General features: G+C 56.5%; 640 protein-coding genes, 8 tRNA genes, 4 pseudogenes and 1 riboswitch (2 of these 653 running past the window's edge). Of the genes and pseudogenes, 326 read left to right on the top strand and 326 right to left on the bottom strand.

Translation table 11 applies throughout. The features are described 5' to 3' along the window. Both J2S31_RS09480 and J2S31_RS09475 read right to left on the bottom strand, forming a co-directional pair. Nucleotides 1-1247: the 5' portion of an ABC transporter ATP-binding protein gene (locus J2S31_RS09480; protein ID WP_237098845.1), read on the bottom strand. Its footprint begins 514 nt before the window's first position; only the first 1247 of its 1761 coding nucleotides appear in the window; its start codon is at nucleotides 1245-1247; its stop codon lies beyond the left edge, outside the window. 94 nt (nucleotides 1248-1341) lie between these two features. Beyond that, nucleotides 1342-2499 (bottom strand): hypothetical protein, encoded by a 1158-nt coding sequence (locus J2S31_RS09475; protein ID WP_237098844.1) that lies wholly within the window; start codon nucleotides 2497-2499, stop codon nucleotides 1342-1344. A 222-nt stretch (nucleotides 2500-2721) separates the two neighbouring features. Between J2S31_RS09475 and J2S31_RS09470 the strand changes: the two genes are divergently transcribed. From J2S31_RS09470 to J2S31_RS09445, 6 genes are all read left to right on the top strand, one after another. Further along, nucleotides 2722-3579 carry a UbiA-like polyprenyltransferase gene (locus tag J2S31_RS09470; RefSeq protein WP_237098843.1) on the top strand — a complete coding sequence of 286 codons (858 nt, stop codon included), beginning with the start codon at nucleotides 2722-2724 and terminating at the stop codon, nucleotides 3577-3579. Nucleotides 3580-3888: 309 nt separating this feature from the next. Then, nucleotides 3889-4596 (top strand): hypothetical protein, encoded by a 708-nt coding sequence (locus J2S31_RS09465; protein ID WP_237098842.1) that lies wholly within the window; start codon nucleotides 3889-3891, stop codon nucleotides 4594-4596. Between the two features lie 79 nt (nucleotides 4597-4675). Next, nucleotides 4676-5776, top strand: a complete 1101-nt coding sequence (mqnE, locus tag J2S31_RS09460; RefSeq protein WP_371831652.1) for an aminofutalosine synthase MqnE — start codon at nucleotides 4676-4678, stop codon at nucleotides 5774-5776. Nucleotides 5777-5920: 144 nt separating this feature from the next. Beyond that, nucleotides 5921-6256 carry a YqaE/Pmp3 family membrane protein gene (locus J2S31_RS09455; protein WP_237098840.1) on the top strand — a complete coding sequence of 112 codons (336 nt, stop codon included), beginning with the start codon at nucleotides 5921-5923 and terminating at the stop codon, nucleotides 6254-6256. A 16-nt stretch (nucleotides 6257-6272) separates the two neighbouring features. After that, nucleotides 6273-6455, top strand: coding sequence for a hypothetical protein (locus J2S31_RS09450; protein ID WP_237098839.1), 183 nt, complete (start codon nucleotides 6273-6275; stop codon nucleotides 6453-6455). 52 nt (nucleotides 6456-6507) lie between these two features. Further along, the gene (locus J2S31_RS09445) at nucleotides 6508-7233 is read left to right on the top strand and encodes a pentapeptide repeat-containing protein (RefSeq protein WP_237098838.1); all 726 of its coding nucleotides are present in this window, start codon (nucleotides 6508-6510) and stop codon (nucleotides 7231-7233) included. 40 nt (nucleotides 7234-7273) lie between these two features. Here J2S31_RS09445 and J2S31_RS09440 read toward each other — a convergent pair whose 3' ends face one another. From J2S31_RS09440 to J2S31_RS09430, 3 genes are read right to left on the bottom strand one after another with little or no spacing between them, the layout of a single operon-like run. Beyond that, nucleotides 7274-8326 carry a prolipoprotein diacylglyceryl transferase family protein gene (locus J2S31_RS09440; protein ID WP_237098837.1) on the bottom strand — a complete coding sequence of 351 codons (1053 nt, stop codon included), beginning with the start codon at nucleotides 8324-8326 and terminating at the stop codon, nucleotides 7274-7276. Further along, nucleotides 8323-9375, bottom strand: coding sequence for a phosphatidylserine decarboxylase (locus J2S31_RS09435; RefSeq protein ID WP_237098836.1), 1053 nt, complete (start codon nucleotides 9373-9375; stop codon nucleotides 8323-8325). Before J2S31_RS09435 ends, J2S31_RS09440 begins: the two co-directional genes overlap by 4 nt. Next, nucleotides 9320-11725 carry a hypothetical protein gene (locus tag J2S31_RS09430; RefSeq protein WP_237098835.1) on the bottom strand — a complete coding sequence of 802 codons (2406 nt, stop codon included), beginning with the start codon at nucleotides 11723-11725 and terminating at the stop codon, nucleotides 9320-9322. Before J2S31_RS09430 ends, J2S31_RS09435 begins: the two co-directional genes overlap by 56 nt. Before the next feature lie 285 nt (nucleotides 11726-12010). On the opposite strand from J2S31_RS09430, the gene J2S31_RS09425 reads away from it, so the two are divergent. Continuing rightward, nucleotides 12011-12223: a hypothetical protein gene (locus tag J2S31_RS09425; protein WP_237098834.1), complete on the top strand. Its 213-nt coding sequence runs from the start codon at nucleotides 12011-12013 to the stop codon at nucleotides 12221-12223. 67 nt (nucleotides 12224-12290) lie between these two features. Here the strand turns inward: J2S31_RS09425 and J2S31_RS09420 are convergent. The 4 genes from J2S31_RS09420 to J2S31_RS09405 form a co-directional block, all read right to left on the bottom strand. Beyond that, nucleotides 12291-12367, bottom strand: a tRNA-Arg gene (locus tag J2S31_RS09420). A gap of 26 nt (nucleotides 12368-12393) precedes the next feature. After that, nucleotides 12394-12726: a hypothetical protein gene (locus tag J2S31_RS09415; protein ID WP_237098833.1), complete on the bottom strand. Its 333-nt coding sequence runs from the start codon at nucleotides 12724-12726 to the stop codon at nucleotides 12394-12396. Between the two features lie 123 nt (nucleotides 12727-12849). Further along, nucleotides 12850-15489, bottom strand: a complete 2640-nt coding sequence (alaS, locus tag J2S31_RS09410) for an alanine--tRNA ligase (RefSeq protein ID WP_237098832.1) — start codon at nucleotides 15487-15489, stop codon at nucleotides 12850-12852. Nucleotides 15490-15584: 95 nt separating this feature from the next. Then, nucleotides 15585-16589, bottom strand: coding sequence for a KpsF/GutQ family sugar-phosphate isomerase (locus J2S31_RS09405; RefSeq protein WP_237098831.1), 1005 nt, complete (start codon nucleotides 16587-16589; stop codon nucleotides 15585-15587). Nucleotides 16590-16842: 253 nt separating this feature from the next. Between J2S31_RS09405 and J2S31_RS09400 the strand changes: the two genes are divergently transcribed. The 3 genes from J2S31_RS09400 to J2S31_RS09390 all read left to right on the top strand — a co-directional run bounded on the left by J2S31_RS09400 (nucleotide 16843) and on the right by J2S31_RS09390 (nucleotide 21582). Further along, complete coding sequence (locus J2S31_RS09400) at nucleotides 16843-17844, top strand: hypothetical protein (protein ID WP_237098830.1); 1002 nt, start codon at nucleotides 16843-16845, stop codon at nucleotides 17842-17844. Nucleotides 17845-17859: 15 nt separating this feature from the next. Next, nucleotides 17860-20559: a DNA polymerase I gene (gene polA / locus J2S31_RS09395; RefSeq protein ID WP_237098829.1), complete on the top strand. Its 2700-nt coding sequence runs from the start codon at nucleotides 17860-17862 to the stop codon at nucleotides 20557-20559. A gap of 174 nt (nucleotides 20560-20733) precedes the next feature. Continuing rightward, nucleotides 20734-21582: a metallophosphoesterase gene (locus tag J2S31_RS09390; protein WP_237098828.1), complete on the top strand. Its 849-nt coding sequence runs from the start codon at nucleotides 20734-20736 to the stop codon at nucleotides 21580-21582. 69 nt (nucleotides 21583-21651) lie between these two features. On the opposite strand, the gene J2S31_RS09385 is transcribed toward J2S31_RS09390, so the two are convergent. After that, on the bottom strand, nucleotides 21652-22728 hold the full coding sequence (locus J2S31_RS09385; protein WP_237098827.1) for an ATP-binding protein: 1077 nt from the start codon (nucleotides 22726-22728) through the stop codon (nucleotides 21652-21654). 399 nt (nucleotides 22729-23127) lie between these two features. Beyond that, nucleotides 23128-23523 carry a response regulator gene (locus J2S31_RS09380; protein ID WP_237098826.1) on the bottom strand — a complete coding sequence of 132 codons (396 nt, stop codon included), beginning with the start codon at nucleotides 23521-23523 and terminating at the stop codon, nucleotides 23128-23130. Between the two features lie 625 nt (nucleotides 23524-24148). Between J2S31_RS09380 and J2S31_RS09375 the strand changes: the two genes are divergently transcribed. Continuing rightward, nucleotides 24149-25267 (top strand): two-component system sensor histidine kinase NtrB, encoded by a 1119-nt coding sequence (locus J2S31_RS09375; protein ID WP_237098825.1) that lies wholly within the window; start codon nucleotides 24149-24151, stop codon nucleotides 25265-25267. A 144-nt stretch (nucleotides 25268-25411) separates the two neighbouring features. Here J2S31_RS09375 and J2S31_RS09370 read toward each other — a convergent pair whose 3' ends face one another. Further along, the gene (locus tag J2S31_RS09370) at nucleotides 25412-25612 is read right to left on the bottom strand and encodes a cold-shock protein (protein ID WP_005009571.1); all 201 of its coding nucleotides are present in this window, start codon (nucleotides 25610-25612) and stop codon (nucleotides 25412-25414) included. 534 nt (nucleotides 25613-26146) lie between these two features. On the opposite strand from J2S31_RS09370, the gene J2S31_RS09365 reads away from it, so the two are divergent. From J2S31_RS09365 to J2S31_RS09350, 4 genes are all read left to right on the top strand, one after another. Beyond that, on the top strand, nucleotides 26147-26308 hold the full coding sequence (locus J2S31_RS09365; RefSeq protein ID WP_237098824.1) for a hypothetical protein: 162 nt from the start codon (nucleotides 26147-26149) through the stop codon (nucleotides 26306-26308). Nucleotides 26309-26564: 256 nt separating this feature from the next. Then, complete coding sequence (locus tag J2S31_RS09360; RefSeq protein ID WP_237098823.1) at nucleotides 26565-27728, top strand: helix-turn-helix transcriptional regulator; 1164 nt, start codon at nucleotides 26565-26567, stop codon at nucleotides 27726-27728. Nucleotides 27729-27844: 116 nt separating this feature from the next. Next, nucleotides 27845-29233: an OmpP1/FadL family transporter gene (locus tag J2S31_RS09355; RefSeq protein WP_237098822.1), complete on the top strand. Its 1389-nt coding sequence runs from the start codon at nucleotides 27845-27847 to the stop codon at nucleotides 29231-29233. A gap of 18 nt (nucleotides 29234-29251) precedes the next feature. Continuing rightward, nucleotides 29252-30901, top strand: a complete 1650-nt coding sequence (locus J2S31_RS09350) for a sensor histidine kinase (protein WP_237098821.1) — start codon at nucleotides 29252-29254, stop codon at nucleotides 30899-30901. Between the two features lie 71 nt (nucleotides 30902-30972). On the opposite strand, the gene J2S31_RS09345 is transcribed toward J2S31_RS09350, so the two are convergent. From J2S31_RS09345 to J2S31_RS09315, 7 genes are all read right to left on the bottom strand, one after another. After that, the gene (locus tag J2S31_RS09345; protein WP_237098820.1) at nucleotides 30973-31857 is read right to left on the bottom strand and encodes a restriction endonuclease; all 885 of its coding nucleotides are present in this window, start codon (nucleotides 31855-31857) and stop codon (nucleotides 30973-30975) included. A 138-nt stretch (nucleotides 31858-31995) separates the two neighbouring features. Further along, nucleotides 31996-32072 (bottom strand) — tRNA-Pro (locus J2S31_RS09340). A gap of 47 nt (nucleotides 32073-32119) precedes the next feature. After that, nucleotides 32120-32305 (bottom strand): FmdB family zinc ribbon protein, encoded by a 186-nt coding sequence (locus J2S31_RS09335; protein WP_237098819.1) that lies wholly within the window; start codon nucleotides 32303-32305, stop codon nucleotides 32120-32122. Between the two features lie 48 nt (nucleotides 32306-32353). Next, nucleotides 32354-33184 carry a carboxy-S-adenosyl-L-methionine synthase CmoA gene (cmoA, locus tag J2S31_RS09330; protein WP_237098818.1) on the bottom strand — a complete coding sequence of 277 codons (831 nt, stop codon included), beginning with the start codon at nucleotides 33182-33184 and terminating at the stop codon, nucleotides 32354-32356. Nucleotides 33185-33289: 105 nt separating this feature from the next. Beyond that, nucleotides 33290-34849: a 2-isopropylmalate synthase gene (locus J2S31_RS09325; protein ID WP_237098817.1), complete on the bottom strand. Its 1560-nt coding sequence runs from the start codon at nucleotides 34847-34849 to the stop codon at nucleotides 33290-33292. A 120-nt stretch (nucleotides 34850-34969) separates the two neighbouring features. Next, nucleotides 34970-36292, bottom strand: a complete 1323-nt coding sequence (locus tag J2S31_RS09320) for a carbohydrate porin (RefSeq protein WP_237098816.1) — start codon at nucleotides 36290-36292, stop codon at nucleotides 34970-34972. Nucleotides 36293-36576: 284 nt separating this feature from the next. After that, nucleotides 36577-37230 carry a CBS and ACT domain-containing protein gene (locus J2S31_RS09315; protein ID WP_237098815.1) on the bottom strand — a complete coding sequence of 218 codons (654 nt, stop codon included), beginning with the start codon at nucleotides 37228-37230 and terminating at the stop codon, nucleotides 36577-36579. A 515-nt stretch (nucleotides 37231-37745) separates the two neighbouring features. Here J2S31_RS09315 and gltB point away from each other — a divergent pair. Together gltB and J2S31_RS09305 are read left to right on the top strand one after the other, a co-directional pair. After that, nucleotides 37746-42278, top strand: coding sequence for a glutamate synthase large subunit (gene gltB, locus J2S31_RS09310; RefSeq protein WP_272908708.1), 4533 nt, complete (start codon nucleotides 37746-37748; stop codon nucleotides 42276-42278). Continuing rightward, nucleotides 42279-43748, top strand: coding sequence for a glutamate synthase subunit beta (locus J2S31_RS09305; protein WP_237098813.1), 1470 nt, complete (start codon nucleotides 42279-42281; stop codon nucleotides 43746-43748). Between the two features lie 37 nt (nucleotides 43749-43785). Here the strand turns inward: J2S31_RS09305 and J2S31_RS09300 are convergent, their stop codons facing one another. From J2S31_RS09300 to J2S31_RS09265, 8 genes are all read right to left on the bottom strand, one after another. Next, nucleotides 43786-44388 carry a response regulator transcription factor gene (locus J2S31_RS09300; RefSeq protein WP_237098812.1) on the bottom strand — a complete coding sequence of 201 codons (603 nt, stop codon included), beginning with the start codon at nucleotides 44386-44388 and terminating at the stop codon, nucleotides 43786-43788. Nucleotides 44389-44614: 226 nt separating this feature from the next. Continuing rightward, nucleotides 44615-45685 carry a molecular chaperone DnaJ gene (gene dnaJ, locus J2S31_RS09295; protein ID WP_237098811.1) on the bottom strand — a complete coding sequence of 357 codons (1071 nt, stop codon included), beginning with the start codon at nucleotides 45683-45685 and terminating at the stop codon, nucleotides 44615-44617. 8 nt (nucleotides 45686-45693) lie between these two features. Next, nucleotides 45694-46308: a nucleotide exchange factor GrpE gene (locus tag J2S31_RS09290; RefSeq protein WP_237098810.1), complete on the bottom strand. Its 615-nt coding sequence runs from the start codon at nucleotides 46306-46308 to the stop codon at nucleotides 45694-45696. Nucleotides 46309-46471: 163 nt separating this feature from the next. Next, nucleotides 46472-48397, bottom strand: coding sequence for a molecular chaperone DnaK (gene dnaK, locus J2S31_RS09285; RefSeq protein ID WP_237098809.1), 1926 nt, complete (start codon nucleotides 48395-48397; stop codon nucleotides 46472-46474). A 314-nt stretch (nucleotides 48398-48711) separates the two neighbouring features. Next, nucleotides 48712-49425: a carbon monoxide dehydrogenase beta subunit family protein gene (locus J2S31_RS09280; protein ID WP_237098808.1), complete on the bottom strand. Its 714-nt coding sequence runs from the start codon at nucleotides 49423-49425 to the stop codon at nucleotides 48712-48714. Nucleotides 49426-49690: 265 nt separating this feature from the next. Further along, the gene (gene pyrE, locus J2S31_RS09275; RefSeq protein WP_237098807.1) at nucleotides 49691-50332 is read right to left on the bottom strand and encodes an orotate phosphoribosyltransferase; all 642 of its coding nucleotides are present in this window, start codon (nucleotides 50330-50332) and stop codon (nucleotides 49691-49693) included. A gap of 26 nt (nucleotides 50333-50358) precedes the next feature. Further along, entirely contained in the window at nucleotides 50359-52446 is a 2088-nt protein-coding gene (locus J2S31_RS09270) for an LPS-assembly protein LptD (RefSeq protein WP_237098806.1), read from the bottom strand. A gap of 115 nt (nucleotides 52447-52561) precedes the next feature. Beyond that, nucleotides 52562-53848: a bifunctional folylpolyglutamate synthase/dihydrofolate synthase gene (locus tag J2S31_RS09265; RefSeq protein WP_237098805.1), complete on the bottom strand. Its 1287-nt coding sequence runs from the start codon at nucleotides 53846-53848 to the stop codon at nucleotides 52562-52564. A 118-nt stretch (nucleotides 53849-53966) separates the two neighbouring features. Here J2S31_RS09265 and J2S31_RS09260 point away from each other — a divergent pair, with 118 nt between their 5' ends. Beyond that, nucleotides 53967-54527 carry a hypothetical protein gene (locus J2S31_RS09260; RefSeq protein WP_237098804.1) on the top strand — a complete coding sequence of 187 codons (561 nt, stop codon included), beginning with the start codon at nucleotides 53967-53969 and terminating at the stop codon, nucleotides 54525-54527. A 9-nt stretch (nucleotides 54528-54536) separates the two neighbouring features. On the opposite strand, the gene J2S31_RS09255 is transcribed toward J2S31_RS09260, so the two are convergent. The 8 genes from J2S31_RS09255 to J2S31_RS09220 all read right to left on the bottom strand — a co-directional run bounded on the left by J2S31_RS09255 (nucleotide 54537) and on the right by J2S31_RS09220 (nucleotide 61872). Further along, nucleotides 54537-55169: a hypothetical protein gene (locus J2S31_RS09255; protein ID WP_237098803.1), complete on the bottom strand. Its 633-nt coding sequence runs from the start codon at nucleotides 55167-55169 to the stop codon at nucleotides 54537-54539. 2 nt (nucleotides 55170-55171) lie between these two features. Beyond that, nucleotides 55172-55579, bottom strand: coding sequence for a PilZ domain-containing protein (locus tag J2S31_RS09250; RefSeq protein WP_237098802.1), 408 nt, complete (start codon nucleotides 55577-55579; stop codon nucleotides 55172-55174). Next, nucleotides 55557-57038 (bottom strand): OmpA/MotB family protein, encoded by a 1482-nt coding sequence (locus J2S31_RS09245; RefSeq protein WP_237098801.1) that lies wholly within the window; start codon nucleotides 57036-57038, stop codon nucleotides 55557-55559. The genes J2S31_RS09250 and J2S31_RS09245 overlap by 23 nt, the downstream gene beginning before the upstream one ends. Nucleotides 57039-57041: 3 nt before the next feature. Continuing rightward, a complete protein-coding gene (locus J2S31_RS09240) occupies nucleotides 57042-57824 on the bottom strand; it encodes a motility protein A (RefSeq protein WP_237098800.1) in 783 nt (260 codons plus the stop codon). A 247-nt stretch (nucleotides 57825-58071) separates the two neighbouring features. After that, nucleotides 58072-58953: an AEC family transporter gene (locus J2S31_RS09235; protein ID WP_237098799.1), complete on the bottom strand. Its 882-nt coding sequence runs from the start codon at nucleotides 58951-58953 to the stop codon at nucleotides 58072-58074. Nucleotides 58954-58963: 10 nt separating this feature from the next. Then, nucleotides 58964-59929 carry an ABC transporter ATP-binding protein gene (locus J2S31_RS09230; protein WP_237098798.1) on the bottom strand — a complete coding sequence of 322 codons (966 nt, stop codon included), beginning with the start codon at nucleotides 59927-59929 and terminating at the stop codon, nucleotides 58964-58966. Next, nucleotides 59926-60912: an ABC transporter ATP-binding protein gene (locus J2S31_RS09225; protein ID WP_237098797.1), complete on the bottom strand. Its 987-nt coding sequence runs from the start codon at nucleotides 60910-60912 to the stop codon at nucleotides 59926-59928. Before J2S31_RS09225 ends, J2S31_RS09230 begins: the two co-directional genes overlap by 4 nt. Nucleotides 60913-61005: 93 nt before the next feature. After that, on the bottom strand, nucleotides 61006-61872 hold the full coding sequence (locus J2S31_RS09220) for a rhodanese-like domain-containing protein (protein WP_237098796.1): 867 nt from the start codon (nucleotides 61870-61872) through the stop codon (nucleotides 61006-61008). Nucleotides 61873-62144: 272 nt separating this feature from the next. On the opposite strand from J2S31_RS09220, the gene J2S31_RS09215 reads away from it, so the two are divergent. Then, nucleotides 62145-63083 carry a class I SAM-dependent methyltransferase gene (locus tag J2S31_RS09215; protein ID WP_237098795.1) on the top strand — a complete coding sequence of 313 codons (939 nt, stop codon included), beginning with the start codon at nucleotides 62145-62147 and terminating at the stop codon, nucleotides 63081-63083. A gap of 41 nt (nucleotides 63084-63124) precedes the next feature. Here the strand turns inward: J2S31_RS09215 and J2S31_RS09210 are convergent, their stop codons facing one another. Further along, nucleotides 63125-63544 (bottom strand): thiol-disulfide oxidoreductase DCC family protein, encoded by a 420-nt coding sequence (locus tag J2S31_RS09210; protein ID WP_237098794.1) that lies wholly within the window; start codon nucleotides 63542-63544, stop codon nucleotides 63125-63127. Between the two features lie 279 nt (nucleotides 63545-63823). Here J2S31_RS09210 and J2S31_RS09205 point away from each other — a divergent pair. After that, a tRNA-Arg gene (locus J2S31_RS09205) sits at nucleotides 63824-63900 on the top strand. Nucleotides 63901-64021: 121 nt separating this feature from the next. Here the strand turns inward: J2S31_RS09205 and J2S31_RS09200 are convergent. The 6 genes from J2S31_RS09200 to J2S31_RS09175 all read right to left on the bottom strand — a co-directional run bounded on the left by J2S31_RS09200 (nucleotide 64022) and on the right by J2S31_RS09175 (nucleotide 75958). Then, nucleotides 64022-64777 (bottom strand): hypothetical protein, encoded by a 756-nt coding sequence (locus tag J2S31_RS09200; RefSeq protein ID WP_237098793.1) that lies wholly within the window; start codon nucleotides 64775-64777, stop codon nucleotides 64022-64024. Nucleotides 64778-65100: 323 nt separating this feature from the next. Next, a complete protein-coding gene (locus J2S31_RS09195; protein ID WP_237098792.1) occupies nucleotides 65101-66723 on the bottom strand; it encodes a response regulator in 1623 nt (540 codons plus the stop codon). A gap of 75 nt (nucleotides 66724-66798) precedes the next feature. After that, nucleotides 66799-67662, bottom strand: a complete 864-nt coding sequence (locus J2S31_RS09190) for a CheR family methyltransferase (protein ID WP_237098791.1) — start codon at nucleotides 67660-67662, stop codon at nucleotides 66799-66801. Then, nucleotides 67646-71434, bottom strand: coding sequence for a response regulator (locus tag J2S31_RS09185; protein ID WP_237098790.1), 3789 nt, complete (start codon nucleotides 71432-71434; stop codon nucleotides 67646-67648). Before J2S31_RS09185 ends, J2S31_RS09190 begins: the two co-directional genes overlap by 17 nt. 1033 nt (nucleotides 71435-72467) lie before the next feature. Continuing rightward, nucleotides 72468-75167: a hybrid sensor histidine kinase/response regulator gene (locus tag J2S31_RS09180; RefSeq protein WP_237098789.1), complete on the bottom strand. Its 2700-nt coding sequence runs from the start codon at nucleotides 75165-75167 to the stop codon at nucleotides 72468-72470. Nucleotides 75168-75421: 254 nt separating this feature from the next. After that, entirely contained in the window at nucleotides 75422-75958 is a 537-nt protein-coding gene (locus J2S31_RS09175) for a DJ-1/PfpI family protein (protein ID WP_237098788.1), read from the bottom strand. Between the two features lie 134 nt (nucleotides 75959-76092). On the opposite strand from J2S31_RS09175, the gene J2S31_RS09170 reads away from it, so the two are divergent. Further along, entirely contained in the window at nucleotides 76093-76461 is a 369-nt protein-coding gene (locus J2S31_RS09170) for a response regulator (protein WP_237098787.1), read from the top strand. A gap of 39 nt (nucleotides 76462-76500) precedes the next feature. Here the strand turns inward: J2S31_RS09170 and J2S31_RS09165 are convergent, their stop codons facing one another. The 4 genes from J2S31_RS09165 to J2S31_RS09150 all read right to left on the bottom strand — a co-directional run bounded on the left by J2S31_RS09165 (nucleotide 76501) and on the right by J2S31_RS09150 (nucleotide 78513). Then, the gene (locus tag J2S31_RS09165; protein ID WP_237098786.1) at nucleotides 76501-76746 is read right to left on the bottom strand and encodes a hypothetical protein; all 246 of its coding nucleotides are present in this window, start codon (nucleotides 76744-76746) and stop codon (nucleotides 76501-76503) included. 96 nt (nucleotides 76747-76842) lie between these two features. After that, on the bottom strand, nucleotides 76843-77331 hold the full coding sequence (locus J2S31_RS09160) for a hypothetical protein (protein ID WP_237098785.1): 489 nt from the start codon (nucleotides 77329-77331) through the stop codon (nucleotides 76843-76845). Nucleotides 77332-77428: 97 nt separating this feature from the next. Next, the gene (locus tag J2S31_RS09155) at nucleotides 77429-78145 is read right to left on the bottom strand and encodes a hypothetical protein (RefSeq protein ID WP_237098784.1); all 717 of its coding nucleotides are present in this window, start codon (nucleotides 78143-78145) and stop codon (nucleotides 77429-77431) included. A gap of 5 nt (nucleotides 78146-78150) precedes the next feature. Beyond that, nucleotides 78151-78513: a hypothetical protein gene (locus J2S31_RS09150; protein WP_237098783.1), complete on the bottom strand. Its 363-nt coding sequence runs from the start codon at nucleotides 78511-78513 to the stop codon at nucleotides 78151-78153. A 119-nt stretch (nucleotides 78514-78632) separates the two neighbouring features. Here J2S31_RS09150 and J2S31_RS09145 point away from each other — a divergent pair, with 119 nt between their 5' ends. The 3 genes from J2S31_RS09145 to J2S31_RS09135 all read left to right on the top strand — a co-directional run bounded on the left by J2S31_RS09145 (nucleotide 78633) and on the right by J2S31_RS09135 (nucleotide 80218). Further along, on the top strand, nucleotides 78633-79331 hold the full coding sequence (locus tag J2S31_RS09145) for a formylglycine-generating enzyme family protein (protein WP_237098782.1): 699 nt from the start codon (nucleotides 78633-78635) through the stop codon (nucleotides 79329-79331). A 78-nt stretch (nucleotides 79332-79409) separates the two neighbouring features. After that, a complete protein-coding gene (locus tag J2S31_RS09140) occupies nucleotides 79410-79832 on the top strand; it encodes a hypothetical protein (protein WP_237098781.1) in 423 nt (140 codons plus the stop codon). Between the two features lie 179 nt (nucleotides 79833-80011). Then, nucleotides 80012-80218 (top strand): cold-shock protein, encoded by a 207-nt coding sequence (locus tag J2S31_RS09135; protein WP_237098780.1) that lies wholly within the window; start codon nucleotides 80012-80014, stop codon nucleotides 80216-80218. A gap of 50 nt (nucleotides 80219-80268) precedes the next feature. On the opposite strand, the gene J2S31_RS09130 is transcribed toward J2S31_RS09135, so the two are convergent. The 8 genes from J2S31_RS09130 to J2S31_RS09095 all read right to left on the bottom strand — a co-directional run bounded on the left by J2S31_RS09130 (nucleotide 80269) and on the right by J2S31_RS09095 (nucleotide 91065). After that, nucleotides 80269-81090, bottom strand: a complete 822-nt coding sequence (locus tag J2S31_RS09130) for a metal ABC transporter permease (RefSeq protein WP_237098779.1) — start codon at nucleotides 81088-81090, stop codon at nucleotides 80269-80271. Further along, on the bottom strand, nucleotides 81087-81929 hold the full coding sequence (locus J2S31_RS09125) for a metal ABC transporter substrate-binding protein (RefSeq protein ID WP_237098778.1): 843 nt from the start codon (nucleotides 81927-81929) through the stop codon (nucleotides 81087-81089). The genes J2S31_RS09130 and J2S31_RS09125 overlap by 4 nt, the downstream gene beginning before the upstream one ends. A 113-nt stretch (nucleotides 81930-82042) precedes the next feature. Continuing rightward, on the bottom strand, nucleotides 82043-83341 hold the full coding sequence (locus tag J2S31_RS09120) for a porin (protein ID WP_237098777.1): 1299 nt from the start codon (nucleotides 83339-83341) through the stop codon (nucleotides 82043-82045). A gap of 110 nt (nucleotides 83342-83451) precedes the next feature. Next, nucleotides 83452-83751, bottom strand: a complete 300-nt coding sequence (locus J2S31_RS09115; protein WP_237098776.1) for a hypothetical protein — start codon at nucleotides 83749-83751, stop codon at nucleotides 83452-83454. 208 nt (nucleotides 83752-83959) lie between these two features. Beyond that, nucleotides 83960-84166 (bottom strand): hypothetical protein, encoded by a 207-nt coding sequence (locus J2S31_RS09110; protein WP_237098775.1) that lies wholly within the window; start codon nucleotides 84164-84166, stop codon nucleotides 83960-83962. Between the two features lie 312 nt (nucleotides 84167-84478). Continuing rightward, on the bottom strand, nucleotides 84479-84652 hold the full coding sequence (locus J2S31_RS09105; RefSeq protein ID WP_237098774.1) for a hypothetical protein: 174 nt from the start codon (nucleotides 84650-84652) through the stop codon (nucleotides 84479-84481). A 177-nt stretch (nucleotides 84653-84829) separates the two neighbouring features. Beyond that, nucleotides 84830-90172, bottom strand: a complete 5343-nt coding sequence (locus tag J2S31_RS09100) for a PAS domain S-box protein (protein WP_237098773.1) — start codon at nucleotides 90170-90172, stop codon at nucleotides 84830-84832. 452 nt (nucleotides 90173-90624) lie between these two features. Then, on the bottom strand, nucleotides 90625-91065 hold the full coding sequence (locus tag J2S31_RS09095; protein WP_237098772.1) for a hypothetical protein: 441 nt from the start codon (nucleotides 91063-91065) through the stop codon (nucleotides 90625-90627). Between the two features lie 143 nt (nucleotides 91066-91208). Here J2S31_RS09095 and J2S31_RS09090 point away from each other — a divergent pair, with 143 nt between their 5' ends. Next, nucleotides 91209-92261, top strand: coding sequence for an Lcl domain-containing protein (locus J2S31_RS09090; protein WP_237098771.1), 1053 nt, complete (start codon nucleotides 91209-91211; stop codon nucleotides 92259-92261). Between the two features lie 32 nt (nucleotides 92262-92293). Here the strand turns inward: J2S31_RS09090 and J2S31_RS09085 are convergent, their stop codons facing one another. Next, the gene (locus J2S31_RS09085; protein ID WP_237098770.1) at nucleotides 92294-93064 is read right to left on the bottom strand and encodes a formyl transferase; all 771 of its coding nucleotides are present in this window, start codon (nucleotides 93062-93064) and stop codon (nucleotides 92294-92296) included. A gap of 135 nt (nucleotides 93065-93199) precedes the next feature. On the opposite strand from J2S31_RS09085, the gene J2S31_RS09080 reads away from it, so the two are divergent. Beyond that, nucleotides 93200-94429 carry a nucleoside recognition domain-containing protein gene (locus J2S31_RS09080; protein WP_237098769.1) on the top strand — a complete coding sequence of 410 codons (1230 nt, stop codon included), beginning with the start codon at nucleotides 93200-93202 and terminating at the stop codon, nucleotides 94427-94429. Nucleotides 94430-94442: 13 nt separating this feature from the next. On the opposite strand, the gene J2S31_RS09075 is transcribed toward J2S31_RS09080, so the two are convergent. From J2S31_RS09075 to J2S31_RS09065, 3 genes are read right to left on the bottom strand one after another with little or no spacing between them, the layout of a single operon-like run. Then, complete coding sequence (locus J2S31_RS09075) at nucleotides 94443-95237, bottom strand: N-formylglutamate amidohydrolase (RefSeq protein WP_237098768.1); 795 nt, start codon at nucleotides 95235-95237, stop codon at nucleotides 94443-94445. After that, nucleotides 95230-96861, bottom strand: coding sequence for a gamma-glutamyltransferase family protein (locus J2S31_RS09070; protein WP_237098767.1), 1632 nt, complete (start codon nucleotides 96859-96861; stop codon nucleotides 95230-95232). The genes J2S31_RS09075 and J2S31_RS09070 overlap by 8 nt, the downstream gene beginning before the upstream one ends. Continuing rightward, nucleotides 96858-99053 carry a M20/M25/M40 family metallo-hydrolase gene (locus J2S31_RS09065; protein WP_237098766.1) on the bottom strand — a complete coding sequence of 732 codons (2196 nt, stop codon included), beginning with the start codon at nucleotides 99051-99053 and terminating at the stop codon, nucleotides 96858-96860. Before J2S31_RS09065 ends, J2S31_RS09070 begins: the two co-directional genes overlap by 4 nt. 137 nt (nucleotides 99054-99190) lie before the next feature. Between J2S31_RS09065 and J2S31_RS09060 the strand changes: the two genes are divergently transcribed. After that, nucleotides 99191-100270: a mechanosensitive ion channel family protein gene (locus tag J2S31_RS09060; protein WP_237098765.1), complete on the top strand. Its 1080-nt coding sequence runs from the start codon at nucleotides 99191-99193 to the stop codon at nucleotides 100268-100270. A gap of 62 nt (nucleotides 100271-100332) precedes the next feature. Next, the gene (locus J2S31_RS09055; RefSeq protein ID WP_237098764.1) at nucleotides 100333-101436 is read left to right on the top strand and encodes a hypothetical protein; all 1104 of its coding nucleotides are present in this window, start codon (nucleotides 100333-100335) and stop codon (nucleotides 101434-101436) included. Nucleotides 101437-101439: 3 nt separating this feature from the next. Here the strand turns inward: J2S31_RS09055 and J2S31_RS09050 are convergent, their stop codons facing one another. Then, a complete protein-coding gene (locus J2S31_RS09050; protein ID WP_237098763.1) occupies nucleotides 101440-101763 on the bottom strand; it encodes a rhodanese-like domain-containing protein in 324 nt (107 codons plus the stop codon). Between the two features lie 226 nt (nucleotides 101764-101989). On the opposite strand from J2S31_RS09050, the gene J2S31_RS09045 reads away from it, so the two are divergent. Genes J2S31_RS09045 through J2S31_RS09035 form a run of 3 tightly spaced genes read left to right on the top strand, consistent with a single transcriptional unit; the run spans nucleotide 101990 to nucleotide 103789 of the window. After that, a complete protein-coding gene (locus J2S31_RS09045; RefSeq protein WP_237098762.1) occupies nucleotides 101990-102508 on the top strand; it encodes a pentapeptide repeat-containing protein in 519 nt (172 codons plus the stop codon). A 58-nt stretch (nucleotides 102509-102566) separates the two neighbouring features. Then, entirely contained in the window at nucleotides 102567-102809 is a 243-nt protein-coding gene (locus J2S31_RS09040; protein WP_237098761.1) for a hypothetical protein, read from the top strand. Then, complete coding sequence (locus J2S31_RS09035) at nucleotides 102806-103789, top strand: zinc transporter ZntB (RefSeq protein ID WP_237098760.1); 984 nt, start codon at nucleotides 102806-102808, stop codon at nucleotides 103787-103789. Before J2S31_RS09040 ends, J2S31_RS09035 begins: the two co-directional genes overlap by 4 nt. Nucleotides 103790-103849: 60 nt before the next feature. Here J2S31_RS09035 and J2S31_RS09030 read toward each other — a convergent pair whose 3' ends face one another. Further along, a complete protein-coding gene (locus tag J2S31_RS09030) occupies nucleotides 103850-104767 on the bottom strand; it encodes a cation diffusion facilitator family transporter (protein WP_237098759.1) in 918 nt (305 codons plus the stop codon). Nucleotides 104768-105411: 644 nt separating this feature from the next. Here J2S31_RS09030 and J2S31_RS14745 point away from each other — a divergent pair. After that, nucleotides 105412-105630, top strand: a pseudogene (locus tag J2S31_RS14745) (LEPR-XLL domain-containing protein); the annotation flags it as partial. Between the two features lie 123 nt (nucleotides 105631-105753). Next, nucleotides 105754-107544, top strand: a complete 1791-nt coding sequence (locus J2S31_RS09025) for a hypothetical protein (RefSeq protein ID WP_237098758.1) — start codon at nucleotides 105754-105756, stop codon at nucleotides 107542-107544. Between the two features lie 136 nt (nucleotides 107545-107680). Here the strand turns inward: J2S31_RS09025 and J2S31_RS09020 are convergent. Beyond that, nucleotides 107681-107758: transfer RNA gene (locus J2S31_RS09020), tRNA-Pro, on the bottom strand. Nucleotides 107759-108055: 297 nt separating this feature from the next. Between J2S31_RS09020 and J2S31_RS09015 the strand changes: the two genes are divergently transcribed. Both J2S31_RS09015 and J2S31_RS09010 read left to right on the top strand, forming a co-directional pair. Further along, a complete protein-coding gene (locus J2S31_RS09015) occupies nucleotides 108056-108376 on the top strand; it encodes a cupin domain-containing protein (RefSeq protein WP_237098757.1) in 321 nt (106 codons plus the stop codon). A 42-nt stretch (nucleotides 108377-108418) separates the two neighbouring features. Further along, nucleotides 108419-110197 carry a B12-binding domain-containing radical SAM protein gene (locus J2S31_RS09010; RefSeq protein ID WP_237098756.1) on the top strand — a complete coding sequence of 593 codons (1779 nt, stop codon included), beginning with the start codon at nucleotides 108419-108421 and terminating at the stop codon, nucleotides 110195-110197. 12 nt (nucleotides 110198-110209) lie between these two features. Here the strand turns inward: J2S31_RS09010 and J2S31_RS09005 are convergent, their stop codons facing one another. The 5 genes from J2S31_RS09005 to J2S31_RS08985 form a co-directional block, all read right to left on the bottom strand. Further along, nucleotides 110210-110905 (bottom strand): hypothetical protein, encoded by a 696-nt coding sequence (locus tag J2S31_RS09005; RefSeq protein WP_237098755.1) that lies wholly within the window; start codon nucleotides 110903-110905, stop codon nucleotides 110210-110212. A gap of 13 nt (nucleotides 110906-110918) precedes the next feature. Further along, nucleotides 110919-114176: an efflux RND transporter permease subunit gene (locus tag J2S31_RS09000; RefSeq protein ID WP_237098754.1), complete on the bottom strand. Its 3258-nt coding sequence runs from the start codon at nucleotides 114174-114176 to the stop codon at nucleotides 110919-110921. 6 nt (nucleotides 114177-114182) lie between these two features. Further along, nucleotides 114183-115421, bottom strand: coding sequence for an efflux RND transporter periplasmic adaptor subunit (locus tag J2S31_RS08995; RefSeq protein WP_237098753.1), 1239 nt, complete (start codon nucleotides 115419-115421; stop codon nucleotides 114183-114185). 246 nt (nucleotides 115422-115667) lie between these two features. Further along, entirely contained in the window at nucleotides 115668-116501 is an 834-nt protein-coding gene (locus tag J2S31_RS08990) for a DnaJ domain-containing protein (RefSeq protein ID WP_237098752.1), read from the bottom strand. Between the two features lie 19 nt (nucleotides 116502-116520). Then, complete coding sequence (locus J2S31_RS08985) at nucleotides 116521-117054, bottom strand: hypothetical protein (RefSeq protein ID WP_237098751.1); 534 nt, start codon at nucleotides 117052-117054, stop codon at nucleotides 116521-116523. A 195-nt stretch (nucleotides 117055-117249) separates the two neighbouring features. Between J2S31_RS08985 and tmk the strand changes: the two genes are divergently transcribed. The 4 genes from tmk to thiI are packed head-to-tail and all read left to right on the top strand — an operon-like array spanning nucleotide 117250 to nucleotide 120817. Further along, a complete protein-coding gene (gene tmk / locus J2S31_RS08980) occupies nucleotides 117250-117870 on the top strand; it encodes a dTMP kinase (protein ID WP_237098750.1) in 621 nt (206 codons plus the stop codon). Then, entirely contained in the window at nucleotides 117867-118421 is a 555-nt protein-coding gene (locus J2S31_RS08975; protein WP_237098749.1) for a UbiX family flavin prenyltransferase, read from the top strand. Before tmk ends, J2S31_RS08975 begins: the two co-directional genes overlap by 4 nt. 18 nt (nucleotides 118422-118439) lie before the next feature. Then, entirely contained in the window at nucleotides 118440-119630 is a 1191-nt protein-coding gene (locus J2S31_RS08970; protein WP_237098748.1) for a cysteine desulfurase family protein, read from the top strand. After that, nucleotides 119627-120817 (top strand): tRNA uracil 4-sulfurtransferase ThiI, encoded by a 1191-nt coding sequence (thiI, locus tag J2S31_RS08965; protein ID WP_237098747.1) that lies wholly within the window; start codon nucleotides 119627-119629, stop codon nucleotides 120815-120817. Before J2S31_RS08970 ends, thiI begins: the two co-directional genes overlap by 4 nt. On the opposite strand, the gene folK is transcribed toward thiI, so the two are convergent. The 12 genes from folK to J2S31_RS08905 form a co-directional block, all read right to left on the bottom strand. Further along, nucleotides 120809-121306 carry a 2-amino-4-hydroxy-6-hydroxymethyldihydropteridine diphosphokinase gene (gene folK / locus J2S31_RS08960; RefSeq protein WP_237098746.1) on the bottom strand — a complete coding sequence of 166 codons (498 nt, stop codon included), beginning with the start codon at nucleotides 121304-121306 and terminating at the stop codon, nucleotides 120809-120811. The genes thiI and folK overlap by 9 nt on opposite strands. A gap of 26 nt (nucleotides 121307-121332) precedes the next feature. Next, complete coding sequence (locus J2S31_RS08955) at nucleotides 121333-122568, bottom strand: LL-diaminopimelate aminotransferase (protein WP_237098745.1); 1236 nt, start codon at nucleotides 122566-122568, stop codon at nucleotides 121333-121335. Nucleotides 122569-122668: 100 nt separating this feature from the next. Next, nucleotides 122669-123100, bottom strand: a complete 432-nt coding sequence (locus tag J2S31_RS08950) for a c-type cytochrome (protein ID WP_237098744.1) — start codon at nucleotides 123098-123100, stop codon at nucleotides 122669-122671. A gap of 40 nt (nucleotides 123101-123140) precedes the next feature. Continuing rightward, entirely contained in the window at nucleotides 123141-124316 is a 1176-nt protein-coding gene (locus J2S31_RS08945; protein ID WP_237098743.1) for an energy transducer TonB, read from the bottom strand. 10 nt (nucleotides 124317-124326) lie between these two features. Continuing rightward, nucleotides 124327-126180, bottom strand: coding sequence for a TonB-dependent receptor plug domain-containing protein (locus tag J2S31_RS08940; RefSeq protein ID WP_237098742.1), 1854 nt, complete (start codon nucleotides 126178-126180; stop codon nucleotides 124327-124329). 19 nt (nucleotides 126181-126199) lie between these two features. Next, nucleotides 126200-127705 (bottom strand): cobyric acid synthase, encoded by a 1506-nt coding sequence (locus J2S31_RS08935; protein ID WP_237098741.1) that lies wholly within the window; start codon nucleotides 127703-127705, stop codon nucleotides 126200-126202. Between the two features lie 7 nt (nucleotides 127706-127712). Then, entirely contained in the window at nucleotides 127713-128732 is a 1020-nt protein-coding gene (locus J2S31_RS08930) for a FecCD family ABC transporter permease (RefSeq protein WP_237098740.1), read from the bottom strand. Continuing rightward, a complete protein-coding gene (locus J2S31_RS08925; RefSeq protein ID WP_442939897.1) occupies nucleotides 128732-129526 on the bottom strand; it encodes a heme ABC transporter ATP-binding protein in 795 nt (264 codons plus the stop codon). The genes J2S31_RS08930 and J2S31_RS08925 overlap by 1 nt, the downstream gene beginning before the upstream one ends. A gap of 14 nt (nucleotides 129527-129540) precedes the next feature. Beyond that, nucleotides 129541-130524 carry an ABC transporter substrate-binding protein gene (locus tag J2S31_RS08920; RefSeq protein ID WP_237098738.1) on the bottom strand — a complete coding sequence of 328 codons (984 nt, stop codon included), beginning with the start codon at nucleotides 130522-130524 and terminating at the stop codon, nucleotides 129541-129543. A 103-nt stretch (nucleotides 130525-130627) separates the two neighbouring features. After that, nucleotides 130628-130814: riboswitch (cobalamin riboswitch) on the bottom strand. Nucleotides 130815-130858: 44 nt separating this feature from the next. Further along, complete coding sequence (locus J2S31_RS08915) at nucleotides 130859-131512, bottom strand: alpha/beta hydrolase (RefSeq protein ID WP_237098737.1); 654 nt, start codon at nucleotides 131510-131512, stop codon at nucleotides 130859-130861. Further along, the gene (locus tag J2S31_RS08910) at nucleotides 131509-132900 is read right to left on the bottom strand and encodes a hypothetical protein (protein WP_237098736.1); all 1392 of its coding nucleotides are present in this window, start codon (nucleotides 132898-132900) and stop codon (nucleotides 131509-131511) included. The genes J2S31_RS08915 and J2S31_RS08910 overlap by 4 nt, the downstream gene beginning before the upstream one ends. Nucleotides 132901-132986: 86 nt before the next feature. Next, complete coding sequence (locus tag J2S31_RS08905) at nucleotides 132987-133985, bottom strand: MinD/ParA family ATP-binding protein (RefSeq protein ID WP_237098735.1); 999 nt, start codon at nucleotides 133983-133985, stop codon at nucleotides 132987-132989. Nucleotides 133986-134334: 349 nt separating this feature from the next. Between J2S31_RS08905 and J2S31_RS08900 the strand changes: the two genes are divergently transcribed. Genes J2S31_RS08900 through lgt form a run of 5 tightly spaced genes read left to right on the top strand, consistent with a single transcriptional unit; the run spans nucleotide 134335 to nucleotide 140123 of the window. Beyond that, nucleotides 134335-134985 carry a site-2 protease family protein gene (locus J2S31_RS08900; RefSeq protein ID WP_237098734.1) on the top strand — a complete coding sequence of 217 codons (651 nt, stop codon included), beginning with the start codon at nucleotides 134335-134337 and terminating at the stop codon, nucleotides 134983-134985. 21 nt (nucleotides 134986-135006) lie between these two features. Next, nucleotides 135007-135996 carry a tryptophan--tRNA ligase gene (gene trpS / locus J2S31_RS08895; RefSeq protein ID WP_237098733.1) on the top strand — a complete coding sequence of 330 codons (990 nt, stop codon included), beginning with the start codon at nucleotides 135007-135009 and terminating at the stop codon, nucleotides 135994-135996. A gap of 23 nt (nucleotides 135997-136019) precedes the next feature. Then, complete coding sequence (ileS, locus tag J2S31_RS08890; protein ID WP_371831651.1) at nucleotides 136020-138812, top strand: isoleucine--tRNA ligase; 2793 nt, start codon at nucleotides 136020-136022, stop codon at nucleotides 138810-138812. Nucleotides 138813-138819: 7 nt separating this feature from the next. Next, entirely contained in the window at nucleotides 138820-139338 is a 519-nt protein-coding gene (gene lspA / locus J2S31_RS08885; RefSeq protein ID WP_237098731.1) for a signal peptidase II, read from the top strand. A 14-nt stretch (nucleotides 139339-139352) separates the two neighbouring features. Beyond that, complete coding sequence (gene lgt, locus J2S31_RS08880; protein WP_237098730.1) at nucleotides 139353-140123, top strand: prolipoprotein diacylglyceryl transferase; 771 nt, start codon at nucleotides 139353-139355, stop codon at nucleotides 140121-140123. A 39-nt stretch (nucleotides 140124-140162) separates the two neighbouring features. On the opposite strand, the gene J2S31_RS08875 is transcribed toward lgt, so the two are convergent. The 3 genes from J2S31_RS08875 to J2S31_RS08865 form a co-directional block, all read right to left on the bottom strand. Then, nucleotides 140163-141188, bottom strand: coding sequence for an E3 ubiquitin ligase family protein (locus J2S31_RS08875; protein ID WP_237098729.1), 1026 nt, complete (start codon nucleotides 141186-141188; stop codon nucleotides 140163-140165). A gap of 29 nt (nucleotides 141189-141217) precedes the next feature. Beyond that, nucleotides 141218-141802: a LemA family protein gene (locus J2S31_RS08870; RefSeq protein WP_237098728.1), complete on the bottom strand. Its 585-nt coding sequence runs from the start codon at nucleotides 141800-141802 to the stop codon at nucleotides 141218-141220. Between the two features lie 174 nt (nucleotides 141803-141976). Beyond that, nucleotides 141977-142525, bottom strand: a complete 549-nt coding sequence (locus tag J2S31_RS08865; RefSeq protein WP_237098727.1) for a hypothetical protein — start codon at nucleotides 142523-142525, stop codon at nucleotides 141977-141979. Nucleotides 142526-142702: 177 nt separating this feature from the next. Between J2S31_RS08865 and msrP the strand changes: the two genes are divergently transcribed. Beyond that, complete coding sequence (gene msrP / locus J2S31_RS08860) at nucleotides 142703-143689, top strand: protein-methionine-sulfoxide reductase catalytic subunit MsrP (protein WP_237098726.1); 987 nt, start codon at nucleotides 142703-142705, stop codon at nucleotides 143687-143689. Between the two features lie 57 nt (nucleotides 143690-143746). On the opposite strand, the gene J2S31_RS08855 is transcribed toward msrP, so the two are convergent. Further along, nucleotides 143747-143962, bottom strand: coding sequence for a hypothetical protein (locus J2S31_RS08855; RefSeq protein ID WP_237098725.1), 216 nt, complete (start codon nucleotides 143960-143962; stop codon nucleotides 143747-143749). Between the two features lie 166 nt (nucleotides 143963-144128). Between J2S31_RS08855 and J2S31_RS08850 the strand changes: the two genes are divergently transcribed. The 3 genes from J2S31_RS08850 (at nucleotide 144129) to J2S31_RS08840 (ending at nucleotide 145647) form a co-directional block, all read left to right on the top strand. Beyond that, nucleotides 144129-144971, top strand: coding sequence for an HDOD domain-containing protein (locus tag J2S31_RS08850; protein WP_237098724.1), 843 nt, complete (start codon nucleotides 144129-144131; stop codon nucleotides 144969-144971). Between the two features lie 142 nt (nucleotides 144972-145113). Beyond that, nucleotides 145114-145356 (top strand): heat shock protein HspQ, encoded by a 243-nt coding sequence (gene hspQ / locus J2S31_RS08845; RefSeq protein WP_237098723.1) that lies wholly within the window; start codon nucleotides 145114-145116, stop codon nucleotides 145354-145356. Nucleotides 145357-145389: 33 nt separating this feature from the next. Further along, complete coding sequence (locus J2S31_RS08840) at nucleotides 145390-145647, top strand: hypothetical protein (protein ID WP_237098722.1); 258 nt, start codon at nucleotides 145390-145392, stop codon at nucleotides 145645-145647. 58 nt (nucleotides 145648-145705) lie between these two features. Here the strand turns inward: J2S31_RS08840 and J2S31_RS08835 are convergent, their stop codons facing one another. Next, entirely contained in the window at nucleotides 145706-146050 is a 345-nt protein-coding gene (locus tag J2S31_RS08835; RefSeq protein WP_237098721.1) for a YfhL family 4Fe-4S dicluster ferredoxin, read from the bottom strand. A gap of 524 nt (nucleotides 146051-146574) precedes the next feature. Next, nucleotides 146575-146651: transfer RNA gene (locus J2S31_RS08830), tRNA-Met, on the bottom strand. Nucleotides 146652-146847: 196 nt separating this feature from the next. Between J2S31_RS08830 and J2S31_RS08825 the strand changes: the two genes are divergently transcribed. Continuing rightward, nucleotides 146848-148992: an ABC transporter substrate-binding protein gene (locus J2S31_RS08825; RefSeq protein WP_237098720.1), complete on the top strand. Its 2145-nt coding sequence runs from the start codon at nucleotides 146848-146850 to the stop codon at nucleotides 148990-148992. A 9-nt stretch (nucleotides 148993-149001) separates the two neighbouring features. On the opposite strand, the gene J2S31_RS08820 is transcribed toward J2S31_RS08825, so the two are convergent. Continuing rightward, nucleotides 149002-150150 carry an FG-GAP repeat domain-containing protein gene (locus J2S31_RS08820; RefSeq protein ID WP_237098719.1) on the bottom strand — a complete coding sequence of 383 codons (1149 nt, stop codon included), beginning with the start codon at nucleotides 150148-150150 and terminating at the stop codon, nucleotides 149002-149004. Between the two features lie 139 nt (nucleotides 150151-150289). On the opposite strand from J2S31_RS08820, the gene rpsF reads away from it, so the two are divergent. From rpsF to secA, 9 genes are all read left to right on the top strand, one after another. Beyond that, a complete protein-coding gene (rpsF, locus tag J2S31_RS08815) occupies nucleotides 150290-150697 on the top strand; it encodes a 30S ribosomal protein S6 (protein ID WP_237098718.1) in 408 nt (135 codons plus the stop codon). Nucleotides 150698-150742: 45 nt separating this feature from the next. Then, a complete protein-coding gene (locus J2S31_RS08810; RefSeq protein WP_237098717.1) occupies nucleotides 150743-151147 on the top strand; it encodes a single-stranded DNA-binding protein in 405 nt (134 codons plus the stop codon). 45 nt (nucleotides 151148-151192) lie between these two features. Continuing rightward, nucleotides 151193-151429, top strand: a complete 237-nt coding sequence (gene rpsR / locus J2S31_RS08805) for a 30S ribosomal protein S18 (protein ID WP_237098716.1) — start codon at nucleotides 151193-151195, stop codon at nucleotides 151427-151429. A gap of 3 nt (nucleotides 151430-151432) precedes the next feature. Beyond that, a complete protein-coding gene (locus J2S31_RS08800) occupies nucleotides 151433-152419 on the top strand; it encodes a DUF2232 domain-containing protein (RefSeq protein WP_237098715.1) in 987 nt (328 codons plus the stop codon). Nucleotides 152420-152489: 70 nt separating this feature from the next. Continuing rightward, nucleotides 152490-153005, top strand: coding sequence for a 50S ribosomal protein L9 (gene rplI / locus J2S31_RS08795; protein WP_237098714.1), 516 nt, complete (start codon nucleotides 152490-152492; stop codon nucleotides 153003-153005). 56 nt (nucleotides 153006-153061) lie between these two features. Beyond that, a complete protein-coding gene (gene dnaB / locus J2S31_RS08790; protein WP_237098713.1) occupies nucleotides 153062-154429 on the top strand; it encodes a replicative DNA helicase in 1368 nt (455 codons plus the stop codon). A 13-nt stretch (nucleotides 154430-154442) separates the two neighbouring features. After that, nucleotides 154443-155363: a tetratricopeptide repeat protein gene (locus tag J2S31_RS08785; protein WP_237098712.1), complete on the top strand. Its 921-nt coding sequence runs from the start codon at nucleotides 154443-154445 to the stop codon at nucleotides 155361-155363. Nucleotides 155364-155546: 183 nt separating this feature from the next. Next, nucleotides 155547-156479, top strand: a complete 933-nt coding sequence (locus J2S31_RS08780; RefSeq protein ID WP_237098711.1) for a M23 family metallopeptidase — start codon at nucleotides 155547-155549, stop codon at nucleotides 156477-156479. A gap of 207 nt (nucleotides 156480-156686) precedes the next feature. Further along, nucleotides 156687-159254: a preprotein translocase subunit SecA gene (secA, locus tag J2S31_RS08775; RefSeq protein WP_237098710.1), complete on the top strand. Its 2568-nt coding sequence runs from the start codon at nucleotides 156687-156689 to the stop codon at nucleotides 159252-159254. A gap of 21 nt (nucleotides 159255-159275) precedes the next feature. Here secA and J2S31_RS14695 read toward each other — a convergent pair whose 3' ends face one another. Then, nucleotides 159276-159980 (bottom strand): TraR/DksA family transcriptional regulator, encoded by a 705-nt coding sequence (locus J2S31_RS14695; RefSeq protein ID WP_237098709.1) that lies wholly within the window; start codon nucleotides 159978-159980, stop codon nucleotides 159276-159278. A 299-nt stretch (nucleotides 159981-160279) separates the two neighbouring features. Further along, nucleotides 160280-160579, bottom strand: a complete 300-nt coding sequence (locus tag J2S31_RS08765; protein ID WP_237098708.1) for a Dabb family protein — start codon at nucleotides 160577-160579, stop codon at nucleotides 160280-160282. A 155-nt stretch (nucleotides 160580-160734) separates the two neighbouring features. On the opposite strand from J2S31_RS08765, the gene J2S31_RS14610 reads away from it, so the two are divergent. Further along, nucleotides 160735-161457, top strand: a complete 723-nt coding sequence (locus J2S31_RS14610) for a DnaJ domain-containing protein (RefSeq protein ID WP_272908691.1) — start codon at nucleotides 160735-160737, stop codon at nucleotides 161455-161457. 3 nt (nucleotides 161458-161460) lie between these two features. On the opposite strand, the gene J2S31_RS08750 is transcribed toward J2S31_RS14610, so the two are convergent. The 9 genes from J2S31_RS08750 to J2S31_RS08710 all read right to left on the bottom strand — a co-directional run bounded on the left by J2S31_RS08750 (nucleotide 161461) and on the right by J2S31_RS08710 (nucleotide 170019). Beyond that, the gene (locus J2S31_RS08750) at nucleotides 161461-162891 is read right to left on the bottom strand and encodes a hemolysin family protein (protein ID WP_237098707.1); all 1431 of its coding nucleotides are present in this window, start codon (nucleotides 162889-162891) and stop codon (nucleotides 161461-161463) included. Then, nucleotides 162891-164156 carry a hemolysin family protein gene (locus tag J2S31_RS08745; RefSeq protein WP_237098706.1) on the bottom strand — a complete coding sequence of 422 codons (1266 nt, stop codon included), beginning with the start codon at nucleotides 164154-164156 and terminating at the stop codon, nucleotides 162891-162893. Before J2S31_RS08745 ends, J2S31_RS08750 begins: the two co-directional genes overlap by 1 nt. 117 nt (nucleotides 164157-164273) lie before the next feature. Then, the gene (thiL, locus tag J2S31_RS08740; protein WP_237098705.1) at nucleotides 164274-165299 is read right to left on the bottom strand and encodes a thiamine-phosphate kinase; all 1026 of its coding nucleotides are present in this window, start codon (nucleotides 165297-165299) and stop codon (nucleotides 164274-164276) included. 27 nt (nucleotides 165300-165326) lie between these two features. Beyond that, a complete protein-coding gene (locus tag J2S31_RS08735; protein ID WP_237098704.1) occupies nucleotides 165327-165560 on the bottom strand; it encodes a hypothetical protein in 234 nt (77 codons plus the stop codon). A gap of 79 nt (nucleotides 165561-165639) precedes the next feature. Beyond that, nucleotides 165640-167127 carry a protein adenylyltransferase SelO gene (locus tag J2S31_RS08730; protein ID WP_237098703.1) on the bottom strand — a complete coding sequence of 496 codons (1488 nt, stop codon included), beginning with the start codon at nucleotides 167125-167127 and terminating at the stop codon, nucleotides 165640-165642. Nucleotides 167128-167136: 9 nt separating this feature from the next. Beyond that, nucleotides 167137-167547, bottom strand: coding sequence for a CBS domain-containing protein (locus J2S31_RS08725; protein ID WP_237098702.1), 411 nt, complete (start codon nucleotides 167545-167547; stop codon nucleotides 167137-167139). A 200-nt stretch (nucleotides 167548-167747) separates the two neighbouring features. Beyond that, nucleotides 167748-168386 (bottom strand): Lcl C-terminal domain-containing protein, encoded by a 639-nt coding sequence (locus tag J2S31_RS08720; protein ID WP_237098701.1) that lies wholly within the window; start codon nucleotides 168384-168386, stop codon nucleotides 167748-167750. 165 nt (nucleotides 168387-168551) lie between these two features. Continuing rightward, entirely contained in the window at nucleotides 168552-169385 is an 834-nt protein-coding gene (locus tag J2S31_RS08715; RefSeq protein ID WP_237098700.1) for an SIR2 family NAD-dependent protein deacylase, read from the bottom strand. Beyond that, nucleotides 169372-170019, bottom strand: a complete 648-nt coding sequence (locus J2S31_RS08710) for an HD domain-containing protein (RefSeq protein ID WP_237098699.1) — start codon at nucleotides 170017-170019, stop codon at nucleotides 169372-169374. The genes J2S31_RS08715 and J2S31_RS08710 overlap by 14 nt, the downstream gene beginning before the upstream one ends. Nucleotides 170020-170122: 103 nt before the next feature. On the opposite strand from J2S31_RS08710, the gene J2S31_RS08705 reads away from it, so the two are divergent. Beyond that, nucleotides 170123-170869 (top strand): energy-coupling factor transporter transmembrane component T family protein, encoded by a 747-nt coding sequence (locus J2S31_RS08705; RefSeq protein WP_237098698.1) that lies wholly within the window; start codon nucleotides 170123-170125, stop codon nucleotides 170867-170869. An 18-nt stretch (nucleotides 170870-170887) separates the two neighbouring features. Here the strand turns inward: J2S31_RS08705 and J2S31_RS08700 are convergent, their stop codons facing one another. Next, nucleotides 170888-171577, bottom strand: a complete 690-nt coding sequence (locus J2S31_RS08700) for a phosphoadenylyl-sulfate reductase (RefSeq protein WP_237098697.1) — start codon at nucleotides 171575-171577, stop codon at nucleotides 170888-170890. Between the two features lie 437 nt (nucleotides 171578-172014). On the opposite strand from J2S31_RS08700, the gene J2S31_RS08695 reads away from it, so the two are divergent. The 4 genes from J2S31_RS08695 to J2S31_RS08680 all read left to right on the top strand — a co-directional run bounded on the left by J2S31_RS08695 (nucleotide 172015) and on the right by J2S31_RS08680 (nucleotide 180970). Continuing rightward, nucleotides 172015-173400 carry a trypsin-like peptidase domain-containing protein gene (locus tag J2S31_RS08695; RefSeq protein WP_237098696.1) on the top strand — a complete coding sequence of 462 codons (1386 nt, stop codon included), beginning with the start codon at nucleotides 172015-172017 and terminating at the stop codon, nucleotides 173398-173400. A 74-nt stretch (nucleotides 173401-173474) separates the two neighbouring features. Further along, nucleotides 173475-178379, top strand: a complete 4905-nt coding sequence (locus J2S31_RS08690) for a multicopper oxidase domain-containing protein (protein ID WP_237098695.1) — start codon at nucleotides 173475-173477, stop codon at nucleotides 178377-178379. 185 nt (nucleotides 178380-178564) lie between these two features. Further along, nucleotides 178565-179371, top strand: coding sequence for a carboxypeptidase-like regulatory domain-containing protein (locus J2S31_RS08685; RefSeq protein ID WP_237098694.1), 807 nt, complete (start codon nucleotides 178565-178567; stop codon nucleotides 179369-179371). A 324-nt stretch (nucleotides 179372-179695) separates the two neighbouring features. Further along, on the top strand, nucleotides 179696-180970 hold the full coding sequence (locus J2S31_RS08680; RefSeq protein ID WP_237098693.1) for a c-type cytochrome: 1275 nt from the start codon (nucleotides 179696-179698) through the stop codon (nucleotides 180968-180970). Here the strand turns inward: J2S31_RS08680 and J2S31_RS08675 are convergent, their stop codons facing one another. Genes J2S31_RS08675 through J2S31_RS14690 form a run of 3 tightly spaced genes read right to left on the bottom strand, consistent with a single transcriptional unit; the run spans nucleotide 180971 to nucleotide 184333 of the window. Continuing rightward, a complete protein-coding gene (locus tag J2S31_RS08675) occupies nucleotides 180971-182899 on the bottom strand; it encodes a c-type cytochrome (protein WP_237098692.1) in 1929 nt (642 codons plus the stop codon). Between the two features lie 47 nt (nucleotides 182900-182946). Beyond that, the gene (locus J2S31_RS08670; protein ID WP_237098691.1) at nucleotides 182947-183807 is read right to left on the bottom strand and encodes a carboxypeptidase-like regulatory domain-containing protein; all 861 of its coding nucleotides are present in this window, start codon (nucleotides 183805-183807) and stop codon (nucleotides 182947-182949) included. 25 nt (nucleotides 183808-183832) lie between these two features. After that, nucleotides 183833-184333: a hypothetical protein gene (locus J2S31_RS14690; RefSeq protein ID WP_237098690.1), complete on the bottom strand. Its 501-nt coding sequence runs from the start codon at nucleotides 184331-184333 to the stop codon at nucleotides 183833-183835. A 512-nt stretch (nucleotides 184334-184845) separates the two neighbouring features. On the opposite strand from J2S31_RS14690, the gene J2S31_RS08660 reads away from it, so the two are divergent. Genes J2S31_RS08660 through J2S31_RS08635 form a run of 6 tightly spaced genes read left to right on the top strand, consistent with a single transcriptional unit; the run spans nucleotide 184846 to nucleotide 190508 of the window. Further along, nucleotides 184846-185328, top strand: coding sequence for a peroxiredoxin family protein (locus J2S31_RS08660; protein ID WP_237098689.1), 483 nt, complete (start codon nucleotides 184846-184848; stop codon nucleotides 185326-185328). Between the two features lie 38 nt (nucleotides 185329-185366). Continuing rightward, complete coding sequence (locus J2S31_RS08655; protein ID WP_237098688.1) at nucleotides 185367-186536, top strand: hypothetical protein; 1170 nt, start codon at nucleotides 185367-185369, stop codon at nucleotides 186534-186536. Between the two features lie 21 nt (nucleotides 186537-186557). Further along, on the top strand, nucleotides 186558-187256 hold the full coding sequence (locus J2S31_RS08650) for an ABC transporter ATP-binding protein (protein WP_237098687.1): 699 nt from the start codon (nucleotides 186558-186560) through the stop codon (nucleotides 187254-187256). Next, nucleotides 187253-188422 (top strand): ABC transporter permease, encoded by a 1170-nt coding sequence (locus J2S31_RS08645; protein WP_237098686.1) that lies wholly within the window; start codon nucleotides 187253-187255, stop codon nucleotides 188420-188422. The genes J2S31_RS08650 and J2S31_RS08645 overlap by 4 nt, the downstream gene beginning before the upstream one ends. Then, nucleotides 188419-189720: an ABC transporter permease gene (locus tag J2S31_RS08640; protein ID WP_237098685.1), complete on the top strand. Its 1302-nt coding sequence runs from the start codon at nucleotides 188419-188421 to the stop codon at nucleotides 189718-189720. The genes J2S31_RS08645 and J2S31_RS08640 overlap by 4 nt, the downstream gene beginning before the upstream one ends. A gap of 2 nt (nucleotides 189721-189722) precedes the next feature. After that, the gene (locus J2S31_RS08635; RefSeq protein ID WP_237098684.1) at nucleotides 189723-190508 is read left to right on the top strand and encodes an outer membrane lipoprotein-sorting protein; all 786 of its coding nucleotides are present in this window, start codon (nucleotides 189723-189725) and stop codon (nucleotides 190506-190508) included. 3 nt (nucleotides 190509-190511) lie between these two features. On the opposite strand, the gene J2S31_RS08630 is transcribed toward J2S31_RS08635, so the two are convergent. The 4 genes from J2S31_RS08630 to J2S31_RS08615 are packed head-to-tail and all read right to left on the bottom strand — an operon-like array spanning nucleotide 190512 to nucleotide 193823. Beyond that, nucleotides 190512-191072 (bottom strand): LOG family protein, encoded by a 561-nt coding sequence (locus J2S31_RS08630; protein ID WP_237098683.1) that lies wholly within the window; start codon nucleotides 191070-191072, stop codon nucleotides 190512-190514. Further along, the gene (locus tag J2S31_RS08625; RefSeq protein ID WP_237098682.1) at nucleotides 191065-192060 is read right to left on the bottom strand and encodes a DUF58 domain-containing protein; all 996 of its coding nucleotides are present in this window, start codon (nucleotides 192058-192060) and stop codon (nucleotides 191065-191067) included. Before J2S31_RS08625 ends, J2S31_RS08630 begins: the two co-directional genes overlap by 8 nt. Before the next feature lie 51 nt (nucleotides 192061-192111). After that, nucleotides 192112-193056 (bottom strand): AAA family ATPase, encoded by a 945-nt coding sequence (locus tag J2S31_RS08620; protein ID WP_237098681.1) that lies wholly within the window; start codon nucleotides 193054-193056, stop codon nucleotides 192112-192114. Then, complete coding sequence (locus J2S31_RS08615) at nucleotides 193053-193823, bottom strand: uracil-DNA glycosylase (protein WP_237098680.1); 771 nt, start codon at nucleotides 193821-193823, stop codon at nucleotides 193053-193055. Before J2S31_RS08615 ends, J2S31_RS08620 begins: the two co-directional genes overlap by 4 nt. Nucleotides 193824-193984: 161 nt before the next feature. Here J2S31_RS08615 and J2S31_RS08610 point away from each other — a divergent pair, with 161 nt between their 5' ends. The 3 genes from J2S31_RS08610 to J2S31_RS08600 all read left to right on the top strand — a co-directional run bounded on the left by J2S31_RS08610 (nucleotide 193985) and on the right by J2S31_RS08600 (nucleotide 197048). After that, nucleotides 193985-194299 (top strand): hypothetical protein, encoded by a 315-nt coding sequence (locus J2S31_RS08610; protein WP_237098679.1) that lies wholly within the window; start codon nucleotides 193985-193987, stop codon nucleotides 194297-194299. A gap of 103 nt (nucleotides 194300-194402) precedes the next feature. After that, nucleotides 194403-196067 carry an arginine--tRNA ligase gene (argS, locus tag J2S31_RS08605; RefSeq protein ID WP_237098678.1) on the top strand — a complete coding sequence of 555 codons (1665 nt, stop codon included), beginning with the start codon at nucleotides 194403-194405 and terminating at the stop codon, nucleotides 196065-196067. Nucleotides 196068-196256: 189 nt separating this feature from the next. Beyond that, nucleotides 196257-197048 (top strand): SPOR domain-containing protein, encoded by a 792-nt coding sequence (locus J2S31_RS08600; protein ID WP_237098677.1) that lies wholly within the window; start codon nucleotides 196257-196259, stop codon nucleotides 197046-197048. Here J2S31_RS08600 and J2S31_RS08595 read toward each other — a convergent pair. Beyond that, nucleotides 197035-198354, bottom strand: a complete 1320-nt coding sequence (locus tag J2S31_RS08595) for a tetratricopeptide repeat protein (RefSeq protein WP_237098676.1) — start codon at nucleotides 198352-198354, stop codon at nucleotides 197035-197037. The genes J2S31_RS08600 and J2S31_RS08595 overlap by 14 nt on opposite strands. 241 nt (nucleotides 198355-198595) lie before the next feature. On the opposite strand from J2S31_RS08595, the gene J2S31_RS08590 reads away from it, so the two are divergent. From J2S31_RS08590 to J2S31_RS08565, 6 genes are all read left to right on the top strand, one after another. Then, the gene (locus J2S31_RS08590; protein WP_237098675.1) at nucleotides 198596-199636 is read left to right on the top strand and encodes a YheT family hydrolase; all 1041 of its coding nucleotides are present in this window, start codon (nucleotides 198596-198598) and stop codon (nucleotides 199634-199636) included. Then, nucleotides 199633-201336: a putative ABC transporter permease subunit gene (locus J2S31_RS08585; RefSeq protein ID WP_237098674.1), complete on the top strand. Its 1704-nt coding sequence runs from the start codon at nucleotides 199633-199635 to the stop codon at nucleotides 201334-201336. Before J2S31_RS08590 ends, J2S31_RS08585 begins: the two co-directional genes overlap by 4 nt. Nucleotides 201337-201365: 29 nt before the next feature. Further along, nucleotides 201366-202655, top strand: coding sequence for a replication-associated recombination protein A (locus J2S31_RS08580; RefSeq protein WP_237098673.1), 1290 nt, complete (start codon nucleotides 201366-201368; stop codon nucleotides 202653-202655). A 46-nt stretch (nucleotides 202656-202701) separates the two neighbouring features. After that, a complete protein-coding gene (locus J2S31_RS08575; RefSeq protein ID WP_237098672.1) occupies nucleotides 202702-203157 on the top strand; it encodes a hypothetical protein in 456 nt (151 codons plus the stop codon). Nucleotides 203158-203161: 4 nt separating this feature from the next. Then, nucleotides 203162-204388, top strand: coding sequence for a phosphoserine phosphatase SerB (gene serB / locus J2S31_RS08570; RefSeq protein ID WP_237098671.1), 1227 nt, complete (start codon nucleotides 203162-203164; stop codon nucleotides 204386-204388). A gap of 253 nt (nucleotides 204389-204641) precedes the next feature. Further along, on the top strand, nucleotides 204642-205016 hold the full coding sequence (locus J2S31_RS08565; RefSeq protein ID WP_237098670.1) for a type IV pilin protein: 375 nt from the start codon (nucleotides 204642-204644) through the stop codon (nucleotides 205014-205016). 72 nt (nucleotides 205017-205088) lie between these two features. On the opposite strand, the gene J2S31_RS08560 is transcribed toward J2S31_RS08565, so the two are convergent. Together J2S31_RS08560 and J2S31_RS08555 are read right to left on the bottom strand one after the other, a co-directional pair. Beyond that, complete coding sequence (locus J2S31_RS08560; RefSeq protein ID WP_237098669.1) at nucleotides 205089-206252, bottom strand: saccharopine dehydrogenase family protein; 1164 nt, start codon at nucleotides 206250-206252, stop codon at nucleotides 205089-205091. A gap of 33 nt (nucleotides 206253-206285) precedes the next feature. After that, the gene (locus J2S31_RS08555) at nucleotides 206286-206831 is read right to left on the bottom strand and encodes a DUF2284 domain-containing protein (protein WP_237098668.1); all 546 of its coding nucleotides are present in this window, start codon (nucleotides 206829-206831) and stop codon (nucleotides 206286-206288) included. Nucleotides 206832-207121: 290 nt separating this feature from the next. Here J2S31_RS08555 and J2S31_RS08550 point away from each other — a divergent pair, with 290 nt between their 5' ends. From J2S31_RS08550 to J2S31_RS08495, 11 genes and pseudogenes are all read left to right on the top strand, one after another. Further along, the gene (locus J2S31_RS08550) at nucleotides 207122-207844 is read left to right on the top strand and encodes an HAD family hydrolase (RefSeq protein WP_237098667.1); all 723 of its coding nucleotides are present in this window, start codon (nucleotides 207122-207124) and stop codon (nucleotides 207842-207844) included. Between the two features lie 3 nt (nucleotides 207845-207847). After that, nucleotides 207848-208588 carry a 16S rRNA (uracil(1498)-N(3))-methyltransferase gene (locus J2S31_RS08545; RefSeq protein WP_237098666.1) on the top strand — a complete coding sequence of 247 codons (741 nt, stop codon included), beginning with the start codon at nucleotides 207848-207850 and terminating at the stop codon, nucleotides 208586-208588. Between the two features lie 76 nt (nucleotides 208589-208664). Further along, complete coding sequence (locus J2S31_RS08540) at nucleotides 208665-209474, top strand: segregation and condensation protein A (RefSeq protein WP_237098665.1); 810 nt, start codon at nucleotides 208665-208667, stop codon at nucleotides 209472-209474. A 14-nt stretch (nucleotides 209475-209488) separates the two neighbouring features. After that, nucleotides 209489-209914 carry an archease gene (locus tag J2S31_RS08535; protein ID WP_237098664.1) on the top strand — a complete coding sequence of 142 codons (426 nt, stop codon included), beginning with the start codon at nucleotides 209489-209491 and terminating at the stop codon, nucleotides 209912-209914. Between the two features lie 12 nt (nucleotides 209915-209926). Further along, a complete protein-coding gene (locus tag J2S31_RS08530; protein WP_237098663.1) occupies nucleotides 209927-211357 on the top strand; it encodes an RtcB family protein in 1431 nt (476 codons plus the stop codon). Nucleotides 211358-211465: 108 nt separating this feature from the next. Further along, nucleotides 211466-211855: a hypothetical protein gene (locus J2S31_RS08525; protein ID WP_237098662.1), complete on the top strand. Its 390-nt coding sequence runs from the start codon at nucleotides 211466-211468 to the stop codon at nucleotides 211853-211855. A 136-nt stretch (nucleotides 211856-211991) separates the two neighbouring features. Next, nucleotides 211992-212723 carry a serine O-acetyltransferase gene (gene cysE, locus J2S31_RS08520; RefSeq protein ID WP_237098661.1) on the top strand — a complete coding sequence of 244 codons (732 nt, stop codon included), beginning with the start codon at nucleotides 211992-211994 and terminating at the stop codon, nucleotides 212721-212723. A gap of 84 nt (nucleotides 212724-212807) precedes the next feature. After that, on the top strand, nucleotides 212808-213965 hold the full coding sequence (locus J2S31_RS08515; RefSeq protein ID WP_237098660.1) for a cysteine desulfurase family protein: 1158 nt from the start codon (nucleotides 212808-212810) through the stop codon (nucleotides 213963-213965). Nucleotides 213966-214193: 228 nt separating this feature from the next. After that, nucleotides 214194-215309, top strand: coding sequence for a tetratricopeptide repeat protein (locus tag J2S31_RS08510; RefSeq protein ID WP_237098659.1), 1116 nt, complete (start codon nucleotides 214194-214196; stop codon nucleotides 215307-215309). 430 nt (nucleotides 215310-215739) lie between these two features. Continuing rightward, nucleotides 215740-216557: pseudogene (gene kdsB / locus J2S31_RS14740) on the top strand (3-deoxy-manno-octulosonate cytidylyltransferase). Further along, the gene (locus J2S31_RS08495) at nucleotides 216554-218185 is read left to right on the top strand and encodes a CTP synthase (protein ID WP_237098656.1); all 1632 of its coding nucleotides are present in this window, start codon (nucleotides 216554-216556) and stop codon (nucleotides 218183-218185) included. The pseudogene kdsB and the gene J2S31_RS08495 overlap by 4 nt, the downstream one beginning before the upstream one ends. On the opposite strand, the gene J2S31_RS08490 is transcribed toward J2S31_RS08495, so the two are convergent. The 3 genes from J2S31_RS08490 to lptF all read right to left on the bottom strand — a co-directional run bounded on the left by J2S31_RS08490 (nucleotide 218176) and on the right by lptF (nucleotide 221089). Continuing rightward, on the bottom strand, nucleotides 218176-219279 hold the full coding sequence (locus tag J2S31_RS08490; RefSeq protein ID WP_237098655.1) for a Tll0287-like domain-containing protein: 1104 nt from the start codon (nucleotides 219277-219279) through the stop codon (nucleotides 218176-218178). The two genes, J2S31_RS08495 and J2S31_RS08490, sit on opposite strands and share 10 nt — an antisense overlap. Nucleotides 219280-219379: 100 nt before the next feature. Continuing rightward, nucleotides 219380-219832, bottom strand: coding sequence for a CBS domain-containing protein (locus tag J2S31_RS08485; protein ID WP_237098654.1), 453 nt, complete (start codon nucleotides 219830-219832; stop codon nucleotides 219380-219382). Between the two features lie 39 nt (nucleotides 219833-219871). Beyond that, on the bottom strand, nucleotides 219872-221089 hold the full coding sequence (gene lptF, locus J2S31_RS08480) for an LPS export ABC transporter permease LptF (RefSeq protein ID WP_237098653.1): 1218 nt from the start codon (nucleotides 221087-221089) through the stop codon (nucleotides 219872-219874). Between the two features lie 149 nt (nucleotides 221090-221238). Between lptF and lipA the strand changes: the two genes are divergently transcribed. After that, nucleotides 221239-222090, top strand: coding sequence for a lipoyl synthase (lipA, locus tag J2S31_RS08475; RefSeq protein WP_237098652.1), 852 nt, complete (start codon nucleotides 221239-221241; stop codon nucleotides 222088-222090). A 3-nt stretch (nucleotides 222091-222093) separates the two neighbouring features. Here the strand turns inward: lipA and J2S31_RS08470 are convergent, their stop codons facing one another. The 5 genes and pseudogenes from J2S31_RS08470 to J2S31_RS08450 all read right to left on the bottom strand — a co-directional run bounded on the left by J2S31_RS08470 (nucleotide 222094) and on the right by J2S31_RS08450 (nucleotide 230011). After that, the gene (locus tag J2S31_RS08470) at nucleotides 222094-222963 is read right to left on the bottom strand and encodes a proline dehydrogenase family protein (RefSeq protein WP_237098651.1); all 870 of its coding nucleotides are present in this window, start codon (nucleotides 222961-222963) and stop codon (nucleotides 222094-222096) included. 445 nt (nucleotides 222964-223408) lie between these two features. Then, on the bottom strand, nucleotides 223409-225418 hold the full coding sequence (locus J2S31_RS08465; protein ID WP_237098650.1) for an ABC transporter ATP-binding protein: 2010 nt from the start codon (nucleotides 225416-225418) through the stop codon (nucleotides 223409-223411). Nucleotides 225419-225425: 7 nt separating this feature from the next. Beyond that, nucleotides 225426-226244 (bottom strand): annotated as a pseudogene (locus tag J2S31_RS14735) (ABC transporter permease subunit); the annotation flags it as partial. A 630-nt stretch (nucleotides 226245-226874) separates the two neighbouring features. Beyond that, nucleotides 226875-228014, bottom strand: a complete 1140-nt coding sequence (locus tag J2S31_RS08455) for an ABC transporter permease subunit (protein ID WP_237098648.1) — start codon at nucleotides 228012-228014, stop codon at nucleotides 226875-226877. A 155-nt stretch (nucleotides 228015-228169) separates the two neighbouring features. Next, a complete protein-coding gene (locus tag J2S31_RS08450) occupies nucleotides 228170-230011 on the bottom strand; it encodes an extracellular solute-binding protein (RefSeq protein WP_237098647.1) in 1842 nt (613 codons plus the stop codon). Between the two features lie 253 nt (nucleotides 230012-230264). On the opposite strand from J2S31_RS08450, the gene ispG reads away from it, so the two are divergent. From ispG to J2S31_RS08435, 3 genes are read left to right on the top strand one after another with little or no spacing between them, the layout of a single operon-like run. After that, a complete protein-coding gene (ispG, locus tag J2S31_RS08445; protein WP_237098646.1) occupies nucleotides 230265-231428 on the top strand; it encodes a (E)-4-hydroxy-3-methylbut-2-enyl-diphosphate synthase in 1164 nt (387 codons plus the stop codon). 24 nt (nucleotides 231429-231452) lie between these two features. Further along, nucleotides 231453-232841 (top strand): trigger factor, encoded by a 1389-nt coding sequence (tig, locus tag J2S31_RS08440; protein WP_237098645.1) that lies wholly within the window; start codon nucleotides 231453-231455, stop codon nucleotides 232839-232841. Nucleotides 232842-232888: 47 nt separating this feature from the next. Further along, nucleotides 232889-233305 (top strand): Rieske (2Fe-2S) protein, encoded by a 417-nt coding sequence (locus J2S31_RS08435; protein WP_237098644.1) that lies wholly within the window; start codon nucleotides 232889-232891, stop codon nucleotides 233303-233305. Nucleotides 233306-233333: 28 nt separating this feature from the next. Here J2S31_RS08435 and J2S31_RS08430 read toward each other — a convergent pair whose 3' ends face one another. Then, nucleotides 233334-233762 carry a hypothetical protein gene (locus J2S31_RS08430; protein WP_237098643.1) on the bottom strand — a complete coding sequence of 143 codons (429 nt, stop codon included), beginning with the start codon at nucleotides 233760-233762 and terminating at the stop codon, nucleotides 233334-233336. Nucleotides 233763-233837: 75 nt separating this feature from the next. Here J2S31_RS08430 and J2S31_RS08425 point away from each other — a divergent pair, with 75 nt between their 5' ends. Further along, complete coding sequence (locus tag J2S31_RS08425) at nucleotides 233838-234584, top strand: class I SAM-dependent methyltransferase (protein WP_237098642.1); 747 nt, start codon at nucleotides 233838-233840, stop codon at nucleotides 234582-234584. Here J2S31_RS08425 and nfi read toward each other — a convergent pair. The 14 genes from nfi to J2S31_RS08355 all read right to left on the bottom strand — a co-directional run bounded on the left by nfi (nucleotide 234557) and on the right by J2S31_RS08355 (nucleotide 248709). Beyond that, nucleotides 234557-235261 (bottom strand): deoxyribonuclease V, encoded by a 705-nt coding sequence (gene nfi, locus J2S31_RS08420; protein WP_237098641.1) that lies wholly within the window; start codon nucleotides 235259-235261, stop codon nucleotides 234557-234559. The genes J2S31_RS08425 and nfi overlap by 28 nt on opposite strands. A 133-nt stretch (nucleotides 235262-235394) precedes the next feature. After that, on the bottom strand, nucleotides 235395-236555 hold the full coding sequence (gene metK / locus J2S31_RS08415; RefSeq protein ID WP_272908679.1) for a methionine adenosyltransferase: 1161 nt from the start codon (nucleotides 236553-236555) through the stop codon (nucleotides 235395-235397). Nucleotides 236556-236646: 91 nt separating this feature from the next. Then, a complete protein-coding gene (gene ptsP / locus J2S31_RS08410; protein WP_237098640.1) occupies nucleotides 236647-238419 on the bottom strand; it encodes a phosphoenolpyruvate--protein phosphotransferase in 1773 nt (590 codons plus the stop codon). Between the two features lie 31 nt (nucleotides 238420-238450). Beyond that, entirely contained in the window at nucleotides 238451-238915 is a 465-nt protein-coding gene (locus J2S31_RS08405; RefSeq protein WP_237098639.1) for a PTS sugar transporter subunit IIA, read from the bottom strand. A 39-nt stretch (nucleotides 238916-238954) separates the two neighbouring features. Next, a complete protein-coding gene (gene hpf, locus J2S31_RS08400; RefSeq protein ID WP_237098638.1) occupies nucleotides 238955-239284 on the bottom strand; it encodes a ribosome hibernation-promoting factor, HPF/YfiA family in 330 nt (109 codons plus the stop codon). Between the two features lie 90 nt (nucleotides 239285-239374). Further along, nucleotides 239375-240835 carry an RNA polymerase factor sigma-54 gene (rpoN, locus tag J2S31_RS08395; RefSeq protein WP_237098637.1) on the bottom strand — a complete coding sequence of 487 codons (1461 nt, stop codon included), beginning with the start codon at nucleotides 240833-240835 and terminating at the stop codon, nucleotides 239375-239377. Nucleotides 240836-240862: 27 nt separating this feature from the next. After that, nucleotides 240863-241585 carry an LPS export ABC transporter ATP-binding protein gene (gene lptB, locus J2S31_RS08390; RefSeq protein WP_371831650.1) on the bottom strand — a complete coding sequence of 241 codons (723 nt, stop codon included), beginning with the start codon at nucleotides 241583-241585 and terminating at the stop codon, nucleotides 240863-240865. Between the two features lie 32 nt (nucleotides 241586-241617). Continuing rightward, entirely contained in the window at nucleotides 241618-242130 is a 513-nt protein-coding gene (locus tag J2S31_RS08385) for an LptA/OstA family protein (RefSeq protein WP_237098635.1), read from the bottom strand. A gap of 56 nt (nucleotides 242131-242186) precedes the next feature. Next, complete coding sequence (lptC, locus tag J2S31_RS08380; protein WP_237098634.1) at nucleotides 242187-242627, bottom strand: LPS export ABC transporter periplasmic protein LptC; 441 nt, start codon at nucleotides 242625-242627, stop codon at nucleotides 242187-242189. A gap of 63 nt (nucleotides 242628-242690) precedes the next feature. After that, nucleotides 242691-243176, bottom strand: coding sequence for a tRNA (adenosine(37)-N6)-threonylcarbamoyltransferase complex ATPase subunit type 1 TsaE (gene tsaE, locus J2S31_RS08375; protein WP_237098633.1), 486 nt, complete (start codon nucleotides 243174-243176; stop codon nucleotides 242691-242693). A gap of 1 nt (nucleotide 243177) precedes the next feature. Next, nucleotides 243178-244728: an NAD(P)H-hydrate dehydratase gene (locus J2S31_RS08370; protein WP_237098632.1), complete on the bottom strand. Its 1551-nt coding sequence runs from the start codon at nucleotides 244726-244728 to the stop codon at nucleotides 243178-243180. An 84-nt stretch (nucleotides 244729-244812) separates the two neighbouring features. Further along, nucleotides 244813-245427: a hypothetical protein gene (locus J2S31_RS08365; protein WP_237098631.1), complete on the bottom strand. Its 615-nt coding sequence runs from the start codon at nucleotides 245425-245427 to the stop codon at nucleotides 244813-244815. Nucleotides 245428-245496: 69 nt separating this feature from the next. Then, nucleotides 245497-246186 carry a hypothetical protein gene (locus J2S31_RS08360; RefSeq protein WP_237098630.1) on the bottom strand — a complete coding sequence of 230 codons (690 nt, stop codon included), beginning with the start codon at nucleotides 246184-246186 and terminating at the stop codon, nucleotides 245497-245499. Between the two features lie 39 nt (nucleotides 246187-246225). After that, complete coding sequence (locus tag J2S31_RS08355) at nucleotides 246226-248709, bottom strand: glycogen/starch/alpha-glucan phosphorylase (RefSeq protein WP_237098629.1); 2484 nt, start codon at nucleotides 248707-248709, stop codon at nucleotides 246226-246228. Nucleotides 248710-248835: 126 nt separating this feature from the next. Between J2S31_RS08355 and J2S31_RS08350 the strand changes: the two genes are divergently transcribed. After that, nucleotides 248836-250203, top strand: a complete 1368-nt coding sequence (locus J2S31_RS08350) for a UTP--glucose-1-phosphate uridylyltransferase (RefSeq protein WP_237098628.1) — start codon at nucleotides 248836-248838, stop codon at nucleotides 250201-250203. A gap of 9 nt (nucleotides 250204-250212) precedes the next feature. Here J2S31_RS08350 and J2S31_RS08345 read toward each other — a convergent pair whose 3' ends face one another. Then, a complete protein-coding gene (locus J2S31_RS08345; RefSeq protein ID WP_237098627.1) occupies nucleotides 250213-250917 on the bottom strand; it encodes a TVP38/TMEM64 family protein in 705 nt (234 codons plus the stop codon). Between the two features lie 418 nt (nucleotides 250918-251335). On the opposite strand from J2S31_RS08345, the gene J2S31_RS08340 reads away from it, so the two are divergent. After that, the gene (locus J2S31_RS08340) at nucleotides 251336-251746 is read left to right on the top strand and encodes a hypothetical protein (protein WP_237098626.1); all 411 of its coding nucleotides are present in this window, start codon (nucleotides 251336-251338) and stop codon (nucleotides 251744-251746) included. A 57-nt stretch (nucleotides 251747-251803) separates the two neighbouring features. Here J2S31_RS08340 and J2S31_RS08335 read toward each other — a convergent pair whose 3' ends face one another. Then, nucleotides 251804-252610, bottom strand: coding sequence for an undecaprenyl-diphosphate phosphatase (locus tag J2S31_RS08335; RefSeq protein ID WP_237098625.1), 807 nt, complete (start codon nucleotides 252608-252610; stop codon nucleotides 251804-251806). A 56-nt stretch (nucleotides 252611-252666) separates the two neighbouring features. Here J2S31_RS08335 and J2S31_RS08330 point away from each other — a divergent pair, with 56 nt between their 5' ends. The 6 genes from J2S31_RS08330 (at nucleotide 252667) to clpB (ending at nucleotide 261290) form a co-directional block, all read left to right on the top strand. Continuing rightward, the gene (locus J2S31_RS08330; RefSeq protein WP_237098624.1) at nucleotides 252667-253398 is read left to right on the top strand and encodes a S1 family peptidase; all 732 of its coding nucleotides are present in this window, start codon (nucleotides 252667-252669) and stop codon (nucleotides 253396-253398) included. Between the two features lie 232 nt (nucleotides 253399-253630). Beyond that, on the top strand, nucleotides 253631-254797 hold the full coding sequence (gene alaC, locus J2S31_RS08325) for an alanine transaminase (protein WP_237098623.1): 1167 nt from the start codon (nucleotides 253631-253633) through the stop codon (nucleotides 254795-254797). Nucleotides 254798-254818: 21 nt separating this feature from the next. Continuing rightward, nucleotides 254819-256123: a homoserine dehydrogenase gene (locus J2S31_RS08320; RefSeq protein WP_237098622.1), complete on the top strand. Its 1305-nt coding sequence runs from the start codon at nucleotides 254819-254821 to the stop codon at nucleotides 256121-256123. After that, nucleotides 256087-257466, top strand: a complete 1380-nt coding sequence (gene thrC / locus J2S31_RS08315; RefSeq protein WP_237098621.1) for a threonine synthase — start codon at nucleotides 256087-256089, stop codon at nucleotides 257464-257466. The genes J2S31_RS08320 and thrC overlap by 37 nt, the downstream gene beginning before the upstream one ends. Before the next feature lie 122 nt (nucleotides 257467-257588). Beyond that, the gene (trxB, locus tag J2S31_RS08310) at nucleotides 257589-258542 is read left to right on the top strand and encodes a thioredoxin-disulfide reductase (RefSeq protein ID WP_237098620.1); all 954 of its coding nucleotides are present in this window, start codon (nucleotides 257589-257591) and stop codon (nucleotides 258540-258542) included. 120 nt (nucleotides 258543-258662) lie between these two features. Next, on the top strand, nucleotides 258663-261290 hold the full coding sequence (gene clpB / locus J2S31_RS08305) for an ATP-dependent chaperone ClpB (protein WP_237098619.1): 2628 nt from the start codon (nucleotides 258663-258665) through the stop codon (nucleotides 261288-261290). A 15-nt stretch (nucleotides 261291-261305) separates the two neighbouring features. Here the strand turns inward: clpB and J2S31_RS08300 are convergent, their stop codons facing one another. The 6 genes from J2S31_RS08300 to J2S31_RS08275 form a co-directional block, all read right to left on the bottom strand. Further along, nucleotides 261306-264701: a UvrD-helicase domain-containing protein gene (locus tag J2S31_RS08300; protein WP_237098618.1), complete on the bottom strand. Its 3396-nt coding sequence runs from the start codon at nucleotides 264699-264701 to the stop codon at nucleotides 261306-261308. Further along, nucleotides 264698-267370, bottom strand: a complete 2673-nt coding sequence (locus J2S31_RS08295) for a PD-(D/E)XK nuclease family protein (RefSeq protein WP_237098617.1) — start codon at nucleotides 267368-267370, stop codon at nucleotides 264698-264700. Before J2S31_RS08295 ends, J2S31_RS08300 begins: the two co-directional genes overlap by 4 nt. A gap of 130 nt (nucleotides 267371-267500) precedes the next feature. Then, nucleotides 267501-267938, bottom strand: coding sequence for a molybdenum cofactor biosynthesis protein MoaE (locus J2S31_RS08290; protein WP_237098616.1), 438 nt, complete (start codon nucleotides 267936-267938; stop codon nucleotides 267501-267503). A gap of 21 nt (nucleotides 267939-267959) precedes the next feature. Then, nucleotides 267960-268211 carry a MoaD/ThiS family protein gene (locus tag J2S31_RS08285; RefSeq protein ID WP_237098615.1) on the bottom strand — a complete coding sequence of 84 codons (252 nt, stop codon included), beginning with the start codon at nucleotides 268209-268211 and terminating at the stop codon, nucleotides 267960-267962. 3 nt (nucleotides 268212-268214) lie between these two features. After that, a complete protein-coding gene (gene moaC / locus J2S31_RS08280; RefSeq protein WP_237098614.1) occupies nucleotides 268215-268724 on the bottom strand; it encodes a cyclic pyranopterin monophosphate synthase MoaC in 510 nt (169 codons plus the stop codon). Between the two features lie 40 nt (nucleotides 268725-268764). Continuing rightward, nucleotides 268765-269142: a VOC family protein gene (locus J2S31_RS08275; protein WP_237098613.1), complete on the bottom strand. Its 378-nt coding sequence runs from the start codon at nucleotides 269140-269142 to the stop codon at nucleotides 268765-268767. Between the two features lie 68 nt (nucleotides 269143-269210). Here J2S31_RS08275 and J2S31_RS08270 point away from each other — a divergent pair, with 68 nt between their 5' ends. Both J2S31_RS08270 and J2S31_RS08265 read left to right on the top strand, forming a co-directional pair. Further along, entirely contained in the window at nucleotides 269211-269975 is a 765-nt protein-coding gene (locus J2S31_RS08270; protein ID WP_237098612.1) for an alpha/beta fold hydrolase, read from the top strand. Next, nucleotides 269965-270750, top strand: a complete 786-nt coding sequence (locus J2S31_RS08265; RefSeq protein WP_237098611.1) for a ceramidase domain-containing protein — start codon at nucleotides 269965-269967, stop codon at nucleotides 270748-270750. The genes J2S31_RS08270 and J2S31_RS08265 overlap by 11 nt, the downstream gene beginning before the upstream one ends. Nucleotides 270751-270760: 10 nt before the next feature. On the opposite strand, the gene J2S31_RS08260 is transcribed toward J2S31_RS08265, so the two are convergent. Then, nucleotides 270761-274201: an acyl-[ACP]--phospholipid O-acyltransferase gene (locus J2S31_RS08260; RefSeq protein ID WP_237098610.1), complete on the bottom strand. Its 3441-nt coding sequence runs from the start codon at nucleotides 274199-274201 to the stop codon at nucleotides 270761-270763. A gap of 154 nt (nucleotides 274202-274355) precedes the next feature. Here J2S31_RS08260 and J2S31_RS08255 point away from each other — a divergent pair, with 154 nt between their 5' ends. Together J2S31_RS08255 and J2S31_RS08250 are read left to right on the top strand one after the other, a co-directional pair. After that, nucleotides 274356-275255, top strand: coding sequence for an EamA family transporter (locus J2S31_RS08255; protein WP_237098609.1), 900 nt, complete (start codon nucleotides 274356-274358; stop codon nucleotides 275253-275255). A 143-nt stretch (nucleotides 275256-275398) separates the two neighbouring features. Then, the gene (locus J2S31_RS08250; RefSeq protein ID WP_237098608.1) at nucleotides 275399-278221 is read left to right on the top strand and encodes an insulinase family protein; all 2823 of its coding nucleotides are present in this window, start codon (nucleotides 275399-275401) and stop codon (nucleotides 278219-278221) included. A gap of 90 nt (nucleotides 278222-278311) precedes the next feature. Here the strand turns inward: J2S31_RS08250 and J2S31_RS08245 are convergent, their stop codons facing one another. Further along, nucleotides 278312-279712, bottom strand: a complete 1401-nt coding sequence (locus J2S31_RS08245) for a class II fructose-bisphosphate aldolase (protein WP_237098607.1) — start codon at nucleotides 279710-279712, stop codon at nucleotides 278312-278314. A gap of 567 nt (nucleotides 279713-280279) precedes the next feature. Here J2S31_RS08245 and J2S31_RS08240 point away from each other — a divergent pair. The 6 genes from J2S31_RS08240 to J2S31_RS08210 all read left to right on the top strand — a co-directional run bounded on the left by J2S31_RS08240 (nucleotide 280280) and on the right by J2S31_RS08210 (nucleotide 287014). Next, complete coding sequence (locus J2S31_RS08240; protein ID WP_237098606.1) at nucleotides 280280-282355, top strand: universal stress protein; 2076 nt, start codon at nucleotides 280280-280282, stop codon at nucleotides 282353-282355. 157 nt (nucleotides 282356-282512) lie between these two features. Further along, a complete protein-coding gene (locus J2S31_RS08235; protein WP_237098605.1) occupies nucleotides 282513-284249 on the top strand; it encodes an ABC transporter ATP-binding protein in 1737 nt (578 codons plus the stop codon). A gap of 11 nt (nucleotides 284250-284260) precedes the next feature. After that, nucleotides 284261-285307 carry a 3-oxoacyl-ACP synthase III gene (locus J2S31_RS08230; protein ID WP_237098604.1) on the top strand — a complete coding sequence of 349 codons (1047 nt, stop codon included), beginning with the start codon at nucleotides 284261-284263 and terminating at the stop codon, nucleotides 285305-285307. Next, a complete protein-coding gene (locus J2S31_RS08225) occupies nucleotides 285301-286191 on the top strand; it encodes an alpha/beta fold hydrolase (protein ID WP_237098603.1) in 891 nt (296 codons plus the stop codon). Before J2S31_RS08230 ends, J2S31_RS08225 begins: the two co-directional genes overlap by 7 nt. Nucleotides 286192-286289: 98 nt before the next feature. Next, on the top strand, nucleotides 286290-286706 hold the full coding sequence (locus J2S31_RS14600) for a MerR family transcriptional regulator (RefSeq protein WP_272908674.1): 417 nt from the start codon (nucleotides 286290-286292) through the stop codon (nucleotides 286704-286706). Next, nucleotides 286703-287014, top strand: coding sequence for a DUF2703 domain-containing protein (locus J2S31_RS08210; protein WP_237098602.1), 312 nt, complete (start codon nucleotides 286703-286705; stop codon nucleotides 287012-287014). Before J2S31_RS14600 ends, J2S31_RS08210 begins: the two co-directional genes overlap by 4 nt. Nucleotides 287015-287099: 85 nt before the next feature. Here the strand turns inward: J2S31_RS08210 and ahcY are convergent, their stop codons facing one another. Continuing rightward, nucleotides 287100-288404, bottom strand: coding sequence for an adenosylhomocysteinase (ahcY, locus tag J2S31_RS08205; protein ID WP_237098601.1), 1305 nt, complete (start codon nucleotides 288402-288404; stop codon nucleotides 287100-287102). Nucleotides 288405-288610: 206 nt separating this feature from the next. Here ahcY and J2S31_RS08200 point away from each other — a divergent pair, with 206 nt between their 5' ends. Together J2S31_RS08200 and J2S31_RS08195 are read left to right on the top strand one after the other, a co-directional pair. Beyond that, nucleotides 288611-288886, top strand: coding sequence for a septation protein SpoVG family protein (locus J2S31_RS08200; RefSeq protein ID WP_237098600.1), 276 nt, complete (start codon nucleotides 288611-288613; stop codon nucleotides 288884-288886). Between the two features lie 117 nt (nucleotides 288887-289003). Next, complete coding sequence (locus J2S31_RS08195) at nucleotides 289004-289549, top strand: hypothetical protein (RefSeq protein ID WP_237098599.1); 546 nt, start codon at nucleotides 289004-289006, stop codon at nucleotides 289547-289549. A 139-nt stretch (nucleotides 289550-289688) separates the two neighbouring features. On the opposite strand, the gene J2S31_RS08190 is transcribed toward J2S31_RS08195, so the two are convergent. After that, complete coding sequence (locus J2S31_RS08190) at nucleotides 289689-292523, bottom strand: sigma 54-interacting transcriptional regulator (RefSeq protein ID WP_237098598.1); 2835 nt, start codon at nucleotides 292521-292523, stop codon at nucleotides 289689-289691. 246 nt (nucleotides 292524-292769) lie between these two features. On the opposite strand from J2S31_RS08190, the gene flgB reads away from it, so the two are divergent. The 3 genes from flgB (at nucleotide 292770) to J2S31_RS08175 (ending at nucleotide 294239) form a co-directional block, all read left to right on the top strand. Then, nucleotides 292770-293192: a flagellar basal body rod protein FlgB gene (gene flgB / locus J2S31_RS08185; protein WP_237098597.1), complete on the top strand. Its 423-nt coding sequence runs from the start codon at nucleotides 292770-292772 to the stop codon at nucleotides 293190-293192. 79 nt (nucleotides 293193-293271) lie between these two features. After that, nucleotides 293272-293592 carry a flagellar hook-basal body complex protein FliE gene (fliE, locus tag J2S31_RS08180; RefSeq protein WP_237098596.1) on the top strand — a complete coding sequence of 107 codons (321 nt, stop codon included), beginning with the start codon at nucleotides 293272-293274 and terminating at the stop codon, nucleotides 293590-293592. Nucleotides 293593-293780: 188 nt separating this feature from the next. Beyond that, nucleotides 293781-294239, top strand: coding sequence for a hypothetical protein (locus J2S31_RS08175; RefSeq protein WP_237098595.1), 459 nt, complete (start codon nucleotides 293781-293783; stop codon nucleotides 294237-294239). A gap of 37 nt (nucleotides 294240-294276) precedes the next feature. Here the strand turns inward: J2S31_RS08175 and J2S31_RS08170 are convergent, their stop codons facing one another. Beyond that, nucleotides 294277-295188, bottom strand: coding sequence for a sulfurtransferase (locus tag J2S31_RS08170; protein ID WP_237098594.1), 912 nt, complete (start codon nucleotides 295186-295188; stop codon nucleotides 294277-294279). 268 nt (nucleotides 295189-295456) lie between these two features. Between J2S31_RS08170 and J2S31_RS08165 the strand changes: the two genes are divergently transcribed. The 3 genes from J2S31_RS08165 (at nucleotide 295457) to J2S31_RS08155 (ending at nucleotide 297471) form a co-directional block, all read left to right on the top strand. Further along, nucleotides 295457-296293, top strand: a complete 837-nt coding sequence (locus J2S31_RS08165; RefSeq protein WP_237098593.1) for a hypothetical protein — start codon at nucleotides 295457-295459, stop codon at nucleotides 296291-296293. A 78-nt stretch (nucleotides 296294-296371) separates the two neighbouring features. Next, nucleotides 296372-296692 carry a LapA family protein gene (locus J2S31_RS08160; protein WP_237098592.1) on the top strand — a complete coding sequence of 107 codons (321 nt, stop codon included), beginning with the start codon at nucleotides 296372-296374 and terminating at the stop codon, nucleotides 296690-296692. A gap of 17 nt (nucleotides 296693-296709) precedes the next feature. Beyond that, entirely contained in the window at nucleotides 296710-297471 is a 762-nt protein-coding gene (locus J2S31_RS08155) for a phytanoyl-CoA dioxygenase family protein (RefSeq protein WP_237098591.1), read from the top strand. On the opposite strand, the gene J2S31_RS08150 is transcribed toward J2S31_RS08155, so the two are convergent. Together J2S31_RS08150 and J2S31_RS08145 are read right to left on the bottom strand one after the other, a co-directional pair. Continuing rightward, nucleotides 297468-298526 (bottom strand): agmatine deiminase family protein, encoded by a 1059-nt coding sequence (locus tag J2S31_RS08150; protein WP_237098590.1) that lies wholly within the window; start codon nucleotides 298524-298526, stop codon nucleotides 297468-297470. The two genes, J2S31_RS08155 and J2S31_RS08150, sit on opposite strands and share 4 nt — an antisense overlap. Next, entirely contained in the window at nucleotides 298516-299406 is an 891-nt protein-coding gene (locus tag J2S31_RS08145; protein WP_237098589.1) for a carbon-nitrogen hydrolase, read from the bottom strand. The genes J2S31_RS08150 and J2S31_RS08145 overlap by 11 nt, the downstream gene beginning before the upstream one ends. Nucleotides 299407-299521: 115 nt before the next feature. On the opposite strand from J2S31_RS08145, the gene J2S31_RS08140 reads away from it, so the two are divergent. From J2S31_RS08140 to J2S31_RS08030, 23 genes are all read left to right on the top strand, one after another. Next, nucleotides 299522-299884 (top strand): hypothetical protein, encoded by a 363-nt coding sequence (locus tag J2S31_RS08140; protein WP_237098588.1) that lies wholly within the window; start codon nucleotides 299522-299524, stop codon nucleotides 299882-299884. Nucleotides 299885-299906: 22 nt separating this feature from the next. Continuing rightward, complete coding sequence (mfd, locus tag J2S31_RS08135; protein WP_237098587.1) at nucleotides 299907-303344, top strand: transcription-repair coupling factor; 3438 nt, start codon at nucleotides 299907-299909, stop codon at nucleotides 303342-303344. Beyond that, nucleotides 303334-304320, top strand: a complete 987-nt coding sequence (locus tag J2S31_RS08130) for a peptidyl-prolyl cis-trans isomerase (RefSeq protein WP_237098586.1) — start codon at nucleotides 303334-303336, stop codon at nucleotides 304318-304320. Before mfd ends, J2S31_RS08130 begins: the two co-directional genes overlap by 11 nt. Beyond that, nucleotides 304295-305566, top strand: a complete 1272-nt coding sequence (locus J2S31_RS08125; RefSeq protein WP_237098585.1) for a peptidylprolyl isomerase — start codon at nucleotides 304295-304297, stop codon at nucleotides 305564-305566. Before J2S31_RS08130 ends, J2S31_RS08125 begins: the two co-directional genes overlap by 26 nt. 69 nt (nucleotides 305567-305635) lie before the next feature. Beyond that, nucleotides 305636-307054, top strand: a complete 1419-nt coding sequence (gene tilS / locus J2S31_RS08120) for a tRNA lysidine(34) synthetase TilS (protein WP_237098584.1) — start codon at nucleotides 305636-305638, stop codon at nucleotides 307052-307054. A 110-nt stretch (nucleotides 307055-307164) separates the two neighbouring features. Further along, the gene (ftsH, locus tag J2S31_RS08115; RefSeq protein WP_237098583.1) at nucleotides 307165-309096 is read left to right on the top strand and encodes an ATP-dependent zinc metalloprotease FtsH; all 1932 of its coding nucleotides are present in this window, start codon (nucleotides 307165-307167) and stop codon (nucleotides 309094-309096) included. 112 nt (nucleotides 309097-309208) lie between these two features. Then, nucleotides 309209-310030, top strand: coding sequence for a dihydropteroate synthase (folP, locus tag J2S31_RS08110; protein ID WP_237098582.1), 822 nt, complete (start codon nucleotides 309209-309211; stop codon nucleotides 310028-310030). Nucleotide 310031: 1 nt separating this feature from the next. Then, nucleotides 310032-310775 (top strand): pyridoxine 5'-phosphate synthase, encoded by a 744-nt coding sequence (locus tag J2S31_RS08105; protein WP_237098581.1) that lies wholly within the window; start codon nucleotides 310032-310034, stop codon nucleotides 310773-310775. A 201-nt stretch (nucleotides 310776-310976) separates the two neighbouring features. Then, nucleotides 310977-311996 carry a type I glyceraldehyde-3-phosphate dehydrogenase gene (gap, locus tag J2S31_RS08100; protein WP_237098580.1) on the top strand — a complete coding sequence of 340 codons (1020 nt, stop codon included), beginning with the start codon at nucleotides 310977-310979 and terminating at the stop codon, nucleotides 311994-311996. Between the two features lie 22 nt (nucleotides 311997-312018). Further along, nucleotides 312019-312774, top strand: coding sequence for a triose-phosphate isomerase (gene tpiA / locus J2S31_RS08095; protein ID WP_272908671.1), 756 nt, complete (start codon nucleotides 312019-312021; stop codon nucleotides 312772-312774). 15 nt (nucleotides 312775-312789) lie between these two features. Continuing rightward, nucleotides 312790-313101 carry a preprotein translocase subunit SecG gene (gene secG / locus J2S31_RS08090; RefSeq protein ID WP_237098578.1) on the top strand — a complete coding sequence of 104 codons (312 nt, stop codon included), beginning with the start codon at nucleotides 312790-312792 and terminating at the stop codon, nucleotides 313099-313101. A 12-nt stretch (nucleotides 313102-313113) separates the two neighbouring features. Then, a tRNA-Leu gene (locus J2S31_RS08085) sits at nucleotides 313114-313198 on the top strand. A gap of 40 nt (nucleotides 313199-313238) precedes the next feature. Further along, nucleotides 313239-313595 carry a hypothetical protein gene (locus J2S31_RS08080; RefSeq protein WP_237098577.1) on the top strand — a complete coding sequence of 119 codons (357 nt, stop codon included), beginning with the start codon at nucleotides 313239-313241 and terminating at the stop codon, nucleotides 313593-313595. 83 nt (nucleotides 313596-313678) lie between these two features. Further along, nucleotides 313679-315025, top strand: coding sequence for an FAD-dependent oxidoreductase (locus tag J2S31_RS08075; protein WP_237098576.1), 1347 nt, complete (start codon nucleotides 313679-313681; stop codon nucleotides 315023-315025). Between the two features lie 277 nt (nucleotides 315026-315302). Next, nucleotides 315303-315734: a QcrA and Rieske domain-containing protein gene (locus J2S31_RS08070; RefSeq protein ID WP_237098575.1), complete on the top strand. Its 432-nt coding sequence runs from the start codon at nucleotides 315303-315305 to the stop codon at nucleotides 315732-315734. A 63-nt stretch (nucleotides 315735-315797) separates the two neighbouring features. Next, nucleotides 315798-316622, top strand: a complete 825-nt coding sequence (locus J2S31_RS08065) for a cytochrome b N-terminal domain-containing protein (RefSeq protein WP_237098574.1) — start codon at nucleotides 315798-315800, stop codon at nucleotides 316620-316622. A gap of 55 nt (nucleotides 316623-316677) precedes the next feature. Further along, nucleotides 316678-317493 (top strand): cytochrome C, encoded by an 816-nt coding sequence (locus tag J2S31_RS08060; protein ID WP_237098573.1) that lies wholly within the window; start codon nucleotides 316678-316680, stop codon nucleotides 317491-317493. Between the two features lie 20 nt (nucleotides 317494-317513). Continuing rightward, a complete protein-coding gene (locus J2S31_RS08055) occupies nucleotides 317514-320294 on the top strand; it encodes a c-type cytochrome (RefSeq protein WP_237098572.1) in 2781 nt (926 codons plus the stop codon). Nucleotides 320295-320366: 72 nt separating this feature from the next. Then, nucleotides 320367-320549, top strand: a complete 183-nt coding sequence (locus J2S31_RS08050) for a hypothetical protein (protein ID WP_237098571.1) — start codon at nucleotides 320367-320369, stop codon at nucleotides 320547-320549. Beyond that, complete coding sequence (locus J2S31_RS14685; protein WP_237098570.1) at nucleotides 320550-321044, top strand: restriction endonuclease; 495 nt, start codon at nucleotides 320550-320552, stop codon at nucleotides 321042-321044. It abuts the gene before it with no gap. 66 nt (nucleotides 321045-321110) lie between these two features. Next, complete coding sequence (metF, locus tag J2S31_RS08040; protein WP_237098569.1) at nucleotides 321111-322001, top strand: methylenetetrahydrofolate reductase [NAD(P)H]; 891 nt, start codon at nucleotides 321111-321113, stop codon at nucleotides 321999-322001. A gap of 47 nt (nucleotides 322002-322048) precedes the next feature. Beyond that, nucleotides 322049-322792, top strand: coding sequence for a formylglycine-generating enzyme family protein (locus J2S31_RS08035; RefSeq protein WP_237098568.1), 744 nt, complete (start codon nucleotides 322049-322051; stop codon nucleotides 322790-322792). Continuing rightward, nucleotides 322789-323517 carry a hypothetical protein gene (locus J2S31_RS08030; protein ID WP_237098567.1) on the top strand — a complete coding sequence of 243 codons (729 nt, stop codon included), beginning with the start codon at nucleotides 322789-322791 and terminating at the stop codon, nucleotides 323515-323517. The genes J2S31_RS08035 and J2S31_RS08030 overlap by 4 nt, the downstream gene beginning before the upstream one ends. A 1-nt stretch (nucleotide 323518) precedes the next feature. Here the strand turns inward: J2S31_RS08030 and J2S31_RS08025 are convergent, their stop codons facing one another. Next, complete coding sequence (locus J2S31_RS08025; protein WP_237098566.1) at nucleotides 323519-324214, bottom strand: molybdopterin-dependent oxidoreductase; 696 nt, start codon at nucleotides 324212-324214, stop codon at nucleotides 323519-323521. A 244-nt stretch (nucleotides 324215-324458) separates the two neighbouring features. On the opposite strand from J2S31_RS08025, the gene J2S31_RS08020 reads away from it, so the two are divergent. The 3 genes from J2S31_RS08020 to J2S31_RS08010 are packed head-to-tail and all read left to right on the top strand — an operon-like array spanning nucleotide 324459 to nucleotide 330768. Further along, complete coding sequence (locus J2S31_RS08020) at nucleotides 324459-327221, top strand: glycosyltransferase family protein (protein ID WP_237098565.1); 2763 nt, start codon at nucleotides 324459-324461, stop codon at nucleotides 327219-327221. Next, nucleotides 327218-329011: a glycosyltransferase gene (locus J2S31_RS08015; RefSeq protein ID WP_237098564.1), complete on the top strand. Its 1794-nt coding sequence runs from the start codon at nucleotides 327218-327220 to the stop codon at nucleotides 329009-329011. The genes J2S31_RS08020 and J2S31_RS08015 overlap by 4 nt, the downstream gene beginning before the upstream one ends. Before the next feature lie 2 nt (nucleotides 329012-329013). Further along, nucleotides 329014-330768: a glycosyltransferase family 9 protein gene (locus J2S31_RS08010; protein ID WP_237098563.1), complete on the top strand. Its 1755-nt coding sequence runs from the start codon at nucleotides 329014-329016 to the stop codon at nucleotides 330766-330768. Here J2S31_RS08010 and J2S31_RS08005 read toward each other — a convergent pair. Continuing rightward, a complete protein-coding gene (locus J2S31_RS08005; RefSeq protein ID WP_237098562.1) occupies nucleotides 330723-332285 on the bottom strand; it encodes a phosphoglycerate kinase in 1563 nt (520 codons plus the stop codon). The two genes, J2S31_RS08010 and J2S31_RS08005, sit on opposite strands and share 46 nt — an antisense overlap. Before the next feature lie 239 nt (nucleotides 332286-332524). Here J2S31_RS08005 and J2S31_RS08000 point away from each other — a divergent pair, with 239 nt between their 5' ends. Beyond that, nucleotides 332525-334756 carry an Rne/Rng family ribonuclease gene (locus J2S31_RS08000; RefSeq protein ID WP_237098561.1) on the top strand — a complete coding sequence of 744 codons (2232 nt, stop codon included), beginning with the start codon at nucleotides 332525-332527 and terminating at the stop codon, nucleotides 334754-334756. Here the strand turns inward: J2S31_RS08000 and J2S31_RS07995 are convergent. Both J2S31_RS07995 and J2S31_RS07990 read right to left on the bottom strand, forming a co-directional pair. Continuing rightward, a complete protein-coding gene (locus J2S31_RS07995) occupies nucleotides 334753-335439 on the bottom strand; it encodes a formylglycine-generating enzyme family protein (RefSeq protein ID WP_237098560.1) in 687 nt (228 codons plus the stop codon). The two genes, J2S31_RS08000 and J2S31_RS07995, sit on opposite strands and share 4 nt — an antisense overlap. 83 nt (nucleotides 335440-335522) lie before the next feature. Next, nucleotides 335523-336239: an HmuY family protein gene (locus J2S31_RS07990; protein WP_237098559.1), complete on the bottom strand. Its 717-nt coding sequence runs from the start codon at nucleotides 336237-336239 to the stop codon at nucleotides 335523-335525. Between the two features lie 168 nt (nucleotides 336240-336407). Here J2S31_RS07990 and J2S31_RS07985 point away from each other — a divergent pair, with 168 nt between their 5' ends. The 7 genes from J2S31_RS07985 to J2S31_RS07955 all read left to right on the top strand — a co-directional run bounded on the left by J2S31_RS07985 (nucleotide 336408) and on the right by J2S31_RS07955 (nucleotide 343476). Then, on the top strand, nucleotides 336408-337031 hold the full coding sequence (locus tag J2S31_RS07985) for a hypothetical protein (protein ID WP_237098558.1): 624 nt from the start codon (nucleotides 336408-336410) through the stop codon (nucleotides 337029-337031). Nucleotides 337032-337089: 58 nt separating this feature from the next. Continuing rightward, the gene (gene ftsE / locus J2S31_RS07980; protein WP_237098557.1) at nucleotides 337090-337761 is read left to right on the top strand and encodes a cell division ATP-binding protein FtsE; all 672 of its coding nucleotides are present in this window, start codon (nucleotides 337090-337092) and stop codon (nucleotides 337759-337761) included. A gap of 5 nt (nucleotides 337762-337766) precedes the next feature. Continuing rightward, nucleotides 337767-338663: a permease-like cell division protein FtsX gene (ftsX, locus tag J2S31_RS07975; protein WP_237098556.1), complete on the top strand. Its 897-nt coding sequence runs from the start codon at nucleotides 337767-337769 to the stop codon at nucleotides 338661-338663. 20 nt (nucleotides 338664-338683) lie between these two features. Further along, nucleotides 338684-339853, top strand: coding sequence for a murein hydrolase activator EnvC family protein (locus tag J2S31_RS07970; protein WP_237098555.1), 1170 nt, complete (start codon nucleotides 338684-338686; stop codon nucleotides 339851-339853). Between the two features lie 112 nt (nucleotides 339854-339965). Next, nucleotides 339966-341357 carry a S41 family peptidase gene (locus J2S31_RS07965; protein WP_237098554.1) on the top strand — a complete coding sequence of 464 codons (1392 nt, stop codon included), beginning with the start codon at nucleotides 339966-339968 and terminating at the stop codon, nucleotides 341355-341357. A gap of 100 nt (nucleotides 341358-341457) precedes the next feature. Continuing rightward, a complete protein-coding gene (gene tsaD / locus J2S31_RS07960) occupies nucleotides 341458-342465 on the top strand; it encodes a tRNA (adenosine(37)-N6)-threonylcarbamoyltransferase complex transferase subunit TsaD (RefSeq protein ID WP_237098553.1) in 1008 nt (335 codons plus the stop codon). A gap of 12 nt (nucleotides 342466-342477) precedes the next feature. Beyond that, entirely contained in the window at nucleotides 342478-343476 is a 999-nt protein-coding gene (locus J2S31_RS07955; protein ID WP_237098552.1) for an NAD-dependent epimerase/dehydratase family protein, read from the top strand. Here the strand turns inward: J2S31_RS07955 and larB are convergent. After that, nucleotides 343445-344212 (bottom strand): nickel pincer cofactor biosynthesis protein LarB, encoded by a 768-nt coding sequence (larB, locus tag J2S31_RS07950; protein WP_237098551.1) that lies wholly within the window; start codon nucleotides 344210-344212, stop codon nucleotides 343445-343447. The genes J2S31_RS07955 and larB overlap by 32 nt on opposite strands. Next, complete coding sequence (locus J2S31_RS07945) at nucleotides 344209-345234, bottom strand: NAD(P)H-dependent glycerol-3-phosphate dehydrogenase (protein WP_237098550.1); 1026 nt, start codon at nucleotides 345232-345234, stop codon at nucleotides 344209-344211. Before J2S31_RS07945 ends, larB begins: the two co-directional genes overlap by 4 nt. Nucleotides 345235-345423: 189 nt before the next feature. Here J2S31_RS07945 and J2S31_RS07940 point away from each other — a divergent pair, with 189 nt between their 5' ends. The 4 genes from J2S31_RS07940 to J2S31_RS07930 all read left to right on the top strand — a co-directional run bounded on the left by J2S31_RS07940 (nucleotide 345424) and on the right by J2S31_RS07930 (nucleotide 347644). Continuing rightward, complete coding sequence (locus tag J2S31_RS07940; RefSeq protein ID WP_237098549.1) at nucleotides 345424-346101, top strand: tetratricopeptide repeat protein; 678 nt, start codon at nucleotides 345424-345426, stop codon at nucleotides 346099-346101. Nucleotides 346102-346261: 160 nt separating this feature from the next. After that, nucleotides 346262-347209: a M48 family metallopeptidase gene (locus J2S31_RS07935; RefSeq protein WP_237098548.1), complete on the top strand. Its 948-nt coding sequence runs from the start codon at nucleotides 346262-346264 to the stop codon at nucleotides 347207-347209. A 7-nt stretch (nucleotides 347210-347216) separates the two neighbouring features. Further along, on the top strand, nucleotides 347217-347423 hold the full coding sequence (locus J2S31_RS14730; protein ID WP_371831649.1) for an SH3 domain-containing protein: 207 nt from the start codon (nucleotides 347217-347219) through the stop codon (nucleotides 347421-347423). Between the two features lie 29 nt (nucleotides 347424-347452). Further along, nucleotides 347453-347644, top strand: coding sequence for a hypothetical protein (locus J2S31_RS07930; protein ID WP_237098547.1), 192 nt, complete (start codon nucleotides 347453-347455; stop codon nucleotides 347642-347644). A 91-nt stretch (nucleotides 347645-347735) separates the two neighbouring features. On the opposite strand, the gene J2S31_RS07925 is transcribed toward J2S31_RS07930, so the two are convergent. Then, nucleotides 347736-350003, bottom strand: coding sequence for an aconitate hydratase (locus J2S31_RS07925; RefSeq protein ID WP_371831631.1), 2268 nt, complete (start codon nucleotides 350001-350003; stop codon nucleotides 347736-347738). Between the two features lie 240 nt (nucleotides 350004-350243). Between J2S31_RS07925 and J2S31_RS07920 the strand changes: the two genes are divergently transcribed. Next, complete coding sequence (locus tag J2S31_RS07920) at nucleotides 350244-351005, top strand: alpha/beta hydrolase (RefSeq protein ID WP_237098545.1); 762 nt, start codon at nucleotides 350244-350246, stop codon at nucleotides 351003-351005. A gap of 61 nt (nucleotides 351006-351066) precedes the next feature. Beyond that, nucleotides 351067-352272 carry a hypothetical protein gene (locus tag J2S31_RS07915; RefSeq protein ID WP_237098544.1) on the top strand — a complete coding sequence of 402 codons (1206 nt, stop codon included), beginning with the start codon at nucleotides 351067-351069 and terminating at the stop codon, nucleotides 352270-352272. Between the two features lie 150 nt (nucleotides 352273-352422). Here the strand turns inward: J2S31_RS07915 and J2S31_RS07910 are convergent, their stop codons facing one another. Continuing rightward, the gene (locus J2S31_RS07910; protein WP_237098543.1) at nucleotides 352423-352962 is read right to left on the bottom strand and encodes a hypothetical protein; all 540 of its coding nucleotides are present in this window, start codon (nucleotides 352960-352962) and stop codon (nucleotides 352423-352425) included. A gap of 174 nt (nucleotides 352963-353136) precedes the next feature. Between J2S31_RS07910 and J2S31_RS07905 the strand changes: the two genes are divergently transcribed. Next, nucleotides 353137-354507, top strand: a complete 1371-nt coding sequence (locus tag J2S31_RS07905; RefSeq protein ID WP_237098542.1) for an MBL fold metallo-hydrolase — start codon at nucleotides 353137-353139, stop codon at nucleotides 354505-354507. A 73-nt stretch (nucleotides 354508-354580) separates the two neighbouring features. Beyond that, nucleotides 354581-354657 (top strand) — tRNA-Met (locus J2S31_RS07900). Between the two features lie 79 nt (nucleotides 354658-354736). On the opposite strand, the gene J2S31_RS07895 is transcribed toward J2S31_RS07900, so the two are convergent. Then, nucleotides 354737-355099 (bottom strand): hypothetical protein, encoded by a 363-nt coding sequence (locus tag J2S31_RS07895; protein ID WP_237098541.1) that lies wholly within the window; start codon nucleotides 355097-355099, stop codon nucleotides 354737-354739. Between the two features lie 222 nt (nucleotides 355100-355321). Between J2S31_RS07895 and J2S31_RS14725 the strand changes: the two genes are divergently transcribed. Together J2S31_RS14725 and larC are read left to right on the top strand one after the other, a co-directional pair. Next, nucleotides 355322-355600: a (2Fe-2S)-binding protein gene (locus J2S31_RS14725; RefSeq protein ID WP_371831630.1), complete on the top strand. Its 279-nt coding sequence runs from the start codon at nucleotides 355322-355324 to the stop codon at nucleotides 355598-355600. 34 nt (nucleotides 355601-355634) lie between these two features. After that, on the top strand, nucleotides 355635-356810 hold the full coding sequence (gene larC / locus J2S31_RS07890; protein WP_237098540.1) for a nickel pincer cofactor biosynthesis protein LarC: 1176 nt from the start codon (nucleotides 355635-355637) through the stop codon (nucleotides 356808-356810). A gap of 9 nt (nucleotides 356811-356819) precedes the next feature. On the opposite strand, the gene J2S31_RS14590 is transcribed toward larC, so the two are convergent. The 4 genes from J2S31_RS14590 to J2S31_RS07875 form a co-directional block, all read right to left on the bottom strand. Then, nucleotides 356820-357098 (bottom strand): DUF507 family protein, encoded by a 279-nt coding sequence (locus J2S31_RS14590; RefSeq protein ID WP_272908669.1) that lies wholly within the window; start codon nucleotides 357096-357098, stop codon nucleotides 356820-356822. A 14-nt stretch (nucleotides 357099-357112) separates the two neighbouring features. Continuing rightward, entirely contained in the window at nucleotides 357113-357394 is a 282-nt protein-coding gene (locus J2S31_RS14585; protein WP_005010312.1) for a DUF507 family protein, read from the bottom strand. 29 nt (nucleotides 357395-357423) lie between these two features. Then, nucleotides 357424-357496, bottom strand: a tRNA-Gly gene (locus J2S31_RS07880). Nucleotides 357497-357502: 6 nt separating this feature from the next. After that, entirely contained in the window at nucleotides 357503-357682 is a 180-nt protein-coding gene (locus tag J2S31_RS07875; protein ID WP_237098539.1) for a hypothetical protein, read from the bottom strand. A 398-nt stretch (nucleotides 357683-358080) separates the two neighbouring features. On the opposite strand from J2S31_RS07875, the gene tatC reads away from it, so the two are divergent. Further along, nucleotides 358081-358935 (top strand): twin-arginine translocase subunit TatC, encoded by an 855-nt coding sequence (gene tatC, locus J2S31_RS07870; RefSeq protein ID WP_237098538.1) that lies wholly within the window; start codon nucleotides 358081-358083, stop codon nucleotides 358933-358935. A 78-nt stretch (nucleotides 358936-359013) separates the two neighbouring features. Here the strand turns inward: tatC and J2S31_RS07865 are convergent, their stop codons facing one another. Further along, complete coding sequence (locus J2S31_RS07865; protein WP_237098537.1) at nucleotides 359014-359673, bottom strand: CPBP family intramembrane glutamic endopeptidase; 660 nt, start codon at nucleotides 359671-359673, stop codon at nucleotides 359014-359016. Between the two features lie 125 nt (nucleotides 359674-359798). On the opposite strand from J2S31_RS07865, the gene J2S31_RS07860 reads away from it, so the two are divergent. The 7 genes from J2S31_RS07860 (at nucleotide 359799) to hemC (ending at nucleotide 366416) form a co-directional block, all read left to right on the top strand. Continuing rightward, nucleotides 359799-360695, top strand: a complete 897-nt coding sequence (locus tag J2S31_RS07860) for a pentapeptide repeat-containing protein (RefSeq protein ID WP_237098536.1) — start codon at nucleotides 359799-359801, stop codon at nucleotides 360693-360695. 308 nt (nucleotides 360696-361003) lie between these two features. Next, nucleotides 361004-361483 (top strand): ribose 5-phosphate isomerase B, encoded by a 480-nt coding sequence (rpiB, locus tag J2S31_RS07855; RefSeq protein WP_237098535.1) that lies wholly within the window; start codon nucleotides 361004-361006, stop codon nucleotides 361481-361483. 1 nt (nucleotide 361484) lies between these two features. Next, nucleotides 361485-362738: a serine hydroxymethyltransferase gene (gene glyA / locus J2S31_RS07850; RefSeq protein ID WP_237098534.1), complete on the top strand. Its 1254-nt coding sequence runs from the start codon at nucleotides 361485-361487 to the stop codon at nucleotides 362736-362738. A 6-nt stretch (nucleotides 362739-362744) separates the two neighbouring features. Beyond that, complete coding sequence (gene nrdR, locus J2S31_RS07845) at nucleotides 362745-363209, top strand: transcriptional regulator NrdR (protein WP_237098533.1); 465 nt, start codon at nucleotides 362745-362747, stop codon at nucleotides 363207-363209. Nucleotides 363210-363395: 186 nt separating this feature from the next. Continuing rightward, nucleotides 363396-364187 (top strand): cytochrome C assembly family protein, encoded by a 792-nt coding sequence (locus tag J2S31_RS07840; RefSeq protein ID WP_237098532.1) that lies wholly within the window; start codon nucleotides 363396-363398, stop codon nucleotides 364185-364187. Nucleotide 364188: 1 nt separating this feature from the next. After that, nucleotides 364189-365463, top strand: a complete 1275-nt coding sequence (gene hemA / locus J2S31_RS07835; RefSeq protein ID WP_237098531.1) for a glutamyl-tRNA reductase — start codon at nucleotides 364189-364191, stop codon at nucleotides 365461-365463. Next, complete coding sequence (gene hemC, locus J2S31_RS07830; RefSeq protein ID WP_237098530.1) at nucleotides 365463-366416, top strand: hydroxymethylbilane synthase; 954 nt, start codon at nucleotides 365463-365465, stop codon at nucleotides 366414-366416. Before hemA ends, hemC begins: the two co-directional genes overlap by 1 nt. A gap of 22 nt (nucleotides 366417-366438) precedes the next feature. Here the strand turns inward: hemC and J2S31_RS07825 are convergent, their stop codons facing one another. The 4 genes from J2S31_RS07825 to J2S31_RS07810 are packed head-to-tail and all read right to left on the bottom strand — an operon-like array spanning nucleotide 366439 to nucleotide 369905. Then, nucleotides 366439-366648: a YgaP family membrane protein gene (locus J2S31_RS07825; protein ID WP_237098529.1), complete on the bottom strand. Its 210-nt coding sequence runs from the start codon at nucleotides 366646-366648 to the stop codon at nucleotides 366439-366441. A 29-nt stretch (nucleotides 366649-366677) separates the two neighbouring features. Further along, a complete protein-coding gene (locus J2S31_RS07820; RefSeq protein ID WP_237098528.1) occupies nucleotides 366678-367955 on the bottom strand; it encodes a Glu/Leu/Phe/Val family dehydrogenase in 1278 nt (425 codons plus the stop codon). 7 nt (nucleotides 367956-367962) lie between these two features. After that, nucleotides 367963-368841, bottom strand: a complete 879-nt coding sequence (locus tag J2S31_RS07815; RefSeq protein ID WP_237098527.1) for a DUF4824 family protein — start codon at nucleotides 368839-368841, stop codon at nucleotides 367963-367965. Beyond that, entirely contained in the window at nucleotides 368838-369905 is a 1068-nt protein-coding gene (locus J2S31_RS07810) for a DUF2157 domain-containing protein (RefSeq protein ID WP_237098526.1), read from the bottom strand. Before J2S31_RS07810 ends, J2S31_RS07815 begins: the two co-directional genes overlap by 4 nt. A gap of 81 nt (nucleotides 369906-369986) precedes the next feature. On the opposite strand from J2S31_RS07810, the gene nadC reads away from it, so the two are divergent. Further along, a complete protein-coding gene (gene nadC / locus J2S31_RS07805) occupies nucleotides 369987-370829 on the top strand; it encodes a carboxylating nicotinate-nucleotide diphosphorylase (RefSeq protein ID WP_237098525.1) in 843 nt (280 codons plus the stop codon). A gap of 74 nt (nucleotides 370830-370903) precedes the next feature. Further along, on the top strand, nucleotides 370904-371332 hold the full coding sequence (locus J2S31_RS07800) for an iron-sulfur cluster assembly scaffold protein (RefSeq protein ID WP_237098524.1): 429 nt from the start codon (nucleotides 370904-370906) through the stop codon (nucleotides 371330-371332). Here the strand turns inward: J2S31_RS07800 and J2S31_RS07795 are convergent. Continuing rightward, entirely contained in the window at nucleotides 371329-371754 is a 426-nt protein-coding gene (locus tag J2S31_RS07795) for an Lcl C-terminal domain-containing protein (RefSeq protein WP_237098523.1), read from the bottom strand. The genes J2S31_RS07800 and J2S31_RS07795 overlap by 4 nt on opposite strands. 207 nt (nucleotides 371755-371961) lie before the next feature. Between J2S31_RS07795 and J2S31_RS07790 the strand changes: the two genes are divergently transcribed. After that, complete coding sequence (locus J2S31_RS07790) at nucleotides 371962-372585, top strand: hypothetical protein (RefSeq protein WP_237098522.1); 624 nt, start codon at nucleotides 371962-371964, stop codon at nucleotides 372583-372585. Between the two features lie 278 nt (nucleotides 372586-372863). Here J2S31_RS07790 and tatA (J2S31_RS07785) read toward each other — a convergent pair whose 3' ends face one another. Next, nucleotides 372864-373142 carry a twin-arginine translocase TatA/TatE family subunit gene (gene tatA / locus J2S31_RS07785; protein ID WP_237098521.1) on the bottom strand — a complete coding sequence of 93 codons (279 nt, stop codon included), beginning with the start codon at nucleotides 373140-373142 and terminating at the stop codon, nucleotides 372864-372866. 150 nt (nucleotides 373143-373292) lie between these two features. Here tatA (J2S31_RS07785) and J2S31_RS07780 point away from each other — a divergent pair, with 150 nt between their 5' ends. Next, a complete protein-coding gene (locus tag J2S31_RS07780; protein ID WP_237098520.1) occupies nucleotides 373293-373790 on the top strand; it encodes a hypothetical protein in 498 nt (165 codons plus the stop codon). A 7-nt stretch (nucleotides 373791-373797) separates the two neighbouring features. On the opposite strand, the gene J2S31_RS07775 is transcribed toward J2S31_RS07780, so the two are convergent. Further along, entirely contained in the window at nucleotides 373798-373971 is a 174-nt protein-coding gene (locus J2S31_RS07775; protein WP_237098519.1) for a flagellar biosynthesis anti-sigma factor FlgM, read from the bottom strand. A gap of 615 nt (nucleotides 373972-374586) precedes the next feature. On the opposite strand from J2S31_RS07775, the gene J2S31_RS07770 reads away from it, so the two are divergent. After that, nucleotides 374587-374799 (top strand): heavy-metal-associated domain-containing protein, encoded by a 213-nt coding sequence (locus tag J2S31_RS07770; protein WP_237098518.1) that lies wholly within the window; start codon nucleotides 374587-374589, stop codon nucleotides 374797-374799. 2 nt (nucleotides 374800-374801) lie between these two features. Here J2S31_RS07770 and J2S31_RS07765 read toward each other — a convergent pair whose 3' ends face one another. After that, nucleotides 374802-375968: a S1C family serine protease gene (locus J2S31_RS07765; protein WP_237098517.1), complete on the bottom strand. Its 1167-nt coding sequence runs from the start codon at nucleotides 375966-375968 to the stop codon at nucleotides 374802-374804. 30 nt (nucleotides 375969-375998) lie between these two features. Beyond that, nucleotides 375999-376730 (bottom strand): bifunctional demethylmenaquinone methyltransferase/2-methoxy-6-polyprenyl-1,4-benzoquinol methylase UbiE, encoded by a 732-nt coding sequence (gene ubiE / locus J2S31_RS07760; protein ID WP_237098516.1) that lies wholly within the window; start codon nucleotides 376728-376730, stop codon nucleotides 375999-376001. A gap of 180 nt (nucleotides 376731-376910) precedes the next feature. On the opposite strand from ubiE, the gene J2S31_RS07755 reads away from it, so the two are divergent. Both J2S31_RS07755 and J2S31_RS07750 read left to right on the top strand, forming a co-directional pair. Next, nucleotides 376911-377459: a DJ-1 family glyoxalase III gene (locus J2S31_RS07755; RefSeq protein ID WP_237098515.1), complete on the top strand. Its 549-nt coding sequence runs from the start codon at nucleotides 376911-376913 to the stop codon at nucleotides 377457-377459. A 157-nt stretch (nucleotides 377460-377616) separates the two neighbouring features. Beyond that, nucleotides 377617-377847, top strand: coding sequence for a hypothetical protein (locus J2S31_RS07750; RefSeq protein ID WP_237098514.1), 231 nt, complete (start codon nucleotides 377617-377619; stop codon nucleotides 377845-377847). Nucleotides 377848-377905: 58 nt separating this feature from the next. Here the strand turns inward: J2S31_RS07750 and J2S31_RS07745 are convergent, their stop codons facing one another. The 4 genes from J2S31_RS07745 to J2S31_RS07730 form a co-directional block, all read right to left on the bottom strand. Continuing rightward, nucleotides 377906-378784 (bottom strand): PhzF family phenazine biosynthesis protein, encoded by an 879-nt coding sequence (locus J2S31_RS07745; RefSeq protein WP_237098513.1) that lies wholly within the window; start codon nucleotides 378782-378784, stop codon nucleotides 377906-377908. A 167-nt stretch (nucleotides 378785-378951) separates the two neighbouring features. After that, nucleotides 378952-379893: a transketolase family protein gene (locus J2S31_RS07740; RefSeq protein ID WP_237098512.1), complete on the bottom strand. Its 942-nt coding sequence runs from the start codon at nucleotides 379891-379893 to the stop codon at nucleotides 378952-378954. Further along, nucleotides 379890-380726, bottom strand: coding sequence for a transketolase (locus J2S31_RS07735; protein WP_237098511.1), 837 nt, complete (start codon nucleotides 380724-380726; stop codon nucleotides 379890-379892). Before J2S31_RS07735 ends, J2S31_RS07740 begins: the two co-directional genes overlap by 4 nt. 135 nt (nucleotides 380727-380861) lie before the next feature. Continuing rightward, nucleotides 380862-381509, bottom strand: a complete 648-nt coding sequence (locus tag J2S31_RS07730) for a response regulator transcription factor (protein WP_237098510.1) — start codon at nucleotides 381507-381509, stop codon at nucleotides 380862-380864. Between the two features lie 415 nt (nucleotides 381510-381924). Between J2S31_RS07730 and J2S31_RS07725 the strand changes: the two genes are divergently transcribed. Genes J2S31_RS07725 through J2S31_RS07695 form a run of 7 tightly spaced genes read left to right on the top strand, consistent with a single transcriptional unit; the run spans nucleotide 381925 to nucleotide 389747 of the window. Next, nucleotides 381925-383622 carry a TolC family protein gene (locus J2S31_RS07725; RefSeq protein WP_237098509.1) on the top strand — a complete coding sequence of 566 codons (1698 nt, stop codon included), beginning with the start codon at nucleotides 381925-381927 and terminating at the stop codon, nucleotides 383620-383622. Then, entirely contained in the window at nucleotides 383619-384947 is a 1329-nt protein-coding gene (locus J2S31_RS07720; RefSeq protein ID WP_237098508.1) for an efflux RND transporter periplasmic adaptor subunit, read from the top strand. Before J2S31_RS07725 ends, J2S31_RS07720 begins: the two co-directional genes overlap by 4 nt. Then, the gene (locus J2S31_RS07715; RefSeq protein WP_237098507.1) at nucleotides 384944-385663 is read left to right on the top strand and encodes an ABC transporter ATP-binding protein; all 720 of its coding nucleotides are present in this window, start codon (nucleotides 384944-384946) and stop codon (nucleotides 385661-385663) included. Before J2S31_RS07720 ends, J2S31_RS07715 begins: the two co-directional genes overlap by 4 nt. Continuing rightward, nucleotides 385650-386858: an ABC transporter permease gene (locus tag J2S31_RS07710; RefSeq protein WP_237098506.1), complete on the top strand. Its 1209-nt coding sequence runs from the start codon at nucleotides 385650-385652 to the stop codon at nucleotides 386856-386858. Before J2S31_RS07715 ends, J2S31_RS07710 begins: the two co-directional genes overlap by 14 nt. A gap of 57 nt (nucleotides 386859-386915) precedes the next feature. Beyond that, complete coding sequence (locus J2S31_RS07705) at nucleotides 386916-388406, top strand: anthranilate synthase component I family protein (protein WP_237098505.1); 1491 nt, start codon at nucleotides 386916-386918, stop codon at nucleotides 388404-388406. Continuing rightward, nucleotides 388403-389260, top strand: a complete 858-nt coding sequence (locus tag J2S31_RS07700) for an aminotransferase class IV (RefSeq protein WP_237098504.1) — start codon at nucleotides 388403-388405, stop codon at nucleotides 389258-389260. Before J2S31_RS07705 ends, J2S31_RS07700 begins: the two co-directional genes overlap by 4 nt. A gap of 49 nt (nucleotides 389261-389309) precedes the next feature. Continuing rightward, on the top strand, nucleotides 389310-389747 hold the full coding sequence (locus J2S31_RS07695; protein WP_237098503.1) for an Lcl C-terminal domain-containing protein: 438 nt from the start codon (nucleotides 389310-389312) through the stop codon (nucleotides 389745-389747). Nucleotides 389748-389750: 3 nt separating this feature from the next. Here J2S31_RS07695 and J2S31_RS07690 read toward each other — a convergent pair whose 3' ends face one another. After that, nucleotides 389751-390140: a hypothetical protein gene (locus tag J2S31_RS07690; RefSeq protein ID WP_237098502.1), complete on the bottom strand. Its 390-nt coding sequence runs from the start codon at nucleotides 390138-390140 to the stop codon at nucleotides 389751-389753. A 91-nt stretch (nucleotides 390141-390231) separates the two neighbouring features. Here J2S31_RS07690 and J2S31_RS07685 point away from each other — a divergent pair, with 91 nt between their 5' ends. The 3 genes from J2S31_RS07685 to J2S31_RS07675 are packed head-to-tail and all read left to right on the top strand — an operon-like array spanning nucleotide 390232 to nucleotide 392843. Beyond that, nucleotides 390232-391374, top strand: a complete 1143-nt coding sequence (locus J2S31_RS07685) for an aminotransferase class I/II-fold pyridoxal phosphate-dependent enzyme (RefSeq protein WP_237098501.1) — start codon at nucleotides 390232-390234, stop codon at nucleotides 391372-391374. Beyond that, nucleotides 391359-392021, top strand: coding sequence for an alpha/beta hydrolase (locus J2S31_RS07680; RefSeq protein WP_237098500.1), 663 nt, complete (start codon nucleotides 391359-391361; stop codon nucleotides 392019-392021). Before J2S31_RS07685 ends, J2S31_RS07680 begins: the two co-directional genes overlap by 16 nt. A gap of 39 nt (nucleotides 392022-392060) precedes the next feature. Beyond that, nucleotides 392061-392843, top strand: a complete 783-nt coding sequence (locus tag J2S31_RS07675; RefSeq protein ID WP_237098499.1) for a methyltransferase domain-containing protein — start codon at nucleotides 392061-392063, stop codon at nucleotides 392841-392843. Nucleotides 392844-392865: 22 nt separating this feature from the next. Here the strand turns inward: J2S31_RS07675 and J2S31_RS07670 are convergent, their stop codons facing one another. The 3 genes from J2S31_RS07670 to J2S31_RS07660 are packed head-to-tail and all read right to left on the bottom strand — an operon-like array spanning nucleotide 392866 to nucleotide 395262. After that, on the bottom strand, nucleotides 392866-393852 hold the full coding sequence (locus J2S31_RS07670; protein WP_237098498.1) for an acetylserotonin O-methyltransferase: 987 nt from the start codon (nucleotides 393850-393852) through the stop codon (nucleotides 392866-392868). A 14-nt stretch (nucleotides 393853-393866) separates the two neighbouring features. After that, nucleotides 393867-394523, bottom strand: coding sequence for a TlpA family protein disulfide reductase (locus J2S31_RS07665; RefSeq protein ID WP_237098497.1), 657 nt, complete (start codon nucleotides 394521-394523; stop codon nucleotides 393867-393869). Next, nucleotides 394510-395262 carry a tetratricopeptide repeat protein gene (locus J2S31_RS07660; protein ID WP_237098496.1) on the bottom strand — a complete coding sequence of 251 codons (753 nt, stop codon included), beginning with the start codon at nucleotides 395260-395262 and terminating at the stop codon, nucleotides 394510-394512. Before J2S31_RS07660 ends, J2S31_RS07665 begins: the two co-directional genes overlap by 14 nt. Before the next feature lie 170 nt (nucleotides 395263-395432). Between J2S31_RS07660 and J2S31_RS07655 the strand changes: the two genes are divergently transcribed. Then, nucleotides 395433-396344, top strand: coding sequence for a DnaJ C-terminal domain-containing protein (locus J2S31_RS07655; protein ID WP_237098495.1), 912 nt, complete (start codon nucleotides 395433-395435; stop codon nucleotides 396342-396344). Nucleotides 396345-396444: 100 nt separating this feature from the next. Further along, on the top strand, nucleotides 396445-396741 hold the full coding sequence (locus J2S31_RS07650) for a 2Fe-2S iron-sulfur cluster-binding protein (RefSeq protein ID WP_237098494.1): 297 nt from the start codon (nucleotides 396445-396447) through the stop codon (nucleotides 396739-396741). Nucleotides 396742-396747: 6 nt separating this feature from the next. On the opposite strand, the gene J2S31_RS07645 is transcribed toward J2S31_RS07650, so the two are convergent. After that, nucleotides 396748-397350, bottom strand: coding sequence for a cob(I)yrinic acid a,c-diamide adenosyltransferase (locus J2S31_RS07645; protein WP_237098493.1), 603 nt, complete (start codon nucleotides 397348-397350; stop codon nucleotides 396748-396750). Between the two features lie 220 nt (nucleotides 397351-397570). Here J2S31_RS07645 and pyrR point away from each other — a divergent pair, with 220 nt between their 5' ends. From pyrR to carB, 6 genes are read left to right on the top strand one after another with little or no spacing between them, the layout of a single operon-like run. After that, nucleotides 397571-398104: a bifunctional pyr operon transcriptional regulator/uracil phosphoribosyltransferase PyrR gene (gene pyrR, locus J2S31_RS07640; protein WP_237098492.1), complete on the top strand. Its 534-nt coding sequence runs from the start codon at nucleotides 397571-397573 to the stop codon at nucleotides 398102-398104. A 4-nt stretch (nucleotides 398105-398108) separates the two neighbouring features. After that, on the top strand, nucleotides 398109-399047 hold the full coding sequence (locus J2S31_RS07635; RefSeq protein WP_237098491.1) for an aspartate carbamoyltransferase catalytic subunit: 939 nt from the start codon (nucleotides 398109-398111) through the stop codon (nucleotides 399045-399047). Continuing rightward, nucleotides 399031-400323, top strand: a complete 1293-nt coding sequence (locus tag J2S31_RS07630) for a dihydroorotase (RefSeq protein WP_237098490.1) — start codon at nucleotides 399031-399033, stop codon at nucleotides 400321-400323. The genes J2S31_RS07635 and J2S31_RS07630 overlap by 17 nt, the downstream gene beginning before the upstream one ends. Before the next feature lie 20 nt (nucleotides 400324-400343). Then, nucleotides 400344-401471 (top strand): glutamine-hydrolyzing carbamoyl-phosphate synthase small subunit, encoded by a 1128-nt coding sequence (gene carA, locus J2S31_RS07625; protein ID WP_237098489.1) that lies wholly within the window; start codon nucleotides 400344-400346, stop codon nucleotides 401469-401471. After that, nucleotides 401468-402340 carry a hypothetical protein gene (locus tag J2S31_RS07620; protein ID WP_237098488.1) on the top strand — a complete coding sequence of 291 codons (873 nt, stop codon included), beginning with the start codon at nucleotides 401468-401470 and terminating at the stop codon, nucleotides 402338-402340. Before carA ends, J2S31_RS07620 begins: the two co-directional genes overlap by 4 nt. After that, on the top strand, nucleotides 402340-405594 hold the full coding sequence (carB, locus tag J2S31_RS07615) for a carbamoyl-phosphate synthase large subunit (RefSeq protein WP_237098487.1): 3255 nt from the start codon (nucleotides 402340-402342) through the stop codon (nucleotides 405592-405594). The genes J2S31_RS07620 and carB overlap by 1 nt, the downstream gene beginning before the upstream one ends. On the opposite strand, the gene J2S31_RS07610 is transcribed toward carB, so the two are convergent. Continuing rightward, complete coding sequence (locus tag J2S31_RS07610) at nucleotides 405588-406682, bottom strand: FlgT C-terminal domain-containing protein (RefSeq protein WP_237098486.1); 1095 nt, start codon at nucleotides 406680-406682, stop codon at nucleotides 405588-405590. The genes carB and J2S31_RS07610 overlap by 7 nt on opposite strands. A gap of 115 nt (nucleotides 406683-406797) precedes the next feature. Here J2S31_RS07610 and J2S31_RS07605 point away from each other — a divergent pair, with 115 nt between their 5' ends. From J2S31_RS07605 to J2S31_RS07595, 3 genes are all read left to right on the top strand, one after another. After that, the gene (locus tag J2S31_RS07605) at nucleotides 406798-407553 is read left to right on the top strand and encodes a formylglycine-generating enzyme family protein (RefSeq protein WP_272908661.1); all 756 of its coding nucleotides are present in this window, start codon (nucleotides 406798-406800) and stop codon (nucleotides 407551-407553) included. Nucleotides 407554-407618: 65 nt separating this feature from the next. After that, nucleotides 407619-408278 (top strand): endonuclease III, encoded by a 660-nt coding sequence (gene nth / locus J2S31_RS07600; RefSeq protein WP_237098484.1) that lies wholly within the window; start codon nucleotides 407619-407621, stop codon nucleotides 408276-408278. Between the two features lie 4 nt (nucleotides 408279-408282). Continuing rightward, nucleotides 408283-409053, top strand: a complete 771-nt coding sequence (locus tag J2S31_RS07595; RefSeq protein ID WP_237098483.1) for a M14 family metallopeptidase — start codon at nucleotides 408283-408285, stop codon at nucleotides 409051-409053. A 16-nt stretch (nucleotides 409054-409069) separates the two neighbouring features. Here the strand turns inward: J2S31_RS07595 and J2S31_RS07590 are convergent, their stop codons facing one another. The 17 genes from J2S31_RS07590 to J2S31_RS07510 all read right to left on the bottom strand — a co-directional run bounded on the left by J2S31_RS07590 (nucleotide 409070) and on the right by J2S31_RS07510 (nucleotide 426592). Further along, nucleotides 409070-411244: a LysM peptidoglycan-binding domain-containing protein gene (locus J2S31_RS07590; protein ID WP_237098482.1), complete on the bottom strand. Its 2175-nt coding sequence runs from the start codon at nucleotides 411242-411244 to the stop codon at nucleotides 409070-409072. 242 nt (nucleotides 411245-411486) lie between these two features. Further along, a complete protein-coding gene (locus J2S31_RS07585) occupies nucleotides 411487-411777 on the bottom strand; it encodes an EscU/YscU/HrcU family type III secretion system export apparatus switch protein (protein WP_237098481.1) in 291 nt (96 codons plus the stop codon). Beyond that, a complete protein-coding gene (locus J2S31_RS07580; protein WP_237098480.1) occupies nucleotides 411774-413552 on the bottom strand; it encodes a flagellar hook-length control protein FliK in 1779 nt (592 codons plus the stop codon). Before J2S31_RS07580 ends, J2S31_RS07585 begins: the two co-directional genes overlap by 4 nt. Nucleotides 413553-413572: 20 nt before the next feature. After that, nucleotides 413573-413917, bottom strand: coding sequence for a hypothetical protein (locus J2S31_RS07575; RefSeq protein ID WP_237098479.1), 345 nt, complete (start codon nucleotides 413915-413917; stop codon nucleotides 413573-413575). Between the two features lie 77 nt (nucleotides 413918-413994). After that, the gene (locus tag J2S31_RS07570; protein ID WP_237098478.1) at nucleotides 413995-414645 is read right to left on the bottom strand and encodes a flagellar basal body-associated FliL family protein; all 651 of its coding nucleotides are present in this window, start codon (nucleotides 414643-414645) and stop codon (nucleotides 413995-413997) included. A 2-nt stretch (nucleotides 414646-414647) separates the two neighbouring features. Next, nucleotides 414648-415256, bottom strand: coding sequence for a dephospho-CoA kinase (gene coaE / locus J2S31_RS07565; protein ID WP_237098477.1), 609 nt, complete (start codon nucleotides 415254-415256; stop codon nucleotides 414648-414650). Nucleotides 415257-415281: 25 nt separating this feature from the next. Next, nucleotides 415282-416142, bottom strand: coding sequence for an aminotransferase class IV (locus tag J2S31_RS07560; RefSeq protein WP_237098476.1), 861 nt, complete (start codon nucleotides 416140-416142; stop codon nucleotides 415282-415284). 26 nt (nucleotides 416143-416168) lie between these two features. After that, entirely contained in the window at nucleotides 416169-416864 is a 696-nt protein-coding gene (locus J2S31_RS07555) for a CvpA family protein (RefSeq protein ID WP_237098475.1), read from the bottom strand. Between the two features lie 3 nt (nucleotides 416865-416867). Further along, nucleotides 416868-419393, bottom strand: coding sequence for a lytic transglycosylase domain-containing protein (locus tag J2S31_RS07550; protein WP_237098474.1), 2526 nt, complete (start codon nucleotides 419391-419393; stop codon nucleotides 416868-416870). Between the two features lie 109 nt (nucleotides 419394-419502). After that, nucleotides 419503-420015 carry an NUDIX hydrolase gene (locus J2S31_RS07545; RefSeq protein WP_237098473.1) on the bottom strand — a complete coding sequence of 171 codons (513 nt, stop codon included), beginning with the start codon at nucleotides 420013-420015 and terminating at the stop codon, nucleotides 419503-419505. Between the two features lie 49 nt (nucleotides 420016-420064). Continuing rightward, complete coding sequence (locus J2S31_RS07540; RefSeq protein WP_237098472.1) at nucleotides 420065-421387, bottom strand: HPr family phosphocarrier protein; 1323 nt, start codon at nucleotides 421385-421387, stop codon at nucleotides 420065-420067. Between the two features lie 46 nt (nucleotides 421388-421433). Continuing rightward, on the bottom strand, nucleotides 421434-421976 hold the full coding sequence (locus tag J2S31_RS07535; protein ID WP_237098471.1) for an HNH endonuclease: 543 nt from the start codon (nucleotides 421974-421976) through the stop codon (nucleotides 421434-421436). 130 nt (nucleotides 421977-422106) lie between these two features. Then, nucleotides 422107-423525, bottom strand: coding sequence for an FAD-binding oxidoreductase (locus J2S31_RS07530; RefSeq protein ID WP_237098470.1), 1419 nt, complete (start codon nucleotides 423523-423525; stop codon nucleotides 422107-422109). A 39-nt stretch (nucleotides 423526-423564) separates the two neighbouring features. Continuing rightward, entirely contained in the window at nucleotides 423565-424158 is a 594-nt protein-coding gene (locus J2S31_RS07525; RefSeq protein WP_237098469.1) for a hypothetical protein, read from the bottom strand. 10 nt (nucleotides 424159-424168) lie between these two features. Continuing rightward, complete coding sequence (locus tag J2S31_RS07520; protein WP_237098468.1) at nucleotides 424169-424342, bottom strand: hypothetical protein; 174 nt, start codon at nucleotides 424340-424342, stop codon at nucleotides 424169-424171. A gap of 68 nt (nucleotides 424343-424410) precedes the next feature. Beyond that, on the bottom strand, nucleotides 424411-425079 hold the full coding sequence (locus J2S31_RS07515) for a precorrin-2 dehydrogenase/sirohydrochlorin ferrochelatase family protein (RefSeq protein ID WP_237098467.1): 669 nt from the start codon (nucleotides 425077-425079) through the stop codon (nucleotides 424411-424413). Next, nucleotides 425069-426592, bottom strand: coding sequence for a tetratricopeptide repeat protein (locus J2S31_RS07510; RefSeq protein ID WP_237098466.1), 1524 nt, complete (start codon nucleotides 426590-426592; stop codon nucleotides 425069-425071). Before J2S31_RS07510 ends, J2S31_RS07515 begins: the two co-directional genes overlap by 11 nt. A gap of 198 nt (nucleotides 426593-426790) precedes the next feature. On the opposite strand from J2S31_RS07510, the gene J2S31_RS07505 reads away from it, so the two are divergent. The 7 genes from J2S31_RS07505 to J2S31_RS07475 all read left to right on the top strand — a co-directional run bounded on the left by J2S31_RS07505 (nucleotide 426791) and on the right by J2S31_RS07475 (nucleotide 436775). Beyond that, nucleotides 426791-427057 carry a hypothetical protein gene (locus J2S31_RS07505; RefSeq protein WP_237098465.1) on the top strand — a complete coding sequence of 89 codons (267 nt, stop codon included), beginning with the start codon at nucleotides 426791-426793 and terminating at the stop codon, nucleotides 427055-427057. Nucleotides 427058-427151: 94 nt separating this feature from the next. Further along, nucleotides 427152-428447 (top strand): TolC family protein, encoded by a 1296-nt coding sequence (locus J2S31_RS07500; RefSeq protein WP_237098464.1) that lies wholly within the window; start codon nucleotides 427152-427154, stop codon nucleotides 428445-428447. Between the two features lie 4 nt (nucleotides 428448-428451). After that, nucleotides 428452-430113: an efflux RND transporter periplasmic adaptor subunit gene (locus J2S31_RS07495; RefSeq protein WP_237098463.1), complete on the top strand. Its 1662-nt coding sequence runs from the start codon at nucleotides 428452-428454 to the stop codon at nucleotides 430111-430113. Nucleotides 430114-430157: 44 nt separating this feature from the next. Then, nucleotides 430158-433355, top strand: a complete 3198-nt coding sequence (locus J2S31_RS07490; protein WP_237098462.1) for an efflux RND transporter permease subunit — start codon at nucleotides 430158-430160, stop codon at nucleotides 433353-433355. Continuing rightward, entirely contained in the window at nucleotides 433291-433875 is a 585-nt protein-coding gene (locus J2S31_RS07485; RefSeq protein ID WP_237098461.1) for a hypothetical protein, read from the top strand. Before J2S31_RS07490 ends, J2S31_RS07485 begins: the two co-directional genes overlap by 65 nt. Before the next feature lie 74 nt (nucleotides 433876-433949). Continuing rightward, nucleotides 433950-434915, top strand: coding sequence for an AAA family ATPase (locus J2S31_RS07480; RefSeq protein ID WP_237098460.1), 966 nt, complete (start codon nucleotides 433950-433952; stop codon nucleotides 434913-434915). Between the two features lie 12 nt (nucleotides 434916-434927). Continuing rightward, on the top strand, nucleotides 434928-436775 hold the full coding sequence (locus tag J2S31_RS07475) for a hypothetical protein (protein ID WP_237098459.1): 1848 nt from the start codon (nucleotides 434928-434930) through the stop codon (nucleotides 436773-436775). On the opposite strand, the gene tenA is transcribed toward J2S31_RS07475, so the two are convergent. Then, nucleotides 436763-437431, bottom strand: a complete 669-nt coding sequence (tenA, locus tag J2S31_RS07470) for a thiaminase II (protein WP_237098458.1) — start codon at nucleotides 437429-437431, stop codon at nucleotides 436763-436765. The genes J2S31_RS07475 and tenA overlap by 13 nt on opposite strands. Before the next feature lie 15 nt (nucleotides 437432-437446). Further along, complete coding sequence (gene thiD, locus J2S31_RS07465) at nucleotides 437447-438283, bottom strand: bifunctional hydroxymethylpyrimidine kinase/phosphomethylpyrimidine kinase (protein WP_237098457.1); 837 nt, start codon at nucleotides 438281-438283, stop codon at nucleotides 437447-437449. Nucleotides 438284-438529: 246 nt separating this feature from the next. On the opposite strand from thiD, the gene murJ reads away from it, so the two are divergent. After that, the gene (gene murJ, locus J2S31_RS07460; protein WP_237098456.1) at nucleotides 438530-440128 is read left to right on the top strand and encodes a murein biosynthesis integral membrane protein MurJ; all 1599 of its coding nucleotides are present in this window, start codon (nucleotides 438530-438532) and stop codon (nucleotides 440126-440128) included. A 71-nt stretch (nucleotides 440129-440199) separates the two neighbouring features. Then, nucleotides 440200-440817 carry a bifunctional phosphoserine phosphatase/homoserine phosphotransferase ThrH gene (thrH, locus tag J2S31_RS07455; protein ID WP_237098455.1) on the top strand — a complete coding sequence of 206 codons (618 nt, stop codon included), beginning with the start codon at nucleotides 440200-440202 and terminating at the stop codon, nucleotides 440815-440817. Between the two features lie 6 nt (nucleotides 440818-440823). Here thrH and J2S31_RS07450 read toward each other — a convergent pair whose 3' ends face one another. Beyond that, nucleotides 440824-441300, bottom strand: coding sequence for an SH3 domain-containing protein (locus J2S31_RS07450; protein WP_237098454.1), 477 nt, complete (start codon nucleotides 441298-441300; stop codon nucleotides 440824-440826). Nucleotides 441301-441305: 5 nt separating this feature from the next. Beyond that, nucleotides 441306-442853 (bottom strand): carboxypeptidase M32, encoded by a 1548-nt coding sequence (locus J2S31_RS07445; protein WP_237098453.1) that lies wholly within the window; start codon nucleotides 442851-442853, stop codon nucleotides 441306-441308. An 88-nt stretch (nucleotides 442854-442941) separates the two neighbouring features. On the opposite strand from J2S31_RS07445, the gene J2S31_RS07440 reads away from it, so the two are divergent. The 3 genes from J2S31_RS07440 to J2S31_RS07430 all read left to right on the top strand — a co-directional run bounded on the left by J2S31_RS07440 (nucleotide 442942) and on the right by J2S31_RS07430 (nucleotide 447146). Beyond that, complete coding sequence (locus tag J2S31_RS07440; protein WP_237098452.1) at nucleotides 442942-443193, top strand: hypothetical protein; 252 nt, start codon at nucleotides 442942-442944, stop codon at nucleotides 443191-443193. Between the two features lie 282 nt (nucleotides 443194-443475). Further along, complete coding sequence (locus J2S31_RS07435) at nucleotides 443476-445575, top strand: cytochrome c/FTR1 family iron permease (protein ID WP_237098451.1); 2100 nt, start codon at nucleotides 443476-443478, stop codon at nucleotides 445573-445575. Then, the gene (locus J2S31_RS07430; protein WP_237098450.1) at nucleotides 445572-447146 is read left to right on the top strand and encodes a PepSY domain-containing protein; all 1575 of its coding nucleotides are present in this window, start codon (nucleotides 445572-445574) and stop codon (nucleotides 447144-447146) included. Before J2S31_RS07435 ends, J2S31_RS07430 begins: the two co-directional genes overlap by 4 nt. Nucleotides 447147-447177: 31 nt before the next feature. On the opposite strand, the gene J2S31_RS07425 is transcribed toward J2S31_RS07430, so the two are convergent. Genes J2S31_RS07425 through J2S31_RS07415 form a run of 3 tightly spaced genes read right to left on the bottom strand, consistent with a single transcriptional unit; the run spans nucleotide 447178 to nucleotide 449089 of the window. Further along, the gene (locus J2S31_RS07425; protein ID WP_237098449.1) at nucleotides 447178-447444 is read right to left on the bottom strand and encodes a hypothetical protein; all 267 of its coding nucleotides are present in this window, start codon (nucleotides 447442-447444) and stop codon (nucleotides 447178-447180) included. Nucleotides 447445-447469: 25 nt separating this feature from the next. Beyond that, nucleotides 447470-448123 (bottom strand): bifunctional 4-hydroxy-2-oxoglutarate aldolase/2-dehydro-3-deoxy-phosphogluconate aldolase, encoded by a 654-nt coding sequence (locus tag J2S31_RS07420; RefSeq protein WP_237098448.1) that lies wholly within the window; start codon nucleotides 448121-448123, stop codon nucleotides 447470-447472. A 15-nt stretch (nucleotides 448124-448138) separates the two neighbouring features. Next, the gene (locus J2S31_RS07415; protein ID WP_237098447.1) at nucleotides 448139-449089 is read right to left on the bottom strand and encodes an aldolase catalytic domain-containing protein; all 951 of its coding nucleotides are present in this window, start codon (nucleotides 449087-449089) and stop codon (nucleotides 448139-448141) included. 248 nt (nucleotides 449090-449337) lie between these two features. Here J2S31_RS07415 and J2S31_RS07410 point away from each other — a divergent pair, with 248 nt between their 5' ends. From J2S31_RS07410 to J2S31_RS07400, 3 genes are all read left to right on the top strand, one after another. Continuing rightward, nucleotides 449338-449760 (top strand): EVE domain-containing protein, encoded by a 423-nt coding sequence (locus J2S31_RS07410; RefSeq protein WP_237098446.1) that lies wholly within the window; start codon nucleotides 449338-449340, stop codon nucleotides 449758-449760. A gap of 136 nt (nucleotides 449761-449896) precedes the next feature. Beyond that, entirely contained in the window at nucleotides 449897-450571 is a 675-nt protein-coding gene (locus J2S31_RS07405) for a hypothetical protein (RefSeq protein WP_237098445.1), read from the top strand. A 50-nt stretch (nucleotides 450572-450621) separates the two neighbouring features. Next, nucleotides 450622-451425, top strand: a complete 804-nt coding sequence (locus J2S31_RS07400) for an NAD-dependent epimerase/dehydratase family protein (RefSeq protein ID WP_237098444.1) — start codon at nucleotides 450622-450624, stop codon at nucleotides 451423-451425. Between the two features lie 94 nt (nucleotides 451426-451519). Here the strand turns inward: J2S31_RS07400 and J2S31_RS07395 are convergent, their stop codons facing one another. Further along, complete coding sequence (locus J2S31_RS07395; RefSeq protein ID WP_237098443.1) at nucleotides 451520-451753, bottom strand: hypothetical protein; 234 nt, start codon at nucleotides 451751-451753, stop codon at nucleotides 451520-451522. Between the two features lie 90 nt (nucleotides 451754-451843). On the opposite strand from J2S31_RS07395, the gene mgtE reads away from it, so the two are divergent. Further along, nucleotides 451844-453199 (top strand): magnesium transporter, encoded by a 1356-nt coding sequence (mgtE, locus tag J2S31_RS07390; protein ID WP_237098442.1) that lies wholly within the window; start codon nucleotides 451844-451846, stop codon nucleotides 453197-453199. 17 nt (nucleotides 453200-453216) lie between these two features. Here mgtE and J2S31_RS07385 read toward each other — a convergent pair whose 3' ends face one another. Beyond that, entirely contained in the window at nucleotides 453217-453453 is a 237-nt protein-coding gene (locus J2S31_RS07385) for a biotin/lipoyl-containing protein (protein ID WP_237098441.1), read from the bottom strand. A 91-nt stretch (nucleotides 453454-453544) separates the two neighbouring features. Between J2S31_RS07385 and J2S31_RS07380 the strand changes: the two genes are divergently transcribed. Next, a complete protein-coding gene (locus J2S31_RS07380) occupies nucleotides 453545-453766 on the top strand; it encodes a hypothetical protein (protein ID WP_237098440.1) in 222 nt (73 codons plus the stop codon). A 28-nt stretch (nucleotides 453767-453794) separates the two neighbouring features. Here the strand turns inward: J2S31_RS07380 and J2S31_RS07375 are convergent, their stop codons facing one another. The 12 genes from J2S31_RS07375 to xerD all read right to left on the bottom strand — a co-directional run bounded on the left by J2S31_RS07375 (nucleotide 453795) and on the right by xerD (nucleotide 463172). Next, nucleotides 453795-454079: an antibiotic biosynthesis monooxygenase family protein gene (locus J2S31_RS07375; protein ID WP_237098439.1), complete on the bottom strand. Its 285-nt coding sequence runs from the start codon at nucleotides 454077-454079 to the stop codon at nucleotides 453795-453797. Nucleotides 454080-454132: 53 nt separating this feature from the next. Further along, on the bottom strand, nucleotides 454133-455146 hold the full coding sequence (locus tag J2S31_RS07370) for an elongator complex protein 3 (RefSeq protein ID WP_237098438.1): 1014 nt from the start codon (nucleotides 455144-455146) through the stop codon (nucleotides 454133-454135). Nucleotides 455147-455150: 4 nt separating this feature from the next. Then, nucleotides 455151-455861, bottom strand: a complete 711-nt coding sequence (gene rnc, locus J2S31_RS07365) for a ribonuclease III (protein ID WP_237098435.1) — start codon at nucleotides 455859-455861, stop codon at nucleotides 455151-455153. An 18-nt stretch (nucleotides 455862-455879) separates the two neighbouring features. Beyond that, nucleotides 455880-457118 (bottom strand): beta-ketoacyl-ACP synthase II, encoded by a 1239-nt coding sequence (fabF, locus tag J2S31_RS07360; RefSeq protein ID WP_272908654.1) that lies wholly within the window; start codon nucleotides 457116-457118, stop codon nucleotides 455880-455882. A gap of 12 nt (nucleotides 457119-457130) precedes the next feature. Then, complete coding sequence (gene acpP, locus J2S31_RS07355; RefSeq protein WP_237098433.1) at nucleotides 457131-457364, bottom strand: acyl carrier protein; 234 nt, start codon at nucleotides 457362-457364, stop codon at nucleotides 457131-457133. Nucleotides 457365-457386: 22 nt separating this feature from the next. Next, complete coding sequence (gene fabG / locus J2S31_RS07350) at nucleotides 457387-458127, bottom strand: 3-oxoacyl-[acyl-carrier-protein] reductase (protein WP_237098432.1); 741 nt, start codon at nucleotides 458125-458127, stop codon at nucleotides 457387-457389. An 18-nt stretch (nucleotides 458128-458145) separates the two neighbouring features. Next, nucleotides 458146-459030, bottom strand: a complete 885-nt coding sequence (fabD, locus tag J2S31_RS07345; RefSeq protein WP_237099898.1) for an ACP S-malonyltransferase — start codon at nucleotides 459028-459030, stop codon at nucleotides 458146-458148. Nucleotides 459031-459074: 44 nt separating this feature from the next. Continuing rightward, complete coding sequence (locus J2S31_RS07340; protein WP_237098431.1) at nucleotides 459075-460031, bottom strand: beta-ketoacyl-ACP synthase III; 957 nt, start codon at nucleotides 460029-460031, stop codon at nucleotides 459075-459077. Nucleotides 460032-460105: 74 nt separating this feature from the next. Next, the gene (plsX, locus tag J2S31_RS07335; RefSeq protein WP_237098430.1) at nucleotides 460106-461278 is read right to left on the bottom strand and encodes a phosphate acyltransferase PlsX; all 1173 of its coding nucleotides are present in this window, start codon (nucleotides 461276-461278) and stop codon (nucleotides 460106-460108) included. 161 nt (nucleotides 461279-461439) lie between these two features. Beyond that, the gene (gene rpmF / locus J2S31_RS07330) at nucleotides 461440-461622 is read right to left on the bottom strand and encodes a 50S ribosomal protein L32 (protein WP_237098429.1); all 183 of its coding nucleotides are present in this window, start codon (nucleotides 461620-461622) and stop codon (nucleotides 461440-461442) included. Between the two features lie 12 nt (nucleotides 461623-461634). Then, nucleotides 461635-462174 (bottom strand): YceD family protein, encoded by a 540-nt coding sequence (locus J2S31_RS07325; protein ID WP_237098428.1) that lies wholly within the window; start codon nucleotides 462172-462174, stop codon nucleotides 461635-461637. 119 nt (nucleotides 462175-462293) lie between these two features. After that, nucleotides 462294-463172, bottom strand: coding sequence for a site-specific tyrosine recombinase XerD (gene xerD, locus J2S31_RS07320; RefSeq protein WP_237098427.1), 879 nt, complete (start codon nucleotides 463170-463172; stop codon nucleotides 462294-462296). 154 nt (nucleotides 463173-463326) lie between these two features. Here xerD and typA point away from each other — a divergent pair, with 154 nt between their 5' ends. The 4 genes from typA (at nucleotide 463327) to J2S31_RS07300 (ending at nucleotide 468111) form a co-directional block, all read left to right on the top strand. Continuing rightward, the gene (gene typA, locus J2S31_RS07315) at nucleotides 463327-465150 is read left to right on the top strand and encodes a translational GTPase TypA (protein WP_237098426.1); all 1824 of its coding nucleotides are present in this window, start codon (nucleotides 463327-463329) and stop codon (nucleotides 465148-465150) included. A 144-nt stretch (nucleotides 465151-465294) separates the two neighbouring features. Next, on the top strand, nucleotides 465295-466284 hold the full coding sequence (fbp, locus tag J2S31_RS07310; RefSeq protein ID WP_237098425.1) for a class 1 fructose-bisphosphatase: 990 nt from the start codon (nucleotides 465295-465297) through the stop codon (nucleotides 466282-466284). Nucleotides 466285-466327: 43 nt separating this feature from the next. Continuing rightward, nucleotides 466328-467602 carry a histidine--tRNA ligase gene (gene hisS / locus J2S31_RS07305; protein WP_237098424.1) on the top strand — a complete coding sequence of 425 codons (1275 nt, stop codon included), beginning with the start codon at nucleotides 466328-466330 and terminating at the stop codon, nucleotides 467600-467602. A gap of 77 nt (nucleotides 467603-467679) precedes the next feature. Further along, nucleotides 467680-468111 carry a Fur family transcriptional regulator gene (locus J2S31_RS07300; protein WP_237098423.1) on the top strand — a complete coding sequence of 144 codons (432 nt, stop codon included), beginning with the start codon at nucleotides 467680-467682 and terminating at the stop codon, nucleotides 468109-468111. 13 nt (nucleotides 468112-468124) lie between these two features. On the opposite strand, the gene J2S31_RS07295 is transcribed toward J2S31_RS07300, so the two are convergent. Further along, nucleotides 468125-469114 carry a formylglycine-generating enzyme family protein gene (locus tag J2S31_RS07295; RefSeq protein WP_237098422.1) on the bottom strand — a complete coding sequence of 330 codons (990 nt, stop codon included), beginning with the start codon at nucleotides 469112-469114 and terminating at the stop codon, nucleotides 468125-468127. Nucleotides 469115-469289: 175 nt separating this feature from the next. Here J2S31_RS07295 and J2S31_RS07290 point away from each other — a divergent pair, with 175 nt between their 5' ends. Then, a complete protein-coding gene (locus J2S31_RS07290; RefSeq protein WP_237098421.1) occupies nucleotides 469290-471623 on the top strand; it encodes a tetratricopeptide repeat protein in 2334 nt (777 codons plus the stop codon). Between the two features lie 298 nt (nucleotides 471624-471921). Here J2S31_RS07290 and acs read toward each other — a convergent pair whose 3' ends face one another. After that, entirely contained in the window at nucleotides 471922-473895 is a 1974-nt protein-coding gene (acs, locus tag J2S31_RS07285; protein WP_237098420.1) for an acetate--CoA ligase, read from the bottom strand. A 21-nt stretch (nucleotides 473896-473916) separates the two neighbouring features. After that, complete coding sequence (locus J2S31_RS07280; RefSeq protein WP_237098419.1) at nucleotides 473917-474354, bottom strand: Lcl C-terminal domain-containing protein; 438 nt, start codon at nucleotides 474352-474354, stop codon at nucleotides 473917-473919. A gap of 170 nt (nucleotides 474355-474524) precedes the next feature. Here J2S31_RS07280 and J2S31_RS07275 point away from each other — a divergent pair, with 170 nt between their 5' ends. After that, entirely contained in the window at nucleotides 474525-474914 is a 390-nt protein-coding gene (locus J2S31_RS07275) for a nucleotidyltransferase substrate binding protein (RefSeq protein ID WP_237098418.1), read from the top strand. Between the two features lie 3 nt (nucleotides 474915-474917). Here the strand turns inward: J2S31_RS07275 and rdgB are convergent, their stop codons facing one another. Further along, entirely contained in the window at nucleotides 474918-475475 is a 558-nt protein-coding gene (gene rdgB, locus J2S31_RS07270; RefSeq protein WP_237098417.1) for an RdgB/HAM1 family non-canonical purine NTP pyrophosphatase, read from the bottom strand. Between the two features lie 105 nt (nucleotides 475476-475580). Here rdgB and J2S31_RS07265 point away from each other — a divergent pair, with 105 nt between their 5' ends. Next, on the top strand, nucleotides 475581-476417 hold the full coding sequence (locus J2S31_RS07265; protein WP_237098416.1) for a hypothetical protein: 837 nt from the start codon (nucleotides 475581-475583) through the stop codon (nucleotides 476415-476417). Here J2S31_RS07265 and J2S31_RS07260 read toward each other — a convergent pair. Continuing rightward, nucleotides 476389-477354, bottom strand: coding sequence for a J domain-containing protein (locus J2S31_RS07260; protein ID WP_237098415.1), 966 nt, complete (start codon nucleotides 477352-477354; stop codon nucleotides 476389-476391). The two genes, J2S31_RS07265 and J2S31_RS07260, sit on opposite strands and share 29 nt — an antisense overlap. Nucleotides 477355-477562: 208 nt before the next feature. On the opposite strand from J2S31_RS07260, the gene rlmN reads away from it, so the two are divergent. From rlmN to J2S31_RS07240, 4 genes are all read left to right on the top strand, one after another. Then, the gene (gene rlmN / locus J2S31_RS07255; RefSeq protein WP_237098414.1) at nucleotides 477563-478588 is read left to right on the top strand and encodes a 23S rRNA (adenine(2503)-C(2))-methyltransferase RlmN; all 1026 of its coding nucleotides are present in this window, start codon (nucleotides 477563-477565) and stop codon (nucleotides 478586-478588) included. A gap of 427 nt (nucleotides 478589-479015) precedes the next feature. Continuing rightward, complete coding sequence (locus J2S31_RS07250) at nucleotides 479016-481082, top strand: hypothetical protein (protein ID WP_237098413.1); 2067 nt, start codon at nucleotides 479016-479018, stop codon at nucleotides 481080-481082. 32 nt (nucleotides 481083-481114) lie between these two features. Next, nucleotides 481115-482389, top strand: coding sequence for a c-type cytochrome (locus tag J2S31_RS07245; protein WP_237098412.1), 1275 nt, complete (start codon nucleotides 481115-481117; stop codon nucleotides 482387-482389). A gap of 189 nt (nucleotides 482390-482578) precedes the next feature. Continuing rightward, complete coding sequence (locus J2S31_RS07240) at nucleotides 482579-483061, top strand: hypothetical protein (RefSeq protein ID WP_237098411.1); 483 nt, start codon at nucleotides 482579-482581, stop codon at nucleotides 483059-483061. A 6-nt stretch (nucleotides 483062-483067) separates the two neighbouring features. Here J2S31_RS07240 and J2S31_RS07235 read toward each other — a convergent pair whose 3' ends face one another. Beyond that, entirely contained in the window at nucleotides 483068-483364 is a 297-nt protein-coding gene (locus J2S31_RS07235) for a BolA family protein (RefSeq protein WP_237098410.1), read from the bottom strand. A gap of 62 nt (nucleotides 483365-483426) precedes the next feature. Continuing rightward, nucleotides 483427-483627: a hypothetical protein gene (locus tag J2S31_RS07230; protein ID WP_005010619.1), complete on the bottom strand. Its 201-nt coding sequence runs from the start codon at nucleotides 483625-483627 to the stop codon at nucleotides 483427-483429. Nucleotides 483628-483715: 88 nt separating this feature from the next. Here J2S31_RS07230 and J2S31_RS07225 point away from each other — a divergent pair, with 88 nt between their 5' ends. Beyond that, the gene (locus J2S31_RS07225; RefSeq protein WP_237098409.1) at nucleotides 483716-483991 is read left to right on the top strand and encodes a hypothetical protein; all 276 of its coding nucleotides are present in this window, start codon (nucleotides 483716-483718) and stop codon (nucleotides 483989-483991) included. 9 nt (nucleotides 483992-484000) lie between these two features. Here J2S31_RS07225 and lpdA read toward each other — a convergent pair whose 3' ends face one another. From lpdA to J2S31_RS07195, 6 genes are read right to left on the bottom strand one after another with little or no spacing between them, the layout of a single operon-like run. Then, entirely contained in the window at nucleotides 484001-485395 is a 1395-nt protein-coding gene (gene lpdA, locus J2S31_RS07220) for a dihydrolipoyl dehydrogenase (protein WP_237098408.1), read from the bottom strand. A 53-nt stretch (nucleotides 485396-485448) separates the two neighbouring features. Continuing rightward, nucleotides 485449-486048 (bottom strand): hypothetical protein, encoded by a 600-nt coding sequence (locus J2S31_RS07215; RefSeq protein ID WP_237098407.1) that lies wholly within the window; start codon nucleotides 486046-486048, stop codon nucleotides 485449-485451. Nucleotides 486049-486051: 3 nt separating this feature from the next. Further along, nucleotides 486052-486732, bottom strand: coding sequence for an MOSC domain-containing protein (locus J2S31_RS07210; RefSeq protein ID WP_237098406.1), 681 nt, complete (start codon nucleotides 486730-486732; stop codon nucleotides 486052-486054). A gap of 19 nt (nucleotides 486733-486751) precedes the next feature. Then, nucleotides 486752-487744 carry a signal peptide peptidase SppA gene (gene sppA / locus J2S31_RS07205; protein WP_237098405.1) on the bottom strand — a complete coding sequence of 331 codons (993 nt, stop codon included), beginning with the start codon at nucleotides 487742-487744 and terminating at the stop codon, nucleotides 486752-486754. Continuing rightward, nucleotides 487737-488663: a hypothetical protein gene (locus J2S31_RS07200; RefSeq protein ID WP_237098404.1), complete on the bottom strand. Its 927-nt coding sequence runs from the start codon at nucleotides 488661-488663 to the stop codon at nucleotides 487737-487739. The genes sppA and J2S31_RS07200 overlap by 8 nt, the downstream gene beginning before the upstream one ends. Before the next feature lie 26 nt (nucleotides 488664-488689). Then, a complete protein-coding gene (locus tag J2S31_RS07195; RefSeq protein WP_237098403.1) occupies nucleotides 488690-489502 on the bottom strand; it encodes a formylglycine-generating enzyme family protein in 813 nt (270 codons plus the stop codon). Between the two features lie 154 nt (nucleotides 489503-489656). Between J2S31_RS07195 and J2S31_RS07190 the strand changes: the two genes are divergently transcribed. From J2S31_RS07190 to J2S31_RS07165, 6 genes are read left to right on the top strand one after another with little or no spacing between them, the layout of a single operon-like run. Beyond that, entirely contained in the window at nucleotides 489657-490148 is a 492-nt protein-coding gene (locus J2S31_RS07190) for a TRAP transporter small permease (RefSeq protein ID WP_237098402.1), read from the top strand. After that, nucleotides 490145-491419: a TRAP transporter large permease gene (locus J2S31_RS07185; protein ID WP_237098401.1), complete on the top strand. Its 1275-nt coding sequence runs from the start codon at nucleotides 490145-490147 to the stop codon at nucleotides 491417-491419. Before J2S31_RS07190 ends, J2S31_RS07185 begins: the two co-directional genes overlap by 4 nt. Before the next feature lie 50 nt (nucleotides 491420-491469). Continuing rightward, on the top strand, nucleotides 491470-492018 hold the full coding sequence (locus J2S31_RS07180; RefSeq protein WP_237098400.1) for a methylated-DNA--[protein]-cysteine S-methyltransferase: 549 nt from the start codon (nucleotides 491470-491472) through the stop codon (nucleotides 492016-492018). Beyond that, on the top strand, nucleotides 492005-492757 hold the full coding sequence (gene recO, locus J2S31_RS07175; protein ID WP_237098399.1) for a DNA repair protein RecO: 753 nt from the start codon (nucleotides 492005-492007) through the stop codon (nucleotides 492755-492757). The genes J2S31_RS07180 and recO overlap by 14 nt, the downstream gene beginning before the upstream one ends. A 30-nt stretch (nucleotides 492758-492787) precedes the next feature. After that, entirely contained in the window at nucleotides 492788-493171 is a 384-nt protein-coding gene (locus tag J2S31_RS07170) for a RidA family protein (protein ID WP_237098398.1), read from the top strand. 15 nt (nucleotides 493172-493186) lie between these two features. Next, nucleotides 493187-493453: a hypothetical protein gene (locus J2S31_RS07165; RefSeq protein ID WP_237098397.1), complete on the top strand. Its 267-nt coding sequence runs from the start codon at nucleotides 493187-493189 to the stop codon at nucleotides 493451-493453. 27 nt (nucleotides 493454-493480) lie between these two features. On the opposite strand, the gene J2S31_RS07160 is transcribed toward J2S31_RS07165, so the two are convergent. Together J2S31_RS07160 and J2S31_RS07155 are read right to left on the bottom strand one after the other, a co-directional pair. Beyond that, nucleotides 493481-494863: a nucleotide sugar dehydrogenase gene (locus J2S31_RS07160; RefSeq protein WP_237098396.1), complete on the bottom strand. Its 1383-nt coding sequence runs from the start codon at nucleotides 494861-494863 to the stop codon at nucleotides 493481-493483. Between the two features lie 94 nt (nucleotides 494864-494957). After that, entirely contained in the window at nucleotides 494958-495770 is an 813-nt protein-coding gene (locus tag J2S31_RS07155) for a cytochrome c family protein (RefSeq protein WP_272908640.1), read from the bottom strand. 136 nt (nucleotides 495771-495906) lie between these two features. Here J2S31_RS07155 and queA point away from each other — a divergent pair, with 136 nt between their 5' ends. Further along, complete coding sequence (queA, locus tag J2S31_RS07150; RefSeq protein ID WP_237098394.1) at nucleotides 495907-496947, top strand: tRNA preQ1(34) S-adenosylmethionine ribosyltransferase-isomerase QueA; 1041 nt, start codon at nucleotides 495907-495909, stop codon at nucleotides 496945-496947. Nucleotides 496948-496968: 21 nt separating this feature from the next. Here the strand turns inward: queA and J2S31_RS07145 are convergent, their stop codons facing one another. The 9 genes from J2S31_RS07145 to truA all read right to left on the bottom strand — a co-directional run bounded on the left by J2S31_RS07145 (nucleotide 496969) and on the right by truA (nucleotide 507052). Then, nucleotides 496969-497253, bottom strand: a complete 285-nt coding sequence (locus J2S31_RS07145) for an integration host factor subunit alpha (protein WP_237098393.1) — start codon at nucleotides 497251-497253, stop codon at nucleotides 496969-496971. A 496-nt stretch (nucleotides 497254-497749) separates the two neighbouring features. Next, nucleotides 497750-498064 carry an FtsB family cell division protein gene (locus J2S31_RS07140; protein WP_237098392.1) on the bottom strand — a complete coding sequence of 105 codons (315 nt, stop codon included), beginning with the start codon at nucleotides 498062-498064 and terminating at the stop codon, nucleotides 497750-497752. A gap of 6 nt (nucleotides 498065-498070) precedes the next feature. Continuing rightward, the gene (eno, locus tag J2S31_RS07135) at nucleotides 498071-499360 is read right to left on the bottom strand and encodes a phosphopyruvate hydratase (RefSeq protein ID WP_237098391.1); all 1290 of its coding nucleotides are present in this window, start codon (nucleotides 499358-499360) and stop codon (nucleotides 498071-498073) included. 44 nt (nucleotides 499361-499404) lie between these two features. Further along, on the bottom strand, nucleotides 499405-500694 hold the full coding sequence (gene hemL, locus J2S31_RS07130) for a glutamate-1-semialdehyde 2,1-aminomutase (protein WP_237098390.1): 1290 nt from the start codon (nucleotides 500692-500694) through the stop codon (nucleotides 499405-499407). Further along, nucleotides 500691-501548 (bottom strand): S-methyl-5'-thioadenosine phosphorylase, encoded by an 858-nt coding sequence (mtnP, locus tag J2S31_RS07125; RefSeq protein ID WP_237098389.1) that lies wholly within the window; start codon nucleotides 501546-501548, stop codon nucleotides 500691-500693. The genes hemL and mtnP overlap by 4 nt, the downstream gene beginning before the upstream one ends. Nucleotides 501549-501679: 131 nt before the next feature. Beyond that, a complete protein-coding gene (locus tag J2S31_RS07120; RefSeq protein ID WP_237098388.1) occupies nucleotides 501680-503971 on the bottom strand; it encodes a hypothetical protein in 2292 nt (763 codons plus the stop codon). A gap of 133 nt (nucleotides 503972-504104) precedes the next feature. Next, on the bottom strand, nucleotides 504105-505115 hold the full coding sequence (locus J2S31_RS07115; RefSeq protein WP_237098387.1) for an aspartate-semialdehyde dehydrogenase: 1011 nt from the start codon (nucleotides 505113-505115) through the stop codon (nucleotides 504105-504107). Next, nucleotides 505115-506206 carry a 3-isopropylmalate dehydrogenase gene (gene leuB, locus J2S31_RS07110; protein ID WP_237098386.1) on the bottom strand — a complete coding sequence of 364 codons (1092 nt, stop codon included), beginning with the start codon at nucleotides 506204-506206 and terminating at the stop codon, nucleotides 505115-505117. The genes J2S31_RS07115 and leuB overlap by 1 nt, the downstream gene beginning before the upstream one ends. 69 nt (nucleotides 506207-506275) lie before the next feature. After that, nucleotides 506276-507052 carry a tRNA pseudouridine(38-40) synthase TruA gene (truA, locus tag J2S31_RS07105; protein ID WP_237098385.1) on the bottom strand — a complete coding sequence of 259 codons (777 nt, stop codon included), beginning with the start codon at nucleotides 507050-507052 and terminating at the stop codon, nucleotides 506276-506278. Between the two features lie 343 nt (nucleotides 507053-507395). Here truA and J2S31_RS07100 point away from each other — a divergent pair, with 343 nt between their 5' ends. Together J2S31_RS07100 and J2S31_RS07095 are read left to right on the top strand one after the other, a co-directional pair. Further along, nucleotides 507396-508283 (top strand): P-loop NTPase, encoded by an 888-nt coding sequence (locus J2S31_RS07100; RefSeq protein WP_237098384.1) that lies wholly within the window; start codon nucleotides 507396-507398, stop codon nucleotides 508281-508283. A 22-nt stretch (nucleotides 508284-508305) separates the two neighbouring features. Next, complete coding sequence (locus tag J2S31_RS07095; RefSeq protein WP_237098383.1) at nucleotides 508306-508749, top strand: PCP reductase family protein; 444 nt, start codon at nucleotides 508306-508308, stop codon at nucleotides 508747-508749. 95 nt (nucleotides 508750-508844) lie between these two features. Here J2S31_RS07095 and J2S31_RS07090 read toward each other — a convergent pair whose 3' ends face one another. Together J2S31_RS07090 and J2S31_RS07085 are read right to left on the bottom strand one after the other, a co-directional pair. Beyond that, a complete protein-coding gene (locus J2S31_RS07090) occupies nucleotides 508845-509189 on the bottom strand; it encodes a DUF971 domain-containing protein (protein WP_237098382.1) in 345 nt (114 codons plus the stop codon). A gap of 44 nt (nucleotides 509190-509233) precedes the next feature. Next, nucleotides 509234-510331, bottom strand: coding sequence for an Mrp/NBP35 family ATP-binding protein (locus tag J2S31_RS07085; RefSeq protein ID WP_272908639.1), 1098 nt, complete (start codon nucleotides 510329-510331; stop codon nucleotides 509234-509236). Nucleotides 510332-510915: 584 nt separating this feature from the next. On the opposite strand from J2S31_RS07085, the gene J2S31_RS07080 reads away from it, so the two are divergent. From J2S31_RS07080 to J2S31_RS07065, 4 genes are all read left to right on the top strand, one after another. Further along, complete coding sequence (locus J2S31_RS07080) at nucleotides 510916-513195, top strand: DNA gyrase/topoisomerase IV subunit A (protein ID WP_237098381.1); 2280 nt, start codon at nucleotides 510916-510918, stop codon at nucleotides 513193-513195. An 8-nt stretch (nucleotides 513196-513203) separates the two neighbouring features. Continuing rightward, nucleotides 513204-515093, top strand: a complete 1890-nt coding sequence (locus J2S31_RS07075; RefSeq protein WP_237098380.1) for a DNA gyrase/topoisomerase IV subunit B — start codon at nucleotides 513204-513206, stop codon at nucleotides 515091-515093. Between the two features lie 161 nt (nucleotides 515094-515254). Next, nucleotides 515255-518164: an ATPase, T2SS/T4P/T4SS family gene (locus tag J2S31_RS07070; RefSeq protein ID WP_336886595.1), complete on the top strand. Its 2910-nt coding sequence runs from the start codon at nucleotides 515255-515257 to the stop codon at nucleotides 518162-518164. Nucleotides 518165-518324: 160 nt separating this feature from the next. Then, nucleotides 518325-521183 (top strand): GspE/PulE family protein, encoded by a 2859-nt coding sequence (locus J2S31_RS07065; protein ID WP_237098378.1) that lies wholly within the window; start codon nucleotides 518325-518327, stop codon nucleotides 521181-521183. A gap of 3 nt (nucleotides 521184-521186) precedes the next feature. Here J2S31_RS07065 and trmFO read toward each other — a convergent pair whose 3' ends face one another. The 20 genes from trmFO to J2S31_RS06965 all read right to left on the bottom strand — a co-directional run bounded on the left by trmFO (nucleotide 521187) and on the right by J2S31_RS06965 (nucleotide 543716). Further along, the gene (gene trmFO / locus J2S31_RS07060) at nucleotides 521187-522500 is read right to left on the bottom strand and encodes a methylenetetrahydrofolate--tRNA-(uracil(54)-C(5))-methyltransferase (FADH(2)-oxidizing) TrmFO (RefSeq protein ID WP_237098377.1); all 1314 of its coding nucleotides are present in this window, start codon (nucleotides 522498-522500) and stop codon (nucleotides 521187-521189) included. A 21-nt stretch (nucleotides 522501-522521) separates the two neighbouring features. Then, entirely contained in the window at nucleotides 522522-524774 is a 2253-nt protein-coding gene (topA, locus tag J2S31_RS07055) for a type I DNA topoisomerase (protein ID WP_237098376.1), read from the bottom strand. Nucleotides 524775-524788: 14 nt separating this feature from the next. After that, a complete protein-coding gene (dprA, locus tag J2S31_RS07050; RefSeq protein ID WP_237098375.1) occupies nucleotides 524789-525916 on the bottom strand; it encodes a DNA-processing protein DprA in 1128 nt (375 codons plus the stop codon). An 87-nt stretch (nucleotides 525917-526003) separates the two neighbouring features. Beyond that, complete coding sequence (locus J2S31_RS07045; protein ID WP_237098374.1) at nucleotides 526004-526768, bottom strand: TolC family protein; 765 nt, start codon at nucleotides 526766-526768, stop codon at nucleotides 526004-526006. Nucleotides 526769-527312: 544 nt separating this feature from the next. Then, on the bottom strand, nucleotides 527313-528203 hold the full coding sequence (locus J2S31_RS07040; protein ID WP_237098373.1) for a site-2 protease family protein: 891 nt from the start codon (nucleotides 528201-528203) through the stop codon (nucleotides 527313-527315). Between the two features lie 38 nt (nucleotides 528204-528241). Next, entirely contained in the window at nucleotides 528242-529546 is a 1305-nt protein-coding gene (locus tag J2S31_RS07035; RefSeq protein WP_237098372.1) for a glutamate-5-semialdehyde dehydrogenase, read from the bottom strand. 17 nt (nucleotides 529547-529563) lie between these two features. Beyond that, nucleotides 529564-530535 (bottom strand): hypothetical protein, encoded by a 972-nt coding sequence (locus tag J2S31_RS07030; RefSeq protein WP_237098371.1) that lies wholly within the window; start codon nucleotides 530533-530535, stop codon nucleotides 529564-529566. Then, nucleotides 530532-532706: an NHL domain-containing protein gene (locus J2S31_RS07025; protein WP_237098370.1), complete on the bottom strand. Its 2175-nt coding sequence runs from the start codon at nucleotides 532704-532706 to the stop codon at nucleotides 530532-530534. The genes J2S31_RS07030 and J2S31_RS07025 overlap by 4 nt, the downstream gene beginning before the upstream one ends. Before the next feature lie 4 nt (nucleotides 532707-532710). After that, nucleotides 532711-533475 (bottom strand): hypothetical protein, encoded by a 765-nt coding sequence (locus J2S31_RS07020; protein WP_237098369.1) that lies wholly within the window; start codon nucleotides 533473-533475, stop codon nucleotides 532711-532713. A gap of 68 nt (nucleotides 533476-533543) precedes the next feature. Then, on the bottom strand, nucleotides 533544-534227 hold the full coding sequence (locus tag J2S31_RS07015; protein ID WP_237098368.1) for a glycosyltransferase family 2 protein: 684 nt from the start codon (nucleotides 534225-534227) through the stop codon (nucleotides 533544-533546). A 17-nt stretch (nucleotides 534228-534244) separates the two neighbouring features. Then, nucleotides 534245-535045 carry a tryptophan synthase subunit alpha gene (gene trpA, locus J2S31_RS07010; RefSeq protein ID WP_237098367.1) on the bottom strand — a complete coding sequence of 267 codons (801 nt, stop codon included), beginning with the start codon at nucleotides 535043-535045 and terminating at the stop codon, nucleotides 534245-534247. Continuing rightward, on the bottom strand, nucleotides 535042-536253 hold the full coding sequence (gene trpB / locus J2S31_RS07005; protein ID WP_237098366.1) for a tryptophan synthase subunit beta: 1212 nt from the start codon (nucleotides 536251-536253) through the stop codon (nucleotides 535042-535044). Before trpB ends, trpA begins: the two co-directional genes overlap by 4 nt. A 2-nt stretch (nucleotides 536254-536255) precedes the next feature. Next, a complete protein-coding gene (locus J2S31_RS07000; protein WP_237098365.1) occupies nucleotides 536256-536885 on the bottom strand; it encodes a phosphoribosylanthranilate isomerase in 630 nt (209 codons plus the stop codon). Continuing rightward, on the bottom strand, nucleotides 536860-537672 hold the full coding sequence (trpC, locus tag J2S31_RS06995) for an indole-3-glycerol phosphate synthase TrpC (protein ID WP_237098364.1): 813 nt from the start codon (nucleotides 537670-537672) through the stop codon (nucleotides 536860-536862). Before trpC ends, J2S31_RS07000 begins: the two co-directional genes overlap by 26 nt. A gap of 10 nt (nucleotides 537673-537682) precedes the next feature. After that, a complete protein-coding gene (gene trpD, locus J2S31_RS06990) occupies nucleotides 537683-538714 on the bottom strand; it encodes an anthranilate phosphoribosyltransferase (protein WP_237098363.1) in 1032 nt (343 codons plus the stop codon). After that, the gene (gene pabA, locus J2S31_RS06985) at nucleotides 538689-539300 is read right to left on the bottom strand and encodes an aminodeoxychorismate/anthranilate synthase component II (RefSeq protein WP_237098362.1); all 612 of its coding nucleotides are present in this window, start codon (nucleotides 539298-539300) and stop codon (nucleotides 538689-538691) included. The genes trpD and pabA overlap by 26 nt, the downstream gene beginning before the upstream one ends. Next, nucleotides 539297-540790: an anthranilate synthase component I gene (gene trpE, locus J2S31_RS06980; RefSeq protein ID WP_237098361.1), complete on the bottom strand. Its 1494-nt coding sequence runs from the start codon at nucleotides 540788-540790 to the stop codon at nucleotides 539297-539299. Before trpE ends, pabA begins: the two co-directional genes overlap by 4 nt. A 199-nt stretch (nucleotides 540791-540989) precedes the next feature. Continuing rightward, nucleotides 540990-541817 carry a WD40/YVTN/BNR-like repeat-containing protein gene (locus tag J2S31_RS06975; RefSeq protein WP_237098360.1) on the bottom strand — a complete coding sequence of 276 codons (828 nt, stop codon included), beginning with the start codon at nucleotides 541815-541817 and terminating at the stop codon, nucleotides 540990-540992. Nucleotides 541818-541869: 52 nt separating this feature from the next. Continuing rightward, the gene (locus J2S31_RS06970) at nucleotides 541870-542706 is read right to left on the bottom strand and encodes a sialidase family protein (protein WP_237098359.1); all 837 of its coding nucleotides are present in this window, start codon (nucleotides 542704-542706) and stop codon (nucleotides 541870-541872) included. 116 nt (nucleotides 542707-542822) lie between these two features. Beyond that, the gene (locus J2S31_RS06965) at nucleotides 542823-543716 is read right to left on the bottom strand and encodes a hypothetical protein (protein WP_237098358.1); all 894 of its coding nucleotides are present in this window, start codon (nucleotides 543714-543716) and stop codon (nucleotides 542823-542825) included. A 182-nt stretch (nucleotides 543717-543898) separates the two neighbouring features. On the opposite strand from J2S31_RS06965, the gene J2S31_RS06960 reads away from it, so the two are divergent. The 10 genes from J2S31_RS06960 (at nucleotide 543899) to J2S31_RS06915 (ending at nucleotide 553829) form a co-directional block, all read left to right on the top strand. Continuing rightward, nucleotides 543899-544891, top strand: a complete 993-nt coding sequence (locus J2S31_RS06960; RefSeq protein WP_237098357.1) for an AAA family ATPase — start codon at nucleotides 543899-543901, stop codon at nucleotides 544889-544891. A 13-nt stretch (nucleotides 544892-544904) separates the two neighbouring features. Then, a complete protein-coding gene (locus tag J2S31_RS06955; protein ID WP_237098356.1) occupies nucleotides 544905-545861 on the top strand; it encodes a DUF58 domain-containing protein in 957 nt (318 codons plus the stop codon). A gap of 6 nt (nucleotides 545862-545867) precedes the next feature. Beyond that, nucleotides 545868-546440 carry a hypothetical protein gene (locus J2S31_RS06950; protein WP_237098355.1) on the top strand — a complete coding sequence of 191 codons (573 nt, stop codon included), beginning with the start codon at nucleotides 545868-545870 and terminating at the stop codon, nucleotides 546438-546440. Nucleotides 546441-546476: 36 nt separating this feature from the next. Then, complete coding sequence (locus J2S31_RS06945) at nucleotides 546477-547466, top strand: hypothetical protein (RefSeq protein ID WP_237098354.1); 990 nt, start codon at nucleotides 546477-546479, stop codon at nucleotides 547464-547466. A gap of 6 nt (nucleotides 547467-547472) precedes the next feature. Next, nucleotides 547473-548471 (top strand): vWA domain-containing protein, encoded by a 999-nt coding sequence (locus J2S31_RS06940; protein WP_237098353.1) that lies wholly within the window; start codon nucleotides 547473-547475, stop codon nucleotides 548469-548471. 1 nt (nucleotide 548472) lies between these two features. Further along, nucleotides 548473-549462 carry a VWA domain-containing protein gene (locus J2S31_RS06935; RefSeq protein WP_237098352.1) on the top strand — a complete coding sequence of 330 codons (990 nt, stop codon included), beginning with the start codon at nucleotides 548473-548475 and terminating at the stop codon, nucleotides 549460-549462. Nucleotides 549463-549571: 109 nt separating this feature from the next. Further along, entirely contained in the window at nucleotides 549572-550276 is a 705-nt protein-coding gene (locus J2S31_RS06930; RefSeq protein WP_371831629.1) for a Bax inhibitor-1/YccA family protein, read from the top strand. Between the two features lie 109 nt (nucleotides 550277-550385). Further along, nucleotides 550386-551246 carry a tetratricopeptide repeat protein gene (locus J2S31_RS06925; protein WP_237098351.1) on the top strand — a complete coding sequence of 287 codons (861 nt, stop codon included), beginning with the start codon at nucleotides 550386-550388 and terminating at the stop codon, nucleotides 551244-551246. 115 nt (nucleotides 551247-551361) lie between these two features. Then, nucleotides 551362-553065, top strand: a complete 1704-nt coding sequence (locus J2S31_RS06920) for a BatD family protein (protein WP_237098350.1) — start codon at nucleotides 551362-551364, stop codon at nucleotides 553063-553065. Continuing rightward, entirely contained in the window at nucleotides 553065-553829 is a 765-nt protein-coding gene (locus J2S31_RS06915; protein WP_237098349.1) for a hypothetical protein, read from the top strand. The genes J2S31_RS06920 and J2S31_RS06915 overlap by 1 nt, the downstream gene beginning before the upstream one ends. A gap of 24 nt (nucleotides 553830-553853) precedes the next feature. On the opposite strand, the gene J2S31_RS06910 is transcribed toward J2S31_RS06915, so the two are convergent. The 5 genes from J2S31_RS06910 to J2S31_RS06890 form a co-directional block, all read right to left on the bottom strand. Next, nucleotides 553854-554288 carry a helix-turn-helix domain-containing protein gene (locus tag J2S31_RS06910; protein ID WP_237098348.1) on the bottom strand — a complete coding sequence of 145 codons (435 nt, stop codon included), beginning with the start codon at nucleotides 554286-554288 and terminating at the stop codon, nucleotides 553854-553856. 171 nt (nucleotides 554289-554459) lie between these two features. After that, entirely contained in the window at nucleotides 554460-555173 is a 714-nt protein-coding gene (locus J2S31_RS06905; RefSeq protein ID WP_237098347.1) for a response regulator transcription factor, read from the bottom strand. Nucleotide 555174: 1 nt separating this feature from the next. Next, entirely contained in the window at nucleotides 555175-555756 is a 582-nt protein-coding gene (locus J2S31_RS06900) for an HD domain-containing protein (RefSeq protein WP_237098346.1), read from the bottom strand. 4 nt (nucleotides 555757-555760) lie between these two features. Next, a complete protein-coding gene (locus J2S31_RS06895) occupies nucleotides 555761-556411 on the bottom strand; it encodes a YqiA/YcfP family alpha/beta fold hydrolase (RefSeq protein ID WP_237098345.1) in 651 nt (216 codons plus the stop codon). Next, on the bottom strand, nucleotides 556408-557913 hold the full coding sequence (locus J2S31_RS06890) for an MFS transporter (RefSeq protein ID WP_237098344.1): 1506 nt from the start codon (nucleotides 557911-557913) through the stop codon (nucleotides 556408-556410). The genes J2S31_RS06895 and J2S31_RS06890 overlap by 4 nt, the downstream gene beginning before the upstream one ends. Before the next feature lie 181 nt (nucleotides 557914-558094). Between J2S31_RS06890 and J2S31_RS06885 the strand changes: the two genes are divergently transcribed. The 5 genes from J2S31_RS06885 to J2S31_RS06865 all read left to right on the top strand — a co-directional run bounded on the left by J2S31_RS06885 (nucleotide 558095) and on the right by J2S31_RS06865 (nucleotide 564037). Then, nucleotides 558095-559618, top strand: a complete 1524-nt coding sequence (locus J2S31_RS06885; protein WP_237098343.1) for an OmpA family protein — start codon at nucleotides 558095-558097, stop codon at nucleotides 559616-559618. A gap of 141 nt (nucleotides 559619-559759) precedes the next feature. Further along, on the top strand, nucleotides 559760-561925 hold the full coding sequence (locus J2S31_RS06880; RefSeq protein WP_237098342.1) for a class I adenylate cyclase: 2166 nt from the start codon (nucleotides 559760-559762) through the stop codon (nucleotides 561923-561925). Between the two features lie 26 nt (nucleotides 561926-561951). Beyond that, nucleotides 561952-562785, top strand: coding sequence for a motility protein A (locus J2S31_RS06875; protein ID WP_237098341.1), 834 nt, complete (start codon nucleotides 561952-561954; stop codon nucleotides 562783-562785). Then, nucleotides 562785-563636, top strand: a complete 852-nt coding sequence (locus J2S31_RS06870) for a pentapeptide repeat-containing protein (RefSeq protein ID WP_237098340.1) — start codon at nucleotides 562785-562787, stop codon at nucleotides 563634-563636. Before J2S31_RS06875 ends, J2S31_RS06870 begins: the two co-directional genes overlap by 1 nt. 56 nt (nucleotides 563637-563692) lie before the next feature. After that, a complete protein-coding gene (locus J2S31_RS06865) occupies nucleotides 563693-564037 on the top strand; it encodes a DUF2784 family protein (RefSeq protein ID WP_237098339.1) in 345 nt (114 codons plus the stop codon). Nucleotides 564038-564058: 21 nt separating this feature from the next. Here J2S31_RS06865 and J2S31_RS06860 read toward each other — a convergent pair whose 3' ends face one another. Next, nucleotides 564059-564943: a formylglycine-generating enzyme family protein gene (locus J2S31_RS06860; RefSeq protein ID WP_237098338.1), complete on the bottom strand. Its 885-nt coding sequence runs from the start codon at nucleotides 564941-564943 to the stop codon at nucleotides 564059-564061. Between the two features lie 58 nt (nucleotides 564944-565001). Then, nucleotides 565002-565301 carry a hypothetical protein gene (locus J2S31_RS06855; RefSeq protein WP_237098337.1) on the bottom strand — a complete coding sequence of 100 codons (300 nt, stop codon included), beginning with the start codon at nucleotides 565299-565301 and terminating at the stop codon, nucleotides 565002-565004. Between the two features lie 312 nt (nucleotides 565302-565613). Between J2S31_RS06855 and J2S31_RS06850 the strand changes: the two genes are divergently transcribed. Then, entirely contained in the window at nucleotides 565614-566093 is a 480-nt protein-coding gene (locus tag J2S31_RS06850) for an Lcl C-terminal domain-containing protein (RefSeq protein ID WP_237098336.1), read from the top strand. A 59-nt stretch (nucleotides 566094-566152) separates the two neighbouring features. Further along, nucleotides 566153-567301: an alanine racemase gene (gene alr / locus J2S31_RS06845; RefSeq protein WP_237098335.1), complete on the top strand. Its 1149-nt coding sequence runs from the start codon at nucleotides 566153-566155 to the stop codon at nucleotides 567299-567301. Nucleotides 567302-567305: 4 nt separating this feature from the next. Here the strand turns inward: alr and J2S31_RS06840 are convergent, their stop codons facing one another. Next, nucleotides 567306-568235 carry a dihydroorotate dehydrogenase gene (locus tag J2S31_RS06840; protein WP_237098334.1) on the bottom strand — a complete coding sequence of 310 codons (930 nt, stop codon included), beginning with the start codon at nucleotides 568233-568235 and terminating at the stop codon, nucleotides 567306-567308. A 271-nt stretch (nucleotides 568236-568506) separates the two neighbouring features. Between J2S31_RS06840 and J2S31_RS06835 the strand changes: the two genes are divergently transcribed. From J2S31_RS06835 to J2S31_RS06825, 3 genes are all read left to right on the top strand, one after another. Further along, complete coding sequence (locus tag J2S31_RS06835; protein WP_237098333.1) at nucleotides 568507-569532, top strand: SPOR domain-containing protein; 1026 nt, start codon at nucleotides 568507-568509, stop codon at nucleotides 569530-569532. Nucleotides 569533-569755: 223 nt separating this feature from the next. After that, nucleotides 569756-570118: a hypothetical protein gene (locus J2S31_RS06830; RefSeq protein ID WP_237098332.1), complete on the top strand. Its 363-nt coding sequence runs from the start codon at nucleotides 569756-569758 to the stop codon at nucleotides 570116-570118. A 171-nt stretch (nucleotides 570119-570289) separates the two neighbouring features. Beyond that, nucleotides 570290-571231 carry a calcium/sodium antiporter gene (locus tag J2S31_RS06825; RefSeq protein ID WP_237098331.1) on the top strand — a complete coding sequence of 314 codons (942 nt, stop codon included), beginning with the start codon at nucleotides 570290-570292 and terminating at the stop codon, nucleotides 571229-571231. 22 nt (nucleotides 571232-571253) lie between these two features. Here J2S31_RS06825 and J2S31_RS06820 read toward each other — a convergent pair whose 3' ends face one another. Continuing rightward, entirely contained in the window at nucleotides 571254-571775 is a 522-nt protein-coding gene (locus J2S31_RS06820) for a bactofilin family protein (RefSeq protein ID WP_237098330.1), read from the bottom strand. 191 nt (nucleotides 571776-571966) lie between these two features. Between J2S31_RS06820 and rph the strand changes: the two genes are divergently transcribed. The 7 genes from rph (at nucleotide 571967) to J2S31_RS06785 (ending at nucleotide 577430) form a co-directional block, all read left to right on the top strand. Then, nucleotides 571967-572692, top strand: a complete 726-nt coding sequence (gene rph, locus J2S31_RS06815) for a ribonuclease PH (RefSeq protein WP_237098329.1) — start codon at nucleotides 571967-571969, stop codon at nucleotides 572690-572692. Between the two features lie 173 nt (nucleotides 572693-572865). Further along, nucleotides 572866-573354, top strand: a complete 489-nt coding sequence (gene ilvN, locus J2S31_RS06810; RefSeq protein WP_237098328.1) for an acetolactate synthase small subunit — start codon at nucleotides 572866-572868, stop codon at nucleotides 573352-573354. A 30-nt stretch (nucleotides 573355-573384) separates the two neighbouring features. Next, nucleotides 573385-574386 carry a ketol-acid reductoisomerase gene (ilvC, locus tag J2S31_RS06805; protein ID WP_237098327.1) on the top strand — a complete coding sequence of 334 codons (1002 nt, stop codon included), beginning with the start codon at nucleotides 573385-573387 and terminating at the stop codon, nucleotides 574384-574386. A gap of 15 nt (nucleotides 574387-574401) precedes the next feature. Then, a complete protein-coding gene (locus J2S31_RS06800; RefSeq protein WP_237098326.1) occupies nucleotides 574402-575046 on the top strand; it encodes a phosphatidylserine decarboxylase family protein in 645 nt (214 codons plus the stop codon). Beyond that, nucleotides 575043-575801 carry a CDP-diacylglycerol--serine O-phosphatidyltransferase gene (pssA, locus tag J2S31_RS06795; RefSeq protein ID WP_237098325.1) on the top strand — a complete coding sequence of 253 codons (759 nt, stop codon included), beginning with the start codon at nucleotides 575043-575045 and terminating at the stop codon, nucleotides 575799-575801. The genes J2S31_RS06800 and pssA overlap by 4 nt, the downstream gene beginning before the upstream one ends. Before the next feature lie 53 nt (nucleotides 575802-575854). After that, complete coding sequence (accD, locus tag J2S31_RS06790; protein ID WP_237098324.1) at nucleotides 575855-576709, top strand: acetyl-CoA carboxylase, carboxyltransferase subunit beta; 855 nt, start codon at nucleotides 575855-575857, stop codon at nucleotides 576707-576709. A gap of 52 nt (nucleotides 576710-576761) precedes the next feature. Beyond that, nucleotides 576762-577430 (top strand): J domain-containing protein, encoded by a 669-nt coding sequence (locus tag J2S31_RS06785; RefSeq protein ID WP_237098323.1) that lies wholly within the window; start codon nucleotides 576762-576764, stop codon nucleotides 577428-577430. 101 nt (nucleotides 577431-577531) lie between these two features. On the opposite strand, the gene J2S31_RS06780 is transcribed toward J2S31_RS06785, so the two are convergent. After that, entirely contained in the window at nucleotides 577532-578479 is a 948-nt protein-coding gene (locus J2S31_RS06780; RefSeq protein ID WP_237098322.1) for a chlorite dismutase family protein, read from the bottom strand. A 181-nt stretch (nucleotides 578480-578660) separates the two neighbouring features. Here J2S31_RS06780 and rocD point away from each other — a divergent pair, with 181 nt between their 5' ends. From rocD to J2S31_RS06755, 5 genes are all read left to right on the top strand, one after another. Continuing rightward, on the top strand, nucleotides 578661-579863 hold the full coding sequence (gene rocD, locus J2S31_RS06775; protein ID WP_237098321.1) for an ornithine--oxo-acid transaminase: 1203 nt from the start codon (nucleotides 578661-578663) through the stop codon (nucleotides 579861-579863). A 27-nt stretch (nucleotides 579864-579890) separates the two neighbouring features. Next, nucleotides 579891-580430, top strand: coding sequence for an NADPH-dependent FMN reductase (locus J2S31_RS06770; protein ID WP_237098320.1), 540 nt, complete (start codon nucleotides 579891-579893; stop codon nucleotides 580428-580430). Then, a complete protein-coding gene (locus tag J2S31_RS06765; protein WP_237098319.1) occupies nucleotides 580423-580884 on the top strand; it encodes a GNAT family N-acetyltransferase in 462 nt (153 codons plus the stop codon). The genes J2S31_RS06770 and J2S31_RS06765 overlap by 8 nt, the downstream gene beginning before the upstream one ends. A gap of 161 nt (nucleotides 580885-581045) precedes the next feature. Beyond that, a complete protein-coding gene (locus tag J2S31_RS06760; RefSeq protein ID WP_237098318.1) occupies nucleotides 581046-581237 on the top strand; it encodes a hypothetical protein in 192 nt (63 codons plus the stop codon). Nucleotides 581238-581301: 64 nt separating this feature from the next. Beyond that, nucleotides 581302-581874 carry a hypothetical protein gene (locus tag J2S31_RS06755; RefSeq protein WP_237098317.1) on the top strand — a complete coding sequence of 191 codons (573 nt, stop codon included), beginning with the start codon at nucleotides 581302-581304 and terminating at the stop codon, nucleotides 581872-581874. Nucleotides 581875-581939: 65 nt separating this feature from the next. Here J2S31_RS06755 and J2S31_RS06750 read toward each other — a convergent pair whose 3' ends face one another. The 5 genes from J2S31_RS06750 to J2S31_RS06730 all read right to left on the bottom strand — a co-directional run bounded on the left by J2S31_RS06750 (nucleotide 581940) and on the right by J2S31_RS06730 (nucleotide 590005). After that, nucleotides 581940-584123 carry a thioredoxin domain-containing protein gene (locus J2S31_RS06750; protein WP_237098316.1) on the bottom strand — a complete coding sequence of 728 codons (2184 nt, stop codon included), beginning with the start codon at nucleotides 584121-584123 and terminating at the stop codon, nucleotides 581940-581942. 152 nt (nucleotides 584124-584275) lie between these two features. Then, a complete protein-coding gene (locus J2S31_RS06745; protein ID WP_237098315.1) occupies nucleotides 584276-585226 on the bottom strand; it encodes an MlaA family lipoprotein in 951 nt (316 codons plus the stop codon). Nucleotides 585227-585368: 142 nt separating this feature from the next. Then, nucleotides 585369-586106 carry a tetratricopeptide repeat protein gene (locus J2S31_RS06740; RefSeq protein ID WP_237098314.1) on the bottom strand — a complete coding sequence of 246 codons (738 nt, stop codon included), beginning with the start codon at nucleotides 586104-586106 and terminating at the stop codon, nucleotides 585369-585371. A 101-nt stretch (nucleotides 586107-586207) separates the two neighbouring features. Next, entirely contained in the window at nucleotides 586208-589063 is a 2856-nt protein-coding gene (locus J2S31_RS06735; RefSeq protein WP_237098313.1) for a fused MFS/spermidine synthase, read from the bottom strand. A gap of 51 nt (nucleotides 589064-589114) precedes the next feature. Beyond that, nucleotides 589115-590005 (bottom strand): formylglycine-generating enzyme family protein, encoded by an 891-nt coding sequence (locus J2S31_RS06730; protein ID WP_237098312.1) that lies wholly within the window; start codon nucleotides 590003-590005, stop codon nucleotides 589115-589117. Between the two features lie 169 nt (nucleotides 590006-590174). On the opposite strand from J2S31_RS06730, the gene J2S31_RS06725 reads away from it, so the two are divergent. Next, on the top strand, nucleotides 590175-590981 hold the full coding sequence (locus J2S31_RS06725; RefSeq protein WP_237098311.1) for an inositol monophosphatase family protein: 807 nt from the start codon (nucleotides 590175-590177) through the stop codon (nucleotides 590979-590981). A 20-nt stretch (nucleotides 590982-591001) separates the two neighbouring features. On the opposite strand, the gene J2S31_RS06720 is transcribed toward J2S31_RS06725, so the two are convergent. Beyond that, nucleotides 591002-591379, bottom strand: a complete 378-nt coding sequence (locus tag J2S31_RS06720; protein WP_237098310.1) for a DUF2203 domain-containing protein — start codon at nucleotides 591377-591379, stop codon at nucleotides 591002-591004. Nucleotides 591380-591808: 429 nt separating this feature from the next. On the opposite strand from J2S31_RS06720, the gene J2S31_RS06715 reads away from it, so the two are divergent. The 3 genes from J2S31_RS06715 (at nucleotide 591809) to J2S31_RS06705 (ending at nucleotide 593387) form a co-directional block, all read left to right on the top strand. Next, nucleotides 591809-592261 (top strand): hypothetical protein, encoded by a 453-nt coding sequence (locus J2S31_RS06715; protein WP_237098309.1) that lies wholly within the window; start codon nucleotides 591809-591811, stop codon nucleotides 592259-592261. A gap of 129 nt (nucleotides 592262-592390) precedes the next feature. Beyond that, nucleotides 592391-592840: a hypothetical protein gene (locus J2S31_RS06710; protein ID WP_237098308.1), complete on the top strand. Its 450-nt coding sequence runs from the start codon at nucleotides 592391-592393 to the stop codon at nucleotides 592838-592840. 109 nt (nucleotides 592841-592949) lie between these two features. Further along, complete coding sequence (locus J2S31_RS06705) at nucleotides 592950-593387, top strand: Lcl C-terminal domain-containing protein (RefSeq protein ID WP_237098307.1); 438 nt, start codon at nucleotides 592950-592952, stop codon at nucleotides 593385-593387. A gap of 39 nt (nucleotides 593388-593426) precedes the next feature. Here the strand turns inward: J2S31_RS06705 and J2S31_RS06700 are convergent, their stop codons facing one another. Continuing rightward, nucleotides 593427-593798 (bottom strand): TSUP family transporter, encoded by a 372-nt coding sequence (locus J2S31_RS06700; RefSeq protein ID WP_237098306.1) that lies wholly within the window; start codon nucleotides 593796-593798, stop codon nucleotides 593427-593429. 4 nt (nucleotides 593799-593802) lie between these two features. Further along, the gene (locus J2S31_RS06695; protein ID WP_237098305.1) at nucleotides 593803-595044 is read right to left on the bottom strand and encodes a dicarboxylate/amino acid:cation symporter; all 1242 of its coding nucleotides are present in this window, start codon (nucleotides 595042-595044) and stop codon (nucleotides 593803-593805) included. A 110-nt stretch (nucleotides 595045-595154) separates the two neighbouring features. Here J2S31_RS06695 and J2S31_RS06690 point away from each other — a divergent pair, with 110 nt between their 5' ends. Then, complete coding sequence (locus J2S31_RS06690; protein ID WP_237098304.1) at nucleotides 595155-596450, top strand: citrate synthase; 1296 nt, start codon at nucleotides 595155-595157, stop codon at nucleotides 596448-596450. 35 nt (nucleotides 596451-596485) lie between these two features. Here the strand turns inward: J2S31_RS06690 and J2S31_RS06685 are convergent, their stop codons facing one another. Next, nucleotides 596486-596830, bottom strand: a complete 345-nt coding sequence (locus J2S31_RS06685; RefSeq protein ID WP_237098303.1) for an ATP-dependent Clp protease adaptor ClpS — start codon at nucleotides 596828-596830, stop codon at nucleotides 596486-596488. Nucleotides 596831-596948: 118 nt separating this feature from the next. Between J2S31_RS06685 and J2S31_RS06680 the strand changes: the two genes are divergently transcribed. Continuing rightward, a complete protein-coding gene (locus tag J2S31_RS06680; RefSeq protein ID WP_237098302.1) occupies nucleotides 596949-597908 on the top strand; it encodes a DUF3108 domain-containing protein in 960 nt (319 codons plus the stop codon). 16 nt (nucleotides 597909-597924) lie between these two features. On the opposite strand, the gene J2S31_RS06675 is transcribed toward J2S31_RS06680, so the two are convergent. From J2S31_RS06675 to J2S31_RS06665, 3 genes are all read right to left on the bottom strand, one after another. Next, a complete protein-coding gene (locus J2S31_RS06675; RefSeq protein ID WP_237098301.1) occupies nucleotides 597925-598269 on the bottom strand; it encodes a helicase in 345 nt (114 codons plus the stop codon). An 8-nt stretch (nucleotides 598270-598277) separates the two neighbouring features. Beyond that, nucleotides 598278-599057 carry a NifU family protein gene (locus J2S31_RS06670; RefSeq protein WP_237098300.1) on the bottom strand — a complete coding sequence of 260 codons (780 nt, stop codon included), beginning with the start codon at nucleotides 599055-599057 and terminating at the stop codon, nucleotides 598278-598280. Nucleotides 599058-599119: 62 nt separating this feature from the next. Beyond that, on the bottom strand, nucleotides 599120-599491 hold the full coding sequence (locus J2S31_RS06665) for a YraN family protein (protein ID WP_237098299.1): 372 nt from the start codon (nucleotides 599489-599491) through the stop codon (nucleotides 599120-599122). A gap of 50 nt (nucleotides 599492-599541) precedes the next feature. On the opposite strand from J2S31_RS06665, the gene J2S31_RS06660 reads away from it, so the two are divergent. Continuing rightward, entirely contained in the window at nucleotides 599542-599982 is a 441-nt protein-coding gene (locus tag J2S31_RS06660) for a hypothetical protein (RefSeq protein ID WP_237098298.1), read from the top strand. Nucleotides 599983-599992: 10 nt separating this feature from the next. On the opposite strand, the gene J2S31_RS06655 is transcribed toward J2S31_RS06660, so the two are convergent. After that, a complete protein-coding gene (locus J2S31_RS06655) occupies nucleotides 599993-600754 on the bottom strand; it encodes a methyltransferase family protein (protein WP_237098297.1) in 762 nt (253 codons plus the stop codon). Nucleotides 600755-601108: 354 nt separating this feature from the next. Here J2S31_RS06655 and J2S31_RS06650 point away from each other — a divergent pair, with 354 nt between their 5' ends. The 5 genes from J2S31_RS06650 to mltG are packed head-to-tail and all read left to right on the top strand — an operon-like array spanning nucleotide 601109 to nucleotide 607213. Next, complete coding sequence (locus tag J2S31_RS06650) at nucleotides 601109-603508, top strand: sulfurtransferase TusA family protein (RefSeq protein ID WP_237098296.1); 2400 nt, start codon at nucleotides 601109-601111, stop codon at nucleotides 603506-603508. Between the two features lie 19 nt (nucleotides 603509-603527). Next, entirely contained in the window at nucleotides 603528-604409 is an 882-nt protein-coding gene (locus tag J2S31_RS06645; protein ID WP_237098295.1) for a YicC/YloC family endoribonuclease, read from the top strand. Between the two features lie 29 nt (nucleotides 604410-604438). Then, nucleotides 604439-605074 (top strand): guanylate kinase, encoded by a 636-nt coding sequence (gene gmk, locus J2S31_RS06640; protein WP_237098293.1) that lies wholly within the window; start codon nucleotides 604439-604441, stop codon nucleotides 605072-605074. 6 nt (nucleotides 605075-605080) lie between these two features. Continuing rightward, nucleotides 605081-606160 (top strand): histidinol-phosphate transaminase, encoded by a 1080-nt coding sequence (gene hisC, locus J2S31_RS06635; RefSeq protein ID WP_237098292.1) that lies wholly within the window; start codon nucleotides 605081-605083, stop codon nucleotides 606158-606160. 39 nt (nucleotides 606161-606199) lie between these two features. Then, entirely contained in the window at nucleotides 606200-607213 is a 1014-nt protein-coding gene (mltG, locus tag J2S31_RS06630; RefSeq protein WP_237098291.1) for an endolytic transglycosylase MltG, read from the top strand. A 33-nt stretch (nucleotides 607214-607246) separates the two neighbouring features. Here the strand turns inward: mltG and J2S31_RS06625 are convergent, their stop codons facing one another. Continuing rightward, on the bottom strand, nucleotides 607247-608083 hold the full coding sequence (locus tag J2S31_RS06625) for a hypothetical protein (RefSeq protein WP_237098290.1): 837 nt from the start codon (nucleotides 608081-608083) through the stop codon (nucleotides 607247-607249). A 215-nt stretch (nucleotides 608084-608298) separates the two neighbouring features. Between J2S31_RS06625 and J2S31_RS06620 the strand changes: the two genes are divergently transcribed. From J2S31_RS06620 to J2S31_RS06600, 5 genes are all read left to right on the top strand, one after another. Next, nucleotides 608299-610533: a tetratricopeptide repeat protein gene (locus J2S31_RS06620; protein ID WP_237098289.1), complete on the top strand. Its 2235-nt coding sequence runs from the start codon at nucleotides 608299-608301 to the stop codon at nucleotides 610531-610533. Nucleotides 610534-610943: 410 nt separating this feature from the next. Beyond that, the gene (locus J2S31_RS06615; protein WP_237098288.1) at nucleotides 610944-611477 is read left to right on the top strand and encodes an NADH-quinone oxidoreductase subunit NuoE family protein; all 534 of its coding nucleotides are present in this window, start codon (nucleotides 610944-610946) and stop codon (nucleotides 611475-611477) included. A gap of 25 nt (nucleotides 611478-611502) precedes the next feature. Beyond that, complete coding sequence (locus J2S31_RS06610) at nucleotides 611503-614136, top strand: molybdopterin-dependent oxidoreductase (protein ID WP_237098287.1); 2634 nt, start codon at nucleotides 611503-611505, stop codon at nucleotides 614134-614136. Between the two features lie 36 nt (nucleotides 614137-614172). Beyond that, nucleotides 614173-615363 (top strand): NADH dehydrogenase (quinone) subunit D, encoded by a 1191-nt coding sequence (gene nuoD / locus J2S31_RS06605; RefSeq protein WP_237098285.1) that lies wholly within the window; start codon nucleotides 614173-614175, stop codon nucleotides 615361-615363. Nucleotides 615364-615466: 103 nt separating this feature from the next. Beyond that, entirely contained in the window at nucleotides 615467-616474 is a 1008-nt protein-coding gene (locus J2S31_RS06600) for a lysylphosphatidylglycerol synthase transmembrane domain-containing protein (protein WP_237098284.1), read from the top strand. Between the two features lie 72 nt (nucleotides 616475-616546). Here J2S31_RS06600 and tatA (J2S31_RS14580) read toward each other — a convergent pair whose 3' ends face one another. Further along, entirely contained in the window at nucleotides 616547-617089 is a 543-nt protein-coding gene (gene tatA / locus J2S31_RS14580) for a twin-arginine translocase TatA/TatE family subunit (RefSeq protein ID WP_272908626.1), read from the bottom strand. A gap of 205 nt (nucleotides 617090-617294) precedes the next feature. After that, nucleotides 617295-617654, bottom strand: a complete 360-nt coding sequence (locus J2S31_RS06590) for a hypothetical protein (RefSeq protein ID WP_237098283.1) — start codon at nucleotides 617652-617654, stop codon at nucleotides 617295-617297. A gap of 714 nt (nucleotides 617655-618368) precedes the next feature. Here J2S31_RS06590 and J2S31_RS06585 point away from each other — a divergent pair. The 3 genes from J2S31_RS06585 to J2S31_RS06575 are packed head-to-tail and all read left to right on the top strand — an operon-like array spanning nucleotide 618369 to nucleotide 621776. Next, nucleotides 618369-618836 (top strand): hypothetical protein, encoded by a 468-nt coding sequence (locus tag J2S31_RS06585; protein ID WP_237098282.1) that lies wholly within the window; start codon nucleotides 618369-618371, stop codon nucleotides 618834-618836. A 58-nt stretch (nucleotides 618837-618894) separates the two neighbouring features. Further along, nucleotides 618895-619308: a DUF5069 domain-containing protein gene (locus J2S31_RS06580; RefSeq protein WP_272908625.1), complete on the top strand. Its 414-nt coding sequence runs from the start codon at nucleotides 618895-618897 to the stop codon at nucleotides 619306-619308. A 41-nt stretch (nucleotides 619309-619349) separates the two neighbouring features. Further along, nucleotides 619350-621776: a penicillin-binding protein 1A gene (locus J2S31_RS06575; protein ID WP_237098280.1), complete on the top strand. Its 2427-nt coding sequence runs from the start codon at nucleotides 619350-619352 to the stop codon at nucleotides 621774-621776. Here J2S31_RS06575 and J2S31_RS06570 read toward each other — a convergent pair. The 11 genes from J2S31_RS06570 to hemB all read right to left on the bottom strand — a co-directional run bounded on the left by J2S31_RS06570 (nucleotide 621773) and on the right by hemB (nucleotide 636384). Continuing rightward, complete coding sequence (locus J2S31_RS06570; protein WP_237098279.1) at nucleotides 621773-623752, bottom strand: penicillin-binding protein activator; 1980 nt, start codon at nucleotides 623750-623752, stop codon at nucleotides 621773-621775. The two genes, J2S31_RS06575 and J2S31_RS06570, sit on opposite strands and share 4 nt — an antisense overlap. 58 nt (nucleotides 623753-623810) lie before the next feature. After that, nucleotides 623811-625211: a sigma-54-dependent transcriptional regulator gene (locus J2S31_RS06565; RefSeq protein WP_237098278.1), complete on the bottom strand. Its 1401-nt coding sequence runs from the start codon at nucleotides 625209-625211 to the stop codon at nucleotides 623811-623813. Between the two features lie 28 nt (nucleotides 625212-625239). Further along, nucleotides 625240-626448, bottom strand: a complete 1209-nt coding sequence (locus tag J2S31_RS06560) for an argininosuccinate synthase (RefSeq protein ID WP_237098277.1) — start codon at nucleotides 626446-626448, stop codon at nucleotides 625240-625242. A gap of 56 nt (nucleotides 626449-626504) precedes the next feature. Beyond that, complete coding sequence (gene glk / locus J2S31_RS06555; RefSeq protein WP_237098275.1) at nucleotides 626505-627503, bottom strand: glucokinase; 999 nt, start codon at nucleotides 627501-627503, stop codon at nucleotides 626505-626507. Nucleotides 627504-627507: 4 nt separating this feature from the next. Next, nucleotides 627508-628758 (bottom strand): transaldolase family protein, encoded by a 1251-nt coding sequence (locus J2S31_RS06550; RefSeq protein ID WP_237098273.1) that lies wholly within the window; start codon nucleotides 628756-628758, stop codon nucleotides 627508-627510. 4 nt (nucleotides 628759-628762) lie between these two features. Further along, nucleotides 628763-630073: a glucose-6-phosphate isomerase gene (locus J2S31_RS06545; protein WP_237098271.1), complete on the bottom strand. Its 1311-nt coding sequence runs from the start codon at nucleotides 630071-630073 to the stop codon at nucleotides 628763-628765. A gap of 26 nt (nucleotides 630074-630099) precedes the next feature. After that, nucleotides 630100-631659, bottom strand: a complete 1560-nt coding sequence (locus tag J2S31_RS06540) for an SPOR domain-containing protein (protein WP_237098270.1) — start codon at nucleotides 631657-631659, stop codon at nucleotides 630100-630102. After that, on the bottom strand, nucleotides 631640-633703 hold the full coding sequence (locus J2S31_RS06535; protein ID WP_237098268.1) for a transglycosylase domain-containing protein: 2064 nt from the start codon (nucleotides 633701-633703) through the stop codon (nucleotides 631640-631642). The genes J2S31_RS06540 and J2S31_RS06535 overlap by 20 nt, the downstream gene beginning before the upstream one ends. A 15-nt stretch (nucleotides 633704-633718) precedes the next feature. Beyond that, nucleotides 633719-634612, bottom strand: coding sequence for a hypothetical protein (locus J2S31_RS06530; protein ID WP_237098267.1), 894 nt, complete (start codon nucleotides 634610-634612; stop codon nucleotides 633719-633721). 4 nt (nucleotides 634613-634616) lie between these two features. Then, nucleotides 634617-635267 carry a helix-turn-helix domain-containing protein gene (locus J2S31_RS06525; RefSeq protein ID WP_237098266.1) on the bottom strand — a complete coding sequence of 217 codons (651 nt, stop codon included), beginning with the start codon at nucleotides 635265-635267 and terminating at the stop codon, nucleotides 634617-634619. 142 nt (nucleotides 635268-635409) lie between these two features. Further along, nucleotides 635410-636384 (bottom strand): porphobilinogen synthase, encoded by a 975-nt coding sequence (hemB, locus tag J2S31_RS06520; protein ID WP_237098265.1) that lies wholly within the window; start codon nucleotides 636382-636384, stop codon nucleotides 635410-635412. Between the two features lie 402 nt (nucleotides 636385-636786). Between hemB and J2S31_RS06515 the strand changes: the two genes are divergently transcribed. Further along, the gene (locus J2S31_RS06515; protein WP_237098264.1) at nucleotides 636787-637188 is read left to right on the top strand and encodes a hypothetical protein; all 402 of its coding nucleotides are present in this window, start codon (nucleotides 636787-636789) and stop codon (nucleotides 637186-637188) included. A gap of 34 nt (nucleotides 637189-637222) precedes the next feature. Here the strand turns inward: J2S31_RS06515 and J2S31_RS06510 are convergent, their stop codons facing one another. The 4 genes from J2S31_RS06510 to J2S31_RS06495 form a co-directional block, all read right to left on the bottom strand. Next, the gene (locus J2S31_RS06510; protein ID WP_237098263.1) at nucleotides 637223-637417 is read right to left on the bottom strand and encodes a hypothetical protein; all 195 of its coding nucleotides are present in this window, start codon (nucleotides 637415-637417) and stop codon (nucleotides 637223-637225) included. Nucleotides 637418-637504: 87 nt separating this feature from the next. Beyond that, nucleotides 637505-638707: a radical SAM protein gene (locus tag J2S31_RS06505; protein ID WP_237098262.1), complete on the bottom strand. Its 1203-nt coding sequence runs from the start codon at nucleotides 638705-638707 to the stop codon at nucleotides 637505-637507. A 29-nt stretch (nucleotides 638708-638736) separates the two neighbouring features. After that, entirely contained in the window at nucleotides 638737-639072 is a 336-nt protein-coding gene (locus J2S31_RS06500) for a tetratricopeptide repeat protein (protein ID WP_237098261.1), read from the bottom strand. A gap of 582 nt (nucleotides 639073-639654) precedes the next feature. Further along, nucleotides 639655-640164, bottom strand: coding sequence for a DUF2062 domain-containing protein (locus J2S31_RS06495; RefSeq protein WP_237098260.1), 510 nt, complete (start codon nucleotides 640162-640164; stop codon nucleotides 639655-639657). A 75-nt stretch (nucleotides 640165-640239) separates the two neighbouring features. On the opposite strand from J2S31_RS06495, the gene J2S31_RS06490 reads away from it, so the two are divergent. Further along, nucleotides 640240-641028 (top strand): biotin--[acetyl-CoA-carboxylase] ligase, encoded by a 789-nt coding sequence (locus tag J2S31_RS06490; RefSeq protein WP_237098258.1) that lies wholly within the window; start codon nucleotides 640240-640242, stop codon nucleotides 641026-641028. 2 nt (nucleotides 641029-641030) lie between these two features. On the opposite strand, the gene J2S31_RS06485 is transcribed toward J2S31_RS06490, so the two are convergent. Both J2S31_RS06485 and J2S31_RS06480 read right to left on the bottom strand, forming a co-directional pair. After that, complete coding sequence (locus tag J2S31_RS06485) at nucleotides 641031-641528, bottom strand: Slp family lipoprotein (RefSeq protein ID WP_237098257.1); 498 nt, start codon at nucleotides 641526-641528, stop codon at nucleotides 641031-641033. A gap of 5 nt (nucleotides 641529-641533) precedes the next feature. After that, nucleotides 641534-642082, bottom strand: coding sequence for a Slp family lipoprotein (locus J2S31_RS06480; protein ID WP_237098255.1), 549 nt, complete (start codon nucleotides 642080-642082; stop codon nucleotides 641534-641536). A gap of 76 nt (nucleotides 642083-642158) precedes the next feature. Here J2S31_RS06480 and J2S31_RS06475 point away from each other — a divergent pair, with 76 nt between their 5' ends. The 3 genes from J2S31_RS06475 to J2S31_RS06465 all read left to right on the top strand — a co-directional run bounded on the left by J2S31_RS06475 (nucleotide 642159) and on the right by J2S31_RS06465 (nucleotide 644235). Further along, a complete protein-coding gene (locus J2S31_RS06475; protein ID WP_237098254.1) occupies nucleotides 642159-642917 on the top strand; it encodes a hypothetical protein in 759 nt (252 codons plus the stop codon). 67 nt (nucleotides 642918-642984) lie between these two features. Beyond that, nucleotides 642985-643932: a DnaJ C-terminal domain-containing protein gene (locus J2S31_RS06470; protein WP_237098253.1), complete on the top strand. Its 948-nt coding sequence runs from the start codon at nucleotides 642985-642987 to the stop codon at nucleotides 643930-643932. A gap of 9 nt (nucleotides 643933-643941) precedes the next feature. Further along, nucleotides 643942-644235 (top strand): hypothetical protein, encoded by a 294-nt coding sequence (locus tag J2S31_RS06465; RefSeq protein WP_237098251.1) that lies wholly within the window; start codon nucleotides 643942-643944, stop codon nucleotides 644233-644235. Nucleotides 644236-644241: 6 nt separating this feature from the next. Here the strand turns inward: J2S31_RS06465 and J2S31_RS06460 are convergent, their stop codons facing one another. The 5 genes and pseudogenes from J2S31_RS06460 to J2S31_RS14720 form a co-directional block, all read right to left on the bottom strand. After that, the gene (locus tag J2S31_RS06460; protein WP_237098250.1) at nucleotides 644242-645054 is read right to left on the bottom strand and encodes an Lcl C-terminal domain-containing protein; all 813 of its coding nucleotides are present in this window, start codon (nucleotides 645052-645054) and stop codon (nucleotides 644242-644244) included. 26 nt (nucleotides 645055-645080) lie between these two features. Then, nucleotides 645081-645386: a hypothetical protein gene (locus J2S31_RS06455; RefSeq protein WP_237098249.1), complete on the bottom strand. Its 306-nt coding sequence runs from the start codon at nucleotides 645384-645386 to the stop codon at nucleotides 645081-645083. A gap of 212 nt (nucleotides 645387-645598) precedes the next feature. Next, nucleotides 645599-646435 (bottom strand): ABC transporter permease, encoded by an 837-nt coding sequence (locus J2S31_RS06450; protein ID WP_237098248.1) that lies wholly within the window; start codon nucleotides 646433-646435, stop codon nucleotides 645599-645601. Next, nucleotides 646435-647142 carry an ABC transporter permease gene (locus tag J2S31_RS06445; protein ID WP_371831648.1) on the bottom strand — a complete coding sequence of 236 codons (708 nt, stop codon included), beginning with the start codon at nucleotides 647140-647142 and terminating at the stop codon, nucleotides 646435-646437. Before J2S31_RS06445 ends, J2S31_RS06450 begins: the two co-directional genes overlap by 1 nt. Nucleotides 647143-647155: 13 nt before the next feature. Then, nucleotides 647156-647364, bottom strand: a pseudogene (locus J2S31_RS14720) (hypothetical protein); the annotation flags it as partial. 151 nt (nucleotides 647365-647515) lie between these two features. Here J2S31_RS14720 and J2S31_RS06440 point away from each other — a divergent pair. The 3 genes from J2S31_RS06440 to J2S31_RS06430 all read left to right on the top strand — a co-directional run bounded on the left by J2S31_RS06440 (nucleotide 647516) and on the right by J2S31_RS06430 (nucleotide 652810). Next, nucleotides 647516-649345: a menaquinone biosynthesis decarboxylase gene (locus tag J2S31_RS06440; protein ID WP_237098246.1), complete on the top strand. Its 1830-nt coding sequence runs from the start codon at nucleotides 647516-647518 to the stop codon at nucleotides 649343-649345. A 24-nt stretch (nucleotides 649346-649369) separates the two neighbouring features. After that, nucleotides 649370-652243: an excinuclease ABC subunit UvrA gene (uvrA, locus tag J2S31_RS06435; RefSeq protein ID WP_237098245.1), complete on the top strand. Its 2874-nt coding sequence runs from the start codon at nucleotides 649370-649372 to the stop codon at nucleotides 652241-652243. A 147-nt stretch (nucleotides 652244-652390) separates the two neighbouring features. Beyond that, nucleotides 652391-652810, top strand: coding sequence for a CBS domain-containing protein (locus J2S31_RS06430; protein WP_237098244.1), 420 nt, complete (start codon nucleotides 652391-652393; stop codon nucleotides 652808-652810). A gap of 72 nt (nucleotides 652811-652882) precedes the next feature. On the opposite strand, the gene J2S31_RS06425 is transcribed toward J2S31_RS06430, so the two are convergent. The 10 genes from J2S31_RS06425 to J2S31_RS06380 form a co-directional block, all read right to left on the bottom strand. Next, nucleotides 652883-653302, bottom strand: coding sequence for a F0F1 ATP synthase subunit epsilon (locus J2S31_RS06425; RefSeq protein ID WP_237098243.1), 420 nt, complete (start codon nucleotides 653300-653302; stop codon nucleotides 652883-652885). Between the two features lie 5 nt (nucleotides 653303-653307). Continuing rightward, nucleotides 653308-654720 carry a F0F1 ATP synthase subunit beta gene (gene atpD, locus J2S31_RS06420; protein WP_237098242.1) on the bottom strand — a complete coding sequence of 471 codons (1413 nt, stop codon included), beginning with the start codon at nucleotides 654718-654720 and terminating at the stop codon, nucleotides 653308-653310. Nucleotides 654721-654762: 42 nt separating this feature from the next. Beyond that, nucleotides 654763-655620, bottom strand: a complete 858-nt coding sequence (gene atpG / locus J2S31_RS06415) for an ATP synthase F1 subunit gamma (RefSeq protein WP_237098241.1) — start codon at nucleotides 655618-655620, stop codon at nucleotides 654763-654765. Next, a complete protein-coding gene (atpA, locus tag J2S31_RS06410; protein WP_237098240.1) occupies nucleotides 655621-657126 on the bottom strand; it encodes a F0F1 ATP synthase subunit alpha in 1506 nt (501 codons plus the stop codon). Further along, entirely contained in the window at nucleotides 657123-657677 is a 555-nt protein-coding gene (atpH, locus tag J2S31_RS06405) for an ATP synthase F1 subunit delta (RefSeq protein WP_237098238.1), read from the bottom strand. The genes atpA and atpH overlap by 4 nt, the downstream gene beginning before the upstream one ends. A gap of 41 nt (nucleotides 657678-657718) precedes the next feature. Next, nucleotides 657719-658231, bottom strand: coding sequence for a F0F1 ATP synthase subunit B (gene atpF / locus J2S31_RS06400; protein ID WP_237098237.1), 513 nt, complete (start codon nucleotides 658229-658231; stop codon nucleotides 657719-657721). 83 nt (nucleotides 658232-658314) lie between these two features. Beyond that, a complete protein-coding gene (gene atpE / locus J2S31_RS06395; protein WP_005011080.1) occupies nucleotides 658315-658542 on the bottom strand; it encodes an ATP synthase F0 subunit C in 228 nt (75 codons plus the stop codon). 26 nt (nucleotides 658543-658568) lie between these two features. Next, complete coding sequence (locus J2S31_RS06390) at nucleotides 658569-659300, bottom strand: F0F1 ATP synthase subunit A (protein ID WP_237098236.1); 732 nt, start codon at nucleotides 659298-659300, stop codon at nucleotides 658569-658571. Between the two features lie 9 nt (nucleotides 659301-659309). After that, on the bottom strand, nucleotides 659310-659615 hold the full coding sequence (locus J2S31_RS06385; RefSeq protein WP_237098235.1) for an AtpZ/AtpI family protein: 306 nt from the start codon (nucleotides 659613-659615) through the stop codon (nucleotides 659310-659312). A gap of 409 nt (nucleotides 659616-660024) precedes the next feature. Continuing rightward, the gene (locus tag J2S31_RS06380) at nucleotides 660025-660351 is read right to left on the bottom strand and encodes a 4Fe-4S ferredoxin (protein ID WP_237098234.1); all 327 of its coding nucleotides are present in this window, start codon (nucleotides 660349-660351) and stop codon (nucleotides 660025-660027) included. Nucleotides 660352-660674: 323 nt separating this feature from the next. On the opposite strand from J2S31_RS06380, the gene holB reads away from it, so the two are divergent. From holB to J2S31_RS06355, 5 genes are read left to right on the top strand one after another with little or no spacing between them, the layout of a single operon-like run. Then, nucleotides 660675-661691 carry a DNA polymerase III subunit delta' gene (holB, locus tag J2S31_RS06375; protein WP_237098233.1) on the top strand — a complete coding sequence of 339 codons (1017 nt, stop codon included), beginning with the start codon at nucleotides 660675-660677 and terminating at the stop codon, nucleotides 661689-661691. 10 nt (nucleotides 661692-661701) lie between these two features. Further along, nucleotides 661702-662598, top strand: a complete 897-nt coding sequence (locus J2S31_RS06370) for a PSP1 domain-containing protein (protein ID WP_237098232.1) — start codon at nucleotides 661702-661704, stop codon at nucleotides 662596-662598. Between the two features lie 24 nt (nucleotides 662599-662622). Further along, the gene (gene metG, locus J2S31_RS06365) at nucleotides 662623-664554 is read left to right on the top strand and encodes a methionine--tRNA ligase (protein ID WP_237098231.1); all 1932 of its coding nucleotides are present in this window, start codon (nucleotides 662623-662625) and stop codon (nucleotides 664552-664554) included. Further along, complete coding sequence (locus J2S31_RS06360) at nucleotides 664551-665942, top strand: YchF/TatD family DNA exonuclease (RefSeq protein ID WP_237098230.1); 1392 nt, start codon at nucleotides 664551-664553, stop codon at nucleotides 665940-665942. Before metG ends, J2S31_RS06360 begins: the two co-directional genes overlap by 4 nt. Before the next feature lie 5 nt (nucleotides 665943-665947). After that, the gene (locus tag J2S31_RS06355) at nucleotides 665948-666322 is read left to right on the top strand and encodes a DUF423 domain-containing protein (protein ID WP_237098229.1); all 375 of its coding nucleotides are present in this window, start codon (nucleotides 665948-665950) and stop codon (nucleotides 666320-666322) included. A 107-nt stretch (nucleotides 666323-666429) separates the two neighbouring features. On the opposite strand, the gene J2S31_RS06350 is transcribed toward J2S31_RS06355, so the two are convergent. Then, nucleotides 666430-666972, bottom strand: a complete 543-nt coding sequence (locus tag J2S31_RS06350; RefSeq protein ID WP_237098228.1) for a Crp/Fnr family transcriptional regulator — start codon at nucleotides 666970-666972, stop codon at nucleotides 666430-666432. A gap of 298 nt (nucleotides 666973-667270) precedes the next feature. On the opposite strand from J2S31_RS06350, the gene J2S31_RS06345 reads away from it, so the two are divergent. Next, nucleotides 667271-668410, top strand: a complete 1140-nt coding sequence (locus J2S31_RS06345) for a S1C family serine protease (RefSeq protein ID WP_237098227.1) — start codon at nucleotides 667271-667273, stop codon at nucleotides 668408-668410. A gap of 97 nt (nucleotides 668411-668507) precedes the next feature. Here the strand turns inward: J2S31_RS06345 and J2S31_RS06340 are convergent, their stop codons facing one another. Next, nucleotides 668508-669449 (bottom strand): hypothetical protein, encoded by a 942-nt coding sequence (locus tag J2S31_RS06340; protein ID WP_237098226.1) that lies wholly within the window; start codon nucleotides 669447-669449, stop codon nucleotides 668508-668510. A 110-nt stretch (nucleotides 669450-669559) separates the two neighbouring features. Next, entirely contained in the window at nucleotides 669560-670402 is an 843-nt protein-coding gene (locus J2S31_RS06335; protein ID WP_237098225.1) for a hypothetical protein, read from the bottom strand. A gap of 171 nt (nucleotides 670403-670573) precedes the next feature. Here J2S31_RS06335 and J2S31_RS06330 point away from each other — a divergent pair, with 171 nt between their 5' ends. The 6 genes from J2S31_RS06330 (at nucleotide 670574) to J2S31_RS06305 (ending at nucleotide 679976) form a co-directional block, all read left to right on the top strand. Then, nucleotides 670574-671344, top strand: a complete 771-nt coding sequence (locus tag J2S31_RS06330) for a slipin family protein (protein WP_237098224.1) — start codon at nucleotides 670574-670576, stop codon at nucleotides 671342-671344. Nucleotides 671345-671481: 137 nt separating this feature from the next. Then, nucleotides 671482-674814, top strand: a complete 3333-nt coding sequence (locus J2S31_RS06325; RefSeq protein WP_237098223.1) for a DUF4175 family protein — start codon at nucleotides 671482-671484, stop codon at nucleotides 674812-674814. Then, nucleotides 674811-676385 (top strand): peptidase MA family metallohydrolase, encoded by a 1575-nt coding sequence (locus tag J2S31_RS06320; protein ID WP_237098222.1) that lies wholly within the window; start codon nucleotides 674811-674813, stop codon nucleotides 676383-676385. The genes J2S31_RS06325 and J2S31_RS06320 overlap by 4 nt, the downstream gene beginning before the upstream one ends. 297 nt (nucleotides 676386-676682) lie before the next feature. Continuing rightward, a complete protein-coding gene (locus J2S31_RS06315) occupies nucleotides 676683-677678 on the top strand; it encodes an AAA family ATPase (protein ID WP_237098221.1) in 996 nt (331 codons plus the stop codon). Nucleotides 677679-677781: 103 nt separating this feature from the next. After that, a complete protein-coding gene (locus J2S31_RS06310) occupies nucleotides 677782-678435 on the top strand; it encodes a hypothetical protein (RefSeq protein WP_237098220.1) in 654 nt (217 codons plus the stop codon). A gap of 5 nt (nucleotides 678436-678440) precedes the next feature. Then, nucleotides 678441-679976, top strand: coding sequence for an N-6 DNA methylase (locus J2S31_RS06305; protein ID WP_237098219.1), 1536 nt, complete (start codon nucleotides 678441-678443; stop codon nucleotides 679974-679976). Nucleotides 679977-680001: 25 nt separating this feature from the next. Here J2S31_RS06305 and J2S31_RS06300 read toward each other — a convergent pair whose 3' ends face one another. After that, nucleotides 680002-680691 carry a ribonuclease H-like domain-containing protein gene (locus J2S31_RS06300; protein ID WP_237098218.1) on the bottom strand — a complete coding sequence of 230 codons (690 nt, stop codon included), beginning with the start codon at nucleotides 680689-680691 and terminating at the stop codon, nucleotides 680002-680004. A gap of 317 nt (nucleotides 680692-681008) precedes the next feature. Here J2S31_RS06300 and fliD point away from each other — a divergent pair, with 317 nt between their 5' ends. The 5 genes from fliD (at nucleotide 681009) to J2S31_RS06275 (ending at nucleotide 685622) form a co-directional block, all read left to right on the top strand. Next, the gene (fliD, locus tag J2S31_RS06295) at nucleotides 681009-682625 is read left to right on the top strand and encodes a flagellar filament capping protein FliD (RefSeq protein WP_237098217.1); all 1617 of its coding nucleotides are present in this window, start codon (nucleotides 681009-681011) and stop codon (nucleotides 682623-682625) included. Between the two features lie 43 nt (nucleotides 682626-682668). Then, entirely contained in the window at nucleotides 682669-683100 is a 432-nt protein-coding gene (fliS, locus tag J2S31_RS06290) for a flagellar export chaperone FliS (protein WP_237098216.1), read from the top strand. 213 nt (nucleotides 683101-683313) lie between these two features. Continuing rightward, a complete protein-coding gene (sucC, locus tag J2S31_RS06285) occupies nucleotides 683314-684474 on the top strand; it encodes an ADP-forming succinate--CoA ligase subunit beta (protein WP_237098215.1) in 1161 nt (386 codons plus the stop codon). Then, nucleotides 684471-685340 (top strand): succinate--CoA ligase subunit alpha, encoded by an 870-nt coding sequence (sucD, locus tag J2S31_RS06280; protein ID WP_237098214.1) that lies wholly within the window; start codon nucleotides 684471-684473, stop codon nucleotides 685338-685340. The genes sucC and sucD overlap by 4 nt, the downstream gene beginning before the upstream one ends. A 78-nt stretch (nucleotides 685341-685418) precedes the next feature. Further along, on the top strand, nucleotides 685419-685622 hold the full coding sequence (locus J2S31_RS06275; RefSeq protein WP_237098213.1) for a hypothetical protein: 204 nt from the start codon (nucleotides 685419-685421) through the stop codon (nucleotides 685620-685622). Between the two features lie 7 nt (nucleotides 685623-685629). Here the strand turns inward: J2S31_RS06275 and J2S31_RS06270 are convergent, their stop codons facing one another. Continuing rightward, on the bottom strand, nucleotides 685630-686076 hold the full coding sequence (locus J2S31_RS06270; RefSeq protein WP_237098212.1) for a DUF1841 family protein: 447 nt from the start codon (nucleotides 686074-686076) through the stop codon (nucleotides 685630-685632). Between the two features lie 55 nt (nucleotides 686077-686131). Beyond that, on the bottom strand, nucleotides 686132-686416 hold the full coding sequence (locus tag J2S31_RS06265) for a hypothetical protein (RefSeq protein WP_237098211.1): 285 nt from the start codon (nucleotides 686414-686416) through the stop codon (nucleotides 686132-686134). Between the two features lie 218 nt (nucleotides 686417-686634). Between J2S31_RS06265 and J2S31_RS06260 the strand changes: the two genes are divergently transcribed. From J2S31_RS06260 to ndk, 6 genes are all read left to right on the top strand, one after another. Continuing rightward, the gene (locus J2S31_RS06260) at nucleotides 686635-686949 is read left to right on the top strand and encodes a hypothetical protein (RefSeq protein WP_237098210.1); all 315 of its coding nucleotides are present in this window, start codon (nucleotides 686635-686637) and stop codon (nucleotides 686947-686949) included. A gap of 400 nt (nucleotides 686950-687349) precedes the next feature. Next, complete coding sequence (locus J2S31_RS06255; protein ID WP_237098209.1) at nucleotides 687350-688555, top strand: transketolase C-terminal domain-containing protein; 1206 nt, start codon at nucleotides 687350-687352, stop codon at nucleotides 688553-688555. A 174-nt stretch (nucleotides 688556-688729) separates the two neighbouring features. Continuing rightward, nucleotides 688730-689608, top strand: coding sequence for a thiamine pyrophosphate-dependent enzyme (locus tag J2S31_RS06250; RefSeq protein ID WP_237098208.1), 879 nt, complete (start codon nucleotides 688730-688732; stop codon nucleotides 689606-689608). A gap of 18 nt (nucleotides 689609-689626) precedes the next feature. Further along, complete coding sequence (locus tag J2S31_RS06245; RefSeq protein ID WP_237098207.1) at nucleotides 689627-690340, top strand: 2-oxoacid:acceptor oxidoreductase family protein; 714 nt, start codon at nucleotides 689627-689629, stop codon at nucleotides 690338-690340. 31 nt (nucleotides 690341-690371) lie between these two features. Next, entirely contained in the window at nucleotides 690372-690635 is a 264-nt protein-coding gene (locus J2S31_RS06240) for a pyruvate ferredoxin oxidoreductase (protein WP_237098206.1), read from the top strand. Nucleotides 690636-690761: 126 nt separating this feature from the next. Further along, nucleotides 690762-690874, top strand: partial view of a nucleoside-diphosphate kinase gene (ndk, locus tag J2S31_RS06235; RefSeq protein WP_237098205.1) — the start only. The gene runs 307 nt beyond the window's last position; only the first 113 of its 420 coding nucleotides appear in the window; the start codon lies at nucleotides 690762-690764; its stop codon lies off the right edge, out of view.

Genomic DNA, 690874 nt, shown 5'->3' with positions numbered 1-690874 from the left:
TGCGGCACCAGCGCCACCTGCTGTAAGTAGCTGTTTAATTGCACGGTGTGGATGGGGATGCCGTCCACCAGAATCTCGCCTTCCACCGGATCGTAAAAGCGGTGCAGGAGGTTGATGAGCGTGGTCTTGCCGGCGCCGCTGGGCCCCACCAGCGCCACCATCTCCCCGGGCTCCACGGTGAAATTGAGTCCTTTCAGCACTTCCTGGTCCGGCCTGTAGTGGAAATGCAGGTTTTTCACCTCCACGCGGCCGACGATGGGGGGCATGGGTTTCGCGCCAGGAATATCCTTCACCTCGCCCTCGGTGTTCAATATGTCGAAAATGCGCTGACTCGCCCCCAACGCCTCCTGAATGCGCGTGTACAGCCGGGCGAAACTGCCCATCGGGCCGGCAATGATGGTGGCGTACAGGATGAAGGCGATCAACTCGCCGGGGCTGATGTTGCCCGCGATCACCTGGTGCCCGCCGTACCACAGCAGAATCAGTGCGGTGATGAAGGCGATGAAGCCGATCGACGGCCCGAAGAACGCCGAGATCTTCACCCGCTTCTTCGCCGACTCAAAGCTGTCCTCCACCGCCGCCTCGAAGCGGTCGATCTCCAGCTTCTGCTTGACGAACGATTTCACTACCGCCATGCCGCTTAGGTTTTCTTCCAGTATGGTGGTGGAGGTGGACAGCTTGTCCTGGATCTCCGTGGACAACGCGCGCAACTGCTTGCCGAAGTAACGCGCGAACAAAACCAGGATGGGCGCCAGCACGAGGATCATGAACGTCAGTTTCCAGTTCATGTAGATGATGATGATCACGCCGCCGAACAGGCGGATCGACTGCTGTAATATCGTCGCCGGCAGGTCGGTGATGACGCCCTCGATGGTGGAGATGTCGTTGGTCATGCGCGACATGATCTCGCCGGTGCGCCGTTTCACGAAAAAGCTCATCGACAGTTTGTGGATGTGGCGGAAGATGCGCTTGCGGAAGTCGGTGGTGACGCGCTTTTCGGTGATGTCGTACAGGTAATTGTGCGCCGTGCTGAACAGCATCTGCGAAAGAAACAACAGGGCGATGATCCATGCCATGTCGTTCAGCAGTGCCACGTCCTTCTTCACCATCACCACGTCCACCAACTGCTTGACGAACAGCGGGATCGCCAGGTTGGTGGCGGAGGCGAGGATCAACAGGATGCTCCCCCAGAACAGCATGGTGCGGTAGGGGTACAGAAAACGGGCGAGTTGTCTTGCGTATTTCATGTCGTGACTGGGGTTGGGGGTTGATTGCGAGGCCACATCATACCGTCAACCGCCACAGCGCGGAACCGAAAATTTGAACAGGGCAGGGCGGTTATCAGTGCATCATGCTGGGGAGGCCGGGGATGAAGGGGATGATGATGGACACGGCGATCAGGATGATGATGATCCATTCCAGAATCTCCACCCGCCGGTTGGACTCGGCGTCCGACAGCTTGCCGTAGATGCTCTCGATGGTGTCGAGCTTGCGGAGAATGCTTTCCTGCCAGTCTTCCAGTCCCATCTGGCGCGATGCCAGGTCGTACAGCCGCGCCAGGAACACGTCGCCGAACAGCTTGAGCGAGTTGGTCACGCCGTCGAAGATGATCTCGGTGTCCAGTTGGAACTGGCCGATACTGCGCAGTTGCGGGTAGAAGGACTTGAAGGCCACGGGCGACTTCCGGTCGCCGAGCGGCGTCAGGTAATCGTAAAACTCGTCAAGCGCCTGGTTCAGCTTGTCGTTCAGGAAGGCAAACTCGAGGAGCGCCACGTTGGTGTACTCGAGCACGGTGCAGATGTCCTCCGGCTCGGTGTCGTACACCAGCGCGCAGTCCCAGCCGACGAAGGTGACGTCCTCCAGCCCGTACGAGATGCGGTTGGAGATGATGTCCTCGGTCTCCTCGTGCGACAGCCGCTCGCGCTCGCCGCGCAGAAGGCGGGCGACCGTCTCCGGATACTTTTCGATAAGGTCGTGCACGCTGACCGTCGGATCGAATTCCTCGATCTGGAATACGAAGTAGTCCTCGAAGTGCGGCGACACCGACAGGCGGCTCACCGCCGGGCCGATGTCTTTCAGCACCTGGTCGAGGGCGCGGCGGGCGTGTTGCCGGAGAGCCTCGCTTTCGGAGGCGGTTTCGATGAACGACACCAGTTCCGTCAGCGTGCCGGAGAAGGGGACGACGAGGTCGATCGACACCGCGCCGAACTCGAACAGCAACGCATGCACCTGGTTCTCGGTTATGTGGCGCGGGGTGATGTGGAACGGGTCGACCGGCGTGGACAGCCACACAGGCGACGGCGTCAGTTGAAAATACTTGCTGACGCGCCGCTTCGCCTGGATCTGCGAGCGGCCCTTGGGCGCGGTGATGCGCCGGTCGGCTTCGTCGAGATTGATGGCGAAACCGACGTCGTAGGCGAAATATAGATGCGCGGTGCCGTTTTTTATGGAAATATCGGGTCGCTCGGCGGGCTTCCCGGCGGTCTCGGTGACGGTCATGCGCGTGCCTGTGAATGAGAAATACGAGTTAGTGAAGCCACGGCATCTTAATAAAAAGGTTTCCCCTGATTTTTATTTCATCCCCCTTTTCAGAGGGCATCCGCAGGGTGACGGATTCAGGAGGGGGTTACCGGTCGTTTTCTTCTTTTAATCTGTATTCATCGGCGGTTTAGATCAGCCGCTCCGCTTCCCCCTCTCCAGAATTAGTTTGGACGAAACGGTATGTGGGAACAACTGAAAATCATCTTCGCGGACATCAAAATTCAACATACCGTGTTCGCCCTGCCGTTCGCCGTGATGAGCGCCTTCCTGGCGGCGGAAGGCATGCCCACCTGGGAGCAGTTGCTGTGGATCCTGCTCTGCATGTTCGGCGCGAGGAACGCCGCCATGGCCTTCAACCGCATCGTGGACGCCCGCCTGGACGCCAAAAACCCGCGCACCGAACACCGCGCCCTGCCCGCGGGCAAGGTGGGGATGGGACAGTACGGGGTGTTCCTCCTCGTGTCGTCCGCCGTCTTCATCTTCGCCGCCGGAATGCTGAACCGCCTCGCGCTGTGGCTGTCGCCGGTGGCGCTGGCCATCGTGTTTTTCTACTCGATCACCAAACGCTTCACCCCGTACTCGCACGTGTTTCTGGGATTCGCCCTGTCGGTGGCGCCGGTGGGGGCGTGGGTGGCGATCCGCGAGGAGATTTCGTTCACCTCGTTGGTGCTGGGGGCGGCGGTGGTGTTCTGGCTCACCGGGTTCGACATCATTTACGCCTGCATGGACGTGGAGGCCGATAGAAAGAACCGGCTTCATTCCATCCCGGCGCGGTTCGGGGTCGGCCCGGGCTTGTGGCTGGCCCGCGCCGCGCACGCCATGATGGTGATCTTCCTGCTCGGCCTGATGTGGTTGTCGCCTTTGCTGGGCGTGACGTACCTGGTCGGCGTGCTCGCCGTGGCGGGGTTGTTGATCTACGAGCATTCCCTCGTGCGCGAAGATGACCTGACGCGCGTGAACATCGCCTTCTTCAATGTGAACGGACTCATCAGCCTCACCCTCATGACCCTCGTCATCGTGGATTGCATGTGGGTGTGACGGGGGAGGGGAACCACCGATGCACACAGACCCGGCCAGGCCGGGAACAAACGAAGGGAAACGATGATCTCTTTCTCCCTTGGCGGAAGCCTCCCACAGGGATAGGCTGGAGTGAGGAGGGTTCATTTCTTCCTCCCCTTTTCAAGGGGCACCCCCAGGGTGACGGATTGAGGAGGGGATACAGGGGGCTTTTTCCTCCGGAAGGGAATGGTCTTGGTTAAAATTATAATTGATTTGGGTGAAAATTCTGTGCCTTTCTAAATAGACCCCCAAGTATAAGGTTAAAAGCCGACACCTTGTGGCATCCTGATGACTAAACAAGCTCAAATTAAAGAAGAAAAAATATTGTTTGAAAGATTTCGTGAAGTTTATTTTTTACCTATTGGCGACGTAATTTATGGGAATAGCCCAGATGTGATTTTAAAGGGTAAAAATAAGATAGGGATTGAGCTAACAAAACTTTATTTTGAAAAGGGGAATGTTCCTGAAGCGGAGCAAAGGCAAATCAAATTGCGTGAAAACATTGTGGCTGAGGCCCAGAAATTATATCAAAGCCAAGGTGGGAAAAGCTTTGAGTTAACCTTTTCATTTAATAGAGCAACCCCCATCGAGAGTAAGAATAAGAAAAAGCTGATTAAAAAGCTGTCCGAACTGGCAAGGAATATTGAAGGTTTTAACGGGGGCGATCTTCCTGGCCAACTTTATAGCAATATTCCCGAATTAGATTATGCGTATTTAAACAAAAACGAATACCCCGATCCAACTTGGCGAATAGTAACGCTTACGGAGGGATTGGAGCTTTCGAAGAATGATCTCCTTGCAATTGTGAGAGAAAAGGAAGAAAAAGCGAAAGATTATGAAAAGTGTGATTTGTACTGGTTGCTTGTGACTGTAGATTTTTTTGACCCTGTACAGGATCGGGAGTTTCCTCGTAAAGATTTTGATAAAATTGAATCGGAGGTTTTTGATAAAATTTTTGTTTATCGAACCACCGGAGAGGTTCTCGAGGTAAAATAAATTCAAACCCTTTGCCTTACGGCGCTGGAATCGGGTATAATCCCATCCTCTATTAAAACAATGTACCTTGTGGGGTGTTGTGGTGTTTGAGTTTCTGGATCAACGGCTGAAACCGATTGAAGACAAAGTGAAAGCGGGCGAGCGCCTGTCGTTCGACGACGGGGTGACGCTGTTCAAGACGCCGGACCTGTTGGGCGTCGGCCGGCTGGCCACCATCGTGCGCGAGCGCAAAAACGGCGACAATGCCTACTTCATCCACAACCGCCACATCAACCCGACCAACGTCTGCATCCACACCTGCAACTTCTGCGCGTTCGGCGTGAAAGCCGACGCCCCCAACGCCTACGAAAAATCGCTGGATGAAATCTTCTCCGACGCGCAGGCCTACCAGAATGGCAAGGTCAGCGAGTTCCACATCGTCGGCGGCCTGCACCCGGACTGGCCCTACAAGGTGTACCTCGACATGGTGCGCGGTCTCAAGGAACGGTTTCCCGATGTCCACCTGCAGGCGTTCACGGCGGTGGAGCTGGATTACCTGGCGCGCCTCGCGGGCAAGCCGCTGAAAGAAACGCTCGAAGAACTGCACGACGCAGGGCTGGGATCGATCCCCGGCGGCGGCGCGGAAATTTTCGCCAAGCGTGCGCGCAAGAAAATCTGCAATGACAAGATCACCGGCGAGCGCTGGCTGGAGGTGCACGAGACGGCGCACGGCGTCGGCCTCAAGAGCAACGCCACCATGCTGTACGGTCACCTGGAGTTTGCGGAGGAGCGCGTCGACCATCTGGTCCGCCTGCGCGAACTGCAGGACAAAACCGGCGGCTTCGTCACCTTCATCCCGCTGGCGTTTCATCCGGAGAACACCAACCTGCATTTCCTGCCGCCGACGTCGGGTCAGCTGGACCTGCGCGCCCTGGCGGTCAGCCGCCTCATGCTCGACAACTTTCCGCACATCAAGGCGTTCTGGATCATGATCTCGCCCAAGATCGCACAGCTTTCCATGTCTTTCGGCGCGGACGACATGGACGGCACCGTGGTCGAGGAAAAAATCATCCACGCCGCCGGTGCGACGACGGACCAGATTTTCCATCAGCGCGAGATCATCGACATGATCATCGAATCCGGCCGCCTGCCGATGGAACGCGACACGCTGTACGAAGACACCCACCTCGCCGCGGTGTAATACCCGCTTTTGGAATAATTTCCCTCACTCATTCACATCTTTTGCGATTGAGAGCCTGCGTGGTCTCTCCTTTTCAAAATCCGTGAAAGTGGTAAAATCAAATGATCACCGTCAACGGGGACAGCGTTTGCGGAGGTGCGGACCATGAGTCAGCCGATTCGAAAGCAGAAACCCAGGCCGAGGAAAAATGTCGTCGGCGGGGTGGATTTCAGCAAAGATTACATCTGCCTCACCTGCGGATGCCAGCGTCGGCCCGTCAACGTGCGGCGCGGTCACATCGTCATCGAAATCCTGTTATGGTTGTGCTTCATCGTGCCCGGCGTGGTGTACGCGGTATGGCGGACCCTGCGCCGCCATGACGTCTGCCCCAAATGCCGCACGCCTTCGATCGTGAAAACCACCTCGCCGCAGGCGTTTCAACTGCGCCGCTTGATGAGCACGTTGAGTCAGCCGAAGGACAAACCCGCAGGCGAGGCCTGAATCCCGGAAATGCGTCATGGATAACGAAACCAAATCAACGTCACAGGCCAACCCTCCTGAGCGATCCGATAAGAAAAACCCGCCGGAGGAAAAAGGCAATAACGTGCAGGACATCCTCCAAAAGGCGCGCCGGCGTGGTATCCAGCAAAAAGGCCAGCAGGGCGTCATCGAATTCGACTATCCCCGCAAGAAAGAGTAAACTTTTCCCCCGGCGCAATCCGGCCAAAGACCAACCCCACTCGGAACGAGGCATGACGGCAGACGATCGCGACTTCAGCGGCCGCGAGTTGAAAGAGAAGGACTTCAGCGGGCAGGACTTGAGCCAGTCGGATTTCGCGGAGGCGGACTTGACGGCGGCGAACCTGTCGAACTGCATTCTCACCTATTCCCAGTTTTACCGTGCGCGGTTGTTGCAGGTGCGGGCGGAGGCGGCGGACGTCTCCCAGTCCAGTCTCATGGAAGCCAACATGAGCCACAGCCGTTTTACCGGTGCGTCGTTCGCCGGCTCGGAGCTGGAAGGCGCGGACCTGCGGCATTCGCATTTTGCCAACGCCGACTTTTCGGAAACCAACCTCACCGGCGCCTATCTGGAGGGGGCGAACCTGGAGGGCGCGAATTTAAAGCAGGCGGAGTTGAAGGCGGGTGACCTGCGCAAGACCGTGTTCCACAACGCCAACCTGTTCGAAGCGGATCTCCGTTACACGCGACTGGATGAAGCCGACTTCACCGGCGCGAACCTGGAGGGGGCCGACTTTACCGGCGCGGACCTGTATAACGTGAAGTTCAACGATGCAGACATGCAGGATGTGGACTTCACTGAAGTGGATATTTCCGGATGCGATTTCACCGGCGCAAAAAACCTCACCTGCGGGCAGATCGAGTCCGCCATTTTCCAGAAAGACACCGTCGCCTTTCCCGATTACATCTCCATTCGCTGGCTGGACGATAACGAATACGAATGCACCTGCGCAGATTGACGTGGGGTTGCGCTGTTCAGAACGGCAATTCCGGCGGCGATCAAATCCGGTCAGCGCGCACGCGGAAGGTCACTTGCGATTCGGTCACCTGGCTCCGTCCCATATACAGGAAAGTAACGATGCTGAAAGTGAGCGTCCATAATACCGTCTTCCATTGCAGGATGGAGGGCCACGCTCCCGCGACGATAACCTTCATCTCGGTCTCTGGCAGGATCCATCCCAGCAGTCCCGCGTAAGCCAGCGCCACCAGCGCGCCTTTCTGGTACACGCTCCAGCGGCCCGCACCGCGGTGATCGCGCCTGAGAAACTCCGAGGCGAAGCGCCAGCCCTGAGAGACTCCGACGGAAACCCAAAAGGCGATTAAAAACTCGGAGGCGAGGAAAAAAGCGAGGGCGATGCTTCCGCCGACCAGGTGCAGGGCGGCGGTGAGCGCCTGAATGGGGAACACCGGCACGTTTTCCCACCCCTGTGCGTAAGCGATTTTTTTGGTCGCGCCTTCAAAGCGGAAGCAGTGGTTTTCGAAAAGGCGGCGCAACCACAGGGGCATCTCGTGCAGGGGGTCGCCGTAACAGCAACCGAAACTCATGCAGGCCAAACGTCCCCAGCCTTCCGCCAGACAGTAACCGACTGTCAGTGCGGCGAACACGGGGAGCATGGGCAGAGGATCGACGTGAAAGTTTTCCGGCAGGGCGTTGATCAAAGCCAGCACCGGCAGGGCGAGCGCGCCTCCGGCCCAAAAGGCTCCCTGCGTGGTGAAGGTGTGCCGTTTGCCCTCCACCCATTGTGAGAACGCGCGCGCCGCAATCAGTCCGGCCACCACCACCAGCGTCAGGAAAAGGAGGCTCGACTCCAGCGCCGCACCGGCTCCCGTGCTCAACGTAAAAAACACCATCACGCCCAGACCCAGAGCGCTGGCGGTGAGCAGGCCGTAATAAGTGAGATTGAGCGACTCCCAGCTTCCGTCTTCGCGTTTGCGCACCGGGATGACCGCCAGAAACTGAAACCGTTCGCGCGGCAGGTACTTGCATCCCATATACAGGTAAACGGTGGAGAAGAAAATCAGCCCTGCACAAAAAATCCAGTTGCCGGTCATGGTGTGGTTCCGTTTCTGGGTTTGCGTGAGCCGATCAACGACCGCACCTTGACATCCGTTTCCACCAGGGGCGTTTCCAGGTCGAAAGAATAACGGCTTTCGGCAAACGGGTTTTTGAGATTGGCGAGAATGCGTGGATCGAATTCCACGCGGTCTTTCTGAAAAATCAGAATCGTGGTACTGCTCCCCGGCCGGAACAGGCTCTTCGGCTGGCCTCTGATTATGCTCCGTCCGGGTGTCATCGGTTGCGGATCGGCATACTGATGGTTGCTGTAGCACTGCACCACCTCGCCGATCATGAGCGCCACCACCTCCACCATGGCGACGAGGCCCAGCCCCGTGCCGCCGGGGATGTCGGTGTCGAGTATGGTGACGGTGCGTTTGTTCTTCGAGCAGGGCGTGGCGAAGGCGATCAATGCGCCGGGGTTGCAGGAATGGTAGCGGCCGTCGATCTCGTAGAAATCGCGCACCTCGCCCGACACGGGGCAGTGATTGTAATGGTACTTTTCAGGTGTCAGGCGGAAGATGGCGAAATCTCCCCCGGCAAACGCCTTGCGCCAGACGGGCCGGTCACCCAGCAGTTCCTCGTAATCGAAAAATTTGTGCTTCACCGGAAGCAGGGCGGTTTGCTGAAATGATCCCACCAGCATGCGGCTGTCTGCCGGGGAGACCACGGCATCCGCCGCGGAGGGTAAAGGCCGACATTCCCAGTAGCGGATCTGCCTTTCAAAAATTTTGCGGGGTGTATCGAATCGCGAGACAGGTTCGACGCATTCTTCCCAGCGGATGCCGCATTCTTTCAGGAAACGTTCGTTACCGCACAGCCTCGCTCCCAGTTGGGACTCGTAATTCAAATAGCCCATCCAGCGTGACCAGTGCTTACTGGTCATCAGCCGGAACAGGGAAGGGGCGTGCTCGCGGACCTGTGAATACAGGAACCGGACCAGCGGATCGCTCAGCAGGCGTTCGTCGATGATGGCTCCGGTCTCGCCGTCAATATACTGATGCCGGAGTGAGGCCGGTGTTTTCGGTTTCCTGTGTCGTGACATGTTGGTTTTCAGCATCGAAAAGAATAGACAGCAACAATGCCTGCAATAAATTTTCCACTTCTTTGAAAGAAAGCATGCCCTGAGTCAGTTTTTCCGGAAGCCCGTTCCAGTACACCTCGCGCGTTCGGGTTCCGTGAATGCGGGCCAGGAATCCGGGATCATGCCGCCTCGCGAACTCGTGGAACTTCCGGCTGTGGCAGAACCGCTCCGCCAGATCTTCCACCGATTCCTGAATGTGATGCTTTCGAAGCCCGTCGCGGAAATGCGATTCGGCGGCGGTGTTGAACGTTTCGGCGTCGAGATCGAAAGGCGATTTCGCGCCGCACGTCTCTAAGATCGATCGCGTTAATTTGCCACCGGCGGAATTTTTTGCCGGATTTTGCACGCGGTCCTCCAGATCGCGCAGCGTCTCATCCATCCCCAGCAGGGACACGAGATCCGCCGCTTCCATGCGAAGCAGGCGGACCAGCGCTTTTTTGTATTCCTCCGTGTGCACGCGGAAGGAACCGGGATAGCGCGAGCTGATGCGGATGTTTTCCGTATATTTCAGGATGTGCCGCAGGAAAAAGTTTCCACCGCTGTTCTTCACGAAAAACGTGGGCAGGTGGATGGCCGAGGCGAACACGATCTGCCGCCGTTCGCTCTCGCAGAACGGGTCGTCGGGAATGGTGCGGTGGTTGATGGAGCCGGAAGCGATCAGGCGATAGGCGAACAGCGTGATCAGGTGTTGCAGATCGACGGCGTGGGGCAGGTCGTCCTGCAGGCTGTGGAACAGCGAGTAATACCGTCCTTCAAAACCGGAATAGCCCATTTTGAAAAACTGCCGCAGGCGGAAAAACGAGTAGATGGGCATCTGCTCGTGAAACACACCCATGTGCATCAGGTCCTTTGCCAGGCGGTTCTGGTTTCCGAGGGTGCCGTCGAGGCCGGGGCACTGTTCCGTGCTCAGCAGGCAGACGAGGTAGTCGATGAGGCGGAAGTCCGCGATGAAATCGCCTTTCAATCCCAAGGTGGTGCGCGCCAGCGAGTCCAGCCATTCGGGGCCAAACGGGGTGACGGGATGATTGAAAAATTTGAGCCGTGCTTTTTTCTTCCACCGCCGCCAGAACATGCGCAGGTGCGTATAATGCAATTCGTGCGGCAGAAACCCGAGCGCCTTTTCCGGGTGGAAGCCGGTGAAATCCACGCGGTACGGCGCGGCGCTGTACGTTTCCACAAACAGCGGCAGGAAGTGCTCGGTGATTTTTATGACGAGGTCGCCGATGCGCTTTTCATCCGCTTCGGTCATGCCGCAGGCGGGGTCGGCAAGCGCGGCCGTCAGTTTGCGCGATCCCAGGCTGATGTGCGTGCCATTGTTGGCGAGACTGGTGTTTGATGGATTGGGCAGGCACACGAGGTTGCGTGTGATGATGCCTGCTTCTTTCAGCTTGGTCAGGGTGTTCAGTTGACTGCGGCTCAGCACCTCGTGGCAGAGTGCCATGTAGGCGTGTTTCTTTTCACCGTCGTCCCAGCCGGAAAGACATGGACTCATGAACAATTCGCGGTAAAAAGAATCGGGAATCAACTCGTTCAGTTTTTTCTGCCGCAGGGGCGGGTGGGGCGAATAGTAAACGACGGCCTCCTGCCCGTGGTCCTTGAGTTGGAACTGAAGATTGGCATACTGGATGAGGCACTGGGTCAGCAGGTAGCGCTGGCCCGTCTCCCGGCCCACAGCCCGGCCCATGCCGGAATCGGAGTCGAGGGAACTGATATAAAAAGAGTGCGTCTCCGGCGAGGTATTGTCGTTCAGAAAATGGTTGAGGAACCGGGGCCCCTCCTTCCGGCAGATTGCGGGCAACGACGGTGACCGGTTCAGGTAATCTGCAAGCGCCAGCTTGAGCAGGTAACTGATCGGGACGCGCATCCAGGATCCGCCTTCTTCTTGAATCAGGAACCGGTCCGTGTCGGCACGGAGTGGCGAAGCGGGGGCCTGTTTGTTGGCGCGCAGGTCCTCCTCGAACAACCGCTGGGTGGATGGGGCCAGCGCCTTCAGCGGAAACCGCACCCAACTGTTTTCCCACACCCGGCGGTTGTCGCCGTCCAGAAACTTTTCGAGATCGGCCACCTGCTTTTTCGGGATCTCTCCCGCCCGGCAACGCTTGAGCACGCTGGAGAAAAAACTGGACTCACGGATGACGACGGCGAGGTCCACCTGCGTGGCACTGCCTTCAACTGCCGCCTGCAATTCGCTTTCCGAACCCGCGGTGGTGTCGCCCATGGAAAAAGGCAGGGATTCGATCAATGCGTCGTGGGAGGAAAAATCGACGCCCAGTGAGCGGAACACGTTCTGGTTGGATGTGCGTTCGTCCATGAAACCTCTCGGGGCGATTGGGTTGTGGTGCGTGCCCCCTTCTTTTTCTGCACAAAGAATACGCCGGGACTGTTATGAACAGAATGGGGTTTGATTTGAATTCAGAAAGGTTTGCAGGGGTGTGGGGTTAGTAGGGGAGGGGTGCGCTTAAATCGGCTATCGGCAGAGATTTCACACCTGGATGGAAAAAGGAGGGTGCCGGAGTGGATGGCACCGGGTTGCTTGTGCCTGCGGGCTGTGTTCCAATGGAAGCATTAGGAGGGTTTTTCTGGAAGAAGGCGTTTTATGGAACGATCCGGCTACAAACGCAACATCCTGCCCGAATCGGAAACCCTGGAACTGGAAGGGGTGGGGTGCCGCGAGGCGGTGCGCATCATCGACTCCGAGGTGGAACTCGCCATGTTCTTCACCAAATGCCGCGCCATGAAAAGCCTCGACCTCATCGAGTTCGAAACCGCCACCAAGATGACCTCCGACGGCGACCTCATCGACGCCTGACAACAGAACGAATTGTTTTCAAATAAAAAACCACCCGGCGGAAACCGCACGGGTGGTTTTTTGTATCTGGCGCGCCTGGAGGGATTCGAACCCCCGACCTTCGGAACCGGAATCCGGCACTCTATCCAGCTGAGCTACAGGCGCATGTGTGTGATTGGATTGGGTGTGATCTAAACGTCGTCCTCGTCGCTGGACTCCGGCATGGCGTGTTTGACGCCAGTGTACTTGTCCTCGCGTCCGAACTGGCGGATCATGTCCAGCCGCCATTTCCACCACTGCACTTCCTCCAGCACGTCCTCTGATGCTCCGTCCGGCGGAAACAGCTTGATGGAGCCTTCGATGCCGACCTTCGCCTCGACGCCTTCCGGCAAGTGGATTTCAAACTCGCCCATCACGCCGACGGGGTCGGCCACCAGCCGTTGTTTGAATTTTTCCTGCGTCACCGCCTGCGTGGCGACCTGCTTCCACTTTTCGTCCAGTTCTGTCTTGCGTTTATGCTTCATATTCGATCCCTCACCGCGTCAACGCGGTTGGCTGGGCGGATTTGCGTTTGCATTCGGTTTCGCCCTAAAGGGTATCCGAGACCGGCAGACATGGCAATGGGAAACTGCTGGGTTTCTGGACGCTTATTTTTCGATGAGGGCCGGTACGGCGTTGAGTGCGTCGTCCAGTTTCTCCGGCTGACTGCCTCCCGCCTGCGCCATGTCCGGCCGCCCGCCGCCACTGCCGCCAACGATGCCCGCGATTTCCTTCAAAATGTTTCCGGCATGAAAGCGGCCGGTGAGGTCCTTCGTCACGCCGGCGGCCAGCATCACCTTGCCGTTGTCGCTGGACCCGGCCACGACGACGCCGGACTGAATCTGGTTTTTGGCGTTGTCGATGAACGAGCGCAGGGTCTTGGCGTCCATGCCCTCCAGCTTCTTGACCAGCAGGGACACGCCGCCCACCTGCTTCACTTCGTCCATCAGGCTGGTGCCGCCGCCTTTGCCGCTGATGAGTTTGTCCTTGAGCGCGCCGACTTCCTTTTCCAGCTCGCGCTGGCGCTCCAGCATTTTCTTGATCTTATTGACCTCTTCATTCGGCTGGGCCTTGAGCAGTTTGCGAATGCCGGAGAGCTGGCCGAATTCGTTCTGCACCCATTCGTAGGCGCGCGTTCCCGTCACCGCCTCGATGCGCCGCACGCCGGAGGCGATGCCGCCTTCATGCGTGATCTTGAAGAAACCGATGGTGCCGGTGGCGGGCACGTGCGTGCCGCCGCAGAGTTCCTTACTGAATCCGGGCACGTTCACCACGCGTACGTGGTCGTCGTACTTCTCGCCGAACAGCGCCACCGCGCCTTCCTCCAGCGCGTCTTCCATTGAGACCACCTTGGTCTCGACTTCGATATTGGCGCGGATCTGTTCGTTGACCAGTGCTTCGATGCGCTCGCGTTCTTCTTCCGTCAATGGCGAGAAATGCGTGTAGTCGAAACGCAGGCGGTCGGCTTCGACCAGCGAACCCGCCTGCTTGACATGCGGTCCCAGCACCTCCTTGAGCGCCGCGTGCAGCAGGTGCGTCGCGGAGTGGTTGTTGGCGGTGTCGATGCGTTTTCTCGCGTCCACCTGCAGGGTGAGCGCGTCGCCCGCCTGCACCGTGCCCTGCGTCACCTTTGCCTTGTGCACGATGAGGTTGCTCAGCGGTTTCTGCGTGTCGGTGATTTCCAGCCGTGCCTTGTCGTGAAACGCCCAGCCGATGTCCCCCACCTGGCCGCCGGACTCGCCGTAAAACGGCGTCTCGTCGAGCACCAGTTCGATCTCGTCGCCCTCGCTTGCGGACTTTACAGGTTGCTGATCTTTAAGAAGCGCCACCACGCGGCCTTCGCCTTCCGTCCCGCCGTAACCGTCGAACAGCGTGCCGCCGTGCTCCTGCACGATCTTCGCGTAGATGGGCGCGATCTGTTTTTCGCCGGAGCCTTTCCACGACGCCATGGCTTTTTCCCTTTGCTCCTTCATGGCGCGGTCGAAGCCGGACATGTCCAGTTCGAAGCCCGTGTCCTTCGCCGTCTCCTCCACCAGGTCCACCGGAAAGCCGAAGGTGTCGTACAGTTTGAACACTTCCTCGCCGGGGATGACAGTTTTGTTCTCCTTGCGCAGGCGGTCGAGGATTTCGTTCAGCCGCTCGGTGCCGAAGGTGAGGGTGTTGTTGAAGCTGACTTCCTCGTTGGTCACCACTTTCTGGATGAAATCGCGGTTGGTCTTGAGGTCGGCGTACACGTCCTGGAATTTTTTGATCACGTCTTCGGTGATGTGATGGAAGAACGGCTTCTCCTGGTCGAGCAGCTTGCCGTGGCGCAGGGCGCGGCGCATGATGCGGCGCAGAACGTAACCGCGCCCCTCGTTGGAAGGCAACACGCCGTCGTTGATGAGGAACGTCGCGGCGCGGGCATGATCCGCGATCACGCGCAGGGACACGTCGTTCTCGTGATTGGCGTTGTAGGCTTTGCCGGTGATCTTGCTGGCGTGCTGGATCAGCCCCATCATGATGTCGGAATCGTAGTTGCTGGGCTTGCCCTGCAGGACGGCGGCGAGGCGTTCCAGCCCCATCCCGGTGTCGATGCACGGGCTGGGGAGCGGCTCCATGTTCCCCGCATCATCGCGGTCGTACTGCATGAACACGAGGTTCCAGATTTCGAGATAGCGGTCGCAGTCGCACCCGACTTCGCAGGTCGGCTTGCCGCAACCGAGCGCCTCGCCCTGGTCGATGTAGATTTCCGAGCAGGGACCACACGGCCCGGTGTTGCCCATCGCCCAGAAGTTGTCTTCCTCGCCCAGGCGGTAGATGCGGTCGTCGGCGAGGCCGATGTCGTTTTTCCAGATCTGGAACGCTTCCTCGTCGTCCTTGTAGATGGAGATGTAGAGTTTTTCCTTGGGCAGTTTGACGATTTCGGTCAGAAACTCCCACGCGTAGGCGATGGCTTCCTTCTTGAAGTAGTCGCCGAACGAGAAGTTGCCCAGCATCTCGAAGAACGTGTGGTGGCGCGCCGTGCGCCCGACCATCTCCAGGTCGTTGTGCTTGCCGCCGGCGCGCACGCATTTCTGCGACGAGGCGGCGCGGGTGTAATCGCGCTTCTCCTGGCCCAGAAACACGTTCTTGAACTGCACCATGCCCGCGTTGGTGAACAGCAGGCTGGGGTCGTTTTTCGGCACCAGGGCATCGCTGGGCACCACGGTATGGCCGCGGTCCTCAAAATATTTCAAAAACAGATGTCGTATCTCGTTGCCTGTCATGTCGATCCGTTCGGAGGTTCTATTAATCCGGGGATTGTAACATTAGAATATCTTTTTTGTCGGCGGGATTCAAAGGATTGGCGGGGGAGGGGGTTTTATATGACCCCGGCCTTCAGCAGGTCGTGCAGGTGGATGATGCCGTCGATCTGCCTGCCGTCGCTGGAAACCACCACGCAGGTGATGCTGTGCTCGTCCATGAACTGCACGGCTTTCGTCGCCATGTGGTCCTTGCCGACGCATTTCGGGGTGCGCGACATCAGGTCGCGGGCGCGGATGGATTGGAAGTCTTTGCCCGATTCCATCAGCCGCCTGAGGTCGCCGTCGGTGATGATGCCGGAAAGCAGGCCGCCTGCGTCCACCACCAGCGTGGTGCCGAAGCGTTTGCGGCTCATCTCGGTGATGATGGCGGGCAGGTTGGCGTCTTCCGCCACCTTCGGCACCTCGTCGCCGGAGTGCATGAGGTCCTCGACCGTGGTGAGGAGCCTGCGGCCGAGACTGCCGCCGGGGTGGTGCTGGGCGAAGTCTTCCGGCCGGAAGCCGCGTTTCTCCAGCAGGACCAGCGCCAGCGTGTCGCCCATGGCGAGGGTGGCGGTGGTGCTGGAGGTCGGTACCAGGTTCAGCGGACAGGCTTCTTCTTTGACGCCGATGTTGAGTACGTAGTCGGCGCGTTTGGCGAGGGTGGAGTCGGGCCGCCCCGTCATCGCTACCAGCGTGCATTTGCGGCGGTTGATGATGGGGAGCAGGCGCACCAGTTCTTCCGTCTCGCCGCTGTTGGAGATGGCGAGCAGGAGGTCTTCCTTGCCGATGATGCCGAGGTCGCCGTGGCTGGCTTCCGCCGCGTGCAGAAAGAGAGCGGGCAGGCCGATGCTGGAAAACGTGGCGGCGATCTTCTGGCCGATGAGGCCGGACTTACCGATGCCGAGCACGACGACGTGGCCCTTGCAGGCGTCGAGGCGGTGGACGACTTCGACAAAGGTGGCGTCGATGCGGTCCTTGAGCGCGGAGATGGAGTCGCTTTCGTTCTGCAATACGCGCCGGGCTTCCTCCATCATGCGAAGCGCTTCGTCCTTGCCGCCGGGATCTTTTTTCAACGGTTGCATTCTCTGTTAAGCCTTAATTTTCAGTAACTTCAGTAATTTCTTAAGTCCCAAAATAGTAGCACAAAACGGGCGTGGGGCAAAGAATTATAGCCCGATATCAACTTCAATCGCCCTTTGGTATCATAAAACCTTTGCGAAGTGAATTTGAGCACAAAAGGTTAAAAAATGTCCGACGGTTTGAAATACAACAATAAGGCCCAAAAATGGTTTGAGGATCAGGGAGTCAAGGTAATCCCCGAGAAGGATCTGGGCCTTGATCTCAAAAAAAAACAACCCTGACTTTTTGTGTTCAAAGGACGGGCAGGAATTCTGGGTTGAAGTTAAATCAATTGATTCCCCTAAAGGTGCTCAAAAATCAGCTATTAATTTTGATGAGTTCAGGTCTGGGGTGGCCACAATTAAAAGTCTTGGCGGAGGTTTTGTAATCACTACCCTTAAAATGACCAACCGGGATATCAAATGTGCAGTTAAGTTGATCGACCGAGTCCTTTCGGAGGTTGATTTAAACAGAGATGATAAAGCTAGGTACTTTGTAATCATCCCCGAGGATCCGGTTCCTAATTACAATGAATTTGTCCGAATTGAGTATCAGATAATTAACAACACAGGTGAGTTTGTAGAGGTTTTGTATTCGGTCAAATCCCAATCGGGAAAATATAGCAGATGTGATTTGGGCTGTGATTTAAGCTTGAATGCCAAAGTTAAAGTGGAGCAAGTTGGTGGTGGCACTTACCATGAGTCAATTGTCGACGCATTGGACTTAGGCTTGCTAGATAATTCATTTCGTGTTTCCGTCCAATTAATGAAGGGAGAAGGGAAATTTAAAATTTTTGGAATGATGCCTTACGAAGTAAGGCGCTCCATGAACGTTGTAACAATTCGCAACAAAGCATCAGATGCAAGGACTCAGATAAAGAGCGCCAGTGATCAAATGGGTGAAAAGCCAGGGGTCGTTATTTATTATCAGGAAAACTTCGCTTGCGCTGAAGAAAACGAAATCATTTCTGCATTTTATGGCGATTTGACCTGTCAATTTTCAATCGACGAAAAAAAGGGAAGCCGATTATTTTATGGGTGCAATGGTTTTTTTGGTGAATGTAAAAATACTTCAATAAGTGCGGCAATATATTTTCGGAACAATGAAAAGCCTGTTTTGATTTACAATCACTGGGCTAAACTCCCGCTACCTCAAAATTTGCTGGACTGCAAACAGTATGTACTACAAGACGATGGATCCTTCGTTATTTATGAATAAATTTGTGGAAATATAATGGCTTCCAAAAAAAAGCTCTACCTGATCGACGGTTCGTCGTACATCTTCCGCGCGTTTTTTGCCATCCGGCAGAACCTGTCCAATTCCAAGGGCCAGCCCACCAACGCGCTCTACGGCTTCACCAACATGCTGATGAAAGTGGTGCGTGAGGAGCAACCGGACTACCTCGCCGTCGTCTTCGACAGCAAGGAAAAGACCTTCCGCCACGACATGTACGCCGACTACAAGGCCAACCGCGACGTGCCGCCGGAAGACCTCGCGGTCCAGTTCCCCTATTTCGAGCCGCTGGTCGAGGCGTTCAACATCACCAGCCTGCGCAAACCGGGTTACGAGGCGGACGACATCATCGGCACCCTCGCCAAGGAAGGTGAGAAGGCGGGGATGGACGTCACCATCGTCAGCGGCGACAAGGACATGATGCAGTTGATCACCGGCAAGATCCACATGCTCGACACGATGAAGGACAAACGCTTCGGCATCGAAGACGTAAAGGAAAAATTCGGCGTCGAACCGGAGCGGGTGATCGAGGTGATGGGCCTGATGGGGGATTCGAGCGACCACATTCCCGGTGTCAAGGGCGTGGGGCCGAAAACGGCGACCGAACTCATCCAGAAATACGGATCGATAAAAGGGCTGTACGAACACCTCGACGAGATCGACAAGGCCAAGCTGAAAGAGAAACTGGAGACGGATAAGGACAACGCCCTGCTCAGCCGCGAGCTGGTGACGATCAAGCTCGACACGCCGGTGGACTGCAAGATCGACGACCTGAAGACGCGCGACCCGGACAACCAGAAACTGCGCGAGCTGTTCACCGATCTCGAATTCAAAACCCTGCTGGCGGCGTTGCCGGAAGGGGAGGGGGACGGCGCGGCGTCCGATCCCCGGTCTGCAATCAAGCGCGACTACGACACCATCCTCGACGACAAAGCGCTCGACGCCCTGATCGCCAAATTGAAAAAAGCGAAAGCGTTCGCGCTCGATCTGGAAACCACGTCGAAGCGGCCGGTGCAGGCGCGGATGGTGGGCATCTCGTTTTCGTGGGCGGAGGGGGGGGCGTGCTACATCCCGGTGGCGCACCGCTACCTGGGCGTGCCGGAACAACTCGACAAGCAACACGTGCTCGACAAACTGAAGCCGTTGCTGGAAGACCCGAAACTGGAGAAGTACGGGCACAACATCAAGTACGACCTCATCGTTTTGCACAACGAAGGCGTGCAGTTGCAGGGCATCGTGTTCGATTCCATGCTGGCGTCGTACGTGCTCGATCCGTCGCGGCGCAGTCACGGTCTCGACGACCTCGCGCTCGAGATGTTTCAACACACCACCATCAAGTACAGCGACGTGGCGGGGTCGGGATCGAAGCAGGTGGGGTTCGATGAAGTGGAGATCGACCGCGCGTCGGAGTATGCGGCGGAGGACTCCGACATCACGTACCGCCTGACGCACTACTTCGAGAAGCTGTTGAAAGGCGACGAACTGGAGTTGTACGAAACCATCGAACTGCCTTTACTCGAAGTGCTGGCAGAGATGGAACTGACCGGCGTCCTGCTCGATACCGAGCATCTGAAAAAACTGTCGAAGAAACTGGAGAAAGATCTCAAGAAAATCGAGGACGAGATTTACGCGCTGGCGGGCGAGCCGTTCAACATCAATTCGCCGAAACAGCTTTCGACCATCCTGTTCGACAAGCTCAACCTGCGCACGGTGAAGAAAACCAAGAGCGGGTACTCGACCGATGTCAGCGTGCTGGAGGAATTGGCGGCGGAGCACGACCTGCCGGACAAGATCCTCAACTACCGCCAGTTCGCGAAGATGAAATCGACCTACGTCGATGCCCTGCAGAACGAAGTGTACAAGGAGACCGGGCGCATCCACACCTCGTACAACCAGACCGTCGCCGCCACCGGACGGTTGAGCAGTAGCGATCCCAACCTGCAGAACATCCCCATCCGCTCGGAAGTGGGGCGCGAGATCCGCAAGGCGTTTCTCGCCGACAAGGGATGCTGGTTGCTGTCCGCCGACTACTCGCAGATCGAACTGCGCCTGCTGGCGCACTTGTCGGAAGACCCGGCGCTCATCCGTGCCTTTAAGAATAATGAAGACATCCACAGCCGGACGGCGGCGGAGATTTTCGGCCAGGACATCAATAAGGTCGATCCCGAAGGGCGGCGCATGGCGAAGGCGGTGAACTTCGGCATCGTGTACGGCTTGAGCGCATACGGGCTATCGCGCCAGCTTAAGATCACGCCGAAAGACGCGAAGACTTTCATCGACCAGTACTTCGATCTGTACAAAAACGTGAAGACGTTCATGGACGAGACGATTGAGATGGCGCGTAAGAAGGGATACACGACAACGATGATGAACCGGCGGCGTTACATGCCGGATATCAACAGCAAGAACCGGCAGGTGCGTGAAGCCGCGGAGCGCACTGCCATCAACTCGCCGGTGCAGGGGAGCGCCGCCGATTTCATCAAGATGGCGATGCTGCACATCCACGATGAAATCTTGAAGAAGAAACTGGCGTCGCGCATGATCCTGCAGGTGCACGACGAGTTGATCTTCGAATGCCCCGAAGGCGAAAAGAAAACGATGGAGCCGATTGTGAGGAAGGGGATGGAAGGCGTGGTGAAGTTGAAGGTGCCGCTGACCGTCAACATGGACTGGGGAAAGAACTGGAGTGAGGCGCACTGAAAAATTATGAAATGAGCGCCGTGAGGTGCAGGGCGGCGCGGCGTTTATTTTTTTGTGGATTTTAGGGAACCCGGCTGGCGATAATGGGAAGGACGTTTGAGAGGCGCGCCGATTTTGAAATTCCATTTCGACATTTTCACAAAACCGATTCCCCGCAGGTCTTTTCTGAAAGGCATGCTGGGCGTATTTGCCGTGAGCGGTGCCGGGGTCGGTCAAGGTTACGCCGGCACATGGAGTTCCAACATCCGCCTGGAGCGGGTGAAGATCACGATCCAGAACCTGCCGCCCGCGTTCCGCGGATTCACCATCGGCCTCCTCAGCGACCTGCATTCCTCGCCCATCGTATCCAAAGGCCATCTTCAAAGCGCCGCCGAGCTGTTGATGACGGCGAAGCCGGACATGATTGCGCTGACGGGTGACTTCATCGGTCATACCTTTCACTTCCCCGGAGAGCCGCCTCATGGGTTCGAACCGGAATATATAATGAACATAGTCGAGGCGTTTTCCGGGTTGGAAGCGCCGCACGGCATTTACGGCGTGCTGGGCAACCATGATTACTGGAGTGGACCGGAAGCGATGGAGATGCTGGAGCGCGAGTTCGAACGGGGGTTCGGCGTGCAGTGGCTTCGCAACCGCAATACGCGGCTGGAACGCGGCGGTGCTTCCATCATGCTCGCCGGAGTGGACGATTACTGGCAGACGACCTGTTCGCCCGGTGAGGCGTTGAAGGATATCCCGGAGGAGATGGTGCGCATCCTGCTCAGCCACAATCCCGAGGTGAACGAAATCCTCTATCCCTCGCACCGGGTGGACTTGATTCTGTCCGGCCACACCCATGGCGGGCAGATCAAACTGCCGTTCATCGGCGCGCCGTTTCAGGCGGGAGTGCGGAAACGAAAGTACATGGAAGGTCTGGCGTGGGACGGCGAGCGGCAGACTTATGTGACCCGCGGCGTCGGCCACCTCGTCGTGCCCATCCGCCTGTTGTGCCCCCCGGAAGTCTCGTTGATCACCCTGGTGTGAACCGAACCGGTTTTAAAAATTCGTCCCACTAAAGTCGATGCTCTGGCCGAAGCCGGTGAGGGGATGATTTCAGCGCAAAGGCAACGTGAAATAAAACGTGGTGCCTTTGCCTGTTTCCGACTCAAACCAGAAGCGGCCAAAATGATAGTCCTCGATGATCTCCCGGCAGGAAAGCAGCCCCAGCCCGTTGCCGTGTGATTTGGTGGTGAATTTTTCTTTCAGTAAAAGCGGTTTGACGTCATCCGGAATTCCCTCGCCATAGTCCCGGATACTCACCTCCACCTCATCCCTCTTGTTCTGAATTCCGATTTCAATGAGGCCTCCCGGGTTGGAAGCGTAGCCTGCATTGATGAGCAGGTTTTGAAGTACCCTTTTGATATCCAGATAATTGAAGGAAACTTTGAGGATGGTGTAGGGAGGGATGATCAACGCGAGTTTTTTCCCCTTCACATTGTTGTGATACCGGATTTCATCGATGGTCTCGGTAAAGAGATCGAGGATCTGATCCGGTTTTTTGACATATTGGGAAAGCTTTTTTAAACCCACATGCAGGGTTTGGTCGATCAACGAGATCAGATTGCTCCGGACGGTGATCATTTTCTCCAGGCCCATGGTGATTTCGTCGCATCCCCTGCGGCGTTTTTCATTCGGGTGGGTGCCCTGCATCAGGCCCAGGGTTTGTCCCATATAGCCCTCGGAGATGGACAGCGGGATGAGATAATTCCGGATATCATGAACCAGGCAGCACAATCTTTGGTGTTCCACGGAGACCAACTCCAGGCTGTGCCGGTTGCGTTGGTTCAATGTTGTGAGCAAGGCGAAGATCGCCTTCGGCTCGGTAAGAATGTGTTCTTTAAAAAAGTCGTCGCTGATTTCAAGCAAGGAAGCCGGGCCGAGCCCTCTTATGGAAGCGGCACGCGGCTGGTGATCGATGAGCGCCATTTCTCCAAAAAAATCGCCCGGCCCGAGAGTGTTGATGATCTTTCTGGATTTGTAAACGAGGACTTTGCCTTTCAGGATAACGTAAAAGTTATTCTGAAATGTCCCTTCCTCGCAAAGAGTTTCTTCGTGATCCAACTCAAGCACTTTGCATTTTTGGGAGATGGTGTCCAGAGTGGTTTCCGGAAAACTTTCAAACAGACTCACTTTTTTTAGAAAATCCAAGTGAACAGGGCTTTTTGTTTTTGAATTCATGGCGCACCCTAAACATAATAAGAAAACCTGTTGCATTCAGGCCTGAATTCTGGAACCTCTTCGTCTCGATGAAGCCTTGCAGGCCTGCTCGTCCCTAAAAAATAAAGTCATTCGGGTTGTAATCGCTCGTAATTCTGAAAACAGTGAGACCTGCCGGGACCGGGTTTGGGAATAGCCATGAAGCGCTATGCCATGGAATGGTCCGGGCCTGCTACACATTCACATCTCTTTCCTCGGTGACCTTTTTTATATTTCCCCTGTGAAAATGAAAGGTCACTTTTCCTGAAAAGCTTGTGCCAGCGAGTCCGGCCAGGTAATTCATGACCTGGTCGAAGACATGCAGCTCCCCCTTTAAAATTCCAACTCCTTTCCCTGCGCCACCACCTTGTTGACCACCGAAAGAAGTTTTGATTTTTCTACGGGCTTGGTCAGATAATCCTTGCAACCCTTTTTGAGCAGGTCCACAGCCATGTCGGTTTCCGGAAATCCGGTGATGACAATGATTGGGATTCCGGGAGCTTCTCTCCTGAAAAAGGAAATGCACTCCAGTCCGTTGACGCGGGGCATGCGAATGTCGCAAAGAATGGCGCCCACGTTCACCATGTTGTCCTCGGATTTGAGTTGGTCGATCGCTTCCTGACCGTTGGACGCTTCGAGGATATGGTAACCCTCCGGCTCGAGGAACATTTTCAGCGAATCCCGAATGTCCTTGTCATCATCCACCACCATCAGTTTTCCAGTAACCATGCCCGCCTCCCTTCGATTTGAAGAACTTAAATTCAGTTGAAAAAAGAAAAAGCCCTGAAGAACCTAAACGGTTCCCCAGGGCTTCCATTGGATTGGCCACTGTCGGTCAGTAGAAAATAATTCTGTTTTATTTATTTAAATGAACTTCTTTTTCTTCAGTGATTTTTTTTATATGCCCGTGCTGGAGGTGAAACGTGACTTTCCCCGTAAAGTGGTTTTTGCCCAGAAACCTCAGATACCGGTCGGTCCTGTCCTCAGCGGACCCATCTTCCAAGCTCAGCACTTTGGATGAGCCCGGCCTGTCCCTGGTTGCCTTCTGGGTCATTCCACGCTCCCCTTCTGAAATTTGAATAATTGTGGGAGAATTGCCTAGACGGTATCAGAATTTTTTCGAAAATGCTATGTAAAAAAGTTAATTACACGGAAAGGGGAAGGCAGGGAGAGGTCCTTTTGGGAATCGGTTTTGGTGAAGAAAGGAAAAGGCGAGCCGAAAAATTAAAACTGAATTATAAATGTAATAAGTGAATACGTTTGCCTGCAGGTTGTAATTCGCTCCAATACTTTTCCATTCAGAAGGCTTCGATTTAGAATTCGTTGATATCCATCTTATGAACGGGGATGAATCATGATCACCGAATTGGGGACCGTGTTGGAATCATTGCCTGTTGCAGTCGTCGTATTTAACGAGGAAAAGCAAATTGAATTCCTCAACCACGCTTCCGAAAACCTGTTTGGAGCCACGCGCGAACAGCTTGTTGGTAACGTCATTCATTGTGAGGGGTTCCCTTTTCAGGAAGAGCGGGAGCGACTGGCCGCCGCCCTGAACGGGTTTCTGAACGATCCGGACCCGGGCCCGGGACCTCCAGTCACGTTGGCCTCCAGCCTCTTGAATCCAGCACACCCCGATCCCTTGACCCCCAAAGCCACGCGACTTTACCGGGACCCTCCGAACACCTTCACCCTGAAAAACTGCAGTCTGTTATTTAAATTTTTTTCCGTACCCGGGTTGCCCGATGGCAAGAAATGGGTTGGGTTGTTCCTGCAGGATTTGACGGAGGAAAGAATTTTTTACAATGAAATGATGCTGGAGGAAAAAGTTTCCGGATTCAAGGTTTTGTCCGCGGGCATCGCGCATGAGATCAACAATCCCCTGCAGGCGATATTGAGCTTTGCGGAAGGCATCCTGTTCCAGGAGAGTCTGGAGAAAGCGAAGGAATTCGCCATCACGATTCTGGAGCGGACCAGGCATGTGGCTTCGGTGGTCAGCGATTTCACCACGGCGCTCCAGGTGTACCCGAAATACGCGACCCAGGTCGATGTGGTGGAGCAGGTGGAAAAGGCCCTGCATATTGCTTTTTTGTCCTGCTATGCGGATTACGTGAGGGTGGAAAAAGTGTTTGAAGGCCGGCCTCGGATCAAGGCCCAACCGGAGGATATCAAGCAGGTTCTATTTTCCATTTTTTGCAATGCCATAGAAGCGATGGAGGGGAAAGGGAACCTGCTTGTCCAGGTCAGGGAGGATGCAGAACGGGTTTGCCTGCGGGTGGAAGACGACGGGCCGGGGATTCCACCGGAATTCATGAACCGGATTTTCGACCCGTTTTTTTCGACCAAAGGTCAGGGAAGAGGAACGGGCCTTGGGCTGCACGTGGCGCGGGCACTCGCCGAGAAGAACAATGGGGAAATCAAGGTCTATTCGGATGAGGGGAAAGGAAGCGTGTTTGAGGTTATCTTTCCCATTTGATTCCGGTGGAACGGCGGACGATTTTTTCCGGTCCGCCGGGCTCACCGGAATTGGAAAGCAAAGCCAAAGGAAGGGGGGGTAAGGAGCGGAGACAAAAAAATCCGGCGGGGTCTCAAAGACCCCGCCGGAAAGAGAGCGCCGAAATTACTTGGGAACGACTTTTGAGGCTTGCGGACCTTTTTTGCCCATGCTCCCTTCGAATTCCACCAATTGCCCCTCTTGAAGGGTTTTGAAGCCCTCAACTTGGATTTCCGAGAAATGAACAAAGTAGTCTTTGCCATCATCGGCTTCGATAAAACCATAACCCTTGCTTTGATTGAACCATTTGACTCTGCCTTCAGACATACCGAATAAACTCCTACAAATTGGTGGGAACCCCCCGTCCTTGTGCCGAAAGTGCGTTCCCTGTTTTTACTGGGTTGGGTAATCCCGGGGTTTTATCGAACCGAGACGGGCCAGTCCAACCCTTGTGACCGCCAGCCATATAAAAACCCTTTATATGGGATACGCGGAGGAGGGCAGATTCTCCCGTCTGAAGCACCCACCTCCCCCTGTGGCGGCCGCTTTCCAACGCCATAACCATAGCAGAATTGGTATCAATTTCCTAGTAATATCGGAATTTTATTTACACGCAAAATGGGCATATCCAATCCTTGTTTTTCACATAAAAATCGAAGGTTTGGCCGGGCCGTTCCGGAGAGGCGGGGATAAATGAAACTAATTTTAAAACCGAAGTGACTCCGCACGCGGATGCGATGGTAATGCGCCGCAGCAGTGGCGAACCGGTCCGCCTCGTTCAGTGGAAATGCATTGAGGCCGAGCACCCACCACCGGGGGGGTTCCAGTGCTCCCGTTACTGGATCGGCGCCGAGGTGATTTTTGAAATCGACCACTCAATGGAACGCCCGGCTCACCTTCACGTATGTCGGATTGAGGCCATTGGAGTGTCACGACGTATGCCGTGATGTGTCGGACTATTTTCTCCATACCAGCCTGAAGGCCTACGCCGAAACCGGAAAAGACGAACCCGCCGTGGAATAGAAACCGCCTCCTGTTGACGTTTGATTTTATCGCCATGCCGTTTTGTTTTGGGGCGTGCTTCGGAAACCCGTGGCTAAAAATAGCCTTTTTGTTGTTGTGGTGTCTTCTCCCGAAAAGAAACAGGGGGATAGTTTGGATTACCTATTGCGGGCAGGGACGGGTAGGTGAATATTAATAGGGCATAAGAACGGGAAAGTCAGAATTTTACCACGGAGCTTGAAAGCGGCGTATCGTCGGCGCTTTGGAGGGGCTGGTCATGGTTCAAAATTCTTGTCCTGTCTCCATACCGGAAAAAGATTATCTCGCCATTCTCGATACCATCACCCAGTTCCATGGGTGCGACACGCGGGAAGCGCTTCGCGGTGTGTTTAGCAGTCACGTGCTTCCCTTGTTCGAAGCGGACTCCGCACTGTATGGCTGGATCAACATGGATTTCACCAGCAAGTCGCTGGGGCAGGTGGGCCTGGTGGATTGTGTCGGCGTGCCGCAGGAAGACTTCAACCAGCTTTCCGATTCCATTCCTTACATCAAATCCATCCCCACCATGCTGGAACGGGTGGCCCGCCCGGTGGTGGCGGTGGATGTGGACATTCCCCGTGAAGTGTTTGTTAAAGAAAAGGACCAGTTCTTCGCAGAAAATCCGGAGTATGTCCGCGATTCGTGGCTGTACCTGAACCCGATCGCCAATTTCCTGGCAACGTTCGATCAGCCGGAAATCACGCATGGCTTGGGCATTCACCGGCACGCGCCGATCGAAGAGGTGGATCAATACGACAAGAACTTCACCCTGCGCGATATAAGAGTGCTGGAACTTCTTCGGCCCCACCTGTTGCAGACCATCAAGACCATTATCCTGAATGACGAATTGAAGCGATACCGTTCGCTGGTGGACGCATTGGTGGATGTGCCTACGGGCATTGCGTTGTTTCACTCCAACATGCGGGTTCTGTTCTGCAACCGGGTGTTCAGTGAGGTGGTGGGGGTGAGCACCGGGCAAATGATTCCACCGGAGTTGATGCGCATTCTCAGCCGGGAAATCTCCCGGTTCGAACCGCCATACGAAATTCAGAGTTCTCCCGTGGAACTCGTTTTCTACCAATTGCCGGAAGGGGTCTTTCGTCTCAACCTGTGCATGCTGGAAAGGAAAAACTGGGGCCAGGACCCGTGCTGGCTGTTGCAGATGAAGCCGGTGGAAGACCCTTATTCTCTGCGTAACCTCGCCATGCAGGAGGCGGGATTGGACAAAGTGCAGATGGAAATTTCCTGCCTGGTTCTGGATGGCATGGAGCCGGTGGCCATTGCCGCGCGCCTGTTCATCAGTCCGGAGAATGTTCAGGAAAATATAAAACAGATTTATGAAAAGCTTGGCGTTCAAACCCGGGAACAGTTTTTTTCGAGAATGAACCTGCCGAATGAATGAGCCAAGTGGGGTGGAGCACGATTGATCTCACAGAATTTGCTTTTGGGGTGAATTGGAAACTTTGAATTTCGCAAGGCATGGTAGTTGTCGCGTCTCGGAAGAGAGGGCGTATGCAAATGAAACGCATTATTTGCATGCTCGGTCATGTATGCGCCTCTTTCATACTGATTAGTTTCATTCCCGCACCTGCTGTTCAGGCCGAAGCATTCCGGATTCTGGATCAGGGGGCTTCGGCCACCGGACAGGGCACCGCTTTCTCTGCGCAGGCGGACGATCCCTCGGCGATTCATTTCAATCCCGCAGGTATCGCCCGCCTTTCCGGTATTCAGGTTTCCGGCGGGATGATTCTGGTCGGGGGGAGCACCACTTTCACCCGTTTCAATGGCAGTAAGACCAAAGGCACTCTGGACGGAACCATTGCGTATCCCCCGCCTTCGCATTTTTATCTGACGTCGGACTTGAAGAGTCTCGGCATCGAATCCGTGGAAGGGGTGGCGGTCGGCCTGGGCATCACCTCGCCTTTCGGATTGATCAACCAATATCCGGATCAGGGGCCTTTCAATACCGTATCCACGCGCAACCAGCTTTCGTTGGTCGATTTCAAACCGACCGTGGCTTATGCCCTGCACGACCGGGTTTCCATCGGAGGGGGGTTGGACATTTACACATTTTTCGATTTCATCGGCGAAGGCCACCTGGAGCAGAAGCTGAATGCAGGACCGGAATTTGGTCCATTGGGCATTCCATTGGGTACGCCTCTGGAGTTGAACGGCAAGGACTCGGGTGTGGGATTCAACGTGGGAATCCTTTATACGGCGATTTGGGATGAAGACCGCCAGCCGGTGCTCAACCTGGCGTTTGTGTACCGCAGTCGGGTGACGCTGGATCTGGAAGGAGCCTTTTTGGTTGCGGGAAACAAAGCCGCGGATGCCTTCGCCAAATTGGAGTTGCCACAGATATTCACCGGAGCGATAGCGTACTGGCCTCTCCGTGACCGGCAGCGTGAATGGAAACTGGAAGTCGATGTGGAATATGCGGACTGGAGTTCGCTCAAGGATATCGATGTGACTCTGTCCAATGGCGCGACGCTTCCGTTTCCGTTGCACTGGAAGGGCGCGTGGCTCTGGATGCTGGGCACCGAGTACAAATGGCGCTACTGGTTGAACCAGCCCGGTTGGACCGCGGCGGCGCGGGCGGGTTACGTTCGCTCGGAGTCTCCGGTGCCGGAGTTCACCTTCTCGCCTGCGGTGCCGGACTCCGAATACAACGCGTACTCTGTCGGGTTCGGGTGGATGTGTGAAAAGCAGGGAAGTTTTTTCGGCTGGTTCCAATGCGGCGGTAAAAACAAAAAAGAGTTCTCGCTGGAAGGAGTGGGGCTGGATATGGCGTACCAGGTGGTGGCGTACGACTCGCGGCCCATCAACCGCAACCGCCGGCCGGCTGTCATCGGTCGTTGGGACACGACCTTTCACGTTGGTGTGGTGACTTTCCGGTTGCTGTTTTGAGTTCGGTGCCGACAGCGCATGGTGTATCTCAAGTGGAAAGTGAAAGCCATGAAAGAGCTGGATCTTTTTAAAAGGCAGAAGTTGTCACGGATTTCGGATTCGTTTCCGGAGGCGATTTACATCACCGATCCGGACGGCGTTATCAGCCACGTCAATCCCGCCTTTGAACTGCTCACCGGGTTTCGCGCGGATGATGTGGTGGGGAAAAGCGACCGCATTTTAAAGAGCGGACACCACCCGGAGAGTTTTTACAATAGCGTATGGGAAGTGCTCATGTCGGGCAACATCTGGAGCGGACAGATGGTGAGCCGGAAGCGGGATGGAGCGGCCTTTCCCGCGGATGTGACCATCTTTCCCATAGCGGACCCCGCCGACCGCATATCCCACTTTGTCGCCATTCTGCATGGCACTACCGACCAGCTTCAGGCTCACGAGGAAACCCTGCGCCGCAACATGGAATACACCGCACTCCACAATGTGTCCAAAATCCTGCAGACGCATGACCCGCTTCCGCAAATGCTGAGCCGCGCGGTGGAGGAGATCATCAGGTTGAGCGAGTTGAGGATCGAATACAAGGCGGGGGTGTTCATCGCCGACCATGAAAACCAGGTCCTGCGCCTGTTCACCACCGTCGGCGATTTCCCTGAAGAGTTTCATCGCCTGGATGCGGAGGTGCCTTTCGGCGAATGCCTGTGCGGCCGTGTGGCGATGAGCGGGGAGATGCTGGTCAGCAATAACTGCTTTTCTGATCCGCGTCACGAACGGAAATACGACGGGATGACTGCGCACGGCCATTACATCATCCCTCTCAAAAGCCGGGACAAGCTGGTGGGCGTCCTGTTTCTATACACCTCATCCAATCCTTCCTGGTACGAACGGAGCCCGGAGATTTTGAAGTCGATGGGCGGACTGATTGCCGACGCCATCGAGCACCGCCGGGCCGAGGCCATCATTCAGGAACAGAACGAAACGCTGACAAAAATGAACGATCTCAAAAACAAGTTTCTGGGTATTGCGGCGCACGACCTGCGCAACCCGGTTTACGTCATACGCACGTTCAGCGAGGCATTGCGGGATGAATGCGCGCAGGGCGTGAGTGACAAGCATCGCAGATACTTTGACAAAATCTACAATGCCAGCGGCCACATGATTCATCTCCTGGAGAACCTGCTGGACATTTCCAAGATCGAACAGGGGAAAATTGAGATCAACCGGATGATGCAGGACATCAACCCGATTATCGAGGAACAGGTGAGCCTCAATCAGATCGTGGCCAACAAGAAAAACATCCGCATTCGGCAGAACCTGGCGGAAGTGCCGCCGTTTCGTTTCGACAAGGACGCCCTGATCCAGGCCATCAATAATTTTCTGAGCAATGCCATCAAGTTCTCGCCACCCGATTCAACCGTGCTGGTTTCCACCGAGTTGCAGGGGGACAAGATTCAGTTTTCAGTCAAAGACGAAGGCGCGGGACTATCTGAAGAAGAACAGAAGCTGTTGTTCGGGGAGTTCCAGACGCTGAGCAGCAAGCCGACCGGGCAGGAAAAAGTGACAGGGCTCGGCCTCGCCATCGTGAAGAAGATCATCACCCTGCATGGCGGCGAAGTGGGCGTGGTCAGCCGATCCGGCAAAGGCTCCACCTTTTACTTTTTATTGCCCGTAAAATAAACTCTTTGAAGGTTTTCAGATTTATTTCATTTAAGTTAATATTTTTTAACTATAGCATTACCAAAGAAGTCTTATTCAGGAAGATCGAGATAGTGAACTGGCTTTAATGGAAGCAATCTTCTTTGAGCTTCAGGGATGTTTTTGTAGTATTCCACCCACAAGTCAAAAAATCGTTTTAAGTCAATCAGCATGATTTTTCGTTTTTCCTGCCCCCGCGCTTCCGATTCAGAGTCTCGTGTAAATCCCCCTATAGAAATAAAGAGCCCAACATCTCCATCTGAAAGGAGCGCTAAAAAAGAACGGATACCATCTACATTGATTTTATCTCCCCGCCGTTTTACTTGAACTTTAATTCTGGGTCCTTTTATTCCAAGCGGGTCTATGTGGCCAATGATGTCTATGCCCTTGTCTGGCCCGGGAGGAGAAATCCAAGATAAGTGGTACCCCATGCCCCGAAGGAGCCCTGCGACAATGTCTTGGAAATCATATGGATTGATGTCAGTTAGATAATCTTCAATTTCAACCCAGGCTGCTTCCTCCGCTTCTTCAAGAGTGGTTGATACAGAGTCATCACCATTTTCAGTTGAAGAATCGTCGGGCGTCGGCTGATCCTTTTTCCATTTCCTGTAAAGAGAATTAGCTTCTTTTGCAAATTCTTCTGGATATTGAAAAGTAGAGTAAGCTTGTGCCCCCTCGTCGGTTAAGCTCCAAGTACCTTTGTTTTTTAACAGCCACCCAGCTTTTACAGAAGTGATTGTGGAAAAACGAACGATTTTCTCGTATCGTCTGACGGTTGGGTTGTTTGGATAAGAGCTATTTTCAAATGGCGTCGGTGGAACTATAGATTCCAATTCTTTGAGAACAGTTTTTGCCTGAATGCCATCGGACTGTTCTTTAAGTAACTTGAACACGCCTCGAATCAATTCTCCTCTTCTTTTTAGGGTGATTTCAGGCATACGTTTTACTTAAATTAGGAAATGAATTGTTGGGAGTATATCAGAAAATTGATAAGATCGGCTATATCGAATTTCTTGGTTTTGCTTTATCAAAAACAAAAAGGGTTGGCTTTGGGAAGCCAACCCTTTCAATAAAACTGGTCGGGATGAGAGGATTTGAACCTCCGGCCCCCTCGTCCCGAACGAGGTGCGCTACCAGGCTGCGCTACATCCCGACCGTTTTCGGTATCGTCTTTAAAATTTCAATCTGTCTTTCCGCCGGTCACTTGTCCCAGCGGTAGCGGTCGACGCTCTCGGACCAGTACGAGGTGTTGGTCACGAGCCGTTCGACGTCTTTCGACTTCTTGCATTTGGGGCACTTCACTTCCTTGTTGCCCACCTCGGAGATGCGCATCTCCACCACAAAGTTGTGTTTGCATTTTTTGCAGGTATGGTCGTACTGCGGCATGGCTCCATTCCTCAAAGTTGCTAAGGGTACACCAGTTTTTTTCCGTTTTCAACGGGACTTGCGCGGCTTCGTGCGTTTTTTACCGGGCACCGGTTGCGCGCCGGCCGCCGGTTGCGCGCCGGGCACCTTGTCTGTCCCCGGCTCGCCGCCTCGCAGGGCCACGAATCCGCAAAAGTTGAACCATTTGAAAAACACGTCCACGTCCTGAAACCCGGCTTTGCGGAGTATTGTAACATTTTCGCCGGGAGGTAGGGGGACCAGAACCTGCTCCAGCGCCTCCCGCTTGCGGGAAATCTCCATCCTGGAATACCCCATCTCCCGCTTGTAGTCGTAGTAGCGCTCGACGAAGACCGGGGCCAGCGCCGCCGCCTCGGCCTTCACCTTCTCGATCAGGATCAGCGCCCCGCCGGGGAGCAGGCTTTGATGAATGCGCTTCAACAGGCCCTGTCGCCGGGCCGGAGGGAGGAATTGCAGGGTGTAATTCATCACCACCACGCTCGCATTTTCCAACTCCAGCGGGCCGTTGAGGTCGCCCGCGACCACCTCGCACCGGCCGTCGAACTCCTTCAACTTGCGCCGCGCTTTTTTGAGCATGGCGTCGGAGTTGTCGATGCCGACGAAGCGCACCTCCGATGCGGTGGGCAGGGCGCGCGCCATCTCGCGGATCAGCGTGCCGGTGGAACAACCGAGGTCATACACCCGCGTGCCCGGTTGCGCGTACGTCCGGGCCAGCGCCACCACCATCTGCTGGCATTCCTTATAAAATGGAACACTGCGTTCCAGCATGTTGTCGAACACGCGCGCGACGGATTCGTTGAACTCGAATTTTTCCGGTGCGTCATCACGGGCGAACAAGTCGTCGCGTTGTCTGGGTGTCATGCGGTCTGGGAATCAGAGGTTGAAAAACGAATCCCCACACCCGGCGGCGTGCCGCCCGGCATGGGGATTCTGTGTTGCGTCGGTTTCAATAAACCTGCCTGAGCGTCACGGACCCTGGATTTCGTTGCCGTCCACGGGACCGCTCTTGCTTTTCAGCAGGAGTTTGTTGATGGCGTTGACGTAGGCGACGCCGCTGGCCTCGACGGTGTTGACGCCGGTGCCTTTGCCCAGCACCTCGCGGTTTTCGCTGAGCACGCGCACCGTCACCTCGCCCTGTGCGTCCTTGCCTTTGGTCTTCGACATCACCTGGTAGTCGAGCAGTTTGCAGGTGAGGCCGGTGATCTTGTCCATCGCGTTGTAGATGGCGTCGATCGGCCCGTCGCCCTGCGCCGTGGCGGTGTGTGTCTTGCCGTCGCGGCTTTTGAGGTGAACCGTCGCCTCCGGCATGACGCCCGTCTCGAACCCGCACTGGATTTTCTCCAGCACGTAGGTGTTCAGGCTGTCGTCGGTGGTCACCTGTTTCTGGATGACGGCGAGGATGTCTTCGTCATAAACATCCTTCTTTTCGTCGGCCAGCACCTTGAACTCGGAGAACACGCGGTCCATCTCTTCGACGGTCAGCTTGTAGCCCATGCTCTCGATCTTTTTATTGAGCGCGTTGCGTCCGGAGTGCTTACCTAGAACCAACTCCGCACTGTCGAGCCCGATGTCACGCGGGTCCATGATCTCGTAGGTGTCCTTCTTCTTCAGGTACCCGTCCTGGTGCACGCCGGACTCGTGTGCGAACGCGTTCTTGCCGACGATGGCCTTGTTGCGTTGCACGAAGAATCCGGTGAGACTGCTGACCAGCCGACTGCACGCCATGATGTGTTTCGTATCGATGCGCGTGTCGCAGCCGAAGAAGTCCTTGCGCGTCTTGAGCGCCATGACGATCTCTTCCATCGCCGCGTTGCCGGCACGCTCGCCGATGCCGTTGACGGTGCACTCCACCTGCCGGGCTCCGGCTTTGACGGCCGCGAGCGAGTTGGCGACGGCCATGCCGAGATCGTTGTGGCAGTGCACGCTGATGACGGCGTCGTCGATGTTCGGCACGTTCTCCTTGAGCGAACGAATGAGCGCGCCGAACTGTTCCGGCACCGAATACCCCACCGTGTCGGGGATGTTCACCGTTTTCGCCCCGGCAGAGATCACCGCTTCCACCACCTCGGCGAGGAAGTCCGGCTCCGTTCGCGACGCGTCTTCCGGAGAAAACTCGATGTCGTCGCAGAATTTCCGGCCGAACTCGATGGCGTCGGTGGCCATCTTGATGATTTGCCCCTTGTCCATATTGAGCTTGTGGTCGCGGTGCAGTTTCGACGTGGACAGGAAAATGTGGATGCGCGGCGACTCCGCTTTTTCCAGCGCGCGGGCGCAGGCTTCCACGTCCTTGTTGAGCGCGCGGGCGAGCCCCGCCACTGACGAACCGCGGATTTCGTTCGCGATCTGTCTGACCGACTCGAAGTCCCCGGGAGAAGCAACCGGAAACCCCGCTTCGATCACATCGACCTTCAGTAGAGACAGCTGCCGGGCGATTTCCAGTTTTTCCTTATTGTTCATACTGGCGCCGGGACATTGTTCCCCGTCTCTTAAAGTCGTGTCGAATATGATGATTCGTTCCGGTTGCATGGCTTTTCTCTGTTAAAAAAAGGTTGATAAATGAATCACATTCCATTGTAGCGCAAATCGGGCGGGATGCGAGAGGGCGCGGTCGATTTTTGTGAAAGTTTGTGCGGGTGGAAGGGGAGATTAGAAATTGAGGCCGAAGCGGAAGCCGACGGAGAGCGTGTTCACCGCCCCCGCCCGGGCTACGGGATTGAAGACGTACTGCACATCCGGTTGCAGGAACACCCCCGGCTGGACACGGATTTTGTAGGTGGCCTCGACCAGCACCTCGGGGTCGTCGATGACGATGTCCGCCGCTCTCTGCCGTTGTTTGTATTTGTCACCGAAGAACAGGTAAGAGATGCCGATGCCCGCCTTGTCCTTGTCCCGCCCGGGGAAGAGGCCGGTGTATTCCAGCCCGGCGTCGAAGTAGGTGGAAAGCGCATTGACGTCCTGATCGGAAAACCCGAGACGGGCGAAACCCCGTAGACCCTGTTTGGATCGGGGGTACTCCAGATAAAAGGTTCCCTCGGCGAACAAATACAGGCCCTGGGTGCCGGTGTGGGTAGCGGGGTTGCCGGAGGCGTTGGTTTCCACCAGGTCCGGAAACCGCTTGGTGTACCACCAGCTTCCAATCCCCGCCTTGTTGAGGCCCAGGCGGGGGCGGGCCGATTCATACCCCACTTCATTCATAAAAAGAACCCCCTCGTCATCCGCGTCCAGAACCACCCGTGTCCCACGGGGATTCTGCGGGTCGCCCGGCACCCCGTCCAATACCGCACCGCGGTAGTACCAGTTGGGAGTGGGGTTGATCCGAAGACGCATGCCCAGAGTGGTGAGGGGGTAGGTCGGCACGCCGGCAATGCCGGATTCGGTCAGGTCCACACCGGTGCCGAAGGCTCCATTGAGAAAAACCTGCGCGGATTCGCGGTAGTCGAATTCGTTGGCGATGTCATAGATACCGACCAGAATGGCCATCCGCCTCTGGAAAAAATGCTGATCGTACCAGGCCTGCATGAGAAGCAGATTGGAGCGGCCTTCGATATTGCTCAGGTCGTGAACGGAGCCGATGAACGGCTGGAACCGGTTGCCGTGCAGGAGGGTGGCGTAGAAGAAAAAATGGCCGTCGGGTCCGTCCAGCAGTTGCTGTAAATTGGCGTGCAGTTCAAAGTCGAGATAGCCGAAATAACGGGTCTGGCTGTTCCGGTGACGCCGGTCCATGTGGAACAACTCACCCATGTACCCGCCACGGAAATAAATCCCCCGGTCCAGAAGCTCGGTGCGCAGTCCGCCCCAGTTGCCGGTGATGGTTTCCCGGCGCAAAGAGATGTTGCCGTGGCGGTCGAGTCCGTCGAGATCCTGTGCGAAAAGCAGTGGCGGAAGAAGCAGGCCAACCAGAATGCAGGACAGGACAAGCTGGATTCCGGCTTTGCATATACGTTTGCAGTTTGCTACGAAGGAAACCATTCGCGCAGACATTTTCCGTTTAGAAGATCAAAAATGAGAAGCATTGAGGAGTCTACTCCGCCGGGGTCCCGGCCCCCATCCCCCCTTCTGGGAACCCGGCAAAAGCCTACAGAGTATTTTACCGTTAATCGGTAAACTCGATTCGGGTTTTTCAGAAAAATAGAGGACGGAATCTGGCCGGTCTGGGGTCGGATGGGATGTCTCCCTCCTTCCTCTGGAAAGAAGAGATGGGGAGGGAGGAGTGGTGAAGGTGGATGCGGTGGGGTTGGGGTGCGTCCGGGTGGTCAATCCATGAAGCTGAGCACATGGAACCCGGCCTTTTCGATCCTGGCGACCACGTTTTTGGTTTCGCACAGGTCGAGGCGGAAGAAATAAACCTGCTTGGACGGGTCCTTTAAATAAGGTGCCATGCCGACGCTGATGATGTTCAACCCCTCCTTGTTGATGATGCTGGAAACCTTATCAAAGTTTTCGGGGTTTTTGTCCATCACCACGTCGATGCGGGAGCTGGAGTGGAGGATGCCCATGAGATCGACGAAAAGGCCCAGCATGTCCATGATGGAAATGATGCCCACCAGCTTGTTGCGTTTGATGACGGGCAGGGCGCCGATCTTGTTTTTGTAGATCATGAGGGCGGCGTCTTCGATGTGGGTCTCGGGCACCACCACAAGGGGGTGGCGGGTCATGTAGTCATTGACCTTCATCCTGGCGGGGTTGCCGATCTCAAGCTTGCCGGAATTGCCCTTGCTGGCGGTCCGGCCCTGACCGATGAATGCCCCACGAATGTCGCTTTCGGTGATGATGCCCAGCAATTCCCCCTTGTCCACCACCGGCAAATGGCGGATGGCGTGGGTCACCATCAAGTCCTGGGCTTTTTTCAGGGAATCGGATTTTTTCACGGTATGGAGCTTCTTGGACATCACTTCGCCGACAAGCATATTCGCCTCCAGAAGTTCGGTTCTTGAGCTTGAAAATTTATCCGAAATCAACCCGGAACTGTCAGAACAAATTGGATTGGAAAACGCACCGGGAGTACAATGGGCCGGAAGTCAGCAAGCCCGAAGGGACTTCCCTCCTTCTTTCTGTTTGTACCAGAAGCGGCCCGTAAAATACACGTTAAATGCAGGGACCGGATGAGATGCCGGCCGAAAAATCCGGGCCCGAAACACGCCGCGGGAAGGGGCATTTTTCAGTTGATTTTCAGGCTCCAGTTGTACTTAAATAAAAGGTTCCACAGACAAATATGGGCTGGCACCCCCACAGCTCCTTCTTACACGAATGTATTTTTTTTACACCTATTCGTGTTAAGATACTATTCTATTTCGAGTGAGAAGTTGAAAGCTATTGATTTTACAGCCACTATGTAAAATGGCACAAGCTTTGCTCTAGTTACGCTGAGTTGCCAAACAGCCAGCCTTGCAAACTCAGATTTAAAACCCAATCAACGTTAATTATGAATATTCAGCGATTACCGAAGCGGCAGGGGTTGTATGACCCACGATTTGAACAGGAAAACTGTGGGGTGGGGTTCATCGCCAGCCTGAAGGGGGAAAAGTCCCACGAACTCATCCAGCAGTCGCTGGAACTCCTGAACCGTCTGGAACACCGGGGTGCGGTGGGAGCGGACCCGCTTACCGGCGATGGTGCGGGCATTTTGATCCAGATTCCGCACGCCTTTTATAAGGAAGAGTGCCAGAAGCTCGGCATTGTCCTGCCGGAAGAAGGCAGGTACGGCACCGGGCTGGTGTTTCTGCCGCGCGACGATCGGGCGGAAAGCCTGATGCAGATTTTCGAGCAGGTCACGAAGGAAGAAGGCCTCGACATCCTGGGCTGGCGCAAGGTGCCGGTGGACAACACGCAAATCGGCACGGTGGCGGCGGAAGTGGAACCGGACATCCGGCAGATTTTCATTGGCGCCGACGGCATCGAGGACCGCGACGCTTTCGAGCGCAAGCTGTATATCGTGCGCAAGCAGGCGGGACGCGCCATCCGCGCCTCCGGTCTCGCCGAACTGTACGAGTCTTATTACATTTGCAGTCTTTCCAGCAAGACCGTCGTCTATAAAGGGCAGTTAATGGCCCCGCAGGTCGGGCGTTATTACCTGGACGTCAGCGATCCGCGCATGACCTCCGCGCTGTCCCTCGTCCATTCCCGCTACAGCACCAACACGTTCCCGTCGTGGGGACGCGCCCAGCCGATGCGCATGGTGGCGCACAACGGCGAGATCAACACCGTGCAGGGCAACAAGAACTGGATGTCCGCCCGCGAGGCGATGTTCAAAAGCGACCTGTTCGACGACTCGGAAAAACTGATCCCGGTCATCCCCCCGGGTGGCAGTGACACCGCCGACTTCGACCAGGCGCTGGAATTGCTGGTGATGACGGGACGCTCTCTGCCGCACGCGGTGATGATGATGATTCCGGAACCGTGGAGCGGGCACGAAACGATGGACGATGAGAAGCGCGCCTTCTTTGAATACCATGCTTCCATGATGGAGCCGTGGGACGGACCGGCGTCGATCACCTTCACCGACGGCGATGTGGTCGGCGCGGTGCTGGATCGCAACGGTCTGCGCCCGTCGCGCTACGTGGTCACCACCGACGACCGTGTCATCATGGCCTCGGAAGTGGGAGCCCTGCCGCTGGACGAATCCACCATCAAGCTGAAAGGCCGCCTCCAGCCGGGCCGCATGTTTTTCGTCGATCTCAAAGCCGGGCGCATCTGCTCCGACGAGGAGATCAAGCGGCCCTTGGCTCAGGCTCATCCTTATAAGGAGTGGGTGCAGGAGAACCAGGTCAACATCGAGAACCTGCCAGTGCCCAACGGTTATGTGGAGCCGGAGATCGAGGACCCGCTGGTCCAGCAGATCGCCTTCGGCTACACCGCCGAGGACATGAAGATTGTGCTTGCGCCGATGGTCAGCACCGGTCTTGAGGCCGTTGGTTCCATGGGCAATGACACGCCGCTGGCCGTGCGCTCCGAGCGACCGCAACTCCTGTTCAATTACTTCAAGCAACTTTTCGCGCAGGTCACCAACCCGGCGATCGACTCCATCCGCGAGGAGTTGGTGATGTCGATGGAGGTCACGCTCGGCCGCGAATACAACCTGCTGAAACCGGGACCGGAGAACTGCCGCAAACTGCGTCTCAAACACCCGATCCTGAAACCGGAAGAGTTTTACAAGATTCAGAACCTCGACCAGGAGGATTTGAAGTCGGCCACACTGTCGCTGTTGTTCCCGGTATCCGAGGGCGAGGGCGGCCTGGAGAAGGCAGTGGAGAATTTGTGCGCACAGGCGTCTGAAGCCATGGACAACGGCGCGACCATTCTCATTCTGTCCGACCGCGGCGTCGATGAAAACCACGCCGCCATTCCGAGCCTTCTGGCGACGGGCGCGGTGCACCATCATTTGCTGCGCGAGAGAACCCGCACGCGGGTGGGCCTCGTGGTAGAAACCGCCGAGGCGCGGGAGATGCATCATTTTGCCCTGCTCATCGGTTACGGTGCCGGCGGCATTTATCCCTACCTCGCCTACGAGACGGCAAAACAGGTGGTGCGCGAGCAGGTGTATGTGAAGGACGTGACGCCGGGCAAGGCGATCGACAATTTCATCCTGTCGTGCAAGAAGGGATTATACAAGATCACCGCCAAGATGGGCATCTCCACCATCCAGAGCTACCGCGGGGCGCAGATTTTTGAAGCGGTGGGCCTGCACGAGGACATCGTGAACCGCTACTTCACCGGCACGCCGTCGCGAATCGCCGGCATCAAGCTGAAAGACATCGCACGCGAAGTGCTGGCACGTCACCGCAATGCCTACGAGCGGTCAAAGGTCATCCGGCCTGCGCTGGAACCAGGCGGCTATTACCACTGGCGGCGGGGCGAAGAAAAACACATGATCAGTCCCACCATGGTGGCCCTGCTTCAGGAATCGACGCGTTCCAATAATTACGAGAAGTACAAGCAGTTTTCAAAAATCAACGACGAGCAGAACACACGCGAGTGCACCATCCGCGGTCTGTTCAAGTTCAAGCCGACGCAGGCGATCCCCATCGAGGAAGTGGAGCCGGTGGAGGAAATCACCCGTCGCTTCTGCACGGGGGCGATGTCGATCGGCTCGATCTCGCGCGAAGCGCACGAGACTCTGGCCATCGCCATGAACCGCCTGGGCGGCAAAAGCAACACCGGCGAGGGCGGCGAGGATCTGGTGCGTTACACGCCCGACCCGAACGGTGATTCGCGCCGCAGTAAGATCAAACAGGTGGCGTCCGGACGCTTCGGCGTGAACAGCAATTATCTGGCGAATGCCGACGAGTTGCAGATCAAGATCTCGCAGGGCGCGAAGCCGGGCGAGGGCGGGCAGTTGCCCGGCCACAAGGTCAGCGAGTACATCGCCAAGATCCGGCACTCGACGCCGGGTGTGGGGCTCATCTCGCCGCCGCCGCACCATGACATTTATTCGATTGAGGATCTCCAGCAGTTGATCTTCGATCTGCACAACTCCAATCCGAATGCCAGCGTCAGCGTGAAGCTGGTCGCGGAAGCGGGTGTGGGTACCGTCGCCGCGGGCGTTTCCAAGGCGCGCGCGGAGGGTGTGTTGATTGCAGGGCACGACGGCGGCACCGGCGCTTCTCCGCAGACGTCAATCAAGCACGCGGGCCTGCCGTGGGAATTGGGCCTGGCGGAAACCCAGCAGGTCTTGGTGCTCAACGATCTGCGCGGACGCATCCGGGTGCAAGTCGACGGCCAGTTGAAGACCGGGCGCGATGTGATCATCGGTGCGATCCTGGGTGCGGATGAATTCGGTTTCTCCACCGTGCCTCTGGTGACTCTGGGTTGTATCATGATGCGCAAGTGTCACCTGAACACCTGTTCGGTGGGCGTGGCGACGCAAGATCCGGAACTGCGCAAAAAGTTTTCCGGCAAGGCCGAGTACGTGGTCAACTACTTCCGCTTCATCGCACAGGAAGTGCGCGAACTGATGGCGCAGTTGGGATTCCGCAAGCTCGACGACCTGATTGGCAGAACCGACCTTTTGGAAGTGGACACCTCCGTCGATCACTGGAAAGCCCGCGAACTGGACTTCTCGCGCATTCTATACCGTGCGGAGGGAGGTGAGGGCGTGGCCACGCGCAACGTCACCACGCAGGACTTGAGTGGCGACATTGGCGACACGTGCCTGGACCGCAAACTGATCACAGAGTGTGCCGAAGCCATCGAACACAAAAAAACGGTCCGCCTGCGGCATTCCATCGGCAACGTGGACCGGGCTACGGGCAGTATGCTGAGTTACGAAATTTCCAAACGGTATGGCGAGCCGGGTCTGCCTGACGAGACGATTCATATCGACTTCAAAGGTTCCGCCGGGCAGAGCTTTGGCGCGTTCCTTGCCAACGGTGTCACCTTCAATCTGCGCGGTGACGCCAACGACTATGTCGGTAAGGGATTGTCCGGCGGCAAAATCATCGTCGCTCCAGCGAAGGAATCGCCGATCGTTGCGGAAGCAAATATTCTCATCGGCAACGTGGTGCTGTATGGCGCTATTTCCGGTAAGACGTATTTCCGCGGCATCGCGGGCGAGCGTTTTGCGGTGCGCAACAGTGGCGCGACCGCTGTGGTGGAAGGCGTCGGCGACCACGGTTGCGAATACATGACCGGTGGCTACGTGGTGGTGCTGGGTAAAACGGGACGCAACTTCGCCGCGGGCATGAGCGGTGGCATCGCTTACGTGCTGGATGAGGCCGGCTCGTTCCCCATTCACTGCAACAAGGGATTGGTGGACCTGGTCGCGTTTGAAGAGGAAGAAGATCTGGAACGGGTGCAGACGCTCATCCGCGAGCACCTGGAATACACGGGAAGTGCGGTGGCGAAACGCGTCCTCGACAACTGGGACAAGATGATCCCGAAATTCATCAAGGTCTATCCGCGCGATTACCGCCGCGTGGTGGAAGAACGAAAACAGGCAATGTTGGAAGGGGTGGCATAAATGGGTGCGCTCAAAGGCTTCATGGAAATCAAACGCGAAACGCCGAAGGCGCGTCCGGTTCCGGAACGGCTCAAGGATCAGAAGGAAATTTACGAACCGTTTCCACTGGAGAAGTATCGTGAGCAGGGAGCACGGTGCATGGACTGCGGGGTGCCGTTCTGCCAGAGCAGTACCGGTTGTCCCCTGGGCAATGCCATTCCGGACTGGAACGACATGGTGTACCGCGACCGCTGGGAAGACGCCGTGGCGCTCCTCACCAAGACCAACAACTTCCCTGAATTTACGGGACGCATCTGCCCCGCACCATGCGAAGGCGCGTGCGTGCTGGGCATCAACGAGCCGGCGGTGACCATCCGCAATATCGAGGAGATCATCGCCGAACAGGGATTCGAACATGGCTGGATCGCGCCCAATCCGCCGAAACAGCGCACCGGCAAGAAGGTGGCCATTATCGGTTCCGGTCCCGCGGGCCTGGCCGCCGCCGATCAGCTGAACCATGCCGGACACGAAGTGACGGTGTTTGAGAAAGCCGACCGCATCGGCGGCCTTCTCATGTATGGCATCCCTCATTTCAAGATGGAAAAAACGGTGGTTAAGCGCCGCATTGAATTGATGGAAAAGGAAGGCGTGATCTTCAAAACCAATGCGCACATCGGCAAAGACATTCCGGCCAAAACGCTGGTGGAGGATTTCGATGCGGTCATTCTGTGTTGCGGCTCCGAAAAACCGCGCGACTTGCCGGTGGAAGGACGCGACCTGGACGGCGTCCATTTCGCCATGGACTTTCTGCCCCAGCAGAACAAGCGTAACGAAGGCGACACCATTCCCGAAGACATTGCCATCACCGCGAAGGGCAAAAATGTATTGATCATCGGCGGCGGTGACACCGGTTCCGACTGTCTCGGCACATCGCTTCGCCAGGGTGCGAAGAAGGTGCATCAGTTCGAGCTGTTGAGCGAACCGCCGCTGGAGCGTTCACCCAACAACCCGTGGCCGCAATGGCCGATGACCCTGCGCCTCAGTTCTTCCCACGAGGAAGCGGGCGGCAAGATCACGGACTACAGCATCCTGACCAAAAAGTTCACCGGCAAAAACGGCAAGCTCCAAAAGGTGCACGCTGTCAAGATCCGCTTCGGCGACCCCGATCCCAAAACCGGACGACGCGCAATGGAAGAGATTCCCGGCTCCGAGTTCACGCTGGATGTGGAGCTGGTCCTGCTGGCGATGGGCTTTGTGCATCCCGTGCACGAAGGGCTGGTGAAAGAACTTGGGCTGGAGTTGGATGGCCGCGGCAACGTGGCGTGTGATAAAAACAAGATGACCAACGTCCCCGGTGTGTTTGTCGCCGGAGACATGGCGCGCGGACAGTCGCTGGTGGTGTGGGCGATTGCGGAAGGACGCGAAGCCGCGCGCGGTGTGGACCAGCATCTGATGGGCTACACTTTCCTGCCTCACAGCCAATATCTGTGATTCGTTAAAACCGACCGCCTCGTCGGCGTCACCCGTTTCAGTTGGAAGACAGGATCAGTTCCACCCGTTTGTGGATGTTCAGTTTTTTGAATGCCTTCTTGAGGTGGAACTTGACGGTGAACACGCTGATCTTGAGGATCTGTGCGATTTCCTCGTCGTTGTACCCCTGGCTTGCCAGGTTCGCCACTTCGCGCTGGCGCTTGGTGAGCCCGACTTTCTCCAGTTGCAGGTTCTGACTGTATGCGGGCTTGCGATTTTTGAGAGTGCGCCGGGGAGGGGTGTTTTCCAGGCAACTGGTTATTTTGGAAAGAAGCTCGTCGCGCTTCACGGGCTTGAGAATGTAATCCTGCACCTTCAGTTGAAGGGCATCAATGGCCGACTCCAACGTGCCGTGCCCCGTCAAGATCATGACCGGCGCGTTCGGTTGCAGTTTTTTGATCTCCTGCGAAACCTGGATGCCGTTCATACCTTCCATAATCAGGTCCACGATCACCAAATCCGGGTGCTGGGTCTTGAACTGTTCCAGCCCTTCTTCGCCATTGACCGCCGTGGTGACGTGAAAACCTTCTTCTTCTAGGTCGTCACTCAGGGTTTTGCGCAGGATTTCTTCATCATCGATGAGAAGGATAGAGTGGTCCATATGGGTTCTCCTCCATCCGAGACCATTAGTAAGGAGTTTCTCTAAAAGAGCGGCGGGTTGCCTCGAACAGCCCGTCGTTTACAAAATATACATAGATGGGCTGGACCACAAGAAAAATCGGGGAAGACCAATAAAATTTGGGTGAAATTCTATGAGGAGTGGGAAAAGAAGAAGGTATTCCGACAAAATTGGGTAATTGCCGTGGAAGTCGGAATATCGAGCCGGGTCACAGCCCCAGCTTCTCGAAGAACCCTTTGATCTTTTCCTTTACCGGCTTGCCATCGATTTCCGCCAGTTCCTGGTACAGTTCCTTCTGCCGCTTGTTGAGTTTTTTGGGAACTTCGACGAAGAACTGAATGATCTGGTCGCCGCGCCCATGACCCCGCACGTTGGGGATGCCGCCGCCGGGAATGCGGTAGGTCTCGCCCGATTGGGTGCCGGAGGGAACGTTGATGATCTTGGTTTCGCCATCGAGCGTGGGCACTTCGATATCGGCTCCAAGCGCGGCCTGCGAGACGGAGAGATTCAGGCGGCAGAGGATATTCTGCCCGTCGCGGTGAAAGAACTCGTGCGGCTTGACGTGAACGAACACATAGAGATCGCCGGGGGGCAGGCCGGGTCCCGCTTCGCCTTCGCCGCGCAGGCGCAGTCGCGAGCCGTTGTCCACTCCGCCGGGGATGTTGACGGAGATGGTTTTCTTGTCCACCACCACGCCTTCGCCATGGCAGCCAGTGCAGGGATCGCGAACGATTTCCCCGGCGCCTCGGCACTGCGGGCAGGGTGTGGACAGGCTGAAGAATCCTTGTGACCGCACCACCTGGCCGGTGCCATGACAGGTGGCGCACCGTTCGGGGGTGGTGCCGGGTTTGCATCGCGAGCCTTTGCAGGACTGGCAGATGACGTGCTTGCGCACGTCGATTTCCTTTTGCACGCCGAAGGCCGCTTCCTCGAAAGTGATTTGAGCGTCGGCGCGCAGGTCGTTGCCGGTACGCTGACGTCCTCCGCCGAAGAAGTCGCCGAAGATATCGCCGAACGTCGAGAAGATGTCTTCAAATCCGCTGAAGCCCTGGCCTTTCAGGCCTTCGTGGCCGAACTGATCGTAAACACGCCGTTTTTCCGCGTCGCGGAGCACCTCATACGCTTCCGAGGCTTCCTTGAATTTGTCCTCGGCTTCCTTGTCGCCGGGGTTTTTGTCCGGATGATACTTGAGCGCCATTTGGCGGTAGGCTTTTTTCAGTTCGGCTTCGGACGCTTCGCGTGAAACCTCGAGGATCTCGTAATAATCGCGTTTAACCATGAGCACCTTCAGTTTTTGAGTTTAGCCACTTTCACTTTAACGGGTTTCAACAACTTGTCCTGGAACCGGTAACCGGGTTCCAACTCTTCCACCACAATTCCATCCTGTGCCGGGTCTTCCGTATCCACGGTCATGCAGACTTCGTCTGTATTGGGATCGAGCTTGCGTCCGACTGCGGGGATGGGTTCGATTCCCTGCTGGGTCAGCTCGTGCTCGAATTGGGAAAGGATGAGGTGGATGCCCTGCTTGAAGCTTTCGAAGTCGCCGGTGGACTGCGCCGCGCTGGATGCGCGTTTCAGGTTGTCCACGATGGGGATGAGTTGCTTGAACAGTCCGGCTTTGAGCTGTGCGAGGCGACCTTCGTTTTCTTTCTGCAGACGCTGGCGGAATTCATCGTTCTCCGCGTTCTTGTTTTTGTAGGCGGCGATGTATTCCTTGAGCCGTTTGTCCTTTTCCTCGGCTTCCTGGCGGAGTTGTTCCACGTAGGTGGGGAGGCGTTCTTTTCGGGATTCCTCCTCCTCGACGGCGTCCTCTTCCAGCGCCCAATGGCGCCGGTCGGTGACGTTGAACTTGGGAGGAGGCTGGTCGCTGAAATCGGGCAGTTTACTGGTTGAATCGTTCATGATCTTTCGAATCAAAAAACGGAAGGCGGGCACACTCACCCAGGAGCCGCCCGCCGGTCCGGAAATTGATAGTTAAGGATTCGCCTCCGACCGGCCCTGGAGTGAAACGAAAAGGACCGTCCGTCCGCCCGGGAAAACCGGACGGACGGGGGAGGGAGTGCCTTTATTTCTTGTTGCTGATGTCTTCGTACTCGGCGTCCACGACGTCGTCGGCGGATTTATCTGAACCACCGCCGGATTGATCGTCACCGGACGGACCGGAGCCATCGCCTTCGCCGCCTTCTGCGGACGACTGCTGCTGGTAGATCTGCTGTGCCAGCTTGTGCGAAGCCTGGGTGAGCGCCTCGGTCTGCTGTTTGATCTGTTCCAGGTCATCGCTTTCGATAGCCTTCCTGGCCTCGGCAATGGCGGACTCGGCTTCCTTGACGTCGTCTTCGGAGAGTTTCTCCTTGTTGTCGCGGATCGTTTTCTCCGTGTTGTACACCAGGGAGTCGAGCTGGTTGCGCGCGTCGATCTTTTCGCGCCGCTCCTTGTCCGCCGCGGCATTGGTTTCGGCATCTTTCACCATGTTCTCGATATCCTGGTCGGAGAGACCGGTGTTGTCGGTGATGGTGATCTTCTGCTCTTTGCCGGTACCCTTGTCCTTAGCCGAGACGTGCAGGATGCCGTTGGCGTCGATGTCGAAAGTGACTTCGATCTGCGGCACACCGCGCGGCGCGGCGGGGATGCCGTCCAGGTGGAACTTGCCGAGCGAGCGGTTGTCCTTCGCCATTTCGCGTTCGCCCTGCAGAATGTTGATCTCCACGCTCGGCTGATTGTCCGACGCGGTGGAGAAGGTCTCGCTCTTGCGGGTCGGGATGGTGGTGTTACGCTCGATCAGTTTCGTGGTCACGCCGCCCAGGGTTTCGATGCCGAGGGACAGCGGGGTGACGTCGAGAAGAAGGATGTCCTTCACGTCACCGGACAGAACACCTGCCTGCACGGCGGCGCCCAGAGCGACCACTTCGTCCGGGTTCACGCCGCGATGCGGCTCTTTTTTGAACAGGTCTTTGACGATCTGCTGAGCGCGCGGCACGCGGGTGGAACCACCGACCAATACCGCTTCGTCGATCTTGCTGGCGTCGAGACCCGCATCCTTGAGCGCGCTGATGCACGGCTTCTTGGTGCGTTCCAGCAGGTCATCGACCATGGACTCGAACTTGGCGCGGGACAGTTTGATGTTCAGGTGCTTCGGTCCCGTGGCGTCTGCGGTGATGAACGGCAGATTGATTTCGGTTTCGGAAACCGAGGACAACTCCATTTTGGCTTTTTCCGCCGATTCCTTGAGCCGCTGGAGAGCCATGTTGTCGTTGCTCAGGTCGATGCCCTGATCCTTCTTGAACTCCGCAACCAGCCAGTCGATGATGCGCTGGTCGAGGTTGTCACCGCCGAGATGCGTGTCGCCGTTGGTCGCTTTCACTTCCACGACGTTGTCGCCGACTTCGAGGATGGAGATGTCGAAGGTGCCGCCACCGAAGTCGTACACGGCGATCATGTGATCCTTGTTTTTATCGAGACCGTAAGCCAAAGCGGAGGCGGTGGGCTCGTTGATGATGCGCTTGACATCGAGCCCGGCGATCTTGCCTGCGTCCTTGGTGGCCTGGCGCTGGGCGTCGTTGAAGTAGGCGGGAACGGTGATGACCGCTTCCGTTACCGGTTCACCGAGGTACGCTTCGGCGGACTTCTTCAACTTTTGCAGGATCATCGCGGAAATTTCCGGCGGGCTGTATTGCTTGCCTTGCACTTCGATGCGAACGTCGTTCTTCGGGCCCTTGACAACTTTATAGGGCACCATTTTCATTTCTTCGGAAACTTCCGAGTAGGAACGGCCCATGAAGCGTTTTACTGAGAAGATGGTGTTCTCCGGGTTGGCAATGGCCTGACGCTTCGCTACCTGGCCGACCAGAATTTCGCCATCTTTGGTGAAAGCCACCACCGAGGGCGTGGTCTGGCTTCCCTCCTCGTTGACAATGACTTTGGGATCATTGCCTTCCATCACGGCCACCACGGAGTTGGTGGTGCCCAAGTCAATTCCTATGATCTTACCCATGGGTGCTGTTCCTTTCCAATTGGCGTTTATTATTTCAACTTATTTTTTATAAGGTTAAAGCGATTTTGAGAACTGTTCCTGCGTGCTAGGTGTTTAATAAGATGGGGGTGGGGGGCAGTCAAGCCGGATGGCGATTTTTAAAGCATTTTTCCGGGGTGAAAGGAAATGGGGGAGGTTGTGTCGAGTTGATTAAAAAATAAAGGTTTAGGGGGCTATTGCGAAGGTGGCGACGGACTCATGAGGGAGGGGAAGGCAAAAGAAAAGGGCCCCGGAAACCGGGGCCCTTAAAAACTATAGAAGCAACTGCCCGGAAGTTATTCCGTGTCCGGAATTCCTTCGTGAAGCTCGCCTTTGAACAGAACCGCAGTTTCCTTGTCCTCGGCTTTGTTCTTCGCTTTCATGGCGGCGATTTCCTCGAGCTCTTCTTTACCTTCCGGGGTTTCTGCCCACGGGGTCAGGCTCTGGCGAACCCGCCGGATGGTCTCGGCCATTTTGATAAGCAGAGAGGAGTCGATATCGCGGATGGACAGCAACGCGTCTTCATGACCGTCGTAAGCACACCAGGCCTGCGTGTAGCAGTTGGTGTTGGCCCGGATCATCTTCAGCGTGATGTTTGCAAAGTGGCAATGCACCCCGATGAGGATACAAACCTGAATTTTGTTGTGCAGAACGGTCAGGTTGGGGTGACAGGGATTGATCACCGCTTCCGGATCAATTTTCGGATAGATGGGGCGGTAATCCGGCATGGGAATGATGTTCATGCCAGGGACTTCCTTAACCAGATCCAAAGCCAGCTTTGCCTTGTGCCGGGCTTCTTCATTCCAGCCCCAGATGATCTGGGGGCCGGGAAACAGGGTCGGGTTTCGCCGGGTCAACAGCTTGACGGCCGCGGTTTCAAAGACCTTCTCCTCATCTACCCATTCGCCTTCCAGCAACTGCTTGCGGGAACCTTTTTCCGGCTGGAAAATACCCATGGATGCGGCGGAAGGGGGAAGCAGGCCTACAGGGCCCAACTCTAATTTTGACATTCTGAATAACCTCCAAATAACAAATATCTTACAGGGGATCCGTCTTTGGAACCGTACCAAAGAATTTTTGTTGTCTATTCAAATAGTCTGCTGTCGGGAAGTGGTGATTTTGCAACAGAGCGATGGTAAGACAAAAATAAATGAGCTTTAAATACTATTATCAAACATATATTCTGTCAATCCCAAATTCCGGCTCAAATTTCGATTCTTCCAATAATCCCATAAGTACATTTAAATTAAGGATTTCTGGTGCTAATGAACGGTTTCAAAAACCCTGTTTGGCGGCCCATTCAAAGGGGGCTTCGTACCAGGCATCCAATAGCGTTTTCTGCGCCTCATTGATCCGCCCGGTTTCTTCGGCGAAGGCTACCAGGTTGGGAAACGTGAGGAGGGTGTGGAGCTGGCAATCCATTGATTTAAATGCAGTTGTTGCGGATTCGAAGCCGTAGCTGAAAATGCACAGGCAGTGGGCCACGCGGGCGCCAGCGGCACGGAGCGCCTCCACCGCCTTCAAAGCACTGCCTCCGGTGGAAACCAGGTCCTCGATCAGCACCACTTCCTGTCCCGGCTCGAGGACGCCTTCAACCTGATTTTGCAGTCCATGCCCTTTGCTTGTGGAGCGCACATACACCAGCGGCAACTCCATCATATTGGCCAGCGTGGTGGCATGGGGAATGCCCGCCGTCGCGGTGCCGGCTATGCAGTCAACCGGGATGTGTCTGCTTTCAATGACTTCCTGCATCGATTCGGCGATCAGGAAACGGTGCTTGTGTTCGCCCAGAAACAGACGGTTGTCGTTGTATACCGGCATGCGGTAGCCGGAAGCCCAGGTGAAGGGCTCCTCGGGGTTGATACGGATGGCACCGATGTCCAACGCCACCCGGGCAATGTTTTTCCAGTACTTCAAGGAATGGGTCCTCCATTGAGATTGAATCAAAAGCCGCGGTGGATGAAGGTCTCACCACGCGTTCCGTCGAAATCGGCGAGTCCCCGCAATTCGAAGCTGAGCAGGATTTTGGTTTCCGCCTGGTTGACGTTGAGGTTGATATTGCGGCGGCGGATGAAATCGAACGACAATCCCCAGCATTTGCAGGGATCGCTGTAGGTTGCCCTTCCGTTGTGCTCCAGCACGCGGTCGTTGAATTCGTCAAAGCGGGCACTGTACTTGAAGTTCAAGCCTTTGGGAAGCGTGACGTCGAGGGTGCCGAGAATCATCGCTGATTCATTGTGCACCTGGCGTTTTTCCAGCACCACCATCAGCCACTCGCTCAAGCGGATGCCGACGTCGAAGTTGAACCGCTGGACGAAACCGTCGTACACATTATACTCACTGTCGAAATTGAACATGAAATAATCCGTGAGGCGCGTGTCGAGGTCGAACCGCAGATCGGAAAACGGCCGGCGGGGCGTGAGGGGCGTCTGGAACCGCCGCGCTTCCTTGATATTGTAACTCTGGCTGATCTCGAATCGGGCCACCTGCCGCACTTCGCTGTTGCCTTTGTCATCCATGTCCTTGCGCAGAAGGCGCTGGGTCAGGAAATAAGTGACGGCCTCGGTGGGGCGGATGTCATCCACGGCGTCGATGATGCGGATCTTCTCGCGGTCTTTCCGGTCGAAGCCGGAAATGTAATTGTACTGCACGCGGGGTTCGATGACGTGCTTGTACGCGGGGTCGCCGACTTCCGTTGGTTGGAAGACTCGGTTGAATTTGGGTCCTTCCAGAAACGTGCTGAATTCCAAAACCTCCCTGGTGAACTCCGGACGGATGAACGGCTGATTGGTGGCCGGGTTGATGTCGTCCGATAGCTCTTTGTTGTAATAGGTCTCGCGGAACCCCACCTGCGGCGTCAGGCGCAGCCATGGAGCAAAGGTGATCGGGTAGGAAACCTGCGGATGAAAATCAAACCGTTGCAGGGTCTCCTCGTTGTCGTTGCCGATGGTCGGATCGAGGTCCAGCAAAAACTGCGTGGCGCTGGTTTCCTGATTGAAATAAAAACCGCTGTTGCCCAGTTGGAATGACTGCGTGACCCAGGTGATCGACGGCAGGATGCCGAAGGTGTCGTCGCGATCGGCCTGTTCGCTTTCGCGGTAGCGTCCCAGAATATCGAGGGAGTTGGTTTCCCATCCTTTGAATATGGACATGAAGGAATCACTGCTTCTTCGTGTCCGGATTTCCGTTTGCGACTTGAAGGTTTTGTTGAAGTTGGCCGCCGAGGTCTGGTCGAGCCGTGCCAGCAGTCGTGCGTCTCCGGGCAGAACCTGCTGGTGCCGGGCGTCGAGTTTCCAGAACGTCCTTCCTGAAATGTCATCCTTCAAATGCTCACCGCGCCACCAGCCTTCAGTGGTTTCGCTGGGCTGGTAACGGAACTCGAGCGATGAACGCAGGCCGCGATTTTCCATGTAATCGGCGCCGATGGTGGCGTCGTACGATCGGCCGATGGCCCAAAAATACCGGTTCTGGATGGTGAGGCCGTCCAGATTGCTGGTGCCGACGCTGGGCATCAGGAATCCGCTTTTGCGTTCGCTGATGAGGGGGACGTAGCCCACCGGAATGTATATAAAGGGAATGCCTTTGATGCGAAACACGCCGCCGGTGAACAGAGCGCGGTCTTCGACCAGGATATCGGCCTTGCCCACCTCGATCATCCAGTCGGGCAAAACCCCGGTGCAGGTGGTGAGTGTGGCGTCTTCCGTCTGGTAGTGTTCGTCGGAAAACCGGCGGAAGGTTTTGCCGGATACGTAGTATTCCTGACCCTGCTGACCTTTCAACGTTCCCCGGCTGCGCAACAGAATACCGCGGTGGGTTTTGATGTTGAAGTCGCCGCGCACGGCTTCCACGGTGGAGCCGTCTTCCATCTTCATCACCACGTTGCCCTGCGCGTGCCCCTGGCCCGTCTCGGTATTGATGGCCATGTTGTCGGCGCGCACGGTGCGGTTCTGATACCGGACCACCACATTGCCGCGGGCTTTGACGAGGTTTTCTTTGACCAGGTGCTCCATGTAATCGGCGGTGATTTCCACGGGGGCTTCCTGCGGTTCCGTGGTGGATGAGGAGGGTGCGGTCTGGCCGAGGGAGGGGGACGGAAAGGCTCCGGGCAAGACAGCCAGCAACGCCATCATCAAAAAAAGGACCGCCTTATTTGAGACCGGTTCGTTCAATATGTTCTCTGGCTTCGGCGACGGTAAAAATGGAACCCGTCACACAGATCAACTCGTCGGGTCCACATTGTTTCTGGTTGGCGATCAGGGCCTGAGGGACGTCCTCGATGATTTCCAGTGGCCCGATGGAAAAGGATTCACCGGCCAGATCCGCGGGGTTCAGGCTGCGGTCCTGCCGGGGCCGGGTCAGCGTGATATGATGGGCGAATTGCGCGGCAATTTCAATACATTCCCGGTAGGGCTTGTCCTGCATGATGCCAAGCACCACGCGCAATTTACGCGCGGGATACAGTTCCACCAGCGCTTCCATCAGTTTTTGCAGGCTGTCGAGATTGTGCGCGCAGTCGAGGATCGTGAGGGGGGATTCGCTCACCACCTCCAGCCGGCCCGCCCATTGCGCCGTGGCGAGGCCGCGTTGAACGATATCGGGTGTGAGGGCCACGCCTTTGGGGGCGAGTGCCTGGCAGGCGGCAATCGCCATCGCCGCGTTGTGCGCCTGGTAACGCCCAAGCAGGGAGCTGGTCAATCCTTCAAAGTTTCCGGCGGGGCTTTCGTAATCGAACGTCAACCCTCCCGGCAGGTGACTGCGCAGGTTGATTTTGAAATCACGGCCCAGTTGCAGAAGGCGGCAGTTGAATGCCTGCGCGCGGTCCTCGATCACGCGGAACACTTCGGGCTGGTGCACGCCCGTCACCACGGTGCAGGTGTCCTTGATGATGGAGGCCTTCTCGAACGCGATGCGGGGCAGTTCCGTGCCCAGACTGCTTTCGTGATCGCGTGAGATGGAGGTGACGATACACACTTCCCCCTGGCAGGTGTTGGTGGAATCCAGCCGCCCACCCATGCCGACTTCGATTATGTTCCAGTCCACCTTTTGTTCGACGAAGTACTGAAAGGCGAGGGCGGTGCCGAATTCGAAAAACGTAACCGGAACCCCGATGCGTTCCGAGGTTTCCTTGATGCGCAGAATCCCGTCCACCATCGCGTCTTCCGGAATCGGTTGACGGTTCACTTGGATGCGTTCGGAAAAATGCCGGATGTGCGGGGATGTGTACAGTCCGGTGCGAAACCCCGCGGCACGCAGGATGGACTCCACAAACGCCGCGGTCGATCCCTTGCCCTTGGTGCCGGCAATGTGCACCGCCGGAATCTTGTGCTGGGGATTGCCCAGTGCTTCCAGCAGGTCCGTGGTGTTTTCCAGGCCCAGCTTGATGCCGCTGTTCTGCAGGCCATACAGGTAATCGAGGCATTCGGATGGGGTCATGGTGTCTTAAAATCGGTGAGAGGGTATGGGCATTGTGATTAAGGGTTTATATTTTCGCATTTTTGAAATCCGGGCGTAAGATATTACTGCTTAATTTATTTTAATTAAAGGAATAGATGTGAAACCGCATTCCCAACGATTGCGCATTCCCCTCATGCGGCTGGCGCGGGGCCCGGTCCTTCTGGACAACATGAAGGAACCGATGGAAGGGCTGGAACTGGTGACTTCCATCGATATCTTTCCCACCGAGCCGCTTCCCGGCGAATGTTACGCGCTGAAGATGGAAGACGATGCCGCCGCGCCGCACGCCCCCGCAGGCAGTGTGGGTGTTTTTTGCCAACAGTCGGCGGGAGTTCCGGTGTTGCATCAGATATATCTGGTGCAGATCAAAAACGAGCGGCCGCGGGTCTGCAAACTGGTGAAGAGCGACTCGGCCTTTCACCGGCGGACGGATGAAACGAAAACGTCCTCATCCACACCCGAACGCCTTCGCCAGCGCCGGAAAAGTTTCATGACGCCGACGCCGCTTCACATCCCCGACGCGCGGGTCTCTCCCATTCCCGACTCCGCGCACGAGATGGTGTATCTGAAAAATCCGGAAGAGGGAGGGCCCATGCTGGTCCTGCCGAGCCGCGATGTGTTGTGGATGCATCCGCTGGTGTTCATCCCGCCTTCCTGAAAGCCGCCGTTATTTTTGTGTCAGGCGGATGAGATCGCGATAGGTACGGACGCCTTCCGCCGACCAGTCCACTTCCGTGAAGCCGGGTTCGATAACGGGGATCATGCGGATGACCTTGATGTACTGGATGCCGTTCACCAGTTGGCGGACATCATTATCAGTCGGTTCCTGCACCGGAGAGAAATGGTTGTCCGCGTGTTCCCATTCCCAGGGGCTGTCATGGCGAGCCAGCCAGATATCGGCGAACCGCGCATCCCCTCTCCGCGCGAGCAGGCAGTCGAGGTATTGCGGTAGCGCCGGGCCCTTCAGCACCAGCGAGTAACCCAGGTAGTGCCCCCACCAGAACAACACGCGGTAGGTGAAGTATTCTTCCTTGGTGAAAAACTGCGGGATGTCGAGAGACACAAAGGGAAACCCCTTGTTGTTTTCACCTTTGGTGATTTTCCCACGCTTGAGATCGGTGCCCAGGGGAACGGGGCCGGGGTCCTTCGCCAGTTCGGCGATCATCACTTCCTTCAGTTCTTCCAGCCGGGCCTCAGCCTTCTTGATGATGGAATGTTTGTGCAGAAACAGTTCGCGTTCCCGGATCAGGCGCAGTTCCACGTCGCTCCAGGGAGACGGGTCGGATGAGTGAGGAGGCATTGTTACTCGGTTTCGGATCGTTTGCGGTTTCGAAGGAGTTCTTTTTGACGGGCCAGCACGTAACGGTGGATGTCGTCCTCCGCCCGTTCATCCAATCCGACGAACCGGCATTGGCAGATGCCCTCCCGGTTGACGCGCAGGATACGGAGTTTGGTTTTGATGAATCCGCCGGTGATGGGAAGGCTGAACGAAACCGGGTACACGGCCTTGGGCTTGAAGTCGCTGTTCCGGAATGAAATTCCGCCGGAGCTGATTTCCAGTACCTTGACGGTCTTGCCTTCTATGGAAACCAGGATCGGCTCCGCCGGATCCGGAGAAATGCGGAACGCCTGCCGCTGGTCTTCCTTAGGCACGTGAAACAGCTTTCCCTTTTCGTCTTTGCTGTTGTCAGTCTTCTTTTTCCAGAACAAATTCAACTCTCCTGTTCAGGGCACGGCCGCGTTCGGTCTTATTGGTGGCGATGGGAAACGTGTCAGCAAATCCGGTGGCGGTCATGCGTTTTGGGTCGATGTTCTGATCAATGAAGTACCTCAGTACGGAAGTGGCCCGGGCAGAAGACAGTTCCCAGTTGCTGGCGAAGCGGCTGTTGGGAATCTCCGAATTGTCGGTATGCCCGTTGATGTTGATTTTGTAATAAGGGTACTTTTCCGTGATTCGGATCAACTCGTCGAGCACTTCTTTTCCCCGGTCCAGGTTCAACTCGGCGTTCCCTTCATCGAACAGCGATTGGGAAGGAACCTTGACGATGATCTTCGACTGGTCGGTGGAAATGGTCATCACTTCTGACAGGCTTTCCACCTTGGCCACGTTTTTGACCTCTGTCAGAATATTATCAGATTTGAGTCCCGTCAATACGTCCAGAGACTCCTTGACTTCCGCCGCGTCCAGAAGCTCAAGGAGGCCGATGGACGCCTTTTCATGCCCGAGAATCGCTTCCTTGAAACGGTTCATGTTGATGGAGGACAGCGAATACAAAATGATGAAGTAGGTAAGAAGCAGGGTGAACATATCCGCCATGGTCACCAGCCAGGCCTGTCCGCTCCGTTCATCCTGCACCTCCTCAGCAAAGTCGGCAAGGCTCTCCCGCTGGCGGCGCCGGATATGCAGATTTTTTTGCATGCGTTCTTTTGCCCGCTGGACTTCATAATTCAATTGCACTTCAAACTGACGGTCACGGGCTTTGATTTCCTCTTCCAGTTCTTCCTTTTCGGCGCGTGTTTTGTCCAGTTCGTCCTGAATTTGGCCGATCATGTCGGAAGTGAGTGTGAGCGTGTCTCCTCCCCGTTTGTTCGTCTGGATCATCTTTTCATACATCTTGATCAGGCCGTCTTTTTCCGTGAGCAGTTTTTCAAACCTCTCTGTGGATTTTTCCATCAGCATTTTCAGGGATACGGCCTTTGACTGCACGTTCTCCACCGGGCCCACGTCGTTGCGGAGCCGTTTGATCTCACGCGCCATCGTGCCTTTCTCACGGGCCAGACGCTCGCGTTCTTTTCGTTCCTGTTTGACTCGTTCCGTGAGATGGAGGTTTTTCCTTTGCAGGGCTTTCAGCGTGCGCGTCAACTCTTCATAACGAGGAACATCGGCATCGTCTTTGGTTTCTTCCTTTTTGGGTGCCGGTTCTTTGGCGGTGGGAGACTTGATCGCCCGGCTCGGGCCGAGCCCCCGCTGGAACTTGATCTGTTCCTGCTGGTCCTCGACGGTTTGCTGGAGTTTGGTGATTTTCTTGCCGGTGACCGTCAGCATGTGCTTGAAGCGGGTTTCTTGGCGCACCTTTTCGACATCCAGCTTTTTCAACTGCGCTTTCTGCGCGCGAAGCTGTTCCCGGATGAGCTGGATATTTTCTTTATCGTCGTCTTTCTTCGCCATGAGTCACCCCGTCTGGTAAGCCGCTCCCGTGGGGCGCGGCGGCCGCCGACGTTTGGCGGGCACATAGGAAGACAGCTTTTCATAAACGAAAACCGGGTTGTTGTCTTCGAGAATGGAGATGGCGCCTTCAAACATGATTTCCAGATTGGTCAACTCCACCAGAGTCCGGTCCTTCAATTTTCCCGCGATGGGCAGAAAAAATAAAGTCGATAACAGCATGCCGTAAAAGGTGGTCAGCAGGGCTACGGCCATGGCGGGGCCGATGGTGTCCGGGTTGTTCAACTGGCGGAGCATCTGCACGAGGCCGATCAGCGTGCCCATCATGCCGAAAGAGGGCGCATAGGACGCCATTTTGCGGAAGATGTCCTGGATGATGAAATGCCTCTGTTTCATCGATTCGATTTCGATGTTCAGCGTGTCGCGGATCATTTCTTCTTTCGACCCGTCTGCAATCAGATTGCACGCCTTGCGGAGGAGGTCGTTTTCATACTCGATGCGGCTGAGGGCAATGAGCCCCTGACGGCGGCTGATGCTGCACAGTTCGATCATGGTCTCCACCATGTCGTTGGGATCGGATTTTTTCTCCGAGAAAACGAAAATAGCCGCTCGGAAGGCGGCGATGACGTCTTTCAATTGGAAGGTGATCAGGGTGGCGGCGATGGTCCCGCCGAGAACGATCATGATTCCGGGCAGGTTGAAAAAATGGCTCAAATCCCCGCCCAGGAAAATGGCCCCGATGATCAACCCCAGTCCTAAAAGGACCCCTACGAGGGATGCGGCATCCACAGGTCAATTCCTTGGGTAAGTGCTCGTGATAGAATTTCGGATTCCAATAAAATTACCACGGAAATGGGATTTCTGCAATGTTTTCATTGGTTTATGGCTGTTTGGCAACGTGTTTCCAGTCCTCAATGACGCCATGCGGGCCCTGTTACTTGTTATCGGCACAAATGACCCGGACTGGAGGGGGTGCCGCGGTTAAATCCAAATGAATTCTGAATTTACAGGTGTTTCAGGGTAGGGAGGGGGCGCTTCAGCCCAGCATCAAAAGAGTGGCGGGAATGATGGCCAGTGCCAGCAGAGTGGAGACGAGGATGGACGAGGCGACCAGTTCCGGGTTGGCGTTGTACTTGCCGGAGAGCAGGATGTTGATCACGGCGCAGGGCATGATGCTCTCCAGCAGGACCACCTTGCGGGCGAGGTCGTCCAGGGGCAGGATGGTCACGCACAGCAGGCCCGCCAGCAGTCCGAACGAAAAACGGAAACCGACCACCATCCACGTCAGGCGCAACTGCGTCACCTTCACTTGTGCCAGGTGCATGCCCAGGATCAGCAGGACCATGGGGATGTTGGCTCCGGCGAGAATGCGCACCGGCTCGCGTACGAATGCGGGGAGAGGCGTCCCAAACGTGTTGATGGCCAGCGCCAGCGCTACCAGGTACACGACCGGTTCCTTGAAAATCTGCTGCCATCCGCTTTCGGACGACACGAGAAACAAACCGATGGTGAAGACGGCAACAAACGAGGCGAGGAAAAACATGAGTCCGAACGGGATTGCGGTATCGCCATACGCCGCCTGCATGATGGGGAAGGGCAGGTTGACGGAGTTCATGAACATGATGGGCAGGTACACCCCGCGTCCGATTTCTTTACGACGACGCAAAATCAGCCATGCAAGAAATCCGGGTAAAAGCAGAATGATCCACGCCGAAAGGAACACGTTGCCCAGCAGGCCGCCTTCCAGGTTCATGCCGCTGATGTGATGGAATGCGAAGCAGGGAAGCAGGAGGGCCATGGTCAGCCGCACAAGCGGTTTGGGGTCGATCGGTACCTGCCGCGCAAAAAGGAACCCCAGGCCAATAATCAGGAACGAGGGCGAGACCAGTTGCAGGACGTGAAGGAGGTCGTCGAGCATGAACGGCCGGTCAGGTGTACAGGTGGCAGTACACGATGTGACCGGGGCGGAGTTCCACCTTCTTCGGGTCCTCGTGTTTGCAATGGTCCATGACTTCCGGGCAACGGGTGTGGAAGCGGCATCCGGACGGGGGCTTCATCGGCGAGGGCACATCGCCGCCGAGGGATACTTTCTTTTCGCGGTCGCGGGGATTGAGCGATGGCTTGGCGGCAAGCAGGGCCTGTGTGTACGGGTGCGCCGCCTCGCGGTTGAGCACATCGGTGGGCGCGACTTCCACCACCTTGCCGAGGTACATCACCGCGGTGCGTTGCGACAGGTGCTTGACCACGTTGAGATCGTGCGAGATGAACAGCATGGTCAGGTTCTTCTCCTGCTGGAGTTTGCGCAGGAGGTTGATGATCTGCGCCTGGATGGAAACGTCCAGCGCCGAAACGGGTTCGTCGCAGACGATGTATTCCGGATCGAGTGCCAGGGCGCGGGCGATGCCGATGCGCTGCCGTTGACCGCCGGAGAACTCGTGCGGATAACGGCGCATGTAACGCGGCGACAGCCCAACCTGCTCCATCACGTCGCCGACCTTCTGCCGCAGGTTCTGCCGGGTGGCTTTGCCGTGCACCAGCATGGCCTCGCCGATGATGCGCTCGACGTTGAAGCGGGGATTGAGCGAGCTGAACGGGTCCTGAAAGATGATCTGCATTTTCGGCCGCAGGCGTTCCATCTCCCGGTTGGACAGTTGCGTGATGTCGCGGTCGCGGAAGACGATCTGCCCGGCGGTGGGTTCGATCAAGCGCAGGGTCATGCGTCCGATCGTGGTTTTGCCGCAACCCGACTCGCCGACGAGGCCCAGGATTTCCTGCTCGCCAATGTCCAGGGACACGTCGTCCACTGCCTTCACCTCGTTCACCACATGGGAAAACACACCACCGTAAACGGGAAAGTATTTTTTCAGATTTTTCAATTCCAGCAGGGTCTTCATGATTCCTGCGCCACGGCGTTGGTTTTGTAAAGATAACAGGCGGCCGTCTGGTTGGGGCCGGTGCGGTACACCGGCGGAATTTCCCGACTGCATTCGTCCATGACATCGGGACAGCGCGGGTGAAACGCGCACCCCGAAGGCAGGTTGACGGGATTGGGCACGGTGCCGGCGATCGTCTCCAGAGGTTTGCCCGGCTCGTCTTTGGGTAGCGAACGCAGAAGGCCGCGCGTGTACGGATGCTTGGGATCCTCGAACAGTTCCACCACCGGCGCTTCTTCCACGATCTTTCCGGCGTACATGACGGCCACCCGGTCGGCGAACTGCGCCACGATGCCGAGGTTGTGCGTGATGAGCAGGATGGACATCTGCGTTTCGTCGCGCAGATTGGCCAGCACGTCGAGGATCTGCGCCTCGATGGTGACGTCGAGCGCCGTCGTCGGTTCGTCGGCGATGAGGAGCGCCGGGCGGCAGGAGATGGACATGGCGATCATGACGCGTTGTTTCATGCCGCCGGACAACTCGTGCGGATACTGGTCGATGCGTTGCGCGGCGGAGGGGATGCGCACCCGGTCGAGCAGTTCGATGGCAAGCTGGCGCGCTTCGGCTTCGGTTTTGTTCTGGTGCAGGACGATGGCCTCGACGATCTGGTCACCGATGGTGAAGATGGGATTGAGGGAGGTCATCGGCTCCTGAAAAATCATGCTGATGTCGTTGCCGCGGATGCCGCGCATCTCCTCTTCCGTCAGTTTGAAGATTTCGCGGTTGTCGAACAGGATGCGGCCGCTCTCGTAACGGCCGGGAGGGGTGGGCACAAGCCGCATGACGCTGAGGGCGGTGACCGACTTGCCGCAACCGGACTCGCCGACCAGCGCCACCGTCTCGCCGCGTGCGATCTCCAGGTTGACGGAGCGTACGGACTCGACCTTGCCTTCCTCTATGTAGAAGGAAGTGACCAGGTTTTCGATTTTGAGCAGAGGAGCCATGGCGAAGTCCGGATGAAATTCAGCCCCGCCGGCCGCAGGGCAAAAAAAAGGAAAGCTCCCATAGGAAGCTTTCCTCTTTGAGTTCGTTACCGTTTACGGGGCATCATCGAAAATGTCCTCGTAGCGGTAGTCGTCGTCTTCTTCATCGATGTCGTAACGCGCCATGCGCGTGTTCACCTTTTCCGCCCAGGCGTCGATGCCGCCTTCGATGCCCTGCACGTTGGTGAAGCCGCGCTGGCCGAGAAACTTCTGAAAGCTCTCGGTGCGGTCGCCTTTCCAGTCCACCACCACGATTTCCGAATCGGGCGCGAGGTCCGCCAGCACCGACTCGCAGTTTTCACGGGTGATGAAGGTGGCTTCCTCGATGCAGGCGATATCGCGCTCCCACTGCTCGCGGATGTCGAGCAGGACGATGGGCTCGCCGTTTTTCATTTTTTCCTTGAGCTGTTCCGGGGAAATGAAGCGGACCTGCTTGCCCCCGGCTTCCTTGTTGAGCAGGGAAAGCACCTGGCCCACGGTCTTGCCGTGCTGTTCGCACACGGTGAAGATGGTTTCCTCCGGTTTGTAACCGGTGACGGGCATGCCGATGTGGAAGTGCTTGAACAGCAGGGTGTGGACTTCCGGCAGGACGCGGTTGACCTCGGTCATGGGCGTGTCCGGGTTGAACACGATTTCCTCTTCCTCTTTCTCGATCTCGGTGATCTGGAGGATGTGGTAGCCGTAGGGGGAATGGATGGGGCCCAGGATTTTGCCCTGATCCTGCTCACTGATTTCGCCCATCAGCGCCATGGCGTTGTCTTCCGGCATCCAGCCCAGGTCGCCGCCGTTTTCCTTGGACGGGCAGGTGCTGTACTGCGATACCACTTCGGTGAAGGGCTTGCCTTCATCCAGCAATTTTTTCGCCGCCACCGCGTCTTCCACCGCGTGGGTGAAGATCTGGCTGGCTCGTACTCGTATCATGAACGCTCCTTGGAACCTTTACTTCAGGTTGAATTTGCGGATATTCGGTGAGTCGGGGACTCTTGAAAATGATATACCGAATGAAATGGCCGAATCAAGACGTGTGACGGATTTTGAGAGTCATCTGGAAATTGACTGAAAATGGCCTGTCTTTCCGCCAACGGGTGGGCGCCTCCGCTTTTTTCGGCTTTTCCCCGATCTGGTGCCAAAAAAGGCTAATGGAAATTTTCGATTTTCCCGATCTATAGATATAAAAGGAGGATACGCCCATCATGACCAAGTCCGTCGCCCATACCACTTACGAGGAATACCGGCCCAGCGGGGTCGATCAGGGTTGTTTTGAACACATCTGCCACGGTCGCGTGCTGGAGATCGGTTTCGGCTCCGGAGCCCTGCTGAAAAGTCTGAAAGAAGTGGGCAACGAGGTGCACGGGGTGGATGCGGGACGCGATATTGTGAATCACGCCCGTGCGCAGGGATTCGATGTTTCCCTGGTGGATGTGAGCGAGCAGGATTTGCCGTTTGGGACGGATCATTTTGATGCGGTGTATTGCTACGAAACTTTCGAGCACCTGACCAATCCGCACCGCATGGTGTCCGAAGTGCGGCGGGTGTTGAAACCGGGCGGGGCTTTTTATTTTTCCGTGCCGACGCAGGAAGGTACCATGGGCTACGGCGCCTGCCGGCATGCCTTTGTGTATCCGGGGTTGTTGGAGAAAAAGAATCTGGAACGGTTTTTGATGCAGATGTATTTCCGCGTGAATAAGGAGTATGAGATGAACACCGGTCTCATCGTCCACCGGTTTTACGGGTTGACCAATTGCAAGCGGGAAGACCTGCCGGATATCATGGAGGTCATCGTCGGCGATTACCGCGTTTCTGAGTTGTACAAGCATGTGCTGACCCCAGACCGGCTTCAGGAAGAAGTGCAGATCGAGATCGATGGTTATATGAGAGGAATCGACTGGTTCCTGAAATGGCCGGATGGCCTGGAGCCCGCTATCGGAATCGGCTGTCACCTCTGCGAGTCCTACAAGGGTTTTCCGTCCTTATACATGCAACTGTTCGAACGTTTCTATGAAAGGGGAAGGTCGGAGGCGGGTTTTTCTTTTCTGGAAATGATGCTGGCCGACTGCGAGCTCCCCGAAAGCTCGCGCGAACGAACGAGGGCCCTCCTCAATTCCTTGAACTCCACGCCAGCCCTGGTTTGATGGCCGTTTCGATTTAAGCGGTTTCGCTGAAAGCATTCCTGTCAATCGAGAAACCGGGCGCGTTCTTCTGGAGACGGAATGCGGCAGTTTTCTTTTTTCCCGAACAGGCGGTAGCGGTTCTTCGCGATCCATTCGTAAATTCCGTCACGAATAGGGACGGGCACCCACCGGAAAATCCACAGCAACGACCAGACACCCCCAAGGCGGCGGAAGATGCGCAACGCCGCCGTGGATTTCACGAAGACGCGGTCCCCTTCCACCAGCACGACACTGTCCATTGAGGTCTCTCCAGGCGCACCCAGCACCTGGCGTGCGGTTTCACCCTGCAAGGGAGAGAAGCGGAACTCCTCTGCCCGGTCCTTGCGTATAAGAAAATCCACAAACCTGTTGCACAGCCCACACACGCCGTCGAAAAAGATGATGGGTGGTTGTTCGTTTGCTTTTGCGGGTCTGGTTGTCATGGCCTTCCGTTGAAAGGTGGAGCGGGAAAGGACCGGATTGCAGGGGAGGGCGTGTTGAATCCAATGCAATGTGCATATGCCTTCCGTCATTTCAGGACTTCATTATAAGGCTTTTGAGCACATGAGTGAATGAGGCCTGAGGAAAGGGAACGCACCAGAAACTGATTTATGGGGTGTGGCATGCGTGGTATGATTCGGCTTGTCGGTCGCGCGATGACTGGCGGGCGGGGCAGGTTGCCTGCGGTCTGCTGGCGGATACCGGAGCAAAGAAAATGATACGCCCCCGTAGCTCAGCAGGATAGAGCAACGGATTCCTAATCCGTAGGTCGCTGGTTCGAATCCAGTCGGGGGTACCAAATAAAACTAGCACTTAGATGGCTTTGGCCTCTAGGTGCTTTTTTATTTTGTGGTGGTAGTGCCAGTATAGGGTCAATGATGGCGAGGTTTGGAGTGTGCTTTGATTATTATGAAGATAAATTACAGGTGGTCGAGGTCAATCCCTTTTTGTTTAAGAATTGCATCTTGGTTATCTTCACGAAAAACCTTTTTCTCACTTTCATATAATTTCTTGTACCCCTCATTGAAATATTGAATGACTAGAGCGGGCCTATTGGATTGGTGTTTCCCGCACATCACCTCTACATAATTCCCTCTGGGTGTTTTTCGAGAGTAAGCGCCATAATTAAAATAAAACCTTGGGGCAAAGCCAATGCCTTTGAAGTTTTCATCACCTTTGAAGGGGAGATATCTGTTTAATGCTGGATATTTTGTTTCAATAGCTTTTAAAACGATGGAAAAATCGTCGAGGCAGGGTAAGGGCCCTTGGCTAATTTGGAGTGAATAAAGCTTCACGCCAGTCACGCTATAAAGCCTACCAGTCAATGGACCAAAATTTAAAGTGACAAACGGGAAAAAATCGTCCTTTTGGACTTTGGTCACCTCTCCAAACTTTTCAATTTCACCGGGGACTTTGTACTCAATTAGATTTAAATCTTTATACAAAAGGTCAAATGAATACCCCAAACCACCCTTAATTAGCGGGACCTCAACCGGTTTTGTATCAGCTTTTTCCTGCTCTGCCCCTTTTTCAGAGTCTAGGAGTTTATCAACCTCTGCTTGCTCCTTGATTTTTTCTGGTGTCACCCAAGAAACTCTTTCCGGTGGGTGTACACCCTTGGTTGCACAGCCTATCAGGATGGAAAGAAGAGGGATAATTAGCAACGAATTCTTCATGGGCATCATTTGGTTTCGAGATGAGTCTGATTCCTCTTGCCGAAGAATATATCAGGAATAGAATCATGTCAATTCAGGCATATATAACCCTTTTATGGTGGCCCGTTGTGAGGTGGTTGATCGCTCTTCTGATTGTTCTAGTGCTTCCCCTCAACGCTGAAACGCACCGCTTAGGTTGTCACCGCTGGCACAGTTGCCCGTCGGATTCCGGCTCCTACATTTGCGGGGATACGGGCAATTGCTCTGAATGCCCGGATAACCAATATTGTAAGGGAGGAAAACCCGGAACCGGCACTAGCGCCGGTGGAAAAGCGGGAAAGTCGTTATACGTTCTGGGTATCGAACTTGATATCGAGAAGCTGTTCGAGGATGGTGACGATTTCCCTTTGCATGAAGGGTTTGGAGAGAAACCCGTTGTGGATGTTTTCCTTAAGAAGGTCCTCTTTCTCGTGGGAAAGCACTGAGGCCGAAAGCAGGATGATCTTTACGGATTCATCCCCGTACAGGGCCCGGATTTCCTTGGCGGCTTCGAATCCGTTCATGACGGGCATCTGGTAGTCCATGAAAACAATATCCGGTTTCCATACCGTTGCGGATTCGATGGCTTCTTGTCCATTCTCCGCAGATCTGACGTCCAGGCCCAACTCGATCAAGAGCTGGGAAAGGACTTCGACGTTATCTGGAATGTCATCGACAATGAGGGCTCTCACACTGCATCCCGTGGGTAGCTTGTAACGGAGGGTCTCAAAGATGCCGTGGGTTTTGGGTTTGGATTCGGCGGCCTGGAGCGGGATAGTGAAATAAAAACAGCTTCCTTTGTTTTCTTCCGAGATGAGCTTCATTTGGCCGCCCATCAACTCAATGAACCTTTTAGAAATGGCCAGGCCGAGTCCGGTCCCGCCTTTCGACTGCCCCAGTTCGGTTTGGCAGAACGGTTCGAAGATCAGCGCCTGCTTTTCTTTTGGGATGCCCCTCCCGGTGTCCTTGACGCCAAATTGAAATTGGCAGTTTCCGAGATGCTTTACCTTCAGGCTGATTCCACCTTTCTCGGTGAACTTGGTGGCGTTGCCTATGAGGTTGATCAAAACCTGCCGCAGTTTCTGATCGTCTCCAAGCACCCAGCAGGGCTGGTCCATTGGGAGTCCTTCTATGAAAAAGTCGATGTTGTTCGTCTTGCAGACCGATTCGAACATAACGGTGATGTCGAGAAGAATTTCGACGAGGTCGAATTCCTGGGCATCGACCGTCATCCTGCCGGCTTCGATCTTTGCAAGGTCGAGGACGTTGTCGATCAGCCGCATCAGATGTTGTCCGGCGCGGTAAATGCCTTCGACTCCATTGCGCTGACGGGGAGTGAGGTTCATTTCATCAAGCTTCATGATCTGCGCGTAACCGAAGATGGCGTTCAACGGGGTGCGGATTTCATGATTCATAGCGGAGAGAAACTCCGACTTGGCCTTATTGGCGCGGTCGGCAAGATTCTTTAATTGCTCCATCTCCTCCACCTGCCCTTTCAGGTTTTTTGCCTGATTCTGGATCAATTTTTTTTGTTTGTGCAGATCCAGAAATACCCGAACTTTGCTGTTGAGGATGAGTGGATTGAGCGGTTTGTAAAGGTAGTCAACCGCGCCGCGCTGGTACCCCTTGAAGACAAAGGGTTCTTCCTTGCTGGAAGCGGTGATGAAAATGATCGGGATGTAGCGGGTTTTCTCGATGCCGCGGATCAAGGAAGCGGCTTCATAACCGTCCATGTTGGGCATTTGAACGTCGAGAAGGATGAGGGCAAAGTCGTGTTCCAATACTTTTGCCAGCGCTTCTTTTCCCGAGTCGGCGCGGACGATACGGCATTTCTCTTCTTCCAGGAGGCTTTCCAATGCCACCAGGTTGGCTTCCACATCGTCCACAATAAGAATGTAGGGGCGATCATCGTTCTTATCGGTATTCATAGTACTTTTGGCTTTCGAGGTTAAACGGGCGGCCTTTCTCGCTTTGGTCATGTCCCCCCTCCGAATATTTACAAATCAAGCCGCTTCTCTCTTTCTATAAATCTTGTTCTTTTCGTCGAACACTTCAAACATCGCTTCGTTTTCTTCGCCAAGCAGGCGCTCATTGGCGCCTGCACAGAAAAATCCTTTATGGCAAAGAGATTCCCAGAAGACACTGACGGCTCTCCTCTTCAATTCGTTGTTGAAGTAAATAAGAACGTTCCGGCAAAAGATCAGATTCATTTCGCCGATGGAACTGTCGGTGGCCAGATTGTGGTCGAAATAAGAAATGTGCTTTCTGAGTTCCCCATTCATGATGACGTTGCCGTAATTGACGGTGCAGTATTTGGAAAGGCTTTCCATTCCTCCGGATTCCAGGTAGTTGTGGGCGTTCTCCTTGATCAGTCCCACCGGATAGATGCCTTCCCGGGCCTTTTGCAAGGCTTCGCCGTTGACGTCGGTGGCATAAATGTGTGTCCGCTCAAACAGGTTTTCCTCCTGAAGCAATATGGCCAGGGAATAAACTTCCTGGCCGGTGCCACAACCTGCGTGCCAGATTTTGATCGACGGATACGATTTGAGGAGAGGCACCACGCGATTGCGTATTGATTTGAAAAACGCGGGGTCCCGGAACAGTTCGGTTACATTGATATAAAAATCCGAAATGACTTTATGAAAGAGTTTCTTGTCATTCAGGATGAGGTGCTGTATCTGGGAAATGGAGTCGATTTTTTCCACTTCCATGCGGCGCTTCAACTGACGGCGAATGGAACTGTAATTGTAGTTGCGGAAATCGTACCCGTACTTCTGGTAAATCACTTCAAGCAGGGCCCACAACTCGAGATTTTCATTGAATTCCTCTTCGGAAAGGAATTGTGTGTTTTCAGCGTTCGCTTTCATGCAGGACCCAAACTTTGATTTGGTTTAGAAGAACGTTTATATCCACGGGCTTGGTCAGATAGTCGTTAGCTCCCGCCTCCAGGCATTTCTGTTTGTCGCCCTTCATGGCCTTGGCTGTCAGCGCGATGATGGGCAGGCTTTTGAATTCCGGAATTTTGCGAATATGCCGCATGCATTCGTAACCATCCATCTCGGGCATCATGATATCCATCAGGACGAGGTTCACATCCTTGTTTTTGCCGAGTTGCTCCAGCGCTTCCTTGCCGTGTTTGGCGATGACCACATTCATGTCGTATTCCTCCAGAACGTGCGCCAGGGCGAAAACGTTCCGCAGGTCGTCATCGACAATGAGGATTTTTTTTCCGGCATACACTTTGGTATCGAGGGAATTCCCTTCCGACCCGGTGGGGCTGTCCTCATTCGGGTGTGCGACTTTATGGAGGAACAGGGTGGCTTCATCGATGAGGCGGTCGAGCGAATGGGCTCCTTTGATGATGATGCTTTCCGAATACCGCTTGAGCTTCACTTCTTCATCAGGCGTCAATTCCCGGCCGGTGTACACGATCACCGGGATATTCTTGAACTTTTTTTTCTTTTTTATCTGTTCAAGAAAATCAAAGCCGGAGATCCCTCCCAGGTGCAGGTCAAGGACAATGCAATCCACCTCACTTTTCTCCAAGACCGTCAAACCCTCTTCCGCCGAGCTCGCGGAGATGACGTGGGTTTGGCCGTTGTCCAGCAATTTTTTTATTTCATCTTGAACGATGGTCTCGTCCTCGACCACGAGCAGGTTCTTGATCCGCTTGGAAATCACTTTTTCAATGCGTAAAAATGCCTCGTCGATTTTTTCCTGTGTGACCGGTTTCTTCACGAAGCCGATCGCCCCCAACGCCATGGCTTCCTTATCTTTGTCGTAAGCGGATATGAAATGGACGGGGATGGGCTTGGTGTCGGGATGGTTTTTCAATTTCTCCATGACCATCAGGCCATCGATGCCGGGGAGGCCGATGTCCAGGATGATAGCCGAGGGCTGAAACTGCTGGGCCAGAAGGATGCCGTTTTCTCCATCGTCAGCGATGAGGCATTTGAACCCCTTATCGTGTGCCATGTCTTTTAGAGCTTTGGCAAACTTCAGGTCGTCTTCGATGATGAGAAGAGTGCGGTCCGAGGCGCGGATTTCCTTGCGGTCGTCGTCCACTTCGGTCGATTGGATGCCCGGGCTTTGGGTTCGGGCCTTTTTGGACTTGCGTCCATTGCCGCCATTACCCTTTGCTGATTCTGTTTTTAAAATGCCAACCGGCTGTTCGACTATCTCCGGCAGAAGGACGGTGAAGGTGGAGCCTTCGCCCACCTTGCTTTGCAACTGAATTTCGCCGCCCATCAGGCGGACGAACTCGCGGGTGATGGACAGGCCCAGCCCGGTGCCGCCGTACTTGCGGCTGGTGGTGCCGTCTTCCTGCTGAAAGGCTTCAAATATCTGCACCCGCTTGGATTCCTGAATGCCTTTGCCTGTATCGGTGACACTGAAGGCAATGGCGGATTCGTGACGCAGTTTTTTGTTTGCCAGTATGATGTCCGAAGAGGGGCGCCGGATATGAATGGTGATGCCTCCTTTTTCCGTGAACTTGAACGCATTGGAAAGCAGGTTGCGCAGGATGTGTTCCAGATGCTTGGCGTCGCAGATCATGGCTTCCGGAAGCGTGGGATCGAGTTCGATGGCAAATCCCAGTTCCTTGTCGTCGGCCAGCGGCTGGAAGTTGCGCTTCAGGGTTTCCGTCACTCTTTCGAGATTCACCTCTTCCAGAACCATTTCCATGTTGCCGGATTCGATCTTCGACAGGTCGAGGATGTCGTTGATCAGGTTCAACAGATCGTTGCCGGAACTGTGAATGGTTCTTGCAAACTCCTCCTGCTTGGTGGAGAGGTTGCCGTCCTTGTTGTCCATAAGCAGGCGGGACAGAATGAGCATGCTGTTGAGAGGGGTCCTCAACTCGTGCGACATGTTGGCGAGGAACTCGGACTTGTACTTGCTCGCGATTTCCAGTTCCTTGACTTTCTGGTTGACCAGTGCGTTCTTCTTTTCGATTTCCTGTTTCTGGGTTTCCAACAGAGAGGCCTGCTCTTCGAGTTGCCGATTGGTTTCCTGAAGCTCTTCCTGTTGCTGCACGAGTTTGTATTCGGATTCCTTGAGCGCCTGCGCCTGGATTTCCAACTCATGATTGGATTCTTGGAGTTCCGTTTGCTGTTGAGCCAGTTCCTCGGCCTGGGCCCGGGTTTCCTCCAGTGCGTCCTTGATTTTCTCCTGCGCGATCTCCAGGGAAATCTTGGCGGCAATGGCCCCTGCCGCCTGATTCACAAACTCCAGGTGGTTGCCCATGATTTCCTGTAATGACCCTAGCTCGATGACCCCGACCACTTTTCTTTCGGAAATCAACGGGACAAAGAGGAGCATTTTGGGAGGGGCTTCGCCCAGGCTGGATTTGATCTTGAAATAGTCCTCGGGAACTTCTCTGACCTGAATGGTTTTCATCTCCACGGCGGCCTGGCCTATGTATCCCTCCCCAAACTGAAAATTTTCCTTCAAACTGTGCGGGTTGGCGTAAGCGTATCCGGCGGAAAATCTTAAAAAGTTTTCCTGCACGATATAGAACGCTCCCATCTGGATTTCCAGCCGTTTCACCATAAAGCTTATGATTTGCTGGGCGGATACCTTGAGGTCCTGCGATTTTTGCATGATTTCAAACAGATCGGAAATGCCCGTCTTCACCCATCCCTGGTGAGTGGCCAGCGCTTCGGCTTTCTGCAACTGCACCAGGGTGATTTCATTTTCCTTGATGGTATTCACAAACGTGCCCAGCGTGCTTTTGTATTCCAGCACGAGTCCTGCAAATGGAACCAGGTAAGCGACGATCTTCAGGAAGTGGGCCACGTTGAAGGCATTGTCGAACAGCGCTTCCGAACCAAAAGCCATGTACGCCTGGGTGAGGATATGGGCAACCATGCTGACCCACACCGAATGGACAAAAACCGTCCTCTCCCGCTGATAGAAACGGGGGAGCAGGTAAACTCCCGCAAACAGATAAAGGGTTAACGGCACCACATCCCAGGGCCGGGTGAACAGGGCGTCCGGAAACATGGTCTGCGGAAGCTCCGTGCTGGAGGCGCAATACTGGATGATGGAATACGCCACCAGCGCGAAGATAAACCCAATGCCCGCAAGAAACTTCAATTGGTCCGTGCTTTTCTCGTGGCCGGACCGCATCAACAGCATCACTGCGGCGATCAGGATGATGGCATTGAAGACGCGGGATATGGCCCAGGTGAAAGGAGACAGGTTGGTGGCCAAAGCCTTACCTTCAATTAAACGGTCCGAGGCCAGGGTGTGAAATGCATCCACCATGCCCGAGCACACAAAGACCATGGCGATGATGGGCAGGGTCAAATCCCGGTTGAAATAGAAATTGAACAGGGCGAGAACGAAAACCACAATGGCGGCGGCAATCGCACTCCATTCCAGAATCGTGTGCATGAACGCGCCGGATTGGGAGTGGATAGCCCTTTCCTCAAGTTCTGCGGGACCCAACTGGCTGAGCACGGCTGGGTCGAGGGGAACGGACTTGGAACCAAAGTCATAACCCATCAGGTTCAGAAAAAGCGGGAAGAAACACACGGCCAAAACAGTCCAGGTGAGCCCCGTGGGCATGCGTGTGTCCCGGGCTTTGCCCGTGCCTTTTGCTTCTTCCAAATCAGAGAATTGAGTTGCGTTTTCCATAACTCATCCAGTCCATTGAGGAAGGGGGTGTCCGGCTCTTGCCGCTACGGCGGGCTCTGAAAACGGCGCCCTGTAAGGGAATTCGGCAGAGGAAGTCCCGAGCAGACATACCCAATGGTGAGTGCCTTGCAAAGCCCGGTTCCGGTTTTGGATGAAAGTCGAGAGCTTGCGAAAAGCCAAAAGGTGCGAATGGCTGAAGAGGGTTGTGCTCAGGGTGCTGTTGGAAGGGATGTCCGGGTGTGAGGTCCTGTCAAAATTAAAATTCTTCCAGCATTTGACGAAATGAAAAAAACACCCGCTTGCCAAGGTTGCAAGCCGGGAATATCTGAAAGGACTTGGCCGCGCCTTTATTTTTCGTGAAATTCCCTTCATAGCCCGTGCCTTTGAAACTTGCTTGACCAATGAACCGCTTCCATAAGGATGATGGAAGGCTCTAATGACCTCAATTTCAGCAACCTGGAACTATTAAGTGACACATGCTCAACCAGTTTCGACTTATTCAGGGAAAAGATGCCGCTATGTTGATGATCAAAAATTAAGTTTTTGTTTTCTGTTCTCTACCCCCCCCCGAGAGAATTGCGTGCATATTCAATAAGCCTTTTTCAATTTGAATGATTCCAATCAATAAAGCCAATAAAATCAAGAATACCGTAAAAAAATATAGCCAAAAAGAAAAATATTTAGAAGGCCGAAATTTTGTAAAAATTTTTATTCTTTACCTAAAGGTAATTAAAAAATAGTAACTTACAGTGATATTTAGACAGAAAAAGTTGCTGTGAGGGCGGGAGACTCTGAATACAGAATATACAGTTATAGCGCGTCTCCGGATTGAGAGACGTTGAAAAGATACTTGGGATGTAGCCAACTACATGGATATGGGCAGGCCACAGGCCTTCTAACTCTATTTTTTTCAACAATAAATGCGGGGAAAGGTTTTGGAGCGAATAGCTTTAAACTTGTCAAGCTTGGGTGGCAGGGAATGGACGACAGGGTGGGACACGAAATGGGTTTGGTAATGCCGCAAATTTAAACTTTATTCGTCATGTCTGACTTTATTCAGGATATCCTGAATTTTTTTAGACTCAAACAGCCGGCTCAGCTTGTACAAGCGGTCGGCGAGTTCCGCCTCTTTGGGTCCGAGGCCTTTCAATTTACTGAGGTGCTTTTCGAAGTCCAGGAACAGACCCATACGGGCGCTGTATTCCAGCTTGGACCACAAGGCGTGGGGGAGGGTGATGGCCTGGTAATCCAGCTTCACGGGGAAAGCCTCTTTCGTCGCTTTGGCGGGGGCAGTTCCGGGACCGGGTTTCTCGACCGCAAACTTGTCCTTCAACAAATTCCGGGTGATGGTCAAAAGCTCCTCATAGACCACCGGCTTTCTTAAAACCGCATCGGCACCTTCCTTTAAAAATTCCTTGGTCTGGTGGGTCAGGGTGGAGGCAGTGGTCATGACGATTTTGAATCGCTCCTTGCCGTATTTGTCATGAATCCGTTTCATCATTTCGGAGCCGGTCATGCCCGGCATGTGCTGGTCGAGAAAAATGATGTCCGGCTTCCAGCTTTCGATCAGTTTCAATCCTTCCTCTCCGCCCTCCGCCATTTGCACCTCAGCGCCAAGAGTGGAGATCAATTCCTTTAGAATATCCAGGTTGGCGGTGTTATCGTCCACCAGCAGGGCCTGGATGAGGGGAGAGCCCGCCATCTGCGTCTCCATGTCTTCCAGCATCATGTCGACGTTCACTTTTCTTTCTGCATGCAGAAGGATTAGAGAAAAGTAAAACCGCGTTCCCTTGCCGAGCTTGGTTTCAAATTTAAGTTGGCCGTCCATGATTTCCACCAGCCTTTTGGCGATGGTGAGCCCCATGCCGGTGCCATCTTTCTTACGCCCGGCCTGGCCCTGGTGGAAAGGCTCAAAAATGAAGGCGTATTCCTCCTTCGGGATGCCGGGGCCGGTGTCGATGATCTCAAACAGGAATTCTTCGTTTGCTTTTGGCGTGACGCGGAACAGCACCCCACCCCGGTCGGTGAACTTGGTGGCGTTGCTCAGCAGTTTGACCAACACCCGGCGGATTTTTCCCTCGTCCCCCCACACCCACCGCTCTTCATCCAAGGGAAATGCTTCCAGCCTGAACTGGATGTCCTTCTGCTGGCAGTCCACGCGCGTGACCTCCGCCAGTTGATTGATCAGGTGGGACAGGTTGAACTCATGGCGGTCCAGGTTTTCCTTGCGCGCTTCGATTTTGGACACGTCCAGGATGTCATTGATGAGCGCGAGGAGGTGGTCTCCGGACCGGTACACCATATTTATTTTTTCTATTTGATCGTCAGTGAGGTTGGTCCCACGTCTCAGGATCTGGCTGTAACCGAGTATGGCATTGAGCGGCGTCCGGATTTCGTGGCTCATGTTCACCAGAAACAGGCTTTTGGCGTCGTCCATTTGCTTCGCTTCCTTCGCCTGTTTTTCCGCCTGGAAGGCTCTTCGCGTGTGCTCAATAACCTGTTCTTCCAGTTCGTCCTGATTTTTTTTGATCACGGTGGCCATGCGGTTGAAGGAACGCGCGAGTTGTCCCACCTCGTCATTGGAATTCACCGCAAGCCCTATGTCCCAGTTACCGCGGCTGATGGCTTCCGCCTGCCGGGTCAGATGTTCGATGGGCCGCAAGGTGTAGCGCATGAAGGCACCACTGGAGACCGCCAGAATGAGGGCCAATAATAAAAGTCCCCCCACCAGCTGGGTTTTCAAGTCCGAGACCGGCGCCAGCACTTCCTCGCGGTCCACCATTAAGACGAGGTTCCATCCCAATCCTTTAAAATCCTGCCAGCCGTCAGAAGAAGCAAAGGCGGTCAGGGAAGGACCGTACCGGGTATCGCCATATATAAAGGGACGGCCCGTTTTCAGGGCTTCCTGCACTTTCTCCCAATAGGGAAACTTTTCCCCAAAACTCCCGGCCAGGCTGGCGGACTTTGGAGCCAAACCATTGGCTCCGAGGACCAGGGTTTCTCCGTTTTTGTTGAGCAAAAAATATTTCAGGCTTTTCAGTTCCGATTTTTTCCGCACGTCATCCAGAATTTCTTCAAAAAGCTTCACATTCAGCTCTGCCCGGACCAGCCCGTCAAACCGCCCTTTATCATCTGTTGTTTTTTTGGAAATAGTCAGGATGTGGGCATTGGCGTTTTTATCGTAGTGGACATCCCCGAAGGAAAGGCCGCTTTGACTCTGGACGGCTCTTTGGTACCACGCTTCGTCCGCCTGATAAAAATCGGCCGTGCGCGGGTAGGCTCCCATGACGACTCCGTAGCGATTGACTGCGAATATCTCGCTGAACACATAAAACTTGAATTTATTGTTCAGGAACTGAATTTTATTTTCGAATTCGCGAGAGAGCGGGTTGAGAAGAATACTGCGGATTTCCGGGGTGTCCAATCCGTTTTCCCAGGCTTCATTCACCTTGGTGATAAAACCTTCCCGGTCGGACATGGACGCGTATTTCTGGTTCGACTGTTCAAACAAGCGATCGGTGGACATATCGAGGAGTTGAAGTTCCACCTCCTCAATCCGCAGGAAAAGACTGCGGTCGATGGCGTCCATGGCACCTTCGGTCAGATCATGAAGCTCGGAACCGATGCGGGTTTGGAGAACCGTTTCAAAGCGCAGGATGAAGAAAAAAAAGGATAGGCCGAATATGATGCAGACAATGATGATACATAGATTGACCTTTTGTTTTAGACTCATAAGGCATCAGAGGGCATCATTAATAACCTTGCTCTAAAACCAATTTAAGGGGTGAAAAAGGAAAGTCAATTTCAATTCATTCCTGGCGGAGGCACCAAGAATTATTCAACGCAATTATTTTAGAATATCCGATATCACTCGCAATGGTATTGAGCGGAGTGGGTTGAAAGAGGCTGAAGTCACTTGGTGTATGTGGACAGCGATCAGTGGAGGGATTCGGCGTGAATTGATTAAAAAAGAAACCTGGCATCTGCCTACAGAGTGGATATGAGTTTTTCAACCAGAGGTTGCATTGCGGAGCCGTCCCGTGCTGTCAGAATCCGGTCGTCGGCCAGCAAGGCTTCATCTTCACAAAACACGCCCTGGTTGTTCAATTCCTGCATTGCCGCGGGGTCGCTGGGAGAGGCGGCGCGTCCCTGAAGCAGGGATGCCCGCGCCAGCACGACAATAGCGGAATCCACGGCGGCGAGGACGCTCCCCGCACGGTGATGATCCACCAGGATCTGCGGCACGATGGGGTCGTTCCATAAGGACTTGGCCGCTCCCTTGCCGCCCGTCAGCACGATGGCATGGTATTTCCCGAAAACACCTTCCTGCTTGTTCCAGTCGATGATTGCGCCCTGCGGGGTGAACCGCTCCCGCTCCATGCCCACGGCCTCCCGGCCGGACTTCGATAACACCACCACTCTGGCGCCGGTGGGTTTCAAGGCATCCAGCAAACCATGCAATTGCTGTTCGTTGAACTGGTTGTTTGGCATGATGATGAGGATGTTTTTACCGGTCAGGGGCATGATTGTCTCAAAATTTTGAAATATATATGGTTAGTCTGAAAACGCTTTTCATTCTATTGAAATGGGTCTTTTTCAGGTACTCTTTGTATTCGAGCTGCCGATAATTTTTCATTCTGTTTCTTTATGGGGGTGGCATGGAACAAAGCAACCTGATTCTCATTGTCGATGATGATCGCGACAGTTGCCAGATATTGAGTGAATTTTTCAAGGTGATGAACTACAAAGTGGAAACTGCCGAAGATGGCAAGGTTGGCTTGGAAAAATTTTTTCGATCCAAACCCACTCTCGTCATTTTAGATATCCGTATGCCAATCATGGATGGCTGCCAGATGTTGAAACGCATTCGCGAGATCGACACCACCACGCCGGTGATCATCATCTCCGCCCAGACCTATCTGGAAGGTGCGGAGGAATGTATAAAACAGGGAGCCACCGAGGTCCTCCACAAGCCCATCGAGTTGAATCAACTCGATACAATGGTGAGCCGTCATCTGAAGTCCTGAGCCTTGATACCCTGACGGGGGCGAACTGGACCTGCCGTGTCAGGTGTAAGACAGGGGAACCAGGTACACTTGGTCCGCTTCCTCCTGCTTGATGAAGGATTTTGTGGTGGGGCACTGGAACGGGTTGGCCATCACGTTTTTCACATCCGCCGGCAGGCCTTCTCCTTTCCAAATTTCCTCCACGCTTTTGGTTTCATCCGGACCATTCTCCAGCAGAACATGGTGCCGGGTGGGGTGCAGGTCGCCGCAGGCGTCGCACACACTGTGGATCTCATACTTTTTCATTACCAACTCCCGATCAGACGATTCAAAGTTCCCGAAACGACAGGATTCCGAATTGTTTCCATTAATCCCTCTTTTTGTCAAGTGAATGAGGGGAGATCATTTCGGCGGGTTGAAGGGAATCTCCTGGGTGAACACCGGCGGGTGGCGGGAATCGAAATAGCCCTCGACCACCAGCAATCCGCGTGGGTCGTCCGCCTTGACCACCAGCTGGCGTCCGGTCTTGTTGAGGTGGGGTTGCCCCGGCAGGATCAGGGTGTCTTTCGGGATCATTGGGATGCGGAGGGATTTGGCCGCTTCGACCTCATCCTCGTGGCCATCTTCCATAGGCGGCCAACTCGCTTTGCCCGGAGTGGAGAACATCCATTTCACAAACTCCGAAGGCCGTTGGTCGGGGAACATGGCGGAAAACGAGGAACGGGAAACCTGGCGCGGCGCGGAAAGATAGCGCACCACCTTCACCGCCTGCTCCAGACGCGGGTAGGCGGGGGAATCCTTCCAGTCAATAAACAGCAGGGGCAGAACCAGTAAAAATCCCAATGCCCCCCATATGGCAAACGCCTTCGCTCCCTGGCCGGCCGTTCTCATCTTCCTCCATTGCGATTCAGTTCCATCGACGAATTCAGTTTCGCAAAAAAATAAAAGAAACGATAGGTGTTTGCGAAGGGGAGGGCTGGTGGAGGGCTCAATTCATGTCCTGTTTCAAAACCTGAAGCAGTTCTTTCTGCGCCAGGGGGTTGGTGGACAACTGGTCGAGAAAGCGGAGTTCGAAGATCACCTGGTTGTCCTTGATCCATATCTTTGGGAAAGGCGTTTCGATTTCGTTGAACACATACTCCCGCTTGCCGACCTTCATGATGGCCCGGGGGGAAGGGGGCTCGAAACCGAACGCGCTCGTGTAAGGAATTTCCTGCTCCTTTAAAAACGCTTCCAGCTTGCCCTCGCTGTCGGCCACCATCAGCTTGTGTTCCTTCGCCCATTCGCGAAAGGCTTTGAACATGTCGCGCGGAAAGCCCGTGATGGGAATGGTGTCGAGGTGCTCCCAGCGCTCGCCCTTGTTGACCTCAATCACCAGGTCAAAGTGCTGTAATGCGTCGTTCACATCCGGAAGGGTGACCTCGATGTCCGCCTCGCATGTGCTTTCCGTCACCTGCGTTACGGGAATGGAACTGGTGTTCTGTTTACGAAAAAGCTGACTGCGGATCTGAGTGCATTCGTTGACTTTATAACCGTTGGGAACGCTCAGGGTGGTGCCGCCGAACTGATGGTACTTGCTTTGCCGGGGCAGAGCGGTGAAGGCAATGGAGGGAAAAAGCAGGATCACCACAAGCCAGGGCAGAAAACCTGCCTGGCGGGTATGGGGTGTACCGGAACCGGGTGAAAAAGGAAAACGAACGAACATGATCCCTACCTGGAAAGCGGTTGTTTTGCGGCCATCATATCGAAATCAAAAGTCACCGCATAGCGCAAAAATGGGGCAGATGCGGCGCCGGGGCGGGAAAACTTTGAAATTATTTTCATAATGAACTTCATAAAAATGAATCTTTGCCAGAGCCGGGGCAACCCGGACAACTTCCATTTAAAATACATACAAAACGTTTCAAAAAAGCTTATGGGGATATTGCAGATACGAAACGATTTTATGGCGAGGGCAGGCCGGCTTTGCCGCCAAAGCAGGTGACCCGGCTCACCGCCATCTGTTAAAATCGGTTCTTTTTTGAACGGACCCCCAAACCCGAAACCGAAGCCCTTCGATAATGCAATCGCCATCGGCTCGCCGCCTCCGACCCCTCCATCAAATGAAATCCGCTTTGCATTGCCTTTTGGGGTTGTGGTTCGCTTTCGCCGCTGCAGTCGCGGCACACGCGGAGCCGGTCCAACTGGAGGAGATGGTTTCCCCTTCCACCGGCATCGAACTGGTGCGCATCCCCGGCGGATGTTACGTCATGGGCGACGACCGGGGCTATGATTACGAGCGGCCTGCGCATGAAGTGTGCGTCGGCGATTTTTATATCGGGCGCTATGAGGTGACGCAGGAACAGTACCAAAAACTGATGGGAGAGAATCCGTCGAAATACCGGGAACCCCGCCGTCCGGTGGAGCGCATCTCGTGGAACGACGCCGTGGCGTTCATCCAAAAGCTCAACGAGACCGAAAACACCAGCGCCTACCGCCTGCCCACGGAGGCGGAATGGGAACGCGCCGCGCGGGGCGGCACCACCACGCGTTACTATTGGGGCGATGAAATCGACAATGCCTACGTCTGGTACTACGGCTCCGCCGGGTTTCAGACACACCCCGTCGGCACGCGCAAGCCGAACCCCTTCGGGTTGTATGACATGTTGGGAAATGTGTGGGAGTGGGTGAGCGACTGGTACGATCCGGAGTACTATGCCACAAGCCCCCGCGACAATCCCAGGGGACCGGAAACCGGCCGCTTCAAAACCCGCCGAGGCGGCGCGGTGACCAACCTCGTCACTTATGTGCGCTCCGCCACCCGCTACCGCGGGCCTCCCGGCCACCGCCATTACATCCTTGGCTTTCGTATCGCCCGTTCGGTGGGTTCCGGGGTAAAGCCGGAACGGTAATTTGAGGTTTCGATTTTACGGCAAATGGTGTACGGTTTTTGGCATACCGTCACCGTCAATCAATGGAGAGAAAGCGTTATGCCTTCCGAACACCAGCGCCGATTTTCTTTGGATAAGGTCGAGATCGACCCCGCCATCAAAAACCGCATCATGTCCGCCGATGGAGACGAGCATGTCGGCGACTGGGACGGCGAGCACATCGAAGACCTGGTCAAGGAACTGGACCGCATCGAAGAGCGGGTGGATGCCAGTTATTCCAACCTGCCGCACCATCAAAACATTCCCGAAGACCTGCGCGACAAGGTGGAAAAGGATTATCCGATCTGGGCCTGCGACCGTCATGGCAAATGCCTGGTCGGGGAAAACTCCGACACCATCGAAACGGTCGAAACCATCCGCGCCCACTACGAAAAAGAGTATGGCGGCGTGGACCAGTTCCTCGAAAAACTGCGAATCCAACGCGAGCAATTCGAAGCCGAGTTGCGCGCAAAAAATAAATAAAGATTTCTCTACCCCAATTGGGCTAGTTTGTTTTTATTGAATTTTAACGACTTTTTTGCCTGCCTTTTTTCCGCTCGGTTGAAGTCCCAAAGCCCGCCTTCCGATAACGGATAAGTCTTGACAGCCTTTGAATACCTGTTATAAGGGAATTGGATTTAAAGATTTTCAGGGGGGTTGTTATGCCGATAGGAAAAGTGAAGTGGTTCAGCAACAAAAAGGGTTATGGATTCATCCAGTCTGAAGAAGGAAAAGACATTTTTGTTCACTACTCAGCGATTCAAGAGGAGGGTTATCGGTCACTCACCCAGGGGCAGGATGTGGAGTTTGAAATCAGCGATGGTCCCAAGGGACCGCAGGCTTCCAATGTGTTGAAGAAGGAACTCTGACTCACGCGGTGGCGGCGATGATAAAAGCGGGGCTGTGGCCCCGCTTTTTTTTATGCCCGATTGTTTTGAAACCAGCGCGCCGCCAGAGCCAGAAGGAACAGTCCTCCGAAAGTCGCGACGATCATCGCGCCGGTCGGCACATCGAGGGAAAACGACAAGGCGAGTCCCAACAGGCTTCCCCCGCTTCCGATCAAAGATCCCAGCACGAACTGCCGGTTGAAAGTTTTTGCAAACAACGTGGCGCATACCGCCGGGATGATGAGCAGGGTGAATACGAGAAAGATGCCCGCGGTTTTGATCGAGGCGGCAATCACCACCCCCAACAGTGTGTAAAACGCAAAATCCCACAGGGCGCGGCTGTAGGAACGGGCGTTGGCCGATTTGCGGTCGAACCAGGTCTCGATCGGTTTCCGCCACTTCCATGCAAGCAGGCCCACTCCGCCCGCCGTCACCGCGAGTGTGACGACACCCGTCCAGGTGATCCACAAAATCGACCCGTTGAGCATGAAGCGGATGTGCTCGGCGGCGTGCGGTGCGCGATCGGCGATGATGATGGCGAGCGACGCGCCGACCACATACACGATGCCGATCACCGCTTCCTGCGACACCTCGGGAAAGCGGTATTCCACCAGCGCAAAGAACAACGCCCCCATAAGAATGAACAGCAGAGAGAGTCCCTGCGCACCCCAGGAGTGCGCGTCCCACTCCAGGGCGAAACCCAGCGTCGCGCCCAGCGCCGCCAATTGTGCGAGAGATAAATCGACAAAGATCACCTCGCGCTTCAAAACGTGCAGGCCGAAGTAAGTAAAGACGAGCGCCAGGATGACACAACCCACCGCGGGGGCGGCCATGAAAGTGAGGAATCCGCTCATGGTTGAAGGGCTCCGTAAATTTTGCCAACCAGAAACTCAAAGAAGTCGATGGTGGTTCGTGCTTCCGGAACGCCGCCCACACCCGGAGGCAGACTGAGGATGCGCGCTCCGGTTTTTTCCGCGAGCAGTTCGGAAAAACGCAGGCGGTAATAGCTGGCTTGCAGGATAACCGTAACCTTCTGCGATTTCATTTTTGCCGCAAGCTCCGCCAGATGAGCGGGAGTGGGTTGCACACCGGGTTTGACTTCCACGGTGCCGATCGATTCGATGCCGAACCGCTGAAGGAAATAATCCCATGTGCGGTGGTAGGTGACGAGCCGCGCGCCCTTTACGGGTTGCATGATGCGTTTCCACTGCGCCAAATTGCCTTCAAACTGTTTTACAAACCGGTCGCGGTTGGCGGTGAAATCGCTTTCGTGTGCCGGGTCGAGTTGGATCAGGTGATCTGTCAGCAGAAACACCATGGGCTTGATGTTCTCCGGGTCCAGCGTGTAGTGCGGGTTGCCGAAGGGATGCACGTCGCCCATCGACCGGTCCACCGGGCCCGTCGGAATCTGGATGGGATCGATGGCCAGGGACATGTCGAGCAGTCCGGGTTCGCCGTACCGGATTTTTGAGTTGCGCGCGCCCTGGATCAACAACGGCAACCAGCCGACTTCCAGATCCAGCCCCTGGTAGATCAGAAGGTCCGCGTCGTGCAGGATGAGCATGAGACTCGGCTTAGCCTGCACGAAATGCGAGTCCTGATAGCCCCGGGTGAGGCTCGCGACTTCCACATGCCCGCCGCCCACCTCGCGTGCAAGAGAAGCCAGGTCCTCGGTGGTGGTGACAATTTTCATCGTGGCGTGGGCCGGGACGGCACCCACCAGGAAAAAGAGTGCGATCGCGATGCTTGCCGCATAACCCGGACGCCTGCATGATTGTGTGCGGTGGTTTGTTTGCATCGGCATCCTCAGTAAGTGTGTGCAGGGTGAGAACCCATCGAAAAGTTCAATTGCAGGAGCACCTGCTGTTCTTCCGAGAATCCCTGATCGAGATAATTGTATTGCAGGCGGATGGCCGAGAACTCGCTCGGTACATAGCCGATGAGCCCGGACCACCGGTATTGATCGTCGAAATGTTGCGGCTGGTGGAAGCCGACGTAATCATACCGTCCCTGCACCCACCAGCGTTCCAGAAACTGGTACTGCAACATGGTGTACATGCCGCCGCGGTTCAAGTCCGGGTTGGCCACGCCGGTGGCGGGGTTGGTGCCGGTCTGCTGAAACGAGCCGATGTACTCGGTTTGCCAGATGAGCGTTTTGTAACGGGACCGCTTGGCGGGATTCCATTTGACCGTCATGTTGCCCCCCACGAGGTTGGTGCGCCCGCGGCCGGACCCGGACTGGGCTCCCGCTTCGTTGCGTCCCGTGGCGAAGGACCCTCCCAGCTCCAGCGTGGTTTCTTCGTCCACGTCCCACAGGTTTTTCCAGTGGAACAGGTAAGCGAAGTCGTCGTTCAGCGGTGCGTTGAACTGATTTTCATTGTCGCCCTGAACGAACTGGAAGATCGCCTCCGAATACCACGGCACCGGAACAAGATAACTGGTTCCCAGGCCGATCTCAAGCAGGGCTTCGTCGCCGAAGGTGACGTCGTTGATCAACGGCGCATCGATGAACGGGAACTGATGGGTGTGCAGGAGGTTGTGCTTGCCGAAGTTGGCGTAGAACTGTCCGGCGCGCAAGGCCAGCCGGTCCATTAGAAACACATCGACGAAACTTTCTTCGATCTCGACCTCGTCGTTTTCAAACGAGACGCGAAAGTTGGCGCGCAAATAGGTGTCCACGTTGGCGGTGAACTGCAGTTCCATTTCCTGGATCTTGAGTCCGGTCGAGTCTTCATTACCGGGATCGGCGTTGCCGATGGAGCGGTACTGGCCTAGAAACAGGCCGTTGACCGAAATCGCGGGATTGAAAAACCGCGACAACCCCGTGGCGGTGGAAAACGAGGAGTCGGCGGAGCTTCCCGTGCCTTGCGGCAGGTTCTGGTAAAGTCCGGGCGTGGTGGTGCCTGTGGGCTTTTGCCCGGGCGCCTGTTGTGGGGCGACGGGCCCCGCGGGCTGTTTTTCCAGTTTCTTGATGCGGCGTTCCAGCCGCTTGATCTGTTGTTCCAGCTTGTACGTTTCCGGATGGGTGCCGGTATCCTGCGCCCAGGCGGAATTCGCCAGCAGGCACGCGCTCCACACGAACATGGAAATTTTGAGCGGTTTCATCTAAAAAGCTCCTGAATTTGAGGGCAACACGCACGGCACCACGCGCCCGGGACTGCCGGACGTGGCACGGGTGTTGAGGTGAATGATCTTGGATCAAAAACCTGAATGGTTCAGGAGAAAAAGGGAGGACTTCTGCCGGAGTGAAGGGTGGAGACGGGTTGCGGATGCGATGTCTGGTAAAAGGCGACCCGGGAGACTAGGGTAAAGTCCGTGGTCAGCGGCGCGAGGATGGGGATCAACCCCGTTTGCGATTGCGAAAAATGACAGGGAGAGCAGTCTTGGTGGACCTCATCCAGATCAAACTCATGGTTGTGCAGGATGGGGGAGAAGGCCACCATGGCCGTGAAGCACAGGGCCAGAAGGGCGGTCCACAGGATTTTTCGATTGTGAATGGGGCTGTTTGCCGTCATGAAGATCGCCTTTGCCGGTTCATCCGGGTTGCGCTTAGGATGCAGTCCCCAAGGCAAGGATTCAAATTAAATGAAAAAAATCAGAATTGGGGTGGCAGGCAGAGCGGCATTCAAAAAAAGAAACCCCTCTCTTCCTCAGGAAGAGAGGGGTCTGGCGTCTGGGGAGGAGTGAGTCCTGTCCTTGGCAGGATACGGACTCGGGATAAAATCAATCTTCGCTGTAAAAGTGGTCTTCGTATTCCAGCCCACCGTACATTTCGTTCAGCAGTTTGCGATTGATGTCTTTCGGCTTGATCTGGAGGTTTTTCTTTTCCGGGTCGAAAAAGCTTTCCCAGTATTTTTTGCTGAGGGTCTGGGTGGGCACCTCTCTTTTCAATTTTCCGTTACGACCGAAGACTTTAACCGGATACAACATGATTACCTCCTTCAGCTAGGGTGGGCGGAGCCTGATTTATTTTTTCCGGTGAGAATGCCACCGGCGATTACCGGGTTGATGATGGTTTTGATTGGGACGGAAGAAGAAGTCCCCCCTTTTTTCTATTGTTATGATAAGGATTGAGAATTAAATAAGGGTTAAAGCAATATTAAAAAATTTTAATCTTGAGAGGGGATAATCCGCGGGACGGGGAACCAAAGGGGAGGGCCCAAAAATTTTATCGAAAGGCTTGATTTGGGCGAAACAAACGGTTATTTTTTGAATCTAAACCTAAAGAATTTGGACCGATTCTCAACCTGTTTTCTTGAAACTCATGAACGCGAAATCACCAAAACCCTTATGGGATAAAGCTTTTTGGGCTAAGCCGCTGACTTTGGCGGAATCCCTGAAAATTCGGGATGGTTTATCCAGTCCCGCACCCCAGCAGGTGCCTTCGCCTGTCCTGCGGGTCATCCAGTCCCACATGAACCGCAACCGCTTTCGCGGTATTTGCCTGAACTGAAGGCGATTCCCCCCCTCCTGTTTTTTTGGCTCTGTTTTGCCGAAAGGAGTTGAGGGCTGTCTTTTGCGGGTTTGTGCGTGAACTCAATAAATGAATCCCCCGCCGGTTGAAGCCGGCGGGGGATTTTTTTTGATGAGCGGTTATTTTGGGTGGAGGGGAAAAGTCAGGGTGACGGTCGTTCCTTTTCCCGTTTCACTGCGGACGTCGATGTCTCCGCCGTGGTTCTTGACCACTCCCAGCACCATCATCAGGCCAAGTCCAGCGCGTTTGCTGGCTTTCTTTGTGGTGAAGAAAGGGTCGAAGATGCGGTCACGGATTTCTTCCGGAATGCCGCACCCGGTGTCGTGGATGTGAACTTTGATTTTGTCGTCCGCCTGTTCGGTGGCGAGCACGATCTTTCCCGCCTGCCCGGCATTGGCTTCGACGGCATTTTGCAGGAGGTGCTCGAAGGCCAGTTTCAATTGCGCGTGATTGCCTGGAACCTGGGGCAGGTTTGGAAAATACTGTTCCTCAAAACGTATGGAACCGTCTTTGGGTTTTATGTGCGGTTCCTGCATGATCTCCTTCAGTAAAGAATTCAGATCAATCGCTTCCGCATCGACCAAAGACGGGATTTCGCATCGTTGCAACCGGTCGCTGAGGTCGGCGATACGTTGGCATTCGTTGAGGGCCACCATCATGAGGCCTTTGTGGATTTCCTCCATGGCCACGCGCTCGGTCAACTGTTCCAGAATATTCTGGATGCCGTGAATGGGATTGCTGATCTGCCCGGCCAGGCCGGTGATCACTTTCGTGGCGGCGGCGGTGCGCTCCGACGCGACCTGTTTTTCGTGGTGCTGCGTCATGGCTTGCAGGTAGTGGTCCAGGCGCTCCTGAAACTCGACCTTCATCCGCGCCAGTTCCGATTCCAGGCGGTTGCGTGTGGTGTTGTCATTCAACACACCACAGACGCCGTAAAGCACGCCGGAAGAATTGCGCATGGGGTGCTTGATCATAGAGTAATTATGGATTCCGTCATCATGAAGGATGGACTCATTGGTTTCCACGTTCTCACTTTTCTCCAGCGCCTTCCGGTCGGTTTTGGCCAGGATGTCTGCGATGTCTGCGGGGAAAATTTCATGGTCGGTCTTGCCAAGCAACTGGTCCCGGTGCACGTTGAACAGTTTTTGAAACGCGGCATTTGCGAGCAGATAACGTCCCGCCATATCTTTTATGTAAATTGGCAGGGACGCCTGGTTGAGGATGTCGCGCAGATGCCGCTCGCTTTCCTGGATGGTTTCCTCCGCGCGGATTTGCGGAGTGACATCGCGGATGATGTTCAGGCTCAGTTTTTCGTTTTGAAAGATGAAAGTGCTGGTGACCACCTGGGCGGAAAATACGGTTCCATCCTTTTTGTTGAAATGGGCCAGGTTTCTCTTTTTGCGCGGGCCCAGTCCCAGTGTGCCTCCCTGCATGTTTTCCGGAAGGTCCGGCACGGAGCCATTGACCACGAGATCGTGATATTTCAGTTTGTCCAGCTCACCACGGCTGTACCCGAATAGTTTGGACGCGGCTTCGTTCCCATCCAGAATTTTCTGGTCCTCCAGACTGACGACGAAAATGGCATCCGCCTCCGCTTCCATGAGCTTGCGGAACCTTTCTTCGTTTTCCTTCGATGCGATTTCAAACTCTTTGCGTTTTCGGACGTCGTGAATGATGCCGACAAACATGCGCCGGTAGCCCTGGTAGATTTCGCGGACAGCGATTTCGATGGGGAAGGTCGATCCATCCTTGCGTTGCGCCATGAATTCGCGTGGTTCCTTGCCGACCAGGTTGGCCTTTCCCGTTTGCATGTAACGGGAAAGGTAATTGCCATGCTCGCTCCGGTACGGCTCGGGCATGAGGATGCTCACGTTGTGGCCCATGACATCCGTGCTGGAATACCCGAACATGGTTTCCGCGGTGCTGTTAAACGATTGAATGATCCCGCTTTCGTCGATGGTGACAAAGCCGTCGACCGCCTGGTCGATGATGGACGAAAGAAGCGCCTCGCGTTGCTTGATATCGCTCTCCTTCTCCCGTAATTCATGGATATCCTGTCCGACCGCAATGATGGATGAGGACTCCACATTGAGGCCTTCATCCTGGATCAGATGCCACAACATGGTCCGTCTCTTGGAGCCACCTATGTCCGTGGAGCTTTCAAATTGATGCACACCCCGTTTCGGAAGGTTTTCTCTGGCGGCGGTTTCGATTGCTTTCCTATCGTTCTCCGGCGTCACCTGCTCAAAGAAATTGCGGTTTGAAGTTGTGTCTTTACTCCACCCAAGGTGAGTTTCGGCCTCCGGGCCGAATGCGAGGATTTCGAAGTCCGTAGAAAGGGTGATGGGGATCAGCCCGGATTTCTTGAGAACCGAGTCGTAATAACCTTTGATGGTCTCCAATTCCTGTTCGGAGTTTTGTAGCACCTGTTGTAATTTCTCCGCGGCCTCGGCTTTAGCCTGTTGGAGTTCTTCTTCCGCTCTATGGTCGTGGGAAATGTCCAAAATAATCCCGATGGCTTCGCTGGCGTCATCCTCATTTTTGAAAAGGGCGAGGCTGATGAGGCCTTTTTTGCAGTGGTCCTGATGATCTGTTCCGAAGGAGAGAGGCAATATGAGAGTCACAGACCCTTTCTCCTGAAGTGGGCCCAGCACGTCGCGTTGTAAGTCAACATCCTTGCCTTCCATGAACAGAAAGCTCAGCGGTTGCCCCTGCGCCGCTTCCTCGAAGTATCCGGTCAGGTCCTGGGCACCCTGATTCCAGGACATGATGATTCCCTTTGTATTGATGGTGAACATTGGGAGGTCCACCTTGTCCAACTTTTGAGTTTGTTTCCTGAGGTCATCGATAAGCTGATCTTTTTCATCGAGGTCGCTGAGCATCTGCTGGTTCGCCGTCTCCAGATTGCCCATGTTACGTTCCAGCTCTTCGTATTCCTGTTTTTTCTCTTCGAGCTGTTGCTGGTATTCTCGAAGCTCTTCAATTTCCGATTCCATTAAAGAACGGGATGCTTCCAACACCTCCAGGTTCTCTTTGTGCTTCTCCAGGTCCTTGGTGAGTATGGACAATTCGGTTTCCACCCAGTTTTTGGCGATGTGGGCCTCATCCAGGGTTTCCTTGATTTTCTGGATTTCCAGGTCCTTGGCATCGACGAGGGCCTGAGTCGATTCCAGTTCCTCCGCTGCAGGAGCGCTTTCCCTGAAAATTTGGTATTCGTTTTGGAGGTCCTGCAACTGTTCGGTTTTTTCTTCCAAAAGGAGTTTCAATTCTTCTATCTGGTCCTTTAAGGAATTGGCATTCTCCTCTTTTTCCGAAGAATGACCTGCTTTTCCCTCTTCTACCTTTTCTTTGGTCCGGGACCGGGAGGCTTTGTACTCGTGTTCGCTGGCGGGTTTTTCCTGTGAGTCCATTCGGGCTTTCAGTTCTTCGATCTGAGCTTCTTTTTCCGCCAGCTTCTTTTCCAAGGCGGTTTGCTCCCGCTTTACCTTTTCACTGAATTTTTCTTTTGCCTGTAGTTCGTTTTCCAATTTGGCCTGTACTTTCTGTAACTCGAATGATTTGTTGGAAAGCTGTTTTTCCAGATTGGCGGTGAAGGCTGTTTTGATCTCGCCCGGAGATTTGTTTTGGAGCTCTTGCTTGAACTGCTTTGCATCCTCGAGTTCCTGACGGAGTTTTTCCAGATCCTCCATTTTTGCGGTCAATTCCTTGCTGGCGGACTGTTCCACTTGTGCCAATTGGACTTCAAGTTCCTCTTTGGCCCTGGTCTCTTCTTCCAACCTGGTCTGCAAGGCTTTGATTTGATCTTCCGTATGTTCTCCCTTCCTTCTGTTTTCCCGGGATGCTTCCAGTTCTGCTTCCAGTTGTTGCTTGCCCTGCTTTTCTTTTTCCAGAAGCTTCTGGGTCTGCTCCACTTCTTGTGAACGGGTCTTTAACTTTTCTTCAAGTTCCTTTTGAGCGGCCTTCAGTTGCGCCTCATTGGATTTGCTTTTATCGAGTTGGCTTTCCAGGTTGGCCCTGGCGTTTTCCAGACTCGCAATGCGCTCCTTGATCTCCTCGCCCAGCCGGCCTTGCAAACCCTGTATGGCGTCATCCTGCAGGGAATCATCGAATTCAAGGTCCAGTCCATCTTCCTCCCAATCCATTCCGAGGTTGCTGAATTTAGAAGAAGCCGGGTCTCCTGTTGAGTTCGCTTGAGACGGATTTAATATGTTTGCCATCTGGCGCGCGATGATCTTCAAAATCTCGATTTCGTCACGGTCCCAGGATTTGAAGTTATGAATGGTTTCGAAACCCATGCATCCCAGAATGGAATTATCCGAAGTCAGGGGAACAATGGTGATCGACTTCACTCCCTGGGATTTGAAGTATTTTTTCTCCTTTTCTGCTTCCTGCGGCAACTCATCGACTTTGCTGATGTGAAGGACTTCTTTTTTGTTCAGTTTCTGTTTCAACCAGGGAAGGCTGGACAATTTAATAGGATCCGGGTCGGGTTCCATGCCCGGTTCATCAGAAACCCAGATATGCGTGTTGGTCATGGTTTCCCCGTCCTCGGAGATCAAGTTGACGAATCCATGATCCGCATCGCATAGAGTTCCGTAATCTTCCAGTACCTGCTTCAATTTTGAATTGATAAATTCAGAATTCGTTGCATCCTGCGGTTTCAAAGAAAGCAGGTTTTTTTCCAAGTCGAACCAAAACTTGAATCGAGCCTTCGCGTGTGCGGTTTTGATGGCTTCCTGATGATATTTTTGCTTGTTCTCATTCAGCTCTTTCGTGAGCTTTTTAATTTGCGGTTCGTATTTTGTTTTAAGAACTTCGATTTCTTTGGTTAAAGTCCCCTGCGCGGTGACATCCTGCCCGGAAACGATGGTTCCATACACTTGGTCCCGTTCGTCTTTCAACATCGCGGCCTGCCATTCCACCCGATGTTCTTTGTTTGATTTGTCGTGTACGGGGGTGATGAAAGTTTTAAACTGACGGGCCGGATCGTTTGCAAAGGCGATGAACTCACGCCGCAGGGCTTCCCGCTCCTTATTGCGAATGAGAAACGTCATCCAGTCTTTCCCCAGCAGATCCTCCTCCCTGTATCCCAGGAACTTCAGGGCCTTTTTGTTGACCTGCATGATCTGGTTTGCCGTGTCCAACACGATGAGGATGGAATTGTCCACATTGAAGAAAATACGGGAAAGGGTTTTTTCCCCGGAAAGGGATTCTTCCACCGTGCGGATTTCGCCGAGCAGGTGGCGGACTTTTCGCATGGGAATGATGAGCGACAGACCGACAATCACAAGGCAGGCAACGATGAATTCCCAACGCTGGAAGGAAGAGGGGACCGCCGTCTGTGCAAGGAGGGTTTCGAAGAGAATTTGTTTGAGAAAATATTCCCAGACGATCAACAGGACCAACGCGACGATCAGTGTGATTCCAACTTGTGCCGCGATTTGCTCATTCTTCTTCGACATGGAGGTTTCCTTGAAATAAAGGACTTTGTCCACCGGAACGGTCGCATTCAGAAAACAATGCTCCTATCGCCCAGTGTCCAAGGCACCCTTTAAGGCATTTCACATCCCCTCCTTCTTAAGATCAAGAAAGACGCCGAAAAGGAACTTCTTTCCACAGAAGCGGTGGCCAGCCGCCTGCCAATGGAAAGCAGATTGACTTCAAATTTTACGGTTACTCGAGTATAGCTAATAACACTTTAAAAAGCAACCAATTAGCTGATTTGGACCGGGGCGATCGGAGTGCGGGAGGAGGGATAATTCCATTTGCGTCCTGCGACTGGATGTTGAGCCAAAAAAGTCTTTATTTTTAATGGATTACGACGTTTTAAGAAAAGAAACCGGGAGACCGATTCTCTTGGAATCACGGATATTCTGGTCCGTAGAAGAAGCTCAACCCATTGAAAGAATCCCACTTAACGGTCTTCTGGGGGTGCTGGGGCTGGTTCGTGGTGTGCGAAAAAAACACTTTTTGGGCTGACCCGGAGGATGAACCGTTCATTGGCATTGGGCGGAATGATGCTGTTCAACGAAAATCGCCACTGCGCCACTTTCCCGGACCGGTGGGGTCCTCCCTTGATTAAAAACGCGGACTGATGAGGATTGTTCATCAGCAGAAAGTCGGTCGCCCCCTGGGGGCTTTCGTTGTAGCGGTATACCCATCCGAAAAGATGGCTGATGGTTCTTGTCCCGTCATTGCGGATTTTGAAAACTATAAAATCACGGCCTTCGCCCAAAAGATAATTCGTATCGTAAGCCACCAGTCCCTGCGGCACGAATTCCTCCGCGCCGGGTTTGGGTGGTTGCGCCAGGGCAGGCAAAGAAGTTAAAGGAAAAAGCGCGGTCAGAATGATCACGGTCTTCATCCGGAGTCGAAATGAATCCATCCATATTCTGAGCATTTGCATGACAATATATTTCATAAAAAAATGTTGTTGTTCGCGTGGCTTCCCTTACACTAAAAATACTAATGGAACGTATTGGATCAAATCAAGGGATTATGAATCAGGGGACAACCGAAAACCGCAAGTACAAAATTCTATTTGTCGATACGGAAAGAAAGGTTCTGGTCGCGGCAAAAAAAATTTTCAGCCAGAGTGGATATCAGGTTGAAGTGTGCGATGGAGCCATGCGGGCGGCGGATGTGGTGGCCAACAATGGACCCATCGCCGTTGTGTTCACCGAGGAGCGCATGCGTGGAATGCGTGGCACGGAACTGCTCGAGATCGTCAAACGGGTCTCGCCCAATACCGTCCGTGTGCTGACCGCCGCCCAGATTGACGACCATATCGTCGAGGACATCATCAATAAAGCGGAGGTTTTCCGCCTGGTAAGGAAACCCATCGACTTCAATATTGCACTCAAAGTTGCCAAACAGGGGATTCAGCTTTACGAACAGGCCAACAGGAATGACCACCTGGACCTGGCCCTCCATGACATGGAGGCGGAAAAAGACAAGGTGGCCCGCGATGCGGAAGGGCTGGTCGCGCGCATCAATAAGCTCAAACGATCCACTCTGTACTGGTTCGCCGGAATATTGCTGGTGATCGGCCTTGCATTCGGGTTCAACTTTTATCAGGAGTACTTGCGCCAGCAGGATCTTCAGGCTTCGAGCAATAACCTGGGCTCCTGGGTCGCTTATAAAAATCACACGGCTCTGGACACGGTGAACAATCTGATGTGGATGACGCGCGATTTCCGGATTATTGAAAAACGCTACCCCACCTCATGGAAAGAGGCGATGAACTGGGCGGAAAAAATGAACGCGCGGCGTTACGCCGGGTATTCCGACTGGCGGGTGCCCACGATTCAGGAATACAAAAGCACCTTCGACCCGGATCGCACCAAGTTGGCCTATGACCGGAACCAGGAATACCCGGTCGGGTATCCCACAGCCTTTGAGGATGGAGGCGGGTATGGGTTCTGGAGTAGTGACCGGGAAGGGGAGGATTCCGCGAGGTATTTCTTCTTCGTGGGCGGGTACGATCGCACCGGAGCTCTCAACTATGGCAGTCCCACCATGAGCGTCCGCCTGGTGCGTGACCTGAAGTAAACCGCGTCGCTCATCCTCATTCGAACGCGCTTTCACCCCGAGTATTGTTCCAGCAGGGATTGCCAGCGTGGCCCTTCCACCAATCGGCGCACGGTCAGCATCGCTTCCGGGTTCAGATCCTTTCGCTGGAACAGCACGCCCGGCGACTCCGGCGGGCGGGCTTTCCAACCTCCGCTTCGCCACTGACTCACCACCTTTTCCATCAACTCCACCCCCAGCTTGAGCGTCTTGCCAATCAGCGATTGTTCATCGTCTCCGGGCTCGACGGTCACGGTTCCCTGTTCGAGGATGGCTCCGGTGTCGATGCCCGGATCGATCTTTAAAATGGTCGCTCCCAGGCAATCCAGCCGTTCATCGTGGATGGGCCAGAAATTGCAAGACGACCCGCGGTATTCTTCAGTGAGACCGACATGCAGGTTGAGAATGCGCCCGGGAAACGCATTGAGCAGGGATTGTCCCACCAGCCCGCAGTCGAACAACAGGATCAGATCCGGGTCGATGCGCTTCAGTTTCTTTAAAAAGGAATCGACATGCAAATCACCCGGTTGCAGGGTTTCGTAAACGGGATGGTTCGCGCGCGGCCAATCGCGGACAGGAGCGAACTCGCGTTGCTCGTACTCCTGCCGCCGTTCAAAGAACCAGAGCCACGCGCGCTCGGCTTCTTTTGTAGCGAAAGGCTGGGAAGGGTAGTGTTTGCTTTCCGCAAAAACGGAATGCACGGCAAACCGGGCGTTGATGCGACGGATAAAATATTCGTGCCGCAGATCGTCGCCGGTCACCAGTACCAGCCGGGGTGATTGCATGTCTGTCCTTTATTCGTTTCCGTTCCTTAAACCGGCGCCAATTATAGCAGAGGCGGTAGGGCTTGAACGCCGGGAATGGTACAATGTCTCCGATTTTTGCGTCGCCCTGCCTATTCCCGCACCGGAGTCGCCCTGTTGCTGAACATCATCTGGGTTTCATTTTTTCTCATCGCCTTTCTGGTCGCCCTCCTCCAGTGGCTTGTGTGGGGTCAGGGGGATGTCTTTGTTTCGATCATGGGCGCGACCTTCGAGATGTCACGTGTGGCCTTCGAAATCGCGCTCGGCCTGGTGGGCATCATGAGTTTCTGGATGGGGATCATGCGCATTGGCGAGCGCGCCGGAGTGCTGGACCTGTTTGTCCGGCTTCTGCATCCTTTGTTGCGCAAACTGTTTCCCGAGGTGCCGGAGCGGCATCCCGCATTCGGCGCGATGGTCATGAACTTTTCCGCCAACCTTCTGGGCCTCGACAACGCCGCCACGCCTCTCGGCCTCAAGGCGATGAACGAATTGCAGGCACTGAACCCGGAAAAACATTCAGCCACCAACGCACAGATTCTGTTCCTCGTGCTCAATACCTCGTCCGTCACGCTGTTTCCCGTCACCGTCTTCGTGTACCGGGCGCAACAGGGCGCGGCCGATCCCACCGACGTATTCCTTCCCATTCTGCTGGCCACGTTTTGCTCGACCCTGGTGGGGCTGCTTGCCGTCGCCGCTGTTCAACGAATCAGTATGAACGACCCGGTTCTGCTGGCGTACCTGGGTGGGCTTACCGCGTTGATGGGCGGGCTGGTCTGGTACTTTTCGCAACTGGATCAAGCTGCCATGCAGGAGCAGTCCGCGCGTCTCAGCAACTTCCTCTTGTTCACGGTGATCGTGGCGTTCATGGCCACGGCCCTGTGGAAAAAGCAGAACGTGTTCGACGTGTTCATTGATGGTGCGAAGGAGGGGTTTGAGGTGGCGATCAAGATCGTCCCGTACCTGGTGGCGATGTTGGTCGGCATCGCCGTGTTCCGAGCCAGCGGCGCGCTCGAGATTCTGCTGGACGGCATCCGCTGGCTGGTATTGGGGGTGGGTGGCGATACACGGTTTGTCGATGCGTTGCCGACAGCGTTCATGAAACCACTGAGCGGCAGTGGGGCACGCGGCATGATGATCGAGACCATGCAGACTTTTGGCGCCGATTCCTTTGCGGGACGCATGGCGTCGGTGATGCAGGGGAGCACCGAGACGACATTCTACGTGCTGGCGCTGTATTTCGGTGCGGTGGGGGTGCGTCGGACACGCCACGCCTTGCCCTGTGCCCTGCTGGCGGACGCGGCGGGCATCCTCGCCGCCATCCTTGTCAGCTACTGGTTTTTTGGCTGAGCCTCACTTCAATTCATTTCAAGGCACGGCAGGTTTCGAAAAACAGGCGCAGGGCCTCTCCCATGCAATTGCGCAAAAACTGAAGCCGTACCGGATCGACCGTTAACTTTTTCTCATCGAACCACGGTTTTTTCAAATACAGCTTGCGGTTCATCTCGATTTGAATCCACGGAATCGGTTTGTTGCCGTAAGTGCGGGTGATGTGGCCTCCGGCGAAAGGCTGATTCAATGCCACTTCCTTTCCCGGCAAATCGAACACCTGCATCAGGCTTTTGGCCAGCGTGTTTGCGATGGCGTCCGGGCAGGTCTCGCCGAACCGGGTGCCGAGGCTGAAGGTGGGGCGTGGTTTTCCTGCGTCGGGGGAGATGGGCGGCGCGAACTCCGACATGGTGTGGCAGTCGAACGCGATGCGCAGATCCGTGCGCGTTTTCAACGTGGCTTTGATGAATGCATGAAACGGCCGATGAAATTTGGCAATCAGTTTTTCGGCCAGCGCGTGATCCAGAGGCTGTGCGGGATCGTACACGGGAACGTTGAAACAGGTGTGGGTTTTGACCACGCCGTCGGGGTTTGCCGGAGGACGGTCGCTCTCATCGCGGTTGAGATCAACCACCGGGCGCGCGATGTCGGTGTCTTTCCACGCACTCACCCGCTCGGAAAGCGCATAGATGTCGCGGGTGCAGGGATCGATGTCGTCGAACAGGTCTCTGGGCGAGAGAATGAAACGGCCCGCAAGGAAATCGGGGACACGCGTGCCGCCGTGAGGTACGGTGATCAGGCAGGGCAGGGTGTCCATGGGATCAATCAATGCCTCCGGCGGTGCCGTCCCGGCGGATCTCGGCAACGCCCTGAAAGCCCTCGTGGAGCTGGGTTTTCACCACCGCGTGCACGGCCCCCAGGTAGAAAGCGTAAGGGTCCTTCGCGGACATTTTGTATCCCGCCTGTTTCAGATACCTGATGACTTTCTTGGGGAAGCGTTCTTTTTCGTAACTCAACACGCCGCCCAAAGTGCAGTGCATGCGTGGGCGAATCATCGCCTGGTCGATGGGCATGTTGCCGTCGATGATGTTGGTCAGGAACTGGCTCATGGTGGAAAAGATACGGTCACTGCCCGGACTGCCCGCCACCATCCACGGTTGTTTTTTGTAGAAAACGATCACCGGCGCAATACTGCTCCACGGCACGGCTCCCGGCCGCAGGTAATAGGGATGGCTGGGGTCGTGGGTTTCCATCGCACTCATGTAATTATTGTAAAGAAAACCGAGACCCTTCGCCGCCGAGTGGCAACCATACACGCGTTCGATCGACTGCGTGATGCCCACGGCGTTGCCGTCCGCGTCCATCGCCGAAAGGTGCGTCGTGTCCTGACCGGTCTCGTACGGCTCGACCAAAGGCAGGCTGGGGTCAATGACATTGCGGATGGTCGAAGACAAATAATGCGCGTAATCCTTGCTGAGGATGCGTTTGTCGTCGGGCAGTTGCGGATAGATGTTCGGGTCGTACGGTCGCTCCTTATGGTTCATCAGCGCCTTGCGGAAGGTTTCCGCGATGAAGTGAAACGACTCCGGCGAACGGTCACGCAGAAACTTGGACGGCAGGTTGTTGAGCATCTGCAACGTCAACAGCAGGGTGCGCCCGGAGGTCGGCGGCGGACAAGTGAAGATCTGCGTTTTGCGGTAGCGGCGTTTCAGGGGCTTGCGTTCTACCGGCCAGGGAATGTAAGCCAGGTCCTCCTTGCGCAGAAAGCCGTCGAAGGCGCGCATGTCGGCATCGATCTGTTCTGCGATCTCGCCCTGGTAAAACGATTTGGGTCCGTAGTACGCGAGGTGTTCCAGCAGGTTCGCCAGGCCATTCTGCACAAACAGTTCGCCCGGCAGGTAGGGCGTGTTGCCGTTTTTCAGAAAATACTTCGCGCCCCATTCGCAGATGGGTTTCTGAAAGGTTTCCAGCTCCCGTTGCTGGAGCTGACTTTGCAGAGGCGTGATGCGGTACCCTTCGCGCGCAATGCGGATGGCCGGTGCGCACACCTGCCGCCAGCTCAGGCGGCCGTAGTAGAAATTGAGATAACCGAGGAAGGCGACGGTGCTGGGAACGGTGGTGGCGCGGTGACCGACCAGCAGGTTGTCGTCTTTGTAATGATCGAGGTGAGCGAGCGACGGCGCGCGGCTGGAGCCGTCCACGTAAAGGACTTTGCCATCGAGATACAGGATGCCGGAGGATTGACCGCCGATGCCGCTTCCCTGCGGTTCGCACACGCCGAGGGCGAGGGCGGAGGCCACCGCCGCGTCCACCGCGTTGCCGCCTGCGCCCAGCATGTCCACTCCGGCCTGCGTCGCTTCCGGAAACGCCGTCGACACCATGCCCTTCCTCGCGATGGCGCTTTTTCCGTCTTCCCGGACCTCAAGTCGTGTTTCGATGCGGTCGAGTTTCATTCCTTGAAGTCGTTTGCGGCGAGGTAGATCAGATAGGCCAGTAGGACCGAACGGTCGAGCAGACTGTCACGGACGACGTATTCGTTGCGCGTGCCCATGCCTCCGGAAATGGGGCCCATGTTGCCCAGCACCGGTTTGTCCGGCGAAACATGACAAAGAGAAGTTGAAGTGGTGCCGTGTTCTTTCTGCAATCGAATTTCCAGGTTTTTGGCGATCTTGCTGACCCGGTCATAAAAATTGCAAGTGGCCTCCGACTCCATCAGGGGCAGGCGCAGAAGAGTGCGGGAGATATTGACCTTGATGGGACTGGTGGCGCTGACTTCGAAGGTTTTGTAAATCTGGTCCTTGAGCTGTTGACTGAGATCGGGCGAGCGGAACCGGATGCGGAAGTTCAGATTGGCAAAATCCGGCGTCGCTTCGTCGAGTCCCTGGGTGTTGATCGAGGTGATGGCGACGGATACTTCCTCGTCCTTCGTTGACATCTTGCGCAGGCCGCTGATTTTCTGTGTGAGAAACGAAACCAGGTCGGTCTGGTCCGACTTTATTTTAGACAGCTTGCCCGGGGCGTACTTGATCTCGACGTTGTACTTCATGACGCCGGAGAACGATGTGGTGGCCTGGCCCGAAAGACCCGCGCCCTGCAACCCGATCACGTATTTCGATTTATTGGACAGGTCCTCAATCAGGTTTTTGGAGGTGCGTCCGCCGGCGGTTTCATCCGAAATCAGCAGGATGCCGCACTTCACTTTTTTAAGCGACCGCGTGTAGCGCAACGCTTGCAGGGCGCCGAGCAGAATGGCCAGCCCGCCTTTGCCATAATAGACGCCCGAACCGTAAAGCTTGCCGCGTTCCTCCTGGTAGGCGACGTAGTCCTGGTTGGGAATCGGGTTGTCCAGTTGGCCGATCAACAGAATATCGTTTTCATCGCTGGTGTGGTTGGTGAAGTAGAGAACGTTTCCGAACTCCGCCTTGGTGTGCACTTCGCGCTGGAATCCCATCCGCCCAAGGTGGTTGGACACCCATTTGCCGAGGGAATTGACCCCGTCCAGGTTGCGCGCGTAGGAGTTGATCTCCACCATGTGGGCGAGGAAGTCTTCCATGGTGCTGACGTTGCCGCGCAGGTAACTGCGCAGACGCACGGGGAGGGATGTGGTCTGGCTTTTCAGAAAGCTTTTGAAAAACGGTTCCGTCTCCGGCACCTCGTTCAGGTTCTTTTCGCCGAAGTAACGTTCCACAGCGACATCGAGCATGCGGTTGATGAGGGTCTCGTACGTGTAGCCCGCCACCTTGGCGGCATGGACGTAAGACCCGGTGAGCCCGAGGCTGGCCATCGAGTTGAGTTCAAGGACATACAGGTTGCCTTTGTCGTCCATGCGGAAATCGGCGCGGCAGAAATCGAAGAGGCCGAGCGCGCGGAAAGCGGCTTTTGTGAGTTCGCCCATTTTTGCCGCCAGGGCATCGTCCACCCTGGCCGGGCAGATTTTTTCCTTCGGCCGCTTCATTTTCTCGGAATAGGTCTGAATTGCGTTGGGGTCGCCTTCGAGATCGAACTCGACGATGGGCAGGACCTCCGGGTCGCCGTTGCCCAGCAGGCCGACGGCGAACTCGCGCCCCGGAATGAACTCCTCCACCAGCACCTGCTGGCTGTATTCCTTGACCAGGGTTTTGACGGCTTCTTTCAGGCGGCCGATGTCGTGCACCACTTCGATGCCCATCGACACTGCTTCCATCTTGGGTTTGACGATGACGGGGAAGGGGATGTCTTCCGGAATCTGGTCCTCGCTGAAGAACGACCAGTAGCGCGGTGTGGGCACGCCATTGGCCTGGAACAAAACCTTGGAGGTGATTTTGTCGAGGGCGATGCCGTGCCCCGCGGGACTGGACCCGACGTAGGGAATGCCCACCATTTCCAAAAGCGCTGGAACGTGGGTGTAGCGGCTCACTCCCTGGATGCCGTAAGCCATGTTGAATACCATGCCGGGTTGCTCGCCGTGCATCACTTTGGGCATGAATTCGCTTAATTTTTCTATGAGGTGGATGTTGCCGTCGATGACGCGGACGTTGTGTCCGCCTTTTTCAAGAGAGCTCGCCACCCGCTCCACGGTTTTAGGATTGTAAATTTCGCGGTTCTGGGCACCGAAGACGTTGATGACTTCTGACTGGTTTTTGTTGTAAATGACCGCTACTTTCATTGGACGTTCCCCGAAAAAATGATATTTTGGGCGAAGAGTTCCAAATCCCCGGTTTCCGTGTTTAATGGGAAATATTGTAACGCTTTTCAGTCATTTTTGTCAGGACTGAATTTAAAAATCAATGAGGTGAACGGGTTATGGAAATTCTGCGCGAGTGGTTGAACCAAAACTCCTGGCCGGTGTGGCTGGGAGGGATGTTTTGGGCTTTGTTGACCCTGGTGATCCTGATTTTTGTGCGGGGCCGCTTACGATCCATTTTCAAAAACCGGTACCAGAGGACCAAGGCCCTGAGCGACCGTCTGGTTAAACGCCTTTCGGATAAGACCCATTGGTTTTTCCTTTTGGTGATCGCTCTCTACGTGGGCAGTCAGAAACTGCCGATACCGGAGGGCCTGGCGGAAAAATGGACGAATGTCGTGTTCCTTCTGGGTCTCGTTCTGGTGGGGGTGTGGGGCCACAACGCCATCCTGCTGTGGGCCGAGCGGGCGTACGAAAACAAGAAGGATAAGGATGCGTCTTTCGCCACCGCGCTGGGTGTGATCAAATTTATCATCCTCCTCGGGTTTTATGCGGTGCTGTTGCTGGTGGCACTGGACAACGCCGGGGTGGACATCGCCGCGCTGGTTGCGGGACTCGGCATCGGCGGCATCGCCATTGCCCTGGCGGTGCAGAAAATCCTGGGCGACCTGTTTGCCTCCCTCACCATTGTCATGGACAAGCCGTTCGTCATCGGCGACTTCATCATCGCCGGCGCGGACATGGGCACGGTCCAGCACATCGGCCTCAAGTCCACCCAGCTAAAAAGCATCAACGGCGAACGCTTGGTGATCCCCAACTCCGACCTGCTGGACAGCCGCATCCGTAATTTTCGCAAAATCCCGGAGCGCCGGCAGGTGTTTTTGATTGGCGTGACGTACGACACTCCGGCGGACAAACTGGAGCGCATTCCCGGCATGATTAAGGAGATCATCGAGTCCCAGCCGGACACGCGGGTGGACCGCATTCACTTCAAGCAGTTCGGCGCGTACTCGCTGGATTTTGAAACCGTGTACTGGCTGTTGCAGGGGGATTACGCATTCATGATGGACACTCAGCAGGCCATCAATCTTGCCTTGTGCCGAAAGTTTCAGGCGGAAGGCATTGAGTTTGCCTTTCCCACGCAGACCATTCAACTGGACCAGGGATCGAACCCCGGCCCCGGTCCGTCACCGGTTTGACAGCCCCCGGATTTCCTCGTATCATCCCGTTCTGAATTTTCCAAGAGGGGGTTCATTTTTACATGCTGTCCGCGTCCAGCCCGGTTCTCTTCAGGCGGCCCCGCATCCTGCTCCTCGTTTTTTTCCTGGCAACCGTATTTGCCGGTTGCACGAACCTGGGAGCAAACCGCATTGAGGGCGAACGATCCAATTACAATGTCGCCATCCAACGCACCAACGACCAGCAATTATTGTTGAACCTGGTGCGCCTGAAGTACCGGGACACGCCGTACTTTCTGGAAGTCAGCAGTGTGGCGGCGCAGTTCACGTTGACCACCAACGCCAGCGCCAGTGCGTCGGTGCCGGAGGGGGCGCTGTCCACCTTCGGGTTCGGTGCCGGGGCGCAGATGCAGGAAAAACCCACCATCACCTACTCACCTTTGCAGGGCGACAAGTTCATCCAGCGGGTGCTTTCGCCCATCACCATGCAGACCATCACCCTTTTGTACCATTCCGGCTGGCGGGTGGACCGCCTGCTCCGCCTGTGTCTTCAGCGCATGAATCGCATCAAAAACGCGCCCGGGGCCTCCGGTCCCACGCCCGGCCGCGCGCCGGAGTTTGAGACGTTCACGCGGATGGCGTCCATTCTTCGCACTTTCCAGAAGAACGATATGATGGAATTGCAGTACATCGAGGATAACGACGTGCCGATGATCGTCATCAAGCTGGATGAAGAGGCCCGGCAGTCGGAAGACGCGCGTCTGTTGGCGGAGCTTTTGGAGGTGAATCCGGTGGAGGGACGCTATTACCTGACCGCAGTGGACGATCCGCGTTACATCCGCGTGCAGACGCGGTCCCTGCTGGGCGTCATGTACTATCTGTCGCAGGGGGTGGAGGTGCCGCCCGAGCACATCGATGAGGGCAGGGTGACGGTGACTTATAATGAAGACGGCAGCCGCTTCGACTGGCGGAGGCTGACGGGAACCCTGCTCCGCGTGCGCAACGGGGAGGATTATGATCCGGGTTCGTTTGCGGTGGCCATCCTGCATCGTGGCACATGGTTTTATATCGACGACTCCGACCTCAATTCGAAATCGACATTCTCCCTGCTGTCGCAGATATTTTCATTGCAGGCGGGGAAGGTGCCGTCCTCGGCCCCACTGCTGACCCTGCCCATTGGGCAGTAGGGATCATTCCAGAAAATCGTCTTCGCTGTAGTTTCGATGCCAGGCTTCGTAACCGCCCATCAGGCTGTGCACGTCCTGAAATCCCTGCTGACTGAAAAACATGGCTGCCTCGATGCTGGAGATGCCGTGATAACAGCACACCACCAGAGTTTCATTCTTGTCGAACTTTTCCAGGCACTGCTCTACCGGCGTGCGGCTCAGGGGAACGGCGTTCGGCACGTGCCCGGCCTCGAAAGACGCTTCGTCGCGGATGTCGAGCACGTTGACCGGTCCTTCTTCCAACCGGTCGTGAAGTTGCTGAACGGTCATCTGTTTGATTTGTGACATGACGGTCTCCGGGTGATTTGTTTCATCATTGGGATGGTGTGCGGGCCGAAAGGTTTTTAATTTTATGGCAAAATCGGGAGCGACGCCAGAGGGGGCGGGGCAATTTGATACTGAGGGCAAATCGTTTTCTGGTAAGATTGGGACAATTTATAAACGGACTTCAACCACAACCGTGCGGCGCCACCGCCGGTCTGAAATTTTAGCTTAATCCGGAGGACTGACTGTTATGGGCAATCAGCAACACTTGGAGATGATCAAAAAGGGGGTTGAGGGCTGGAATGCCTGGCGCGATGGGAACCCTGGCGAGACGATCGATCTGTCGGAGTCGGATTTGCGTGGCGTCAACCTGGCCAAGGCCAACCTGAAAGACGCCAACCTGCAGGGCGCGAAGCTCCAGTTTGCCAATTTGAGCGGCGCCAATCTCGAAAATGCCAACCTCAACCAGGCGCGCATGCAGGAAGTGAACCTGAATGGCGCGCAGTTGCAGGGCGCTCAGGTGAAAGGATGCAACCTGATGGAGTCGTCGCTCATGCAGGCGAACATGGAAAACGCCGACTTCCAGGGATGCCAGTTCAACGAAGACGTCGAATTCCACCAGGCCAACCTGAAAGGCACCAACCTGGTCGAGGCTTCAGGTCTGAGCATCGCGCAGATCAAGGCGGCGCAGTACGATGCCAACACCCGCCTGCCGGAATACCTGAGCGACGACACCGATGATGAGGATTTTTTGAATTCCTTTTTGTGAGTCCATTCTCATAAGAGAAGGCACCAACGACTTGTTACCGAACATTCAGGAGAAGGCTATGAAAGCAAACGAAGGTGGAACGGTGTACCCGCACAATCTGCTGCGGACGGGAGGCGATGAGACGGATTTGAATTACATCTCCACCGGCATCTCTCGCAGAGACTGGCTGGCGGGGCTGGCCATGCAGGGACTGCTTGCCTCGGAAGGAATGGGCGCGGACAACGTGCGCATCGCCGAGCACGCCTACGAGATCGCCGACATCATGATTGCCAAAAGCATTGAGGACAAAAAGGAGACATGAAGGAAAACGGCTTGATCACCGCATACCTTCTCGATGGGAAAGGCGGTGGACGCCGTCTGGACTGGGCCGGGGTGCGCCTGCCGCCGGAGATCAAGCCGGGAGAATTTCTCTGGTTCCACATGGATTACAGCCAGCCGGATGTGCAACGCTGGTTGCGCGAGGAAAGCGGGCTGGAGGAAGCCATCGCCGAAACCCTGTTGCAGGAGGAGATCCGTCCGCGCGTGGCGGTAGCGCGCGATGCGTTGTTGCTCGTGGCGCGCGGCGTCAACCTGCACCCCGAATCCGATCCCGAGGACATGGTGGCCATCCGCATGTTCGTCGAGGAACGGCGGATCGTGTCCACGCAACGGCGGCCGCTATTGCCTGTGGAAGACCTGTGCCGCGCGATCGATAAAGGCGAAGGGCCGGAGACCGTCAGCGCCTTCATTGCCGACCTCAATGGCCGCCTGGTCGAACGCATCGCCGATGTGGTCGAAACCCTCGATGATCAACTGGATGCCCTGCAGAACGAAATCATGGAATTGAGCCGTTACGATATTGGCCTGCACCGGCAGATTTCCTTTCTGCGTCTCCAGTTCATCCGCCTGCGGCGTTATCTTTCGCCGCAACGGGAAGCACTGACGCGCCTCCACTCCGAACGCCTGTCCTGGCTGGACGAAATCGAACGTCTGCGCATCCGCGAAACGGCGGACCGCACCATCCATTATGTGGAAGACTTGGATACCGCGCGCGAGCGCGCCACCGTGGCGCAGGAGGAGTTGTTCAACCTGCTCTCGGAACAGTTGAACCGGAGGTCTTACATTTTGTCCCTGATCGCGGTGATCTTTCTGCCGCTGAGCTTTTTGACGGGTCTTCTGGGTATCAACGTCGGCGGGATTCCCGGCGCGGAAAGCAACCTGGCGTTTTGGATATTCACCGGGGTCCTCATCGTTCTCGGCATCCTGCAAGTGCTCTGGTTCAAATCCAAAAGATGGATGTGAAGCAGGCCGGGCCGACGCGCCTGTTGCCACGCCCTTCAACCACTCTTTACCTACCAGCCGCTAGTAAATATCCTCGCGGTCGTCCGGCTCCAGAAACTTCCACTTGATCTCCGGAAACCGCTCGCCAATGCGATCCTCGATCTGGTTGAACGCCTCGATCAGGTTCGTGACTTTCTGGATTTTTCCGGGGTGGATCTTGATGCTGAGCATCACCTCGTTGTCACCGGTCTTGAGCGCGATGAAGTTCAAAATCTGAGAGCCGGGCAGGTACTCGCGGGTGATGGTCTCCACTTCGTGACGGTAGTCCTTGGCCGGAGCCTCGCCGATGATCAGGCTCTTCACTTCCACCGACAGCACTACCGCCAGGATCACCAAAAGCACGCCAATGAGGATCGATCCCAGTGCGTCCCACATGGGGTCGTGCAGGGCCCACGACAGGCCGACACACCCCGCCGCCAGCGTCAATCCCACCAGCGCTCCCAGATCTTCCGTGAAAATAACCAGCAGGCCCGCCCGGGTGGTGCGGCGATACCAGTGCCAGATAGGCATGCCGGGATCGCGTTTCCGCACTTCCTTCAGGCACGCAAAAAAGGAAAACCCCTCCAGCAGAATACCGAAGATCAAGATGCCCAGGGCGAGACCGGGACTCGTCACCTCATGCGGATCCGCCATCTTGTGCGCACCTTCGTAGATGGCGAACAGACCGCCCATCGAGAACAGCAGAATCGCTACCACGAATGACCAGAAAAACGACTCGCGGCCGTAGCCCAGTGGATGCGATGCCGTCGGCCGCTTGCGCGAGCGCTTTTCGCCGATCAAAAGCAGGATCTGGTTGGTGCAGTCAACGATGCTGTGGATGCCTTCGGCCAATAGAGCCGCGCTGCCGGAGATGGACGCTCCAACGAACTTGGCAACGGCGATGCCGATATTGGCGCCGAGCGCAATGACGATGACTTTCGTGGAGCCGGATGCGGACATGTGGTGGTCAGGTCGAGGGGGAAACAGGTGAAATCGAACGCGGCGAACACTATACCACGATATTTGAGGATTTTAGATGCGCGATCGAAAGCGGGATATGAGAACGGCAGGAGTCCGGGAAGCCGTAACTCAATAGGTCCAGTATGTCTAAAAATGGTTATACGCCTCCTTTCAATAAAAAAATATTCGATGAGCGCTAATCAGGCTTTTTACAATGCAGAAAAATTAGTGGCAAAAAGTGCCATTTTTAAATAGTTGAATTTATTAGTAGAAGAATTCGGCCTCGTGAAAAGTTTACTTTACCGAAATTGACAATTGGGTCGACAAGCCTTCATCTAGGGTTACAGGCAAAATTAATGTTGGTATAGGGAATGAAGGAGAGGGAGGGGACTTTTCCGGATACCATGCCCAAATGGGCATGGTGCCCGGGGATTTTGGGTGATGAGAAAAATATCGAATGTGGCAAAGCGGTTTCTGACAAAGCTCGGGTTTCAGATCATGGTCCGATGCGTTGAGTCTCCTGTTGATTGTCGGCGAGCTCTTTCCAAAATCCAGATTTGGTAAGCGTTCTTAGCTTTTCGCTCTTTCAAAATGAATTCCAAATTTCAAATCGGTATTGATGCCATTAACCAGGGAGGGAAATCATGGCGGACCGAAGTCGATTTTGCGGAAGATTTTTTTTGTCAGGGAATCTGGGGCAGAGTTTGCATCCTTTTCGGGTAGAAGCCGAAAAAGGAGAGGAGAAGGATCGTTTTACGGGCAATTTGTATTCTGACTGGTTTGCCGAAAGACGGTACCTCCCGGTTTTTGAAACGCTGGAGCCGCGGCTTCTGCTTTCCGCCGATTTTTTACCGGTCGTTCCGGATTTGGTTTCGGATACGTTTAATGAAGTAGTGCCTCCTCCCCAGGAAAGCCACCGCCCATCGGAAAATTTCCCGCCGGTTAGTGAGGATAACTTCGACGACATCATTCCTCAAAATACGGGAATGATAAAAGAATCGTCGCCCGTACCTCCGGCTCCTCCTGAGATCATCGAGTTGCCTGAGGTGGTGGATGTGACGGTTCCCGAGGTGGTTCCCGACACGGTACCGGTGGTGACGGGCGTGGTGTTGCCGAGTGTGCCGCCTGCGGTCGAGCCTCCCGTACCTCCGGCTCCTCCTGAGATCATCGAGTTGCCTGAGGTGGTGGATGTGACGGTTCCCGAGGTGGTTCCCGACACGGTACCGGTGGTGACGGGCGTGGTGTTGCCGAGTGTGCCGCCTGCGGTCGAGCCTCCCGTACCTCCGGCTCCTCCTGAGATCATCGAGTTGCCTGAGGTGGTGGATGTGACGGTTCCCGAGGTGGTTCCCGACACGGTACCGGTGGTGACGGGCGTGGTGTTGCCGAGTGTGCCGCCTGCGGTCGAGCCTCCCGTACCTCCGGCTCCTCCTGAGATCATCGAGTTGCCTGAGGTGGTGGATGTGACGGTTCCCGAGGTGGTTCCCGACACGGTACCGGTGGTGACGGGCGTGGTGTTGCCGAGTGTGCCGCCTGCGGTCGAGCCTCCCGTACCTCCGGCTCCTCCTGAGATCATCGAGTTGCCTGAGGTGGTGGACGTGACGGTTCCCGAGGTGGTTCCCGACACGGTGCCGGTGGTGACGGGCGAAGTGACTCCCGGCAGGCCGGCCTCTGCCGAGGCACGGGTGCCTGTGGAACCTCCCGGGCTTGCCAATAAAGCGGATCATCCTACCCCCGAAGGTGTGCCCGGCCTGTTGCTTGCCTCGCTCATGAACAATGGGGTGGACGGGACGGGTCCGTTTTTTGTACTGAACCTGGGAGAGGAATGGAATCCGGGATTGGGTGAGAAACCGGATTTCAGTGAAGATTTGCCCCCCGGCTTGATGGTGGCGGCCACTCATCATGATTTCACGGAGCGACCTCCTTTTGAATTGCCGGAACAGGCTAACGATCGTGCTCCCGGACCGCGCATGAATTTGGAGGCTCCCGCGTTCACTGTGTCGGGTCTTTTGGTTGCAGAGAATTCGGGACACGCAAACCTGCCGGAAGGTGTGATGCCTGCGTCCAGATTTGTGGAAATGCTCAGCAACGGATTTTTCGATCTCAAGGGTGAAGGTCATCCGTTGGCCGGTCTGACCATTTCAGACATGCCGCCCGCGGTTCAGGCTCCAGATTTTGACGAGCGCTTCCCGAACCTTTTTCTGGCAGATGAGGAAGGCGCCATTGGACTTCGCCCGGATGGGTTCAGTGGAGTACCGACCGGAATCAGGTTGATCGAAGGCTACGCGGCGAACCTGGACTTCAGGGCTGTGGCCCCCGGAGACTTCCTGTCGATGACAGGTGAGTGGTTGACGTCGTTGCTCGAAGGCTATTTGGAAGGAATGAACCTGGGTGGGGGGCAGGAGGAACCTGTTTCCGATTTTGGAAAGATGGCCATGCTGACCAAGATGACCGCATTTTTGGGCGTCACCAACATGTTCAGGGCAAACAACTGGAGTCACCTGATAAATGCGGGATTTTTGATCGATCCTCACCTGGAAGCTTCCAAGATGCATGGGTATGTGGACAATCGTGAAATCTCCGGTCGGGGAAAAGAAGTGGTCCGGAAAAAGACTGTGGAAACGGATGCCGAGATCATGGTCTTTGATGAAGAATCGGGATCATTCATTCCCAAACCGGGGAATGACGCAGAGGAATTGCAGGAGGAATGGCTACAGGAGTATTACGAGAATTTTGACCGGCAGGACCTGTACCGAATCTGGAATGTGGGTGCCGAGTAAACGCACCAAACCGGAGTTGAGCTTCTCTTATTGAGGGGAGGGGTGGCAGGCAGGGGTTTTACTTGTTGCCTTCTGTAAATGCAGGAGCAGGGAAAAAGGTTACGGGATATCTCCCGTAACCTTTTTTATTTAAAACTGGTCGGGGCGAGAGGATTTGAACCTCCGACCCCCTCAACCCCATTGAGGTGCGCTAGCCAGGCTGCGCTACGCCCCGACCCTTTTGATTGTGTGTGCGGTGTCCGGCCCCGCCTGTCCCGCGGGGCGGTTCGAATCCCCCTTGTTCCGGCAAATGCGCGCGTTGCGAGCACGTCTCCGGCGGGCCGCACTGTGGTTTCAAAATAGTGGATGTCCCCCGATAAGTCAACACATTATCCCCCAGCCATTTAACCGTGCCGGAACTCCACCTGCAATTTTACTTGAAGCCGCCGGGTTCTGTGGTAGAATCCCCCAAACTTCGCAATTTCAATGGGCTTGGGGCTTCCCTGGCTTTTTAAAATGACAAGAGGTGGGCATGAAAGTTCTCAAGGTTCGAGACCAGGCGGCCTTCAAGGCTGAGAAGATGAACAAGGTCAGTCTGTTCGATACGGATCGGTTTTTCTGTGACGTCTATTGCCTGGAGCCGGGCCAGAAGCAAAAAGTTCATGCGCACGAGGGCTCGGACAAGATATACTATGTTCTCGAAGGCAAGGGCCGGGTGACCGTCGGCACGGAAGAGAAGGAGATGTTGGCGGATGAGATCACCCTCGCCCCCTCGGGAGAAGAACACGGGGTCGTCAACCACACCGACCGGCGGCTGGTCATGCTGGTCTTCATGGCTCCCAAACCGCAATAACGCGCCCGGCTTTGCGGCCCGCGGTACGGAATGTTTTAAAACATGATCTACCTGGTTTTTCCATCGTCGTGGCATCCTTCCCAACCCTATCTGAGCCTGCCTGCGCTCAAGGGCTTTCTGCACCACAACGGCATCGATGACGTCGTCCAGCGCGACCTCGCCATCGAACTGCTTGACCACCTGTGTACGTGGGAAAAAACCAAACCGCTCTACGACCGCATCCTGAAACAGGCGCGCGAGCTGGGGGCCAAGCCCTACCACACTGATTTCGAACGCGAAAAATACGAGAAGCTGATGGAAGCGCAGGAGATCATCCCGGCGCTCTGCGACCAGATCGATGCGGCGAAGGCGTCCTTGCGCTGTGAGGAGTTCTACGAGATCGACCGCTACATGGAGTCGCTCAAGATCATCGACGTGTGGCTGGACAATATTCTTGCGCCATACTACCCGTCGCAGTTGACGGTCATCGGCAGTCAGCTCCGTTATTCGCCGTATTCTACCCAAGAGATCCTGCAATCGTTTCAGGACCCGAACGAAAACTTTTTCCTCGATCTCTACCGCGAGCATTACCTGCCCGGCATCATAAAAGAAGATATCGATATCTTCGGCATCTCCATCACCTCCGTCGAGCAGGTGATTTCAGGTCTCACGCTGGCGTACCTGGTGAAGCAGGCGCGGCCGGAAATCCACATCACCGTCGGCGGCAGTATCTTCACCAAACTGGTGGACGTGCTGGAGAAAGGCTCGCCGCTGTTCGACTTTGTGGACAGCTTCATCGTGCACGAAGGCGAAACGCCTCTATTGAAACTGGTTCAGCAACTGCGCGGGGAAGGGGATCTGACCAAAGTGCCCAACCTCGTTTACAGGGATAAGGCAGGGGTCGTGCAGGTCAACCGGCCCTTCGGCAAGGAGGAGTTGAACGCGTTGCCGACGCCGGATTTCGACGGTATGCCGTTCGACCTGTATCTTTCGCCGGAGCGGGTTCTGCCGGTGATGGGGTCGCGCGGCTGTTACTGGGAACGGTGCGCATTCTGTTCGATCCCGTTCGACCACATCGATTTCCACGTGCGCTACGCGGAGACGGTGGTGCAGGACTTCAAGAACCTGAAAGAGAAATACAACTGCCGCTACTTCTTCTTCACCGACGAAGCATTGCCGATCAATTTCCTGCGCACCTTCGCGCAGAAGCTGGTGGAAGAGGAAGTGGATGTGCAGTGGACCGGTGAATTGAAGTTTGAAAAGAGTTTATTGCGCGACAACCGGCTCGAACTTCTTTATAAGTCCGGTTGCCGCAAGCTGATTTTCGGCATGGAGTCGTACAATCAGCGTGTGCTGGATTTCATGCAGAAGGGTTGCCCGAAGGAAGTCATCGACCAGACGGTGGAGGAGTGCATTCGCATCGGTATGGGCATGCACTTCTACATCCTTGTCGGGTTCCCCACAGAAACGCGCGAAGAGGTGATGGATTCGATCAACTTCGTCATGGACAACCGGCGCATTCTGGAATCGCCGGGTTTCTCCTGCATCGCGTCGCAGTTCGATCTGGAAAAAGGCACGCCCATCGCCAAGGACCCGGAAGCGTTCAAGGTGTACGGTCTGTCCAACCCGCCGCACCACGATCTCGCCCTCGGTTTCAACCACAAGGTGCGCGAGGGGTTGACGCCAGAGCAGGCGACGGAACTGTACCAGGAGATCGTGCAGAAGATCAGCCGCGAGGTGATGACTTTCCCCCACAACTACTCGCTGGCCGACGGCTTGTTATATCTCGGCTACCACGACAAGGAAATCATTCAGGAACGGCTGGCGTCGCTGGTCGTCTGATTTCCCACTCCCTCAAAACAACGCCAGAATCCCGAACGGCAACCCGAAGAGCAACAGCATCACGATGGCATTCGCCACCTGCAGGATCATGATGTTGTCATGAATCGTGGACAGCAGAAACTCCACCCCCACGCGGCGCACTGCGCTTTCGATATCGGCGCGCGTCACCTCCTCGCCGGGCTTCTTCTTGATTTCTTCCATCACATCGTCGAGGAAGAAAAACTTCAGCGCTTTTAAAATGATGCGAAAGATGAGTCCCTTGATGTAACTGATGGGACCGCCCTTGAGCTTGAGGTCCTCCAGAAACTTGTGGCCGATCTGATCGAACTTTTCGCCCAGCTCCTGCTTTGAGATGTTCTTGCTGAGGTTGGGGTAATGGGAAAACACGCCCTTGACCAGGATATCCAAAAGGTCGTGCAGGCCGTTGACGGCTTCCTTCAGTTTTTTGCCGACGGTGGCCAACGCGCTGGCCACCAGTCCGTGGAACATGCCAAGCGGCAACAGCCAGACCAGGGCCAGGATCAGGATCAGCCACTGGACCGCCATGTTCCAACCGGTTGGATCGAGGAACCACGTGTCCAATCCCCATCCGGAAAGAGCGGCAAGTGTCAAGCCAGCCGTCGAAAACAGAAACAGGCTTTTGAAGGTGCCGACCAAAAGGTCGCTGAAAAAATTTCGCCAGTAGGCAACGAGTTGTGGTCTATCCATAATACGGTTGAGGTTACATGCGGGTGGGTGAGGGTTGCGGCGTTGTTTTGGCTTGCGGACGCACGCGCGTTTCGGTTTGGGTCGGCTCCGGCGGCTCGCCCTGGCGGATGCTGGAGCTGAGGTTCATCAGAGCGGGAATGAGGAACAGCGTGAACAGCGCGCTGAAGAACAGTCCCGACAGAATGACCACGCCGATGCCTCTATAAATCTCACTGCCTGCGCCGGGAAACACGACAAGCGGCAGGAGACCGAAGATGCTGGTGAAGGTGCTCATGAAGATCGGCCGGATGCGGTTGCTCACGCTTTCCAGAATGGCGTCGCGGTAGTGCATGCCGTCTTCGCGGATGTGCAACAGCGCCTGGTAAATGATCAGGATCGCGTTGTTCACCACGACACCGATGAGGATGATGAAGCCCAGCATGGTGAGCACGTCCAGCGGTTGCAGGATGAACTTGTTGAGTGCCCACAAGCCGAACACCCCGCCGACCGCGGCCATCGGCACGCTGAGCATGATGATGAGAGGAAATCCCCAGTGCTGGAACAGCACCGCCAGCAAGAGGTACGTGATGACCAGGGCGAGAAGGAAGTTGCCGCCCATCGCCTCACGCGTTTTCTCCAGCTTGTCGGCGTTGCCGGTGAGGGTGATGGCGTAACCACCCGTCAGGATTCCCTGATCTTTGAGAGGCTGAATGATTTTTTCCTTCACCATGGCGATGGCATCTTCAAGCGCGATGGTCATGGGCGGGGTGATTTCGAGCGTCACCGCGCGTTGGCGTTCGAAGTGTCGGATCGTTTCCGTACTCACGGTCTCCACCATGTCGGTGATGCTGTTCAAAGGCACCGCCTGCCCACGCGGAGTGCGGATGATGAGATTCGGGATGTCCTGTGTTTTGCGCGCTTCCAGATCGCGGCTCATGAGGATGAGGTCGATGCCGTCGCGCGGCAGGTAAGGCGCGGACACCTTGTCGGCGTCGAGGTACACCTCGTCCGCAAACACGCCGTCCACCAGAGCCGCGACGGAGTAACCGAGTTCGGAGACATCGACGCCCATCTCCGCCGCTTGCTTCCACCGGGGTCGAATCTGGATTTGCGGCTGACCCAGCTCGATGCCGGGATTGGGACGAATCTGCGCGTCGGACATGATCTCCTGCACCTTGAAGAACGACTCGCGCGCAATTTCCGTGATGCGCACGAGGTCCGGTCCCATGATGTTCATCTCGATGCCGCGCGACCCGGTGAAGGCGCTGGAGAACAGCGACAATTGTTTCGAGACGGCGATCATCCCCGGCACCTTTTTCAATTCATTGCGCAGTACGGGGATGAGGTCCTTGGCGCGTTCCGGATCTTTGGCTTTAACGACGGTGAACAGGCGCCCGCGGCTTCCGATGAACAGGAAGTTGCGCACCGCCGGACCGTCAAGCTTCGCTTCCTCCGGGCTTCCCGGTTCCACCTGCCAGTAGGGCGCGTAGTTTTTTTCCATCTCGTTGCCGATGCGCGTCATTTCCTGAATGTTGTATCCCTGCGGCGGAATCATCATGCCGATGATGACGTTTTGGTCGCCTTCCGGCAGATACTCGGTCTTCGGCAACATCAGCCACGCGAGATACGTGGGGACTGCCGTCAAGGCGACAATCACCACCACCTGCCTCAGTTTGGATTGGAAGATGAATCGCAGGATGCGGACCACGGTTTCATTGAATCGTGATGCTAGAGGCACGAGGCCGAACAGATTGCGGAACGAGGAAACGAATCGGCTGCTCGAGGGAGCGTGGATGTTTTCGAAGTTGAGCAGTTTGCGGCTCAATGCCGGAATGACGAGGATGCTGACGATCATAGACAGCGTGACGGCGGCGCTGATGGCGACGGCGATGTCCTGGAACAACTGTCCGACTTCCTCTTCGATGAAGAGGATGGGAATGAACACCGCGAGCGTGGTCAGCGTGCTGGCGAAGATCGCGCCCCACACTTCCCGCGCCCCGTCGTGCGCCGCGTCGAAAGTATCTTTTCCTTTTTGCCGGTGGCGGTAGATGTTTTCGAGCACGATGATCGATGCGTCCACCACCATACCGACGGCGAAGGCCATGCCCGCCAGCATGATGACGTTGATGGTCTTGCCCATAAGGGTGATGACCAGGAACGAACCGATGACGCTGATTGGGATCGCAATGGCAATGGCCAGGGTGCTGAAAAAACTGCGCAGGAATACGAGCAGAATGATGATGGCGAACGATCCGCCCACCACCAGGTTGAACATGACCATGTCGATGGAGCGGGAGATGTACTCGGTCTTGTCCGCCGTCTGGTGCAGGTGCATGCCCATCGGGTTCAGCACGTTGTCATTGAGGTCCTTCACCACCGCCTTCAGTTCCCCCATCACCTGCAGGATGTTGGACCCGATCTCCCGGCGCGCGTTGAGCGAAATCCCCGGCAGTCCATTGTGCCGCACGTAGTCGCGCAGTTCATCGTGTGCGAGTCGCACTTCGGCCACGTCCTTCACGTAAACCGGCGTGCCGTTGACGTGGGTGAGGATGGTGTTCTCGACTTCTTCTTCGGATTGAAACTCGCCCGTCGTGCGGATGATATAGCGCCGTTTGCCTTCGTCGAAATCGCCGCCACTGATGTTGCGGTTCTTTTTGCGCAACTCCTCACGCAGTTGGAAAATGGTGATGCCGCGCTCGGCCAGGGCTTCCGGGTCGAAGACCACCTGCAACTCCAGCGGGCTGCCCCCGTACACCTCACTGTCGGAGACTCCCGGTACGCGCTGGAAGCGGGTCTGGATCACATCCTCCGCGAAGTCTCGATACTCATAAACATTGATCTCTTTTTCCTTGCCGGGGAGCGGTTGCAGAACGAACCAGCCGATGGGGCGGTCGGAGATGTTGCTGGTCTTGATGATGGGCTGGTCCACATCCTCCGGGTAGGTCTCGACCTGGTCGAGTGCGTTGGCAGTGCGGACGAGGGCCATCTGCAGGTTGGTGCCGACCTGGAAGGTCAGGTACACTTCCGCCACGCCGGTCTTCGCTGTGCTTTCCATCTCAACCAGACCGACGATGGATTTGAGCTGGCTCTCCTGCTCGTCGATGATCTCGCGCTCGATCTCTTCCGGACTGGCGCCGGGCCATGTAGTGCGGATGCTCAGTTCCGGTTCGCTGATTTCAGGGATCAGTTGAACGGGGATGCGCAGGAGGGACATGATGCCGAACATGAGAATGAGGATCACCCCCACGGCAACGGTGACGCCATATCTGAGGGATTGTTCGACCAGCTTCATGGCACATCAGTTGAGATGTTTGTTGATAATGCGGACTTCGGTGTCGGGTTTCAAGCGCTCGTTGCCATCCACAACAACCCATTCTCCGGGCTCGATTCTCCCATCAACGAATTCCACGGCGATCATGCTGTCTACCAGTGTACCTGTTTTCACGGTCACCTGGTAAGCCATCATTTTCTTTTCTTCGTTTTCCCGCACCACCCAGACGTTGGCTCCTCTTGGGGTGCGGACGATCGAGTCCTTTGGCACAAACAGGCGTTTCTCAAGGTCTTTCCGGTCGGGGGTGAACCGGACCTTCACCAGCATGCCGGGCGCAAGAGAGGAATTGGTTTTGGTAACTTTGATCCGAACAGGAAACGTGCGGGAAACGGGATCGCCCTGTGGCACTTTTTCGATGACGTTTCCCGAAAACACATGAGTTTTTGTGTTCACCTCGTGGCTTTCCAGGATGATTTCAGCGGGGGAGCCCACCTGCACTTCGTTGAATTGAAATTGCGGGAGGTTGACTTCCACCTTGAGTGGACTGGCGGCGATCATGGCGACGGCCTGATCGCCTTTCTCCAGCCATTGGCCGACTTCCGTGATTTTTTGCGTGATGTAACCGTCGAATGGCGCGTAAATGGTTCCTTGCTGAATATCGTCCTCAATCAAACGAATGCGCGCGTTGGCGGCCTCGAGATTGGCCTTTTCCTGCTGAATGCGTTCGATGCGCGGTCCCGCAACCAGTTCTTCCAACACCGAGCTTTTTTCCTGCAGGAATGCCGCCGCCTGGTCGGCTCCTGCCGCGGCCTTGTCGTAGGCGTCGAGACTCAGCACACCCTCCTGGTACAGTTTTTTGATCCGCCGCAGTTCATTTTCCGCCAGCGTCAACCGGGCCTTGGCCTGTTCCACCGCATGCCGTGCGGCCTCGATGGTTTCCTGGCGGGTTCCGGTTTCCAGCTCCTGCAAAAGGGTTTCGATACGCCGCTTTTCGGCAACCGCGAGATCGCGTTCCAGAAGCAGAGGACGAATGCGAAGCTTGACCAGGGGAGCGCCTTTTTTCACGCGTTGACCTTCTTTAAACAAGATTTGTTCAACGCGGCCGTCGATCTCCGCCGAGAGCTGGGTCGTTGCCCAGGGATGCACGGTGCCGGGCAACTCGATTTTTTCCCGCGCTGACCGCTCGACGGCCTTGGCCACGCCGACGGGGACGGTGAAGGTGAATTGACTCCAGCCGGGCACAGGTAGCAGGATCAGAAAAGACAACAGGGCCACCCCCAGCCGGATGAAAACAGTTCTTCTATACGGGGCCGAATGGGAACGGACGGATGGATTTATGAATGGGTCGGTCACGAGTATCAGGAGATCGGTAGAAGTTTGAATGATCGGTGGTTAAAGTGATTGCAAGGCCATGAGCTTATCAGCATACCGCATTTGGGGGCGGGCATGCATTAAGGTTTTTAGTGCCCGCATGGAGCTTTGAAAAGGCGGAGGGCCGGATGGGAAAGGCGATCAGGCGGTGACGTTTACGGTCAGGATCACGTCTCCGCGTCGGTCATCTTGTTTCTGCCCCTTATTGCGGATACGCAGGCGGCCGCCGGGCTGGATGCCAGCCGGAATGGCGACCAGCAGACGTTCCGTGCTTTCTCCCACCTTGTACGTCAGTTCTTTTTTGGTGCCCTCACGGGCTTCTTCGGAACGGATGGTGATTTTGAAATGCAGGTTCAGGGCATTCTGTTGTGTGTCGGTCTCGGGTTTGATGAACAGGCCCTTCACTTTCTGGAACAGGCCGGGTTGGTTGGCGTCTTCTTTTCCTTCGGCCTGTGCCTGCGCTTTCCGGCGGCGATTCATGGTGTAGAGGGTGGCGCCCACCGATTGCAGGACCCAGAGCCCGGTGCCGATTTTGCCGATGGGACCGGGGATCATGCGGAGCAGGCGCGCCAGCGTACCGGCGGCACCGGTGAACAGCAGGGTCTCGAAAAAGTTGGTGCCGTGGCGGAAGCCCGATTGCTGGAAGTCGCGGTTGAGGTTGTTGAACATGTCGCGGCCGAACGCCTGCCGGAACATGTTCTCGAATATTTCCTGCTGGGTGTAATTGAATTGCTGGCCCGGCCGTCCCCCGCCCAGCCTGCGGAACAGATCGTACTCCTGCCGCTTTTTCGGGTCCATCAACACACCATAAGCTTCGGTGATGTCTTTAAACCGGTCTTCCGCCTTCGGGTCGTTGGGATTCCGATCGGGATGGGTTTCCACCGCCAGTTTACGGTAGGCTTTTTTGATCTCTTCGGGAGACGCGGTTTCGGCGACGTCCAGGATCCGGTAGTAATCTTTGGTGTGGGTTTTCATGGCTTCCGTAAAAGCCGGATCACATCCCCAACTGTTGGGGGTACACGGCCTCAGCTACTGCCGGGCCCTCCAGCCGGGTATCCCCCTTGGCGGTGGCCAGGTGGAAGGTCTCATCCTTGTGAAGCCTCTGCTTCATATTTTCAAAATGGACCAGGATGGGCTTCGACTCGATGGTGTCATCGGGGGTCTTGGGTGCGATGATGAAATCTTCCGTCGCCAGAACGTCGCGGTACTTGCGTTTCATGTTCATGGCATAGGCGACGTAACCGGGAATGGCCTCCGTTCCCAGGTACGGTTCTTTATTGATGACTTTGTAACTTTCCGGGATGTATACGTTGGCGAAATAATCCTTGCCGAGCGAATGGTGGACGGTGGTCTCCACTTTCAAAATGCTCACCGGACCTTCGACATCGGTCAGATTCATTTTGACGAAATACGTACGGTCGTGAAAATTCAGATTTTCTAGGAAGACAATGCCGTACAGGATGTTGAATTTGAATTGCAGGAAAATGCCGAGACAAATCCACCCAAAGATGGCCCAGAATTTTTTCAATTTTCCGCCCTTCGCTAAATGGTTCTATGATAAGGTTTAAAAACCGACATGGAGCAGAAAAGCCGCGAATTGGATATGCATTCTGCCTGTCCAGGTTGGCGTTTTTTGCACAATTATGAATTAAAAAAATGTCAAAAGCAACTGTCCGGGAATGCCAACGCACGACCGGATTTTTCCGACGGCATTGGGAAGAATATGGAGTTGGACCGCGGTTATCTGATTGCGCTGGAGGGCATCGACGGCACGGGGAAGACCACGCAGGGAACCCTGCTGGGGGATTACCTGGAACAGTGCGGTTTGCCTGTGGTGAGGTTGCGTGAACCAACGCAGGGACCGTGGGGTCAGAAAATCCGCAAAATTTTGACGGAAGGGAGGGGCGGCATCACCCCGGACGAGGAGTTGCAGTGGTTTTTGAATGATCGCAAAGAGGATGTGGAGCAGAACATCCGTCCTGCGCTCGATGCGAACAAGGTGGTGGTGATCGACCGCTATTATTATTCCACCGCCGCGTACCAGGGGGCGCTGGGATTCGATCCTCAAAAAATCTGCGCGGACAACGAGGCTTTTGCGCCGCGTCCGGACCGGGTTTTGATTTTTTCCGGTTCGCTTGAAACGAGTTTTGAGCGCATTGCTCAGGGCCGCGACGGTTTCAGTTCGTTTGAGAAAAAGGAATATTTGAAAAAGGTACATGCCATTTTCGATTCGTTTGAAGGACCGCATATCCGGCGCATCGACAGCGACGGCTCCGTCGATGCCGTGCACCGGCAGGTGGCGGCTGTGGCGGACGATCTGCTCGGTATCCGGAGGGCGCGATGAAGCGGTTCATTCTTGCCGTCACCGGAGCCAGTGGGGTGTGTTACGCCAGGCGGTTGTTCGATGTTCTGCAACCGAAGGCGGAACTGCATGTGGTGATCTCCGAGCGCGGCGCGGAGTTGCTCCGGCTGGAACTTGATTTGTCGCCGTCATACTTCGAAAAAGAAAACGCGACGGTTTATAAAAATTCGAAGATCAATACTTCCATTGCCAGCGGTTCGTTCAAAACCGACGGCATGGTCATCGTCCCGGCCAGCATGGGCACGGTGGGACGCATTGCCGCCGGCATCTCCGCCAGTCTGGTGGAGCGTGCCGCCGATGTGGTGTTGAAGGAAAAAGGGAAACTGATCGTGGTGCCGCGGGAAGCGCCGTTCAGCACGATTCATTTGAAAAACATGCTGGCGCTCGACCAGGCGGGAGCGTTGATCCTGCCCGCCAATCCGGGTTTTTACAACAACCCGAAATCGGTGGGCGACCTGGTTGACTTTGTCGTCGCGCGCATTCTCGATCAGTTGGGTGTCGAGCAGGACATCATGCCGCCTTATTCGGCCTGACAGGAAAGCACAAACAAAATGATTTATCTGGATAACGCCGCCACCACGCCGATGGCCCCGGAAGTGATCGAGGTGATGACGAAGTCTCTACAGGAGGACTTCGGCAACTCCGGTGCGGTGTACCGCCTCGGCCACGATGCGAAACAGAAAATCCAGGAGGCGGAGGACCGCATCCGCGAAAGCCTGTGCCTTCCTTCGCGGTTCCGCATCATCTTCACCAGCGGCGGCAGTGAATCCAACAATCTCTTCATTAAGGGAACGTGTTTTCCGGATAAGAAGGCGGCGTGCCTGGGACTGGAACACCCCAGCGTGAAAGAAACGCTGGACGCTTTAAAGGAATATGGCAACGAGCCGGTATCGCTGTTGGAGTTTCAGAAAGAAGGGCGGCTGGATACGGATGCGATCCCCGAACTCAAGAAGCAGAAAGTGCGCTGGCTGTTTTTATCGCACGTCAACAACGAACTGGGAAGCATCAATGATCCGCAGGTATTGACCCCGCTTTTAAAGGAACACGCGCCGCAGACGCGGCTGTTTCTTGACGGTGTGCAGGCGGTGGGCAAACTGCCGATCACCGAAACCATGTGGGAGGGACTTTCCGGCTACTCGATGTCGGCGCACAAGTTTCACGGGCCGAAAGGCATCGGTTTGTTGGTGGTCGATTCGCGATTGAGCCTCAAGCCACAGATTCACGGCGGCAAACAGCAGTACGGCATGCGCTCCGGCACCTTGCCGGTGCCATTGATCGTGGCGATGGCTCACGCCGTACAACTGGCTACCAAACGCACCGCCTCCGCATGCAAGACGTTTTCCATTTTGCGGGAGCGGCTGGTGGCGGGGCTCAAAACGCTTGCTTCCAGCAATCCCAACCTGAATTTGAAATTCAATTCGTCCGTGGACCCGGGCAACGCGTTGCAATCGCCCGCCATCGTCAATTTCAGTTTTGCTCCTGTTGAAGGCGAGGTGGTTCTGCATCATCTGGAAGAACAGGGCATTTATGTGGGGCTTGGCTCCGCATGCAGCGCGCATTCGAAAGAACCGTCGAAGATTTTGACGGGAATCGGCTGCACGCGTGAAGAAGCACGGTGCAGTCTCCGCATATCCTTCAATCACACCAACACGGTGGAAGAGGTGGACCGTTTTCTCGCGGCCTTCGCCCGGGCTCACGAATCTCTTTATCCTTCCTTCTCACGTCGATTCGCCAACTCATGACACAGAAATGCACCATCCTGGTCCGGTACGATGAAATCGGGCTTAAGGGAAAAAACCGAAGTATGTTCATCAACCGGTTGGCGGACAACATCCGCCACGCCCTCAAGGGATTGGATGGGGTTTCAATTCAAAAGCCGCACGGCCGCATCCGCATAGATTGTCCAGAGGAGGTAGCGGACATGGCGGCGCAACGCCTTGTTTGCGTTCCCGGCGTCGCTTCGTTCAGCCTGGGGGTGGCTATGGAACCGGATATGGAGGCCATGGCGGAACTTGGTGTGCAATGGATCGACCCTCTCCTTGTTCCCGGTAAAGGGCTTAAATTCTGCGTGCAGACCAAGCGTGCCGACAAGCGGTTTCCCAAAACGTCGACGGAGGTCAATTACGAAGTGGGTTCGCGCATTCTCGGCCGGCTTCATGAACGCGGTCTGGAAGTGGATATCGACCACGCCGAGTTCACGCTGGAAATCGAGATCGGGCAGGAGCACACGGTGGTGTTCAAAAACCGCATCGCCGGTTTGCGCGGCCTGCCGGTCGGCAGTTCCGGCGAGGTACTGGGATTGATCTCCGGCGGCATCGACAGTCCGGTGGCGCTGTTCCGCATCATCAAACGTGGATGCCGGGTGCACGGCATCTTCTTCGACAACCAGCCGTACATGGGCCGCGGGGGCTACGACAAGGTCAAACGATTGTGCCGCCAACTGAACCGGTACCAAAGCCGGGCGCGGCTGTATGTGGTTCCGTTTGAAACCATACAGGAATCGATCCGCGATCATTGTCGTGCTCCCAACCGCGTGGTGCTGTACCGGCGCATGATGTACCGCATCGCCCAGGCGGTGGCCGAGCAATATCGATACCTCGCGCTGGTCACCGGCGAGTCGCTGGGACAGGTGGCGTCGCAAACGCTGGAAAACCTCAACGCGGTATCGGGGCTGGTGTCGCTCAGTGTGTTTCGTCCGCTCATCGGAACGGATAAAAACGACATCATCCGGCAGGCGAAAGAGCTGGGGACATACGGCATCAGCATCGAGCCACAACCCGACTGTTGTTCGGTATTCATGCCGCCCAATCCCACAACAAAAAGCAAGCTGGACGAGCTGGAAGAAGATGAAACGCGTTATCCCTGGCAGGAGTTGATGCAGGCGGCCATTGACAAAATGGAAGTCATCGAGGTCGATGAGCTAGGCTGAGTTGGGAAGGCGCGTGACTTGCAGATCGTCCTGCACCTCGGCAAGCAGGTCTGCGATGGATTTATTCAGGGTGGGGTGAATCCGGTCCGGCGCGATCTCCGCCAGCGGTTCCAGTACGAAGCGCCGCTCCGCTATGCCCGGGTGCGGCACTTGCAGATCCTTTTCCTCTATTATTTCCGCATCGTACAGCAACAGGTCGAGATCGATGGTGCGCGGTCCCCATTTTTCCCGCCGTTCGCGTCCCATTTCTTTTTCAATGCCCAGCAGAGTTTTCAGCAGGTCCGCAGGAGAAAGGTCCGTTTCCACCTGCGCCACGGCGTTGATGAACCAGTCCTGATCGGTCTTGCCGTAGGGTTGGGTTTGGTACAGGGAAGAAGCGGCGCGCAGGGTCAGCGCCGGGTGCGCCCGCATGCGGTCGATCGCCTCCCGGCAGTGGCCGGGAGCGTCTCCCATATTGGAACCGATACCGATGATGGCGGTGCGGGACATGACAGGTCCCTTTAAAGAAGCCGTCGTTAAAACTCGAATTTCACCGTGGCCAGGCGTTTTTTGATTTCCTGCATGATGCGAACTTCATCCGCTTCGTCCTTGGCGGCGAAAGTTGCGGAGAAGCGGACAAAGTTGCCAACGTCATCCCACGGCACGGTGGAGATCAGATGCTCGGTGATCATATACTGCGAAAACGCCTCGGCGTTTTCGAACTTCGGTCCGCCCTGGATGCCTTTGGGTGCTTTGACGAACAGGAAGAACGAGCCGCCGGGCATGGTCGCTTTGAAACCGACGGAGTTCAGGCTGTCCACCAGCAAACGCAGGCGGCGTTTGTATTTTTCCACGATGCGTGCCGTGATCTCCGGATGCTCCAGCGCGTAGATGCCGGCCTTCTGGATGGCGGCGAACTGGCCGGAGTCGATGTTGTCCTTGATGTTGGCGAAACCTTTCACCACCAGTTCGTTGCCGGCGATGAAGGCAATGCGCCACCCCGTCATGTTGTATGCCTTGGAATGGGAGTGGAACTCCACGCCCACGTCCATCGCGCCCGGGACCGAAAGAAAGCTGAGGGGCTCAGTGTCGTAAATCAGCGTCGAGTACGCCGCGTCCTGCACCACCACGATGTCGTTGCCTTTGGCAAACTCCACCACCTCTTCATAAAATTTGCGCGTCGCGTTGGCGCCGGTCGGATTGTTGGGATAATTGATGCACAGCAGTTTGGCGCGTTTGGCGGTATCCGAGTCGATGCTTTTGAGATCGGGCAGGAAGTGGTTTTCTTCCGTTAACGGCAGGTTCACCACCTCGCCGCCGAGGTACTGCGTGTGCGTGCCCATGACCGGGTAACCGGGGGTCGTCATCAACGTCACATCGCCGGGGTTGATGAAGATCAGCGGCATCATGGCCAGCCCGGGCTTGGAGCCGATGCTGTGGTTGACGTGTTTCTTGGGATCGAGTCCCTTCACGCCGAACGTTTTTTCCATGTAACGCACCGCCGCTTCCTTGAACGCGTCGATGCCGTTGTCGGTGTAACCGCGATTTTCCGGTTTGCGAGCTTCCTGTTCCAGCGTGGCGACCACGCCATTGTCAGCCATCTCATCCGGTTCGCCCACACCCATGTCGAACAGTTCCTTGCCGGGGTTGGCTTCCAGTGCGGCGCGCTTGGCGCGCTTGATCTTTTCGAACTTGTAGATTTTGGTGTCTTTGCCGAATTGCGTTCCGCCGATGCGGTTTGCAAACTGGGACTGTATATAGCTTTCCGACATGAATTGGGCTCCGGTATGACTGTGTGAAATGAGGTATGGACTCCAAGGACGGCACAATTTAGCCAAAATCCGGGAGGGTGTCAAGGCGGGGAGGGGTGCGTCACCCTTCCTTCACGTCATCTTCCTCGATGGGATCGGCCGGCAGGGGTGCGTCATAAAACTCATCCATGGCCTCGGCGTCCATTACCAGGTTGGCTTCCTTCTGACTGAAGCGCAGGTACTTGATGATTTCGGTGATCTCTTCATCCGAAAACTTTCCCTTCTGCGAGGGCATCTTGCCGGACCCGTTGTTGATGGTGTGCCGGATTTCCTGGTCGGAAAATTCGCTTTTCACATAAACCGCATCGATCAGGTTGGGGGCCTTGGTGTGCCCGCCCAGTGCGTCGGAACCGTGGCAGTTGGAACAGACGGTGTGGAACAAATCCTGCCCGCGTTTGTATTCCGGCGGAACGGTTTTGTTGGGTTGCGGGGCGCATGCCGCCAGCAACAGGGCACATAAGGAAACAATCAACGAAGTTCGGGTCCAGTGCATTCTTGTCTCCAGAAATTAAGATCGGTTTCGACGAACCGGTTTAATCGAGTGTGAAGGCGATGGGCAGTTGGATCGTCATCGAGTCGCGGTTGAGCGCTTTCGGGATGACGGGAAAGGGCGCGCCTTGTTTCACGGATTCCAAAGCGGCGTCGTCCAGAATGCCGCTTCCGGAAGAAAGCGCCACATGCAAATCCTGAATAATACCACTGCGGGTGATCCTGAAATGCACCACGGGTTGCCCTTCCAACCCCCGCCGCCTGGCTAAAAGGGGATAAAACTTGTGTTTTGCGATCCGGTTCCGGATTTCCAGGATGAAACCGTTTTTCAACGCATTCAGGTCTTCGCCCCCGGAATCGGAGCCTGTGAATCCTTTGGATGCAAATTGTTGAGGGGCGGATTCGTCAAAATCAGAATTAATCGCATCCGCCTTTTCTTGCGAGGGAGGTGCGGTATTGGACCCCTTTTCCGTAATCGGTTCCTTCAGGACCTCTTTCGACACCGTTTGGGCTCCGGTCCACGAGGCCGTGGGGATGGAAAAATTCGTTTCTTCGCTGTGCAATTGCGTGGTTTCCTCACGCGAGGAGTGCCGTTGTCCGGCTTTCGTTGTTTGCTTGGTTCCGGCAAAGGAGAGAGTGGGTTGCACGGTATGGGCATAACGTTTGCCCGGCGGGGGTTCCCAACCGTTGGATTGCGCGAGCGTGGACCGGCCGGGCTGAGGTGGAGAATAGACCATCGGCGAATGCGGATGGATTTCTTTTTTGAATGCCAGCCGGGCCCTGGTTCTGGGCTGTACGGGTTCCTTCGGCCGGACGGTCACAGGTTTCCGCATCATGCGAGTTGCGGAAAATGTTTTTCCTTGCTGGAAGGGAATTGGCTTTTCCGGTTGAGCTTCCCATTGGAGCGGAGCGGGTGGCGTGATGTGTTTGGCTATTTGCACGGGTTGCATTTGCTGGAAACGCGGCTGACGCATTTCTTCAGGGACCCGATCAACGAGGCCTTTATTGTTTTTCTGCGGGCCTTCCGTATGAGAGCCGGTGGGTGATGAGGTCACCAGCCGGACTTTCTGGATTTTGAAGTTTTCTTTCTCCGTCACGTCCTCCCTGGATTCCGGCCACAAAGTGAATGCGGCGAAGACGAGTCCGTGCAAGACCACAGAACAGCCCAGCGCTGTGATGAAAATCCGTCTGGATTGAATGTGGCTGTCCGTGGAAAACATGGTTCTCGTATCAGTGAAAGGAATACTCGAATCCGGCATAACCGGAAATCCCCGCCGTGCCGAAGAACAGCGACTCCTCGTATTTTTTGTCCAGCAGGTTCTCACCGCGTGCGGTCAGCTTGAGTTGTTTCGTCAGTTGGTACCCCACCGCCGCGCGCACGATGGCGCGACCGCCGACGCGTCCGGTGCCGGACACCATGGCGCTCCGGTACTGCACCGTCACCAGCCAGTCGAGCAGGTTGCGCCAGGTGTGATGCAGGGTGGCGGAAGCGGTGTGACGCGGCCGCCGCACCAGTAACGCGCCGGTGCTGGAGTCCACCGCCTGGTTCCACGTGTAGGCGGCGTTCACATCGACGTCATCCAGTACCTGCCAGCGAACGCTGGTCTCGATGCCCTGCGAACGCGCCCGGCCGATGTTCTCGGCGATGAACGTCGCCGGGTTGGGCTGGATCTGGTTTTTCAGGTCCATGTTGAAATACGTCACCGCCACGGACACGCGGTCGGACAGCAGCGCCTGTTCCACTCCGATCTCGAAACTTTCCGTTTCTTCCGGCTGGATATTGGGATTGCCAAAAAACGGAAACAGGATTTCGTTGACCGACGGGGCGCGGAAGCCGGTGGCGAATCCGCCGCGCAGGCGGGTGCCGGTTTCCACAAGGCGGTAAGCGGCTTCGATCTTGTAGGTGAATTTATTGGCGAAGCGGGTGTTGATGTCTTCCCGCACGCCGGCGTTCAGCAGAAACCGGTCATTGTGATTGAACTGCAACTGAAGATAATAGCCCTGGTTTTCGTTTTGAAGAGCCATGCCCTGGCTGGCGTTGGCGGCATTGGTGGCCTGGTGCTCGAACCCGAAAACGGTCGAGATGTTTTCATTGATATACACGTTATTTTGCACGTCCACCGTGTAGGTTCTGTTGATGATGAACGAGTCGCCGAACGTGGGGTCGATGGTGTCCAACTCGTCCACGAACACGCTGGGACTGATCTTCAGATCCCAGTTTTCGGTGAGCGCTTTCTGTATGGGGAGCGCGGCGTAAACGGTGTCGTTGTTGATGTGGTGGGGCAGGGTATCGGAGAAAGTGAAGGTGATGGGATCGAATCCGTCGAAATGACTGCGTGCGCGTATGTAGCGGCCGATGAACTCCACGCGCCCGTCTTCAAGGAAGTTGTAGCCGAGGCGCGATGAAAACGTGCGGTTGGCATACCCGTCGTTTTCGATACCGCCCCGGCGTTCGTTGAAGGCGGAGAAGCCTTCACTGTCGGTGTTCGACGCGCTCAGGGAATAATCCAGGTTTTTATAGGAGCCCGAACTGGTGATGCTTTCCTTGAAGGTTTCAAAACTGCCGCCTTCGAAGGACAAGGTGTGCGTCGGCTCCCCTTGTCCCTTGCGGGTGACGATATTGATGACGCCACCCACCGCATCGGCGCCCCACAAGGTGCTTTGCGGGCCGCGCAGGATTTCGATGCGCTCGATGTTGTCCATCTGCAAATGGGCAAAGCTGAAACTGCCGGTGGAGTTGGCTTTCACCTGCACGCCGTCGATCATCACCAGAGTCGATTGTGAATTGGCCCCGCGCATGAAAAGAGTGGTGGAACTGCCCAACGGCCCCGTTTGCACCACATTGATGCCCAATTGCTCCTGAAGAATGTCTTTCACCTGCATGTGCTTTTTCTTTTCGATGTCCTCGCGCGTGATCACCGTATAGGACGCCGTCTGGTTTTCCGGTTTGGTCTGCGATCGGGTGGCGTGAATCTCGATCGGCGCCAGTGTTTCTACCTGGTTCTTATTCTCTTCTGCCAACACCAGGTGGGGGAGAGTGGCTCCCAGCAGGGTGGCCAGAACTATGAGAATCTTTTTTTTCATTCTTTTCCTCTGGTTTCTTTTAAGTTTCAAGCAATGCTTCAATGCGTTTCATATCGATGGAGGCGTCCAGCCAGCCAGCCAGGCGATCCCATTGCCGTTCGCGGAACTGCTGGTAATCGAACGGTTCTTTGACAGGGGGAATGTTTCGAAGCTGGCGGACGCGGTTCAACAGCGCGTGGCGCAGGGGATCGTTGTCCAGAATGCCGTGCAGGTATGTGCCGATCAGCGTGCCCGTGCTGTCGCACACTCCCAGCGAATCCGCGTCCTCTGCATCGGTTTTTGCAAACAGCGCCGCGCACGATCCGGTTACCTGTGAGACGCCGTTGTGGATTTCATACCCCCACACCGTGAGACCGCTATCGAAAGCGGGCGAGCGGCCGGTGGTCAATCGCACCTGCCGCGTGATTTTTTTCGACTGCATCGTGGTGGTGAGGGGCAGAAGTCCCAGGCCGTCGATCTTTTCCGCGGTGCTTTCGATGCGGTCGGGATCGGTCAACTCGCGTCCCATCATCTGAAAACCGCCGCAGATGCCGAGCACCACGGTTCCATCTTCATGACAGCGATGCACGGCGCGGTCGAGTCCCTGCATTTTCAGAAACCGCATGTCCTCCAACGTGTTCTTGGTTCCGGGGAGGACGATGAGATCCGGCGATCCCAACTGCGCTTCCGTCCATACATAGCGCACGGCCACCGCCGGATCTTCCATCAACGGTGAGAAGTCGGTGAAGTTGGCGATGCGCGGCACCCGCAGGATGGCAACGTCCAGCAACCCCGCGTCGGTTTTCATTTCGCCGTACGTGCCGAAGGGCAGGGAGTCCTCCTCGTCCACGAACAGGTTGTGGTCGAACGGAATGACGCCCAGCACGGGTTTGGCAACCAGGTCCTCGAACTGCTTGAGGCCGGGTTTTAAAAGATCGACGTCGCCGCGGAATTTGTTGATGAGGAATCCGGCGACGCGGTCCTGCTCGTCTTGAGTGAGCAGATCGTAGGTGCCTTTCATCCAGGCGAACACGCCACCGCGGTCGATGTCGCCGACCAACAGCACCTTGGCATCCGCTTCTTTCGCCATCGCCATGTTGACGAAATCCATCTCGCGCAAATTGATTTCGGCAGGCGATCCCGCTCCTTCGAGGATGACCAGATCGTATTCCCGGCGCAGGTCCGCCAGTGCCTGCTTCACCTGGTCGAGATAGGCGGGCTTGCCCTTGTAATAGTCCTTCGCGTTGCGCGTGTGCGCGGGGCGGCCCAGGAGGATCACCTGCGACAGGTTGTCGCCCGCCGGTTTTAAGAGAACCGGGTTCATTTGAACCGTGGGGGCGATGCCGCAGGCCTCGGCCTGGAACGCCTGCGCGCGGCCGATCTCGCCGCCGTCCTCGCAGACGTAGGCGTTGAGTGACATGTTCTGCGCCTTGAAGGGGGCGACCTTCAGGCCTTTCCTGTAAAACCAGCGGCACAGGGCGGCGGTGATCACACTTTTGCCGACGCCCGATCCGGTTCCCTGCACCATCAAGGTTTTTGCGGTCATGATTAAATCACCTCTGCCGTTTTAACAACCAAACGAAGAATGGCCCGCCCAACAGAGCGGTGATGACGCCGACGGGAATCTCCACCGGCGCGATGAACGTGCGTCCGAACGAATCGCACAGAACCAGAAAACTGGCGCCGAAGAAAAACGATGCCGGGATGAGCAGGCGCAGGTCGGGGCCGATCACCAGCCGCACCATGTGCGGCACGATGAGCCCGACGAAACCGATGGGTCCGCTGGTCGCCACCACCGTGCCGGTGGTCAGGGAGGCCAGCACGAACGCCAGCTTCTGCGTGCGTTTCACATCCACGCCCCGGCTCTGTGCTGAATGGACGCCGGCGCTGATGAGATTGAGGTCGCGCGCGATGTAGAGCAGTCCGGCCAGCCCGATCAGCACCAGGGGCAGGATTGACCACACGGTTTCGTAGCTGGTGATGTCGAGCCCACCCATCATCCAGCGCACGATCTGGAACGATTGTGTGAAGTCGGACAGGTAATGGATGAACATGACGAGCGAGGCGAAAAAGAAATTCGCCGTCACCCCGGCGAGCAGAAGAACACCCGTGGGGAAATCGCCGTGCCGCGTCTTGACCAGGCTGAACACGAGGAACATCGCTCCCAGTGCACCAAGGAATGCGGCGATGGGCACCGACGAGAAGCCGAGGAACATGAAGTTGAGATTGAGCGCAATGGCGACGACCGCTCCCAGGGAGGCGCCGCTGGAGATGCCCAGCGTGAACGGCGCGGCGAGGTCGTTGCGCAACAACGCCTGCAAAACCGCGCCGGAGATGGCGAGCGCCCCGCCGGTCAACGCACCCAGCAGGATGCGCGGAAAACGCGCGATGAATAAAATATTGGCGTCCACGTTCTCGGCGAACGGGATGTCGCGCGACAGCGCCTTCATCAGATCGACGCTGGTGGGGCCAATCAGTGGTGCGATTCCCAGTATCAGGAGGAAGAACAGGAAGAACGCGGTGACCACCTGCACGTAGCGGCGGGGCGTGAGTCCATGCGTGTTGGTCAGCATCACGTACCCTCCGGAGAAATCAGGAAGCTGCCGTCGGCCTCATCGCGATAGATGTTGACGCCGATCTCGTACACCTCCTCCAGAATGGATTTCTGCAAAACGTCCGCCGGTGTGCCGTCCTTGATCACACGGCCCTGTTTCAGCAATACGAGGCGGCGGCAGTATTTTGAGGCGAGGTGCAGGTCGTGCATGGCGACGGTGATGGTGACGTTTTGCCTGCGGTTGAGGTCGTTCAGAATTTTCAGCAGTTCCACCTGGTACTTGAGATCGAGCGCGCTCGTCGGTTCGTCCAACAGCATCGCTTCCGGTTCCTGGGCGATGGCGCTGGCCAGCATGACGCGCTGTTTTTCACCGCCGCTGATTTCGTTGAACAGCCGCTCGGCAAACACCGACGTCTGCGTCTGTTCCAGAGCGCGACGGACGATCTCGAAATCATTTTCTCCCTCGAAGGTGAACGCGGAGAGATACGGATGTCGTCCCATCATCACCACTTCGCTCACCTTGAACGGGAATGGCATATGGTGCTCCTGCGGAATCCAGGCGATGGACTGCGCCAATTGCTTGCGGTTGCAGGACTGGATGTCGCGGCCGCGAAACAGCACGCGCTGGCTGTCCGGTTCCAGGATGCCCGCCATGAGTTTGAGCAGGGTGGATTTGCCGGAACCGTTGGGCCCGATGATGCCGACGAATTCGCCGGAAGAAATGTCCAGCGACACCTCGCGCACGACGGGGTCTTTGTCGTAGGCGAACGAAATGCCCTCGGCGCGCAGGAGCGGTTGGGTGGCGGTGGGCATGGAAGCGGCGGTCGTCATCCCTGTCCTCCCTGTGTGGAAGACTCCCTCGGTGCCCCGAATACCTCCGGATGCAGGGCGCGGGCGAAGTCGTCGAGAATACTCAAAAGGCGCGGGCCGGGGATGAGGATGTAGTCGGCGCCGATGAAATGGATGTTGTTTTCGGAGACGGCGCGGATGGTGGAAAAGCGCCGCCACTCTTTAAGCCGCGCCGCCTTCTCCTCCACGCTCATGTTCATGGCCGGTCCGGCTTCGATGATGACCTGCGGCGATTGCTGGATGATGTATTCCTTGTTGATCTTGGGGTAGGGGGCGATGGTGTCGGTGACGATGTTTTTTCCCCCCGCCAGGGCAAACAGTTCACCCAGAAAAGAACTGGGGCCGACGGCATACAGACTGCGGCCGGGTTCATTGCTGTCTCCGAGGATCAGCAGGGCGGACTTGGGCGCGTGTCCTTTCAATTTTTGACGGTATGTATCGATCCCGGATTGAACCCGGTTGATCCACTGCTCGGCGCGCTCCTCAATCTGCAAAGCCTTTCCCATCTTTCGCACCGATTCGAAAATCTGGTCGAGGGTCTGCATCTCGACGGCGAGCGTGCGGATGTGGAGATTCACCGCGTTGTTCTTCAGCGTGTGGCTGGTGGCCTGGTGGATGATGAGGTCCGGATTCAACGTGATCCAACGTTCGACACTGGGATGCAGGAGACTGCCGATTTTCGTGCGGGTGCAGGCTTCCGGCGGGTGTTTGCAGAAATTGGTGACGCCGACCACGCGGTCGCCCACGCCCAGTTCGAACAGAAACTCGGTGATGGACGGCGACATGGAGATGATGCGCTGGGGTGCTTTATTGGAATCCGCCCCCCACGACGGATTCGCAAACACCAGCAAGGCGAGCAGGCACAACACCGCACAGACGCTTCGGAATGAGCTTCCGATCGCAACGAGCGGTGGATACAGTGATGGCTTGGGAAAGCGATTGTTTGCCGGGCGCGCGGTCATATCCGGTTCCAATCCGGAAACCTGGAAGGCCCAAACAAAAAATCCCTTTCCGGGTGGAAAGGGAAACAGGTCATGTCACCTTCACCTCTCAGGTCCCGGAGAGTGTGTGAAGCATATTCAGACAGGCTTTCTGGCTTCCGGATCGTCCTACTGCCCGCGCCTTCCCGTTCTCTGGAACAGTGGCAAGATGCGGGTATCGTCCCCGGTTACAGCGGCGGCACCGCGACGGATTCGCACCGTCTTTCCTACTTCTGAATACAGCGGTTCAATTTGGCATCAGCATAGCAAAACGCCGGGGCAAGTCAATGAAATTTCCCGAAAAGGGGAGGGGGGATCAGGCTTCGAAGAAGCGGATCAGGTCCTGGATGTTCTCCGCGCTCACCTCGTGCCCCTGCGGAGTTTCCTTTGCGGTCAGGGTATGGCCGCGGCTTTGCATCTCGTCCAGCGCGTGTTCGGCGAGGAAAGACGGTACCACGTCGTCGTTGGCCCCGAAGATGCCGAGGATCTGTGTCGCGCCGTTTTGAGTGGTAACCTCCGGCAACTCCGGCAGGAAGCCGCAGATGGACGCCACCTTGTGCACGGGGTGTTTGCCCATCAGTGCGTACACCAGCGACGCCGCACCGCCCTGCGAAAATCCCCACAGGCAGGTGTGGAATCCGTTGGCGACGCTCTGCTTTTTCATGAAGCGGTGGGTTTCGTCCACCATGCCGGCGGTGAAGTCCAGAAACTGCTGGACCGCTTCCTTCTGCCGGGGACCATCCAGCCACCAACTCCACACGCCGTTGCCCGCGTCCACTGGTCCTTCCGGATAGATGGTGACGGTGTTGGTCAATTGCAGGCGGTTGCCATGGATCAACATATTTTCCGGTGTGGATTCGGCGCCGTGGAAACCGATGAGTACGTTCACCGGTTTGGAGGGATTTATGGAAGTCTGGCCGATGATGACTTTCTTTCCCAGCCAGGTCTGGTTCTGGTATTGCATGGTCATGTGTCCTGTTTGAGTTGGAGTTGTTGAATGAGATCGGCGGCCAGCGCTTCCGCTTCTCCGCGTGTGGCGATGCGCCCCAGCACGCGCGCTTCTTCCACGCGGTCGAGTATGGTTTTGTATGCCGGCGACGGTGACAGGTGAAACTTGCGCGTCAACGTGCGTCCGTTCAGCAGCGCCGGATGCTCCTGCGCCGGCAGATACGTATTCAGGTAAAATTCCATGATCCGGTTGAGCGCCAGCAGGAACGATTGCAGGTCGCCGCCACGTTCCATCTTAACAGCCGTGGCCAGAATCGCACCGGAAAAGAAATCGTCCTCCGACTGTTTGCACAGGCTGTAGATACCGGAGAAGTCCCCTCCCTCATGGCCCCCGGCCAGCGTTTCCGTGTGCTCGACCAGATGATTGTGAATTGTAAGCGCCCGGTCGGTGAAGTGGATGCGGTCGTTGCTGAGCCGCAGGTCTTTCATGACGCGAACGGGGAGAGAATCGTTTTTCATTTTCAAACGGTGGGGTTGTGCGTCGTCCATAGGACTCAACAGCACCGCAAGTTTGAGCAGGGCGCGCCGCGGGGGCACGTCGATGAAGTCCCGCAAGCAGGTGCGGTGTTTTGGCGAAATCTTCTCGGTTTCCACAAGCAGAATTTCCAGCCGGTCCAGAATGCGCAGTGCCTCCTGTCCGCTCTCCGGTAAAAGGCCTTCGGGGTCGTGACCGAAATGCGGAGCCAATTCTGGGATGAGCGCGGACAACACTCCCGTCTCCACCATGCGTTCCATGTGCGAGTTGGCGGTGCCGAGCAGGATCAAAAGCTCGTAAGACAGCCGTTCGGCGGCGACGGTACGGATGCGGCCGCGGGTTTCGGTGATGCGTTCTGTCGTTTTCGGATCGATGGCGAAGCCCAGCGTGTTGGCAAAACGAAAGGCGCGGAGCAGGCGCAGGGGGTCGTCCTCGAACACCGGGCCGGGCAGGGCGCGCACCACGCGGCGGTCGATGTCCTCCCGTCCTCCGAAGGGATCGATCACCGCGTCTTTGCCTGTGACGAAATCCTCCAGCGGCTGGCCGAGGGCGTTGATGGTGAAGTCGCGGCGAGAGAGGTCGTCTTCCAGCGTTTCGCCCTGCAGGGTGGAAAAATCGAAATACACGTCGCGCGCGATCACCACGCGGTGAGTCTCGCGCCCCGGCGTGGAATCCAGAGGCACCCGCGTCAGCGAATATGCTTCGGCGAAGCGGTGCGCTACCTCCGGCGCGTTCTTGCAGGTGAAATCGAAATCGGCGCAGGCCTTGCCCATCGCGCGGTCACGCAGGGTGCCGCCCACCACGTACAGCGGGTGACCCTGCTCGCGGCCGAGCCGCAACAGGTTTCCAAGCTGGCTTTGGTAATCTTTCGACATGCGATTCCGAAAAAAGATATCTGCGAATTATCTTAACAGATTCGAAAACAGAGGGAGGCGCGGGGAGGGAGGGAGATGGCCGGTAGTCAGCGGTCCCAGCCGGACTTCAGCTTGATCTCCAGCGACACGAACATCGAGCCGTTTTTCTTGACCATGTGCAGGTCCGTGTGGGTCAGGTTGCTCAGTACCTGGCGGATGTTTTCCGAGGGTTTGCTGGCCGGGTCTTTGATGAGGAACGGCACCATGTCATCGATGGAGCCGCGCACCTCTTCGCTGTCCACCACGTAGCCGAGATACTGCGCGTCCACGTCGAGGTATTTTTTGACGAGCTTGCAAAGGGTGTCGCCTGCCATGATGTCGCGCTTGCCGCGCACGCGGTTGATGACCAGTCCCGGCGAGAAGGTGCGGATGATATCGTTCACCGCCTCCAGCGAATCGGGATCGCTCTCCTTTATTTTGGCGCGGAGCTGGTCGATCTCGAAACAGTCCTCGCTCACCTCCGGGTTCCTGGAGAAGTCGAGCGCGTGCTGGATTTCGGCATTGGCCTTGAACTCCTGGCTGATGCGGCGGAACAGGGCCGACTTAATGTAATGGAACGTGTTGGTGATGGACGTCATCTCCGGCGTGGACACCGCCACCTGCCGGTCGGCGAGGTTGAAAAAGTCCACCGTATGGAATCCCGTGCCCGGACCGAGGTCGATGCACACCGCATCCGTCTTCAGGTTGCGGAGCACGTTCATGACGCGGTTCTGCTGTTTCTGGTTGATGTCCGCACTGCCCGGCAGGCTTCCCGACGTGCTCAGGAACTTCAGGTTCACCAGCCCGGTTTCCTGGAGCAGGGGAGAAGGGTCGTCCTCGATGCCGTCGTGCACGAAGAAGTCGCGGAAGCCGTAGCGGGGATTGCTGATGCCCACCAGCGCGTGCAGGTTGGAGGCGCCGAAGTCGCCGTCCACCAGCACCACCTTCTGCCCGGTGAGCGCCATGGCCACCGCCAGGTTGGTGGCGATCACGCTTTTGCCGACGCCGCCCTTGCCGCCGCCGACGGCGATGATTTGACTGGAATGCTTCGTGGTCAAAATGCTCACCTGCTTTCGTTGTAAGGGCTTGCCGCTCCGCGCCGCAGGGCGGGCCGGAGGGGTCCCGACTTTTCGTGAATGCGGGTCATTTCATTGTCACGCAACGGGGGGATGAATTCAACCGAATGTGCCCCGCCGCTCTTCTCATAACGGCCAAAAACCCAAAGGCTTGAGGCCGGGTGGCCAAAATGTGCAAAGAATTGCAAAGACGGGATATTATTTGAGAAGGGGGATTTAAATGAGCTAAAATCCAATTAAGGGCGCATTTATGCGTATGTTGGATCAAAACTCCCTACCGGATCGTTCCCCCTCTGGCCGGATGAACGCCCGGCAGTCCTTTTCCATTTGAGGTGGTTTTTTGGAAAGCCTTCAGTTTTACCTGTTTTTCACCGTCATCATTCTGTTTTCGTTGACCGTGCACGAGTACTCCCACGGCCGGGTAGCCTATTTTTTAGGCGACAACACGGCGAAGCGGCTGGGGCGGCTCACGTTCAATCCGATCAAGCACCTCGACTTCTTCGGCGTCCTCTGTTTTTATTTTCTGGGATTCGGCTGGGCCAAGCCGGTGCCGGTGGATGGACGCAATTTTGAGAATCCCCAACGCGACATGATGTACGTGGCGGCGGCGGGTCCGGCTTCCAACCTGATCCTCGCCTTCATCTTCGGGTTCCTAGTGCGGGTCACGCCGCCGGAGCAGAACCTGTTTCTGTTCGCCATGCTGTGCTACGCGCTCTACATCAATGTGGCGCTGGCGATCTTCAACCTCCTCCCCATTTTTCCGCTGGACGGGGCGAGCGTGCTCAAGGGTTTGGTCTCGCGGGAGATGGCGGTGAAGCTGGCGCTGTTCGACCGCTACAGCGGGTTCGTCCTGCTCGGCATCTTCCTTTTGGATTATTTCGCGCAGACCGGGATAATTTTGGGTATTCTTAGACTCCCTATGGGGTTTATGGTAGAGTTTTTTACCCAAGAGGCGTTTCCCTATGTAAAACAGATCATTCGCTTCCTTTAATCCTTTTCAAATTTCAGATAGATGTCGAAAAAACGCATTTTGAGCGGCATGCAGCCTTCCGGCCTGCTTCACCTGGGCAACTACTTCGGCGCGTTGAAGAACTGGGTGTCCCTGCAGGACGACTATGAGTGTTTCTACTTCATCGCTGACTGGCATTCGCTGACCACGCTGTACGAAAATCCGGGCCAGATTCCCAAGTTCACCCGCGAGGTGGCGATCGACTGGCTGGCGGCGGGGCTGGATCCGGAAAAGTGCACGTTGTTCGTGCAGTCGCGCATCCCGGAACACGCGGAGCTGCACCTGATTCTGTCGATGATCGTGCCGGTGTCGTGGCTGGAACGCAATCCCACTTATAAGGAAAAGCAACAGGAAGTGAAGACGGTGGACATGAGTTCCTACGGCTTCCTCGGCTACCCGGTTCTGCAGACGGCGGACATCGTGCTGTATAACGCGCACTATGTGCCGGTGGGCATCGACCAGGCGCCGCACCTGGAGCTGTCGCGCGAGATCGTGCGCCGCTTCCAGCATTTTTACAAGAAGAAGGTATTGATCGAGCCGGAGGCGAAGATCAGCGAGGTGCCGAAGCTGAACGGCATCGACGGACGCAAGATGAGCAAGAGCTACAACAACGCCATTTACCTCTCCGACTCGGAAAAGGAAATCACCAAAAAAATTCAGTCGATGCTCACCGACCCGCAACGCCTGCGCCGCAATGACCCCGGCGACCCGGACGTGTGCAACCTGTTCCCGTTTCACAAGCTGTTCTCCTCGGAGGAGAAACAGGCGTACGTCGATGAGAACTGCCGGACGGCGGGCATTGGGTGCGGCGACTGCAAGGCCCTGCTCGCCGAGTCCATGCTGGAAGGGATGCGCCCCCTCATGGAACGCCGCGCGGAGCTGATGGCCAAGCCAAAGGAAGTGGATGAGATTCTGGATGAAGGCACCGAGCGTGCCCGCAAGGTGGCACAGAACACCATGCGTAAAGTGAAGGAAGCGATGAAACTGAAATGAAGACGGAAGACGGCGACACCAAGATGGATTACAAAGACACCCTGAACCTGCCGCAGACGGATTTTCCCATGAAGGCCAACCTCGTGCAGAGGGAGCCGGAAGCGCTGGCGGCGTGGGAGGCGGAGGACATTTACCAACGCATCCGCGAGGCGTCGAAGGGCCGCCCGAAGTACGTCTTCCACGACGGCCCGCCGTACGCCAACGGCCATATCCACATGGGGCACGCGCTCAACAAGGTGCTCAAGGATTTCATCGTGCGCATCATGACGATGAAGGGATTCGACGCCACGTTCGTGCCGGGCTGGGACTGCCACGGCCTGCCCATCGAGCACCAGGTCGGCAAGGAGCTCAAGAGCAAAAAGCAGGACCTGGGCAAGAACGAGGTACGCAAGCTGTGCCGGGAGTACGCCGCCCGTTTCGTGGAGGTGCAGAAGGAAGAGTTCAAGCGGCTGGGCGTGTTCGCCGACTGGGACAAGCCATACCTCACCATGAGCTTCGGCTATGAAGGCACCATCGTCCGCGAGTTTTTGAAGTTTCTCGAATCCGGCATGGTGTACAAGGGCCTCAAGCCCGTGCACTGGTGCACGCATTGCCAGACGGCGCTGGCCGAGGCGGAAGTGGAGTACGCCGATCACAACTCGCCGTCCATCTACGTCAAGTTTGCGGTGAAGTCGGGGTGGAAGGGTCAGCTCGAGGGCGTGGACGAGAAAAAAGCGTCGTTCGTCATCTGGACCACCACGCCGTGGACGCTTCCCGCCAACCTCGCCGTGTGCCTGCACCCGGACTTCGAGTACACCGCCGTCGAGATCGCGGGCGAGCAATACATCGTGGCGGCGGAGCGGCTGTCGGCGCTCATCCTCGAATGGGACGTCACCGATTACAAGGTGCTTGGCAAATGCGCGGGCAAGGAGCTGGAAGGTGTCGTCTGCCAGCATCCGTTCATCGACCGCGAGTCGCCGGTGATCCTGGGCGACCACGTCACCCTCGAGCAGGGCACCGGTTGCGTGCACACCGCACCGGGGCACGGTCAGGAGGACTACATCGTCGGCCTCAAGTACGGGCTGGATACATACAATCCCGTGGACGACGGCGGCGTGTTCAAGCCGGAGGTTGAGTTTTTCGGCGGCCAGTTCGTGATGAAGGCCAACCCGGAGATCATCAAGAAGCTGGAAGAACTGGGCAAACTGATCCATCAGGACCGCGTCGATCACTCCTACCCGCACTGCTGGCGGTGCCGCACGCCGATCATCTTCCGCGCCACGGCGCAGTGGTTCATTTCGATGGATGACAAGGGCCTCCGCCAGAAAGCGCTGGCGGAGATCGACAAGACGCGCTGGGTGCCACACTGGGGCCGCGAGCGGATTCACGGCATGATCGAGAACCGCCCGGACTGGTGCGTGTCGCGCCAGCGTGCGTGGGGCGTGCCGATCACGGTGTTCACCTGCATTGAGTGCGACACCACGCTCACCGACATGGCGGCGTATGAACCGGTCGTTGCGGCGGTGGAAAAAGAGGGCGCGGACTGCTGGTTCGAAAAAGAGGTGAAAGACCTCCTTCCTGCGGGCACGAAGTGCGCCTGCGGGTCGACCGAGTTCAAAAAGGAAATGGATATTCTGGATGTGTGGTTCGACTCCGGCGTCAGCCACGCGGCGGTTTTGGAACCGGACCCGAACCTGCAATGGCCGGCCGACTTGTATCTGGAAGGCAGTGACCAGCACCGCGGCTGGTTCCACAGTTCATTGCTGGAAGCCGTTGCCACGCGCAACGCCGCGCCCTATAAAACCGTACTCACCCACGGCTATGTGGTGGACGGCAAGGGCAAGAAGATGTCGAAGTCGGCGGGCAACGTCATCGCGCCGCAGAAGATCATCGACCAGTACGGAGCGGAAATCCTGCGTCTGTGGGTGGCGTCGGAAAACTACCGCGAGGACATCCGCATCTCCCACGAAATCTTAAAACGCCTCACCGAAGCATACCGGAAGATCCGCAACACGTTCCGGTTCCTGCTCGGCAACCTGAGCGACTTCGACCCGAAAGCCGATCGCGTGCCCATCGACGAGATGGAGGAGATCGATCACTACATTCTGTACCGCTTCAAGAAGGTGAACGAACGCATCCAAAAGGCGTTCGAGGAGTTCGAGTTCCACGTCTTCTACCATACGTTTTATAATTTCTGCATTGTGGACCTGAGCGCGTTCTATCTGGACATCCTGAAGGATCGCCTCTACACCTACCCCAAGACATCGAAGGGACGCCGGTCGGGACAGACCGCGATGTACGATCTGTTGAAAGGCATGGCGCAGATGATGGCGCCGATTCTAAGCTTCACCGCCGACGAGGTGTGGAAGTACATGGCCGACGACGGGAGTAAAGAGGAAAGCGTGCACCTGAGTGTGTTTCCGGACCTGTCCGGGGTGACGTTTTCGGATGAGTTGGCGGCCAAGTGGGAGCGCATCAAGGACCTCAAAGGCGAGGTGAGCAAGGCGCTGGAGTTGCGCCGCCGCGAAAAAGTGATCGGCCATTCGCTGGACGCCTCGGTTCGTATCGCCGCGCCGGAGGCCATGCGGCCGTTTCTGGAAAGCGAGCGCAACGCGTTGAAATTCATCTTCATCGTATCGCAGGTGGAGATGGTGCCGCAGTTGGACGGAGACGCCTACCAGAGCGACGTGATCGAGGGGTTGAAGATCGGGGTCCAACCGGCTCCAGGCAAAAAATGCGAGCGATGCTGGAACTACTTCGTCGAGGCCGAAGCGTCCGGAGAGCATCCCGGCATCTGCCAACGGTGCGCGACCCATCTGGAATCCGCCCAAGCCTGAGTTTATTTTGAAGAACAAATATCTACAGCTTTTTCTGATCTCCAACATTCTGATCATTCTCGATCAGTTCACGAAGTATCTCGTGGCTTTGCACATTCCGCAGAACATGTCGATCCGCATCATCGACAGCTTTTTCAACCTGACGCACATCCGCAATCCGGGCGTGGCGTTCGGCCTGTTTGCCGATAGCGACCTGGAGATCAAGGCAACCCTGTTCATCGTCTTTTCGGGTATTGCCATCATCGCCATCCTGGTGTTCTTTCACGAAACGCCGAGCCATAAGAAAATCGCGCTCCGGGGGTTGATCCTCATTTTCGCCGGGGCGATCGGCAACCTCATCGACCGCATCCTGTACAAGGAGGTGATCGACTTCCTTGATATTCATTTCGGCAGTTATCACTGGCCCGCCTTCAACGTGGCGGACTCCTGCATAACCATTGGCGTGCTGTTCATGTTCATTGATATAATCAAGGATGGGACTGCGCCGCAAAAAAGACCACAGGACCCCACTTCCGAATCCGCCTGACGGGGAGAGCTTCCATGCATCCCATTCTCATTGAGTTTGGTTTTCTCAAAATTTTCACCTATGGACTGCTGGTGGCGACGGGATTTTTCGTCGGCATCGTGCTGGCCGCGAAACAGGGGCAGAAGGACGGGCTCGATTCCGCGCGGATCCTCGATCTGTGCTTTTACCTGTTGATCGCATCCATTCTGGGTGGGCGCCTGCTGTACGTGGTCGTCGAGTACCGCTATTTCATCGCGAATCCGCTGGAGATGTTGAAGTTCTGGAAAGGCGGGTTGGTTTATTACGGCGGATTGATGGCGGCGGTGGCGACGGCATGGTACTTCATGCGCAAGTTCGATCTGCCGTTCTGGAAGACCGCTGACGTGCTGGCGCCGTCGATTGCCATTGGGCAGGCCATCGGCCGCTGGGGATGTTTTTTCGCGGGTTGCTGTTATGGTGTGCGCACCGACGCGCCGTGGGCCATCACCTTCACCAACCCGCAGTCGCTCGCGCCCCTCAACGTGCCGCTCCACCCGACGCAGATTTACCTGTCCCTCAACGCACTTGTTATATTCTTCATTCTGCTGTGGGTGCAGAAGCGCAAACGCTTCGACGGGCAGGTGCTCCTCACCTATGGCATTCTGTATTCGATCGGCCGCTTCATCATCGAGTTCTATCGCGGCGACGACCGCGGTTACGCGGTGCCGGACATGCTCTCCACCTCGCAGTTCATCGGCCTGTTCATCCTGGGTCTGTCGATCGTGTTCTGGGTGAGACGACGGGGGCAGGCGGCCAAGGCGTCCTGACCTCCCGGGCCATTTCCCGCTCTCCCACGGACGCCCGCCTTACTTGAAATAATAGGAACAGATGTAAACCACCGAGGCGACGGTGAGGACGGGGCCGCCCCAGATTTTGACCGTGGCCCAGGTCCCGATGTTGGAGACCAGGTCTTCTTCGTGGCGGTTGCTGATGATGAAGGGGAAACCATCTTCCTTTTTGAACACCATCTTGGTTTTGGATGCCAGTTCCTCCAGTTTCTGTTTGCTGTATTTGGCGGACAGTTTTTCCGCCAGGAGCTGGGCCCCGTGTTCCAGTTCGTAGTAGTCGAGCTTGCCGTCCTTGTTGGTGTCGAACCGTTTTTGCAGATCCTTGTTTTTGCGGATGGCCTCTTTCGCTTTCAGGAAAAACTTCACCCCCGCCTTTTTGGGCCGCGCCAGCTTCAGGTTCGACCCCGCGTGACCCAGCACGTACACCTGTTCACCCGGAACGAAGCACCATTCGCGGAACCGGTAATTGTTGGAAAACAGCCAGGCGGAGTCCTTCAGTTTGAACGAGCGGATCTTTTTCTTGTTCTGGTCGAGGGACTGGTAGAGGGCCGGGGTCATGGTGGAGAATTCGCTGGATGAGCATTCGTAATCGCTGGTGCCGCCGTTGCGGTTGACGGTCGCTCCCTCCACCAGCACCATGGCGTTGGCGCCACTGTCGTCATCGATATAGAAACCATCGTCCGAGAAGTATCTGGCAACCGTCACCCATCTGCCGCGCTGGTCCCCGATGTGGGTGAGGGAACGGTTGCGGTTGAAACCGGACTGGCGGTTGCGTTTCCATTTCTGGATTTCGATATGGTAGAGCGCGCAGGGTTTGCCGCTGATGGGAGCGCGCACCATTTTGTCTTTCTCGGCGATGACGCGGCCTTTCACCTCGACGTTGGTGCCGACGGCTCCGGTGTTGATTTTCGAGGTGGGGGTGTTCTGAATGATGCGTTTGGCTTTCAGCTCCCGGAACCCGGTGACGAACAGGTAAATTCCGGCGACCGCGCCGATCAGCGATAGAAAGATGACCTCCAACTCATCTTTCGGAGGGTTGGACACTTAATAATCTCCTGCAGGTTTGGGGAGGATCAGTCGAAGCTGGGAAGTTTGATGTCGACCTTCACGTCACGGCGTTCCTCCTCCGCCACTTCAAACATTTCTTCCTGCCGGTAGTTCAGCATGCCTGCCACGAACACATCCGGAATCTGCTGGATGCGGATGTTGTAATTGTTGACGCTGTCGTTGAAAAATTCGCGGCGGTCGGCCAGGGTTTCTTCCAGGTGCGAGATGCGGTTCTGCAACTGCATGAAGTTTTCGTTGGCTTTGAGTTCCGGATAGTTTTCCGCCAAGGCAAAGACACTGCGCAACGCTTCGCTGATCTGGTTGCTGGCTTTCGATTTCTCTTTCACGCCATCCGCGCGCACATAGCGTTCCCGCGCTTTCAGCAGGCGGTCGAGCATGCCTTTTTCGAACTGGGCGTAGCTTTCGCAGACGGAAATGAGTTTCGGGATTTCGTCGTAGCGCTGTTTCAGGATGACATCGATGTTGGCCCAGGACTTTTTAATGTTTTCCTTCAGGGAAATGAGGCCGTTGTAGATCATGATGAAATAACCGATGATCCCCAGCAGGCCGAAACCCAGGATTCCCAAAATCACGATCGTGGTCGTTGACATTCCACCCCTCCGATTGTTTTTAGTAATGAAATGGGAAATGGAAAGGATTCATTCCGTATTTTCAGGTTAAGGGAAGGGGAGCGGTAAATCAAATCTTTGCGGAGAAAAAATCGCACCTGCGGCAAGCCGCCAGGGACGCTGGCAAGAGAAAGGGGAGGGGAGAAAAACGCGAGGTTACTTGGTGAAGGAGTGGTCGAACAGGTCGGCGATGGCCTGCTTGCCGGCAGCGTTCAAAAAGCGTGTGCCCGTTCCGGCGAAGTTTTTGTCGCGGATTTTCGGCGTCGCTTTCTTCCAGGCATCGCCGGTCCACTTGAACCACTGTTCCTGGTCCTGGTCGAAAACATACAGGGGTTTGTTGAACAGCTTGGCCAGCTCCGCGCCCCAGCCGGTGCCGCCTTTCACCGTTTTGTCTTCCAGAATGTGGCCCACCACAAACACCTCGCCCGCATGGTTGACCATGTGCCAGATGCTTTGCAGGACTTTCCGGAACAGCGGGCCGTCGCTGTACTTGCGGTGCATGAGTTTGGAGACGTACACCAGGCTGACGTCGCCGTGTTTGAGTTCCTCCTGCGTGAGGAACCGCGTGCCGCGTTTGCGGACGATCTTGTGGCCCTCGAAGGTGAAATGGACCTCTTCCATGCCCAGACGCTCGGCATTGGCGCCGAATTCCGCTTCCGCGCCTTTGACCCCGCCGCTGAATAATGTGAAATCTTCCGGCTTCATAAACGACCAACAGGCAAGAAAAAGAGGCGGAAACCGGGCAAAAATCCGTTTCCGCAAGTCAAAACAATGTATGCGAATCCACCCAAACTCTCAAGGATTTTCTTGGTCTGAACGGATATAATGAGGGTTGAAGGGGATGCGCCTCCGTCCACCCGGACGCAATGTAAAGGAAAAGTTATGAGCCACTTGGACATTTCCCCTGACTGGAATGCGGACCCCCGGGACATCACCCCGGAGAATCTGTTTTTCAACCGCCGTGATTTTTTGCAGAGCCTGGCCGTCGCAGGTTTGATCATTGGTGAGGCGCTTCTGCCCACTACCGCGCAGGCGCAGTCCGCATGGCTGGACCGCCTGCTGGGCGGGCCGGAGCACAAACTGCAAACCAGTTTCACCCCCATTCCTGGATTGAAGCGCAATCCTGCCTACACGTCTTCACGGCCGATGACCGAAGAGACCGTGGCGCTCCAGTACAATAATTTTTATGAATTCACCTCCGTTAAAGAAGGCGTGTGGAAACTGATCGATGCCTTTCAGCCCCGCCCGTGGCAATTAGAGGTATCGGGGCTCGTTAACAACCCCAAAATCTACGATGTGGACGACCTCATCAAGACCATGCCGCTGGAAGAACGCGTGTACCGCCACCGTTGCGTGGAGACGTGGGCGATGGTGGTGCCGTGGAACGGGTTTCCGCTGAGCGAATTGATTCGCCGCTCCGATCCCAAACCCGGCGCGCGGTTCGTGAAGTTCACCAGCTTTCTCAACCCGGAAGTGGCGCCGGGGCAGAAGCAGAGCCACCTGCCGTGGCCCTACACTGAGGGACTGACGCTGAAAGAAGCGATGAACGAATTGACGATCATGGCGACGGGCGTGTACGGGCACGTCCTGCCGAACCAGCACGGTGCGGGCATCCGGCTGGTGACGCCGTGGAAGTACGGTTATAAAAGCATCAAGTCCGTGGTGAAGATCGAACTGGTGGACAGCCAGCCGGCGACGTTCTGGAACACGCTGGTGCCGCACGAGTACGGCTTTGTGTCCAACGTGGACCCGGAGGTGCCGCATCCGCGCTGGTCGCAGAAAAGGGAAAAGATGATCGGTACCGGCGACATCCACCCTACCGAAAAATTCAACGGTTACGGCAAGTGGGTGGCCTCGCTGTATGCGTGAGGGACCTCCACAGGGGCCGGTGGAACGAGCCGCGGGGGAGGGGGGCTGGAGCCGGGATCAGCAAAAGTCCCGCAGGTCCTCCTCGTCGAGAATATTTTCGTTGACCCCGTCCTCGATGACGGCATCGGCCAGTTCGCCCAGCCCTCCGGGCTCGTAATTTTCCACGTTTTCGCTGTCGAAGTCGTCGAAGAACACTTTATGTTCTTTTTCACACCATTCTCGGATGGTGTTGCTGAAGCGCAGAACCCGTTGCACAGCTTCCAGTTTGTCCATATTCTTATTCCTATTGAGACAGGGTTGTGGGGCAATCATCCCGGGTGCGGGTGAAGAATTTTTTTGGCTTCTATATCAGAATAATTATAATACGGACTCGGATGATTCAACCTGACCGCATCGATATTGTAACTCAACCCGACGTTGATAACGAAAAGGGGGGGACTTGGCAACCAAAATCAAGGACATGATCGGTTCCTGGGCGGCTTCGCCGCCTGTCTTGTATTACCAGTTGAAACAAGCGATGGACGATCCGGAAAGTACCTTTGATGATTACTCCCGGGTTATCAGCGCCGATCCCGCACTGACGGCCCGTCTTCTTAAGATCGTGAACAGTCCCTTTTATGGTTTCTCCTCTACGGTGGAAACCATTGATCACGCCCTGAACATCATCGGTACGGATCAACTGATGGACCTGGCTCTGGCAACGGTGGTAGTGAGCAAGTTCAAAGGCATTCCGCGCGATCTGATCAACATGGAAACGTTCTGGATGCACAGCATCGCCACCGGCATCGCCGCCCGCAAAATGGCCATGGCCGTCGGCATCGACAATCCCGAACGGTTTTATCTTGCGGGCATGTTGCACGACATCGGCACCCTTCTGCCGCTCAAACAACAGACTGAGGTAGCCAAGGGCGTGCTGGAGCAGGCCCGCGAAACCAAAAAGCACCTGTTCCTGGTCGAAAAGGAGACCTACGGGTTCAGCCACGCCGAGGTCTGCCAGCTCCTGCTGATGGAATGGCAACTGCCTCAGCGGCTGATAGATATGGTGACCTACCACCACTTCCCGCTGGAAGTCAGCGACCCCGAAGTGCGGCGCGACTGTTGTATTCTCAACATGTCCGACATCATGATTTACTTCCTGAAAATCGGCAACAGTGGTGAACCCTCCGTGCCACAACTGCACCCGGACGTGCCGAAACACGCGGGAGTGCCGAAAGATGTCATCGACAAAATCCGCGAGGAGGTTCCCAACGAGGTCGATGAAACCGTTAAAATGTTTATCTGAATCAGATTAGCAGGTGGACAGGGGCGTGGACGGTGTCCACGCCTTTTTCTATGAATTGCGGTTGGGGTGCGAATCCGCTCTTTTCTCCACACCTGAATTTCAGTATATTTTTAGTAGAACCATTCTTCGACCGGGGGGCGCCATGAAACAATCCCAACCCAAGTACTGCATCGGCCAGATGATCCATCACAAGTTGTATGATTATTATGGAGTGGTGCTGGGCGTGGACCCCGAATTCCAGCTTTCCGAGGAATGGTACGAGAAGATGGCCCGCAGTCGTCCGCCCAAGAACCAGCCGTGGTACCACGTCAAGGTGCATGGAGAGGACAGCCTGCGCTACGTAGCCGAACGCCATCTCGAACTGGACCGGAACGTCTTCAACTAGGCCCCTAAAGGTCCTTCCTGTTCAGGAGCGCCCTTGTCCGCTTCTCCTTCCTTACTTCAATGGACCGTTGCATTGATCCTGCTTGCCCTGTTTGTGTGGGTTGCGGCGGGTCTCGTTCTCGATCACCTTCCCTGGACACTCATCGACACCTCGGATCCGGGCAAAAAACGGGCCGCCGCCGCGGTGCTTCTCGTTCTGGGGGGATTGGGCTACTTCACGCTGCGTGATCTGCTGGGTTTTGTCTGGATGGGACTGCGCTATCTGCTGGGGATGGAATACGAAGGTTTGTAGGCAAAAAAAAAACGGCCTGTGCATCTGGGGATGCACAGGCCGCTGAATTTCGACTGGATTACTGCTCCAGATGGGCGTTTTTGCGATCCGGGTTGCGGAACAGCGAGGTCTCCGCAGTCAGCTCGTCAAGCGCCGGGAACGTCTGGTCCGGATGGATCTGCGCGGCCCGGTCCAGCAAAAGCTCCTCGGATTCGCGGCGGTCGGGGTCCGGAATACAGCAGTCTACCGGGCAAACTTCCTGGCAGGCTTCTTCACCATGGAAACCGACACACTCGGTACACAGTTCCGGGTCGATGTAGTAGTAATCGATCCCACCCTTGGTACCATCGTCAATGGCGGCGTTCGGGCACTCCGGCTCACACACACCGCAGTTAATGCATTCGTCAGTAATGATTGTTGCCATCGGCTGTCTTCCTCTAATGATTTAGTTGGATAGAAAAAAGTTATAACCGAAGAATATTCCCTGTGAAAAGAGGAATTGAGTTTTCTTTGTTAGGGTAGTGGGCTCAGCACACGTCGAAGCGCAGGCCTTACCATAAACCGCTGAAATTGAAATTTCAATCCCTTTTATAATTTTTTTTGCAGGGAAACCCCGGTGTCGAAAAACAGGAAGAATCCCAACCTGCTTCCGCAACTGGGCTTCCTCAGAAAAATACTGATAACCTCTTAAAGTAGTGGACGTTATCAGCATTTCAAGGGGCCGTCAAGCCCCCAAATTCCGCTCCGTTTCCAAGTGTTTTTAGAAACGAATCAGATACAGCATGCGATTCCTCCAACATGTCCCGGTGGCCCTGATTCCGGCTACCGGGATCGTTTCCTGCGGTTGCTTCTGGGGGGCATCAGGCGGGATGGCCTCTCCCTTCAAACAAACCTCAGCGGAGAAAAAATAAAGGAGCAAGGAAAACCCTACCTTGCTCCTTTTCTATTTGGTAGCGGGGACAGGATTTGAACCTGCGACCTTTGGGTTATGAGCCCAACGAGCTACCGGACTGCTCCACCCCGCAATAATACAAAAGGACGCCCCGGCGTGTGCCGGAGGGTATTGAGTGAATATACCGATTCTGAAACTTTGTCAAGTGGGAAGCCGGACGGAAAGCGCGGGAACCACATGAATGCTGGTTTGGCATCTCAGAAGCACTCTGTATAATTGTATAGGAAACTTCTTTGAATTACCACCTTTCAAATTCCTGAGCCTGCTTTATGTGGACCAAGCGCATCCTCATCATCATGCCTCTGCTGGTCATCCTCTTTCTTCTCCAGTCTTTTTTCTGGGTGCCGACCTACGACAAGCAGGCTGCGGGCAACCCGGAACGCCTGCGTCAGTTCATCGAGACCTCCATCGGCGACGCAGAAATATTGAACCCCATCCTGAGTGCCGACACCGCCAGCGGCCGCATCAACGGCTTCGTGTTCGACGGACTGATCGATTACGACGACCAGCTCAACCTGCGCGGACGGCTGGCGACGGGCTGGGTTATCTTCGAAGACGCGTACCTGCAGACCCTGCCCGGCTTCCGGGTGGGCGGCCACACTCTCGATGCGCCTGAGGACTGGCTTCAATTCATCCGCGAACGCACCGCCGGAAACAAAGATTGGTGGGAGAACATCGAGTCAGTCATCGTTCAACCCGCCCGGCGCATCGATGATGTGCTTTCCCTGCCGGAACTGGGGGCGGACGGCAAGCCGGTTATGAAAAACGGGTTTCCAAAAATGGTCGGGGTGAAGTACCGCATCCAACGCCCGGCGCGCATTCACTTCAAGCTGAAGAAAGTGGACCAGAATTTTTTTGATCCGTTGGAAGCCCTGTTTGGCGCCAGGCTGTTTGCGGAGTTTCCTTACGAACGGTTCGTGAAAGCCGAGGATGCCGGGAAGGCGGAGCGTCTGGCCCGGCACCACGCGGAGATCCTGCCGGTCAAGGAACACAATCCGATCATCCGTTTCCAACTGCGCAAGGGCGTGCGCTTTCACGATGGACATGAATTCGATTCCGGCGACGTGCTGTTCACGTACCAGGCGCTGATGAATCCCAACAACGCCTCGCCGCGCACCTCGGATTACGAACCGGTCAAAACCGCCGAGGTGCTGGGTCCGCACGAGATTCAATTCGTGTACAAACGGTTGTTCTCCCCCGCCATCACGTCGTGGATGATGGGCATCCTGCCCGAACACCTGTTGAACGCCGAAGCGCTGAAAAAAGAAGCGCGCGCCGCCGGAAAGTCGCCGGAGGAAATGCAGAACCTGTCGATACGCGACAGCGCCTTCAGCCGCCACCCCATCGGCACCGGACCCTTCAGGTTCGAGCATTGGGAGGGCGATGTCGAGATTCGCCTGACGCGCAACGACGACTATTGGGAAGGCCCTCCGGAGTATGGCGAGTATGTCATGCGCATCATCCCCGACGCCATCACGCAGGAGATGGAGTTTTACGCCGGGGCGGCGGATAATTACAACGTCCAGCCGCACCAGGTAGCCCGGCTCAAGGATGATCCGAAGTTCCACAGCATCTCCACCGTGGGCAACAATTACTCCTACATCGGTTACAACCTGCGAAAGCCGTTGTTCGCCGACCCCAGGGTGCGCAAGGCCCTCGGCATGGCCATCGACGTGGACAAGATCATCAAGCACGTCATGTACAACCAGGCCGAGCGGGTGACCGGGCCGTTCGCCAAAGCCACCCAATGGTATGACGAATCGGTGGAGCCGATCCCGTACGATCCCGATGGCGCACTGCAAATATTGAATGATCTGGGATGGAAGAAAAATGCCGACGGTTGGCTGGAGAAAGACGGCAAGGTGTTTGAGTTCAACCTCATCACCAACCACGGCAACCCCATCCGCAAAAACATCATGACCATCGTGCAGAACAACTGGCGCAAGCTGGGTGTCAAATGCAACACGCAGTTGTTCGAGTGGGCCGTGTTTTTGAAAGACTTCGTCAATGCGCTCAAGTTCGACGCGCTGATCCTGGGGTGGAGTATGGGGTTCGATCCCGACCTGTACCAACTGTGGCATTCCAGCCAGACGCATCCCCGACAACTCAACTTCGTCGGTTATGAAAACGAGGAAGCCGACCGCCTGATCGTCGCCATCCGGCGCGAGTACGATCAGGACGTGCAACGGAGGATGACGCACCAATTGCACCGCATCATCGCCGCTGACCAGCCGTACACGTTTTTGTTCGTGGGCAAATCGACGCTCCTGCTGGACAGGAAGATCGTCATCGTCGAACGACAACCGGATGGAAGTGAACAATATAAAAAGATCCGTCCGGTGAAAGGCGGGTTGATTTACTACCACTTCAACGACTGGCGCAAGCTCCCCACCGCTCCCAACTTTTCGCAGTGAGCGGCGTTTTTATCTCATGACGCCGCGCCCCATAAAAATGTCCACCGTCCCCTCGGTGTTGCTGGCAACGGCGACATCGGGCAGGCCGTCGTTGTTGAAGTCGGTACTCACGATCGCAAGCGGAGTGCCTCCGGTGACGTAGTCGCGCACGGGAAAGCGGAAGGGCCCGTTGGGGTACCGCGTGATGAGGGAAAACGAACTGCTCCTGGAGTTGGCCACCACCACGTCTTTCTGCAGGTCTCCGTCGAAGTCGCCGATGGCGAGGGAGACCGGCCCGCCGCCGCCGGAAAACGAAACCGGCCGGCCGAATTTCCCATTGGTGCCCATCGGAATGTAATACAGGTTGTCACCCTTGGCGGAGGTGGCGACCAGGTCGTACAGGCCGTCGCCGTTCATGTCCTCTTTCACCAGGGTGAGGCACCGCAGGCCCTGGGCGATGCGCTCCGCCTGCCGGAAGGTGCCGCCGGGACTGCCGGTGAAGATGCGGATGGAACTGGCGTTGCTGGACTGCACGGCCAGCAGGATGTCCTCATGCCCGTCGTCGTTGAAGTCGCCCGATACGCCGGAGATGGACCGCGACCCGGTTTCGTACGTCTCGCCGCGTTTGAAGTGCCCGTCGCCGGTGCCGAAGTGCAGTTCCAGCTTGCTGAACGTCAACGTCACCGCCACGTCCTTGTGGCCGTCGCCGTTGTAGTCACCGACAATGAGGGCCAGTGGGACCGGGCCCGTTGGCACCGACTGCATGGAATGAAACGTTCCCGCCCCCTTGCCAAGCAGGACCTGGAATGCCTCGCCGCCCTCGCTGTTGAACAACAGGTCCGGCGTGTTGTCGTGGTTGATGTCGGTGATGACGATGAACGAGGGTTCGACGGGAACCGGCAGCGTCTGGGCGGGCTCGAAGGTGCCGTCGCCGCGGCCGAACAGGAAGGTGAGGCTGTGGTCCTTGGAATTGGCCGTCACCAGGTCTTCGTTGCCGTCGCGGTTGAGGTCGCCGTGGGCGAGGAAGACGGGTCCCCAGCCCACTTTCACCGTGTTGTACTGGCTGAGGACGTCGGGCGGCGGCTCGGGCAGGGAGAAGTCACAGCCGCTCCAAAATCCCACCAGACCGAAAATGAGGCCCAGCCAGAGGGTGGCAATCCGGAAAACTGTCCATTTCATGATGTGCCCTCCGAGGCCGGGAACGGGGTTTTCCCCTTGATTTTAAGGTGTTGTTGTGACAGTATTTACCAAATTTTATCTTACCAACATCCTCGCTCCGGCCGCCGCGCCGGGGCTATAACTCACGAGGAGGTCTCTATTGCGTAGCTATCAGTCTGTCCTGATTCTGAAACCTGATCTCGACGAAGGTCATGTCGATCAGGCCGTCGAAAAAATCACCGCCCTCATTCAAAAGCACAGCGGCGAAGTGCTGAAGCTGGAGAAGTGGGGCAAAAAACGCCTCGCATACAAAGTCAAAAAGAACAAGTTCGGATACTACCTCAATATTTACCACACCTGTGGCGCTGGCGAAATTCCCGGTCTGGAAAAAGAGTACAAGCTGATGGACGTGCTCATCAAATTTCTGGTGATCGTCCTTGATGAAAAGGAACTGGAACGGGCCATGAGCCGGGGAACCGAATCCGGCGAAGAGGGCGAGGAATCCAAGGCGCCCGAAGGCGAAGGGGAAAAGGAAACCAAGAAGGAATCCGCTCCTGCCGCATCGTAATAACCGCGCCTCCACCGTCTTCAACCGTTTGGAAGGACATCATCTATGGCCAGTGTGAATAAAGTATTTCTGTTGGGAAACCTAACCCGCGACCCGGAATTGCGTTACACCCCGAGCGGCGCCGGCGTTGCCAGCTTCGGCCTGGCGGTCAACCGCCGGTACAAGGTCGGCAACGAAAACAAGGAAGAGGTCTGCTTCGTGGACATCACCGTGTGGGGCAAGCAGGGTGAAAACTGCGTGGAGTACCTCAGCAAGGGCAGTCAGGTGATGATCGAGGGCCGCCTCCAGTTCCGCTCGTGGGAGACGGACGACGGCCAGAAGCGCAATAAGCTGGACGTGGTGGCCAGCAACGTGCAATTCCTCGGCAAGCCGGGCGGCGGCGGAGGCCGCGGCATGGACTCCTTCGAAGAGGAAGAAGGCATGGGCGTGAAAGACGATATCCCGTTCTGAATAACGACATTCGAATAAATAAAAATCAGAGGTTTTTAAACAATCATGAACAAACCAAAAAAACGCGCATTCTTTTCCCAAAAAATCTGCCGGTTTTGCGCCGAGAAAATCGAGCACATCGACTTCTATGACATCAAACTGCTGAAGCCGCTGGTCTCGGAGCGGGGCAAGATCGTACCGTCCCGCATTTCCGGCAACTGCGCCCGGCATCAGCGTCAGTTGACCACGGCCATCAAGCGCGCGCGCAACATCGCATTGTTGCCGTTTACGGTCGAGCACTGATTTGTGAATGACCCGTTGACACCCCGGGATCTGTTCCTGCCCTTCGGGATTCTGCTGGTCATTCTGCTCCTGGGCACGCTGGTGCCGCCGTTGGGCGTGGTGGGGGGCATTTTCGTTCCGGTGCCGCTGATCCTCATCTACCTGCGCTATGGCAAGCAGGTGGGACTGGTTTCCATCGGCCTCGTGTTCGTCGCGGTGCTGATGATGATGGGGATGAAACAGGCGGTGCTGTTCGTCACGGAATACGCCGTGGTTGCCGCCATCCTGGGTGAGACCGTGCGGCTGGGGTTTCCCTTTCAGCGCAGTGTGCTGTTTGCGGCGCTGGGATCGGTCCTGCTTTCGGCGGCGATGATCCTCGTGGTCTCGGCCGGGCAGGACAAACCGCTGACCCAGTTGTTTGAGGAAGAGTTCCGCAAGGGCGCGGACCAGTATATCCAGTCCCTTGAGGGCGCGGACGGCAAAGCGGAAAACAAAAAAATGCTGGAGGAGATGGCCGACCGCGTGGTCCATATGTTCGCGCTGTCGTTTCCGGCCCTGCTGGCGATCGGCTCGCTGTTCGCCACGGCGCTCAATTACCTTGCGGTGCGGTGGCTGTGGCTCCGCTATTACCGGCTGGGCGGGCTGTTTGAAAATGCCGACCTCACCCAGTTGATGATTCCGGACAACTGGGTCTGGTTCTTCATCATCGGCACCGGGTGTGCGGTTCTGGGCGACGGCTACCTGCAGGCGCTGGGCCTGAACCTGTTCATCGTGCTGGGCGGGCTCTATTTTTTGCAGGGACTGGCCATCTCCCTGCATATTTTGAAAGAGAAAAACATACCGAAGTTTTTCTGGTATCTGGCGTTTCTGCTGATCTTCACCCAGCCCCTGTTGATCGGGCTGGTCGGCGGTTTGGGATTGTTCGACATCTGGGTGGATTTTCGTAAAATCCGCACCGAACCGCCCGAAGAAGAACCGGATGAGGAGGACGACGACTTCGGGCCTCTATAATTTGAAAACGAAATCTGCATTGTAGATTTGTTATTATTACGCTGTGTGATCAGGGAGTGATAATCAAACGATGAAACTTTTACTTTTGGAAGAAGTCGAAAAGCTGGGCCAGCTCGGCGACGAGGTGGAAGTGCGCGACGGTTACGGCCGCAACTTTCTCATCCCGCAGGGCAAAGCCATCCTGGCGACCGCCAACAACGTCAAGGAATTCGAACACCACAAAGGGCTCATTCAGCGCAAGCTGAAAAAACTGAAGGGCGAAGCCGAAACCCAGGCTGAAGCCATCGGCAAACTGCGCATCCAGGTCAGCAAGAAAGTGGGCGACCAGGGCAAGCTGTTCGGCTCCGTCACCTCGCAGGAGATTGCGGAACTGGTGGAAGCACAGGGCGTGCAGATCGACCGCAGAAAAATTCAGTTGAGCGATCCGATCAAGGCGTTGGGCGATTTCGAGGTTCCCCTCAAACTGCACCCGGAAGTGACGGCAAAGATTCACGTCACCGTAACCGCGGAAGAAGAGCCCAAAGCGGAGCCGGAAGCGGAAGGGGAAACCACTCCGTCTGAACAGGCCGAAGCCGAATCCGCCTGAAGCGGTGCATTGCCGCCCCGGCGGGCATTCACCCATCACTTGAACTGGAATCGCCCATGCCGGATGTCTCCGACATTTCATTGCGACGCCTGCCTCCTTACAGCGAGGAGGCGGAGCAGTATGTGCTCGCCGCCTGCTTCGGGTCGAACGACGTCTTCGCCCGGGCGCTGGAGATCATTGGTCAGGACGATTTCTACAAGGCGGCGCACCGCAAAATCTTCGGCGGCATGCAGAGCCTGTTCGAAGACAACGAACCCATCGACATCCTCACCCTGGCCGACCGCCTGCGGCGCGACCACGCGCTGGAGCAGGTGGGCGGCCTCGACTACCTCGATTACCTGGAAAACCTGGTGCCGACGGCGGAAGCCATGGGCTACCACGCGCGCATCATCCGCGAAAAAAAAATCCTGCGCGATCTGATCGAAACCGCCACCGAAATCGTCACCCATAGTTATGAAGACTCGGATGGCGCGGACATGATCCTCGACCGCGCCGAGCAGTCCATTTTCCAGATCTCCGAGCGCCGCACCCGCCGTTCTTTCTTTGCCATCAGCGAAATCATCAAGAGCAGTTTCGATTCCATCGAGAAGCTGTTCGAAAGCCCCGGAATGATCACCGGCATCGAGACCGGGTTCAAGGACCTCGATCACATGACCTCCGGACTGCAACCGTCGGACCTCATCATCATTGCCGGCCGCCCCAGCATGGGCAAGACCAGCTTTGCGCTGGACATTGCCCGCTTTGCCGCCAGCAAGCGGAAGGTGCCGACAGCGATATTTAGCCTCGAGATGTCGAAGGAACAATTGGGTGTGCGCATGCTGTGTTCGGAGGCGCGGGTCAGTTCCGTGAAACTGCGCACCGGATTTCTGGCGCGCGAGGACTGGCCGAATCTCACCGCCGCGGCGGGCCGGCTGTCGGAAGCGCCCATTTTCATCGACGACAGCCCGCAGGTCAGCACACTGGATGTGCGCGCCCGCGCCCGCCGTCTCAAAGCCGAGCACAACCTGGGGCTGGTGATCATCGATTACCTGCAACTCATGCACGGTATCCAGAAAACGGAAAGCCGCCAATTGGAAATCTCCGAAATCAGCCGCGGCCTGAAGGGACTCGCCAAGGAGTTGGACGTGCCCATCATCGCGTTGTCGCAGTTGAGCCGCGCGGTGGAAAGCCGTACCGACAAGCGGCCGCAGTTGGCGGACCTGCGCGAGTCCGGTTCCATCGAGCAGGATGCCGACGTGGTGGCGTTCATTTACCGTGACGAGGTGTATCATCCCGAAACCGCGGAAGAGGGGACCGCCGAGGTGTTGATCCGCAAACAGCGAAACGGTCCCATCGGCGACATCAAGCTCGCGTTCCTGAAAGAGTTCACCCGCTTCGAAAACCTGGCGCATCACGAATTCGAAGCGCCCATGATCGAAGCCTGATCCGGTGCCTGCCATGCCCCGCCTTCATCGTTATCCAGCCTTGTTGCCCACACTCGTGTTGGTTCTCGCCGCAACGTTTGGGTGGACGGTCCCCGTCACCGCACAGTCGCCGCACACGGAGTGGGACAAACTGTCGCCTCTGCAAAAAGGGGAGGTTTATCTCTTAAGGAAGAAACCGGCGCAGGCGCTCGACACGTTCCGCAAACTCTGGCGGCAGGAACCGCACAATCACTACGCCGTGCGCGGCATCGTCCGCGCCTACCAGGTGGCCGACCAGCTCGACAAGTCGCAGGCGTTCTTTCAGAATTTTGTGAAGGACAATCCCGAGGCGGGGCCCGCGTGGTACGGGCTGGGCTACACCTATTACCAGATGGGAAAATATCTGGAATCGAAAGCGCCGTTGGAGCGCGCGGTGGAACTCGATCCCAAGCTGGCCCTTGCATGGAACGCGCTGGGCGCGGCGATGACGCAGTTGAAGGATTATGAAACCGCGGTGAAACATGTGAAGCACGCCATCGAACTGCATCCTTCCGAGATGATGTTCTATCGCAACCTCAAAATGATTTATCAACGCCGGGGAACGCCTGACGAATTTGAGAACGAGTACCACTATTATCTCAAGTCCGGCAACATGGACACGGCGAAGCAGTATGGCCTCGTGCTGGCGCAAAGTTTGCGGCAAAAAAGCTTTAGTGAGTACGCTGGCGGGAACAGGCAGAAAGCCATCGAACTGACCCGCGAAATGATACAGGTTTACATGGAAATCAACCACGTCACCGGAGTGGTGGCGGCGCACTTCAGCCTGGGCCTGCTTCTGGAGGAAGCCGGGGCCCTGGAAGAAGCCCGGTCAGAATACCGGGAGGTCTTAAAAATCAATCCGAATCACCTGCAGGCGAGGGAAAAAATCCAGGCCTTGGAGGAAAAAAATAACTGATCCCATATTTTTTGTAAGTTTTTGATTTTATGAATATTAGATTTGTTCCGATAAGGGTTAAGGATCGCCGATATTCAAAAACCATTGACAACAAAGGAAGTAAGCAATTAATCTTGAGACGATTTCAGCCGCAGAGGGGCTTTCTGCGCTTAAGGGCTTGAAAAGTAAAAATAAAAAGGAGGTATGGTGGATAAAGAAGTCTACACCATAGTGGTTTTTCCCGAGGCCACAGAAAAACCCAGACGGTTCCAGATTTCCAAAAAGTTTACCAAGATTGCACTGTGCACCAGCTTGGTGCTGGCGGTGGGATTTGGGGGTGCGTTCGCCTACCTGACCCAGCAGTTTTTGCAGTTCCGTGAAGATAAGGTGGAACTGGCCGAGTTGAAGCGCAAGAGCAAGATCCAGAAGGTACAGATTGAAAAGTTCGGGAAACGGGTGCGCACGTTTGAGACGGAAATGTCGCGGCTGGAAAACTTTGAAAAGAAACTGCGCATCATCACCGCCCTGGATAAGGACTCCAAGCCCAAAGATGAGAACTGGGGTGTCGGTGGACCGCACGGCCTCTCCAACCACAGCATCCGCACCGCTCTGGATAAGGAAGTACAGGCCATGCTCGACAGCCTGGAAGGCGATCTGAATATTCTCACCAACCAGGCCAAGCTGCGCCAGGTGAGCTTTCAGGAACTGGACGAATTTTTTAAGAATCAGCGGTCGCTGTTGGGGTCCACGCCGTCCATCTGGCCGACCCGCGGCTGGGTGACTTCCGGCTTTGGGTACCGCAAATCACCGTTCACCGGGCTTCCGGAAAAACATGAAGGTCTGGACATCGCTTCGCGCAAAGGATCCGAGATCCGCGCCACCGCCGACGGGAAGGTCATCACCGCCGGCCGCCAGTATGGTTATGGTAATCTGGTCGAAATCGACCACGGATACGGCGTCATCACCCGCTACGGCCACAACTCCAAGAACATGGTCAAAGTGGGAGACAGTATCGAACGCGGCGACCTGATCGCGCTGGTCGGCAACACCGGCCGGAGCACCGGTCCCCACGTCCATTATGAGATCATTGTGGACGGCGTGCCGGTCAATCCCCGTAACTACATTCTGGAAGACTGATGATTCGGCTGGCATCGGCCAGCCCGCTCCACGCGAACCACTCCCTCCCGGTGTGATGCACCCCGCATGAGCCGTTCCGGCGTACACCGCCCCGGAGACAGGCTTTTGTCATCGCCGGTCCCAATCGGCCACAAAGACTGAAGAAGTGCACCGGCCTTTTATGTTAATCTGTTCTTCAAAATAAAACCCAACAGGACGAACACGCCCATGGTACTTGGACTTATCAAAAAAATCGTCGGCACGCGCAATGACCGGGAGTTGAAACGGATCCAGGCATACGTGGAGCAGGTCAACGAACTGGAGCCGAGCATCCAGAAACTGACCGACGAGCAGTTGAAGGCAAAAACGCAGGAATTCAAGGAACGCCTGAAGGGCGGGGAAGAGCTGGACGAGATCCTTCCCGAAGCCTTTGCCGTGGTGCGGGAAGCCAGTTGGCGTACCCTTAAGATGCGTCACTTCGACGTGCAGTTGATTGGCGGCGTGGCCCTGCATGAGGGCAAGATTGCGGAAATGAAAACCGGTGAGGGTAAAACGCTGGTCGCCACGCTTCCGGTGTACCTGAACGCGCTCACCGGCCGCGGCGTTCATGTGGTCACTGTCAACGACTACCTGGCCAAGCGCGACGCGGAATGGATGGGCACCATTTACCGCTGGCTCGGGCTGGAAGTCGGTGTGATCTACCACGACATGTCCGAGCAGGAACGCAAGCAAGCCTACATGTCGGATGTCACCTACGGCACCAACAACGAATTCGGGTTCGATTACCTGCGCGACAACATGAAGTTTGCGGCGGAGGACTACGTTCAGCGCGACCTGAACTATGCCATCGTGGACGAAGTGGACAGCATCCTCATTGACGAAGCACGTACGCCGCTCATCATCTCCGGCCCCGCCGAGGAGTCCACCGACAAGTATTACGTCATCAACAATATCATTCCGAAACTTCAAAAAGAAACGCATTACACGGTCGACGAAAAAGCGCGCTCCGTGGCGCTCAACGATGATGGCATCTCGCTGGTCGAGAAGCTGTTGGACATCGACAACCTGTACGACCCGGCGCACATAGATGTTCTGCATCACGTCAATCAGGGTTTGAAGGCGCACGCGCTTTTCAAAAACGAAGTGGATTACGTGGTCAAAGAAGGCAAGGTGGTGATCATCGACGAGTTCACCGGCCGCATGATGCCCGGACGACGCTACAGCGACGGCCTGCACCAGGCGCTGGAAGCGAAGGAAGGCGTTGAGATTGAAAACGAAAACCAGACGCTCGCCACCATCACGTTCCAGAATTATTTCCGCATGTACGACAAGCTGGGAGGCATGACCGGCACCGCCGACACGGAAGCGGAAGAATTCAGTTCGACCTACGGCATCGAAGTGCTGGTGATCCCCACCAATAAGCCCATGGTGCGCGCGGATTATGCGGATCTCATTTACCGTACGGAAAATGAAAAGTTCGATGCGGTCATTGAGGAAATCCGCGAAGGTTACGAGATAGGGAGGCCCACACTGGTGGGTACGATCTCCATCGAAAAATCCGAACTCTTAAGCAAGCACCTGAAGAAATCCGGTATTCCGCACAATGTGTTGAACGCCAAGCACCACGAGCAGGAAGCGGAAATCATCGCCGAAGCGGGGCAAAAGAAGGCGGTGACGATTGCTACCAATATGGCGGGCCGCGGTACTGACATCGTGCTCGGTGAAGGTGTGCCGGAGTTGGGCGGACTGCACATCATCGGCACCGAGCGGCACGAAAGCCGGCGCATCGACAACCAGCTTCGCGGCCGCTCCGGCCGGCAGGGCGACCCCGGCTCCTCCCGTTTTTACCTTTCCCTGGAAGACGACCTTCTGCGCATCTTCGGCTCCGACCGCATTTCCGGTCTGATGGGCAAGCTGGGTATGGAGAACGGGCAACCGATCGAGCACGCCATGGTCACGCGCGCGGTGGAGAGCGCCCAGCGTAAGGTCGAGGCGCACAACTTTGAAATCCGCAAACACCTCCTGCAGTACGACGACGTCATGAACAAACAGCGCGAGGTGATCTACACGCTGAGAAGGGAGATCCTCACTTCGACCAATCAAAAGGAACTCCTGTTTGACATGGCGGATGAAGTGCTGGGCGAACGCATCGACGAAATGTGCCCGCAAGGGGTGTACCCGGAGGAGTGGGACATCGAGCAGGTCCATAATTACACCGACCGGGTTTTCGGCGTGGGTGTCAGCAAGGTCGGCGACCATGAACTGGAAATCTGCGGCAAGACCCGGCTGGAGCTGGAACACTGCACCGCCGCTCAGTTGCAGGAAACTGTTCTCAATACGGCGATCGAGCGTTACGAGGCCAAAGAGGCGCAGGTGGGCGGCGAATACATGCGCTATCCGGAACGGATGATCATGCTCCAGGTATTGGATAACCTGTGGCGCGAACACCTTCTGGGTATGGATCACCTGAAAGAAGCCATCGCCTTCCGCGGTTACGCACAAAAGAATCCGCTCAACGAATACAAGAAAGAAGGCTTTCAGTTATTCACCGAAACCAATTTCCGCATGAAGGAAGAGATCTGTGAATTCCTGTTCAAGGCGCAGATCACCAAGGAAACCGTCACCACGCTGGAAGAAAATCAGGAACGCGAAGCTCAGAAAGTCCACGAGCATCGCGGCGAAGGAGAAGGGGAGAGCAAAGCCGAACCGGCCCGACGGGACGAAAAGAAAGTGGGGCGGAACGATCCGTGCCCCTGTGGAAGCGGCAAGAAATACAAAAAGTGCCACGGCCAGTGACCGCGGCCTGTCAAAAAGGGATCAGGAGACTTCCAGGTTTTCCTGGCACTCGATGCAAAGCGGCGTCAGCGGCATGATCTGCAGGCGTTTGACCGGAATGTTTTTCGAACACCCCTCGCACACCCCGTAAGTCCCCTTCGCCATCTTGAACAGCGCCTCTTCGATCAGCTTCAGTTCGTTCCGTTCGCGGCTGGAAAGCTGAAACGCCATCTCCCTGCCTTCCAGGCTGGAAGCCAGGTCGATTTCGTTGCTGAACGTGATCTCGCCGATGTTCCGCTCCACCTCCTGCGACGACTTGATCATGGTCATCAACTCATTGCGCTGGTGAATCAACTGCGCCCGGATTTTGAGGATGATCGGATCGAGGTTACGCGGCGGCGGCTCCTTGTGCACCGGTCGTTCCAGAGTTTCTTCCGGAGCGGGTGCGGGTTGGGGGCTAGCCGGTGGCCTGGCCTTTTTTTGAATCGGCGTCGGAACTGAGGCGGTCGCTTTTTGGGCGGATTTTTTTTTCTTGGCGGGAACGGCCTTTTTCGTTACGGCTTTCTTGGCTTTGGCCTTTTTGGCCTTGGTGGATGCCTTTTTCACCGTGGCTTTGGCTTTTTTTACGGCTTTGGGTTGAGTCTTCTTTGCCGCTGTTTTCTTTTTGGTGGTTTTCTTCTTGGCCGTGGTCTTTTTCTTAGCCTTGGCTTTGACCTTGGTTTTGGACGCCGAGGACTTTTTCTTCACCACTGCCTTCTTTTTGCTCGCAGATTTTTTCTTTTTAACAGCCACCGCGCAGTCTCCCGTTTCAATAGAGGTGTGGGTACGTGTTTTGAAAAAGAAATCCTTTTGACACGTGGTTCCGCTTAAGAAATTGCCTATTTAACTCCGATTGCCTCCGAAACTCAAACTTTTTCTTACAGCTCGATTAGCTGATTAACAGTTAATGTGTACAAAAAAGCCCACAAAGGGTATCATTGGCTACCCAAAAGCACAAGATTTTATTTACCTTATACGGATTTTCGGGGTTCCGGCGGCGGCTCTTCCTACCTTAAAACTTCATAATCTACGACAACGGCAGGGTGGCACAGGTCGCAGACGAGTTGAATGACCGGCTGGTGAACCGGGTGTTCGGCGTAGGTCTGGAGACCGTCCCGGTCATCGAAGTGGGTGGTCAGAACCACATCGAAGGAGCGTTCCGACCCTTTGAAATCAAGCCCCACCTCTAAAAACCGCAGGGAGTCAATTTTGCCCTGCATGCCTTCCAGCGCATTCACCAGCGCGTCTACATTTTCCGGGGTTTTGTCTTTCAGCTTGAACATGACGATGTGCTTGACCATTCGCATTCTCCACTCAGGCGATTGAAATTCAAAAAAGCACAAGGGTACCCGCATCCTCCGTCACAATCAAGCTCCAGGCGTTTTGAAGTGAAAATGGCGGGCGGGTTGTTGTATTGTGATGCGGAACGGAGGTTCAATCGATTTACGGGTGAAACGATTCTATGTCGTGGTTGTTTGGTGCCGGATTGGGGTTTTTGCGGGGTGGACCGCTGGGAGCGGTGGTGGGCGGCGTGGCCCAGCATTTTCTGTCGAAAAAGTTCCAGAAACTGGTGCGCAAAAGCCTGCCGGGGGTGAAGAACGAGCCCGTGTTTGTCGGTTGCATCATCGTGGTGATGACCAAGATCGCCATGGTCAAGGGCGCGCTCCGGCCGCGCGAGGTGGAAACCATCTACCGGTTTTTCGTACGCAACCTAAACTATAAGGAAGGCGACTTCGAAGGCATCAACCGCGTCATCCGCGAGACCTACGAAAAGAACCCCGACCTCCAGCCCATCGTCGAGCAGTACAAACACTCCGCAGAATCCAAATACCGCGCGCTTCTCTTAACGCTTGCCTACCAGATGGCGCTGGTGGAAAACTCTCTCACCGAAGAGACGCAAAAGGAAATCAACGAGCTGGCGCGTCTGCTTGAGTTGTCGCACGAACGGCACAACACCATCCGCGAGCAGTTTTCGCTGGACAGCCTGGTGACGCCGTACGGCATTCTGGGTGTGCCGGTTTCCGCGACGGACGATGAAATCAAAAAGGCCTACCGGCGGCTGGCGGCGCAGTATCATCCCGATCGCGTGGCCCACCTGGGCGGGGAAGAGGTGGAGCTGGCCCACATCCGGTTTCTGCAGTTGCAGGAGGCGTACAAGGAGATCCGCCAAGTGCGGCGGTTCTGAGTTTCAGGAACGGGAAAAGAACAGAGACGTCTTTTCAGGTTTCTTCTCTTTTGGCAACGCTCCGTTCTCGCCGGAGGCCGCATCCTCCGCAGGGGCGTCGGGGACTTCGACAGGCACGTCCGTTTCCCTGTCGGCGGGTTGCGAATGACCGTTGTCCGGCTTTTCTCCATTCTGCGCTTCGGAGTCGAAATCCGGCGGCAGTTTGCGCAAGATGACGGAATTGATTTTGCGCTTGCTCGCTTCTTTGACCGTCAACCGGCAGTCCTGCACGATCACCTGGTCGCCCGCTACGGGAATTTTTTCCAGCCGGTCGATCATCAATCCCGCCACCGTTTCATAATCGCCCTCCGGCAGGTCGAGGTTCAACTCCTCGTTGAGCATGGCGATCTCGATGTCGCCCTGCACCAGGTACCCGTCTTCATCGTATTTTTCGTAATACTTTGGCGGCTCGTCGTACTCATCCTCAATCTCGCCGACAATTTGTTCCAGCAGGTCCTCGATGGTGATGATGCCGACGCACCCACCGTGTTCGTCCACGACGATGGCCAGGTGCAGGCCGCGCTGTTGCAGTTCCTTCAGCAGGTCGTCGAGCTTTTTGTTCGGCGGTATGTAGTATGCCGGGCGGATGAGGTCGGTGATCGGACTGTTGTCCGGCGGCACGGTCAACAGGTCGAAGGTGTTGAGGATGCCGATCAGGTTGAACATGCGTTCGTGAAAAACGGGCAGGCGCGAAAAGCCGGATTCCATGGCCAGTTTGTTCGCTTCGTCCACCGTCGCCGTGTCCGAGATGGCGTAAAGCTGGACCAGCGGAACCATGCACTGTTCCACCGTAAGTTCGCTGAAATTGAAAATCCGGTGGATCATCACCCGCTCCTCAGGCTCCAGTTCCGAGGTGTCCGACGCCGGATGCGAAATGTGGCGGATCTGCTCCCGGCTCACCCGGGTGTAGGTGGGCACATCCGCCTGCCGCATGATTTTTGTGTAAATGAACTTGTTGAGGTGCGTGAACAGAGCGTTGAACGGCGCCAGGATTTTGCCAATGATGTTGAGCGGGTACACCATCGCCGACATGATGGCGTCGGAGCGGCTCTGGAAGATGAGCTTGGGGATGATCTCCCCGGCGAACAGAATGAACGGAGAGATGATGAGCATCGACAGAAAATCGCCCCAGCTTCCAAACGTCGTGACCAGGTAACTGGTGAAGATGGCGGTGGAACTGACCACGCAGACGTTGGTGCCGAGAGAGGTGATGGCGAACAGTTGTTCCGGCGTCTGCAGGAGCTTGTTGATGAGACGTGCGGAGCGCACGCCTTCGCCCGCAAGTTGTTCCATGCGGATGCGGTTGACGGAGATCATCCCGATTTCGCATCCAGAGAAAAAGCCTTCCAGGAGGATGAACACGCCCACCAGAAGCAGTGTGGTTCCCAGGTCCATCAGCCGGCCGCCTCCTCCTCGACCACGTTGGATTCCTGTTTTTTCGCGGCCGTCACCGTAAGGTGCAGGCTCAAAATGCGTGCGCCCTTCATCTTCTCCACGCGGAATTTGAAGCGCTCAAAGCTGATGGTCTCCGCGGAGCGCGGAACGCGTCCGAAGAGACCGAACACGAATCCGCCGATGGTGTTGAACTGCTCGTCCGGCAACGAGGTGGTGAAGTAGTTGTTGAACTCATCGATGCTCAGCATGGCGTTCAGGCGGTAGCGTTTTTCGGTAATCTTGTGAATATAGCTTTCCTCGCGCCGCATCTCGCTGTCGATCTCACCGACGAGCTCCTCCAGCACGTCCTCCAACGTCACCAGCCCGTCGATGCTTCCATACTCGTCCAGAACGATGGCCATGTGGCGTTGCGACTTACGGAAATTTTTGAGCATGTCTTTCAGGTTTTTGGATGCGGGCACGGTGAGCGCAGGCTTGGCGATGTTTTTCAGGTTGAATTTTTCCGGAGGCAGTTGCCGGTAATTGGCAAGGTCTTTGGTCAACAGCACGCCGACCAGCGTCTCTTCGTCCTCCTCAAAAACCGGCACGCGGGAATAGAAGTTTTCCGTGATCTTGGGCAGGATCTCGTCCATCTTCTGGTTCACCGTCAGGAAGAACATGTCGATCTTCGGCGTCATGATCTCGCCCACGGTTTTTTGCCCGAATTCGATGACGTTGTGGATCAACTCGCCTTCCTCGGCGTCAATGATGCCTTCGCCCTCGCCGATCTTCACCATGGCGCGGAAATCCGCATCGGTGATGACGCCTTCCTCTTCGAACGTCGGCACGCCGAGGTAGGTGATGACCTTCTGCGCAAAGCGCACGAAAGGTTTCTGGATGGGTTGCACCAGGTAGGCGAAAATTTTGAGGGGGAAGGCCGCCATCAGGGCGAACCGCTCCGCAAAATTGAGAGCCATGGATTTCGGCAGAATCTCGCCGAACAGCAGGATGAGGAAGGTGCCGATGCCGATGGCAATGGCCACACCCACATCGCCGAAAAGCGTCAGCGCGATGGAGGTCGCCAGTGCGGACACACCGATATTGACCAACTCATTGCCGATGTAAATGGTGATGAGCAATTCGCGGGGCGTTTGCAGTAAGTCGCTGACCAGGCTCCCTGTCCGTCCGTTTTGGTCTTTAAGAGAGGCGACTTGAGCGGTATTGAGGGAAAAGAAAGCCGCTTCGCACGCCGCGAAAAATCCGGATAGCCCCAGCAGAAATATCATTATGACGGACCGGGGTAATATTGATGACTCGTCCAAAAGTTCTTTTAAGCCCCCTGAAGGCCGGAACCCGTTGCCTGAACCCGGGAAATGCGTTCCCGCAAAGGATGAGGTCGTGGTTCAATCATTTTCTTTAAAATGGTTGAATCCCGCAGGCTTTCGGAGAATTTGACGGGTTCCATTCTTGCGGACCCAAGTGACCCCTTGGCGGGCCGTGATCTCTCCGATTTGAGTCACAGGTGTTCCGTATTTAATAAACGACCCTAACAATTTTTTAACATCTTCAGATTTTAATGTAAATAACAATTCATAATCTTCGCCACCCCGAAGGGCCAGTTCACCGGCCTCCAAACCGTTTTTAATGCACATTTTTTCAAAGGGTTTGCTGAGTGGCAGGGCGGACTCCCAAAGCTCCGCTCCGGTCCCCGACGCGGTGAGAATATGACCCAGATCCTGCCCCAGTCCGTCGCTCACGTCGATCATCGACGTCACCCGCCATTGGGACTTCGCCAGTTTCGCGGCTTCTTTCACGCGGGCGTTGGGTTCCAGATGGCGTTTGACGAGGTGCTGGCGATCGGTGGCGCTTCCGGCCCACTTTTTACCCGGCGATTGCAGAATCTGGAGGCCGAGGGCGGAATCGCCGACGGTGCCGGTGACCAGAATGGCGTCACCGGGCCGGGCTCCCTGGCGGGTGAACAGGCGTTTTTTGTGCGTCTCGCCAAACATCGTCAGGCTCAGCATCCAGTGTTCCGGCGTGGATACCGTATCGCCGCCGATGAGGTCCAGTCCGAAAGCCTCGCAGGCGCGGCCGAGCCCCTTGTAAAGCCGGTCTAGGAAATTCACCTTCGTGGTTTTGGGAATGCCCAGCGTGAGGACGGCGAAACGGGGGATTGCGCCCATCGCCGCCACGTCGCTGGCATTGACCGCCACCGTTTTCCAGCCCAGTTGTTCAGGCGTGGTGGTGTTGAGGTCGAAATGCACGGATTCGATCAACGCATCGGCGGTCACCACCATGTAGTTGCCGCCAGGCTGGGAATACACCGCACAATCGTCGCCGATGCCTTTCACCACGCGTCGCGAGCGATGGGGGATGTGGGAGGCCAGCCGGGCGATCAGCCCGAACTCGCCCAATCGGTCAAGGTTCATGCCTGCCCCGGGTGCGCATAAAACGCGCTACTGGTTTTCTTTGAAAAAGTCGCGGGCGAGGGAATCGAAATCCGCCTGCTTTTCGATCTTGATGGTCAATTTGTCGCCCACTTGGAACCCGTTCTTCTGAAACGTATTCAGGTCCAGCGTGATTTCAAGTTCGTTGCTGGTCTCGTCGATCCAGATCACCACTTCTCTTTCAAACTCTGCTTTGTTGGGCGGGACTTTGGTTTGCGTGATCTCACCTTCAAACATGAGCATACAGAAAACCCTTTCTTGCAACGGCCCTGTACAACCGCGCGGATAGAACGCTAATCAATGTGGAATGGCTTTGCGGATTTCACGCGGAACAACTGACCTGCATGCCAAGGTAAGGTTCCGGCGTGTCGCTTGCGTAGTGTTCGGGATCGATGCCCCATTCCCGGAACAACTCCGGCTGGTCCCCGAAGGGGTGCTTAAGGATAACCCGAAGCCGTTCGATTTCCGAATGATCATTTTCCTTGAGCGCCCGGTCGATGGCTTTCTGCGCCAGGTAATTGCGCAGGATGAATTTGGGGTTGATCGCGTCCATCGCTTCTTTCTGTTCTTCGGGGGAGATGTCCTCCCGCTCCAGCAGGCGTGTGTAGCGGTCGAGCCACTCGTTGAGTTCGTCCGGGTTGTTGGGGAAATACGCACGCAGGGCGTCGAGCGTGCCGCAACGGAACCCCGAGAGCGTGCGGAAAAAGTTGGTGTGGTCGGGTTTGTGCCGGGAGAGGATTTGAATCAATCCGCTGACCAGGTTGTCGAACTCGGAGTCGAGCACGCTCAGGCCGAGCTTGCGCCCCATCAGCGTGCGGTTGTAATGGTTGAAGCGGGCGGCGTATTGCTCCAACTCTTTCTGCAGGCGCTCAGGCTCGACCAGGTGCGTGAGCGTTTCGCCGAGCTTCGCCAGATTCCAGTGGCCGATCTGTGGTTGTTGGGCGTAGGAGTAGCGGCCGTGGATATCCGAGTGATTGGGCACGAATATCGGGTTGTAGCGGTCCATGAATCCATAGGGACCGTAGTCAAACGTCTCGCCCAGGATCGACATGTTGTCCGTGTTCATGACGCCGTGGGCAAAGCCCACCGATTGCCAGCAGGCGATCGTCCATGCCGTTCGGTCCACCACGTGCGCGAACAGTTGCGCGTACTTGTCCGCCGCTGTTTCCAGTTCCGGGAAGTAGTGGGAGATGACATGGTCGGCAAGTTCGGTGACTTTTTGCGGCCGGTTGGTGTAGTGGAAATAATCGAAGTTGCCGAAGCGGATGTGCGTGCGCGCGACGCGCACCAGCACGGCGGCAGGTTCCGGCAGTTCGCGCTGGATCAACTCCTGAACGCCGACCACCGCAAGCGCGCGGGTGGTGGGGATGCCGAGCCCGGACATGGCCTCTCCGCACAGGTATTCGCGGATGGAGGAGCGCAGCGTGGCACGGCCGTCGAAACCGCGGCAGAAACGCGTCTGGCCACAGCCTTTCAGGTACACGTCCCAGAACTCACCCTGTTCGTTCTGGACTTCCCCCAGCAGAAGGCCGCGTCCGTCGCCCAATTGCGGATTGTAACTGCCGAACTGGAAACCCGAATACACCATCGCCAGAGGCTGGGTCCCGGGCACCATCCGGTTGCCGCCGAAATGTTGCCAGAACTCCTGCCGTTCAAACTCCTGCGGATCGAGATCCAATAACGCCGCGACGTCTGGGTTCTTCGCTACGGGGAACGGGTTCGACACCGGGGTCGGGGGTTTGTACTGGTAAAACTCCCCGCCCAGGCGAACGAACCGGTTTTGGAAATTCAGTGTCTCCAGAGTGCGCAACAGCTATCCTTAATAATCTTCCCGGACCTTGAAATCCTTCGAGTAGTAAGCAACCAGGTCCTTGATGGAAAGAACACCGACGATCTTGTCGTCATCCGTGATCGCCAGGTGCCGGATTTTATTTTTCTGCATGAACCGATTGGCCTCTTCGATCGGCATGAACTTATCCATGCTCATGATCGGACGGCTCATGATCTCCGTCGCTTTGATGTCTTCCGGGTTTTTCCCTTTCGACAGAACCTTCTGTGTGAAATCCCTTTCGGTCAGGATACCGATGTCCTCCCCGTATTGTTCGATAATCAGACTGCCAACGTGATTCTGCTCCATCAGAATCGCCGCATCCTGAACGGAGGCTTCCGAGTCGAGGCGCAGTACCGGGGAAGACATGAAGTTTCCGACTTCTTCAAGAATATCTGTCATGGGATCCTCCTTTGCATGAGTTGAAGGAGTTGGGAACCCTGCACTTGTATTTACGATGTACGGGAGAAGGGCAGGGTTTTATTTTATGACTGAAAATGTTGAATGAAATATCGGGTTGGGTTGCCGGGAAAACAGGAAAGAGTGCAACAAGGACGGCTGTCCCCGGCGGCGTATGGAAAACCGTCTGAGAAGGGGAGGGACTACTCGCTTTTTCGGACCAGCCACACATAATAGTTCTTGGCCGTGGTGTGGTGCCAGAAAATCGCACCGATATTAAAATGGATCAACCACGCACCCTGGTCGCCCTGCTGGCACAGTTTTTTCTGATACCGGTCTTCCACCACGGACACTTTTTCGCAGGTGGTGGAGGTCCAGTAGTAGTGCCCGCGTCCATCATCAAATATGGGGTTGATCCATGCCTTTTGTCCACTGGCGTTCGTAACCCGTTCATTATACAACAGAGTTTTGAGTTCGGGTAAAGTCGGTATGCGCCACCCGGTTTTTCCCGCTTCCTGGGAGGTCATGGCCAGGTCTTCGGCCTCCTTCAGCGAGTATTTCTGGTTACGGATGCCCGCTTTCAGCCATTCCAGATTGTTGACCGTGTCTTTAACAGTGCCATCTCCATTTTCCACGAATTGGGGATCGGGCAGTTCTTCAACGGGCGTTTCCGAAACTTTTTTGCATTCCACCAGCAGGGGCGCGGCGTTCGGGCATTGATTCAAAATGTCAAAGTGCCCCATGGTTTTCATCATGGTGCACACTTCCTCCTTGGTGCAGTCCGCCCAAGCCGAAGACACCAGGGAAACCCAGAGAATCAATCCGATTGCCAGAATACGCATCGTGCCAACTCCTTTGTGAAGGAATGTAACAATCATTCAGCAAAACCCGTTGAGTTTGGCAAAGAATACTATATTTTCCGATATGAAGATACGCCAAATTTCCCGCGAGAGCGGCATCCCGGCAGACTTTGCAGGTCCGTTTCGCACCGGAGGCAGGTTGAGCAATCAGTTTCTGAGAGAGGTGATCGCCTGGTCGAGCGATTCCAACGCCGCCTTGCCCGGCATCTCCAGCATGAACTCGGTACGTAAGAGGGTGTTGGCGGAAGGGTCCAAATTGATGTTGACCACCGATGCACCCTGGTCGCGGAAATGCATGGCGATGTAATCGTTAGTGGGCACCGCACCGGAACTGCCGATCAGCAGAACCGCGTCCACTGGATTCTGGATGAACCGCGAAAAGTTCACATCCTGCTCCGGGTGCCCGGTGTACTGTGCGTCGCCGAACATGAGGATGTGCGGACGCGCCACCGCACCGCACTGCGGACACAGAGGAAAGTTCGACGCTTTCATGGTGTCATAATCGAGATCGCACAAAGGCACCGCGGGTTCGTCCCAGTAATCGTCACAGCAGGGGCGGGTGCATTGCAATCGCCACATGGAGCCGTGGACTTCTTTCACCTTATCCGCCGGCGCGCCTGAGCGGAGATGATACCCGTCGGTGTTGGTGGTGTGAATGAAGGCGTTTTCATACACCTCGTCCACCCAGCGGTTGAGGATGTGATAACCGGGGTGCGGCTGGTTTTCGTTGGCATTGCGCCGCCGCCATTCATAAAACGCCCACGCGTGTTCGAGTTCGTGCTCGAACGCCCACGGGTTGGCCAGATCCTGCGCTTCGAGTCCCTTCGATTTGAACGGCGGAAAGTTTTTCCAGTAGCCCTCCTTGTCGCGGAAGGTGGGGATGTTGGAGTCGGCGCTCATGCCGGCGCTTGTCAGGATCAAAATCGAGTCGGCCATCGAGAGCACTTTGGCGCAACGCAGAAGTTGGCTAGAGCTGTCCATCCCATTCTCCGAAAAATTGTTGCAGGTACTGTTCCATGAAGCGATGCCGCTCCTCCGCCAGGGCGCGGGCGGTCGGCGTATTCATGCGTTCCTTGAGCAGGAGGAGTTTTTCGTAAAAATGGTTGATCGACGGTCCCTTGTTCTTTTTGTACTCGCCGAAACTTTGATGAAGCACCGGCTCCTGAGCTGGGTCGTGGATCAGGCGGTTCTTGTTGCCGCCGTAGGCGAAGGCGCGGGCGATGCCCACCGCGCCGATGGCGTCCAGCCGGTCCGCATCCTGCACGCACTGGCCTTCCAGCGACTCCACGGGTGTCTCCACTCCCGCGCCCTTGTACGAGACTGTGGCGATGATGCCGCACACGCGTTCCACTGTCTCCGCCGGCAGGTCGTCCTTCAACAGGTTGCGGATGGTTTCGTAGCCCTGGTGTTCATTGCCGTTTCCCAGCTTCCAGTCGGCGACGTCGTGCAGGAGTGCGGCGATCTCGACGACGGTGCGGTCGGCGCCTTCGGCGTCCGCCAGCCTGCAGGCCATCTGCCACACCCGGTGCACGTGCCACCAGTCGTGACCGGAGCCGTCGTCCGCGAAAAACGATTGCGCGAATTTCCGGGTTTTTTCAATGACGGCCTGGGACATGAGAGAGCTCGAAAGGTTGGGACTGGTGTATGATGTCGAATCTTATTATACTCATTCACAATTTCAACACCTATTCCACCTCGTGAGGGGGGGCGCAAAACGCATGCGTGGCCGGACATCGTTGTCGCAAAGCATTCTCGAAAGCCGTTACCAGGATGGCGACTCGTTTTTTCATGAACTGAGTCCCGGCTGGAAAATCGTTTTCGTGCTGGCATTGCTGGTGTGGGTTGCTTTCGCGGATCTGCCGGTACTGATTGGCCTGACGATGTTGATCGTGCTCTGCACGGTGAAGGCGGGCATCGCGCCGGGCACGTTGCTGAAACTGCTTCGTTCGTTGCGGTGGTTGCTGTTGGTGATCGGTGTGTTCCCGATGTTGTTCACCCCCGGCACGGTGATTCCGGCATTGAGTTTCCTTCCAGTGCCCATCACCTGGGAGGGCATTCATGGCGGCGCGACGGCGTGTTTGAAGCTGACCGTCATGTTTGCGCTGTCGATCCTGCTCACCCGCACCACGCCGCCAATGGCTCTTATAAATTGCCTTCAGCGGTGGGTGATTCTGCCTTCGCCCGTTTGGAGACAGAAAATTCTGGACGTGTTCACCGTCGGATTGTGGTCGATCCAACTGATCCCGCTGTTGTGTGTGGAGGCGGAGCGATTCATCTTGGGAGAGATGGAGAGGCGGCGGGAGGCAAGCGCGGAATCGAAAAAGAAAATGGGACTCCGCGATGCGTGGTCTGCGGCGCTGTTGCTGGGTCCCCTGGTCACGCACCTGTTCAGCCAGGTGGACCGCTTTGCGCAGGAGCTGGAAAAAGGCGGCGGCGAACCCGCGCCGGAGCAGGGCGTTGCCTGAAGGCAACGGGTTGCGGCATCAGCGCGGGCGGTGCAGACCGCATTCCTTGTGTTCGGGGTTTTCCCACCACCAGCGTCCGGCGCGGATGTCTTCCCCCGGTTCGATGGGCCGCGTGCACGGCGCGCATCCGATGCTCGGGTAGTTTCTCGCGTGCAGGGCGTTGACCGGAACCTTGTTCTCCCGGATGTACTGGTTGACCTGCGCCTCGGTCCAGTCCGCCAGAGGATTGAACTTGATGAGCGGCGGGTGGTCCGCGTCCTCATGCGCTTTTTGAATGTCACTGCGCGTCACACTTTGTTCGCGACGCACGCCGGTGATCCACGCATCGAGTTCTTTTAAAGCGCGGCCGAGCGGCTCCACTTTGCGGATGCGGCAACATTCCTTTCTGTTCTCCAGGCTTTCACGGAAGGAGAACAATCCTTTTTCGCGTTCCAGGGTTTCCACCGCAGTGGCATTCGGGAAGTAGGCGCGAATGGGAATGTCATACCTGGTGCGGGTCTTCTCCATGATCTCGTACGTCTCCTCGTGCAGGCGGCCGGTGTCCAGCGTGAACACGGTGAACGGTTTGCCGGTTCGGTGTGCGAGGTCGATCAGCACCATGTCCTCCAGGCCAAAGCTTGAAGCAATACCCGCACGTTCGCCAAAACGGGCCAATGCCTCGTTTATGATTTCAGAGGCTGATTTTTTTTCAAACTCCTGCCAGTTCATACCTAAACTCCCGAATCGACGAAGAATTATTTAGGCCAGTGTACAATAGCCATGCGGGGAAAAGAAACTGTATTATTTATCAAGGTTTACACCCGATTGCAAGGTGCGCTTTTTCCCTTGACACCCTTACCAATTCTGTATATATAAAGTGGTTTGAAGGGCTCCAAAGCCTTTATTTTTTCGAGATCTAGGCGTATTGAGGCAGGGCCGTAAGACTTTGAAATTAATGGCTTTTTGGGGTGCCCATTGCGCCAATGGGACCGCGATCAGGAAGAGAAATCATGGTAGTTTGTTGGGATGTGAGGCGAGCTGTTCGTTGTAATACCTGCTTTGGTCCACCCCAAACGGAGTAATCCCTCCATTTTTTTTCTTTTCGGGTTTCTTGGGTACTAAGGAGAATGCCCACTTTGCAGACGGAAAACTGGCAGGGTTGACACATGAAGAGCCGGTTCGTTACCACCAACATCATTTCTTTCGTGTTGGCGTTTGCCGCGTGTCTGGTGTGGAATCAGGTTGCGTTGGCCGGGCACTCTTTGGGCAATGGGTTGCGGGTTCTGGAGGAAGTGGAAGAAGGCTTGGTGGGGTTGGCGGAGCACACGCTCCCTGCTGTGGTCAGCATTTCACCTTTCGTTCCGGAATCGTCCGTAGGTACGCCGGAATCTCTGCGCAAGCGGCCGAACAATGCCGGTGCCGGGGTGATCATCGATGGGCGGAACGGTTATTTGATCACCAACGCGCATGTGGTAAGAAAGGCTGAAAAAATTCGGGTGACTCTTTATGGCGGCCGGGAACTTGTCGGCGCGGTGTTGGGCACCGACGAGGAAACCGACCTGGCGGTCGTTCAAATCAATAGCGACAAAGTCCTGCCTCAGGTGAGCCTGGGCGATTCGTCGAATTTGAAAATTGGCCAACTGGTTGTCGCCATCGGCAACCCATATGGATTGAAAGAAACCTTGAGCCTTGGCGTGATCAGCGGTCTGAATCGGGAAAACATCAACCTCTCCCGGTATGAAGACTTCATTCAAACCGATGCCTCCATCAACCCTGGTAACAGCGGGGGGCCTCTCCTCAATATTCGTGGAGAAGTGATCGGTATCAACACGGCCATCATCAATTATGCGCAGAGCATCGGCTTTGCGATCCCTTCCAATGTCGTCAAAAACGTCTCCCATCAAATCATTGAACATGGAGAAGTCAACCGTGGTTGGTTGGGTGTGGGCATTGAGAACGTTCCGGATGACGTGGCCGCTCAAATCAATTTGAACAAGGGGCAGGGTGTGATGATCAACTCCGTGTTTGAGGGGCAGCCGGCGCATAAGGCTGGACTCAAAGTCGGTGACATCATCCTCAAGATCGGCGGGGCGAATGTGGACTCTCCCAATGGCATGATCCGGCTCATTGGCAATGTGTCACCGGGCCAGTTCATCAACCTCGACATCCTGCGCGACGGCAAGACGCAGTCGTTATCCATTCAACTGAGTCAACGAAAAGACCAGATGGAAATGGCGTCTCTGCAAAAGAACCCGCTTCCCGAGCTGGGATTCGACTGGGCGGACCATGAAAGTGGAGCCGCGACGGGAGAGCGGGAAGATTCCAGTAAAGAAAAAGAAGGCGTCCTGGTGACCCGGGTGGAACCGGGTGGTTCGGCAGACCGGGGCGGCCTCATGGTGGGCGATTTGATCACAGCCCTGAATGGTCAGGATGTGGTCAACCGCGGCCATTTTGAAAGCATACTCCGGCAGAACTATCTGCGGGGTTCTGTTTCGGTTACCGTTCAACGGGCCGACGAAGAAGTGAGCCTGACTTTGAGCAGGAGCGAATAACCCGATGGGTTTTTCTATATAGGTTCCAAGATTCATTTATTATTTTTTAGCGGAAGAATCTTAGGAGGTAACAAATGGTAATCGCTAAAACAACAAAGTGGGTGGGGCAGCTTCTGGTTGTCCTGCTGACCGCGCTGAGCCTGGGTGTCACCCCGGCCCTCGCGAATCCCAAGCATGAGGGGCATGACGGCGCTGATCGTCCCGACTGGTTGAAAAAGCTCGAAGAGCAAGTCGACTACGAGGAGATGATGGAAGGCCTGGAAGGGAACCAGCAGAAGCTGGACAAAACCTTCCGCACCCTCATGGACAACTTGAAGGGCAAACTGATGGAACACGCCACTCCTGCTTCGTCGAGCGGTATGTTCCATGAGTCGTGGGCCGCGCATCAGTTGCAACAGGGTTACCTGTTGGGGCCCACGAAGGCGGCTAACAAGGTGTACAAGGGTGCACATTGTCCTGCCGGCGTGCCCACCAAGCACTACGACATTAGCGCGATCAACGTGGAAATCACGTTGAACCAGTGGGGCGATTACTACCCCGGCTATATGTACGTGCTGACCAAGGACATCGATAAGGTGCGTGCTGAGGAAGAGAAGAATGCCGCAGCACGGGAAGAAGCCTTGGATCCGGGTGCGGTTCGGACCGGTCATCAGGGTGATGCGATCACCCCTATGTCCATTCGCGCCAACCAGGGTGACTGTGTGCGCATCACCTTCCACAACAAGCTGGAGTTCGAATCCGCCGGTTTTCAGATCAACGGTTCCGCAATGATCCTCAGCGAAACCGGTGAGCCGAACACCGCGGCCACCAAAGGCGCCATCATCCGCCCTGGCGAAACCCAGAATTATGAGTGGTACATCCCGATCGACGAGCAGGAAGGCGGTCGCATGATCGTCAGCCACGCCGGCCGGGACCCCGCTTCTCTGGGTCTCATCGGTGCGTTTATGGTTGAACCGCGGGGTTCCGAGTATCTGAACCCGTGGACCGGTGAGCCTCTGGAAAACGGCTGGATGGCGATGATCACCAACAAAGACGCTAAGGACTTCCGTGAGTTTGTTCTGTTTTATCACGAAGTCGGTGACGAGTCGTTCCGTCCGCTGAACCGCCACGGCGAAATGATCCCGCAGCGCGATCCGCAGACCGATTCCTATCGGCCTTCGGCGCGTGCGATGAACTACCGCAGTGAGCCGTTCGGTATCAACAACCTGGCAGTTCAGGAAAAAATGTTCCACTTTGAGGACGAATCCCTGGGCTACAGCTCTTACACCTTTGCGGATGTTCCGACCACGATTCCGCGGTCGTACCTCGGTGACCCGGCGAAGTTCCGCCTGGTACACGGTGGTGGTGAGGTATTCCACTCCCATCATCCGCATGGTGGCACCATCCGCTGGACGCGCTCTCCGAAACGGGAGCCGGGTCTGGAGAACCTGACCACCGCTGCGTGGGATGGCCCGGTGAAATACCCGGTTGTCCGCACCACCACCGACCGTGTTGACGTAGAAGTAATCGGTCCGGCGGAAGTGGTTGACCTGGAAACCGAGTGTGGTTCCGGTCTGTGTCAGCGGTTGGCCGGTGACTTCCTGTTCCACTGCCATGTGGCGCATCATTACGTGGCTGGAATGTGGGGCTACTGGCGCGTGTACAACACTCTGCAGGATGGCAACTATCCGCTCGGTTCTACCGACATCATGCCGCCTCTGCAGGAGTTGCCGGATCGCAAAGGCCGCATCCCGAAAGGTGTGACCTCGGATCAGTTGGTTGGCAAGACCATGAACTGGTTCGGTAAGCATTTCCAGATCGTTGGTAAAGGCAATAGCGACTGGAACCGGGAAGCTCCTGTTGTCAACGTGAAGGACTGGGTTAAGTACATGTTGCCGCCTCAGGGCAAGCCCGGTCATACCGATGACGAGAAGGGTCAAATCCTGGCATATGACGGTACCGTTTGGGATTACGACTGGAAAGGTACCCAGGCGTTGTCCGAGCGCGAAGTGACGTATCCCATGGCTAAATACACGTCTCCGCGTCCTGGAAAACGGCATCCGCTCCAGTTCAGCCCGCTGACGGGTAAGCTGGCGTGGCCGCACATGACGCCGCATTTCGGCAAACGCGTTCCGTTTGCGCGGCATCATGGTGGTGCTCCGTGGCTGGAACCGTTCCACATGCTCCCCGATGCGAATATTCTGCACTCGGAGTCGGGTAGTGGCCGGTCCGGTCCCAACGTGGAGAACTCGTCTCCGGCCAAACCCGGTGCACATGGACGCTGGAGTCTGTGTCCGGAAGGCGCGGGACGCAAACAGTACAATCTGCACTTCATCAACACGCCGATCGAAGTGTCGGGCGCCTATGGCAACACGCCTCCGGTTCTCGATAAATACGGTCTGATTTACGTGATCGATGAAGAAATGGCTGAGGTGAAAGCGGATCCGAAGAAGGCGATCCCGCTGGTCATCCGCGCCAATGTGTACGACTGTGTGGACGTTCTGTTGACGAGTGAATGGAATGACGATGACTTCACCAACTTCCAGATGTCGAAGGTGAATATCCATCCGCATTTCTTCCAGTTCGACAACCAGGCGTCGGACGGTGTTATCTCTGGTTTCAGCTACGACCAGTCGATGCGTCCGTACACGCAGTTCACCAAGAAAGAGAAGAAAGGGCATCATGTTGGTTTGCCGGTGCCCATGAACGCGAAGCTGTTGGAAAGCACGAAACCGGGTGACACCACCGTAAAAATCAAGATGGCTGAGGATGCGACTCCCTTCCATATTGGTGCGGACATCATTGTTGGCATCGAAGTGCCCAACAAGAAGGATGCACGGTGGATCAAGAAAATGAGCCCGGATCCGAGCAAAGGCTTTGCTAAGGACGGTGTGTACACGATCACCTTCTCGGAAGGCATGAGCCATCCGCACAAGAAGGGACAGATCGTGTCCACGGAGTATGTACGGTACCGCTGGTGGGTGGATGCGGACGTCGGACTGGTGTTCTGGCATGACCATGCCTTCGGTGCGACGACCTGGCCGCACGGCGGTATTGGATCGACGATCGTAGAGCCCTGGGGTTCGACGTATCACGATCCGAAAACCGGTAAGGAAGTACGCAGTGGTCCGGTTGTGGACATCCACGGCACCGAGCCGATCGCGTACTCCCGCAGTGGTGCATTCCGTGAAATCGTGGTTCAGTTGCACGACACGGTTCCGCACACGGCACAGCTGGTAAGCAAGGGCAACCCCCCGGGACTGTCGCGTGAAAACGCGATCGCCGCGGGTCAGTCGGTTTCCTTCCAGATGCCGAAAGACATGTTGGAAGTGGCGTTCCCGCACCTGAACGGCGGTACCCACACCACCGGCTCCGGTTTCAACTTCCGGGCGGCGTCTCTGACGGCGCGCCTGAGGGCGAACTCGAAGACGGAATGGCTGTTCAGCAGTCTGAAGCATCGCGATCCGGATACCCCGCTGGTTCGGGCGTACCTGGGTGACAGCGTGGTCTTCCGCCTGTTGCACGGTCTGATGAACGAGACCCATACGTTCGTTGTGTCGGGTCACGGCTACCGCCCCGAGCGGTATGACGGCGACTCCCGCGTGACCAACACGATCCATGTCGGTATCGCTGAGCGGTACGACTTGGCCACGACGGCGGGCGGTTACCAGCAGATGGCGGGTGACTACCTGTTCTACAACGGTCGAACGTCCCATCTGTCGGAAGGCAGCTGGGGTATTCTCCGGGTCTACGATGAACTGCAGAAAGACCTGAAACTGTTGAATCCGCATGCACCGATTCCGAAATCCAAAACGGAATTGTGCCCGGCGGGTGCTCCGGTGAAGCAGTTCAGCGTGGTTGCCGTCAACAAGGCTCTCAAGTTCAACCCGAATGCAGATGATTACCTCGAGGTGGACTTTGAGCGCAAGTTGATGCTGGCAAACCCGGAAGGCAAGGTGTTCATGCTGGAAGACGAAGTGAGCAAGGCTTCGGACGACGACGTGATGCCGCATCCGCTGACGTTGCGTGTCAACATCGGCGACTGCGTGAAAATCAAACTCACCAATCGTCTGGAGAAGGGCAACACTTCGTTGCATGTCAACAACGTTGCGTTTGATCCCAAGGATTCTCAGGGGATCAACGTGGGCAACAACCCGGGAGACCAGACGGTCGCCCCTGGCAAGTCGAAGAATTACACCTTCTACGCGCATCCGGGATTCAAGATCAACGGATCGCTGATTTGGGACTTCGGCAACCTGGTTGGGCACGTCCGGGATGGTCTGTATGGCGGTATCATTGTCGGTCCGCGGGGTTCCGTGTACCGGGATCCGGAAACCGGCAAAGACATCTCCCTGGGTAACTCCTGGAAAGCAGACGTCATCATCGATAAATCCTATCCGGAGAACGCGGATCTGGAGAACTATCGCGATTTCGCTCTGTACTTCCAGGACGAAGACAACATCATCGGTACGTCTTTCATGCCTTACCTGCAGAACGTGGCGGGCCTGACGGGCGTCAATTACCGGCTGGAGCCCTGGCTGTACCGGGAGTTTGAGGGTTGTGACTTTGGTAACATGTTCACGCCCTGTGTCGCCGCAGAAGGTGACCCGGCTACGCCGACTCTGAAGGCTCATGCTGGAGACAAGGTGATGATCAACGTCTTCGGTGCCCACAACGAGCAGAACCAGATGTTCAACCTGGATGGCCACCAGTGGCGCCGTCATATGGACCAGAAAGGCTCCGATATGATCGACGTTGAAGAGTTCGGTGCTGGTGAGTACATCCAAGCCCATCTGCGCAACGGTGCAGGCGGCACGTATCACAACCCGGGTACCTACCTGTGGTTGAATGCGCGGACGCCGTACCAGCAGGCGGGTCAATGGGGTTACTTCAAGGTCCTGCCGCAAGGCGACCGGTCGATCCTTCCTCTGGATGGAGCGACGCCCCAGGGCTTGAAATCTGCTCAAAATGTGGATGACAACAAGCTGTCCATGCGATAACCTCGCAGGTGACAGGGATAAACGAGGGGCCTCCTACCCGGAGGCCCCTTTGTTTTACGTTTATTCCATTTTGTGCTATGATTTCAGCTTTCGGTTTGGAAGAAGTTGCAAGTTTTGTTGGTTCCAGACTCGGTTTTTAGGCAGTTTCGTTGCTTGAATGTTCAAGTATTAAGGAGAGAGAAGGAATGATTAAAAAAAGTTTGTTCCAGATTCTGGCAGTATCGACGGTGCTGGTCTTCTCAGCTTCCATGTCCATGGCAAAGGGCGACTACGAGGAGGGCAGTGTCAGCAATGGAGGTTCGATCAGTGGTGTGATCAATTTCAAGGGAGCAGCTCCTGCGCCCATCATGGAAGACCTCAACAAAGGTAAAAACGTTGAGTTCTGCGCCACGCACCCTGACACCAAGGAAGGCAACATCCGCCCCCGGCATAAAGTGGTTGTTAACGGTGGTAAGCTGAAGGACGCTGTGGTTTTCATCGAAGACATCTCCAAGGGTAAAGCTTGGGGCGGCACCGTTAACTTCGATTTTGCAAAGTGCGACATCGAGCCGAAAGTAACGGCTGTACGCCGCGCTCCGCGGGGCGTTCGTGAAGGTATCGTTCAGGTCACCAACCAGGACCCGGATATCCTCCACAACCCGCACGGTTATTCCGTTCTGGGTGCACAGCGCAAAACCCTGTTCAACAAGCCTCTGCCCAGCAAAGGCGACATTGCGGACGTTACCAAAAACCTGATGCGGATGCGCCCTGGCAAAGACAAGCATTTCTTCCTGCAGTGCGACCAGCACAATTTCATGGAAGCGGATGCACGCGTTGTCTGGAATCCGTACTACGCTGTAAGCGGTGCCGATGGATCCTTCAAGATCGATCAGGTTCCGGCTGGCAAGTACAAGGTAACTGCTTGGCATCCTTACATTGGTGAGGTAACCCAGGAAGTGACTGTTGGCGGTGGTGCGGATGCAAAGCTGGACTTTACGCTGGAAGGCAAGTAAGCTTCCCACTCTGCTTGAAAACAAACAGCACCGGACTTCGTCCGGTGCTGTTTTTTTTTTGATCACCCTGGGAAATTCCATTCTCTTTCTCCCAAGTGTCCTTGCCTTGACCTGCCGGGAAAGATGAACCTCGATCTTTTCACTGGCACCGGGAGTCAGCTGGCCCTTTCACCTCTTTTTTATTAACAAAAGTGCGGGAATAGGATATCCTCTTGACGAGTGGAGGCCTGTACTGGGGCTGAATTCCGTTTGGTATTTAGGAAGTGCACCGGAATGGATCCTCCAGGGCCGGGATATTCAAAAAGAAACTCCAATGCGGTGTTCATGCCCCGTATCCTGAAAACATTCTTGTTTCTGGCACTCCTGCTGGCTGGCTGGCCTGTTTCCGCTATGGCGGAGGGGGAAGCGGGCCGCATTGAGAACAAGTTCGATGCCCTCATCAAGAAGGGACGGCCGCTGTACCTGCATTATTGCGCTCATTGCCATGGCCTTGCGGGAAACGGTGATGGGTACAATGCCGAGCAACTGGAAAAATGGCCGGCCGAACTTTCCGATCCCAAGTTCATCCAAAAAAAATCGAATGAGCAACTGTACCGCGTCATCAAGCTGGGCGGTGAAGGCACACGCAAGTCCCACTTGATGCCGGTATTCGGCCGTACCCTGTCCGAGGAAGAAATCTGGAGCCTCGTTGCGTATGTGCGGTACCTCGCCGGAGACCGGTCTCAACCGGTGAACCTCCCGGAGGGGGTCAAGACTCAACGCCCCCACACTCCATCTCTCGATTCAAAAGCGCTCGATGAGTTCCGTGCCTGGTACAGCAAACACGGCGGCGATCCGAAAGTGATCGGCGACGGGCGCTGGCTGTTCCACGAAAAGAAAAGTTGCTTCGCCTGCCACACGGTGAACGAAGAAGGCGGGGTGGTGGGACCTGACCTTTCCCGCGCAGGGTTCATGTATACGCCGGAATGGATTTATTCCTGGATTCGCAGTCCGCAACTGGTCAAGCCCGAAACCAAAATGCCGACCATCGGTCTCGATGAAAAAGAAGACCGCCTGATCACCGCTTTCCTGTCCAGCCTCGATGATGTGGAAATTCCCGAGGACTGGAAGCCTTTGCTGGAAAAGAAAGGCGATGCGAAGAGGGGGAAAAAGCTGTTCTACGATGCGAACGGCAATGCCTACTGCTCCAAGTGCCACAGCATTGGTGGTAAAGGGGGGCAGGTGGGACCGGACCTGAGTTATGTGGGCATCAGTCGGACGCGGCCGTTCATTCTGGAATCGATCCTCAATCCCCGCGAAGTGATCACAGTGGGATATTCATCGGTGCTCATCCTCACCAAAAAAGGCCAGTTTTTGACCGGCATTAAGATCAATGAAGATGACAAATCGATCGATATGGTCAACAAGGAGGGGGAGCGCATTCATGTGGAGAAGGACGATATCAAGAAATTCAAAACGCAGGATATCTCCATCATGCCCGGAAATTTTAAGGACATTCTCTCCGATCAGGACATCCGGGATATTCTCGCCTACCTGTCCACGCTGGAAGCCCCCGAGTCCCCGCCAGGCAAAAACGACCTCTCCGTCGTCACCCGCTGATTATTCCAGAACCAGCTTGTACCAACTGGAGACGGCCTTTTTGGTTCCCGTCTCGCCGACGTTGCCGTCCCATGAGTTGAATGCGATCGCTACCTCCTGTCCGGGCTGAAACTGAATGTCCCGTTCCTTGTCGGACGTGGCGAACGCGCGCCTCAACACCAGCTGGTATTGACCGTAGCGGAATGCCACTTTGCCCTTCACTTCCTGGCTCATGCCTTTGCGCGACCAGTGCGCGGCACCTTCGGCCGACCATTCCGTGATCTGATTCGGGTACGAGGTCCATTGCCAGAGCGTCACCGGGTGTCCCGGCTCGCCGTTCAGGAAATGGGGCAGGACGGCGGAGTTTGGCGATTCCGGAAACTGCAGGGCGAACGCATCCGGGATTTTTTGCGGCTCGGGTTTTGGGGGAGGCGGCTGATCCTCCGTGTCCGCCTGCAGGTGGGCCGGCAGGGGAGGCGGGGGGGATTCCTGCACCTTCGCGGTTTCTTTTAATATGGGGTCAAATGTGGGATCGTCCCAACGGATGCGAAAGGCGATTTCCCGGCCGTTGTGGACCGCCTGCACCCACAGGCTGTTCGTGGTGGTGAAATAAGACTTGGGCTCTTCTTCCAGTTGTCCGCCCAGCGGAAAAAAGTAGGCCGTGACTGATCTCCACGCGGGATCTTCCGGGTCCTGCGGTAACGGACCTTCTATCCGCTCAGCCCGCATCTCCTCAAGCACCTCCGGCTGAACGGCAGGAGACAGGGTGTACACATAGTTAACGAGGTCCCACACCGTCTCATCCGAATGCACGCGTGGCGACAGGCGCGGCATGGCAGTGAGCGACAATCCAGTTCTCAGGGTCTGGAAAAGGTCTTTGCGCGTATGGCTTCTGCGGAACAGCCAGGACTGGGTCAGGTTGCGCGGGCGCAATTGGTCTTTGGCGATGTTGACGATTTTATGCGTGGAGGCGCCGTCACTGCGTCCTTCCACGCCGTGACAGCCGGAGCAGTTTGTGATGAACAATTGGCGGCCGCGTTCCTTGCTCTCCAGAGTGAAAGGCGCCGGTTTCGGAACCTGGGTAACTTTGTGTTTCTTGCCGCGCTTTTTAAATTTTTCGAATTTGCGCCCCAGTGATTTCAGGTACAGCACCAGGCTTTCCCGGTCCACTTCCGGCAGGTGTTGCCATGAAGGCATGGTGGTGCCGGGCATGCCCGCCACCAGCATTTCGTGCAGGTCTTCATCGGTGGGGATTTTGCCGAAGGCGGTGGAGCGGAACTTGTAATGCCCCTTGGTGAAGTTGCGCGGCCGGGGGCTGGAGAAAGGCGCGGCCACGCCTTGTCCGTCGCCCTTTACGCCGTGGCAGTGAAGACAATGTTTCTGGTAAACCTCCTGCCCCCGCTCGATGCTGGCGCTTACAGGAGTGTTGGGCGCGAAGGGGTGGCGCACCGAATCGAATATATAGAGCACCACCTGCCAGATTTCCTCCGGCATCAGTTTGCCTTCCCATGCCGGCATGGCGGACTCCCATGGCCGATGCGTGTCAGGCAATCCGCGGCCGCCTTTGGCGATCCGCCAGAAGGCGTAATTTTCTTTCTTGCCCGGGTCGATCACCAGCTTTCTCAGGTTGGCGGGAGCCGGGCGGAACCGGTCTCCGAACACGCCGCGTCCGTCCTTGAGATCGCCGTGACACAGGTAGCAATGCGTGAAATACAGCTTGGCCCCGGCTTCCCGATGGTCCTTCAGTTTGCTTTTATCAGCGCGAAGCGGGTTGTCGAGGTGAGGCAGGGAATAGGTGGTGGCGCCGACCTGGATGGTCTCCGGCAAATCGACCCCGGCCGGTTGGGTGAACGCGAAAACCGGGCTGAGCGACAGGCCGTAAAGCAGGCCCAGCGCCGTCAGCCCGGACAGACACGTTCGTAAAAGGGTTTGGGAAACGCGTGAAAGCAACAGGTTATCCAGAGGATGAGTGAATTCTGGTTTGACCCTTCAGCGCATCAGTGAATGGTTCCCGGCAACCGGGCATCCTTTTTAATGCGTCCGGATTTGATCGTCTCGTAAAAAGGCCGTTCGATCTCATCCCCATCGAAATGAAAATCGATCTTCACATCTTCATTGGGGCTGATCTTGATCTTCTGGGTCCGAACCTTCATCAGGTAATGCCAGGCATTGACCGTATATTCCCCGGGGGGAATGTTCTCAATCTTGAACGTGCCATCGGGACCGGTTTTGAAGTAGTAAGGATTCTGCACGCGGTAGCCCCATGTCTGCATGAACTCGTGCATGCCGCAGATCATCTGGAAAATTTTGTAGTTCTGCTGGAAATGCACCTTGCCTTCGGAGATCTCTTCCGCCGGAATGGGGATGTTCAGGATGATCTTTCCCCGCTCCTTCTGATAAACCTGGCTGTTGTGCATCACTGCGTCCTGGTTGTCCACGAAAAAGGTTTGTCCCTGCCGGGTTATGTTGACGTCCGGGTAGAACTTGCAGTTCTCAGACAGGATGTTGATGGGGTTGGGGTCGAACGGTTTTCCCGCATCCACATGTTCCAAGGTGACGACCACGTCGCGCATTCCCCGCTTTTCGTCCACGATGAAATCGTAGAGAACGCGGTTCATTTCGTCATCGGTTTCCACCTCGGCGCAGAGGTCGAGATTGGGGAACAACACCAGGTGATAGACCCGGGGTTGGGGAATGGGTCCGTCCAGAACGGCCCTTCCAGAAATCGAGCCGCCGTTGCTTACCTCAATTTCCTGATAAGCCCAGCCTGAAGGGCTGATCCCCAGTGCAAGGATAAACAGAGCGGTGAATGCGTAGCCCACTTTTACGGAAAAACGTTTTGTCCAATTTTCAAGCATGGTAACAACTCGGGAAAACTTTGGGTTATTGATTCTGTGACACTTGTTCGGCCAACTCAGGAAAATCAAAATGAATTTCCTGGTTTGCGTTGGAAATTTCGATTTTTCGGCTCTGCGCTCCCAGAACCTCGTGCCAGACATTCAAAGTGTAGGTTCCGGCAGGGACGTCTTTAATGGTGAACGCACCGGACTCCCCGGTGGTCGAATAATAGGGATTGGGAACCACCACAATCCACGCCTGCATCCAGGAATGCAGGTCGCACTCGACTTTCACAATCTCCGCCTCTTCAAACTCCTGGAAGTGTTCCTGCCCCGGAATGAACATCAGGTTGATGGGATCGTTATCGAACGAGTAGGTATGAATGTTGTGATTGATCGGGTCACTGGACAGGATCTTCAGCTCTCCGCCACGCGGCAGAGCCATCACGTGCGGTTCGTAGCGGCACTTTTTTTGGTCCAGAACGAACTCGCCGGAGATGTCCGCATCCTTCAGGGTCTTTCCCTTTTTTTCTGTTAACCAGACCACTGCGTTTTGAACGCTCTTCCCCTTAAGCATAAGAGACTGGTCTGTAAACTCCCCTCCACATACTTTGCTGAACCTTCCGGTTTTGTGGATGGTGGGGGAGGGCGGCGTGCCGCTGAATGTGACCGTTCCGCTCAGGTCGGCCGCATATGCGGTCCCAGCCAGCGCCAATAAACTGAGGGTAAGAAAAAAACCTTTAAACATATCGACTTAAGCCCCACATAGGATTGTCACAACCGAATGATATCTCAATCCCCAAACAAGTGCAAGGGGGGACTTGGGCGGCCCCATGCCGGATTTTCAATCGCTTCGGGCGGCTTTGGGGCAATCCCACTCTATTCTTAATGTAACCAGCCCGGATTAAGAATTGATTAACCGTGAATGAATTTTACTTAATGCAGTGGATGCCGGATTTGGCTTTAATTCATCTTTCCCATATTTTAGAATGAAGTAAAAGGTGCCCATTAAAAGTGCAAGACCGGGCTCGCAACCGTACCTTAAGCAATGAGGATATCATGAAAAAGATCGCCATTTTTGTTACAGCCTTGCTGCTGATCTGGCAAACCGCCTGGGCGGCCGTGCCCAAAATAGGGGACCCGGCCCCGGAATTCTCTCTGACCTCGGTGGACGGCAAGAAAGTCTCACTGAGCGACTTCAAGGGCAAGGTGGTCCTGGTCGGCATGTTCCATATATGCGTCCCCTGTATGAACCAGGCCATGGAATTTGAAAAGGTCCGCAAAGAACTCGGGAACGAGGTGGCCGTCATCGGCATCAACACCAGCGGCGATTCCAAAGAAAAGGTGGTGGATTATCTTGCCCAGTTTCCGGAAAAAGTGGACTTTCCATACCTGCTGGACCCCAACCACACCGTCCACCAGAAATACGTCCAGCGGGATATGCCGACGGTGCTGGTCATCGATTCCAAAGGCGTTATTCGGGCGCGCAGCCCGGGCGTGGGAGCGGATCAGTTGATCCCATTTATTAAGCAATTACTTTGACTTTTGGTTATTAAATAACTAAAAATAAAGCGTAATTCTTGATATCAAATTCTCCGTTACGGCGGCTCGGTCACGTCACCTTTGTCTCGCTCGTGGCTTTCATTCTGGGAGGGGGGACGCTGTTCCCCTCTGCGGCCCGGGCCTTGGACTGGCGTTACGAGGGGCGGTTTCTGGCCGCCTCGGAATACCTCTGGAATGCCCCTGCCACCTCCAATGATTTCAATCACCAGATTCAACTGAGAAACGGCCTCGTCGGCGACGTCTGGAGCAGTGAGACGGCGCTCCTCGACTTCGAGTTTATCTTTCAATCCGAATACCGCGGCGGTGCCGTCGAGCAGGCAGGTTTTGTTGAGGAATGGGACCTCGACGTGTTCCGCGGCTGGCTTCGCTTCGAGAAAGATCGATTCCGCCTGCGCGGGGGGCGTCAGGCCATCCTGTTCGGCCCCGGGCAGCTGTTCCGCCCGCTCGGACTGTTTGATGACCGCCTTATCTCCGGCGTCATTCCCCAGACCACCGGCGTGGACGGGCTTCGCGCCACCTATTTCACCGGAACCACCTCCAAAGTGGAGGGCTGGGCCATCCCCGCCCGTTTCAACGAACGCATCATTTGGGGACTGCGCGGCGAGCGCCAGCTTGGTATTCTTGAGACGGGCCTGTTGTTCCAGTACAAACCGGTCACCGACCTGGAGTTTCTGCCCAGTCACAATCTGGAGCTGTTCCAGTTCGGCTACCACTTCAAGGGCACGCAGGTGATCGGCTTCTGGAATGAGGGGCGGATCGATATCGAGCAGAACAAGCCGGGCAAGCCGGTCCGCTTCGACACCGTCGTGGGAGTGGACTACACCTTCGACGTCGGGCAGGGATTGCACGTTCTTCTGGAATATTTTTTCCGCACGCAGGAGCCGGGGTTTACCGTGGAGGACGTCAAAGGCGAGCGCACCCTGCATGAACTGGGGTTGTTGATCGACCAGCCCGTCGGCATCGCCACCGTGTGGCGTTTCTTTGCCTTTTACGATATGCGTGACCGCAGTTTCCAGATCGCGCCGCAGATCGAGCATAACGTGTTCGGCCAGGTTTATCTGTACCTCACCGCGCTGATCGGCGGCAGTGTGGAAGGGAACAACCGCACCGGCCGCCTGTTCCGCCAGACCCCGGTATTCAACGGCACCGAGTCGCGCGTCGGCCTCACACTGGTGTGGTTTCATTAACATTTTCAAGGGAGTGCGCGCATGTTCGTGATGCAGGACGTGACCAAGGTGTACCGGGTGGGTGAGCAGGATTTCACCGCCCTGCACGGCATCTCCCTCGAAATCGAAAATGGAGCGTTCCTCTCCTTCGTCGGGCCGTCCGGCTCCGGCAAGACCACCATCCTGAATATTCTCGGTGGACTCGACCGGCCCACTTCCGGTGAGGTGCGGTTTCAGGGCAAGGCACTCGGTTCCATGTCGCGGGAGGAGTTGGCCGCCTTCCGCCGCGACCACGTCGGCTTCATCTTCCAGTCCTACAACCTGCTTCCCGTCTATGACGTGTACGAAAACGTCCTGTTCCCGCTTCTCCTCATGGGCAAGAGTGAGAACGATGTGTCGAAAAAGGTGCGGGATCTGGTGGACTGGGTGGGGCTGTCGGACCAGATTCACAAAAAACCGGCGACGCTTTCCGGCGGTCAATGTCAGCGCGTCGCCATCGCCCGGGCGCTGGTGAAGGACCCGGAGGTGGTGCTGGCGGACGAACCGACCGCCAACCTCGATGCGGAGAACTCGTACCACATCCTCGAATTGATGCAGAAGCTCAACCGCGAACTGGGGGCGGCGTTCGTGTTCAGCACCCACGACGAGAAAGTAACGCAATATGTGCGCCGCGAAATCCGGCTGGAAGACGGCCATGTGAAAGCGGATGAGGTGCGCAAGGTGGGAGGTGAGGCGGCGTGATCCTCAATATGGCGTTCAAGAACTTCATCCGCCAGGGCATGCGTGCCTGGCTGAATGTGCTGGTCACGGCACTCATCCTGATTGCCGTCGTGTTCGCCCTCTCTCTCCTCAACGGCTTCCAGGCGCAGGCCCTGCGCAACATGGCCAGCACCGACGTCGCCGGCGGTCATTACCGCGTGCCGGGATTCGACATCCTGGAGCCGACAGAGTGGGAGGATTTGACCCTGCCGGTGCCGGACAAGCTGGCTCGCCTGCCGCATTCGGACAAAGCGGAGGTGCTGGTGCAGCAGGGCCAGTTGTTCCCCAACCGCCGCCTGTTCCCGGTGCAGTTGCGCGGCGTGGAGGTGGAGCAGACCCTGCTTGAACTGCCGCTCGAACCCCTGCGCCGTGAAAATCCGGAGGTGGGACCGATCATCCCCGTCATCCTGGGTACGAAGATGGCGGAGGAGGCACACCTGTCCGTGGGGGATACGGTGGTGCTCAAATGGCGCGACCGGCATGGCGCGGTGGACGCACTGGATGTGCGCGTGGTTGATGTGGTGCCGCTCATCAATCCGCGCATTGACGAAGGCGTGGTGTGGATGCGGCTGGACCACCTGCGCACGATCACCGACCGCCCGAATGAAGTCACCTGGGTGGCGGTGAAAGAACCGGTGGGTTCCATTGCGGGATTTGAGTTTCAGTCGGTGGACGCCTTGATGTCCGACCTGTTGACGCTCCTCCGCCATGACCGCCGCAACACGCGCATCCTGTGGATCATCCTCATCTCGCTGGCCGCCATCAGCGTGTTCAACACGCAGATCCTGAGCGTGTTCAAACGGCAGAAGGAAATCGGCACGCTCATGGCCCTTGGCATGACGCCGGAACGGGTGGTGCGGCTGTTCACGCTGGAGGGCAGTTTCGCCGCTCTTCTCGCCCTGGTGGTGGCGGTGATCCTCGGCGTTCCGTTTTTCATCTGGTTTCAGGGCGTCGGGTTCGACGTGTCGCACCTCAGTGAAACCGGGTTCCCGGTGCGCGAAAAAATCTTCCTCGACATCCGCCCGTGGGAAGTCATCATTTCCACCCTCGTCACCGTGTCCATTGTCATTGCCGTCGCCTGGGCGCCGGTGAAAAAAATCGTGCGGCTGGACCCGACGCAGGCGCTCCGCGGGAGGGCCATCACGTGATCCGTTTCACCATGATAGGTATTGTGCGCGACAAAAGTCGCTCGCTGTTTCCGTTTCTCATCGTCACCGTCGGCGTGGCGTTGATGGTGGGACTGCTCGGGTTTATGGACGGTATCTTCATGGGCATGCTGGACATGTCCGCAAAACTCGACACCGGCCATCTGCGTTTCGTCAACAAACCGTTCTATAAGGAAGAACATCTCGTGCCTCTGGACCGGGCGCTGGCCGATCAGCAGGAAACCCGCGAATGGTTGGAGGCGAACAGCGATCCGCGCATCGAATGGACACCGCGTATCCGCTGGGGCGCGTTGATGGACGTGCCGGACGAGCAGGGCAACACCAAAAGTCAGACGCCGATCACCGGCATGGCGGTTCAACTTCTGAATCCCACGTCATCCGAGCGGGAGCGGCTCGATTTGGAATCGTCGGTCACCGAGGGCCGGATTCCCGAAAAGTCAGGTGAGATGCTGGTGGGCTATCAACTGGCGGAGTCGCTGGGGCTGAATCCCGGTTCCACCGTGACCCTGCTCGGCCAGACCTTCGACGGCGGGCTCGCCACCGACAACTACACGGTGACCGGCCTGATCCATTTCGGCGTCACCGCCATGGACAAGAAGATGGCGCTCATCGATCTCGCCGATGCCCAGCACACGTTCTACATGGACAACATGGTGACCGACTGGCTGGGGTTCCTGCCCGCTTCGGTGCCGTACGATGAGTATGTGGACATAAAGCAGGCCATCGAGGAAAAACTGCCCGGCCTGCGGCAGACTCCGCCGGAACAGTGGGCGAAGGATGATTTTCCCATCACCCTCACCATCCTCGACCAGAGAAACATCGGCGAGATCGCGCGCAAGTTCGAACTCATCCGCGGCGTCATCGTGCTCATCTTCACATTTCTCATGGTGCTGGTGCTGTGGAACGCGGGCCTGCTGAACAGCATCCACCGTTATGGAGAGATGGGCCTGCGTCTGGCGATGGGCGAGACGCACAAACATCTGGTGGCGTCGCTCACGCTGGAAGCGTTTGCGGTGGGCGTACTGGGTTCCATTGCAGGGTGCGTGGTCGGCGGGCTGGTGGTGTTTTACCTGCAGGAGGTGGGCGTCGATATGGGCGATGCTCTCGCCCAGTCCGGATTGATGCTCAACGACGTGGCGCGTGGACGCGTCACCATTGAGGGCTTTGTGCGAGGCATCGTGCCGGGGATGACGGCGAGCGTGGCAGGCAGTCTGTTCGCCAGCCTCGCCATCTTCAAACGCTCCGAAGCCAATTTATTTCGCGAACTGGAAGTGGGGTGACGATGGACTGGAAGCGGTGGATGAGAAACGTGGCGTTGACGCTGACGATGGTTTTGGCATGGGCTTCCACCGCCGGCGGCGAGGGCGGACTTCCGCAAGAGTGGAAGGACCTCGACCCGCAAAAGCTGGTGGAAGCCATCGACGCCAACTTGTGGTCCCCCACCAAGTACGTTGAAGGCCGGTTGATCGTCGACAACGGGCGCCGCGTGCGCACACTGGAGATGAACACGTGGATGGAGGGCATCGTCAAATCCTTCAGCCACTATAAATCGCCGCCGCGCGAGCGCGATACCAAGATGCTCAAGATCGACCGCAAGCTGTGGCTGTACACGCCGCAGACCGACCGCACCATCCTGATCGCCGGGCACCTCCTGCGCCAGTCGATGATGGGCAGTGACCTGTCCTATGAAGATATGCTGGAGGATGAAAAACTGAGCGAGGCGTACATCCCAAAGATCGCCATGGTGGAAGAATTCGACGGCGTGAAAACGCTGGTGCTGGACCTCACCGCGAAAGATCCGGAAAAGACCTACCAGTTCCGCAAGGTATGGACCGACCCGGAGCGCAAGATCGTTCTGCGCGAACAGCGTTTCGCCAAAAGCGGGAAACTGCTCAAAATGATTGACTTCAAAGGCTACCACATCATCGACGGTCGTCTGTTTCCCCACAAGATGGTGTTCCGCGACATGCTGAAAGACAACACCAAGACGACCTACATGTTCGACCACATCGAATTCAATGTGGACATCCCCGCCAAATATTTTTCCAAAAGTATTCTGAAGCGTTGAGGCTCAGTCGAACCAGTCCGGCTCCAGACTGCGCACGGCGGCAATGACATCGTCCGGCGTGTCCACCACCCGCGCTTCAGTGCGTTTGAACTCTTCCCAGATGTGGTCCTTGTTGAGAAGCACGATCGGCTTTTTGTACTCGAGCGCCAACTGCACCTCCGAGCGGGTGCCGGGTCCGCCGGGAAAACCGATCACTACGTCCGACGTCAGCACAATGATGTGGTTCCTGCTGGCCACGCCCTTTCCTTGAATACCGGACAGGTGGAGGTGGGTGTAGATGGGAATGTCCACGAAGTCGTTGGGGTAACCCGACGGGGTTTTGTAGTGACTGCGCATCGGCGCCCTGTCGCAGGCGATGCCGGAGGGCAGGATGCCGATCACCTTGCCCTTGCGGTGCGATACCTGGCGGAACGCTTGCGCGGCGGACTCCATCACCCCTCCGCCGCCGCCCGTCACCAGGTTGAATCCCTGCTCGGCGATCCACCGCCCAATGGGCCACGTCAGCTTGGCATATTGGTTGGTGCCAGAGCCGATGATTCCGATTTGAAGGTTTTTTCTAGCCATTCGTTTCATTCGTATTGCGGCGCGTGTCGAGCCCCACCAGTGCAAGGTAGGTGAGAATCGACTCCAGGTGCGCTTCGGAATTGCCGGACGCCGATTCGTAGTCGTGAGTTTTTAGTCGCACCTCGTCGCCCCGTCGCATCAGGTGGTACGCAAGGGATGCCGTTTCCGAGACGCGTTGCTCCAGCACGCTGGAGGCCACCATCTTCTGTGTTTCCGGATCGATGATATTCAAAAACAGAGTGAAGCTGTGAAACCCGCCATGCGCGAACTCCTTGACGCGCAGGTTTCCGGTTTTGGCGCTGGATTTCCAGTGCACCGCGCTCAACGTGTCGCCGGGCCGGAACTCGCGCAGGGCGTAAAGGTCGTCCCCCCGCTGGCTGATCACACCCTCGCCTTCCTCGGCGATGTCCGTCGGGTCCGGCAGTTCCACCGGTTTGATCACCGGGAACACCAGCGTTTCCACTTCCACCGGAACCAGCTTGGCTTTCATGAAAAAGCCGAAAGGGAACCGCGTCCGCAACTGCGCGAACCGGATTTTCAACGGTCCGCGTTTTTTCGCGGTCAGCAGAGCGGTTTTCTCCAGCGTGCCACCGGGCGGAATCTGAAAAAAATACAGAGGTGGTTCCACTTCGTACCGGCCCAGCGAATCCGCGGGAAACTCCACATAGCAGGAATAGGACGACAGCCGCTTTTTTCCATTACGGACATGGATGGCAACCGGGTAGGCGTCACCGGGGTAGATTGACTTCGGCAGGCTGGCCCGAACCCGGATATCCCGCAACGTGTGCTCCGAAAGGATACCCGAAACGACGATGAAACTGCAACACATGGCGAGGATCAGGTACAGCAGGTTGTTGCCGGTGTTGATGGCGCCCAGTCCCACGCCGAACACGAGGAAGATGAAGCCGCCGCCCTCGCGGGTCAGGTGGAGCGTTCTGTTGTAAAACGAAACGGTGAAAACCGGTTTGTATTCATTAGGCTGGTTCATGGAAACACCCCGCCGGGGACGGTACCGGATGATGGAGAACACCGTTTGATTTTAAACCGGAATCTCCATTTTATCGACGATTTCCATGATGACTGCGGAGGTGTCCGCCGCCGTGCGTTTGTTCATGCCATGGTGGTTCTGCGGGATGACGCGGTGGCACAGCACGGGGATGGCGAGTTGCTTGATGTCGTCGGGGATGCAGTAGGTGCGGCCATGCACCAGGGCGCGGGCGCGCGCCGCCTGCTGCAGGATCAACCCGCCGCGCGGGCTGACGCCCAGGGACAGGTGTTTCGATTCGCGCGTGGCTGTCACCACGTTCATGATGTAGTCGATCAGCACCGGTTCCATCGTCACCGCCTCCGCCTGCCGTTGCAGGGCGAGGACGTCGTCGCGCGTGAGGATGGCTTTCACTTCCTTGATGTTGCGCGACGGTGACTGCGTGCCCAGCAGCTTGCGTTCTTCCTCCGGGTCCGGGTAGCCCATCGACAGGTACATCATGAAGCGGTCGAGTTGCGACTCGGGGAGGGGGTGCGCGCCGTGGCTTTCGATCGGATTCTGCGTGGCGATGACCATGAACGGGTCTTCGAGGTCGTAGGTGTGGTTGTCCACCGACACCTGCTTTTCGTTCATGGCCTCCAGCAGGGCGCTCTGCGTGCGCGGCGAGGAGCGGTTGATCTCGTCGGCCAGCACCAGGTTGGCGAAAATGGGACCGCGGTTGAACTCGAAGGAGTTCTCCTTCTGGTTGTAGATGGAGACGCCGACGATGTCCGACGGCAGGATATCGTTGGTGAACTGGATTCTACGGAACTCGAGGCCGAGCGACCGTGCCAGCGCGAAGGCCAGCGAGCTTTTGCCGACGCCGGGGACGTCTTCGATCAAGAGATGCCCGCCAGCGATCAGGGTGATGATGGTGTTTTCGATGACGTCGGATTTGCCGATGATGACGCTTTCGATATTGGACTGGAGGCGGGCGATCGCCGCGTTCGTGGGGCTCATGAGTTCAGCACCTCGAGAACTTTTTGCATGTCTTCCATCACCGCCTTCCGGTTTTCCAACGTGTAAAAGCGGAGCAGGTAGGCCGGATGAAACGTGAGCATCAGTTTGATTCCGTCGAATTCGTGCCAACTGCCGCGCTCCTTGGTGATGGCCACCGACCGTCCCAGCAGGGTGGAGGCGGCGGGCTTGCCCAGCGCCACGATCACCTTCGGCCGAATGGCCCGCACCTGTTCGATCAGGAACGGCTTGCAGGCGGTGATCTCGTCGATTTCCGGGTCGCGGTTGCCGGGCGGACGGCACTTGACGATGTTGCAGATATAGGTGTCCTTTTCGCGGTCGAGTTTCATGCCCTTTTCGATGATCTCGGTCAGCTTCTTTCCTGCCCGGCCGACGAAAGGCAGGCCCTGCGCGTCCTCGTCCGCTCCGGGGCCCTCGCCGATGAACAGCAGTTTCGCGTTCGGATTGCCGGAACCGAACACAATGTTCGTGCGTGTTTCCGACAGTTTGCAACGTGTGCATTCGCCCAGCTCGTTGCGGACTTCGGTCAGGCGGCTCATGGCATCGGGCTGGATCATGGTATTGGCAGTGGCGGGGGTTGTGGATGTGGGGGAGGTGGACTCCGGCGCAGGCCCGGGCACGGGTTGAGCGGCAGCCCGCACAGGGGCTACAGTCGGAACCCGGGGGGTGGTCTCCAGCGCCTCCAGCAGGGGCACGCGGTCCATTCCCTGATCCTTCAAAAAAACCAGGTAATCCTTCAATTGTCGCAATAAAACCGTTCGTTCGGCTTCAACCCCCATAATAAAAAAGAATAGCAGAAGATCGGGGGCAGTCAACCGCTAAGGGAGTGGCCGGAACTTGTGGCGCGAATTATAATTGTTTTGATTTTACGGTTTCTTTATAATTTCTGCATCGTAAACAGGAGGTGACGATGTCCGGTCTCAAAAGCGCCTGGGAACTCAGCATGGAAAAGTCCGATAAAATGGTTCCCGGCCTCAAAAACAGGAAAAAGTTGACCGACCAGCAAAAGAAGGAAATCGACGCCATCCGCAAGGATTACAAGGCCCGCATTGCCGACAAGGAAGTGATGCTTCAGCATAAACTGGACCACTTGGCGGATCGGACCCGGCCGCAGGACTTGCATTCAGCCGCCGAGGAACTCAAACGGGAATTTGCGGAAGAGAAGGAACGCCTGGAAAAAGGGATGGAGCAGGAAGTCGAGGCGATCCACGCGTCCCGCAAATGATCGAAGGGCCCGCCATTCCCCCCTTTTTCACCCTTAAAATCAGGAACGCACACACCGCGCCCGCTCGGCGGGTGCCGCGGCATTCATTATGAGAACGGAGAGCATGAAAGACATCGTCAAATACCTTGTGGTGCAGGCACTCAACCGGGTCAAGGAACAGGGCGGGCTGAACCTGGAGACTCTGCCGGACCTCGTCATCGAGGAGCCGAAGGACGAGTCGATGGGCGATTTCGCCACCACCATCGCCATGCAGTTGGCCAAGCCGGAAAAGAAAAATCCGCGTGAGATCGCCCAGAAAATCTGCGACGAAATCTCCACCGACGGCGGGCAGGTGGAATCGGCCACCGTCGCGGGTCCGGGGTTCATCAACCTGAAAATGACGCAGGATTTCTTCCGCGGTCAATTGAAGGAATCGGCGGGCAAGGGCAAGGAATTCGGCAGATGTTACGTGGGCGAAAACAAAAAGGTGCTGGTCGAGTTCGTGAGCGCCAACCCGACGGGTCCATTGCATGTGGGGCACGGGCGCGGCGCCGCCGTCGGCCACGCGTTGTCCTGCATCCTCAAGATGGCCGGGTTCGATGTGTCCACCGAATACTACATCAATGACGTCGGCAACCAGATGAACACGCTCGGCCGCTCCACGTGGATCCGTTACCGGCAACTGCTGGGAGAGGACGTCGCGTTTCCGGAAGAAGGGTATCAGGGGGATTACATTAAAGACATCGCCAAGGAGATCATCGAACGCGACGGCAAAGCCCATCTTGAAAAGAGCGACGAGGACGCGCTGACGTTTTTCCGCCTTTATGCCACCGGCTCCATCCTGGAAGGCATCAAGGAGGACTTGAAAGAGTTCCGCGTCGAGTACGACCGCTGGTTCAGCGAGCAGATCCTGCACGAAGATAAATCCGTGGACCAGTCGCTCGATTGGCTGAGAGAAAAGGGATACATCTACGAAAAAGACGGTGCCACCTGGCTGAAGACGGCGGAGTTCGACGACGACTCTGACCGCGTGATCATCAAGAACGCCGGCGAGAAGACGTATTTTTGCGCCGACATCGCCTACCACAAAAACAAGGTCGACCGCGGCTTCGACATGATTCTGGACCTGTGGGGGGCGGATCACCACGGCTACGTGCCGCGCATGCAGTCGGTGCTCAAGATGATGGGCTTCGACGAAAGCGTGTTCAAGGTGATCCTGGTGCAGTTCGTCACCTTAAGGCGCGGCGGCGAGAAGGTGTCGATGTCCACGCGCTCCGGCGAGTTCGTTACGCTGGCCGACGTGGTGAAGGAAGTCGGCGTGGATGCGACGCGCTTTTTCTTCCTCATGCGCAGTTCCGACAGCCATCTCGACTTCGATCTCGAACTGGCCAAAAAGGAAACGCCGGAAAACCCGGTGTACTACATCCAGTATGCGCACGCCCGCATCTGCAACGTGTTCCGCACAGCGGAAGAGCAGGGCTTCCGGCCGGAAGACTGGGCGGAGGGAGAGCTTTCGCCGCTGACCGAAAGCGCCGAGATCGCGCTCATCAAGAAAATCCTCGCTTATCCCGAGGTCATCGAGAAAAGCGCGCTGGCGCAGGAAGTGCACCGCATTCCGTTTTATCTGCATGAACTGGTGGCGATCTTCCACAACTACTACGCGCACCACCGCATCGTGACCGACAACGCGGAACTCACCCGCGCGCGGCTGTTTCTGATTCACGTTCTGCGCAATGTCATCGCCAGCGGGCTGGCGCTCATGGGCGTCACCCATCCGGAAAAGATGTAAGGCCCGCCGCCCTCCGTCCCCCCCTATCCACAAGGTGAAAACCGGCCCCTCTCCGGCGGCCGGGCCTGATTTTTGATAAAATTTGTTTAAATTATTGAAAATCATGTTATACTTGGTCCACATTTAATCACACAAATTCAAACACTTAGGGGGAAAACCCGCGGTGGACCGTCAATGTGAGGGGTTGCCATGAGACTGAAAACCCGCTTCATCCTGATCCTGTTTTTCTTTGCCATCGGCGCCGGCACGGGTTACGCCTGGCGCAGTAATATTTTCGCGCCTTCTCTGGAAAGCGAGGATCAGGAGGCAACGGTGAAGAAGATGAGCGCCGTCAAGCCCGACAACCTCAAAAAGAAATTGCGGGACGTGGTGCCCGCTCCCCAAGTGAAAAATGATTTCACTTTTTTCGACACGCTCACCAACGTCAGCCAGAACCGGTTTATCGATTTGGATGGAAGCATCATTGAAAAAGCCGGGTACGAGCAGAAGGTGCTGACCGGTGATCCAGAAGCGGAAACCGGCAATGTGGTAGAGGATCAGGAAGAGGCGGTGGTTGCCGTACCGCAACCGGAAGGCGACCAGGTGGCGCAGAAAGACTCGCAAAAGAGTCTGGAAGATAAAATCAAGGAGCTCGAAGCGCTGGTAGAGGATGAGCCTGAACCCGCGCCAAAGAAAAATCAACCCACCCCAACCCCGAGCTGGAAACAGCCGGAGAGCGAAATGACCGCCGCGCCATCCGGCGAGACGCGGTTTCAGGTGCAGGTCAGTTCGTTCCGCGAGGTGGAACGCGCCCGCGCGCTGGAAGCGCAACTTCAGGACAAGGGGTACCCGGCGTTTTATACGCCCGTGGCCTTGCCGGGCAAGGGAGTCTGGTATCGGGTGTTTTTAGGTGAGTTTGAAAAGCGTGCCACGGCGGAAGAGGCGGCACGCCTGGCCCGCATGCGGGATTCGCTCAACACCGTGATCCTCACTCTTCGCTAGGCGATTCCATTCCCTTGATATACCGCTCGGAGTTGTTGAACTGCTGAAGGACTTCGACCGGGTCCATCTCCCGCTTTCCCCCGTAAAACCCTTCTTCATTCTCAAACACCGTGTTGAAGCGGTAACCTTTGGTGTCGTTCTGGTACAGCTTGCGCCGCTGCTCTTCGGCTTCAAATGTGAAATCCAATGTGGCGGTTTGGCCCGCCTCAATGGTGATGGTGCCGGTCTTTGTCGGAATGAACGGGTGCCACGCCATCACCTCGTATGTGCCGGGGGGAATGTCATGGATTTCGAAGTTGCCTTCCGCGTCGGTCACGGTGAAGTAGGGATTCGCCACCATGAGGCCTCGTGTCTGGATGAAGGGGTGAAGATTGCATTTCAGGATCATCTCCGGCGAACCGGGTTTCATAAACAGCGAACGCACCTGTGAGGAGTTGGGCATGGTGGTTTTGTGCGAAACCTGGTATTTGTACACGCCGTTGACTTCGTATACCGCCATTTCATGCTTGATCGGGTCGATGTTTTCCAACAGCAGGTCTTCGCCGTTTTTGTAACCGATCGCATACTGGTCTGCCTGGCAACGGCTGATGGTGACACTGGTCATCTTGCGGGGAAACGGTTTTCCCTTTTCGACGTTGAGGATGGCGACGACGGTGTCCTTCAATGCGCCGTCGTTGTTCACCACGAAATCGTGCAGAAGGCGGTGTCCGTCCCCGTCAGAAATGCGCGAGCAGAATTTGATGTTCGGGATGTTGATCAGGTGGAACACGCGCGGTTTGGGAATGGTGCCGGTCATTCTGACTTTGCCCTTCAGGGAGCCGCCGTCGTCCACCGCGGCGATCTTGTATTCCGGAGTCAGTTGAAAGTACAGCTTGCGCGCCAGCGTGTTGTTGCGTTTGTAGAGTTTGGTGACCTGCGCCAGCGCCTTGTCATGCGCTCCCATGTGTTCGTAGATGATGCCAAGGTCGTAATCGGCGAACTTGAGTTGCGAATCCATCTTGAGGGCCAATTCGACTTCCTGCGCCGCTTCGGTCAGCAGGTTGACCTTGGCAAACGTCAAGCCGCGAAGATAGCGGAACTCCGCATTGTCATAGCCCATCTTCAAGGCCTTTTCAAACGCCAACAGGGCTTCCGTATGGCGTTCGGCGCGGCTCAGGGCGACGCCCAGGTTGGCCTGAATCCAGCTGTTGTCCGGCTGTTCCGCCAGTGCTTTTTTGAACGATTCCACCGCCTCCGGCCATTTGCCCAGCAGGCTCATTTCCTGAGCATGCTCCAGGTGCGGAGAGGTGTTTAGATCGTTTGCCATCCCCCAAACGGGAAACATCAAACAGCAGGCCAATACGAGTAGGAAACACTTCAAACGGACCATAAATACGACCAACCAAAAACGGATGTGAATAAAATGGAGGCGCTCACCAAACTGCTTTCCGTGGGAACCAACGGGCTTGCCAAGCGGGTATCCGGTGACGTTATAATACCCTAAATCCGGAATCAATTTAAATGGGAAAACCCCATTGAATTCCTTCTTCAAAAGGGAAAGAACGCTTGTGAATCAAACCCCGATTCTCCATCAGAAAGGCGGAAGTGCGGAGATCGATCCGTTCTGGATGCCCTTCAAACCGCACGTTTTGATCCCCGGTCCGGTGGCGCAGACCATTTGGGGCTCTCAGTTCACAGGCGACACCCGCATTCCTCCCCGTACGTTCCATAAAATCCGGTTGGAGGAAAATGCGGTGCTGGTGCTGGCGGAACTGAAGCCGCAAACGCCGGGCCGTCCGCTGGTCCTGCTGGCGCATGGCATGGGAGGGTGCAGTGAGTCGGCCTACATCCGCCGCATTGCCAATAAGCTGAGTGAAGAAGGCTACGGCGTGTTCATGATGAACCACCGGGGTAGCGGTCCGGGGATGGGGTTGTGCGACCGCCTGTTCAACGGCGGCTCGAGCGGCGATCTGAAAGCGGTTCTGCAGTTCATCGCCAACCGTTATCCCGACTCGCCCCTGCTGGCAATGGGTTTTTCCCTGAGCGGAAACATCCTGCTGAAATACCTGGGGGAAGGGCGGGAGTCCATTCCGCAACTGCGCGCGGCGTTCGCGGTGAATCCGCCCATTGATCTCAAGGTAGCCAGCCGCGCCATCTCACACGGAGCCTTCGCCCGCACGTTCAACCGGTATTACCTTGGCCTCATGTACAACCAATTGGACGCCCTGCGGGAATGTTTTCCCTCTGCGTTCGCCCCGACCCAACGGGCGCGTACCATCTGGGAGTTCGATCAACTCTATACCGCCCCAGCGGCGGGCTATGCCACCGTCGAGGATTATTACGATGCGTGCAGTGCCCGGCAATTTTTAAACGGCATCCGCATTCCGACAACCGTTCTGTGTTCGCAGGACGACCCGTTCATTCCGCCTTCGGTGTTCGACGGCATTGAAAGCGCCTCCAACGTGCGCTTTGTGAATCCGAAGGCGGGCGGGCACATGGGGTACATTGCGCGCAAGCTCACTCCCTTTGGCGACCGGCGATGGATGGATTACGTCTGCGTCGAGTGGGTACGCGCCCACACGCCGAAAGCGGAAAGGTGGGGGAAATGACAGCGGTGCTTCGATGGTGGACGGACATGCGGAGCCTGTCGGCGGTGCGGCTGAAGTTTCTCAAGAATCATTTCGGCCGGCCCAACGGCGACAAGGTCACGCGGTGGTTGCTGATCGGTACGCTTGGCACGCTGTTTCTCATCGCCGATTATGTTTTCTTCTACCGCATGGTGGCGTATCTCGACGGACTGCCCCTGCAGGTGGGTGAGGAATTGATCGTTCAGTTGCTGAACGTGGTGTTTCTCACGCTGTTTGCGATGTTGCTGTTCTCGACCATCATCGCCGCGCTGGCCATCTACTACGTTTCGTCCGACCTTGAATTTCTTCATTCCCTGCCGATGATACCGAGCGCCATCATTCACGTCCGGTTCGTGCAGACGCTCATCAACGCGTCGTGGGTGATGCTGGTGTTTTCGCTTCCCATGTTCGTGGCTTACGGGTATTACTTCCAGGTCACGGCATCTTATTACTTTTACCTGCTGATGGCGTTTCTGCCCTTTGTCGTTTTGCCCTGTGCGCTGGGAGTGCTGGGCATCATGGTGTTGATGCGTTATTTCCCCACCGACAAGGCGCACCAGATCCTGTCGTTTCTCGGTTTGTTTTTCGTGGCGGGGCTGGTGGCATTTCTCCGGTTTCTTTCGCCGGAGAAGTTTTTTGACAAGAAGGTGTCGGACGAGGCGATCATCGGCTTCGTCGAGAGCCTGCGCGTGCCGGAGTTTCCGTACCTGCCCAGCAGTTGGATCACGCGTGGACTGACGGCATGGACCGAGGGCCGTCTTGATATCAGTTTTGCGCGGTTGGGATTCCTGTATGCCGCCGCGGCGGGGGCGCTGGTGCTTTTCGCGTGGATCAGCCGTCGCATTTATCTTTCCGGCTGGCGCAGTTACCAGGAGGTGAAAAATGCCCCGCGCACCAAAAACAAAAATAACAGCAACGGAAAATCGCTTCTGGCTTATTTGCCTATCGAGCCGATGAAGCAGGCGCTCATTGCTAAGGACCTCAAGGTGTTCGCGCGCGACCCGTCGCACTGGTCGCAGATGTTCATTTTGCTGGTGCTGGTGATCGTGTACATCTTCAACATCATGAACCTGCCGCTCGACAACCTGGTGCTCAAGAACGTGGTGTCGGTGCTCAATATCGGGCTGATCGGTTTCGTGCTCTCTGCCTTGATTGCCCGCTTCGTTTTTTCCTCCGTCAGCATCGAGGGCAGGAAGATGTGGACGCTGTACACCGCACCGGTGGACATGCGCAGTTTCCTGGTCGCCAAGTTCTGGATGTACTGGCCGCCTTTACTGCTGGTGGCGGAAATCCTGACCGTGGCCTCCAATCACCTTTTGCAGGTGGACGCCTACGTGATGAAGATGTCGGTCATCGGGGTCCTGCTCATCACCACCGGGCTGGTGGGCATGGGGCTGGGCATGGGGGCGATGTATCCGCGGTTCGACCACGAAAACATGTCGGGGATATCCACCGGCACCGGCGGCATTCTGTTCATGATCTCCAGCCTCGCCTATGTGATGCTGGTGCTGGTATTGAGCGCCCGTCCCATGTACGTCCACTTCAACGAAAAATTCCTGTTCAAGTTCGTCGGCGGCATCGAGGTGCCTGTGTTTTACGGCCTGATCGTGGCACTGACTGCGCTGGTGACGGTCGTTCCCATGCGCCGCGGCATCCGCGCACTCCGAACAATGGATATATAATGGAAAGAAATTCCCTGGAGTGGTGATTCATGGAACTGTTTCCTGAACTGGAAAACGAAAACAGCCGCCTGCCGCAGGCGCCGTTGGCCGACCGCATGCGCCCGGCGGACTGGCAGGAGTTGTTCGGCCACGAGCACCTGGTGGGGGAGAGCAGTCCCCTGCGCCGCCTGATCGAAAAAGACACGGGACTGTCATTCATCCTGTGGGGGCCGCCGGGGTGCGGCAAGACCACCATCGCGCGCATCGTGGCGCGCGTCACGCAGAGCCAGTTCTTTGAGATCAGCGCCGTCAATGCCGGGGTGAAGGACATCCGCGATATCATCGAGACCGCGCAGAAATTGTGGAAGTCGCAGAAGCGCCGAACCATTCTGTTCATCGACGAGATTCACCGCTTCAACAAGGCCCAGCAGGACGCCGTTTTGCCCTACGTCGAGAACGGCACCATCCGCATGATCGGTTCCACCACGGAGAACCCGTCGTTCGAGGTGATCCCGGCACTCCGCTCGCGGTGCCAGGTGTTCCGGCTGGGTTACCTGAGTGCCGACGATGTGCGTGGCATCCTGGAGCGGGCGATGAAGGACCGCGACCACGGGCTGGGGCGTTACCCGGTGGCCTTCGACGACGACGCCCTGCATCTGATCATCAGCCACGCCAACGGCGACGCCCGCCGGGCACTCAACGTGCTGGATTCCGCGGTGAGTTACCACCTGCAAAACGACCCGGAGGCGTCGACACCGGTGGGCCGGGAGATGATCGAGAGCATTATCCAGCGGTGTGCGGTGTTGTACGACAAGGGAGGCACCGAGCACTACGACCACGCCTCGGCGTTCCAGAAAAGTTTGCGTGGATCGGACCCCGATGCGGCGATATACTGGCTGGCCAAGATGATCGCCGGCGGCGAGGATCCGAAGTTCATCGCCCGGCGGCTGGTGGTGACCGCCGCCGAGGATGTGGGCAATGCCGACCCGATGGCGCTGGTCGTGGCCAACGCCGCCGCCGATGCGGTGGAGCGCATCGGCCTGCCGGAGGCACGCATTCCGCTGGCGCAGGCGGTCATTTACGTGGCGAAGGCGCCGAAGAGCAACGCCGCCATCACGGCCATCGACAGCGCGCTGAGCGACATCGAAAATAAAGGGTTGGCCTATCCGGTGCCGGATCACCTCAAGGACGCACATTACCGGGATGCGAAAAAGTACGGGTATGGGGTGAACTACAAGTACCCGCACGACTACCCCGGCGGGCGGGTGGAGCAGGAATACCTGCCCACCGAACTGCGCGGAAAAAAATATCTCCCGGATGACAAACGGGACGAAACTTGATATATCAGATGGGTTTACTAGGTTAGAAAGAAAGGTTTTGGGCAGGATGGTATCGAGAACGAAATTCAACACGGTTGAGGATATTTACGAAGGCCGTCTGCGCGGCAACCAGGCCATGCTCAGCGGCCTCGGGCTCTCGGCGGAAGAAGCGCGCCTGCTGTGGCAGTCGGAGCGTATGAAAGAGGTCAACTGGCTGGACCTCGATGACAACGATCTGGGTGACGAAGGAGTGAGGGAGCTTGCGGAGTGCGGCCTTCTCGCCAACGTCCAGTATCTCAACCTCAACAAAAACGGCGTGACCGATAAAGGCCTTCAGTACCTCGCTGAATCCAAATGCCTGCCCCTGCTCAAGCGCCTGCATCTGAAAGACAACCTTATCGAAGGCAAGGGCGTGGTGGCGCTGTTTGAATCGCAGACCCTGGACAATCTTTCCACCTTCCAAATCAATTCCGGCTGGACTTGCAAAAAACGCGAAGGCTGGCGGTACAATCCCCAGTTCTGAGTCTATGCTGGAAATCCCCCACAGGTATCAGGTACACGTCCATATTGCAGGAGAGGACCGCCCCGGCATCCTCGCCGAGGCGCTGGAGTCCGTCGTGCAGTGCGAAGCGTTGGTGGTGGACATCAAGCAGTTCGTGTTCAGCGGCCTGCTCAACCTGTCGCTTTTGCTGGAGAGCAGTGACAGCGAAATCCTTCATCAGTTGGAGGAGAAGTTCGGCGTCTACAGCAAGCGGTCGGGTCTCAAGATCAACGTCTATCCGTGGCGGCCGGGGTACCGTCCCGAAGCTCCCTACTGCCACCGGCTGGTGATCACGGTACTGGGGCGGCGCATCGGCACCATTGCCTTTCTCGAGCTGACGCGCACCATTGCCGATCTCGACATCAACATCCCGCGTATCGAGCAGTTGGATTATGGCGATTATCACGTGCTGGAAATCGTGGTGGGCGGCAAGCAGTTGCTCACCAATGTGGACGTGCTGAACGCGCTCCTCAAGTTCAAAGAGAATTTCGATGTGGACATCGCCGTGCAGGAAGACACCCTGTTTCGGCGCAACAAGCGGCTGATCGTGTTCGACGCGGATATGACCTTTTTGCAATGCGAGGTGATCGACGAGTTGGGCAAGCTGGCGGGGGTGGGGGATCAACTGGCCGCCATCACCCACAAGGCGATGAGTGGAGAACTGGATTTCACGGAGGCTCTCCGCGAGCGTGTTCAATTGTTGAAAGGCCTGCCCGTGGAAAAGCTGGAGGAGTTGTTCGAACGCATTCCGCTGACACCCGGCGCGGAGGATCTTGTGCGCATCGTCAAACACCTCGGATACAAAGTGGCGATCGTGAGCGGGGGATTCCAGTTCTTTATAGATAAACTGAAAGCAAAATACGGGCTCGATTACGGCTTTGCCAATCAGTTGCAAATCAAAGACGGCAAGGTGACCGGCGAGTTGGAAGGCGACATCGTCGATGCCCGCGCCAAGGAACGCATACTGGAATCGGTGGCCGAGAAAGAGGGCCTGCTGGTTCAGCAGTGCGTGGCAGTCGGCGACGGCGCCAACGACATCCACATGCTTGCCCGCGCCGGCCTGGGCATCGCCTTCAACGCCAAGCCTATCGTGCAGAAACACGCTCAGGCCATCATCAGCACCTCCAACCTGGAATTGATTCTCTACTTCCTCGGCATCAGCGGCAACGAGTTGCAGGAACTCCGCCAGTTCGTTAAGAAAAAGCTCCGCTGAAGAAAATAAATTTCTTCCTCAACGGGACCTTCCCATATTGACTGGGTCCGAAAACGGAACCTCCCCTGAAGTCCAATGACTTCAAAAAGGTGGCCTTGCGGACACAACGCTCCCCCCTTGAAGGAACCCTGTTTTATAAAATATGGAAGAAGCCATATTGTGGCCGGGGCCCTGAAGGCTTCAAAACAGAAATCGGTTGCAATCGGAAACCGTGAGCTTACTCTAAATATGGGATGATTCTTATGAGGGGCTCATGGATTCTCATCACGGTGTTCACCGCTCTGAATGCGGCTTCACTCTGATTGAATTGCTGATCGCCATTGCCATCGTGTCCATTCTGGCGGCGGTAGCGATTCCTCAATTCGCCAAGTACAAGGAACGGGCATACGACTCCGATTCCAAAGCCACTTTGCGCAATCTGTTCATGTCCTGCCGGGTGTACTGGGATGACAATGGAGGATCTAATTCCTGTGACCCCGTTGTGGTGGCCGGGCCTGCATATGGCTTTGTGAGTCCCACTAAGATTTCCCTGGCGGGTTCAGGGAATGAGACCAGTTTCTCCGCTACCGCGCAACACGTGGACAGTGTGAACAGCTACATCATCGACAATAAGGGCGCCATCAACTGATTGCCTGACCGGCGTTCGCGCAACGGCATCGGCAATGCGGGCCATGCGCAGAGCCGGCCTTCCTCATCCTGTTCAGGGGACCGTGATTGTATGCAGTTCCCATCCCCGTTTTGCAATTTCTTCATCAAATGTTTCACCCGTAAGCGCCGCATCCACGGGCACCGCCCCGCGCGGCAGTTGCCCCCGGGCCGCCAGGATGGCGATGAGAGAGGCGTGCCAGCCCGTCAATTTTTCCATGGCCGTGAACCCGGTTTCCAGGTCCGCCGTCTCCACCAGATCCAGCGTGCAGGACGCCATTTTATTGCGGGTGGTGCCGGTGCATTGCACGCGGATCAGGCCGATGTCCTGCACGCTTTCAGTTTGGAGTTTCTTTTCCAGCAGAACGTGGTACAGGTCGCGCGGAGCCACGCGACGGGCGTTCACGGAAATGGGTTCCTCACTGAACAGCCCCAGTTCCTGAAACGTGCGGAAATGTTCCCAGTGCCCCAGGTAGCGGAGGGTGCGGTTTTCCAGCCGGCGCAGTTTGCCTTCAAACGTCCAGGGCATGGTGCTCAACCCTCCGGCGGTGACCGCCGCCTCGAGCGTCCCCAGCGGTTCGAACTCGATCAATTCCAGTTCCGTCAGGCAGGGCACCTCCGTCACCCGCCCGTTGCGGATGAAATGAGCGTGGCCGTCGTACTCGTTGGTCAGGCCGTTGATGTGGAACAGCAATGCGTAGTTGTAAGGGGGATGAGGGTTGAGCGGCAGACCGCCGTCCCAGATATGCAGTTCTTCCGGTTCCTCGACCAGTTCCATGGCGCGCACGCCCATGTTGATGTTGAGCCCCGGAGCCATGCCGCAATCGGGAGTGAGGGTGACGCCCCGCGCTTCAGCGCGCCCCCCCATGGCTAATTGCTGGCGCACGATCCCCGTGTTGCCGCCCATGTCCACCAGGCTGGATCCTGCTTCGATGGCCGCCTCGGTGATGCCCAGGTTGTATTGAAACGGCACCGCGCTCACTGTAGCGTGAGTTCCTTTCAGCGCGGCGACCAGCGCTTTACGGTCAATGACGTTCAGCGTAGCTGAGGAAACGCAATTGGTGTTGAGGAGGGCGTTGACGCGCTCGGCACCTTTCCGAGCGGACTGGGAATTGGAATCGAAGAGAGTGATGCCTTCCGCATCGCCGAACCGGGCCAGATCGTAGGCGGCGGCGATGCCTTGGCGGCCGGAACCGAGCACGGCGTACCGATGGCTCATGGGATCAGAAAATTTCCTGAAAAATTTCGGGACTCAGTCCAGAAGCACCATGCCTATGGTGTGACCTTCCGTACAAGGTTGAAATTTTACAGCAAAATCCCAGCCGATATTCAATAAAGTTTGGGAAACGTCGATGCCGCAGGCCTGCAGGGTGGGGCGGGCCTGGTCTGGATATTTGCACTGGGATTCAATGGTGCACACGTCGCACAAATCGCAGGGCAGGGCGCCCATCCCAAATGCTCTGAAAAACCCCTTTTCACGCAGGCGCGTCTCCAGGTTCAGCACCATCGAATGCACGTCTGCCGATCGCGGGGCTTCAATGATCATCGCGCGGCTGTAATGCATCAGGATGTCCGCCATCTCGTCACTGGTGGGTGTGAACGTGGGGCAGGTGTGACGCTGGTTGAAATAAGAACAGCCGAACTGGCAACGCAGGCGCACCCAGTGGCCGAGAGTGATTTCATGAACCGAGATCACTTTGACATTTGCGCAACCCAGGTTCTCCGCTTCCTGAACTACTTGTGCTGAAGAAACCCGCTCCGCGGGCAGGTGCTTGACGTTCGGCATTTCTGAAATCATGGAAATCCCTTGAAGGTGGAAACATTGGGGTTTGATGGAGGCATGAATTGTATCACCCAAGCATATGATATATTACCCCACGGATACGATGAGGCGGGCCAAAACTTGTTCCCTCGTTCTGGAAAAAAGCGACGCTGTCAATTTGTCGGCTCTTTCCGCCTGCGGCGTCCCGCGTCAATTCATCGACAAGCCTTTTGTTTTCAATTCGGTTATTGCAGAATAAGAATGAAGCGAGTGTCCCGTCACGATTTTGCGGGCCCAACACAAAACACACTTGATCCGACTTTTACATGAGCCAAAACTGCCGCGCGGTGTTGTTCGACTGGGCGTACACGCTGGTCGATCTGGTCGATGAAGACGATCGCGCCCCGTTGAAAAAAGTTTTCGACCATCTCGCAGGCAAGGGCGTCGCCCTGCCGGATTTTGAGAAAGCGTACCAGTCGTGCCACGAAATTTTTTACAGCATGATCGCGGTGTCGCGTGAATGCGGACTGGAAGCACGGTTTGAGATCGCTTTGCAATCCCTGTTCTTCCGCTACGGCATCACTCTCAACGGCACCACCATGCAGGAACTGCTGGCCCTGTATTACGAAGATATCTACGCCCGGCGCAAGGTGTATCCGGAAACGGTGGCGGTGTTGGATGATTTGAAACGCAAGGGCATCCGCCTGGGTGTCGTCTCCAACACCACCAACCCGGGATACATGAAGGATCGCGAACAGGAAATGGTGGGCTTGCGGGATTACTTTGAGTTTTCCATTTATTCATCGGAAGTGCCGTTCAGGAAACCTCATCCCACAATTTTCCAGATCGCCATCGACCGCTTGGGAGTTCCCGCCGAGTGCATTCTGTTTGTCGGCGACAATCCGGTGGCGGACATCGCCGGGGCGCAGGCGGTGGGTATGAGAACCGCGTGGGTGAACCGCGACCGGAAACCGGTGCCTCCAGGTTTGAAGCCGGATCACGTTCTCTCCACTTTGCACGATGTGCCGAAGATCGTGTGTCCCGGCTGAGCCATGCATCGTTTCTTCGTGCCGCCGGAACAGATCGACGAAAAACGCGTGACCGTGCGCGGCTCGGACGTCAATCACATCCGCAACGTTTTGCGCCTGAAAGTGGGCGATCGTATTTGTGTGCTGGACGGTTTTGGAAAGCAATGGCAGGTCCGGCTCACCCGTCTCGATGCGAAAGAGGTGGAAGGCGAGGTGGTGACCGAGGTTGGAATGGATACGGAGTCACCTGTCAAGATCATCATGGGGCAGGCGCTCATCAAGGGCAACCGCTTCGACCATCTGGTGCGCAAGGCGGTGGAGCTGGGCGTCCATCGGATTGTGCCGCTGGAAACCCAACGCTGTGTGGCGAAGGTCAAAAAACACGAGGCGGGCAAAAAGCTGGAACGCTGGCAACGCATTGCGGAGGAAGCGGCGAAACAGTGCGGCCGCTCTCAAATCCCGCAGGTCGGACCGGACATCCACGGTTTAAAGGCATTTTGCGACCAGGTCGGGGCCAGCGACCTGAAGCTCCTGTTCTGGGAAGACGAAGCCCGGACGCGCCTGCGCGATATCGAGCCGCCTGGCAACAAGGTGGAAACCCTCGCCTTCGTGGCCGGACCCGAAGGCGGCTGGGACCCGCAGGAGGTGGAGTTCCTGAAGGAGAGTGGGTTCCAGACGGTGGGGCTGGGTCCCCGCACTCTACGCGCCGATGCGGTCTCCCTCGTCATCCTGTCTCTCCTGCAACACCGGTGGGGCGATTTATGAATTCCGGTTTTCATTTTGTCCCGCCGCATGATGATGGTACATTGCTCACGATGCCAACCTGTCTTGCCACGCAATCATGAGTTATCAGTTCAAGCTTCCCATTTTTGAAGGTCCGCTGGATCTGCTTCTGCACCTCATCAAGGAGCAGAAGATGGACATCCACGACATCCCCATAAACGAGATCACCAAACAGTACCTGGGCTACCTTGACCTCATGGAGGATCTCAATCTGGAGGTGGCGGGCGAGTACCTGGTGATGGCGGCGGAGTTGACGCGTATCAAATCCAAAATCCTGCTTCCCGTGCAGAAGCGCCCGGACGAGGAAGAAGGCGACGAAGGCGCGGACCCACGCGCGGAGTTGGCCCGGCGGCTTCTCGATTATCGCCGGTTCAAGGATGCGGCGTTCAAACTGCGGCAGATGGAGCACGAACGCCAGCAGATCTTCACCCGCCACGCACCCGTCGAGGTGCCGCAGGAGGACGAGGAGGACACGGAGGAAACGCTGGTCGATGCCACTGTGTTCGACCTGTTCAGCGCGTTCAAAAAAGTCCTCGAGCAGAAAACCTTCCCGCAGGATTACGAAGTCAAAATCACCACGCTGTCCGTCACCGCCCGCATCCGTGGCGTGCTGGACCGTCTGAATCAGGTGGAGAGCCTGTCGTTCGAGGCGTTGTTCGACACGGCCACGACCAAGCAGGAAGTCATCGTCACCTTCCTCGCTATCCTGGAATTGATGCGCATGAAACTGGCGCGCTGTCAGCAGAGCCAGCATTTCGAAACCATCCGCCTGTACCTCGACTCCGACCGGGAACGGCAGGAAGCGGCGCTCAAGGATTTCAGAGACCCGGAACCGCATACCCTGCCTGTTACTGACGAAGCCTCCTGACACGAAAGAAAACCATGCCGGACGCCACGTGGGAACACTTTCCGCACGATGCGGACATGGGTGTGCGCGGTATCGGCGCGACTTTGGAAGAAGCGTTTGGACAGGGAGCCCTGGCTTTGACGGCGGTCATCACCGATCCGGAAAGCGTGGCCACAATCGAGAAAATCCCCATCGCCTGCGAGGCCCCCGACCCGGAATACCTGTTTGTCGATTGGCTGAACGCGCTCATTTATGAGATGGCCACGCGCCGCCTGTTGTTTTCCCGCTTCGAGGTGCATATCTTGAATGGAAACCGGCTCACCGCCACCGCCTGGGGCGAGCCTGTCGATCGCGAAAAACATCAGCCCGCAGTTGAGGTGAAGGGCGCGACCATGACCGCCCTCAAGGTCGGGCAGGAAGCCCCGAACCGCTGGGTGGCCCAGTGCGTTGTCGATGTGTGAAGTGAGAAGCTCATGCAGAAAAAGCGTCTAAAAAGAAAAACCGCAACTGAATGGTGGATCGAACCCACGGGACCCATGCGCGTGCCGGGGGTGATCTACGGCACGGAAGATCTGATCGAGGACATGGACGACAAGGTCCACGAGCAGGTCAGCAACGTCGCCGCGCTTCCCGGCATCCAGAAGGCGTCTTACGCCATGCCCGACGCGCACTGGGGCTATGGCTTCCCCATTGGCGGCGTGGCGGCGTTCGATCCCAACGAAGGCGGCGTCATCTCCGCGGGCGGGGTGGGTTTCGACATCTCCTGCGGCGTGCGCACCCTGCATACGGGACTGGTGCGGGACGACATCGAGCGCGTGAAAGAAACGCTGGCCGATGTGCTGTACGCCAGCATCCCGGCGGGCGTGGGGAGCCGCGGCACGATATCACTCAATCACGAAGAGATGGACGCCATGCTGGAAGGCGGCGCTCAGTGGGCCATAGGCCGGGGCTGGGGCCGCGCCGAGGATCTGAAGTCCATCGAGGAAGAGGGGTGCATGGAGGGCGCCGATGCGCAGTGCGTCTCGCCACAGGCCAAGAAACGGCAGAAGGACGAGATGGGCACCCTCGGCTCCGGCAACCACTATCTCGAGTTGCAGGAGGTGACCGATGTGTACGACGCCAGCGCGGCGGAGGTGTTCGGCCTGCGTGAGGGAGACATTGTCATCTCCATCCACTGTGGCTCGCGCGGGCTGGGTCACCAGATCGGCACCGAGTTTTTGAAATCCATGGCCATCTCGGCACCCAGACACGGCATCAAACTGCCGGACCGCGAACTCGCTTGCGCTCCTATCAAGTCGGAGTTGGGCCAGCAGTATCTGGGGGCCATGCGTTCGGCTATGAACTGCGCCATGGCCAACCGCCAGATCATCACCCATCTGGTACGCAAAACTTTTGAGCGCGTTCTGCCCAGGGCCGAACTCGATCTCCTCTACGATGTCTCGCACAACACATGCAAGATGGAACAGCACGTGATCGACGGCAAAACCAAAACCGTGTTCGTCCACCGGAAAGGGGCGACGCGGTCGTTCGGGCCGGGGCATCCTGATATCCCCGAAGCCTTCCGCTCGGTTGGCCAGCCGATCCTGATCGGCGGCACCATGGGCACGGCGTCGTACGTGTTGTGCGGTACGGATCAAACCATGGGTCTGTCGTTTGGCTCGGCGGTGCACGGGGCGGGACGGCAGATGAGCCGGCGTCAGGCCACCAAGCAATGGAAGGGGCGGGCGGTGATCGACGAACTCGCAAAGCGCGGCATCCTCATCCGCAGTCCGTCACCACGCGGTGTGGCGGAAGAAGCCCCCGGTGCATACAAGGACGTCAGCCAGGTGGTGGAAGCGGCGCACACGGCGGGACTCGCCCGCAAGGTGGCGCGCGTGGAACCGATCGTCTGCGTGAAGGGTTGAATTTGGCTCTCCAAGCGCCTTCAGGTTTTCTCCCGCAATGCTGTTTTAACCTATTGAAAAATTTGATATAATTTTAAAATTACTGACTTTTCAAGGACGCCTTGCCCCGTGAAAAAAGCCCTCGTATTGTTCCTGGTCTTGAGCTTCATCGTTTCCGGTTGCGCCAGTTACGGCAGTTACAAGCCGGTGACCGATCCCAAAACCGATGCCTCCCCGCAGACTCTGGAAGTGGATTTGAAGGAGTGTAAGGAGATCGCCGCCCAGGCCGCAGAGACGGTGGAAGAAGCGGGCAAGGGTTCGGTGGTGGGCGGTGCGATCGGTGCGTTTTTTGGCGGCCTTCTCGGTATCATCACCGGCAATCCATGGCGTGGCGCTTCGACAGGCGCGGTGATCGGCGGCGGTGTCGGCGGTGTGCAAGGCGGCATGAGCGCCGAGGAAAAATACAAACGCGTGTACCGCAACTGCATGCGCAACCGCGGTCATAGCGTTCTGGATTGACCCACTCCGCAAACAAGCGCGCTTTTCCCAGAACGTTCCCTCCGATGCGTCACCCGGCGATTTCTATGGTGTCCTCCCGGTGTCCGGGATATAATGATTTTGCTTGAAAACCGCTATAAAAAGGCCCTGAATGGGGATGTTCCGCCAAATTCGTGAAGACATCCAGGTGGCGATCGAAAAAGATCCCGCCGCGCGCAATACCTTTGAGGTGCTGGTGTGTTATCCCGGCGTGCATGCTCTCATTGCGTACCGTGTCAATCACTGGTTGTGGACGCACGGCATCAAGCTGGTGGCGCGGGTGACTTCTTATATCGCGCGCTGGTTGACGGGAATTGAAATTCACCCGGCGGCGAAGATCGGCAAACGCTTTTTCATCGACCACGGCATGGGTGTGGTGATCGGCGAGACCTCGGAGATCGGCGACAACGTGTTCATGTACCACGGCGTGACGCTGGGCGGTCTCAGCATGAAAAAGGGCAAGCGGCACCCGACCATTCAGGACAACGTCGTCATCGGCGCCGGGGCGCAGGTGCTGGGCCCCATCTCCGTCGGCAAGAACAGCAAGATCGGTTCCGGCTCCGTGGTGGTGCAGAGCGTTCCTGCGTACTCGACGGTCATCGGCGTGCCCGCGCGGGTGGTCTTCTCCGGCATCTCCGCCGACCAGGAGGACCCGGAGGAAATTTTCCGCGATCCCATGTCGCAGGCCATCGAATATGTTTTGGACCGGCTTCCACAGATGGAGCGGGACATCCGTGCCCTGCGCGAAGCGGTGAACCTGGAGCACCCCGACCCTGAACCCGCACCGCCTCCTCAACCGGTACCGCTTTCGGCCAAATCGAAAACCCAAAAAGCCTCCAACGAATCCTGACTCGGGCAGTCCTGATCTGAGCGAGCGCTGGGTTCCACAGCAGGCTTCGCACCTCAGCATTCAACATTCTATGCAGGCCATTCCATGAATGCCATTTATCTCGATCACAACGCGACCACCCCCGTCCATCCGGATGTGCTGTCAGCCATGTTGCCATTGCTGAAGGACGACTTCGGCAACCCGTCCAGCACGCATTCGCGCGGCCGCTCGGCGCGTGTCAAAATGGATGAGGCGCGCGAGCAGGTGGCGGCGCTCATCCACGCCGATGCACGCGAAATAGTGTTCACCAGCGGCGGCACGGAGTCGGACAACCTGGCCATCCTGGGTGCGGCGCGGGCATTGAAAGACAAAGGACGCCGCATTGTCACCACCCGGGCGGAACACCCGGCGGTGCTCAACGCCTGCCTCGAATTGGAAAAGGAGGGTTTCATCATCGACTACGCCCCCGTCGATGAATTCGGACGGGTGCAGATAGAGCCATTGTCTGCGTTGCTTACGGACGAAACCATTCTCATCACCATCCAGTCTGCCAACAGCGAAGTCGGCACCCTGCAACCCATCGAGCGCATTGGAGAAATCGCCCGCCAACGCGGTATTTTATTCCACACCGACGCCGTGCAGAGCGCGGGCAAGGTGCCGGTGGATGTGCAACGGATTCCGGTCGATCTGCTGTCCATGTCGTCGCACAAGATGTACGGACCCAAAGGTGTGGGTGCGTTGTACGTACGGCGTGGAATCCCCCAGCTTGTGCCGCTGATTGTCGGCGGCGGCCAGGAGAAGAAGCGCCGAGGCGGCACCGAAAACATGCCGGGTATCGTAGGATTTGGCAAAGCGGCGGAATTGGCCGCGCGGGACCTGGCGCAGGACGCAGAGCGGCTTGGTGGATTGAAACGCCGCCTGCGCGACGGGGTTTCCGTCTTGCCGGGAGTGCGGTTTTTTGGTCACCCCACCGACTCCCTGCCCAACACGCTCAATCTGGGATTCGACGGCGTCGATGGGCAGACGGTGATGATCCGCCTGGACCTCGAAGGCATGTATGTGTCCACCGGCACCGCGTGCAGTTCCGGTTCTGTTCTGCCGTCGGACGTGCTCTCGGCCATGGGCGTGCCGGAGGAACACATGCGGCAGTCCATTCGCATCAGTCTCGGCCGCAGTAACGGGCCGGCGGAGATCGAGCGGGTAGTGGACTCCCTGATTCGCATTGTGACCGATATCCGGGAAAAACAGGGTGTGCCGTCCTGACCCTGTCCATCCGAATCCTAGCCGCCCGGCCATTTAAATTAGGGCATCGGTTCCGTTTCGTGATAAGATGCAGGGCAATTTAAAGGGTTGTTTTTATAGGTTTTATTCTACAATTTTTTCCGGGACCGAAACATTGGGAGTTCATCTATGCCTAACACTTTAAGCACACCCCGCCTCGTAGGCCTTCTGGCACTGACTGCCGCTATATTCCTTTCCGGTTGTCAGTCCATGCCCTGGAACCAAAAAACCGACGACGAACTGGCCCTGGAGCAGGAATTTGAACAGGACTTGGGCGGCACTCTGCAGGACAGCTCCACCAGTACCCAGAAAGAAGACCCGCTTTTCTCGGATGCAGACAACCAGTCCGGCCTCTCCAAAGAAGAGAAGGATTTTTTTGGCCAGAGCGCGGGTACTCAGGAGGTGAGTGGACAGACGCCGGTGGAGTCACCGAAAACGGAGGCCGCTTCCAACGAAGGGTTCGGCAACTTTTTTGGCGACGAACCCACCCAACCCAATGAAGACAATCTGGAAGGTTACCTGGAAGACAAGGATGAAGCGCTGGGAACCGAAAAAACCGTAGTGGCCGAGAGCCCGGGCACGGAAGCGCCCGCCACCGGAACCGGGAATCAGGGATTTGACAGCATCGACCAGAAAACCGACATGGAGGAAATGAAGGTCGATATCCAAATTCTGCAAAGCCAGCAGGAAGCGCTCATCCAGCGTGTGAAGGAATTGCAGACGGTGATCCAGGATATGGAACCGCGGCTCACCGCCACGCAGGAGCGGCTGGAGACCAATCTCAACATGGCCGCCCAGCAGACCGTGAGTTTGGCTCCCGCCATTGAAACCCTGAAACAGCAGATCAACGGACTGGCGACGGAAATCCAATCGTTGAAAGATGCGGGCCCGATGACGCAGGCGAAGATGACCCCGCGCAAGGGGCCGTCTACCATGAAAAAGACCACGGCCCATAAAATTCCGCAGGAATACACACAGGCGCTCAACGCGTACCGCAGTGGAAAATACGATGAATCCATCATGCTGTTCCAGGAATATCGTCTGAAGAACCCGCCGGCGGACCTGCAGGACAACATCCTCTTCTGGCTGGGCAACAACTATTACCAGTTGGGCCGTTACGACGAAGCCATTTCTCATTTTGAGATGGTGCTCGATCAGTATCCGCAGGGCAACAAGGTGCACGACAGCCGTTTCATGATGGGCGTCACCCTGCACAAGATGGGCGATACCGGGCGCGCTTTGGACACGCTGGAAAAGGCCCTGCAGATGAATCCACCCACCGAGGTACGGGATAAAATCGAGCGGCACTTGATGGAAATCAAATGAATCGCGTTTCAAAACGCGGCCTTTCCCTATGCATTTTGCGTAAGACGAAGCCCGCCGCGTGCGCCGGAATTTGCTGTTGAAGCGGTCTGGCTTTTAAGCTATTCTTTCGATTGTTTCGGCGTGGTTGCTTGCCGCAGGCGCAATCATTCCGGCTATCCGATGGCCCCCGGGCTGTATGATTCCGGGCTCCAGCACCGAGTCCGGCAACTCCACTGTACCTTTCAGGCAAAGACCACACCCCGGCAGGGTCACCGAGCAGATCCAGGCAATCTGTAATTCCAAGAGGATTCAAAGGACTCTATCGTTCCGGAAAGGCGTCCGGATTCGTGCTTTTGGGAGCACCGATGGGCGCGGTTCAACCTGTGATGGGATGAACGGGCCCCGGTGTGGAAGGCGTTCGCAAGATCCTTATTTGAAATGGGTGGAGAACATGTCAGCGAAGCCGAAGGTTGTTGCGGTCATTCCGGCCCGCTGGGGTTCCACCCGGTTTCCCGGCAAACCTCTGGCGCCGCTTTCAGGGCGTCCCATGGTCCAGTGGGTGGTGGAACGCGCCCGGCTGGCTCCGTCCATTTCCGATGTCATTGTGGCCACGGATGATGAACGCATCGTCAAGGCGGTTGAAGAGTTTGGAGGCAACGCGGTCATGACCTCGGCCGATCACGAATCCGGCTCCGACCGCATCGCCGAAGTGGTGTCGGATCATCCCTGTGACGTGGTGGTGAACGTGCAGGGAGACGAGCCTCTCATCCCCCGCAAGATATTGAACAGGTCGTGCAGATTTTAATCGAGAATCAGGAGGCCTCCGCCGCAACCTTGATGTGCGCCATCGACAACTATGATGACGTTTTCGATCCCAACGTGGTGAAGGTGGTGGTGGACGCCGGCGGCCGCGCCCTTTATTTTTCCCGTTCCCCCATTCCGTACCTGCGAGATGCCTGGCAGAGCAAGTCTCCAGAACAGATGAGAGGCGAACCGGTTCCGGCACGCACGTGGTTCCGGCATCTGGGTCTCTATGCCTACCGGCGCGATTTCCTGCTGGAGTACACGCGCATGGCGCCGACGCCGCTGGAGCAGAGGGAACGGTTGGAGCAGTTGCGTATTCTGGAAAATGGACATTCCATAAGTGTTGGGGAGACGGACCGGGTTTCCGTCGGGGTGGACTGCGAAGAGGATTTGGTTAAAGTGGAAAATTGGATCAAAGTTCAGGAACAGGAAGGATTGGAACCGCAACCGGGGAGACGCTCTTGAAGAAGAAAACGAACGGTAGAAAAACGAAATACATTTTTGTGACCGGAGGCGTGCTGTCCTCCCTCGGCAAGGGCATCGCCGCCGCGAGCATCGGCAGTCTTCTCGAATGTTGCGGCTATACCATCACACTTCTCAAACTGGACCCCTACATCAACGTCGATCCGGGCACGATGAATCCGTTCCAGCATGGCGAAGTGTTCGTCACTCACGACGGGGCGGAGACCGACCTCGATCTGGGTCACTACGAACGCTTCACCCACGCCCGCATGACCCGGTTCAACAACGTGACCGCCGGGCGCATCTATAACGATGTGATTCAGAAAGAGCGCCGCGGCGAATACCTCGGCACCACGGTACAGGTGATCCCGCACATCACCGACGAGATCAAAAGCAGAATCCGCGCGGTGAGCGACGATGTGGATGTGGTCATCTGCGAGATCGGCGGCACGGTGGGCGACATCGAAAGCCTGCCGTTTCTGGAAGCCATCCGCCAGTTCCGGTTCGACCAGAGTCCGCGCCATGTCATCTACGTTCACCTTACTTTACTTCCCTACGTCAAAACCGCCGATGAGTTGAAAACCAAGCCCACCCAGCACAGCGTGCAGAAACTGCGCGAAATTGGTATCCAGCCGGACATTCTGCTGTGCCGCACCGAACGCCCGTTGACCGAAGACGTGAAAAAGAAAATCGCCCTGTTCTGCAACCTGGAAGTGGAAGCTGTGGTGCCGGCGATGGATGCGGAATCCATTTACCAGGTGCCGCTCAACTTCCATAAGGAAGGGCTGGATAAGATCGTACTCGATAAGCTGGGCCTTCCTCTGCGTGAACCGGATCTCAAGGAGTGGCAGGCGATCAATCAATATTTGCAGAAGCCGGAAGGGGAGGTCACCATTGGCATTGTCGGCAAGTATGTTGACCTCAAGGAATCATACAAGAGTTTGATCGAGGCTCTGGTGCATGCGGGCGTCAGTAACCGCGTCCGCATCCGCATGAAATGGGTGTCTGCGGAAGATCTGGAAGTGGAAGGTGGCGGTGAAAACCTTCGCGACTGCGACGGCATTCTGGTTCCCGGCGGGTTCGGGGATCGGGGCTTCGAGGGCAAGGTGCAGTCGGCGCGCTTTGCCCGGGAAAACAAGATTCCCTATTTCGGCATCTGCCTCGGCATGCATTCGGCGGTGGTCGAGTTCGCGCGGAGCGTGGCCCGGCTGGAAGACGCCAACAGCGCCGAGTTCGTGCCCGGAACACCGCATCCCATCATCGACCTCATGCCGGATCAGGAATTGAACGGCGACAAGGGCGGCACCATGCGGCTGGGAGAATACCCCTGTCAGCTCCGCAAAGGCTCGTTCGCATACAAGGCTTACGGCAAGCGGGAAATTTCAGAGCGTCATCGCCATCGTTACGAGTTCAATAACAAATACCGCTTCCAACTGGAAGAAGCGGGCATGCGCATCAGCGGTATCTCGCCCAACGGCAATCTGGTTGAAATCATCGAAATCAACGACCACCCGTGGTTCCTGGCCGGTCAGTTCCACCCTGAGTTCAAATCCTCCCCGCGCGAACCGCATCCCCTGTTCAACGAGTTCATCGCTCAGGCGGTCAAACGCCGTAAATCCCGTCAATCGTGATCGAGGGGTACGCCCAGCACGACTCCTCCCATCACGTCGTAGAGTTTGAAATCGTGTTTCGGGCTGTTGGGGTGCGCGTTGTGGCACTCCACGCAGGAGGGCGTCACCGCCAGGTCCGGGTACACGGCCTGGAAGAATTTCTGATCCCCCACGTACGTTGTGCGGATGTACGGGCGTAACGGATAAGACGCCACCGACTCCAGTCCCGCCCGCTCGAATTTGTTTGCCGCTCCGTTCTGCGGGTTGATCGGCCACAGGCTGATCAACCGGTAATCCACCCCAAGTCGCAAATTGCGAATGAGGTCCGATGCATTGAGCAGGAACTGTGCAGGCAGGAGCAGGGTGTTTTCCTCCCACCAGTTTTCAGAAGCATAGATCACATTCTCCTTTTGGAGACGATTCACCACGTGCTGGGCATACACCGTGCGGTCGGCTTCCAGAATGGCGTGGAGGTAATCGGTCACGACCTCGGGCGGAACGTGGTAGACCGGCTCGTTGTTTTCGTTCAAAGTCTGGTCAATGGGGAAGGCGAGCAGGATTCCGCCCATCACGTCATTTGGTTTGAAGTCGCGCTTGGAACTTTTCGGATGGTTGTTGTGGCAGGTGACGCACCGTTTGGCGACAGCTTTGTCCGCATAGATGGCGTTGTAAATAAGTTTGTTGTCGGTTTGCTGGAGCCAGGTGTACGGCTTACCTGGATTTCGGATGACTTCCTGCAATCCTTTTTCCTCGTGGTCGTTCATGGCCTTGTTTTTGGGATTGATCGGCCACAGACTCATGAGGCGGAAATCGAGGCCGACGTTTTTGGAACGCACCCGTTCGGAGGCCATCAGCAGAAACTGGGCGGGAAGCGGCAGGGTCTTGTCCTTCTGCCAGTTTTCCGTGGAGTCCAGATTGACTGTTTCTTTCAACCGGTCCACCAGGTATTGGGAGTAAATGGTGCGGTCTGCCTCGATGACGGCATGGATGTAGAACGCGGCTCTTTCAGGGGAGATGCCGAGAGGCGTTTTGAGAACCACCGCTGAAGATTTTGGGAGGGGAAGGGCGGCAAACACCGCCACCAGCAAAACCAGAGACAGGATTCGTGCCCGCATGCGCATGGACCACCTCCTTCTGCGGAAGGGTGACTCGCCGTGGATTTATTTCCCAATTATGACTTGAATCGGGGGGAATGAAAAGACCAATTTTTCCGGGTCAGAACTGACTCATGCTTTTGATCACATCCACCTTGCCGATCACGCCGACCAGCCTTCCATCCTCGACCACAGGCAGAGTGTGGATGTCGTGGTTGGCCATGAGAGAGGCGACTTCCTTCATCGCCGTATCGGGCTCCACGGTGATCACGTCCTGCTGATAAATGTCTTCCACGCGTGTACCGGTGAACCGCTTGACTTCCTGTTCAAACTTTTCGCCGCTTTCCAGGTAGATCACCGCGTCGAACAGCGCAATGACGGTCGGGATGTGCAGGTTTTTGTTCTGTTCGATGAGATCCTTTTCCGTGACCACGCCGATCAGTGTGTTGTCGTTGTCCACGACGGGGAAACCATTGACCCGGTGCGCGAGAAACAGGTCGGATAATTCACGAAGGGTCAGATCTTTTTTTACCGTCACGACCTTGTCGGTCATGACGTCGCGTGCTTTCAGCATAAAGCACCTCCCGTCAACAGGGTGATATCCAATTCGAGCTTAGAGATTCGGCGTGGTGTGGTGGTGGGGTTCGGTCCTGTGCGCGCCTGGTTTCAGCCGCTTCAGTACATCCAGCAGGGTCAGGTACGCATCGGTCACCCGGTCCACCAGCGTGAATGGAATCTCTTTATGCACTTTATATAATACATACGTTGTGAAGAAAAATAAAACGATGTTGGGAATCCACACGGAAAGGAGCGCCGGAATCTCGCCGCCCTTACCAAGGTTCTGTCCGGATATGAGGCCGACGTAATACAAAAGAATGATGGCGACGGCGACGACGAACCCGCCGGACTTGCCGGAACGACTGGATTTGATGCCCAGCGGCCCGCCGATCAAACCGAACAGCAGGCAGGTGAACGGGATCGAAAACTTTTTACTCAGTTCCACTTTCTCAAAATTGGAAGGCTGGCCCGCCCGTTCTTTTTCCTGGATGAGTTGCCATAAATCGGAGACGGATTTGTCCTTGTGCTTGAAGAAGCCGCTTTCCCGCATTTTGCCCGCCGTGGGCAGGTTCAGGTTCAAATCGTATCGTTGAAACTTGATGATCTGGTAGCGCGTTCCGGGCTCATTGGCGTCGTGGATGGAACCGTTTCGCAGTTGCAGGTGGATGCGGTAATTTTCCGAGTCGGAGACGATGGTGCCCTCGTCGGCGAGGATGATTTTGGCATCGTTTTCGCTGGGATTGTGGGAGATGAAGATGCCGCGCAATTCGTGGTTGCCTTCCTTGTTGTTCACGAAAACGGTGAGCCCCTCGAAGTCCTTGTTGAAGACGTTTGGTTTGATGTCGATGTTGGCGCGGGTGCGCACGATGTCGTACACCATTTTCTGAAACTGCTGTCCGCCCCATGGCAGAAAATAAAACATGTTGAGGTTGGTGATGATGAAGGCGGCAAGCGAAAAGTAAAACACGGGGCGGAGCAGGTAGAGAAAACTCCAGCCGGAGGCCTTCATCACCACATACTCGCTGTCAGCGGACAACTGGTTGAAAACCACGATCGCCGCCACCAGAACGCTGATGGGAATGGTCAATCCCAGAAAACCCGGCGTGATGTAAAATATCATCCGCGCCACCTCCGGCAACGTCACGCCGCGGTTGAACACGAGGTCGGTGATGAACAGCACTTTGTCCATGAACAGCACCATGGTCAAGGCCAGCGTGCTGATGACAAAGATCTTCAGCATCTCCGTAAAAATGTAGCGGTGGATGATTTTCATGTTTGCTGGTAGAATCGAAAGAATGGAAAGATTTACGAACGGAGCGGATACGCCTGCCATTTTCGATGGCCTGCTGAGCTTCGATTATACTATCGATTCCTCCCGCGGGAATCAAAAATCCATCCGAAACTGTTGATTGAATTAAGTCTATGCGCCTCCCGGCCTGGTTGAAAACACCGCTTCCTAAAAACCCCAACTTCTTCCGCCTCAAGTCACTGGTGCAGGAGCACGGCCTGCACACGGTGTGCGAGTCCGCTTCCTGCCCGAACATCGGCAAGTGCTGGGACCGGGGGACGCTGACCATCATGATCCTTGGCAACACCTGCACCCGCGCCTGCCGGTTCTGTGATGTGGACACCGGACACCTGCAACCGCCGCGCACGGAGGAACCGGAAGAGGTCGCACTCATGTTGTCCAAACTCAACCTGCGCTATGTGGTGATCACCTCGGTGGACCGTGATGACCTGAAAGACGGTGGCTCGGGGTTGTGGGCAGAGACCATCCGGCAGGTGCGAAAACATTGCCCAGGGCTCAAGGTCGAAGCGCTGATCCCGGATTTTCAGGGCGACACCGCCGCCATTCAAACCGTATGCAACGCAGAACCGGATGTGCTGGCGCACAACATCGAAACCGTGGCGTCCCTGCAGAAAGCCGTGCGCCCGCAGTGCTGCTACCAGTGGTCGCTCGACACGCTGTCGGTGGCGCGGCGTTCCGGCCTCATCGCCAAGAGCAGTCTCATGCTCGGCATGGGCGAGACGCACGACGAAGTCGTTCAAACGATGACGGATTTGCGGAACGCCGGATGCCAGATCCTCACCATTGGCCAGTATCTGCGTCCGACGCGCGACCACCTGGAGGTCAAGGAATTCATCCACCCCGACCGCTTTGCGGAATACAAACGGATCGGCGAGGAGATGGGATTCGATCACGTAGAGAGTGGACCGCTGGTGCGCAGTTCGTATGAGGCCGACCGTCAGGCCAGCGCACTGGGTCTGGTCTGACTTCTATTTTCCCAGTTTGCGCAATCCCAGCGTTTCACGGATCAGGCTTTTGACCACGAACAGGATGTTTTCCTTCCGCTCTGCCAGCCGCCTCAGCGTGTAGGGCAGCCATGCGTTCCCGTATGGCACGTATATACGCACCCGGTACCCGAGGTCGAGCAGGTGCTGTTGCAGGTCCCGCCGAACGCCGTACAGCAATTCAAAGTAAAACTGCTCCGGCTTGATATTTTCCTTTTCAATGAATTTCAGCACGTGACGGATGAGCGTCTCGTCGTGCGTGGCGATGGCGGGCTGATGTCCTTCCTTCAACAGCACGTGCGCAAGTTTCAGGAAATTTTCGCGGATGTCCTGCATGTCCTGAAAAGCGATGGTCTCCGGCTCCTTGTACGCCCCCTTGCACAGACGGACGGAGATTTGCTTGTCGATCATGGTGGCGATATCCCGTTCCGTGCGGTGCAGGTAAGCCTGTAAGACGATACCGAGGCGGGGGTGCGCCTCGTGCAGATCGAGGCACATGTCGAGGATGCCCTGCGTCAGGTTGGAACCTTCCATGTCGAAGCGCACGGTGTTCTGTCCGGCGGCGTCGATCACCGCCTCCACGTTTTGTTTGCACAGGTCGTAGTCGAAGGCGAGGCCCATCTGGCTCAGCTTCACCGACAGGTCCTGCGGCGTGGGGTGGGTCTCGATGGCTCTCAGCAGGGCGATGTATTCGTCGCGCGCGTTGGCCGCCTGTTCGGGGGTGTGGGTGTCCTCTCCCAGCACGTCGATGGTGCAAAGGAAACCGTTCTCATTTAGTTTGCAGATGTTTTTGAGAGCCGTGGCGAGGTCTTCCCCGGCGATGAACCGCTTGGCGAATGGATAGAGAATGCGCATGAACAGCCTCCTTTGCGGAAGGAGATGGTGAATGCCCTCACCTATTTAGATTCGCCAAAAACGGCAGAGGATTTCAAGTGTTGGTTTTCGGGAAGCGGGAGAAAAAATACCGGCCTTTTCCGGGCAAGTTGCCAAACGCTTTCGATAAAAGGGGTTGAATCGCCGATGGAAATAAAAAGGCTTGCGGGACGTTCGGGAAAAATGTATTTTTAAACCTTTTTGGACCCGGTTTGCCGCCGGGGCTCAACAACCTGTTCAACCGTTTGCGAGGACCGAATCATGGTGGTGGATAGCCTCAATTGCCTGCTGGTGTGGGGTCTGGTCGGCGTGGCCGTACTGGGCTTTCTGTTTTACTACATCTCCGAGAAAAACAAAACCAACAACGCCTGAGCCCGTTTTCGCTTTCGGGAGTCCTTCATTCAGGCACGAACCTTCCTTATATCGTTCACCCCACAGCGTGGCAGGCGGCGTACGCATTGCCTTTGACTTTCTGCTCGGGGTACTGTTCCAGACATTTTTTGCGCAGAGGCGATCCCTCCGGCTCGCTCCGGAAAATCGGACAGCGCGGATGGAAATGACACCCCTGTGGCGGGTTGAGCGGCGAGGGCACATCGCCCACCACCGCCTCAAAGGGCTTGCGCTCGCCCAGCGTCGGCACTGCTTTCAGCAAGGTCTGTGTGTACGGATGCAACGGGTTGTCGAACAGGTCCCTGGCCGGGGCGTACTCCACGATCCGGCCGAGGTACATGATCGCCACCACGTCCGCCATGTACTGCACCACGCTCAGGTTGTGGGTGATGAACAGGTACGTCAGCCGGTGCGCCGCCTGCAACTCCCTTAGCAGATTCAACACCTGCGCCTGCACGGAAACATCGAGCGCGCTGGTCGGTTCGTCGAGCACCAGAAACTCCGGTTCCAGTATGAGCCCGCGCGCGATGCTGATGCGCTGGCGCTGACCGCCGGAAAACTCGTGAGGATACCGTTCCATCGCCGACGCCCCCAGTCCCACTTCCTTCAGCGCTTTCGCGATACGGTCCTTCCGTTTCCGTTCGGTCAGGTGAGGAAAGTGCACCTCCAGTCCTTCGCCCACAATGTCCTCGATGCGCATGCGTGGAGAGAGTGAGCCGAACGGGTCCTGGAAAATGATCTGCAAGGACTTCCGCATTTTTTTCATATCGGTGTTGGAGAGGGCCATCAGGTCCTGTCCGTGAAAACGCACTGTGCCCCGCACTTCGCGGTTGAGACGCAGGATGGATTCGCCGAGCGTCGTCTTGCCGCACCCGGATTCGCCGACCAGTGCCACCGTGGAGCCGCGTTGGATGTCGAGATCGACGTGATCGACCGCCTTCACATGCGCTGACACGGTGCGGAACACGCCCTTGCGCACTGGAAACCAAGTTTTGAGTGCCTTGATGGACATCAGCGTTTCGGGTGTGATCGGTTTCGGCGGCGCCGGGATGCGTGCCTTGTCTTCTTCCACGGCAGTGCCGGTTCTCGTTTCGAACAGGTGGCAACGCACCGTGTGGCCGCGCTCGAGGGTGTAGATGGGACTGTCCACGCGACGGCAGACATCCATCACAAACGAGCACCGGTCGGCGAACAGACAACCTTCGCCGTATTCGGTGGCCGGGGGCACCATGCCGGGGATGGTGTTCAGCAGATAGGTCTGGTCGCCTGCCTTGGGAATCGAGTCGAACAGCCGCCGCGTGTAGGGATGCGCCATATGCGTGAAAATCTGTTCGCGCGTTCCGTGTTCGACAATACGCCCGGCGTACATGATGCAGATGTCGTCGGCCATCTGGTTGACGATGCCCATGTCGTGCGTGATCAGCAGGATGGCCATGCCCATCTTTTTCTGCAGATCGGCCATCAGCTTCAATACCTGCGCCTGGATGGTGACGTCGAGCGCGGTGGTCGGTTCGTCGGCGATCAACAGCTTCGGTTCGCAGGCGAGGGCCATGGCGATCATCACCCTCTGCTTCATGCCGCCGGAGAGCTGGTGCGGGTAGTCGTCGATGCGTTTTTCCGGATCGGGGATTCCCACCTGTTCGAGCAGTTCGATGGAGCGCAAACGCGCATCGCCTTTCCGCATTTCGCGGTGGATGCGCAGGGCCTCCTCCAATTGATTGCTGATACGGTAGAGCGGATTGAGTGACGTCATCGGCTCCTGAAAGATCATGCCGATGTCGTTGCCGCGGATGCCGCGCATGGTTTCCTCGTCGAGCTGGGTGAGGTCGCGGCGGTCGAGAAAAATTTTACCACTGGGATGAAATCCGTTTTCGGCGATGAGGCGCATGATGGAAAACGCCGTCTGGCTTTTGCCGCACCCGGATTCCCCCACCAGCGCCAGCGTTTTGCCGCGCTCCAAGCCGAAGCTGATGCCGTCCACCGCTTTCGCCAGTTGGCCGTTGGCCACGCGGAAGTGTGTTTTCAGGTCTTGGACTTCGAGCATCATGAGATCATCACTCCGCCTTTCTCGGGTCAAAGGCGTTGCGGATGCCGTCGCCGACAAACGTCAACAGGGTGAGGGTGGTGGTGAGCAGGAGAAACGTCGGCAGTAAAATCCAGATCGCCTGGAGATTGTTTTTGCCCTGCGCCAGCAGTTCGCCGATGCTGGGGGCGGGGCTGGGCACGCCCAGATTCAGGTAATCGAGGCTCACCAGCGCCAGGATGCCCGCCGTCACTTCAAACGGAAAGAAGGTGATCACCGGCGTCAGCGAGTTGGGCAGAATGTGACGACGCATGATGGATGGGTTCGACACACCCAGGGCGCGTGCGGCTTTCACGTATTCCAGGTTGCGGCCTTTCAGAAATTCGGCGCGGATATACGCGGCAATGCCCATCCACGCGGTGAGATTGAGAATGGCGAACAGCAGTAATGTGTTCGGCACCAGAAACGCGCTCAGGATGATGAGGATGTAGAGGCGCGGGATCGAGCCCCAGATTTCCGTCATGCGCTGGCCGATGAGATCGATCCAGCCACCGAAGAATCCCTGCACACCGCCCAGCAGGCAACCGATGATGGTGCCGGTGACGGCGAGCGACAGGCCGAAGATCATGGAGATGCGGAAACCGTAGATGAGGCGCGCCAGCACGTCGCGGCCGCGATCGTCGGTGCCCAGGTAATGCCCGTCTTTCCACGACGAAGCGAGGGTGCGGGAGCCATCGGCAGATTGCACTTCGTACGGCGCGGCCAGCGCCACGCGTCCGGTCCGGCTTTCCGTGGGAATGTATTTGTAGTCGTAGCGCACCGGCGGCCACAGCGTCCATACGTCGTGCGGCTCGCGCGGTTGGGGCAGAGCGCTTTGCATTGTTTCCGGTTTGGTTTTGGGTTGGGAAACGGAAGGGGAGGGCGTGCCTTCCTCCTCGAAGTCATCGAGACCGAGGCTCAACGATGATCCAGACTCTTCTTCAAAATCGTCCATCCCGAGGTCCAGGCCGGTGTCTTCTTCAAAGTCGCCGAGTCCCAGACCCGATCCGCCGGCCTCGCCGCGGATTTCGTTTAAGGTGCGGAACAGTTCCGGATCGAATCCCTGTTCCTCAAAATCGTCCATCGACAAGACCAGGCCCTGCGCGTCCTGCTCCGAAGGGCGAAGGGAAGTCTTTGCCTGCGGCGTCGTATCCGGATCAGGCGGAGTCTCGCCTTTCAGCCAGCGCATGAATTCCTTCGATTTGTAATCCGGCTCTACCGGGCGGGTACCGCCAAAATCCTTTTCGGTGTACGTCACGAAAATTGGAAAGTAAGGTTTGCCGTCCACCACCAGAAGGATCGGCCGCACGTTGCACAACAGTTCCGCGGGCAGAGCGAGGAGAAACGCAATCAGCAAAGCCAGCATGCTGTAGTAGGCGCGCTTGTCGTTGCGGAATTTGCGCAGCTTGGTTTGCAGGTCTTTATTGATGCGGATCATGCCTCAGCCCTGTGTGTCCTCGAACGTGATGCGGCGGTCGATGATGACGTACGAGATGTCGGTCAGCAATTGACCCACCAGCGCCAGCAGGGAAAAAATAAACAGCGTGCCCAGCACGATGGGGTAATCGCGCTGAATGACGGCTTCATAAGACAGCCGGCCCAGACCGTCGAGCGTGAAGATCTGCTCGATCAACAGCGATCCGGTAAAAAACATGGCGAGGAAGCCTATGGGAAAGCCGGTGACGAGCGGGATGAGCGCGTTTTTCAGGATGTGCTTGTACAGCACGCGCTGTTCGGTGCACCCCTTGGCGCGGGCGGTGATGACATACTGCTTGCGCATTTCCTCGATGATGGAGTTTTTGGTGAGGATGGTCAGCGTGGCGAAACTGCCCACCATGAAGCATAACAGCGGTGCGATCAGGTGATGAAGGTAATCGACCAGTTTCTCCCAGAAACTCCAGTCGGCGTACCCAGGCACCTCGGAAGACGTGAGTTTTCCTGACGGGATGAGGTGCATGATGGCGCTGTCACCCGGACCGAAGAACACGATGAGAAAAATTCCCAGTACGAACCCCGGCGTGCTGTAACCAATGAGCACCACCAGGCTGGTCCATGTGTCGAAGGGCTGGCCGTTTTTCACCGCCTTGGCGATGCCCAGCATGATGCACACGATGTAGCTGACGAAGAAACTGATGACGCCCAGCGATGCCGAGACGGGAAGCTTTTCCTTGATGAGTTCCAGTACCGACTTGTTGCGGTAAAACGAGTCGCCGAACTGGAATACGAGAAAACCGTCCCAGTTGGTATGGGTGAAGAACCGCTCGGTGAACGGGGCTTCGGGGTTTTTCGGATCGTACCAGATGAAGGTGCGAAGATACCGTTCCCACAACGGGCGGTCGAGATGGTAGATTTTTTTGAGTTGCTCCATGTGGCGCGGATCGATCTCCTGCGCCTTGAGACTGCGGTTGTCCAGGGCCGCGCCTCCCGCTTCTCCCATCACTCCGGCGTGTCCGCGCAGGAGTGATTTGATCTGGTCGATGGGTCCGCCCGGCACGAACTGCACGACAACGAAGGTGATGGTGACGATGCCCACCAGCGTGGGGAACATCAGAAGTAGACGGCGGATGATGTAACTGAACATATAAGGTCGAACCGGTTGGAAAACGGGATTCGTCGCGGATGTCCCCGACGCCCTGGAAAGGGTGGCGGGACTGTGAAAAGTATATCAAGCCCGGATGGAGGGAACAACGCGGAACGGGGCGGTTTTTGATGGGCGGTGTTAAATGAAGTGGGGAGTCAGTTGACCGGTGTGCCTGCCTCGCGCGCGGCTTTCAGCTTTTCAACTTTGGACTCATCCCACCACCACCATTCGATCATGTTGTTCAGGATGGACGCCTGCGAAGGATTTTTCTCCGGGCGGGAGTATTTGTTCCAGTACACAAAGCGGTCGGCGCCGATGTACCAGTGGTGGACCAGGTAAAACTGGTGGGTCAGGATGCGGTCGAGTGCCTGCACGTGGTCCACCAGCTCCTTGCGGGTTTTGGCTTCGACAATGAGGTCGATCAACTCGTCGAGGGCGGGGTTTTTGATGCCCGCGAAATTGCGCGTGCCGGGGATGTCCGCCGCCTCGCTGCTCCACATGGTCCGCTGTTCGTTGCCCGGCGAGCGGCTCTGCGGGTAGCCCATGACGACCATGTCGAACTTGAAGTCGCGCAGGATTTCCTCGTACTGCGCCACCTGCACCACCTTGACCGTCATATCGGCGCCGATTTTTTTCAGGTTGTTCTTGTACGGCTCGACGATGCGCTGGAATGCCGGGCTGGCGAGGTACAGGGTCCAGCTGAGGGATTTGCCGTTTTTCATGCGCACGCCGCCCGATCCCAGCTTCCAACCTTCTGCATTCAGCAGTTTATTGGCGAGCGCCACGTTTTTCTCAAACGGAACTCCCTGTCCCGGTGCGCCGACGGGTTTGGTGAACACGGTTTTGGGCACGTGCTGTGCGCCGTGTTTTTTTCTCAGCTTCAGCAACAACTCCAGCACCTGTCCTTTGGGCAGCCCGTCGGCTTTCATCTCCGGATTGTTGTCGAAGTAGCAGTCGTTCCGCGTGTACTGACCGTAGAACAGGTTTTTGTTGGCCCAGTCGAAGTCGTACACCATGGCAACGGCGGCGCGCACGCGGCGCGATTTAAAAACGTCATTACGCATGTTCATGACGAACCCCTGCATGCCCGCCACCCGCTTGTGCGGCACCATCTCGCGCAGATAATATCCTTTTTTCACGAAGTCGCCCTGGTAGTCCAGCGCCCAGTCGCGTGAGCTAGCAACCAGGTGGGCGTCGAACTCGCCGCCCTTGAACGCCTCGCGCATGGCGACCGGATCGAGATAAATTTTCCAGGTGATGCGGTCGAAATTGTAACGGCCGCGGTTCTTCGGCAGGTCTTTGGCCCACCAGTTGGGATTGCGCTTGAAGGTGATGAATTTGCCGTACTCGTATTTCTCGACCACATAGGGGCCGCTCCCCACGGCGATTTCGTCGAAATCCTCGCCGAATTTCTTACCCGGTTTGCCGTAAATGTGTTTGGGGAAGATCAACATCTGCCCGGTGATGAGCGGCAGTTCCTGGTTGAAGATGGCGAAGGTATACTTCACCCGGTGGCGGTCCAGCTTTTCCACTTTTTCGATGTCATGGAAATACTGCTTGTAGAAGGGATGGTATTGCGGGTCTTTGATGAGTTCGAAGGAAAACACGAAATCGTCCGCCGTCACCGGGTGGCCGTCGGAAAAGGTGGCGTTTTTGTGGATATGGTAGATCATCGACATGCGGTCATCCGCCAGTTCGACTTTCTCCACCAGGCTCCCGTACTGGGAGAATGGCTCATCGTCGTCATTGGACGCGTCCATAGGAGTCTGGAATACGAGATTGACGCCCGGAGCGGGAACGCCCTTCAGCGAGGCCGGATTCAGCTTGGTGAAGGCCCCCTCGTCGCTCAAAATCAGGTGGCCGCCCTTGGGAGCATCGATGCGGGCGTAGTCGTAAGGCTCATTGGCCTTATATTTCAATCCCTCCGGGCCATACAGCGACAGTCCGTGCAGGGCCTCAGCCAGAACCCCGCCGGGGAAAACCAGCAGGGCGGCCAAAAACAATACAAATCCGGTAAACTCACGCCACCGGACTATGGGATTTTTCGTGCGGGCAAGGGGCGGATTGGGCTGGTCTGGACTCATGGTGATTCACTATAATGGATAACGGAAGCGTTGCCAAGAGGCCCGTTCGGAAGGCCGGATTCACCGCGGTTTCCCGGGAAGGAATTCGTTGAGAAGCCGGGCCGTTTTTGCTATCTTGGTTGGAATTTACCTGTCTAACCCATTCTAATGAAAGCGAATCCACTCAGTGAGTGCAAACATAAAACCCCGAACCACCCGTAAAATCAAAGTCGGCACTTTGACCTTGGGCGGCGACTCCCCGATTGCCGTACAGAGCATGACCGCCACCCGCACGCAGGACCTGAAAGCGACGGCGCGGCAGATCGAAATCCTCGAAAAAGCGGGTGCGGACATCATCCGCATCGCCGTGGACAGCAAGGAAGATGTCGAGGCGCTGAAAATCCTGCGCCAGGGATCGAAGGCGATTTTTTCCGTGGACCTGCAGGAAAACTACCGGCTGGCCCCCATCGTCGCCCCGTATGTCAATAAGATCCGGTACAACCCCGGCCACCTGTGGCATCTCGACAAGGACAAAACCATCCGCGAGAAAGTCGAATTCATCGTCAACGCCGCACGCGAGCACGACCTCGCCATCCGCATCGGCGTCAACTGCGGCTCTGTCGATCCCGATTACAAGGCGCGTTATCCCGATGACAGCATCGAGGCCATGGTGCGCTCGGCGGTGGACCATTGCGCCATGATGGATGAGTTGGGGTTTGAAAACTACTGCGTGTCACTCAAGGATTCCGACAGCAGTAAAGTGATCGAAGGCAACCGACGCTTCGCCGAGCTGCGCCCCGACGTGCCCCTGCATCTTGGGGTGACGGAAGCGGGCATGCCGCCGGAGGGCATCATCAAAACGCGCATTGCATTTGAGCAGTTGATCCCGGCGGGCATCGGCGACACCATCCGCGTCTCCCTCACCGTGCCGGACGACGACAAAGGGCAGGAGATCGACGTCGGTCGCTCCATCCTGGATGACATTGATAATGGCCGGTTCCGGTCGGTGCCGGAGAACTTTCTGGAAGGACTCAACATCATTGCCTGCCCGAGTTGTTCGCGGGTGGAGAACGGCAAGTTCGTGGAACTGGCGCAGGACGTGCGCCGCATGACCGAATACGCGGAGAAGTACAAGATCACCATCGCCGTGATGGGGTGCCGCGTGAATGGGCCGGGGGAAACCGACGACGCCGACCTCGGCCTGTGGTGCGGCCCGGCGCATGTGAACCTGAAGAAGAAAACAGAGACCGTGGGTGCCTTCGGCTACGATGAAATCCTGGGCAAGCTGAAAGAGGAGTTGGACAAACTGATTGAAGACCGTTACGGCGCGAAGGAACCAAGCATTCCGTAAGGCCGGAGGAACTAGAGACGCATTATGGATTACCAACTGGAAGAACTGGAAGGCCTTCGCCGCAAGATCAAGATCAAAGTGCCGCAGAACATCGTGTCGCAGAAGATCGACGGCGCGTACCGCGAACTGAACAGGCAGATCCGCATGCCCGGGTTCCGGCCCGGAAAAATCCCGCAGAAAATCCTGGAAAAGCAGGTGCCCCTGCAGGCGATGACGCAGATGTGGCAGGACCTGATGCAGGAGTATTACAACAAGGCGCTCACCGAGTCCGGCATCATTCCCGCCGGGCCGCCGGAAATCGACCACTCCGACATCGAAGCCATCGACCGCGACAAGCCGTTCACGTTCAGCGTGACACTGGACGTCAAACCCCAACTGAAATTCAAAAACTACAAGGGCCTCAAGTTCCCACGCACCGAGTTCAAGGTCACCGACGCGGAAGTCGATACCGAGATCCGCAAGCAGTTGGAGCCGTTCGGTACGATGGAGATCATGCCCGACGACTACGAAATCCAGTACGGCGACTTTGTGAGCATGGATTTTGAAGGCACGCATAATGGCGAGTTGCTGGAAGGGGGGACGGCGAAGGGCTATGAGGTGCGCGTCGGACAGAAGAAAATGATTGCGGGCTTCGAGGAACAGCTCGTCGGCCATAAAAAGGGTGATCCTTTTGATGTGAAAGTGCAACTGCCGGTGGACTGGAACAAAAAGATGCGCCGCATCAGCATGCCGATTCCGGGTAAAGACGGTGAGGACCTGCCGGACATGGCCACCTTCCGGGTGCATGTCAAACAGGTCAGGAAACTCAACCTGCCGGAGTTGACGGATGAGTTCGTGCAGGCGCAGGGCGAAGATTCGGTGGAGTCCTTCCGGCGCAAGATCAAAACCGGTCTGCAGGCCCAAAAGGAACACCTGGAAGAAATGCATATCAAGCAGGACATCTTCGATTACCTGGTTAAAGAACACGATGTGGAAGCCCCGGCGTCTCTGGTGGATCAGGAAGTCGGCTTCATGATCGACGGCATGAAGTTCCAGATTCAGCAGTCGGGCATGAGCCTGGAGGATTCCGGCTTCGATGAGGAGCGGGCCAAGGAGGAATGGCGCGAACGTGCGGTGTACAATACCAAGGGTTACGTGATTCTGGACGGCATTGCTAAACAGGAAAAGCTGAACGTCAAACAGTCGGACCTGGAAGCCGAATACCAAAGGCTGGCCGAGCAGACAGGGAAGACGATGGAAGAGGTGCGCAAAACCCTGATGTCCAACCAGGAGCACCTGAATCAGACCACCAGCCGCCTGTTGGGACAGAAAGCACTCAACTTCATTTATTCGCAGTGCGAATTCGAGTACCTGAGCGAGGAAGAAGCCCGCAAACGCATCGCCGAGCGTAAACAGGAAGAAGAAAAGAAATGACCGCCCGCCCCGCCGAATGAAGGTGGACGGAACTTGAGAAGGCAGTCATGAAACTCTATATCAAAGTCATGAAGGACGGCGACCTGCCTCCGGGCAAATCCGCCATTGTCACCGTGCGGGATCAGGAGATCGCCCTGTTCAATTACAAGGGCAAGTACTTCGCGGTATCGAACAAGTGCCCACACAAAGGGGCGCCTCTCGGGGAGGGACGGATTGAGGAAGGCGTCATCATCTGTCCCAATCACGAGTGGCGATTCAGCCTGGAGTCGGGCGGCTGTCCGCAGAACCCCGAATTGAAAACGAAAGTATTTCCGGTACGCGTTCACAAGGGCGTGGTGCGGATCGGCATCGATGCGGAAGAAGGAAAGAAGGCCGTCGGCAAGGAAAAGAACGCCGTGCCCGAAGCCCTGAAGTTCAAAATTCCCACCATCCAGAAACCGATCAACCCGGACGAAACGCTGTAACGCAAAGGCGGGGAAAGGTGCGGTTCGATCAGTCGTCGTCGGGGATTTCCACCCATTTGGGGTCGCCGTGGGTCTTGTAGTTTTCGGTTCCCGCGAATGTACCCTCGTGGTAGATATTGACCTTGAACTTGCCGCCGCCGTAGGTCTCACCGATGAAGGGGACGGGGTCTTCCAGGTGCATCAGGTCTTCCGACCGGTACTTGCCGATCAGCTTGAACTCCATGCCCATGCCCACCGGAACCAGCGCGAAAAACTTGAGTTTGGTTTCGTGCAGGAAGGTCATCATATCGACTTCCATGTCGTTTTTGGTGTATTCATTGCCCAGACGGTGTTTGCACCGGCGTTTCAGGTAGTCTTCGAGCAGGTTGAAGAACCACCAGTTTTTGCCTTTTCGTTGATCGTGCAAAAACGGGTATTCGACAAACCCGTATTTATTGATGAATGGTTTTTTCGCCATGTTGCGTTCTCCGTATAGCAGGTCTTTCAGCAGGCACTATTATATTGAGTTCTTAAATTTCCGGCAAGTTGCAGAATGAAAGTTTTCGAAACGCTGTTTAGAGGCTACTGGCAGTTCGGATTCAAAACCCGATTGTATGACGGGCTGTGCCCGCAGGCCTATCACGATTCGTTGAAAGCCGCGGCGGCCAGGGTAGCCCCTGCCAATGAGGCAACCGTGCTGGACCTCGGGTGCGGGTCGGGTCTTCTGGTGCGGCACCTCGACGCCAACCTGAATGGCGGGCTGAAATACGTCGGCACCGACATTCTGCCCTCCGGCCTGCAACAGTTGCGGCAGAAAGCGTCGTTCCTCCCGTCCCACCCCCAAGTGCGTACGTATCAGGCGGACATGCTGGCCGAATGGCCGCTGAAAGCGCAGGCCTTCGACTATGTCGTCGCACATTTTTCCGTGTACACGCTGGCAAGCGCCGAGGACCGGATGCAGGTATACCGGCGCATCGCGGGCGTCTTGAAACCCGGCGGACGCGCCATTATCTCCAATCCGTCCGACACCTATAACGGCCACCGCATCATCAAGCACAGTGTGCGCTCGCAGAAGGAAAGCCTGCGTGGGTTCGAGCACCGTGTGAAGCGTTATTTATTCTATCCACTGACACTTCTGCTCGGATTACGCCACATTCAACATCAGTTGGAAGCGGGTGTGTGGCACGCGTACGACCGCGATGGGTTTCGGCGGGAGGTGGAATCGGCGGGCCTTTTGTTGGAGGAGATTCAGCCGGTGTACGCGGACTCCGGTTACCTGCTGGTGGCGCGCAAACCCTGATCCTCTTTCCGCACGCGGTTGACCAGATTGTGCGCCAGCCGCGTCGGTTCCGGAATGCGGTAGCGTGGCGAGACGCGCAGAACCCACTCGATGGCCGAAGCCAGATCGATTTTGTGTCCCGCCGAGACGAAGATGGATTTGCATCCTTCCCGCGTTCTCAAAGCCGCGCCGAGAGTTTCCCCTTGTTTCCCTTGAAGCGGCGTGTGCGATCCTTTCTTTTTCCCGGGTTCCCGGTGCTCGCCGACCAGGCGGCTTTTGGCGCATCCCACCGCCGGACAATCCAGAAACAATCCCAGATGCGACGCCAGACCTAATCCCCGTGGATGGGCGATGCCCTGCCCGTCGAGCATAATGAGGTCCGGAGCCGGGTCGACCTGCTCGAACACCTGGAGCAACAGCGGCGCTTCCCGAAACGACAACAGGCCCGGCACGTAGGGAAAATCGATAATGCCTTTCTGCGTGTATTCCGCCACGACTTCCAGCGTGTCCGCATCCAGCACCACCACACCCGCGTATGCCGGGCCACGCGACTGCGACAGGCTGATGTCGGCCCCGGCGATGAAACGGGGAGGGTGCTTCAACGGGGAGGATGTGTTGACCCGCGCGGCGAGGTCCTTCTGGATGTTAATGGCTTCTTTGGGTGTGACGTCCCATCGGTGAAGGGAATGGATCTTCATGGGGGCGATTCGATTAAGCGGTGAGACCGTCATTTATTTCCCGCCATTCTGAAAATCGCGGCCCACGGCAATGGCGGGAACTTGATGCTGGGGAACAAAAAAAGCCCCGCCGGGAAGGCGGGGCTTTCCGTGTTTACAGCCGGGCTGCTTTTTTGAGAGCCGCGGCCTTGTCCGTCTTTTCCCAGGTGAACTCCTTCTCGGTGCGGCCGAAGTGACCGTACGCGGCGGAAGCCCGGAAACGGGGTTTTCTCAAGTCCAGCGTTTTGATGATGCCCGCCGGGCGCAGATCGAAATTCTCACGGATGAGTTTTTCGATGCGATTGAGGTCGATCTTTTGGGTACCGAAGGCATCGACGAACACCGATACCGGTTCGGCCACGCCGATGGCATAAGCAAGCTGAACCTCGCAACGCTCCGCCAGCTTGGCGGCCACGATGTTCTTTGCGATGTAGCGGGCCATGTATGCCGCCGAGCGGTCAACCTTCGACGGGTCCTTGCCGGAGAACGCGCCGCCGCCGTGCCGGGAATACCCGCCGTAGGTGTCGACGATGATCTTGCGTCCGGTCAAGCCACAGTCCCCCTGCGGGCCGCCGATGACAAAGCGGCCGGTCGGGTTGATGTGGATCTTCATTTTTTTGGTGCGGAATTTTTCCGGAATAGTGGGATTGATCACGTGTTTGATCAGGTCTTCCTTGATCTTTTTATTGCTGACTTTCGGCGAGTGCTGGGTGGAGATGACGATGGTTTCTATTCCTACCGGTTTCCACTCATCGTAACGGACAGAGACCTGCGATTTGCTGTCCGGACGCAGGTACGGCAGTTTGCCGCTTTTACGGAGCTCGGCCATTTTTTTAACCAGCTTGTGCGAGAACAGAATCGGTGAGGGCATCAACTCCGGCGTTTCATTGGTGGCGAAGCCGAACATCATGCCCTGGTCGCCTGCGCCCTGTTCTTTTTTATGATCATCCACTCCGGCCGCGATATCCTGCGATTGTTTGTCCACGGTGACGAGGACGCCGCAGGATTTATAATCGAATCCCATTTCGGAATCGTTGTAACCGATTTCCTCAATCGTTTTCCGGGCGATGGCCTGGAAATCGAGCTGGGCATTGGTGGTGATTTCTCCGGCGATGACCACCAGTCCGGTGGTCACCATGGTTTCGCAGGCGACCCGGGACAGCGGGTCCGCCTTCAAACATTCGTCGAGAATGGCGTCGGAAATCTGATCAGAGATTTTGTCGGGGTGTCCCTCGGACACCGATTCGGAAGTAAACAGGTAATTTCCTATGCTCATATTTATTCCTTATGGACAATGGTTCATATCAAAATAAAAAACGTTCGCGTACCGGTATTCTGATGGAATCAGCAAATGGGGAGGGGGAGCCTCAAGCCGATTTTTCACCAAACGCGAGATCCCGGTCGAAGTCCGATGGGAAACGGGTACGCATTTCGTTGGTGATAAACTGGTTGACCTCCTCTGCAGTGGACAAACTCAATGCATGGTCCGCAATTTTGCGGGCTTCGTCCAGCGTGACTTTCCTCAGAATTTTTTTTACTTTGGGTATGGAATGGGGTTCCATGCTCAATTCATGAACGGTCCCCAACCCAAGTAGAAGGAACGTGGCCATGGGGTCGCCCCCCATCTCTCCGCAAATGGCTACATGCTTGCCTTTATCTGCAGCGGTCTCAAAAACCTGTCGGAGTATTTTAAGAACCGAAGGATGGTAGGGCTGATACAGATGGGCCACATTCTCATTTATCCGATCTACAGCGAGGATGTATTGTATCAGATCGTTGGTGCCAATACTGATAAAATCCACAACGTTGAGGATCGAATCGACCGTGAGGGCGGCGGAAGGCGTTTCAATCATTGCCCCTATGGGGATTTTTTCATCAAAAGGAATTTGTGCGCGTTTCAATTCCTTTTTTGCCTGTTCGAGGCAATGGTTGGCCTCCCGAACCTCATCCATACTTGTGATCATAGGATATAGGATTTTTACACGCCCGTAAAGGCTGGCTCTCAGGATCCCCTTCAATTGACGGATAAAGATGTCTGGTTTTTTGAGGGAAAGGCGGATTCCACGCAGGCCCAGTGCCGGGTTCGCTTCGGTTTCGTGATCGAGCTGTTGCAGTTGTTTGTCCGCGCCGATGTCCAGCGTGCGTATGACCACGGTATAGGGTTCCATGGACTGCACGACGCTTTTGAAATTGGCGTACAGGTCGTTTTCGGTGGGCAGGGAGTTTGCCCCGAGGTACAGGAATTCCGTCCGGTACAGACCGATGCCTTCACCGCCGTATTTGCGAACCGCTTTGGCTTCGTGTGCGGATTCGATGTTGCCCATCAACTGCACCGTGTGCCCGTCCATCGTCTCGGATTTCAGGGTGATGTTGTCGAGCAGTTTCCTTTCATACCGCAGGTAGTTTTTCTGCTTCGTCCTGTAATGACTGAGGGTGTCCTCATCGGGATTGATGATCACTTCGCCATCGAGGCCGTCGATGATGACCATGTCCCCGGAGTTGACATACTGGGTGAGGCCGGGGACACCGACGACGGCAGGGATTCCCAGTGCCGAGGCGAAGATGCCAACGTGCGACGTCTTGCCGCCGACCTCCGTTGCCATCCCAAGGATGAACGCCTTGTTCATTATGATGGTGTCCGAGGGACTCAGCGCGTGGGTGATGATGACCACGGGTTCGTCGATGTCCACCAGGCTTTCCTGATGATGACCGATGAGGTTTTTGATGATGCCGTGGACGACGAGATCCAGATCGTCGCGTTTGCCCTTCAGGTAATCGTCGTTGATGTTGTTGAACAGGCTGGTGAATTTGTCGAGCGTGCGGCTCAACGCCCATTCGGCGTTGATTTTATCCTGCTTGATGTTGTCGATGGTTTCGTTGACGAGGAGATCGTCTTCCAGCAGGAGAGTGTATGTGTCCAGGATGATGGCGTATTTCTCCGCCACCGAACTGGCCCGTTGCTTGATGTCGCGGAGCTGGTCCTTGGACATCTGGATGGCTTCACGCAGGCGAACGATTTCCGCCGGGATTTCCTTTTCGGCCAGACTGCGCTTGACCACACAGACCTTGGAGCGGTCCAGCAGATATGCTTTTCCGATGGACACTCCGTTTGAAACCGGGATGCCGGAATATTTGCTCATAGATTCTGTAATGGGGTTGAGGGCCTTTCTATCATATAAACTTTGCGTCTTCCTCTTCGATCAGGGAATAAATTTCCGCCGCGTCATGCGCTTTTAAAATGGCTTCGCGCAGGGATTCGACTTTGAAAAGCCGGGCAATCCTGGCCAGCGCTTTCAGATGCAGGCCTGTCGAGGATTCGGGAGCCAGAAGCAGGCAAATGAAATGCACCGGTTTCTGGTCCAGCGACTCGAAATCGATCCCATGCACCGACCGGGCGAAGACGGCCACGATCTGATCCAGGTTTGCGACTTTGGCATGGGGCAGGGCGACATTTTCTCCAATGCCGGTACTCCCCAGCTTTTCGCGTTCCAACAGGGCCCGGTTGAGGTGGTCACAGTTCTCCACCACGCCCTTTTTATTCAAAAACTCAACCAACTCCGCCAGCACCCCCTGTTTGTCGGAAGCAGACACGTTGGGTATGACGTAATCTTCTTTAATGATTTCGCTGATTTTCATGAGAATGTCAGAGTCCGGTGCTCGGGTCAGGGGGGAGGTTTATTCCAACTGTTTGTCTTTTTCTTCCTGACTCTTCTTCAATTTTTTGCTTTTGATTTTTTCCCAGTGCTTGCTCACTTGCTTTTCTATTTTTTCAATCGCCTGATCCATTGCCTGGTACAGATCATCGGTTTCTGCTTCGCTGTGGGCAGTGATGCCTTTTTCCTTCAAAGTGATTTCCGCAAAATGACGGTGCTTTTCTACGGCCAGCGCAACGTGAACGTCGGCAGAGTCGTCAATGTTCCTCAAGACCTTGTTCAGCTTCTGCTGCAAGTGGTCTTCTATTGCCTGCGTGATTTTCAACTGGCGTCCCGAAACCGTGAGTTTCATGGATGGAGTCTCCTGCAAATGGACCGAAGGTGGATAAAAGTTTAAGAATGTAGCCTCAACTCCTCAAAATATCAAGCAGGGCGGGGGCCTTCAATAGAATTTTTTTCGTTTGCTGGCCGGAGGTATGTTCAATTCTTTCCGGTACTTGGTCACTGTCCTGCGGGCAATCTTGGCGTTTTTCTTCATCAAAATTTCAACCATCTCGTCGTCCGTATAAGGCTTTTTCTCATCCTCGCCCTGTACGATCTCCTTGATCATGGTTTTGACCCGGATGGAGGACAGGTTATTGTCGCCGGTGTAGGATTTGATGCCGCTGTGGAAGAAAAACTTGAGCTCGAAAATGCCTTGGGGGGTGTCGATGTATTTATTGGTGGTGATGCGGCTCACCGTGGATTCGTGCATCTCGATGTCCTGCGCCACATCTCGTAACACCATGGGGCGCAGATGCGCCAGGCCTTCGTCCAGAAATTCCCGTTGCAGTTTGACGATGCTTTTGCCGACTTTGTAAATGGTTTGCCGTCTCTGGTCGATGCTCTTGATCAGCCACATGGCGGAGCGGTATTTGTTCTCCAGATACTCCTTGGTCTGACTTTCCTTGGAGCTTTGCAGGAGCGTCTGGTAATAGGGGCTGATGGTGAGGCGCGGAATGCCTTCGTCATTGAGCGCCACGTCGTACTCGCCGTTTTCGTTTTTGACCACCACCAGATCCGGAATGACGTAATCCGTGCCCTCGGAGCTGAAGTTGTACCCGGGCTTGGGATCGAAAGCGCGGAGAACCTGCACCGCTTCGATGATCTCCTCCACCGGCAGTTTCAGTTCGTTGGCGATTTTCTGGTAATAACGCTCGTCGATTTTTTCGAGGTATTTGTCGATAAGGGTTTCCAGAGTTTTCGAACGTTCCGGCAAGGCCTGGGCCTGGATCATCAGGCATTCTTTCAAATTGCGGGCGCAGACGCCCACCGGCTCGAAGGTCTGGATGATTTTCAGGATGCGCTCCACATCCTCCAGCGTGCTGTTGCTGATCTCCGCCAGCTCCGAAAGCTCCGCCGTGCAGTATCCATCGCTTTGAATATTGCCGATGATGCAGGAGCCGATGAACTTGTCCTCATCGCTGTCCACCGTCAGGCTCAACTGCCAGTGCAGGTGATCGGTGAGGGAGGGTTCTTTCTTGTAAGTGGCTTCGATGGAAGGGCGTTCCGGCGCCGCCTCGGCCGTCGGGCTGGGGCCGTATTCGTAGTTGTCCTGGAGGAAACTCTCCCAGTCCACTTCCTGCTCGATGGGATCGTTTTCGTCTTTCTTGTCGCCGTCGGTGGGGGTCTCACCCAGGGAGTCGAGGAGATTCTCCTCCGGGCTGGATTCGGGGTCATTCTCGTCCCCTTCGAGGAAGGACTCTTCTTCGATGATTTCTTCCAGGATCGGGTTGTCCACCAGTTCCTGCCGGACCAGTTGGGCGAGTTCCAGGCGGGCGAGCGGCAACAGCTTGATGGCCTGCTGAAGCATGGGGGTCATCACCAGCTTCTGGGCCATCTTCAGATTCAATTTCATTTCCATGGCCATAAGCGCTACCGGTCCTGAATGTTAAAAGGTGAATTTTTCGCCCAGATATACCTCTTTCACCTTCTGGTCCTGGGCCACCTTCTGCGGCGGCCCGGAGGCGATGATCTTGCCTTCACTGATGATATAGGCGCGGTCGGTGATGCTGAGTGTCTCGCGCACGTTGTGATCGGTGATCAGCACGCCGATGCCGCGTTGCTTGAGCTTCTCCACGATCAATTGAATATCCGCCACGGCGATCGGGTCGATGCCGGCAAACGGTTCGTCGAGCAGTATGAACACGGGCGAGGTGGCCAGGGCGCGGCTGATTTCCACACGCCGCCTCTCACCGCCGGACAGGGAATACGCCATGGCGTTGCGGATGTGCAGGATGTTGAACTCCTTCAGCAACGCTTCCGCCTTGCGCTGGCGTTCCCGCGCCGGCAGGTTCATTGACTCGAGTACGGCAAGGAGGTTTTGTTCCACCGTGAGTTTGCGGAATATGGAGGGTTCCTGCGGGAGGTAGCTGATACCCCGTTTCGCCCGGACAAACATGGGTTGGGCGGTGAGGTCCTCCTTATCCAGCAAAACCTTGCCGCGGTCCGGCCTCGTCAACCCCACCACCATGTAAAACGTGGTGGTCTTTCCCGCTCCATTGGGACCGAGGAGGCCGACGATCTCTCCCTGCCTGAGTTCGATGCTGATTTCGTTGACGACCTGCCGTTTGCGATAGGCCTTGACCAGATTTACCGCGCTGAGCGTTTTAATGGCGGTCCGTCTTGGGGGCGTCTGTGTCGGTTTCAATTTTTCTTGTCGACCTTTTTTATCTCGGAGTCCTTGGGAAACAGGATCAATTTGACGCCGTTCGTGACTTCAAAACGATCTTCATTCATGTAGAAAATCATCTCCGGGCCTTCCAGGATGTTTTCATTTTCCCAAGCGGTGGCGTGCGGCGTGCCGGTCAGGATCATTTTCTGTTCTTTGTCGTAATACACCGCCTTGTCGCCCCGGGCTTTTTTGGTTCCTTTCACCACGTCCACGTTTTCCAGCGCGATGATTTTTTCCAACTCTTGCCCCTGGCCGGGGTCTTCCTTGCCGGAGGTGGTGCCGGGCTGAGTCTTGTCTCTGGGCTGAGTGTATACCTCCAGAATTCTGGAGGTCAGCACCACATCCTCCCACGTGCCGCGGACATTGCCGGTGAAGATGATCTTGCGGCCATTGTTCTCGGTACGCATTTTCTCCGAAGTGATCTCCAGGCGCTTCGGCTCCTCGGTCCCGGAGTTCTTTTGCGCCCAGGCGGGGGAGCCCGTCATCAGTAAAAATCCGGCCCCCACCGTAGCGAGGGTGCAGGCAAATTTAGAGATAATGTTCACGATCCGTTGGCCGAGACCTGGGTTGTGGACCGTTTGCGGTCCATGTATTCCTGGACAAAACCACCCACCTCGGCGGTGAACCGGACATCTCCTTCCAGATAGATGTCATTCGTTTCCTGGTTCATTCGGCCTTTTTCAGCGGATATATGCGATGTGTGGTCGGCATCCAGGTAATAGGTGACGTTCACGTCCTTCAGCTTCACAACCTGCTGCTCGTTATTTATGGTTGCTTTTTCTGCTTTTAAAATCCAATCTTTACGACCATTTATCTCGTTTTCTACTTTAAAGTTTTGGATCTGGACGTCGATGCCTTTTTCGGTTTTTTCGATAGAGATGGGGAGAGGGGCGTTTTCCATGCTGGAATAGTAGTTCGCGCCAAAAGAAAACACCAAGGCGAGAATGGAGACAAACAATAATTTCCTGATTTTATTGTTCATTCGTGACGCAAGCCCCTCTATGCAAAGGATATACCAACCAGAAAAATATGCCACACGTCCTTATCATTGTAAAGCAAAAAGGGGGTGGCTGGCGGAGGCCTGGGGGTACGGGCTCAGGCTGAGCGTGCGGTCGGTTTCTCCCCCGATTTCCAGTCGGATTTCCACCCGGTTGTTGATAGGGATCAAGGGAGGCTGGTCCGTTTTCTGCTCCGGGAACAGCTTCTCACCCCATTCGATCAGTGTGACGCCTTCGCCGAACAGGTAATCTTCCAGCCCCAGATCGGCCATTTCATCCGCCGACTCGATGCGGTACAGATCGATATGGTAAATGGGCAGACGGCCCCGGTATTCGTTGATGAGGGTGAACGACGGACTGCGCACATATTGGTCCGGCGGCACCTCCATTCCCTGGGCGATGCCTTGGATGAGGGTGGTCTTGCCCGCGCCGAGATCGCCGAACAGGAGCAGAATGTCGCCAGCCTGCAAAAGGCGGCCGATGCGCCGGCCCAGGTTCTGTGTGTCCTCAGGGGATCGGGAAGGGAACTGCATCTTAAATCTGAACCTGTTGCAGGGTTTGGGGCAGGGCTTTCAACAGGTCGCCCGCGATGAGGCTGGTCTCGCTCATCTCCGCGGCCACGCGGTCGCCGGCCAGTCCGTGCAGGTACGCGCCGGTGACGGCAGCGTCGGGTCCACTCAACCCCTGCGCGAGGAATCCGGCGATCATCCCGGTCAGCACGTCGCCGGTACCGCCGGTGGCCATGCCGGGATTGCCTGTTGGATTGAGGCGGATGCGTCCGTCGGCAAGTGCCACCAGCGTGGGGGCACCTTTCAAGAGAACCGTGACGCCGTGGGTCTGGGCGAATTCGCGGGCGGTGTCGAGCCGCCGCGCCTGCACGTCCTTCGTGGTGCCGCTGATGAGGCGTGCCATTTCTTTCGGATGTGGTGTCAGCACCACCTCGCTCTGGATGCGGTTCAATAGCCCCGGCAGTTTGGCCAGCCCGTTCAGTCCATCCGCATCGATGACCACGGGGCAGGTGACCTGCGGCAGGAGAGCTTCCAGAAGTGCCAGCGCTCCTTTGTGAGTGGAGAGGCCGGGGCCGATCGCCAGCGTCGATTTGTTTTTGAGGTTGGACAGGCACAAGTCCACCGCCTCCGGCGCCACCGAGCCGGATGGCGTTTCCGGCAGGGGCAGGGTCATTGCTTCCAGTGGATGAAATTCCAGCGCGGCATTGCACGATTCGGGAATGGCGAGAGTGACGAGTCCGGCTCCCGCCCTCAAGGCGGCGAGGGCCGTCAGCCCGGCGGCGCCGCCTTTGCCGCGCGACCCGCCGATGACCAGCGCGTGGCCATAAGTGCCCTTGTGCGTGTTGCGTTTGCGTTTGGGGAGCAGGGCGGCGATGTCCGCCTCCTCCACCAGTTCCACGCCGATGTTTTGTGCTTCCACCGCCTGCCGGGGGATGCCGATGTCGATCTGCACGATCTCGCCCATCGTCTCCGCCGCCGGGTACATCAAATGACTGCGTTTGAAAAGAGCGAGTGCGGCGGTGAGGTTGGCCTGCACGCAGGGACCGTTGATCAGCCCGGAGTCGGCGTCGATGCCCGACGGAAAATCTACCGCCACCACGTATTTTTTGGCGGCGTTGATCTTTTGGATCAGTTTCGCGTAGAGGCCGCCCGCCGGTTTGGACAGTCCGGTGCCGAACAGGGCGTCCACCAGGATGTGTGAATGGCGGAGTGAATGGTTCTGTGAGTTCAGGTTGCGTTCGTTGATCTCGGCCACCGGGATGCCGATGGTCACGGCGATGTCCGCATTGGTCCTGGCGTCGCCTTTCAGATCGGCCACTTTCCCCGCCAGAAGAACCCGCACGCCCACGCCCGCCTGGTGCAGGTGGCGCGCGATGACGAAACCGTCACCGCCGTTGTTGCCCTTGCCCGCCAGCACCGCGACCTTTTTATCCGCGAGGTCCGGGATGCGGGTGAACATGAGGTCCACCACACTGCGCCCGGCATTCTCCATGAGCACCAGGCCGGGAATTTTGTATTGCTCGATCGCGGTTTTATCCGCCGCCTGCATTTCCTGAGCTGTTGCAACTTTTTGCAAAGGTCGAATCCTTGTTCCAGGTGCGGGGAAGGGAGGGTGAATCCGTTCAGCCTATTGTATCCGGTTTGACGGAAAATACGGAAATCAGACGTACACGGGATAGGGGTAATCCTTGGCGATCTGCAATTCCATCTCTTCCGGGCAGGGTTTGAGGCCGTTGACGGCGCCGAACTGGCACGGGCAGGTGTAACCCAGATCCTGTTTTTCTTTGCCCGAAAGACGGTTGTAGGCATCTTCCGTCAGGAGGAAGACGGTATTGAAAAAGTAATCATCCACGAACTGCTCGAAGTAGATGGGCTTGCCCTGCATTTCCGGCAGGGATTTCAGCTTTTCCTGCGGACTGTCGTGGTTGTAGTTGTAGGCGAAGCGGTTGAGCCCGTCATAAAGCAGGCTGAAGTGATAGGTGTTCATGTGGTACCAGTGTTCCTTGCACTCCAACCCTTCGAGCAGAATCTCGATCAGTTTGCGCAGTACAGGCAACTCGCCAAACCGGTGGGAACGCGGATAGAACCCCGCGAGGTCGTCGCGCCAGAATTCCTGCGGGTGGCTCTTGATGAGATCGAGCAGTTCCACTTCCTCATCCAGGCAGGCTTTAACGAAGTGATGGGGATCGAACTCCGTGGAGAAATCCTGCACGGTGGAAAGGGCCAAAAACTCTCCGTATTGTTTCCGGTAGATGTTGTTTTTGAATATCAGCATGGGATACCCGGTTGCGTCAGTTCATCCTTAATTTAGCACAGCTTGAAAAGGCAGGAAAGAGTTTGCTTTCTAAAGGCTGAGCGCACCGGAGGCATAAGGATTGCCCGGATGAGGAGTGAGGGACAACTCTTCCGGCTCGGGGGGAATGGCGTTGATCACTTTGCCCATGGTCGGGTCTTCCGGCTGTCCGGGGTCGTCCTTGGGCAAAACCGCGCCGAAGTAGGCATGGTCCAGTTTTCCGAGCTGACGCCGTTCCAGCGGGGTCATGCCGTTGTACCGTTTGGCGGAGATGAGAAAGGCGGTATTGAAAAAGTACTGGTTCAGAAAATGGTTGAAGTTGATGGGCTCGCCGCGCAACTCCGGGATCACCTCACGCCGCCGTTGGGCATCGCTGTAACTGTAGTCTTCGACGATCTCCTGCAAGGCATCGTACAGGTAGCAAAGGTGGTAGCAGTTCATGAAGAACCAGGTGCGGGTGTCGAACAGGCCGTCCAGCAGGTTTTTCGACAGCGGGTCCATCACCGGCAACCCGCCAAAGCGCGCGGTATGGGGGAACAGCACCTTCAGTTTTTCAAAGCTGGAGGCTTCGTCGGAAGAGGTGAGTTCTTCAACGACTTCCCGTCCGGCGGCGAGGGCTTTGTGGATCAGGTGAAAGGCGATGGGTTGGGGTTCCTCATCGCCGCCGTACGGCCGGTCCGCCGCCGCTCCCTGCAGGGATTCGAGCGGGTGATAATAAATGTTCTTTTTGAAAACCAGCATAAACCGGAACCGGACACGGTCCCGCAACCTCATTATTTTTTATTTTGGAAGTGGATGCACGTCCCAGATTTTTTGGCAGTATTGGCGGATGGCCCGGTCGCTTGAAAAGGGACCCATGCTGGCGGCATTGAGGATGGACTTGCGGGTCCATTCCTTCGGTGAAAGGAACAGCGCTTCCACTTCTTTTTGTTTTTCGATGTAACTCGCGAAATCCGCCAGCACCATGAACCGGTCCTTGACCAGCAGGGAATCGATGATGGGCTGGAACAGGTGCGGATGATCCGGTGAGAAATAACCGTCCCGGACCATGTCCAGGGCCCGTCGCAACTCATGGTTTTTCTCATAATATTCACGTGGATTGTAGCCCCGGGTTTTGACTTCGTCAACCTGCCCGGAGGTCAGCCCGAAGATGAAAATGTTATCGTCGCCGACTTCGTTTTTGATTTCGATGTTGGCTCCATCGAGGGTGCCGATGGTGAGCGCGCCATTGAGTGCCAGCTTCATGTTGCCGGTGCCGGAAGCTTCCATTCCCGCCGTTGAAATCTGTTCCGAAAGATCCGCGCCGGGGATGATGCCCTCCGCCTTGTTCACACTGTAGTTGGGAATGAACACAACCCGCAGTTTGTCCGCGGTCTGCACATCATGGTTAACCTTGTCCGCGACGCTGGTGATGAGCTTGATGATGAGCTTCGCCACGTCGTAGCCCGGCGCGGCCTTGCCGGCAAACATCACTGTGCGCGGCACGTGGTCGCAGTTCGGGTTTTCCTTGAAACGGTTGTACAACACGATGGCGTGCAGGAGGCAGAGCAGTTGCCGTTTGTACTCATGGATGCGCTTCACCTGCACGTCGAACAGGTGATGGGGATTGATCTCCATTCGGAGCGCCCTGTCCTCGCGGATGTATCCCGCCAGCCGTTTCTTGTTGCTCATCTTCACATCCCGCCAGCGTTTTTGAAACTCCTCATCGTCCGCGAATTTTTTGAGTTTTTGCATCTGGTTGAGGTCGGTCACCCAGCCGTCGCCGATGGTGTCGTTCAGTAGATCGGAGAGTGCGGGATTGCACGATTTCAGCCACAGGCGTTGCGTGATGCCGTTGGTGATGTTGGTGAATCGGTTCGGAAACAGCTTGTTGAATTCGGGAAAAACGCGGTTTTTCAAAATGTCGCTGTGCAGGGCGGCGACGCCGTTGACGGTGTGACTGCCGATGATCGCCAGGTTGGACATGCGAATGCTTTTGACCGGTTGTTCCTCGACGATGGACACCTTTTCCAGCATGGCGTTGTTGCCCGGATGCTGAACCTGAACGCGGTTCAGAAAATTCTGGTTGATCTGGTAAATGATTTCCAGGTGGCGCGGCAGGACGCGTTGCATGAGGTCCACCGACCACTTCTCCAGAGCTTCCGGCAGGACAGTGTGATTGGTGTAGGCAAAGGTTTTGACGGCAATTTCCCATGCCTCCTCCCAAGGGCGGTGCTCGCGGTCCATCAGCAAGCGCATCAGCTCCGGGATGGCGAGCGCGGGATGGGTGTCGTTCAATTGAATCGCCACCTTTTTCGGAAACGATTCGAACGTGGAATGGTTGCGCTTGTAACGGCGCAGGATGTCCTGAAGCGATGCCGACACGAAAAAGTATTCCTGCTTCAGGCGCAACTCCTTGCCCTGCATGTTGCTGTCGTTCGGGTACAGGACTTTGGACAGTGTTTCCGATTCGTGCTTGCGGCTGACCGCCTGCACGTAATCGCCTTCGTTGAAGCTGTCGAGGTCGAACTCGCGGGTGGAGCGTGCGCTCCACAGGCGCAGGTTGTTCACTGTCTGGTTGTGGTAGCCGGGGATGGGGACGTCGTAGGCCATCGCCATCACGTCGTCGTGCGAGTCCACCCAGTGGCAGATGCCGTACCCTTCCTTGTCTGACGTATGCTGGACGCGGCCGTAAAAGCGGATGGGGTACAGGTAATCGGGCCGGGGCAACTCCCACGGATACCCTTTACGCAACCAGTTGTCCGCCGTCTCGACCTGAAAGCCGTCGATGATTTTTTGATAAAAGATGCCGTATTCGTAACGCATGCCGTACCCGGCCGCTGGAATCCCAAGCGTCGCCATCGAATCCATGAAGCAGGCGGCGAGGCGACCGAGGCCTCCGTTGCCCAGCCCGGCTTCTATGTCCGATTGCTCGATGTTTTCCAGATCGAGTCCCAGTTTCTCGATGGCGCGGCACACTTCCTTTTTGAAGTCGAGATTCACCAGGTAATTGCTGAGGGCGCGGCCGACCAGGTATTCCATCGACAGGTAATAAATGCGTTTCGGGTCTTTGGTAAAATAACGGTTTTGCGTGTCGATCCATTTCTCTACCAGCCGGTCGCGCACGGCGAAGGCAATGCTGTTGTAATGATCCATGAGCGTTGCCGTGCGGGGTGATTTCGCCTGCGAGTATTTCAGATGATGGGAAATGGAGTCTTTGATGACGTCCACACTATTGCCTTCGGGTAGGCTGGAGGGCTTGGTATTTGTCACGCTATCATTCATAATCATCTCCCGAATGGAAGAGATGGGCAAGCAATACGGACGACGGGGATTCCGGTCCGTATGCCCCCTGGGTTGGGGGGAAACCAGTTGATAATTCTAATTTAAGACTGTTCCCAGGATAAACCAATGGAAATTTCGGAATGGAGCCGGGTTTTGGAGGGAGTGGATCTGACACCGCGGGCACGCCGGGCGTTTTTGCGCCTGGTGGAGCGGCATCGGGAGGGAGCGGACAGCCTCATCGACTGGGATTCCATCCACTCCCCGCAGGTGGACAGGCTGGTGCCGTATGAAAACCTGGAGCCGCCGGACGAAGACGCGGGAAGGGAGGCGCTGGCCCACCTGGCAGTGTGCAAACTGAACGGAGGGCTTGGCACCAGCATGGGATGCCCCGGACCGAAATCGCTGATTCCCATCCGCGACGGGCTCACCTTCCTCGATTTCATCATGGGCCAGTTGCAGGAATTGGAGCAAACCTGGGCGGTGCGGGTGCCGCTGATCCTGATGAACAGTTTTTACACCGAAGAACAGACGGCACTGGTCCTTTCCAATTACCCTGACTCCCAGCCGATCGAATGCTTCACTCAGAACCGGTTTCCCCGGCTGGATAAGGCAACAGGACGGCCCCTTAAGGAAGAAGAGTTCGGGCAGGAGGCGTGGTACCCGCCGGGTCACGGCGACCTGTACACCTGCCTTGAGGAGCAGGGAATCCTCGACCGTCTGCGCGACGAGGGCAAAAAACTTTTGTTCGTGTCCAACGCCGACAACCTGGGCGCGACGGCCGATCCCGCCATCGCCCACCATATGCTGAAGCACGACATTCCGTTTTTGATGGAAATGACCCCGAAGACATCCGCCGACGTGAAAGGTGGCACGTTGTATGAGGACAGCGATGGCCGGCTGCACCTGCTGGAGGTCGCGCAGGTGCCGCCGAAGCACGTGGATGCGTTTTGCGGCACTGAAAAATTCCGCGTGTTCAACACCAACAACATTTGGATTCATCTCGATCATTTGAAACGCCGGTTGGAGCGGGGGCCCATGGACCTCAACCTGATCGTCAACGAAAAATCCGTAGATGGCCGGGCGGTGATCCAACTCGAAACCGCCATCGGCGCGGCGTTGGAGCATTTTGAACAAGCCGTTGGACTGGTGGTGAACCGCGACCGTTTTCTGCCGGTCAAAAAAACCAGCGACCTGTTGGTGATCCAGTCCGACCTTTTCGTGCAGGAAGGGGCGCATTTGCGGCGGAACCCGGCGCGGGCGCAGGCGAACCTGCCATCCGTCGTCTGGCAGGGACCGCTGGAAAATTTTGAAGAGTACAGCCGCCGCGTTTCGCAGGCACCCAGCCTGGTGGACCTGGAATCGTTGGAAGCGGAAGGCAACGTGTGGTTCCGCGGCGTGGCGACGCTGAAAGGGAGGGTGCGCCTGATCAGCCACGGCAAACCGCTTGCCGTGCCGGGTGGGGTGGTGATCGAAAACCAGACTCTGGAAAACTGATGCGGAAAGTTATTGCGCGGCTTCCAACTCCAGCACCCGCTTACGCCGTGCGCGGTAGCGCATGTAGAGGCTGATGAGAGCCAGTACGATCAGAATGATGAGCGCGACGCGGAATTGGGTGGAGCCGATTGCCAACAGCGTGCTGCCGAAAAATCCGTAGGCGTAGGCGCGTGGGGTCAGGCCCAGCACATGCGCAAGGATGTAATGCCGAAAGCGCATGGTGGACAACCCGGCACCGTAGTTGATCACCGTCACCGGCATGATGGGGATGAGGCTCAGCAACCACACCATGGAGAAACTGAAACGCGTGTCGTCGATCATGTCCGCGCCCAGTTTCAGTTTGCTCTTCACATAATCGTGACCCATGGTGCGGGCGATCCAGAACCCCAGCGTGCCGCCCGCCCCCGCCCCCACCGAGGCGTATAACGGACCCACCACCGGACCGAAGGCCAGCCCTCCCGCGATGAACAGGGCGATGGACGGGATCAGGAACAATGGCCGGATGACAAACACGCCAATGTAAAGCACGGGACCCCAGACCCCCATCGACAACACAAAGGCCTGGAAAGATTCCGGCGTCAGTTTCACCCCGTGCCGGGAAAAATAAAACCCGGTGCCAAATCCCACGAGGATCAAAATGATGAACTTGATGAACCGCCTGCGTACGGAAGCGGGGATCGTGGTTTTGTTTTTTTCCTGAACAGTGGCGCCCATGTTCGTCTCCTCCAGCCTGCGTTCCGGACTGGAATGCCCTCTACCTCAAAACAGCCATTTTAACCCGATGCAACCAGTTTAGAAAAAATCCTGTTTCTTAAAAATGTTTAAAAAATAAAGCTTTAGCCTGCTCCACCATGAGTAGGAAGGTAGGATTGAAAATTATAGGAATTGGTATTATGTATTGTAGTAAAAATTCTAAAAAATTGTTGACTTGCACCTCTTTCCAAGTATACTGGCCACAATTAAGTGTAAGGGGCAAAATGGGTTATCGACGGGCCCCTCTGAAAAGGGTATTGAGCAACCGGAACAAACCGGTTGATAAAGGTTTTGGGGCAATTGGATCCATAGGGGCAGAACGAGTGATCCAAATTTTTATGGGGCAATGTTCAATTTTATTGGGTAAGGGAGGTCCGTTATGAAAAAAGTCCTGTTCGTAGCTGTCATTGCTGTGCTCGCGCTCTGTTTTTCCGCTTCCGCATTTGCAGGGACCCTGAAGCCGGGTGACAAAACATCCTGTGTGGATGCGAACCAGATCACTCTGCAAGCCTCCGGTAACTCCGCTCACGGGGACGGGGGAAGTGCCAATGCGGTTATCTGGAAATCTTCCAATGCCACCACCATTCCCATCACCTTGGGACCGGGTCAGAACCATGGTCTGGAAGGCGAGCGGGGTGTGGGTATGGCCAACAAACACAGCATGGGTCGTCAGTCTGTTACCTTGACCCACGAACCCAACTTCAGCCGTGGTGATTCGCTGGGCGATATCAGTGGTGAAGTCCGCATCACCAACAATGGAACGGTTGACCTGATGGTCGAATGCAAATAACGCTCTAGTCAGCAAAGAGGGCCGGGCCGCCGAAAAGGCGGTCCGGCTTTTTTTGTTTCAGTAAATTGCCAGGATGAACCCGCCCAGAAGCAACCGGTAGATGACGAAGGGGATCAGGCCCACGCGGCTCACCACCGTCAGCAGGATCTTGATGGCCAGGTAACCGGACAGAAAGGAGATGCTGAAGGCCATGGCCATCTGTCCGCTGGTGAATATTAAGGCTTCTTCCGGTTGTGTGATCACTGAAACGGTTTTGTGCAGGCCGGCGGCGAGGATGGCCGGCGTGCCCAGCAGGAAGGCGAAGCGCGCGGCGGCGGGTTGGGATAAGTTCATGAACAGGCCCGCGGCGATGGTGATGCCGGACCGCGACGTGCCGGGAAACAAGGCCACCGCCTGCGCACACCCGATCAACAGAATCTGCTTGAACGACATGCCGTTCAGTTCCGCTTCACCGCCGTCGGTGCGCGCCGCTCCCCGGTCCGCCCACCAGAATACGAACGACCAGAAAATCAAATTGGTCCCGACGAACACCGGGCTTCGGAGGTTCGCCTCGATCCAGTCACCGAGTGAGAGTCCCACCACCCCGGCGGGGACCGTGGCCACAATAATGCCCCAGGCAACGCGATGCCGTGCCGGCTGGTTCTTTTTGTCGAACATGGCACACAGCAGTTGCCAGAGCTCCCTGCGGAAGAATATGATGATGGCGAGCAGGGTGGCCAAATGCAGAATGGCGTCCATGGCCAGCCCCTGATCCTGATAATCAAACAGGATGGGCACCAGAATCAAATGCCCGGAACTGGAGACGGGTAGAAACTCGGTCAGGCCCTGGATCAGGCCCAGCAGGATTGCCTGGATATCTTCCATTCGCACCTATGCGTTTCGATACAAGAAAAAATAAAGGCTGGATCGCGCTCTTTGTTGTGCTCGGGATCATTGCCCTCAGCAACCAGAGGCTGGCGATGACCGACCCGGAAAACACCTACCCGAAGCGCATCAAACGGGCGGTGCGGCTGTTTTTCAATCCTCCGGAAAACGAACTCGAACGCCACCTCATCGGCAAGGGCATCGAGTGCCAGACCCCACACCGGCTGTACGGTCAGGTGGCTGGGGCTACGGTTGTGATCAAAGCGGATCATTCGGTCGGCGCCGGGGTGTTCATCGGTCCGCGCCTCATTGTTACGGCGCGGCACGTGGTGGATGGGAAATCGATCGAAGTGGTGCTTCCAGAGGTTCCGGCAGACGATCTGGCCCGGCCGGGAAGGACGATCGAAATCGATTCCGTGCATCGGGTTCGGAATCTGGATCTGGCGTTCATCAAAACCCAGGGGTCGTACCCCTCTTACCTGGATCTGAAGATGAACCCGGAGGGTGAGGACGATCTAATGATCGTCGGGCATCCCAATCGCAAATACTACTCTTTGCAAAAAGCCCGGATCAAGAAAAAAGATGCGCTGGAGGAGTCGGAGTACATCCTGTTCAAGGACAATGAAGTGTTTTTCGGCAACTCCGGCGGCGCCATTGTGGCCTGCGATGGAGGCCTGATGGGCGTGGTGAGCATGATGAGCAACTACCAGAACGCCGCCTTCAAGCAGGGCATCGGCATCAACGCCCGCACCATCCTGGAGCACGCCCGCAAGCTCAACCTGATATAGGCCTGACGGAAGCCCGAAAGCGCCCTAAACCCCCATTTATAAAATTGATACGGTAGGTTAAAATATGCTATCTTGACGCAGGCTTGGGAGAACGTTGGTAATAAAAGGGTTAAAGGCCGAATGCCATTCCGGGCGCCTGCCTGAAGGTTTTGCCCATCCCCTCTGTATCTCGCACTGAGTCCGCCGGGATCTGCTTTTTATAACATCTGATAAATTAATTAGACCTTGAAGTATGAATGAATTTCCCCGCATTCAGCGTTTGCCTCCCTATGTGTTCAACATCGTAGGCGAGTTGAAACTGCAGGCTCGCCGCCGTGGTGAGGACATCATCGATTTTGGCATGGGCAATCCCGACCAGGCTACGCCCAAGCACATCGTGGACAAGCTGATCGAAGCCATCCAGAAGCCGCAGAACCACCGCTATTCGCTTTCGCGCGGTATTCCCAAACTGCGCCAGGCGATTGCGGACTGGTATCAGCGTGAGCACGGGGTGTACGTCGATCCGGAGACCGAGGCCATCGCCACCATCGGCTCGAAAGAAGGCATTTCGTCATTGGCCATGGCCATCACCGGTCCGGGCGACAGCGTGCTGGTGCCGACGCCGACGTACCCGATCCACACCTACGCTTTCATCCTGGCGAATGCGGATATCACCTCCGTACCTTTGCAAAAGGACATCGACTTTTTCGAAGCCCTGCTGAAGGCATACAAACAGACCTGGCCGCGGCCGAAAGCGCTCATCATCAACTTCCCGCACAACCCGACGACGCAGGTGGTGGATCTCGACTTCTTCGTCAAGGTGGTGGACTTTGCCCGCGAGCACGATCTGATCGTGATCCACGATTATGCTTACGCCGACCTCGTGTTCGACGGATACCGCGCGCCCAGCCTGCTCCAGGTACCGGGTGCGAAGGACGTCGGCGTGGAGTGCTTCACGCTGTCGAAAAGCTACAACATGCCCGGCTGGCGGGTGGGCTTCATGGTCGGCAACCGTGAGATCATCCACGCGCTGGCCCGGATCAAGAGTTACCAGGACTACGGCATGTTCCAGCCGATCCAGATCGCGTCCATCATTGCACTCAACGGACCCCGCGACTGCGTGGATGAAATCCGGGAGATGTATAAAGTGCGGCGCGACGTGTTGTGCGCCGGCCTCAACCGCATCGGCTGGGCGGTGGAGCCGCCGAAGGCCACCATGTTCGTCTGGGCGGAAATCCCCGACCAGCTCAAGCATATGGGATCGCTCGAATTTTCCAAACTGCTCCTCGAAAAAGCCAAGGTGGCGGTGTCGCCGGGGATCGGATTCGGCGACGGTGGGGATCATTACGTCCGCTTTTCTCTTGTCGAAAACGAGCACCGCATCCGCCAGGCCGTGCGGGGCATTCGCGAAATTTTCTAACTCATCCTACTTCGTTCCTTTATGAAACCTGTAAAAATCGGATTGATCGGATTCGGCACCATCGGCGCTGGCGTGGTGCGCATCCTGCAAAAAAACCGGCAGAACATTGTGGACCGTCTGGGCACGGCGGTGGAAGTGGCATGCATCGCCGATCTCGACATCACAACCCCGCGTGGTGTGGAAGTGGATCAAAAGATCCTCACCACCAACGCTTACGATGTGGTCAATCACCCGGACGTCGATGTGGTGGTCGAACTGATCGGCGGCTACGAGCCAGCCCGCGACCTCATCCTGAAAGCCTTCGAGCACGGCAAGCACGTGGTCACCGCCAACAAGGCCCTGCTTGCGAAACACGGAGACGAGTTGTTCGCCGCCGCGGAAAAGCACAAGGTGAACCTCGGTTTCGAGGCCGCTGTCGGCGGGGCCATTCCCATCATCCGTTCCATCCGCGAGGCTTTCGTCGCCAACCGCATCGAGGCCATCGAGGGCATCGTCAACGGCACCGCCAACTACATTCTCAGCAAGATGTCGGATGAGGACCTCGAATTCGAGCTGGTGTTGAAGGAAGCACAGGAAAAAGGATTCGCCGAAGCCGACCCGACCTTCGATGTCGAGGGCATCGATTCTGCCCACAAGATTGCCATCCTGAGCCGCCTGTCGTTCGGCACTTCGGTTGATTTTGAAAAAATCTACATCCAGGGCATCAGCAGAATCACCCCGGTTGATATCAAGTGCGCCCGCGAGTTCGGTTTCCGCATCAAACTCCTGGCGGTCGCCAAGTTCGACGGCAAGGAGCTGGATATCCGCGTGCATCCGGCGATGATTCCGGAATCCAAACCGATGGCGAATGTCAACGGCGTGCTGAACGCCATCATGGTCCGCGACGATCTGATGGAGGAAAATGTGCTGGTGGGCCACGGCGCCGGGTCCCTGCCGACGGGCAGTGCGGTGGTGGGAGACATCGTGGAAATTGCCCGCAATATCCTCTCTGGGGCCTCCGGGCGGGTGCCGGCCCAATCGTTCCAGAGCCACAGCCTGAAGAAAATTCCCCTCAAACCCACCCATGAAATCGAGGGGGAGTACTTTTTACGCTTCCTCGTGCAGGACAAACCGGGTGTATTGTCCAAAATTTCTGGTATTCTTGGGCGGCACGACATCAGCATCGAGTCCATGATCCAGCGGGGACGGGATATGGACGGGAAGGGCGTTCCCCTCGTCATGATGACGCACCAGGCGAAAGAGAAAAACATTCAACAGGCTTTAAAAGAAATCGAACAATTGGACGTGGTATGCGAGAAAACGGTTCTCATAAGAGTGGAGAGGTAGCTCTCGAATTCGACGCCTGGTTTCAGTGCATCAATGGCTGTTCCGGCCGGTACGAATTGAATGAAGTGATTTACAACTGCCCGCATTGCGGCGACCTGTTGGAAGTCACGCACGATATGGAGCGGCTGAAAAAGCGTTCGGCCGCAGAATGGAAAAGCCTGTTCGACGAACGCTACCGCCGTCACGACTGGCCGTACGGCAGTTCCGTGTGGGGCAAGAAGGAACTGGTCTGCCCCAACGTGGACAACGACAACATCGTCTCCACCTACGAAGGTGGAAGCAACCTGTTCTGGGCCGAACGGTTGGGCAAACAGCTTGGCCTCGAAGAATTGTGGGTCAAACAGTGCGGCATGGCGCATTCCGGTTCGTTCAAGGACCTGGGCATGACTGTGCTGGTGTCCATGGTCAAGCAGATGCGGACCGAGGGAAAGGACATCAAAGCCGTTGCCTGCGCCTCCACCGGAGACACCTCCGCGTCGCTCGCCGCCTATTGCGCCGTCGCCGGCATTCCGGCCATCGTGTTCCTGCCGCGCAACAAGATTTCCATGACCCAGCTCATCCAGCCCATCACGCATGGGGTGATGACATTTTCATTGGATACGGATTTCGACGGGTGCATGAGGATCGTCAAAAGCATCTGCCAGGAAAAGGAGATTTACCTTGCCAATTCGATGAACTCGCTCCGGCTGGAAGGGCAGAAGACCATCAGCTTTGAGTTGACCCAGCAGTTCGATCAGGAGGTGCCGGACTTCATCATTGTCCCCGGAGGCAACCTGGGCAACGTCAGCGCCATCGGCAAAGGGTACGAGATGATGTACGAACTGGGCATCATCAACAAACTGCCGCGGCTGGTGTGTGCGCAGGCGGAACGCGCCAACCCGCTGGTGCGCAGTTTCAAACGCGGATTCAAATCCTTCAAATCCATTCAGGCCCGCAAGACCTTGGCCAGTGCCATTCAGATCGGCGCTCCGGTCAGCGTGAAGAAAGCCATCCGCGCTCTGCAGAAATTCGACGGCATCGTCGAAGAGGCAACGGAAAACGAACTGGCAAATGCCGCCGGTCGCGCCAACAAGACGGGTCTTTTGTGTTGCCCGCATACCGGCGTGGCTCTGGCCGTCATGGAAAAACTGCTCAAGCGCGGCGAGATCAAAAAGAATGATCGGGTGGTCGTCATTTCCACTGCCAACGGGTTGAAGTTCACCGATTTTCTGGTTAAATACCATTCCAATACCCTGCGCGGCGTCGAGCCGGAGTGCCTGTTCAAACCATATGAGCTTCCGGCCGACGAGACCCGCATCCGGCAGACCATCAACGAGGCGTTGAACGGCAACCTGACGGTCTGACCGAACTTCCGTGACGGACAGCGAATCTATTCCGGACGGACTCATCGAACAAGTAATGCTTCATCACCGGGGGCGTTCACGCAGGTTCTGCCGCTCCCGGCAATGTTAGAAAGGATAAAAACATGGCGGAGGATGTGAAGAAGGTAGCAATCATCGGGTCGGGTCCGGCGGGCCACACTGCGGCCATTTATGCCGCGCGGGCCAACCTCGAACCGTTCATGTATGAAGGCTATGTGGTTGGCGGCTCCGCAGGCGGCCAGTTGACCACCACGACCGACGTCGAAAATTATCCCGGCTTTCCTGACGGCATCAACGGACCGGAGTTGATGCAGTTGTTCCGCCGCCAATCCGAACGCTTCGGCACGCAGATGGTGCAGGAGGACGTGCATGAAGTGGATTTCTCCAAACGTCCGTTCCGCATCAAGGGCGACAAGACGGAGGTGCACGCGCACTCCGTCATCATCTCCACCGGCGCCACGGCGAAACGCATGGGCGTGCCCAACGAGGGGAAGCTGTGGAACCAGGGCATGTCCGCCTGCGCGGTGTGCGACGGCGCTCTGCCGTTTTTTCGCAATCAGCCGCTCATGGTCATCGGCGGTGGCGACACGGCGGTGGAAGAGGCGACCTACCTCACCAAGTTCGGCACCGTCGTGTACCTGGTGCATCGCCGCGACGAGTTGCGTGCCTCCAAGATCATGCAGGAACGCGCCCTCAAAAATGAAAAAATCGAAATGGTTTGGGACACGGTACTGGAAGACGCCATTGGCGACCAGTACGTCACCGGCGCGCGCGTGCGCAACGTCAAAACCAACGAAACGCGCGACATCGAAGTTGCAGGCATCTTCTACGCCATCGGCCACACCCCGAACACCCAGCCCTTCAAGGGCCAGATCGACCTCGACGACACCGGTTATATCAAGATCAAACCCGGTACTCAGGAAACCAGCGTTGAGGGTGTGTTTGCCGCCGGAGACGTGCACGACCACAAGTACCGGCAGGCCGTCACTGCCGCCGGGGCCGGGTGTGCCGCCGCACTGGAGGCCGAGCGCTGGCTGGGCGAAAAAGGCCTTGCCTGATCCTTCCTGATATTCGTTCCCATTTTCAGCAGGTTTAAAATCCACTCTTCCCTGCCTTGACCCCACCGGTCGCGCATCTTATTAAAATCTCAGCATCCTTTTAGCGTAAGGAGATTGAAGATGCGTTTCGACAAGATGACCATTAAATTGCAGAATGCCGTGATGGAGGCACAGTCTCTGTGCGAAGAAGCGCGCCAGCAGGCCATTGAATGCGAACACCTGCTTGTGCCTCTGTTGAAGGATGCCGAAGGCATCGCACCTGTCCTGATCGGCAAGGTCGGAGCCGACAAAGCCCGTCTGCTTTCCGAGCTCGAAGAACAGATTAAAAAGTACCCCCGGGTGGAAGGCGCTGGAGGGCAGGTCTATCTTTCATCCGATCTCAAAAGCATCCTCGACAAGGCGTTCGAGGAAGCGCGGCAGATCAAGGACGAGTTTCTGAACGCGGAACACGTCCTGCTTGCAGTGGCGGGCGACACCAAAACCCGCGCGGGCAAGCTGTTCAAATCGCACGGCATCAAACGCGACGATCTCCTGCAGGCCCTCACCACATTGCGCGGTTCGCAGCGCGTGACCGACCAGAATCCCGAAGCCAAATACCAGGTGCTGGAAAAGTACTGTATCGACTTGACGCAGAAAGCCAGTTCCGGAAAGCTCGATCCGGTGATTGGCCGCGATGCGGAGATCCGCCGCGTGGTGCAGGTGCTGTCGCGCCGCACGAAGAACAATCCAGTATTGATCGGCGAACCGGGCGTGGGCAAGACCGCCATTGTGGAAGGACTGGCCCAGCGCATTTTTCATGGCGACGTGCCGGAAGGTCTCAAGGAAAAACGCATCATCGCCCTCGACCTTGCCGCGCTGGTGGCGGGGACCAAGTACCGCGGTGAATTTGAAGACCGCCTGAAGGCGGTGCTGAAGGAAATCAACAGCAGCGAAGGCGAGATCATTTTGTTCATCGACGAGTTGCACACGCTCATCGGCGCGGGCTCGGCGGAAGGGTCGATGGACGCCTCCAACATGCTGAAACCCGCGCTGGCGAGGGGTGAACTGCACTGTGTTGGCGCCACCACCCTGCGTGAATACCGTAAATATGTCGAAAAAGACGCGGCGCTGGAACGCCGGTTCCAACCCGTCATGGTGGGGGAACCGTCGGTGGAGGACACCATCTCCATCCTGCGCGGCCTCAAGGAAAAATACGAAGTGCACCATGGTGTGCGCATCCAGGACGCGGCGATCCTTGCGGCGGCGCGGTTGTCGCACCGCTACATCTCGGACCGCTTCCTGCCGGACAAGGCGATCGACTTGATCGACGAAGCGGCGTCCAGCCTGCGCATGCAGATCGATTCACTCCCCGCGGAGATCGACGAGTATCAGCGCAAGATCATGCAGTTGGAAATCGAGCGCGAGGCGTTGAAAAAGGAGTCGGATGCGCAATCGAAGGACCGCCTGCAGAAAATCGAAAAGGAAATCGGAAAGCTGGGCGAAGCGTGCGAGGCAATGAAACAGCAGTGGGAAAGCGAGAAGAAAGTCATCGCCGAAAAACGCGAATTGAAAGAGAAGATCGAGCAGGCCCGGCGCGAGTGTGAAATGGCCGAGCGGGAAGGGCGGTTGGGCCAGGCGGCGGAGCTGAAGTACGGCACCCTGCCGCGCCTTGAAAAGGAAATGCAGGATCTGGAGACGCATCTCTCGAATGTGCAGACCGAAAAGAAAATACTGAACGAAGAAGTGGGCGAGGAAGAGATTGCGAGCATCGTTTCACGCTGGACCGGTGTGCCCGTCGAGAAGATGATGCAGTCGGAAAAGAAACGCCTGCTGGCCATGGAATCGCAATTGCACCGCAAGGTGGTGGGACAGGACGAGGCGGTCACCGCCGTATCGAACGCCATCCGCCGCAGTCGTTCCGGCATTCAGGACCCGAACCGCCCAATCGGTACGTTCCTGTTCCTCGGTCCAACGGGTGTGGGCAAGACGCAGCTGGCGCGGACGTTGGCGGAGTTTCTGTTCGATGACGAGCAGGCGATGATCCGCGTCGATATGTCCGAGTACATGGAAAAGCATTCGACCGCGCGGCTCATCGGCGCACCTCCGGGTTATGTCGGTTATGAGGAAGGCGGATACCTGACGGAGCACGTCCGCCGCCGCCCGTACTCGGTGGTGCTGTTTGACGAAATCGAAAAAGCGCATCCGGATGTGTTCAACCTTTTCCTTCAGATTCTGGATGAAGGACGCCTGACCGACGGACACGGCAAGACGGTGGATTTCAAAAACACCGTTGTGCTCATGACGTCCAACATCGCGGGCAAGATGATCCAGGAAGCGGGCATGCAGATGGGTCAGCTTGAAAAGGCCGGGAAGGCCGACTGGGATCGCGAATACGAGAATGTTCAGGAAGCCGTGCGGCAGGAGTTGCGCCAGCATTTCCGCCCGGAATTTCTGAACCGCATCGACGACATCGTGATCTTCCGCAACCTCAGCCGCGAACAGATCAAGGAGATTGTCGAGATTCAGGTCGAGGACCTGCGCAAGCGTCTTGCAGACCGCAACATGTCTCTCGAATTGAGCGACGAGGCCAAGGCGTGGCTTGCAGAGAAGGGTTACGATCCGGTCTTCGGTGCACGCCCGCTCAAGCGGGTCATTCAGAAGTTCGTACAGGACCCGCTGTCGCTGGAGTTGCTCGACGAGAAAATTCAGGAAGGCGACACCATCCATGTCGAAAAGGAAAACGACGCGTTGGTGTTCCGCAAAGCCTGATCGACTTGTAGAAACTCAAACACCGCCGTTTGAGTCGGGGACTTCCACCAAACGGCGGTGCAGGGGATAATACAGGGCGAGCTTGATTGGCCGGGTTTCCCCGCGCACGCGCAGTATTTCCGCGTAGGCCTGCAACTGCGGCGCATAACGTTTTTGTTCCTGCGAAAAGAATCCCTCCACGTCACCGCCCTCGTGTTCGCCGGTTTTGTAGTCGATGATCCAGCGCACTCCGTTCTCATCCACAAATGTCCGGTCGAGGATGCGGTTGGAGAAAACCGTATCCTTGGCGAAGGTGAGGGCAAATTCGCTCTCTGCGTCTTCATGCGCGGATAAAATCCAGCGCCCCGCTTTCTCATCCCCCAATATGTTCTGAAGAGCCCGCACGCCTTTTTCCGCTGCGGCGTCTGCGCGGTCGAAGGTCAGGCCTTCGTTCAACAACGCCGCCTTGAACGCCGGTTTCATGGACTCCGGCTTTTTGGCATCCCAGGCTTCCAACCCCTGATCGGCGATGTCCTTGAAGCATCGGTGCAGGACATTGCCCAGAAACCGTGCCTCGTTTCCAGCCCAGAAGTAAGGCGGCCGGTCTTCACGTTCTTCGCGGATATCGAGCGGTCTTCCGGTTTGAATGTCGGGCGGCGGCGCGGGGGGCTGAAACCCATTTGCCAGCCGTTGCAGTCGCAATGCCTTCGGCTTCGGTTGGTATTCTGCCTGTCCCGAACCGGGTTCGCGCAATTGTTGTTCCCACTCTGTTTGCAAAAAAGGCCAGAGGTGACCGAGCATGGACCCGCTGGCCGGGTTCTTGATACTTCCCTCGCCGTCTTCAGTGACATGACCGAACAGGTGAACCTGCTGTTTTGCCCGCGTGACGGAAACATAGAGCAGGCGGCGGATTTCGTGGAAGTCCCGGACCTTGTTGATCTCATTCAGGAAGCGGTAGATGTCCGAATCGCCGGCTCCGGTTTCTTCAATTGGAGCGAACAGCATCTGATTCCCATGAGTCAGCCAGAAGATCAATTGCTTTTCATTTTTTCCAGTTCCTTTCCCCAATCCCGGCAATAAAACGAAATCGAATTCCAACCCCTTTGCTTTGTGCATGGTGAGGATCTGCACCGGGTTGCCTCCAACGACGGGTGGGCGTGCGTAAAGCCGGTCCAGCACGCGTTCAAACCGATACAGGTTGTCAGTGTTGCCGGAGCGGACGGTTTTTGCCACCTCCTCGAAAAATACATCGATGTCCTGCCACTGACTGCGATCGACGCAAGCTGGTCCTCCCAAGTGAATCCAGCATCCTTCCAGCAGGTCGCGAAAGTTTTCACCCGGCAAGGCATCGAGAATGGGAGCCAGCTTGTCGATGATTCGGGTGAGGCGGGACTGGCCGTCAGTAGTCAACGCGCGTTGCCGTTCCGGATCGTTCATCAATTCCCAAGCCGGTGTGTCGGCATCCAGATGGCACAGCCGGTGAATGTCTTCCAGCAACAACCCGCAGAAGGGAGCACGGAGGATGGACAGCCAGGCGATGCGGTCATGAGGATCGAGCAGGGCGCGCATGAGCGACCACAAATCCAATACCGCCGGGCGCGCGGTGATTTTGTCGATGTCTTCGGCGCGCAAGGGAATTCTGGCTTCCTGCAAATGCGGCACCAGCGATTCCAGGTGGGTGCGCGACCGCACGAGGATGGCGATGGAGGCGGCCGGATGATCGCGTTGCAGTTTGCGGATGGTGTCCACCACCTGAGCGGCTTCCTGTCCCGCCTGTGATTTCAGGAATGGATGGCAAACCACCGGCATTGCCACCCCGGCTTCTTTTTCCGCGTGGGATGAGGTGTAGGCGATGGCGCCTTCCAGATCAATGCTTGCCGGGGATGCTCCCGGTGCATCCAGGTTTTGGAAACAAGCGTTGACCCATTGAACGAGGTGGGCCTGTGAACGAAAGTTGGAGCTCAATTGCAAGGATTCCAATTGTACGGGACCGATGCCGCTTTCTTTCACCTTGTTGAAAAAAGAAACCTCGGCGTCGCGGAACCGGTAAATGGACTGCATGGGGTCGCCGACGATGAACAGCGTGCGGCCGTCGCCCGGTGTCCAGCCTTCCGTCAACAGGGAGAGCAGTTGGTATTGCTTGTAAGAGGTGTCCTGAAACTCATCGACAAGGATGTGCTGGAGTTTGAGGTCGTACTTCAGCAACAGGTCGGAGGGGCTGAGGGGTTTTCCAAGCGACTTCAACGCCGACAATGACAACTCGGAGTAATCCGTGTTCCCGGTTTCAATGAAGACCGCCCTCAGGGCCTTTTCGATTTCGGGAAGCAACAGGAACATGGAATTCAGAAATTCCCATTCATCGTCCTCGAAACGGGGGTTTGGCAAGGAGGAGACATTGGACAAGGCCTGAGCGATGGCTGTGTCCTCCCGCATGGATTCCAGAATGGATTGAAATTCTTCCTTTAGAGTGGGGTCGCCTCCATCGGTCTTGGCGGGGAAACCGGAGTTCTTATCCATTTTTTTTCGGATGCCGCCCTGAGCTGTGATCAGCATTTTGGCAATTGCCTGCCACAATGGAAGGTGCGGGGCCAGGGGTTCTGGAAACCGGGCCATGTCTTTTAATACCGCCAATGGGTTTTTCGGATCGGTGTTGTGGAGATTGCTTCCCGCATAACGGAGCAGGGGAAGCAACCGGGATTTCAGAGATTCACCAAAGTGGCGGCATGCTTCATCAAGGCGAACCTCGATGAGATCGGACAGGGCGCGTTCCTGCATTTCCCGGCTTTCCGAAGGGGATGGGGTGTCGAGATCGGCTGAAAAGAAAGTCAGCATCCAGCGGTCGCGTTTTTCGAGCAGTTGCACCATCCTCTCGAGGAACTTACTTTTGTCGTTGTCGAGCCGCATCAAAAGGCATCTCACCGCGTCGCCGGCCGGAGAGGTCTCCTCCACCCGCGCCAGCATGCGCCGCGCGGTTTTGCGGTAGAGTTCCCCTGCGTTTTCCTCGATGCCGAGAAGCGAGCCGATGCCGGAGAGCACCGGCGTCTGGCGGATCAGGGACATGCAGAAGGAATCGATGGTCTGTACCTTCAGGCGGGTTGGGTTGTTCAAAAGATTCCAGCCATGATGTCTGTCCTGCTCCAGCACCTTTTCCGCCAGGTTGTAGGTCTTCAGGCTGTGCGGGGAATCGGGCGGGGGATGGTTGGCGGCCTCGGTGAGCGCTTTCAGAATGCGCGTCTGCATTTCCCCCGCCGCCTTGCGGGTGAAGGTCATGGCGAGAATGTGTTCCGGCTTGTCCACCTGCGCTAGGAGGAGGAGCAGGCGCTGGATCAACAACTCCGTTTTGCCCGATCCCGCTGGTGCCTGCACGATGAACGAGCGGGTGGCATCGAGCGCCAGATCGCGCTGATGCTGGTCGTGGATGGGAGTGTTCATGAGGACACCTCTTCGTCTTCTTCCACTGCCTGCTGAAGCAGTTCCGCTTTGCGGCACAACGTGGGCAGTTCACACCGGTTGCACGGGCTCTGTTTTTCCAGGGGATCGACCTCCAGTGATCCCTGTAAAAAATTTCCGGCGATGGCAGACAACCTGGATTTCCAAAAATCGACCGCCTGCTCCCAATTCTCAAAGCCCCCCTTGTCTGCATTTTTGTTTTTGATTCCCGGCAAATTGAGGGAGTCGCGTCCCAAACCTTTGAAGCCACATTGCCCTTTGGCCACGCGCGCAAACAGGATGGCGTCCGAGGGATGCGCCAGGCAGTAAAGCGGCAGTTGCGGTTCCCGAATCCGTTCATCGTGCCAACCTGCAGGAGGAAAATTTCGTCCCGTCTTATAGTCGATTAAAACCATATTGGACTCCCCCGTGCGGTCCACCCGGTCGATCTTGAGGCGCAGATGAAGGCGATCCAACGAATACTCAACGGGTGCTTCCGTGTCGAGGACTTCAAAGTCCTCCCGCTCCTGTTCCAGAGACAGCCATTCATTGACGAGGCTGTAAAGGCGTTGGCTCTCCAGTTTTCTGAATTCATCCTGACCGAAAAACAAGCCCCGGTTGGCTGACAGAACGGTATCGACATGGGTTTGTATGGTGTCCGGTAACTTTCCATTGGCGGTCAATTGAGCGAGCCTCTGTTTGGTTTTGACCTCCTTCCAGAAGCCTTCCAGAATGGCGTGCACCATGTTGCCGCGCGCCAGGGCATCCATTTCAATCTCCGCAGGCTGGAGGCCCCTTATTTTCAGGCGGTGCAGGGCGAATGCACGGAAGGGGCATTCCGCCTGATGCTTGAGGACGGCATGGCCCCCCCTCAGTATTTGCAACTCTTCGGGTTCAACCTGAATGCGGGAACGATCTTCCATCTCTTCCAGAATGCTGTGCTCCTGAAAACGATCGATGAGACGGTGCGAAGGATATTCGATTTGCGACGGCTCCGATTCATCCAACGGTGAAAGCAGGGGACTGCGCAGGCGCTCCCGGTCCTCAATCAAAGCCGGGTAACTGATTTGAATCTCGGGTGAAGAGCGGAACACCCGCGCCAGCACGGTTTCGTAAAAACGAAGGGTACGGTTCGGAGTGCAGTGAGGCAGATGGTATTGGCGCTGAAGGGTGAACGGCAAAAAAGGATTGGGATCGTTGGCGGCGGGCAGGGCATCTGCGTGGCATCCGAGAATCCAGAGGTGGTCGAACTGCATCCCCGCCGCCTCCAGCAGGCCCACCACCTGGATCGGCTCTTCCCGCGTTTTGGGTTGAAACACTTTGTCACGCACGATGTGCGTCAGCGTGGTCATGACCCTGGCACGGTCGATGTTGCCCAACACGCCATCGAGCGTAGCCAGTTCATCCAGACATTCATTCCATGCATCGTGCACCTGAAATTCGCGGCTGGAAAGTTTTCTTCCACCGCGTGGCCAGTCCATTTCGTGCAACAACCGGGCGATCACCTGGCCCCATTCCCCAGGGCGGCGCGTGCCTTTTGTTTCCAACCAGTTTTTCCATTTATTGAGGAATGATGAAATCCCCTCGCAGGATGGCCATTTTCCCGGTTTCAGTAGCTGGTTCAACGTCACGCGGGCGGGGTATTTCCGGCGAAGGATGAGATCCATTTGCAGGCGCTCGGAATGCTCCTCCTTCCAGTTTGCAAAATAGGGGGAACGCAGAATCCGCGAGACCAATAACGTTGCAAACGTATTGCCTGAACAGGTGAGCAGTTGCAGGGCCAAATCCACCATGTGCTCGTGAATCAGAGACGCGCCCAGGGAAATATTGAACGGAGCTTCCTGACCCTGCCAGCAATAAACCGATTCCGGAGCCAGTTCCGCTCTCAACTCCCGCACCAGCAGTTCGCGGTAGTCTTCCATCTGAGTGACGACGATACCCACGGTTTTTTCCGGTTGCATGACCGACCTCACCCAGCGCGCGCATTGAATGACTTCCGTCTGCGGATCGGGATATTTGCGGATGTTTCCCTGTGGTTCGGGGATGTTGTCAGGCGGTGCGGCTGAGGTCGAGGCGGGTTCCTGCGGATACCATGATATGGAGACGCCGTTGCCCTTCAGAAAATCGATGAAGCGCTGCAGTTGCGGGGTGAGCTCATCGAAACCGGCAAAGACGATGGCGGGAGGGATGGGGATGTCTCTCGCCTGCATGGCATTCTGCACGACACGCAAAACTTGCGAAGGGTCCAGTGCACTCCATCGTTTCAACCGATCGCGGTACTGCATCATCCAGCGATGGAACGCGGTGGCTTCTTCGGACAATGCGTAATGGTCCGGACTGTCCGCTACTTCGTATTGCTGGAGCAGGGCGAACGCTTCCGCCGCTTCATTCGCCGCGCCCTGCAAGTGCAGAAGATCGAGGCGGGAAGTTGCCGCATCTTCGTGGATGATGCGTTCCCACAGTTTTCTCGATTGCAGGGGGGAAAGCACATGCTGGCGCGGCCAGGAAGAGACCCATGCCTCCTTCAGCCATGCGTCGAAGGGAACGATGTCGGGCGTTTCCCAGACTTTGAGGGAAGTGGCCTGCCGGCGGTTGTGCTGAAGCGACAGCCAGCGGGCGAGCCGGACATTGACGGTGAGGACGAGCGTGGAGGTGTCCACAGGCGCAGGCATCGGCAGTTGGGTTTATTTAAGAGGTATAGAAAAAACGGACGAAAGAATGGCCGCCCGGTGAACGATGCAAAAACCGTGTATGCGTATCCGAAAGGAGCCGATCCGTCTCGCTTGCAAGTTGCAGGCGGCTCTACGGTGTGGCCTGAACCCAGACCTCGCCTTTGGAGGTGGTCTCGCGTTTCCAGATGGGTGTGGTGCGCTTGAGCTCCGCGATCGCCCACTCGCAGGCCTTGAATGTTTCCTGGCGGTGTTCGCCGCAGGCGATGATGAGCACGATATTCTCACCGATGTCAATGTGGCCGATGCGGTGGATGATGCTCATGTCGATGATGCCGAAATCCTCAATGGCTTTTTCGCGGATCTCAGCCAGTTTCTTTTCCGCCATCTGTGGGTAATGCTCGAAATTGAGTTCGGTGATGTTTTCGCCCTTGTTCAACTCCCGGCCCGTGCCCAGAAAGGTGGTGATGCCGCCGATGTTGCGCGACACCTTCTTCATCATTTCGATTTCCTCGTGGATGTTGAAATCTTCTTTCTGAATGCGGACTTTGGATTCCGTTGCCGTGCTCATGAAACGTTCCTCACCAAAAGGTCACAGGCCGCCGGAAAAGGGCGGAAGGAGTGCGATCTCGTCGCCGTCCTTCACTACCGTGTCCAGAGGCACCACGTCGTAGTTGATAGAGATCATGATTCTTTTCTGACGCACCATCTCGCCGATCTGCGGCAGGGTTTTGCCGATCATGTGCGTAAGGTTTTCGAGGGTGGTTTCCCCTTCCAGCTCGAACCGGTCTTCTTCCTTTCCCGCCATCTGCCTGAGGTTGGCAAAATATTTTACGGTTACCATGCCTTACGCCTCCGAAACCTGTTCGCGGGTGAAGGTGCCGGACTTGCCGCCAGCCTTGTAGGTCAACCCGATTTCGTTGAAAAACATGTCGCGATCCACCGCCTTGCACATATCGTAGATGGTGAGTGCGGCCATGGATACGGCGGTCAGTGCTTCCATTTCCACTCCGGTTTTACCGCTGACTTTCACGGTGGCCGTGATGTGGATGGAGCACAATCCGTTGGCGTCCGGCTCCGGCTGTTCCCGAAACTGGATGTCCACGCCGTTCAGCATGAGCGGATGGCACATGGGGATGACGTCGGAGGTCTTTTTCGCGCCCTGAATGCCCGCCACCTGAGCCACGGCCAGCACGTCACCCTTTTTGATTCGGCCTTCCTGAATGAGGCGCAGGGTCTCCGGCCGCATGAACACGGTGCCCTGGGCGGTGGCGACGCGCTCGGTGACCTGTTTTTCGGACACGTCCACCATGCGGGCGCGGCCTTCTTCGTTGAAATGCGTCAGCGGATTGTTCATATTCTGTATCTTACAATAAAACCCGTTGAACTTTAACCAGTCACGCCGGATTTTTTTCATCAGGAGGCTGGTACAGACCAATCCGGTTGCCGTCCGGATCGAGAAACGTGGCCAGCTTGCCGTAGGGGAACTCCTCGGTTTCGTGGATAAAGGCAACCCCCTTGTTTTTCAACACCTCGACCACAAGTTCGATGGGCCGGGCTTCGAGGTGCACCATTGCTCCGGCGTGCGCTTCCGCCTCCAAGCGATCCACACGGCGGAGAGCCAGGCGCTGGCCGTCGAGGTCGAACTCCGCCCAGGCGTCCACCTTGAACATCAGTTTCAGGCCGAGCACGTTCTGATAAAATGCCACGGCCCGGTCGAGGTCCAAGGTGCCGTAGTGGACGAACGCGATTTTATGGGTCAGGGGATGGTCCAAAGCGGATTTCTCTTGAAAGCTGGAAACGGAACCGGTTGCAGTCTTTCCTTATAGTAGGAGTCTTCCCTGTGAGATTCAACGGCCTTGCCATATTTAAATGGCCGGTCACCACCTGCATATGGATTCTGACTCTGACGCTGGTGACTGGGGAACGGGACCCGGTATGGGCGGAAGATCGGAAGTGTGTAATCCTTTTGCACGGCATCGCCCGTACCAGCGCCTCCATGGCTCCGCTGGCGGAATACCTGGAGAAGCGGGGGTATGCCGCAATCAACATCGATTACCCGTCCACCGACCACGCCATCGACGACCTTGTGGAACGAGTGAATGAAAAGATAATCGCCTCTTCGTGGACACGGGACTGCACCACGCACTTCGTGGGGTACTCGATGGGGGCGTTGATCGTGAGAGGGCTCATCCACAAACACCGTCCTGAAAAGATGGGACGGGTGGTTCTGCTGGCTCCGCCCAACGGCGGCAGTGAGGTGGCGGATTTCTGGAAGAATAATTTCCTGTTCGAATGGCTGTACGGTCCGGCGGGCCAGGAACTGGTCACGCAGCAGGATGCCTACCGCAACCGCTTTGGGGAGGTGGATTTCGAGGTTGGAGTGATCGCGGGAGACCGCTCGATCGATCCGTTGTCTTCTTCCATCATCCCGGGGCCGGACGACGGCAAGGTGTCCATTCCGCGCACGAAACTTCCGGGTATGAAGGATCACATTGTGGTCCACGCCACGCACACATTCATCATGCGGAATGAAGAGGTGATGGAGCAGGCTCTGCATTTTCTCGAACACGGGGAGTTTTACAGGGAAAGTCCTCATGAGCCATAAAACGAGGGTGGGGATTCTGTTGGCGGTGACGGTGTTCGGCGTGCTGGTGGTGTTTTCGTTTCCACCGTTGGCGCAGGATCCGGACTACCACAACTTCGCCGACACGCATTCGCTTCTGGGGATCCCCAATTTCGGCAACGTCGCCTCCAACCTGATGTTTGTGGTTGTTGGAGCGATCGGGCTCGTGGTTTTGGGGCGGGTGTCCGGAAGGCAGGATCGTTTTTATCTGCCGCAGGAACGGTGGATGTTCGCAATCCTTTTTGGCGGAACGGTGCTTATTGGCTTGGGGTCCATGTACTATCATTGGTCACCCGGTGACGCCACGCTGTTGTGGGACCGCCTGCCGATGACCGTGGTGTTCATGTCGGTATTTGTCGTGGTGCTGGCCGACCGGCTGGGGCCGCGTGTGGGACTGGCGGCGCTGGGCCCGCTGGTGTTCTTCGGTATCGCCACAGCCTTGTACTGGGACCACACGGAAACGCTGGGGCAGGGGGATCTGCGTCCCTACATTCTGGTGCAATTCATGCCCATGATTCTCATTCCGCTCCTGTTTTTCCTGTTTCCTCCGCGTTACAGCGGATCGGTCGCGTTTGTGAAAGTGCTGGCGTGGTACGTGGTGGCGAAGGTGTTCGAACACTTCGACGCGTGGGTTTACAGCGGCACGGCGGGGATGGTGAGTGGGCACACTCTGAAACACCTCATTGCAGGAGCGGCCCTGTTTTTCATGATCGGCTATCTGGATGCGAGACGTCGCCTGCGGACGGAAGGGGGATGACTGCCCTCGCTCATCCGCTGTGGTTCTGGTGAATTAGTTCCTGCGTCTTGACGTAATCCACCTTGCCTGTGGCGAGCAGGGGCACTTCATCGACCACCATGATTTTTTTCGGGATGCTGAGCTCGCCCAGCCCGTTGGCCTTGACGTGCTGGACGATGGCATCGCGCGCCGCGTCCTTGTTCGTCGTGACCAGCACCATTTGCTCACCTTTTTTCTCGTCGGGAAGCGCGACCACGGCATGGCTGTGGTCCGGCCACAGGTTGGAGAGGTACGATTCGACGGCGGTCAGTGAAATCATCTCGCCGCCGATCTTGGCAAAACGCTTTGCGCGGCCCTTGATGGTGATGAAGCCTTCTTCGTCGATGTCCACGATGTCGCCGGTGTCGTACCAGCGGCCTTCCGGCGGCTCCAGCACGCCCGGGTTGGTGTGCCGCAGATAGCCTGCCATGACGTTGGGTCCGGTGACCCACAACCGTCCGCCTTCCTCGATGCCGGGAATGGTTTCCAGTTTGTGTTCGATGGCGGGCAGGAAGCATCCCACGGTGCCCGGCTTGTTGAGCATGGGCGTGTTGAGGGACAGGATCGGCGCGGTTTCCGTTGCGCCGTAGCCTTCAAAGATACGGATGCCGAATTTTTCCGCCCACACTTTGCGGGTTTCTTCTTTCAGCTTTTCCGCTCCGGCGAACATGTAACGCAGGTTGTAAAAGTCGTAAGGGTGTCCGTAATGCGCATATCCGGCGAGGAACGTGTCGGTGCCGAACATGATGGTGGCGTTGGTGTCGTAGATGAGTTCCGGAATCTGCCGGTAGTGCAGGGGCGACGGATAAAAGAAGGTTTTGAGTCCACACAGTGCGGGCAGAAGCGTGCCGCCGGTGAGTCCAAAGGAGTGGAAAACCGGAAGCGCGTTGAACACGATGTCGGTGGGACCGAGATCGATGCGCGCGTTCAGTTGGTTGACGTTGGAGACGATGTTGGCGTGGGTCAGCACCACGCCCTTGGGCACGCCCTCGGAGCCGGAGGTGAACAGCACCACGCAGGGATTGTCGGGATCAGTATCGCCTCCGCACGCCTTGCGGTAGGCGCGCTGGGGAAACAGGTCGGACAGGAAGCCACGCAGTTTTGCAATCAGCCCGATCTCTTTCCGCAGATCCTCCATGTACTCGATGTTGAGCTTGGCTTTTTCGAGTGCGTCGGTGACATCGTGCAGTTTGCCCTTTTCGATGAACAGGCGCGAGGTGTACACGGTCTTTATCTTTGCCGCTTCGCAAGAGGCGAGCAAGTTTTTGGTGCCGACGGAAAAGTTGAGCATCGCCGGGATGCGCCCGAACGCCTGCAATCCAAAAAACGTGATCAACGCGCCGTTGGCGTTCGGCAACAGCACGCCGACGTATTCCCTGGGTTCGGTGTTTTTGGCGATGTGGCGGCCGAGGATGAAACTGCGCATGATCAACTGCCGGTAGGTGATGGGCTTGCGCTCGATGTCCTCCGCCACCAGGTGGCTCCCGCCGTGCGTGCAGCGCGCTTCCAGCACCGCTTCGAACAGGGTTTTGCGCGAATCACTGCTTTCGAACAGCATGTCCGACATCAGCGTGTACAACTGGCTGGCCGCGAGCTTGCGTCGCTTCCTTCCTTTCACTTCGTCCGGAACATGAAACGTGCGCGGTTCCAGGAACGTGAGCGTGACCTTCGGAAACCACCGCATCGGCACCTTCCCGCGCAGGCGCGAAAAGGGTGTGTACTGCGCGCCGTCGATGCGCACGGGAAGAACGGGTGCGCCGGATTTGTCGGCGATCATGCCCGGTCCTTCATACACCTTCATCAGCGAACCCGTGACGGTGATGCGGCCTTCCGGAAAGATCATCACCCGGGCGCCGTTGCGGATGGCTTCGATGAGGCCGCGCGTGGCGATGGGGTTGGTCGGATCCATGGCGAAGGTGTCTACCAGAAACAGGAACGGCCTCACCATCCATGACCGCGCGATGTAGGTGTTGATGGCGAAGGTCAGCTTCACCGGCGTGTAGGTGGCGATGAGCGCCGCGTCGAGGAACGACAGGTGATTGGCGATGATGATGAACTTGCCGTCCGATACTTTTTTGTAATGCTCAAAGCCCTTCACTTCCACTTTGTAAAGCGTGTGAAACAGCCAGATCAGGATCGACTTGACGAGGGCGTCGGGGAGAAGCTGGCAGGTGTAAAGCGCGACAAAGGCGTTGAGAATGGCGAGCGCGAGAAACACGCGGGTGACGTCGAACCCCATCTGCAACATGACCGCCGTGCCGACTGCGGAGGCCACCATGAACAATGCGTTCAGCACGTTGTTGCTGGCGATGGTGCGCGAGCGGTGAGTGATCTCCGAACGGGATTGCAGAATGGCGTACAAGGGGACGATGTAGAGCCCGCCGCACAGCGAGATCATGAACATATCGAACAGGATGCGCCAACTGGAGAGGTGCGCGAGAAATGCTCCGGCGCCAATGAGTTCCGTTTTGGTGGAGATGAACGTGCTCTGGCTGGCGAAATACAGGTCGATGATGAACACCGTCATGCCCAGCATGCCGAGTGGTACGTAGGTGGCTACGATCTCGCCTTTCAGCAGGCGGTTGCAGAGCAGGGAACCGACGCCGATGCCGACGGAGAACACGGTGAGGAACAGGGTCACCAGTTCCTCGTTGCCGCCGATAATGTCTTTGCCGTAAGTTGGGAATTGGGCGAGAAAGGTCGCGCCGATCAGCCAGAACCATGAGATGCCCAGAATGGAAAGGAATACGTCGCGGTTTCCATAGGAATAGCGGACGATGTTCCATGTTTCGCGGAAGAAGTTGTAATCGACTTTCAACTTGGGCGCGGCGGCCTTACGTTTCGGGATATACAGGCTACCGGCAAAACCGATGGTGGCCAGCAGAACCACCAGTCCGGAGACCATCCAAACCCCGCCGTCGCGCAGGATCAACAGGCCGCCGATGATGGTACCTACGAGGATGGAGACAAAGGTGCCCGCTTCGATCAGGGCGTTGCCGCCGATCAGTTCGTCTTCCACCAGCAGTTCCGGCAGGATGCCGTATTTGATGGGACCGAAGAACGCCGACTGTGTGCCCATGAGAAACAGGATGGTCATGAGCAGGTTGACGCTTTCCATGTAGAATCCGTAGCTTGCACCGACCATGAGCAGGATTTCGACGAACTTGATCACCCGCACCAGCCGCGATTTTTCATACTTGTCGGCAAGCTGACCCGCCGTGGCGGAAAACAGAAAGAAGGGGAGGATGAAGATGCCCGCGGCGGCGGTGATCATCAACTGCGCATTCAGCCCGGCCTTTTCCGCGGCGACGTAGGTAATGAGGATGACCAGCGCGTTCTTGAACAGGTTGTCGTTGAAAGCGCCCAGGAACTGGGTGACGAACAGGGGAAGAAAACGCCGGGTCCAGAGAAGGTTGAGTTGGTTTTTAAGCATCCGGTTCTGGAGTCAGAAGTTTGGGGAGTGGTTGGCCAACAAAATCTCTACATTCAAAAGCGGCATATTGTATCATTATACCTTTTCGTTTTTTCGTATGGATTTGAAATAAATTCCTTTAACCGTTTTACACCCGCCTTTGAGGGAGAACTCCTTGGCCGCGACCAGCATTGGATTGATTCTGCTTTCCTGCCTGTTTCATGCTTTGTGGAATATCCTCACACAAACCAGCAGAAACTCCAATTACCTGTCCGGGCTGAAAGGCGTGGTCATTATTGCGGGCTCGCTCGTTTTTCTGGCCTCCTCCGGATCGGCCACGGTGCCCGATGATCTGTGGGTCTGGATCGTCGCGTCCGGCGTGTTGCACGGGGTGTATATTCTCAGCCTGTCGAAGGCCTACCAGACGCAGGACATTTCGTATGTCTATCCCATCGCCCGCTCCGCGCCGGTGTTTGTGCCGGTGTTTGCGTGGTTTTTGCTTGCCGAACGGCTGAGTGTCTCCGCCATGATGTCGATCGTGCTCATTCTGCTGGCTGTGTATATCCTGCATTTCGACGGTCATCTTATTCGCGGATTCCGCAACCTGTGGGATGCCATCCTGCACAAGGACATGCGCTGGGCGTTCATCACGCTGGGGTTGGTGGTGGCATACAGTCTGGTGGATAAGCGGGGCATGGAGATATTCATCACCGCACGGCCGGACCACGCCATGCAGAACGGGTTCGTGTTTTTCTTTCTGGAGGCGCTGATCGGTTTCACCCTGTGCAACCTGTATCTGTTCTCGGTTCATCCGCCGCGTGAGATCGTTTCCGTATGGAAAGCCGAGTGGAGGCGGGGGCTGGTCGCTGCGGTAGCGACGATGGGATCGTACGGTTTGATCTGTGTTGTGCTTCAATTTGAGGAAGTGAGCCAGGTGGTGGCGGTTCGCCAGACAAGTGTGCTGATGGTGGTCCTTTGGGGCGTGTTGAAGCTGAAGGAGTCATTCGGTCCGCAACGCATTTTCGCCGGCCTGCTTGTGGTGATGGGCGTCAGCATGATGGGCTGGGAATCCTGATCCCGCTCTTTTCAAATTAAAAAGATTTAATCCCACCCGCGCTTTACGGTTTGCTAAGATAAAAGCGCTGAACGTTTTCATTTTTTCCGTTTGATTTCATACGGATCCATTCCCCCCAACGGGTTCTCCGGAGGTGTTTTGTGATGATGCATCGTGTCAAAATCCTTTCAGGAATTTTGATTGCCCTGTTTGTTGTTCTGGCCAGCGTTCCGGCTTTTTCCGGAATGGACAACCGGGTGACGAAAACCCTGGTGCTGAAAAACAACCTTGAAGTGTTGTTGATGAGCGACCCGGATGTGGATCGAAGCGCGGCGGCGCTTTCCGTCGGGGTGGGGACGCTTTACGATCCGAAAGACAAAATGGGACTCGCCCATTACCTGGAGCACATGCTGTTCCTGGGAACGGAAAAGTACCCGGATGTGGGGTCCTTCAAGGATTTTCTGACCGCCCACTCCGGCGGCAGCAACGCATACACCGGCGACAACATCACCAATTACTTCTTTGAAGTCAGCCACGACGGATTTTCTGAAGCCTTGGACCGCTTCTCTGACTTTTTCCGCGCGCCTCTATTCGACAAGACCTATGCCGAGCGCGAGGTGCAGGCGGTGAACAATGAATTTGAGAAAAACAAGATGCAGGACGGTTGGCGGGCCAGCCACCTGACCAACCAGATTGCGAAGGAAGGGCACCCGGTCCGCAACTTTGGCATCGGCAACGCGGAGACCCTGGCCGGGGACAATCGTCCGGCTCTCCTGGAATTCCACAAGAAATATTATTCCGCGCGTATCATGCGTCTGGCCGTTCTTTCCAAACTGCCCCTCGAGGAGCAGGAACGCCTGGTCAAGAAGCTTTTCTCGGACATTTCAGATCATCCGGTAACGCTCCCGGAGGTGCCGCCGGATTACCGCACCTCCTTGCATGAGCAATACCGCCTGTTGAAGATCAAGACCATCATGGATATCCGTTCGCTGGACCTGGATTTCCCGACCATCCGTCTGGCGGATCATAAGGAAAGCAAACCGGCGTCGATTGTGGCGACGGTGATGGGACACGAAGGGGAGGGATCGCTTCTCTCCAAGCTGAAAAAGGAAGGATTGGCGCTGGGGCTTTCCGCCGGGGGCGGGTACACGCATCCCAATCTGTCGAGTTTCGGCATCTCCATTTCTTTAACGCCGAAAGGCCTCGTCGAATATGAGCGGGTTCTGGAACTGGTGTTTTCCTACATTGAGATGCTGAGGAAAACCGGGTTTGAAAAATATACGTTCGACGAAGCGCAGGCCATGGCGGAGATCGATTTCGAATGGAAGAGCCCGCAGGAAGGCATGGGCTTCATGGCGGGTAAGGCGGCACTCATGCAGGATTATAAGTTGGATGAGGTGGAAGAGCTTCCTTATCTCTACAAGAAATATGACCCGGCTGCCTACCGGGCTGTTTTGGACACATTGACTCCGGAAAACATGCTGGTGGTTCTGAAAAGCCAGAACGTGGAAACCGACCAGGTGGAAAAGTATTTCGGCACGGAATACTCGTTGGCTCAAGTGGGTGGTAAAAAGTACGACAAGCTGGTGCATCCTCCTGAGCCGGAAGGCATGACCTATCCGGACAAAAATGATTTCGTTCCTTACAACCTGGAACTGGTGGAAGAAGCTCCTTCTCTCGTCCGCGATGACGAATTCGCCAAGGTCTGGTTCCAGTACGATCACAAGTTCAGACAACCCAAGGTTTATATTCGCTACAAAATCGAAACCCCGCACGTTTACGATTCGGTGGAAAATCTGGCGTTGTCCAAGCTGTACAACCTGGCCATTCATGAAGGGTTGAACGAGCTCACCTATCCCATCAGCCTGGCCGGGCTGACTTACAGTCTCGATATCGAAAAGCCCGGCATGGTGCTTTCGGTCGGAGGATATACGGAACGCATCAACGATCTGTTAAAGCTGGTCGCGCAGAACATGAAGACCATCAAGATCAGCAAGCAGAAATTTGAAAACATCAAGGAAGCCGTCCTGCGCGAAATCCGCAACCGTCAGTTGGGGCAGGCTTACATGCGAGCTTCTTATTTCCACCGTCATTTGTGGCAGGTGAAGCAATACACGGAAGAGGAGCTGTTTGCGGCATTGGAGCCGGTGACGCTGGAGGATGTGCGCACCTATTCGAAAAAACTCTATGAGCGTGTGTATGTGACGGGGCTCATACACGGCAACTGGACGGAAGAGTACGTCAAAAGCAGTGTGAATATCCTGCTTGCGGAGCTGTCCAGTCTGCCTTTGCCGGAAGACCAGCGTTACAAGGAAGAGGTGGCGGTGTTGCGGTCGGGTGAAATGGTCCGGTTCTCCAAGCAGGTGCAGGATAACAACAATGCGCTTTACTACACGTTGCAGGTCGGCGAACGCGACATGAAGCGGCAGGCCAAGTTGTCGCTCATCGCCTCCATCGTGGAAAGCGATTTTTACACCCAGATGCGGACCAACCAGCAGTTGGGATACATTGTTTGGAGTTTTGAAAACCGTCTGGAGGAACGGCTGTTTTTCAAGATGATCATCCAGTCCTCCAACTACAGCCCGTTCGAATTGCAAAAGCGTGTGGAAGCGTGGATGGAAACAACCGGCAACCTTCTGGACGGCCTTTCCGATGAGGAATTCGAAAAGCACCGCAAAAGCATGATCGTGTCGTTGCAGAAAAAAGGCGACAGCATCAGCGCTGTGGCGAATGATCTTTATTATTTCGCGACGGAAGAGGACGGTGACTTCCTGTTCAAGGAAAAACTGCTGAAAGTGGTCAAGGAGTTGAGCAAGGAGGAAGTGGTGAAGACGGGCAAGACGTTGTTTCAGAACCCGCAGATCGCGCGGTCGATTGTCCTAGTACGGTCCAGCGACAATACCGAGACCGTGCCCGACGATGTGCTGACGACCATTGACCAGATCAAGAACCGCCGCGCCACGCCGGTCAGTGCCATGCCTCAATAAACGGCTGGCGCTGGATTGAGTCCAGGTCAAACACAAAAACCCCCTTGCCGGTCGATCAGGGCCGGCAAGGGGGTTTTGTTATTGGGATCGTCAGATAAACTTCAGTTCGTCGTCCAGCTTCTGTTCCGGGGCGGTGAGGCTGACGCAATCCTTCACATACGCTTCGGTGTTTTTGGCGTTGAGCTGGTCGAACAGGAAATGAAATTTTTCTTCCAGTTCGTTGCCGATTTTCATCTTGATGTCGTCCGGAAGATTCCAGAACTTTTCCTTGTAGGGGTTGCCGAATCCTTTTTTGCGCGTTTTGTAAATGAACTGTTCGTCGGTCCAGTTCGGTTTCTTTTCATCGGCAAATTCCTTCCGCAGGTACTCGTAGATTTCCTGCTTCAGGTCCTGCGGGAAGTGCGCGCTGTCGTAGATCATGTTCTGAAAGTTGGTGGCCAGGTGGATCTCCGCGGTTTCCAGTTCCGGAAATTTGTGAAACATTTCTGCGGGCAGGGTGGAGGCCCCGTGCTGGACCGCACCCGCCAGATGGTAATCTTCCCGTGCGATCCGGGAAAGGTTCGCCAGCGTCTCGAAATCCAGTTGCACATCGGCAACGGTGCCATCGGCAAGCGGCACGCCGCCATGCTCGGTGCCGGTCTGGATGGAGATTTTGCTGATGGTCTTGTATTTCGGGTTGGCCTTCGCGAGGTTTTCGTTGAAATTATCCATGTAGGCGCGGAGCTCGTTTTCGTTGCTGTTCTCCTTGCCGACCTCGCCGATCTCCCCGCCGACGGATACTGTCACGCCTTCCGGTTCGAGATCACGGATGAATTTGGTCAACTCCACGCCGACCTCGAAATTGAGCCGTTGTTGCTCCCTCACGTCCTCCGGCTCCAGAGTCACCAGGGTGGAGGTGTCGATGTCGATGTTGTAAAAACCCGCGGAGAGGGCTTCCTCGATCAGGCACTTGAGCCCATTGATCTCTTTGTTCGGGTTCTCATGGTATTTCTGGGCGTTGACCTGGAAATGATCGCCCTGAATGAAAACCGGGCCTTTGTGTTGCTCTTTGATGGCCGCCGCCAGCACCACCGAGGCATACTCGTGAGGCCGCTGGTGGGTGTAGCCGATTTCGGATTTGGCGATTTCAAAGATGAATGCGCCCGACTTGCAGGCCTGAGCGGTGCGGAAAATAGCACGGCAGGTTTCGTAGGTCAGGCCTCGTATGTTGATGGCGGGAACCGTGTAACCTTTGTTTTTTCCGGCGCCCCGGGCCTCATACAATCCCTGAATGGAGGCGGGGACGATGCCCAGTTGGCGGGCCAGACTTTTGATAATAAACCGGGAATGGCCCTTCAGTTCGGGGTTGGGGTTGAGTACGGCGTTGTGAATCAGGCGGTCGAGGCATTGGACCCTCAGCTTTTCCTCATTTTCCAGGTGAACGGTGCCGTTTTGGATGGAGGCCGCGCCTTGCATGTGGTGGACGAGATCCTCTTGGGTGGAAAACAACATCGGATTTTCCTCCTGCACACCCTGCGCCTGCGGATCGGGTACCGGAACGCGGGTAATCGTTTGAAAAGTAGTGAGTTAGGGCGGTTCCAAATGAAAGGGAGTCTGGGTGACATCACCGGTTCCCCTGCCGGTGTTGTAACCATTGGCGGCCAGCGATCACACCACACCCCGGTCGATTTCACCGATTATATACCATATCCCCGTGCCTTTGCAGAGTGAAAATTTGGTATATAGCCATGTTTTCAGGCTCTCAACGGCCTGCCTGTGGCTCTTGGGGGAGAGCCGTTTTTCAGGTCCAAAATTAGGAAATGGGCTACCTCAAAACGGGAGCTGTCCGACCCCCACTAAGGAACTCCCCCGATCCCCCCAGAGCTTTTAAAAACATTGGGGTTTTTCAGTTGACAGACCTCGTTTTTTTGTTAGAATTTGCACTAATTTTTGATCCGCACCGCGCATGAAAAACTCGCATTGGTTGGGACTCTAAACCAAAAGAAATTAAGTTCTTATCTATATAAATTTCCTTAGCCAAATTTGCCACACAGGTAATTTCAGGGAGAAAAGAACCCCATGTTTAAAAATATCTACGTTCCGGTCGACAATTCCGACTATTCGAACGAATGTATCGACCTGGCGCTGGAATTCGCCAAAGACACCGATGCCACCATCATCTCCAGCCATGTATATGCGGCGAAGATGCATGACGTCCGCTTCCGGCAGATGGAAAGCGGCCTGCCGGAAGAATATCAGGACGAGCAGGAGCTTGAAAAACAGCGGGCGATTCATGATCAGTTGATCACCAAAGGCATGGAGGTCATCACCGATTCCTATCTCGACGTGCCCAAATTCAAATGCAAGGCCCGCAATATTCCGTTTATTGGCAAGTCGCTGGAAGGCCGCAACTGGATCGAGCTGGTACGCGACATCAAGGAGTCGAACTACGACCTGGTCATCATGGGGGCTCTGGGTCTGGGCGCTATCAGGGACAGCCAGATCGGCACCGTGTCCGAGCGTGTGATCCGTCGTGTCAATACCGACACCCTGATCGTGAAGAACGTTCCTGCGATTCATGGCGAGAAGGCTTCGAGCGGCAAGATCGTTGTTGCGGTGGACGGCAGTGGCCACGCTTTCGGCGGCTTGAAGACGGGCATTGACCTGGCCAGGAAAACCGGCCGCCCGCTGGAAGTCATCTCCACCTTCGACCCGTACTTTCACTACGCCATGTTCAACAGCCTCACCGGTGTTCTCTCCAAAGATGCCGCCAAGGTGTTCAAATTTGAACAGCAGGAAAAACTGCACGAGGACATCATCGACAAGGGACTGGCTAAAATTTATCAGTCGCATCTTGAAGTCTCCCGCAAGATCGTGGAAGACGAAGGGCTGGAATGCACCGCGCGTCTGCTGGACGGCAAGGTGTTCGAAAAAGTCCTGCAGTACGCCCGCGAAGAGAATCCGTGGATGCTCATCCTGGGCCGCATCGGCGTTCACAGCGCGGAAGACATGGATATCGGCGGTAACACCGAAAACCTCCTGCGCCTCGTTCCGTGTAACGTTCTGCTCTCCAGCAAGGTGTACAAGCCGCCGGTCGACATGCAGGCCGAGGAGAGCATCGAGTGGACTGCCGAGGCCAAAGAGCGTCTCAAGAAAATCCCGGGCTTCGTTCGCCCCATGGCGACCGCGGCGATTCTCCGCTACGCTCTGGAGCGTGGTCACAGCATGATCACCTCCAGCGTCATCACCGAAGCATGCGAAACCATTCTGCCCGCCGGCGCCATGCAGGCCATGTACAACATCGGCGACCAGATGCGCGACAAGATGGCGAAAGGCGAGGATCCGCTGGAAGGCATGATCGACGACCGCCAGCGCGATCTCGAGAAGAAGTACGCGGAAGAGGTTGCCAAGGTTCAGGCGGAAGAAGCCGCTCAGGCGGAGGAAACCAAGACCCTCAAATGCTCCAGCTGCTCCACCTACCTGGGTGTCGGCACCGTCAAGTGCAGTGTCTGCGGTGCGGAAGGCAGTGCCCTGGTTCCGGTGGACATGTCCGGCTACAAGGCGGACGAAGAAGAGCAGAGCGAATCCACCACGGTGACCACCTTCGACTCCACGCAGGTTACGTGGACTAAGGAAGCGCAGGACCTGGTAGAAGCGTTCCCGCAGGGGCATGTTCGCCGCCGCGCTCATGCGCGCATCGAGAAAAACGCGCGCATCCAGAAGATTGGCACCATCACCAAGGCGTTCGCTGAAAAAATCCTCAACGAGAAAGCCGACGGCCGGAAAGAAGCCGCTGTTGACGACGCTCCCGCCAACGGGACCAATGGAAACGGAAATGGTAATGGAAACGGCAAGGGGAACCTGAGGGCTTATGGTGACCTTCATCCGTTTGAAGGCAAAAACTTTTCCAAGGGCACGGTCGACCCCAGCCGGTTTGTATGGACCGAAGAGGCCATCCAGCGGATCGAACAGGTTCCGCAGGGCTTCATGCGGGAAAACACCCGCGAGCGGGTTCTCGACTACGCCAATCATTTCAACCTGACCGAGATCGACCTCGAGACCTGTCAGAAAGGTATCGAGGAATCCATCAAGGTGATGACCGAAATGATCAACAGCGGGGCGACCCTGGATGATTTTCTGCCGCAAAAGAAATAGAAACTGAAGTTCTCAGGTTTTATTTCGAAAGGCGTTGCACCACGTTGCAATCGTTGAATCCACGCAGACAAGGCCCCTGTCCGTTGATGACACGTCAACGGTCAGGGGCTTTTTTGTGATCCTGGATAAAATGAATTCCCCTCCCTCCACCCGAACCATGGAAAGAGTAAGCATCTACAAACGACTCGCTCACTACCTCGCCCCCTACAAGGGCAAAGTGATGCTGACTTTGCTGACCTCTATCTGCGTCGGCGCGCTTTCCACTTCGCCGGTTCCTCTCGTTCAGCAGACGTTCGATAAAATTTTTGTCGAAAAAGATTATTTCATGCTGAAGATGTTGCCGCTCATCGTCATCGCGCTCTATGTCGCCAAGGGAGGATTGCGCTACTTGCAGAGCGTCATCATTTACCAGATCGGCTGGGAGCTGGTGGCGCGCATCCGGCAGGAGATGTTTGAGCACATCCATAAACTGCCCTATGGTTTTTTTGAAAAAGACACCACGGGGCAGTTGATGTCGCGGCTGGTCAACGACGTCAACGCCATGTTGTTGTCGCTTACCAAGTACATCAAGGATACGATTCAGAACGTGGTCATGTTTATCGGCCTGCTGTTCTGGGTGTTCTGGTTGAAGTGGGACTGGGCTTTGATTGCCATTTTCATCATTCCCATTGCCATTCTTCCCACCGCCACCGTCGCGCGCAAACTCAGGAAACTGGGGCGGCGCGGACAGGAGCTGCTGGCCGACATCAATTCCACCATGCTGGAGTCGATCTCCGGCATCAAGGTGGTGCGCGCGTTCGGTCTGGAGGAGCAGGAAAACAAGAAACTCCACAAGCATAATGACGACTTCCTCGACATCATGAAGAAGGACGTGCGTTATACCGAATTCACCTCACCCATGATGGAAGTGCTGGCGGTTCTGGGCGGCGCGGCGGTACTTTGGCTCGGCGGACTCCAGGTGCTGGAAGGGGAGATCAGCCAGGGTTCGTTCTTCGCGTTCGTGCTCGGTATGTTCATGATGTACGATCCCATGCGGATCCTGTTCAAAACCTACACCGATTCGCAAAAAGCCGTGGCCGCGGCGGAACGCGTGTTTTCCATACTCGATACGGAAGAAGAAAAAGCCAAAGACGGCACCATCGAACTCAAGGAGTTCAACGACCGCATCGAATATCGCAACGTGTGCTTCAAGTACCCGACGCGGGACACAATGGTGCTGAAGGACATCAATCTGACGGTGAAAAAATCCGAAGTGCTTGCCATCGTCGGCATGAGCGGCGCGGGCAAGACCACGCTGGTGGATTTGCTGTTCAAGTTTTTCACGGTGACGCAGGGAGAGATCCTTGTCGATGGAGTCAACATCAACGACATCACCGCACAATCCCTCCGCCGCAATCTGGCTCTGGTGACGCAGGAAACGTTTCTGTTCAACGACACCGTGTGGGCGAACATCGGTTACGGCAATCCCAATGCGACGCGGGAGGACATCGTTCGTGCCGCCAAAGCCGCGCATGTGGACACGTATGTGCAGGCGCTGGATGACGGATACGACACGGTCATCGGCGAGCGGGGGCTGAAACTTTCCGGTGGACAGCGCCAGCGTATCGCCATCGCCCGCGCCATCGTGCGCAACGCGCCGATCCTGGTTCTGGACGAGGCGACGTCCGCACTCGATTCCGAATCGGAAAAACTGGTGCAGGACGCGCTCAATAACCTCATGGAGCATCGCACCACGTTTGTCATCGCCCACCGCTTTTCCACTATCAAACACGCCGACCGCATCATCGTCCTCGAACATGGCGAGATGGTGGGGCAGGGCAACCACGAACAGTTGCTGGAACAATGCCCGCAGTACCAGAAGTATTACGAGATGCAGATCATCGGTTCCGCATGAGGCGTTGAGTTATGCGATTTGAAAACGTGTGCATCGAATCGATCGGTTACCATCTTCCGGAAAATGTCGTGCGTTCGGACGATCTGGAACGACGTCTGCAACCGCTTTATGATCGGTTCAAGCTGAACGTCGGCCGGTTGGAATTGATGAGCGGCATCCGTGAACGGCGTTTCTGGAACAAGGGAGAATTTCCCAGCGCCGTGGCCTCGAAAGCGGGAGAAGATGCGCTCGCGCGCACGCCCCTGGATCGCAAAGAAATCGGCGCTCTCATCTGTGGATCGGTGAGCCGCGATTTCCTCGAACCGGCCACTGCCTCCGTCGTGCACAACAACCTGAAGCTCAATCCCGATTCCATTTTCTACGACGTGTCCAACGCCTGCCTGGGTGTGTTGAACGGGATGGTGCAGGTGGCGAACATGATCGAGCACGGGCAGATCCGCGCCGGACTGATCGTTTCCGGGGAAAACGGCGGACCGCTGGTGGACCACACCATCGAGACGTTGCTGGCCGACCCCAACCCCACGCGCCACAAAATAAAAACCGCGTTCGCATCGCTCACCATCGGTTCCGCCGCGGTGGCCGTGCTTCTCGTGCATAAGGATCTGGCGTCCACCCGGCACCGCCTGATCGGTGGCGCCTATCGTTCTGCGACTCAGTTCAATCACCTCTGCCAGGGCAATCAGGATTCGGGAATGGGCGGCGATGCCGCACCACTCATGCAGACCGATTCCGAAACGCTCATGCAGGAAGGATGTGAGCTCGCGCGTGAAACCTGGGAGGTGTTTAAATCCAATCTGGGTTGGACCAATGACAGTGTGGACCGCATCTTCTGCCACCAGGTGGGGCACCTGCACCGCAAACTGTTATACGAGACACTGGAACTCGATCTGGCGAAGGATTTCTCCACTCTCGAATTCCTCGGCAACACCGGTTCCGCCGCGTTGCCAGTGACGCTTGCTTTGGGGAACGAGGTGAACGTGATCCAGCACGGGCAAAAAGTGGGCCTGCTGGGGATCGGCAGTGGCTTGAGTTGCGTCATGCTGGGGGCGGAATGGTGAAGGATGTCTCCCTCGACGGTTTCAAAGACATCTATCCTTTTGAGTCCCATTACCTGGACCTGAACGGTCTCCGCTATCATTACCTGGATGAGGGGCAGGGCGAGACCCTGCTCATGCTCCACGGCAATCCCACCTGGTCGTTTTACTACCGCAACCTCGTTCGTGCCCTGCGCGGGCAATACCGGTGCGTGGCGCCGGACCACATGGGCTGTGGACTGTCCGACAAACCGCAGGACTACGATTATACGTTGAGCCGGCATATCGGCAACCTCGAGCGGCTGGTGGAACATCTCGCTCTTGACGACATCACCTTGGTTGTTCACGACTGGGGCGGGGCCATTGGTATGGGGTTGGCCGTGCGGCATCCGCAAAAAATAAAACGTATCGTGGTGTTCAACACGGCCGCGTTTCTTTCCGACCGCATCCCCGTCAGCATCAACCTGTGCCGGCTACCGTGGGTTGGGGAGTTGGCGATTCTGCAGTGGAATCTATTTGCGCGGATGGGCCTTGCCTGGGCCTGCAGGAAACGCGAGCGGATGACCTCCGAGGTGAAACGGGGTTACCTTGCGCCGTACAATTGCCCTGAGAACCGCATCGCCAACTTGCGGTTCGTGCAGGACATTCCAATGACTCCCGCCGTGCCGAGTTATCCGCTGGTCGAGCACATCGAGTCTCAACTCGGATATTTTCGGGATCGCCCGGTCCTGGTTGTCTGGGGCATGAAGGATTTCTGCTTCAACGAATCTTTTTTGGACAGGTGGAAAGCCTATTTTCCCGATGCAGAAGTGCACGAGGTGGACGAAGCCGGGCATTACATTGTGGAAGATGCCTATGAAGATATCATTCCCTGGATGATCCAATTTTTCAAACGGAACCCCATCTAATGGGGCAAAACCACCATTTTTAGGTTAATCATAGCGAAAAAAGTTTGACCCAGTTTCAGGGTACAGGGCCTATATTCATTCTATATGGAGGGCCTTTTATGGACACCTTTACCCGAAGTGAACTGGCCAAGCTGGTGGGTGTGAATAAGGAAACCCTTCGTTACTATGAAACCCGCGATTTGATTGATCCCCCCCTCCGGTCCCGATCCGGTTACCGTTTGTACAGTAACGAAGACGCAAAACGTATTCTGTTTATCAAGAACGCGCAGAAGCTGGGCTTTTCGCTGGATGAAATTCATGAAATCCTGAGCCTGCAAACCGCAAAAAAAAATTCCCGCCAAACAACGACGGCCAAAGCCCAGGAAAAGAGAAGGATCATTGACAAACGGATCGACAAATTAAATCAACTGGGAAATGCGATTGATCGAATGATGGAAGCATGGGAAAGAAATGAGACGGACGCTTCCATACTGGCTTATTTGGGAGAGGGCACATTTCTCTCAGAGGATTTATGAAAATCGAGTTGTTGTATTTCAAGAACTGTCCCAATACCGACCCGGCGCTGGAACTTTTACGGGACGTTCTGCGGCAGGAAGGGGTGGACGCTCCCATCCATTCCATTGCCGTGGAGACGTTGGATGAGGCGGAGGGGCATTGCTTCCCCGGTTCGCCCACCATTCGCATAGACGGTAAGGACGTGGAAGGCGAAGTGCGGCAGGGCTATGGATTGGGATGCCGCCTTTATATCGTGGATGGCAATACCCATTATTGGCCACCGCGTGAATGGATAGAGGAAGCCGTCCGTCGAAAGAGAGAGCAGTAAACGAATTCGCCTGTGATTTGATATGGAACAAAAAAAACGGCGTCCCGGTTTGGGACGCCGTTTCTGTTTTGGAATCGCTAGGCGATCAGTAGCGGTAATGATCCGGCTTGTACGGACCTTCCACCGGGATGCCCAGGTAGTCTGCCTGCTTCTGCGTCAGCCGGGTCATCTTGACACCCAACTTCTCGAGGTGCAGACGCGCGACCTCTTCATCCAGATGCTTGGGCAGAGTGTACACGCCGAGTTCGTATTTCTTCTGGAACAGTTCGATCTGCGCCAGCACCTGGTTGGTGAAGGATGCGGACATGACGAACGACGGATGGCCCGTCGCGCAACCCAGGTTCACCAGCCGACCCTCTGCGAGCAGAATGATGCAGTGCCCGTCCGGGAAGGTGTACTTGTCCACCTGCGGCTTGATCTCTTCCTTCTGAATTCCCTTGTAGTTGTTCAGCTCGTCGACCTGAATTTCACAGTCGAAGTGACCGATGTTGCACACGATGGCCGTGTCCTTCATCTTCTCCATGTGATCGATGCGGATGATGTCCTCACAACCCGTGGTGGTGACGTAGATGTCCGCTTCCGGCAGAGCGTCTTCCATGGTGGTCACTTCATAACCTTCCATCGCCGCCTGCAGGGCGCAGATGGGATCGATTTCCGTGATCAGCACGCGGGCGCCATACGCGCGCATGGACTGCGCACAGCCCTTGCCGACGTCGCCGTATCCCGCGACAACCACAACCTTGCCCGCAACCATGATGTCCGTTGCGCGCTTGATGCCGTCTGCCAGAGACTCGCGACAGCCGTACAGGTTGTCGAATTTGGATTTGGTGACGGAGTCGTTGACGTTGATGGCCGGCGATTTCAGCGTGCCGTCCTTCAGCATTTTGTACAGCTTGTGAACGCCCGTCGTCGTCTCCTCAGAGATGCCCTTGATGTTCGGCAACATTTCCGGATGTTTTTCGTGGACGTAACCCGTCAGGTCGCCGCCATCATCGAGGATCATGTTGGGACCTTCCTCGAACAGCAGGGTCTGGGCGGTGCACCACCAGTATTCCTCCTCCGTCTCCCCCTTCCATGCGAAAACGGGAATGCCGGCCTTGGCGATGGCCGCGGCGGCGTGGTCCTGCGTGGAGAAAATATTACAGGAGGCCCAGCGGATCTCAGCCCCCAGCTCGACCAGCGTTTCAATAAGAACCGCCGTCTGAATGGTCATGTGCAGGGACCCTGCAATCCGAGCTCCTTTCAGGGGTTTGTCTTTGCCGTATTTTTCGCGGAGGGCCATCAATCCCGGCATTTCTTTTTCGGCGAGAATGATTTCGCGCCGACCCCAATCCGCCAGGGAGAGGTCTTTCACTTTGTATTTTTCCGCGGCAACCACTGTGGAACTCATGTATTACTCCTTGATAGTTTTTGGTTTAAATTTGAAAAGGACTTAAAATCGAAATCGTTATAAACGACGTCATGCCGTGAATACGGAGTGCACCGAAGCTCGTAAAAAGCTGATTTGTAGGTATTTAGAAGAAAAGCGGTGCGTCAATAGGTGCCATATTGTAACAAATCGACCCTGCGAGATCAAATCGCCACAGGAAAAATCCGATGACCATCACCAAAACGACTATTTACCCATTTGAACCGGGCGCACCGTACAAGGATTTGAAAGCCTACGCGGAGGTGACGCTGGAGGGGGTGCTGACCATAAAGGGGATTCAGGTTTACAGGAGATCGAACGGCGCGATGTACATCCGCCTGCCCAGCCAGCTGGGGAAAAACGGCGAGTATAAGGACCTCGTCGTGGCCGAAACTCCCGACTTCCAAAAGCACCTCCGCGACACCATCGTCGTCGCGTATAAGGCGGAGATGGGGGAGGGGTGAATGGGTGCAATTCCAACCCCCATGATGTAAATTACGTTATGTTCAGTCCACTGTGTGGGACGCTACGCCGCAGGCTATTTACACTCCGCAGTTGTCGTTAAGCTCGCGTATATAAAAATGAACGAATACTCAAAATATTTAATTCTTAAGTCTTCGATTGAAAATTTATTCGGTAGTGATGCTTGGTACGCACTCAAAGAAAGCAACCATCTCAAAACCTGGCGCAAATATGCGGAAAAAACTTTGAAAGCGATTGAGCTTTCTATCAAGGACACTGTGGAAATCTATGACGAAGAATGGATGCAAGAAATTGAAAAAAATATTCAAAGAGGAATAGAGGGAATTAAGCTACGAAAGTCAATTGATGAAATTATTGCAGTTTTATGTGGCACACTAATTAATATTTCATTCCTTCAAATTGGTCAGATTCCCGGGAAGAAGGGAAGTTCGCATAAATATCCGTTAAAAAAGGGTAAATGGAGACTTAACTCATACCGACAAGTTATTTATCTTCAGACAAAAGCACAGAAAGAAGACCTTTTTATGGATAATCAAAGAAGTGAAATTGGATCCGAGAGGCAGATGCAATTGTTAAATGAATACTATTTAAGTAAAAGCAAACTTAAATACTCTGAGTGGTGTAATGAGAATGGGAAAGTCTGACTGTATCACGCAGGCTGTGGCACAGGTCCCAGTCGCTTTAATTAAAACCTAGATTCTTCGCTTTGTTCAGAATGACAATTCAGGTCCAGTCGGGTATCTGTGTTTATCGGTATGCATCGGTGGTTAAAATTTCTTTCCCTCAATTTGTGGAAATCTTCACCGTCTTATAAAGAAAGTTTTTGAAGCTCATGAACTTTTTGCTTTCCTCCGAGTCGGTGCGGAAGCGGGCGGTGCACACGCCCAGCTTCACTGCCAGCCCCGGCAGGTTGGTCTGATATTTCGTCTTCGCCGCCTCGATCACCGTCTTCACCGTGTCCCGCGTCATCTGCTTGGTTTTGAACGGTTCGTAGATGTGCGTCCAGAAGTTGCCGCGCTCCGCCTCGATCTCCTCCAGAAGGTTCGTCACCTGTCCCACCGGTGCGGCATCGAACGTTGCCGTTTCCACCATGTTCTCCTGATCGCCCGCCGCCAGATGATCGCGGGTGATGACGCCGCTCTTATTGAACATGAGGGCGCGCAGTAAAATGTTCTTCAACTCGCGCACGTTGCCGCGGTAACTGCGGTGCTTCAAATATTCCATGGCGTCTGCCGTAAGCACAGGCGGCGGACCGGTTTGGTCGCCTCCCTTGTACGTCGTGTACAACCGGCCGAGGAAATGCGTCGCCAGGTCTGGAATGTCCTCCCGCCGGTCATTGAGCGATGGAATCCGGAAGCTGAGCGCGTTCAAGCGGTGAAACAAATCCTCGCGGAAACGCCCCGCCTCGATTTCCCTCAACAGGTTTTTGTTGGTGGCGGCGATGAGGAAGATGCGCGAATAGCACGGCTGGTTCTCGCCGAGGCGCACGAACACGCCGGTGTCGAGGAAGCGCAGTAACTGTACCTGCGTTTTGGGATCGATGTCGCCGATCTCGTCCAGAAACACGATGCCGCCGTTGGCTTCTTCCAGAATGCCCTGCCGGTTGGAGTCGGCGCTGGTGAACGCGCCTTTCTTGTGACCGAACAGTTCGCTGTAGGTCAGCTCGCCACTGTAGGCGGCGATGTTGGTTTTGCGGAGCGGCAGTTCGAAGTCGGGACGCTTCTTCTTCCGGAAGGTCTCCGACACGCGCGAATAAATATTGTTGAAGAAAAATTCCTTGCCCGCGCCCGTCTCACCCGTAATTAAAAGCGATGGCAGACCCATGAACGCTTCCGTCTGCGGCGAGCGGCCCCAGTTCAGCATGCGGTTGCAGATGGAGTCCACCACCACGTCGATCTGCTTGACGAGCGTGTGGATCTTCTTACTGCGGCCGATGACGTTGCCGAGGTAATACGACGACACGTTCGGATCGCGGTATTCGATCTCGCGTTTGAGTACGGTCATGTCCTTGCGCAGGGCCTCCATCTGTTGCAGGTGGTTCACTTTCTGGCTGATGAGGCTGGCGATGATCTGCAGAATCTTTTTGTGCTCGTCGGTGAAATAGTTGAGCCGGAAACTGTCCTGGTTGAGCACACCCAGCACCTGGTTCTGATAGATGATGGGCACTGCCAGTTCCGAGCGGATGTCCGGCGACAGGTTTTTGTAGAATCCCTGTGTGTGCTTGTGGTTGTTCACGTCATTGACCAGCACCGGACGCGCCGTGTGCGCGCAATACCCGTTCATCGATTTCTGGTCGCTGGGCAGATCGTTGCCGCCGACGGGAAGCGGCAGGATTTTATTTTTCTTCCAGCCGCGCGACTTCGCGCCGATCAGGTTGCCCTCTTCATCTTCCACCAGCAACCACGGTTTGCCGTCGACCACCTGCAGGATGGCGATGGTGCCGCAGTCCGCGCCGATCAACTCCGACGTCTTGGCGAGGATGCTGTCGAGGAATCCCTGCAATGACGTGTTGGTGTCCGACAACAACTCCTCGATCTCGCTCAGCACCTGGATTTCGATGTGCGTCGGACTTTCTTCGAGGATGATGGTCTCCACCATCGACGCGTGTTCCTGCAGAAGGTTTTTCTCGAACGGGGTGAACTCGTAGGGCTCGCCGGTGTAATAGTTGACGGCACAGATGAAGCGCCCCGTCTTCTTATCGTATTTCGGCACCTGGTACAGCGACACGAGATTGATCTCGCTCACGATCTCCTTGCGCGGGAACTGTTCCTCCATCACGTTGGCGTGGTACACCGATCCCTGGTTGGGATCGTTCATCACCAGCCCCTTCTTTTCTTTGTATTTCACGATGCGGTTGATGAGGTGGCGTCCTTCCAGCACGTGGATCTGGTCGCGGGTGTTGTAGATGTCTGCGTGCTCGATGTTCTTGGAATAGACCGCAAGGATTTCCACAATGTCCGCCGTCTTCGCACCGCGCATTTGGGAATTCTGTTCCGTCGCGGGCACCAGCACGGAGGCGAGCGTGAGCTTCTCGATCAGGTTGACGGCGGAGCGCATCATCATCCACGCACTTTCTTTCTTGCGTGCGGTGTCGAGATACTTTGAGAACGAGATGTTCTGGTGAAACCGCTTGGCGCGCTCCACCCCGGCGCTGTTGTCGGAGATGAAGGCGCTGATCTGCTCGATCTGCGCCTGCGTTAAAAACTCGCCTTCCTTGTTCCAATCGAGATTGATGGTGCCGATGGGCCGCATCTGGTAAGTGATGGGGAACACCGCCGTCGCCTGGATGCCGGAAAGCGTTTCATAGGGATTGCGGAAGTTCGCCACCCCGCCCGGGTGCGACCAGGAGGTGACGACGGCATTTTCATAAAACGATTTGGAAGTGATCGATTCCTTGGGGGAAATGTATTTGGTGATGCGGTGACGGTCCGGATGGCTTTCGTTGGAAACGTAATGGCAGATCAGCATGCCTTCGTACAGGTCTTCCAGGTACACGCGGACCGAGTCGCATTGAAATGCGGTTTTCAGGCCTCCGGCCATGACGTGGAGGATGTCGGACAGGTTTTCCTTCTGGAATCCCTTGAGCCGGGTGGTGAGGTCGTTCAAATTCTGGGACATAAATAGACGTTCCAAATGAGTAATAAATCTACACACATTATACATAATGCTGGGGGTGGCTGAAACGTCAGGATTTTCAACACTCCCGGCAATAATTTCCGTCAAAGCGCCAAAATTCCCGGTATTTTTCAGCGGCGCGGAATGCGGCGCGGCGTGCCCTGCTTATAACTCATTTAAATATAATAGGTTTTGCTTTTGGTTTTGGTGGCACCGGTTTTGCTTATAAATGGCAAAGGAGTGTGATTTATGCTGATCGACCGCTTATTGTTTTCAGACCATGTGCCGCTATTGATGAGTAAGTCGCTGGATTTTCAGTCCCAGCGCCAATTGCTCGTGTCCAGCAACATCAGCAACATGGATACCCCCGGTTACAAGGCCAAGGACATTGATTTCAAAAGCGCGTTGCAGGATGCGCTGGGTTCCGGCGGATTGCAGTTGAAGAAGACGCAATCCGGCCATATGGGGCCAGATCTCGACACCCTGCGCCGGCTTCAGCCGCAGGTGCACGAGGAGCCGGACGCCGCCCGGTCCAACGGCAACAATGTCAACGTGGACAAGGAAATGACCAAGCTGGCCCAGACCCAGATCGCGTACTCCGCCACGGTGCAATTGATGAGCAAACGCGGCTCCATCATCCGCTCCGCCATCCGTGAGAACACACAGGCGTGACGGCGCGGGGCAGGGGAATAAGGATTGACAATCCAGCAGGATAAGCCTAACTTGGTGAAAGGAGTTCGGGAGTTTCGAGATGGATGACAACACCCTCAAAGCCAATCTGAAGACGGTTCTTGGTCCGGGGCTCAACCCGGCGCAGGGCAAAGGTGCGCCGCAGAAAGTTGATCCCAACGCGCCGTCTTTTAAAGAGACGCTGTCCGAATCCATCAAGCAGGTGGACAACCTGCAGAAGGAAGCCGACCAGGCGATCGAAAAACTTGTGACCGGCGAATCGCAGAACGTGCATGGAGCCATGGTGGCAGTCAGCAAGGCCGACCTCGCATTCCAGATGACGATGCAGGTGCGTAACAAAATCGTCGAAGCCTACCAGGAAGTGATGCGCATGCAGGTCTGACGGCCTCCTTAATTTGAGTGTATCTTTTCAATCCCTCCGGGTTTCCGGCGGGATTTTTTTTGCCTGAGGCTTGGCAGGTTTGTGCGTTGACAAGGGTGGGCGATTGGGGGATATTTAGGAGATCAATGGGCAAAACACAGCAGGCCCGGGTGTTTTGCGATCATGAGCGAATCCTTTAGGGGGTCAGTATGAAGCGCCTCGTTAATAAGATGCTTTCCATTTTCGTGGGAGCGGCGGTTTTGGGGATGTTCACCGTTTCGCCTGTCTGGGCGCAATCGGGAGGCCACGCCAGTGTCGGCCTGGGACATGGCGAAGAAGGCTACCTGCACCTGCAGGAGATGATCAAGCACCTCGAGTTCAGTCTGAAGATGGACGATGCATCCCAGCAAGTGAAAACGCATGCGCCGGAAGCCATCAAACACGCGCAGGAAGCCCTGCGGCATTACAACGAGGCGTTGGTCCACGCGTCGGAAGCGTTGGGACGCCCGGCCCGCAATCCCATGATGGGCGGAGGTTCCCAGCACGAGCAGGAAGGCTCCGACCATTCGCATGAAGAGGGATCGCAAATGGGGCCGCCGATGGGCAATCCGTACAGCGGACCCCCCATGGGCTACCCGGAAGGCTCCATGCCCGAAGGCTCTCACTGATCGGTTGATAAAGAACACGGCGCTCCCTCCGGGAGCGTCAGGATTCCACCGGCAGTTGGGAATTGCGGCTCCAGTCCCACCACGAGCCATCGTAGTTGCGCACGTTGTAGCCCAGATGGCGGAACACGAAGTACGCCATGCCGGAGCGCACGCCACCCGTGCAGTACACCACCACTTCCTTGTCTTTGGTGATGTTCCATCTCGCCAGCAGGGATTCCAGAACCGGCTTCGCTTTCAAGCGTCCTTGTCCGTCGAAAAACTCCCGCCAGTCGATATGAATCGCTCCCGGAATGTGCCCACCGCGGGAAGACCCGTAAGGCGTCGCTCCATTGTACTCATGACGCTCGCGGTTGTCGATCAGCGCCAGCTCCGGCGTGTTGAGGCGGTCGGCGATCCAATGCTGATCCGCGTACACATTCCAATTGAATTGAATGTCCTCGGGCTTGAGTTGAGAGGCAGGCGGCGGTGAAGCCGTTCCGCGTTCCACCGGCAACCCCTGTTTTTCCCATGCGTCCAGTCCCCCTTCCAGCAGGGCGGTTTTGGTGAACCCGTAGAACTCCAGCATCCAGAAAAAACGTCCGTCGGTGCGCCATTTGTCAGCGGGATCGCCGTACAGGACGAGCGTTTTGCCCCGGTCCACCCCCAGAGCTTTCAATTTGCGGGCGATGGCGGAGCGGTTCTGGTCGATCAGGCCCGGTACCCCGTCTTTTTGCACGGAATAATCCTGCCAGTTGCCGGTGGGCTGGGCGCCCGGGATGTGGCCCAGCAGGTAGCGCCAGGCGGAACGGGTGTCGAGGAGGACGACCTCATTTTGGGGCAGGGCGCGGAACTCATTTATGGTCAAAAGAGGCGCGAATTCCTCCGCCGCCCAGGTGGTCGCCGAGGCCCCGCAAATCAGGCAGATAGCCAGCCCTACGCAGGTGGCAAGAGCCTTTATTTTCCTTGACAAAAAGTCTTTTAGACTTGTAATATCATGCTTCATTTTTTGTGCAACAGCCTTTCATGCTCCGGAAAAGCAAGCGTTAACAATCGCCAGCCCCTTCATCATTGTATCTATTTATGTTTCGGAACGGCAATCGTTTTGTGGGTTGAGAAGGGACTGTCCGGGGCGGTCGATCCAATTAGATGACCCCCAGAATACCGGACCTGCCGGCTGGATGCGACTGAGGGATAATAAAATAGAAAAGTTCAATTAAGACCGTTATTTTGGAGGATCAATGGCCACGAATGATCAGGATAGCAACCGGGATAACCCGTCCGGTGGGCAGAGCCCCGAGGATCGTCTTGAAAAGATAAAGCAGGAAGAAAAGGAAGACGCGAGCTCTTTTTACGCCCAGGGAGATAAGGAAGACGAGGGCAACGTGGAGGATGATTTCGAAAAACCCGTGGCCCCGGTCGATCCCGAAAAAGAAGAGATGAGCCTCCTCAAGGCCGTGGCTTTTCTGGGTTTTGGTATGGCCGCGCTGGCCATCATCTTCATCCTGTTCTTCATTCGCGACCTGGGCAACAAGGTGGGCGATGTGGATGCCGCCGTTAACACCCTTGAGCAGAAATTCGGCCCCCTGCGGCAGGAAGTGGACGAGCAGCTCTCCAAGGTCAATGCAGATGTCACCGACCTCAAAAACCGCTTCGGCACCTATGAGCGGCAGGTGGTGGTTACCGAACTCAAGCGCGCGCTGGTTTCCATCCAGGGCATCACCGGCAATGCGCCGGCAGACGTGCAGAACAAATCCGGACAGGTGGTTGCAAGCATCGAAAGCCTTCTGCAGGAACTGGAAGGCACCGCCACCGGCACCCCGATGCCGCCTGTGACCACTCCGGCTCCGCAGATGGAAACCGCTCCCGCCCCGGCGGTGGAGGAATCCACTGAAAGCGGGGTGGCTGAAGAAACCGTTGCGGCCTCGGAAGAAACTTCCACCGAAGCCCCGGTTGGCCAGATTGAGCTCGAATCCGAAGCTTCTTCTGAAGAGTCCACCGACGATTCCGCTGAAGAACCCGCGGATGAAGGCGGAGATGACATGGAAGAAGAAGGGGATGAGTTCGCTGACGAATAGTAGTATTCTATAATTCAAGCACGGCTTGGGGTCCGCCGGGCCCCAAGCCGTTTTTAATTTCCTTTCCTCTTATACGGTATGCCTGCGATCAAGATAGTCATTTTTGTTTTGCTGGCGTTGGTCATTTCCATTTTCGCTGTCAAAAATCTCGATCTGGTGGAAGTGAGCTTTTACGACTTCGGGCTCAACTCCGTTAATGTCAAAGTTCCCCTTTTGATCGTCATCCTCGCTTCACTGGGATTGGGCTTTCTCCTCGCCTGGGTGGAAGGCTTCTTTTCTAAAATGAAGCTCAAGGCCACCATTCACAGCAAACAAAAGACCATCGATTCCCTGAACAGGGAAGTTGCGGAACTGAAATCGAAGGCCCTTCCGGAACTCACCGAAAAAAACAATCTCTAGAACATGAGCGAGGTAGCATGGGCAAGGTACTGACTCCGCAACAGATTGCGGATTTTGAACGGGATGGATACGTGTCTCTTGCCAATCCCTTTTCGGAGGCGATACTCGACCGTCTGCTGGACTGGGCGAGCGAGGTGCAAAGCTGGCCGGAAACTCCCGGACGCCACATGATGTATTTCGAGTCCAGCCTCAAATCCCCGGGCCAACGGATTCTCCAGCGCGTCGAAAACCTTTACCCCTATCATGAAGGCTTCCGCGAGTTGTTCGACAGCGATGCGTTGAAAGGTGCGGTCAGCGACTTGTTTGGCGAGCCTGCCATCCTGTTCAAGGACAAGATCAATTTCAAACTGCCCGGAGGCGACGGATTCAAATGGCATCAGGATCAACAGGCGGGATGGTGGAATTATGCTGATATTTTCATCACCGCACTGGTTTGCATCGATCCCATGACCCCGGAGAATGGTCCACTGCAGATCTCCGCCGGCCATCATCGAAGTGGATTGATCGGCAATCAATGGGAACCCTTGACGGACGGGCAGATGCAGGGCATGGCGTTTGAAACCCTGCCGCTCCAGCCCGGAGACATGGTGTTCTTTGATTCCTTTGCGCCGCACGGATCCGGTCCCAATCTCACCGACTTCCCCCGCCGCGTTCTTTATGTGACCTACAACAAGATTTCGGCGGGTGATCAGCGCGAGCCGTATTACGCCGATAAACGCAAAAGCTTTCCTCCCGACTGCGAGCGCGATCCCAACAAGGAATACAAGTTTCGGGTTTAGGTTTTTGCGGAGGGTTGCTGCTGGGTGACGCAATGAATCGCGCCCAGTCCCAGCACGAACTCATTGCAGAGAATCGGCACCACCTTCCGGTCCGGAAACAAATCGTTCAGTATTCCTTCCGCCTTTTTGTCACTCGCCCCGCCGAACACCGGCAACAGCACGCATTGGTTTCCGATGTAAAAATTGGCGTGGCTGGCGGGCAGACGGTCGCCTGCAAACTCCACGCGGGCCGGCATGGGGAGGGCAATGGCTTCCAGTTTGTTTCCGTTTTGATCGGTTGCCGATTTTAAAGTTTCCCGGTTGGCTTGCAGGCAGGCGTGATTGGGATCTTCGGCATTGTCGTCATACGCATAGACCACGGTGCCGTCGTTGACGAAGCGCACCAGGTTGTCGATATGGCCGTCGGTGTCATCGCCTTCCAGATCCCCCTCGAACCAGAGGACGTGCGACGCGCCGAGGTATTTCTCCAAACAATTTTCCATTCTTTCCTGCGTCATGCCGGAGTTGCGGTTTTCGTCCAGCAGGCACCGGCGGGTGGTGAGGCAGGTGCCGCGACCGTTGACCTCGATGGCGCCTCCCTCCAATACCAGTCCGGGTTCGAAAATGGGTATGCCGAGACGGCGGGTGATGTCCACCCCGGCACGAGCATCGAGTGCCCATTCGTACTTGCCGCCCCAGGAGTTGAACCGCCATACGTTCGCGGCGACATCGCGCAGGGAACCGTTTTCCCGCACCAGAAAATTGGGCCCGTAGTCGCGAATCCATGAATCGTTGGTGGGCAGGCAATGGACCTGCACATCCTTACCGAGTACGTGGTGTTCCTTCATGCGCTTTTCTATGTACACGCGGCTTTCGGGGTCCTTGGCGAGAACGTGCACGGTTTCGCCTTCGATCAGGGCGGCGATCATTTGCAGGTACACGTCTTCGATGGGGCGCAGGTCGAGCCCGGGCCAGGTTTCAGGGTTGTGCGGCCAGGTCAGCCAGGTGGCGGCGTGGGGTTCCCACTCCGCGGGCATGCGAAAGCCGGACTGCGCCGGCGTGGAATCAGCGGTCATTTGAATCGAGGTAAAGTCGGGTCAGGTTCTGGTAAGCGTCCACCCGCCGATCGCGCAGAAATGGCCAGCCCCGGCGGGTTTCTTCGATGAGTGACAGGTCGCAGTCTACCACCAGCACTTCAGGGCATTCGTCGGACGCCTGGGCCAGCACCTCGCCCAGCGGATCGCACACGAACGAGCGGCCCCAGAACTGGATGTTGTTTTCCTTGCCAATGCGGTTGACCGCAACCGTGAACACACCGTTGGCGATGGAGTGTGATTTCTGGATGGTCTCCCACGCGTTGGCCTGTTTGGAGGCGACCTCGGCGTCGAAGTCCTGAAAGCCGATGGCGGTGGGGTAGAACAGGAACTGTGCCCCGGCCAGTGCAGTCAGCCGCGCGCCTTCGGGGAACCACTGGTCCCAGCAGATGAGCACGCCGATTTTGCCGTAGCGGGTGTCGATGGCCCGAAAGCCATTGTCTCCCGGCGCGAAGTAAAACTTTTCGTAGAAACCGGGGTCGTCCGGAATGTGCATTTTGCGGTAGTGACCGGCAATCGACCCGTCGGCGTCGAACACGATGGCGCTGTTGTGGTACAGTCCGGCGGACCGTTTTTCAAACAGCGGCACGATGAGCACAATCGACAGCTCTTTGGCCAGCGGCCCGAGCGCCTCGGTGGAGGGCCCGGGAATGGGTTCCGCCAGCCGAAACCGGTCGGCGTCCTCCACCTGGCAGAAGTATTGTGAGCGGTAGAGTTCCTGCAGGCAGACAATCTGCGCGCCTTTTTCCGCCGCCTGCCGGATGCCCCGGATGGCTTCCTTCAGGTTTTCATCCGGGTTTTGGCCGCAAGCCATCTGCACGAGGCCGACCTTCACGATTTCTGTCTTGGTATTTGTGCTCATAATTGATTAAAATTAAACTGGTTTCTCGCTTTGCTTCCTTCAAGGGAGTATAAGAAATGTTTCGCCCTACGGCAATGACTTTTGATCAACCCCATCAACCACCAGAATCTGAATCATGTGGGTCAAAAAGGCTTTTCGCGACTACTACAAACCCAAGCTGAAACGGGAACTCAAACGGGACCCCACCCCTGAAGAATGCGACCAGCGGTTCGAAGAGATTTACCAGCAGATCAACCTCACCCTGCTTGTGGGCGTCTATGAAGGGGTCTCGATTTATTTTTACGAGATCGCCAAATTCACCCTCGAAGAATTCAACGGCTTTCGCGACAACTGCGAGGAATATCTTTTCGAACGGTTCGGCGGCGGTAATTACAAATTGAATTTTTATGAAGGCACGTCCTTCATCGTCACCGTGAATTTCAAGATCAAGGGAGAGTCAAAGTGGGAACACCTTCTCCCCGAAAATGCGAAGTCCTGATCCTCTTGCAGTCAATCCTTTCATGAACGGTTCCGCCAATACGTTGAATGCAGTCGTGCCCACAGCCCAGAGTGGGTGGGATGGATATTTCCGTTCGCTGGAAGAGGGCGTGGGTGCGTCCACGGTCGAGGGCTTGACGGGGGCCTCGCGTGCGTGGTTCCTGGTGCGATTATGGAAAACCCTGCGCCGCCCGCTGGTCATCGTGACCGCCGACCAGAACAGCGGCGAAGCCTTGCTGGGCGATCTGCGGTTTTTCCTCAAGTATGAAAACCTGCGGCCGGTGCCGCAATTCTTTCCCACCTGGGAACTGCTTCCCTACGAACCGCTATCTCCTTTGAGCGAAGTGTCGGGCGAGCGGTTGGACGTGCTCGACAAACTGAGCGGGAACCAATGTCCGATTCTCGTCGTTCCTCTGGAAGCGGCGATGCAGTACGTCATGCCGCGGCAGGTGTTGAGCAACCTCACGTATCCGGTGAAGCGGGGCGAGTCGGTGGACCGCGAACTGCTGGAGCTGTGCCTCGTGGACAACGGCTTCCGCCGCACCAAAATGGTGGAGGAACCTGGCGAGTTCAGCTCGCGCGGCGATATCCTCGACCTCTACCTGCCATCGTCGGTAAATCCCATCCGTGTCGAGTTCTTTGGCGACGAGGTGGAATCGATCCGTTACTTCGACGTCACTTCCCAGATTTCGGTGGAGGAGATCGACGCGTTCAAGGTGCTTCCGGTGCGCGAGATCTGTCTCACGCAAAAGGAATGCGAGGAGGGCATTGGGCGCATCCTCGACCACGCCCGTGAGCAGTCGGTGGACCGCGCCAAGCTGAACGAGTTGCTTGAAAAACTGCGTCACCTGCAAACTTTTTCCGGTATTGAGTTTCTGTCGCCGTTTTTTTACGATCAGACGGAGAGCCTGTTTGATCACCTGTCCGCCGATGCCCTGCTGGTGCTGGATGAAAAGGATGCGCTTGAGGAAAAGGCAGATCGTTATGAGGCGTTGATCCACGATGAATACGCGCGTTGCCAGGAACGGGAAGAAGTCGCGCCGCCGCCGCACAAGCTGTACCTGAGTAAGGAAGGTTTGTTTCAAGCCATGCGGTCGCGTCGTCACGTTGTGCTGAACGCGCTCAAGGTTTCCGGCGACGCCGCGCAGGCGTTCGAGGTCAGATCCATTCCCGGGTTTCAGGGACGCTTCGACGGATTCGCCGATGCGGCGCGCGACTGGCAACGCGAGGGGATGGAGATCACCGTCGTTGCCCCGACGAAGGGACACGTCCGCCGCGTCAATGAACTTCTTCTGGAGAAAGAGTTGAGTTTGGCGGTGATGACGGGGCAGGTCAGCAGTGGATTCCAACTTCCCGAAAGCGCTCATGTGTTCGTCGCCGAACATGAAATCTTCGGTCGCACGCACAAGCACCGTTACCGCCGCAAACCCAAATCGGCCAGTTTCCAGCGCGGTTTCAAGGACCTCAAGGCGGGCGACCTTTTGGTGCACGTCGATTACGGCATCGGTAAATACCTGGGCACGCGCGAACTGAAAACCAGCATCGGCGGCGGCGAGTTCATGGAAATCCTTTACGCTAACGATCAGAAACTGTATCTGCCGATGGACGGCCTCGCATATGTGCAGAAGTACCAGGGCGCGGGCGAGGACAACCCGACGCTCAGTCAACTGGGTGGGGCGCAGTGGAAGCGGCAGAAAAAGAAAGTGAAGGATTCCCTGCGCGAGATGGCAGGCGACCTTTTGAAAATCTATGCCGCCCGCGAGATGGCCGAGGGCAACGCTTACGCCACCGATCCCGTCCTGATGCAGGAGTTCTCCGACAGCTTCGAATATGTCGAAACCGACGACCAGTTGAAGGCTATTGAAGAAATCCACGAGGACATGGAGAAGTCGAAACCGATGGACCGCCTCATCTGCGGTGACGTCGGTTACGGCAAGACGGAAGTCGCCATGCGCGCTGCGTTCCGTGCGGTGCTCGACAAAAAACAGGTGGCGGTGCTGGTGCCGACCACCATCCTGGCGCAACAGCACCTCAACACGTTTCGCGAACGGTTCCATATGTATCCGGTGAGCATCGACATGGTCAGCCGCTTCCGCACCGCGAGAGAGCAGAAGGAAGTGTTGCGCCGTTTAAAAGATGGAAAGCTGGATATCATCATCGGCACGCACCGCCTGCTGTCGAAGGACGTGCAGTTCCACAACCTGGGCCTGATGATCATCGACGAGGAACAGCGGTTTGGCGTGAAGCACAAGGAGCAGTTGAAGAAACTGCGCGCGTCGCTGGACATCCTCACGCTTTCCGCCACGCCCATTCCACGCACCCTGCATTTTTCGCTGATGGGGGTGCGCGACCTGAGTGTGATTGAGACGCCGCCCAGCGATCGGCTGGCGATCAAAACCTACATCCGCAAGTTTGACGACAAAACCATCCGCGACGCCATCATGCGCGAGATGGACCGCGGCGGACAGATTTACTTTGTGCACAACAAGGTGCACAGCATCCATTCCGTGGCGGCGCTCATCAAGAAGATCGTGCCGGAGGTGCGCATCGGCATCGCCCACGGCCAGTTGCAGGAGCGCATGCTGGAGAAGGTGATGAAGCAGTTCATCGACAAGGAAATCGATCTTTTGTTGTGCACCTCCATCGTCGAATCCGGTCTCGACATCCCGTCCGCGAACACGATTATCATCAATCGCGCCGACCAGTTTGGTCTCGCCCAGTTGTACCAGTTGCGCGGGCGAGTGGGGCGGTACAAGCACCAGGCCTACGCCTACATGCTGATCCCCGGCACCATGGTGGTGTCCGAAGACGCACGCAAACGCCTGATGGCTTTGGAAGAGATGAGCGACCTCGGCGCGGGGTTTCAGTTGGCCGCGCGCGATATGGAAATCCGCGGCACCGGCAACATGCTCGGCAAAAACCAGTCGGGGCACATCTCCACCGTCGGTTTCGACCTGTACTGCAAACTGCTGGAGGAAACCATTCGCGAATCGCAGGGTGAGAAGGTTGAGGAAAAGGTCGAGACCGAAATAGACTTTCAGGTGCGGGGCTACATACCGAAGGATTACATTGCCGATCTGAATCAGCGTCTGGAAGCTTACCAGCGTTTGCAGTTGGTAGGGGATCTCGAAGGCCTGGAGGCCTTTCGCAAGGAGTTGAACGACCGCTTCGGCGCGATTCCCTCGGAAACCGAAAAACTGCTGGCGCTGATGGAAGCCAAAATCCTGTGTCAGCGCCTGCACATCACCAAAGCCCAACGGTCCGGGGAATTCGTCTATCTGAAAATCGCGCCGACCACGCCGGTGAAGACGGAGGCCCTGACCGCGCTTCTGGATTTGCGGCTGAGCCTGGTTTCCGAGTATGAGATCCGCGTCAAGGTGGACAATGCCGGGTGGAAAAAGGATATCGAGAGAGTGGTTGGGTACTTGAGACAATTGGCGGAGTCGTTGGATGAAGATTGAATCGAATCCCATTTATATTCATCCGTGCGCAGGCTTTGTGCTCCTGCTGCTGGCGTTTTTGTTGACCGGCTGTGGCGAGGACAAGGAAACTCCGAAGTTTGAGAACTCCGATATGATTGCCCGCGTGAACGGCGAAACGCTGGATCGCAAGGCGTTGACCAAGGAAGTCAGCCGCAACAAGAAAAAATATCGAGTTGAGGAAGAGGGGGAGTCCCTGTCCAAGGAAAAGTTGATCTGGCTTCGCATGGACGCGCTCAATCAGATGATCCAGGAGAAAATTCTTCTGCAGGAGGCAAAAAAGCAGGGGGTGGAACTGGAACCGGACGCGCTGGAGATCGAGTACCACAACATCCGCCAGGGGTATGAAAAGGAAGCATTTCAAAAAATTCTCGATTTCCAGGAAAATACCGAAAAGGAATGGAAGGAGAAGTTGAAAAGGCGGCTCCTTATAAAAAAACTGATTCAGGAAACCGTCAACAGCCGGGTTTCAGTACAAGAAGAAGAATTGAAGCGGTATTTCGACGAGCATCAGGATGAATTCCAGAAAGGCGAACAGTTGCGCGCCCTGCACATCATGGTGGAAAATGAAGATTCGGCCCGTGACATCCTGAAGCTCCTGCGCAAGGGTAAAAAATTCGAAGACCTGGCGCGGGAGCATTCTCTGGGACTGGAAAGCGAAAGCGGCGGCGACATGGGGTACTTCGAGGCGGGGCAGATGCCGGAAGAATTCGACGAAATTTTCGATCTTAAAGTGAATAAGGTCAGTGACATCATTCACACCCCGTATGGCTACCACGTGTTCAAAGTGGTCGATAAAAAGCCCGAGCGGAAAATGAGTTTTGAAGAATCGAAGGATGCGATTCACAAGAAGCTGTTGCGTGAGGCCCAGGAAACCGCCTTTCAGGCCTGGCTTCTCAACCTGAAGAATCAGGCAAAAATCGAAATCAATTATGACGCACTGGAAACCATTCATTAGACCGATACTGTTTGCCGCTCTGTTCCTGTTTGCGGGAGCGGGGGGAGTGCAGGCCAAAATGCTGGACCGTGTCGTGGCCAAGGTCAACAACGAGATCATCACCTTGAGCGCACTGGAGGAGCGGGCGCGGGTGGATATGGCCCGCTATTCCGGCATGGGCGTGGAGAGCCTGCCTCCTTACGAGGAGGTGCGTCTGCAAACTCTCGATCAGATGATCGATGAAATTCTGCTGATCGGCGTGGCCGAGCGCTTGAACATGATCGTGGAAGAAAGCCAGATGCAGAGCGCTCTGGATGATATCCGCGCCCGTGGCAACCTGACGCAGGAACAACTGGTCGAAATGCTCAAGCAGGAAGGCCGTACAATAGAAGAATATAAGAAGCGTATCCGCGAGCAGATTCTGTTGAGCCGCGTCATCAATCTGGAGATCCGTTCGCGGATCAAGGTCACAAAAGAAGATATTGCGGAGTACTACGATGCGCACCGGAAAGAGTTCTGGTCCACACCCAAAGTGCGCGCGCGGCACATCCTGTTCATTCTGGACAATACCCTGACGCAGGATGAGGTGGAGTTGAAAAAAAACAAAGCGCAAATGGCTCTGGAGCAGATTCAGAGCGGCCGTGACTTTGTGGAGGTGGCGAAGGAGTTTTCGGAGGACGTGACTGCATCGAATGGCGGTGATCTGGGCATGCTTGAAAAGGGCAAGATGATCGCCGAATTCGAGGACGCCGCGTTTTCGCTTGAGTCGGGGCAGGTCAGCGGTATCGTGCGTTCTCCTTATGGACTGCACATCATCAAGGTGGAGGAAGTCCTGCACGGCGCTCCCATTCCCATGGAAGAGGTGGAAGACCGCATCACCGCTCAATTGAAGCACCAGCGTTTCGAGTCGGTATTCAAAGAATACATTGAGGACCTGCGGGCCCAGTCGTTCATCGAGAAAAAGCTGGGAGCGCTCAAACCTTCGGGCGATCAAACCAAAACGCCTGTTGCGGGGAACAAAGTGCCGGCCCCGTCGGTCAAAGAAGTGAACTCGACCCAGGCGAAGGAACAAGTTCAGCGGCAGGTGGAAGTGCTGCCACCCCTGGAAATCGGCAAAAAGGGAATCGTTCAAAAGCAGACTCCGGTTTCCCAGGAGTTCCGACCGCTGGAGAAAAAACTGAAGTATTACAAAAATCTGAGAGACATGGGCCTGATCACCGAGCAGGAATACAACCACCGTAAGAAATCCCTGCTGGACAACTTGTGATTCCCGCGGCATTCCCGCGCCTGCGTTCCTGCCTTTTTGTCCCGGTCTCTTATCCCCCTCAGGGGCGGCATGCTTTCTTTTCCTGAAAAAATTCAGCGCACCCTCGTGGTCCACAAAATGGTGAAGCCAGGAGACCACCTGGTCGTCGCCGTTTCCGGTGGTCCGGATTCCATGGCGCTTTTGCACGCTCTGGTGCGGTTGCGCTCCAGTCTGGATTTGCGCCTGACCGTGGCGCACCTGGATCACGGAACCCGCGGGGGGGCATCGGCGGCAGACGCCGAATTCGTCCGCCAAACCGCGGCCGGACTGGGGATTCCTGTCGTGATCGAACGGCGCGATGTGCCCGGCGAGCGGGAGAAGATCGGGATGTCCTTTCAGGAAGCGGCACGCACCGTCCGGCTTCGATTTCTGGAATCGGTGCGGGAACGGGTGTCGGCCGACACAGTGGCGTTGGCCCACACCGTGGACGACCAGGCGGAGACGGTGCTCATCAACCTGCTGCGCGGCGGCGGGCCGCGCGGGCTGAGCGGCATGCGTCCGGTGCGCGACAATCTCATCCGTCCCTTGATCAATTGCACGCGCTCGGAGGCAGTGAATTTTCTCCAGGAAGAGGGGATCGAGTACCGGCAAGATGAAACCAACCGCGACCCCCGGTACCTGCGTAACCGCATCCGGATGGAGTTGATTCCGCACCTGGAGCAGGAATACAATCCGCAGGCCCGTCAGGCCCTGCACCAGACCGCGCGCATTCTTCAGTGGGAAGAAGACCATTTGAATCGTGAAACCGAGGACTGGTTCGAGCGGCTGGGCCGGGTGGAGCCCCTGAGTCACCACGTTGTTCTGGAATGCGAAGCCCTGAAAGCGTTGTCGCCGGCCTTGCAAGCCAGGCTGGTGCGGCTGGCATTGGAACGCGGATGCGGCACCCTGCGCCGGTTCACCTTCGGCCACATCCTGAATGTGCTGGAATTGCTGGAAGAGGGCAAAAGTGGCAAGGTGGTCTCCCTGCCTGGGCACTGGGCGGCCGAGCGCGAGGTCAATTCCCTCAAGATATATAAAATCCCGGAGCCCAAATCCGGCATCATAAATGGTGACAACCCTTTGTCAGGAGAGGGGCTGGCGCTTCAGGTTCCCGGCGTGACCGCCGTGGACGCTTTGGGGGTCCGAATCTCGATCGAGGTGGAGCAGGGCGTTCATCAGGGCGCGGCGAAACCCAATCAGGCGCTTCTGGACTTCGATAAAACCGGGGCTTCCCTGCGAATCCGATACTGGCGGCCGGGCGACCGGTTTCAGCCACTTGGTATGCAGGGAACCAAAAAGCTGAAGGACTACTTTAAGGACCAGAAAATCCCACGCGCGGAAAGAAAACGGATGACCGTGTTGACAACCGCGCAGGATCATATTATCTGGGTTGTTGAGGGGCGCATTTCGGAGCTGTACCGCATTTCGGATCAAACCCGCAAAACATTGAATATCAGGGTTTTGGAATGAAAGAGGGGCGCCAACACGATGGGCAAGAAACCCGCCAACACGGGATAAATTGTGCTACCATGGGAAAACAGGACGGCAATTGCCCAGATACGATATAGAAGGAGACGGCCTTGAATCAATTTTATAAAAATCTCGCGTTGTGGCTGGTTATCGGCATCATCCTGATAGCCCTGTTCAATATCTTCAACCAACCCATAACCCCTCAGTCGGAGATCGTCTTCAGTGAGTTCATGAACAAGGTGGAGAGCGGTGAGGTGGCGGAAGTGGTCATGCAGGGCGACCACATCACCGGCAAATACACCGATGGCCAGACGTTCCAGACTTACGCTCCGTCCAAGGACCCGGATCTCATCAAATCCCTGCGGGACAAAGACGTCCGCATGGTGGTGAAGCCACCGGAGCAGACCAGTTGGTACATGAATGTGCTCATTTCGTGGTTCCCGATGATCCTGCTTCTCGGTATCTGGATTTTCTTCATGCGCCAGATGCAGTCCGGAGGCGGCAAGGCGCTGTCCTTCGGGAAAAGCAAGGCGCGCCTCATGAACGAGGGCAAAACCAAGACCACCTTCAAGGATGTCTCCGGTTGTGACGAGGCCAAGGAAGAGCTCCACGAAATCATCGAGTTTTTGAAGGAGCCGCAGAAGTTCAGCAAGCTGGGCGGCAAGATCCCGAAGGGTGTCCTGCTGGTTGGCCCTCCGGGTACGGGGAAAACCCTGCTGGCCCGCGCCATTGCCGGCGAGGCCAACGTCCCGTTCTTCAGCATCAGCGGCTCGGACTTCGTCGAGATGTTCGTCGGCGTGGGCGCCTCGCGTGTGCGCGACCTGTTCGAGCAGGGCAAGAAGAACAGCCCGTGCATTATCTTCATCGACGAAATCGACGCTGTGGGACGCCACCGCGGTGCGGGTCTCGGCGGTGGTCATGATGAACGCGAGCAGACGCTCAACCAACTACTGGTCGAGATGGATGGCTTTGAGAACAATGAAGGCGTTATCCTGATCGCGGCGACCAACCGTCCCGACGTTCTCGATCCGGCGCTGTTGCGCCCGGGCCGGTTTGACCGCCAGGTGGTGGTCGGCCGTCCGGACATTAAGGGCCGCGAGGGCATCCTGAAAGTGCACACGGCCAAAGTGCCTCTGTCCGATGACGTGGACCTGAAAGTGGTGGCCCGCGGCACGCCGGGCTTCACCGGTGCGGACCTCGCCAACCTGGTCAACGAAGCCGCACTCCTTGCCGCGCGCGAGGAGAAGAAGGTCGTGACCATGGTGGATTTCGAGAACGCCAAGGACAAGGTCATGATGGGCGTCGAGCGCCGCAGTATGGTGATCACGGAGAAAGAAAAGAAAACCACCGCTTATCACGAAGCCGGGCATGCGCTGGTGGCGTACCTCTTGCCGGGGACCGATCCCCTGCACAAGGTCACCATCATTCCGCGTGGCCGGGCTCTGGGTGTGACCATGCAGTTGCCGGAGGACGAGAAGCACACGTATCCGAAGGAATACCTCATTCACCGTCTCGCCATCATGATGGGTGGGCGCGTGGCCGAGGAGGTCTGCCTGGGTGAGATCACCACCGGTGCGGGCAACGACATCGAAGTCGCCACCGAAACCGCGCGCAAGATGGTTTGTGAGTGGGGCATGAGCGAAAAGATGGGTCCGTTGACCTACGGCACCAAGGAAGAGCAGGTGTTCCTGGGTAAGGATTTCTCCGCGCAAAAGAATTTCAGCGACGAAACCGCCAAGCTGATCGACCTTGAGGTCAAGGCGCTGGTCATGGGTGGTTACAATCGCGCCATGGAGTTGCTGACCGAACACCGCGACGCATTGGAGCGGTTGGCGGTTGCACTTTTGGAGCGGGAGACCCTGGACTTGGAGGAAATCAAAGCCATCATCGAAAACCGCCCGCTGGACTCGGACTCGGATTCCGGCACGGCCGAACCGGCCGCCGAGTTGAAGGCGGAGGATGCCAAGAAAGGCAAGAAAGCCAAAGGCCTCGATGAAGGCCTGATGGGCGGAGGTGGCGTACCCGATCCCACCCCTGCCTGAGGCGGTCCGTGGTTTGAGAACCGTTTGAACAATCAAAGCTCCATTCCGGCTATGGCCTGTTTGGAGCTTTTTTTGTTTCCTTATTTGAACGAGAAAGGAGGAGAGTGGTTGTATGAACGATGATTTCTTTTCCGGCAGAACGCGGATCATGGGGATCATCAATCTGTCGCCCAATTCTTTTTTTCGCTCCAGCTATTCTTCCAGCGAAAAGGACGCGCTGAAAACCGCCGAACGTCTGATCGAAGACGGCGCGGACATGCTGGACATCGGTGCGGAATCGACGCACCCAGGCTCGGAGCCCATCCCGGACGAACAGGAATGGAAACTGCTGGAGCCGGTGGTGAAAACCCTGGTGCGGGAGATACCCGTCCCCATTTCCGTGGACACGTACAAGCCTTATGTCGCGCGCCGGGTGCTGGATCTCGGCGTGCACTGGATCAATGACATCTATGGACTGCGCTTTCCGGAAATGGCGGAGATCGTATCGCGTTACCCGGCGGGGGTGATCATCATGCACATGCAGGGAACGCCGAAGACCATGCAGATCGATCCGCAGTACGTCGATTGCGTGGAGGAGGTTTACCAGTTTCTCGACCGGCGTATCACCGAAGCGGAATTCGCAGGCATTCCCGCGGATCAAATCATGATCGATCCCGGCATCGGTTTCGGCAAAACGCTCAAGCACAACCTGGAGCTGGTATCGAATCTCGACCGCTTGGCCGCGCTGGGAAAACCCATGCTTTTGGGTGTGTCCCGCAAGGCGTTTATTGGTAAAATCCTGGACCTGCCCATCGAGGAAAGGATGGAGGGGTCGCTGGCCGCGGCCGTGGTCGGCGTGTTGAAGGGCGCCCGTGTCCTGCGCGTTCACGATGTGCTGGCGACGGCGCGCGCCATCAAGATTGTGGATGAACTCCGCAAGTACCGGAAGGAATGAAATGATACGTTTGTTTGTCAACGTGGACCACGTCGCCACCCTGCGGGAAGCGAGGAAGACGGTGGAACCGGACCCGCTGAAAGCGGCGCGTCTGGCGGAGCAGGCCGGGGCCGATGGCATCACCGTGCATCTGCGCGAGGACCGGAGGCACATTCAGGACCAGGACGTGCACCGCATTCAGCAGGGCATCCGCACGCCGCTCAACCTGGAGATGGCAGCGGTGGAGGAGATGGTCCAGCTTGCCATTAACGTCAAACCCTACCAGGTGTCGCTCGTTCCCGAGAAACGGCAGGAGATCACCACCGAGGGCGGGCTGGACGTGATTTCAAAAAAACAATCTCTTGGGCAAATCCGTCAGCGCCTCGCGCCATTCCACATCCGGTTCAGCCTGTTCGTGGACCCGGACCTGGAGCAACTCGACGCCGCAAAGGAAATCGGAGCGGACAGCATCGAGATCAACACCGGATTGTATACCGAGCTCACCGACCCGGAGCAGGTCGAACGGGAGCTCAAAAAGATCCAGGCCGCCGCGCGCCACGCGAAAGGACTGGGCCTGCGCGTGTTCGCCGGGCACGGGTTGAACAACGAGAACGTGGTCTCCATCGCCGCCATCCCGGAGATCGAGGAACTCAACATCGGCCACAACCTGGTGGCGCGGTCGGTGTACTGTGGCATGGAGCAGGCCGTCCGCGACATGATCCGATGCATCGAAAAAGGTGTGGCGCAGAGAACAGTTTCCGCATGAAACCGGTTTCGTCTTATTGACCCCGCAAGCAATTTGCACCATAATCGTAATCCCGCATTGCCCTGTTAACGTCCCGCCACATTGGCGTTGAACAAACCACGGAAGCAAGCGAAAATAAACCACGCACCCGCCCCCGCCCTTGGGGCCGGGCCAACGTGTTGTCAGTCCAAGCAAAGCGCAAGTGATTGGAGGTATTGGTAAATGGCCACTAAAGTGGGTATCAACGGTTTCGGCCGCATCGGCCGCAACGTTTTGAAGTGCATCATGAACGACAAGGAATGCGGCGAACTGGTGGACGTTGTGGCCATCAACGACCTCACCGATGCGGCGACGCTCGCGCACCTTTATAAATATGATTCCGTGCAGGGCGTCACCAAGGGTGAGGTGAAGGCGGACGGGGACCACCTCGTCATCAACGGGAAAAAGATCAAGGTCCTGTCCGTAAAGGATCCGGCGGAGTTGCCGTGGAAAGAGCTGGGCGTCGATGTGGTGATCGAGTCCACGGGCATCTTCACCAAGCGCGATGCCGCGGCCAAGCACCTGAAGGCCGGTGCGAAAAAGGTCATCATCTCCGCCCCCGCCACCGATCCGGATGTGACGGTGGTGCTGGGCGTCAACGAGGGAAAATACGATCCCAAAAAGCACGACATCGTTTCCAATGCTTCCTGCACCACCAACTGCCTGGCGCCGATGGTGAAGGTGCTGAACGACCGGCTCAAGATCAAAAAGGGATTGATGACCACCATCCATTCCTATACCAACGACCAGCGTATTCTCGACCTGCCGCACAAGGACCTGCGGCGGGCGCGGGCGGCGAATTTGTCGATGATCCCGACCACCACGGGGGCGGCGAAAGCGGTGTGCCTCGTTTTGCCGGAGTTGGAGGGCCGCCTCGACGGCATGGCCATCCGCGTTCCCACGCCGAACGTGTCCCTGGTGGACTTCGTCGCGGATGTGGAGAAGGAGACCACCACGGAGGAAGTCAACGCCATGTTCCGGGAAGTGGCGGAAGGGGAGCTGAAAGGCATCCTGCGTCTGGAAGAACAACCTCTGGTGTCGATCGATTTCAACGGCGACGAGGACTCTTCAATCATCGACGGCCCTTCCACCAAGGTGATGGGCAAGAACATGGTCAAGGTGCTGTCCTGGTATGACAACGAGTGGGGATACTCTTCGCGCACGCGGGACATTTTGAAGTTCATAATCAAAAAAGGAATTTGAGCGCCAACTTTCCATGGGCTTTATGCGAAAGACCCTGATTGCCGGCAATTGGAAAATGAACAAAACCCTGTCCCAAACGGAAGGGTTGTTGCGGAACCTGACCCGGCGATTGGATTCCGATTGTCCGGCGGAAGTGGTGGTGGCGCCGCCGTTCACCTCGCTTGCGCTTGCGGCGTCGTTGCTGAAGGGAACGGATATCGGCTTGGCCGCTCAGAACGTGTTCGCCGAAGATGCGGGAGCCTATACGGGAGAAATTTCCGCGCCCATGCTGGTGGAGGCCGGGTGCGGCTGGGTGATTGTCGGTCACTCCGAACGCCGGCGTCAGTTTGGCGAATCGGAGGCGCTCATCAACCGAAAGGTGAAACACGCGCTCGATCACAATCTGAAAGTGATCCTCTGCGTCGGCGAAACCGATGCCGAACGCAATGCGGGACAGACCGAAAGTGTGGTGCACCTGCAATTGACCGAAGGGCTGAAGGACGTGACTTCGTCTGAGGCAGGCAATGTGGTCATTGCCTACGAACCGGTGTGGGCCATCGGCACCGGCAAGAACGCCACCCCGCAGCAGGCCGAGCAGGTGCATTGCCTGATTCGCAAGTGGATGGGCGAATTGTATGGCCCCTCCGTTGCGGAAACGACCCGGGTGCTTTATGGCGGGAGCGTGACGCCAGAGAACAGCCGCGGTATGCTGGCGGAAGATAATATCGATGGTGCGCTGGTAGGCGGCGCAAGTTTGGACGCGGATTTGTTTTGTGCTATTATTGGCTCGGCTGAGTAATTCAAGGAGGTTGGTTTGAGTACGTTTGTTACGGTTTTACACATTGTCGCCGCGGTATTTCTGATTCTTGTCGTCCTGTTGCAGTCGGGCAAAGGTGCGGCCATGGGAGCGGTGTTCGGCTCCGGGTCCAGCCAGACCATGTTCGGGAGCAGTGGGGCAGGGAACTTCCTGACCAAGCTCACCACCATCGCGGCCATTGTGTTCATGATCACGTCCCTCAGTCTGGCCACCGTGTTGTCCAGCAAGAAGCAGGATTCGGTGATCAATGAAGTCGAGGAAAGCACAACCATCCCGACCCAACCGGCCCAGAACGATTCCAAGAAATAAATTCGCATGCATGCCGATGTGGTGGAACTGGTAGACACGTGCGCTTGAGGGGCGTATGGGGCAACCCGTGGGAGTTCGAATCTCCCCATCGGCACCATCCACTTGCCTGCAGGGGCAAGTTCCTCCGAATTTGAATCATGCAGATTCAAACGCTGGGCGATCTGTTCGCCCATCCCAGCTTTCAGACCCTGTTTCTCGCCATCCTGATCGTCTTCGCCAACATCATCATCGGCGTCAGCATGTTGCCGGAAGACCGGCGCAAACGCTGGTACCGCCTACACCGTTATGTCTATGTCGCGGCGGTCGCCATGCTGGGCCTGTTCCTCTATGTCAACCACCAGCTTCAGGGCAACGACGGGTTCGTTTACTTTGTCGCCGCCTACTTCCTGACTGCCATCCCGTTCAGCCGCAAAATGAACGTCACCCTGCATGCGGTGATCTCCTCCGTCGGGCTGGTTCTGTTGATCGGCATGGCGGCGCTGAGCGTATTATGAGACAGAAAGGGCAATTGCGGCGGGTTTCCGGATTGTGTTTAAATGTTGTTAGTTCAACCGGGCATGAAGTCGGGAGAGTTTGAATGAGCCAGTTTGATCTCGCCATCCTGGGAGGCGGCACCGCCGGTCTGGCCGGCGCCCGATACGCCGCTGACATGGGCGCGCGCGTGTGCCTTGTGGAGATGGATGCGGTGGGCGGCCATTACCTTCACCGCGGGCTCCACCCCGTGCGTACCTTGCTCGCCGACCCGGAATTCGGGGCCCACCAGCCTGTCGATTGGGGCGCGGTGCGCTCACGTATCGCCTCCATTGCGCAGGCCGCTTCCGACCAGGCCCGGCGTGATCTCGAAGCCTGCGGTGTGACTTTGATCGAAGGTAAGGGCACTTTTGCCGGAAACGGCACCCTGCGTGTCGAAACCGAAAGCGGCAAGCAGGAAATTCAGGCCCGCAACGTGATGCTGACGATGGGATCGGATGCCGAATCCATTGCCACCGTTCCGTTCGACGAAGCCACTATTCTGCCTGTGGACCGGTTTCTGGAGTTGGAGAAGTTGCCCGAATCGCTTCTGATTCTGGGCGACGGAGTCGCGGCGATCGAGACGGCGCTGTTCTTCAACCGGCTGGGCACCAAGGTATTCCTCTGCAACGAACAAAAACGGCTCATCGCCGACCGCGACCCGGAGTTGGTTGACGCCCTGGAGAAAGGGCTGAAGCGGGTCAAGATCAAGTCCCTGCTCAATAAAAAGATTTTGTCCATCCTGCGGAAAGACGGTGGCATCGATGTGACCCTCGATGGCGGCATTAAGTTTTCGGCCGAAACGATTCTGGTCGGTTACCAGCGGGTGGGCCGCACCCCCGGCTCGGTGGAAGCCGGGCTGGGCATGGAGATGGGAGACCGTCACGAAATCTGGGCCGACGCCTGCATGCGGACGTCGGTGAAAAACGTGTTCGCTGCGGGCAGTGTAACAGGGCATGAACGGTCACCGGAACGGTCGGTGGAAGAAGGGCGCGCGGCGGTGCAGAACGCACTCGGTAAGGAAAGGGTTCTGGATAAAGATGCCCTTCCTTTTCGCCTGCATGCGGTGCCGCCGATTGCCGCCGTGGGATGCCGCGTCGAAGACGCGCACCACAAGGGATTTTTGAAGCCGATGGAAGGCCGTTACGACGGATTGCCTTTGAATGCGGAGGAAGTGCCGGGGCAGGGCGGTGGTTTTTGCAAACTACTGGCCGACCGCGAAAGCCGCAAGGTCATCGGCGCACAGATATTGGGGCAGGGTGCCCCGGAAATGCTCACCGTGGTGACGCTGGCCATTCAGCGGGGCATGACGGTGAAAGCCCTCGCTCAACTTTTACCCGGTTTTGGAGACGCCTCGACGGGGATTCTAGAGGCCGCGCGGGCCTGCCTGCGCGGTTTGACTCCAAGGCCATAATTCAACGGTTTGTGATGTCACGTTCTTACCTTGACTCCATTTTCTAATTATGTTAAAAACCATCCTTTGCTAGAGTGGTATGTCCATTCTTGCACGATCATCCAGGATTTTAGGATTTATATAAACATTTGAGTTAAAAGAACTTATGGCACAGCCTTCCAAAAATCCAAATGTCCCTCCAGCCAAGCCTGCAGCGAAGGACAAGGGCGGTAAGGAAAAACCCAACAATCTCTATTCCCGGCGGGACTTTTTCTCGTATGCCGGTTGGGCCGGTTTCATGGCCACGATGGGTTTGTCGTCCGTTTATTTTCTTCGTTTGCTGTTCCCGCGCGTGTTGTTCGAGCCCTCCCCCAAATTCAAAGCCGGTAAGGTGAGCGATTACACGGTGGGAGAAGTGAGCACCAAATGGGTTAAAGACCAGCGGGTTTGGATTGTTCGGGAAGAGCAGAGGTTGTATGCGATCCTGGCCCGGTGTACGCACCTCGGTTGCACCCCCTTGTGGTTGCGGTCCGAAGGCAAGTACAAGTGCCCGTGCCACGGCAGTGGTTTCACCATGGATGGAATCAATTTCGAGGGTCCGGCTCCGCGGCCGCTGGAGCGGTTGAAGGTGGGTATCGCCCCGGACGGTGAGATTGTGATCGATAAAAGCAAGGTGTTTCTTTATGAAAAAGGCGAGTGGGACGAGCCCGGTGCTTTCCTGAGAACCTGATGGTCGTGATTCCGCACCCCCTTTTTTTATTCGATTAATCAGCAGTGTTTAGGAGATTGAGTTTTGGCTAAACCCAAAATTCCGAATTTTGAAGAGATCAAAGAGTCCATCAAAAGCGGAAAGCTTTTTGAGGAAGCGGCGGAGAAGTTTACCGAATCCCAGGTGTGGACGTCCACGTTCCGTCACGGATATGCCGATACCCCGCGCAACCGGGTTCTGCAGATTGCCAGTAACGTCTGGCTGCACCTGCATCCCGTAAAAATCCATCGCCATGCGTTGCGCATCAAGTTCACCTGGTGCATGGGGGGCATCACCTTCCTGCTTTTCCTGTCCCTCGTCGTGACGGGCATCATCCTGATGTTCTACTACCGTCCGGTGGGTGAGTACGCTTATTACGACATGAAATACCTGCAATACGATGTTCCGTTCGGCATGTTGATGCGGAACATGCACCGATGGGCCGCGCACTCGATGGTCATCACCGTCTGGTTGCACATGTTCCGGGTGTTTTTAACCGGCTCCTACAAGCCGCCTCGCGAATTCAACTGGGTGATCGGCGTGTTTCTCGTTACCTTCACGCTTTTGCTCAGCTTTACCGGTTATCTCCTGCCGTGGGATCAGCTGGCCATGTGGGCGGTCACCGTAGGTACCAACATGGCACGCGCGACGCCGTTTCTCGGTCATGAGGGACCGTTTGCCGAGTATGTGGGCGTGACGGCGAGGTACGATGCCCGTTCCGTGCTGTTGGGCGGCAGTCTCGTGGGCCCGCCTGCGTTGCTTCGATTTTATGTGTTGCATTGCATTCTGATACCCTTGGTGGCCGGCGCCCTGATGATCGTCCATTTCTGGCGAATCCGTAAGGACGGGGGCATTTCCGGGCCGCTTTGATTCGTTTTACCTGTTTCGCTGATTGAAACTTTTTTGAAGGATAGGAAGTCTTTCTATGGGGACCGCAGAGAAACCACCTGCCAAGCCACCCGCCAAGCCGGCCGCCAAGGCGCCGGTTGCTAAGGCGGCTCCGAAAAAGAAAGTAGAGGATCTGCCGGAGAAGGTCCACGTCTGGCCCTATTTGGTCCGTCTGGAATTTCTCTGTGCCATCATCGTCAGCGTTCTGTTGACGGTATGGTCGATTCTCATCGACGCGCCGCTGGAAGAAGCGGCGAACCCGACCAAGACGCCCAACCCGTCGAAGGCCCCGTGGTACTTCCTCGGTCTGCAGGACATCCTGGTGTACTTCGATCCGTGGTTTGCCGGCGTGGTGGCGCCGGTTCTCATCATCGTCGGACTCATGTTGATCCCCTATCTCGATGTGAACCCCAAGGGCAATGGTTACTACACCTATGCCGAGCGCAAACTGGCGATCTGGGTTTACAGTTTCGGTTTTCTGGTTCTTTGGATTGCGCTCATCATCATGGGCGTGTTTCTGCGCGGGCCGGGCTGGAACCTGTTCATGCCCTGGCAGTATTGGGATCCCCACAAGGTTGTGGCCTTGACCAACGTCGATCTCCCCTATGCGCTCGGCGTGCGCACGTATGACATGGCCATGCTGGTCGGTGGTGTCGTGGTGCTCGGGTATTTTGCCGTCGGGACCGCCGTCTACTTTTTCATGGAGCGAAAAGCCCTCAAGACCGTTGGCTTCCTCCGTATGTTCCTTAAGGTGCAGTTGTATTTGATCATGATCGGCATCGTCATCAAGATTGCCTTGAGACTCGGGTTCAATATCAAATACATATGGGTCACCCCCTGGTTTAACGTTTAACGGGCTTTTCAGAAACATCCATGGCTGAAGAAACTAAAGATCCTCAAGAGGAAGTAAATAAGGACGACTCCGCGTTTCAGGATTCGGAGTTTGACGAGCGAACTTCATACAGCTTTTTATTCTTTCTTTGTTCCGGCGCGTTGCTGTTTGTGACCCTGTGGGCTTTCTGGGACGACGAATACATCCGGCGCGGCTACAAGGACTTTCAGGGTGTCTACAACGAAGCCCAGTATGAACGGACTCGTGCGGAATACTTGGAGGTCAACGAAAAGATTGCCGGTCGGTCTCAGGAACTCCGTGAGGCCATCGCCAAAGAAGAAGAGAAGCTGGAGAGCGATGAGGAATACCAGCAATTGGCGGATGCGGCCTGGAATGCCCAGGTGGCTTTGGATGATGCCAAGGAAGAGCTGAAATTCGAAAAAAGCCGGCTGGACGAATATTACTATTACTACAAAAAGGCTCAGCACGAGGGCAAGAACTATGAAGTCGAGCTGAACCGCGTCGAGAAAACCGAGCACCACATCGCCGAATTCGAGCCCATCATCGAGGATCTCACCCGGAAGCGCGACGAGGCGGAAGCCAAGCTTCTGGAGTTCAAGGCCCGCAAGAAAAACCTGGAAAATGAGCTGGCGGCCCTGACCAGCAAGCAGATCATCCTCGCCCAGAGGATGGATCATTACAAGCCGTTCAACCTGTTCCTGCGGCCTGCTGAAATCAAGCAGACCGTCATTCCCGGTTCCGCCAAAAATAAATTCGGCGAAATCATTTACAAGGTGGACCGCTGTCATACCTGTCACGTTTCCTACGATGATGCTTACTATAAGGATTTCGAGCAACCCCTCAAGACCCATCCCAATCGCGAAGTTTTGATTGAGCATCACGATCCCCTTGAGACGGGGTGCACCTGGTGCCACAGAGGGCAGGGCACTGCCACCGCTCCGACTGAGGACGCGCATGGTTCCCATCATGAAATGGACCAGACCCTCGGCATCAACGAACCCCTTCTGCCGGGCAATCTCATGCAGTCCAACTGCACGAACTGTCATGCGGAAGTGGTCAGCCTGGAAGGCGCTCCCGTTCTCACCAAGGGCAAAAAGCTCTTCTTGAAGCTGGGCTGTCACGGCTGCCATCTGGTTCAGGAGTTTGCGGACGAACGCAAGGTGGGCCCGAGTCTCCGTAAAATCGCCGCCAAGGTGGACCCGAGTTGGCTGTACCGCTGGGTCAAAAAGCCGAAAGATTACCTGCCGACAACCCGCATGCCGGATTTTGGTTTGAGCGACGAACATGCGCTCGCCATTTCAGCGTACCTTTGGGATAAGTCCGAAAAAGGGTACAAGCTTCCTGAAAAATTCAAGGGAGGCGATCCCAAAAAAGGGCAGGAGCTTTTTGAATCTGTCGGGTGTCAGGCTTGCCATAAGTTGAAAGACAAGGGAGAGCTGTTCGCACCGAACCTGAGTAACATCGGCGAGAAGGTGAGCGCGGATTGGATCGTGAGCTGGCTCAGCAATCCCCGCGACTACAACCATGAAAGCAAAATGCCGGACATGCGCCTGAGCGTGGAGGAGGCATCGAACATCGCCGCATATCTGATCCAGTTTGGCAAGCCGGTTGAGATCCCCGGCATCGAACGGAAATACAAAGATCCCGATACCATCGCGTTGGGCGAGAAGCTGGTGCGCACCCGCGGCTGCTTCGCCTGTCATAATGTGCCAGGCATGGAAGAGGAAGGCCGGATTGCTCCGGAGTTGTCTTCCTTCGGCAGCAAACAGGTGCGTGAACTGGAGTTTGCCGATACGCATATTCCCCACACCTGGGAAGACTGGACTTACAATAAACTCAAGAATCCCACGGTTTACCGCACGGAACGCATTCTCGACAAAATGCCGGATTTCGAGCTGGTAGAAGACGAGATTGAGGCCCTGATGGTTTTCCTGCGGGGTTTGAACGGGTTGTACATACCTGAACGTTACAAGCGGAATTATTCAAAGGATGAATTGACCATTGAGCGCGGCCGGCGCCTGATCACGCAATTCAACTGCCGGGGGTGCCATATTGTGGAAGGGTATGGCGGTGACATCCAGGAACACCTGAAATCCACCGCACAGTATCCGCCTCCGCTGGAAACCAAAACGTATCACGTAGGCGACCGGTTGAAAGGTTCCTGGCTGTACTCGTTCATGAAAAAGCCGACTCCTGTCCGCAAGTGGATCGAAGTCAAAATGCCGACATTCAATCTGACCGACGCGCAATTGCGTGACTTGACCGCCTATTTCGAACTGGTGGCGCCGGGTGAAATCAAGTACGAAGCAGGCGTTCATCTGAAGAAAGACAAGGCTTCCATTGAAAACGGCATCAAGATGATCAACTATATGGAATGCGGTAAATGTCACGACGGCGGCGACAAGGGTATTGAGTTCAAGATTGCTCAGGAACGCCTGCGTGAGGAATGGATTCCAAAGTGGTTGAAAGACACCCGCGAAATGATTCCGTGGACGCCCATGCCCAACCATTGGCCGAAAGAGGACGGGCAGTACACCATTCAGACCAAGTTCCACAAATTGAGTACGATCGAAAATGGCGACATCGACAAGCAGGCTCAGGATATCACCGACCTGCTGGTGTCTTACGACACTCCTGGGCTTGACCTCAGCCTGTCCCTCGAAGAGGAAGAACCGTTCATGGACGGTTTCTTTGATGCCGGGTTTGACGATTCCGCAGGGGCCGAAGAAAGCGGCGACTCGGAAAGCGAGAGCGAAGGCGGCGATGATGAGGACAGCGAGTTCGCCGAAGACGATTTCTGATTTTGTTAGAAAGACCGGGTTTGTTGTATAGTCCGGTGCATTTATCGTTCATTTGTTTGGAAGGTTGAAAACATGCAGCCCTCAGCTTTAGAAAACTTTCTTTTGATTGCGCTGAAACCGGACAATATGCCGATTGGCGGCATGCTGTTCATCGTGGCTTTTGTTTTCTGGGTGGCCATTCGCCAGATGATCAAGCACGACCGCTTGATAAAAGAAGGAAAGAAAGACAAAATATTTGATGAGATGATCAAATAAGTGCAAATATTTATCACGGTCATCATTGCGTTCATACTGGGCCTGATTCTCATTTTTTTCCTCAAAAACACCCAGCCGCAGGCTCCGCGCGAGACCATTCAATTCGACGAAGATAACGAAAAACCCGCCTACCTTTTAGATCCAGACGCATTCCGCTCCAAGTGCCTGGAGTTTCTTGAAAAGTTCAACCTGGAATACCGCCACTCCGTCTGGGCCAACGACTCGGAACTGGAAATCGACATGCAGGACGAAACCCCCGTGGTGGGAGGCAAGTACCTGGCGCTCTGCATTTTCAATCCCCCCTACAACATTGTCGACAGCATGAAGGTGAAAGGTTTCCTGGACTCCGTACGGGGGGAAGGCGCGGCGCGCGGCATCATCATCACCACCGGTTACTTTGCGGACGACGCCTACCGGCAAATCGAGGAAGAGCCGGTGGAACTGGTCAATGTCCACACCTTCCTGAAGTACCTCAAAAACTTCGACATTTACTGACAGCCCCGCCTCACTTCTTCCGGCCCATTTGGTCCCGAGGGCTTCCTGTGTTATACTGTCGTCCTTATGAAAATTTCCAAACTTCTTGAAACCATACGCCCTGCGTTTTCTTTTGAATTTTTTCCGCCAAAAGACGACGACGGGTTCAATCAGCTTTTCACCGCCATCGAAAACCTCAAGCCCTGCCAGCCGGTCTACGTGTCGGTTACCTACGGCGCCATGGGCAGCACCCGCACCAAAACCCTCGATCTGGTCAAGCGCATCAAGCGCGATCTGGGCCTGGAAAGCATGGCGCACCTCACCTGCGTCGGGTCCAATTCCGATGAAATCGCCGAGGTGCTGGATGCCCTGCAGGAAGCCGGAATCGAAAACGTGCTGGCCCTGCGTGGCGATCCGCCCAAAGACCAGGAATACTTTGTGAAGCCGAAAGACGGCTTTGGGTTTGCCAACGAACTGGTGGAATTCATCAAGAAACGGGGCTACGACTTCTGCATTGGTGTCGCCGGGTATCCGGAGAAGCACATCGAGTGTCCGGACATGAACACCGACCTCGACAACCTGAAGCGCAAGGTCGATGCCGGGGCCGACTTTATCGTCACGCAGTTGTTTTTCGACAACAATTTCTATTTCGATTTCGTGGACCGGGCCATCGCCCGCGGCATCAACGTGCCGATCATCCCCGGTATCATGCCGATTCAGAATCTGAACCAGATCAAGCGTTTCACAAAAATGTGCGGCTCGACGATTCCCGATCCCTTGCTGTTGCGCTTGGAAGCTCATTCCGAGGATACACACGCGATCAAGGAGATCGGAGTCGAACACGCAACCGAGCAGTGCGAGGGCCTGCTGAATGGCGGCGCACCGGGCATTCACTTCTACACGCTCAACCGTTCCCGCGCCACCCTCAATATTTTCGAGAACTTGAAGAAACTGGTGGATATCTCACCGAACTCCTGACCTCCTGCTGGTGATTGGCCGGTTCAATGAGGACCCTCACGGCACTGATGCTATGGTTTTGGGCCTGTACCACCGCCTGTTCTCCCACGCCCGGCGTTTCGCCGGACCAGACGTTCGACATCACCGAAGACATGGTGCTGATCCCGGCCGGCAAGTTCCAGCGGGGGTGCGACGCCCTCGGTCCGGAACACGGCGCGCCCGCGCACGAGGTGTACCTCAACGCCTTCATGATCGACAAGTACGAGGTCACCAACAAAAAACTGGAAGAGGTGATGCCGGACCATCTCCTGCGCCGCAGTGCCTCCTCGAGTTGCGACAACTGCCCCGTCTCCAAAATCACCTGGTACGAAGCCGCCGACTACTGCCACCTCATCGGCAAGGCCCTGCCCAGCGAGGCTCAATGGGAAAAGGCCGCCGGCGGGGCCAACGGCTGTGAATTTCCGTGGGGACCGGACTGGGACCCCGCCATGGCCTACGGTGGCAAACAGCTTGCGGACAACGCCGCCCCCGTCGGCCAGTATCCTCCCAACCAGTATGGACTTTACGACATGGCGGGCAACATGTGGGAATGGGTGGCGGACTGGTATTCTCCGCGCTTCTATTTTCTGGGTGAATTGATGTACAATCCGCGCGGACCCCGACGCGGCGTCATGAAGGTGCGACGCGGCGGCGCGTGGTCGGACAGCATCAACGGCATGCTGGTCGGCTACCGCGACTGGAGTTACCCCTTCTCGCGGAGCTTCAGCGACATCGGCTTCCGCTGTGTCATCAACCTGAAACCACCATCATGAGCGTCACACCGAAACTCGATTACATCAACCGCCTCATCCGCGAAAACCTGAGCGAAGATGGCGACCTCGAACTGAAAGGCATGTTCATCGGCGACGAAGGACTGCTCGCCTTGTGCGAAGCGGAACGGGTGGAGGAGGTCGTCAACCTCGACCTTAGCAAAAACCACCTCACGCACAAAGCCATTCCCGCCTTTGCGCAGTGTCCCCGGTTCGCCAACCTGCGGCGGCTTTACCTGGGCGAAAACCAGATCGGCGACCGCGGCGCGGTGGCGCTGATGGAGGCGGAGTTCTGCGCCAACCTCCTGCAATTGGACCTGCGCATCAACGACATCGGCGAGGAGGGCGGCATGGCGCTGGCGGAAGGACCGTTCAAGAAACTGCAGGTGCTCATCCTGCAGGACAACCCCATTGGTGACGATGCGCTCATCACCATGGCGAAGCATCCCGGCTTCGCCAACGTGCGCAAGCTGAACATCTACAGGACGAACATCAGTGACCGCGGCATCAAGACGCTGGCGCGGTCGAAAGTATTCCAGAAGGTGAAGCACCTGAATGTGGCGCGGAACGTACTGCGGGTGGATGCGGCGGTGGCGCTGGCCAACACCAAGACGTTGCAGAACATCGAGACCCTGCTGATGTTCGACACCTACATCGGCGATAAAGGCGTCGAAGCCCTCTCCCAATCCCAATGCCTGCCGAAGTTGCGGACCCTGAGGCTGACTTAAATCACCAATACCGTTCTTCCAGCCAGGGGTTGGCGTTGTTGTTGTAACCGCGCTGTTCCCAGAACCCCAGCTCGTCGTCCTCGCGAAAGATAATCTCGCCGATCCACTTGGCTCCCTTCCACGCATACAACTGCGGCGTGACCATGCGCACCGGCCCGCCGTGCTCCTTCGACAGCGGCATGCCCTCCCAGGTGTGGACCAGCAGAACGTCGTACTTCATGGCTTCCTCGATCGGCAAATTGGTGGAGTAGCCGTCGTACGCCTTGATGTACACGAAGCGCACCTCCTTCTGCACCCGGCAATGGTCCGCCAGGTCCGAGAACCGCACGCCTTTCCAGCGGTTGTCCAACCGGCTCCACGAGGTGACGCAATGGAAGTCCGACACATCCTCGACTTGCGGGAATTTGTTGAACTCCTCCCAGTTGAAGGTCGCCGGGTAATCCAAAAGCCCCGACAGCGTGAGCGACCAGTTCTCCAGCGGGATCTCCGGCTGGAAGCCGAGATCGAGCACCGGCCAGCGGTCGGTGACGCTCTGCCCCGGCGGGGTTTTGGGCATGCCGTCGCGGTTCAGCGGGCCTTCGCCCATAGGCACCTCACCGGTCCATTCCTTGCCCTCCTGCCGGGCTTTCTGGTACTGGATCATCGCCTCGCGCGTGCGGATGCGTTTGGAGTTGGGATCGGGGACGGGGTATTCCATGAAAAACCTTTGAATTCGCTTTGATTACACAAACTCCGCCGGAAATGCGGGGGAGTCGGGACAGAAACGCCATCCTTTTTTGGATGGAGCCCGGGGAAAATGGTTTCGTATAATTAAAAGTCTTTTAATTACAATAAGTTATGTTTGACTTGGGAGACTCCCCGCAAAGGCAATAAAGCCTAAAGCAATTTTTCGAATATACCGAAAAGACTTTAAAGGAATTACAGGGAAAACGGCAATTAAAATGGACCTCAAAATTCTCACCTTCAACTGGCACGAACCCTACATCTGCCTGATGGCTCACACCGGGTATGAATTCCACATCCTTGAGCCGGAAACCGGCCCCGGCCAGCGGCGGCAATGGGACCGGAACATGCGGCCGCTTCCACAAAATGGCCGCATCGTCGGCGAAACCGAAGCGTGGCGAAATCTTGAGGAGGGGAACTATGCCCTCGTGGTGGCGCACAACCTGAAAGACCTGGCCTGGGCGCGGGACTACGATATCCCCAAAATCGCCGTCTTCCATAACAAATTTTCCACCGAGGCGGGCCTGAGTGGCAACTCCGTGGATAAGGAAAAATACTTCCGCTTGGTCGAGGATTTGACCCGCGGCGTGCATCGCGTTTTCATTTCGCAGAGCAAGCGCGACGACTGGGGACTTGAGGGCGACATCATCCGCCCCGGCCTGCCTCTGGACGAGTACGGCGGCTACGACGGCACCGGCGGATTCATCCTGCGCGTCGGCAATCACCTGAAAGAACGCGATCTGATGCTGGGCTACACGGCGAGCTCGCAGATCGTTGAGGGATTCGAGTGCGTCACCCTCGGCCAGAACCCGCAGATTCCCGGCAGCCGCCTGTCCAACGGATTCGATGACTTGAAAGAACACTACCGCCGCGGCCGTGTGTTCGTCAACACCACGGTGGACGGTTACGAGGACGGCTACAATTTGTCGATGCTGGAAGCGATGGCGACGGGAATGCCGGTGGTCAGTACCTGTAACGCGACATCGCCAATCGAAAACGGAGTGAACGGTTATATCTCCGATGATATCGCCACTCTGCGTCAGGGCGTTGAAGAGTTGTTGCGTAATCCGGACAAGGCCCGCGAGATGGGAAAGAATGCGCGCGAGACGGTGGCGCGGCTGTTTCCGATCGGCCGCTTCGTCAAAAACTGGAAGCAGGCGGTGCAGACGGCGATCGACCTGTTTCTCGTCCGGCATGAAGCGGTGGAGGAGGGCGGTGCGGAAGGGTTTGCAGCACTGCCGGAAAAACTCAACATCCTGATGGACACCAACGGCAACCCGGTCACCACTGCGCATTATCTGGAACGCGCACTTCGCAGGCAGTGCCATGTCATCACCTGCGGCTCCGCATTTACCCGCGAGCAGCGTCAGAACTGGAACATGGAGGCTCTGGACTGGCCCGTCAATCAGCCGGAAATCCGGCGCGAGCCGGGGGAGACGATCCAGTCCGTCCTAGGGAAACTCCCTGCTGACTGGCGGCCGAACGTGTACCTGTATGTGGAGACGGGATTGAACGCCATCCCGGCGGACCTGCACACGCTCCAGGTTCCGAAGGTGTGCTACCTGATCGACACCCACCTGAACAAGGAACAGCATCTTAAAATCGCCAGGCATTTCGACATGGTGTTCCTGGCGCAGAGGGAATATGTCGATGAATTCCGCAGAGTGGGAATTCAGCACGTGGAATGGTTGCCGCTGGCGTGTGATCCGGAAATCCACGGCAAACAGAATTTGGAGAAAAAGTACGATGTCGGTTTCGTCGGGAGTATCCTTCCCAATCTGCCGCGCCGAGGGGAACTGCTCGACAGGCTGGCTACCCATTTCAACACGCATATCGAACGCCAGTTCATGAAGAAAATGGCTGGGGTGTTCAGTCAGTCTCGCATCGTGTTCAACAACGCCGTGCGCAACGACCTCAACATGCGCGTGTTCGAAGCGTTGTGCTCCGGCAGTCTGCTGGCCACCGACGAGGCGCCGGGAAGCGGGCTGACCGATCTGTTTGAAAACGGCAAGCACCTGGTGGTGTATGAGGACGACTCGATTGTCGATACCGTGCGCCACTATCTGGACCATCCGGATGAAGCGGAGCGCATCGCGGAAGCCGGGCGGCGGGAGGTGCTGGCGCGGCATACCTACGATCATCGTGCGGAAACCCTGGTGGATCGGGTGAAGGAGTGGGTGAAGACACGCCTTACAGAAGAGGGGGAGCCGGTATCCGGGGATAACGGGGTTTCTGATTATTACAGGAATGTTCGGCAGGATCTCCTTCATCTCGTTCCTCGCGATGCCCAATCCGTTCTGGAAGTCGGGTGCGGTGCCGGGCATACCGGGCATGCCATCAGGGAAAGACAAGGCGCGGTTGTGACGGGGATCGAGGTCAATAGCCGGGCGGCGGCAGAGGCCCGGCGTCATCTGGATATCGTTCTGGAAGGAAGTGTCGAGAATATGGACCTGCCTTTTGCAGAAAAAGAATTCGACTGCATCCTGTTTGCCGACGTGCTGGAACACCTCGTTGACCCGGCGTTGGTCTTGCGCAAAACGCTTCCTTATCTCAGTGAGCGTGGAGTCGTGGTGGCGAGCATTCCCAACATCCAGTACCACGGCATCCTGAATCAACTGGGTGAGGGCAACTGGACCTATGAGGATGAGGGAATTCTGGACCGCACTCACCTGCGGTTCTTCACCCTGAAAGAAATTCAGAAGCTGTTTGCGGAAACCGGATACGAGGTGCGGGTGGTGGAGGAGAACCTCGACCCCCAGTACGAAAAATTCGTGTCCCCCGGCCAGACCAGCATACGCACGGGAAGGGTCACCATCTCCGACTTGACTCCAGAGGAACTGAAGCGGTTCTTCGTGATCCAGTACAAACTCGTGGCCCAGCCTGCGATTCACGCTGAAGGAAGTTTCCGATCCGATTCACTTGTTCAGATGGACAACAAAATCGAAAGCCACGAATTCCATAACAAAGAGGTTTTCTCATGATCCTGTTTGAAGCAAATATGCGGTTGCTGGAGACGCAGGATCCCTGGCTTGCTACTCGGGTGCGCTCCGAACCGGTTTCCGAAGCCATCTCCATCTCCATTTCTGAAGAAGGATTGGCCGTGCCCGTGTACGGAGACCAATCCCTGCACAGCACCTATTATCCACAAAAAGAAGCCGCCTCCAGTATTCGTGAATTTTGCCCGCAACCGGATTCGGTGATTGTGGTCCTCGGCCTCGGGTTCGGTTATCACGTCCGCGCGTTGCTGGACCGGTTTCCCAATGAAATCGTGGTCATTGAGCCGAGAATGAATCTGTTCCGCGTCTTCCTGGAGCATGTGGACCTCAAGGCATTTGCCGATCGTGTTCGGTTCCGTGTGGACGAACCGGCTCCCAAAATCCTGGCGAGAAGCGACACCCGCAACTGGGATGTATTTGTGCACGCTCCGTCCACCTTTATCTCGCCCGAGTATTTCGAGGAGATGAGCCTGTGCATCCGTGTCATGGAGGTCCTGGATAAAAGCGCGCTTCGCATTCTTGTGGTGAACCCGGTTTATGGAGGATCCCTGCCTACCGCCCGGTTCTGCAAGGACGCGCTGGTTTCCATGGGGCACGAGGTGGACAGCATGGACTGTGAACGTTTCAAGGATTCGTATTTTGAAATTCAGAACGTGACCAAAATCGAAGCCAATCAGCGCTCCCTCAATCACAAGTTCATGAACCTGATGGGGGATGCGGTGGTGGCGCGCGCGGCGGAGTTCAAACCCGATCTCGTCCTGGCGCTGGCGCAGGCTCCGATGAGCCCGGAGGCGGTGTCGAAGCTGAGGGAAATGAAAATCCCGGTGGCGTTCTGGTTTGTCGAGGACTGCCATACCCTGACTTACTGGAAGGAAGTTGCCGGTCAGTACGATTATTTCTTCACCATTCAGCAGGGGGAGTTTTTTAAACGGCTGAGAGAGCAGGGTGTAAACAATTACTATTATCTGCCTCAGGCGGCGCATCCGGAGATCCATAAGCCCCTGGACATGGATGAGGATGACCGGAAACAATTCTCCACCGATCTTTCTTTCATGGGCGAGGGGTACTATAACCGGCACCGGGCCTTCACCCGCCTGCTGGATCAGAATTTCAAAATCTGGGGAACCGGCTGGAACCAGAATGCGGTGTTCTGGCCGCACATTCAGAACAACGGACAGCGGGTGGATAGCGAGGATTGCGTCAAAATCTACAATGCAGGCAAGGTGAATTTGAACCTGCATTCCTCCACCTATCACGACGGCGTCAATCCGAATGGCGACTTCGTCAATCCACGGACGTTTGAGATTGCCGCTTGCGGCGGGTTTCAACTGGTGGACGCGCGTTCGGAGTTGGGCGACTGCTTCCGCATCGGCGAGGAGATGATCACCTTCTCCAATCTGGAGGAGATGCGTTCGAAAGCTCTTTATTATCTTGAGCACGACGGAGAGCGCCGGGCTCTGGCGCATCGGGCCCGCCAGCGCGTGTTGAAGGAACACACCATGACACACCGCATGCGGGAAATGCTGTTGCATATTTACTCGGAGCGGGAAGAGGAACTGGATATTCGACTCAGAAGCCGGGAAAGTGAAATCGATCGAGCGCTCCAACAAGTGGAGGATGATACCGAGCTTCTTGAGTTTCTGGAACCGTTCCGCGGTCAAAAGGATTTTACCTTTCAGATGGTGCTGGACCGGATAAGCGAAAGCGAGGGATCGTTCAGTGATCCCGAATTGTTATTCCTGATGGTGGACCAAATCATTCCGAAAAAGGGCTGACCATGGCGAAGAACATTCTCATTCTCAACCAGACGCGCATGGGGGACCTGGTGCAATGCACGCCGCTCATCGCCGGGCTCCGCCGGAAGCACCCCGATGCCAAAATCACCCTGGCGGTGAACAAGACATTTGAGGAATTCGCGAGGAAGATTCCGCACCTGGATGAACTGATCATTCTGGACATTACCCAATACAACGACCGTGACTGGAAACGGGAAGTGATCTGGGTGACGCTTGCAAAATACATGAAGGAATGGCTCGACGAACTGCGTTCCAGAAAATTCGACATGGTGGTGAACCTCAGTCATTCGTTTCTCAGCGCGTACATGATCAAGTATCTGCGCATTCCTGAGGCGCGCGGGTTCTGTTGCAACGAAGAGGGAAACCGCAAAACCGAGCATCCGTGGTTTCAGTATTTTTTCACCGAGCCCATGAACCGCCCTTACAACACGTTCAATCTGGTGGATATTTTCGGGCGAGGAGGTGACATTGAACCGGTCACACATGGCGTACTGGTTCGACATGGTGTCGAGGACGAAGCGGCAGTGGCCGACCTCATTCGGTCGCACAGGATGGAGAAGGATGAACTGGTGATCGGCATTCAGGCCGGCTCCAGCATTGCGGACCGACGCTGGCCCGCATCCCGCTTCAGCGAACTGGTGGACCGCCTTATCGAAGCCCGCAATGCCCGCATCGTGCTGTTCGGCGTGAAGTCGGAGCGGGAGCTGGCCGAGCAGATTGTCGGGACTTCCAAGCATTCGGACCGTATAGTGAACCTGTGCGGTCAGACTTCCATCACGCAGCTCATCGGCATGCTCAAGCGGTGCCGGTATCTGGTGACCAACGACACCGGGACCATGCACATCGCCGCGGCTCTGGGCGTGCGTATTGTCGGCCTGTTCTTCGCGCATGCGCACCCTTACGAAACCGGTCCGTTTTCCGAGGGCGACCTCATTTTCCGCGCCAACATTCCCTGCGCCCCGTGCAGTTATCACGTTCATTGCAGTAATGTGATCTGCGTCGATAAAGTTCAGCCACGTCATGTGGAGGCCATGATCGGAGGTCACCTTGACTCCGGCCGCTGGCAGGTTCCGGAATTCATGCAGAACCTGCCGGAGATGGACCTTCTGGAATCGTATTTTGACGAAGAGGGATACCTGGCTTACAAACCGCTCATCCGTCACCCTATCAACATGGAAACCCTGTTCGCGCAGGCGTACCGGCGCATGTGGCGCGATTGCCTGATGGAAGTGCGGGAACGGCCAAGCAGGGACGCGCTGGAATCCATCATCCGGTTTCTGAAACAGTATTATGATATGAAAACCGACACTGCATTCTGGAACACCGTGCAGGATAAACGAAAAGTCCTGGAGGATCTCGTTCGGTTGGTTTGCGATGGCCAGGCGGTGAGCGAAAAACTGGTGCGGGTTTACAGCGAACGGGGATTCGACAAGCCCCGCATCCAGGCCCTCGGCGAACGCATCGCCAGTATCGACACCGCGATCCGGAAAACAGGCCTGACGCACCCGGAACTCAATCCGCTTTGCGATATGTTCGACCGGAGGAAAGAAAACTTCGAAGGTGAGGACCTTCTGGATCTGGCCCGCAGAACCCGGGAGTGTTACCGAAAGTTTGAAGTGGAAGCCCGGTCATTGCATGAAATCATCGGTTGCCTGACCGAAAACCTGGGTGGAAAAGAAGTGGAGCCGGTTCAGGCGGAAGTGAGTTCCAGCAATATGGCCGTTCCCGGCAGGTAGGATGGAGGAGGAGACTCTCCGCGGTCCTTGAGGTAGCCTTCCAGAAATTCCAGCGCCGCTCCACCGCCGGTGGATACGAAGAAGTTCGACGCAAAGTAGTTGCACAGGGTGTACGTGTCCACGTTGTTGAAGCCGATGGACAGCATGGATGCGTTGATGGTTTTGTTCAGTTGCTGGAGGATGCGTCCCCGCACCTGGTACTTCACACCTTCCAGATTCAGCTTATTCAGGATCGCCGCGGAATCGCCCCCACCGATGACCACCGACATGTTTTCATTGCTGATGGCGGCGGAAAACAGCAGTTCCGCCAGTTTGACCGAACCTTCGGCATATTGCTCCGTTTGCGGATGATCGTAGGCACCAAGCGGACCATTCCAGAATACGTTCTGAATTTCTCCTGACTGTCCCTCCAGGAGGATTTTGCGGGCGAAGTTTTCAATGGTCTTGGGGCCCAGGTCCAACTGGAAATCATCCTCGAAATCAGGTTCATCTTTCACCACATACTCGGTCTCGAAATAATCCTTGGTGACTTTGTAATCATCGGGAAAAACAATACTGACCTCATTCGCCTCCGCCAGCTTCATAATCTCGTCGGCGTAACGCACTTCCTTGAGCACATCCGCCTTTTCTTCCTCCGTCTTGTTGAGGAACAGCTTGGCGGGAAGGTCTTCCTGTTTGAGAGTGGGAATCACGTCGGCAAACTTTCTCGCCAGCAGGAAAGCATTCACCATACGTCCGCCAATGAAAATGAGACGGATACGGCTGTCCACAAACTGTTTCAATATGCCGATTTTATCCGAGATCTTCGCTCCGCCGGCAATCACCGCCGTCTTCTCCGGGTAATCCAACGCCTTCTGCCCAAATTTACCGAGTCGCGTTACCTCTATGTTGAGCAGGCTTCCGGACACCACGGTTTTGCCCTGCTGTCGCATTTGTTGTGGAAGCATCTGAATGCTCTTGCTGACGCGGTGACTGCATCCGAACGCGCAATTTATGAATACATCCGAAAATGTGGCGACTTCCTTCATGAATTCCTGGCGGTAGGTGTCCGGATTGTTCGGTTCCAAAAGGTAACGCAGGTTGGGTAGAAACTTGATGCCGCCGCGGGGCAGACGATGATTGGCAATGATGCTGAGTGAATCTTTCAGGTGCGAGTCGGTGATTTCCGGTGGGAAAATCGTGTACGTGTCCTCGTATAATTCGCGGATCAATGTGTCGAAATGGGAGCAGACGAACTGAATGTTGAAGACCCCGTCCCAGCCCATAAAATCCTTCTTCTTGTGCGGCCGGCCCAGGTGAGATCCGATGATGATCCGGCAATTGCCGTCGGTGAGCTCGTGAATTTTCTTGAAGGTCGTGTCCACGAAACGCCGAATGCGTGTGTCGTCGGCGACGCGGTACCCCTTGCTGGTGTTGACGAGGGGGACGTTGAAATCGACCCGGATGAAAATAGTTTTTTCGATGAGGTCCGCCGGGGTGAGGTCATCCACGCACGGCATTTTGGCGACGTTTTCCATGAGGAAAAATGATCTAAATTACTGAATTTATGTGTTATGCTGGAACAATCAGGAAGGCCGATTCCGGGCTGTCCGCCGTGGACTGGAAAGGGGCCCGCCTCCCAAAGCGAAGTTTTTGATTCCATTCATAAAATAACACAAATTACCGTTTTTGAAATAATATTCGTTTTGTTTTATCATGTCCAAGGCAGGTAGTCGGCGAGGACTTCCAAGTGCCAAATTGAAAGGCCAACAATGATATGTCCAAAAAGAAAAAACTGTTAATTAATGCGGAACACCCTGAAGAATGCCGCGCCGTAATCATCGAAGATGGGAAAATTCAAGAATACATAGTAGAACATTCCTCCCGGGAACTTCTGAAAGGAAACGTCTATCTGGGCGTCATCACCCGGGTCGAGCCTGCCATTGAGGCCTGCTTTGTTGATTTTGGTGGTAAAAAATACGGCTTTCTCCCTTTCAAAGATGTTCTGAGAGAATCGTACCTGCAGACAGGTGAAAGGAAATCGAAAACCCGAATTCAGGACGTGCTCATCCGGGGCCAGAAACTTCTGGTCCAGGTGGTGAAAGAAAGCCGTGACGCCAAAGGTCCTTCTTTGACCAATGCGGTCACCATTCCGGGGCGGTTTCTGGTGCTGATGTGCTCCAAGGAAACCAGTGGCATCTCCCGGAAAATCGAGGATGAATCCGAACGTAAGAAAATGAAGGAGGTGCTTTCGGACCTCCAATTGCCGGAAGACATGGGCGTGATCCTGCGCACCGCCGGCATGGGTCGCACCAAGCTGGAATTGCAGAAAGACCTCCAGATGTTGATGAAGATATGGGAGGGCATTCAGGAAAAACTCCAGGACCCCGAAACCAAGGCTCCGTGCCTGCTCTACAAGGTGCCGGATATGGTGGTGCGCACCGTTCGCGACCACTTCACCAACGACACTTCCGAAATCATCGTGGACAACGCGGATTCCTACAAAGCCGTGAAGGAGTTCATGCGCATGGTGATGCCGCGCATGCGCAACCGCATCAAGTATTCGCAGGAAACCAAACCCATTTTTTCCCAGTACAAAATCGAAGAACAGATCGAGAACATTTATAAAAAACGCGTCGATCTGCCTTCCGGCGGTTCGCTGGTGTTTGACGTGGGCGAGGCCATGGTGGCCATCGATGTCAACTCCGGAAAAACCACCAGTTCCAGTGATCTCGAGGACACCGCCACCCGTACCAACATGGAAGCAGCGGAGGAGATCGGCCGTCAGTTGCGCCTGCGCGACCTGGGCGGCTTGATCGTTATCGATTTCATCGACATGTTCTCCAAGAAGAATAAGAGCAATGTCGAAAAGGAAATCAAGAAAAGCTGTAAATCGGATAAAGCCCGCATCAATATTTCACGCATCTCGCGGTTCGGCCTGCTGGAAATGTCCCGTCAGCGCTTGTCCTCGCCGGTCAAGGAAGGGAACTTCGAGCAATGCAGTCTGTGTCAGGGCACCGGTTTCACCCGTACCGACAGTTCGCTTTCGTTGAATGTTCTGCGCAAGGTGCGGGAAATTCTGGCGGAAGGCAATGTCAAGGTTCTGGCTGTCGAGGTATCGACCGCGGTGGCGAGTTATCTGTTGAATCACAAGACCAAGTATCTGCAGGAATTGCAGGACAAAACCCAATGCCTCATTCAGTTCACGGCAAAAGACCGCCTAGCGTACGAGAACTTTTCCTATACGGTTCTGGAACGCAAACGCGAAGAGGAACGGCAGATGGAAAACCGCAGTCGTGGTATCGAGTTCCGGACTGCGGCGCCGGAGACGGCGGCCCGGCCCGAATCGCGTCCGGAAGGTCGCTCGGATTCCCGGCCCGAATCGCGTCCGGAAGGTCGCCCGGATTCCCGGTCCGAGGATCGGGGAGACCGTGATCGGCGTGGACGCGGGCGCCGCCCTTCCAGCCGGGGGCGTTCATCGCGGTCTGGAGGAGCGCGAGGTGGTTCCCGCAACCGTCCCAACTGGACCCCGCGTGCCGAGGCAGAGGAAGGGGAAACGGAAGCGGCGGTGGACACACCCTCTCTTGGAAACAGTAAGGACGAATCCCTCGCTCCCGGTGTGGAAACTCCGCCGGTAGTGACGGCCGGTCCGGCTTTTCCTGTTGAGGATGCGCCTCCGCCCTCAGTGGAAGCGGAGAGCGAGGCCTCGGAGTCCGGTGCCGAAAAACCGGAGGACGATAAACCGGCTACGCGTGGAAACCGGTCTGGCCGGTCCCGCGATGGGCGGCGTTATTCGAATCGCAGACGTGGGGGCAGTGGCCGGTCGCGGGCTCCCCGCAAGACCGCCGAAAGGACTGAAGGGGACGGAGAGGAATCTTCCTCCCAGCCGGTGGAAAACGTGTCCCGTCTGCATGAGGTGGTTCTGGACAATCGACCGCCCTACAAGGCGGCGGACGACCGGGACGACGAGCCGAAACCGATGCGCGACGATCTGGCTTCCGGGCTTTAGCCCGGAGTGCCGGATTCGGCCTTCGGTATCGATCGCGCACAGCGGAACCCGGTGTTCCAGGTGCGCATGGTGGGCGGGGCAACATTGCGGTACGGGATCATGGCGAACTGCTCCATGAACCCGTGCTCGCGCTTGTTGTATGCGCCGCCGCGGATCACCTTGAAGTTCTCGCCGAAATTGCTGTCCTGGTGATTCGAGTTGGGATAGGGCTGGTACCAGCTCGCCGTCCATTCCGAAACATTCCCGTTCATGTCCTGCACGCCGTACACGCTGACGTCGGTTTTCACACTGCCGACGGGTTGGGGCGTTTTACCGAAGTTGGCTTTGCTTTTATCCAGCTCGTTGCCCCAGACGAACAACCGGCCATCATCGCCGCGCGCTGCTTTTTCCCACTCGAATTCCGTCGGCAGGCGTTTCCCCAGCCACAGGCAGTAGGCATCTGCCTCATACCAGCTGATGCCACGCACGGGATGGTTCGCCCGTCCTTCGGCGTATCGGGCGGAAGGTTTGAATGCCAGAAAATCGGCGTAGGTCACTTCATTCCGGTCGATGTAAAACGCATCCAGGTGCAGGTTCTGCATAGGCTGGGCGTTGGCGCTGGAGGTGCGGTCGGACATGAACGCGGGAATGTTGTCCGAGGCGGGCATACCGAGTTGAAATTCGCCGGCCGGAATCAACACCATATCGCCGTTTTCGGCGCCGGAAGAGGGCTGGCAAGAAGGAAGCAACCAGAGAACCGCCAGAATCAGCAGTAGGGACACCTGCTTCAATGGGTGACCTGGGCCGTTTGGGGTTGCTCGATTGTGGAAGCGGGAAAGGTATTTTCGCCGTTTGGTATGTACCGGTATTCCAGTGTCAGGCAGGCCGCCTCGTCGCGCGTGCACATCATGGATTGGCAATCGGATTCCGGACGCTCGCAGTAATAGTTGATGATCTTCATCTTCACGAACCCGTCGCCGGTATCGATCAGGTACACGTCCTTTTTGGATTCCACGTTGTGTGTGCGGGTGCGGTAAATGTACCAGTCCACCAGCGCCTTGTTGACGATACTGCCACCCCAGCCGCGGTCATCCTGTTTGAAATCGGTCCGCGCCGCCGGGACCTGTTCCACTTGGTCGAAATCCACCTGGCCCAGGTTCTTCACCTGCACCGGTCCCTTGGGATTGGTCACGCCTCCGTTGGTGACGATTTTGGTGCGCTGAAACGCCAGGTCCCAGTTCAGTTTCTGCAGGGGGGCGACGTCCTTTTCCATGTCCTCCACGCGGTGAATCTGACCGGTGGAAAAGTCCAGCAAGGCCCAGGTGTCCCGCGACTGCGCATCCACCTTGATCAGCGGGTTGCCGGTTTCATACCGTTCCACTTTTTTGGGAGGTAGGGGCAGATTTTCAAAGTCCTCGATGTTGGAGGACAGGTAATAAAACATCACGTTGAAGAATACCGTTGCCCCCAGGAGGACCAGAAAGGTTTTGGCTGTACTGTTCATAGTGTCATTGTATCAAAGGGGATGTCCCCTGTAAGTGGAAAATTGACAGGGAGTTTCGCCGATTTCTCCTTCAATTTCAATGACCAAGATCAAAATCGCCTTTTTTCCTTTTGGCAGGATGGGTATAATGGCCTTTATGTCGGTATTTGTCCGGTTTCAGGTTTGAAAATGGTTGAAGACAAACATTTTGCTTTTAAAAAGCACCAGATCGAAGCCTTCCTGAAGAAGGAATACCAGAAGCATTTCGGCCGATCGGGGCGCATTTCCATCCGCAAGCGCCAGCGCTTCATGAACCGCATCACCCAGAAGGTGGCGCGCAAATTCGGCAAGGATGTTCTTTGCCTGGTGGATTTCACCCGGCACGGATTTGTGACCCTGGTCTCGCCCTCGCACAGCGAATCCACGGACAAGGGTCGGCTCTACCAATCGTTCACGCACCCGCAGGTGGCGTACACCACTCACTGCATCGACCGCTTCAGCGAGCGCACGGAGACCACCGACAACTGCATCATCATCCTCGACGGCTATCTGGAGGAAGGCCTGCTGACCTTCGGTCATCACGAGGGATACCTCGTGTGTTCCGCCGGGGTCTTTGCGTACGAAATCGAGGACGGGCGCCTGATCATCAAGACGTTCATCCATCTGGATATGCTTTCCGACACGCAGATCCGCGAGTTTTACGGCCACGATGTGCTGGCCATGATGTCCACCGGCGAGTACATTGCCGAGGACAGCATGGAAAGCGACATCATCCTGGCGGACGAGTTGCCGCCATCCACTCCCAAAAACTGAAACCCGTCCCGTTCCTCCCCGGGGCAGGCGACTTTTGTATGGTTCGGACCGTTAACGCATGATTCAACTGTACAACGTTTACAAGACCTACGAAGGCAACACTCCCGCGCTGTTCGACATTTCCATGATCATCAAGAAGGGCGCCTTCGTGTTTTTGAGCGGCCCCAGCGGCGCGGGGAAATCGACGCTCCTCAAAATCATTTTCCGCTGGGAGCGGCACGACCAGGGCCAGGTGCTGGTCAACGGCATGAACATCGGCAAATTCAGGGAAAGCATGCTGTACCTTCTGCGCCGCAACATCGGCGTGGTGTTTCAGGATTACAAACTGATCCCCGGTAAAACCATTTTCGAGAACGTGGCGTTCGCGCTGGAGATCACCAGCAACACGCCGCGGCGGGTCATCCGCTCCAAAGCGTGGGAGGCGCTCAAGAACGTGGGGCTTTCCCATCGCAAGGATGCCTATCCCCTGCAGCTGTCCGGCGGCGAACAGCAGAGGGTGGCCATCGCGCGGGCTTTGGTGACGCAACCGAAAATCCTGCTCGCCGATGAGCCCACCGGCAATCTCGACCCCGATATCTCGCAGGAAATCCTCAAACTGTTCGAACAGGCCAACCGGGCAGGGACGACCGTGGTGTTCGCCACCCACAATCAGGATATGCTGGCCAGCGGCAATCATTCGGTCATCACCTTGAACCGGGGACGCATCGTGGACACACGGGTGCTCAGGTGAGTTTTTTGATACGCAGTTTTCGCGCGGCTCTCTCCAACATCAAATCCAACAAACAGACCTGCCTCGCCTCGGTGGGGTCCATCACCGTTGCGCTGTCCATCTTCAGCCTGTTCATCTTCATCTACGTCAATCTCAACTCCCTGCTCACCTCGTGGAGCAACCAGGTGCAGTTGATCGTGTACCTCGAGGATGGCATTAGCACCGAACGCAGGGAGAAGCTGGAAAAGTTCATCAAGGCGAGTCCGGATGTGGAAGGATTCAAACATGTGTCCCGCGACGAGGCCTGGGCCAGATTCAAGGAAATGTTTTCCGATCATGCCGAGTTTCTGGGGCAGATGGACCTCAATCCGCTTCCTGCGTCCTACAACATCCAGTTCCACGCGTCGGACCGGCAGTTCTCGGCGATCAAAATGTTCGCGGAAAGAATCCGCATCAAGGAGGGAGTCGAGTCGGTCGAGTACGGTGAAAAGTGGATTGGCCGATTCGAAACGTTCATGATTTTTATGAAGGTGTTTTTGATTGCGCTGGGGACTCTGCTCAGTGTGGGGGCTCTGCTTATAATCTCGAACACCATCAAGCTGTCCGTGTTTTCCCGCCGTGATGAAATCGAACTCATGCTGTTGATCGGCGCGACACCCCGGTTCATCAAGTTTCCGTATCTGCTGGAAGGGGCCCTGCACGGGCTGTTGGGAGCGGCGTTGTCGCTGGCTCTGGTCAAGGGCCTGCAAATCTTTTTGACGCTCAACTTTCAGGGATCGCTCGAAGTCATCACACGCGGTATGGAGTTTCATTTTATATCACCGCAGTTCGTGGGAAGTATCGTTGCGTGCAGCGTTTTTCTTGGATGGATGGGCAGTTATCTTTCGGTCAACCAGTTTCTTAAAATGTTCCGCAGTCGATGATGAAAAAGTGCGTACATTGGATGGCCGGTCTTTTTGCTTTGGTCGTGCTGGTGAGCGGCCTGGCCGCCCCTTCGTTTTCCAAAGAGAAGCCCGCAAGCCAGGTGGAGAACCTGCTGGAGCAGGAAAAGGCGGAACTCGATGCACTAAGAAAAAAAATTGAGACGCAGGACCGGGAACTCTCCGAGATCGGCCGCGAAGAAACGCGTATCCTCAAAACCCTGCGCCATCTGGAAGATCGCATGAAACTGCGTGAGCGGGAATTGAAGATCTACCGCTACAACATCGAGGTGAATGAAAAGCGGGTTCAGCACGCGAAGGAGGCCATTGCCAAACATCAGGAAAGGCTGGAGCAGTACAAGCTGGTGCTCAAGGACCGCCTGCGGCAGATTTACAAAAACGGCGACATGTACCTGGTAAAAATTCTGTTTTCCTCGGATACCTTCAACCAGCTTCTCACCCGGCTCAAGTATATGGAAAACGTCATGGCCTACGACGCCGCGATTTTTCAGGATTACGTGGAGCAGATGGAAAAGCTGAAAGAAGAAACCGCAAAACTGGAAAACAGTCAGCAGTCCCTGCTTCGCTACCAGGAAGAGGCATTGGAGAAAAAGCGGCAGTTGGAAGGGGAGGCGGACAACAAGTCGCAGTTTCTAAAAAACATCAAGACTCAAAAAATTTACGCCCTGCAAACCCGCAAGGAACTCATCAAGGCCTCCGAGGGTTTGAACGACCTGATCGGACGCCTGCAGGAAAAACTGGTCCTCAAGCAGGGGCTCAGCCTGGAAGACATGAAAGGCCGGCTGCACTACCCGGTGCAGGGAAAACGGCTGAACCGTTTCGGCAAGAAATGGAACGACCGTTTCGGCACCTACATCGTGTACAACGGCATCAACCTGGGCGTGAAGGCGGGCACTCCGGTGAAAGCCATCTTCTACGGCAAGGTGCTGTACACGGGGTTTCTCGAAGGCTACGGCAACCTTGTCATTCTTGGCCACGGCAACAATTACCATTCGCTTTACGGGCACCTCGATTCCATTCAAGTAAAAAAAGGGCAGGTGATGGAGGAGGGGAAAGTGATCGGCCAGTCGGGCAACTCCGGCTCGCTGGTGGGCGACGCCCTGTACTTTGAACTGCGCCACAAAGGCAAGCCCATCAAGCCTTCCCCGTGGTTTCAGGTGGCCGGAAAGTGATAATTTGGGGATGTTTATTGCACGGGGAATTGGTTATAATCGAAGAAAAACGACTCACTTTTAGTGGAGAGGGACATTGAGTTTTCTATATGGAAGTTGGGCATCGAAATTGATGAAAGCCAGCACGGTTCTCATGCTGGTTGGGTCGCTGGCCTTAAGCGGCGGATTCCTTCTCGTCCATCCAGCCGGGGCCGCGGAAACCGAGGTCAGCGAGGAACAATTTGCCAATCCGGGAAGCTATGACAAACTCAAGGTGTTCTCGGAAATCCTGGCCCTGCTCGAATCCAATTATGTGGAAGCAGTCGATCCCCAGCAGTTGATCGAAGGCGCCATCCAGGGCATGCTGAAAACCCTGGACCCGCACACGTCTTATCTGCCTCCGGATTCTTTCAAGCAGATGAAGGTCGAGACCTCCGGCAAATTCGGCGGACTGGGCATCGAGATCACCGTGCGCAACGGCATCCTGACCGTCGTCTCTCCGATCGAGGGCACCCCGGCCGATAAAGCCGGGATCAAGGCCGGTGACAAAATCATTAAAATCGAGGACGAGCCCACGCTCGATTTGAGCCTGACCGATGCTGTCGCCCTGCTTCGCGGCGAGCGCGGTTCGGACGTCAACATCACCATTTTCCGCAAGGGCATGGAAAAACCCAAAGTGGTGACGATCACCCGCGACATCATCAAAGTGCAAAGTGTCAAGAAGCGGGTGTTCTATGAAAACATCGGCTACATCAAAATCCGCAATTTCACCAAAACCACCAGTCAGGATCTCGACCGCTTCCTCAACGACTTCGAGGAACGGCGCGTGCAGAAACTGATTCTCGATCTGCGCGGCAATCCCGGTGGATTGCTCAATCAGGCGGTGGAAGTAGCGGACCGGTTTCTCGACAAGGAAAACCTCATCGTGTACACGCAGGGCCGGAGCGAAGACCAGAACATGCGCTTCACCACGCATGAAAGCCGCAAGCATTTCCGTTATCCCATGATCATTTTGGTCAACGGCGGCAGTGCCAGCGCGTCGGAGATCGTTGCGGGCGCATTGCAGGACATGGGCCGCGCTGTCATTCTGGGAACGCAGACGTTCGGTAAGGGATCGGTGCAGACCATCATTCCGTTGAGCGACGGATCGGCGCTTCGCCTCACCACGGCCCGCTACTACACGCCCAGCGGTAAAGTGATCCAGGAAAACGGCATCACGCCGGACATTGTTATCGAAGAAGAGCCGGTGGAAAATGAGGGTTCGGCTGAAAAAACCGAGGCGGAAAAAGAAAAAGATGAAATCCGCCGGTTCCTTCGCGAGAAAGATCTCAAGCAGCACCTGAAGGGCAAGAAGAGCATCGAAGGTACCGACAGCGAGCCGACCGAAGCGGAGAAGGAAAAAGCGGAAGAACGGTTGGCGGCACTGGAAGAACTGGAAAACGACATTCAACTGCGGGAAGCGGTGTCTCTCCTCCAGGGCTGGTCGGTGATGAACAAAATCTTCAAGAGCGAAAACACCAACTGAGTTTTCTCTCTCGATCTCATATCACAAAGGCCGGATTCGGGTGCCCGTTTCCGGCCTTTGATTTTTTAATCAGAATTATGAAACCTCTTCGCGATTTTCCATGTTGACCTTGGGCATTGAAACTTCCTGCGACGAAACCGCCGCCGCCGTTCTGGAGGATGGCGTTAAATTGCGGTCGAACGTCATCGCCTCCCAGCACGACATCCATTCGAAATATGGCGGCATCGTGCCCGAGTTGGCGGGGCGCAGTCACGTCGATAAAATCCACTTCATCATCCAGGAAGCATTGGAACAGGCGGCAGTGAAACTCGATGACATCGACCTGATTGCGGTCACCCAGGGGCCGGGGCTGGTGGGGTCGTTGTTGGTCGGACTGAACGCCGCCAAGGGGCTGGCCTTCGCCACCGGCAAGCCGCTCATCGGGATCAATCATCTGGAAGGACACCTGCTCGCCATCTTCCTGCAGGAGCCGGTCGAATTTCCGTTTGTCGGATTGATCGTCTCCGGCGGCCACACGGACCTGTACCGGGTGAACGGTTTCGGCGATTACCATGTGCTGGGGCGAAGCCGCGATGACGCCGCCGGGGAATCGTTTGACAAGGTGGCGAAGATGCTGGGTTGGGGCTACCCTGGCGGTCCCATCGTCGAGAAACGGGCGCGGGAGGGCGATCCCAATGCCCACAACTTTCCCCGCGCGTGGCTGGAGAAGGGATCGCTCGATTTCAGTTTCAGCGGACTCAAAACCGCCGTCAGGACGGCCATCGCCCGGCGTGGGGATAACGGCAAGGGGTTGAGCGACGCCGACATCGCCGCCGGATTTCAATCAGCGGTGGTGGAGGTGCTGGTGGCGAAAGCCCTGTCGGCCTGCGAGCAGGAAGGTCTGGACCGCATCGTCTTGACTGGTGGCGTCGCCGCCAACGGCGCGCTCCGGCAAGCCCTGCAGGAGGCCTCCGCCGAACGCGGCATTCGGTGTTTCGTGCCGAAACCGATTTTGTGCACCGACAACGCCGCGATGATCGCCTGCGCCGGAACCTTCCGCTACCGCAACGCGCCGCCGCCTGCGGGCCAGTTGCTGGCTCTGGACGCCCACGCCAACTTCACCGTCTGACAAGCCGTCCCCATGAATATTCTGGTAACAGGAGGAAGCGGCTTTCTGGGAGGGCACATTGCCCGCCGGCTGCACGCTCTGGGTCACTCCGTCACGGCCCTTGGCCGGCGGGGCAACCCGGACCTGCCGGGGGGCATCGACTTTCTCCGCGCGGACCTCACCGACCACAAAGCGATAATCGACGCCTGCCGCGACCGGGACGCGGTGTTCCATGCCGGGGCGCTGACCGGCATCTGGGGCAACCGGGACGCTTTTTACCGTACCAACGTCGAAGGCACGCAGAACGTGATCGCCGCCTGCCTCCAGCACGGCGTGACCAAACTGATCCACACCAGCTCGCCCAGCGTGGTGTACGACGGGGCCGATATCGAAAACGGCAACGAGAGCCTGCCATACGCCCGGCGCTACCTCTGTGATTACCCGAAGACCAAGGCCCTGGCCGAACAGCGCGTGCTCGAGGCCAACGGTCAAAATGGCCTCTCCACCCTCATCCTGCGGCCGCACCTTATCTGGGGGCCGGGTGATCCACACCTGGTGCCGCGCATCATCGAACGTGCCCGTAAGGGGCGACTGGTGCGGGTGGGCGACGGCACGAACCGGGTGGACATCATTTACATCGACAATGCGGTGGAGGGACATGTCAAAGCGCTGGAGGCGCTTTTGGCAGGGAAGCCCGTGGCGGGCGGCGTTTACTTTCTGAGCGACGGTGCACCGGTACGGCTGTGGGACTGGATCAACGACCTGCTGAATGCGGTGGGTGTGCGGCCGGTGACGCGGTCGATCTCCTACCGCAACGGCAAGCGGTTGGGAGCCCTGCTGGAGTCGGTGCACCGCCTGTTCGGGTTGGAGGCGGAGCCGCGCATGACGCGTTTTCTGGCCAGCCAACTGGCGACTTCGCATTATTTCGATATCACCCGCGCGCGGCAGGACTTGAATTACGAGCCGGTGGTGAGTCCGGAAGAGGGGATGGAGCGGCTGGTCACGTGGTGGAAGGCGCGCCCATCACGTTGATGCGGTGGGCCAGGCATCCGGCGCCGAAGCCGTTGTCGATGTTCACCGCACCGACACCGGTGGAGCAACTGTTGAGCATGGTGAGAAGCGCCGCCACGCCGCCAAACGACGCGCCGTAACCGACGCTCGTCGGCACGCCGATCACCGGACAGTTCACCAGTCCGCCGACGACGCTGGGCAGAGCCCCGTCCATCCCGGCCACCACCACAATCACCCGCGCCCCGCGCAGGCGGTCCACCTTGTCGAGCAGGCGATGAATGCCCGCCACGCCCACGTCCACCAGCTTGTCCACCTTGCTTCCTAACAATTCCGCCGTAGCGATGGCTTCCTCCGCCACGGGAATGTCAGAGGTGCCCGCGGTGACAATGAGGATTTGCCCGACAGGTTTCGGCCTGGTGGCTTTGTAGATCGTCAATACGCGGCCCTCGGCGTTGTACTTGGCTTTGGCGGGCAGGTCTTTTTTCAATTTCAAATAGGTTTCCCTCGCCAGGCGCGTGGCCAGGATGTCGCACCCCGCTTCCAGTTGTTTCTGGATGATTTTGGAAATCTGCGGCGCGGTTTTGCCTTCACAATAGATCACCTCCGCCATGCCGTTGCGCAGCGGCCGGTGGTGGTCCACATGCGCGAAACCGAGGTCCTCAAAGGGCAGGGTGCGCAGTTGTTCCAGCGCGGCTTCCGGTTTTACTTTTTGGGTGTACAGGTCCTTGAGCAGTTTCTGAATCTGTTGCGGGTTCATTGCAGTCCTTTGATGCCGGAAAACTCCGAGCCGATTTCGACGTTCATCAAGTCCTGAAGGGCGGCTTGCGGAGACTTGCCCCGGTGGAGGACCTGGTAGGTTTCTTCTATGATTGCGGCCTGAATGTTCAGATTCTCCTTCAGCTTGTAGGCCGATACCACCGTGTGCACTCCTTCGGCCACCATTTTCATGCCGCCGGTGATGTTTTCCAGCGATTCCCCCTGAGCCAGTTTCAGGCCCACGGTGCGGTTGCGGCTGAGGTCCCCGGTGCAGGTGAGGACCAGGTCACCCATGCCGGACAGGCCGGAAAACGTTTCCGGGCGCGCCCCCAGGGCCGTACCGATGCGCGTCATTTCCACCAGCCCGCGATTGATCAGCGCGGCGCGAGTGTTGAGTCCCAGGCCCAGTCCGTCGGAGATGCCGGTGGCGATGGCGATCACGTTTTTCAGCGCGCCGCCCAACTCGACGCCGAGCACATCGTTGCTGGTGAATACTTTCAGGAAGGAGGACTCGAACAGCGCCTTCACGCGGCTGGCGAGTTCCTCCGTCTCTGCGGCGGCGACGATGGCCGAGGGCGTCTTACGTGCGATCTCCGCGGCGAAGGTGGGGCCCGACAGCGCCGCGAACGGATGCGGACGGTTCAGCGTTTCGTCCAGGATCTGGTGCACGAATTGCAGGCTGTCGTTTTCGATGCCCTTGCTGGCGCTGATGATCAGGCAATCGGGCTTGAGCAAGGGAGCGAAGCGGCTTACCGTTTGTCGAAGCACATGCGTCGGCACCACGAGCACGATCTCGTCTTTGTCTGCCACCACGTCTTCAAGCCGGGTGGAGGGGTGGATCGAATCGGGAAGCGGAACGCCGGGAAGGAACAATGTGTTTTCACGGCGTTCTTTAATGGCCGCGCACACTTCCGGCTCGAATGCCCACAGGTCCACCGTCCGGCCCTGCTCGGCAAGCAGGCGTGACAAGGCCGTGCCCCAGCTTCCCGCCCCGACCACTCCAATGCGTGTGGAATCCGTCATGATTTGATTCGTACCTCGTTGCAGGCCGGAAGGGAGATGCGTTTCCTCATCCGGCGAATTTTCAAATATAGCATTTTAACGCAAAATGATTGTGGAAATTGGGCTTGTGCGCAATTTTTCTTTATGCTTAAATTGGGCCTCTGCGGTTTTCATTCACCCCGCCACCTTGTGGTTTGAACGTGATTTCCTATGGCTCAGCAACACAAACTCACTAAAAAAGACCTGAAAGAACTCGATTCCCTGCAACGCTTCGGCGGCCAGATGGTCGCGTTCCTGGAGACCAACCGCGCCTTGGTTTTTGGGATTGCAGGCCTGATTTTGGCGGTTCTGGTGGGGTCCTGGCTGTGGACTGAAAGAGAGACGCAGAAATTTCAGGAGATGGAAAAGCTGTATTACGAAATGGAAAAACTCCAGAAACGTCAGCAGGACAATCCCGGAGATGACATTACAAGCCAGATGCAGACCCTGCTGGGAGAGTTTGCCCCGGGACCTCAAAAATTCCGTGCGCAATTGCTTCTGGCGGAGACTCATTTCGAAAAAGGGGAATACGACTCTTCAATCAAGGTTTATGCGGAAGTGACGGAGCAGGCCAAGCGGGGATCGTTGAATTACGTGCTTGCGCGAAAAGGCCTGGCTTATGCGTACGAAGCGAAAAAGGAGTACCAGAAGGCCGTTGAAATTTACAAATCTATTATAGACAGCTCTTCAAATTTCCCGCTATTCTATATCTACATGGGGTTGGCCCGTTGTTATGAATCGTTAAATGACCCTCAGAACGCAGTCTTGATTTTAAGAGAAATAAAGAACAAATTTCCCAGCCACCCGGAACTGGAGAAGATCAACCGGAAGCTGAGGCAACTCGAGTAATCGGCATCTTTCCACGGTCGAGGGTATGTTCCCACCGTTTTTAAAAAAGTTTTGTTTCCGCACCTTTCCCTTCGCTCTCCTTCTCCTGCTCCTGTTCTGCTTTTCATCCATCGGTACCGCAAGAGCAGTCCCTTTCATAGATAAAGAAACCGAAATCAGCATGGGGCAGAAGGCGGACCCGCAGGTGATCGCCCAGTACGGGCTTTACCAGGACAAAGAACTTCAGTTGTACGTCAATCAACTGGGGCAGAACCTGGTAAGCAATCTGTCCAACCCGGAGTTCAACCGCTACTTTTTTAAGGTCGTGGACAGTTCGGAGGTCAACGCCTTCGCTCTGCCTGGAGGATACATTTACGTCACGCGCGGCCTGCTTGCCATGATCAACAGCGAGGCCGAGCTGGTGGGCGTGCTGGGACATGAGATCGGGCACGTCACCCAGCACCATGGCGCGAAACAGATCATCCGGCAGATCGGCGCGCAGATCCTGAGCATCGGCGGTGCCATTGCCAGCCCCAAGAATGCCGGGGAATGGCTGATGATCAGCACTCAGCTGTTCAACACGATCAATCTGGGCTACGGCCGCGAAGCGGAGCTGGAGTCCGACGCACATGGTTTGATGATCGCTCAAAAGTCTGGATACGATCCCAAGGCGATGGTGGATTTTCTAAGCAACCTGCGCCAGCAGGAAATTCTGAGCGGACAGGTGTACCACAGTTTTCAGGCGACGCACCCGGATACGAAAGAGCGCATCATCCGCGCCGGAACGCTTTCCGATTCCATTCACAAACGGCATGGAGACGACCTGAAAGAAAACCGGGAATTGTACCTGCAAAAAATAAAGGGGATGAAATACGGCGGACGCTCTCACATAAACGACCGCCGGGATTACGAGAAGGAATATATCGACATATACAAAGTGAAGCCTGGAGACACGTTTCACAGCATTGCGGTCAATGAACTCGGGGATGAGAAAAAGGATTGGGATATTGCCATTCTGAACGGACGCCGTCTTGAGTCCAAGCCGGTTCTTGGGGAGTATCTGAAGCTGGTCAGGAAAGGCGAACCGGCCAAAAATAAAATTCTTAAGCTTGAACCGGAAAAGTTTTGACCTTTTAATGGAAAGTAGTATTGTACTGGAAAAAAATCACACCGTTCACCTCAAGGAAAAAGGTGAAGTCTGCAACCGCTTGAACAAGGGGACCCGGGTAAAGGTTTTGCAAGCCCGGGGGAACTGGCTACAAATCACCTGGCGAAACGGAAAGAAAAAGGGGTGGATCGAAATCCCCAGCGAGCTTTCCGGAGGCCGGGCCGCCCATGCGTAATTTTTCTTTTGGGAGTAATGTGGGGCTTTATGGGTAGTCCAAATGTAGAAGATCTGGATGATGAAGAACTGTTGCTATTGTATGAGAGTACCAAAAAGCTTCTGGAGGCTCGTGCGCAGGATGAAAACTCCAGCAACAGCAACAAGAAACGATTTCTGCAGGACAAACTTCAGAGCATTGAAGACGAGTTGCGGGTGCGGAGCCTGCTGGACGGCGACTGAACCTCTTTCTTCAATCAGGAAACAAACAAAAAACCCGGACCCCCGATGGGGGTCCGGGTTTCTTTTTTGGCCGGAAAGAGGACCAGACTTCTTAGCTGGCCGCCGCTTTCTGACTGCCTACGTAGTTCAGGGCCGAACCGGCATAGAACCATTGAATCTCCCCTTCGTTCAGGGAATGGTTCACCTTGATCTTGTCGGTCGAACCGTCTTCGTGGGTCAGCACCATGGTGACCGGCTGATACGGTTGCAGTTTGTCCAGACCTTCAAACGCGATGCTGTCCTTCTGCTGGATTTTGTTGTAATCATCCTTGTTGTCGAAGGTGAAGGGCAGGACACCCTGTTTTTTCAGATTGGCCTCAAAGATGCGGGCATAGGATTTGGCCACGATGGCGCGGCAACCCATGTGCCGCGGTTCCATGGCCGCATGCTCGCGGCTGGAGCCTTCGCCGATGTTTTCATCCGCGACGGCAACCCAGCCAATGCCTTTGTCTTTGTACTCACGGGCGATCTTGTTCAATTCGTCGATCTGACCCGATACCACATTGTGGCCTTTACCGGTCTCGTTGTGGTACGCGTTTTCCGCACCGAGGAACAGGTTGTTGCTGATGTTGTCCAGATGACCGCGGAACTTCAGCCACGGACCGGCCTGAGAGATGTGGTCGGTCGTGCATTTGCCCGCCGCCTTGAACAGCACCTTGAGGTCCTTGTAATCCGCAACCGGATCATGCTTCGGAAACGGCTCCAGAAAAGCCAGGCGCTCGCTCTTGGGATCGATGATGACCTCGCCGGAGTTGGTCGGCGCAAGATATCCGCTGTCCTTGGATGCGTAGCCCTGATCCGGGTACACTTCACCCTGTGGCGGCTCGAATTTGAAATCCTTGCCGTCCGGTGTTTTCAGCGTGTCGGTCATCGGGTTGAAGTTCAATGAACCGCCGAAAGCCATGGCGACCACGATCTCCGGAGAACTGATGAAGCTCAGCGTCTCGGCGTTGCCGTCATTCCGTTTCGCAAAGTTGCGGTTGTAAGAACTGATGATGCTGTTCTTGTCACCTTTCTGGATGTCATCCCGTTTCCATTGCCCGATGCACGGTCCGCAGGCGTTGGCCAGAACCGTGGCGCCGACGTCTTCGAAATCCTTCATGATGCCGTCGCGGGTGATGGTCTGGAAAATGCGCTCCGAACCCGGGGTGACGAGGAACTTCGATTTCACCTTGAGTCCGGCCTTTTTGGCCTGACGCGCCAGGCTGACGGACCGGGTGAGGTCTTCGTAGCTGGAGTTGGTGCAGGAACCGATCAACGCCGCCGACAACTCTCGCGGATAATCGTTCTTCTCTGCATCCGCCTTCATCTGGGAAATCGTGCGCCCGAGGTCCGGGGTGTGCGGGCCGACAATGTGCGGTTCCAGTTCCGACAGGTTGATTTCGTAAACCTCGTCGTAGTATTTCTCCGGATTATTCTCGACATCCGGATCGGAAACGAGCAGCTCCCGGTACTTCTTGCACAGGTCTGCCACGGCATCGCGCTCGGTTTTCCGCATGTACACATCCATGCTGTCGTCGTACGCGAAGATGGAGGTGGTAGCGCCGAGCTCCGCGCCCATGTTGGTGACAGTGCCTTTGCTGGTGGCGCTGAGGGAGCGTGCGCCTTCGCCGAAGTACTCAATGATTTTGTTGGTGCCGCCTTTTGCGGTCAGCATGGTGGCGACCTTCAGGATGATGTCCTTGGAAGCGGTCCAGCCGCTCAGCTTGCCGGTCAGCTTGATGCCCACAAATTTCGGCATGCGGGTCATGAAGCGCTGGCCGGTCATCACGTCCACCGCGTCCGCGCCGCCGACGCCGATGGCGATCATGCCCATGCCACCGGCATTCGGAGTGTGGGAGTCGGTTCCGATCATCAACGTTCCGGGGCAGGTGTAGTTTTCATACACCACCTGGTGGATGATGCCGGAGCCGGGCTTCCAAAAACCCATACCGTACTTCATCGCCGCGGAGCGGAGAAAGTCGTACACTTCCCTGTTGGTGTCCTCAGCGGCCTTCAGGTCCTCAGCCGATCCGGTGTGCGCCTGAATGAGATGGTCGCAGTGTACGGTCGTGGGAACCGCCACTTCCGGAATTTTGGCAGACATGAACTGAAGAATGGCCATCTGAGCCGTGGCGTCTTGCATGGCAACACGGTCAGCATCCAGGAAAATATCCGATTTGCCCCGCTCCAGCTTTGAAAAATCCGTTGCCGGGTCCATGTGCGAGTAGAGGATTTTCTCGACGATCGTCAGGTCGCGCCCCAAATTCTTCCGCGCGGCATCGAGAACCTTGCCCATGGATTCAAAGCGTTTTTCGATAGGTGCCGGATCCATTAACATTGAAAAGCTCCTTAGTTTAAAAAAACAGTTGATCGGTGTTATAGTAGGCCCCTCGCTTTGAGTTGCCAGGATTTGGCTCAGGGAGGGATTGCAGGAAACTCGTAGAGTCTCGACTGGAACGGTAGATTCTGCCATGATTGAAATAAAAATTCAACTTTCTTGAAGTCTGATTTTTCCCTGTTATCGCTGGGGTTGCAGGCTTGGCCGGGGAGGGGGGCGCCCCGTATTTTTGAAGGCACCATGACTTCTATTTTCGACACGCCACAATTCAACCAGAACCTGTTTTTTCCGCGTCCCGACCATGGGTCCCGCCCGGCCGGGGCGGAGGACCTGTTCATCCCCGTGGAGGGGGAAAACAAGGTCCACGTGCGGCGGCACCCGAACCCGAGTGCGCGCTTCAGCCTGTTGTTTTTTCACGGCAACGGGGAGATTGTCGCGGACTACGATGAGCTGGCGCAGGCCTATCACCAGTTGGGAGCCGACTTCATCGTCTGCGATTACCGGGGTTACGGCAAAAGCGATGGCTATCCCACTCTGCGGGCAGCACTTATGGATGCGCACGCTGTGTACAAGGCGTTGAAAGAAGGAGGGCACCTTCTGCCTGCGGTCTGCGTCATGGGGCGCTCGCTGGGCAGTGCCTCGGCCATCGAGCTATGCGCCTCCTATCCGGAGATCAAGGCCTGCGTCATCGAGAGCGGCTACGCTGACCCGATTCCGCTGGTGGAGCGGCGCGGGCTCAAAATCGACGGCACCACGCCGGAAGAGGACGCGGTGTTCAACAACAGCAAAAAGATTGAACGGGTGAAATGCCCGCTCCTCATCATGCACGGTGAGGACGATACATTGATCTACCCTCACGAAGCGAAGTTGAACTACGAGCAGGCGGGGTCGGAGGACAAGGCTCTGCAGATCCTGCCGGGAGTGGGGCACAACGACATCCTCATGGCTCCGGATTACGGCTATTTCCGTTGCCTGATGCGGTTTTTCGAGCAGGTGCTTTGAACGCCCGGAAGGATGGGATTGTTGTACAATGTGAGGCATCACCCATGCATTAAGGGGAACCATGACCGTCGCCAAAAAGTTTTATAACATTGAGGGAATCATCCGGAACGGCTTCAAGCTGAGCCGGGACCTGTCCACGTTGGACTTCCACTTCACCAAGCTGGGCGACTCCGGCGTGGCGGAGCTGGCGAAGTCGCGGTCGGTGCGCAACCTGCGGCGTCTCATCATCCCGAACCAGAAGTTGACCCCGGAGAGCGCACGCTACATCGCCGAGTCGGAAAACCTGAGCAACCTCCAATACCTGAAACTGTACAAGAACAAGCTGGGCGATGAGGGATGCCGCTACATCTCGCAGTCGCGCAACATGGAGCAGTTGAAATCCCTGCGGCTGGCGTGGAACGACATCGGGCCCGAAGGGGTGAAACATTTGTGCGCGTCGAACAACCTGCAAAACCTCACCAGCCTGGTGCTGTCGGAAAATCCCATCGGCGACGAGGGCGCGCGCCACCTTGCCGCCAGCCAGAACCTTCCCAGTCTGGAAATGCTGGACTTGAAAAAGTCGGAGATCACCGACGAGGGGGCGCTGGCTCTCGCCGAAAGCAAAAATTATATCAACCTTCAGCGGCTGGACCTCAGCGCCAACAAGCTGACCCAGAAAGGCAAGGACGCCATCAAGGTGTTCCTGACCCTGAACATGATCCGCAAACGCCTGAGCGAGGACGGCGAGACGCTGGACTTGAGCAAGCTCAACCTGGGCGACGTGGAAGCGAAGGTGGTCTCGGAATTCGAGGGGCTCAAGAATTTAAAGAAGCTGTACCTGGAGATCAACCACATCACCGCCGTGGGCGCGGGTTACCTGGCGGGTTCGGAGTATCTGCAGAACCTCACTTTCCTGTCGCTCGACCAAAACCACATCGATGACGAAGGGCTGGCCGCCATCGCCGCATCCGAGTACATGGCCAACCTGGAAGTGCTGATGATCGAGCACAACGGCATCACCAACGAGGGATTGAAGGCGGTCGCTGACTCCGAACACATGGCCAACCTCGTGCGCCTCTACCTCGACGACAATCCGTTCAACGAGGAAGGTCTCGACTTCCTGCGCGAATCGGAGTACATGGACAACCTGGAATACCCGGTGCTGGAAGTGGAGGAAGAAGAGGAAGAGGAAGAAGAGGAAGAAGAGGAAGAATTCGAAGACGTTGTCGCCGAGGACGAAGACGACGAGGAAGAAGACCTCGACGAGGACGAAGAGTACGCCACCTAGCTCCATTGCATGGAGGACAGGATGGGTACTGCATTGGGGGGAACGATGGTCTCCCCGCCCAATTTAAAATCGGCTTATTTTAAGGAATGCGCCCACAGCCCATCGCAGGGAAGGTAAAGCAATAGCTGGCCTGGTAACGGGCCACGCCCGTTACCAGGAGGTCATCCACAGTTCCCTGGACGACCGCATCTTGAAAATATCTCCCACCTTTTGCGCGAACTCCTGAGCCGTGAACGATTTGTTGTAGTCGTTGGCCTCGTAACGGAAGGGGTTCCACGACAGCACCAGCCGTTCGATGAACATCTCGTCCAGCGGTACCTGCTTGATCTTGCGGATGAGGCCGGTTTCGGAATCGACCAGAATGGCGGCCATGGTGACGTCGTCCTTCGCATAAAGCGCTTCGCAGAACCCGGGCGCTTCTTTTTCGTTGTCGCAGGGATTGCACGGCGCTTCCAGAATCCAGTCCTCGCTGCCGATGGCGAAAATGGGAATGGCGGGAAACTCGCTTTCGGTGATCAGCTTGGCGCGCCACTTGCCGTTCCATGCGGCGATCTGCTCTTCCGTGGGATTGGGGATGGAGCCGATCAACAGCATGTCGCCGTTGGCGGAAATCGACAACCCGCCGCCGGTGCCCGCCACCTGCACCGGACAGGGCTTGCCTTCTTCAAATCGAATGGTGTCTTGCGTCATGGTTTCCCTAGTTGAAGATGAAGGTTTTCGTTTTGGTTTCCAATTCTCCGAAATCCGCCCCCGGTCGTCAAGTTGAAACCGTCCCGCCGGGAAAGGCCTTGAGATACACCCGGCCTTCCGGTATGCTAGCCCACTTCCGAAGGTTTTCGATCACACTCGACGCGTTTTCGTACCATGAAGACAACCCTCATCGGCCATGCCTGTTTGTGGATTGAGTCCAAGGACACCACAATACTGTGCGATCCGTGCCTGTTCAGCATCCATTTCGAAGAGATCAATCACTATTATCCGCAGGTGGAGATCGACCGCGAAAAGCTGAAACGCCCGGACGTGCTGTACCTGTCGCACCGGCATCAGGACCATTTCGACATCCGCACGCTGGCGTACCTGCCGAAAGACCTCAAGGTGTTGTGTCCGCAGGACCCGCTCATGCTCGAATGCCTGAAGGAACTGGGCTACACCGATGTTACGGCGGTAGAAAGTTTTGAAGCCTACCCGGTGAAGGGGCTGAACCTGATTCCCACGCCGTCGCTGACGCAGGACTATTATCCCGAGCACGGGATCATTGTGCAGGACGGAGAGGTGAGTATCTGGAACCAGGTGGATACCATCGTTTCGCCCAAGATCATCGAATACATTCATCGTATTTGCGGCCGGGTGGATTTCGCACACGTGCGGTTCCAGCCGTTGCTGGAGCAGAACTTCACCTTCCACAAGCCCTGTGTCCTGCCGTTCGAGGAATACAGTTCGTTTCTCAAAGTGGCCAAGGCGCTGTCGCCGAAATTCGCCGTGCCCGGCTCTGCGGGCGAGCGTTTTTTCGATCGCTTCGAGTTTCTGAATCACTTTGTGTTTCCCACCACGCAGGAGCAGTTTCTGGAAGACCTCCGCGAGTTCGCACCGGAGATTCAATCGAGCGTATTCAATCCGGGCGACATCGCCGAGATCACGAAAGAGGGTGTGACCATTCACGAAAAGAAGTCGGAGGTGGCGTGTTTCGTGGAGTCCGATGAGCGTGTGACCGCGTTCAATCCGTTGATGGAAGTGCCGCGCATCCGCACCCTGACAACCGATCCGGCCCGACAGGCGGAAGAGAAACAATTTGTCGAGAACTTTCTGCAGAAAGAGTTTCCGGAGCGACTCCAGCAGTTGGAGGTGGCCTCGGCGTGGGGACACTGGAAGGTGGGCTACCGGCTGGAGCTGTTCGGTGAGAACGACTCCGACGTGTGGAGCATCGACTTCAGCAAGTCGCCCGCTATCACGAAGGGCTATCTCGGCCGGGTCAACGTGTATGAAGGCATCTCGTATTCCGAGCTGTACCGCATGATTAAAGGCGAGACCAATTGGGATTTCGTTGGTGCGTCCGGCCAGTACCGCACGTTCCACAATGTGTACCGCGTGGTGGGCGGGAACTTCGAGTGCTTCCCGCAGGAGAAAAAATTCCCTCAACCGCTCATGGAAATATTCCCGCCGGACAAGGCCATGGACCGGGAAAAATACATGAAAGACGTGCGCCGCTGGAAAGGGCAGTTTGAGGGCAACTCCTAGGGATGCAATAATATTGACAGGGTGGGGGAAAAAAACTAAACTGCTTCCCTTCAAGGATTTATCGCGATTTCAAGGCGGTGTAGCTCAGCTGGTTAGAGCATACGGCTCATATCCGTAGCGTCCGGGGTTCAAGTCCCTGCACCGCCACCAGATACGAAAAAGGCCCGGAGACCTGTCTCCGGGCCTTTCTCATTTTTCCGACCAATCACCACAACATTCCCGCTCGGGTTTAAAATTCCATCCGGTTGTAGTACTGGTTGTCGCATGCCAACGTGCAGGCCGTCCGTTCTTCCCCGCACCGGAACTGCTTGGTCGGGTCGTCGCCCGCCGAGCTCATGCAGGTTTCAAATTTGCTCTGGCATTGCTCCAGGCAGGGCATCAATCCCTGAAAGAGCAGGTGGCGTTCCCAGTTTCCGTTGTGGTTCCCTACATTCTGAAAGTGCAGAGCATCATCGATGATCTGGTTGAGCGCGGCACGGGTGACCGGAGACGTTTTCTCCTGGTCGGCCGATATGCCCGGTCCCGCGAAAGCCAGGTTGAACGTTGCCAGAAGAAATCCGATAACGATGGCTATTGCGAAACGCTGTTTCATGACAATCCTCCTTTTGGACATGAAGTGTGAGGTTTTTAAGGTCTCATTGCTTCCAATGAAACGGATGTTTTGGAAGTCAAGATGTTCCCTTGATCCGAATTCAGCCATTTTTTTACCTGTTTGGGCGGGAAAATCAGGGAAACTTACGATTGACAGAGGCCCGGCGAAATATTTAAAATGAAAATAATTCTCATTATAAGCCATTGGAATTGAGGATCTTTTATGGACTCGACCGGACCCGAGGAAGAGATAATTTGTCAATGTTTTCAGGTCTCTGACCGGGTAATCAAGACACACATCCGGGAAGAAAACCTGCAATCCATCGAGGAAATCACTGCCGCCTGCGGTGCCGGGGGAGGGTGCCAGTCCTGCCACATGCTCCTCCAATTATTCCTCGACCAGCACCACAACAAGCTCCAGCCTGCCGAAAAATCAGATCCGCCCTCCAACGGGCAGGTTCAAAAACGGGGGATTTTCAGTAAACTGTTTGCCAGATACTGATGTCAAAACGATTCCCTAACCGGTCTTTCTTTTTATGAAAACCCTTTACTTCGACTGCTACACCGGGATCAGTGGCGACATGATCCTGGGGTCGCTGGTGGACCTGGGAGCGGACCTCAAGGTGTTGCAGGAGAGCCTTAAATCGCTCGGTCTCAAAGACTACGAAATCAAATCGAGGCGGGTGAAGCGCGGGCATCTGGCGGGAACCAAGGTGGAGGTGAAGGTGGGGCATTCGCATCACCATCACCGTGGACTGGCGGACATCCGCGCCATCATCCAAAAATCCAAATTACCGGCCGTCGTGAAAGAAAAAGCGGTGGCGGTGTTCGAGCGGCTGGGCCGGGCCGAGGCGCGAGTGCACCGCATCGCACTCGACAAGGTGCACTTTCACGAAGTCGGCGCGGTGGATTCCATCATTGATATCGTCGGCGGCGTGTACGCCCTGCATCTTCTGGAAGTCGAGCAGGTGATGGCGTCCCCCATCAACACGGGCGAGGGCACGGTGGCCTGCGAGCACGGCATCCTGCCGGTTCCGGCTCCCGCCACGCTGGAGTTGCTGAAAGGCATCCCCTGTTTTTCCAGCGGCGTGCCGAAGGAATTGACCACGCCCACCGGTGCGGCGATGATCGGGTACTTTGCCGAAAAGTTCCAGGGCATGCCCCTCATGACCATCTCGAAAGTGGGCTATGGCGCGGGAACGCACCAGATCGACGATCAACCGAATTTACTGCGCGCTGTGCTGGGCGAGACGGTGGCGAAGTCCACCGACCGGGTGGTCTTGCTCGAGACCAACATCGATGACATGAACCCGGAGTTTTACGATCACGTCATGGACCGCCTGTTCGAGGCCGGGGCGCTGGACGTGTACTTCACCCCGATTTCCATGAAAAAGAACCGGCCTGCAGTCAAACTCTCGGTGTTATCCCCGCCACGAAAACGCGATTCCCTCTCGAAAATCCTGCTGGCGGAAACTTCGACTTACGGAGTGAGGTCGTGCGAGATGGAGCGCACCGTGCTGGAGCGGAAGGTGGAGTCGGTTAAAACCCGCCTGGGTACGGTGAAGGTGAAGGTGGGGTGGCTGGCTGGCGTCCCGGTGCACATCTCTCCGGAGTACGAAGACTGCCGCCGCATTGCAGCCAAGAAGAAAGTGCCGCTCAGGGAAGTGTACGAAGAAGCTTTGCGTAACGCGGAAGAGCAGTTGAAGGGGTAGGCGGGCGGTTCAAAGCCCGTGTTTCTTGAAATACTCTTCGTAATGCTTCTGGTACATGATGTCCCACTCCTCCGTCCCCTCGCGGAGTTTGCGGGTGGTGTAGGATTCGATGATGCGCCGCGCTTCGGCATCCGCCTTGTCGTCGATCTTCAACTCCTCATTGATGACCCGCGCGATTTCCAGGCGCACGTCGTTGAGGTCTTCCTTGTAGTCGATCTCCTCGCGGTTTTCGAAATCCCTTACGATGAGCTTGCTGATGTGGTTGACTTTTTCCCGGCTCAGTTTCATGGTTCCGTTTCTGTTTAAAGAATGAGGCCGCGTTCCCGCACCAGTTTGGACTTCACCATCTGGAACACGCGCCCGTAATCCATCATGTCGCGCTCGTAATCCTTGGTGCGGGATTCCAACAGCATTTTCACTTCCTCGTTCAGCCGGTCTTCCACCATCAGGTCTTCGGTGATGATCTCGTGAATGATGGCTTCCAGTTTCTCCGGCCGGTCGTCCCAAATGATGAAATTATTCTCGATCAGGGAGCGGACGGTTTTTTTGGCGATGCGGTCTATTAATTCTTTCTGAATTCTCATGAACCTGCGTGTATGGTTTTAAAATAGTAAGCGGGCGACGGGGTTCGAACCCGCGACATTCAGCTTGGGAAGCTGACACTCTACCAACTGAGCTACACCCGCCTGTTTTCAGTCTTCAACCAAAATCAAGAACAAGTTGTCGCCGGTAGTCTGGATATCCAGAATTTCCAGCCCCTTGCTACGGACTTCCCTGATGGCTTTGTCCACCATTTTCTCGATGGCCTCGGCACTTTCCTCACTGATATTGATCACTTTGACCCCAGTGATTTTTTTGATTGTCCGATCCATCGGCTCGTTGCGCCAATCTAATTTACTGATTATAAAGCTTTTTTTTCAAAGGAAACAACAGTTACCGGGTTGCCCGACAGGCTGGAGCCTGTATCTGGGTGGCATTATCCAATATTTCCGAGGTCGAAGCAAATTTTATCGCCCCAAATTCTTCAAACCAAACGGGTTTTGCAGTTGGACAAGGAGTTTGAAATCATCATTGTAATTGTTTTTTTCTTTGAGTAAGATGATGTCACGAAAGATAGATGGTGGCTGGAAACGCCAATACATTCAATCGTGTTTCCACACACCGGCATATCGCCAGAGCACAGCACCCCAGCCCTTCATTGGGCTTTGTTTGTATGGCCGGAAACCGGCGACCCTCGAAACGAAGTCGCAAACAGCGAAAAGGATAAAGCGTGGTAAATACCCTGGGTTTTACCGATAAGATTCCTGTCTCGAAGCACCTCAAGGAACTCAAAGACCGCGTGGTGCAGACCGCTATCGTGGTGGGTTTCTTTTTTGGCGTCTGTTTTTACTTTATCGAGATCCTGCTCGGCTGGCTGGAAGACCCGCTTCCCAAACAATGGGCGCATCTTACCTTCATCACACCCACGGAGCCGTTCTTCACCAACATGAAGGTGGCATTCATGGGTTCGCTGTTCATCTCCATGCCGCTCATCCTCTATCACTTCTGGATGTTCATCTCACCCGGCCTCAAGGTCAAGGAGAAGAAGATCACGTTCATGTTTGTGTTCTTCGGTACGATGTTTTTCGTCTTCGGCGGCACATTTTGTTATTTTCTCGTGGTGCCGCTGGCGCTGAAATTCCTGTTCAACTACGGCGTGCAGTACTGGCAGATGCAGGTGACCATCGGCTTTTACTTCTCCTTCATCGTGAAGCTGATCCTCGCCTTTGCCTTCGCATTTCAGACGCCGCTGATCATGGTCCTGCTCACCAAATTCGGTGTCATCAACACCATCAAGATGCGCATGTACCGCAAGTGGGCCTTCCTCGGCTGCTTTGCTTTGGCCGCCATTCTCACACCGCCTGATATTGTCACCCAGGTTCTTCTTGGCGTGCCATTGTACTGTCTGTATGAATTCGGCGTCCTCGTATCCACGTTCTTCGAGGACCCCAAACAGCGTGAGCAGGTGTTGAAACAGGTGCAACTGGACCGCGAAATGCGCAAGGCCCAAAAAGAGGCCCAGCAGGCGCAGAAGGACGCCAAAAAGAGAAAGGTCAAGGTCAAACCGCAGAAGAAAGCGGTGTGATCCTGTCGCCGGTGTTCTCCACTCAATTCTAACTTCGTTTCCCGTTACGCGGGCTTATCGAATCGCGACGGATTGGCCTCACAGCAGGAATGCCAGAAAGGTGACCACGCGCGGATAGAAGTACGCCACCATCCATCCTCCCAGCGCACACCCCACTTGAAAAGTTAAGGAAGCCCAGAGCGTGCCCGTCCCGTAGAAAAGGCCGGAGCAGATCAAGCCGATCAGAAACAGGCTGAGCTTGAGTTCAAAATGAACGAGGGCGAACACAGCGGCGGCAAGATAGACGGCCGTTACCGGTTTCACCACACGGAACAGAGCCGGGAGAAGGTATCCGGTGAAGTACGCCTGCTCGATGAAAGGCATGACGAGGACCTGTCCCACCACAATCAGCGCAAGCGTTTCGGTGGAGGGAAGGGCGGCGGCACGATTTTCCGCTCCGGCAAACAACTCCGTCTGGTCCAGTCCTGAAGCCTCGATGAAGGCATCGAACAAAGGCACCGCTCCGGCAATCAGGAGGCCGGGAATCAGGCCTATCGCCCCATCGCGCATCCACGTTTCTCTTTGGAATCCAAGCTGGCTCAATGTCAGCTTCTTCGTTGCCAGCATCGCCAACAGCACCAGCCCGAAATACGCGGACCCCACCCAGCCGGCAAAGCGGTGCGGATCGCGAAACAGCAGGTGCACCAGCGGGTACACAACGCAGACATATCCCGCCAGGCTCCAAACGGGTCCCTTCAAGTTCCATTGTGCTGTCTGTGCCTTGGGTTTCATGTTTGAAGGAAGGTGCAATTTCCTTTCATCAACATTGGAGCGTCCATGATAGTATATTCGCGATTTGTTCGAATGAGGAAATAGGAGACACTATGTCAGAAGAAAGCATGGAGGCTGGCTGGAGGTCCGCGAATTTATCCGAAGAGGACCTGCGAAAAAAACTGCAGCTGGCCAAACATGAACTGGTCGCCGCCGATCTCTCCGGCATTCAGTTGAGCAAGGCAGATCTGACCGACGCCAACCTGATGCGCACCGACATGAGCCAGGCGACGTTGACCGCCATCGATTTCCGCCGCTCGGACATGTTGGGGGTCAAGTTCATGGAAGCGGTGATGACCGATTGCAAGTTCACCGGCAGTCACCTGACGCAGGCACGGTTCGAGGACGCAAAGCTGATCCGAATCGTGCTGAACGGGCTTCAATTGGCAAATACCAGCTTTCGTGGAACGCGGTTTGAGAATTGCCAGATCAACAAGTCCATACTGACGAAATCGGACCTGAGCGGGGCGGAGATGGTCCAGTGCCAGTTCATCCAGGCCGATGCTACCCATTCCACCTTTCGTGGCATCCAGATCACCGACTCCGACCTCAGCTTCATCCGCCTTGTGCGGGTGGACTTCCGGGAATCCGAACTCAAGAATGTCAATTTCGATAGCGCCAACCTGAACCAGACCGATTTCAGCGTGGCTACCCTGGAAAACGTGAACTTCAAGAAGGCGCTTTTGGGGCAGTCCAATTTCATCAGTACGGAAATGACGAATTGCGACTTCTCGCAGGCGGACCTGGAGCGGTCCAATTTCAGCGAGACCGACATGACGGGCGCCAAACTCAAGGGGACCATTCTGCACGGAGCGAATCTGCAAAAAGCGGGGAACCTGACGGCGGAGCAAATCAACGAAGCTAAAATCGACAAACGCACGGTTTTGCCCCACTATCTGGAAGTGGAATGGACCTCCAAAACGGAGTTTGTGTGCAAAGCTCGCAACTGAGCGCCTCGCTAAATATTCTATTTAAATTCAAATAGTTATGTTTATTTTTTTAATTCAGTAGCTGAGCGGGCTTTGGTTTTGAAATTTTTGGGAAGGGGTTATTTCGCAGGCGTGCTCCCGAAACCGGGCGCAATCTGTTAAGATGGGCCGGTCAGGTTCAATGCCGGTCTTCCAGCCCGACTGGCGGAACCCCCGGTTCTCCGGCGGTCCCTTCTGGTGACTCCTTCTACTCTCGATGCGGGCGAATCGATCCTCCCGTCATGAACCCAGAAACTATCCAGCGCAACCAAGGAAGCAGATAAGGCCGTATGAACAGAGAAAACAAAATTGGAAAAATAGTGATCGCCTCCGACCATGCCGGATTCGAGCTGAAGCAGTCGCTTATTGAAGCCATGCGGGCCGATGGTGTGGAAGTGACGGATCTGGGCCCGGATTCATCCGACCAGGTGGATTACCCGGATTACGGCATCAAGGTGGCCAACATGGTGTCCGAGGACGAAAACCTGAGCGGCATTGTTATGTGCGGCACCGGCATCGGTATGTCCATTGTGGTCAACCGGTTCCCCAAAGTGCGCGGCACGTTGTGCAACGATGTGTACACGGCCAAGCTCTGCCGCCAGCATAACGACTCGAACATCCTCATCATGGGCGGGCGGGTGATCGGCAAGGGACTTGCCTACGAGATCGTTCGCACTTGGATGAGCACGCCGTTTGAAGGTGGGCGCCACGGCCGGCGGCTGGAAAAGATCAACAATATCGGAAAAATGCTCAGCAAAGGAGAACTTTAAATTGTCACTTCTATCTGAATTCGACCCGGAAATCGCACAAGCCATCAAGGGCGAGATCGACCGCGAAAATTTCACGCTGGAGATGATCGCCTCCGAAAACTTTGTAAGCCCCCAGGTGCTGGAAGCGGTGGGCTCGGTGATGACCAACAAGTATGCCGAAGGCTACCCTAATAAGCGCTATTACGGCGGGTGCAAATACGTGGACATCGCCGAACAGCTGGCGATCGACCGGGCGAAGGAGATATTTGGCGCGGAGCATGCCAACGTACAGCCGCATTCCGGTTCGCAGGCCAACATGGCGGTGTACCACGCCGTGTGCGAACCCGGCGACACCATCATGGGCATGAACCTGTCTCACGGTGGACACCTGACCCACGGTGCGCCGGTCAACTTTTCCGGCTATACCTACAAGGTCGTGCAGTACGGCGTTAATAAAGAAACCGAAGTGATCGACTACGACGAAGTGGAAAGGCTGGCCAAAGAACACCGGCCGAAGATGATCGTCGTCGGGGCCAGCGCCTATCCGCGGGTGATCGACGCCAAACGCTTCCGTGAGATCGCGGATGAAGTGGGCGCGAAGATCATGACCGACATCGCGCATCCGGCAGGACTGGTCGCGGCCAAGCTGTATCCCAGCCCGGTGCCGTATTCCGATTTCGTCACCACCACCACGCACAAAACCCTGCGCGGACCGCGCGGCGGCATGATCCTCTGCAAGGAGGAATACGCCAAAGAAGTGAACAAGAAGATTTTCCCCGGCATTCAGGGCGGGCCGCTGATGCACGTCATCGCCGCCAAGGCAGTGGCCTTCAAGGAAGCCCTGCAGCCGGATTTCGTCGAGTACCAGAAGCAGGTCATCAAGAATGCCCAGTGCCTGGCTGATTTTCTCAAGGAGCACGAGTTCAAGATCGTCAGCGGCGGCACCGACACGCACCTGATCCTGGTGGACCTCAACAACAAGGGCATCACCGGCAAGCAGGCGGAAGAGGCGCTGGACCAGGCGGGCATCACCGTCAACAAGAACACCGTGCCGTTCGAGACGCGCAGTCCCTTTGTCACCTCCGGCATCCGCATCGGCACCCCGGCGCTCACCACCCGCGGCATGAAGGAAGACGCGATGAAGCAGATCGGCAAGATGATCGTCGGCGTGCTGGAGCATGTGGACGACGCCGCCTACATCGAGAAAACCCGCAAGCAGGTGCGGGACCTCTGCGAGCAGTACCCGTTTCACATGGAGCTTTCCAACAAGTACTGAATCTCGATGAAATGCCCTAAATGCTCCAACATGGAAAACAAGGTCATTGATTCCCGCACCAACCGGGAAGGGGACATGACCCGCCGCCGGCGAGAGTGTCTGAACTGCGGTGAGCGGTTCACCACCTACGAGCGCATCGAGACCACGCCGCTGCTTGTCGTCAAGAAAGACGGGCGGCGAGAGGAATTCGACCGCCGCAAGATCATGTCCGGCATTCAGAAAGCCTGCCAGAAGCGTCCCGTCAGCATCGAGCAGATGGAAGAGATCGTGGACCGGATCGAAAAGCACTTCCAGGAATCCGGGGACAAGGAGGTCTCCGCCGTCACCGTCGGCGAGAAGGTCGTGAAGGAGCTGTACAATCTGGATGGCGTCGCCTATGTCCGTTTTGCCTCGGTGTACCGGGACTTCAAGGATGCCAACGAGTTTTTATCCGAACTCAGGAACTTCGTCAAAAACAAGGAAGATCATTAGCGGGACGGGTCTTCGGATCACCAGATCCTGCCCGGTTCAAAAGGCTTTTTCCCCCACCCGGTTTTTCTTTATAATCGAAGGGAAGCCCAACCCGAGGAACAAAGGCGGACTGTGCCCTAAACCATTGTAATTCCTTGGTTATCGTGGTACGATGCACCTTCCTTTTCCCGCGTCACCAGATATGACATGAAAGTCCTGACCTTCAATATCGCCATGATCAGTTACCTGATGGCTTCCTTGGAGTATTTCGTTTATTTGATATACCGGCGGCAGTTCGTGTCGTCGTTGGCGACGGCCACCGCCGCAGTGGGCTTGTTTTTTCATACAGTGCTCATCGGCCTGCGTTCGCAGGAGACGGGACACGGCCCTTACACCACATCCTTTGAAGTGGCAATTTTCTTTTCCTGGGTGGTGGTTGTGGTGTACTTTATTACCCATTGGAAATACAAGATCAAGGACTTGGGGTCGTTCGTCATCCCCCTGGCCTTTCTGATCCTTTTGTACGCGACGTTCCTGTCGGAAGAAGTGGTGCAGTTTCCGGAATCTCAGTTCCGGGGCCTCATGACCCTGCACCGCACGCTGTCCATCCTGGGGTTCGCGGCTTTCGCCATCGCCTTTGCGGTGGGATTGATGTACCTCATTCAGGAACGGCAGGTGAAATCGAAGAAGCTGGGCATCATGTACTTTCGCATGCCGCCTTTGGAGTCGATGGACCAACTCAATTTCAAGGTGGTGGCGATCGGGTTTCCCCTGTTCACGCTGGGTTTTTTGACCGGTGGCATTTGGACCACGCAGACGACGGAGTCGCCGTTCTTTTCGTGGGACATCGTCAAGACATGGCCGCTGGTGGTTGGATGGATCATATACGGCGTCGTATTTTTCGGACGGTTCATGACGGGACTGCGGGGCCGGAAAGCGGCATGGGGCTCCGTTTTGGGATTCATCACGGTCATGTTCAGTTACCTTCTGCACGTTTGATATGGAATACAACAATCTGGTAATCGTCGGAGTCAACCACAAGAACACCCCCGTGGAGCTGCGGGAGCGGCTGGCGTTCACCCAGGGCACGATTGAGGAATCCTCGGAAAAACTCAACCAGTTTCCGGAGATCGAGGAGAACCTCATCATCTCCACCTGCAACCGGGTGGAGATCTACGCCCGCGTGAAGGATATCAACCATGGTGTGCTGAGGCTGAAACGCTTCATCTCCGACTACCACCAGATTCCCCTCGACGTCCTCGACGAACATTTTTATTCCTACACCGAGGACAAAACCATCGAGCACCTGTTCCGCGTGTCGGCAAGCCTCGACTCCATGATCGTCGGCGAAGCACAGATTCTGGGGCAGGTGAAGGACGCATACAGCCTGGCGCGTTCGCTTCGCACCACGGGCATTTTCCTCAACCAGCTTTTCGAGAAAGCGTTCAACGTTGCCAAGCGAATCCGCGAGGAAACCGGCATCGCCGAGAGCGCGGTGTCCATCAGTTCCGCCGCGGTGGAGTTGGCGCGGAAGATTTTTGACAATCTGGAGAACCACACCGTCATGCTGGTGGGCACGGGCGAGATGGCGGAACTCGCCGCACGGCACCTCATGACGTACGGGCTCAAAACCGTGTATGTCGCCAGCCGTACATACGAGCGCGCCGCAGGCCTGGCCAAGACCCTGAACGGCAGTGCGCTCGGGTTTGACGAGTTTAAAGAAGAGTTGTACCGGGCTGACATCGTTATCAGCTCCACCGCCGCGCCCAACTTCATCATCACCAAAGAGATGGTGGAGGAGGCATTGCACAAACGCAAGAACCGCGCGATGTTCCTGATCGACATCGCCGTGCCGCGCGACATCGCCCCGGAGGTCAACGATCTCGAAAACGTGTACCTTTATGATATTGACGATTTGCAGAGCGTCGTCGATGCCAACATGAAGGAACGTGAGAAGGAGGCCGAACTGGCTATGGAGATCATTCACTCCGAGGTGGTCAAGTTCAACAGTTGGCTGGAATCGCGGGACGCAGTGCCCACCATCGTTGGCCTGCGTCAGAAAGCTGAAGACATCCGGCGGCGGGAACTGGACAAAACCCTCAAGCGTCTCGATCACCTGTCCGGTGAGGACAAGAATGCCCTCGAACAGATGACGCTCTCCATCATCAATAAAATTCTTCACAAACCCACGGTCAACCTGAAGGAGAAAACGCGCACTTCCGAAGGGCAGGCTTATCTGAAAGCCATTCGCGACCTGTTTCACCTGGACGATTAATGGACCCCTTATTTGCATCCATATACAAAATAAATCAAATTCGTATCGGCACGCGGGGCAGTCCGCTTGCACTCTGGCAGGCCAACTGGATCAAGTCCCTGCTGGAGGAGGAACACCCGGACATTGCTGTAACGCTGATCACCATCAAAACCTCCGGCGACAAGATTCAGGACGTGCCGCTGGCGAAGGTGGGAGGCAAGGGGCTGTTCACCAAGGAAATCGAGGAAAGCCTGCTGAGGAATGAAGTCGATATCGCCGTGCACAGCATGAAGGACGTGCCCATGAAACTGCCGCCCGGGCTGGGGTTGTCCATCATCACGGAACGGGAAGACCCGCGGGACGCTCTCATCTCCCGCGACGGCAAGAAGCTGGACGAACTGCCGCAGGGAGCGAAAGTCGGCACGGGCAGTTTTCGCAGGACCACTCAGTTGCTGGCGTACCGGCCGGATCTGGAGATCGTGCCCATGCGCGGCAATGTCGGCACCCGTCTCGATAAAATGGAAAAAGAAAATCTCGATGCCATCATTCTGGCCGCGGCGGGACTGAAGCGGATGGGGATGGCCGACCGCATCACCGAATGCATTCCGCCGGAGATCATGTTGCCCGGAGGCGGGCAGGGTGCGGTGGGTATCGAAACGCGCAAGGACGACCCCGGCGTGATCGACCGCCTTTTGCCGCTCGAACACGACGACACGCACACGGCGTTGGAGGCGGAACGGTCTTTTCTACACCGGCTGGAAGGCGGATGCCAGGTGCCCATCGGCGTTTATGCCACGGTGGACGGCAACCGCATTCATGTCCGCGGCATGGTGGGCAGTCTCGACGGCAAGCAGATTTTCCGAGCCGAGAGGTCCGGCATCACTCAGGACGCGGTCAAGCTGGGAGACGAATGCGCTCTGGATGTCCTCGGGCAGGGCGCGGGGAAAATCCTCGACGAAATCTACAACCGCTGAGCGGATCAACCGCTGATGCGGTTCAGCTTCTTTTGCGGGGCGGGCAGTAGGTGCTGATGTCAAACATGGAGTAGATGAAGCAATTTCCAGCCATGCCCGTGATGACAATGATCACGCCCACAAGCGCCGTGGTCCATCCCCAGAATCCGCCGGAGGTCAACCCGCTCAGCAACAGGGCCACGCCCAGCATCATTCGAATCAACCTGTCCACATGGCCGACGTTGTAGGTCATCGTATTTCCTTTCTATTTTCCGTTGAAAATCACAGCCAGTATTCTTCCGGCTTACCCAGCCGCTCTTCTGCCAGCCGGGTGGCTTCTTCACGGAAAATAATATCTTTGCTGGCGCGCTCTTTCAACCTTTTCGTGATGGTGAGGATATTGCGGCTCACCGTTTCGAAAATGAGGTTCTCCACATAGGGCCGGCCGTGGTTTCCCATGCCCAGGACCCGCTCCCGGTATGCCTCATCCTGTGTCATTTTCACCTCCACCGCGCATCCGATCACACCGCCGCAATTGACGATGAAGTCGGTGTAGGACAGGATTTTCCTCCGGTTCTCAAGGTAGTACTCGGTCATCTTGTTGCTGGGGGTGTTGGCGCCCTGAAAGATTCTCCCGCACATCAGGCGGTCGGCATTGCGTGCGGTGATGGCATCCGGACGCGCGGCGGGAATCAGGATGTCGCAGGGCGCTTCCAGCAGGCGGGACACGTTGCCATTTGAAAATCGTTTGTCCACCTGCCCACGGTACGCCGCCAGGCCTTTGGGATTGCCCCGGGCCTGGTTGAGCTCACGGACCTGAAGTCCCTTGGCATTCCACAGAGCCGTGCTGACATCGGAGGCTCCGACTATGAGCGCGCCTTCTTCGGTCAGCTTGTTGCCGATCGCGCTACCGACGTTGCCGAAACCCTGGATCACAACGCGCGCACCTTTGATCTGGAAGTTGGGATCGATGCCTTCCAGTGTCTTGATGGCGGAATAAAGGCTGTGTCCGGTGAGGCCCCATTTGTCGATGGGCACTCCGCCCTTGGCGAAGGGACGCCCCGCCGCGCCGCGTCCGTGGTAGGGGTCGCCCAGCATTTCCGTGTTGTACTGGAAGATGCGCTGGGTGTCGTTTTCATCCGTGCTCATGTCCGGAGCGGCGATGTAGCTGTCGATGGGAAAGATGGCTTCCGCGAACGCGCCGATGAGGTCCTGCTTCATCCCCTGTCCCCGGCCAAAATTATTCGGGTCGAAAGCGATGCCCGACTTGGCCCCGCCGAAGGGCAGGTTGGCGGCGCTGTTTTTCAGAGTCATGGTGCGGGCGAGCCGCATGATTTCCCACACCGAAAGGTCCGCCGCGATGCGGATGCCGCCCAGGCCCGGGCCGCGCCGGGTGCTGTCCACCACGACGTACCCCCACACGGCACCCGTTTTCGGGTCCACAATCTGGTATTTGTTTTGCGGCGGCTGGTCGTCAGAAGGGGCGAAATGGCGTGGGTTGCCCGACTCCATGGCGCAGGGTTCCGCCACCAGTTTTTCTGGAATTTTGATCTTACTCAAACCATCCTCATTTCAGTTCTGCAATTTCTGTAATCCATGGTTCAAACCGCCTCCCATAATTTAGAGTAACGGCATAACGCGGTTCCATGTCATTTTTTTTACCGACGCGGCGGTTGCGCGCATTGCTCCAATATCGGGGTTTTGAAACCAATCTCAAAAATTGATCCCGAAACAAATGAGGAACATGCAGGCTGTCCACAAGGATTTTCTGGATATAACCGTTTATAACCGCATCGTTACTCCCAACTTTTTTGTTTTTGTTGGAAGGCAAATAAGTTTTTCGTATCCGTACGATTCCCCGAACGATGAGATAACGGGAGCGGTCCGGATAACGTTGCCGAAGCTGCGAGGCGGAGGGTCCGGCATCGACGGCAAACAGGCGCGATTGCGTGACCATGCTTCGTTTCAGACTGTCGATCTGCCGGTTGAGTGATTTGATTTTTTCCGCATCCGTTTCTTTTTCGAGGTCTGCCTTGAGAGACCCATAATATGCCGCCGCACCTTGCCGCCACAGCTTCCAGGCCGGGCCTTCCATTTCCAAAACGATGAACGCGTCGCGGGGAAGCTGATGCTGGTAATAATCGTAAGCTCTCGTGTCGTTGACCGGCATGTCCACCCGGAAACCCAGTGCGGTCAGTTTGTCCGCGGTGAACCAACCCGGTTCCGGATTGTAATGCCCCGGTTTCTGAAAGCCCGGCATCTGCCAGGTAAGCCGTAGAAACAGCCCGGTGTTTTCCCGTTCCTGCCAGGCTTTGGGCAGTTCCCGCTCCGTCAGGGTGAGGGTGGCGTCCGGTTCGCCGTAACGGTTGTACACCACACCTGCGATCACCCAGACGTTGGCGATCAGAACCAGACCGATAGCCAAAGCCAGTCCGTAGCGTTTCATATCGCCTCCCGAAACCGGTTGCGCATATTACGGAATAACACCAGCAGGCCAATGGTGATGAGACTCAGCACAAAAAAGAACAGCGACTTCGGCAGGGCGTCCCACCACCAGTCAAAAAACTTTGTGTAGAAAAACAGAGTGCAAAACGTGGTGCCGATGTGTGTGATGCCGGTATAGTGAAAGCGAACGCCAAGCCATACCGTGATTCCGTAGGCCGCGAGCGTCGCCACCTGGTAGCTGACTTCGATCAGGTTCTCTTCAGCCAGCAGATAACTGCAATGGCCACAATAGGACATGATGAGCAGGGCAATGTGAATCGAAAGCAGGCCGACGAGATGATAAAACCAGACGAAATGAGGATACTGCCGGTGCTCTAGGGCGAGCGGCAGGGCCAGCAAAACCAGGCCACCGAAAATGAAGTTCTCCGGGCGTTCACCGAAATGAAGCCAGTAGATCCCGGAAAATGCGCCCACTGTGGCCGACAGATACGCCAGCAGGCAAAGCAGTCCCGCCAGCAATAACAACCGCAGGCCAAAGCGGTAGGCCAGCACGACAGCAAACGCGCCCCAGACCAGAAATGCGTTCTGCGATGGAGTGATGTTGTACAGCGACCCCATGACATTAAGGTTCAGCACGAATCCGATGAAAGCGACCAGTCCGATCAGGGAAGCATAGTAATGCGAAGGCTCGCGGTGGGCGGCAAATGTCATGGTCAACACCGCAAGGATGGGAAGTGCGATGACGGAGACGATCTGCACCGACTCCGGGATCAATCCCCATATCTGGTAAAAGAAGAAAAAGATACTGGCGCAGAGGGCCAGCCCACCGAGGAATGTGAGGATGCGCATTCCCAATGAAAGCTGTTTTTCCGCGGCGGTGGTGTCCGTATCGAATTGTCGTTTGAACCGCGCGATCAGATCGGCATGATAGCTTTCGATCAAACGCCGTGTTTCGTAGGGCAGGCGAATCAGGCCCGAACCTTCGATTTCCTGCAACTCATTCTGGAAAGCCCGGATGCGATCCACCCGTTCCTGTGCTTTCTTTTTACTGGGGAAACGGTCCATCCAACTCTCTTACCTAAACATGGCGCACAGCGGGTTTCTGTGCTAATTTAATTGGCTTTATTGGCTTGTTAATATGAGAACATGAGACCTCAACCAACACAAGAGCAAATAGATGAGTGGGTCGAGCGTTCCCTTGCTGAGGACCTGGGAGCGGGCGACATCACGACCAACACGCTGGTCGAACCCGCCGCTCTCGCTCGCGCGCAGATGGTGGCCAAGCAGGATCTGGTGGTCTGTGGCATGGAGCTCGTTCGCACTGTTTTTCGCCGTGTTGACTCGGGGGTGACGTTTTCCCTCGAACGCGAGGATGGATGTTTTCTGAAACAGGGTGAGACTCTGATTGTCATCGAAGGCAAAGCCGCCGCGCTGTTGAAAGGCGAACGCACGGCCCTCAATATTTTGCAACGGCTGAGTGGCATCGCCACCTTGACGCGGGCGTTTGTGGAGAGGGCGGGGGACATGCAAATCCTCGACACGCGAAAAACCACACCCGGCCTGCGCGTATTCGAAAAGTACGCGGTGGCCTGCGGCGGCGGCACCAATCACCGCTTCGGCCTGTTCGATGCGGTGCTGATCAAGGACAATCACATCAAGATGGTGGGGGGCATCCGCCCCGCGCTTGAACGAATGAAACTCTCGGGACACGCGGGAGCGATCGAGATCGAAACGACCAACCTGGAAGAAGTGAAAGAAGCCGTCGAAGGCGGAGCGGACATCATCCTGCTCGACAACATGACGCCGGAGACCATGACCGAGGCAGTGAAACTGATCAACGGACGCGCCCGCATCGAGGCGTCCGGCACCATGACCCTGGAGAAGGTGGAGCGGCTTGCAGGGCTGGGGCTGGACTGCGTTTCCGTCGGAGCGCTCACCCATTCCGCTCCCGCGGTGGACATCAGCATGAACTTCGAGCTTTCTGCCTGACGATCTGGCCCTTCCTTGTGCCCGGCCTCTCCATGTATAATGGAATGAGGCTTCAAAACGGAGAAGGAAGTACCATGCCCTGCAAAGACAGTTCAGCCATGATGACCGTCCGGCTCGACGCCGAAGACCGGTTGCTGGATTACACCTTTCATAAAATCACCTGCAATCGCAACATCGGCGCAGACAAAACCTACCGCGACCTGTGCGTCGGACAACCCGTTGCGGACATCCTGAAAATCCAGTTCGGCGACCTCATCGAAAAGCTGAATATCGTCGATACCGAGGAACAGTTCCTCACTTATCTGGAATGGAATGCCCTGGATTCCGCCCTGCAACAGTATGTGGGGCAGACCGAGGGAGTGGAAACGGATCGCTACCGCATCGCCTCGATTGACTACTCGGAAGCGGGAGAGGTGGAGATCAACCTCGTCATCTACCCGCCGGAAGAATTGCCGCGCATCGAGTCCTGCATGAGCCGCGCCCGGAGAGAAGGCCGGGTTTAGTCATCCGGCCACAGCCGCACCGGGCGCACATACCCCTGCGTGAAATCCTGATCGTAGTGCTGGGCATTGCCGCCCTGGAACTCGAAGTAAAATGCCGCCTGCTGATCGAACGGCAGACACCAGGACCCGATACCGCACCCCGGTTCGAATAAATCGGAAATGTGGATTTCCTTGTTCGAACGCGCATTCAAAGTGAACTCCGGATTGTAGAGTTCCATGATTTCTTCCTTCTCGGGCATGCGCCAGTCATGAAAACCCAGGTAGTCTTTCTTATTGAGTTCGTCGATGAACTGAAGCGCTTCCTGAAAATTAACCCAGTCTCCGGCTATTTGAAACGAGTCTTTTTTCGCCCAGGCCAGCCCGGTTTTGCTGTCCTGGATGGTGCCGTCGCCATTGTCCACAAATCTGGGTTGATCGCTCATAATCCGCTCCCTTTATCACTGAAAAAATTTTATGTTGATCGATTTCAATCGGACCGCCCCGGAAGATCGGGGTGGGGTGAAAGCCGTATTGATGACAGCGGCCAATTCCCTGCAGTTGCCGGGGAATATTTCGCTAGACGATGAGGCCACAATTTTATACATTATGGCGGAAATTTCAAATCACCTCTTTTGCACTTCCCGTCCCACATGAAAAATCCGACAGTCTCCCGCATCTCTTTTTCGCTCGCGTTTTCAGGCTGGGCGATGGTGTGCCTGATGTTTCCGGAAAATCTCTGGGCTGGCGCCGGAGAGGCCTGGATACAGGCGCAGTGGGCCCTCGCCCAATCTCCCACTGCCGGGCCCTGTGGGGAGTCGGTGCCTCCTCTCGAATTTTACGAGACGGTCAGCAAGTACGCCCTGTTCGCGGCGTTCGGATTCATCATCCCCGCAATTTTGTTCAACAAGAAAAGGGCCAAGCAGATTCTGGGGATTCTGGGTGGGCTGTGCCTCGGCGCGTGGAGTTACCTGGCATACGGGATCGATTACGAGGAAATCAAGAAGACCATCTTCAACTACAACCTTCAGGCCGAGCAGACCCTGTCCAACATCGCCGAAGCGCAGGATCGTTACAAGTCGGAGCACGACACTTACATCGAGGATCTCGGCAAACTGCGTTCCCACCTTTACGGCGCGCACGGCATCAAGCAGTGCGTGAAGATTCTCGAATTGAATGTGAAGTGGGACCATTGGTCGGCCAAGGCCAAGCACGTCTCCAGCCCGGACACGGTGGAGTGGGACAGCACCAGCGGAAGTTCGCTGAAAAAAGGGTAGGGCGCTGCACCCGCCACTCACTCCCGTTATTGAAAACCACGTTCCAAGACACCCGTCATACTGGGTATCACTTTCTATGACACTCGCGTCACAAAAGTGAAAGGTCGTGAGTGGGCGTTCAGCGTTCGGATAAGAAAAAACAGGCGGGGGTGATCCGCGGAAACTCGATCGGCGTTCCGCCGGAATCTGGATGCAAAAAGGGCAGGACCCGCGCGCACTGCGTACAGGGCCTGCCCGTCATAACGCCACCGCCGCATCCATGCGGGCGAAAATTCGGATCAGGCAGGAGAAGCGGGCTTTTCCGATTCGGGGGCAGGGGACCCTTCACCGCTGTCACCGGGTGCCGGGTTGGTCTCCGCCGTGTTTTCGATCGCCGCCGGTTGCTGTTGGTCTTCGCCTTCTTTTTCTTCCATGCTGTCCACTTCCTTCATGGACGACTTGAAGTTTTTGATGCTCTGGCCAAACGCACTGCCGATCTGGGGAAGTTTCCCGGCGCCGAAAATAATCATGATGATGACCAGAATGATCATCAGTTCGGGGAAGCCAATTCCCATCATAATTGCGGTCTCCAAAAAAAACTGGGATTAATCGTTCGCGGTTGAGTATAACAAAATTAACATAAAAACCAACAATTTAATAGGGTTGGATTGACTTGCGGCCACAACCTTCTAAAATGGGAAAATACGAATTTTTTCAAGGACTCCGCCGTGAATCAGGACTATGTGTTGGAACTGTTTTTCGCCATGAAGGGCGACCTCAACAAGATCAACGCCGCCATCGACGAAAAACTGCGTAAAAACCAGACGCGGAAAATCACCACGTTTGAGACCTTCATCAAATCTCGCATCTCGGCCAATCCCAAGGTCCTGCGCATGGTGAATATGGAGATCACTCCCGATGAGGCGGCTTATCTCAGCATGTACCCGGATCTCGAGGCGCTGGAGGTGCTGGACCTGCGGCAAAATCACTTGGGAGACGAGGGGCTGGAAGCGATCGTCCGGTCGCCGGTGCTGAAAAATCTCTGCGAGCTGGATTTGCGGAGCAATGGCATCACGCGGCTGGGATTGACGATGATGGCGGGGGTGCAAAACCTGGTGCACCTGAAGAAGGTCGATTTTCGCTCCAACCAGCTTGGAAAAAGATGGGAGACCAAATTGAAGGAGTCGGAATTTTACCCGGAGTTGCAGGAAGTCAAAACAGTATGATCCCCGCTCAGTTCAGCCACGGATTGCGTCCGTCGCGGATTTTCTGCACCATCTTGTCCGCCAGCTCTCGCGCACGCACCCGGTAGGTGCCCGTTTTCAATCCCGTGCGGAAAAACTCCACCACCTCGTGCCGGATTTCAGAACCTTTCCCCTTTTTTCCATTTCCCGCTTTTTTACTCATGGTCGTCGCCTCAGCATTGCATGGTGAATCAGAGCGTTTCATTGTCGTTTGAAATGAACGGTGTTGAAAATTTTGGGAGCCACTCCGTCAAGCGGTGTGCCGGCGCATCTCCTGCCGCGGACGGCGTGCCGGCGTTTCCGGATTGAGGGGATAAAAAACCACGGCCTGCAATGACGCGCGACAAGGCCTCGTCGTTTTGACCGGGGGCAGGCCAGGGGCCTGAGGGGCCAGCGCCTGGCGCTTTTCGCGGTGATTCGCGGGAACCATGTTTTCATCCTCCTTGATGTCAATGGCCTCAACTTTGCGATTTGAGCCATCTTCCCGACGGCTTACTTTATATTACGGAATCTGACAAAAATTCTTGAGAGGCATGGATCGTTTTTCCGGCATGCAAACAGGCCGGAGCCTTCTTCAATCGGTGACAAACGGGCTCCTGAGGGAATTGGATTATTGAACGAGGTGAGCCAAAAGTTTTATAATTGGAATAAGTGGAGTATTTTTTTATTCCCGAATAGGCGAAAAGTAAAGCCTTCCTCCAGTGGGAGTTTTTAAACTCATCCCGCCGCCTCCCTCCTTTGAGCACGCGAGGCGAAATCAACCTGATGGAGAGCGATCATGGCGCATGAAACATTGAGGGTGGACGGAATGACCTGCGGTCATTGTGTGGAAACGGTGAGCAAAGCGGTCAGCTCGATCCCCGGTGTCAGCAAGGTGGATGTGGATCTGCAAAAGAAATCGGTGACGGTCGATTTCGACGAAGGCGAGACGGGTCTCGCCGATATCAAGTCAAAGATCACCGATGCGGGTTACGAGGTCGTGGCGGCCTGAGTTCAGGACAGGTACTTGCCGATTTCAACTTCCAGTGTTTGCTCCAAACCATCGCGCAGGATTTTGATCTGCACGGTTTTTCCCACCTTGGTGTCGGCCACGTAGTTCTGCAGGTGTTGCGGATGGGCGATCTCTTTGCCGTCATAGGCAATGATGATGTCGCCGCGCCGCAAGCCTGCCTTGTCCGCGGGGGCGCCATCATCGATACTGTTGACCACCACTCCGCTTTGATCCCGCGAAACGCGGAACGATTCCGCCATGTCCGGAGTCATGTGCTGGATGCCGATGCCCAGCCAGCCACGCTCGACCTCTCCGTTTTCGATCAGGTCCTGCGCCACCTTCTCCACTGTCTCCATGGGGATGGCGAAGCCGACGCCGGAGCCCAGCTCCGCGATGGCGGTGTTGATGCCGATCACCTGTCCCTGCATGTCGATCAACGGACCGCCGCTGTTGCCGGGATTGATGGAGGTGTCGGTCTGCAGAAAGTTCTCAAAGGTGGCGATACCCAGGTCGATGCGTCCCTTGCCGCTGACCACACCGACGGTGATGGTGCCTCTCAGGCCGTAAGGATTGCCGATGGCCATCACCCAGTCGCCGACTTCCACCTTCGAGGAATTGCCGAATTCCGGTTTCTGGAAGTGTGACAGGGAAAACACCTTGATGACCGCGAGATCGGTTTTCGGGTCCACCCCCACCACCTGCGCTGTGTATTCCCGGTTGTCGAGGAACTTTACCAGCAGGCGGTTCGCTTTTTCCACCACGTGATAGTTGGTGACGATATACCCCGCTTCGTTGAAAATGAGCCCGGAGCCCAGGCTCTCCATCTGGTAGCGTTTGCGGAATGTGCGTTTCAGCCAGTAACGGAGGTTGTTGAACCAGGCGCCGGGGTCTCCGCCCATAAGGTCACGCTGGGAATGGGGGTCGGAAATTTCGGTGAGGTTGTTGATGCTGACCACGGCGGGCTTCACCTTGCGGGCGTTGGTGACGAACGCCTCCTGCAGGCGCACCAGGGTTTCATAGCCTTCGAGGTGGGAATAAGGATTGTTCACCGTGGAGGCAAGGGGAAGCTCAAGGGGTTTTTCCACATGCGGCGTGGGTGCGCCCACGACCCAGTACAGGGTCACGCACACCAATACTACCCACACCCCGAAAACGATGAACTTTTTCATGCCAGCCGCCTTTCCGGCGGAATCCAAAACTTATTCATCCCGAATCCCCACATATAAAGTGACGATTCCCAAAGTCATCTCCCGGTACCGAACCCGGCCAAAGCCCGCATTGCGCATCATCACCGCAAATTCCTCGCGTTCCGGGAACACACCGACCGACTCCGGCAGATACGTGTAGGCGTCCGGGTGGCCGGAGACCCAGCGCCCGATCCCGGGCAGGACCCGATCGAAATAGAGCCGGTACGACTCCCGCAACAACGGCTGGCGGGGCAGGGAGAACTCAAGGATCACCGCCCGGCATCCCGGCCGCAGAACCCGCGCCATCTCACGCAGGCCTTGTTCCCTATCGGCAAAATTGCGCACACCAAAAGCGACGCTGACGCCATCGAAACTGGCATCCGCAAACGGCAGGGCTTCCGCCGCGGCGCAAACCCGGGGCAGGGCGGATTGCCGGCCCCGATCCTTGAATTTCGTGCCGGCCCTTTGGAGCATGGCCTCGCTGAAATCCAGCGCCACCACCTGACGGGGGGATTCCGCCGGACGCTCGAAGTATTCCAGCGCCACGTCCCCCGTACCGCAGGCGATATCCAGGTACCGCCCACCGGGTTTCAGCATCAGGCGGCTCACCGCACGCTTGCGCCAGAAGCGATCCACGCCGCAACTCAGCACGCGGTTCAACAGATCGTATCGCGGAGCGATGGCGTTGAACATCGACTGAATCTGAAGCGAAAACGCCTCCCGATCGGTTTCCAGCTTAGGCATCGGCGCTCCGGCCGTAAAGGGGTTGCATACGGGTGTATTTTAGCATCGGAATTTCAGGACCACAACGGAGCAGAAAAGGACAACCTTCGTGCAAAGACTTGTTTGACAAGGTCTGGAAGGCGATTTATATTCCGAACATTGAGTGCGAAAACCTGCCTATCCGGGCTAAGGAGGAACGGCATGAAGAAAGTCATGGTGACGGTGGCGCCGGGGTTCGAGGAAATCGAAACCATTACCGTGGTGGATATCCTGAGAAGAGCGGGAGCGCGGGTGGATCTGGCTGGCACGCAACCGGAGCCCATCGAAGGATCGAGAGGAGTGCGCATTCTACCCGATGTCCTGTTGTCGGAGATCGATCATAAGGACTACGACATGGTGGTTCTGCCCGGCGGCCAGCCCGGCACCACCAACCTGCAGAATAATGAAAGCGTGATCGCCATCGTCCAGAACATGAACCGCGATCAAAAAACCGTGGCGGCGATCTGCGCGGCACCGATGGTCCTGCAAACCGCCGGGGTGCTGAAAGACCACCGTACGACGTCCCACCCGTCGGTGCAGGAGAACCTGAATGGCATCCGGTATTCGGATGACCGGGTGGTGGTCGACGGTAATCTGGTGACCAGCCGTTCGCCCGGAACGGCACTTGAATTCGCCATGAAACTGGTTGAAGTTCTATTCGGGCCGGATCGGGTCGAAACCGTAAATAAAGGGGTTATGGCGCGCATATAAGGCTTTTTATATGTGAGGTTAAGCTTGGTTTGTTAATAATTTGATTTAAGAAAAACCCGCTATTTTTGAAAATTTTTTAAAACTTTTTGACGCGTCCGACATCAAACCGGTGAAAGAGCCCAAAAGGGGGTTCTCATAAAGAAAAGGGGGGTTTGCTATGTATGTGAACATTTCGCGCAGCAAGCTTCTGGTCAACGACAGACGCTATTCGAAAAAGAAGAAGGCGGAAAAACCGGCTCCACGCTGCAACCACTGCGGTGGGCTGGTTCGTGAAAACGGGGAGATGGTGGCCTGTATCATGTGTTCCCGTGAGGAAGGCCATTATTGCTCCAATTGCGCCTACGCACACGCTTCTGAAGTATCCCAGAAGGGCAAAAAAAGTGCCTGATATTTACATATAGATTCCAAAAGCCCGGAGGCCTCGGCTTCCGGGCTTTTTTTATTTTTCAGAGAAAAAGACGGCCTTCCGCCACTGTACGGGCCTTGCCGCCGACGCGGATGGAGTGGATCTGGCCGTCCGTCAATCCTACCGAGACCTTGATCTCCGACGGCCGCTTCATCTCCAGGCCCTGTTCTAGGGTCAGGTTCGAAAGCCGGCTTTCATCAAAAAGCCGGTGCCAAGCAAGGTACGCGCCCATGGCTCCGGCCACGCTGCCCGTCGCCGGGTCTTCCGGGATGCCGATGAACGGCGCGAACCCCCGGGTGTGGGCGTGCGCCTGGGGATTCACCGTATCCAGGCAAAAGGGATAGATCATGTCCAGATCCCCGAGGACTTGGCGAAGGGAAGCAAGGTTGAGTGCGACCCGCTCCACGGCATCCAGCGATTTCAACGGAACCAGCAGGGCCGGGAAACCGGTGGACACCACCTGCGCGGGCAGATCGGGGTGCAGATCGGCTGAGGCCAGGCCCAGGGCCTGGGCGATGGCTTCGTGGCCGGTTCGCGGTTGCTGAAATTCCGGCTGAGGCTGTTCCATCATAAAAAAGGCGCCGTCGCGCGCGACGTTCACGGGTCCGACGCCCATCTCTAACCGGCAGGCATCGCGGCCGGAAGGCAGAATCCCGTGGCGGAACAAAACGTGAGCGGTTCCCAGGGTAGGATGCCCGGCGAACGGAATTTCCCTGCCGGGGGTGAAAATACGCACTTTAAAATCGCAGTCAGCCAGTTTGGAAGGAAAGAGAAACGTCGTCTCCGACAGGTTCATTTCGCGGGCGATGGCGAGCATGCGGTCGGCATCGAGTCCCTTTGCGTTGACGAATACCGCCAGCGGGTTGCCCGCTAAGGGTTGGTCCGTGAAGACATCGACCTGGTAGAAGTTTAACTCCATAAAACCATAAAAATCAGTCGATTATAGAAGGGGCCCCAAAACCCTAGGTTCCCATAATATATATTATGTCAACTTGGAGTAAGGGCCGATTCGGGCTCGTCGGGCTCCTGCTCAGGTTCTGAATAGGATGGGAATGACGGCGGACATTGCCGTCCCCTGTGGAGTGGTCAGGCCGGTTGTGCGTCGCAAAGAGCCAGTGCGGCCTTGGCGATGTGGTTGTGCGAGAGGCCGTATTTTTCATACAGCTCTTTTTGGGACCCGGTTTCCGCAAAATGGTCGCGTACGCCGATGCGCTTGACCGGAACCTGCACGCCATGATCGGCCAGAACTTCCAGCACCGCATCGCCCAGGCCCCCGATGATGTTGTGATCTTCGGCGGTCAACACGCGGCCGTGCTTTTTCGCCTGTTCCACGATCAAGTCCTGGTCGATGGGTTTGATGGTCGAAATGTTGACCAGCGTGGCTTTCAGGCCTTCCTTTTCCATCTGCTGCATGGCGGCGAGGCTTTCCTCCACCATGCCACCGCTGGCAAAGATAACGAGGTCCTTGCCTTCCTGCACCACATGGCCCTTGCCCAACTGGAACTCAAAGTCCTCGCCGTAAATGCCTTTCACCTTGGCGCGGCCGAGGCGCATGTACACCGGTCCCTCGTGGTCGATCAGAAACTTGGTCGCCGCAAACGCTTCCTGGTAGTCCGCCGGCTGGATGACCGTGAGGTTCGGCATGGCGCGGGTGTAAGCCAGGTCCACCACCATCTGTGCCGTCGGACCGTCTTCGCCCACGGCGAGGCCGGAATGCGTGCCCACGAGTTTCACATTGCTATTGGAATACGCAACGCTGACCAGCACCTGGTCCATGGTGCGGCCCAAAAGAAAACAGGCGAAGCCGGTAGCGAAGGCGACCTTGCCGGTCGTGGCGAGACCCGCCGCCGTGCACACCATGTCCCCTTCGCTGATGCCCATGTTGAAGAACCGCTCCGGGTACTTGTCGCCGAACTTCTTACTGCGTGTGCTGTCGCTCACGCCCGCATCCAGCACCACCACCTTGGGGTTGTTGCCGAATTCCACCAGCGCGGCTCCGTAACCGTCGCGTGTCGCTCCGTCGATCATTCCAGCTCCTTCATGGCTTTTTCGTAATCTTCGTCCGAAGGCGCCACGCCGTGCCAGGCGGTTTTGCCTTCCATAAAACTGACCCCTTTGCCCTTCACCGTGTCGGCGATGATCACCCGCGGCTTATCCGCATGGAGCGGCAGGTTGAGCGCCTTGTGCACTTGCGCCATATCGTGACCGTCGATGCGGTGCACATCCCAGCCGAAGGACCTCCACTTGTCCTCGATGGGTTCCAGGTCTTTCAGGTCCTTGGTGATGTTGTCCTGCGCCACCTTGTTGTAATCGACGATGGCGATGAGATTGTTGGATTTGAATTTAGCGGCGGACATGGCCGCTTCCCAGACCTGCCCTTCCTGCAGTTCGCCGTCGCCCATCAGCACGTACACCCGGTAATCCAGGTTATCGAGGCGCGCGGCCAGAGCCATACCGTGTCCGGCGCTCAGGCCCTGCCCCAGACTTCCCGTGGCGATTTCCACACCCGGCGTCTTCGGGTGCGGATGGCCGGAGAGATTGCGCTTGCTGTTGATCTTGCGGTAATCGACCAACTCCTCGTCGGCGATGTATCCCGCCCGCGCCAGGGTGGCGTAGAGCAGGCCTGTGGCGTGGCCCTTGCTCAGGATAAAGCGGTCGCGTTTCGGGTCGCGGGGATTCTTCGGGTCGTAACGCATCACGTCGAAAAACAGGGCCGCCGCGATATCCGCTCCGGACAAACTACCGCCGGGATGACCGGATCCGGCGCGGTGGATGATCTCCAGGCTCTTGCGGCGCAGTTCACGGGCAATGTCTTCCAATTCCCCTACTTTCGATTCTGCTGTCTGGGTGGTGTCATTCATAAAGGCGATATGTTCAGGTCAGAAATTGATTTTGGTCAGCATATGCCAATTTGCTTGAATTTTACAGAGGTAATTTTGCGAAAAACCGAATTCAAACGGATTTTTCGGGCTGAGCGGGAACGGCGCCGGGAAAGATTATTCGGCCACCACGTTTTCAGCGAGGATGGCATTGCACTTGTCGAGCAGGGCCTCGAGATCCACCGGTTTTTTGATGAACAGGTCCCCTCCCGCCTCCAGCACCTGTTTTTCCGTATATTGCGGGCTGGCAGAGATGACAATGATGGTCATGAAACTCGTTTTCGGGTTATTCTTGAGATTGGCACACACTTCGAGGCCGTTGAGGCCGGGGAGGTTGATGTCCAGAAGAATGATGGAAGGTAAAAAGTCGGCGGCCTTCAGACCTGCGTCCAGACCGTTGCCCGCAACTTCAACCAGGTACCCTTCCTTCTCCAGAAACTTTTTTACCAAGCTGGTGAACTTGTTCTCATCATCCACCACAAGGAGTTTTTTCGAAGACTTTTCCTCGGACTCTTTTTTCAGAATATCCTTGATCATGGCAATGGTATAGCCGCTTTTCTGCAATTCGTACACGCGCTTGCACCGGTCCTTCACCCAGGCCGGGTAGTATCCGACAATGCCCTTGCCGCCAGGATGGGCTTCCTTGATGGGATCGGGAAAAAAATTGTACTTCTTCTGCCAGAGCCACAAGGTTTTGCGGGTGATGGGAATGACTTTGAGGATGTCCGCGGCAGTGACCCGCGAAGCCGATGCGGGGTTGTTCATGGGTTTTGCCTTGGTTCAGAATTGAAAAAACAGGCGAAAATGGAAAGCCCGGATCTTGATCGTTTTAATTTTATACAGTTAATGTAAAAAGCACAAGGGAATTTTCCATTTTACAGGAGGTCCTATATGCCGCCTTTTTATTTCTATCGGCCGCCCTAAGAACGGTTGTGACCATTTAAAGGGCCTGTCCAAGAGGAGTTCGAACCATTTAAAAAGCCCGAGGCGCGGCATGGAATCCGTTTCAGTATCTGTAAATTACCGTTTTGAGAGTATTTGTAAAGTGCGGGTTTCGGGCAATTTCCCTTTAAATCCGGTAAGTTATTATATTAGAATCAGTTTTTCCCATTAACCATTGGAGAATTCAGGGGCTATGCTTATGTTGATGAGGGATACATACTCAGTCCGGGTTGCTGTTATGGCCATCCAGGTTCTGTTGCTTTTTCCTGTAATCGCGCAGGCCGAGTCCAGCCTGTTGGGGCCGGACAACCGGTTTCGATTGCAGGCGGGGCTTCAGCTTTCGGAAAGCCAGAATGTCGAAGGAACGGGGTCCGCCGAAAGCGGAAACTCCGGGGAGCCTCCCCTGTCCACCTCCGATGATGTGGGCGGGAAGAAACCGGACATTGTGCTGACGAATGTCCTTCAGCTGTCCTTGACCGAGGTCATCCAGACCACCCTCAACAACAACGTCAGCATTGCTGTACAGGAGTACAACTCCCGTATTCAGCGGCAGAATATCATCAACAACGAAGCCGCCTTTGACCCCAGTGTGAACGCCGAAGTCCGCACGCAGGACGACACGCTTCCCGTCGCCTCCGCCTTTGCCAATCCGCCCATTTCGAAAACGGATCAGCAACGCTGGAAAGTTGGCCTCAACCAGAAGCTCACTTTCGGCACGCAGTACGAATTCTTTTATGAAGGCATCCGCGACGGCACCAACTCCCTGTTTGCCGGATTGAACCCGCAGTACAGCACCCGGTTCGAAGTCAACCTCACCCAGCCCCTGCTCAAAAATTTCGGCCAGGATGTGAACAGGACCAACATCTACATTGCACAAAACAATCTCTCCATCTCGCAGTACGATTTCAAAAGCCAGGTAATCGACATCATCACCCAGGCGGAAAACGTGTACTGGGATCTCGTGTTCAGTCAGGAAGACTTAAAGGTCAAGCAACAGTCGGTGGAACGCGCGCGCGATCTGGAACAGCGCGTGAAAGCGCAGGTGGAGGTGGGCACCATGGCGCCTTTGGAAATTTTGCAGGCGCAGGCGGAGGTAGCGTCGCGCGAAGAGGCGGTCATCAATGCGGAAAAATTAATCAAGGACAATGAAGACAATCTCAAGAACATTCTCAACATTGCTTTCGATTCGGAAAAAGGCACCAAAGACATCCAGCCGCTCGATGCGCCGCAGTACGACCCGGAATCGAAGGTTAACCTGGATGATGCCATAAACCAGGCCTTGAGCCACCGCCCGGATTACCTGGCAAAGAAGAAGGAACTGGACACGCGCAATATCCAGGTGGAGTTCAACGAAAACCAGACCTACCCCACTCTGGACCTCGTGGCGAGTTACGGTCTGAACGGCATCACCGGTGATGCCCGGGCGGTGTCCCTGGGCGGTCCTCCCCGCATCAGTCAGTTCGGCGGCACATTTGGACGCGGGGTCGAGCGGGCCCTGTCCACGGACTTCGACAGTTGGACGGCGGGCGTGGTGTTCAGCTATCCGCTTGGCAACCGGGCGGCGGAAAGCCAGTTGACTGCCGCCAAGCTGGAGGTCGCCAAGCTCCTGCTCGATATCAAGGATCTGGAAAAGACCATCATCATCGAAGTACGGGAAGCCGTGCGCAAGCTGGAAACGGACATCAAGCGCGTGCAGGCGGCGCGGATTTCGCGGCGGCTCGCGGAGGAGACCCTGAACGCGGAACTGAAGAAGTTTGAAGTCGGCTTGTCCACCAGCTTCCAGGTGCTCGAGTTCCAGACCGATCTGGCCGAAGAACAAAGCAAGGAACTTCTGGCCATCATCGATTTCAATAAATCGCGGATCAATTTCCGGAAGGTCATTGCCTCCACGCTCAATCACCACCGCATTGAGCTGGCGGAAGAACAGAACCCATGAAAAAACTGCTCATTATATTGGGCGTGGTCGTCCTGGTTGCTGGCACCTTCTTTCTGGTTCAGGGAGACGGAAAAGAAAACAAGCGTCCTAAAAAACACCCTTTCCGCACAGCCAAGGTGGAGCGTGGGACCATGGTGGTGAAAATTTCCGCCACGGGGATCGTGGAGCCCAATTTCCAGGTGGAGGTCAAGTCCAAGGCCAGCGGCGAGGTGCTGAGCTTCCCTTATGAGGAAGGAGACTTCATCGAGAAAGGAAAGTTTCTTCTGCGTCTGGACAAATCCGATGAGGTCCGCAACGTCAAACGGGCGGAAGCGAATCTCGCCAGCGCCAAAGCCCAGCTCGACAAAGCCAAAACGTCTCTCAAACTCCAGGCCACCCGTTACGAAACCGATTTGCAGGCGGCGAAGTCCCAGGTGGAGGAAGCCAAGGCCAACCTGATAGAAGCGCGCGACAAGCTCCGCCGGCAGGAGGACCTGTTCCAGAAAAAGTTCACCTCCCGCGAAACCCTCGATGCCGCACAAACCACTTACAAGGTGCGCGAGGAACTGTTGGAGCAGGCCAAGACCAACCTGCGGGCCGCCGAAGACAGCGTGCACGACATCGAGGTCAAGAAACAGGATATTGAACTGGCCAAGGCCGACGTCAAACGCGCCGAGCTGGAGTTGGCGGAAACCAGGGAACGCCTGGCGGAAACGGAAATCTACGCACCCATCACCGGGGTGCTGATCGAGAAACTGGTCGAGCAGGGCCAGATCATCGCCTCCGGCATCACCACCGTCTCCGGCGGCACGCCGCTGGCCAAAATAGCGGACATGTCCAAGCTGTTCATCGTGGCCGACGTGGACGAAACCGACATCGGCAAGGTGGAGGTCGGGCAGAAAGTGAAGATCACCACCGACGCTTACCCCAGCGAAGAGTTTGATGGGACTGTGACCCGCATCGCCCCCAAGGGGCTGGTCGAGGACAGCATCACCATCTTCAAAGTCAAAATTGAAATCCAGGGCAAGGGCCGTGATATTCTGAAACCGATGATGACGGCGAACGTGGACATCATCAGCCGCGAGTTGGAAGACGTCACCTTCCTTCCCCGCGAAGCGATTCACCGCGAGGGTGGAAAAACGTTCGTCGCCGTTCTCGAAAACAATCTGCCTCAGGCCCGGCCTGTAGAACTGGGCGTGAAGAATCCGATCGAGATTCAGGTGGAGGGCATTGCCGAAAACCAGGAAGTCTTGATCGGAGACTGGGAAGAAATCAAGGAACACTTCAAAACGGATGAAGACAGCATGTCCACTATTCGGAAGATGCTGTTCATTCTCCGGCGTTGACCGTGGCTCTCATCGAAATCAACAAGCTGTCGAAAACCTACGATCTCGGCGCGGAAAAAGTGTACGCCCTGCGTGACGTCAGCTTTTCCATGGAGGCGTCGGAGTTCGCCTCCATCATGGGGCCGTCGGGCAGCGGCAAATCGACACTGATGAATCTGCTGGGGTGCCTCGACCTCCCCTCCTCCGGCACGTACCGACTGGACGGCATCGACGTGCAGAACCTGTCGGCGGACGAGTTGGCCGAAGTGCGCAACAAAAAAATCGGGTTCGTGTTCCAGAGTTTCAACCTGCTTCCCCGCGCCACGGCTCTGGAGAACGTGGAGTTGCCCCTGTTGTACGGGCGGGTGAAGAATCCTGTCCAAAAGGCGATGGACGCCTTGCAGAGGGTGGGACTTGGCCACCGTGCCAAACACAAGCCGAACGAATTATCCGGCGGTGAGAAACAGCGCGCTGCCATTGCCCGGGCCTTGGTGATCAACCCGCGCATCATCCTGGCCGATGAACCGACGGGCAACCTGGACTCCAGAACCAGTGCGGAGATCATGAAGCTGTTCACCCGGCTGAACGAGGAAGGCGTCACCATCATCCTCGTCACGCACGAGCAGGACATCGCCGCCTACTCCCGCCGCGTGTTTCAGATGCAGGACGGGAAACTGATCCATGACAGCGGATCGTCCCCGCGCGAACGGAAGGAAGAAGCCCATGCTGATTTTTGATCTGATTCGAATGGCGCTTCGCAGTCTGGTGGCCAACAAACTGCGCACGTTTTTGACGGCGCTCGGCATCATCATCGGTGTCGGTTCGGTCATCTCCATGATCTCGCTGGGTGAAGGCGCGCGCAAGCAAACGCTGGAGACCATCGCCAAGTTCGGCACCAACATCATCTCCGTCAAGCCCGGTCAAAAAAGCCGCCGCCACGTGCAGAGCGGCAAGGTGGAAACGCTGGTGCTGGACGACGCCCGCGCCATCCGTGAGCATATCGACCGCATCACCGGCGTCTCGGCGGAGGTGTACCAAAGCGCGCAGTTGAAGTTCGGCAACAAAAACCGCAACGCCACCGTGCGCGGCACCGAAGAAGATTATTACTGGATGTCCAACTTCCAGCTGGATAAGGGACGCTACTTCGCCGACACGGAAGTCCGCACCGCCCGCCGCGTGGCCGTTCTCGGTGCAACCGTCACTAAAAACCTGTTCGATAACGTCGACCCCATCGGCCAGACGCTGAAAGTGGACGGACAGAATTTTCTCGTCATCGGCACCATGGTCGCCAAGGGTGCGCTGTCGTGGTTCGATCCGGACGACCAGATTTTTATCCCCGTCACCACCGCGCAGAAACGCCTGTTCGGCGTCAATTATCTGCAATCTGTCGACGTGCAGGCCAAGCGCATCCAGGACATTGAGGTCATCAAACAGGACATCGAATCCTTGCTCAAGCGACGGCACAACATCCGTGAAGGACAGGACAACGACTTCCACGTGCAGAACTCGGCGGAATGGCTGAACAGCTGGGGCAATGCGGCCAAGACGTTTCAGTACCTGCTGGGCGGCATTGCCTTCATCTCGCTCATGGTCGGCGGCATCGGCATCATGAACATCATGCTGGTGTCGGTCACCGAACGCACGCGGGAGATCGGCATCCGTGTCGCCATTGGTGCGAAGAAGCGGGAGATCCGCCAGCAGTTTTTGATCGAGTCCATTTTCATCAGTTTTCTGGGCGGGTTCATTGGGATTCTCATGGGAACGGGCATCTCCATTGCTGTTTCCAAGCTGGGCGGCTGGGATATGATCGTCTCTCTTCCATCGATTCTGCTTGCTTTCGGATTTTCCGTCGTGGTGGGCGTGTTCTTCGGGCTGTACCCGGCCAACAAGGCGGCCAATCTGAATCCCATCGACGCCCTCCGCTACGAGTGAGCGACGCCTCTCTTCCTGCTATAATCAATCCCAACACCACACAGGATGCTTTAGGTCATGAAGGTTTTTCCCGATAAATCGCGTTTTCTCGAACTGGCCGCCACCTGCGCACGCATGCCAGTGGTGGGCGAGCGGCGTGTGCGCGAGTTCGATCCGGCCACGGCCTATCAGCGCCTGTACGGAAAGGCGGAGCGGTCTTTTCTGTTCGAGAGCGGCAAGGGACCCGACGAGACCGCGCGCTATTCCTTCTTCGGCCGCGCCAATCAAAAAGCGATTTCCATACGCAACAATCAGTTCGCTATCCACAATAATGGCGACCGGGAAACCATTCCTTTTCCCGCGCCGGACGCACTCCGGCATTTGAATTTCGAGCCGGGATTGGATGCAATCGATTATGTCGATCATTTCTGGGGCGGCTGGGTGGGATGCCTCAGCTACGAGATGGCGCACTGGTTCGAGAACATTCAACTACGGGCCAAGGACGGACTCGACCTGCCTCTCTTGTTCTTTTTCCAGGTGGATCGTCTGTGGGTGTACGACCACCGGCAGGCGATCCTGAAATACATCGTCGCGGAAGAGATGGGCGACTCTCCCGAGACAATTTACAACCGCACCGTGGAAGAATTGGAAAACGCGTGGCGGGAAATGGATCGGCTCATTGAGAAAGTTTCGGAGTCCACCCCGAACGACGCCTCCCCTACCCCTTCCCTGCAACCGGCTTCCCTGCAATCCAACATCACGCAGGCCGAGTACGAGCGCATGGTGGAGCGCGCGAAAATTTATATCGAGGAAGGCGATATCTACCAGGCCAATCTGGCACAACGGTTGTCGGTGGAGTATGCGGGCGACCCCTTCCCCCTGTACCAGCGTCTGCGCAAAGTAAACCCGTCGCCTTTTTCCGGATATTTGAAATTCGATGGACTGGTCCTCGCAAGCTCTTCACCGGAACGGTTGGTGAAGGTGGTGAAAGACCGGGTCGAGACGCGACCCATCGCCGGCACGCGTCCGCGTGGCAAAAGCGAGGAGGAAGATGCGCGCCTGTCCGCCGAGCTCCTGCTCAACGAAAAGGAAAAAGCCGAGCATCTGATGCTGGTCGATCTCGAACGCAACGATCTTGGCCGCATTTGCGAACATGGCAGTGTCCGTGTGACCGACCTCATGTTCCTGGAACAGTATTCACATGTCTGCCACATCGTCTCCAACATCGAGGGCCGACTGCGCCCCGGTGTGGAGGTGACGGATATTCTGGCCGCGGTGTTTCCCGGCGGCACCATCACCGGCTGTCCCAAGATCCGGTGCATGGAAATCATCGACGAGCTGGAGCCCTCTCTGCGCGGACCTTACAGCGGATCGTTCGGCTACATCGGATTCGACCGCCACCTCGACCTCAACATCATCATCCGCACCATTCTTGTGCAGAACGGGCGGGCACATTTCCACGTCGGGGCGGGAATTGTTGCCGACTCGGTCCCCGAAAAAGAATGGCAGGAGACGCTCGACAAGGCGGCGGCGATGATCCAGGCGCTCAGCGGGGAGCCGGTCGGATGACGCAGGTGGTGTATGTGAATGGACGCTTCGTGCCACAGGAAGACGCGCGCATTTCCGTGTTCGACCGCGGATTCCTGTACGGCGACGGCGTGTTCGAAACCCTGCGCGCGTACCAAGGACACATCTTCCGCCTCGCCAATCATCTGGACCGACTGCACCGGTCGGCGGAGCAGATTCATCTCACCGTGCCGGAAGCGCCGGACAAACTGGAAAGCCTGCTGTATGAAACGCTCAAACAAAATGAGCTTTCCGACGCCATTCTGCGTCTCACCCTGAGCCGGGGCGAGAGCTCCGGATTCGACATTGCGCCGGATGCCCCGCCAACGCTCGTCATCACTGCCCGCCCCGTGGAGTCGTTGCCGGAAGCACGTTACCGCGATGGCGTGTCGGTCCTGCTGGTTCCCGACAGCGCACCGCACCTGCCCGGCGCCGCTCAGCAGGCGAAGTCGGCAAACTTCCTGCCTTATATTCAGGCCCGGCGCATGGCGCGCGAGGCGGATCACTGGGACGCCGTCCTGCTCAACCACCGGGGCGAGGTGTGCGACGCCTCCACAAGCAATGTGTTTGTGGTGCATGACGGTACGCTCAAAACGCCGCCGCTTAATGAATACGTGCTGGCGGGCATCACGCGCAAGGCGGTGCTGGAGCTGGCGCGGCGTTTGGGCCTGGAGGTGCGGGAGGAAACGCTTCTGGCGTCCGACCTGCTACAGGCCGACGAGGTTTTCCTCACCAATACGGGAATCGAATTGCTTCCCGTCACCCGGGTGAACGACACGGCCATCGGGACGGGAAAGCCGGGTGGGGTCACAGCGCGATTGCACGCGGAATTTTTAAAATCGATTGAGTCTGAGTGAAGGTGCATTATAATTGCACGCATTTGAATTGAACCGGAATGGACACGCTATGAATGCAAAGGATTTGTACGAGGACACTCCGCGCGGAGTGATCGTCGATAAAAAAATGAATCTGGAATGGTTGCCGAAGGACGCCCGCGGCGATCTCGGCAAGTGGGTGACCTGGGACGAGGCGAACTACTATATCCAGACGATGCGTAACGTTTATGCTGGCGGACATGCCGACTGGCGCCTGCCGACCAAAGAAGAGGCCTTGAGTCTCTATGATGAGGAATTGTCGCTGGAAGACTGGGAGGGCGAGACGGTGTACATCCATCCCGCTTTCGTGAAAAAATGCGGACGCATTATCTGGACCTCGGAGGTCAACGAGGAAGGCCAGGCCTGCGCGGTGAATTTGCAGGACGGCACTGCCGAGTTCGTGGACAAGATGAATCGCGACGAATACACCGCGCGGCTGGTGCGGTCTCCCAATTCCAAAGGAAAATAAAAGTCACCTTGGCGCGGCGCTCTGCCAGAACGTGCGCGCATCCAGCGCCCCGGCCTTCGACTGCCGGTACGCTTCTCCCTGCACCGACGCTTCCTGCACGCCGTCATCGGTGGGCATCACCACTTTGGTGTCGCAATGTTTGGTGCGGGTGAAGCCGTTGAACAGCGATGCCATCGTCTCCGGCTTGAGGTTCAGCGGAAACCGCCGGGCGATACGCGTTTCTTTTTTCGGATCGTGGAGATCGATGCACAGCGCGCCGTCCTCCAGCCAGTACTCGATGTTCTGCCCTTCTTCCTGTCCCGGTACGAACACCGTGTCGTCCACCTTGATGGCGAACGCGGTGCTGACGCGTCCTTTAATCCAGACTTTTCCCGTGTCCTTGATTTCCGCCATGAATCCGAAAGTAAGTTGGGGTGGCTTTTGACTTAAAATGGCTTTTATACCATAATTTTTGTTTTCAAAAGCCTTGGGAGTGGAAAAATCCTTGGACTCGCCGCTGGAACGCCGCCTGCAAAAAGAACTGGAGCAACGCCGCAAAGACAACCTCCTGCGTACGCTGAAGGTGGCTGAATCCTGTCGCCTGAACCTGTCGAGCAACGACTACCTGCAACTGCGCACCGACCCGGACGTCGTTGCCGGAGCGCGCCAGGCGCTGGAAGAATATGGGGCCGGGAGCGGCGCATCTCCCCTGCTCTATGGCTACCTGCCCTGCCACGAGCAACTTCTCGACGCGTTACTCAAATGGAAGCGCAAACCGGCGGGGCTGGTGTTCAACACCGGCTTCATGGCCAACCAGGCGGTGCTCAAACACCTGCCGGGTCCGCAGGACCTCGTGCTCGTGGACAAACTCATCCACCACTCGGTCATCCAGGCCATCGTGCAGGGCCGGGCCGATTACAAACGCTACTCGCACCTCGATCTCAATCACCTGGAAGAATTGCTGGAGAAAAACAAGGGTACGTACGAAACGGTGTTCGTGGTCACCGAAAGCGTGTTCAGCATGGACGGCGATTACCCGGACCTCAAAGCCCTCGTGGAATTGAAACAGCGTTTTGATTTCGTGCTGGTGCTGGATGAAGCGCACGGCACTGGGGTGTTCGGTAAAACCGGCGGCGGGCTGGCTGAAGAGACGGGCGTGCTGGATCATGTGGACATCCTGGTCGGCACGCTGGGCAAGGCGCTGGCCAGCATGGGGGCGTACGTGCTGACCGCGTCGCAGACGGTGGTCGATCACCTCATCAACCATGCGGGCGAGTTCATTTACTCCACCTACCTTGCCCCGGCCTGCGCCGGAGCGGCGTCCGCGGCCATCGGCAGGGTTCGGTCAATGAACACGGAGCGGCAACGCCTGCGTAAAAACGCTGCATGGTTCCGCGACGAACTGGTCAAGGGCGGATGGACGACGAACGCGTTCGATTCGCAGATCGTGCCGGTGATCGTGGGCGATCCCGACCGCGCGCTGGCCCTGCGCGACCGCCTGTTGGGAAAAGGCATGTTGACGGGAGCGGTGCGCCCGCCGACGGTGCCGCCGAACTCGTCGCGCCTGCGTCTATCGTTTCACAGCGGCATCACGCAGGAAGATATGCATGAACTTCTGGAGATTTTGAACACATGCCGAACGGTTTGAACATCACCCTCATCAGCGGCTGGGCCATCCCGGAAGCCTGGCTGAAGGCTCTGACGCAACCGTTCTGTCCGGCGGCGACGGTGCACGGCGTGTACCCGCAAGACCCGTTCGACGCGGAGGAGGCGAAACGGATTTTGCAGACCTCTGCCCCGGATGTCGTCATCGGGTATTCGCTGGGCAGTCTGTGGCTCCTGCATCACCGCGAACATCTGCCGGAGACGGCGGTCAAAATCCTGATGGCCCCCATCCTCGCATTCAAGCAGGAGGCGGGTCTGGGTGGGAAAATTCCGTCGGGCCAGCTGGAGTTTTTTCTGCGGACGGTCGAACGCACCCAGGATCTGCCGACGGTGCTGGGCGACTTCATGGCGCTGGGCGACATCGTTCTGCCGCCGGAAGCGAAGGTCGGCATCCCGGAGCGGGACACGCTGTTGCGAGGCCTTCAGTTTCTGCGCGACGTGTCGGCAACGCCCGATGCCGTGGCCAGGTTCCATGCCGTGCTGGGCGACCGCGATCCGTTCACCGACGCCACCGCCCTGCAATCACTGGTTCCGTCGTTGAAGGTGGTCAACGATTGCGGGCACCATCCAGAATCCTTGTTGCAGACCATTTTCCAACTTCCCGCCGCCTCATCCGAGAAACGCATTTAACTCTTCTTCCCCCTGCCGTTAGAAAGTACAATCCACTGTATGAACGCAAATCACAAAACCAGCCGCGGGCGCGGCGAAGACGAGTTCGAATCGAGCCTCATCCAGAGCTTTTCCAAACACGTCCGCACCTACGACAAAAACGCGCAGTTGCAGAAGACCATGGCCGAGCGGCTGGCGGCGCTGTTGCCCCCCACCCTGCCCGAGCCGGTGCTGGAACTGGGTTGTGGCACGGGACTGTTCACCCGGCACCTGCTGACGCGCGGCGCGGAGAAATTGATCCTGAACGACATCGCCCCGGCGATGATCGAGTACCTGAAGGAACACCTCGACCTGCCTGAGGCAACGCGTTTCGTGGAAGGCAATGCGGAGCGGCTGGAGTTTCCGCCAGCCGGGTTGATCGCCGCCAACGCGGTGTTTCAATGGTTTCAACATCCACAGCACACGCTGGAGACTCTGCATCGCAGTCTGCCCCAGGGTGGGCAGATCGTGTTCAGCACGTTCGGTCCGGAAACCCTGCAGGAGTTCCGCGACTCCGGCGGGCTGGAGGGTCCCACCCACCTCCTGTCGCTGGATAAATGGAAAGCCTTGCTCACCCGGTGCGGGTTTCAGTGGCAGGCGGCCGAGCGCGAAAGCCGCGAGATCTTCTTTCCCGGCACACGTCACCTCATCCGCAACCTGCAACAGATCGGCGCCGCGCCGCTTCGCATGATGAAGACGGGAGAACTGCGCCGCCTGATCGAGACCCACGACCGCAACTTCTCCACTCCGCAGGGCGTGTACACCCACTGGGAGTTGTATTACTTCTCGGCGGTGAAAAAATAATCGGATTAAAATCCAGCAGGAGTTACTTGCGGGTGGCGACCATGACGTGCGAGCCTTCGTCCAGTTTGTGGGTCTGGAACTTGTGGAATCCGGCTCTGGTGAGCAGGTGCTCGGTTTCCGAAAACGTGTAGGTCTTGCCTGTCTCGGTGAACAACAGCATGGTGAGGGAGAACATCGCCGCTTCGTACGGCGCGGTGCGGTCCTCGTTCAAAAAGAAATCCACAATGGCCAGCCGGCCGCCGGGTTTGAGCGCCTTGTGGATTTTTTTGAGGAGCTGGCGGTTCTCGGCGGGGTTGTAGATGTGCAGGATGTTGGAGAACAGCACGGTGTCGAATCCGTTGCCATAGTCCGTGTCAAACAGGTCGCCGGGCTTCATGGTGAACCGGCTGAAAAACTTTTCTTTTCCGAACAACGCCCGCGCCACGTTGCAGGCGGCGTCGCGGTCCAGAAGTGTGGCCTCGGCTTTTTTGTCCTTACGTAGAACGGCGGCGCAGTAGGAGCCGGGGCCTCCGCCCAGGTCGAGGAATTTGCCGATGGATTTTTTCTTGGCCAGGAGCGTAGCGATTTTGGCGGCGTAAGGCTCGCTCCGCTCGTGCATGGCGTAGGAGAAGCAGTGGCGGAACTCCGGGTCGTCACCGTCCTCGAACGCTGTCAGGTCGCGCCCTTTGCGGATGGTCTGGATCAGCTGGTTCCACTCATCGTTTTTCTCCATCTTCAGATGAGCGGTGCCTTTTTTGTAATCCGGGCTGGTCCGGCAGAAGTGCTTGTACATCTCCGCCGTGTTGGCGAACTTGCCGTCCTTCGTTTTGCTGAGCGCGCCCAGCGCCACCAGTGCGTGCAGGAGTGCGGACATGCCTTCGTCCTGCGCCTCTGCCTTGCGGGCGATTTGCCGGACCGTCAACTCCTTCCTGTCGAGGATGGAAAACACATCGAACTCGAGCGCCGCCAAGAGAACCCGCGCGTCTTCCAGCGCGTCGATGGTGTTGACGAATTTTTGGTAGGTGAGCATGAGGCGCCTCCCGGTTATTCGTTCAGCAACGGCTCGATGAGGTCACTCAGATTCAAGCCTGACCCAAACAGTTTGTGCCTGAGGATACCCTGTTTGTCAATCAGGATCGTGGACGGCGTGCCGCGCAGTCCGTACCGGTCAAAAGTGCTGGCGTCGTATTCTTTTTTCTCCAGGTACTGTTTGATCTGGGTTTTGACCGCGTTCAGGGTGTGGCCCGGCATATCCCGATAGTCGGGAAAGTCGCGCGCCAGAAAGGCTTCGATTTCCTCCGGCGTCGCCCCGCCCTGGCGTTTCACCAGCCGGTCCCACGCCAGCGGAAAAGGAATGGAAAAGGTCAGCCGGCCGTTCTGCAACATGCCGCTGTTCTGCAGGTAGGCGAGCGTCTCGCCCACCACCTCTCCGGTGTGTGCCAGCTTTTTCAGATTTTCCAGATTGTTGAAGCGGTAATCCTCGAACGCCGTGGCGAGCCCCCATATCTTCAACGGCTGTCCCTGAAACTCCTGGTGCACCGCGAGGACTTCCGGAAATCCGCCGACGAAACAGCCGGGGCAGTTGACCTGAAACACCGTAACGAGGATTACGTTGCCACGTTCCCGGTCGATATTGGAGGCTTCGCCCTGCACCCACTCGGCTACATCGAGATTGGGCGCGGGTTGGTTAACTTGCGACATCGGGTTTCTTTCCCTGGGTGATGAGTATGAGGTTTTGCAGGATGGAGAGCAGTTCGCCGGTGGGTTTTTCATCCAGAGCTTTCTGCAGAATCCACAAGGCGCGGCTTTTTTGTCCGTCCAGATTGTATATCATGCCGAGCATGGCGTGGGCCACCAGCCATTTGTCGGTGGAGGGGTGTTCTTCCACGATGGGATCAAAATAGGATTTGGCCTTTTTGTAGTCCCGCAGGCGGTAGTAATTGGACCCCAGCCCGAACAGGATGTTGTCATGCAGGTTGGGCGGAAACTCGGTGGCCAGCACGCGGTTGAACACGGCGATACTTTCCGCATAGCGCGCGTCGCGGAACAGGCGGATGGCAAGCTGGTATTCATCCGGACGAAACCGCCGTTCCTCGCGCCGCTTGCGGATGGCCTCCAACTCCTCCTTCAAAAGCGCCACCGCCTCGCCGGATTTTTGCAGTTCATCCACATTGCCCTGATGGATGGCGTCAATATCGCTCAGGTCCTCCGAGAACCGCGCATTCCACTGGTGGTATTGCGGGGTCTGGAAGGCGATCAGGTTTTCCAGAATGATCTCCTCGCCCAGCGTGTGGGCATAACGCATGAACAACTTTTCCAGGTCGGAGCTCATCGCGTCCAGCACCTGCTGGCGGCGGTGTCGCGCGGCCAGTTCTTCCTCGCTGGGCGGAGTCCAGATGTGCATCTCCGCCGGGTCGATGGGTGGCGGTGGAGGGGGCACCTGGACCTCTTCTTGCGGCGGTACCGACACGGAATGCGCGCAAGCCCCGAGAAAAAAAACCGTTACCAGCATTGCTATTTTAAAAAGGCGTTTCATTACATTAATGAGTATAATATTGTCGAACGTAGTCAGTTTAGATTAGAACCACCTATAAATCAAGCACTTAGCTGATGAAAAGCTATTACAACATTCTGGGTGTGGAGCGCGGCGCTTCTCAGGACGAAATCAAAAAAGCGTATCGGAAGCTCGCCCTCAAATACCACCCCGATCGCAACAAGAACGATCCGGAGGCCGAAAACCGCTTCAAGGAAATCAGCGAGGCCTACGCCGTTCTGAGCGACAAGGACAAGCGCAAGAAATACGACGCCTACGGTGCGGAAGGATTTCGCCAGCGCTATTCGCAGGAAGACATTTTCCGCGATTTCGATCTGGACGAGATCCTGCGCAATTTCGGCTTTGGCGGATCGCCGGGGTTTGGAGGCGGTTTCGGCCAGTTCTTCGGCGGACAAGGTGGAGGGTACCCCGACCAGTTCGGCCCGGGCATGGGACGCCAGCCCCGGCGCAACAAGGGCGCGGACATGCTGAGCGACATCACCATCACCTTCGAGGAAGCCGCGCTGGGCGCGGAAAAACGGTTTTCCGTGGACCGGCCCACCGGCCGCGAGGACACCAATCTCAAAATTCCGGCGGGTATCTCCGAAGGCAAAAAACTGCGCCTGAGCGGCAAGGGGCATCCCGGAATAAATGGAGGGCCTCCCGGCGACCTGTATTTCCGTGTACACGTCCAGCCCCATCCCCTGTTCACGCGGGAAGGCGACAACATCCTCGTCGAGCAGATGATCGGCTTGACCGATGCTCTTCTCGGCACCACCATCCAAGTCCCCACGCTGGAAGGCGCCAAGCAGGTGAAGGTGCCGGCAGGCACCCAGCCCAATTCCAAATTGCGGTTGAAGGAGTTGGGTGTTCGCTCCAGCAATGGCAAGCGCGGCGATCAGTTGGTGAAAATCAAGGTGGCCCTGCCCAAGGATCTGACCGAGGAGCAAAAAAAGCTCATCCAGAAAATGAAAGAAGCAGGCTTATAATTCTTTAAAATAAATAAAATTTGCGGTTCATATCGCCGTCCGCGGTGATCCTTATTTCGCTTTAACTCATTTAATTTTCATCTGGTCACGGAGTGTTGGTATGGCAAAAGTGGTGTTTCAACCGGACAACGTCACACACGAGTGTGAGGACGGCATGTCTTTGATCGATATATGTGAAGAAGTGGAGGTTTCCCTTTCCTTTGGTTGCACCGAGGGCACCTGCGGGGTGTGCGAGTTGACGGTGGTGGAGGGACGCGAAAACCTGTCGAAGATCACGGAGGAAGAAAAGGATTATCTGTATGAAGAGGATCTGGAAGCCGGCATGCGTCTGGGGTGCCAGATGAAGGTGCGGAAAGGCGACGTGATCCTCACATGGAAGGGCAACCGCGCCAAGTAACCGGACTCATTTCCATTCGGGGGGCGTTCCCCCTCCCGGTTTCCATAGAATTTCATCATCGCCGCAGACTTTCGCCAGCCAGCGGCCCAGCACGTAAAAGGCATCGGACAGGCGGTTGATGAACGGCCCCACCTGCGGCCCGATATCCTCCTTGCGGGAGAGCGCGATGATCTCCCGCTCGGCCCTGCGGCATACGGTGCGGCACTGGTGCAAAAACGCCAGCGGCAGGCGTCCGCCCGGCAGGGTGAAGCTTTTGAGCGGTTCGAGGTCGCGGTTCATCGCATCCATCCATGACTCCATCCACGCCACCTGCTCTTCCTTGACGCCGATGCTCATCTTCCTGCCTGTATTCGGATCGGTCGCCAGTTCGCTTCCCAGATCGAACAGCCATTGCTGGATGGCGGCCAGGGTCTGGTCCACCCGTTCCCGCTCTGTTTCCACAGGGATCTGATCCAGCGTGCTTCGCACCAGCCCCACCAGGCTGTTGAGTTCGTCCACCGTCCCGTAGGCCTGCACGCGGGGATGATCCTTCGGCACGCGCACCCCGCCGACGAGCGAGGTTTCGCCCTTGTCCCCCTGCTTGGTATAAACTTTAGTGATGCGGACCAAATTGCCACCCTTTCCTTTAAAGCACCCAAAGCAAATCCGCTTGACTTGCTTCCGGACAGTGGATATATTCAGACAACGTATAGACCTCTTTAAGACAGTCCTGTGAGATTGTCAAGGGATCCGGAATGATAGAACAAATACCTTCACATACGATGATTCCTCCAAGGGTGTATGCACCCGTGGGGGATTTTTTTTGCCCGCGGCCGGCAAAGGCGGACCAATGACATCCACGGTCCTCAATGCCGACGACATCCAGCGCGCCATCACCCGCATCGCCCACGAAATTCTGGAAAAGAACAAAGGCATCGACAAGCTTGCCCTGGTGGGCATCCGCACCCGGGGTGTGACTTTCGCCGAGCGCCTGCGGGCCAAAATCCAGGAAATTGAAAAGGCCCAGGTGGATCTGGGCATTCTCGATATCACGCTTTATCGGGATGACATCGGCGCCGCCAAACAGAAACCGGAACTGAAAAAGACGGCCATCGACTTTCCATTGGAAGGCCGCAAGATTGTGCTGTGCGACGATGTGCTGTTTACCGGCCGCACCATCCGCGCCGCCATCGACGCCATCATGGACTTTGGCCGCCCGGCGCTGGTGCAACTGGCGGTGTTGGTCGACCGCGGCCACCGCGAACTGCCCTTCCGCCCCGATTATGTCGGCAAGAACATCCCCACCTCGCGTGAAATGCGGGTGCAGGTGGAACTGAAGGAAATCGACGGGAAAGACCGCGTCGTGGTGCAAAACAAGGAATGATGAAATGACGGGTTTGAGTTGCAGAGACATTCTGGGAACCGAATCGCTGACGCCGGAGGACATTCAACTGATCCTCGATACGGCGGAATCGTTCCGCGAAGTCTCGACGCGTCCGATCAAAAAGGTGCCCACCCTGCGCGGACGCACCGTCATCAACCTGTTTTTCGAGCCCAGCACACGCACCCGCACATCGTTTGAGATCGCGGGCAAGCGCATGAGCGCCGACGTCATCAACATTTCGGGCTCCACCAGCAGTACGGTGAAAGGCGAGAGCCTGCTCGACACGGCATACAATCTGGAAGCGATGAGCCCGGACCTTCTGGTGGTGCGTCATTCGGAATCGGGCGTGCCGCACATGATCGCGTCGCACATCAAGACACCGGTCATCAACGCCGGTGACGGTCAGCACGAGCACCCGTCGCAGGCACTGCTGGACCTGCTCACCATCCGCCAGCGGGTGAAAAAGCTGGACGGCCTGAACGTGCTCATCGTCGGCGATATCGCCCACAGCCGCGTGGCGCGGTCCAACATCCACGCCATGAAAAAATGCGGCATGAACGTAACTCTGGTGGGCCCGCCCACCATGATTCCGGTGGGCATTGAGAAGCTGGGCGTACGGGTGTCGTACAACCTCGCCGATGCGGTGGAGGACGCCGACGTCATCATGATGCTCCGCATCCAGATGGAGCGGCAAAAACAGCACCTGTTCTCCAGCATCCGCGAATATGCGAACCTGTTCTGCCTGACACAGGACAAACTGAAAAAAGCCAGAAAGGATGTATTGATCATGCACCCCGGTCCCGTCAACCGCGGCGTGGAAATCGCCCTCGACGTCATGGAAAGCCGCCATTCAGTCATCCTTCACCAGGTCAACAACGGCGTCGCCGTGCGCATGGCCCTCATGTTTCTTCTTCTGGGAGGCGGCGATGAAACTGCTCATTAAAAACGGACGGGTGATCGACCCCGCCAACGGCCGCGACGGACAGTTCGACGTGCTGGTGGAAAAAGGCCGCATCCAGAAAGTCGCCCCGCAGGGCAAGCTCCCAAAAGCCGAGACCGACGGCGCGAAGGAAATCGACGCGAAAGGGTGTGTGGTCACGCCGGGTTTCCTCGACATGCACGTGCATTTCCGCGAGCCGGGTTTTGAGTACAAGGAAACGATCCAGACGGGATGCGAGTCCGCCGCCGCCGGGGGGTTCACCACCGTCGCCATGATGCCCAATACGAATCCGGTGAACGACACGCGGTCGGTCACCGAGTTCATGCTGGCTCAGGCGCGGGCGCATGGCATCATCAACGCCCTGCCCATCGGCGCCATCACCCGGGGGCTCAAAGGGGAAGAGTTGACGGACATGAAGGACTTGAAAGACGCCGGTGCCTTGGCCTTGTCCGACGACGGCCGGCCGGTGATGAGCAACCAGCTCATGCGCCGCGCGTTTGAATACAGCCGCATGTGCGACCTGCTCCTCATCCAGCACAGCGAAATCCTCGACCTCACCAAAGGCGGGTGCATGCATGAAGGTTCAGTTTCCACTGAACTGGGGCTGGGCGGCATGCCGCACGAGGCGGAGGACATCATGGTCTATCGCGATATCGCCCTGCTGGAGAAAACCGGAGGTCGACTCCACGTCGCCCACATCAGCAGTGGCAACTCCGTGGAGCTGGTGCGGCGGGCGAAGAAACAGGGATTGCCTGTAACCACGGAGGTCGCGCCGCATCATTTCATGCTGACCGACGCCGCCGTGCGCGGCTACGACACGAATACCAAGATGAGCCCACCGTTGCGGTCCGACGGCGATATCGAACGCATCAAGGAAGGCCTGGCCGACGGCACCATCGACATGATCGCCACCGACCACGCCCCGCACGACGTGGTGGATAAACAGGTGGAGTACGCGCATGCGTGTTTCGGCGTGGTGGGGTTGGAAACCGCCCTGCCCCTGAGCCTCAAGCTGGTCGAAGAAAAAGTGATCACTCTGCCGCAGATGGTGGAGAAGCTGACGTCGCGCCCGGCGGAGGTGTTCCGCCTCGACAAGGGCACGTTGACCGAGGGCCGGGACGCGGACATCACCATCTTCGATCCCGAAGCGGAGTACACGGTGGATGTGATGAAGTTCAAATCGAAAAGCAAAAACTCGCCGTTTCACGGATGGCAGGTGAAAGGCAAAGTTACGCACACAATCTACCGGGGCAAGGTGGTTTACACAAACCCATCTTGACCGCATAAAGGTTTCTCAAAATGGAAGCGATTCTGGCATTGGAAGACGGACGGATTTTCCGCGGACGCATGTTCGGCGCGGAAAAGGAAGTCGCCGCCGAAGTGGTGTTCAACACCAGCATGGCGGGATATCAGGAGGTGTTGACCGACCCCTCCTATTGCGGCCAGATGGTGGTGATGACCTATCCGCTCATCGGCAACTACGGCATCAATCCCGAAGACTACGAGTCCGAACGCCCATATCTCTCCGCCTTCATCATTAAAGAATTGAGCGGCATTCCCAGCAACTGGCGCTCGACGGAAACACTGGACGCGTTTTTGAAGCGGCACGGGGTGGTGGGCTTGCAGGGACTCGACACCCGCGCCCTCACCCGGCACATCCGGGAAAAGGGTGCGCAGAGAGCGGTGATCTCCAACGATGTATCGAATCCGCAGGCGCTGGTGGAAAAAGCGAAGCAGGCGCCGGAGATGGTCGGACGCGACCTCGTAAAAGAAGTGACTTGTGAACAGCCCTATCTCTGGGAAGAGGGAGACTGGGATCTGCACAAAGGGTATACCCGCTTCGAACGCAAGGCCGGAACAAAACCCTATTTTGTGGTGGCGCTGGACCTCGGCATCAAGTACAACATCCTGCGGCGCCTCACGCAGACCGGATGCCGTGTGACGGTTGTGCCCGCCACCACCAAGGCGGAGGAGATTTTGAAACTTCAGCCTGACGGCGTGTTTTTGAGCAACGGACCTGGCGACCCTTCGGCGGTGACATATGCCATCGACACCGTGCGCGCGCTCATCGGCAGGGTGCCGATCTTCGGCATCTGCCTGGGGCATCAGATCCTGAACCTCGCTCTCGGTGGCAGTACGTACAAACTGCGCTTCGGGCATCACGGCGGCAACCAGCCGATCATGGACTCGGAAACGAGGAAGGTGGAGATCACCTCGCAGAACCACGGCTTCGCCGTGGATGCGGCTACCACGCAATCCGATGTCGAAATCATTTCCCTCAACCTGAACGATCAGACCGTCGAAGGCATTCGCCACAAAACCCTGCCGGTGTTTTCGGTTCAGTATCATCCCGAAGCCGCACCGGGACCGCAGGACTCCTCATACCTTTTCGAACGGTTTGTTCAAATGATGAAGCAGGCTTCATGATCCGGGAAAAACTCAATAAATTGATCGAGGACATCAGCCAGTCCCACTCGATGGATGACATTTATCAGGCCAAGAAGGACTATCAGGCTGTGTCGGGTGAGATCTTCGAGGATGACAAATCGTACGAAGCACGTATGGGTTTGTTCCTGGAATGGTTTGCGTTCGACCGCCCCATTAACGGAAGCGAAACTCCTTTGGACCAGTTTCTGCAGAATCATTCGGAATCGGTTTCCGAGGAGGACCGGGAGTTGTGTGAGGGGCTGAAGCAAAGCCGTCACAGTTTGTTTCTGATGAAAAAGTCGGGCAGCGGTCAGGTGGTGGTGAACGATCTGTTTGAAGACGAAAAACTGGTGGTGAAAGAAGACGAAGGAAAATTGTTTTTCAACAAGGACGATGTGTTTGAAGCGCGTCTTCTCCCCTTCCGCAAGCAGTATTTTTTTACCGAAAACTTCTGCCATCATCCTCGGGCAACGTACAAATATATCCTGTCCAAAGTGAAACCGATCATCGCGGAGGAAAGACAGGATCACAAAAGCCTGAAGAAAATGAACAAGGACTGGGCTTCGCTCAAAAAGGAAATCGACGGGCTCGCTCGTGATATCGAAAAGCTGTCTCTCAAGCGCGACGGCACCGACTCTGAAAAGAAGAAAGAAAAGCTGAGCCAGAAACTGGAAGCTCTCAATGCGGAGAAGCTCCAGTTGGAGATCCGCTTTTACGAGCTTCAAAACAGGATGGAAGACCTGGAAACCAACAAGATCCGCATTGGCCATCGCGCCCGGCGGTTTTCACTCATGAAACAACTTGCCTACATGAGCCTCAAGTGGGAACGCTACCACAACGTGGACGTTAGGGATATTTACCGCGACTGATGCCAAAACGAACCGACCTGAAACGAATCATGATCATCGGGGCCGGGCCCATCATCATCGGGCAGGCCTGCGAATTTGACTACTCCGGAACGCAGGCCTGCAAAGCACTCAAGGAGGAAGGCTACGAAGTCATCCTGCTCAACAGCAACCCGGCCACCATCATGACCGACCGCGAATTCGCACACCGTACGTACATCGAGCCGGTGACGCCGGACGTGGTGGAGCGCATCATCGCGAAGGAACGTCCGGACGCCCTGCTTCCCACCATGGGCGGGCAGACCGGACTCAATACCGCACTGGCGGCGGCGGAACGCGGCGTCCTGGATCGGTATGAAGTGGAGATGATCGGCGCCAACGTGCAGACCATCAACAAGGCGGAGGATCGCAACCTGTTCAAGCAGGCAATGGAAAAGATCGGCCTGCAATCCGCGCCCAGCGGCTTTGCCACATCCATTCAGGAAGCCTGGGACATCGTGAAAGGCACCGGGTTTCCCGCCATCATCCGTCCATCGTTCACGCTCGGTGGTTCCGGTGGCGGCGTGGCCGAAACGGAAGCGGAGTTCGAGGCGCTGGTGAAACGCGGCCTGTACGCCAGCCCCACGCACACGGTACTCATCGAGAAGTCGCTCATCGGCTGGAAGGAATACGAACTCGAGGTCATGCGCGACATCCGCGACAACGTGGTGATCGTCTGCTCCATTGAAAACTTCGATCCCATGGGCATCCATACCGGGGACAGCATCACCGTCGCCCCGGCGCAGACCTTGACGGACAAGGAATACCAGATCATGCGCAATGCCGCCATCGATATCATCCGCGAGATTGGCGTCGAGACGGGTGGCTCCAACATCCAGTTTGCCACCGACCCAAAGACGGGCGAGATGATCGTGATCGAGATGAACCCGCGCGTGTCGCGCAGTTCCGCCCTGGCATCCAAAGCAACGGGATTTCCCATCGCCAAGATCGCGGCGAAGCTGGCTGTCGGGTACACGCTGGATGAAATCCAGAACGACATCACCCGGGAAACGCCGGCGTCGTTCGAACCGACCCTGGATTACTGCGTGGTGAAGATTCCCCGTTTCACGTTCGAGAAATTTTTCAAGACCCCTCCCCTCTTGACCACGCAGATGAAATCGGTGGGCGAGGCCATGTCGATTGGCCGCACGTTCAAGGAAGCTCTGCAAAAAGCCCTGCGCTCACTGGAAATCGGAATTTGCGGGCTGGAGGAAAACTTTGAATCGAAGCAGGAGGTCCAGCACCAGCCCATTGAAGACCACGGAGAGTTGAAAAAGATGCTGGTCCTGCCGCACTGGGACCGGTTGTGGCATGTGGCGGCGGCGCTTCGTCGCGGCATTTCCATTGATGAGGTTTATGGGTTGACGGGCATCGACCCGTGGTTTCTTTACAACCTGCAGGAGATCATCCATTTTGAACAAGCTCTGGAAGGCCTGAAGAGTTGCGGCGCTCTGGACGAGCCGGCATTGCGGCAGGCCAAGCAGTACGGATTTTCCGACTTGTATCTGGCAAAGCTGTTGAATTGCAAGGAAGCGGACATCGCCGCCCGGCGTGCGGAGTTCAATCTTTATCCCGTATACAAACGCGTCGATACCTGCGGTGCCGAGTTTGAGGCGCACACGCCATACCTTTATTCCACTTACGAGGAAGAGTGCGAGGCCGCTCCTACGGACCGGAAAAAGATCATGATCCTGGGCGGCGGCCCCAACCGCATCGGCCAGGGTATCGAGTTCGACTACTGCTGTGTGCATGCCGCATTCGCGTTGAAGGAAGACGGATACGAGACCATTATGGTCAACTGCAATCCGGAGACGGTGAGCACCGATTACGACACCTCCGACCGTCTGTACTTCGAGCCGCTGACCTTCGAAGATGTCATAAACATCGTGCGCGTGGAAAAACCGGACGGCGTCATCGTCCAATTCGGCGGACAGACGCCGTTGAAACTCGCCGTGTCGCTGGCCAAGGCGGGTGTGCCGATCATTGGCACCAGCCCGGACAACATCGACCGCGCGGAAGACCGCGAGCGCTTCAAGGCCGTGCTCGACAAGCTGGGGCTCAAGCAACCCAACAACGGAATCGCAACTTCTTTCGCACAGGCCAAGAAGATTGCCGACGACATCGGTTATCCCGTGGTGGTGCGGCCGTCTTACGTGCTGGGCGGGCGCGCCATGGAGATCGTGTACACGCAGGAATCGCTGGACCGCTACATGAAGCACGCGGTGAAAGCCTCGCCGGAACATCCCATTCTCATCGACGATTTCCTGGAGAATGCCACCGAGGTGGATGTCGATGCCATCTCCGACGGAACCGACGTGGTGATCGGCGGCGTGATGGAACACATCGAGGAAGCCGGGATCCATTCCGGCGACAGCGCCTGCTCCCTGCCGCCGTTTTCTATCGATGCCGAGATCATTGACGAGATCAAGCGCCAGACCAAAGCACTCGCGCGGGAACTGCAGGTGGTGGGCCTCATCAACATCCAGTTCGCCATCAAGGACAAGGACATTTATGTGCTGGAAGTGAACCCGCGCGCCTCCCGCACCGTACCTTTTGTCAGCAAGGCCATCGGCATCCCACTGGCCAAGCTCGCCGCCCGCGTGATGGCCGGCAAGACGCTGAAGGCGCTCAATTTCACTGAAGAAGCCGTGGTGCCTCACATTGCCGTGAAGGAATCGGTGTTTCCCTTCATCAAGTTTCAGGAAGTGGATGTGCTGCTGGGGCCGGAGATGAAATCGACCGGCGAGGTGATGGGCCTCGACTCCAGCTTCGGCAAGGCATTCGCCAAGTCGCAGATCGCCACCGGCACGCCACTGCCCACGGAGGGTACGGTATTCGTCAGCGTGAAAGATGCCGACAAGCCTGCAACGGTGGAGGTGGTCAAGCGGCTTGCCGAGCAGGGTTACCACATGCTGGCCACGCGGGGCACGGCGAAATACTTGCAGGACCGCGGATTCGAGGTGACCGCCATCAACAAGGTGAAAGAAGGGTCGCCGCATATCGTGGATGCCATCCAGAACGGCGAGGTCGATTTCGTCATCAACACCACCTTCGGCGAACAGGAGGTGAAGGATTCCTTTTCCCTGCGCCGCGCCTCGCTGGCCAAGAACCTGCCCTACTTCACCACCATCTCCGGTGCGTACGCGCTGGTCGGCGCATTGAAAGCCATCCGTGAGTCCTCGTTGGATGTGTGTTCTTTACAGGAATACTGGCAGGACCAGGAACAACGCCGTCAGTAGGAAAAAGTCCACTGGACGAGGTCGAACAGGTTGAAGTGCGCCATCCGGTTTTGAAAACGCGGCACTTCCAGGACAGGTGATGTGAAGGGTGCTTTTTCTTTTTCGGCGGCCTTCAGTTGATCCATTTCCGCGTGGGTCACCGCTTTTATCTTGTTTTGCTTTTTCCAGTCCGGCAGGGGGGCCAGCTTCGAGGCCCGCACAATGTACCCCTGCTTGAAATTTTCACCGGCCCGCATGAGGCCAATGGCGAAGCCCGGTTGCACCTCGGCAATGCGGATGGCCCCCACTTTTTTATACCGGTGGCCCAAGTCTTCCTGGTTCAAGGGGTCCCGATACTCAGAAGAAACCTGGAAAACCTGAAAGGTATCGCCCACCTCCACGCCGTTGTGTTGGCCGAGGTTCACAAACACCTGTTGCTCATCCTCTTCCTGTTGAAGAAACACGACCTGCCCTTCCAGGAACCGCTCGTTGGCAAACGTGAAAACCTGCTCCAGCGCATGGCTTGTGATGTGGTCGAGCACCTGCCCCATGGCGGTGCGGTAGAAATCCCCGTGAAAAGGATCGAGCGACGACGGCGTTTCACCGATTGCGAGGTCTCCGTTGACGGAACGAAAAGTGTAGCTTTCTTTCCCAAAAGTCCTTCCGGTGAACCCATTGACGATCTCAAATTCGATTTCCGCCAGGGCGGTGAGTTTTTCTTCCTTCGCGGGACCCGTGGTCTCCTCGAATGAAAGACGGGGCCGGGGCGGTGGCCGCTCTCCGGGTTCGAAGCGCAGAATGCGCGTTTGCAGGATAAGCTGAGACGATCCTTTGGCGAATTTCTTATCCCCTCCGATGGCCGCCCCCATTTCCGTTGTCGGCTTCCCGCTGGCAGGGGAAACGATCAATAACCGGGATTTTTCAATTTTCCTGACGAGGATTTCCGTAATCAAAGCACTCGGGTCGAAGGCACGGGCCCAGCCGGATTCATTTTTCGCAGGCGCAACGGTGATTTTCTTGAGATAATACGCCTCCGCCCGGCTGGAGAAAGCCAGGCAGATCGCCACAACGGCAAGCCCGGTCAGAAAACATGGTTTGGGTAAACGCATCACCCCTCCTGCGGCCGGGCTTCATCCTGTGCGGATTCCCGGAAACTTGAGATGACATTAAATTCAGATATTTCCACAGCTTGACAACTCTCGAACCCAAAGTACAATACAGCGCATGAAAAAGCTCTCTATACTTATCGTTCTGTTTTTCACTTTCTTTATATTTCCAAGTCCCGTTCTTGCTGAAAATCCCCCGGAAGGCATGGTGAAAATCCCCACGGGATGTTTCATGATGGGGACAAACAACGTGTATGAGTACGAAGTGGGGCGCAAAAACGACCGCGAGCGGCCCGTACACCAGGTTTGCATCGATTCGTTTTATCTGGATAAATACGAGGCCACGCAGAAGGAATACGTGGAGGTCATGGGCAAAAATCCGTCTTATTTCCCCGACGACAACCTGCCCGTCGAGCATGTGAAGTTCAAGGACGCGCAGGAATACTGCTCCCTGCGGGGCAAGCGCCTGCCCACTGAAGCGGAATGGGAATACGCGGCCCGGGCGGGAGGCAACGACGATTACCCCTGGGGGCCGGAGATCGACGGCGACTATGTCTGGTACGACCTCAACTCGACCCGCAAGCCGCATCCCGTCGGTACCCGCAAACCAAATGCTTTCGGCGTGCACGACATGCTGGGAAGCGTGTGGGAATGGGTGAGCGACTGGTATTCTGACCACTATTACGAAGTCAGCCCGCGAGACAATCCGCAGGGCCCGCGTGAACGCCAAAGCTGGCGTGTGGTCCGTGGCGGTTCCTGGGTGGACGATCCCAGCAATATCCGCGTCACCGTCCGCTATCGGGGAGATTCCGATGGCACCTATCATTTCCTGGTGGGTGTGCGCTGTGCCCGGGACCTCAAGCCTGCCCCCTGAAAACATACTGGGACCGGCGATCATTCCATGAAATGAGGCCGCAACCTTCTTCCTTTTCTTGAACCTTGGACCGCAAAACCGCCAGCAGATTGTTTCAGAAGTTGAGCCGCCGCTTTCCCGAAGCGAAATCGGAGTTGCAGTACGAGACGCGTTTTCAGCTTCTGGTGGCGGTGATTCTGAGCGCGCAGGCGACGGACATCTCCGTGAACGCCGCCACGCGCACTCTGTTCCCCAAATACCCCACACCGGATGCCATGCTGAAGGCCGGGGAAAAGGGTCTGCTTCAGCACATCCGCCGTATCGGCCTGGCTCCCACCAAGGCAAAAAACATCATCAAAACCTGTAAGATTCTGCTCGAAAATCACGACGGAGAAGTACCTGAGGATCGCGAAGCGCTGGAGAGCCTGCCGGGAGTCGGACGCAAAACGGCAAACGTGGTGCTGAACGAAGGCTTCGATCACCCCACCATCGCCGTGGACACGCATGTGTTCCGTCTGTCCAATCGCACCGGCCTTGCGCCCAGCAAAAACACCGTGGAAACGGAAAGGAAGCTTCTGGAAATCGTTCCCGACAAATGGAAGCCGAACGCTCACCGGTACCTCATCATGCAGGGGCGTTACGTGTGCAAGGCCAAAAACTACAACTGCTCCGAGTGTGTCATCGTTAAGGAATGTGAGTTTCCCGATAAACGGTTTTTACCGAAGGAATCGGGTAAGTTAAAATGACAGCATGAAGCCCAACCTCATCAAATCTCACCAGCAGATTTTAAACCGCGTCCAAGCCGCCGCCCCCGCGGACTCCATCCTGAACACGCTGGGCACCCTGGAGATCGGTAATTCCCGGTATCCCCTGGTGCACCTCACCATCGGCGCCGGTGCGCCTAAAAAGGTTTTGATCTCCGGAGGCATTCACGGTGACGAACCTGCGGGAGTGGAAGCGGTCTGTGCTTTTCTCGAAAAAAAATTCTACGAACCCTACCTGGGGGAATGGGAGTTTCAGATCCTGCCCTGCATCAACCCCACAGGCTTTGAGGCGGGAACGCGGGAAAACCACGCGGGCGAAGATTTGAACCGCACGTTTCATTGGGACCGTCCCAGCCTGGAGGTGGTGTGCGTGAAAACCGTATTCGACAATGGTCCCTTCGACCTCGATCTCGAACTGCACGAAGATGTGGACAGTGCCGGGTATTACTTGTACCAGAAGGACCAGAGCGATTCCGTATCCGGACTGGGACGGCGGATTCTGGACGCGGTCGAAACGGTGATGCCGCTGGACGAGAATGAGAAGATTGAAGAATCCCGCGCCGACCGGGGTTTGTTGGCGCGGCTCAAGGGTCCGGAAGAAATGGAATTCTGGCCCATGGCCATTTACGCATACGTGCAGGGTTGCCGCCACATGTTCACCATGGAAACGGCAGGCCGTTTCCCCATGCAACAACGCATAGAAGCGCACCTCAAGGGTATGGAGACAGCCCTCCGGGAATTCTCTCAGGGTTCCTGACGGGGATTGACGGGGTTCAGGCCTTGATTTCGGCGATGAGAGGAATCTTGATGTCCTCGCCGATGTGGAGGGAGTTGAGGTCCTTGCCGGGATTGTAATACCCCAACAGCCAGAGCGGGATCACATATTCGTTATTGCACAGTTCCCACAACGTGTCGCCTTTTTTCAGCGTGCGGACGAGCACCTTTTCCACCTTGTAGCTGGTGTAAAAATCTTCCTGAATGGCCTTGTGGTATTCCTGCCGTTTGGTTTCGAATTCCTCCGGTGTGACACGGCGGAACGGAACCTTGATGGTCTGGTTGATATGAATCTGGCTACGCCACCGCAGGTTGTTGAGGCGGCGCAGTTCGCGAACGGAAATGCGGGCCCAGTCGGCAAAGTGGCTCAGCGTTTCATCGAAATCCACCTTGGCGATACCGATGGGATATTCCCCCTCCATGCGGGGAATGAAGCGCATGGGGCGAAACGCCGGACGATCGGTATTGAATTCCTGGACGCCGGCGCTGGCCAGAATGGTTTCACCCTCGTTTTCTTTCTTCTCAGGGGGAGTTTCCGGTTTGACCGCCACCTGTTTGACCGTCACTTCCAGTTTTTCTTCTTCCGCCGGGGCCGTTTTTGGGGCGACCAGTTTGGCCTCGATCGTATTCGGGTCTTTCGGCACCTTCACCATTTGGCCCACGCGCAACGCATGTGGGTTGGTCAGGTTGTTGATCTGGGCCAGCACGCCGACATGCACACCGTGCTTTTTCGCAATGCGGGTTAGCGTGTCCCGGCGCTTCACCCGGTACTGAAAAGTTTCTCCCACCTGAAAGTCATACTGACTCCAGTCGGTTTTGACTTTGGTGATTTTGACCTTCTCGTCATTCCAACCTGGTATTTCCAAAACCTGTCCGCGGTAAATCCGGTTGCGGTGGCCGATGACATTCAGCTCCTTCAACTTGGATACCGTGGTGCCGAGTCGATTGGCAATGCTGATGAGGGTGTCGCCCCACTGCACTTTGTACCAGCGCGACCGCACCTGCTGGTTGTGCTTCATGGCCGCCGGGATTTCTTCGTACAGGCTGGCAAGGTTTGGATACCGGTCAGCGGGAGCTTTCAAAACATAATGCTTGGGAACGTGCTTCTTGCCGGTGATCACGGGACGGCGGAGGGCCGGGTTGTAGAACGCGATCTCTTCCCGGTCCATGCCCAGGTATTTTTCCAGGGTGGAAATGCTCACATAATCACGCAGTTGCACTGTGCTGTAGGTGACTGGCTTTTCTTTTACATGGTTGGGGAAATACAGGTCTGGACTGGTGCTGACTTCCAGAGCGGCCAGAAATTCCGCGAAGAAGTTGCGGGAGGCAAATCCAAATATACGGCTTCGGTAGTTTTGCACGATCTTGACGATGTCGTCGCCGTGTTTTTCCTTGGCGCGCATCATGCCGCGCAGGCCATGGTTGTACGCGGTGATGGCCAACGGCCAGCTACCGACCGACTCGTAATTGTACTTGAGCAGTTTCGCCGCGGCATACGCGGCCAGAATGGGATCCTTGCGCTCGTCCACCTCGTAATTGATGGTCATGAAACGCCGACCGGTGCTCCGCGTAAACTGCCACACTCCCGCCGCTCCGGCGCTGGAATAGGCGTGGACCTGGAATGAGGACTCGACGTGCGGCAGAGCCGACAGTTGCTCCGGAACGCCGACCTCCTTGAAGATCCTCTTGATCTCCGGCATGTAACGCCCGGCGCGGCGAATGCCGTCTTCAAACCGGTCGGCTTGCCCCAATTGATCGCGGATGCGCCGCGCCGCCTGGTAAAAATCTTTTTTCACCATGCGTGCTACGCGGTCTTCCTCGTAGGTGAGGTGGGCGAGTTTGTCGAGTTTGGCCAGCTTGTGCAGAATGGCTTTGTATTTGTTGATGGCCTTGCGGACTTCCCGGCGGCGGTGCCGGTTGGACGTGTTGTCCCCCAGATCAACCACGGTGTAAATGATGCTCAGGTCTTCGTCGTCGTGAATGACAACCTGGCGGGTGGTGTACTTGCTGTAGATCGCTTTCCAGAAATCAACCTGCGTTTCCAGTCCCACGGGTACGGTGAAACTGTATTCCTTTTGCTCGCGGAACTCTCCCGGGAAGGTCGCCCAAACAGGCGAAGCCATCAGGCTGGCGAGACACAGCACGCACGCAATCAGGAGTCGTTTCAAACGCACGGAACCGAACCTTTCCCCTCAAAAAAGTCCGAAGGATCAAGTAGCAGGAATTGTAACCGGAAAGTAAATCAGAAGCCCCTCCCGGATTTTTCAAGAACGCGTAGGCCGAATCAGCCTAAATGCTTGTTTTTTAAAGATAACAAAAACCTGTCGGGGGGTCAAGCGCGTTTCCACACAAAAACAAAGGGTTTGCTGGCTTATCAAGGGAATCGGGAAGGCTCTTTGAGGGGGTACAAACGGGGTCAGGTGGAGGGGGGCTTGTATTCCTGGTTCATTTTGTAAATGAAGGCCAGCAGCTCCGCCACCACCTGATAGATAGCGGGCGGGATTTCCTGGTTCAGGTTCACCTGGGAGAGGACCTGAACGAGGTCCGGGTCTTCTTTGATGGGGATGTTGTTTGCCCGCGCCAGCTCTATAATCCGTTCTGCTATAAGGCCCTGGCCCTTTGCCGTCACCACAGGCGCGGCATCCCGCCCGGCATCATAGCGAAGCGAAACGGCGCTTTTCGGTTTTTTTGAAGATTCCTGGCTCATGTCTCAATATCCACCAGTCGGGTGGGTTCCTGGATCACCCACTGGGTTAAAAGATCGGGCAGGTCCCGGTCCACCTTTTCCTTGAGGATGGCGGCAATGCTTGCTGGAAACCCCATCTCTTGCATGTGCGTTTCCATGTCCGGGATGTGGGCCTGCAGGAACGCCACCACCGCCTGGTTTTCCGCTTCTATGGAAACAGACAGCCCCTGCGGCTGCACCCGCGCATCCACCCGCAACGGGCCGAGAGCGGTCATGTCGAGAAGGAACACCAGGTTGAAGGTCTCACGTTTTTTGTCCGGGCCTCCGGATTCCCCCTCCTCTTCGCGGCGCACATAAATCTTTACTTGTGACCCGTCGTCGAACCACGACTGCGGAAGGGGCAACAGGTGGGGGAGCTGTTCCTGTTTCGAAAACTGGTGCGACAATTGATGAAACTCGATATTCTGCACGGAACGGTGAACCGTCTGCAGGATCTCCTGCAACGGCCTGGAAAACGCTCCGGGCTTTTGCGCCGCTTCTTCCAGCCGCGACGCGAACTCCATCAACTGACCCTTCAGGTCGTATTGCAGGCGGTGGGATCGATCTCCCTTCCCTTCCTGTAACAGCAGGTTACTCACCTTGGATTCGTACTGGACTCCGGAGCGGTCCACCATCTCCTGCATGCGCGGTGCTTCCACAGTCTTTTCCGCCGAAGGCGAAAGCAGGCGCAGGGTGTCGTGCAGTTTGCTCACCAGTTCCGGATCGATTTTCAATTCCTGCAATACCGGAGGATGACGCACCGCCTGTTTGAGGGCGGCCACCATTTCATCCATAGGTTGACGCGCCGTCATGAGCGGTTTGAGAAGCGAGGGTGTGACGGGCCGGATCACCTGATCCATGGGACGGGCCTCCAGCACGAACCCGTTTTCGACGGGACGTGGGGTGATCACCACCGGATCTCCGGAACGGAACAACAGCGCGTGCGGCATTTTCACCGCCAACTCCCCTTCCCCGGCTTTCACAATCAGGGTTCCGGCAGAGTGTGGGCGCACGGCCGGGAGCACGGTGCGTCCCTTAAGCTCGACCTGCAACCGTTGCAGATCCTGGCGGGTGAAAACAGGTTCGGCGGGCGCGCGCTTTTCTCCTTGCGCGGAAAGCCTGGTGACGGACGCCCCGGCGGCGTCCGGTGGAGTGGGCGCCCTTCCCTCCGGGGATGCGGCTGTGTTGCTTTTTAAAGTGGGAGGGGGTTCCGCAGTTTTGGACCGGACAGTGGAAGGAGGCAGACTGGGATTTTCTGAAACCCGCACTCCTTCTCTCACCGTCGATTTCGGGCCCTCTTTCTCCGTTCCTTCCTGCATTGCCGGTGGCGGAACCGGTTGTCCGGCGTTGCTTCGATGCACCGCCTGGCGTGACAACGTAGTCGTCACATCCGGAGGCCTGTCCGGTTTTCCGGGAGGCGTCGCGGAAGTCATCTCGGTGCGTGTGCGCAAACCAGAGGAAGCGGCGGGCGCAGGGTCGATCAATTTTAAAATGGGCGTGGGGGTGGTCTGCTCCACCCGAGCGGTCAACACCTGGCCGGGGCGCAGGGTTTGGCTCAATTCGAGCAGTACCGGCTTGCCCTGAAACTGCACCACCGCGCGGCCACCCTGCAGAACCTGCGTCACCTTGCCCTGTAGAGTGTCACCTGCACTGAATGCCTGCGCAAAGGCTTCCAGTTTGATTGCTTCCAGCTTTAAGGACAGCGCTTGCGGCGAGAGGATTCGAGCGAAATTTGAAGGGAAGTTTCCGGAGACCATGGTCGAGAGGCATCCCTCGTTCAGGCCACCACGTCGAGATGGACTCCTTGATTTTTTTCAGGCATGCCTGCAGACGGAGTGGCGGTGGAAGACGGGGTCGTTTCCTTCGTATCGGCCGGTTTCTGCTTTTTCTTGATACGCAAACGGCGGCGACGATTGCCCCCTTCATCGGGATTCGTCGGGTCGGTGGGGTTGGAATTTTCCGGATCCTGCACTTCCACCCGTTTGGCTTCATTCTGGCGCGCCTGCTCCTCTTCCGCAAGCTGGTCCAAGGCCAGGTGGAGGGCCTGCTGAACCTGCACTTTCTCCACGGCGGAACTCATTTGCAGAACGTGTTGATGGTTGGCCGGAAACGTGATGGGCATTCTCTAAACCCTTAAAAATAAATCTTTATCTTCTTTCAAGATACCCCTTGCGCGGAAATTGTCAAGTTACTGCCGCCTCAGGAAGCGGTGACCACGAACTCGTTGAACAGCACATCGGTGATGACCCCCGACCCCCGCACCAGAAACGAATTCGACATGGCCAGAATCTCCTGTTTCAGACGGGTTCTGATCGGCTTTTTGGAATTCTGAAAATCTTTGAGGGTTTTCCGTGAAAGTTGGCGGTAGATACCGGATCGCAGGTTCGGCAGGGCCTTTTCCAGCTCCTGGTCGAGTTTGTTGTTGCTGAGCAGGAGACTGATCTGAACCCTCAGAAACTGCCCGGTCTCGGTGCCGTCTTCCGCCGTGATAGGCATGAAGAACGGTTTCAGTGTGTAAACGTGAGGTTTTTCAAAAGGCAGGGCTTCTTCTTCCTGAGGCTGGCTGGCAAAATCCGTCTCCACCACGGGAATGTTGAAAATCAAAAACAGGTAATACGAAAGGCCCAACACCAGCCCGGAGCCCAGGGTGATGGCGCCGTATTTTAGAACCTGCTCCCGGTTGCTTTCCAGCCAGATAACGGTCTTGCGGAGGAAGGACGCTTTTTCAAACTCATCTTGCAGTCTTTTCTCTTCTTCCGCAATGAGGTGTTCGAGGTCGTCGTGCTCGTCCAGACTGATGCCGAGATCCTCATCCCTGATTTCTTCTGTACTTTCTTCTTCTTGGGCCATGGCTATTTATTGAGCGCCTTCAATTCTTCAAATATGCTGCGAACGTTTTGCTCCAGTTCAGAAAGGTCACCGTTGTTCCAGATAATGTAATCCGCATAGGCCAGCTTGTCTTCCTGCTTCATTTGATTGTCGATGCGGCTTTCGATTTCCTCCCGGCTCAAGAATCCTTTCTTGAGGGAGTTTTCAATCTGGGTGTGGCGGTCGCACGCGACCACGACGACCTTATCTACTTTACGGTAATTTCCGGATTCAATTAAGAGCGCCGCATCGATAAAAACCAGTGCTCCCGGGTCGTTGCGAACGATGCCGGCAAACCGCCTTTCCTCTTCTTCAAAAACGCGTGGGTGCAGAATGGACTCCAGCACCCGTTTCTCGCCGGAGTCGTGGAATACGATTTTCCCCAATTGGGCGCGGTTCAGGGTGCGGTCCGGGTTGAGGATTCCATCGCCGAAATGCTCCACGATCTCGCGCCACGCCGCCTCCTCCGGTTGCACCAGCTCACGGCACAGAAGGTCGGCATCGATCACATACCCGCCCAATTCCTGCAACATCCGGGCGACGGTCGTCTTTCCGGAACCGATCCCCCCGGTCAGTCCAATCAACAGCGCCACGCCGCCTCCCCCGGTTGAAAACCATTCATTGCAAAATCCGCTTCAGATAATCGTCGTACAACCGCATCAGTTTTTTGGTGGTCGGTCCCGGCTTGCCGTCACCGATGGGCCGGCCGTTCAGCCATGTAACGGGCATGACCTTCTTCACCGTACCGGTGATGAACGCTTCTTCCGCCTGCTCCAGTGCTTCCGGCGGCCACTCGCCTTCTTCCACCAGGAACCCGTTTTCGCGGGCCAGCCACAGGATTTTCTCCCGGGTGATGCCTTCCAGAATACCGCAGTCCAGGGAAGGAGTGAAAATACGTCCGTCCTTAACGAAAAAAATGTTGCTGGTGGTGCATTCCGTCAAATAGCCGGACGCGTTGAGCATCAATGCATCGGCCGCACCGGTGCGGTTGGCTTCCATTTTGGCCAGCACGTTGTTGAGGTAGTTGCCGGTTTTAAGACCGGGGTTCAACGACTCTTTCAGGTTTCGCTTCACGCTGACCAGGGCAAGATGAATTCCCTTGTCATAATTTTCCTGCGGATACACCACCGCTTCCTTCACCATTATGATCACGTTCGGAGATGTGCAGGAGGTAGGATCCAGATCCAGCTCCCCCACTCCCCGCGTGACGATCATGCGAATGTATGACTCCGAATTATTGGCGGAGTTCAGAGTCCTCCCGATCTCTTCTGCAAACTTTTCGTCGCTGTAAGGGATTCCAAGGTTCAGTGCCGCGGCGGAACGCCGAAGGCGGCGCATGTGCTCGGCGAGAAACACAGGGCGCCCCTGAATGGTGGATACGACTTCGTACACGCTGTCGCCGAATAAAAATCCGTGATCGAGTACGGAGATGTAGGCGTTGTCACTTATGGTTCCGTTCAGATTAATATGGATGCTCATGCTTTGGTCCGAATTGAGTTCATGGCTTATTTTTCTTCATCACTCATGGTGTCCAGCAGTTTATTGAGTTTTTCCTTGTCCTCTCTGGTAAACACTTCCTGAATCTTGTCTTTCATTTCGACGGCTTCGCCCATCTTCTCTTTTCCGTTTTCAATCGTCTCCTCAATGCCGTCCTTCAATTCCCGAACTTCGTCCACCGTCTCCCGCATGGTGCTTTTGAGATCGGTTTCGTTCAGTTTCTCGATGTATTCTTTCGGCACATCCACGTTGTCCCCAAGCACTTCCACCAGTTCTTCCAACTGGGGATGGAACATGGAGTCGTTCGTTATGTCCGCGTAGGTTTCCGGCAGGTATTGCAATGGAAACAAGGCCACCACGATGATAAAAACACCCTTCACTGCGCCCACCACCCCGCCCCAGATTCGGTCCATGCGGGAGATGGATTCCGATTTTTCCACGTATTTCTTGAGCACCTTGCCCAGGAAATAAACGACCAGATACGTGCCGGTGAACAACAGGAAAAACGCCAGCACATGGGCGATGGTCGGACTGTCCAGCGTGTCGAGCAAAGCTTCCGCCATCTCGTCCTGAAAGTTCAAAGCCACCACGTATCCGAGAACAAGCCCGGCAAGCGTGAACAGTTCGCGCACCAGGCCGCGGTAAGCGGAGTACGCCAGGCTGATCAACACGACAGTGAGAACGGCGATATCAAAAAAAGTCATGACTCAGTGCCCCGGTGCTTCCGATCCCAGGCGGATGGAAAGGATCTGTTCCCAACTGGTGAAATTCCGTTTTTCATACAGGTTTTTGTAAATGACATAGTTTCTAAGAACTTTCTTTACGTAGTTGCGGGTTTCGTTGTAAGGAATGCTTTCGATGAACTCCACATCCAGAAGCGACGAACGAATTTCTTTCCATTGCTTCACCTTGTTCGGCCCGGCGTTGTAAGCGGCCAGCGCATACACCGGATTGTCGCCGAACATCTCCAGAAGGTGGTTGAGGTACTTCACACCCAGCTTGATGTTCAATGACGGGTTTTTCAAATCATCCGATTCCGGGGTGGGTTCCCCCAGGGAGTGAGCGACGCGCTTGGCCGTTTGCGGGATCAACTGCATCAGCCCCATTGCATCGGCGGACGAGTGGGCATTGGGATTGAACGCGCTTTCCTGACGCATCAACGCCAGCACCAGGTACGGGTCCAGGCGATACGGTTCGGCCTCGTTTTTGGCTTTCTCCAGATACGCTTCGGGAAAAAGGGTTTCGATCAGGCTCTGCGGCAAGGAATCATGATTGTTTCGCTGTGACAGGGTCCACGACAAAGCGATGGTTTTCTGATAACCGCCGGCCTTCAAAAACAATTGTATCAAATGATGCAGGAAGGCGGCGGACTCGCGACCGTGTGTCACCTGCGCCAGTTCATCGAGTCCTTTCTCCAAGAGCCCGATGGCGATCAGCTTTTCAGCGCGCTTCAGGTATTTCCGGCCCATTTCCCCGAGCCCGGGTTGCCGTGCCTCGCTTTCCGGTGAAGGCATTCCGGCTTTGACGAAACTCAATGAATCCATATTCAGCTCAACCCGCGCCAGCATGGCGTAAAAATTCAGCGGATGCAGTTCCACCAACTGACGCAGGGTGATTTTGCTTTCCTCAACTTTGTTGAGAGCCGACTGCGTCTGCGCCAACCAGTAATAGGATGCCGCAACAAAATTGTATGCGCTCAGCAGGTCGGATTCGTACTCTGGAGCGCGCGGGTCGAATTTATCCAGAAACCTCTGGAACTCCTGTTCCGCCTGCTCCAACTGCCCCTGCAGGCGATGTATCCATGGAATCTTGAACTCCGCGGACTGCACGTAATCGCCATAGTCATATTTCTCAAGCAACTGTCGGTAATGATCGAGCGCCTGGTCGTTCCGTCCCAGATCCTCATAAATACGGCCCATAAAGTACAGCGCCATGTGGCTGGATTCCACTTCCGTCGGATGTTCTTCCAGAATCACCGCATACACGCGTGCGGCCTGCTCCGAATACTGATTACGCCACAGCAGAAACGCGAGCCGCCGCAACTCCATGGGGGGATACAGGTGGATGATGCGGTCGATGCTTTCCTCCCACGCGTTTCCCTTTTGAATGAAATCGAACACCTTTTGATTGGTTTTGGAAATCACCCCGCGCGCTTCCAAAAGGCCGGGGTATTCGGACAGAATACGATACGCGTTATTAAAAATAGCGGGAAAGTCATCCTGCTTCACCGCCGCGTAGAAGTCCTGCACATGAATGTTCTGGTAGCCGTTTTCCGGCGCCTTGCGCGCGGTCTGTTTTGTTATCGAATTGGACCGGCTCTGCAGGGGGTCCAACCGCAATTCCAGCGCCTGCACCGGCAGTTTGCGATTGATCATGTCCTGCCGGCGCGCATTCAGGAAAGTCCGCGCCGCGCTTTCCACTTGTGCGTCGTCGTAAGAGTCCAGCAAAAACGTATAAATATCCAACGCTTCTTCGAGATTCTTTTCTGTGTCGTAAGTTTTTGCGAGGGCCAGGTGGGTTTCCATCTGGTGCGTTTCGTTCCCGACGTATTCCCGCATGAGGGCTTTTCTGTAATACTGCCAGGCCATACGGATTTGTTTCGTTTCAAAATAGAGATCGCCCAGCCGCTTTTCCGTTTCTGCCATCAGGCGCGGAAGCTCTCCCTGATACGGACTGGCGGGATACGCCCGGTGCAGGTCCAGATAGATTTTGAGCGATGTTTCGAGATGGCCGATGGCGGTGGCAATGTCGCCGGCGGTCGCCGCCTGCTTTGCCAATTCGCTCCGCGCCTGCGACTCAAACACCATGCGGTAATCATTCAAAATGAAGTTGCCGCGAATCTGCTTGTCCAGATAGTCCAGTGCCGGCACCGCCTCCCCTTTCACCAGATGCAGGTAGCCGAGGACCAGATAGAGCAGGTTTTTCTCTTCCAGAGTTTTGAGACCCGCTTCGGCTTCCTTCAATTGTTTTAAGACGGGGTCGATGTGGTTCACCTCCAGCCGCTCGACGTTGGGAATTTGTTCTGGAAACAAAAAATGAACGGAAAATGGCCGGGTGCTTTTGAATATGTCCAGTTGCACCGCGGTGGCGGGGCCGGGTTCCTTCCAAAGCCCCAACAGAACAACCAGCGACATGAAGAAAATTCGAGTTTTCATCCGGTAGGACATGGCCAACGCATAGAATTCATGAAGCCGGAAAGGCACGATGAAATGCCGCCGGAGGCCGGAACGCAAGAGGACCTTAACCCGCCTTCATCCAGTTTCAGGCGAGCCAGGCTGTGTTCCGCAGACTTTCATTATCCGCAGAATGCAATATAAACTCAAGTAAATTCAATAGCTTAGATCAAGCCTGAGAATGGTTTTCCAGATACTTACGGAAAAGGAGTTGAAAGCTGGAGGTGAAGGCGGCCGGGCTTTCCGACAGGGCCTGTTGAATATCCGCAAGCGCCCAGAAGCGGCCCTCGTCAATCTCAACGGGATTGATGCGAATGCGGGTGCGGGTGACACAGGTGTAGCATTCGACATGCTCCCAGAAAGTTTCGGGCGAAGCCGGCAAACGCAAAAACGGGGTGAGGGTTTCGCGGATTCCCAGTTCCTCTTCCAATTCCCGGTGGGCGGTGACCCAGTAATCGTCGCCCGCACTCACGTGCCCGGCGGCGGAAGTGTCCCAGAAGCCGGGGTTTTCATCCTTGGTCTCGGCCCGCTTTTGCAGGAACAGCTCACCGGCCTCATTGAACACCAGAATATGCACGGAGCGATGCAGGAGTCCTTTGGAGTGGACTTCCCGTCGCGTGGCCTGGCCGATCACCCGGTCTTCGGCGTCCACCACGTCGAACAATTCAGAACCATCGTCCATTCCATTGACCTCGAATTGAATAGAAGGGAATCAGAGCACACGCCGCATTTCAGCGGGTGGATTTTTGCAGATCCCGCAGGTAGCTCAGGGAATCGGGGATGCTTTTTTCTTCGCAATAATTGTGCTCAGACAGAATGCGGATGTCGTCCAGCGCCCGCTGGTCGCCTTCGAACACCACCGAGCGGTAGCCCTTGTCAGCGATGGCGCCGCCCGCCTGCAGGAGGCTCATCACGGATTTGGCGTTGTATTTTTCACCGTCCACGATCAAAAACACGTCGGAGTCGTGTTTGCGCACGATGAGTGAAATGTAAGTGGACGGCCGCGCATGAAATCCAAGCGGTTCGGGAATCGCCAATTCATAGCGCACCGTCTTGACGAAGCTTTTGAGGATCTCGCGGCTCAGCTTGTGACCTTCGTAAATGTAAAACAGGCACCGGTCGAAAACGTAGTTGACGATGTGGCTCAGCAGTTCGGTTTTATCAACCAGGCTGGAGATGGTGCGTTTGCACTCGCTGTGGCGGATTTCATCCTCGTGCCGTTCAAAGAAATGGCACAGCCACACCGTGACTTCCAAAAGGTGCAATGGCATGGAAATATACCCGCGGAAATCTTTCAGGTTCTTGTGCCGCTGTTCCATGGACGTGTTTTTGATGTACGTATCAAACTCCGACTGGATGCTGTGCACGAGGTTCATCAGGTAGCGGGCTTTTTTCTCATCGAGCACGTTCGGCACGATTTTCCGCAGTTTTTCCGGGTCGTGTGTCGTTTGAAAATTCATGTCGTCGATGAGCTGGGAAACATTCCCCACCTTTTCGAACAAATCGATCACCCGTTCCTCATCCTCCTTAATCAGGTCGTCCACCACGTTTTTGGGCAACTGCCTGTTGACCTCAATCTCCTGAAATTCGTCCGGATTGATCGCCGCGGTCGTCACCTTCAGGCCGTTGGCCGTTGCCGCCCGGATGGCCTCCTCATAGAGGTTGAGGATGGAACGATTGAGAAAATTCAGGAAACTCCTTCCCCCCGAGAAAAACAGTTCCTGTTCTTCCTCCTCGTCACGGAGACGATAATAAGGATAACGGTCAAGGAGATGCTTGCTGTAAAACCCGGAGATGACCAGGTTGCGGATGCTGGCGATATACTCGGTAAAGGAGGACCAGGTGCGGTTCTCCCGTGCGCCGTATTCGTCCAGAAAACTTTCCAGAAAGTCGGACTGTTGAATGAGGTTCGAATAACACTTGCGCGTCGGTTCCGTTTCATTGACCAGAACACGGTACGCGTTGAAGTTGCGGAAGAAGGACATGCTGGCATCCTGAACCAGGGGCAGGAATTCCTCCTCGGTAATGATTTGGTTGAGTGATTTGGGTTCCAAGATTCAGGCTATCCAGCGCTACGCCGCGAAGTGCATCTCGACGCGCTCAATTGAAGGCGGGTCCCCGCACCGCCGCCTTGGGAAGGTATTTCTTCCAGCTTTCGATGTGAGAGGGAGGTCCTTCTGGAATAATAAAGGAATGAAAGCTGAACTCAGGGCGCATCGGTTTAGTGATCAGTTTCATGTTGGCTTCGAAGGCGGTTCGGTTCCCTTTTTTCAGATTGCAGGGTTTGCATGCCACCACCACGTTGGTCCAGGTGGTTTTGCCGCCACGGGATTTCGGCAGAATGTGATCGACGGTCAAAACATGCTCCCGCTCGCCGCAATACTGACAGGTGTAATTATCGCGGCGCAGAATGTTTTTCTTGCTGAAGGCAACCTGTTTGCGGCGGTTGCGCTTGACCACCTTCAATACCCGAATCACCGTGGGTAGAGGGAACGAAAGCGAAGGCGAGCGTATGACATAGCCATCGCTTTCAATCTCCTCGGCGCGGCCGCTCAACACCATCAAAAGCCCCCGCTTGGCACAGCAGAATTGCAGAGGCTCGTAAGTGTAGTTGAGCACAAGGATTTTCAGAGAGTCGAGCATAGCAAACCTTTACCAGTAAAAGGATACAGGTCTCTACTCCAGCAAACATTTGAAAAATTGTACTCTTATAGATCGTCCGCCGTCAACCCGATTTGGCGGCGTCAACAGGGCCCGCCAGCCGGCCCGGGACTCACAAAAGATTGCCCCGGCCCAGAAGCCCCTGCGGGTCGAGCCGGTCTTTGAGAACCTTCAATTGTTCAAGGGTTTCCTTTCCAACCATTTGATGATAGTAGGCTTTTTTCAGTTTGCCCACGCCGTGCTCGGCGGAAACGGTACCGCCCCATTGCAGGATCTGATCGACCATCCGCCCATAAACCGCCCCGGCTTGTTCCATTTGATTTTTATCAGGAAGCAGATTGATGTGCAGATGGTTGTCGCCAATGTGCCCGAACATGGCGTAATCCATGCCGCTGTCTTCCAACGTTTTGCGGTAGAAACGCATCATGTCGAGAAAGTGGGCATCGCCCACTGCCATGTCGGTTCCCATTTTAACGCGACCCATTCGGCTGTTCTCTTCGTTCAAAATGAGCGGCACCTGGTGACGGAAGTCATGAAACAGCGCCACGTCCTTCGGGCCTTGCGCGAACCACGAGTCATCCAGAAGAACGTCCTTCGATTCCAGAAACCCGTACCACGCCTCCAGCGCGTTTTCAAACGCCGCTTCCGTTTCCACATCCTGTTCGAAAAACAACGCGGCCTGCGCCGTTGCTGGAACGTTTTGGAATTTTTCCTTGAGCCGCACCAGGGAATGCCGGTCGAAGTATTCCAGAGAGCAGGGATCGATAGCATCGGAGGATTCGTTCCGTATAACCTCGACGAGGTCCCAGCAGGCATCTTCGCTGTCCATGAACAGAATGCCACTTAGAAAATCGTACGGCGCACGCTTGAGTTTCAGCCGCACACCGGTAATCAGGCAAAGCGTGCCGTCGGAGCCGACAAACAGGTCGATCCAGTCCATGCCCGGCCGGTAGAAATACCCGGCGGCGTTTTTGATCTGCGGACTGCGGTATTCCAGTGAAGGCAGTTCGATGCGCGAGCCATCGTCCAGCTCCAGCGGTCGATCGATGGTATGACCGCGATACAGGCGCGCGCCCCGTCCGTCCGCAAGCAGGATATCCAATTCCTGCACATAGTCCCGGGTGACGCCGAATTTGTAACTGCGCGATCCCGAAGCATTGGTGGCGAGCGTGCCGCCGATGGAGGCAAGGGTCTCCGTCGGATTCGGCGGGTAAAACCAGCCGGAACCTTTCAGGTACGCATTCAGGTCCTCCAGAGTCACCGCCGGTTGCACGCAAATCGTTCCTTCCTCCACCGGACCGATTTGCTTGAATCGTTCCATGGAGACAATGATGCCGCCGTTCGGCACGCGGGAGGCGGTCAACCCGGTCCCCGCGCCGGAGACCGTGATCGGCTGATCGTTTTCCTTTAAAAAGGCTTTCAACTCATCCACCGTTTCGGGGAGCACCACCTCGGAAGCGGTGCCCGGCGGACAGTTGGAGGCATCTTTAAGGTAAGGCGCAATGGCCTCGGGATCGGTTTTGCGTCGCATGATTGAATTACAGGTAAAATTGGCGCCGGGCAGATGATTTCAGCGGCGGGTGGATTCCATCAGGCTGTCGGCCTGCGGCGGCAGGAATCCCTCGTATCCGTTATGACGTTCGATCAACTCGAGCACGGTGTGAACATTGCCATCCCGTTTTTCCGGCTCCGTGAACACCTGGCGCAGGTCCGAAGCGGGCCCGCCCACGATATCGCCCGCCATCTGAAACCCATCGCGTTCGAGTGCGGAGATGGCCAACTCGATATCCTCCACCAGCACTGCGATGTGATGAAAGCATTCGTCTCCGTGGGCGTTGACCCATTGAGGAATCAGGCTGGTCTTGCCGCGGTCGTCGTCGTAGGCCTGGTCAATAAAGAAGGTGGGGTAGCCGGGCTTGCGATACACCTTGGCCCACCAGCTATCGAATTCCAGAACGCCGATTTTCTTGTCTTCCTTATAACTGAGATCGAGGAACTGCCGGGCGCGCCGCTCCACGTTGTGCGTGCGAATGGTCACATGATCGAGAACCGGCATCACCCCGACGCCACAGTCGTTGAGCTTGTTGACCAGATGCCGCCCCGCCCGGTTGCTTTCGAGGAACCGTTGCAGGTAATCATCCAGGATGTTGTCCAATTCAGACATGGCATGCCTCTCATGAATTGCTTTCAGGCGGTTCCGGCGGTTTGTCTTTCGTCTGCTGTTTGTCCGCGGAATCGTCATCCGTCTGTGACGGGTAATTGTGAATGAACCGGGCGTAGCGCACCATCAGAACCAGCATGGCCAGTACGATCCCGGCCACGATGACAAGAAAAACGGAATTGCTCAAAATGAATCTCCCTGACAAACAAATTGCTCTTACTTCATTTTACCAAAAGAAGCCCGGCGCCCTCACCTTCAATCCTCGTTAAAAGTGAATTTCTCCAGCCGTTGCCGGGCAAAGTATTCCGCTTCATCCAGGCTTCCCCGTTCCAGAAAGCTTTGAATTTCAGGGTCGATCAGCAGGCTTTGTAGAAATTCCTTACGCCGCTTGGTTTCCTTCAACGTCTCCTTGGCCAGTTTGCGCATGCGCTCCTGCAGGACAACCTGAAAAAGGTCGACGCGGGTGATGGTTTGCCGCAGGATCGGTTCCAGGCGCTGACGGAAAGTTCCCGCCATCAGAGGACTCTTCCCACTGGTGGAAATGGCGACCTTCACATTGTCGTCGAGCGAAATCACTGACGGATGACTGAAGTCGCTCACTTCCGGATCGTCCACCGCATACACATAACACCCCATTTCCAACCCGGATTTCACCAGTTCCCGGTTGAGATCCCGCGAATCGGTCGCGGCCATGACCAGGATCAATCGATCGTAGTTTTTCAGAAACTCCCCATTTTCCACGATCATGAGCGTGCACTGGAGCCGGCCTTCCCGTTCCCACTTGCGAATGGAATCGGAGATGCGATCCGCGACGATGATGATTTCACAATCCTGTCCCAATAGAGCTTCCACTTTGCGCGTGGCTTCCCATCCCGCGCCGATCACGACCACCTGCTTGTTCTTCAGATTGAGATCAATCAACATGGTTCGAATTTTCCTTTCCGGAAACTTGGAAACAGTTGTCGATGCTGAAACGTTCGGCTTCCGCTTTGCCGATCTCCTTCAAAACCGCCACGCCTTCCCTGCATTGGTAGAAAGGGAATTCCAGATACAGCCGCCCTACCGTGTACTGCGCGTTCAGGTACTGGGATCGGTCGAACCCGGTCTGCAACACATAATTCCGGGCCGGGCGCAGGCGGTCCCATTGCCATTGTGCCTCGGGCGCCACCATCTCCTGCTTTGCCAGGAACCGGGCAATGCTGTCTGCCATCACCATATGGCCGTTGATGTTGGGATGCACGTGTTCGAGGAACAGGTCCCGGCCAGGCAAGCCGTTTTTCGAAACCGCTTCGACCCTGGGCACCAGATCCAGGACGGGGACTCCCTCCTCACCGCCGACATCTTTCACAATCTGGTTGAAACGAAGACAGGCACGCAGGTGCAAACGGTCGTGCTCGCGCGCCTGCTCGTAATGAAACTTCGCCTTCTCTATCTGGTTCAACCGATCGTAAGTCCGCCCCAGTTGATAGTGCGCCGCCGCGTAGTGTTCGTCCTGCTGAACGGCGGCACGGAAATGCTTCAAGGCGGCTTGATACTGTTCCTGATCCAGTGCATCCCGGCCCTGTTTCATCGAATCCTCCAAAAGCTGACGTTGACCGGGAGGAATGCCATCGGAAAACTCGGAACGGATGGGAGCAAAATCCCGCAGGTTGGACACCAGGGTGAGAAGCAGAACCTGTATGCCCCGCACCTTTGCTTTTTTCACAAGGTCTTTCAGGTTGGCTTTGTAATTGCGTTCCGCCTCCGCATGCAAGGGTTCGTCCCACACCGTGTTTTCCTCGGACAACATGGCGCGGAACAGATTCACCTGGCTTTCGCGATTGGCATCCTCCCGGTTCCGGGATTTCAGCCACAGGCCCATGCGCTCCAGCGCCAGGTACACCCGCGAGTGAAACAGGAAGGTGGCAAGACGGATCACTCCCCGGTTCTGGCCATAATTGACAGCCGAGTTGACGCCGAAGTGCCCGATGAATTCATTGTGCCCGCTGTACACCACCAGCAGGTCCGGTTCGTAATCCATCAATTGCGATGCGAGGTCGAGAATGCCGAAACTGCTGAGCGCATCGTAACCGGCGTTGACCACCTCCACCCGTTTGCCGGGAAGCACGTCATTGAGGATGCCCTGCAACAACCCGGAGTAACTGATGCGGCGGTCCGTGTAGGGAAACCCGCGGGTGGTGGAAGCCCCCACCATGAAGATGCGGTACACGCCGGGCTGTTTCTTGCGGGTGAACTCGGTATCCTCGTACCACGGCTGATTGGTGAACAGTTTGCTGATGTTGACGGGCAGATGCTGGAAATAATGAATGGCGACATACTGTGTGTTGAGCGACACCTTGCCTTCATCCTGCGGCCGGGTGCCGGAAACCACGAACTCGAACTGGTCGCCGAATCCACTCAGGCGCAGTCCCCCCTCAAGCAGAAGCAGCAGTGCCACCCCCACCCCTAATGAGACAAGGCTTTTAAATAATAAGGAATTACGAAGTCGAGACCACATGTGGATCAGTGATTGATTGCTCGTGAAAATGGGTTTTCGTGCAAACCGGAATTCCGGTAATAGAAGGACTCATAATCAACATGTCTTGACAAGATTACCCAATCAGAACTAAATTAGGTTGGAAAGGATTTCCAACTGATGAGCTTTAAATTCAAACATATCGGCTCGGTCATGGTGCTGGTTGCGATGCTTTTCCTTTGGTGCCAGTCAGCGCAGGCCATGATGATGCCGGAAGCCAACATGATGGATTGCAGTCAGACCATGATGTGTGGCGTGTGTGCGGTCGCTCTCCAGTCCGTTTCTCCCACATTGAATTCGCCGCCACCGGAAATCCGCATGGCTTTCACGATCATTCCCCAAATGCCGGAACCCCACCCGGTGCCACTGTATCATCCGCCTCGATAACACGGACGATTTCTCCATATAGAAACGCAATCATTGTAGCCCATTTGGGCTAAATTTTCCCGTGGCGAAATCATGCCCGGATCAGGAGGAGTCCATGTACCGATACTGGTTTGTTGTGGCCGCATTGTGCCTTGCGCCGTCTTTGGGGCTGGCTGAGGACAGTCCACACCCTATTTTCAAAATCACATTAAACAGTTTCATTCAGGAGGCGCTTCAAAACAACCCTGAATTGGCGGAGGTTCGTCAGAAAATCAACGTCCTGAAGGAAATCCCGCCGCAACGAGAATCTTTGGCAGACCCCATGGTGATGCTGGGCCTCATGAATCTGCCGGTGGACACCTTCTCTTTCCGGCAGGAGGCAATGACCCAGAAACAGATCGAGGTGACTCAGGCGCTCCCCTACCCCGGCAAATTGAACCTCCGTTCCAAAGAGGCCCTTCAGGATGTGCGCATCGCGGAGCAGACTCTGCACGACCTGGAACTGGCTATCATCCGGCAGGTAAAAACGTCTTTTTATGAAATCTGCTTCCTTCGGGCCGCCCTCGACACCACCCGGCAAAATAAAATCCTGCTGGAGCAATTCGTAACCATTGCCGAATCCAAGTACGCCGTGGGAAAAGGAATCCAGCAGGATGTTCTGCAGGCGCAGGTGGAATTATCAAAAATTCTTGATCGGCTGATAGAACTCCAGCAGATGAAGGATCAGGAAACCGCTCGCCTGAACACATTGATGGACCGTCTTCCCCAGGCGCCTCTGCATATTCCTCATGGCATCACGCAAACGCCGTTTCATTACACGGTGGAAGACTTGCAAATGCTGGCGGAGAAAAACCGGCCGGCACTCAAGGAAATTCAAGAAGCCATCGAAAAAATGAAAGTACGCAGGGAACTGGCGGAGAAAGAATACTACCCGGACTTCCAGGTGGGCTTCCGTTATGGCCAGCGTCAGGATTCGCCTTTCAACGATCGTCCCGATTTCGTATCGGGCTTTGTCGGAGTCAACATTCCTATCTGGCAAAAAACGAAGCAGGATAGAAAGGTGGCGGAGGAAAATTACCGGATCTCCGTTCTCAGGGAATCGTATCGCAAGGTCCGCAACAAGATTTTCATGGAAATCAAAATGCTGATGGACAAGGAAAAGAAAAACCGGGAGCTCATCCAACTGGTGAAAACAGGCATCATCCCCCAGGCCAAACAATCGCTGGAATCGGCGCTGGCGGCTTACAGCGTGGACAAGGTGGACTTTCTCACTCTGATTGACAACCAGGTCACCCTGCTCAACTGGGAGATCAAATACCATCGCGAATTGACTCACTATGAACAGAACCTGGCCACATTGGAAAGCCTGGTGGGGAAAAGCCTCATTGATTTGAATAAAACAGAACGGTGAAACCATGACCGACGAAGAAACAAACAACAAACCGCCTGAAGAAAGCAAAAAAGACGACGAAGGCGCCGCAGGCGGAAAGGCTTCGGATTCCGAATCCAAACCGGATGGAGAGGAGATCCTGTTCCCTCTTGTAAAACAGCTGGAAATCAAAGCCGAGCTTCCCCCCGAACAGAAGCGTTTCCGTTGGCTCAACCTGGTGCTATTGTTCGTTTTGGTGGCGGGTTTTTATTTTATCGGGCTTTTGACCGGACCATCGCAATGGGAAAACACCAAACGCGCTTTTTCTGAATTCATTTCATTCTCCAAGGAGCGGATCATCCCCATCAAAAACGAAGTGGCCGAATACATTGAGGAGAAAATCCAAAGGCCCGAGACCCCACAAGGCGCCAAGCGGGAAGGTTCGGGAACGGAAAAGCAGACGGCTCCCATGCCGGGGATGAAGCAGGAAAAGGAAGGCAGAAAGGTCAAATACTGGCAGGCCCCGATGGACCCCAGTTACAAACGGGACAAACCCGGGAAAAGCCCAATGGGCATGGATCTCATCCCGGTTTATGAAGACGAGACGGAAGATTCCGCAATAAAAATTAACCCGACAGTCGTGCAAAACATAGGCGTCAAAACGGAAAAAGTAAGAGTCCGGAAACTCACCCATGAAATCCGCACCACCGGCACTCTCACTTATGACGAGAGGAAGGTACATCATATCCATACCAAATTCGGTGGCTGGATTGAGAAACTGTACGTCGATTTTACCGGGCAGGAGGTGGAAAACGACGACGTGCTCATGGAAATTTACAGCCCGGATCTTGTGACCACCCAGGAGGAGTTCCTGCTCGCATTGAAATACAAGGAATCTTTAAAGAACAGCGAATTTCCGGATATCACCCGCGGTGCAAACACATTGCTTGAGACCACTCGAAAGCGCCTCAAGCTGTTTGATGTCGCGGAGCATCAGATTGAAGAGCTGGCTCAAACCCGGCAAATCAAGAAGACCATGCACATTCACTCCCCCGTCCGGGGTTTTGTGGTTAAAAAGACGGCCCAGGAAGGGATGTTTGTGGAACCCGGGAAAAGCCTTTACACCATTGCTGACCTTTCCAATATCTGGGTGATGGCCGACATTTATGAATACGAACAGCCTTGGGTGAAAATCGGCCAGGAAGCAACGATGAACCTGCCTTACTTTCCCGGAAAGCAGTTCAAGGGCAAAGTGACGTACATCGACCCGTTCCTCGATCCCAAAACCCGAACCATCAAAGTCCGCATGGAGTTTGAAAATCCCGAATGGACCCTCAAGCCGGACATGTACGCCAACGTCACCTTGAAATCTCCTCTGGCCAAGGAGGGAGTGGCGGTCCCGGAGCAGGCGGTGATCCGTTCCGGAGAAATGGATATGGTCGTGGTTCAGAACAAAGAAGGACGGTTCGAAACCAGGCAGGTGGCACTGGGGGTGGAAGCCGACGGATACTACCAGGTGCTCAAAGGATTGAAATCGGGTGAAACGGTGGTGACTTCATCCGGTTTTCTGATCGATTCCGAAAGTCGGCTGAGGGAAGCCATGGACAAACTGGACAGTACGGAAGAATCGGGGCAGAAGGAAAGCAAAAAGAAAGCCGGCAAACTCGAATTGAAACTGGATAACACGAAAACCGCTCATCAGCACTGACCGTGTGACATCCGTTACCTGGAAATCATGATGCGGAGAGAACGATGTTGAAACGAATCATAGGCGCTTCCCTCAAAAACCGGTTCCTGGTTTTGCTTGGCGCACTCGGGATTTTTGTCTGGGGTGTGTATTCCATGAAGACCATCAATCTGGACGCCATTCCGGACTTGAGCGACGTGCAGGTCATCGTTTTCACGGAGTACCCCGGCCAGGCGCCGCAGATTATCGAAGACCAGATCACCTATCCTCTCACCACCACCATGCTGGCGGTGCCCTATGCCAAGGTGGTCCGGGGCTATTCATACTTTGGCCTGTCGTTTGTGTACATCATCTTTGAAGACGGAACCGATTTGTACTGGGCGCGGAGCCGGGTTCTGGAACAACTGAATTTCATCTCCAAAAGACTGCCGCAGGGCGTCACCCCTTCGCTGGGCCCCGATGCCACCGGCGTCGGCTGGGTTTACCAGTACGCGTTGGTGGACCGCACCGGCCAGCATGACCTTTCGGAATTGAGATCCATCCAGGATTGGTTTTTGCGGTACGAACTGCAAACGGTTCCCGGTGTGTCCGAGGTGGCGAGCATCGGCGGTTATGTGAAGCAATACCAGGTGGAGGTCGATCCCAACAAACTGAAGGCTTACGATATTCCACTCACAAAAGTAAAGCATGCGATCCAGCGCAGTAATAACGATGTCGGCGGCCGGTTGCTGGAAATGTCCGAAACGGAGTACATGGTCCGCGGCCTGGGATACATCAAAAAAATCGAAGACATCGAGAACATTCCGTTGGGCGTGGATCCTCAGGGAACACCCATCCTGATGCGGGATGTTGGACGCGTGCAACTGGGACCGGAGCTGCGGCGCGGACTTGCAGAATTGAATGGCGAAGGGGAAACGGTGGGCGGAATCATCGTGCAGCGTTTCGGTGAAAACGCCATGGACGTCATCCACAAGGTCAAACACAAACTGGATCAATTGAAAAAGGGCCTGCCGGACGGTGTGGAAGTCATCGAGGTGTACGACCGGTCCAAGTTGATACAACGCGCCATCGACAACCTGAAAGAAAAGCTCATCGAAGAAAGCGTCGCCGTGGCCCTGATCAGTATTTTCTTTCTTCTGCATCTCCGGTCCTCGCTGGTGGCCATCATCACCATCCCGATGGGCGTCCTCATGGCGTTCATCGTCATGAAATACCAGGGCCTGAATGCGAATATCATGTCGTTGGGCGGGATTGCCATCGCCATCGGCGCCATGATCGACGGCGCCATCGTGATGATCGAAAACGCGCACAAGCATCTGGAACGCGATCATGGCAAGAAAAATCACTGGCAGATCATTTACGAGGCGGCGGCGGAAGTGGGACCCGCGCTGTTTTACAGCCTGCTGATCATCACGGTTTCTTTCTTACCGGTATTCACGCTGGAGGCGCAGGAGGGACGTATGTTCTCTCCCCTTGCGTTCACCAAGACATACTCCATGGCCGCCTCCGCCATTCTGGCGATCACCCTGGTTCCCGTCATCATGGGTTATTTCATACGGGGCCGCATTCTTCCGGAAAAGAAAAATCCCATCACCTGGTTGCTGGAAAACCTGTTCCGGCCCGTTCTCTGGCTCGTTCTGCGGATGAAGACGGTCATCATCCTGGTGGCGGTATTGATCGTGCTCGCCACTCTGATTCCCCTGCAAAAACTCGGCTCGGAGTTCATGCCACCGCTGGATGAAGGCAACCTGCTGTACATGCCCACCACTTTGCCGGGCATTTCCATCACCAAAGCCCGCCAGCTTTTACAGCAAACAGACAAGATCATCCGCCAGTTTCCGGAAGTCAAAACGGTTTTCGGAAAAATAGGCCGGGCGGAGACGGCCACCGACCCTGCCCCGCTGAGCATGATCGAAACCACCATCACCCTCAAGCCCAAGTCCGCCTGGCGACCTGGAGTGACAACGGATACCTTGATCGAGGAAATGGATGCGGCTTTACAGATTCCCGGAATCACCAACGTATGGACCATGCCCATTAAAAACCGTATCTCCATGTTGTCCACGGGGATCAAAACCCCGGTCGGCATCAAACTCGCCGGGGACAATCTGAAAACCTTGCAGGAGTTGGGACAGAGAATCGAAGCCATCATCCGCAACGTTCCCGGAACCGCGAGCGTGTATTCGGAGCGCGTGGTTGGCGGAAATTACTTCGATTTTGTCATCGACCGCAAACAGGCCGCCCGCTACGGATTGACCGTAGGCGACATACAGGACACCATTCAAACCGCGATCGGCGGCATGAACATCACCACGACCATCGAGGGGCTGGAGCGCTATCCCGTCAACCTGCGTTACAGCCGGGGACTGCGCGATAACATCAGCCGCTTGGAACGGGTCCTGATTCCCACTCCGCGCGGCGAACACATCCCCATGGCACAGGTGGCCAGAATAGAAATCAAAAAAGGCCCCCCGGTCATCAAAACCGAAAACGCGCGGTTGAATGCCTGGATTTATATCGACATCAAAAATATCGACGTGGGAACGTATGTGCAAAGGGCGCAAGGCATATTGAACCAGAGGATTTCCTTGCCGGCGGGCTACAACCTGATCTGGAGCGGCCAATACGAGTACATGGAACGGGCCAAGAAACGATTGCAGTTCATCGTCCCCGTCACTCTGTTTGTCATCTTCGTTCTGCTCTATCTGAATTTTCGCAACATGACGGAAAGCCTGATCGTCATGCTCTCCATGCCCTTTGCGTTGGTAGGTGGCATCTGGTATTTGTATTTTCTCCATTACGAACTCAGTGTTGCCGTAGGAGTGGGATTCATCGCGCTGGCAGGGGTGGCGGCGGAGATCGGTGTTCTCGTTCTGGTCTATATCGACCAGACCTACAAGCTGAAACGGCAGGAAGGAAATATTCGCTCGAAAGCGGACATCCGCGATGCCGTTCTGCAAGGCACATCGGAGCGGGTGCGACCCATCCTGATGACGGTGGTGTCCACGGTGGGTGGCCTGTTGCCCATCATGCTGGGAACCGGCACCGGCTCGGATATGATGAAGCGCATCGCCGCACCCATGGTGGGCGGCATGATTTCCGCCACGCTGTTGACCCTGATTGTTTTGCCTGCACTCTATAACCTGATTCTCGAAATCCGATTCAAACGGGATTCGATATTAAATGAAGAGGTTTCTAATGAAACAAAAATGCTTCCTGATGATTCTCAGCGTGTGGATACTACTTTGCATTCCACTCATTGAGACCGGCCATGCTCATGTGATACCGGAGGACGAACTCCGCAACAAGGTGTACCTCAGCAAACTGGATGCCTTGAAAGCGGTGTTCAAAGGAGTGAACAAGATCAAACACCGAAAAAGCCATCTGACTGAATCAAAAATTCAAAAGATCGAGGCATTGACCGGACAGACTCCCTCCAATTCCCGTCTGGATTATTATTATGCCACCCGCAATGACGGGAAAAATCTCTATGCTTTCATCGCTACGGCCGAGTCCAATTCCCATCCGCCATCGAGAGCGGTGTTCATCACTCTGGTCGATGGCCAGGGTTCCGTGCAGGATGTCAAAATCATGGAGTACAAGGGACCTCAAAGGGCCGAAATCATTTCTTCTTCATTTTTAGATCAGTTTATCGGGAAAACGGCGAAATCCAGCTTTGCCACCATCTCCTCAAACCAGGGGAGATCCCTTCCCGTGCGGTCGCTGGCCCAGGCCATCCATCACATCGCGGCCAAGGTGCTGGTGCTGACGGGGAAGCATTGAACGCATCCCAGTCGCCTTGACACCCATCGATTCCAAACGTATTCTTGAATCGAAATTCAACTCGATCGAGGCTTATGAAGGACGACGTCAAAAGCACCAATATAAAGCATGAGACCGCCACCATCGGCGGCATTCACCTGACCCTGAGCCCCCACGATGACAGTGAGGTGACCTGGATAGGCCAGGAGGAAATCCTGCGCCAGATTCTCGCCTGCTGGATGGTGGTGGCGGAAAAGGATCTGCCGCTGTCGCCGCGCATCATCGGCATGCCGGGCATCGGCAAAACCACGCTCTGCATGGTGGCCGCGCATAAGCGCAGCCAGCCACTCTACATTTTTCAATGCACCAGCGACACACGTCCCGAGGATCTGCTGGTCACGCCCGTTCTGGCCGAGAACGGCCGTATCTCGTACCACGCCTCGCCTCTGGTCACGGCCATGATCCAGGGCGGCATCTGCATTCTGGACGAAGGCAACCGAATGAACGAGAAAAGTTGGGCATCGCTTGCGCCTCTTCTCGACCACCGGCGCTACGTCGAGTCCATCATTGCAGGCATCCAGATCAAGGCGCACCCGGAGTTCCGTGCCTGCGTCACCATGAATAACGACGAATCCACCTTTGAGATTCCCGACTACATTCTGTCGCGCCTGCAACCGACCTTGCAGTTGCAGATGCCGTCACAGCAAGATGAAATGGCGATTCTGAAATATCACCTGCCTTTCGCTGAAGAAGACCTGCTCGACATGACCGTGCGGTTCCTGCAAAGGTCGCATCAGTTGGACCTCGACTTCTCCCCGCGCGACGGCATTCACATCCTCCAATACGCGATCAAGCGATTGAAGCAGGACCAGGATCACCCCATCTCCAAAGACGCCATCTGGAGCGAAGCGGTGGAAAAGGTGCTGGGCGAAGAGGCGTTGAACCTCGACCGGCTGGCGGAACGCAAAAGCCGCGCCCTGGGCAACGACCGCCTGCCGATGGGGTTGGGCGATTTCTTTTTCGGCGACGACAACCCCCTGCATCCCGATATGGATCGCTGAGGAAATTTAAAAATGACCGCCCCGGCTCCTGCAACGCATGACGTGTTTGCCCTGGGTGAGCGCATCCAGGTGCTTCCGGTCGTACACGGAAGCGGCCACTTCACCCGCGAAGTGCGGCAACGCCTGCTCGCGTCCGGGTGCGACTGCCTCGCCGTGTGCCTGCCGCCGGAATACGAACCCACGGTTCTGCGCGGACTCGATCTGCTTCCCGCCATCACCATCAGTTGCGTGGAAGAGGAAGACGGCACCGTCACCTACGTTCCCATCGATCCCTCACAACCCGTCGTCATGGCGCTCCGCATCGCAAGGCAGGAAAACATTCCCTGCGAGTTCATCGACCTGAGCGTGCAAAACTACCAGCCGCGCAGCATGGATTTTCCGGACACCGGCGCGCTTCAACAGATGTCGATGGAAAAGTTCGCGGTCAGCATGCTTCTCTTCCTGCCAAAACCGGAAAAGGACAGCCAGGCCGATCTGCGTTGCCGCTGGATGGCGCATCAACTCCACCGGCTGGAGATCGAACGCAAAAAAGTTCTCTTTATCTGTTCCATCCTCGACTGGCCGTGGATCAAGCGGGCGTACGACGAACGTGCTCCCTACCCCAAACCGGAGAGGCCGCCGCAATCCCCGACGCTGTATAGTGTGCACCCGGACACCTTGTTTTTCGCCCTCAGCGAGTTTCCGTACATCACTTACCTGTATGAACACCGGCGGCAGACCATGCGCTCCGACAAAAACGTCGCCATCGACGGGGTGAAGGAAATCCTCATCCGGGCGCGCGAACGTTTTCTGCAGAAACACAAAGTGCGGTATCACAACCTGACGCAACAGAGTTTCCAGATATTTCTCCAGTACGTGCGCAACCTGACGTTAATGGAACACCGCCTGACGCCGGACCTCTACACGCTGGCGATGGCAGCCAAGCAGATCGGCGGCGATCCCTTCGCCATCGCACTGGTCGAGGCGGCGCGGGAGTATCCTTATCAGAAAGGCGCGGACGAGCTCGATTCCGTGGCCCTGGGCATCGATCAGGCCACATTCGGCGACGACGATCCGGTGACCATGAAAAACCGCCTGTCGGAGACCGCACTCGTATGGCGCACGCTGAACCTGAAACCGGAACCTGACAAGCTGAAGCAACAGGACTACCGCTACAGGTGGAACCCTTACGGCCAGTGTTCATGGCCGCCGGAAGACGAGAAAATCGAAAACCTCAACTCGCACATCCGCGAACAGACACGCCATCTTCTGGCGCACGACCTGGCACGCACGGAAAAATTCACCACCTCGGTGAAGGACGGCATCGACCTGCGCGACACCCTGCGCAACTGGCACACGGGCGATATTTACGTGAAAGAGATTCCGCCCTCGCGCGGCAACGTGGAGGTGGTGGTGATGCTGTTCGAGATGGAACCGCAGACGGACCGCTACGGCTGGCGGCAGACCTGGTACGCCGAGCACGAAAACGAATCGACGTTGTGCTTCTTCGCCACCAGCTACATGGAAAACCTGATCGGCCCCGGCATTGGTGAGGCCACCTATGGCGGATGCATGTTGATTTATCCGCCCCGGCCCATCCCCAATATTTGGGAAGATCCGCGCCTTTCAATGGGAGAGACCTTGGAGGAGAAACTGTTGGAGGCGGCGTTGTTCCATTCGCAGGAACGGCATGTGGCGGTGGTTTCGCCGGGCGCGCCGCCCGCATCGTGGCGACGCATGGCGCGTCACTATAAAAAGCGCATCATCCACATTCCATTAAAACGCCTGTCGGCGCAGACCATCGAACGCGTGCGCCGCTTCCATGTTCTAAATGGCAAACACATCCGTTCCTACGCCACGCGCTTCATTCAGGAACTGTGAAGCGACGCGGACGCCCATGTCCGCATGTGATATGCGCAATCCCAGAACATCCATTCCAACTGCGTTGACTTGATGAACGCATCCATCATCGCCTCGCGTGTGGGCGCATTCACTCCCTCGGCCACGCGGTCGGTGAGGTCGATGGCCTGATCGACCACAGCGCTGAACTCCGGGCTTGAATACATGTCGATCCAGTTCTGATAAGTATTGTCGGGCTTGGCGTTTTTATGGATGTGCAGTCCCACCTCGCGATAAATCCAGAAACAGGGAAGCAATGCGGCGATGCCGACTTCGTAACTTTCGTGCGATGCGGTGGACAGCAGAAACTTCGTGTAAGTGAAGCAACCCGGCTCGCGTTCGGCGTCGAGCTGGATCTTGAAGAAGTCGAAATAGAATTGGTGCAAGGACCGCTCAGCGACGATCGCGCCTTTGGAGAAGTCGAGAAGTAGCACGATATCGTCCGGTGTCGGCGCTTTCGAGGCGGCGATGGCCAGGGCGCGAGCAAAGTCTTCGAGGTACAGCGAGTCCTGTTTCATGTAGAACTGAAAACGTTCTTCCTTCAGCGTGCCCTCCCCCAGTTCCCTGTTGAACGGATGGTCGAGGATGTCCTGGTATATGCCGGTGATGGAAGCCCAGGCGTCTTGCGTGAATGACATGGGGTCTCCTTCAAATCAAGGTTGTGATTTCCACAAATGAAAAAAGTGGGCGACCGGCCCCTTGCCGTGACCCAGCCGGTACAGCGCGCCGTTCTCCAACGCGCCGGAGATGTATTCTTTCGCATGGCGCACGGCGTCGTCCAAGGTCTCTCCCCGGGCCAGATACGCCGCAATCGCAGATGAAAATGTGCACCCAGTGCCGTGGACGTTGTGCGTGTCCACATGTGCGTGATTCAGCCACTGAACGGCTCCCTTTGCATCCGCGTTGGAATAAAAACAGTCGTCGCCACCCGTCGTCACCGGAGGTCCCCCCTTCACCACCACCGCTTGCGGACCCATCTTCGCCAGGAGGCGGGCGGCCTGTTCCATGTCGTCATCGGTATCGATTTTGATTTCCAGCAACGCTTCCGCTTCCTTGAGGTTCGGCGTCAACACCGTAGCCAGCGGGAGCAGTTGCGATTTCAACGCCGCGACGGCCTCGTCCTGGATCAAGCGGTCGCCGCTTTTGGCGAACATGACCGGATCAAGCACCACGCGCTGAACATCGAACCGCTTGAGGCCCTGGGCGACCACATGAATGGTCTGCGGATTGTGGAGCATGCCGATCTTCACCGCATCGGCGCCGATGTCGCCCAGCACCGCCTCCAACTGCTGGCGCACGAACCCGGCGGGCACATCGTGAATGCCGGTGACGCCCTGCGTGTTCTGCGCGGTGAGAGCGGTGATAACGGACATGCCGTAACAGCCGAGCGCGGAGAACGTTTTGAGATCGGCCTGGATGCCCGCGCCGCCGCCGCTGTCCGACCCGGCGATGGTGAGCGCGCGCACATAGTTAGAAGAACCCGTATTCATAAGGACAATGAAGTTTCCTTTTTTCTTTTCAGAGGTAAAACGTCCTCCCCTGCGCAAACGCCCGCCCCCGGCCGTTCACGGGGTCCACATTGTCCTCGAAAACGCGTCCCAGCGCAATCCATTTATGACTTGAGTTTGGCCCATAAATATTTGATAATAAAAACCTTAATGGGCATTGAGGAACGTTGGACGCGTCAGCCGAAACGCTTCTCAGGCCTTCCCTCGAGATCTCGAGCCTTCCTGTACATGGATAAAAACGAAAAAATCAGCCGGGCGGCGGGCACGGTGGGCACCATGACCCTGGCTTCCCGGCTGTTCGGGTTTGTGCGCGACGTGGTCATCGGCTGGAGTTTTGGCGCGTCGGCGGCGGCAGATGCGTTCTTCGTTGCCTTTCGCATTCCCAACATCCAGCGCCGCATCCTGGGGGAAGGCGCGGTGAGCGCCGCCATGATTCCGGTTTACGGCGAGTACGTCAACACCCGAAGCAAAGAAGACACTCAGCGTTTCGCCTCCAACCTGTTCAACATCCAGACCGTGGTGTTGGTACTGGTCACGCTGGGCATCGTCGCGCTGGCGCCGTTCGTCATCACCATCTTCGCACCGGGGTTTCTCGACGAGCCCGGCAAGTTCGAACTCACCGTTTCCCTCACCCGCTGGATGGGGCCGTTTCTGATTTTCATCGGGCTCAGCGCGTTCTGCATGGGCCTGCTCAACACGCACGGCAACTTCGCCCTGCCCGCCGCCGCGCCGGTGATCCTCAACATCGGCATGATCGTGGGCGCGCTGTTCATTTCGCCGTACATGGACGAACCGATTCTTGGCCTGGCGCTGGGCGTCCTGCTGGGTGCGTTCATGCAACTGGTGGTGCAGTTGCCGAAAACGTTTCAAAGCGGACTGAAACTGTCGGCCGTCCTCGACTGGAAAGATCCTGGCATCATCAAAGTGGCCAAACTGCTCGGACCCGCCATCGTCGCCTTCGGCGTGTATGAGGTGAGCCTGCTGATCGAAACCCTGCTGGCGTCGCTGTTGCCGGGCGGTTCGATCTCCTACCTCTATTACGCCAACCGGCTGGTGCAGTTGCCGCTGGGCGTGTTCGGCGTGGCGCTGGGCATCGCCATTCTGCCAACGCTCACCGAGCAGGCGTCGAAGCAGGAGTTCATGGAGTTGCGCGGCACGCTGAACTTCGGCATCCGCTGGATCCTGTTCATCACCATCCCCGCGACGGTGGGACTCGCGGTGCTCAGTTTCCCCATCATCCAGACTCTTTGGGAGCGCGGCGAGTTCGTCCGCGCCACCACCGAGGGCACACAGTACGCACTGATCTTCTACGCCGTCGGTCTGTGCGCCTTCTGCGGTATGAAGATTCTGGTCTCCGCCTTCTACTCGTTGCAGGACACCAAAACGCCGATGCGCATCGGCATCTACACCATGATTTTGAACGTGGGGCTGGCGGTGGCGCTGATGGGTCCGTTGAAACACGGCGGGCTGGCCCTGGCAACGTCGCTTTCCTCCATCGCCAACGCGGCGGTGCTGGTGTACCTGCTCAAAAAGCGGCTGGGGCGGCTGGGCGGACGCAAAATCGTCGCGGCCATCCTGCGCTTCTCGTTTGCCTCGGCGCTGATGGGCATTGCGGTGCATTACCTGAATGCCTGGCTGTTTGTGCCTACCGACAGCCTGATCGTGCGGTTGACGGTGCTGGTCGGCGAGGTGTTCTGCGGCGCGGCGCTCTATGCGGGCATCGCCTCGGTGATGAAAATCGAGGAATGGCATTTTCTGGTTAAGCTCATCAAAACCCGCAAAGCCGTCAAAGCCCGGCCGGACACCCTGCCCGAAGAACTTCCCTGACAGCTTGTCCTTGTATTGCCCGATTCTTTCCCTATAATGTGGCCTCCACGAAACCTAGAAAGGAGTTTGCAATGCTGGCCTGCCTGGACCTGGAAGGGGTGCTGATCCCGGAAATCTGGATCGCATTTGCCGAGAAAACCGGTATCGAGAAACTGCGCCTCACCACCCGCGACATCCCCGATTACGATGAGCTGATGCGGGGGCGCCTGAAAATCCTCGATGAGAACAACCTGAAGCTGAACGACATCCAGAGCGTGATCGGCACGCTGACCCCTCTGGACGGAGCGAAAGAATTTCTGGACTGGCTGAAGTCCGAGTTCCAGGTGATCATCCTCTCCGACACCTTTTACCAGTTCGCGGGACCGCTGATGGCCCAACTGGATTACCCGACGCTGTTCTGCAACGAACTGGTGGTGGACGGCGACGGCCGCATTGCCGATTACCGCCTGCGTCAGCCCGACGGCAAGACCAAGGCGGTGGCCGCATTCAAAAGCCTCAATTTCAAGGTCATCGCCTCCGGCGATTCGTACAACGATACCGGGATGCTGAAAGAAGCACACGCTGGAATCTTTTTCAAGCCGCCGGAGAGCATCACCCACGAGTTTCCGCAGTTTCCGGTGACGCGCACCTTTGACGAATTGAAGAACGCGTTCATCGAAACCCGCGCGCGGGTGGCCGCGGGTTGTTGAGAGAGGTCACTCCACGCGGGCGGACAGCAGGCCGGTGGAAATCCACCCCACCCTGCCATTCAAATCCACCTTACTCCAATCATCATTCTTTTCGGTGACGACGATCTTCTCGCCTTTCGTCACCACGGTGATGACCTCGCTCTCGGTATTGGGCTGTTCGCGGACATTGGCGCGGTCCACGCGGACGTAATGGATGATCTTCATATCCGCATCCTGCGGGCGATCTTCCGGCGCGACCGCTTCCTCCCCGCCTTCGGGAATGTCGCTTGTCAACGACACCCCGGCCTTGATGGCGACGATGCCGCCAAACACCAGCAGGATGAGCGCGATCGCAACCACCGCTTTGGACAGGGGCAGACCCCCTTCCGGTATGGCAGGCGGCGGCTGGGGCGGTTGGCAGTTTCGGCAGAAGACCGCATTCGGCGGCAGAGGCTTCTGGCAGACCACACAGTATTCGGTAATGTTCGCCTGATTTTCTTCCATTGCTTTCAGTGGCGGGCCTGGTTGCCTTGCAGCCGGTAAATCGCCGTGTACTTCTCCTGAAGGTAGGTGATGAACGGTTCAGGGTTGAAAGGTTCTCCCGTCACCTGCGTGAGCAGGGTGTCGGTGTCATAGAGCTTGCCCTTGGAATGGATGTTGCGGTTCAGCCAGTCCTTGATGATCTGGAAATTGCCGTTACGCACATGGTCGCGAGTGTCCGGAACCTCGCGTTCCAGTGCCTTGTAAAACTGGCAGGCCATCATCGCGCCCAGCGTGTACGACGGGAAGTAGCCAAACGCGCCGCCGCTCCAGTGCACATCCTGAAGCACGCCTTCACGGTCGGTGGCAGGCCGGATGCCCAGGTACGTTTCCATCTTGTCGTTCCAGATTTGCGGCAGGTCCTTCACCGCCATCGAGCCGTCGAACAGCCCCTTTTCGATTTCGTAACGCAGGATCACATGCAAGGGGTACGTCACCTCGTCCGCCTCGACACGGATGAACGACGGCTGACTGACGTTGATGGCCTCGTACGCCGTGTGTGGATCGATGCCACTGAACGATTGCGGAAACGTCTCCGCCAACAGGCCGCAATAGCGTTCGATGAACGCCTCCTGCTGGGCGATCATGCGCTCCCAGAAAAGCGATTGCGATTCATGCACGCCGGTGGTGAGCGCCTCCGACACCGGCAGGGCCTTGTGGTCCTGCATCCGGCCCTGCTCGTACAGCGCATGGCCGGTTTCGTGGACCGCCGCGTACAGCGATTCGATGAAATTGTCCTCGCGGTAGCGGGTGGTGATGCGCACGTCGGTGCAGTCGCCGCCGCCGCAGAAGGGATGCACCGAGACATCGACGCGGCCATTGTCGAAATTGAATCCCATGTCGCTGATCACCTGCCGGCCGAGCGATTTCTGCTTTTCGACGGGGAACGTGCCCCGTAAAAACGAAGTGTCCGGTTTGTAGTCGCTGTCCTGAATGGCGGCGATGAGCGGCACCAGCTCCCCCTTCAGGCGTTCGAAAATCGGATCGATGCGCTCCATGGTGAAGCCCTGCTCGAAGACGTCGATATTCACGTCGTAAGCCGGACGGCTGGGATCGATATGCCGCGCCCATTCCTTTTTGAGTTCAACCATTTTCTCGAGTAAAGGCGCGAAATCAGCTAATTTATTATTCTCGCGGGCTTTCACCCAGACGTGGTGACCCCGCGACCCCAACTCCGTCAATTCCTGCACCAGTTGACGCGGCACCTTGACTTCGCGGTCGTACTCGCGGCGGGTTTCGCGGATATTGCAGAGCTCGATCTCGTTGAACTCCGATTTCGGCGCGGCCTCCAGTTGTTCCAGCCATTCACCGATTTCAGGGGAGGTGAACTTGTCGTGCGCGAGCCCCGCCAGCGTCGCCAACTGCTGGGCGCGGGAGTCCCCGCCTCCCACAGGCATGATGACTTCCTGATCCCAGTGCAGAATCCCCATCACGCTGTTGAGATGATGGACCTCCTTCAATCGCGCCACCAGGTCGCCATAAACCTGCCGTGCCGTTGCTGTCGTTTTCTGCGTCATAGAGCCAATACCTTAACTCATACAAAATGATTTATAATGAAATTTTGATCTCCGAATTATAACAAGGTCCAGCCTGGGAGGCCGACTTATGAATTCCGGAAACGAAACCGTTCAATCCATCCATGCCCGCCTGAAGATTTTGAAGCAATCGCTGGTCAGCGAAAAGAACTCCGTCCAATACTACCAGACCCTTCTCGATAAAACGCCGGCAGACAGCGAAGAAAGGCTGGGAGAACGCCGCATGTATGAGGATTTGAAACAGGAGGAAACCAAACACGTGCAATGGATACAAGATCAAATCCTCCATTGGGAGCGGCAATTGAAAATGCTGGAACCCTGACATGGAGCCGATTGTTCCCGGGATTCCCAAGACGGTTTCCAGAACGCGCAACAAACCCCGTTAATCCTTGTTAAATCTGGATTTACCGGCTTCTCCTAGCAATTGCCATTTCTGGTTAATTCATTGACAATTCAATAAGTTAATCATAATATTGATAATAATTCTCATTTTAATTTTTTGGATGTACGACACTCCAGAATTGTGCCAGAACCCTCTTTCTTTCCTGATTTGATGACAAAACAAATTTTGCGTCACAAAAAGAATTTTTTCTTCCTTCGTTGGATGCCGTTCGCACTGCTCCTGGCGGCGTTGACATTTCCCCCAATCGTCCAGGCACAAGGCATCGCCGCGGTGCAATCCAAAATCAAAAAAGTCATCATGATGATGAACATCGTGGACAAGGAATACACGGAAGGCATCGCCAACGGGAAGGTGATCAATGCCGCCGAGTATGAAGAGAGTCAGGTGTTTCTGGACCAGGCCTTCGAGCGATTCCAGTCTGTTTCCGGCCAGTCCTCTTCCGCCCAGGGCGCGGAGGAAATCACAAACCAGTACAAACGTCTGAAACAGGAGATACAGGATAAGAAAGATCCGGCTGAGATCAGAACCCAGATTCAGGCCATCAACGCCGGACTGGTGCGCGAGTTTAAAATTGAAATCAGCCAGACGCCTGCCGAGCCGGTCGACCTGGCGCGCGGTCAGGAAATTTACATGAGCAACTGCCGTATCTGTCACGGCGTGTCGGGAAAAGGCGATGGTCCGGTGGCGCATCAACTGGAGCCCAAACCCGCCGTGCTGGCGAACCCGGCCATCACCGGCGACAAGGAAACCGTAGCTTTTGACAATTTCCAGATCATCAACGTCGGCATCGCCAACACCGCCATGGTGGGCTGGGCGGATCAGTTTTCCGAGCAAGACATCTGGAACGTGACGTATTTCATCCGCACCTTTTCCAACGACAACGTCGCCCTGCCACTGGTGGCCGCGGGTACCGGAGCCGCCGCCGGTGGGGGTTCCGACCAGTACCTGAAGACGTTCGAATCGGTGGAGAGGATGGTCGATTCCAGTTGGAACACGTTCAAGGAAGGCGATGTCAAGTCTGCTTCCGAACAGGCATTCGACGCCTACATGACTTATGAGAAGGTCGAAGGCGCGCTGATCACCAAGGACAAGGAACTGGGCCTGCGGCTGGAATCGGCGTTCGGCCGCCTGCAGGCGGAAATGAAACGAAATGCTCCGCGCGACCTGGTTGAAAACCTGGTGAAGGATATCAAGGCCGGCCTTGCGGAAGGCAAGGCAGAGATGACGCAGGACATCGGTTTCACCGGCCTGTTCATCCAGTCCTTTTCCATCATCGTGCGGGAAGGCTTCGAGGCCATCCTCATCATTGCCGCGCTCATCACCTTCCTCGTGCGCTCGCGCAATCAGGAAAAAGTGAAAACCATTTACGTTGGGGTGATCATCGGCGTCATCGGCAGTTTTATCACCTACTACGTCTTGCACGAAATCTTGAAAATTAGCATGTCCAACCAGGAGTTGATGGAAGGCTGGATCATGCTCATTGCCGTGGTGGTGCTGTTTTACGTCAGCTACTGGCTGATCTCCAAGATCGAGGCCGCCAAGTGGCAGAAGTACATCACGCACAAAATGCAGGATGCAATGACCACGGGCAGTACGTGGACGCTGGGCGTGGTGGCGTTCCTCTCCGTGTACCGCGAAGGATTCGAGACCGTGCTTTTCTACAAAGCGCTGTACCTTTATGCCGGAGAAACCACCGGCGGCATCGTTCCGGGTTTTCTTGCCGGATGCGCGGTGCTGGCCGTGGTGTTTTTTCTGATCAACAAACTGGGCGTGCGCGTGCCGATCAAATGGTTCTTCGGCGTGACCAGCGTGTTTCTGTATTTCATGGCCTTTGTGTTCATGGGCAAGGGCCTGCACGAGTTGCAGATGGGCGGACAGCTTTCGGCCACCCCGGCAGAGTTCGCACCGGAAATTTCCACGCTTGGCATGTACCCCACCTGGGAGACGTTCATCGGCCAGATGATCCTGCTCCTCGCTTTCGCCGGGGCCATCGTGTACACCTTCATCATCAAGCAGGAGAAGGCGGCGCGCGAACTGAAGACCAGCACCAATCAACTGCAGAAAAACATCACCAGCGTGCACGACCTGGTAGAGCACATCTCACACCACGCCAAGCGGTGCGAAATTTTCCTGAAAGACACGCGCGATCAGGATTTGAAAGAGCTGTCCCAGCACCTCAAGGAAATCGATGAAAAGGTGCACGAATTGTTCGACCAGGTAAAATATTTTGAAAATCAGTTGCAGGACGAATACGACCGGATTTCCCAACCCATCGGCGCCAAGGAAAAGGGACTGCATTGAGATTCCAGTCTTTTAAAACCTCCCGCAATTTTCACAAATGGACGGGATTCGTCTGCGCCATTTTTTTCCTGATGCTGGCGGTCAGCGGCATCCTCCTCATGCACCGCGACAGCCTGGAACTCGACAAGATCGAGGTCGAAGCCAAGTACCTGCCCGACAAGTATTTCAAAATGATCGGCGAAGGCTTCGCCTTACAGGCGCTGACCCTGAATCCGAAAAATCCTTCCATCATGTTTGTCGGCACGCAGAACGGCCTGTTCCGTTCCAAGGACCGCGGAAGCACGTGGACGCAACTGCACGAAGGCATGCGCAATGAAAACGTGCGCGCCGTCGCCATCCATCCCATCATGCCGCAACTGGTTTTTGCCGCGACGGAGCGGGGGATTTACGTATCTGAGACCGGCGGCGATTTCTGGAGCGGGTGGATTGAAGAGTCGTCGGGACTGCGCAACATCGACGTGCGCGACCTGAAATTCGACCCGAACAATCCCGAAGTGCTGTACGCCGCCACCGCCGACGGCGTTTACAAATCCGACGACGAAGGCGACATCTGGCAGGCGTCGTTCAAACCGGAAAAGAAGGACGGCAGGGAAAGCGTGCGGTTCATCCGCTTCTCATCGAAAGGCAAAACCATTTACATCGCCACCGACTCCGGCATCTTCCGCAGTCAGGACGAAGGCGAGACATGGACGCGGCAATGGGATACCGCCCTGCCCTCACGCTTGAAATCGCTGGTGTCGCTGGACACGGAGCCGGAGTTTCTCTACGCCGGATTTGAAACCGGATTGTACAAATCATTCAATCACGGCATCCTCTGGGTTCCTGATGAGGAACTGAACACCGATTTCGTGCACGGGTTGTTTGTGAACCCGAAACAGACCACGGAATTGTTCGCCGCCACGAGCGAAAGCCTGTATCACTCCGCCGACGGCGGCGACCACTGGCAGGTGCAAGCCATCGGCGGTGATAATGAGATCGGACTCGATTTCATCAGCATTCAGTTCCCTGCGGACATGAAGGCGCCGATGATGCTGGCGGCAAGCCGCACGCAGGTGCTGTTGTCACTGGACGGAGGCGAGAACTGGAAGAGCACCGGCCTTGCGGAAATCCTGAGTGAGAAAACGGGAACGCACCTCACTATGGACCTGGTGAAACTGCTCACTGAAATCCATACCGGGCGCTTCTTCGGTGATCTTGTGTTCGTGCTGGTGGACGTGTCCACGGTGGGGTTGATCCTTCTCATCTTCTCCGGCATTTCGCTTACCCTGTACCGCCGCAACGTGACCAAATCGAAAAAGCTGAAGGAACGGTTGAAGGAAGAATCGCAGGAAGTGCCGGTGGACGCCATCCTCGATATTCAGGAGACGGCAGACGACCTGTCGCAGGAAAGCCACCAGATCCACGACATGATCGAGCACATCAACTCCCATCTCGCCAAGTGCCGGACCATCTACATGACGCGGGAAAAGAAAGAAATCGAGAAGATCGGCGAGCACATCGTAGCCATCGACAAGAAGATGCACCACCTCATGGAGCGCATTGAGGAGTTCGACAAGCTGTCACAGAATTGAATCCGCGCACGGGTGAATCCGAGCGGCTTCTTCAGTGGATGTAGTTCTTGTCGCGGTTGGGATCGCTCAGGTAGCTCAGGTCGCGGTGCAGGTCCATTTTCTTGAACTCGTCCCAGTTGTCCCGGAACAGATTGAACCCGACGAAGTCCAGCGCCTGCATGAGTTCGAGGTCGTGGATCTTGCGTTCACCCGCTTCGGCCTGTGCCTCCCGGATCACCTCTTCCAAGCCTTCGCAGATTTTTGCAAACAGCTCTTCGTCTTCCCAGTTCGAAGCATGTTTTAAAAAATCAAAGCTCATTGATGGCCTCCAGATACGGGTGAAATCAGTTACCTGAATTAATTTTATTCAAAAAACCAGTCACTTCAAACAAAATTTCTTTCAAATCCTTCTCGATCGCCGCGTGGTTTCCGGACTCCATTCTAGGAACCGAAAATACAGAAGCTCCCACCGCCACGGCGGACGCCCCTTTTTCTAAAAATTCGCAGGCATTGGAAGCACGGACCCCACCCACGGCCATCAGCCGGATGCCATCGAACGGACCCTTGATTTCGCGGAAATATCCCGGTCCCACGACGGAAGAGGGAAACACCTTGACCATGAAGGCACCACCTTCCCAGGCGGCTTGAATTTCCGTAGGGGTGAAGGCGCCGGGAAAATGCGGGATTCCCTGTTCCCGGCAAAAGCGGGCCACTTCCGGAGAAGCGGTGGGACTGACCAGAAACCGGGCCCCGGCGGCGGCGGCGTTTTCGGCCTCGCGCCGGGTCAATACCGTGCCCGCCCCCAGGCACAAGCGGTCCGAAAACTCCCGGTCAGCAAGTTGGAGAAGCGGTATGGCACCCGGGGTATTCAGAGTGATTTCTATAAATTCCACCCCGGAGCGCACCACCGCTTCCAACACGCCCGAAAGCTGGCTCTCCGCCATTCCCCGAATGATGCCCAACACCGGTTTTTGGGCAAACCGGTCCGCGTCAAACATCGTCCCGGGCATGGCTCACACGTTGGATTCGTTGATCAGCTTTTCGTAGAACTCAAGGAAATCATCCCGCTTTTCGGAGTTCAGCAACGCCATGGCAAAGCGCGGGTGCACATCCAGCACGCCGGTGATCATGTAAGGGATGTAGTAGCCCCACTCGATCTGCTGCCTGATCTTGATGAAGTCCGACCCGATGACGTCCAGAATGGGCCTGAGGTCGAACTTCGGGTTTTTGAGGAAACCCAGCAGCAATTCCAGCGGACAGTTGCCAGCGGCCCGGCCGATGCCGTAAATCGTCCCGTCGAGATAATTGACATTATTGATAATGGCCTCGATGGTGTTGGCGAAAGCCAATTGCTGGTTGTTGTGCGCGTGGATACCGATTTCCTTGGTCGGACACAGGCTTTTATATTTTTTGGCGAGGTACGCGATCTGCTCCGAGTACAGAGCGCCAAAGCTGTCCACCAGGTACACCACCCGTGTTGCGCATTCTTTTTCCAACTGCTCCAGGGCTTCATCCAGCTCGCGTTCGCGGGCGTGGGACACGGCCATGATGTTCACCGTAGTCTCATAGCCTTTGCCCTCAAGGTGGTTGACCAGATCGATGGCTTTGTCGATGTCCTTGACATAGCTGGCCACCCGCATCATGTCAATGTAGCTTTCTCCCTTCGACACAATGGTTTCGGGGTCCACACGGCCGATATCCACCATCACGGAAAGTTTGGCCTTTTTTTCAATGCCATCCACGACGGCCTCCAGGTCCTTTTCCGTGCAGAATTTCATGGGACCGAATTCACTGCGGTTGAACTGGTTTTCATCTGCCTTGTACCCCAGTTCGATATAATCCACCCCTGCTTCGTTGGCCGCCTGGTACACCCTGCGAACCAATTCGTTGCTGAACTGATGATTGTTCATCAGTCCGCCGTCACGAATGGTGCAGTCGAGAACTTTAATTTCAGGACGATACATGCCAGACTCACTCCAGTAACAAAATCGGACCCATTGGTCCGATGAATTGATGGTCGGTTTAAAACTATTTGAATTTGCTGATTATATTTTTCTACCTCGTTGCAGTCAATCAGTTTATCCAAAAAGTTCGAGGCAATCCGGAATTTTCGATTTTTCTTGAACTGGCAGACTAAATGACTGTTTAATAAAGGGCCTCGGACCAAGGGGCGGTCCGGACAGAATAACTTGTTAAAAATCAGGGGGATGTTATGAATTACTGGCTGGTCAAGCAGGAGCCTTCCGCCTACAGTTGGCAGCAGTTCGTCCAGGACGGCGGAACCTTCTGGAACGGGGTGCGTAATTACCAGGCCCGCAACAATCTGCAGGCCATGAAAAAAGGCGATCTCGTTCTCTTCTACCACAGCGTCGTTGGGAAAGAGATCATGGGTATCGCGAAGGTCGCCAAAGAAGCCTACCCGGACCCGACCTCCGACGACCCCAACTGGGTGGTGGTGGACCTCAAACCGGTCAAGGCCTTCAACAAAACTGTCACCCTGGACGAAATCAAAAATAATGCGAAGCTGAAAGACATTGCCCTCATCAAGCAGTCGCGGCTGTCGGTCATGCCGCTCAAGGCGGGGGAGTTCAAAACCCTGATTAAAATGGGAGACACCAGTCACCCCGAAGCCTGACCTCGCCCTCTTTTCCATGCGGCAAAAAGGACATTGACTTGCGCGGTCCGGTGGGATTTAATTATCTGCATTTTGGAGCTTTGTCCACCGCAGTCCGGGCAAGGTGAAGCCGCCTGCCACCATCAGGGTCACAAGCATGCTCCATTTCATTTCCAAACCCGCCATCCTGGCGGTTTGCCTGGCAATGTTCCTTCCGGGTTGGGGCCACGCTGCGGAAGACAAGGTCGCCGCCTGTCTCTCCCACGTCACCCCCCTGCAGAAGAAAAAGGAGTTTGTCATCGATCTCGGCGGCATGTGGTCCCTGTTCGAGCGGTCCCCCGCACTGAGAAAAAGCTCGAGCCAGGCGGTGCAGTTGGAATCCAAGGTCAACGAACTGATCTTTGTCAGCAATTATCTCTGCCAGACGTTGGATGGAGTGCCCCCCAACGACCTGGCGATATACGTCACAAAGAACATTGAGCAAAAAGGAAAAAAGGAATTCAGGAAAGAACTCCGGGTCTTGGGTATCAGCCACGAGGAGATTGACAAATGGTTTGAATTTGCAGATTTCTCCCTGGAGCATCTGGACCGGAAGCTCAAAGAGAAATCGGTGGAAACCTCCATTCACCGGGCTGAGGGATGCCTGCTTCGCTACAAGGAGCTTGCCATCGAGATCGAGCAGGCTCCGCGGGAAGATCACTTGAAACAGGCCGCCGAATTGAAAAAAGACATCGACAAGCTGGAAGCCGACGACGCCAACCTCTCTCTCGGATTGTGGGAGATCCATCAGGTGCCGCATTGGGATTATTATGGCAGTGTCGGCGGCTCCTGATTCTTGCAGACATAAACCAAAACCAGTTCCAATCAAAATAAAGGAGAACCATGGGAAACTATCTCGTAGTCGGGGGAACCGGCGTCATGGGGCAGGCCGCCATCGAAGCGGTGCGCGAAACGCAGGGCCAGAACGCTCGTATCATCGCCAACTGGTACGGCAAGGAGGACACGGGCATTCAGATTGAGGGTGCCGATGAAACCGTATTCGGCGACATCACCGATCCGCAGTGCCGCCAGCGCCTGAAAGAGATGGGTGACGGAAAATACGAATACCTGTTTTATGCCACCGCGCTGGGGGCCGTCGGCTTCGCCATCCGCGAAACCACGCCGGAACAGATCCAGGAATCCAACCGCGTGTCGTTCGATCCCATGGTCGCGCTGGAGCAGGAAATGGACATCGGCACGGTGGTGAGTTACTCCACCTTTTACACCACCCGGCACCAGCTTGGCAGTTACGGGGCCATGGGCTATTCCAAAGAAGCATTGGAGAAGTGGACGTTCGAACCCGGCAAATCCAAACGCGCCTGCATCCGCGCCGGGCTGTTCGAGTCGTCTTCGTCCCGCGGCATCAAACTGCTGTTGCGCAAAACGGCGAAGGACCTGAGCAAGTTGAAAGATCCGCTGATCCGTGGGTACTTTGAAGGAGTGAGCACCAAAGATGGCGTGGACAATTACCTGAACGGGATCATGCAGGAGGAGAAGGAACTGTTCGGCGACAGCCCCACCCGGCCGGAGAACCTGAAGCAGGCCCACCTGGAATTGTTCAAAGCCTCACCGCCGGTATTCGTGAATGTGTGCGGAGCCAGGGTCTGGCTCACTCACGAACCTTTGCTTTTGCAGAAATACCTGTAAACAGAAAAACCCGCGCCGTGGGCGCGGGCCTTTCCTTTCATTTCCATCGTGCCGGGAGAGCCGGCCTCATGGAGTCCAATCCGGGGTCGGTCCCCTATTTCTTTTTCGGCACGTACCACCCGGTGCGCATGTAGGAATCATTCATCTTGACGTGTTCGTCAAGGCTGTCCACTTCCTTGGACCGGGCTTCGGGGTCGTGCTCCTTGTCGAATTTTTTCAGGACGCTGTCCCGGGTTTTGTCAGACAAAAGCGTAGCCCGCTTGGTCCGCACGCGGCCGGTTTTGCGTTTGCGGATTTCTTTCAGTCTTTTTGCCTCGTCAGACGACATTCCGCCTATAACCATTTATCTTCAAAGCCTCTATGTGATTAAAGAGTGTGTTACACTGCACCTTCATGCTCAATATATTACCAAAATCCCATGCCCGTAGATAACTTAAAAGAACTTCTGCAAAATCCGGAAACCACACCGGAACAACTGCTCGAAGCGGTCAACGAAATCGACCACTTTGAAATTGCGCGGTTGTTGCATCAATTGACGGATGAAGAAAAAGTTCAAATTTTTCAGTTACTTAAAGATGATATCAAAAAGCAGGAGGTGCTCTACGAAACGGATACGGAAAGCCGCAGCGCGCTGATTGCGGAATTGGGCCATGAAAACATGGCGCAGTTTCTGGAGGCCATGCCGAAAGACGAGGCGGTGGATATCCTGCAGGAAGCGGGACTGGAGGTGCAGGAGAAAATCCTGGAACAGATGGTTCCGGATGAAGCACAAACACTCAAAAACCTGCTCAGTTACAAAGAAGAAACCGCCGGCGGCCTCATGAGCCCGCACTTCAACCAGGTGCAACCGCACGAACTGGCGGGCGACATTCTGATGAATTTTTTAAGGCACAACAAGCAGGAGTACGGCACCAACTTCTATGTGGTCAACGGCTTCCGCGAACTTGTGGGGACCTTCACACTGCGTGACCTGTTGAATGCGCCGCCCAAAGCGCTGGCCACCGATATCGTGTGGGAGCACACGCCGCACGTGCACCTGGATGATTCCTGCGAGTTGGTTGCCAATGAGATGGATCACGAACACATCAGCACCATCCCGGTGGTGGACGATCAAAACGTTCTGCACGGCATCATCAGCTTCGATGACGTTCTGCGCGGGCTGAAAAACATGGCGAGCGAAGACATCTACACCATGGTCGGCGCTTCGACCAAGATCGACGCCTTCGCCCAGACCACGCGCTCCAAACTCGCGGCGCGTGCGCCCTGGCTTCTCACCACCTTCGTCGGCGGTATGGTGAGCGCTTACATCCTGAAGCTATTCGAATTCACGCTGAGCGAATTTTCGATGGTGCTCTTCTTCATTCCCTTTGTGCTGGGACTGGCGGGGAATGTCGGTCTGCAGGGAGCGACGGTGATCGTGCGCGGCCTGGCGACGGGCGACATCCAGGATGACAACCTGAAAAGCGTCATCCGTAGCGAGGTGAAGGTGGGTGTGTGCCACGGCCTGATTTTCGGCATGGTCTGCGGATTCATCATCATGACCATTGCCAAAACGATTCTGGCATCGAACCCCATGCTGGGGCTGGCTGTGGGACTGGGCATCGTGCTGGCAGTGTCCATGGCCGCATTCATCGGTTCGCTCACGCCGTGGATGTTCAAGAAGCTCGATATCGACCCCGCCATCAGCACCGGTCCCGTGGTGACCACGGTGAACGACATCGCCGGGCTGTTCATCTACCTCATGACCACCACCCTGCTCTTCACCCTTCTGTAGCCGCGTCCGGTACGCCCCTACTCTTCTTCCTCGATTTCGATGATCGGTGTGTCCACCTCCACATATTCACCTTCACCAACGTAAATTTCCTTTATGGTTCCCGTGTACTCGGAGATGAGTGTGAAGTACCCTTCAGCGACGATTTCTGCCACGGGCATCCCTTTCTTGATCGTGTCGCCGATTTCCACCAGGAACTCATCGACCTTGCCGGAAGTCATGGTCGGGTACATCGCGGCCATGGTGATGTATGCCATTGTTCAATCCTCCTGTTTCAAGCACGCATCGATTTATTAATGCGACCGATGCGGGTATAATGAACCCGAATTCAATTCAAGCATACGGGATATGGATAAAATCAAACTGAAAGTGGGAGATCATCTGTACGAGCCGCTGTCGCGCAACAACGGCGAGATCCGGGAAATCATCAGTCACCCGGACGGCAAGCTGGTGCGCGTGCGCTGGCGGGTGGACGATTTTCCCCCGCACGATACGGAACATTTCCACAAAAAACTGCTGAAAAGCATCCGCAACGGAGAAATCCAGTACCGCTCGGTGGAAAACCCCTGATCCACTCGCCCTCTTCTTTGCGCCCCTCTTACTGCCGGTAAACGTTATGCGACGGGCGGCCGGCCAAAATGTTTTCCTTGCCCCAGTTCACCACACCGGCAAACTTGTCGCTGTTCAAAAACGCATTGTAGGCTTCCTCGGAATTCCATTCGGAAACGATGAGGTACTGCTGGGGATCGTTGACGTCCTTGTACAATCCGGTCTTGGTGTGGCCCTCCATTTCGGCCATCACCTTGAGCACGTTGTTGAACGCATTTTCGAATACTTCTTCCTTGCCGCTGATGACTTTGTAATTCATACCGACCGTTACCATGTCTTCCCCCCAAAAATTATAAGGTAATTTAAAATTAAAAAAATAACAGGATATCAGGTGGCGAGCACAATGCCCGTCAACCCGTTTTGTCCTCTTAAAACAAGATCCCGCAGGTGATAGCGGGATTTGAGATACGAAAGGTTGAATTTGCGGTGCCCAGTATAATGGGAAATCCGGTTTGGCGGAACCCGGACCGTCACCCTTTCAGGAAGCGAGGGCGCCTCGTCGAACAACGCCGTCAGTTCATCAAGGGCGATGCGGGAATCCACCAGCGATCGGAGCGCCGGGTGATGCGGACCCGCCACCAGGCCTTCCAGCAGGGACGGTTCCGGATGCAGTCCGATGCGGATCACCGGAATGTCCGCCTGCCGGAACCGCCGTACCCCCTCCGCCAGAACATCTACAGTGCGTTCCAACGTCCAAGGCACATAATCGCCTTGCTCATAGAGATCGTAAAGCCTCGTCCCGCGTAAAACCAGCGTCGGGTAAATGCGTACGAAATCCGGTTGCAGAGCGATGGTGTCATCCACCGTTTTCAGGAAAAGGGCTTCGTCGTCGCCGGGCAACCCGAGCATCAACTGAATGCCCAGTGAAAATCCCGCCTGTCTTATGCGTTTCGCCGCGCGGGGCACGCTGTCGTATGCGTTCACCCGCCCGGAACGGTTCAACACATCGGTGTCGGTGGACTGCACGCCCAATTCCACCGTCTTCACGGAATACCGGCGGAGGCGCGAGAGCTTTTCGTCGTCGATGAAATCCGCGTGCGTGGACAGGCGAATGGCCTGCACACGACCCGCATTCACTTTTTCCTGAACGCGACTCAACAACCATTCCTGCCGCACGGCGGGAAGCCCCGTGAACGTGCCGCCATAAAACGCCGCTTCGCGGTGCGGCGGCAGACAGTCGTTGGGTGCGGACAAGTACGTTGCAAACGCTTTTTCGATACGCTCCGCATCATCGCTTCGTTCCGCCCCGGAAATTTCATCCTGATTGCAGAACACACACCGGTACGGGCACCCCTGGTGCGGGATGAAGATCGGAACGATCATGCGTTGCTTACGTGCCATTGTTTTAAAAATCCGAATTGAGGCGTTCTAATGCGTTGCGGGCGGCGGCCTGTTCCGCCTCCTTTTTACTGCGCCCGGTTCCCCGGCCCTGTTCCTCGCCGTTGGTGCGCACCGCCACCTCGAACTGCTTTTCGTGGTCGGGTCCGCTTTCCTTGACCACTTTGTAAAACGGGATGCAGTTGAGCGTGTTCTGCGAAAAGTGCTGAAGCTCGCTTTTGAAGTCGCGGAACCGGCTGGTCTTCGCATATTGAGCGATTTCTTTTTTTAACTTGGGCAGGAGGATACCATAGGCGGTTTCCAGATTGCTGTCGAAGTAGATGGCTCCGGCTACGGCTTCGAAGGCGTTGGCGAGGATGGAATTCTTGTCACGGCCGCCGGTGAGGTCTTCCCCCCGTCCGAGCAAAAGGTAATCGCCCAGGTGGACTTCCCGCGCGAGTCCCGCGAGGCACGCTTCATTGACCACCGCCGCGCGGATTTTGGAGAGCAGGCCTTCCGAGAAATCCTGGAAGGTCTTCACCATGTAATGGCTGACGATCATGTCGAGCACGGAGTCGCCTAAAAACTCAAACCGCTCGTTGTTCTTGATCGCTTCTGATTTTTCGTTGACGTAGGATTTGTGGGTGAGGGCTTTGTTCAGGAGCAGGATGTCTTCAAAGGTGTACCCCAGGTTTTTCTGGAGTTGTGCCAGCTCATCGATACGTTCCTTCGACAGCATGGGAATTACCGTATTTCATCAGTCCGTCGGCTGTTTGAAAATCACCACACCATTTGTTCCACCAAACCCGAAGGAATTGGAAAGAGCCGCCCGCACCTTGGCCTGCCGGGCTTCGTTGGGAACGTAATCGAGATCGCAATCCGGATCCGGTGTTGTGTAATTGATGGTGGGTGGAATGACACCGTGATGCATGGCCAGCACGCTGAAGATGGCCTCCACCCCGCCCGCAGCGCCCAGCAAATGGCCGGTCATCGACTTGGTGGAGCTGATCTGCAACTTGCGCGCATGATCCTTGAAAACCGATTTGATGGCGGTCGTTTCCGTAAAATCCGCCCCGGTGGACGTGCCGTGAGCATTGATGTAATCAACCTCCTCCGGGTTCATCTTTGCATCGTCCAGCGCCAGTTGCATGCACCGGGCCGCGCCTTCCCCGTCCTTCGAAGGGGCCGTCATGTGGAAGGCGTCGCTGTTGAGCGCGTAACCCGCCACTTCGGCATAAATGCGTGCGCCGCGTTTTTTGGCCGACTCCATTTCCTCCAGGATCAGCACCCCGCACCCCTCGCCCATGACAAACCCGTCGCGGTCTTTATCGAAAGGACGGCTCGCGCCCTTGGGATCGTCATTGCGCGTGGACAGCGCCTTGGCCGCGGCGAATCCGCCGATGGCAAGCGGTGTGATGACAGATTCCGAACCACCGGCGATCATGGCATCGACCACCCCGTCGCGGATCATCTTATACGCATCGCCGATGGCGTGCGTGCCGCTGGCGCAGGCCGTCACCACGCAGGTATTGGGTCCCCGGGTGCCGAAGATGATGGAAATCTGGCCCGATGCCATATTGGGAATGAGCATCGGAATGAAGAATGGGGTGATTTTACGAACACCCTTGTTCTGATACACCTCGTGATACTTCTCGATGGCGGGCAAACCGCCCAGGCCGACGCCGATCAGCGTGCCCACCCGGTCCGCGTTGGCCTCGGTGATTTCGAACCCGGAGTCTTTCAGCGCAAACCGGCAACAAGCGACCGCGTAATGGATGAACGTATCCATCTTCTTGATCTCTTTCGGTTCGATGTGGTCTGCGGGATCGAAGCCCTGGACTTCCCCGGCAATGCGTACCGGAAAATCCTGAGCGTTGAAACGGGTGATGTAGTCGATGCCGGATTTTCCCTGGCATACTGCATCCCAGTTGGCATCAACGCCAATCCCCAACGGGGACAGCATTCCAAGGCCTGTGACAACAACACGACGGGTCATATCAGATAGGGGTTAGTTGGTGTGACTGTTGATATAATCGATGGCGTTTTGAACCGTGGCGATTTTCTCGGCCTCTTCGTCCGGGATTTCGATGTCGAACGCTTCCTCGAACGCCATGACCAGCTCCACAGTATCCAGCGAGTCCGCACCGAGGTCATCAATGAAAGATGCGGTTCCGTTCACCTGGTTTTCATCTACATTCAGCTGTTCTACGATAATTTCCTTTACCTTTTGTTCTACTGACATATTTTGAGACTCCTCAAAGATGTTACATTAACATCCCACCATTAACATTGATGACCTGACCGGTGATGTAACGCGCCCGATCGGATACAAGAAACGCAACACTGTCCGCAATGTCCTGCGGCTGGCCAAGACGCGCCATGGGGATCTGACCGATGAGCTGTTCGCGCACATCGTCTTTCAACTGCCGCGTCATGTCGGTATCGATGAAGCCCGGCGCAATGGCGTTGACACGGATCCCACGGCTCGCCACTTCACGGGCCGTTGTTTTGGTCAAACCGATCAGGCCCGCTTTGGATGCGGAATAGTTGGCTTGCCCCAGGTTGCCCATCACCCCGACGATGGACGAGATATTGACGATCGCCCCGTCCTTTTGCTTCATCATTTGCTTGACCGCCTGCTGAGAGCAGAGGAAAGAACCCTTGAGGTTGATGGAAAGAACCAGGTCCCAGTCTTCTTCTTTCATGCGCATCAACAAACCATCGCGGGTGATCCCGGCGTTGTTGACCAAAATATCCAACAGTTTAAATTCTTTGGAGATAGAATCAAAAACTTTTTGAACGTCCTCGACAGAAGACACATTGAGCTGAGCGGCGGAAGCGGACCCGCCGCTTTTGCAGATCGCTTCTGCGGCTTGTTCGGCACCGTCCTTATTGACGTCCGCCAGCACCACATGCGCGCCCATCTTCGCCAGCGTTTCACCCACCACCTGGCCAATGCCGCGCGCGCCGCCGGTCACCAGCGCCACTTTATCTTTAAGTTCCATATCCATTCCGTTCGACAGTTATTTCAATTCGGCTACGGTTTTGGCGAGTGATTCCTCATCACCGACCTGATAACAGCGAATGTCCTTGTTGAACCGTTTCATGAGGCCGGAAAGCACCTTGCCCGATCCCACCTCCACCACCGCTTCGATGCCCCGATCCACCATAACCTGCATGGTTTCCGCCCATCGCACGGGAGAGCACACCTGCTGAAACAAAAGCTCCCGCGCTTTAGCGCCGGAGGTGTTTGGTGCGGCCTCCACGTTGGTCACGACGGGAATGCCGGCATCCTTGAACTCGACTTTTTCCATCTCTGCCTTCAGACGGGCCGCCGCGGGTTCCATCAGCTTGCAGTGAAAGGGCGCGCTGACGGGTAGAATCACGACTTTCTTCGCCCCCTGTTCACGCGCCTGTTCCGAGACAGCCTCCACCGGTTCCTTGTGACCGGCAATGACGATTTGCTCCGGACTGTTGAGGTTTGCGGGTTGAACGATGGCATCCCCGGAGGACGCCGAAAGGCAGAGTTGCTGGACCTGGTCAGCGGGCAATCCAATGATGGCCGCCATGGCGCCAACACCGACAGGGACTGCTTCCTGCATGAATCGCCCGCGCTGACGAACGAGATGCACGGCATCCCCGAAACCAAGGGTTCCGGCACACACCAAGGCAGAGAATTCGCCCAGGCTGTGACCCGCCGCCAGCACGGAATTAATACCATGATCGCGGAGCCGTTTCAAGGCAATTATACTGTGGATCAAAAGCGCAGGCTGTGTATTTTCAGTGAGTTTCAGCTTTTCTTCAGGCCCCTGAAAGCACACCTGGCTGATGTGGTCCCCCAGGATTTCATCGGCTTCCTCAAACATCCGGCGGCATTCTGAGTCGGAGTCATAAAAATCCTGACCCATACCAACAAACTGGGAACCCTGCCCGGGAAACACGAACGCGGTTTTTACCATTTGATCACCACCGATCCCCACGTCAATCCGGCTCCCAGAACCGTGAGCAGAGTGATACTGCCCGGCGTCAAGCGACCGGCTTCCCGCGCCTCATGGAGAGCGATGGGAATGGAGGCGGAACCCGTATTGCCGTATTTGTGTATGTTGACGAAAACTTTTTCCAACGGCGCCTCGAGCTTCTCCGCCACCGCTTCGATGATGCGCCGGTTGGCCTGGTGCGGCACCACGAGATCGACATCATCGTTGGTCAAACCATTGTGCGCCAGCGCTTCGCGCGACACCTCGCTCATCCGCTTGACCGCCACCTTGAACGTGGACTGACCGGACATTTTGAGACAATACAGTTTATCGTCTATAGCCTGATACGTGAACGAAGTTTTGCCGATGCCGCCCGGCACGATCAACAGGTCCGACTGCGTGCCGTCGGAATAAATGTGCGAGGACAGGATGCCACAGGGTTCCGGCTTTTCGGTACGGCGGAGAACCGCCGCGCCCGCTCCGTCGCCGAACAGCACGCAGGTGGTGCGGTCGGTCCAGTCCATGACACGCGAGTTGACTTCGGTGCCGATGACGAGAATGTTTTCATAACGGCCGCTTTTGATGTACTGCTCAGCGATGGAAAGGCCGAAGACGAAGCCGGAGCAGACAGCGGAGATGTCGTACGCCGCCGCCTTCTTCGCACCCAACTCCTTTTGCACGAAGCAGGCGGTAGCGGGGTAAATGACGTCCGGCGTCGAGGTGCAAACAATGACCATGTCGAGGTCGCCCGCCTCCAGTCCGGCGTTTTTGAGCGCCATCATCGAGGCGGCGATGCCCATGGTGGACGCGGACTCGTCCTTGCGAGCGATGCGCCGTTCCACAATCCCGGTGCGGGTGCGGATCCATTCGTCGGAGGTGTCGAGATTTTTTTCGAGATCGAAGTTGGTGACTACGTTGTCGGGCACATACATTCCCGTCCCGGCCAACTCCGCATTAAAGGGTGATCGTACGTTCATAGATAGGAAAAAAAGGTTGGGTGCGCCGGTTACGGTTTGTCCGGCTCTTCCGTGGGTGTTTCTTCCGTCGTGGATTCAGATTCCAGATCGTCACCGGTTTCATCCAGCGCGTTTTTGGGAACGGGAGGCACCTTATTCGGAACGCCTCCGTTCTCGTCGTGCCCGGCAACTATTTCCTTAATGTGTTGCCAGAATGAACCCTTGCTGTCCAGATTGTATTCGATGTCTTCGCGAATATGCTGGTTGACCTTCTTTTCGACAAATTCGTGGGCGCGGAGGATCGCATTTTTCACTGCCTTGGCATTGGAACTGCCGTGAGCGATGATGACCACGCCGTTCACGCCGAGCAGAGGCGCACCGCCCTTCTCCGAGTAGTCCACCGATTTTTTGAATTCGCGCAGGCGGCCTTTCAACATCAGAAAACCCATCTTCGGCACGATGCCGCTGGTGAACAGGGTTTTCAGGTTGGTGCCGATCATTTCCGCCAGGCTTTCGCTGATCTTGAGCGCCACGTTGCCGGTGAAGCCGTCACAGACGATGACGTCGGCGTTGCCGCGGTACACTTCCTTCGCTTCCACGTTGCCGATGAAGCGGATGTGCGACTTGGAAAGCCAGCGGAAGGTTTCCTTCGTCACTTCATTGCCCTTGCCGTCTTCCTCACCAATGCTGAGCAGTCCCACGCCCGGCTCGTCCTTGCCGAGGATGTACTTGGCGTACACATGGCCCATGATCCCGAACTGGAACAGCTGATTGGATTTGCAATCCACGTTCGCTCCGGCATCCAGGAGGATCGACGATCCCTGCAAAGTAGGCAGTTGAATGGCGATGGCCGGACGGTCCACGCCCTTGAGCGGACGCAGGATGATGGTGGAGTACGCAAGCACCGCACCGGTATTGCCGGCGCTGATGAACGCTTCGCCCTCCCCTTCCTTGACCAGTTCCAGCCCCACTTTCATGGAGGACTTTTTTTTCGTCCGCAATGCTTTGCTCGGACTGTCGTGCATTTCCACCACCTCTTCGGCGTGGCGCACTTCGATGGGAAGGTTTTTGGCGTCTTCGTACTTGTCCAGTTCTTCCTGGATCGCGTCTGACAGGCCCACAAGGATGACGGGGAACCCGAATTCACGGGTGGCCAGAACAGCGCCCTCCACCACCGCTTGCGGGGCAAAGTCTCCTCCCATGGCATCTACGACGATTTTCATTTCAGGTCTGCACTCCTCCGGTCCTTCAAACGGCCCTCAACGTTGCGACCAGACTGATTGGGGCAGGAAGGGAGTGCCTCGACGGCACTCCTCGATCTTGGGTATGGCACGATGTCCGACAAAGCCTTTCATCCCGGAAAGCGGACGCTTCCCGTATTGCACTAAATGGCTTCGACTTCGATCACTTCTTTATCTTTGTAGTAACCGCAGTGAGGACATACGTGGTGGGGACGCTTGAACTCGTGACATTGCGGACATTCTCCGAATCCTGGAACCGTCAGGGAATCGTGCGACCGGCGCATGCCTTTGCGGGATTTGGACGTTCGTTTCTTGGGTACGGGCATGATGACTCCTGATTATTTCAACTTGTCTTTTAATTGTTTCAATACGGCCAGCCGGGGATCGACGTCTTCATCCCCATCGCATCGGCACACTTCTCGGTTGAGGGAAGCGCCGCATTTCGGGCAGATCCCTTTGCAATCGTCCCGGCACAGTTGGACCATGGGAAGACTCAACATAATCTGATCGTAAACCGGTTGAGTCAAGTCAATTTTCTGGTCCTTATAATATTCGATCTCGATATCCGAATCGACCAGTTCCTGCTCCGCTTCCAGACTGTCGGGGTCCGGGGCTGGAATGAATGTGGCGGTGATGGGTGTTTCCACATCCATCTCAAACGCCTCCAGGCAACGCGAGCAGGTCATGGCCATGACCGTTTCCACCTCACCTGCCAGATAAACATCCCGGTTGGAGCGGATCAGACTACCTTGTACCCGCACCGCTCCCTTCAAAGAACCTGCTTCCGGATCGACGGCGAATTGATCTACCGATTCCGTCAGGTCCAACTCCAGAGGTCTATCCTCTGGAATATCATCAATATCAATGATCAGACTCATGACTGTCCCGTAATGTGCGGTCTGATTGGGTCTGGAACCTGAGTGGGCGGGCAGGTAAAGGTTTCAAAATCTTAGCTTTCCAAGGTTAAATCGTCAAGAAAAATTTCCGCCCCGCGAACTCAGGCCCGGGGATGGTGCCGGTCCAGGATGTCCCGCATCCTTCCCTGTAGAATATGGGTGTAGATTTGCGTTGTTGCAATATCCGAATGACCCAGCATTTGCTGGACCGACCGCAAATCCGCCCCCCGCTCCAGCAGGTGTGTGGCGAAGGCGTGACGCAGGGTGTGAGGCGAAATGGGAGCCGCCACCCCCGCCTGCCGGGAGTACTGTTTGATCAGCTTCCAGAATCCCTGGCGCGTCATCCCAGTCCCCAGACGGGTTAAAAAAAGACAAGGTGAAGTTTTATTTTTTAGATATTTAGGACGTACATCCTGAATGTATAATTGAACCTGTTGGCGCGCCGCGTCGCCCATCGGGATCACCCTCTCCTTATCTCCCTTGCCGAAAGATCGCAGGTAACCGACTTCCAGATTCAGATTCGAGGTTTTGAGCGCGACCAGTTCCGAAACACGCAATCCAGTGGCGTACAGCACCTCCAGCATGGCGCGGTCGCGGATGCCCTGCGGCACTGCGGGGTCGGGCGCGTTCAGCAGGGCTTCAACATCCGCCAGTGATAAAATCCCCGGCAGCTTGCGCCACAGCCGGGGTGATTCCAGAATGTCCACCGGGCTGGTCTCGACCAGGTTCTCCCGCACGAGGAACCGGAAGAACGTTTTGATGGAAGACAGCGCCCGCGCGCTGGATCGGGTGGAAAGCCCCTTTTTTTGAAGCGTTAAAAAGTATTCCCGAACCCGCGCAGTGGTGATATAATACAGGGTCTCGCCGGGGAAGGCATCCAGAAACGACGCAATGTCCCGCCGGTAAGCCGCCACCGTATGCGGCGAATGCCTCTTCTCGACAGTCAGGTACTCGACAAACTGTTTCAGGCTGGGATGCATGGAATAACAGACCAGGTTGTTTTAAATCAATAAGTTACGCTATAATTACCACATAATCAAATATTAAATCGAAGCCTCCCCGGGTACCCCCACCCTCTCGGGTTCGATACAAACCAACACCACCTTCTTTTACCGCTTACAGCGAACGGAGCACATGAACACGGAACATATTCGGAATATCGGCATCATTGCACACGTGGACCACGGCAAGACCACACTCATCGACCGCCTGCTGGAGCACAGCGGCATGTTCCGCGAAGGCACGGAGCACGGCACCTGCATTATGGACAGCAACGATCTCGAGCGCGAGCGCGGCATCACCATTTTCTCCAAAAACGCGTCGATCCTTTATAAAGGACACAAGCTCAACATCGTGGACACGCCGGGCCACGCGGATTTCGGCGGCGAAGTCGAGCGCATCCTGAAAATGGTCAACGGCGTGCTCCTGCTGGTGGACGCGGCAGAGGGCCCCATGCCGCAGACCCGGTTCGTGCTGAAAAAATCGCTGGAGCTCGGCCTCAAACCCATCGTCGTCATCAACAAGATCGACCGGCCGGGAGCCAACCCGGACCGTGCGGTGGATCAGGTTTTCGATCTGTTCGTTAATTTGAACGCCACCGACGAGCAGTTGGACTTCCCCATCGTGTACACCTCGGCCAAACTGGGGTTTGCCAAACGCACGCTCGACTCCGAGCCGGGAGACATGACCCCGGTGCTCGACCTCATCGTCGAGAAGGTGCCGCCGCACGATGGCGATGCCGAAGCCCCGTTCCAGATGCAGGTGACCTCGATCGACTACAACGATTACGTCGGCCGAATCGCCATCGGCAAGATCGAGCGCGGCCGGTTTCGCGCCGATGTGCCCTGCACGCTCATCCGCCGGAACGGTTCCAAGGAAACGTTCAAGCTGATGAAAACCTATACGTATGACGGACTCACCCGTACCGAGGTGCAGTCGGCGGAAGCGGGCGACATCATCGGCATCGCGGGCATGAAGGACGTGGACATCGGCGAGACCATCACGGACAGCAAGCATCCCGAACCCCTGCCGCTCATCCGCATCGACGAGCCCACCATGTCCATTTACTTTTCGGTGAACGACTCCCCCTTCTCCGGCAAAGATGGGCAATTCCTCACCTCCGGCCACCTGCGCGAGCGGCTGATGAAGGAAGTCAAATCCAACGTCGCCCTGAAAGTCGAGGAATCCGGCGCGGGCGACAAGTTCAAGGTCTCCGGTCGCGGCGAATTGCACCTCGGCATCCTCATCGAAACCATGCGCCGCGAGGGATACGAGTTCAGCATCTCGCGTCCGCAGGTCCTCTTGAAGGAAATCGACGGCAAGACGCACGAGCCGATGGAGTTCGTTGTCATTGACGTCGAGGAAACCTATTCCGGCAAAGTGATGGAGGCGTTGGGCACGCGCAAGGGTTCGCTCAAGAACATGATTCACATGGACGACGGTCACGTGCGGCTGGAATACCACGTGCCGACGCGGTTCCTGTTCGGGTTCCAGTCCGACTTCCTGACCATGACCAAGGGCACTGGCACCCTGCAACACACGTTCGAGGCTTTTGTGCCTTTTCTGGGTGGTTCCGCCAAGCGTCTGCGCGGCGCTTTGATCGCGCTGGAAAACGGGCAGACGACGGCCTACTCCATCTTCAACCTGCAGGACCGCGGCCAGCTATTCGTCGGGCCCGCCCAGCCGGTGTACATGGGCATGATCGTCGGCGAGAACAACAAGGACAACGACCTCGTGGTCAACATCTGCAAAGAGAAAAAGCTAACCAACATGCGCGCCTCGGGGTCGGACGACACCATCATCCTGACTCCCCCGCGGATCATGAGCCTGGAGCAGGTGCTGGGTTTCCTGAACGAGGATGAACTGGCGGAGATCACACCCAAGAGCATCCGCCTGCGCAAAAGGCACCTGGACGAAAACGAGCGCAAGCGCCACTCCAAAACACAGAAGGTGGCCTGACCGGACCACGCCCGTCTTCCCGCAGAATCATTCACCAAAGCGTCGTTGAGGAAACCCGGCAAATGGGATACAATCACGCCTGTTTTTGGCGGCGGTTGTTTCTCGTCGGCTCCCTCGACACCGATAGAAATTCGAGTTTGACTTATGGATAGAACCACGCTGGTGCAGTTCATCCGGCGTCAGGAGAAAATGACTCCCGGCGCTACGGGCGAGTTCACCAACCTCATGAATGAAGTGCTGGTGGGCGCCAAGATCGTGTCCCTTCAGGTCAACAACGCCGGTTTGGGCGAAGATATTCTGGGCATGTCCGGCCGCGTCAACGTGCAGGGCGAGGAGGTGCAGAAGCTCGACGACTACGCCAACGACATCTTCATCAAGCTCGTGGGCGAGTCCGGCAACATCTGCGCCATCACCTCCGAGGAAAACGAGAAACCCGTCATCATTCCGCCGGACCGCGCGGGCAAATACATCTTCATGGTCGATCCGCTCGACGGCTCGTCGAACATCGACGTCAACGTCAACATCGGCACCATCTTCTCCGTGTACCGCAAGCAGAGCCCGGGGCCGGACGTGACCGACGACGACCTTCTGCAACCCGGTCACCAGCAGGTGGCGGCGGGCTACATCATTTACGGGCCCAGCACGCTGTTCGTGTACACCTCCGGCAACGGCGTGCACACCTTCACCCTGGACCCGGCGCTGGGCGAATTTTTCCTGTCCACGCAGGACATGAGGATTCCCAACCAGGGTTCGACTTACAGCGTCAACGAGGGCAACTCGCAGATCTGGCAGGAGCCGCAGAAAAAGCTCGTCGAGTACCTCAAGGAAAACGACAAGGCGACGAAGCGGCCCTACAAACTTCGTTATATCGGATCGCTGGTGGCCGACTTCCACCGCACCCTGCTCAAGGGCGGCATCTTCATGTATCCCGGCGACAAGAAAAGCCCCGAGGGCAAACTGCGCTACGCATTCGAAGCCGCGCCGATGGCGATGATCGTGGAGAATGCCGGCGGCAAGGCAACGGACGGCAAGCAACGCATCCTGGACATCCGGCCCACGCACATCCATCAGCGTGTCCCCCTGTACATCGGCAGTCCCGAGGACATGGACCGGGCGCATTCCCTGCTTTCATGATTGCGCCGACCATCCTCGAAACCCTGAGCAGTCTGACCATTAAATGAAAATTCAGAGCATACGCGGCGTCAAAGACATCCTTCCCGGGGAAATCGAAAAATGGCACAAGGTGGAAGCCGCCGCGCGGCGTGTGTTCGCGCCCTACGGATTCCAGGAAATCCGTCTGCCCATTTTCGAAAGCACCAGTCTGTTCAAACGCAGTATCGGCGAGACCACCGACATCGTTGAAAAGGAGATGTACACCTTCACCGACCGCGGCGGCGAGGAGATCACTTTGCGGCCGGAAGGCACGGCCTCGGTCGTGCGTTCGTACATTCAGCACAAAATGCACGGCCAGAACCGGCTGGTGAAACTGTATTACATGGGCCCGATGTTCCGTTATGAGCGGCCGCAGGCAGGCCGCTTCCGCCAGTTTTACCAGATCGGCGCGGAGGCGCTGGGCTCGGCGAGTCCTCTGGTGGACGCGGAAGTCATGACCATGCTCATCGCCCTGTTCCGCGACCTGGGCCTCGACAACGTCGAGCTGCAGATCAACTCGCTGGGTTGCCCGGAGTGCCGCCCGCCTTACCGCGAGTTGTTGAAAGACGCCATCCGCCGGCACCTCGACGAACTGTGTTCCAATTGCACTTCGCGTTACGAACGCAATCCCCTGCGCGTGCTCGACTGCAAGGTGGAACGCGACCGGGAGATCGCCCTCACCCTGCCGCGCATCTCGGATCACCTCTGCGATGCGTGCAAGGAAAATTTCACCGCCGTGCAGGCGGCGCTCACCAGCATGAACACCCCGTTCACACTGAACACGCAACTCGTGCGCGGGCTCGATTACTACACCCGCACGACGTTCGAGGTGGTGGGCACGGAAGGGCTGGGTTCGCAGAATGCCATCTGCGGCGGCGGTCGCTACGACACGCTGGTGGAGGAATTCGACGGACCACCCACGCCCTGCTTCGGATTCGCCGTCGGCGTGGAGCGCCTCATCGCCACCCTGCCTGAATCCACCTGGCAGGACATCACGACCAAACCGGATCTGTTCGCTGTGCTGATGGGAGACGAGGCCAGACAGCGCGGCCAGGAAGTGATCCAGAAACTGCGCGCCACCGGATGGCACGTGGAGCTGGATTACGAAGGCGGAAGCATGAAAAGCCAGATGCGGAAAGCCAACCGCGAGGAAAGCCGCTTCGCACTCATCATAGGCGATAACGAGATCGAAAGCGGCCAGTACGTTTTAAAAAACATGGCGGGCGGCGAGCAGATTCCGATCGAGGCCAACCACTGTGTGGAGCAAATCGAAGCACACTTGAAAACCACTCAAACCTGACCATTTTCACCCTGCTTCAGAGCGGCGGTTGACTCAGTCCACCCTTAGTGCTAGATTTCCCTTCGGGAGGCCGGTTTATGAGCAATAAAGAACAGGAAGTACTTGAAAAGTACATTTCCCAGCACAACCTGAAAATCACCAAGCAACGCCGAGCCGTGCTGGAAGCATTTCTTAATTGTGAAGATCACGTCAGCGCCGAGGAACTTTACAAGATCGTTTCCTCCAAGGAACCAAAGATCGGCCTCGCCACCGTGTACCGCACCCTTTCCCTGCTGACGGAGAGTGGACTGGCCGCCGAGCTGGATTTCGGCGACGGGCAGAAGCGGTACGAATTGAATTATGCCCACGAACACCACGACCATATGATCTGCACGGAATGCGGCAAGATCATTGAGTTCCACAACGAAGTCATCGAAAAACTACAGGAAGAAGTCGCGCAGAAAAACGGCTTCAAGATGACTTCCCACAAACTCGACCTGTTCGGAATCTGCAAGGAGTGCCAGCAGTAACGCTGGCTGAGGCTCAGGGCTGAGCCGTTTTTTCCGGCGGGTTCGGAGAGAGTTCCCCCTCCCCTTCATTCTTCACCTTGCGCACGGGTTGCGACTTGAGCCATGTATCGGCCGACACCACGCAACGGAACCCGATGTAGTTGAACTTTTCGTTCACCAGCCCGCCATAGGTGGATATCTTCGAATACACGCGGTTCTTCGGGTTCAGCCAGGTGCGGTTGGTCAGGCGCAGGGCCCCGGCCGAGGAATCGATGGAACCTCCGCGGATGACTTTATACTCGCCGGTGTTGGGGCCGGTGGGGTCGGTCAGTTTCTGCGGCGGGTACACGTTCTGCCACCAGTCCTCCGTCCATTCCCAGACGTTGCCCATCATGTCGTAAAGACCGAAGGCGTTCGGTTTCTTCTGCCCCACCGGATGCGTGACGCCTTCCGCGTTGTCCATGAACCACGCATATTCGCCGTCCATCACGTTGCCCCAGTAGTAACGGGTCTCGGCTCCCGCCCGGGCAGCGTATTCCCATTCAGCTTCGGTAGGCAGGCGGCAGGCGCCGCTGCTCTTCTTGATAAATTTCTGGATGTCGTAGTAGTTGACCTGTTCCACCGGGTTATTGGGATGGATGAACTTCGACGGATTGAATCCCATCACCCGTTCCCAGCGTTCCTGCGTCACCTCATACTTGTCCATGAAATAATCTTCGATGCACACCTCGCGCTCGAACTTTTCATCGACCTGGGCATTGTTGTTGCCCATGATGAAGCAGCCACCCTTGATGAACACCATGCCTTCGGGTGCCATGGCGGCGATTTTCCTGTCCGCCTCACTCAGCACCACCGGCTCCACGCGTTTCGGAAGCTGGGCGGCCTCCGGACCGGGCCCCGCCTCCTGCTCGATCTCGGCAACGGAGGGCGCTTCAGGGGTTTCGCTCGGGGTTTCTCCCTGCGAGCAGGACACCAGAATCAGGCACAGACCAAAGGCCAACAGAAATTTGAAAAAACGCATCATATTCGATGGGAAAATGGCAAAGGGCAAATGATAACTCAAAACCACCGGCAGGCCAATCTATTTTAACAGTGGGGCGGAAATGATTTAAATGACAATTTAATAAACATTTGCGGCTAAAATTTGACTCAATACTGCCGATAGGAAAAGGGTGATAAAACTCCATGGAATTGCTGTAATGCCGTCATTGTATCAAAAACCCGGAGCGCGTTGGGCGGGAATCGCACTGCTGTTAGGACTGCTGGGGCTGGGCGGGTGTTCCTCCCTGCCCTACGATCCCTCCACGCCCGTGCTCAAGATGCCGAAGCTCCCTATCCGCATCTTTTCGGAGAGGCCGGCCCCGGAAGCGCCGAAGGTCCTTCCCGACCACGAACGCTACCTGGAGTTCGCCATCGGCCAATACCACGCCAACCAGTTTCCGGTGGCGGAGTTTTATCTGAAACGCAGTCTCATCCTGGAGCACGACAATCCGCGGGCCCTGCGGCTTCTGCCCTGGGCCTACTTCTTCCAGAAAAAATACCGCAAGGCTCTGTTCGCCTTCGAAAAAGTGCACACCCGGTATCCGGACGACGCGCGCCCACTGATTGGGCTCGGCTGGTGCTATTTCGCCATGCAGGACTACCACCACGCCCTCGAAAAATTTGAGCAGGCACTCAAGCTGGACAAGCATTCCCTTCAGGCAAAAAAAGGAATCGGGTTCGCCCACTGGATGCTCTCTCATCCGGATACAGCCGAGTCCTGGCTCAAACAGGTGTACACCTGGCACCAGTGGGAGCGCTTGAAGTCCGACTGGGATGGATGGGATCCCAAATCGCCTGAGCGGTTGGCGGAAGTCGCCCCCTCCAACTGGCAGACTCCATCGCTGTTCACCCCGGCGGTGGAAGCGCCGCGCTTCCCTTCCATCCTGTACACGCACCCAGACCCGTCTGTCCACCCCGCCGTGGACAACGCCTGGCGGTTGTACAACAAGGAATTTTATAAAGACGCTCTAAACGCCTTCTCCGATCTGCCGGAGGACGTTGCACAGGATTTCGACGCGCGGCACGGGCTGGCGTGGAGCTTGCTCAAGACGGGCCAACTGCTGGAGGCGGAGGCCGTCTTTCTGGAATTGCGTAAAACGCATCCCGGTTTTCCCGGCGTGACCCGCGGCATTCAGGCCGTCGAGGAGGCGTTTGAGGAAAAATCCCGGTTCGCCCGCCACTACCTGGAAATCGGCAAATACCAGATCGCTGAACAGCACATCAGCGATCTCAAGCTGGCGTACCCGCAATGGTCCCTGCCTTACAGCCTGCACGGATGGGTGCAGTTGAAACGGGGCGACGAAACGCAGGCGCTGCAAACGTTCCAGACCGCCATGAAACACAACCCCGGCGATGAATTGGCTCTTGACGGCATGCGGCAGTTCGAAACGCTGGAGTTGGCCAAGGTATTCCAGGGAGACGAGGCACTGGCGGCGGGCGATTACAAACGCGCCTCTTATCTTTATTATGAATACATCCGCAAAAACGACGGGCCGCTCACCCCGATGCTGGCGCGCGCATACAGCGGCATGGGATTCAGCCAGTACCACAAAGGCCGCTACCAACTGGCTCTGTACAACTTCCGCAAACTGGGCGGGGTAGACGCGCTGGAGTTCGAACGCAACAAGGGGATGGGCCTCACCTATTATGCGCTGGGCGAGTACGACAGGGCGGTGGACCACCTCATCGTTGCCGACGCCATGAAGCCGGATCAGCCGGATCTCATTTACAAACTGGACTGGGCGGTTCTGCGCAGTTGGGACGCAAAGACGGCACACGATTACCTGCTGGCCAAGACACGGGAAAAACCGCAACGGCCGACGCCGTACATCGGACTCGGCTGGGTGTATTACAAAACCGGCCGGCCCAACCTGGGCGTGGAGTATTTCCTGAAATCGATCGAGCTCGACCCGGATATCATCCAGACCGTGGAGTTCCGCGACATGCTGGAGTCGGAGCGCTTCGGCTGGCAGGTATACAACCGGCTGGGCTGGGAATATTACCACCGGGACGAAGCGGACAAGGCACTCCAGTTGTTTGCACTGGCTCTGGACCGCCGGCCGCGCTCCTCCGAGGCCATGAAAGGCCTGGGTTACGCGTATCTCAAACTGGAACAGTATGACCGCGCCACGGCCATGCTCGCGCACTCCATCAAGCGCAACCCCAACACACACCCGGTGCGGGTGACGGTGAAGGGCATCGAGGCGGGAACGAAAGTGGACATCTGGACCAGCACCCGCACTCAGTTGGCACGGGCCCTGTACCATCAGGGACGTTATGAAGAAGCGCTCAAGTGGTTTCTGGCCGAATACGAGCGTCATCCCGGCTGGACCGAAGTGCACGACGGTTTGGGTTGGACCTACCTGAAATTGAAGCGGCTTTCCGAATCGCGGCAGGCCTTTTTAAGGTCGCTCCGCCTGGAACCCATCAATCCCCACTCCCACAAGGGGTTGAAGCAGGTGAAATTGCATATGGCCCAGCGCAGGATGTGATTCCGAGCCCACTCAGGAGGTGGTCAAAATTCGCACCCCGCCTGTGGAAAACTCCCTGCAAAAGCGCTCTAAAATCAAGGAATTCAAAAATTTCAATTGACAGAGCGAGCTCCCTGGTTTATCGTAATAAACATTCCAAGACAAGCGCTCAATACATTTGGGGAGGGAGGGGAAGCCTTTCTCTTTTCGCCGTTTGCGAAGAATCATGGAGTTGAGTCTCTCAACTCCATGATCCCATTACCGCCTCCCGGCTAACCTGCCGTTTATCAGTCCTTCGTCAATTTAAAACGACACGCCTTCAGATTTTCTGATAACTCGCCTTGAGTTGATCGACCACAGACGGATCGGCCAGAGTGGACGTGTCTCCCAATTGATCGCCCTCGTCCGCCGCGATTTTACGCAGAATGCGGCGCATGATCTTGCCCGACCGCGTTTTCGGCAGGCCCGGCGCCCAGTGGATGATATCCGGCGCCGCAATGGGGCCGATCTCCTTGCGCACGAAGTCGATGAGCACCTTCTTCAACTCGTCTTCATACTCCACCCCTTCCATCAGGGTGACGTAGGCGTAGATGCCCTGCCCTTTGATGTCGTGCGGAAAACCGACCACCGCCGCCTCGGCCACCTTCTCGTGCAGAACGAGTGCCGACTCCACCTCCGCCGTGCCGATGCGGTGACCGGAGACGTTGATGACGTCATCCACGCGGCCCGTCACCCAGTAATAGCCGTCCTTGTCGCGGCGGCATCCGTCGCCGGTGAAATAATAGCCGGGGTATATGCGGAAATAATTTTCCTCGAACCGGGAATGGTCGCCGAATACGGTGCGCATCTGCCCGGGCCACGGTTGTGCGAGCGCCAGCACGCCGCTGACGTCGTTGCCTTCCAGCACCTTGCCCGTCTCCGCTTCAATCACCACCGGCACCACGCCGAAAAACGGGAGCGTCGCCGATCCCGGTTTGCAGGGCGTCGCGCCGGGGAGCGGAGAGATGAGGATGCCGCCGGTCTCCGTTTGCCACCATGTGTCCACCACGGGACAGCGGCCGCGCCCGATGTGTTTGTGATACCAGCGCCACGCCTCCGGGTTGATGGGTTCGCCCACCGAGCCCAGCACCTTCAGCGTGGACAGGTCGTACTTGGCCGGAATCTCCTCGCCGTGCGAGATGAGGGCGCGGATGGCCGTCGGCGCGGTGTAGAACTGCGTCACCTTGTGCTTGTCCACCACCGCCCAGAAGCGGCCCGCATCCGGATACGTGGGAATGCCCTCGAACATGATCGTCGTCGCGCCGTTGGCCAGCGGTCCGTACACGATGTACGAATGGCCCGTCACCCAGCCGATGTCGGCGGTGCACCACCAGATGTCGCCATCGTGGTAATCGAAGATGTACTTGTGGGTGAGGGCGTTGAACAGCATGTAGCCGCCGACGTTGTGTTGCGCGCCTTTTGGTTTGCCAGTCGAGCCGGAGGTGTACAGGATGAACAACGGATCTTCCGCGTCCATCTGTTCCGGTTCGCATTCCGGAGAAGCGTCCTTCATCTCGTCGTGCCACCAGAAGTCGCGGCCGTCCTTCATGGCCGTCTGCAACTTGCCGCCGACACGCTGGACCACAATGCACTGCTTGATGTCGGCTCCCTGCTTCGACGCCATGTCCATTGCCTGATCGGCGTTTTCCTTGAGCGGCACCGGCTTTTTGCCGCGGAACGCGCCGTCGGTGGTGACCAGCAACGAACAGCCGGAATCGACGATGCGGTCGGCGAGTGACGTCGGCGAGAAGCCGCCGAACACGATGGAGTGAATCGCCCCGATGCGCGCGCAGGCCAGCATGGCAACGGCCAGCTCTGGAATCATGGGCATGTAGATGGAGATGCGGTCGCCCTTTTTCGCGCCGTGTTTCTTGAGCACGTTGGCAAATTTGCACACCTCCGCGTGGAGTTGCCTGTAGGTCAGCTTGCAGTCTTCATCCGGTTCATTGCCTTCCCAAATGATGGCCGTCTGGTCGCCGCGCGTCTCCAGATGGCGGTCGATGCAGTTGACGGTGATGTTGGTCTTCGCGCCGCGAAACCACTCAATGAAGATCTTTCCCTTATTGATGTTGTAATTGTAGTCCCAGACCTTGTCCCACTTCTTGTACCAGAAAAACTCCTCCGCCTGTTCGGCCCAGAAGCCTTCGGGATCGCTGATGGATCGGTCGTACATTTCCTTATATTGTTCCATGCTCTGGACCCAGGCCTGTTTGGACAGGCTTTCCGGGGGGGTGTACCATCCTTCACCACTCATCGCATGACTCCTCTCGTATTCTCAATCGCCGGGGGGAGAAACGACGCGCACCGCCCGGGCCGCTTCCGAAAGGGTCCACAATCCATCCGGATTGTCCATCGTACCCTCGCGGATGTTGAACACCCAGGTGCGCAGACGCCCGTCCACCAGCTTGATCATCATGGAAAATCCGCAACCGGCCTCGAACCGGTCGCTGATGTGCACCGTCTTGCCGAACTTGTCGGTGAGCGAACAGGCCTTGTCGTAAAGGCTTTTCGCTTCCTCCTGCGTGGGCAGCCGCCAGTCGTCGTACCCCGCGAATTTCTGCTCGCGAAGTTCGCGGACGTAATCGGCGCTCTCCTGATAATTCACCCACTTCTTGAGGTCGATCATGGTGTCGGTCTTCTTCCACATCAAACCGGTTTTCCGGTCCGTCACCGTGCCGTCCCCGTTGTCCACAAAGCGTTCTTCGTCACCCATCGGCAAGTTTGTTTCCGTTTTCAGATGGTTCCATACGTGTCCTCATTCGGACGCGGAAGTTTATCATTAATAAAATGGCTTTTCAAAATAGCTTCCCTGCAAACAAGGATTTGGAATAGAATCGGGGCAAACGCCACGAACGGGAAGTATAACAGGAAAGTTGGAAAAAAATGGAAGAGCTCCCACCCCTCAATGTGCTGTTGACGCATCTCGACTGGAACCTGAAGCGGATGGCCGAGATGGAAACGCATGAACGCACGGAATATTTCCGCAACGCCGCCCTGCAACGCTACGGCTTCACTTTCGACAGCGCCGTCCGTTGCATCCGGGCGCGGGCACGGGACAACCAGGAATCCTGCAATAGTCCGGAAGAGTGCCTGCGTCTGGCCAATGAGCGCGGCTGGTTGCCGCAGGACACGGACTGGGGTGAGATGCTGGAGTCCTACCGCAAGATGAAGCCGGATGCGCTGGACCAGCACGGAGATGCCATCTTCGACAAGCTCAAGCAGTACCACACCGTGTTTTCCACCCTCCACACCCGGCTGGCACAACAAAGCTGAACCTCAGAGCTGATCCCGCAAGGCCTCAAAGGCGCGGCGGCGGTGCGAGATGGCGTTTTTCTCGCCGACGCTCATTTCCCCAAACGTGCGGTCGTGTCCATCGGGAATGAAGATCACGTCCCAGCCGAATCCATTTTCCCCGCGCAGGCTGTGGGCGATGGTGCCCGCCACCTCCCCTTTGCCGACCACGATCTCGCGGCCGTCGTGCACCGCCACCATGCACACCGCGCGCGCCCGCCGGTTGGGAAACGGTTCCAGCATCTTCAACATGCCCTCACAGCCGACGCTCACCTCGAACCATTTGACCAGGGCGCCGGGCAGGCCGTTCCACGCCTCGAAGATGAGCCCGGAGTCCTCCACCAGCACCGGCGCGTTGAGGGTTTCCCAGGCTTCGGTCGCCTTGTGCTCGACCAGCTCCGCCACGTCCGTGGTCTGGATTTCATGCAGGTGGGCGAGGTCTCGCCGCTCCATCTCGATACCCAGGATTTCCTGCGCCTCGCGGAACTTGTTGGGGTTTCCCGTAACAAACTTCAATTGCTTCCAAAGCGGGTGATGTTTCATAATACTTTCATTAATATCCGGTTCCAGAGCCCGGTATCCTTGTTCCAACCTTCACGCTGTGTTATAAGTTTTCCCTTTCAATCACACGGAAAGCCGTCATTTTAGATGAAATCATTCCATCCTATCCGAGTCCTCTGTCTGATTCTGGTGCTGATCCTCGCGCCGGGGTGCGTCAAAATATTTGAAAACAACCACGACCTGCAGGCGCAAAAAGCCCTGAAAGACCTCATGGCCATTCAGGAGCAGTTCTACCAGAAGAATCAGCGCTACGCCAAGAACCTCGTGGAGGTCGAGGATTACAAGCTAGAGTATCACAGTGGCATCGTGTACCTGGAAATCGAGTCGGCCGGCAAGAACAAGTACCGCGCCATTGCTCTGCCCGCGGAGTCGACCACCGCGCGGGTGTTCGCCTACGATACGGAACAGGGCGGCTTCTATGAGATGGGTGAAGAAGAGGTGGCGAGTTACGTACTCGGCGCGTTGAACCACATTCGCAATGAACAACAGCAAAAGCGGGTTGTGGACATTGTCTCCGGACTGTTGATGGTGATTCTGGCGGCGATGGGGTTCAAATTGCACGCATTGTATAAGGGACCCAAGTCCGCGTGGGCGATGGTTCCCTATTTTCTCGCCATCCCGCCGCTCATCATGTCGGTGGCGGCGCTGAATCACATGAACCGCGACATCATGATGACGCCGCTTCTACAGACGCTGATTTTTGGATCGATCGGATTGTCGGTACTTGCGATGGTGATGAATGTGATGAGTTTTACCAAACTGCCGCCGGGGGACAACCGCCCTGCCCTGATAGGCGTTGCGATGTGCACACTCATGATCGCCGTGTTCAACATCGTCGTTCTTGCGAACACCTACATCAAATACTCCGAGCCGCCCGGCCGCGGCGACACCTACTTCATCCCGGCACCACCTCGACCACGATGATGTGATTGCAGTTGGATGGGTTTGCCGAGTCCGTCCGGACCTTCAGGGAAAAGGTTTGCCCGGTCACGGTGGTTTTGGGGAGGGCGTAACGGATGGGGCCTTCGTGCGTGTCCAGTATCATCACCTGTCCCATCGAAAGATCTTTCTGCGTGACCCGCACCTGGTAATAAAAATCCTCGCTTTGCTGAGCCTGCGGAGAGGTGACCTGAATGCGAAGCACCAGATCCCCGCGCTTTCGGTTCAACAGGCCGCGCTCCCCTTTTTCCGGAATGCGCATGACAATGTCTTCCGTTGTTCCGGCAGGGATGCGGATGTTGAACGTGCCGCCCGGTGTACGCACGCGCACGGTGCCGCCGTTCAGACCGGTATGAGATTCGATGTTGACGGTCTTTTCGAGATCGAGAGAGAGCACGCGGCGTTCCAGGCCTTGCAGATTGCGGTACGTGCCGTTCCACCAGCGGCCGATGCGCCGGGCAAAAGGCGAACCGGCTTCCGCCGCCTTGCGATCCTCCTCAGGCACCACCTCCGGTTCCGGAGGAGTGGAGTGGGCGTAACCTTTTCCATTGCTCCGCAGGGTGTCTTCGTCTTTCACATATCGATATGAATTCGGAGCGCGATGGCGCTGACGGCTTCCATTGGTTTTCGATTGGGATCCAAAATCCGGCTGAGGCGGGATGGCAGGTTCTTCAACAGAAGCGTTGGACTTCCATTTCAGCCGCAGACCCGGGTTGGTGCGGTAATACCGTTCCAGCACACCAAAGGCGATGGAGATTTTTTTAAAGCGATCTTCGCTTTCTAAATCGTTGGGGTTTCTGTCAGGATGGTACTGCTTGGCGAGTTGGTAGTAGGCCTTTTTGATCTCGGCCCAGGAAACACCTTCAGCTACATTGAGTGTTTGAAAGCACTCAGGCAAGTCCACATAGCGCGTCGCATTCATAACTACGAATCGCTCCTCCTCTAATATGTCACAGCCCAGCCGGGAAACCGTGCGGGCTACTCACAGTTTTTCCACAGGCCGGTCCTTCCGCATCAACTGGAATAGGTCAACAAAAACAAAGTGCCCCTCTTTTTGGCCTTTGCTCTTGTAACTTATTTGGAGTAGCCTGATAATACCTTTTTTTTATAAAACTGCAAACGGTTAATTTATGGATAATTTGATCAGTTATCCGGAACACAAGCTGAATGAAATCATGGTGGCGTGGGGAGAAAAACCTTACCGCACGCACCAGGTTTTCAACTGGGTTTATCATTATGGGACCCGGCAGTTTGGGGATATGACCAATCTTTCCAAGGCGTTAAGAAAAAAGCTGGAGGAACGGTTCTGCATCGCCCTGCCGCGCATCGTGTTGCGCACGCCATCCAAGGATGGGTCGATCAAATACCTTTTTGGCCTGGAAGACGGCCAGGAAGTGGAAGCCATCTGGATGCCGGAAGCGGACCGCAAGACGCTTTGCATCTCGACGCAGGTGGGGTGCCGGCTGGCCTGCTCCTTCTGTCTGACAGCAAGCATGGGGTTGAAACGCCACCTGACGGCGGCGGAGATCATCGGCCAGTACATGGCGGTGAACGCCGATCACACGGAAGAGAACCAGGTGTCCAACATCGTGTTCATGGGCATGGGCGAGCCTCTGGATAATTACGATGCCGTCTGCGACGCCCTGCGGTTGATGGTTTCGCCGGAAGCGCTCCGCATCTCCACCCGCAAGATCACCGTCTCCACCTCCGGGCTGGTGGACCGCATCGAGCGGTTCAAAGGGGAGAACCTGCACGTCAATCTGGCGATCTCGCTCAATGCAACCGACAACCCCACGCGCGACCGCATCATGCCCATCAATAAAAAATACCCCATCGAAGCGCTTCTTGACTGCCTGCGCACCTATCCGTTGAAACCGGCACGGCGGCTGACTTTCGAGTATGTGATGCTGAAAGGCATCAACGACACCGACGAAGACGCACAGCGTCTAGCCAAACTTCTACGCAACATTCCATCCAAGATCAACCTGATCCCATTCAACGCATTCGACAGCGCACCCTACCAGCCCCCGGACCCGCGACGGGTTCAGGCCTTTCAGGATTACCTCATCGGCAAGCATTATTCGGTATTTGTACGGAAAAACCGGGGAACCGACATTCTGGGCGCCTGCGGTCAACTGGCCGTACAAAACGCCTGACCAGGCAAGCCGGCAAAGACCCAACATGCGGAAAAACCCCTTGAAAGGGCTGTAATCGAAGTTCTTATTCCGCCTCGTTGCCAACACTATAATTTCCTTGACTTTAAAATACCCCTATGATAATTCTCTACGTCTCTTAAGGACGTATTTTAAAGGGTTTACCCTTACCTCGGAGCCACAGAGAACGTTTTCAAAGCATTTCTCACGATTCAATAAGGTTTCATGCCTTAAAACCGAACTTCAGGATTCCGGAATGGATAACACTCCAAACACAGGGAACAGGTTTTTGTCTTTAAAGCAGTTTGTCCTCTTTTTTCTGATATTTGGGTTTGGTTTTCTGAACCCGGGTCTGGGTTCGGATACATCCTCCCTCCTCCAGAATGCCCTGAGTCCCGCTTCCGCTTTCGCACAGGAAGAGGAAGCAGTCATGGACGAAGAAATGGGCGAAGAGGCAGGTGGCGAGGAATTCGCAGACGAAGGAGGCGGTGAGGAATTCGCCGATGAAGGCGGTGGCGTCGAGTTTGCGGATGAGTTCGCGGGCCCCGAAAGCTTTCTCGAGGAACGGTTTGAAGACAAGTTTGGGGAGGAAGAAGGCGGTGCAGAAGGCAGTGAAGAAGGGGGAGAAGAGGCCGCAGAAGAGGAGGATCTCTCTTACCTGACCGACATTGGCCCCGCCAAGGAAATCCAGAACGAAGGATTTAGCTTTCCGGGCATCGGCAACCGCAAAATCACCTGGTTTGCCGCTCAGCTCCACATCCTGTTTGCATCGTTCATTCTGGGATGTCCCATGTTTGTCGTCATCATGGAAGTCATGGGTTCGCGCCGCACTCAGGGCGTCCGCAAGGCGATCATCCTTTCCAACGTATTTCTGGCCGTCCTGATCGGCGTCGTTTTCGGTATCATCGGTGAGATCATTGTCGGCATCCACCATGGTGTTCTTTACGGACTGTGGGCATGTTCGTTTGGCGCGCTGGTGGTCAGTTTCCTGAATTATTTCCACCGCCTGATCAATGTCAAAGCTTCCTGCCTGGTGGGAGGCGTGGTCGGCGGCATTCTGGCATTCATACTGGTTCCCGGCGCTCATGTGGCCGTCGATAATGCCATCCTGGCATTTCTGAACGGTGTCGTCGGCGGCATGCTTTCCAATTACATCATGTTCGCCGAGGCGGACTTCAAGTTCGAGCGGCTGGCTCACGAAATCACCAAAGTCATCGGCTTCTGTTACAGCTTCACCGCGTTGAGCGGCGGACTGTTCCTGTTCGTGATGATGGTGGCGTATAAGGACTTCATCAGCTACCTCGTCAACGCCTACCCGATCCTGTTCATGATCGGTTACCCCACCCTGTTCATTCTGGAAACCATCGTCATGTACGTTTATGTGTACTCATGGGATCCGTTGAACAAGGCAAATAAAAAAGGCCGTCACATTGTAACGGGTATCATCCTGAACATCCTGGGCCTGTCCCTGCTGTGCGCCTTGGACGGTCCGGCAACCCTGATGCAGACCCCGCCCAAACCATACGATGCGCTGTTCACCACGATGACCGAATGGGATCGCATCGCCACCGCCACCTGGATGCCGCTCAACTACCACCGCCTGGTGGGCAACGGCACCTTCGGCGGGTTTATGGTGGGCATCATCGCCGCGTATATGTACCTGTGGTCGCGTGATCCGAAGGAACGCGAGTACTACGACTGGGTCGGCTACATGGGCAACGCCATCGGCGTGATGATCATGATCCCGCTTCCGGCGATGGGTTACATCTTCGTCCGCGAAATCTATCAGTACGACGCCACCATCGGCATGTATATCATGTCCGACCGCGAGTCCATGTTCATGCTGGTGCAGGGCCTGCTAATAGGCACCATGTTCAGCGCCAGTAACGTGTACATGTGGGTGAGTATGAAGCGTATTGACAACGCACACCGGTTCTTCCCCGCCATGAAGCTGGGGTTTGTGCTGATCGTCATCGCCGCCGCCATCTGGTTCACGCCGAGGCGCTTCTTCGCCACCATGCTTCCCGAGCCGGGCATGAACCCGGATATGGTTCTGCCGGACGAACTGGCGTTCCTGGCGCTCATGGTGTCGAAAAATACCGCGGCTTTCGCGCTGGTGACCGTCACCCTGATCAACTACATCTTCTATACCATCGCGACCCGCACCGGAAAGATCCATTGGGGCAAGATCAATCCCATGGGGCCCTACATTCTCATCTTCATGGGTTTCACCGACATCTGGTTGATGAGCTGGATGGGCGTCATTCGCGAGTTGTCGCGCATGAACTGGCACATCTACAAGGTTTACAAGGACGTCACTCCGGAGAAGTTTGCGCCGACGCTGGCGGAATCCGGAGTATTCGTAACGGGAATCGTCTGGACTTTCTTTATCATCATGACGGCCATCATTTGGCTGGGCCTCAAATACCCGAAATCGAAAAAAGCCAAGGCTCAACAGGCGGAAGGCGCCCTGCCCGCTCCCTCTGTTGCTGAATGATTGCAAACCCCATTGAAAGCTGACTCAAGCCTATGAATAAGCTGATTAAGTTTTTGACGCCGCCCATCGCCGCCGCCATTTTCGGTTATGGCGTAGGGTTGTTTTATGATCTGAAACCCCTGTTTCTGGCCGGATCCCTGGCTTTCGTCACCCTGCTCTATTGCATTCTTCTGGCACGCACTCCCGGCAAGCCCCAGGAAAAAGGCATCGTTAAAAACGTATTGATGAAACTGCCGATAGTGATCGTCCTTTCGGTCATCGTCTGGTTTGTGGCGGGATATTTTGGTTTTCCCATCTGGTGGCAGATCGAATTCGTGGCGTTCACGTTCGTGGGTCTGGTTTTCTTCGTGGTGCTGGACTTGAGAAGCATGGAGCCGGAAAAAGGCGCCGCGCGCATCAACGTCCGCCTCCTTGGCACATACGGGCTGGCGTCGGTGCTGTTCATCACCATCACGGCGCAACTGCCGCAGTTCAATCCGGAAGTGGAAATTGCAAAGCTGAACAAGCCTCCGGTCAAATTGAGCGGCCTGGCGGGCCCGGAAGTCATTGCCGCCGGACGGCGCGTGTTTGAAGACAACAAATGCTTCAACTGCCACAAGGTATTCTGGGAAGGCAACTCCGATCGCGGCCCCAACCTCGGTACAAAGCAGGTTGGCTTGTTTGACGAGGCCTACTTGAAAGAGCAGATCATCGATCCGCGAAAAATTCAATCGCCCGGTTTTGACGATCCCAAGTCCTATAAAGCCATGCCGACGTATTACGGTGAGGACCTGAGTGAAGACGAACTCAATGCGTTGGTTTCTTACCTCAAAACCATGCGCGACCCGACCAATATTCCGATTGAAGGCAAGCTCGGCGAGCAATGGACCTGGTATGACGATCCCAAGATCGTGGAGCAAGGCAAACTGGTCTACGAGGGTAAAGAACCGGCTGTGGAAGGTCTCAACTGCTCCGTATGTCACGGCACAGACGGCATCCCGCTCATGACGGGCGCTCTCGATTTCCGTAACGCGAACAATAAAGACAGTGACAAGTTCCCCGCAGGCGAGCGCAACGACAAAGTCTTGAAAGACTGGCCGGATGCGCTGTGGTACAAACGCGTCACGCAGGGTGTGCCGGGCACGCCGATGGCCGCTTGGGGCACCATGTTCCCACACCTCTACCTGTGGAAAGCCATCGCGTATGAACGCACGTTCCACGATCCTCTGGAACAACGTGCTTCCAAAGTGCCCATTCCACCGATTCCGACGGAAGAAGAAATCAAACGGTGGAAGGACGATGGATTGTTCATGGATCCTCTGCTTTAGTTCACTGTTTAAATCAGCATAAAAAAACCGGTATGGTCCGCGCCATACCGGTTTTTCATTTTGGAAGCCTGGAAGGCTTGTGCCATCTTATCGGGAGCTTCGCCGGGTACCGGGAAATCTGCTAAAATGCAGACACAAATGCTTCAACCAACCTCTTTGAAGGTTCAATAAAATAGCCAGGAGTCATCCATGAGCCGAATCGATGATCTGATCAAGGAAAACATCTCTGAAGACGGCAAGGTGCTCAACCTTCGCGACAAGTACATCGGCCTGCGGGGAACCATGGAACTGTTCACCAAAAAAGAGGCCCTGCAGAATCTGGTCACCCTCACCTATTCCGGAAACCAGATCGGTGACGAGGGGGCCGAGGCCATCGCCGAATGCCCGTATCTGCAAAACGTGGAGACGCTGAATCTGAACCACAACGAAATCGGCGACGAGGGTGCGGTGGCGCTGGCCAACTCGGCCAATTTTCCCAAGCTGACCAAGCTGTCCCTGTTCGGGAACGTGATCGGGGACGAGGGCGCGCGCGCGTTTGCCGCATCGCCTCAAAGCAAGAAATACATCAAGCTGGACCTGTATAAAAACCAGTTCAGCAATCAGGGGATCAAAGCGCTCACCGAGTCGGAGAACCTGAAGAACTGCGAAGAACTGGAAATCTACCGGGAGTGACCGCCCTCAAGCGGTCTTCCCGGCTTCTTCCCACTGGGAGGGAGTGAAGGTCTTGATCTGGATGGCGTGGATGCGCTTGGGCTTGCCATTGATCTGGTCATCCAGCGCGCCATACACCAGACGGCGCCGGTCCAGCGGATTCACATCTTCAAACTGTTCGGAGACCACCACCACGGCGTAATGCCCGCCTCCCCCCGCCGCTTTGTGCCCGCGGTGCAGGTAACTCTCGTTGATGATCTCCACATGCGTGGCGCCCAGCTTTTCTCTCAAGATGTCGTCAATGATCTGTGTCGTTTCATCCATGATGCTTCCTGTCTCCTTATCCTTGCAACGGCACATCGGAGCGGACTTTAACCGCCCTTCCTTCATTTCAAGTTATTGATGTCCGGCAGATTGTAAAAATCCTTGAGCTTCTGCGTGTAACGCGCATGCGCTTCGTTTTCATCCTTGTCAATCAGCGGATGCCGGCATTTGGCGCACACCGGCAGGCGGTCCTCCGAATACGATTTGATCCGGTTGCTGACCCCGCATCCCTTACAAACTATTATTAACGCGTCTCTTTCCATGCTACACTCGTAAAAAAAGCATTATAAAACATCCAACCAGCGGGGATCGATGTTTTTTTATTACAGTAATGACCCGAACCGACCCGCCATGCCACTCAGCACCAAACTGCTTCTGGGCGGCATCGTCATTCTGGCATTTGTGCTGTTGTTCGTGTTCGGTTTCACGTTTTTTCTGATCGCACTGGCGGGCGGCATCCTCACTCTTCTGGCCGACCTGTTCGGCATCCGCCGCCGACGCAACATGAGTTCACCAACGCATCCCCACACCCGGGACCCGCGATTCGGTCAATGGCCGCCGCGTTCCTCCTCGTCGTCTTCCTCATCCCGCAAGTACCGGGACGATGATGATGTGATCGACGTCTGAAGCACACCCTCAGCGTTTCTTTTTGTAGATGTGCGTCGGCGTGCCGAGAAAAATTTCCGCCGCTTCCATCAGCGTTTCGGAGAGCGTCGGGTGTGGATGGATGGAGTGCGCCAGGTCCTCCGCCGTGGCGCCCAGTTGAATCGCCAGCACGCCTTCGGAGATCAGTTCCCCGGCGTGCGCGCCAACCAGTCCCATGCCCAGAATTTTTCCCGTCTTGGGTTCCAGAATCAGCTTGGTCTGACCATCATTGCGCCCCAGCGTGGTCGCGCGTCCGGAAGCGCCCCAAGGGAACTTGCACACCTCCACCTCGCGTTCCTCGGCCTTTGCCTGCTCCTCGGTCAAGCCACACCAGGCGATTTCCGGATCGGTGAATACCACTGCCGGGATGACCGGCTCCTGCAAGTCATGTGACTCACCCAGGATCGCTTCGACAACACGCTTTCCCTCGTACGACGCCTTGTGCGCCAGCATGGCGCCGCCGATGACATCACCGATGGCGTAGATCGATCCTTCCGCCGTGCGGCCGCTCTGGTCCACCGTCACAAAGCCGCGCTTGTCGAGCTCGATGCGTGTCCGCTCCAGCCCCAGGTTTTCCGTATTCGGCTGGCGACCGATGGAGATGAGGATCTTGTCGAACACCTCTTCCCGCGACTCCGACTCTCCCTTGAGCAGAACCTTCAACCCTTCTTTCGTTTCCTGCAAAGCTTCCAGCCGCGTGTTGAGGTGGATCGCCTCAAAATCCTTGCGCAATTTCGCCTGCAAAACCCGAACGAGATCGCGGTCCACGCCGGGCAGGAGGCCGTCAGTCATCTCCACCACCGTCACCTTCGATCCCAGCGCCGCATACACCGTGCCCATTTCGAGTCCGATGTACCCGCCGCCCACCACCAGCAGGCGCTCCGGAATACCCTCCACTTCCAGCGCGCTGGTCGAGTCCAGAAGACGCGGACTGTCGATGGCGAAATCACCGGGAATGATGGGACGCGACCCGGTCGCCAGGATGGCGTGGTCGAACTCGATGGACTCCTCTCCTACTTTCACGCGATTGGCGTTCTCGAACACCGCCCGTCCGGACACATACTTCACGCCACGTTGTTTGCACAGTTGAGCGAGGCCCTGCGACATCTTGCCGATGACCTGATCCTTCCACTGGCGCAGGCGGTCCACATCAATTTTGGGGTCGCTGAATTCCAAACCCCACTCGCGCGCCTCCTTCGTTTCCGTGATCAGGCGGGCGATGTGAAGCAGGGTTTTGGAAGGAATGCATCCGCGTTGCAGGCACACGCCCCCCATGTTCTTATCTTCGTTGACCAGCGTCACGTCCATGCCGCGGTCGGCCGCGTAGAAGGCCGCGGCATAGCCGCCGGGGCCGGCTCCGATGACCAGTAATCGTTGTCCTGCCATAGTGCGGTCTCAGTTTCCCTATGAATTCACATTAACAGCCCCACGCCGTGCTTTCATTTATGACGGCGGCGGCTGATTTGTTCCCAGGATTGGGGTTTCGCCTTGCTCCGGATTTTGGCCAGCGCGGCGTTGAAAATCTTTCGCGCCTCGGCGCGCGTGGTGTGCGTGCCCACAACGCGGTCGATGAATTCCTTTTCGAGCGCGATGTAGGATCCCATCTGCCGCCCGACTTTCTTGACGATCTGCAGGTTGCTCGGATCCGCCGATCCCTTCGGCGGAATTTTCTTTTCGCGTGGGAACAAACCCTTCGAGCGCGCCGAAGGAGGCGGTTCCTCCATCCTCAAAAACTCCGGCTCCGGACGATCCGGCGGGTCGTTCAAAAAATAAACCAGCGCGAACCCCGCATCGGTGCAGGCCAGTTCGCTCACCCGCTTCTTTAAATATTTCCGGACCGCCTCTTCATCCTCGACAGGCCCATCGAAGCCGATCAGTCGCCACTCCTGCTCCGAGACCACCTCGAACAACCCCAGATCCGCGAGATACAGGCACAGCGCCTGTCTCACCCGGATTTCCACCTCCGGAGACCACACCGCCTCCTGCAACCGTGCCGCCCAACCCTCCGGGGTGAAGGTTTGTGAGTGAGACGAAGACATGATTCAGGAGGTCCCGGAGTGACCCGGCGCGGCGCGGGTTTCCAGCCTGGCCAGTACGGGCATCAGGCTTTTTTTCCAGCTCTCAGACAGAAGTGGATGGGCCAACACCCGGCGCATCGCTTCAAGATTGTTCCTGTCATAAAACATAACGCGGTTGCATTCGTCCACGGTCAACCGTTCGGCATCTTCATGAAGCGGCGCGAGGTGGTCACCCGCCTGCACCCAGCCCTGTTTGAGCACACGCAGGTAGTACCCGGTGTAACCCGTGTCGATCACCCGGTCCGCCATGGTCTTGTCGTCGAAGCGTTTGCTGATGTTGTGGCACGGCTGGCGCGGTTGCGAGCACTGCACTTCCGCTTCTCCAATGCGGAACACGTCGCCAATATGGATTTTGGTCTCCGGCAACCCCTCAATGGTGAAGTTTTCTCCGAAGAAACCCGGCGGCACATCCTGCCCGATTTCTTTTCGCCAGTAAATCAGGTGCTCATGGGAAAGCAGGCAGATCGCCTTGTCCAGGCCGCGGTGGTGCACCAGGTCGGCACTGCCGTCGCCTTCGAGTCCCATGTAATCGAGAAACACCGGGCCTTCCACCGGGTCCTTGAAGATGCCGGAGCGGAACGGCTTGCCGCCGTCGTAGGTGCCGGTTCGGGGCTGGCCGACATTGATGGAAACAATGGTGTTCATGGCAAGGCCGCCTCGCACATCAGGGAACCCACAGATACAGAAACTGCGGCTCCGGAGTTTTTGGCAGAAAGTTGAGGTCCAGGTTTATCATGTTGATCGTCGGCGCTTTCATCAACGAATACACGTTGTCCTTGTACTCCCCGGCACGGTAATAAGTGACCAATTGAAAGTCGCGCAGGGCGAGGTCCTTCTTGATAAGGTTACGCGTGTCGTCAAGATAGCCGACGTGATCGATCAGCTTCGCATCCAGCGCCTGGCGGGCGGTGAAGACGCGTCCATCGGCAAGCTGGCGCACCTGCGCCTCGTTCAGATGAGGCCGGTTCTTTGTGATCACTTCCACAAACCGGTCGTGCATGTCGTCGATCGCCGCCTGGAACAACCTGCGCTCTTCATCGGTGAGCGGACGAAACGGTGACAGGAAATCCTTTTTGTCCCCGGACTTGACCACCTCGAAATCGACGCCGACCTTCTCCATCAACCCCCTCAGGTTCATTTTGAGAGTGATGACGCCGATGCTCCCGGTGATGGACGTGGGGTGGGCGATGATGGTGTCCGCCGCCTGCGCCACGTAGTAGCCGCCCGACGCGGCGAGGTCCATCACCTGCGCGTACACTTTGACGTTGTTCTTTTCCTTGAACGACTTGATCTCGTGGTACAGGATGTCGCTGGAAGTCACCGTGCCGCCGGGGCTGTTGATGCTGAGCAGGATGGCCCGCACGTCGCGGTCTTTCTCCGCCTTGTCGAGCGCTTCCCGGATGCGCGCCACCATGCCTTCTTCTTCACGTGGAGACAGCATGCTGGAGACTTTCTGGTTGGAAATGACCCCGCTGACCTCCAACAGCAACACCTTCGTGCGCCCCTCACCGGAGAGCACTTTTTCCTTGAGCGGCGATGGCGGAGGAATGAGGTGAATCTCAAAAACCGTGCATCCGGAAACGCCAAGAGACAACACGGCGGCCAACATTGCCTGCACAACCAGATGGAGCCACCGGCGGGTTCGTTTCTCAGGCATTTTGATTTCCTTTCACAAGAGTGTATTCGTACACGGCTTTGAAATGACCGGCTTCGGTTTTCCATTCCTGCCGGCCGGTGTCAAAAAACGACTCCACTTTTCTGTACAGCTTCTGTGCCAACTCGGAGTTCAGGTCATCGCCCGGCACCAGTGCGTATTCCAGCAGGTAATTGGTGTTGATGACGAGGTCGCGCACCGCCATGGTCTCCCGCGCCACCACCATCTTGTGGCCTTTGCGGGCGCTGGCGGAATCGATGTTTTTGGGCGTTCCGCTCTGCAGGCTGTGCGTGATGCGCTTCAACGCTTCCTTCACCCCTTCAATGCGGGATTGCAGTTCCGGATCGGAGCCCGCCTCCTTCAGGCGCAGTTGGATTTTCTGCAGAGGATCGATCAGGTTGAGTTCATGCAGAAACCCTTCGCTCAGATCATACATGCGGCACAACTCCGCGATGGGCAGCTTGCCGGAGGCGGTGGTCTCCGTCTCCAGCGCTTCCATACATTTTTGCAGTTGCGTCTCCAGGTTGTCGGTGAATTTGGCCCGGGTCTTTTCCAGACGCTCCTCGAATTCCTCCTCGCCTCCCAGTTTCTTGAACTCCTGCCGGCATTCCTTTTCCAGTTTCTCAAACAGCAGGTCGGCTTCGGAGTTGATGTAGCTGAGCAGGCGGAGCTTGCGTTCCGGCACCATGGGCTGAACGAACTTCGAGCGCACCTCTTTTTCCACGCGGACGAGGTCCTTGGGCATGTTGCGAAACAGCTTGTCGAAGCTGTCGTAAAACGCACGCCAGCGCTCGATGGTGTGCTTCTTGTTGCTGGTGGTGTACTTGATATTGATGTTCTTGATGCGGACGGTGTTTTCCTGCATCAGCGAAACCAGTTTGTCACGCATCAGCGTGTCGATCTTATCATCCACATTATCCATAGGGAGTACGCACCGAATTCTCTTGCTCAGGGGTTTGGTGAAGCCGACCGGGCGCAACGACAGCCGATTCCGTAGAAATCCTTGGCGTCATCGAACCCGTACCGGCGTGACGACCGCATGTAGTCGGGAAGGCTGTTCCAGGCGCCCCCGCGGACAACATGATACGTCCCCGATTCCGGGCCGCGGGGATTGCTGTCATCGCCGGCCGAATAGTAGGATTTATCATACCAATCGTACACCCATTCGGCAATATTCCCCGCCATGTCGTGGACGCCCTCCGGAGTCCGTCCGGCTTCCAGGGTGCCCACTTCGTGCAGGACCTCGCCTTTGTGGATGAAACAGCACTTGCCGAAATTGGCCCGCTCCGGCGTGGGTGGCTCTTCACCCCACGGGTAGGTCCGCCCCTCCATCCCGGCGGCGGCGCGCTCCCATTCCGCCTCCGTCGGCAGGCGCTTGCCCCGCCAGCGGCAGAAGTTACGGCACCGCTCCCAGGTGAGGCCGATCACCGGCTTGTCCACCATGTCCGGTCGCGGGTCGCGGCCCCACCAGCCGGTGATGGTCGGGTGCTCGTCGGGATGCGCCTTGAGGTATGCCGCAAAATCGCCGCCGGTGACCTCGAACCGGTCCAGCCAGAAGGCATCGAGGTACACCTTGTGGCGCGGCATTTCATCTTCCAGCCCCTTGCCCGGTTCGCGGCCCATCCAGAACTCCCCGGCAGGAAAATGGACCATGTCGGCCGCCGCGTCCTCAGAGGCGATACTCAAGGCAGGCGCCGCCAACCAGAACAGCGCCCACGCAACCAGGAATAAAGCAATGCGGTTCATTTCCAAACCATCCATTTCCCGCTTTCCCGCGGATTGTATTAAATGATTGAGCCGATATGGCAAAGCCTTTATTATACATAACCGTACCGGTTCGCTTCCGGGAATCTGAAATCCCCTTTTCCGTAGCCGAACCGAAACCGGCATTCCACCCATTCCCAAACCGTCTGCCATGCGAACCGTACGCCAATTCGATGACATTCTCGCCCGTATCGAAACCGCCGTCCTGATCCTCCTGCTGACGGTCATGGTTCTACTCTCCTTCGGCCAGGTGATCCTGCGCAACCTGATGGGCACCGGCATCCTGTGGGGGGACATCCTGCTTCGCCAGTTGGTGCTGTGGGTGGGTTTTCTGGGGGCGTCTTTGGCGGTGCGTGAACGAAAGCACATTGCCATCGATTTTCTGCCGCATTTCCTGAACGGCTTCTGGAAGAAGGTCAACCGCATCGGCGTGGACGTCGTGACCGCCGTCATCAGTATCTTCCTCTCACTTGCGGCATGGGATTTCATGATCTTCGAGAAAGAAGGCGGCTCGACCTTGTTTCTGGATATTCCCGTATGGTTGTTCCAGACCATTCTGCCCTTCAGTTTCGCCCTCATCGCGCTTCGTTTGATTTTACGCGTGACGAGTGAAATCGCCAATTTCCGGATGCCTGCCGAATGACCCTTCTGATCGTCGCCGTCATCCTGCTATTGACCCTGCTGGGGACGCCGCTCTACGCGGTGATCGGCCTCGCCGCCCTGCTGTCGTTTCATTTCGCAGAGATCGATTCGGCCGCGGTGTTCATCGAACTCTACCGCGTGGCCAGCGCGCCCACCCTGCTCGCCATCCCGCTGTTCACGTTCGCCGGATTCATCCTGGCGGAAAGCAAGACACCGCAAAGACTGACACGGCTCACGCAGGCCCTGCTGGGGAGCGTGCCCGGGGGACTGCCCTGGGTGGTGCTGGTGGCGTGCGCGTTTTTCACTGCGTTCACCGGCGCGTCGGGGGTGACCATCATCGCACTGGGTGGTCTGTTGTACCCGCTCATGCTGAAAGAAATGTACGGCAAAAACTTTTCGCTCGGCTTGATGACCTCGTCGGGAAGCCTGGGCCTGCTGTTCCCGCCGTCTCTGCCGCTCATCCTGTATGGCCTGGTGGCGAAGGTGAACGTCGATCAGTTGTTCCTGGCGGGGGTGGTGCCGGGGATCATTATGATCGTCATCCTCGCCATGTACAGCATGGCGCAAAGCAAACGGTTTGGAATTGAGAGAACGCCCTTCAACTGGCAGGAGACGAAAAGCGCGGTGCGCGAGGCGGCGTGGGAAATCCCCCTGCCCTTCCTCGTGCTGTACGGCATCTATGGCGGCATTTTCACGGTGACGGAAGCGGCGGCGGTGACGGTGGTGTACGTGGTGGTAGTGGAATGCTTCGTGTACCGGGACATTCATCCCATCCGCGACATGCCGGAAATCATGAAAAAAAGCATGGTGCTGGTGGGCGCGATCCTCATCATTCTCGGCACGGCGATGGGCTTCACCAGCTACCTGGTGGACGAGCAGGTGCCCATGCAACTGCTGGGCTTCATGAAGGATTACATCGACGACCAACTGACCTTCCTCATCATGCTCAACCTGTTTCTGCTGGTCGTCGGCTGCATGATGGACATCTTCTCCGCCATCATCGTGGTGGTGCCGTTGATCGTGCCCATCGCGCAGAACTTCGGCGTGGACATGGTCCACCTGGGCGTCATTTTTCTGGTCAACCTGGAGATCGGCTACTCCACGCCGCCGGTGGGGCTCAACCTGTTCATCGCCAGTTCCCGCTTTGAGGAGCCCGTGGTGCGCCTGTACAAAGCCACCCTGCCGTTTCTGGGCCTCCGGCTGATGGGGCTGATGGCGGTCACGTATTTTCCCCTGCTCAGCCTGTTCCTGCCCAACCTGTTTGGAAGCTAGCGTGTTACAATGGCCTCCGTCGGCCACCTTGGCAGAAAGGACGCTCCACCATGCAACCCACTCGGAAACACCAACGCATCGAAACCGATTCCCTTGTTTACGCAACAATGGAAAGTCCCATCGGCATCCTCGGCGTCGCCGCCACCGATAAAGGCGTGTGCAACATCCGTACGGCGCAGAAGAGCGAAAGCCAGTTCCTGCGTTACCTGGAAGACGTGTACACCGCCCGGCCCATGCACGATCCCAAACGACTGAAACCCGTGATCGATGAGTTGAAAGCGTATTTTAAAGGGGAACTCACAGAGTTCGACTGCGAACTGGATCTCACCTGCGGCACGCCGTTCCAGCAGACTGTGTGGAAGCGGCTTTTGACCATTCCTTTCGGCGAGACGCGCAGTTATGGCTGGCTGGCAGAAAAACTCAAAAACCCAAACGCCAGCCGCGCCGTGGGCAACGCCAACGGTAAAAACCCGGTACCCGTCATCATCCCCTGCCACCGCGTGATCCACGCCGACGGCGGACTGGGCGGCTACACCGGCGGCCTGCACATCAAAGAATTTCTGCTAGACTTGGAAACACACGCTCATGCCCCTGTATAGAACGCAGGCCGTTGTTCTGAGAAGCATGAACCTGGGCGACGCCGACAAGATCGTTACCCTGTTCACCCGCGATTACGGCAAAGTAAAAGTCGTGGCCAAGGCGGCCCGGCGCATCAAAAGCCGCTTCGGCGCGTGTCTGGAGCCGATGACCCACCTGTCGCTCATTTATTTCGGCAAGGAGCACCAGGACCTCTATCGTCTCAACCAGTGCGACATCGTGCACTCGTTCCAGAAAGTACGCGAGCATCCGCAGAAGTTTTATACCGGCATTTATTTCGTGGAATTGTCGGAGAGCCTGGTGGCGGAGGCGCACCCGGAAACCCCAACCTTTGACCTGCTGTGCAAGGCCCTGCGCAAGGTGGAGGGCCAGACCGACCTCGAAACCCTGTGCCGACTGTACGAGATGCGCATCATGGCCCTGGCGGGCTACACGCCGCGTCTCAAGCGGTGCATTCAATGCCGGGAGGAACCGCAATCCCGCTGGGTGGGGTTCAGCTACACGCGGCATGGCATCTTATGCGCCCCCTGCCAGGAACAGACGGCACTGGAGACGCGCATCCAAAACGGCACGCTCAATTACCTGCGGAAACTGCTGACGCTGGACATCCAGCACACCGACCGCCTGAAAATTCCCAAGGGAAGCGAGGCGGAAATCGAATCCATCACCCACCGCCTCATTCTGGCGCGGCTGGGACGGGAGTTGAAATCGTATCCCTTTATCAAGAAAATGGCGGTGTGACTCCGCCCCCCTTCACCGAAAGCGAGGAACATGGAAAAGCAAGCCATCCACACCGACGACGCTCCGGCGGCCATCGGCCCATACCAGCAGGCCATCCGCGCCGGGCAGTTTGTGTTCACCTCCGGGCAGATCGCGCTGGACCCGAAGTCGGGCGAGTTTCTGGCGGGTGAAATCGAGGAGGAAACCGAGCGCACGCTTCAGAACATCGGCGCCATTCTGAAAGCCGCCGGGCTGGGATTCGAGAATGTGGTGAAGGCGACGGTCTATCTGGCGGACATGAACCACTTTGCCCGTATGAACGCGGTGTACGAAAAGTACTTCGCCGCCGGCAAACCGGCGCGAGCGTGCGTGCAGGTGGCGGCGTTGCCCAAAGGGGCGAAGGTGGAAATCGATGTCATCGCCCAGGCGGGTTGAAAGAGATTTAAATCAATGGCAAAAAAGAAAAAGCAGGAATTGAAAGGCCAGATCAACTTCTACAAGGCCATGGCGGTATTGGGCGCGATCATTGCCGGAACGTTCGTTTATATGCTTCTGGACTCGGCTCCGCGCTTGAGCGCACGGGAATTTCATGATCCCAAGGATTCCGCCACCCAGTGCCTGTCCTGCCATACCGGGCAGGCAAGCAACATTCCCATCATGCCGCACCGCAGAATGGACTCTTGCACCTTCTGCCACACGCCGGACAAAGCCGGGTGACGCTCCGGCGCCCCTCCCATTCCTGGTTCAGTCGAAGTGCTCGCGGGCGGGCTTGCCCACACCGTACACGTTGAAGCCGATATCGAACAGCGCATCGTGGTCGAGGTGGTTGCGTCCATCAAAAATGAACGCCGGCTTTTCCATGCGGTCGAAGATTTCCCGGTAATCGAGATCGCGGTACTGCTTCCACTCCGTCAACAGCGCAATGGCATGGGCGCCCTTCACGGCTTCGTAAGGATCTTCCACGTAATCGATCTCGCCGGGCAGACCTTCCAGATCCTTTTGGGCATTGAGGATGGCATGAGGATCGGAGATGCTGAGCCATGCCCGCTCCTCAAGGAGCGCGCGGCAGATGTGAATGGCCGGGGCATCGCGCGTGTCGCCGGTGTCCGGCTTGAACGCAAAACCGAAGATGGCGATTTTCTTGCCGACGACGGAATTGAACATCGCCGTGACCATGCGCTGAACGAAACGCTGCATCTGGAAATCGTTGATGTCCACCACCTTCTGCCAGAATTCCGCGACCGGATGCAGGCCATAATGCTCGCACAGATAGATGAGATTGAGCAGATCCTTGCGAAAGCAGGACCCACCGAACCCCACCCCTGCACTCAAAAACTTTGCGCCGATGCGGCTGTCCATGCCGATGGCATGGCCCACCTGCGCCACATCCGCTTCCGTCAGTTCGCACAGGGCGGAGATGCTGTTGATCGACGAGATGCGCTGGGCAAGAAAGGCATTGGCCACCAATTTTGACAGTTCACTGCTCCACAGGTTGGTGGTGAGCACACGCTCCTGTGGCACCCAGTGTCCGTAAATGCGGGTGAGTTCGTCGCGCGCCTGGCGGCCGCTCGGCGTGTCCATGGACCCGATCAGAATGCGGTCGGGTTCTTCCATGTCGCGGATGGCGGTGCCTTCGGCCATGAATTCCGGGTTGGACAGAATTTCAAAATGCACGCCGTTGTCGCCGGAGTGCAGAATGCGGCGCAGGGTTTCGGCGGCGCGCACGGGGATGGTGCTCTTTTCGACGACGATCTTGTCGGACCGGGAATTCTCCTTGATGCGGCGCGCGGTCTGTTCGATGAATTGCAGGTCCACGGCGCGTCCTGCGCCTTCACCAAATGTCTTGGTGGGGGTGTTCACGGTGACGAAGATGATATCGGCTTCGTCGATTTCCTTGTCAATCTCGGTGGAGAAAAACAGGTTGCGGCCGCGGCTTTTAGCAACACGGTCATACAGGCCGGGTTCGTAAATCGGCAACTGCTCGGAATTCCACAGCGCGATTTTCTCCCGCGAGATGTCCACCACCGTCACCCTGTAATCGGGGCAGTGATGAGCGATGACGGCCATGGTGGGCCCCCCCACGTATCCGGCCCCGATGCACACGATCTTCTTGACGAAATCCCCCATAGCAGGCTCCCACCGTTGGACATAAAAAAAGGGAGGCCGGTTCGTAGCCGAACCGGCACTCCCTCATAGTATAACGGCGAAATTCGCCAATTGGTTATTTATAGTAGATTTCGCCTTTTTTATAGTTGAAGGCCCTGCCACCTTTCAGGAAGCGCAGTTTGCCCTTATGGATCTTCCAGTTTTCAACGACGACGCCTTTTTCTTCAGACAGGCTTTTTTCCTTCGACCGGTCCTTCACCTTGCCGTCCTTCACGATGTTCTGGTCGGCGTTGTCCTCGGTGATGAACTTCGAGAAAGGATGGACGTTGGCAAGGGCCGCTTCCAAATCCGCCTTTTCACCCTTGTGCGGATTTTGTTTGTGCCCATGACACCGGTTGCACACGTTCTTGTAGTCCCAGCGCAAGCCGTATTTCTCGATGTCCCCTTTCTTGAAATCGCCCTTGGTGTTTTTCATCACCACGCGGAACTGGGAACCACCGGCAACGGAATGGCACATCTCGCAACCCACCTGCTCCAGGTTGGGCTCGGACGGATCGATCCGGGTGCTAACATCGCGGCCTTTGAATTTGGTGCCTGGCGGAATGAACCCACCACGTTGACGGTAGCCGGTGGTGTGGCAGAACAGACAGGCCGGATCGCTAGTGTAATCCTTTTCCGGATCGAGGCCGTCACGTTTCTTGGCATCGGCGGCGTTGCCTGCTTTCAACAAATCAAAGGTTTTTCCATGGGGTGACTTCTTCCATGCTTGGTAATAGGGATCGTGGCAACTGCCATCACACTTTGTGGCGCCCACGAATTTCGGTCGTTTGGGGACCTTTTTCTTGGCGGCCTCGGCCGTGTCGGAATAACCCAGAAAAAGGCATAAGGTCAGAAATAAATATCCGAACGATTTAAAAACTTTAGCCATTGTTATCACCCTGATGGTTGGCAGTTTCGGTTAGCACTCCGTTAAACGTCCGCGCAGGATATAATAAACACTGGGATGGGTCAATATGAATTTCCTGCCCCACAACCGTTAAAAATTTGATAATACAATAGATTTCATGAATATATCTGATTTCGATTTTCATCTGCCGGAAGAGTTGATCGCGCAAACACCTGCCCAAAAAAGGGATGACTCCCGCCTCCTGGTGGTGGACCGCAAAACAAGTAAAATGACGCACCGGGGCTTTTCCGACTTTACGGATTTTCTGACCGACCGCCCCCTCCTGATATTCAACAACACCCGTGTGCTTCCCGCCAAACTGACAGGGCAACGCGCCGATACGGGCAAACCCGTCGAGTGGCTGTTGGTTCGACGGGTGGAACCGGCCTGCTGGCTGGTGCTGACCCGCGGCCTTTCAAAACTGAAGCCGGGCCAGGCGTTTCAGTTTGGGAATGGATTGAGTGCGGCGTTTGAACAGGTGGCCGGGGACATGGCCCAAGTGCGGTTTTCCAGTGAAGAAGCTTTGAGGGCCGCGTTGAACCGGGAAGGGAAAATGCCCCTGCCGCATTACATCAAACGGGGTGGGGACTTGGCGGAAAAGATGGACCTATTGGATCGCGAACGCTACCAGACCGTCTTTGCGAGGGAAGAAGGAGCCATTGCGGCGCCTACCGCCGGACTGCACTTCACCCCGGAGATGATGAAGCACCTTGAATCCAAGGCGGATGTGGGGTTTCTGACTCTGCATGTGGGGCCGGGAACCTTCCAGCCCGTGCGGGTGGACAAGGTGACGGATCACCAAATGAAAGAGGAGTTTTACCGGATTCCCGCGGACACGTGGAACCGCATTCATAAGGCAAAAGTCGAAGGCAGGCCCGTACTCGCCGTCGGCACCACCAGCACACGTGTGCTGGAGTCGGTGCGCTTTGACCAGCCCGTGGAACAGGATGTGGAAGGATGGACAAACCGGTTCTTGTACCCAGGCCAACCCTTCCATACCGTGGATCGACTCCTGACCAACTTCCACCTGCCCCGCTCCACCCTGTTTCTTCTGGTTTGCGCGTTCGCAGGCAAACCGTTGATGGAAAGGGCCTACAAGGGAGCCATCGCAGAAAAGTACCGGTTTTTCAGCTACGGGGATGCCATGCTGATCCTGTGAGGCCATGGCCCCCGAAACGAATCATTCGCCTTCGCTGTTGACCGCTTGTTTGAAGTGCTTTCCGGACTTGAAACGGACCACTTTACGGGCGGAAATTTCAGCTTCTTCACCGGTTTTGGGGTTTCGGCCCATGCGCTTGGTCTTGGACTTGACCTGGAAGGTTCCAAAACGCCGCAAGATCACAGGCTCCCCCTGCCCCAACGATTCCTTGATCAGCTTGATCACGGTTTCGACCGCTTCTTCGGCTTTCGCCCGGGACAGGCTCGCTTCCTGCGATACATGGTTGATAATGTCTTGCTTGGTCATGCTCCCTCCTTCAATTCACGAAAAAGAAAGTGATATAAACCTACCTAAAAAGGCATTTTATATCCGTTTTCCGCCCCTCATGGCTTCAACTCCACAATAGACTCACAAACCCGCCGCCCGAAGCGATCCATCACATCGGGGGGCCTCGACCAAGAAACCGGCACTGCGATACAGGGTCCCTTTTGACACCTCATTCACCCCTATCGACACCGGCATCCAGACTCTTGAATCTGTTCGTTACCCAAAGTGGAATGACATTACTTTACCATTTATTTCAAAATAATCAATAGGTTATTGCACCAATTCCAGAATCATTTTGGCTCAAACTTTGCAAACAAAAAAACCGCTTCAACCCAAAAGAGCGCGATGCAATTTTTCTATTTATTTATAGCTATTTAGAATTCAATTCCAAGATTCTACAAAAGGTATGGCGTCGCGGGAATTTTTATGTAATCGGTTAGAAATCAATCAGTAAGAAAACCACTTCCGCATGAAATCAGGGAGTATCGGGGTGGGGAACAATCTGGTACACGGTTTCTCCCGGACGGACCAGATTTAATTTTTCGCGAGCCACCCGCTCCACCGCCAGCGGGTCTTTCTTGAGGGCTTCGATTTCTTCCTGCAGGGCTTTGTTTTCCCGTGTCAGGGTGACGTTGCCCTCTTTCATTTTCTCAAGTTCATCCTTGAAATTAAACACCGTCATCACACCATCATCGCTGAACACCGCCACCCCGACCATGATGGCGAACAGCAGCAGGCTGAGCGCCATCGTGGCCTGGATTTTATTGAGCGATTTCGGTTTGATTGCCATAGCGCATTACATTCCCAGGTTGTAAAACACCTCGCGGCCTTTGAACACCGCCGACGGCCCCAGCATTTCTTCAATTCGCAGGAGCTGGTTGTACTTGGCGACGCGGTCGGTGCGGCACAGCGACCCGGTCTTGATCTGTCCGGAGTTGACCCCCACCGAGATGTCGGCGATGGTGGTGTCCTCCGTTTCCCCGGAGCGATGCGAAATGACGGCGGTGTACCCGGCGCGTTTGGCCATCTCTACCGCTTCCAGCGTTTCGGTCAGCGTACCGATCTGGTTCACTTTGATCAGGATCGAGTTGCACACGCCTTCCTGAATGCCTTTCTTCAGAATTTTGGTGTTGGTGACGAACAGGTCGTCCCCCACCAACTGCGTGGTGTCACCCACTTTTTTCGTGAGCTTCTCCCAGCCCTTCCAGTCGTTCTCCGCCAGGCCGTCCTCGATGCTGACGATCGGATACTTCTTCACCAGCCCGGCCAGGTAATCAACCATCTCGTCGGAAGTGAGTTTCGATTTCTTCTCCGCCGCCAGCACGTATTTCTTGTTCTGGTACAATTCACTCGCCGCCACATCGAGCGCCAGCAAAATGTCCTTGCCTTCTTTATACCCGGCGCTCTTGATGGCCGCCAGCAGGACCTCAATCGCCTCGGCGTTGGATTTGAGATTCGGCGCAAAGCCGCCTTCATCACCCACGGCGGTGTTGTATTTTTTCTTTTTGAGCACGGCTTTCAGGTGATGAAACACCTCGGTGCCCATCTGCAGGGCCTGGTGAAAGCTGTTCGCGCCGACGGGCATGATCATGAATTCCTGGATATCGACGTTGTTGTCGGCGTGTGCGCCGCCGTTCAGCACGTTCATCATCGGAACCGGCAGTTCGCACGCGTTGCTCCCGCCGATGTAGCTGAACAGGGGGATGTCGAGATCGTTCGCCGCCGCGTGCGCCACCGCCAGAGACACGCCGAGGATGGCGTTCGCCCCCAGCTTGCCCTTGTTGGCGGTGCCGTCCATCTCGATCATGATGCGGTCGATCAGCCGTTGCTCCGTAACCTCGATGCCTACCAGTTCCGGCGCAATTTTGGTGTTGATGTTCTTCACCGCCTTCTGCACGCCCTTGCCCATGTAGGTCTTCTTGTCTCCGTCGCGCAACTCCAACGCCTCGCGCGATCCGGTGGACGCGCCGGAAGGCACCGCCGCGCGGCCCATCAATCCTTCTTCCAGAAACACATCCACTTCCACCGTCGGGTTGCCCCGCGAATCCAGAATCTGTCTTGCCTGAATGCCAACGATCTCGCTCATGATTCTCCTCTAAATTCCCCTCGCTCGAACAGCGTGACTGATGATCAACCCTTCGCCTTGTTCAGGGCGTCGCGGTTGGCTTCGATCGTGCGATCGATTTCCTCTTGCGTATGCACGGCGGACATGAATCCCGCCTCGAACTGCGAACAGGCAATGTAAATACCCGCTTCCAGCATGGCGTTGAAATAGCGTTTGAAAAACTCGAGGTCGCAGGTGGACACGGTTTCGAAATCCACCACCTCGTTATTCGTGAAAAACATGGAGAACATCGAGCCCACCCGGGTGAAGAACGCGGGCACGCCCGCCTCCTCCGCGTTCTTGCGGAACCCGTCACACAGGCGTTGGCTTTTCGTCTCCAGGTTTTCGTACACCCCGTCGCCGGAGAGCAGGTTGAGCATCTCCAGTCCCGCCGCCATGGCCAGCGGATTGCCGGAAAGCGTTCCCGCCTGATAGACCGATCCCACCGGCGCGATGTGATCCATGAACTCTTTCTTCCCGCCATAGGCGCCCACCGGCAGACCGCCGCCGATGATCTTGCCCAGCGTGGTGAGATCCGGAGTGATGCCATACAGTTTCTGCGCACCGCCCAGCCCCACGCGGAATCCGCTGATGACCTCGTCGAAGATCAGCAACGCGCCATGTTTCGTGGTAACGTCGCGGAGCGTTTGCAGAAAACCCTCTTTCGGCGGCACGACGCCCATGTTGCCGGCGATGGGCTCGACGATGAGACAGGCGATCTCGCTCCCCATCTTGTCGAACAATTCCCTCACCGCGTCGCTGTCGTTGTAAGGCAGGGTCAGCGTGTTCTTCGCCAGGTCCTCGATGACGCCGGGGCAGTCCGGAATGCCCAGAGACATCAGGCCAGAACCGGACTTGACCAGCAGGCTGTCGCCGTGGCCATGGAAGTTGCCTTCGAATTTGACGATCTTGTCGCGCTTCGTGTACCCGCGCGCCAGGCGGATGGCACTCATCGTCGCCTCCGTGCCGGAACTCACCATGCGCACCCGCTCGATCGACGGCACGCAGTCGATGACCTTCCTCGCCATCTCGATTTCGATTTCGGTCGGTGCGCCGAAGCTGGTGCCGTTCTCCGCCGCCCGCTTCACCGCATCCACAATCCGCGGATGCGCGTGGCCGAAAATGAGAGGCCCCCACGAGGCGTTGTAGTCGATGAACTCATTGCCGTCCACGTCCCACAGGCGCGAACCTTTGGCTTTCTCGATGAACAGAGGGTGGCCGCCAACGGCCTTGAAGGCCCTGACAGGGCTGTTGACGCCGCCGGGAATGACTTGTTGTGCTGCTTCAAACAGGGATTCGGATTTCTTGCGGTTCATAGCTTTCCAAACAGGGGTTCGAGGTCTCGTTTGCGTTGATCGGGAATTTTCGCGGGATCGGTGACGATGGCTTTCTTCGCCGCCTCGCCACATTCGCATTGGCGTTTGAGGATGGGAAGCGCCACCACTTCCTTCAGGATGGTCTGCGCCAGTTCGACGTTGTTGTGCATGATCTCCAGCACCTGTTCCAGCGTGACCGGCTCCTCCTCAATATGCCAGCAGTCGTAGTCCGTGGCGAGCGCAATGGTAACATAACAAATGCCCGCTTCGCGTGCCAGTTTGGCCTCGGTGACGTTGGTCATGCCGATCACCTCCACGCCCCAGCTTCGGTACACGTTCGACTCCGCCCGCGTCGAAAACTGCGGTCCCTCGATGCATACATAGGTGCCGTGTTCGTGCACCACGGCCCCTGCTTTCTGCGCGGCTTCCAGCACCTTGCCGTGCAGGTCGTCGCAGATGGGATCGGCCAGACTCACGTGCCCGACAATGCCGTCCGTGAAAAAGGTGCCGATGCGCCGGTGCGTACGGTCGATGAACTGGTCGGGCAGAACGATGTGCCCCGGCACGATCTCTTCCTTCATGCTCCCCACGGCGCTGACCGACACGATGCGCTCGACGCCGAGTTTTTTCATGGCAAAGACGTTGGCGCGGTAGTTGATCTCGGACGGAGTGATACGGTGGCCGACGCCATGGCGCGGCAGGAATGCGAGTTTCGTTCCCGCCAGTTCCCCTATCACTACGGGGTCCGAAGGAGCTCCGTAAGGCGTGTCCACGGCGACTTCCTTTTCCACCTTGAGGTCTTTCATGTTGTACAGGCCGCTGCCGCCGATCACACCGAGAATGTCTGCCGCCATCGATTGTCCTTTCTTGCTGGAATGGGAAGGTTACGGTTCCGATAAAAATGAACGTTGTAGCAGGCTGGGCGCGGAAGATAAAGAGGAAATGACCCGGACCCCCTCCCCTGTATGCCTATCAAGGGCCCGGATCATTCCTCGTGGTCCTCTTTCAAATTTTGTGAAACGCGCTCGGCCTTCTTGAGAAGGAATTTGAGCTCCGCCATACGGTCGTCCGTGGTATCGAGAAGGCCGGACTCCTGCTTCAGGGTCTCGATTTTCGCCGTGATGTCACCGGCCAGGGTGTGCAGTTCACTCAAGCGTTCTTCCATGGACTCGAAATCGCGCACGCGCTTCTCGAATGCTTCCACCTGCTCGCGGCTCTCCTGCGACATTCGGGCCAGGTCATTGACGTGCGCCAACGCATCATCCAGATTTTGCCGTGCCAGGTCAAGACGTTCGCGCTCGGCTTGAACCTCCGCGATGCGCGTCTCCAACTGCGATAGATTTTCATGCACTTCACGCACTTTCGATGCATGACCGGCCACCGCTTCCGCCCGCGTCTCCAATTCGGAAAGTTTTTCTTCTAGGTGACGCGACTGCTTCTCCGCGCGGGCCAGGTTCGCTTCTTTTTCCTCGAGCGCCGCCTGACGCCGTTGCAGGTCTTTCAGGGTGCGATCGATGGAGTCGAGTTTCTCGTCGGTGGCGGCAACGGCCTTCTGCCGTTCGTCGATGGCGGTCAGTTTGGAATCGAGATCGGACACGGCGGCATCGAGACTTGATTTCAACGCGTCCATCTTCTCCACCTGCGCCTGCGACGCATCGACTTCCTTGACCCGCTTCTGCAAATCCTTCTCCAGCGCCGTCATCGTGTAAACGAGGTGGTTGAGGCGTTTTTCCCGTTCTTCCCAGTCGGCCTTTTCCCGGCTGGCGTGCTCGATACGCGACTCGATGCCGTCGGCCAGATCCTTCAGCCGCGCCAGCCGTCCTTCCATCTCTTCAAGTTGCCCGATCTGCCGGTTGAGACTGCCGGTTTTGACGTTGGCCTCCTCGATGAAAAACTCGAGGCCGTCGATCTTTTTCTCCAGCTTTTCGATCAGCGCCTTGCGTTGCAACTGGGTCTCCAGCTTTTCCTCCATGTTGTGGATCATGGCGGAAAGAGCGTTCACCCGTTTCTCCACCTCGTTCAGCCAGTCGCGTTTTTCGAGAATGGCCTCCAGCCGTTTCGCCGCTTCGTCGCCGATTTCTTTATTTTTGTTGAACGTCGATTCAATCGACGCCGCTTCCTTCAACTCTTCGCGGAAGCGTTCGATGCGGCGTTCGGTTTCCTGCGCCGTGTCCTCGAATGATCTGAGTTGATCGGCAAAGGCATCGAGCTTGCCCGCCTCGCTTTGCAGGGTTTCGAGTTTGTTGTGGATGGTGGCGTCGAGCAGGGACTGGAGCGACCCGATCTTTTCCTCCAGTTTGTGGACTTCGGCCTTGTCCTCGTGCAGTTGCACGAGCTGGACTTTCACCTTGTCCGCCATCGACTCCAGTTCTTCCATGCGCGCCCCGACTTCGCGGATACGGTCGGCTTTTTCGCTGATGCGGTCGGCCTCAATGTGCAGGTCGCCGGTCTCTGTCAGCAGGCGGTCCACCGTCTCCTGCACGGCCTTGATCTGCTCGCGTTGTGCCAGCACCCTGTCGGTTTCGAGTTTCGCCTGGCTCAACTGCTGTTTGATGTCTCCCAGCCCGCGCAGGTAATGGTCCACCACCTCGCGGTCCTTTTTGACCGTGGCGAAGCGGTGGTCGAGGTCTTTCACCAGCGTTTTGAGGTCGCCGACACGACCGGACGATTCCTTCATCGTCGTGCGGAAGCGCGTCACCTCCTCCACCTGCCCGCCCGCTTTGTTCAGCAGGGACTCGATTTTGGCAACGCGTTTCTCCGCATCGCGCAGTTTGCCGCTGTCTTCTTTCAGCTTGTTGATCTTGCTTTCCATGTCCCACACCAGTGCGTTCAGCCGGCCGGCTTCCTCGTTGGCCTTTTCGGCGGTGCGTTTCTGCTGGCTGAGGGATTTGGTTTTCTGCTCCACCTCGTCGTGCATCGTGCGCACATTCTTGAGGTCCTGCTTGAGTTCCTTGAACTGGACTTCCAGCGTGGAGGCGGTGGACTCGAATTTGCCGATCGATCCTTCCAGCGTCTGCATCTCTTTCAGACGCTTTTGTAGGGTGTCGAGCTTTTTGATCGTGTCGGGGAGGGAGTGATTGAATTTTTCGAAATACTGTTTCGTGTCGGAGAGCTTGCCGACGTTGTTCTCGAAGTAGTCGAGCAGGAGTTGCAGGTTTTTCCGTTCCTGCGCCGCCGTCTGCAGTAGCTGCGAAAGTTCAGCGGAATCGGCCGGACGCCACTCCGAACTGCGGGGGTTTGGATCGCGCGGCGAATCTTCGGGGGAATGGTCCGGCATCGGTCAAATCTCCGAGGCGCCGGCGGGGAGCCGGCAATTCGTAAGTATATGTATTTTAATTATTTTTGGAGATTTGTAAAGACCGGGAGAGGCTCGGGAAGGGAAAAAGTGTGCCTGCCGTGGCGAAGCGCTTTCAGCGGATCAGCACTTCGGCGATCTGCACGGCGTTGAGCGCCGCCCCTTTTCGCAGGTTGTCGGCCACCACCCACAGGTTGAGGGCCTTGGGGTTGGTGAGGTCCTTGCGGATGCGCCCCACCATCACTTCGTCGCGCCCGGCGGCGTCGATGGCCAGCGGATACTCGTTCTTCTCCGGCGCATCGACCACGCTGACGCCGGGGAAGGCGGACAGCACGCGGCGCACCTCGGCGACATCGATGTCCTCATCCGTCTCGACATACACCGACTCCGAATGCGAATACACCACCGGCACCCGCACCGTGGTGGGCGTGACGCTTATGGTGTCGTCGCCCATGATCTTGCGGGTCTCATTGACCATCTTCATCTCTTCCTTGGTATAGCCGTTGTCGAGAAACGAATCGATGTGCGGCAGGCAGTTGAACGCGATCTGGTGCGGATAGACGTTCTTCACCAGCGGTTCGCAGTTGAGCGCGCTTCTGCTCTGATGCGTCAACTCGTCGATGGCCTTCTGCCCCGACCCCGAAACCGACTGGTAGGTCGAGACGATGACCCGGCGCACGCGGAAGCGGTCGTGCAGGGGTTTGAGCGCCATCACCATCTGGATGGTCGAGCAGTTGGGATTGGCAATGATGCCCGGCTTGTCACCAAGGGCATCGGGATTGACCTCCGGCACCACCAGCGGGATGCCTGGCTCCATGCGGAACGCACTGCTGTTGTCGATGACGACACACCCTGCCTCCACCGCCTTCGGCCCAAACTGTTTGGAGGTGGAACCTCCAGCGGAGAACAGCGCGATGTCGATGCCGGCGAACGAATCGTCCTTCAATTCCTGCACGGTGATGAGTTTGCCGTGGAACGGCAGTTGACTCCCCGCCGAGCGGCTGGATGCGAGCAGGCGCAGTTCCGCCACGGGGAACTTGCGTTCCTCCAGGGTGGCGATCATGGTGCGGCCCACGGCCCCCGTGGCGCCCACCACCGCAACGTTGTATGCGTCTTTCTTCTGCATTAGAGTTTCTTCTCCAGAGCCTGCACAACGAGGTCTCCCATCTCCTTGCATCCCACTTCCTTCATGCCTTTCGACATGATGTCCTTCGTACGGTATCCCGCTTCCAGAATCGATTCAACCACGTTTTCGAGCGCGGTGTTGACGTCCTCGCGGTCGAGCGAATACTTGAACATCATGCCCACCGACAGGATGGTCGCCAGCGGATTGGCCATATCTTTTCCGGCGATATCCGGAGCGCTTCCGTGGATCGGTTCGTACATCGCCGTCTCGCCGCCGAGGCTCGCCGAAGGAAGCATGCCGATCGATCCCGTGAGCATGCTGGCTTCGTCGCTCAAAATGTCGCCGAACATGTTGGTGGTGACGATGACATCGAACTGCTTCGGGTTGCGCACCAACTGCATGGCCGCATTGTCCACATACATGTGCGACAGCTCGATCTCGCCATAATCCTTTTCATGAACGCCGGTCACCACCTCGCGCCACAATCCGGTGGCTTCCAGCACGTTGGCCTTGTCCACGGAGCAAACCTTCTTATTGCGCTTGAGGGCGACGTCGAAGGCGACCTTGGCGATGCGGACGATCTCGCTTTCCGTATAGACCAGCGTGTTGGTGCCACGCCGCTCGCCGCCTTGAAGGGAGACGACCCCGCGCGGCTCGCCGAAATAAATGCCGCCGGTGAGTTCCCGCACCACGAGAATGTCGAGCCCTTCCACCACCTCCGGCTTGAGCGTCGAGGCGTCGGTGAGCGCACGGAACACCTTGGCCGGGCGCAGGTTGGCGAACAGGTTGAGTTCCGAGCGCAGACCCAGGAGCGCACGTTCGGGGCGCAAGGAAAAATCAATCGTTTCCCATTTGGGACCGCCCACCGCGCCGAGCAGGACTGCGTCCGCCTCCTTCGCCGCCTGCAAGGTATCGCCGGGCAGGGGGTGCCCCGTTGCCTCGTACCCCGCGCCGCCGACGGGCTTCTCGTTCAGATTCAACTTGAGGCCGAGGCGCGTCTCCACCACCCGGAGCACCTTCACCGCTTCGGCGGTCACTTCGGGGCCGATGCCATCGCCCGGCAGAACTGCAATCGTGTATTCCTGACTCATAACCTGTCGCCACCTTTCAAATTTGAAACGAAGTATTATACCCGAAAATCCGCGGCGGTCGAAAGTCGATCACTTTTTTTTGGAAGCGGTGCGGCGTTTTGCCTTCGGCTTGTCGTAAAACACTTCGACCAGGCAGAGTCCGCGCGCCGGAGCCGTGGGCCCGGCCTTTCTGCGGTCGCGCGCGGCGAGAATTTCCGGGATGGCGCCGGGTTCGATGCGCCCGTAACCGACTTCGATCAGCGTGCCGATGATGTTGCGCACCATGTGTTTGAGAAAACCACTGCCATCGACGGAGAACTCGATCCAGTCGCCGCGTTTTTTGACGGTGAGGTCGTAGATCTCCCGCACCGTGCTTTTGGCCTCGCACCCCGCCCCCTGAAACGACTTGAAATTGTGCTTGCCGACGAAGTGGCGGGCCGCCTTGCGCATGGCGGTGACTTTGAGCGGCTGGGCGACGTAATGCGCCTGCTTGCAACGCAGGGCCGAGGGGTGATCGCGATTGAGCAGGGTGTAACGGTAGATCTTGCGGCTCGCGGATTTGCGCGCGTGGAAATCCGAAGCCACCTCCTCCACCGCCCTCACCACGATGTCATGCGGCAGAAGGCTGTTGAGCGCTTTCAGGAACTGGTGCGGCGTCATGTTCGACGCCGTGTTGAAGTGCGCCACCTGCCCTTCCGCATGCACACCGGAATCCGTGCGCCCGGAAGCAACCACCGGGGTTTTTCTACCGGTGATGGTCTCGAGCCGCCCTTCCAGCACTTCCTGGATGGTGATCCCGTTCGGCTGGTACTGCCAGCCGTGGTACTGACTGCCTTCGTATTCGAGGAGGAGTTTGATGCGGCGCATGGGGGGATATTACATGAAAAAAATCGCGACAGTCGCGGACCGTCGCGATTTTTATTCGGATACGCTTCGAATTTTCGAAGCATCCACGTTTATACGTGGATCATGAATAGTTGGAGTTGGCTTTCTGGCGCGGTGGACTCATGGCTCCTCTCAACCCTCCCTGTGGTGGACCATTTCTCACAATACTAATATAGGCCTCCGTGACAGCCCCGCAAGAGGGGTAAGGTCTAAAATTTAAAGGGGAAACTAATCCTTTCCAATCGGGGGTAAATTCTATAAGATAGGGGCCATCGGACGTACCAGCCAGTTACTCGAAATCGATTTAAATCAAAGGAGTTTCAGGATGAAAACGTACAACGACCTGGCTTCTGACGGCGGCTCCAACATTGTGGAGCAGGTGGTCAGCCAACAGCAGAAACTGCGGGCCAGGATGGATAAAATAAAGCACAAGGTTTGCCTGATGAGCGGCAAAGGGGGCGTCGGAAAAAGCTCCATCACCGCCAACGTGGCGGCGTGTCTTGCACAACGCGGGCACAAGGTGGGTATTCTCGATGCGGATCTCAACGGCCCCAGCGTCGCCAAACTCCTGGGCGTACCCAACGACGCCAAACTGAATGTCGAGGACGAGGGCGTGCATCCCGGCGAGGGTGCCCTGGGCGTCAAGATCATGTCCATGGACATGCTGTTGCCCAGCGCCGATGCACCGGTGATGTGGACTGAGGACGAAAAGGCCAGTGCCGTATGGGTGAGCACCATGGAATCGACCGCCCTGCAGGAGCTGTTGCGAGACACCATCTGGGGCGAGTTGGATTACCTGCTGATCGACATGCCGCCGGGCAGTGACCGTATCGACAACATCCGCGACCTGATCCCGGAACTGGCGGGCGTGGTGGAGATCACCATCCCCTCCCCCATCTCCCAGCACATCGTGTCGAAATCCATCACCAAGAATTCCAAGCTCAAAGTGCCGATCATCGGGCTGGTGGAAAACATGGCCACCTACGTGTGCCCGCATTGCAACGAAGAAGGCGCCCTGTTTGAAGGGCAAAGCGTCGAGGAGTTGGCCAAGGCGAAGGGCATCCCCTTCCTGGGCCGGGTCCCCTTTGACAGCCGGGTTTCGAAGGAGTCCGGGAAGAACAAACTGTTTTTTACCGAGTACCCCGATTCGATCACCGGCAAAGCGCTCGGCGCCATCGTCGATGGCATCGAAAAATTCATTCAATCCAGATAAAACGAGTTAAGGAGAGGACCCCATGAAGTTCCTTTGCATTCCCTGCGACGAGCAGATGGAAACCCAAAAAGATGGTCTCTTGATGACCGATGACAGCAAGAACATCGCTCTCAAGTTCAAATGTAAAAAGTGCGGGCATATGATCGCCATGCTGACCAATAAATTCGAGACGGAATTCGTGAGCAAGCTCGGTGTGGAAGCGGGCGGCGCCTCGGAGTTCAGCAAAACACCGTTCGGCATGGTAGGCAGTTCGCTGGCCGGGGGCAAAGAAGAACTCAAGAAAGCCGAACCCAGCGACGAAGGCGAAGTCGAATGGACGCAGGAAGCGAAAGACCGCATTCAGAAGGTCCCCTTCTTCGTGCGCGGCATGGCCAAGAAGACGGTCATCAACTTCGCCAAGTCCAAGGGCATCAAGGTGATCGACGCGGCCCTGATGGACGAGGTGCGCGACAAGGTAGGCATGTAACGCCACGCGCCCTGCGTAGAAAAAAAATAACGGGTCGGCCTGTTTCGGGGCCGACCCGTTTTTTATTTGGAATACGTTTTAAGCCAGAGAGGACATCAAGCCTTGCACTCGCCGCATTGGCACAACCGCCGCAGGAGTTCGTAAGGATAGAGCCCGGTGCTGTGGCCGTCGTTCCAGTCGAACTGCAAAGCATAGAGACCCACCGCCTTGATCTTGAGGGGACGGATGCTGTCCGGAATCATTCCCGGCTTGATCTTCTTCTCGCCCGTCCATTCGTCGATGCAATGGGCGCACGGGCATTTTTCGCGAAGCAGTTTCACGGGGTACACCGATTCGTGCCCGTCGGGCCAGGTGATGCCCAGGGTGGATTCATCCACCTGCTTCACGTCGCTGGGAGTCATTTCCTCAACTTCCATTTTTTTCTTCGGCTCTTCGCTCATACCAATTCCGGTTTCAGGTTTTTATTCAATTCAGGAAGCAGGCGTCACGCTTTCCAGGCCAGTTCGAAGCTCGAATCGATTTTCTTTTCCGCACCGGCCTGGTTGATGCTGATCTGCGCCGCGACTTTCCCCGCCAGTTCGCGGTAAGCAATCGATGCCGGAGAGTCCGGGTTGCTGAGGGTGATGGGCGTGCCAGAGTCGCCGCCAGTGACCACATCCGGGATGAGCGGGATGTCGCCCAGGAACGGCACCTTGAAATCGTCGGCCAGCTTCTGCCCGGCGCCGGACTGGAAGATAAAGTGTTTCTTGTCGCACCCGTCGCAGACGAAGTAGCTCATGTTCTCGACCACGCCGAGCACCGGCACCTTCACCTGGCGGAACATCTTCACGCCTTTTTCCGCGTCGATGGCGCTGATCTGCTGAGGCGTGGTGACGATCACGCCGCCGGACAACGGAGCCCGCTGGGTGAGGGTCAACTGCACGTCGCCCGTGCCCGGAGGCAGGTCGATGACCAGGTAGTCCAGCTCGCCCCATTCGACATTCTGCAGAAACTGCTGGATGATGCCGCCCAGCATGGGACCGCGCAACATGAGCGGCTGGCCTTCTTCCGTCAGGAAGGCGGCGGAAATGACTTTCAGATTGTATTTCTCGTGCGGGAAAAACTTGTTGTTGTCCGCGCCTTTCGGCGGCTTGATGGGCATGCCCAGCATTTTCGGGATACTCGGGCCGTAGATGTCCGCATCCATCAGGCCCACCCTCGCGCCAGTCAGGCTGAGGGCGATGGCCAGGTTGGTGCTGACGGTGGATTTACCGACGCCGCCCTTGCCGCTGGCCACGGCGATGATATTCTTCACGCCGGTCAGAATGGGTTGCTGATGCTCGGAAGGCCGCACGTTGGAGGTCATGTTGACCGTCACGTCTTTCACGCCTTCAATGGCGCCGACCTTGCTCTGGCACTCGTTTTTCAACTCCTCTTTCACCGGACAGGCGGGGGTGGTCAACTCGACGTCGAACTTCACCTTGCCGTCTTTGGTTTCGAGGTTTTTAACAAAACCAAGGTCCACTATATTTTTATGCAAGTCGGGGTCCATGACCGTCTTTAAGGCCCCGATGACTTTTACCTGTAAATCTTGATCCGACATATATCGCTCCCGGGATGGAACACAAAAAAAGATTGGATGACGCGTGTCTTAATTCGAGATTAAACTTATAAGATTCAAGGCCGCTTTTGACAAGTCAGCCTGAGGGATGGCTTTCGTCAATTTGGAAAAGGAAAGGTCAATCTCCCACTTTTCCGTTGGTTTTAGGATGGCAAAACCCCGAAAAAAGTTTTCTATAATTACATTATTAATTACATCATTGCATGGAATTTCGGAAATTGAAAACCCAATCTCAAACCATCCGTCCCCTGCAACCCGCTGTGCGGCACCGGCTCCTCACTCGCCCTGTATTACAATATATGGTGTATATAAAAAAGTGGAGCCCACCACATGATGTATTTTGCTCTTTACAAAATTCGGGCTCTGTGTTAGTCATTTAGCTTAAGTCATTAATTTTAAAGGGTATAAAATACCCTCTAATGACGCAGACGGTCCCGGACCCTAATTTAACAATGGGCCCTGTATCCCATCCTCCTCCATCGTGGACGTAGAGATGATGGACCCCCGGACCCGCCCTCCGCAACGGAAGCCGGTCCGCTGGCAAATCACCCTGTTTTCCTTCTGTCATGGCAAACGAAAAAGAATCCGATATCACTCAGGAACTGGAAAACCGGTTCCTCACCTACGCCCTGTCCACCATTGTGTCGCGTTCCCTGCCGGACGTGCGCGACGGATTGAAGCCGATCCACCGCCGCATCCTGTACGCCATGAACGGCATGGGCGTTGGCTCTGACGCAAAACCTGTCAAATCCGCCAAAATCATCGGTGAAGTGCTGGGTAAATTCCATCCGCACGGCGACACCTCCACCTACGACTCGATGGTGCGCATGGCGCAGGACTTCGCCATGCGTTACCCGCTGGTGGACGGCAAGGGCAACTTCGGCTCAGTGGATGGCGACTCCCCGGCGGCGTACCGTTACACGGAAGGCAAGCTGACGCCCATCACCAGCTACATGCTGGCCGACATCAAGAAGAACACCGTCGAGTTCCGCGCCAACTACGACAACACCCTGCAGGAGCCGGTCATTTTGCCGTCGAAAGTGCCGAACCTGCTCATCAACGGTTCGTCCGGCATCGCCGTCGGCATGGCGTGTTCTTTTCCCAGCCACAACCTGAAAGAAGTCATGAACGCGCTCATGTCGCTCATCGACGACCGCAAGCAGACCACGACCCAGATCATGAAGCACATCAAGGGGCCGGACTTCCCCACCGGCGGCATCCTGCTCAATTCCAAAACCGAGTTGCGCAAGATGTACGAGGAGGGCTCCGGCAACCTGAAGGTGCGCGGCAAATGGACTATGGAAACCCTGGCCCGCGGCAAAACGCAGATCGTCATTACGGAGATTCCCTACGGCGTCAACAAAGCGCGGCTGATCGAAAAGATCGCCGAGATCATCATCGCCAAAAAACTGATGGCGCTCACCGACGTCCGCGACGAAAGCGACGAGAACGTGCGCGTGGTGCTGGAGATCAAATCGGGGAGCGACCCTGAAAAGATCATGGCCTACCTGTACAAGCACTCGGATCTGGAAAGCGGGTTCCAGATCAATTTCAACTGCCTGAAGCCGAACGGCGAGCCGGAGCGCTTGTCCATCGGCGAAATATGTCTGCACTTCCTTGATTTCCGCAAAGACGTGGTGACGCGCCGCATCAAGTACGACCTGGAGATCCTGGAAAAACGCCTGCACATCCTGAAAGGCTTTGCCGCCATCTTCAACGATCTCGACAAGGCGCTGAAACTCATCCGCTCCTCCAAGTCCAAGGACGAAGCGGCGACGAAGCTCAAAAAGACGTTCAAGCTGGACGACGAGCAGACCTCCGCCATTCTCGATATCCCGCTCTACCGGCTGGTGTCGATGGAGATCGACAAGATCCTGCAGGAGCAGAAGGACAAAGAGAAAGAGCAGAAGCGTCTGCAGGACATCCTGAAATCGGAGAAGAAAATCTGGCAGGAAGTCAAAACCGAACTGAAAGAAATTGCTGACAAGTACAGCGACAAACGCCGCACCCAGTTCGGTACCGACGAAGGGGTCGAATTCAACGCCGAGGATTTCATCGAGCACGAGGACGTGGTGCTGGTGGTCAGCCGAAACGGCTGGCTGCGCAAGATGAAATCGGTATCCGATCCGGCGTCCCTCAAGTACAAGGAAAACGACAGCCTGCTGGAGACCGCACGCGTCAACACGGCAGACCTCGTCGCGTTCTTCACCTCGCACGGCGTGGTGTACGTGCAGAAGGTGCACGCCCTGCCCTACACGCGCAGTGGATTCGGTGAGCCCATCCAGAACCTGTTCAAGTTCGGTGACGGCGAACGCATCGTCAAGGTCCTGCCCTTGTTGTCGCCGCAGTCGGTGGAAGCGCGGGAGGCGGCAAAGGGCGAACAGCAGAGCCTGCCTTTGGACGGCATCGGCCAGGAAGAAAATGCGGAACTGCTACTGGTGAGTTCGGCTGGCTACGGCTTCCGCTTCGCCACGGAAAATCTGGGTGAGACCACCCGCTCCGGCAAAAAGGTGATGACGCTCAAAAACGACGCGCGTCTGATCACGGTCACCCGCGTCACCGGCACCCACGCGTTCCTTTTATCGGAAGCGGGCAAAGGCATGCTGGTGAAGCTGGACCAGATCACCCAGTTGAGCGGCGCGGGCGTGGGCGTGCGTCTCATCAACGTCGGCACGAGCCGGTTCCTCGCCGCCAAGTGCGTGAAGAAACGCGACACGGTGCAACTGGTGCTGGACAGCGGCAAAACCAAGGAACTTAAATTGACGGCGGTGCCGGAATACAACCGCGGCAGTCAGGGCGTGAGCGTGGTCAAACGCGTCAAGGTCGTCCGTATTGAGGAAAATTGAAATAACCCATGAGCACGTATCAGGCAAAAGACATTCAGGTACTGGAAGGACTCGAACCGGTCCGCAAACGGCCGGGCATGTACATCGGCTCCACCTCGTCCACGGGACTGCACCATCTCGTGTGGGAAATTCTCGACAACTCCGTCGATGAAGCGCTCAACGGCCACTGCAACCACATCGAGATCACGATCCACGGAGAAGACGAGATCACCATCAAAGACAACGGTCGCGGCATTCCCGTGGACACCTTCCGCAAAACCAAAAAGAGCGCGATGGAGATTCTGTTCACCACGCTCCATTCCGGCGGCAAGTTCCAGGAAGGCAATTACAAGGTGTCCGGCGGGTTGCACGGCGTCGGCATGGCGGTGGTGTGTGCGCTGTCGAAATCGCTGACCGCCACCTCCCGTCGCGATGGCTTCGAGTGGACGCAGAATTATTCCTGCGGAAAAGCCCAGGGTAATTTGAAGAAGGGCAAGGCCACCCGCAACCGCGGCACGGAAATCACCTTCCGCCCCGACCCGAAAATCTTCCCCAAGATCGCGTGGAACGTGAAGTCCATCCTCGAACAGGCGGAATCGAAGGCGTTCCTCAACAAGGGGCTGAAGATCACCGTGCGCGAAAACCAGAACACGCACGTATTCCAGTACCCGGAAGGCATCAAGGATTTCATCCGCAAGATCACTCCGGCCAATGCGTCGCTCACCCCCGAGCCGTTGTACGTGGAGAAAGACGACGAGAAACTGCGGCTCGAGGCGGCGTTTTTGTGGACGTCTAAAACCGATACGGTGATCCATTCCTACGCCAATGCCATCAAGACCATCGACGGCGGCACGCACGAAAACGGGTTTCGCAACGGCATCACCAAGGCCATCCGCGCCTATATCGAGCGCCGCAACCTTCTGCCGAAAGGCATCTCCGGCATCACCGGCGACGACGTGAAAGAAGGTTTGGTGGCCATCATCAATGTCTATTTGCAGGGCGACGTCGAGTTCCAGGGACAGACCAAGGGGCGACTCAATTCCGACATCACCTCGCAGGTCGATTCCGTGGTGCGTCATTCCCTCGAGGATTTCCTGAACACGCACCAGACCCAGGGCGACGCGCTGGCCAGCCGCATCATCCTCGCCGCGCAGGCGCGCATCGCCTCGCGCCAGGCCAAGGATTCGGTCAACCGCAAATCAAATATTTCGCATCGGCTGAACCTGCCGGGCAAGCTCTCCGACTGTTCTTCCACCTTGCGCGACGAATCGGAATTGTTCATTTGCGAAGGTGATTCCGCCGGCGGCTCCAGCAAGCAGGCGCGCGACCGCAAGACGCAGGCCATCCTGCCCATCCGCGGCAAGATCCTGAACGTGGAGACCGCGACCAAGGACAAGATCCTCGCCAACCAGGAAATCCAGAACATCATCTCCGCCCTTGGCACCGGCATCGAGCCCAATTTCAATTATGAAAAACTACGCTATGGGAAAATCATCCTGATGACCGACGCCGACGTGGACGGGGCGCATATCTGTACCCTGCTTCTCACCTTTTTTTACCGCTTCATGCCGCGCCTGATCCACCAAAACCACCTGTACATCGCCCAGCCGCCGCTCTACCGCATCGATGCCGGCAAAAAGACCTTCTACGCCATCGACGACAAGGAAAAGGACAAAATCGTCTCCAAGCTGAACGGTGCGAAATACGAGGTCGGCCGCTTCAAAGGCCTGGGTGAGATGCCCTCTTCCGACCTCAAGACCACCACCATGGACAAGGGCAACCGCACCCTCATCCGCGTCACCATTGCCGACGACAAGAACACCGACGTCACCTTCGACCGGCTGATGGGCAAGGACGCGCAAAACCGCTTCAAATTCATAAAAGAGAAGGCCGTATTTTTTCAGGACCTCGATATTTAAAATATCCCGCCCCCGAAACAAGCGTGCCATTTCCTGCGAAATATCTGGAATTCTCGTAGTATTCGGCACTCCCATTAAAAAATAATTTTAAAATCCCTCTAAACCTTGTAAAATTAATGGGGTAGTGTCAGACTCACACTAGATGTTAATTTAAGTGGACCGTGAACCCCTTGAACGATTCGCCACCCAACCGGGACCCTCGCGCTCAGGGTAACCCCACCACAAAGCCCGCGGCACGTCAAACGGCACCTCAGGCCCAGGTCGCCGGTCGTGAACGGCGTTCTGCCGACAAACTGCGTGGTCTGGTCAACAAGATACTCTCTTCCAGCAGTATCACCCGGACCCTTTTTGAATTGATCGACGAATTCAAGGAGTTGTTCGATGCCGACAAGGTGACGGTTTTCGCCATCGACCGACCCAAACGCCAGTTATTTTCCCGGAACTTTAAAGACAACCAGGTGGAGGAGATCCGTGTGGATATCTCCCCCAAAAGCCTGGCGGGATTTGTCGCCGCCTCCGGCCGTACCCTGAACATCATCAACGCCTATGACAACAAGGAACTCAAACGGATTCATCCGGAATTGACACTGGAAAAATCGTTTGATGAAAAGCTGGGATACAAAACGAAGTCGGTGCTGGTGGTGGCCCTGCCGCACAATCGAAAAATGATGGGCGTCCTGCAGGTCATCAATAAACGGGGCAAGCCCCACTTCAGCGACCAGGATGTGCGTCTGGCCAAGGAGCTGGCCAGCACGCTGGGTCATGCCATCGTGAAGATGCAGACCGAGATCATCGATGAAAAAATCCAGGCCACTTCCCACGCCATCCACTCCGCCGGCACGCTGGATGCGATCCTGATAGAGCTGAAAATGCCGATCCTGCAATTGTTTGATTGCCGACTGGCGGTCATTTATGCGTTCGATCCGGCCAAAAAAGAATTGTATGCCAAGCTGGCCACCGGGACGGGAGAAAGCGAAATCCGCTGTGCCCTGGGCCCGGCCACCCTGCCGGGTTGCGTGGCCATGGAAAAACGTGTTCTTAACGTGAAAAACGTGCACGACCAGGTGGAGCTGGTGGAATACCACCCGGAAATGGTTTACGAAAGAAGTATTGAAAACACGCTGGGAGAGAAAGCCAAGAGCATGCTGGTGGCTCCCCTCATCCACGAAGGCAAAATGATGGGCGTGTTGCAACTGGCCAACAAGCAAAATGAAATCGCCTTCACCCCGCAGGACGAAAGAAGCATCAAGACCATCGCCAATTCCCTGGCCCTGGCCATCAAAAACAAGCAAAAGCAGAAGATGGCCAAGCCGACCAAGTTCAGCTACCTCATCAACAATGGCATCATCACGCAGAACGAATTGACCAAGGCCATTTCCAAGGCGCGCACCAGCGGCGTGGATATCGAGACCATCCTGCTTGATGAATACAAGATCAGCCGCGGTGATTTCGGAAAGTCTCTGGAAGAGTTTTACAATATTCCCTATTTCGGATACTCAGCGGATATCGTTCTCCCTCAATCCCTGTTCACCGGACTCAACACCAACTTTCTGCTCAAGAACAACTGGTTGCCCATTGCCAAAGACGAAGAGCAGAACAAGGTCACCATCCTCATAGACAATCCGGCCAACCAGGACAAGATTCAGAGCATCAAGCTGATATTCACCAAGCGGACTCTGGACTTCAAGGTGGGCCTGCGTGCTGATATCCACGATTTTCTCAACGCCACCCCGGAAGACGACAGCCCCGGAGGCCATTCGGTGGACACGGGAGACGTGGACACCCTGTTGAGCGCCCTGCAAAGTGAAAAGGACGTGGAGGTCGAGACTTCCAGTGAGGAAGACGAAGTCAGCGCCATCAGCGAAACCGACAGCACCATCGTCAAACTGGTGAACAAGGTATTGATCGACGCCTACGACAACGGCGTGTCCGACATCCACATCGAGCCGGGCCTGGGCAAGAAGGCGATGAGAATCCGCTTCCGCAAGGACGGCGCCTGCCGCGTGTATCAGGAAATCCCGCCCATGTACCGGCAGGCTTTTTTGTCGCGCATCAAGATCATGTCGAAGCTGGACATCGCCGAAAGACGACTTCCACAGAGCGGCAAGATCAAAATGAAATATGGCAAAAAGGATATCGAGTACCGCGTCGAAACCTGCCCCACGGTGGGCGGCAACGAAGACGCGGTTCTGCGTATCCTCGCCGCCAGCAAACCGATTCCGCTGGAGAACATGAATTTTTCCCAGCGCAACCTGGAATTGATCCGGGCCATGGCATCCAAACCGTATGGGCTCATCCTGTGCGTCGGCCCCACCGGTTCCGGTAAAACCACCACCCTGCATTCCACGCTGGGGTACATCAACACCCCCGAGAAAAAAATCTGGACCGCCGAAGACCCGGTGGAAATCACGCAAGACGGGCTCCGCCAGGTGCAGATGCTCAACAAGATCGGGCTCGATTTCGCCCGCGCCATGCGCTCTTTCCTGCGTGGTGACCCGGACGTCATCATGGTGGGCGAGATGCGCGATGTGGAAACGTGCGCCGTCGGCCTCGAAGCGTCGTTGACGGGTCACCTGGTTTTCAGCACCCTGCACACCAACTCCGCTCCGGAAACCATCACACGTCTTCTCGACATGGGCATGAACCCGCTCAACTTCGCCGACGCCCTTCTGCTCATCGTCGCTCAACGGCTGGTGCGCACCCTCTGCAAAAACTGCAAAAAGGAATACCATCCCACCAAGGAAGAATACAACACCTTGGTGAAAGAATACGGTGACCCCGAACTGTTCGCCAAAAATGTAAACGTTCCCTATTCCGATGACTTGATGTTGCAAGGCCCGGTTGGCTGTGAAAAATGCAACAATACCGGGTATGCAGGCCGAACCGGTTTGCATGAATGCCTGGAGGGCACCGACGAGATCAAGCGCATGGTCATGAAAAGCTCGCTGGTTGAGGAACTTCGTCGGCAGGCCATCAACGACGGCATGACCACCCTGAAGCAGGACGGCATCTGGAAAGTTTTCAAAGGCGATTGCGATCTCAAGCAGGTGCTGGCGGTCTGCATTCAGTAGGATACCGTTCCTCTCCCGAAACCATTGAAGTTATTCGGGAAAGTCTTTATACTATTTTCATCCAAATTCATCGTACGGAGTGACCAGTCCAGACCCGGGTGGGCGAAGATGTCGCGTTGCGAAGTAACCGTTCCTGTTCCTGTCACTGTTGATATTCTTTATGACGACCGATTCCGCTACCTTGGAGCAAAAGGTTCAGGAGATCAGCACTCAGATCCAGTCAGCCGAGGATATGCAGGCCCTGCTTCCGGGATTGCTCGATGAACTGAGAGCGCTGTTCCCAAGCGAAGCGGTGACACTTTATCGCTTGGACCGGGCCAACAAACAACTGGTATCGTGTCATGGATTGGGTTTGGACGAACAAGAGCACCGGGTGCCGCTTAAAAGCGATACCCTGGCGGGCCACGCCACCATAAACGGCCGGCCCATCCTGCTGCAAAACGCGGACGAGTTGGGTTCAATTCTGGCAATGAACCCGAATATGAGGACCGGTTCGACCGTGGATGAAGTGTTGAACCTGGAAACCCGGTCCCTGATGATTTTACCCCTGCCCTACAAGAAGAAAGTGGTGGGGATCGTTGAATTCGTCAATAAACCCGGAAACGGTGGATTCTCGGAACAGGACTTCAAAGTTTCCAAGGACCTTGCACCGTACTTGGGATTTTTAGTAACCAACCTGGATGGTGACGGTACCATGACTGCAAGAAATACATCCACCATGGACACACCTGCTTCCAAACCGCTCTCCTCCGCTGAATTGCAGGAACGACTTGTCAAGATCATCAATGACATCCACTCCGCAAAAAACGTGGATGAAATCCTGATCAGCCTGAAGGACCGTATCCTGGAGTTGTTCGACGCCACCCTCATCACTATCTATGCCGTCGATGCGGTCCGCAACGAAGTGTATTCCAAGGTCAAATCCGGAGACAAAATCAACGAAATCCGCGTTCCCATCGCACCCCAGAGCATCGCCGGCTGCGTGGCCATGGAACAGAGAATGGCCGTGATCAAAAATGTGTATGATGACCGCGAACTGAAAAAATTCCACCCGGAACTGACGTTCGACAGTTCCTGGGACAAGATCTCGGGTTTCCAGACCAAAAGCATGCTGGTGACGCCGCTCATGCATAAGGACAAAATGATGGGCGTCCTTCAGTTGATCAACAAAAAAAACAACCAGTCCTTCAACATCATGGACGAAAAAAGCGCCAAGGTGGTTGCCGAAACCCTGGCGCTGGCGTTTTACAACCAGTCAAAATTTGTCCAGCAAAAACCCACTAAGTTTTCCTACCTCCTGCAACAGGGGCTGTTGACCGATATCGAACTCAATAAGTCCATCAACCGCGCCCGAAAAGAACAGATCGATATTGAAAACATCCTGCTGGATGAACTCGGTATCTCCCGCAAGGAACTGGGCAAGTCGCTCGAAAACTTTTACAAGATTCCATACATGGGATACGAAGACGGAATGGTCCTGCCCGCCACCGTCTTTGAAGGATTGAATCTCAACTTCCTGTCGAAGAATTACTGGGTGCCGGTGGAGCGCGAAGACAACAAAGTGGTCATCGTCATCGATAACCCCAATAACCTAGACAAAATCCAGAACATCAAACTCATCTTCGTAAAAAAGCAGATCGAGTTTCGCGTCGGATTGAAAGCCGATATCCGCGACTTTTTGAATGCGGCCGTAGCGGAGGAGTCAGGTGGAGCGCCCTTGGAGGAAATGTCCACTCTGCTCAATGCGTTGGAGAGTGAAAAAGATACGGAACTGGCCTCGGATGAGGATGAGGATGGAAACGCCATCAGCGAAAGCGACAACACCATCGTCAAACTGGTGAACAAGATTCTGACCGACGCCTACGACAGCGGTGTGTCCGACATCCACATCGAACCGGGCATGGGCAAGGACCACATGGTGGTCCGCTTCCGCAAAGACGGCGCCTGCCGCGTGTACCAGGAAATCCCGCCCATGTACAAGTTCGCCATGATGTCGCGTCTCAAAATCATGGCGCGGCTCGACATCGCGGAAAAACGCCTGCCGCAGGACGGCAAGATCAAGCTCAAATACGGCGGCAAGGAAGTCGAATACCGCCTTGCCACCTGCCCCACGGTGGGCGGCAACGAGGATGCGGTTCTGCGTATCCTCGCCGCCAGCAAGCCGATTCCGCTGGAGAAAATGAATTTCTCGGACCACAACCTGAAACTGATTCAGGAAATGGCGGCCAAGCCCTACGGCCTCATCCTGGTTGTGGGCCCCACCGGTTCCGGTAAAACCACCACCCTGCATTCCACGCTGGGGTACATCAACACCCCCGAGAAAAAAATCTGGACCGCCGAAGACCCGGTGGAAATCACGCAGAAGGGATTGCGTCAGGTGCAGATGCTCAACAAGATCGGGCTCGATTTCGCCCGTGCCATGCGCTCTTTCCTGCGCGGTGACCCGGACGTCATCATGGTGGGTGAGATGCGCGACGCGGAAACCTGCGCTATCGGCCTTGAAGCGTCGCTGACGGGTCACCTGGTGTTCAGCACCCTGCACACCAACTCCGCACCGGAAACCATCACGCGCCTTCTCGACATGGGCATGAACCCGCTCAACTTCGCCGACGCCCTTCTGCTCATTGTCGCCCAACGCCTGGTGCGCACGCTCTGCAAGAACTGTAAAGAGGAATACCACCCGACCAAAGAGGAATACGACACTCTGGTCCATCAATACGGCGACCCCGAACTGTTCGCCAAAAATATCAACATCCCCTACACGGACGATTTGAAGCTGTTCGGACCCAAGGGTTGTGACAAGTGCAGTGACACGGGTTATGCAGGCCGGACGGGTCTCCACGAGGTGCTGGAGGGCACGGCGGACATCAAACGCATGATCATGAAACAGATGCTGGTCGAGGAACTGCGCGCGCAGGCCATCAAGGACGGCATGACCACCCTGAAGCAGGACGGCATCTGGAAAATCTTCAAAGGGGATTGTGACCTCAAGCAGGTGCTCGCGGTCTGTATCGTATAAAACTCAGGGAAGGTTCTTCAGCCACTCGCCCTGCAGGGCGAGGGCGCGCTCGATGATTTTAGCGTTACGCACTTTCTTGTCCCGGATTTTGAACTCCTCCCCGGAAAACAATCCAAAGTTCACATTCATCGGCTGGTAATTGCCCTTGGGCGGGCCTTCCGTCACGTAGTGCAGTAGCGCGCCGATAGCGGTCTCTTTCGGGGGCCGCGTGAAGGGGGCATTTCGAACACGGTGCAACGCGCTGAGTCCGGCAACCAGGCCCATCGCGCAGGACTCCACGTACCCTTCCACACCGGTGATCTGCCCGGCGAACCACACGTTCGGGTTTTTCTTCAGACTCAAGTCGGCGGACAGCAGTTCCGGCGAGTTGATGAATGTGTTGCGGTGAATGGCCCCGTACCGGAAAAATTCCGCGCTCTCCAATCCAGGAATCATGCGGAAGATGCGACGCTGTTCGGGGTACGTCAGTTTGGTCTGGAACCCCACCAGGTTGTACGCCGTGCCCTCCTTGTTTTCACGGCGCAACTGCACCACCGCGTGAAACCTCTCGCCGGTCTCCGGATGATTCAAGCCAACCGGTTTGAGCGGGCCGAAGGCAAGGGTTTTGGGTCCACGCAACGCCAACTCTTCCACCGGCATGCATCCTTCAAAGTACACCGGCTTCTCGAATTCCTTGAGCGGCACCTTCTCCGCCTTGCACAACCCGTCCACCAACTGGTCGTACTGTTCCCTGTTCATGGGACAGTTCAAGTAATCGGCATCGCCCTTGTCGTAACGCGAAGCAAAAAACGCTTTGCTCATGTCGATCGAGTTGGTGTCCACGATCGGCGACAGCGCATCGTAAAAATAAAGATAGCCCTGTCCAAGAAGGGAAGAGATCCGGTCGGACAACGCGGGCGAAGTGAGCGGCCCGGTGGCGATGATGACGGGCCCGTCCAGGGGAATGTCCTTCACCTCACTGCGTTTGAGGGTGATGTTCGGATGCTGTTCCAGCGTCCTGGTGATTTCCGCGGCAAACAGATTGCGGTCCACGGCCAGGGCCGCGCCAGCGGGAACCGCATGGCGGTCTCCGGAACGAATCACCAGCGAGTTCAGTTTGCGCAGTTCCTGTTTGAGGAGAAAGGGGGCGGAGGTATCCTGGTTGGACCCGAGGGAATTGCTGCACACCAGCTCGGCGCAATGGTCGGTTTTGTGCACCGGGGTTTTGAGCTCCGGACGCATTTCGTAGAGCACCACCTTGCCGCCGCGCTCGGCGATCTGCCAGGCGGCTTCCGAGCCGGCAAGCCCGGCCCCGATGATGGTCACATGCGAATTCATGATTCCCGGTTCTCTAAAACGTTACGCCGCTTCGTCGGATGATTTTTTGAAGCCACAGCCGGGACACACGATGCTTTCACCCTCGTTCTTTTTCCACTTGGTGACCATGTAGGCGTTGTTGCATTTCGGGCAGGCTTCGTCCACCGGTTTGTCCCAGGAGGTGAACTTGCAGTTCGGATACTCACTGCATCCGTAAAACGTGCGGCCCTTTTTCGTGCGGCGCGGAGAGATATTGCCTTTGCAGTCCGGCTCCGGACACTTGATACCCAGGCTGATGGGCTTGGTGAATTTGCACTCCGGATACTCCGAGCAGGCGAGAAACTTGCCGAACCGGCCCATCTTCATCACCAGTTGCGCCCCGCACTTGTCACAGGTATCGTCCACTTTCTCGGAGACTTTCTTGCCGCTCTCGCCGTTGTCGCCACCGATCTCTTTCGTGTTCTTGCACTCCGGATACCCCGAACAGGCCATGAATTTGCCGAAGCGTCCCCACTTGATGATCATCGGGCTGTTGCACTTCTCGCAAACCTCGTCGGTTTCCTCCACCTGGCTCTTGATGTCCTTCATCTTGGCTTCCGCCTCGACCAGGTCTTTCTCGAACGGACCGTAGAACGATTTCAGCGTGTCCACCCACTCGATCTTGCCCTCCTCGATCTGGTCGAGCTGGTCTTCCATCTGAGCGGTGAACTCCTCCGTCATGATATCCGGAAAATTGTCCACCAGCAGTCCCGAGACCAGGTGACCCAGCTCCGTCGGTACCACGCGCTTATCTTCGTTGCGGATATAATCGCGGTCCTTGATCGTGCTGATGATGGCGGCGTAGGTACTGGGACGGCCGATGCCTTTCTCCTCCAGCGCCTTGACCAGCATCGCTTCCGTGAATCGTGGCGGCGGCTGGGTGAAGTGCTGTTCCGGAAGAACCTTTTTCATCATGAGCACTTCACCCTTCTTGATGTCGGGCAGGATTTTTTCGGTGGACTTCATGCCCGCACCCTCGTCGTCCGTGTCTTCCACATACACCTTCATGAAGCCGTCGAACTTGATCACCGATCCGTTGGCGCGGAACAGGTATTTGTCCGTCTTCACGTCGAACTGTGTCGTGTCCAGCACCGCAGGCACCATCTGGCAGGAAAGCGTCCGCGCCCAGATCAGTTCATATAGATTGTACAGATCCTTTTCGAGGTATTCCTTGATCGCCTTCGGTTCCAGCATGATGTTGGTCGGACGAATGGCTTCGTGCGCTTCCTGCGCGGTCTTCTTGCTCTTGTACACGTTGGGCGCTTTCGGCACGTATTCCTTGCCGTACTTGTCCTCGATGAAGCGGCGGATATCCCCCACCGCTTCGTCCGACAACCGCGTCGAATCGGTACGCATGTAGGAGATCAAGCCCACGGTACCCTCTTTGCCCAACGCAATGCCTTCATACAGGCGCTGAGCGAGCATCATGGTTTTCTTCGGCGAAAAATTCAGTTTGCGCGACGCTTCCTGCTGGAGCGTGCTGGTGATGAAGGGAGCCGAGGGGTTGCGTTTTCTTTCCTTTTTGACGATGTCTTCGAGGACGAACTCACCCTTCTCCACCGCCTTGACGATGGCCTGCGCCTGTTCCTCGTTGCCGATCTCCGCCTTTTTGCCATCGACCTTGAACAGTTTCGCCTGGAACTCCGGCTCCTTACTGCCTTCGAGGTCGATGGTGATCGTCCAGTATTCCTCGCTCTTGAAATTTTTGATTTCCTCTTCGCGGTCGCAGATCATGCGAAGCGCCACAGATTGCACCCGGCCGGCGCTGAGTCCGCGCTGAACCTTTTTCCACAGGATGGGGCTGATCTTGTAACCCACAAGGCGGTCCAGGATGCGCCGTGCCTGCTGGGCGTTCACCTTGTTCGCATTCAACTCGGTGGGATGCTTGATCGCTTCCGTGACGGCTTTCTTGGTGATTTCGTTGAACATCACCCGGTAGATCTTGCCCTTGGTGATCTTCGAGACCTCGTTGCAGATGTGGTGGGCGATCGCCTCCCCTTCCCGGTCCGGGTCAGGCGCGAGGTAAATGTTGTCCGCCTTTTTCGCGGCGGTTTTCAACGCATTGAGGATTTTTCCCTTACCACGAATGGTGATGTATTCGGGATTGAAATTATTTTCGACATCCACGCCCAGCTTTTTCTTCGGCAGGTCCTTGATGTGGCCCACCGAGGCTTTGACGACGAAATCTTTCCCGATGATCTTCTTCAGCGTTTCAACTTTCGTGGGCGACTCCACGATGAGCAAGGATTTACCCATAATACCTCAGTGCTTCAGGGGAACCGCGCCAGGTGCCACAGGCCATCCGTTTGCGCGACCCGGTCTTTCAATTCCAACTGTACAAGTGTAGCCAAAACATCCGCCGCTGGCAATTGACTGCGCTCTATCAATTCATCAACGTGATGCTGTTCGTGGCCTATTAAAGAAAGTAATAGCTTTTCGAAATCTGTCAATTCAATTTTTTCATCATCATTTTTTTTCAACGCCAGATTTTGTTGCACATCCGCGGAAAACTCTTCCAATATGGCGTCCACACCATCCACCAGTTTCGCCCCTTTTTTTATCAGATTGTGAGCACCCTGGCTTTTCGGCGAAAAAATATTGCCCGGCAGCGCGAACACTTCCCGCCCCTGCTCGAGCGCAAAATGCGCAGTGATCAACGCACCGCTCTTTTCCCCCGCTTCGATCACCAGCGTACCGTGAGCCAGCCCACTGATCACGCGATTGCGCGCGGGAAAATTGTTACGGTCCGGTTTCGTGGACATCGGAAACTCGGAGATAATGGCGCCCGCCTCGACGATCTTTTCCTTAAGTGCGCGGTTCTCAGGCGGATACGTGTGTTCCAGGCCGCATCCCATTACCGCCAGCGTGACTGCCTTTTCCTTGAGCGCCGCTTTGTGCACGATGGTGTCGACGCCGCGCGCCATGCCGCTGATCAGGCACGCACCGCGAGAAGCCAGCTCACTGCACAAACGCTCGGTGGCGATTTTCCCGTAACTCGACGCCGCGCGCGTACCCACCACGGCAAAGGGAAAAGTCACCTCATCAAAAAACCGTCCCTTGAAATAGAGAACCGGCGGCGGATCGTAAATCGCTTTCAGCAATGGCGGGTAGCGCGGATCTTCCAGCGTGAGCACACGCACCCCGGCATTGTCCATCAACCGGTATTCCCGCTCCAGGTTGCGCTCCAGATCGAAATTCTGAATCTGCGCGGCGGTTTTGGCGCCGATCCCTTCCACCTGCATCAACTGCTGACGCGTGGCGTGAAATACCTGGCGGGGCGATCCCAACGCATTGACCAGCCGGTGAAACAGCGTTTTGCCGACGCCCAGCACCATGTTCAACGCAACCCAGTAGCGCTCCGCCGCCGAAACATCGTCATCTGAAAAAAGGGTCTTCACCGAACGCCTGCGTGCCTCGCCCATCGGGGAAGAAGGAAACCGGTTTTAGCACTCGGCGCCAGACTCCTCCCTCCCAACCGTTACGTTTTAACGCTTCAAATACTCTTTTTCAAATTCCGCCACCGCTGAATCGAAGTTGTACAATGCATCGTAAAACCCGACCAGAACCCGGGTATAGATGATGAGGGTTTCAAACAGGTCTTTTTCGTCGCCGATGCCAAAATCGTAATTGGCCACTTCCGTCACCAACAGCGCCCGCGTCATTTTGCGGTTCTTGCGGGCCAGATTGAACTGCGAGCGCGCCTGGTTGACCCGCACCATGGATTTCTCCAGCGAAATACGGCGCTCCGGGGAGACCTCTCTCCACGTCTTGCCACTGCCTTCCGCCTTCTCCCGATACGCATCGAGGGTGGAGAATGGGAACTCTCGCGGCGACAGGGAATCGTCGGCCATCTCAAACCCAGGGTCGATGCGCGTATCCATCAATCCCTCCAGATCGAGCCTAGCCAGGGCAATATCGCTTTGAAACTGGGTGATGTCGTTCAGCGTTCCCGCGAGCCCCAGCTTCAACTTGGTGAGCGCCCCCTGGGTGACATCCCCTTCCCCCTCTTCAAACTTCTTTTCGGCATTGGTGACGGCTTTCTCAAAATGGCCCTGCACCTCGCGGGAAATGCCAATCTGCTCTTTGCGCACCAGAATCCGCTCGTACGCCAGCCGCACCTGGTATTCGATCTCCACCGCCTGAGAGGCTTCCAGATTTTCCGGGTTGGATTGGGCCTGAAGCGCCCGTTTGACGCACTCAGCCACCGGTGGAAGCGTTTTTAAAGGGTCTGCATGGGCTACCTGAGACAAGGCCAGGACAGCCCCCACCAGCAGAATGCAGAACAGCCTCCTGGACGCGGTATGCCAACTCCAAAAGATAGCATTTAAAATCATTAATTTAGCTCAAGTTTATTAAAGCGGAACGGGGAGGAATTCGCAAAATCCGGGCGAAAAAAAAGGGATACTGAACAAACCGGAAAGAGTTCTTGATGGCAACCAAGAAGATAGGGCTGAGTCTATCTTTCCACTCTTTTTTGGTAGAATGCTTATAAAATAAGCACTTTGTCCAGTACCCCAAAGAATACCCAGAATCTAGCATAGCGAATGTCGCCTTGTCAATAGTATTTTGCTTTTCGCAGGGTCCCTCAGGCACCCGCCACATTGACATTAACCCTTTATTTCATAGTATGTTATAGAATTTTATGAGAACATTTTCAGCGCCCTTGCGCCAACTTCAAAATCAAGACGAAAATAAATCGAAAATAGGGGCAAAAACCATGTAATCAACGGCTTATAGTCCGAACTTCGGAATTTTTCACAGCTTATTCACATCCGCTCCCGAACCCTCACCTGCTCACTGGATCATGTCGATGGGAACCGGCACAAACGTCACGATAAATATGAAAATGGACGCGTACCCTACCTTCTTATGAAACGGCGTCAACGCAACCGATTCATTCAATACCGGCGGATGCTTCACGCCTATGAAGAACACCATCGCCGCCCACACAAACCATCCCGGCCAATACATGCCAAGAGGAAACAGTGCAACGAAAAACAAACGCGCCAGCCACGGTTGTTGTTCACGAAACAGGGAATAGATAATGTGTCCGCCATCGAGTTGCCCGATGGGCAACAGGTTGAGTGCGGTGAAAAACATGCCAAACCACCCGGCCAACGCCAGAGGATGCAGATAAATGGTCAACTCCTCATTAAAGGGACTCACTCCCAGCACCAGCTCCGAGAGAAAATAAAGGATGAGGGAGTTGCCGTAATTGAGGCTCAACCCCGCCGGCGGGGCCACGTGCGACACCACGGAGAACATCAAGCCCACAGCGAGCACAAACAGCGCCACCACGAACCCGGCAATGGGACCTGACGCGCCGATCTCCATGAGCGCCCGCCGGTCCGGAATCGGCTCCTTGATGGCGATGAACGCGCCGAAGGTGCCGACGATGAACATGGGCGGCGCGGGCAGAAAGTTGGGAAGCGTGGCGTCCACGTTGTTGCGCCGGCAGGCGACATAATGCCCGAACTCGTGCACGCCCAGGATCGACAGCAGTCCCACCGCGTACCACACCCCACCCACCAGTGTGGTGGTGAACACGGTGCCCGCAAACAACAGAACAAACACCGTGATCGTGCGGAAATTGATCACAAACCGTTCGTGCGGGTACAGGTACGGCTCGGTTTGCCACGGACCGTATTCCTGCGGCCCTTCCCGGTTTTCAACATTTCTATCCATAATATACTTCCGCTTTCAGATCGCCCTGTTCCCGCAGTTCACAACGGCGTGTCGTCGGGAAGGGGGCGGTGTGTGAACGATTTTCCCCCTTCGCCGGAATACTCGCCGACGGTCTGCCCGCATCCAAACAGCTTGTATTTGTAAATCACCAGCCCCTCAAGGCCGACGGGGCCACGTGCGTGCGTCTTGTTGGTGCTGATGCCGATCTCCGCTCCGAGCCCGAAGCGGAACCCATCGGCGAAACGCGTGGAGGCGTTCCACATCACACTCGCTGAGTCCACCTCATTCATGAACTGCTCTGCCGCCTCCCGGTTTTCGGTGACGATCGTGTCCGTGTGCCCCGATCCGTGTTCATTGATATGCGCAATCGCCGTCTCCCGGTCCTCCACCACGCGGATGGCGAGCTTGAGATCGTTGTACTCCGCATCCCATTCCGTATCCGCCGCCCGGGCGAGATCGGGCAGAAGACTGCATGCCCGCAGATCGCCGACCAGATCCACTCCCTTTTCGCGGAAACGGGCGGCGAGATCGGGCAACACCTTCAGCGCGATGTTCTCATGCACGAGCAGGGTTTCCATCGCATTGCACGCCGCCGCGTATTGCAGTTTGGCATCGAGGGCAATGGCGATGGCCTTATCCACATCGGCGTGTTCGTCGATGTACACATGGCAGATGCCTTCCGAATGGCCCAGTACGGGAATCTTGGTATGATCCTGCACGTAACGGACGAACTCGTTACTCCCGCGCGGCACAATGAGGTTGATGTACCGTTCCTGTTCGAGCATCTCCGCCACCTCAGCGCGCGTTTCGATCAATTGCACCGCATCGACGGGCACACCGGGCACGCTGGCAATGGCCTGCCTCAAGAGATCGACGATGACCTTGTTTGAATTCTGCGCTTCCCGGCCGCCTTTCAGGATGACCGCATTGCCGGACTTCAGGCACAGCGACGCGATCTGCGGCACCGCGTCCGGCCGCGACTCGAAGATCGCGCCAATGACGCCGATGGGACACGATACGCGGCGCAGGACCAGTCCCTGATCCAACTCCGTCGTACCTTGAACGCGGCCGACGGGGTCTTCCAGCCGCGCCACACTGCGGATGCCTTCCGCCATCCCCTGCACCTTGTGCGCGTCCACCGCAAGCCGCGCGATGAGCGGTCCGGAGACGTTTTCCTGCTTGCTGTATTCCAGATCCTTCCGATTGGCCTCCAGAATGGCCTCGGTATGGACGACAAGTGCTTCGGCCATGGCTTCAAGCACCCGGTTCTTGGTGGCGGTGTCGAGACGCGCCAAAATCAGCGCCGCCTTTTTGGCTGACGCCGCCATTTCGGTTACGGTCATTGTCTTCCTCTTGCTATCTAATCCAGGGAGGGGTAAATGTCATTGCCCACGTTCTTCAGGGTATTGGATTCCTTGATGGCCCGCACCCCGGCATTGCCGATTTCATTACCCCACAGGTACAGGCGGGTCAGGCGGGTCAGCACGGTGGACCTGGCCAAGGTGCGGGCCCCGGTTTCCGTGATGCCGTTCCATTGCAGGTCCAATTCCTCCAGGTTTGAAAACACCTCCGAACCCGCGAGGTAATCCGTCACCCCGTCGCCAGCCCGGTTGCGCTCCAATCGGAGTTGCTTCAGTTTACGAATATACGGAGATTCCGCAAGGGCCTTCATGCCCTCCACGCCGATTTCGTTGTGAGACAGGGAAAGGATTTCCAGGTTTTCAAGATAAGGCGAGGCGGCCAGCGCGGCCAGCCCCCGGTCCCCCACCTGATTTTTGTCCAGGCGTAGAACCCGGATCTTTTTCAGTACGGGGGAGTTGGCCAGAGCCACCACCCCGGCATCGTCGATGCCGTTGCCGGACAAATCCAGATGGACCAGCTCCCGCAGGTTTTCCGATTGAGCCAGGGCCCGCGCTCCCGCGCGGCCGATATGATTGCCCCACAGGCTGAGGTGGGAAAGTTGAGGAAACCTGTCCGAAGACGCCAGCGCCGCCGCGCCCTCCGGCCCGATATTGTTGTTGAACAGATTCAGGGTTTGCAAATGCGACAGGTATTTGGAAGCCGCCAGCGCCTGGGCCCCGGCATCGCCCAAATCGTGGGTATTGAGGTCCAGCATTTCCACTTTCTTCAAAAGGCGGGACCGCGCCAGTTGACGCACCCCGTCATCGCCCAGCATGCCGCTGAAGTTGAGCTTCAGGTGCGTTCCATTCTGCTTCAGTTCTTTCAGGATGATCGCATTGATGTTGAGCGCCCACACCGTTCCCGACCACACGAGCCCGGCCAGGGCGGGTGCCGCCCACACCAGAGCCCGGGTTGTGCGGAAAGGGATCATGGGAAATTCTGGATCGTGATGCGGACTTCCAATCCGTCCTGAAGCCAGCCGAAGTTGTCGTTGCCTGCCAGGGTGGTGATGATACCGTTGGTATCCACCCGGCGGACGCGGTTGTTGTCGCGATCGGTGAAATACAGATTTCCTTCCTTATCAAACGCCATGCCGTAGGGGCTTTTCAATTGCGCTTCCGTTGCCGGGCCTCCGTCACCCGAAAAGCCCTGCACCCCCGTCCCCGCCACGGTGGTGATGATGCCGTTTTTGTCCACCTTGCGGATGCGATGCGTGTTTTCTTCAGCGATGTACAGTTCGCCGGAAGGAGAAAAGACCAGCCCGCCCGGCGAACGAATGCCTGCAAGCAAAGCCGGACCCCCATCGCCTTTGTCCTCGAAACTGCCGTCGCCCGCGTAGGTGGTGACATTGCCTTCAGTATCGACTTTGCGGATTTTACTGCTCCCGGAATCGGAGACGAACACGTCTCCCTGATCGTTCACCGCAAGACCATTGGGATGCACCTCCCCGTCCTCGATGGCGAGCCACGCTTCCTTCGCCAATGTTTGGATCCGTCCCTGCTTGTCCACCCAGCGGATATCGCGGTTGGTGTAATCGGCGAGGTACACCTTGCCGTCGGGTCCGGCGGCCACGTCCTTGATCACGCCCAGCGGCGCATTCACTGCCGGCACTCCATCTGCCGCATGGCCCAGCACGCCGCTCCCGGCGAAGCGGTCGATGACGCCGTTTTCGTCAATGCGCCGCACGTACCAGCTGTTGCCCTGCGAAGAGATTAGGTACAGGCGATCCTGGCTGTCGATCTCCAGGCTTTCCGGCATGAACAGAGCCGCGAAATGGGCGGAGTGTCCGTTGCCCTCGTTGCCCTCGCGCCCGGTTCCGGCGTAGGTATATATGTATCCTTTCTTGTCCAGGGCCCGCAGGCGGTGCGCCTGCTTGTCGGCAAAGATCACGTGCCCCTGCTTATCCACCACAATCCCCGAAGGCGCGTCCAGGGTAGCGCCGGGGCCGGGACCGTGATCGCCGCGGAACAACGCCTGCCCGTTGCCCGCCACGGTCTGCACCGTATGCTGGGTCAGGTCCATACTGCGCACGCGGTGGTGGTTGCGGTCAACGATGAGAAGGTGTTGATCCGGCGTCATCGCCAGTGCAAACGGCAGGTGCAGGGACGTTTCGGATGCGATTTCATTGTCGCCGTTGTATTCGTTCTTTCCCGTGCCCATGACGGTGGTGATGATGCCGTTCTCATCCACCTTGCGCACGCGGTTGTTGTTGCGGTCGGCGATGTACAGGTTGCCGCGAGCGTCGGTGACCACGTCCGTGGGATACGCCAGGCTGGAGCGCGTGGCCGGACCGAAGTCGCCGCTGAAAAAATGCGTCCCCTCCCCCGCCACAGTAACGATGACGCCGTCGGGCGTCACTTTGCGCACGCGATTGTTGCCACGGTCGGCGATGTACAGATTGCCGTTTTCGTCGACGTGAATGCCAAACGGATACTTGAGAAGCGCATCGATCGCCGGCCCGAAGTCCCCACCGTACCCCGCCATGCCCACCCCCGCCACGGTGACCATCTGGCCTTCCGGGTCCATTTTCAAAACGCGGTTGTTCGATCGGTCGGAGATGTACACATGGCCTTTGGAGTCGCACGCCACGTCCGAAGGAAAATGCAGTGGGATTTCTACCGCCGGGCCTTCCTCGGTGCCAAAGTCCGCCTCGCCGGTTCCGGCGACGGTGGTGATGATCCCTTCCGTATCGACCTTGCGGACGCGGTGGTTGTTGCGGTCGGCAATGTACAGGTTGCCTTCAGGATCGAGACACAATCCGGCGGGAAAATTGAGTGCGGCTTCAAGAGCCGGTCCGTCGTCTCCGTGGAACCCGGCGTTGCCGTTGCCCGCTACGGTGGTGATGATGCCGTTTTTACCAATCTTGCGGATGCGGTTTTTGGATCGGTGGGAAATGAATATGTTGCCTTCCGCATCCACCGCCACGCCATCCACCAGCGTCAAGGCCACATGGATTGCCGGTTGTCCGTCGCCAATGTCCGAATAAGGAAAGGATTTTTCGCCGGGAAACGCCGCACCGCCCAGAACAACGCTCAACACAATCAGACAGACCCACCGGAAGATGACTGCGTCTCGTCCGTGGTTCCGACCTGAAATGTTCATGCGTTCACCGTATCGTTATTTCTATCTGTCGTTGGCGTTTTGTTTTGAAGACGGCGCGTACCGTGGGTTCGCCCAACCTGTTTTGTATGAGGTCGAGCATCTCCAGATTCGGGAAATTCGGTGACTCAATAATTGCAATCGCCCCTTCATCCTGAATGTTGTTTTGTCCCAGATACAGATTTTTGAGAGAGGTCAGGTGTTTGGCCTGTGCCAGCATCCGCGCACCGTCCGGTCCGATCTCATTACGGAACAGACCGAGCGTGGTCAGCTTCGGAAACGCTTTGGTCTCGACCAGGTGCTCCATCGCGTCCGGAGTGATGAGATTGTCGTTGAGCAGGAGGGTTTCCAGCTTCTGGAAGTTGTCAGACTGCGACATCAGGCGGATGCCCGGCTCGCCGACTTCGTTTTTCCAGAGTTGCAGGGTTTGGAGATTTTTGATGTATGGCGATTCGGTCAGCGCTTTCACGCCCACATCGCCCAGCAGGTTGCCCCAGAGATCAAGGCTCTTGAGATTGGTCAGGTGAGGAGATTGGGCCAGGGCTTGCATGCCCTCGGCCTCGATGAGATTGTTCTGAAGGTTGAGGTCGGTGACGGTTTTCAGCAGTTCCATTTCCGCCAGCCGCACAGCTCCGGCAGACCGGATTTTCACCCCGCTCAAGTCGAGCTTGGTGCCGTCCTGGCTGAGCCTCTGCTTGACCAGTTCATCGATTCCCTGTGCGGCGGCTCCGGAGGAACCCAGCAAAATCAGCGCAACGAGAACCCCTGTCACCCTATTCAGAACAGAAACCATGTAAGCGTACAAAGAGGGTTAACGCTGTGATCTAATACATAGCTACGCTAGGTTAACAGATATTTGAAGATGGTGTATATGATTTTTGTCCCAGCTTTAAAAGTTCCCGAAATCGTGCCGGTGATTTTCGACACACCCACGCGCCAGCGGTAACGCACCGGCACTTCCAGGATGCGCAGTTTATTTTTCACCGCCTTGATCTGCATCTCCACCGTCCAGCCGAAGTTGGTATCCTGCATCCCGATTTTCATCAACGAAGAATACCGGATCGCCCGAAACGGTCCCAGGTCCGTATAACGGTGTCCGAAAAACAATTGAATGAGGAACACGGCGAGTTTGTTGCCATACCGCGCCTGTGGCAGAAGCGCCCTCCTGCTTTCCTTCAACAGCATCCTGCTCCCCAAAACAAAATCCTGCTCCCCGGCCTCAATGGGCTGAACGAGCAAATCGATCTCTTCGGGATAATCACTGTAGTCGGCGTCGAGGAAGACGACGATGTCGGGATGGTCCAGCGCGGCGATGCCTTTCAGGCAGGCGCTTCCGTAACCGCGGCGCGGCTCGGAAACCACCGTTGCGCCGTGTCCTCTCGCCACTTCGGCGGTGGCATCCGTGGAGCGGTTGTCCACCACGATGATCTGGTGCAGGCGGTCTTTCGGCAAATCATCCAGCACCAGCCCGATGGACTGCTCTTCGTTGAACGCGGGCAGGATGACGGAGATTCTGGAAGACATGGGAAGCCCCCTGCGGCTCAGGCTCCGTTGAGGGCGCTTTTGATGCTGGCAATGAAACGGCCGACCTTCTCCTTGCGCTCTTCGGGGCTGGCACACTGGTCGATGAGTTTCACGATGGCACTGCCGACGATCACACCATCGGACATCTGCGACGCTTCCTTTGCCTCTTCGGGTCCGGAGATGCCGAAACCGATCATCACCGGATGCGAGGTGATTTTTTTCACTTCGTCGAGGCGCGACTGCAAATTGCTGCTGAATTTGCTCTGCATGCCGGTGACGCCGGTGAGCGAAATATAGTAGATGAAACCACGGCTTCTTTCGGAAATCATGCGCACGCGGTCGGGCGTGCTGGTGGGCGCGAGCAGGTAGATGACGCGCAGACCTTTGTTGTTGGCAAAGGACTCGAACGTCGCCGCTTCCTCCGGCGGCAGGTCGGGCACAATGACGCCGTCCACGCCCGCGGCCACGGCATCGTTCACAAACGCTTCCTCGCCGTACACGAACACCGGGTTGTAGCTGGTCATGAGAACGATGGGAAGCTCGGAGGTTTTACGCAGATCGGCCACCAGCGCCAGAATCTTTTTCAGCGTGGTGCCGCTTTTGAGCGAGCGTTGCGACGCGGCCTGGATGACGGGTCCGTCGGCCAGCGGATCGGAGAAGGGCACGCCGAGCTCCACGATGTCCGCTCCGTTTTCCTCGATCACCTGAAAGATGTCTTTCGTGGCGTTGAGGCTGGGATCGCCCGCAGTGATGAACGCCACCAGGGCTTTCTGTTTTTTCGCCTTCAAATCTTCAATGCGCTGTTCGATACGGTTCACAGTTGATCCCCCAGAAATTCCGACACCTGGTTGACGTCCTTGTCGCCGCGTCCCGACAGGCAGAGCACGATGATCTCGTCCTTCTTCATCTTCGGTGCGATCTTCGCCACCTGCGCGATGGCGTGCGCGGATTCGAGAGCCGGAATGATGCCTTCGGCCCTCGACAGCAGTTTGAATCCTTCCAGCGCTTCCTCGTCGGTGATCGATACATACTCCGCCCGGCCCGTCTCGCGGTAATAACTGTGTTCGCAACCGACGCCGGGGTAGTCGAGTCCGGCCGAGATGGAATGCGCTTCGTGGATCTGCCCGTCCTCGTCGAACAACAGGTAACTCTTCATGCCGTGCAGGACACCCACCCCGCCGTGACCGAGCGATGCGCCATGCTTGCCGGTTTCAATACCGTGGCCCGCCGCCTCGACGCCCATCAGTTTTACGGACTCATCGTTGACGAAGGGATAGAACAGGCCGAGGGAATTGCTGCCGCCGCCGACGCAGGCAACGCAGATGTCCGGCAGCCGCCCTTCGACTTCCTGCAACTGCCGCTTCGCCTCCTCGCCGATGATCTTCTGGAAGTCGCGCACGATCATGGGAAACGGGTGCGGCCCCACAACGGAGCCGATGATGTAGTGCGTGGTCTCGACGGTGGTGATCCAGTTGCGGATGGCTTCGCTGGTGGCGTCCTTGAGCGTGCGCGTTCCGGAAGTGACGGGAGTGACCTTTGCTCCCAGCAGTTTCATGCGGAACACGTTGAGCGCCTGCCTGCGAATGTCCTCCTCGCCCATGAACACCTCGCATTCGAGATCGAACAAGGCCGCCGCCGTAGCCGTGGCGACGCCGTGCTGTCCCGCTCCCGTCTCGGCGATGACGCGCTTCTTGCCCATGCGCCTGGTAAGCAGGGCACTGCCGATGGTGTTGTTGATCTTGTGCGCGCCGGTGTGGTTGAGGTCTTCGCGCTTCAGGTAAACTTTGGCCCCGCCCAGTTGACGCGTCAGGTTTTCGGCGAAGTACAACGGCGACGGACGCCCCACGTACTGTTCGAGGTAGTATTTGAGTTCGCGCTGGAACTCCGGGTCCTGCTTGGTTTCGTTGTAAATTTTCTCCAGCTCGGTGAGCGCGGGCATCAACGTTTCGATGACGTACTTGCCGCCAAACTGGCCGAAGTGTCCCTTCTCATCCGGGACGCTGGTGTAATCTTTTGGTTGAGCCATGGTCACATTCCTCTTACGGCTTCGATGAATTCGCGCACTTTCTTTTTATTTTTTTTTCCCGGCTTCGACTCCACACCGGAACACACGTCCACGCCGTAGGGCCGGCACACGCGAATGCCCTCGGCGACGTTTTCCGGATCAAGCCCACCCGCGAGGATCACCGGACCGTGTTTCCGTGCCTGCTTGACGAGGTTCCAGTTGAAACGCTCGCCGGTACCGCCCCACTCGCCTTCTTTGTAGGCGTCGAGCAGAAACGCAGAGACGGCATAACGCGACAGGTCCTTGACCGATGCCGCATCCTTCACACGCACGGCTTTCACCACCTTGCCCGCAATGCGTTTGCAGAATGCGGGCGTTTCGTCGCCGTGCAACTGCACCACGTCGAGTCCGCAGGCCTTCACCGTGCGTTCGATGACCTCGGCGGTTTCGTTGACGAACACGCCGACCCGTTGCACGAACGGCGGCAGTTTGTCGGTGATGGCTTTCGCCTGTTTCACCGTCACCGCACGCGGGCTTTTTTTGTAGAAGATGAAGCCGACCGCATCCGCGCCGCACTCCACCGCATGCCTCGCGTCTTCCAGCGAGGTCATGCCGCAGACCTTGACTTTAACCGGAAACGGACGTTTTGTCATGGCCGCGCAGTTCCTGTAATTTTTCGGAGATGCAGTCCGCCTTCATCAGGCTCTCGCCGATCAAAAACGCGTGCATGCCGAGCGATTCGAATTCCTCGATGTGGGCGCGTTCGTAGATGCCGCTTTCGCACACCAGGCACAGCCCGCCCAGTCCTTTCAGTTGACCCAGCAGGCGGCGCGACACGGCGAGGTCGGTTTTCCCTGTGGTCAGGTCGCGGTTGTTGATGCCGAGCAGTTTCGCGTCGGCGTACAGCGCCTTCTCCAGATCCTTTTCGTTGTGCGTCTCGACCAGCGCCGTGAACCCAAGCTCCTGTCCCAGCGCCATCAGGTCCCTCAACTGGTTCTTGTCGAGCGAGGTGGCGATGAGCAGATAAAAATCCGCTCCGAACGCCCGCGACTCGTACACCTGGTACTCGGTGTAGATGAAATCCTTGCGCAAAAGAGGCGCACCCACTTCCTGCTTGGCCTGCTGAAGATACTCCAGACTGCCGCCAAAAAATTTATTGTCGGTCAGGATGGAAATCGCCGACGCACCGTTGTCCGCGTATTCCTTCGCGATTTTCATCGCATCGAAGTCCTGCACCAGGTCGCCCTTGAACGGCGTGCGCCGCTTGATCTCGGCGATGATGTTCGAGCCTTCGCCTTTCCTGGATAAAAGGCCCAGCACATCCTGTGCCTTCGGCACCAGGCTCAACCGCCCCTTCAACTCGGAGAGCGGCCGCTCGCGTTTCGCCGTGGCGACGTCGTCTTTCTTGTGCTCGAAGATGGTGTCGAGAATGTTTCCCATGATCGGTCCTCTACGGCACGTTGACCGGGCGCTGGTTGCTGAGGCGGCACAGGTCTTCCAGCTTCTGCCTGGCCGCTCCGGAATCGATGGACTGGCGGGCAACGTCGATGCCCGCTTTCAAATCTTCTGCCCTGCCCGCGGCGACAATGGCCGCGGCGGCATTGAGCAGGACGATGTCGCGTTTCGGACCGGGCACACCTGCCAAGACGCCGCGCACCAGTTCGGCATTGTCTTCCGCATCGCCGCCTTTCAGGTCCTCCGCCCGGCACAGCGTCAATCCCAAATCCTGCGGGTTCAGCACGTACGCGTTGACTTTGCCGTCTTTGAGTTCCGCGATTTTTGTCGGTCCGGTGAGCGTGATCTCATCCAGTCCGTCCTCACCGTGCACCACAAAGGCGTGGCGGCAACCCAGCTTGTCCAAAACGCTGGCCAAGGGTTCCGCCCATTTCGCATCGAACACCCCCACCACCTGCGCCTTGACGCCCGCCGGATTGGTCAGCGGTCCAAGCAGGTTGAAGAGGGTGCGGAATCCCAGTTCGCGGCGCACGTCGGCGGCGTGCTTCATCGCCTTGTGCATCGACGGTGCGAACAGGAACGCAATGCCCGCATCCTTCAAACATTTTTCGACGACGGATTTTTCGGCTTCGATATTGACGCCCAGGCATCGCAACACATCGGCGCTGCCCGACCGGCTGGACACCGCGCGGTTGCCGTGTTTGGCGACGGTGATGCCCGCCCCCGCCACCACGAACGCCACGGCGGTGGAGATGTTGAACGTGTTCGCCCCGTCGCCGCCGGTGCCGCAGGTGTCCACCGCGTGCTGGCCATCCACATCGAGCCGCTCCGCTTTTTCGCGCATCACTTTCGCCGCGCCGGTGATCTCCGGAACGGTCTCACCCTTCATGCGGAGTGCGGTCAGAAACGCGCCGAGGAACGACCGCTCCACCTTGCCCTCCATGACGAGCGTCATGACGCGGATCGTCTCATCTTCGGTCAGGTCACAGCCATCGACCGCTTTATGAAGAATGCTGTGTGCGTCCATCGATGTGTCCCGCCGGCAGGCCCGGCGAGTCCAGAAAATTTTTCAGAAGGTTCTTGCCGTACACCGTGAGGATCGATTCCGGGTGGAACTGCACGCCCTCGATCGGCAGTTCCTTATGGCGGATGCCCATGATCTCGCCTTCCGCCGTCCACGCCGACACCTCGAAACAGTCGGGGAGCGACTCCCGTTCCACGATCAACGAATGATACCGCGTCGCTTCGAACGGATTGGGCAGGCCCTTGAACAGGGTTTTGTTGTCGTGGTGGATCTGCGACGTCTTGCCGTGCATCAGTTTCGCGGCCTTCACTATTTTGCCGCCGAAGGCTTCCGCCACCGACTGGTGCCCCAGGCACACGCCCAGGAGCGGAATTTTTCCAGCGAAGTGCCGCACCACGTCCTTGGACACCCCGGCCTTGGCGGGGGTGCAGGGTCCGGGAGAGATCACGATCTTCTCCGGCGCGAGCCGTTCGATCTCCTCCACCGTGATCTTGTCGTTGCGGTGCACGCGGATGTCCGCCCCCAGCTCCCCCAGGTACTGCACGAGGTTGTAGGTGAACGAATCGTAATTGTCGATCATCAGGATCATAAGACCAATCCCTTTTCCGCCAGTTCCACCGCCTTGAGCATGGCCCTGCCCTTGTTCATGGTTTCCTCGAATTCCTTTTCCGGCACCGAGTCGGCAACGATGCCCGCGCCGACGCCGAGATACCCGGTCTGGTTTTTCACCACCAGCGTGCGAATGGCGATGGCCGTGTCCATGTTGCCGTTGAAGCTGATGTAGCCCACCGCCCCGGCATACAGGCCGCGCCGCGTGGGTTCCAGTTCCTCGATGATTTCCATGGCGCGGATCTTGGGCGCGCCGGACACCGTGCCCGCCGGGAACGCCGCAGACAGCACGTCGAAGCAGTCGAGACCTTCCTTCAATATACCGCGAACGTTGGAAACAATGTGCATGACGTGCGAATACCGTTCGATGGTGAACTTCTCGTTCACCTCCACACTGCGGATCTCTGACACTCGGCCGAGATCGTTGCGGCCCAGGTCCACCAGCATGATGTGCTCGGCCAGTTCCTTCTCGTCCTGCAAAAGGTCCTTTTCCAGCGCCTGGTCCTCGTCCTCGTTTTTGCCGCGCTTGCGCGTGCCAGCGATGGGCCGCACCTCGACGTCCTTCCCCTCCAGCCGCACCAGCACCTCCGGCGACGATCCCACCACCTGCATGTCGCCGAAGCTGAGGTAATACATGTACGGCGACGGGTTGATGGTGCGGAGCGCGCGGTACAGCACAAACGGGTCCTGCTTGAGCTCGAAGCGGAGCCTCTGCGCCAGCACCACCTGGATGGCGTCGCCTTCGCGGATGTAGTCCTTCACCTTGAGGACCGCTTTTTTGAAATCCTCTTCCTCGAAATTGGAATAAATTTTGGCGTGACCGCTCTGCGCCGAAGGCTGGCCGCCATTGCTGTGGTGCGACAGGTCCTTGCGGAGCAAGCGCTCCAGCGCCTGAATCTTGCCCGTCGTCTCCAGATATAACTCGTCGAGGTCGCGCCCCGGCGTGTGCGCGTTGGAAACGATCTTGATGGTCTGCGTCACGTTATCGAACACGAGAAGCGTGTCGGTGATGACGAAGTAGGAATCCGGGATATTAAGGTCGTCCTCCGTCTGATTCGGCAGGTCCTCGAAGTAGCGCACCATGTCGTAGCCGATGAATCCCACCGCTCCGCCGGAGAAACGCGGCAGGCCTTCCACCGCCACCGGCTGGTACTGCGACAGCAATTCTTTAAGCACCGACAACGGTTGTTCGCCGTTCAGTTGTTTGGTTTCGTTCTGGCCGGAGGTGTGAACGGTGACCGTGTCGCCTTTGGTCTGGATGACGGTGGAAGGGTTGCACCCGAGAAAACAGTAGCGCGCCCACTTGTCGCCACCCTCGACGCTTTCCAAAAGGAAGGCGTGCATGCCGTCGCGGATTTTCATAAACGCCGAAACGGGCGTATCCAAATCGGCGAGGATTTCCTTGTAAACCGGAATCAGGTTGCCCTGTTTCGCCTTGGCCTTGAAGTCATCGAGAGAGGGTTTGTACATTGCAAACAAAAAAAGCACAGACGCACTGTGCTACACGAAAAAGGCCTTTTAAAAAGGGTCTATTTTCAATGAGTTAGTCTAGTGACAGTACCACTGTGGAGCGGAGGGTGTCAAGCCGATTGCGCGGGCCCGCGCGGGAGCCGGAGGGGCGCTCCCAAACAGGGCGGAACGGGTCCAGCGGCGCAAGGGTGCCAGTCCCCTACTCCACTTCCTTCCAGTCCTCGCCGTCCCAGTGCAGGACGAGGCCGTTGTCGCCCACCGCGTACATGTCGTTTTCGTCCGGGCCCCAGATGGCGGTGAGGTATTCCTCGGTGTTGGACTCGATGCGCGTCCACTGGTCGCCATCGCGGTAGAGAATCAGGCCGACGTCGCCGACGGCGAACACGAGGTCTTCATTGGGACCCCACACGTCCAGGAAAAAATCCTCGACGGGTGTTGGCATCACATTGAAATCATTACCATTAAAATGAATCAGCGTGCCGAAAGAACCGGCGAAATACATGTCCCGGGGGCCGAATCCGTAGATGCTGTACAGCTCGGCGTTGGAGTTGAAGGTCATGCGCTTCCACTCGTCGCCATGCAGTTTGAGCACCAGCCCGTCGAAGCCGACGGCGTACATGTTGTCCCGGTCCGAGCCCCAGACAGCGGCGATGTCGGTCTGCGTGCCGCTGGACATGAACTTCCAGTTATGGCCGTCGTACTTGAGGATTTTGCCGATGCGGCAACAGGCGTAGATTTCGTTCTCGCTCAATCCCCAGATGCCGGACATGGGAGGCAGGCTGTCGGTGTCTTCCGCCTTCCATTCTTTGCCATTGTAGCGGATGATCTTGCCGTCGGTGCAGACGGCGTAGAGGTTGTCCGGCGCGGTGCCCCACATGCGCTTGAGGGTCCAGCGTCCGCCGGTGTCGATCTTGTTCCACTCCTTGCCGTTCCAGTGCAAACAGGTGCCTTCCGCGCCACCGATGAACACGTTGTCGGCGCCAAAGCCGTACACCGACAGCAGGTTGCTGGTCGTCAACTGGCTCATGTCCTGTCCCCGTTTGAAAATTCAGCAGTTCGATGCCGCGTGAATTGCGCGGTCACAGCGAAACGTCGTGCCATTGTTTGCCATCGTAGAAGATGACGCAACCATTTTCTCCGCATGCCCAGACCTTGTCGGGGGCGAGTCCCCGCACCTTGGCGAAGTAGGAGTCGAAAGGAATTTCCATCTGCGTCCAGACCTTGCCGTCATAGTGCAACAGGGTGGAAGCGTCGCCCACGGCGAAGATGTTGTCGTCGGAGGTCCCCCAGATGGCGAGGATGTATTCCTCGGTGCCGGTTTCCATACGGGTCCATTCGTTGCCGTCGAAATGCAGGATGGTGCCGAACGAGCCCACGGTATAGACGCTGTTGGCGCTGGCGCCCCAGATGCCGTAGAGCGAAGTCTGCTCGTCGGTCAACTCCTCGCGGCGGTGAAAGGTTTTGCCGTCATAAAAACGGTAGATGCCCTCGCCGCCGACAGCGTGGATCTGGTTGATGTCGGCGCCCCAGAAACCGAACAGATCGTGGATGGTGTTGGGTTCGCGGTACTCCCAGGACGTGCCGTTCCAGAACAGCACGCGGCCGCCGACGCCGAAGATGAACAGGTGCGATTCGTCGTAGCCGTAGAGCGAGTTCAGGGAGTCGTAGTTGCCGGTGTCGATCTGCGTCCACTCTTTACCATCGTAATGAATGACCACGCCGCCGATGCCGACCGCGTAAATGCAGTTCTCGTGCGCGGCCCAGATGCCCATGAGGGGATTGGTGTTTTCCGTACGTTCGGGCGTCCAGAACTCGCCGTCGTAGTATTGGGGGATGCCGTCCTTGCCCACAACATAGATGCTGTTTTCGCTGAACGGCCAGATGTCCATCAAATCCGGTTTTTCACCCGTAAACATGATTCGCGTCGATCCTTAGAGAAACACTGTTTGAGAAACGGTATTCGATGGCGTGAGGTCTATAGCCCTCCCCCTCCCGAAACGCGAGCCTGTAAAGAGGCCACCCAATTCCGGGGTCAATGCTCGGCGGGGGTGAGCCGGAACACCACTTTGGACAGCTTGGGCAGATTTTCCGAATTCTGGATCAGCTCCTGCACTTCCTCGCTGATATCGTTGTGCACGAGGATCAGGGTTTCCAGATTGGACAGGACTTTGGACTCCGCAATGGCGCGCGCGCCTTTGTCCGTGATCTCGGTTTCATACAGATCGAGCAGGGTCAGGTTGCGCATGCATTCGGATTTGGCGATGGCCTCCACGCCGCGGTCGCCGATGGGGTTGTACGTCATGGTCAACTGCTGGAGATTCTTGAGCGTCTCCGACTCCGCCAGGGCGACCGCCCCATCCGGCTCGATGTAATTCCAGTTGAGGTTGAGTTCGGTCAGTTTCGACAGGTTTTTGGAACGCGCAATGGCCGTGGCCCCTTCGTCGCCGACGTTGTTGCGGTACAGGGAAAGCAGGTTGAGGCGCGTCAGCGTCTCCGACTGGGCGATAGCGACCGCACCCTCGTCTTCCAGCCCGTCGCCCACCCAAAGCGAAACCAGGTTGCCCAGAATGGTGGACTTGGCAAGCGCCTTCGCGCCTTCGGCGGTGATCTTGTTGTCGCTCAGGATCAGCTCGGACAGGTTGAGCATGGTTTTGGACTTGCACATAGCGGCTAGTCCGGCGTCCGTCACCTTGTTTTTAAACAGGTTGAGGACGGTGAGGTTTTTCATTTCCTTGCAGTCGAGCAGGGCCTGAACGCCTTCGTCGCCAACCTCGTTGAACTCCAGAAATATCGCAGTCACGCCCTTGATCTGGTCGCTTTGGACGATGCTTTTCAGCTCCTCATCGCCGATTTCACGTTCACGCAGATCGAGTTCGCTGTTCTCGATATTCAGGCCTTCCTTGATGATCGATTCGGTATCTGCCATGGCTCAATTCTTTAAAAGGACTGTCACGGATTCGAAGACATGAATCGCCTATTGTAGAAAAATCAACATTTTTGTAAAGATATAATTTTACCCGGCAGGGTCCGGCCCGCGCCATCAGGAGTTGTGGCCCCATCCCGGGGTTGTTATATTGTTACGTCTTCATTTTATTCAGGATTGCACCGATGCCGCAAGACATTCAGGAGATCACCGATAAGGTCAAACAGGCCAGTCATTTCGTGCAGGCCATCGTGGAGGAGATGGAGCGCATCATGGTAGGCCAGCGCTACCTGATCGAGCGCCTCATTCTGGGCCTGCTGACCAACGAGCACATCCTGGTCGAAGGCGTGCCGGGGCTGGCCAAAACCACTGCCGTCAAGACCCTGGCGCAGACCATTGAAGCCAGCTACAAGCGTATCCAGTTCACGCCGGACCTCCTGCCTGCAGACCTCATCGGCACCCAGATCTACCAGCCGAAGACCGGCGAATTCGTCATCAAAAAAGGCCCGCTGTTCGCCAACATCATTCTGGCGGACGAGATCAACCGCGCCCCGGCCAAGGTGCAGAGCGCCCTTCTGGAGGCAATGGAGGAGCGGCAGATCACGATTGGCGGAGAAACTTTTCCCCTGGAACAACCGTTTCTGGTGATGGCGACGCAGAATCCCATCGAGCAGGAAGGCACCTACCCTCTGCCGGAGGCGCAGGTGGACCGCTTTCTGTTCAAGCTCAAGATCGGCTACCCCTCCAAGGACGAGGAAAAGCGCATCCTGCAACGCATGTCCACCACCAATCACAAAATCGAAATCAAACCGGTGATCCATCCCAAAGACATCTTGGCCGCGCGCGCGGTGTTCGACGAGATTTACATCGACGACAACCTGCAGGACTACATCGTGAATCTGGTCAACGCCACCCGTTTTCCCGGCGAATACCGGTTGGAGAACCTGGCAAGCATGATCGACTATGGAGCCTCGCCGCGGGCTTCGATCTTCCTCAACCGTGTGGCGAAGGCGTACGCTTTCATGCAGGGGCGCGGCTTCGTGGTGCCGCACGATATCAAGACCATCGGCTTCGATATCCTGCGCCACCGCATCATCCTCACCTACGAGGCGGAGGCCGAGAACATCACCTCCGACGATGTGCTGAAAAAGATCTTCGATACCGTGGAAGTTCCCTGAAGGAGGAACCGCCATGTTCGCCAACCTGTTTGAAAAAATATCGGCACCGTTCAGACCGGCACCACCCCCGACGCCGCACAGCCGCGACGCGCTGGAGATTTCCTCCGAGTTGATTCGGAAAATCCGCGACATCCAGGTGAAAACCAATCACCTCGTCAACCACATGATGGCGGGCGAATACGTATCCGCCTTCAAAGGCCACGGCATGGAGTTCAACGAAGTGCGCGAGTACCAGCCCGGCGACGACATCCGGCGCATCGACTGGAACGTGACCGCCCGGCTGGACCACCCGTTCATCAAGGAATACCGCGAGGAGCGGGAGTTGACGGTGATGCTGATGGTGGACGTGAGCGGTTCCGGCGGATTCGGCTCTCACTACGCGTTCAAAAACGAAGTGGCGGCGGAGGTGGCCTCGATCCTCGCATTCGCCGCCATCAAGAACAACGACAAGGTGGGGTTGATCGTGTTCTCCGACCAGATCGAACATTTCATCCGCCCGCAGAAGGGCCGCGCCCACATCTGGAACGTCATCCGCACCATCCTCACCTTCGAACCGGAAGGCCACCGGACGAACCTCAACCTGCCGCTCGAATACCTGTTGCGGGTGCAGAAACGGAAATCCATCGCCTTCCTCATCTCCGACTTCCAGGCAGAGGATTACATGGACCGACTGCGCCGGGCGCGGAAGAAGCACGACCTCGTCGCCATCCACATCCTCGACCCGCGCGAGGTGGAACTGCCCGACGCCGGGCTGGTGCACCTGGAAGATGCGGAGACCGGCGAGGCGGTGTGGGTGGACACCAGCGACCCCGATCTTCGCAAACGCTACGCTGGCGAAAAAGAGCGCGAAGGGCGCGAACTCCAGGCCGCCCTGCGCTCCGCCGGGGTGGACCGCATCGAGATCCGCTCCGACCGGTCGCTGGTGAACCCGATCATCCAGTTCTTTAAAATGAGAGAAAAAAAACACTGAGGCCATATGACCGATTCCACCGAACACAACTCACGCACCACCGGGGACAACCCCACCGGCCCGAAACTGCCGCCGACCCGTTCCGCGAACCCCGTGGAACCGGTAGCGGAAGAAGCGCCGGCCTCGTTCAATATCCCGACCGAAGGGGTGAGCACGAAGCTCAAGGTCTTTGTCATCGGCCTCACCGTTGTCACCTTCATCGCGTTCGGCATCTTCACCGCCATGCTGTTCAAGAAATCGACGTCGTCGTCCACCGGCGAGAGCAAACCGAAGACAACCTCTGCTCTCGCACTGTGGAACACGCAGGCACTGACCGTCGCCGACAAACTGCGCGACTCGGGTTTGTACGAACAGGCGCTCACGCAGTACGAGGCGTACCTGGAAAACCCGAACCTCGACCTGAACACGCGGTCGAACGTGGCCTACGTCGTGGGCGGCCTGTACATGGAACGGGGCAACTGCCAGGAAGCTCTGGTCTGGTTTTTTCATTCCGAGGCCGCGGCGAAAGATGCACCGTGGTCGGAAGACCGCACCAAACGCATCGACGGCTGTCTGCATCAGTTGAAAGCGAATCCGTGAGTCATGTGGCAACCTGCACACGACACAAAAAATTGGATGACCGCCCTCTGGATGGGGATCGCCCTGCTCGGGTTCGTCACAGGAACATTCGCACAAGGCGCGCCGCCCTCCCCGGTCACCGCCACCACCCGGATCGAACCGCACAGCGCCACCATTGGCGACACGGTCACCTACACGGTGGCGGTGACACACGCTCCGAATTTCAAAATCAATCCACCCAGCCCGTTCCCGCATTTCGAAAAGTTCGAGTTTCTCGACCAGGGTGAGAAAACCAAACAGCTCCCCGACGGAAACGTGACCGACGAGTTCATCTTTCAGTTCCGGGCAATGGAGGTCGGCTATTACAACATTCCGGAAGTACCGGTGCATTTCACCGCACCGCATCCGGACGATCCGTCGCGATCCATCCCCGGCGAGATCCAGGCCCCCAAGGCGGTGGTGGAGGTGCGGTCGGTGTTGTTCAAGGACGGCGACCCAAAAGACATCCGCGACATCAAACCCATCGTCGGCGCGGCCCCGCCGTGGCGGCGTTATGCGCTCTACGCGCTGGCGGGACTGGTGGGATTGATGTTCCTGTACTTCATCGGACGCAAATTTTTTGCAAAGCCCCCGCACCGGGAAAGGAAACCCACACCCGTGGTTCGTGAACCGCACGAGGTGGCGCTGGAGGAGTTGGATGCGCTGGCCGCGAAACAGTTGATCGAACAGGAGCGGTGCCGCGAACACCACTTCGAGCTTTCGGAAATCTTCCGCCGCTACCTGGGAGCACTGTATTCCGTGCCGGCCCTCGACTGGACTACCGAAGAGATCATGCAGAATCTTTTGATGCGAAAAAACTTTCCCGAGGAGCTGGGGCAACGGGCTTTGGAGATTCTGCACCGTACCGACTGGGTGAAGTTCGCCAACGAAGAAAGCGAGGCGTCCGTCTGCATGGAGAACGTGCAGGCGATCCGCAGGTTTGTGGAGGACACCGTGCCACGGCGCGACCTGAGCACCAGTCACAAATCGCCCTCCGCCGCAATGTGAGGCGCCATGACTTATTTTCAGTTTGCAAACCCGTGGCTGTTCCTGCTGTTGCTGACGATTCCGTGGATGCTGTACCAGCACCGGCGGAACCGGCCGGCGGCATTCCACTTTTCATCCCTCCACACCCTGAAACGTATCCTTCCCTCCCACGTTTCGTTCATGGCGCAGGCACCGTTGATCCTGCGATGCCTGGCGGTGATACTGATCGTCACTGCCCTCGCCCGCCCGCAGGAGGGACGCAAAAGCACGGAGATCCTGACTCACGGCGTGGACATCATGCTGGCGCTCGACACCTCGGGAAGCATGCAGGCGATGGACTTCAAGAAAAAGGACCAGCCGGTGGACCGCCTGACCATCGTCAAAGACGTGGTGAGTGAGTTCATCGACGGACGCGAGTTCGACCGCATCGGCATGGTGGTGTTCGGCAATGAAGCGTTCACACAGTGTCCGCTGACGCTCGACCACAACATCCTGCAGGAATTTTTGAAACGGCTCGATATCGGCGTGGCGGGCGACTCCACCGCCATCGGCTCCGCCATTGCCATCGCCGTCAAACGGCTCAAGGATCTGGAATCCAAATCGAAAGTCATCATCCTGCTCACTGACGGACGCAACAACGCCGGAAGCATCCCGCCCCGGCAGGCGGCGGAGATCGCCGCCACCTTCGGTATCAAAATCTACACCGTCGGCGTCGGCACACGCGGCAAAGTCCCGTTTGTGTTTGACAGTTTCCTGGGACGTCAATTGGTCATGCAGGATGTGGAGATGGATGAGGAATCGCTGAAAGAAATCTCCGCTATCACCAACGGCAAGTATTTCCGCGCCACGGACACGGATTCCTTAAAGCAGATTTACGCGCAGATCGATCAGTTGGAGAAATCCGAGGTGAAGTGGATCGACCACTCGGAACACAAGGAGCTGTTTCCTTACTTCCTGATTCCCGGACTGCTGTTGTTGATGACGGAAATCCTGTTGACGCAAACCCGGCTGAGGAGGATTCCTTAACATGCGTTTCGGTCAGCCGGAATACCTGCTGTTGCTGATGGCGCTGGCGCTCCTGATTGGTTTCTTCATGTGGTCGGGAAAACGCAAGCGCGAACAGGCGGCGCGGTTCGCCTCCCCTTCCCTGCTCAGCCGCCTGGTTTCGCCACACGTCTGGGAAAAGCAAAGGAAGAAGGCGACTTTGATTGTGCTCACCACTTTCTTCTTCATCCTGGCACTGGCCCAGCCGCGCTGGGGATACGAGTGGGAGGATCTGAAACAGGAAGGCGTGGACATCATCGTCGCCGTGGACGTGTCGCAGAGTATGCTGGCCACCGACATCCCACCCAACCGGCTGGAACGGGCGAAACACGAGGTCACCGACCTGATCGACCTGCTGGAAGGCGACCGCATCGGCCTGGTTGCGTTTGCGGGCTCCAGCTTTCTGCAATGTCCGCTGACCCTCGACTACAACGCCGCCAAAATGTTTTTGAATGCACTCGGCACGGACCTCATTCCAACACAGGGAACGGCCATCGGCCACGCCATCCGTACGGCGGTCAATGCTTTCAGCCAGGTGGAAAAAAAATCGAAAGCCATCCTCCTCATCACTGACGGCGAGGACCACGAAGGCGACGCCCTCGCTGCGGCGCAGTACGCCAACGAACAGGGCGTGAAGGTGTTCGTCATCGGCATCGGCGCGGAAGAAGGTGCACCCATTCCCGATCCCGAACGCCAGCGCGGATTCAAGCGCGACCAGAAGGGAGAAATCATCCTCACCCGCTTGAACGAAGCCGTCCTGCAACAGGTCGCTCTTTCCACCGGCGGCAGTTACGTGCGCTCGGTGCTGGGTGACATGGACCTGAACAAAATCTACCTGGAAGACATCAAACAGCGGGTCGAAAAGAAGGAACTGCGCACCACCCGGCGAAAACGCTGGCAGGAGCGGTTTCAATGGTTCGTCGCGCTGGGACTGGTATGTCTTTTGGGCGAGCGCCTGGTGCGCGAAAAATGAGATAATGGTGGGAGAAAAAACCCTGCTTGACGCGGCATGGGCCGCGTCTTATATAATATCGAATCTGCTGGTATTGGGCAGATACCATAAATAATTCAAGGAGTTTATAATGCAGCCCAATCGGACCTCATACATGAGTCAGGATGCCATTGCCGCCGAACAACAGCGGTTCATGGTCCGGGTCTATAACTGGATGACGGCGGGTCTGGCCATGACCGGTGGCGTGGCCTGGCTGGTGGCCAACACCGAGCCACTGATGAAACTCATTTTCGGGAATCCCATCGTTCCGATCGTTTTGATCATCGCCCAGATCGGCCTGGTCTTTTACCTCGCGTCCTCGGTCATGAAAATGTCCGCGAGCCAGGCAACGGGTGTATTCATCCTGTACGCCGGCCTGACGGGGCTGACCTTCTCGTCCATTTTCATCGTGTACACCGCGGCGTCGATCACCTCCACCTTTCTGGTGACGGCGGGCACTTTCGGCGCCATGAGTTTTTACGGCTACACGACGAAGAAGGACCTCACCTCGTGGGGCAGTTTCCTGTTCATGGGCCTCATCGGCATCATCATCGCCTCAGTAGTGAACATCTTTCTACAGAATGAAGCCGTTTACTGGGTGGTCACCTACGCGGGCGTGTTGATCTTTGTCGGCCTCACGGCGTACGACACGCAGATGATCAAACAGATGAACATTCTCGGAAACGAAGGCACCGACGAGGACACGAAGGAAGCCATCCAGGGTGCTCTCAAGTTGTACCTGGACTTCATCAACCTGTTCCTGATGCTTCTCCGCATCATGGGGGACCGGCGCTGAGGCCTCGGTTTCTCCACGGCGGTTTGAATATAGAAAAGGGATTCCCGGTGGGGAATCCCTTTTTTCGTTCCGCGCCCCCTCTAAGGGAGCGTGCTAAACTGGCTGGATCATGCGAAAGCTTCTTCTACATTCCATCCTCATGACGGTTTTTGCGAGCCTGTTCGGGGTGTGCGTCCTGTCCGCTTTCGCCGAAGACCTGCCGGAATCCGCGCGCGAAGGCATCGCGCATTACAACGAAGAGCATTTCGACAAGGCCGCACAGAAGTTCAACGAGGCGGAGGTGGAAGACCCGGACAATCCCACTGTGCGTTACAACGCGGGCAATGCCAAGTACCGGCTGGGCCGTTACGAGGCGGCGATCGAGGATTATGGCAAGGTGCTCTCCGGCGACAGTCCGCCGGAGATCAAGCAGAAAACATATTACAATCAGGGCAATGCCTGGTTCCGCCTGGGAGCGCTGGACCGGGCGATGGAGTCCTACAAAAAAGCGCTGGAGCTCAATCCCAAGGACGAGGACAGCAAGTTCAATTATGAATACGCCAAGCGGCAACTGGAGCAGGCCATCGCCTCCGGACAGGTTCTGCCGCGCAAGATGGATAAGGTGAAACCGCAATCCGGAACAGGACAAAAGCAGGCGCCGCCCGACGCTTCTGAACCGGAACCCACGGGGCACGGCGAGGATAACGAGCAACCCGAACCGGCAGAAGAGAATCAGACCACCGAGCCGAATCCCGAAGAAAACAAAAAGCAGGAAGAGCCGCAGGAACAGATGGCTGAAGAAACCCCGCCTGCTCCTTCTTCTCCCGAACAGAAAAAAATGAACGCATTGTTGAAAGAGGCGGCTCCCCTGTCCCGGGAAGACGCCGAGCGGTTATTGGGATCGTTGAACGAGGATCTCAAAAAATTCAAACGCCGCCAGATGCAGGGCGAGATGCAGGACCTGTTCAAGGATCAGGGAAAGGACTGGTGATGGAAACATGTGCGGGAATAACGCCACATCGCCGATGAAAACTTTATTCCCTTTTTTTCTGTTTGCATGGATCGTGCTGTTGCTCCCCGCTCCGTCCTGGGGGAAGGATATCCGCGTGAGCGCATCGGTGAACAACACCGAGATCACGCTGGAAGACGTGTTGGATGTGGAAGTGGTGGTGGAAGGCACGCAGGATGCACCGCAACCGGAGCCTCCGGCCCTGCCTGCCTTTTCGGTCCGTACCGGCGGCCGCGCCTCGTCTCTTCAAATCATCAACGGCCAACGCACCGCTTCGACGACGTTCCATTACCAGTTGATTCCGAAACAGCCCGGCGACTTCACCATTGGTCCCTTCAAATTCGAGATCGACGGCAACCCCTACATCACCGCGCCCATCCCCATCACCGTGCGTAAAGGCCCCGTCCCGGAACAGGGCGACCGCGCCGTGTTCGCGGAAGCGACTGTGCCGACGCATCAACCATACGTTAACGAACTGTTGCCCGTCACGTTGAAGGTGTACCGCAAGACAAGCGTGCGCAATGTGAAGGTCGATTTGCCTCTCGATGATTTTCGCAAGGAAGAGCTGGGACCACCCAAGCAATACAGCCGCGTGCTGAACGGCATCCGTTATGACGTGTATGAATGGAACACCGGAATTTATCCTTTGAAAGCAGGCAAGGAAATCATTCCATCGGCTTTGATCGAGCTGGATGTCGTCGAACAAACATCCTCGAACGGGCGGCGGTCGGGAGATCCTTTTTTCGACGACCCTTTTTTCCAGAGTCCGTTTTTTCACAATCAGTTTAAATTGAAACACAAGATTCTGCGCACCCAGCCCATCGAACTGGAGGTGTTGCCGCTTCCGGAGAAAAGCCGGCCGGAACCGTTTTCCAACCTGGTGGGGCAGTTCAAACTGGAAACCGAATTCAGCCGTATGCAGTTGGCCCAGGGCGACACCATGACCCTCACTATCACCGTGACGGGAGAGGGCAACCCGCAGGATGCGGTGTTTGAACTGCCTGAGACCGGTGGAGATTTCAAAGTGTACGCGGACCAGCCGGAGTTCACGCGCACCGGCGGCGGCAAAACGGTGGCAGGCAAAAAGGTGTTCAAGTATGCGCTGGTGCCGTTGAAAGCGGGAACGTTGACGTTTCCTTCGGTCACGCTGAATTTTTTCGACCCACGCGTCCACACCTACCGCACGATTGAAACCGAACCGCAAACAGTGCAGGTGACTCCGGCGGAAACCGGGTCGAATTTGAATGCCGTGGAGCCGCAGACGGAACGATCACAATCCGGCACTCTGCGGCAAAAGATAACCGAAGACATCAATCCCCTGCATACGGTGAAGGAGGATTTCACCAACCCGGTCCGCGGCCCCCTGTTCTGGATGACCGCGGCCGTGGCATTGCTCGTGCCGCCCGCGTGCTTTTTGATTTTTGTCAAGATCCGGCGCAGGAACCAGCGAATGAAATTCGACACCGCTTACAAACGGAGGTTGGACGCGTTCCGGCAGGCGGAAAAACGTTTGAACCGATTGGCCTCAGAGAAGAATGGCGACGACAGGGAGACGGTGCGGGAGTTGTCGCAGATCGTCCGTACCTACATCGGCGACCGGTTGAACCTGAACGGCACCGCCTTCACCTCGCGCGAAGTGGAAGACCAGTTGAGGCAACGGGAATTCCGCGAAGAACACATCGTCGAGACACGCGATCTGCTGGAGAAATACGAGTCCCTGCAATACGCCGCGGGACAGGCCGACACCCAGGCGCTGTTTGACGAGTCCCGCCGCCTGCTCGAAAAACTGGAGGAGGCGTGATGCGCATTCCTCAATCCGCGATCCGGTTTTTTATTCTGCTTTTTGCCATCACCTGCACACCGGGCGATGTCTTTGCCGATGAGATCCAGGAACGCATTGCATCAGCCAATCGCCTGTATGCGGAACAGAAATATGAAGAGGCCATCGATGCCTATGAGTCCGTGCTCGAATCCGGATTCGATAACGGTTACCTGCATTACAACCTGGGCAACGCCTGCCACCGCGCCGGTGAGATCGGCAAAGCCGTCCTCCATTTCCTGAAGGCGCAAAAGCGTCTGCCGCGTGAAGAAAAAGTGGAAGCCAACCTGCTTTTCGCCCTGCAAAAAACCGTGGACCAGACGGACTGGCGGTTTCCCAACGTATGGACGACACTTTTTTTCTGGTTGGAGGACGTGACTCTGGAAGAGCACATCGGGACCCTGATTGGAGTGAACCTTGTTCTGTGGCTGGCGTGGAGTGTGTTGATCCTCCATCCGTCATACGCCACGCGGCTGGCGCGCAACATGGCTCTCGGTTTATTTGGGCTGGTGCTGGTGTCCACGCTGGCCCGGTTCGCTTACGATGCCGGGAACCGGTATGGAGTGGTGCTGGCAAAGGACGTTGCCGTGCATGCGGAGAAGGGATCGGAAAAGCCCGTGCTTTTCCGGCTCCATGAAGGTGCGATCGGAAGAATTACGGAGGAAGAAAGCGGGTGGTACCGCCTGACCCTGCCAGATGAGTCCGGGGGGTGGGTCCGGGCAGAAGACGATCAGGTCGGAACCTGACACATCGACCCACCCCGGGTCGTCTCAATCCGTCTCCACTCCGGCCATAAAGCCTTTAATCTGGGCCTTCTGGGTCGGAGTGCCTCGTTCAAAGATTTTGACCAAACGGTGTACCGTGCGTTTGAAGTCGGTGTCGCTCATCAAACGAACGACTTCCTTGAACGCAGAGACATCCTTGTCCACCGCATCCTTTTCCTTGATCATGTCGCCTTCCCCGGTCAACAGCCAGCAGATGTTGACATCGGTTTTACGGCACAACCCGGTGAGGGTGGTGGCGGAAGGAAGAGACTTGTCGTTTTCCAGATCCGATAAAGATCCCTGTGAGACATTGATGGTCGCGGCCAGGTCCACCAACCGGAGCGAAGACAGCTTGCGCCAGTAGCGAAGACGGCCACCCACCGTTTTGGGCTGATTGGGATCCTCGATACTCGGATTGTCCTTGCCAATTTTTTCAATCATCGGAAACCTCCATGTGTTTATCCTCAGCTCCTATTATTGAAAAAATTGGTCAAAATATGATGAAGACAATGCAACAATTATGTTACAAATCGGCCTATCAATATAGCTTTTCCAATATTTCTTAAAATCGATCCATCCCCAACCAAAAAGGTTTGCAAGGCTTTGCAAGCCTCAAGTTTTAAAGCGGTACCCCACTCCCCGAATGGTTTCAATGTACTGCCCCGCCTCCTCCAGCTTATTCCGTAAACGTTGAATGTGAGTGTCTATGGTTCGGGAAAAGACACCTTCACCACTTTCCCAGACGTGCTCCATCAGGTAGTCCCGGGTTTTTACCTGCCCCAGATTATCTAACAAGGAAGAAAGAAGTTTGAATTCGGTAAGGGTTAACTGAATGGTTTTATTTTTCACCTGCACTTCATGCTTGCCGAAGTCCACCGTCAGCACTCCATGGGTCAATGAGTCATTTCGGGCTTGCGAACCATACACCCTTTTCAGGACATTATTGACACGCAATAAAAGTTCCTGCGAATTGAACGGTTTGGTTATGTAATCGTCCGCGCCGAACTCCAAACCCAGGTTGCGATCCACCTGCTCCGTCCGGCCGGAGAGAATGATGATGGGCAGGTTTTGTGTTTCCTTGTCCCCGCGCAGACTCCGGCACACCTCCAAACCGTTCTTGCCGGGGATGTTGATGTCGAGCAGAACCAGGTCGGGGCAACGCGAGCGGATGATGGCTTCCGCGGACTCGCCATCATCGGTGGAAATGACCTTGTATTTTTCCTGATCCACCAGTTGTTTGACCAGGGTCACGATGGAAGGGTCGTCGTCCACCACGAGGATGGTGTAGCGCCGGAACCCTTTTTTCGTTTTATTGTTGTCCGCCATATCAGATCTCAATGTGGTTCCGGGGGAGCATGCGCCATTCCTGCTCCATCAAAGCCAGCACCCGGTCCCATTTCAGCGCATATTCCTTCACGGCCTCATCGGCCGGATGTTTTTCCGGCGTCAGAGCCACCAGATACCTCTGCCACTTGATCATCATCGCCTGCCTCGTTTCGGCCCCAATCGACCGGGAGCTGATGACATTGTCTTCAATATCGCACACTTTGATTTTTTTCGAATCGAGCGGCCAGTTTACAAAATCCTTCAGGTAATCGAGATGGGACACCCCGTCGGGTTTGGTCAGGTCTTTCACCAACCGTCGCACTTCCGGACCGAACCAGGATTCGATGTCCTCCAGTCCAACCCAGGTGTCTTCCACCAGGTCATGGCACAGCGCGGCCTGTGCGCCTTCCAGGGTTTTATATCGGAATCGAAGGTAAGCCTTACATACGCGGCGGGGGTGGTGGTAGAACAACTCCCTCTCGCTTCCTTTTCGGGTCTGGCCGGAATGAGCTTGCTGGATGGCAAGAAAGGCTTTTTTTATTTTCCCCAGGTTTCCCGTAACACCGGTCGCATTTCGTCCCATATTTTTACAGGCCTTCCCGGGTGAAAAATTCCAAGCAGTCGTTCACGATCCAGTCCATGTGTGACAGCAGGCCGTGATCGGAGTCCAGTTCTTTTAGTGTAACCCAAGGGCGGGATGCGGCAAACTCGCGGGACTGGGTTACCGGCACAGTATCGTCGTGCACGCCGTGGACGATCCGTATCGGCAAAGCGCGGTCCAGCGGCAGGGCATCCCAGGCACGGGCGTCTTCAAAAAGGGCTGTACTCAACTCCATTTCGCGTGCGTACCGATAATGGTATACCTGAATTGTTTTCGGTAGCCCCTCAGACTCCGGGTGGTCCCGGCCCACCCTCTCCTTCCAGCGCTTCAGAAAATGAAAGCCCGGACACATCAGGTAGAGTCCCTTAACCTCTTGTCGAGATTGAGCCACAAGCGATGCCAGATAGCCTCCCATGCTACTGCCAATGATACCCACCCGAGAACTCGAGAAAGTATCGATTACTGACCTAATTTTTTCAACCTGCCTGGAAAGGGTAATATTTCGGAAATCCCCGTCCTCGAGGTCAGGCACAATCAACTCTTTTCCCAGTTCCTGGAACCGTTGAGCAAAGGCGACGGCTTTTTTGGAACCGGGGCTGGAGGCGAATCCATGGCAGTAAATATAAACCGTGTTCATTGTTGCGCGCTTCCCCCGCTTGCCGTGTCAGCGTTCCACCCCCGTTGGGCCTCCAGCATGCGCTTCACCCAAGGGAGAAACAGATATGCCGGAAATGCGAGAAAAAAAGTCAGCGTGAAATACGGTGCGTAGCCCATTGCCTCGGCGCCGAATCCGCCGGCCCAGCCCGCCACCGACCGGCTAAACGCGAAGATCGAAGAAAGCAAAGCGTATTCCGAGGCCGACCGCTTTTTGTTGACGATCGCCATGAGAAAGGCGAGGAACGCCGCCGACCCCAACCCGCCGGTGAACGATTCCAGCACACTCGCGCTGTACATCATGGCCTTGAACTCCATCGCCATCGGCACCCCCTCCTGCGGCGGTGGCAGGACTGCGGCCACTCCCGCGTAACCGAGGTTCGACAGTGCCTGCAAAAGCCCCAGTACCCAGATGCCTTTAAAAATGCCAAAGCGGTCGGTAAACCACCCGCCCACAAGCCCACCGGCGATGGACAGCCCCAGGCCGATGTTGACCGACACCAGGCCGATCTCCGTCGCCGAAAAACCGGAGTCCACCCAGAACGGCTTCACCATGAAGCCCATGGAGGTGTCAGCCAGTTTGTAAATCAGGATGAAGACGATGACGGGAATGATGTACGGCCGCTGGATCAGCTCGAAGAAGGCACCAAACATCGGCCCCTCGTTCAACTCATCGCGCATGGAATTGTTGTTGCCCTGAGCCCGCACGCGGCCCGTCCAGTAATGACTGGCCGCCACCACCAGAAAGCCGGCCGCCATCAGGGCGGGCCACAGGTAAGGCCGCCCATCGGACACATCGAGCCTGGTGTCCACCAGGCCGAAGCCCATCAACGCCAGCACGAAAAGCAAAGCCAGCGCATACGGATAGCGGGCGATCAGGCGAAATTCGCCGAGAAGAGAGCGGTCTGACCGTGTTTTGTATGCCAGTTCGGGGGGAGCCAGCAGGCACACCGTGCCGCAGGCAAATAAAATGAGAGCGCCGGCCAGATACGTGGCGCTCCACGACAACCAGTCCGCCAGCACCAGGATGAAACCCGACGCCAGCATGCCCACCCGGTACATGCCATTGCGGATGCCGTTGGCAAGGCCCAGTTCATCCTTGTCGAGCATCTCGATGGTGTAGGCATCGATGGCCACGTCGCTGGTCGCGGAAAATATGGTGAACAACCCGATGGCCAGCCACACCCACGGGCCGAAGTCCAAAAGAACCGCAAACACCAGCATGACGCCGCCCATCAGCACGTCCATCAAAAAAATCCAGCGGCGGTGATGGCGCAGGTAATCGACCGCGGGCGCCCATAGAAATTTGAGCGTCCACGCGAGGCCCAGCAGGCTCATGAACCCGATCTGCCACAGGTCCACCCCCTGCTGGCGCAGATGAACGGGAAAGACGTCGTAAAACACACCCAGCGGAAATCCTTCCGCGAAGTACAGGATTCCGACCCAGTATAGCTTATTTTTCAATAATTTAGGTTGACTCTCCATGCCCCCTCCGCGCCGGTTTGGCGGATGCTCCGGTCGGTCCTCAGATCGATGGATGTCTCATTTCCCCTTGTGCACAGGGGACCTCCCCTTATACTTTTCTTGTGGACGGTCAAATCCCTATAATGATTTTTTTATAAGAATTTAGGGTATTCTAGCCGATAGGAAATCCGGGTAGGGAACCATGACTCAAGAAAATTCCGTTCAGCATTTAAAAGAACAGCTCAAAATCAAGAATCAGGAGCTGAGAAAGCAGGTCAGAGAAACGTCCCGGCTCTCTGACAAAATGAACAACATTACCGTCTTAAACAAAGAAAAAGTCAATGAATTATTGAGTCTCATCAAGCAAAAAGAGGAGGAAGTCAAGGAGGCGAGGGAAGCGGTGTGGGCGGCCCGCATGTCCAAGCGCACAAGCGGCCAGGGGAACGAAAAAACGGGTGACGAAACGGAAGAAGGAGAGATCGATGCCGAACTCGAAAATGAAGTCATCGACCCCAAAATCCTCAAGGAATTAGAAGATACCAAAAACAGCCTGCAAAGCCTGCGGGGCCTTTTCAAGGAAACCCGTGAGGAACTCAAAAAAGTCAGCAACGACAAGTCCCTGCTCATCAAGGAAGTCAAAAGAACCCGCAAGGAACTGGACAGGGTGAAAACCCTGAAAGACGAAGTCATCCGCCTCAAAAAAGAACTCGACCAGAAAGCGGGCCCCTCCTACCAGCAACTTGAAAAGGAAATCTCCGACAAGGAAACCAAAATTGAAAAGCTGGAGCGCATCATCAAAGATGCGACACAGGACCGGGAAGACGGAAAACTGCCGGCGGAAATCATATTTGAACTGCGCATGGAGCTCAACGAACTGCTCCACGAAAAGGAACGGCTGGTGATCGAGCTGGACCAGACCAAGGATTACAACGAGGAGCTCGAAAGCAAAGTTCAGACCCTGGAGGAAAAACAGGTCTCCAGGCAGTTGGAAGGGCAAATCGCCCACGAGCACCGCTCTTCTTTCCGTACGGCGTTTGTGTCGATGGAAGGATTTCTGGTGACGTACAGCGACATGATCACCCTGCTCCTGGCGATTTTCGTCATGCTGTTCACCATGTCCAATATCGACGAAAACAAATTCGTGGAAGCCATCTCGTCATTTCAGGAAAAAGAAGTCCGGGTCACCTCGCAGAACGTCCGCCTGTCCCATCAGGAAATCAAAATGCTGGAACGCGTGCGCGAGCTGGTGAAGGACAACGTGGATCCGGAAGAACTGGTGCGCGGTGATGTGAAGACCAAACTGATCCGGCTCAAGTCCGAAGAACTGTTCTCTCCGGGCAAGGCGACCTTGATTCCGGGGGCCGAGGAGACCATCTTTCAGGCCATCCAGGAAGACCTGAAGCAGGGAGTCAAGCAGATCCACGTGGAAGGACATACGGACGACGTTCCCATCAGCACCGAGGCGTTTCCCTCCAACTGGGAGCTTTCCACCTCGCGTGCCGCGCGGGTGGCCCGCTATATCATCGAAGAACTCAAATTTCCTTCGGAACTGATCGTCGTTTCCGGTTATGGCGAGTTTCGTCCGCTCAAACCCAACAATACCGATTCCAATCGGGCCATGAACCGGCGGGTGGAAATCAAAATCCTGAAAGACAAAGAAGTTTTGAAGGAAGAAAACGGACGCAAAAAACAAGGCAGGAACGGAGAGCCGGTACAGAAAACCTGAACGGGTTTCCACACAACGAGAGTCATTGATATTTGCCGGAATCGCCGAGCCGGGCAAAAACCCGTTCTCATTTGCGGGCACGCAATTTATAATTGAATTTTGAGCCCATTGGATCGTCAGCGATCAGGGGGGGGGACGTTTATGGCGGATAAGCCGGAAAACATCGCCGAAGAGCTTTTCAATAACCGGCAGATTTTTCTGCGGTACAACCAGAACAACATCAACCGTATCCAGCAACCCCTGTTTCACGTGGACCGGCATGTATTCACCATCATCCCCCGGCTTCTGCACATCAATCAGGAAGGACTCCCCGGTTATGTCAAAGGCGATGTGCCTTGCGGCATCCATCACTTTCAGCTCGATCACCGCATCCAGCTTGCCGCGGAAACCCTGTTTCCCGACGCTATCTTCCGCGGTAATGAGGAAGTCGAACCCTTCATCCACACGATTCTTTTGATGGGCAGTTGCGGCTCGATCGCGCAGAGCCGCAAATCCGACCTCGACTACACCCTGCTGGTCAACAAGCACAGCGTGTCACCGGAGCGGCTGGGCCTGTTCAAGCAGAAACTCAACCTCATCGAGAAGTGGGCATGGGACGAGTTCAACCTGGAAGTCCACTTTTTCATCAACGATATTCAGGAAGTCAAAAACAATATCTTCGGTGAGAGCGATACGGAAAGCACCGGATCCGCCCAGGCCAAACTGCTTAAGGAGGAAATGTACCGCACCGCCGTCGTCACCACCGGCAAGCTTCCCTTCTGGTGGATCGTTCCGCTTCAAACCGATGACGATCAGTATGAAAACTACCTGCATCTACTCCGCACCCGCCAAACCCTGCTGGACCCCGACGCGTTTGTCGATATCGGCAACGTGGACGACATTTCTCAGGGAGAGTTTTTCGGCGGTTCCATCTGGGCTCTGATCAAATCCTTCAAAGCCCCTTTCAAGACCTTGCTGAAAATGGGGCTTCTGGAGGAATACATGTTCGGCCAGACCCGGTTCAACCTGCTCTGCCATGAAATCAAGAAAAAGGTTTTCGGCGGCACGTTGTTCGACGACATCGACACCTACGTCGCCATGTACGAGCGAGTGGAACGTTTCTTCAAGGAACATAAAGATGAAAACGCGCTGGACGCCCTGAAAACCTCCTTCGTGCTCAAAGTCGGCACCAAGGTCACCGGAGAAGAGCTGGTGAAAGGCAGTCCCGATCCGCGCAAACGCACCCTCATCAACATGTACAATTCCTGGGACTGGGAACCCGCCAAGCTGGAATCGGTCAACGCCTACTTTTCCTGGCAAATGCTGGACAAGGTCGCGCTGGGAAACCGCATCAACAAAATCCTGATGGCCAGCTACAAAAACATCTCCGAAGCCAACAAGGCCTCCGGTGAAGAAAGCCTGATCTCGGAACGCGATACGCATCTCCTCGGACGCAAGTTGTTCAGTTTCTACCGCCCCAGCCAGAACAAAGTGGAAAACCTGTTTGCGCTGGTGGATGGTGAAACGGGCGAAAAGGAACTTACCTTCATGATTCACCGGGTGAATCCAAAAGACAAAGGCGAATGGTACCTGATCCGCGGAAAAACCCTGGCTTTCCTGGAGCACATTCCCAAGGAACAGATTCTGAAAAAAGCGTACTCCCTTCAGTTTCTTGTCGCCTTCACCTGTTTCAACAGCCTGTTCCGCAAAGACACCGTACTGCTTTTGCGCGCGGAACAGCAATCGATCAAGGACCAGGATCTGAAAATATTGCTTGAAGACCTGTCCTCTTTCATGTCGCAGGTTTCAGTGGCCTCGATCCCCAACGAAGACCTGTTGACCAACGCCCGGTTGCGGCAGTTGTTCATGATTGTGGATTTCGGAAACCCCATTCCCCGGGAAGTGATGATCGGCAATCTGCACGACTGCAAGACTCCCAAGGAATACGCAGGGTTCATGAACCGGAAGCTGGAGCGCATCACCAGCACCACCGCCATCTACCTCACCACCTGGGGCGAGTTGTTCTGCAAAACCTACGTGGGCGCCAATTGCATGAACCGGTGTCTCGCGGAATTGCGGCCCATGACCCCCAACCGGGAAATCGATGAAGACGAATTTTTTAAATTTTTTGTGCCGGGAAGCCGAAAAGAAAAAATAGATTTCTCATGGTTATCCCGGTACATCATAAAAACGCTGACTTTCAAAAAAGGGAATACGTCCGGAAAAGTCGAATCGCCGGATCTTAAAATCCATCCCAGCACCTCCAAAAGCACGAGTGAGGGGGCGCGGGAGATGGAAGAGGCGAAGTCGGAGTCTCCTTCTACCTGAAATGAAACGATAGATACGCACGACACATGGCCATTGCCGTAAAAGAATCCGAATCCGAATCCTTATCCGGTCTGGAGTACGGAGGCAGGTACCAGTCCGAATCCCGCATCGATGTTGGAACCATTTTTGGAACCATGATCGGCGTGGGCCTCATCGTCTGGGCCATCATTCGTGGTGGCAACCCGGAAACGTTTTTGAATCTCAATGCGGTGCTGATCGTTTTTGGCGGCACCATCGCGACCTCGTTCATCGCCTATCCATCCGGAAAAATTCTCAGCCTGATACGCGTCATCATCAACGCCTATCGCCCGGACAACCAGGGACCCGCGGCCTATATAGAACAGATCATGCAACTGGCCACCAAATACCGGACGGGGGGCATCAAGCGTCTTAAAAACGAGGAAGAAAACGTGGAGAACCGGTTCCTGAGAGCCGGCATCGGCATGATCGTGGACGGGTACAATTCGCGCGAGATTCACGAAATCCTGGACCGCGAAATGAACTCGATGATCGAGCGCCACCAGAGAAGCCAGAAAATCCTGCAATTCATGGCGGTGCAGGCACCCATTTTCGGCATGGGGGGAACGCTGATCGGGCTGGTGCAGATGCTCATGCACATCGAGAATCCGGATACCATCGGCCCGTCCCTCGCCACCGCACTCATCACCACGTTTTATGGAATCATGCTGGCCAACCTGATCATCACTCCGGTGGTGGCCAAGCTCAGTCACCGGACCGAAAGCGAAACCCTGTTGTGCAGAATCATCCGCGTTGGCATCCTGGGGATTCATGACCGCACCAACCCCCAGAAAATCCGCCGCAACATGAATGCACTGCTCTCTCCGGAACAGCAACGATAATGTCCAACATCGATGAATTACTGAAATTGACGCTCGCCAGCAAATGCCAGGACGGCGTCAACTTCAGCCAGTACGATCTCAAGGGCATCAGCCTGAACGGCATCACCTTCATCTTCGGCGTGCTCAACGAAGTCAACCTGGAAAAATCCGAACTCATCGACCTCAATTTCAACCAGGCCACCCTCAATGACACCAATTTTTACAAGGCCCGCCTCAAGAATGTCGATTTCGGAAACGCCAACCTGAATAACGCCAATTTCGAGGAAGCCACCCTCGTCGATTGCGTATTCAAAAACGCGTCCGTGGAAAACGCCAACTTCACCATGGCCAACCTCAAAGGATGCATGTTCCGCGGCAGTAATCTGAACCACAGCAATTTTTCCGCAGGCAAACTTGAGAACTGTGACTTTTCCTTCGCGCGGATGATGTACAGCTACTGCCGCTCCGCGGAACTCAATTCCTGCAAGCTGAATGGAGTGAACGCCCGTGGCTCGGACTTCGGATTCGTCAAATTCCGCGAGGCGGATCTGAGAAGCGCGGTGTTCAAGTATGCGGACTTCAGCTCCACCACGTTTCGAGATTCCAAACTGTCCTTCGCCAATTTCATCGGTGCGGAAATGAAGGACGCCGTCTGCAAGGACAATGAAATGGAAGAGGTGAATCTGGAAGGCGCCGACCTCACCTACGCCAATTTCGAAAAATCCAATATGCGCAACGCTTTCCTGCTGGAGGCCAATCTGCATGGCACCAACTTCAGCCAGACCAACCTGAAGAACGCCTACCTCGTGGATGCCAACATCTCCAAAGCCCTGATGAAAGACGCGATGCTGGAGAACACCATCCTGGAATAGCCGCCTCCTTTGCATGCGGGCACGCCACACTCTTCGTCTTCGAATATAATTGGTGCATGGCGTATTACTTTCTGATCCTGCATTTCCTGTTCATCCTGTACATGGTGGTGGGGTTCATCGTGGGCCTGATCGTCAACCACCGCGGATTCCGCCTCGTGCATGCGGGCCTTTTGGGCTTCGTCACGGTGCTCATGATCCTGGGCATCCCCTGCCCGCTCACAGTGCTGGAAGAACATTATTCCACGGCGGATTACAAAGGATCGTTTCTCGCCACATGGCTCAACCGCATCATTTACATGGAATGGTTCGATCCCGGAGCGGTGTTCGTGGCGGACATCACCTTCGCCATGATCGTCTTCACTTCATTTATCTGGCGGCCTCCGCCGCCGCCCGGAAGATGAGGGTGGGAGACTGAAAACAGCTCAGCTTTCTTCAGCAGACACGAGGAAGGGACTCACGCAACGAAAGCCGACGTTGTCGAAAAAATCGTCGGGCTTCACTTCCGACCGGTGGAACACGTAACGGTACTCGTCCAGAAAGAAATGTCCGCCTTCCTGGAATCCGTTGCCGCGCAGAACCTTCAAGTCCGTTCCGAATTTTTTGAACTCAAAGTCACTGCCCGGATAAGGCAAATACCAGTTGAGCGTCCACTCCATCACATTGCCCGCCATGTCGAACGCCTGGAAGGGGCTGACGTCTTCAGGAAAACTGCCGACAGGCATCAGCTTGCGCGGGCCGTCGAGACCAATGTTGCTGATGCCTTTTTTGTAATCGTTGCCCCAAGGGTAGAGACGGCCGTCGGTGCCGCGCGCCGCCTTTTCCCACTGCGCCTCGGTGGGCAGGGATTTGCCGGCCCACATGGCGTAAGCCAGCGCTTCCCCCCAGGTGATGTTGGTCACCGGCAGGTCGCCCTGATCCGGCATGTACATGCCATTCACCCAGTGCGCGGGAAACTCGTGGTACTGCACCGACTCAATGAACTGCTTGTACTCGCGGTTGGTGACTTCATACTTGTCGATGTAAAAGGCGTCCAAGTGAACGGTGTGGCTGGGTTGCTGATCGCGGAACAGGGGTTTGACCGCGCCGATCTTGAGATGCTTCTTTTCCGGGTCGGTCATGTCCGTGCCCATGATGAATTCCCCGGCGGGCACCAGCACCATCTCCTTGCCATCCACCTCGGAGATGAGCCTCTCAGGCAGTGGCCCTCCCGCGGACACTCCACAATCGCAGTCCGCCGCACCACAGGCGGCCAGTCCCGGCAGGAAAAGGAGGGCCAGGCAAACGAATCGGAAAAAGCGGTCAAACATGAGAAAAGAAGCCGGGAAAGGTTTTTAAAAGGGGGTCGCGTGAGATGGTCAAAATAGATCAGATTTCGTCATCGTCATCGTCATCTTCCTCCTCTTCCACGCCGCTGATGGAAGCCTGAAGCTCTTCCTCCTCCGCCTGCGTCATCAGTTCCTGGATGTCCTGAAACCCTGACGCCAGCCGCTGGATGTTGATGAGCAGGTTCACCAGCTCGCCGTCTTCCATCTCCTTGATGCCGGCCACCAGCGCGCCCCGTTCATCGTCGCCGTACTGCTCGTCAAACCGATCGAAGCAGGAGAGGATCTTGTCCTTGCAATGAATCAAGTCATAAAAGAAAGTCTGCACTTCGATTTTTGCCATGACGGTGGTTCCATCCCTTTCAATATCTACATATAACAACCCACTCGTGTGTGAGTGCATACCGGTTTTTGAATTCCTGAGGCCACAAAATAGCACAAAATCCAATAGCATCGGCAACGGATTTTGCCGCCGGCACGCCCCACGGAAAAATGCGATACCATGCCGGCGGCCGCGTCCAAACCGGAATTATTTAAAATGAGTTGCGCCATTGAAAACATTGATATTAATATATTAAGGCAAATTTCGGAACCCGCCGGACGGGTTCCTTTCCGACAACAGCCTGAAACTCAAGCAATTGGAACGAGGATCACCGTGGCAGAAGGAGAACGCTTTGTGGACAACGGTGACGGCACCGTCACCGACACCAAATACAAAATGATGTGGTTGAAAGAAGACTACTACCAGCGAAAAGGAAAGTGGTGCAGTTGGGCGGGTGCCAACAAGTACGTCAAGCTGATGAACGAAAAACAGTTTGCAGGCTACACCGACTGGCGCCTGCCCAAAAGCCAGGATTGCCGCAACCTTTACGACCACGAGTCCAAAAACTACGACTTCAACGACGACATCGTTCACATCGACTACATTTTCCCGGAAGGATGCGGCTTCACCTACTGGTGCCAGGAAGAAAGCGGACACAACGCCATGGCCTACAATTTTTACAGCGACCGGGGCTACCAGATCCGCAAAACAGCGAAGGAAGACTCCTTCATGTCCTGCCGCCCGTGCCGGCCCACCGGCAAGGCCAAAGTGGCGAAACGCGTTTCGACCACCGGCCGAACCCGAAGGGAATGATTCGACGGTCACGCACCGTTCACCTTTAACCGGAGTTCACCATTCCAAACTCACTAGACATGCCTGCGGCCAACGGACTGGGCCTGCACCGCTCCACCAGGGCGGAAATCGATCTGGATGCATTCCGCTTCAACACCCGGGCTTTGCGCAACTGCCTGAATCCCGGGGTGCGCCTGATGGCGGTGGTCAAGGCCGACGCCTACGGCCACGGGGCTCAACCCTGCGCCGAGGCGGCTCTCTCCGCCGGAGCCGACATGCTGGGCGTCGGCATCCTCGCCGAAGGCATCGAGCTTCGCCACTGCGGCATCGACGCGCCCATTCATGTGTTGATCGGTATTTTGCCCGATGAGATCGACGACCTGCTCCGCTACAACCTGTCCACCACGCTGTGCTCGGAACCGCTGGCGGAAGCCATCGCCAAAAAAGCGGCGGCGCACAACCGACGTGCCGACGTCCACATCAAAGTGGACACGGGCATGGGACGCCTCGGCATCGACTGGGAGGAGTTGCCGGCGTATCTCGAATTCCTGTACGGCCTCAAAACACTCAACGTCGCCTCCGTGTTCACCCATCTGTCTTCCGCGGATGAAGACGCGGACTACACCCAACTCCAACTGCAACGCATGCGGGAGACCATCGACCTGCTGGAACGGAAAAACCTGCCCTGCCCTCCGGTTCACTGCGCCAACAGCGCCGGCCTGCTCAACTTTGCCGATAGCCAATACAACATGGTGCGGCTGGGCATCGCGCTGTACGGAGTGGTTCCGCCCGCGCCACAGGGCCACGCACCAAGACATACTCCGGAACTGAAGCCGGTGATGCACTGGAAAACGCGGGTGCTCCGCATCAATGCCCTGCCTGCGCATTCATACCTGAGTTACGGCCGCCGTTTCATCACCCGCCGCGACAGCCGCATCGCCGTCCTGCCGGTGGGTTACGCCGACGGCCTGAACCGTGCGTTGTCGGGAAACATGGAAGTGCTCATCGGCGGCCGACGTGCGCCGCAGGTGGGGACCATCTGCATGGATACGTGCATGGTGGATGCCACCGACCTGCCGGAGGTGCGGGAAGGCGAAGAGGTGGTGCTGTTCGGGAAACAGGGGAATGAAGTCATCACGGTGGAGGAACTCTCCGCCCGCTACAACACCATTCCTTACGAAACCCTGTGCGGCGTCGGCAAGCGCGTGCCGCGCGTGTACCTGCCCTGACCCGTCACTTTTTCCAGGCGCGGCCGCGGAGCGACTCAATCCGGTCGATGCCGTGTTCGCGGCACCAGTCGGTCAACCCGTCCAGGATTTTCATGGTGGCGCGGGGATCGAAGAAGTTCGCCGTGCCCACCTGAATGGCGGAGGCCCCCGCCAGAATGTATTCGATGGCGTCTTCCGCCGTACGGATGCCGCCCAGCCCGATCACCGGAATCGTCACCGCCTGCGACGTCTGGTACACCATGTTGAGCGCAATGGGTTTGATGGCGGGACCCGACAGCCCGCCGGTGCCGTTGCCGTTTCCCAGGTAAGGCCGCGCCGTCTCCGCATCCAACACCATGCCGACGTAGGTGTTGACCAGAGACACCGCATTCGCTCCCGCCGCCTCCGCCGCCTTGGCGGTCTGGGTGATGTCGGTGACGTTGGGAGACAGCTTGACGATCAGAAACTTGTCCGTGGCACGGCGCGCGGCGCCCACCACCTTCTCCACGGTTTTGGGATCGGCGCTGAACTGCACCCCGCCCTCTTCCACGTTCGGGCACGAAATGTTCATCTCCAGCGCATCCACCCGTTCCAGTAGAGACAGGGCGTGCGCCATCTCCTCGTATTCCGCCACCGTGTCGCCAAAGAAGTTGCAGATCACGCGGCAGTTGTACATTTGCAGGTGCGGCAGTTTTTCATCGCGGAAGCGGTCGAAGCCGACGTTTTCCAGGCCGATGGAATTGAGCATGCCCGCCGCCGTTTCGACCACACGCGGTGCGGGGTTGCCGATACGCGGTTTCAGCGAGAGTCCCTTGGTACAAAATCCGCCGATGCGGTTGAGGTCCACGAACGGGGTGAACTCCAGTCCGTATCCAAACGTGCCGGATGCCCCCAGCACCGGATTGGCCAGCGAAAATGTGCCCAGATTGACAGAAAGATCGACCGCGGAACCCATAAGATGATTACTTAAAATTTGTTTAAATAAGGGGTCGCCAGAAATGAAAAAACGTGTTATTTTTCAATCAGTTTTGCTTGACAGGCCAAAAAATGCAATATATACTTTCTTTTGATTTTAAAGGGGATGTGTCTGCCGCATCCGTTTCCGGCTCCAAAGCATTTTCTACACTAGCAGATTTACCGGATGTTCGCACGGATTTACTCTTTCCCTTCACCCGGCCCCGCATCCCCATTCGTCCACGTTCATTCCATTTGGAACGGAAAGAATCATGTCCCGACCCAGTTTGTTTGCCGAACCAAAACAGACCGAAAACGCCGACAAAAAATTCCTCAAACGCATCGACGAACTCATCGATGAATCGGAAATCGAGGCCATGGCTGAAATAGATAAGCAGATCCGTTACAAGAACGCCAAGTTTGCATTGATCGCCCTGATCGCCATCGCGCTGGCGGCCCTGCTCTACCTCGGGGTGGAAAATCAGTCCCTGCCCGGCTTGCCCGGTATGGACCAGACCGCGAAGGTGGAACCGCAACCGGCCCCGGGACCGGAAACCGCCCCCATTGGGGACCCAACCGTCCCGGCGGACCAGATGAAAGAAACGCCGGCGCCCGAAACCACCGCGAAGGAAAAAACCGCACCCACGCTGAACGAAGTGGAAAACCAGGCGGTCACGGCAATCAGCGAAGCATTGAACACTCTTGATGAATCACCGTCCGCCACAGATCCAGTCAACGAAATGCCGCAGGAGAAAGCGCCGGTCAAAGAAAAGCCGGTCGTTAAACAAGCCAAAGCGGAAGTGAAATCGAACGGACTGCCGGTCAATCCCCCGGCGGGTGACTATTTCGTTCAGGTCGGCGCGTTTTCCGTCAAATCCAACGCCGACCGCATGCTGAAAAAGTTAAAGGGAGCCGGACTTCCGACCAACGTCAGCCAGATCGAGAGCATGTCCTCCATGCACACGCTGCTGATCGGCGGGTTTTCGTCCCCAGATAGCGCTCAGTTCCTCATGAAAGAACTCAAGAGCAAGGGGCATACCCCGGACTTGATCCCGGCCCAGGACGGCAACTATGCCATCATGCTGGACAAGACCCGTTCGTTGAAACAGGCGGAAGCCATAAAGGAAAAGCTGGCAGAACAGGGAATCTTCACCCAGATCGAAAAAAGGAGTGTGAGCACGCCGATCCATGTGATCCGCGTCGGCGGCTTTGCATCCAAAGACCTGGCCGCCCGTTACCAGAAGGAAATCGCAAAACTGGGTTATCCCAAAACGCTGGTGCGCAAGATCACACAATAATCCATCGCCCCTTCACCGGGGTTCCTCCGCTTGTTTGAAACCTTTCAGAAAGATTCAGTCCGCTGAATTTTTCTGAAAGGTTTTTTTATTCCCACCGACTCACCACTGAAATTAAGGCTTCCTTTCGGGAAGGCAAAAACCCTAATCTAATGCCGAAGGGAACTCTACCCCCAGGGTTCGGTTCCCGTTACCCAACCTGAATGCCTGTTATCCGGAGACATCCATGAAAAAAATCATACCCGTTCTGACGGCGGCGCTTCTGATCTGGTCCATTCCCTTTTTCGCGATTTCCCATGAAGGCGCACACGATCACGAGAAAAAGGACACGCGCAAGATGGAATCCCAACACAACATGTTTGAAGAAGGCAGTGGTTCCTCCGTATTGTCGGAGCCCGGCCCTGAGTACGGCCACGAATACAAAGATGAAAGTCGCCCCGACTCCATGAAATCCGGCCACATGGACGAAGGCAGCAGCGGCATGATGGACCACCGGACCGCGCCGCAACGCACCGACCACGAAGAAGGATCGGGCATGAAATCGACGGATCACGAGCCCCATACGGAACGGTCCGGCCACGCACACTGAGCTCTTGGGTCCCTCCCCCCGTGACCCAGAAAAGCCGGGGCTTTCCTCCTCTTAGCCCCGGCTTTTCACCACTTTCCTCATTTTTATTTTCTTTGCCCGGCGAACCTGATATCTTCGGTATTCGACTTACCGCCACGCAAAAAATAACTTCCAACCCAGCGCACACCCTTCATGTTTCTGGATATCATCTTCATACTGGGAGGCCTGCTTCTTCTGTATTACGGAGGAGAGCTGCTGATCGGCGGATGCCTGCGCATTGCCCAGCATTACCGGGTCAGCCCCTTCGTCATTGGCGCCACGGTGATGGGCTTTGGCACCTCCGCGCCGGAGTTGGCGGTCAGCCTGCTGGCGGCGCTGGAAGGTTCGCCGGAAGTGGCCATGGGCAACGTGGTCGGGAGCAATGTCGCCAACGTTGGGCTGGTACTGGGCCTCACCGCCCTGCTGGTCCCGGTTACCATCGACAAGGTTCGCTTCCGCCTGGAAACCCCGCCCCTCCTCATCGCTTCCTTTCTGCTGATTCTTTTTGTCTGGGACCAGAAACTGGTTCGATGGGAGGGATTGCTGTTTCTGCTTGGAATCGGATGGTACATCCTCCGCGCGTTGAAAGATGAAGAGGACTCGCTCCTCCAGTTTGAAGACGAGCTGAAATGGTTCCGCGGCAAACCGATCGCGTTTCAGTTTATTTTGATCGTGATGGGCCTGCTCCTGTTGGTGGCAGGGGCGCGGGGAATGGTGCTTGGCGGAGTCAACCTGGCGCGCAACTTCGGTATCAGCGAGTGGTTCATCGGCATCACCATCATCGCCGTCGGCACCAGCCTGCCGGAAATCGTTTCCTCCACCATGTCCGCATTGCGCGGCCACGGGGAAATGGCGCTGGGCAACGTGTTCGGCAGTAACATCTTCAACATCTTCATGGTGCTGGGAGCGACCGCGTCGATCGACGAACTCAAGATTCAGGAACCGATTCAGGCGGACCTCATTTTCACCACCGCCCTCACCTGCATGCTTCTCATCATGATCAACATGAAGCACCGCCTGCAAAAAGGCGGAGGGGTGCTGTTGCTGGCATGCTACGCGTTTTATGTCAGCGCCAAGGGATTGAATCTCTTTTGAACCGGCTGGCGGGGGCCGGTCATTAACCCGAAAACAACTGGCGGAAGAAATTACCGACGCCGGAGGCGGAAGGATCTTTAGGTTTGTCCTTATTGTTTGCCTTGTTACCGGCGGCGGTATCGGATGCGGGTTTTCCCGCTGGTGCGGGCTTGGCCTGGGTGCCGTTTTTCGGAGCCGCGGGTTTGGCGGTCAATTCCGGTTCCGACGTTTCCGGTTTCGGCTGGTAGGTGGGTTTTGACAGCATTTTGCAACGTCCGTCAAACACCGATCCCTCCTCCACGACCAACTGAAACGCCGAAATGTCTCCGGTCAGATGGCTTTTCTCCACCAGAACCACTTTGTTGCCAGCGGAGACATCGCCCTGAATGGTGCCCCGGTTGGTCAGGTACCCGGCTTGAACGTTGCCCAGGATGTTGCCCGATTCACCGACAATCAGATGATCGGCGGCGAACACCTCGCCTTCCACGCGGCCTTCCACCAGCACCACGCCCTTGACGTGCAAAACGCCCTTCAAAGTGACACCTTTTTGAATGAATGAATCCATTCATGCTTCCTTTCATAGGGTTCCTGCCAAACGAAATTCAGTATAACTGTTTAAAAATTAAAAGGTTAGTGATTTTTTGCGGAATGGGGACCGACAAGCCGCCTCAGCGTTGCTAAAATGCGAAATTCCTGATATTTTACCCCTTCTATTTTTTTCGGCCCATCCCCGATTCCAGCCCAACGGAGAACTACATGAAGCGAAACGACGGACGCACGCCCACCCAAATGAGACCGGTGAGCATCAAAAAGAATTTCATCAAGCACGCCGAGGGCTCCGTCCTCATCACCGTAGGTGAAACGAAAGTGATCTGCACCGCGAGTGTGGAAGAAAAAGTGCCGCCGTTTCTGCGTGACCAGGGCCAGGGCTGGATTACGGCGGAATATTCGATGCTCCCCCGCTCCACCCACACCCGCACCCAGCGCGAGGCTTCACGCGGCAAGCTGAGCGGCCGCACCATGGAAATCCAGCGGCTAATCGGGCGCTCCCTGCGCACCGTGGTGGATCTGGAAAACTTGGGCGAACGCACCATCTGGGTGGACTGTGACGTGATCCAGGCCGACGGCGGCACGCGCACGGCGTCCATCACCGGCGCCTTCGTGGCGGTCTGTCTGGCCCTCAAGCACCTGCATAAAAACAAGCAGATCGACTTCATCCCGGTCAAGGATTTTGTCGCCGCCACCAGCGTCGGCATGCTGGACGGGGACAAATTGCTGGACCTGGATTACAGTGAGGATTCCACGGCGAGCGTGGACTTCAACGTGGTCAAAACGGGCAACGGAAACTTCATCGAAATCCAGGGCACTGCCGAGCGCGACCCATTTTCCGACAAAGACATGCAGGAAATGCTGGTGCTGGCGGGCAAAGGCATCCAGGATCTCATCGACCTCCAGCAGAAAACCATCGGCAAGCTGGACTGAAGGAACCGGCTGGGGCCCGCACCCGCGATTCTCCCGGTGCCCCTGTTTCGGAAAAGATTCACAAGGCCAAACTTTACAATTATATAGAAATAACCAACCGATTTTGCTACCATATGCTCCCGATTACCCTGAACACCATACCCAAACCAACTAATTCCGAACCTGGGAATCTAATGCAACATACCATTTCAGTCCTCGTGAACAACAAGTTCGGCGTGCTCTCGCGCATTTCCGGATTGTTCAGCGGCCGCGGCTTCAACATCGAAAGCCTCAACGTGGCGGAAACCAGCGAACCGAACATCTCGCGCATGACCATCGTCACCCGCGGAGACGACAAAAAAATCGAACAGATCACCAAACAGCTCAACAAGCTGGTGGACATCATCAAGGTGGTGGATCTGACCGAGGAAAGCTTCATCGACCGGGAAATGTTGCTGATCAAGATGAACGCCGAGCCGAAGAACCGCGAAGAAATTCTGCGCATCGTGGAAATCTTCCGCGCCAAAGTGGTGGACGTGAGCCCGGCGACCTACACCATCGAGATCACCGGCGACGAAGGCAAACTGCGCGGCTTTCTGGAGCTGTTGCGTCCTTTGGGTATCAAGGAAATGGTGCGGTCCGGACGCATCGCCATGGGTCGCGGAATGCGGTCGATCAACTGAAAACAAATTCGAAGCGAATAGGAGAGAGTCTTGTCCAAGATTTATTACAACAAAGATGCTGATATCAAGAACATAAAGAACAAGACCGTCGCCATCATCGGTTACGGCAGTCAGGGGCACGCCCACGCCCGTAACCTGCACGACAGCGGCATCAAGGTGGTGGTTGGCCTGCGCAAGGAAAGCCGCTTCTGGGACCGCGCCAAAAAAGACGGACTGAAAGTAATGACCGTGCCGGAAGCCTCCAAGGCCGCGGACATCATCATGATCCTCGTGCCGGACGACAAACAGCGCGCCCTGTACGACCATGAAATCCTGCCGCACCTGAAAAAAGGCAACGCCCTCGCCTTCGGTCACGGCTTCAACATCCACTTCGGGCAGGTGGTGCCGCCAGACTTTGTCGACGTATTCATGATCGCGCCGAAAGGGCCGGGTCACCTGGTGCGCCGCACCTTCGAGCAGGGTGCCGGGGTGCCGTGTCTCATGGCCATCCAACAGGACGTCACCAAGAACGCCCGGAAGATCGCCCTCGCCTACGCCAAGGGCATCGGCGGCACCCGTGCCGGCGTACTGGAAACCAGCTTCCGTGAAGAGACGGAAACCGACCTGTTCGGCGAACAGGTGGTGCTGTGCGGCGGCGTAACGGAACTCATCCGCGCCGGATTCGACACCCTGGTCGAGGCGGGTTACAACCCGGACCTCGCCTACTTCGAATGCCTGCACGAGCTGAAACTGATCGTCGATCTGATTTATGAAGGCGGCATCGGCAACATGCGGTACTCTATCAGCACCACGGCGGCGTACGGAGACGTGACGCGCGGTCCGCGTGTCATCACCGACGAGACGCGCAAGGAGATGAAAAAGATTCTGGGCGAAATCCAGAGCGGCCAGTTCGCCAAGGAATTCATCCTCGAAAACCAGGCCAACCGCCCGGTGTACAACGCCTTGCTTAAAAAAGACGCGGACCATATGATAGAAGAAGTCGGCGGACGCCTGCGTGGCATGATGCCGTTCGTCGGCAAAAAGCTCGACTGACCGGGCGGAGACACCATGCGCATTCCTATCGTCGCGGACGGTTTCCGCTTCATCATCCCGCTGGCCTTGGTCACCGCCGTGTTCGCGGCACTGTCCATGCACTGGGGCACGTTGCTGTTCGGGCTGGCCCTGTTGTTCTGTCTCAACTTTTTCCGCGATCCGGAGCGGACCATCCCGCAGAAGGAGAACGTGGTGGTCTCTCCCGCCGACGGCAAGGTCGTGGAAATTGCGGAAGACACCGACCCGCTGTTGAAAGAACCGATGACGCGGGTCAGCATCTTTTTGAACGTGTTCAACGTACACGTCAACCGCGTGCCCGTCGCCGGGCGCGTGGAGGCGGTGCGCTACAATAAAGGACGTTTTCTGAACGCGGCCAGCCACAAGGCCTCTGCGGAGAACGAGCAGAACGCCTTGCTCATCGACACCGGCCGCGAACAGGTATTGATGAAACAGATCGCCGGATTGATCGCCCGCAGAATTGTGTGCTGGGCGAAGGAAGGCGATCATTACGAACTCGGTCAACGCATGGGGTTGATCCGGTTCGGCTCACGCACCGACCTGTTTTTGCCGAAGACCAGCAGAATCGAGGTCAAGGTCGGCGACAAAGTGAGTGGAGGCAGTTCCATCATCGGATTTCTGGACCCCGGAAACTCGTCATGATCAAACCGCCAGAAAAACTGAAAAAAGGCATTTATATCCTCCCCAGCCTGTTCACCACGGGTAATGTCTTTTGCGGGTTTTATGCCTTGATTGCCGCCTTGAGTGAGCAGTATTTCCAGGGCGCCGTGGCGATTGGCCTCGCCATCGTCTTCGACATCCTCGACGGACGTGTGGCGCGCCTCACCAAAACCACCAGTTCCTTTGGGTTCGAATACGATTCCCTGGCGGACGTGATCTCGTTCGGCATGGCTCCCGCCCTGCTGGCTTACAGTTGGGTCCTGCAACCGTTCGGGCGGCTGGGATGGATGGCGGCATTTCTGTTTCTCTTGTGCGGTGCGTTGCGGCTGGCCCGGTTCAACGTCACCGAGCCGGACCCGGCCAGCGACAATTTCATCGGGCTCGCCATTCCTGCGGCGGCGGCCATGATCGCCTCCATCATCATCGCATTTGAAGATCTGTTCGCCACGCGGCTCAATCCCATGATCATGGTCGGCGTGGTGTACCTGCTGGCGTTTCTCATGGTCAGCAACATCCGTTACCCGGCATTCAAAAAGCTGGCGTTCAAAAAACGCGTGACGTTCACGCGGTTCTTGTTTGTCGTGCTGTTCGTGTACGCAGTGGCGACGATTCCCAAGATCGCATTTTTCGTCCTGAGTTTCCTTTACGTGATGTCGGGTCCTGCGATCTGGCTCACGGGTCTGGCGCGAAAACTCGGTTCGCAGGAATCGCGGGAGATTCCTCACCACAAGGAATGACCGTACCGCCCTTTTCTTCAACCAACACTCATTGAGATACTCTGGCATTCATTATGGCCTGGTTCGATAAATTCCCCGGTGTGGGCCGCAAGCTCCCCAAGACCAAAGAAGCGTGGGTGGAGTGCCGGTCCTGCAAAGAGCAGATTTACCAGATCGACCTGATCGACAACCTGCACGTGTGTCCGAAGTGCGATTATCACTTTCGCATGACGTATGCCGACCGCATTCAGCTTCTGGTGAACCCCGGCACATTTGAAGAAAAGGACGCCAACCTCATCTCCGGCGACCCCATCCGCTTCAAGGACAAGAAGCGTTACAAGGACCGTGTCAAAAGCCTGCTCAAGGTGCGCAACAGCACGGACTCCGTGGTCTGCGGCGCCGGCCAGTTGGAAGACCATCAAGTCGAGCTGTGCGTGTTCGATTTCGAGTTTCTCGGCGGGAGCATGGGATCGGTGGTCGGCGAGAAAATCACCCGCGCCATCGAACGCGCGCGGGCGGATAAGTCGGCTCTCGTCATCGTCAGTTGTTCCGGCGGCGCGCGCATGCAGGAAGGTATTTTTTCGCTGATGCAGATGGCCAAGACGTCCTCCGCCCTCAAAACCCTTGCGGACGAGGGCGTGCCCTATATCTCGGTGTTGACCGACCCGACGATGGGCGGCGTCTCCGCCAGTTTCGCCATGCTGGGCGACGCCATTCTGGCCGAGCCGGGGGCGCTGGTGGGGTTTGCGGGACCGCGCGTTATCGAACAGACCATCAAACAGAAACTGCCGGAAGGCTTTCAGCGCGCGGAATTCCTGCTGGATCACGGCCTCATCGACCAGGTGGTGCACCGCAAGAACCTGAAACGGCGCATCTCCAACCTGCTGTCCCTGTTCAAAAACACCCCTATCGTTGCCCAGCCGAGTTGAATTATAATGATAAGTCGATTCACCTCGCCACGGATGGAAGTGAGTTCGGCTTATGATACGGTATTACAAAATACTCGGCGTCTCGTCCCGGGCCAGCCTGACGGAAATCAAAAAGGCTTATAAGGAACAGGTCAAGAAGTGGCACCCGGACCGTTTTCCCAACGCCGACGAGTCCGCCCAGAAAAAAGCCCACGACCTGTTTTCCGCCATCACCGAAGCGTACCAGAAGCTGGTGGACCTGCACACCCAGCGCCACCAGGGGTATTACGAAGAGGACCGGTTCAACGGATTCCAACGGCCGTTCAATCCTGATTTCGGCCGGGGCTCCCAGCCGCCGCCCGGCGTGCGCGCGGAAACCGACATTCCCGGATACTTCATCCAGACGTTCAACAACGGCGACCGCTACGAGGGTCAATTTTACAATGGCATGATGCACGGCATGGGCCATTACGTACGCGCCAATGGCGACGTGTACACGGGGCAGTTCCGCTTCAACAAGGCACACGGCAACGGCAAAATGACCTTCGCCAACGGCGACACGTATACCGGCGAGTTCATGGAGGACGCCATGTGCGGCAGAGGCACGTACATCTATGCCAATGGTGACCGCTACGTCGGCCGCTTCCAGGACGACATGCCGCACGGCGAGGGGGTGCTCATCTCCAACGGGCGGGCCTTCGGCGGCCAATGGGAATTCGGGCAACTGCGGGCCGAGGGGTGATCTAAAAACCGCCCGTCCTCGTTTGCACCAAATAAAAAAGCCGCTCCACATCGGAGCGGCTTTTTTTGTTGCCTGGTGAATTTATTTTGCGGATGCGGGACTCAGATACCCAGCGTTTCCACCGCATCGCGAATGGACATCGCCGTGCAGGAGAAGATGGGCGTGTCTTTTTCCGTGTAGCGGCTGCCTTCCGTCTCGCGCAGGTCCATGACCAGATCGAGGAAATCGTCCGGGTAATCCGTCTCGAACGCGACGACGAAATCGTAATCGTCGAGGCCGAAGCAGTACGTGGTGTTCAGCTTCACCGACGGATACTGGTTGCCGACGTAAATGTGTTCGTCCATGATGCCCTGCCGCGCGTACTTGGAGAGCAGGTACCATTCGCGTTTCTTGGTGAACGGATAAATGAACAGGTACTTCGCCTTGCCGGGGATAATGTGTGTCCGGTCTTCTTCGTGCTCCGGGTTGAACAGGTCCATGTACATCGACCGCTTCGTCTGCGAAAAGTACGAATACGTGGTGTCGAGGTACTTGCCCAGCTTGGTGCGCAACATGGCGGTGGTCATCCTCTGGAAGTTTTCCATCTCGTACGAAATCCGCCACAGCATGATTTCCGAATCACAGCGGACGCCCACGGTGGAATAGGCCAGCACGATCGTGCCTTCCTGCGCGTCGTAATCTTCCAGCACATTGATGAACTCTTCCTTCGCCGCGTCGATCTCTGCCTGCGGCAGACGGCGGAACGCCGAGTCGAGCTTGTAAAAAGCGAAGTTGACGTACTGGCGTCGGGCTCCGGGCTGTGCTTCCCGGGCTTTCCGCTCGGCTTCCATTTTGGCAATCGCTTCGCCTTCGCGCTCCTGCCGGGCCCGGGAAACCACTTCGTCGTCAATCAGTTCTATATCTTTATCCCGGGCGTATTGTTCGATCCCACGGACCACGCTTTTCCGTACGAAAAAGGGCACATTCAACATCCGGGCTTTGGCATCTTCGGTCCAGTTCAGGCTCGTTTCCGGCATTAATTGTTCCAGCTCTTTGTCATCGATTGCCATAGCTCAACCTCTTTCCTAGGTTGTTAAAGTTTGCCAAATTATACAATAATCAAAACAGGGATCAAGGGCCGGAACCGAATGAATCCGGAGAACCCCCGCTCGGCATGTCTGTTCTTGGTTTGGTCGGGTCCCATGATAAACTGGGACAAATTGAATTTCAACACGAAATGCGCCTAACTCTATGAAAACTCAAGATTTTATCCAGCTCGAAAACCGATACGGGGCCAGAAATTACAACCCTCTCGATGTGGTGTTGAACCGTGGCGAGGGCATCTGGGTGTGGGATGTGGAAGGCAACCGCTACATGGACTGCCTGGCCGCCTATTCCGCCGTCAATCAGGGCCACTGCCACCCGAAGATTCTCGAGGCGATGATCGACCAGGCCCGCAAGCTGACGCTCGTCTCCCGCGCTTTCCGCAACGACCAGTTGGGGCCGTTTTACGATGAAATCTGTTCGCTCACCCGCTCCCACTCCGTCCTCCCCATGAACAGCGGCGCCGAGGCGGTGGAGTCGGCCATCAAGGCCGTCCGCAAGTGGGGTTACGAGGTGAAAGGCGTGCCGGAAGGCCAGGCGGAGATCATCGTCTGCATCAACAATTTCCACGGGCGCACACTGACCATTGTCGGCTTCAGCTCAGAGGAACAGTACCGCCGGGGCTACGCCCCGTTTACACCGGGTTTCAAACTGATCCCGTTCGGCGACGCCGAGGCGCTGGAGCGGGCCATCACCCCGAACACCGTCGGGTTTCTGGTCGAGCCCATCCAGGGCGAAGGCGGCGTCATCATCCCCCCCGGCGGCTATCTGCAAGCCGCGCGCGAATTGTGCGACCGGCACAACGTCATGCTCATCCTCGATGAGATCCAGACGGGACTCGGCCGGACGGGCAAATTGTTCGCCGAGGAGCACGAAGGCATCGAGGCCGACCTCACCCTCGTCGGCAAGGCGCTCTCCGGCGGGTTCTATCCCATCTCCGCCGTCTTGAGCAACCGCGAGGTGCTGGGCGTGTTCAAACCCGGCGATCACGGAAGCACTTTCGGCGGCAATCCGCTGGCCTGCGCCGTAGCGCGCGCCGCGCTCAAGGTGCTGGTCGAGGAAAACCTGATCGACAACGCCGCGCGCGTGGGCGGTTATGCGCTGGAGAAACTGCGCGCCATCGACTCGCCGCACGTGAAGGAAGTGCGCGGGCGCGGCCTGATGATCGGCATCGAACTCAAACCATCGGCCGGAGGAGCGCGTCGTTTCTGTGAGGCGTTGGCGCAACGGGGTGTGCTGTGCAAGGAAACGCACGAGAACGTGTTGCGCATCGCGCCGCCTTTGGTCATTCAAAAAGAAGAAATCGATTGGGCGCTCGAGCGCATCCAACAGGTATTGACGGAATTGTGATCCCTTCACTTTATAAAGGACCCGCCCATGCCTAAAATCATACTGATCCAGGGAAGCCTCAATCCCGATTCCAACACGGCACAACTCATCGCCGCCACCAAACGCGAGTTGGACAAGCGCGGCGTTGCGAACGAGATCATCGACCTGCGCGATCTCGAAATGCAGTTCTGCGACTCGCGTCCGCTCCGCGAATACAACGAGAACACACAGGCGGTGCACAAGAAGCTGGCCGACGCGCAGGGGTTCATCTTCGGCATGCCCGTGTACTGCTACTCGGTGTCGGGCCCGCTCAAAAACTTCATCGACATCCATTCGTCGGCGATGGAAAAAAAGTGGGCGGGCATTCTGGGCCAGGCCGGAGGCAAAGCTTCGTACATGTCGCTGGGCGATCTGGCACGCATCCTCGCGTTCGAATCGCACGTCACCACCGTGCAACCGCACGTGTACACGACGTACGCCGACTACGACGACGGCGAGTTGACCAGCGAAAAGACTAAAGCCAAAATTCAGGAGATGCTCGACAACCTCGTCGCCTGCCTGCACGCCGCGAAAGAAGAAAATGCCTGAGACCGTCACCATCCGCCAGGGACGCCGCGAAGACGCATTGATCATCACCAAATACAACCGCGCCATGGCGAATGAAACGGAATCGAAATGCCTGCACACGCAGACGGTTTTGAAGGGCGTTCAGGCAGGACTCGCCCGGCCGGAGATATGCCGTTACTTCGTTGCTGAAATCGAGGGACAGGTCATCGGCCAGGCGATGATCACCTACGAGTGGAGCGACTGGCGGAACGGCACGTTGTGGTGGTTGCAGAGCGTTTACGTACATCCCGATTATCGCAAACAGGGTGTGTTCCGCAAACTGTATCAGCACATCGAATCCCTCGCCCGCAAGGAACCGGATGTGCGTGGCATCCGCCTGTACGTCGAGGAAAGAAACCGCAACGGCCAGAGCGTCTATAGCAAACTCGGTCTCACTCCTGCCGGGTACCACGTGTACGAGCGGGAATTTTTATAAGTGGTAAGCTGGCCGCCGCCCACCCCACCGCGCCGCTCCTTCTAACTCCGCAAAATCCAGTTCCTCTCAATTTCCTGTTTGGTAAATCATTGATTTTGTTTTACCTTTACAAAAAAGGCCCTGTCCGAAAATCAACACAATCACAGATCAGGAGAGACGACATGAATTGGAATCGAACGGATTCGGAGCAGAGCACGGGGTTTCGTTCCCACAAACGCCATGGCCTGTTGCTGGCCCTGTTGTTCACTGCCATGACGCTTTTTTCAGGATGCCACCATATTTGGCATTGGGTACACCACGATCATCACGATCATGGACATCGCGGCCACGGCAAGCACAAAGGCCACCATTAAAGATATCGGGGGCCAGCATGAAGCGTCCCCCAGCCCCAATACATTGACAGAGGAGAAGCGCCGAATGAATCGGAGTGCGAAGAGCCCGGAAGGCCAAACAAAATTCTGTTCCCACAAACGTCTTGGACTCATGATGGCTTTCTGGTTTGCGGCCCTGACGGGGTTTGCGGGATGCCATCACATTTTTCCGTTTTTGCAGCACGACCACGGCAGGCATCAGGGGCATCCACAAAAAGTCCATTCCACCGTGGGCCGGGACCTCGACAGCCATGACGTGGCCCACATCGTGTTCGACGCCGCGACGCGTCACGTGATCGAAGACTATTTCCAGCATCACCCCGATTACATCCGCACCGTGGATGTCTCTTACTCCGGCAAAGGCCGCAAGGGAAAGGGTAAGGGGAAAGGCATGCCGCCCGGACTGGCGAAGAAACAGCAACTGCCGCCGGGACTGGCCAAACGCCAGACCCTGCCGCCCGGCCTGGAGAAACGCGTCCTTCCGGGCGATTTGGTCCGCCAATTGCCGGCGCCCCACCCTGATACCGAGCGCGTGGTCATCGATGACAAGGTGCTGTTGATCCACAGGACCACGCACCTTGTACTGGACATCATCGATCTCGCAATCGACATGCATTGATCAGGAAGTCGCCGAGATGCGCCCCTGTGGGCAGGGAAACTGCGGGGGAATGAAAGGCAGGCGTTTTATTTCCTGCCCAGGCCGGAGTGTTTGAAGATGTTGTTCATGGCGTTCAGGAAATTGGCCTGCTCCTTCGACTCCAAGTCCTTCATGCTCTTTTCTTCGTCGAAGATATTGAGCTTGATGTGCGGCGGGCGGCCCATCTGGTTCATCAATACCTCGGCGTCGTGCACCGGCGGGTAACACGTGCCCTGCCGGCACACATACACCGTCGGTTTGCCGGACACGGGGCCGCGTCCCTCCGCCCATGGCACGCGCCGGACCACCGCCTCGCCTGAGTAGCGCACCACCAGTTTATCCGGACGGTAGTCGGCGTACACCGCTTCCATCAACTTGCCATATTGTGGATCGTCCTCCGGCCCGGAGATCGTCACCTCCATCGGCAGAGACTCGATGAAATCCATTGCCGCGAGCAGGCTCGTGTACGCGGTGGGGCGGTGCTCGATGCGGTCGGTGAACGCACGCACGGTGTCGCGTCCTTTTTCAAAGTACACATCCTTACCTGTCAGGCGGCCCAGCCTCGCCAGCGCCAACGCGGCCACGCCGTTGGCCGAGGGAATGGCTTCGTCCTCCGGATTCTTGAGGCGCGTGATCAGTTGTTCCTGTCCCGCCCCGGTCATGAAAAAGCCGCCGTCTTTCTTATCCCAGAATTGTTCGATCAACGCATCGGCCACCGCCTGCGCCTTGTCGATCCATTCCACTTCGCCCGTGGCTTCGAACACGCCGAGCAGGGCTTCCACAAACCATGCGTAGTCCTCCAGGCATCCGTCCACGCGCACCTGCCCGTCCTTGTATACGCGGAACAGGTTGCCGTCCTTCCACATCGTGTCCCATAAAAACCGCGCGGCTTTAACCGCATGATCGCGGTACACGCGGTCGCGGAACGCCGCGGCGCCTGCGGCGAAGGCAGTGATCATCATGCCATTCCAGCCGGTGAGGATTTTGTTGTCACGGCCCGGGTTCTGCCGCCTGGCCCGCGCTTCCAGCAGGGTCTGCCTGCCATTTCGTATGATGTGATCGACTTCAAAGATCGGCACGCCTTCGGCATCCGACACCTTCTCCATCGTCTCGGCGACGTGCAGGACGTTGCGCTTTTCAAAGTTGCCCGTAGCCGTTATGCCATACACGCGGGCAAACACTTTGGCGTGGCGCGGCCCCAGCAGGTCCAGTACTTCCTTCAAGGTCCACGTGAAAAAGTGCCCTTCCCCGGCGTCGGTGTCCGCGTCTTGACTGGAATAGAACGCGCCTTCGGGCGACGTCATTTCGCGGCCAATGTAATGGAATACCTCGCGGGCGATGCGTTCGTAGATTTCCTGTTTCGTGGCCTGCGCCATCTCAACGAACAGCCGCGCCAGAAGCGCGTTGTCGTACAGCATTTTTTCAAAATGCGGCACCAGCCATTTGCGGTCGGTGGAGTAACGGTGAAACCCGCCGCCCAGCTGATCGTACATGCCGCCCTCGGCCATCTTTGTCAGGCTCTTGTCAGCCATCAGGATGGAGTCGTTGTCCTCGCGCTTCTGCCAGTGGCGAAGCAGGAGCGTGTACAGCATGGGTTCGGGAAACTTCATGCCGGAGCCAAAGCCGCCGTAGGTCTCGTCGAACTTTTCCTTCATCAACTCCACCGCCTGCGGAATGAGCGCATCGGCTCCCGCGCCCTGCCCTTGCGGGATCGGCGGCGGCGTGGTGAGTTTTTCCATCAGCCGCGCGCTCACCGATTTCATGCGGTCTTTCTGGTTACGGTAGATGTCCGCCGCCTGCTGGAGGATCTGCGGGAAACCGGGGCGGTTGAACTTCGGTTCCGGCGGATAGTACGTGCCGCCGAGGTATGGCTCCTGCTGTGGCGTGAGGAAGACGCTCATCGGCCAGCCGCCGTGACCGGTGAGCGCGATCACCGACTTCATGTAGATGGCGTCGATGTCCGGCCGCTCCTCGCGGTCCACCTTGATGTTGACGAACAGCTCGTTCATGAGCTTTGCCGTCTCTTCGTTTTCGAACGACTCGTGCGCCATCACATGGCACCAGTGGCAGGAGGAATAACCGATGCTCAAGAAGATCGGTTTGTCCTCGCGTTTCGCTTTTTCCAGCGCTTCCGGTCCCCACGGATACCAGTCCACGGGATTGTGCGCGTGTTGCTGGAGGTACGGACTGGTTTCATTCTTCAACCGGTTGGTATGTGCAGGTGTGGTCATGACAACATCGCCAAAATGGAATATTTCATGAGGCAAGCATACCGGAAAGGCGAAAGGGGTGAAAGCCGGAATTTGGGATTGGAAGGATGCAGGAAACGAGGCCGGAGGCACCCCGGGTGCGCGGCGGCCTGATGGGGTGCGGAGACACTCCGCTATTCGCGGATTTTCTTTTCGCGGATCTGGTGATAGAAATCGCGCACGCTTTCGTATGGGTCGATGGCGCTTTCATCCAGCGCTTTTTTGTCCTCGATGATGAACGACGTGTCGTTGATGGCCCGGCCCGCGGTCACCGGCGTCCCCACCTCTGCATTGGGAATCAGCCAGAACAGGGGATTGAGCAGTGTGTCCACGACGGTGCCCACGGTGTCGCGCGCGGTGGAGGGCCCCAGAAACGGAAGCATGATGTAGGGGCCGGGAGGAACATACCAGTATCCCAGCGCCTGCCCGAAATCCTCGTCCACTTCCACAATGCCGTATTCCTGTCCGGCGACATCCAGCATGCCGCCCCACCCCAGGGGAACGTTCATGACGGTGCGCACCAGCACGATGCCCGCCTTTTTGAATTTAAACTGCACCACGCAACTGACAAACTTCGCCGGCGCGAGGAACACATTGTATAGATTGCGCAGAGCGATGCGGAACTCTTCGTTCACGTAATCGCGGTACACCTCGGCCACCGGACGCAGGGCGTATTCATAAACCGTGTCGTTGAATGTGTACATCGATCGGTTGAATCCCTCGAGCGGATCGCTCAACGGCGGGATATCCGGCTCTTTCTTTTCGAACGGATCTTCCTCGTACACCTCATCGCCGAACGGATCGGAAAACGGGTCGCCGGTAGGAGCGGCGTCATTGAGGAGCCGGGGATCGAGGGGTTGTTCCTCGCCGGTGGGTTTCTTTTTTTTCGACCTGGGTGGAATCGCTTCGCCGTCGGGAAGCAACTTTTGCGCGTGGAGCGTGGGTTCCCCGCTCAAGACCTCCATCTTGCGTGGAGAACGCAGGGAGGGGGCAACGGGGAGTGCCTCGACCGCGTTCATCTCTTGAGAGACGTACAGAGTCGGGGCAACAGGCAATGCCGCAACATTGTTGGAGGCGGCATGCACCGCAGCCGGTCCCAAAAAAACCAGGACCAGTCCGGCCCAAACCAGGCTCGCACCCAGACCGGGATTTCGGGCGGCCCTGCAGTATTGAAGTAAAGAAAAAATCAGAATGACCGGGCGCAAGCTCCACTCCGAGGAAATGGCATCAGGCGGGTTCAGGCAGTACGGCGGCGAGGCGGTCGATGGAATCCTGCTGGATTTTCACCTTCGCGTCGCGGGCGCGTTTCACAATCTCCCAGGCCTTTGCGTACTGGCCTTGGTGGTACAGGGAATCGACCAGCACGCCGTAAGCCGTTTCGTTGTACTTATTGAACTGAATGGCTTCCATAAGCTTGGCAATCGCCAGATCGTGCTTGCCCATCTTTGCCAGAGAGGCTCCCCAGTATGCGTAGGCACTGCTGTTTTCGGGTTCCAAAAGAAGGGCGTTTTCGTATTTATCGATGGCTTCCCGGTGCTTGCCTTTCATCTCCAGCGTGAGGCCCCAGTAAATGTAGGTGCGCGCGGAGTTCGGGTTGATCTGAGCCGATTGGATGAACTTATCCACCGCCTCATCCAGGCGTTCGAACTTCACCAGCGTGATGCCCCACCAGGTGAACACTTCGGGGTTCGTCGGGTCCTCCCCGTTCAACTCCTTCGCCAGTTCCTCCGCTTCTTTCAATTTGCCGTTGGTGACGTGTTCTTTCAACAGATCGAGCCGTTTCATGACCTCGAACCGCTTGGCCTGCTCCACTTTTTTCTCTTGCTCGCGTTTCTGGATCTGCTGGCTCTGTTCCTGCTGGCGGGCCTTGCTCTCGCGGATCTGGGTTTTGATGCTCATATACACAAACCCGATGAAGATGAAGATACAGCAGAGAACGTAAACGACTTTGACTTTTTTTGGCATTTAACTTTCCGGTGACAAATACGAATTCAATTGAAGGATGATATTGTACCTTGAGTGGACACCAACCCAAAACGCTATTTGCAGATTCCGCGACATCCGGATCAGGACGCCGGGTTGGATTGTGTGCGTGCAAGCTCGATCAGCCGCTCCACCTGGGGATCGTCGGGCACCAGCTTTTGCGCTTCCTTCAAGGTTGAAAGCGCCGCCTGGGTATCGCCCCGCAGAAGGGCGAGGCGACCCAGCTCCATAAACCCGTACACATAGTAAGGATTTATCTGAATGGCTTTGCGGTACGCCTCTTCCGCTTTGGCGTACTCACGGATTTCGCGATAAATATTTCCAAGATTGAGCAACGTCAAAATGTGTTCGGGGTCGATCTCCAGAATTTTGAAATAGAAATTCGCCGCCTGCTCGAACGCTCCGCGTTCGACCGCCGCCACCGCCTGGTCGAGGTACTGGTCGATCTGCGCCTTGCGCTTGATGCCCTTCACCTGCACCTCGCTCCGGTCCAAACCGGACAAGCCCCGCCGCACTGCATCCTGTTCCGCCGGCGGCAGACTGCTGAAACTCACAAAGTCCGGATACGTCCTGAAGTGGGGCGTCAACTGACGCACGATCAGGTGCCGCTCATCCTTGTAAATGTATTCCGGTGCGCCAAATTCCAGCAACGAGTTGTCGTCGGTGTGCAGGGGGGCATCGCCGATAAAATCGGTCAATGTGTCCTGCCGCATGATGAGCAGGCCCATCAGGTCGCGCACACCTTCGATGCCGAGGCGTTTCAAATCCTTGCCGGTAACGGGATCGTCCAGGATGCGCCGCGCCTCTTCATAAGGGAGCGTGTAGTTTTCCTTGGAGCCGATCAGCAGATAATCGTCGCCGACGATGGACTCCCACACCGTCACAAACGGAAACACTTCGTGAAAGGAGCGGGCGATGGACTTGAAATTATCCGGCGACATGTTGGTATGGGTCCAGATGCAGACGATGCCGCCGGGATTGAGCCGCTGTTCCACCAGCCGGAAAAAATCGACGGTGAACAGCGCGCCGATGCCGGAGATCCACGGGTTCGACGGCTCGGAGATGATGACGTCGTACTTCTTGTCGGTGAGCGTGATGTGGTTGCGTCCGTCCTGCAGGATGAGGTTCACCCGCTTGTCTTCCAGTGCGTGGTGGTTGAACGGTTCGAAAAAACGGCTTCCTTCTATGACGGCGGGCGAGATTTCGACGAGGTCGATTTCCTTCGCCGGGAATTGTTCCACCGCTCCCAGTGTCACACCGCTCCCCTGCCCGATCACCAGCACCTGTTCGCGCGGTTTATTGAACAGCATCGGCAGGTAGCCGGAGAGCAACTGCGTGCGCATGTCCATCGCCAGAGACGCATCGGTCTTGCCATTGACGCGCAGGAAGATGTTGCCGTTTCGCCCCAGCTCCGTGGTCACCGTGGTGTGGATGCCTTCTTCGTAAAAGAGAATCTTGTTGCGGTCGCCGAGTGCGGTGTCGAGGTCATCCAGACGGTACGGAATGTACGATCCGCTGGAAATCACCGCGCGGTCCCAGGCGCGGATGTCCTGCGCGCCCAGCACGAACAGCACCAGCACACCCGGCAGGATGTATGTTTTGAAGTTGAGCGACAGGCCGGGCGACGTCGCCAAAAGATAACCGCCCAGCAACATATTCAGGATGACCGCAGTGAGGATCGTGTTCTGGATGCCGAGCCACGGGATCAAAAGAAAGCCGCCGATGAACGAGCCGAAGATGGTTCCCACCGTGTTCGATGCGTAGGCGGACCCGACGTTCCGCCCCAGGGTCTCCAGCCGTTTGGCCACCATGCGCACCACCACCGGAAACTGCGCGCCCATGCAGAACGTGGGCACGAAGATGATGGCAAAGATGATGAGAAAATTAGCCCACTGCACCGTGGCGAAATTCAGGTTCCAGTTCAAATACACCCAGCGGTTGAACAGCGGCACGTCGCCGAAAAACGGAAGTGCCACCAGCGCCGAAAAACCGATGGCCACCTGCAACGCACCGAACGTCACCTTCATGTCCTTGAGGCGGTTCACCAGCCGGGCGAACACCACCGTGCCCAGAGCAAGACCCAGAATGAATGTGGTGAGGATGAGGCTGAAGGCATACACCGACGAGCCGAGCAAAAGGGAGAAGATGCGGTTCCATGCCACCTGGTAGATCAACGCCGCCACGCCCGACAGGCCGAAGCAGATGAGCACCGCCCACAGCTCCGGCGTGAACGGCGACGACGCTGTGGAAGAGGATGCCTCCGTCGAGGATGGAACAGACGGTGGTTCTTTGGTGAGCAAGGAGGCCAACCGCCCTTCGCCGCGAACGGACAGCAGAATGATGGCGGCGATGGTGAGGTTGAGCGCCGCGGCGATCCAGATGGTGGCGCTGATGCCGAAGGCACGCATGAACACGAAGGCGCTGGCAAACGCCCCCACCACCGCACCGAAGGTGTTCATCGCGTAGAGAGTGCCGACGTCCCGCCCGATGCCTTCCTCATCGTCGGAGACAAATTTGCCCAGCACCGGAAGCGTCGCCCCCATGAATGAGGCCGGGACGATGAGAATCACCGCACACACGCCAAACCGAAGCAGGCTGGCCAGCATGTAGTCGTCGCGGAAATGACTGTAGATCCATTTGAACAGCGGCAGGCCAAGATCGATGAGGTACGGAATCAGGAAACAGAAGATGCCGATGATGCCTTCCAGCACGGCATAGAGAACGAGCGGCTCGCCATGCCGGTCCACCCAGCGGCCGCCCAGGTAACTGCCGAGCGCCAGCCCCGCCATGAACGTGGTCAGCACCGTGGCGATGGAGTAATGCGTGTTGCCCAGAACCTGGGTCAGGAGGCGGGTCCAGACGACCTCATAGATGAGACCCGTGAACCCGGAGACGAAGAAAAACGCGAAAATCCAGATTCTGAAACGGGACGGTCTCAAGGGTGTGCCTGCCCCCTCAAACGGAGGAATGGTTAGGTTTGTGGACCGGGATTATTTTTCCACCGACTTGCCACAGCGGAATCCGACCACGCTGTCCTTGCGGCCGGGGGTGGCGGCAAAGCGTTTCGCCGCCCGTACGTCGACCTTAGTCGAGTCCCACGAGCCGCCGCGGAACACCCGGTTCTTTTTATCCTCGGGACCGGTGGGATTCATCATCGGCGCTTCCTGATAATAAAACTGATCGTACCAGTCTTCCACCCATTCGGACACGTTGCCGGCCATGTCGTACACACCGTACACACTGCGTCCCATGGGAAAACTGCCGATCGGGGAGAGGTACTGATAGCCGTCCGCGGTGCCGTGGATGTTTGCACGGCGAGGCAACATCTCGTTCCCCCACGGGTATGCCAGGCCGTGAGTTCCACGCGCGGCCTTCTCCCATTCCGCTTCGGTCAAAAGCCGTTTGCCGGCCCAGGTGCAGTAGTTGGTCGCATCGTACCAGCTGACGCCCACCTGCGGCACGTTGGGGTGCTTGAGCAGTTCGTGTTCGCCTTCAAAAAACGGAACGCTGGCTTCAACATAATTGGCCGCCTTGCGGAATTTGTTGTAAGCTTCGACGGAGACTTCATATTTGTCCACGTAAAACGCATCGAGATACACTTCCTGAGGAGGCTTTTCATCGAAGTCGCCGTCGTTGGAACCCCGGGAGAACACGCCTTCGGGGACCAGAACCATCTCCCGGCCATCGTCGCCGACAAGGGTTTCATAAATGCTGAAGTCGCGATTGTCCTCGATGGTGATTTGTTTTTGCTGGGCCTGTTCCGTGCGGACTTTGCGATCGAATTTGATGGATTTGTTGATTTCCCAGACAATGACCAGAAAAAAGGCAATGGCTACGGCAAAACAAGCGATGACAGCGATGACCAGGTTTTTATCACTCATATGATGTATATAGACCCAAAGGTTGGACGTGAACTCAAATCGAAACAGCGATTATAGTTTATCACCGCTTTAAATCAAACGATTTCTGCCCGGCGGCGGGGTCCGGAAGCCTCGCGCAAGCCTTTGATATGCAGACAACAAATCCCACCAGATATAGGAAAATCACCCCATGACCTCTCACAGCAAGGATCTCCTTCAAGCCAAGGACGCGGCCCTTTCCTGGCTCAAACCGGTGAACCGCGAAATCATGAAATGGTTCCGCAACGACGTGGCGGTGGACCTGAAATCGGATCAGAGCCCGGTGACCATCGCCGACAGAAAAGCCGAGGAAATGCTTCGCCGCAACATTCAAAAAGCGTTTCCGGATCACGGCATCATTGGCGAGGAATTCGGCAACATCGACCCCACCCGCGAGTGGGTGTGGACGGTGGACCCCATCGACGGCACCCGTTCTTTCGTACGCGGCCTGCCTTTATTTTCCGTTTTGCTGTCTCTGTTGCACCGGGGGGAACCGGCGATGGGCATCCTCTGCCTGCCCGCGCTCAAGGAAACCGCCTGGGCGGTACAAGGGGAAGGCGCGTGGTGCGAAGGACAACGCCTGCAGGTTTCCGCCGAATCGAAATTGTCGCAGGCCACCGTGGGCACGGCGGACGCCTATTGCTTTCGTGATACCAAACGGATGCGGCTTCTACAGGCCCTGCACAAGCAGGCCGCCCTGGTGCGGACGTATCCGGACGCCTTCGGCCACATGATGGCCATTCGCGGCGTACTGGATGTCATGGTGGACCCGCTGGCGTTCGTTTGGGACTACGCACCGATCAAGATTCTGGCCAGGGAAGCCGGAGGCGCGTTTGAAAACTTCAACGGACGGAAGGCCAGCATTGAAGAAGGGACGGCGATTGTCGGCAACGCAGAGTTGGTGCGTCAGGTCCGCAAACTGGTGAGCGCGCCCACCGCCACGCGCAAGCGATCCTGATTCAATTCCCGTTCAATCCCTCAGAGCGGCTGGCGTCCGGCGAACCCGGTATCGAGGTCGTGCCAGTACTTGATTTCCGTCTCCGGGTTTTTCCAGCAAAGGTACACCTCCTTCCCGTCACGCATCGCGGGAAAATCCACCAAACCCCGCTCGATGCCCTTGATGACGCATCCCTTGGATTCCAGCTCGTTGATCAACCGGTTGGTCATCAGCGCCACGGCCAGGTAATCCGCCCCCTGCATACTGCCGCCCCCATACCGGGCCTTCTCCCAGGCATTGCGGACGTCGGGAAACTCTTTGGTCAACTTGGCGTGCAGGATTTGAAGTTTAGGCACGATCTCCAAGAGATCGGGGACGACAGCGTTGGCTTCTTCTATAGTGAAATACCGCTTATCCATGGATTCGCATTAAAAGTGAAAATAAAAAAGCAGGTAAATGAAAGCGGTAGGACTCACTGCCCTGCCCGCGCTTTCCACTCCCTGCTTTATTGAACCACGTTTCAGAAATTGTTTAAACCGATAATTCCATCTTTGATACCATGTTTTTGTACTGGTTTAAACTGTTGAATTGTTATATTTTATTCAGGTTGCGCCGAGACCCCGGAAAGCTTCCAGCCGGGGGTCGGCAAAGCGATGAAAGGGGTCGGGGCGTTTTCTGTTGACAAATACCCTTCAAGATTATACATTTTGGCCGAATCATCCGGAAAGGTGGGAAAATTTGGGGCTTTCCCGTCTCCCGAAACCACAAAATCATCGCCTTCAAAACTGGCTATCTATATCGTTGGAAATTAACATCACTTCGTTAATTTAACTATGGGGAGACGAATAATGAAAAAACAAGTTTTGATGGTAGCAATCAGCTTTGCGACGGTCCTCACTTTCGGCGCTACCTCCGCCATGGCGGATGAGTTGTTGCCGGGTGCAAACGTTCCGGTGGACCAGAGCGTAATGGGCGTTGGCAAAACCATGGTGGAGATCGGCGCCAAAGACCGTGCTCTCACCAGCGCACTGAACAACGCGTCCCGCAACGTCATGCATGTCAACCCGAATACCGGTGTGGATGTTTACCAGCAGTTCGGTTCCTCGCAGACCGATCAGTCCTGGAAAGCCGCCAAGACGGTTGAAGAAGCCCAGGTTCACGGCCTCGTTGCCGGAGACTGTCAGGGTGACAACTCCTCTGACCAGTACCGCAAGCAGATGGGTCAGACCCGCGATGGCTTCATGAAGGAAATCCTGATCCCGAACGAAATTTGTGGCGATTATCACAAAACCCTGAAGTAATCGTCATCCATGTTTCGGGCGTCATGCCCAAGACCTGAGTGATCAAAAAGCCGATAGAATATTTTATTCTATCGGCTTTTTTTTCGTTCATTTCCGGAGACCTTCAACCCTGCCACATCCCCTGATGACATGAAGCAACACCTTGTTCTTCCCTTCAATCATGCCGGCCGACTCGCAATCCTGATTTTGATCTGGCACCTCGCCTGGCCGCTTTATGCGTTTCCGTTCGAGCCGGTTTCCATAAAAAAGTTTCCGCAAAAAGCCATCCCCGTCACCAACCCGGTGGACCTGACCGTCCTGCCTTTGCGGGAGACGTTTCAGATCAACCATCGGCGATACGTCCTGCAATTTTTTTTCAGCGGGCCCAACATCCTGGGCATCATATTGAAGCGCGACCTGCGTTTCCCCATTCACCTGCGCTGGTGTTTTTTCCGCGACTGCACGGAGAGTCCCTTCGACTACAACGTGATGATCGCGGACTCGTACGCCCCGCCGCTGGAAGACGGCGTGTTTGAAATCCGGTTTCCGCCGCAGCTCAAATACCACTTTCAGGGATTGCATTTCAGCACCGGGCGTTGACTCTGATTTCAACCCCCACCTGCTCCGGCCCTCCCGGTACGCCTCCGGAATTTGCTATAATTGGCGTGAATAAAAGCAAACCAACTGGAAACCTAAATCAGAGGCAATCATGTCTGATTCGAGATTCATAGACAATGGCAACGATACCGTGACCGACAGCCAGACGGGTCTCACCTGGCTGAAAAAGGACACCCGGCAACTGCTTGGGCGCTGGCGCAATCTGGAACAATGCAAGGAGTACGCGGAACAGCTCAATCAGGAAAAATTCGCGGGGTTCGAAGATTGGCGGGTATGCCGGCTGGAAGACATCAAAACCATCTTTGACAAAAGCTACCAGCTCAAAGCCAAGGGTGGCGACATGATTCACCTGCCGCCGGTGTTTGAGCCGGACTGTGCCGACGTCACTTGGACGGATACGGTCAATGGCGACCGGGCGATGATGTACAACCTCATCAAAGGCCGCTCGAACTGGATCAACAAACTGGGCGAAGGCCCCTTTGCGGCGCGATTGGTGCGCGGGGAACGGACCGACGAGGCGGCAGGCTGACCGCGGTCCTGCGGGGGCGGCCGTTTTTGGAAGTCGGCCTCAGGCGGCGGTACTGCGGAGTGCGGTGACCATCATCCAAACGCCGATGCCGATCAGCACCGCGGCAAATCCCATTTTGAAGTACGCGTCGGGAATCTGTTTCAGGATGAGCGGACCCACCTGCGCGCCCGCCACACCGCCCAGGGCCAGCATCAGGCCCATCTTGAAATCCACGTTGCCCAGGCGGCCGTGGGCGACGAGGGACGACGCGGCGATCATCAGGATCACCATGAACGAGGTCCCCACGGCCAAATGCGCCTTGTGGCCGAGGTAGATCAAAAGCGGCACCACGAGGAAGCCTCCACCGAGCCCGCTCAGAGAAGACAGCACTCCCACCAGCACACCCATCAATGCACAAATAATCCATTCCACGGAGCTACCCTCCTTCCACGTATTTGGTTTCCAGCTCATCGACCACGGCGCACCCGATGGAGTCGCCCCATACGTTGACCGCCGTGCGAAAGCGGTCCAGAAACCAGTCGATGGCAAGCAACATGCCGATGCCCTCCGTCGGCAGGCCCACCGATTGAAGCACCATCACCATCGTCACCAGTCCCGCTTCCGGGATGCCCGCCGCCCCGATGGCCGCCAGCGACGCGGTGAGAAATATGATCATCTGTTGGGTGAGTGTCAGCTCGATCCCCAGCATCTGCGCAATGAAGATGGCGGCCACCGATTCGTACAGCGCCGTGCCGTCCATATTGACCGTCGCCCCAATGGGCAACACAAATAATGAAACCCGGCGCGACACCCGGTTGTATTCTTCCGCACACTCGATGGTCACCGGCAGGGTGGCGGAACTGCTGGCGGTGGAAAGCGCCGTGGTCAACGCCTGCAGGGCATTTTTGAAATATCTCCACGGGTTGCGTCGGGTCACCATCATCAGGATCAAGGGTAGAACCACAACGGCGTGGACAAGCAAACCAAAGAGCACGGTGAAGGCGAATTTGCCGATTTTCATGAGTTCCGCCACAAACTGGTCGCCGCCGCCCGCCGCGCCCAGCTTGGAAGCGATGAGCGCAAAGATACCGAACGGCGCGGCGTACAGAATGAGGTGCACCATTTTCATCACCGCCTCGTTGACCACGTCGAAAAAGTCGATCACCTTCCGACCGCGCTCGCCCAGGGTGGTCAACACGCCGCCGAAGACCAGCGAGAAAACGATGAGGGGCAGAATGTCCATGGTGGCCATGGACTGGATCAGGTTGGGCGTGACAAAGCTGAGAAAGAGGTCGGTGATGCCGTCGACTTCTTTTACGGATGGCTCCGCCGCCGGGTCTATCGTCATCTCCATGCCCACACCCGGCTGCATGAGGTTCACCACAATGAGGCCGATGAACACCGAAAAGGCAGTGGTCGTCAGAAAATACACCAGCGTGATGACTCCGGTTTTGCCGACTTTCGATATATCGCCCAATCCGGCAATGCCCACCACCAGCGAGGACAGCACCAGAGGGATGACCATCATCGTGAGGGCATTCAGGAACATCTCGCCGATCCACTCCACCACATGCATCCTGGGGCCGAAGACCCAACCGCACAACACACCGAGAACGACCCCGGTGAGGATCATGTACAGAAGCAGGTTCCCTGAATTTTTGTTGTTGGCATCGGTCATGGTTTTCAGGCACCATTTAAAACAGGCGGACAAATCACGCTATAATACACTTACCGCCGGGGAACGGAAAGAATGGAGCCACATTCCACGTCAATTCAGGGAGAGGAAACATGACCGAAACCGCCCAGCTTGTGCTGAATGGAACCACTTACGAATTGCCCATTATTGAAGGAACCTGCGGCGAGAAAGCCATCGACATCTCGACGCTGCGGCCCACCACGGGCTACATCACTTTCGATCCCGGCTACGTCAGCACGGGCAGTTGTCAGAGTGACATCACCTTTCTTGACGGGGAAAAAGGCATTCTGCTTTACCGGGGCATTCCCATCGAGCAGTTGGCGGAGAAAAGCAATTTCATCGAGACCGCCTTCCTGCTGATATATGGGCACCTGCCGAACCGGTCGGAGCTGGATTATTTCCAGTACCACGTCACGCACCACTCGATGGTGCACGAGTCGATCAAAAAGCTGTACGACGGGTTTCCCAACAATCCGCACCCGATGGCGGTGTGCAGTGCGGTGGTGGGAGCGCTGGCCACGTTTTACCAGGACCAGTTCAACAACCAGACGGCGCGCGAGATCGAGATCACCATCCACCGTCTGCTGGCGAAGTTCCCGACCATCGCCGCCTACAGTTACAAGAAGTCGATGGGACAGCCGTTCATGTACCCGCAGAATCACCTGAACTACCCCGAAAACTTCCTCAACATGATGTTCGCCACCCCCTGCGAGCCGTACGAGGTGAACCCGGTTGCGGCCAAGGCGCTGGACGTGCTTCTCATGCTCCACGCCGATCACGAACAGAACTGCTCGACCAGCACGGTGCGCCTCGTCGGCAGTTCGCGGTGCAACCTGTACTCGTCGGTGTCGGCGGGCATCTACGCGCTGTGGGGCCCCCTGCACGGCGGCGCCAACCAGGCCGTGGTGGAGATGCTTCAGAAAATCCAGGACGAGGGCGGAGATGTCAAAAAGTATGTGGAGCAGGCGAAAAAACCCAACCAGGAAGGAGCCTCGCGCCTGTTCGGTTTCGGCCACCGGGTGTACAAGAATTTCGACCCGCGTTCCAAGATCATCAAGCAGATGGCGCACGAGGTGCTGGCGAAACTGAAGGTCCAGGAGCCTCTGCTGGACATCGCCCTGCAACTGGAGGAGATCGCGCTTAAGGACGATTACTTCATCTCGAAGAAACTGTACCCGAACGTGGACTTTTATTCAGGCATCATTTACAAGGCGCTCCGCATCCCGGTCAACATGTTTCCGGTGATGTTCGCCATCGGGCGGCTTCCCGGCTGGATCGCCCACTGGGTGGAATTGCAGGGGGACAAGGATTTCCGCATCGGGCGGCCCCGCCAGATCTACCAGGGCAAAACCAGCCACGATTATGTGCCGCTGGACAAACGGGGCTGAGGGGAAGAAACAGACGGCTGCCTGGAATCGAGCCGTTAAAGCGGCTCGATGGAACAGCGGAAAGGATAATTTTCAAGCGCCGCGGCCTTGTGGACCTGGTCGACCTTGAACTCCGCCCGTTCCAGAGGCAGGGTGTCCACATGCGCACTTCCGGTGTAATGCACTTCCAGCATCAACCGTTCCGCCGTTTTATAATCCTTGCCAAACACCTTAAACAACATGCGAATGACAAATTCCATGGTGGTGACGTCGTCATCCCACATGATCACCCGATACAACGGCATGTAGCCGGTGCGGCTTCGCATTTCCGGCGTAACAACGGTACCGGGCGATTCCGGAAGGGTTTCGGGTATGGTTTCTGGTAAGGTTTCCGTGCTCATGGTGACAAATCTATAAAAAAACAGTTATATGCCATGGGGCATTATGGTTTAAGATATTTCGATCCGCGAATTTCAACTATATTGTATTCAACTGTACGCTGATTTCAAGTCCTTGCCCATGAGATTCCTTCATCGCTGTCCTCATTTAAAAATATTGTTTCTGAACGGGTTCCTGTTTTTAGCCTGCACGGGCTTTCTGGTGGCCGTGGAATGGTTCGGCGCCAACCTGCCGCTTTTCGCCGCACCCTCCGGGGATATCCGGCATATCATCAACACCCAGGGCGAGTACAGCCGGTACAGCCCGCAGGGCGACATCCGCCGCTTCAACGGCGAGGTGCTGAAATGGGAAGTGGACTTCCTCTTTTTCGCCAATGCCGCCTCGGTGGAGGTCAAATTCTACAAAGAAGGCAACGCCTACCATGCCACCCTGCTGGCGGAGACCAAGGGCTTTGTCGGTTTTTTCACCGCCTACCGCAAACACTTCTACCATTCCAAGTTCGATCTCATCGATGACGGCAACCGGGTCAGAACCTGCCGTTTCATCCGTCAGGTCATCGTCGGCGACCGGGTGGAGGAGACCAACCACATCCTCGACTACGACAACCGCAATCACTTCTGGATGGAGTATGTGAACAGGAAGCAGGAAGACCAGGGCCGCGAGGACATCCCCGAAGGCATTTATTTCGACGACATTCTGGCCGCGTTCTACAATTTCCGCAACGAGGTGTACGGAAAGGTCGAAAAGGGAAAGGGGTACCTCATCAACACCATCCCCGAAAAAAGCATGAAGGCCATACAGGTATACATCTACACCGAGAAAGAAAAACACCAGGTGGGCAACAGCGCCGCCTCCCTGCCGCAGAACGAATACCTCATCAAAATCAAGATCCCCAAGGACGTCTTCAAAACCAAGGACGGCGAGTTGATCTTCTGGACCTCGAAGCACCTCATTCCCCTCGAGACCACAGTCAAAAACTATATTTTACTGGGAGACCTTCACGGTAAGTTCCAGGGTGGCGTATTCCCGGGGTCCAACGACGTAGCGGAAGTCACAAGCGACCAGTCCAAAACCCAGTGACGTCTTCTCCAACCCCTCACACGTCCCAGGTGGGAAGTGGCGGGTCGTGCCAGATGTTCACCTCGGTGGCTTCGTCCAACTCCACCTGGCCGAAGGTGACGGAATACGGCTGGGTGCCTTCGCAATCGAAATCCACCCTGATCTTCCGAATATCCCACTTGCCCTGCTCCGGGCCGACCAGGGTCATGGAGTGCGCGAAGCTCGACACCTCGAACCCGCTTTCAAACGTCTGACCCGGACCCACGTCGCCCTTGGTTTCCTCGAAGGGCACCTTGTGGTTGTTGATGGTGAAATAGACGGGCTGTTGCGTCCCTACTTCCCCCGTTTCGATCTTGATATGGAATCGATTCAGTTTCGGCATACGTCACCTCAGGAGAAATAGGGATTGGCGCCGGCGGCGTGATCGGTTTCGTCCAGGATGGCGCCGACATAAGGCACCGCGTTGCGGAAGGCGTTGTGAATGCCCTGCTTGAGGGTCAGGTCCGCCGCACTGCATCCCTGGCAACCGCCGCCCATGACGATGTGCACGGTGTTGCCCTCGACTTTTTTGAGCACGATCAGGCCCCCGTGCGCCGCCACGCCCGGGTTGACCTCGCCGTCGATGACCTTCTCAATATTCCTGCGCACGGTGTCTTCCGGCGGAATCGATTTTTTTATTTCGTCGGAGATGAGCGGATCGCCGGATTGGATGGCCTCGCGCATGGCGGCCCCCAGTTGTTCGGCGAACTCCTTCCACTGCTCGACGTGCGCCGCTTCCGTGCGGGTGACGGTGGCGGTCGATCCCTGCACCAGCAGGGTCTCCACCTTGTCCACGCTGAACACCGCTTCCGCGAGACGCGAACCGGCGGCGCTTTCAAACGACGAAAAGTACCACGAGTACCCGTCGAACAACGGGCGATTGACCATCAGCTTCAACGCATCGCGCATACCGGAAAGTTCCGCCTTGATCAGCACCTTGTCGGATTTGCGGATGGCCTCATCCTGCTCCATGATAACCGGAGCCTGAATGACCCGCCGCCGGAGAGGCGGCTCGCTGGATGCCGGAGTGCCGGGCGCGGGCGGAGCGGTGGCCGCCGGGGTGCTTGCTTCTTCTTTGTCACGTGAGCCGGGCCCGAACAGGTTCGATAATTTCTTCAATATGGAATTCACGCAAAATACTCCTTGCTGTCGGTTCGATTAAAGACAAACGAGTCTCATCTTTACTCCCAATTCTACAATCGAAAGGCGTCCTGAATCACCTCAATTTTCCAGCCTTTTGGATTTTCCGGGTCTCCGGTGATGGCAACCACATCAAACCGGCACGGGCGGTCCGCCACCCTGTACTGCGTCAGAAACTGTTTTGCCACCTGCCCGATCTTCCTCTGCTTGTGTGCGGTCAGCGCCTCGGCGGGATGCCCCTTTTCCAAACCGGCGCGGGTTTTGACCTCGATGAATACCAGCGACCGGTTGTGTTCGCCGATGATATCGATCTCCCCGGCGCTGGAACGGTAGTTCGTTTCAAGGATGCGATAGCCCTGCTTTTTGAGGTGACGCACCGCCGCCGCCTCCCCTTCCCGGCCGAACTCGAGTCTTTTCTCCGTCATCCGCCTCGCTCCCGATTGCCCGTTTCCAAGACTCCTGCTATGCTTCCGCCATGGTTCTGGGAATTGAAGACATCACCGGCGGCACCACCATCCTGGCCTTTTTCATCTGGCTCGGGCTCACCGGCCTGTTTTACCTGGTGTGCTACATGGCGGCGCTCAACACGTTCGACGACCTCACCGGCAACCACCCGGTGAAACTGCTGGCCATGGCGGGCATCGCGCCCCTCTCGGCGTTCCTCATGGCCATGTTCGATTACAACCCGACGGTGTTGTTCGTGCTGATGGCCATCTCCAATTTTTACCGCGTAAAAAACGCCGCCAGGTCGGACGTCACCCGCTTCAAAGGCAAAAACGCCAGCAAACCCCTGTTCTACACCGCAAGCTACCTGTACATCTGCGCCGTGTTCGGCCTCGCCCTGTGGTTTCAGAATCCCGTGGAGACAGGCGAAGCGACGCAACCCTACTGGAAAACCTGGTTCCCGCAGGAATGACTGCATCGCATTAACTGCTATCCCTCACCCTGCCCGGCCTGGGCAACCACATGCCGGTGCGACTGCGGTAGCGCAGATAATCCTCACCGAACCGCTCCTTGAGGCCTTCTTCTTCATAATGGATACGGTACTGGAAGCCGAAGGCCGCCGACAGCATCCCCAGAATCCCCGCCAGCAGGTGGTGAGTGTTCAGCGCGTAGGCGAGGATGACGACCATCATCGCCGTGTAGGACGGGTGGCGTATGAACCGGTACAGGTGAGTGGTCTTCAACTGCTGGTCGTCGCGGAACACAATGTCGAACTTGAACGCCGTCGCCCCCAACTGGTACACCGCCAGCACCCGCAGGACCGATCCCGCGAGAAACACCGTGGTGATCAGCCCGAGTTCCAGAGTCGACATGGGTACCGTGCTCATGCGGGCAACGAAGGACAGGCCGATCAACGCCGCCGCGATCGGCAGGACGTGGCCGATCAACTGCTTGATGTGATCGCGGTCGAAGGTGGCGTCGCGCGGCTTCACGGTGATAACGAAGATCACGACCTCGATGACCCCGAACACCAGGTTCTGGAACGACACCATGAGAAAGCGCGGCGCGTTGGACGCTTCCAGGCCAAACGGGATCAACGGCAGGAGATAAATCACCCCCACCATGATGGTGTTGAAGTTGTAATTGATGTACAGCGCCACGGCGAAGACGCACAGGTACACCAGAAAATTGGCCCATATCCAATAATCGGCAATGCTCAGAAACGTCAAACCCGCGTCCAGCATGGTGCAATCAAGGCCCCTTCTATCAACACCTTCGATGCGGGGGAGTTTGGCATCCGTTTCGGATTCCCACATCGGGGGTAAGTTTTTGATTCTAAAAAATTATGTCAAATATTGAAAGTATTGGAAACGCATTTGCGACTTCTAACATCAAAATAACAGTTTTATTGACCGATTCCCCTGTTTTTTCAGGGCAAATTATTATATGATGGCATCCATAATGGCGGCATGGAACGTGCGGGAAACATTAAAGAATCAGTGCGTTCACAGGCTGGCCGCCCTCCCATCAGTCGACGCATCCGCCCTACCCCCGGGCGAACGCATAAAGCAGTGCATCTTTAGTTTTGGATTTTCGCTATGGACTTAAAATCATTGAATCTCCCCCCGGAAATCGTGCAGGAGTTGGAAGATTTCGCCGCCGAAGTGGAACGCCTCGAACGGGGCGACGTCGGCGAGGAAGACTTCAAGCGCTTCCGCCTGCAACACGGCATTTACGGTCAACGTCAAACCGGCCACGTGCAGATGGTGCGCACCAAGCTCCCTCTGGGCCGGTACACCACCGACCAGTTGCGCGGCCTGGCCGATTTCGCGGATAAATATTCCAATAAAATCCTGCACGTCACCACCCGGCAGGACATTCAGTTTCATTTCGTGGCGCTGGAAGACGTGCCGCAGGGCCTGCAGGATCTGGCCGCCCACGGCATCACCACCCGCGAAGCCTGCGGCAACACCGTGCGCAACGTCACCGCGTGCCACAAGGCCGGTACCTGCAAGGAAGAAACCTTCGACGTGGTGCCCTACGCCCGCGCCGTGTCCCGGTATTTGCTGCGCCATCCGCTCACCCAGAACCTGCCGCGCAAATTCAAAATCAGCGTTGGCGGGTGCAACGGATGCAGTCTCGCGCCCATTCATGACATCGGCCTGAACGGCGTCATCCGCGATGGACGCCGCGGTTTCCGCATGATCATCGGCGGCGGCCTGGGTTCGTCCCCGCGTCTCGCCCAGCATTTTTCGGACTTCGTTCCGGCGGAAGACCTTCTGCGTGCCTGCGAGGCGGTGATCCGCGTGTTCGACCAGCACGGCAACAAGCAGAACCGCAACAAGGCGCGGTTCAAGTATGTTTTGGACAAATACGGCATCGACAAAACCAAAAAGCTCGTGGAGGAGGAATTCGCCAAGCTCGAAGGCAAAACGTTTCCTGAAATCGACGTGCCCGATGAGGCGATTCCAAACATTCCCGGTTTCACCCCGACTCAGGAATTTGACAGCGACCCCGACTTTCAGAACTGGGCGGCGCGCAACACCTTCCCGCAGAGACAGGAAGGGTTTTACAACGTGCACATCAAGTTGCAGTTGGGCGACCTGACCAGCGACCACGCCCGCGCCATCGCCAAAATGACCGACGACTTCGCCGGCGGCCGCCTGGTGAACACGGTGCACCAGAACATCATGATCCCGTGGGTGAAGAAGGAAGCCTTCGGCAACATCTTCGGCGAACTCAAGAAGATCGGCCAGCACAAGGCGGGCACGGAAGAGTTGAAAGACATGACCTGTTGCCCCGGTTCGGAGACCTGCAACCTCGGCATCACGCATTCGCGCGGGCTGATCAACCAGCTCACCGAGGATATCGAAAACCTGTACACCGGTTCTACCGACCTGGATTCCTTGTCGATCAAGGCCAGCGGTTGCCCCAACTCCTGCGGCCAGCATCACATTGCGGACATCGGGTTTTCCGGCAGTGCCAAAAAGGTCAACGGCGTGCTCGCCCCGCATTACGAAATGATGCTGGGCGGTTACGTGACGGAAACCGGAGCGCGGTTCAGCCAGCACGTCGTCAAGATCCCTGCGAAGAACGTGCCCCTGGCAACACGGCGCACCGTCGACGCTTACAAGAAGGACCGCAAAGACGGTGAAACCTTCCCGCAGTTCTTCGACCGCGTCGGCAAGGATTATTTTGCCGAACTGCTGGAGGATCTCAAAGACCTGCCGTCCATCACCGAGTCGCCGCAGTCTTACGTCGATTATCACTCGACGGACAAATTCACGCTGGACGACCGCGGCCAGGGCGAATGCGCCGGCGGCGTATCCGACATGATCACCGACCAGTTGTCCGAAGCGGAGCGCGCCCTGTTCCAGAGCACCCGCGCGTTCGAGAAGCAACTGATCGCCGACTCCGTGCGCCAGGCCAACCGTTCACTGGCTTTGGCGGCGAAAGCCCTGCTGGTGACCGAGGGCATGGACTTCGAGGACAACCTGGAGACCATGAAAAAGTTCGAGTCGCTGATCGTGGAGACCGGCATCGTATCCGAGACCCACGCCGGGGTGGCCGAACGTTTCCAGAAAGATCCGGAAACCGCCGAGCCGGAATTCGCGCAGGGTCTGATCGACGAATCGAAAACGCTTATCGGCGAATGCCGCAAGGCATACGACAAGATGCAGTCGGAGAAATCCCTGCGCATCCGCGTCACCGATGAAGTCGCCGAGCAGGCGAAGGCATCCGCCGCCGGTAATGGAAACACCACCACCGCGGAGGCCGTGCACGCGCAGATCGACCTCAAAGGCGTCAAAGGTCCGCAAAATTACGTGAAGACCAAACTCAAGCTGGAAAGCCTGTCACCCGGACAGAAGCTGGAAGTGGTTCTGGACGACGGCGAACCGGCGGAAAACGTCCCGCGCAGTGTCCAGAACGACGGGCACAAACTGGTTTCTCACGTCCGGGACAACGGGCACCACATCATCGTCTTCGAAAAAGTCTAGCTGGAAGGTTGCCGGCCGAATGTTGAAAAGCATGACCGGCTTCGGCCGGTCAGAAAAACAGAGCGGAGCGTTTTCCTGCAAAGCCGAAATCCGCTCGGTCAACAACCGCTTCATCGAAGCCAACACCCGCCTGCCGAAACACCTGAGCGCCCTTGAGTTGCCCCTCAAAAAATGCATCAAGGCCCGGTGTGCACGCGGCACCTTCGACGTGTTCCTCACCCTGGAACGGTCCGAGGGCGAACCCGCCGACCAGAGACTCAAACCCAATATCGAGCTGGCATCTCAATATGTGGAAGCCGCACGCCAACTGAAGAGCCAGTTCGGGCTGACGGGCGACCTGCCGATCGAGGCCCTGCTCAACATGCGGGACATCCTGGTGGCGGAGCCGCTGGAACTGGACCCGGCGCAGGAATCGGTGGTGATGGAAACCGTCGAAGACGCACTCACTGCGCTCATCCAGATGCGCGCCGAAGAAGGCGCCAACCTGGAAGCCGAACTCGCCCAGTACATCCGCCGGATCGGCGAACATCTCGAGACCATCAAGGAACGCCAGCCGATGGTGCTGGACGCCTACCGTGAACGCCTTCAGGATAAAATTCAGGCGTTGACCACCGGGCAGGACCTGGACGAAACCCGGCTGGCGCAGGAAGTGGCCATCATGGCCGACCGGAGCGACATCTCCGAGGAGATCAGCCGCCTGCAAAGCCACCTCGGCCAGTTCGCGGAACTGCTCGGTTCCAAGGAACCCGCCGGGCGCAAGCTGGAGTTCATCACCCAGGAAATCAACCGCGAGACCAACACCATCGGGTCCAAGTCCTCAGACTACCCCACTTCCCAGGCTGTGATCGAGATCAAAAGCATTCTGGAAAAAATCCGCGAACAGTTGCAGAATATCGAGTGATTTTACAATCATTCGATCAAACCGATTCCATGACCGACACCCAACCTCAAAACAACAGCCTGCTCATCGTCCTGTCCGCCCCTTCGGGCACGGGCAAAACCACCATATGCAACCGCCTGCGGGAAATGCGCCCGGACATCAAGTTTTCCGTATCGCACACCACCCGTCCGCCCCGGCAGAATGAGCGCAACGGCATCGACTACCATTTCATCAATGGAGAGCAGTTTGAAGCCATGCAGAAGAAAAGCGAGTTTCTGGAGTCCGCCTGGGTGCACAACCATTTTTACGGCACGGCCCACAGCACCCTGAAAGCCCACCGCGACCGGGGCGAGGATTTGATCCTGGAGCTGGACCCGCAGGGTGCGGCGTCCATCCGCAAACTCAAACTCGACGCGGTGTTCATCTTCATTCTGCCGCCGTCCCTGCGCGAACTGGAACGGCGCCTGCGGCAACGCGGCACCGAGTCAGAGGAAAAGATCATCGAACGCCTCACGGCGGGAAAAATTGAAATGGGTCAATACCGGTTGTACGATTACATCGTCGCGAACCACAACGTCGAAGAGACGGTGGAGACGCTTCTGTGCATCATCCGCGCTGAAAAACACCGCACTTCGCGCTTCACCACGGAGTGCCCGGTGATCGGCGATATCCTGAAATCCGACTGAGGCGGCATGGCAAACGTAAACCTCGACCAGTTGGTCAAAGACAAGATCAAGGCGCTCAAGGCGTACCATGTGGAGAACTTCGACTGCGACATCAAGCTCCACGCCAATGAGAACTCGTACCCGCCGCCGTCGGAGATCCTCGACCTGTTTCAGGATACCTTCCGCACGTTTCAGTTGAACCGCTACCCGGATCCGGCGAGCCAGCGGTTGAAGGACGTGCTGTCCAAGCGGTTGTCCGTGTCCACGGACCAGTTGGCCATCGGCAACGGCTCGGATGAATTGATCCAGATCCTGACGCAGATTTTCTGCGATCCCGGCGACACAGTGGCGTTTCCCGACCCCACCTTCGCCATGTACTCGATCATCGCGCGGGGTATGGGGGTTAAGGCGGAGAGCTTTCCACTCGATGAAAAATGGGATTTCACCGCCGAACCGTTTCTGGACATGCTGGAAAAAACGCAGGCGCGCATCGTGTTCTTCAGCTACCCCAACAACCCGACCGGCAATTGTTTCAATCGCGACGCTATCCAGAAGGTGCTGGAAAATTTCAAAGGCATCACCGTGCTCGACGAGGCCTATTACGATTTCGCACGCGACACTTTCCTCGATCAGCTTAAGACGCACAACAACCTGGTGATCCTGCGCAGTCTGTCGAAGATCGGGCTGGCGGGTCTGCGCGTCGGCTACGCCGTGGCGCATCCTACGATCATCAAGCAGGTGGATAAAATCCGCCTGCCATACAACTCCAACACCGTATCGCAGGAACTGGCCGCGGTACTGCTGAACCGATTTGGGCCGGTGAAACAGCAAATCGACCAGATCCTCGAACAGAGGGATTGGCTGATCAAGACCTTATCCCATCTCCCGGAACTGGAAACATTTCCGTCAGATGCCAACTTCGTCCTGTTCCGCGTGCATCGCAATTCCGAAGAAGTGTTCAATCGGCTGGTGGAAAAAGGTATACTGGTGCGGGACCTCAACAGCCACCCGCGTTTGAGTAACTGTCTGCGCGTCACCGTCGGCACCCACGATGAAAATGCCGAGTTCGTCACGCAGATCAAATCCATTCTCCGCAGCAAAGGTTGAGACGCAGGGAAAGGCACCGGACCCGGCAAGGCTTTTTCCATGAACCGTTACTTGAAAACATCGCTTCTGGCGGGCCTATTCCTGGTGTTGACCGGGGTGTTTGGATTTTCATTCTGGCTGTACAGCTATTCCACCTCGCCGCTCACCCCCTCTTCTCCTTCCCGCATCGTGGAAGTCGAGCGCGGCATGACCTTGAAGCAGGTGTCGCGTCATCTCAGTGACAAACGGTTGATCGCGAACCCCACCGGCTTCGTTCTGTTTGCGTACCTTCAGGGCAAGCAGAACCAGATCCGCGCCGGGGAGTACGAGCTGTCCGGCAGGATGCCTCCCAAACAAATTCTGGAAACCATCACCTCCGGCCAGTCGGTTCTCCACGCGCTCACCGTGCCGGAGGGGTACCGCATCCTGGAAATCGCCGGGCTGGTGGAACAGGCCGGGCTGGGGAGCCGGGAACGGTTCGTGGAGGAAACGCGCAACCCGGAATTGATCCGGACGGTGGGTGCGCCCGCGGAAGACCTGGAAGGCTACCTGTTTCCGGAAACCTACAAGTTTCCCAAAAACGCAGGCGAAAAACGCATCGTGGAAACCATGGTGCAGACCTTTCAGGAAAAAGTGAACCCCGCAAAGGCCATGCGCCAGGCCGAGGCGATGAACCTCACGTTTCATGAGATCATCACGCTGGCCTCCATCATCGAAAAAGAAACCGGAGCGCCATCGGAGCGGGAGCTCATCTCCTCCGTCTTCCACAACCGGCTGAAACGCAACATGCGCCTGCAAACCGACCCGACGGTGATTTACGCTCTGGCCGATTTCGACGGCAACATCCGCAAGAAAGACCTGTCGGTGGAGTCGCCGTACAATACCTACCTGTACCCCGGCCTGCCGCCGGGCCCCATCGCCAGCCCCGGCCTGGAAAGCATCAAAGCGGCGCTCAACCCCGCCGAGACGAAATACCTCTATTTCGTTTCAAGGCAGGATGGCACGCATAAGTTTTCCACCAATCTGGACGACCACAACCGCGCCGTCGTCAAATACCAGTTGCAGGGTGGCTGAAAAGATTTGTTCTGGGGAAAGTAAAAAGGGGGATTAGCAAGCCCCGGCCTGTTTGGCGAGAAAGGCTTCCACGCGCTCGATATAGCCTCCCACACCCGGTGCCTGGTCGGGGAACTTCCGCTGGATTCCCTTCAACCGGTTAACCGCCTGGGGCAGGCGATCCCGCTTGAGAAGGAAATCCACAAGCAGGTATTCGCTGTCGATGTTGGCGGGCAGGGATTCCATACAGCCGGTGAGGTCCGCGATCGCCTGGTCTTCCTCCCCCTTCCGAAACCGGGCCTCGGCACGCGTCCGCATGCGGTGATGCCGGTACGCATCCACGTGGATCAAAAAGCGGCCGTAATCGCCGATGCCCTCAAACCAACTGAACTTGCAGGCGGTGGCGATGGGTTCGAACTCCTCGCGGGTCCAGAAAGACAGGTGCCGCTCATACTCGTTGCCATAGATAGCCTCCTGTTCCCAGTGTTCTCCCAAAGGAATGAAGATCATCAGGTAACCCGTGCAGTGGTCGGCGCATTTGTCCAGCATCTGCCAGGCGCGTTCCTTATCGAAATGCTCCAGGCTGTCGCCCAGCACGATGGCGTCGTAACGCTCCAGACCGTCGATGACATCCAGCGCATCGCCGATGTGGATGTTGTCGTAAAGCGCTTTATGGTGCCCCTGAATGTAGTCGGGAAACGCCTCGATGCCGTCGATCCGCACCTTCCAGTCGGTGGGCCGGTAGGACTCGTTCATCATCACGTCCAGAAACTCCCGTGCCAGGAAGCCGATCTTGCCGAATCCCACTCCGATGTCCAAAAGGGACCGCGGTTTGGCGTGGCTGAAAAACCGGATGACGGTTTCGAGGTCGGAATAGGTGCTGGTCGGCATGGCGATTTCCCCGTAAAAGTGGTTGATTGCAGACGGCTTTCCCCTTCTTATCGGCCACCCCAAAAAATCCCTTGAACAAAAAATGCGGCTTCGCAGGCCCCTCCTGGCACGCGGCGGTGAAATCGGCGAAAATGGAAGGAAAAATTTCCGGCCTCCCTTTTTTTCCGGCGGTTTGTGACGATACGGAAACAGGGTTTGCCATGCACGGACATATCATGAAAAAAATTGCCTGCGTCCTTTCGATTCTGTTGTTGGGAGTGCTGGGAAGCGGTCCCGCCTCCGCGGATTTTCTCCGCATGCAGGAGTACAAGGACGCGCTCAAGGTCGATCCCAATGATTACATCGCCCATTTCGGGCTGGGGCGGGCGTACGCGCAGATCGGTCTTTACGACAAAGCCATTGCCGAATTCAGGAAGGTGCTGGAGGTGGAACCGCTTTACTCCGCCGCCTACTACCAGATTGGCGAAGCCCACAGCCAGTTGGGCCACACGAAGCAAGCGGAGGAAGCCTTCCGGGAAGCGGTTCTGCTGGATCCGAATTTCGCCGACGCGCAGTTCGGCCTGGGATACACCAACCTGAAGCTGAAAAGGTACGACGAGGCGCTGGAACACCTGACCAACGCACTGCGCATCAACCCACGCATGCCGCGCGCCCACTTCGCGCTGGCCCGGACCTATGCGGAAACCGACCGGCACGCCAAGGCCATCCCGGAGTACAAAATCGCGCTGGAACTCAGCCCCCCGCACCCGGAATGGCGTTTCGCACTGGCTCAAAGCTTTGAAGCGCTGAGCCAGTTTGACGCCGCCATCACCCAGTACCGTCAGGCTCTGGACCTCAACAGCAATTATGCCGACGCCCACGCGGCCATCGGCCGCATTCACGTGACCACCGGCCAACTGCAAAAAGCCGTGGAACCGCTGGAAAACGCCCTGCGCATCGATCCCAAAAACGCGCTGGCCCTGGAGTATCTCGGACGGGCCAAAAGCCGCATGGGAGAACACCGAGAGGCGGTGCTGGCATTCAAGGAATTGACGTTCGTGCGACCGCAACAGGCGGGCAGTCATTACCAACTCGCGCGCGAATACCTCGAACTGGGCCAGTTCGCCCTGGCGCGCGAGTCGTTTCAGAACGCCTTGCGGTTCGATCCCAACGACCTCGACATCCGTTTCCACCTTGGGCAGACTCTGGAAAGCCTGGACCAAGTGGATGAAGCAATCGATCAGTACATGCGGGTGCTCAACCTCAACCCGAAACATGTGCGGGCGCATCACCGCATCGCCGACCTGAGTCTCCTGCAGGGCAACTACCCCCGGGCGGCGAAGGAATTTGAAAATGTCCTTCGGTTCGATCCGGAAAACGGTCCGGTGCAACTCAAGCTGGCCCGCACTTTTGAGGAGTTGAGCCGCTGGGAAGATGCCGTGACCGCGTATCGAAAGTCGCTTCGCTTTTTCCCGGATTCGGTGGAAATCTGGCAAAGCCTGGGCACCACCCAATGGCAACTTGGAAATTACCAGGCGGCCATTGTGCCGCTTCGTGAAACCCTGCGCCGCGACTCCACACGCGCGCAGGCATGGATGTATCTGGGCGACGCGCTCATGCAGTTGGGCCAACTGGAAAAAGCCGTGCTTCCCTTCAAAAAAGCCCTGCAACTGAACCCGGACCTGTCGGAAGCGGACCTCGGTCTGGGCATCATTTACACCCGTCTGGGACAGAACCGGGAGGCCGTCGTACATCTCAAACGAACGGTGGCGCGCCACCCCGATAACCCTCAGGCACAGGCCATGCTGGGCGACAGCTACCTGGCGCTGGGGCAGTATGCCGACGCAGTGCCGGCATTGCAGGCGGCCATGGGCGACGCCTCCCGCCAACAGCAGATCCTGTTAAAACTGGGGAGCGCCTTCTGGCATTTACAGGAATACACACGCGCCCTCTCGTCTTATCACCAGTCGGTGCAGCTGGACCCGGAGAACCCCCGGATCTACAACCAGCTCGGCATCATATACGGCGAAATTGGAAAACCCGAACAAGCCATCCGCGCTTACACCGAGGCCATCCGCCTGCAAGCCGATTACTTTGAGCCGCGATTCAATCTGGGACTGCTTTACGACATGCTGGGCCGGTACGGCGACGCCCTGATGGCGTACAACGATGCCCTCGGCATCGATCCCGAAAGCGCTACGGCTCATTTCAGCCGCGGCTGGGCGCTGTTGCAGCTCAAGCGCTACCGTGAAGCGGTGCAGGCCTTCCAACTGGCCACGCGCTACGACCCCAGCAACGCCGACGCCCATTTCAATCTCGGCGTGGCCTATGCCGCCGCCCACCGGACGGGAGAAGCCCGCTCGGCATTCCGCATGGCACTTCGCATCGACCCCGACCACACCGGCGCCCTGACCCGGCTGGCGGAACTTGAAACCCCTCTGGGCAGGGCCGGCCACCCCAAAATAAGATAGAATAAATTTATTTTATTTTCATATACTTATAATGCATTCTCTAATATATTAAATGAATATATAACGAAGATCCCAGGAGATTCTGAAATCCCAACCTGCTGTTGCACCGGTCGCAACGCATGAAGTTCTGCAGACAACGGGAACCCATCCCCTTCATCTCCTCCCCTTTTGACTTCTCTCTTTTCTGAACTCCCTGATGTCCCAACGGTTATGTTACAGAGGCTGGCTTTGCTCATTCACCCTTCCCGCATTTTTCACCTCTTCCCGGCGGGCATATTTAGGTTGACAGTCCAATCACGGGGTTTATATACTTCGTTTTTTTCAGCGGGTTTGATAAGATTAACCTGCCAATATTCAAACGAGTTACGGTTCAGTTTCTTACTGTCAACCCAGCCATATAGAGATCCCTCATGGACAATCCGGAAAACGAAACCACTCAGCAAGAAACCGTCTCTGTAGAGACCGCCAGCCCGGAAGAAAAGAAAATCTGCATGGACAAGGTCTATAAGATCATGGACGGCTTTCCCAGCCGGTCGCGCCAGTTTCTGATTCCCATGCTCACCAAGATCCAGAACGAGTTCCGGTTTCTGCCGGACGAGATTGTCGAGGTGGTGATGGAGGAGTTGAACATCACGCGTGCGGAGATTTATGGCGTCATCTCCTTCTACCCCCAGTACCGCATCACCGAGCCGGGCAAGTACATTTTCAAGCTCTGCTACGGTACGGCCTGCTTTGTCAAAGGCGCTCCCGTCATCGCCCAGAAAATGAAGGAAAGGTACGGGATCGGCAAGGGCGAGACAGATCCCAGCAAGCTGTTCACACTGGAGTTTGCCTCCTGCCTCGGCAACTGCGGCGCCGCCCCGATGGCCATCATCGACGAAGACACGCACGGCACCATCGACCCCGAGAAAACCTACGAAATCTGTGACCATTACCAGCTTTAAAAAATACCAGGAGCCGAAGGAATAAATGAGCACCGTCGTAAGAAAAACGGTCAACTTCACGATCAATGACAAACCGTTCACCGCGCCGGAAGGCACGATGATTCTGGATGCCGCGAAACGGGCGGATATTTTTATCAGCAACCTGTGTTCGAACCCGAAGCTGAAGCCCTTCGCCGCCTGCCGCACGTGCATGGTGGAAGTCAATGAAGACGGAAAGAAGAATCTCGTCTATTCCTGCACGCACCCGGTGTCCGAAGGCATGAAGATTCGCACGGACACGGAGGAAACCACCCGCTACAACGGTGCGTGCCTGGAGATGTTGCTGGTCGAACACCCGCTGGACTGCCCCATTTGCGACAAGTCCGGCGTCTGTCCCCTGCAGGACAACACCGATCACCTGAAGCTGTGGAACGGGCGTTTCGAAATCAAGCGCCGTAACGAGCCCAGCATCAAAACCAACCCGATCATCGAGTTTTACCTGAACCGTTGCATCATGTGCGGCATGTGCGTGCGCGTGTGCGATGAGATTCAGGGCGTGCAGGCGCTGGATTACAACAAGCGCGGCTATCAGGTCGGCATCGGCACTGCCAACCACGAGCCGCTGGACTGCGAGTTCTGCGGCCAGTGCATCACCGTCTGCCCCACCGGCGCGTTGATGGACATGACGTCCAGCGCGCGCGGCCTGGCATCCATGTTCAAGAACACGCACAGCACCTGCAACTTCTGTTCGTGGGGTTGCACGGTCAAGATGGAAACCAAAAAAGGCCAGTTGGTGCGTATCGAAGGCGACGAGACGTTCGACCTCGGCATCAACGAAGGCAATCTGTGCGCCAAGGGCCGTTTCGGCCACGGCATGGTCCACAACAAACAGCGCATTCAGCGCCCATTGATGAACGTCGGCGGCACCTTTCAGGAGGTCAGTTGGTCGGAAGCGTTGGAGACCATCGCCGACCGCCTGAAATCCACGATCAACCGCAGTGGGCCTGCCAGCATCGCCGCCATGGGCGGGGAAAAGCTGACCAACGAGGAAAACTACCTGTTCCAGAAACTGTTCCGCGGTCTGGTTGGCAGTAACCAGTTGACCAACCTCAACCAACTGCGGGCGCCGTACGTCAACCGGTTCACCCAGCAGTGTTTCGAAAACGGCATCGTGTCCAAGCCCATCACAGAGCTGGACGAGGCGGACGTGGTCCTGCTGTTCAACACCGACATTCCCTCGGAGTATCCGGTGGCGGGCAACTCCATCCGCAAGGCGGCGATCAATTTCGGCACCGACATCCTCATCGCCAACCCCCGGGACGTGGTTTTCCATCACGAGTCGCGCGTGGAAGTGCGCATGACGTACAAACCCGGTGCGGACCTCGCGGTAGCCAACCGCATCAGCAAAATCCTGATCGACAAGAACCTCGTGGATACGGGTAAAGTGAAAACCGTCCTGCCGAACTACGACCAGTTCGTGCAGTCGCTGTCCAAGTACACCGCCGACTATGCGCAGAACGCCACCGGCCTGGACGATGCGACGCTCACTCGCGCCGCCGAACGCTTCAGCAGGAACGCCGACCGCTTCATCCTGATCGGCAATGACATTCACGAGACCGGCCAGGGCGAAGCAATCCTGAACGCTCTGCTCAACCTGTCGATCCTCGTGCATGCGGGCGGTCAGGGAAGCGTCAGCATCTACCCGCCGCGCGAACACTGCAACTCGCAGGGCGTCAACGATATGGGCCTCACCCCGGAATACCTGCCGGGTTACCGGCGCGTGGACGATCCCGAAGCGCTGGCGCATCTGGCCAAAACCTGGGGCCTCAATGAGCTCAAGTTCAAAGGCGAAAACCTGGTGGACAACCTGTGGGAACACTGCGCCAAAGGACACGTCAAGATGCTGTACATTGCGGGCGAAGACCCCTGCCACAGCTATTACAAGGCGGACGTGGTGAAGAACGCCCTACAGACGGTGCCCTTCCTCGTGGTGCACGATTCGTACATGACGGAAACCGCGAAGATGGCGGACCTCATTCTGCCGTCCTGCACCTACGCGGAGAAAGAAGGCACGTTCACCAACATGACCCGTCACGTGCAGAAGGTCGCTCCGGCGGTCCTGCCGGAAGGCGAGTCCCGTCCGGATTTCGACATCTTCCTCGACCTGGCGGATGCCTTCGGCAAGCCGTTCGACTTCAACTCGGTCGAGGACGTGCAGGCGGAAATCGAAATCGCCGCCCCCATTTACAAGGGTCTGTTTCCCGGCAAGAAGTCCAAACAATGGACGCCGGCCGAAAGCGGTCACAAACCGGGCTTCGCCGTCACCGAAGCGGAAGCCGCTCCGGCCACGAATGGCAACGGCTATCCCTTCACGCTGATCAGCAACAACCACATGTTCCACATCGGCACCTACACGCAGTATGCCAAGGCGCTGATGGACATCGGCCCCGACTGCATCGCCGAGATCAATCCGAAAGACGCGAAAGAGCTGGGCGTGGAAAGCGGCGACCGCATCCGCGTCGAGTCGTCCACGCACACGGTGGAAGTTCCGGTGGAAGTCAGCAAACGGTCGGTTCAGGGTGTCATATACATTCCCAAGAACTGGGTGGACGTTCCCATCAACAAGATGCGGAACGGTGAAGAAGGTCTGGTTTCGGTCAAAATCTCGAAGGCCGGTTGAGCCCATAGCATCACAATCTAGGAGCAGAAAGAAGAAATGTCCGATCTCAAGGAGAGTTTGCATACCGAACACCTGGTTCTGAACATGGGCCCGTCCCATCCGGCCACGCACGGAACGGTGAAATTCACCCTCACGCTGGACGGCGAAACCGTGGTGGACTGCGAAGTCGAAGTGGGTTACCTGCACCGCGGCTTCGAGAAGATGTGCGAAAGCGTCACCTACACCAACGTCTTCCCGTACACGGACCGGCTGAACTACTGCTCCGCCATCATGAACAACATCAGCTACGCGCTGGCGGTGGAAAAACTGCTGGGCATCGAGTGCACCGATCGGTGCCAGTACATCCGCGTCGTCACCAACGAGCTGATGCGCATCGCCGACCACTACACCAACATCGCCGCGGCGGCGCTTGAGCTGGGCGCGCTCACCGCGTTCATCTACTTCGTCGAAGCCCGCGAAATCCTGTGGGACATCCTGGAGAAAATCTGCGGCGCGCGGCTGACCTCCAACTACGTGCGCATCGGCGGCCTGATGTGCGACATTCCGGAAGACCTCGATGACGATCTGAAAGCCGCGTACCCGAAACTGGATGCGCTGTTCGACGACGTGGACAAACTGCTCACCAAAAACCGCATTTTCCTCGACCGCATGTGCGATACGGGAATCATCTCCGTGGAAGAGGCCATCTCTTACGGCTTCACGGGACCGTGCCTGCGCGCCTGTGGCGTCAATTATGACGTGCGCAAGGCTCAGCCGTACCTGGTGTACGACCGCATCGATTTCGACATTCCGCTCGGCAGAACCGGCGACAACTTCGACCGCTACCTGGTGCGCATGGAAGAGATCAAGCAGAGCTACAAGATCATCAAGCAGGCGATGAAAGACATGCCGGACGGCCCCATCAACGTAGACAATCCCTACATGCGCCAGCCCTCCAAGCAGGATGTATACACGCGCATGGAAGAGATGATCGCCCACTTCAAGCTGACCATCGACGGCATCAAGCCGCCCGTCGGCGAGGTGTACCTGGGCACGGAAGCGGCGAACGGCGAGTTGGGATTCTATATCGTGAGCGACGGCTCCGGCCGCCCCTACAAGTGCCGCGTGCGCCCGCCCTGCTTCACCATGACGGCTGCGATGGAAGTGATGGTGCGCGGCGCCATGCTGGCGGACATCATCCCCACCTTCGACATGATCAACATGATCGGCGGCGAGTGCGACCGGTAAGCCTTACCCGCTGACCGCAATCCGGGTTGACCTCTTTCCGGATTGACACTATCCTCAATGGATCGGGCGCATACGCCCTTCATTCCCGGTCCGCAGTGCACCCATGTCCAAAATTCTGAAACCCCTGTTTTTCCTGTTCGGCGTCGGCCTGTTCGCATGGGCGGTGAGCACCGTCGATTTTAAAGACGTCACCCACCACCTGCTGGACATGGGCTGGGGCTTCGCACTCGTGTTTATCGCCTACAGCCTGGTCGCTTACTTCGACGCCCGCTCCTGGCAGTTCGCCTTCAAACCGAAGGAAGCGAAGCGCCTGACCACTTTCGCCCTGTGGAAAGTCCGCACCATCGGCGAATCGTTCAACGCCATCACCCCGTTCGGCTCGCTGGGCGGCGAGCCGGTGAAAGCGCATTTCCTGAAAGAACAGTACGGCCTCGGTTACAAACAGGGCCTCGCCTCGCAGGTGGTGGCGCGCACCACGCTGATGCTGAGCCTCATCCTGTTCATGATTCCCGGCACCGTCTTCCTGTTTCTCACCGACGGCATCGACGAAACCTTCAAGAACGGCAGTGCGGCGGGACTCATCACCTTCTCCGTGCTCATCATCCTGTTCCTGCTGTTCCAGACCACGGGATGCCTCAGCATGCTGGTCGGCTGGTTCGACCGCACATTTCCCAAAAGCGAGGCGCGCCCGGCGGTGGATCACCTGCTCGCCCTGTGCAATATGATGTCGGGGTATTACCGCGAACACCGCATGCTCTGCTTCAAGTCCATCTGGTACGGCTGGCTGGGCTGGGCGGCGGGGGTGATCGAGCTTTATTTCACGCTATACTTTCTCGGCGTCGAGCTGAGCTGGATGGAGTTGTGGACCATCGAAGCGATCCTGCAGTTGGTGCGCGTGGGCAGTTTTTTCATCCCTATCAGCCTGGGGGCGCAGGAGGCGGGGCTGGTGGTAATTTTCATGTCGATGGGGATGAGCGGACCACTCGGGCTCGCCGTGTCCTTGGTGCGGCGCATCCGCGAATTGATCTGGATCGGTCTCGGCCTCCTGCTGGGGGGGAGCGCCGCGTTCAAACCCATTCGCGTGCCGGTGGAATCGCCCGAACAACCTTAAATAAAAAACGGCCATCCGGCGGCACTCGAAGAGTGACCGGATGACCGTCCAAATAACTTTTGTCAGTCGGCTTTAAAAAACGTCGCGCGAAACCCCGCGATCGCGGCCGCGTCCGAACGGCGTGCGTTTCAGCGAGTCGGTGAACACATCTCCCTGCTGAACCAGACCGTCATGCGGCGTTTTGACCGTACCGATGCGCTTCTCTTTCAGTTCGTTGATCGCATCCTCGATCATCTTTTCAGCCTCGTCTTTCGGTTTTTCTTTCTTCTTCGCATTCGGCGCGGGGTTCTGTCCCGTCGTTTGCGCGGTGCCGGTGCTCTGCGCGGTCACAGGCTGAGACGAAGCCTGCCCCGTGGGAACCGTAGTCGCCGTGTTCTGTGTGGCTGGCTGGGGTGCAGGGTTCCCCTGAGCCTGCGCGGGGGCCGGTTGCGTGTGTCCCTCCGGCACAGCGGCGGTTTCCTTGTCCTCACCCTCTTCCGCTTCCTTCATCGACTTTTTAAAATTACGAATGCTGTTGCCAAAGGCACTGCCGATCTCCGGCAGTTTGCCGGCGCCGAAAATGATCATGATGATCACCAGGATCACCATCAACTCTGGAAAACCGATCCCCATCATAAAAACCTCACTCGGATAAAATTTTAAGACCCTGACGGGCACTCAGGGGAAATGCTGTAGGAATTATAGCATATCCACAAGGGGAGTCTAAACCACCCGCAACGGGAAATCGGAACCGGGGACAGCCTGCAACAAAAAAGCAGAAGCCCTTAAATTACAAGAACTTCTGCTGATTTTTGTGCGTCGGCGGGTTTTGTGAATTCCGTCAACCGCCGATGTGTGCGTTCAAAATCGGGGAGTTGGTGATCGCCTGATTTCCACCTGCACGGTCTTTCGCGGCTTTGAAGTGCATGGTGGCCTCGCCATGCCGGCCCATTTTGTCGAGCGCAATGGCTTCATTGAAATGAATCTCGCCATTCGAGGCATCGATCCCCGCGGACTCCTCAAAGTGCTTGAAGGCCACGTCGTAATGCCCCTTATTCCAATGCTTGATACCCTCCTGATTGTGCATTTTGGCACTTTCCGGGGCGTTGTCCGGCAATTTCATTGGGCCTTCATCGGCCATGGCTGAGAACGGGACCATCATCACGAATGCAACAAGCAAACTGGCCAGCAGTTTTCTCATATTCCTAATCTCCCACAAAAATTTTGGGTTTACGGTTATAAAAAAGCGTATCATTTTCCATGCCCGAATTAAAACATTTTCTATGCCGCTTTTTTTGTTGTTTAGCTAACTATAAGTAATCAAAAATCTCCTTTCCTTACAACAAAAACAACGAAAAAATCACGAGCCATCGAACGCTTTCAAAAGACTCTCTGCCTCCAGAACGTATTCCCGCAGGGCATCCCGGAAAGCACCCTATCCACGCCCCGGTCGAGAAGCCAGATTATGCCGAGACCGCCAAGGACAATTCAAAAAACGCTTGACCGATACGCATCCAATTTCTGCGGTGGCATGGCATCGGTTTCAAAAGTTTTGTGATACGGCAAAGAGGCATCGGAAACAGTCAGTGGCAAACATACCCGTGGGGGCATCTTCGTATCTGCGAAACGGATTGGGGGGAGTCGTCAGTCGCGACACCCCGGTCTCTTTAAAGGTTGTGAGGAGTACGTTTGGTCTGTTGCTGGCAGGGAATGGCGGGGTTGACGGGATTGCGCTTCATGAGAAACTATAAATCTTGATTGGCGTACCGGGCGGGAAATCAAGGAAACGGGTCGGGAAGCATTTCGACGGTTGGCAACTTTTCCCGGCAAAACCGCCTTGCCCCTTGATCGGGTTTCAAAAATTAAATACACTTGTGGACTAGATGACCGCGCTTACCTAGAGGTTTGAAATAATATGGATTTGGAAGATTTGTTCAAAAAGAATTTCATCAACGGCGACACGCTGGATCTGGAGAACCGCCGCCTTGGTGACGACGGCGCCAAGGTGCTGGCGCAGATGGAACAGTTGAGCCAGGTAGTCAAGCTGGAGCTGGGAGACAACGAAATCGGCGATGAAGGCGTCGCCGCACTGGCGGACAGCCCGCACATCAGCAATGTGAAGGTGTTGAATCTCAAATCCAACAAGATCACCGCCGAAGGAGCGAAGCACATCGCCTGCTCCGGGCACGTCTCCAACCTCGAGCAACTGGTCATGAAGTTCAATCAGATTGGAGAAGAAGGCGCCCGGCACCTGGCCGCCTCGGAAAACCTCACCAGTCTCAACACGCTCGATCTGTTTCGCAACAACCTCGGCCCGGAAGGCGCCACGGCCATCAAGCAAGCCAGCTTTTTTAAGAATCTGAACCGCGTCCGTCTGGATTGAATTCCGTTTTTTCAACGTCTTCATCCCCGCGGTTCAATAAATCTCCGATTGTACTTTTATGAATTTGACCGCACGGTATCCAAGAAGTCCAAGGCAACGGCTCGCGGGACTGGTCCATGTTCCACGCATGATCGACAAGGCCCGCGCCTGCAAAAAAAATACACTGGGAGAATACATCTATCCCTGCCCTCTCGATAAAATGATTCTGGAATTCCTGAATGTGGATTCCGATACCTTCATGGAAAAGTCCGCATCGTTTTCGGAAGCAACAATGGAAGAATGGGTCGAATTTCTCGTACAAGACAAATCGCGCCGGGATTTCGAGCAAATAAACGAAGCGATCCTGAACGCATCGCCGGACAACGACGAAGCGCGGGAAAAATTCAAAGCCATCCTGAATTCCATCGATCGCGCCCGGGAAGACATCACGAGCTGGGCGGAGTTGATCGACCTGGAAGAAGGCCGGATGTAAGCCTTCCCTGCTTGAAACAGGGAAACCGTTCCCTGACCTGAATGACGAATAAAAAATTTCTCAAAAATCAGAAGCCCCAGCGCGCTCCGCGCCCTCCCCAGGGACAGCAAAAAGCGCGGAGAGGATGGAAACGCACTCTCCTGCTCTCCTTCCTTGGCCTCACTCTGTTCGGCCTTCTCCTCGGGTTTGCCGCCGCCGGGTTCATTTACTTCAAATACTCCCAGGGCCTGCCGGACGTCCGCCAGCTCAAGGATTACCAGCCCAGCACCATCTCCCGCGTCTATTCGGACAACGAAGAACTGATCGCGGAGTTTTATATCGAAAAGCGCATTTTGGCTCCGCTGGAGGACATCCCCCTGTACCTCAAGCAGGCGACGCTGGCGGTGGAAGATTCAAACTTCTATTACCACTTCGGCATCGATCCGAAAGCCATCATCCGCGCCATGATAAAAAACTTCCAGGCCGGGCATGTGGTGGAAGGCGGGAGCACCATCACCCAGCAATTGTCCAAAACGCTGTTTCTTTCCTTCGAGCGGAGTCTGGAGCGCAAAATTCGGGAGGCCATTCTGGCCATCCGCATGGAGTTGGTGTTCACCAAGGATGAAATTCTGGAGATGTACCTCAACCAGATTTATTACGGCCACGGCAGTTACGGAGCGGAGGCCGCGGCGCGCACTTACTTCGGCAAACCGGTGAAGGAACTCACCATCGCCGAATGCGCCCTGATTGCCGGTCTGCCCAAGGCGCCCAATCATTACTCTCCTTATAAAGACCTTGAGAAATCCATCAACCGGCGCAACCACGCCATCCGCCGCATGGCGCACAACGGCTTCATCACCGAACAGGAAAAGGAACAGGCGCTGGCGGAAGAGGTGAAACTGGGGCAGGTGGCGGATCCGGTCAACAAAGCGCCCTATTTTATCGAGTACATCCGCCAGTTCATCCAGGAAAAGTACGGCACCAACAAGTTGTACCGCGACGGTTTGAAGATCCACACCACACTCAATTACGCTAACCAGGTTTCCGCGCAAAAAGCGGTGCGCGAGGGATTGCGCGAGGCGGACAAGCGGTTCGGTTACCGTGGTCCGGTGCAACGCGTGACCGATCTCACCGATCGCGAAACCATGGATGCTCTCCTGACCAAATTGAATGAGGACGCCGAGTTTACGGAGGAGGCGAAGGCCCCCTTCGTCGAAGGCAACATCCTCCACGGCGTGGTCACGCGGGTGCGGCAGGATCACGCCCGCGTGTACCTCGGCGGGGCGCAGGGAACCATTCCGCTGGAATCCATGGATTGGGCGCGCGAACCCAACACACGGCTGGACATCCGCTGGTCACGCATCAAAAATGTGCGTGAGGCGCTCTCCATCGGCGACGTCATTCTGGTGAAACTCGGACAAAAACAAAGCGCGACCGAATGGAACCTTAGCCTCGAGCAGGAACCCGAGGTGCAGGCGGGGCTCATCAGCCTCGACCCCACCACCGGTCATATCAAGGCGATGGTCGGCGGTTACGATTTCAAGAAGAGCCAGTTCAACCGCGCCACACAGGCGGTGCGCCAGCCGGGTTCCGCATTCAAACCGATCATTTTCGCGGCGGCCCTCGAGGACGGTTACACGCCCGCCAGCATCGTCATCGACTCGCCGATCATCTTCAAGGAAAAGGAAGACACCTTCGACAAGTGGAAACCCGTCAACTTTTCCGAAAAGTTTTACGGCCCGACCTCGCTCCGCACCGCGCTCACACATTCCCGCAACGTGGTGACCATCAAACTCCTGCAACACACCGGCGTGCCGAAAGCCGTTGAGGTGGCCCGGCGGCTGGGCATTGACAGTCCCATGGCGAACAACCTGTCCATCGCCCTGGGTTCCTCCGGTGTCACGCTGTACGAGCTGGTCAAGGCCTACGCCGTGTTCGCCAACCAGGGCCGGCGCATTGAGCCGGCGCCGATCCGCTTCATCAACAACCGCGAGGGCGACGCCATTTATTACGCGGAGACACAGTCGCAACAGGTGATCTCGTCCGGCCTGGCGGCCATCGTCACCGATCTGATGAAGAGCGTGGTGGATAACGGGACCGGGAAAAAGGTGAAGGTGCTGAACCGTCCCATCGCCGGCAAAACCGGAACCACCAACAACTACATCGATGCCTGGTTCATGGGATATTCACCGGAACTGGTGACCGGTGTGTGGGTGGGCAAGGACCGCGACGAGACGATGGGTGTGAATGAAACCGGATCGCGCGCCGCCATTCCCATCTGGTTGCAATTCATGCAGGAGGCGCTGGCAGGCAGACCGGTGAAAAGCTTTCCGGTCAGTGACGAGGTGGTTTACATGAAAGTGAATCCGGAGACGGGCAACGCCGCCAACTTCGACGACCCTGAAGCCCGGCTGGAAATGTTTCTGCGGGACAACCTGCCAATGAAGGCGGGAGAGCTGGAAGCCATCCTGGGCAACGACAACTTCTAATCTTTGGGCGCTTCCGGCCCGTTCACGGGAACGATCCTGCCTTCCCGGACGCTCAACTTCACCAGACTGCGATCGGTATCGCCGGAAGGAAGCATGGTGGTGACTCCCGACACGCCGGGGTAATTTTCAATTTTTGACAGACGTTTGTGAATTTCCAGTCGGTTGGACCCGCCTTCCATCACCGCCTGAAACATCATATTGGCCGCATCGTACGCCTGCGCCGAAAGCACCGTGGGTTTGGAGCCGAACCGCTTTTCAAAATCCTCGACAAATTTTTTGGTGGCGGGGTCCTCCCCTTCCGGAAAAAACCCATCCACGAACAACACCGAGTTCAGGTAATGCCGGGCCATCTCCACCAACTCCGGCGAGTTCCATCCATTCGCTCCCAGAAACAGGACGTTCTCGATATTGTAAAAGGCAAACTGCGGAATCATCAATCCCACCTTGTCGTAAAACCCGGGAATGAAGATGGCGTCGTAATTGACTTCCAGCGCCACTTTCAACCCTTCGGAATCGCCCCCGGAAAACAGGCCGCCATCGATGATGGGTCGTGAAATGTTGCCCTTGTCATTGAGGTACGGCGGTTTCGCACCTCGGCTCAAAAACCGGTTGACCATCCATTTCAGACGGTCGTCGGGCACGCCACCCAGGTTCAGGATCTGCTCGCGGAAATCATTCTGTTTGCGGTCATACGAAATGGAGGTGACGATCTCCCCGCCCAGCGCGCGCACCTCGCGTTCAAAATCGTCGCGCATGATCTCACCGTAATACTCGGTGGGGTACAGCACCGCCAGCCGGTACAGGTTCAGGTGGTTCACCGCATAGCGGGCCAGGAACCGCGCCTGCAACTCCTTGGTGAGTGCGTTGCGGAATACAAAAGGACTCAGTTCCGTCAGTCCGCTGGTCGATGCCGTCGGTGAAAACACCGGCATCTTGTACTTTTCCAGCGTTGGGATGATGCCCTGGATCTCCCAGCTCAGAATGGGACCGACAATGCCAACGACGTTCGGATCGCGCGCCAGATCTTCCACCACCTCCGCCGCTTCCCGTCCCAACCCGGAATCCTTAACCTCCAGTTTGATCTGTCCCTTGTTTGAAGCATTGAACTGGCTGTAAGCCAACTGAATGCCCTGCAGAACCTGCTGGCCCACCAGCGCGCGTTGACCGGAAAGCGGAAGCACCACGCCGATGCGGATGCCGTTCTGCTCCTGATTACGAAGCGCCTCCAAAGCAAGCCGGGCTTCCCCGCCGAATTCATGATCCGGAAATCGTGCCATGAAATTTTCCAGCACGATCTGATAATTTCCGGCATCGCGTTCATTGCGGTAAATATGGATGAGGCGCTGCAGGATCAGATCGCCGGGGTATTCCGTTCCCAGAATGCGGTCGAGGTTGATCAATTGCTGTTTGGTCAGCTTGTCTTCAATGATGGTTTCGACCGACTGCCGCGCGTACGCCATCAATTCCTCATCCGTTCCCTTCTCAATAATGCGCTTGAACTTCTTGAGGGCTTCATCGTACTGCATGCGCAGGTCGTCGAGACGGGCGAGATAAGAATAGGCCTGCCACTTGTGCGTGAGGTCCGGATTCACCTTGATGGTGGTGCGGAACCGTTTCTCCGCCTCTTCATACCGTTCCAGGTGAAACAGGCATTCGGCGATTTTCAACTGCGCGTGATAGTTCCAGGTGGATTGCGGGAAGTGCTTGGTGAACAGTTCAAAGTATTGCAGGGCGGAGGAATAAAACTGATTTTTGAATTCAATCTGGCCCAGGCGGAAAAAGGCTTTTGAGCGGCGCGGCTCATTCGGGTACAGGTCCAGGAAATCCTCAAACGCCGCCTTGGCCCCGAGAAAATCGCCTTTATGAAACAGCGTTTCCCCCTGGTAAAAAAGCGGGCTTGCCGGATCGAGGCCGGGCTTCTCCTGCGCCAGCCCGGAAGCGGGCAACAGGAGCAGATACAAAAAAAGGACCGCCAACTTCAGCCGTCCCCGGGCCGGTCGATTTATTTTTTGCGGAAAGCGTGCCCCGCGCAACTCACCCATCATTTTTGTCAATCTTGCCTTTCAGATTGTGCTTCTTGACGCGGTAACGCATGGAGCGAAAGCTCAGATTCAGCAATTTCGCCGCCTTGTTGATCATGCCATCAGACTTATCCAGCGCACCCAACAGCATTTTCTTCTCGATCTTGTCCAAGGTGCTTTCCAGATCGATCGGCTCGTCCGTCAGCGAGGGCACCATGTTGTCCGCAACGGATGTTGTCGCGCCCAGCAACTCCTCCGGCAGACTGCTGACCTGGATGGTTTCCTGCGCTTCCAGCACCACTGCGCGTTCCATGACGTTTTCCAGTTCGCGGACGTTGCCCGGCCAGTCGTAATTTTCGAGAACCTTGATGGCCTCCGGCGAAATTGATTTCAGTTTCTTTTCGCCCTGGTATTCTTCGCAATACTTGTTGATGAAATGATGCACAAGAAGCGAGATATCCTCCTTGCGCTGGCGCAGAGGAGGGATGTGGATATGAATCACTTTCAGGCGGTAATACAGGTCTTCGCGAAACTCCTTGTCTCTCACCGACTGCGCCAGGTCGCGATTGGACGCGGCAATGATGCGCAGGTCCACCTTGATGGGCTTGGTGCCGCCGACGCGGGTGAATTCTTTCTCCTGCAAAACGCGAAGCAGTTTGACCTGAATGGAAAGCGGGGCTTCGGAGATTTCGTCCAGAAAAAAGGTTCCCTTATTGGCCGCCTCCATGAGGCCGATCTTGGTGGCATCGGCACTGGTGAACGCGCCCTTTTCGTGACCGAACAATTCGCTTTCCAGCAGGTTCTCCGGCATGGCACCGCAGTTGATGGAGATGAACGGATAATTTTTCCGGTTGCTGTTGTAATGGAGCGCCTTGGCCACCAGTTCCTTGCCGGTGCCGCTTTCGCCGCCGATCAGCACCGTGGCGTTGCTGTTGGCGACTTTGCTGATGTAATCGAACACCTGCCGCATGCCCTCGCTTTTGCCGATGATGTTGGCGAACTGATACTTGTCCTTGAGGGCACTTTTCAAATAGACGTTCTCGTCGGCCAGCCGTTTTTTCTCCGCCGCGTTTTTGATGATGAGCTGAAGTTCCTCGATCTTGAACGGTTTCGACAGGTAGTCGTAGGCGCCTTTCTTCATGGTCTCGACCGCCGTCTCGGCGGAGGCGTAAGCGGTCATCATGATCACCGGCGTGCCGGGCAGAACGCGGTTGACGGCATCGAGCACATCGATCCCGTTCGCGCGTGGCATGTTGATGTCGGTCAGCACCACGTCGTACTGGTGCTCCTGGATCATGTCCACCGCCACCTCGCCATTGCGCGCGGTTTCCACCTCGTGACCGTCCTTTTCCAGCACGATGGTCAACAGGTCGCGCATGCTCTTTTCATTTTCGACAACCAGTATTTTGCTCATATCCCATAAATCAGTGTAAGGGATTGATTTACATATTGCCAAAGGTTTGTGTATAGAGTTTCAGACGCAGGGCGTTGAGGCGGATGAAGCCCTCCGCGTCGGCCTGGCGGTAGATATCATCCTTCTCGAAGGAGGCCATATCCTTGGAGTAAAGCGATTTATCCGCCTTCACCCCGGCCAGGATGCAATTGCCCTTGTACAATTTGAGACGCGTGGTTCCATTGACGTGAACCTGCGTATCGTCGATGGTCTTCTGCAACAGTTCCCGCTCCGGCGAATACCACAGGCCATTGTAAACAAGCCGGGCGTAGGTCGGGATGAGCGAGTCCCGCAGGAACATGATCTCGCGGTCCATCACCAGCGTCTCCAGCGCCCGGTGCGCCGCATGCAGGATGGTGCCGCCGGGGGTTTCGTACACGCCGCGCGACTTCATGCCGACGAAGCGGTTCTCCACGATGTCGATCCTGCCGATGCCGTTTTCTCCACCATATTCATTGAGTTTGGCGATCAGGTTGGCCGGGCTCATGGCCTCGCCGTTGATGGCGATGGGGTTGCCCTGCTGGTAGGTGATCTCGATGTACGTCGGTTTGTCCGGCGCGGCTTCCGGCGATTTTGTCATCAGAAACATATCCGCGTCGGGCTCGTACCACGGGTCTTCCAGCACACCGCCCTCGTAGCTGATGTGAAACAGATTGCGATCCATGCTGTACGGTTTTTTCTTGGTGACCGGCACCGGGATGTTGTGCTTCTTGGCGTAGTCGATGAGACTGCTCCGGGAGTCCAGTTCCCATTCCCGCCACGGCGCGATGATGACCACGTCCGGCTTCAGGATCATGTAAGTCAACTCGAAGCGCACCTGGTCGTTGCCCTTGCCCGTGGCGCCGTGAGAGACGCCCGCCGCCCCTTCCTGATTGGCGATGCGAATCTGCTCCTTGGCGATCAACGGTCGCGCGATGGAAGTGCCGAGCAGGTAATGGTTTTCATAGAAGGCATTGGCGCGGAGCATGGGAAACAGGAAATCCTGCGCGAACTCTTCTTTCAGGTCCTCGACGAACACCTTGCTCGCGCCGGTGGCGAGGGCTTTCTCGCGCACGGGTTCCAGTTCCGCTCCCTGGCCGATGTCGGCGCAGTAGGCGATGATCTCGCAGTGGTACTTCTCTTTCAGCCATTGGATGATGACGGAGGTGTCCAGCCCTCCGGAATAAGCCAGTACGATTTTATTCAGTTTGTCGCTCATGATTCTCGCATTCTATGGAATTGAATAACGCCTTCTAAAAATACAAACGCCCCCGCTCATCCGCGCAGAAACCGGTCTCCGCGGATGTAGTGTGCCGCGCCCCACAAGGCGCACCGGTCGTTCATGATCACCTTCACCGGGATGGCGCGCATCCAGGATTCGAATTTTTCTTTATTGCGAAACGCTGCCAGAAAGGGCCCGGACTGCAACCAGGGCAAGATTCGAGGGGCGATGCCGCCGCCGAGAAAAATGCCGCTGCGGGCCACCACCTGCAAGGCCAGGTTCCCCGCCACCGCACCGTAACTGGTCACAAACTGATCCAGGGCCTGCTCGCAGGGGAGAAATCCCTGCTCCATCCCCACGCGGGAGATGACCTCCGGCGGGTCGCCGTGTTGCAGTTCCGCTCTCAGCCAACCGGGCGGCGATTTCGGGTGGCGCGCCAGAAAAAACGCGTACAGCGATTCCAGCCCGGCACCGGACAACACATGCTCGATGCAGACCCGATGATACTGTTTCTTGAGGAATTGGACAAGCTCTGCTTCGAGCGGGGTCTGGGCGGGAAAGTCCACGTGCCCGCCCTCGGATTCGACAATGACAAACCGGCCGCCGCCTTCCACCGGGGCCAGCACCGCCTGCCCCAGTCCCGTGCCGGCACCCAGGATGCCGACGTTGCCTGCGGGATCGGGCTCCCCGGCCTGCAAAGCCACCACATCGCTCTCGGCGAGATACGGCACCGATGCCGCCTGCGCCGCAAAATCGTTGATTAGCGCGACCTTATCCAGTTGCAGGGTCTTTTTCAGGTCGCGAACGTCCACCACCCACGGCAGATTGGTCACGGCACACCGCCCATCCTTGACCGGGCCGGCAATGCCAAAACCGGCATGGGTCAGGGAGCCGGGTTTGGACTCATCGAGGAAGCGCTCCAGCGCGGCGGTGAAATCGGCAAACTCCCGGCTTTTGTAGCGGGTTTCGTGGACGATCTCCAGCGCCTCCGCTTTGCCCTGAAACAGAGCCAGCCGGCAGTGTGTGCCGCCGATATCCCCAGCCAGGATCATCGCCCTATTTCAGAAACGACCGGATGCGGCCGTCCAGCGCGTCCTGATCCTTGGTGAACGATTGCAGGGCGGACTGCGTCATCAAATCGTCCAACGCAATCGATTCCGGCCAGTCGGCGAGTTTCGGGATTTTCCCATGATCGTAGATCTTCTTGAGATCGGAGTCCGAGAAGCGGTGAAACAGATCGATTTTCGACTTCTCGCAGTATTGCATCAGGTCTTCGCCGGTCATGCCGTCGGGGTTGCCATCTTTCACAAGCGCATCCACGAACTGTTTGAACGCCTCGTCCACCTGCCACAAGCGCTCCACCTGCCGACCCCAGCCGCTGGACGTATCCACACCGGGAGGAAGGTCGGTGTTGAGGATGTTCTTGACGTTCTCCGGTTTGCGCCCCGACTGCTGAAACTCCTGCATGGCTTTGGGCGGGATGGTCTGCACGTCGACCCCGGCAAGCGTCGCCACCTGGTCGCCATTCCGTATACTGGCGGCGATGAGTTTCGACGTCACCTGCTTGTCCTGCTTGCCCGCCTCGCGCACCGCGTGCTGGGTGGCGAAGGTGACTTTTTCGCCGATGTTCGATCCATCGCCCAGTTGGTTGTCGCCGACCACGGCGTTCAACCTGCCGAGAAACACGTTCAGATAATTAGGATTCGACAGCCGCGCCGCCAGGTAATTCTGCCGGGCCGAGAAGCCGAGGGTGAAGTTGATGGGGATGCCTTCTTTCCGCAGGGTGCGGACGGCGAGGTAGCCCTCCGGCGTCAGCGGAATTTTCACGATGAAATACTCCGGGCACACTTTGTAGTAGCGGCGCGCGTAATCGAGCGTCGCTTCCAGATCGCGCGACACCTTGGGGTGCAACTCAACGCTCACTTTCACCTTGAAGGCCTCCACCAGTCTGAGGGCGATACGGCAATTGATCACGAACCCGACCTCGCGCACCTGCTCGTCGGCCGACCAGCCGGAGGAGGAGGCGTTCAGTTTCTGCACCGTTTCCTTGATGACGTCGTCCATGACGCCGGTCTGGACCACCTGGTTGGCGAGGGTGTTGTTGGTGGTCAGGGCAGAGAGTTCCTTATGCCAGATGGACTTCGCCAACTCCAGGTCGCCCGTGTCGATCCACAACTCGCTTCCCAGCTCTTTCAGGCGCGCCAGCAGAGGATCGCTTTCATACTGGCCGGAGATATCGTCCTCGTCGATCTTCCGGGCGGCGATGCTGTGAACGAGCTCGTCCAGTTCTTTGCTGATGGTACCCATGTGATTACCTCTTTTCGTATCCTGGTTTGTTCAAAAGTTGAAACATGTTCTTCTTGTAAAATTCGACTCCCGGCTGATCGAAGGGGTTGACGTGCAGGAGGTAGCCGGACAGGGCGATGGCGCGTTCAAAAAAATAAAACAACTGGCCCAGTGTCTCGGGGTCCCGGTTCTTCAAAGTGAGGGTCATGTTTGGCACCCCGCCCGCCAGGTGAGCCTGCGCCGTGCCTTCGTACGCCTTTTCGTTGACATGATCCAGGTTCCTCCCAGCCAGGTAGTTCAAGCCGTCGCGGTCGTCCTCCGACTGTGGAATTTGGAGATCGCGGTTGGAGTGGCCCACGCGCAGGAACGTTTCGAAAATGGTGCGCTGGCCTTCCTGCATCCACTGCCCCATCGAGTGCAGATCGGTGGTGTATTCCACCGATGCAGGGAACAGGCCGCGATGATTCTTGCCTTCGCTTTCACCGGTCAACTGCTTCCACCATTCCACCACATACTGAAGCGACGGGTGGAACGACGCCATCACCTCTGTGGTCTTGCCTTGAAGATACAGCAGGTGGCGCACCGCCGCGTAGCGGTAAGCGGTGTTGTGTTTCAGGTCCGGGCTGGCGGTGGTTTGGGCTTCCTCGTCCCGCGCCCCTTGGAGAAGCCGGCGGACATCGATCCCCGCCACGGCGATGGGGAGCAGGCCCACCGGCGTCAGCACGGAATAACGCCCACCGACGTCATCCGGAATGACAAACGTCTTGTAGCCTTCCGCGTCGGCCAACTGCTTGAGTGCGCCTTTTTTCTCGTCGGTGGTGGCGACGATGCGTTTCCTCGCCTCCTCAACCCCCACGTCCTTTTCCAGCGCTTCTTTTAGAATGCGGAACGCGATGGCCGGTTCCGTCGTCGTGCCGGACTTGGAGATGACGTTCAGGCACACACGTTTGCCGCGCAGGGCGTCCAGCAGATCGGACAGGTAATCGCCGCTGATGTTGTGCCCGGCGTAGAATATCTCGGAGCTTCCTTTTTTTTCACCCAGCAACGGCTGGCAAAAGTTGATCGCCGCTCGTGCACCCAGATAGGAGCCACCGATGCCGATGACCACGAACGCATCGCACTGCGCGCGGATGGCCGAGGCGGTTTCCTCAATAGCGGCGATTTCCGCTTCCTCAATATGAGATGGCAAATGCAGCCATCCCAGGTAATCGTGGCCCAGCCCCTGCCCTTTCTCCAGCACCTCATGCAAACGGCCGATCTCCCCCTGCAGACCGTTCAATTCCTCGTCGGAAACGAAGGGCTTTGTATTGTCAATGTTGAGGCTGAGGTTAAGCATGTGTCCAGGATTGAGGTGATTCCAGATCAACCGCGCGGGGCTTTGTTTCCGGTCCCCAGCGAGACCAGGAAATAATTACTGATTATATTTTGTTCGACCAGGTTTTGCGCGAATTTTTGCGCCTCGTCCACCGAACCAAACTTGCCGATGCGCACCTTGTACCAGTAACCGTTTGATTTCCGCTTCGTTTTCAGCACGTACACACCCTGTACCTGTTTGCGTTTGAGGGCGTCCACAATCTCGTCGGCGTTGGCCTTGCGGTTGACCGCGGCGACCTGGATGGTGTGCATTTTTCCAACGCCCTTTTGGGCTATGTTGGGAGGCGGCACGGGAATGGATTTCGGCGTCTCTTCCTGATGCAATGCTTCGTTCGAAGGACCCCCGCCCTGCCCCATCCACACCGCCAGCACTCCCGCCGCAAGCAGAACCAGCAGTCCATTGATCTTGTATTTGAGCGGCAGGTTGCCGATCCAGTTGAGGCCGTCGAACAGCTTGAACACGATCGCCCTCAGCGCCCCTCTCCCGGCGCGGGTCACGCCGCCCAGCTTCTCCCACAGGACCGAACCCAGAGAGCGCTCGACTCCGGCCTCCCGGTTCATGCGCTGGACCTGCCGCACATCCTCGCCACGCAGCAGTTTCACCCGTTTCCATTTCTCGGCCACCGTACGGTCACTGGCGGCGGCCATCAATTGCGTCTGCCGGTCCGGAGCCAGCCGCTGGAACACCGCCTCGCACCGCTGGTGCAGAACCGGGTCCACCACGCGGAACCTCTCCTCGCAGAAGCTGGACGCGATGAGGTCCTCCAGTGCCTTGCGCTGATCCGGCTGGGCGCGATCGAGGGCGTTCAAATAAAACTGCACCGAGTAGGGATCCTTCCGCTCCTTTTCCGCGAGGAGGGGCAGGAGGAAGGCGATGATCTCGTCCGACTGTGGCGAGTTCTGCTCCAGCGCCTGCAGGAACACCGGCTCGGATTTGTTGGAGAACGTCTGCTGGTACAGAAAAATGGAGACGAGGAAATTCAAAATTTCCCGGTCGGCGTATTTTTCCTTGGTCAGGATGAGGAGCAGGAGATCGATCTCCGCCTGTTCCAGATTCCCCTTCTGCGTGAGCACGGAGACGATCATGTCGCGGTACGCCGTCTCCGACGGGTCCTGCAGAAACGCCTTTAGATAAATGTTGAGCGCCTGCCGGTCTTCCGCGCCGGTGCTGAGCAGGTACTGCGCGTACTGGCGAACGACCTTCTCTTTCAGCCTGCGGCCCTGTCCCGGCATAAAATACGACGACTCGGTGAAGCGCATGAGCGCCTCGAACTTTGGCAGAACCTCTTTCACCGGCGTTTGCAGATCGATCCATTTGAGCCCGTCGAGCGCTTTCATGAAACGGTGCTCCCCGAACATGCCGAACACCAGAAAGCCGAAGAACAGGGAAAGGGCCAGCACGCCCCACTTGATGGGCCGGTCGTCGAAGGTGAGACCGGACAACGCGATTTCGTGGATGAAAAACAGCACGGCGAAGCCCGCCGTCATCATCAGGAAAAATGAGACGCCAAGGCGCACGAAATAGTATTTAAAGCTTTGGTAGAGCATCGTCCTCCAGGGGAGTGGGAACGGTGGTCACCTCCCGGTCCGGCGGCAGAGGCGGGATGACTTCCGTCTCCGGCGCGACCGGTTTTTCCAGATTGAGTTCTTCCTTCACCGCGACTTCCATATCCTCCATTGTCATCAGGTCCGGCAGATAACCGGTCTTCGTATCGACTTTCTGGAACTTGATGCCTTCCGGCTTGGGAAAATTCACCCGCCCCTTGCCTTCCAGCGCCTTGTCCATGAAATACGCCCAGATGGGGGCCGCGCCGCGCGATCCGGTCAGCCCGTTGCCGTTTTTGTCAACCACCGGCTGATTGTTGTCGTAGCCCACCCATACGCTCGCCGCATATTCCTTGGTGAAACCGATGAACCACGCGTCTTTGTAGTCGTTGGTGGTGCCGGTCTTGCCGCCGGAGGGATAGTGGAATCCCAATTGCCTGACCACGCGTCCGGTGCCTTCGTCCATGACGCCCTGCATCATGTTGAGCAAGGGATACACGGTTTTCGACGAGAACCGCTGGACGCCGTGGAAGAAATGCTGATACAGCACGTTGCCGCGGAAGTCCTCGATGCGTTGCACGAAATACGGCTCATTCAGAATCCCCTGGTTGGCGATGACGCTGTAGGCGGCGGCCATCTCCAAAGGCGACACGCCGGAGGTGCCCAGCGCCAAAGACAGGTTGTCACCGAGCGGACTGGTGATGCCGAACTGACGGGCCGTCTGAATGACGCGGCGCGGCGTGAGGTTGTAAACGAGCTTCGCCGAGACGGTGTTCAGCGAATTCATCAGCGCTTTTTTGAGGATCACCGGACCCAAATACTTGTTGCCGAAGTTGCTGGGTTCCCACGGCTCGCTTCCGGGAACGGGGAACTTGGTCGGTTCGTCCTCCACCACTGTGGCCGGGGTGTAGCCGAGTTTCTCAAAGGCCGCCATGTACACGATGGGTTTGAAGGCGGAACCCGGCATGCGGTTGTTCGACACGGCGCGGTTGAACTGACTCTCCGAATAATTGCGGCCGCCCAACAGGGCGCGGATGGCGCCGGTGCGGTTGTCGAGCATCACCAAAGCGGCCTGAAGCGGGTCTTCAATCCCGGATTTCAGTTCGCGCTTTTCCAGGTATTTGAGGTGCGTGTCCACCGCGCGGTGCGCCAGTTGCTGGAAGCGTGTGTCGAGTGTGGTGTAGATCTTGAGTCCGCCGTAATGGACGAACTCCTTGCCGTAGTCTTCCGCCAGCTTGTCGATGACGAACCGCACGAAATACTGGTTGGGATTGGATTCGATGCGCGGGTTGACCAACCCCAAATCCATTTGCAGGGCCTGTTCGCGATCACTTTGGCTGATGTAGCCCTCCCGCTCCATGCGCGCGAGCACCGCCTGCGTGCGGCGCATGGCGCGTTCCGGATTGATGAACGGATTGGCGTTGTTGGGCGAATTGGGCAGGCCCGCCAGCATCGCCGCCTGCAGGAGGTTGAGATCCTGCGCGCGCTTGCCGAAGTATTCCTGCGCCGCCTCCTCCACCCCGTAGGCGCCACTGCCGAAATACACCTGGTTGCAATACGCTTCCAGAATTTCATCCTTGGTGAACGTGGTTTCCATTTGAAGGGCCACCAGGAGTTCCTTCACCTTGCGCACCCAGTCACGCTCGAAGGAAAAGAACAGGTTCTTCGCCAACTGCTGGGTGAGTGTGCTTCCACCCTGCACGATGGCGCGGCGTTGCAGGTTCACATACAACGCGCGGGTGAGGCCGATGTGGTCGAGTCCGCTGTGCTGGTAAAACCGCGAGTCTTCGACGGCAATGATGGCTTTCAGAAACAGGGGCGAGATGTTTTCCAGGTTCACCGGGTGACGCTGACCGAGGACCTTGATGATCTCGCCATCGGCCGAATAGATTTCGGTGGGCAGGCTGAGGTTGATTTTTTCCAGGCTGTCCGGCAACTGCGGCAGGTCGTCACGCAGGTTCCAGTACACCCCGGCGGCCACGCACACAAACAGCACAAGCAGGGTGTACAACAGGAACACGGTTTTTTCCAGAATACGTCGGAACAAGAGTGCCTCGAGAATTTAAAAACCCTGCATGAAGGTTTCCGGGTCCACGGCGCCTTCCATGCCCGGCCTTTCGAACTGCGACAGCAGGTTGTTGGTGATCTCGCGGGGAATCGGCGTCAACAACACGTCGGTGAAAAATTCGGTTTCGTACTCGATGCCGAACAGGGGCGATCCGCCGCCGTTCATCGGGTCCGGGTTCTCCAGCAAACCCACGCGCGTGATGTGGTAGTTGTGCCGCAGGAACCATTGCGGATCGGGGAACAGCGCCTTCTGCGCGGCCGGATCGAGCGTTTTGAAAATTTTAAGAAACTCGGCCAGCGAAAAAATGGTCTCGGTGCGGAAGCCCAGGTCCTCCAACTGGCCGCGCTGAACGGTGCGCGTGCTCTGGATTTCCACCAACTGGTCGGCGGACAAAAACACCTCGCGGATGGGAAAGTTCTGGTTGTCAATGAAGCTCACTGTGATCCACGGACCGAACTGCGTGAGCAGGACCCTCTGCCAGTTTTTGTCCGCGTCGATTTCGATCAGATCGTACGCCGGGATCAGGTTCTTCGCCCACTGGCCGGGAAAGTCGTAATACAACTGCACGAACTTGCGGCGCGACACCACCTGCGGCCGCGAGGGCGACAGTTTCTCAAATAATTCCTTGAGCGACTGGATGGATTCCGCCGACTGCTCCTGAAGGTTGAGGCTGGACAGGAGCGACTCGATTTTTTTCTGCGCGGCGATGTTTTCCCGGTCACGTTCCCAGATGCGGCCGAGCTGGGGCCGGGTGTGGTTTTCCCACTTCAAATAATACCCGGCCGCTTTCTCGAACAAGTGGGTGGTGATTTCCAGAAAAAACAGAACCACCAGAATCGAGAAAAACAGGCCGACGTTGAGGTTTTCCCTGATTCCCGGGCTTTTCAAATGGTCATCTCACGGTGATTTTGGGAGCGGATTTGGTGATCTTCTTCAGCCGGTCAATCTTTTCCCGCAGAAGTTTCTTGTCCTCGCGGGTGCGCCCCGGACGGCCACGCTTGCGCGGGCGGTTGATCTGTGTTTTTTTCACCATCGGTTGAGGTTCCTCGACCAGCGCCTGTGCCTCAGGCAGGGTCTTGACCACATCCGTCCGCACCGACCTGCTGGACGTGGCGGACGGCTTGAACTGGCTTTCGATGTTTTTCAGGCACCGGTTCTGTTCCTCCACGGACATCTTGCGGAACAGGGACAATACTTTCTTCTCCGACTCGTCGATGGTGAGCAGGGTTTCGCGCACCGGTTTTTTGAACGCGATGTGCCCGGTGCGGAAGTTCGCCGACTTGACCACCGGCGGGTTCATGTTGAACGTTTCCAGATCAACCGGGGTGATGTTGAAGCGATCCACTTTTTGCGTCAGCAACTGCTCAAGCGAAATGTTTCCCAGCCGAGCCATTTTCACCAGGATGGAAACCGGGGCATCACGCTCCCCCGCTTCATACCGGACATAGGTGCGGAAACCGACTTTCAGGATGTCCGCCATGGCGGATTGCGTGCACTTCAGTTCCTTGCGGATGGTCCGCATGTTTTGTGCCAGAATGGACATGGTAAAAGCTCCTTTCTCCAGCCCCTCCCATCCATTATATATTTTGCGCTAAGTTTTATCAAAACAGATAATTAAGGGAACTGGGCCGATGCCCTCCGGAGACCTGGGACGGTGGGAGGATTGGGAGGAAAATCAGGGAAATTCAACCGTTCAGAAGACGGGCGGCGGGCACGGCGGAATACGTCAGAATCATCTGTGCTCCGGCGCGCTTGATGCTGAGCAGGACCTCCATCATCACACGGTCGCCGTCCACCCACCCTTTTTCGGCGGCGGCCATCAGCATGGAATACTCGCCGCTCACGTTGTAGGCGGCGAGCGGCACGGGAAAGGTGTCGCGCACGCGGCGAATGATGTCCAGATACGGCAATGCGGGTTTGACCATCAGGATGTCGGCACCTTCCTCGATGTCCTGTTCCACTTCACGCAGGGCCTCGTCGCTGTTTCCGGGGTCCATCTGGTACGAACGCCGGTCGCCGAACTGCGGTGCGGAATCCGCCGCCTCGCGGAACGGTCCGTAAAACGCCGAAGCGTATTTCGCGGCGTACGACATGATGAGCGTGCTCTGATGGCTGTTCTCGTCCAATGCCTTTCTGATGGCCTGCACGCGGCCGTCCATCATGTCAGACGGAGCCACGATATCCGCGCCGGCATTGGCGTGCGTGAGAGACATTCGGGCCAACAGCTCCAAGGTGGGATCGTTGACCACTTCGTCGCCTTCCACCAGCCCGCAGTGGCCGTGATCGGTGTACTCATCGATGCACACGTCGGTGATGACCACCACCTCCGGCACCTTGGACTTGATTTCGCGGATGGCACGCTGGACCACGCCGTCGGGATTGTAGGCTTCGGTGCCCTGAGCGTCCTTGCGGTCCGGGATGCCGAACAGGATCACCGCCGGAATACCCAACCCATGCGCTTCCTTCACTTCCTGCGCCAGGAGATCGATGGACAGGCGGTCGATGCCCGGCATGGACCCGATGGGGGTACGCACGCCTTTGCCCTCGCACACGAACAGCGGCAGAATGAGGTCGTCGGGCGTCAACACGGTTTCGCGCACCATGCGCTGGATGGCGGCGGATTTGCGAAGCCGGCGGGGTCTGTGAATGGGAAACGGCATGATGGGTGAAATCAGTCAGTTATATGGATTGATCCGCGGTCCTCAAAGGGAATCGATCATATCATTATCCCCCAATTAGTCAACTTTCTCCCCCACAGAATGGGATACGCCCGCCTCCGTCCTCCGTACGCCGCAAGTGTTTGCAGAGGTCCCTCGCCTCCGTCAAAATTTTCCGTGGAAAGGTAGAGGATTTTGCCGGTAGCAGATGGATTGTTTGACGCCTGGCACCCTGCCCGCCTGCGGCCCCAAAACGAAGCGCCCAGCTAACCCCTTTCATAGAAAGGGCCTGACGAACTTCCTTGAAAACGCGGTAGTTGTGGCACGGGTCTTGCTTTTGTACAGACAGCCAATTACATTGCATTACCCGACTGCCAATCGGGCAAAGGAAGGAGGGGTCGTTTTATGGACACTGAGGATTCGTATCTGGACGAGGTTTACGAGCGTTTCAATCAGGCCGTCATGAGCGCCATCGTCAACTCGGAGGAAATCCGCCGCATCTTGAAAGAGATCGGCGGCAAGGGGTACATCAACGAGTCGTCCGTCTTCAATCTGTTTCTGAGTCTGGAGGAGTTGGACGAATACATCCACTCCAGCTCTCCGGGCCCGGTCACGGACCGGTTTCCCGGCAGTATGGAAGGTGTCGGCAAGCCGCCGGAGACGGACCACGGCGACACGCCCACTCCGCCTGCACAGCCGCAGGTGGATGGACGCCGTCTGACGGACACGGAGCTCCGTTACCTCGAATATTGCATGCGCCACTTCGATGAGGAGAGCTGGCTGAAAAAAGTCCGTCTTAAAATGTAATGCGTCTCCCGCCGGCCATCCGGTCGGCGTCCCTTCAGCTCTGCACCGCTTCCTTGAAAATCGTCGCGTCGCAGGCCACGTACTTGATCTGGCGCATGGGAACGATCAGCACCTCGTGAGTGGTGGTGATCTCCAGCACTTCCAGATCGTCGCTCACAAAATGTTTCCGCGTGTCCTCCAGCACCAGTTCGCTGTTGTCCACAAACACCACTTTCAGCAGATATTCCATGTAGCATTCCCCCTGTAACCGCTTCCCGCAAACAGCGGAAAGCACCTCCCTGTTTGACCCAACTCCTCCATTGGGCCCTGCCTGACTTCAATTTGGAAGCGGCGTTGCTTCCACTTTTTCATGCAGAGGATTGCCCAGATAGTCCTCCACATAATTTCTGAGATATCCCTTCTCGTAAAGCTTCTTGTTGGATACGTGCGTGTTGACCTTGTGCAGAACGCGGAACCGGATGCGCGGGAACCAGCTTTTGAATTCGTCGAAGGTGACACCGGATATATCCCGCTCTCCGCGCGACGGGTGCTCCATGATGACTTTGGGAATATAAACGCGCGTCTCGTTGCTCAGCCGTTTGGCGATGTCGCTGAATGTAAGCAGGGTCGAGCAGTCGGAGTCGCCGCCCAGCGTGGCGTTCGGCACATACAGGTAGCGCGCCCGGTGCGGGCGAAAGGTTTTGAGGATGCGGTACACACACCCGGAGACGACGACGTGGTCGTTTTTTTCCAACTCGCTGGCGTCGAAGGTTTTGAGAATCTTGTTGCGCGCCAGAAAAGTGGAGATGTTCGGCTCGGTGTGGAGCATCTGCGTGTTCGGCAGATCGGCGTAATAGATTTTGCGGCTTTCCTCCGCCAGATGGCGGCGTCCGTAGCGCATGAGTTCGGACGTGTCCCGGTCGATGTACTTGAGCGGCGTGAGACAGCCCATCCACAGCAGGCAGTCTTTGTTGATGCGGGAGATGGTCTTCGCGTCTTCGGACATGGTGTTCGGTCCGAAAGAGTAAAAGTTGGCGGAGGTGACGGCGGGGCCGTCGAGAATCTTCATGAGCTGGCGCACGGTGGGGCCGTGCGGCAACAGCTTTTTGCGCTGTTCGCCCAGCGTGATGACCGATAGCTCGAAGTTGATGCGGCCGGGGTAGCGCTCGGCCAGGCGGTGAATGCGCTCCGGTTGCACGAAACCGACAGTGAAAAACGTGACTCTTTTGTCTGTGGTGTCCAGAAACTCTTCCAGCCAGTCCATCACGCGCGGATGCAGGAAGATGTCCGTCCACTCCATGTATTCGTTGCCGCCCAACAGCCAGGAGTGACTGGGGCGCGTCGGTATCTTTTTTATTTCTTCAAGAATGTTCCGCCACTGTTGTTCCGTAGTGCGCGGCACCTCGACGGTGGGACGGTAGCTGTGGTCTTTTTCGTAGCAGAAGGCACACTCCACCGGGCAGGTTTTACCCAGGCTGAGCGGAATCTTGCCCTCGCGGATCTCCTGGCGGAGAACGTCAGTCAGGATTTGCTGGTCCATAACCAACTTCCCTTGAAAAAGGAAGAGGGTTATTCTTCATCCCATTTTTCGAACTGTTCTTTCAGCGTGGCATCCAAAGGCACGGCTTCCACCTCGTCCGGGTCCAGTTGATCCACCATCATTTTCAAATGATCCGTGGCGCACCCCATGTAAGCGAGGCTTTCCTGAACCAGCTTCACCGACATCGCTTTCAGCCGCGTAGCCAGTTCATTCAGATGGTTCTCATCCACAGGGCGGATGGCAACCGCCTTTTTGAACTCGGCGATCGCCTCCTTGTACTTCTGCTCCCGGTGGTACTGATACCCTGCCATGAACAGTTCCTGGACCTCCCTAACTTCTTCCACTGTAACCGGCTCACGATCCATATCCGCTTCCACTTAATCCACATGAATAGGTTGGTTTACCCAGGGTCCAGCGGTCCCCAGACCGCCAAGGATGAAAATACCCCTTGAAAACGCCCCTATTCTACCAAAAGGGGTGCTTTTCGTGTCAAAAATTCCGTGGAACAGGCGCACCTTGGCCGTGGCCTTTGGAAAGGAAGCATCCACCAAGTTCGGAAGGAAGGAGAGAAGAAGGCAGTCCTACCCCAGACTTCGGGCCGTTAATGTTTCATCGGCCAAAATCGGGTCAGGGAGCAAAACTGCCTGGATATCCATACCACCTTATATTTATCCGGCTACTGGGAGGGAGGCCAGTTCGGCCTGAAAATCAGGGTCGAAATTACTCTTTGGGAGGAGCTTCCTTGTCCTCATAATAAGATTGCTTACAAATACCATGCGGACAGGGTCCCTGGGCATTCTCACACCCGGACGCCGCTACGGCGAACACGCTCAACATCAAGAAAATCACCAGTTTTCTCATTAATGTTCTCCTCAAGAAAGACTTGCCTGCTTGCATACCTAAGATGCAATTTAGAAATAGGTTTGTATCAATATTTTGATAACAATTCAATCAATTTTTTCAAAGACAGGAGGATTTTTTCGTTTCATCCTGTCCAACTGTCTTCGAGCCCGCACAATCTGCAAATGCGACTTCGTATCGATGCCGAGAACGACAAAATATCCTATAACCGCCAGAATAATCCCGACAATCACTCCCCCCACCCACAGCGAGGCAAACACATCCGGGCCCATTTCCCAAAGACTGCTCCAGGACAGGTGCTCCAGATATTCCTGTTTGAATGGGCGGTCCAGAATCACCGCCCCCAGATAATAGGTCCCAGCATACACGAACGGCGCGGTGATGGCATTGGTGGCCTGCACCCCGATTAGCGCACACAGTTTGCTGACGCGGAAAAAGGCCGCCGTCACGAAGCCCAGCGCCATCTGGAATCCAAACGTGGGTGTGGTGCTGATGAACAGCCCCAACGCCATGCCCCAGGCCAGTTTTTCGGGGCTCGCCTGCAACCGGATGAACCGGTAGTAAAAATATTTGCAGGCTCTTTTAATGGATTCCATAGTTCAATTGGAATATAAAAAAGGGTGGAGGAACCACCCGTTTGTCATTATGCCCCTCAATCGGGAAAAATTACCATGCCTTACTTACAGGAAGAGCTGGATGCGATTCAAAATCAACTGCAAACCCTTCCCTGGGCCGGGGAAATTATAGCTTATGATCAGGTGGATTCCACCAACGATCTAGCGAAAAATTTGCTGTTTCAGGGTGCCCCGGAAGGCACCGTGGTGATTGCCGATTCCCAGACACGCGGCAAAGGCCGGTTGGGCCGCAGTTGGTATTCCGAGCCGGATACGGGCCTCTACTTTTCGCTCGTCCTCAAACCCACGCTCGCTCAGGACCACATTCCCAACCTGACGCTCATGGCCGCCGTGGCGGTGGTGGAAGCCCTCAACCAGATCAACTCGCAGAACGCCACGCTCAAGTGGCCCAACGACATCCTGCTCAACGGCCGCAAACTGGGCGGCATCCTCTCCGAGCAGGTGGTGGACGGCCCTCATCCCGGCGTGATCATCGGCATCGGCCTCAATGTCAGCCAGGACCGGTTTCCCGAAGATATCGCCGAGCTGGCCACCTCGCTGCTCATCGAAACCGGGACACATCCGGCCCGCTACGAATTATTAAGTAATATTATTCGAAATTTACACAACTACTATCAGATTTTACTTGAAGATAATGTCGGACTCATTCTGTCCCACTGGCGGCAGAACACGCGCATGCTGGGCGTGCCTATCCTGCTCCGCCGGGGCCACCAGACTCATTCCGGCATCGCCATGGATCTGGACGATTGCGGCCGGCTGGTGGTGCACCTGGATTCCGGGGAAGAGCTCGCTTTTGACAGCGGAGAGGTGACGCTCCGCCAGTAGCCCTACAAGGTGCCCGACACACCGAAACCAATATTGACCCGTGGCGGCGCCGGTTGTTTCCATTTTGGCCACAGGTGATATTCTTCGACCTGGATCACGGGATAGGTGTACATGGTGCGGTCCAGAGGGCGCGTCTCTTGATCCGTCACCTTGCCAGCCACAGTGATCTCCCGCTTCGGCTCCAGTTGAGTCTCTTGCCCCGCCAGGTTGATGCGGGCTAGAAACCGGCCTTCGGTTTCGTCGCCCATCTCGGGCTGGAGGTGGTGTCCCAACGGCCGCTGGAGCACTTCCACCACCGTCTCGGCCCCCTCCCGCCGCACGCTGATGATACTGCCCGCCAACACCACGGTTCGACCCAGGTGATTTTGCGGCGTGCGCCGGATTTCCGAAAACGCCGCCTGCAGCTCACTGGCCTCAATCAACTTTTGGGAAATAACCCCCGCACAGCCGCCGAGCCCCAGAATCACAATGCAGAAAAGAGGGCTCCACACGGCTTTCATTCTACTCACCAGTAAAACGGACCGCGCCGGTAAGACCACGCGGGCGAGTAATACGGACCCCAGTATCCCCAATAACCGTAGTAGGGGTAGCCATAATAGACATATTCGCTTTTCTCCCACAGCCGGAGCTCTTCCACCTTCACGACCACATATTTGTATTCCGCTTTGTCGATGGTCCCGGTTTTGACCCCGGTCACCGTTCCTCCCACAGTGACCTCCCGGTCCTTGCTGTAAATTTCCGGCTCCAGGAACCCTTCATATCGCAGGATGACCCGGCCGGAGGACTCGTCCCGGTCACCCAGCCGTCCGGTCCACGTCAACGGCACCTGGATGATCTCCACCTCCGACCAGCCGTTGTAATTGCGGGTCTGGACAATGATGCCTCCCAGCACCACTTTTTCCCCTTTAAAATGTTCCGGCCTTTGCATGATGCGTTCAAGGCTGAAATCCGGGTTCGCCTGATCGCGCAGGGAACTGGAAATCGGGTGAGCGCACCCCGATGCCAACCCGGCCAATATCAAGGCAACCAGCAGGCTTTTCCATCGAAACACCACATCACCTTCTTTCGCAAAAAGCTCCCTCCGCTTTCATTATACAACCCTGCAGGCGCCTGCGTTAGAATAGATAATCATGATCGAATTCCTGTTTGTGCTCTACATTCTGGTGATGTTCATCTTTCCCCTTCCGGCATTGTCCGCCACCCTGGGAGCGGGAACGTGCTACCTCCTGTTTCGCAAACATTACCTGTGGAAACATCAACCCCGCGCGGGACGCAACCTGCTCGCCGTGTATTGGACAGGCGCCTTGATCAACCTGACACTCAGCCTGGTGCTTGCGTTTGCGATGGCGTTGTTTGTGTATTACGTCATCTTTGCCAACTACTTTCTGATGGCGTTCAACACCCTGTTCTGTTTTGCCGTTTCCTACCGCTGGTTTGATTACGCCCACTGGCTCCTGCGGCTGTTCGTCAACCGCACAAAACACCTGCCTGCAACCTCCCGGCAGGCGGGGACGCTGGCCATGCTGATCGGTCATAGGCCGCATTCGGGATTGGGGCTGGGCATGATGCCGTCTTTCATCGACGCGGGTTATCTGACCCTTCAGGACAACCGGGTGTATTTTGATGGGTCCCTGGTCCATGAAGCGTGGAACCCGGCGCAGTTCTCGGCACTGGAAAAAGTCAGCTCCGAAAAAATCCGCATGACGCCCACCCCGGAAAATCGTCATGGAGGGGCGGCAACGTATACGCTCGTCCTGCGCGACCAGTTTTACCCGTTTCGGACCCGGGATTTGCGCGACCGCATCCACAAGGTACTTTCCCCGGAAAAGGAGCCAGACCCCGCCCCGCTTTCCGCCCACACCTTTCCCAGGTGGCGCTCCGCCAGTTGAACTGCCTCACGCATGCAGATAAAATGATCGACAGGTTTCTTTAGCTTCAAAAGGAAAAAGCCCGCACATGCCCGTCTCCGCTTCCAAAGATTATTACAAGGTCCTCGGCGTCACCCGAACGGCGAAAATGAAGGAAATCAAGAAGGCCTACCGGGATCTCGCCAAAAAACACCACCCGGACATCAACCAGGGCAGTGCCAAATCGGAAGAAACTTTCAAGCTGATCTCGGAAGCCTATTCGACGCTGAGCGACGCCAAGAAACGGAAGCAGTACGATCAGTTGCGTTCGCAGGGCGCCCGCACACCGCGTGGTGGCGGCGGTCCTTCGAGAGGCGGCAATCCGTGGCAGGGCGCGTACGACTACGCACGGCAATACACGCGGCAGGGGCCGCGCGAGGATTTCCGCGATGCCGGACCGCGCCCGGATTTCGATGAAGAACCGGAATTCAATCCGGACATGCCAACCCAGGGGTTCGACCTCCAGTTCATGCTGGACGTTCCCTTCGTCACCGCCGCACTGGGCGGCACCCTACCCTTTCACTACGAAAAGTACGTCACTTGCCCGGAATGCAACGGCAGTGGACTGAATACGGATCAGGACGCCTGCATGGTCTGCGAAGGCACGCAGCGCATCGTCGAACCGGTTTCAGTGAACGTGGCGGTTCCGGGAGGCGTGGTCGATCAGTACACTCTGCGGCTTCCGGGCGAAGGCGCGTGCGGGAGGAACGGCGGCCCGCCGGGCGACCTTTTGCTCAAGGTATGCATCCAGCCGCACCCGCGCTTCCGCCGTGCACAGTCGGATGTGTACGCCAACGTCACCATTCCCGCCGAGCTGGCGGAGAAAGGCGGCCCGCTGGAAGTCGAAACGCTGGATGGAGTGGAAACCATCGAAGTGGAAGACGGCACCCTGACGGGCGAGGAGCACCGCATTCCCGGTGCCGGGTGCAAAGAACGCACCAGCAAAAAACGCGGCGACTTCATCATCAAGTTTCACGTCGCCCAACCCACAGCCTGAGGTGAGGCGATGAGCCTGCCTTTTTTCCTTTTACTCGCCATTTTCATCTGCGCCATCGGCCTGGCGTATCTGCTTTACCCGCAGAAAAAAACGCACACCCCGCGCCGCGTGGTCAGGAAACGAAAGGCTGCGGGCGGTACTGGCACCACGCCTCCCCCAAAAACACCTTCCCCGGACGAAATCATGATGGCCAAGGCGGGCATGACAGAAAAAGAAGCCATCCGCAAAGTGGTGGAAGCCTTCGTCGATGAAGACCCCGCCGCTTCGGCAAGAATTATCAGAAACTGGTTGAAAGAAAGATAAGGAAGCTTACTGCGAAGCTGGAGGGTCCGCCGGCTTGGGCGCAGGCGGCGTGGCGGGCTTTTCGCCGGCGGGTGCAGCCGGTTTGTCTCCCGCTGGAGCGGCGGGTTTGGCGGCGGCCGCCGGAGCTGCCGGTTTCGGCGCAGGTTTCGCCGCCGGAGCCGCTCCCGGTTTGGGCACGTCTTCGTAACCCTCGGCATTGCGCACCAGGCGTATGGACGACCAGATCTCTGCCGGGGGATAGGTGAACTCACTGCTGATCTTGTAATCGAACCGCACCACCTTGTCGTCCGAGCATTCGGTGATCCACGTCACCGCCGCCGCACCGATTTCAAAAATCGGATCGAACGGGTACTCGGTGCCGTTCTTGTCCATGTTCTTTTGGGTCTTGTCAACGAGGGTCGCGGCTTCCGCCTTGTTGGGAATGCGCCAGTCAGCATGCCCCGCAAACTTCTCCTTGTTGATCTTATCGACGTACTCGGTAGATTGCGGCCAGGTATAGAATTTTTTGGTGTCGAGCCACGCGTCGGTTTTCTTCCACATCAACCCGCTGTTGGGGTCGGTGATGGTGCCGTCGCCGTTGTCGATGAGCGGTTTCTTTTCAACCTTGGGCTTGGCGGCAGGTTTAGCTGCCGGCGCGGCTGGTTTTGCTCCCGGCGTGGCCGGTTTCGCCCCTGCGGCGGCTGGTGCGGGCTTGGCTCCAGCGGCGGGAGCCGGTTTGGCTCCTCCTGCCGGTGCGGCCGGTTTGGGAGTGGATTCCGAAGCGGTTGGTTTGGCTTCGGGAGATTGCTTTTCTTCGTTCTGCGGATTGGTTTCGGCCATCTGTCAAATCGGAGCGTGTCGCTAAATTATCTGGGTACCGGTCCCGAATCGGGTTTCTCCGCAAACTGCGGCGCGCGGTGAATGACATCGGTCAGATCCTTTCCACTCTCAGTCAGGGCTTTTAAAATTTCACCCAGCCTCGTGGTGGAATACATCTGCAACTGCGCCACGTAATACTCGCGGTATTGCTTGGCGTGATTCTTCACCCAATCGAGAACGAACTGCTCGCTGATTTCTGGCTTACCAGGATCCGACCAACCTTGTTTATCGAAATAATTTGTTTGAGATTTGCGAATGATCTCGCAAATCAGGTCGGCTTTAATTCGAGACATAAAGTGCACCGTCCTCAATACAACCCAACTCAAGCCGATCAGCTTGAGTTGCGTATTTTAATCAACTTCAGTGGGATGTCAACATGAAACAAGCTCGATTCTAATGGTCTGAAAACGATGTCTCCCTCCATTTCTAATCAAACTTTATTCAATACCTTATATTTATTCTAAATCTCCCGGCCGGGAATGAAAACCCCCAATCCGACAGACCCTCAATTAATTTCTAAGGATGACTTCCGAGGATCGAAATAATCGCGCAGGCCCTCCCCTAAAAAGTTGAAGGCCAGAATCGTCAAGAAGATGGCGAGCGAAGGGAACACGATGAGGTGCGGGTAGAATTTGATCGCTGTCCAGCCGTCATTGGCCAGCGTGCCCCAACTGCTGAACGGCGGCGCAATGCCCAACCCGATGAAACTCAAAGTTGATTCGGCGAGGATCGCCACCGGAATACGGAAGGTCAGGGTGACGATCAAAATGCCCCACAGGTTGGGCACAATCTCGGAAAACAGAATGCGTCCGTGCCCCGCCCCCAGCGCGCGCGCCGCCTCGACAAAGGTAAACTCCTTGATGCGCAGGACCTCACCGCGCACCAGCCGCGCCACCGTCACCCAGCTCACCATGGTGAGCGCCAGAAAAATGCTGGTCAGCCCGCGTCCCAGCACCACCATGATGAGAATGATGAGAAGCAGGTCGGGCAGTGCAAAAATCACATCCACCACCCGCATCAGGAAGTTGTCGGTGCGCCCGCCGATGTAACCGGAGATGGCCCCGTACACGGTACCGATGATCAATGCGATCAGCGTGGTGCCGATGCCGAGGAACAACGACACGCGCGCCCCGTACAGCATGCGCGAGAACAGGTCGCGACCCAGGCGGTCGGTGCCCATCCAGTGCATGGCGTCGGGTGCGGCCAGCGCATTCAATGTGTCCTGCTCCTCATACGAAAACGGCGTCAGCCACGGCGCGAACACCGCCGCCAGCGCAATGGCGGCGAGGAAGCAGGCGCTTAACTTGGCGGGCAGGGAAAACCGGCTCCAAAAGGCGCGCATCAGGCCTTCTCCCCCGTCAGCCGTACGCGCGGGTCGAGCTTCACATACAGCAGATCGACGGCGATGTTGGCCAGCACGATGAGCACCGCGTACACCAGCGTCACGCCCATGATCAGCGGGTAGTCACGGTTGGTGACGGCGGTGATGAAATAATTGCCCATACCGGGAATGGAAAAAATGAACTCGATGACGAACGATCCCGTCACCAGCCCGGCGGTGAGCGGTCCCATCACCGACACGATCGGCGTCACGGAATTGAGCAGGGCGTGCTTGATGAGGATGGTGGACTCTTTCAATCCCTTGGCGCGCGCGGTGCGGATGTAGTCCTGCGACAACACGTCGAGCACCGTGGTGCGGGTGAGGCGCGCAATGTACCCCGCGAACCCCGCGCCCAGAGCCAGCGCGGGCAGGAGCATGTGGCGCGGACCTTCCCACAGAGCGGGCGGCAGCCAGTGCAGGATATGCGAGAAAACCAGGATGAGGAACGTACCCAGCACGAAGCTGGGAAGCGAGATGCCGAGTGTGGCGATGAAAATACAGGTGCGATCCACCAGCGTGTTCTCGCGCGCGGCGGAGATCACCCCCGCCGGCACACCCAGCCCCAGGGTCACCAGCACCGCCAGAAGACCCAGCGTCAGTGAAACGGGAAACGTATCCCTGATGATGTCCGTCACATCGCGCCCGATGTACTTGTACGACGGCCCCATCTCCCCCTGCACCAGTTGCCCCATGTACAACAGGTACTGTTGCCACACGGGTTTGTCGAGGTGGTACTTGGCTTCGATGTTGGCGAGAATTTCGGGAGGGAGTTTTTTGTCGCGGTCGAACGGTCCGCCGGGCACGGCGTGCATGATGAGGAAGGTGATGGTCGCCACCACGATCAGCACCGGCACGCCCTGCAGAAGGCGTTTCAGAAAATAAATCAGCATGGCCGCCCACCCTTCCCCGCTTCCCGTACGGTCCAGCAGGGAAATACAATCCGTCCCCACCTGAGGGGGCGAAGTGAGATATAATGGAGTCTTCGCATTTTTGCGGTCCCGGTCCAACCGATCCCAACAACCCGTCGCCCACGGCAACCCGATGATTTTCGACTCCCTCAACGAATTTGTCAAACACCTCGAAGGCGCGGGCGAACTGGTGCGCATCCGCGAGAAGGTCTCACCCGTCCTCGAGATCGCGGAGATCACCGACCGCGTTTCCAAGCAAAACGGCGGCGGCAAGGCCCTGCTGTTCGAAAACGTGGAGGGCTCCACCATGCCGGTGCTCATCAACGCCTTCGGCAGTTGGAGCCGCATCCAGGCCGCGCTCGGCGTGACGCGCCTCGACAAGATCGCACGCGACATCGACCAGTACCTGCACCTGGCGCCGCCGGAAACCCTGCTGGACAAGGCGAAGATGCTTCCCATGCTTTTGGAAGCATCCCAGTTTCCGCCGAAGATGGTGTCGAGCGCGCCCTGCCAGGAGGTGGTCAAGACCGGCGACCGGGTCAATCTCGACGAAATCCCAATCCTCCAGTGCTGGCCGCACGACGCGGGGCGGTTCATCACCTACCCCATCGTCGTCAACCGCAGTGTCGATCGGAAAATCCGCAACGTCGGCCTCTACCGCATGCAGGTGTTCGACAAAAAAACCACCGCCATGCACTGGCACATTCACAAGGACGGCGCGCATTTTTTTCACGAGTTCAAACGCAAGGGCAAGATCATGGAAGTGGCGGTGGCGCTGGGCGCGGACCCGGTGACCTGCTACGCCGCTTCGGCTCCCCTGCCCTACGGCGTCGATGAATTTCTCTTGGCCGGATTCATCCGCAAAAAAGCCGTGCCGCTGGTCAAGTGCAAGACGGTGAACCTGGAAGTCCCGGCCAACGCCGAGATCGTGCTGGAGGGCTTCATCGATCCCAAAGAGATGCGGCGCGAAGGACCCTTCGGCGACCACACCGGCTACTACTCGCAGGATGGGGACTATCCGGTGTTCCACGTCACCGCCGTCACGCACCGCAAGGAACCGATCTATCTGACCACCATCGTCGGCATCCCGCCGCAGGAGGATTTTTACCTGGGCAAGGCGACCGAACGCATCTTCCTGCCGCTCCTGCGCACGCAACTTCCGGAGCTGGTGGACATGAACATGCCGCTCGAAGGCGTGTTCCACAACTGCGTGATCGTGTCCATCGACAAACGCTACCCGATGCAGGCCAGGCGGCTGATGAGCACGCTGTGGGGCGCGGGGCAGATGAGCTTCGTCAAAACCATCGTCGTTGTCGATCACGATGTCGATGTGCAAAACGAACAGGCTGTACTGGAACTCCTGCTCAACGACATCGACTTCAACCGCGACCTGTTTTTCTCGGAAGGCATTCTCGACGTGCTCAACCACGCCTCGGACCACGCGCTGTACGGATCGAAGCTGGGCATCGACGCCACCCGGCCGATCGAGGGAGAACCGCCGTCGAATCCGCCGCGGAACGATTCCGCTCCGCCGAGCCCACAGTTGGGCGAACAAATAAAAAGCAAATTCACCGAAGTAAAATCGGTGCGCGTGTGTGGACTCAGCGTGCGCCGTCCGGTGGTGCTGGTGGCGCTGGACAAGACCCGGCCGCATCAGAGCCGCGACTTTCTGCGCGCCTGCCTGGAAGACGACGCCCTCGCCGGAGCAGGCGTCATCGTGGCGCTCGAAGAGCACGTCGATCTCAACAACACCTCCACCGTACTGTGGAAGCTGTTCAACAACCTCGACCCGCGCCGTGACATCCAGTTAGTGAACGGACGCATCGGCATCGACGTCACTAAAAAGCTACCGGAAGAAGGCTACACGCAGGACTGGCCGGAGGAGATCCACATGTCGGACGACATCAAACAAAAGGTCGATGAAAAATGGGAACGGATGTTCCCGCAATCCAAGCAACCCTGAAATTAAAGAAACACCTCACGCATCATGGCACTCGAAAACATCACCATCAAAGGCGCGCGCGAGCACAACCTGAAAAATATCCACCTCACCCTTCCGCGCGAAAAGCTCGTTGTCATCACCGGCCTGAGCGGTTCGGGAAAATCGTCCCTCGCCTTCGACACCATTTACGCCGAAGGCCAGCGCCGCTATGTCGAGTCGCTCTCCGCCTACGCCCGGCAGTTTCTGGAGTTGATGGAAAAGCCGGACGTCGATTATATCGAAGGCCTGTCGCCCGCCATCTCCATCGAACAGAAGACGTCGAGCAAGAATCCGCGCTCCACCGTCGGCACCGTCACCGAAATCTACGATTATCTGCGCCTCTTGTATGCGCGCATCGGCCGCGTGTTCTGCTACGGGTGCGGCCGAGAGATCGCGTCGCAGACCGTCCAGCAGATCGTCGATCAGGTGCAGGCCATTCCCGAGGGACGCAAGCTCATGATCCTCGCCCCCGTGGTGCAGGGCCGCAAGGGCGAGTTCAAAAAGGAAATCCTGGAACTGCGCAAGAAGGGCTTCGTGCGGGCGCGCATCGACGGCGAGGTGAAATCGCTGGAAGACGACATCGTTCTCAACAAAAAATTCAAACACACCATCGAGGCGGTGGTGGACCGGCTGGTGATCAAGGCCGACATGGGCAAGCGGCTGGCGGACTCCGTCGAGATGGCACTCGGCCAGGGCGAAGGGTCGCTGGTGGTCTCGCTCCTCGAGGACAAGAAAAACAACCACGCGGCGGAAGAACTGCTGTTCAGCGAAAAGTTCGCGTGCAGTTACTGCGGCATCAGTTACCCGGAACTGGAACCCCGCCTGTTCTCGTTCAACAACCCGACGGGGGCGTGCCCGGAGTGCGACGGCCTCGGCAACCGCATGGTGATCGACCCCGACCTCGTCGTCCCCGACAAGTCGTTGTCCATCCGCCAGGGCGCGATCCATCCGTGGCAGAAGAAGACCACGGTGTACTTTTTCCAGATGCTGGATTCGCTGGCGACACAGTTCAATTTCAAACTCAACACTCCGTTCAAGGACCTGCCGAAAGCGACGCAGGACGTGCTTCTTCACGGCACCGAGGACGCGGTCAAATACTTTTACGAAAAAGACGGGCGGCGGAAATCCTACACGGGCACGTACGACGGCGTGATCCCCGACCTCGACCGGCGCTATCACGAAACCGAGTCCGCCTCGACGCGCGATGAGATCGCGCAGTACATGCGGGCCCTGCCCTGCCCCACCTGCAACGGCACCCGCCTCAAGAAAGAAGCGGTGTCGGTGAAGGTCGGCGGACACAACATCATCGACCTCACCTCCTTTTCCATCGGCCAGTTGAGCGAGTATTTCGAAAAACTCACCTTCACCGAGCAGGAGTTTTCCATCGCCCGCCGCATCGTGAAGGAGATCAAGGAGCGACTCCAGTTCCTGGTGGACGTCGGGCTCGATTATCTGACGCTCAACCGCACCTCGGCGACGCTGTCCGGCGGCGAGAGCCAGCGCATCCGGCTGGCAACGCAGATCGGCTCCAGCCTCATGGGCGTGCTCTACGTATTGGACGAACCCAGCATCGGTTTGCATCAACGCGACAACGACCGCCTGCTGAAAACGCTGACCACCCTGCGCGATCTCGGCAACACGGTGATCGTGGTCGAACACGATGAGAACACCATCCGCGATGCTGATTACGTGGTGGACCTGGGCCCCGGCGCGGGCATCCACGGCGGCGAGGTGATCTTCTCCGGTCCGCCCGACGAGTTGCTGAAGGACACGAAATCGCTGACCGGCCTGTACCTGTCCGGCAAGCGCGAGATCCCGGTACCCGCCAAACGCAGAAAAGGCAACGGGTATTTTCTGGAGATCGCCGGAGCCCGGCAAAACAACCTGAAAGACATCGGCATCCAGTTGCCGCTGGGTGCGCTGACCTGCGTCACCGGTGTCTCCGGATCCGGCAAGAGCACGCTGGTCATCGATATCCTGTATAAAGCGCTGGCCCAGCATTTCTGGAAAGCCACGGACAAACCCGGCGCGTTCGACAAGATCAAGGGCATCCAGCACCTCGACAAAGTCATCGACATCGACCAGTCGCCGATTGGCCGCACGCCCAGATCGAACCCGGCCACCTACACCGGCCTGTTCACCCTGATCCGCGATCTGTTCAGCGAGGTGCCGGAGGCGCGCGTGCGCGGCTACAAACCGGGACGGTTCAGCTTCAACGTCAAGGGCGGGCGCTGTGAGGCCTGCCAGGGCGATGGTATCATCAAGGTCGAGATGCACTTCCTGCCCGACATCTTCGTCACCTGCGAAGTGTGCCACGGCAAACGCTTCAACCGCGAAACGCTGGAGATCCAGTACAAGGGGAAGAACATCTCCGAAGTGCTGGAGATGACGACGGAAGAGGCGCTCGATTTCTTCCAGAACATCCCGTCGATCCGCACCAAACTGCAAACCATCACCGACGTCGGGCTCGATTACATCCACCTGGGCCAGCCTGCCACCACCCTTTCCGGCGGCGAGGCGCAACGGGTGAAGCTGTCGAAGGAACTCAGCAAACGGAGTACCGGTCAGACCCTGTACATCCTCGACGAGCCGACCACCGGTCTGCACTTCCACGACATCGGACACCTCATGCACGTGCTGGCGAAGCTGGTCGATGCGGGCAACACGGTGATCATCATCGAGCACAACCTGGACGTCATCAAGACCGCCGATCACATCATCGACCTCGGTCCCGAAGGCGGCGACCGTGGCGGCCAGGTGGTGGCGACGGGCACCCCGGAGGACGTGGCCGCCAATCCGAAGTCGTACACGGGCCTTTATTTATCAGACGTTTTGAAGCCTTCCACTCGCACCCCGCGTAAAAAAACAGCAAAAGCGTAGTCTCGTCGAACCCCGAAAAACCACCTTTCTTCCCCGTCCTGGGGACTCTTTCCTTGCACACTTTTGGCCGGTTGCCCGTACAATATGGGTGGTTCCATATTGAGCCGCGGAATACTGGCTCGCCGAGGCAAGCAAGGAGGTGTTCCAATGAAGAAACGCAAGCAGGAAAACCCGATCGAAGAAGTGAGCGACTACATGACCGCGCCCGTGATCACTATCCCGGAGACAAAAACCATCAAAGACGCGGCAGAGTACATGCACGATCAGCAAGTGGGGTCGCTGGTGGTCCTGCAGGGAAAGAAGCCCGTCGGTATCGTCACCGAAACCGACTTCGCGCGCAAGGTGGTGGCCAAGGGGCTGAACCCGAATACGGCGAAGGTGGCGGACATCATGACCACGCCCCTGCAGACGATTGACTGCCACGAATCGGTGCTGGACGCCAACAAGCTGATGGCGAAAAAGAAAATCCGTCACCTGGTGGTGATGGACAAGGAGGAGTTGGTGGGAATCGTTTCAGTGCATAACCTGGTGCACTACTTTTCAAACCCGCGCATCCGCACGTTTTGACAAGCTTTCCGGCGGCATCACCCCCGGCCTCCCGAAAACACCCGCAGGAGGTACAGGGGAAAAGCCCCGTGCTTATTCGTTGCCCTTGCTTTCGATGCGGGCCAGGGCGCGGAACAGCTTTTTCTGCGCCTCGCGGAGCTCGGCTTCCTCAAGGTCGGGTTTGGCCAGGATGGCCTCCGCCTTGGCCTTGGCTTGTTGCGCCCGCGCCAGATCGATGTCGCTGAGATACTCGGCAGTCTCGGCCAGCACCGTAACGCGGTCATTGGTGACTTCCGCGTAGCCGTGACCGACAACGAGCGAGATGATCTCGTCGCCCTTCTCATAGGAAAAACTTCCGGGCCGCATGGTGGTGAACAGGGGCGCGTGCAGGGGCAGGATGCCCAGATCGCCCTCGCTTCCGGGAATGTTGACCTGGTCCACGCTCGGATCGTTGACCATCTCCCGCTCCGGCGTGACCAATACGAAATGCAGTTTCTGATTGTCTTCGGCCATGCTCATCAACCCTGCTTCTTGAGTTTCTCGGCTTTTTCATACACCTCATCGATGGCGCCGCACATGTAGAACGCCTGCTCGGGGATGTCGTCCAATTTGCCATTGACGATTTCCTTGAAGCCGGTGATGGTGTCGGCCACCTTGACGTACTTGCCAGGCGCACCGGTGAAGGTTTCCGCAACAAAGAACGGCTGGGACAGGTATTTCTGGATTTTGCGCGCCCGCGCCACCAGCATTTTGTCTTCCTCGGTCAACTCGTCCATACCCAGAATCGCAATGATGTCCTGCAATTCCTTGTAGCGTTGCAGGATGCGCTGAACTTCGCGCGCCACGCCGTAGTGCTCCTCGCCGACGATCGCCGGGTCGAGGATGCGCGACGTGGAGTCCAGCGGATCCACCGCCGGGTAGATGCCCAGCTCCGAGATGCGCCGGTTGAGAACGGTGGTGGCGTCCAAGTGGGAAAACGTGGTCGCCGGGGCCGGGTCGGTGAGGTCGTCCGCCGGAACGTAAATCGCCTGAACGGAGGTGATCGATCCTTTCTTCGTCGAGGTGATGCGTTCCTGCAGGTTGCCCATCTCCGTGGCCAGGGTCGGCTGATAACCGACGGCGGACGGGATGCGGCCCAAGAGAGCCGATACTTCGGAACCCGCCTGCGAGAAACGGAAGATGTTGTCGATGAACAGCAGTACGTCCTGCCCGCCGACATCGCGGAAGTATTCGGCGATGGTGAGGCCGGTCAGGCCCACACGCATGCGCGCCCCGGGGGGTTCGGTCATCTGCCCGTAGATCAGCGCGGTTTTGTCGATAACCTTCGACTCGATCATCTCATGGTAAAGGTCGTTACCCTCGCGGGTGCGCTCGCCCACGCCGGCGAACACCGAGTAACCGCCGTGCTCGGCGCCGATGTTGCGGATGAGCTCCATGATGAGAACGGTCTTGCCGACACCTGCGCCGCCGAACAGCCCGGTCTTGCCGCCTTTCAGGTACGGCTCAAGCAGGTCGATGACCTTGATGCCGGTCTCCAGCATTTCCATACCCGTGTCCTGCTCGTCCAGGGGCGGCGCGTCGCGGTGGATGCTCCACGTCTCCTGCGACTCGACCTTCGGTTTCTGGTCCACAGGTTCGCCGATGACGTTCAGGATGCGCCCGAGGACTTTCTCGCCAACGGGAACGGAGATGGGACGACCGGTGTCCTCCGCATCGATGCCGCGCACCAAGCCGTCGGTGGGATGCATGGAGATGGCGCGGACCGCATTGTCACCCAGATGCTGTGCCACTTCCAGGGTGATGATTTCCTCTTCCCCGCTTTGTGCCGGTTTTTTGATGTGGATCGCATTGTACAAAGCCGGCAGTTGGCCGTCCTTGAAGCTGATATCCACTACGGGACCGATTACCTGGATGACTTTTCCTACGTTCATCAAACGCTCCTTTACTTGGTCGTCTTGGTCGATTCTTTAAATTCAGTCTTTCAGCGCTTCCGCCCCGTTGACCACTTCAATCAGTTCTTTCGTGATGTATGCCTGCCGCGTACGGTTGTAGAACAGGGTCAACTGGCCGATCATTTCCTTGGCATTGCGCGAGGCGTTGTCCATCGCCGTCATGCGGGCGCCGTGTTCACTGGCACTGGACTCCAAAAAGGCGCGGTACACCTGCAAGGTCATGTACCGTTTCAGAATATCTTCCAGTATGCTTTCCTCATCCGGCTCATAGATATAATCCACCGGGTGCGCGTCTTCCGTTTCCTCCGGTTCGATGGGCAGTAACTGTTCGCGGATGACCTCCTGCCGGAGAACGGATTTGAACTCGTTGTACACGAGGAAGATGTGGTCCACTGTTTTATCGATGAACAACTGGCCGAGCTTCTCGCCGATCTCCACCGCCTTGGCGTAGTTGAACTCCTTCGTCCAGCCCGGATAGTTCTCCTTGATTTTATAGGGGCGGCGCTTGAAGTAGTCGCCTCCCTTTTTGCCCGCAAGAAACAGGGAAATGTCGCTACCCCTGTTTTCCTCAATGACCTGGGAAGCCATCTTGATGATGTTGGCGTTGAAGGCGCCGCACAACCCGCGGTCAGCGGTGATGATCACCAAGAGAACCTTGTTGCCTTCGCGCTCGTTCAACAGCGGATGCAGGTCGTGGTTGCACCGCGCCGACAGGTGATTCAGCACGTCACGCAGTTTGGTGGCGTACGGCCGGGCGGTGAGGATGGCCTCCTGCGCACGGCGTAGTTTCGACGCCGACACCAGTTTCATGGCCTTGGTGGTCTGCTGAGTGTTCTTGACACTCCGGATGCGGTTTTTAACGTCGCGTAAGCTAGGCATTTATTTGAACAATTCCTTGAACTCTTTGACCGCAGCGGCCAGTTCCTGTTCGGTTTCGTCGGAAAGCTTCTTTTCCTTCTCGATGGTGTCCAGAATTTCCTGGTGCTTCTCTTCCATGAAATTCAGGAACCCTTCCTCGAAGCGGCGGACATCACGTACCTTGATGTTGTCCAGATGACCGCGCACACCGGTGAAGAGCGACACCACCTGCTGAACCGCGGACAGCGGCTGGTACTGCGGCTGTTTGAGCAGTTCCACCAGGCGCTCACCGCGGGCGAGCTGGGCCTGCGTGGCGGCGTCGAGATCACTGCCGAACTGAGAGAACGCGGCCATCTCGCGGTACTGCGCGAGGTCGAGGCGCAACTGACCGGCCACCTGTTTCATGGCCTTGATCTGCGCCGCACCGCCGACGCGGGATACGGAGAGACCGACGTTGATCGCCGGGCGCACGCCAGAATAAAACAGGTCGGTTTCCAGATAAATCTGCCCGTCGGTGATGGAGATGACGTTGGTCGGAATGTAGGCCGACACGTCACCCGCCTGCGTTTCAATGATGGGCAGAGCCGTCATCGATCCCGCACCCAACTCGTCGCTCAACTTCGCGGCGCGTTCCAGTAAGCGGGAATGCAGGAAGAAAACGTCGCCGGGGTACGCTTCGCGTCCCGGGGGGCGGCGCAACAGCAGGCTCAACTGGCGGTAGGCCGCCGCCTGCTTGGTCAGGTCATCGTAAATGATGAGTGCATGCTGGCCGTTGTCGCGGAAATACTCGCCCATGGCGCAACCCGCGTACGGCGCGATGAACTGCATCGGAGCCGGGTCGCTGGCGCTGGCGGAGACGACGATGGTGTAGTCCATCGCTCCGTGCTCTTCCAGAGTCTTGACGACGCGCGCCACCGTGGACCGTTTCTGGCCGACGGCGACGTAGATGCAGAACATGTTCTGGCCCTTCTGGTTGATGATGGCGTCGGTGGCAACGGCGGTCTTACCCGTCTGCCGGTCGCCGATGATCAACTCGCGCTGACCGCGGCCAACGGGGATCATGCCATCGATGGCCTTGATACCGGTCTGCATGGGTTCGTGAACGGATTTACGGTCGATAACGCCCGGCGCGATGCGCTCGATGGGGCCGCGCTGCTTGGCGTTGATGGGACCCTTGCCGTCGATCGGCTCGCCCAGAGCGTTCACCACACGGCCGACCAGTTCCGGTCCGACCGGCACGTCCATGATGCGGCCGGTGCGCTTGACTTCGTCGCCTTCCTTGATCAGGTTGTCGAAGCCCATGAGCACGGCGCCAACGTTGTCCTCTTCCAGGTTCAGAACCATGCCGGTGACGTCGTTCGGAAAGTCCACCAGTTCACCCGCCATCGCTTGTTCGAGGCCGTAGATGCGCGCAATGCCGTCGCCGACGGAGATGACGCGGCCGGTTTCCTTCAATTCGATTTCGGACTCAAACCCTTCGATCTGCTTCTGGATCAGGGTGCTGATTTCATCCGCTCTAAGACTCACAGTAGGACCTCCTCCTTCTCAATCGACCGTCGCAACAGCGCCAGGCGGTTCTTGATAGTGGCATCGGCGACCCAGCTTCCAATACTGACGCGGATGCCGCCGAGCAACGACTCGTCCACCTGGCTGTCGATCACCGCGCTTTTTCCCAAAGCCCGGTCCAGGGACGATTTCAGTTTGTTCAATTGTTCCTCGGATACAGGGTAGGCGGCCACGATCTTCACCCGCACCTGATTGAGCCGATCGGCCACCGTTTTCTCAAAATGTTCCCGGATGTTCTTCAGATAAGCCATCTTGTTGCGCTTGACCAGCATCTCCGCTACCTTGCGGACTTCCTTGCCCGCCGGTATGTTGTCGCAGAGCGACATCACGAACGCGAGCTTCTTATCGTCCGGGATGGCCGGATGCAGAAAGAACTTGGGCAGTGCGGGGTCGGACTGGATGGCGTCGTCCAGATCGCACAGGTGGTCCAGCGCTTCTTGCAATTTGGCGTTGTCCTCAATGGAAGCGGACAGCGCTTCGGAAAATCGTTTGCCTATCTGGTTTTCAATCATCGTGTCTTCAGTTCACGGCAGGACGGCCAAAGCCGCCGTGCCTAGTTCTTCTCCAGGTTGCGGACCACCTCGTCGATGGACTCGTCCACCAGCCGCTTTTTATCGTCGTCCTGCATGGTGCGGCGCAGGATTTTCTCAGTGGAGGCGATGGTCAACACGGAAACATACTGCCGGATCTCCCCCATCAGCTTGTCGCGCGCCACCCGGATTTCGTGCTCGGCTTCCTTCTGCATCTGCCGCACCTTGGACTGGGTTTCGTTGAGGGTTTTTTCCTGCAGTTTGCGGGCCTCGTCATGCGCCAACTGGACGATGGTGCTTGCCTTGTCGTGCGCGGTCTGGAGCTGGTCCTGAAACTCCTTTTTGATTTTTTCCGCTTCCACCCGCATGGCTTCGGCGTTTTTGATGTCTCCGGAAATTTTCTTCTGCCTCTCCTCCAGCATCTGCAGGATGGGAGGGAAGGCGTACTTCTTCAACAGCCAGAGAAGAAGGGCGAACGAAATGATCGACCAGAAGATCAAAGAAGAAAATACCGATACCTGCTCTAGTTGTGGCATTGTCCGGGTGACCTGGGATGAAGGTTGTTCATAAAGGTTGCCGTACCTGGATGCGCCCCGGAGGGCGCGTCACTAGAGTGCGTTTACGCTTTACCCATCAGAATAAAGGCAAGAACCAACGCGTACAGCGCAACGGCTTCAACCAGCGCGAAACCGATCCAGCAATACTTGGCCACGCGGCCCTCGGCATTCGGCTGACGACCAACGGTCTCGATGGTCGTGGCGAAGATGTTGGCGATACCGATCGCCGCACCGAAGAACCCTGCGGCGCACAAGCCCATTCCCAAATATGCTGCGGCAGCTGCTTCCATCCTGGAACTCCTCTCTTATGATTGATTTAATGCAATTTAATAACGTCCCCGATGTAAACACACGTCAGGACGGTGAATATATAAGCCTGAATGAATGCGATTGCGACTTCCAACACATTGATGACGACGGTGAATCCGAACGGCATCCAACTGACCCACGCCGGTGCGGTGAGCGTCAACGCAAACAGCACCGCCAGTACCGTGTGGCCCGCGGTCATGTTGGCGAACAGACGCACAGACAGCGATACCGGCCTGGCCAGCATGCTGATGATTTCGATCGGGATCATGAACGGGATCATGAGTTTGGGCACACCGGGCGGCACGAGGATGCTCATAAAATGCCCGCCGTGCTTGGCAAAGCCGATGACCAGCGTCATGAAAAAGATGATGAGGGCGAACGCGCCGGTGACCACCAACTGACTCGTCATGGTGTATGAACCGGGCACGAGGCCGATCAGGTTACAGGTCAGAATAAAGAAAAACAGGGTGGCGATGAAGGAAAAGTACTTCTTGCCGTCCTGTTGTCCAATAAACTCATCGACCATGCCCTGAATGAATTCGAGAGAGACTTCGGCAACGCTCTGCCCTTTGCCGGGCACCAGCCGAAGACCGCCTTTGATCACCACCATGAACAGGAAAAAGACCAGGGCGACGCCCACCCACATGACGATGACCGCCTTGTTGATGGAAAGGTCGAGCCCCAGAACCTGGATGGGGATGATGGGATGCAGTTCAAAGTGGTGAAGCGGGTTTTCCATTCCTACCTATTATTTCTTTAAGTCGTCGCGGTTGGGATCTGGAGGACCGTCATCCAAATCCGTTTTGTTTTCGTCCTCGTTTTCGGGGTCGTCCTGCCCCCAGTCCTGCTCCATGCTCATCGCCGTCCGGTACACGTTGAGCACCCCGGCGGCGCCGCCGAACAACACGCCGACCGCGAGAAACCAAGGATCGGTCCCCAGAAAGTGATCCAGCGCGTACCCCATCAATGCCCCGATGAGGGTGGCGACGGTCAACTCGGTGCCCAGTCTGAACGCGTAACTCAGGCCCTGGCGTAGGGAACTCCCGGATTTCATTTTTTTGTCAGTGGGGGTGACAAGGCCAGATAAGGCTGAAAACGCCTCATCATACCAACATGGGCCTTGTTTGCCAAAAGAAATTCTTGAGTTGCCTCAAGGACCTCAGGGGTTTGACAAAAATCTGAAATGTTCGCGCGGGGTCCGCTCGAAATTGGGAGAAAGGAATGCCGGCAACTGCCAAAACCGCCCCTCACCTCAATAACTTACCCTGCAACAGGGGCCGGTCCGGGTCGCGTCACTTCTGGACCGTTTGGGCCGCAAAAAAATAACGCCGAACTTCTCACCTGTCAATTGAAAAATCCAGCGTCATGGTGCCCAATGCGGGTTAGCCTGAAATGGGGAAATCATTTGGATTCCGCTCGCCCTACACCCTCTCGCAGAACCGGAAACCTCCGCCGGCTGGTGTTCAGTAAGGCATTTCCCCGTATTTCTCTTCGTATTCCGCCAAGGACAGCATATCGATGGCATCCCACGGACAACCTTCCAGAAAGGTATCCATCGGTCCCTTGGAAGTACACTTTTTACACCCGATGCAGAGCAGTTCATCGACCATCACCACATTGAAGGCCGGCGCATACGGATTCTGCACTTCGTACATGCAGTTTTCCACCGGACACTCGGTGATGCAAATCGGCGACCCACTGCATCCGGTGCAGGCCTCGTTGATGACCGCAAGCTCTTTCGGTTTGCGTTTTCTTTGGGCGGAGCGCTTAGCCCGTTCAGCTACTGCCATGGCAATATTTCCATACGATTGAATTATCGTTTCATTCACATTGTAACAAACAGGGCAAATATATAACAAAATCCAAATGAGGATTCAATATCAAACCCACATTTTTCCAATCCTTAGCCACCGCCCCCCCGCCTGTGCAGAAATGGGCTTTTTCGTTTACAGGACCGGAACCATATAATAATATGAAAGGGTTTGAGTTTGAGCATGACCCCAATGCGGGTCCCCGCCGTGCTTTCAGAGGGTGCGGAAGCCGGTCTCAAACTTAACGAAAGTTCCAGCGTTTATATCATAAACGTTTGTATATATGAAGTTATCAGGTCTCAATGAATTTCGAAACCGTCCTTGGCCAAGGCCAGGCTAAACATATTCTCGACCGTGCCCTCGAGCACGGTACGGTGGCGCATGCGTACCTCTTTTTCGGCCCCGAAAGCGTGGGTAAAAAGCGGACCGCCCTGGAGTTCGCCAAGGCGCTGAACTGCGCCCCATCCGGCCCTCAATCCGCCTGCGGCGAATGCCCTTCCTGCCGCAAAATCGATCTGGGTCAGCACCCGGACGTATTTCTGCTGGAACCGACGAAAAAAGCCTCGTCCCGCGATGTCAGCATCAGCATCGACGAAATCCGCGACCTGCAAAAGAAACTCGGTTTCACCCCCTATGAAGGCCGCTACAAGGTGGCGGTGATCGACGGCGTTGAAAAGATGAACCTGCAAGCCTGCAACGCCTTCCTCAAAACCCTGGAAGAGCCTCCTGCGTCGACGGTGCTGATTCTGGTGACGGCGAACCCGTACCAGATGCTCCCCACCATCATTTCCCGGTGCCAGGGAGTGCGGTTTCATCCTTTGCCGCAGGACGCCCTGCGCGCCATTCTGGAATCGCACCCGGATGCCGAAAGCATGCTGGATGAGGAGATCGAGTTACGCATCTTGAGATCACAGGGCCAGGTGGCGCGGGCGCTGGGGGAAGACGTGGCGGAGATTGCGCGTTACCGCGAGGAGTTGCTGGCGCTCCTGAGCCAACTCAGTTTCCACAGAATGGATTTGCTGTTTCAGTGGTGCCGGGAGACGGGCCGCGGCTGCGACCTGCCGCAGATTCAGAAAACCCTGGAGGAACTGCTGGGCCTCCTGCGCGACATCGCTCTTTTACAGGCGGGGTGTGCTGTGGAGACGCTGAGCAACCGCGACCTTGCCGGGCGGCTCGCTCCCCTCGCCCGAAGCAAACCGCGGTCCGCCATCCTCAACATGATGGAGTCGGTATTCCGCACGCGCAATCTGCTGGAACGCAACGCCAACGTTCAGCTTTCCCTGGAAAACATGCTGATGCAATTCTGCGAAGCGGCATGAAGGACGCACCATGCAAAACAAGACGCTGAATCCCAATACCACCGAAAGCGGCACCTGCACGGAATCGTCGCGCCCGAAGTTCGTCATCGGCGTGCGCCTGCGCGGCCGCGACAAAACACAGGCATGCGATCCCCTCACGCTGAGCCTGCGTGTCGGTATGGAGGTGATGGTGGAAACCGAGGACGGCCCGCAGATCGGCATCGTGGCCTCCAACAAGATCCTCAACGTACGCAAGGACGCGTGCCAGCCTTTCAAAATCCTGCGCCTCGCCAGCCGGGAGGACCTGCAACACGAACGGGACAAGCGCGAGCGCGAAATCAAGGCCACGGTTCTGTGCCGCGAATTGGTGGAAAAGCTGGAACTGCCGATGAACCTGAGCCGCGTGGTGTTTTTCGAGGAGCTCAACAAGTCGGTATTCTACTTCACCGCCGAAGGGCGTATCGACTTCCGTCAACTGGTCAAGGAACTCGCCTCCCGCCTGCGCCACCGCATCGAGATGCGGCAGGTGGGCGTGCGCGACGAGGCGAAGTCGATCAACGGCCATGGCGTGTGCGGCGAAGAGTTGTGCTGTTCGCGCTTCCTGCCGGAGTTCACCCCGGTCACCATCCGCATGGCCAAGGACCAGGGACTGGCCCTCAACCCCAGCAAGATCTCCGGTGTGTGCGGCCGGCTGATGTGTTGCCTGCAATACGAACACAACATCTACAAGAACCTCATAAAAGAAATGCCGAAGCTGGGCAAAACCATCTCCACGCCGGACGGCAAGGGCCGCGTCATCCAGAACGACATCCTGAAACAGAAGGTGACCGTCCGCCTTGAGGACGATTTCATCATGTACTATGATCTGGAAGAACTGCGCGAGCACCTGCCCCCGCAGGCCGTCCAGCCGCCCAAGCCAGCCAATTAACCCTCAACCGCATTCACCATTGCAATGAACCGAACCTTTTACATCACCACACCGATTTACTACGTCAACGACGTGCCGCACATCGGCCACGCCTACACCACCATCGCCGCCGATGTCGCCGCGCGCTACCGCCGCCTCGACGGCGACGATGTGTTTTTCCTGACCGGCACGGACGAACATGGCCAGAAAGTCCAGCAGGCGGCGCAACAGGCGGGACGCACCACGCAGGAACACGTCGATGCCCTGCACAAACCGTTCAAGGATCTGTGGGGACGCTTCAATATTTCCAACAACGATTTCATCCGCACCACGGAAGAACGTCATACCAGGGTTGTCCGCGAAATTTTGCAGGCGTTGTACGACAAAGGCGAAATCTACCGCGACAGCTACGAGGGCTGGTACTGCATGCCGGACGAGCGCTTCTGGACGGAGAAAGACCTTGTGGACGGCAACTGTCCGGAATGCGGGCGCAAGGTGGAGAAGATCAAGGAGTTCAATTATTTTTTCAAGATGAGTCAGTACCAGGACTGGCTGATCGACCACATCCAGAAAAACGAATCGTTCATCCTGCCGTCGTCGCGGCGCAATGAAATCCTCGGTTTCCTCAAAAAACCGCTGGAAGATCTGTGCATCTCGCGGCCAAAGGAACGCCTGCCGTGGGGCATCCCCATGCCGTTCGACGAGGACTACGTCACCTACGTCTGGTTCGACGCACTCATCAACTACATCTCGATCCACGGCAGTCTGGACGAGATCCTGAAAAGCAAGTACTGGCCCGCGGCGCACCACCTGATCGGCAAGGACATCCTGACCACGCACGCGGTGTACTGGTCCACCATGCTGAAGGCTATTGGCATCTCCCCTCCCCTCAACATTTTCGCGCACGGCTGGTGGACGGTGGAGGGCAAGAAGATGTCGAAGTCGCTGCGCAACGTGGTCGAGCCAAACCTGTTGATCGATCAGTTCGGCGTGGACGTCATCCGTTACTTCCTCCTGCGCGAGGTGCCGTTCGGCCTCGACGGCGACTTCTCGCACAAGGCGCTCATCGGCCGCGTGAACAGCGACCTCGCCAACAACCTCGGCAACCTGCTGAACCGCACGCACAACATGATCGGCAAGTATTACGAAGGCAAGGTGCCGGAGGCGGATGTGGAAGGCGACGAGGACGCGGGCCTCAAGGGCAAGGCCAAGGAAGTGGTCGAGCAGGTGCACGACTTCTACGACGAGCTTGCGTACAACCGCATTCTCATGAAAATCTGGGAACTGCTCGACGCATCCAATCAATACATCAACAACACCGCGCCGTGGAACCTGGCCAAATCGGACGAGGGCAAACAACGTCTGGCGACCGTGCTCTACAACGCCGCCGAAGCCTGCCGCGTCATTGCCGTCCTCATTTACCCGTTCATGCCGGACACGGCGAAAAAGATGATGACGCAATTGGGCATCGAAACTTCCATCGAAGAACAGGGCCTCAATTCAATCCGCACCTGGGGCTGGTTTCCGGCAGGCACGGAGATCAAACAGGGCGAGCAGATTTTCCCGCGCATCGAGGACAAAGCGGCGGAAAAGATCCTGGCATCGGTCGAAGCCAAAGCCTCCGATGACGCTTCTGCGGGCGCGGATGGCGACAACCTCATCCAGATCGACGAGTTCATGAAGCTCGACCTGCGCGTCGCGCTGATCGTCGAGGCGGAGAAGGTGAAGAAATCAAAAAAACTCATCAAGCTGAAGGTCGATCTCGGTAGTGAACAGAGACAGGTGGTGGCGGGCATCGCGGAAAGCTACGAGCCGGAAAGGCTGGTCGGGCGCAAAGTGATCCTGGTGGCTAACCTGAAACCGGCGAAGCTCATGGGCATCGAGTCGCAGGGCATGATCCTGGCCGGAAGTGACAAGGACAAAGTCGTCCTCGCCGGATTCGACGAGGAACTGGAACTGGGAGCCCGTGTGAAATGATCATCGACACCCACGCGCACATTGACATGGCGGACTTCGACGCCGACCGCGAGGAGATGATCGAGCGCGCCCGCGACAACGGCGTGAAGTACATCGTCAACATCGGATGCGACATCCCGAGCAGTCACCGCTCGGTGGCTTTGACCGAGGAGCACGATTTCATCTACGCCGCCGTCGGCATCCACCCGCACGACGTCAAGGACATCGACGCCGACACGTACCTGGAGCTTAAGGAACTGCTTCAGCATCCGCGCGTGATCGCGGTGGGCGAGACGGGCCTCGACTATTTCAAAAACTACTCGCCGCACGATCTGCAGCGCGAGCATTTCCGCAAACACATCGAACTCGCACGCGAGCACAAAAAACCGCTGGTCATCCACACGCGCGACGCCAAGGAAGACACCATCGCCATTTTACGGGAGTATTATCCGAACGATCCCAACGCGCGCTCGGGCATCTTCCACTGCTTCACCGGCGACCAGGAACTGGCCGACGCGGCGCTGGCGATGGGATTCTACATTTCCTTCTCCGGCGTGGTGACATTCAAAAACGCGGAGGAGTTGCGCTCCGTCGCCAAGACCATTCCCGCCGACCGGCTGTTCGTGGAAACCGACTGCCCGTACATGGCGCCGGTGCCCATGCGAGGCAAACGCAACGAACCGGCGTATGTCAACCACACGGCGGAATTCCTGGCGGAATTGCGCGGCACCAGTGTGCAGGACCTGCACCGCACGGTGGAACTCAATTTCTTCGATCTCTACGGCATTGGAAGCAAAGCGAAGTCCGGCACCATCTCGTACCAGATCCGCAATTCGCTGTACCTCAATTTGACGCAACGGTGCACCGCCAATTGCGTGTTCTGCACGCGCATCTCGAAACCCATCGTCCAAGGTTATAACCTGGCGCTCGACCGCGAACCGACGGCGCAGGAAGTGTGGGAATCGATCGACGATCCGACCAAGTACGATGAGGTCGTGTTCTGCGGCTACGGCGAACCGACCCTGCGGCTCGACGTCATCAAAGAAGTGGCGAAGAAGATCAAGGACGCCGGCGGCCGCGTGCGGTTGAACACCAACGGCCACGGTAACGTCATCAACAAACGCAACATCCTGCCGGAGCTGGAAGGCCTCGTCGATTCGGTGTCGATCAGCCTCAACGCCGACAACTCCGACGCGTACGATGAAGTCAGCCAGCCCCTGCCCAATTACCGGGGGCGCATCTACGACGAGATTCTGAAATTCATCGAAGAGGCCAAACGCTACATTCCGGACGTACAAGCCACCATCGTGACGCACCAGAAGGATGTGGACGAAGACAAATGCGAAGAAATCGCCGGGAAGCAGTTCGGCGTCAAATACCGCCCGCGGCGGTACAACATTGTGGGGTGAACATCATGCGGCGCTGGATACTACTGGGTGGCATATTGGCTGGGCTGAGCGTCATGCTCGGTGCGTTCGGTGCGCATTCATTGAAAGCCATATTGACGGAGAAAAGCCTCGCCACGTTTCACACCGCCAACCAGTACCAGTTCTTTCACAGCCTGGCGCTGGTTCTCGTTGGCCTGCTCGCCGGACACCTGGGCGACGGCAACAATGCGAAGGTCATCAAAGCCGGCTGGTTTTTCCTCGCAGGCATCGTCATGTTTTCGGGAAGCCTGTACTGGCTGGCGCTGGGCGGTCCCAGAGTGCTGGGCCCCGTCACCCCGCTGGGCGGGTTGTCGTTCATGATCGGCTGGTTCCTGCTCGCCTTCTCCATTCCCAGAAAATAAATCCACCCCGCAACACACACCTCTCCCCTTCCCGCTTGTCCGGGCTATTTCCATTTTCAATTTAATTTATCGGGGATTTTGCGTCCGTAGAGGGTACGGACGGGACGTCATTCGTCCCTGTTGTCTTCGGCGATGATGATATCCTGGTTGATGACTTCAATTTCCCTGAATATGTTCTGGAAGGAATCGAAGAACTTTTCAAAATCGACGCGGTTCTGGCTGATGGTGCTTTTCAGCATGTCGAGGCGGATGGCGAACAGTTTCAGAAACTGGTCCTTGAACTTGCCGATGAGCAACGGGCTCATCTGCGCCATGTGATCCTTGTGATAGCGCAGGAGAATGGCGTCGGTTTTGGCGATGACGCTGGTCACACGCGGCACCGCTTTCACAAACGGCACGTCGCCGAACAAGGCCCCCACATGGAGCTCGGTGATCTCGTGGTCCAGGTCTTCCCCGGCGGAGATGACCGCCGTGCCTTCCAGCACAAAATACATGGTGGGATCGGTGGTGCCCTTGCGGATCACAACCTCTCCACTGGCGGCATTCTGCACAGTGCCCGGAATCTGCGCCAGCGTCTGCTTTTCCTCGCTGGTGAAATCGTCGAAGAAGGAAATTCGGTTGAGATGATCGACCAGATCGGCGGTTTTCATGCTTCCCCTCAGTTTAAAGAAAAGGCCCCGAGTTGCGGGACCCTTCACGATTATAATGCAGATTTGCGACGTGGCAAACCGTTTTGCTTCGAAAAAACGGCAAGATACAACCCGGCCCCCGTTTTTTCACTTCTTCCTCACAGTCTTTTCACCCTCCCGAACGGGCCGATTAAAAATATTTAATATTCGCTTAACGTCCGCTTAATTCTTCCTCCTTATTCTAAGTGCAGAGACTTGGGGGGCCTCCCCGGGCAAGAATTCAACCAACAATCACTCATCTCCGGATGGAGACTAGACCATGATGAAACTGAATTGGAAAACCATCACCCTCGCGGCGTTCTTGTTTGTCGGCGTCCCGATGCTTTCCATCGTGGGGAGCGATCGCGGCCTGCAACCGGGCGACGCTTATGCACTCAGCACCGGAGACAGTCCGGTGGGCACCAACCGCATCACCGAAGTGGTGAAAACGCAGGACAAGGCGGTGGTCGGCGTACACTCGTCCGTCAAAATGGAAAAGATGCGCGGCATGGACCCGCAGAATCCGTTTGGCGGCAGTCCATTTGGCCGCGGAACGCCCATGCCCAATCCGATTCCGCGTGGCTCCGGCTCCGGCTTTATCATCGATAACGAAGGTCACGTCCTCACCAACAACCATGTGGTGGATGGTGCGGACCAGGTGAAAATCCAACTGCACGATGGCAAGGAGTATGAAGCCGAGGTGATCGGCAAGGACCCGGCGACCGATATCGCCCTGCTGAAGATCGTGCGCAAGGAAGGCGACACCACGCCCCTGCCGCACATGAAGCTGGGTGACTCCGAAAAACTGGAAGTCGGTGAGTGGGTCATCGCCATCGGCAACCCGTTCGGCCTGAACCACACCGTCACCACGGGCATCGTCAGTGCGAAAGGACGCAACCTCGGTTCCGGTCCTTATGACGCGTTCATCCAGACCGACGCTTCCATCAACCCCGGCAACAGCGGCGGTCCGTTGCTCAACATGAGCGGCGACGTGGTCGGCATCAACACGATGATCCTGTCCGGCAACGGCGGTAACGTGGGCATCGGCTTTGCCATTCCCATCAACATGGCAAAATCGATCGTCGCCGACCTGAAGAAGGACGGCAAGGTCACCCGCGGCTGGCTGGGCGTCACCATCCAGAAGATGACCGAAGAGCTGGCGTCTTCCTTTGGACTGAGCGAGCCGAAAGGCGTGCTGGTCAACGGCGTCCTGCCGAAAGGCCCGGCGGAACGCGGCGGCCTGAAACGCGGTGACGTTATCGTCAAGTACGACGGGCAGGATCTGGTGGACTTCTCCGCCCTGCCGAGGATGGTCGGGAGCACCGAACCCGGTAAGACGGTGACGCTCGATGTCCTGCGCGATGGCAAACCGGTGGCGGTGAAGATCACCATCGAGAAAATGCAGGAAAGCCAAGCCTGACTGACTGCGAAGGGTTCCTCCTCCCCCTTCGCTCCCTGGGCAAAAGGTCCGGACTCAACCAGTCCGGGCCTTTTGTTATTTATAGAGGACGGGAAATTCAGCTTTTCGCGTACACGGGAACGAGGAAGCGGCTGTCGTAATCGACTCCCGGCGTTTCGGCCTGGATCTCGATTTCCCAGAACCGTCCCGGCCGCCCGCTCAACTCCGTGGTCATCTCCTTGTTGTCCGGCAGGTCCCATTCCATCAAGAACCCGCCGCCGCGTGACGCGCCGGAATTCAGCGTCCGCTCCTCGCCGTAGATCTGGTAACACACCACCTCCTGGCTCTTCCTCCGGCCGGAGTACCGCGTCTCATACACTTCTTCAACAAAACGCAGGTTCAGCGTGACCGAATCGAACGCCGCCGGCATGCCTTCCAGCGCCAGCTTCATCTTCTCGCCCAAATAAAATGGAAACCCCAGAAAGCGCAGACGGCTGTTGCCGTATTTGAGGTACTGCAGGTACTTGCGGATGCCGTCGCCGATGATCAGCACGACGATGAAATCGAAAAAAATCACCACGCCCTTCGCCCACATGGGGACCTGCTCCTTCTCGCTGAACCAGGCAATGTAATGAAACGGCGCGAGGAAGGCGATGAAGACGGCGGCAGTGATGAAATGCTTCCCGACGTCCTTCAATTTGTTCTCGGCCATGCCGAGCGGATCCCAGACATAGTCCCACAGCCAGGGCTGGTGCGGTGCGCGGCGGCGTCCCTCCTCCACTTTCTTCTTGAGGCGCAGTCCCAGGAAACCATGGATCATGAGGTACGCGCCCGCGAGGAAGAACAATCCCCCGATCACCGCCAGCACCCATATCGGTGCGTGCACGCTTTTCGGATCGAGATGAATGACACCGGAATACATGAGCAACAGCAGTGCCCCGCATCCGGCGAAGGGCAGTCCGAAGATGACAGACGGCCAGCCGTGAATGGTGGTGCCGCTCACCGCCTGGTTCTTTCGCAGACGCACGCGTTCCCAGTTGACGGTCGATTCCCCCTGCATCGCCCCTCCTCCAATCCGTGATCAAGGCTTTCATCCAATATAAAGGCTGAACGCGGGGTGTCAAATGGCCGGCTTTACAATAGGGAAGACGGAGATGAAATTGGAGGGATTCAACTCTTTTGGCGGCGGTGGCGCCAGCGTCGCGCCAGCGCCAGAGTCAGCATGGCGAACAGAAACACAAACACCGCCATCTGCGGCCAGAAGGGTTCCTCGCCCCAGTCGGGGCCGAAGTACACACTGCCCGCGATGTCGCCGGAATAGTGTTTCAGCATCTCGCCGTATTCGACCAGCAGGTGCACGGGATACTCGCCGCCGGGACGTCCCGCCACCTTCGTCACCGGCACCTCGAAATGTTTTTCCTGCCCGCCGTGAATGGTGAACCCCATCATGCCGGAGAACTGCCGGGAGGTGAGCTCCGGCGGCAGGAGCAACATCAGCCGCACATTTTTGAATGAAGGCGAATCGTTGCGGAGCGCGATGCGCAGGGTCGAGGTGTCTGTGTTCTCCTGATGGCGGGCGCGGATATCTCCGGTGATCAGCGCTTTCAGCGGTTCTTCATAATGAAACGAACTGGTGTGCAACTGCGTCCGGGTCAGGTCGCTGTCCATTCCGGTTTTGTAATTGACCATGGCCACCACCGGGTAACTGCCCACCCGCACCACCGGCGGATGCCGATCGTTGACCAGCGTCACCTCTTCTCCCGGTTTCAACTCATGGATCATCGGCATGTGCGACATGGTGTGATGAAAGTGAAACATGGGGTGTACGTGGTGCAGGGAGCCGGACCCGGTGTTGCGCAGGTGGAGGGTGATGGTCACGCGCCCGTCGCGGGTCACGATGGGATCGGTGATGATGCGCAGTGGGTACTCCGCCGCAAGCCCCGCCACCGGCACGGCACTCACTCCCATCCAGAGAGCGAACGCCGTTGTCATGTAACGGATAAAAGCTTTCACGCGAAATCACCGTTTCAGTTGAACCATCTGTCAATTTTATCACAGCGCCGCAAGCCGCCGCGAGGGCATTTGGACAGCCCCGGAGCCCGCCCGCACGGTATCCTCATGGCTGAAAATGGTGGTATGATGAAGGCACCCACACGACCAACCCTAAGGGGGGAGATTCGAACCATGAATGGATTCATCGTCGGTCTTATCATCTTACTGGTCATCCTGTTCAGCGCCTTCAAGGTACTTCGGGAATACGAACGGGGCGTCATCTTTCTGCTCGGCAAATTTTACAAGGTCAAAGGGCCGGGGCTCATCCTCGTCATCCCGGTCCTGCAACAAATGGTCAAGATCAGCCTCCGCACTGTGGTCATGGACGTGCCGCCGCAGGACATCATCACCCGCGACAACGTGACCGTGCGCGTCAACGCCGTCGTCTATTTCCGGGTGATCGATCCGCAACGCGCGGTCATCGACGTCGAAGACTACCTCTATGCCACCCAGCAGTTGTCGCAGACCACGCTCCGCAGTGTGCTGGGCAAAAGCCAGCTGGACGACCTTTTGGCACACCGCGAGAAAATCAACGACCACCTGCAACAGGTGATCGACCAGCAAACCGAACCCTGGGGTGTGAAAGTCGCCAACGTGGAGCTCAAAAACGTGGATCTGCCCACCGAAATGCAAAGAGCCCTGGCCAAGCAGGCCGAGGCGGAGCGCGAACGGCGCGCCAAGGTGATCCACGCCGAGGGCGAATATGAAGCCAGCAAACGCATCAGCGACGCGGCGGACATCATCCACGCCCACCCTCCGGCCCTGCAATTGCGGTTTCTGCAGACCATGCTCGACCTCTCCGTGGACAAAACCAGCACCGTGTTCTTCCCGTTCCCGCTGGAGATGCTGAAATCACTGGCCGGGGCTCCCAAATCCGACGACAACAATCCGGGAACGGCTTGAAATCAAAGCCTTCCCGGGGGTCGGAGAAAGCCGGATTGTGGCCGGAATGATTTTCCGCTAGGGTCCTTTTGCGTGGGAAAATCCGCCGCCGATGTAATAAAATAATAGAGAACGTTCTTTTATGGATTCTTATCCGAATGGACCCGGCGCACCTCATTCATGATTTCCTCGACCGCGTTCGGCGCTACAGGACTCGGGTCAACCTCCTGTCGGGAACCTACCTGATTCTGTTTCTGATCGTGGCCGGAGCACTGGCCGCCAACCTGCTGGCCTATTTTTTAAAGGACCCCGGCCCCTGGCTGATCCCCTTCCTGGTCGTCTGGGCGATTCCGGTGGTGTACCTGTTCGGCCGCACCTACATCGCCGAGTGGTTTCTGCGCCTGAAGCCGGACCAGGCGGCGCTTCTGGTCGAAAACAAGGTCCGCAATCTCAACAACAACCTGATCAATTCCATACAACTGGAACCGCGGCTGAAAGAGAAGCGGCCGGACGGCATCTCGCGCGAGATGATCGCGGAACTCCTGGTCCGCACACAGAAAGACATCCGCGACCTGCGCCCGGAAAACATCGTTTCCACCGACCGCTTGCGGCACACGCGGCGCGCCCTGGTCGGGTCGCTGGCAGTCCTGCTGGTGGCCGCGCTCACTTTGCCGGACTTCTGGACGCGCGGCTACGAACACTGGGTGGCCCCGCCGCCGGAGGCCAATCCCATAAAACAAGTCAGCGGAACGCCGGACAACCCCGGCGCGGGCAAACCGGAATTCGAATACACCATCGAGTCGATGACTCTGGAATTCAATTATCCCGCCTACACCCAGTTGAAACGGATCACGTTGAACAACGCCGACGGCAAGATCAAGGTCCTGCCGGGCACGGAGGTGAAGGTCACCGCCCGCACCAACCATCCGGTCACCGGCGCCTCGCTGGTGCTGAACAGCCGCGACAACCTGTCGATGGATGCGCTCGGTGAACACCGCATCCAGGGGCGTTTCATCGTCAAGGAAGCCGGCTTCTACCAGTTCCGCGTCAAGTCCCCGGACGGACACAAGGTGCTCCTGCCGACGAAGTATCCGATTGAGTTGGGGCAGGACCGCGCGCCACGCATCATCATGTTTCTCAGCAATCCCAAGCCGGTGTACATGGTCACCGACAAGATCCAGTTTTATTACGAGGCGGTCGACGACTTCGGCCTGAGCCGGGTCAATCTAATCATGGATGTGGACGGACAGGTGACGCGCCGTACCATCAAGCGGTTCAAGAGCAACGAGAAGGACAGCAAGGACGGTTATACGTGGGAGTTGGCCACCATGACGCTGGAGCCGGGCAACCGCGTCCAGTATTACCTGGAAGTCGAGGACAACGACAACGTCTATGGACCCAACACCGGGCAGTCGGAGGTGTATTCGTTCGAAGTCTTCGACGAGCGGCAGAAACGCTGGGACCTGCTCGCCCTGCAGGATGAACTGGTGGACAAGATGGTCACCCTACTCGCCAAAACGCTGGTGTCGAACACCGAACCGCTGGCCGAAAAGCCGGAAGATCTGACTCGTTACAAAAAAACCCTGGCGTGGACCACCGATCGCCTGATCGAGATCATCAACCTGGCGCAAACCATCCAGACCCAGGCGCAGGAGGTGCAATCGTTCCCGAAACCGTACCTCACGCTGATGAGCAACATCATCGGCGGGTTGAATGAAATCCGCGAAGACCAGATTCAGGCGATGAACCAGATCAACAACGCTCTGTTCAAAACCACGCCCATCGCCTACAACGCGCCGCCCGGCGGCCCGGTGATGGAACGCCTCATCACGCATCTGGAGCGGGATATCCTGTTCCTCGTCAAACTGCTCAACCGCGAGCGCATGAACCAGGTGATGGACCTCGACCGCGAACTCGGCAACCTGGCGGAAAACCTGCGCGATGAATTTGAAAAACTGAAAGACAAGGACTCGCCGCAGAACACCGCCGAGTTCAAAAAGGCGATGGACAAGATCCGCGAGACGCTCCACAAGATCATGGAACAGTTGTCGCGGCAGATGCAGGGCCTCCCCGACGAGTTCCTCAACAAACAGGCGTTCGAGAACATGAACCTCGAAAACATGGACGCCTCGATGGAAAAGATCAAGGACCTCGTCGAGCAGGGAAAGATTGAAGAAGCCATGCAGGAGATGGAAAAGTTCATGGACGACCTGCGCGCGTTCTCCGAAAACCTGGACAACATGAACCAGAACCAGGAAAACCTGGTTGATCTGGAACTCATGAAACAGATCGATGAGTCTCTCCAGAAAATCGACGAGCTGGCCGAACAGCAGAAAGGCCTGCTCGACGAAACCATGAATATCAACAAAAACCTGCGTTCCCAGCAGTTGAAGATGTTCGAACAGCAGTTAAAGGATTTCTTCGAAAGCCTGAAGAAAGACGTCAACACCATCCAGGGCATCCTGCGCGAGGACGAACGCGTATTGGAAACGCACCCGGACATGCAGAAGCTGGTCGAGCTGATGGACAAGGAGGATGCCATCAGCCGCGACATCCGCGACCTCAACGAAAAAACACTGGGCTCGCTGGGCCGGGAAGAAGAGCACCGCGAAAACTTCGCCAAGCTCAAGGACAAGCGCGCAGAACTGGCGGACATCATGGACCGCATCCACTCCCTGCACATGAAGATGTTCCACGGTTTCAAGAACTACCTGCCGGAGTTGAACTCCAAGTACGACAAGCTGGAGGAGTTCACGGAGCTTCAGGACCTGTTCGAGTTCAATTCCATGTTCAAGCAGACGTACCCGGATGTGCTCCGCTGGCAGAACCATTTCCGCACCTCGCGCGACCTGAGTCCGCAACTGCTCGACCGCATGAACGACGACCTGTATGAAGTCGCGCAACTCAACAGCGAAATCTCCAAAAAACTCGGCACCATGATGCGGTCCCTGCAACAGAACTACCAGAGCCTGCTGAGCGACGAGGAAAAACAGCAACTGCAACGCATGGCCGAACAGCAGGAAGGCCTGTCGAAAGAAACGGAAGGGCTGTCCGAGCTGTTCAACCAGATGAACCGCAAGAACCCGATGATCAGCCCCGGCCTGTCCAACCGCATGACCGGCACCGGCCGCTACATGAAGCAGTCGCAAAGCCGCCTCCAGGACCAGCGCGTGCAGGACAGCATCGAGTCGGAGAACAACGCCCTGCAGGGGCTCAACGAGGTGCGCGACATGCTGGAGCAGTTGAAGAACTCCGGCCAGGGTCAGGGCAAACCGAAGTCCTCCCTGCAAATGGGACAGGGCCGCCAGCGCGATCCCCGCCAGGGCGGCGGCGCGCGCCGCCTGCGGGAGGAAAAAATCACCCTGCCGTCGGAAGACCAGTACCGCGTGCCGGGGCAGTTCCGCGAAGACATCATCGAGGCCATGAAGAACAAGTACCCGGAAAAATACGAACGCCTCATCGGCCAGTACTACAAGGAGCTGGTGAAATGACAACGCCTCTTCGCCGCACCGCGCTCGCCTTTATCACTGCGCTGTTGCTGTTTGGCGCGTCAGCCCCCGTCCATGCCAGCCTGCAGGAAGACATCAACCGCGGTTATGTGCTGATCGACCAGTGGCGTTTCGAGGAAGCGGAAGCCCACACGCGGTCGTTGATGGACAAGTATCCCAAGTCCGGCGACGTCACCTTCCTCCTCGCGCGGGTGGTGTTCTACCAGGGCGACTACGCCCGGTCGCTGGACCTGCTGAAACAGGTCGAAGACTCCGCCTCCACGGTGAAGGAGTTCAAACAACTGGTGGCGCAGACGCATGAAGCCACGCGGGGCATGGTCAGCCGCGAATCGGATCACTTCATCCTGAGTTACACCGACGGACCCGACTCCGTGCTCGTTCCCTACGCATTGGATGCGCTGGAAAAATCGTACGCAGTGCTGGGCGACATCCTCGGCCATCATCCCAAAAGGAAAGTGCGGGTGGAGATCTACCCCAGCCGCGAACCGTTCTCGCGCATCTCGCCGCTCACCTTCAAGGACATCATGACCTCCGGCACGGTGGCGCTGTGCAAGTACAACCGCCTCATGCTCATCTCGCCGGGTTCGCTGGTGCGCGGCTACAACTGGCTGGACACGCTGAGCCACGAATACGTGCACTTCCTGCTCAGCAGTAAAAGTCACAACAACGTGCCCCTGTGGTTGCACGAAGGCATCGCCAAGTACCTGGAGACGCGCTGGCGCGGCGACCCGAAACACCTGACGCCGATCATGGAAACGGTGCTCGCCAACGGACTCGACAACGATTATCTCATCGACTTCGAAGCCATGATGCCGTCGTTCGCCAAACTCAAAACCGCCGAGGACGTGCAACTCGCCTACGCCGAAGTGGCGACGATGGTGCAGTACCTCGTCGAGTTGAAGGGGCTGGAAGGCCTGGAGGCGCTGGTGGCGGGGCTGAAAGACGGCTCGCCGGTGGGCGACGTGCTAAACCGGCTTCTGCAAAAAAACCTCGACCGCTTTCAGGACGACTGGAAGGCGTACATGAAAACGCAGAAGCTGAAACGCATCCCCGGCCTCACGGTGATCAAGTTCCAGTTCAAGAACAAACGCGAAAACGGCACGGCCGAGGATGAAGAAGGCGAACGCGCCCTCATCGAAAGCCGCCGCGCCCGCGACCTCACCCTGCTGGGCGACATTTTAAAGAGCCGCGACCACGTGCAGGCCGCGATCATCGAGTACCGCAAGGCGATTTCGGAATCGGACACGCTGTCGCCGGTGCTGTACAACAAGCTCGCGGACACCTACATGCTGACCAACGAGTACGGTGAAGCCGAGGCCCTGCTCAAAAAGAGTCTGGATTATTATCCGCAATTCCCCACCACCCTCACCAACCTGGGAGAGGTGGCGTTTCTGCGCAAGGATTACAAAGCGGCGCGCGATTACTATGTGAAAGCGGAGAACCTCAATCCCTTCAACCCGGGGGTGCACCTGCGGCTGATCCGCATCTACGCCGCGCTGGGCGAAAACGCGCTCAAGGAAGAACAGGAAAATCGTCTGGCTTTGATACAATGAAGGTGAGCCGTACGCACCATACAATTCGACTGTTTGCCCCTCATTAGGAAGGAAAACTTTGCAAAACTTGGATTCGAGTAGCCAACCAATGGTTTGAATGCTACCCGAACAAAGGAAGAGTCATGAACCCCCCTCATCCTAACCTTCTCCCACCAGGGGAGAAGGAACCTTTAATTCCCCCTCTCCCTTGACGGGAGCACTCACGGAGTGACGGGCTGGGATGAGGGTGACTTCCTCTACCTTAATATGAAAAAATAATACTAGTTCCTTTTTATCCCTGACTTCAAAGAGACCCACATGGACCAAACGACGCCCGATCTCGAACTCGCCCGCGAACTGCTGGATGCGAAAAACCAGGTACTGAAAGAAATCCGCAAGGTCATCATCGGCCAGGACGCCGTCATCGAAGACCTGTTGATCGCGCTGTTCTCGCGCGGCCACTCCCTGTTCGTCGGCGTGCCGGGGCTGGCGAAGACGCTCCTCGTCAGCTCGCTGGCGAAGGTGCTGAACCTCAAGTTCAGCCGCATCCAGTTCACCCCCGACCTCATGCCGTCGGACATCACCGGCACGGAGATCCTGTACGAAGATCAGGCGACGAACAAACGCGACTTCCGTTTCATCCGCGGCCCCATCTTCGCCAACATCATCCTCGCCGACGAGATCAACCGCACCCCGCCGAAAACGCAGGCGGCGCTGTTGCAGGCCATGCAGGAACACCAGGTGACGGTGGGCTCGAACACGTACCACTTGGACGAACCGTTCCTCGTGTTCGCGACGCAGAACCCCATCGAGCACGAGGGCACCTATCCCCTGCCCGAGGCGCAGTTGGACCGCTTCATGTTCATCATCAACGTCGATTACCCGACCAAGGAGCAGGAGGTGCAGATCGCGCTGTCCACCACGTCGGGCGTGAAGCCGGAGTTGCAGGTGGTGATGGAAGCCGACCGCATTCTGCAATTGCAGAACCTGGTGCCGAAGGTGCCCGTGTCGGACCACGTCGCGCGGTACGCGGTGGATTTGGTTAGGGCGTCCAGGCCGGGGAACGGCACGACGCCGGCGTTCGTCACCGAGTGGGTCAGTTGGGGGGCGGGGCCGCGCGCCAGTCAGTACCTCGTGCTGGCGGCCAAGGCGCGGGCCCTGATGGACAACCGCGTCGCCGTCACCATCGAGGACATCAAGAGCGTCAGCCAGCAGGTGCTGGAGCACCGCATCCTGCTCAACTTCAAAGCCGAAGCCGAAAACATCAAAACTCAGGACATCATTGATAAGCTGTTGAACGAGGTGAAGGCTTAAGGGAAAAGCAAGGCCAAAACTAATGACTGTTACGATTTAAATGACTACAGGCCCTTAAGTCGCGATCAATTGCCTAATTTTTCAATCTGTGCAAAGGTAAGGAATGAAGCCGCAATTAACGATTGATGCTCTTATCAAGGAAGCAGAACGGTTTTCTGATCTTGAAAGCAAATACGACGAACCATCCCTTTATGGTGTTACTGATGGAAAGGCCGTTGGAACTTACTTAGAACATAAATTTAGAGGTTATTTAAGCGATCTATATACGTATGAGGCTGGTAATACTGCATCTGGAATCGACCTTCCAACTTTGGGAGTTGACATTAAAGTAACAAGCATCCGACAACCACAATCCTCATGCCCCTATAAATCCGCCAGTCAAAAAATTTATGGACTTGGATATAGCCTACTGGTTTTTGTTTATGAAAAAACAGACGACCATGAAAATCGCACGGCGCGCCTAAATATGAAACATACAATATTTGTAGATAAGAAAAGAACTGCGGATTTCCAGATGACGAAGGGCTTACTGGATATATTAAAGAACGATGGGAATATGGATGATCTTTTTGCTTTCATTCTGGATAAAAATTTGCCGGTTGATGAAATAGGAGCGAGAAATATCGCAGAGGAAATTTTAAAGAATCCCCCTACTCAAGGTTACATAACTATCTCAAATGCCTTGCAGTGGCGATTACAATATAGCCGGGTGATCCAAAAAGCTGGTCAAATCAAAGGTATTCAAAAATTGAGGTGAGGCGCATGCCATCTAAAAAAACAAAGGAAATTTGGGAATTTGGAGATTTCCAAACCCCTGATGAGCTTGCACGCTCGGCGATCCAAATTATAAAAAATTTAGATTTTAAACCCCGGTCAATTTTAGAACCAACTTGTGGAAGGGGTGCATTTTTATTCTCTGCGGTTGATACATTTCCAAAAGCCGAATTGACCATCGGGGTAGATATCAATAAAGCGCATCTAAACCATTTGAAAAAAAGAATTTTTAAAGAATACCGAAAAACACAAATTAAAATCTTAAACGCTGATTTTTTTGCACTTGATTGGTCAGAAATTTTAAAAGACCTACCAAAACCAATCTTAATAATTGGGAACCCACCTTGGGTAACGAGCTCAGAACTTGGAATACTCCAAAGCTCAAACCTGCCGGAAAAATCAAATTTTCAATCGAGAGCTGGATTAGAAGCTATTACGGGAAAAAGTAACTTTGATATCTCTGAATGGATGCTTTTAAAACATTTAGAATGGTTGCAAAAACAAAGGGGTATGGTGGCAATGCTTTGCAAAATGACCGTAGCCCGAAAGGTCCTTGCATACGCTTGGAAGCACGATTACCCCCTTCGTTTAGCTCGCCTCTATAAAATAAATGCCATGAAACACTTTAATGCTTCCGTCGATGCCGGTTTTTTTTTGATGGACTGTGGCCAAGAAACCGGCTCTAAGGATTGCGATATCTATGAAAAAGTAAGTGATTCAAAACCATCCCATACAATTGGTTATCACGACGGTATTGTTATTTCAGATGTGGACTTATACGAAAAGTGGAAATTTCTTCGAGGTACCGACAAAGCCTACATGTGGCGTTCTGGAATTAAGCATGACTGCGCTAGGGTAATGGAACTGAAACGTTCTCAAACCGGGTTCTTTAACGGCTTCGGGGAATTTATCCAGCTTGAAAATAAGTATGTTTACCCACTTTTTAAAAGCTCAGACATAGGAAACGGGCGTATTCGCGAATGCCGCAAATTCGCCTTAGTCACACAGCGATATATTGGGGAAGATACGACTCATATAAAAAAGAACGCTCCAAAAACTTGGGAATATCTCCAGAGCAATATGGAATCGTTTGAGAAACGTGCGAGCTCAATTTATCGTAACCGCCCACCATTCTCTATATTTGGGGTTGGAGATTACACCTTTGCCCCTTGGAAAATAGCAATATCTGGTTTTTACAAAAAACTGAATTTCAAACCCATTGGTCCTATTGAGGGCCGCCCGGCGATATTCGACGACACCATCTATTTTTTGCCAGCTTGGTCAGAAGGGGAAGCATACTTCCTTTCCGAAATTTTAAATTCAAAACCGGCTCAGGAATTTTTTTCTTCAATGATCTTTTGGAGCGATAAACGACCAATCACCATTGACCTTTTGAAACGTCTTAACATTCGAGTTCTCACTCAAAAGTTGGGGCGAGAAAATGAATACAATTCTTATGCAACTATACGATCGGCAAAACACTCCGTGCAAGATCAACTCCAACAAACCCTTTTTGCTGGATGATACATAATTGAAGATGTACCCAGTTCTACCGATGTGGGGATTTGAGGATGGTTTCGACGGTCCAGTCGACGTCCAGGCGCAGGCGCTGGCCGGTCCTGCCGTCGTACTCGACATAACCGTTGTCCCTGCCGAATAAAAACAGGTCGCGCGTCACGTTCACGTCCTGCTTGCAGTACGCGACGATCTGATCCAGCTTTTTCCTGTCGCCCCCCAGGTACTCCTTCCACCACTTGAGCGACGCCAGTCCGTCGGCGGACTTCGACGTGCCCAGCGTGCAGGACGCGAGGTTGTCGAGCTTGATCCTGTGGTTCTTCTGCTTGATGAAATCGACGAGGATGTCGAAGGTGGGGATGTCCAGCAGGTCGATGTGCCGCTGGCTGGCGGCGTACTGGATGACGGTGTAGTCGAAGCCGATGACGTTGAAGCCGACCACGAGGTCCGCCGACTTCAGGTGGTCGATGAGGTCGGTGTAGCCCTTCCCGTCTTTTTTCTCCGCTTCGCCGTAATAGACGTGGTGTTGTTGGTCGTGGCTGTCCCACACCACGCCGACGGCCATCAGCATGTCCTTGATGTTGCCCCAGCCGCCCACCTCGTCCGCGCTCTTCTGCGTCTCCAGGTCGAAATACAGGACGCGCGGCCCCAAATCCTTTTGTTTTTGGGGTTTTACCGGCTCTTCCACCGGGGGCTGGGAAAACAGGTCGAGTTGGTCGGACATAGTGACAGCCTTATATCACTTCCGCCGAAGCCGGTTCAAGCCCCAAACCCCAATGCCTGAAAAAACAAGGCCCTCCCCCCGACCCCGGAAATGCTTTTTTCCACGGGGGTTTGCGGCCCGGTTTTTTCCCTAAAGTCCCCGAAAAATTCCGCCGATAAATTCAACAGAAGCAGGCCACGGGTGCCTGCGTTTGGGAACATGGTTTAAGGTCATTAAAAGGCAGCAGAGGCAACCACTCTCACCCCAGCCCGTCACTCCGTGAGTGCTCCCGTCAAGGGAGAGGGAGCCAAGGTGAGGGACGCGAGCAGGACATTATCATGACCATCACATCCATATTCGGGTTGCAGTCGGGTTTCAACACGTCGGAGATCGTGGATAAGCTGATCGCCCTCCAGCAGAGGCCGCTGGAGGCGAAGGTGTCCGAGCGCGAATTGCAGATCGAGAAGCTCGACCTGCTCAAGCAACTGCGCTCGCTGGCGGATTCCTTCGAAAGCGTGGTGCGGCAGATGGATGTGCGCGACCGCCTGTTGAAGAAAGTGGGCGATTTCCTGGGCGACACCTCCACCGCCAAAGTGGGCATCAACACCAGCGTGTTCTCCCCCACCGGCTCCTTCGCCATCAACGTCACCCAGCTGGCCAAAGTCGGCATCGTGCGCTCCGACGACAACTTCAGCTCCGCAACCTCCGTGTACAGCCCGGACGACCCCGGCTCCATGGATATCACCGTGGGCGGCGTGCTGACCAGCGTGGCGATCACCAACACCGACACCCTGCAGGATGTGGTGGACAAGATCAACGCCTCAGCGGCGGACGTCACCGCCAAGGTGGTGGACAGCGGTTCCGGCGCCACTCCGTTCAGCATCGTGATCGAAGGCAACACCACCGGCTCCACCCAGACCGTCTCCGCCCTGTTCGTCGAGGCGGGTGCCGACCAGACTTTTACCAGCATCCAGACGGCGCAGGACGCCTTGTTCACGCTGGACACCATCAGCTACACCCGTTCCAGCAACACGGTCAACGACGTCATCACCGGCACGACGCTCACTCTGGACGCGCTGGGCTCCGGCGCCATCAACATCAGCATCGACGCCGACTCGATCCGCACCAAGGTCGAAGACTTCGTTGACAAGTTCAACGAGCTGAAGGAGTTCTTCGATGAGAATGCCTTTTTTGACAGCGACTCGCTGGAGTCCGGTCCGCTGTTCGGCCAGTTCTCGGTGCGCAATCTTAAAGAAACACTGAGCGACCTCGTTTCCAGCGAGGTGACGGGGCTGAGCAGTTCCTTCACCTTCCTATCGCAGATCGGCATCCGCACGCAGGACGACGGCTCGCTGGCCATCGACGATGCCGCCCTGACCTCGGCCTTGATCAGCGATCCCGAAGGCGTGGCCAACCTGTTTTACATCACCGGCTCCGCCACCAACGTCAACGTCGATTTCATTTCCGCCACCAGCAAAACGGAGGAAGGCACGTTCGAGTTGCAGGTCACCGGCGGCGTGCCGGAAATCCGCAAAGTGGGAGAAGCGTCCTTCACCCCGGCGGTGCAGGGACCGGGAAACACGTTTATCGGAGCGTCGGGAACCAGCGCCGAAGGCCTGGCATTCAGCATCGACTCCTCGGAACTGGGCACCGACGGCAGTAAGGGAACGATCACCGTGTCCGTGGGCATCGCGGAAAAACTCGACCGCCTGCTGACGTTCAACACGGACACCACGCAGGACGGCCCGCTGATGGGCGATATCAACACCACGACGGAGAAAATCGAGGACCTCAACGACGTGATCCTTCGGCTGGACGACCGTCTGCGGTTGTTTGAGGAACAGATCCAGCAGGAGTTCATCCAGTTGGAAGTGGTTCTCGGCCAGTTGGACGCACAGAGGCAGGCCATCCAGTCGTCCTTGACCAACTTGTCGGGCCTGTTGAAAAAGAATTAACGGCTAATGCAGACATCATCCAGAACTACAGGAGAGTGAATTCATGGTACGGACCCAGGGACCCAATCAATATCAGATCAATGAGGTTTCCACCTCCAACCAGGGCAAGCTCATTCTCATGATGTACGATGGGGCCATGCGCTTCGTCACCATGGCGATGGAGTCCATGGACCAGAACGACATCGCCCGCAAGAGCGCGTATATTCAGAAATCACGCGATATCGTCAACGAACTCATGGTGGCGCTGGACACCGACCGTGGCGGCGAAGTGACCCGCAACCTGGAGCGCCTGTACCAGTTCGTTCTGCGTCAATTGACGCACGCCAACATCAAAAATGATAAAGCCGCCCTGCAATCGATTTTGCGGGTGATGGCGCCTTTGCGCGCCGCCTGGGACCAGATCCTGAACCCGAAAGCGGAATCGGAAACGGCGGCAAACGGCACGCCTCAGTCCGGCTTCGCCGCCCGCTGTTGAATCCCCACGGCTGAATTTTCCACTTCCTCCTTAATTCTCACCTTTTTTCATGAGGCGTGGGTCCGTCCATCGTGCGTGCCCGGCCTACCCACGTTGCCTTTTCTGTGGCACACTGCTTTCACAACCCCCGCTTTTTTTTGACAACCTGAGAAAACCTGTGGTACAAAACGGCTCCCACGTTTGGATACCTATTTAATTCTTTCAATTTGAACCATGAAAATTCACGAATATCAGGGCAAAGAGCTCTTCAGAAAATACAAGGTACCGGTACCGCGCGGCATCCTGATTCATAACAAATCGGAAGCCGTGGCGGCGGCCAAGGAGATCGGCACCAACCCCGTTGTGGTGAAGGCGCAGATCCACGCCGGCGGACGCGGCAAGGGCGGCGGCGTGAAACTCGCCAAAAGCCCGGAGGAAGCCGAACAGCACGCCGGCAAGATCATTGGCATGACGCTGGTCACGCACCAGACGGGCCCGGAAGGACGGCTGGTGAAAAAGGTGTTGATTGAGGAGGGCATGCACATCGCCCGCGAGTTGTATCTCAGCCTCATCCTCGACCGCGAGACCAGTCAGGTCATGATCATGGCCAGCGAGGCGGGCGGCATGGAGATCGAGGAAGTCGCCGAAGCCACGCCGGAAAAAATCATCATCGAACGTATCGACCCGGTCATCGGCGTCAAACCTTACCTCGCGCGCAAGATCGCGTTTGCGCTGAACCTGGAAGGCGAGGTATTCAAGCAGGCCATTCCTTTCATCATCAACCTGTACCAGTGCTTCGTGAAGGAAGACCTGTCGATGCTGGAGATCAACCCGCTCGTCGTCACCGGTGACAATCGTCTTTTGGCGCTCGACGCCAAGATCGATGTGGACGACAACGCGCTGGGCCGCCATCCGGACCTGCAGGAGATGCGCGATCTCGACGAGGAAGATCCCAACGAGATCGAAGCCTCCAAGTACCGCCTCAATTACATTCAGCTCGACGGCAACATCGGCTGTATGGTGAACGGCGCGGGACTGGCCATGGCAACGATGGACATCGTGAAACACAGCGGAGGCGAGCCCGCCAACTTTTTGGACGTCGGCGGTGGAGCCAACGAGGAGATGATCGAGAACGCATTCCGCATCCTCCTCTCCGACAACAAAGTCAAAGCGATTTTCATCAACATCTTTGGCGGTATTCTGCGTTGCGACATCCTCGCCGCCGGCGTGGTCGCGGCCGCCAGGAAACTGAGCGTGAAGGTGCCGGTTGTCATCCGCATGGAAGGCACCAACATGGAAGAAGGGCACCGCATTCTCAATGAATCCGATATCAACTTCATCGTCGGCAACGGTATGAAAGACGCCGCGAAAAAGGTCGTACAGGCAATAAAATGAGCATTCTCGTAGACGAAAACACAAGGTTGCTGGTTCAGGGCATCACCGGCCGTGAAGGCATGTTCCACGCCGAGCAGTGCCAGAAATACGGCACCCAGCTGGTGGCGGGTGTGACCCCCGGCAAAGGTGGGCAGAAGGTTCTGGATAACGTTCCCGTATTCGACACGGTCAAACAGGCCGTGGACAAAACCAAGGCCAACGCTTCGATGATCTTCGTTCCCCCGGCGTTCGCCGCGGACGCCATCCTCGAGGCGGCGGATGCGGGCGTCGAGCTGATCATCTGCATCTCGGAAGGCATTCCGGTGTATGACATGGTGGAGGTGTACCGGTACCTCAAGGATTCCGACTCCCGTCTGGTCGGGCCCAACTGCCCGGGCGTCATCTCCCCCGGCAAGTGCAAAATCGGCATCATGCCCGCGCACATCCACAAAAAAGGCAACGTCGGCATCATCTCCCGGAGCGGCACGTTGACTTACGAAGCGGTGGGACAGTTGACGGCGATGGGCATCGGCCAGTCCACCTGCGTCGGCATCGGCGGCGACCCCATCATCGGCACCCGCTACATCGACGCGCTCAAGCTGTTCCAGAAGGACCGGGCGACCAAGGCCATTTGCATGATCGGCGAGATCGGCGGATCGGCGGAGGACGAAGCCGCGTACTACATCAAGAAGCACATCACCAAACCGGTGGTGGGATTCATCGCCGGGCAGACCGCACCCCCGGGCCGCAGGATGGGCCACGCCGGAGCCATCATCTCCGGTGGCCAGGGCACGGCGGAAGGCAAAATGAAGGTGATGAAGAAATGCGGCATCAAGGTGGTCAAAAGCCCCGCCGACATCGGCAAGACCATCGCCAAGTGCCTGTAGGCGTCACCCCTTCCCTACTTTCCGCAAAATCTGCTCAAAAATATAAAACCCCTTGGGATGATCTGCATCCCAAGGGGTATGAGCTACACTCTCAAATGCCCCAACTGTGGGGCGCGCAATATCAATAAAACCGCGTGGTGCGAAAAGTGCCTGACGCCGTTCAACCCGCCGAAAGCCGAGGACAAGTCATTGGACTGTCCGAACTGCCACCACATCAACGACTACCTGCTCGACCACTGCGAAGTTTGCCACGAGCCGTTGAAGCCCGGTCAGTCCGAGTGACAGGCGGTCACGCCTCTTCCATTCCGTCTGCGGCGGCCCTCACCAGCTGCTTGATGCGTTCCTGGTAATCGAGGTTGCTGAAGTTGTCGCCGCGGCGGAAGTTGGTGAAGTACAGGTCCGCATACACTGCGATGAGCTGGTGCAGAACCTCGTGCGGGTCCATGCCCATATCGACCAGGTCCTTGTACGCCTTGGCCACAAAGTCCGGCGCTTCGTCGCGGATCTGTTGATCGACGATCACATGCAGGACGGTGTGGACGAAGGGGTTGACCACCTTGCCCTCGATCTCCTGCGGGTACACGGCCATCTCCCCCATCTCCCAGGCCTGATCGAACTCCGGGTGCATGTCCATGATATTGGCGATGCATTCATCAACTTCCTCAAAGTCCTTACCCTGGTTGCGGTCGGCGGCAACGCGAAGAATGCGTTCCTGTGTTTCCTTATCGAATCTCATTATGTATGCTCCCAAACCCGGCGCGTGTCCTGAAGGCCCGGGGTTTGATGATGATTTAAGGTGTTTCGGAAAAATGCGAGCGGCGTTCGCGCCCTGCCGCGCCATACACCATGAACACCCGTTTGCCCTGGCGTATATGGTATTTGGCCCATGCCGGAGACTGGCCGTCGTAGCTGGCGTCCGGGTCTTCCCCTTCCGCTTTCAGGAAATCGGGGTAATCGAGCCCCGCGTCAAACACATCCCCCAAAAGCGCGTCAGAGGTGAAGCCCTTTCCGGTAAGCCGGATTTTACTCAGGAATTGCTGGATCTCTGCCGGATCGTTCAGTTCAATCGGTTCCATAATAATATCAAGAGAGTTTGCGGATTAAGATGTCTGCGGGGAAAAAAGGATTGTGATAATTTTTCGTTTCTAAAAAGATGAAGCCTTTACCCTGCGCATGCTTGTCTGGTATGCTTGAAATTTTGGAGTTTCCGGCTCGCCGGAGGCTCATCGTATCACAGGTTCTCGTTTCAGAAAACCGCGTGCAAACCATTTAAAGTCCTGATGGGAGCTTCCTTATGTTGACCGAGGAAAACCTGGTACTCACACGTTCGGAGCCGAGCGGTCATGGCGGTCTTCAGTTTGTGTACCGTATCCGGGATTACGGGGTCGCGGCGGTGAACTTTCCCACGGAAGACATCACCCAGCTGGAGTGGACCGTGGACGTGATCAAATTCCACGACGCGGACACCCTCCGCTATGAACTGTGTCACACTACAGAGCTGGCCAAGAGCACGCTCAAGTTCCGTAACGATAAGGCGGTAAACGACTTCCTGCAGAAGGCATTCACCTATTTGAACACATTCCAGTCCACGCAGGAACAGGCAGGCTGAGCCCTCTCGGGGTCGGGTGAGGGCAAAAATCCACCTCTGGGCCTAAAAAACCCTGCAAATTGGCGCAGAGCCCGCAAAGCCGAAGGCACTCCCCGATCCGCCAAAATTGCCACAGGCCTTTGATATTATTATACTTATAAGCAACCGGGGGCGAGTTCCCGGCGGCCCCAACCGGGCTCATCCGGGGCCTCTGCCAAATTTGCGTAAAATTTAATTGAAAATCTCCAATAAAATTGTATTAGAGGGGCAAACATGATAATTTGAACACCGCAAACCAAGTTGTTTTGATCATTCCTGGAACGGAAACCCCTCTTCCAGTTGCCCTTTAAATACAATAAATAGCTTTAAAGCTAATTATATTCAACATTTGGAATAAACATCTTTGCGTTGAGGAGTCGTTATGACCGAGCAAACTGCAACCCAAAAAAAAGAGGAATGGGTCCCTAAAGGCGACTTACAGAAAGTCGTTGACCCGGTGTGGTTGTTGAAAGAAGCACCCCGTGAAGTCGAATTCATCACCGGTAGTGAAGCCGCCCGCGAAGCCATTCGCCGGGCCAATGTCGACATCGCCATTTCCTATCCCATCACCCCGCAGAGTGAAACCATGCAGCAGGTCGGTTACCTCTACGACGAAGGCTACTTGAAAGATTATTACCGCGCGGAAGAGGAAATCGGTGTTATGACGGCCATTGGCGGCGCTTCCCGCTCCGGGGTTCGGTCTTTGACGGCGACTTCCGGTCCCGGACTGATGCGAGGTCTGGAAGCCATTGCTTCCTGGCCCGGCGCACGGACTCCTCTGGTTCTGCTGAACATGTGCCGCGTCATCAACACCCCGCTGGCCATTCAGCCGGACAACATCGAAATTTCCTTCCTGTTGAACACCGGCATCCTGCACGCGCATGCCGAAAACCAGCAGGACTTTTTCGACTATTCCCTCGCCGCTTTCATGGTGAGTGAGGAAGTCGACGTGACCCTGCCTGCGGTGGTCTCGGTAGACGGTTTCTTTGTCACCCATGCCCGCGGCAAAGTGGCCATGCCTTCGGAAGAATTCAAACTGCCGCCGCGGGATGGTTGGCGTTCCGCCGTACCGGCCATGGACAACGAGAACCCGCCGGCGCGGTTGTCCCGCGACGCTCCCATTCAGAAGTCCAACTTCATCAGCTACCACATGCATGCGAGCTGGCAGCAGGAAGTCTTCGCCGCTGTCGAACGTTCCGCTCGGCACTGGCGCAAGTACATCGGCGACCTGATCGAAGTGGTCAACCCGGATGCGGAAGAATTCCTCATTGCTTCGGGCTCGGCCGTTTCCCAGTCGCGCGAAGCCGTCCGTCAGGAAGGCGAAGCCGGCCGCAAAGTGGGTCTGGTTAAGGTCAAGACCATCCGCCCCTGGCCGCGGACAGAAATCATCAACGCCGTTAAGCACGCCAAACGGATTCTGGTTCCGGAATTCAACCAGGCCGGTTGGTTGCACAAGGAAGTCTGTTCCACGCTGTATGGAAATTGTAGTGCCAAGATCTCCGCGGGTCCGCGGGTTTATGGCGGCATGACCATGCCGACCGAGATGATCCTCGAGTGGCTCAGTGATGCACGCAAAGGAAAGGTGTGACTGCTGTAACACGACTGTTGCATTAGCCGTGTGAATCATGTAGGCTGATTTTTTTGGGTATTGTTGCAAAAACCCAATTTAACTTTAAAAAGAGTCAACCCTTGCAGGTAGAGGGTGCAAATAGAATACCAACTAAAACTTTCTTAAATTTATATATAGAAAGGTATTTCGATTATGTCTCTCGAAACCGTTAAACCGTCCCCTGGTTTTGAAGATCTTCTCCCTGTTGAATACCGCGATCTGGTCAAATACGGTCAGTATGGTCGTGAGGTGAAAGTCAGCGAAATGGGGAAGTTCAAGGAACTGCTGGAAGAACATCCGATGTGCGCAGGTTGTGCGATGACCCTGTTCATCCGCCTCACCATGCTGGCTTTGCCCAACCCTGAGCATACCATCAACGTAGGTACCGCAGGCTGTGGACGCCTTGCGATTTCCCAGGCCAACATCCCGTTTATCTACGGCAACTACGGTGACACCAACTCCGTGGCTTCCGGCCTGAAACGGGGCTTGGAGATTCGTTTCCCGAACCAGCAAAAGGATGTTATCGTTATGGCTGGCGACGGTGGTTTGATCGACATCGGTTTCCAGGCCCTGATGCATTCCTGGTTCCGCCAGGAACGGTTCACCACCATCATGCTGGACAACGAAGTTTACGGCAACACCGGTGGACAGGAAAGCGGCATGACCATGCAGGGCCAGATTCTGAAGATGGCCCCGCGCGGCAAGAAGACCGGCAAAATCGATGCGCTGGGTCTCGCCCGGGTTGCCGGCTGTGCCTACATCGCACGCATCGCGCCGACCAATCCGGCCCGGGTGGTTCGCACGGTTCGCCGCGCCATCATGATCGCACGCGAAATCGGCCCGACCTACATTCAGGCTTACACCTCCTGCAACATCGAGTATGCAATTCCTACTCCGGAAGTCATGCAGGATGCCTTCGATGTCGAAAAAGAACGTTACGGTTTCCACGAAGAAATGACCGATGAAGCCAAGGCGTACATCACCGACCTCGAAAAGAAAGAAAAAGAAAAAGCAAAAGCCGCTAAAAAATAACGAGGAGGTTTTCAATCCATGCCACAAGAAGTCAAACGTTATAACGTCCGCATGGCCGGTATCGGCGGCCAGGGTGTCGTCACCGCATCTCATATCCTGAGTAATGCGGTCGTAATCGGCAAAGGGTACAGTTCCCTCGTGCCCTTTTTCGGTTCCGAAAAACGCAATGCCCCGGTTGAAAGTTACGTGCGGATCTCCAACGATGAAATCTACGAAATCGGGGAGATCGTCTTCCCCAACGTCCTGATGATCTTCAGCGCTCAGGTCATCACGCTGGGCAAGTCGTACACCATGCCCTTCTACACGGGTTTGAAGGAGAACGGTATCATCCTGATCAACAATAAGGAGCCGCTCAAGCTCATCGCCGATGAAGAAAAGGAACTGCGGGACAAGAAAGCCAACATCTACTACTTGCCTGCAACCGAACTCGCCAACGATATCGCGGGAACTGATCTGGCCACCAACATGGCCATGGTCGGCGCCATTTCCGCCATCTTTGGCATGCCGGACATGGACTCGATTGAGGGATCCGTTAAGGATCGTTTCATCGGTAAGGGTATCGTTACTTCCGGTGGTACCGCCTCTCTGGACAGCGTCATCGAGAAGAAGTTCGCCAAAAAGCAGAAACTGCTCCAGGCGAACATGGACACCATTAAGGCCGCATATCAGTACGCGGTGGACCACAAATGGGGTATCCATGCTGATGCCAAAGAGAAACCGGTTGCCGTCTGAGGTAACTTTTTGAATTGGAGATTGAAGAAGCATGTACTACATTGCAGATGTAGATAAGGATAAATGCGCAGAAACCAACTGCCACCTGTGCACGACTTACTGTCCCGAAGCAAACTGCATTAATTACAGCGAAGAAGACAAATCCGCCTACGTTTCGGTGGACCGCTGTAAGTCTTGCGAAATCTGCGTTTACATCTGCAGAGACGTCGCCAAGCACAATGCCATCCAGATGAAATGGATCGACAATCTGGAAGATCGCTTCGTGATCAAGCGGGTGGGAGTGGTTCAACGCTGAACATCCTCAAACCTGTATTGGTTTTATAAAAGGAAAAAGGTATTTGGGGCCTCCCCAAATACCTTTTTTTTTCCCTGACGATTCCAAATTCCTATCAACCATTCACGCAGAAGAACCGGAGTAGCAATGGAAAGAACGTTCGCCATCATCAAACCCGACGCCGTAGAACGCAACCTCACTGGAAAAATCCTGGAACGCATCGAATCCAAGGGCTTCCGCATCGCCGCCATGAAGCGCGC

Origin of the sequence: Nitrospina gracilis Nb-211 (genome assembly GCF_021845525.1) — a bacterium.
Classification (GTDB): domain Bacteria; phylum Nitrospinota; class Nitrospinia; order Nitrospinales; family Nitrospinaceae; genus Nitrospina; species Nitrospina gracilis_A.
The sequence above is the reverse complement of the archived record's forward strand: the minus strand, read 5'-3'. Positions and strand labels throughout refer to the sequence as shown.

Excerpts from the sequence above, each read along its gene's own strand:
- J2S31_RS09475 (WP_237098844.1), bottom strand. The coding sequence starts at position 2,499 with ATGACCGTCACCGAGACCGCCGGGAAGCCCGCCGAGCGACCCGATATT.
- J2S31_RS09470 (WP_237098843.1), top strand. The coding sequence starts at position 2,722 with ATGTGGGAACAACTGAAAATCATCTTCGCGGACATCAAAATTCAACAT.
- J2S31_RS09465 (WP_237098842.1), top strand. The coding sequence starts at position 3,889 with ATGACTAAACAAGCTCAAATTAAAGAAGAAAAAATATTGTTTGAAAGA.
- J2S31_RS09455 (WP_237098840.1), top strand. The coding sequence starts at position 5,921 with ATGAGTCAGCCGATTCGAAAGCAGAAACCCAGGCCGAGGAAAAATGTC.
- J2S31_RS09450 (WP_237098839.1), top strand. The coding sequence starts at position 6,273 with ATGGATAACGAAACCAAATCAACGTCACAGGCCAACCCTCCTGAGCGA.
- J2S31_RS09445 (WP_237098838.1), top strand. The coding sequence starts at position 6,508 with ATGACGGCAGACGATCGCGACTTCAGCGGCCGCGAGTTGAAAGAGAAG.
- J2S31_RS09440 (WP_237098837.1), bottom strand. The coding sequence starts at position 8,326 with ATGACCGGCAACTGGATTTTTTGTGCAGGGCTGATTTTCTTCTCCACC.
- J2S31_RS09435 (WP_237098836.1), bottom strand. The coding sequence starts at position 9,375 with ATGTCACGACACAGGAAACCGAAAACACCGGCCTCACTCCGGCATCAG.
- J2S31_RS09430 (WP_237098835.1), bottom strand. The coding sequence starts at position 11,725 with ATGGACGAACGCACATCCAACCAGAACGTGTTCCGCTCACTGGGCGTC.
- J2S31_RS09425 (WP_237098834.1), top strand. The coding sequence starts at position 12,011 with ATGGAACGATCCGGCTACAAACGCAACATCCTGCCCGAATCGGAAACC.
- J2S31_RS09415 (WP_237098833.1), bottom strand. The coding sequence starts at position 12,726 with ATGAAGCATAAACGCAAGACAGAACTGGACGAAAAGTGGAAGCAGGTC.
- alaS (WP_237098832.1), bottom strand. The coding sequence starts at position 15,489 with ATGACAGGCAACGAGATACGACATCTGTTTTTGAAATATTTTGAGGAC.
- J2S31_RS09405 (WP_237098831.1), bottom strand. The coding sequence starts at position 16,589 with ATGCAACCGTTGAAAAAAGATCCCGGCGGCAAGGACGAAGCGCTTCGC.
- polA (WP_237098829.1), top strand. The coding sequence starts at position 17,860 with ATGGCTTCCAAAAAAAAGCTCTACCTGATCGACGGTTCGTCGTACATC.
- J2S31_RS09390 (WP_237098828.1), top strand. The coding sequence starts at position 20,734 with ATGCTGGGCGTATTTGCCGTGAGCGGTGCCGGGGTCGGTCAAGGTTAC.
- J2S31_RS09380 (WP_237098826.1), bottom strand. The coding sequence starts at position 23,523 with ATGGTTACTGGAAAACTGATGGTGGTGGATGATGACAAGGACATTCGG.
- J2S31_RS09375 (WP_237098825.1), top strand. The coding sequence starts at position 24,149 with ATGATCACCGAATTGGGGACCGTGTTGGAATCATTGCCTGTTGCAGTC.
- J2S31_RS09370 (WP_005009571.1), bottom strand. The coding sequence starts at position 25,612 with ATGTCTGAAGGCAGAGTCAAATGGTTCAATCAAAGCAAGGGTTATGGT.
- J2S31_RS09360 (WP_237098823.1), top strand. The coding sequence starts at position 26,565 with ATGGTTCAAAATTCTTGTCCTGTCTCCATACCGGAAAAAGATTATCTC.
- J2S31_RS09355 (WP_237098822.1), top strand. The coding sequence starts at position 27,845 with ATGAAACGCATTATTTGCATGCTCGGTCATGTATGCGCCTCTTTCATA.
- J2S31_RS09350 (WP_237098821.1), top strand. The coding sequence starts at position 29,252 with ATGGTGTATCTCAAGTGGAAAGTGAAAGCCATGAAAGAGCTGGATCTT.
- J2S31_RS09345 (WP_237098820.1), bottom strand. The coding sequence starts at position 31,857 with ATGCCTGAAATCACCCTAAAAAGAAGAGGAGAATTGATTCGAGGCGTG.
- J2S31_RS09335 (WP_237098819.1), bottom strand. The coding sequence starts at position 32,305 with ATGCCGCAGTACGACCATACCTGCAAAAAATGCAAACACAACTTTGTG.
- cmoA (WP_237098818.1), bottom strand. The coding sequence starts at position 33,184 with ATGACACCCAGACAACGCGACGACTTGTTCGCCCGTGATGACGCACCG.
- J2S31_RS09325 (WP_237098817.1), bottom strand. The coding sequence starts at position 34,849 with ATGCAACCGGAACGAATCATCATATTCGACACGACTTTAAGAGACGGG.
- J2S31_RS09320 (WP_237098816.1), bottom strand. The coding sequence starts at position 36,292 with ATGGTTTCCTTCGTAGCAAACTGCAAACGTATATGCAAAGCCGGAATC.
- J2S31_RS09315 (WP_237098815.1), bottom strand. The coding sequence starts at position 37,230 with ATGCTTGTCGGCGAAGTGATGTCCAAGAAGCTCCATACCGTGAAAAAA.
- gltB (WP_272908708.1), top strand. The coding sequence starts at position 37,746 with ATGAATATTCAGCGATTACCGAAGCGGCAGGGGTTGTATGACCCACGA.
- J2S31_RS09305 (WP_237098813.1), top strand. The coding sequence starts at position 42,279 with ATGGGTGCGCTCAAAGGCTTCATGGAAATCAAACGCGAAACGCCGAAG.
- J2S31_RS09300 (WP_237098812.1), bottom strand. The coding sequence starts at position 44,388 with ATGGACCACTCTATCCTTCTCATCGATGATGAAGAAATCCTGCGCAAA.
- dnaJ (WP_237098811.1), bottom strand. The coding sequence starts at position 45,685 with ATGGTTAAACGCGATTATTACGAGATCCTCGAGGTTTCACGCGAAGCG.
- J2S31_RS09290 (WP_237098810.1), bottom strand. The coding sequence starts at position 46,308 with ATGAACGATTCAACCAGTAAACTGCCCGATTTCAGCGACCAGCCTCCT.
- dnaK (WP_237098809.1), bottom strand. The coding sequence starts at position 48,397 with ATGGGTAAGATCATAGGAATTGACTTGGGCACCACCAACTCCGTGGTG.
- J2S31_RS09280 (WP_237098808.1), bottom strand. The coding sequence starts at position 49,425 with ATGTCAAAATTAGAGTTGGGCCCTGTAGGCCTGCTTCCCCCTTCCGCC.
- J2S31_RS09265 (WP_237098805.1), bottom strand. The coding sequence starts at position 53,848 with ATGACCCCATCCGAATGCCTCGATTACCTGTATGGCCTGCAGAACAGC.
- J2S31_RS09255 (WP_237098803.1), bottom strand. The coding sequence starts at position 55,169 with ATGCCTCCTCACTCATCCGACCCGTCTCCCTGGAGCGACGTGGAACTG.
- J2S31_RS09245 (WP_237098801.1), bottom strand. The coding sequence starts at position 57,038 with ATGGCGAAGAAAGACGACGATAAAGAAAATATCCAGCTCATCCGGGAA.
- J2S31_RS09235 (WP_237098799.1), bottom strand. The coding sequence starts at position 58,953 with ATGCTCGACGACCTCCTTCACGTCCTGCAACTGGTCTCGCCCTCGTTC.
- J2S31_RS09230 (WP_237098798.1), bottom strand. The coding sequence starts at position 59,929 with ATGAAGACCCTGCTGGAATTGAAAAATCTGAAAAAATACTTTCCCGTT.
- J2S31_RS09225 (WP_237098797.1), bottom strand. The coding sequence starts at position 60,912 with ATGGCTCCTCTGCTCAAAATCGAAAACCTGGTCACTTCCTTCTACATA.
- J2S31_RS09220 (WP_237098796.1), bottom strand. The coding sequence starts at position 61,872 with ATGATACGAGTACGAGCCAGCCAGATCTTCACCCACGCGGTGGAAGAC.
- J2S31_RS09215 (WP_237098795.1), top strand. The coding sequence starts at position 62,145 with ATGACCAAGTCCGTCGCCCATACCACTTACGAGGAATACCGGCCCAGC.
- J2S31_RS09210 (WP_237098794.1), bottom strand. The coding sequence starts at position 63,544 with ATGACAACCAGACCCGCAAAAGCAAACGAACAACCACCCATCATCTTT.
- J2S31_RS09200 (WP_237098793.1), bottom strand. The coding sequence starts at position 64,777 with ATGAAGAATTCGTTGCTAATTATCCCTCTTCTTTCCATCCTGATAGGC.
- J2S31_RS09195 (WP_237098792.1), bottom strand. The coding sequence starts at position 66,723 with ATGAATACCGATAAGAACGATGATCGCCCCTACATTCTTATTGTGGAC.
- J2S31_RS09190 (WP_237098791.1), bottom strand. The coding sequence starts at position 67,662 with ATGAAAGCGAACGCTGAAAACACACAATTCCTTTCCGAAGAGGAATTC.
- J2S31_RS09185 (WP_237098790.1), bottom strand. The coding sequence starts at position 71,434 with ATGGAAAACGCAACTCAATTCTCTGATTTGGAAGAAGCAAAAGGCACG.
- J2S31_RS09180 (WP_237098789.1), bottom strand. The coding sequence starts at position 75,167 with ATGAGTCTAAAACAAAAGGTCAATCTATGTATCATCATTGTCTGCATC.
- J2S31_RS09175 (WP_237098788.1), bottom strand. The coding sequence starts at position 75,958 with ATGCCCCTGACCGGTAAAAACATCCTCATCATCATGCCAAACAACCAG.
- J2S31_RS09170 (WP_237098787.1), top strand. The coding sequence starts at position 76,093 with ATGGAACAAAGCAACCTGATTCTCATTGTCGATGATGATCGCGACAGT.
- J2S31_RS09165 (WP_237098786.1), bottom strand. The coding sequence starts at position 76,746 with ATGAAAAAGTATGAGATCCACAGTGTGTGCGACGCCTGCGGCGACCTG.
- J2S31_RS09160 (WP_237098785.1), bottom strand. The coding sequence starts at position 77,331 with ATGAGAACGGCCGGCCAGGGAGCGAAGGCGTTTGCCATATGGGGGGCA.
- J2S31_RS09155 (WP_237098784.1), bottom strand. The coding sequence starts at position 78,145 with ATGTTCGTTCGTTTTCCTTTTTCACCCGGTTCCGGTACACCCCATACC.
- J2S31_RS09150 (WP_237098783.1), bottom strand. The coding sequence starts at position 78,513 with ATGGCGATTGCATTATCGAAGGGCTTCGGTTTCGGGTTTGGGGGTCCG.
- J2S31_RS09145 (WP_237098782.1), top strand. The coding sequence starts at position 78,633 with ATGGTTTCCCCTTCCACCGGCATCGAACTGGTGCGCATCCCCGGCGGA.
- J2S31_RS09140 (WP_237098781.1), top strand. The coding sequence starts at position 79,410 with ATGCCTTCCGAACACCAGCGCCGATTTTCTTTGGATAAGGTCGAGATC.
- J2S31_RS09135 (WP_237098780.1), top strand. The coding sequence starts at position 80,012 with ATGCCGATAGGAAAAGTGAAGTGGTTCAGCAACAAAAAGGGTTATGGA.
- J2S31_RS09130 (WP_237098779.1), bottom strand. The coding sequence starts at position 81,090 with ATGAGCGGATTCCTCACTTTCATGGCCGCCCCCGCGGTGGGTTGTGTC.
- J2S31_RS09125 (WP_237098778.1), bottom strand. The coding sequence starts at position 81,929 with ATGAAAATTGTCACCACCACCGAGGACCTGGCTTCTCTTGCACGCGAG.
- J2S31_RS09120 (WP_237098777.1), bottom strand. The coding sequence starts at position 83,341 with ATGAAACCGCTCAAAATTTCCATGTTCGTGTGGAGCGCGTGCCTGCTG.
- J2S31_RS09115 (WP_237098776.1), bottom strand. The coding sequence starts at position 83,751 with ATGACGGCAAACAGCCCCATTCACAATCGAAAAATCCTGTGGACCGCC.
- J2S31_RS09110 (WP_237098775.1), bottom strand. The coding sequence starts at position 84,166 with ATGTTGTATCCGGTTAAAGTCTTCGGTCGTAACGGAAAATTGAAAAGA.
- J2S31_RS09105 (WP_237098774.1), bottom strand. The coding sequence starts at position 84,652 with ATGTGGGACTGGATGACCCGCAGGACAGGCGAAGGCACCTGCTGGGGT.
- J2S31_RS09100 (WP_237098773.1), bottom strand. The coding sequence starts at position 90,172 with ATGTCGAAGAAGAATGAGCAAATCGCGGCACAAGTTGGAATCACACTG.
- J2S31_RS09090 (WP_237098771.1), top strand. The coding sequence starts at position 91,209 with ATGAATCAGGGGACAACCGAAAACCGCAAGTACAAAATTCTATTTGTC.
- J2S31_RS09085 (WP_237098770.1), bottom strand. The coding sequence starts at position 93,064 with ATGCAATCACCCCGGCTGGTACTGGTGACCGGCGACGATCTGCGGCAC.
- J2S31_RS09070 (WP_237098767.1), bottom strand. The coding sequence starts at position 96,861 with ATGAAACTCGACCGCATCGAAACACGACTTGAGGTCCGGGAAGACGGA.
- J2S31_RS09065 (WP_237098766.1), bottom strand. The coding sequence starts at position 99,053 with ATGAAAGTAGCGGTCATTTACAACAAAAACCAGTCAGAAGTCATCAAC.
- J2S31_RS09060 (WP_237098765.1), top strand. The coding sequence starts at position 99,191 with ATGGAAATTCTGCGCGAGTGGTTGAACCAAAACTCCTGGCCGGTGTGG.
- J2S31_RS09055 (WP_237098764.1), top strand. The coding sequence starts at position 100,333 with ATGCTGTCCGCGTCCAGCCCGGTTCTCTTCAGGCGGCCCCGCATCCTG.
- J2S31_RS09050 (WP_237098763.1), bottom strand. The coding sequence starts at position 101,763 with ATGTCACAAATCAAACAGATGACCGTTCAGCAACTTCACGACCGGTTG.
- J2S31_RS09045 (WP_237098762.1), top strand. The coding sequence starts at position 101,990 with ATGGGCAATCAGCAACACTTGGAGATGATCAAAAAGGGGGTTGAGGGC.
- J2S31_RS09040 (WP_237098761.1), top strand. The coding sequence starts at position 102,567 with ATGAAAGCAAACGAAGGTGGAACGGTGTACCCGCACAATCTGCTGCGG.
- J2S31_RS09035 (WP_237098760.1), top strand. The coding sequence starts at position 102,806 with ATGAAGGAAAACGGCTTGATCACCGCATACCTTCTCGATGGGAAAGGC.
- J2S31_RS09030 (WP_237098759.1), bottom strand. The coding sequence starts at position 104,767 with ATGTCCGCATCCGGCTCCACGAAAGTCATCGTCATTGCGCTCGGCGCC.
- J2S31_RS09025 (WP_237098758.1), top strand. The coding sequence starts at position 105,754 with ATGATAAAAGAATCGTCGCCCGTACCTCCGGCTCCTCCTGAGATCATC.
- J2S31_RS09015 (WP_237098757.1), top strand. The coding sequence starts at position 108,056 with ATGAAAGTTCTCAAGGTTCGAGACCAGGCGGCCTTCAAGGCTGAGAAG.
- J2S31_RS09010 (WP_237098756.1), top strand. The coding sequence starts at position 108,419 with ATGATCTACCTGGTTTTTCCATCGTCGTGGCATCCTTCCCAACCCTAT.
- J2S31_RS09005 (WP_237098755.1), bottom strand. The coding sequence starts at position 110,905 with ATGGATAGACCACAACTCGTTGCCTACTGGCGAAATTTTTTCAGCGAC.
- J2S31_RS09000 (WP_237098754.1), bottom strand. The coding sequence starts at position 114,176 with ATGAAGCTGGTCGAACAATCCCTCAGATATGGCGTCACCGTTGCCGTG.
- J2S31_RS08990 (WP_237098752.1), bottom strand. The coding sequence starts at position 116,501 with ATGAAAACCCACACCAAAGATTACTACCGGATCCTGGACGTCGCCGAA.
- tmk (WP_237098750.1), top strand. The coding sequence starts at position 117,250 with ATGGAGTTGGACCGCGGTTATCTGATTGCGCTGGAGGGCATCGACGGC.
- J2S31_RS08975 (WP_237098749.1), top strand. The coding sequence starts at position 117,867 with ATGAAGCGGTTCATTCTTGCCGTCACCGGAGCCAGTGGGGTGTGTTAC.
- J2S31_RS08970 (WP_237098748.1), top strand. The coding sequence starts at position 118,440 with ATGATTTATCTGGATAACGCCGCCACCACGCCGATGGCCCCGGAAGTG.
- thiI (WP_237098747.1), top strand. The coding sequence starts at position 119,627 with ATGACACAGAAATGCACCATCCTGGTCCGGTACGATGAAATCGGGCTT.
- folK (WP_237098746.1), bottom strand. The coding sequence starts at position 121,306 with ATGTCCCGCACCGCCATCATCGGTATCGGTTCCAATATGGGAGACGCT.
- J2S31_RS08955 (WP_237098745.1), bottom strand. The coding sequence starts at position 122,568 with ATGTCGGAAAGCTATATACAGTCCCAGTTTGCAAACCGCATCGGCGGA.
- J2S31_RS08950 (WP_237098744.1), bottom strand. The coding sequence starts at position 123,100 with ATGCACTGGACCCGAACTTCGTTGATTGTTTCCTTATGTGCCCTGTTG.
- J2S31_RS08945 (WP_237098743.1), bottom strand. The coding sequence starts at position 124,316 with ATGTTTTCCACGGACAGCCACATTCAATCCAGACGGATTTTCATCACA.
- J2S31_RS08940 (WP_237098742.1), bottom strand. The coding sequence starts at position 126,180 with ATGAAAAAAAAGATTCTCATAGTTCTGGCCACCCTGCTGGGAGCCACT.
- J2S31_RS08935 (WP_237098741.1), bottom strand. The coding sequence starts at position 127,705 with ATGACCGCAAAAACCTTGATGGTGCAGGGAACCGGATCGGGCGTCGGC.
- J2S31_RS08930 (WP_237098740.1), bottom strand. The coding sequence starts at position 128,732 with ATGCTGACCAACACGCATGGACTCACGCCCCGCCGCTACGTGCAGGTG.
- J2S31_RS08925 (WP_442939897.1), bottom strand. The coding sequence starts at position 129,526 with ATGCCCACCGCCACCCAACCGCTCCTGCGCGCCGAGGGCATTTCGTTC.
- J2S31_RS08920 (WP_237098738.1), bottom strand. The coding sequence starts at position 130,524 with ATGACCGCGCGCCCGGCAAACAATCGCTTTCCCAAGCCATCACTGTAT.
- J2S31_RS08915 (WP_237098737.1), bottom strand. The coding sequence starts at position 131,512 with ATGACCATGCAATACCAGAACCAGACCTGGCTGGGAAAGAAAGTCATC.
- J2S31_RS08910 (WP_237098736.1), bottom strand. The coding sequence starts at position 132,900 with ATGTCGAAAGATTACCAAAGCCAGCTTGGAAACCTGTTGCGGCTCGGC.
- trpS (WP_237098733.1), top strand. The coding sequence starts at position 135,007 with ATGTCGAAAAAACGCATTTTGAGCGGCATGCAGCCTTCCGGCCTGCTT.
- ileS (WP_371831651.1), top strand. The coding sequence starts at position 136,020 with ATGGATTACAAAGACACCCTGAACCTGCCGCAGACGGATTTTCCCATG.
- lgt (WP_237098730.1), top strand. The coding sequence starts at position 139,353 with ATGCATCCCATTCTCATTGAGTTTGGTTTTCTCAAAATTTTCACCTAT.
- J2S31_RS08870 (WP_237098728.1), bottom strand. The coding sequence starts at position 141,802 with ATGTCAACGACCACGATCGTGATTTTGGGAATCCTGGGTTTCGGCCTG.
- J2S31_RS08865 (WP_237098727.1), bottom strand. The coding sequence starts at position 142,525 with ATGAAGCCGGAAGATTTCACATTATTCAGCGGCGGGGTCAAAGGCGCG.
- msrP (WP_237098726.1), top strand. The coding sequence starts at position 142,703 with ATGAGCCACTTGGACATTTCCCCTGACTGGAATGCGGACCCCCGGGAC.
- J2S31_RS08855 (WP_237098725.1), bottom strand. The coding sequence starts at position 143,962 with ATGGACAAACTGGAAGCTGTGCAACGGGTTCTGCGCTTCAGCAACACC.
- hspQ (WP_237098723.1), top strand. The coding sequence starts at position 145,114 with ATGAAACAATCCCAACCCAAGTACTGCATCGGCCAGATGATCCATCAC.
- J2S31_RS08835 (WP_237098721.1), bottom strand. The coding sequence starts at position 146,050 with ATGGCAACAATCATTACTGACGAATGCATTAACTGCGGTGTGTGTGAG.
- J2S31_RS08825 (WP_237098720.1), top strand. The coding sequence starts at position 146,848 with ATGTGGACCAAGCGCATCCTCATCATCATGCCTCTGCTGGTCATCCTC.
- J2S31_RS08820 (WP_237098719.1), bottom strand. The coding sequence starts at position 150,150 with ATGAAATGGACAGTTTTCCGGATTGCCACCCTCTGGCTGGGCCTCATT.
- J2S31_RS08810 (WP_237098717.1), top strand. The coding sequence starts at position 150,743 with ATGGCCAGTGTGAATAAAGTATTTCTGTTGGGAAACCTAACCCGCGAC.
- rpsR (WP_237098716.1), top strand. The coding sequence starts at position 151,193 with ATGAACAAACCAAAAAAACGCGCATTCTTTTCCCAAAAAATCTGCCGG.
- rplI (WP_237098714.1), top strand. The coding sequence starts at position 152,490 with ATGAAACTTTTACTTTTGGAAGAAGTCGAAAAGCTGGGCCAGCTCGGC.
- dnaB (WP_237098713.1), top strand. The coding sequence starts at position 153,062 with ATGCCGGATGTCTCCGACATTTCATTGCGACGCCTGCCTCCTTACAGC.
- J2S31_RS08785 (WP_237098712.1), top strand. The coding sequence starts at position 154,443 with ATGCCCCGCCTTCATCGTTATCCAGCCTTGTTGCCCACACTCGTGTTG.
- J2S31_RS08780 (WP_237098711.1), top strand. The coding sequence starts at position 155,547 with ATGGTGGATAAAGAAGTCTACACCATAGTGGTTTTTCCCGAGGCCACA.
- secA (WP_237098710.1), top strand. The coding sequence starts at position 156,687 with ATGGTACTTGGACTTATCAAAAAAATCGTCGGCACGCGCAATGACCGG.
- J2S31_RS08765 (WP_237098708.1), bottom strand. The coding sequence starts at position 160,579 with ATGCGAATGGTCAAGCACATCGTCATGTTCAAGCTGAAAGACAAAACC.
- J2S31_RS14610 (WP_272908691.1), top strand. The coding sequence starts at position 160,735 with ATGTCGTGGTTGTTTGGTGCCGGATTGGGGTTTTTGCGGGGTGGACCG.
- J2S31_RS08750 (WP_237098707.1), bottom strand. The coding sequence starts at position 162,891 with ATGGACCTGGGAACCACACTGCTTCTGGTGGGCGTGTTCATCCTCCTG.
- J2S31_RS08745 (WP_237098706.1), bottom strand. The coding sequence starts at position 164,156 with ATGATATTTCTGCTGGGGCTATCCGGATTTTTCGCGGCGTGCGAAGCG.
- thiL (WP_237098705.1), bottom strand. The coding sequence starts at position 165,299 with ATGAACCTTGACCGATTGGGCGAGTTCGGGCTGATCGCCCGGCTGGCC.
- J2S31_RS08735 (WP_237098704.1), bottom strand. The coding sequence starts at position 165,560 with ATGCTCATGTTTGAAGGTGAGATCACGCAAACCAAAGTCCCGCCCAAC.
- J2S31_RS08725 (WP_237098702.1), bottom strand. The coding sequence starts at position 167,547 with ATGACAGATATTCTTGAAGAAGTCGGAAACTTCATGTCTTCCCCGGTA.
- J2S31_RS08720 (WP_237098701.1), bottom strand. The coding sequence starts at position 168,386 with ATGCGTATTCTGGCAATCGGATTGATTCTCTGGGTTTCCCTGGTGTCT.
- J2S31_RS08715 (WP_237098700.1), bottom strand. The coding sequence starts at position 169,385 with ATGGACAGCTCTAGCCAACTTCTGCGTTGCGCCAAAGTGCTCTCGATG.
- J2S31_RS08710 (WP_237098699.1), bottom strand. The coding sequence starts at position 170,019 with ATGTCCCAGGCCGTCATTGAAAAAACCCGGAAATTCGCGCAATCGTTT.
- J2S31_RS08705 (WP_237098698.1), top strand. The coding sequence starts at position 170,123 with ATGCGTGGCCGGACATCGTTGTCGCAAAGCATTCTCGAAAGCCGTTAC.
- J2S31_RS08700 (WP_237098697.1), bottom strand. The coding sequence starts at position 171,577 with ATGAACTGGCAGGAGTTTGAAAAAAAATCAGCCTCTGAAATCATAAAC.
- J2S31_RS08695 (WP_237098696.1), top strand. The coding sequence starts at position 172,015 with ATGAAGAGCCGGTTCGTTACCACCAACATCATTTCTTTCGTGTTGGCG.
- J2S31_RS08690 (WP_237098695.1), top strand. The coding sequence starts at position 173,475 with ATGGTAATCGCTAAAACAACAAAGTGGGTGGGGCAGCTTCTGGTTGTC.
- J2S31_RS08685 (WP_237098694.1), top strand. The coding sequence starts at position 178,565 with ATGATTAAAAAAAGTTTGTTCCAGATTCTGGCAGTATCGACGGTGCTG.
- J2S31_RS08680 (WP_237098693.1), top strand. The coding sequence starts at position 179,696 with ATGCCCCGTATCCTGAAAACATTCTTGTTTCTGGCACTCCTGCTGGCT.
- J2S31_RS08670 (WP_237098691.1), bottom strand. The coding sequence starts at position 183,807 with ATGCTTGAAAATTGGACAAAACGTTTTTCCGTAAAAGTGGGCTACGCA.
- J2S31_RS08660 (WP_237098689.1), top strand. The coding sequence starts at position 184,846 with ATGAAAAAGATCGCCATTTTTGTTACAGCCTTGCTGCTGATCTGGCAA.
- J2S31_RS08650 (WP_237098687.1), top strand. The coding sequence starts at position 186,558 with ATGTTCGTGATGCAGGACGTGACCAAGGTGTACCGGGTGGGTGAGCAG.
- J2S31_RS08635 (WP_237098684.1), top strand. The coding sequence starts at position 189,723 with ATGGACTGGAAGCGGTGGATGAGAAACGTGGCGTTGACGCTGACGATG.
- J2S31_RS08630 (WP_237098683.1), bottom strand. The coding sequence starts at position 191,072 with ATGGCTAGAAAAAACCTTCAAATCGGAATCATCGGCTCTGGCACCAAC.
- J2S31_RS08625 (WP_237098682.1), bottom strand. The coding sequence starts at position 192,060 with ATGAACCAGCCTAATGAATACAAACCGGTTTTCACCGTTTCGTTTTAC.
- J2S31_RS08620 (WP_237098681.1), bottom strand. The coding sequence starts at position 193,056 with ATGAGCCCCACGAACGCGGCGATCGCCCGCCTCCAGTCCAATATCGAA.
- J2S31_RS08610 (WP_237098679.1), top strand. The coding sequence starts at position 193,985 with ATGTCCGGTCTCAAAAGCGCCTGGGAACTCAGCATGGAAAAGTCCGAT.
- argS (WP_237098678.1), top strand. The coding sequence starts at position 194,403 with ATGAAAGACATCGTCAAATACCTTGTGGTGCAGGCACTCAACCGGGTC.
- J2S31_RS08600 (WP_237098677.1), top strand. The coding sequence starts at position 196,257 with ATGAGACTGAAAACCCGCTTCATCCTGATCCTGTTTTTCTTTGCCATC.
- J2S31_RS08595 (WP_237098676.1), bottom strand. The coding sequence starts at position 198,354 with ATGGCAAACGATCTAAACACCTCTCCGCACCTGGAGCATGCTCAGGAA.
- J2S31_RS08585 (WP_237098674.1), top strand. The coding sequence starts at position 199,633 with ATGACAGCGGTGCTTCGATGGTGGACGGACATGCGGAGCCTGTCGGCG.
- J2S31_RS08580 (WP_237098673.1), top strand. The coding sequence starts at position 201,366 with ATGGAACTGTTTCCTGAACTGGAAAACGAAAACAGCCGCCTGCCGCAG.
- J2S31_RS08575 (WP_237098672.1), top strand. The coding sequence starts at position 202,702 with ATGGTATCGAGAACGAAATTCAACACGGTTGAGGATATTTACGAAGGC.
- serB (WP_237098671.1), top strand. The coding sequence starts at position 203,162 with ATGCTGGAAATCCCCCACAGGTATCAGGTACACGTCCATATTGCAGGA.
- J2S31_RS08565 (WP_237098670.1), top strand. The coding sequence starts at position 204,642 with ATGGATTCTCATCACGGTGTTCACCGCTCTGAATGCGGCTTCACTCTG.
- J2S31_RS08560 (WP_237098669.1), bottom strand. The coding sequence starts at position 206,252 with ATGAGCCATCGGTACGCCGTGCTCGGTTCCGGCCGCCAAGGCATCGCC.
- J2S31_RS08555 (WP_237098668.1), bottom strand. The coding sequence starts at position 206,831 with ATGATTTCAGAAATGCCGAACGTCAAGCACCTGCCCGCGGAGCGGGTT.
- J2S31_RS08550 (WP_237098667.1), top strand. The coding sequence starts at position 207,122 with ATGAGCCAAAACTGCCGCGCGGTGTTGTTCGACTGGGCGTACACGCTG.
- J2S31_RS08545 (WP_237098666.1), top strand. The coding sequence starts at position 207,848 with ATGCATCGTTTCTTCGTGCCGCCGGAACAGATCGACGAAAAACGCGTG.
- J2S31_RS08540 (WP_237098665.1), top strand. The coding sequence starts at position 208,665 with ATGAGTTATCAGTTCAAGCTTCCCATTTTTGAAGGTCCGCTGGATCTG.
- J2S31_RS08535 (WP_237098664.1), top strand. The coding sequence starts at position 209,489 with ATGCCGGACGCCACGTGGGAACACTTTCCGCACGATGCGGACATGGGT.
- J2S31_RS08530 (WP_237098663.1), top strand. The coding sequence starts at position 209,927 with ATGCAGAAAAAGCGTCTAAAAAGAAAAACCGCAACTGAATGGTGGATC.
- cysE (WP_237098661.1), top strand. The coding sequence starts at position 211,992 with ATGTTCCGCCAAATTCGTGAAGACATCCAGGTGGCGATCGAAAAAGAT.
- J2S31_RS08515 (WP_237098660.1), top strand. The coding sequence starts at position 212,808 with ATGAATGCCATTTATCTCGATCACAACGCGACCACCCCCGTCCATCCG.
- J2S31_RS08510 (WP_237098659.1), top strand. The coding sequence starts at position 214,194 with ATGCCCTGGAACCAAAAAACCGACGACGAACTGGCCCTGGAGCAGGAA.
- J2S31_RS08490 (WP_237098655.1), bottom strand. The coding sequence starts at position 219,279 with ATGCGGGCACGAATCCTGTCTCTGGTTTTGCTGGTGGCGGTGTTTGCC.
- J2S31_RS08485 (WP_237098654.1), bottom strand. The coding sequence starts at position 219,832 with ATGCTGAAAGCACGCGACGTCATGACCGACAAGGTCGTGACGGTAAAA.
- lptF (WP_237098653.1), bottom strand. The coding sequence starts at position 221,089 with ATGAAAATCATCCACCGCTACATTTTTACGGAGATGCTGAAGATCTTT.
- lipA (WP_237098652.1), top strand. The coding sequence starts at position 221,239 with ATGCGCCTCCCGGCCTGGTTGAAAACACCGCTTCCTAAAAACCCCAAC.
- J2S31_RS08470 (WP_237098651.1), bottom strand. The coding sequence starts at position 222,963 with ATGCGCATTCTCTATCCATTCGCCAAGCGGTTCATCGCCGGGGAAGAC.
- J2S31_RS08465 (WP_237098650.1), bottom strand. The coding sequence starts at position 225,418 with ATGATGCTCGAAGTCCAAGACCTGAAAACACACTTCCGCGTGGCCAAC.
- J2S31_RS08455 (WP_237098648.1), bottom strand. The coding sequence starts at position 228,014 with ATGTTCAGTTACATCATCCGCCGTCTACTTCTGATGTTCCCCACGCTG.
- tig (WP_237098645.1), top strand. The coding sequence starts at position 231,453 with ATGGATTACCAACTGGAAGAACTGGAAGGCCTTCGCCGCAAGATCAAG.
- J2S31_RS08435 (WP_237098644.1), top strand. The coding sequence starts at position 232,889 with ATGAAACTCTATATCAAAGTCATGAAGGACGGCGACCTGCCTCCGGGC.
- J2S31_RS08430 (WP_237098643.1), bottom strand. The coding sequence starts at position 233,762 with ATGGCGAAAAAACCATTCATCAATAAATACGGGTTTGTCGAATACCCG.
- J2S31_RS08425 (WP_237098642.1), top strand. The coding sequence starts at position 233,838 with ATGAAAGTTTTCGAAACGCTGTTTAGAGGCTACTGGCAGTTCGGATTC.
- nfi (WP_237098641.1), bottom strand. The coding sequence starts at position 235,261 with ATGAAGATCCATTCCCTTCACCGATGGGACGTCACACCCAAAGAAGCC.
- metK (WP_272908679.1), bottom strand. The coding sequence starts at position 236,555 with ATGAGCATAGGAAATTACCTGTTTACTTCCGAATCGGTGTCCGAGGGA.
- ptsP (WP_237098640.1), bottom strand. The coding sequence starts at position 238,419 with ATGAGCAAATATTCCGGCATCCCGGTTTCAAACGGAGTGTCCATCGGA.
- J2S31_RS08405 (WP_237098639.1), bottom strand. The coding sequence starts at position 238,915 with ATGAAAATCAGCGAAATCATTAAAGAAGATTACGTCATACCCAACGTG.
- hpf (WP_237098638.1), bottom strand. The coding sequence starts at position 239,284 with ATGAAACTCACGGTTTCGGGACGCCAGTTGAAAATCACGCAGGCAATA.
- rpoN (WP_237098637.1), bottom strand. The coding sequence starts at position 240,835 with ATGGAAATGAAATTGAATCTGAAGATGGCCCAGAAGCTGGTGATGACC.
- J2S31_RS08385 (WP_237098635.1), bottom strand. The coding sequence starts at position 242,130 with ATGACGGGCTCCCCCGCCTGGGCGCAAAAGAACTCCGGGACCGAGGAG.
- lptC (WP_237098634.1), bottom strand. The coding sequence starts at position 242,627 with ATGAACAATAAAATCAGGAAATTATTGTTTGTCTCCATTCTCGCCTTG.
- tsaE (WP_237098633.1), bottom strand. The coding sequence starts at position 243,176 with ATGCAGTTCCCTTCCCGATCCCCTGAGGACACACAGAACCTGGGCCGG.
- J2S31_RS08365 (WP_237098631.1), bottom strand. The coding sequence starts at position 245,427 with ATGCTGATATTCAAAAACAACATCTACCGGAAACAATACGGAGAGTTT.
- J2S31_RS08360 (WP_237098630.1), bottom strand. The coding sequence starts at position 246,186 with ATGCTGGTTTTCAAAAAGAACATTTATTATCACCCGCTCGAATCCCTG.
- J2S31_RS08355 (WP_237098629.1), bottom strand. The coding sequence starts at position 248,709 with ATGAATGATAGCGTGACAAATACCAAGCCCTCCAGCCTACCCGAAGGC.
- J2S31_RS08350 (WP_237098628.1), top strand. The coding sequence starts at position 248,836 with ATGGAAATTTCGGAATGGAGCCGGGTTTTGGAGGGAGTGGATCTGACA.
- J2S31_RS08345 (WP_237098627.1), bottom strand. The coding sequence starts at position 250,917 with ATGGGCGCCACTGTTCAGGAAAAAAACAAAACCACGATCCCCGCTTCC.
- J2S31_RS08340 (WP_237098626.1), top strand. The coding sequence starts at position 251,336 with ATGAAAAAAGTCCTGTTCGTAGCTGTCATTGCTGTGCTCGCGCTCTGT.
- J2S31_RS08335 (WP_237098625.1), bottom strand. The coding sequence starts at position 252,610 with ATGGAAGATATCCAGGCAATCCTGCTGGGCCTGATCCAGGGCCTGACC.
- alaC (WP_237098623.1), top strand. The coding sequence starts at position 253,631 with ATGAATGAATTTCCCCGCATTCAGCGTTTGCCTCCCTATGTGTTCAAC.
- J2S31_RS08320 (WP_237098622.1), top strand. The coding sequence starts at position 254,819 with ATGAAACCTGTAAAAATCGGATTGATCGGATTCGGCACCATCGGCGCT.
- thrC (WP_237098621.1), top strand. The coding sequence starts at position 256,087 with ATGCGAGAAAACGGTTCTCATAAGAGTGGAGAGGTAGCTCTCGAATTC.
- trxB (WP_237098620.1), top strand. The coding sequence starts at position 257,589 with ATGGCGGAGGATGTGAAGAAGGTAGCAATCATCGGGTCGGGTCCGGCG.
- clpB (WP_237098619.1), top strand. The coding sequence starts at position 258,663 with ATGCGTTTCGACAAGATGACCATTAAATTGCAGAATGCCGTGATGGAG.
- J2S31_RS08300 (WP_237098618.1), bottom strand. The coding sequence starts at position 264,701 with ATGAACACTCCCATCCACGACCAGCATCAGCGCGATCTGGCGCTCGAT.
- J2S31_RS08295 (WP_237098617.1), bottom strand. The coding sequence starts at position 267,370 with ATGCCTGCGCCTGTGGACACCTCCACGCTCGTCCTCACCGTCAATGTC.
- J2S31_RS08290 (WP_237098616.1), bottom strand. The coding sequence starts at position 267,938 with ATGAGCACGGCAACGGAATCCAAAGTCCGCATTCAGAAAGAAGATTTC.
- J2S31_RS08285 (WP_237098615.1), bottom strand. The coding sequence starts at position 268,211 with ATGGTAACCGTAAAATATTTTGCCAACCTCAGGCAGATGGCGGGAAAG.
- moaC (WP_237098614.1), bottom strand. The coding sequence starts at position 268,724 with ATGAACAATCCGCTGACGCATTTCAACGAAGAAGGCCGCGCCCGCATG.
- J2S31_RS08265 (WP_237098611.1), top strand. The coding sequence starts at position 269,965 with ATGAGCCATAAAACGAGGGTGGGGATTCTGTTGGCGGTGACGGTGTTC.
- J2S31_RS08260 (WP_237098610.1), bottom strand. The coding sequence starts at position 274,201 with ATGCTTAAAAACCAACTCAACCTTCTCTGGACCCGGCGTTTTCTTCCC.
- J2S31_RS08250 (WP_237098608.1), top strand. The coding sequence starts at position 275,399 with ATGATGCATCGTGTCAAAATCCTTTCAGGAATTTTGATTGCCCTGTTT.
- J2S31_RS08245 (WP_237098607.1), bottom strand. The coding sequence starts at position 279,712 with ATGTTGTTTTCCACCCAAGAGGATCTCGTCCACCACATGCAAGGCGCG.
- J2S31_RS08240 (WP_237098606.1), top strand. The coding sequence starts at position 280,280 with ATGTTTAAAAATATCTACGTTCCGGTCGACAATTCCGACTATTCGAAC.
- J2S31_RS08235 (WP_237098605.1), top strand. The coding sequence starts at position 282,513 with ATGGAAAGAGTAAGCATCTACAAACGACTCGCTCACTACCTCGCCCCC.
- J2S31_RS08230 (WP_237098604.1), top strand. The coding sequence starts at position 284,261 with ATGCGATTTGAAAACGTGTGCATCGAATCGATCGGTTACCATCTTCCG.
- J2S31_RS08225 (WP_237098603.1), top strand. The coding sequence starts at position 285,301 with ATGGTGAAGGATGTCTCCCTCGACGGTTTCAAAGACATCTATCCTTTT.
- J2S31_RS14600 (WP_272908674.1), top strand. The coding sequence starts at position 286,290 with ATGGACACCTTTACCCGAAGTGAACTGGCCAAGCTGGTGGGTGTGAAT.
- J2S31_RS08210 (WP_237098602.1), top strand. The coding sequence starts at position 286,703 with ATGAAAATCGAGTTGTTGTATTTCAAGAACTGTCCCAATACCGACCCG.
- ahcY (WP_237098601.1), bottom strand. The coding sequence starts at position 288,404 with ATGAGTTCCACAGTGGTTGCCGCGGAAAAATACAAAGTGAAAGACCTC.
- J2S31_RS08200 (WP_237098600.1), top strand. The coding sequence starts at position 288,611 with ATGACCATCACCAAAACGACTATTTACCCATTTGAACCGGGCGCACCG.
- J2S31_RS08195 (WP_237098599.1), top strand. The coding sequence starts at position 289,004 with ATGAACGAATACTCAAAATATTTAATTCTTAAGTCTTCGATTGAAAAT.
- J2S31_RS08190 (WP_237098598.1), bottom strand. The coding sequence starts at position 292,523 with ATGTCCCAGAATTTGAACGACCTCACCACCCGGCTCAAGGGATTCCAG.
- flgB (WP_237098597.1), top strand. The coding sequence starts at position 292,770 with ATGCTGATCGACCGCTTATTGTTTTCAGACCATGTGCCGCTATTGATG.
- fliE (WP_237098596.1), top strand. The coding sequence starts at position 293,272 with ATGGATGACAACACCCTCAAAGCCAATCTGAAGACGGTTCTTGGTCCG.
- J2S31_RS08175 (WP_237098595.1), top strand. The coding sequence starts at position 293,781 with ATGAAGCGCCTCGTTAATAAGATGCTTTCCATTTTCGTGGGAGCGGCG.
- J2S31_RS08165 (WP_237098593.1), top strand. The coding sequence starts at position 295,457 with ATGGCCACGAATGATCAGGATAGCAACCGGGATAACCCGTCCGGTGGG.
- J2S31_RS08160 (WP_237098592.1), top strand. The coding sequence starts at position 296,372 with ATGCCTGCGATCAAGATAGTCATTTTTGTTTTGCTGGCGTTGGTCATT.
- J2S31_RS08155 (WP_237098591.1), top strand. The coding sequence starts at position 296,710 with ATGGGCAAGGTACTGACTCCGCAACAGATTGCGGATTTTGAACGGGAT.
- J2S31_RS08150 (WP_237098590.1), bottom strand. The coding sequence starts at position 298,526 with ATGACCGCTGATTCCACGCCGGCGCAGTCCGGCTTTCGCATGCCCGCG.
- J2S31_RS08145 (WP_237098589.1), bottom strand. The coding sequence starts at position 299,406 with ATGAGCACAAATACCAAGACAGAAATCGTGAAGGTCGGCCTCGTGCAG.
- J2S31_RS08140 (WP_237098588.1), top strand. The coding sequence starts at position 299,522 with ATGTGGGTCAAAAAGGCTTTTCGCGACTACTACAAACCCAAGCTGAAA.
- mfd (WP_237098587.1), top strand. The coding sequence starts at position 299,907 with ATGAACGGTTCCGCCAATACGTTGAATGCAGTCGTGCCCACAGCCCAG.
- J2S31_RS08130 (WP_237098586.1), top strand. The coding sequence starts at position 303,334 with ATGAAGATTGAATCGAATCCCATTTATATTCATCCGTGCGCAGGCTTT.
- J2S31_RS08125 (WP_237098585.1), top strand. The coding sequence starts at position 304,295 with ATGACGCACTGGAAACCATTCATTAGACCGATACTGTTTGCCGCTCTG.
- tilS (WP_237098584.1), top strand. The coding sequence starts at position 305,636 with ATGCTTTCTTTTCCTGAAAAAATTCAGCGCACCCTCGTGGTCCACAAA.
- folP (WP_237098582.1), top strand. The coding sequence starts at position 309,209 with ATGAACGATGATTTCTTTTCCGGCAGAACGCGGATCATGGGGATCATC.
- J2S31_RS08105 (WP_237098581.1), top strand. The coding sequence starts at position 310,032 with ATGATACGTTTGTTTGTCAACGTGGACCACGTCGCCACCCTGCGGGAA.
- gap (WP_237098580.1), top strand. The coding sequence starts at position 310,977 with ATGGCCACTAAAGTGGGTATCAACGGTTTCGGCCGCATCGGCCGCAAC.
- tpiA (WP_272908671.1), top strand. The coding sequence starts at position 312,019 with ATGCGAAAGACCCTGATTGCCGGCAATTGGAAAATGAACAAAACCCTG.
- J2S31_RS08080 (WP_237098577.1), top strand. The coding sequence starts at position 313,239 with ATGCAGATTCAAACGCTGGGCGATCTGTTCGCCCATCCCAGCTTTCAG.
- J2S31_RS08075 (WP_237098576.1), top strand. The coding sequence starts at position 313,679 with ATGAGCCAGTTTGATCTCGCCATCCTGGGAGGCGGCACCGCCGGTCTG.
- J2S31_RS08070 (WP_237098575.1), top strand. The coding sequence starts at position 315,303 with ATGGCCACGATGGGTTTGTCGTCCGTTTATTTTCTTCGTTTGCTGTTC.
- J2S31_RS08060 (WP_237098573.1), top strand. The coding sequence starts at position 316,678 with ATGGGGACCGCAGAGAAACCACCTGCCAAGCCACCCGCCAAGCCGGCC.
- J2S31_RS08055 (WP_237098572.1), top strand. The coding sequence starts at position 317,514 with ATGGCTGAAGAAACTAAAGATCCTCAAGAGGAAGTAAATAAGGACGAC.
- J2S31_RS08050 (WP_237098571.1), top strand. The coding sequence starts at position 320,367 with ATGCAGCCCTCAGCTTTAGAAAACTTTCTTTTGATTGCGCTGAAACCG.
- metF (WP_237098569.1), top strand. The coding sequence starts at position 321,111 with ATGAAAATTTCCAAACTTCTTGAAACCATACGCCCTGCGTTTTCTTTT.
- J2S31_RS08035 (WP_237098568.1), top strand. The coding sequence starts at position 322,049 with ATGCTATGGTTTTGGGCCTGTACCACCGCCTGTTCTCCCACGCCCGGC.
- J2S31_RS08030 (WP_237098567.1), top strand. The coding sequence starts at position 322,789 with ATGAGCGTCACACCGAAACTCGATTACATCAACCGCCTCATCCGCGAA.
- J2S31_RS08025 (WP_237098566.1), bottom strand. The coding sequence starts at position 324,214 with ATGGAATACCCCGTCCCCGATCCCAACTCCAAACGCATCCGCACGCGC.
- J2S31_RS08020 (WP_237098565.1), top strand. The coding sequence starts at position 324,459 with ATGGACCTCAAAATTCTCACCTTCAACTGGCACGAACCCTACATCTGC.
- J2S31_RS08015 (WP_237098564.1), top strand. The coding sequence starts at position 327,218 with ATGATCCTGTTTGAAGCAAATATGCGGTTGCTGGAGACGCAGGATCCC.
- J2S31_RS08010 (WP_237098563.1), top strand. The coding sequence starts at position 329,014 with ATGGCGAAGAACATTCTCATTCTCAACCAGACGCGCATGGGGGACCTG.
- J2S31_RS08005 (WP_237098562.1), bottom strand. The coding sequence starts at position 332,285 with ATGGAAAACGTCGCCAAAATGCCGTGCGTGGATGACCTCACCCCGGCG.
- J2S31_RS08000 (WP_237098561.1), top strand. The coding sequence starts at position 332,525 with ATGTCCAAAAAGAAAAAACTGTTAATTAATGCGGAACACCCTGAAGAA.
- J2S31_RS07995 (WP_237098560.1), bottom strand. The coding sequence starts at position 335,439 with ATGGTGTTGATTCCGGCCGGCGAATTTCAACTCGGTATGCCCGCCTCG.
- J2S31_RS07990 (WP_237098559.1), bottom strand. The coding sequence starts at position 336,239 with ATGAACAGTACAGCCAAAACCTTTCTGGTCCTCCTGGGGGCAACGGTA.
- J2S31_RS07985 (WP_237098558.1), top strand. The coding sequence starts at position 336,408 with ATGGTTGAAGACAAACATTTTGCTTTTAAAAAGCACCAGATCGAAGCC.
- ftsE (WP_237098557.1), top strand. The coding sequence starts at position 337,090 with ATGATTCAACTGTACAACGTTTACAAGACCTACGAAGGCAACACTCCC.
- J2S31_RS07970 (WP_237098555.1), top strand. The coding sequence starts at position 338,684 with ATGGCCGGTCTTTTTGCTTTGGTCGTGCTGGTGAGCGGCCTGGCCGCC.
- J2S31_RS07965 (WP_237098554.1), top strand. The coding sequence starts at position 339,966 with ATGAAAGCCAGCACGGTTCTCATGCTGGTTGGGTCGCTGGCCTTAAGC.
- tsaD (WP_237098553.1), top strand. The coding sequence starts at position 341,458 with ATGTTGACCTTGGGCATTGAAACTTCCTGCGACGAAACCGCCGCCGCC.
- J2S31_RS07955 (WP_237098552.1), top strand. The coding sequence starts at position 342,478 with ATGAATATTCTGGTAACAGGAGGAAGCGGCTTTCTGGGAGGGCACATT.
- larB (WP_237098551.1), bottom strand. The coding sequence starts at position 344,212 with ATGAACCCGCAACAGATTCAGAAACTGCTCAAGGACCTGTACACCCAA.
- J2S31_RS07945 (WP_237098550.1), bottom strand. The coding sequence starts at position 345,234 with ATGACGGATTCCACACGCATTGGAGTGGTCGGGGCGGGAAGCTGGGGC.
- J2S31_RS07940 (WP_237098549.1), top strand. The coding sequence starts at position 345,424 with ATGGCTCAGCAACACAAACTCACTAAAAAAGACCTGAAAGAACTCGAT.
- J2S31_RS07935 (WP_237098548.1), top strand. The coding sequence starts at position 346,262 with ATGGGGCAGAAGGCGGACCCGCAGGTGATCGCCCAGTACGGGCTTTAC.
- J2S31_RS14730 (WP_371831649.1), top strand. The coding sequence starts at position 347,217 with ATGGAAAGTAGTATTGTACTGGAAAAAAATCACACCGTTCACCTCAAG.
- J2S31_RS07930 (WP_237098547.1), top strand. The coding sequence starts at position 347,453 with ATGGGTAGTCCAAATGTAGAAGATCTGGATGATGAAGAACTGTTGCTA.
- J2S31_RS07925 (WP_371831631.1), bottom strand. The coding sequence starts at position 350,003 with ATGTTAATGGATCCGGCACCTATCGAAAAACGCTTTGAATCCATGGGC.
- J2S31_RS07920 (WP_237098545.1), top strand. The coding sequence starts at position 350,244 with ATGACTTCTATTTTCGACACGCCACAATTCAACCAGAACCTGTTTTTT.
- J2S31_RS07915 (WP_237098544.1), top strand. The coding sequence starts at position 351,067 with ATGACCGTCGCCAAAAAGTTTTATAACATTGAGGGAATCATCCGGAAC.
- J2S31_RS07910 (WP_237098543.1), bottom strand. The coding sequence starts at position 352,962 with ATGACGCAAGACACCATTCGATTTGAAGAAGGCAAGCCCTGTCCGGTG.
- J2S31_RS07905 (WP_237098542.1), top strand. The coding sequence starts at position 353,137 with ATGAAGACAACCCTCATCGGCCATGCCTGTTTGTGGATTGAGTCCAAG.
- J2S31_RS07895 (WP_237098541.1), bottom strand. The coding sequence starts at position 355,099 with ATGAAACAGCGTTTCGCAATAGCCATCGTTATCGGATTTCTTCTGGCA.
- J2S31_RS14725 (WP_371831630.1), top strand. The coding sequence starts at position 355,322 with ATGGACTCGACCGGACCCGAGGAAGAGATAATTTGTCAATGTTTTCAG.
- larC (WP_237098540.1), top strand. The coding sequence starts at position 355,635 with ATGAAAACCCTTTACTTCGACTGCTACACCGGGATCAGTGGCGACATG.
- J2S31_RS14590 (WP_272908669.1), bottom strand. The coding sequence starts at position 357,098 with ATGAAACTGAGCCGGGAAAAAGTCAACCACATCAGCAAGCTCATCGTA.
- J2S31_RS14585 (WP_005010312.1), bottom strand. The coding sequence starts at position 357,394 with ATGAGAATTCAGAAAGAATTAATAGACCGCATCGCCAAAAAAACCGTC.
- J2S31_RS07875 (WP_237098539.1), bottom strand. The coding sequence starts at position 357,682 with ATGGATCGGACAATCAAAAAAATCACTGGGGTCAAAGTGATCAATATC.
- J2S31_RS07860 (WP_237098536.1), top strand. The coding sequence starts at position 359,799 with ATGTCAGAAGAAAGCATGGAGGCTGGCTGGAGGTCCGCGAATTTATCC.
- rpiB (WP_237098535.1), top strand. The coding sequence starts at position 361,004 with ATGAACAGAGAAAACAAAATTGGAAAAATAGTGATCGCCTCCGACCAT.
- nrdR (WP_237098533.1), top strand. The coding sequence starts at position 362,745 with ATGAAATGCCCTAAATGCTCCAACATGGAAAACAAGGTCATTGATTCC.
- J2S31_RS07840 (WP_237098532.1), top strand. The coding sequence starts at position 363,396 with ATGAAAGTCCTGACCTTCAATATCGCCATGATCAGTTACCTGATGGCT.
- hemA (WP_237098531.1), top strand. The coding sequence starts at position 364,189 with ATGGAATACAACAATCTGGTAATCGTCGGAGTCAACCACAAGAACACC.
- hemC (WP_237098530.1), top strand. The coding sequence starts at position 365,463 with ATGGACCCCTTATTTGCATCCATATACAAAATAAATCAAATTCGTATC.
- J2S31_RS07825 (WP_237098529.1), bottom strand. The coding sequence starts at position 366,648 with ATGACCTACAACGTCGGCCATGTGGACAGGTTGATTCGAATGATGCTG.
- J2S31_RS07815 (WP_237098527.1), bottom strand. The coding sequence starts at position 368,841 with ATGAAACGCTACGGACTGGCTTTGGCTATCGGTCTGGTTCTGATCGCC.
- J2S31_RS07810 (WP_237098526.1), bottom strand. The coding sequence starts at position 369,905 with ATGGACCGTTTCCCCAGTAAAAAGAAAGCACAGGAACGGGTGGATCGC.
- nadC (WP_237098525.1), top strand. The coding sequence starts at position 369,987 with ATGAGACCTCAACCAACACAAGAGCAAATAGATGAGTGGGTCGAGCGT.
- J2S31_RS07800 (WP_237098524.1), top strand. The coding sequence starts at position 370,904 with ATGCCCTGCAAAGACAGTTCAGCCATGATGACCGTCCGGCTCGACGCC.
- J2S31_RS07795 (WP_237098523.1), bottom strand. The coding sequence starts at position 371,754 with ATGAGCGATCAACCCAGATTTGTGGACAATGGCGACGGCACCATCCAG.
- J2S31_RS07790 (WP_237098522.1), top strand. The coding sequence starts at position 371,962 with ATGAAAAATCCGACAGTCTCCCGCATCTCTTTTTCGCTCGCGTTTTCA.
- tatA (WP_237098521.1), bottom strand. The coding sequence starts at position 373,142 with ATGATGGGAATTGGCTTCCCCGAACTGATGATCATTCTGGTCATCATC.
- J2S31_RS07775 (WP_237098519.1), bottom strand. The coding sequence starts at position 373,971 with ATGAGTAAAAAAGCGGGAAATGGAAAAAAGGGGAAAGGTTCTGAAATC.
- J2S31_RS07770 (WP_237098518.1), top strand. The coding sequence starts at position 374,587 with ATGGCGCATGAAACATTGAGGGTGGACGGAATGACCTGCGGTCATTGT.
- J2S31_RS07765 (WP_237098517.1), bottom strand. The coding sequence starts at position 375,968 with ATGAAAAAGTTCATCGTTTTCGGGGTGTGGGTAGTATTGGTGTGCGTG.
- ubiE (WP_237098516.1), bottom strand. The coding sequence starts at position 376,730 with ATGCCTAAGCTGGAAACCGATCGGGAGGCGTTTTCGCTTCAGATTCAG.
- J2S31_RS07755 (WP_237098515.1), top strand. The coding sequence starts at position 376,911 with ATGAAGAAAGTCATGGTGACGGTGGCGCCGGGGTTCGAGGAAATCGAA.
- J2S31_RS07750 (WP_237098514.1), top strand. The coding sequence starts at position 377,617 with ATGTATGTGAACATTTCGCGCAGCAAGCTTCTGGTCAACGACAGACGC.
- J2S31_RS07745 (WP_237098513.1), bottom strand. The coding sequence starts at position 378,784 with ATGGAGTTAAACTTCTACCAGGTCGATGTCTTCACGGACCAACCCTTA.
- J2S31_RS07740 (WP_237098512.1), bottom strand. The coding sequence starts at position 379,893 with ATGATCGACGGAGCGACACGCGACGGTTACGGAGCCGCGCTGGTGGAA.
- J2S31_RS07735 (WP_237098511.1), bottom strand. The coding sequence starts at position 380,726 with ATGAATGACACCACCCAGACAGCAGAATCGAAAGTAGGGGAATTGGAA.
- J2S31_RS07730 (WP_237098510.1), bottom strand. The coding sequence starts at position 381,509 with ATGAACAACCCCGCATCGGCTTCGCGGGTCACTGCCGCGGACATCCTC.
- J2S31_RS07725 (WP_237098509.1), top strand. The coding sequence starts at position 381,925 with ATGGCCATCCAGGTTCTGTTGCTTTTTCCTGTAATCGCGCAGGCCGAG.
- J2S31_RS07720 (WP_237098508.1), top strand. The coding sequence starts at position 383,619 with ATGAAAAAACTGCTCATTATATTGGGCGTGGTCGTCCTGGTTGCTGGC.
- J2S31_RS07710 (WP_237098506.1), top strand. The coding sequence starts at position 385,650 with ATGCTGATTTTTGATCTGATTCGAATGGCGCTTCGCAGTCTGGTGGCC.
- J2S31_RS07705 (WP_237098505.1), top strand. The coding sequence starts at position 386,916 with ATGAAGGTTTTTCCCGATAAATCGCGTTTTCTCGAACTGGCCGCCACC.
- J2S31_RS07700 (WP_237098504.1), top strand. The coding sequence starts at position 388,403 with ATGACGCAGGTGGTGTATGTGAATGGACGCTTCGTGCCACAGGAAGAC.
- J2S31_RS07695 (WP_237098503.1), top strand. The coding sequence starts at position 389,310 with ATGAATGCAAAGGATTTGTACGAGGACACTCCGCGCGGAGTGATCGTC.
- J2S31_RS07690 (WP_237098502.1), bottom strand. The coding sequence starts at position 390,140 with ATGGCGGAAATCAAGGACACGGGAAAAGTCTGGATTAAAGGACGCGTC.
- J2S31_RS07680 (WP_237098500.1), top strand. The coding sequence starts at position 391,359 with ATGCCGAACGGTTTGAACATCACCCTCATCAGCGGCTGGGCCATCCCG.
- J2S31_RS07675 (WP_237098499.1), top strand. The coding sequence starts at position 392,061 with ATGAACGCAAATCACAAAACCAGCCGCGGGCGCGGCGAAGACGAGTTC.
- J2S31_RS07670 (WP_237098498.1), bottom strand. The coding sequence starts at position 393,852 with ATGCTCACCTACCAAAAATTCGTCAACACCATCGACGCGCTGGAAGAC.
- J2S31_RS07665 (WP_237098497.1), bottom strand. The coding sequence starts at position 394,523 with ATGTCGCAAGTTAACCAACCCGCGCCCAATCTCGATGTAGCCGAGTGG.
- J2S31_RS07655 (WP_237098495.1), top strand. The coding sequence starts at position 395,433 with ATGAAAAGCTATTACAACATTCTGGGTGTGGAGCGCGGCGCTTCTCAG.
- J2S31_RS07650 (WP_237098494.1), top strand. The coding sequence starts at position 396,445 with ATGGCAAAAGTGGTGTTTCAACCGGACAACGTCACACACGAGTGTGAG.
- pyrR (WP_237098492.1), top strand. The coding sequence starts at position 397,571 with ATGACATCCACGGTCCTCAATGCCGACGACATCCAGCGCGCCATCACC.
- J2S31_RS07635 (WP_237098491.1), top strand. The coding sequence starts at position 398,109 with ATGACGGGTTTGAGTTGCAGAGACATTCTGGGAACCGAATCGCTGACG.
- J2S31_RS07630 (WP_237098490.1), top strand. The coding sequence starts at position 399,031 with ATGAAACTGCTCATTAAAAACGGACGGGTGATCGACCCCGCCAACGGC.
- carA (WP_237098489.1), top strand. The coding sequence starts at position 400,344 with ATGGAAGCGATTCTGGCATTGGAAGACGGACGGATTTTCCGCGGACGC.
- J2S31_RS07620 (WP_237098488.1), top strand. The coding sequence starts at position 401,468 with ATGATCCGGGAAAAACTCAATAAATTGATCGAGGACATCAGCCAGTCC.
- carB (WP_237098487.1), top strand. The coding sequence starts at position 402,340 with ATGCCAAAACGAACCGACCTGAAACGAATCATGATCATCGGGGCCGGG.
- J2S31_RS07610 (WP_237098486.1), bottom strand. The coding sequence starts at position 406,682 with ATGCGTTTACCCAAACCATGTTTTCTGACCGGGCTTGCCGTTGTGGCG.
- J2S31_RS07605 (WP_272908661.1), top strand. The coding sequence starts at position 406,798 with ATGAAAAAGCTCTCTATACTTATCGTTCTGTTTTTCACTTTCTTTATA.
- J2S31_RS07595 (WP_237098483.1), top strand. The coding sequence starts at position 408,283 with ATGAAGCCCAACCTCATCAAATCTCACCAGCAGATTTTAAACCGCGTC.
- J2S31_RS07585 (WP_237098481.1), bottom strand. The coding sequence starts at position 411,777 with ATGAGCCAGGAATCTTCAAAAAAACCGAAAAGCGCCGTTTCGCTTCGC.
- J2S31_RS07580 (WP_237098480.1), bottom strand. The coding sequence starts at position 413,552 with ATGGTCTCCGGAAACTTCCCTTCAAATTTCGCTCGAATCCTCTCGCCG.
- J2S31_RS07575 (WP_237098479.1), bottom strand. The coding sequence starts at position 413,917 with ATGCCCATCACGTTTCCGGCCAACCATCAACACGTTCTGCAAATGAGT.
- J2S31_RS07570 (WP_237098478.1), bottom strand. The coding sequence starts at position 414,645 with ATGGCCCAAGAAGAAGAAAGTACAGAAGAAATCAGGGATGAGGATCTC.
- J2S31_RS07560 (WP_237098476.1), bottom strand. The coding sequence starts at position 416,142 with ATGAGCATCCATATTAATCTGAACGGAACCATAAGTGACAACGCCTAC.
- J2S31_RS07555 (WP_237098475.1), bottom strand. The coding sequence starts at position 416,864 with ATGACTTTTTTTGATATCGCCGTTCTCACTGTCGTGTTGATCAGCCTG.
- J2S31_RS07545 (WP_237098473.1), bottom strand. The coding sequence starts at position 420,015 with ATGGACGATGGTTCTGAATTGTTCGACGTGGTGGACGCCGAAGACCGG.
- J2S31_RS07535 (WP_237098471.1), bottom strand. The coding sequence starts at position 421,976 with ATGCTCGACTCTCTGAAAATCCTTGTGCTCAACTACACTTACGAGCCT.
- J2S31_RS07530 (WP_237098470.1), bottom strand. The coding sequence starts at position 423,525 with ATGCGACGCAAAACCGATCCCGAGGCCATTGCGCCTTACCTTAAAGAT.
- J2S31_RS07525 (WP_237098469.1), bottom strand. The coding sequence starts at position 424,158 with ATGTCTGAATTGGACAACATCCTGGATGATTACCTGCAACGGTTCCTC.
- J2S31_RS07515 (WP_237098467.1), bottom strand. The coding sequence starts at position 425,079 with ATGTTGATTGATCTCAATCTGAAGAACAAGCAGGTGGTCGTGATCGGC.
- J2S31_RS07505 (WP_237098465.1), top strand. The coding sequence starts at position 426,791 with ATGAGCTTTAAATTCAAACATATCGGCTCGGTCATGGTGCTGGTTGCG.
- J2S31_RS07500 (WP_237098464.1), top strand. The coding sequence starts at position 427,152 with ATGTACCGATACTGGTTTGTTGTGGCCGCATTGTGCCTTGCGCCGTCT.
- J2S31_RS07495 (WP_237098463.1), top strand. The coding sequence starts at position 428,452 with ATGACCGACGAAGAAACAAACAACAAACCGCCTGAAGAAAGCAAAAAA.
- J2S31_RS07490 (WP_237098462.1), top strand. The coding sequence starts at position 430,158 with ATGTTGAAACGAATCATAGGCGCTTCCCTCAAAAACCGGTTCCTGGTT.
- J2S31_RS07485 (WP_237098461.1), top strand. The coding sequence starts at position 433,291 with ATGAAACAAAAATGCTTCCTGATGATTCTCAGCGTGTGGATACTACTT.
- J2S31_RS07480 (WP_237098460.1), top strand. The coding sequence starts at position 433,950 with ATGAAGGACGACGTCAAAAGCACCAATATAAAGCATGAGACCGCCACC.
- J2S31_RS07475 (WP_237098459.1), top strand. The coding sequence starts at position 434,928 with ATGACCGCCCCGGCTCCTGCAACGCATGACGTGTTTGCCCTGGGTGAG.
- tenA (WP_237098458.1), bottom strand. The coding sequence starts at position 437,431 with ATGTCATTCACGCAAGACGCCTGGGCTTCCATCACCGGCATATACCAG.
- thiD (WP_237098457.1), bottom strand. The coding sequence starts at position 438,283 with ATGAATACGGGTTCTTCTAACTATGTGCGCGCGCTCACCATCGCCGGG.
- murJ (WP_237098456.1), top strand. The coding sequence starts at position 438,530 with ATGGATAAAAACGAAAAAATCAGCCGGGCGGCGGGCACGGTGGGCACC.
- thrH (WP_237098455.1), top strand. The coding sequence starts at position 440,200 with ATGCTGGCCTGCCTGGACCTGGAAGGGGTGCTGATCCCGGAAATCTGG.
- J2S31_RS07450 (WP_237098454.1), bottom strand. The coding sequence starts at position 441,300 with ATGGAAGAAAATCAGGCGAACATTACCGAATACTGTGTGGTCTGCCAG.
- J2S31_RS07445 (WP_237098453.1), bottom strand. The coding sequence starts at position 442,853 with ATGACGCAGAAAACGACAGCAACGGCACGGCAGGTTTATGGCGACCTG.
- J2S31_RS07440 (WP_237098452.1), top strand. The coding sequence starts at position 442,942 with ATGAATTCCGGAAACGAAACCGTTCAATCCATCCATGCCCGCCTGAAG.
- J2S31_RS07435 (WP_237098451.1), top strand. The coding sequence starts at position 443,476 with ATGCCGTTCGCACTGCTCCTGGCGGCGTTGACATTTCCCCCAATCGTC.
- J2S31_RS07425 (WP_237098449.1), bottom strand. The coding sequence starts at position 447,444 with ATGAGCTTTGATTTTTTAAAACATGCTTCGAACTGGGAAGACGAAGAG.
- J2S31_RS07420 (WP_237098448.1), bottom strand. The coding sequence starts at position 448,123 with ATGTTTGACGCGGACCGGTTTGCCCAAAAACCGGTGTTGGGCATCATT.
- J2S31_RS07415 (WP_237098447.1), bottom strand. The coding sequence starts at position 449,089 with ATGTATCGTCCTGAAATTAAAGTTCTCGACTGCACCATTCGTGACGGC.
- J2S31_RS07410 (WP_237098446.1), top strand. The coding sequence starts at position 449,338 with ATGAATTACTGGCTGGTCAAGCAGGAGCCTTCCGCCTACAGTTGGCAG.
- J2S31_RS07405 (WP_237098445.1), top strand. The coding sequence starts at position 449,897 with ATGCTCCATTTCATTTCCAAACCCGCCATCCTGGCGGTTTGCCTGGCA.
- J2S31_RS07400 (WP_237098444.1), top strand. The coding sequence starts at position 450,622 with ATGGGAAACTATCTCGTAGTCGGGGGAACCGGCGTCATGGGGCAGGCC.
- J2S31_RS07395 (WP_237098443.1), bottom strand. The coding sequence starts at position 451,753 with ATGTCGTCTGACGAGGCAAAAAGACTGAAAGAAATCCGCAAACGCAAA.
- mgtE (WP_237098442.1), top strand. The coding sequence starts at position 451,844 with ATGCCCGTAGATAACTTAAAAGAACTTCTGCAAAATCCGGAAACCACA.
- J2S31_RS07385 (WP_237098441.1), bottom strand. The coding sequence starts at position 453,453 with ATGGCATACATCACCATGGCCGCGATGTACCCGACCATGACTTCCGGC.
- J2S31_RS07380 (WP_237098440.1), top strand. The coding sequence starts at position 453,545 with ATGGATAAAATCAAACTGAAAGTGGGAGATCATCTGTACGAGCCGCTG.
- J2S31_RS07375 (WP_237098439.1), bottom strand. The coding sequence starts at position 454,079 with ATGGTAACGGTCGGTATGAATTACAAAGTCATCAGCGGCAAGGAAGAA.
- J2S31_RS07370 (WP_237098438.1), bottom strand. The coding sequence starts at position 455,146 with ATGGCACGTAAGCAACGCATGATCGTTCCGATCTTCATCCCGCACCAG.
- rnc (WP_237098435.1), bottom strand. The coding sequence starts at position 455,861 with ATGCTGTCGAAGGAACGTATCGATGAGCTGGCACAACTCCAGAAAAAC.
- fabF (WP_272908654.1), bottom strand. The coding sequence starts at position 457,118 with ATGACCCGTCGTGTTGTTGTCACAGGCCTTGGAATGCTGTCCCCGTTG.
- acpP (WP_237098433.1), bottom strand. The coding sequence starts at position 457,364 with ATGTCAGTAGAACAAAAGGTAAAGGAAATTATCGTAGAACAGCTGAAT.
- fabG (WP_237098432.1), bottom strand. The coding sequence starts at position 458,127 with ATGGAACTTAAAGATAAAGTGGCGCTGGTGACCGGCGGCGCGCGCGGC.
- fabD (WP_237099898.1), bottom strand. The coding sequence starts at position 459,030 with ATGGGTCAGGATTTTTATGACTCCGACTCAGAATGCCGCCGGATGTTT.
- J2S31_RS07340 (WP_237098431.1), bottom strand. The coding sequence starts at position 460,031 with ATGTATGTGCCCGACAACGTAGTCACCAACTTCGATCTCGAAAAAAAT.
- plsX (WP_237098430.1), bottom strand. The coding sequence starts at position 461,278 with ATGAAAATCGTCGTAGATGCCATGGGAGGAGACTTTGCCCCGCAAGCG.
- rpmF (WP_237098429.1), bottom strand. The coding sequence starts at position 461,622 with ATGCCCGTACCCAAGAAACGAACGTCCAAATCCCGCAAAGGCATGCGC.
- J2S31_RS07325 (WP_237098428.1), bottom strand. The coding sequence starts at position 462,174 with ATGAGTCTGATCATTGATATTGATGATATTCCAGAGGATAGACCTCTG.
- xerD (WP_237098427.1), bottom strand. The coding sequence starts at position 463,172 with ATGCATCCCAGCCTGAAACAGTTTGTCGAGTACCTGACTGTCGAGAAG.
- typA (WP_237098426.1), top strand. The coding sequence starts at position 463,327 with ATGAACACGGAACATATTCGGAATATCGGCATCATTGCACACGTGGAC.
- fbp (WP_237098425.1), top strand. The coding sequence starts at position 465,295 with ATGGATAGAACCACGCTGGTGCAGTTCATCCGGCGTCAGGAGAAAATG.
- hisS (WP_237098424.1), top strand. The coding sequence starts at position 466,328 with ATGAAAATTCAGAGCATACGCGGCGTCAAAGACATCCTTCCCGGGGAA.
- J2S31_RS07300 (WP_237098423.1), top strand. The coding sequence starts at position 467,680 with ATGAGCAATAAAGAACAGGAAGTACTTGAAAAGTACATTTCCCAGCAC.
- J2S31_RS07295 (WP_237098422.1), bottom strand. The coding sequence starts at position 469,114 with ATGATGCGTTTTTTCAAATTTCTGTTGGCCTTTGGTCTGTGCCTGATT.
- J2S31_RS07290 (WP_237098421.1), top strand. The coding sequence starts at position 469,290 with ATGCCGTCATTGTATCAAAAACCCGGAGCGCGTTGGGCGGGAATCGCA.
- acs (WP_237098420.1), bottom strand. The coding sequence starts at position 473,895 with ATGAGTGGTGAAGGATGGTACACCCCCCCGGAAAGCCTGTCCAAACAG.
- J2S31_RS07280 (WP_237098419.1), bottom strand. The coding sequence starts at position 474,354 with ATGGGTGACGAAGAACGCTTTGTGGACAACGGGGACGGCACGGTGACG.
- J2S31_RS07275 (WP_237098418.1), top strand. The coding sequence starts at position 474,525 with ATGGAAGAGCTCCCACCCCTCAATGTGCTGTTGACGCATCTCGACTGG.
- rdgB (WP_237098417.1), bottom strand. The coding sequence starts at position 475,475 with ATGAAACATCACCCGCTTTGGAAGCAATTGAAGTTTGTTACGGGAAAC.
- J2S31_RS07265 (WP_237098416.1), top strand. The coding sequence starts at position 475,581 with ATGAAATCATTCCATCCTATCCGAGTCCTCTGTCTGATTCTGGTGCTG.
- J2S31_RS07260 (WP_237098415.1), bottom strand. The coding sequence starts at position 477,354 with ATGAATGCGACGCGCTATGTGGACTTGCCTGAGTGCTTTCAAACACTC.
- rlmN (WP_237098414.1), top strand. The coding sequence starts at position 477,563 with ATGGATAATTTGATCAGTTATCCGGAACACAAGCTGAATGAAATCATG.
- J2S31_RS07250 (WP_237098413.1), top strand. The coding sequence starts at position 479,016 with ATGGACGAAGAAATGGGCGAAGAGGCAGGTGGCGAGGAATTCGCAGAC.
- J2S31_RS07245 (WP_237098412.1), top strand. The coding sequence starts at position 481,115 with ATGAATAAGCTGATTAAGTTTTTGACGCCGCCCATCGCCGCCGCCATT.
- J2S31_RS07240 (WP_237098411.1), top strand. The coding sequence starts at position 482,579 with ATGAGCCGAATCGATGATCTGATCAAGGAAAACATCTCTGAAGACGGC.
- J2S31_RS07235 (WP_237098410.1), bottom strand. The coding sequence starts at position 483,364 with ATGGATGAAACGACACAGATCATTGACGACATCTTGAGAGAAAAGCTG.
- J2S31_RS07230 (WP_005010619.1), bottom strand. The coding sequence starts at position 483,627 with ATGGAAAGAGACGCGTTAATAATAGTTTGTAAGGGATGCGGGGTCAGC.
- J2S31_RS07225 (WP_237098409.1), top strand. The coding sequence starts at position 483,716 with ATGCCACTCAGCACCAAACTGCTTCTGGGCGGCATCGTCATTCTGGCA.
- lpdA (WP_237098408.1), bottom strand. The coding sequence starts at position 485,395 with ATGGCAGGACAACGATTACTGGTCATCGGAGCCGGCCCCGGCGGCTAT.
- J2S31_RS07215 (WP_237098407.1), bottom strand. The coding sequence starts at position 486,048 with ATGTCTTCGTCTCACTCACAAACCTTCACCCCGGAGGGTTGGGCGGCA.
- J2S31_RS07210 (WP_237098406.1), bottom strand. The coding sequence starts at position 486,732 with ATGAACACCATTGTTTCCATCAATGTCGGCCAGCCCCGAACCGGCACC.
- sppA (WP_237098405.1), bottom strand. The coding sequence starts at position 487,744 with ATGCCTGAGAAACGAACCCGCCGGTGGCTCCATCTGGTTGTGCAGGCA.
- J2S31_RS07200 (WP_237098404.1), bottom strand. The coding sequence starts at position 488,663 with ATGGATAATGTGGATGATAAGATCGACACGCTGATGCGTGACAAACTG.
- J2S31_RS07195 (WP_237098403.1), bottom strand. The coding sequence starts at position 489,502 with ATGGATGGTTTGGAAATGAACCGCATTGCTTTATTCCTGGTTGCGTGG.
- J2S31_RS07190 (WP_237098402.1), top strand. The coding sequence starts at position 489,657 with ATGCGAACCGTACGCCAATTCGATGACATTCTCGCCCGTATCGAAACC.
- J2S31_RS07185 (WP_237098401.1), top strand. The coding sequence starts at position 490,145 with ATGACCCTTCTGATCGTCGCCGTCATCCTGCTATTGACCCTGCTGGGG.
- J2S31_RS07180 (WP_237098400.1), top strand. The coding sequence starts at position 491,470 with ATGCAACCCACTCGGAAACACCAACGCATCGAAACCGATTCCCTTGTT.
- recO (WP_237098399.1), top strand. The coding sequence starts at position 492,005 with ATGCCCCTGTATAGAACGCAGGCCGTTGTTCTGAGAAGCATGAACCTG.
- J2S31_RS07170 (WP_237098398.1), top strand. The coding sequence starts at position 492,788 with ATGGAAAAGCAAGCCATCCACACCGACGACGCTCCGGCGGCCATCGGC.
- J2S31_RS07165 (WP_237098397.1), top strand. The coding sequence starts at position 493,187 with ATGGCAAAAAAGAAAAAGCAGGAATTGAAAGGCCAGATCAACTTCTAC.
- J2S31_RS07160 (WP_237098396.1), bottom strand. The coding sequence starts at position 494,863 with ATGGGGGATTTCGTCAAGAAGATCGTGTGCATCGGGGCCGGATACGTG.
- J2S31_RS07155 (WP_272908640.1), bottom strand. The coding sequence starts at position 495,770 with ATGGCTAAAGTTTTTAAATCGTTCGGATATTTATTTCTGACCTTATGC.
- queA (WP_237098394.1), top strand. The coding sequence starts at position 495,907 with ATGAATATATCTGATTTCGATTTTCATCTGCCGGAAGAGTTGATCGCG.
- J2S31_RS07145 (WP_237098393.1), bottom strand. The coding sequence starts at position 497,253 with ATGACCAAGCAAGACATTATCAACCATGTATCGCAGGAAGCGAGCCTG.
- J2S31_RS07140 (WP_237098392.1), bottom strand. The coding sequence starts at position 498,064 with ATGGCAATCAAACCGAAATCGCTCAATAAAATCCAGGCCACGATGGCG.
- eno (WP_237098391.1), bottom strand. The coding sequence starts at position 499,360 with ATGAGCGAGATCGTTGGCATTCAGGCAAGACAGATTCTGGATTCGCGG.
- hemL (WP_237098390.1), bottom strand. The coding sequence starts at position 500,694 with ATGAACCGCAAGAAATCCGAATCCCTGTTTGAAGCAGCACAACAAGTC.
- mtnP (WP_237098389.1), bottom strand. The coding sequence starts at position 501,548 with ATGGCGGCAGACATTCTCGGTGTGATCGGCGGCAGCGGCCTGTACAAC.
- J2S31_RS07120 (WP_237098388.1), bottom strand. The coding sequence starts at position 503,971 with ATGCCGGACCATTCCCCCGAAGATTCGCCGCGCGATCCAAACCCCCGC.
- J2S31_RS07115 (WP_237098387.1), bottom strand. The coding sequence starts at position 505,115 with ATGCAGAAGAAAGACGCATACAACGTTGCGGTGGTGGGCGCCACGGGG.
- leuB (WP_237098386.1), bottom strand. The coding sequence starts at position 506,206 with ATGAGTCAGGAATACACGATTGCAGTTCTGCCGGGCGATGGCATCGGC.
- truA (WP_237098385.1), bottom strand. The coding sequence starts at position 507,052 with ATGCGCCGCATCAAACTCCTCCTCGAATACGAAGGCAGTCAGTACCAC.
- J2S31_RS07100 (WP_237098384.1), top strand. The coding sequence starts at position 507,396 with ATGAAAACGTACAACGACCTGGCTTCTGACGGCGGCTCCAACATTGTG.
- J2S31_RS07095 (WP_237098383.1), top strand. The coding sequence starts at position 508,306 with ATGAAGTTCCTTTGCATTCCCTGCGACGAGCAGATGGAAACCCAAAAA.
- J2S31_RS07090 (WP_237098382.1), bottom strand. The coding sequence starts at position 509,189 with ATGAGCGAAGAGCCGAAGAAAAAAATGGAAGTTGAGGAAATGACTCCC.
- J2S31_RS07085 (WP_272908639.1), bottom strand. The coding sequence starts at position 510,331 with ATGTCGGATCAAGATTTACAGGTAAAAGTCATCGGGGCCTTAAAGACG.
- J2S31_RS07080 (WP_237098381.1), top strand. The coding sequence starts at position 510,916 with ATGGCAAACGAAAAAGAATCCGATATCACTCAGGAACTGGAAAACCGG.
- J2S31_RS07075 (WP_237098380.1), top strand. The coding sequence starts at position 513,204 with ATGAGCACGTATCAGGCAAAAGACATTCAGGTACTGGAAGGACTCGAA.
- J2S31_RS07065 (WP_237098378.1), top strand. The coding sequence starts at position 518,325 with ATGACGACCGATTCCGCTACCTTGGAGCAAAAGGTTCAGGAGATCAGC.
- trmFO (WP_237098377.1), bottom strand. The coding sequence starts at position 522,500 with ATGAATTCGCATGTGACCATCATCGGGGCCGGGCTTGCCGGCTCGGAA.
- topA (WP_237098376.1), bottom strand. The coding sequence starts at position 524,774 with ATGGGTAAATCCTTGCTCATCGTGGAGTCGCCCACGAAAGTTGAAACG.
- J2S31_RS07040 (WP_237098373.1), bottom strand. The coding sequence starts at position 528,203 with ATGGATAGAAATGTTGAAAACCGGGAAGGGCCGCAGGAATACGGTCCG.
- J2S31_RS07035 (WP_237098372.1), bottom strand. The coding sequence starts at position 529,546 with ATGACCGTAACCGAAATGGCGGCGTCAGCCAAAAAGGCGGCGCTGATT.
- J2S31_RS07030 (WP_237098371.1), bottom strand. The coding sequence starts at position 530,535 with ATGATCCCTTTCCGCACAACCCGGGCTCTGGTGTGGGCGGCACCCGCC.
- J2S31_RS07025 (WP_237098370.1), bottom strand. The coding sequence starts at position 532,706 with ATGAACATTTCAGGTCGGAACCACGGACGAGACGCAGTCATCTTCCGG.
- J2S31_RS07015 (WP_237098368.1), bottom strand. The coding sequence starts at position 534,227 with ATGTCTTCCAGAATCTCCGTCATCCTGCCCGCGTTCAACGAAGAGCAG.
- trpB (WP_237098366.1), bottom strand. The coding sequence starts at position 536,253 with ATGGCTCAACCAAAAGATTACACCAGCGTCCCGGATGAGAAGGGACAC.
- J2S31_RS07000 (WP_237098365.1), bottom strand. The coding sequence starts at position 536,885 with ATGACAAAACGTCCGTTTCCGGTTAAAGTCAAGGTCTGCGGCATGACC.
- trpC (WP_237098364.1), bottom strand. The coding sequence starts at position 537,672 with ATGGGAAACATTCTCGACACCATCTTCGAGCACAAGAAAGACGACGTC.
- trpD (WP_237098363.1), bottom strand. The coding sequence starts at position 538,714 with ATGGACGCACACAGCATTCTTCATAAAGCGGTCGATGGCTGTGACCTG.
- pabA (WP_237098362.1), bottom strand. The coding sequence starts at position 539,300 with ATGATCCTGATGATCGACAATTACGATTCGTTCACCTACAACCTCGTG.
- trpE (WP_237098361.1), bottom strand. The coding sequence starts at position 540,790 with ATGTACAAACCCTCTCTCGATGACTTCAAGGCCAAGGCGAAACAGGGC.
- J2S31_RS06975 (WP_237098360.1), bottom strand. The coding sequence starts at position 541,817 with ATGAGCCAGTTGACGACCAGCAACCTGCTGTCGGTGTACGGCTTTGGC.
- J2S31_RS06970 (WP_237098359.1), bottom strand. The coding sequence starts at position 542,706 with ATGTTTACGGGTGAAAAACCGGATTTGATGGACATCTGGCCGTTCAGC.
- J2S31_RS06965 (WP_237098358.1), bottom strand. The coding sequence starts at position 543,716 with ATGGCAGATACCGAATCGATCATCAAGGAAGGCCTGAATATCGAGAAC.
- J2S31_RS06960 (WP_237098357.1), top strand. The coding sequence starts at position 543,899 with ATGCCGCAAGACATTCAGGAGATCACCGATAAGGTCAAACAGGCCAGT.
- J2S31_RS06955 (WP_237098356.1), top strand. The coding sequence starts at position 544,905 with ATGTTCGCCAACCTGTTTGAAAAAATATCGGCACCGTTCAGACCGGCA.
- J2S31_RS06950 (WP_237098355.1), top strand. The coding sequence starts at position 545,868 with ATGACCGATTCCACCGAACACAACTCACGCACCACCGGGGACAACCCC.
- J2S31_RS06945 (WP_237098354.1), top strand. The coding sequence starts at position 546,477 with ATGACCGCCCTCTGGATGGGGATCGCCCTGCTCGGGTTCGTCACAGGA.
- J2S31_RS06940 (WP_237098353.1), top strand. The coding sequence starts at position 547,473 with ATGACTTATTTTCAGTTTGCAAACCCGTGGCTGTTCCTGCTGTTGCTG.
- J2S31_RS06935 (WP_237098352.1), top strand. The coding sequence starts at position 548,473 with ATGCGTTTCGGTCAGCCGGAATACCTGCTGTTGCTGATGGCGCTGGCG.
- J2S31_RS06930 (WP_371831629.1), top strand. The coding sequence starts at position 549,572 with ATGCAGCCCAATCGGACCTCATACATGAGTCAGGATGCCATTGCCGCC.
- J2S31_RS06925 (WP_237098351.1), top strand. The coding sequence starts at position 550,386 with ATGCGAAAGCTTCTTCTACATTCCATCCTCATGACGGTTTTTGCGAGC.
- J2S31_RS06915 (WP_237098349.1), top strand. The coding sequence starts at position 553,065 with ATGCGCATTCCTCAATCCGCGATCCGGTTTTTTATTCTGCTTTTTGCC.
- J2S31_RS06910 (WP_237098348.1), bottom strand. The coding sequence starts at position 554,288 with ATGATTGAAAAAATTGGCAAGGACAATCCGAGTATCGAGGATCCCAAT.
- J2S31_RS06905 (WP_237098347.1), bottom strand. The coding sequence starts at position 555,173 with ATGGCGGACAACAATAAAACGAAAAAAGGGTTCCGGCGCTACACCATC.
- J2S31_RS06900 (WP_237098346.1), bottom strand. The coding sequence starts at position 555,756 with ATGGGACGAAATGCGACCGGTGTTACGGGAAACCTGGGGAAAATAAAA.
- J2S31_RS06895 (WP_237098345.1), bottom strand. The coding sequence starts at position 556,411 with ATGAACACGGTTTATATTTACTGCCATGGATTCGCCTCCAGCCCCGGT.
- J2S31_RS06890 (WP_237098344.1), bottom strand. The coding sequence starts at position 557,913 with ATGGAGAGTCAACCTAAATTATTGAAAAATAAGCTATACTGGGTCGGA.
- J2S31_RS06885 (WP_237098343.1), top strand. The coding sequence starts at position 558,095 with ATGACTCAAGAAAATTCCGTTCAGCATTTAAAAGAACAGCTCAAAATC.
- J2S31_RS06880 (WP_237098342.1), top strand. The coding sequence starts at position 559,760 with ATGGCGGATAAGCCGGAAAACATCGCCGAAGAGCTTTTCAATAACCGG.
- J2S31_RS06875 (WP_237098341.1), top strand. The coding sequence starts at position 561,952 with ATGGCCATTGCCGTAAAAGAATCCGAATCCGAATCCTTATCCGGTCTG.
- J2S31_RS06870 (WP_237098340.1), top strand. The coding sequence starts at position 562,785 with ATGTCCAACATCGATGAATTACTGAAATTGACGCTCGCCAGCAAATGC.
- J2S31_RS06865 (WP_237098339.1), top strand. The coding sequence starts at position 563,693 with ATGGCGTATTACTTTCTGATCCTGCATTTCCTGTTCATCCTGTACATG.
- J2S31_RS06860 (WP_237098338.1), bottom strand. The coding sequence starts at position 564,943 with ATGTTTGACCGCTTTTTCCGATTCGTTTGCCTGGCCCTCCTTTTCCTG.
- J2S31_RS06855 (WP_237098337.1), bottom strand. The coding sequence starts at position 565,301 with ATGGCAAAAATCGAAGTGCAGACTTTCTTTTATGACTTGATTCATTGC.
- alr (WP_237098335.1), top strand. The coding sequence starts at position 566,153 with ATGCCTGCGGCCAACGGACTGGGCCTGCACCGCTCCACCAGGGCGGAA.
- J2S31_RS06840 (WP_237098334.1), bottom strand. The coding sequence starts at position 568,235 with ATGGGTTCCGCGGTCGATCTTTCTGTCAATCTGGGCACATTTTCGCTG.
- J2S31_RS06835 (WP_237098333.1), top strand. The coding sequence starts at position 568,507 with ATGTCCCGACCCAGTTTGTTTGCCGAACCAAAACAGACCGAAAACGCC.
- J2S31_RS06830 (WP_237098332.1), top strand. The coding sequence starts at position 569,756 with ATGAAAAAAATCATACCCGTTCTGACGGCGGCGCTTCTGATCTGGTCC.
- J2S31_RS06825 (WP_237098331.1), top strand. The coding sequence starts at position 570,290 with ATGTTTCTGGATATCATCTTCATACTGGGAGGCCTGCTTCTTCTGTAT.
- J2S31_RS06820 (WP_237098330.1), bottom strand. The coding sequence starts at position 571,775 with ATGGATTCATTCATTCAAAAAGGTGTCACTTTGAAGGGCGTTTTGCAC.
- rph (WP_237098329.1), top strand. The coding sequence starts at position 571,967 with ATGAAGCGAAACGACGGACGCACGCCCACCCAAATGAGACCGGTGAGC.
- ilvN (WP_237098328.1), top strand. The coding sequence starts at position 572,866 with ATGCAACATACCATTTCAGTCCTCGTGAACAACAAGTTCGGCGTGCTC.
- J2S31_RS06800 (WP_237098326.1), top strand. The coding sequence starts at position 574,402 with ATGCGCATTCCTATCGTCGCGGACGGTTTCCGCTTCATCATCCCGCTG.
- pssA (WP_237098325.1), top strand. The coding sequence starts at position 575,043 with ATGATCAAACCGCCAGAAAAACTGAAAAAAGGCATTTATATCCTCCCC.
- accD (WP_237098324.1), top strand. The coding sequence starts at position 575,855 with ATGGCCTGGTTCGATAAATTCCCCGGTGTGGGCCGCAAGCTCCCCAAG.
- J2S31_RS06785 (WP_237098323.1), top strand. The coding sequence starts at position 576,762 with ATGATACGGTATTACAAAATACTCGGCGTCTCGTCCCGGGCCAGCCTG.
- J2S31_RS06780 (WP_237098322.1), bottom strand. The coding sequence starts at position 578,479 with ATGGCAATCGATGACAAAGAGCTGGAACAATTAATGCCGGAAACGAGC.
- rocD (WP_237098321.1), top strand. The coding sequence starts at position 578,661 with ATGAAAACTCAAGATTTTATCCAGCTCGAAAACCGATACGGGGCCAGA.
- J2S31_RS06770 (WP_237098320.1), top strand. The coding sequence starts at position 579,891 with ATGCCTAAAATCATACTGATCCAGGGAAGCCTCAATCCCGATTCCAAC.
- J2S31_RS06765 (WP_237098319.1), top strand. The coding sequence starts at position 580,423 with ATGCCTGAGACCGTCACCATCCGCCAGGGACGCCGCGAAGACGCATTG.
- J2S31_RS06760 (WP_237098318.1), top strand. The coding sequence starts at position 581,046 with ATGAATTGGAATCGAACGGATTCGGAGCAGAGCACGGGGTTTCGTTCC.
- J2S31_RS06755 (WP_237098317.1), top strand. The coding sequence starts at position 581,302 with ATGAATCGGAGTGCGAAGAGCCCGGAAGGCCAAACAAAATTCTGTTCC.
- J2S31_RS06750 (WP_237098316.1), bottom strand. The coding sequence starts at position 584,123 with ATGACCACACCTGCACATACCAACCGGTTGAAGAATGAAACCAGTCCG.
- J2S31_RS06740 (WP_237098314.1), bottom strand. The coding sequence starts at position 586,106 with ATGCCAAAAAAAGTCAAAGTCGTTTACGTTCTCTGCTGTATCTTCATC.
- J2S31_RS06730 (WP_237098312.1), bottom strand. The coding sequence starts at position 590,005 with ATGAGTGATAAAAACCTGGTCATCGCTGTCATCGCTTGTTTTGCCGTA.
- J2S31_RS06725 (WP_237098311.1), top strand. The coding sequence starts at position 590,175 with ATGACCTCTCACAGCAAGGATCTCCTTCAAGCCAAGGACGCGGCCCTT.
- J2S31_RS06720 (WP_237098310.1), bottom strand. The coding sequence starts at position 591,379 with ATGGATAAGCGGTATTTCACTATAGAAGAAGCCAACGCTGTCGTCCCC.
- J2S31_RS06715 (WP_237098309.1), top strand. The coding sequence starts at position 591,809 with ATGAAAAAACAAGTTTTGATGGTAGCAATCAGCTTTGCGACGGTCCTC.
- J2S31_RS06710 (WP_237098308.1), top strand. The coding sequence starts at position 592,391 with ATGAAGCAACACCTTGTTCTTCCCTTCAATCATGCCGGCCGACTCGCA.
- J2S31_RS06705 (WP_237098307.1), top strand. The coding sequence starts at position 592,950 with ATGTCTGATTCGAGATTCATAGACAATGGCAACGATACCGTGACCGAC.
- J2S31_RS06695 (WP_237098305.1), bottom strand. The coding sequence starts at position 595,044 with ATGACCGATGCCAACAACAAAAATTCAGGGAACCTGCTTCTGTACATG.
- J2S31_RS06690 (WP_237098304.1), top strand. The coding sequence starts at position 595,155 with ATGACCGAAACCGCCCAGCTTGTGCTGAATGGAACCACTTACGAATTG.
- J2S31_RS06685 (WP_237098303.1), bottom strand. The coding sequence starts at position 596,830 with ATGAGCACGGAAACCTTACCAGAAACCATACCCGAAACCCTTCCGGAA.
- J2S31_RS06680 (WP_237098302.1), top strand. The coding sequence starts at position 596,949 with ATGAGATTCCTTCATCGCTGTCCTCATTTAAAAATATTGTTTCTGAAC.
- J2S31_RS06675 (WP_237098301.1), bottom strand. The coding sequence starts at position 598,269 with ATGCCGAAACTGAATCGATTCCATATCAAGATCGAAACGGGGGAAGTA.
- J2S31_RS06665 (WP_237098299.1), bottom strand. The coding sequence starts at position 599,491 with ATGACGGAGAAAAGACTCGAGTTCGGCCGGGAAGGGGAGGCGGCGGCG.
- J2S31_RS06660 (WP_237098298.1), top strand. The coding sequence starts at position 599,542 with ATGGTTCTGGGAATTGAAGACATCACCGGCGGCACCACCATCCTGGCC.
- J2S31_RS06655 (WP_237098297.1), bottom strand. The coding sequence starts at position 600,754 with ATGCTGGACGCGGGTTTGACGTTTCTGAGCATTGCCGATTATTGGATA.
- J2S31_RS06650 (WP_237098296.1), top strand. The coding sequence starts at position 601,109 with ATGGACTTAAAATCATTGAATCTCCCCCCGGAAATCGTGCAGGAGTTG.
- J2S31_RS06645 (WP_237098295.1), top strand. The coding sequence starts at position 603,528 with ATGTTGAAAAGCATGACCGGCTTCGGCCGGTCAGAAAAACAGAGCGGA.
- gmk (WP_237098293.1), top strand. The coding sequence starts at position 604,439 with ATGACCGACACCCAACCTCAAAACAACAGCCTGCTCATCGTCCTGTCC.
- hisC (WP_237098292.1), top strand. The coding sequence starts at position 605,081 with ATGGCAAACGTAAACCTCGACCAGTTGGTCAAAGACAAGATCAAGGCG.
- mltG (WP_237098291.1), top strand. The coding sequence starts at position 606,200 with ATGAACCGTTACTTGAAAACATCGCTTCTGGCGGGCCTATTCCTGGTG.
- J2S31_RS06625 (WP_237098290.1), bottom strand. The coding sequence starts at position 608,083 with ATGCCGACCAGCACCTATTCCGACCTCGAAACCGTCATCCGGTTTTTC.
- J2S31_RS06620 (WP_237098289.1), top strand. The coding sequence starts at position 608,299 with ATGAAAAAAATTGCCTGCGTCCTTTCGATTCTGTTGTTGGGAGTGCTG.
- J2S31_RS06615 (WP_237098288.1), top strand. The coding sequence starts at position 610,944 with ATGGACAATCCGGAAAACGAAACCACTCAGCAAGAAACCGTCTCTGTA.
- J2S31_RS06610 (WP_237098287.1), top strand. The coding sequence starts at position 611,503 with ATGAGCACCGTCGTAAGAAAAACGGTCAACTTCACGATCAATGACAAA.
- nuoD (WP_237098285.1), top strand. The coding sequence starts at position 614,173 with ATGTCCGATCTCAAGGAGAGTTTGCATACCGAACACCTGGTTCTGAAC.
- J2S31_RS06600 (WP_237098284.1), top strand. The coding sequence starts at position 615,467 with ATGTCCAAAATTCTGAAACCCCTGTTTTTCCTGTTCGGCGTCGGCCTG.
- tatA (WP_272908626.1), bottom strand. The coding sequence starts at position 617,089 with ATGATGGGGATCGGTTTTCCAGAGTTGATGGTGATCCTGGTGATCATC.
- J2S31_RS06590 (WP_237098283.1), bottom strand. The coding sequence starts at position 617,654 with ATGAGAAAACTGCTGGCCAGTTTGCTTGTTGCATTCGTGATGATGGTC.
- J2S31_RS06585 (WP_237098282.1), top strand. The coding sequence starts at position 618,369 with ATGGATTTGGAAGATTTGTTCAAAAAGAATTTCATCAACGGCGACACG.
- J2S31_RS06580 (WP_272908625.1), top strand. The coding sequence starts at position 618,895 with ATGAATTTGACCGCACGGTATCCAAGAAGTCCAAGGCAACGGCTCGCG.
- J2S31_RS06575 (WP_237098280.1), top strand. The coding sequence starts at position 619,350 with ATGACGAATAAAAAATTTCTCAAAAATCAGAAGCCCCAGCGCGCTCCG.
- J2S31_RS06565 (WP_237098278.1), bottom strand. The coding sequence starts at position 625,211 with ATGAGCAAAATACTGGTTGTCGAAAATGAAAAGAGCATGCGCGACCTG.
- J2S31_RS06560 (WP_237098277.1), bottom strand. The coding sequence starts at position 626,448 with ATGAGCGACAAACTGAATAAAATCGTACTGGCTTATTCCGGAGGGCTG.
- glk (WP_237098275.1), bottom strand. The coding sequence starts at position 627,503 with ATGATCCTGGCTGGGGATATCGGCGGCACACACTGCCGGCTGGCTCTG.
- J2S31_RS06550 (WP_237098273.1), bottom strand. The coding sequence starts at position 628,758 with ATGGGTACCATCAGCAAAGAACTGGACGAGCTCGTTCACAGCATCGCC.
- J2S31_RS06545 (WP_237098271.1), bottom strand. The coding sequence starts at position 630,073 with ATGCTTAACCTCAGCCTCAACATTGACAATACAAAGCCCTTCGTTTCC.
- J2S31_RS06540 (WP_237098270.1), bottom strand. The coding sequence starts at position 631,659 with ATGCTCTACCAAAGCTTTAAATACTATTTCGTGCGCCTTGGCGTCTCA.
- J2S31_RS06525 (WP_237098266.1), bottom strand. The coding sequence starts at position 635,267 with ATGTCCATTCTGGCACAAAACATGCGGACCATCCGCAAGGAACTGAAG.
- hemB (WP_237098265.1), bottom strand. The coding sequence starts at position 636,384 with ATGCCGTTTCCCATTCACAGACCCCGCCGGCTTCGCAAATCCGCCGCC.
- J2S31_RS06515 (WP_237098264.1), top strand. The coding sequence starts at position 636,787 with ATGGACACTGAGGATTCGTATCTGGACGAGGTTTACGAGCGTTTCAAT.
- J2S31_RS06510 (WP_237098263.1), bottom strand. The coding sequence starts at position 637,417 with ATGGAATATCTGCTGAAAGTGGTGTTTGTGGACAACAGCGAACTGGTG.
- J2S31_RS06505 (WP_237098262.1), bottom strand. The coding sequence starts at position 638,707 with ATGGACCAGCAAATCCTGACTGACGTTCTCCGCCAGGAGATCCGCGAG.
- J2S31_RS06500 (WP_237098261.1), bottom strand. The coding sequence starts at position 639,072 with ATGGATCGTGAGCCGGTTACAGTGGAAGAAGTTAGGGAGGTCCAGGAA.
- J2S31_RS06495 (WP_237098260.1), bottom strand. The coding sequence starts at position 640,164 with ATGGAATCCATTAAAAGAGCCTGCAAATATTTTTACTACCGGTTCATC.
- J2S31_RS06490 (WP_237098258.1), top strand. The coding sequence starts at position 640,240 with ATGCCTTACTTACAGGAAGAGCTGGATGCGATTCAAAATCAACTGCAA.
- J2S31_RS06485 (WP_237098257.1), bottom strand. The coding sequence starts at position 641,528 with ATGAAAGCCGTGTGGAGCCCTCTTTTCTGCATTGTGATTCTGGGGCTC.
- J2S31_RS06475 (WP_237098254.1), top strand. The coding sequence starts at position 642,159 with ATGATCGAATTCCTGTTTGTGCTCTACATTCTGGTGATGTTCATCTTT.
- J2S31_RS06470 (WP_237098253.1), top strand. The coding sequence starts at position 642,985 with ATGCCCGTCTCCGCTTCCAAAGATTATTACAAGGTCCTCGGCGTCACC.
- J2S31_RS06465 (WP_237098251.1), top strand. The coding sequence starts at position 643,942 with ATGAGCCTGCCTTTTTTCCTTTTACTCGCCATTTTCATCTGCGCCATC.
- J2S31_RS06460 (WP_237098250.1), bottom strand. The coding sequence starts at position 645,054 with ATGGCCGAAACCAATCCGCAGAACGAAGAAAAGCAATCTCCCGAAGCC.
- J2S31_RS06455 (WP_237098249.1), bottom strand. The coding sequence starts at position 645,386 with ATGTCTCGAATTAAAGCCGACCTGATTTGCGAGATCATTCGCAAATCT.
- J2S31_RS06450 (WP_237098248.1), bottom strand. The coding sequence starts at position 646,435 with ATGCGCGCCTTTTGGAGCCGGTTTTCCCTGCCCGCCAAGTTAAGCGCC.
- J2S31_RS06445 (WP_371831648.1), bottom strand. The coding sequence starts at position 647,142 with ATGGGGCCGTCGTACAAGTACATCGGGCGCGATGTGACGGACATCATC.
- J2S31_RS06440 (WP_237098246.1), top strand. The coding sequence starts at position 647,516 with ATGATTTTCGACTCCCTCAACGAATTTGTCAAACACCTCGAAGGCGCG.
- uvrA (WP_237098245.1), top strand. The coding sequence starts at position 649,370 with ATGGCACTCGAAAACATCACCATCAAAGGCGCGCGCGAGCACAACCTG.
- J2S31_RS06430 (WP_237098244.1), top strand. The coding sequence starts at position 652,391 with ATGAAGAAACGCAAGCAGGAAAACCCGATCGAAGAAGTGAGCGACTAC.
- J2S31_RS06425 (WP_237098243.1), bottom strand. The coding sequence starts at position 653,302 with ATGGCCGAAGACAATCAGAAACTGCATTTCGTATTGGTCACGCCGGAG.
- atpD (WP_237098242.1), bottom strand. The coding sequence starts at position 654,720 with ATGAACGTAGGAAAAGTCATCCAGGTAATCGGTCCCGTAGTGGATATC.
- atpG (WP_237098241.1), bottom strand. The coding sequence starts at position 655,620 with ATGCCTAGCTTACGCGACGTTAAAAACCGCATCCGGAGTGTCAAGAAC.
- atpH (WP_237098238.1), bottom strand. The coding sequence starts at position 657,677 with ATGATTGAAAACCAGATAGGCAAACGATTTTCCGAAGCGCTGTCCGCT.
- atpF (WP_237098237.1), bottom strand. The coding sequence starts at position 658,231 with ATGCCACAACTAGAGCAGGTATCGGTATTTTCTTCTTTGATCTTCTGG.
- atpE (WP_005011080.1), bottom strand. The coding sequence starts at position 658,542 with ATGGAAGCAGCTGCCGCAGCATATTTGGGAATGGGCTTGTGCGCCGCA.
- J2S31_RS06390 (WP_237098236.1), bottom strand. The coding sequence starts at position 659,300 with ATGGAAAACCCGCTTCACCACTTTGAACTGCATCCCATCATCCCCATC.
- J2S31_RS06385 (WP_237098235.1), bottom strand. The coding sequence starts at position 659,615 with ATGAAATCCGGGAGTTCCCTACGCCAGGGCCTGAGTTACGCGTTCAGA.
- J2S31_RS06380 (WP_237098234.1), bottom strand. The coding sequence starts at position 660,351 with ATGGCAGTAGCTGAACGGGCTAAGCGCTCCGCCCAAAGAAAACGCAAA.
- holB (WP_237098233.1), top strand. The coding sequence starts at position 660,675 with ATGAATTTCGAAACCGTCCTTGGCCAAGGCCAGGCTAAACATATTCTC.
- J2S31_RS06370 (WP_237098232.1), top strand. The coding sequence starts at position 661,702 with ATGCAAAACAAGACGCTGAATCCCAATACCACCGAAAGCGGCACCTGC.
- metG (WP_237098231.1), top strand. The coding sequence starts at position 662,623 with ATGAACCGAACCTTTTACATCACCACACCGATTTACTACGTCAACGAC.
- J2S31_RS06360 (WP_237098230.1), top strand. The coding sequence starts at position 664,551 with ATGATCATCGACACCCACGCGCACATTGACATGGCGGACTTCGACGCC.
- J2S31_RS06355 (WP_237098229.1), top strand. The coding sequence starts at position 665,948 with ATGCGGCGCTGGATACTACTGGGTGGCATATTGGCTGGGCTGAGCGTC.
- J2S31_RS06350 (WP_237098228.1), bottom strand. The coding sequence starts at position 666,972 with ATGAAAACCGCCGATCTGGTCGATCATCTCAACCGAATTTCCTTCTTC.
- J2S31_RS06345 (WP_237098227.1), top strand. The coding sequence starts at position 667,271 with ATGATGAAACTGAATTGGAAAACCATCACCCTCGCGGCGTTCTTGTTT.
- J2S31_RS06340 (WP_237098226.1), bottom strand. The coding sequence starts at position 669,449 with ATGCAGGGGGAATCGACCGTCAACTGGGAACGCGTGCGTCTGCGAAAG.
- J2S31_RS06330 (WP_237098224.1), top strand. The coding sequence starts at position 670,574 with ATGAATGGATTCATCGTCGGTCTTATCATCTTACTGGTCATCCTGTTC.
- J2S31_RS06325 (WP_237098223.1), top strand. The coding sequence starts at position 671,482 with ATGGACCCGGCGCACCTCATTCATGATTTCCTCGACCGCGTTCGGCGC.
- J2S31_RS06320 (WP_237098222.1), top strand. The coding sequence starts at position 674,811 with ATGACAACGCCTCTTCGCCGCACCGCGCTCGCCTTTATCACTGCGCTG.
- J2S31_RS06315 (WP_237098221.1), top strand. The coding sequence starts at position 676,683 with ATGGACCAAACGACGCCCGATCTCGAACTCGCCCGCGAACTGCTGGAT.
- J2S31_RS06310 (WP_237098220.1), top strand. The coding sequence starts at position 677,782 with ATGAAGCCGCAATTAACGATTGATGCTCTTATCAAGGAAGCAGAACGG.
- J2S31_RS06305 (WP_237098219.1), top strand. The coding sequence starts at position 678,441 with ATGCCATCTAAAAAAACAAAGGAAATTTGGGAATTTGGAGATTTCCAA.
- J2S31_RS06300 (WP_237098218.1), bottom strand. The coding sequence starts at position 680,691 with ATGTCCGACCAACTCGACCTGTTTTCCCAGCCCCCGGTGGAAGAGCCG.
- fliD (WP_237098217.1), top strand. The coding sequence starts at position 681,009 with ATGACCATCACATCCATATTCGGGTTGCAGTCGGGTTTCAACACGTCG.
- fliS (WP_237098216.1), top strand. The coding sequence starts at position 682,669 with ATGGTACGGACCCAGGGACCCAATCAATATCAGATCAATGAGGTTTCC.
- sucC (WP_237098215.1), top strand. The coding sequence starts at position 683,314 with ATGAAAATTCACGAATATCAGGGCAAAGAGCTCTTCAGAAAATACAAG.
- sucD (WP_237098214.1), top strand. The coding sequence starts at position 684,471 with ATGAGCATTCTCGTAGACGAAAACACAAGGTTGCTGGTTCAGGGCATC.
- J2S31_RS06275 (WP_237098213.1), top strand. The coding sequence starts at position 685,419 with ATGAGCTACACTCTCAAATGCCCCAACTGTGGGGCGCGCAATATCAAT.
- J2S31_RS06270 (WP_237098212.1), bottom strand. The coding sequence starts at position 686,076 with ATGAGATTCGATAAGGAAACACAGGAACGCATTCTTCGCGTTGCCGCC.
- J2S31_RS06265 (WP_237098211.1), bottom strand. The coding sequence starts at position 686,416 with ATGGAACCGATTGAACTGAACGATCCGGCAGAGATCCAGCAATTCCTG.
- J2S31_RS06260 (WP_237098210.1), top strand. The coding sequence starts at position 686,635 with ATGTTGACCGAGGAAAACCTGGTACTCACACGTTCGGAGCCGAGCGGT.
- J2S31_RS06255 (WP_237098209.1), top strand. The coding sequence starts at position 687,350 with ATGACCGAGCAAACTGCAACCCAAAAAAAAGAGGAATGGGTCCCTAAA.
- J2S31_RS06250 (WP_237098208.1), top strand. The coding sequence starts at position 688,730 with ATGTCTCTCGAAACCGTTAAACCGTCCCCTGGTTTTGAAGATCTTCTC.
- J2S31_RS06245 (WP_237098207.1), top strand. The coding sequence starts at position 689,627 with ATGCCACAAGAAGTCAAACGTTATAACGTCCGCATGGCCGGTATCGGC.
- J2S31_RS06240 (WP_237098206.1), top strand. The coding sequence starts at position 690,372 with ATGTACTACATTGCAGATGTAGATAAGGATAAATGCGCAGAAACCAAC.